The following is a 922,746-nucleotide window of genomic DNA, read 5'->3' on the forward strand; positions in this document are numbered from 1 at the left end:
TATAAAAAAATATTTCTTTATGTGGGTAAGTAGAGATTTTACGTCATTAGATACGTATTTTTCGGATGATATTATCTACCGCGAATGTTATGGAGCAATGTATGTGGGTATAGAGGAAGTCCATTTGTGGATCAAAAAAATGTTACTGAAGCAAGTTGTCTTAGAATGGAAGATAAAAAATATTCATCAAGTAAATGAAACCTTATTTTTTGTAGAATGGTATTTTGAAGCAAAAGAAAAACAACTTTATTCATTTGATGGTATATCAATGATTAGATTTGATGGAAATAAAATCCGATTAATAGAAGAGTATGAAGCTAAACATGAAACTTTTAGACCATGTAAGATTGATTAAAGATGTCGCGGGACAAGAACATGGTCCCATTGAATTGAAGTCGCTATTTTAGCGACTTTTTTATGTGATCGGTAGAAGTTCGTGTCCCGAATCAAGGAAAAGAACTTCTACCGATTGCCGAATGAACAAGAACATATTCCTTTTTAAGATTAGATATATATCTAATTAATTAAGAGTGCATAACTTCGGCAAACGCTTCCGCTACTTCCGGGGAAGGGGGAATAATCACTATGTTTATTTGCGTATTTTTCACTTTTTTGTCCTCCACATGTGTACAAAGAATAAAAAAGATGCTACATTAAAATTAGTCAAAACCCCTTTATAACAAGGTTTTTTCGCATAATGACATGTCTCCCGTACAAGGACAAACGTATATCAAGGAGGGAATCGAATGTCAAGTCAAGCATTGGACCAATTTTTAAGTTCGAACATCGAAGATCTAAAGAATAAAGGTCTATATAACTTCATCGATACACTGCAGGGGGCAAATGGTCCTGTTATTCGTATTGACGGAAAGTCCCTAATCAATTTGTCTTCTAATAACTATCTGGGCTTGGCAACAGATTACCGCCTGATTGACGCTTCAGTTAAGGCGGCGCAGACATACGGGGCAGGAGCAGGGGCTGTGAGAACAATTAATGGTACGATGGATCTTCATATTGAGCTTGAAGAAAAACTGGCTCGTTTCAAAAAAACGGAAGCCGTTATCGTGTATCAATCGGGATTTAACTGTAATATGGCTGCTATATCCGCTGTAATGGACCAGCATGATGCGATTTTATCCGATGAGCTGAACCACGCTTCCATTATTGATGGCTGCCGCCTGTCGAGAGCCAAGGTGATTCGCTTTAAGCATTCGGATATGAATGATTTAAGACAGCAGGCAAAAGAGGCCAAGGAATCCGGTCAGTACCATAAAATTATGGTCATCACCGACGGGGTTTTCTCCATGGATGGTGATATAGCAAAACTTCCCGAAATCGTGGAAATAGCAGAAGAATTCGATCTGATTACTTATGTCGATGATGCACACGGTTCGGGCGTTCTCGGAGCAGGTGCAGGAACCGTGAAGCATTTTGAATTGTCCGACCGCATCGACTTTCAAATCGGTACTCTTTCCAAGGCGATCGGCGTTGTCGGCGGTTATGTGGCGGGTAAAAAACAGTTGATCGAATGGTTGAAGCTGAGAAGCCGTCCGTTTCTGTTCTCGACATCGCTACCTCCGGCTGCAATCGCTTCCTGTAGCGCTTCTATCGACATTTTGATGAATGACAAAGAACTGATCGAGAAGCTATGGGCGAACGGCAATCATTTGAAAAATGGCTTGAGCCGGCTTGGATATGATGTAGGCCAAAGCGAAACTCCGATCACACCTTGTATCATTGGCGATGAAGTAACCACCCAACAGTTCAGCAAACGGCTCTATGAAGAAGGCGTTTACGCCAAGGCAATCCTGTTTCCTACGGTTCCGAAAGGAACTGGAAGAATACGCAACATGCCGACAGCTGCCCATACCAAGGAGATGCTCGACCAAGTGATCTCTGTTTATGAGAAAGTTGGCAAGGAAATGAAGCTGATTTAGTGCATTCGCGGGAGTATATTTCGGGAGGAATGTCTTATGAACAAGATTTTGGTGACCGGGGCACTCGGCCAAATCGGTTCTGAGTTAGTTGTTAAATTACGTGAGATTTATGGTGCGGATTATGTCGTTGCTACGGATCTCAGGTCATCAGCCCACGAAATTACCCGATCCGGACCATTCGAGCTGCTGGACGTGACGAATGATAAAGCGATGTTCGAAATCGCCAAGCGGTACGAAGTTGATACCATCATGCATTTGGCTGCGCTGCTGTCGGCTACCGCAGAGGAGAAACCCCTGCTTGCCTGGAATTTGAATATGGGCGGATTGATGAATGCACTTGAAGTATCCAGAGAGCTCGGCTGCCAATTGTTCACTCCAAGCTCCATTGGATCTTTTGGCCCTACGACTCCGAAATACAATACCCCGCAGGATACAATCCAGCGGCCCAATACGATGTACGGCGTGAACAAAGTGTCCGGCGAACTGCTTTGTGATTATTATTTTCACAAGTACGGCCTGGATACTAGGGGGCTGCGATTCCCAGGATTGATATCTTATATGACGCCTCCCGGTGGAGGAACGACGGATTACGCGGTGGAAATTTATTATGCAGCCGTGACGACTGGACGGTATACATCTTATATCGCCAAGGGCACAGACATGGACATGATGTATATGCCGGATGCCCTGAACGCTATTATCAATTTAATGGAAGCGGATTCATCCCAATTGATACACCGAAACTCATTTAATGTCACTGCAATGAGCGTGGATCCGGAGGCGATTGCTGCAGCGATTCGGGAGGAATTTCCCGGTTTTATCCTAGATTATGACGTTGATCCGAAGAGACAGGCGATAGCCAATAGCTGGCCGCATTCCATTGATGCGACAGCAGCAAAAACAGAATGGGGATTTCATGCACGCTACGACTTGAAGGCCATGACGAAGGATATGCTATCACAGCTAAGCGAGAGACAAATGCTTCGCAAAGCTTAAATCTATTATAAATTCACTGTGCCAAGCGAGTAGAAATACAAAAGAATCTGCATCAAGTGGAGGTTTGACGTTACCCGGACCTTTTGTTGCAGCTTCTTTTTTTTCATCCTCCATCTTGCGAGAAGAAACAAGGCTGGGTTGAAAGAACAGGACATGTTGATTACGAAATGTATCATTTACATTAAGCTAACGGGCAGTAAAGCGAAGAGCGGAGGTATTAGTTTATCTTCAAGCGTACAATAATATTTTTTGAAAGTGTAATAACAGAAAAGGAGCCCTCATTCGAGGGGCTCCTTTTCTTTCCTATCTAGCCAGCTACTGTTCGCAAGCATTTATCACTTTAATCATCGATTGAAATACCTGCGGCTTTTAAGTGTCCATGAGTTAAAATTTTTCCGAATTGAGAAGCGAGTTCATTTGGAGTATAAGAAAAATCATTTTTAACCCACCATATTACAATGCCCATAAAAGTAGATGCAATATATTGGAGTAATAATTCCTTTGAAATCTTCAGGGAAATATCATCCAAGCCATCTTCCACTGTATTTTTTATAATTTCCTCCATCTTTGATTGAAAACCATAGATTCTATTCTCATCAAGTAACAATGCTCTGTAAAAGGGAATATTGTCCTTAATTTTCTCCAGTATGGTTTGCATTAGTTGTTCAAGCATAGAGCCGCTTATAGGAGATTTGCTGCTCGAACAAAGCTTGAGTGTACTATTTAATTCTTCTAATAATTCGTCCATAGACACGTTCAACAAATCGGGTTTGTTCTGATAATGAAGGTAAAAGGTATTTCGGTTAATCATCGCCTTATCGGCTATATCCTGGATCGTAATTCCTTCGTACCCCTTTTCATTAAGAAGTTCTATAAACGCCTTTTTTATCGAATGTTTGGAGCGAAGGATACGCAAATCGATTTTTTTTTTCATTATGGCTCATTCCCTTAACTTTTTTTGTTAGATATACGACATTTAAGTTGAAACTGTATTTTATCTCTCAAAATCAAAATTATTAAACATTGAAGGCTGACCTTATATTCATCATAATAAACAAAAGATAAATATACAACACGTTGACCATTATTTATCTTACTGATAATTAACTCTAATTAAAGGGGAGATTTTAGATGAAAACGATAGCGATTGTTGGAGCAGGAGCAGGTTTAGGAATGTCCATCGCGAAAAAATTCGGGCAAAATGGCTTCCGCGTAGCGCTTATTGCGCGAAATGAAGAAAAGTTGAACCAACTGGTTATTGAATTAGAACAATTGGGAATCGAAGCTGCTTCTTTTCAAGCGGACATATTAAACAAAGAACAAATTGAGATGGCATTTGCCGCTATTAAAGAGAAATACGGATATATTGATGTTCTTGAATACAGTCCAACGCCGAGCTTTGACACAGTAGCGCCAACACTAGATGTAACTGAAGAAAATGCGTTATACCAATTTCAATATAATGTTTTAGGTGCTTTATCGAGCGTTAAACAAGTGCTTCCGGATATGTTGGATAAGCAAAGTGGTGCCCTGTTATTTACGACTGGAGGCTCAGCAATTCACCCGGTACCGATGATGGGCAATGTCGGAATTGCAATCTCAGGACTTCGTAATTATATCTTTAATTTGAACAGCGAATTATCGGATAAAGGGGTTTATGCGGGTCATCTTTCAATTGGAATTTGGATGCAACCGAACTCAGGAGTTCAAGATAAAATCGCTGATATTTGGTACGACATGTACACCAAAAGAGACAGAGTAGAAGAGTTTATAACTGAAGATAAAGTGTAAGTTGAATAATTTATTTTGAAGGAGATACAAGAAAAGAATATGAATATCACTGTTTTTGGTGCAAGTGGTGCAATTGGACAGCTTGTAACCCAACTTGCATTAGATCACGGAGATTTCGTTACGGCATACGTTAGAAACCCCAAAAAAATCAGTCTCAAACATCCAAATTTGAGCCTTGTACAAGGGGAAATTTCAAATACTTCAACCATCGAGAAAGCCATTGCCGAATCCGATGTCGTAATCAGCACATTGGGCCCAGCATCCGATATGTCACGAAAGCTTAAAGGCACGCCGATTGCTGACGGGCACGAACTGATGATTAGGGCTATGAACAAACTTAACAAAAAAAGGTTCATTACACTTGCAACGCCAGCTTTGCAATCAGATGACGATAAGAAAAACATGTCCACGATACTTCCAGGTGTATTAGCCAAAGTTCTCCTTCCAAACGGTTATGCAGAAATGAAGAAAATAGAAGGAATGATTAAGGAATCGAATCTGGATTGGACAGTCGTTCGAATTATTAACCCCAATGTTAAATACACAGGGCAGTCTTATGACTATTCATTCGGAGATCAATCGGCTAAGATGTCTGTTTCCAGAGAAAATGTTGCCAAATTCATGTACTCTGCTGCTCGTGACAACCAATTGATTAGAAAAATGCCTATTATTTATAACAAATAAGCTCAATAAAAATGTAGTATTCACCGATTAAGGTTGGTATGGTATGAGTATCGAGCAAGCGAAAAAGGCACATGCAGAACTTGAACAACAAGCAGCAATGATGGGTCTCGTGTATAATATCGACCAAATAAAGCCCACCAATACGTTTGATGCACATCGTTTAACCCAGTATGCCAAATCTGTGGGTAAAGATCAGGAATTAGCAGAGAAGCTGTTCTACTCTTATTACACGGACGCCAAGCTAATTAGTGATCATGTTACTTTAGCAGATATTGCAGAATCAGTTGGAATGAATAGGGACGAGTCAATCGCAGTTCTCCATGATTCATCCAAATATGCTAGCGAAGTGCGTTCAGATGAAGCCACAGCAAAACAATTAGGGATAACAGGAGCACCTTTCTTTGTCATTGATAGAAAATACGCGATATCCGGCGCACAACCAACAGAGGTATTTTTAAAAGCTCTTAACCAAGCATCTCAATAAATAAAACCAATAAGCATTGTAAAAAAAGGTGTCGACTGCTTTTTGTCGGGACCTTTTTTTATTGTATAAGCCCTTTGATGAGAGATTCGGATAAATCCAAAGTGGATGCGTATATGCACCAAGCTGTTGATCAATAGTATCCTACTATAATTGAGTCAATGTGAGTTGAAGTAATTGAATGAAGAGAAGGACAGGAGACAAATATGAGAAAGGCTGGATGCTATGTTTCCATCCGGATTTGATTAGAAAAAGTGCTTTAGGAAGTAAAATGGATGAGTATTCTTTCTTTTCTTATGCAGCTAATGAGGCGCTTCATTTATCAGAGAAAGAGAAGGATATCGTAACCAAAAATAGTGCATATCCTCATTGAGGATTTCAACCTAAGCTCGGCTTCGAATATCCGGACAAATTAATGGAGTGAGTAATAAAATGAAATAATAATTGCTTCTCAATCGTGTATGCGATATATTGCATATAAGAATAATTGTAATGAGGATGAAAACCATGCCAATTCCTAAAGATTTTTCCTTGCCCGTCCGTATGTCCGCAAAAGAAAGAGCGTTTTCTCAGATTCAGCGATGGATCATTGATGGAACACTGCAACCAGGTGAAAAGCTTATTGATGCGGAAATGGCTGAATCGCTTGGAGTTAGCCGGACACCGATTCGGGAGGCATTTCAGTTACTCGAAGTTCAAGGCCTCGTGTCTATGCATCCAGGAAAAGAAACAAAAGTAACGAATATTGAGAAAAACGATATTTTTAAGATGTATTCAACAATGGCCGCTCTTCAAGCTTTAGCTGCTGAAATCACCGCCCAAATTATTGTTCCAGAACAGATTGAGAAACTAAGATCACTAAATTTGGAATTCGCAAGTTCCATTAAAAATGGGCAAGTTTATCAGGCTATGGAGGTGGATGAGCAATTTCATAATTATATTGTGGAGCTCTCAGATAATCCTTATGTGGCCACATTTAATACCTCTCTCCAGATTCACATTAGGCGATTTAAATATGTGTTTTTAAAACAACCTATTACAGCTACACTTGCTTCAGTCGAAGAGCATGATTTGATTATTAAAGCTTTTGAAGGCAAAAATAGTGAGGATGCTCACGTAATAATGAAACAAAATTTTATTCGACCAATGCAGGAACTGAACGAAATACTTTGAAATGAGGGGTAAGGGACATGGAAAACAAAAAAGATCTTCGTATTCGAAGTAAAGTGATCAGTGAAGGTGCTAACCGGGTTCCGAACAGAGCGATGCTGCGTGCAGTTGGTTTTCAAGATGAGGATTTTAAAAAGCCAATGATCGGAATAGCGAGTACGTGGAGTGAAGTAACACCGTGTAATATGCACATCAATGATTTAGCGGTGCAAGCTAAGCAGGGTGCACGTAATAACGGCGGTGCTCCACTAATTTTTAATACAATTACCGTGTCAGATGGGATCTCCATGGGGCACGGCGGGATGTTGTTCTCACTACCAAGTCGAGAAGCTATAGCTGATTCGATTGAAATTGTAACCGGAGCAGAGCGTTTTGACGGCGTGGTTGCGATCGGTGGGTGTGACAAGAATACGCCTGCATGTCTGATGGCTATTGGACGGATGAACATTCCTTCCGTTTATGTATATGGAGGAACCATTCAACCGGGTAATCTCGATGGTAAAAATGTAGATATCGTTTCGGCTTTTGAAGCCGTGGGTCAATATCAAGATGGGAAAATAACAGATGAACAGCTGCATAAGGTCGAATGTAGCGTTTGTCCAGGTCCAGGGGCTTGTGGCGGCATGTATACCGCTAATACGATGGCGGCAGCTGCAGAAGCAATGGGTATGTGTTTACCTGGTTCTTCTTCAACATCAGCCATTTCAGCCGATAAAGCATTGGAATGCGAAGCAGCCGGTAAGCAGGTCATCTCACTTCTTGAACAGGAAATCTACCCAAGAGACATTATGACGAAGAAAGCATTTGAGAATGCGATCACGGTTGTTATGGCTCTAGGCGGGTCAACCAATGCGTTTCTCCATCTGCTAGCGATTGCGCACTCGGTTGAAGTAGATCTAACCCTGGATGATTTTGAGCGTATTCGTTTGCGTGTTCCTCATTTGGCGGATCTGAAGCCAAGTGGTCAATATGTCATGCAGGACTTGAATGATATTGGTGGTGTTTCCGGGGTAATGAAGCTATTGCTTGCTGAGGGTTTACTTCATGGGGATTGCCTCACCGTAACAGGTAAAACGTTAGCGGAGAATTTAGCGGAATCTGCTCCACTTGAAAATGATCAAGAGATTATACGACCGCTCAATAATCCACTTAAACCAAATGGACCACTGGTTGTACTTCGAGGAAATCTCGCCCCTGAAGGCGCTGTTGCGAAAATGTCAGGCATGAAGATCCAACAGTTCTCTGGCCCGACTAAGGTGTATGATAGTGAAGATGAGGCGACAGTAGCGATTATGAATGATGAAATTAAAGAAGGAGACGTCGTGGTCATACGCTATTGTGGTCCGAAGGGTGGACCGGGTATGCCTGAGATGCTTTCCGTTACAGCACTCATCGTAGGAAAGGGGCTCGGCGGGAAAGTAGCTCTCATCACAGATGGTAGATTCTCTGGGGGATCGCATGGATTTGTAGTCGGCCATGTATCACCTGAAGCACAAGTAGGTGGACCGATCTCGTTGCTTAGAAATGGCGATATTATTACCATTGATAGCGACATTCAGGAGATGAAGGTTGAGTTATCAGAAGAAGAGTTAGCTGCTAGAGCACAAGCCTGGGTACAACCGCCACTGAAAGTGAAATCCGGTGTACTTGCCAAATATGCTAAATTAGTTTCCTCCGCTTCCAAAGGGGCAGTAACCGATTTGATGGAATAAACCAAATACAATCGATAAATTTTAATGAGTACTTCTTCAAGTCGCTCCGCTATGCGGGGCGTCTTTTTGTTGCTATCTATCACATGAACGATATAGATATTGCGATTGAAAACAGAGTTCATTATGGATAGGAGACAATGTTGAGAAGGTTATTGGAAGGCTGAACCTTGAGGATTTATTAATGCTGGCAAATATGTAGTTATTCAACCTAAAGTAAAGGAGCTTTTGTTAGAAAAAGCTCTTTTTAAATTTAAATGTACTTTGATAATTTTAAAATTGCTTGGTTTAATCATTCACACAAAGTTGGCAGAGAAAGAAGATATCAGAGTTCTGCTTGATGTAAGAAATAACAAGGATTTATTTACCACGTATTTGAATCAACAAGAGAAAAAGGAAGTGTATCTCCTAGTTGCTGAAATGGATAGATCAACAATTTTGGGGTTCGGTCTTCTAAAACTTAGTAGTTACGTATCTCCCAAATTGACTCGGCTATTCTGAAATATTCATTGGTGTTGACCCAATTGGGAATCCAAAAATGATAAAGCTTATAACTAAGCTTGGATATAAAAGAATTACTGAACCATACTCAAGAACAGCTCTTTCCACAATGAAGACGGGACAACGTATGAGAAAACTTATACAAGGGTTGATTTGAAGAGGTCATTGAACTAACGGGGAACGTTAGTTCAATAAAACCAAGGAAGCAGGGTAAACAAAATGCGAGCATTTGGTTTATATTTCCAGTATAATGAAATGGGCGGAAATTGTACATTTTTTCGGGGGAAGATCTTTAGTATGTGTATAGGAAAAAACAATAGGGACTTATACAATAGAGATTGTAAACGCTTGCTTTGAATTCTGAGGATCCAATCACTGAATTACCGTAATCCCGTAATCGCCGGATATTTGAGCGCTATTCCTGGGCCAAGCGCGGGAATGCCTACATGCTGGACGATGAGGTGCCTCCCGTGTTCGCGTGCCTCAGCAAGCGGCTTCACCCGGCGTCTGCTCGGGACTGCGTGCCTCGAGCAACGGTACAGAGAACGCCAGCTCTGCTTATTATGAAGGATTCTATTATTCCAATACTAAAGGAGATGCCTTATGAATCAACAACAACTACCTAAGCCACACCAGCCGCTCGTAACCCACATCTTCACTGCGGACCCGTCCGTCCATGTCTACGAAGGCAAAATCTACATCTATCCTTCCCATGACCTCGATCATGACGAGCCGAGCAACGATAACGGCGACCAGTATAAAATGGAAGACTATCATGTCCTCTCGATGAACAACTTCGATTCTCCGGTGGTTGATCACGGCGAAGCGTTGCATCTGAGAGATATTCCGTGGGCCTCCAAGCAACTCTGGGCACCGGATGCCGCTTATAAGAACAATACCTATTACTTGTTCTTCCCGGCACGGGATCATGACGGCATCTTCCGTCTGGGTGTGGCAACATCAGAGTCTCCGGCAGGCCCGTTCACGCCGCAGCCGAATTATATGGAAGGCAGCTTCAGTATCGATCCGGCCGTACTGGTGGATGAAGACAATCAGTCATACATCTATTTCGGCGGACTCTGGGGCGGCCAGCTGGAGAAATGGCAGACCGGCAGCTTCGTGCCAGATGCAGAAGGACCTGCTCCTGACCAGCCGGCGCTTGGACCGCAAGTTGCACTGCTTAGCGACGACATGCTGTCCTTCCAGGGCAAGCCTGCCGAGATATCGATTGTCGATGAAGACGGAAATCCGATTCTGGCCGGGGATGAGGAACGAAGATATTTTGAAGGCCCATGGGTGCATAAATATAACGGCTATTACTACCTGTCCTACTCTACAGGAACCACGCATAAGCTCGTATATGCGATCGGCAAGAACCCGATGGGACCATTCACGTTCAAGGGCGAGATTCTCTCTCCGGTTATCGGCTGGACAACCCACCACTCCATAGTGCAAGTTGAAGACAAGTGGTATCTGTTCTATCACGACAGTTCCCTATCGGAAGGTGTCAACCACAAGCGCTGCGTTAAATATTCCGAGCTGAAATACAACGAAGACGGAACGATCCAGAAGATCAATCCTTATCCGGATGCCGAGTAAGCTGGAAGGTTAGCGGAAACAGATAAGATTACAAGATAAGGCATAACATGAGGCAGCTCCTGGCGGGGCTGCTTTTTTGATAGGAGGATCAGTTGTGTCACTCAAACTTGTGAAAATTTCTGTTGAACAAAGAATATTTTTACTATGACACTATGTGTAGAACAGTAGAAAATGATTCTTTCTATTGAGGACCATTACCATTAATCATAAGAGATCACGGAGTCATGGAAGAAGGAAACGTTAGGCGCTCCGATGTAGGGACACTACAAGGCGGCGTCATCTCACCCCTGTTGGCGATTCGAATCAAGCTAAGGGGTGCATGAAACGGGTAAATAAGGTATAGTGATGGATGGAAAAATGGAGTGGAGGAGTTAACCATGGTCAAACAACGCAAGATTTTACTAACTGTAACCGTATTGTACACATTGCTTGTTCTTTATTTTATGTTCTTCGCTTTCGGCAGAGGAGAGGATTTGGAGAACATTACCCAATATACCTTTATTTTCATGCCCGAGAACTTCCTTAAGTTGCCGTCTCCATTTGATCTTCTGCATCCCAGCCTCATGAGTATGGTGGGTTTCGGGAACACTATTGCGTTTATTCCTTTCGGTATATTGATTCCATGGCTGTACCGGGTCAGCTTCGTCCGGTTCATCACCTTATTCTTCATCGCGATTCTTGTGCTGGAAACGATCCAGGCCCTTACATTCCTGGGCAGCTTCGATATCAACGACGCTCTTCAGAATTCGATTGGAGCAGCCCTCGGTTTTGGGGCGTACAAGCTTGGTTTCCGTTACCGGAGCCTCGGGCGCAATCTGGTGGCAACGGCTATATCGGGTATGATTCTTTTTATAGCTTTATGGGGATTAGGGGCGGCGGTAGACAAAATAACAACAAAAGTAGAGGGCCCGTTTGTGGCGATCAATGACTGGACGGATACTTCGGGCCATTCATCCGCTGGAGACAAGCCGGACAGCATCCTAATCAACGGACAGAAGGTACCGCTTCGCTATAACCTATATGGCGCTGAAGACGGAGATTCAAGAACGTTCACGTACAAGTCTGAGGGACAGACGATTTTCTCCTTCGATTACGGATGCCCCGAACCAACGGATTATTCTGGTAGTATCAGTGTTACTCGGGATGGCAATGAAATATTGACCGGCTCTGGAGAAGATCAGCAGAGTAATCCCGATCTATTTCCGTCGCTATTCAAAATCCCGCTTGAGCCGGGCGATGAGCTGAAGATCACGATTAAGGGCGACATGAAAGCATGGGATGTCGGGTATACGCGGATGCAGTATTTCTGGAACTGAGTGCTTAAAGGGACTTAGCCCCATTTTATCATGAATTACACCTCGCGCTTGGGTTTTCAAGCGTTTTTTTGCTTTTGAGATCGGGATTTTTCAGAAGGGGCTGTCCAAAAAGTCAGTAAAACGACCATTGGGCTGCCCCTTTATGATGGTATGTAAAAAATAGGAACAAAAAATCGCAGGACCGACTCGCTGAGGTTTAGTATAGATAACTCCGGATCAGTAGTAGTTCTTTAGTATAAGCACATTAAGGATTATGACTTGCCTCCTAACTGGCAAGAAATTATTAAAACTCGTTAAACTAACGGTAAACGATAGCTAATAAAACCAATCTTCATTTTAAAATCCACTTATATACAAGCGTATAGAACTTGTACCAATTACCGATAAGGACAAAACAAGGTCCGATTAACCAATTAAAGCCAGTCGGCAAGTCTGGAACACATTTATAAGATGTATTGAGAAGAAGAGAAAAAATAATGACCAGACAAGACTTTGGCAAAATCATATTAAGAATGCGAAGACCTAAAGCGGTTTTAGTAAGGTGATAGCTCGCAAATAAGGCTCCGATATCCTCCCTAATTGATTGTCCCATAACTTGACTACAAGCTACGAGTCCCATCGAAGTATCTGAGAAACAACCATTTAGTATAAGTTGTGCTTGTGCTCCAGGGAGCTACAACGTTATCACGAGATCTGAATCTCTCGTTCAGCAATGTATACAAACTTCATAAATTCATTCGTTTTTATACCACTCCTTCTTCATTTGAGTCCTGTAGTATGACTTACATCGGGATAACGAAGGAGCAAAAGAATGAAGAAAACGATGTTGTTAACTTTACTCATAATCATAACGGCAGGAATGATCTGGTGCAGCTGGGGGCTTGTTAGGACAGATCAGAATCACCCGGACTCTGCAGCTGGCACCAGCGGCTGGCAGGAAAATAGGCTTATTGCACATGCATTTGGTGGAGTTGACGGTGCTAACTATACCAATTCTTATGAGGCATTTATAACCAATTACAATAGAGGGTACCGTTTGTTCGAGGTTGATCTTGTGCAGACGACGGATGGGAAGCTTGTAGCCAGACATGATTGGTCGCAGAAGCTACAGCCGGACTTGGCCGCTCATCGCGGACGAAACGTAACAAAGCTTCAGTTTGCAAACTCGCTTATTATGGGAAGATTCCACCCTCTTACCCTGCCGGACATATTGCACCTGATGAAACAATATCCTGATTTCGACTTAATTGTGGACACGAAAGCAGGCAGCAAAGAGCAAATTCAGCAGCAGTTTGCGCATCTAGTCAATGAGGTTCGACGTACGGATCCTGCACTGCTCAACCGGGTTATACCTGAAATCTTCAGCCCGGAAATGTATGACACGGTTATGGGAATCCACCCCTTTCCAAACAAAATATATTCACTTTACAAAACTGGCGCCTCCGCCGAAAGTATTGTAGAATTCGTAAGGGACAAACAACTGACAGCCGTTGCCATGCCTGCATACCGCGTGTATCTAAACCCCAATTTAGTTCCAGCACTGAATAAGTTTGGGGTAAAAAGTTATGTTCATACTGTCAACAGCAGACCGGTAATGCAGATTCTGTCCAGGTTTGGGGTACATGGGTTTTACACGGATCAGGAAGAATCACCAGAGGAGCTGATGCTTGCAGACGCTCCCCCCGGCCATGTTGAATTTTCGGGATACATGAGTTCCGGATTAGCAAGTATAAGAAATATCGTGATGAAGGTGAGAAATAATGGCTATCAATAACATTCTTGTTGTAGACGATGAACCGGAAATTCGAGAAGCGCTCGTTATTTATTTGAAAAGCGAAGATGTGGATGTATTAACTGCCTCTAACGGATTGGAGGCGCTGGAAATTCTTGAACAAGAAACCATTCATCTTATTATTATGGACAACATGATGCCGCAGCTCGATGGAATTAAAACGACATTTAAAATTCGTGAAAACAAAAATATACCGATCATTATGCTTTCTGCCAAGTCAGAAGATAGCGACAAGATTTTGGGACTCAACGTGGGCGCTGATGACTATATAACGAAGCCGTTCAATCCTCTAGAGCTGATTGCCAGAGTCCGATCTCAGCTGCGCCGGTTTACGAATTTAGGTTCCTTCCAGTCAAACGGGGATGAGCTCATTCAAGTAAGAGGACTCGTGCTGAACAAAAGCTCGAAGACTGTTGAGATAGATGGAGAGGACGTCAGATTGACCCCGAAAGAATACAAAATTTTGGAGCTGCTGATGGAGAACAAGGGTAGAGTTTTCTCGATCGAAGAGATTTATGAGCGCGTGTGGAATGAACTGATCTTCACTTCAGAGAATACGGTTGCCGTACATGTGAGAAACATTCGTGAAAAAATTGAAATCAATCCCAAAGACCCAAAATATTTAAAGGTGGTATGGGGAATTGGATACAAAATTGAGAAAAAATAAAGCCGATTGGAAGGTTCCAATCGACCTTATTGTCATCATTGTCGCCGCGATCTTATGGATCCTCTTACTCATAAACGAGTATTCATACACGGGGTTGAGTCTAAGCTATTCATCTTCAAGTTATATCCAGTCGCTGCTTGCCTTTATTATTCTTTGCTTACTGGCAAGCAGATTGTTTCTTTATTTTAAGGCACCCCACAGTAGGCGTTCCTTCTGGCATGGCAGTCTGCTGATGGATTACTTTCACATTTGGAGAATCGGTCTTAGAGCCAGTTTGCAAAACTGGAGACTAATGTTTGGCCTCATCATGATGCTTTTGCTAACCGCGATAGCCGGCATTTCTATTTGGCTGGCAGCCACATATTACGACATATACATACTTTATGTATTGCTGTATGTGCTGTTCCTGGTTCCGTATATCCTTTCCAAGCTTGGACGTTTCATCGCTATCATCAACGGGAGCAAAGAAATTGCTGAAGGAAATATTCAGAATACGATTCAAGATACCGGCAAGGATGCCCTATCCAAGCTTGCTGGCTATATTAACAATATGAAAGCCGGGTATCAAAGCGCGCTGGAGAATCAAATGAAGAGCGAACGGTTAAAAACAGAGCTGATTACCAACGTATCGCATGATTTGAAGACTCCGCTTACTTCTATTATCAATTATGTCGATTTATTAAAAAAAGAAGATCTGTCTACGGAGACTACCCGAGCCTATATTGAAACCCTGGACCGGAAGGCGCTACGGATGAAGCTGTTGATTGAAGACCTGTTCGAAATCTCAAAGATGGCCAGCGGTACAGTAGAGCTGGATATTGAGTACGTGGATGTAGCGACATTGTTGACACAGGCGATCGCCGAGTCCAATACCAGTATGGGACAAACGTCGCCTGTGATTCGGGAGAGGATTGCAAAATTCCCCATCCATGCACATTTGGACGGCAATAAAATTTGGCGTGTATTCGAAAATTTAATTGGCAACGCGCAGAAATATTCACTTCAAGGAACCAGAATCTATATTTATTTGGACCAGTCTGATAATCAGGTACAATTCAAAATTCAAAATACTGCTGCTTATGAGATTGATTTTGCTGCGGAAGAGTTGTTCGAGCGTTTCAAAAGAGCAGATGAATCCCGCCAGACAGAAGGCTCCGGACTAGGTCTGTCCATTGTGAAAAGCATCGTTGAGCTGCACGGCGGGGAGATCAAAATCGAGATTCATGGCGATCAATTCAACGTTATTCTGCATTTGCCCAAGCAGCGCTTAATTTAAAAGTCATAAAACTAGGTTAACCCTCATGCTCCCTTTCAGGATGTATGAGGGTTAACTTTACTTCAGACTCTTTTCCAACCTCTTTTGCTATAAAAATAATTATGATTTTGGAACAAAATCGTTTCCTGATTACCAAGAAGAATATGCTTGCTCACATTGCGCATTACTTTAAAACAAAAAATCATGAAATAAATAAACGATAAGACTTTTTTCTCTGAGCAGGAAAACAAACTAAACTGAAAGAAATAGCAAATGAAGATAAGGTTTCAACTTCATTAAGAGGAGAAATAAAACGTGATCTAAATGAAATTAAAAGAAAAAAACGCAAAAATGTAAGAGTTCCTCAGGGATACCAGATGCAGCACAAACGTGGTTTCGAGGCAAGAAAGGGTTACGGTTACGAACACAGTGTTTTAAATATTACAAAAAACCATAAGACACAACATAGATACGATAATAACGGAAAAATAAGATAAAACATCATTAGGAGGAAATATGAATCAGAAAGAATTTGAATCTGTCATCAATCTCCCTGCAAATATTCGTTATGAATACTTCATCAAAAAAGTAGTAGATTCAGAAGAAGTTTGGGGCCTTTATGAGAATGGTTGGTCAGTTACTGAAGATGATGAAGGTAATAAATTACTTCCATTTTGGCCTAATAAAGAATTCGCGGAATACTGTGCAACTGATGATTGGGAATTTTACTCAAGTAAAAATATGGATTTATATGAGTTCATAGACGAGTTTCTTCCCAATTTGAAAAAAGAGGGTTTTAAACCTTCAATATTCTTAAATAATGCTGATTCTGCTGTATTAGAAGTCGATATATTAATTGAGGATTTAAAGATAGAACTTGAAAAATACTAACAGGATTGATGTTGCCGTTCCCAGAATTTCGACCGATGTCGAGGGACAAGAACATATTCCCATTGAAGTCGCTATTGAAGCGGCTTTTTTTATTTTATCGGCACAAGTTCTTGTCCCGAGCCAAGGACAAGAACTTGCAACGATTGTCGTGTCAAGGGAAGATGAGTTGCACGGGAATAATGGCGTTCTTAGGAGAATAAGTATCTTCCATCTGTTCACGTAACAGCCTTACGGCTGTTCGTGCCATTTCCTGTTCATTCTGCTGCACATAAGCTACGCCTGAAAGATGTGGATTATCAAAAGATAGCAAATCGATATTGGAGTGATCGTTCAGACGACGGATAGCGGATGATGTAAGGCGTGCTGTTTCTTCAGTCAAGGAGAAAGCTGCCGAAATTTCACTGTGGTTCTGCAAGAATTCGCTTACATAGTCCAATGCATGCTCGCTGCGTAGAATGTTGAGAGGGATGTGACACCACAAGCTCTTGTCAATTGAGATACCTTGATCTGTATATGCCTGCTCGAAGCCAAGCGTGCGATCCTCGACGGTTGTATTGGCATTTTCAGGTGAGATGAGCGCAATCTGCTGATGACTCTTGGATAACAAATGGGATACAGCCTTATACGCACCGCCGTAATTATCGGATGTAATGGTGTACGTCTCAATGTTGCGCAGATAGCGGTCGATGAACACACACGGAAATTTGTCGAGCGACAGACGCAGTAATGATTCGTTGTACTTCTCATCTTCCGTCGGAAAAACGATCAGCCCCTTCACACCGAGTTCCGTTAGTGTACGGATGACGTTTGTTTCGATAGAGGAGGACTCTCGCGTGATGCTAAGTACCATGTTGAGGCCGGCTTCTTGCAGGAATTGTTCTGTGTAGTCAACGAGCTTTTGAATGACACGGGTTCTCATCGTCGGAATGATGAAGCCGATGAGTGGTATGGAGGACGCGCTGCCTTGGGATGGTGGAGAATGGATGCTAGAAACAACAAGACTTGAAGAGACAAATGAGCCTTTGCCTTGTACGCGTATAATTAATCCTTCGTCAGCTAGTGAGGTTAGGGCGTTCTTGACGGTTATTTTACTTACTCTGAATTCGTCCATTAGTTCTTGCTCAGAAGGAATGCGGTCTGTGGGCCGAAGCTGCCCTGATTTAATTTTCTGTATAATATTTTCTTGAATTTGTTTGTAGAGCGCCAGCTTTTTCAAAGAGTAGCATCTCCCCATAAACTTTATGATTTTATAATCAATTGGTTATATAAAGCTTATTTCATATATATTATAATACGGCATGTAAAGCGCTTACAATATGGAATCTAAGAAATTTTTGCGAAGGGGTCTTTTCTTTGAACGGTTAGAATTATGTTAAGGATGGTGGTGCCAAGGTAGATTGAAACCGCTTAAATTAACAGAACTAACTAGTCAGCCGACTTTTCAAATGCATAACACAAAAAGAGAGGATGACGAAGAAATGAAGAAACGCAGTACGTTAATCTCCATCGTTACAGTCCTTATTATGTCTCTTTTTTTCACAGCATGTGGTAATCCTTCTGATTCAAAAACGGAAACACAGCAATTAGGCGCTAATGCCGGTGAGAATGCAACAGAATTGTCATTTTGGACATTCGTAGATTTGCACGGCAAGCATTTGGATAAAATGCTGGGTTTATGGAACCAAGAGAACCCAGACAAACAGATTAAGTTGAATGTAACGGTTATGCCTTACGATGATATGCACAACAAGCTTTTATTGGCAGTTACAAGCGGAAAAGGTGCTCCTGATATCGCGGATATCGAGCTTGGTCAATTCCCTAAATTCCTGGAAGGTGACAACGTTCCACTGGAATCTTTGAATGATGTATTTGCACCATACAAAGACGTTGTTGTTCCTTCGCGTGTTCAGATTTACTCCAAAGCCGATCAGGTTTATGGCTTTGATTATCACGTAGGTGCAACACTTGCTTTCTACAACACTGAAATTCTCGAACAAGCAGGTGTTGACTACAAGAAAATCATAACGTGGGAAGATTACAAACAAGCAGGTATCAAGGTTTATGAAAAGACTGGCAAGTACTTAGGTACTGCTGATACATCTGCTACGTGGCAAGCATCGTTGCTGTTAGCTCAGCAAAACACTGATTTTACAGATGAAAATGGTAATCCAAAAGTTAACTCGCCTGAAATGATTAAAGCGTATGAAATGTTAGTTGATCTGCAGAAGAACAATGTTATTCATACGATCCCAGGCGGACAACCCGACACAGAAGAAGCAAAAGGCGAATACAACAAAGGCAACTACGCAAGTGCATTGATGCCTGAGTGGTACATGTCCCGCTTTGTAAACGAAATGAAGGACCTTAAAGGTAAGTATGCAATTGCTCCATTGCCTGTATTTGAAGAAGGTAATCCTCGTTCCGTTGGCTTAGGCGGTACTGGCACAGTTGTTACTAAGAGTGGTAAAGACGTTCAATTGGCCAAAGAATTTGTAGCCTTTGCTAAGCTTTCGAAAGAAGCTACGACTGAAATCTGGAATACACTTGGATTTGACCCAATCAACATGGAAGTATGGAAAGATGATGCAGTAACGAAAAACCCTGATAATGAATACGTCCAATACTTTAAAACAAATGCATTTGATACTTTGAATGAAATCAAGGACGAAATTCAAGCGATCAAATCCGTTAAAGCTTCACCGACCATCGGCAATATCTTCAATACGGTTACTTTGAACGCCATCTTTGAAGATGGTCAAGACGTGAAGGAAGCGTTGGATGAAGCACAAGCAGCAATTGAACAAGAATTGAAATAAATATAATAAGTAAATGATTTGGTTAAACCTGTCGGCAGGTATAGTAGTCGGCAGGTTTAACCTTAATCAAGGGAGATTGAGAATATGATAAAGAAATTTGTATACTCTCAAAAAGTTGCACCTTATGTTTTTGTACTGCCATTTATACTCATATTTTTGATATTCTGGTTTTTTCCACTTGTAAATTCATTCGTAATGAGCTTTCAAGATCGGATGTTGGGACAGGATCCTAAATGGATTGGTGAAGCAAATTATTCGAAATTACTTACCGATAAAGTGTTTTTGACATCTATTAAAAATAGCGTTGTGTACATGTTGGGAACCTTAGTGCTGTTAATTCCTTTTCCAATGTTATTCGCCGTTATGATCAACAGTAAGTTAATGAAGGGAAGAGAGTTTTTTAAATCTTCGTTCTTTCTACCTGCGTTGACATCTGTCGCAGTTGCGGGTACCATTTTCCGCCTTACATTCGGTGAAATGGAAGGTTCATTAATGAATAGTTTGCTGGGTCTATTTGGTATAGAGCCTATTAAATTTTTGAAAGATGGAAATTGGAGTATGGCAGCACTGTTAATCCTCGCATGTTGGAGATGGACAGGTGTTAATATGCTTTACTATCTATCCGGTTTGAAAAGCATTGACAATGAATATTATGAGGCTGCTTCAATTGACGGGGCATCTGCTTGGCAGAAGTTTAGAACGATTACAATGCCATTATTGAAGCCGACCACGGTATATGTTACAACAATTAGTGTTTATGCAGGTTTAGCCATGTTTACCGAGAGTCTGATGATGTTTAACGGTAACAATTCACCCAAAAATATTGGCTTAACCATTGTTGGATACCTGTATAGACAAGGGATTGAGCAGAATAAGCTGGGTTACGCAGCTGCAGTTGGTATCATTCTGTTAGTCATTGCTATGGTTATCAATTTAACGCAGCTGAAATTTAGTGGAATGTTCAAAAAGGAGGAGGATTAAAGTGGGCAAAAGTCAGACGAGGAGTGATTTCATCTCTAGAATAGTAATTATTTGTTTATTCATTATACTATTCGTTTTAATTATGATTCCATTCTATGCAGTGGCCCTCTCTTCCTTTAAACCAGGTGAATCATTAGTTAGATATGGTCTTAACCTAAGTTTGGATTTTGAAATCATGAGTTTTGATAATTTCATCTATCTGTTTACTGGACAACATGATTATTTTGTGTGGTTTTGGAACAGTATGATTTTAACAATCGTTCAAGTGGTTTTAACACTTTTTGTAAGCGCATTTGTTGCTTATGGTTTTGCAGCATATGATTTTAAAGGTAAGAACTTCCTCTTTATATGTGTTTTGCTCATTATGATGGTGCCTTTCGAAATACTGCTGGTTCCTTTGTATAGCCTAATTAATGATTTGGGAATGGTGAATAGCTATTCGGCAATCATTTTGCCGGGTATAGCCAATGCCGCGACAATATTTTTCTTCAGGCAATATCTAAGAAGCATACCCAAAGAAATTATTCAATCTGGGCGGGTTGATGGGGCAAACGAGTATGCGATATATTTCAGACTAATTATGCCGATTATGAAGCCATCCTTTGCAGCAATGGCCATTCTGAATGGTATGAATAGCTGGAATAATCTGTTGTGGCCATTCATGGTGTTGGGAGATCAGAGTAAATATACACTTCCAATCGGTTTGAAAACGTTATTAACTCCTTATGGCAATAACTATGATCTATTGATCGTGGGCTCCTTCTTTTCCATCATTCCAATTTTTATACTGTTCATTGCTTTCCAGAAATACTTCATAGACGGTATGACTGCAGGTGCTGTTAAAGGGTAGTAATATTATGATGAAACAGGTGATAAGATGGCAGTCCAAAAAAGAGTGTTACACGACGTACAACCATTGATTGAGCAGAGAGCTGATCCTTTTATTTACCGACATTCGGATGGTTATTATTACTTCGTAGCATCCGTTCCGGAGTATGACCGGATTGAAATCCGTAGAGCCCGGAACCTTGAGGGGCTTGTTACATCAACTCCTGTTGTGATCTGGAGAAAACGTGAGACGGGTATCCTTAGTGCCAATATTTGGGCACCTGAACTGCATTTTATTGATGACAAATGGTACGTGTATTTCGCTGCCGCACACACGACGGAAACGAATGAAGGCTTGTTCGACCATCGGATGTACGTACTAGAGAATGAAAATGTCAATCCGCTCGAAGGCAGTTGGGTGGAAAGAGGACAGGTTCGTACCGCGTGGGAAAGCTTCGCCCTCGATGCCACTACCTTTGAGCATAATGGAATCCGTTATTACGTATGGGCACAAAAGGATCCGAATATTGAAGGTAACTCTAATCTGTATATATCTAAAATGAGCAATCCGTGGACGTTGACTGGGCCGCAAACGATGATCTCGATGCCGGAGTATGACTGGGAGATCATTGGTTATAAAGTGAACGAAGGCGCGGCTTTTCTTCGCAAGGGTAATCTGGTATTCCTCTCTTACTCGGCTAGCGCCACCGATTTCAATTATTGCATGGGCCTGCTTGAAGCCGATGCGGATGCGGATTTGCTCGATGCCGCCTCATGGCGCAAGTCACAAACAGCGGTTCTCTCGACAGATGAGAGCATCTCGATGTATGGTCCCGGTCATAATTCCTTCACGGTGTCAGAGGCCGACGAAAAGACGCTATTTGTGTTCCACGCAAGAACGTACAAGAATATTATAGGAGATCCGCTGTACGATCCGAATCGCCATACATTTGTGACGGAGCTTTTGTGGACGGCAGACGGCAGACCTGATTTCCGCGGCTCTGTTGCAGCACTTGCACGTTCTGTAAAGTGAACGAGTGTCCAACAAGGTTGGTTGATGGATTCAGTTATCCCGGAAAATCATATCAATAAAAAAAGGCGCTGATCAATAGGATCGGCGTTTTTTTTATGTGATCGGTACGAGTTTTAGTCCATGCCAAGGTGAAGAACTTCTATCGATTGCCAGAATGGACAAGAACATTGTCCGATTATTCTTTAGATGTGCATCTAAAGAACGGGCTTTGAATCACTTACAGCGAGAGGAACTGTAAGGGGTAAGTTTTTGATTTGTTATAAGGTTAGCATATTTACAAGGTTGTAATTATGTAAATTTCAGTTGGAAATGATGATTTCAGCCTGATGTAATGATTTGTAAAATAAGGTTATCAAAAAAGAACAAGGAGAGGTTCCCATGACAAAGCCAGAGGTCCCTTACCATACGCAGACATCAGGTTATAGCCATAAAATCAATGACCCATTTTGGTCACATTATATTGAACTGGTCCGCAACGTAGTTGTCCCTTATCAATGGGAGGCGCTCAATGACCGTATCGAAGGAGCTGAACCAAGCCGGGCCATTCGGAATTTTCGCATTGCTGCAGGGGATGAAGAGGGCGTTCATTATGGCATGGTTTTTCAGGATAGCGATGTTGCGAAATGGATTGAAGCAGCTTCGTACCTGCTCTCCGCGAAGCCCGACCCGGAACTGGAAGTCCTCGTGGATTCTGTTATTGAGACCATAGCTCGGGCACAGCAAGCCGATGGTTATTTAAACACGTACTTCACCCTGCGTGAACCTGGGGCGCGCTGGACGAACCTCGCCGAGTGTCATGAACTTTATTGTGCAGGACATATGATTGAGGCTGGTGTGGCGTACTATCATGCCTCGGGCAAACGCAAGCTGCTGGATGTGGTTATTCGCCTGGCGGATCATATAGGCACCGTGTTTGGTACAGAGCCGGGACAATTGCCAGGTTATGATGGGCATCAGGAGATTGAACTTGCACTCTTCAAATTGTATGAGACGACAAAGGAAGAGAAATATCTGGAACTGAGCCGTTATTTTCTGGATCAGCGGGGAGCGAGTCCGCATTTTTTTGAAGAAGAATGGGAGCAAAGGGGCCGCACCATACATTTTGGCGAGTTGGACATGGTTCACCGTCATACGTACTCCCAGTCCCATCTGCCCATTAGGGAGCAGTCGACAGCAGAAGGCCATGCGGTTCGACTGGTTTACATGTGCGCGGCTATGGCAGATGTAGCTGCGAAGACGGAGGATACACCGCTGAAAGAAGCCTGTGAACGGTTGTGGAGCAACATCGTAAGCAAGCGAATGTACATTACGGGAAGCATTGGTTCATCAGCCAAAGAAGAAGCATTTACAGGCGATTATGATCTGCCGGGAGATACCGCCTACGCAGAGACCTGTGCCTCGATTGGCCTGATCTTTTGGGCGAAGCGCATGCTGCAGATGGAGCAGGATAGCCGGTACGCAGACGTTATGGAGCGAGCCCTGTACAACACGGTGATTAGTGGAATGTCTCTGGATGGTCAACGTTTCTTCTATGTGAATCCGCTTGAAGTCGATCCGAAGATTCAACGTGTGAATCCTAATTATGCCCACGTACGAACACGCCGGCAAGGGTGGTTTGGTTGTGCCTGCTGTCCGCCGAACATTGCGCGATTAATTGCTTCATTGGATCAATATGTATATACCCCGGCTGTGGAACAGGCTACGTTGTATGTGCAATTGTACATCGGAGGGGAAGGGGAATTCACACTTCAGGGCAGGAGAGCAGCCCTAACCATGGACTCTGACTATACTTCCACTGGAGATGTGAAGCTGATCGTTCGGCCCGATTCCCCAGAGGGAATGAAGTTTACGATAGCTTTGAGAAAGCCGGATTGGTGCAAGATTCCCGAGCTGTGGATTAATGGGGAGAAGAGCAAACAGGATGGGTTTACTTATGAATACGGTTACATTAAGGTGACCCGTTCGTGGGAAGCCGGTGATGAGATTAAACTTCACTTCCCTACGGAGTTGCTTCGGATGAAAGGGCATGATCACATCAAAGCCACTTTCGGAAAAGTAGCCATCCAGCGAGGACCATTTATGTACTGTCTCGAAGAAGTCGACAATGGCCACGGATTGCATCGCATTCAGCTGCCCCGGGATGCCGAGTTTCATATCGGTAGCGGGGAACGGATGCCTCTGGGGGTTCCGGCACTTACAACCATCGGGCAGCGAATCGTATCCCAAGAAGACTGGGGAATACATCTGTATCGCAGTAATGTCCACTGGGATACACAGCCTGTCGAGCTTCGGTTCATTCCTTACTTCACTTGGGCCAATCGGGATGAAGGAGAAATGAGCGTTTGGATTCGCGAAAGCGAATAAGAAGAAGTCTACTAGTGCTGCTGCAGTTTATTTATCTGAGTTGGTAAACTTGCTGCGGAAGTTGGAAGGAGAGATGCCCTCTTTTTTCGAGAAACAGGAAGAGAAGTAGGATACATGATTGAAGCCAATCTCTTCGGCGATGCGAGCAACGGACCAGGCGGTTTGCAGCAGCAGCTTTTTGGCCTGTTCGATTCTGTAATGCAGCAGATATTCCATAGGTGTCATGCCATACACTTTCAGCATGCTGCGTGCGAGATAGTTTGGATGGTAGTTGAGTTCCTTTTGCAGCATCGGATTGGAGATCGGTAGCGGGTAATTGTGGCGGATGTAGAGTTCAACTTTCTCGGCAATCCGGATTGCGGCAACGTCGGACATTGAAGACAGCCCAAGATCCAGATGCTGCATAAATTGCTGGAAGGTCGCCTGTCGTTTCCAATTGCGCATGGACTGAGGCTCCTGATCAAGCTGAGAGAAATGCTCCAGCAGTTCCATATCTTTGATTGCAATGTGCAAATGTTTGGGAATGAAGATGGAACAGACATCACAGTGGTTCAGATATGCGCTCACCTTATGTGTTTCGATTAGATCAGCTTGATTGGCGAGGCATTCGTCCATGTTGGCAGACTCTCTCCAGCTGCCAAAGGTTTGAAAATGAATCCAGGTCATTTCCGTTTCCGTTTTACAGGCTGCGCTGCCGTAATGATGTCCATCCGGCTTAAGGATCAGGGCCTCTCCTTGGTTCAGAAGCCACTCATTTCCGTTCTCGCTAATGGCGAGCGAACCGCGTGTAACAACAATTAGATCAAAGACACCGATGTCACTGCGGCTAATGTGATATTCACCGGCTTCGTAACGAGCACGTCCGCAATCAATAAAATAGGGAATGGGCGGGGTGATGAAATGAAGGATGGGCGAGTCCAATCCGGCACCTCCGAACAGGTTGAAATATTTAAAATTCATGTTGTCATCGAGCATTTATTTTTATGATACAGCAAGTAAGATAGAAAATAAAGCGCTTACGAAATTCTATTCTACCTTTTGTAGTGGCGCTATGACGAAATAAAATGGATGTCCCAAGGTTCACATTCCTGTTTTTAATGCCTCTGCTTCGAACAAGGAAGTCTACTTTAGACAAAGAATGAACGTCATTTTCGATGGATCGGTCAAAGGTATTTCATAGAAGAACCTATATTTACCGGTTTAAGAGAATTAAACCCCTAATGGATATGATCACATATATACAGGAGGTTATAATGACAATGATTTCGAAGAAGTGGAAGCCGCTTATGATCGCGCTGCTCCTGGCATTTTCAAGTCTGCCGCTGCAGGTTAGCGCTTTGCCTGGGGCCGCGACGGCTGCAGTAAAGACCGGAATCTCCAATGCCAGCTTGTCGGCCAAAGTCGGCGACTTAGGTCAGATTGAGGAGCTCTATATCAACAACAATCCTACCAATAAACAGGGGAAGCCAATCAATTTCGTCCTGCCTAACACTACATCACCGCAGAATGGTACACAGCACCAGTGGATGGGTGAAATGATCTTCTCTTACCGTACGGGTGCCAATGGACAATTCCCTGATAACAGGGACGGCTTTGTAGAAGTTGATACCAATAAAACATTGGCTGCGGGGGGATCTACACAAGTTTCGACCATTAATCCGGATAACCCCTATATGAACAAGACCGCATCAGCAGACGGCAAGAAGGTAGAAGTCAACTTTATTGGACAGAAGCTGAATTCTACAGACCAGCGGGTAATGAAGGGCTTTGATGTGAAATCCGTTTTTGATATGGAGACCGATGACGGTTCACTGCTTTGGGAAATTACGCTGAAGAACAAGAGCAATCAGTATATCGAATTTGGGGATATCGGCTTGCCGATGCCTTGGAATAACAAATATCAGACCTTATCCGATACCTATGATGACCGTGTGACGGTGCATAATTTCGCAGGTGCTGACAGCGGGTATTCTTATGCCATTCGCACCAGTGGTGAGGGGAATTTCATGCTCTTTACTCCTGTTCCGGAGAGCGGCGCTCGAATCGAGTATGTGGATTATTGGATGCATGAAGCAGGAGAGCGACGTGCTGCAGACACCTTTAAAAACTGGACAGGGGACAGTGGTGGCTGGTATCCGGGGCTAAACGTGCTTTATATTCACTCCAAAGAAATCCAAAAAACGGGACGCGGATACTTTACTGATGCTTCCAGCCTCGTCCTAGGACCGGATGAGTCCAAGACATATAAGTTCAAATTCTCAGCAGTCCGTGGAGGTGACAATACGCCGCAGGAAAGCGCCCAAAGCCCAAATAACAGTTCGACTTCGATGGAAGACCGTGAAGCCAATCTCCGATCCATCCTATATAAATCAGGCATGATTGATGCCTTAGCGGTGCCGGGCTTCCAGACAGCGATCAATATGCCTGTCAAGCTAGACTTGCACTACGACGACAGTATCGTTGATGTACAGTCCATCGATATTCAAAATGTGGCAGAGAATGATCCGTTTGACGAAGCACATATTCCGGATATCAAGCCAGGGAAGAGCAGAAAGGAAATGGTTGACAACTCGCGGGCCGGACGTGGACTGCCTGACGGGAACCCTGGCTACAACGAGTCGGTTGAGTTTGTGGAGACCAAGATCGTAAATGGCGAACAGCATCATATCTATTCACTTCAGTTTGATTCGATCGGCAATAACAGCGTGCGTATCGAATATAAGCTAAAGAACGGCAACGAATGGGTGGATCAATTCACTCAATTTGAATTCAATGTTCTAGCCGAACTGGATGCAATCTCGGATGCCCATTCCGAATTCATGGTCCAGCAAACACAGGATAAAAATCCGGAAAGTCCGACTTACGGTAACTATTTCGACTGGTATCTTACAAGCGGCATCGATCTAAATACAAGCCATTGGGGGGATGACTGGAGCCATGACAACATCAACTTCATGACCATGAAAAACTATCTGGCCCCCAACCCCGATGAAATTCGCTCTATCGAGACATACCTGATCGACTTCATGTGGGAACGATACATGAAGAATACGCAGGATAGCTACATCGTTGCGAACTGGCTGAAAGACTCTGGAGCATACACCGACAAAGATAAACCTTATACACGTACATTCTCCGAAATCATGGAAGCTACCGGATTTTTCAACATGTACCGGATTCAAAAGGCTTATCCTAATCTGATCGAGTACCGGGAATCGCCTCAGTTTTATCTGGAGAAAGCTTATAACATCTACTATAAGCGCGTTTCCACCGGGGCCATCGGATTCTATGGCGAGCAGCAAATCCCGGATCTGATTGAAGCACTGAAGGAAGAGGGGATGCAGACCGAGTCTACCAATCTGCAGAAGAAGTTCGCCCTCGACAAGGGACGGAATATGACTAGGGCCACTTATCCTTACGGTTCGGAATTTGAATATGATAATACTGGCGAAGAAGGGGCTTATGCAGCAGCGAAGGCGCTGCGTACGTACTATCCAGCAGATGCGCTTACAGATGCAGCTGAGAAAAGTATGGAGATGGCCGATTGGAAAACACGTGCCATGCGGGGGATTCAACCTACCTGGTTCCATTATTCCGTGCCTGTTTTCCGCGGCGGTGAAGGCTGGTGGAATTTCCAATATACTGCGTCTTTAGCAGGTTACATTATGGATGACTGGCTAAGGTATGAGAATGATGGCAGATCGGTGGAGCAGAAGGCAATTGCACAGCAGCGCAATTATGCCGCGAAGATTTCGAACTTCAATGCCGTCAATATGGGACAGATTTCGGCTAATTCAGTTGGCAGCACCTCGTGGAGATATTCGATGTATAAGGGAGGAACGGGTACGAAGGACGTATACGATGGCGGATCACGCGTCATGAGTAACGGCTGGAATGATTTTTCGGGCGAATCGGAAGAAGGCCTCTATGGTTCCCTTCTCAGCATCAGCTCTGATATTGTTACAGATCCGATATTCGGGCTGTTCGGTTATGGAGCGCTGGTCACTGACGAAGGAAACAGCTACAACATTACGCCGAAAGACGGTTTCGGCAAACGGATCAATCTGATCAACGAGAAAATCTATTTAGAGCTAGAAAGCGATAAAGTGGAAAGCGCGCAAATTCAAAAAGATGGTAAGGGTTATACTCTCCATCTCCTGAATCCCTCAGGGAAAGAGCATACTTCACGGATTTTGTTCGATGGAGTGGGGATGGAGAATGGCTACTATACCATGAAGCTGAATGGTGCAGCTGCCGGACAGTTCTATGTTCAGAACAATGAAGGCGTTGCCATGTTTCAGATGGGAAGCATGCAGCGTGGTGAATTGATCATTGAAAAGTTAGCCGGCGGTGAAAATGAAGCTCCGCAAATTACTGTAGAGCTGGCGACACAGCATCCACAGGCGTTGATTCCATTGATGCTGAATGGGATTGTAACCGATGATGGCGCGCCGGAAGGGACTCTGTCTTATCAATGGGAAGTGGTCAGCGCCCCACAAGGCTCCAAGCTAACCTTTACTCATCCGAAAGCAAGCATTACACAGGCTACAGGTACCAAAGCAGGCTCATATACAGTTAAGCTTAGCGCAAGTGATGGACAACTGACTGGCTCCAGCCAGATAATCTTCGAACTGGCTTCACCGCCGGATAAACAACCTCCAGCAATCGGCCAAGTGACTGCTGTTCAGGATGTTGCCAATAACAGTATCGTGGTATTGTCCGGGGAAGCCATTCCTGACCCTGTGCATAGTGAGGCAGAAGAACCCCAGTTGAAGTACTCATGGGCCATTAAGCAAAAGCCCGAAGGTTCAGCAGACATTTCATTTGTAGATGGAGACAAAACAGCAGCCTATGCGCGTATAAGCACGGCAGGCACCTACGTGTTTACCTTCAGTGCTACAGACGGAGACAAGAAGGCCAGTAAGGATGTAACGGTAGAGATCAAGGAAGATACCGTTGACGTTTATCGGGCACTCAGCGTAGTGACCAAGAAGGATATAGTACCAGAACTTCCTAGACAAATTTATATTTTAACAGAGGACGGGTATTTAGAGCAGGAAATCACTTGGGATGTCATTGATCCAAGCAGCTATGCTAGTGCAGGCCAATTCGAAGCCAGAGGAAACGTCGATGGCAGTGCTTTGGAGGTTTGGGCTACCGTACATGTCGTGAATTCTGAGCTGCAAAATGCAGCGCTGACAGCAAAGGCCTCCGCTAGCTTCTCTGGTGGCGACGGATATCCCGAAGCGATGAATAATGGTATTGACCCTAAAAGCTCGGCAGATTTCTCGCCGAACCGCGGTGCCCCCAACAGTGCATGGCATAACTGGGGGAGAGAAGGAGATCCGGCATGGGTGACGTATGAATGGGAGCAGCCATTCCTGGCCTCTTCCACAGATGTATATGTATTTCAAGACAACGGCGGGAACTTCCGTCCGAAAGATATGCAGCTTATGCTTCGCGACGAAAATGGGAAATGGTACACCCCGCGGGACATAAAGGGATTGGGCAATGAACTTAATAAATACAATACAACGACCTTTGAGCCCGCCTATATTACAGGTGTCCGTATGGACATGAAGCCTTCCGTTAATGGCAGCGGTATTCTGGAATGGAAGGTATACGGCTATACCGGAGCGGTAGATAAGACAGAACTGATCAAGGTCTATAACTATGTAAATACATTAAATGCTTCGAACCTTGCAGATCCAGGTCTTGCGCCAATAGAAGCGGCGAAGACAGAATCATCTGCTGTGATCAAGAATACGAATGCTACAGACGAAGAAGTTACTCTGGCGCTTCAGAAGCTGCTGATGGATTTGCGTCTGCTCAGTCCGAGAGACGGCAATATGGCCTTCCTCGCAAATGCTTCTTCCAGCTATACCTCTCCTTGGGAGAGTCTGGCTGCAGTAAACGACGGAAAGAAAGATGGCAACAACATTGCGCATTGGGGGACCTGGGGCCATGAAGGCGCAGAGGAGTGGGTGCAATATGAATGGCCGCAGGGTGCATCTATCCAAAGTTCGAATCTGGTGCTGTGGTCAGATGGCGGCGGAATCAAACCGCCTACCCAGATTGTATATTCCTACATCCCGGCGGATAGCGCAATTGATGAATGGGTAACAGCGGGAACGGTTACGGAGGGAATCAAAGTGGTTGAACATTCTCCAGCAGAATCTTCAAATCCGTACACGTTTGATCCAATGCTGGAGGTAAAGGCACTACGGGTTACCCTGACCAAACAATCGCGGGCAGGCGATAACGGTGTAGGCCTATGGGAATGGGAAGTTCACCAGGCCATATCCAGTCCTGATCGTGAGGCTCCAGTAACACCGGCCGGTGTGGCACCGTCCATTCCTGAAGGAGATGACGGCAAATTGATCGGTGTGACAACAGAAATGGAGTATAAGAAGGAAGGCGAAGAAGAATATATTGCAATTGCAGATATTGAGGTCACAGGTCTCACCGCCGGTAAATATTATGTCCGGTATATGAAGACTGGTTCGCTGAGCGCCAGCCTGGATAAGGAAGTCGTTATTCCGGAAGGGCAGACACAGGAGCAGGCTGCACCCGATGCGAGTGGGTGGGTGATCTCACACGCCAATTCGGATACCGACATAAAAGGTATAATTGAGGGCTTGAATGATACGATGGAATACCGGAAGCTGGGCGAAGAGGACTACACGCCTGTTACAGGTTCAAGTATCAACAATCTGGAGCCTGGCGGTTATCAGATTCGGTATGCAGCCACAGACAGCCTAAAGGCAAGTCCGCCGGTAACCGTGGACATTCGCAATGAAGCCAAGGCAGACAGAGAGGCACCAACAGCGGAAGGACTCGTCATTACACCGCCTACAGCGGCAGGCGGGAATGATGGCAGAATTGAAAATGTGACTGCCGATATGGAGTACCGAAAGGCGGATCAAGGTGGTTACATGCCGGTTAGTGGAACCAGCATTGAAGGCCTTGAGGCCGGTAGCTACGAGCTCCGGTACGCCGGAACGGATATGAGCAATCCAAGTCTTGCTATCCTGATCGTTGTGCCTGACGGAACCAAGCAGGAGCAAAGTCCGCCGTCCAGTGCAGAAGTCAAGGCTGTAAATGTCAGTGCAGCTGGGGCCAAGGATGGTAACATCACTGGTGTAAGTCCTGTAATGGAATATCGGCAAGTAGGAGTGGACGCTGGCAGCTGGAATGCGATCACAGGCACAGAGATTACAGGTCTTGGTAACGGAATCTACGAAGTAAGATATAAAGAAACGGCAACTCATTATGCGAGCCAATCCCTTACTGTCGTTATCAGCAATCCAGTCATCAATCCGAAGCCTACGGAAACACCGCCGTCAACGGATGCACCTGTCTCAGTGACCACGCCTTCACCGGCTCCTGAAAACATCAAAGTCGAAGGGAATTGGATTAAGATTGTGGCACCAAAGACGGATACCAAAACCGGTAAAGCTAAAGGAGCACCCATCCGGCAGGAAGACCTTAATAAGGCTCTTGAGCATGTAAAGGCGAATAGCAGTAATATTAAAACAATCATGGTGGACATTCCGAAAGCAGAGGGAGCCAATTCCTATGCGGTTGAGCTTCCAGCAGCTGCACTTACCGCAGCGCATGCCAACATCAAAATCGAGATTAATACGGAATTTGGAACCGCTACAGTACCTTCTAATTTGCTGAAATATGTATCAGGTGCCAAAAGTGTGGAACTGACACTGAGCTGGCTAGATACGGCAAAGCTACATTCAGAAGTAAAATCCGCAACAGCCAGCAGACCTGTTATTGCATTCGCTGTCCAATTAGATGGAGAAGAAATGGTAGTCTTGAATGCACCGGCTGAAATCAGACTGCCTTATACTCCTGATGTTGAAGAATTGGTCAATTCCAAATATCTTACAGTTTCGTATATGGCTGCAAACAGTACGTTTGTTCAGCTACTGAATGGCCAATACGATAGTGCTCTGCAAGCCATGGTTTTTACAGCCGCCAACACAGGTGAATATGCAATTGTTTATACGAAGAAGTACTTCAATGATGTCATCAAGGATTCGTGGTACGCACCAGCGATTGAAACAATGGCGTCCAAAGGATTCATCGACGGGACATCAGCAACAAGCTTTAGTCCTGGCCAAAAGGTCACAAGAGGTGAGTATCTAGCTTGGTTGGTAAGGACACTGGATCTCAAAGCAGAGTTCAACACCACCTTCGGTGATATGAAGCAAACAGACCTCTATTATGAGGAAATCGGAATCGCCAAAGCACTCGGGATCGCCCTGGGCACGAACGGCAGCTTCTATCCGGAAACGGAAATTGCTAGACAAGATTTGGCTGTGCTGACCATGCGGGCTTTGCGGGCAGTGGGGAAAACTGAGCAGACCCATACAGCTGAGGATCTCAAGAGATTTACAGATGCAGCAAACGTAGCAAAGTACGCAGTTGATGATATGGCTGCAATGGTTAAAATGGGTTTCATAAACGGGCGAAGCAATGTAACCTTGAGTCCTGACGGAACGACAATCAGAGCAGAAGCTGCTCAGGTTCTATATAAAATTTTCTTGCAACTATAATTGTAGAAACCGACCTTGATCCTGTTTTCTGCAGGTCCAAGGTCGGTTTCTTTTTTAGGGAGTGCTTCAAGCATAATGCCGTGCCCAATGTTAATTACCTATACGTAGAAAAAGCTTAAAAATCTAAACTACCCCGTTGAATCGACGTAGTTAGGTTGAAATTTGCGGTTCATCTGAAGGCTGTCGTCCACTTACCACAAGCATAATTACAGCAATGATGATAAGTATAAAGCAGAAGATAAATGAATATCGGTAACCTACAATGCTGGCTACTCCACCACCAACAAGACTACCAAGCAGTCTACCGATTGTGGATGAATTCGAATAGAGTGTGGAAGCATATCCCGGCATACTAGGCAGCAGGTCCTGAATGTAGCTAATTCCAATCGCAGAAATGACGGCGACAAAAACAGCGAGCAAAATTTGTGCTGCAAGCATTTGCCACATCTCGTTCGAGATAAGTATAACGAAATAATAAGCTCCTCCAAAAATAGCCCCGCAAAACACCAAGATTCGGTTACTATACTTTGCACTAAGTAGACCGAGTATAATCATAAAGGGAATTTCCAACGCAGCACATATACTGCTGATTAAACCGACATGACTTGTCGTACCCCCAAGATTGTTTGTAATAAAGAGAGCCGTGTTTATGCTGCTCATCCAATGAGCCGTATACATGAGTGTCAGAATGAGAAAAGGAATTAAAATATTCCGGTTTTGAGTCAGTCGGAAACTTTTTATATTCGCTTCAGCATTATTGTTCTTCATTTCTGTGTTTGATTGGAGAAACAGGAAAACAAGCAGAGCAACGAGTAGGAAAGCTCCGATCGTTCCCAAAAAAATCCCCTTAAATCCAATTGCAGCGAGTAATAAAGTGCCGATTAAAGGACCTGTAATAAAGCCGAGAGAGAAAGCAGAACGCAAGGTAGAATTAGCAAACGCACGCTCCGTAAAATGACTCTTTATCACTGCTTCTCTAGAAATAGCGAACAACTGGGGCATTCCTGGTGCACCAAGGGCAGTAAACACAGTCATGTAAATGAACAAAATCGGAAAATCTTGAATAAACAAGTATCCACTAAAGGCCAGAACATTAGAGAGAGTAGAGAAAAGATAAACGCTCTTCCGATTCAAGCCGAGATCAGAACGTCTCCCGATTAGCGTACTAATCCATATTCCTGCAATTAGTGTAACGGCTAGATAAAGACCAAACATTCCAATAGATACGCCAAGCTGTTCCGTGAAATAAATAGATAAAAAGGGGGTACTGAGTGAAATGCCCATTCCCTGTAATGCCATACACATAAAGAGTAGCGCATACGAAGGAATGGAAAATAAGCTGATGAATCGATTGATCATAGTGTAAAATTACTCCTCAGAATTTGTGTTGTGTAATTACCATACATGACCTTGCTTTATCTCGTCTAATTGTATCTTACTGGTGAATGCTTCACACTACTTTGGGAAGCTAATAAACGCTCACATTCATGGCTGAATAGAATCAATCGTGCATCTTTATTATGTACTAAATGACAACACAAACAATATAACATTCGTGCCAAATGCTTGCCTAAACCTATCATAGACTCGTGTAAGTGTATGTACAGTAAAGTAAAGGCAGTTTCCCGGAAAAAGGAGGTTCCACTATCAACAGGTAGTTTTTAAGGAAATACATAGACATTTTTAAGACAGTACATGTGGAGCATGATCCAAGGCCTCATTCTGCTGTAAACTATGCTTGAAGCCACCAAAAATCCCTTACAAGATAGAGGAATGAGCACCAAATGAAGGGAGATGGGGCTGCCGGTCGACATCATAGGATCAAACGATGATTTCGCAAGCTATAAGCTCCTGCTTATACCAATGGCTTAAAACTACCTGTGAACGGTGCTTATATCTTGCGACGGAACGTGTCGAGGGACAAGAACATAGTCCCATTGCCGATTAGGCGTATATCTAATCGGTATCTTGCTCCTCGATTCATTATACTAACGGGCAGGTTAGTTGAATAAGAACGTCGAAACACATATTGCATACAGAAAGTTCCAACCAAGCGAAATTGAGTTACTGGATGTAGAGTAGAAGGAACGAACAAGCAAACGACCGGAATGATTCGAGAGTTTTCTAATAAATGATAGGAGCGGATGTAGATGGGGATAACTGGCTGGGGGAATAAAATTACCGAAATCACATTATTTGTGGAAGATCTGCAGCGGTCGAAGACGTTTTACCAAGAGTCATTTCAACTATTAATCCAATACGAAGACGAAAACTGTGCAGTATTTGATTACGGTAATACATGCATAAACCTCTTAAATCAATCAAATGCACGAGAATTGATTGATCCGGCTCAGTTTGGTCGTGTCGAGGATGGTGCAAGGTTCCTGTTTACAATCCAAGTGCCCGACGTTGATCGGGTATGCAACGAGTTGGAAATACGGGGCGTTACATTGTTAAATGGGCCAATAACGCGTCCTTGGGGGCGGCGAACGGCTTGTTTTGCCGACCCTGACGGGCATATTTGGGAGATAGCGCAGGTGCTTTAACGACTATTATGTGATGGGGTGAAAACCTTATGTTAAAAAATGATTCCGTGGCTATTATCGAGCAATATAAGCGAAACCTGGCTGGATATACGATAGACCAGTTGCGATATAAATTTCAGGAAGACGTTTGGTCGATTGGACAAATGTATATTCACGTGATCGATGTGGCAGAAGAGTATATCGATCATATTCAAACTTGTACGATGGAGACTCAAGAAAAACATGGAGGCAAGACTGAAGTAGGAACGAAGGCGTTTATCGAAAAAGTGTGGCCCGATGTCCGTGTTAAACTTGAGGAACCAGTCAACAGGACCCGTAACCCCAATAGTAAGGAAGAGATCATAGCCGGTCTAGAGCAGGTGTTAAAAAAAATGAGATACTGGGAGGAACACGTTCGCGGAACGAATCAGGCTTGCAAGGTGCGTCATGGCTGGTTTGGCTGGCTTAACGCGCGTGATTGGTTTGAGATGATTGGCATGCACAGCAGGCATCATTTGCGCCAAAAGGCAAGACTGGACGAGAAGCTTGTGGAGGCAGGCTTATGTAATAATTCACTAAATTAACGGGAAACGATAGCTCATAAAACCAACAAAGCAGCTGATCAATGTCATCGGCTGCTTTTGTTCAAGTAACGGGCAGGATAGCTCAATAAAGGCCCTTGTTACGATGGGCTTTTATTGAGCTATCCAATGGCATTTGGCTAGGAAAATATCAGGGTGCTTCTTTTACTTTCTTTTGTACAAACATCTATCTTGTGTTTTTTGGGGAGTATTTTATATGGATCATATGTTCAAGAGTGCTTTTTACCTCCGGCCAGTCGTTATCCGTAATGCTATAAAAAACATTGTCATGAAATCTACCTTGAGTATCCCGTCTATGCTTCCTAAATATGCCTTCTTTAGTTGCCCCAATCCGTTCTATCGCTCGCTGTGACCTTATGTTATTGCCGCTGATGGAAAATTGCACGCGAACTAGCGCTAATTGTTCGAAGCAATAATTTAACAGTAAAAACTTACATTCCGTATTTACACCTGTACGCCAGTAAGTCGGTGTTAGCCATGTCCAGCCGATTTCCGCATTTTGATTGATCATATCAATATCTCCGATTCTTGTGGTTCCAATAATTTTTTCCGACATGAGTTCGACGATGACGAAAGGGAGTTGGGTGCCATGAAGCTGGTTTTCTATGGCTTGTTCGATTAAATGCTTAATATCATCATATGTTGCATTTTTTCTCCAAGTAAATTCCCATATGTTTGGATTCATTAGTGTTTCAAGTAGATTTTCTTTATGTTTAGATTCTAGGGGTAAGAGTTTTATTGTCTTGCCTATTAAAGTAACATTTTGATTCATGTCATTTACACCTCCGATTCCGTTGTGATTCATTATCTTAACGTGGTGGGATTAGTATATATTTATTGGTATCGACGTTGAATGCATTAACCGTTGAATTATTGTACTTTCATGCATCACAAATTCCTTTTAATATTGATTGGGATGAGGCTGAGGTACCCTCAATTCAAAATGGAGAAGAATATGATTGAAATGGGGTGGATATTCAGGTCATGCGTTTACTAATTATGTAATATCTCCGCCATTACCAAATAGATCAACTGCGGTTTACAACTAGTGGATGATAATAGGGATCGTTGCAGAAATGCTGACGATCCTTTTTATATACCTTTAGGGACGGTAGAGAACGAAGAAATTATATTAGAGTGATGATGCCTCATTAAGCCAACGGGCAGGTTGGTTCAATCATGCCGGCAGTATCTTTTAGAAATTCACAAAGGCAGGAAAATGTAGGAATTGTGCGGAATAAATATTCAACTTTATCTTATTTGGAGGTTGTAAAATGGCGTTCCCGACACATATTGTATCTGCAGGCGGAATTGTAGAAGATGGAACTGGAAATATCCTTTTAGTAAAAGCTCATGACGATGGTTGGGTGTATCCTGGTGGGATAACTGAAGTAGGAGAAAACCTAATTGATGGCGTCATTCGTGAAATCAAAGAGGAAAGTGGAATAGATGCCACGGTTAGCCATTTGATTAGTGTTGTTTCGAATACAGCAATCCATAAGTGGTATGACGGTGTGACTGATGTGCCTACGAAGGTCATGTTTGATTTCGTGTGTAAAGCTGTGGGTGGAGAGTTAGCGACTTCTAATGAAACGAGCGAATGTAGGTGGGTACCGAAGGAAAATGTTCTGGATTTGATTACTTTACCTGGAATCCGCATGCGTTATGAAGCTTATTTGAACTTTAACGGATCTGTGAATTATATGGAGTATGTAACTGCGTCAACGATAGAATTTGATGTCAAGCTTCAAAGGAGTGTTTAGTTGTACTAGGGTAAAGTGTATTAAGCAAACGGGGAACGATAGTTCAATAAAAAAACAAGGAAGCAGCTGACCAATGAAATATCTTCGTGGGTTAATGAAAAGGTCTGATGAACTAATAAGGACCAGCACAATAAAGTGGTAGTTTTATGGATATACAATAGTCGCCGAATGGAACTTGGTACTATAAGGAGGCAGAACACATGCTAGAAGAACAGGAAATATTCGCGGGCGAAGGATATAACAGGTCGTACGCAATTGCTACGGGTATGCCGATTTTGAATCTTAGGGGTAGCATACCGCGTGAAGGTAACGGCCAACTATCATTTCCGTGGGTGACAACGGGCATCAGGATTGATAAAGAACAGATGTTGGAAACCGTTATGAAGCAAAAGACACTCGAGTATTTGTTTAACATGCAATTCAGTAAGGAGGAGATGACCGACCGCAATTTGGTTGTAGGCTGTTATGAATACAGGAATCCGAATGACAAGGAACAAATATTGCTATATGCGCTGGTTTCGTTGAAGGAATTTCTCGCGAGATACGGCGATGAACGGGCATCAGAGATTCTGATGCGAGTTGGCTGCACATACGAGAAGATTATGGAGGAATGCGATGAAGCCATTGAAGAACACTTTGCAGTGTTGCGCCGGTCACTTCATTTAAAGAATTTGAGGGACAAATATGATGTCGTTTACGAGTGGAGTGAAGAGGAAGGGGTAAAGACGTACATTATCAGATACACCAAATCGAGTTATACGAAAATTAAAGCTAAATCATTCGAAGAGTTGACTAAACTCTATGATGAGCAACGGAAGAAGGATGCAAAGAAGACGTTCGCGATTCTGGAACCGTTAGAAGCATTTATGCAAGCCTAAGAAAACCGCCCCTTTACGGGGCGGTTATTCAACATTTCATCGAAAGAAGATTCGAGGATGTCGCGGGACAAGAACTTGGTTCCTTTGCCGAAATGGACACGAACTTGTTCCCATTTCCGATTAGACAAAAACCTGAATAATGAGTAGATACAACTAAGAAATGCACCGCTGAAGCAGCTAGCCAGCACAGTCCCTACACCTATAGGTCCTTTAAGAGATCATGTGTCGGCAGGTGGTAGCCGCAGCAACCCCTCGGCGAGCACTTGCGTGCTGAAGACCTGTTGGCAAATGCCCAGTGAAGCTTGGGGTTTTCACGGTTCCGACGATCGCGACGCCAAAGGCGCTGCCGAATTTCCAGGTTGTAGACTCTTTTCCAATGGCTAGAGTACCGGTGCCAGTTCGCAACCTAGTTTTTTTACACTCTCAAGCAAGAACTCAAATCAAGTAAACACATCATATATCTGCAACCACGTGCTGCTTGACTAGTATTGTTGAAATAATAATGAGTATAGAAATGATTGCAATAATTAAATGTATAGTACGGTTAAAGACATGACCACCTCTTAACATTAGGTAGCTTGTTAAAACGTGAATGCTTGGAAAACAGTTACATAATGCAATTAATGTTTGAAAATGGACCATTCTGTTCCGGAATGCAAGAGCAATCAATACCCCCGTGATGAAAGGATACATATTGAAATACAAGACGGACGAATTTCTCTTCGCGATGAGCATTTGAATTTTCACCTACCCGGGATAATGGAGACATTCCCAGATTGAAATAGGAGTATCCTTGTTCTTTTGCCCACTCCATTAGATTTACAAATAAGACATCCATCCTACCATTAGGAGTTTCGTTTAAATGTCTCCTTAAATCAATAGAGATCAATCTGTTGTGGTCATAACCTGGTGCTAGTGTTGCAAAGGCAAAATTTTGCCTTCGGCATCCCGGAGCAGAGCAATAGGGAATCACTGTAATAAAGAAGGTGAGTCAAGGAATGAAGGATTGACAGGCATTATACGGTTGTTTATTGTACTTATATGTGTAAAAATATATTTTATATATAAAAATATAATGAATGAATTGGTGATGTGATTATCATGAGTACGAATGATAGAATACCGTTGTACCAACAAATTCAAGACTACATCCGCAAATTCATTGCTTCCGAAAATATGAAGCCGGGTGATCGAATACCGACAGAGAAGGAACTCATGGATCGATTTAACGTTAGCAAAATTACAGTTGTGAATGCCCTGACAGGCTTGGCTAACGAGAAATTGATTGCACGCGTCCCGGGGAAAGGAAGCTTTGTCGCGGAAGGCACAGATGCAGCAGACACCTCATTTTCTGAATTTCCGGCAGTAAAAGGAGGCAGATCGAGTACAAGAATGATTGGGGTGATCATGCCTACGATTCACGACTACTTTGCGATTCGACTCATCGAAGGGATCGAACAGTCACTCAATCAGGAAGGCTATCGCAGCATGATCATGCTGACACATGGCAACATTGAGAAAGAAAAGGATGCGATCAGGGAGTTAAAGGCACTTGGAACTGAGGGGTTGTTAATCTTTCCTGTGGATGAAGGTAACTATAACGAGGAGATTCTCGGCATGAAGTTATCCGGCTTCCCTTTTTTGCTGATTGACCGATATTTGCCTGGCGTCGAAACCCATTACATTGCGGCTGATGGAAGGTTGGGCGTGAGGCTGGCCGTTGAACATCTATGGGAGCTTGGACATCGTGATATAGCGATCTGCTCGGATTCTCCATTGCAAACCGTCACGGTCCAGGAGCGAATTGATGGTTATATTGAAGCACTGAAGGATAAAGAAGCATTGATTAACCCTGCACATATGATTACAGATTTCAAACCACTGTCTGTTCTGAAGGATGCAGAAGCCCATCCATTGTACCGATATATCAGCAACAAGATGGTGACTGCTTATATATCGCTGAATGGCAGGCTGGGGGTTCAGATCTATCAAATGGCCAAGCAAGCCGGTCTTCGCATTCCCGAAGATGTATCGATTGTAAGCTTTGATGACCCCACTTCCATCGTGGAGGAATTCAGTATTTTTACGCATGTAAAACAATTCGAGAGAGAGATGGGAATCCGAGCAGGCAACCAGCTTCTCGAAGTCATTCGGAATAGCCGCGAGATTACGGGCTTCAGCAAAATTCTGATTGAACCTGAACTTGTCGTTCGTCAAACGACTGGAAGCTGTCCCTAATCATCATTTCAATGCTTAAATTCAAGTCTTTTCCGTAGATGTACGGAAAGGGCTTTTTTTTATTTTTTTCAAAAAAAACATATTGAATATATTCTTAATGTATATTATATTTTGTAAAATGGTGAATATTTACAACGAAAGACCAATCCAACAGGGGCAGGGAGGTCATAGCTGTGGTTAGAGATCGGAAAGAAGATCGAACCGGATTCCAGGAATCAGCACCCTATCATCCTGATTATGATCTGCAAACGGATTTTGTCATGGTCTATGGAATGGACGATACGATGCCGCAACGTATTCAGGAATGGAAGGATAAAGGGTACGTGGTTCATTTAATGACAGGAGTAGCATGGGGAACCTATAACGACTATCTGGACGGGGAAGTAGACGGGGAAACGCACTGGGATGAAGCCCAGATGGATCGCGATGGCGAGATGATTGTCCATGGGAAGGAACCTATTATTCCTTACATGGTTCCAACGGTTTCCTTTGGTAAATATATCGCTGAACGCATACGTGCAGCTGTTGATTCTGGCGTGGAGGCGATCCATCTGGAGGAACCTGAATTCTGGGTAAACGGGGGGTACTCGGAATCGTTTAAGAGAGAATGGCAGTTGTATTACAAAGAACCCTGGAGTCCGCCTCACTCCTCACCCGATGCACAGTTTCGGGCTTCCAAATTGAAAGCGTATTTATACACACGTGTGTTAGACCGATTGTGTACCGAGATGAAAGATTACGCTCTGAAACGTTACAATCGCATCTTGCGATTCTACGTTCCGACCCACAGCCTGATCAATTATACGCAGTGGCGAATTGTTAGCCCGCAGTCTCGATTGATAGAGCTCCCCTCCGTAGATGGATATATTGCTCAAATCTGGACCGGGACATCACGAACACCGAACGTGTATGAAGGGGTGCGTAAAGAACGCACTTTTGAAACCGCTTACTTGGAATATGGTATCATGCAAGAGCTTGTGCGGGGTACAGACAGACGAATGTGGTTTCTGCATGACCCTATCGAGGACAATCCGAATTATACATGGGCCGACTATAAACAGAACTACCTGAAGACCGTTGCTGCTTCCCTGCTTCATCCCGGGGTTTCCCATTACGAGGTCGCACCTTGGCCGCGAAGAATTTTCAAAGGAACTTATCCGTCTGATGACGGTGCACATAAAGTACAGATCCCACCTGATTATGCAACGACATTGCTGCATGTCATGCACACGCTTGGCAACATGGATCAGGACCGGATTGAAATGGATGGTGAATCTCCCCGCATTGGTGCATTGATCGCCGACTCGGCCATGTTTCAGCGCATGAAGCCTGAGCCGGAGGCACCGAATGCAGGAAAGTATGACGGCACAGATCCAAAAGGTTTTCAAGAGGATGGCGACACTGAGCTGCTGGATTTCTCTCCATTCTATGGTCTTGCTCTGCCATTGCTTAAACACGGAATACCTGTGAGACCCGTCCAGCTTGATAATGTGAGGCGCTATCCACATTACCTGGCTCCATATCGTGTCCTGCTGTTGAGTTATGAATACATGAAACCGGAGCACTCCGATATCCATTATGCACTGGCCCAATGGGTACAGGACGGTGGTGCGTTGATCTATGTGGGAGACGACAGCGACCCCTATCACAACATCCGGGCATGGTGGAATGATGACCAGCGCAGGGAAAGCACGAATACCACATATACCTCACCACGCGAGCACTTGTTTGAACAGCTAGGGCTTAAGGTAGAACAGGAAGGGATTCATCATGTGGGCAAAGGGGCGGTGCATTGGCTTCCTGTACATCCGGCTGCATGTACGTCAAGTAAAGTGAGTGCAGATCAACTTCGCCAGACTGTGAAAGAAACATGGGAGAGACTACAGGATTCCAACTTCCGTTGGGAAGCCAAGCATTATTTTAAAATTAAACGTGGGCCCTACATCATAGCCTCTGTCCTGGAAGAGTCCATATCCGAAGAACCACTGATTATCCCAGGTCCGCTGGTGGACTTGTTCGATCCATACCTGCTTGTTCGGCAAGAAGTAAGGTTGGCTCCTGGTGAGCAAGCACTGTTATACGACATTACGGCAGGAAGGCCACAGCAAGACAAGGTGAGCCTGATCTCTGCCTCTTCCAGAATTGAAGATCTGACGATAACGAATACAGGTTTTCAATGTGTAGCCAAGGGTCCGACCAACATGCAGGCCACCGCCAGATTCTATTGCCCATTTGAACCCATATCCGTTTGCAGTATCTATCAACACCAGACTGTACCTGTCGAATGGAAATGGGATTCAAAATCGAAAACCGTACTGCTGAACTATGAGCATGGCAGCAAGAACAAGGTGGAGATTCAAGTAAGGTGGGATCGTGAGAATGCAGAAGCAAAAGCTTGATGAACGAGAGGAGAGAACACAACAATTATGCCATATGAACCGATTAGACTCGGACATTTGAATCAAATGCTGTCCAAACTCCGTGAAGCCATATATGAGCCCATTGCCCAGTTGAATGTGACGGCATGGGTTACCCCGGAGCCTGTTCCATTCGAGGAAAGAATGTCAGGTCAGCAAATCACTCTTTCACAGGGCGAGCGTTGGGGGAAGTTATGGGATTGTGCCTGGTTTTGTTTTACAGGGAGCATTCCACCGTCCGGTAGTGACGCCAAGGCTGTTCTTCTGCTGGACGTGAACGGCGAACTCTGTCTGGTAGATCAGGAAGGAACACCTGTACAGGGTTTGACAACCATCAACTCGGAGTTTGAATTCACATTGGGTCTGCCCGGGAAAAGAGTTGTTGAACTGGACCATTCGTCGATAACGGTGACGGGCGGAGCATTCGAACTGTGGGCTGACGCCGGCAATAACGACTTATTTGGCAAATACCAGGGCGGTACGGTAAAAGAAGCGATTTTGGCACATTGTCGTGAAGATATAAGAAGTCTCTATTACGACACCGAAGTGCTTCTGGAGACGGCAGAACACCTTCCTGTCAACATGGCGCGCAGAGAAAGGATTCTTCAATCCCTATATGATGCTTCCATAGTATTGACGGAATTAACGCCTGACCGCATACATCGCGCCAAGCTATTATTGAACGAACAATTATCACGTCGTGGCGGCGATCCTGTGCTGAACATAAGTGCGGTTGGGCATGCTCATATTGATTTGGCCTGGTTATGGCCGATCCGTGAGACGATCCGAAAGGGCGCAAGAACATTCTCCACGGTGCTTCGCATGATGGAGCGTTATCCCGATTATGTATTCGGAGCGAGTCAGCCTCAGCTATACGATTGGATGAAGCAGCACTATCCCAAGCTGTATGACCAGATCAAGGAACGGGTGCAGGAAGGCAGATGGGAACCGCAAGGGGCCATGTGGGTGGAATCGGATACCAATGTGCCGGGTGGCGAATCTCTTGTACGCCAGATTCTGTACGGCAAACGTTATTTCCAACAGGAATTTGGAATGGAGATGAAGTCGCTGTGGATGCCAGATGTATTTGGATACTCCGCAAGCTTGCCGCAGTTGTTGAAGAAATCCGGTGTAGATTACATGATGACCCAGAAGCTCTCCTGGAGTGAGTACAACCGCCATCCTCACCATTCCTTTCTGTGGGAAGGGATCGACGGTTCCTCGGTGTTAACACATATGCCACCTGAGGATACGTACAACAGTCCGGCCGCCCCACGTTCCATTGCCAAAGCAGAGCGGGAGTATCTGGACAAAAATGTTTCCAGCCACGCATTGATGCTCTTTGGCATTGGAGACGGCGGCGGCGGGCCGGGAGAAGAGCATTTGGAACGGTTGGAGCGGGAGAAGAACCTGCTCGGTCTGGCGCCTGTTGTGCAGGAACCTTCCTGGAAATTTTTTGAACGATTGAATGAAGAAAGAGAGCGATTCCAGACCTGGCGTGGGGAGTTGTATCTCGAAAAGCACCAAGGAACCCTGACCAGTCAGGCACGGAGCAAGCGGTATAACCGCAAGATGGAGAAAGCTCTGCGCGAGCTGGAGTTTGCTGCTGTACTGGCTGCCCGCATGGGCAAGTCTTATCCGGCCGAAGTATTGGAGACGATCTGGAAGGAAGTGCTTCTGTACCAGTTCCATGATATTCTCCCCGGATCTTCGATTAAGCGAGTATATGATGAGTCGTTAATACGGTATGAAGCATTGCTCCAGCAGACGGAAGGCATGATCACCGAAACCTACAGCTATATTACAGATTATATCTCTTCCCAAGAGGAAAGCTCCAATTCAACTGTGGTATTCAACTCACTACCGTGGAAACGTCAGGAGTGGCTGCACCTCCATGGACGATGGCATAAGGTGCAGGTTCCATCCATGGGCTACACCGTGGTATCTGATCATGAAGATCAGGAGGTCATGGGGGAGATCGCAACTGGTATTGAAACGGATGTTGCTGCGCTGGAAACAGATTTCCGTGACACAGCCAAGGAGTACAGTATGGAGAATGACATTCTCATCGTGAGATTTGACCCTAATGGCAGCATTACCTCGATCCTGGATAAACTGGAGTCCCGTGAAATCATCCTGCAAGGACAGCGGGGGAACGATCTTCGTGTATATCATGACGAAGGCGATGCCTGGGATTTCCGCCATGATTATTCAGCGCAAGTGGGGATGCCATTAATTCTGAATGATATCCATGAGTTTCGGGATGGTCCAAGAGTTGGGTTGGTTTTTGATTACAGCTACGGCGAGTCGTCTCTAACCCAAACCGTTATTTTAACGGAGGGCAGTCGGCGTATTGATTTTGAGACGGTCGTGGATTGGCAGGAATACGGTAAAATGTTACGCACTTCGTTCCCGGTGCAGATTCGTACCGATCAGGTTCACTGTGAAATCCAGTTTGGCAGCCTGAGCAGGCCGACTCACCGCAATACGATGTGGGACTTTGCCAAGGATGAGATTTGCGCTCACCAATGGGTGGATATATCAGAACCGGATTACGGAGTCGCCTTACTCAACGATTGCAAATACGGACATCGAGCCATTAACAATGTACTTGACCTTCATTTGCTGCGCAGCAGTTCCTACCCGGATCCGGTGGCGGATCGTGCAGAGCACCAATTCACCTATTCGTTATATCCGCATCAGGGGAACCATGTTCAGGCTGAAATTTATCGAAGAGGCAATGAGCTCAATATTCCGCTGCGCCTGAGTTCCTTGTCTGCACCTTCAATGGATGTAGAAGAGGAAAAGCTGCCTTACACGAAAGCATTCCTGCAGCCGGATCATCCGCACATCATGGTGGAGTCCATCAAAAAAGCCGAGGACAGCAATGACATTATCGTCCGTCTGTATGAGACCTCGGGAACCCGGGTCAAAACGAAACTGTCAATCGGTTGGAATGCTGAAGAAGTCTGGGAAGTGGATCTCATGGAGAATAACATTTCATCGCTGGAGCTTCAGGATCAAGCCGACGTAGTTTTGTCCTTCACACCATTCGAGATCATCTCGCTGCGATTGAAAGGTTAGTTTAAGGGAAAGGAGCGTTGGGAATGTGATTAAGAACAATGTGTTAATGAAGCGAATCTGGAAGCATAAGCTCTTTTACTTGTTCATGTTACCTGGCATCATCTGGTTTTTCTTATTCTCCTATGTTCCCTTATATGGAATTCAGGTTGCCTTCAGGGACTATACCTTCGTTGGCGGTTTTACCGGAAGCCCTTGGGCAGGTTTCAAGTACTTTCAACAGTTCTTTAACTACTATCAATCTGGTGATATCATCCGCAACACGGTGATCATCAGTCTCATGAAGCTGTTAATCGGCTTTCCGATGCCAATCATTCTCGCCATTCTTTTAAACGAAATACGCATGATCAGGTTCAAGAAAACCGTTCAGACACTTTCCTATTTACCCTACTTTGTATCCTGGATTGTGGTTGTCACCCTGATGCAGAGATTGCTCACGCCATACGGCGGGCCAGTGAATGATTTGCTGGGGTCGTTCGGAACTGATCCAATCCAATTCCTGAATAATCCCACCTGGTTCTATCAGATGATTGTTGGATCGGATATTTGGAAGAACATCGGCTGGAACTCCATCATATTCATGGCTGCCATTGCCGGAATTGACCAGCAGCAATATGAAGCTGCCAAGATCGATGGTGCAGGGCGTTTCCAACAGATGTGGCATGTGACCCTGCCGGGTATCCGTAATGTCGCCATTATATTATTTATTCTCGCCGTGGGTAACTTGATGAGCGCGGGTTATGAGCAGCTGCTTCTCCTGAATGGACCTGCGACCGCTGGCATGGGCAGTGTACTCGACGTGCACGCCATTAACTCGGGTATCCGGGAAGGGCGTCTGAGTTACGCAGCAGCTGTGGGGCTGTTCCAGAGTGTGATTGGGCTGATTTTGGTACTAACGGTCAACCGGATTGCCCGCAAAGTCAGTGATGTATCCCTGTTCTAAGGAGGTGATGTGATGACACGCAAATGGTCCTTATTTTCAGTTATAAACTATACCATTCTCGCTTTGGTTGGATTCTCCATGATCTACCCGTTTATTTACATCCTGGCGTACTCGCTGAATGACGGCAAGGATTCCATGCAGGGCGCGATCTATTTCCTTCCACGACAATTTACACTGGAGAACTATGCCCAGGTATTTGATAACGCACGCATCTGGAAGGCGTATCAGATCACCATCATGCGAACCGTGCTGGGTACGTTCCTTCATGTGATTCTGTGTACATTGATGGCTTACGCGCTCTCGAAGAAATCATTGCCGGGCCGTTCATTTTTCACCTTTTACATCTTCTTGCCTACGATTTTCAGTGCCGGATTCATCCCGTTCTTCATTACGCTTCAGAAGCTGCATCTGATCAATACCTTCTGGGTGTACGTCTTACCGCTGTTATTCAACTTCATGCATATCATCATTATCCGGACCTTTCTGCAAGGAATTCCGGAAGAGCTGGAGGAATCAGCCCACATTGACGGGTATGGGGATTTTCAAATCTTCATTCGCATCATTCTGCCTCTCTCGGGACCCGTACTGGCAACCATCTCCCTCTTCATTGGGGTCGCCCACTGGAATGACTGGTTCTCAGGTGCCTACTATGTGTCCAACAAGGATCTGATTCCGGTGCAAACCCTCTTGCAGGAGATGCTGACCGAAGCGGAGTCGCTGTCCAATTCGATGCAGCGCGCAGCACAACAGGGCGGGCAGACGATTGGCAGTTCAGGCGGAGCGGGTGCGACACCCGAATCCCTGCGTATGGCTTTGCTCGTCATTACGGTCTTCCCAATCCTGTGTATCTACCCGTTCCTGCAACGATATTTCGTAAAAGGAGTGATGATCGGTTCGGTGAAAGGTTAGGTGATCCTGACCCGGAATTTGCTGAGTTTTTACCAGGCTTGACCCAGATCATTCATCATCATATTTCAGGAGGCGATTGGTTTGAACCGAATTTGGTCGAAAGGCGTTTCCGTATTACTCGTGTCCATCTTGGTTGGAGGATCGTTGAGCGGATGCACGGATTCATCAGGAAACGGGAATAGCGGAGAAGCAGCTGATGGTTCATACAAACTCAAAATATTGCACAACTGGAACGGTTCGGGTGGTTCGGATAACGGAATAACGCCTGTGGAAGAAGTCATCAAGGAGAAGACTGGCGTCACGCTGGATTGGGAGTATACCAAAGGCAGTGAGACCGAGAAGGTAAACCAGATATTTGCTACGCAGGATCTGCCGGATATCTATACCGGACCCGCATGGGGGGGCGAGTTGGATGGCATTATCAAGGCGGCCAAAGAAGGGCAGCTCGTCGATATTTCCGACAAATTGGGGGACTATCCTAACCTCGCGAAATCCATTGCTGAAGAAGATGTACCCCCAGCGCTTTACGAGAAAGCAATAAATGCATATGACGGCAAAAAATATTTGCTTCTGCAAAACCAGCCTTCCCAGAATGAAGATGGCATGGATTGGCTGTACGGCTTTTACGTTCGTAAAGATATCGCGGATAAGGTGGGTATAGACCCTCAATCGGTCGTGACAAAGGAGGAATTCTATAACTTCCTCAAAGCAATCAAGGATGCCAATCTGCAAGAGAACGGGCAGCCGGTCTTTCCACTGGGTGGCTTCAGCAACGGCTGGTCCGTCGGCATCGGCAATACCATGTTCAATTCGGGTGGCAGTTATGTTGACAAAGGTGACGGAACGGTAGAGCATAACTTTTTCACGAAAGGCTATGAAGAGTACACGTTATTCTATCGGAAGTTGGTTCAGGAAGGGTTAATGGACCCGGAAGCATTTACCCAGACTGACCCGATCGCCAAGGAGAAAATCAATCAGGGCCGCATCGCCATTCTGGCCGCACACTATCCAGCCATTCTGGATGCCTCCAAAGAATATGTTACTTCACACCCTGGAAGCGATTACATCCCGGTCGGCCCTTTGGAGCGTGCAGATGTTGAACCGAATCGCCCTGCGGATCTGGGCATTCAGGGCAACAACGTAACAGCGATCACCAAAAACTGCAAGGGCGCATGTGTAGATGCGGCGCTTAAGTTCCTCGATTACATGGCTTCCGATGAAGGATTTATGCTGGCAAGATACGGAGTGCAGGGCGTTCATTGGGATTTGAAGGAGGGTAAACCTGTTGCCAATAAGGAGTGGTTCGATAAATTTACGGCAGATCAATCGGGTAAAGTTCGCAAGAACGAAGGCATTTCCATTGGTTTGGAATCCATCACGGGGCCTGATCGAATCAATTCGGTCGCAGGCGGAGATATCTGGGCCGATCAGAAACGGCTTGATGCCATGGAACAAGCCAGAAAAATTCTGCGTCCTAATGGCATTCATGTCATTACAGCCTATAACCCGGGCGATGTGATTACCAAAGCACCGGAATGGGAGATGCTGAAGCCTTCCATGGACCGGATGGGTGATGCCTGGAAGGAAGCAATCTTTGCGAAATCGGATGAAGCGGCGTTGGGCATTATCAACGAGCTTCGCGAGCAGCTTCGAAAGACCGGATATGATCAAGCCATGCAGTTTACGAACGAAAACTTGAAAGGGAAAGACGTAGTTACCATTCAAATGCCGAACTGATCACCTCCATATTCTTACTTTTAATTTGAAGGAGTTGCATTCATATGACGACTGGGTTTAGACCGCCTTCCGTACCTCTGGTTACTGTGGACCCTTATTTTAGCGTATGGTCAGCCGCGGACCATCTGTATGAAGATCATACCCGGCATTGGACGAACAAAACGAATGGCATGGTGGGCTTGGCGGTGATCGATGGAAAGCTTCGACGATTTATGGGGAAAGTGGGATCGGAGGAGCGTACAGCTGTCCAGGAACCTGAAGTGCTGGTGCAGACCAACCTGACTGTCCAGCCCGTAACGACTCGATATACCTTTCAAGGCGAAGGAATAGAGCTTCATGTTCAGTTCACCACACCTTTATTGCTGGATGATTTGGACCTGTTATCCAGGCCGGTGACCTATTTGAATTTTCAGGTCAAATCGATCGATGGGGCCTCCCACCAAGTCAAAATTTACGTCGATGTAACAGGCGAATGGTGTGTAAACACAACCGATCAGCACGTAACCTGGGAACGCCATGTCATTGAGGAACAATGGAATGCCATGTCCATGGGTACTGTGGATCAGCCCGTATTGAAACTTGCCGGTGATGATACAAGAATCGATTGGGGATATATGGTTCTCGCTGTTCCTCAATCCTCTCATATCCAGACGGCCATTCACTCAGTTACAGGCCGCGAACAGTATGTACGCTCCCGTCAATTGCCGACAGAAGATGATCAGCACCAGCCGCGAGCTGTATCGGACAACATGCCGGTTATGGCAGCCGAGATCGATCTGGGGGCTGTCCGGGACGAACCGATATCCGAATTTCTCATGCTTGCATATGACGATATTCATGCGATTGAATATTTTCATCAACCGCTGACTGCGTATTGGAAAAGAAATGGATTAACGTTTCAGGAGATGCTGTTACTGGCAGCTCAACAATACGAAGAGATTCAGCGGCGCTGTGACAGCTTTAATCTTGAACTCATGGCAGAGAGTCAGGCCGCAGGCGGTGAGAAATACCGGGATATTGTGGCGCTAACCTACAGACAGGCGATTGCAGCGCATAAGCTGGTTGCGGATGAGGAGGGGGATGCTCTATTTTTCTCCAAAGAGAATTTCAGCAATGGATGTATCGCTACGGTGGATGTCAGCTATCCTTCGATCCCACTTTTTCTCAGGTACAACCCTGAACTGATCAAGGGCATGATGCGTCCAATTTACAAGTATGCGATGAGCCCGGATTGGACGTTTGATTTTGCTCCTCATGATGTAGGAACCTACCCTAGGGCCAACGGTCAGGTGTATGGAGAGAATAAGCTGGAATACCAGATGCCGATTGAGGAATGCGGCAATATGCTGCTGATGGCTGCGGCGGTCAGCAAATATGAGGGAGATATCGAATTTGCTCGGCAGCATTGGGAACCTCTTACGCGATGGGCAGATTATTTGCTGCACAATGGACTCGATCCTGTAAACCAGCTGTGCACGGATGACTTCGCCGGGCATCTGGCGCACAATACCAATTTATCGATCAAGGCCATATTGGGTATTGCTGCGTATTCCTATATGTGTGACAGGCTCGGACTGAAGGAAGGGGCGACATACCTTGAGGGAGCTCGAAAAATGGCACAGGAGTGGGTGTCCATGGCAGATGCCGGGGACCATTATAAGCTGACGTTTGACAGTCCAACCGAGTCATGGAGCATGAAGTACAATCTGGTGTGGGATCATCTGCTCGACCTGCACCTGTTCCCGAAAGAGATCGCCGCCAAAGAACTTGAATATTACATGCACAAACAAAACCGCTATGGCCTGCCGCTGGATAGCCGTGAAACGTATACCAAATCCGATTGGCTGGTATGGTGTGCCTCCATGAGTTCAACGAAAGCGCAGTTTGAGTCTTTCATTTCACCGCTGTGGGATTTCATGAATGAAACTTCGTCTCGTGTTCCCGTAACGGATTGGTATGACACGATCACCGCTAAGCAGATGAATTTTCAGAATCGTTCTGTGGTTGGCGGCTTCTTTATCCAATTACTCATGCAACAGTCTATAGACTAATGGGTGTGAAGGCAGGTGGTGAGTATGAAGGCAGACGCAGAAGAAATCTGTAACCCTTCCATACAACTCAAACAGCAATTTGCGAATCCGGATGAAACATATCGTCCACAGCCTTTTTGGTTTCTGAATCATGAGCTAGAGAAGACGGAACTGGAGAGCCAGATTCAATCCATGTTTGAAGCGGGAGTTGGTGGCGTGGTTCTGCATGCTCGGCATGGGATGCAAATGCCATATCTTTCGCCGGAATTCATGGAAGTGCTGGAGTTCTGCACAGCAGAATGCGCGAAACGAAATATGGTTGTTTGGCTGTACGATGAGGAGAATTGGCCGAGCGGAACATTGGGTGGAAAACTGACACGGGAGCACCCGGAATATCGCATGCGTTATTTGAGAATAGAGGAAAAACGGTATTTGCCAGGTACATCGCAGGAAGGCATGAAGCTTGACTTTGCCTCCTGCGATCACAATGAGCTGATCGCCATTCTGGCATATCGCGCGATTCATTGCGACGGAGAGTGGCTACTTCATGATGAATCGGAACATATCACACATTATTGGGGGCGGGAGTGGACGCCGAATCATGTCGATGATTCTTATATCGTGCTGGCCTGCTGGTCTTGTGAAATTGCCGAAGGAATCACCTTTGCTCAAGGGTATTATCTGGATACATTGAACCCGAAAGCGGTTCAGTCTTTCATTCAGATGTCTTATGAACCGTTTCTTGCATTAAAGCCATATTATGGCTCAACCATCCAAGGGGTGTTTACAGACGAGCCGGGGCTTATGATTCATGATGGTTTCTTCGGCGTGGAGGCAATCCGAACCGCTGTTCATGATGTAGAGTCTACTTTGCCTGGGCTCGTCTTCGCTTGGACTGAGGGGATGGCCGAACGATATCAGCAAGAGAATGGGTATGATCTAATCCCGCGGTTAGGCGCATTGTTGTATCGAGTGGCAGACGGCAGCCGATCCACAAGGCAGCAATATTATGATACGATCACCCGTTGGTATGTGGAGGGATATCATGCCGCGATTCGTTCATGGTGTGAACAATCCGGTCTGCTCTATATCGGTCATACGCTGGAGGAGCCTGTCTGGGGGCAGGCTCGATCTCAAGGCAATCAGACCCGGGTATTGCAGCAATTCCACTATGCAGGCGTGGATTATCTCACTCCCGGCATCGGGTCAAAGGCGAATCCGCATCGCATTGTTTCCGTCAAGACGGCGGCTTCTGTCGCGCAGCTGAACAGGAAGGAACGGGTGATCTGTGAAGCCTTTGGTGCAAGTGGTCATGGTTATTCCATGCGCCAGCGGCGACTTGATGCCAATTTTATGGCTTTCTTGGGAGTTAATCTGTTTATTCCGCATGCATTCTATTATTCGTTTGCCGGGTATCGGAAGACCGACTTTCCACCGACTGAATTCAAACATGCACCCCATTGGCTGCATTATCGTGCTTTTGCCGATTATATAGGGCGATTGAGTCTGCTTGGAGCAAAAGGAAAACGAACGCCGGAAGTTCTGCTGTTATCGCCTATCCATACGGTATATGAAAACATGTTCACATCAGGCGAAGCGGATATGCATCCTTCATCAGATGTGCTGTTCTCGCTTTTGTCAGATCGCTTGCTGCGATCATCTATCGACTACGACTATGTGGATGAATGCCAGCTTCGCGAAGCGCTCCTTGTTGAAGGAGAGGGTTTGCAATTTGATGGAGATGGTCATGGCTATTCGATGGTCATTATGCCGGAGATCGAGGTGATGTCAAGGGACATCGCAACCAGGCTTGTATCCTTTGTTAAGCAGGGCGGAACGTTAATTGCGATAGGTACAATTCCGCAGCATAGTGAATCCTTGCGGCAAGACCCAGCGCTGCTGAAGGATATCCAGGAGGTGTTTGGTTCCGACCCTCAGCACGGAAAATTAGTTGCTGTTGGCAAGGGGCACAGTCTGTTTTACTCCATGGATGAGGCTGTTCATCAAGGCGGTCAGAGTCAGCGTCTGGATCAACTCGAAGCGTTTTGTATTCAATTAGGGGAGTTGATTAGAGAACCACCGGTAATACGATGGGATTGGATTGAAGGTCAGTCTGACGATTTGATTAGCGTCGAACGTAGAATTGGAAATCTGGTGTATGTATGGTTGATGAATTGGTCAGAGCACTCCGTGACCATTAAGCTCATTTGCGATGAAAAGAAAGGTCACTTGGAAGAGTGGGAGTTGGAGAATGGAAGAGTATGCAGCATTGACGCTGAATCGTTCCTTTCGTTCGTACCCGGAGAGCTGTGTGTGCTGTCGGTAAGCCCTCAAGAGAGCTCCTCTTTTCCGCAAGAACGTACGGATCATGCGGAGTATACAGAGCAAGCGTGCCTGGGAGATAAATCTTTTTCCACGAATGTGGTAGAAATCATTCTGGATGAGCAGTGGGGGTTCAGGACCGCAGGCCCCAACGTTCTTCTGCTAGATCGATGGCATGTCACGTTGAATGACCGACATTCCAGGATGAACGCGACCATGCCCGGGCAAGTAAATACGTTTCGCACGACGTTTGGCATGACGCCAAAATTGATTGAACGGCTTCAATCCCGGTGTGGTTCGGATCGTTCCGGTAAGGCGGGAGAAGAATCATGGGGCAGGATGGAATTGCTTCTGGATGATGTAGATCAGAACATTCCATCCCATATCGGATTTTTGCAGCGTAGGCGTAATCTGGAAATATTCGTCAATGGGGTACGTCAGGAAGCGTTAAGACGCTCTTCGTGGCAGGATGGTGATTATGACAGTGTAGATATCACTCCACATTTGTTGGTCGGCGAGAATGAGCTGGAAATTCTGACGGTTTCGTTATTGGAGCCGATGCCTGCTATTTCATTCCCAGCATTTCTGATTGGTCCGTTCGCGATAGAAAACGATACGACGTTAAATACCGATGTGGAACAATGGGGTGGATGTTGGAATACTGCTGGCTATCCTTATTATTCAGGTACGGGTGTCTACTCGCAGCAGGTGGATCTGTCTAACATAAACTTAGCTGCAGATGAGGAGCTATGGCTGGTAGCCGAAGATATAAGGGAGACAGCAAGCCTATATGTGAATGATATTGAAGCAGGTATTCGTTTATGGCCGCCTTACCAATGGAACATAACGCCATATATTCAAGAAGGATTGAATGAAATGAACTTACATGCCGCAAATACACTGGAGAATTTGTATGGAAAATCAGCGCTGACATCAGGAATTAATGGACAGATGAGGTTGATCCGACGAACGCGAAGAACATCACAGACGCAACATCACAACAAATCATAAAAAACATTAAAAATGCGTGTTCAAAAAGTCAGTTTTTCAGCACCGAGAAGGTTGGATGAAGCTAGGGACAGAGTAGCGGAGCTACACGTTTTTGGAGAAAACGGCTTCGGAAGCATGTGCTTGAGAACCTACGTGAGCAACGGAAGGCCCGGCTGAATTCAAGATTCGATGTCGAATCCGCTTCTCGAGTTACCTCGTGATCAAAATTTGACTTTTTGAATTACCTCTAAAAGGAGATATGAACTTTATGATTCGTAAATTAACCTTTTTGTGTGTTGCCCTGGTCTGTACAACCGTGTTATCGGCTAGTGCATTTGCTGCCACAGATGAGTTGAAGCATACCAACTCTTTGAAGTGGCCGCAAAATCAAGCGCTTCCAACTTTCAATAAAGTAGAACGTTTGGATGTGGCGAATGTATATGAGGAATCTGGCGATATCAAATTGCTTTTGACGACGCTTGAAGGGGTAATCAATCGAGAAAAGCCGCGAATCTACATTCAACAGAATAAAGCAGACCCTTGGCTGCAGGACTTGAACGTCCCTTATAAGCAGCATGACAACGTAATGGATGTTCTCAAGAAATATGCGAAAGAGATCAAAGGCATTATCGTATATGATCCGCAGCTGCCGGACTCCATTAATGTGGCAACGACACTTGCCGGACTCAAAAATGCTCTTGTTGCCAGTCCTGAACTGGCTCAACAATTGACTGCTGCACCGTATCATCTGTCGGTAATCGAAGACTTGCAGGACAAGTTCAAGAATCGTATGGATGCATACAACTGGCAGTATGAGCATCTCTGGAGCCAGACCACTCAACGAATGTTGGTCGGATTGAGTCCAGACACCTCCATCCCGATTCCGTCCGGAAATTTTGATTCATTCCAAACGGTTGGAGTCGAGAAGGAACAGATTCGTGATGCAAGCAACAGGAAGACCTATGACTATGACTTGTCATCCTATTTGGGAAAAGAAGCGGTCTACCTACGCTTTAATGATGCCTTTCCTCAGGATGGCTGGGGGCCTGCCGTTCATCAAGTGACGGTGAAAGCAGATGGACAGATTATTGCGGATTTCAAAACGGGTTCTTCTGAGGAAGAAGCATTTCTCTATGACCGACATAACTCCAAATTTTTGCCTGGAAGCGATCACCGCTTCGCAGATAACGGAAACTACTTTGTATACGAATTTAAGCCTGCAGCGGACACAAAGCAACTAACCGTGACGATCGAGATGTGGAACCAATACAAGGTATCTGCGAGCAATGTTCAACCACTCTCGTCAGAAGAAAAGGAACCTTATGGCTATCTCCGCGATTATGCTGTAGCGAACAAAGCCATGGTGTTCTGGTTGTCTACCAGTGTGCCAGAGGAAAAGGCGCTATTTGAGAAGATTCTGTCCGATGTAAAACCAGGGACACCTTATCTGGGTTGGTTCGACAATGATTTTGAAGGCGAAGTTGCTGGCATAGAACTCACATCTCGTCATGGTGTCTATGTTGTTCCTTCCGACTGGTTCCATAACATGACCGTATTTTCAGGAACAAACGTAAAACAACAGCCTGCTCCCAAACCGGTAAAACCCAAGCTGGAGAACAAAATCTATGTAACCTATACCTTTGGCGAAGGTGACAACCTGCAATACGATCAGAATCATATGCGCAACCTGTGGGCTGATCCCGCTCGGGGTAAAGTGCCTATCAACTGGACTTCCAGTCCGTTACTCTACGATGCAGCGCCTGCCATTCTAAACTATTACCGTTCAACGGCGACGCCAAATGATCAGCTAGTTGCAGGCCCATCCGGAGTGGGTTACTTCAATCCAAATGTCTGGCCAACAGACACATTCCCGGAGTATCTGAAACAAACCTTCTCTTATCTGAAGAAAACAAACATGTCGTACCCTTTTGTACTCAATCGTGAACTTGGAAAAGACGTTCCGCTGAGTGATTCGATTGCAGCTGCGTATGAGAAGAACTATAAACTTCCAGGCCTGTTCCTCGCAGGCGAGGACAAAGCCAATGTTCAAATCATGAATGACAGCTTTCCGGTTTCCATTCTGCGAGGCATCTCAACGGTGCAGGATGGTAAAGATATTTTGAATCGTACCAAGACCGAATGGGATGGCAAATCTCCAACGTTTATTTCGGTTGGGATTAATGCATGGAGCATGACCCCATCAGATGTGCTGGAGATTACGGAATCTCTTGGTGCCGAGTTTCAGGTGGTTAAGGCAGACGAATATTTCTCGCTGATCCGAAAAGCGTACGGCTTGTCCAAGTAAGATGTCAAAGTGAGCTTAAGGACCTTTGGGCCGTCTTCAAAGCAATCGGAAGCTCGAATCTCGCAAAGCGATTTATAGATATTTAAATATCATTCGGCCAATAAAAGACCTGCCGGATCCTTGCGGATCAGGCGGGTCTTTAGCTTGTTAATACGTTTATTATGGTAGAAAAAGGTAATTATACAATTGAAACTACATAAAGAGCAGTCGGCCGCTAGGTGGTGGTCGGAATAGACTGTTACCTTAGGGTGGGCGGTCTATTTCTTTTCATGTAAGCAAGAAGCACCAAAATAAAAATGCCGAAAAGGAATATTAATGAAAGTGTGTCTTTGCCTCAATGCTTGGGTTTATGGTTATTTCTTGATTGGACTTGCTTTTTTACCCATAATGTAAATTCCAATCCAGCCTAGCAATAATAAGATCTGAGCCAGAACGACCAGCCACAACACTTCCGTGTAACCACCTATAATGCAAAATATAGTATTGACTAGGGGGAACCCCACGAAAGTAAACATGATAGGAAAATCTTTTTTGGGAGTGATTGAATAATTAACCTTCCGGTCCCAAAACTTTATAAAAGCTAATGCTAAAATTCCGATTGTAATTACAGAAAGTGTAATCAACATCACCCATTGCATATTAGAGGTTCTTTCGAAGAACGGCCCCATATAATTAAGGAAGTTAGATAAAGGTGAGAACATACAAGCTAATGACAGAATGGCCGCCAGAAACGGATAGATATAACCAATTGATTTACTGTAGCCTTTCTTTTTATGCCACCATTCACCAATTAGAATAAAGATGGTCCAATATCCCGCTATATAAATCCATCCTGTAAAATTCATCACAGGTTCCCCATAGATTTGAGGCTCACCGGCTAGCGGATAATAAGTCCATCTTGCCATAAGTCCATCTGTAGTCTGAAATATCTGTTTAACAGCCACCGGGTCCAATGAAAAGTCAAAAACCATAGCGCTCAATCCCGTAATAAATGGTTTAGTCCAGGACGGTATATTTACAGACTTTAGAACACGCAAAGTTGAATAAATGATCAGAAACTCAATAATAGGGACAGTAATCGGTATATTAAATAACATTAAAATACTCCGCCCATAGGCGTAAAAACCTTCCCCAAGCGATGAAGCAGTAATTTCAAAAACGGCTGCGTAAAAAAACACAAAACCTATAAACTGCAGTAGAACCGTTTTGGGATGTGTTTCCTTATCAAGGATATAGAAAACCATTAGAACAGCAGCAATTAAGACTATAATATCTTGAATTATCCATACAGGTACTACAGTTATATCACCCATATTTTACCTCCATTTAAGTTTAAAAATAGAATTGAACGTTCAAATAAATTATAATTTCACTGTGTTACTTAAACAACAGGCTGTTCGATTGAGATATGTTAGTTATCATACAAACCACCTTAGATTTGTTCATTATTTTAAATTGGGAGGATATTATGGCAGCCAAAAAAACAGATCACAGAGTGAGATATACAAAAATGGTTATCAAAGAAAGCCTGTTGAAGCTTTTGACAGAACGGTCTATCAATAAAGTTACAGTGACCGAAATTTGCAGAGAAGCAGGGATTAATCGCAACACCTTTTATACACACTATGCTAATCAGTTTGAGCTTCTTTCAACGATTGAAAATGATCTTTACGAAGACATTAAGCAAGTTGGGATGAGTTCTTCAAATCCTCAAACGCTATCTTATGAATTATGTAAGTATATAAAAGCGAATAAAACGATATGTGAGGTTCTGTTCTCAGAGCATGGCGATAAAGAATTATTAGAACGAATCCTTTATATCAGTCACGATTTAACTATTGAACGATGGAAGACGGAATTAAAATATTTTGATCCACAATTATTTGAGTCCTGGTATACGTTCACCGCTCATGGCAGTATAGCTATTATTAAAAAGTGGGTGAGTAGTGGTCTGAAGGAAAGCCCCAGTAAAATTGCAGCTTTTATTGATAAAGCTACGGAATCCGTATCTAAAGCTTTTTATTCTGAAGAATTGTAGGATTTCCCCGCTTCTCACCAAAAAGCCCGGCAGCTTCTAATCAGTATGAGTGTTGAAACTCACGCCGGCAAGGTGTGCGGTATTGTATTCGTAGGTCATATCAAAGGAATTATCCCTATCGACGAAACTGAGTTTGAAAACGGGGCACGATTGAGAGATGCTGTCGGTACGACAATCTGTTATAAAGTTCTTCAACTTGACCGTAACTCAGCAATTTTTGGTGCATCAAGCAAACAAGCTATTAACCATCTTCAAGGACTGACTTGGGATCAGCTTCGAGAGAATATGGTCATTGAAGCTAAATATAGTTCATGGGACCATTGGTTTCATCCTGAATTGCATTGGTGTTCGAAGTGTATGGAGGGGGGAACATTCTTGACTGCATCAGTTTAAACTTCTGGATGAATGCGCATTTCATGATCTAAATTGAATAATACTTGCCCTAACTGTAGATCAACAATACCTTTCTTGTTGTCGAATAAACAGTTAGAACATGCATTTCAGTGCAAGTGTGGATATGCCTGGAGCTTAGAAAATTGAATGAAACGATTGAATTCCCTGAAATTTGTCCCTATGCATATGCTTTTGTTTTTTGGAAAAAACCTCTGTTAAAGGAGAAGCATTTCTACGGCTTTAATTCGTTAAGAACAAGCTCATTTAGCACCACTTCTAATCAGGGAGCTTCTGGATCAGGTCGTTAAATATCAAATGAAAGTCAGTAGAAGTATTGATATGGGGGCTTTCCTGGATTCTTGAAAAACTGATCTTGCAGTTTTGTGAGAATTTCTTCTGTGTATGGATGAAGACCGCAGGGAAGAAAAGCAAAGAAATTAGCGTACCTTCTTGGAAGGAAATTGAGAATATGAGGGATCACTCGTTTCCAGTTGTTGCTTTCAAAAATAATTTTGATGAGAGAAGCTCATCGAGCAGCATTGAATATTATCATTTACAAAACAGAGAACCGTTGTTGACTAACAAATGCAATTGCCCGAATCAACATGAAACCGCTAAACAAGATATTCAATCAATGATATCGTATATACCACAAAAAGTTGCCATGCTGAACATTAGTAATCCATGTGATGATTATAAGATTCTCCAAAATGCGCAGGCCAACCAAGTGTGGAGGGACAAGTCTGGTGCTCATGAATACACCCCAGGGCATGGCCGAATTCATGCATGACGGTTCTTTCGAACTCCGATTCCTCGGTATCCTGGTCAAACCAGCCGAAATTCATGGTTGCCCCCATATTGAACAGCAGCGTATCCGTCCCTACGGCCGAGTAGGCTTTCCCTTTGTCGCGAAAGATAATCTATATTATGAACCAAGGATCACCCGGTACCCGGATTAATTTTTGGGAAATCGGCAAATGCGCTGCAGTGGCTTAACACGTTAACAAAAAAAGCTGCTCAAGTCTTAGGTCTATCTGGCGAGCCTAATATGTACACCAGCCTGCATGGTAATATCGGTAATGACTCTGGGAAAGCATCAAGACTCTCAACATTTAAATCTTATATTAATACCTACGAAAGATATGTAGTTGATGGCTTGGAATATAATAATAAAATGGAAGCACAAAGCTGGGGCGGAGCAATTGCATCTATGGTATTATTTTACCTCACATATTCCGGCCCTGCTGGATGGGTAACCATGGTTTTAAACTCTTCTAATGCATTAACTATACTAATTGGAATTACCTCATCAGCTTATGAAACCGCTTCTAGACTTACAATAACTAAAAATACAGCTCAATACCAACAATATGCTATTGATCAGGTTTATGTTCAACGATGCTAATTACGGTATAAACTACAAACCGGGCTTCTAATTTTAAAAAAAAGGGGGTGAGATCATTTTTCAAAGAATAGGATACGCTGTCCCCCTATTAATTATTATTATAGCAGACATCGGGTTACTCATATTTATCCTTAGAAATGGTAATGGATTATCCGAAAGCGGAATCTTTGGTATGATACTGTTCGTGTTTTGTTTATTGACTGTGCTTATTATAATCTCAATATACCGTTACTATACTTGGATTAGAGACAAAAAATTATAATAAATGTAGTAAAGACCGCCTTGGAGAATACCAGGCGGTCTTTACTACTTAACTTCACTCAAACAACAAACCCAACGGACATTGGCGAACGCAGTATGCCTTTCTTAGTCAAGTTCCGGTTTTGACCTTCGTCCGAATCTGCGGCTTAAGCTGATGTAAAGAGTGAGTGTTATCTAAGAAGATAAGAGCATATGAATACATTACATTAATAGATATCAATTACGCCAACAGGAAACGATAGCTCAAATATACAAAGAAAGCAGTTGATCCCTATGATCGGCTGCTTTTTAGTCAACTACTTGAATGTGATGGAGGGGTAATTTATAAGAATAAAAAATACTTTCATCTGATAAATACCTCTAGCTATGCGTATTTTATAATTGTTCTCCCTAAATGGTTTCCGTGTTTTATAGCTTCAATCGTTTGAGATAGTTCTTCAAGTGTAATTTCTCTCACGAGAGTACTTTGACAGATATTCCATTCATTTGCTAATTTACCCCATATATATCCGCGGTTTTCAATAGGTACATTTACAGAATCAATGCCCAAGAGGCTGATTCCTCTAAGTATAAACGGCAGTACGGTCGAGGTTAGTTTTATGCCGCCTGCATTCCCACACATACTCATACTACCACCATAAAAAATTTGGGGAATTAATATGGAAGCAATATCTCCACCTACAGTATCTAAAACAAAGTCAAACTTTTGCTTATTTAGTGGCTTAATTTGCTCACCTAATGTTTCTGCGTAAACGACATCTGTAGCACCTAAAGATCTTGCCACCTCTAATTGATGTTCTTTTCTAATTAAGGCAGAAATATTTTTGTAACCGATTTTAGATAAAATTTGTAAAGCAATACTACCTACTCCACCAGTTGCACCGGTGACTAGGATTTTAGGATTTTTATTTATGTCCATACCGTTTTTCTCTAAAGCCATTATAGAAAGAGCAGCCGTAAACCCTGCGGTTCCAAAAATCATAGCCTCTTTGGGGGAGAAGTTCTCTGGCATAGGAACAATCCAAGCTGCAGGGACCCTTGCATATTCCGCAAATCCTCCTGTATGACTCATACCAACAGCAAACCCTGTAACAATGACTTCCTGTCCCACATGGTAACGACTATCTGCTGTGTGAACAATCGTTCCACTCAAATCAATTCCTGGAATCATAGGGTAATCTCTTATAACACCACCATTTTTTTTGGACAGCCAACATATCCTTAAAGTTTATTGAAGAGTAAGATACCTTAATTAAAATCTCCCCATAGGAGAGACTATCCAAATTAACAATTTCCAAACTGTAACTTACTTGACCGTTATCTTCATTTACGACGATTGCCTTGAAGTTATCCATAAAATCCCCCTTAGTTCTGTAATAGAATATTTCTGTAACAGAAATGTTTTATAACAAAATCTAACATGGTATAATAGGTATTGTCAAGATGGGGGAGAGTGGGACAGAGACTATGGAACTAAATGATTGCATGAACTTTCTATTAAGTGTTAGTCAGAACAAAGTTTTTAAATATTTCAGCAAGCTTATAGAAGAATATGGAATAACACCGTCTCAATATGGCGTGTTAAATGTTTTATGGAGAGAAGGGCAATTAACCCCAAAACAAATTGGAGAAATGTTATTTTTAGAAGCTTCAACTGTCTCGGGGGTATTGGATAAAATGCACAAGGCAGAATTAATCGAACGTTCTGCAGATCCAAAAAATCGTAGAAATGTCTTCGTGATAGCCACTCAAAAATCTTTAGAAATCAGAAATGGTGTTGAAGCAGCAACTATTAAGTTGAATCAAAAGGTGCTTCTAAACATGACTGATAATGATAAATTAGCACTAAAAAATGCATTAAATACAATAATAATGACTGAATTTTAATTTTGCTGTTCAACGAGTTGTATCAATTATTGTCGCGGGACAAGAACATTGTTCCATTCAAAGTCGCTATTATAGCGGCTTTTTTGTTTTATGGAACCAAGTTCTTGTCCCATGCTGAGGACAAGAACTTGGTTCCTTTGCCGAAAAGGACAAGAACATTGTGTCATTTCGGATTAGGTGATTATCTAAATAGTATCATCATAGAGATCTTGTGGCTAGATAAAAGCATATGAATATAAGACTTCGCATGTGTAACGATTTTTTGGTACCAGGAACTAGGTTTTTCCGATTAAAGGCAATGAATTTGTTGAAGTTTGAAAAGGGGGAAGAACTTGAAAAAAATTTCGAGAAGAATCTTTATCTGTTTCATTAAGCTAACGGGCAGGATAATTTAAATAGCCGAAGAAATAAGAAGATAAGAGCAGATGGACTGTCATCCATTTATTTTGCTAAAGGATGTGACTGAAAAATGAAATATTTCATTGGAATAAGAGTTCCAGATGATTATAAAGAAAAAGTTGTGACATTCCGTGATCGTTGGTCCAGAAATCGTCTTAACGATGTAGTTGAGCCTCACATCACTGTAAAAGCGCAGAGTGGTCTTACAGTAGATCTTCAATGGTTAGAAAATGTAAGACAAGCATGCTCTTTAATACAGAGCTTTCAATTATCATTATCAGAACCTGGGTCGTTTGGAAGTGCTGTTACATTTCTTAGTGTTAGCACGAGCAATGTAATCGATTTACATAGAAGATTGGTAAATGTGTTTTCTCTATCACAAGAACTTTTAGATCAATACTTTGAAATGGATAAGTATCATCCTCATTTAACCTTGGGGCAAACCTATTGGGGTTTGAACGAGACTGAAATTGACGAAATGAAGCTATTAGCAATGAACGAATTAGCTCCTTATCCAACCTTTAATGTCAATTTTGTACGTGTATATAAAGAAGTTGAACCAAACAAATACGTACCATTTGTAGATATCCAATTGGGAACTCAAAAGTTAAGTGATTCAACTAACGGGAAACGTTAGACCAATAAAAATAATAGGGCAGATGATTAACGTGACAGGTTGCCTTTTGTTCATTTAGCTATAACTGGTTTCAATACGAATCTAATGATGATTCGTGTAGAATGAAGTCACCACAGTCTTGGACGTAAACATATGTACAAAATACGAGTTTTGTGAAACAGTACTAATGATTTAAAAGCTGCACAGTGATTTTTACCCCTGCACAGCCAGTTCATTCTTCGAGTTAATCCCAAACTACTTCTGTTCCTGCTATAAAATCGTGAATCGCACGTCGATCCTCACGCAAACCAACCATAAAAGCACTCACAATAACTCCGATACCCAAAGTTATTATATACACAAGTCCAGCCACGACAACTCGCATCAGCATCGTACCAATTTTTGGCGGTTCGTGTGTATCGTATTGGCGGTTCGTGTGTATCGTATTGGCGGATTCGAATTCCACATATACGTTTGCCTATGGTTCGACCATACCAGTATACTGGTACTAAAATTGAATATAACGCACTAAGTAGTTTGGCAATCGGCTCATCCGCATCAAAGTTACCTGTAAGCACACCTGCAATAATCACTAACGGAATTGAAATAATCAGACTATCCAACACACTTGCTCCTAATCTAATCCAAAAACCTGCTTTATACAAAATGCTTTCCTCCAAACTACAATTTTAAACTAAAAAGCTAATTTACTTCGTGAACTCCCTTCATTAAAATACCTAACTTTATGTACACAACTCAAATAGTATAACAGAAAATTTCACCTTTTTACGATAAAACTCCTATTTCATTTTACTTGCATCCTTTGTGAATTTTATAACAAACTATCGAATTAACTTGACTGCTGTTCATATTCACTACTTACTCTACATAATCCTTTCTAATATTGTATTTAGCTTCTGAGTCTTCATGAAAACACCATAATAATTATGTAAACCAAGAAGGCTACTCAACATTTGTTAAGTAGCCTTCTGTTCGTTCTGCATCTGCCCTCTTCGCCAAATCTTATTCTCCACAAGGCCATAGACTAAACCGGCGATGGTAAATATCCATATCGATGTCATTCGGTTCAGATGGTATCCATTCACGAAATATGGATTGTACATGAGATCAAAAACCCCCAGCCCGCCCCATCCAAACCCAATCATATAGATGAAAGTTCTCATCATAGGAAAGCATACATATTTCCGCAGCAGCCATGAGATCGGGATAAGAATAACAATATAAAAAGCGACTAAATAGTGACCGAATCCCAGGATAAGCGACAAAATATATATCAAGCCCCCTAGATTACGTAAGCCGTAATACTCTGTCGTTGTAATATGGTACCCTTCAATCCTCTCAAGAACGATGAGTGCTGTAAAGAAGATCCCGATAAATATCAGTCCTAATACCATGTAACGTTGAACCGCGTTCACCAACATCAGATCACCCCATTGTCTAAACGCTGCCAGAACTGCTCAAGTTACATGATTTCGAACAAATTACACAATTAAACATAGGCGTTATTAGGTTCTGTTATAAGCTCCATTCTCCCCATCGCTGTGTACGAAGAATTTTAATTATCGACATTAGAGATTTCAGGCCCCATTCACCGTATAACATCTCAGCTGCACCTTTATTGGAATAGATGACCAGGTTGTTTGGATATGTCTCAATTACGGCAAAGGATTCACCATATACAGCCGCCTCCAGCTTTTGTTTCCACTCTGCAGATTTCGCATCATACTTGGCCAGATATTCATCTTTCTTGCTTTCTTCTCCAAACGTATCTGCCAAGAATGTCAGGTGATCTCTCCAATCATAGTAAGAGTAAGGCAATACAATTGTAGGTCCCATGATGCCTTCCAACCCAATGGAAGCTGACTTCAATTTATCAAAAGAACGACGCAGCCGTTCAAAACGTTGGCCCCCCATATTGTGAGCCTTAATCTCACGAATACCGCTCAGGTATTCCTGCAGCCGGCTGGCGGCTTCGTTTTTGGCTCGAACATGGTTCTCACTCAGTCGTGCCTGAATTGAATCCGTGAGCCATAACAGAGCCACACCTAAGGGAACCGCAATTCATAGCTACGGCCATTCTCCAATCCACCAACAGAAGCCCGCCAAAAGCAAGCACAGGAAGCACAATTGCACTGATTAGCTGCGACAGATTGTGAGAGAGCGTATGCTCGACCTGACCATAATCACTCAAGATCAGATTCGTCAGATCCCCAGGATCATGTTTTCCGAAAAATCTTAACGACAGATGACGAATATGTTCGGCCAACTTCAACCTTCCTGAGGCCGCGAGGCTGTATGGTGCCCGATAGGTCTTGTCATAGAGTGAGGCATAAGCCGCATACTCCACCAGAAGCCACACAAACAAGATTATAAGCCCTATTGGACATATGACCTCGTCGCTTAACTTGAGAATGAATGGTGAAGTATTTACATTCTCGCCAAGCAAAAGAAGTGTTGTTAGAGAAAGTTTTCGTTTTTTCTTGTATAGACAAATATGACTTATTTGATCTGTCACTCCCGTAATATTTTCCATTTAGTATGGATAAATATGTGAAGGAGTTACTTACATCATTAAACTGTCGCCTATTGAATCCAACTGCTAGTATGTTATATTATATTTTAAAATGCTATAACATACAAAAAGGAGTGATGCAATGCAATCGCCAGTATTAACCATTGGAGAACGGTTAAAAGAAATACGAGCAACTAGAAATCTTACACTTGAAGATATTTCTAAACTTACTGATGTAAGTAAGCCTATGCTTGGACAAATTGAAAGAGGACAGTCTTCACCAACGATTACAACTCTTTGGAAAATCGCAGTCGGCTTAAAAGTCCCTTTATCTTTATTATTGGAAGAGCTAGAAGATGAGTGCAGTGTGGTTGATACACGGTCCAAAGACGCTATCATTGAAAATGATGGAAAAATGAGAGCATTTCCTGTTTTTCCTTTTGACCCTACCCGTAACGTTGAAATATTTTATATCGAATTTGATCCTGGATGTCACCATCCATCTGAAAGGCACCTTGATGGTGTGGAAGAATATGTTTTTGTGGTACAAGGTATGTTAGAAATGGTAGTCAACAAAAAGAAAATTGTTTTAAAAGAAAATCAGGCACTCCGCTTTCGTGCTAATGTTTTTCATTCCTATAATAATCTTTATCAAGAACCATGTATCATTTACAACATGATTTTTTACCCAAGAACATAGGCAAGTTTCATCTATGATCTTCTAGAAAATATTTTAAAATGAGGTGTGCTGATTATGGCAATTGAAAAAGTAAAAGATTTTTTTAAACAATATGGTATGGATTCTCAAATTATCGAATTTGAAGTATCTAGTGCAACCGTGGATTTGGCTGCAACTGCATTAGGTTGTAAGCCAGAGAAAATCGCAAAAACACTTTCTTTTATAGTGAATGGACAAGCTGTTTTAGTAGTTGCTGCCGGGGATGCAAAAGTGGATAACAAAAAATTCAAAGAGTATTTCAAAACAAAAGCAAAAATGCTTTCTCCTGATGAAGCCATTGATATGGTTGGTCATGCCATTGGAGGTGTTTGTCCATTTGCTATCAAAAATGATGTTTCTGTTTATCTAGACATATCTCTAAAACGTTTCGATACAATCTATCCAGCTTGCGGGAGTAGCAATAGTGCTATTGAACTTACAATAAAACAATTAGAAAAATTCTCTGGTTATTCAGAGTGGATTGATGTATGTAAAGGATGGAATGATTGATTTATAGTAGTTCTATATGGGTAGCGCCAACATTTTGACTGTTTTATACGCTAAATATTAGCGGACAGTTGCTTAAAGCAGGAAAAATCCGCTGTCTTTGTGCCTTAACGTCCTTAGCGTATATTTACGTTAAAATGTTGGCTGTACTCAATCAACTATGAAAAGCTCTCCAGAACGAACCTTCTGTATTAATGATATCCTTGATCTGAACAAACGGAATTGTAAACGTTGGAAACCCTGCTGCATAGGGTGCGATATCATATGGGTTGAAGTAGAGATGCAGAGCATCCGCTGTAACAAAAAACGGCTGATCCGCACTAATGCCCGTATAAGTGTCTGGAAACACATAAGAGTATTGAGGATCATTTTTGATCTGATCCCCCACAATCTGGCTTAACACTTTTACGTAGTCACTATTCGGCTTAAATAAATCCTTCAGCTCATACAACTGACCATTCGTCAGATTAATAATCGCATAGATCATCGTAGGCATACCATGCGCTGCACCAGCCGGGTAGTTGTAACCTGTGAGTTGCAATTGCAATAATTGCTGCTGATAAAACGTAATATCAAAATCCCCTGTATACGTATAATCCAGCTGCTGATCCGCAGGGATCGGTTTAACCTGGGAGAGTTGCTTCAACCTGGCATTCAGCGCAAGCTGCTCCGCTTGGTTCGTTAATCCCTCCACCTGCGGATAATATACGAGGTAGTCCCTATTTGGTTTGTACTTCTCTTCGCGTACACGGTACGGCGGATGAAGCGGAACGATTGTATTTTGCCGCCAGATGATCTGTCCGGCCCGATTCACATACGATAAGCGCTGGTCTACATAGGCCTTAATCAGATCTGGTGCCACGACCTCCAGCGTACCCGAACCTTCTACATGCGGATACCCAGCGGCAGGTCTTCCACTCAGATCCAGCAGATAGGTTTGTCTTCCATCCGATGCGGAAGCAAGGCCGTTTTTGTAATTACCTACTTCGCGATATAGGAACTCCGTAAGTCTTCTGCCATTGGTATCTGCAATCGCGTATACAGAGCCAATGTAAGGCTGCTCCGGATTAATTGCTTGCCCCAGCGCATAACGATGCTCGCCTAGTTCGCGGATGTCATTATAGGCGGGTTGAATGATAAACGATCCCTCCGTATTAATGACACCATAGTTCGATTTGTAATCCTCTGCTGTATTAACAATCGCTTGCCCGCCGCTAAAAGGAAATGCCGATGAAAACTTGGGCTGAATGCGAATATTACCCCGTTCGTCGATGTATCCATATTTGCCCGAGGTTTCTTTTTGAAAAGCAAGCAGTCCATCCCCCAGTGGTCCCACATAGGCATATGGATACGTTGCGAGCCGATGTCCATTGCGATTAATGAGCGCATATTCATTGTCCTTAATCTGCACAACCGCTTTACCATCTTGAAAATCATTCGCCGAAGCGAACTGTGCAGGTATCACCTCATTGCCCGACGCATCCAGATAACCATACCGACTCACCGAACCATCTGCCTGACCAGGGTTTGAATCGTAAAATAAAGCTCGACCGTCGTTCATATTCGAGATATACGGGTACGCCCGTTTGGTCAGGACTATACCTTGTTCATTAATCATCTTAAATCCTTGAGAATCAATGGTTATCGCCCGTTCTTCGGAAAAGGAATTGATGGAATCGTATACAGGTTGAACGACATACTGCCCCTGAAGGTTAATCACACCGGCTCGACCATCCTTCACAACCACAGCCAATCCATTGGGCTGAAACGCTTGCGCGTCATTCAATACCGGCTCAAGCCGAATGTGGCCTTGTGCATCCATATACCCCCAACGCGTCCCACTCGTAGTTCGAACGGAGATTGGATATAACCACGTTGTTACCCGGGCATGGCTTATAGGTACCATCGCCTGCTTAATTTTCTTTTCGAGCTCTTGTAGTACCTCTCTGGAAGGATACGCTTCCGGGAAACTGAGTGCCTTCTGAACGGAAGCGAGTGCTGCCGGATACTGGCCGGCATGGTACTGAGCATCCGCAAGGTAATACCAGTAAAAGATATAATCAGGGTATTGCTGGGTTAGTTGCTCGTAATATTGCACCACTTTGGGATAATAGGTTGCATATACATCCGGTGCAGGAACCCATTTCCCATTCTGCCATCGGATAATCTCCACACGATAGGCTTCCCCTGTATCATGAATCCAGAGTGCAATCTCCACCTTGCCATCTCGACCATGTGGACCAGGCATATCTATAATCTCTGCATAGCTATAGTATAGATCGTCAGGCGCCAGATCTTTGAGCCCGGATTCCGTCCAGTCATATACGGCAAGCTTAGACCAAATAGAACCAATCCGCCAACCGATAATGAGATTATTCCTTGCCGTTGAAGTTACAGGGGCTGCAGTCATTAAAGTCACCCCGTACCCCAATCCCTTGATTAGTGCCATCTTGATCCAGTGTCCTTGAACAAATTTCAGAATGAGCAGGTACAGCTCACCATTCAACTGGTAGACTGCAGCAATCTCCGGCATACCATCACCGGTAAGATCTGCCGCGTAGATCGCTGGATGTTGAACAGGTTTATCAATAGTGACGACCGTTGCACCAGCCGGGATATGTTGATTCACAATCTGCGTTAACAGCGGTTCGCTCATGGACATCTCAGTTTCCTCCCTTATGACCGCATTCGCCTAATGGTATGCTTCATAAATCGGGATATGACATGTAATTCATTTCTGATGACAGAACAAACTTCCGATCGCATTTATCCCCCGATTCTTTGATTCACTTTTCATATTATCTATCTTGCAAAGTTACTTTCTCCCCATTGAGTAGCAGATAGCTCACATCATTCACCGGAATGGTCTTAGGGGATATCCACTTAATGAGATCCTGATCCAGCTGGAGGAAACCTGATTTGCCAGTCAACTTGGTACCATCCTTCAGGTGAACTTCAATACTCAGATTCTCCATGCGAATCTTGCTCAGAGCCTCACCTGTAAGTGTGACGCCAACTGCGGAAAGGGTTACATTTGCCTGTGAGGCTCCATTTGCATCAAGCTGAACGTTTCCTGTTTTACTCAAACCATTTTGACTCAAGTTAAAGGTCGTTTTCCAATTCCCTTGTACAACTTCACTAATACTCGTAAAACTGCCTTGAAGTCTCAACTTATCTAAATCGTCAACAGCAGACAGATCATACACAAACTCAATGTAATCCCCACCAATGTCTACTCCATTTTTCATGTATCTCCCGTAGCTAATGGAATATTGGGGAATATCGAGCTTTTGACCTTGCTCATCCGTGAAGTAGAAATATCCATGATTATACTCGCCAATCTCATTATCCGGATTAATCTGAATGTGTAACTTGCCCTCCACAAAACCCATATTGGAAATATGCATCCAATCAATACCGGAAACAGGGACATTCGTTACATCTTGATGCAATACCGGAATTGGATCGGTTTCCATTTGAATATCAGTTTTACCTCCCCAGCCACTTATACGATCTCGCTCCAGGATTTCATAACTATTGTTTTGCTTTTCTTGGAGCAACTTCTCCCAGTCCACTTGTACGTTGTAACCATCTTGAAGAGATGTACCTGACATCAGCGTATTAATCTGAACGGTAATCCGATTTTTGCTGACTTTTCCTTGAATGAGGAATCGAACAATAGCCGTTTTGTTAGCTTCATCATAATGAATAATCTGAGCGTTGTTTGCATTACCTCCGGTGACCCTGTAATCATATACATCCAGCGTCTCGTCAATACGTTGACCCGTCAGATCTGACAAAGAAACATAGATTTCCGTTGTATCTCCGTCCCTGACAGCACCTATAACCTCCATTCGAATCCCTTGATCTTCACTCACCTGATGAACAGGCTGAAGAATGCCAATCCGATCTGCACCTAGAAAATGAAGAATAGAAGGCAGGTCAATGATGCCCATGGATGCAGCTGCCCCTGTAACAAGACATAACGATAACGCAGCGGTTACAGGAATATAGATGGCTTTGCGATACCTTTTTCTTTTATTCATGGACTTCTTGGTCTGTGCGGATGGATATAATACAGGTGGATAAAATGATGAATCTGATCTCGTAACGGTTGATGGTTCATTCAGCGCCAATTTATCATAGAACAACTTTTTAATATTAAAGAGGTTCTGCTCAGTGAATTCTTTGTCGGATTTTCGCATTTGATCGCCTCCTTTATTTCCTGTTCATCCACCATGTCCTCAATCGTTGCCTGGAGCGATAAAGCTTGTTATGGACTTGCCTAACGTGTAGGGACAACGCTTCCGATATCTCATGGGGTCTCTGTCCTTCGTAAAACCGACGTTTCATAATCTCCCGTTCCGGTTCTGGAAAAGATTCAATCATTTGATTAAGTTCCGTATACGTCTCTTTACTAATCATCTGAACCAACAAATCATCCGTTTGCACCGAATGAATCTCCTCTTCATATGTAAGTTCAAATCTTCGATTAAGTTTCCGGTAGCGATCAATCGCTTTATGTTTTGTGATTGTTGCAAGGTAATTTTTCAAGCTACTTCGCCCAGATTGGAATGCATCCGGATTCTGCCAAAAAGCAAAAAATGTATCTGCTACGCATTCTTCAATCTCTTCTGCCGATGCATGATGTAGGATGGAATAAGCAATCTTCCATAACAAACCTGCGTAGTGGTTCATCACCCATTCCATGGCTTCAGGATCACGATTCACTACTGCCTTCCGTATCTGTTCTTCTTCCACGATTATGTATCCCTCCCTTCCATGCTCATATCACGAATGCTCGTGTTGATCCGTGCTTCCTACCTATATTCGTTTGGCAAATGACTTTTACTTACTCCACGATAAAAAAAGATTTGCAGTGACCTAGAGGCCTTCTGCAAATCTTCTATATTCTATACTATATCTTATTTATTACATCATATCGCTTCATGTGCCTTCGCTTGGAATACTAACCAATATTACGCCTCTTCTTGCACACTGAGCTGTACATATTGGGTGAGACGACAATACTGAAATAGCAGCAACTCTTCATTACCTTGTCCAAGAGCCACGCTACGCCCTTCCTTGATGAGGTGATTCAACAACTCATACAGGAAACTCATCTGCAACCGCGAGGATTCCGCTGCGAGCTGCTCAAGCACCTCAATATCCCGGATCGTAAACTGGGATAACCCGCGCAGCAGCAACTCTTCTGACCAGCCGTTAATTCTCTGCATGAACTGATTATATTCTTCCAAGTCTGCCCATCCTCCCATTACCGATATCCAGTTTCAGACTGAGCACCGTTTGACCCTTCAGGAAACTGATCGGGCTAATCCGTTTGGGTTCCACACGCACAAAGGCGTAGAAGTGTTCAAGCGTTTGGGAACCATATCCTGACTCCAGTCTTTGGATCATCGCCTGCCAGTCCGATGAATACGGGAGAGTGAGCGCTAGTCTTTCCCCTTCGGTATTCTCAACCGTCAGGACAAGCTCCTGCGTTTGTTTGGCAAAGCTATGGTCCACAATTCGAGCAACTTTGATCACAGCCAATCGTTCTTTGGGAGCAGCAAACAAGTCGAACGATCGCGATTCCTCTTGAAGTACAGAGTTTACATCTTGCATGGTTTTGCCCAGATTCAACGTTTCCACACCCGTTCGTGGCAAAATCGCAAGTTTGGCACCTTCCCCGGAAGAGATCCGGCGTTCTTCATTCACTTTAACGGAATGGAATTGAACTTCTTCGCCCACGAACTGGCGAAAGGTCAGATTAGGCAGCCATGGTGTGAATGCACCATAATGCTCTGTATATGAGAACTGCTGATCATCATAATATACAGCACGTACATCGCTATAGGTGTAGATTTCCTCATCATCGAAGCAATAGAAGTAATAGGTGATTCCACGGAAACCGGATCGTGTCTCCCACGCATCAGCTCCCAGTCCATACAGGTGAAGTGAAGGAACCGTAAAGTATTTACTTCGAAAACTGCCAATGAGCTGACTCTGCTGAATGACAGACACCTTTTCTTCTTCAAGAACCCGGAGTGCAAGATACAGCTTACTTATCCGATCCAACATGGATTGCATGGAGAAACGTATATGTCTGTTAAAAAACAACTGTAGTTCCCCTTGAATCCCTCGTAAATTGCGTTCTATGTCAGGCAGGTTGCCACTATGAGCTGCAATTGCCAAAGTCTCCAGTTGTGCCATGTAGGACTGAGGAAGGCGGGCCAGTCCCGTCTTCAACAATCCTGCGAGCATCATGCGACATTCCTGCACCGTCTGCAGAGAGAACTTGGCTTCGTACGCCCGTCCACTTAATGCATCCGTATCATCCAGACCTTTAAAGTTCCGGTACCGTAACAAAGCTTCAAGCTTGGCCATTTTCCCGGCTGTCTGCTGCACCTTACATAGTGCTTTGGCAAGGCTCGGTTCCTCGGTAAAAGACACCTCGATATTCTGGGTGGTCAGATGAACCGTAAGAAGTGAATCTTCAATGATCTTAATTTCCTCTGGGTATCTCAGTCGGAAAACAACTTCCTCAATCATGGAAGAACTATACGATTTAATTAACACGGTAAGGTCAGACTCCGTCATCCAGCGGAAGCGTGACTCGATCTCACGTGATACCGTATGCGGAATTCCGCTTGGATCGTCCACATTTGATACCAAGCTTGTTACTGATACGTCTTTTGGTACGTCCAACGGATCATTATCCGATATCCCTGAGTCTTTATCCAGCACATGGTTTTCATCTGCACTCATCGAATCCTCTAACAAATGTTCCCGTTGATCATATAGAATTGCGATCAGCACATGCTTGCAGATATGCTCTGACGGACAGGAACAATTCCAATGATCCAGCGTATTTTCAAGCGTACATTGTGTCCCGTCACTGAGCTGACAACTCACAGATGATTCACTCCATGTGTACGTTACACTTACACCATTGTCCAACTCTTTCAAAGACCTTTTGTACAACCCTTTGTTGGCATACCGAATCAGATAATCCTCTGTACACAGCTTCGAAAAACTTCGGAATTTCTCTTTGAATCCACTCACGTCATCAACGCCCCGTTGCTCTCAATATATCGTAGATCGTTTCACTGAATACTCGACCTGGAACGTTGCCCAGAGCAATCGGTTTGTTGTCCCCATAGTAATAATATTGCTTGTTATTCGGTTTGAAGAAATGAAGGGATTCCAGGGTAATGTCATCCAATCCCTCGTAATACGTGATGCTCGTACCGCTGAATTGTAATTCTGCAACAAGATCTCCGTACTCTTTATAAAATTCATGATACCAGCCGCCGTCCTGTGCCGGCCCTTTGATCCAGCCATATTTCTCCAGTGCTTTGGGGAAAGCCGTTGGTGAGAAATCAGACTCAGGCAGATGATCGTATTCATTCTTCGTTTTATCCTCATCTTCCGGCTGGTGAATCTCACGATTCAGTTGCTCAAATGGCTGCTTGATCTCATAATCCTCCAACTGCGTTGTCCAACCTTCAAGCGTTACCTGATCCAGTTCCAACGGATGTATAAGTCCCACCTGCGCACCCGAAGGCAGATCAACCTCGTCTTCATCCACGGAATTGAATGTGCCGTCCTCCATATAACGGAAGGTGCTGATCAGTGCGCCATCCTCATACGTTCCCCAGATCAGACCAACAGCAAATTTTTGCATAATGACATTTTGTACAAACAAGGCTTTCCACTCATCGGCAGACCACAGACGTTGTTTGGATAATGATTCTTCCAGACGCTGCGCCTGAATGTTAACCATGGATTTGAGATCTTTTTTCAGCTGTGTGAAACGTGCCTTGGACTGTGCTGCCAGATCAGCATCATCTTTCTGTGCAGGAGCAGGCAGACTCTTCACGGATTTGCCCGTTTCTTCATTAAGAACAACCACTTGCAAGTCTCCATTGACCTTAACCAGGAAGGAGCGCTCTCCGTAACTCAGCTGCATGGTTCCTTTTTCATCAAAACCAAGTGTAGTGACAAGTCGATCTTCAAGTTGCTCCGCAGTAAGTCCCATATTGTCGGCTGCAAGCTGCAATGCTTCTTCTGCTGCACCTTTCACCTGACGGTTCTTCACGCTACGTTTGATTTTGTCAATCGCCATAAGAGCGGATGGATCTTTCAGATAAGCAAGCACTTTCACAGCATCTGCTGCAATCGCCCCACGACTGTTTTCTGTCCATTCCTTAATTTGCGGAGTCAGAATATTTACAATCTGAATATCGCCAAAAAGTGCTGAAACATACATCACCCACTTTTCTTTCGCGGGGGCACCTTCCTGAATCCAGACCTGAAGCAATTCACTTGCAAAACGAACGAGTGATGCCTCACTTACGTAGTCCCGTAATTCATTTAATCTTTCATTGGGTCCTGACGTGTGATCCAGCGATTGCACCATAACATATAGCTTAATTCGGTCATCTAACGGCTGATTGTCCTCTGTTCGCATCAGGGAAGGGAGATCTTTCAGGGACAACCAACTTAGTCTGGACAGCTTTTTGCTATCTGCCTGATCGGCAAGCGCAGCATGAGCATACTCCGGGCTCAGATCTGCGGTATTGAGCAGAATTTGAATCAGGTTCTTCCAGTCCGCTGCCTTCTCTTTCTTCAAAAGCTCACCGTACAGCTCCTTGCTATTTTCCAGACTGCGGATTGCGGTCAGAGCCATCTCTTTGATTCCCGCTTTTTTCTCCGAGAGGTATACGAGCGTATACAAGTCCTGATCAGGAATCCGGTTGAATTCGGCTAAAGCCACGCCGCTCGCCTTCTTGGACGAATCCTGTAGTCCAGCACGAATCGCTTCGGCCAATATTTTCTTCGATAACTCATCACGCTGTTCAAAGGTAATCTCCAGAATTAGAATGCGCGTATCCGTTGGCAGTTTCTTGTACTGTGTCAGTGCATAGTCCAGATTCTGCTGAATGATTCGGCGGTATTCGTCATGTGGCATGGATTTGTATCTATAGTCGGTCATGCCATTGAGTGAGATCAGGCTCGTTAGCAATTTCTCACGTTTCACCTCAGGATCTTGCCCATAACGTTGAAGAAGCTGCTCTCCACTAAACGCGTAAGAATTGTACATGTCTGAGACAATATCCAGCGTCCAATCAGGATGAGTGGTCAGGATTGCGAACCTGCGCATCGCCTCTGAGTCCAAGGGCAGAAAACTAATACTAATGAGGTTGTGAACACGCTTCTTATCCCGATTCAGTTGATTAAACAACCCGCGACTATTCGGGTCCTCCCAATATTCTTCAAGGGTGTTTTCCCCACTTAAATATCTTGCAATCGCAATTCCTTGACGTCCCCCGTCCAAAGGATGCCGCAGAGCGTTGAATACCGCTTGCTCCACTGACTCCTCCGCATTAGGCAATGCCAATCCTTGATCCTCCATGAATTTCTGAATGCAAAGTTTGAGGAATGGCGGTTTGATCATCTCGTATGCTCGAATCGCTTGTTCAGGACGATTTGCGATCGCGGATTGTAGCATGTTCCAGGATACCGTGTACGAATTAAGCTCGTCCCGCAACATTTCAACTAACTGATAAGGCTCATCCAGAGGCACAAGTCCAGCAAGCAGATCATTTGGACTCTTTGCTCTCGGGTCCATACTTAGCAGGTAACTGCGAACTTCAAGTGGATAAATCTCATGTAACTGATGCAGGGTGTGAAGCAAAACATGCCCAATCTCACTATTCGCATCAAGAAAACGTTGTTTACCTCCACTAATGTTAATCAGGTACAACAAGGCACTGCTCACCAGTACCATCGTTTGATGGAATACAGCATGTGAACATTGCTCTTTTGGAGAGAAAGACGTATTGGGATATAGCTCCGCTATGAGCTGATTACGCTTTTGCTTGAGGAATTCATCCTTCAATTCTTGGGAAGATCCGTTATGCTTCCCTTGAATATTACTGACCACTACAGGTTCAATCAACGTATGTAGCTCTTCCCGCAACTGATCTGGATCATTAGCCATCACATGTTGAAACAACGCTGGCAACGATTGAGCAGAAGATTCAACTTCTGCATGAGAAGGGGTATTACTTAGTTTCGAATATAGTTGCAGGAGCATTAATGCATTAATGACATCCCGATAATTCCCCTGACTGTCCGCTTTTTTGGAATCAAAAAGCCACTGGGCACGTTTTAATTTACTCTTCAATTCAGCCAGAATTTCGTTCTCGCCCGCAAACTGTTTGATCTTCTCCAACCGGGCCAACAACCCGCCCATGCGATCAGAACTTTTGCTCTTCCCGCTTAAGCCGTAGGCTTCTGAATCATTTCCCATACAGATGGTAAAGGCATCCGTTCTCCATGTATTTCTTTTGGAATAAGTCGATTCCAGATATATCACAATAGCCCCGGCACGGTAAAAGATGTCGCCGTCCTCTTTTTTGGCGAGCTTCATGAGCAGATCAATCGTCTGATACACATAATGACTCGAATTTCCCAACATATCCGGGAACTTGTCTGATGTTCCCAAGACATAATCAATAATTTCGGAGCTTCGATCTGTTTTTAATGAATACTCGTTTGAACACGTTACTGCGAATTTCTCCACCAATGTTTCTACTGCACGGTCTGTGGTAAGCATTACACATTCCTCCTCAAATTTAAGTGATGATCTCGCCAATCCAATCCGCAAGCTCGTTTGGGGTAATTGCGGCTACATGTGCGCCCATATTGGTCAACGTCTGTGCTGCATGTTTGTTATAGACTGAATCCCCGTTAAAATCGAGTGCGGTGAGAACCAGCAATTTGCATCCTGCATCGATGATATCTTTACACGCTTTGTACATCTGCGCGATTGGATAGCCTTCCTCCAGATCGCTGACAAGAATAAAGATCGTTTTGCCTGGATTATCGATTAACGTCTCGCCGTAACGCAACGCTTTGGTAATATGTGTCCCCCCGCCGAGCTGTACATTCATGAGCACGTCTACCGGGTCCTCCAGCCTGTCGCTCAGGTCAACCACCTGTGTATCAAAAATGAATAATTTCGTGCGCAGCGCATTCAAGCGATAGAAGATGCTGGCCATCACCGAACTGTAGATGACTGAATCGAGCATACTGCCGCTTTCGTCCACACCAATAATAATGTTCCACTTGTTATGCGGCTGTATATTCCCGTCGAAATAGAGACGATCAATCACAAATCTGCGCTTATTTTTATCATAATTTTTCAAATTTTTGGTGATGGTTCGTTTGAAATTCAGATTGCGCAAGGAACGTACCGAACTGGAGGTATAACGACTGCGCTTGCCCATGATACTGGCTCGAGTCTGAGATTCCAGCTTGCTGCGGAGTTCTTCAACCACGGTTCGAACGATATCCTTGGCGCTCTTTAACACCTCACCTTTCATCCGTCCTTTGAACTGCATAATGTTCTTGAGCAGATTCATGTTGGGTTCAAGGGATTCAAGCAACTTTTTGTCCGTTAACAATTCTGTCAGCCCATAACGATCAAGCGCCTGTTTCTCCAATATTTCGACCGTTGGTTTGGGGAATAGATCCCTGACCTTGTGCAGCCATTTCGGTACAGTCAGGTTAGACGCACCGCGTCCTCCCTCTTTTCGATAACCTTGTTCTTCACCGTATTCACGGTTATAGAGATACCCCAGAATCTCATCGATTTCCGTATATTGAAATTCAGCCGAAGTATATTGGTCTGTATTACACAACCCTTCTTCAGCGGATTCACCGAGAATCAGACGCCATCGATTTAAGGTTTCAGCAGAATGTTGATCCCCTCGGTTGCTTCCATCCGGATTGGAACTTTCATTGATTTCTCTGGTTTCGTCCGTGCTCCGATTCGCTTCATTCATATTAGCTTCCATGCGGTAAACTCCTTTCGAAGCGCTTCATCCCACGTCTTGGACTGAATCAGCATCTGTTCATCGACTGCTGCCCTCAACATTTCCTCTGGCTCAACCTGATGCAGACTCGCCACCCGCTCGGCAATCAAGCCCGTCTCCATTGGTGTAAAGTAGGTGAATGCCAACCGCAATTCCGGTACCATACTGATGAAGTCGTCGTATGACAGATGTTCAATCAGATAATTCAACTCAGACAAGAGCTGATCCTCATATAAAAAAGCATCACGTGCTACAGTGAATACTCCCTGTAAAAAAAGTGCCGTTTGACGGGTCTGATCCGGTGTACCATGGATATATCCACGTGCACGATCAACAATCTCATCTCTGGGCCTGTCGCCGAGCCCTGAGGAAATAGCCACACACACACCCTCCAGCTGAGCCGGAAGCTGGTGATCCGACAGAAGCTCATTCAGATGAATTCGGAATGTCTCATCCTGAAAATGCTCCTCTGCTGAATCAGCGAGCATGGCTAGCAGCTTCAATCCCTGAATAATGGCTTCATGTTCATCCGGATTGGCACTGGAGAGCTGTAACAACTTGTCCACGGCGTTCCTATAAGCTTCGGATACCAGGTCAGGGAGATGTTGCTCGTCAGATAATCCCAGCAACCTGCGGTGTTGATGAATTCGGTTCAAGACATGCAGACTGTTACATAAGGATAGAAAATTCCCGTCCGTTCTCAGCGCTAAGCGGACCTGTTCATAGAGCTTCATCGCTGTGTCCTGAAGCCCCATGAGCAGTGCTTGAAGCATGAGCCGGGCAAGTTCGCCGCTATGATGATCCGGTATGTCTTGCATCTGTTCTTCCATTTTGCGTGTGGCTGCTCCAGCAAGTGTTCCGCCATAAAGAGAGTTTTCTATCAATCTGGCTTCAATACGGGATGAGTACATATAAACCCAGGTTTCGCGCACGAGATTCATGTCCCGTTCTGCGATCCAGTCCGGCCCCGATTGCCGTTTCGCAAATTCCGGAACCAGATAGGTGATGCACTGAATCAATTGGCTGATCTGACGGTGCTCCGGTTTCGCATATAGATCCAGCACTTTCTTGTGTTGTCCTGTTGTGCGGATCTGCAGTTTGTGTCCTGTACAACGGACCTTGAAGTCCTCCACGATGGGAATACTGAATGAATTGGGAGCTACGCTTCCAATGACGTCTCCTGTCAATAACTGCTGAAGCTCTTGCAACGGTTTATCGGTCGCTAGGGTAAGTTCCCCCTTCACAAAGGAAGAGAGTGCTGCATCCATCAACTCATAGACGCCGCCTTCCCTTTTTCCTCGAAGCCCGGCAAGACCCTGAATCATGCTGTATGCCTCAATTGCATCACTGGTTGATACATGTTCGTGACCGTCCCGTAATTTGCGCATCAGCCGAGATAACAAGTCCAGAGCCGTTAGATTGTACGGTGTACTCTTCTTGCGAAGCAGCTGGTTCCAGATCTGATCGTAATAATTCACATAAGGCATGCCGCTTGCATATCCATTAAGCCGATCCGCTTCAGCAAAAGTATAGACCATCGGATACATCTGTTGGTGAACCGCACTTTGTTGAGACGTACCTGGTTTACCTTGTCCATCCGAACGTTGGTCTGCATGCTGTTTATCCATCTCTGGCTGTTCCAATTCTGTTTCATGTTCCTCTGACATCAACAATCCATACGTATGAAATCCACCGGTAATGACAAGCACACGGTCATGCTCCTGCACCGCTTGTTTAATACGTTGTTTCATATGTGCTTCTCTTATCAGATCACCTGAAGACTGTAATCGTTCCGTGGAATAACACATTCGGGATAAAGTACAATACGTGAATACATCCCGCACGAATGCCTCAGTAGATTTCTCCAGTCCACCAATCTCAAACACCTTTTCCCACAATTCATCAAAACTGCGACAGTTTGTTTTTTGACACAACCGGTTAATGAAATCAGACCCCGCAAGCAAGGTTTCGTCCTGGATGGAGATCTCCTTTTGTTCTGTCTGGCCGGATTTGGATGCACGAGTGGAGAAGTGTTGATAGTCGAGATCAATAAACTTCACCGGAATGTCCAGCCGTTTTGCTTCTTTCAAAGCTACATATTCAGGCGAATAACGAAGCATCGGATAATAGCAGGCTTCTCTCTGCAACTCACTCTCATAGGTGTAGTACAGACTGACAGGAGGCAAGGTTGCCTCATCACTCAGAACCGAAATTAATGGATTACCGCTCTCCGGTCCTTCGATTAGAATGATATCCGGCTTGTACTCTTCGATTAATCGTAATAAGTGATATGAACATGCAGGGCTATGGTGTCGTATTGGATAATAGACCGTATGATTACTCAGGTTATACACATGGGACTCGAACAAGGATTGTAACTGATCAACATCAGGGTCCAGAACTGCTGTTAACCGATCCATTTTCTCTCCTCATAATAGTCCTTCCACATTCCTTCTTCCCTGGAGCGCTCTTTAACAACCTTGGAGAAGTAGGTTTTGAGAATGGACAGATCCTTGTCGTTTTCCTTCGCAATGGTCCCCAGCATATTTTGCACTAACCGATCCAGCGCAATAGCCTTATCTTCGTAGTAATAGGAAGTCATCGCACTCTGGACATAGACAGACACTGCTTCTGCCGTACTCATGGAGGCTTGAGGTGTATCGAGCTTGTAGCCTTCCCGTGTCATGCCGGTGCGCAGTTCCATAAATGTTGTAGCCAGCAATTCAACCACGTCTGGGTTAATTTCAATATCAATTCCACTATGTAACAACAGGCTCCGTGCCTGGGATTCAATGATTTTGGCTTCCATTTTCACGTTATGAATGGGCTTGATCGTTTCGAAATTGAACCGCCGTTTCAAGGCACCACTCATCTCGTTTACACCTTTATCCCGAATATTGGCTGTAGCAATAACGTTAAATCCCGGCTGGGCAAACAGTACACCGCCATCCAGTTCAGGAATGCTCATGACCTTGTCACTGAGAATACTAATCAGACTATCCTGCGCTTCGGCGGGACAACGTGTAATCTCTTCAAAACGGGTAAGAATGCCTTTCTTCATTCCGTTATATAACGGTGATGGCACAAGTGCCGCTTCCGAAGGGCCTTTATCAAGCAACATGGCGTAATTCCAGGAATACTTGATCATATCTTCCGTCGTGCCTGCCGTACCCTGAATCGTATTCAGGCTGGTTCCGGAGATTGCTGCGGTCAGCAGTTCGCTAAGCATGGTCTTGGCTGTCCCGGGTTCTCCCACGAGCATTAATCCTCGATTGCCTGCCAGAGTAACCACTGCACGTTCAATTAACACGTCATTGCCATAGAATTTGCGGATAATCGGGATCTCTTCTCCATTCAATAATGCAGGCTTATCCCTGCCTATAATAAAATCGCGCACATAGGCGGGAGATAACAGCCAGTTCGGGGGGCGTTTCCCCTGATCTTCCTCTCGCAGCGCGCGTAATTCAACCTCGTATAATGTCTCGGCGGGTGGCTTAAGCATCTCCATCGTCAAGGTGTCTCCTCTCACTTAAACAGATCGTATGTTCTTATTCCTATTATTTTATCACAGCCCTCGAACAACTACCCCGTAAAACGATAAAAATGGTTGAAACGTCCTTCTTATCAGCACTCTCCCTATGTCCATGGACATAGCCTCTAGCGCAAATATGCAGGTGAAATATCCTTACAACCGTGCCAACACACTGGTTTCGGATCCGAATCAGCATGCTTATTACCCATGTAAACGCATTGTAGGCCATATGACCTCAGGATTCATTACACTTTCGATCATGCGTTTCAACCAAATGAAGCTGAACATATAGAAAACACAGGCCATTAGCAGCCTGTGTCTTCTATATGTTCAAATTTCACCCAACATCTATAAATTTTAATCGAAACTAATCAATCTCTCAGAATTCCCTACTTACATTCTACGCCCGCATGAAGCGGAATACAGCTCGTACCACTCATATCGGGTAAGCTCAATATTCGTTGCATCACGACAGGCCAGAATACGTTCTGGTCGAATCGAACCAATGACAGGTTGTATCCCTGCTGGATGCTTCATTAACCAAGCCAGTACAATAGACTCCGGTGTCACCCCACGCTCCTTGGCCATTCGATCAACCAGTTGAGCCGTATGCTCAATTTCCGCGCGCTGTCCCTCAACTACCCTGCCAGTAAATCGCCCCTGAGCAAGGGGACCCCAAGCTTGCAGTTGAATATGCTCTGCCTGACAATATTCCATCGTGCCATAGGGAAACACGTTGTCTCTGGCTTGGGGCCGATTAACTGTCACACCGGCTTCTACGAATCCGATTTTATCCAGACTCATCTCCATCTGGTTCACAATCAGGGGTACTTTACTATGAAGCTGAAGAAGGCGAATCTGTTCAGAACCCATATTGGACACACCAAAATGGCGCACTTTACCGGAATGATGCAGCTCAGCCAGTGCGTCTCCAATTTCTTGCGGATGGGCGAGCGGATCAGGACGGTGTAACAGCAAAATATCCAGATAATCGATCCCGAGCCGTTCCAGGATACCGTCCACACTCGCCAGGATATGTGCACCTGAAGTGTCATAACGCTGCGGTCCTTCATCATCACCCACAAGACGTATGCCACACTTCGACTGTATAATGATCTGTTCACGTAAGCCAGGAGTTTCGGATAAAACTCGCCCCAATACATGCTCTGCCTTACCACGTGTGTATATATCCGCCAGATCAAAGTGATTAATACCTATTTCGATAGCCGCTTCGACCGCTCGATGACCCTCCACGACAAGATCTGAAGTAATGGGGAGCCCGTCCCATTCGCCCCCAAAACGCATACAGCCAAGAACCATTCGACTTGCCGGAATCCGGTGTTGATGCAAAGGAAGTTGTGTGTAAGACATGTCAGCGTTCACCTCGTTTTCATTTTTACCAAGCATAATAACCAATTCTATCTACCATGTCTTCTTCCATCTTCCTCTATTTTCCTGCTCAATCATCCACTTGGACCAAAAACAAGGTTTCAAAAGCTTATGTATTGAATATATAGAGGGTGCAGGTATTATCTAGGAATATGAGAGGAGATTATGCATTTGAACCCGAATGAACCCAACGAATCCTCAAAGTCAGGAATTTTCACGAAAGAATTCACGCATAACCCTTACCCGGTGTATGAAAAGTTAAGAAAAGATGAGCCCGTTTTCCGAGTCATGTTTCCTCAAGGAGAATTCGGCTGGATGATTACCCGATACGAGGATGCAGTCCAGATTCTGAAAGATCCTCGCTTCAGCAAAGACATGGTCCGACGTTACGGCGCTGACAATCAAAGCATTTTCTCGAATAATATGTTGTTCTCCGATCCGCCAGATCATAAACGTCTTCGCGGACTGGTGCAGAAAGCGTTCACGCCCAAACTGATTGCAAACATGCGAAGCCATATTCAGCACATTGCTGATGATCTACTGGACAACCTCCCGTCACAGGAAAAAATGAATCTGATCGATGACTTTGCCTTCCCGCTGCCCATCATTGTTATTAGTGAAATTCTGGGGGTCCCTGCCCAGGATCGTGATCAATTCCGCATATGGTCCAATACGGTAATTGATGCTTCCACAGCCGAGAGCGCTGAGCTGTTTGAGCAGCATTCCAAGGAGTTTACGGATTACCTTACGGCTTGGTTCGCCAAAGTACGTCAAGACCCGGGCACAGATCTGATCAGCCAGCTCGTCATTGCAGAAGAATCCGGGCAGCAGTTAACTGAACAAGAACTGCTTGGCGTTGTCTCTTTATTAATCATTGCTGGTCATGAAACAACCGTTAATCTCATCGGCAATGGGATTCTCGCCCTGCTGGAGCACCCTGAGCAACGCGAACTACTGATCAAGCAACCCGAGCTTATACACAATGCGATTGAAGAGATGCTGCGTTATAACGGACCGGTGGAGTTCAGCACATCCCGGTGGGCTCTTGAAGATATTGAATTCCGTGGACAGCATATTGCTCAAGGTGAACTTGTCATCGTTGCGCTTGATTCCGCCAACCGGGACGAACAGCAGTTTAAGGATGCTGATATTTTCGATATCACACGCGAGAAGAGTTCGCATCTGGCTTTTGGCAAAGGCATTCATCTCTGCCTGGGAGCGCCGCTTGCTCGTCTGGAAGGTGAGATTGCAGTCAGCACACTTCTGAATCGTTTTCCAAATATACAGCTTCAGGCAGATGTGAATGAACTGGAATGGAGACCTGGCATGATTGTTCGTGGTGTCAAGGAAATCCCGGTTCAACTTAAATAATGGCCAAATATGAACAAATGAGAGCGAGGCACATGACATCATGGAAATGAACACCTTGGTATGGATCGTTCTGTCGCTTCTGATCCTTGTATTGTTGGTTCGAGTCACCAGCCTGCAACGCCAATTGAATGAATTGAAAAGAGATGTGGAGCGCCTGGAGAACGGTTCAACCGTCAGCGCCCGCTCCGATTTCAATTACACCTTGTCGCCCAAGGAAGCATCTCCTTCCCAATCAAACCCACCGGGTCAAACTGATCTGGATTTGGAGCTGCTTACACTTATACAACAAGGGAAAAAAATTATGGCGATCAAACGACTACGCGAGGCCAGAGGTCTTTCGTTGAAGGAAGCCAAAGACTATGTCGATGCACTGGATCTTTAATATACAACTCACATAACTCTCGGGGGAAGTTACTCCAGACTTTCGGCTGTTAACACAGACGCAGTAGAAATTATGGAATCTTCGTCCGAGAGTTTACTTTTCAAATGACATATGCTACTGTATTTCTATATTACTAGAAATAAGAAATAAAGACGAAAGGACGGATCATTATGCAATCAAACTCGAATGAGATTGAACAAGTCGTCAAAATTCATAAAGCACTGGGCGAGCAAACACGGTACAAAATCATTCAGATCTTATCGGGCGAAAGCAACCTGTGTCCTGCCGATCTGGAGAGCCGCCTTGTTACGGTTGCCCTATCGACTCTGTCTCATCATCTGAAACAGCTGTCCGATTGCGGCCTGCTTACATCGCAGAAGAAAGGTACTTATATCTACTACAGCCTGAACACGGAGACCGCACAAAAGTTTGTTCCCTATCTGCTAAATAAATAAAAAAAAATTGAGTTATATTTCTATATAATTAGAAATATTGAAACAACGCACGATATTTATTAGTAGAACTAGGTCACTTAAGTTTACGCTTATACCATTATTCATTATCTAGGTAGTAACATCACCGTTCGTAGATCGGTTGCATTCAGAGCATTCATGTCTTGTTCTATCGTCTTTATTTCTATATTTCTAAAAATATAATAATTATAATCAGAAAGAGGTTATGTTTCCATGTCTTCTACGCTCAAAATCTATGTTCTTGCCTTGGTCAGTTTCCTTGTAGGAACGTCCGAATATGTCATTGCCGGCATTTTGGATCGCATTGCAGATACCATGAATATCTCTTTAATCGCTGCCGGACAGCTCATTACGATTTTTTCACTCGTATATGCGCTAGGTACACCTGTCATTATTGCACTGACTTCGCGCTGGGACCGTCGCAAGCTGTTGCTATACTTCCTCGGTCTATTCGTTGCGGCTAATGTTCTTGCCTATCTGTTGCCGGGTTATGGACTGTTCGTCACAGCACGCGTGTTGATGGCTTTGGGCGCGGGCGTTGTTGTTGTCACGGCATTAACGGTCGCTTCCCAAATAGCGGCTGAGGGCAAACAAGCTAGTGCAATCGCCACAGTAATCACTGGATTTACGGCTTCTCTGATTGTTGGTGTTCCGCTCGGAAGGCTCGTTGCTGCATCTTGGGATTGGAAACTCGTTTTTGCCGGCATAGCCGTTCTTGGAGTCCTCGCCATGCTGGTAATTGCGGCCGCCATTCCGCCTTCCAAAGCAGAAGCCCCTGTTCCACTGAAGAAACAACTGTCTTTGCTCAAACAGCCACGAATTGTACTGGCACTGCTGGTGACCTTTTTCTGGTTAGGTGGTTATTCCATTGCCTACACGTACATTTCACCTTATCTTGTATCCGTTTCAGGAATGAGCGAAGCACTACTCAGTTCAGCTTTACTCGCATTTGGCATAGCTAGTCTGATGGGTTCAAAAGTTGGAGGATTCAGTGCTGACCGATTGGGTGTCAAACGAACGCTGATCACAGGCATGACATTGCATATCGTGAGTCTGGTCCTGTTGAATATAACGGCAAGTTCTCATCTCGCTGTCTTCCTTGTTCTGATTTTGTGGTCTTTTTCCGCCTGGTCTTCGGGTCCAACTCAGCAATATAACCTTGTCACCATGGCTCCGGAATCCTCTGGCATTATGCTAAGCCTGAACAGTTCGGTGATGCAACTGGCGATGGCTTCCGGCGCAGGTATTGGTGGAATTGCTGTCAGCAGCGTTTCATTGTCATCCATCACCTGGATTGGCGCTGTCGGGGTTGCTGTTGCCATCATCATCGTTATAAGCTCGTATCGTTCAGCGCCTTTCAAAAGTACACAAACCAATACATCGCACAACAGTGCATGATATGAATTCGTAGTACAACAGACAAACCAAAAAGAGAGGTCACTGTATGCATACAGAGGCCTCTCTTTAAACATTTTAACGACTATTCTATTAAGGATAAGCAGAACTCTTATTGGGCCGTAACTGCACCATCGATCGGATATACTGCACCATTGATATACGGCGCTTCATCTCCAAGCAGGAAGGAAACCAGGTTAGCAATCTCTTCAGGTCTTCCCAGACGTCCGGATGGAATGCTATCAACGGTTGCCTTGAACACTTCAGGGTTGTCTTTACCGAACTGAATGACCATCGGCGTCTCAATTGTACCTGGAGCAATCGCATTTACACGAATGTTGTCCTTGCCATATTCAATTGCAGCAGTACGCGTCAAGCCAACCACACCATGTTTGGTTGCTGCGTAAGGTGCAACTGCGGGTACCCCAACAATACCAGCTGTGGAGGCCGTGTTCACAATGGAACCCCCCCCTGTTTTGAGCATTTCCGTAATCACATACTTCAACCCGTAGAATACACTTCTCAGGTTAATATCAATAATCTGGTCAAACTGCTCGATCGTATGTTCAATCAACTTGATCCCAGGACCGGCAATACCTGCATTATTAAAGAACATGTCGATTCGTCCGAACTCTTCGACTGCTCTTTTCACATAATTCTCAACTTCAGGTGCTTTACTCACATCTGCCTTTACAAAAATAGCTTTACTTCCCAGCTTCTCAATCTGCTTAACCGTTTCAAGACCTGTCTCTTCGACAAGATCCACAACAACAATGGATGCACCCTTCTCAGCCAGCTTCAGTGCTGCTGCTTGGCCCAATCCACTTCCTGCTCCAGTAATAATCGCTACTTTTCCTGCGTGACTCATGTTGATCTCCTCCATGTGTGTGTGTCATCTTGTGATTGGATCGATGAATACGATATGAAACGTACTTACATGTAATGATGCAATATGTAGGTCAAAAATGGCATAAAACCTTATTGACTTTACCTATTCTAATAGACTTTCGACATAAAAACAAATCATATAATATACATTCATACTATATCACGCGTCACATTTTCAGCATTTTTATTGAAGGAGCACACAACTATTACGCCTTGTTGCATGCTCCTCTTTTACATATACAATATCTTTTAAGTCAGTATCTCTACAACTTCAAATGGTGCATATCCGCTTATCAAAACACTTTAACGCAGCAAATTCGTTTTTGCCAATTCAATAATTTCGTCACCGCGTCCGTTGAGCACAGCTTTCATCATCCATAAGGTGAATCCTTCCGCCTGTTTGATATCAATCTTCGGAGGTAAGGACAATTCCTGACGATTCACCACCACATCAATCAACACAGGACCGTCATGCTGAAGCGCACGCTGCACAGCTCCTTCCAGTTCATCCGGATCCTCAACCCGAATACCTTCCATGCCCATGGCTTGAGCAACCATCGCAAAGTTGGGATTGACAAGCTCTGTTCCCGATTCCAGGAATCCGGCAGCTTTCATCTCCAGCTCAACAAAACCGAGTGCCCCATTATTAAACACCACAACTTTGATCGGCAGATTATGCTGTTTCAGTGTCAACAGATCACCCATCAGCATCGTAATACCACCATCACCCGACAACGAGATGACTTGTCTGCCCGGATCAGCGACCTGAGCGCCAATTGCCTGTGGCAAAGCGTTTGCCATCGTACCATGACTGAATGAACCGAGCAGCCTGCGGTTGCGGCTCATCTCGATATAACGGGCCGCCCATACTGTCGGCGTACCGACATCACAGGTGAAGATGGCATTTTCAGCTGCGGCATCACTAATGACTTTGGTCAGGTACTGCGGATGGATGGGCTTTTTACCCGGTTTTCCAACGGCCAGCTCGTCCAGATCTTTACGTACTTTCACATAACGATCCACACTTTTACGCAGATGTTTGTCACTGTGTTCCTCTGTCAGATAAGGAAGCAAGGTTTCAATGGTCGCTTTTACATCCCCACATACGCCGTAATCCAGCTTCGTGCGCCGACCCAGATGGGAAGATTGAATGTCGACCTGAAGGACTTTCGCATCTTCGGGATAGAATTGACGATATGGGAAATCCGTCCCCAGCATTAATAGTACATCACAGTCCATCATGGCATGATAACCGGATGAATACCCAATTAGACCCGTAAGACCCACGGAATAAGGGTTCTCATACTCCAAATATTCCTTGCCTCGTAGCGCAATAACCATCGGGGATTTCAAACGATCACAGAGTTGCATAAGGGGCTCCCGAGCGCCCGCGCAGCCTGCACCGCACAATAAGGTAATTTTTTTGCCTTGATTCAGATATTCCGCCAGTTTCACAAGTTCAGGCTCAGAAGGATGTACCACTGGATTAGTCGCATGATACACGTGCTCAGGTACAGGCAGATCCGCTGCTTCAAGTCCTGCTACATCTCCCGGCAATACAACGACAGACACACCTGAACGTGCCACTGCTGTCTGAATGGCCATCGTCAGAGAACGCGGCATCTGTTTTGCTGTTGTAATGACTTCACAATAATCGCTACATTCCTGGAACAGATACTCCGGATGGGTCGCCTGAAAATATTCACTGCCAATCTCGTCACTTGGGATATGTGCAGCGATGGCGAGTACAGGAACACGATTGCGGTGGCAATCGTACAGACCATTGATCAGATGCATATTACCAGGACCACTGCTACCTGCGCAGACAGCGATACTTCCACTGACCTGAGCGTCCGCCCCGGCAGCAAATGCAGCTACTTCTTCATGCCGTACATGAATCCACTCGATCTTCCCCGAACGACGAATGGAGTCGAGTACCGCATTCAAGGAGTCTCCAACAATGCCATATATGCGTTTGATGCCAGCGTTCAATAAGGATTCAACCAGAACGTCCGCGACTGTTTTTTTCATAATAGGTGGGTCTCCTTTAATTGCTCATTTTGATTATGTTTCCACTCGGTTAATATACCTATTCTTATACCCCAATCTTCTGAAAACCGAACCAACCCAATATGTATGTCTGGATATATGAAACAAAAAACCGCCCCTTGAACCGTTATTTCATTGTTAGCAAAATGCAAAAAAATCCGCTTGTCGAATGACAAACGGATTACGGTTAAACTAGGTTTATTGTTATTTCAAGTGAATTCCCAAATCCAAATCAGACACTAGATAGCAGGCATCACATTGCCACCACTTACCGGGATATAGGCACCCGTGATAAATGAGGACAGATCCGAAGCGAGAAAAGCTACCGCATTGGCGATTTCCTGATCTTCACCCCTGCGCTTCAGTGGCACGGTTCGAGTATAAGACTCATCATGTCCAGGCTCACTGGAGCGGTCACGTTCGCTAATTGTCCATCCAGGTGCTACCTGGTTCACGGTAATCTGATACTCGCCAACCTCCTTGGCCAGCACGCGATATACGCCATCCATTCCACGTTTACCAGCGGTGTAGGCCGATTGGTGAGCGAAGTTTTGCATCGCACATTCGGTATTAATGCCAATGAACCGCCCGGCTTTGACGTTTTGCATATGTGGTATGAAAGCTTTGGCAAGATACACACTCTGCATGACACAGGATTCAAACTGGCTCAAGTAATCTTCAGGAGACTGTTCCAACACCGTTGTCCATTCATATTGAATGACCGCATTGGCAACAACGATATCCACACCGCCGAGGACAGGCTGAATTTCATCACGCATCCGAAATGCCGTATCCTGCTTGGTAATATCCCCCTGTACAATTACAGCCTTACGACCGAGTGCTTCAATCTCACCTTGAAGCTCCCGAGCCTTGGTATCATTATTTATGTAATGTAGAGCCAGATTGGCGCCACAGGCTGCCAACGTGCGGGCGATGACTCTCCCCAGTTGTCCGGTTGCGCCTGTAACCAGAGCCGTTTTTCCTGAGAGATCCAATTGCATAACAGCGAAAACCTCCTTAAATTTCATTCGATTCGAAAACGATTTCGAAAATAAGGTATTTTTGTTCATTAATTACGCATTATTCAGAGATATATACAGCATTGTTCAATGCTGTATATGGTAATTCAACTTTTTTCCTCTATGTGGAGACTATTAATTATGATGTTGAATAAGATCAATTTCCTGGAAGCGACTGACTTCCTTTTCCCAACGCTCTTCTACATATTGACGGTGAACCGGGTGATTGTTGTATGCATCATACGCAGCCTGATCCGCAAAGACCATCGAGAAGCTGTAGTCAAACTCATTCTTCTCACTTACCTGTTTCAGAACCTGAAATTGCTCTACGCCAGGAATGACAGCCAGTGCATCCGAACTTTCCTTCAAAAAGGCTTCGGCCTCTGGTGTATCTTTACCCGCGTAAAGTGTAAACGTTACCATATGTGTGATGCTGCTCATCTCTATTTCCTCCTCCAATATGTTCGTACTCGTTTCCTAGTGTACATCCGAATGTGTTGTAAGCGCAATAATTGGTTGAATTAATTTTTAATCAGATGGTTATCTCTATATAAATTGAACTAAAGAATATTTACACTGGTCACTTCGATGACAGAACAACCTTCCGATCGCTGTTATCCCCAGATTTTTTTGATTCCTTCTATAAAAGGGGTAAATCCGGGGATAGCTTATGCTTCCGATGTAGCTTTCTTGCAGAAAGCTTGTAGGCGAACGCTACGCTTCTTCAGGTTCTTTCTGTCCTCTCCGTTTTGTGTAAATGTTTAGTTCAATTTATATAGTTACAAATATTAATTAAAAATCACAAGGTTTTACCCTGAATATGTACACAAAAAAACCTCAGGACAAATCCCGAGGTTTTTTTGTAATGTATGGACAAACTTATTTGTTGATGTTGTATTTACGGTTAAATTTATCAACACGGCCACCGATATCCACGTTTCTTTGTTTACCAGTGAAGAACGGGTGGGATGCGGAACTAGTGTCCACACGGATTACTGGGTAAGAGTTACCGTCTTCCCATTCCATAGTTTCGTTAGAGAACTTCGTGGAAGAACTCAGGAATTTGAAATCAGCACTTGCATCGTAAAAAATTACGAGTTGTGTCTTTGGATGGATGTCAACTTTTGGCATAATCTATTTACACTCCTTTAATATGGGTACTTCTTTAGAATCAAACTACATTTTATTATACTCTTTTTTCGGACAAAGTACCAGCAGGATTTGAGGAATAGCTAAAAAAATTATGATATCTGTGATTTTACACCTAATCAGGTGTCACGCCGTCCCTTTCTCCAGTACATTCAACATGTACTCCAAAGCCTCCAGTTCATCCCTGCCTCTTGTCTGTAATCTGACAACACTACCATATCGAATGGGTAGTAACGCCATTCCAAGCAGGCTTTTGACATCTACACGATGCTCATGCTCAGACTCCATATACGACAAAATAATATCCGAGGAAAAACGCGACGCTTGAGAAGATACCGACATCAGATCATCCCGATGAAAATCAGCGTGTATCATAAATTCATGTACTCTCACAACCTTCAGTTCCTTTCGCTAAGTACTTATTCACCAATATGGTGTGTATCCATTTATATATTAAAATCTTCATGAATTATACCATGTTATGGGAGCTTGACCCATACTTTTTTGCAAAAAAAAACAAAAAAAAAAGAGTCCTATACCGCAGGACTCTTCCAGGTTGTTCTTACATACCGTTCGGATATACCATGACCTTCAGACTGCCGCTTTTATTGTGTAATGCGCGCTCCATCGCTTGCTGTGTCTCTTCAAGTGGATAACGAACTGTAATCAGGGACATCACGTCATGCTGGCCGGAGCTCAGGAACTCAATTCCTGCCGGATACGTATTGGCATAACGGAATATGCCATAGATATCAACTTCATTGTCCGCAATAAATGGAACATTGAGTGCGATCTCGTCCTGTGCAGGCAGGCCCACAATCGCAAGTTTCCCTCCACGTCGAAGTGAATACAGAGCAGATTGTAGCGCCTTTGGATTCCCCGCTGTTTCCCATGCGGTATCCACACCCACACCACCTGTTAACTCGCGAATCACAACCAGCGCATCTTCATTCCGCACATTAATGGTATGCATGGCACCCATGCGGCGAGCTGCTTCCAGCCTAACATCCTCCAGATCCGTTACTATGATCTTCTCTACACCGTAAGATTTGGCAGCAGCCACGGCCATGAGTCCAACGGGACCCATGCCCATAATCGCCAGGGTTGTACCCGGAGCCAGTTTGCTGCGGCGTGCAGCGTGAATACCAACGGAGAATGGCTCGTTCATAGCTGCTTCCTCATAAGACAGATGATCCGGGATCGGGAATACCATATCTTCACGCATCACCATGTATTGTACAAATGCCCCATCCACCGGAGGGGTCGCCAGAAATTGTACATCCGGACACAGGTTGTAGCGACCTTCCTTGCATGCCATGCAACGTCCGCAAGTCACTCCAGGCTCAATAGCAACCCGATCCCCTGATTTCAGACGTGATACGTTCGAGCCAACTGCAGCAATGATCCCCGCACACTCATGTCCCAAAATGATCGGTTTCTCCACCACAAATCTGCCAATGCGTCCATGTTCAAAATAATGCACATCCGAGCCACACACCCCGACAGCCATCACCTGGATTAACACCTCATCCGCTGCCGGTTGCGGGACGGGTTGTTCCTCAATAATAATGTGCCCTGGCTCTGTCATGACAGCGGCCTTCATCGTCTCGGGCAGTTGATGTTGTCCCATACGGTTCTCCTCCTCATGTATGTCCATGCTGTCTATTGTACATCAAAGATAACAAGGTATCTTCTTTCTTCACATCACCAATCAATAGATTGTTCTGCCTTGTTCATCCGCAATGCCGCTCTTGCGATAAAAGTACGTATTGATCATGTCCCGCCATTCCTTCGCATGTTCGGCCTGGTTGTCCTGTAATGAAGCAACTTTACTGAAAATGACCGGGTCGATTTTGCCCTCCAGCCCTCTCCATGTCTCGGCTAACGCCTCCGCCTGCGCAACACCTTCAAAGTGTGTATCATAAATATGCTGAATGACCGTTTTACCCGAATGCAGAACATGGGTGTACGGCACGTGATGGAAAAATAAGATCAACTCATCCGGACAGGTGTCTACGGACTCATAACGATCAGCATTCTCAGGGTGATACTGTGAGGTATATCCTGTACCGCTGTTCACGGTTCGATCTACACCAATGCCATGACAATCGGCAAAGTGATACGTTCCCCATTTGGAATACTCATACCCATCTACATTCGGCCCGTAATGATGTTCCGGATTAACCATCCAACCCACACCGAGAGGCGCAGTGTAATTTTCATAGATATCTAGTGAAGTCAAAAGCATGCCCGTAACTTGCCGCACAACTTCGTCTTCATGTCCAAATGTGAGTCTCACCCACTCATCGGCAATTTCTTCCGCGGACAGCTCCGGATTCCACGCAAGTCTTCCGTATCCATACAGATTCGCCTGCGCGAGGGGATGTCCTGTCCAACAGGCATCTGCACCAATATTGGATACTGCGGCGAAGCCGCTGTGAGGTCGTTTATACAGAGAACCATCCGCAATGCGTTTGATCTCTGAACCTTCGCCTTTGGCGTATGTGTCAAAGTCCAATACTTCTTTCCACTGGGGAACCAGATAACAGAGATGACGTTGTTGCCCGGTATACTCCTGTGTGATCTGAAATTCAATCACCTGATTCGTATTTTCCATGGCTCCGAACAGCGGGGATACCGCCTCCCTCACCTGAAAGTCCATCGGCCCGTTTTTGATCTGCAAAATGACATTTTCGGCAAAACGCCCATCCAGCGGCGTAAAGTGGTCATAGGCTGCACGTGCACGGTCAGTGGAACGGTCCCGCCAGTCCTGCTTGCAGTTATAGACGAAGCAACGCCAGATGACCAATCCACCGAAAGGCCGAAGGGCTTCAGCCAGCATGTTCGCACCATCGGCATGATCACGGTTATACGTGAACGGTCCCGGACGATTCTCGGAGTCTGCCTTGATCAGGTAACCGCCAAAATCCGGAATCGCTGCGTACACCTTGGCCGTTTGCATGTTCCACCATTCCCGTACCTGCGCATCCAGCGGATCAGCCGTACGTAATCCACCAATCTCAATTGGACTCGCGTAGTTGGCGCTCAGGAACAATCGAATACCATACGCTCTGAATTCAGCGGCAACCTTCGCCACATCACTAAGATAACGTTCCGTCAAAAACAAGCTCTCACGGCGGTGTACATTGACATTATTGATCGATATGGCATTAATGCCTGTCGAAGCGAGCAAACGTGCGTAGTCCCTGATGCGGTCCAAGTCCAGTGTGAATTCCCCGTTATCATAGAAAATGGAGTCTCCTGCGTAACCACGTTCAATGCTGCCGTCCACGTTATCCCACTGATTGATCATCCGTAGCGCATTGGTAGGCTGCTCTGTAATGAAACTCCATTTACTCACAGCGACATCCGCCTCACTTGCACTTCCTTGATCCATTGTCAGTTCCCGAAGCAGATGGAATGCACCATACAATACACCTTGGGGAGTCTCTGAACCAATGACCAGCACACCCTCGCTCTCACGAATGATGTACCCTTCTCCTTGAACAGCAGAACGCTCTGTCTCACTGAACGACGCAGCCACCGAATCGCTCCCTGTCCAAGTACCGATTCGTATGGCGGGATCGGAATCGTGATTGTGCCGCTCACTTTGCTGAGCATCAGACAGCTGACTGACTGTCGGTTTCACGCCATACAGCTTCTCCAGTCCCCGTGTAAGTTCGGTCAGCGCTGTTGTGATTACTCCATGCTTCTCTTCCGCCAGTATCCGCTTGCTCCACGGAGGAGCATTCTTACGGGCAATTCCATTCGCTTTTGGCAATTCGGAGTGATACCCCAGCCATGCATCATACTGTGGACCTGACAAAGCAGATTGAACGATAGATTGGTTCATTGTACCGCCTCCTTGATAGCATAGATCTGTGCAAGGCGATTCCCTTTTCCTTCGAGTAGCCATAGAATCGACGTTACACCACGCGGATAGTACTTGCTGCCAACTGCTACACCAGACAGGATCTGGTCACTCCAGCACCAGTAGGATTCCTCCGGATGCAGCAGCCAGTTGACATGAGCGGCGTCTGCTGCCTTGCCTGTCTCATTCCATTCCACACCCAGCAGCTCTCTAGCGATAAACTGGGACAGATAGATTTTGCTCAGCCACGAGTTATTGCTTGTTGAGGACAGTTTCCAGCCACCATCTTCGAACAGACATGTTCCCGGTACAAGAACCGTCTTCAGATGAGTTTGGAGTGCTTTCAGATAAGGTCCAAAACGACCATTGACATCCAATGCTGCTTCACAGCCTGTAAAGTAAGGGAATACAAGACCTTCAATCGCCGGAATGATTCTGGAATCATTATTTTCTGCAATAACAGCCGGAATGTAGCCGCCATCCGTCAACTGTACAGCAATACTGGCTGCGCAGCGATCCGCCTGAAGCCCTGCTTGATGTGACAGACCCGCCAACTTCTCCGTTGCGAACAGCTTCTCCAATGCAACATAGACCGCCCAACATTTACCCGCCAGATAGATATTATTGCGAGACTGACCCAGTGACACATCCAGGCTGTCGTAAGTTGTAATTTCTGCTCCACCTTGGGTACGGCTGCTATCGAGACCCATCAGACCGTTACGCTGCTCCGCGTTAGGATGGTCACGATTAAGCATACTTTCGAAGCAATCCTGGATAACAGGAAGCATGTTTTTCACAAATGCTTGATCCTGTGTCTGTTCAATGTATACGGTCGCGCAGCAGAGCCAGTTCACCAGTTCCTCGTGGCTCATCTGTGAAAAGCAGTCGTCAATGCCAACCAGTTCATATGCCGAGTGTCCCGGGCGTGAGAACACATTGGCAACACCAATATCATGGGTAAAGGTAATTCCGCCCGGATATAACTTCTCTTCCCCCGGGAAACGAACCTGATCCGTATAACTGTATCGTTTCACAAACCACTCCAGCTCATTACGCACCGTCCATGGATTTAAGGCAAGCTCGAAGTACAACTGATCAGCCGTTAGATCAAGTGTGTTCATCATCCGATACTCCCCTTCGTTCACCACCCATAGTGGCTCACCATCGGCATCCAGCAGTTGGGTACTGGCATAATAGCTGTGAATGGAATGAGCAAGCATGAATGATTGATCTTCGGTCAAAGCAGCCGATCCGAGGCGCTGTTCAACCTCTCCACAGGATGCGGTCAACTCACTGAAGCGTTGGAGTGCATACTCTCCTGCTGCCTGAATATCGGAAAAGTACCGCGTATACCAATACGTTGTGTCCATTCCGGTCGTCACAATGCCCCCGCGATAGAAACATACGGCGAATTGATACGTACGTTTCTCTCCAGCCGGTACCTCCATCAGTAGTGCAGCGGTTGAGCCAAGTCCAAATGCCAGATTATCCCGATGTTTCTCCTGCAAGAGCTTCTCCAGCGTGAATCCGCGTGCTGGCCACAGTCCGTCATCTGCTGACATAATCGCTGTAAGTCGACCTTGTCCCACACCTGTGATGGAGCCACCTTCCGGTCCCCCAATCAGACGCATCGCAGAGTACGGATCATTGCCCTGATAGCCAAAGTAGGCTTTGCGTGCTTGTTGACCTTCCGTATTGTCAATCGTCATCTCAACCAATACGGCAGGTACGAGTGCATCCATTAATTCTTCACGATCCCCATTCGTTGGATCAGGTACTGGACGTACAGGCGAGTAGATACGGAACGTCAGATCTCCAGCAGTCCACGTATCCGTACCTGAGGTAAATTCACGTGTAATATCTTCATCGCGAAAAGCCGTAACAAGAGGTTGTGGAACTTTGGTCCCGTTTGTCGACGCCGGGTCCCCATTCTCCAACTTTTCTACATCATAGCGGCTGCTCTCATCCTCGGAAGCTTCATAAAAAGGAAGCGCCTGATAATTGTCGCCATCGCGAGATTGTAATCCAATATATACATTCTGGTCAGCCGGCTTGCCGAGTTCAAGACCCAGCCCGCCTTTGGCTCCTTTATAACCCAGTGTAAAACTCGCAAAAGCACCAATCGGTGCGTGATGTGCATTATAAAAGATGGATTTCGATGTGCTCACGAATCATAACCCCTCTCAAAATCGTTTGCATACGTTTTCATTAGCCCCATCCTAACACGTGGTTCCACCTCAGACCATGATCAAATCAATCGGATATTTACCCAAATCAAGCTGATAGACTATAATGGATTAAAGCGGTTACAAAAAAATCATTCCATTTGAGATAAGTGCGTAATCAAAATCGCACATTTTTGAACAACCTCTATAAAGGGGGATCTTCCATGTCTTCAACGTATTTACCTCCTGCTTTGGGAGAAAGTGTCCATGAAGTTTTTTATCCAGATGTGCAAACAACCGTCAATCTGTTCGCCATTCATTTACGGAGTGTTGGTACGGACTGGGATTATCCGGCGCATGAGCACCCTCAATATGAACTGAATTATGTTACCGAAGGCGAGCAACGCATGATGGTGAACGGTACCCTTTATATTCAAAAGGCTGGCGAACTGCTCCTGATTCCACCGGGAAGCATTCATTCCAGTCAGAGCCATAACGGCAAGGGATTCACGTATTTTTGTATGCACTTTGATATTGATGATCAGTTGTTCCTATCGTTGTTGGCACGCATCAAACAAGTACGATTCAGCGCGGATAGTCCGGTTACACAGCAGATTGAGCCAGTTTTACGCAAATTGATGTCATCTGCGGATGATGAAACAACAAATACGATGGTGCAGCGTATGCAGCTGCAATCCGCAGTATTCGAACTATTTGGCCATCTGTGGGAGGCGGTCTCGCAAGAGGCAGCGCAATGGTTTACCGACGGACATGAAAAGATCGAACTCGCCCACCAGATTCGTAATCGATTGCAAGGCCTGATGAGTCAGCAATTCAAACAGGGACATGAATCGAATGGTCACTATGGCATTGATGATATTGCAGCAGAGCTGGGCATCAGTTCTTCTCACTGTAATCGCGTGTTCAAGCAGGTGTTCGGTCAGTCTCCACGTGCTGTATTGTCCCAATTGGTTTTGCATGAAGCGAAGCTTCTTCTGGGCAATCCGCAGCTGTCCGTTCAGAATATTGCCGTCATGCTTGGTTATAAGGATATTGCCCATTTCAGTCGTCAATTCAAGCGCTGGTCCGGCATGTCACCATCCCGTTACCGACAGGAACAGCCTGCTCTGGAATGAAGTCCAGTAGCAGGCTGTTTGTCTTTCTTATTTTTTATTTCAACAAACGCTTAATCAACTTCAGCTTGTTATCATACGGTGGATATAGAATTGGCAGATTCAATTTGGTGCTTTTTTTCAGTACACTTTTCAGATGGGAGAAGGTTTCGAAGCTGTACTGCCCATGATACGAGCCAACACCAGAATGACCAACACCGCCAAACGGCAGACGTGGATTCGCTACATGTGTGATGGTATCGTTAATGCAGCCGCCTCCAAAAGAAACTTCGCGCAGCACTTTGTCCTGAACCCGGGTGTCGGAAGTAAACAGATACAAAGCGAGTGGTTTCGGCCGCTTTACGATTTCTACAATCGCTTCATCGAGGTTACGGTAGCTAATGATCGGCAGAATCGGTCCAAAAATCTCATCTTCCATCGTCGCTGCATCCCAAGACTCCGCATCAATCAGTGTAGGTTCAATAAAACGATCTTCCTCATCCGAAGCTCCCCCATATATCACTTTGGCCTGATCCCGCTCAATCAAATTCGTCAGACGTTTAAAATGTCCCTTGTTCACGATTCGCCCATAGTCCTTGTTGTGCTGGATATCCGAACCAAAGAAAGACACGATTGCTGCCTTCATCTCCGTAATTAACGGTTCCTTCACGCGCTCATGCACAAGTAAATAATCGGGTGCGATACAGGTCTGTCCTGTATTGAGCAGTTTGCCCCATATAATGCGCTCGGCCGCTACTTTGATATCCGCCTGTTCATCAACGATGACCGGACTTTTGCCTCCCAGTTCTAACGTAACAGGAACGAGATTTTTGGCAGCTGCCTCCATCACAATCTTGCCTACCGGTACACTGCCTGTAAAAAAGATATAGTCGAATGGCGCGTTAATCAGCGCTGTCGTTGTATCTTTTGCACCATCAAGCACTTGTACGTATGAGGGTTCGAACACGCTCGCAATCATCTCACGTACAACAGCGGACACCGCAGGTGTATTCTCTGACGCTTTGAGTACGGCTGTGTTGCCTGCCGCAATAGCACCTACCAATGGTTCGATTAAGAGTTGAAATGGATAATTAAACGGTCCGATGATCAGAACCGCCCCGTAGGGTTCGGGTATGATATAACTTTTCGAACCCAGGAGTGCCATTTGCGTTTTCACTTTAACGGGTTTCACCCATTTATTCACTTTACGAATGGTGTGTGTGATGCTATCCATCATAAATCCGATCTCGGTTGTGTAGGATTCGAACTCACTTTTGCCCAAATCCTGATAGAGAGCTTCTGTCAGTCTGGATTCGTACTTTTGAATGGCCTGCTTCAGTTGGGTCAGACGGGCAATTCGAGCTTCTGCCGATCTTGTGGCCCCGGAACGAAAGAACTGTCGTTGCTGCTCCAAAATCTGTTCAACTTCATGACTGGTTACTTCCTGTATCGTCGTTGTCATAATATATACATACTCCTCTGTTTATTATGGATTAAATGTTTAAACATACGAACCTATAAAGCACATGCAAAAGCATGTTTTGTCACGATTAATCTACAGACACTCTTCTTCCAAAGCAGCTACCAGTTCCTTCAACAGTTCCACCGATGCATTCAATGAAGCCGAATAATAACGCTGTGTGCCCTTCTGTTCCACAGATATAAGCCCCTTCTCTAACAACAGCTTGAGATGATGAGATATAGCTGGCCGGGATAGGCTGGATTGTTCGGTAATTTCATTCACGGTCATTCTGCCCTTCTCGGTGAGTGTCAGCAAAATGGCTTGACGATGGTTGTCACTTAACACCTGAAATAACGGAATACAGGTTTGAAAAACACTAATTGCTTTTTGTCCCATGGTTTCACCTCTATACTATTTCTTCTTCATTATTTCTACGTATATTTTCTCTGTTTGATGTCTGTTCGTTTAAACATTCGAACCTTATAAACTGAATTCTACTCTCCATTACCTTGAACTGCAAGTGAATCATCAACTAAATTTAATATAATGCCGATAAAGCGCTTCCATACTACCATACAAGTATGGTAGTATGTCAATGAAGGAGTTGAAGTTGTGGAATATACCCCAAAGTTATCATCCAAAGCCGGTTTGTTGCCTGTTGCGAGTAGTATGTCTTCCATGAATAAGCAATCTTACTCAACGCGAGATGTCGTATACTTCACGCTGAAACAACTCATTTTGAGTCTGAAAATGCCTCCGGGAACAGCTATTTCTGAGAAGGAAATTTCGCTGGAGTTCCAAGTCAGCCGGACACCTGTTCGAGAAAGTTTTGTAAGACTTGCACAGGAAGGTCTGCTGGAAGTGTATCCACAGCGTGGCACATACGTCTCTCTGATTCAGGTCGATCTCGTTGAGGAAGCACGATTCATGCGTGAACAGCTCGAACGAGCCGTAATCAGGCTCGCCTGCGAGAACTTTCCGAACGAACAGATGATGGCACTTGAACAGAACCTTGCGTGGCAACAGGAATGCAGGGTCAAACCGGATGATGAACGAATGTTCCAATTGGATGAGGAATTCCATAGCACTCTTTTTGCAGGCTGCAATAAAAGCAACACCTGGACTGTTATCCAGCAGATGAATGTACATTTGAATCGAAGTCGCATGTTACGCCTGTCCTCGGACCACCAGTGGGATCACCTGATTGAACAGCACCGGTCTATGGTCAAGGCCATTCAGCAGCATGATGCCGACACAGCAGAGCGACTGATGCAGGAACACTTGCATTTAACTGTCACCGATTTGGCTGTCCTGCAGGATACATATCCGTCCTATTTTCAATGACTGAATTTTTTCTTCCTACTATTCATGATGAGGTGAACGTGATGAGAATGGTTTTTCGCTGGTTCGGCGAAGGCAATGATACGGTAACGCTGGATCATATCCGGCAGATTCCGGGTGTTGAAGGTATTGTGTGGGCACTGCACGATGTTCCTGCTGGCGAGGAATGGCCAATGGACAAAATACTCGCTGTCAAAACAGCAGCGGACAAGGCCGGGTTACATCTGGATGTCGTTGAGAGTGTGAACATCCATGAGGATATCAAGTTGGGCCTGCCATCAAGGGATAAATACATTGCCAACTATATTAAAACAATGGAGAAACTGGCTCAAGTTGGTGTGAAGGTCATCTGTTACAACTTTATGCCGATCTTCGACTGGCTTCGCACGGATATGCACAAGGAAATGGAGGATGGCTCAACTGCCCTCTTCTATGAGCACAGTAAACTCGCAGATATAGAACCTCTAGAACTCGTTCGACGCATTACGGAAAACTCCGCACTCACCATGCCAGGCTGGGAACCGGAACGATTGCAGTATTTAACAGGTCTGTTCGAAGCCTACAAGGATGTAACTGAGGATCATATGTGGGAGCACGCACGTTATTTCCTGCAAGAGATTATGCCTACAGCCGAACGGCTGGGGATTCGAATGGCCATCCACCCGGATGACCCGCCATGGCCAATTTTTGGATTACCAAAGATTATTACAAGTCAGGAGAATGTTCGGAAATATTTGAATCTTTATGATAGCCCTTACAACAGCGTGACACTATGCAGTGGCTCTTTGGGAGCGAATGCTGATAATGACATTATCGGGATGATACACGAGTTCAAGGATCGGATTCCATTTGCCCACATTCGTAATGTCAAAATCTACGAAAACGGCGACTTTATCGAAACCTCACATCGCAGTCAGGATGGCAGTGTTGATATTGCGGGGGTTGTTGAGGCTTATCACGATATCGGTTATGAAGGTTATGCAAGACCCGACCACGGTCGTCATCTCTGGGGAGAACAGTGCCGACCTGGTTATGGACTGTATGACCGGGCTTTGGGGATCATGTATCTCTGGGGCGTCTGGGATTCCCTGCAAAGGAGGGCAAAAGCATGAGTGAACACCAATATGAACGCTCATCTCGTCTCAATGGCAGAACGGCTGTAATCACTGGAGGTGCCGGAGTGCTATGCCGCTCCATGGCGGAAGAACTCGCTCGGCACGGTGCAAGTGTAGCCATCTTGAACCGTACTGTGTCCAAGGGGCAGGAAGTAGTAGCTGCAATTGAAGCTGCCGGTGGCAGAGCGATTGCTATTGCCTGTGACGTAACCCAGGCCGATAGTGTGCAAGCGGCGGCAGATACTGTGTTGGAACAGCTTGGGCCATGCGACATTCTGATCAATGGCGCGGGTGGCAATAACGCCAGTGCCAACACTACAAATGAAATTTTCAGATTGGAAGATCTGGAAAAGAGCGATGTCACTACATTTTTCGATGTAAGTGTAGAGGGGTTTCGTCAGGTGATGGATCTGAATTTTGTCGGTTCCCTCATCCCTACTCAGATCTTTGCAAGACATATGATAGAGCGCGATGTTCCTGCCACTGTCATTAACATTTCTTCCATGAGTGCCCCATCGCCCATGACGAAAGTTCCTGCATATAGCGCTGCGAAGGCAGCCATTAACAACTTCACGCAGTGGCTCGCCGTTCATCTCGCCGAATCCGGAATTCGTGTCAATGCTATTGCACCCGGGTTTTTCCTGACTGAGCAAAACCGTAATCTATTACTACAACCAGACGGCTCACCAACAGAACGTTCCAGTAAAATTATTGCTCATACACCCATGCGCCGCTTTGGCAAACCGGAAGACCTGCTTGGCACATTGATGTGGCTTGCGGATGAAAGACAGTCCGGCTTTGTCACTGGTACAGTCATCCCGGTAGATGGCGGATTTATGGCGTATTCTGGTGTATAACGATTTATTACACTGACACTCCGATGAAAGAACAACCTTCCCATCGCTGTTATCCCCAGATTTTATCGATTCACTTTTCAGAAGTAGAAATCCGGGGATAAAGGCGAGCGCTTCGCTTTTTCAGGTTTCTTCTTTCCTCTCCGTTACGTGTAAATGAATCAGTTCAACTAATATAGGTAGTAATTGAAACCGAAGCCTGGGATACTTACCCAGGTTTCGGTTTTTTGCGTTCAAGCATAAGATCCTCCAGCATAGGAAAAGCTTGTTATAATACGTGTTCAAAAGCAAACATTTTAAACAACTTCTTAATACAGCTACGGTGAAAGAAAGGAAGGTGATACATATATGATGGAAGAAACTTGGGTTGTTGCCGTACGGTCTATTATTGCCTTTCTGACTCTGATCATCTATACAAGGGTGCTAGGCAAGCAGCAGATGGGTAACTTGACGTATTTTGATTACATTAACGGCATCACAATCGGTTCCATTGCGGGGACTTTTGCAACCGATCTTTCCTCCAAGGCGTGGATTCATTTTGTGGCCTTGACCATTTTCACAATCATTACGATCATCTTTCAGTACATTACACTGAAGAATCGCACCATCTCCAAACTAATGGACTCTGATCCTACATTGATCATCCAGAACGGTAAAATTCTCGAACAGAACCTGAGTAAAATGCGAGTCAAATTTGACGAATTGACCATGATGCTGCGGCAAAAGGATGTATTTGATATTACAACGCTGGATTATGCGATTCTGGAACCGGATGGCAGCCTTTCGGTTGTATTGAAACCTGAGAATCAACCGGTAACCGCAAAAGACATGCATATGCACCCGCCCAAAAGCAAGCTGATGACCGAGATTATTATTGATGGCCTGCTGATTAAGCAAAATCTGGAGGAAAGAAACAAAGATACTAACTGGCTCAGTGAGCAGCTGAAAAAGCAAAACATCACGATACAGGATATCGCTTTTGCAGCCATATTACCCAATGACAAATTGTATGTTGACCTGTTCAAGGATAAAATCACCGAAAAAATCGATATGGGCGATTATGAGGGACCTTTCTAAACTTTTTACATCAAGGAGGCGGTTGAATGAAAACGCGTTTCTGGCTGTTATATGTGCTTCCGATCTTCCTCATTCTTGTGTTCGTTGCAATTATGGCTAGCGGAGCCTTTCTCAAAAAGCCCTTTGGCAACGATGATCGCTTGCTTGAATCTATACAAACATTAGAGAAACAGGTTGAGGGTAAAAAATGGACTGAAGCCAAGTCTCAAGTCGATTACGCAATGCAGGCCTGGGAAAAAATCGTCGACCGCATTCAGTTCAGTGTGGAGCGTGAAACAATATATGATATTCTGGGCACCCTTGCTCGGATCAAGGGCGGCGTTGCGGCAGAGGATGATAAGGCGATTATGGAAGAGATTTATTACTTTTATGTGTTATGGGATAATCTCGGAGATTAGGTTCGATATTTTTAATATCAGACTTTAATATCAGATGTAAGTCCATAAACAAAAGGCACTATCCTTTTATGAAGAAAGGAAGTGCCTTCTTTGCTTTTATATAACTTATATCCGTTACGCTCTTCGTAATCCCCGAGACCGTGACGGTCGCGAAGTACCTTCTTTGCGGAAAAAGAGACCGAGTGCTCCCTTGGCACACCATAGTGCAAACAAAGCAAACAACGTTCCCCAGAATAACGCCGGAAGGAATGTCTGCTGAGCGAGGTTCGCTGCATCCCCTGCCCGTGAAGGCTGAGTCCATGACATGAATCCAACGTATACAGCACTCACGACCGACTCTTCCAGCGTAAGAAACGCCAGTATCAGATAATAGAATTTGACGATCTTGGCGCCAAAAATCATCATGACAACGTTCAGTACGATGAACCCGGTCAGCCATAACATGCCGAACTCCCCTCTTACATATAACAAGAGTGACACCAGAGCGACAGCCGTCATAATACCGAGTCCCCACATGTGCAAGCCTTTGCGGTATAAGTAAAACAACAGCAAGGCGAACAGTGATGCACTGATATATCCCGCCAGAGAAACCAGGATCGATCTGCCTGGCGTCAGCATGGAAGAGTAAGTTACACCACTATGATCAGCGTATAATTCAATGCGCAGCACTTTACCGGACAATACTAGTGTCATTAGTGCATGACCGAATTCGTGAATCATCGTATCCAGGTTACGGAACAAGGACGAAAATGGGATGAATCGTGTAAGAAAGACGGAGCCTAGTAGAAAAAGTATCGTTTTGACCCACTTATTCAATCGTGCCATACCTCCTTTACCTTCAAATAAACAAGCCTATCCCTTATACTACGCTTTTTCACTCGATTCGTTTCGGCTTCCAAACTGTAGGGCACAGTGCTCCATCCACCAGCAGAAGCTCCTATTGTGTCCAATGAAAAAAGAAGACAGATCATAGCGGCCCTTTTCGGCCTCTAGCGTAACGAGCAGTCGATTCCGCATCCGACGTAGAGCATAGTGTACGAATTGATCTGCAACCTCACTTTGTATCAGGGTAACATAAGCATAAAGGGAATGATCGACAGGTTCATCAAGCGGACTCACCCCTGCACATGAAAATTCCGTCCTCACGCCCGCACTCTGAAGTATGGACAATGCCTTCACGAGTTCGGCATCAACTTCAACACCGTTCCAAATCTCTATTTTCTTCGCGGATACTGTATGTTTGTCACGTTCCGTCCAGTGCATCAGCTCCAGCTTCCGCCGTCTCCACAGATGGGCAGGCTGTTCACTTAACAGCACTTCATGTTCCTCATTTAAATTCATGCAATGCGTCCTCCTGTTCTCCTCGATCCGGTCACCTTATTCAACAAAGAGAGAGCACATCCCTGTGCTCTCTGCTTTGCAAAAAGGCAAAGGAATGGCGATCCATTCCTCAGCATGTTGTATTATTGTACCTTTTTCGGTGAGAGGCATCAAATCGATCTTTTATTATTCGTTCAGCGCCAGTTTTAGAGCCTCCAAATTTTGTCTCATCACGCTGATGTAGTCCATTCCCGCCGCTATCTCCTCCTCGGTAAGTCCCTCAATCGGGTTCAATACAGCCGTTTTGGCTCCCACTTCACTCGCGATCGTCTCAGACACTTTGGATGAAACTAGTGTTTCGAAGAAAATGGTCTTCACCTGATGCTCTTTTGCAAAATCAATGACAGATGCCATCTGCGCTGCTGAAGGTTCTTGCTCAGGAGACAACCCTGCGATGGGCACCTGTTGCAATCCATATTCCTTGGCAAGGTAGCCAAATGCAGCGTGTTGTGTGATGAAATCCTTGCGTTTGTTATCCGTCACAGCCGCCTTGAAGTCCTGATCCAGTGACTCCAGTTGAGCAATGTAAGCATCTGCATTCTGCTTGAACTGTTCAGCGTGTTCCGGGGCAGCCTGCGCCAGTCCTGCTTCAATATTGCGCACTTCTTTTACAGCCAATGCAGGTGACAGCCATACGTGAGGATCAAATCCACCGTGATCGTGCCCATGTCCTTCTTCTGCCTCGGCGTCATGATCGTGGTCATGTTCTGTTGCCTCTGAATCTTCATGATGGTGATCATGCTCTCCACCTTCAAGCAGGTTGATGCCCTTGCTTGCTTCCACCTGAATGAGCGAAGCGTTGCTTAGACTTCCGGTGACCTGATCCATCCATGATTCCATACCCGCACCGTTGTATACAAGCACATCCGCTTTTTCAATGCTGGCAATATCTTGTGGTGTGGGCTCCCAATCATGAGGCTCCATTCCTGCTGGAACGAGGGTATGCACCTCTGCCAGATCACCTGCCACATTTTTGGTGAACTCGTACATCGGGTAGAAGCTGACCTGCACGTTTAATTTTGCGGTTTCCGTCTCGACTGGAACGGAAGTGCCTGTCGAAGCTGTATTTGCATCAGAAGCGGATTTTTGTCCGCAGCCTGCGACGATAAGTGTAAGACTAAACAACAATCCGAGCGTAGCTTTTTTACTGAATTTCATGTGATGTATTCCTCCTAGAATGGTTGACCAGAATGACGTGCTGTGATTTCGTTTGTTTACGGTGACGCTTGCGGTTATATCGTGCAATCAGCTTTTGCGCTGATATTCCAGTCAATAGGATGACCAACAGGATGAGTGCAATTGTTCCTCCCGGTGGTGTATTTAGATGGTAAGATGTTGTGAGCCCGCTAAAAATACCGATTAATCCTGTAATTACCGCGACAATAATCGCTGCTGTAAAACTGCGAGACACTCTCAGTGCCAAGGCAGCAGGTAATACAATGAGAGCAGACACCAGCAACACACCGACAATCGGCATCGCTGAAGCTACAGTCATTCCTGTCAGAATGGCAAATGCAAACGATAAACCTCTCACCTGAACGCCTCCAATGGAAGCTGTCTCTTCATCAAACGTAAAGCTATACAACGGTCTCCGGAGCAGGATGAAAAAAAGTAAACCTATGACACATACTCCTGCCATCATCCACAATTGTATATCGCTAACCGCGACAATAGATCCAAATAAGTATGAGCTGAAGGTCTTGGACAAATTGGTTTTGAGACTCATTAGTACCACAGCAAGAGCCAGCCCTGAAGTCATGATGATCGCCACAGGTACCTCGCTGTAGGTTCGGTAACTTCGCCGAAGTTGTTCAACCAGTAATGCACCAATAATTGCAATCGCGAATCCGCAGATCACCGGGTTAAGATTCATGACCGAACCGAGCGCAACCCCTGCGAGTGAGACATGGGATAACGTGTCTGCCATAAGGACCTGCCGCCTGAGCATCAGATATACCCCGAGAATTGGAGCGATGACTCCAATCAGTCCACCTGCCCAGAAGGCACGTTGCATGAATTCGTATTCAAACACTGCCATTCCTCACTTTCTTGCCGCTCCAAAGTAATCGTTCGATCCAATCGATCTCCCATCTCTTCCAGTCCGTGAGTAACCATAATAATCGTTAACCCATGAACATCAGCATAGTGGCGCATCAGATTGTAAAACCCTTCACGGCTGTGGCGGTCCATTCCCGTTGTTGGCTCATCCAGTACCAGAACCTGCGGTTGCCCAGCCATAGCTCTTGCAATACAGATCCGTTGCTTTTGTCCACCGGACAGCTCACCGACACGTGTATTCCGATATTCCCACATGCCAACTTCCCGCAGACTGCGTTCAACGATGGCATCCTGCTCTGCTGTGAAGCTGCGGAATAGTCCCAGCCTGGTGTAACATCCTGACCGAACAAGTTCAATCACCGTACTGGGAAATCCACTATTGAACGATGCAACCTGCTGGGGCACGTAACCGATATTGAACTTGTTCCCACGTTTCAACTGCGGATTCATATGTATCGTGCCGCTCCAGGGCTTCAATAGCCCTAGCAGCAGCTTTAACAGGGTCGTTTTGGCAGAACCATTGGGACCTGTGATGCCTATGAACTCTCCCACATGGATATCCAGCGACAGTTGATCAATGACCGGCTCTTTGCCATATCCAAATACAACATCACGCATGGATGATAGAATCATGCCAATCCCTCTTTTCGTAAATATTACGATTTAAAAACAACAAAAAAATTTTATCTGGTTTCCCGGTGGATCGTCATTTTCTTCAAACGTGGGGAGTATTTCTTCATCTCAAGTCTCTCCGGATGGTTCCGTTTGTTCTTGGTTGTTGTGTAGTTGCGGTCCCCGCACTCGGTGCAAGCTAAGGTTACAATGACTCTCATGGTTGTTGCCTCCTCTTATTTAATCGTAATTATTACTATTTAATGATAGTAGCCTATGCCTTTTCTTTTGTCAACTCCATATCTGCGAAAGTAAAATTTTGTATGCACATTATAATTACATATGATATACTGCTTTGGTATCATTATACTTTACCTACGGAGGAACTAGATGAAGATCAAAAAATCAACTTTTATTGGGTCATTGGTAGCATGCAGTTTGGCTTTCGGTGCCCTCGGTGTAGCAGCTTCAAACGGAATTCAAGATATTGAAGCAGCACTCGACAGCAACATTAGCTTTAAAGTAAACGGTTTGTCTTGGACACCCAAGAATGAAGCCGGAGACAAACTGAATGCACTGGTATATGACGGTGATGTTTACCTGCCTGTAAGTACCACAGCAGAAGCGCTGGGAGCCAACGTATCTCTGAATGTTAGCAACAAAGTTGTAAGTATCACTAATTCAGGTAGCGGTAAGTCAAGCAGTTCGAGTAGTAATAACAGCAGTACAGGTACCAAAGGTTCTGAAGATTCAAGTAAACCAAGTAGTTCAAGTAACTCAAGCACTTCTGGCTCAATCAAGATGACTGGAACTGACGCTCAGATGATAGTCAAATTGCAAAAAGAATCTTTAACATTGATCAAAATGTATGGTAAAGCACTTAAAACAGGAAGCACTAGTGAATTTGATAAATACATAGATGCTAAAGTTATTGAAAATCCCGAGATCGACATTTTTGATCTGGGTAAGCAATCCCAGAAAGATAAATTTAAGACTACAGTCAAAGGTATCATTGCAGCAAATGATAAAAAAACGCTGACTAAATATGCTGATCAGTTGATTAATGTGAAATCAGCTGATTTTAAAGTGATTGCAATGAATGACAAAACCAAAACAAGACACAGTTACAAAGCCATTTATTATCCACAAGGATGGACAGGTTCCTATGGAGTGTACCTTACCTTTGTGTTTAGTCCGCAAAAAAGTGGCAACGGTGATTTTTATCTTGGCGATTTGTACTTTAGCTAAAGTCCTTAATACATTATAATCATTGATCTTCAGGGGCATTATTGCACTTGAAGATCTTTTCTTTTCACTTCAACTCCACGCTGGAAAAGGATCTTTCAGTTCACGCCAGTTCATCCCCATTTCCTCCTCCGTAAGAAGAGTCTCATCCAATGTACGTTCAATCTCTACCCGATCCATATCAATGCCGATAAATACTAATTTGGTTACACGGTCACTCCACTCATCATCCCAGTCTGGTATGCTTGGCAGCGTGTCGCCAAAATGAAGTTGCCTTTCCTCCTCACTCATCGCACCTACCCATATTCCTGCGGGCGCAAGCTGCTTTGATGTGCCTGCATGACTGAAAGAGATCGCCATATGGTTCCTTGTTGCCAGCCACATCAGGCCTTTGGATCGCACGATATTATCTGGCCATTTCGCAATCCAACGCAGCAATCGTTCCGGGTGGAATGGACGTTTACGATGATAGACAAATGAATGAATTCCATATTCTTCAGTCTCCGGGGTATGTTCCTCTTTCATTAATTCGCGGATCCAACCCGCGGACTGGCTTGCTTTTTCAAAATCAAAACGTCCCGTATTCATTATCTCTCTCGGATCAATCTGCCCATGTGTTGTTCGAATGAGCTTGGCTTCCGGTTGCATGGCATGTAGTGCCTTCACAAGCTTCGAAAGTTCTTTCTCCGAAACCAAATCACATTTGTTCAGAATCAGCACATCACAGAATTCCACCTGATCCGTCAGCAGATGAACGATTCCGCGAACATCGTCCTCCCCCGCTTGCTGTGCACGATCCTTCAATGTCTCTTTGGAATAAAAGTCACGCCAGAACTGAGCAGCATCGACTACCGTAACCATCGTGTCGAGTCGGGTGAATTTCGTCAAATCAATGCCAAGTTCCTCGTCGATATACGTAAACGTCTGCGCAACAGGTACCGGCTCACCAATACCCGTCGATTCGATCAATATGTAGTCAAAAGAACCATCAAGCGCCAGCCGCTCAACTTCTTTCAGCAGATCCTCCCGTAAGGTGCAGCAAATGCAACCATTGGACATCTCTACCAGTTTCTCATCAATACGTGATAATCCTCCACCATCTCGTATTAAACCTGCATCGATGTTAACCTCACTGAGATCATTAACGATAACAGCAACCCGCATCCCCTCGCGGTTATGAAGCACATGATTGAGAAGTGTAGTTTTGCCTGCACCCAAATATCCACTAAGTACGGTTACTGGAACCCGCTCTTGAACCTGCTGATCTGACATTTCTGCTTCCTCCACTCTGTTTAAGTTGTAACTTTAATCGTAATTATTACTATTAATGATGATCAATCCGAACTATACCGCAATTTTCTTTAGGTTGTCAACTCTAATATGATGAAGAATCTTGATTAATCGTAAAAATGTTGATTAGAACCTAGGAATGATGTATGTTGCCGCACGTACAAGCATATATTTTAGCAAAGTCCTAGTTGTGGAGGTCTGTTTCATGAAAATGGCAGCCAATCTGAAGCTCCTGTCCTTCCTGGTCCCTTGTGCATTTCTTGTTCCCGTGTTGATCACAATGGCTCCAGACTTGAAGGAAGCATGGAACAGTGAAGCTTTGCAAAATATGAAAACCGTATTCATAGGTATCTTTCTTGAAGCCGCACCATTTCTGCTCATGGGTGTGTTATTGTCCTCGCTCATGCAATGGTTTGTATCCGAAGAAATGGTCCGCAAACTCACGCCCAAGAATCCGATCGGCGGTGTGCTGGTCGCAGGGTTGCTTGGTATTATTTTTCCCATTTGTGAATGTGGCATGATCCCGGTAGTGAGAAGGTTGATGCACAAAGGCATGCCAGCCTATATTGCAGTGACGTTCATTCTGAGTGGTCCCGTAGTCAATCCCATCGTATTTACCGCAACCTTGCTCGCCTTTCCCTCCCATCCTGAGATTACCATTGCCCGCATGGGACTGGCCTTTGCCGTAGCAGCTTCCATAGGCATGCTTGTGTATGTGTTTGTTCGTCGAAATCCCCTTCGGTTGCCAAAAGTCGCAGTGACAGAGGTCAAGACACATCCTGGATTTAAAATGGCTCAACCTCATGCTCATGCACACGCAAATGCTCATGACCACAACCATGTGAAAAACTGGCGCAGCTTCTTCATTCATGCCGGAGATGAATTCGTCGATATGAGCAAATATCTGGTGATCGGTGCCCTGATTACAGCCTGCATCCAGACATTCATTAGCCGCAGCGATCTCATCTCACTTGGCAATGGCCCTATTGCCTCCTATGTGTTCATGATGGGATTTGCATATGTATTGTCTCTCTGCTCCACGTCTGATGCGTTTGTGGCTTCTGCGTTCTCACATACGTTTGCACTTGGGCCGCTGGTATCCTTCCTTGTGCTTGGTCCAATGCTGGATTTCAAAAGCACCCTGATGCTGCTCTCGACCTTCCGTACCCGGTTTGTTATTGGTCTAAGTCTAGCCATTATCACGCTCGTCTTCGCCGGCTCGTGGTTGATTAATCTGCTGGTCTAAAGGTTGAGCAACATACTTCATGACCTAAATAATTAATCTCATGAACTTTCATCCTGACGATTAATAGAAATGAGGTGATGTTATGAACCACACGATCTATACGGTGACCAAACCTCCTGTTCCAAGGTCACACGTCATCCAATGGCATAACCTGATCCGTGCGGTCTGGATCGGCGGTCTTGCGGTATACATTATTCATTTGAATTCAAGTGACTCGCTTCATTATTATTTGGCTCCTACCATGCAAAAACTGCTATTATGCTGCCCTGTTCCCTTAATGTTTATTGCCGTTATCATGGCATGGCATGGACTGTTCAGTAGTAACGAAGTTCATTGCGACTGCGAACATCCACCACCTTCCGGATTCCTACGCAGCTCAATGGTATATGGTCTGATAGCCATACCCTTGTTGCTGGGGTTTCTGTTACCTGATCGGGCTCTCGGCAGCTCTATGGCCAGTCAGAAAGGGATGTCTCTCACCTATGCACCTCCCGAGATTCGTCGAAAAGAGCCTATACCTGAAACAGCAAAATTAAATGTACAAGATCTTGCACAGCAAAAACAGCAACAAACCGCTGTTACATCTACATCGGCCACCAATGTGCAATTTGTACCGCCGGATGAGTATAGCCGCGAATTCGCAGAACTGGCTGAGAAGTTGTATGCAGAACAGGTCATTCGAGTCTATCCTGAAATTTTCTCTGAAACACTCGGTACGATCGACATGTTCCAGCGACAATTTGCAGGCAAAGATATCTCGTTAACCGGGTTCGTTTATCGAGATAAAAGCATGGATCATGAATCACATTTTGCACTGGGACGATTTCTCGTCATGTGCTGCCCCGCGGATGCAGCTCCCTTCGGCGTGATGATTCACATCCCAGAAGCGAATAGCTTCCCTACAGATAGCTGGGTGCAAATCGATGGTAGCATCAGCTCTGCCCAGGTGAACGGTAAGGATACAATTGAGATTCGGGCAACAAAGGTGACACCTGTGGCTGAGCCATCCACGCCTTATATTTATACCAACGCGGACTCGGTGATGGCGTATGAGAAAATAAAGAGCCAGTAGTTGCCGCAATAACTAACAGCATACTTTTCAACGACAAAAAGCCCCAAAGCTATGGATTACATCGCTTTGGGGCTTTCATGTTCAGTCAGACATGAGATTAAATCTCGTCTGCTCTGATTATTCCGTTACGATATCATGAACCAATACAGGAGCATCGGCATGATCTGCAATTGTAATGTTTTCTTTGATCTTCGCGATGACATCTGCTACGTCTTCACGATTGGCATGGATCGTTACGAGGGACTCGCCCGCTTTGACTGGGTCTCCGACTTTTTTGTTCAGCATCAGACCAACCGCGAGATCGATCTCAGACTCTTTTGTTGCACGGCCTGCGCCGAGCAGCATTGCTGCAGTTCCGATCTCGTCAGCTACGATTCCGGCAACATAGCCGTCTTTGTCTGCTGGGACTTCAACCAGATATTGTGCTTGTGGCAAACGATCTGGATGATCCACAACCGAAGCGTCTCCGCCTTGGTTTGCCAAGAAATCTTTGAATTTCTCCAGTGCTTTACCGTTCTGGATCACTTCTTTCAATTTCTCCTCAGCATGCTCCAAGGAATCTGCCTTGCCAGCAAGGAATACCATCTGACGTCCAAGTGCCAGACACAGTTCTTCCAAATCTTTTGGACCTTTACCTTGCAGTGTGAGGATGGCTTCTTTCACTTCAAGCGCGTTACCAATCGCCAGACCCAGTGGTTGGGACATATCGGAGATAACAGCCATCGTTTTACGGCCAACATTGTTACCGATGCTTACCATGGCATGTGCCAATTCTTTAGCATCTTCCGTTGTTTTCATGAATGCACCAGCACCCGTTTTAACATCCAATACGATTGCATCAGCACCTGCTGCAATTTTCTTACTCATGATGGAGCTGGCGATCAGTGGAATGGAGTTAACGGTAGCTGTTACGTCACGCAGTGCATAGAGCTTTTTGTCTGCAGGCGTAAGGTTACCACTTTGTCCGATAACCGCAACCTTATGTTCGTTGACGAGTCGAATGAACTCTTCTTTTTCAAGCTCTACGTGGAAGCCAGCAACGGATTCCAGTTTGTCTGTTGTACCACCCGTGTGACCAAGTCCACGTCCGGACATTTTGGCAACAGGAACATCCAGCGCAGCAACAAGCGGAGCGAGTACCAGTGTTGTTGTATCGCCCACACCGCCTGTGGAGTGCTTGTCTACTTTGATACCTTCGATAGCGGACAGGTCAATCGTTTCACCGGAATTCACCATCGACATAGTAAGATCGGCACGTTCCTTGTCTGTCATATCTTTAAAGAATACCGCCATCGCCCATGCGCTGACTTGATAGTCGGGGATTTCTCCTTGTGTGTATCCTTGAACAACAAAATCAATCTCAGCTGTTGTCAGTTCTTTTCCGTCGCGTTTCTTGGCAATAATATCTACCATTCTCATGATGATCTCTCCTTGTGTGTGTATTGATTGTATAGAACACTTTGTTGTTTGTCCGTTCCGGCTCCGGATCGTTCCTTCGATCGCTGTTGTCTCCAAGTTTTTTTGATTCCATTTGCAATGGAGAAAACTCGGAGACAAAGGCGAACGCTTTGCTTCTTCAGAATCGATTCCGGGTCCTTCACTACGTGCTTAAAACAAAAGTTTCGATCCACATCAATTGATTATGAATAACAATTACAGTGTGATTGCTGTGTCCAAAGCAACGATCATCATGTCGTTGAACGTTTTTTGGCGCTCTTCGGCAGATGTTTCTTCGCCTGTCAGCAAGTGGTCGCTTACCGTCAGGATGGTCAGTGCGTTAACACCGAACTTGGCAGCGATGGTGTACAGTGCTGTTGTTTCCATCTCTACGCCGAGTACGCCGTGCTTCATCAATTTCTCAGTGATGGAACGATCATCGCGGTAGAAAGAATCGGAACTGAACACGTTACCGACATGAATCTTCATGCCTTTAGCTGTTGCACGGTCATATGCTTCTTTCAGCAGAGAAAACGTAGCGATTGGGGAGAAGTCATATCCACCAAATACATGTTTGTTCATGCTGGAATCGGTACATGCTGCTTGTGCAAGGATGACGTCACGTACACGTACATGCTCCTGCATACCGCCACAAGTTCCTACACGAATCAGGTTTTTTACGCCATATTCGCTGATCAATTCGTTAGCATAGATTGCAAAGGACGGAATGCCCATCCCTGAACCTTGCACCGAAATCCGGTGGCCTTGATATGTACCTGTGTAACCGAGCATTCCACGAACTTCGTTGTAACATACAACATCTTCAAGGTACGTATCTGCAATATATTTCGCACGCAGAGGATCTCCTGGCAATAGGATTGTTTCTGCGATATCTCCGGGTTTTGCTCCAATATGTGTACTCATGAATGAATCTCCTCCAGTTATATATTTAGTCTATTATGATGGCAGGAACCGGAGCAGCCTCAACTACTCCGACATCCCCTATCCAGTTTTAAAACCTATTTCAAATCTTTAAGGAAGCTGGTGCCGTATTCCGGCATTTTCACTCCAAAGTTCTCGGCTACAGTTGCGCCAAGGTCAGCAAATGTGCTGCGCAGAGCAAGCTGTTTGCCCTCGCTGAAGCGCGGAGAGTAGGCAAGCAGCGGTACATATTCACGTGTATGGTCTGTACCACGGTAAGTTGGATCGTTACCATGGTCAGCTGTAATCAGCAGCAGGTCATCGTTGGTCATTTTGGCAAAAATCTCTGGCAGCCTTGCATCATAGTCTTCAAGCGCCTGAGCATAACCTTGCGGATCACGACGGTGACCGTACAAGGCATCAAAATCAACCAGGTTCAGGAAGCTGAGTCCAGTGAACTCTTCATCCATCGTTTGGGACAACTTGTCCATGCCGTCCATGTTAGAGACGGTACGAACAGCTTTGGTCACACCTTCACCATCGTAGATGTCCGCGATTTTACCCAGGGCAATCACATCAAATCCGCCATCTTGCAGTTCATTCATCACCGTACGACCAAAAGGTTTAAGTGCATAGTCATGACGATTCGCAGTACGTTTCCAGTCACCGTTCTCACCTACGAATGGACGTGCAATAATGCGGCCGAGCATGTACGGATCTTCAAGTGTAATTTCACGGCAGAACTCACAGATCTCATACAGCTCTTTCAATGGTACAACATCCTCATGTGCTGCAATTTGCAGAACCGAATCCGCGGATGTATATACGATGAGCGCGCCAGTTTCAACATGCTCCGCACCCAGCTCATCCAGAATTTCCGTGCCGCTGGCCGGTTTGTTACCAATTACTTTGCGGCCCGTTTTCTCTTCAATACGCTGAATCAACTCATCGGGAAAACCATTCTCGAACACACGGAAAGGTGTATCAATGTAAAGACCCATCAGCTCCCAGTGACCTGTCATGGTGTCTTTGCCTCTAGATGCTTCCTGCATCTTGGTGTAATACGCTTTAGGTGTATCCGCTACAGGGACACCCTCAATTTCTTTGATGTTGGACAGTCCGAGACTGGCCATGTGAGGCATTTTCAGACCTCCGCGTTCACGTGCAATGTGACCGAAGGTATCTACATCAAAATCATCAAATTCTGCTGCATCCGGCGCTTCGCCGATCCCTACAGAATCCATAACAATCAGATGTACTCTTTTAAAAGTTGACATAACTTTAAGCACTCCTTCCAAATAATCCAGCTTACAAGAACAGTCCAGTAATAATCGCTGACAGCACGCTGACGAGCGATGCACCGTAAAGCAGCTTCAGACCGAAGCGGGCGACCACATTACCTTGCTTCTCATGGAGTCCCTTCACCGCACCTGCAATGATACCGATGGAGGAGAAGTTGGCGAACGACACGAGGAAGACGGATACGATACCCGTTGTTCTGGCAGACATTGCAGTCTCCTTCAGATTAAGCATAGCGACGAATTCGTTGGATACCATTTTGGTTGCCATAATACTTCCTGCCTGAATCGCTTCTTTCCATGGAACACCCATGATGAAGGCAAATGGTGCAAACACATAACCGAGTAGCTCTTGGAACGAAATGCCAAGCACCGAGCTGAAAACTCCGTTAACAAGTGCAATCAAGGCAACAAAACCGATTAACATCGCAGCTACGATGATAGCAACTTTGAATCCATCCAGGATGTACTCGCCGAGCATTTCGAAGAACGATTGTTTCTCTTCATCCTGCACTTCCAATATATCTTCTTCTTCCGTCACCCGATAAGGGTTAACGATCGAAGCAATGATAAAACCGCCAAACAGGTTCAGTACAAGAGCTGTAACCACATATTTGGGCTCGATCATGGTCATATAAGCACCAACAATGGACATCGAGACCGTGGACATCGCCGAGGCACACAAGGTGTACAGCCGATGTTTTGGCAACAACCCAATTTGTTTTTTCACAGAAATGAACACTTCAGATTGCCCCAATACAGCCGAAGCAACCGCGTTATATGATTCCAGTTTGCCCATTCCGTTGATTTTGCTTAATACCAGACCAATATATTTTATAACAAAAGGCAAGATTCGGATATACTGCAATATCCCAATGAGTGCCGAGATGACAACAATCGGCATCAATACGCTGAGGAAAAATGGCGCCCCCCCGCTCTCTGCACCTACGGTAGTTAAACCCCCAAATACAAATGCGATACCTTCATTCGCATAGTCGAGTAAACTTTTAAATACAGTCGCGAAACCGCCAATTAAAAAAGTACCCACTCCTGTATTCAACAGAGCATAAGCTAGTATAACTTGCAAAACAATCATGATAGCCAGTGGCCGGTAACGTATCTGTTTTTTGCCGTTGCTTGCGATATAAGCCAGTCCAAAAACAACGAGTAAGCCGATAATGGCAATTAGAAATTTCATTTGATCTCTCCTTTGAAGGTAGTTAAGCCGGATGTGGAAATTCAGCTCAAAGGGCTCTTAAGCATTCTTATCAGTAATCTTTCAGAAAACTTATGAAGCGCTTACAATAAGTTCCGTTAATTAAAATATAAGTGTAATTTGTATTCCCTGTACCTGAGTCAAACGTCCAAGTACAGAGAATATAATATTACTTTTAGTTATTAAGCCTTTTCTTGATAAGATCTTTTGCTTAATAAGACGATGAAGACTGTTCGCCCTGCATAATCTTCACGCCAGAGCTTGCACCGATCCGAGTCGCACCCGCTTCGATCATTTTTTGCATATCTTCCAGACTACGTACGCCACCGGAAGCTTTAACGCCAATATCAGGACCTACAGTACGACGCATCAAAGCGATATCTTCTGGCGTTGCTCCACCTGTGGAGAAACCTGTAGAAGTTTTAACAAAATCAGCTCCAGCTCGCACAGCTGCCTGACAAGCACGTACTTTCTCTTCATCCGTCAACAGACAAGTTTCAATAATAACTTTCACCAAAGCTTTACCCGCAGCCGCTTCAACAACAGCACGGATATCTTGTTCAACGAAATCATCTTTGCCATCTTTCAAAGCACTGATGTTGATGACCATATCGACTTCAGTTGCACCTTTAGCAATCGCATCTTTCGTTTCGAAAGCTTTTGTCTCCGATGTAGATGCTCCCAGAGGGAAACCAATAACGGTGCAGATATCTACGCCAGAACCCTGCAACTGCTCAGCAGCATAAGCAACCCAGCCTGGGTTAACACATACGGAAGCAAACTGATATTGCTTTGCTTCTTCGGTTAACTTGGCCATTTCACTTTGCGTTGCGTCCGCACGAAGCAACGTATGGTCGATCATTTTAGCTAATTGTGGTGTAGTCAATTGAATCTCTCCCTTATCTGAACTAGTTATTTTCTATACCCTTACACTAACATGAACATATGTAAAAATCAACTTGAACTTTTGTTCACAGTTACACTTGTATTTCTTTCTTCGTTATATTTTCTTCCTAAAAAAGCAAAACATCCGCCCCTTTTGTGTGGCAGATGTTGTCAACCATATCCAATTGAAATTAAATTTGAAATTAAAATCGAAGTAATGCCTGCGCTGTGTACTGGTCCGTGACCAGAATATTTGCGTAATGACCTTTGAGCGCGGCGTGAATGGCTTCAATTTTGCGTTGTCCCCCGGCAACAAGAATTGATTTTTCCTTATTTCTCAACTCGGCTAGATCAATTCCAACGGTTCTGCTGTTAATCTCTTCACTAATCAACTGACCTTCCGCGTCGAAAAAGCGTGAACAAATGTCACCTGCACCGGAGTTCATCAGCAATTGTTGCTCTTCTTCATTGAAGTAACCGAGCCTGAACAATAATGCATCTTCTTTCACAGTACCCACAGTAAACAAAGCAATGTTGGCCTGTCTGCCAAGTTCCACGATTCTACCTATATGCCGATCCGCTTCCACCATGTTTTTCACTTCAATGTTGTCGAAAATAACAGGCAGCGGCAGATACCTTGGTACCGTATGGAATGCCTCAGCGAACAAATGAACAATCTCAGCGGCATACGTATTGACATGGGAGTGGCTTACGCCCCCCTTCAATTGCACGACTTCGACACCCTTGACCTGCTTGGGACGAAGTTGGCGTGCTACAGCATGCATGGTTGTTCCCCAAGTCACCCCGATAATATCTGCATCCTGAACCGTCTCTTGAAGATAATCCGCTGCTCGTTTGCTGATATGCTTCTGTATTTCCTCATCACTCTTCAACGGGGCAAAACACACAAGTGCCGTATCCAGATCATATTTTGACTTAAGTTCTCCGGCAATGATGTCGATATCCTCCAGCGGGTCCATAATTTCAATCCGGACATATCCACGATCTTTGGCGTACTGAAGTAACCTTGATACGGTTGGACGCGACACACCCAACCTTGCGGCAATATCCTGCTGGCTATAATCGGACTGATAATACAATTTCGCTGCTTCAATGCTTAATCGTTGCTTCTCCAGGTCCATTCCCATGTGCGCTCATCTCACTCATCCTATTGTCTTTGGAAAATAAATACTCGTCCTGTATATTATACATGGATTGAGTATCTGGTCACTACATAGCATCCAATTCAGTATCATGATCAATCCATTCATATCCCTTTCTGACGTATAAAACAGGGGAAACGATGCATACTACTGCGGTCGCTTCATCATTGCCAAGATCGCTTCACCCCATTAATCGCACAGAGAGGAAGAACAACATGTCTACCTTATTGTATATTACTGCCCATCCTCATGATCACGAAACCTCCTTCAGCATGGCTACAGGCAAAGCGTTTATTGATGCGTATCGTGAAAGTCACCCTTCTGATGAGGTTGTTCACCTCGATCTGTATCGTTCGGATATTCCGCATATCGATGCGGATGTCTTTAGTGGTTGGGGCAAACTGCAATCGGGCAGTGATCTGACTGCTGAAGAGCAGACCAAAGTAAGTCGTTTGAATGAACTGTCGGATCAATTTGCCGCAGCAGATAAATATGTTTTTGTAACACCGATGTGGAACTTCTCGTTCCCTCCTATTCTGAAGGCTTATGTGGACTCGATCTGCGTAGCTGGCAAAACATTTCGTTATACCGAACAAGGTCCTGTTGGACTGTTGTCTGACAAAAAAGCGTTGCATATTCAGGCTCGCGGTGGTATTTATTCCGAAGGCCCAGCGGCTCAGATGGAATCCGGTCATCGTTACTTAAGCATTATCATGTCATTCCTCGGTGTGCCGAAGCTTGATGGCATTTTTGTAGAGGGGCATAATCAGTATAAAGATCGTGCAGATGAGATTAAGCAACAAGCTATAGAGCAAGCACGCACTGTCGCAAAACAGTTTTAAAAAGGTAGTTCAAAAAGTCCGCTTTTGATTACGAATTATGCCTAGGGCATCATCAGCATCGAATATGGGATTCACCCGAAATATCCGTTGCTCACGTAGCACCCTACGCTCCGCTACTCCATTTCTAGCTTCATCCCATCTTCTCGGTACTGAAAACCGACCTTTTTGAACACTCACTTAAAGTGTAGTAAAACAATCAAAACATAAACAAAACCCGCGTGCGTCCCGGAGATATTCCCAGGAAAACACGCGGGTTTTCAATGTATAATCAACCTAGAGCTTATTGATGTCCAGCGCTGGCACGGCTCATGGTTTCAAGTTTACGTGTGATCGCATGACGGTCTACTTTCAATCCCCAGATCATTTCAATAATCTGCTCTTTCTCCTCAGGACTGTCGGCATGCTTCAGTTGCATTAACAGATCATGCATTTGTTCATTAATGCCTTCAAATTGAATCCATAAATCCTGTCTTACCTCTTTGGAATCCAGATGATGATTGGCATCGACTTCTTCCTTCAATGCTTGCAGAATAGCATCTTTCCATTCGTCATCACCCAGCTGTTTCGCAATGTTCAGGAGATCCAGATAATCGTCAACAAGAAGTGAGTTCAATTCAGCATGTGTTTTCATCGTTTATTGCATCCCCTTTTCGTCCATTTACCAAGTATTATACTCGGTATTTCAGGATATGCAATAGCTGTCGTAAAAAGTTGCTTTATGTAACCTGTCCCTTTAACCTGTGAACAAGCAAATTACACAAGACAAAACCGATCAAAACATACACACCAATCAAACCCACAATGCCTATCCATCCAAGATGACTGTAAAGCAGTCCGCCTCCTGTTCCACTTACGCTGGAACCAAGGTAGTAGAAAAACAAATACAACGCATTAGCCTGGGATTTGTGCTGATTGGCCACGAGTCCAACCCAACTGCTTGCGATCGAATGGCCGCCAAAGAAACCAAAGGCAAACAGAGCGAGTCCGATAATCTTGACCCAAAGCGCTGGATGAACGGTACAGACTGCACCCGCCAGAATAATGCCCAGCGCAATTCCAAGCACATGTGATCTGCCGTAACGATCTGCCAGTCGGCCCATCCAGGTGCTGCTTACCGTGCCCATCAGATATACCACAAAAAGACTTCCAACGATAGACTGGCTAAGATGATAGGGTTCACCCGTTAATTCAAAACCGATATAGTTGAACAGGGTCACGAATCCCCCCATCAGGAGAAAACCGAGTCCATACAGGCATAACAGCCTTGGATTGCCACATTGTGACCACAAAAGAGGTATTGGATTTTTGAATCCAGGTGCAGCTTTGACAAAATGACGGGATGGCGGAATGACAAACCAAAAAATAACGGCTGCACACAGTCCAAGAATACCAATGAAACCCACAGCAGCGCGCCAACTGAACCAATCTGTCACCACACCGCTGATGAAACGGCCGGCCATGCCACCTATTGAATTGCCGCTGATATATAGGCCCATAGCATAACCAAGACTTCTAGGCTCAATTTCTTCTGACAGATATGTCATGGCTATCGCTGGCAACCCCGCGAGTGCCACACCCTGGAGAATACGAAGCAGAAGAAGCTCCGTATAACCCGGGCTGAATGCGCTCAGCAAAGCAATAACAGAAGATATCACCAGTGCCGTTGTCATAATAAAGCGTCGGCCCACAGAATCAGACAAGGACCCGATGAACAGCATCGTCAGTGCCATGGCGATCGTTGTAACCGATAACGTAAGACTGGCGTGTGCCGGCGTAATGGAGAATGCGTCGCTAATCTCAGGCATCAGGGGCTGGAGGCTGTAGAGCAAAGCAAAAGTGACAAAACCTCCAGCGAACAGTGCAAGGCTAATGTTACGAAACGTCTTCGTTCCCTGCTGAATCATGGATGTTCCAACTTTCTCAGTAAGAAAGCTTCTTGGATCGACTGTGGCCTGATCGCCGGTCAGTGAAGCCTCCCATTTATCGTTATTTGGTGAACAGTTTCCGCTCCATATGGGTCAGAAACTCATAACCATCTGGCGTTACGACTATTGTATCCTCGATTTGGAATCCACCAGCACCTAGCTCGTAATATGGTACCTCAACACATAACACCATACCGGGCTCCAGTATCCGCTGGTCAACCGGGGAGAGGGTTATATCGTCGTACAGTTCCAACCCGATAGCATGTCCGACATGCTGACGTCGGTAATGTGGAATCCCTTCACGCTGTACGCGAGATACTGCCGCATGGAATACTTCCGACGCCTTGACGCCAGGGCGCACGGTTTCAAGTGCCGTCTCCCATCCACTTTTGACTGCATCAAAATGCTTTTTCATCCAGGCGGTAGGCTCCCCTGCAACAACCGTGCGGCCCGTATCTCCCCAGTATCCTTCCAGCTGTAGGCAGAGGTCGAAACGGACCTGATCTCCAACCTCAATCGTATGAAAATAATTTTCGATGAGTGGCAACGCACTGCGTGGCCCTGCCCCTACCGCTGTCATTGCCGGAGTTCCACCTGCTCGCATCACAGCCAGACGATAATGATCAGCAAGTTGCTTCTCATGAACACCTGCGGCAATCAGGTCAATGAGTTCCTGCTCAATCCGTTCATTTAATTGGGCAGCCTGACGCAGTTGCTCGATTTCAAAAGGTGTCTTGACCAGACGGATTTCTCGGAACAACTTATATGCGGGAATTACCGGTCTGTCAGGAGCCTCCTCCTTGATTCTCGTCAGAATATCGGGAGCAATCCGCATCTCATCGATTCCAATCGGCTGATCTTCGATCTCAAGCTGATTTAATGCAGATTTGAGTGCTTCAACAGGACCTGGATGAATAACCGTCGTCTGCAGGAGAGAATGAAAGAGATCAATGTCGTCAGTGGAAGGTTTGCCTTCGATCGAACCTTCTACGAAGAAATCACTATAGGCAAATATATCCACCCCCGTGATACCAAACTGGGCTACAACGCCCAACCGATTCGTTGGAATGATGATACACGGCTTAGCAGATCTGTCGGCAGGCAGAACCGCATAAATCTGCATGGTCCAGTTGCTTGCACGCAGTTGGGACCCGATGACATAGTGTATGTTCTCCGGAGTAGTTGCGATCAGGGCACTTAGTCCCTGCGCTTTCATCACTTCTTCCGCCCGATCCCGATTCAGACCTGAGCTATGGGATAGATGCTGTGAATTATTCATTTTGATCCAGACCTCCTTTTGTTTTCCTGCGACCAAACAAACTTTCAAGTCCTGGTACAGAGCGCAGCACTAGTTTAATCGTCATAAACAGAGCCAGCGCAAACCCGATCAGAACGACAGACACAACAGCAATTGTTGGGTCCTGCCATTTCTCCATATACAGGAATAGCTGTATTGGCAACGTGTAGCTATCCTGACGGAGCAACAGCAGTGCAGCCTCAACCTGATCGAAAGTGAAGACAAAAGCGATTGACCCTGACAGAAGCAGGGATAGTCGGAGCTGTGGCAGCGTAATTGTGAAAAAAATGCGCATCGGCCCTGCGCCAAGGTCCGCGGCAGCTTCACGATGAGCCGGGTGCAGATTAGCTAACGCACTGCCCACAATAGTGAGCACAAATGGAAGCACAATGACCGCTTCACCCAAAATAAGCGCAAACAGTCCGCCGGCAATATGCATTTTTGAGAATAAAATCAGGTAGGCGATACCCAGTGTAATCTTTGGCATAACCATCGGAGACACAAAAAATGCCCTTAAGATACCCGAGCCCGGGAAAGGGTATTGCACGATTGCTAGCGCTGAAAGTGTACCTGTAATCAAAGCCAGCAGAACCGCCCCTGTCGAAGCAATGAGACTGTTCTTGAATGCATCGAGAAACTGGGTCTGCTCACTTAGATTGGCGTACCATTTCAAGGTGAGACCTTCTGGCGGAAATTTGCTGGCTGAACCTGAGCCTACAGATGTCAACATAATCATCAGCAGTGGCAACAGCAAATAAATCGCTACGGCACCCACAAAGATATAGAGCATCAGCTTGGTGCCCCTGTTCGACTTAACCATATGCCTGACCTCCCTTACGGGAACGACGGAACATCAACATTTCTGCTCCTTTATTCACAAGTAACGAGACAACAATGGAAGACACAAGTAAGAACAGGCTAGCAACCGCAGCCATCGGCCAGTTCGTGTCCAAGGTTCGCTGGTATATAAACACCGGAAGTGTCATGACTCTTCCCCCACCGATCAGTTGAGGTGTGGTGAACGCGGTGAGGCATAACGTGAACACAATCTGTACCCCGCTTGCTATACCTCTTGCCGATAAAGGCAGGGTAATGGTCAGGAATGTTCTCCAGCTGCCCGCCCCCAGATCCTGAGCAGCTGCCTTTAGAGAAGCGTCACTTTGGGACAACACATTCAGAATCGGGAAGACCATAAATGGCAGGAAAATATGGACAAGGGCCACGACAACACCTGTCTCGTTATATATCATGCTGAATCCTTCCTCGGTTAGCCCTAGACGGATGAACAGCCAGTTCATGAAACCCTGTTTGGACAGCAACAGCTGCCATCCATAAGAACGTACAACCGCACTGACCAGTAGCGGTAGGAACGTGAGCAGCAGCAACATTTGCTTCATGCCAGGCTTCTTTAGACCGGCTATGCAATAGGCCAGCGGATATGCAAGCAGAAGACTCCATAGCGTAACCTTGAAGGCAATGCGAAACGTTGTCCCAATCAGCTTCCAGTAATAAGGGTCGGACAGAAAAGCACGATAAGCGCCTAAATCCCAGCCCCGAATAAGCTTTCCATTCTCATACATATCAAAGCTATATCTGCCAAAGATCAGCAATCCGCCCAGATAAACGATGCCCATCAGAGCAAGCGCAGGCAACAGAAGCAGCAACCGGGTTACCCATGTGCGGTTTCCAAAGGAATACAGATTCACGATCTGTTCCGCGATCCGGTTCATATTCTTGCCCCCTGTACACGGTCATCAATGGGTTCGGACAACAAGAGTGCGTCCTCTGGGTAAAAGCCAATTAGTATTGGCTCACCTGGACTATAACGTGAAGCTCCCCGCTGATGCAGCACACTGGCCTGAACTAGAAAACCTTCAGCAATCTGCACACTGTATCGAATATTTGCTCCGCCATAGACCGCTTCAATCACGTGTCCATCCAGCTTGTTTAGGCAATGAGTTGCATCTTCTCCAAGTCGAATATACTCATTGCGGATCGATAAGGAATGTCGTGCTCCCACTTTCGGTACGGCATTGCCATCACTGACTTTCACCAGCAATGAATTGCCAAAACATTCTACCCGAATTCCATTGATATCATCTCCTAACACTTTCGTCTCAAAGAGGTTGGTGTCTCCAATGAACTTGGCTACGAAACTATCGGCCGGTCTTTCATAGATTTCATCAGGGGTTGCGTATTGCAGCAGCTTTCCGGCGCGCATGACGCCAATTCGGTCAGACATGTTCATGGCTTCGCTCTGATCATGCGTTACAAAGATAAACGTTCCGCCGAACTCACGCTGGATGCGTTTCAGTTCACGCTGCATATCTAGACGCAGCTGCATGTCCAATGCCGAGAGAGGTTCATCAAGTAGCAGCACTTCGGGCCTGTTGATCAGTGCGCGAGCAATGGCGACGCGTTGGGCCTGCCCCCCGGACAGCTCGGATACAGCACGCCTGCCATAGTCTCCGAGTTGGACCAGATCAAGTATTTCACCTACCTGCCGTTGGATATCGGCTTTTGGTAGCTTCTTCACCTTTAGTCCATAGGCAATGTTGTTGAATACATCCATATGAGGGAACAACGCAAGCTGCTGAAAAATCATATTGCTATTACGTCCATAAGCCGGAATGCCGGTAACATCCCGACCTCCCAGCATAATGTTGCCCTGATCCGGTTGCTCAAGTCCGCCAAGCATTCGAAGCAATGTGGTTTTGCCACAGCCACTCGGACCAAGCAAGGAAACGAATTCTCCCTTTTTCACTTGGAATGTTACTTGATCAACGGCCGCTCGCTCACCATAACTCTTCGTGACTTCCCTTGTTTCAATGGATATGGTCTCTTGTCCGCTGCTCATCTCTGATTCCCTCCCATCGATTCCGGGTTCAGAACAGAACCCGGAATCGTTTTGTGCCTGGCAACAATCCTTTTATTGAAGCTTTGTTTTCACGAGTCGGTCCCATAGTTCCTTCCAGGAAGAGCTGTTCTGTGCAAGCACATCCCAGTCTGGATTAATGCCGTTACTTTGCGTTTCGACGGAGAAGGAAGGATCATCCTTGTACTTGTCCGGAACTGCAGCTGTCGTACTGGTTACCGGCGTACCCGTTGCTTCCGCGTATTGTGACAGCGCCTCTGCGCTCAACAATTCGTTAATGATTTCGTTTGCAACACGTGCCTGCTCAGGTGTTGAGCCTTTCACTACCTGAAATGTGTACGGGAAGGAGATGGCACCTTCGCTCGGATATGCTACGGCCAGTGGAGAACCGCCATCAATCCATGTCTGTGCAACCTGTGCACTGAATGGGGCAATGAGCGCATCACCTGACTCCAGCAGTGCCTTCAGCTGATCATTGGATGAAACCAATGTGCCAATCTGGTCACTGCGATCTGCCCAGAACTGGAAGGCTGGCTCGGGATTTTCATAGGATGCGCCAATTTCTTGACCTTTGGTAGCAATAAGCGGGGAGATATAGGAATAGAACATGTAGTCCCAGAGCGCAGTTTTTCCTTTGAACTCCTCGTTATCCCATAGATCGTTCCAGCTGGTAGGCGGCGTTTTTACCAGGTCTTTGTTATATACCAGGGCGAAGCTCGAAACGCCCCAGACCACACCTTTATTGTCTGGCTTGTGGAAGGACTCCGGGATATCCTTGATATTGGTTACGATGCTTGTATCTAATGGCTCCCACATGTCATCGTTCAAACCTTTAGCCGTCGCATCTGCATTGAAATAACCGAAGTTGACGACCGGATTGTTGGCATTAGCCTGCTTGCCTGCCACCATCTTTGGATACATTACCGAATTGGAGGACTCCTCAAAAGTGACTTCAACGTTGGGATGTTCTTTCACATACTCGGCAACCACTTCTTTAGGAACAACATCCTGATTGGAACCGGCCCAGATAAACATCGTCAGCTTAACTTTGTCTGCGACTACTCCTGAAGAATCACTCTCTCCGGCAGTATTACTTGAGTTACCGGCTCCACCACAAGCGGAAAGCACCAATGTACCGGCCAGTGTCAGTGAGGCGAGGCTGAGAAAGCGTTTTTTGTTTGATTTAAACATGCAATTTCCCCCATCCATGTAGTTGGTTTTACGGTTTTATCGATAAGACGGAACTAGATATCCTCCATACACTTGATCAATTCAACCCTATTTGCTGGCGTATCCCTTCCATAATGTCTGAGATCTCCCGTGGATCTACAGTTAGGGATTCCTTACGTTTCTCCTCTACAATGCCCATGGTCTGACGTTTCAGGTAGTCTCTCAGTGCAAGCGGAGCATTCAGCAATGCCTGATTCAGCGTTACCTGCATCTCATCGCTCCATATGTCTTCAAATTGTTCCCGCGCCTTGCCATAGGCGAACTCCTCTTGCTGACGTGCTCGCTTGGCTCGCATTTGTTCGGTATCGCTCTCGTTTAGCTCCAGGCCGTCAATCACAACACCGTATAACTCAAGAGCTTTATCCGTGGATACCAGCCCTCTTCTTACATCTTCCAGAACCAGACGAGAATCACGTTCATACGGATCGCCATATCCGCCTCCGCCTTGTGAAAGGAACGTAACCGTTTCTCCAGGCTGAAGTAACAGCTCATCAATTCTTCCCAGATGATGCTCACTTGCACGCCCAGCATTTAAAATCGCTTCTCCATGTGAACCTACGCCGCCACCGAGCCTGCCCCACGGCTGAAACTCCATACGCTCCATGTTTCTGGCCGTCATCACAGTATCCGGTGTTAGAATTCTGACACACAGGTCAATCCCGCTTCCACCCCGGAAGGTTCCTGCACCTGCCGAGTCGGCACGAAGACCATAATGCTCGATTAACACAGGCATCTCGGATTCAACCGTTTCCGCAGGAATATTCCGTAGATGACCGACCGCAAAATCCATGCCGTCAATCCCGTCTTTCATCGGCCTAGCTCCCGAACCTCCGCAGATCGGCTGAATTACGCCCACCTTTTTCTTGCCATCGGATGCATCTGTCATCGCCATCATGACAATGCAGGCTTGTCCAGCTCCTGCCGCGGGGACCATATTGCCCTGAGCTTTGCCCAGGGCTCCCGTGATTACGTCCATCAGCCGAATAAAGGTCGCGGCACGTGCCCCAACAGCTGCCATCGGCTCAGGGTTGAGTACAGAAGCAGGCGGTGCGTTATTTCGCACCATGCGAATCATGCCCGAATTCCACGGAATGTTCGGATCGAGTGTACGGAAATAACGAATGAGTGCGGGTACCAGCATGTAATGTCCCTGTTGATTGTGGGTAGGAATATTGAATGAAGCCCTGACCTGAGGATCGGTGCCGCTAAAGTCCAGATGAATGTCACTGCCCGCGATCGTCATTTTGCATCGCAACCGGATGGGATATCCTCCGGGCCCCTTCTCCAGGTAGTCCCAGAAGTCATAGGAACCATCCGGAATATCCTGCACGATGGCACGGGCCTTCAGCTCGGCGTACTTCAACAAATGTTCGATACCCTGCTGAATTTTTTCCACGCCATAACGTGCAATAAGTTCCTGAAGCCGCTGCTCTCCCCGATTTAAGGCAGCCATAAGCGCTTTGAGATCACCAAGATTTTGTTCCGGAATTCGGCTGTTGTCCAGAAACATGCGCAGGATCTGCTCGTTCAGAACACCAGCTTCATATAGCTTGACTGGTGCAATCCGAATGCCTTCCATATGAATATCGTAGGCGCTGGGAGATACACTCCCCGGTACCTTGCCACCCACGTCAGAAGAATGAACAAAGCACATGCCATATGCAATAATTCGCCCTTCGTGAAAATAAGGCTTGATGAGATGAATGTCTGGAAGGTGTGTGACCATGCCTTTGGTGGAATAAGGATCATTACATATGACGAGATCCCCTTCCTTCCAGTCTTCTATACTGTTAATGGTCGCAGCAGCAGGAATGCCCAGGGACAGATTGTAGCCTGTCTCCAGCGGCGAGCCGAACGTTTCTCCGGATGGAGATAAGAGGTAGGTTCCAAAATCGCCCGTTTCTTTGACAAAAGCGGTGAATCCTGTGCGCAGAACGACATTCGCCATTTCTTCCACGGCGGCTTGAATCCGGTTGTTAAAAATCTCAAGAAAGACCTTGTCACCGATCATGCTTCCACCTCCCCAATCACGTTCCCGTGGGCATCCTGGTATACCTTAAATCCAGGCGGGATAAAGATCGTTGTATCATATTCCTCCACAATAATAGGCCCGGGAATGGGAGCATCCACCATTGGAATCTGTCTCCTTTTAAGTACCTTAGCTGTCTGCTGTACATGGTCAAAGGTAATGATCCGTTCTTCCGCCTCACTCTCATCGAATGGCAAATTTACTGGAACTACCGTGTTATGAGTAGGCAAAACACCAACAATGGTCGCTCGGAGACTTACAAACATAACCTCTTCCTCTGGCTGACTAATGCCAAACACGTTTTGGTAAGATGAATGGAATTTCATTCCTGCCTTTTTAGGGTCTTCAATTTCTTCCAATGTCAGCGTGACCTCAAGATCAAATGCTTGTCCTTCATAGCGCATATCCGCACTGTATAGGCAATAGATATTGTCCAGCTTGACACCCCCTCGCGCTTCCTCATCGACCCAGCTACGTCCCTGGTTTTCCAGTTCAGCGAAAAGAGAACCTAATTCGCCAGACACCAAAGTCTGGGTGCTTTTATGTAACGTATAAACGAAATCATTGCGAAGATTGGCAACCGTGCAGCCCATGGCACACAGCGTTCCCGGAGATGGCGGGATCAGCACTCTGCCAATGCCTACCTCACGTGCCATCAGAAAAGCATGCATCGGGCCAGCTCCACCATATGCGAGCAACGTAAAATCGCGGGGATCAACACCCTTGCGAGCCATTAGGGGAGAAAACTGGGCATACATATTGGCGGTTGCCACATCGAGAATGGCTTGTGCGGTATGTTCAGCATTCAGTCCAAGCTTCTCTCCCAGATTGGATAGAGCACGCTCTGCAAGTTCGGGATACAGACGCATTTGTCCACCAAGGAAACGATCAGCATGCAAGATACCGAGCTGTAGATAGGCATCTGTGGTTGTCGGCTCTTCTCCCCCGCGCTGATAGCAGGCCGGACCCGGGTTGGCTCCTGCGCTACGTGGTCCAACCTTGAGTACGCCTACGGAATCAAGCCAGGCAATTGAACCACCACCTGCTCCTATAGCCGTTACATCAACAGCAGGAATAATGACAGGAAAATCACCAACCTTGTTCTCGGATGAATAGGTTGGTTCTTTGTCAATGAGAGCAACGTCAACGCTTGTCCCGCCCATGTCAAATGTGATGACCTGATGAATCCCAGCTCGTTCAGCGATATGGGTCGCGGCGATTACGCCGGAAGCTGGCCCGGATAGAAGCGTGCGTACCGGCTCATTAGCCGCTCTGGCAGCTGTCATGATTCCACCGTTGGACATGGTGGACAGCAAGTTGGCTTTGAGGCCATATGCCTGAATCCCTTTTTGCAGACGCAGGAAGTAAGACCCCATCCGTTCACCTACATAAGCGTTCATCGCCGTTGCGAGTGTTCGTTCGAACTCACGCTGTTGTGGCCAGATGGCGCTGCTTCGGCTGAGAAACAGTTGCGGATAACGTTCCCTGATCAGATCTTCCGCAAGCTGCTCATGAGCAGGATTCACATAAGCATGTAAAAAACTGATGGCCAAAGCTGTAACGCCATCCTCCACCAGCTCATGCACCGCTTGCAACAGCTGTTCTTGATTCAGTGGCTGGAGTATCCTCCCACTCGCAATCACACGTTCATCAACTTCCTTAACGCGATGTCTCGGTACTAAAGGATCTGTCTTGTCACCGTACAGATTGGTTGTATCCTCAAGTCGCAACCGCCGGATTTCAAGAATATCGCGGAATCCTTTAGTGACCAACAGGCCTGTAACGGCACCATTTCGTTCGATTAACGTGTTGACGCCAAGTGTTGTTCCATGCACAAATAGATCAATCTCACGAATGTTCACGCCATTCGCCTTGAGTTGATCAAGTACGTTGAAAATCGCCTGTTCTGGAGCTGCTGCAATCGATGGCGTCTTCAGCGCCGCAATCACCCTGTTCTGATGGTCCATCACCAGTGCATCCGTGAAAGTACCTCCGATATCTATACCTAAACGATAGAGTGTGTCCACAACCTCAACTCCTTTAACACCGGTTTTCGTTCAAAGGTGTTTTATTGGTTTTGCATGGCGAAATAACGTTTGACATCATTAATCATTTGGTTAATATGGTTCACCATCGCCGCTTCAGCCTGCTCTGGAGAGCCGGCTACAATAGCATCCAGAATCTGCTGATGGTCCACAACTAATTCACTTCCTACTCTCCTGCGAATATATGCTGTCTCCAGAAAATCACGGCTTGTCTCCCATACCAGTTCAACCGCGTGCAGAAGAATTTGGTTTTGCGCAGCATAAGCCAGCAATCTGTGAAACTCCCGGTCCTGTTCGTATGGTATAATATTCTTGGAAAGCAATTCATGCTGGTTCACAATCGATGCTTGCAACAGTAATATGTATTCTTTCGATGCACGCTGTGCTGCCAGAGAAGCAATCTCCCGCTCAAGTGCCCTTCTGGCAACGAGAACATCCACTAGGGCCTTTTCCCCGGAATGATTCAGCATCTGAATTAACTGTGAATTCACGCTTTTTTGCTGCAACTCTCTTTCTAATATCTTTATTCGATCCAGACCCTGTTCGGTCAAAGTCCTTCCCTTGCGGCCTTCCAGAACTGTAAAACCTTCAACATCCATCTCCATAAGTCTTCTTCCGATGGTTGCCTGACTCAGACCATACGTTTTGCCCAAAGTATGAACCAACGTACTGGCCCCGATGGGAGCGCTGGCGTCTCGAAGCTGCTTCAGCAGTTCGTATTCCAGCTCCATTTCGTTTAGCTCAGGACCCACTGCATTCACCCCCCTCTTAAATACTTAATTGTTATTTATTGTGCTTTTAGTTGTTACTCATTGATGATTAACGATAGTATAACTTCAAGCCATCTCAGTTTCAACAAATCTCATCAAATTAGTACGAATTATTCACTTCCGCTTTAATATTACGTTTTCTAATTCGACATTAAAAAAGAGCATTTCACATCCTTTATTCCAACGTTTAGCCGGAGGATGCAAACTGCCCTTAAGGTAGTAATATTTTGAACCATGAACACACTCACAAATGAACAAATAAGGTCTCAGGACTTGAGTTGTTGCAATAACTGCACACGGTAGGCTTCACTTTCAAGCGATTGAATTTCCTTATATTCTTCGGCAGTAAGCACTTTGGGTTCCCCGGCTGCTTTTGCGATCATATATACCTTCGCGCTTTCTTCCACTACCTGGGTGCGATAATAGGCTTCGCGGAGGTTTTTACCCGTTGTGACCAATCCGTGATTGACGAGAATGAGTGCCGTATGTTCTTCTACCTTTGCTGAGACTGCATCGGCAAGTAGTTTCGTCGTTGGCAGAACATATGGAACGAACCCGATATCGCCCACCAAAGCCGACTGATCAGGGAACAAGTGTGGCAATTCATCGAAAACAAGACTAAGTGCAATCGTATAGGCCGGATGCGTATGCACAATGGCTTGGATATCAGGATTCACATGATAACTGTACAGATGCATCAAAACTTCGGAAGAAGGGCGTGTTGTTCCCGCACGAGTCTCTCCTGTCTCGATATCAATGGCGATCCATTCGTCAGGCTCCAGATCCTCAAGTGCATAACCACTCGGAGACAACAACATCGTTCCCCCAGAGCGAGCGCTCAGATTCCCACCGGGTCCTACCACCAACCCTTGGGCAACTGCTCTGCGGGCATATTTCGTCAACTCTTCCCTTATTTGCTGTTCAGACATGTTCCTCACCACTCCTCGAACTTTTCTTTTTTAGCATTTTACGTCTATGCTCATTGTATTAAATCTGTTCATTACCTTTTGATTTGATTCAGACTTTGGTAGTTTTCATAAGCTTCCTGCCACAGCTCTGTATCCTCAGGCTCATAGGTCTCGGGGGAAAAGGAAGCAGCCATGACCTCCCGTACCTCGGCCAAGCTACTCACTTCTCCATGCGCAAGGAATTGCAGCATGCAATTCCCGGCTGAAGTCGCTTCTGCCGGGCCTGCCACCACCGGGACACCGGCTGCATTGGCTGTAAACTGGCATAATAGTCGATTGTGTACACCACCACCAACCATATGAATGACACGAGGTCTTGTACCTGTAATCAACTGCAGTTCATCCAGCGTCTGTCTGAATTCCAGTGCAAGACTTTCCAGAATGCAGCGTACAATCGCTCCAGTCGTTTCGGGCACTGTCTGTCCGGTGAGACTGCATTGTTGCCGTATTCGTTCAGCCATATTCCCTGGCGCCAAATACACGCCATCTCCCGGCGATACATAACTTTGATGCGGCGTTGCCAAGGCAGCCAATTGAATCAGTTCTTCATGTGTAAAAAGTTGATTCTCCCGCTCCCATTGCCGTTTGCATTCCTGTAGCAGCCACAAGCCTGAACGATTTTTCAGGGTGCGTACTTTTCCACTTACCGTCCCTTCATTCGTGAATCCCCGTGCACGACTTCGATCATCCAATACAGGTGTATCACGCTCCACCCCCATCAGAGACCAGGTGCCACAGCTGATAAAAGCGAAATCCGAATCATTCGCAGGGATTGCTGCCAGGGCAGATGCCGTATCATGTGAGCCTACAGAGACTACCTGCATCGGTCCAGTCCGTAACTCGGCGCACAACTCATTTGTTAAATCGCCCAGCACGGTACCCGGTTGAACGAGTTTTGGAAATAATGTTTCCGGTATACCGAGACGCCCGATCAGATGTTCATTCCAACGCGCCTCACCTGCATGCAACAGCCCACTGGTACTTGCAATCGTATACTCACAAGCCTGCTGACCGGATAGATAATAGTGAAACAAATCCGGCATAAATAACATGAGTACATCCGGACGCAAACCTTCGACATGCTCTCGCACACTGCCTAGCAATTGGAATACCGTATTGATTTGCTGCGGCAGAACGCCGGACATGGCGTACAGTTCTTCTTCTTTCACAAGGTGCAGAACTTCTTCCATCCACTGCGCATTGCGTGCCTCCCGATAGTGACGTGGATTCGAGCATAATCTTCCCGCCCCATCTACCAGTCCATAGTCCACTCCCCACGTATCCACAGCTATAGAACGGACCGTTGGAGAGATGCCTTGCGTCCCTTTCACAATGCCTTGTTTTAATTCATGAAAAAGTCGCAAGAAATCCCAATACAATCCATCGCCCAGCTGCACGGGTTCGTTGTTGAATCGATGCACTTCTTGTAACGAGAGTCTGCTTCCATCAAAAGAACCCCGGACTACACGTCCACTCCCAGCGCCGTAATCGGCAGCAAGCACATGTGTTGCTTGATCGCCCAATCTCCCAAGCCTCCTTAACGCTATGCGATAAGCCATATTCGAGTTCTGAACACAGCTTTCAAGAGAACGCCATGTTACCTTCATTTCATAAGGAACATGGCGTTTGACAGGAATGTAACTTTATTTTAGCGATATAACGGGCCAAATACACTGCAAGCACGGTAGTCTGCGCTCTCCGGTTCACTTGTGCCGAATAAGCCCCATGCACGCGGACGGAAAATCTCCGATTCAGGTACATTATGCATATTTACCGGAATGCGCAGCATGGAAGCCAGCGTAATCAGATCAGCACCGATGTGTCCATACGAGATGGAGCCATGGTTAGCGCCCCATTGATTCATGACCTCGTATACGGAAGTAAACGCTCCCGATCCGGTTAGAACAGGTGCAAACCAGGTGGATGGCCAGGTAGGGTCTGTCCGCTGATCCAGCGTATCATGCACATCTTCAGGCAGATCGACCGTGTAACCCTGAGCGATTTGCAGCACTGGTCCCAGTCCTTTGACCAGATTCAGACGTGTCATCGTTACAGGCATGCCACCTTTGGTCAGGAAATCCGCTGAATAGCCGCCCCCGCGGAAATATTCTACGGATGCCGGTCTCCAGGATGTTGCTTTTAGGCAGTCCTGTACTTCCTCATCTGTAATTTCCCAGAATGGCTTGAGCACAGGCTTCCCATCTCTGGACTGTTGTCCGGTGCCATCCAAGGCTGCGGAACCGGAGTTAATCAGATGCAAAATGCCATCCTTCGCGTTTCCTTCCAACTGGTGCCCCGTCACACGCTGTACCGAATCCGGACTCCAATACGTGCGCACATCAGCAAAGATCTGTGCCGTATGTGTCAGCAGCGAACCGAATAACATCGATACCCCATTTAGGCTGTCATTCTCCGTTGCAACCAGATAAGGCGCACGTTTGCCATTCCAGTCAAAGGAAGAATTTAATATCGACTCCAGAAAATCTCCGTTCGGAGAATGATCCGTCCACTGCCGTTGTCCCTGAAAGCCGGATACAATCGCGTGGTGACCCATCGATTCCTCTGTAAAACCAAGCTCTGCCAATCTTGGATTGCCCGCCATCAAGTCACGCACAATTTGGGTCATTTTCACAACGGTCTCCCATTCGTACTCTTTGCGTTTGCGATCCGTTTGCAGATGGGCAGCGTTGTTGTCCGGACCTTCGCTACAATTCTCCTTCACCCAGGCCAGTGCGAGCTTATACTCCTCAGGATCGTAGATTTCTTCTTCAATACGACGAGTGAGCTCGCTCATATCCACATATTCGTTGCGCATGCCCAGATACTCTTGGAAAAATGAATCGTTCACAATCGAACCTGCAATCCCCATGGATACCGATCCAATGGATAGATACGCTTGCCCTTTCAAGGTAGCGGCTGCCAGACCCGCACGGCTGAACCGGAGTAATTTCTCACGCACGTCATCGGGAATGGTTGTATCCCCGCCGTCCTGCACATCCTCTCCATAGATCCCAAAGGCCGGAATCCCCTTCTGTGCATGGGCAGAGAGTACCGCTGCCAGATAGACTGCACCCGGACGTTCAGTCCCGTTAAAACCCCAGATAGCTGTTGGAGTGGATGGTGACATATCCATCGTTTCCGTACCATAACACCAGCACGGTGTCACGGTGATCGTTACGCCCACGTTGGAACGGCTGAATAGTTCTGATGCTGCGGCCGCTTCGGCCACTCCGCCAATACAAGTCTCGGCCACAACACATTCCACCGCGGACCCGTCAGGATAACGCAGTTCGGCTGCAAGCAGCTCGGCAACGGATGTCGCCATCCGCATCGTCTGCTCTTCCAGTGACTCCCGAACACCCTTGCGTCTTCCATCAATCGTGGGACGAATACCAATCTTGGGGAAAGCCTGTTTATAACGATAATCCTGATGTGTCATACTGGAATGTCCTCCTTCAATTCGTTTCATAGAATTATTTGGGTTGAATTGAGAAACCTTCTGTCTGATCCATATGTAGTGATTGGAATGAGATAATGACGGAAATACAACCGATACCCGGGTGGCACGCAAGAGCTGCATACACAGATTATCAAGAGCATTACTTGAAATTGAATGCGTTTACATATTTAAAAAAAATACCAATAAACCATTTCATTAATCAGCCTTGTATGTAGTTCCTCTTTTCAAGAAAATGGAACGTGCATGAGCGAATTCAACGAAATGGTTTATGTAGTAAAGACGTTCAGAACCCTTTAGGGTTATCGGTAACCCTAACATAGCATGAGCCTATCTTGCTGTCAATTGGCATTATCCTATAGAATGGTAAGACTATGTTGCGGAAAGGTTAGATTCTAATGATTACCATTTACGATATTGCCAAAAAAGCCAACGTCTCCGCCATGACGGTCTCCAAAGTCATTAATCATACAGGCCGCATAAGTTCCGCGACACGCGAACGTGTGCAACAGGTGATCGACGAACTGGGTTACATCCCGAACTCCAATGCACGCAGTCTTGTGCTTCAGCGAACCCAGATGCTCTCGCTGCTTATTACGGATATTACCAACCCTTTTTATACAACACTCGCCCGCGGTGCTGAAGATGCAGCCCATCTTCGTGGGTACCGTCTTTTATTCGGCAATAGTGACGAGGATTACCATAAGGAAAAGGACTACGTGGATGCAATTCTGTCAACTCGCGTCGATGGTGTACTCTTTGCCCCTGCAGGAGATCGTTCTCTCACTCATCTGAAACAGTTGCAGGAACGTCACATTCCGTTTGTCTTTCTAGACCGAACCGTCCCTGGCATTACGTCAGATGTCATTGCCGGAGATAGCCGGGAAGGTGCGATTGAACTGATCCGATATCTGGTGCAATTGGGGCACCGGCGCATTGCACTGGTCAATGGTTCTTCAGAGGTTTCTACCGCCAGACTGCGGGAGGAAGGTTATATAGAGGGTATGCGTGAGGTCGGAGTTGATATCGATCCCGAACTTGTGCTTCGAACCGGGTACCGGGATTTCAGCGATGAAGAGGGACTGGATCAACTACTCTCACAACCGGAGAAACCAACAGCCATTTTTGCCGCCAACAACATGCTGGCGATTGGGGTCATCCGGCTTTTGCGCAAACGAGGACTACGTGTGCCAGAAGACATCTCTGTCGTATGCTTCGACGATCTGGATCTGGCTTCTGCTTTTGATCCTTTCCTGACTGTAGCAGCACAGCCAGCATATGACTTTGGGTTTCAGGGTGTACAGATGCTGATTGACCGGATTGAGGGCAAGGCCCCTTCCGAAGCCCAAACCGTCATTCTACCATCAGAACTGCGCATACGGGCTTCAGCTACTGCTCCACGTGAGCAAAAATAGAGTTAAGCACCAGAGTTGACTAAATATTATCGTGTAAATGATTAGTCCCACCTATCTAGATTAGCTCCCGTTCCAATTCGAAAAAATGTACAACATGAACAGGGTGCACCGGAGACTTCACTCTGGTTGCACCCTGTTTGATGTTCATACGTTGGAATGACCCAATTCGTCCGAACCGGTTGGTTCGTCAGATTCATTCAGTTTCATTTTGGTTCCATCCGAGCCGATATTCTACCGCTCCGACTGTAATGCGAGAGCAACCTCACGAACGAGTCCCGGGAACCAGTCCATCAGAGGTTCGAACGTATATCCCGCTTGTTCTGCCTTGGTCGTCACCATCGTCCATGATTCCTCAACGCCGAAGGGTGACATATCTTCTTTCACCGTTTCCATGAGGATCTGGGACTGCATGCCCGTGACCGTCTCGATCAGATGTATCATGGCTGACAGCGTAATTGCACCCTTGGAAGCTGCATTCACTGGACCGGTAATGGACGAATGTCCAAGCCAAGCGAGAAATCTTGCCGCTTCAGTGGAATTGATAAATCCAATCTCCGCATCCGGATTTGGCATGCCGATCGGTTTTCCTTTTTGCACATGTTCAATATGAAAATGGAGTCTTCTCGTATAATCATCAATCCCGAGTACAATGGGAATGCGCATCGCTACAACCGGGAAATCCGCTACTTGGAAAAATACAGCCTCTGCAAGCCGTTTGCCTTCTCCATACGAAAAATCCTCCGCACTCCCATACTGTAATGGATATGTATACGGGTCAAAATCCGTTTCCTTAAATCCAGGTTTGGGATCACCGTACACCGAGAGTGTGGATGTCAGAACGTATCTTTTGGTGCGTCCTGCAAAAGCTTCACATGCCGCTTTCGCCGCATCTGGGGAATAACAGATATTGTCGTACACGACATCCCACATGTCTGTCTGCGCAACCTCTGCCAGAGATTCCGTGTCTTCACGATCCATCTTGATTCGATTTACTTCGGGTCCGAAGTCAACATCCGTTTTACCACGAGTGGCGACTGTGATCTGAGACTTCCCTTCCCACAGCAAGTGATCCACCAGACGTTTACCGAAAAAACGTGTACCCCCAAGTATAAGGACTTTATTCATCCAAAAAACCTCCTATCTTGTTCGTTTATGTTTAACAATGTGAAGCATGGTGTGAGCGTTCCGTTGAAACTCATATGAAGTTGGTTCTTCGGATACCGTGTACCCTCGCTCTTCGAGTATTAATTTTAACTCATCCATGTGTTTGTAACGTTGGCCAGACAGATCCACTGTTGGAAAAATGCGAACCTCTCGTTTGGTCACACGCAGTAGTTCCATCACGGTTGCAACATGAAAATCAACATCCAATCGATCCGCATACGTAAACAGGAAATGGGCGGATAACGTCAGATCGAATTGTTCATCCGCAAAGGGTAGATCCGGGAGCACAGACGCCACATAATGGTCAGGAAACATTCTCATATCTGCGATGCAATCTGTGATGGCACGAGTTCGTTCTTCCTTTAACCCCTGGATTGATCCAAATTGATCCCACACATATATGCTTTGCACCGATTCCATCTGTTTCATCGTATGCTCAATGTCCTGAAATCCCTTTACTTCAAGCTCGTCGATCTCATATTCGTAGGCAATATCCACGGCCATGGGGTCTGCACCCAACTTGCGCGCATGGCTACTGAATGAACACGCTCCACCTGGACAATCCAGAATGGACTTGCCATTAATCTCCTCCACATTCAGGTTGAACATCTTCATATATTCCTCGAAGGTTCTTCCTATGAAAACGATCTGTGTCAGTTCCAAACCAACAGAATCATTGGAGGGTTTGTTGCTCTGCTCATCTCTGCTCATCTCGTCTCAGCTACCTTTCCTGTTTTTGAATCAATCGTTAGGGAACACAAGCCCAATCTGCTTCCGAATCTGATCCATGACCTGCATCGTAACATAGGAGCGTTCATACGTGTTCATGTCAGACTCCTTTTTGCCTTCCTGAACCAGATTCACGAACTCCTCCACTTCATAATACATCGCCGGATGGTTTTGTTCGACTGTGAGCTGCTCCACCGTACCGTCATTGTAACGTATCTCTGCATGTTCCGGTGAGCCAATCTTGTCAATGATGATGCTGCCCAGTTCCCCCATAATTTCGCTTGGTACATGAGAATTGGAGATTTTGGAGTATGTAACAACCGCATCCATCCCATTATAATCCAGTAGCACACTGCCTTGTCCATCCACACCAGATTCCAGCATCATCGCTTGGGATTGAACCCGATTAGGTGCACCGAACAACGTAATCAATGGATAGAGACAATACACACCGAGATCCATTAACGCCCCATTAGCGAGTTCAGGCTTGAACGCGTTCAGGACAATCCCCTCTTTGTACTTGTCGTAACGCGAAGAATACTGAGAGTATCCTGCTACATATTTGCGGACAGGACCGATTTTATACAGGCTCTTCTGCACCATTTTGAACTGGGGGACAAGGGTCGATTTCATCGCTTCCATGAGCAGAACCTCGTGTTCTCGTGCTGTATCGATTATGCTCCGAACTTCGGCACTGTTTGCAGCCAGAGGTTTCTCGCACAATACATGTTTACCGTTTCTCAGAAAAAGCTCAGCCTGCTCTGCATGAACCGTATTTGGTGTGGCAATGTAGACTGCATCAATCACATCACTTGCTGCCAACTCTTCCAGATCGGTGAAGCGGTGTTCAACATCATATTTATCTGCAAATGCATTAGCCTTATCTTCAGTTCTTGAATACACGGCGGTTAACTTGAATCCATCAACCTGTGCTGCGGCTTCGAGAAGCCTTTCTGTAATCCAGTTGGTACCCACTACTCCAAAACGAACCATGCTTACCTACCTCTTTCATCTATAAATTTCATTTGAGATATAAACCACTTCCATCTTGTATATTGTAGCTCATATTTCGTTCAGATTGAAGGAAGGTACTTTATCCCAGATATTGATATCTTGCTTTTTAAGTTGAAACTTCGTCAATCCCTTGGAACTAGGGGTATAATTAGAGATGAGGTGATCACCGTGAAAAGTCCAGATCAAGATCGCATACTGCCCGAATCGATAGATGAAAAATACTGGCATGCCATCATCAACAACGATAATTCTTATGATGGAACGTTCTTTTACGGTGTGCAAACAACGGGTATTTTCTGCCGACCTTCCTGTAAGTCCAGAGCACCCAAAGCTGAAAATGTGCTGATATTTCAACATGTTGAAGAAGCGTTGGCACGAAAGTTCAGACCCTGCAAACGTTGTAAACCAACAGGCGAGCGGGTACCTGATCAGGAGTGGATATACGGGATCACGGATTACATCGAACATCATTACGCCGAACCTCTAACCTTGGATATCCTTGCCACTGTAAGTCATGGCAGTCCTTATCATCTGCATCGTGTGTTCAAGCGGATTACAGGTCGCACACCGGTTCAATATATTCAGGATAAACGAATGACCGAAGCCCGGAAGTTGCTTGAACATACCGGACTTACCGTCACCGATATTGGCCGCCATGTCGGTATACCTAACTCAGCTTATTTCATTACTGTATTTCGCAAACACACAGGTCTCACACCTGCACACTACCGCGAAAGGCATGAGAACTTATGAAAACCAACCTTTCTTACAAAATACCCAAAACGTTACTGAACAAAGGAACAGGCTTCCTTAATGGATATACACATACGTTGAATCCTTACACAGGCTGCGCCTTCGGTTGTTCCTATTGTTATGTCAGACAGATGCCTGTCTCCTTATTTCGCAAAGAGGATTGGGGGAGTTGGGTGGATGTGAAACAGGAGGCCTCCCGAGTGTTCGCCAAAGAATTGAAGCGTGCCCTGGCGAAAGGCAAAGTCACTCTGTTCATGTCATCCAGTACAGACCCGTATCAACCCGCTGAGTACAAGGAGTGTATCACGCGTTCATTGCTTGAAACGATGGTACAGTATCCGCCCGATTTTGTATTGGTCCAAACCCGCAGTCCCCTCGTTACCCGGGATATAGATCTCTTACTACAGTTAGGAGACCGGGTTCGGGTCAGCATGACTGTGGAGACGGATCTGGACGATATGCGCAAGCATTTCAGTCCTTCCGCTCCCCCAATTGCAGGCCGATTACGTGCATTGGAACAGTTGCGGGATGCCGGAATACCGACACAGGTTGCGATTGCTCCCGTATTACCCAGCAGTGAACAGTTTGCTGCCGTCTTACGACCGCTGGTTCGGCGCGTATGTATTGACGATTATTTCATGGGCGATGGTAGCGAGGGTAAGCGCACCCGTCGACTCGGCATGGAGTCGCTCTATCAAGAAGTGGGGATGGAGCACTGGTATCATCCAGAGGCGTATCAGACTGTTGTTCAACGGATGAAAGACTATTTTCCCGAGGATGAAATCTGGATCAGTCAGGCGGGATTTGAGCCATAAATGACTATATAAGTTGAATTAAAGAATATTTACACTGGACACTCCAATGACCGAACAACCTTCCGATCGCTGTTATCTCCAATTTTTCTTAAATTCAATAAAAACAGCCCCTTTCCGTGTTCGAAGGAAAGGGGCTGTTGGTCATGATATAAGCCATGATGGCTATCTTATTTATCCAATGTATACAATGGCAGATCCACCGGCAATGCAGCCGGGCGCTGACACGAGCTTTTCATCTGGTAAAAAGTCTGCTCATCTGATGAATCATGGAATGCCCACATGGCCTCAAGTACGTGGTATGCCAGTTCCCCGCTCGCACGGTGTGCACGTCCACTTTGGGCTGCATAGGCCATATCTGCCACACCGATGCCGCGTGTATTTTCCTGATATCCTGGGAGAAGCGGAACTTCCGTCCATTCATGTTCACCCAGCAAGCGGTAACGAACCGGACCGCCGAAGGTGTTGGGATCAGGTACCTGCAATGTGCCATGCGTGCCGTATATCTCAATCGGTGGCAGTGCACTTCCGCCAAATACGTCAAAGCTCGTAATTAGCGTGCCAATGGCACCCTGCTCAAACTGCAACAGACCCGTAACGTGAGTTGGAATTTCGACGGGAACCACTTGGCCTCTCTTTTTCTCACTCGTAATCGTCCGTTCTTCCATGGCTTTACCTGTCATGCCCGCAATGGACTTGATCGGTCCCATCAGTTGAACCAATGCCGTGAGGTAGTACGGACCCATGTCAAACATTGGCCCACCGCCTGATGCGTAATAAAACTCCGGATCTGGGTGCCAGTGTTCATGACCACGGCTCATCATAAATGCGGTTGCCGCAACCGGCTTGCCGATTACCCCTTCTTCTACCAATTGAAGTGAAGTCTGGATACCTGAACCAAAGAAAGTCTCTGGCGCGCAGCCCACGAGCAATCCTTTACGCTTCGCTGTTTCGAGCACAGCCTGCCCTTCTTCACGGGTAACAGCGAGTGGTTTTTCCACATAGACATGTTTGCCTGATTCAAGCGCCCGCAAGCATACATCCGCATGAACGGAAGGAATCGTCAGGTTGATGATCAGCTCAATCTCAGGATCAGCCAAGATTTCATCCACGCTGTATACGTTTGGCACGTTATAGGCTGCAGCCTGCTCCTCTGCACGTTTCCGATCAAGATCCGCAACAGCAACAAGTTCCAGCACCTCGAACCGGTGACAATTTTCCATATAAATACCGCTGATTTTACCGCAGCCAATAATGCCTACTTTCATTTTTTTCATGCTTGGGGCTCCCTTCGCCGTGGATCAGAAATGGTTTATCCATTGAGGATGAATGGTTGACACTGAAGTTACGTTTACGATCAAACTACAATCTCATTAGTTCTGATTGTCCGCCATACCTGTATACACTTCGGTTGCTGAACTTACTCGACTCTTGGCAAGCTCTTTGCCTGCTGCTGTCCATTTGAATCCACTGCGCATCATTTCAGTCACGGGTTTCATGTCTACAATGTCTGCATGGTGTCCCAGTGAGTTGTAGAATACTCGCCCTGCGCCCCAGCGTTTCGTCCATACAACAGGCATATCTACGGGTCCATTCGCTGCATGCGGACCAGTCACCACGGGGAAACGAGTTGTTGCCAGCACTTCCACTGCCGGGTCTACGTGCAGGTAGTACTGTTCACTTTTTACCTGAAAATCTTCAATATGATCCAGTAACGGGCTAGAGCCACGTTTCATGTTCACCATGTACTCCACACCATCGTTACCTGGATGAGCAACCCATTGTCCACCCGTCATAAACTGCCAGTCTACGTTATTTCGGAAGGCATCACACATCCCGCCATGAAGACCAGCCAAGCCCACACCGCTCTGAACAGCCGCTGATACGTTATTGACCAATTCCTGCTCAATCTGTCCCATCGTCCACAATGGCACGATCAGATCCAGACCCATCAGCTTCTCTGCATCCGCATAAGACTCCAACGTATTCGAGACTTCAACCTCAAACTGCTCTTCCTTCAAAATACGCTCAAAAATCGCTGCTACCTGCTCCGGTTCATGTCCATCCCAGCCGCCCCATACAATCAGTGCTTTACTCATCGTTTATTCACTCGCTTTCAACTAGTTTAGTTGTGCTCAACGCTAATCCTGACTTACTCCGCCTTGCTTACTTACATCTCTTCAAGTGTCACCCAGCGTCGCTCCGTCACCGAACGTTCTACCGCTTCCAGTACAGCCTGACAGGCGACCCCATCGTGGAAACTCGGTGATGGTTGTCGTCCTTCAGAGATCGCAGTTACCAACTCCAGCATTTCATGCGTGAACGTGTGCTCGAATCCAATCGTATGTCCGGCAGGCCACCAGGCTTCGGAGTACTTGTGTGCCGGATCGGTTGCCAGTACACGGCGGAATCCCTGTACGTCCTCTTCATCCTTTGTAAAATATACTTCCAGTTCGTTCATCCGCTCAAAATCAAACCGTACACTGCCGAGACTGCCATTAATCTCAAACGAGTTCGTACTGCGATGCCCCGCTGCAAAACGTGTAGCTTCGAAGCTGCCCAGCGCCCCTCCTGCGAATCGTGCCAGGAACAACGTAGCATCGTCGACGGTCACTTCTCCTTTCGGTGCATCCGCATTCGAACTGCCCTTTGCACTCAGCCCGGTCATCTCTGCTGCAAGTGGTCGTTCTTTGATAAATGTTTCGCTCATGCCGATGACTTCCTGGAATTCACCAACAAGGAAACGAGCCAGATCGATTAAGTGCGCGCCCAGATCCCCATGGGAACCAGAGCCAGCCACTTCTTTTTGCAAACGCCATACCAGCGGGAACGAAGGGTCCATGATCCAGTCCTGCAAGAAAAAAGCACGGAAATGATAGATCTTACCCAGTCGTCCGCTCTCCACCAGATCCTTCGCCAATTGCACCGCTGGTGAGAAACGGTAGTTGAACCCGACCATATGTGCGACTCCGGCCTCCTCTGCTGCCTGAAGCATCTCACGCGAATCCGCGAGGGACAGAGCAAGTGGTTTCTCACAAAACAGATGTTTGCCCTGACGAGCTGCTTCCAACGCAATTTCCTTATGGGCATCACTTGGCGCGTTAATATCAATCAGATCGATATCATCTCGCTTCACCAGTTCACGCCAATCTGTTACACTTTCGGACCAGCCGAACTGATTCGCTGCCTCCTGCACTCCCTGCTCGTTACGTCCACAGATCACAGACATCTCGGGCTGCAGCGGAGCAGACGGGAAAAACATCGGCAGACTGCGATAGGCATTACTGTGGGCCTTCCCCATAAACTTGTATCCAACCATTCCGACACGAAGACGATTTGACATGGTCATTTCCTCCTTTGGAATAATAAAAAGTCTTTCAATTTGTGTACCAATAAACTATTGACGGATAGAAGAAGCACGGATGATCAGTTCGGTAGGCAACAACGCTCTCGCTGATTCGGTTACCGCTACAACAGAGTTATTCGCTTTATGTGTATCACCCACAGACCCATGCATAAGCTTCGATACTGCAAATTCACCCATCTCAAAAAATGGAACCCTGACGCTACTCAGCGGCGGAACCGCCATCTCGGCGGCATCGGAGTCGTCATAACCCACAAATGCCGGAAAATCCGCAGGCCCTATTCCCCGCTCACGCAAACCATGCATGACACCAATGGCCATCCGGTCATTGGCCGCAAATACAGCATCAATCTCATGTAGGCGATCTGCTACAATCGCTGCCGCCTCAATGCCACTTCGTCTACTATAATTCCCCTCAAGCAATAGACTCGGGTCCAGCTCCATACCTGCTTCTTGCAGGCCAAGACGGACACCTTCCATTCGCTCCTGGCTGTTGGAGTAGCTGTCCGGACCATTGAGAAAAGCGACTTTGCGATATCCCTGATCCGTAAGATGACGTATGGCAAGCCTGCTTCCTTCCACATGATCCGCATCCACTTCCGTGAATGATTGGCCCTCAAAATGCTGATTCATGACACAGAACGGGTGTCCTTCCTTGTGAAGCTGCTGCATGGCCGCCAGTTCTTCATGATCGTCTCTGGCACCTAGGATAATGCAAGCGTCCACTTTCTGACGCCGGAACAGATCCGTATAATTCATTACTTCACCGGGTGTCCGGAACATAACCAACAGGTCCATGCCATTGTCTCTGGCTTTGCTTCCAATCCCACTCAGCATTTCCGAGAAAAAATACGCCGAGAACAGATGCGCCTTCGGAACATAAGGTAATACCACGCCAAGGTTCCCGCTTTTACTTCTGGCAAAACTGCGAGCAAGAGCGCTGGGCACATAGCCTAACTGTTCAGAAGCTTCAAGAACCTTGCGGCGTGTCTCTTCTTTAATAGGACCTACCCCATTAAGCACCCGGGAGACCGTTGCCTCGGAAACACCCGCAAGATCAGCCACTTCTTTACGAGATGCCATGATTTCACCCCCTTCTAGCTCACCTATAAATGATGTAATAACTAAAAATCGATATTTATGTACGCGCGTACATTTTCTCATGCCATGTAACCGTTGTCAATGCTTTAAACAAAAAATAACGAGAGCTCGGGTAAATCCAAGCCCTCATTATTATCTTGCCAGAGATGGTACTTTCATTGAATCCGAGCACCCTGTAACCTTAGGGGGTCCAAGTTACTTATCAAACACACTACAACGATTACGGTTGCTGCTATTTGTACAATTAATGGGGAGTGCAGCTCACAATGTCGTTGTAACGCCAAGATCAACGGAGGATTGACTAAACTCAGCCTGCTCCATCGTTTTCACAAGATTCGGAATGCGGTCCGATGGTTCAGGCGTGGATTGAAGCTGTCTTACTTTGTGCAGCACTTCTTTGTTAGGCAGGAAGTGTTGGGAACGAATGAATCGAATGGTCTTCGTTTTGGCACGCATGACAATCGAATCCGTCTCAGCCCGATCATCCGCAAGATACCGTACCCCTCCCAGAATCTCACCTGGCGTCACACCTGTTGCAGCAAAAATGACATCCTCTGTGCCGATCATATCCTGCATCGTTAACACTTTGTAAGGATTATCAATTCCCATCTGCAAGCAACGTTGGAATTCGTCTGCGTTGGCAGGCATCAGACGACCTTGAATCTCACCCCCAAGGCAAGATAGCGCTGCAGCAGCCAGCACACCTTCTGGCGCTCCTCCAGATCCGACATAGAGATCGATACCCGCCTCCGGGAAGGCCGGTGCCATCGCCCCAGCAACATCACCGTCACTGAGGAACTTGATCCGTACACCGACCTTGCGTAGAGTCTTAATTGTGCTCTCATGGCGCACACGATCCAGAATCATCACTGTCAGATCCGAGATGTTTTTGTTCAATGCGGCAGCGGCTTTCTCCAGTGTGACTTCAACCGGGTCTTCAATGCTTACCTTGCCTACAAGCGCAGGCCCTACCGCAAGTTTCTCCATATACATGTCCGGTGCGTGGAGCAGGTTACCTTTTCCCGCCACTGCAATAACCGATAGAGCGTTGTTTAGTCCTTTGGCCACGATTTCTGTACCTTCGAGCGGGTCTACAGCCACGTCAACCTCAGGCCCCTCAGCGTTGCCCACTTCCTCGCCGATGTACAACATGGGGGCTTCATCCATTTCTCCTTCACCGATTACCACCGTGCCGCGAATGGACACGGAATCGAACATGGCGCGCATGGCCAAAGTAGCCGCTTCATCTGCACTGTTCTTGTCGCCTCGTCCCATCCAGGGTGCTGAAGCTAACGCAGCCAATTCTGTTACTCTGACAATTTCCAACGCCAGTTCGCGTTCCATTTTTCCCACTTCCTTTCCAATTTCCAAAAGCATAACGTGAAAGCGGTACTAAATCCATCGCAAATCCATATGAAATTGATCTATAAAAGGCGTAGTAGCGCCTTTCGAACGATTCATACCTTATTTATCCAATTAATATTTTGATTGATTCTGCTCCTTTTTTCGGCTGGTTTTAAGAGTCCAATCCTCCTGATTTCTTACTTGAAATATTAATTTTATTTTCCATTTTCCGCTCGAAAACTAAATAATTCAACATGGTGGATTAACACGTCCGTTTCACGTGCAAAAAGTTCTTTTAACATGAGGTATATACAACTTATATTCTGATTATTAAGACTTAACCTTATCTAACAGACTACAAACGAAAACGATTTTCGGCTGACTGTCCAAACGTAGAATTAAACTAATAAATTATATTGACGATCCTTGAGATCAGCCTATTACCTTCACGATTATTGAGCAAAATTATACTGCCAGTTATGTATTAATCAGGCCTTTAACTTTTACTAAAGCCATAGATGCAGCTTATGAAGGTCATCGAAAATAATAAGTTTACATAATATTTATTATGTATTAATATTCGTCAATTTCTTCATTTTATGATTCAACGGTTCTGGCAAAACATAAAAAAGCCCGAAAGAATTCTGCTCAATAGCATTTTTCTCCCAAGCTTTTCCCTCGATGATCCAGTTACAGTAGCGTTTTGGTCATTATCAAATCAATCTGTTCCTCATCTCCCATGTAAAAAGCATGGGCTCCTGTCTGTACAAACCCCATCTTTTCATAAAAGGCGATAGCATTTTCATTTTTCTCCCACACACCTAACCAAATATTTGTTTTGTGATGTTCTTTTGCCATCGCTATGGCTTTATGGAGCAGCACTTTACCAAGGCCATGTTTTTGGAACTCTTTTTTGATGTACACCCGCTCGATCTCAAGGGATTCCACGCTCATCTTCTCAGACTGCGCATCATTGATATTCACCTTCATGTACCCAGCAACTTGATTGTTGACATAAATAAAAAGAAATTGCGAATCCGCCATGGACAGTTCCGTTTCCAATTGCTCCCGATTAAACGCCTTTTCCAGATAAGCTTTCATATTTTCGGGTGAATTTTGCGCTTTAAACGTTTCATTAAACGTCTCATAACTAATCTCCTGCAGTTCACATACATGTTCAATGGTACATCTCTCTATACGAATCGTCATCTATATTCACATTCCTTTAACAAGTTAATCGTTTGTTGCAAATGCAATAAAAAAGGGTTACATTGAATTTAGCTCAATTTTGTTGTATTTGCAACATAATATTAAAAAAGAGGTTGAATGAATTTGAAATATGTACTTTTTGTCGCAGGTATTCTCATCTTAACACTTGGCATTTCCCTTACCATCCAATCTGAATTGGGTACCTCACCGTTTGATGCACTTCTGGTAGGGCTGTCACATCATATAGGGCTAAGTGTAGGTAGCTGGGAGGTCATCATTGCTTTCCTATTAATTGGATGTAATTCGCTTTTGCAGCAGCAAAAACCCGAGTTTTTGGGACTCGTCACCGCATTCATTACTGGTGTCGGGATTGATATCTGGCTTTATGTATCTGATTCCTTGATCACACCCGAAGTTTGGTACAGCAAATTAATGACTTTTGTCATTGGTTTAGTGATCATAAGTATCGGCACGGCAATTTATTTACAGACCAATTTTGCACCCATTCCGATTGACCGCTTAACATTAATTTTGCGCGAAATCACGCGAACCCCCTTATTTGTATCGAGAACATTGATTTACTTTGTATTTTTGATGCTGGCATTCCTTTTTGGTGGACCGATCGGGCTTGGTACATTATTAACTGTGTGTTGCGCAGGTCTGCTTCTTCAGTTCATCATGGGCCATACGAAAAAGATAATAGATCGCATATGAACAGACATGGATACATCGTCACGTTCTAGAAGTGATAAAGAACATTCCGTCTAATCGGTGTACACCTTCTACACCATAAAAAGGCTGAATCAGAGGTTCAACCCCTGATCCAGCCCATTAAACGTGCTACCTACCTTTACGGCTCAATTCCCCATACCAGCTGACCGTTCACATACCCGGTGACCTTATCATGGTTTGCGAACTGACTACCAGATGCCTTAAACGAGTAATCATTAGTCTGTGTGTAATTCGTCCAATTGTTTTTGGAAAAGCGAGTTTGAACCTCTGCGCTCTGGCCCGCATTCAGTGATCCCGCTGCACTTGTAAAGCCCACTTCAAGATAATGATCCGCTCCGGCAACTGGAGTCGCCAGTTTAACGAATTGGCTCGTTACATTTGTGCTGCCCATACTGGCCCAGTCGGACCAGAAACTCTGAGCTTCCTCCCCGTCAATTGTATAGTAATACCGGAGTTTTACATCACTTAACGGAATAGCCGAATTGCCTGAGTTGACCAATTTGAATTTGGGTGAAATTCCGTTGGTGGATGCAATTGTATTGCCGTTAAAAGCTTGAATCGTCAAATCCCCTGCTGGGACAGTAACGGTGCTATCTATGACGTTCACCGTTAGCACAGCGTCATTTCCTCCATTGAAGTGAAGGGTCAATACGTTCTGGCCCAGCGGAAGCGTGGCAAGATAGGATTTGTTCAGAACAACAGCAGAGCTGGATGCTGTATAATTCTGACCCGCTACAAGCGTAGCATTCCCCTTCGTGATGCTTGTGAGCTGACGGCCGTTTAAGGTGAGAGATACGGAAATATCCTGTGCGGGATTCGTCGCTTTATCAAATGTTGCATTCACAGGAGAAATCACAGCATTTGTACCCGGTGTTGAATCCACAATTTTGACTTTTAACACAGGGTCCTGACCTTGAATAAAATCCAGAACAATCGAATGCTCACCAACTGGCAGGGTTGCCAGATAAGCTTTTTTCAGCAGCAATGTGCTTCCGTTCAAGGTATAGTCTGTCGTTGCGGTCAACGCATTGTTGCCTGCCCGGAGAGCAGTTAGCGTATTGCCGTTTGCATTCACGGTTACGGTTTTATCGCTTTGATTGGGTGTGTATTTGTCAAATTCAACGTTTCCAGGTGTGATGGATGCACTGGGGTTGGGATTGTTAACCTTTAGATTTGGCAGCTCATCCAACGTAATGACATAATCACTTTGATAAAGCGTTTTCAGTGTTGCCGGGTAATTAAATGCAGAACTCATCAGATGCTCGCCATACCAAGGACAGAAGTACAGCCATCCTGACTTCTCCTCTGTCAGATTTTTCACGCTTGGAATCGTGTCGTTCTCCGTCATCGCTACCATTTTTGTACCGCCCGTCAACTCAACAAGCTTATAGAAAATCGAGGTAATCGCATCCTCATTGGGCACGCCCGACAAACCGTCATAACGGTTGTAGATCGTATTGTATTTGTCGTATCCGACAAGATCTACCTGGTCATCACCCGGATACCAAGCCGGAGAAGTACTATATACATAGCTGTTGTAGGTCCAGATCAGATTGTGCAAGCCATACGTCTCGGTCAGTTCGGTATAGAGCAGATTCCATAGCTGTTTGTATACGTCTGCGCCTGCCGAAGCCCACCAGAACCATGCGCCTTCCCCGTTCAGCCCGCCGTTGCCTTCTGCTTCATGATACGGACGGAAAAGCACTGGCACATCGTTATCTTGCAAAATCAGCAATTGTTCGGCCAGATCCTCGATGGTCATCATCACGTACTGATACTCTTTCGTACCGGGAATTACCGCATTTGCTGTATTAAAATTCGTTTCGGTTGGCTTGTACGTAGCTTCTTTCCAATCCACAAAGTCCCCAAGCTCATACGTATTGAAATTACGAGGCACATTGATATGCCAGGAAGCTGTTGCAATACCTTCACGGTTATTCACCCAATCAATCATGCGATCGGTTGTGCCGTCCTCCCAACCATACAACGGATTATAGTTCATCAGATCAAAGCCACGGATAGCCGGATACTTTCCGGTCAAATCATGAATCCACTCGAATTCAAGCCCTGTATCTCCGTCATTCCCTCCTCCGTAGATCTCTTGCTGACCAGAAATAATGTTGTTTCCGTATACCTCCGTTAAATAATTCATCAAAATTTGAGTTTCCGGTGTAGCTTCAGGATCAGTGAGAACTGGCTGCACATTCAGGGGATCCAGATCAGCATGATCCACTGTAAAAGTATCAAAATACGCGAAGCCCCAGCCAGCCTTCAGCTCAATCGTATTGACACCCTGATTCAGCTTGTGAAAGCCAAAATCGAAGTCTGACCATGTTGTCGTGTAAGGCAGCATGTACGCACCTTTCGTAACACCATTCACAATTAAATTTTGTGACCTGCCATCTGCACTGAGCTCCTGCATATATCGTGTGGAGATTGCGTACATGCCGGTTTCCGGGACAGTAACTGTGAAGGTTAATGTGCCAGAGTTCTGCATCCAGACAAATCCGGCCCCTGAGAATCCGGGCTTGGGTTGTCCATAGATTGAAGTAACCACTTGAAGATCCGGGGTGAGCTGCGCATTTTCGCTTTCGATGGTGAACAATGGTGTGTCTGCATGAACGGGCGCTGTCATTAATCCAAGCAGTAGGACCAATGCCAGCATCATTGCGGTTGCCTTTTTGAGCAAATTTTTCATCAATTCCATCTTCCTTCCCAAGTGAAATATGATAATGAAATGTCAATGAACCCATTCATGATGGCGCTTTCATTGTAAACATAGCATGCACATCAATATTTGTAAATATATGGTGAATACGAATGTTGGTAATTCTTTTGTACCAGTACTTTGAGTGATATTTTTTCTTCATTCAACCCAAATTGATAAAAATCGAAAACGATTCATTATCTAACCAGAATCGGGCCTAAACCTCATCTCCCGTTATATGATTTCACTTGGGAAAACCTAAAAAACAAAAAAAGCATTCCTGGATCGAATGCTTTTTCAAAGAATGATTCTTCAATTCTCCTTGTTCTTGTTTTTATGCCTACGTCCTACGTCCTACGTCCTGCGCACCAACTCAACTAACGGTTTCCTGGGCAGACGTCTCCTTTGTCGCACAGCGTTCCCCTGCCTTGCGTACCGCCCGAATAATGCCACCATAGCCGGTACAACGACACAGATTCCCGCACAATCCCGTTTCAATCTGTTCTTGAGAAGGCTCAGGATGTGCATCCAGTAATGCCTTGGTTGAGATCACCATGCCCGGAGTGCAGTAGCCGCACTGGAAGCCACCTTCCTCCACAAAAGCCTGTTGAATCGGATGCAGAGTGCCTTTCTCATCCCCTTGCAGACCTTCAATCGTCATAATGTCACTTCCCTCACATTGATAAGCCATGATAAGACAGGAGTTCACAGGCTCTCCATCCATCAGAACCATACATGCGCCGCATCGACCGACTTCGCAGGATACTTTGGTACCCGTTAGTTGCAAATGAGTCCGTAGCACATCGACAAGCCGGGTCGTTTGCGCGATCTCCAGATGTTTCTGTTCGCCGTTCACAACGGCTGTCCAGTGACTCTCAAGTGGTTTACTCATGACGGGCTCACTCCTTCCTGCAAAGGTACATTTAAAGGTCTGACCAGTTGTTCCCTCGGTACAGGAAGACGGTTAACCCATACGCCTGTCGCCTGATGTATTGCGGCAGTAATGGCTGGCGCAAGCGCTACGGAACCAATCTCACCGATCCCCCTCGGTCCAAACGCATCACCTTCGGGTAAGTCTTCAATAGCTTCAACCTCCAGATTGGTATGAATATCCTGAATGGTTGGGATCATATACGTGTCAAGATTAGTGGTTACATAACGGCTGTCCTGCATGACCGCATCCTCGGTCAACGTGAATCCCAGCGCCATGACACTGCCGCCTTCAATCTGTCCGATATAGCCCATAGGGTTGATAACTGGACCTGCCGCAACAACATGGCGCGTATCCAGCAGCTTGGTTTCTCCGGTCAATGTATTTACTTCCACCTCTGCCGCAACCGCTGCATACGTATACAAATAATGCCCGCCTACCACGTTGTCTGGCGTAGTTGGGTAATCAAACTTTGTATCGAAAATCCATTCATCGGCTTCGCCCTGCGTTGCGAGTTCAGCATACGAAACCACAAAGCCTGATGAGACACTCTCTTTCACCAGGTGTTGAGATAAACCTAAATAACTTTCAGCAGTTTGATCACTTTCATTCCCTATAGCAGACGTTTGTTTTACGCCTTCCAGGGCCAATGTTACTTCCTTCTCACTCTTTCCTGTCCCTTGCACATCTGTTTCTACTTCTGAAGTTTCGGCAGGAAGCTGGCCTTTGCGCCATATTCCCCCAGGCCCTGTCACCAGTTCATCTGCCGGAACGCCGGACATTTCAGACGCGACATCGAGAACACGGGAACGAAATGGAATCTGCAAGCGTTGAAGAGCCATCCATGCCATCGTTGTTGAACGTGAAGCTGTGCTTGATCCGCTGTGTGGCACACGATCCGTATCTCCAATGATGATACTGAGATCCGATGTACTGCATTGGAATAGATCACATAACATAATTTCCAGCGTTGCAACGAGCCCCTGACCAAATTCCTCGTAGCTGAACGCCACCTCAATCTTGCCTTCGTTATTCAGGGACAGACGGCCTCCTGCAGGATCTGGAATGCCATAACCCAGCCCTGCACCGTGCATGGCGATGGCCGCTCCGACACCTCGTTTGATCCACGGCGGCAGAGTAGGATCTGCGGGGGAACTCTGATGTTTTTGCCACAGTTCGGAGCGATCCAATGCCTCCCATACTTGGGACAGTCCATCCGTGACCAGAATGCGTTGATTCAGCGGTCCAGGATCATTTTTTTCCCTCATATTACGCCTGCGGAACTCCCAAGGGTCCATGTTCATGATTGCTGCAAGCCGATCCATCTGGCCTTCCATGGCAAAAATCGCCTGGTTCCCACCAAATCCGCGAAACTCACCCGACAATCCATTATTCGTATACACAGACACACCTTCCACATCCACATTCGGAATGGCGTATGGTCCAAGGCAATGTTCGGTACAGAAGTTCAGCACGGGTGCACCCAGGGTGGCATACGCTCCCGTATCTGCTGTAATACGGACACGATGCGCTTGTATGATACCTTCTCGACTCATACCGGTCTGCATTTCAATCTTCATTGGGTGCCGTTTCAGCCCTGCACGCACGGATTCTTTACGTGAATTATGCATTTTCACAGGACGTCCGCATCTCAAGGCCAGCAGTGCACCATAAGGCTGTACGTTGAGTTCATCTTTTCCGCCAAATGAACCACCAATCGGTGAAGACACCACGCGAATATCTTCTTCAGGACAGCCAATAATGCGCGCAAGCTGCATCCGATCCTTATAACCGTGTTGCGTTGCCGCAAATACATTCAGCCTACCCTCTTCATCCGGGACAAACAGGCCACCTTCTGTCTCCATGTACGCATGCATCTGGCGAGGCGTATAATACGTCTCTGTCACGATATGATCACACGTGGCAAAAGCTTGCTCGGCGTCTCCACGTTTGATCTCCGTCCGATGCAGCACATTACCTGGACCATGCTCATGCAGCTCTGGTGCGCCGGGAGCCAATGCAGCGTCTGTGCTATTCAGCGGAGTGAATTCCTCATACTCTACGCGAATCGCATCCAGCGCAAGTGCCGCACGTTCCGGGGAATCCGCAGCAACCGCTACAATGGCATCCCCAACATAACGGACAATATCCTCGCAGAACACGGGCTGATCCGGGGTTGCTATGCCAAAACGATTCAGACCAGGTACATCTTTGGAGGTCAGAACCGCATAGACACCTTCCAACGCCTCAGCTTCCGAAGTATCTATAGACAATATGCGAGCATACGGATATTCGCTTCGCAATACTCTGCCATGAATCATGTCAGGTAGCGTCATATCCGTCAGATATTGAAGCTGACCTGTTACTTTGGGTGCCCCATCTGGCCGCAGGTGCCAGCGTTTCCCGCTCTGTTTCCGATTCAGCAGCATAATCCTCTCCCCCTTTGCTTGATCCCTTTTATCTATACGTGAAGTGCCTCCCATAGCCCGGCGCCCAGCAGGTTGCCTGCGGTCTGTTTACGATAATGTTCCGTTGCAAATGCATCGCCATAAGTCGTAAATTCGTCAGTCACAGCTGTTGTAAGAGTCGCCGCTTGCATGACAGAAGCTTCGCTGTTAAGAAGCTGTTGTTCTGACTCCAGAAGTCTCATTGCCATGCCTGAGCCCCCGCCTGCAGCAATCGCAATCTTAGTCCAGCGATGATCCGAATCAATTTCACCGTATAACGCAACCGTCACCAGCGATGCACTGAACGTCTCCCGTCGACCCAACTTGCGGTAAAAGGAAACTTCTCGTGCAGCAGGCTTGTGCCCACTGTCCACATCAAGCAGAGAGGACGGTCTCATCGGGATATGAATCGAGATTAATACGTCCCCTGGGTTACGCCTGCCATCCGGTCCACCCTGAAGCCAGGAAGACACACTGCGGATTTCAATTCCGCTATCCGTCAACCAGTGCAGCTCCGCATCATATACAAGCAAAGCAGTCAGTGTATCCCCTACTCCGGACACAATATTCCCGCCAATGGTTGCCACATTACGAATGGAAGGGGCAGCAATTCCATTCACCGCTTCTTGCAGGATCGGCAGTTGATACAGCAACCCTTGTGAAGCACATTCCTTTAATCGGGTCATTGCGCCAATGACGATCTCATCTCCACGATTAGATATCCCTCTCATTTCAGGAACACGAGCCAGGCTTATCATGTGTTCAGGTGCAGGAATCAAGCCTCCTTCCCACTGGGTTCGCAGCAATGTTCCGCCTGCCGTGAAACAACATATCCCCTTGAGTCTACTTCTTAACGTTTGGAGTTCTTGCAGGTTCTCAGGCTGCCATACCGATGGCAATGCTCCAGAACCGTATGCCGGTGTTACCATCGCCGCATCCCCTTTCTCTCTCTTCCATGGGCAGGACATTCAACCGTCTGATCCAGATAATTCTTCAAATCATATGAGAGTTAAGCAGCAACGTCAATTACCTTCACATCGTTTTGGATAAATGTATAAAACCTGTGTTCTATTTGTGCTTGATGCATTATGATCTATCAAAAGCTAACATGAAGTTTCTTTCACCACACGTGAAAAAAAGACAAACAGGCCAACCAGACTGCCTGGCTGACCTCATCATGTAATTAAATTATACATAGTCATTAATCTTCTCCTGTTATATAGTCTGCCTGCCCCGATTCATATACATGATTCAAAATGCGTTCCAATTCCGGTTCTGTATCCGCGTCCCAGAAACTCGTCTCAGACAGTGGTACATGTACTCCTGAATAATTAGCGCTGCGCATAATCTTGCGTGCCCCCTCATCTCCATGCAGAGACAACAGAGGACCGAACATATGGGAGCGAAAAGCAACGGGCGGCTTGCCACCCTCACCGTCGGTAGCTGCCACATAGTCACACAATTTGTGAGTCGCCAGTGCTGTAGTCACCCGATTAATATCCTTCGCTTTTAATAGAGGCTGATCACCCAGCAACATGAGAATGCCCTCCGGTTTGTACTCCATGGCCGACAACACGCCAGAATGAAGAGAATTCGCCATGCCGCAGGCATAGTCTGCACAGACAACAATTCGAAGTCTCGCTGTGGGATGATAGGCATAAGTGGCAGAATCAATCCATTTTACAGGCAGCCATGCCAACGAATCTTCCGGTTTGACCACACAGACCACTTGATCCAGCTCCGAATTCAGCGCAGCTTCCAGTGACCATGCAGCCAGTGACCTCCCGTCTGGCATGACAACCGAGAGTTTATCCCGACCAAGGCGACAACTCTTACCTGCTGCCAGAACTATGCCCGTCATTCGCATGTGCAACGCTTCCCTTCTGCCCCACCTCGGAACTCAAGGAAGAAACCTTATGTTTACATGCGATCAATTCCGCTGCAATGCTGATGGCGATCTGTTCGGGACCGTCCGCCCCGATGCTCAAACCAACGGGAGAATGTACATATTTCAACGGTGGTAAACCATCCAGCAGACGGGCTGTTCGTGTTTTGGAACCCATGATCCCAAGATACGCATACTCACAGTCCACTAACATCTCCAACAGTTCACGTTCGCGGGGGAAATTGTGACTCATCAATATCAAATAATCCCCTTTGGTTACCTTTAACAGAGGCATGATCTCACGCGGGAAACCCAATACGAGTTCAGCTTCAGGGAATCGTTCCGAGGTGCATAAGGACTCTCGCCAATCGGCTACGACAACACGGAATCCTGCGGATCGGGCGAGTCTGGCAACAGGAATAACATCATTCCCGGCTCCGATGATTATCAACCGAGGTGTAGGTGTGTACAGTGAAGTGAGTTGCAGCGGGAGGTCCCAGGGATTCGTTGAAACCGTGTTGTTGGTCGCTATTTCAGCGTCCGCCTCAGAGATATGTTGTGAATTAACGGATAGATGGGAAGAGTGAGATCCGTTTGACGTAGCAGGTATCACTTCAGGCACAAGCGTAAGGCGAGGTATGTCGGGAGAATGTTGTGTTGATGTTGTATGTTCATACTTGGTATTTCCACTGCTGTGCTGCATATCAACCTGCAATGGCGATCGATTATGATTCGCTACGCGATCATGAGGAGGGACGAGCGAAGGACGCAAGACCGGATGCCCCTTTTCCGTAGGCTCAACTCGTTTCCAGCCATATTGAACCCTTGTGTAATCATCATGGAATGTTCGGATTAACGTTGTTGCAGCGCCGGATTGCAAACACTCATGCATCTTCTGCAACGTAGATCGGAGTTCACCACACACAGGTTCAAGCAGCACAACAACGAGCCCGCCGCAGCCAATTGTCTCCCCCCAGGACAGATCATCCTCGGGACGCATGTCGTATTCCACGAACTCCATCTGGTTTGTATCCAGCACATGGCTCACCCGGGCCTGAAGATCACTCTCCAGGCATCCCGGACTGATACTGCCAACCATTTGGCCTTCCTCGGTCAACAGCATAGAGACTCCCTGCTTACGGTAAGCATGACCCTCTACCTTGATCGCTGTTGCGAGTACACAGCGCATTTCACGGGCTGAGATTGCACACAGATCATGCATTTCCATATCGGTCTCCATCCTTTCTGAATTGCATACGTTTCCTTCGATCAGATGCGCTTCATCAATCTCGCAATGCTTTTATCCGACTCACGCAGCACAATACCACGATCAATTGTCTGAATCTTGCGATTCTTTAGTACAATGCTGCCATCGATAATTACGGTGTCCACACAACTACGTGTTGCGGAATAGACCACGCGTGAATAGACATCCGTCTCATAAGAAGGGTACGTGTGAAAATCATCCAGATCCAGCAGTAACATATCTGCCTTTTTGCCCACTTCGAGACTGCCAATTTCCTTCGACAAGCCGAGCACCTCCGCACCACCCATGGTAGCCATGCGCAATACGGTCCGGGCATCCATCACCGTTGGACCATGAGGAATCTTCTGCATCAGCGCTGTGAGGCGCATCTCCTGAAACATATCCAGATTGTTGTTACACGCCGCACCATCAGCCCCGATCCCAACCGCGATCTGACGATTCAGCAGATCCGGAATATCCGCTACTCCGGAGGAAAGCTTCATATTCGATCCAGGACAGTGAGTGACTTTGACTCCGCGCTTGCGGATGATCTCTTTCTCTTCCTCACTCAGCCATACACAGTGGGCCAGCACCAATCTTGGGGTAGCCAGACCAATATGATCGAGGTATACGATGTTACGCATTCCGCGTTCGTGTTCTACCAGTTCGATCTCTCCGCGATTCTCGGAGGCATGGGTGTGGACTTTGACATGATATTTATTGGACAGGTCGCGGACCTCTATCAGCAATTCTTCGGTACACGATACAACAAAGCGTGGACAGAACGCATATTGAATGCGACCTCCGCCAAACCCGTTCCATTTCTCCAGCAGATCCACACTCTGTTGCAGCGAAGTTGCTGTATTCTCACGCAGAGGTTCCGGAACCTCGTCTCCATGATCCATCATCACCTTGCCGGAGATGACCCGGATGCCGCTCTGTGCCATCGCCTGAAACGCCGAGTCCGTGTGATGTACCGTCTCCATATCCAGAATCGTCGTGGTTCCGCTGGAGATCAATTCGCCAAGTCCGAGCATTGCTGAATAATACACGGACTCCTCATCATGCGCTGCTTCCAGCGGCCAGATCCGTTGACGGAGCCAATCCATCAGTTCCAGATCGTCCGCACGTCCACGGAACAAGGTTTGACACAGATGAATATGCGTCTGGATGAAGCCCGGTAGCAGCACTTTGCCGCGAACATCAATGACCTGGTCAGCCTGAACATCGATATGCGTTGCAATCTCCTTGATTTTGTTATCCTCGATCAATAGATCTCCAATGAACACTTCTTCCTCTGCATTCATCGTCACAAGCTGTGCGCCTTTCAGCAGGATCGTTCCCATGCCAATCTCCCCTATCTGTGTCTGTCTATATCGTTCAACTCGCTGTTATCGTGTAGTTATCCAGTTGAAATTACAACTGTTCATGTAGCTGTTACCATCCAATAGCTATACCATCGCCTCTGGGGTCTGCCGCGCCACTAATCATGCCGTCCTCACGAATGACAATGCCTTGCGACTGTCCCATAATACCGTCCCAAGGTGCTCTCGCTTCAACGTTATGTCCCCACTGGGCAAGGGTTGCACATACATCATCATGATATCGGTTCTCCACACGCATCGTATCGCCTTCTTCGCCCCAGGTACGTCCGTACACCCAACGCGGCAAGCTGATTGCTTCCTGAATGTTCAGCCCGTAATCAAGCACTCCGGTAAGTACCGATAATTGTGTCTGCGGCTGGCCTTCTCCCCCCTGTGTACCCACGAGCATATATGGTTTGCCATCTCGTGTAACAAGGCCCGGCATGAGCGTGTGGAATGAGCGTTTGTTGGGTTCCAGAACGTTGGCATCCCTCGGGTCTAAGGAGAAAAACGACCCCCGGTTCTGCATGATAACCCCCGTATCCCCTGGGACATAGGCTGCACCGAAGTCAAAATACAGGCTTTGAATGAAGGAAACGGCATTGCCTTCGCTATCAACAACCGCTGCATACGCCGTGTCCTGACCTATCGTTTTGGACAAAAACGGCTGTGCCACAGGTGGAGCAGACTGAATCTCATTCCACAATTGGTCTCCGTAATCCTTGGATAACAGATGTTCCAGCGGAATGTCTCTGAAATCCGGGTCCGTCAGATATTGGTCACGATCACGAAACGCCTTTTTTACCACTTCCGCCATCAGATGATAAAATTCCGGTGAGGTACGTGCTACAGAGGACAGATCCGTATGCTCCAGCATATTTAACATCATCAGCATCGAGAATCCCTGCGAGTTTGGCGGCATCTGATAAACTTCATAGCCACGATACCCCGTACTGACCGGTTTCACCCACTCTCCACGATGCCCTGCAAAGTCCGCTGGTGCAAGCATGCCCCCATCCTCACGAATAGCCGAAGTCAGACGATCCGCAAGTTCTCCTGTATAAAAAGTATCTCGCCCTTCCGTCTGAATCAGACGAATGGAGGCAGCAAGATCAGGCTGGATCAGCAGCTCACCTTCCTGCAAAAGTGTACCCAAAGGCGCAAATACCGCTCGCAGCGGTGTATGCCCCATGATGAAATCTTCATCCCTTTCCATCCACAGTCGGAGATTCCGGGATACAGGGCATCCTTTTTCTGCATACTGCGCAGCAGGTTCAAGCAGTTGCTCCCACGGTAACTTACCGTACCGGGACCAAACTTCCCACCAGGCATCGACCATTCCCGGAACCGTGATGGCACTAAGTACACCGCGCTGAGGAATAGCACTCATACCCATCGCTTTGAACGTTTCCGCATGAATGCCCGCGGCTGAGCGGCCACTTCCGTTATAGGCGGTAATCTCACCGCTGGCTCCATCATGAATCAGGAAGAAGGCATCCCCGCCAAGTCCGGTCATATGCGGATATACCACACCCAGCGCTGCACTGACCGCAACAGCAGCGTCATAAGCATTCCCGCCCTGCTGGAGGATGGAGCTTCCCACTGCACTCGCCAGATAATGAGGAGTAGTAACCATGACCTCTCTGGAGATTGGCATCTGATTTAACATAAAGCGCCCTCCTTCCCTGCATACACATCCAATGCCGCCTGCACTGCTTCACCGGCTGGTAATACGTAACGATGACGGAGAAGAACAGCTTCCAGCGCTCCCAGCACATGAAGTACATTCTTGCGTTGGCAGCTGAATCCCATTGTACCGATCCGCCAGATTTGCCCTTTCAACGGGCCAAATGAACTGGCAATCTCAATGCTGAAATCGTTTAGCAACATGCTGCGCACCGACTCACCATCAATCCCTTCCGGAATAGTAATACAGGTGACCACCGGAAGTTTACTGGACATATCCCCGTACAGTTGCAGTCCCATTCCCTGTATTCCAGCGACCAACGCACGTTCATTCACCAGATGTCTCTGGAACCTGGCCTCCAATCCTTCTTGCAGCAGAATACGCAAACCTTCGTGAAGACCGTAGAGCATGGAGGTGGCTTCTGTATGGTGGTTCAGCCGGGCCGAACTCCAGTAATCCTGCAATTGGCTCAGGTCAAAATAATTGCTGGCAATGGTGCGGCCTTCTGCCCGCGCACTGGTTGCGTCTCGGAGTCCGCGTTCAACGGTTTTGCGGCTCATCAGTTTCTGTTCCACACGACTGTTGTACGTGAGAGGTGCCATTCCTGAAGGAACGGACAGGCATTTTTGCGTTCCGCCCATCACCGCATCCAGATACCAGGCATCCGTCTCCACCGGCGTCCCGCCAATGGTTGCTACAGCATCCACAACGAGTAAAATATCAAGGTCGCGACAGGCTTTGCCAATCTCGGCAAGGGGCTGCATCTGACCGGTGGAAGTCTCACCGTGAACCATCGCAACCAGACTCGGTTTATGGGTATGAATCGCCTTGATCACTTCTTCCGGATCAAATACCGTTCCCCATTCCGTTTCAAAAAAAACAACCTCTGCACCACAGCGTTCCGAGATTTCAACCAGCAGATGTCCGAATCGTCCGTAGATCGGGACGAGAACTTTGTCACTGGGCTGGATCAGACTGACCAACACAGCTTCAATGCCTGAACGCGATGTGCCATCGACTGGATAACACCACTCGTTATCTGTCATATATAACTCACGCAGCATCGCCATCGTCTCGTTCATCAAGGACGTGAACTCCGGGTCAAACTGCCCGAGGATCGGAAAGGATAACGCTCTGAGTACGCGTGGATCAACCTCAACCGGTCCCGGGGTCATAATGGTCCGCAAGGACGGAGATAACTCTTTATAGCTGGACATCTGCATTCAACTCCCGTAACCGTATTTATAGAGTAGCCGGACCAGAACCCGAAAACCGTGCATCAGGTCTGCTTCAGCTGTATATTCAAGTGGATTATGACTGATACCGTCCTGACTCGGCACAAAAATCATGGCTGTCGGACAAACCGGCTGAAAAATCTGCGAATCATGTCCCGCTCCGCTTGGCATTAGCCAATAGGACAACTGCTCCTGCTCACAGGTATCTTGGATGTCTGAGATCATCTCTACATTCATAGGAATGGGCGTCACCGAGAGATGTTCTTCCCAGTCAAGTCCAAGCTGATGCTCGGCTGCAATCCGACTAAAAGCCTGGAGCATATCCTGCCAGCAGCGATCAATACTTTCCTGCCGAATATGCCGGATATCCAGTGTAAACACCGCCCGTGCTGCAACCACATTCCCCACACCCGGATCGGCTGTGATTCGCCCAACCGTGGCTACCAGCGGTTCTCCCGCTTTCAATGCGATATCCCTTACTGCAGCAATCATCTCAGCTGCTCCAGCAAGTGCATCTTTGCGCCAGGACATCGGCGTTGTTCCCGCATGATTCGCTTCCCCGCTTACCGTAATACTGAACCGCTTCTGACCTACAATATCGGATACGACTCCAATCGAATGTCCAAGACGTTCCAGAACCTGACCTTGCTCAATATGAAGCTCAATAAAGGCACCGTAATTTTTCGCGGCCGGTCTATATGCACTATCGGGTCCAAAGCCCGCATCGCGGATCGCTTGTGCAAAGGTAACGCCGTCTTGATCCTTCAGATGCTCTACATCTTGCAGAGACGTTATTCCTGTTATACTGCGTGAACCCCAATATGCAAAAGGGAATCGACTTCCCTCTTCTTCGCATAACGATACCACTTGAAGTGTGCGCTTCGGTGCTCCAAAATGCTTCTGCAAATACTCCAAAGCAAGGACACCCCCCACCACACCGTAAGCACCATCATATTTGCCACCATACACCACAGTATCCATATGTGATCCGGTCACGATCGGTAATTCTTCAGCACCATTCGCTGATCCCTCACCCTCGCCCTTCAGTGTGCCATACAGATTACCGGACTGGTCGAACTCGGGAGAAAGTCCTTTCTCCTGCATCTTGGCTGCGAGGGCATGCTGTGCTTCACACCAAGACGAGTCATACAACAGTCGTGTGACGCCGCCCTGTGCATCCGCACCATATGTCGACAGCCAGTCAAGCATGGCTTGCAGCTCCACCTGTTCCACATTTAGCAAAGGAAGCTGTGCGTTATTGGTACCGGATGACCGGTATACTCCAGACTCCGTCATGGCGTCTCCTCCGTTCCCGCTTCGATGGGAATAGAAGAATAAGCCGCAATGTGTTGCCCGACAGGCACAGGAGATAACCCGGATTCCGAGTTGTAGACGCGCTGACCACGGCAAAATACATCTGCAATCTGACACTTAAAGGTACGTCCCACATAAGGGCTCTGTTTATGCGTGTAGAGCAGATCTTCCGTGTTCAGGGTCGCGCTCTTACCCCAGTCAATCAGAACCAGATCTGCATCCATGCCAATTGCAATCTCCCCTTTATTCTCCAGACCAAGCCTTCTGGCAGGCTGCAGAGAGAGCACTCTTCCGAGCAACGGAAGGTCGATATTTCGCTGAAGATGTCCTTCCTCCAGCATGATTAGCAGTGTGCTTTGTGCCCCGGATATGCCGCCCCAGATTTCAAAGAAGTTATCCGATTGTTTCATGGATGGTGGGCAAGGAGAATGGTCTGAGGCGATAACATCAATCAATCCTGAAGTCAGTGCATCCCATAACTGCTCCTGTTCGGAAGAGCTGCGCAGAGGTGGAGCGCATTTTGCTACAGCACCCAATCGGACCACATCCTTCTCGGTCAGCGTCAGATAATGAGGACATGTCTCTGAAGTTACGTTTTGCCCACGCCGTTTGGCTGCTGCAATCAGATCCAGCGCTTCCCGGGTGCTGATATGCACAAAATGCAGCGCACACCCGGTCTGTTCGCCGTATTTCAACGCTCGGGCAACAGCGACGACTTCAGCTTCCACAGGACGAGACCGGATATAATCCATCGGTTCCGTCTTTCCCTCTGCGATGCTTCTCGTAGCAAGTTCGGCAACGATGCCTTCGTCCTCTGCATGAAGTGCCAGCACACGGTTTAATGTTGCAAGTTCTTTCATCCCGTCCAGCAGGGTATGGTCATCAGCTCTGGCAAAGATGTCTTCCCCATCTCCACCCGGCTCGGACATAAATGCCTTGAATCCCGCAGCCCCCAGCCGTGCCAGTGGAGCAAGTTCATCCCGGTTGCCGGGAACCAAACCTCCCCAGAAGGCATAATCAACATAGGATTGGTCGGCAGCTGCTTTCTTTTTCATCTCCCATACTTCCGGCCTTGTGGTTGGCGGTACGCCGTTAAGCGGCATATCGACATAGGTTGTGATTCCCCCTGCGGCAAGTGCTGCCGAACCCGATCGGAATCCCTCCCAACTGGCGAGTCCAGGTTCATTGAAGTGCACATGAATGTCCACAACACCAGGCATCACTGTAAGCCCCTCAGCTTCTATGATCCAAGTCGCTTCACCAGCAGTCAGCCGCTTGGACAGTTCCGTTATTTTCTCACCCGTAATGCCAATATCCAGTTGCTCTACCCGATCTCTCAGCACCACCCGGGCCCCCCGGATGATAGTATCAAATGTTGTCATGTGGATGACCCTCCCCCTGAATCCGAACCGGATGCGTGAATTCTCAGCTTCCCCGGTATGTACTGTAACCTCCTGGAGCAATCAATAATGGAATATGGTAATGGCTTGAGGCATCAGATACGGCAAAACGAATCGGAACAATTGTCCATAATGCCTGCCCCAGCTCCTCCAATGAACGATGTGCGTAATAACTCTCGACATGGAATTGAAGCTCATATATCGCTGGCTCCAACTTGCCTCCATCCAGCAGCGGTGCATCCAAACGCCCATCCGCATTGGTCACCGACTCAGCTACTTTTGTCTTGTTTTCCTGTTCTCCATCCCTCTTCAGGGTATACAGTTCGATCCGAACACCCGCAGCAGGCACACCTTTGGAGGTATCCAGCACATGTGTTGTAATTCGGCCATCAGACATCGACATTAGACGTCACCTGCTTTCCCGGCGTCACGGCCGTCTGTTCCCAGATCATCCCTTGTCATCGAGAAACCCTGGAATCCGTAAGGTGGTCTCGGTTCGGTAAATACTTTGCCTTCCCCCTCTTTCACTTCCTCCAGCACTGTTTCCCAAGTCCGATTGTTGGACTCAAATGAAACCTCACTCAGTTGCTCAAATCGACTTAACAACCTGCGTCCAATCTGGTAGATCAGATGTTGAATGGAAGCGGATCGACACTCATGAAATACCGCCGCAGCCAAGTCTCTGACCTGTTCCGCCGCTACATACCGTCCACGCTGATCATCTATGCCATCTCTCGGATCTTCATAACGCCAATTGATGTTCAGGAAAATAAATAACGGTCGATCCCATGTCTCTGGAAGAGTGGTATATTCATCCTGCATAAATCCGGCAAATTCACTGCCTTTGACCTTGATCAGTCTCAGATCGGCTACACCACTGAAATGGTTGCTGAGTTCAATCGAGTCTCCTGTTCGTTCTGCTTCCACGGCAGCTGTCGCACGATCATTCTGCGAATAACGAAATACAAGCGCACTCGGTCGATAACTCCCTTCCAACCCAATCGGTATATCTTCAAAAGGTATCTGGTCCGCTGTCATCTGAACCTTGCTCATCTGCGGATACGTCTCCAGGAAACGACGGCTTACCAGCGCAAGAAATCCTTCCACCGTTGCCCTTGTATAATCCGCTGCATGTTTGAGAATGAAATTTTTCATTGAATCGGTTGCGACCACCAGCGAATTATCCCCTTCTGCAAAAGAAGGCAAGAATTCATCACCCTGCACAGCGACCTTAATGTTTAATCCAAACAGAATATTGCTGCGTCCCATGAACGGCGATTCCGGAATGGACTGTATGCCCGTCAACGGTTTGGCGTAGGAACGGTACATCCACACATCCCCTTTGCCGTAATACATGGTCCGCTGCTGCACTGCGGCTGGCTTGCTGACGAACTCATGTTCATGACCGATCTGTACAAGCCATTGCTCCAAACGTATGCCTGCAATCTTGAATACTTCCTTCAATGCAGTCTCGAATTCCTCTTCCCTTCCTCGGCGATGACGTTGCCTCATGGATTCGAGGATGGAGCTTGCGGTATGGCCTTTTACAGCCAGTATGAATGGAAAGCCGAATTGGCTTGTATATGCTTTGTTTAATTGTTGAAGTTCGTTGTACTGCTCTTGTGAAAGTGAATCAAGCCCTGCTCCAGCTTGTTCCTGAACGGAATTGCTGCTCATGCTGATTCGCGCTCCAAGATCCGGGTGATTTCGAAGCAGTTGCAACTTCACCTGGTCATCCGATGCCTGAACCATGTTCTTCATCACGTTCATCATCTGTTCAAATGAATCAAAAGGTCGTAAAAGCCCGGAACGTTCAGCCACCCATGGTGACTCCTCAAATAAGCCGCCAAACGTATGCACAAACTGCGTGATAGACCAGTTGTTAACAAGTTTAATTAAGTCACTCATGTTAGAACCTCCGGTCTGTTATGGATTATTGTTCTTCATTCTAAGTGTCGTTCAATGTCGCGACAACAATATTTACGCAATTTTGTAATATAACATAACATCAGAGTTGTGATTTGTTTGCTATGCACGGGAAGTTCAGCTTTTATTGTCCTTAAACATGAAAAAACCGCATTCCATCAAGGGAATGCGGTTCATGGGTCTGAGACCCAGTAGCATTGTCATCTTGCACAATGCGCGGTTTAGAGTTGCACATTGTGCGGTCTTGCAGCTGCTTTGTCCCGCACAAACTTGCGGAAGGTGAATACCAGCTTTAATTTCAGCAGATCATTTGTTTTCTTAAAGTCCATTTGCAGCAAGCTGCCGACTTTCTCCATACGATAAGTGACTGTGTTACGATGCACAAACAGCTGCTTGGCAGCTTCATTGATCAGTCCATCATTCTCGATAAAGGACTCCAATGTATTCATCAATACCTGATTGGGATCACCATCCCTGGCAAGTAACGGTTCAAGTACTTTATTGCAGTAATTCTCCATGATGTTATCCGGTACATGTTGGAACACATAGGCAAATTCGAGCATTTCAAATTGCAACGCACGGTCTTTCATGCCGAATCGACGAGCCAGTTGTCGGGTATCCAGACATTCCTGATACGCTTCACGGAGCGATTTGGGTTCGTGTTTCATTTTGCTGATCCAGAAACGCGGAGCCGGTGCGCCTTTTGCTTCTTGTGCTGCCAGCACATCACCGAACCGGTTCAACAGAAAACCTGACAGTTCCTCTCCATAGTCTCTCCCTGTTGGACAGGTATAGATGGACAGAATGCCATCTTCAATCTGAAAATGCTGTGAGGCCGTGAATTGCATCAGCGGATTGTATTGTAATTCACGATGAATCTGTTTAAGCAGCTTTCCCTCGGCAAAGAGAGTCGGCTCAAGCGTGATCAGTACGCACTGATACGTTCCCTGGAACAGATGTACACCTTTGTTTTCACTCAAGGTGGTCAATTCCTGAATAGTCATTTTGTTATCCAAATACTGTGAAAGCAGCGTACGCATCTCATCTTGAACGGTCGGATTAATATGCTCGCGATAAGTCATATCCATATAAAATGCCAATACATCGGCAGCCTGTTGGAACAGCTCCTCCTCTGCCCGAAGCGATAAGGCTGAATCGGTAAACACCAGCAATGATCCGTATTCTTCATCATTCTGTTTGATCGGTACGCGATGACAACTTCCCTGATTCCATTTCACTCGGTGCATGACGGATTTCCATGGCCAGCCCTGGGTTACAGCATCCCCTGCAATGCCCTCACTGCCATAGAGCACATGCCCACGTGAACCAATGACGGCAAGCGGATAGTTCAACACCGTGGCAAGTTCGGCAAAGACATTCCGGTGTGGCTGCTGTTGCAGTGCAAACTGCATTAATTTCTTTTGCTTCTGCACAACTTCATGCAGCAATCGGTTGCTGCGTTCATGTTCAGCCTTGAACAAGGCATTCATCTGGTCCGAGAAGGTGAATTGAAAAGGAAGCTCAAGCAATGGTAAACGAAGTCGATCCGCTTCCTCGACAATGCCTTGGGGAATGGACTGCCAGAAACGTCCCAGCTTGATGCCGAGTCCTGCACAGCCACGTTCGTTCAAGCGCCGCATCAAACGTAGTGCATCTGTCTCACTGTCTTTCATAATAAAAGCAGTGGTGAACAACATTTCTCCGGATTTGATCCAATCCGCGATATCAGGAGCGTCCATGACGTTAACGGATTTCATCATCCGTGAAGTCCCTTCTCCACCCGCAACCAGTTTGGCCTCGGACAACGGGTATACCTGTAAAGCCTCTTTAACCGTAAGTTGCATGGACACTACCTCCCATATATATAACACATAATCATGTTATTTTCGTTTTAGCAGAATTATTTCTGGATTACATTTCTAATTAAATCTATATTCATCCATTTAATCTCGTTTGTTGTTAAGTATTATAACATCATTTTTCTTGATAAAGCTTACATGGCAAAAAAATAAAACCTATGACCTAATTACAGCGCACTTTCCTGTAATCGGCATAGGTTTTATAAGTTACTATGATTCACACACAACGGTTGGAAGGTTTTTCTATTTAGCCACGCAAACTCCTCCATAGGTAACTACTCTAGGATCAGTAACTTCAGATACACAATTCGTTTTATATTTTCCCAAATAACGTTCGTATAGAGAAGCAAGGCAGCGTATTTCATCTCGGAATTGTACTATTTTTTCTCCAATTGAGTTCATAATCTTCAGGTGTTCCTTCTCAATAGCGACTTTTAATGGAACAATGTTCTTGTTCCGCGACAGTTGAACAATGATCAGCTCATTTATTTCAGCTCATGGGGTAATCAATTTCCTTTTTGTTACCATTTTTTTCATATATAATCTCTGTTTTTCTGCCATCCGGGTATTCCTTGATCATTTTTTCATTTTCTTCATATACAATGGGCACACCATTGCTTTTGGCCTCTTGTCTGGCCGAGAGTGTTGCTTTTACTAAAATTTCATTCAATTCAGAAATTGACATACGTTTCATGTGAAGATACCCTCCTTAAATAATTGTACGTAAAAGTTTCACACTATTAAAATACACCTGCATTAATAAATGCCACATATTCCTCAAACGTATTTGAAAATATTGCAAAATGATGATTTTTCATAATGTACCTCGCAAGATTATATATTAACTATCAGTGTTGTTCTGGCAGGATGTATGCTGTTTAACCATATATAGGCTTGAAATATTACGTGCTCATAACTATAACGAATCTGCATCACGTTTGGCCCTTTGATATTCTCTTTCATCTCGAACTGCTCGATTCCATTCTGATTGCGAATACTTAACATTATAATTAGCTTGTTTTACAAACTTTTCTTTTGAAAAATTGGCCTGTTTCCGTTTTTCCTCAGCTGTATCATATGCCTCACTTTTTAATCGTTCTTTCTCTTTGTGTAAATTACTTTCCCCAATATTCCATCCGGTACTATGGTTTGGATTCCCAAACATTGAGACAGTCTTATCCAGTAAAAACAGCAGAGCGAATACAATAGTACCACCGACCATAAATAAGAAATCAATGACCTTAAGACGCAACATTCCTCCCTTCAAGGAAGATACACTTCCCTTTCTTAATAACTTCAACATTCTAGCTTTATCTTTCTGTCTTAGAATTCCTCCATCATATTTTCCTGCCTCTATCTCTTCAATCAATCTTCCGTTTGTATTTGTTACACGAACCATAACTTTATTGATCAACTTTGCTGATATTACAGCAAAGACTATTGGAATAATGAATGTAATAGCTAGATGTATGAAAGCATCCCATACATCAGATACTAGCACTTGAGATGCATACGTATTAGTTAAGTTAAGTAGAAGAGACAGAATAATAAACCCACATACAGTTCCATACATACTATGCCATTTGAATTTTTTTTCATCATCAAAGGAGATGGGTTGCCTTTTAAACTTATTCGTAAGTAGCTTTACAACTAAAATACTGATAAAGCCAGCGGGGATTACAAATATCACACCATAAATACCAAGTGAGAAATGATTTGTATGAGAAGTGTATAAACCTCCTTCAAAAATCACCTCTTGAGTCATTACTCGATTGATCAATTTATTGATTGCAATGGTCAAAATAACCGTTAGGATAATTACGGGTAAAGTCTTTCCCTTCAAAGTTTCCTTCATTGTCCATTTGTTCATCTCTTTCATTCCTTTACTCATCATCTAGGTTTCTAATTAGCAACCAAGATAAATATAGATTCTATTATCGTCCTCTTTGTTAAAGAGTCTTCCTATTCGATTACTCTAGTGCATTTCTGTTCATGAAACCATCAACCTTACATCCTTTCTGCTATTGCGGTTAAAACTAGTTTCTTGACTACCTCAAATGTCGTATGTACTTATTGTTCAGTATTTTACTATGCATAGTTATATAAAACCTAAATACGAACAAATCCACGTGCAAACCCCTATCTCGGGAAAAGTACGCACGGCGGCGATGTCATTTAACTTTATCGTGTCGCCGGTCGCTTGAAATTCTCTCTTGGACCGCAAACACCATCACCCTCATGTGCTACTAAGATAGTACCGAATTTCACACTAATCAACAAAAAGGTGACTGTTATGGATCGTCCTGTTGTCTAGCTCTAGTTCAGAAAAATGTTTCTCCGAAAAAGTAAAATGCTCCTTTGGATGCGGTAAAGATACCTATTAATGGAACTATTTTGCGTTCTCCCCCCCTTAATTACAATCCAATACCAACTCCAGGGATAATAATGTATATCGCTAACCACAAATCGATAAGGTTAATGCGTACGACGGGTTGTTTACTTTAATAGTGACAACCCAAGCAGTTCCATTAGATATCCCCCTTCTTATTTACTATTGATTAAGAAGATAACTTGATCTACTTATGTATGTAATTTGCATAGATCGTAGTCTTTTTTGAACTTTCATTAAAAAATCCCCCAGAAGGGGGACTTATTTAACCTTTGTGAAATCTACTTTATAGGTTACAGACATTTCTTTACCTGCATACATATAAACTAGCTCAGCTGGCTTGCTAAAATCGATTTTAGAATTATCAAAACTTGCATGTAAGACTGACACATATGCTGGAGCTTCTGGCCATGATCCGCTCATTGAGACATCGTCCTTACCTCTTATATCTTTTGGTTGATAAACTTTACTCCCTTGTTTCAATACCACCTTAAGATTCTTTGTAAAAGTAATACTATTGCCATACGTACGTAGCTCGAAATCTAATCTATTCAAACCTTTGTAGAGTGCTAAGAACTCTTTTGCATCTTTTAATGTATATGTATCATAATCGTTAAACTTTAGAAAAGAGGCTCTAACTATATTATAATATGGGGAAGATACCCAGACATCTGGTTGCCATATTTCAAGTTTATCAATTGAAATCTTTAATTTTTGCTTATTATTGAAATCAATTACGGCATCATATCCTTTTTTGCCTATTGCAATTGCATTTTTAAGTTGCTGATCTGATAAATTAAAAATACTAGATTTGACTTTATTGCTTGCTTTCTGTTCTGTTGTGCTCGTAATTTCAATGTTACTTGTGGTTGTATTACTAGCTGCCATGGCCGATCCAGAAAATAGTGTTGACATAATAAGCAATGAGACTAGTAACTTTTTCATCTGATCCTCCAAATATAGGTATTTAGTATATTTTATCCTATCTGTAGATGTAGGTAAATGGTTTTATTTTAGATAATACTTTAGAACTACAAGATATTCTATTAGAAGGACTCTTTAATGCACAGTAGAATGCATTTTGGCAACTAAACAAATAAAGACAACTCTGTCGGACGATGGTCCCCTTCCCATCCAGATCTGCTCCGTTTGCGGACATCGGGTTGGAAAGAGAGAACTACATATCCGAGAGTAAGGCTGCACCAGCTGCGGCGTTCATCATGACCGCGACCGTCAACGCGAGTTTGAACATTCGAGATGAGAGCCTGCGCCTGATACGTCTGACTCCCTCCGTTTAACGAACACCGAACCGCAGGAACGGCAGGGATCGCTTGGCCGAAAAACCTAACCGCTGCTTGAATCTATGCCATGCGGGTCAAGTAAGGTTTCTTCCAAAAAGCTCCGACTTCTAACAATAGTTAAGTCGGGGTATTTCACCAACTGGACAGTTAAAAGCATAATTTTCTTCTCAAACCCACCGCGCTCATCTTGTTAAGGTACATCCTTGGATGGCAGATAAGAGAAACATGAGGACCTCCGTTTTTGTTTTTTTGATATTGTAGAGTAGTCTTTTTTCACCTAACTAAGAACATTATATTGTATCTATAATAATCTGGAAGTTGGAATTTGAACTGCTGAGTTTATAACAAACACTGCCTATTGAAGCTGTAGCCCACTCCTCGGTTATAGCCGAAGTTCATCTCGTTCCGGACTGAATCGATAAGATGATTTTTTCGGCTTCATCTCGAGTAATATATAAACTTTTGTCTTTATGGATTGAATTTTGCTAGTAAAACAGCGCTAGGAGTTTTTACATTGGCATACACCTTTACTGTCGCTTCAACTCCGTAGAGTTTAGCCAAAAGGACATGAATCTGATGAATGGCTAGTGCTGTCTTGTTAAACTTACTTACGGATTTTCGTAATCGTGTACGGCGTTTAATGTTGATATTACTATCTCTTGATCATGTTCTTGTCCCTCGACACGTCAACAAATTATCACTTCACTCTTTCGGAAATGCTTTTACTTATTTCTTCAGGATTTTCAACACCAATGATCAACTTTGATATTTTGAACATACCAACTTTCAAGCTATTCAAATCTAAATGAAGAGTTTCAAGCTCATTTTCAAAAAAGTGGAGTTGAAACCACCATTTGATCTAAATAACCCATTTCTCTTTTCTCCTAATAAAGCACCATATAGTTTAAAAGCTTTGGGTATTGGTCTACCTGTTGTTATTCCCTCGATTGAAGAGTATGGAATTTGCAACCCTTTATCTAATTTTAAAAAGGGTGAGTTTCCAAAGTCGATATTTACGTAGGTTTCCATTAGTTGAATTTTACGTTCCATATTTTGATTCCCCCATTTTCTTTTCAAATAATCCATTTATTTCATAACCCATAATTACATATAATACTACAGATACCTCTTTTATTCATGAAAGTCTAAGCACTGCCCTCCGCGCCTTCGCGGGATACGTCCTCCTTTTTATATTCCATTTCCAATCATTTATTAAAGAACCTACGCGTGTAGCATGTAGTGCTTAAACAGGGACTTATCTTTAACCTAAACACTAAGAAAATACTATATTTTCACTGGACAATTAGTTTATTTTTCCTACACATTTGTTAAATGAAATTGCATGAAATTTAGTTAGGTGTTTATCTAATCAGTAATCCTGCTCATGTTCTTGTCCTTTTCGGCAATCGGGACAAGAACTTGTACCGATAAAACAAAAAAAGCCGCTAAATTAGCGACTTCACTAGGAATATGTTCTTGTCCCTCGACAATCATCGTAGTGTCAGTGTAAATAACTTTTAGTTCAACTACGATCAGATTTCCATGGTTTCGTGATTCATCCATAATTTCATACGGGATAATACATCTTTGATATTCAGTGGTTTGCTGAGATAGTCCGAAGCACCTGCTGCAATACATTTCTCCCGATCCTCTTTCATGGCCTTGGCTGTCAGCGCAATAATCGGAAGCTGAGTCAGACCAAGTCGTTCACGGATCTGGCGAGTTGTCTCATAACCATCCAGTTCCGGCATCATAATATCCATCATGATGATATCAGGCTTGACGCCTCCACGCTCCAACAATTCCAGACACTCGTACCCGTTCTGGGCTGAAATGACATTCATACCGTATTGCTCAAGAGCGTTAGCCAGCGCATATACATTTCGTATATCATCATCAACGACAAGTACTTGGCGTCCGCTGAGCAACGCTTCTTCCAGAGGTGTCAATAAAACATCCGATTGTTCGGAAGTTATTGTAGGAAGCTTATTGACCTCAGGTGTAGTGGTAGCCACCTCATTCAGGAACAACCGCGATGCATTCATAGTCTCAGGTTCATCTCTTCGCAGTGGCAGGAACAGCGTGAACACACTGCCATGTCCTTCACGACTTGTTGCCGAGATTGAACCACCCAGCAAAGTCGCAAGCGATTGAGAGATCGACAGCCCAAGTCCCGTTCCGCCATATTTACGTGCCGTAGCCCCATCCGCCTGTTTGAATGCATCAAAGATCTGCAGAAGTTTGTTTTCCGCAATGCCAATCCCTGTATCACTGACGGAGAAAGCAATCACGTCGGTCTCTTGGTCTTTCAATTCAGGATGAGCCAGACTCATTTTGGAGATGGTTAAGGCAACTTCACCCTCACTCGTGAACTTGAATGCGTTCGAAAGCAGATTTCGGAGAATCTGGTGCAATCTCATCTCATCCGTCACGATGGTTTCCGGTAAAGGACTTTGGAGCTGAATCCGGAAATCTATTTTTTTCTGTTCCGCTGTTTTCAGGAAATACTGGTTCATGACTTCAGGTAGACTACCCAGATAGACATCATCAAAATCCACTTCCATCTGTCCGGCTTCCACCTTGGATAAATCCAGAATATCATTGATCAGATTCAGCAAGTCCTTACCAGACTTGTGTATGACCGAAGCATAGTTCTGCTCTTCACTATTCAAGTGTTGGTTTTTATTTTCAGACAATATTTCCGACAAAATCAACATGCTGTTAAGCGGTGTCCGCAATTCATGGGACATGTTCGCCAAGAATTCGGATTTGTACCCCGAGCTTGTTCGTAACTGATCTGCCACAACTGCAAGTTCATCGGCTGATGTCTCAGCAGCGCTCTTCTGTATTTCCAAGCGTTCATTAAGCATATGAAGTTCTTCGGTCTGCATTTGTAGTTCCTCAGTTTGAGACAGCATTTCTTCGGTCTGAGACTGAAGTTTCTCCGATTGTGCCTGTAATTCTTCATTCAGAACTTGTGACTCATCATATAACTGCTGTAATTCCATGCGAGTGACAGTCGAGTGTAAAGAAACACCAAAAATGTCCGTCAGTTCTTGCATCAGCCTCATATCATTCTCTTGCAATGGCTTCATTGAAGCAAGCTCAATGACCGCAATCGTTCTGCCTTCGAAGAGGACCGGTACTACGGTAAGTGATGTGGCAGATGTATATCCGAGACCCGAAGAGATTCGAATATAGTTCTGTGGCAAATCATTCATACGTAAAACTCGCTTCTCCACAGCACTTTGACCTACCAGCCCCTCACCCGGGGCAAGCGACACTTTACCGAGCGAACGTTCTTTCTCTCCATCCGCAGCATATGCAGCCACGCGCAGCAGTCGATTGTCTTTCCAGTAATATAAGACGCTATAGGGAACTTCAAACAACATGGCAAGCTCGCTCAGGAACAAGCGTGACAATCCCTCCAGATTGGTCGGGTTCTGTAAGAGTGTCGCAATGCCTGTGATCTGGTCCTTGACCCGATTCTGTTCCTGTACTTCATCCAGTAATTTGTTGGTTTCGTGACCCAGGTCCCCCACTTCATCATGTGTCCGCACCTGAATTCGCTGCTTCAGGTTTCCACCTTTGGAGATATCACTGATGGTTTGCATAACATCTCGCAACGTTTTGACGATATTTCCTGATATCACAATCGCAGCTGCAATGGATAACGTTGCAATAATCCCCCACAGCGTATACATAATCGTCAACAGCGTGGAGCTGCGTCTGGCAAGTTCACTAACCCTCGCCTCGGTCAGCGCGATCTCTGTGTTACGGAAGGTTGTAAGTTGAGAGCGCAGTAGATCAATTTCTGTTTTACCCGGATCAGATTGAAAGAATGCAACAACTTTGGCTTGGTCCCCTTGCTTTTTCAACTCCACCAACGGCTCCCCAGCAATCTCGATCCATCTCGTAATATGAGCTTTGATGCTTTGCAGACTCTGCTGCTGCGAAGGATTGTCACTAATGAGAGCATTCAACTGATCATAGTTGGAACTCCACTGGGATAGGCCTTGGGAATAAGGCTCCAAGTAACTTTCATTGCCTGTAATCATGAATCCACGCTGTCCTGTCTCCATGTTCAAGACATTTTTTTCAATCGCGTTGGTCAGATTATGTACTTCCAGATCATGATGAGAGATAAAATCATTTTCCTTCTGTAACACATTAATTTGGGCCGTAAGCACTAGCAGAACAACTCCAAATAAAAGCACAACCACAAGATAGCCCAATAGAATTTTGGAGCGTATCGTAAATCTTCTCGTTTTAGACAACGCGGAAACCTCCAAATATATACGAATCCCATTCAATTATATTAAAACTGGTGCATATGTAGTTTATATGGATACGTATAGTCTGACAAGCTTTAAGTTCATCGGTAAGCATAAGAAAAACGACCTGCTTGTGCAGGTCGTCCTCTTCAGTGATCTATATTGCTCATTTGGGCTGATTTTAGGCCTTTGGAGCGATCATTTTGGCCGGATCGACATATTGATCAAATTGCTCTTCGGTAAGCAGGCCCGTTTGTAACGTCGCCTGTTTCAAAGACAAGCCTTCTTTATGTGCAAGCTTCGCAATTTTGGCTGCATTCTCATAACCAATATGCGGATTAAGCGCGGTAACCAGCATCAGCGAATTGTTCAGATTATGTTTAATCTGATCCAGGTTAGGCTCAATGCCTACGGCACACTTGTCATTAAACGCAATAATGGAGTCCGCCAGCAGTTGTACGGATTGCAAGAAGTTATAGATGATAACCGGTTTGAATACATTCAGTTCAAAATTACCCTGACTTGCCGCGAAACCAATCGCTGCGTCATTACCCATGACCTGCGTAACCACCATAGTAATGGCCTCGCTCTGAGTTGGGTTGACTTTACCCGGCATAATGGAACTGCCTGGCTCATTCTCAGGAATACGGATCTCGCCCAATCCACTGCGAGGGCCACTGGCCAACCAGCGGACATCATTGGCAATTTTCATCAAATCAGCTGCAAGCGCTTTAACGGCACCGTGCGCATATACAACTTCATCATGACTTGTAAGGGCATGGAATTTGTTTGGTGCAGATACAAAATCTTTCCCCGTATGTTTGCCAATCTCCTTGGCAGTGAAATCCCCAAAATCCGGATGCGCATTAATGCCCGTTCCGACAGCTGTACCGCCGATCGCAAGCTCCTTCAGGTACTGCACACTTTCACGGATCATACGCTCACTCTTGCCCAGCATGGCTTCCCAACCACTGATCTCCTGGCCAAGCGTAATTGGTGTTGCATCCTGGAGGTGAGTACGTCCAATCTTGATAATATCCTTGAATGCCTCCGACTTGTCTGCAAAAGTGGCTTTTAATACCGCAATGGCAGGCAAGAGTTGATCCTCAACAGCCAGAACACCTGCGACATGCAGAGCCGTTGGGAATGTATCGTTGGAGCTCTGGGACATGTTCACGTCATCATTTGGATGCAGACGCTCTTCCTTACCCTTTTGCTCCAGCAGTTGGTTCCCCAGATTGGCAATCACTTCGTTCACGTTCATATTGGATTGTGTTCCACTTCCCGTCTGCCATACTACCAGTGGGAAATGGTCATCAATTCGGCCTGCAATAATCTCGTCTGCTGCATAAGCAATAGCATCGGACTTAGCCGCAGATAATTTACCTAATTTATGGTTACTGGCCGCAGCACTTTTTTTCAAAATGGCAAGGGCACGGATAACTTCCATCGGCATATGTTCACTGCCAATCGGGAAATTCTCCTTGCTGCGCTGCGTCTGAGCTCCCCACAGCCTGTCGGCTGGTACTTTCATTTCGCCTAACGTATCTCTCTCAATGCGGTATTCCACTTGCTTGTCCTCCTCCAAAAAGATGGTTTGGGTCTCTACAAAGCTTGTGTATCTCGTCATATTATACATGATTTACGAGCAGGTTTTCACCTTTTCGACAAAATTGTAAGCGCAGCGCAAAATGAGCGTGAATTATTTTTGTGACGCAATTGGATACAATCGGCTGCTCTGTTCGAATAGTTCACCTGGTTCCAAACCGATCAATCCGATTTCTTCTGCAGGTATGCCTTCAACATTAGGAGCGTTAACCAGGTTCATCTGTGGTTCAGGACAGAAGAATTCGCCACCCATGTTATTGTTCCAGATCATCCAGTGCTTGTAGGAGGTACCCACATCGTATACCAGTTTGTCTCCAGTACGGTGATCCGTAAGTTCCATATAGTTACGTCCATTCTGCGGCTCCGCAGTGTAATGATTATCCATGGCAGCAAAGAACGGACTAACACCGTCTTTTTTCAATTGTTCTTCCTCAGGTGTAAGCGGTTGAAATTGTCCTGTTGGCAGAGAACGCTCATTCAATTCACGACGTTGTCCAATCGTAACTTTGGCCGTGTAATCCGAGGCCTGACTGTCCGGTGCAAAAGGTACAGCAATCGCCGTGTGGAATGCAAACAAATTCGGCATATATTCAGTCCCGTTGTTGCGGACGATCAATTGTTGCTGAAGTCCTTGGCTACTCAAAGAATAACGGAGCGTCACTGTGAACGTAAACGGCAGGTACTGATGGAATGTATGCCCTTCTTTCACGTCCTGGCTAAGCAACACATAACTCTCCAGCTGATCCGAACCGTATCCCTCAACCTTCCACTCGGCATCATGCAAAAATCCATGCAAATGGTTACCTGTAGCCGGTTCGTTCACAGGCAACTGATAAACTTTACCATTCCAGGGGAAACGTCCATCCTCATAACGGTTTGGTGGAGAAAGAATCGGAATTCCATAGACCGCAGGTGCAGCCATAAATTCATCCATCTGATCCTGATTCGGCTCTCTCAAGTAACGGAAACCCTTTTCTGTATCACGAAAAGCAACGAGGTTGGCACCCACGCTAGGAATAACTGCCGCTTCAAACTGATTAAAACGAAGCCAAACGGCCGGAATCCCTCCAAATTGTTCTTCAAATGCTGCATTTTGCTGTGTCATCGTTATATGTACCTCCTGCATACTAAGGTTATATTATACGGCTCGACTATATCATGCCCGAGCGCAAAATACCAATCTATGATAGAGAACAAATTCATAATAGAAAAACAAAAAAGACAGGAAAAAGACAGCTGCAATACGTTACGGCTGTCTCTGCTGTCTTTCATATGATGGTTCAATTAATCCACATATTTTCCTTGATCCGGCACAGTGCTCTCTTCAAAGTCCAGATCAAGTCGCTTCAAGGATGCACTCAGCATATCTCCGCTCAAGGCATGCCCATGCCCGGTAATCGCAAGTTTCGGTTCCAGATGCCTTATATGCTGGACAGATTGATGAGCAGCCTGCCAATCGGTTGTGAAATAAGATGGTGGGCCATGCAACTGTTTGTCCTGAAGCAACACACTCCACAGCGACTCCTGCTTCACTGTGATGATTGCGTCTCCCGCAATTAACAAACGGTCTGCTTCCCGAAACAGCGACACATGTCCAGGCGTATGACCTGGCGTGTGCACCCATTCCCATCCTGAGACGCCTGGAACGGAATGATCTTTGGGTAAACTGAATATCCGATCATCCAGATTGATTGCCTCATTGGGATAAGCGAATGACAACCTGGACATCAAACCTCCACCTACAGAAGGATCCGCTGGCGGGTAATCTTTTAATCCCGTTAAATACGGAATTTCAAGCGGATGAGCATACACTGGCACACCCCAGAATTGTTCCAGTTCAATAACGGTCCCTACATGGTCGAAGTGGCCATGCGTCAATATGATCGCAGACGGCGGACCTTGAAATCGTTCTGTTGCAACCTGAACAATATGATCTGTGAACCTCGCCATTCCGGTGTCCACGAGGACCCAGTTCCTGCTTCCTGGCTCTCCGATGAACACGACATTAACGAATAGTGTACGTAGACTGAGAATATCGGGCGCGACTTCTTCAAGTCCCGTCAACCCTTCTGTAATCAGATTGTCAGATGCCATTCACGGTTACCTCCCATTAGGCGGATTGTCTCTCTGGTTCCATTCATCTCGTAGACTTCCCTTTTCTGGATCATCTATTCAACATTTCCAATAAAATAGACGGTATACACCCTGTTTCGGGCATACACCGTCTAGTATAGTCATCGACACAACACAATAGAACAAGAACATCTCGGCTAGTTAAGCCGGAAATGCCTCCAAAGCAGCATCGAGCAATTGATTGTACAGATCGTCATCATTTTCAAGCAACTCGTCCATACGCAGTAACTCTTCTTCATCACCGGATTGCTCCGTGAAATGCAAACTATAGTCCCAATCTTTTCCGTTCTTGCTCATGAAGGTAATCTCATATACTGACTTTTCGCCTTCTGTGCGGTAAACGGTATTTCCCACGTATCCTTTTTCACCTTCACGGCGCATTTCAGCACTTATAATTTCAATATTCACAATCATTCTCTCCTTTAATCTTTCATCTACAGGCGGTCTCCAACATTTCTGGTAAACCTAGTTTGGTAATTATTATTGGTTAATTGTACAATATATAACGTAGCAACGTATACCTTATTCAATGAAGGATCCATTCTGAGTCCTTACATAGTTGTAATGAGGATTATAAATACGTGTTTGACCAACATCTATAATAGCCAACAAGCTACGATATTATTATCACATTGGAGGAAAAAATAGCATGAATACTTTTGAAACGAATCTTCAGCAATATGCTGAACTGGCTGTACAAGTCGGTGTCAATGTCCATCCAGGACAGACACTCGTGGTAAACGCTCCAATCTCGGCAGCACATTTTGTACGACTGATTGTCAAAGCAGCTTACGGTAAAGGTGCGAAATTGGTCAAAGTAAACTGGAGCGATGAAACCGTCACACGTCTTCATTACGATCTTGCACCTGATGAAGCCTTCTCCATTGAACCGAAATGGTTTGCAGCTGAAATGACTGAACTCGTTGAAGAAGGTGCCGCTATTCTGCACGTCATCGCTGAAAATCCGGATCTTCTGAACGGTGTAGCTCAGGAACGGATTGTTACCAGCCAAAAAGTGCGCGGCAAAGCGCTCGAAAAATATCGTTCTTATCAGATGGCTGACAAATTCAGCTGGTCTATCGTAGCCGTTCCTTCTCCGGAATGGGCAGCTAAAGTGTTCCCGGATCTTCCAGAAGCACAACAAGTCGATCGCCTGTGGGACGTCATTTTCAAAACCGTACGGATCGGTGAGCAGGATGCTGTTGCCGAATGGAAAACCCATTTGCAAAACCTAGATTCCCGCGCTGATCTGCTGAACAACAAGAAATACAAGAAGCTTCACTATACAGCTCCAGGCACAGACTTGACCATTGAACTTCCAGAAGGCCATATCTGGGTATCCGGTGGAAGTGTCAATGAGCAAGGACATGTCTTTATTGCCAATATGCCTACCGAAGAAGTATTCACAGCTCCGCTGAAAACGGGTGTTAACGGTACCGTTCGCAGCACGAAACCACTGAGCTACGGCGGCAACCTGATTGACGGATTCTCCCTTACATTTGAGAACGGTCGAATCGTAGATTACACCGCTGAACAAGGACTGGATGCACTCAAAAACCTGATCGAGATGGATGAAGGTGCACACTATCTGGGTGAGGTAGCCCTCGTTCCACATCAGTCACCAATTTCCGATACGAATATTTTGTTCTACAATACTTTGTTTGATGAAAATGCCTCCAACCATTTGGCGATTGGTAATGCCTATGCCTTCTGTCTGGAAGGTGGTAAAACGATGTCCAAAGAAGAATTGATTGAACGTGGCATGAACTCCAGTCTCACTCATGTTGACTTCATGATTGGATCCGGAGAAATGAACATCCACGGTGTGACCTCCGAAGGTGCGGAAGAGCCGATCTTCCTGCAAGGAAACTGGGCATTTTAATCCCGTTTGATGTGATTTAGGAGAGAGGAGATTACTCCTCTCTTTTCCTGCGTCAACAGGTCAAAAATTCAACAATTGGAGGGAACTCACATGTTAAGTTTTGAACAAAAAATGGATCGTTACGCTGAACTGGCTGTAAGAGTAGGTGCTAACGTGCAACCAGGACAAGTATTTGTCATCTCTGCGATGATTGATACCGCTGAATTCGTACGTTTGCTGGTACGCAAGGGGTATGAAGCTGGCGCCAAGCAGGTGATTGTAAAATACGGAGATGAAACCGTCAATCGATTGCGGTTTGAGATGGCCCCTGAGGAATCCTTCCAGGAGCCGCCGAAATGGCATGCAGCGGAGCTTGAAGAACTGGCGGCCAATAATGCAGCCTTTCTAACCGTATTGTCATCCAGTCCAGACCTGATGAAAGGTATTGACCCGGAGCGGATTTCCACCCATCAGCGTACATTTGGTCAGGCGATGGCCAAGTACCGTCAGTATCAACAGGCGGATAAAATGAGCTGGACGGGTGTGGCTTGTCCTTCCCCCGATTGGGCAGCCAAAGTATTCCCGGATCTCCCGGCAGCCGAGCAGGTTAGCCAGCTGTGGGAAGCCATTTTTGCTGCAGTGAGAGCCGATCTGGAGGACCCTGTAGCGGCTTGGGAACAGCATATCGAACGACTGGAGACCAAAGCTGTTGCCCTGAACAACAAGAAGTATCAAGCATTGCATTTCCTCTCACCGGGGACGGATCTTACTGTCGAGCTTCCAGAAGGTCATATCTGGGCGCAGGCAGGTAGCGTGAATGAGCAAGGCACCCCTTTTGTCGCCAATATTCCAACAGAGGAAGTATTCACTGCTCCAGCCAAACATGGCGTTAATGGCAAAGTGTCCAGCACCAAACCACTCAGCTATGGCGGCAGTATCATTGATCGTTTTTCACTCACATTTGAGAACGGACGTATCATTGATTTTCATGCCGAAGAAGGTCAGGATACGCTGGAAAGACTCATTTCCATGGATGAAGGATCTCATTACCTCGGCGAAGTCGCTTTGGTTCCCTTCCATTCACCGATCTCTGAGAGTGGTATCCTGTATTACACTACATTGTATGATGAGAATGCATCGTGCCATCTTGCGATTGGCAGTTCCTATGCATTTAATATCGAAGGGGGCAAGACGATGTCTCCCGAAGAACTTGCCGCTCGCGGCATGAACTCCAGCATTACTCATGTGGATTTCATGATGGGCTCTCCCGAAACGGACATCTACGGTATTACGGCAAACGGCGAACGTGAAGCCATCTTCCTCAATGGAGACTGGGCATTCTAACAGATAACGGTTGATTTCTCCCCCGTTATATATTTTCACTGAAACTGTCATCCAGGCTGTCTTGCAACCATGTGTTCATGGTTGCAAGACAGCCTTTTTATTAATTTTCAGCAAACTGTCCTGGAGGCTGCACACGCTCACTCCATCTGGTTTTTCTCGGACCAACCTCCCATTGTATCGTTTCCATATTATGTTGTAAAATGTAATGATACCAATGTTTGTGGATTGTTCACCAGAAAGGAGAACATCATGGCCAATCGGCTCCAGTTATTACTAGCCTCAGATTTCCATAATTTAGGCTCTGCACTTCAAGAAGAAGTGTATTATGAATATTATAATATGGTACATGGTCTTATCGTTTATATCATCAAGGAGCGTGCTGCAGCAGAAGATATTATTCAGGAAGCTTTTATCAAAATTATTAAAAACAAACCCATCTTTGAAGACGAGGTCAAACTGAAAGCCTGGCTCAAGGTTGTCACACGGAACACAGCTATTAATTATCTGAGAAAAAATAAAAATAACCGTAACCAATTGGATACGGATAGTGTTTTTATAGATATGGAGACGATGAATCAGACGGCAGCTTCCGTGGAAAGCATGGTAGAAACGCAGATGATGGAAGAGTCCATTGAATATTATCTCGGACAGCTCAAACCGGAATATCGTGTACTGGTGGAGTTACGGTGGAAAAAAGGTCTCTCCTACCGAGAGATGGCCGAACTGCTGGATACCTCCGAAGACATTGTGAAGCAACGCTTGTTCAGAGCCCGTGGCAGTATCAAGAAGAAATTACATAAGGAATGGGGTGGAAGCATTGAGCAAAGGCAAGTCCGATAAAAACGTGGAGCAATACGATTCAGAGCTGGAAGACGAATATTTCGACGCTGCGTTTGATCTGGCTTTTGATGAAGCTTTCCATCAGGCCGTCTCTGCCCCTTCCGCCTCCCATACCGAATCTATGCAGCAATCCTGGCAGAAGGTACAACGGGAAATTAACAGAATTGGTTTACGTAAAAAAAGAATACGTACCTTGCGACTTTCAGTTGTCGTAGCTGCGTCCGTGACCATCGGAGCCGTTATTTTCAGCCTGCCATCTGGTACGCAAGCGGTATCCCCTTTTGTGCAATCCATCAAAGATTGGGGTAATGGCATGAAATCCATTATCATCGAGGATCGCACGACCCATCTGGGGGCTGATCCATCAACAGCCAAAACGCCTCCACCACCGGAAACCAGCTTAGACGACATTCTTCAATTACAAGAAGAAGAAGCTCTTAATACACCTTCGTATGAGTTATCGAGCCATCTGCTTCGTCCAGTACTTGTTACGGAAGAGATCGCACGCGAAGGGTTCATGGGTGACTTTCTGTTATCCAAGGCCATTCCCGAGCGATTCAACAAGGTCAAATTCGAACTCGTGCTTGATACTGAAAACCCTGTGAATCCAGACGATTATTATGAGTCCACACAAATGAGAGTTCAATATACCAGTGAAGGCAAGAGCATAGAGGATGAGATCATCCAGTTTGATTATGTCTATGTCATGCCTGGGGAGAAAATTGAAGGGGCCATGCTTCGTGATATGAGCACCGTAAAGCTGGCGGATGGCTCGGAAGCACTGATGTATATCGGCCCACCCTATAACTCTTTTCAGTGGATGATGGGTTCCAACAATATGAGTCTGTTTGGAACCCTTTCGGAAGAAGAAATGACTGCGATTGCCAACGATTTTCAAGAGCAGAAGTTTCCCGGCAGCACCCGTCGATAAGATCAGAATAACACGGTGCCAGAGACATGTTTGCTTGTTTCCGTGGTACTTCCATCATACGCTGTATGAATACTGGTAACGCGATAATAATATCCTGGCATAACGGTCCAATCCGATGCGGCATTCAGTAAGTTTGTATTCGTTGCATTCTTGGAATTCATTTTAAAAGTTACCCATGCTGTTCCTGTCCAGCGCTCAAGTCGATAATCTACGGAAAGTGTCTTCATTGCTGTATATGTCATGGTCTTGGTATTGACGATAGCCGATAGTCCACCCCCAGGAATGACTGCACCGACCGCTTGATAGATATGTCCAAGTTCTCGAGTGTTAGCAAGCGAATGGTTGGATGGTTCCGGCGGAGGTGGGGGTGTAAGGGCACCAGAGGACACGTTGCTCATCGGGCTTGCAACGGCTGGTTCGGACGTAGGTATAGCCAGAATTGTTGGCACCATTAACAAGGCAACAAGGGTTATTTTTAGTATAGATGCTGCACTCTTATTATTCATTTTCCGCATATTGATCCATCCTCCGGTTCCATATTTGATTTTGTGTAAGGGTATAAACGGACGGATCGGGTGACAGGTTTCAAAAAAAAATTAGACGCTCCGATGTTTCTGTCGGCAGCGTCTTTTATCTTTGCAAGCATCTCCAGCACGGTTGAAACCTAAATTATTCCAGCCCGTATGTATTGGGTAATGGATTCACGAAACCATATTAACCAACAAGATTTGCAAATGAGGTGTATAACTTGAGTAAGCTTCAATCCAAATCCAAAAGGCATCGTCAAATCTCCAATCCGAATGAACTACATATCGAAGTTTCCAGCTCGTTCAAACGTTGGCTTATTATCTTGGTGAGTGCGCTTACCGCAGGGACCTTAATATATTTCTTGGCTACAGCTCGGGAAAGCTGGATAAGCATGGGGATTGACCGCTATGTATTGCCCTTTATGATCTGGGGACTTGTACTGTCCCCCATCCTTGCTTTTCTTTTCCTCAAGCAGAGCGGACGAACCCTTTCCCATGTCAAATTTTTACGTGTTTTCGGGATTGCTTTCTGCCTTCTGCCTCTGGTACTTCTGTTTTATGTGCTCCCCGTAACAATTGGCATGGTGAATGATCACCTGACCCAGTTTAAACAAAATTCGGTGTTATCCACCACTAAGGTGGGGGACTACAATTCCTACGAGGTTACTTTCGTTGACATGTACGATATCATCACGATAAAGACACCGACGACAACCAAATCCACTCGAAAAAAGCTGAATATCCAGCATGATCTCGCTCCTGGAGAGAATGTTTATGTTACTTATAAGCGAATTTATATCAAAAATAGCTTGGTCACAGAGAACCGTTACGCCGATATTGTCATTCACGCACCCCAAGAATCATGAGCATGCAAAGAAGCTGTACGATGACCATTACGTCACCATACAGCTTCATTTGTACCGATTTCGATCTGGCTATGCGCCTTCTTCTTCAACCAACAGTTCCAGCTTAATCACATTCACTCGGGAAATCCGCTTATGCTCTGTCTCTTGAATGACAAATACATAACCCCCATACTCAACCGATTGACCGACCTCAGGTGGAATGGCATCTACTCTGGAGTATAACCAGCCCCCGATGGTGTCGTAATCGGCACGATCCATCTCCAGTCCGAATCGTTCGCTGACTTCTTCAATCAGCATCAATCCATCAATAGAGTATTCCATCTCATCCACTTGCTCAATGGCAGGACGCTCATGGTCGAATTCATCCTGAATCTCGCCTACGATCTCTTCCATGATATCTTCAAGTGTGACAAGCCCGGAGGTTCCGCCGTATTCATCAATCAGAATCGCAATCTGTGTCTTGCTACGCTGCATACGTTTGAGCAGATCACTGATGAGCGTGGTATCTGGCACAGCCAGGATGGGCCGGATCACGGAGATGGTATCCGTAAGTTGGGATCGCATCAGATCCTTAATGTGAATAAAGCCGATAATATGATCCTTGTCTCCGTTATATACCGGATACCTTGTTCGCATACTCTCACTGGCAATCTCCAGATTCTCCAGCATGGACTCATTGGCATTCAGACAGATCATTTCCGTCCGTGGAATCATAATTTCACGGGCAGTTGTATCCGTAAAATCAAATATATTATCAACAAGTGCTAATTCAGTGTTATCAATTAAACCGCTCTTATTGCTTTCTTTCATCAGAATGCGTATTTCATCTTCGCTATGTGCAGAGTCCATCTCCGAAGCTGGTGCCATTCGGAACAGTCTCAACAAGCCGTTAGCCATACCGTTCAGTGCCCATATGAATGGGTACATTAACTTGTAGAAGAACGTTAGCAAAGCCGCAGACCACAACGTGATCGTCTCAGACTTTCGAATCGCCATCGTTTTGGGAGCAAGTTCTCCCAGTACAATGTGCAAGATCGTAATAATCACAAATGCAATGGCAATAGAGATTCCATGAACGTAGACTGGTCCCAGTCCAAATGCGGTAAACATGGGCTCTAACAGATGTGCAATTGCCGGTTCTCCCAGCCACCCGAGTCCCAGTGAAGCCAAAGTTATACCTAGTTGGCAAGCTGACAGATATGCATCCAGATTACGTACGATATTGGAAGCATAGATGGCATTTTTGTTGCCTGTTTCCACCAAAGCCTCAATCCGGCTTCCACGAACTTTCACCATCGCAAATTCCGCCGACACAAAGAAACCATTCATTAATACAAGTAAACCAATTATTACTAAATTTAAAATACTCGGTAAGGGGTCACTCAAATTTTCATCCTATTTGCCGTCATTCTTCGGCAAATAGGTCCACCTCCTTCGAAAATGTAGGATATTAGCCATTCTGCCGTTCATATGCAATTTCAACTTCCCAATGCTTCCACCTCCACCTTGTTCTGTCGAATAACAAAGATATGCTTCTTTTATTATATAATTCTACACTACACAGTCAATCCGTGTCCTATGACAACGAAATGGCACAAACGCCTTTTTTCTTTAACAAAAGTCTCGATTACGCTGTTTTATTTACATTTCACAAACATTGGTTTAAGGAAACCAAAGAGAGCATCCTCGCTCATGCTTCCGCATGGCTGGACACTCTCTTTTTGCAATACTGTTATTTTCTCCAGATTCTATCCGCTAATTACGATGTCGACTCAATGTCCACTACGGTTTCCGAAGCGGGGTTCCAGCGCCACTTGGTTTGTTTCCCGCTTGGGTTATGCAATCCACCGATCCAGAATTCATCCTGCTTCAGCAGTGCCCAATCGACTTCTCCATTCAACACCTGAATTCCGAGTTCCGTTAGTGACAGGACTCCGTCACGGAATTTTTCATCATGCTGCTTGAAATTAGGGAAAGTGGTTGCACCGCTCATCTGAAGAAGGGCATGAGGTCCTTCTGTCATCCGCCTCAGATATGCCCAGTATTCAAGATCACCCATCCCGAGAATATGCAGCTTGTCCCCTACCTCGCGAAATAATGGATACGGATGCTCCACACCTGCTCTAATGGTCTCTAGTGTTGTCTGCTCAATGAGCCCCAGACCGTTCGATACAGATGGCAGACGGGACAAATGGGCCTTAAAGGCAGCTTTCGCAAAGGGTAGCGCAGAAGTGTCTGCCTGCAAGTAATCCAGATGATGCCGGAAATCAGTCGACGTATAGGTTTCCCAGAACTGTGCACCGGCTTGTAACTCGTTTTTCTCAATCACATGCCAACTGCCGGACAGACGTTCAATCTGTGTGGAAGTAAGCTGTCCCAGTCCTCTAAAGTGCTCAATCTCTGGATACGAGTCAATGCAGAGCAGATTCAAATTCGTATTCTGGAGTGCTTGTCCTCTGAAATAATGCAATAGGTAAGATAACATCGTCTGATCATAGAGATCGTATTCGAACCATAAGACAATTTCCTTGTATTGTTGAAACGAATGCAACTTGCGTTCAAGCTCCTCAATCTTCAAGTATTCCGTCTGTGGAATGCCCAACTGCTCCTCTAACACGGATGCCCGATTCTGCCGCTCCTTCGTACCTCCCATCTCTTTGGCTACCGGGCCGAACGTATACAACTCTCTCCATACCAGGATGTCTCCCTGAATCCCACTCTCTCTTAAACGATTGGCCGCGTGATCCCCATTCATAATGTGTAACAATCCTTTTCCCCCTTCATACAAGTCACTGAATACAGAGACCAGATCCCTTACAGGCATAGAACGCTTGAGTTTGGATCGGGCATCGAACAATCTTTTCTTTAATGCAGGTACCTTGACCCCGAGGAAATCCGATATTTCCTTGAGCGAGTATCCTTCCAAATAAAACAGTTCAACAGCAATCCGCATCGATGATGGCAGTATTGCAATGGAATTACGAAGCGTACGATGCATTTCATTTTGCACCGCTTGTTTTTCCGGATCATGCGCCTGATCCTCTTCATGGAATACATGCTCCAGCTCCTGAACTGGAATCATCGTATGCTGCTTGCGTCTTAGCCAGCGATAACACTGCCTCTCCACGATCACCTTGAACCACCCGGGAAAAGCCTCAGGAGCTTCCAGCTTGGACAGATTGCCAAAGGCTTCAGTAAACGCCTCCTGTACGACATCTTCAGCCCAAAATGTATCTCCTAAACGATTGTAGGCAACAGCAAGAGCCATCCCGCGATATTGAGACATCAGTTGTGCGTAAGCTTCGGTTTCGCCCTTCATCGCTCCTTCAATCCATGAATTCAATGCTATGGACTCCCTTCATATAAGCATGCTGCTTGTTCTATTCATGTATAAGTGCCATGTTATCGCCAAAAGGTTACGTATGACTCTAAACTATAGTAACCTTCGTATATATGTTTATGTAAAAAGCTGTCCTGTCTGCGGATTACCTCCACATTCAGGACAGCGAAGTAAATCATTATGTGTTAAACATGTCAATTATCATTCAAAATGATGCGGGCCAATGATTATCTGCTTGGAGCTTGCGGGTAATTGCCTACCACTCCTGGATATTGATACAACAACGGCTCATCAAATGTAGCATAGTCAAAGTTGACCATCAACAGCATGATCCGTCTTCCAGTCTTCGGATCGCTGATAATAATATGGTCACGGCCCGCTGCTTCAATAATACCTTGGAATATGCGAGCATTCCATTCTTTGTTACCTTCGTATGTCATGTAGAATGTACCGAATTTACCAAGGTTCAAACGTAGAATATTCTCAATGTACGATTGCTCAAACTGTGGAGCCGTTGTCGTAACTACAGCACCCGTAGGTGTCATTGGACTTCCGCTGGATACGAGTGGCGGTACACTAGTCGAGCTAGGGGATACCATCCCTGGTGTTGGCGACATGGAAGGCATTCCGTTACCGATTTTGTATGACGTACCTTGAACCTGAGAATTGGCTTGTTGACCCAACACAGAATTCGCTTGCTGACCCAGTGTTTGAGTCATTGGTTGATAAGGCTGATTAATCATAGTGATTCCTCCCAAAATTTAATATACTTCCGGACAATCGTCGCCTGTCGGACTGAAGAAACAATGTGCTTTGAAACGTCCTGTATTTTGCTGGTCATACCACGTTGGTGGGCAGTCGCCCACAGGTCGGAAAAACCACAATGAATTGCTCGCTGGCCAGATGCGCTCTCCATTGATCACCCGTTGTGCGAGACGAATCTCGGACTGTCTTGCCCGTTGGTAAAAGTACCCCTTCTGTGTTGACTCGTAGCCTCCTGGATTCTGGAATACCATACGATTGATATCGCGAATATCCTTAAAGTCCAGACAATCCGCCAACACCCGGTTCACACCTACATTGCCCACAAGCAACATACCCTGTTCGCCGTCACCTTCAGCCTCTGCCCTCATGAGCCTAGCCAGCAGCTTGACGTCCTCTGAGTTGGCTTTAATAACAGCCATAGTCTGTTTCCTCCCTTGTTTCAGCTGTTCATCACCGTACATCGTATTGTGCAGGAGCCCATTCGGTGACACGATTCCATCTTTTTTCCATAAAAAAAAGCCCGGAACCTCACCCAAGGTGAAGTTCCGAAGCAAGTTATTTCTTATAATACTCGCCTGTTTAAGGCTTGGCTTCAATCCAATAATCATAGGCATGTACAATATTGCCCTGGTAAGCCTGATGTTCGGCCAGCAGATCCGGAAGCTTGGCAAGCTGAAGTTCCATCTCCGCTGCCCCTTTCTCATAAAAAGAAATATGAGGACCTTCGTGGTTCTGCTTCATTTCTACCGAAATCATCAACCTTTTTCCCAGACGATCTGCAATCTCCATCTCCTGACTAACAACAGCAGCAATGCCATTGGACCCTTCGGCCTGATTACGGAATGCCATCATCGACACATGATCAAGTGTATCAATCATGAACTCTGTCACAGACATGTCTTTTCCCGGCAACGGGAAGGTATCCAGCCATACAGCAAGGTCTGCACTTGTTTCGAGATCACTGTCCTTCTTCGTTTCTTCCTGGAAAAATGTAATGTTGGCAGCCCATTCGGTCAGAAGGGTGTCCCGACTATTCTCCCACTCCGGCAAGGTGTAAGGCTCAATATCCAGATGGATGCCTTCAAATCGTTCATCCGGCTCGGATTCCGCATTATAGTTTTTCACATAATCAATCAAGCGCTTAATGCGTGGACGGTTCTCCTTCTTGCCCCAGATGGGGTGTCCACCCATCGCATGGATCTCGATGCCCTCTGCTTTTGCCCGTTTCACAAAACTGCGGTAACTGGAATAGGGTTGATCCAGATCTAACCGCACATACAACCAGTTAATATTCTGCTCTCTAGCAAACGCTAGTATGTGATCTCCCCCGTCATTCGTCACCTGAGAGGCCTCCCAGATATACGTTCCCCGAATCTCTGGCTGATTGGATGGAATCTCCGGTGATGGCAGTTCTGACGGCTCCAGTTGTCCCCAGTATACGATGTCATGTACAGCAGAACCGACGTAAGATGTATGTTCACTGAATGCGGAGGCAACTTCTTCAATAACGCTTTCCAGCTGCGCTGCACCTTTACCGGCAAAAGTCGTGAATTCCTCGCCAGGCATTGGCTTGGTGTTCAACCCAACGGTGACGCTCACATTGCTGGCATCGGCCCAGTTCATTTCCTGTTCAATTAAACGTATAATACCATTGTTCCCTTGCGCGTTATCACGGTAAGCGAGTAAAGTGACATGCTCCACTCGTTCAATGAACCAACGTGACAACGGTTCGTTATCTGCATCCTCAGAGATTCTATTTCCTGTGACGGTATAGGAATCCAGCCAAAATGGCAGGTCAATATTCACTGTAATTGCGCCATCCTGTCTCACTTGCTCAAATAACAGATTCATATTGGCTACCCAGGATTGTACCAGTGGCTTGGCATCTTCTTTCCAGGCTGGTAACACATAGGGCTTGATATCCAGATGTATGGCATCAAATTGCTCGTTGGTCTCAGCAGCTTGATTGTAATCACTTACCCACGACGCTAATCTTAGCATGGGGCCTTCACGGCCACTGAGCGCCCAAGATGGATCGCCTCCCAGCGCTTCAACCGCAATACCCGCACGGCTTGCTTTGGCTATAAACGTCTGGTATACCTCCTTGGGCAGCGACATGTCTACATTCACGTACAGCCTGTTTATCTTATGTTTAGCTGCATTGGCCAACAGCTCATCTCCGTTGCTAACAGACTGTGCCTGCCATACCCAGGCCGCCCGTATATCTGCGCCGTCAGCTTCAGCAGGTGACTCATTCCCTATCATTATCATCCCTCCGATCAGCAATAACAGCCAAAATACCTTCCGGGATTGTTTCCCGAACATATACTCCCTCCATTCTTCTACTGTTGTAAAATCACATTTATTATAGCAACCGAGTTATTAAAAACAAATAAGCCCAAGTGCTTAACTTGGGCTTATTACTCTTAAGTTGGGACAGCTTAGGGCTCGCCCGGCTTAATCCCGGTTCTAGTCCTCATATATCATTTTTCGGGTCATGCCTCCATCAATAACGAGGTTGGTCCCTGTGACAAAGGTATTGCTTGGATCAGACAAATATAGACAAGCACGGGAGATATCCGAAGGAACACCCACACGACCGGAGGGATGCTGTTCATGATCCTCCTTTTTCAATTTCTCCACGTCACCTGTCTCAATCCATCCCGGACTGATACAATTGACCCGAATTTGGTCCTTGCCCAGTGAGACCGCCAGCGCATGTGTCAGAGCTACAATCGCCCCTTTGGATGCGGCATAAGCTTCGGTATCCGGCTCAGACATCAGCGCACGGGTAGAAGCCATGTTGATAATGGCACCCCCGTGTTCATTGCTTTTCATATGTTTGGCTGCTTCCCGACTCGCCAAAAAGCAACTTCTCACATTGGTATTGAGTACATCGTCCCATTCTTCCAGCGTCAGCTCATAGGGTGACTTCCACTTGGCGAGTCCCGCATTATTCACCAAAACATCAATTTGCTTGAATTCTTCCACGGTTGCACGAAAAAGATTCGTAATATCCTGCTCGCTCCGAACATCACATTGAACAAAGATGGCTTCTCCGCCTTCATTACGAATGGAAGCTGCGGCTGCCGCACCCTCGGCTTCCTTGTGATCGGCAAGTACAACTTTGGCTCCAGCGACCGCATAAGCCTCAGCCACACTTCGTCCTATCCCTTGAGCAGCACCGGTTACAACAACGACCTGATCTGTAAATGACATATTGTTTGCCTCCTCTATGGTAATGATCCTTCGATCATAATCTTATTAAGCCTCTTCTTATATAAAAACACGTTAGGCCCATTAAGAAACGCTTGTCCAGCAATTAATCAAAAAAAGCTCACGCCATCCTGGCGCAAGCTGCTCAGTTTAACCCCGTAGGCGTTCAGAATATACGCGATTATATCGCTCGAAACCTACATAACGCGTTCCTTTGAACGAGAGCCGTCCTTCATCCCCCTCAGCGCACAAACCATACTCTTCGCCATCGACTTTGAATTCAAGCCGATCTCCACTTTCTACTTCAAAGGTGACGTAGTATAACGTTCGTGCTGTACTGCCCGGTTCAGATTGCGACTGACTCATCTTCATCCGTCTGCTGGTGATTCGTGAAGGCACGGTCAATAGCGGCTCCGAGTTGTTGCGTCCCCACCTCCATACCTCTTTTCCCATCGACAGAAGGACTATACCTATAATCAGAACAAATACAACCGGAAAGACGGTTCCAAACAAATCAAACATCCAGGATGATTCAATGCCCATGTCTCTCCCTCCGTTCATACAACTTAGGACAGCCGGAGTCTTGACCCGTCTCCTGTAATGTATATGCACGTAAACAAGGAACTTGTTATCGGGATTGAAATCGAACGGGTTCGAAGGGAAAACTCTCCGGCAGAATACCAAAGGGTTGTTTCATACGAAAATAAGTACCATTTCATTATCTAATACATTGCTTAACTAGCAGCCCTGTTTTACTTAAAGGTTGTTGCAAATCGATGATCCAACAATATAACCTGATTGACCTGTCCCTCTTTTGTCAGCATAAACGATGCACGATAGATAGCCAGATCATCTTTTTCAGCTTGCAGCCCTTTCTCATCCAGGAATGTTTCCTTCTGAATATGATAGGCATAATCGATATTACGTTCAGATTCGACTAAAACATGTTGCTTGCCATACAGTGACGTTTTCACCATTCCTCACAAAACAAAAAGAGTATCCGATATGTAGTTACTCCTGTACCATTATCCGCTCCAACTGAGATAACAGCCTCAGGTAAAACACTGCTATCTCAGTTCAAGCAAACCCATGTTACCGTTGTGGATGCATATTTAATAAAGTTGAGAAAAGTTTGCTAACCTGTTAACGGACTCATGCTAATTGTGTGATCACAAGATGTGCGGATACAGGTCTAGTTCCGCCCGCAAGTGGCGTGATTGTTAATGCTGTAGCATTACCAGCCGGGTTCCGTACGGTCAGAATAGAATTAATCACGGTTGTTTGCACCAAAGCCATACCAACAATCTGAGACGTTCCCGTTGCTCGCCCAACTACAGTAGGAGCCAAGTCTGCCCCATTGAGAGTTAAGATTAATTGACCTGCTTCATTGATACTCACCTGGAATAAAATCTGATACGTACCAATGGCTGCTAGATTGAATGAACTAGGCCCCGTGCGGGCGATAGTTGTTCCACTTGTTGGCCCATCCTGAGGAAAGCTTACATCCGTACCGGGAGCAACCGTTGCTGCATTATCAGGTGGCATCAGTGCGAAAAAGTCAGCGAATCCCAGCACGCTTCCGGCTGCTCCTGTTGCACCTGTAGATCCTGTTGCCCCAGCGGGACCCGCTACTCCCGTTGCACCTGTCGGACCTACTGCTCCAGCAGGACCCACCGCTCCTGTTGCACCGGCTGGGCCTGCCGGGCCTACTGCTCCAGCAGGACCTACCGCTCCTGTTGCACCGGCTGGGCCTGCCGGACCTACTGTTCCAGCGGGACCTACCGCTCCTGCTGCACCGGCTGCGCCTGCCGGACCTGCTGCTCCTGTCGCACCCGTCGGCCCAACTGCTCCAGCGGGGCCAGGAAAACCTTGAGGTCCAATCGCTCCGGCAGGGCCTGGATTACCTTGCGGACCTTGTGGCCCTACAGCCCCTGCTTCTCCCGGAATCCCCTGTGCTCCCATGGGTCCAGCAGGTCCGACCGGACCTTGAGAGCCTACCGCTCCAGCAGGACCAGGCTGTCCCTGAGGTCCTTGTGGTCCAGGTGGTCCAGGTGGTCCCCCCGCTGGTCCTTGGGCTCCAGGCGGCCCTTCTGCCCCTTGTTTACCTGGAATACCCTGTACGCCCTGTACGCCTTGTATACCTTGTGGTCCTGTTGGGCCAACGACAGTAGGGGTAGATATGTTCACCTCTGGAGACGGACATTTTACTTGAACGAACTTTTTAACGACTTTCAATCGGCGGTCTTTTCTTTTAACTTTACATGGATGTAATGTTGCCTTTTTTCTCTTCATACGTTTTTTCACTTCTGAATGACTCACCGTGTGGACACCTCCCTATGGACATAGTTTAACGTACGTATGTAGATGAATAGATGCGTGGACGAACAACCAATTTAATTAAAAAGCTTATCTGATTTATAAGAAAAACTATAAATTCGGTAGCAACTGCCCATACGTTTTATCTATACTTCATAACCATCGATTAAAGCGAGCTTGTTTACGTGAGGAGATTTGTTCACAGAAAAACTCATGCCAATTGGGCATGAGTTTCATGTTTTAACCATGCAGATTTTTCGAATAATGCCCATTCGTTCGTTCAAAGTAAATACCTTTCCCTTGAGCGGGACTTCTTAAGTCTGCTTCGGATGTACGACGATATATGAGTTTTGACAAAAGGGTAACCATGACCCCCATACCGTGTTGAGTTCACTTATGCTGATTTTTCGGTTGTAATACTCTTCATCACAATTAATCTTGTGATCTAACGATTCTGCCAAGTAAAAATGCGTTTCATCATAACCAACGACGGGAACAAAATGCAAATAACGTTGTTTGGCATGTACTCTAATAAATAAAATAACAGGCACCCCTTGGCTGATCTGTTTCTTCAACGTATTCACATTTCCACGTAAGTACATTGCCTGATATCCTAGTTTCCTGAAAAAAACAACAACTGCTTTGGGGTATACGGTTCCATCTAGTAATTTGCGAGGATAGGCTTCATAAAGCTTAGTTCCGTTGGACTCCAAACCGAAATGTCTCAAGACGAACGCACTGGAAAATGCAGCACATTCGTAGTTTTTCTGAATATCCAACCGATTTGAAGATTGAATGTAATATGTGCTTGGCACATTGACTGTGTACATGCGATCTTTCTTAGGAAAACTGAAATAAAGGGAGATCACCCAGAGAATAATCAACCAAAGTAATACATTGAGAAACAATTCGTGACCTCCTTCGTCTCATCAGACGATGTACTCTAACGTTTAAGTACGCCATTCACTAGACAGCAGACTATACGTCACAATATTCTCATAATGATCGTAGACCCATTGAGCTTCTCTGGATGTTCCCTCATTTGAAAATCCGATTTTCTCAGGTATAGCTCTGCTTTTTAAATTATTTTCTGCACATTGAATGATCACACGATTTAACTTCAACTCGTTAAAGAGATATTTAAGCAATCGCTCTATTGATTTGGTAATGATTCCTTTGCCCTGTGCTGACTCAGCTAAAAAATATCCAAGGCTCGTTGCTCTATTGTTCCAATCAATATAGTGCAACCCTAACATCCCGACCAATTGTCCATTGAAGCATATTCCGGAATCAAAACCGTTTCGCTCTTCATAATTACGTGTCCATAACTCTATTACAGAATCTAAATCTTTGGGCGATTGCCGTTTATCAACCCAGAGTAACCACGTTCTCAAGTACTTTCTATTTTCATCAATTAATGCATACAACTCATCTCGATCTTGAGATTTGATCAGCTTTAATACAATAGATTCATTTACTTGAAAAGGTAGCATCCTGTTCCTCCCACTCAATCTAACTATGAGTTATTTTAGGTTTCATTCCTCGCACCAGTTTTTTAGAACCCATTCTTTAATCTGTTCAGCTGTTTCCTCTGCTGTAAGTTCTGCCGTTTCGATTTTTTGCATTGGCGGGTCAAATGCAGTTTTCGAATTTTGGAGTAGCCAATTTGCAAAATTCTTGTGATCTTCGATCGAGTTTTCATCCCACCCACGAGCTCTTAAACGCGTCTCGCGAGTAACGTCGTCACAATGCAAATTCATATATAGAATTCGATCAAATCGATCTATGTAATCTGACGATGCAATGTTTTCCGGCACCATCGTTCCACATAAAACAGTCCCTCGTCCACTTAGGGATATGCTATACGCAATCCTCAACCAATTCTCTTTGGCAATCTGCCAATCCACATTATCGATGATATCCATATCAAAGACGTCAAATTCGGGAAGCTGCTTGCGAACAAACGAAGAGATCGTTGTTTTTCCTGTTCCACTTGCGCCTGTCACTATAAATAGCGGTAATTTTCTCATAACTAGCTCCTTTAGTTAAAATAAAATTTGATAGTCCGCTCTCCGATTCACTTCATTTAATCATCGTTTTCTTGCTTTAATAACAAAAGTTACAGGTAACATCTTCGCTCTTTTAAGGAGATTATCGCTATTATCAAGTAATTGCATGAGATCCTCATCGGATTCCTCGATCATTTGTTCAATGACAAATCCCGCTTTCGCCAATGCATTGATATAGGTTGATATTTGACGATCCGCTAAAGTTAGTTCACCCTGAACAAAATCAGGAGATACCGCATACCACGATTCATCAGAATATGGCTTATTAAAGATAAATCTATCATTTTCTTCAACGACACATCTATGAATTGGATGAGACCAACTGAAAATAAAAATGCCATCTTTCTTTAAATAAGAAGCGATTCGGCTGAAAGTACCTTGAAGATCAGTGGTCCAACCTATGGCGTAAATCGAATACACAGCGTCAAAATAATTCGTAGGAATACCACATTCCTCTTCCATAGGTGAACATATCAATGTTGCCGAAATACCGTGTGTACTCAAGTGTTGTTGTGTCTTTTCTATCTGTTTCTGGGATATATCCATACCCCACAGCTCACCAGCGTTGTGATCCCCATGATACTGCAAGGATTGGCCATCTCCACAGCCTACCTCTAACATCTTTAATCCTGAGACATCCCCAAATAGTTGGTGCTTTTCTTCTGATATGAATGCTCCATAATGTGGAAGCACGATTGCTCTCAAATAGTCATTCCCTCTTGTATCCCAATAGAAGCTGTTTGTTTCATAAACACTGTTCTTGTCCATCTGTTAACCTCCCTTTATACACTACATCCAGAACATCACTTGTTACCCTCGTTGAAATATGTAATCTCATTTCCGGAAACATTAAATATTATTCTTATCACTGAACTCGATGCAAAAAGGTTGCATCTCAGGGTTCAAGCAATACTCTATTCTTTCTCTGAAGTTTTTCCATTCGACTTTTAAAATCGCTTCTTCAATTGGAAAGAAACCAGAGTCTAAACTCTCAGATGATGTCGTTAATTCCCCGCCTATCGGTCTTGCTAGAAATAATGTGTTACATATTGAATTTTCGATATTTTGAAATATTCCACAAAACTTGATGATTTCAATGTCGATGCCAGATTCTTCTTTCGTCTCTCTAATTGCAGCTTGACTAAGAGATTCTCCTTCTTCTACTTGACCACCTGGCATTTCCCATCCTCTTCGCGGCCCTCTAATAAGTAATAATTCATTTTTGTCGTTTATCACGATTGCAGCGGCAGATAAGATGTGTTTTGGAGGGCTCATTTTTTCGACTCCTTCTAAAGAGATTGGATATGCATTTGAAGAACGTAATATAAAAACAAAAACACACTAAAAGAAGTTATATATCCCGTCTTCAAAATAATTGTACTCTTCATCCGTGACTCTTAACTTTCCATACCCCTTATAAAATATTTCTTTATCTCTTTCATTATCAAACGCATTAGGTTTTGGTCTAATGGCTAATGCTACATCATATCTTGGATCGCCATAAGCGGCACCTGCCCAGTCAATAACTCCAACAATATTGCAATCATTAACTAGCACATTATCTATAGTAAAATCTCCATGAATGAAAGTGTTCTCTATTGGTTTTGGTCTTGCTTCTTTCAACTGTTGAAGTAGTTCTGCTGATCCGTCTACAGCAAAATGATTTAGATTATATTCTGCTTTGTTAAGCATTGTATCTAACCAGGGACTGTCATTGTTCAATAATTCAATGGGACAAGAGCATTCATGTATTTTCTTTAAACAAAGCCCAAAGTTAAAAATCGCTTTTTCTTTACTTTGGAGGTCAGGCATCTTAGCGAGAAATTCTCTTAAACTTATTCCGTTAATATAATCCATCAGAAGCCATCTCGTTGTGTCCTCCGTATGAAATGAATATACCTTTGGAACAGGGAGTCCCGAATGATGAAGGTATTGAAGCACCTTATATTCATCGGATAACCATTCATTATATAGATCGTTTTCTGTCTTCTTGATGATGTACTTTTGGTCAAACGTATCCAGTATAGCTACAGTAGAAGTATGACCCTGCTTAGGAAAAGTGATTTTCTGGACTTCTCCTATATGTTCTTTTATTTCAATTGGGAGATCTTGAATGTTCATAGTTTTATCCTTTCTACTATCTCATGCTCTTTCTGATCATGTTCTCGTCGATAATTCCGCTCTAAAAGTACAAATCCCATCCCATAATAAAAGCAGCAAATAGGAAAGCCGACATGCCAGACATGATGTATACCGCCTTTTGCTTGTTACTGTAACTTCTCTTCAGCAGTTTGTAGAACATCAAGACAAGGTACGCCACAGCTAGAATTACATAAAGCAGGTTTAAAATGAGATGTATGCGTAACGAAGAATAAGGGGCAAAGCCTAAGGCGCGCATGAATAATAGGATCGTATTCAGAATGAATGCCAGACTGGCAATATTAATGGCAATATGATATTTATCAAATCCTGTGCCGGGTCTTTCCCAGTTTTTTAATTTGTATTTGGATAACCGAATAAAATAGCCAATTATAGCTCTCAAACTGAGCAGGATGGCTACTGCAAGAGCAATGAAAGATGCTTTGATCAAGTATATCGTTAAATTGGATATGGGCAAAAAGTCATTATAAGACATAGAAACCTTCTCAACAGTGCCATTACGCTCAACAGCATTTGCAAAATTACTAAGGTCAAATGTGGTATACTTCTGCAGACTTAACATCGAATATGCCTTCGTAAAACCGGAAACGACCCGTCGCGCAGGCAGATAATATCCTCCACTCTCAGATGTAACCGAATTTGTACTGAAGCTACTTCCAAACACCTTCTGGACAAGACCAACGCTATAAGCCATTTCATTTGACTGGTTTGTCATGACCACTAACCCAAATTTGACTTCGGGTCAATAACAAATTTACTTGTAAATCCCGCCGTACTTCCAGCGTGTTCAAGTGTAGGCACCCAGTACTCCACTTCAAAGAAGCCATGTGCAATTCGAGGATTAGAAGTTCCATCATAATATAGACTTGGTGACAGCATCTCGTCTAACGTTTCCTTGTTCGTAAATATTAAATTGCTATGATCCACCGGCATTAAGGCTGCGAGAAATTTAGCTGCATCCTCTGCTGTGCCAATGGCGGCCCCCGCAGGGTATAAGCTTATGTATGCTCTGTTCTTAGGGATGAGTTTCAGACTCGTGGTGTATCCTTGAATCTCATTTCTCTTTTTCAAGACGTTTAGATTATCATGCTGTGACGGGTGAATCGAAGTTTCTTTCATATTCAGCGGTTTAAATATATGTTCATTTACATATTTATAAAAGGGTTGTCCGCTTTGCACTTCAACGATGTAAGCAGCCATAGCCGTACCATAGTTCGAATAAGCAACGACACTCCCAGGTTTATCAATCTGCCTTGGCTCAAATTTTTGTAAAGCTTCACCTAACTCCACAATATCATTATCGGATGAATACCATAAATCGATCAATCTATCCTCCCACCCTGCGTTATGATGCATTAGGTTCATTAGGGTGATGGGAGCATCGTATTCAAGCTTCTTAAGAAACCCTTCCGGTAAATATTCCTGAATATCGGTATCCAAATCAAGCTTTCCCTGTTCTACAAGCTGCATAACACTCGTCCAGACCAATAGTTTAGAAGTTGAACCCCATTCAAATACAGTAGAGGTGTCTGCCTTTCTCTGTTGCTCAAGATCTGCGTATCCATAGGCCTTATTCACAATAGTCTCACCGTTCTTGATAGCTACAACCGAAACGGCAGCGGTGTTCTTCTGATTCGTAGCCATATATGAATCAATCGTTTCCTCTAGCGAAGACAACGCAATCCTGGAGGGCGTAGTCTCCACCTTCTCTACCTCAGCGTGCGCAGGTACCGCACATGTCATAATGATTAAAGCGAGTGACAGAAAACAAGTAACTGCTTTATTAACATAGTAATATTTTTGATTAATCTTCATTGGCTACCCCCTTATTATCTACTATAGTTTTCGTTCCTTTATCACATAAGTTGCAGGGAGCATCTTTGCTTTAGTGGCAAAATCATCATTTTGCCGTTGCATTAATTCATCATCAGATTCCTCAATCAATTGCTCAATGGCAAATCCAGCTTTCGCCAACGCATTCACATAGGTTGATAGTTTACGGTCCGATAGTGGTGGCTTAAATCAATTCCACATTTTGAGAAAATCACCTTAATTATTTATATAATAACCCGTGCTGCAATATTTGCGAAGTACATTTAAAAGCGCATACATTTCACTCCGAATCAAAAAGAACCCTCCCGTAAGAGCGTTCTCCGTGAATATAGGCTAAGCGTATATCAGATCCATCTTACTATCTTTTCGCTGACATACGTTTGTAGTTGTACAAGCTGATTTATTGCTTCCTATCTCAGTTTCTAATCCTCAACAATAAGTGGTTACTTATTAATCCAGCACCATAATTTATTTTAAAATATAAAAATCCCTGCTAACTTTTATCGTCAGCAGGGATTCTTATCTATTTTTAAGCTTCCACAGCTTCCGGTCTTTTCACTTGAAGAGGCGGAGGAATAAGCCAGCCTTTTTCTTTACTCATTTGGAGAATACGAAGGCCTAAAGCGGTTTTAGTAACGTGATATTTCGCAAATAAGGCTCCAATATCTTCTCTAATGGATTGGCCCATAACTTGACTACAAGCAACTAATCCCATCGAAGTATCAGACGCAATTTTTGCAGCTATCTCCGGATCTGTAAACCTTGCACCAACAGGAATGTCTTCCAGTTTTACTGGAGGTCTTTCTGGTAAAACTGGCGTTGGAGCAATTCCGTTATCAGTGAGGAGGGTGTCACACTCTTTAATCTCAAGTTTAGCTTGATCAATCAGTGCTTCCAAAGTTTTTTTCAAATCTTTATCTCCTGCATGATTAGAAAATGCTTGGTAAAAGGAAAGAGCACCCTTCGCGACCATTGAACATTGCCATACGCTGAAAATTTCACCATAATGCATAGGTTCATTTTTTGGATTACCACTTAATATTCCCATCATAACAGCTCCTTCATATTTTATTTCCCACCAGAACTATAGTTCCATGTTCCGGAGATACATATTCATAAGTAATAAAATACCTATTTTATAAGGAATGGTTTTGGGAAGCGATATATTTTTGTCTCTAGACAAACTAAGTATCAATAGAGGGAAAAGTTCATCCCTCTATTTGATTTAACTATCAGCAATCGTTTCTTTTCAATTTAATTACTAGCTGTAGCATCTAGATCATCACTGATTTTATGTAGATGTATGATTAACCAATGGTTGGTACTATATCATTTGCAGTTTCCCATTGTTTCCTCCAGAGATCTGCTTGTAAAGCGACATGAATGTAAGGCGGTACTCTTGTCCATTTACAGTTTTTTACTGTATATATCCATCTGCGGAGGCTACGGAAAGTCGGATAATTTTAAACTTCTGGGTATACTACAGCAAGTCAATTCAACAACGTTAAGGAGGAGGAGCTAATGAAAGAAGAATTGAATTACGGTACAGATTATAAGTTTGTCCCGGTAACTTCAGTGGGAAGTGGTGTAGGGACTGAAATATTTCCTGATTTATTTTGCTACACTATCCAAATTGTAAATATCTGTTTAGTGGGTAACCCGAAATCTGACGAGTTCGTTTTAGTAGATGCCGGAATGCCAAAGTCAGCAAATGAAATAATTTCTGTCATTGAGGAACGTTTCGGTGCAAACAGCCGGCCCAAAGCAGTAATTTTGACCCATGGACATTTTGATCATGTCGGAGGGGTGATCGAACTCGTAGAACACTGGGGAGTTCCGGTTTATGCACATCCGCTAGAGCTCCCCTTCCTCACAGGGGTAAAAAAATACCCGGAACCAGACCCTACGGTTGAAGGTGGTTTGGTAGCGAAGATGTCGCCATCCTTTCCCAATGAACCAATAAACCTTGGAAGTCATGTACAAACGTTACCCGCGAACGGAAGTGTACCCCATATGCCAGGATTTAGATGGATTCATACCCCAGGACATTCTCCAGGTCATGTTTCGTTGTTTAGGGAAAGTGACGGAGCGTTAATCGCAGGTGACGCCTTTGCTACTGTAAAACAAGAGTATATGTATAAAGTATTAAATCAGGAATTGGAGATAAGTGGACCCCCTCGCTATTTAACAACAGATTGGGAAGCTGCAAAGCAATCTGTTGTTAAACTTGAGAGTTTAAAGCCATTGATTGCTGTAACTGGTCATGGACTACCGATGTCTGGTGAATTACTAACAACAAGCCTGAGAAAACTGGTTAATGAATTTGACCGCATTGCCGTGCCGGATTATGGAAAGTATGTAAACTAATTTTTCTCTTTGAGCATTGTACTGTGAAGTGTTAAATATGAGTGCGCTGTGGAAATGTGATTTTTTTCAGTTGTTTTCAAAAAAAAAGAAAGCCCCCTGTTGGGGGCAAAACGTTGATATATCAGCTTTTTGTGATCAGTTTTGATTACTATGCGTACATCAAGTCCATATACCCGCGAGTTACATCTCCACCTTCAGCTGGTTCGGGTTGGTCTGCCTGTGCGTGTTCTGCCATGCAAGCCTTCACTGCATCCTCTGTTGTACAACGATTGGCATCGTCACATGTGTAGCATAATTGAAGCATGTATCTGGTTAATTCATCCGCCTGCGTGAATTGAGTTTGACCGTTGGTTCTCATCTTCATCACTCCTTCTCTTGTTGAGTTAAATATATCACCTTCTAGTGGATTTATTTGTGATTTATTTCACAAACTAAACAAAAAAAGAAAAGGAACCCTTAGACTCCTCTCCTTTCTCCTATCTATTCACATCGATAACACTCTACGTTTATAGTACTTTCCAATGTACACCGCCATCTACCGTTTGCAACAACAACGATCTTTTGGCATCTGTATTTTCAACCAATATCCAGCCAAGCTTGGGGTTAACCATCTGAATCTTCACAATTTCCGGATAATCTTCGAGAATTTTCTCCAGTACACTGCTTGCAGGAAGTGCACTCCACGTTTTGCCCGCATCCTTGGTGTGGTAGGTTATGCCCTTTTGCATCGCCCAACCTTCCGATGCGTTCAGAAATACTGGTGAAAGGTTACGATTCGGACCCGTTTGTTTGTTTAAAGTGAAATTGGACAGCTTCCAGCTCTTTCCACCATCGGTGGTAAAGAATCCATTAAATGTCGTGCTCTCCCCTTGAGAACAGGACATTGACATCCAGGCTGATTGCACTTCACGTCCAAAAAATTGTGGTGAACTAACACTGAAATTACCACACCCGTTAAATTTGTTTCGATCAAAGAAGGATGGTCCAGTATTCCAGTTCTCTCCGCCGTCTGATGTTACATACAACTTCGGTGTGCCGAACTCCAGCGCTGTTAAGAAACCATGTTTTGGATCCGAGAAAGTCATCCCCGTGGTGTATCCACGTTTGGAAATCTCTTCTGCTTCCTGTTTGCCATCTTCATCACTGGATGACATCCGATTCCAGGTAATTCCACCGTCCTCGGTAAAGTAAAGTTTCTTATCCTGTTTACCAATAGCGGTATCGACCGTGGTGAGAATCCATCCTTTTTCAGGAGATACAAATGAGATCGCAGTCACTTTATCCGTCTTGGACAGAGAGGACAGGCTCCAAGTTACGCCCCCATTGTTGGTGCGAAGCACCATGGTATCTGTTCCACCCATACCTTCACGAACAATCCAACCATGTGCACGATCTACAAAATAAATGCTTTGTCCATATTTAGGGTTAGCCGGAAACTGTACATTTTCCGAAGGTGAAATATTGGTCCAGGTCTTTCCCTGATCCTGAGTGTAGTACAGGCGCAGCGCATTCCGCGTCACACCCCACGCCAATCCCCCGTTGTCATTGAGCAACTGAAAATCGGTTAATCGGGTCTGTATCTGGTACTTGGCCATATCTGCAGATTCTGTACTGTTTATAGGGGGAACAACAGTTAATGTCTGCCCTGTATTCCCGGCGTCCTCTTGCTGCTGCGGAGGTTCTGCTACCGGAGGTTGATCTGAGTCGGTGCATGCAGCGAGTAAGGCTGCTATACCTATAGACAGCAATGCTGTCTGCGCGATTTTGATCCATTGCGAACGCAAGTGGGTTCCACCTCTCTCATCCAATATACAGGCGCGCATGCCTGTCCTATGGCGTTATATTTACGATTCATCAGAATCCACTGCTCCTATTCTAACACAAACCTTATGTAAAAGGCTCATTGCCTACTCTTGGTTGGCCCGTTCCCTTTTTCCAACTCATACTCTGGGCTATAGGTCGTACATTTATTACCATTAATTTCATCCTAAACTGTTTTTCGACGGAATAATTAGTAAAAAGACATGAAATGTGAACTATTTTATAGACAACACTCGCTTTATATCCTCTGATCCCTTAATATGGATGGGAGTATAACCCAAAAGGAGTGGATATGAACATGACAAATAGTGCAGCATTGAAACCAAGTCGTGTCGTGATTGTAGGCATGGGTGCGGTGGGAACAACAACGGGATACACGCTAATGTTGAGACAGCGTTCGTCCGAGTTGGTATTTGTGGATGTGAATCATGATAAAGCAACCGGCGAAATGCTGGATATGAACCACGGTCTTCCGTTTACGGGTGGCGTGAAAGTATGGGCGGGCGATTATTCCGACTGCAAAGATGCAGATATCATTATTATTACAGCTGGTGCTTCCCAGAAGCCAGGTGAAACCCGGATTGATCTGCTGAAGAAAAATGCAAGCATTTTCAAAGATATTATAGAGCGTATTACTGAAGTGAATTCTCATGGTATTTTGCTGATTGCAACCAATCCTGTAGATATTTTGTCCTATACTTCATGGAAACAAAGCGGGTGGCCTGCTTCCCGTGTTATCGGTTCAGGTACATTGCTCGATAGCGCACGTTTCCGTTACCTCATTGGTAAAAATAAAGGGATCGACCCCCGTAGTATTCACGCACACATTATTGGAGAGCATGGAGATTCCGAAGTACCGGTATGGAGCCTGGCTAACGTTGCAGGAACAGATCTGGAACTGGATGAAGAAACACAACAGGATATCTTCGACCGCACCAAAAATGCAGCGTATGAGATTATTAATGCCAAAGGAGCGACTTCCTATGCAATCGCCCTTGCTCTGGACCGCATTGTAGCTGCAATTCTCGGCAACGAAGGCTCCGTTCTGAACGTATCCACTTACCTTGAAGACTACAATGGTGTATCGGATGTTTATCTGGGTGTTCCATGTGTTGTCGATCGCAACGGTGTGCGCGAGATTCTGCCTCTTCCGCTGAATGAATCCGAGAAAGTGGCTTTCCAGGCATCTGCTAACAAATTAAAAGAACAGATCGCTGGATTGGAATAATCCTGCCACAAAACACGCAACCATTCATGGTGTGAACGATTTAGCATGTTAAACGTTGTGAATTAAGATATCCGCGCTAGCCAAAAGGACCATTTGTTCTTCCAGAGAGAAGAACAAATGGTTCTTTGGTTTGGCTTCTATTTATATGCCTATTTAGTTATCAGATAATAAGTTTACATAATATTAATTATGTTAAAATCTCCACCATCAAATCAATAACAAAAAAAGCCTGTCACTTGGACAGACTCCTTTTTGTGTTAAATATTAGCTATTCACTTCTAATATGACGGAAGTTTAACGTCCAGCAGAGCCATAGCCTCTTCTTTCTCCCTGCTGGTGACGTGTGTGTACACGGTTGTTGTTTGAATCGACGCGTGACCAAGCAGTTCCTGCACCGTACGCAAGTCGGCTCCACGCCGTAACATCATGGTCGCGAAGGAGTGACGCAGCTTATGGCTGGAGTAGTTTTGACGTTGATTGGCTGGTGATTCCTGCTGGAATCGTTCAAAGGTTTCCGTAGATATGAGCTGGATGCTGCGAATCGACAGTCTCTTCCCTTTCTGAGAGACAAATAACGCTTCCTCTTTTGGCCTCCAAGGATCGAGACGCTCAGCCATCGCTTGAGACAATACTTTTGCCACGGTCTCCGGTACAGGGAGCGAGCGCCATTTACGACCTTTACCAAATACATCCAATGTACGCCGCTCCGCATTATAGTCTTTGCAATCCAACGCATGCACTTCTCCGACCCGTAATCCCATATATCCCATCAGTAGAAAAACAGCCAGATTACGTGTGCGATACTTCCCATCTACCGACTCCAGAAAACGTGTCAAACCACTTTCATCAAGGAAAACGGGCGCGCGGTTTTTCTCGGTTTTGGATTTCTTAATCCCAAAAGCCGGATTATTCGTTAACAATTCGAGTTCAATGAGGGACTTGTAAAAACAGTTCACCGCCGCATGTTTGCGATTTCTCGTGGCATCACTAACCCCACGCTCCCGCGCACGGGACAGAAAAGACAATACATGCAGCTTTTTGACCTGTTCCAGTGACTTTCCTTGAATGGAGATCAGGAATTCCACCACGTCACCCGTGTATGATTTTACCGTATGGCCTGTATATCCGGCGTCCTTCATCCATATGTGAAAAGCTTCTAGCTCGTCCGCATATTGCTCCTGAATCTCCTCGGTCATCATCTGTCTACGTCACCTCGATTCAGTTAAAATTGAATAAGATTATTTACACCGATACTACGATGACAGAACAACCTTCCTAAGTTGAACAGTGCTCTACGCTTCATCCACAATGACAATGTCAATCAGCGGAATGATCGCTTCGGGTTTGCCTTGACTGCGGGTAAGTACAAACGATGGCAATGGATTCTCGTGCAGGCCATTCACGGATTCACAGATCTGAGTATATAAATTCATGTGCAACGTCTCGCCTTCACCCGCCACATCAATGACAGGCCAATCGTTCTGAACGCAGGCAGGCCAGTAAGCTAGTTCATTCGCAGGTACGATACTTAATTGTTGAATGGACGGATCAATACGGTAGATCCCTTGCCGTTCAGGTTCATCACCCAGTTTGTCCATGGCAAGTATTCCAGCCGACTGCTCATCTGGTGCAGAATAGAGTGAATAACACCACGGAGTCACGCCCCAGGCAATCGCCATCAGCCCCTCTTCCAGCAAAGTATCCGACAGTTCACCTTCCGTAAATTGTTCGATCAGATTGTGGTTACCTGGTCCAATCAGTTCCTCCACACGCTTAGCGAGTCGAGGCAGGTCAGCGAGGATGAATCCTCCTCTGCCGTAGGAGTCAAATACATGATGGTTTCTGCTCCACACAGCTTGAGATGGCGAACTCAACGACGCTGCTTCTGCCGGAAAAAGCGATATAAATGTGGTAATCACCTGCGCGTACTTAACCATTGCAATCTGCTCAGGTTCGAGTGCACCTTCAGCAATACGTGGTGTTTTCATATGCAGGGAGATTCGTAGTTCGTATTCCCCTTCTATAAATTCTGACCAACCAAAATCAACAGAATGTTCAACTCCTTTAATAGAAGCAATGGAGATCGAGCTATCCGGTTTCAGGTTAACAGCATACTGCACGTATGCTAACTCCTGACCGTAGATGATATTGGCATCCTGACGATTGACGGGCGAATCCAACTGTTGTGCAATGACAGATACCTTACGTCCATCCTTCAGAAGACGCTGCGGATCAATATCCAACTGCAATCCGTCTTCACGTCCTAATTGTGAAACAATTAACTGCGCCTCTGCAAGTACGGATGAGTCAGCTAGTGCAAATCCAAAAGCTGCATTTTGATGATCTGAATTCGTATGTAATGGTGTGTTCATGATACATCCCCTCTCTTATGTCTGATGGCATGTCACATCCCCAAATATATTTCATATTTGGCTAAGCCGCAACCCCTCCCCTGTGATTAAGTTGGTTACGTCCCTTATTACTTACCCATATATGAAGAAAATTCCAACCTTCCCCTGCTGTTATCATCCTTTATCTTTCTATATAAAAAATCCCCATCCCGCTTCGCCTAAGCGATACGAAATGAGGAAAAATGAAGATGTTCTCGGTTAAAGACCTTCTCAACTAATCTATTTGTCCTTCGCTCTGAACGCACTGGAGATCCGGCGTGCCGGATTCAGATGACTGTAATGCCGTCCATACGCAAAGTAGATAATCAATCCGATGATCAACCAAGCAAAAAACGTTATCCATGTCAGAGCCGCAAGGCGTGTCATCAGGTATACACAACCCAAAGCACTCAGAATCGGAATCAGTGGCACAAGTGGAACGCGGAATCCGCGTTTGAGATCAGGGTTATTTTTACGCAACACGATAATGCCCAGACTTACAACTGCAAAAGCAAACAACGTTCCGATGTTCGTAAGCTCCGCTAAATGTCCCAACGAGATGAACCCGGAGAACAAAGCCACGATAATGCCTGCAACCCATGTTCCTACCGCTGGTGTCTGACTCTTGCCACTAACCTTGGAAAAGACCGGAGACAGCAGTCCGTCACGAGACATGGAATAGAGCAGTCGTGTCTGGCCATACATCATGACCAGTAATACGGTCGTAATGCCGGCAATCGCTCCAAGAGATACAATCCAGGACAATCCCTTCAGTTGAACAAACTCAAATGCAAACGCAACCGGATCACTTACATTCAACATGTTATAAGGTACAATCCCTGTGAGGATCAACGATACAACAATGTAGAGAACGGTACAGATTGCCAGTGAAGCAATAATTCCAATCGGCAAATCCCGTTGTGGCTGCTTAACTTCTTCTGCCGCTGTGGAGACCGCATCAAAACCGATATAAGCAAAGAATACGGTTGCTGCTCCCGCAGTTACACCTGAGATACCAAAAGGCAAAAATGGCTGCCAGTTGGTTGGCTCTACATAGAAGACACCCACACCAATAAAGATTAACACCACGATAATTTTAATGGCTACCATGATGCCGTTCGCACGAGCCGCCTCTTTTACCCCTCGGGTTAGCAGGAAGGTGATAATTAACGTAATGACCGCAGCCGTGATATCAAAATAGGTTCCCTTTTCCGGGCTGAACGCACTCGTCAGTGCATGTGGTAACTCCAATCCGAATCCGGACAATAACGTCTGGAAATATCCAGACCACCCGCTGGCTACTGCCGCACTCGCGAATCCATACTCCAATATTAGATCCCATCCCAGAATCCAGGCAATCACTTCGCCAAAAGCCGTATAGCTATACGTGTACGCACTACCCGATGCCGGTATGCTTGATGCAAATTCCGAGTAACATAATGCCGCGAATGCACATATGATACCTGCCAGTAAAAATGATAATACAAGTCCGGGTCCGGCATACGTTGCGGCAGCTACACCGGTCAGTACGAAAATGCCTGTTCCAATAATGGCACCTACCCCGAGTGTGGTTAAGTCCAAGGGACCGAGCGCCCGTTTTAATGCACTGCTGTTATCGCCCTCCGAGGCAATTGGTTTTTTACGAAATAATGAAGATCGATGTTCGTTCTCACGCATAGTCATGTTCCTCTCGTCATGAATCTTGAATGTGCTATGGATGTAGCAGAGATTAAATGGTTTCCCATCTGTTCTATGAAAAAGTCATTTGTTCTATCTTATCGATCACCTATAAAAACCTATCGAATTCTACACGTTATCGCGTTGCTTGGTTAAATTTATTTTTAAGGATCTCTTATTTTGTTCTTTTTTCGCGAAAATTATCATGAACTGTTGCACGGGGTTGAATATGAAAATCGATTTAAAACAAAACTGCGTATAATTTATATTATGCGCAGTTTTTATAAGCCTTATTTTATATAAAAAATATCCTTAATGCCTTGTTATCTGAAGTTACGAGAATGAGAGCTTTTTTCGTCTTTTTCCGCTGTCTCTTCTTCCGTTATCCTGTCTATTTCGACGATATGCAAGCATGTAAAAGAGCCACATCGCATGATATGGCTCTTCCTTTCCTCTTTATACAGCTAAAGGTGTATATGAAAATACGAAGTAAATATTTCTTGGCTTTTATGAAAAAGCGAATTATGAAAAAGCAATTCTCTCCGCGTCCGACATCCGGTATTGGGATAATAAATAATCTTTGCTCTGCATTGCCGCATGACGAATCGCATCTAAATCAACATTCAACAGCTTACCCTCTCGCTTCACAAGGCGACCTGCCACAAACACGGTATCCACATTGGATGGATTAGCGAACTGAACGACAGCGCCGATTGGATCATGAACGGGGAACATATTCAGATCGGTGGTACGAATCATGATCAGATCCGCTTCCTTTCCTGGGGTCAGCGTTCCGACCTTCTGCTCCAATCCTAATGCTTGGGCACCAGCCGAAGTTGCAAATCTCAGTACTTGGCTGGACTGCAAGTTCAACTCACCAGGCATCTCACCCTGCTGCAAAAGTTGTTCATTGGCTCTGGATCGTTCAGCTTGAAGTGCAAACTTCATCTGCGAGAACATATCTCCGCCTGTGGACGTTACCACATCTACACCAAGTGTAGGGGTTCCCCCATGTTCGAGAAAATAGCCGGTGGCCGGATATCCATGACCCATCATCATTTCAACCTCAGGTGTGACCGACAAGGAAGCGCCGCTATCTGCCAGCATTTTGTATTCATCCATGCCCATGGTGTTACCATGAACGATATTCACCCGTGGACTTAACAGTCCCGCTTCGTACAATTGACTAATCGAGCGATCCACAGATCCCCAACTGCCAAATCCTGCATGCATGGAACAGATGGCATCCAACTCTTGTGCTAGCTCGATCTCTTTTACCGTTGTATCCCAATGACTGAACTCCGGACCACGAATGGCAAGCCCATAAGTAAGCAATTGATCCCGTGATGAAAAATAACGTTCTTTGACTCTTCTCACATCATTATTCGAATACGTGAGTTGACTATCCCGATTCCAGTAGTCGGTCTCACCAGGGACTCCGTGAGCAAATACCGCCCGAATGCCAGCATCCTGAAGTCCACGAATCAATTCATCCGTATGGTCAGGGGAATACGGCATGCTCCAATCCATTACTGTCGTAACTCCTGCATTAAGCGCTTCCAAGGAACCAAGCAGGTTGGCAATATAACTATCTTCTGGACGGAGCTTGCTCCCCATCGCACCATAATAGAGATTCTGCAAATAAACGGGTAACGACCAGTTGGTTCCCGCTGTTTTGACAAGGGATTCCCACATATGCCGATGCGTGTCCACCAGCCCAGGCATAATAATCATCGATGAAGCATCAATGACCTCCGCACCCGGAATATCCAGGTCGGGCTGGATCGCCATGATCAGTGAATCCTGAATCAGAACGTCCGCCCTCTTATACTGTCCAATTCGAGCATCCATCGACAACACACAGCCATTTTTCAACAGATAACTTGTCCGCACAAGACACATCTCCCATCTAATTTGGTTTGAAAGACGATCACATCCTGCTTACGAATCCGTACTGCTTCTGACTATTTTTTCGCTAGTATATATACATTATATAGTTATTGTTAGTATTTATCAATTTTGGGATTTGTGTTTCGCCCGAAATCTTCTGACCTTCATCAGGTTGCCGCACATCTTATCATCACAGTACTTCTGTGTTCTGCTTCGGGTATCATCATAGAACATCCAGCGACAATCCGAATTATCACAGATCCGAATCCTGCCCCCTTCTCCCTCCACCAAAGTTATTGCAAAGTCAGCAGCTACCTCAGCCATAACCTGTTGCCAATGAGCTTCTACAGCTATTAGTTGGAGTTTCAGTCCCTGATCAATTGTAGTCAATGTTCTTTTTACATGCCCTGCTTCCATAACACCATTCAGCCACTGTTGCTCTTCATCCGTTAATGATGCTCCAGAAGATAAGCGAGCTCCAAGAGCCATCAATTCGTTCCTGAAGTTTCTCATCGACAACTCATCTTCTGGAGATGCAGGGACAGAAGCGTTAAGTTGCCATCGATCCAGAAAGTCTTGCTGCCAGCTCGCCTTCCCGAGTCTGTCCTCCGATCGATCTCCCCCACGCCAGTCGTGATAATCGCTGTTTACAAAATCGGTCCAAAGTCTGTCCATGTCTACCTCCGTTTAATGTAACTACCTTAAATCAATAAAGGTGGTTACACCCTGTCTTTGATGTGTTATATTAAGTGTAACCTCATTAATCAGTTTTAGCTAGTTACATCATACATCACAATAATTCTCAAGGAGGAAACGGCAATGACGAAAACAACAGCATTAGATGTGTTACTGATTCAAAAGGATAATACATGGGATCAATGCAATTGGATTGTACCTTTGTCGAAATCCTTGGAGGGTCTTACAGCAGAACAAGCAGCCTGGATTCCACCCTCAGGGGGATTAAGCATCTGGCAGTTGGTTAACCATATGTATTATTACAACCATCGCTTATTGTGTCGCATGCAAAGTAAGGAGCCTACCCTTCCTGCTGTAGACTCCAATGAATACACATTTGGGAATCCGGGAGATGCAACGGATGCAGCTGGTTGGAATACACTGCTACAGGGTACAACTCGATTAGCCCAGCAGTTGCGAGATCAATTGGCTGCACTCGAAGAGTCAGATCTTGAAGCCGCATATATGGACTCCGAAGAGAAATGGGCACACGAACTGGCTCGATGGGTACTCCATGATGCGTATCACGCAGGTCAGATCGTGCTTCTTCGCAGACAACAAGGAAGCTGGAAAATCGTTTTCTAAAAAAAATGCTTGAACTGCTAGCGCTTACAGGAATAAGATGAACTTATTAATGTTACAGCTTGTTTAACACACTATATAATTGAATAGGATCTTCGGGGTAGGGTGCAATTCCCAACCGGCGGTGATGTTCTTAGGAACCAGCCCGCGACTCGCTATTTGTTCTTAACGAAGGACATTTAGCGACTGACTTGGTGTGAATCCAAGGCCGACGGTACAGTCCGGATGAGAGAAGATCAACACATTGACATGCCGTTCACGGGAAGGCCTCTTTCCTGACGCATGTCCTTGGATGAGCCCCCGTTTATTTGGTATATACCAAAACGGGGGCTTCTGTCGATTTTGCCAACTGAAGATTCCGTGTTCTGACGAAGGAGTCCTGAATATGGAAAAGACATCAGCAGCATCACCTGTTTACCGCAAGGAACGAAGTAATACCGGATTCTGGCTTGTAGTTCTCGGCGCCGCCTTATGGGGGGTCGACCCACTCTTCCGCATTATTTTGCTAAATACGATGACATCCACGCAGATTGTACTGGTGGAACATATCATCGTCAGTCTTATTGCCATTCCCGTGCTATGGAAATTCCGGTCTGACCTGAAAAACCTGCGCGCTCGCCACTGGATTGCCGTGATTTTTATCTCATGGGGAGGTTCAGCACTTGCAACGGTGTTGTTCACCATGGCACTAACACATAACGATCCGAACACAGTTCTATTATTGCAAAAAATGCAACCACTCTTCGCTATCGTGCTGGCTAAACTGTTATTGAAAGAAACGTTGCCTCGTCGCTTCGGTGGATTGTTCTTCATCGCATTAGCAGGAACCTACCTGCTTACATTTGGCTTCACATTGCCATTAGGTAACTGGGACAACTGGATTCATGCTGGAAGCTTGTTATCCCTTGGGGCCGCTGCCTTATGGGGAGGTTCAACCGTTATGGGACGATTGATGCTGGGTCAGGCGCGTTACGAAACCGTCACCTCTCTTCGTTTTGTCGTTGCTCTCCCGCTCCTGATTTTTATGACGTGGAACGAAGGTGCGGCATGGACGTTTCCGTCCGGAACGGGTGAACAGACCGCTGTCATCCTCAACATTCTCGGTCAGGCATTGTTACCAGGTTTGCTCAGTCTTCTGTTGTATTACAAAGGTCTGTCGTCAACCAAAGCTTCTGTTGCAACACTCGCAGAACTTAGCTTCCCGATGGCGGGTGTGTTGGTGAACTGGATCGCTTTCCGTACGCTGATTACATGGGAGCAGTTGCTTGGTTTTATTTTAATCTGGGTGGCCCTCTTCGCCATTTCCAGACAGCAGGAAAGATCATCCACTGCGACTGATGCGGCACCGAAGCTGCGTACAGAGTAAGTGGATATATCCGAGGTTCTCATATAAACAAATAGTCAAATATAAAAATAAAACCATTGCACATCAAATTAGATGAGCAGTGGTTTTTTATTTCCATTTCTCGATGTTACTCAATCATTTTCTCAATTAGCAATATGAGCTATTAACCCTGTGCTTTATTTTATTTTGATATCGCAACTCCTTCCTCTTTTCCATTCGACCCATACCGAATATGCTAATCATCGCACTACGTCTCTTCTATGTTTTGTCTTTTGTCCAATCCGATGGTACGATGACATATGGAATAAACAGATGAATTATATTCAGAGAGGAACGATCATAATGTCTTCATTCTCATATACCTCCTACGACGCCGTAGGTTTGGCTGAACTGATCCGATCCCGGGAAGTATCCCCGGTTGAATTGCTGGAAGCGGCGTTTGCACGCCTTGAAGAAGTGAATCCGCAACTTAATGCAGTTATTCGTACATATGAAAATCGCGCACGGGAGGAAGCCAGTTTGGTTCGCCCTGGAGAACAACCTTTTGCCGGTGTGCCCCTACTCCTGAAAGATATCTCGCAATCCTTGGAAGGTGAATTTCTGACTTCAGGCTCCCGTCTGTTCAGCGAGCATCGGGCATTACGCAATTCCAATTTTGTCACTCGACTCCGTGATGCGGGTTTTATCATCATAGGACATACGAATACGCCCGAATTTGGCTTGAAAAATATTACGGAGCCCCGCCTCCATGGTCCAAGTCGCAATCCCTGGAATATCAATCACTCTCCCGGTGGATCAAGCGGTGGAGCCGCTGCCGCTGTAGCTTCGGGTATTGTTCCTCTGGCCGGAGCCAGTGACGGAGGCGGTTCGATTCGTATCCCGGCTTCCTTTAGCGGATTGTTTGGATTGAAGCCAACTCGCGGGCGCACTCCTGTAGGACCGGGAGTTGGTCGTCAATGGCAAGGCGCATCGATTGATTTTGCCCTCTCTCGCTCGGTTCGGGACAGTGCTGCATTGCTTGATACCTTACAAGTCATACAGCCTGAAGCTGCATTTCATGCGCCACTCTTTCCAGGCAGTTACTTGGCAGATATGAGCTATCCACATCAACGCAAACTGAAAATTGCATACACAACCGATTCGCCCGTAGGTACACCCGTCAGCGTAGAAGCCAAAGAGTCTGTACTCAAGCTCGTTCGCTGGTTGGAAGATCAAGGTCATCATGTTGAAGAAAAACTCAGTCCAGTCAATGGAGTTAGGTTGATGGAAAATTATTACATGATGAACAGTGGTGAGATGGCCGCGATGATCTCTTCCATGGAACGATCCATGGGTCGGGCTCTGACCTCCGATGATATGGAGATTGAATCCTGGGTTCTGGCTGAAGCTGGAAAAAAGGTGTCCGCCGCGGAATTTGTACATAACTTAGCTGAATGGGATGTAGCTGCAGCTCAGATGTCCACCTTGTTTGAGCGTTATGACTTCTATGTCACACCCGTTAATGCTTTTTCTGCGCCTAAGATTGGAGAATTAACACCTCAAGACGAACAGATCCGTAATCTGATGCGAATTAGTGAGTTGGACAAGACCCAGCAGCAGCAACTCATTTATGAAATGTTTGAGCCCAGTCTTACGTATACACCTTTCACCCAGCTTGCAAATCTGACCGGCCAGCCTGCGATAAGTGTACCTCTTCATATGACACCAGAAGGTTTGCCAATGGGTGTACAGGTTATGGCAACCAAAGGCCGTGAAGACTGGTTGCTGCATCTCGCTGGTCAGTTGGAAACATCCGAACTTTGGATTGGGATGAAAGGTAATCCTCTGTTCCCAGCATAAACGCAATATTTTACACGTTTCTGATGAGTAATCTTTCATCCACTCTATTCTTATTTTTCATATTCGCATGCCTACATTACTTGCTATAGTGCATGAAAGCAATGTCGTCTCCGCATACTGAAGTAAAAAGACATCGGAGGAGACAGTGATGAATTCAACGGAATCTCATAAACAATCTATTCACATTCCTGCCAAGACAGGCTACGCTCTTAGAGTGAAAAAAGGCTCACTGATCCGTATAACTGATTTGGAAGGGCAGCAAGTGGTTGACTTTGTCGCTTATGATGCACAGAATATTAATAATCGGCTTGATCCCGGGGTAACCCTCGATGTCCTGCGCAATTACAGAATTAAACCGGGGCAATGCCTGTATTCCAACCGTTATAAACCTCTCATTTCCATTGTCAGTGAAACTGTAGGCATTCATGATTTTTTCAATTCGGCCTGTCGTCCGGAAATGTATGAGGTCTTATATGATAAAAAGGACCATCCCAGTTGTTATAATAATCTGAATACTGCTCTTGAACCTTTCGGTATCTCTCCCCCGGATCAACATTATCCTTTCAATCTGTTTATGAATTCCGTAGTAGATGGTGAAGGCAAAATTGATGTTATCGCTCCCGAATCATGTGCAGGGGATTATGTTGAAATGGAAGCTTTGATGGATCTGATCATCGGTTTATCGGCTTGTCCGTGCGAGGAAAGTTCTTGCAATGGCTATCATTGTACACCTGTTCAACTCGATGTGGAGTCGCCTGCTGGTTAAAGTGCTATATCCTCACAGTTTGTTCTAATTCACTCCTTGCGGGAATACGATGACTTGTACCCATTTTATGTGACTACTGGTACAATTCGTCGAACCCGTTAAGGAGTGAACGTATTTATGTCTGTACTGTTCAGTTATATTATTCTGGGAATATCATTGTCCGCTCCAATCGGTCCGATTAATGCTGCTCAACTGGACCGTGGAGCTCGACATGGATTCATGCATGCCTGGATTCTAGGACTCGGAGCTATGTTTGCAGACTTGGTGTATATGCTGCTGATTTATTTTGGAGTTGCCCATTTTCTGGACACGCCGTTTATGCGCTCTTTTCTCTGGTCATTTGGCAGTTTTATTCTGATTTACACGGGAGTGGAAACGCTCTCGAAGCTGAAACAGGGGATTCAAGGTACATCTACTGCGGAGGCGACTGTTCGAAAATCGTTTATTTCTGGCTTTTTGATGGCTCTGTCCAATCCACTGAATATTTTGTTTTGGCTTGGGATCTATGGCTCCATTCTCGCGACAACTGTAAAGCATACGGACACCGCTCATTTACTGCTTTACAGTTCAGGCATATTTATTGGCATTCTGGTGTGGGATGTCATTATGGCTGGAATGGCCAGTCGATTCCACAAACATAGCAGTGAAAATGTATTGCGCTGGATCTCCATCATTTCGGGAATCTGCCTGATCGGATTTGGTTTGTATTTCGGTTACGAAGCTGTGCGTTCCATATTTTTCTGACAATAAAATCAGGCTGGACAGTCACCCAACTTCCCCCACATTAATACTGTAACGGTATCATGTGGAATGGAGTTGGGAATCAATGGCGGAGCTGTATAGTGCCGACGAAATAAATAGTTTATATGAGCGTCTACCATCTTGGCAGCAGGACGCTTATTCGCAATTTGCAGATATGATCGCCGATGAAAATAATACGTATCCATGTGTACCTGGACGAATGGGATTTCTGTCCGGACATTTGAGGTATGGCTTTACGTGTGACCCCCGATCTGAACAAGCTGCCGAAGATATGGCGGATCTGCTTAGACAATATGGTCCTGTATCCAGAGACACCGGTCATTACGCTTCCATGGTTGTGATCTGTGATACGCCAACTGATCTGAAAGATCATACAACGGTAGAGCAATATCAGACGTTATTCTGGCAAATGCTTAATCGGGTAAGTTCACACGATACCGAGCCGTGGCCAGAACATATTTCAACCGATCCTCATGATTCATCATGGGAATTTTGCTTTGGCGGAGAGCCTTACTTTTGTTTCTGTGCAACTCCTGCACATGAACTCCGAGCCAGCCGGCATTTTCCTTATCTCATGTTTGCTTTTCAACCACGGTGGGTATTCGAATCCATTAATGACAATACCCCTCTTGGCCGTAAAATGAAAACCTTGATTCGCAAACGTCTCGCTGCGTATGATGCTGTACCTGCTCACCCTTCGCTGATGTGGTATGGTCAGCAAGATAATCTGGAATGGAAACAGTATTTCTTGCCTGATGATGAGCAGACACCCTCCAAATGTCCATTCATGCGGATGAAGCAAGCCCTAGGCAAGTTGACGAAATAATCTTAAAGCACTCATTAATCCGTTGTGCGACATCCACGAAAGTTGCTGAAAGGTACTTATGGTTTGGATGGTGCTGACTGCGGTGGTTTCGAGCCACGAACCTTATGAACAACATACGTGATGATCCCAAGAAATACGACAAGTCCCACACTTGCCAGCAGACCCGTTCTGCTGGCTTTTTCCATCGCTGTTCCGGCCACAGCGGCCACAATTAATACCATGGCAATCCACACTTTGATGCGATTCCACTTCACAGGCTTCATTTTTTTAATGTACGTGATGCAGATGAGCAGCCATGTATACATTAATACCAGACTACCTGCTGTCGTCACATATTCAAACAAACTCTTGGGCATCCATAATGCCATCAAGGTAGACAGGACTAATCCAGCCGCTGTACAGCACAATGCCTGAAGTGGCATGTCCTTTTTTCCCCAGGTCTTCGTGAACAGCTTTGGTGCATCTCCATCTTCTGCGAGTTTCACCAACATGGACGTAATGGCATATAACGAAGCCACCATCGTCGAGAATCCGGCTATAATCAGAATTCCGTTGAGAATGTGGACCACAACGGTTAATCCAATGGTTGACATGGCTTTGACAAGCGGGCTTTCATCTGGAGTTAACTGAGTTGAAGGCACAAGCAACAGGATCAACGCAATTGAAATCACATAGAGTGTACTCACCGATAATAACATTACTCGACCTGATTTCACTGCATCTTTTGGTTCTTTCAGGTTAGCTGCCATCAACCCCATAACCTCGATCCCGGCAAAAGCAAAGAATGCATAGATGAAACCGGTCCATACGCCTTTACCCCCATGCGGGAACCACTCATTCTTCAATTGCTCTGGTGTCACTTTTACCGGTAGCCAACCTAGACAAGCCGCTCCTGCTATAGCTATAAATGCAACCGTTGCAGCAAGTTTGATTACAGCAAGAATATTCTCCGTTTTGGTTAATCCCTTTGCTCCCAGTGCAGCAATGAAGAGACCTATAGCGGCATAGATCGCAACAAATGTCCAAAGCGGAAACTTGGGAAACCAGAATTGAGAGAACAGCCCAAGTGCCGTTAATGAGCTGCCCATGATGAGCATTTCAGAGAACCAGTACATCCATCCACTACCAAAACCAGCCCAAGGTCCGAATGCTTCGCCTGCATACGTTCGAAAAGCGCCTTCCTTTGGATCTTCTGCGGTCATCTGTGCCAGCGCACCAAATACAAAGTAAGTACCTGCTGCCGCCAGCACCAACAATATAAGTACGGATATCCCAGCCCAATGAATCGCCAGACTGGTCCCTAGAAAAAATCCCGTTCCCAGTGTGCAACCCGCGCCAAACAGGGATAAGCTGACCCAACTTAGTTTTTCGTCGTCGTTTTTACGGTGTTGCTGACTTTTCATGAAGCTCCTCCTTCTACCTTATCCCCTTACGATTTACAGGTCATGGAGGTTTTATGTCTGTATTGCCAAAAAAGAATTATTATTAGTTTACATAATATATAATATGTTTCATTTATTCTGATGATGCTTTTAAGCTGTATGCTTTTTAAGATCAGAATAAAGATATATTTTCAATTCTATTTAAATCCGCAAAAAAAGTGGTTGACTTCAATCGCTTAGAATGGTTTTCCTTTTAAACTTAGTGGTGCGTCAATGTGGCTATGTGAGAGATGGTAACTAAGGTGAGAAAATGATCTTTCTATTGTGAATTTTTCATATGTTGAAATTTTATAAAATAAGTCGTTATTTCTTTTAAATTGAACGTAGACTGTTTCTTTTTCGTATTTTCTCAATAGCTTCGTCGTTTTTTATAAATTTAGTCGTTTATAAGAAGGGCTACCTCCTGGGATTTTTCCTTTTTATCCTTTTTCACCAGTTTTCGGAATAGGCTGACGTATAGGCATAATCCCCTAAAATTTTTCGCAGCCTCTGTTCCGAATACTGTTGTGAATTTTTCATATATTGAAAATATTTTATGTTGGTCATAAAAAAAGCCGCCATAAAGGCGACTTCGCTAATATTTCCAATTTAAGTCCGGCCAGTCCAATCTGTTCCGGCGATTTCTTTCCATCGTGTTCTAATCTCATCATATATTTCCTGTGGTAATGTGCCTTTAGCCACAAGGTCGGCATTTTGCTGCCAGCGATTGGGCTTGGCTGTTCCTACAATAGCCGTATCTACGCCTTCGGTACTTAGCGTAAAACGCAGTGCTGTTTCTACCGCTGTCTGGGCATCTTCACTCAAAAAACCATAGTTAAGTTCGCTTAAGCGCTTCCAATATATAAATGGATAAGCCTCTTCCGAGAGTGTATCATACGTCCAGGCCGCATTGGCAATAGGTCTTTTGGCGATTACTCCCATGTTTCTTTTTCTTGCCTCAGGCAACGTAAGATCAATTGCTTCCTGATCTGCGATATTTAATGAAGTCTCCAGGCTGTCAAATACTCCGGTCTGAATCGCATATAGCGCATCTGTTGTATCCCCACTATATCCGATAAATCTAGTTTTTCCCGTTTCCTTGGCACGTTGCAGTACTTCGATTACTGCTCCTTGTCGGAGTACTTCTTCAGAGCAGCTATGCAAATGGATAACATCCACATAGTCCGTTTTCAGCCGTTTCAGACTGCGTTCAATCGTTTGCTCCAGTACTTTGGCATCCCAATCCAGACCTTCAATCCCGGCAGCATGTCCACATTTGGTGAACAAATAGTAGTCATCACGCCGATGTGACAGCACCTCACCGATTAATTCCTCGCTGTCACCGTAACATTCAGCCGTGTCTATCACGTTTAATCCAGCATCCAGGGCACTATTCAGCAATGTCGCTACATCCGTTTTGGATACATTTTTGCCTATTTCCGCTCCGCCAAATCCAAGTGTACTTACGTTCATGCCAGTATTACCGTACTTGCGCGTTTCCATGGTTATCTTCCTCCAAGTTCAGTGAATTGGGTACAGATAAATAGAAATACAGATTAACTTCAACTTCCCTTATGTTATTACCCATGAGTTGGTTATGCCACCCACTTTTCCAGACTGCACCCAACTTAATTTATTTAGAAACCATAAATGGACATTCCACCGTCAACCAACAACGTTTGACCCGTTATATATCCCGCTGCATCTGATGCCAGGAATACAACCGGCCCTACCACTTCTTCCAGTTCTCCCACTCGCTGTAGCGGTGTACGACTTACAATTTCCTGCAAATACTGGGGATCATCCAGCAGCTTTTCTGTCAAAGGTGTTCGGAAATACCATGGCCCTACTGAATTGACACGGATTCCATACTTTCCCCATTCCAGTGCGAGCACTTTGGTCATATGAATTAACGCAGCTTTGGTCGCACCATATACAACCCCTGTCCGCAAAGCCGTATGCCCACCTACCGAAGAGATGTTAATGATCTTCCCAGTCCCACGTTCTTTCATATGCTGACCCGCTAATTGCGAAGCAAAAAAAGCCGATTTTAAGTTTGTCTGCATGATGGTCTCCCACTGCTCGTCCGTAACTTCAAGTGCTGGTGTCCGTATGTTCATACCTGCGTTATTCACCAGAATGTCCAGACTACCCATCTCCGAGATCGCCTCTTGAAACGTCTCTTCCAGTTGTTCTTTTGATGTCACATCCGCAGTCAGAGCTAGCGCTTTACGCCCCGTCTGTTCATAGATGTAGGCAGCTGTCTCCTCAATTTCTTTCATTGTTCGGGATACAAGTACAACGTCACTGCCTGACTGGGCAAGTCCTATCGCAACTGCTTTTCCGATCCCTCTCCCAGCGCCTGTCACCAGTGCTGTCTGTCCATCGAGATGGAATGTGGGTACGTTCATGTGACTCACTCCTTCATCAGATTCTTTATTTCAGCATTCAAGCAGAATGCTTCTATATGTAGGTAAACCCCGATGGGAATCAGGTTACAAAATACTGGCTTGGATTACCCAGTTCCGGATGGAACTTCTCTCGAAAGCGGCCTCCGGTATAATCCCCTATAATTTTTCGCCAGAACGCCTGCGCAATGACATTGTTACGAACCTGGGTTACTTTCCATCTTCCTGGAAAACGTCTAAACAGCTCATAGGCTGCCCGAGTACCCAATCCACTGCGCCGATATTTTTGCATCACAAAAAACTCAGTCAAATAGTAGTCATTATCCTTACTACCAGGCTCCAATTTCTCCACCAGAGCAAACCCTGCAGGTGCCCCGTCACTTGTAATCAAAAAAGGAAACTTGCGGTCTTCTTCTGCCCAGAATGCCTCCAGACCCGGATATTCCGGAAAAATGCCGTTACTGTCCACATCAATATTCAGATATTTGGTAAAATCATATAGATAAAATTGCATTAAATGCCGAATCACCTGACTGCGTTCCCGGGGAACCAGTTCTATTTTCATATTCATCCGGTTCACCTCCTCTGCTTTACGTATACTAATTACTTTAAAGGTTTACGCGCCGAAGGGCAAGGAAGCATCCCCTACTTACTGCCTGCTTTAGTGAACAAGCTGTGAGCATGTAAATTATGGTACACTAGAGCATAGAATACGATTAAATTGAATATTCATTTTATATGTTTTTCACATGGAGGTGTCGAACTTGACCAACGTGCAAAAAGAGATTGATCGACGCAAGCTGGATGACAAACTACCTTCCATGCCTTGGTTCGTTCAGCAATTCATGGACTACAAGCTGCCTGACCTGTCCCCCTCTACCCTGCTCGAATATCTGAGAGATTACGAAGCTTTCTTCGGATGGTTGCGAGCAGAAGGGCTGTCCGAGGCAAGCTCTAATAAAGAAGTAACGTTGACTGAACTGGAAGTCCTTCGCATGGATTCGGTTACCGCCTATCGGTTATTTCTCACAACCAAACGGGAAGGAACCAATTCCAGAATTACCGTCTCTCGCAAACTCTCTTCCCTTCGATCCCTTTTCCATTACCTGAGCCAGATTGCGGAAGATGAAGACTTTTATCCTTTACTGAAGCGGAACATTATGGCCAAAATCGAGATCAAGCGTACCCATAAACCCAAGGATACCGCTGCCAAACTCAAAGGTAAAATTCTGGAGGAAGAGGAACTGCTGGAATTTATCGGCTATATCCTTGAAGGTTACGCTGTAGATATGGAAAAGAACAAACAGGCACTGTATTCCCATGAGCTCAACAAAGAACGAGACGCCTGCATTGCCAGCCTGATCCTCAATTCAGGTTTACGGGTGTCGGAGGTCGTGAACCTGAACGTCGATGATCTCGATCTGAACAACAAACTCCTGTATGTTTATCGCAAAGGTAACAATGATGAGACGTACAAAACACCCGTTTATTTCAGGGAACAGGCCAAGGATGAACTCGCGACTTATATGAACCTGCGGCAATCACGTTACCGTACGCCCAAGCGGGAGAAAGGTCTGTTCATTGCTTTGCGTAACGGAGATTCAGAAGGAAGTCGAATGACCAAAAGAGCGATCCAGGCCATGATTATGAAATACGCCAAGCGCTTTGGCAAACCATACTTGACTGTGCACAAATTACGCCATTCATTCGCAACGGACTATTATTTGCAAAATGATATTTACAAAACGAAGGAGCAGCTCGGACACGCTTCTACGGAAACGACCGAGATCTATGCTCACCTTACCGACAAAACGATGTCCGAAGCCATCGAACGCCGTACTGACGACGGGATGTAACATCCCAAACATAATAAAAGCAGCAAACCGCATCAAGGATTCTGATCCGAGAAAGGTCTGCTGCTTTTTTTATTTTTTTGCATCATTCAAGGAGAAAAGCACATGTAGAAACAATTTAGTTTACATAATAAATCTTACGTTATACCCAAAGGCGATTAATCACGCTCTCTGTACATTCAATCATATCCAGCGATTATAATTTCCCACTTCTTGACGTTTCTACGATTCGACTTCACCATTCTGCCTACACTCGCTCTCAACCATCGCTAACAACGCTTTGGCTATATCCTCCGTTTCATGAACCGAGTAACATGTTATATTTCTGCTAAAAGTGCTCCGCTCTATAAACTGCTCTGAAGGTAGCCATGAGATCATCCCCAGTACCCCTTCAAGTTGATCAACCAAGGTCAGATCTTTCTCTTCTCGAACCATCACGAATTTGGGATAAGATGTATCCTTGAATCCTTCAATGACAATCCAATCATAACCGGACAGATAGCTCAGCATATCCTCCAGCTTGGTTGCCTGTCGCTCCATAATCGCAGTACGTTTCTCGGACATGACAACCACCGCCGAGGCCCCCGACTCCCCAAATTGATACGAATCCGTTCCATCTTGATCCATCTCAAAATGATCATGTCCATCATGCTTAATCGCTGCTACTTTAAGTCCCATGGAAGAAAAGTGCCTGATCAGCGCGGCTGTCAGGGTTGTCTTGCCCGTGTTTTTGTATCCAACAATCTGTATGATATGTGGCTTTGTATCACTCATAGTAGTCATCTACCACTACCTCACATGACCTGAGGGCAGTTTAAGAATACGTACCTGCTCACCCGCAGGAATACCTTTTTTCTCAGGTGGGACAACTATCAGACAATCACTATCCTTAATGGTGATCATCACACTGGATTCATCTACACGGGCTGCGGCTGGTATCGCGTACACCATGCCGTTGCGGATCTCTGTGCGTCCACGTACGAACCGTGTAAAATTGTTTACTTTGGTGTACCCATCTTCCAAGATGGCAGTCCATTCTTCCAGATAAGGATGAGCATCGGCTTGCATGGAACGAATGGTAGGATGAACAAATAGACCAAAACCCACAAAACAAGCACCCGGATTACCCGAAAGCGCAAAAAGCAATTTGTCTTTATACACAGCAGCTGTGGTCACACTCCCTGGTCGCATTGTCACTTTGTTAAATAACATCTCCACATGTTCTTCCAGCACAAGTTCGCCCATAATATCATAATCCCCGACGGATACACCGCCTGTAGTCACCACGATATCATTATCTTGAATGGCTTCTTCCAGTTTGGCCCTTGCCGTATTCACATCGTCTGCAATAGAACCGTACATCACCGGCTCTCCTCCCGCTTCAACGACCAGAGAACGCAGCATGTAGCTGTTGCTGTTTCGAATCCGGCCCGGTTGCAGGGGTTCATCTACATCAAGCAATTCCGTGCCAGTTGCGAATATCGCCACCTTTGGACGTTGAAATACGGGAACCTCTGCTATGCCAAAAGTAGCTAACACGGACTGCTCTCCTGCCCTGATGATCGTTCCTGCTTCGAGCAGTTGCTGTCCCTCTTGGACTTCCAGTCCGATTGGGGTGATGTTAGCACCCGATAATATGTGCCGTTTCAATGCAATCCACTGTGCTCCGTCCTCTACCTTGCTCTCGGTCATCTCCATCATAACTACCGCATCCGCACCTTCCGGAACCTGTGCACCGGTCATGATGCGAGCCGTCGTACCTGAAACAATGGTGTGGTCCGAGGTGTAGCCGCAAGGAATTTCATCAATTACTCGAAACCAAACTTGATGATTACTCGATGCATCTATGGTATCTGTACTTATAATCGCGAATCCATCCATACCCGATCTCCGGAAAAATGGATAAGGATGGGGTGCCTGAATCGTCTCTGCAAGTGTGCGGCCATGAGCAGATTCAAGGTGAACTTTCTCTATGGAGCCTACAGTAACTCTTGCAGCTATTTTGGCTTGGGCATCCGGTACCTGTACAGCTGTTCGATTGAATTTGGCAGTTGTCATATCATGTGAATGTGAGTTCATTTTCAAAAGTATTCTTACCTCCTAGAGACATATCATCTTTTAAAAAAGTGTAGCCCGAATGCTCTAAGATAACAAGTACATTACTTATTGAATCCTGTGACAAATCATATTTCTTACAGGTGTAACATTCCTTGACCTATATTCAACATGAAAGGCATTTTGTCTGCCCATAATATAATTAACTAAGGGAGGCGATGATCATAAGTAATCGATGTGAATTATGCGGAAGAGAACCTGTAAACACGACCATTCATCATCTGACACCGAAAGAAATGGGAGGAACATTTCTGCCAACAGCCAACCTGTGTATCCCCTGTCACAAACAGATTCATTCGCTATACACGAATCGCGACATTGTAACCCTTGGTCTCACGGACCTGCAATCCCTGAGACAGGATGAACGAATGATTCCATTTATCCGCTGGATTCGCAAACAGCCTGCTACAACGATTCCCCGTGTACGCAAATCCAATCATGTTCGCAAATCGTAAACCAAAAAGAACAGCTCCAAGGTCATGTGCCGGCGAGGTGAATCCGCCTTCCCTTTTCACTGTTCTTAAATGAATTATGCGATTGGCAGCCATCCTTATGATTAGATGTTTATTATCTTCGCCTCTTAATTCGGCCGCCGCCCACTCTGGTTTTTGGTTTTTTGTAGGATTTCTTAGGTGAATCAAACAACCCACCACTGCTCTTGTTGCGATCAATGGTTCCCTTGCTCTGATCTTTGTTGCGGTTGAATAATCCTCCGCCAGATCCCACGCTTGAATCTTTATCGCTTCCGCGCCTTGTAATCGTACCTTTCCGATCAACAGTAATAGGTGGAGCAAGCTTCTTGTCATTACTTGTTGGTGCACGATAAGATCCTGCACTCGGTTTATACGTATCTTTATTGGTATATCCTCGATAGTTGCCATAACCTCGCCCGCCAAAAGAATCGAACAGATTACCAATTAATGTAGCGGTGAGGTACCCTTGTAGAAAAGATGAATCGTAGTTCTGCCGAACATATTCCTTGGAGTCCACCTCAACCAAGGTATCCTCCGGCTTGTTCGGGTCTTGTTGCAGATGATAATACTCGTCCTGATACACGAGGAACATACGCTCTGTGTTCTCTGCCGAGATCTGATCCGGTTGCCTTTGGTCAGACAATTCCTGAGCCACTTCCGGAACGGTACGGTCTGAAGCCCGGTACACATAAGACGTTGAGTTACCACTGCCGTTAACCGATTCAAGCGGATATGTGTCCTGAACAGAAGGTGCTCCGCACGCGGACAACAGAGACATCACAAGGCTGAGGACCAGCATTAATTTTAATCCATGCGCCAAGCGTTTTTTCATTGGGAACCTCTCCTAGCTCGAACGAATTACTTTGATATCCGCAGGAAGAATGGACTCACCCTCATACAGTGTAAATCTTCTGTCTTGCCACTCCACCCGAAGAAGCATATTATCATCCGACTGATACTGCCATACCAATTGTTCTCCAGCCTGGCCATATGGAGTTCTACCTGCCGTTGATACCATACCTCCATACTCTTCCTCCAGATGAAATGCGCGTCCATCCAGGTCCAGCAATGTGGGCACCTCATCAGGTGCATCAAGCCTGCCATCAATTGGTGTATATAGAGCGTAACGTGTGAGTTCCCGTTCTTCGATATGCAAATATCGAAATGCGGTACCATCCTGCAGCGTGAGCACAACTGCATTTCGAGCGCGATTTTGTACCCGACCAACGACTTCATAAGTAACCAGAGAAACCTCACAGATATCACCAGGTGCAAGCTGAAGCATCGTTTTCTCTGCCTGCGGTGGTTCAGGTTTTGTTAGTATTCCTTTAATTCGTTTCCATACACTCATGAGAATTACTCCTGTTCCTTATCTTATAAACAAGCTGCAATAATCAGTGCGCCCACGATATGTAAAGCGCCAGAGAACAATCCGTATCCTGTCTTCCCTTGTTGAATTCCTGTATCCAGATCCAGATTGGCCCATTTGCGAATCATAAAGTGTACAACACTCTCCAAAATCAACAAAATGATAAAGGATACAACGGAGACCAACAATGCTTCTCCAAGATGACCAGCCGTAGAAATGGACGTAGCGAGTACATACCCTTGTGCAAATAATTTCATAACCATCCGTGTAGTAACGGCCATATTGCCAGCCTTAACTTCAGCAAAATCCTTATATTTCGTGAACAGTGAATCTACATACATCAAGACAAACAGCAAAACCGAACCAGATCCGGTCCAGACCAGCATCGCCAAAATATTCAAATCCATTTACACAGCCCCCACATATCAACATGAACCGCATTTAAAAGCGAAGGAGAAATACTCTTCTCCTCCGCTGGTTAACCCTGCTGACAACCAAGGTATTAGTTCTTATTATCGTACTGTTTCATCAATGCTGCGAGTTCGTCTTCAACAGCCTGATCTTTACCCAACTTCTCGAACTCTTCATCCAAAGACTTGCCTTTGGAAGACATTTCGTTACTTGCTTCCGCCTGTGCTTCCATCTGCATCATTTTCTCTTCCATACGCTTCATACCAGCACTTGCAGTATCAGAACCAAACCCATTCAACGCTTTGTTGATTTCAGTTTGGGCTTTTGCTGCATTGTAACGTGCTACCAGTGTTTCGCGTTTGTTCTTCATTTGAGTCAGTTGCTTACGCATCTCGTCGAGCTTGCCACGCAGGTTATCTGCCGAAGCCTTGTTTTGGTCATAGCTGGTTTTGTACTCAACCATCTTCTCCTCAGCAGCCTTTTTCTCTTCCAGGGCACGTCGAGCCAAATCCAGATTCTGAGCACGTGCCGCCGTATGCGCCTGCTCTTCACGTTTCTTCACAAGAGCTTCCTGCTCTTCGAATAACTGCTTGAATTTCTTCTCAATGGCGATCTGTTGAGCTACTGCCTTCTCTGCATCTTCCAAATCCTCTTGCATGTCACGGATATATTGGTCCGTCATCTTGATTGGATCTTCCGCTTTGTCAATAATGGCGTTGATGTTAGACATGGTTAGATCACGCAAACGTTTGAAAATGGACATTATGTTATTCCTCCTAGTCGATATTACATCGTATATAAACATACATACGTAACAATCTACAACTCGTTTCAATTTTAGCAAATAAAATCAAAACATTCGATGGCACTTATGTCAGGAAGATCGTTTATCTTTGTTCAGATGATCCTCCATCAACCTCTCTGCAGTCTGCACGATTTCGTCGATTTGCATCCGCGTGATGGAATCAAAATGAATACCCATGATTACCGTAACAGTTACTTTCAGCTGCAAGGCAGCCTTTCGGGCGAGCCGCTCACACAGCTCTTGTTCTTTATGCCCAGGAATACGGACCGTCGTCCCGCTTACGCGCTCATGATCCACGTAGAACGTGGCTACGGCGCCAATATGCGCCTTTCCTCCGGTAACGAAAAAAACCTTATCTTCTCCTGCTTCAATCACCTGTAAACGTATGGATTTCAAATCATATGTACTCATACCCATCCACCTATCCTTTTCTATATGTTATATATGGAGGAATTATGGCTGTCATGAGCTAAATCGGCAATGAAACTTCTCACACTGCGCATATTTTATGGAACCCCCGGGTATACCAAGGAGAACGTCATTTTGGAAAAGGAGGCCGATATTATGCGCGTACGCCTCATTATGCTGATGGTTATCGTTATTTTTCTCGGAGGATATCATGCTCCAGTTTCAGCGCGGGATGTTTCAAGCCCGCCAAGTGAATCAGTATCAGGTTCGGATTCTGCGGAAGAAGAACAACTGACATTGGGACAGTTACGTCAAAAATATGCCGACACGTTCAAAACCAATGGTCCTTCAACCAAGAAGGTTGCACTGACTTTCGATGATGTACCTGATCCACGGTTTACTCCACAAGTACTGGATGTATTGAAGAAATACAATGTCAGAGCTACATTCTTCATCGTGGGTAGTCGTGCTGAGAAACATCCGGATCTTGTGAAACGCATCATCAAGGAAGGGCATATGGTTGGTAATCACAGCTACAATCATCCTGAATTCAGTAAGCTGTCGATGAATGCCTTTCGCAAACAAATTTTACATACCGGGGATATTATTCGACGTTTGGCGGGATATACGCCCAAGATGATTCGGCCGCCTTATGGAGACATTAATGAAGAACAGCTGAGATGGGCTGCCAAACAACACTATAGCATTGTGAACTGGAACGTAGACTCCCTGGACTGGAAAGGCCTTTCAAAGGAACAGGTGAAAGATAATATTCTTTCTGCTGTAAAACCCGGCTCCATCGTTTTGCAACATGCTGGAGGCGGTGTAGGATCAAACCTGAACGGCACGGTTGAGGCTTTGCCTGAAATCATTGAAGAATTGCGTAATCGGGGATATGAACTGGTCACCTTGGACGAAATGTTGGGATTGCCAAAGGCCAAAGATTAGGATGACCGTGATACCAAATAATGAGAATATTAAAAGGGTGCTGTTCAATCGCGAATTAGCGACTGGCAGACACCCTGTTTGAATTCATTTTAAATGTTATTTTCTCTCTACTTCAGAATGTACAGCTCAATATCCTGAAAACCAAATGAGCTTACAGACTGTTTGCTACCCGGGATAAAGATATCAATCCGGTGACCTTTGATTGCACCGCCCACATCTCGCGCTGTGGCTACAAAAGCCTGTTTTGGCAATCCTGGATGGCTATGACCAGTTACCAGTACTTTGGTTCCGAGTGGAATTACACTTGGATCAACTGCAATCGTGCCCAGTTCAAGATCATTTCCGAAATAATCGACTGCACCCCAGCCTCCATTTTCAGACGGATCTGCAGAGTATGCCGTTGCTTTTACGTTCACAGCTTTGCTGTAATCGAATGTTTTACCCCAGGCTTGAACAACTTTGTTATCTGCGTTAACGTCCAAGCTCGCTGTAGTAACAGTCTTCGCTTGGGTCTTGCTCTCCGCTGCCGCAGCGGCTGCTACATTGTTTGACTTACCGGGAATCGTAATTTTCAAACCACCATAAATGTTGTAAGGCGAAATGTCGTTGTTTGCTTTAACTAACGTGTTAATTGCTACTCCGTATTGTTTCGATAAGGTGTAGAAGGTATCCCCCTCTTTGGCCACATGAACTGAATCGGCGTGAGCCGGAACGGCTTGAATGAGCATTGCTGTTGTCATTAATGCTACTGCTGTTTTGGCTATACGTTTCTTGTTAATCATGGTCTTCCTCCCTCATTGTGCCTGCGAAGTTAGTTGTCGGATTCGGATGAGGAGCCCATCCTATAGGTTCATCATTACATTTGAAACGATATGTACCCCTAATTCACCCCAAGCAGTGTGCTGTAGATCTTCCCCCTGCACAATCTGCATCGTTACATCCCCCGCACTCCCTGTCCGGAAGTTTCGGCAGAGTTCAATATATCACAATTTTGTAACCTGAACTTGTAGTAATTCTTACCAAATGGTTTTAACATGTGTAAGCACGTGTAAGAATACTGAATACTCTAAAACTGTTGGGCGAGATGTCCCCTATATATTTGGTAACAGAATAGTTACTTTTCCGAATCCTATATTTGATTATTTTCAAACAAAAAATAGCGTCACCGACTCGAGGTCAGTAACGCTATTTAATCACTTCATTTAGAGTACTTTCGCAAGAAAATCACGTGTACGTGAATTTTTCGGTGCTCCAAACACCTCATCAGGTGTTCCCTCTTCCACAATAACCCCGCCATCCATGAACAGGATCCGGTCTCCCACTTCACGTGCAAAACCCATCTCATGGGTTACGATGACCATCGTCATCCCGCCTTCTGCAAGACGTTTCATGACATCCAGTACCTCACCGACCATCTCGGGGTCCAATGCCGACGTAGGCTCGTCAAACAGCATGACATGAGGCTGCATGGCCAATGCTCTAGCAATGGCGATCCGCTGCTTCTGTCCACCGGACAGCTGATTCGGGAATGTATCTTTTTTATCATACAAGCCCACGGTATTAAGCAAATCAGCAGCAATCTTCTCCGCTTCCAGAGTAGATTGTTTCTTCACTTTAATCGGAGCGATCGTGATATTTTGCTCTACCGTTTTGTGTGGGAACAGGTTGAAGTGCTGGAACACCATGCCCATTTTCTCACGAGTTGCGTTGATGTTATGCTTGGGGTCCGTGATTGACACGCCTTCAAAATCAATCTCTCCTGAGGTAGGCTGTTCCAGTAGGTTCAAACAACGCAAGAATGTACTTTTACCTGAACCGGAAGGACCGATGACCACGACAACCTCACCTTTGCCAATCGTCACGTTTATGCCCTTAAGCACATCGTTATTACCATAAGATTTGTGTAATTGTCTAACGTCTATCACTTGCACTCAACTTCCTTTCCAGTCGTCCCAGCAGCTTGGACAAAATGAACGTCATTACAAAGTAGATGGCTGCTGCAATCAAAAATGGACTCAATCCTTGGTACGTAATGTTTTTGACAACACTTGCCTGATACATAATATCCACCATACCGATAACGGAGATAATGGAGGATTCTTTAATGATAGTTATGAATTCATTACCAATCGCTGGTAATACAGCTTTGAAGGCTTGTGGCAATATGATATAACGCATCGCGGCGCCTCTTCCCATACCTAATGAACGCGCTGCCTCCAACTGACCACGATCCACACCTTGGATACCCGCACGGAAAATCTCCGCCAGATAGGCACCACTGTTGATTGAAAGTGTAATGATACCTGCCTGAAGTGCAGTGAAGTTAATGCCAAAGCTCAGGGAAAAACCATAGTAAATAATCATCAATTGTACCAGCATCGGTGTGCCACGGATCACTTCAACGTAAGCTGTACCGATCCAGCGCAAGATTGCAGCGTCATGCAAACGGAACAAACAGATGATCAATCCGATAATTACCCCGAAGATAACCCCGAGTGCAGACAACAGAAGTGTGTATCCTACACCTGTAGCATAGAAACTTTTGTACTCCCAGAACACTTGGAAAATATTTTGTGATTTGTTCGCTTTATCCGCCATCAAGAGGCTGGCGTCCGTCACCATCTGATTGATTTTATCTTCACTTTTCAATCGCTCCAGTGTTCCATTTACTGCAGCTAGCAGCTCGGTATTACCTTTGCGAATCCCGATTGCCGCTTCTGCTTGCTCTTCGTCCGGAACAGCAGCAGCAAGTCCAATAATATCGTCCAGATAACCTGCAGCAACGGTATCTTCAACGATTGCCGCGTCAATGCGTTTTGTTTGCAGTTGAAGCACAATATCCGAGATTTTATCAAGCGCAGTAAGCTTCGCTCCTGGAATACTCTGTCCGATCGTTTCCTGAATGGAGCCTTTCTGAACGCCAATTTTCGCATTTTCAAGTTCTGCCATGGTTGGATATTTGTCTTTATCCACATTGCGAACCATGATCACTTGTTTTGATTTATAATAGGTGTCGGAAAAATCGATACTTTTCTTCCGCTCATCCGTCGGCGTCATACCTGAAATTACCAGATCAACACGCCCGCTCTGCAATGAAGGCAGAAGACCGTCGAAGCCCATATCCTCAATCACAAGTTCTGCGCCAAGATCTTTGGCAATCTCTTTGGCGATCTCAATATCAAAACCGACGATTTCATCTTTGCCATTAATCACTTTATGGAATTCATAGGGTGCAAAATCGGCACTTGTACCGAGCACCAGCTTTTTACTGCTTGAATTGTCTGTAGTCCCACTTGCAAGTGCCACAGGAACGGCAGTTGTCAGCAGAACGACAAAGGTCAGCAGCATTATGGTGTAACGACTTATTAATTTCAACCTTGTTCTCTCCCCTTACAATACTTTGTATGCTTCTCATGTTGATGACTGAGTCATTATAAAGTACAATGCATGATTATGCAATGCATTTTGGCATTACAAATCTTGACTTGTTTCTGAAAAATTGAAGCAAACATGATATAATCAATGAATTATTTTCATTTTTGCATAAGGAGTTTACTAATGACAGCTAACAAATCACAAATTCTGACGGTTATTGATCAATATGCTTCCCGTTTTAAAGCCATTTCATCATATATCGGTGCCAACCCCGAACTGGGAAATGAAGAGTATCTCGCTTCTGCCCGTTTGAAAGAAGAACTGGTCTTCCACGGTTTCACTGTAGAGGCTCCAATCCTTGGACTGGAGACAGCCTTTATCGGAACCTATTCAGCGGCCAAACCCGGCCCTACCATTGCATTATTGTGTGAATATGACGCCTTGCCGGAGATTGGTCATGCTTGTGGTCACCATCTGATCTGCATGATGAGTCTTGGAGCTGCTGTTGGGCTGAAATCCATTCTGGATGAAGTAGGTGGAACGATTAAAGTGTTTGGCACCCCCGCTGAAGAGACACGTGGTGCCAAAGTACCGATGGCTGAAGCAGGTTTGTTCGATGACTGTGATGTCGCTCTCATGGCGCATCCATATTATGCCTACGAAAAGTCAGGCAGCTCGCTGGCTATTGATGCAGTGCAATTTGAATTCCATGGCCGATCTTCACATGCTGCTGCAAGTCCGCACGAAGGTATTAATGCTCTTGATGCCGTCATTCAAACGTTCAACGGAATCAATGCATTCAGGCAACAAGTGAAAAGTACCGTTCGCATTCATGGAGTGATCAACAACGGAGGTCAGGCAGCTAATATCATTCCCGACTATGCTTCAGCACAATTTTATGTACGGGCAGCAACTCGCAAAGAACTGAATATCCTCACAGAACGTGTGATTCAGATCGCTGAAGGTTCTGCTCTCCAGACAGGATGCAAGCTGGTGACATCCAACTATGAAACGTCCTATGACGAGATGGTTACCAATGAAGCATTCTCAGCTGCGTTTAGTCAAAATCTGATGGAACTTGGTATCCCCCAAGAAGAGATTGTGAGTGGTAATGATCACGGCTCTATGGACATCGGTAACGTTTCCCTGAAATGTCCTGCAATCCATCCCTACATTCGTGTTGTGGATGAGGTTCATACCCTGCACTCCATAGCCTTCCGTGACCTTGCACTTCAGGAGCGCGCGCTGGATGGCATGATTCTGGGAGCAAAGGCACTTGCTACAACAGCCTATGACGTACTGAGTCAGCCAGAGCTGCTTCAAACCATCCGCACGGAGTTTGAGCAAGCTATTCGCTAAAATTCACTTTCAACATGTTATATAGGGGTGCCCTGAACAATCTTGAATTCCAAGCTGTTCAGGGCACCCTTTTTTCTAAATTGGCTGTAAGTATATTCAGCACAAAGCTGGAAATGCTGTGAAAGAAACCTTTGAAAACGATGAAAACAATACATTTTATTACAGTAAATGTGATTCATTTGCTGGCTAACTTGGTTAATTATAACTATAACTGCGTGTTCTAAAGACCTGTTTTTATAACTTATCCTATATTCAGGAGGTGCTGTCATGCTGCTCGAAGCCATGTATCATGTTCCTCGTGACAAATGGGCTTATGCTTATAATTCGTCTACCATACATCTGCGCGTACGAACCAAACGTAATGATGTGCAATACGTGACTGCACTGACCGGAGATAAGTACGATTGGAACGGAACATACAAGGAAATTCAATTGGAGAAGGCTGCTTCGGATAACATGTTTGATTATTGGGAGGCTGCCGTCAAGCCACAATTCAAACGTCTCACCTATATATTTCGGATAACTGCCGGTTCAGAAGATGTTTTTCTTGCGGATAATGGAATTCATTATGAAACCCCCTATCCAACTGGAGGATATTATGAATTCTCGTATATACATGAAATTGATGTGTTTAAGGTGCCCGAGTGGGCCAAAGAAGCTGTCTTTTATCAGATCATGACGGAACGGTTTGCTAATGGAGATCCAAAGCTGAATCCAAAAGAAACTCATGACTGGGGTGGCAAACCTGAGTTGGACAATTATTTTGGTGGAGATCTGCAAGGTGTGCTGGATCATCTGTATGACTTAACTGAACTTGGCGTGAACGCCATTTACTTTACCCCGTTATTCCAGGCCAATTCTTACCACAAATACGACACGATTGATTATAAAAAAGTCGACCCTCATTTCGGCGATAATGCCCTGCTCAAACAATTGACAGAAGAATGTCATCGCCTGGGTATACGTGTCATGCTTGATGCGGTGTTTAACCATTGCAGCGAAGACTTCCCTCCTTTTCAAGACGTACTCCAGAATGGAAAAAACTCTAAGTATGCCGATTGGTTCCACATCAATGAATATCCGGTTCAGATCAAGGACGGTATACCAACCTACGATACATTTGGGTTCTATGGCAACATGCCCAAGTTCAATACAGCCAACCCTGAGGTTAAGGCATATCTACTGGATGTAGCTGAGTACTGGATCAAGGAAATTAAGCTGGATGGGTGGCGTCTGGATGTAGCGAATGAAGTGGACAACCATTTCTGGCGTGATTTTCGCAAGGTTGTTAAAGCAGCGAATCCTGAAGCCTATATTGTTGGTGAAGTATGGAGCGACTCCTTGACCTGGCTTATGGGAGATCAATTCGATTCCGTCATGAATTATCCATTTGCCGACAAAGTACTTCAGTTCTTCTGTGGTTCAATGGATGGTTATCATTTTGCCAACGAGATGGGTTCACTGATTATGCGCTATCCGCAACAAACCAACGAAGTGATCTTTAATATGCTGTGCAGCCATGATACCCCACGACTGCTCACCCGGTTAGGAGAAGACAAACGCCGATTAAAGTTGTCTGTTGTATTTCTTTTCACCTATATCGGTACACCTTGTATCTTCTACGGCGACGAAGTTGGGATTAGTGGTGATGCTGACCCGGATTGTCGAAAATGTATGGAATGGGACCCCGCCAAGCAAGACAGAGAATTGTATGATTTCTATCGTCTGATGATCGATTTACGCAAAAGCAATGAAGCCCTGCGCAAAGGACGCTTCCGATTCCTCAAGGCTGATCACAATGATCCCTGTATCGTGTACGAGCGTGTGGATGACAACCTTCACTTTACCGTTTGGATGAACAATACACCTCAAGATCGAACGCTTTCTCATCCCATGGAAACAAAAGACTGGAAGGATGCATTAACTGAAGAGCCTGTGTTTCCAACCGATGGAATGATGAATATTAAGCTTGACCCCTATGGGTACCGCATTTTGTATAGACAGCTTGACCCGGCGACCATCCTACACAACTGAGGTTTGAATTCAGACAGTCATCTTAAAAAAAGAAAAACACTTCCACCGTCTCAGATGATACTTCATTCTGAACTTTGGAAGTGTTTTGTTTTTTAATTAAAAAAAGCCACAGCAAGAATGCTGTGACTCATTCAAAACTACATCAATTTACAGGGTCAAGTGTGATCCGACGATAAATGTCCATATATTCTTCAGCTGAGACGTTCCAGCTGTATTCTCCGCCCATTGCATTTTTCACGATTTTCTTCCAGTGTTCTGGCTGTTTGTAGATCTCCTCAGCACGCCGAATGGTACTCATCATGTCATGTGCGTTAAAGCTTGTGAATGAGAAACCATTCCCTTCTCCAGTAAACTCATTGTATGCCTGCACAGTATCGTTCAGACCGCCTGTTTCCCTTACGAGAGGCACACTACCATATCGCAGAGCCAGTAGCTGACTAATACCACATGGTTCGAACCTCGATGGCATCAGGAAGATATCACTGCCTGCATAGAAACGGCGGGATAACCCATCGTTAAACGTGATCTGGGCAGACATTTTGAGTGGATAACGATTAGCGGCTTCACGGAACCAGTGTTCATACATCGGCTCTCCTGTTCCCAGTACCGCAAATTGAATGTCATCATAGTACAGCAATTCATCCAGGATACGGCAGACCAGGTCAAGTCCTTTAGAGTCCACGAGCCTTGTCACCATCACCATAAGTGGTACATCAGGACGAACAGGAAGTCCAAGTTCCTTTTGCAGCTCAATTTTGTTCTCCGTTTTCTTGGACAGACTTGTTCTGTACTTCACTGGAATTTTGTTGTCCGTTGCCGGGTTGTAACTCTTGGTATCAATCCCGTTCACGATTCCGCTGAAACGATCTCCAAGCGAACTGAGCAGTCCGTCCAGTCCGTAACCATAATAAGACGTTTGCACTTCCTGTGCGTATGTTGGGCTTACGGTTGTCACATGGTCAGCATACACAATTCCTGCTTTCAAGAAATTGACGTTACCGTAATATTCGGCTCCATCCACGGTGAAATATCGATCGTCCAGTTCAAGGATATCACTGAATAACTCATGCGGGAATACCCCTTGGTACAACAAGTTATGTATGGTGAATACCGTACGAATATCACTGTAGAATGAATCATGTCTGTAATGGGCTTCAAGCACTAAAGGAATCATTCCTGCATGCCAGTCATGACTGTGCAACACGTCAGGCTTGAACTCAATCTGTGGCAACACTTCGAGAACTGCACGGTTGAAGAAGGCGAAACGCTCGCCATCATCCATATAACCGTACACTCCATCACGCCCAAAATAATACTCATTATCCACAAAATATACTGGAATCCCATCATGAACCAGCATTTCTATTCCACAATAGGGTCTGCGCCAGCCAAGAGGCACATCCGTTGTAATTACGGGCTGTAATGCGTCTTTATATTCATCGGGAATACCCTTGTACTTAGGCATAATCACCCGCACATCTGCCCCGTTCTTCTTCAATGCAAACGGGAGAGCACCGATTACGTCAGCAAGGCCTCCTGTTTTGATAAATGGATGTACTTCAGCAGCAGCAAATAGAATATTCATGCCTTTGTCCTCCTCTTCGGTTTGAGCGTGTTGCTTTCATTTTTATTCTTCGTTTTTGAACTGACGGAAGTTATGCTCGCAGGTGATTCATCCGTTTTCCGACGTGTGTTCTTTTTTAGAATCACGATGCTAAGCGGAGGCAATACCAATTCGAGACTATGCGGATGCCCATGAAAAGGAATCTTTTCGGTAGGCAGTTGCATATCATTAGTAATGCCTGAACCGCCGTAAACGGAATGGTCACTGTTCAGTACTTCGGTATACATACCGGGACGCATGACACCAATCCGGTAACGCTCCCGCTTGACCGGCTGAAAGTTAATGAGCACAAGGAGTGTATCCGCAGGTTTTTTTCCTTTGCGTACGTATGAAATGACACTCTGGTCCTGATCATCCGGAGTGATCCATTCATAACCGTCCAAGGAATGATCAAGCTCCCACAAAGCTTTTTCACTCAAGTACAGGTTAGACAGCTCACGCTCAAACTTATGCAAATTGCGGTGACTGTCATAATCCAGCAAGAACCAATCCAGTTGATCCTCATCTTTCCATTCGATGAACTGGCCAAATTCTCCACCCATAAACAACAGCTTTTTCCCTGGGAAAGTCATAAAATAGCCCAGAAAAGCACGCATGCCGGCAAATTTCTGCTCATAAGTTCCTGGCATCTTGTCGAGGAGCGACTTTTTGCCATGAACAACCTCGTCATGTGACAGAGGTAGCACATAATTTTCAGCAAAGGAGTATACGACCGGGAAAGTCAGCAAATGATGTTTGGAAGGACGCTCATGAAAATCAGATTCCATGTAATCAAGCGTATCGTTCATCCAGCCCATGTTCCATTTGTAGTTAAAGCCCAGACCACCTTCATCTACAGGTAAAGTCACCATTGGCCATGCACTGGATTCTTCAGCCATCATCAATGCATAAGGGAAATACTTGAACACTGTCTCATTCAGCTGCTGCAAAAAGGCTACAGCTTCCTTGTTCTCAAGACCACCTTCATCATTGGTACGATATTGTCCTGGCTGCTTCTCAAAATCAAGCCGAAGCATACTCGTAACCGCATCAACACGGAGTCCGTCAAAATGATACATCTCCATCCAATATAATGCATTGGAGATCAGAAATGAACGAATCTCAGGTTTCGAATAGTCAAAGCTAAGTGTACCCCAGCCTGGCTTCTCTGCTAACATCGGATCTGCATACTCATACAAAGGCGTACCATCAAACATACGCAACCCATGAGCGTCTTTGGCAAAATGTGCAGGTACCCAATCCAGCAATACGCCAATCCCAGCCTGATGTAGTGTATCCACCAGATACATCAGATCTTTTGGATGCCCATAACGACTAGTCGGCGCATAAAACCCTGTGTTTTGGTAGCCCCACGAAAGGTCATATGGATGCTCACTGAGGGGCATCATTTCAACATGTGTATATTTCATTTCTAATAAGTAAGGAACAAGCAAATCAGCCATCTCTCGATAACTATAGAGGCTTCCGTCTTCTTTGCGCTTCCAGGTTCCCATGTGCATTTCGTAAATATGTAGAGGTTTGTTATACATGGCACGTTGTTTGCGTCTCCAGGCTCCATCATTCCATTTGTACCCTTCGATCGAACTGGTGACAGAGGCTGTCTGAGGTCGAACCTCTGCTTGAAACGCATATGGGTCCGCTTTGAGCAATTCTGTTCCATCTTCCGTTAATATACGGAACTTGTATAAAGTTCCTTCGCTGATTTCCGGAAAAAAACGACTCCAAAATCCTGATTCGGGTATCTTATATAAAGGTTCCTTTTCGCCTTTCCATTCATTGCGGTCCAGAGCCAGTCCTACTTCTACGGCATTTGGTGCCCACACGGTAAAGCGATACCCCTGAAGGCCATCGCAAGTCTCAGGCTGCGCGCCCAACATTCGATAACTGTGATGAAGGTTACCTTCATGAAATAAATAAATATGCTCCGGCAATATGTCCGGGTGTGCTAACGGTTGAATGGCCAAGAGATCACCTTCTTCTCAAGAAAATAGATATAACAGTAACCATTACCCCAGTCTAGCCAAGTTGAAAAGAAAAATGCGGTGAATTAGAAAATGTTGTACATTTTCAGAATTTTTACAGTAACAATCGTTTCATCTGCTCTACTTTGCGTTAATGATGTACTACAATGCACAATATTTTGGGAGGGAAACGATTATGTTTAATAAAGATTGCATCGCTATGCTGTTGGCGGGAGGAGAAGGGAAGCGATTAGCCCCTTTAACCTCAAGTATCGCAAAACCCGCTGTACCGTTTGGCGGGCACTACCGGATCATCGATTTTCCTCTCAGTAACTGCGTAAACTCAGGGATCGATACTGTAGGAGTATTGACGCAGTACCAGGCGGAATCTTTACACGATCATATCGGTGGAGGAGAACCATGGGGACATGGTAACTCAAGTGAGGCAGGAATCTCCTTGCTTCCATCTTATCATACAGGAAATGACGAATACTTGGGAACGGCGGATGCTATTTATAAAAATATCGACTATATTGATCAACAAAACCCCGAAAATGTTCTAATTTTGTCGGGTGACCATATTTATCATATGAATTATCGTGATATGTTGGAGGCTCATCAAGCCAATAATGCCGCAGCAACGATTTCAGTTATGGAAGTTCCATGGGATGAAGCACATCGCTTTGGGATCATGGCTGCCGATGCTGATTTGCGTGTAACCGAGTTTGCCGAGAAACCGGCTGAACCAAAAAGTAATCTGGCTTCAATGGGCATTTACATGTTCAAATGGGATTATCTGAAACGCCATCTCATGGAAGATGCCGCTAACCCTGAATCCAGCCATGACTTCGGTAAAGATGTCATTCCTCAAATGTTGAACGAAAATAATCCCCTCTTTGTCTATAACTTTAATGGTTATTGGAAAGACGTAGGTACGGTTAAGAGCCTATGGGATGCACATATGGATCTGTTACACAACGAGGAAGACTGGAGTCTGCAAAAAGAAAACTGGCCGATGTTTACTCGCGACTGGCGCTCCAAACCAAGTGCTTACAAAGCAAGACATACAAAGATCGAACATGTTGCTTCCATGATTCACGACTCTTGTGCAATCGAAGGTCGTTCAGAACGTTCCGTTATCTTCTGCGGCGCAGAAGTGGGTAAAGGCTCTGAGGTTAAAGACAGTGTTGTTATGCCTAACGCACGCATAGGCCGTGGGGTTCACATCGAACGTGCCATCATCGGTGAAGGGGCAATAATCAAGGACGGTGCAATCGTTAAAGGTACGGCGGATGAAATTGTAGTCGTTGGACCTAACGAGATCGTCTCTGCCAAACCTGCAGTCCGTACACAACCTGTTCGTATGTTGAAAGAAGTATATGAAAAAAGTGGACGCCTGCGCACTGGTGAACTTTCTTCATAATGAAGTAAACATAATATGTAAAAGGCGAGCCTCAGATGGCTCGCCTTTTTTTGTGTTATGAATGTTATAAAGTGTACATGTTCGATCATCAGGTAGAAAAATCGCTTATCTTTTAAAACCTTAAGACTTTTCTAGATCCGATTTTGTATCGCTTGCTGTTCGCTCATCTGTGACTTCAGCATCACCAGACGCGGTTACAGGTTCTTCTGGACCCATCTCCTCAGCCACAGCCGGTAATGTAACCGTCACGGTTGTACCAGATCCAAGTTCACTCTGCATCGTGATGGTTCCCTCATGTAGTTCTACCAGTTCCTGCGTAATCGCAAGCCCCAGTCCCGTTCCCCCATTCTGATGATTCACCTGGAAGAAGCGGTCCCGCACTTTAATTAGGTGTTCCTCACTGATGCCGATACCGGTGTCCTGAACAGCTGCAATGATCTGACCATTCTCCTCTTTGACCGACAAGAAGATCCAGGAATTCTCATGTGAAAATTTGATCGCATTATCCACAACGTTTAAAAAGACTTGTTTCAGTCTGTTGCCGTCTCCATGGACATTATAAGCACGAGCCTCGTCCGTTTCCAACTTGAGATGGACCTGTTTTTGTTCCGCTTTGGCCCAGACATTCAACATCGTTTCCTGTACAATTTCACGAATGTTGACGGTTCCTTTGACCAGCTTCATCTGATTCTGCTGCAATTTGGAGAAATCCAGCATCTCTTCAACAAGTCCAATCAGTCGTTCGGTTTCCTTGGAGATAATACCCATACCGATACGGGTTTCTTCCGGATCATAACCGCCTGAATCCAGTGTCTCGCTCCAGCCTTTGATACTGGTCAAAGGTGTTCTTAATTCATGTGAGATGGAGGAGATAAAATCATCCTTGATCTGATTACTCCGCACAATCTCATGTGCCATGAAGTTAAGTGTTGATGCCAATTCGCCCAGTTCGTGCTTATAATTCCCTTTAACCCTGACATCCAGCCGTCCTCTGGCCATTTGGGCAGATACTGCGGTGATGTTGTTGATTGGACGTACAATGGAATTTGCCATACCAATACTGATGATCAACACTATAGCAAGCACGCCAACACCGACCGCAGCGGCAAGTAGCCCCATATTCAACAGCTTTGAATTCACATCTTCGAGTGATGTCAGATATCGAATAACATAAGTATTTTCGCCGCCCAGATCAAACTTGTGTGAAACGGCCATGACGGATTCTCCAGTACCTGGTTGTCTTCCAATCCAGCGTCCCATATCCCCATTCAGAGCCTGCATAATATCACTGGTCTGCAACACAGCACGGTCAGATTCAAAAGCAGTCGAACTCGCCAATACGCGCCCGTTCAGATCCAAAATTTCCAATTCAGTATTGGACAATGCCAAATTCACAAGGAGTCTGGACAGATTATTGCCATCCTCCGTAGTATTCTCACGAGCGATCGGCTCGAAAAAGTCCTTTGAATTAGAAATGTGGGTACTAATCGTATTGTAGATACTCTCATAATAATACCTTTGAACTGCCAACATAAATACGAATTCGACCAACAGCAGAGCGAGAAAAACTACAAAGAAATAATGTAGTACGATCTGCCGAGTAATGCCTTTTTTAATCATTGCTCCCGGCCCTTCCATTTGTACCCGTGACCCCATACAGTCTGCAGGTATTCGGGCTCGGAAGGATTGTTCTCAATTTTTTGACGCAGACGACGAATGTTGACATCCACAATTTTGGGATCACCCATGTACTCTTTTCCCCATACATGATCTAACAATACATCGCGGCTGAGCGGTGTATTCTCTTTTTCCAGGAAAAACTGAATCAGGGAAAACTCCGTTGGAGTCAGCTCAATGGCTTCATTCTGTTTCTTGAATTGCTTCGAGATAAGGTCCAGTGAAAATGGCCCAGACTGGAACGTAACCTTCGCCGCAGTTTCCCGATGCACGTTCACACGACGCAACAATGACTGAATACGTGCAATCAACTCTGTTGGGCTGAAAGGCTTGCTAACGTGATCATCTGCACCAACGGAGAGTGCGTACACTTTATCCTGTTCCTGAACTTTCGCGGTCAAAAAGATGATGCCCAAACGTTCATTGGTTTCACGGATCCGTCGACACACCTCGAATCCATCAATACCTGGTACCATGACATCCAGCAGAGCCAGATCAATATCCGGTACTGTCTGCAGTATGCGAAGCGCTTCATGACCGTCACCCGCTTCAAGCACTTCGAATCCGTTTCTCTTTAAATTAATCACTATAAAACTGCGGATGGATTCTTCATCCTCAAGAATAAGTACTTTACTCATTAAGTTCTCCCTTTCTATTCAGCTGAGAAGTATTGCTCAGTGCATCTTTACCCGCCTCTGATTGTGCTACCCGTGAAGCAATAACCCGATCTTTGGTACGCATAATTTCCTTCCAGCTTTTACCCTTCTCCTGTTCCCACTTGGAAAGGGTGAAATATTTGATCTCTGCTACGGTTTCGTCCGTATCAATCATTTTAAATCGAATATATTTTTCCTTTTCCGATTTGGTATCAATAGTGATCTTACCGTACCACTCTGGTTTGAGATTTAGATGAAATAAATCAGCATCATCCCGGAATTGGAATGAGACAAATTTCTTGCTGTCTTTGCCATCCCATTGATAATAGGTGTAAAACCACAACCGAGAGTCAAATACGTAATGCTCCCAGCCTTTCGGAGTCTCTTTAAGTCCAAACTCAATAATACCATCATTATCAACATCACCGCTTAAAATTTTGTCATCTCTATACGTTTGATCCGGTGATTTGAAAGCATTGACTAACTTGTTATCTTTAACATACATAATTTGCGAGAAGGAACTCCGATCATCCAGCTCGGCATCCAGTACAATGCCCATCTGTCCTTTGGCGATCTCCCCGCCCAGAGCATTATAAACTTCTTTAACGGTATAATCGGTCTGCACCCGATCAACTTCCTTGAAGCTGCCATCTTCGTACTGGTATAACGCAATCGTTGCAAAACCGCTGTTGTTCAGCGAAATGATAACAAAATCACTCTTACCATCTCCGCTCAAATCCAGCGTGTTCCCCTGCGCATCATCAATGATATATTGATTATACGGAACTCCACCCAAGACCTGCTCCAGTGCCCCGCCCTTGTAGGAATATGCAGTCAGGGCTTTCTGCTCCTGCAGACTTACACCAAGAATAATATCTGGATTTCCGTCATTCGTAACATCCAAAACTTTAAAGGATTGCAACTCATTTCCCGGTACATCAAATGTAAGTTTTTTAACCCATGTGCCTCCCTGCTCTTCCAAAATCATGCCATGGATTCGCACATTCTCATTTGGTGTCTCATAAAAAACAATCGCTTCCCGAGTTCCATCCCCGTTCAGGTCTTCCACCCGAATCATGCTGGTATTATTCATATCCTTAGGACGAATCAACGTGCTCTCTGGCGGCAGTTTAACCTGAACCACGTTGTACAGTTTCTCCTTATCGGTGGACATCATTGGTTTTCTCATCAAACCCTTGGGGTCACTTATGACTGTGCATCCGCTCAGAACAGAACCAAGCATAATTGCCATAGTTCCTGCTGCAATGAAGCGTCCCCACCGTGAATTAAACAATCTCATCACTCTTTTCAATAGTTTAAATCTGGTTTTTTTCTTGCTGTGTCAGTCTTCGTCCACGAATATCAAAAGCAATCTTCCCGTCTGCCAATCCCCAGATCCGTGTGGCATGTTTCTCAGCAAGTTCAATTGGCAATACTGCAATGACCGTTGCACGTTCTTCTTCACATAATTTGCGCAGCGTTTCCAGCACCGAATCTGCTGTATGAGGGTCAAGACCAATTACAGGTTCGTCGGCCAAAACCACTTTGGCACCATGAGCAAGTGCTCTTGCAATGGCAACACGCTGCTTCTCGCCACCACTGAGCTTCTCTGCGATTTGATGTGCTTTATCGAGTAATCCCAATCCTTCGAGATAATCCATAGCACCCATATAATCATCGGAACGTACCATACCGGTTACCATTCTCCATACGGGAGTCTGACCCGATCGTCCGATTAATACATTTTTAAGAGCCGTACGTCTCGGAAATAATTCTGGATTCTGTTCCAAGTATGCCCATTCCCGTTTGATTTTTCGTTTTCCAGACCAGCCTTCTTTCAAAATCTCAGCACCATCCACCGTAAACCGGCCGGAATCCCATTTTTCCATCATGGCCAAACATTTAAGTAACATGCTTTTACCACTACCGCTTGAGCCAACTACAGCTATCATCTCACCCTGTTGCATATCAAATCGAATATCCCGTAGAACGGGAACGCGGTCCACGCCAACGGATTTACTCAAGTTCTCTACTCTGATCATCGCGATGTCTCCTCTTGTCCATGTTTTTCCCTACCACTAGTGTACTCGGAAATGGACATCAATTTCCATGCGAACACCAGCTTCTATTTTAACACAGATTCGAACTCAGGTTTACGACGAAATAATATACCTGCCACGCCGAAAAGAAGGTACATGATTCCCAGCAATGTGAACATGCTTCCTGGTGAAATCCAGTTGATCATCTGACCGCCCAGATTCGGTCCAATAATACTTCCAATCGTGAAATGAAAGGAAGCCACAACGTTGGCTGCAGGCAGCAACACTTTAGGCAAAATGTCTGCGGCATAGGCCAGGCCCAGTGAGAAAAAGGAGCCGACCAGGCCGCCTGCGATTGTTAACAATACAAGCGTCCACCAGAAATGCGTACCTGCGACTGGAACCAGCATGAAGATGATTCCTCCGCTGATGCCCGCAAACATTAATACCTTCTTTCGCCCATATCGGTCACTCAACATACCCAAAGGCAATTGAAGGAACAAACCTCCAATCCCGATAAAGGGAAGCAACGACGAAATCTGATCGGTGTCGAACCCAATACGCAGGCCATACACGGGGAAGTTACTATTCATGCCAGCCTCCATATATCCGTATAAGAGTGCTGGTAAAAGTGCATACCAGGCCCATGCCAGACTTCGACGGAAGCGACGTTCCGGCAGTTGGCCATGCTCTGCTTTTTCCGGTTTCGTATTCGGAAGCTTCATTAATACCAGTATAAGTACTGCTGCGATACATATGAACAAGACCCAGAAAGGGACAGCATCACCAAAGCCAAGCAGCTTAATTCCCAGTGGACCAATACTGAATCCGAGACCGTAGGACATGCCATATAGTGATATGTAGCGTCCACGCTTTTCAGGAGCAGTAACAAGTAGCACCCAGAGCTGAGCCGCATAATGAAGTGCGCTGTCTCCTATTCCAACGATCAGACGCAATATGAACCATATTTTAATATCTGGAAAATACGGAAATAGTATTAATGGGACCATGACTAATATCAGGCCACCTACAATCAGCTTTTTGAACCCTAATGCTCCCAATAACCGTTCCGCAACGAGAGTCATGGCAAAAGACCCAATGTACAACGCGGCGGCGTTTAATCCGTTTAAACCTGGCGAAACCCCTTTTTGCTCCAAAAAAATCGAAAGCACAGGCAGCAAAAGCCCCTGACTTATTCCCGCCACCACAATAACCGTAATCAAAATGAGATAGTTGGCTGTCGAGTGTGATAGTTTGGGACGAGTAATCGATGACACGAATTCATTCCTCCTGCGAGCACACAAAGAAAAATCGCCATCGCTGACGACTTTTGTATGGTATACATATGGTTTTAAACTGCTATTCAAAGATCAGGGCTTTGCCCCGGACTTGAACATTATAGTGGACAACGGCCTGCAAAACAAGCCATAATAGAGGTTAAGTCGCTGCGTACATTTAGATGTGACGGGAGGATTCTGCAACATATGGCTTATCATGTGAAAATTGATGTTTCACCGATATATGAAATGCTCAACAGCTTTCTGGTTTATGTCACGAAAAAATGGATTCAGCATCTGGATATTGGTCCTGAATGGATTCTGGAGGTGGAAGGCAAACTAAGTTCCAATGTACGAGCTGCTCTCGCACCTGCTGCCACTTGGCCTTTTGATGATTTTGATGTTTTGTTTGCATGGGCAGCCTATCAAAATGATACATCGGAGAATCGTGATTTCCTGGACATGCTTTCCGGAATGACAGCGGAAGACCTGTTTGATCGTGTGTCTCCTCTTCTGCCGGCTCTTACAATAGAAGAATCTACGCGCATTCGGAACAGTTATGTCCCATTATTGCGACTATGGGATGAAAACTACTGTCAGAATATGAGCGAAGATCAGCGTGTGTGGCTTGAAGAAGATGCCGAAGAAAAACGCATTTTGCTTGATAAAATGGGTCCTGAACTTCTTATTGAATATGCTACAGCGGGCGTTCTTGTTGAACCGATGCCTGGACTGAACGAAGTCATCCTGTTTCCAACGGTGCACAATCGCCCTATTAATATGTACTGTTTCTATGAGGGTATGATGATCATGCAGTATCCCGTAGATGCACCAGAAGAGAATGAAGACCAGCCACCAACATGTCTTTTACGTTTTACCCATGCACTAGCTGATCCCGAAAGACTTCGCCTGCTTCGTTACGTATCGGATGAACCCAAATCCCTCGCTGAGATGTGTGAAGAATTGGGTAAAGACGAAGACACGGTCAAAGACCAGGTGATGGCGCTACGCATCGCAGGTCTGCTACGGACCCATCTGCTCGGAAGTAACCGTAAAGAGAAATACAGTATTCGGCCGGATGGCGTATCTGAGTTGAATATGTTCCTGGAATCCTATATTCGCATTTAATTTAGTTGAACCATTGTGGATTTACTGGCTACAAGGAGTGAGTTAGATCATGAAAATAATGAAACAACATATTTTGTTTGACCTTGATGATACACTCGTATATTGCAACAAGTACTTCAACCTGATTTTGGGAGAATTCTTTGAGAATATGCAAGAGTGGTTTGATGGACATTCTCTGACAACACAAGAGATTCGGGAAAAACAGCTGGAGATCGATGTAACCGGAGTGAACAAGCTTGGTTTTGCGAGTCATCATTTCCCGCAATCCCTGATTGATACCTATCGTTATTTCTCCAGCAAGTTCGCCAGATTAACCTCTCCGAGAGAAGAGTCTTATCTGAGTAAATTGGGTATGAGTGTGTACGACCAGGAGGTTGAACCCTACCCTCATATGGTTGAAACGCTTGAGAACCTCAAAGGTGCTGGACATTCCCTCTACTTATATACCGGCGGCGAAACCGTGATCCAACAGCGGAAGATTGATCAGATGAAACTCTCGGCTTATTTTGATGATCGGATCTATATCCGACAACACAAAAACGTCGAGGCACTGGAAGGCATTCTGTCTAACGGTCCGTTTGATCGTCGTGCAACTTGGATGATTGGCAACTCACTACGTACAGATATTATGCCTGCGGTAAAAGCCGGAATTCACAGCATTTATATCAAACAACCAAATGAATGGCAATACAACATCGTAGAACTTCAACCTAATCCGGAAACATCGATGTATACCATCACTGCACTGGAAGAGGTACCAAAAGTCATACACGAAAATATACAACAGCAGCAACAAAAAAGGACCCTTGGATAAGGGTCCTTTTACTGTATGTTAACTGTTAACTAACATCAAGCATCCTGTTTCTCACCAGATAACTTGCCTGTTACTACGTCCTGCAAAATAATCCGTGCCTTCACCGTACTCCCGTCTTTTCGTTTGAACGACAGTACTTGGGTACTGCCCTTCTCAATCAGCGATTTTAACATCGTACTGGTGATTTTCTTGCCTGCATACTCTTTCCAGACCACAAATGAACATCCTTCCTTGAAACGTGAGCATCCATAACCCTTCTTGCCCTCTATAATCTGACCCGTACAGCCGGGAGAAGGACAAGGTGCCAGTAACTCTCTCACTCCGGTTGGGCTCGCAGTTGAGGAAGGTGCCTTGGTGGTCGTGCTTTTCCCACTGCCAGCTCTGGACGAAGATGCCGAAGTCTGAAGGGACGTTTTTACAGTTGAACTGCCACTAGCCGTCTTGGCAGATGTCCTTGTATTGCCAGCTTGGGTTCTGGCTCCCTTGCCTTTCCCCCTGCCTGCCCGTGAATCTTCTCCAAAAGCATCTGCTGGAGCAGGAGCTTGTACACGCACTTTCTCAATGATGGACAAGGTGAATTTCTTGACGTTCTCCATGAACTTGTCCTGACCCGCCTCACCTTTGGAAATCTGATATAATCTTCTTTCCCATTGCCCGGTCATCTCAGGCGAAGTTAACAGATCTACACCCGCACGGCGAATCAACTCAATAGCTGTTCTGCCTTTGAGCGTTAACTGCATTTTCTTCCCTTGCAGCGTAATGTAACCTACGTTTTTGAGGCGTTCAATTGTAGCCGCACGTGTAGCCGGAGTACCCAGACCACTATCTTTCATCGCATCTCGCAGCTCTTCATTCTCGATCTGCTTGCCTGCACTCTCCATCGCTTTGAGCAATGTTCCCTCGGTATAACTTTTGGGAGGCTGGGTCGCCTTCTCCTTGAACTCACTCTTCGTACATTGAACAGGCAATTCAGGTTGTACAGCAAAAGCCTTGTCCGTCCACTCTTCAGCTTCCTCATCCTCATTGCCGTTTTTCTTGGTCTTTTTCTTGCCTGCACCGCTCTGTTCCTGATCTCCAGAACCAAGAACCACTTTCCATCCGAGGGACAGCAGCTCTTTGACAGATGTCTTAAACTGATGTTTCTCCACTTCGGTGAGCACGGTATGTTGCTTATACTCCGCCGGAGGATAAAAGTGAGACAAGAAACGTCTGACAATCAAATCATAGATGTTCTGCTCATCCTTGGATAAGGTACCTGGTCGCTTCAAAGTAGGTAGGATCGCATGGTGATCCTCAACCCTGCTCGGATTACATACCCCTTTATTATTCTTATGAACAAGCTCTGGCTTGGCCCCTTGCGCAAGCTCACTATAGGTACCATTTTTAAGCAGGTTTAGTGTTTTGTGCATACCTTCAATATTCTGTTCTGTAACATAGTTGGAGTTTGTACGCGGATACGAAATCACCTTGTGTTTTTCATACAAGGCCTGTGCAATATCCAGTGTTTTTTTGGCTCCATATCCGAACTTGGCATTGGCTTCACGCTGTAAAAGGGTCAGGTCATACAAACGAAACGGATACTCCTTCGTCTGCTTTGCTTCGTATTTGGTAATTTGCCCTGTCTTGCCCTTCACACTAGCTGCAATGCCCTCTGCTGCCTCGGCATCGGTCAACTTATCTCCCTGACGCAGTCCCCGGTACTCGACACCTTCCTGCCGAAACCAGGCGGCTACTTCATAAAAGGTCTGTGACTGGAACGCTTCAATCTCTATCTCCCGATCGTAGATTAGCGCGAGTACGGGCGTCTGAACACGGCCTACGGACAACAATGCATTATGGCGGGTTGTAAACGCCCGTGAGGCATTCATGCCGATCAGCCAATCGGCTTCACTTCTGGCGCGAGCAGCATGGGTCAGATTTTCAAATTCAGAGGCATCCTTCAGACCATCAAAACCACGTCTAATGCTCTCTGCTGTCAAATCCGATATCCATAAACGCTTTACAGGCTGACGCAGCTTCAATTGCTGTTGTATGAGGGCGAAGATGTACTGACCTTCTCTCCCTGCATCGCAAGCATTAACGATCGCTGAAGCCCGTTTTGCCAGTTCTCCAATCATTTTAAGCTGATCTTTTGTCCTCGGATTGGGTACAATCTTGAACTGATCGGGTATGATTGGCAGGTCCGCTATATTCCAGCGTTTGTACTTTGTATCATAGGCATCCGGTTCAGCCAGTCCAAGCAAATGCCCTATCGCCCAAGTGATGATGTAATGCTCACCCTCCAGATACGTGCGATTGTTCTTGGCCTTTGGTTCTATGACGGCGGCAATGGTTCGACCCATGTCGGGTTTTTCCGCTATAACCAGTGTCTTCATCCGTCCATCTCTCCTCCTTCACCGTCCGCATGACGGCAAAAAGGGGCATTCCGCCGACGGAAGCCCCTTGCTTCTGAAACTCATTATATCAGATTTTGGATTCGGGAGCACCTTCCCGAAATGAATTATCCTGCTGCTTGTTCTTTTAATACATGTTTTTGTCTGCACTCTTTGCATACACCCTGGAAATCCAGACGATGATCCGTAACAGCAAAGCCATACTGACGCTCGATTTGTTGTTCCAAACGAAGCAGACCATCTTCCATAATCTCTTCCACTTTACCACATTCTGTACAGATCAAATGATGGTGGTGATGGGAACCGTCTGTACTTCGCAGATCAAAGCGCGCAGCGCCGTCACCAAAGTTAATCTTTTCAACGACCTGAAGGTCACTCAGCAGTTCGAGAGTGCGGTATACGGTAGCCAATCCAATCTCAGGGAACTGCTCCTTAACCAGGAGAAATACTTCCTCTGCGCTAAAATGATCCTTTTCATGTTCAAGCAATACACGTACAGTAACTTCCCGTTGTTGTGTTAACTTATATCCTTTTTCAACCAATTGATTTTTAATGTGAAAGATTTGTTCTGAAATGGACTTGTCCCGGTTACTTGCCATAGCAGGTCGCACCTCCGATTTATATTCATTGAAATTTACGTTTATCGTACGAATTCATGGTTTCAGTTAATCCTTATTTATAATCATTATAATATAATAATAAATCTTTATCACTTAAAAAGCAATGATATTGCTCACACTTACATGAAATATGTAGTCAAATTGGTTAAAATAACAGCAAACAACCCTCGCTGATCGCGAAGGTTGTCAATGATATCTTGTTCTATACTTTTACACCAGAACCGAAGCACCCATCAAGTATTTGTCCACTTCACGAGCAGCCTCACGGCCTTCATTAATTGCCCATACAACCAAGCTTTGACCACGACGCATGTCACCTGCTGCAAATACTTTATCCACATTGGTGTTGTATTTGCCGTAACGTGCCTTAACGTTTGTGCGACGATCTGTTGCAAGTCCCAGTTGCTCTACCAACGTTTGTTCCGGTCCATCAAAACCAATGGCAATCATGGCCATCTGAGCCGGGAATACACGCTCTGTACCCGGAATCGGCTGATAAATCTTGCGACCAGTCTCATCCACAATCCGCTCGATCTGTACTGTATGCAATTCTTTGAGGTTCCCCTCATCGTCTCCGACAAATTTCGTTGTCATGATGGAGAACTCACGCGGATCTTGACCAAACAACGCTTTGGCTTCCTCTTGCGCATAATCAAGTGTGTATACGTTCGGGAATTGCGGCCAAGGGTTGTTAATGCGATCACGTTCCATAGGCGCTTGTGTATGCGTACCGAATTGAGTGATCGTACGACAACCATGGCGCAGCGATGTAGCCACACAGTCAGATCCTGTATCACCGCCACCAATGACGATAATATCTTTATCTTTAGCGGACAGATATTGACCATCTTCCAGATTGGAGTCCAGATAACTCTTAATGCTGCCATTCAGGAAATCCATGGCGTAATGAACGCCTTTCAAGTCGCTGCCTTCAATATTGAATTCACGCGGCTTCGTTGCACCACCGCACAATACAACAGCGTCATATTCATCCACCAGTTGTTGTGCTGCAATATCTTTACCAATCTCGGTGTTCGTAATGAATTGAATGCCTTCTGCTTCGAGCAGATCAACACGACGTTGAACTACCTTTTTATCCAATTTCATTGTTGGGATACCGTACATCAGCAATCCGCCGACACGGTCCGAACGCTCATATACGGTTACCGAATGTCCTGCCTTATTCAACTGAGCCGCAGTAGCTAGTCCCGCTGGACCTGAACCTACCACAGCTACACGTTTACCCGTACGTTTTTCAGGAGGCTCCGGAACCACCCATCCTTCTTCGAAACCTTTTTCAATAATTGCTTCTTCAATCGTTTTGATGGTTACAGGCTGACCAATTAAGCCAACTGTACATGATCCTTCGCAAGGAGCTGGACAGATGCGACCTGTAAACTCTGGGAAATTATTCGTTTTGTGAAGGCGTTCAAGTGCTTCTCTCCACAGTCCGCGATATACAAGATTATTCCATTCTGGAATCAGGTTATGCACGGGGCAACCTGACGTGCCACCAATCATATCTATACCTGTATGGCAATACGGGGTACCACAATCCATGCATCGTGCACCTTGTGTTCTGAGCTCTTCTTCAGCCATGTGTTTATGAAACTCTTCCCAATCCTTAATCCGCTCCGCTGGCTCACGATCTGTTGGCAGTTGACGTTTGTATTCCATAAATCCAGTAGGTGTAGACATCTTACGTTTTCCCCCATCCGTTCTTGTCTTAATCCCTTCATGTGCATGGTTCTATATGAAATGGATTACTCATTACTTGAGTTTTTGTCTATTGTATCACAAAATCTTCTCGAAGATATTTCAATTATAGTAGCATTTACTGTACTGAATATTAAATGGATTATCCGCATAATTATTTGTATTTTATACATCATATCTTTCAAGTCTACCCATGGTCAATACCCTTATTTTGGTGTTAAATGCGGTTCTGAACTGCGGAATCTGGTGTGTGTTAAAGAAACAAAAGGTCGAAACGTTAAGTGAATGTTAGATAATTTATCATCAAATCCAACATATTTTGCTATAAATCGTTCTCAATTCCGAATATCAGACTCGTTTTAGGGCTTCACAACGTTAAATCCTCAAAACTTTTACACTTTTTTACTGTTTAATGCTTGGTCGTATGTATATTATACATAAATACCAATTAATCATGTTATATTAATGTTATATGTATTCCAATTTAAACAAGTGACTCTTTTTTTTATAAAAGAAAAGACGCTGTTCACGAATATTTCGCAATCAGCGCCTCTCATCATACAAATACGACCGAAGTCAGGAATTTCTTATGCCACATTTACCGTTTACGTTCGTAAAATTCAAATGTATACGCATGAACATTTTTTTCATCCTGTTCGCCTTCAATCTGTTCAATCAGTTCCCATTCGGACCAGTCCACTTCAGGGAAAAACGTATCTCCCTCAAAATTCTCATGAATTTTGGTCACCACAAGACGATCTGCAAGTGGCAGGAACTCACGATACACTTGGGAACCCCCAATTACGCACAGTTCCTCACCTTTGGTTACACTCAGACCCTCTTCAATCGTATGTACGATTTCAGCCTGTTCCACCTTGTAGTTCAGATCTCTTGTCACTACGATATTACGACGCTGAGGAAGCGGCTTACCGCCAAAAGATTCCCACGTATTACGTCCCATGATAATCGTTTTGTTTAATGTACGTTGTTTGAAAAAGGCCATATCCTTGGGTAAACGCCATGGAATCGAATTATTTAATCCGATCACGCCGTTCTCCCCCATTGCCCATACCAATTCAATACTCATGGGTAATACACTCCTTCAATCCAAGTCTCTTGTCGAGATTGAACACATAATTAGACTGCAATTGGAGCTTTAATGCCCGGATGATGCTGATAGTTCTCAAACTCGAAATCTTCAAACTTATAATCAAAAATAGAATCCGGCTTACGTTTGATTACCAGCTTAGGTAAAGCATAAGGTTCACGCTCCAGCTGAGTTTTGACCTGATCAACATGGTTGGAATAGATGTGAACATCCCCACCAGACCAGATGAAATCACCCACCTCAAGGTCACATTGCTGCGCGATCATATGAGTCAAGAGCGCATAACTCGCGATGTTAAACGGCAATCCGAGGAACGTATCTACGGAACGCATCGTAAGCATACATGATAATTTACCCTCTGCAACGTAAAACTGAAACGCAAAATGACAAGGTGGAAGCTTCATATGGTTGATCTCAGCCACATTCCATGCGCTGACAAGGTGACGACGCGAATCCGGATTATTTTTGATCGAATCAATGACTGCAGAGATCTGATCGATCTTCTCCCCATTAGGTGCTTCCCAAGTACGCCATTGTGAACCATATACCGGACCGAGGTCGCCATTTTCGTCCGCCCAGTCGTCCCAGATCTTCACACCGTTTTCTTTCAAATAAGATATATTGGTATCGCCACTCAAAAACCACAACAGTTCATGAATAACCGATTTGAGATGAATTCGCTTGGTTGTTACCAGCGGAAATCCTTCGGAGAGATCATAACGGAGCTGTCTGCCAAATACAGATTGTGTTCCTGTTCCTGTACGGTCTCCTTTATGCACGCCGTTGTTCAGAATATCCTGCAATAAATCGAGATAGTTTTTCATGTTGATATCTCCTCACACTTTTATTCGTACTAAACTAAAGATTATTTACACTTACCACTCCGATGACAGAACAACCTTCCGATCGCTGTTATCCCCAGATTTTTTTTGATTTCCTTTTCCAAAGGTAAAATCCGGTGATAAAGGCGAAGCGTATGCTTCCGATGCAGCTTTCTTTCAGAAAGCTTTTAGCTCCGCTTCTTCAGGTTCTTTCTGTCCTCTACGTTCTCGTGTAAAAGATTAATTTAACTTAAATACTAAATACATAGACCGTGATTGGCTTGGAGCCACATCATAACTGATCATTACTACAGTGTACCACAATTAAGTTGTTGGATAAAATCAATTCACTAAAACTTGTGAGCGTGTAAATTTTCATCATATTACATACATGAGTATCTTAAATTTCTCGGCTCTTGCTCAGAAAAAAGAGACGAATAACGCGTTAACGTCATTCGTCTCTTCTGATATACGTATAATGCCGGACGGATCCGAAGCTTAGATGATCTTAACGGGAGATGATGTGGATCGGGTGACCCATAACCAATTCCGCAGCTTCCATCACGATTTCGCCCAAAGTTGGGTGAGCGTGAATTGTGAGAGCCAGATCTTCCAAAGTAGCGCCCATCTCAATTGCCAAACCAAGCTCAGCAATCAGGTTGGAAGCTTCCAGACCTACGATTTGGCAACCCAATACAAGGCCGCTTTCTTCGTCAGCTACGATTTTCACGAAGCCTTCAGCGTGGTTCAAAGATACAGCACGGCCGTTACCCGCATAAGGGAACTTGCCAGCTTTTACTTTGTAACCTTTTTCTTTAGCTTCTTTCTCAGTGTAACCTACGCTGGAACACTCTGGATCTGTGAACACAACAGCTGGCATACATTTGTAGTCAACTACAGATGGTTGTCCTGCGATTGCTTCAGCAGCCACTTTACCTTCATAAGAAGCTTTGTGTGCCAGAGCCAGACCAGATACGATGTCACCGATAGCGAAGATGTGAGGAATGCTAGTACGACCTTGGTGGTCAACTTTGACAAATCCACGCTCGTCAACGTCAACACCAATCATGTCGAGACCAAGTTCTCCATCTGTGTTTGGACGACGTCCAACAGTTACCAGCAGGTAATCTGCAGTTACTTCTTTGGACTCACCATTTACAGAGTACTTAACAGTTACATCTTTATCCGTTTGCTCAGCACTTTCAGCTTTTGCACCCGTTACGATTTCGATGCCTGTTTTCTTCATGTTTTTAGCCACAAGGCTAGTCATGTCTTTATCGAAACCTGGCAGTACTGTATCCAAACCCTCGATGATTGTTACTTTCGCACCGAATTTGGAGTACATTTGACCAAGCTCAGCACCGATATATCCGCCACCGATAACGATCATGCTTTTTGGTACTTCAGGCAAGTTCAGAGCTTCTGTCGAAGACAGAATACGTCCGCCAAATGGGAAAGGTTTCAGTTCGATTGGACGGGAACCTGTTGCAATAATTGCATTTTTAAATTTGTAACGCGGAGACTCGTGGTCATTGAATACACGAGCTTCGTTTTCGTTGATGAACATGCACTCACCGTTGAAAACTTCAACTTTGTTGCCTTTGAGTAAACCAGCTACGCCGCCAGTCATTTTCTTAACAACACCGTTTTTGAACTCTTGAGTTTTGCTGAAGTCCACTTTTACGTTCTCAGCAGAGATACCAAAAGCTTCACCGTGAAGTGCAGACTCATATTGGTGTGCAGCAGAGATCAGGGCTTTGGATGGAATACATCCACGGTTCAAACAAACACCGCCCAGTTCGGATTTGTCTACGATCAATACGCTTTGGCCCAGTTGAGCAGCGCGGATGGCAGCTACATAGCCGCCAGGACCCGCACCAATTACTAATGTGTCGATATTGAGAGAAGCGTCGCCTACTACCATATCTTACACCTCCATAACAAGCAGCTCAGGGTTAGCGAGCAGCTGTTTAATATAATTCATAAAGTTTTGTGCTGTTGCGCCATCGATGATACGGTGGTCAAAGCTCAGGGAAAGAGCCATTACAGGTGCTGCAACTACTTCGCCGTTTTTGATCACTGCTTTTTCGCTGATGCGTCCTGTTCCGAGAATAGCAACTTCAGGGAAGTTGATGATTGGAGTGAAGAACATACCGCCAGCAGAACCAATGTTACTGATGGAGATTGTGCTTCCTCTCATTTCATTCGCGCTCAATTTGCCCTCACGACCACGAGCAGCCAAATCACGGATAGAATCAGCAATCATCCAGATGGATTTACGATCAGCATCTTTGATAACAGGAACGATCAAGCCGTTGTCTGTATCTGTAGCGATACCGATGTTGTAGTATTTTTTGTAAACAATTTCGTTAGCTTCTTCATCAATCATAGCGTTCAGAGCCGGGAATTGGCGGGAAGCCGCAACCAGTGCTTTAACGATGAATGGCAGATAAGTAACTTTTGTTCCTTTTTTCTCTGCAATTGGTTTCATGCGAGTACGGAAAGCAACCAATTCAGTTACGTCCACTTCGTCCATGATTGTAACGTGAGGTGCTGTGTAAGCCGATTTAACCATTGCATTAGAGATCGCTTTACGGATACCTTTGAATGGTACGCGCTCTTCTTCAAGGTGTTGATCAGCTGCAGCCGCTGCTGGTGCTGCGGATTTTTTCTCTTCTTGAGCCGGAGCTTCGGAAGATGCCGCTGCGGAAGAACCGCCACCGTTTTTGAAGGATTCAACATCTTCTTTGGTTACTTTACCGTTGTTGCCAGTGCCGTTAACCTGAGCGATGTCTACACCTTGTTCGCGAGCAAATTTACGCACGCTTGGTGTTGCCAGAACGTCTTTGGCAGGTACTGCCGGAACGCTGTTGTTGCCGCCTTCTTTAGCTGCATCCGAGCTGGAAGCTGCTGCAGAAGAACCGCTTGTGTCAGCTCCGCCTTGAGCTGCATCTTTCTCTTGCTCGCCTTGATCGCCAGCAGGAGCGTCGTCTTGCTCAGGAAGTTCGCCTTCTGCATCGATGATCGCTACAACTTCACCAACGTGGCAGACTTGACCGTCTTTAGCGAATACTTCTGTAACTGTTCCGTTAACCGGACAAGGTACTTCTACAACCACTTTGTCGTTCTGTACTTCCATGATGATGTCGTCGTCAGTTACTTTGTCACCGACTTTGATGTGCATCTTGATGATTTCGCCTTCGTGCAGGCCTTCGCCCAATTCAGGGAATTTATATTCAAATTTAGCCAACTGAAAAACCTCCTTGATTATGTGCTCAATCCTGAAAACAACCCTTAACTCCAAGAAACAACTGTTACTGCTAATGCAAATAACTGTTACTCAAGGGGCTAATGGCTGTTTACAGTGCAGCTTGCGCTGCGGTGTGAATCACCATACTGCGCCTTGCGGCATGTCAGATGATTAAATTAGAAATTTACGACTTTGTTAACCGCAGCAACGATACGCGCCGGGTTAGGCAGCCATGTATCTTCGATTTGTGCAAATGGATATACAGTGTCCGGACCAGCTACACGCAGAACCGGTGCTTCCAAGTGCAGGATTGCTTTTTCATTGATTTGGGCAATGACTTCAGCTGCAACACCTGCGCTCTTTTGAGCTTCCTGTACAACAATTGCACGGTTTGTTTTCTTAACAGAAGCAACGATAGTATCGATGTCGATCGGGCTAACCGTACGAAGGTCGATAACTTCAACTTTGATTCCTTGTTTTTCGAGTTCATCTGCTGCTTTCACAGAAGTGTGAACCATCATACCGTAAGTAATGATTGTTACATCAGAACCTTCACGAACAACGTTCGCTTTACCCAACTCAACAACGTAATCTTCTTCAGGCACTTCTGCACGGAAAGCATGGTACAGGTTCAAGTGCTCCATGAAGAATACAGGGTCGTTATCGCGAATAGAAGCGATCATCAGACCTTTTGCATCGTATGGGTTAGAAGGAACAACGACTTTGATACCTGGTGTTTGCGTGAGCAGACCTTCCAGGGAATCTGTATGCAATTCTGCCGCTTTTACACCGCCACCGAATGGTGTACGGAATACGATTGGAGAATTGTATTTTCCACCGGAGCGGAAACGCATACGAGCAGCTTGCACTACCATTTGGTCAAGCGCTTCGAAGATAAAACCAACGAATTGGATCTCAGCAACCGGACGGAAGCCTTGAACACCCAGACCTACAGCCAGACCACCAATAGCGGACTCAGCCAGTGGTGTATCAAATACACGCTCTTCGCCAAACTCTTTTTGCAGACCTTCCGTTACACGGAAAACGCCGCCTACATTACCTACGTCTTCACCGAAAAGCAGAACGTTAGGATCACGTTTCAACTCCACGCGAAGCGCATCACGGATTGCTTCTTTCATGTTCATTTGTGCCATTTGCTTCATTTCCTCCTTAAACATTGACAGTTCACATTTGAATTCGTACATGTATACCGGGACATTAAAGTCGCGGATGTTTATGCTTTATCGGAAAAAACTTATTGGAAATCAGCTTTTTGCTCTTCCAAGTGCTTAGGCGTTTGTTCGAACATGCTGTCGATCAAGCCTGAAATCGTCATTTTCTCGGTTTTTTCCGCTTTTTTGATCTCTTCGTTCACTTTAGCTTTTGCTTCTTCTTTCACACGTGCTGTATCTTCTTCAGTCCAAAGACCTTTTTTCTCCAGATATTTAGCGAAACGTGCGATAGGATCTTTAGCAGACCATTCTGCCTCTTCTTCTTTTGTACGATACTTGGAAGCATCATCCGAAAGGGAGTGAGGACGGAAACGGTAAGTTACTGCTTCGATCAATGTTGCGCCTTCTCCGTTACGTCCACGTTCAGCAGCTTCCTGAACAGCTTTGATAACAGCGAAGATGTCCATACCGTCAACTTTAACACCTTTGATACCTGCTGCTACCGCTTTGTGAGCGATGGACAGAGCTGCTGTTTGTTTAGCAAAAGGAGTTGTGATGGCATAACCATTGTTTTGTACAAAGAAGATAACAGGCAGCTTGTATACACCAGCGTAGTTCAGACCTTCATAGAAGTCACCTTCAGAAGAACCGCCATCACCTGTGTACGTGATAACAACTTGTTTTTGTTTCTTCAATTTGTAACCCATAGCGATACCCATTGCATGCAGAATTTGTGCACCAATGATGATTTGTGGCATCAATACATTAACGCCATCTGGAATTTGTCCACCATGTTGGTGTCCACGGGAGTACAAGAATGCTTGATAAAGAGGAAGTCCATGCCATACGAGTTGCGGAATGTCACGATAGCCAGGACATACAAAGTCTTCTTTTTCAATTGCAAATTCACTACCAACCATTGTAGCTTCTTGACCAGATACTGGAGCATAGAAACCAAGACGACCTTGACGGCCCAGGTTTACTGCACGGTCATCCCAAGTACGGGTAAATACCATGCGGTACATAATTTCTTTTAATTGATCATCGGAAAGTGTAGGCATCATGTCTTTGTTAACAATTTCGCCGTCAGGAGACAGCACGGACAGAGCTTCTACATCCTCTGTATACACTTCATAAGGAACCTTGCTCATTTTTTTCTTCACCTCAACAAAAAATTTGAATATCAAGTTCCGCTGTTATAATATTATTATACACCTGTTTCACTCCATACGTCAAAGAAATCCGTAATTTTTTTATGTTTCCTGCCGGATTGTATGTATAACAGGGGCTTAATATTGGTATAACAGCATAATACATGATTGCGTGTTTGACCTAACCCCGCACAAGGGTAATCTTACCGTATTGCGCGGTCGAATGCAAAAAATTAACCGAGAAAGGTGACGTTTTATGACGGATTCCCGCTATTTGAAACGCACGATTGTGAAGGAAGAGATTGAAAGTCGCTATCTCGGAGAGAAGCGAACGCTCCGTATTTACCTCCCTCCGGGCTATAACGAATTGCTTAGCTACCCTGTCGTATATTGTCAGGATGGCGAAGAATTTTTTAATTTCGGACGAATTGCTACAACAGCTAACCAAATTATTCTGGACGAAGGAGCCGAACCTTTCATTATTGTAGGGGTTCAGGTCGATGTGTCTGTGAGAACGCAGGAATATGCTCCATTTGGTGATCGGTTCAAGGCATATACCGCTTGCTTCGCTGAAGAGATTATTCCCTATATAGAAGAGAAATATCCTGTGCGCCGTTCTCCGCAGGAACGCATTCTTGCCGGAGACTCGCTCGGTGGCAGTGTTTCGCTTCATCTTGCTCTGTTATATCCGGATCTGTTCACACGTGTGATCAGCATGTCTGGCGCCTTCTACTCTGCTTCTCAGGAAATCTATGCCGCAGCTGAAGATCTGTCTTGGCTCTCGATCTGGATGATTGTTGGTTTGCAGGAGACTGATTTTGAGGCAGACACGGGTACGTATGATTTTGTTCAATTAAACCGGGATACTCGAGAATTGCTGGAAAAACGTGGTGCCCTCGTCTCCTACCAGGAGAAAGACGGAAAACACCAATGGGGTTTTTGGCAGAAGGAATTGCCCGAAGCATTACTTTATTTTCTCCAGGAAAGATAACAGGACCACACTAACAGGCGGCTGAAATGCCGCTATTGTTTTCCACCGCAATGATACCGCTTACAATTGTAATCTGAAAAAGAAGCAGGATATCCTGCTTGCTTTAAGTGCTCTAATCCTGCTTCTTTGTCGAATTACAAATTAAGCATGAATTTCGTTTACTTTTTAGGCTAAGGAATGTTCGGCTTCAATCTTTTTCAACAGAACATCGCAGCCTGCGTTAACCAGCTCGTACACCTCTTCAAAATTGCCTGTGTAATATGGGTCAGGTACTTCTCTGAGTTTTTCATCAGGAAGCATGTCCATGAACTTGATGATGTCTGCATCAGCTCCGCCTGGAACATTGCGTACATTATCTGCATTAGAATTATCCATAACCACAATGTAATCAAACTGAGTAAAGTCTTCGCTGGCGAATTGTCTCGCTGCCATGTTGGCATAAGAAATCTGGTACGAATCCAGCAATTTCCGAGTCCCTTCATGTGGAGGTTTACCAACGTGCCAGTCGCCTGTACCCGCTGAGTCCACGCGAATCTGGTGTTCTAGCCCCTTCTCCAGGACTTTGTGACGCAAAACGGCCTCAGCCATTGGTGATCTACATATATTGCCCAGACATACAAACAAAACATTAATCATATTAATCCCCCTTGCTTAACGTACCTTGAAGTACCGACGATGTTGGCTGTGTCACGATGCTCTCCGGCTGATGACTGACGTTCCCGGTCTCAGATGGTACGAGCGAACGACGTGGCAGTTTCCATTTATAATGTACAGAACACATCCGGAAGAACACAACTGCCGCAAAACAAAATAATAATCCAGCATTCGTTGTTAACCAGCCCATACCTATGACAAAACCAGCTGTCATTGCCCATACAGCATAAATTTCGTCACGCAATACAAGCGGTTTACGTCCAGCAAGCACATCACGAATAACGCCCCCACCAATACCGGTCATTACTGCTGCAACGATAACTGCGCTAATGGGATGTCCCATGTTCGCAGCGTACAGCGCCCCTTGAATTGCAAATGCTGCGAGTCCGATTGCATCAAACAACGCCTCTGTTCGCTTCCAGTGACTAATCCACTTGAGAGGTAATATAAACGCAATCGCTACAGATACTAAGGCTAACATAATAAGTGATCCCTGGCTCCACAGTGTCGTTACAGGTATACCTATAAGTACATTCCGGATAATCCCGCCTCCGAATGCCGTGACAAGTCCAAGCACTAGTACACCCAGAATGTCATACTCCTCTTCCATTGCCACGAAAGCGCCGGACATTGCAAATGCGATAGTGCCTATAATGCTGAATACTTCAAAAATGTGTAAGTCCAACCTGTTCAAACCTCACTTTTCAAGTCATCTCCATGTCGCTCTACCCATTGTATCCGCGAGCACTTAAATTGTGCAACCACATTTTGTGGATTATACTGGTTTGGTGAATATATTTGTACAGGTTCCAACATTATATTTGAACAATGAACTATTTTTCTCTGAATTAGGAAGGATGAAATAAAATGACGGTGAAACGGATAGTTATTTTTACAGGCGGAAACTTATCTGTAGAATTACTTCAGGAAATACGAGAAGATGATATGATCATCGCGGCCGATCGCGGTGCATTATTTTTAATTGAACACGGCATTCAGCCTCACATTGCAGTTGGAGACTTCGACTCCATTACTGAAGAGGAACGTATCATTGTAAGCAACAATAGTATTCGGTTCATTACATGTGACCCTGTTCATAAGGATCTTACTGATACAGAAATGGCTTTTGAGACAGCGCTAGATTACGAACCTTCTCACATCTTAATGTTAGGTGCTACAGGTACACGTATGGATCACACTCTCGCTAATGTACATATCATGGTTCGCGCGATGCAACATCATATCTCCTGTGCCATTCAGGACAAGCACAACTACATGACACTGACAACATCCAACGCTGTGGTTGAGCACCGAGACTATAAATATGTTTCTCTGCTGCCCTTGACTCATGAAGTTACAGGAATAACTCTAGATGGTTTTATGTATCCGCTAGATCAAGCCACCATTCGCATGGGACAATCCCTGGGTGTAAGCAACAAGCTCTTAGGTTCCTCCGGTACAGTCACTATTGATAGTGGCTTATTACTGATTATTCAGAGCAAAGATTGAATCTATTCGTATGCTTCATAGTTATTTATTACGTTTTTGTAACCAGTGATTCAATGAAAAAAATAGGTTCACACATAATAAAGACCCTTGATCTTCAAGGGTCTTTGTTGTTTCATCATTATTCTTCATCCGTCAATGATTAATTTTTTGACATTTTTAATCATATTTTAATAAACATACCCAAACCATTGTGGCGCAAGGGATTACACTTCCCTATCCAATTTCTAGGCTGTTACAAAGCTGTTATACTCGCTCTAGCAACTTAACGAAAACGAATTTTGGAGGTACTAACTAACATGAAAACAAACATCTTTGTCCAAAAGGCCGTAACCGTCGGGTTGTGCGCTACACTAGGTTTTGGAGCTGTATTAATGACTAACGCACCTGTTGCACAGGCAGCAACTGCTTCTGTATCCACAGGTCAACAAATTGTTAACTATGGCAAAAAATTCACTGGAACTCCATATAAATTTGGTGCTTCAACATCAACAACCAAAGTTTTTGACTGCTCTTCTTTTATGAAATATATTTTCAAAAAGTATGGTGTAGATTTGCCGCGCACTTCCGTGAAACAATCCAAAGAAGGTAAAGCTGTGTCTAAAGCTAATCTGCGTGTCGGAGATCTGGTATTCTTCTCCAGTGGTAGCCGTTCTACCGGTTCCAATGTTACTCATGTAGGCGTTTATGCGGGAAATGGCAAGATTCTGCATACGTACGGATCTCCAGGCGTAACCCTCTCTGATCTGGACTCTGGTACTTGGAAGAGAACGTATGTTAAAGCTCGTCGTGTACTTTAGATTCACATCATAACTAATGAGTAAGGACCGGGGTTTATTATCCGGTCTTTTATTTTTACCCTCTTTTTGCCACACTTTAAACTGGTGATTCATGGAACTAATTGCGTAATCTAATTTTTATCATGCAACATATAACCGATCCCACGCACAGTATGAATCAGTTTCACACTTCTTCCCTTATCCACCTTAACCCTCAGATGTTTGATATACACATCCACAACGTTGGTATCCATCGCATACTCATATCCCCATACTTCCCGCAAAATATCACTCCGGGTACATGCTTCATTCACATGCAGGGCCAGAAATTCCAGCAATTCGTACTCTTTTGGCGTTAATGTCAGGTATTCCCCCGCACGACTTACCCTTCTTGAACGCAAATTCACTCTAAGATCATGAACTACAATTACTTCTTCGTCCTCTGGTGTTGCATTCGCAAAAACACGCAATAAATTTCGTATTCTGGCAAGCATTACGGTCATGTGGATAGGTTCCTCCATCACGTCATTAGCTCCATAATCCAGCCATTCCACGATGAACTGAGGAGATGCATTTGAAGTAATAACCAGTAGAGGTATAACTTTACCTTTATCAATCCATCGTTTTAACTCTAATTTCTGATCATGGCCACAATGTTCCTTCCCCTCTTCCCGGTCTACCAGGATGATCAGGTTAATATGCAGCAACGAAGGCTCGACGGATTGGTTTAGTTCAGACCACTCCATTCGTTGCACTTCATACCCTTCGCTACATAAAACATCCTGAATAAGGCTGACCCGCTCTCCTGCCCCAATCAGCAAAATGGCTGTTTTCACTCTTTTTCACCCGGCCTGTCTCTATCCCCACTGCTCGCAGCAATGGTTGGTACAGATAGCATGCCGTAAAATGAAAAAGTCCATTCCCTCAAGGGAACAGACTTTGCTTCTTTCTTGCTTTAACCAAAGTAACGATGGACGAGCGTACGTGCTTCAGCTGTGTCTTTTGTTCCGTGTACGAGGACACGTCCATCTTGGAAAATGACCATTCTATGGACTCCTGTTGTAAAAGAAACCAGAAACGGATTGGATTCCACTTTTCCTTCTTGAAGCCTGTTCAGACGATCCGCTGTATGTTGAAGATCCAGATTCATACGCCGTGCAGGTCGGATCTGAACGGTGTCCCTGCCACACAACACATCGGTTTTCTCCAGATTGGACGCAGAAAGATATGGATACGTTGCTGAAGTGCCGCAGGAAGGACAGTCTTGCTTTTTCGCACCATCCACATTAATGGATATGTATTCGTTCCTCCACACGTCAAATGACAATAACTTACGTCTCAATGCATTTGCATTGCCGCTAAGTAACTTCATCGCCTCTGCGGTCTGATTCGCCGTTACCATCTGTACGGCTTGAGGTATGATGCCAGACGTATCACAGGTATCTCCACCCAGAGGGACTTCACCCAGCAAACAATTTAAACATGGCGTATCTCCAGGCATAAATGTATAGGTAATACCGTAACTACCTACGCATCCACCATAAATCCAGGGAATACGGTGCTTCTGTGCCATGTCGTTAATGAGTAGTCGGGTATCAAAGTTATCCGTTGCATCCATGATCAAGTCGGTATGCTGAACGAGTTCTTCCAATTCATCTACTCTGACGTCCAAAACTTTCCCTTCCACATGAACCGTGGAATTAATGGCAGATAAACGTTTTTCCGCCGCCATTGCCTTCGGTATCCGCTCAAGCGCGTCCTGTTCTACATATAATTGCTGCCGCTGCAGGTTACTCCACTCCACATAATCACGATCCACAATCGTTAAGTGTCCGACTCCTGAACGAACTAACGTTTCTGCAATTCCTGTTCCGAGTGCGCCAGCACCTACAATTAAAACTCTGCTGCCCTTTAATCTGGCCTGGCCTTCCTTGCCAAGTGGCGCGTACCGTTCCTGTCTGGAATAACGATCGGCCTGCTCGGAAGATGTTATTTGATCTGTCATGTATGAACCATTCCTTCCACCGGACTACTGGCTGCTGCATAACGCTTTACGGGAATCATGCCTGCCTCATATGCCAATCTACCCGCTTCTACCCCCAATCGCATCGCTTTAGCCATGCTCACTGGATCCCCTGATCCGGATACGGCTGTATTTAACAATACGCCATCGGCACCAAGTTCCATCGCATAAGCAGCATCTTTTGGGGAGCGCAATCCTGCATCCACAATTACAGGTACAACGGCTTGCTCAATGATGATCTCAAGGTTATAGGGATTGATAATGCCTCTGCCCGCTCCGATGGGAGAAGCGCCAGGCATTACAGCATGTACGCCAAGCAATTGTAGCCTTTTGGCCAGAATGACATCATCTGAAATATAAGGCAATACCGTGAAGCCATTTTCAAGCAAAATTTCGCAAGCCTTGTACGTTTCAATTGGATCTGGGAGTAACGTCATTCCATCTCCGATGACTTCAACTTTTATCATATCACAAAGTCCTGAAGCCCGCGCAAGCTCGGCAATCCGCACCGCCTCTTCCGCAGTGGAAGCCCCTGCCGTATTCGGAAGAAGTGTGTATTTGTCCAGATCCAACGTATCCAGGAAATGCTTCTGATTACGTTCCTCCAAATTCAGACGACGAACAGCAAAAGTCAAAACTTCCGTTTCAGATGCTTCCACAGCCTGACTTTGCACTTCCAGATCCGAAAACTTGCCTGTTCCGAGCAACAATCTGGACTCAAACGTATATTTACCAATGTTCAACATCATCAACCGCCTCCTACAAAATGTACAATCTCAATTCGATCGCCTTCTCTTAATGCCGTCGTTTCATGATACTCACGGGTTAAAATATGCTTGTTCAGCTCTACAACTACAGTCTTGACTTGCAGATCAAAAGATTTAAGCAGTTTATCCACACGATTCAATCTGTCTTCAATCTCCATCCGTTGACCATTAACGATGATATTCACTGCACCACTCCCTTTCTGTTCAAACGCTCCGGACTCAGCGCCTCAATTCCGAGTTCTTCTGAGCTTTTGCCAGCGAGCAACTCAGCGATAAGCCTGCCTGTTATCGCACTAAGCAAGATACCGTTGCGGTAATGCCCAAAGGCGGCGAACAGCCCGGGTATACTCTTGCAAGAACCTATATAAGGCAATCCATCTGGAGTTGCCGGTCTTACGCCTGCCCACGCTCGTATAAATTGTGCTTCCTTCATCCCAGGCACCCAGTGGGTAGCCGCTGTTAGCAGCTTTTGAACACCCTGTACAGAAACGTTCAAATCCGTTCTGCCTGGCAGACTGGTTGCCCCAAGCCAAACTTCGCCATTGGCTTTGGGAACAATATAGATATCCTCTGCATACACCGTTCTGTCAGGTCTGTACCCTGCATGTTCATCTGAGAACTGAACGGCGGCTATTTCACCTTTCACCGACCACACAGGCAAGCTCAGATTTACATGTCTCATCAACTCTTCACTCTGTAATCCAGCCGCTATAATGACATGTTTGCATTTCATCTCACCGATCGATGTGGTGATCCCCTGCACGCCGTGTTCGTTTGCTTGCACACGTATATCCTGTATGTCCTCCATAACCCGTGCTCCCAATGCTTGAGCGGATTCGGCGTATGCCTTCGTTAGATGGATTGGGAGAATTTCACTCTCGTAAGGTCTGTAATAGGCTCCATACGTATCTCTGTTGAGCCATGATGCCTCCTGTTGCACAACGGAACGATCCCACCATACCTCATCAGTAGAAGCAGACAACGCAGACTTCCGATTGTCCTTATACCTACTTAATTCACTGTATGAACGAAAAGGAGTTAGGAATCCCTGGCGTTGCAGGCCAGTCTCTACCTCACTGAGTGTAGCCATTAGCACCTGTTGTTCGATAAGTAACTGTCTACTCTGCCTGGCGAGCTTAGCCATCAAAGGATGAGCAAAATCCTCACTATCTGCCGCCAGCATTCCAGCCGCCGCGCAAGAAGTGCCTCCTGCAATCGCCGAACGCTCCAGCAACAGCACATCCTGTCCACGGGAAGCAAGCTCATATGCGATGGCACATCCAACAACGCCTCCGCCTACAATAATCGTTTCTGCATGAATCTTATCCGGTCTATCAGTAATGATCTTTTTCATCCTCTCATCTCCTTGATTCAGCGGCTCAGACCTTCTGTAGCAACGATACCCTGCCTTAATAATGCAGCCGCCCGATCCGGGGAAACGCTCGCCCATACATTCGAGATCACAGCAACTCCCTGTGCGCCTGCAGAGCGAATAGCGTGAATGTTTCCCGGTTTGATGCCCCCAATCCCCATGACAGGAATGGAGACACCAGAGCACACTTCAGCCAGAGCATATAATCCTCTTGGTTCAAGATCAGGCTTACTGTTGGTTGAGTAGACATGCCCGAAGAAAAGGTAATCGGCTCCCCGTTCTTCAGCGATTTTTGCCTCATCGATTGAATGAACAGATACACCCAGACGAATTCGCTGGACATTGCTTATAACAGCAGGGTTGTAGTTACGTATAGCCTCTTGCCCCCAATGTACACCGCCATAGATGTCATTCTGTGGTGGCAGTTCTGAACCATTGATAACGATGCGACAAGATGGAACGCCAACACCACGCAGACTTTCAGCCCAACCGATCTTTTGTTGCCATGAGAGTTGTTTCTCTCGTATATGGATGTAGTCCACCCATGGCCAAACGTCCTTTGCAGCTTTTACAAAAGATGCTTGATTCCCTACACCCGTAGATACAACATGCAGTTCAAATGATCCGTGTACACGTTCATGAGAAATTACCGTACTGTTCATCTCCTTCCAGGCGTGAATGCTATGAAAACACAAAAAAGCCACTCCCGTAGGGGAGTGGCTGCGTGTTAATTATAGGACCAGATGACTGACTGAAGCATACAGTTCATTTCGTGTAATAAAGCTATAGACCTTATAGCCTTAACGTTATACACGCAACTGCATGTTTCAATTCGTTAAGCAGACGGTTGAAATCCTTTCGAATTGCCGTTGCTCACGTCATTCACTGAAACGCGCTCGCCACTTCCCTACGCTGGTATGATCCAGATCAGGTGCAAAGGGTCCGGAATCGCATTCTTCCATCTCAGCCGCATCGTGCGGCCCCCCTAGTGTTCATATGAAGTTGTAGCCTATGTTACCATAGACGGATTTTTTTGTCACCGTCATTTCTGTTAAACATGGTCTTGAATCTTCTAGTTTTTCTCAGACCATTCTTCGACATTCCATGTTTTGGTAACCCAACCCTCGTAGAAATCAGGTTCATGAGATACAAGTAACACCGTTCCCTTGAATTCTTGCAAAGCACGCTGCAACTCCGCTTTGGCTGTGACATCGAGATGGTTTGTCGGCTCATCGAATAAAATCCAGTTGCTTTCACGCATCAAAAGTTTGCATAAACGAACCTTGGCTTGTTCTCCACCACTCAGCATGTTAAGCGGACGGGTAATGTGCTCATTTTTCAACCCACAGCGAGCGAGATGACCCCGGACCTCATTCTGGGTCAAATGTGAAAACTCATTCCAGACGTCCTCGATAGGCGTGATATTTCCAGCACGAACTTCCTGCTCAAAATAGGCCGTTTCGAGATAATCTCCCAAAAAGGTCTTTCCACTGAGTGGAGATATTTTACCCAGAATTGTTTTCAGCAGTGTCGATTTACCCACACCATTACAACCTACGATGGCAATTTTCTCACCACGTTCAATTGTCATCGTCATTTTGGGCAGCAAAGGATACGTATATCCAATTTCAAAATCAATGCCCTCAAAGACCGTTTTGCTGCTCGCGCGGGCATCCTTGAATTTGAACGTTGGTTTAGCTGCTTCATCCGGACGATCAATACGTTCAATTCTGTCCAGCTGTTTCTCCCGGCTCTTCGCTCGACCTGAAGTTGAAGCACGTGCCTTGTTCCGCTGAATGAAATCTTCCTGTTTCTTGATGTACTCTTGCTGCTTCTCGTATGCATCAATATGCTGGGCTTTATTCATATCAGCCATCTCGAGGAACTTGTTATAGTTCGCTGCATATCTCGTTAATTTGGCAAATTCCAAATGATAAATGACATTTACGACTTCATTCATGAATTCCGTGTCATGGGAGATTAAGAGGAACGCGTGCGGGTAGTCCTTCAGGTAACGTGACAACCATTCAATGTGTTCTACATCCAGATAGTTGGTCGGCTCATCCAGCAAAAGCGCTGTAGGTTTCTCGAGCAAAAGCTTGGCAAGAAGCACCTTGGTACGTTGTCCACCACTTAGAGCTGCGACATCTCGATCAAGACCAATTGCGGACAAACCAAGACCATTGGCCATCTCTTCCACTTTTACGTCAATCAGATAAAAGTCGCCCTGTTCCAGTTGTTCCTGAATATCGCCCATCTCTTCCAGCAACTGCTCCAGCTTATCTGGATCTGCATCTGCCATCTGGTCCGTAATATTCATCATTTCTTTTTCCAATTCAAGCAACGGAAGGAATGCATCCTTAAGGACGTCACGAATGGTTTTGCCTGGCGTAAGCTTCGTGTGCTGATCCAGATATCCATAACGGACCTTAGGTGTCCATTCCACTTTTCCACTATCTTTAAGCAATTTACCGGTAAGGATGTTCATTAATGTTGATTTACCCACACCATTGGCACCAACAAGTCCTACGCGCTCTCCGGCAAGTAAACGAAACGATACATTTTTAAATAACGTGCGATCTCCAAAATTGTGACTTACGTTCTCTACTGACAATAAACTCATAAGATGAGGTTGCTCCTATCTATTAGACATTACTTTTGTTATTGTTCCGAAACCCTATTCTAGCACAGGTCCCGTCTTTTCTGAAAGTAATGTAAACAGTTCAGGAACCTCTTACATGATTTTGTCATGCAGGCTACCCTAACGATTAGAGCATTTATATTCGAAATAGCCTTGTGCAGCTGCTTGTCTTGCGTCTGTAAACACTTCTTCAGCACGGTAACCATTACCACATGTGGAGGGATAGTAGTACTTGATACCTGTTAAAGGATCTACCCCACCTACGATGGCCGTTTTCTTCACAAGTCTGCCTCCACCAATTGCGTAATTGTTGATCTTCTGGTCACCCACACCTATACCTTGGACAAAGGCCATAATGCCTGTATCGTTAATGGAGTTGTACCAATCCTCCTGCGCAATCAGGGGCATCGTAAACGTATAGGAAATACCGTTCTTTCTGGCAAACTCATTATGGCGGTTAATCACATCAGCCAGATCATCCTGAACAGTAGTCACAATCCGGCTTTGTCTAACTTGCTCAAATACGCTGGTATTCTGAAGTAAAGGAATCTGTGTGGTTGAAGCCAGTTCTTTTTGGAATCCCTCAATCCATTTCCCTGCGCTTGCGTCATAGGCATATACGTAGTCGTCCAGTGTAAAGTTAATACTGTTACCATCAGAATCTGAATATGTATAAGGTTTCTTGGGACTCCACACTTGCCTGAAAGAATCTTCACGGTGACCCGTCATCTCTGTTTCTGTGGACAACATATAATATCCATCATAATCCAGAATAACCACGGCAGGAATGTAATTAAACATGTTTCGAATAGCTGCGGGATCATCCCGAATCCCCATATTCAAAGCCATCGTCTGCGTAAATGTCAACAAGGCAAGCTCCTTGTCCGCTTTAACAAACTTGGTTGAATCATAACCTGCTTCATCATTTTGTTTCTCATTCTGATGCATGACTGCACCTGCATCCATGACTGCAGTTTGAAGTGCAGATCTGTATCGTTGGCCAAGATATTGAGCCTCTTCGGCATCTTGGGTATGGAGTGAGATGATCCAGAAGAGCGGGAAGAAGATCAGCACAAATACAATGGATAGCTCAGTAATCTTCATTGAGGACCATACCTCCGTATGTTACAAATACTGCTGAAGCCTGAGCCGTGCCACTCAACCATTCACGAATGAGCATGGAAGGTGTACGATTTGTATTCTGGAGCGTCACGGTGAAAAAATCCCCTGTCGTCATCGTATATCTTCGGCCAGGATCATCAACCGGTATCACCCCTGAGGATGGGAATAGTCTTTCTCGAATCTGAGCTGCATAATATCCATCCTGCACTACCTCATAGGTCCCGTTAAAACTGTTATTGTCCATCGGGTCCGTATAATGAGGTACATATTTTTTATGTAAATGTTCCATCGACACCTCATACAGATTGCCCGTCTGTGCCAGTTGCTCCTCAAACTCAGCCAACATTCGAGGTGAAATATATCCTTTCGTTCGGACAGCATCAACAAAACGTGTTACATTCTGAACAGCCGTCATACGTGTTATATCATCCTGCCGATCAGCTGTTTCAGCAGCTGGATACACATAGAGCAGAAGGACTGCGAGCAATACGGCAAGCAGCTTGGATGCGGCATTAATCAATTCATACTGGCCTCCTTCAAAAAAACAATCTTGAGCAGTTCTCCAGTTTCATTTCGTATAAACTCTGGTCTGTAGGTAGGATCGAGTTGGACAGGAATAGTCGCTGTTTTGCTGACAAGTGGATCGATCACATACGATGTCCCATCTACCTCCACAGGAATGCTAGTGCCTGTCATCTGTCTCACAGTATGCAACACTTCCACACCACTATACTGATACGGATTGGTGGTATGCAGTGTTGTTGCCAGCCGACCTTCCATGCCTGCGGTTGTCTGTACTCTGTCGTTCAAGGCCGCTGATAAAATCTTAACATTCTGTTGCCCGTACAGGCAGGCTGTCACAAATAGGACAACCGCCGTACAAAACAACATGAGATGCTGTGTATTCCGGGACATGTTAAACCAACTCCTGTCAGGATTGCTGGAAGATCAGCCCTCTTACCACATTGGATCGGTCTTTTACGATAATGGCTTTGAATTTACCACTTGGATTGACGTATTGATTGTCTTTTTCACTCATGGTCTGGTTAATAATCCCCACTTTATCGTCAGGTGCAATAACCGAGCCGTAGTCCGCATTATTGAGATCCTGTGAAATGTTTAATTGATTACCGTACCATTGACCCGCTTTATTTTTACCTGTAATGACTTGAATACCGAACTGATCCTTGTCCGCATATTTACGCAGCGCATTCGTTACCTGTGATCCACTGATGGTTGTTCCGTCATACACGGTAAATGCAGCCTGAGACAACTCGGTTTGGATATCAGCAAAATTGTTTTGGGCCGTCTTGGTTGCTTCCTGAGCCGAAATAAACAACAGAACTACAATTGTGATCAGAGCGATCGTCAAGAATATTCCTGCCGCCACCTTTAAAGCGCTTGATGCATTGTTCATGATAAATCCTCCCAAGTTATAAGTTATTAAATTATTTCAGACTGTCACACAGATGAATTGTGCTACAGTTTCTGAATTTGTTCATAATAAATGTTCATTTGCAAGAAGCTCATACCGACCAATGGAATGACCAGATACAAAAAGATTAGGGCATACATAGGAGTAAATCCGATGGTTCTCCCCCATGATGCTTTGACATCAATCATCTTGCTGTACTCTTGCTTTCGTTGTTCAAAATAGAATGCCATCATGCTCTCAAGATCATCGAAGGCTTCACGTATTGAGATTTTGCCAAGGGCAAGCTGCAATTTATCAACCAGTCGCTGGAACTCGGGCAAGCCCGCCTCTTCCTTTAATTGTTCAAGTGCAACCTCTGGACCATGTTCAAAATGCAACAAACATTTTTGCAGCGGACGCTTGAAAATGACGGAAAATCGATTAAGCCATTCCAATATCTCCTCGACTGACATTCGGTCCATCTCACGCAAAATGGATATCACTGTCTGGAATTGATAGATTTCATGTCGCATATCCAACCTTCGCATTTTCCGCTGAAATAACATGAGCCATACAGGCATGTAGTACCCTGCTACACCCATAAGAATGGCTATAACCATTTCCCACCAGCGTACATATTGTTTGTTATACACCTCAAGTTTCTGCATAATGCGCGCGATCGTCTCAGCCTGGGTGTCATGATCCAACTGAATGGGAGATAACTGCTGTAACGCGTTGGAGACTTCTTCGTATGTAGCTCCTCGGTTCATTTCTACACTTGCCAACACGGATTGATCCAACGCTGTTTTTTCCTCAGCTTTCCTGAGATCTGCTTCAGCCATTGCACCAAACATTCGATCATCGCGGATTGGATCATACAAGATGTGGTTACGTTCAACCTGGTGTAACAGCAAGATGCCACCCATTGTAAGGACCAAACAACCTGCGAATAACATCACTCGTCGAATGGCAAGCCATTCGTATTTCAACTCTGAGCTGCTCTCCCTCATGAGCCGTATCGTTTGACTGTACTGTGCACTGCCAGGTTTCGCTGCAAACAACATCGCCAATTTCCGTATGAAGGTCTGCCTGTACAGAAACTGATCCAACCATGAATGCTTATGCCCTGACCGGTAAGGTGTCTCATCGTATTGCTGGAGCCTTTGCAGAAGCAAATAAGCAAGGATGATGATGACATAGATTGATATTTTGGTAATAAAACCAATTTTGCTGCGATAAAATTCATCCATCGTTGGAAAACTGACTCTGGCCCAGCGTTCGATCGGAGCGGTGAATAATACCGGAGCGAGCGCGATGATATTAAGTCCTTTGAGCAGGTAATCCAATTTATCACGCCGCAAAATCTCCAGATGAATCTCCTGAGTCAGGTTACCCAGTCCTTTAAGATAAATAGAGCCTTGTGCTCTGTCCTTATCCCCAAACTCCATGACCATATAGGAAACGCCGGCGAATCCTTTGAGAAAACGGTTGGGAGCCACTTCATAATAACGCTCAAGTGCTTCATTCGGATCTGGAGAAGTTAGAGCTTCGTAGATCAGTCTTACTTGTTCTGCTGCTTCTCCCGTACCTGCTTCAGCGGCTTCATAGAGCGCTTCCTCAACCATGCCATGCTGGTGATACCGATGCCTTACATCTGCAAAGAGATCCAACATCTGCACCAGCAACCTTTTTTCCATACGACTGAGGCACATATCCAATACCAGGCTGTTTAGTACCACAGCACAGAGTACGGAAAGTATTACAAAAGCGATACCCGGCTGCAGAAGAAACAGAATGACACTTATGCCTCCATAACCTCCAAGAATAATCAGAACCACTGTCATCGTCAGCCTGCGAAGTGAAGGCTCATCCCCAACATGGCGGAATGAAATACGTTTCTGCACCTGTAGAATATAAGCTGATAGCAGTGGCACTTTCATTCCAAGACGGTAGGACTGCAACAAGATTGATCCCAGTCCCTTAAATCCCTTCCCGCTAGGAGCAAAAATCACGCCGGATTGACTTGTTGAACCACCTCCTCTATGACGTAACATACTTAAAACCAGAAGTGTGATCAGCAAACCTCCTGCACAAATACTTAATACGAGGAGCAAAATCCATTTAATTGTCATGCTGATCACCCCAGTGTTGCTTCATAAACTGTTCAAACTTCTCGGCATCCTGTAATGTCATCTGTTCTCGCATATCCACCATGCTTCCAGAGGAGATTGGAGCTGTTGCAACATACTCTCCATCTCTGTACTCCACAACATTATGAAATGTAAAACCTGCCCTCTCTTCCACGCTATCACCTTGATTCGCACGAGGAAGACACTCCGTAATTCGTTCGATATATCTTCGTCCCTCAGCATCTTTCTTCATATGAACATCAAAGTTAATTACACTCACAACCTGCTCCTCAGCAATATGCTCATGCTGGAACATACCTGTCTTGAGCAAGGAATTACGGAGGGAGAAGACCAGATCACGAAACGTTTTGGCATGGTGGGTAAACAGGGTGAACAGACTGGCAACCTGAGACATTTGAATCATCCATGCGGCCACCTCATCACTCGCAACTTCACCGAGAATATTGACGGTACCATCCGTTTTTTTCTGCAAATCAAGCCCTTGTTGACCTGAAATGTGTTCAGTCTCTCGGAAACTCAAAATATTACGTCGGCTATAGATCCGTCTTAATTGAAGTTCAAACGCCATCTCCTGCACCCGAAGGGTGTACGATGCATAGATGTGTTTGACCATAGCCATAAGCAGCGTCGTTTTGCCAGAACCCTGTGCTCCGGTTACAGCTGTGATCCGACTTCCTTTCATCAAATATTGAAGCAATATAATTGGCAGATCTGCGTTGTTACCCGTAATCAACTGTTCAAGTGAAGCATTCGGGATATCGAACTTCCTAACGAAGAACGCCCACGATTCTGCGAAAGGAGGTCTAACAACTACGACACGGGAGCCGTCTTTCATCTCGTTCACCTTGTAGCCACTTGCTTCCGACAACTGTCCGGGATAATTGTATTTGTATATATTCTGGCATACCCTTTTCAGTTCACGAATACTGCCGAAGGACAGAAAGGATAGATGAATGGACTTACCTTTATAGAAAATCCAGACACTTTCCATGCCGCTAAGCGGTTCTACATGTGTAGCATCCTCCAGTCCCTGATCCAGCAAATCATTCCATGATGCCGGTTTTCGAAGTCCCATATTATGAACAGCGTCCAGCATACCGCTGACACCACCACTAACGCCGTCAATACGTTGGTCTCTTATCTCATCAACAACCGAAAATCCTTTGTAATGTTGGTAGATACGTTGCACGATGATATCCGTCTTTTCTCTGAATCCAAGCTCTCGATATTCGCACTCGAACACATACTGAATATCCTCCTCAGAGATATAATAACTTCCTCCATCGTCTGTACCTTCCTCCATTCTCAGTCTGCCAAGATCGTAGGTATCAATCATTCGGGAGAGTGCATCCACACCGAATTGCTGTCGGTACAGATAAAACACAATTTCGAATCGGTCCTGAATCGTCAACAAATCTGGTTCTGCAAACAAAATAACTTCATCTACATTGGATTTGTTCAACCCTATGCTTCGGGTCAGGAGATCCCCTATCAGATTTTTGACATACGTTTTGTCGCTGATACTGCCTGAGACACAGCCCTTCAGTGCTTTTCTCATCTCGGCACGTTGATTAATTCTTCGACGATATTCTTCTTCATGCAGACCCGCATCCGCGAGCTGACTATGACTAAGCTCATGAAGTGAGTTCTTCACCTTCTCAATCAACATGTCAATCGTGAAAGATTCCTGTTCAGGAACACGAGCATTCTTTTCACGAAGAAACGTTCTATACTTGAACCAGATATAAGTCAGGCACAGAATCAAAATCAAACTTATCCATATGGTATTCCAGAGCATCGGAGGTTCAGGCTCCCCTTTCCAGCCTCTTCAGAACTGTGCGCATACCTGCACCGTCCATAATCAGGCGAGCGAGTTCGCTCATGCTTGCAGCAAAACTCCCTTTACGAATATCCTTATCCTCAGTCAAACTTTCCAACTGCAAATATCTAGCAACATCTCGCCGATTCATTGCATCCAGGTATCCGGTTGTGTACGGTATCGCAGATATCGTGCCTTTGTATCTGAACTGGCGCCGAATATTGGAAAGCGTTGCACGGGAATGCAAATCGTATTTGTTAATTACAACATGTATATTCTTATTGTTCATTCGTTCTGGCAGGATCTCTTCAAAGAACAACTCCAGATTTCGCATATTTTGATCGAGATTAATGACAACATAGTCCGCCTGTTGCAGCTTGAGCTGTGAGTCAACACCAGCATGATCCGCATCCAGAAGAACCAGATCATAATACTCGTTAGCTACATTTAGCAGCTTTTTCACAGTCTCACCATGTTCCTGCCGGGAACGTTCCATCTCATCAGTTCTTCCGGTTAGGAAATCAAGTCTTTCCTTCAGAAGTGGCTTGGTATAATCCCTGAGATTGTGCTTATTCAGACTTCCGCTCGAATGCAGCCGTTCAATCGCATCCCAGCCACCCTCTTCGAAGGAGAACATAAAATCCGCTGAATCCGTATCTTTGGACGGTAGAGCAGCTTCTGTGCCAGTTCCGGCGAGGCCTGCATTAACAAGTAACACTCTTGTCCTGTAGTGAAGCGCCATCGCATAAGCACTAATTAATGTGCTCGAAGTGCAACCTGTTCCTGCAAAAGGGCTCCAAAAGGTAATGGTGCTCATGCTCTCATCCTCTCTGCTTCTTTCATCGCACGGCGACTGCGAACACTTTCCCAACCTGTTAACTGCTCGACCACGCGACACAACGATTTTTTGTAATTTCGTGACAAAGGTCCAAGATGAACTCGGCGATGATGCTCATTCTCAAGCTTAACCGCAGCTGTTAACTCATCCCACGGAAGCACTAAGGATTCTCCTGTCCATACAAACGGACTGCCCTCCAGATACGCCCACAGATAACGAGCTTCAAGCTTGCAGTCAACCCCGTTAATTAAGATCCGCTGAAATGACAGCTCACCAGGTAATGATTGTTCTTCAAGCAACCGCTTCAACCAGCCCTTGCCACGTTCCAGATTGTAACGCTCATAATCACTCACCCAGACTCTTACATCAGCATTCAGCCAGAGATTACGGGAAGCAAAGTGTGAGGTCTCCATGTCATATAACACATAGTCATAACTGTCCAATCGCTCTCCATTTACTTCAAGATGATTCTCTACAGCTGCTGAAGTGACAAAATGACAAGCGATATCAAATCCTTCAAATTCCGTAATTCGCAAAGACTGCTTACTGTCACCTACACCGTACCCATACTTCTGTTGTAAGGTTCCATCTACGAGCAAGACCTTGTTGCCTGTCGAAGCCAATATCTTGCATAGATATAACATCAGATCATTTTTCTCACATAAACCCGCAAAGATCCATGTATGCATAGATGTTACAACTCCTTTCTTATTCCAAAACTCTTTGTTATCTGAATTATTCTAAAGTAAACCTCGGATTTCGCTCTATTCTCCACCCGTTAGCAAGCGCTGCTGTTCTGTTTGTAAAGCTTCAGCAGGATCATTTACGCTTCCAGAATTAGCTCCTGCTCCGTTTCCTGAACCATCATTCCACATCACTCCATCCGACGTTGCCGGATTATTTGATGATGGACGACTGTTATATGTAACTGAGGATTGTGCCACATCCTGTTCAACCCCTTTTGATGGTGCTGTCATGGAAGCGGCCAGTGAACTTTCAAGCGAACTTCGCACCTGTCTGGATAACTCCTGCTCGGCTCGTCGAACAATATTCGGATCACTCTCCAGCAGTTTTAACACTTCTGAATTGGCAGGATACGTCGCGATTGCAGGTGTCTGAAACTGTGGTTCTACATAGGTTAAGGCATAGATTGAAGCTTTATGTAAATAGGCATCTACAATTGCACTTGAGAGTGACAGAATCTCTTCCTCCGTCATCGTAATCCATAAGGTAGCTGCATTAAGTCGTTCCACTTTTTTCTTCGATAAGAGAACATAGTCCTGTCCGGTAGGGAATTGGATACGAACATCAATAATATCTCCCTTAACAAGTGAGGACGGCAGTAATACAACTTGCAGCTCTCGATTTCTTAAATCGGGCGGAGCCGGTGTACCCTCATACACCATCTCAGTGGTAATGGCTGTTCCTTTTTTCAACTCTATTTTGGCCACTTGGCCTTCCATCTGCTTAGTACTGGACCAGAGATTTCGGGGTGCTTGTGCATCCGGAACAGCAATGAGCTTCAGATCCTCCGGTAATATCGGTTCACCTGCTTCAATATCCCGAATCGTAATCCATCCTTGTGCTCCCGAGTCCCATTGTTGCTTTAATTCAGCTTCCTTTTCCTCATATGCCGATAAATAACGGGCTTCTACGGCTGACTTGACATCACTCATCGTTTTGACATTGTAGATAACATATCCTCCGAACACCAACCCTACAGCTCCTGCTCCGATAAGTCCGGCATAGATCAGTTGACGGCTTTGTTTTCTTAATTTAGACAAAAGAGGCTCTCCTTTCGTAATCTCTTCTAATCATGTACTTTCCTTCGTGAAAAGAACGAACGTTTCTTGGGCTGCCGTGCCATCATATGCGTTAAAATATGAGAAAACACTTTATCCATCTGTGTGTCCTTGTCAAAAGGGTCAATCTGTAACGGCAGACCATATACACTCGCTGTATTCAGCGCTTTCCGAATGCGCTGGACAGCTTCATTTGCTGCCAGGGGCAGACAATATATCCATTTCTCTCGTGGATACCGATGATGTGTTCGAACAAAAGCACCAATCTCCGCCTGTCTCCATTCGGCACCTGAGCCTATAACAATAGGCAGATCTGCACGCAGGAATTCTTCCAGCCGGTTCTGGTCCTGACCACTACCAAGATCCATCACGATGAATTGATAACTCCCCCCAAGCAAAGACAAAATATCCGCTCGCCCGGATTGTTTCCAATAATGCACACCATCCACTGCAAACTGTCTGCCTGCTGGCACCGGTTTACCCGCTTGAGCGATTTGTTGAATCCTTGCAAAGGATTGAGAGCGAGGTGACATTTCTATCACAGCTACTTTGAAGTTTTGCCTTTCGAGATAATGACTGATAGCTATAGCCGTGTGGGTAACCCCTACACCAGATGAAGCACCAGTCAGGGCAATAACTCTTGTTCCCCCATTCAATGTCATCGTTGCATCTCCACCGGGCATTGTTCCGCCGGGTATTCGGAGCAGTTCCTTCCTTACCTCATCGGCAGATTGGAATCGCTCCTCGGCATTATACCTTAACAGTCTTCTCGCCACAGGGATGTATGTCCTCGGAACATCACTCCGGATAGAGCTTTCTACACCCTGAATCCATTCCGTATACGCCCCACTTGTAATAAGATACAGCAGCAATGCTCCGAGTCCATACAGATCTGAACGCGCATCGGTCTGACCCGAGCCATATTGTTCTGGAGCGGCAAAACCAGCGGTTCCCAACTTAACGGTATCTTCAGCATTTTGCGGTTTGTAACTTCTGGCGATGCCAAAATCAATTAATCTTACTTCATGTTCCGGGGTGATCATGATATTTGATGGTTTCAGATCCCTATAGATCACAGGTGGATTCAGATTATGCAAATAACTCAACACATCCAGCAATTGAAGTACAAGCTCCGTCAATTGCTCCATCGGGATCTTCCCACGACACTGCTTGAAATACTCACTGAGCGTTAACCCGTCGATGTATTCCATCACCAAGTATGTGTACCCGTCTTCATCCGGGACAAAAAAATCAACAATTTGCGGCAATCTTGGATGGCGAAGTGATGTCAGAAGAGCGGCTTCCGTCTCCATACTGCCTTCATATGGCATAATCGTTACGCTTTCTTTAATTGCCCATATCTTGCCCGGTAACTTCAGATCCTCCGCCTCGTATACATGGCTCATTCCGCCTGTTCCCAGAATGGATACGATACGATATCTACCTCCCAGCAGGCTTCCGCGTTCCAGCCTGGCCGGATGTCTCATACCAATTCCTCCTTCAATACACAACAAAAAAGGGAAAGCTTCACCGAAGAAGAACAGACCGGATATCCGGTTTCGTTCACTTCGGGATGCTTTCCCTCAGGTTTGTTATGGTTAATATTGGTATCATTATAGTACAGGCACGAATAGATTGTAAAGCACAAAATTTAATGTGCTTTATCGAATCAATTTCATAATACCCTAACTGCTTTAATCAAGGCTAGATCTCTTAATATTTGACCATATAAAGTGTAATCTCTTCCCGGTTATGGAACAACTGCTTGGAACGTTGAATCTGCATCCGCGAACGCTCAAACGTATCGATAACATCCTTAATAAGTGCGAGCGGTTTTTTATGCAATAACTTCACGGTAACAATCGCTGTTCCCCCAGGCTGAAGGCTATATAGAAGATCCGACACAAGTCGGCTCATCAGCTTCGGACTCCAACTCATATCACAAACGAGCAGATCGAACTCTCCTTCGCGGAAGCGCACATCCCCTGCATTTTTCTTCAAAAAAGTTAGTTTTGGTGATGCCAGCAGCGTTGCGTCCATCTTCGCCGGATCTACCGCCGTTACTTCAAGCCCACGTTCAAGCAGGAAGGAGGTCCATCCACCTGGTGCTGCACCGATATCAAGTGCCTTATGAAATGAAGTAAAGTCAATGCCAAACGTTTGCTCGGCTTCAAGCAATTTGAACTTAGCACGCGAGATCTGCCCATCTTCTTTTTGAAAACGGACGGCTCCCCCGCTCCAGTCTGACAGGTTCTGTTCAGGTCTGGATATGCCAGCATACAACATATCATTCGCAGCAAATACGGAAATGACATATTCAGCATCACGTACAACCCACTCACAGCCTAGCTCATCCAGCTTTTCAGTTAGCAGTTGCTTCAATGAGGCTGCATTTTCTTGCCAAAAGGACCCTTCTGTCTTCCGCACCTGCAGCACGACAGGGGTACCGGTCAGTTCCTTATGATTCAACACAAATGCAATCAATTTCTCAACAGACTTCTCCAAATCTTCTGTATTCTCCTGAAACTGAACAGGTTGAATATGACGTAAAAACGTTGGATACTCTGCCCACAGCTTATCTGCAACTTCTTCCTCCGATACAGGCAGACCCGCAAGCAGTATTTCTCCTGGTACGAGTACCGTGCTCTTCACCGCTCCAAACGTACGGCGCAACTCTTCCTGAGCATAAGGGGCAAAGCCATGATTGGCCGTGCAGATAAAACGGGAGAAGTTGCCTTCTTCCCAAGACGATTGTGTACTCAAATTGTGTTACCCTCCAGAACGTACGCGTATCCACGGACGACCATTATCCCACTGGATATCGACCGGAACATCGTACGTATGCTTAATTGTATCTTGTGTCAAAACTTCATACTTGGGGCCAGCTGCCGCGATACGTCCATCGCGGATCAAGGCCACATGCGTAAATAAAGGTACGATCTCTTCAACATGATGTGTTACATACACAACTGTAGTGTTACGCTGGCGCAGACGATCAATCTCAGCCAGCATTTTCTCACGTTCATATAAGTCTAGTCCGGCACAAGGCTCGTCCATAATCAGCAATTTGGGCTCAGCCATTAATGAACGAGCAAGCATGACTTTTTTGCGCTCCCCTTGGGATAACGTTCCAAGCGGGTTGTTGGCCAAGTTGGCAAAGCCCATGTCATCTAACAAACTCATTGCCTTTGCTTTTACTTCATCAGGAATGGTCTGATAAAAACGCAAAAAAGCATAAGCTCCTGTAGCGACGACTTCCCATACCGGATCTCTGGGTGTGAGTTTCTCAATTAACGTTTGGCTGATATAACCGATTTCCTTACGTACTTCCCTGACGTCACATTGCCCATACAGATTACCGAGTACTTCAATACGTCCCTGGCTTGGAAACATATATCCGTTCATCATTTCCAACAACGTTGTTTTGCCAGAACCATTCCGACCCAGAATAACCCAATGTTCGCCTTGTTCAATGTGCAAATGTACGTTATCCAAAATCTGGTTCTTTTCTCGTCTAAGTGAGACATGTTCCATCGAGATTATACTCATTTCAGCACCACCTTCCGGATCTCCGAGAGCAAATGCTCCACAGAGCTCATCCGATAAACCATTTTTGGAACATCTTGTTGGCCATCAAAAAGCATCACTGCTGGAACGCTTGAAATTTGAAATTGTTGTACAAGTTCAGGAATATCATGAATGTTCATTTCAGATAAAATACCTTCTGGCAGCATGTGCTCAACGACCTCTAACATACGCCGTGCTGCCGCACATGTCCCACATAAAGGGGTATATATAAATACAGCCTGTGGCATGCCTTCCCATACACTACGCATTAACATTTTGGATGTAATTGGCTTCATTAACTTTCTTCTCCCGCAGCAACACGCAGCATGACCTCACCCGTCATTGGTCCATTATGAATGGTTACCGAATCCGGTTTATTGCTGTATAACACCTCGTACATCTGGCGTTTCCCAAACATACTGGACGTATGCAAATAGATCTCGCGCGGAAATAAACCTTCTCGTACAATAGATGCCGCGACCTCACCGCCATTGGGCGAATCTGGACCAAGCTCATAATCCAGAGACAAAATGTCCACGTCACCTTCTCTTAGTAGCATCAGGCACTCTTCTGCATTCGTTGCCAGAACAAAACCTTTCGGACATGCCCGATAGTCATCCAAAAAAACATGCATACAATCGCTCCTCTCCCCATTATAGCCAGGAACGCATGAGCGCTATATCATCACGGTGCGTTCCATCTTCGCCCGTTTCTGTCTCGAGCACAACAACCGCATTTTGGAACTCAGGCGCCTTTAACAATGCTTTCATTGATTCATTTCCTATATATCCCTGTCCGATCCTTGCATGTCTATCCTTAGACAAACCAGATGCATATTTGGAATCATTAAAATGTATAGCAGCAACATTATCCCAATATCCGAGCATCCTGCCCTTATCGAGCATCGCCGCTTCGTTTCCTGACGACCACAAACCTGAAGCAAAAGCATGGCATGTGTCAAAACAAAAAGCAATATGCTCCGGATATCGGCTTAATTTGCGAATCTGTATCATTTCTTCCATTGTCGTGCCCATGGGGCCATGATCACCTGCCTGATTCTCAAGCAGCACCTTCGAATGACCATTCCAATTCTCCAAGGCGGTATCCAGACAATGAATGAGGTTCTGATAACCCTCCAACGGATCGTTTGTTTTGATATGTCCAAAATGGACCACCGTCCCAACGGAACCGCAAGCATTCGAAATTTCAAGATCATTGCGAATAGAAGCTATTGTGGCATGAAACCCCGCCTCTCCACGGGTCATGCCCAACGCCGGATTCGTGGGATAGGGTGAATGGGCAATCGAAGCAAGTCCATGCTGTTCACACCAATCCCTGCACTGCTCAGCATCCTTGAGGTCCAGACTTTTCAGGCTGAGACTACGCGGGTTCTTCGGAAAATACTGAAACGCCGTAGCCCCCATCGCATGTGCTCTTTTGGCTGCCTGAAGAAATCCACCTCTGGTGCTGACATGTGCCCCAATTCCGGTTTTAGGCTTCATGCTGGCATTTCGGACAGAAGAATGCCTTCTTGCCCGTAATTTCCACTCGTTCAATTGTTCCCCCGCAGCGCGGACAAGTCTCGCCTTCCCGATCGTATACGCGACATTGCTCGTCAAAACTTCCTGTCTTCGTATCCCCTTGCATCAGTGGCATTTCCATATAGCCACCCTCAGAAGCTGCTTCACGCAACACGGACTGCATCGAATGGAACAAGCGCTCCGTCAACTCTGGTGAAGTCGCGATGTTCTGCGTTTTAGAGCTTGGTCTCAGGCCGGCAGCAAAAGCAATCTCATCCGAATAACAGTTGCCAATTCCTGCAATGATATGCTGGTTTACCAATGTTGTCTTAAGTGTACCCCGACGACCTTTCAATAAAGAAGCAAAACGTTCCACGTTCATCCGTCGATCCAAAGGTTCAGGTCCAAGATCAGACATCGCCTCTTCGGTTTCTTTCGAAGTAAGCAGATGTAAATAACCCAAGCGCAGACCAATGAAGAACAAAATGTGATCGCCAAACTGGATTTCCACTTGTGTGGAACGATCAGGGCGTTCCTCTTCCGTGCCCCAGAAAATCATACCGCCCAACATGAGGTGCAGCACCAGACGTTTGCCATTAGCCAAGTGGAAAATCAGATGCTTCGCGCGGCGCTCAACAAATATGATGCGATTACCTGTAAGTTCATTGATGAACAGATCAGGCTCCGTATTTATCGTTTTATCGCGGTTAATTACAACACCTGTAATCAGTAGATCAAGTATTTCCTCGGACAGCAAGGTCCGGTAATTTTCCATTTCCGGCAGTTCCGGCATCGTACATTACCCCTTTTTGGAAGCTTGGTCTGCCTCTTGCGACAGCCACTCCATCAATTTATGCAAATCTTCAAACACATGATCAGGTCGAGCCTTCGCTGCTTGAATGTGTCCATCCATATTATCCCGGGTTGTCACACCGGTAAGTACCAACAGCGTCTCACACCCTGCTGCCACTCCAGCTGCAATATCGGTTCGCATATTATCTCCGATCACTGCCACTTCATGAGACGCCAGGTTTAGCCGGCTAATGGCCGACTTCATTATAACACTCGATGGCTTGCCTATGACTGTAGGATGAACTCCGGTCGCAGCTTCAATTGCTGCTCCAATAGTCCCCGCTCCAGGTGTCAGTCCATCATCGGAAGGAAGCTGCAGATCCGGGTTGGTCATGATGAATTTTGATCCCGCATTAATCCACCTTAGCGCCTTGGTCAGTTTATGATAGGAAAATTCACGATCAATCCCCTGTATCACGTAATCTGGTGCATCTTCCGTCAGCTGAAGTCCTGCTTCTTCTATGGCTTCCAGCAGTCCTGCTTCTCCAATACATGCCACTTTTGCACCCGGGGACTCTTCAGCAACATATTCAGCCGCCGCCACAGCAGAAGTACATACTTGAGACGCGTCGGCAGGTATGCCCATCCCGTTCAAATGATCTGCCACACCTTGTGGTGTACGGGAAGAATTATTTGTTACGAATAAATACGGCTTTCCTAGCTCTTGCAGTGTTCGAATAAGCTGATCGGCTCCTTCGATACGATGTCTGCCATGATAGAGCGTACCATCCAAGTCAATCAGATAGGCCTTAATCACACACAGCACTTCCTTTCTTCATTCCATTAACGTTTCATGTCCTTAATCATTTACCTCGAACTTGAACGCGAACCTATGTATTCAGGCAAAAAATAATGGCTTGCTGGCATATGCACGCAACAAGTCGAACCGGATCGAACACCGACGGTTTAACTCGCGCGTCTTCTGTACAAGCTTGTCATTTCCTGCGCTTTCCCGGAAAATAATTTGAATCATTTCCCTCTTCATATTGCCCATCCTACACGCTTTCTGGCCAGATTGCAAAAGGGACCGCGGGAGTTCCTCTCCCTCAGTCCCGTGCAATTACCCGGATCTTTATATGACATGTTTAACCGTGAACTGGTTCGCAATCAGGGTTAAGATTCTTGCTTGCGATGCACGACAGGAATAAGCTGGTGTTCGTTTGCAAGTCTGGTATTCGGGAATACGGACTGCGCCTCTTCCAAAAGTGGCTGAAGTTGATCCTCATCCTTATAGCGTGAACTGAAGTGAGTCATGATTAGTTGCCCTACATTTGCTGCTCTAGCCGCTTCTGCCGCTTGTTTAGATGTACTATGATAGTACTCATGCGCTGTATCAGCCAAGTCATGCATGAATGTAGCTTCATGCACAAGTACATCTGCATTGATGGAAAGTGGCTGTACGTTGTCACATGGACGTGTATCACCCAATATGGTGATAACCATGCCTCGTTTTGGCGCTCCCAATACATCTTCTGGACGAAGCGTATCACCGTTATCCAGCGTAATGGTTTCTCCACGTTTCAGCCGGCCGAACAATGGGCCTGGTTTCAAACCGTATTCCGCCAGTTTGGCTGGGTCCAGGCTTCCTGGACGATCTTTTTCCGTAATCCGGTATCCATAGCTGTCAATCCGATGCTCAAGCAAAGCAGCTTCCACGATAAAACTGTCATCCTCGAACAGGACGCCGCCCGTATGTTCCACGATATTCAAATCATAGTTAACCCGGGATTGGCTAAGCTCCATTGTTGTACTGATCATTCGTTCCGTACCTGGCGGACCATATACGGTTAATGGTGTGGTGCCACCTTGATAGGCTCTGCTTGAAAGCAGTCCTGGAAGTCCAAATACATGATCACCATGCAGGTGAGTAATGAATATTTTCTCCAATTTACTTAGTTTAAGCGGAGAACTTAATATCTGGTGCTGCGTTCCTTCCCCGCAGTCAAACAACCACAAAGCTCTGCGCTCATCCAACATGCGTAGCCCAATGGAAGTTACATTCCGTTGAAGCGTAGGTACACCAGCATTAGTTCCCAGGAAATATAGTTCCATTCTGGATCGCACCTCTTTCTGTTGCCAGCAAAAAACCTCCGACAATGCGGAGGGCTTTGCCTGACACTCTACTGAATTTATGCCTTCTCTACATTAAAATACTTAGCTTGCGGATGGCTGAATACCATCGCTGATACGGAAGCTTCAGGTTCCATCATGAAACCTTCCGTCAATTCCACACCGATATCCTCAGGCTGCAGCAACTTGAACAGCGGTCCTTGGTCTTCCAGATCCGGACAAGCTGGATATCCAAAAGATACCCTGATCCCTTGATAACGTGCACCGTGACGTTGCTTCATGGTCATCTGGGCAGAATCCGGGAATCCCCAGATATCTCTCATCATATGATGCACACGTTCAGCTAATCCCTCTGCTACTTCAAGCGCTACGGATTGCAGAGCATGCGAGCGAAGATAATCCCCTTGATCTTTCCACGCCGTGGATAGTTCACGTACACCGTGTCCGGCCGTAACAACCATGAAACCAACGTAATCCATCTGACCAGATTCAACAGGTTTCAGGAAGTCGGACAGGCACAGGAACGGCTCGACTTTTTGACGTGGGAACGTAAAAGTATGCAAAATATTGCTGGTGTCCTTTGGATCATAGATGATGACGCTATTACCACTGGACTGAGCCGGGAAGAAACGATACATGGCATGCGCCTGAATAATCCCGTCACGAACAGCCTCTTGCATGATATCATCCACGACTGCTTTCAGGTTAGTAGCCTTCTTATCACCTGAAGCAAGCAGTTGTTCTACTGAACCGCGCAACCCCAGATGATGTCCAAGCAACATCTGCATGTTCACATATGGCAAGATATGTGATAATGGGTAGTTACGCATCGTATGCCGCTCCAGATCAGGCGGGACAAGAACCGGGTTATCTACAGCGATATCCGAACGTTCCACTCGCGTAAGGGCTGGAAGAGTCTGAACAGCTACAGCACTTGAAGCATCAGCTTCTTTTTCTGCTTCCATCTCCAGTTGCATCGCTTCACGTGAAACGGGGTTCATCAATTTGTTCGCCAGATCCAGACCGTCCATCGCGTCTTTAGCGTATACAACCATTCCGTTATATTCAGGACGAATGCGATTTTTGGTGAATTTACGTGTTAGCGCCGCTCCACCAACCATAATAGGCACATCAATACCTGCTGTTCGCAAATCCTGAGCGGTAAGAATCATCTGTTGCGCTGATTTTACCAATAGCCCCGAGAGGCCGATAGCATCGACTTTTTCTTCTCGGTACGCCTCAATGATACGTTCTGGTGGTACTTTTATACCCAAATTAATGATCTGGTAACCGTTATTGGACAGGATGATCTCAACCAGGTTTTTACCGATGTCATGCACATCGCCCTTGACAGTGGCCAGAATGATCTTGCCTTTAACCGAAGTCTCGTTCTTCTCCATGAATTGCTCCAGATATGCTACAGAAGCCTTCATAACCTCCGCACTCTGCAACACCTCAGCTACAATTAACTCATTGTTGTTAAAGAGACGACCTACTTCCTCCATCCCCCGCATCAGTGGACCGTTAATCACTTGAAGTGCTGTGTATTTGGCAAGTGCTTGTTCGAGATCTGGCAACAATCCTTCTTTACTTCCTTCTACTACATATGAAGCGAGACGCTCTTCTAATGAAAGGTTCGAGATTTTTTCCTTCTTCTCAACCTTCTTGTTACGGAACGCCGCTACGAACGCCGCCAAAGTTTCATCATTTGTGTTATATAAAAGCTCTTCCGAGAGCCTGCGTTCTTCTTCTGGAATGGACGCATAACGCTCCAGTTTCTCTGTGTTCACGATGGCATAGTCGAGACCTGCTTTGGTACATTCATACAAGAATACAGAGTTCAGCACTTCACGACCTGCTTCAGGCAGTCCGAATGAAATGTTACTGATCCCGAGTATCGTATGACATTCAGGCATCGCTTCCTTAATCACTCTTATACCTTCAATAGTTTCTTTGGCTGAGCCGATGTACTGTTCATCTCCCGTACCTACCGGGAACACCAACGTATCAAAAATGAGGTCTTCTGGTTTGAGACCATATTTATTCACCAGCAAATCGTAAGAGCGCTTGGCTACGTCAAGCTTGTCTTCTCGACTAATCGCCTGACCCCGTTCGTCAATCGTTCCGACAACTACCGCACCACCATATTTATGAAGCAACGGCGTAATCAGCTCAAATTTCTCTTCGCCATCCTCAAGGTTAATGGAGTTAATTATCGCTTTACCTTGTGAGTACTGAAGGGCCAGATCAATTACTGAAGCATCTGTCGTATCAATCATGAGAGGAACCTTCACTTTTTTTACAACCAATTCAAGGAACTTCACCATGTCTTCAGACTCTTCGCGGTCCGGATCTTGTACACACACGTCAACAATGTGCGCTCCATTTTTCACTTGAGCACGTGCAATTTCCGAAGCTTCTTCATATTTACCTTCTACAATGAGTCGTTTGAATTTCCGTGATCCCAGCACGTTCGTACGCTCACCAACCATGTATGGACGATTGTCCTGTTCAATGTAGATTGGTTCTATACCAGACAATGCCGGTGGATGTGTTCCGTTCATTTCTCTTGGGGGGTACTGGGCAAGTGTATCGCGCATCGCCCGAATATGTGCAGGGGTTGTCCCGCAACATCCACCAGCAATATTCAACCAGCCCTGTTCGGCAAAAGCACCAATCTTCTGTGCAAGCGAGTCTGGTGACTCATGGTAATTACCGTTCTCATCCGGAAGACCCGCGTTCGGGTAACAACTAACGGCAACCGATGCCATTCCGGAAAGCGAGCGAATGTGATCACGCATGAACTCAGGACCCGTAGCACAGTTTAGTCCTACCGAAATTGGGTTAAGGTGTTCTAAGGATATATAAAAGGATTCGATGTTCTGACCCGCAAGAGTCGTTCCCATCGGTTCTATCGTTCCTGATATCATCAGGGGCAGTGTAACACCACTCTGTTTGAAGGCCTGCTGAATTCCAATGCTGCCTGCTTTTACATTGAGGGTATCCTGTGAGGTTTCGAGTAGTAGCGCATCAACGCCTCCCTCTATTAAAGCAAGCGCTTGCTCCAAATAACTGTCGATAAGTTCCTGGAAGGTTACTCCCCCAGTTACAGACAGTGTTTTGGTTGTTGGTCCCATCGCACCTACCACATAACGTGGAGATTCCGGTGTAGAGAAACGATCAACCGCAGCTTTCGCAATTCTGGCTGCTTCCAGGTTGATCTCACGTGCCCGATCCTGAATATCGTATTCAGCAAGCACAACGGATGTGGCACCAAATGTATTGGTTTCAATTAAGTCGGCGCCAGCCTCCAGATATTCTTCATGAACGCGCTGGATGAGCTCTGGACGAGTAAGCACCAACATTTCATTACATCCATCCAAATCATCGCCGCCAAAATCTTCGCCAGTCAGATCAACTTGTTGAATCATGGTCCCCATTGCACCGTCGAGGATTAATATTCGTTGTTTTAATGCATCGTGTAGACTAATCTTATCCAATATCTTCACCCCCGCAAAACGTTAAATCTTAGTTTAACAGAAACTAACTTAATGTGAAAGATCGGGTTTGGTCCCGAAAGATGGCGGGTTTGCACGAATATGAACGGAATTTGAGAATCGACAAAAACAAAGCAATCCGATATAATTCAATTAAACCAAGTGGAAAAGAGGGAAAGAACATGGCTGAAATTGTTATCCGAAATACGAACGAACGCATCACTGGTGACGAAAATGTTCGAAATTTCTTGAACAAATACGAAGTATTATATGAGAAGTGGGACGCATCCAAACTGAACACTGATCTGCAAAATAACTTTGGATTAACTGATGAACAGAAAACCGAGGTTTTGGAAACTTACGATTATGAAATCAGAGATTTGGCTGCACGTCGCGGATACCAGATATGGGATGTCATCACGCTGTCCGAACAAACACCAGATATCGAAGAAAAGCTGGCCAAGTTCGAAGAGATCCACACCCACGCTGAAGATGAGATCCGTGCAATTGTCGCTGGTAAAGGAATCTTTGTTATCAAAGCTACAGATGATGTGGGCTACTTTAATGTAGAACTGTCTCCTGGAGACGTTATCTCTGTACCTGAGAATACACCGCACTTCTTCACTTTAATGGAGAACAAACAAATAATTGCTGTACGTCTGTTCATCGAAAAAGATGGCTGGATTGCAGATCCATACCCTGATCCTACTTTTATCAAACAAGCCTAACACTCTCGTGTTACAACTTGCTTAACCAAAACCCCTGTTCAATTGAACAGGGGTTTTCGCTTATTCATATGGAGAGTAGTATACAACATCGGTGCATTATATAAAATAATGCGGGTATTTCGCCTTAATCGATTCCTGTTCAATAACAACTAGTCTAAGGTGAGCTTCCATCACCTGAACAGCTTGCTCGGTCTGACGTTCTGTGATAAGACGATAAATCTCTTTGTGCTGGGAGATAATGACCTCCAGGTTGGAGTCTTCCGCTAGACGTAATAAACGCAACCGATTAAACGGAATATTCAGTTGTTGCAACATTTTCCATGTTCTCAGCTTACCCGTGCCCTGGAACAAAATCTGATGAAACTCTTCATCCAGTTCAAAAAGCCGATAGAAATTGTTTTTCCCTATACAGACTTCCTGCATTGCAATGTTGGTTTCAAGTCGAAATCTGAACTCTTCAGGAAAAGAAACACAAGCCAAAGTCACGATTTCCTTCTCCATCTTCTCCCGCATAAACCTGCCTTCTTCCACATGCTCCAGATTAATATGAGAGACGATCGTCCCACTCTGGGGAATAATGTCCAGCAGTTCTTCTTCAGCAAGCTTCATAAATGCTTCTCTCACGGGTGTTCTGCTCACCTGCAGTTCATCTGCAATCTCTTTCTCCGAAATCTTCGTACCCGGCTTAAGTTCCAGATGAAGAATCCGTTCTTTTAACAGGTTATATGAATATGCCCGGGTCGAGCCTCTAATTTTTTGATTAAGTGACATGCCTAGACCTCTTTCTATCAGCCGTATTCATTCATCTTAGCACAAATTACCGTTCCACTTATATATCGGTGTGAAACGGTAATCTGGCCAGCATCAACTATATTATTGCTTGTTTTCTTTGTAGGCTTTGTACGTATCATTTGCCAGTTTCAGATAATTAGATAACCCTTGACTATCCAGCTCTTTGGCAAACATATCGAATTCAGACAAGTCCCGCTCACCCAAGATAAATTTAAGTGTATTTTGATCCGAATAATCTTTCAGTGGTGTACTCAGAAGCGTCACCCGTTCACGGTCCTCAGAAGAGTAAGGAATCGGTGGTTCTGCCGGGATCACTTCCTTGGTATCCTTCATGTCTTGTTGGAATTTCAACTCTTCTTCACTAAACATCGATTGCAGCAGATCTGTGGTACCACCATAGGCAAATACTCCACCAGAGAAACCAAAGTCAATACGCAGATCTTTCGTTCCTTTCGGATTCAAGCCATTGTAGTTCACGTCTTCTACCAATTTACGTGTTCCGCCCTCTTTGGTAAATGTTTCGCCTTCAACGCCCCATTTGGCGAACTCTTGACCCTCATCGCTGTAGTATAACCAATCAATAAATTGCATAATAGCTTTGAAGTTTTCGCTTTTTTGAATTTTTCCGGATATCATAACACCGTTTTCAAGTCTGGAGCCAGACATTAATTGCCCTTTTGGTCCACCAGGTACTGTAATCTTTGCAACTGAGTATTTACCTTCTCCCAGCGTTTTGTTCATATCATTTCGGTGCAGCACCACCGTTTGGGAATTACCATTAATCATGAATGATTTGCCGGATACAAATTTCTGTACAGCCTGATCATCATCCTGTGTGAAACTTTCTTTGTCCAGCAATCCTTCGGATACCAACTTGTTAAAGTACGTTAGCATCTCTTTGTATTCTGGTGTTGTAGCCGTGTACACAAATTGATCCTGATCTTCCTTATACGTCAATCCGTTACCAAAACCCCATCCAGCCTTGGTACCAAAGCCGGTAGCTGCAATACCTAATGTGCTATTAAATTTGAAACGGTCCGAGAACGGAACGGAATCCGGGTACAGCTCTTTGAGTTTCTTTGCTGCGTCATACAGTTCATCCCATGTGGTTGGGATAGCAATGTTATTTTCTTCAAAAACATCTGTTCTTACGATTAATGTATAATCTGGCCATACTTCTTCATGCAGACCCGGGAGTACATAATACTTGCCATCTTCCTGTCGAAGTCCTTCGATTTCTTCTTCCAATCCCCATTTTTCCACTTTATCCTTGAAGTTGGGCATCAAATCAATATAATCACTAACGGGCAGAATCGCACCGGAGGATACAAAAGCAGATTCTTCACCAGGATAGGTCTTTGGAATAACCAGCGGTGCATCACCAGAACTGATTAGAAGAGATCTCTTCTGAGAATAGTCACTCATAGGAACAATCGTTGGCTCAAGTGTAACACCAGTCATTTCAGTCAACTTTTTGAAAAGCAACCAGTCTTTTTTGTACGGATAGGTAGGTTGATCACTATACAGTATCGATAGATTAAACGGCTCAGTCGCCTTGAATGTATCCCCTACATTGTACGTCTCCATCGCTGCCTTGGTTTGAACTTCTGTGACGTCACCTCCAGCTCCAGTACCGCTACTACATGCTGCCAGAACAACGGTCATCATTGATGCCAACACCATTTTACCAACAAACTTACGTGGTTTTTGATTCATTTAGGTTATCCCCCTGAATTTGGTTTAGTTTGACCTTACTGCTTAACAGACCCTAACATGATACCGGTTACAAAGTATCTTTGGACAAATGGATAGATGGTGAGTATCGGCAAGATGGTGAGTACCATCGTTACTGACTTAATATTGGCAGCAATCTGTGTCAGGTTATCGGCTGAGGTTGCACCGGCAGTCGCTCCGCTAGTCGCTCCTGCAATCATATTGCGCAAATAAATGGTGACCGGGAACAGTTCTTTTTTGTCCAAATACAGAAAGGCTGGGAACCATGAATTCCAATGACCTACTGCGTAGAACAGCACCATGGTTGCCATAACGGCTTTACTTAGCGGCAATATAATGCGTAGCAAGATCCCGTAGGTGTTCAAACCGTCAATGGAGGCAGCTTCCTCCAATTCTTCAGGCATATTTTCAAAAAATGACTTCATGATCAGCATGTTGTATATGCTAATTGCGCCAGGAACAACAAGTGCCCACATGGTGTTGTTGAACCCAAGGGAATTAATCAACACATAGTTTGGAATCAATCCACCACTGAAGAACATCGTGAACACGGCGAACATCGTCAAAAACTTGCGACCCATCAACCTCTTTTTGGACAGGGCATAGGCGAAAATAGTCGTCATGAACATGGAGATTAACGTACCTACTACAGTGTAAATAATTGTATTTTTATAATTAGTCCAGAACATGCTGTCACGCGAGATGGTCTTATACGTCTCCACATTGAATCCTCTTGGGAACAAACTAACCTTACCCGAATTAATATAGGACTCACTACTGAAGGATTGTGCCACGACATTTAAGAATGGATAGAGCGTTATAAATACCACGAACAGCAGAAAGATGACATTGAATACTTTAAATACCTTATAAGATCTGGATTCCTGCATGATGCTCCTCCTTTACCATAAGCTTCTTTGTGTCAGTCTGCGTGAGATGGCATTTACGGAGAACACCAGAATCAGACCGATCAGCGATTCGAACAAGCCAATTGCGGTAGCATAACTGAAGTTACTGGATTCCAGTCCGACCCGATACAGGTAAGTGGAGATCACATCAGATGTCTCGTAGATCAGTGGGTTGTACAAGAGCAAGATTTTTTCAAATCCAACAGCCAGGAAATTACCCATGTTCAAAATCAATAACGTCACAATCGTTGGCAAGATCCCTGGTAACGTTACATGAATCGTCTGCTTCCACCGGTTGGCACCATCGATACGTGCAGCTTCATACAAAGAATCATCAATGGTTGTCAGTGCAGCCAGATACAAAATCGCTCCCCAACCCATACCCTGCCATACCTCAGAAGTGATATAGATTGTTCTGAACCACTCAGCCCGCTGCATAAAAGGAATATTGTCTCCGGTGAAGAAAGCCACCAGTCCATTAATGGAACCATTCACTGCTGTCAGCTGCAGGATCATACCTGCAACGATAACGATAGACAGAAAATGAGGCAGATAAGACGCGGTCTGTACAAACTTCTTGAATCGTTTACTTTTCACTTCGTTAAGCATCAAGGCAAAAATGATTGGAACCGGGAATGTAAAGAGTAACGCAAGTCCGCCTAACATCAGCGTATTACCGAATACTCTCCAGAAGGTAGGGTCCTCAATGAACATTCTGAAGTACCTTAATCCAACCCACTTTTCTCCAAATATACTTCCCCCGGGAACAAAACGTCTGAACGCAATCACATTACCAATCATCGGTCCATATTTGAAAATAAGGAGATAAATGATGGGAAGGATTAATAGTGAATACAGCTGCCAGTCTTTGCGGAACAAAGTTGCTGCCGTTCGTAATCTGCTCTCTTTACGTAAAGATGTCATGGTTAACGTTGTTTTAGCGGTTTCCGACTCCATGTGTTTTCACTCCGATCCAGGACTTGATAAGTAAGAGTAATTCATGTACATTTCCCATCGTTTCTCCTCTTGTAGAAGACAACAGCTCCTTTAACTTCACCCCCACTACGAAATAGATGTTTGCCAAATGTAAGCGATATCAATTTGATGTATTATGTAGAATCACACAATCCAAGGTGCTTCACATCATTCATTAGCACTTAATAAGTGGTGTGATCTCCAAATCGAAAGAAGCTATTCTAAAATATTAAGCGCTTACAATTAATCGAAAATAATAAGCAATAACTCCCTGCTTCCCTTTAATGAAGTAAGTCAAAAAGAAATTGCTTAGGACAATCTAAATACTAGTCATACTAGTATGTTAGTTATATTTTAATCCAGCTCCCCCCTAATTTCAATAACTTTTAGCAAAATAAATGAAAATCTCATTTAACAAGGTAACTTAGTCGATAAAATCAAATAAAAAAACATTGGTAACTTCAAGAACGATATCATCGTTCATTGAAGCTTCCAATGTTTCAGGGTGCTGAGGTAAGATGTTATAGCTGATCTGCTCAGAACTTAGCAATAAGTTGATTTAATTCGGATAAATGCGTGATTTCATGGTCGGGCGCATACGTTTCATTGTTGGTCTTATGCTCACGGTTAATCCATACGGCTTGGATGCCTGCTGATAGAGCACCACGAATATCCGTCGTCAACTTGTCCCCAACCATCATGCTCTCTTCGGGTTTAACACCCAGTTTACTCAAAGCATGCTCAAATATGGACGGATCTGGTTTTCCTTTTCCAAAGTTACCCGAGATAATAATCTCATCAAAGAAAGGAGTCAATTCAGGTACACCATCCAACTTCTCTTGTTGCAAAGCAGGACAACCGTTCGTTAACAGCAACAGTTTGTATTTCCCTTGTAATTGACGCAAAGTATCCATCGTTTCTTCGTACACATGAGGTCTGGATCTACGTTCTACTCCAAACTGTGCGGCCAGTTGTTCAGCAAGATCTTCCCGATCTATACCCAACTTCAACAAGCCACGACGCCAGGATTCTTTACGGTAAACTGGAGCAAGTTGTTCCAACTGACGGAACTCAGCTTGATCCCCACCTGTAAAGTTGGCCCAAAGGCCTTCAAACGGATTGATTCCAATCATTTTGGTAAAAGGAAAGGTCTCATAAGATTCATACAGTGCACGTGCCTCGTTACGAACAGCTTCTTCAAGTTCTTCTGGTTTGACCCCAGTCTCTTGCGCTGCGATTAGACAAGTCTCATGAAAAGCTTCTCGAACACTACGCTCATCCCATAATAAAGTATCATCCAGGTCGAACAAAATCGCTTTTAACGCCATTCCGATCATCTACCCCTTTATGCAATAATTACTTTTCGACGGTTTCCACGGTGATCTGGTGTGCTTTCGCAAATTTCAGCAAACGTTCTGCAATCGCATCTGTATCGTAACGGTTCAATAACTTGGTGAACACCCATCTTTTCCCGCGACTGTTATGTTCGATAACAACTGTACCCGGTTCAATTCTGAATTTGACGATATCTTCAACCCCGATTGAACGTTCACGATTACCCTTCGTCGTTATAATCCGATTACTGCTAATCTTGATGTATGGACGGCGAAGCATGAAGATGACTGCCAAAAATACATAAAGCAGCATGGTCACCCAGTCCCAAGTTGTCATTGGAGCTTGCACAAGGAATGTGCTCATAAACAGATACAAAAAGGCGAGACCGATCAAAAATATTGGGAACAACAAGCTGCGTCCCTTAAAGACTTCTTCACCTGGTGTACCAGTGATTGGTTGACCACTTTTTTTGCGTTGCTGATTTAACTGCTTGGAATTTTTCTTAACCGTTCTCTCGAACGAACGCGACATGTGAATCCCCCTTATGTGTCTTTGTATCGGCTTACATAATTGCAAACCAACATTTCCCCCTATAAATTGCACACTCAAAATAACAGGAAGAAACCTAAATATCATAATGATATCATTAGGTTTCGTTAGTGTTTGAGTTTGCCTTGGTGGCCTTTGTCATTCTCATCATCAACAATCTCAATGGTATCCAGTTGTTGTCTGAAATTGCTGCGAATATTGCTCAAATAAATCTCTCTTAGCTCGGCACGTTCAGCAAGTTCTTCCTCTGACAATCCAGTGGACTTTTGCTTACGAGCCAATTCGTTAATGCGTGCTACCAGACTATCTATATCCAAGCTTGTCCCCTCCAAAAATACAAAGTCATATTAACTTTGCCATTATAAAGGCTGCTTGTCAAGCTGACACGCGCTAACACTCATTGACGTGCATTTTATTCTGCAAATTGCGGTAGAGCTAGTACTTGACCCACTTGGATGGAAGTCGTATGAAGTTGATTCACTTTCTTAATTGCTTCTATATAAATACGTGTATCCATATTCGTCGGTTTATGTTCCAAAGAAATACTCCATAAGGTTTCCCCTTGTGAAACGGCAATCTTCCCTCCAGGCAGAACATCATTCTCATTGCCAGCAAATACAGTTAAAACGGTGCTGCATCCAATAAATATAATCATAGAGGTAATGGCTACCTTTAACATCCATGAAGAAATCTTGAAACGCGCTAAAACCTTCTTGTAGTTCCCTATGTTAGACTTCACCAGTTCCGAATTCATTGGTTCATAAATGCTTTGATAAGTAGAATATCTCATTAAATACCCGCCTCCAAACGTTTGTTCCTATCTGTTGAAATCAATATAACACGAACACTTGTTTTGTTCAATAGATTTTCAGAACAATTGTTCGCTTCTTTTTTAGAAGGAGAAATTTCTTATTTCACTTCCTTTTGCAAAGCATTTGCAGTATTATGCTCTGACTTTTGGACAATTACTGTTCTATAAGTTAAAAAACACTGATTTAATGCTATTTTATTTAGAACTTATGTTTGTACGAACGGAGGTTCTATGTTATAATTTTCCCAAACGTTACTAAAATGGGGTTGATACGGTATGTCGAAGATATCCAGCAGGCAGCAGGCTATTCTGGAGTTTATACGAAATGAAGTCCGGTTGAAGGGGTATCCTCCTTCCGTACGGGAAATTGGTGAAGCGGTTGGACTGGCTTCCAGCTCAACAGTACATGGACATTTGGATCGTTTGGAGAAAAAAGGTTTGATCCGACGCGACCCTACCAAGCCAAGAGCCATTGAGCTTCTGAGCCAGGAAGAGTCTGAGCATTCTCATCAATTTGCTCATAGCGTTGCACGTATTCCTGTTGTTGGTAAGGTTACAGCCGGGGTTCCAATCACTGCAACCGAGAACATTGAAGACTACTTCCCTCTCCCTACACATTATGTAGGCGAACAGAAAGTGTTTATGCTTTCGGTAGTCGGAGATAGTATGGTGGAAGCTGGAATCGTTAACGGAGATTACGTTATTGTCCGTCAACAGCAAACTGCTGATAACGGTGATATCGTCGTTGCAATGACTGAAGACGATGAAGCTACAGTGAAAACGTTCTATAAAGAGAAAGATCATATTCGCCTTCAACCGGAGAATGCGACCTTCGAACCTTTACGTTTGAAACATGTTAGTATTCTGGGTAAAGTCATTGGCCTTTTCCGAGATATTCATTAATATTTAACTTGAGTAACAAAACTAGATGTAATGAAATACGAAAGAGGTTGCCCTGATGAACAGGGCAACCTCTTTTTTTCATGTTTATGTTATTTATGCGGCTAATTATTCACTGCGTTTCAGAACACTCTTGTGATGCGAGAACACATCAAAGCTCTGTTGTCCGTGATATGAGCCCATACCACTCTCTCCGACACCACCAAACGGGAGATAGTGTGAAGTCATATGAGAAAGTGTGTCATTAATACATCCCCCACCGAAGGATACTTGATTCAGAACCTGATCCTGCAGTTGCTCATCCTGTGTGAAGAGATATAGCGCCAATGGTTTTGGCCGGCGAACAATCTCATCCAGCATAGGATTCAGGTCACTGTACGTAAACACAGGAAGAATCGGACCGAAGATCTCTTCTTGCATCACAGCTGATTCCCATTTCACATCTCCAAGTACAGTCGGCTCAATGAGCAACTGCTCACGTACAGAACGCCCACCAATTAGCGTTTTGCCATCTGTGAGGAATTTCGACAACCGATTAAAGTTACGTTCGTTGACAATATGCGGGAAATCAGCGTTTTGTAACACATCATCCCCAAATTTATCTTTGATCTCTGCGCCAATCAGATTGATCAATTCGTCATGAACTTGTTCATGTACAAGCAAATAATCCGGAGCAACGCAAGTTTGGCCTGCATTCAGGAACTTACCACGAACAATACGCTGAGCTACCAGCTTCAGATCTGCGTCACTATGGACAATAGCAGGACTCTTACCACCTAATTCAAGAGTTACAGGAGTCAGGTGCTCTGCAGCTGCCTTCATCACAATGCGACCAACACCCGTGCTGCCTGTGAAGAAAATATAATCAAACTTCTCTTTCAACAATGCTGTGCTGGCTTCGACTTCCCCTTCCATAACGGCTATATACTCCTGAGGGAAGATCTCATGAATCAGATCATACGTCAAACGAGATACGGCTGGTGTTAATTCAGAAGGCTTGATAACTGCACAGTTACCGGCTGCAATTGCTCCAATCAGTGGACCAAACGCCAGTTGGAAAGGATAGTTCCAAGGTGCAATAATAAGCGCCACTCCGTATGGTTCAGGGTAAATGGTGCTCACCCCATCCGGCATAGCCGCATTGGTTGGGACTTGTTTGGGTGCAGCCCATTCCTGCAGATGTTCTAATGCAAAATCCAGTTCACCCAGAACTATTCGAATCTCGGAACTGTAAGCTTCCGCCTCAGATTTGTTCAGATCAGCCCGAAGTGCATCTTGAATCCGTTGCTGATACTTTTCAATTCCTTTTCTAAGCTGTTGAAGTGCATTAATCCGATACTCGATATTTTTAGTTTGTCCTGTATAAAAAAATGTACGTTGTTCTGTCACTAGTTGTTTTGCCTGATCCATAATAACATCTCCAATTAATTATTTAAAATTAAATTGTTCAAAATTTAATTAAAGTATACCTCTTCTATATGAAACTTTCAACATACAAATGAAACATCCATGCTCCGCCTGATAGGATCCAAATGAAGCTGCACGCTCTAATTCACGGCAAATGGTCGAAGGATGTCTGCCCAGTTCCTTTGCGATTGCTCGTCAGCTTTTGCCTTGCTGGTGTAGGATTTCTAGCTTGCTCCGTTCAATTATGCTAAAATGTCTGTAGCTCATGGCTGGATTCTCCTTGTGTGAATGTGGTGTAGGAACCTTCATTCTACATGAATCCAGCCATGGGCCTTTTTTATTTATTTCCAGTAACTGTAACCTCCCCGTTTCCATATTTTCATGGACGCTCTCCTCATTTCATTTAGTGTATCTGAGGTGGCTTCGAGTGACCAATTGGATTAGGAGGCTTTAAAGATATAAAAGGGGTTCTTAATAATTACATTAAGCTAATTCTGCAGAATATGAAGTTTAAAGCTTCACATAATCAATGGTTTGATGCATCTCTGCCTTCTCCATCTTCCAAAAACATTAAAATCTCTAAGGAACTCATCGAACTTATCCCTCAAATCGATGACCAAGGAACACTTCGAAGCTCCCCCTCCAGCTTCGTTGTTAACTTTACCGCATACTACTCTCCGTATAGGACGGATGCTTTCCATATAAAAGCTCGATCTTCCATAATGCCTCAACCGTATTTGGCATCTCGCTGTCCTGAACATCCGGCGCAAACCATCAAGCCCCTAGAAAAGAAAAAAGACGACCCACCAAGTCGAGTCGCCTTCATTCCAATTCAATGCCAGTTTAAAAAATCACGAAACGACCCAAACAGCTCTGTCAAAATATACCCCAAAATGAAGGGGAACTAGAGAAGCTGAAGAACAACTGGATCGGACAAACTTCATGAATAAGCAGAAATCTTCATAATAAACAGAAAAGTTTCAGCGCTAAGTACACAAGTAGATCTTATATAAACTCGAAGTCATAGCTCACGTTTTTAAAACTCGATGATATGAACAAACACTCTAAACAGCGACTTATTGTAAATCATCACCATAAGATATCATTATTTTAGCCCGGTATCGGTTAGTATTAATCCAAATTTACAGGCTCGACCACTTCGAATAAAAATGGATTACCATTTAAATATTCTCTTATGTATGCTTGGGCATACTTTTGTTCTTCGATTAAACTGGTTGTTTCTCTTGGATCAGAGGCGTGATGACAGTAGTTCTCGATCATGAACATGACAAAAAAACATTCCAGATCCCGAATATAGTCCGTTTCCAACTTCCTAATACTCTCATAACCTTGGATAAGCATCCATCGATGCTTTGGCCAAAGCTCCAATATGGTGCCTGCCATATCGTAGAGATAATATCCGTACCCACATCTTCCAAAATCAATCGGATAGGGTTGATTATCCTCAAAAACCATATTACCGGTATGTAAATCAGCATGAATGAGCCCATAATTATGTTCACTTGGATGCATCGTGGTAAGTTGGGATACAACCTTCTCAGCTGCATCTTGATACAGCTTCCATCCCTCTTCGGATAAAAAACGCTCATAGTAACGTTCCAACTTATCCATTTCACGTTTAAAACTTTCTACTCCCCAAGTAGGTCTTACAAAATCAGAAGGTGGATTGAAATCCTTTGCTGCTGCATGGAGCCTGCTCATCAATACACCCATATTATATGCTTGACTATCTGTAAATTCACCTACTGCTTTTTCACCCTCTATCCATCGCATCATCGTTATATAAGGGCGCCTATATCCTGTCTCTGTTTCGATGTCCAATACATAAATACCATCACAATTTGCCATCCCTTCTGGTACATTTAGATCTTTCGATTTGTTCAGTGCTTGTAACAGTAGGAGTTCCGAACGAATTTCCTCTCTGCTTAATCGGTCCGAATGAATGCGAAGTAAATAATTGTTATCTGTACTGGTTTCAATTTTATACGTGATCGTATCGGATAGTTGAATAAACTGGATGTTATCCCATTCTAAATCATACTTTTGAATAGCAGATAGAGCGACTTTCCTTGCTCTGATTAATAACGCCCGCCGTTCTTCATCAGTATCAAATCTTAAAAAATCATTCATTTGTTATCCCCCTACAGTTTTTATGAAGTACGTAACTACTTCTCTTGTATGTTATTATAACGATAGTAAAAGCTTGAAAATATGTAGTAAACAATTTAAACTATACTATACACAAAAAAGTCACATTAGAATTTCTTCCAATGCGACTTTTGTTAAACTATTATTTTATATAAACGATCTCTTTAATAGTATCGTTTGATAAGGCAAAATCGATCTGAAAGTTTCTCGATAGTGTCACCATCGAGAAACGTAAACCAATCCAACGTTCATATACTTTTGTATTTCATTTAGAAATTCTTCTGGAAAGATGATGTTGACATTTACATATCTCATGATAGCCGCTCCTTAAAATAGTTGAATTTTAAGGTAGCAAAGTCTACACTATAACAATTATCACTATCCGGATTTAAGCGGTTACTTATAATATTAGCTCTATACAAACAGCCGCCGTTGTTCATAAAATAGACTTTGCATAGAACATATCTCGAACCTTTTCATAGTGTCTCTCCTTCCTAAATAACATTCAAACTAAGATATGTCTTCATCGGAAATAGAATGATATCTCAATAGTTACATATTACTCCAAGTGGGCGAAGTGTCAACACTATACAATTAAGTCGTTTGAGCGAAACTGTCACATCTCATCTATTCCTTACGGACTATCAATATAAGACACTCCACATGTATCGATTACGTGAATACTTTAAGCTCCTTCCTGCAAACTCAGCGTTGCCGATGCAATATCCAGTTCAATTCTCTGCTTTATCACTAGCGATGATATGGTTCACCGCAGTTAATCTTAAACTAAACTGCCCACCAGCTTAATGAATTAGAGCAGTGACAAGTAGTTAAATACTTATCTAATCGGTAATCAGATCATTTCCTTGTCCTTTTCGGCAATCGGTACAAGTTCTGGTCTCGAACTTTTCCGCAAGAAACCTCTGCACTAATCCAAAAATAGTTATTGGAGCCAAATATGACTCCTGCACAAACGAGCCTTAGTTACCGAAGGCTCGTTTTTTGATGATTTATTTAAAATATCTTTTCCGACTCTAATTCCAAGCTCTTTCTCCTATTTCATCTTTAACCCAGAACATTTCACTACTCTGCTCAAAATTGATTAATTACGCTTACACCGCTGTGAGGCGGTTTTACATACAAAAAAACTAACGCCCTAGTAGGAGGAATGAAATTGGCAAGTTTCAAGGAATTGAAAAGTGGCTGGAGGTATCGGTTAAAGTACACCGATCCGTTCACTCAACAACAAAAAGAGAAATCCAAGGCTGGTTTTCGAACTAAACCAGAGGCTGAACTAGCTGCTGCTGAATTTTTAAGGCAGCTAAAGCAAGGGTTTGAACAGACAGACATTCCTTTGGTAGATTACATTCGTAATTGGATTGATAATTACAAAAAAGATGTTGTAAGAAAGAACACCATCAAACAACATGAAAATAACTTGAACACCCATATCAAACCCTATTTTAACCGTCTGATGCTCCAAAATTTAAAACCAGATATGTATCAAGTCTTTTTGGACTCTCTATTTAAAAAGGGACTCAGTAAACGAACGGTCGAGATCATTAACTCAACAGTATACTCAGCCATAGAGCATGCATTGGCAGAAATGATGGTAGTCCGATGCCAAAATCTTGTCTCTTTAATGCTTCAAAGAGAATTTTGAGAAAGGCTGATTTGAGTGAGGATTTAACGATCTATTCCTTGAGACATACCTATGCCGTGATCATGCTTGAAGCTGGGGCTGACATCAAATTTGTACAAGAGCAGCTTGGGCATGGCAGTGTGCAAATTACATCCGATGTATATGCTCATATTTCTAAAAAGCTAGAAAAGCGGAACATGGATAAGTATGAAGAGTACACTTCCCTTATTTTTGGATCAGAAAATCAAAAAACCGGGGGACGTTTGGGGGACGCAACCTCAATAGAAGTGCAATTCCCTCAAAACGTCCCCCGGTTCATCTCTTCAAAACCCCGTAGTTACAAGGCTTTTTCGATTAGTACAAAGTAATATATTGATCGCGTTCCCATTGGTGGACTTGTGTTCTATACATATCCCACTCAATTTCTTTCAGCTCATAGAAGTGAGCCAAGGCGTGGTCGCCGAGAGCATCACAGATTACTTCGCTGCGGATCAATTCATTCAATGCTTCTTTCAGGTCAGCTGGCAAGCTTGGAATGCCTTCTTCCACACGCTCTTCTTCTGACATGATGTAGATGTTACGGTCAATCGGAGTTGGTAAGGAAAGCTCACGTTTGATTCCGTCCAGACCTGCTTTCAACAGAACAGACAAAGCCAGGTAAGGGTTAGCAGCCGGATCCGGGTTACGAACCTCAACACGTGTGCTCAGACCACGGGAAGCTGGAATACGAATCATTGGGCTACGGTTACTAGCAGACCATGCTACATAACAAGGTGCTTCATAACCTGGTACAAGACGTTTGTATGAGTTCACAGTTGGGTTAGTAATTGCTGCAAACGCACGTGCGTGCTTCAGAGTTCCAGCCATGAAGTGACGAGCAGTTTTGCTCAGACCCAACTCGTCCGACTCATCAACGAATGCGTTCTCATTGCCTTTGAACAAGGATTGGTTACAGTGCATACCGGATCCGTTCATACCAAACAGTGGTTTCGGCATGAATGTAGCATGTAAACCATGCTGACGTGCAATCGTTTTAACAACGAGTTTGAACGTTTGGATCTGGTCAGCTGCTTTCAGAGCATCAGCATATTTGAAGTCGATCTCATGCTGACCTGGAGCTACCTCATGGTGGGAAGCTTCGATCTCAAAGCCCATTTCTTCAAGTGTGATAACGATGTCACGACGACAGTTTTCACCAAGATCCGTAGGCGCAAGGTCGAAATAACCACCTTGGTCATTCAGTTCGTTAGTTGGATTTCCTTTTTCGTCTGTTTTGAACAAGAAGAACTCGGGTTCAGGACCAACGTTAAAGGAAGTGAATCCCATATCTTGGGCTTCCTTCAGGTTTCGTTTCAAGATGCCACGTGGATCTCCTGGGAACGGATTACCATCCGGAAGATATACGTCGCAAATCAGACGTGCAACACGGTTCTCTGCAACCCATGGGAAAATAAGCCAAGAATCTAGATCTGGATAGAGGTACATGTCGGACTCTTCAATACGTACATAACCTTCAATGGAAGATCCATCGAACATCATTTTGTTATCCAGAGCCTTAGTCAACTGACTCACAGGAATCTCAACGTTTTTGATAGCTCCAAGCAAATCAGTAAATTGCAATCGAATGAATCGTACGTTTTCTTCTTTCGAAATGCGGAGAATGTCTTCTTTTGTATAACTCACTATAACCTCTCCCTTTCTTATCTGCGTATTTGGCTTGCCTGTTATATTTGTACATTAGAAAGTTCCACGGGTCAAGGAGTCTCACACCAAAAGTGCATGTTTTCCCCTCACTCGCCAAGTTATGCGAATTTAGTTTTTATTAAAGAATCGGGAAAGCTCTCCCTGAATGAGAGATACTTGTCCTGGTCTCTTACCTGATACAAGCTGCTGCTTCAGCAAGCGGTGCAACTGCGTATCGGACAGCTCTCTGCGTTTAACTTCAGTATCTGGCGTGATAACTGTAGCTTCCTCGGATTCTTTCGAAACAGGATTCATCACTTGTTTGATGCCCGCGATGTTAACTCCTTTTTCAATCAAAGCCTTAATCTCTAGCAATCTCTCTACGTCATTAAAAGAGAATAACCGTTGATTACCTGACGTTCTCGCAGGAACGATCAAGCTGTGCTGCTCATAGTAACGAATCTGACGTGCAGACAGATCCGTAAGTTTCATTACAATACCAATTGGGAATAAGGCCATATTTCTGCGGATTTCATCACCCATGTTCATCAACCTTCCAGTCATCTATTCTTCACCCTATTGTACATTTAGTTATTACCAAGTGTCAATGACGTGTTAGATAAACTCACAATAATTTACGATCTTTCATCGTCTGTAACGCCATTAAAACGCCATATTTGACATGAGAGTACGTTAATCCGCCTTGCATATACCCGATATACGGCTCCCGAATAGGCGCATCGGCTGATAATTCCAGACTTCCACCCTGAATGAACGTACCTGCCGCCATAATGACAGGGTGCTCATAACCCGGCATATCCCACGGTTCAGGAACCACATGACTATCCACAGCTGCTGCACGCTGAATCCCCTGCACGAAGGCGATCAGATGCTCAGCAGAACTAAACTTAACAGCCTGGATCAGATCTGTGCGAGCTTCATTCCAGGCGGGTTTGGTTACAAATCCGGATTCAGCAAACATCGCAGCAGCAAACGTACTTCCTTTGATAGCTTGTCCTACAATTGTCGGTGCCATGTAAAGTCCTTGGTAGATGCCACGTGTTGTCCCCAGCATTGCTCCCACTTCTCCCCCAATTCCAGGGGCTGTCAGACGATAAGCTGCCAACTGTACGTATTGTTCCTTCCCACATATGTATCCACCAGTTTCCGCAATGCCTCCACCAGGGTTCTTAATCAGTGACCCGGCCATCAGATCAACTCCGACTTCTGTCGGTTCACGTTCCTCCGTGAATTCACCGTAACAATTATCTACGAATACGATAACATCTTCCTTCATCGCTTTAACACGCGTAACCATCTCAGCGATCTCAGCAACGCAGAAAGAGGAGCGCCAGTCATAACCCCGTGAACGTTGAATCCCAATGACTTTTGTAGCTGGTGTAATGCTTTTTTCAACTGCTGCCCAGTCCACTCCACCTTCATCAGTTAAGGCCGTCTCATGGTAACCGATGCCAAAATCGCGTAATGAACCTGTGCCATCACCGGGTTTGCCAATAACTTTATGCAATGTGTCATAAGGCTTACCCGTGATGTACAATAATTCGTCACCTGGACGCAAAACGCCAAAGAGAGCTGTACTAATCGTATGAGTACCTGAAGCAAAATGAGGACGCACCAACGCGGCCTCCGCGCCAAAAACATCAGCATATACTTCATCAAGCACTTCACGCCCACGATCGTTATAGGCATAACCTGTTGAACCTGCAAAGTGAAAATCACTTACTTTTCGCTGTTGAAAAGCATTAATCACCTTCCATTGATTGTGATCTGTGATCCGATCAATCTGTTGCAGTTGTCCTTCAATCTGACGCTCCACTTGACGTTGAAGTTCAGATATTTCTGAATCAAAGCTTACCATCTTACTTCATTCCCCTTCATAGCACGAATCTGACGTTGAATTATCTATTATCGTGTCAACTTATCACACCAATATGTCATGAATATTACAATTCAATGAATTCTTCAAGCATATAACCAAATTTCTCATATTCACCTTTTTGCAATTCAACTTCATAAATGACATCATTCTCTTCAAAGCTGGTATCCACCACATCACCAATTTTGTAGAGTATGGACGTTAGATCACCACGTTCTGCTGGAATACGGAAGCGTTTCGTATCACCTGTCAGCTCTGTCTGAATTAATTCACGGATTTTAAGCAGATCCTCAGAGTCTAATGCGCTTACTTTAATATGGCCTTTATCCAATGGAAGCATCTCAAGCTGCTCTGGTGTACATGCATCTTTTTTGTTATACAGTACTAACTGCGGCTTGTCCCCTGAACCAAGTTCTTGCAAAATTGTGTTAACCGTCCGCATTTGATCTTCGCGCATAGCTGATGAGGCGTCCACAACATGCAGGATGAGATCTGCTTCATTCACTTCCTCCAGCGTTGCCCGGAAAGCTGCAATCAGATCATGTGGCAGATTTTGAATAAAACCAACCGTATCGGTAAGGACGATTTCTTTACCACTTGGAAGTTCCATGGTACGTGATGTTGGATCTAGAGTAGCGAATAGCTGATCTTGAATATACACATCTGCAGCCGTCAACTGCTTGAGCAAGGTCGATTTGCCAGCATTGGTATAACCAACAAGTGCCACCTGTACAATACCTGTTTTTTTGCGGCGTTCACGATGCAATTTACGATGACGAGTCAATTCTTCCAAATGACGCTTCAGATCATCGATACGACCACGAATGTGACGGCGGTCTGTCTCCAGCTTGCTTTCACCCGGGCCTCTTGTTCCAATTCCGCCCCCGAGTCTGGACAGGTTCTTGCCATGACCAGACAACCGTGGCAGCAAGTAACTATGTTGAGCCAATTCCACTTGAATAATACCTTCTCTAGTGTTGGCCCGTTGTGCAAAGATATCCAAAATCAGTTGGGTACGGTCAATAATTTTGAGATCAAGGGTTTCTTCCAGATTACGAACCTGCGCACCTGACAATTCCTGATCAAAAATAGCCGTAGTTGCTCCGAGTTCCTCCGCGATTGCACGGAGCTCTTCCACCTTACCTTTACCAATGAACCATTTGGTATCACGTTTTTCCCTGTTCTGAGAAAGTACACTTAGCACTTCCACTCCAGCTGTCTCGGCAAGTTTCACCAGTTCCTCTAAAGAGTACTCAGGGTTGATACCTGTACGTTTTACATCATCCGTAACAAGACTCACCAAGACGGCGCGATCTTTTTTGACCATATCAGTATCATGTGTGCCATTTGTCATGTATATGTTCACTCCCTCTAATTACTATTCCGTTGATATTCATTTCCACGAATATGCCATGGCATGCCTTAAGCCGAACCGGTTGGCCCGGCCGGCTGGTGTAAAAACTATATTATCGCTTACTTTCGCTCAAAGTTCAAATCCTCTGTACGGATTGTCATCAGCTCCAGTTTTCCTGGACTGCCTTCCGTGTATTGTTCCAACAAACGAACCGCCTGATGCCTGATCGAACGCTCAATGGCATTACGAACGTATCTGGCGTTACTGAACGCATGCAGCGAATCATTTTTTTCCTGAAGCAAATGTTGCTTTAGCTTGAGTATGGTCTGAGGCATTAGAATATAATCACGCTCTTTGGCCATAATCTCAGAGATTTGAATCAACTGATCAATGCTATAGTCTGGAAACTCCACTTGAATGGGGAAACGGGAAGGTAATCCAGGGTTCGTCTGGAGAAAAAAATCAATTTCTTCCGAATACCCGGCAAGAATCAGTATAAACTGATTTTTGTTATCTTCCATGGACTTTACAAGCGTATCAATAGCTTCCTTGCCAAAATCCTTCTCTCCCCCGCGGGCCAAACTGTAAGCTTCATCAATGAACAATATCCCACCGAGTGCCTTCTTGACCAAATCTCTTGTTTTCTGCGCCGTGTGACCGATATATTCCCCAACCAGATCCGCACGCTCTACTTCAATAAGATGCCCTTTACTCAACACACCCATCTTCTGAAAGAGTTTGGCAACGATCCTCGCCACGGTGGTCTTACCGGTCCCCGGATTGCCTTTGAAGATCATATGATACACGTGCGCACCACTAAGTAAACCTGCTTCAGTACGCATCTGAGCAATCTGTAGAAAAGCATAGATCTCAAATACCAAGTCTTTGATATTTTCAAGTCCAACCAATTGCTCCAATTCACCCTGTATCTCCTGGAAGTGCGCATGTTTGGTTATACTCTTGGCTGCCTGTACTGCCGCTGCTTCATCTTTGACCAACATCTGAGGTTCCTGGTTACGCAACACAATATTAATTTGTCTGGATGGTCTGCCTCCTGGTTGCTCTCCTGCAGCCATGACCCGTCCGTTCATTCGCCATCACCTCTATTTTATCGGGCTGAACTCTCCTGATTATTAATGTATTCTATCAGGTGCTCCAATATTAGAAGGATCATGAAGAATTCTACGGATAAGTAGATGTCTCAAATCTGAATGTTTTTTCGAAACTCTCCGTTCTCAAACAAACTCGGCCTATGCTTCAGTGATAACTGAAAGTATGGGAATACATGTGCATCAATGGCATGCAGCAGTTCCTTAGCCGTCTTGTTCGCCAGGTCATAATCACCCGTAGTAATATGTTTCCGTGACAGTGCATCTTCAAGCTCATCTTCATCCAGCAAAAATACTTCTCCATCTTTCAGTACAACGACATCCAGATACAGGTCATCAAACCAAGGAACGCCCTGATCGGTTATCCCCTGACTACGACATGTATCAATGTACCACTCTACAATCCGTTCCTGATCGTCAAACATCGCCGTAACAACAAAGTGCTCTCCCTTCGGATAGTATTGCAGCCAGGAATAACCTTTATCTGCGATACAGAAGGTACTGCCTCCATAAGTTTTCCACAAAGGTTCTTTTAAATCCTGTATGGTGTACAACGTAATATAACCTGTGAAAATTTTGGATTGAACGAACCGGCATGTGAATTGTCGGTTCGTAATCCGGCGCCAGTTCGCGCGGTCCCCGAATTTCCGTTTCATACGAACCCCTCTTTGCCGACTACAGGTCCGTGACCTGCTCTGATGTTATTGGTGAACAATGTAATAACGTCCGCCTGATGGATTCCAGCGCTCTGGGCCCGCCCTTGCACAACGTATTACTAATAGTTACAGCTTACCATATTTAAGGTTTACACTCAAAATCAAGCTTTGTCCCACCTATTCATCAAATCAGCTTCCATTGAGAGTTGGTTCCGTATAACAAAAAAACTGCTTCACCGGTTTTCCGGGAAGCAGTTTTTTCAATGTAGTTATTTAGTGATTTAATGGCTTAGCCGCCGGTACCAGCTTGAGAATCTACAGGTGCATCTGTTCCTCCAGTATCCCCACTTGTTCCGCTGTCCGGAGTTACAACCTCGCCCGGCGTTGTTACGCCCCCATCATCGGAGCCTTCATCGGTACCGCCTGGCTCTGTTGTGCCCTGACCAGGTGGGGTCGTGTTTCCTCCCCCAGGTTGACCGTTTCCTTGGCCGGGTCCACCGTTATTGCCACCGTTGCCATTGTTTCCGTTATTACCATTACCATTTCCGTTGTTGCCATTTTCATTTCCATTACCGTTATTACCGTTCGAGTTGCCATTATCCGGTGAACCATTGTCCGGATTCTCCGTACCTGGCTGCTCAGGATCTATCTCTGTTCCAGGGTCTATACCAGGATCAGGTTCCTCCGGCGGCATTTCCTGTGCTTCAATCATCAAGGAAATGGTGTTGGAAGGATCCGTCTCAAGTCCTGATGCCAGGTCGTAAGCTGTCACATAGTACTCATAGGTTAGACCAGGCAACGCACTTAAATCTTGTGCATTGGTCGCTCCTATTGCATCAATGAGATGAGTGAACTGGGCTTCCGATGTTTCTTTCCGATAAATCCGATATTGCGTACTCGCGTCACCCGTTCCAGTCCAACTCAGAGAGACGGTTTGTGCATTTGGATCGTATGATCCACTCAGCCCACTAACGGACAGAGCCGGCTTTTCTGGTTCTTCTACTGGCGGAGGTGCCTGCCCTCCAGCTGGTGCTTTGAATTGCTTCACTGGAACGCCTTTTAAAGCATCTCCCATGACTTTGGCAAAGAAAGCTGCCGACAGCTTACTGCTGTTCTTAAGCATATGATTAGCATCCGGATTGTCGTAGCCCATCCAGACTGCGGCAGTCCATTCCGGCGTGTATCCAACAAACCATACATCACGGTTGGCACTGTTGCCAGAGATACCACTTTGAACAGTTCCTGTTTTACCCGCTACCGGACGATCCAGACGTGCAGAACGCCCTGTACCGTCATTAACAACGTTCTGCAGCATCTGTGTAAGCTGATACGCATTTTGCTCACTCATGACACGCGTTGTGTCCGAATTATCGTGTTTGTACGTGGTTTTGCCTGCGCTATCCTTAATTTCCTTAATCGAATAGGCTTGACGGTATTCTCCGAGGTTGGCAAATGCACTATAGGCTTGCGCCATTTCCAGTGTATTTGTACCTTTACTTAGACCACCGAGGGCAATCGCCAAGTTTTTGTCTTCATCTGTCAGCTGTATACCTACACTCTTGGCAAAATTAATGCCTGTGTTAACGCCTATTTTATCAAGCAGCCAAACCGCAGGAATATTTTCCGACTTCGTAATGGCTTCCGTCATACTGATCGTTGAAGAATATCCATGCAAGTTACCAGGACAGTAGTTACCAAAACATTGCTTCGCATTACTCAGCGAGGAGTTGGCACTGTAATTGCCTGATTCAAGCGCCGGTGCATAAGACACAATCGGTTTAAAAGCTGAACCTGGTTGTCTTCGACTCTGCGTTACACGGCTATAACCTTTAGTCTGATAATCCCGTCCACCCAAGAGGGCAACGAGGCTACCATTCTCATGGTTCATGATAACCATGGAGCCTTGGACCTGTTGATCGTCTTTACTTGCCTCGAACAGATTATCATCTGTAAAAGCAGTTTCCATGGCTGTTTGAGCCTGAGCATCCATAGTTGTATAGATTTTGTATCCGCCGATATTCAAATCATCTTCCGTTTTGCCTGTTACACGTTCTGCTTCACGGAGCACATAATCGATAAAGGCTTGATATTTCTGATCTTTTTCTGGTCGCTTGTAGTTATAGTTAATCTCTTTTGCTTCGTCCATCTCCGCCTTGGTAATATAGCCTTGTTCATACATCAGCTGCAATACCACACCACGGCGTGCTTTAGAATCGTTTGGGTTGCTCACCGGATTGTAGGCAGAAGGGCCTTTAGGCATAGCTGCTAAGGTAGCGATTTGCCATAACTTCAACCGACTCAAATCTTTTTGTCCAAAATAAAATTCAGATGCCGCTTTAATCCCGTAACGCTGATGACCGAAGAAAATCCGATTCAGATACATCGTCAGGATTTCGTCTTTTGTGTACTTGCGCTCTAATGCCATGGCAATCGATACTTCCGTTGCTTTACGGAAGAACGTCTTGTCACGGGACAAGAACATGTTCTTGGCAAGCTGTTGGGTTAATGTACTACCACCTTCCACCATGGAACGAGCCATGACGTCCTTAACCGCCGCACGCCCAATGGACCAGATATCCACGCCCTGATGATCGTAGAATCGCTTATCCTCTGTTGCAACAAAGGCTTGCTTCACCAGCTCTGGAATATCATCTTCTTTGACGGGGTCAAGCTTCTGAATGGATAGCTCCCCCATTAATTGGCCATTGCGATCATATACTTTTGAAGTTTCATTAATTGTAGTTTTGTCCTTGTTGGCTTTGAGCAGATTTTCACCACTCACCATAATAAATAAATATCCGCCTAGTGCACAGAATATGGCGATTGCCATTGTGAAAAACAGTGTCCATCCAACGCGTTTACCCGTAATTTTTTTCTTTTTAGAGGTCTTTGGCTTCGCTTTTTTGGGTGACTTGTTATTGTTGTTGCGATTGTTAGACCTCGACAACGGATCGTTTGGCATGTTACCTCCTGACTCCCTTTCGGTTGCATAATTTCTAATCGTCTGTAGGCTCAGGCATATATTAAACATATTTTGCCCGGAATGAAAAGAACAACCCTTTATTCAGGTTGCTCTGTTTCAATACCTATACTTGTAGACGAAATGGTTGGTGAAAAGGTTTCGTAATTTTTTTAAGCTTCGCCACTGTTATCTTGCTGCATCAGCGATACGCTGCGTTGCGGCGTGAACGTGGAGATGGCATGCTTGTAGACCATTTGCTGGCGTCCGTCGCTGTCAATGACGATCGTAAAATTGTCAAATGCCTTGATCGTCCCGCGGATTTGGAAGCCGTTGGTCAGATAGACCGTAGCAGGAATATTTTCTTTCCGCAGTTGGTTCAAGAACGTATCTTGGATGTTGATGGACTTGTTCATTAGCCGTACCCCCATTGGTTCATTTGAATTCGTGTTCAAGTAATATTCAATATCGCTGAGTAGCTTTCGTGCTATTATATCATGAACAGTTTCATATAATCCACAAAAACCCCTTGTCTGCTATTTTACACCCATTCTTGGCGAGGCGAACAAATAGAAGACTTATCCATTATACACCGCTTGCCAGTTTTGCAAAAGAGGGACAAACTCTTCATTTTAAAGCTCATTTATTCATTGTTTAGCGAATCCTTAATCTCACCAACCTATTCTAGTGATAAATAAAAACCTCTATCCTTTTGAAAACCAAAAGGTAGAGGTTTACATATCTTGATCTATTCGATGCCAGTCAGAAGAATACTAATCATCGCTCAAATCAATCAAATTTCCGTGTAATCAATTCACTTATCTGCTTGTATTTTCCTTCAAAATCCTGGGTATCCGTCATGTCCACCCATTCAATATCCTTCATATGGCGGAACCAGGAAAGCTGCCGTTTGGCAAACCGGCGCGTATCCCTCTTCAACCACTCCACCGCAGCTTCCCAACTCACTTCCCCTTGCAGGAACGCTGCAATCTCCTTATATCCCAGTCCTTGCATGGAAATATGACCTCTGGCCACTCCTCGTTCCAACAAGGATTTTACCTCATCTACCAGACCTTGTTCGATCATCAGATCAATCCGTTCTTCTACCCGGGCATACAACTTCTGGCGATCCATTGTCAAACCAACAATAAGAAGGTCATAAGGTGACTCTTTCTTCTGTACTGCCAGCTGATCAGACCACTTCTCGCCTGTGAGGTGATGGATCTCAAGCGCACGTACAATTCGCCTTTGGTCATTCGGATGCAGACGATCTGCACTGACCGGATCAACTTCCCTCAATCGATCATGAAGGGCCTGAGCTCCATTTAGCTCAGCGTAGCTGAATTGTTCCTCCCTGAACGCTTCATCCGAACCACTATCGGAAAATTGGAAGCCGTAACATACCGATTCCACATACAGACCGGTGCCACCTACAATAAAAGGCATTTTACCACGTTCATGGATTTCACTAATTAATCGTGTGCAACTCTCCTGAAACTCGGCTACAGAATACGGGTACTCCGGTTCATGAATATCAATGAGATGATGAGGTACACCCTTCATTTCTTCAGAGGTAATCTTGGCTGTTCCGATATCCATTTCACGATATACCTGCATTGAATCCCCTGAGATAATTTCACAATTGAAAGCTTGGGCAAGCTCGATGCTCATTCTTGTTTTGCCTACTGCTGTTGGTCCAACCAGCACAAGCAGTTTGGGTTTTGGTTTAACTTCCACGTTCAACATTAATCACTCCGTACAGGGTTTTTGCATTTGCCCGATCAAGTATTTCAAATCCGAGCCTGTCAAACTCCGCGCTGCCGCGCTTTTCTTTCATCACTACCCGTTTACGGGCAACCCGTTTCGCTTCCATAATGCTCTGTTCATCCAGCGCGTGAGCATTTGCATAATCTCGCAAGGGCTGTATAGCACTTGAATCCATCATCGGTTCACGGAACATGGGGTCAAAATATACGGTGTCACAGCTTCGATCCGGCATGGACCGGAGTAACTCAAGATGATCCACATGCCGCAGATCTATGCGCCGGAAAGCCTCATCCACCAAGGGCTGATTGCTCTTATAATGAGACATGCCCTCCAGCAACAGGGTATAGAGCGGTTGAGAACTTTCACAGGCGATGACTTGTCCACTCTTCCCAGCAGCAACCGAAAATACCAGCGCATCTGAACCAAGTCCAGCGGTACAATCAACAATCGTGTCCCCTTCAAGTACCGCACCTGCTTCCAGCATGGGATCAGCTTCCCCTCTCAGAACACGTTTAGCGCGAACAAATCCCATACTGGGGTGAAATTCAAGCTCCGTTGCATCTTTGCGAAACAAGCGGGCTCTGCCATTGAGCACGACCAGGATTTCGTTGATACCGTAATGTTCAATCAGTCTGGGTAAAGACGTTCTATTGCGCGGTACGTAGATACCTCCTGTCGTTTCGGCGAGCTTACGTGCACGCTCCACCTGAGAGGCTATCTCCTTGTCACCGGTTGTAATGTACATAATGTCCCCCTAAATAGCTACATCACTCGTTTAAATAATTTTTCCAGATCATACGTTGAAAATGAAACCACAATCGGCCGCCCATGCGGACAAGTGTACGGCTGCCGACAAGAACCCAGACGCTGAATCAGCACTTCTGCTTCCTGATCCGTCAGCTTCTGGTTGGCTTTGATAGACGCCTTGCAGGAACACATGATGGATGCAGCTTCTCGCATTTTGGCTACATCTATGCTGCGTTCGCTTAGAACCCACTCGGACATCTCTTCGATAATGTCTTTCTCATCCCCTTTGGGGAACCAAAACGGATGGGAGCGCACACGGAACGTCTGTCCACCAAAATGCTCCAAATATACACCCGCCTGTTCGAACCAGGCCAGTCTTGTTTTCAGCTTTTCCGTCTCCGAAGGTGTAAACTCCAGCGTAATAGGCAGCAGTAACTCTTGTGAGGCCTGGGCAGGGTTACCGAATTTCTCGTAATAGTATTCATAATTCACACGTTCATGAGCGGCATGCTGATCAATCAAATATAAACCTTGATCATTTTGCGCGATCAAATACGTACCATGATGCTGTCCAATCAGACTCAGCTCAGGAAATTCGGGCATGGATGCATCCGATTTAATGGCTGCAGCAAGTTTAGTGGCATCAGGTAGACCTGAGGTTTTCCACGTCCGTTCGCCTCTTGCAATCGAAGACGGGTTGTAGGTTGACCGAGCTTCCCTAACCGGTGAATTTACAGATTCGGAGCGATACGTAGCTGGTTTACCTTCAGCCAACGGTTTTTCTGTTGCTCCACGATCCCCACCATCTTGAGAAGAGAGGTCAGATTTGGGAACAGTTTCGGTAGAACTTGTACTTGAACTTGTACTTACATCCTTAGTACCTTCCTGCACTTTAGAGATTGTCTGCCCCCCATCATTACTCGCCCCCTTCTGCAAAATATCCTCGTTCCAACTTTCTAACTGCTCAGGGGGGTGTGTAACCTCAGGTGGAGCTTCGGGCAAAGGCACGGTTTGTTTCTGTTCAGATACCGGCTGTACTGCGGACACATCCGCCGGAGCATCCAAATCCAGATCATCATCTTCCGTAGTCAACTTTAACAATGCATTAGAAGGTTTCCCGAGTGGACCTTCTTGCCCATACCCTTCTGCATCAGACTGGTCTTTCAGCGGACCACGTGGAAAGAGAAATTGTTCCTGAATAAAGGAACTATCGTCTCCACGTCGAATCTGCTGTTTTTTGACCTGTGGAATTAATACCTCCTGCCGGAGTATACCCCGCAACGTCGTCTCTATAAATTCATACAGTTCTGGTTCCTTGCTGAAGCGAACCTCCAACTTGGCTGGATGCACGTTCACATCCACAAGAGAGGGGTGCATCTCCAACTGCACCACGACAAGTGGAAAGCGATTAATGGGCAGCAAGGTATGGTAGGCTTTGAGAATCGCCTGATTGAGACCGTAATTGCGAACAAATCGCCCATTAACAATCGTTGACATACCATTACGATTCGCTCGTGTCCATTCTGGCAGGCTGATCAGCCCGCTCACCCGGTAATCCAGACTTTCACCCCGGATGGGAAGCATCGCTTTGGCAGCACTTGTCCCATAGATCGCTGCAACCACTTGCAGCAGATCGCCATTACCCAATGTCTGAAGCAACACATTCTCATTATGGCGCAGTCGGAACGAAATGTTTGGGTGAGACATCGCCATTCGGTAAAGGACATCTGATATATGTCCCAGTTCCGTCTGGATCGTTTTCATATATTTGAGTCTGGCAGGTGTATTGTAAAATAGTTCTCTCACTGCAAAATCTGTACCTTGGGGTGAGGTTGCATCTTCATGAGAGACAAGGTTCCCGCCTTCAATCACGATGCGGCGTCCTCGCCCGTCATTGTCACTTGCCGACAATACCTCTACCTTGGATACTGCCGCGATACTCGCCAAGGCTTCTCCACGGAATCCAAGACTTGTGATCTGGAACAGATCTCGGCCATGAGCTATTTTGCTGGTCGCGTGACGATAAAAGGCGGTTTCCATATCCTCTGGCTCGATACCTGAACCATTGTCTTTGACACGAATACTGAGGAGTCCGCCCTCTTCCACCGTCACTTCAATCTTGGTGGCGCCTGCATCCACCGAGTTTTCGAGCAACTCTTTGACAACTGAAGCAGGCCGTTCGACCACTTCACCCGCCGCGATCTGGTTGGCAATATGTTCATCAAGCACATGTATTTTCGCCACAGGTTTTCCCCTCCCTTATACTCAGGATAATTGCTGTGCCTTCAATTTGAGTTCATTCAATATCTGCATCGCCTGAAGAGGCGTCATATTCATGACATCGATATCTTTCATCGTACGGATGAATTCTCGCGCTGGTTTATCCACCGCAACTACATCCGGTTTCGTTGCCACATTCGGCTCATCATCCCCAAAGATGGACAGTTGAACCACATCCGAATGGTTTGCGCTGGACTGTGCTTTGCTGTTTGATTTCTTGGCATGCTGCTTCCCAGCCCCGGTCGAATCTTCAATAGGAGATGTGTAATCTGCACTTTCCGCAGTATCATGCTCCCGGAGCATAGACGCTGAATCCGTGTGTTGGAGCTCTCCATCTTTTAATTTCAAGCCTTCTTCCTGCTTCTCGTTTCCGATATATTCACTGCTCACCGCAACCTGAGCTGCCGCATGTTCAAACCCATGCAAAAGTCCATTCGCCCGCTCAATAATACTATCAGGCAGACCTGCAAGGCGCGCACAATAGATACCATAACTGCTGCTGGCTGCCCCGGCAATCAATTTGCGTAGGAAATTAACTTTGTCACCACTCTCCTGTACCGCCATGGAGTAGTTGGCCAGCTTGTCCAGACTCTCCTCCAGATGAGCAAGTTCATGGAAATGAGTTGATACAAGGGCTTTACAGCCGATGATATCATGTACATATTCAATAACAGACTGAGCAATAGCCATGCCTTCGCTGGTTGACGTTCCCCGTCCCAATTCATCGATTATAATCAGACTGCGTGGTGTGGCTTTGTCCGTCATGACCTGAATGTCGGCCATCTCCACCATGAATGTGCTTTGTCCACCAATGAGATCATCCGCGGCACCGATCCGTGTGAAAATACGATCCATGATCGGCACTTCCGCCTGAGCTGCAGGTACAAAACAACCCACTTGTGCCAAAATGGAGATTAAAGCGACCTGTCGCATATACGTACTCTTACCAGCCATATTTGGTCCAGTAATCAGCAGAATACGTGCCTCTTCCTTGGTCATTGCCGTGTGATTGGCAATAAATGCACCATCTCGCATGACCGCCTCAACGACCGGATGGCGTCCTTCTTCCACAACCAGATCATAACCGTCGGTCAACGTGGGCCGTACAAAGTTGCGCTCAGCACTGATCACCGCAAAAGATTGATACACATCAATTTCCGCTACCTGTTCAGCCAGCTTCTGCAATCTTGCAATCTCTTTGTTCAGCCGCTCGCGCAGCTCTGCGAATAGTCCATACTCAATATCAACCATTTTGTCCTGAGCTTCGAGAATCAGCGTCTCTTTTTCCTTCAACTCCGGCGTAATATATCGTTCTGCATTGGCAAGTGTCTGTTTACGTTCATAACGTCCCTCTGGCAGCGCGGACAGATTGGACTTGGTGATCTCGATATAATAACCAAACACTTTGTTATATCCAATCTTCAGCGATCGAATGCCCGTCGCCTCACGCTCTCGCGCTTCCAGCTCTGCAATCCACTGTTTCCCGTTGACCGAAGCCTCACGCAATTCATCCAGACGTTCATGATACCCTTCACGAATCAGGCCTCCGTCCCTTACCGATACAGGCGGCTCGTCCACAATGGCTTGCCCGATCGCTTCACGCAGATCATTGCAATCATCCATCGTTTCGGCAATATGCTGCAGTGTTGCGGAAGATGATCCTGCGCAATGCTGACGGAGTCCTGGAATTTTCTCCAGCGATGATTTGAGCGCATTCAGGTCACGACCATTGGCATTACCAAACGCAATTCGGCCTACCAAGCGCTCCAAATCATAGATGTCTTTGAGTTCTGCACGCAGGTCCTCACGCAATATAAACTGGTTGTACAACGTATCCACTGCTTCAAGACGCTCATTAATCTTCCCTTTTTGCAATAATGGCTTATCGACCCAGCGACGCAGCATTCTTGCACCCATGGACGTCTCGGTCCGATCAAGCAACCAGAGCAATGAACCTTTTTTGGAGCGTTCACGCACGGTTTCAACCAATTCCAGGTTCCGGCGGGTAAACGGGTCCAAGATCATATAATGATCCGGCTCATACGTTGAGATTTGGGTTAATTGTCCCAGAGAACGTTTCTGTGTCTCACTCAGATAGGAGAAAAGACGTGCAATGCACGCTTGACGTTCAGGCTCTAATCTTGCCCATACAGCCTCACCAAACTGCTGACGGACCAGTTCTTCCTTGTTCTTTGTCCACGCCGTGTAGACCACAGGGCGACCGATTGGAGATGCCTCGGCTTCTACCGTTTCGAGCAGCGCTGCATCCCCCACCAGCTCCGATGGTTCATAGATGCCGATTTCATCCTTAAGCCATTCCTTGGAATAGGGTACCGAAGTCACATACAACTCACCCGTTGACAGATCACAGGCCGCGAGCGCCAGCGTATTTTGATTACCTGTAAGACACACCATGTAGTTATTGGACTTGTCCCCTAGTGTTTTGCCTTCCATTACCGTTCCGGGTGTAACCACACGAACAATTTCACGTCGTACCATGCCTTTGGTTACACTGGCATCTTCCATCTGTTCACATATCGCAACTTTATATCCTTTTTCAATCAGACGCTGTATGTAATTGTCAGCCGAATGATAAGGTACACCGCACATCGGGATTTTGTCATCCGTGCCCCCGTTACGTGCAGTCAGCGTGATCTCAAGTTCACGAGCAGCATTAATCGCATCCTCGAAGAACATTTCATAGAAGTCACCCAGTCTAAAAAATAAAAAAGCATCTTGTGCTTCGGCCTTCACTTGCAAATATTGTTGAATCATTGGCGTATACTGAGCCATGATGAATATCCTCCATCCCGTTCCTATAATGTCAGGAAGAAACGCGTCCTGGAAGGACAATAAGACGGTCAGGCACTGTGTTTGCGCCTCCGCCTTATGTGTTGGCTAATCGCCACTTCCTTCAAAGGTTGCTGCTCCATATCTTCCGTAGCTCTCACTTATAAAGGTTGTTCAAAAAGTCCGCTTTTGATTACGAAGGATCCCTAGTGGCATCATCAGCGTCGAATATGGCATTCAGCCCAAATGTCCGTTGCTCACGTAGTTTTCCTACGCTCCGCTACTCCATCTCTAGCTTCATCCCATCTTCTCGGTACTAAAAACCGTTCTTTTTGAACTCGCACTTATAAAAGACTTGTTTCTTATTATATCAAAAAAACGTCCATACTTCATGAACCTGCCCGAATATTCCAGAGTTTGCGAATATCGCGGCTCTCATCCCAAGTTCTTCCCAGTTTTAATTGAAGGAGTAACGGAGACGCATACCGTTCATAACGTGCATATCCATCCAATCTCTTCAGATCATCTACCAGAGTTGGAATGTGTTCCTGAATCACTTCGCGCTTTCCCTCATAAAAAGCGGCATGAACCTCAGCTTTCGCCAACGGACGCTGCCGTAATTGAGTATACCCGCTCGCGATCAGACCTGCCAAGGCCACAACACCTTTCGCAACAAGGGGCGACACAAGAAAGCTGGGTAACGTACGGTACTCAAACCCACCATAGGATTTCAGGCGAAAATCACCAAGCGCTCCATAACGGGGTCGTCTTCCCGATCCACGTGGATCTTGCAGAAATGCCAGTGGCAATGCCAGATAATTGTCCAGTGCACGAAGCAGTTCCCCGGTAAGATTCACCCCGCTAAAATGAATATGACCACCCAGAGGTAACCCCCGTTGTGGCATCCCTCCTGCCTGCCAGATGAGCGAGTGATCACTGATGCTGCGGGAAGCGGCTGCGAATGCCCTCATCAGATGAGCCAGCAGTTCTCGTGGTTCGGAGCTGGGAGCAGGCCGCAATTCGGCAACCGGATATATGCGCCGTCCACCAATCGTCACGGAATCACAGCCTGCCATTCCTGTACGTTCAAGAAATCTGGAGGCGGGGACGATTTTGGATTCCGGCATCTGCACCAGAAGAAACTCTGGGTCCATGCCGAGTATCGGAGTGGGTCTGTGACTCTGCTCCTCATCCAGCAGTTCCTGATGCTGCTTCCAGCTTTCCCTATAGGTAGCAGCAAGGTTGGTCACCCCTTTCCAGGGACACGGGTCAATCGAAATCACTGCACAGCCGCCATTCCCTGAGGATTCCATTCGAACAGCTCCATGATCCAGTCCTAACGTATACAACGTTTTGATCGCAAGTCGTTCTACGCGCTTGAACAAGGTTGAACTCGCTTCACGCTCCAACAGAGTTTCCTGTGCCCCTCCCATGCCACTCGTATCCTTGCGTTTGATCCGGATCGCCTGCAGACAACTTATCTCTACGTCATAGCGTACACGCAAGCCTGGTTCACGTTTGCGCCGATCGTGCAGTGACAATACTTCAATGCCTGCCTGTTTCAACCGTTCTGCACGTTCTCCAGATGTCATCCTTTCATATCGTCGCAGCGCTTCCTCCGCTTGTTCCATCACATTCATTACGTCCCCCCTCCCGGATCATGCAACCAAAAATAAAAATAACCCCGCAATGCGGAGCCTTCCCGTGAAAGGTATTCCAGGCACATTGCGAGGCTCGTTACCACCCATTTTTCAATATTTAAGAAGAAAGAGGGCTTACGCCCTCTTCACCGCGCCTTCTGGCGCATATGATACCTTAGGTTATCCATTACAGGCGTCAAACTCACAGTTCATCGTCGAGCAGATCGGGATCGAGATCGTCATAATCTCCATCGCCACTGCCAAAGTCATAGTCCTTGTCTTCGTAATCACCGCAACCATCTGTGCAGACCTTCACACAAACTTTGGTTTCGGCAACGAGTTCCACAGCGAATTCCCGTTCAACCCGGATAATTACACTGCTTCCACCTGCTGATACTGTGGCTTCCACACAGCTGGGTTCCTGCGTTGCATCCGCAGATACCTCCACTGTGGAAGTCCGGTGTTTCGGGTCCAGATAGGACAAAGGCACATGTTCTACATACGAGACCGTTTCTTTGGCTACATCCGTCTGCGAATTCTTGTCGTAGGAATACCAAATGTTGATATCGTAAGTACCAATAACTTCAATTCCGTCACCCGCTGATACGGCTTCATATTGGTGGTTGATAATCCAAGCCCCCAAAATACTTGTCGGACCATTTGGCGGAGTCACGGTATGTGTTACGGTAGAGAACTTACGACCTTTGCCGCAGATCGCCTTCGTGATAATCTCTCTACATTGATGTTTATGACTCAATGACATCTTTAAACCTCCTCCATACAATCATTCACTACAAGTGTATGCAGGGCATTCGTCTAGGGTGACAACTATTTTCTATTATTCGTTTGTAGATTGGGACCGGTCCGAGATTGGGGACGGTGCTTTGTCCTTCTTCGCGACTTTCAGATACAGCGCGAGTTCACGGCACAACTGGAGAATTGCGGAACGAATCTCGAATTCTTCCCTTGTATCCGGCAGCTCCATACGTTTGAATTCTTCTTGCACATTCGCAAGAAGTTTTTCAGTTCGTCCGGTGTAGGATTCAGTAAGTACATCCTGACTAAGCTGATCGAACAGTTCCGATACCATTTCCGCATGTGGCATCTTCTGATAGATCTGGGACACCAGATGCATCATGTGCTGGATGGAGTCCAGCTGCGTTTTGCGCATATAGAAGTAGACACTCCATTCCTCATTCGGATGAATCACCTGATTCTCCAGAGAACGCTTGGCAGCATCAATACCGCCAAGGATCGCTTGATCTGCTTCAATCAGCTCTCTCCCCGCCCATGCTTCATTGGGATTACGCAGCGTGGCCGCAAATTCCTTGAAAATCTTCGAGAAGAGTTCATCGATTCGTTTGCGAATGCGTAGCATCTGTGGATCCGCTGCCGGCATATAGGCCAGGTTAACCACCATTGCGGAACCAAGACCAATTAACAACAAAGCAATTTGTACGAGGACGACATGCACGTCCATCTCCCCGCCGCCGAACACCCGAAACACAACAACAGAACCTGTAACAATACCTTCTTTGAAGCCTACCCGGACAATAGCCGGGAATGCGATCAATATGTATACCGCCAGCACCCAATAATGGAAGCCTAGAAAGTGAAAAAGTACACTTGCAAATAAAAGTCCAACTACGGAAGCAAAGAACCGCGCCGATATGGTGCGAATACTTCGTTTTCTCGTTACATCCACGCCAAGAATGGCAAGCAATCCCGCTGATGTTGGTCCCGGCAAGCGACACCAGTCTGCAATCAATACAGCCATTAATGCGGCGATTGCAGTTTTAATTACCCTAAAACCCATTTAACATTCCATCTCCTCTAAGCTGCAAAAAAATTCTTAGCCAGCTCGTCGCCTCATTCATTTATGATGACTAGTATGTCTCATCCAAATGTAAACTAGACGACATCAACCGACATGCGCATGCATGCCGGTCACAGCAACACGCCCCGAATGAGGGACGCTGGCAAGTTAGATCGTTGCGACAGAACCTCAAGGCCCTCTTCTCCAATCATCGCATTCATTCCGGATCTGCGCGGAATAATCATACTAAATATGGTACTTGATTTTACAGTATCGGGCAACGTGACACCCCTTGTGAAATTGTATACATACCATACCCGGTCACATTACGAGTAAAACACTTCCGAATCACCTGCGGCCAGCCAGCATTTTGCGTTCTGCATAGACAACAAGTTGGTACATGGCTGTTGCAACTGCAGCAATAATTAACAGACTCGATAATACAAGTGTGAAGTTGAATACCTGAAATCCGTAGATAATGAGATAACCGAGCCCTTGTTTGGCGACCAGAAACTCACCCACAATTACACCCACCCAAGCCATGCCAACATTCACTTTCAAGGTGGATACAATCGCCGGAAAAGAAGCAGGTAATACAACTTTTGTAAAAATCTCGGAACGGTCCCCACCAAACGTACGAATGACTTTAATATAATTGGGATCGACTTCATTGAAGCTGTTATACACCACCAGTGTCGTGATAATGACCGTGATGGACAATGTGGTCATGACAATCGCTGTAAAACCCGCGCCGAACATCACAATAAAGATCGGGCCAAGTGCTACCTTTGGCATACTGTTGAACACAACCATATAGGGGTCCAACACTTTGGACAAAAAAGGAGACCACCAAATTAAAACCGCAAGCAAGGTTCCAACGAGTGTTCCCAATAAAAAACCAACTGCCGTTTCCCCTACGGTTACCCCAACATGTGCCCACAACTCGCCACTAGCGATGTCCTTGCCAATCTGGACAAAAACTTTACTCGGATAACTGAACAACAACACATCAATCCAGCGAAGTCTGCCTGCCACTTCCCATAGCAAAAACATACATACTAGCATAGATAACTGTACGGCAAGCACTTGATGTCGCCATCTGGCCACCTGCTGAATATGATTCCGATGCAGCTGTCCCATCCATTCGTCACGCTTTTCCTGCTTCGGATTCATTGGATTCACGCGTCTTCTTCACCTCCCCCGGACTGATCCAGTTCACTCCACAATGCCTGAAACAACGCATTGAATCCTTCTTGCTCCCTGGCATGAAACGGCTGAGATTTACGAATTCCATCGGGAATGATAAATTCACGACGGATGCGGCCCGGATTGCGATCCAGTACAATGACGCGGTCACTGACCGCAATGGCTTCAGACAAATCATGGGTGACGAGAACAGAAGTTTTGCCAAACTGTTTTAACGTGTCCGAGACCAGATCCTCCAATTGCAGCTTGGTTTGATAATCAAGTGCCGAGAATGGTTCATCCAACAATAAAATTCCCGGATCGGTTGCCAGCGTGCGCACCAGAGCCACTCGCTGTCTCATGCCTCCTGAAAGCTCTGAAGGGTACTGATTCTCTGTTCCGGCCAAGCCCATACTTATCAGCAGTTCCCGTACACGTTCACGACTCCGTTCATCCAATCTGCCTGTCAGTTCAAGACCGATCAATGCGTTATCGAGAATGGTCCGCCATGGAAACAGATAGTCCTGTTGAAGCATATAACCAATCTGTGATGAGGGACCGCCAACGAGTTTCCCTTTAACCTTAACCTCTCCTCGGGTGGGTGTGAGCAGCCCGGCGATGATCGACAACAATGTCGTTTTACCGCATCCACTCGGTCCAACCAGACTGACGAACTCTCCTTTTTGGATCTCCAGACTCAAGTCCTCAATCACCAAGGAAGCTTCCCGCTCACTGACGTATACTTGAGAGATCCCCTCCAGTCGGATCACACTTTCGGATTCAGGCATTCTGCTCACTTCCTTTCCTGAATACCCATTACTTTGATTTCGTGGCTTCTTCCGCATAGGCATTATCCACAATGGCATTCAAATCCACGCGTTCTTTCAACTCTCCCGCAGCACTCATGACATCCAGCAGATTGTTCCACTCTTCCTCATCAATGATCGGGTCCGTTGCATAGCTGCCCTGTTCCTTATAACGGTTTACACTACTGATCAAAATGGCTGAATCGATGTCTTTGAAAAAAGGAGAAATGACCTCCGCAATCTCTTCAGCACTGTGGGAATCTACCCATGCCTGCGCTTTGTGCAGACCATTCGTAAATTTCTGTACGATATCCTTATTGTCATTCAGATAACTCTGTTTCGTCATGAAGACGGTATAAGGCAGACGACCACTTTCTGTTCCAAACGATGCAACAACCTTGCCCCGATCTTCTTGTTCAAAGATGGATGCCTGGGGCTCAAACAGTTGAACATAATCTCCCGTACCTGAGGCGAAAGCAGACGCAATGTTGGCAAAGTCCACATTTTGAATCAGCTCTAGATCACTTTGCGGATCAATGCCATGTTTGTTCAGTGCGAACTCCCCTGCCATTTGCGGCATACCGCCTTTGCGCTGACCGAGAAATGTCGAATCCCTCAGTTGCTCCCAATCGAAGCTACCTTCTGTGTTACGAGCGAACAGAAATGTACCATCCGTCTGGGTGAGCTGGGCAAAGTTAATGACCGGATCTTCCGCTCCCTGCTGATAGACATATATGGACGTCTCCGCTCCTACCAGTGCGATATCCACTGAACCTGCGAGTAATGCCGCCATCGTTTTGTCACCGCCAGCAGTCGTCTGAATATCCACCTCAAGTCCCTGCTCTTCAAAAAAACCTTGAGCCACAGCCACATATTCCGGTGCGTAAAATACCGAACGAGTCACTTCGCCAATCGTAATCTTGGCTTCATTCTCTTCCTTATTACAGCTGGTGAGCGCCACAATGATAATCAGCAGAATAACGATGCCCCGGACGAACCATGGCGTGTATTTCATGTTGTTTCCCTCCTTCACTGGTTTCAGCAGTTTCTCTCTATTATGGATATGCCGATGCCCAACAAAAGGTTAAGAACTTAAATGCAAAAAAGAGCCGGGCAATGATGCCCGACTCTTCAGCTCTTCGAAATGTTATTCAATATGTTATATATGGGTTACCTACAGCTTGTAAATCTCGGCGTATTTGGCTTCCAGATAATCGGCCAGATAATCCGGGTTCAACTCTTCACCCGTTACGGCAACAATCAATTCGGAAGGTGTGCGACTTTTGCCATACCGATAGATCTTGTCTGTAAGCCATTCCTTAATTGGAATCAGATTACCTTCGGCAATAAGAGTATCAAACTCCGGCATTTCCTTGCGCAATGTATGTAGAATTTGAGCTGCATACATATTACCCAGAGAATACGAAGCAAAGTAACCAAAGTCACCACCAGACCAGTGAACATCCTGAAGAACGCCGTCTCCATCATTCGTTGGCATAATACCGAGGTATTCCTTGTATTTTGCATTCCAGGTCTCCGGGAGGTCTTTCACTTCCAGACCATCGTTGAATAACATTTTCTCGATCTCATACCGGATAATAATATGCAGGTTATAGGTCAGTTCATCCGCTTCAATCCGAATGAGTGAACTCTCCACCCGATTGATTGCACGATAGAAATCTTCCAGTTCAACCTCGCTCAGTTGCGGGAAATGCTGCTGCAAATCTTTATAATAACGTGTCCAGAATGGCAGGCTGCGACCAATCATGTTTTCCCAAAGACGGGACTGTGACTCATGAATCCCCATGGACGTTCCTTCGGCAAGAAGGGTACCCGCCAGACTGTCATCAATATTTTGCTCGTACAGGGCATGTCCGCCCTCATGCAGTGAACTGAAGACTGCGCTTGCTACATCATCTTGCAGATAATGTGTTGTGATCCGCACATCACCCGGGTTAAGACCCGTTGCAAAAGGATGAACACTCTCGTCCAATCGTCCAGCTTCAAAGTCATAGCCCATTTGTTCCAAGATGAACAGACTGAATTTTTCCTGCTGTTCGGTGTCAAACAACTGATTCAGGAACTCTGTATTTGGCTTGTTTTCTGAAGCATTGATCTTCTCTTGCAAAGGTACCAAACGTGCTTTGAGGCGAGCGAACACAGCGTCCACTTTCTCAACCGTCAGATCTGGTTCATACATATCAAGCAACGTATCATAACGTGTATCCTTCACACCCCAATAATCAATAAACTCCTGTTTGAGCTTAACGATATCTGTCAGATATGGGGAGAACCCGGCAAAATCACTGTTATGCTTGGCATCTTCCCATGCCGTTTCTGACTTGGCCGTGAGCACGGTATATGCTTGCACTTTCTCAGGCGGTACAGACTGACTGCGATCATATTCTTTCTTGCAATCTTCAACCTGACGACGATCTATATCTTCGAGCTGTTCCAATACCGCTGGAGTCGTTAATGCATCCAGGTAAGTCTTCATGTCAGCCGAGGTTTGCAGCTTGAATGCTTCGGTGGACAACATACCCAGCGTCTCCGAACGTGTCGGAACGCCTTTTTTCGGCGCACCTGTGCGCAGATCCCAGTGAAGCAAACCAATGGCTTCATGATAGCTCTTAATTTTACGAGCCAGATTACGGAAGGATTCCAAATGTTCCTGTGTTTGTTTATCCATTGTTATCGTTCACCTCTTCAAAAAAAATGTTATACCCTATTGATGATACTTTTTGCATTGCGTATAATCAACTTTTAACAGATGAAAATTGCATTGTTCTCCTAAAGATACGTGTTCCAAAAGTCTGGTTTTCATTACCGAGAAGATAGTAATTGAATTTAACTTCGATGCTGATGATGCCCTTAGGCATGATTTGTAATCAAAAGTGGACTTTTTGAACAACCTCTAAAGGGTTCGAGTAATGCCATCTGCTGACCGTGAAATACTATTAAAGCAAAGGCGCGTAGGACAAGCTGCATCATATGCAAGTGGCCGTGCTCGTCGTATTGGATAACAGGAGGCAATGGACATGAACAACATTCAAGAGATTTTGGCTTACAACAAATCATTTGTCGAGACCAAAGAATACGAAAAGTATACGGCTGGCAAGTTTCCAACCAAAAAGATGGTTATCATCACTTGTATGGATACACGTCTGGTGGAATTGCTGCCCAAGGCTATGAACCTGAAAAACGGTGATGTGAAAATCATCAAAAACGCAGGCGCAATTATCTCTCAGCCTTTCGGGAGTGTAATGCGTAGTGTACTTGTCGCCATCTATGAACTGGGTGCAGATGAAGTCCTGGTAGTGGGGCATACGGAATGTGGTATGGCTTCCCTTCACGCAGAAACCATGATTGGACATATGGTAGAGCGTGGTGTATCGGAAGAAGTCATGACTACTCTGGAGAATTCGGGGATCCGTTTGCAAAAATGGTTGCGCGGGTTTGACAGCGTCGAAGAAGGGGTAAAGCATACTGTGGAAGTGATCAAGAAGCATCCTTTACTTCCTCCCAATGTACCCGTCCACGGCATGGTTATCGATTCTGCCACAGGTGAGCTTGATCTTGTCGCTGAGGGGTATAGACAACAGGCATCTCTCTAAATGGTTTGGAGTGCGGACCTTATGGTTCGCACTTTTTTTGTCTAAATTAAGGCAGTTGTTCTGTCAGGTTGTCAAACCATACAGTTTCAGTGTACACTTTTTATGAAAGCGGTCAAAGAAAGTAAAAACGATTGTTCTCTCTGACCTAGCCCTAATATTAAGGAGACATGTGCATGAACATACTTTCCTACGGATTACTCGGGCTGCTTACCCGCGAGGAGTCATCGGGCTATGATCTGATGCTGAAAATCCAGCCTCATTGGCAGGCGAAACACAGCCAGATCTATCCCCTCCTGTCCAAGATGGAAAACGATGAGTTATTGGCCTCCCGCTGGGTACAACAGTCTGACAAACCGGACAAGAAAATGTACGCAGTTACGGAAAAAGGCATTGAAAAGCTCTTGGAATGGATGATTACTCCTGTTACCGCACCGGTTACACGCGATGAATTTAATTTGCGTATTTTGTGTGTTGGCATAGCGGAAGACGGAAGCATGAGACGCATTCTGAATGAGCGTAAAAGCTGGTTCATGGAACGCATACGTTATTTCGAGGATCTGAAGTCACGTATACCTCAGGATAATCTTCGTGTAGGCAACCGAGATTTTGGAAGCTACATCCTGGTACAAAAAGGGTTAATGCACGCACAAACAGGCCTGGAATGGTGTCATTGGGTTACCCAATTGCTTGATGGCCAAGCTGCAATTCAAGACCCAAGTCCAAGCGTTTCGGAAGTTTAATAAAATTTGAAACGTTCCTGCAAGTTGACCGTATTACATGAGTAAGGCCCATTTTTGGGCGATTCAAACAAATTAATCGGGGGGTTACGATCTTTACAATGAAGAAAAAATTTGGATTTAAACATCTAATGATGGTATTTATGGCCTTTACATTATTGTTCGCAACAGTGGGAGTAACGAATCCGGATTCTGCGGATGCAAGACGTGGTGGCGGATTCAAATCCGGTACAAAAAGTTATAGCAATACACCTAAGAAATCCGACTCCAACAGTAACGTGAATAAATCCAATTCCGGTAATAATTCCGGTACTGGTGCAGCTGCAACTCGTGGTGGATTCTTCGGCGGTGGCGGAGGATTCATGAAAGGCATGATGCTTGGTGGTCTTGCTGGTATGATGTTCGGCGGATTGTTCGGTGGCATGGGCGCTCTGGGTAACATCCTTGGATTGCTCGTGAACGTTGCAGCAATTATGTTGATTGTTATGCTGGCTATGGCACTCTTCAGAGCCATCTCCAATCGTCGCAAACCTGCAGCGGATGGTCGTTATGACCGTCGCAATGATCGTGATGACGACCGTAACAGAAACGGACGGTACTAATCTCTATGGTTCTGAGCATGGATGAAATTGTGAATGCAATCTGTATTCATATGGCAGAACGTAAGGGTGTACGTCCAACCGATGTGAATGTAGAACTGAGCTGGGAAGAAGATACAGGTTATTCCGCTGAAGTTTGGATCCAAGGCCGTAGTCAATATCTGGTGGAGTCCAATATGATTGAAGCGATTCTTCGTTACCTGCACAGTGAATACAACATCCGGGCGTACCGTGAGAACGTACGACTTGATCTGGATGAAGAGATCACAGCGATCGTTAATCAATAAGATAGGTCAGTCACTGGCCTGATATACGAAAGACCGCCTCCCCTCTGTCGCCTGACAGAGATGGAAGGCGGTCTTTTTGTTTCTTTATTTGTAGCTTTATTTGTACTCTAATGCAGTCTCTATATGTGTCTGTGTTACATTCTACTTCTTGGAAACTACGATTGAAGTTTAACCAGGCTGTAGTTCTTCTTACCTTTACGGATAATGATGAATTTACCGCCAATGGCGTGTTCTGCCGACACCGTGAATTCAAGCTCCGTGATTTTCTCACCATTCATGGAAATTGCACCTTTGGTGACATCCTCCCGCGCTTGGCGCTTGGATGGCTCCAGACCCAGATCTACGAGCCAATCCACAATATTTTTGGCTTCGCCGTCCGTTTCAAAGGTAGGCATTTCCTTGAAGCCCTGCTCGATTTCGTCTGCGGTCAGGGAACGGATATCACCACTGAACAGCGCCGCTGTAATACGTTTAGCCTGTTCAAGCATTTCTTCGCCGTGTACGAATTTTGTCATTTCTTCCGCAAGTGCTTTCTGTGCTTCACGTCTGTGCGGCTCTGTCTCTACCTTTTCAGCCAAAGCTTCAATTTCTTCTTTGCTCAGGAAGGTAAAGTATTTCAAGTATTTGATCACATCACGGTCATCTGTGTTCGCCCAGAACTGGTAGAATTCAAATGGTGTCGTTTTGTTCGGATCAAGCCAGATTGCGCCGCCAGCTGTTTTACCGAATTTGGTTCCATCGGATTTAAGCATAAGTGGAATGGTCAGACCGTACGCCTTCGCTTCAGATCCTTCTTTTTTACGAATCAGATCAAGACCACTCGTGATATTCCCCCATTGATCGGAACCGCCAATTTGAAGCTGTACATCTTCGTTCTGGAACAGGTGCAGGTAGTCGAGTGATTGAAGAATCTGGTAGGAGAACTCAGTGAACGAGATTCCGCCTTCCAGTCTGCTCGCAACTACATCCTTAGCAAGCATTGTGTTGAGGTTAAAGTTTTTGCCGTAGTCACGCAAGAATTCAATGACATTGATTTTGTGTGTCCAATCGTAGTTGTTCACCATGCGTACCTGATTATCCCCGTCTGTTACGAACAACTTCTTCATCTGCGCGGTCAGTGCATCCACGTTCTCCTGCACTTGCTCCATCGTTTGCAAAGAACGCTCTGCCTGACGACCACTTGGATCACCAATCGTGCCTGTAGCTCCACCAATCAAAATAACCGGACGGTGTCCTGCCAGTTGAAAACGTTTCAGCATCATGAAGGGAATTAAATGTCCGATATGCATGCTATCCCCCGTAGGGTCAACACCGCAGTACAAAGAAACGGACTTCGTTTCAGTCAATTCACGTAATCCCTCTGCATCCGTTTGCTGGTTAATGGCGTCACGCCACTGTAGTTCATCAATAATATTCATTCGTATAACCCCTTTTCTATCCTCAAAATTCAGTCATGATCTACGTTAATTTACAAAAAACACACTGGAACGGCTTTTTTGGACACAAAAAAATCGCCTCCTTGTCTTCATTAGACACAGGGACGATTATCATAACCGTGGTACCACCCAAATTGCATGGATAACACATAACCTTAACACGCTATCCATACCACTTTTGGCAATATATCGTTTGCCCATCCGCTTGGCATTACCCAAGTACTCCAGAGTGTAATTCGCAGCCCTTGTATGTATCAGGTTCCATCAACCCCTGACTTTCTGTAACAGGGACAAAGCCGCTACTGCGCTCTATCAACGTGATTCATGTATTCAATTTATAGCAAGTATAGCCGAACGTTTCAGTCATTGCAAGACCAAGTATTAATCTTCGAACAGAACAACGGATGCGTAGTTGAAACCAGATTATATAATCATCATGTTCAATTTTCCGTGATAATAACCATAGGCTTTCTCCGCGATCTGATCCTCATTGTTCCAAAATTGCTGATCCAGTTCATCTAACTGGTGCTCTTGTTCCTTTGTCAGTAATTTAGGAATGTCCCATAGTTCAGTAAGCCTTTCATCCTCTTTCAGATGCTCAATGCAGCCGTATGGTGACGTTATAATCTCCACAACTTGAGTCGCACCAATGATATGTAATGCCCGCAACGCGTAACGGTATACTTCTTCCCCCCAGTTGCAGAAAAACTGTATAAAACCACCATTAAAGACATCCGCCTCTAACAGCCATAAAGCAGCAACGTCCTGCTCGTTCGAAGTTAACGATGCCCAGCCCTGTTCAGATTCATTCTTTTTTTCGACAAATAACACAGCATAGTCATGCCATACATCATTAATATCTTGCTCACTCACGTTACACACCTCACTTTTCTTTATGCCATGCTCTCTAACTCCTGACGTTTACCCGTCTGATGCCAATGTAAATACGGATCACCGATCTGCTGGAAAGCTTCCTGAACACCCCTGTTCAGTTCCTTCATGACTTCATCTGTATAGTTCAAATGCGTCTGTTTATTATCCACGCCATGTCGTTCCAACAATCCTACATGCGTCGCGGTGAAAATAATATCTTCCAGCAGCCAATAGATGACTTCCTCTGGCTGTTTTACTCGTTTCTCTAACGAGACGAGACCACGTTCGTATATTCGAACAATATACGTATCTTTTCCACACTCTACATAGGGTACACCATCCCATTTAAAGGTCTCAAACAAGCGGTTAACATAGTTCTGCATCTGTTCTCTAGGGAAGAATGTAAGCTTTAAAAGCTGTATAAGGATGTCTGCCAATTGTTGTTTGCTTAACATGTTGGACATGAATGCACCTGCCTCTATAAAAGTAAATCTCTATTTCTCTAATTATTGCATGATAATCTCCGAATTCAATTCCCATGATGGATTTTAACATCGATGACAGAATGAAAAAATGAAAAGACTGCCCAAGGCAGCCTCCTCATTCCATACTGTTCAATCAGGTCCCACAAAAAGTCTGATACGAAGTATTGCATTGTGCAGGTAGTTCGGCATATTCAGCCTGCTCAGGTGAGTATGCGAACGGGTCTGAAAGAACCTTCAAAAGCTTCTGCATCACGCTAAGATCTCCGTGGTTCTCCGCTCGCTCAAGGGCTTCCTCGACCCGATGATTGCGGGGAATGACGGCTGGATTGCTTGTTCTCATCAACTGCCGAGAGACTTCCTTCCCCTCATGCTGTCTTTCCAATCTTGCTTGCCAACGTTCATGCCATTCCGAAAATTCTGTCGAGGCATACATTGTTATCCCTTCCAATGTGTCAATGGTCAACGCCAGGAACGTATTGGTGTAATCCGCACTATGCTTCTCCATGAGTTCGAGGAGATCCTTGATCAGCGCTTCATCTTCGGCTTCTTCATCCAACAAGCCCAGTTTGGCACGCATCCCCTTAAGCCAGTGCTGATGGTACAATTCAGAAAATTGTGCGATAGCATCCTGCGCAAGTTGCACTGCCTGCTCTTCATCTTCATGCAACAACGGCAGAAGTGTCTCGGCAAATCGAGCCAAATTCCACCCGGCAATATAAGGTTGATTGCCATATGCATAGCGACCTTGTCTGTCAATGGAGCTAAATACGGTCCCAGGATTGTAAGCATCCATAAAGGCACATGGACCGTAATCAATGGTCTCACCACTAATGGCCATGTTATCCGTGTTCATCACACCATGAATGAAACCAATACGCTGCCATTGGGCAATGAGAGCCGCCTGCCGTTTAATCACTTCCTGAAGGAGCAAAAGATAACGATTTTCGGCTTGAGCAACCTCGGGGAAATGTCGATGCAACGTGTACTCAGCCAACGCCCGAAGATCTTCAATAGACCCCCATCTTGCTGCGTACTGAAAGGTTGCCACCCTGATGTGACTAGAAGCAACACGGGTCAAGATAGCCCCTGGCCGCTCTGTTTCGCGGATAATGTTTTCACCTGTTGATACCACAGCCAGACTGCGTGTCGTTGGGATCCCCAGTGCATACATTGCTTCACTAATAATATACTCTCGCAACATTGGCCCTACAGCAGCACGTCCATCTCCTCCACGGGAGTAGGGTGTTCTTCCTGAACCTTTCAGCTGGATATCCACTCGCTCGCCCTGTGGCGTAATCTGTTCTCCCAGCAGCAAAGCACGACCATCACCAAGCATGTTAAAATTGCCAAATTGATGTCCTGCATAGGCCTGAGCCAAAGGCTCGGCTCCTTCCGGAATCGAATTACCTGCAAAAATTTGCGCCCCTTCATCACTGTCAAGAGACTCCACATCCAGTCCCAAGCCGGATGCAAGCAGTCTATTGAAAATGATCAGCTTTGGTGATTCAACAGGCACCGCACCCTGACTTGTAAAAAAGGGTTGCGGTAACTGCGCATAACTATTCTCCAAGTTCCACCCTTTGTTCAACGTTTCTTGTTGCATGTGATCACAACTCCTTTTCTGTACCAGAGATATCCCTTGGTTATATTGTAGCCTTGTGAACCAATGCTCATTTATGTAGTCGCATGGAAATTCAATTCAAGAGGATGTTGACTTAAACGAACATCTAAAATGTTCTTGATGAAACTTTAGCATATTTGCATTCCTTTTGCATTCCTCATGAATAGTCACTTTGATAAGGGAACCACCACATTGTTGGTTTCGCGCAAAAAAATCCAAGAAGTTTTTTGGCCAAGTGGAGTCATTTCCTTTCATTCCACTTCCCAGAGAAACCTTCTTGGATCTGTTCCGTTTACCCGATGACATGTATGTTATTACAAGAATTACGTATGTGCTTCCTGAACCTGTACGGGTTGTACAGGCAAGCTTTCTTTTTTGAAACCGAGGTTAAAGAAGACATTGAGCAGGATCGCTGACAGGCTTCCCGTAATAATACCATCACTAACAATAATCCGAATACTTTGAGGAAGCTGGGCAAACAGGTCGGGTACAGCAGTAACACCGAGCCCAAGTGAAACGGAGCAAGCCACGATCAACAGATTGGATTGTTTGCCAAAGTCGACGTTTTGCAGCATTTTGATCCCGGATGAAACAACCATTCCGAACAGGATAACAGTCGCTCCCCCGAGGACAGCACTTGGAATAATGGTTGCAAAAGCAGCTACCTTCGGAATGAGCCCCAGAAAGACCAGAATACCTCCAGCTGCAACAACAACATTGGTCGTTTTCACTTTGGAGAGCTGAACCAAACCAACATTCTGTGCAAATGTATTGTATGGAAAAGCATTGAATATGCCGCCAAGGACAAACGCGAGACCTTCTGCACGATATCCCCGTGCCAGATCGTTTTCGTTGATCGGTTGATCACAGATTTTGCTCAAAGCCATAAATACACCTGTTGATTCGATGATAACCACCGTACCTACAATAATCATTGTAATGATTGGGCCGATTTCGAAGGTAGGCCATCCAAAGTAAAAGGGTTGAGGTAAATGGAACCAGGAGGCTTCCTGTACAGAGGCAAAATTCACTTTTCCCATGATGGCTGCGATGAGGGTTCCCACGATAATTCCAAGGAGAACAGCCAGGGATTTAACAAACCCGCGAGCATATCGATTCAGGATTAGAATAAAAAGTAATACACCAAATGAAAGCGCCAAATTATCCAAACTTCCGAAATTCTCACTGTTTGCTCCACCCGCCATGTTTTTAATGCCGGTTGGGATTAGCGCAAGACCGATAATGGTTACCACTGTACCGATCACGACTGGCGGAAACAATTTGACGATTTTGCTAAAAAATACGGCAAAGATGACGATAAATAACCCCGCTGCGATGATCGACCCATATATGGCAGGAATTCCGTATTGCGATCCAATCGCAATCATCGGTGTCACCGCTACAAAAGAACTTCCGAGCACCGCTGGCAAACCAATCCCCAAGTACTTCCCTTTTCGTGCCTGAAGCCATGTGGCAATCCCACACGTTAACAGGTCAATGGATACCAGATACGCCAACTGCTCTGCAGTCAGATTTAGTGCTCTGCCCACAAGCAAAGGCACCAGAATCGCTCCCGCATACATCGCGAGTACGTGCTGAATCCCCAGTGAAAAAACTCTCATCTTTTTGGTTTCTTTCATCCCACGTTGCCCCCCTGAAATTAGAATCAACAGAACCACTGCAAAATCATGTTATGTTGATTCACATTATATAAATTATTCAGGGAAGTTCCATGATTCATAACATAGAATTGTGATCAGAGATAAAGAGCCCAACTAAAATTGGGCGTGTTATACAAAAGGTACTCTCATACCGATTATTCAGGTTATATTAGTTGACACATAAGGTTGGATAGCCCTCTTTGACTCTCCGAAGAAAAGAAACATGAACGTGAGATTTAACTTCAGTACTTCAATGTTTAATACATATTTCTGAACATCACTTGTTTCATCTTCTCAGCTTGTCAGTTGAGAAGATTGATGTTAAATCGTTGCTCCATTACTTCTCCGTTCTGGTGAACCATCTCCGTAAAAAACACTTCTTCTCTATTCATCAGAACAACGGATGAAGCTCTGGTCCCATAGTCGAATTTTTCACTTTTAACGAAGATGGGAGAAAGCAAACGCTCCCATTCCATTGGAACACCTGTATGGGGGAGAAGCTCATCCACTGAAGGGTCAGCCATTTGCAGCAAAACTAATATTTGTTCTGTCAGGGTAGCTTCGTCCTCCCCTTGGATGATTTTCTCCAGCCCTTCTTTTCCACGTTTTACCTTGGGCCAATCTGTATTGATCAAGTGATTACTAATCCCGTATATTCCCGGTTTCAACTTCATCACAACATTGCCCACATTAGAATAATAATAGAGGTCGTCAGGATCACCCACTAACAAATTGTAGCCAGGAAAATCATTGCGACTTTGCTCCGCACGGTGCATATATTGCTCAGGTGTGGACGTTCCCTTCAAAAAATCAGCAACCAGATCTCCTCTTGAGCCCTTGGCATGTACCTCTTCATTCGGATCACGATAATTCGTAACAGCAGCCAGACGCCCACCTTTGGTTACGCCCATCCAGGTTCCCATTTTCGACAAATCCCGGCCAGCCAATATATGAGGATGGTCTTCCCAATAGTGTGCTTGAGCCGTAGGTCTGTTATAGAATTCATCCCTATTTGATCCCAGTATAAGCGGATACGTTGGATGCATGTTGTAAGCTAATAAAATTAAACACATAGAAATCTTCAACTCCTATATTGGTTAAACCTCTATAATTTCCACTTTATATCGCATAATCAACGACAATTACATCTTCCACCCAACCATCCAGGGAAGCCACAAATGCCTGATGAGCAGGATGCGGGCCATAAGCGCGCAATGCCTCCTGATCTTCAAACGTCACTCGCAAGCCAATTGTGTAACCTTGAATACGGTCCGTTTCTTCCGTGACATTGATCCCTGCGGTCAGCCCGACAATCCCCGGGATTTGATCCTGTAACGCGAGTAATTGGTCCACCAATTCCTGCTGTTTGGTTAATGTGGTTTTATCGTTAAATTTAAAAACAACCAAATGTTCAAACATCTTGTTATTCCTCCTATGTCCATTCGAATAGTAAATGTAATTTCGTTAAATGAAGTCAATTCAACAATTCCAATCCGCCCATCATATAGGGGACCACTCTGTTGGCTAATTCAACCGGAGATTCCTGCCCGCCTTCAATATTCCATCGATACGTCATTCCATAGATCGACCAGCTTAGCATCGTTGCAGTAATTTTCAGCGTTTTGTGATCTACATCCCCCGCTACTTTACTCATTAATTCAAGAAGGAATTGCTCCAGCTGTGTCTTGATGTTTTCTTCAATAATTGGTGCAACTGTCTCATATTTTTTGATGCATCCATTACTTGAGACGTGATAATCACATAATGAAAATATAAGCTGCTCTATGGTTTCGGCTGATAACCGGGCATCCGGGTCCACCCTTTTGGTTACATATTCCATAAAAGCATCCGATAACAAGGCTTCAAGCAGTGCATATTTATCCTGAAAATGGGCGTAAAATGTAGCCCTGTTAATTGTGGCTTGTTCTGTAATGTTTTGAATCGTAATGCTGTTGAAATTTTTAAGATTCAATTGGTTTAAAAACGCATCCAGAATTAATTGACGCGTGCGAATTACACGCGGATCATTCGAGTTTGGAGACAATACACCAGACATGTCCCAATCCTCCTTTGTACACAAAATATTTGGTTAGACTCCTTCATTATAGATAAGTGTTATTTGTTCAACAAGTGAAAGTGGGTGCACAGACATCATACAATAATCAGTGTCTTTCGCTTAAGCAACAAAATGCTCCGATTGTTGGTTGAGCACGCCTATACACCTTGTTAAGATTGCACTCGTACCCGCTTGAAGGTGCATAATAATGGAGGTGCTTAGTTTGAGTAATCAACAACATAACGTTATTTCTACGGAGTTTCTGTTCCAACCATACACTGTTCAAAAATTAACCCTGTCCTCACGCATCGTCATGTCCCCCATGGCTCGTGCCTTCTCCCCGGATGGTGTCCCTGGCCCCGATGTAGCCGCATATTATCGTCGGCGTGCCAAGCATGGTGTTGGACTCATTATTACCGAAGGTGCGACCATTGAGCATCCATCAGCATCAAGTGAGCCTAGAATCCCTCATATGTATGGAGAAGCAGCTCTTCAAGGCTGGGCTGAAGTGGTCGAACAAGTCCATGAAGCCGGCGGCAAGATTTTTCCGCAGATTTTACACATGGGAATCGTTCGTCCTTCAGGATCTAACCCACACCCGGAAGCTGCATCACTGAGTCCATCGGGAGTTGATATGGAAGGTACGCAAGTAGGTGCGCCTATGACGGAGACAGAGATCGCAACGGTGATTCAAGCTTATGCTGATGCAGCAGTTAATGCGCAACGCATCGGTTTTGACGGAATTGAGCTTCACGGTGCACACGGGTTTCTGATCGATCAGTTTTTCTGGAAAACAACGAATAGGAGAACGGATCGCTATGGCGGTGACCTTCAAAAACGAACTCAATTCGCGGTTGAACTTGTCATGGCAGTTCGTGCTGCGGTAGGTCCTGATTTCCCTATTGCGATGCGGATTTCCCAATGGAAGATGAATGATTATCAAGCCAGACTGTTCGAAACCCCCGAACAATTGGAACAATTCCTTCGTTTGTTAGTTGACGCAGGTGTAGATATCTTTCACTGCTCGACACGACGCTTCTGGGAGCCCGAGTTCGAAGGATCTGATCTTGGATTTGCAGGTTGGGTAAGAAAACTGAGTGGCCGAACCACAATTACCGTTGGTTCTGTGGGTATGCCAGATGAGCCTGAAGCAGGAGCAGATGAAACAACACATCCAGGTATGGGCGAACTCATGAAGCGATATGAGCAGCAGGAATTTGATCTGGTAGCTGTGGGACGTGCACTCCTTGGCGATCCGGCATGGGCTGCCAAAATACGTGAAGGACGCGTATCCGAGATACAGGCTTTTACACCTGAAGCACTCGCTACGTTACACTAAGAACAATTTCTTATTGTTCAAGAGATTTTTTCTCCCCTATATATAGGTTTGAACTCATAAATAAACTATACTAAGCAAAGGGCTCGCTTTCCTCCGGGATTGCGGGTATTTTGTTTTTAGAGATATCTGTCCGTTTAAACACTTCGAGCAATAGCAATATCGTTCAAGAAAATTCCTTCTTTGCAACCTATAATGACCTTAACATACCAGAAAGAAGGTGCATCATGACTCGGGAAGTCCGGACTGTCGTTTTTGATACCGACTTACATCTAGAAGCTTATCAATTTGAAGGCATTATGCAGAAGTTTCCCAATCATTTTCATGACTATTACGTCATTGGATTTATTGAACAAGGCAAGCGACACCTCGTCTGCAACAACGAAGAATACATTTTGAATAGTGGTGATATGATTGTTTTTAATCCACATGATCCACATGCCTGCGAACAGGTCGATGGCAGAACCCTCGATTATCGCTGTATCAACGTCCAGCCTGAGGTTATGCGAGAGTATGCGAGAGAGATTACTGGACAAGCTTACTTGCCACGGTTTACATCCCCCGTTCTCTACCAAAGTGAACTTGTGGGTTCCTTGCACGAGCTGCATCAGATGATTCTGGAAGAGCAATCGGATTTCTGCAAAGAAGAATTATTACTCTTACTACTGGATCAATTGCTGCGAGATTATTCGGATGCTGAACCGCCTGTATCCACGCAGGATGTAACCACAGAGGTCAGGCACATATGTGATTACATAGAAGCGCATTACATGGAGAGCATTTCGCTGAACGAGTTAGCCGATTTGACGGAGATGAGTAAGTATCACCTGCTGCGTTTATTCACTCGCCAGAAAGGGATAACCCCTTACCGCTACCTGGAAACCATTCGCATTAATCAAGCTAAACGTCTGCTGGGACAAGGCCTGCTTCCGATTGAAGTAGCCGCACAGACCGGATTCAGTGACCAGAGCCATTTCACGAATTTTTTCAAAAAACTGATCGGCCTGACGCCGAAGCAATATAGACGTATCTTCAACCATGATGCGGAATTGAAACGAACTATAGATAACCTCGTATGACGAGTCATCATAACACCAATGCCGCTACCGGACATTTGCTCGCCTTATTTACCATATTGATCTGGGGAACTACCTTTGTCTCGACGAAGGTCCTGTTGATTGATTTCACTCCTGTAGAAATTTTATTTTTTCGCTTTCTGATCGGCTATTTGGTACTCGTACTAATCTATCCGCGTTCACTGCGGACCGCCTCATTCAGAGAAGAATGGTTATTTATCGGAGCAGGAATATGTGGAGTAACTCTATATTTTCTCATTGAAAATATTGCACTGGTGTATACGACTGCTTCCAACGTGGGTGTTATTGTCTCCATTGCCCCGTTCTTCACTGCCGTGCTCGCACATTTCTTCTTAGATGGTGAGAAGTTAACTCGCCGCTTCATTATCGGATTCGGGATTGCCTTGAGCGGCATCCTACTTATCGCACTGAACGGCAGTTTCATTCTGCAACTGAATCCGATAGGTGATCTACTTGCTTTCATAGCACCTGCGGTATGGGCGATCTACTCTGTGTTAATGCGGAAAATTGGCGAACTTTGTTATCACACCATTGGTGCGACCCGCAAGGTATTCTTCTATGGCCTGATCTTCATGCTGCCAGCTCTATTCCTGTTTGAATTCCATTGGGAACTCGGACGCTTCACGAACATGACCAATCTCTCCAATATTCTCTACCTCGGTCTGGGTGCCTCCGCGCTGTGTTTCGTGACCTGGAACCAGGCTGTGAATCTTCTCGGAGCTATCAAAACGAGTGTATATATCTATCTGGTACCTGTCATTACTGTCGTGTCATCTGCACTCATTCTTCGGGAACAGATCACTTGGGTGATTGTAATTGGGGCGTTCTTAACCCTATTTGGCTCTTACATTTCAGAGCGCAAAGGACACAAGCTTAACAACAAAAACACTAATCCGCATAGGGGTTAGTGTTTGCTTCATTTTTCACTGATATATCGTGGTTGGCCACCGTTGACATGCGCAGAATTCATTCATTTTATCTCATTTAATTGAGACATCAGAATCTCCAGTTCCTCTTGCTCCAGATGACGCCATTGTCCCCGCTCCAGTTGATCCAGCGTAATATTCATAATTCGCACGCGCTCCAGCTTCAGGACTCGGTACCCCAAGGCTTTGCACATTCTGCGGATCTGCAGATTGAGACCCTGTGTCAGAATAATACGAAATACATTGTCACTTTGCCTATACACTTCGCAGGGCTTGGTCACCACGTCCAGAATTTCAACGCCTTCAGACATGGACTTTACAAATTCGTCAGTTACGGGTTTGTCTAAAGTCACTACATATTCTTTATCATGATTATGCTCCGAACGCATCATCTTGTTCACAATGCCTCCGTCATTCGTAAGCAAAATCAACCCCTCAGATGCCTTATCCAGCCTGCCTATCGCAAATATGCGAGAAGGATAATTCATATATTGAATGATGTTCCCCTTCACATGTTCTGCTGCTGTGCAGACAATACCGATGGGTTTATTCAGAGCAATGTAGACAGGTTCGCTGTCATTACGAGGAATCTGCTTGCCATCAATGAGTACCACATCGTTAGGTTCAACTTCCGCCCCTTTTTCACATATCCTGCCATTGATCGTTATGCGTCCGGCTGCAATTAAACGGTTCGTTTCCCTGCGGGAGCAGAATCCCGTTTCACTTATGTATTTGTTAATTAACATGTGTCACCACTTCTCATCTATAGTATTGCCACTGGTGCTTAGAGTGCTGGTACGTTCATTCGCTTCGTGCAATGAGTTAGTACCTTGTACTGATTTTCATTCCACATCATCTCATTTATACTGAAACGAAGCAATGAATGGTTATATAAAAACACATACAACGTTACCTAGGAAAGCCAAAATACACACTGGAAGGAGTTTCTCATGTACAAAGTTACTCGATTTATAGTTGACCCCGATGATCCAATCCAAAACTCTGGCATGTGGATTGGTGGAGAAATGGCATACGTTGCAGACTGGCCTCTCAACCCTGAGGGGCAGCCTTTATTACATCTGTTCTCCATCAATTGCAATACACTTTCACAGCAGGTCCATATCCCTTCTTTACCACAAGATAAATATATCTCGGTCTTCTCAACCTACTCCGCCTCCGAATACTTTCTGGATCAGGTAACCTATACGGGAGATGAGCTGGAATGGAACGAGAATATTCTCGCCGGATGCACTTATGTCTCGGTAACTTCGCATCCACTCACTTCCGTATGTCCCGTTCCACCCATTCCGTTAAGCCGCGTACGTTTGATTGAAATGGAGTTAGACGATCAGGAATTCCCTGCATTCTCATTTTTCTCTCCCAATTTACCAAACGGTGTGAAAGGAATTGACCATCTGCTAGAGGAACATCAACTGGTGTGTCAAATATATTCCGGAGATTTTCCTGAGCCTTATCGGGATATATTGGGTCTTCCCGATGCAAACGGTTATTTATTTTTGCGAAGTGGTCCGGCGTCTGTTCACGCACCATTCGATGGAATTTTCTTTGTACAGACTGCTTAATAGCGATACGTGGAAGTCAGGTATCATCATATAAAACGGCTAATCAGAACGTTTCCCGTCTACTCAGACAGGGAACGTTTTTTTATATATGCACGTTTTACTATTCTCGATCAATACAGATGCCAAACCCTGTTAAAAGGTCATATGGATTGGATCATATGTATCCTTTCGACACGAAATCGTTTTAGAAAAAAATATAACACAAAAAATATTTCCAACCTTCAAAACTTAACATTATTTTACAATAAAAAGCATGTACATTTGGGCATTTATGGTATAAGTTATATATGAAATAAACATTAATTACATAATATAAAATTTTTATCCAACTAGGAGGTGGGCTTTTGAAAAGAATATTCGCTCTAAGCTGTGGTTTTTATCTGTTAATCGGCATAACCAGCGTTGTGCTCGGTGCACTTCTCCCTGTTTTATTGTCACATTATGAACGCGGTTACAGTGATGGCGGATTTTTGTTGTTTCTGCAGTTTCTTGGATTTCTTGTCGGTGTAATTGTAGCTCCTGCCCTGACAGCCCGTATCGGAAGAAAAGCTATGCTGACCCTTGCCCTGATCTGTATTGTAGCCGCTTATACATTACTCGGTTTTTTACCATCCTGGTCTGTAGTTCTTCTTCTCACGATTATCGTAGGTTTCGGTTCAGGTATCATCGAACCCTCTGTAGGTGCATTCACAATCGAATTCACTGAGAATCAAAAGGCGGTCGCCATGTCCAAGCTGGATGTCTTCTTTGCTCTTGGAGCACTTCTCATCCCGGCTGTTGCTGCTTTATTCATCTGGATGGATCTGTGGCATCTTACTTTTTATACGGTGGCCGTGTTGTCACTGGTTCTCATGCTGCTGTGGATCACTATGCCCCGGCCAGCCGCACTTTATCTGGAACAGGCTGGCGAGAATACAGTGACACATGCAGCAGGTAAAGCCCAATATTCGAGAAAACATCTGGGTCTGCTGACGATCTTTGTCATCTTCTTTTTCATCTACATGGGATTGGAATTGGGATTGATGAACTTCCTGCCCTCCATACTCGTAGAACGACTGCAACTTCAGGAATCTGTCGCATCGCTAAGTGTCTCCATCCTGTGGATTGCGATGATCATCGGTCGTCTTTTCTCCGGAAAAATAGCCGAATCGGTCAACTATATGCCTTTCCTGATCTGGAGTACGGTTGGCACGCTTTTGTTTACGGTCGCTATGGTATTTGTAACTGGACAGTGGGCAACGTATGTGCTCATCTTCGGAACCGGTCTGTTCATGTCAGGGCTGTTCTGTATCGCACTGGTCTACGCAAATGTTCTGATTCCCGGTATGACCGAGCGGACAACCAGTATCCTGATCGCATCGGGTGGTATTGGAGGTGCCATCTTGCAGTATGTGACTGGATGGAGTATGAGTACAGGACCTGTCGTGAATACAATCTGGATTTTGGCTGGATTCTGTCTGATCCTGCTGCTCACATTGATGGTCTCTCATCTATGGACTGTAAAAAATAATGCAGTACGTGCTGCTCTCGCACAACATAGCAAGGAAATGTAAACATCCTTTCTTAAGGGAGGTGATGCCCGCATCATCCGGGATTGTTGAGCTTCGTTCGAGCTAGTACACCATTATATTGGAGGAAATCGTATGCAAACTTTAACCAACAACCGCTTCATAGCCGGAAAAGGGATTAAGTTGATTGACGATTCAGGTGTTGAATACCTGGATGGCGTGTCGGGCACGTTCAATCTGTCACTGGGCTATAATCACCCACATGTTGTCAGCAAAATTCAGGAACAAGTCGGCAATCTGACGCATATGTCTTCCTCCTTCACCGAACCGTACGTAAATGAAGTACTTGATCACTTAATCGAATATGCTCCAAACGACATTAATGCCGGATGGATGCGGGATATCACTGGTTCAACTGCCAACGAATGTGCAACCAAAATTGCACAGAAGTATACCGAATCGACAGACATCATCAGCCTGTATCTGTCCCATCATGGGCAGACCCAATTTGCCACCGGGATTTCGGGGAATGCCTTCCGGCGGAAACGCTTCCCCAATTCGGCTGTGGCTAACGCTGTCCATGTACCTGCCCCATACTGTTATCGTTGCCCATTCAAATCCTCAAATGGAGACTGCGGCTATCAATGTGTTGAAGCTATATCTGATGCGATAGAATATGCAAGTTCCGGCTCAGTCGCCTGTATGATTATTGAACCCATTCTCGGGAATGGCGGCAATATCATCCCTCCCGCCGGATATTTCAAACGACTGCGTAAACTGTGTGATGAGTACAATATTATTCTCATTGCTGACGAAGTACAGACAGGAATCGGTCGTACCGGAACCATGTTTGCCAGCGAACTGTTTGATATCCAGCCTGATATGATTACCCTTGCCAAAGGTCTTGGCGGAATTGGCGTACCTGTTGCTGCTGTATTAATGCAATCCCGATTGAATGTGCTCGAAAAGCATGAACACTCCTTCACCTCAGGAAGCAATCTGATCTCCGTAACCGCTGCCAAATCTACCCTGGAGGTGGTATCTGAACCTGGATTTCTCGATGCCGTGAAACGCAAAGGTGAAATTCTGGGTGAATTGCTGCATGAATTGGCTATGAAATACCCAAGTATCGGGGAAGCTCGTGGTGTCGGGTTAATGTGGGGGTTGGAGATTGTAGGTGACGGTAATGAGCCGGATATGCTAAAAACCAATGCCATTGTTGACCGCGCTTTTACAGATGAGCATCTAATCTTGAGAAGTTCAAGATATGGATTTGGCAACGTTGTTAAGGTCCGGCCTTCCCTTACCACAACCGAAGACGAACTGGTTGAGATTGTGGAGCGGCTGGATTCTGTGCTTGCCAGCGTTCATTAAAACATTTCAATGCAACTGTTCGAAGTGGTCGTTTCGGTTACGAATCGTTCTTATGATCGCTGTTATCCCCGGATTTTTTTGATTCCCCTTTTCCCAAGGGGAAAATCCGTTGATAGCGTATGCTTCCGAAGCAGCTTTCTTTCAGAAAGCTTTGAGGCGAACGCTCTGCTTCTCCAGAATCGATTTCGTCCCCTTCACTACTTTTGTAGCTTGTCAGAAACTGCTTTAAGATGAATCGCTATATTTATATTTTATATAATTACAAGGAGGTTATATCATGCTTGCATTGGTATACAAATCGGCATGGGATGTTGCACTTGAGGAACGACCTGTCCCGGAAATTACAAGAGATAATCAGGTGTTGGTTCGTATTCGTGCGACAGGTGTATGTGGTACCGATCTCGGTATTGTTAGCGGCAAATATCACGCGGTCCCTTCGGTCATTCTCGGCCATGAGTCTGCTGGCGAAGTCATTGATGTTGGCTCTGCGGTAACGACATTGCAACCGGGCGACCGGGTTGTGATCGACCCAACCTACTATTGCGGACAATGTGACATGTGCAGAACAGGCAGACAAAATCATTGTACACATAAGTCTGTAACGGAGACAGGTGTAAGTGCTGACGGGACATTTACAGATTATTATGTGACCGAAGATCGCTTTTTGTACAAATTAAAGGATCATGTGAGCTATGAGGAAGCGACATTGACTGAACCGCTCAGTTGTATGCTGACGGGGATCAATCAGATCCATCTACTGCCGAATTTCAGAACGATCATCCTCGGCGCAGGCCCGATTGGCATTCTGTACAGCTACGCGCTCGCTTCCAAAGGTGTTACTGGCTGTCTGGTCGACATCTCGGAGGAACGCTTAGCGATTGCCGGCTCCATTGCACCAGATCGTTGGCAGGTTCATTCTTCCTTCGAAAATGCAATAGAATCGCTTTCACCCGCAACCCATCAGGTCGATATGATTGTGGATACAACAGGTGTTGTAGGTACACAAGTACTCTCCCAGCTCGCCAGTGGCGGTTATCTGATGCTGGTAGGTCTGAGAGATGGAAATACGTCCTTTAATCCAAAAGAAGTCGTGGACCGCAGTCTGAAAATTATTGGCTCCATCGATTCTCTGGGCACATTCGCAACAGCACATTATATGATTGAGCAAGAGATCATTCCGGCGAAAAAAATCATCACCCACTCCTTTCCGTTAGAGGATTACGAAGAGGCATTCCGCACACTTGGCTGCGATATTCAGGGACGTACACTTCAAGCCTCTTCACATGCCATTAAAGTTGTGCTGCAATCCAGCGGTTCCAGTTTCTAAAGTCGAAAGCTCACCATGAATGGATTAGATTAGAGACATAGGTATACACAATCCTTGAGGAGGAATACAACATGGTAGCAAACCAAGAGTTTGGCGGACTGGGAGCGGCCGATGATGACATCATTCAAGCAGTCATTTTTGATATGGATGGTGTACTGATTGACAGCGAACCGATATATTTCGAGATTGAGCGCAGCTCTTTTGCCCATTTTGGCGCAGTGATGACCGAAGAAGAACACCATACTTATGTTGGAGTTACGCTGGAGTCCATGTGGCAGCAAGTATTGGACAAACATCAACTGACAGGTACGTTAGATGAAGTATTGGCTTATCATCAGCATAATGTGATGCAAACCATGCTGGCTCATTCCAACTTGACGGCAATGCCTTCCGTGGAACGCTGGTTAAGCTGGCTGCACGAACAACACATTCCCATAGCCGTTGCTTCTTCCTCTCCACGTGCACTGATTGATTTGATCATGAACAAGACTGGACTTGGGCGATACTTTGAGGTACGAATGACCGGAGAGGAAGTCGAGAACGGCAAGCCGGCACCGGATATTTTCCTGACCACAGCTGAAATGATTGGCGCATCCCCGTCCAATTGTCTGGTGATTGAGGACTCTCGTAATGGTGTTCAGGCGGCCAAAAGTGCAGGCATGCGCTGCATCGGTTATCACAATCCGGGATCAGGCAACCAAGACTTATCCAAAGCCGATCTTCAGATTTCCAGTTACGATGAGTTATGGACCTTGAAGGATACGTTGTCCTTTGAAGGCAGATTGCCAAGCCTGGCGAAGCTACGCTAGCCGAAGTAAGTCTGGAAGTAAACGCCTAAACATATCTATGGAAAAAACAACCCGACCCGCTTCCATTCTTTCGAATTGGAGCGGGTCGGGTTTTGCTTGCTGCAATGGGTGTTACATTAAAACACATGCTGTAATATCAACTAAACCGAAAGATCGAGACTTCCACCCAGATTGGGATGAGGAGCAGGCACAGACTTCAACATTTCCGTCATCTGCTGGCCTTGCTGCTGTGCCATGTCTTTTGTAATTGACATCACTTGCAAGCTTGCCGACTGTACGACTGAAGCTTGGCTCATTGCCATTGATAATGCTGCAATATCCATGATCTTCACTCCTTTCAATTCGGGTCACTTAGGTGTACTTATTATATATCGGTTAGCATGGAGTATTTGTTAAAAAATAACCCCAATGTCTTCGATTCGTTGGAAACGAAGACATTGGGGTTTACGAATGCTCTAATAACTGGACGATGTAATCAATCCAAGTTCGTTTATTTTAACTTCGGGGTTACTTGTCACTTGTTGAATCATGGAAATATAGTGTTTTTGAATCTGTTCAACGGTTGATAGGTCATACACTTTGGCATTGTACATCAATATGACCTTCATGTTCTCATGGGGCTTGATGATCAAAGTAAAATCAAAACTATTGTGTTCTGTCCCCCCAACATTCGTAATCTCCAGTGGTACTTCACCTTTTTTGCCCAAATCCTCCATCTGATCATTCACCGGGAAATTCTGATACACCACAACATGGTTAATCAGAGATTGTTTCTGCTCGGTCAGATTTTGAATATCATACAACGAAAACGTATCATATGCATGTGAATCCACAGCCTGTCCTTGGGTCCTCTTCATTAGGGATGTGAATGATTCATCGCCCTGAGCCTGGATACGAACAGGAATCGCATTAATAAATAATCCAATCATGCTCTCGATCCCAGGAATAACAGGAGGTCTGCCTGACACAACACTTCCGAATACAACATCGTTGCTTTCATTGTATTGCTGCAACAATACACCCCAGGCAGTCTGCACTAATGTATGGAGCGTTACATGCTGCTGTTCCGCAATCTGTTTCATTTGTTCGATTAGTACATCATCCAAATAACAGTTCAGTGTTCTGGAATCCTGTCTTTCATGTTTTGGTTTGATTTTTTCTCCAGGCAGTTTCGTTTGCCCCTCATAACCATCCAAGTAATGACTCCAATAGGTTATTGCTCCTTGATGATTTTGCTGTTCCAACCATTCAATGAATTGACTATAAGGTGTCAATAGCGTCACTTGAGGCTTTCTATTCTCCCGAATCGCAAAGTAATTCTCAAATATTTCTTTGCTTACCAGAGACATACACCAGCCGTCCATCAAAATATGATGAAAACTCCATATGACGCGGTATTCCTCATGCTTTGTTCGTAAAACAGACATACGTATTAGCGAATCTCGTTGTAAGTCAAATCCTCTGGCCTTGTCTTGCTCGATATACTCGTCAACATACGTTTTACGTTGCAGCTCACTTGTGCCAGCTACATCTTCATAGTGAAATTCAAATTTCTTCTCTTGATACACGATTTGAAGAGGGAGGTCCGCGAAATCACTGTAAAAATTAGTTCTTAATATCGCATGCCTTTGCATTAATTGATCCAAGCTTCGCGCAAAAGAAGTCACATCCAAATCTCCACGCATGTCAAACATGATTTGTACAAAGTAAGCGCCGGAAATTGGATTCCGTTCACTTTCGTACAACATTTCCTTCTGTAATGGTGTAAGTGGATACACATTTTCGATTCGACCGATGTGCCCGGTTTGTTCCACGATTTGATCCAATTGATCAATGGTTAATGACTTGCATGAAATATCACTTGGCGTAAGCGCGGTTTGTTCCTTCGTTACACAATGTTCAACGACTCTATTAAGACCTTCTTTATAGAGATAGGCCAATTGCTCCATCGTTTCCCGGCGATATTGTTTTGAACTATAGTTAATGGACAGCGACAACCGACCCTCTGTAACAATGCCATTGATATTCAGCACAAAAGGTCTCTTGTTGTTTTCACTTACGGATGGTCCGCTGGAATAAGGCGAGAATTTAATGCCATCTTGGCCCGAATCCTGATTCACCTGTCCCATATAGTTGAAACTAATTTCGGGATTTTTCTCTAACTTGAATCCTTCATTTCCATGTGACAAATACCTCGAAATCCCGTAACCAATGCCCTTGGTTGGAATCTGGCGCAGTCCTTCCTTGACGGTCTTAATCTTCCTTGATAAGTCAGCCCCGGACTCCATCGTAATCATAACGGGGTACATGCTCGTAAACCATCCTACTGTACGCGTAATGTCCAGCTCTGGCAGGATGTCTTCTCTACCATGCCCTTCCAGATTTACGAGGATTTCTCCCACGCCTGTCCAATCATGAACAGCCATTCCCAATGCCGTCAGCAATAGATCATTAATTTCCGTATGATACGCATGATGTGTTTGCTTTAATAATTGCTCGGTTTCCGCTGCTGTCCAATGAATAGTGATCGTTTCACTATCTTTGCCAATCGTCTCAGTACGAGCCATATCTTTAGGCAACGGGCTTAGCTGGGCATGCTCCACATTTCTCCAATACTGATTCTCTTGCTTCATCACTGCGCTATCTGCAAACGCAGACAATTGTTCTGCCCATTGTTTAAACGAGATCGTTTTTTGAGGAAGCCGGATTTCTTGACCTCTCAAGAACTGATCTTGCCCTGTCTGAATATCTTCATATAAAATACGCCATGATACCCCGTCTACCAATAAATGATGGATGGCAATAAGCAGGTGATCCCCTTCAGTACATTGGAACAACCCAAGTTTGATCAAAGGTCCGTGAGACAGATCCATACCACTCTGAATTTCTTTTGCTTTATTTTCAATGAATGATGCAGGATCAACCTCATTCTTCAGGTCAATGATCTCCAGACTGTATAATCCTTCTTCGTCTGCCCCTCGATTCCACGCTTCATATCCGCCTTCAGGCGCTTGTCGATAAAGGATACGGAGAGCATCATGCTGTTTAACGATCTTATTCATGATGCTGTGAATAAAGCGAACATCAAACCCTTTTTCACGAAAGAACATCATTTCCTGATTGTAATGATGTGCGTCCACCATATTTTGATCAAAAAACCAGCGCTGAACAGGTGTCAGCTTCACTTGTCCCGTAACTTCCCCTTGGTCAGAAATAGTGCTCACAGATGTAACGTGTTCACTCAACTCTGCTACTGTTGGATAGGTGAAGAAATGCTTCATTTCCACTTTATACCCTGCTTGGAGCAGTCGTGAGGAAACTTGAATACATTTAATCGAATCGCCCCCGAGTTCAAAGAAATGATCAGATGTGCTAACCTTTTGAACACCAAGCACAGCTTCCCAGGCAGCGACGATCGCTTGTTCTACAGCGTTTTGTGGCGCCATATACTCGGTACCTTTTTGCATACGTTCTTGTGGAGATGGCAATGCCTTTCGGTCAACCTTCCCATTGGAAGTTAACGGTATATGCTCTAAGTGAACAAAATAAGACGGGATCATATAATCCGGAATTTCATCTGCTAACACCATTCTGATTTTCTTCGCTGTCAGTGAGCTGTCGCCTTTCCAGTACGCACACAACTGCTTCGAACCATCCTCATGCTCACGGGCAATAACGACCGCTTCCTGAATGGAATCTATTTGCAAAAGCGCAGTCTCCACTTCGCCAAGCTCAATTCGGTAACCGCGAATTTTCACTTGATGATCGATTCGTCCCAGATATTCAATATTTCCATCCGGCAGCCATCTTGCGGCATCTCCAGTGCGATACATTTTCCCATCTGTAATCCAGGGATGATCAACAAATTTCTCTGCGGTTAAATCAGGTCGGTTCAGATAACCTCTGGCAAGGCCCTCACCAGCTACAACTAATTCTCCCTGAACACCGATTGGTTGAAGGCGTTGATGTTGATCCAAAATATAGGTCTGCAACGTCGGGATTGGTTTGCCAATATTGCTCTTTCCAGCATGTATTTCAATGTCGGTTATTTCCTTATACGTTACATGAACCGTTGTTTCGGTTATCCCATACATATTAATTAACTGGATAAATGGATATTTCAGCTTCCAGTCCTTCAATAACAAGGGATTGAGGGCTTCTCCTCCAAAAATCACTTTTCTTAATTCCAAATCTGCTTCATGATCTGACAGTTCTTCCTGAAGAAGATGATAGAAATACGTTGGCGTTTGATTCAAAATCGTCACTTGCTTGTCTTTTAACAATTGTAGAAATTGTTCCGGACTTTTGGCCGTCATTTGAGGTACGATAACCAGTTTTCCTCCATAGAGTAATGCCCCGTACATTTCCCATACCGAAAAATCAAAACAAAAAGAATGGAATAATGTCCATGTATCTGATGCGTTAAAATCAAACAAATTCTTACTATTGAACAACAATCGCACCACATTTTTATGTTCAATACATGTCCCTTTTGGTTTACCTGTCGTTCCTGAGGTATAAATTACATATGCCAGGCCTGTTGGTACAGCAGTCATTCCCAAGTTGGAATGATCTTCATGATAGGACTCAGGTAGATCCATGCAAACGACCTCTCCTGCAAAAGAGATGCGTTCTTGCAAATGACTTTGCATTAATAATACATGTACACCCGAATCCTGTAGCATGTAGTTTATACGATCCTCTGGATATTCAGGATCAATCGGCACGTATGCGCCCCCCGCTTTCAAAATCGCAAGGATTCCTACAACCATGTCTAGCGAACGATCAGCGATGATCCCGGTTAACTGATCATTTTGAATGCCTTTAGCCTTCAGCATTCTTGCCAATTGGTTGGCTTTCTCGTTCAGCGCTTGATAGGTCAAATGTTGATCCTCGAATACAACCGCAACGTGTTCAGGAGTTCTTGCCGCTTGATCCTCAAACAGTCCATGAATTGTCTTGTCCATTGGGTATTCAGCCATAGAATCATTAAACTGCTCCAAAATTTGTTTTTTCTCCTGTGTTGTAGTCAAGTCAATGTCATGGATAGGGATAAGCGGATTGTTGACCACTTGCTCCAACATCTGAATCAAGTGACCTTGAATGCGTTCTACGCTTGCCCGATCATAGACGTTAGCATTGTAATAGAACATGAATTTCATGGATTGGCCTGGTTTAATAATCAGGTTAAAATCATAGTTCGTTTGTTCATCTGCTTCTACATTCGTAATCCGAAGGGCTGTCTCTTCCTGATCCCCAAACTGTTCCATAATGCCCTGTACAGGATAATTCTCAAATATCAGGATGTGATCAATCAAATTTTGCTTTTGCGATGTTTCCGCTTGAATCTCGTATAGCGGATACGTGTCATGTGGATGCGAAGCGACAGCATATTCCTGATTCCGCTTCATAATCGCTGCAAATGTCTCGTTACCTTGAGTCTGAATACGTACAGGAATGGTATTGATGAATAAACCAATGATTCGCTCCACTCCAACAATCGCCGCAGGTCTGCCCGACACCACGCTTCCGAATACAACATCCTCACTGCCGTTATAGATCTGTAGTAACATTCCCCAGGCTGTCTGCATGAACGTATTCAGCGTCACCTGATTCTGACTGGCCACTTGTGCGATCTGTCCGGTTAATTCCTGACTAAGTGTACAAATCATATGCTCTGAATGATATTCATTACTCTTCGTAATGGAATGTTCTTTTGGCAAAGTAGTCTGCTCATCATAACCTTGCAAATAGTCACGCCAGTATTTCAGGGACTCTTCATGATCTTGGTTGTCCAGCCATTCAATATAGTGTTTGTATGGAATTGTACTCTTTGCCTCCAGTTTTCGTTGTTCCTGAATAGCAAAGTATCCATCAAACAACTCTTGGATTACAAGAGATAGGCACCAGCCATCCATCAAAATATGATGATAATTCCAAATGAAACGATAGGTTTGGTCATGCGTTTGCAAGATCGAAATACGCATTAACACATCCTGAGACAGGTCGAAACCTTTTATTTTATCTGCTCTTGTATATTCTGCCACGTATGCTTCACGATCTTTTTCATTCATCTCACGCAAATCTTCGTATACTAGCCCATTCCGTTTATGACGGTATACCACTTGCAGGGGGCCATTCTTCCATTTGCTATGAAAATTTGTTCTGAGAATGGAATTACGCTGCATCAACTGATCCAGACTCTTCGTAAAAGCTTCCACGTCTAACGAGCCATGAAGATCGAGCGTCGTTTGAAGGAAATACGCTTCCGATTTTGAATGAAGCAAATGATGAAAGAACATGCCATTTTGCATCGGTGACAAAGCATATATATCTTCGATTTCACCAATATGCTCAGATTCTTGAACAAATCCTTCTAATTCTTCAATCGTAATTCCTTTTAACGTTAGATCACTTGGTGTACATTCCGGCCTCTCTTTTGTCACACAATGTTTCACGATTTCTTGCAGATGATCTCTAAAATATGTTGCCACTCGCTCCATCGTTTCTTTTTGATATTGTGTGCGACTATACCGAAGGGACAACGTCAATTTGCCTTCCACAATTAAAGCATTCATATCGATAAGAACATTTCTTCTGTGATTGTCGCTTGCTGTTATTCCGCCTGGATAGGGAGAGATCTGCATCCCACTATTCTGAAGATCCTGATCAAATTGTCCCAGATAGTTAAAACTAATTTCAGGATTCAAGGTATATGGAGTTTCTTGCTGATGTGCACTTAAATATCTTAAAATACCATAACCAATCCCTTTTTTAGGGATTTGACGAATCATTTCTTTGTTTGTTTTGATGAGAAAAGACATATTAGAACTTGCTTCCATATCAAGTACAACCGGATACTGGCTCGTAAACCATCCAATCGTTCGTGTAATATCGAGATCCGGTAAAATTTGTTCTCTTCCATGTCCCTCCAGATTGACCAGCACTTTATCCATGCCCGTCCATTGGTGAATAGACATGCCTAATGCATGGAGCAGCAAATCGCTAATCTCCGTTTTATAAGCACGATTCGCTTGTTTTAATAATTGTTCCGTTTCTGCCGCTGACCATTCCATCGTGATCTCTTCACTGTCTTTTTCCAGTGCATGATCCGCTTCAAAATCTGTAGGTAACGGCTTATAGGTTACTTTTTCAATTTCGTTCCAATATGCAATTTCTTGCGTTATCGCATCACTGTTCGCATACAACTGGAGCTGTTCTGCCCATAATTGGAATGAAGCCGTTTTTTGCGGTAGTTGAATGGGTTGTCCATCACTTAATTGTTCATAGCCCCTCGATAGGTCTTCGATCAAAATTCGCCATGAAACCCCGTCGATGACTAGATGGTGAATAACGATGAGTAAATGGTCTCCGTCTGCACATTGAAATACGCCCAGCTTCATCAAAGGTCCACGTTCCAAAGTGAACATGCTTTGCATTTCATTTGCCTTCTTCTCGATTTCTTGAGACGGATCTTCCAATGACTGGAAGTCCATCACTTCAAGTGTATATAAGGGGTCCTTTTCCTGCCCTTCATTCCACGCCTCATAACCCTGTTCTGTAAGGCGATATGCCGTACGAAGTGCATCATGATGCTCACTCAGTTTATCGAATACACGGCGAAGTGTGGCTTCGTGAAAACCTTCTTTCCGATACAGCATCACGGACTGATTATAATGATGGGCGTCCACCTTGTATTGCTCAAAAAACCAATGCTGGATTGGAGTCAGCATTACTTTACCAGTGATGATTCCCTGTTCTGACAGGGTACTTATGGGTTGAACATAGGGAATCAAGCTTGCTATGGTTGGATTTTTAAACAGATGATCCATCTGCACCTGGTAACCTGCTTGATATAATCTTGAAGAAACCTGAATGGATTTAATCGAATCTCCTCCAAGCTCGAAGAAATTATCCAAAATCCCAATGTTCTCTACCCCAAGTACCTCTTCCCAGATCGATACAAGTTGTTGTTCCACCATCGTTCGGGGTGCTTCGTACTCCTTTCCCTTTAACATATGTTCTTTGGGAGCAGGCAGCGCTTTGCGATCTATTTTCCCGTTAGACGTGAGCGGCATCTGATCCAGCTGTATAAAATAGGACGGAATCATGTAGTTTGGCAGCTGCTGGGACAGCGCCTCCCGCAGTTCCCCGATCGTGATTGCATCCTCTCCTACCAGGTATGCACATAATTGTTTGGTTCCCGTTTCATCTTCTCTGGCTATGACGATGGCCTCTTTTATCTGGGTACTATTTAGAAGAGCCGTCTCCACTTCACCAAGTTCAATCCGGTGTCCACGAATTTTCTCTTGATGATCTACCCTTCCTATATACTCTATGTTCCCATCGGGCAGCCATCTTGCGAAGTCACCTGTCTTGTACATTTTTGTTCCCGAAACAAATGGATCATCCACGAATTTCTCCGCCGTCAGTTCTGGACGGTTCAAGTAACCTCTGGATAGCCCTGCTCCGGCTACACATAACTCTCCCTGAACTCCAATAGGCTGCAATTCATTCCGTTCTCCTAAAATGTAGACTCTATTGTTCGCAATAGGCTTCCCGATTGAGATATTTTGATCTGCCGACTTGATCGACAGAACTGTGGATACAACACTGTTTTCGGTGGGCCCGTACTCATTACACACTTCGATACGTGGATTGATGCGCTGCAATTTGTGTATTAAGGCAGGAACAATCTTCTCACCCGCAGCCACCACATTTTTCATGGATACCCAATCTTCCGAGCTTACTTGTTCCAAAAGGGTCATCAAGAAACTGGGTGGACTTTGGATGTGCGTGATTTGCTGTTTTTTGACCATCGTATTGATGGCTATAGCATCTTTGCACTGTTGCTGGTTTAACAAATACACGGTCGAGCCAGATATCATCGGACCAAAGAAATGAGTAATAAATGAATCAAAAACGAAAGGATTCAGCATTAATACCCGATCATCTCCGGTAAAATGATAAAAATCCGATTTCCATTGCAGGGAGTTCACAATGCTGGCATGTTCAATCATCACGCCTTTGGGATGACCTGTTGTTCCAGACGTGTAGATCATGTATGCCAAATCACTGGAGATCGCTCCATCTACCAAATTTAAATGATGATCATGGTGATTTATTTCAAAATCCAGAATGACACATGTCCCTGCAAAATGTTCAGGTTTCTGTATATGACTTTGATGCAGCAACCAAGCCACTTTTGAATCCTCAAGGATATAGTGAATACGGTCTGCCGGATATTCCGGATCGATTGGGACATATGCCCCGCCAGCTTTTAAAATACCGAATAAACCTATGATCATCTCAAGTGAGCGCTCTGCCATAATGCCAACGAACTGACCCGCCTGCACCCCCTTAGCTTGAAGCAATCGGGCCAATTGGTTGGATTTTTGATTTAACTCTCTGTACGTTAACTGTCTATTCTCAAATACGACTGCCGGATGGTCCGGTGTTCGTTCCACCTGTTCTTCAAATAATTGATGAATCGTCTTGTTCTGTGGATACTCAACCCTTGTATCGTTAAAGTCATATAACAGCTTGTTTCGATGAAACTCTGATAACATATCAACTTGACATAGCTCCAGATCAGGTTGGTTTAGAACTACGGAAAATAATTGGTCAAGATGTTCAACAATTTGTACCATATAATCCCGATCATAACGATCATCATCATAAACTAATCTTAACTGAATGGAGTCGTTCTCCAGATCAAAGTGGAACATTGTCGTCGCTTTTACGTGATTTTCATCAAGGGCAGGATGAATTTCATTCAACGAAACCAAGGTGTGAATTAGAGGTACATGGTTCGAATCATACTGAACATTTAAACGTTCAACCATTTTTCTGAAAGGGATTCGTTGATGCTGAATGGCTTCCGTTAAACTGATCTTCACTTGATTAAATAAGGATTTGAATGACATTACATGATTGATATTATTTTTTAAGACAAGAACCTTATTCGAGAGCGATAGATCATTGTTCTTTTCTTCCATCGTTGGTATGCCAATAATCATCTTGGTTTCATTCGTGTATTTATATAACAGGCACTGAACTCCGGTTAATAATATCGTGTAAATGGCCATAGGAGCATTTCGCGACATGGACTTGATTTTATGTGAAACATCGGCTGACAAAGACTTATATATATCATTCTGGTGCTGCGTATCGTCTGGGTGTTTGGAGGTTGTCTTGCAATAAGGCAAATGAACAAGATGATCCTCATCTTCAAATCGGCTTGCCCAATACGATTCCTGTTTCTTAAAAATAGACATACGGCACCCCGATCACTTTATATTTTTAGGTTAGCTTAGAAGAAATCTACTTCAATTAGATCAGCCAGCGTATCCTCATCTATTAATTCTTCAACCAATTGAATCTTCTTGATTTCAATATGAGGGTCGTTGACAATCGTTGTTAATATGACCAACAGATTTTGTGACATCGCTTCAATCGTTGTTTTCTCAAATAAAATCGTACTGTATTCAAAGGCCACTTCTAACTTGTGTTGCAATTCGGTAACATACAACGTTAAATCGAATTTGGATACTCTCGTATTTGGAGCATAAGGCTTACAGGTTACCCCATCCATCTGAATCTCTGAAGCATCTGTATTCTGCAATACAAACATGGTGTCAAACAACGGATTCCGCCGAGCATCTTTGGTTACATTCACTTTCTCAATCAATTCTTCAAACGGATAATCCTGATTCTCATATGCGTTCAACATATTTTCTTTGACTTCCAGCAGATACTCCGTAAAAGTTTTATCCGCGGCAGGATAATTTCGAATAGCCAGTGTATTCACAAACATGCCCATGACCGGCTCCAGCTCAGCATGTGTCCTGCCTGCAATCGGCGTACCCACGATGATATCTTCTTGCCCGCTGTATTTAGATAATAGAATGGTATAGGCGGCTAATAGAGTCATATATAACGTTGTTCCTGTCCGTGCTTCCACGTTCCTTAAGCCTGGAAGGATGTCTTCTTGCAAAACAATGTCCAATACATCTCCCGCATAACTTAGGGTTTCAGGTCTTTCATAGTCTGTTGGCAGATCCAATAGCGGGATACTCTCATCAAACACAGTAAGCCAATACTTCTCCTGCTTTTTCATCCGCTCACTATGAAGCTGTATTTGCTGCCATTCAGCATAGTCCTTATATTGAATTCGAAGAGGAGATAGCTCCTCTCCCTTATAGAACTGGCTAAGTTCAGTCATCAGAAGATGCACGGATAGTCCGTCTGCAATGATATGGTGGAGATCTACCAGCAATACATGACGCTCCTGCTGAAGTTCAATAAGTCCCACCCTCATAAGAGGTGCTTGCCCGAGATCAAATGTGCGAACAAACTGTTCAATGCGATCTTCGATCTCTTCTTCCGTTGACTCGATCAATTCAATTCCAAAGTTCACTTTAGGGTATACGATCTGTTTCGGTTCTCCGTGTATGACTTTGAATGCGGTCCGAAGCGATTCATGACGATGAATCAATTGTTGGAATGCTTTTTCCAATCGGATCCGATCAAGCGATCCTTCCAGCATAAACATACCTGACATGTTGTACATGAGTTCCTTGCCAGCTTTGATGCTCATAATGTACATTCTCATTTGGGCCGAAGAAATAGGATAATACTCTTTTTCCTCTACTTGAGGAATGGACACTACTACATCCTGTTCCATTTGTTCAATAGATTGAGCCATCTGTTCAATGGTCTGCCATTCAAAGACGTTTCTAACCGATATACGGATATTCAGCTTTTGATTGATTTTGGCGGCCAGCTTGGTCGCACGTAAAGAGTTGCCTCCTACATCAAAAAAACTGTCTTTTACACTGATTTTTTTCACGGCAAGCACAGCCTGCCAAATAGGCAGCAACTGTTTTTCCACCCCAGTTTGGGGTTCTATATATTCACTTCCCGTTTGTATGTTTTCTTCTGGACTCGGAAGCGATTTGCGATCGATTTTCCCGTTCGATGTCAGAGGCATGTGATCCAAGTGTATAAAGTAGGCTGGAACCATGTAATTCGGCAACACCTTAGAGAGGCTTTGTTTTAGCTCTCCCACCGTCAGCGTGGAATCCGCTGTAAAGTATGCACATAACGATTTGTCCCCGTGATCATCCTCATGTGCAATGACGATAACTTCTTTCACACACTCTAGATCTAACAGCGCCGCTTCGACTTCTCCTACTTCGATCCGGTATCCGCGAATCTTAATTTGGTGATCCATTCTTCCCAAATACTCGATATGGCCACCGGGAAGCCATCTCACCAAATCTCCCGTTTTGTACATTGTCGCTCCCTGGACAAACGGATCACGTACAAATTTTTCTGCTGTCAGCTCAGGTAAATTCAAGTATCCTCTCCCCACCCCATCGCCAGAGATACATAATTCCCCTATGACGCCTACAGGCTGAACTTTGCCATGTTTGTTCAATACATACAGGCGATTATTTCCTAATGTTCGACCAATCGGTAGGTGAGCTCGTTGATTCGCTGTATCCAGGTGTTCTGGAAGTACACGGTATGTCGCAACATCCACACAACATTCTGTTGGACCGTACACATTAATTATGGTTGGAGGCGTTTTATGATTGAGAGCAAATAAGGATGTGATTTCATTTACACTTTGCTGAGAAAGAGCTTCACCGCCAATGAGCATATATTTTAGCGATATGCCTTGAACGTTTTTTGCCTTCGAAAGTAATTTCAGGTGCGCAGGCGTACCGTCTGTCAAATCAATTTGGTGGTGCTGATAATAATTCATTAAATCTTGTCCATCCAGTACTGTGTCCTTGTCTACAATAAACAAGGCATGTCCTGACAGCAGTGCGCCAAAAATCTGCTTCACAGATGCATCGAAATAGTAAGGCGCAAGTAAAGCAACATGCATACTACTATGCTGATCATCTATCACTTGACTGTACAACGCTTTAACCAAGTGATGAACCTGACGATGTTCGATCATCACACCTTTTGGCATGCCTGTTGTGCCTGAAGTATAGATCACATAAGCCAACTGCTCGGAATTCCCCGCTGGTTCCAGATTCGACAGATTAGCTGCATAGGTTTCTTTATCGTCCAAATCAATCATTTTTCCATTAAACGATACCAACTGCTTCAAATGCTTTTGCGTGACTAACAACGTGGCCCCCGAATCATGCAGGATATAGCGGATACGCTCGTCAGGAGAATCCGGATCAATCGGTACATACGCCCCGCCTGCTTTTAGAATGCCAAAGATGCCAACGATCATATCAATCGAACGATCTGTCAGAATACCTACAAATTGATCCTGCTGCACTCCCTCAGCTCTAAGCGTATATGCCAATTGATTCGCCCGTTCGTTCAGTTGACGATACGTCCATTGCTCATCTCCAAAAGCAACGGCTAATTGATCGGGTGTCCGTTCCACCTGTGCTTCAAATAATTCCTGGATGGTCTGATCACGGGAATATTCTATGTTGGGTTCATTAAAGTCATATAAAAGAACGTTCTGCTCATGTTCAGACAGCATTTGAATATCGGACAAGACAATATCCGGTTCGATCACAATGTCTCTGAGGATGTTGAACAGATGTGTTTTCATTCTGTCGATGGTATCCCGTTCAAACAGCTCCGTCTTGTAATTAAAGTGCATTTCCAGACACTCGTTATCATCCTCAACGATGAACATCAGGTCATATAACGATACACCGACATTTAATTCTCTAACTTTAAAGCTGCAATCCTGTTCTTGCCGTTGATTCAACGCGGTATTTAAGAAGATATACATCGTATTGAAAAGTGCTGTCCCGGTTGTATCCCGATGTGTGTTTAAATTCTCTACAAGGTTGTCAAAAAGATAGTCCTGGTTATCCAATGCATCCAGGGATTGTTTTTTTATTTCCTCGAGATAGGATCGAAACGACTTATTCCCCACCGGCTGTGATCGAATCGCTACCGTCTGGATAAAGACACCTATCATATTCTCGACATCCGGATGGTTCCTTCCTGATGTTGGCGTGCCTACAATCATGTCTTCTTGTGCTGTGTATTGATGAAGCAGCACATTATACGCTGCCAATAACACCATAAACATCGTAGTTCCCGTTTGTTTCGCAAGCTTCTCCAGCGACTGCTTCAAGTGTGCGTCCAACACAAATGACAATCTTGAACCTGCCGAAGTTAAATGAGCTGTCCGAACAAAATCAGTAGGCAGATTAAGGTTCGGGAGTTCTCCTTTGAATTGATCCAGCCAATATTTTTCTTGCTGCTTATAAGACTCTCCTGCCAGAAATTCTTTCTGCCAAGCTGCAAAGTCTTTGTATTCAACCTCAATGTCCGACATGTTTCTTCCGTCATACACATCAATCAGTTCATTCGCAAGAATGCCAACGGAATATCCGTCCGATATAATATGATGCATCTCAATGAGGATCTCTACATGATCATCGTCTATACGAATGAATTCGGCACGTATTAACGGCGCTTTGGAGCAATCAAATGGTTTGGCAAACGTCATAACATGTTGTTCGAATGAAGCAGAGCTTTCCTGAGATCGTTGTACTTCAAAATCAATCGTTGGAGCAATACGCTGGTAAAGCTCTCCATCCATCAGATGGAAACTGGTGCGAAAAGCTTCGTGACGGTGCACGATTTGTTCCAATGACGAAATTAGTTTAGCTTCATCGATATTTCCTGTGACCGTGATATGGCCGCACATGTTCTGAAACACACTATTTGGCTCAAATTGATCCAAAAAGTAGATCCGTTGTTGTGCAGATGACGTCTCATAGAATTCCTTGACGTCCAATGCCTTAATCGGAATGAATGTTTCCTTATTCTCGCCTGTAATCAGACTCGCTAGCTCCTTCAGACTTTGATTGTTGAAAAATTGAACGATTGAAATTTTATGATTAAGCTGCTCATGTACCTTTGAAAGCATTACTGTCGCCTTGAGCGAGTTTCCTCCGAGAACAAAAAAGTGATCATGTCTCCCCACTTGATCAAGCGATAATACGTCCTCCCAGATTAAAGCCAGCTTTTTCTCCACGTCATTGACTGGAGGCTCGAATATGGCTGCATGATTAACGTGAGGAAGACGCTCCGTAACAAACCGATTATACATTCCCTGTAATTGGTCCTGTTGCTCGGATGAGAACAACGTCAAAGACGAAATTTCAGCCTCTGGATGACTCACCATATGTTGCAGCAAACCTTTAAATCCTTCAGACCACAGTTTCATCATCTCAGGTCCAATGAGATCGGTATTGTAATCAAAATCCAGGTACAATTCATGGCTAACATCCGTAATATTAAGAAATAAATCGTAAGAAATATGTTTGATCGGATACGACATGAATTCAGTCTTGATATTTTCAAATTGAAGATGATGAATCGTTCTGTCCATATTGAATAAAATCCGGGTATCCGGTGCAGTCATAGGAGCAAGCTGTTCGGATACGAGGGTCAATGGAACATGCTGATGCTTCATGACAAGAGCCAGCGTTTCCTTGAGCTGAAGAACATGGTCTACAATGGACTGCTTCGTTAACAAGGCATGATGAACAGGTACAATGTTGACACAGTTGCCAATCAGCGCATTTTTTTGCATATGAGACTGACCCGCTGTAGGCACCCCGATGACAAGGTGTGATTGCCCTGTTAGTTGATGCAAATATAAATGAAACGCTGCAAACATCGTTACAAACAAACTGCTCTTATTATTGATACTTAACGTTCGCAAAGACTCTGTTAATTGATTATCCAACTTGATGGAATATCGTTCACCAGCAAATCCCTTGGGCACATCATCAGACGGTGCCGATGGAAGTGTAAAATTGGGATAGGATAAGGAGAATTGCTCCCTCCAGAACTGAATTCCTTGGGTAAATGCCCCTTTTTCATGCTCAAGTCGTTGCCACGTTAGGTATTCACGAAATGGAGTCGTTTCAGGCAATCGAACGGGAACCCCTCGGACCAGAGCAGAATAGGTATGTTGCAACTCTTGAATAAATAAAGCAATCGACCAGCCATCAGCAATAATATGATGAAATGTCAGTACCATAAAATGTTGATTTGCTGCCAGCTTAAGCAAAGTGATTCTAAAAAGCGGTTCCCCAGACTGTAAATCGAAGGCTTCATTTGCATCGGCAGATAACCAATTGGAAATTTCATGTTCTTGGTTCTCACCATCGTGTGCTGAGAAATCCAGCCATGTGCACTGAAACTCCATTACAGGCTGAATTTGTTGTGTTTCACGATCGGCATGAATGACTGTTCTCAGAGCTTCATGACGCTGTGTAATCTGATTTACGGCCTTATCCAACGCAGAAGGTTTCAGTTCGCCTGTCATTTTTAAAATAACACTCTGATTTAATGCAGCATTTGCATCTTCCCCATGTAATGAAGTTAATAACAATTGTTTTTGCTCTAAAGAGAGAGAGTATTCCGAAATAGGCGTGCTACCAGGGATAAATTCCCACTCACGGAGTTCATGGATCGTCTCTTTTACGATCTTGATGATGGTATCCATGTCTTCCATTGAATGCGCAGTCGATATAAAACAGTTACGGCCTTCCCAAATATATAAACCTTTATACATTAAATGGTAGAAGAATAATTCCATATCTCCAAATGATATAAATCGAAATAATGATCCATAGTTCACCATTTGCATCGGTACATTCGCTGTTTTGAAAAACGCATTTAATTCTTTAACAAGATAATCTGTTTTTTCATTTAATTCCTTATATAAGGTTTCTGCTTCAGATTGAAGATACTGTAGTACCGTTAACATCACTCTCATCGTAAGAGGGTGTGTACAGAAGGTTCCACCGACAAACGTTTTCTTATCTGCATCGGAAGGGTAAGAATCATCACCAAAGTTCCAGGTTCCACCATCTACCGGATTCATAAATTCAGCCTTACCCGCGACTATGCCAATAGGCAGCCCGCCACCGACCACTTTCCCATACGTAACCAGATCTGCTTGAACACCAAACCAATCCTGTGCTCCACCCAGACCAATTCTAAATCCAGTGATGACCTCATCGAAAATAAGTGCAATCCCAAATTGATTTGTTATTTCTCTAAGTTCCCGTAAGAATTGTGTTGGCTGCATATCAGGTCTTCGACTTTGCACCGGCTCTACAAGCACAGCAGCCAATTCATCACCCAGGTTCTGAATTATATCCAGGGACTGCGGATGGTTATAATTAAGAATAATCAAATCTTCCATAGCGCTATTAACAATACCAGGAGCCATAGGCAGCGCAGACGATAAAGCATCCCCAGGATTCGCTACACCCAACACCCCATCATGTGTACCATGATATGATCCGGAAAATAATACAACTTTGGAACGCCCCGTTGCCGCCCGCGCTAAACGAAGTGCAACCATGACAGCTTCTGTTCCTGAATTATAAAATGCGACACGCTCTACACCTGTCAACTCGGAAATTTTAGCTGCGACATCTCCTGCCAAGTCTGACATAGGGCCCAATGGAGGCAATTGTTCCTGGAGGCTGTCTGCTATTACATTTTGAATAAAAGCTGGATTATGGCCAAATAGATTTACACCAAATCCCATCGTCAGATCCAAATACTCATTCCCATCCAGATCCCATAACTTAGATCCCTCTGCACGTGTTGAAATAATGGGATACACCATTTCCTTCCAATACGAGCGAAATCCAGACACATTGCGATTATTCGCATGAACCAAACGTGTTTGGCCTGTTTTTAATTTTGAACCTTTGGTTCTTGCGGTATACTTGGCTATAAATTGTTCAACATACTGGTTCTGAAGCGGTGATAATCCGCTCTCTTCATGAATCTTCAACGATTGATACGGTATAAAAGGTTTGGCTTCCTTCGATTCCGAATTGGGTTGGATTTCTTTGGTTGGTTTGGTCTCATGATGTTTCATTTCCAAAAGAGGCGATTGAACAGCATTCATTTGCTCGCCTAACAACACATTCAAACTTTTTAATTGGGACTCCATGAGCTGAATGGCAGACATCACAATTTGTTCCGACACATTCCCTGATGATTTTGCCGTGTTTATATTGTTCACAGATGCCAGATTTCGTTGTTCAGTATGCTCCTGAACTGTTTGATTGTTTATATTTTCAGATACATCATGATGCTTTATATTCTCTGACACATATTTAACTAAGGAATTAATATTTGTAAGGGTTTCAAAAAACATTTCCATCGGGATATCCAAACGGAACAGCTCTGAGATCTCCTTCTGAATTTGCACAAGAATAATGGAATCCAATCCCATTTGGAGAAAATGAGCTTGATGATCCAGCTCTTCCAACTTCAAACCAGATGCACGACTGATACTTGTTTTAATCTTTAATTCAATATCGTTTGCATTCATCTCCATTTGAACCTCATTCCTCTCTGACCTATGTCCCGCTGGTATCTGATGTTTGACTTCAATCCAACACCGCTTCTGTTCAAATGGGTATAAAGGTAATGGAATTTTCCGAATGACTTCATGATTATAAAACCTTTCCCAATCAATCACTGCCCCCAGTGTAAATAACTTGCCGAGTTCATTTAAAGATTCTACCTTGCCCTGAGCATACAGATGATCGGTAACAAGCGTCTTGTCTTTTTTGGCATAACCAAAATAAACATTGGGCAGTTTACCCTCTCCGTTTGCAATTCGTTGCAATTTTTCATGTAATTCTTGTGTACTCGTGACTACGATGGCAAGCCGATAATCCAGATTAGCCCTTCCCGTACTGGCTGTATAACAGATTTGTTGAATGGAAACATCCGTGTGATCGGTTAGATATTCTTGATACGTTCTGACCAGTTCATCCAGCGCCCGTTCGGTGGCAGCAGACAGAACAAATAGATGAGGCTCTTGGGACATGCTTTTATCTACTGTTTTGGAAGGAACATATTCTTCGAGAACAACATGTGCATTCGTACCACTGAAACCAAAAGAACTAATCCCGCATCGTAATGGACCCTCTTCTTCACCAAAAGCCATTAATTCCTGATTCACATAAAAAGGGGAGGCTTCAAACTTAAGCAAGGGATTAGGCTTGTCAAAGTGAACCAATGGTGGAATCTTTCTCTGTTGAAACATAAGAATAGATTTAATTAATCCAGCGATTCCCGCCGCTTCAAAGCCATGTCCAATGTTAGCTTTGGCAGATCCGATTGCACAAAATTGTTTCCGATCCGTATATTTCTCAAAAGCTTTACGCAAAGCATTGAACTCAACCGGATCACCTAATTTTGTCCCTGTTCCATGTGCTTCAATAAAGTTAAGCGTATCAGGAGAAATGCCGGCTTCTTTCCATGCCTTTTCGATCACATGGGTCTGTGACTCCGGGTTAGGTGCTGTGATTCCTACCGTCTTGCCATCCTGATTAATCGCACTTCCCTTAATCACACCATAGATATGATCTCCGTCCTTAATCGCTTGCTGCATTGGCTTCAACATGATCGATCCAACACCTTCGCCAAATCCCGTGCCGTTGGCATCTTCGCTAAATGTTCTGGTCAATGCATCTGGAGATTCCATATCCAGTCCGATACTTATTGGTAATAATGCCGTTCGAATGCCTCCTGCGATTGCCATTTCACAATCTCCAGCGAGCAATCCTTTACATGCCATGTGGACAGCAACAAGTGAGGAGGAGCAAGCGGTATCAATCGTTAAGGCCGGGCCCTTTAAATTCAAGAAATATGCAATCCTGCTCGCCAGTACAGATGGTAAATTTCCAATGATATAATTTTTGAGTTCTGCGGGGTAACTCGCCGTCACCAGCCGTTCGTAATCATATCCAACTTTGGAATACCCCACGTACACGCCCACATTTCTTCCATTGATTCCTTCCCCTGCATACCCGGCGTCTTCAATCGTATGCCATGCCGTTTGCAAGAACATCCTTTGATTCGGGTCCATAAATTGAGCGGTTTTTGGGGTTATGCCAAAGAAAGAGTAGTCGAATTGATCAATTTGATCCAAGTAACCACCCTTGATCCATTGAATTTCGCTCATTTCACTTCGCATGGATTGTATATAATCCGCTGCGTCTATTATCCTACTTTCAGGGTAGTCCCGAATGTTATGTGTTCCATTTTCCAAAACACGCCAAAACTCGCTTGCATTTGATGCACCAGGGAGATTCAAAGACATACCGATAATAGCAATATCTTTGGATGACGTATGATCCTCTTGAGTTTGGTTGACTTTCACGGTCTCGCTGTAGCCTCTGGACAGATATGCTGCCAATTCAGTTATCGAGGGATAGGTAAAGAGGTCCGTAACAGCAAGTTCTTCTCCGTATTTTTGTTCTATACGTTCAGCGATTTGGGCCAGCTGTAATGAAGTTGCACCCATATCAAAATAGCTATCCTCAAGGTCAACCTTTTTCCCAACCAGCACTTCAGAAAATAGTGAAGTTAATTCACGTTCTATGACTCGAACCGAAACAGCAACCTTTCCTTTTGCCTTGTCATTGTCATTCTTGATCCAGTCATGGATGAAAGCAGATTCTGTTGAGAATTTGCCTGCTTCATACTGCTTGGCTAACTGATACCGCTGGATTTTCCCACTTGTTGTTTTGGGTAATTTTTTGATGGGCAGTACCTCTTTGACACTCCATCCCCCATGTTTGTATAGGTGTCTTTTGATTTCTTTAATATGAGGCAGGAAGTGTTCGATCTTTTTTTTGTACACGACAAACAAAACAATTTCTTCACTTTGACTATTCGAATCATACACACCACAAGCAGCAACTCTTCCGAGTTCAATATCATCTAATTGGATGGCGACACGTTCAATGTCATGGGGATATACATTTTTACCATTGATAAAGATAATGTCTTTTTCCCGCCCTGTTACAACCAGTTTTCCGTTCATGATGAAACCCAGATCTCCTGTATTCACCCATCCGTCGTGCGTTAATAACTTCTCCGTTGCTAGTGAATTATTATAATAACCTTGGGTGACGTTATCCCCCTTGATTTGAATTTTTCCAATAACCAAATCGGGAACACTGTTCATTTCCTCATCGCAAATTCTAAGATGGCAATAATCAATTGCTTCGCCAACGGCAACAAATGATGCCACATGTTGAGCATGTTTCTCGACTTCGATGACACGCTCCCCTAAGTTCAGATGATCCCGGTGAACGTACACCGCAGTAAATTCTTCTTCTACCTTGGGAAAGGAGACGGCAACAGAGGCCTCTGCTAATCCATATACGGTAAACATGGCTGTTTTCTTTAAGTGATATGCTGACAATACATTTAGGAATTCATCACACACTTCGGGTAATATAGGTTCCGCCCCATTATAGATGACTCTGACAGATGACAGATCCCATCCCTCCGCTTTGTCTTCGCGAAAGAAATTCAGGAAGTATTTATAACCAAAGTTAGGGGAAGACAGTATGGTTGCTTTATGTTCATTTACTTTTTTCATCCATAGAATCGGTTTGCGAATAAATAATTCCGTTGGGAGCAAGTACTGATGAATTCCTGCCACGAGGGGTACGAGATGAAATCCAATCAAACCCATATCATGGGTAAGGGGCATCCAGGAGAGAAAACTATCGTTTGAACTAATTTGTGTGCCATTAATAGCAGCACAAGTATTATAAATCAGGTTTCTATGGGTGAGCATAACGCCTTTCGGATCCCCGGTTGATCCAGAAGAGAATTGAATAAATGCCAAGTCATCAGACTGAGGTTCAACTATATTATTAATAGATTCATAATGATATATGGTGTCTTGGATCAGATCCGTTCTGACTTCTAATTGATGATGGAAATCAAACATGTCATGTTCCAAAACAAATCTCTTCATTTTATCCAGCACCTTCTCAGATGCAATCAGGAAAGGGTTATTTAGCAAATTCCAAATACGGCATACTTTCAAGTTTTGTTCTTCATCTTCACCAATACTTACAGGGATAGGGATCATTCCACCGAGTATACAAGCCCAGAATGCGACTAAAAATCGTTTGTTTTCTTGAATCTGAAAAATAATCTCTTGTTTAGGTTTAATTCCGATGGCTTGTAGATAACCTAAATACCCTTGTGCCTCAGTAAATAATTGATGATAAGATATAAAAGTTTCACGTTTGTCCGCATCGATAAAACGAATACCTCGGTCCGTTATTTTACCTCTGTCGCGGATAATATCCACTAATGTTTGAAACTGATTAGTATACATATCTCTCCTCCAAATGAATCATCTCTAACATGCTTATCTAATTATTTACACATATTTCAAGCAAAATTTTACCATAGAAATATATGTAAAATCAATCAATTTATTGTTACTTTATGGTAAAAAATAGAGATTGATTTTTGGATTATTGACATATTTATTACCAATATCTGAAGCTTCAACAAGTTCAGATGCATTAAAAGACAAAAAGACTACCTTATAAAAAGGCAGTCTGTCGCTGTAATACAGATCTTGCAAAAGAACAGAACGAGTACTAGATTGCATCAATCAACGCGGTTCCATCCAATGGAATTTTTTTTGCTATAATAATGGAATGACATACCTGTAGAGCATCATTTATCTCTTCTTCACTAAGTTCATATTCATTGTTGTTTACTTGTTCCTTTGCCCGTTGTAATTGGTGAAATAATGGCTCAACCGTTTGGGTGTATGATATCGAATCTGGGTTATAATTCCGTGAAATCAGTGCGGTTACTGTTAGTTCTGATAACAACTTTTTACGAATCGATATTCGTTTATTTTTCCTTTCTTGTGTATTGGTAAGCATTAGTAAATCGGAAGGCTGGCTTAGCGAGTAAGGTACAATACGCTTCGTTATTTTGCTCGTAAGACTAACTAACACATGTTTAGAACCCAACTCTATAACTTCAGTAACCCCATTTGCAACCAGATAGAGCATAGACTCTGACCATCTTACAGGCATCGTCATCTGCATGTTTAAATAATCAACGACAGATCGATCAGACTCATAGGGTGCTGCTGTAACATTGGAAATAATCGGGTATATTGCATGGGCATATTGATATTGATCCAATTCAACTTTGAATTGTTCTGCTGCGGTTTGCATCATGGGAGAATGATAGGGACCACTTACATTGATATAAGAATGTTTCGCTCTCAAAACTTCTGTCCTTTTAATAATTTCTTGTATAGAGTGCCGATGTCCCGAAATGACAAACTGCTGGCCAGCGTTCATACAAGCCACACAAGCAGGACGCTCGATCGTGGAAACTTGTTCGCATATGTTTTGAAGTGTATCTAAATGAATACCTGAAATGGCGGCCATGGTACCTTTCTGATCCGAGTCTGCATTGTGCATAATACTCCCTCGTTGTCTTACCAGTTTAATGGCGTCATGAAATGAGAGAACACCTGCGCATACCAGAGCCGAATATTCTCCCAAACTATGCCCAGCCAAATAAGCGGGTTCCATCCCTATTTCTTGCATATAAACTTGATAAGCAATGACACTAACAGTCAAAAGTGCAGGCTGAGCATTCATTGTCATTGTCAAATCAGCCATGCTACCTTCAAAACATAACTTTCTCAAATCGAAAGAAATGGCATCACTGGCTTCTTCAAATAACTTCTTAGCCACATCGAAGTTATTCCAAAAGTCTCTACCCATCCCAACCATCTGAGAACCTTGTCCAGGAAACAACAGAGCTACATTACTCATCCAGCATCCTCCATGTATCAACTTTATATTTCATGCACTTCGACAACATAAAACCAATAAATTCCTTGTTTTCAAAATTTATAATAAACTTTCATTAGGAGTTATGCAATAATAAAGTCAAAAGGAGGGTCATCTATTTCTATGAACGGAAACTCACGATTCTCCTTACCTGGAATCCTATACTGCAACGGACGTGAAAAAAAGACCCTGCAATAATATATGCAGGATCTAAAATAAGTTTTGGGACAAAGGGTGTACGTATTACCCGTTTTCCAGATTGTCTCATTACTTTATCAAGTGATCAATCCATACTTCACAAAACTATGATACAATCCATCTTCCTCTACTGTTCCAGTAATATCATCTGCAATGGCTTTCAGACCTGGCTTTGCATTACCCATGGCAATGCCGATGTTACAAAATTCCAACATCTCGGCATCATTCATGCCATCACCGATGGCAAATGTATCTTCTTGGGACATGCCCAGATGCTTCAGCAGATCGGCGATCGCAATGGCTTTGTGAATGCCAGGGATCATCAGTTCACCACTTCCTTCACCAAAGATCGGCACAGTGCACTGAATGACTTCGAATTTCCCTTCAAACTCTTGCTTGATTCGCTCAAACGGGATAGCTGAGCTCTCCAAGAAACATACTTTGTTCACATCATCCTTGTACAGATCGGCCTCTCCATACGTCAATCCGGCAATAAACGGGTGCGGTTTCAGCTCCTTCTTCTCTCTGGCTACAGGGTCATTCTCCACATCGCCATAGATACGGCGTTCCAGGTGAGGTTGAAGATTGCTACTCGCGTACAATGCCGAATTGGATTCAAGGTAGAAGTCAATGCCATTCTCATTAAAGAAATCGACCATATGTCGAACATCTTCCGCTGTTACCCTTTTGTGATATAACACATCCTTGCCAAACTCAACATAACCCCCACCTGCACCAATCAGACCATCGAATCCGACATCCCAGATGGAATCATAAATTTCTGCTTTGGATCGGCCTGTACATAAATAGAGCAGATATCCGTTCTCTCTGGCCTGTTTACAAGCCTTCTGTGCTGACAACGGAATGTTTCCATCATCGTCGACCAATGTGCCATCAATATCAATAAAAACAATTTTTCGCTTCGTTTTGTTCATCTGCCTAGCCCCCATCATGTATGTTGTTTATGTCTAACCGTGCGAGTGCCGACAGGCATTTTCCTTTTACAAAATTACCTATTCCGTGGTGTTCGCTGATCGATCAACTTCTCCAAAAATTCGGCAAAAGAATCCGCGTATACTTCAGGTTCCCCATTAAAATAATCCAAACGCATCACTTTGTACTCTCCAAGGTGATCTGCCGTCCGCGTATCAAAATAGTAATATTCATCTTCGTCCGGTACAAACAGTTCCAGCTTCCCTTCCTTCTTCGTGTCTTCGTCGGCAAGTCGGTATCTATACAAAATATCAGTGTCCGCATACTCTCGGTGTTCTGGAGGCGATATGGTCAGAATTCCGGTTCCACTTAACATCGCTATGCCATAATTCAGAAGCCACCAGCGATAGGACGGAGGTAACGGAAAGCCCAACTCCTGTTCAATTTCGGTAATCCAGCTCTCTTGAACTTGATGATTCGGGAACCAGCGTATAACCTCGGTATGCTCCAGTTTCTCAATCAGACTTGAATACATGGATAGATCTCCTCCAATACCATTGTAATGTCATTTGGTTATGATTACCTTCATCCCAACTTGTCCATATGTACAGTTTGCCAGTCATCATTTTCCTCAGCAATAACCGTATACCCTTGACGTTTCCAGAAATCTACGGCTCCTGGCAAGAAGCGATGTGTATGCAAGTAGAGTGTCGTATAGTGCATATCCTTCACCACATTCTCCAGTTCTTTTACCAGCAGGGAACCAATGCCGTATCTGCGATACGCAGGATCTACATAACATTTCACAATTTCGGCTGCGGACTGGGCTGCATATCGGCCGTCCACGGCCTGAATACGTCCATCATATGGTAATATCCCAATCGTTCCGACGATGCCCGCATCCCCTGTCATTGCAACAAGAAAAATCGATTCATTGGATTCCAGATAATGTTCTGTGAACTGCTCGAAATCCACAGGTAACCTCGTGTGATCCATCATGGGAAACACTTCTCTGCGTACACGCATGGCAAAATCAATGGCATCATGAATCTGGTGTGCCTGAACTGGTGTGACTGTCGGTATACTCTGAAGTTGTGTCAATAAATCCACATTCCTTATCCTCTGTATTAGGAGCTACCTCTCGGCCCTGCCTTAAATCTTGTTCATGCCAAAGCGGCTCACTTCATATCATCTTACCGAATTTATCCCTTCCTATCAATCTATCTACACTACTAACCAAATTAAAAACATGCCCTCACAGTCTGATAGAGTTCGCATACGATAAGGCGTGTCACAATCCATGTTGGAGGGAGAAACGCAAATGTGGTTATGGTTAGGTGTTTTTGGTTTCATTTCGCTAGCAATAATCGTGTTCGTGTATCGTTTTCTGGACCAACGTGCCGAGAGCAAGTTTCACCCACATGCCCCCAAGCAGCTCTTAGTCAAATTCAAGGAAGGTACAACACCAGATGAGATGCACACCCTTCACAAAAAAGGGAGATGTAAAGTCGCGGAAACATACGAGGATTTGGGTTGGTACCGTGTGGAATCCCGCAAAAAAATGCACCGGATCCTGAAACATTACAAAGATCATGAGTTGATTGAACATGCAGAGCCAAATTACCTTGTTGAGGCTTCCTTCACCCCTAACGACCCTTTCTTCCCTTACCAGTATAACCTGTCCAAAATCAATGCACCCGCTGCATGGGATATCACTCAAAGTAACAGCTCTGTTAAAATCGCCATTATCGACACTGGTGTACAGCTAAACCACCCAGAATTGGCTTCCAAGCTCATCCCCGGTTACGATTATGTTGATTATGATAATATCCCTGAAGACGGGAACGGACATGGTACACATGTAGCAGGGATCGCTGCTTCTGTTACCAACAATGGGGTGGGCATCGCAGGCGCTGCACCACTTGCATCCATCGTTCCGCTCCGGGTCCTGGATAACAACGGGCAAGGAACGGTCGGTAATGTGGGTAACGGTCTTGTCTATGCTGCCAATAACGGTGTACAGGTGGTTAACCTGAGCCTTGGTGGTCCGATGGGAGACGCATTCCTCCAAGCTGCTGTGCAGTATGCCTGGGATCGTGGAGCCGTAATTATTGCTGCAGCCGGCAACGACAACACTACATTCCCGATCGTACCCGCATCGTATCCCAACGTCATAGCTGTCGCTTCAACCAATCCTTCCGATCTCAAATCCAATTTCTCCAACTATGGTTCGTGGGTCGATATGGCTGCACCAGGAGATACCATCCTATCCACCTATCTGGGTGGTTCCTATGCCTACCTAAGTGGAACATCCATGGCAGCACCACATGTGGCTGGAGTAGCTGCACTTCTCGCTGCACAAGGTAAAACCAATGCCCAGATTCGGGATGCACTATGCTTTGCTTCTGATCCAGTATCCGGCTCCGGAGTCTACTGGACGTATGGACGATTGAATGCCTATCGGAGCTTACAGGTGCCATAATACACCTACTATCGCTCATGATTGCACACAGGGCATATCCTTTCCATTTTTACACAAATTAAAAAACGAAGGGGCATCTGTAAGTAAGATGCTCCTTCGTTTGGTTAAAAAGTATTCGAGGTTAAACTTTTGCTGCCCAAAGCTCTATTTCAATTTTAATCTCTGGTAAACCTAACGCCGTAATATATCCAATCGTCATTGCAGGATAATCCGTACTAAATAATTGTCCCCACTCGGCATATAAGAAATCCCAATCGATTTCCTCGGTTGCCCATACGTTCACTTTGATAATATGTTCAGCATCTAAACGCTCAGATTCGAGCACTGTTTTAATATTATTAAATGTATTAGTGACTTGCTCATTCAGACTCTCTGGAAAAAGTCCATTATGATCTGCTCCAATTTGACCCGAAGTCACAAATAACTCTGCATTCCTCGGGATTCTTGTAATATGCGTGTACTGCCCTACAGGAGCTGGCATTTTTTCTGGATTTGTTCTAGTAATTTTGTCCATATTCATCTGGATTACCTCATCATTCTTAAGATTTTTCTGCGTTATTTCCTAGTTTCCTTCCGATTTTGGGCAGACTTCACCCTTGGAATAGATTCTAGAAAAAGACAGCAGTGGAGTATCCATATCCCGAAGATATAAACGCAAGTGATTTTTTCTTCATGAGTGGATGCTCCTCCCTTCTTAAGTGACAAGATTCTCTTCATTTCTTTATTATATCGGAAAGCCACATCAGGGGTCAAATTCATCCCCTCATAAACAAAGAGCAATCCCGTTATAACGAGACTGCTCTTTGTTTATTCTATAGCATCGAACACCTTGTATTAGAAATATTGTGCGCCATTACTTGCAATGACATCTTTGTACCAGTGAAAACTCTTCTTTTTCACTCTGCGAAGTGTGCCCGTACCATCATTATTTCGGTCTACATAGATATAGCCATAACGTTTCTTCATCTCTCCGGTACCCGCACTGACCAGGTCAATCGGTCCCCAGCTTGTGTAACCTATCAGCTCGACACCATCTTGAATCGCTTCAGCCATCTCGGCAAAATGACTATTCAAATATTCGATGCGATAGTCATCTTCAACGGAGTCATTGTCTAACAACACATCGGTTGCGCCAAGTCCATTTTCTACGATAAACAACGGTTTGCCATAGCGGTCATGAAGCTGATTACATGTAATACGGAGTCCTTTGGGATCAATGGTCCATCCCCACTCGGAAGCTTGCAGATAAGGGTTCTTCACCGAACCAAATACATTGCCTTCTGTCGAATCTTTCAAAATCTCAGGGTCTGTACTGGTACAACGGCTTGCATAGTAGCTAAAACCAATATAATCGACTGTATTCTGCATCAAGATATCTTGGTCTTCTGGTTGCATCTCAATCTGAATGTCATTTTCTCTGAAAAATCTTTTGGTATAACCCGGATATGCTCCCTTCGACTGCACATCGATGAAGAAGAACGACTCGCGGTCTTTCTCCATAGCCTTCCATACGTCATCCGGGTTAGAGCTATATGGATAGACCATTCCAGCCGCTAGCATACAGCCGATCTGTGCACCAGGAATAATCTCATGACAAGCTTTAACCGCAAGTGCACTGGCTACCAATTCATGATGTGCTGCCTGATACAGAACCTGATCTTTGTTTTCACCATCCTGCAGAACAATACCCGCTCCAATGTACGGAAGATGCAGCAACATGTTGATCTCATTAAACGTCATCCAGTATTTCACTTTATTCTTGTATAGATTGAATAGCGTCGTCGCATATTTCTCAAAGAAACCGATCATATTACGATTCTTCCAACCGCCGTAAGTCTCGACCAGATGCACAGGTACATCGAAATGACAGATCGTCACAACAGGTTCAATGTTGTATTTCAATAACTCATCAAAGACATCATCATAAAATTGTAAGCCTGCTTCATTTGGTTCCGCTTCATCCCCATTAGGGAAAATCCGTGCCCAGGCTATTGAAAGCCTGAGGCACTTGAATCCCATTTCTGCAAATAACGCAATATCTTCCTTATATCGATGATAGAAGTCAATGGCTTCATGTGAAGGATAGAATTCCCCTGTTTTTGGCTCATATGAATCCAGATTACCCAGAGCAATATTCCATCGATTCGCACCAATCGGAATCAGATCTACCGTTGTTAAACCTTTGCCACCTTCCAGATAGGCACCTTCCAATTGATTCGCTGCGGTTGCTCCTCCCCAGAGAAAATTCTCCGGGAAGGCTGTAAATTTTTCATTCATTGAGGAGTACCTCCTAAACCATCTGTAATTTCAATTAGCTTAATACCGTGATCAATTTATCTTTCTCATGAACAGATGCATCTTTCGTTCCTACAACGTCCAGATAATTGGAAGTATTCGTGACAATGATCGGTGTAACCGTCTCATATCCTGCATCCTTAATCGCTTGCAGGTCAAACTCAACAATCAAATCACCTGCGTTAACACGGTCTCCGTCCTTCACATGGGTTGTAAAATATTCACCTTTCAGCTTCACCGTATCCTGACCAATATGGATCAGCATCTCTACACCATCATCGCTTACAAGACCAATGGCATGTTTCGTGCGATATACCGTTTGAACAATACCCGTAATTGGAGATACCACTCTACCGCTGGTTGGACGAATTGCAATCCCTTTACCCATGTGCTCTCCTGCAAACGTTACGTCATTAATATCTTTCAGTGCAACGACTTCACCAGCCATTGGGCTTACAATTTCGTATCTGCTGTTCGGATTTGGATCAAGTACAGGTACTGGAGCTGGTTTAGCTTCTACTTTGTCTTGGAATCCAACCACATACGTCAGAATAAAACCAAGGATGAATGCAATGCCACATGCCACCAGAGCCATATAGAATCCGGAATCAACACCTGTAGCTTTATTAATGAAGCTTGGGAACCCGAATACTCCCAGTCCACCAAAGATGTATAATTTCGAACCAGCTAATCCCAAAATACCGCCACCGATACCACCTGCAATACAGCTCATGATAAACGGTTTTTTCAGTGGAAGTGTCAGACCGTAGATGGCTGGCTCAGTTACACCGAAGATACCCGATATGAATGCAGGAATACCTAAAGATTTTAATTTCGTATTCTTTGTTTTGAACATCACTGCAAGCACAGCACCAATCTGTGCAAAGGAAGCTGCGAATGACATTGCAATTATTGGGTCAGCACCAGATGTACTCAAGTTAAGAAGCATGACAGGAACAAGTCCCCAGTGAAGACCAAACAATACAAACACTTGCCACAATCCACCAATAACCAAACCAGTAATAACTGGGCTTAATTCGTAGATACCTGTTGCTCCCGCCCCAATCAACTGACCCGCCCATGTGGATACTGGACCAATAAGAATGAACGTTGCTGGAACGATAACGAGTAAAGTAAAGAATGGAACAAGGAACGTGCTTACGACTTTAGGAATGATATTTTTGAAGAATCTTTCAATTTTAACAGCGAAGAAAGTAGCAATAATGATTGGAATAACCGATGTTGAATAGCTCATCAGAATGACCGGAATCCCCAGGAACGTGATGTGAATCGGTGATTCAAACAATGAACCTGCAAACAGAGTGTACAATGGATCCCCGGCAGTCAACCCAGACAACGTAGGATAAACTAACGAGGCGCCTATCGCCATACCCAGGAACGGTGAACCGCCAAACTTCTTGATTGCCGTGTAACCAAGGAAGATCGGGAAGAAGTAGAACAGACAGTCACCCGTTGCATTCAACAGTTGATACGTTCCGGAAGTATCCGTAAGCCATCCGAATGATAAAAACATCGCTGTAAAACCTTTAATCATACCTGTTGCAGCCAGCAAACCGAGTAATGGTGTGAACACACCGGAGATCATGTCGATAAATCGACTGAACAATCCCACTTTCTTGCCTGAGTTGTCTGCTTCCTCTTCAAACTGACCTTCGGTTGGGAAATTCCCCGCCTTAACAACTGCTTTATATACATCCGGCACTTCGTTGCCGATAACGACCTGATATTGTCCACCACTTTGCATGACAGTAATAACACCTGGCAGATTTTTAAGTTCTTCCGTTTTGGCTACGCTTTCATTTTTCAGTTTAAACCGCAGTCTTGTTACACAATGGAATACGCTGTTTACATTGTCTCGACCACCTACACCTGACAGAATGTCCTTAGCTAATTGATCGTAGTTGCTCATTGTAATTCTCCCTCTCTAAGTAGACTCCCCATGACTTTTGAAACAAATAAAACCTGAACCACTGAACATACACAACATACCGGATCGTCCGGAAATCAGTCGTGTTATTCAGCAATTCAGGTTTTGCCCTTAACGGTTGCAACCCTGTAAGGCTGTACACATTGGTATTTAATTATTTGGATAACGAAAGTAAGTTACATTCCATACCCTATGAACTAAGGATGGTCGGCATTGCCTGATTGAACAGTTACAATCCGATTGATGTATGCGCTTACTTCTTGAACTCATCATAGTACATCTGAACTACGTTTGCAACACTTATTTTTATTAATTCCACAAATACATTGGAGTGACCAAAAATGAAAAAAGAGACCCCTTCGAAAGTATCGAAATGGTCCCTTTTTTTTCATGATGTTCACATTTATAAATACGCACTAAAGCAGAATTAACCAATAACCGTAACCAATTTATCCTTTTCTTGCACTTCACGATTTGTTGTAGCAACCACGTCCAAATAATCAGCCGTATTAGTTACAATAATCGGTGTTACGGTCTCATAACCCGCCTCAATAATGGCTTGCAGATCAAATTCAACGATCAGATCGCCAACACTCACACGATCTCCATCTTTCACATGGGCAGTGAAATGCTGACCTTTGAGCTGTACCGTATCCTGACCAATATGGATCAGAATCTCTACACCTTGATCATCTACAAGTCCAATCGCATGTTTGGTACGGTAAATCGTCTGTACCACACCATTAATCGGGGATACAACTCTCCCACTGGTTGGGCGAATAGCAATCCCTTTACCCATATGTTCACCAGCAAATGTAGCATCATTAATTTCTTGCAAAGGAACTACCTCACCCGTCATTGGGCTGGCAATTTCGTAACGATTGTTCGGATTAGGCTCAAGTGCTGCCTTCTCTTCTTTTACTGGCTCTGGAGCCTGTTTGGCAGCCTCTGGATTAGCAGGATCTTTGAATCCTACAAAATAAACGAGAACAAAACCTAGTACAAAAGCAATGATAGTGGCAATCATGGCCATCCAGAATTCATAGTTGATCCCCTCTGTGGGACTAATCAGCGCTGGAACACCAAAGATTCCTGAAGCAAATACAAACATTTTGGAACCTGCAAAGCCAATAATACCACCAGCGGTTGCAGAAGCAATACAACTCATAATAAATGGTTTTTTCAGTGGCAAAGTAAGACCATAAATAGCAGGCTCAGTTACACCGAAAATCCCGGACACAAAGGCAGGAACACCCAGTGATTTGAGTTTGGTATTTTTCGTTTTAAGCATAACCCCAAGAACGGCACCAATCTGAGCAAAAGAAGCAGCAAACATCATCGCCAGAATCGGATCTGCTTTCAGAGTGGACAGATTGAGCAACATGATTGGTACGATACCCCAGTGTAACCCGAAGATAACCAATACTTGCCACAATCCACCAACAACAATACCAGTCACCAACGGACTCAAGTCATAGATGCCCGATACCCCGGCACCAATCAGCTGACTTGCCCATGTTGCGATTGGACCAATCAAGAGGAATGTTACAGGTACAACAATCAGAATGGTAAAAAATGGCGTGAGGAACGTTCTCACAACAGAAGGAATGATCTTTTTGAAGAATGCTTCTACCTTTGCTCCAAAATAAGCAGCAATAATAATCGGGATTACGGATGAGGAATAACTCATCAAGATCACGGGAATACCCAGGAACGTGATGTGAATCGGAGATTCAAACAATGTGCCTGTAAATAACGTATATAGCGGCTCTCCACCGCTAAGACCGGATAAGGTCGGATATACAAGTGATGCTCCGATGGCCATCCCGAGGAATGGAGATCCACCGAATTTTTTCATAGCTGTGTAACCCAGGAAGATTGGGAAGAAGTAGAACAGACAGTCTCCTGCAGCATTCAACAATTGATATGTTCCTGAAGCCGGGTCCAGCCATTCGAGAGAAGTAAACATGGACAGGAAACCTTTGATCATCCCTGTTGCAGCAAGCAAGCCGAGAATTGGTGTAAATACACCCGAGATCAAGTCGATAAACTGACCCAAGAGACTCTCTTTTTTACCGGAAGATTCTGACTCATCAGTTGAGACCGGTTCATCCGCATTCATATTACCCACATGTAACAAGGCTTTATACACATCAGACACTTCGTTACCCACAACTACCTGGTATTGCCCCCCGCTTTGCATTACCGTTATGACTCCAGGTAGATTTTTGAGTTCGTCTGTTTTGGCATTATTGTCATTTTTTAATTTGAAACGAAGTCTGGTCGCACAGTGCACTACGCTGTTAATGTTCTGTTTACCACCAACGCCAGACAGAATGTCCTTGGCTAATTGCTCGTGTTTCATGAAGTCTTTTCTTCCTTTCTGGCTAGACACGGATTCAAAGCATATTGGAGAGAATAAAAAAACCTGAACATCTGAATGTATGGAACATCCGGTTAACGGTATGTTCTGTCATTCAAGCGTTCAGGTTTTGCCCTAGTGGTTGCAACCCTGCAAGCTGATCTATGGGATTATTCAGTAGTTGCATTCACAACTCTCTCAATATGGATCGTTAAGTACATCAATTCTTCGTCAGTTAGTTGATACGTGTAGTTGCTTTCAATGAATTTCTTGATTTTCTCCGAGCACTTGTGCGCTGCCGGATACTTTTTCTGAATCATCAGGAACAGTTCATCATCGTTGTTGCTCTTGTAATGTTTTCCCTTCACCAAACGTTGAGCGAAAAACTTCAAATGCGTCACAAAGCGATAAAATGTCAGTGAGTTCTCATCAAAATCAATTTTGAAATGATACTTGATGATTGTCAAAATTTCTTGCATGACCTGCGTCATACTCTTGATGTTGGGCATTTCCTCATTCAACGCTGCATTGACAAAGTGAAGTGCCATAAATCCGGCTTCGTCCTCGGGCAAGATCACACCAAACTGATCACAGATCATATTGAGCGCTTCCATTCCGACTTCATATTCCTCTTTGTATAACTGCTTTGTCTCCCAGATCAACCCGTTGCGTATAGGCAGATTCTTACGATACCGCTCAATGGCAAAGTGAATATGGTCTGTGAGATGTAAGTAGATGCTCTCATTTAATTTCTTGCCAAGTTTTAGCTTGGCGTAAGCGATGATTTCCTCGGATACTTTCATGTATTCCAAAGGAATGCTTGAGATTAATGCCTTGAAGTTTTCCTGAATATCTTCATTCTGTAAAGTAAATATCTTGTCGATATGCTGCTCGGAAACCATATCACCCGCCCGCTTCTGATAAGCAATCCCCCGGCCAATGATAATAACTTCCTGTTGTTCGGCATTCATCGCAACTACAGCATTATTGTTCAGCACCTTCTCGATTTTCACTTTATCACTCCAATATACAGAAAAAGACAAACCAATCCCTTTTCTCAAGGTATACGGCTTTGCCTGATTCAACAGTTACAACCCGATATGTTGTACGCGCTTCCCTCATATTATTACAAATTTCTACACAGTGCAACATAAAGTTAATATCGTATTAGCATGACTCCCGATCTAGGTATATATACTCACAGGAGTGAGCAAATCAAGAATTATTTTACAGGGATTCACGGTTTATTGTTTTTGCTTTCTTTCTCCAGTTCCGCTTCAATTCTTCGATTAATCATGTCCATCTGTTCTGAATCCAAACGATCGACTTGCGTGTATTCTTTATCCATCTCATACTCCTGCGCCTCGCCTTTGTTCATTAGTCCCAGTTGATTCTTGATGTCTCGGATATCTTCACGCATATGCATCGTTTGGCGGTAATGATCTATCACAAGGGCGAAAACAATGCCCCCAGCCAAAATCGGACCGAATGGGATCAGATAACATAAAACAAGTCCTATGAGCAAAAATAAAACAAAGTACATGATGTAATGCCCCTCTCATATAACATATCTACCCTGCTAAGATAAACGTTTCATCAGGTTATAAATTAAATCGTTCCTGAATTAACTTTGCCACCTCATCCGGGCTCTTGTGTGTGTTATCAATCCGTATGTAGTGCTCATGCTTGATTTCTCCCGGTTCCGAGTTCAGTCGATATAGCTTCATCGTATCAAGTAAATCTCGCTCAGACCAAGCTATGTCACGTTTTGTTGGCTTGTGTAGCAGGCGATGCGGACTTTTATTGCGCTCTAGTCTTTCCGATGCATCGGCCTCCAATTCCACATAACAGACCTGACCCCCTTGGGATGTAAACAACTCACTGATCTTACGGATGTATTCACCATCTGACTCCGCGTCCAAAGCCCACACAAATGTGAAAATCAAACCCGGCAGGTCACTCTTCGCCACTTCCTCGAAAATCTCCTGACGGAACAGACTCACCAGTCTTTTGCCTTGTGGTGTACCATAGCTGAAGAAAGGAGACACCATTTCAATCGTCATGTGGTTATGAAACAATTTTAGCTTTGTTATCTTCTCCAGCTCTTGCCCCACCGTCATCTTGCCCACAGCCTGTGGGCCAAAAATAATCACTAATTTCATTTTCGATCACTCCTGACAAGGTAGCGTTCATTCCATTAATTCAATTTTATGGACATTAAACTCTATGATACCTCCTTTAGTGCAAATAAAAAAGAGGTTTCAAGTGAATCCCTCAATGCGTGAGGGCTTGAAATCTCTTATCTTAAATTACATATGTTTACTTATACTTACCGTCCGATCAGGACCCATCCCCACTTCATCCGGCGCAATCCCATTGCGCAGATCCATGAGATCAGGAGAGTAACAACATAAGATAGGATGATACCCACGCTGAAGTGTCGAGCCAGGTCATCTGTAAATTCACGTCTCCAGAAGAGCAGTACGAGGGGATGCATTAAAAACACACCAAACGCAACTGTACCCAAGGAATCCAGAACATGCGTAGCTTTACGAACTTCCGTATGTTTTCCTGCACCCAATCGTTCACTAAAGATCAGCAGGAGCAAGCAGGCTGACAACGTAAACAGATTTCGGAACAGGAACAGCACGGTATAGGTTACCACCGGATATGCAGCAAAAGCGGTTTTGATATAAGCATTACCATATATAAAAATGGCACCTCCGCTCAATAACGCAGCTATAAGTACATAACGGTGAGTATACAGTTTCTTTAATGCCCACTCAAAGTTCAGCCCAACCCATGCGCCAAATCCAATCACGATCAGATAACTGGGTAACAAACTTCCTGTCCGTTCGAAGTGAAACTGCAAATGTAGTGCATAAAAGATCGCTTGACCCGCAATAAAGAATAATGGCAAATAACGATTAAACAAACGATGGCGTGTAAGGGACAGAAGCCACGGAAAAACGATATAGAATTGAAGAATAATCAGAAAAAAGTACAAGTGCGTATGAGCGGTTCCCATCACTAATTGTTTGGCAAATTGAACACCATGGGTCAAAGGTTCTTTGCCCGCAAGCAACTGTTTAATGGCAAAATAGATAAGGGACCACACCACATAGGGTACAAATACATTGAATAAACGCTTTTTATAAAAAGCGAGCATCCACCCCTTCTCATTCACCTTGGAGCTGTAGTTGTAGAACAAAACCAGGGATGACAGGAACAGGAACGCTGGAACGGCAAATTGCAAAAACGTGTTCCAGAAATAATACACATCATGATCTAATGTATTCTTGGGGTAATGCGCAACTGCTGTTGAAGTCGCATGGATCGCTACCACTGCCATAATGGCAAAAGCACGATAGAGATCCAGATACTCAATTCGCCGGGGCCGATTAACCGGTTGATTCATAAAGATAACCTCACTTGTGCCTGATATGGGATGATAGTTTCCGGCCGCAATCCAGATTCTATGCTTCATTTTAATCAGCACACGAGGGTAATACAATCATAATCCATATTATTTTCGTTATATTACACCATTATTCTGCATTATTCGACATTTTCTATCCAGAATCGTTCAACAACGTTGCCATTGGATTCTACATAGTCTACATCCTTGATGCCACCATTTCGAAGGATAACCCTTCTGGATGGCTCATTAACCGCATCGCATACAACCAATACTTTGGAGATTCCTAGCTCTCTCGTTTTCTCCAAAGACAGCCTGAGAATTTCGAAACCATAGCCACTTTGCCGCTCTCCTGGACGAATGCCATATCCAACATGCCCTCCACTGTTGAACAATTTGTCGTTAAGCTCATGCCTTATATTGACGGCACCCACAATTTGTTGACTCTCCGTGACCAGCCAGTATGTACTGTCTTTGACCCAGCCTTCCGGGATGTCGATCCCTTGTTCATTGCGCTGCAAAAACGCCAACATCTCATCAAACGCAGAAGGATCTTTGGAAATGACCCACGGTACCATCAACTCTCCACTTCTGACCCAGTCTTCATAAAATGCCAAATATGCTTCCTTATATGCTCGTGATGGTTTAATTAATCTAACTTGTTCTTTCCCCATGATCATTACATCCTCCTAACAGATATTGATATTGCCACGTTCTCTCTTCCAGGACACGACGTTCTTGCTCTTCCATCAAACAGTCATAAAAGATAGCTTTCACTGCATACGTTGCGGCATGCACCGCATGGTCTTTCACATGGGCCGTTGCAGCTGCATGCCCCGCCGCACGAGATGCAGAAGAGGCAGCGACATTATCCAATTCTCGTGCAGCAGCATGAGCTGCAAAAGCCGCCTTTCGAGCATCAACCATGGCAATTTCTCCACGGATCCAACCTCTTCCTGCATCAATGGCATCACGGGCGCGGAGATCCTCCGTCTTTTTCTCAAATATATACAAAGCACGTGCCGCACACTCCGCAGCCCAATAGGCCAATGTATGGTGATCCTGTTTCTTAGCCAAATCCTCTATTTCACTACGTAAAGGCGCATCTTTGAATGCAGGTTTTGCCATGGTCATGCTCCTTTCATTGTTCAAAAACTACAAATTCACTCTCAGACAAGTTCGAAAAAGGACCTGCGTGTGTGCAGATCCTCTTCAACTGTACAGCTTACCACTTATTCTATCATTATACGGACTCTGTCAATGCAGACTGTTGAATATCTCGTTACTTTTTCGCATCCGTGACTTTGTACGTGAATCGGTAACTCCCAGATCCAAGGGTGACTTCAACATCGTCTCCAATGTTTTGAATATCCTGAACTCCACTCATCTGATCCAACTGATCCAACGGTTTCCCTTGCTCCAAAACGATCTGTGCACCTGCTCCAGGAAGACGAACAGTACCTCTCGTATTGGCGGGAATGTGCACCCGAGCCTCCATTTCACCCTCCGCCAGCCGGTGCCAGCTTGAAGCAACTTGACCATACATCGTCTCCAGACTCGCTTCCACCCAATCCAGTCCAGGTCCGGGTTGCGGCTCGATATGCACCATTCGGAATCCTGGCTGATGTTCATCGGACCGGATGCCAGCAACATAACGATACAACCATTCTCCAATCGCACCGTACGCATAGTGGTTAAATGAGTTCATATCAGCACTCCAGAGACTCCCATCCTCTTTGATCCCATCCCAATGTTCCCAGACAGTCGTTGCGCCCTGAGTCACCTGATATAACCAGGACGGATAATCCTCTTGAAAAAGTAATGTATAAGCCAGGTCGTGAAGACCTGCATCACTCAATACCGGATTCAGATAAGGTGTGCCCACGAAACCTGTGGTAAGATGATTGCCCGCCTCTTTCACGAGTTTTGCCAATTGTTCGCCAGCACGAGTTCGGGCAGTGGCGTCCAACAGATCAAATTGGAGGGCAAGAACATGTGCTGTTTGCGTGGGAACAGCAATTTTGCCGGCTGGAGTGACGAATTCGTTATTAAACGCAAGAACAATGTTTGTATGCAACTTTTTGTAATATTCAGCATCATCTGTCTTTCCAAGTACCTCAGCCGCTTTTTGAGTTAACGAAACCGAATAGGCATAGAATGCAGTTGCCACATAGTCCTTGTCCGTTGCGCCAACATAACTATCGGGCTTGGAATCTAGTCCCAGCCAATCGCCAAAGTGGAATCCCGTGTTCCACAGATATGGGTTATCGCCCTGCCCGTGAATGTACTCAATCCACCGCTTCATACTCTCATATTGCTCAGCCAGTATTCTGGCATCTCCATACATCTCATAGATGGTCCATGGACAGATGACTGCTGCATCCCCCCAAGCGGCGGAGGAATGACTGGTGTCACCCCATCCTTCTGAAGTGGAACTTCTCAGATCCGGAACGAAGAATGGAATACCTCCATCTTCTCCCTGATCCGCTGCCAGATCCCGCAACCATTTTGTGAAGAAGGGTGCCGTATTCATCAGGTAGGAAGACGTGCGGACAAACATCTGTGCATCGCCAGTCCATCCGAGTCGTTCATCCCTCTGTGGACAGTCTGTCGGCACATCAAGGAAGTTCCCTTTTTGCCCCCACAATATATTGTGATGCAGTTGGTTCACCAGTGGACTGGAGCATGAGAACTGACCTGTTTGCTCCATATTCGAGTGCAGCACTATTCCGGTGAATTCATCCAGACTAACGTGTTCCGGGAAGCCAACCAGTTTAACATAACGGAACCCTTGGAACGTAAAATGCGGCTCAAATGTTTCCACTTCATCCCCCTTGCAAGTGTAGCGAATACACTGCTTGGCGGCGCGAAGATTTTCGGTGTAGAAGTTGCCTTCATGATCCAATATCTCAGCATGATGCAGCTCAACCGTCTGACCAACCTCACCTTGAATGCTAAATCTAACCCATCCCACCATATTCTGTCCCATGTCTATTACACGATCTCCCAGTGGGGTTGTTAACAAAGCGATTGGCTGTAGCTGTTCTACTTGGGTGACGGGTACGTTCTCCTGCGCAACGATGATATCTTTGGGATGATCCAGTACGTTCACAGGTGCCCAATTCGTCTGAGATGAATCCGACCAATCAGACTCCATTCGTGCATCATACGTCTCTCCCATATAGATGTCCGACATACGAATGGCACTTGAAGCAGCCGTCCACTCCCCATTGGAGAGAATACATTCCTCTGATCCATCTGCGTATTTCATATGCAGTTCCAGCAGCAATGCGGACGTTGAACCAAATATCTCCCGTTCTTTGTTCCAGCCAAGATATCCTCGGTACCAGCCATCACCCAGATTAGCACCTAATGTATTCTGTCCATCCTGAAGCAGGTGGGTAACATCATAAGTTTGATATTGTAATCGCTTACGATAAGAGGTCCAGCCAGGTGTAAAATAATCTTCTCCTACTCTTGTGTTGTTCATATGCAACTCGTATAATCCAAGTGCTGTTACGTATATTCTGGCAGACGTAACAGGTTGTTTTACATTAAACTGCTTGCGCATACGCGGGCATGACGTATCTCCATCATCTGATGGTTGAGCTGTGATCCATTCTGCTTGCCACTTGTTATGACGATCCATAAGTCCCATCTCGAAATAAGCCGTTTCGGACCATCCCGAATCATTTCCTGCATCATCCCATGCCCGAATCCGGTAATAGTATCGCGTTCGCGGAGAAGGCTGAAACGGGTTTAATTCCACATGTATGGATTGATCCGTAGTTATCTCGCTAGAATCCCATGCAATTCCATCAAAATCTTCCGTCAATGACAGCTGAATCTGGTATGCGGATTGCATGCAGTTCCGACGATCGGATTGCAGCTGCCAGCTTAAACGCGGTGATTTGACATCAAGGCCTATCGGATTGTTCCTATACTCACAACGAAGGTGACTAACGTTGAACATCAGTAGATCATCCTTTCCATCTTGGCTTCCCATTCGGGGTTACGATATAATTATATCGATCCTGCTGTCGTAAATACCCGGTAATCCGGACTATTTCATCCGGTAATTCAGCCATCTGTGCGAGGAGGTTGCATTGTGAATTCATCTGTACAACTCATGAAAAGCGAATACTTTCTACATAATCATCTGCAACTTTTTGTCAATCGTTGCTCTGAAGATTTTGTGCTTCCTTTTCACGCACATGAATTTATTGAGTATAGCTATGTTGCCGAAGGAAAGGGCTTTCATCATATCGGTGAAGATATCATTCCCGTGACAAAAGGCATGCTGTTTGTCATTCCTGTTGGTGTTCCTCATGTCTTTCGTCCTGTAAGCACAAACGTAACCGAGCATCCATTAATTATATATAATTGTCTGTTTAATGCTGATTTGATCAACACGCTGACAGCCATCATTCAGGAAAAAGAAATCATTCAACATCTGATGAATCTGGGACAAAATCAAGTTCCTTATATATCCGTTGTGGATCACAACGACCGGATTGAAGAACTAATGGTGAAGCTGTACCGTGAATCCTCCGTTCCGGGAATCGGTTCCTCTACCATGTTATACACCCTGGTGAGCCAGCTGGTATTGATGACCTACAGACAACTTTATCAAAAGGAACATGATGTAGAGAATTATTCCACCGGTTTTGATTACATTCTTCATTATCTCAAACAACACGTAAGCAATCGTATTCGGATGTCTGATCTGGTCCGTGTATCGGGCTGGAGCGAGAAGCAAATTGGACGAATGTTTCTTCGGCATACCGGACAGACCTTTAGCGGCCACCTGCAACATCTGCGCATACAAAAAAGCTGCGAAATTCTAAAGAATTCACAGCACAAAGTCAGCCTGATTGCAGAGCTGGTCGGATATCGGGATATGGATTCATTCTATGCCGCATTCAAAAAAATAACAGGCGAAACACCTCTCGCCTATCGCAAAAAATCCAGAGCATTGCACTCTGGACAATAAGGTTAACTAACTTTCAGACATTAACAACCTGTAACACTTCATCTATGTATGCCTTGGCTTCTTTCCATGAAGACATCAACGGAAAGTTGTATCGCTCACGCTCCTGTATATTCCACGGATGCGGGATACAGATAACCTTTTTGCCGTCCTCATGCGCGGGAATCAGGTTATGTGCTCCATCATCAATGAGCAGATCGAAACCGAGCAAGTTTTTTCTTTTGCATGTAATAAACTGTTCAGCGGTTATAAAAGGCATGTGCTGCTGAAGCCAGTTCCACTTCTCAACGACTGTTTTTGGTTCTGCTGCCGTCACGACAATGACATCATAAGCATCGTTCAGCTTTCGCATCTCATCTACAACATACTCGTCATATAATTCCAATTCCTCGAACAGACCCGGCCGACCATAAAATACATCGTGCGTGCTCTCTGGATGACGCAAATGAGATGTATCCCAATGAATCATATCCTCATACCGCAACGGATGGGTCGGGAAGTTGAGGTTGTTGTGATATATGGCCCGCTTGACCAGATGACATATCGTGTCATCCATATCTACAGCAATAATAGGCTTCTTCATGGTTATCCCTCCCCCAATACGATCACAGTATACCATCCAGTATGTTATGAAGTCATCCTTTTTACTTTGAAGTGCCATTAGCGCTGATGAGAATCCTGCGAGATGATAATAAAAAGGCACCCCGATGACGTAACACTAGCTACGCCTGGGGTGCCTCTTTTGATTAATTTATTCCAAGTTTTCACCATTAGAGGCGATGACTTTTTGGTACCAACCAAAGCTCTTTTTCTTATATCGATTCAATGTGCCTTGTCCGTTGTCGTCCTGATCCACGTAAATCACGCCATAACGCTTGGACATTTCCGAAGTGGATGCACTGATAATATCAATCGCTCCCCAGTTGGTATATCCCATCAGGTCCACACCATCCATAACGGCTTCTTTCATTTGGGTAATATGTTTTCTCAGATAATCAATACGGTAATCATCGTTGATGGAACCGTCTGCTTCAACCGTATCTTTCGCTCCAAGTCCATTCTCTACCACAAACAATGGCAATTGGTAACGATCATACAGTTCTTTCAATGCAACGCGCAAACCAATCGGATCAAGCTGCCAGCCCCACTCCGTACGCTCGAGATTCGGGTTCTTAATCGTGCTGTACAGGTTACCACCCGTCACTCCATATTCCTCTGGATTTACTGCGGACACCAAGGATGTGTAATAACTGAACGAGATGAAATCAACCGTGTGCTCACGCAGGATCTGCTCATCCCCTGGTTCCATGGCAATCGTAATCCCGTTCTCTGCCCAATACCGAGCCATGAACGTTGGATAACTACCACGAACTTGTACATCCGTATGCAGCAGGTTCAGCTGGTTATCGATCTGTGCTTGCAGCACATCCTCTGGCTTCGATGTCGCCGGGTAGTGAATCATGCGTGCAAGCATACATCCGATCTGGAAGTTCGGGTTAATCTGACGTGCTTTTTCTGTTACCAGGCTGCTGGCTACAAATTGATGGTGAAGTGCCTGATAGGAAGCCTGCATCGTATTCTCCACCCGGTCTTCAATAATACCTCCGCCTGTGAACGGTTCAATAATGGTCGTGTTAATCTCATTAAACGTCAACCAGTATTTTACTTTGTCTTTGTACCGGGTCATTACGGTTTCCGCATATCTCACAAAATGTCCAATCACTTCACGGCCAGCCCAGCCGTTATATTTCAGTACAAGTGCCATAGGCATCTCATAATGCGAAAGTGTTATCAGTGGTTCGATATCGTATTTCCGGAGTTCATCGAACACTTCGTCATAGAAGCGCAGTCCCTCTTCATTTGGCTCGGCATCATAACCATTCGGGAAAATACGCGGCCAGTTGATGGACAGACGGAATGTCTTGAAGCCCAGCTCGGCAAACAGCGCAATATCCTCTTTGAAACGGTGGTAAAAATCAATCCCGTAACGCTTCGGATAACCTTCCGCGCTATGATGTGCCATTGCTTTCTCAACCGTTGCACTGGTAACATGCATCAGTTCTCTAAGGTTGGTGTAGTCCTTTTTCTCAAAATAAGGAACCATGTCGGCCGTCGACCATCCTTTGCCGCCAGCATCGAATCCACCTTCAGCCTGATTGGCGGCAATAGCGCCGCCCCACAGAAAACCTTCCGGAAACCCTTGTCGATTCATCATCCGTATCTCTCCTTCTTTTTTTGAATTTGTCTATTAGTCCTAAGATGGTTTAGATTTCAGCTTTCAAGACGTCTTCACCCATCGTGATTTCGCCCAATTTCACAGGTAGAACCTGCTTGTAATCTGCCGTATTGGTAACAACCATAGCGGTTGTAATATCGTATTCTTTTGCAATCTCGGCCAGTTCAAATGTGAGTAACTTGTCTCCAGCTTGTACACGTGCTCCTGTAGCAACATGTGCATCAAAGTACTGTCCACGCAGCTTCACCGTGTTAATTCCAACATGAATCAACAATTCCATTCCGTTATCACTACGGACAACGATCGCATGTTTTGTTTTGAACACATTCATGATGGTACCTGTCACTGGAGATACCAATTCCCCCAACGTTGGAACAAATGCCACACCTTTACCCATCAATTCATCACCGAATGTTGGATCATTGACTTCTTGGAGCGGGATCGCTTTACCTGTCATCGGTGCAACGGCTACCGCATTACTCGTTGGTGTTGGAGCGCCCATGTCGTCCACGTTCACGCTTGCAGCATCGCTAGAAGCTACTTTCGCTGGTGCTGTAGAAGCACCCGGTGAGAATTGAGCCAACGCCTCAGCGTCTCCTTCTTCTTCTTTGATACCAAATATTGTAGACATAATCGTACCGACGACAAAGGCCAAAATCATACCTCCAAAGGAATACCAGAACGTCTGTCCGATCAGGGAAGGAAGTCCCGGGAGACCACCGTTACCCGCAAGCACATACGCTTTCGCTCCAAAAGCTAGAGCGAATCCACCACCTACTGCGCTACCAATCATCGCTGCAGCAAATGGTTTTTTGTATTTCATGTTTACGCCGTACATAGCCGGCTCCGTTACACCCATGAGTGCTGTGAAGCTCGTTGATAATGCCACGGTTTTGAGTTTTTTATCTTTTGCCCGGAAGAATACGCCGAGTGTCGCACCAGCCTGACCCATATTGGAGATAAAGGTCAGTGGCAAGAATTTATCAAAGCCCAGTGTTGCGATATTACTCAGGATGATCGGCACAAGTGCATAGTGCATTCCTGTCATAATAATGAGCGCCATCGCGCCGCCCAGAACAATACCTGCAATCAATCCGCCTTCATTCAGCAGCCAGTTGATGCCGCCGGACAATCCGCTACCTACAAATGTACCCAATGGACCGATCGCAATCAGCGTTACCGGAACCATAACAAGCAAGGTTATCAGTGGCACAAGCAATAGCTTGAGTGCAGCAGGGATAACGCGATCAACCCATTTCTCAACGTAGGACATCAACCATACTGCAAGAAGAATCGGGATAACCGATGAAGCATAACTTACAGCCGTAACCGGGATTCCCAGGAACCCAACCGATTCACCGCTAGATAACAATGCTGTCATGTCTGGATACATCAGTGCCGTACCTAGTGCAATCGCAACAAACGGGTTACTACCGAATTTACGAGCCGCGCTGACTGCAATCAGTAAAGGCAAGTAGTGGAATACGCCGTCACCGATGGCTGAAAGAATACGATACGTATCCGTTCCAGCAGACATCCAACCCAATGACACGAACAGGGCAAGTAATCCTTTGAGCATACCTGCCGCGGTAATCGCTGGGAGCATCGGAGCAAAGACACCTGCGATTGTTTCAAAAATTTTCAGTACTACATTTTGTTTTTTATCCGACTTTGGCTCTTTATTTTCTGTACTTTGCTGGATTGCCGGATTTTCCTTCACCATGGCATCGAATACTTTTGCCACATCATTACCGATAATGACCTGGAATTGATCCCCCGAAATGTTCGTACCCATGACTTTGTCCAGTTTATTAAGTGAACCGTTATCGACTTTATCGTTGTCTTTCAGATCAAAACGCAAACGTGTGACGCAGTGATAAACTGAGTTAATATTGTTTGTTCCCCCAACGGCTTTAATAATTTCCTGCGCCGTTTCCTGATGTTTCATGATGTTTTCCTCCTCATTTTTCCAATAAAAAATACCCGAATGAATATAGCGCAAAAATGTGGCGCCATCTCATTCGGGTATTGCCTGATTGAACAGTAACAAGCCCATAGGGTATACAGTTGTAATTTCAGACTGTTGCGTGAACATTATACGTCCCGCTTGGTTTTCATCAGACGTTCCAGATGGAGCGTTAGATATAACTGCTCCGAGTGAGTCATGTCATACTGATAATTCTTATGGATAAAAGTCTCGATCTTGCCAATACATTTGAATGTCTCCGGATAGTTTTTCCGAACCACTTCATACAAATACTCCTCGGCATCATCATGTGAAGAATGCGTAATGACACGCTGACAGAAATACTTCAAATGGGTGATGAAGCGGAAATAATTGACGCTATCTTCATCCAATTCGATATTGAAGTGATATTTGATGATATTCATAATCTCCTGCAGCAGCTGCATTAGATGGGTGACATCGTTCATGGAATCATTGACTTCCGCATTGATGAAATGTAAGGCAATATTACAGATTTCATCTTTGGGAAACTCAATATCCAATCTTTCCTTCAGCAAGGTCAGTGCTTCTCTGGCCACATCATACTCCGCCTTATAGAAGTGCTGAACTTCCCAAGAAAGTGGATTACGAGTAATCATTCCTTTTTCCAAGCGCTGAACAGCAAAGTGAATGTGATCAGACAGCGAGACGTAGATCCCGTCACTGATGGTTTTGTTCAATTGCGTTCGTGCCAGTGTCACAATATCATCTGTTGCCTGCAGAATCTCAATCGGCACTTCAGCTACGATGGATTTGAATTTCTCATAAATCGATGCATCCTGAAGACGAAATACCTTCTCAATCCGCTCTTCATCAATCTCATCGCCTGCTTTGAACTTAAATCCGATACCCCGGCCGAGGATCAGCAGTTCCTGATTTTTGTCATCCACGGTACTGACAATATTGTTATTAAATATCTGTTTAATAATCATTATGGACCCACCTGGTTTTTTTTGAGGAATAAAAAAGGGCAAAACCAAAACAGAAATAATAAAATCATTTCCATAGTGGTTTTGCCCGCATTACCGGTAACAAGCCTCGGATATAATTTATCATAACCTGAAAACGGTGTCAACCCAAAAATACTACTATTGCTATTACACTTCATTCCCTTACATGAGTCTTCTCCCTAAGCTTCCACGTTTAAGGGTGCATATGCTTTAGTATTCACATTTTGGAGCAGATTCAAACGAAATATTCCCAACGACTCATCGCTTGAATTGAATGAGATTATAACTAAAGTAAATGTTTTGAAGGATTTTTCACCTTAAATAGAGAAATGATTTAATTGAAGGAAGTAATTTTAGATAAAGGGGATTTATTCGTGAGGGACAAAGTAAAAGGATTACTCATTGGTATCACAATTGGATCAATGCTTACAGGAGTTACAGCTTATGCAGCATCAGGAACGCCCATAAAAGCTTTACTACAGAAAGTAAATATTTATGTAGATGGAACAAAGAAGTCGACAGCTAATGCAATAACTTATAACAATACTACATATGTACCAGTTAGAAGCATAAGTACTGCACTTGGTGAGAACGTAGCTTTAAAGTCTAACAATCTGTACATTGGCAAACAACCATTAGTTAAACTAACAGGGAATGAAGCGTTTGAACTGTTATATAAAAAAATTAAGAAAGAAATCGAAATGTATAGCCTAACTGTTGGAGAGGAATCCAAAGACGGAGATTTTTATGTAATGCGTTCATTCTCAGACAGAGAAACGTATGAAGTGACTTATGGCCTTTACTACATCCACATGTACACAGGGGAAGTCTACGAATGGAACTTCAAATCCAAGAAAATGGTTAAACTATAGTTATTAAAAGGCCCTTCTCTCGAAGGGCCTTCATCATTACTGGAACGTCACATTAATCTGCACAATCTCCGAACGACTGCTTGTACGAATTGGAGGTCCCCAGAATCCAAATCCGGAGGTTACGATGGAATGCATGGAACCCTTTTGCAGATAGCCCCAATCATTCTCGTAAATAGCCTGTGTGATGAACTGAGCAGGTGCAATCTGACCGCGGTGAGTATGACCGGATACCACCAAATCTACATTGTTCTGTTCCGCAATATCCAGATCATATGGCTGGTGATCCATCATAAGTACCGGTTGGCTCAAGTCCGTATTTTGCATTAAAGTAGCCACTTCTGCACGATCCTTCTCTGTCCGGTCTTTCCGTCCAATGAGAGTGATCTTGTCATCCAGGACAATCTTGTCATCGTACAGAACTTGCATGTTGCTCTTCTCCAGCGCAGCGATCAGATCTTCAATCGGACCATCAAACTTGTCGTGATTCCCGAGAGAAGCATAAACACCGTATGGGGCCTGAATTTCACTGATAATGTCGGCAATTCCGCTATTAAGGTACATATCCAGATTGTCATCAATAATATCTCCAGGATACAGTACCAGATCCGGCTTCAAAGCATTAATCTCCTCCACCATGCGTTTGGCATGTGCGGGACCAGATAGAAGTCCGAAGTGCATATCGGCAGCCATGACAATGTTAAGCTTGTCTACACCTTCTACTTTTTTATCAATCTGGATATTATATGTTCTCACTACCGGGCTGTAAGCATTGAAAATTCCATACCCCATTGTGGACACTAACAGCACCAGCGTAACGACACCCGCCCATTTCTGTGTGTGATGTCTAGGAATACGAGTTAATCTCAGCAACCACATCGTCAGGTGGACGACGGGCAGGATCAACAATAACAACGAGAAAATCGCCAGCCAGTAAGAACCGATGATTCCGAGGAACGAAATGCTTCCAAATACCCGTGCCAAAATGAAGGAAACGGCAAGGAATACAAGCGCTATAATATAAAACCATCGAAATCTGGCGGACACGATAGGCTTCATCCAACTCCAACCGCTCCAGCCTATGTAGAACACTAATAAACCGTATATCACTAAAAACAATATACCCACTAATACAAACATGCCCGGTCTAACCTCCACGTCAATAAGTTGTATGCTGAATTTTTATCACGGATGTAATTCCGTCTGAACAAGTATAACGTAGTTGAAGGGTCAGATCATCTGTTTGCCAAACCCAGATTCGTACATTTTATTACAATTTGATGATATTCAAATTCGAACCATTAACGAGAAAAGCATCCCTGCCGCTGCCCTGAATAGCTAAATTCAAGGACAACTGCAGGAATGCTATATTTTCGGAATTAAAATTACTCGTTTGTGTCCATCCACTGGAAGTGGAATGAACCTTCTTTGTCCACACGTTTGAATGTGTGAGCACCGAAGTAGTCACGTTGAGCTTGCAGCAAGTTTGCTGGCAAACGCTCTGTACGGTAGCTGTCGTAGTAAGAAAGAGCGCTGGAGAAGCCAGGTACCGGAATCCCTTGTTTTACAGCAGCCGCTATAACTTCACGCCATGCACCTTGATAAGATTCAACGATGTTTTGGAAGTAAGGATCCAAGAGCAGGTTTTTGAGTTCTGCATCTTTGTCATATGCTTCTTTAATGTTTTGCAAGAACTGCGAACGGATGATGCAGCCGCCACGGAAGATCATGGCAATGTTGCCGTATTTCAGATCCCAGCCGTATTCATCGGAAGCTGCACGCATTTGTGCAAATCCTTGTGCATAGGATACGATTTTACTTGCAAACAATGCTTTACGCACGTTCTCAATGAACGCTTTTTTGTCGCCAGAGAATGCTTCAGTTGCTGGTCCACTCAGGATTTTGCTAGCTGCTACACGCTCGTCCTTCATGGCAGACAGGAAACGGGAGAATACGGATTCCGTAATCATGGACAATGGAACGCCGAGATCCAGCGCACTTTGGCTTGTCCATTTACCTGTTCCTTTTTGTCCAGCCGCATCCAGAATAACGTCAACCATTGGTTTACCTGTTTCTGGATCGTATTTGGAGAAGATATCTGCCGTGATTTCGATCAGGTAGCTGTCCAGCTCCCCTTGATTCCACTCAGTAAAGATCTCATGTAACTCTTCAACGGAAACGTTCAATACGGATTTGAGCAAGTGATAAGCTTCACCAATCAACTGCATGTCCCCGTACTCGATACCGTTATGCACCATTTTCACATAGTGTCCAGCACCGTCTGGTCCGATGTATGTGCTGCAAGCGTCATCGCCCACTTTGGCGGAGATCGCTGTCAGGATCGGTTCTACCAACTGATAAGCACTTTCCTGTCCACCTGGCATGATTGCCGGGCCTTTCAGTGCGCCTTCTTCACCACCGGATACACCTGCTCCGATGAAGCGGAAACCTTTTTCTTCCAGTTCTTTACTGCGACGTTGTGTGTCAGGGAAGTAAGCATTACCTCCGTCGATAATAATATCGCCTTGATCCAGATGAGGAAGCAGTTGTTCGATCGTTGCATCTGTTGCTTTACCTGCTTGTACCATGATCAGAATTTTGCGCGGAGACTCCAGGGATTCCACGAATTCTTCAATTGTGAACGCACCTGTCAGGTTTTTACCTTCTGCTTCTTTAAGAAGATCATGGGTTTTCTCTGGGGAACGATTAAATACCGATACCGAGAACCCTTTACTTTCAATATTCAAAGCCAGGTTTTTACCCATTACTGCCAATCCAATAACACCAATCTGTTGTTTACTCATTATGTCCTCCCAATACTCCATTATTTATATAGTAAGTTGAAACGAATGAATGGTTATAGATTATTGTACTGTTTTTTTCCAGTCTGCTGCAAATTTGTCCATACCTTGATCTGTCAGCGGGTGTTTGGAGATCTGTTCAATAACGGAGAATGGAACAGTAGCAATATGTGCTCCAGCCATCGCTACACGTGTAACGTGATCCGGATGTCTTACGGAAGCCGCAATAATCTGTGCATCCAGGTTATGTGTACGGAACAATTCAGCAATTTTGGTAACCAATTGTACGCCATCCTCAGAGATATCATCAAGACGTCCCAGGAATGGAGATACATATGTCGCACCAGCACGAGCAGCCAGAAGCGCCTGGTTCACAGTGAAGATCAACGTTACGTTGGTTTTCACACCTTTTTTGGTCAAGTAACGGCAAGCTTCAAGTCCTGCAAGTGTCATTGGCAATTTGATCGTAATGTTTTTGTCGCTGTTGTTAATTTTGATCAATTCGTTCGCTTGTGCAATCATATCTTCAGCAGTAAGGGCATCTGGTGTCACTTCCGCAGAAACGGACTCCACTTCAGGTACCAAACGCAAGATTTCTTCAATACGATCTTCGAATTTCACGCCTTCTTTGGCTACCAAAGATGGGTTTGTTGTTACACCAGACAATACGCCGATTTTGTATGCTTTTTGAATATCTTCCACGTTAGCTGTATCGATAAAAAATTTCATGATTTAATTACCTCCAGATATAATTTTTTTATGGTTTAGAGATTCGCATTAACCGCCAAGGGTATGCTATTTGTAACTAAAGACTCCTGATCCGCTGGCTCATCAAACCACCAGTGGTGACCATCTTCTTCAAGCATAACATCTGATTCAGCCGGACCATAGCTACCTGCAGGATACAGGTGAAGTGGCAACAGATTTTCCTGGAATGCATCCAGAATGGGTTGCACCCACGCCCATGACAATTCTACTTCATCCCAATGGGCAAAGAATGTTGGATCACCCAGCAAAGCATCACGAATCAGATTCTCGTAAGCTTCCGCAAGGTCACCTTTATCCGGAGAAAGATCGATATGAACCGGTTTGAATTCACCTTTATTCTCAGGATCACTTGCATTCAGTTGCAATGTCATGCTCTGATCCGGACTCATCTCAATGACGAGCAGGTTTGGCTTGGAACCCTTGTTTTTCAGCACATTTGTCTGTCCTGAAGGTTCTTTGAATTCAATCACGATACGTGTTGATTTCTCCTTCATTCTTTTACCCGTGCGAATGTAAAACGGAACACCACGCCAGAAGAAATCATCAATTTGCAATTTGGCAGCAATGAATGTGTCATTCATCGTATTCTCGGCTACACCCGGTTCAGCAGCATAAGCATTGACCGGTTTACCTTGAATGCTGCCTTCTGCATACTGTCCACGGATGATGTTTGCGCCCACAGTTTGTTTTTGTAACGGCTGGATCGATTCCATGATGTGCTTTTTCTTCAATCCAACTTTTTCGGAAGTACTGTTGTATGGAAGCTGAATCGCCATCATCATGAGCAATTGCAACATATGATTCTGGAACATGTCTCGCACTGCACCAACATGATCATAATAGGATGCACGTTCTTCGACACCTACAGTCTCATTCGCTGTAATTTGCACATTGGAGATGTAACGGTTATTCCATAACGCCTTCATGATTGGGTTACTCTGGTGCAACGTCTCCAGACGCTGTACCATCGGTTTGCCCAAATAATGGTCAATCCGATAAATCTCTTCCTCCGTGAACGATTCGCTTAATTTGCGATTAAGGTCTCTGGCGGACTGCAGATCGTGACCAAATGGCTTCTCGATGACGAGGCGCTTCCAGCCCTCTGTGGAACCCAGTCCACTTTCTTGAATATTCTCGGCAATCGGTTCGAAAAATTCCGGACCAACCGAGAGATAAAACAAGCGATTGGACGGAATGCCAAGCTCAGCTTCTCTTTGTTCAACTAATCCCAACAGCTTTATATAATCTTCCTTATGGCTTATATTCAATACACTGTAGCGGAAAGCTTTCACAAATGACTTCACAACTTCAGGATCCGCTTGGCGTCTGGAAAATTCATTTAATGATTTTTCCACTTGTGCCTGAAAGAATTCATCAGACCACTCTCTACGCCCCAGACCAATCAATGAGAAGGTTTCAGGAAGCTTCTGCTCAAGATATAAGTTATATAAGGCAGGATATATTTTTCTTTTGGCTAAATCGCCAGTAGCACCAAATAAAACAATGGTAGTTGGTTCCATCTCACCGTTCTCCTTCCAAGTAACTCTGGTTTCTTTGTTGTAGTTACACTATAATACGTTTTATAGCTATACAAGTAATTAATATATTTCACAGGAGCTATAGACCACATCTATGACTACAAATTACGAACTATATAAAGTCTTTTATTGGGCCGCCAAAACGGGAAGTTTGACACAGGCTGCGAAAGCACTGTATATCACTCAACCCAGCGTCAGTCATGCCATTAAGCAATTGGAAGAGAGCTTTGGTCTCACCTTGTTTTATCGAAATTCCAAGGGTGTAGCGTTGACACAGGAAGGTGCCAGTCTATACTCCTATATTGAACAATCCCAGATTCTGATCTCACTTGCGGAAGAAAAAATGGCCGCACTGAAGAATCTCGACAATGGTGAATTGAGAATTGGTGGCAGTGACTCCCTGTTCAAGCATTACATGCTGGCGTATCTGGAGGAATTCCACACCTTGTACCCTAATATCAAGCTACATCTGAGTCATGGAACCACGCCGGAAGTCATTACGTTTCTGAAGGAAGGCAAAATCGACCTTGGTGTGGTTCGGATGCCCATCGTTGATCCACAGCTCGAAGTCAGGGAAAGCATTCAGTTAAAAGACTGTTTTGTAGCTGGAGAGCGTTATGCTCAGTTAAAAGGCAAAGTCATGACACTTGAGATGCTTCTGGAGCATCAACTGATCCTCTTCTCCCGGAACAGTCGGGTTCGGATGGCTATAACTGAGTTGTTTAACAGCTATAATTACACGTTGAAGCCTGAGATTGAGGTTGGTAGCGTTGATCTGTTGATTGAGTTTGCGCGTCGAGGACTGGGTATTTCCTATGTCACACGTGAGTTTATCTCCAAGGAGCTGGAGGAAGGTTCTCTCTTCGAGATTCAGCTTGATGTCCCGCTGCCCCCTTCCCATGTGGGGATTATGACCAAACGCAATATGCCGATCTCTCTGGCTGCCAACAGGTTTATGGATCTCATTTTCAAATCCTGAGTGGTCACCATGTCAAAAGGTACAACAAAGAGCCCCACCATCCAGTCATGGATGATGAGGCTCTTTGGCTTGCATAATGTATGTGTTTATCTAACGATTAAAGACTCACCAGATAGGACGCGTCCAATATAAGGGCAACCTTACCATTACCGAGGATTGTTGCTCCAGATAGATGGTTCATCGCTCCCAGATAAGTACCAAGCGTCTTAATAACGACTTCCTGATTGCCTATAATCTCATCTACAGCGTATGCTGCAATTTTGTCAACGGAACGTACGATCACCAGTGGAATGGTCTTAGATTTGCGGTCCGTTCGTGGATAGTTGAGCCTGTCGCACAGTCGGTGAAAAGGTACTATGCGTCCATGATTCAGGATCGCTTGTTGCCCCTGAATCATCTGAATATCTTCAGGTGAAATTCGAACAATCTCAGCAACATTATACATCGGCAAAATCAGCACACGACCCGATACTTTGACTAACAGACCTTTAATAATCGCCAAAGTGAGCGGTAAACGAATCGTAAACGTGGTGCCAACACCAACCTCCGTATCAATATTAATGATACCGTTAAGCCGCCCGATCTGGCTGCGCACAATGTCCATTCCAACACCGCGACCTGATACTTCACTTACAGAAGAAGCTGTGGAGAAGCCGGGCTCAAATATGAGATGTACAGCCTCCTGTGTTGATAGACGTGCAGCCTGTTCCTCACTAATGATGCCTTTGCCCAAGGCGGAAGCCTTGATCTTCTCCCCATCAATACCTTTGCCATCATCCGAATACCGAATAACGACATGATTCTCTTCATGGAACGAAGTTAAGGTAATACGTCCCTTGGACGGCTTGCCTAACTCTCCACGAACCACTGCGCTTTCAATGCCATGATCAGCACTGTTGCGGATGAGATGAATTAGCGGGTCACTCAATTCTTCAATAATCATCCGGTCAAGTTCAGTCTCTCCACCTTGAATAACCAGTTCCAGATCTTTACCAAGCTTCTGCGCTAGGTCACGAACCAATCTCGGGAAGCGACTGAATAGTTGATCAATAGGTAACATCCGTGTCTTCATTACACCTTCTTGCAGTTCCTTGATAACCCTGCCCATATGATCAGATACTCCACCAATACTCTGGATGAGTGAGGAAGACTCCTTACGCGCGCCCGATCCACTCAGATCTGCTAGGGATGTCTGATCAATTAACAGTTCACCGACCAAATTCATCAAATGGTCCAGACGTTCAACACTCACACGAACTGTAGGTTGAGCAGCTTTCACTTTCTCATCTGGCCCAGTTGTATTCAAGGCAGGCAAGCTCTGTTTCGTTTGCTCTGTTTCTGAGATTAATTCAAGTGGTGCAGAACCGGCTGCAACCTCATTGGATTCCAGCAGATATGGATCAATCTCCAGCATATGAATATCCGAGTCTGAAGACAGCTCTGCCTTAAGCTGCTGGGGATCCTTCGACGTTGCTACGATGATTATGAACTGACCATAATGATCATCTTCATTCTGCGCGCCCGGTTGACTCTCCATGAGCGAAGTAGCGACAACCGTACCACAGATGTCCTCAATACGTTGGCGCAGAATATGATATCTGGCCGCTTTCATCATGCACTTCTGCTCCAGCACGATATGAATGGACAATAACTGCTTACCTGACACTATAGCCACCTGTGCCACAATCGATTCTGCTGATTGCAATTGAGGTACTTTAAGTTGCCCGACTGCTGCCTGGGTCTGAATTAAATCCTTTATTTCTCGTACTACTGCTCGAAAATCTCCATAGGCTTCCCCACGTATGTACTGATCACGAAGTACCTTCATGGCGTCCAAAGAGCGAAACAATGTATCAATTAGCTCCGAAGTCATCTCCGGTTTTTTCTCCCGGACCCATTCAAGAGCATACTCCACTTCATGCGTGAGATCGCTTAATTCTCGGAAATCCATTGTGGATGCCGATCCCTTGATGGTATGAGCTGCCCGAAAAAGCGTCTGAACCAGTTCAACAGAAGGCGAAAGCTCCAATGCCAATAAAGACTGATCCATACGTTCCAGTTGGTCATTCAGTTCTTCGATAAAGATGTCACGGTAGGCAGACAAATCCATCATTCGTATATACCTCCCTAACCGCCCAATATTTCGTCCAGTTTCAAAATGCCCACAAGCTTGTCTTCCTGTTGACCCACACCATGGAATAAACCTTCACGGTTACGTCCGTAACCTCCGGTTGGCGGATGTATTTCCGAATATGTGGTTACCTTGTTCACGCGATCCACGATCAAGCCAATATATTCATCCTGATACCGAACTACGATAATTCGAGTTGCTCTGGTATCCGGTTCATCCGGCATACCCAGCAGGTTGCGCAGGCTCATCACACATACAACCTTGCCACGCAGATTAACTACCCCTTTGATCTCTGGACGGCTGAATGGGATATCTGTAATGCTGAGCATTTTAATAATTTCGTGAATTTCTTCGATTCGAATGGCGCAAGTCTCTGCACCTACCGACAGCTCAATATATTGTTCCTTCTGAAGTGAAGACATCGATTCACCCTCAATTCAATTTTATTAATTTGTTTTGAAGGCAGCTGCCGAATTCGCCAGTTCTTCCGCCAGATTTGCCAGAGACTGGCATGTTGCTGCCGTCTCTTCAGACGCCGCTGCGGATTCCTCACTGGAAGCCGAGATGGATTCAACAGAGCTCATCACCTCTGCGGCTTGGGCTGCTTCTTCTTCACATGCAGCAGCAATTTCGTTTACTTTCTGTGAAGAGTTATTGACCATATCAATAATCTGATCAAACGCCTGTCCAGTCATAGAAGACTGCTCAACACTGGCTGCTACGGCTTGCACACTTTGTCTCGTATTTTCCTGCATCGCTTTGATGATGGCTGTAATTTCTTTGGTCGCCTCGCTGCTTCGTTCTGCAAGCTTCCGGACCTCATCTGCCACTACGGCAAATCCTCGCCCTTGTTCTCCCGCTCGTGCCGCTTCAATTGCTGCATTCAGCGCAAGCAGATTGGTCTGCTCAGCGATATCGTCAATCACCTCAATGATGTCACCGATTTTACGAGAATCATCTTCAAGTTTGGTCATTTTCGTATTAACAGCTTGCATACCTTCCAATGAAGTCTGTACTACAAGTCCACCTTCACGCGCAGTCTTCACAGTGTCATTGGACAATTCAGCCGCTTCTTCGGCACTTGCAGCGACGGAGTTAATGGCAAGTGAAAGCTCCTTGAACAATTCGGAGATGTTTCCTGCTTCGCTGGATTGGCTTGTGCTGGTACTTGCGATTTCCTGTGTACTGGCCGAGATCTGTTCCGAAGAAGCAGCAACACTTTGGGAGTTCATCACGATATTGTTGATTAACTCTTTCAGGTTGTCGACCATACGATTCAGTGCTACGGCCAGTTGACCCACTTCATCTTTGCTGGAGATGTCTGATTTGAGGGTAAGATTACCATTAGCCACTTCCGTTGCCAGTCCCAACATGGACATGAGTGGTTTCGAAATCGAGCGAGAGATGATATATCCAATGAGGATACTAAAGAGTACAGATGCGACCACCATAACAATCGTTACCGCAAATGCTGTGTTGTAAGCTTCTTCAGACTTGATGTTAGCTTGTTCTGCGAGGGTTACATTGAGGTTCACCAGGTCTGCGAGTGTTTGTACCACCTCATCGCCAGGAGGTTTCAATGTCGCTTTCAGAAAAGCGATAAAAGCGGCATCATCCTCTGATATCGCCATAGTCACGCCCTGATCATACAGTTTCATATAACTGTCGTACTGGGTATCTAATTTACGAAGCAGTTCCATTTCTTCCGGAGTAGTAGCAAGAGGACGGTACGTAGCAAGTCGCTCCTCCATGGATTGACGAATTGTAGCGATATTTTCAGTAATTCGGGTCTGTTCAGCTGCCACAGTTTCGTAGTTCAAATCACGCACGTTTACCCGCATCCTCTGATAATCAACCTGGGCCGAGGATAGTTCTCTGACCGAAATCAAATTGTTGTTATACATTTCTTGCATTCGTTCATTCGTACTTCTCAATGTTACTACGGAGTAGACCCCAAGCGCCGCAAGGATTATCGACACAATTAAAAATGCTGAGATAATCTTTGTTGCTGTTTTCAAGTTTCCAAACCACTTCATGTAATCTCCTCCTAGGCATCTTAGTGTCCAGTTATGTATATAACGCTATGTAAACCCTTCTCTTGGTCGCGCTCCAGACAACTTACGATCTATTTCGACATAAATATATTAAAACTGAATAGAAGATTTTTATTTATACAAATTTGCACTATTGTGAATTTTTATTTTGGATATAAAGAATCTACTTTTTAATATTTTTTATACTTATTTCCTATCAAATCGTTATTACAACTTACACATATACGTATAATGAACAATTTTCATTGACATACACATACATCTCCACCAAACCTTCATGTAATATGGTATTCTTATATTTACACAAGAAACTGTATAGTTCATACGTCTAACACATATCATATTCCATCAAAAAAAATATTTTTTTTTTGATGTTTTCACACCCATTTCATGACTTAAGTCTAATAAATGTACACTTATACTGAGTCCAATTTCCCATTTAAAAAAACCAAACCTGAATCAACAAAGTTTGGTTTTGAAGCGAAAAACACACTCTTCAAATAACATAAAACCCATTTAAAACTAATTTTATGTGTTATATAACTGATCCAATTCCATTAAGCGTTCCTTAATCCTGTGCGGAATAATATCAAACAGATTATCCCATGTCATGAACATCTCCGGCTTTAATAGATATTCTTCGAACTCCATGGTAGGTACGAACGCTTTGGTCTTTAGATAACGTTCCACCTGAGCATCAATCTGTTCATTCGTTTCAAAATAACCTTGGAATAACTCATTCACAAGTAGCCCATCACATCCAGCTTCGGCACCTGCTGCACTATACAGGTTTGGCAATAAGTCAAATACAACCGGAAGTGGTGAGAAAGCATGTTTGCCAGGCTGCGAGTACAGACATACATGATGTCCAACCACATTGACCCGTTCCTTCAACAATCCACGCAGAACCTTCCCATGAAAGCTCGCTTCACAGTCTACTACCTCTCCGTTATGACCCACATATATCCATACATGCTCCATTTCGTACAGATGTCCAATCTCATAATCCCACCAAATTGCATATTCAATTACATATTGTACTACCTCGGTCGGAAACTTAATGTCCCTTCTGAACGATGGTGAAGGCCCAGATTGATGTAACACAGAAATGCCAACAAAATCCGGATAAAAGGGTTCGTTTCTATCAAACATCAAGATAGGTGCATAACTCATTGCAGTTTCAAGTGTTTTCATTTCTGACATGTTCATTCATGAGTCCTCCGTTTTTGTTGGATGTTCATACTATACTAACAGAGAACGTAACACACTGACTCAGGCATTATGAATTTTTTTCTAATATAATGCCAACCCCTCCATGAACTTCATACAATAATCACATCGACACGTCAAAAAACCTGCAACTGTTATTCTCCAGTTACAGGCTCTGTACTTATATAATGAATAAGGAATTTTGAATTATGATTTCAGCTTATCGGATGGTGACACGGACGTCTTGGAAGGCGAAGTCGATTGATCAGAAACCTGCGTATCACATCCTATTGGAGGGCCCAGAATGGCATCATTTTTAATGGACGCAACGGCTTTGGCATACGCCTCTTCATCCAAACAGTACGCGCGGTGAGCCACTTCCGGCGGTGTAGCTGCCAAGAAATCCGCTCCAAACACAATATCAGGAGTTGGTTGATCAAAGATAGTTAATACATATACATCATCTGTCTCAGCAACAAACCAGTGAAACCAGCCTTTCGGAAATACCACAACCTGACCTGGTTTCAGACGATATGTCAATCGTTCACGCGTAAACGGATTGAAGACTGACGCTGTAACTTCACCGCTGATAACCACGATCATCTCCGTGACATTGGTGTGCCAGTGCGGCTGCACAATGATTCCTTTGCTTAAGTACACGTTGAAGAAACCATTCGCAATGGTCGGCAGCTGTTCTCCAAACAACTGGGTTACATAGTTGCGTGAATCCCTCTGATAATTGACCACCGCATTGGAATCGGCAGCTAGCGGAACATTTGGAGCTTGCAAAATCGGATTCATCATACGATCATTTCTCCTCCTTGAGCATACATCTCATTGTTGTACTGTATGCCGGAGAGTAGAAAGATAATACCGATGACCTGTTATACATTCTTTTTCATCCGAAACTGTTGGTTTCTTGTATCTTGTCTTAAGGAGCTAGACTTGGCCAGGGAATCTGCCTCCGGCTGCAATGCCTTGGGGAGATATGCGATCAATCTGCTTCATCTCTTCATCCGTAAGCGAAACTTCTAACGCGCCTAAGTTCTCGTAAACTCTATCCAAATTACGGGTCCCCGGAATCGGAACGATATGTTCTCCCTTTCCAAGTAACCAGGCCAGAGCAAGTTGAGAAACCGTGCATCCTTTTTCCTTAGCCATCTCTTGGATCAATCCAACAACCTCCAGATTTTTCTGAAAATTCTCACCTTGAAAACGCGGATAGTGACGACGATAATCGTCTTCCGGCAAATCATCTATAGATCGGATCTGACCAGTCAGGAAGCCACGTCCCAATGGGCTGTATGGAACCAAGCCAATGTTCAATTCATGCAGGACAGGCATAATCTCATCCTCAAGTTCTCGACTCCACAAGGAATATTCCGTCTGCAACGCTGTAATCGGATGAACAGCATGTGCACGACGAATGATCTCTACCGGCGCCTCGGACAAACCAATATATCGAATCTTACCCTGTTGAACCAGATCGGCAAGTGTACCTACCGTCTCTTCAATGGGGGTATTCGGATCAGGACGATGTTGATAATAGAGATCGATATAATCCATTCCCAGGTTGTAGAGACTCGCATCTACTGATTTTTTGATGTAGGCTGGATCTCCCTTGGGACCCTGTGTGTGCGTAATACCGAATTTGGTGGCAACAACAACGTCAGATCTTCGGCCCTGAAGCGCACGCCCAAGCAGTTTTTCATTCCCTCCAAATCGCTGTTTTTCATACTCTCCGTACAGATCCGCCGTATCAAACATAGTGACTCCTGCATCCAATGCACCCTGAATGGTATGTACCGATTCGTCATTATCCGGCATCATCATCACACCCAGGCCGAGCCCAGATATACGTAATTTGTCATTGCCTAACGTTCTTGTCTTGAGCATGAGGCTCCCTCTTTTCATATTAAAATAGAAACGATAAATAGCTACGTTGAGCTTAAGTTCATTCTATTTCACTCCCGAGACCCCAACCACACTCCGTGTATGCTAGTAAAGAAATTACTAGTCTATTCAACCTTCTACATGACAACAGGAACATAAATACAGCAATGAATGCCTGATTGGCTGTTCAGATTATTCATGGAATAGATATCGTACGCATGTACAACACCATCTGCCCGATCCGTCGTTTCAAGCAGCACACGATTGACTTGTTTTAATTCGACTTGGTGCAGGTTCCAGATCGTTCGGAAGTCCACACTTTCTTCACTCAATTGTTTCACGATTCTGGCAAATTCGGGGTCACTCGGATACTTATCATAATACGTACGGAAAACAGCTACCGAGTGCCGCGCGAATTCCTCCCAGTTGTGCATACGCTCCCTGAGCGTTGCATCTAAAAATAAAATCCGCATCATTAAACGCTCATTCATATTCATCGACGAGAAGTTAAAGAGGTTCGTATCAGCTGCTTCATTCCAGGCAAGTACCTCAGACCGTTCATTAGTTATAAAGGAAGGATGAGTTAACTGGCCAATAATGCTCTGCCAACCTGGCTCCAGCTGTGAATACGAAGCAAGGAATTCATGTTCCGTATTCGGGTCCCATAAGTCAAACAGATGACTCTTCTCTTCCGGCGTTAACCGGAGCGCGTTCGCTATACTTTGCATTACTTCTCGTGAAGCTGCTAACTCCCTACCTTGTTCAAGCCATGTGTAGTACGTTGCGCTGACACCAGCCAGTACCGCTACTTCTTCCCGCCTTAGCCCCGGTGTTCTTCGCTGTCCATATGATCCTGACAATCCAACTTGTTCCGGTTGAATGCGGCTTCTCCGTGATTTCAAAAACTCACCCAGTTTTTTGTTACGGCTCATACCTGTATCCATAGACATCGTTCCTTTTTATAAAAGTATTCAAGCCTATTCGACTCTATCCCAAAATGGTAGTCTCTGAATGACTTTGATATAATTCATCTATTATTAGTTCTGCAGAATCCTTGGTTTACAAGTAGCTTAGCATCGAATGGTGCAGAACGAAAGGAGCATAACGTGATCCCCAATATTGGAGATGTGTACTGCGTGTACGCCGAAAAATTACAACAATACACCGCCTGCCAGGTAATTAGGCTGAAAGAAATGGAAGGTAAACCTTCCGACACGCTTGCCTCTGTTCTTCAGTTGGATTGGACAGGTGATCAACTGCCTAATGAAATGCAGCTTCATCAGATGAAACCACTGATCTGTAATTTCTATTTCTGGCATGATCGACTTGCCCATAGTTTCGTGAGTGCTAATGTTCCTTCACAGTATGTGCTTGCAGGCAACATCCCTCCTCTCTACACCGAGGAAACGAATACGTATGGTGGAGGCTGGCCAATCGGAGAAAGTCTCTATCTCCAGCGCGAATGGGAACGTATCGATGCGCACCGAAGAGCACAGTTCAAACAAGCCGCGGATGATGACACACAAATCATGGTTGGCGATCGTGTAATGCGAAGCAGTACGAGTACACTCCGTGAATTCAGCCCAAAGTCTGCCGAAGAGGTAGCCGAACTTGCAAAGCTGCCTTGTCTGACACATATTGAAATGGATGGGTACTCGGAATCAATCTTTCCATTTATAGAGGAAAACCCGTTCATTAATGAACTTCATCTCTCTAATCATGGTCAAACAAAACTGGATATCAGCAGGAGTCACCTGACCAACCTTATTGTGGATGTCAGCGGGTTGAAGGAGTTAATTTTGAACTCAAAGATGAAGAGTCTGAATTTCACAGGTGAGCTGTCTCCTGGTATGCATATTGTGGCGCATGAAGACGGTAAATGCATCACTCTCAATGTTCCATCAGGCCTGCCACAGGTTACGGGTATCTCACGACTTGAAGGTCTGTATATCAGAGAGATCACGGAACTCAATCTGGAGCCACTTGTGCAGTATTATCCTGAACTTTCAGAGTTGCGATTTTGGGGTAAACCCGGCAAGGTATCCCATATAGAATCGATTCAGCACTTGGCGAATTTGCAAACATTTACTACATATGACCTGTTCGGCTTCAATGGTGAACAATTCCCTGATCCAGAGCAACTTCCAAAATTGGCTACGCTGTGGCTAACCAGCCTGCCTGCCGATGCAGCCAAATCGATCAAAACAAAATATAAAAAATCCGCTAATTCAGGCCTTGATATCGAGATCACCAAAGCACGCAAACCGGAGTGGCTTGCGGAGAACCTGAACAATCCGTTTCGGGATTGGGATGGGCGTGACCACATCAAGGCAGCTCACGCAAAAAAAGCAGCTCAATTGTACAAGCAGTGCTTAAAGGAAATCCGTCAATTAAGTCAAGTCTCCATCGATCAGGAGTCTCTACACAAACAGCTCGTCTCCATGGTTGAGAACTACACACAGACCTTCAACAAGATGGATGCCAAGGCCGGCTTTATTGAAACTGTTGAGCGGGAAGAAATTTATGTTGTTCTAACGGAGTTACTGAATCAGTTACAGGAGAATTTGGAACTGCGTCAAGATGATTTAATTAAGGTCAATCACGAGGAATTATATGAGGTATTTGATCGTTTGAGGGATTTCTAGTTTACGCAAAAAGGGTCCTGTTATGAATATTGCAGGACCCTTTTTAGTATGAATACGATTTCTTTCACGATATGTCCGCCGGCCTCAAGTGTCATAACTAACCAGATAATGATGAAGTTCCGTGTTATAACAGCCGATACTGTGCTCAATTAATCTGCCTTCTTCGTCGAAGGAGTTACGAAGGCGCTTGAGCAGATGCGTTCCCGGGGGGATTTTCAGTAGTTGGCATACCTCAGGAGCTGCCGGCTCTACAAAGAAACGGTCTTTGAAGCTCTCCAGCAAAATGTCGTTCTCCTCCAGTGAATCATACAGCGATTGGATGTCTGCATTCATTGCTTCCTTGCCTCCGCCGGGCAATGCAGCTGCTGCCAAGAAGTGTATCAGATGAATATAAGGTTGTCCGTTAAGAATATAGAGCCTTTCAATCCGCTGGCAGTACGGCCCGTAGAGACCATATTGCTCCGTTCCGGCATCATTGGTCAGTAACCGGGAATTCAGAACTTTCTTTTCAAGCTTATGGCCCTCTTCTACGAGCAGTTCCGTAAACCGTTTGCCCTTTGAGAGCTTCTGATGAGAGGTATTGCGCATCACTATCGTTCCAACACCGCTTTTCTTCTGCACGTAGCCTTCCTGGGACAGCTCTTGGACCGCACCGCGGACTGTCATTTTACTGACCCCGAATTCCTTTTCGAGCTGTGGTTCGGAGGGAATGATGCTTCCGAGAGGATATACACCATGTAGAATCCGATCTTTGAGAATTTTTTGGATTTGCTGATATAAAGGACCTTGCTTGCGCTTTAGGGACACTCACTGTTCACTACCTTTCAACATCTGAGGTATGGTCCGACAGCGCCCGAAGCACCTCATTCTCGGTAAAAAGCGCTGTATCACCTTGTGTGGTATGGGCCAGCATCGCTGCCGCCACTGCCATATTAACCGTATGTTCCTGTGGATATTGCTGCAATTCCCCATGGATGATGGCGCTGGCAAACACATCGCCGGCACCAATCCGGTCGTACACCGGGAATGTTAGCTTGCGGGAAAATACGAACGTACCTTGATGATAGATATATCCTGTCAAGGAATGCGTATGGTCCGCGTTAATCTCACGGTGGGTTCCTGCTACCGTTCCGATTCCGAAGCGCTGTGCAACTTCAGGAATCGCTTGCTTCATCTGTGTTATTCTATCATATTCTCCGGTTCCGATGCCAAGAATACCCATCGCATCCTTCTCATTCATTAGCACCAGATCTGCCAGCCCCAGCATTTCCTCATAATGCGGGCGCGCCTTGACATAACCATCCGTTCCCCATAACGCAGGACGATAATTACAATCAAAGACAACCTTGCCTCCATCATTCTTCACTTCCTCCGCAAGCCGTTTCATCTGCTTGCGCACGCCATCATTCATAGCCAGCGTAATGCCACACAAATGAAGAACGTCGATCCGGGAGGCAAGATCTTTCATATCATAATTGGCCGCATCCGCAGTATTGAAACTGCTGCCCAGCCGGTCTGTGTAAGTGACTCTGCCTGGACGGGCTCCAAAGCCATTCTCCAGAAAATACATCCCAAGGTGTCTACCGCCGTGTCTAATAAGAGAGGTATCCACCCCAAGCTTGCGCAGATAAGCGATAGCCGCTTCGCCCACCGGAGTTTCCGGCAAGGTCGTAATAAGAGCGCCATTATGGCCGTATCTGGCTAATGCTGCCGTTACATTCACCCCGCTGCCGGAAAAAGAATACTCCAGCCTGCTGCTCTGGACCAGCGTTTCGTAGCCCGGAACCTGCAGCCGCATCATCACTTCGCCAAAAGCAGCAACCCTAGGCATACCGATCCACCAACGATTTCATTGTTTCCAGCAGTCTGCGGACATCCTGTACGTTCGTACTCCCGGTCTGTGAATCAATAATTGAAGAATAGACATGTGGTATAACCTGAGGTACACCTCCCTGTAGTGCAATCTCTAGAATGGGTCCAAAGTTATCCAGATCAATTCCGCCAGTGGGCTCCAGAGCAAAATTCGCTTCCCCACAAGCCTTGGCAACCGCACGGTACTCCTCCTCCAGCTTCAATCCCTGCATCGGATAATATTTGAGCGCGTTCCCTCCCATGTCACGAACCAGTGCAATGGCGGCATGAACCGGAACAATGGCCTGCGGAGTGGTTACTGAACTAACAGGGCCAGTCGATATATTTACATAGCCTGGCTGCCCGCACGGAGATACCAGGCAGTTAATCCAACTATCTGTAGGTCCCAGATTGGCACGGGTTGCCCCCACTGCCGGGAATACCTGATTGATATGGCTTCCCGGGTAGCTCGCGGCAATCTCGGCCACAACTGCAGCCTGACGGCTGTCTCCAGCCCCAAGTCCGATGGATACGGCTTCTTGAATAGCCTGACCATATTCAGTCATGGCAACTACGGCTTCCTCCGACGTAGCATAATTTTTGGAGAGCACACCCACAAGTACATAACCTTCCGCAGCCTCGTATACATCTCTTGCGTTCCCGATACTTCCTGCCAGTACATTAATTGCCGCCCTATTCTTATACAGACACTGCTGAATATGACTCATTCTGGTTTGCCTCCCACGATTTCATGTATTCTGCTGACGATGACCTGCATATCATCCCCTTGTAACGGCCTTGGATCAATATCGAAATATCCCTGATTGACGCCATAGTCTCGGGTATATACCGCAATTACACCTTCACGAAGCTGGTCATTCACTTTCTTCGCATCCACCCCAGCAAGAGAGGAATCAATCTGTACACGTCCTCGGAAAATCGATCTGCCGGCTTCATCCTGCACGATGCGGACTGAAACACCAGGAAGTCCACCAAGTGGCTGAAGAGCCTCCAGCGTTTGCTTCTCTCGTTCACTATTGTCCGCTTTGTCCTGGTATTCCTCCAGAGCTTGCAGTAATCCAAAAATGGTCTCTTTGCCGACCTTCATACTGCGGCCAATCCCGTGCAGCTGTACCTGTAACCACTCCACATATTTCTTTTTGCCGATGACAATACCGGAAGTAGGACCTTCAATAGCTTTTGACCCGCTGAAAATGACCAGATCCGAAAATTGGATATATTTGCGCAGATCCTCTTCCGCTGCTGCATCCACAATCAGCGGTACCCCTCTGTGCTGCGCAACCTCCCAGGCCTGTTCCACAGAAATCATGTTTTTCTGCACAGTATGATGCGATTTAACATAAAGAATGGCTGCAGTGTGTTCACTGATCGCCTGATCGATATGCTCCTTGCGGCCTTCATTCGCATATCCGACTTCCACTACCCGGCCGCCACCAAGGAATATCATGGTTTCAACTGGCGCTCCATACTGCACATTATGGCCCTTGAGCATAATAATTTCATTTTTCAATATCGGCTCCTGATGCAAACGAAGGCTGATACGCGGATTTCCGGCGGTCACAATGGCCGCTACCGAAAGCGCAATACCACTGGATGCAGAGTTCACCACAACTGCGCTTTCCGAACCAAGTAACTGTGTAATATATTCTCCGGATTTGTTCACAAGCTCCGCAATTTCCACGTACCGCTGTCCGCCCTGTTTCATCGCATCCATGACTGAGTCCGTTGGTGCAGAAACGCCAAGGATGCTCATTCTTCCACTGGCATTAATAACACGCTTCAATCCATATTTAGCCTGTAATGAGTGACCCATTAGCAAAGACTCCTTTAACCTCAATATAGTGTTGCGTGACCCGGACATCTCCTTCCGAGTCCTCAAGTTGCTTTTCTCCTGCTTCCAGGGAAAACAAAGTCAGGTTTGCTTGCTGTCCCACCCTGATCTTCCCTAGCTCCGGCTTACCGAGCCACTCCGCTGGACTTCTTGTAACCGCGCGAATGACCTCTTCAAGACTGTAGCCGAGGTACAGAAATTTCGTCAGCACATTCGACATACTGTATACCGGACCATTCATACGGTTGCCTCGGTAAATGTCCGTACTGATTGTATTCAACGCAATGCCTGCAGCCTTGGCCTGTTCTGCAATCCGGAAGGAGAAGCTCGCTGTTCCATGCCCCACATCCAGATGAACTCCCCGAGCAGCCGCATCCAGTAATTCTTGCAGCGGTGTGCCGTCCGGATGAAACAGATTGTTGGACTTTCCGTTAAGGTAATGGGTGATTACATCGCCCGAATGTAGTAACTCCAGCACATCCGAGATCGCGGGCGGAGCAGAACCGATGTGAACCATGAGCGGTAGCTTCGTTTCTTCCGAGAGCGTGCGTGCCAACTTGAGCGGTTGTATACCGCTGTCCTTGACAACACTTTCGCTGATGCGGGCCTTCAGACCAACAATGAAATCAGGATAAGCCGCTACCGCCTCCAGGACCTTGGCCCGGTCAATCCATTCCAGCTGCGACAGTTCATCCGTCCGTTCGAGCCCGATCCTTGAAATATTCAACAGAGCAAATACTTGTGTAGCAGCCTGTAATCTTGCGGTATAGAAAGCTCCAATTCGATCTGCACCGCAGCTTCCGGCATCTACAAGCGTTGTTACGCCCTGCTTCACACCAATTTCGTCGATATCATCGCCATAGGGGTTAAGGTCCTGGACGGCATGCACATGCAGATCAATCCATCCACTGGATGCATATAATCCTGAGCAATCCAACTCAATTTCTCCTTCAGCCTGGCCTGGCGGTGACATGGCGGTGATGATCCCGTCCTGAATGGCGATATCCATGATCCGCCCGTCAACAAGCTGCAAATTGCGCAGCACATTCTCTGTGCCCACTCATCCCATCTCCTTTTTCAACCCCGATATACAGGCAAATTTCATAAATGATTCATGACATGAGATCTGTATTTCCAAATCGTTAAAATAAGCCTGATGAGCTACTTCATTTCAAAGATTATAATGTTATAATGTTTATACTAGCACAAGTGTAATCCAGAAGAGAACAGTGATTTTAATCCGAATATCTTAACATTGGAGGGACTGCTTCATGGCAAATTCGGCACTCAAGCCATCCTTGCTCGACAGATTCAGGCTCAGCTGGAATCATTTCAAATCAAGGCTTCTGCTGAAATATGCCTTTTCTTACATTCTCATATTTCTTATCCCTCTGACAGGTGTAACTATTTTTATATATGAAAACGCTGTCAATGGATTACGTATTGAGATTGAACAAGCAAATGTCAATCAGCTTAACCAGGTGAAGAGCACGATAGATAACCGGATGAATGAACTTCAGGAAATAGCGGGGAGAATCGCCTATGACAAACACTTGACCCCTTATATGGTACAACATCCCTATTACAGCTTGGAGGCGATTCAGGCGCTGGCCAATTACAAAGCCAGCAGCAGTATTGCAGAGGATCTGCTTCTCTATTTCCATAACGATTCCCACATCTATTCACACCGCGGTTTGGCTAATCTTGATGTCACCTTTGCTAGCCTCTATCAGTTCGAGCATTGGAGTCTGGAAGAATTGCGGCAGGATTTGAATGAAACCAGGCAGCCCCTGGTCCGTCCCGCTGAGAACGTGAAGGTTAATTCCCGAATGGAGCCGATGCTTGTCATGCTTGTGCCCGTCAAACCTAACGACCCGTTTCCATATGGTACCGTTGTATATTTAATGAAAGAATCCAATCTTACCGGGGTTATGGATTCGATTTTGAGTGATTTTTCGGGAAGTAGCTATATATTCAGTCCCTCCGGAGAGGTGTTGACCGCGAACAGCCATGGCATCAGCCTTCCACAGGACGAAATTGAGAACTTAGCTACACTTGCGCCTGGTATCCATAATTTGAAGATGGACGGAGAACAATACTCCGTTGTTTCTGTTCAATCGGAAGAAAATGGCTGGACCTATGTAACCACCATGCCAAGCTTCCAGTTCTTCAGCCGTGTCGCCCATGTCCAGACTCTGATCCTGATTGTCTTCTGCATTACTGTCATTACCGGTATAGCTGCTGCGCTGCTGCTAGCCAAACGGCAGTACCATCCAATCAGAGATTTGATGGACAAGATGAGAGGCAGCGGCGATGATGCTTCCAAGCTCCACAATGAATGGGAATGGATACGACAGACCCTACACAATTACAGTGCGAAAATTGATTTTCAGGAGCCCTTCGTCCGTAATCAGTGCATGCTGCTGTTACTCAAGCAAGGCAAGCCGGATGATCCGGAGATCGAACAAATGATTCTGAACGCCGGATTCCGGCATCCTCAAGGACAAGGCCTCTATTTCTCGGCTATATTGTCTTGGGATGATACGTTGCCTGGCGACAAGTGCTGGCAGGAACGCCTTCTGTTGCAGGATATACTTAGCAATGTATGTCTTCCAGGTACCGGTGCTCAGATCTTCGGCGTAGAATTCTCGGTCAAAGACCAGTTTGCTCTGATAATTTCACTTCCCGGTGATGTGGAGAAGCCGATTCAAAACCAATTGGAAGAGGTAATTGAAGCCATTCTATTGGTAATCCGCGAGCATTCGCAGCTATCTCTGAGTATCGGTGTCGGCACGGCATACGGGGACTTGGCCCGTCTTAACCAATCCTTCATTGAAGCTGCTACAGCTCTGGAGCATCGGATCATCCAACACAGCGGTCAGGTAACTTATTTCGAGCAGCTTGCAGAGCTGAACCCTTCTACTTCCGAGAGCTTCTGGATTCCACGCAAATCCATGCTGAAACTGGAGCAGAGCCTTAAGCAGGGCAACGAATCGGTAACCGTGCAACTGATTACCGAAACCATTCATACGATCAAAAATGAGCCATTACAGGTTCATCTACTGCGCTGCATCTGTTTCGATCTGCTGAACGCTTTTCTACGCACCGCCTCCGAGCTTGGTATGAACGAGGTGTTCGCCAATATGTCAGAACTGACTGCCTTTGAAACACTTGAAGATCTGGAGAGTCGTTTGCTCTGTCTTGCTGCTGACATTTGCGCGCAGGTGGAGCTGAATACGAAGACAAGCGAGTCTACATTAATGGATGATATTCTGGTTTACGTGGATCAACAGTTTGCAGACTACACACTCAGCCTAGAGCATGTGGCACTTAAGTTTGCCATTTCAACTTCTTATTTAAGCCGGAGCTTCAAAGAGAAGACCGGCCGCAATTTCTCACAATATATCTGGCAGCGGCGTGTAGATGAAGTCATGCGGCTGCTGGAGAATACTAGCGCACCGCTCAAAGAAATTATCGAACAGGTCGGTTACATGGATGCGCCAAATTTCATCCGCAAATTCAAAAAAGAAATCGGTTTAACACCAGGGCAGTATCGCAAGGAACATGCCTTGAGAGCAGCCACTATTAAAGGACCTGTTTAAGCTACCGGAGCTTCCGCCCTTTCTACACTACATTTTTATATTCAAAGATACCGCTTCATTTATGGTTTATTTGCTACTGCTCTTCCTGGAGGATGTGCTCTACCAGCTCGTCTAGCGGAACTGTTGCAAGGGCAATCGCCGTATCTGTTACCCCATAATAGATATAGAGCAGTCCATCTTTGACCACATTTCCAGTCGGAAAGATGACATTTGGGATCTGGAACCCAAATTTCTCATAATACATCTCTGGCTCCATAATAAAATGATGCGTCCGGGCAATGATTTTCTCCGGTTGCTCCAAATCCAGCAGCATGGCTCCCACACGGTAGACAATGTCCTCATCGACACCATGATAGAGCACCAGCCAGCCCTTGTCCGTACGGATCGGGGGCGTTGAGCCGCCAATCTTCCTTGATTCCCAGGAGAGGTTCTGGGCAGTAGCAAGCAGCTTGGGCTCTTCCCAGTTCACGAGATCCTCGGAGTAGGTAATCCACATGGCCGCCTTATCCGTACCGTAGGCTTCTCCTACATATTCCTCAGGGCGGCGCAACAGTACGAATTTGCCACCTATTTTCTCAGGGAACAAAATGTTGTCCCGGTCATTAATATCAAGAGGTGTCGTGTCCGCCACATACTCCCAATCCAGCAGATTATCTGATTTCAATATGGAGGACCGGGTTAGCCAATGTCCCGCCTCGTCCCCCCACCCGTCCGGATATTCCGGAATAGAGCGAAGGGGGACGCCTGCCCCGGTAGGGTAATAACTCATGGCACAGGGACGAAGGGCGTAGTTCAGATAGAAGGTTCCGTCGATTTTGACAATCCGCGGATCCTGCACACTGCCATAAGGGAATCCCAGCATGTCTGGCGTCACAATGGGCTCATCCTTCACGTGGGTAAAGTTCACCCCGTCTTCACTTTCTAGCAGACCCAAATAATTTTTGCATGGAGTTAGGGAACCCGCGGTACGCTCAATCATATAAAATTTACCGTTATCGATGATAACCGCCGGGTTGAAAACCGTAACCTTACGCCATTCATAGTCGCCCGGCACAACAATGGGATTATTCGGATGTCTCGTGATTTGCATGTCTATTCCTCCTGCATCTGCATGAATGTTCAGGGACGCGTTGTATCCTTATAACTCATTTTTAACAGCAACTTTGTTCGCATGGACCTGATTAGTTGGATTTCCAACGATCATAGGCAGCCTGATTGATTTCAACCATACGCTCTCCGCCCATTTTCTTGACTGTCGCCACATAATTGTCCCAGCCCGTAAGCGGCTCCGCTCCAGTGATGAATTTCGCCTCCATCTGATTCACATATGTCTTCAAATCAGAATTCAGGCTGCTGATTTCGGTCTGCTCTTCCACCGTAAGGAACAGGGTCGGAAACGGAATCCGTGCGCCTTTATCGAGAAGCTTCTGCTTGGTCTCCTGCTCTACCCAGAGGTCAAAGTCTGTCTTCAGCCCCTTATTAATATCATCCATGGACAGGGTTGGAGCGGGAATGCCGTAATTAGGTGTCAGCGTTGCCCGATAATCTTCCATTTCCTTACCGTCCGGTACCGGCAAGTAACGTTTGACCCGATTCTCTTTGTCTGTGTACTCCCAGAGAGTGCCCTCTGGACCTTTGTTAAAGAACATGGCACCTTCATAGGAATAGAGATAATCCACCCAGCGCATAGAGGCTTCCGGTGCAGGATTACTCTGCGTAATAGCAAAGGCGCCGCTTGTAATCCCCCTGTTCTTTGCAATCGCTGGGGCAGCAACTGATTCACTGTGGACAGGTGCAAACATGGGATCTGCCGTCGAAGGTTCTCCACCTTTGCTCATGTAGGCATGCCAGTCCGAAAAGAGGGCGATTTGATTGTTCTGTGCTTTGGCCTTTTTTTGCTCCGCTGTTTGTGAGAAGCTCTCATGATCCAGCAGGTCTTCAGACCACAGTCGGTTCATATAGGTCAAATATTCCTTGTAGCCTTCTTCAAGCGGTGTGTAATGTACCTTGTCCGCATCGTCAACATAAATTTCTTCTTCATAAATGCCGAAGGCACCCAGCAGCCATGTACGGATATCGCGGAGGTTCGCAGCGGGTGTTGTCACCGAGGAGATCGGAATTTCATCGGCTATGCCATTGCCGTTTGGATCTTCCTCTTTCACACGCTTCAGATAGGTATACAGCTCCTCTGTCGTTTCGGGGAGTTTATCGATATTCAGCGCCTTGAGGAAGTCCCCGTTATACCACATCGGATTGCGGTACCAGTGCTGGCTAAGTTCTACTACTGGCAAGGAATAGATATGTCCGTCCGGTGCAGTTATCGATTTGCGGACATCCGGATTCTCCTCCAACAGCGCCTTGAAATTCGGAGCATACTCTTCAATCAGATCCTCCAGTGGAATGAGGATACCCTGCTCTCCGTAATTCATCTGTTCTGCAGTTGTCAAACCGGCAGCATAGAGGATATCCGGGTAATCTCCACTGGCGAGCACCAGATTTTTCTTCGTTTCGAAGCTATCCTTCGGTGCGTTCTTGTATTCCAGCTTAATACCGGTCTTCTCTTGCATCTGCTGAAGCACAGCCATGTTCTCCCAGTTCTGAATCCCTACATCTGGCGCCATAAGCGACAAAGTAACGGGTTCATTAACAATCGGGAAACCTTCATTGTTCACAGCGACTTTTCCGAGATTGTTGTTCGCTTCACCTTCGTTTGAACTGCTGCAGCCTGCCATTAATGTAATAACTAAAGCCGAAGATAACAGAAGCTTCCATGACTTACGTGTGGTTGGCATTTATAATTCCTCCCTTGATTTCATCACATTTTAGCTGTTTAACCTTTAACAGAACCTATCATGACCCCTTGGACAAAATAACGCTGCAGGAACGGATAAATTGCCACGATGGGCAGTGTGGAGACAACAATGACTCCATATTTAATCAGGGATGCCGTTTCTGCCTTATTATTCATGGCGGTGGCCACCTCGCCGTTGATGGAAGAGCCCGTCGTTTCCGCTGTCATTTCCTGAAGAACAAGGATCTGACGCAGAACCATCTGCAGCGGATACTTCGCTTCATCATTTAAATAGATCAGAGACGGGAAGTAGCTGTTCCAGTGGCTGACCCCATAGAACAGGGCCATAACGGCTACAATCGGTGCCGACAGCGGTAGAACAATGCGAATGAACAGCTTTAGATTCGTACAGCCGTCAATATGCGCTGCTTCCTGAAGTTCTTTCGGAATGGTCGTCTGAAAAAAAGTGCGGGCCACGACGATATTCCAGACCGAAGCGGCCACCGGCAGGACCAATGCCCACATGCTGTTCATGAGTCCAAGATTCTTGACCAGCAGATACGTCGGCACGATTCCGCCGCTGAAGAACATCGTGAACAGAATGAGGCCCATGAACAACTGGCGCCCGACAAAATCAGATCTGCTGAGCGCATACGAGGCCGGCAGAGTGACGGCGAGATTGAGCAGAGTGCCCACCACTGTGTAGATAATGGTGTTCCAGTAACCACTCCATATCTTTGGGTTCTCAAACACAAGCTTGTATCCGTCCAGTGTTACATTTTTCGGGAACAACCACATCGCTCCCGAATTGACGTCCTGCGGCGAACTGATTGAAGCGCTGAGAATATAGATGAGCGGATAGAGAACAACCAGCATTGCCAGACCCAGATAAATATAAGTGCTAATCAGAAAAAGCTTGTCCCCCCGAGATTCTTTCATCGCAGTAACCAAAGACTTCAACTCCTTTCTACCAGAGGCTGTTCTCACTGGTGCGTTTGGCGATCTGGTTGACCGTAACAAGCAAAATAACGTTGACTACCGAGTTGAACAATCCGACAGCTGTTGAGAAGCTATACTGGGCGTTCACCAAACCGGCGCGGTATACATAGGTGGAAATTACATCGGATGCTTCCATATTGAGTGAATTCTGCAGCAGCAGAATCTTCTCGAAACCAAGACCCAGTATATTACCCATATTCAAGATCAGCATGATCGTAATCGTGGGTAATATCGTCGGCAGATTGATATGCAGCACCCGTTTAATTCGGCTTGCTCCATCCATAATGGCTGCTTCATGGAGCTGGGGATCTACGCCTGACAAGGCTGCGAGATAAATAATGGTTCCCCACCCGGTGCTCTGCCAGACGCCGGAAAATACATACACCGTCTTAAACCATGCGGGATCAGTCAGAAACTGTGCTGGTTCAAGACCAATGAATTCGATGAACCGGACAATCATTCCGCTTGAGGGTGATAAAAAGGTAATGATCATACCTGCCATGACAACTACAGAAATGAAATGGGGTGCATAGGTGACCGTCTGGACCGATTTCTTGAACGGGCCGTTGCGGACTTCATTGAAAGCCAGTGCCAATATGATAGGCAGCGGAAATCCAATGGCAAGTTCATAGAAGCTGATACTGAATGTGTTCCAGAGCAGATCCCAGAAAAAATAAGAATTGAAGAACCGTTCAAAATGGTCAAAACCAACCCATTCGCTGCCTGTAATTCCTTTTGAAGGTACGAAATTCTTAAAAGCAATCTGAATGCCGTACATCGGACCATAATGAAAAATAAGGAAATACAACAACGCGGGAAGCATGAACAGATAAAGCTCCCAGTTTTTCCAAATTCTCTTACCAAGGGAGTTCTTCTTCAATGAAGGATTTACGGATACTACTGTGTGACTCTCCTTCACTTTCTCACTCCTTTCTATGTCTTTCATTACCTACGGTTATGTTACTGCTTTGCATTCTTGCTGACTCCATTTTGGTAACGCTTACAATTCGAAGTATAGTGAAACGAAGATGACACGGTAAATATGTAGGTTCTGCATTGTCACGATAGGGTGTGTAAAACCGCGCTACTGCGGTACTTTTCGTTCAGCCCTGATGTGGATGGTTGCAGATGGAGCAAGGCTGTAAATATGTGAATTACGAACCTCCTCCACGTTGCAAAAGAAACATATTGTGATCACCGAGCAAGAATTCAAACGTTTGTTATGAGTAACTGATCAATACTTTGATAAAAAAAGCTGTTGCGGAGGACGTTACGTCACAATCTACAATGAAAAAAATGTGATAAAGGAGTTTTCATTATGTCTGAGACCCATACAAAGGAACATTACAAAATACTGCTGATCGCATTACTAACGCAATCAGCTTTTCTATTTATTGGATTTATTTTTATTGGTTTTTTTAAGTGGGGAGGAACGTTACCATTTATAGCTTCCCTATTCATACCAAACGAGATTAGTGTATTATCCGCAATCATCATCGGTCTTATTTTTAGTTTATTTATTACTACGATTGTTCTAATTACATTTATCAAAACAAGAACAGAACTCCCTAAAACCGAGGGGTCAGATATGATTAAAAAAATAATGATTCAACCAAGTGGTATAGCTTTAACGGCGATAGGTGGTATATTTGAAGAATTCTTTTTTAGAGGGGTCCTGATCGGATTATTTATTGGATATTCTTTGTTCCTGGATTGGCTCGTCATTCTAATAAGCACTTTTCTATTTTGGATAATACATGTTCCTCAATATAGAGGAGCTACAGGTGTCCTTATCGTTGTGTTTGTGAATGGTTTGATTTTTGCACTGCTCTTTTATTTTACCGGGTCGTTAATTCCCCCAATCCTTGCGCATGTCATTTATAATATTTCTATTGGAATTATTCTGGCACGAAAATACAAGAACTGATTATTTGAAAAGAGGGACGTTAGATGCAATTAACAGTGAGTAAATTTGCAAAGCTGGCGGGCACAACAGTTCGTACGTTAAGACATTATCGACAACTTGGCATATTGGTTCCCTCACAAAAGAACGAAAATGATCATCATGTATATATAAATGAGGATTTTAAAAGGCTGCATGAAATTCAATTGTTGCAAAGTCTAGGACTTTCATTAAACGAGATTAAAGCCGGTTTGGATAATCCGCAATATTCTTTTGATGAAATCATTAGAGTTCAAGAACAATCGCTTAAACATAGGAGAACAGCTATTGATTGTTCTTTGGCATTAATTAAACGAATAAAATGGTTAAAGGAAAAAGATCAATTCAATGAATTAAACTCAGAATTGCTCATGTTACTTATGAACTCGATACGTGTTGAGGAGGACCAAAAAAAACTACTTCAAAAGTATGTTTCTGCGGATATTATTGAAAAGGTGTTCCCAGAGGATATCTCTAAGCAAACTTACTTGGATGAACAATTATTCAATTTGGTATTGCTTGTCCATCGAGCTACCCTACACGATCTTAAACCAGACCATCCTTCCATACAGCAACAGTTGAAAGACATCATTGCTAATACCCAATTAAATCATCTGATTCTCCATGACGAAGAAAAGAACGAAGAACTGTATAAAAACGTAAAACCCTATGAGTCGTTGATCCCTAAGCATACCATGGATTTTTTGACAGAGGCATTTGAGGTATTAAATACGAAGAAAAATTCTTCTCTATAGGATCTTGATAACGACCAATCCAACTCTAAGTCATTGCATCATTCATGAGAAAAACCACTCCTTTCACCCAGCCTAAACATCTCAAGTTTACCGGAAGGCTCTTGGCGGTTCTCGCTACGGATAGGAGGTTTGAACCTAAGAGACGGTTCGACAAACGCAAATGGAACGAAGCAGAAAAAGACTCTGCTTCGTTCCGTTTAAACAATCGGTATGGCAAGTTTTCCTCCCCTTCATTGAATAGAAAAAACTTCTTTTTTCAACAATTCTTCTGGCGTCTGCCCTATCACATCACTGTGAAAATAATCGCGTATAACACCGTCTTGAAGATAGTTAGCGATCGACACCATAATCATTCCTTGATCCAGTGCCAGATAAGCTTTTGCGAGTTCTCCCGTTTCAACATTGACTGAGTCATAGAACCCATACTTGCCAAACATTTTGAATTTCTTTAAAGCTTTAATATTCTTTTGAACAGCTTCAGGGGCATAATCCAGGGCAAGGAATGTTGCGTGTGCTGTAACCGTTGCTCCATCTTTATAACCTGAGGTCCCTAACGGCGTTGCTGCAAACTCACTGTAACCTGTCGGAGTTGCAGAAGGTGAAAAGCCCCATGCTGCATACCCTTTTTCTTTGGCATATTCGATCTGCAATTCAACATGACGCTGGTTGTTCAATCCCAAAGCTTGAGTACCCAGGTCTTTTTCCTTTATAACCATACCGGGCATAAGAGCTTCAAACATACTGCCTCCCCAACTTGGCACGAACTTTTTATCCTTGTATACATAACTTCCTTCAAACACATCCACTCCATCGTACTTAACGGATTTGCCTTGAGGAATCTGAGCTTGCCAATCCCATTCTTGAGGTAATGTGCGATACATCTTCCACCAATGCTCTTGGGGAACATCACCTTTCCCAATGGCAATATAGCTGCCTACACGTGGTTCCGTGTAAAACATTCCATAATGGTGATCCGTCAGTGCGCCTTTAGCCACATCATAGCCTCCGCGGAATTGACCGACTTCAGGATCATATAACGGAGTATAATTCATATTTTCGACCAACTCGCTTGTTGCCCCATGAAGCTCTTCATAGGCTTGCCCAACAACAATTAAACCAGCGGATAACCAGCCATTATCGACTTGGGATATAAATTGTCCCCAATCTTTCTTCACTGTACCGTCATCTGTGTTATACCAGTTAAAAAATAAGCCGTTCCACTTTTCTAACTTTTCTAGGGAATTGATAGTCGTTTGCAGTCGATGTACTGCTTCTTTCTTCGAAATGATACCCAATTGTTGCGCTGAAACGGTGCTCATCATATACATGGCGATGTTCGTGGGCGAGGTACGTTTAGCTTCTTCTGTCCCTTTTTCAGTGAGCCGAACTTCATCGTAAGTCAAGCCAGTGTTCTGATCCGTATAGTCCTCAAAAAATGTATAGGTCTTATATGCAATCGCTTTCAATTCTGCTCGAAATCCAATTAAATTGCTTGAGTCACCTGCTGAAGCCATAGGAGTTAGGGCTAGATTAGCTAACAGACAAAAAGTTAAAATGAAGCTGAATTGTTTTACTTTTTTCATGATTTTCTCCCCTTCAAATGGATTCGAAACGTTTCGTGTACATGTTATCATAAATTTCCCATTTACGTAAACAAGAAAAATAGAACGCTTACAAATGATGATTATCGTAAAGAGAATTTATAAATATTAATTCGAAACGTTTCATTATCGAGACCATATTAAGACAGAGTTCTAAATTCTAAATTGAGGAGATAAAAGCCTGACTCCACAGGAATCAGGCTTAATCCATTCTCGTAATCATTCTGAAACGTCTTAAGTTGCTACAACTGTTGTTCCACAATACTCGCAGTCTGTTGATTGTTTAGGAAGCACTTTGGCCTTCGCCCCACATCCCGGGCAACTTACTGAAACAGGCCTTTGTGGCTCTTCTACTTTTTCTTCGACCTTTTCTTCAGCGTTTTCCTTGTCTGAAAAATTGATCTCTGTATAGTTTATTGTATTATGACTGCTGTAACTCACCGTGTTGCTATTGTAGCTTGAATACGTATGAGAATTCGCATTCTCGCGATCAAGATGACCTCCATAATCTCCCCCATAAAACTTTCGTTCAGGGCCACGCTTTTTCTTAACACGTTTTTTCCTAAGCAATTTAATGCCAAAAAACAAAAATAAAAACTCAACGATAATAACTCCTATTATGCCAAATAGATCTCCACTTTTGTGATTGTCTGCATTGAAAAAAGCAATGGGTATGCCAATTGCATACACCATAAAAATGAGCCCGAAAAACTTCCTCAATCTGATTCCTCCCAAAAACAACACTCTATACCTAGCGGTAAACACTACAGGTATCTGTAAAAGCAGTTAAGTGTATTGGTATTAGCTACAACTACGAAATTCTCATTGTCGTTCCGCAATACTCACAATCCGCAGACGAAGTAGGATATACCCTTACCTTGGCTCCACACCCTGAACAATTCACGGCTACAGTTTCTTGAGGGGCCTCGTCATATTTCACATGATGCTGATCTTCCTGATCTTGCCTATTATTAGAATCGTAATGCTGGTATGGATTAGTCTTAGACTGAGATTTAGGTCGACCACACATTTTAATGCCCGTAACAAGTACGATAACCCCAGGGATAAAAAGAATAATTGTACTGATAATGGCCGTTTCTGTTCCTTCGGATATTAATATTAAAGATAACAGGATCGTCACGGACGAAAGGATAATGAATAAAATGCCAAAAAATTTCTTCACCGCGTTTCCTCCTGCAATTTATGATTTACTTATCAAGATCTGTTGATTGCGCTCTTTCAAACGGTATCTTAACTGGGATAGTTGCGAAGCAATACGTTCACTATTTACCAATTCCCCGGCTTCGTACTGATTTGCAAGTTCACTGTTCATCAATTCAATGTCCATCAAGATCTGGCGGTCATTTTTCTCAAGGGAATCCGGTGTGATTGGGTCACTATACTTCACCAGTTCAATTAATGATTGAACGGTTTTCCGCTCCTCTTCCACAGTTAGAACGGGATGTTGCACCATGGTATGAAGCAATTGCTGTAAAGCTTTTTCGATTAATTGTAAGTTTGCGATTTTTGTCTGTTCATCTGTTTCATGACGGCGCACACTCTGAATATAGATCATAATGATTCCGCACAAAATAATTGCGATCGCAATCGTTACCGTGTGTAACAATACGAACCAACGAAGCGCATGATCTGCTGAACCTGTCAACAACGAGTAGATCATCACACAAATCAAATAAATAACCAATACTACACCTAACGCTGTGTAACCTGGAACAAACCGTTTAAACCGATCCATATTTTGCATGATGAACCGTGCGTAGATCCAAATAGCCGTAATCGCTACATAAGAAGCAACGAGATTCATCCAAAAAGAAAACGACAGAAGCGCATGATTAAACAGCGTAAAAGAAACGATTGACGATACTATCATGCATATTAAATAGACGACATCCAAAATCAGGAGATTGCTGCGTTTTACCATCACTATGCCTGTCCTCCTTCTTGCAGATTGTTTCCGCAATCAAGACAGAACTTCTGACCGGGTTTTACTTCATGTTGGCACCGACTGCATTTCAAGCTTAAACTTGTGCCACAGTTGCCACAGAATTTGGTATGACCGGAATTCATGTGGTTACAGTTCGGGCATGGGCTAGGCATCGGTTGATGACATTGAATACATTCCAATGCGTCCTCAGCATTATCCGCTCCACAGGATGGACACGCATGGTATTTGTCACCACAGTTAGGACAGAATTTGGTTCCCTTTGGCAAAGCATGTCCACAATTATTACAATCTGTTGTTACTGCGGATTTTTCGGCTAATGAATTGCCGCATTTGCTGCAAAAAGAGTTGTTCTCCTGGTTCGGATGATTACACTGCTTACATATGCTTACAGCAGGCGTCTCCTTAGTCGACATCACTTTAGACATCTGGGACATCTCGCTACTGAAAGAACCACCCAGACCAACCCCCATACCCATACCAAGTCCTGCGCCCATGATGTCTGACTGCATGCTTCCTTCATTTTTGGCTGCACCTTCAAGCGTATCAAACGAACGTTCTTGCTGATATGTGTACCCAATAATATCCATCTCAGCTTTGCGCGCCAACGCTTCTCTTAATCGAATGACGGATGGATCTTCTTCGGGCAGATTGACGTTGTGAATATAGAGGTTGATCAACTCAATACCAAATTCATCAAAAGTAGAAGCTATTGTGTCTGCGAAATGCCTTGAAATCTCGGCGATATAGGCATTGATCTCCAAAACACTAACTTTTCTATGTATTAGATAGGATGACAACATGGAGTTAATATTCATGATAATTAGCCCGCGGAAGTAATTAATCATATTAGCTTGGTTAAACTCAGGCAGTGTGCCCACAAGCTTGACCAAAAACTTTCGTGAATCCGAAATTTTAATTCCCATTTGTCCAAATGTTCTTACGGGAACTATAATATTATACTTGGGATCCTGGATCTGAATTGGATTCGCTGTTCCCCATTTAACGTCTAATGCGCTAACTTGATTGACATACCAGACTTCTGCTGCAAAAGGTGACTTTCCTCCAAACGGAAGGTTAACGAGTCGGTTCAAGATCGGGATATTCGCAGTACTCAGCGTATGCCTTCCTGGTCCAAACGTGTCAAGCGCTCTTCCATCCTTAAAGAGAATTGCTTGTTGAGATTGATTCACAATCAACTGGGTCCATGTTCCCAACTCAGTCTCGGGATGTTTCCAAGCAAACACATCAGGTGAGCCATCATACTTAATTACGTCAATAATCGCCATGTTCAATTCCTCAATTCAGTATTAGATTACTATAATTTGATAGAAACACTCTTGCTAAAACACTGATTCTACACTATTTCCTATATTAAAAAGCTATAATGATCTTTCATAAACTTGTTTCCATGTTTAGGCATTGATATTTTACCATTTCTAACCTTATTACGCACTAGCATAGTTCATTTTTCATACGAAAATTTTCCTATATTAACATGTTCATAATAGTAAAGAACCTCTTCCATATGATCATAGGAAGGAGGTTCTGGAATTCTCGTGTATACTCCATCTAATTCAGGATATCCTCTATAGCTGTAGCTGGATTTAACATGAACTCTTCAAAGGTAGCTATCGTTCCATGTTCTTGATGTTCAATATCCGCATATCCCATCATTTTTTTGCTCGGATTCCAGACAATCAGGATATGTGAGTATTGATCGATGTCCGAGGAAATACGCAGTAGTTTCTGTCTGCCCATTTTCATCTCCACGGTATCGATCAGATGAAAGAATTCTATATATCGGATGCCTGATTCACTATCTGGCAAGTCTATTCTTCGGGGTCCACTAGTTAGAAAATCAATAAGTTGCTGCGGAAGTTTAAATGACTTTAATGCTTGCAATTTGTTGCTCATATCATGAAATTCTTGAGGTTCATGCCCCTTTAGATATTCAGCCATTTCTTCATTTTTCTGACTCACTGCAATTGTGTACGCTCGCTCTCCATCCTTCTCCTGAATGGTCACATCTGCTCCCTGGTCCACCAGATATCGAACCATCTTCATGTTATTAAGTCTTGCAGCTACCGTGAGAGGTGTCGCCTTATACGGGTATACCATATCCGGTTCATTGTAATTGACGTCCACTCCTTGATCCAGCAAGTACTGAATTGTCTTCATATCGTGATCAGCTACCGCTTTGCGCAACGTTTTGCCTCCATATTTACGAATATCCAACCCCAGTTCATTCAAGACTCTTATATTCTTTTTGTTGCCATAGTAGGCTTCATCATATGCACTGGATTTGACCCGATTAAGTCCATTTAACTTGGCACCTTGCTGGTACAGGTATCGCACCATTTCTTCTCCACAATATCTGACTGCTTTAAGGATCGCCGAATTATTTTTGACATTCAGATTAACTCCATGCTCGACCAACAACTTAACCACTTCCAGTTGATTGCAGATTAAGGCAAGGTCTAGCGGCGTTAATGCTATGTATTTACTGAGTGTGATCTCTTCTTCGAGATCCATGCCCTGCCTAATGAACTGTTCTACAGCACCGGTGTCTCCCTCATATATTGCCCTGGCATGATCAGGTAGCGTTTCGAACGATCCTTGATTTCCGATTTTGAACAAGCAAGATTCCCCCTATCACTTTTACTAACCTCTTCTATATAATCACATGTTGTGAAAAATCAAAAATATTAGCTTGAGCATCCACACTCAATCATAATTAACGTCCCAATCTTGAAACCACTCGCAAATGCTTCTTTTGAATGCATAGAGTGAACTTGATCCATCATATCAAACAATATCTCCAACTGTTTAAAGTCATCCTCCGAAAGCTTTCTCTGGAATTTTTCGATATTAGCTGTAATCTCCTTATTAATAGATCGATACTCCGAATCTTTAGGAACAATATTCTCTTCTGGTCTCAGATTACCGTAATACAACTCTTCTATTATATTTCCCACATCACAGCCCCCTTTCTCTTATAAATGTCTTGTGCGCTTCTCATGACAATTATATAAGATTGAAAGACAATACTGGGGCTTTATGCAATATTCGCATGTGATTCTTATCTCCTTCAACGAAAATCGTATTTTACATGCTTGCTTTGAAATAATAATGCAGTGCTTGTTGAGCCCTGCCTCGGGAGTATGCTAAGATAATGGACACCTATTTCTACAAAATCCTATTACAAATCAACCGTACAGAAAGGACACTATGAATCCTTCATCACTGTCAGCCAAATTACAACTTATCATTCCGCAGCTGGATCTGCGAAGCTGCCTCGTCAGCGTACGCGGTGAGCTTATGTACGAACACTACCGCAACCAAGAGGCTGCGTCCGATATTGCAAAAATCAATTCATGTACCAAGAGTGTGCTGTCTGCACTCATCTGTATAGCGATGGATAAAGGCTTGTTGCCAGAGGCATCAGCCCCAATCTCCACCTTTTTCCCACAGTTGACATCCGATCCTGACCCGCGTAAGCCAGCAATCACTCTGGAACAACTGCTCACCATGACAGCCGGATTCAACTGGGATGAGTTCGGTGGGCAAAATTCATTCCCTCGCATGACCCGCACCGATCATTGGGTGGATTTTGCGTTGGAACAACGGTTAAGTCATGTACCGGGTACACATATGGAGTACAACTCAGGAGTATCACAGATCCTATCCGCCATTCTGATGCAAAATGCAGGTATGAATGTAGCCGAGTTCGCAGAACGTTATCTCTTTGACCCGCTAGGAATTAAGGATTATGAATGGGAAAGCGACCCCCAAGGTGTACACACCGGCGGATTCGGTCTTAAGATGTTACCCGTAGATCTGCTAAAATTCGGTCAGCTATTTCTACAGCAAGGGATGTGGGAGGGTAAGTCTCTCATTTCAAGTGATCTCGTATCCCGTTCGACTCAGCCATTCATTACAGTCAGCCCACCTAATTACGGCAGTTATGCTTGGCATTGGTGGGTCGATGTCTATCCGAATGAAAGGTCTGACGCGGAAGATATTGCTACTGAAGACACGCAATCCAATCTCCATTACTATTACGCGCGAGGGTTTGGTGGTCAGTATGTATATATTGTCCCTGAGCTGGAACTTGTTACGGTGTTAACCAATGACAAACGAAAGAAAGAGAAACCTCCACTGGATGTTTTCCCTCGATTAATCGCTCCTGAGCTGTGGAAAATGTTATAAATGCAGGCCGCTCTTTTATGTTGTTTGACCAATGGTTAGACCAATGAACCCTCAACCTGTTGTAGGATAACCAATCCATAGGCTGAGGGTTTATTCGTCATACGAATGCCTCTTCGATAGCAACCGTGATTGGATACGGACCAGACTCTTGATTTGAGAGCACAACCAGTTGTAGATCATAGTCTGGATAAACGGAAGACATGAACGACACCCCTGGATCAAACCCCATGACATGAAATTTGAAAATCCCTTCCCCCTTGCGGTCAATCCAGATACCCCGCCCATAGTACTCTTCATCTTCTTGATGAGCATGTGGAGTTAATAACTGCCGTGTTGTCTCAGCATTCAACAATTGGTGACCCAGCAAAGCATCCCAAAATCGAATCATATCCGGCGCCGTAACATAGGCCCCACCATCTGATCCACCTTTGACAGGAATGGAGAACATATTGGTGTTCCATGAGCCATCTTCATGATAGATATATCCTAAAGCCGTATTACGCGGAAGCTGATCTGTTACGAAATAACCGGAGTCCTTCATGCCAGACCTTTTGAAAATGTATTCTTCCACATAATCTGTAAACGACAGTCCTGAATGCTGTTCCACGATTAGCCCTAGCACAATGAAACCCGCATTGTTGTAGTGAAAACGTTCACCCGGAGCAGACTTCATCGGTAACTGCTGAAACATGGGCAGAAAGTCACTTAATCGCCGCATCGCGTAGACGGGTCTCTCTTTCCACAATTCTGAAAAGTCTTCCATCACTTCTTCATCGAAATAATCTGGAATACCTGACGTATGTGTTAACAATTGATGAATGGTAATTCCTTCGTCCCACAGCGGAAATTCCACATTGAACACATCCGTAAGCTTGGAATCAGTAGATAACTTACCCGCTTCAATTAGCTGGCATATACTCACTGCCGTGAAGATCTTACATCCTGATGCAATGCCGAACCGTGTGTCCACCTGATTGGCAAGCTCTTCACTGCGATTCGCATAACCACGTTTCATATTCAAAAGGGTTTTCCCGCCTTGCTGGAGTAATACAACACCCGAAAAATTAACGCTTTCCATAACTTCTTCTATTTTTGTTGTCAGCTCTAATACATTCAACATTTTGTTGTTCACCTACTTGTCTATGTATTCATTACATTCTCATTCTTAATTCTTCGTCATATCCTGCATACCTGCCATATTTTCATAAAAGAAGGATTACTCCCTTATAAAAGGAAATACCCCTTCTTCATACAAGGTAAGACTAAGTTGAACAAAGTATGCTCAAATGCTGTTCAATCACTTGTTCTACTCGGTTTACTGTAAGTCTATCTGGCTGCATTAACATATGAATGGCGAGTCCATCCACAAGAGCATATAACTTCTCTATCTCCATCTCGGCATCCAGTTCAGGATGTGTCATCCCCTGCTTTTGCAACTCCTGAACCACCCATTGAACCGATCGATACATCCCCTGATGCATCTCATCACTTAACTTTTTTAATTCGGGGTACACCAATAATTTGGCTGTAAACGAAAACCAGACCTCCATTTCCATCATTCTATCTTCATCCAACGGGAGAAATTGCAAGAGCAGATTCTTCATATCCTGCATTACAGATCCACTCATCTGTAATGCCTCCACCCTTTTCTGTACCCTTTCTGCAAAAAGATTCATGCAAAAGGTGAACAATTCGGCCTGTGTGGCAAAATAATGACGCATGGAACCTACAGATAGTCCCGCTTCCTTTGCTATATTGCGAACTGTAGCATGCTCCAGTCCATGCTCTTGAATGACCCGGATTGCTGCATCAGCAACGATTTTCCTCTGAGCTTCATGATCTACGATTTTTGGCATGACAACATTATACACCAGACTTCTATTTTAGTAATACACTGTGCTATAATATTTTTTAATACATTGTATTAAATAAAAAAGCTGTAGAAGGGGAACTCATAAGATCATGCTTAACACTATTCCAACCAAAAAACGAAAGAGATTCAGAATTTTCACTATCATGGTGAAGTTGCTCTGCACAGTGCTACTCCTAACTGGTGCAGCATTCCTCTATGAGTGGTTTGCTTCTTCGCAGGCCAAAAAGGATTTTCCACCTCCGGGTACGTTAGTTCAAATCGGCGGTTACCAACTGCACATTCATAAACAAGGCAATGGCTCGCCGAAGATACTTATGGAGGCTGGAAGTGGTGAGACGAGTTTGTCGTGGAGAGACATTCCTGCGGCACTCGCCCAACATGCAACGGTGGTCACATATGATCGTGCAGGATATGCCTGGAGTGAATCTGCCCCTACAGAACGTACAGGTTCGAATATCGTCAAAGAACTACATGCAGCTCTGGAGAAGGAGAATATTCAGGGACCTTACGTTATGGTAGGTCATTCCCTTGGTGGTATGTATGCCAGACTCTTTGCACAGACCTATACAAGTGAGGTTCAGAGCCTTGTCCTCATTGACGCGAGACCTGAAGATGATGAACAGAATACAAAGGCTTTGTTGGAACAGGCTCAGTTTCAGGGAAACCCGTCTGCCTCCTTCCTATCCTTACTGAAGTTATCCGGCGCTTTCAGATTATTTCCAGACTTTTTACTGGATGGTCTGGTTGCCAAGCAAGATCGAGATACTTTTGTTAATGTGATTGCCACGCCCTCCTTTTTTCATGCCAAAGAAGAAGAAGCCTTACTCGCCCATTTAACAGAAGATGCCATTCGTGGCCAAAATCTTGGATCAATACCTGTACGTATCATTGCACGCGGACGTCCTCAAGACTATGCTCAAGCAGGGATTTCGGTTGAAATGGGGCAGAAGCTCGAATCCATATGGCAATCGGGGCAGCATAACATGTTGAATATATCGAAGGATAGTCAGCTCATCGTGGCCACCCGCAGTGGTCATATGGTTATCCACGATGAACCCGAACTGGTTGTGAAAACAATACTTGAGTTAATCTCTGATAAGTAGAGGTGTTTTTTTTCAGCAGATCCAGGGCTCGTTATAATGTTAAAGGGCTGTTCCAATAGCCATGTGTATGACTTGGAACAGCCCTTTAAGCAATATATTAAGATTAGTTCTATTTGGCTGCATGCCTCAAGGCAACAAAATTTAGCGCAAAGCTTGCAGGTCAACCTCAGGACTTCCTGCACTTTTCTGCGTTTCACGAGGAGACCTCGTGTTAACCAGGTAATACAGTGTGGCGTAGATTGTCATGATAAACGTGCCAAAGAACAGGCAAAACGCAAGAGACGGGCGGCTTACACTTTCGTGCATCAGCTCAATCAGCGTCTCGCGATTCGTCAATGCATCCCAGCTATTCAGTCGATATACACGTCCAAGCAATACCCCGTAACTTCCCAAAGCACTACCTGCGAGTACAAAGATCCAGGATGCCCAGCGTCCAATTCGGTGATAGATCACTTCCTGAAGCTGATACATTGACAAGAAGCCAAGCAGGAGTCCCGTCCAGACAAACATTAATACAACGCTCAAGTCGTACCAGTAGGTGTAGTCCACACCATTTCCACCATAATACCGGGAACTTCTCGCTGTCAGATGAACCAAATCCGTAACAATGTAAGAAGAGTTCGGGAAAAATAACAACCACAGCAGACCACTTGCTATTGCAAGCCATGCGGCACCTTTCCATTTCGCATCACTTAGAAGATAGGCTGCATAAGAGAACACAAAGGGAATCCAGCCCAAAAACAGATTCCAGATCAGGAAGCGGAAATAACGCTGATCCAGCCAATCTGCGGCTACATAGTACAAGCCAAGCGTTACTGCTGTGACCACACAAAGGAAAATAAATATGCGAATATAATTCAGTTTTCTCAATGATTCTGACCTCACTTGATAAAATTCAAATTAATTTCGAAAATATCGGATGATTTCTTCCTTGTTCTTTTCAACACGCAAATTCAATCCACGTTTATCCTTTAATCCATACTGCTGTAATTCATGGCCAGGATCAAGCACCAACGGTTTAGTCGCCACATCGACAAGCAAGTCCATCGTCAATTGATAGGTTTCCCGTATCTTGTCCATTGGCAGAGAGGTTTCATACCGTTTAATCAGCTCAATCAGACGTTCAGCATACATGAGACGAACCATACTGTCCGCACTCTTCATTTGTCTTGAAGCAAATGCTGTAATTGCCGTAATAATACTGGGTTCTGTCCGATGTTTGGCAATCAACGCAAGCTCATCTACCGCATCCCAATTCATGATAGACAGCTCGGAACTTAATTGTTGAATTCGCTCCCCTATCCATTGTTCCTCTAACGCTTGGGGTACGTTCCATCGCTTATAGTCCGCATACACACCTTCTCGATGCATCTGTACAGCGCTCCCGTAATATTTGACAAACACATCCTTGGCTACACTCCAATCGGTCTCCTCCACTTAATCACCACCATACCTGTTCCTATTTGTGGAATATTCCTAACATATTACATAAGTTTACCACTCTCTAAGCATACTATAGATGTTGAACTATACATTTGCACGAAAACGTAGAAGACAGAATGAACCCGAAGAAACGAAGTGTTCGCTAAAAGCTTTCTACAAGAAAGCTACGTCGGAAGCATAAGCTTATCACCGGATTTTCACCTTTGTATAATAGAATTAAAAATCTGGGGATAAAAGCGATCGGAAGGTTGTTCTGTCATCGGAGTGAGAAGTGTAAATATTCTTTCGTTCAACTTATATAGAATCATACCATTTACCAAAGGAGAATCAAATTACCAATGAATCCGAATTCGATGAACCCACAGAATTTAGTACAACCTACTTTAAACGCAAATCCCAATGTTACGCCTAACATGAATCATGGCGGTCATGAGATGTTCGATGTGCATGAGATCCTGTCCTCCACCATTAATGTGCTGGATCAATATATGATCTTCCGTACATTCGTGCAGAGCCAGGAACTGATTGGCATTCTGGACCGGCAGTATAACTTCATTTTATCCCAGTACAATCTGACAGCAGAGTGTTTTGCATCCGGACAGAAGCCTCATCAAGAGACAGCTACCTATATGATCCCCAACATGGTACCACCGGTATATGGCCTTAAGCCATCAGCACCGAAAAAACCAAACCAGAGCCTTGCTGACGTAAAGGATGCCGGAATTAGCGGTCATATGCTGGGACTGATCAAGTCACATGCGAGTTTGCTCGGCATGTCCTGTAGCGAGATCACAAATGGAACGGTTCGCCGAGTCATCGCTTCTCAGATCCAGCATTTTATCGAGATGGCCTATGAAATTTTCATGTTCCAGAATAAAAACGCCTATTACCAAGTACCTCAACTCACCCCAAGTGATACACAACAGATGCTTCAGGCATACATTCCAGCAACCGGAGCACCTCAGATGCCTAACAGCAATAAACCACTTCATTAAGTTAGAAAATAAAGTCTGAACACTTAGAACAGTCTCTTCAACCCATTTGGGTTTTAGGGGCTGTTTTTTGGTTATTTACAATCATTTTCCTACTGAAGACTCTTGATTTGGTTACCAGAAACTGGTTTAATCAATGACAAACCCGTACTTAGTCCACTTACGGATCATACATATAAAATACGGTGAAATGCCGTTATACGAGAATTCAAATGGCTTTTTCTTCATTATGGGGAGGTATACGAATGAGATGGAAGCAACCTGCTAAACTTGGTTTACTGGCTATGGCTCTCGGCTGTACTGCCATCGGCTCAATACTTACAACTTCAACAACACTGGCTGCACCTGTTCCCGCTTCCAAAGCGGTGTATCATCAATTCCAAACGTATCGAACGGAAGCAGTGAAATCCACAGCGAGTGTGGCTAAAGCACGTAAATACCTGATGAATCATATCGACAAAGTCGGTCCTTGGCAGGCAACATTAATGACCCTGCAATTGGAGAATATGCAGAATATGAAGCTGGCCGATATGGATAACCAAATGTATACGGAACAGTTTCAACAAGCCCTATCTCAGGCCCATGAACAACTTGGTTACGAACAGAAGCTTACATACAGTCGTCTGCTGAAAGAAATTAAAGATCCATCCGTGAGGAAGGTTCTGCAGGAAGCATCTGATCTCGGGTTCAAACTGGAAACCAGTGAGGGCTTGTATTACCCTATCATCAATTATGAGATCTACCAAAAGTTCAAACCTTTTGTTAAGGCTGATATTGCTGCATACATCGACATTATGGCTACCGAATCCAATCAGATGACCACGTCGGATGGTGGCATTATCATCTCCTGGAACGAATTAATCCAGCGTGCATTGGAGAAAGAAGCCTTTTTGAACAACTTCCCGAATTCTAATCGTACATCAGCAGTGAAGCAAGGGTTATTTGTGGATTATCTCTTTTACGGAAGTGACAACACGCCTGCTTATGATTGGTACACGGATGAAGAAATTCGCACCATGGACCCTGAGGTGAAACAGGCTTACGAGAAAGCTTTGGCTAAGCGGGAGCCTAATACGGGGAGTGTTCTTCTCGATACCATGGAAAAGATTTTGCAGGTTCTGAATCAGAACAATGATGAGCTTACACCTGAAGTACGAGCCATCATTGAATCTGTTCAACAACAATTTGCCTGGGAATAATCCGAAGCTGAATCGCAAAATGTGAACGCCAAAAAAGCGGCAGTCCTTGAGACAGAGGTTGCCGCTTTTGAGTTTACCTTGCAACTCCTTACGTTTGGATCAAAGAGTTGAAGTGTCTATTGATGTAAGTTTGTTCGGATTAACGACGAGATAAATGCCCTCAATCCGCTCTCCAGAAGGGTCCAACCCCAAACAGAGCACCTCGGACAACTGTCCTTCTTTCATCAACGCGAGTTGAAGCTCGCCATTGATCCACATCGGTACCCATTCTCTTTCACGCAATCGCGTAAGGACTCGCCGTGAGGTCAGGAGTGCAAGCACACCTTTGTGAACATGCATCGTTCTCATCACAGTATGCACAACGCCACCGCCATCTGCTGTAAATACAGGCTGATCTGCCAGTAACTCGAGCATCGCAGCGACATCATAACGAAGGAAAGCCGTTGTAAAACGGGTAAGCAATTCACCCTTGGCTATCATATCGGCATCACTCTGCTCGATCGGTGGAAGTTTTTCAGGCAAATTCCGTCTGGCGCGGCTAAAAATTTGACGGCAGTTACTCTCCGTTTTGCCCAGCCAATCCGCTATTTCAGAATAGTCATACTGGAAAGCTTCACGAAGTACAAAAACAGCCCGTTCAACAGGCGAAAGCCGCTCCAACATGACCAGATAGGCATAAGAAATCAGCTCTTTCTTCTGCATCGTTTCCTCTGGTATGTTTCCCACTTTACTGTCTGCTATCGGTTCCGGAAGCCACTCTCCAACATAATTTTCCCTCTGGTTGCGGGCAGAATTGAGCAGATTCAAACTTCGGTTCACCACCAGTCTGGCGATATAAGACTTCGGATTACGAATATCTTGAGTAATATTGCTCTGAATCCCCGCAAAGCAATCCTGAACCATATCTTCAGCTTCTACCACACTGCCGAGCATGCGGTAAGCGATTGAAAATGCATAATTTTTATACCGAATATACAGCTCACCAACATCCAGAGAAGACACTTCTGGCTCATTGGCGTGGAGATTGGAATTCATAAGAATGGCCTCCTCTGGCATGGTGCATGTATTTTAGTTAAAGCAGCCCGGATACATTCCTGTTGTAATCGCAATCCGGTTCCAGTTATTAATCGTGTTAATGGCAAGGATCAGATCCACCAGTTCGGATTCACTGAAATGTTCACGAACCTTATCGTACAACGCAAGGGGTACACCGTGTTCCGAGATACGGGTCACCGCCTCAGCCAGCTCCAGCATAACACGTTCTTGATCCGTGAAGAAAGACACTTCACGCCACACACTCAGCAATAGAATATGATCCGCATAATCTCCCAGTTTCATCAGATCTTTGGCATGCATATCGAGACAAAAGGCGCAGCCATTGATCTGAGACACACGGATTTTTAACAACTCATACAATACTTTATTTTCAAATTGCCCGGATATATACTGCTCCATCGCCATCATCGCTTTAAAAGCGCCTGGACTCACTGCTCTGTAGTTGGTTCTTAAATTCATTTCATTCGCCTCCATCATTTGGTTTACATACTGTAGACAAACGACGGCCGGGATCTGTGACATACTTTACGAAAATCTTTTTATTCTCACAAGAATGGTTGCTCAACTAACGAATATTCACACTGAGATTCTGATGGCAGGACAACCTCCATGGAGTTAATAATCAGTAATGGAAAAACATACTGAATGGTTGTTCTCTTTTCTACAATTAACATCTAACGTAAGAAAAATCCGCTTTTTTCCGTATCCATGTACGGTTTTTGCTGTACCGTTTGTGATTTTAACCAAAAGTAGGTTGGATATATTGATGCTTTGACCAAAAGAGTAGTAACATACGGCTAATAAAGTTAACTTTTCTGACATAAGAAAGAGAAATGTTTATTCATATTGGCAAGGAGTGTTTTACTATGATAACTTCCAACGCAAACCCTAATACGTCCGAATTGCCTAGAGGTTGTACATTCACCGCTGAAGACTGGCATGTATTATCACAATATTGGTATCCGGTAGCACAAGCTACCGAAGTAACAGACAAACCACTTGCTGCTCAATTACTCGATGTGAAGCTGGTTCTCTATCGAAGTAATGATCAGGTTGTCGTAGCCAAGGATCTTTGTTTTCACCGCGGGGCCCCACTTAGCAAAGGCTGGGTAGAAAATGGTGAGATTGTCTGCCCTTATCACGGCTTCCGTTACAATTGTGAAGGTAAATGTACCGCAGTACCTGCACACCCAAGCTCCAAGATCTCGCCTAAGCTCAAACTTATCGTGTATCCGGCAGTTGAACGTTATGGTTTAATCTGGACCACTTTGGCGGGAACGGAAGAACAGATCCCCTCCTTCCCTGGATGGGATGATCCGGATTATATCAATATTTTGCCACCCAACTTTGATATTGCCGGTTCTTCTGGACGTCAAATGGAGGGATTCCTCGATGTATCCCATTTTGCCTATGTGCATACGGAAACGTTTGGTGACAAAAACAACACAGAAGTCCCTCAATACAAAGTGAAACGTGAAGGTAATGAGTTACTGGCCGAGTATTGGAGTACGGTGAGCAACTATGGCAAAGGGCAAGGTCTTGTTGCTCCAGAAGGTTTCCAATGGTTGCGTGAGTTTCGGGTATTCCCGCCTTTTGCGGCTTCTCTGACGGTATATTTCCCAGGAGACGACAAGCTGAATATTCTGAATTGTGCTTCGCCGATCTCTGCTCGTTATACGCGTCTATTCTGTCCAATCACACGAAACTTTGACAAAGACGCTCCTATTGAAGACACAATCAAGTTCAACTTGCAGGTATTCGAAGAGGACCGCGAGATGGTCGAGTCACAGAAACCGGAGGATCTGCCCCTGGATCTGCATGCCGAGGCCCATATTCCCGCTGACCGTACTTCAATTGCTTATCGTCAATTATTAACGGAAATTGGTTTGGGCCGAAATTACACATCGTAAGTAGATAGTATATAAGTTCAACTAATGAATATATTTACACTGGCATTCCGATGGAAGAATAACTTTCCGTTATCATGTAGATGTTTAGTTGAACATATATAGCCTCATTTAAAATTGTAAGGAACTCCAGACATGTTATTTCCCATAATCCCCGATATAAACACGTCAAACGGCTGTTTATTCTGATATAAGGTGTCTCAGATTCTTTAGATTTCTGGGCGCGCTTCAAATCCTTGATTAAGACGACTACGATTCGTTAGCGCCTCATGCTTAGCTCTAAACACGGCTTTCCGCAAGTATGAAGACATCCTTAATCAAAAAAAGAAGCGTTCCTTTGCGGAAGCCTCTTTTGCTTTACCTAATTCAACTAAAGTACCTATGTGTACTAGATAAACCTTGCCTAATAAACCGTCATCTTTCCTCTTGAATATTCGTATTCACAGGAAGCTCTATATAATACGGGCAACCCGGTTCGTGGATAATACGTGGATCGACCCAAGTCCCCCAGTACGGAAGACGGTTTACGTAAGGTTGCATATTGGGCTGAGTATTTGGTGGCATGTTGGGCTGTGCATTGGGTTGCATGTTTGGTTGTGTGTTTGGTTGCATGCTGGGTTGTGTGTTTGGTTGTACATTAGGCATTACGTACGGCTGATGATTCACATTCGGAGCACTGTTAGAGTTGGGGGCAGTGGAAGTCATACAATCTGCCGGCGGGCCAATAATCACTGTTTTTTGAATGGGAGCCAGCGCTTCTTGAACTTTTTTCTCATCTAGACAGTACGTATAAGCCAGAAGTTTGGTAGGTGTAAGTCGCAAGATGTCTGAGCCAAATATCGCTTCAGGCACGGGTGCATCGAAGATCGCCAATAAATGCGTTTGATCTGCAGTAGCCACTTCATAATGCCACCAGCCTTGAGGTACATTCGCCACTTGCCCCGGAGTAATTGGGAAATGAAGTAACTCATTGGTGAACGGATTGATGAGGGACACAACGGCAGAACCGCTGATGCAATATACCAGTTCGGTTGCATTCTGATGAATATGTGGTTCAACCACATTGCCTGTGTTGAGGAAAATATCCAGTAAAGAAGTATTGCCCAGTGTGTTTAACTGGTTGATGGAAAGAGAGTTTATATAGTTATCCTCATCCTTCTTGAATAACGGATTCTTGCTCAAATCGTAAGTAAATTGGGTGGTGGGTAAAGTATAATCCATGTATGAGGTTGCCAAAATAAAACGCCTGCCCTTCGCTCTCGGTTTAGGTCATAACCTATATGCCAGCTTATGCCCAGCGCCCAGATACGTGAGCCCATTTCCGCCAAGTTTTCATCGCATAACAAATATCCCTGACTCAGATACACGGGAGGAGGGATATTTGGCTATTATAATTCTGCTTCGTCGGAGATGTCCTCCCAACTGATCCCTAGTGGAGTACTGTTCAAATTTACACTCTGAAGCCAGGTCATTCGCTTGACTATGTCCGGCATTCCTTCAATTAAACTATTCGTTATACTCAGATAACGCAGTTTCTTCAACTGCTCCAGTTCGGGTGGGATTTCACGAATGCCAGAGTAACTTATATCCAGACTCACAAGTTCGCTCAATTCACCAATCTCGGCTGGAATATGTTTCAGACCAAGATCCGACTTCTCCTTTGGCTTCCACCCGGTAGGAACATGATAAGAACTACCGCAATAAATTCTAAGCTCTCGAAGTTGTTTCAATTTTCCAATGTCTCGGTGAATACCTTCCAAATCCGCTGTCATGATCTCCAATTCTTCCAATGATGTCAGTTCAAAAAGGGCTGGAGGAAGTGTATAAATATCCTGCTCAAAAATCGTCAAACGTTTCAAGTGCTTTAATTCCCGAATCCGTTCCGGAATCTCTTTTAAGTAATGTGAACTAATATTCAGCACATCGGTTTGATGCCTGATTGCATCATCCAACAGTCGATGAATATCTTTCTGACGATTTAAATCGAAAAACAAGCCTGGAATACGCTCCATTAGCTCAATTGCTTCTTCTTGTGTAATGTGCATGCCATACATATGCTCATGAGCAACCGTGTAGAAGTAATCACTCCCATCCTCTTTCAGAAAACAAAGATCGTCCGGCAATGACGGATATAACCAGTCATGAAAGCGATTGGCTTCCTCCTTAAGGACCTGCCCGGATTCAGGCGTGCAACGATATAAGTAATAGATGCCTTCTGCATACATGGCGCCACTTTGCATCATCATTTCTTCCATCGTACTGTTTTCAATTAGATACGGCTCAAGTCTCTGTAATACTTTGGCAACCCTCTCAGGTGTATCTCCCTCAACATACTTTCGGTCAACCAGCATAAAACGATCTGTCTTCTCGATCAATTCGTCAATCAACAGTTCATAGGCAGTTCCTCTTGGATCGGTGTGAAAAGCTACGGCTACCATAGGTTCCCCCTCATGACTCTATATTGATTAATCTTCAATCTGCTGTATCACCTGAAACCATTGTGGCATAGGCTGATATCATCAATCCAGTTATTGGAGGCTTGTTACATGGCATACGGCCCTGGTTCAGTATCATCCCCGCAACCTGCGGGTTATCCTTACCCTTATTATCCACCCACACCGTATCCCTACCCTTATCCGTATCCATATCCATACCCACCCATCGTTCCTTTTCCACTACCATATCCGATCGGTGGTCCTTGGTGGCACGGTGGCTATCCCGGCGGTGGTTACCCCGGTGGACACCCTGGTCATTTCCCAGGAGGTGGCTATCCCGGCGGACCTCACGGCGGTCCAGGTGGTCCAGGTGGACACGGAGGACCTCCAGGCGGAGGATTTCACGGACATCGTTTCTTTCAGTGGTAATCATGAGACTTATCCAAAGTTCAGGTTCAGATCAGATAAAGGAGCTGCTTCGGCAGCTTCTTTATTATCGAAACCTATTCTCTAATCATTCAGGACTTAATACGTAATCTCATCCATTATCTTCAGATTTCGGTTCGACATACTGAGGAGATCCGTGAAGGTAGGCGTTAAATAATAGATAAAGTCCGGATCGTGCACGTACATAATAATCTGCCCATACGTCCCTTCCGCTGTTGGATCAAAATCGAGCATCAGATACAGCGAACCTCCCGCGATCGTTGCAAAAGGAATCCATGGTTTATGGAACAGATATGGCTTGATCTCCGGGTCCAACTGCTTCATTTCCTCTGCAGAATAATACTCCTCCAACTTCTCATCCACTTCACAGAAGTATTGTTTGGTCTCTCGAATCTCTTCCAATGACATAAGATAAAATGGCGTACAACGCCCAGCCTCAGCATCACCCGGGTACAGCACATGCAACCCATAGCCACTACCATCTTTGCCTTGGTAAAAGGTACGAAAATCGCCAGGTAGCCTAATTCCATACTCCTTTTCGAATATATCGAGACTTTCTTCGGATGCCCCTTCCCGATGTTGATACTCTTCAAACAATTGGCGAATCTCTTGATCCTGTATTTTCTCATCCAACAAGCGATTCAGCTCGTCAATAAGTACGTTTAATGTTACATTCGACTCCAGTTTCACTAGACCTCCCCTTTCTTAGCTCCGCCATTCTCTTCTTGCACATATTGATGATATTCCCAAAACGCTTCTTCCTCTCCGCCACCTTCGATCAGGATCATGACTGCGTAAGATAACAAATTAAGCCATTGTTCCATCAACACTACCTGCTCGTCCGAGATGAGATTGTTTCTGCGGAGCATGCCCTCGGGTTCAACGGCCCAGGCACGTGCCATATGAGTAATTCCCCAAAGACATGCCATGACTCCCCGATCCAGTGAAGGCTGTGCAAGTTCTGGTGCCAGAACACGTAATATCTTCATCAATTCATGAAAATTCTCCTCAATCAAATGTCCGCGAAATGGGCGCAGACTGCCAATAAAACCGTTCTCCATCTTGGGATGACTCAGATCATCATAGTAAAAAGCATGACATTTTAATAACATTACAGCCTCTTCACGTTCCATGCCTTCACCCCTAAACAGGTCATCATGCTACCTCACCAGCGCAGAGGTTCTTCTCCACGCCACAATACATACCTCTCCAACTCACGAAAACTGCCTGTACCGATCCCGTACTCGTCCATTTCTTTGGAACAAAGATCGAGCACATGCAACATGCCACCATACGTGCCAACTGCAAGTTTGGACTGCCCTGGCGATACGGCGAGAGAATAGATGGTACTTCCCACAAAATGACGCCATACTTCCTTACCCTCGCCATTTACACAATATAGATAACCATATGCATCCCCCAGCACCATGCCTGCCTCTATTTCCACTGCCGCATACACACGTGCATTCTCATCCATGACTGGCCAGTCTTCCTTCGTTTCGTTACCTTGTATATCTTCCAGCGGAACCTGTATCGTGACCCCATTATAGAAATGACATGCGTTAAACCAGACGCTCTGCTTAGCACTCATGAATGCGGCATAATGAGGGTAACTCGATTCTGGATAGAGGGAGTAAGTCTTGTTCACCTGACGGTCCATCACCATATGATTGCTCCCTTGGCTACCATAGGCAATCCATCGGCCATCCCGAGATACAGCAGCATGTCCCATATCTATCTGTGTATCCTCTAGTTCGTACTCTTCAATCTCTGCCAGATCGGGATGAAGCAAGGTCACCTCAGCTTGTGTGACCAGATATATCCCGTATCGTGAATGTATAAGTAGTGCCCTGCCTTCATCCATAGGTATAAGTCCCTCTAGTGTACGTTCGGGATGCTCACAATCAGCAAGTGATTCAATTCGAGGTGAGGACGACTGTATCCGGAATTGAATATCTACCCAACGATATGTCGCTATCTCTTGTCCTTCCAACTTGCGATCTGGCTGACGAATGACACGAATCCCATCCGGTCCTGCAAGCGCATAGTCCAATCCGTCTGATGAGCAACCTGCAAAAGTATACGAAGAAATCAACTGCCATCCGTGCTGATCCATCGTATAGATCTGACCATTCTCTGTGAAGATACCCGTGTTACATACACACGTTTCTTCGTTCAGATAACCTACAACTTTGACCGCCTGCATGGAAGCCTGAAACGCCTCATTCATCGGCCACGTTGCTGCGGGCAGCTCACGTCGGAGCACCTCCAAGTCACCGTGGAGATTGGCTTGTCTCACCATATGGAATACTTCAGTACTCATTCCGCTTCTGGAGTCTCCCTCCAACTCGGATTCATCCGGTTGCTCTCCCTGCATACTTCTCTGGACAAATGAATTGACATCCTTTGCATAACGCTTGCCTTCATTGCGCCATTGTTCCGCAATGTCTTCCTTTAACCAACTCATAGGTGTCCCTCCACTCTGCCCCTATTCATATGCCGTACAATAATGTGCCTGCAAGAACAAACTGATTTCGTTATCCGTTGCCTCCTCCGCACCATTCTTTTCTTCATAGAACAGGGCAACTTCTCTCCCAGCAGCATAGTTAAATCGTAAATATCCTCCCATCGACACCATGAACATCTTGCACATGTACTCATTCTCCAACACAGCGTCCCACTTAAATTCTGTTTTGCATGTATCGGCGAGTTCCTTCATGGAGCTTCCCTGTTCCGTGCCTGAAAAATGGTAAAATGTATGTTTCCGCAACTCATTCCACGGCTCAAAGTAAAGTGGCGTTATTGGATTATCCTGATGGTAATACCCACAATAGATCCGATCCAGCGTTTCGCCAAATTCAGTCTCCGAGCATGTCCATAAGGTGATATTCTCATCATGACGCGGTAGCCACAACAGTCCCTCAACTTCCGGATGAACAGCAAGGAAATCTCCATCTACAGAACTGCCGATGGAGATGCACTGCTCAAGTTGATGTTGACTTATAGGCGAATCATCCGTATGTATCCAAAAATCATATTCCACAAAAGGCTTCAACACTTCTGGGTCTGGCCTCTGCACATTCATCCATCCCGTATATGTACCTTCCCCGTAGTGTTCAATCCAGGTGCGGTATGACAAAGGTAGCGAGATGGCGTGCTGTTGTTCAAAGTGATCCAGTTCCTCCGCTGGAACCGGCTTAAGTACACGGGATACAATATACATTTGTCGACATCTCCCATCTCAATTTGGTTCATTCGCTACAGATCTAAGCCAGTTCTTCCTGTACAATGTCAGTCTGTACCCCTTTACGATTCAGAATACGAATGGCAAAGGCATCATATCCATCACGTTTGACCTGATCAAAATGCATGCGCTCTCCCGTAATCAGTTCATATGCACCATTTTCATCTACATCTTCGCCGAACTCTTCATCCCATGGCACATTGTAGTAGGCCTTCAATTCCACCTCAAAGATGTCCTCTCCTTCAACATCCAGATAAGGGCGAAGAGGTCTGTCACGTAGTGATTCTTCCGGATAGGTCTCACACAACATGGCATCATATCCGTGCTTGGCGGCATCAATGAGCAGATAACGTTCACCTGTGACGGTATGCTCCGCATATACAAGAAGCGGTGTCGAATCATGCCAGGTAATCAGATCATCTTCCATCAAGTCACCATAATAAAAAATATGGAATTTATCATGACCATCACTCGTTTGAAGTTTGCCTTTCCACTCCACTTCCTCGGAATTAATGTCGTTGTCCTTTCTTGTCAAACCTTCCAGATAAGCAGGTCCGTGTTGCACACCATACTCATTCATCATCTCGCCTCCGATTTGTTCATTCGAATAGTAACTACTTTGTGCTCCTCATCCACCGTCAGTTTCACATCGATGTTTAGCTTGTCACGGAATAGCGCCGTAATATTGATATAAGGATCACGGGCAGCTTCACTACTACCGCCACTGTTACGGCTCATTCCCTGATGAATTATGGACTTCACCAATTCGTTATCCGCTTTGCCAGTGTTATCGTAGGAGTAAATCACCTGCCCATCCTGATCATACAGATTCAAGACCGTTGAGAAATCATTGGCGTTCTCATACTGTTTCTCGGTCTGTACGTAGTTGTCGTCCGTATGTTGATAGTTTATAGTACCAGCCAGATATGGATTGTCCCCACCGGGCTTCACTTCATACTCCCGATAAGCCAGATTAAACAGGTATTGGATATGACTCATATCGATCCGGTAATAAAACTGACGGTTATCCTCTTGTTTATCCATCGCTGCAAAACTGTTAATCAGCGGCCAGGCTGCATAGGACTTGCCATTCACATCAACAGCGAGAGCATAGTCAGATAGGACTGTCTGTTTTTGAAATATGCCATAAGTCTGTAAAATAAAATAAGCAGGAATCATCAACATACCCATAATGATTGCAAAAATAGTTAATTTAAATCGTAGTTTCATGTTCTACTCTCCCTTGCAGCTTTAACGCTTCATCTTCGCTTTCAGTCTCATCCAGTCTTGTGCTGAAGCTTCGACAGTGTACGAACAACCACATCCCTGTTCTTCGCATCCTTAATATAAGCCGGGATACTATGTGAAGCCGTTCTTATAGGCATATTTGCATGTTTTACACGCAGATCTGCGGAAACATAAGCGATGAGATAATTTAGGTGCTCCCGATTCACAGCCCATATTATTTTTCCTCTGAAATCATCCATAAAGTATAATTCCAAACCGAACACTGGATCTTTCCCTGCACGAATCTCGGAAAAACACCTTCCGTATATCGGCTTGGCATGTAGCTCAACCTGATTTACAGAACCACAATGCGGACATTCCACATGCGTTGATCGGTGAGACGTCTTCTTCTCGTCTGTGACTTCCATGTTGAACCAGCGTTCACATACAGCACAATTCCCCTTGGCTTTATATTGATACACTGATTCTTCAAGAGCTTGAGCGTAACATACAAAACACTTCCATCCCAGTTGATTGTTCCGTTTTTCTATAGATGCGCGCCCACCGCATTGGGGACATTTCACATCAACCTGCTCGCCCCGACGAAGTACCGAATAGAAACTGTACTTATACGCACCTTCATCTTCGAAACGTTTCATTCCGTATCCACCCTTCCTTCTGTAACTAAGATATACACAGCCTGAAAATACGTAACATTTACCAATCCATCTCTCTAAAATTATATGTAACTCCGTTCCTCAGCACAAGAATGGAAGCAAGATTGTTGGAAATACCTCTAATACGACATACCCAAGTGTGTGCCCCGTCACACCAGCTCCTGCCTCAATAACGTAATCTATAACTACATAACTACTGAAATGAAAGAAAACCTGCTTTTTAGATTGTGAAAAACATCACTTGAGTAAAGGTTGTGCAACTATGTTCTCCTTACTGAATGTATATAAATGGTCACTCGTATTCGCCATATTCACAGCAACTCTCTCTCACTGTAGTTCCGCCGATACAGTTAAACCTGTTCACAACGATGAAGTCTCCTACTCTGCGGCCAGTCAACCTCCGGTGGACCCAATCATTCGCAGAGAAGGAACTACGGTATATATTGAAATGACGTCCCAGGTTACAGATGTCGAAATCTCCGAAGGTGTGATCTATAACGCTTGGACATTTAATGGTACCGTTCCCGGACCCGTCCTGCGAGTGACCGAGGGAGACACCTTGGTGTTCACGTTGAAAAATAAAGATTCCAGCCTGCCTCACTCCATGGATTTCCACGCTGTACATGCTGCTCCCAGCAGCAAATTTATTGATGTTATGCCAGGCGAGGAAGGCACGTTCACCTATCCCACCTCCTCACCCGGTGTATTCATGTATCACTGTGGAACCAAACCGGTTCTTGCCCATATCGCAAACGGGATGTACGGCATGATTATTGTGGAGCCCAAAGCTGGATACCCTTCTGATCACTTGATTGATCGTGAGTATACCCTTGTTCAGAGTGAATGGTACAAAGAGCATGATTATGAAGCTTTTTTGAACGGAGAACCGGATTATGTGGTATTTAACGGCAATGATTATGGATTAGTTAAACATCCCCTGTTAGCCAAAGTAGGAGATACGGTGCGGATCTATGTCAGTAATGCCGGACCCAATGAAGTCTCATCCTTCCATATTGTCGGTACCATTATGGACCGTGTGTATACCGATGGGAATCCACGCAACATCCAGTATGGAATACAGACGGTTATGCTTCCCGCAAGTGGTGGAGCTGTCGTAGAGTTCACCGTAACCGAAGAAGGCGATTATGCGATTGTAACCCACCAGTTCAACCATGTAGCCAAAGGCGCTGCCGCTGTTCTGCGTGTGACCAAGGATGGTACTGATCATGGTGGACCCGCGATGTCTCACTGAGACATGACAATAGATAATGGCTATACCTATCCTGAACAATTCGAGGTGATTAAATGATGATCTGTACACACGAAGCGAAGGATGCCTGTTTCTCCAAAGTATCTCTGTTCCAGCATCTTGATCCAGCCGAAGCTGCATTGCTGACCTCCCTTCTGCATACCCGCAAATATAACAAAGGCGAAGTTGTCGTTCAGGAGGGCGAACGCTCAGATACGCTTTACGTGGTTCATCAGGGATGTGTAAAGTTATCCAAATACAATGAAAATGGCAAGGAACATATTATCCGCTTTCTGTTTCCCGGAGATTTCTTCGGACAAGATTCCCTGTTACACCAAAAACCACATGCCGCGAACGCCGAAGTTCTGGAGCCTTCGGCCATCTGCTCTATCAGCAAGCATGACTTTGACCAGTTAATGGAACATGATCCAAAGCTTGCTTATCATTTCCTGCTTGCCATTTCCAATCTTCTCCGTGAAACCGATGAATGGAACAGCTCGCTCAGTGCGATGACAACGGAACAGAAGATTGCCAAGTTGCTTTTGTATTTTCATACCCGAAATCATGCAAGGCATGAGATCCGTTTGCCTGTTTTCAAAAAAGATATGGCACTGTTGCTTGGCATCACCCCCGAAACACTTAGTCGTAAACTCGCCACGATGCAGACCCAGGGACTGCTTCAGGTTACAGGGAACTGCATCCTTATTCTTCAACTGGAGCAGCTTAGGGAAATGGTTCCGTTCTGAACTAAAGATTATTTGCACTAACACCACGAGGGCAGAATGACCTTCCCATCAATGTTAACGTGTGAATGATTAGCTCAGCTTATATAGCTTTGGGACAAGTATTGTATTTCACATTGGATGTGAGTATCGTCACAGTGTCACCTAGCGTTACAGTATACAGTTAAGAAAAGATTTACAGGAGGTTTATACGATGAATACGGTTGTTAAATTGGACAAACAGATCATTATGCACAAAATGCAGGAGCTATGTTCACTGCTATTACAAGATGAAGGCTACAAAGAGATGCGGGACATGATTGATCAGTTTGCAGCAGATGAGCAAGCCACAGCCCAGTATGAGCGTTTTATGGAAAAACACCAGGCACTGGAGGAGAAAGAACGACAGAACATTGAATTGCTTGCATCTGAAATCCAGGTGTATGAAGAGGAAGAACGTGCACTCTATGATCATCCCCTCATTCGTCGGTTTATCTATGCTCAGCGGGAATTCAGCCAGCTGCACCAGCAGATCAGTCACTACTTCACGAAATCCGTGGAATTGAACCGCCTGCCCGAAGCCAATGAACTAGGTAAGGAAGCTTGCGGGTGCGGAGGAAGCTGTTCCGGCAACCATTAATATCACCCTTTTGGTTAAATAATCAAAAAGAGTATCCGATCAGAAATCACTCTGTTCAGATACTCTTTTTATATAAAGTGATTGGAAGCTTGTTCTGTCCTCTATAGATCCAACAACAGCGATACGAGCAATCCCATGGATGCAATCAAACCCACAACAGGTCCGCCCTCTTCGAAAGCCTCCGGCATCATGGTAGAGCAAATCATAGCAATGATTCCGCCACCTGCAAATGCACCAATTGCTGCCCCCATCTCCTCTGGAAGCTGTTCCAGAAACAGATATCCACCCAAAGCCGCAAGCGCGGAGATCAATAGTACACTCAGCCACATTAATATAATTTTGCCACGACTGTACTTGCCCTGCAGTCCAACCGTACTGGAAAGACCTTCAGGAATGTTGCTGACAAAGATCGATACCACCAGCACCACACTGACACCGTTGCCAGCCAGCAAGCTGGCTCCAAGCATGATGGATTCCGGGATAGCGTCCATTACCGTGCCTGCAAAGATACCCAGGCCGCTTTGATTCGAGTCTCCTGACCTTCCCGAGCGTTTACGCCCTGCCCCTCCCTTTGCAGAAACGAGCAAGTCAAACAGCGTATATACGACGGCACCCGCCGTAAATCCAATGGCTGTAGGGATAATCCCTCCATCATTCAGCGCATCTCCGAGTAGTTCAAAGGTAGCTGCCCCGATTAATGTACCTGTCCCAAAAGCCATAATCCAGCCAATGACTCGTTTGGGAATCTTCAGAAACAATGCTGCGAGTGCGCCTATGACAACCGCTGAGGCAGAGATGCCGCCCCACATGAATGCAGTCCACATCTGGGCCGACCCCTCTCAAGTTCAATTATGTTCTATCATTCCATTAACCTTGGCTGACGAATCAAAAACATTCCTGCGACGTTGTGACCTATATCACCTGCTGTGTTCAATAATCACGCTATGATGAAATGATGCGGATTACAACAGAATGGACCAGAGCAAGAACTGCACGGCTCCAATAATTTCGATAATTCCCACCTTCATAGGGCGCAGTGTTTTGCCTGCATATATGAAGGTGCGCCCAGCGGAATAGACATACGCAAAAGACATCCATGGATACCCGATCACCATCGGTATAATGATTAGAAGGATATGTACCAGGCGAGTTAGCATCAGCCAACCCTTATTCGTTCGCTCTCGAAAGACCGATTTCACAAAGAACGTACTTCCTGTAAAATGTAAGAAAGAAAACAGAACTACGATCGCCATGCCATAGTCCCAGTGCCCGCCTCCAATGAGATAGGCAGCTGCGCCTCCAAGAGAGAACATTAGCATGGCACACAAGTCATTGGTAAGCGAGCGTTCTACTTTGTTTCTCACATGCCAGATGTTCACAAGCAACAGTCCGCCCAGTACAGGGCCGAAGAATAACAGCGTGGACTCACCAAGAATGGGTGGAATAAGACAGATTAGAGCCACTGTACCGTAGATTGCAGCCCATTTGTACAGACGATGTTGATTGGCATTTCTTTTCAGGGACTGCAACAAGGGATACGCGGTTAGATATAGTCCAAGCCAGGCTACAAATAAAGGCACATGCAGCCAATGCGGTCCACTTGCAATCACACCTACCAGAAAAGGCACACTAACCATGGCCCAACCGCCATGTTCATGAGGGATAACAATTGTATTGGTTTTCACTTCACAGTTAACCTCCTAGGATTGAATGATGTCGAAGTTCAGAAATATGAAAACAGAGAGGAAAGATTCTCATGAGCAGGGTAAACAAAGATTCAGCAGCGGAGTTTCTACAACAGTTCCCCATCTTCCAGGACCTTAGCCCTGAGGAATTAAAGCAGGTCGAAAATATCGCCATATCTAGAAGCATTCACAAGAAAACGGTCATTTTTAGCGAAGGTAGTGAAAAAGAAGCTGTTTTTTTCATCCGTACGGGCATTGTAAAAGCTTACAAAACGGATGAGAACGGGCATGAACAGATTGTCTCTTTCCTCAAAACAGGAGATATGTTCCCGCACACCGGCTTCTTTAATGCACATCCCTACCCGGCTACCGCCGAAGCGATTACCCCTACCGAGCTACTCGCCATACCTGTCAGACTTTTCGAACGATTAATGCTGAGCACGCCATCGATTGCGATCAAAATTATGCGTGTACTCGGAGACAAAATACGAGAATTACAGGATAAATTGCAAGTACTCTCTGGTCAGGATGTGCGCAACCGTGTGCTTTCTTTCCTCTTAATGCTTGCAGAGCAACACGGACAGACGGTCGGAGACCAGATTATCATCAACCTGCCCATGACACATCAGGAGTTCGCCAACTCCATCGGAACAACAAGGGAGACAGCAAACCGACTTCTAAACCAGCTTACGAAAGAGCACTTGCTCGAAGTGGATCGCAGCCGAATTATCATTCTTGATTTACAAGCATTGAAACAACAAAAGGATGCATGATCACCCAGCTCCACCGGGGTTACTCCAAGTCCTTACACCAATCTCTGTGTGCAAAAAGAGACCTTAACGCCTGCAATCGATGTTAAGGTCTCTTGCTGTATGCACAATTACCGATACATGTATCAGGCGATTGTGAGCTCTGGCCTGCCCATGTCACTGAACATGCCTGCATAATATTTGACTTCGCCTGCCTCATTACGGATTGCCGTAATACTTAGCCATTCCTGATAGATCTCTCCGTTTTTCTTCCGATTCCAGATCTCGCCTTGCCAATATCCTTTTTCACGTAATTCCAGCCATAATTGGTCATAGAAACGTTTATCCTGCTTACCGGATTTCAGCAGACTTGGCTTCTGTCCAACCGCCTCTTCAGCACTATAACCAGTGACCGCAGTAAAGGCCGGGTTCACGGATGTAATCACACTGTTCGTATCTGTGATCAGAATGGCCTCAATGGTACTCTCCAGAATGCTGGCAGATAACTGAAGCTTCTCCTGGTAGAACATCCAGATCACAAGTACAAGACTGACCAACGCAATCTGAGACAAAGCCATGAAACCAATGGCATAATGACCCGTCATGCTGTACAACAAAGTCAACATCAACGGAGGGAAGAATCCACCCAGTCCCCCCATAGCGGAGATCATTCCATTCGCTACACCTGGTTGTTTGACGAAATACATTGGCACTAATTTGAAAATGGTTCCGTTACCTGTCCCTGCGCATAATGCCACAGTCAGACATCCAATCGTATAGATATAGAATGATGGCGCGAAGGATAATACAATCGCTGCAATCGTTAATCCGCCGAACACAAACATTAATATTTTGAACGGATTAAATCGATCTCCAAGCCAGCCTCCAATAGGTCGCATGATGGTAGCAACGAGAATAAATCCCGCTGTACGAATACCTGCATCGACTTTGTCCATCTGGAAATGACTGACTAAGAAATTTGGCAAATATACCGTAAATGCCACGAACGAACCAAATGTCAGAAAATAGAACAAACAGAGCAACCATAGTTTATTGTTGCGTGATATGGCCTTCAGCTGCTGCATAAGCGGAACATTAACACGTGTTTCCTTTTTGTCTCCCAGAGCAAAATTCAGCGCTGCCATTCCTAGTAGTAAAATACTGTAGAGCAGAACCGTCGTAGACCACCCCATACGATCAGCGATCAGCGGGGCTCCAAATGCAGACAGTGCTGTCCCCAGGTTACCAATTCCGTAGATCCCGTTAACAAACCCATGTCGCTCTTTCGGATAGTATTTGGGCAGTGAAGTTACACCGACGGAGAAGACAGCTCCCCCAATACCGAGGAACAGTCCACCAATCACCAGATCACTGAACGATGTCGCACGGCTAATCCACCATACAGGAGCCAGCAACAGAACAAAGCTAATCATGAAAATATTACGTGCTCCATATCGATTCGTCCAATAACCAATTGGAATGCGGGCAATCGATCCGATCAATACGGGAATTGCTGTTGCCCATGCAAGCTGGGAAGATGTAAGCGCAATATCCTCTTTAATAAATGGCATCAGAGATGACAGGATAACCCATACCATGAAACCAAGAACCAGACTTGCGGTTTGCAAGGGCAGTTGAACCTTTCCTTTATGTTGCATTTACATCGCCCTTTCCTTTTTTTGTTCCTGATTCGGATACACAGCTCCATCTCTTCTGCGATACAACACATAACTGCGTTTCAGATAACCCAGTGGCATACTTAACATGTGAACCAGACGAGTAAATGGAAACACGCAGTACAGTACAAAGGTAAGCAGAATGTGTACTTTGAAATTCAGCGGTACCGTCTGCATCAGAACCGGATCAGGCTGGAATACGATCAGACCGCGCAACCATGGATTAATGGTTGTTCGATAGTCGAAACCTGTGTGATTTACCGCATTGGCCGAGGTCGCTAGTATTCCGGTGACAATGACAATGATCAACATGACAAGGGCCAGCCAGTCCCCGATGCTGCTTGTTGCCCGCACCCGACGAACAACATAACGGCGAACCAGTAGAATGACTGCACCTGCAAATGCAATGATCCCCGCAGGCAGTCCTCCTGCGATAGCCATCAAGTGATATCCTTCATCACTGAGGCCGATCCAGCGATAGAACTCTACCGGAACAAGCAAACCGGCAATATGTCCACAGATTACGGCGAATATTCCGATGTGAAAGAGTAAGCTGCCCCATTTTAACATGCGTTTCTCCAACATCTCACTGGACTTGGACGTCCAACTGAAGGGATTCGTCACATATCTCCAGATCGTTGCCGTAATACAGAAAACAATGACCATATAGGGAAGAGCGCCCCATAACAACAGTTCCAGTGTACTCACCGATTCCCCCTCCTCATCTGAGCCGCGATCTGCATAAGATCTTCAGGTTGTTGGTTAACTGCTTCTTCTTGTTTGGGTACATCAGGAGCTGGGGGCTCAGGAATGACCTGTAACATCAGACTGAGCAATGGTCCATATGGGCTGTTCTGTCCGGTAATGCTCTCGGTCATCGTGACCAGAGCTTTATAGCAGCTGGAGAGCACACCCAAGGCATCTTCCTCAGGAGCCTCAGCCACAAATTCAAGCACCATAGGCAGATAATCCGGCAACTCACTTACTTCCATATAAAATCCTGCAGCTTCATATCTGCGTTTCAATTCAATCAGAGCCGGGCCCCGATCCCGCTCATCGCCATGAAGAGCATACGTGAGATAGAGGTTACACTTTTTATCAAAATCGAATGTACGAACATAGGCATCCTGCCACTCAATCGAGCTTACTGCCTGTGCTTCATCTACAAATGTCAGCAAGATCTGGTTCACCGTCTCATCGGAAATGGACTGTATAGCTTCCTTCACTCCCTGCAGCCCTTCTCTCCACACTGTATCGGGATATTGCAACAGATAGGAGATCAGTTTACAGACCATTCTTTTTGTATTCGTATCGTAAACCAGAGCCTGACCTGTTCCTTCATTGAGTTCGATCGTCATCGTTGTCGTTGTCTCCTCTCCCATCAGAATACTCCGCAAGAACCTGGCCCCCCTGCAAAATCAAGTCCACAGCTGCCCTGTTCGCTGAAGAGATCTTCCACTTCCTCACGGTGAGCTGGCGGGATGACAAAACGGTCATTGTATTTCGCAATAGCGAGCAGTCGGTACATGTCCTCCACTTCCTGAGCATCCATGCCTACTCTTTCCAGTAATTCCGATTCACTGGTCTTGCCCGTCTGCTGGTTACGCATGTGAATGCGCATAACTGCCATTTTTCGCAGTACTTCACGGATTCGATCCGTATCTCCTGCCGTAAGCAGATTGGCCAAATATTCCACTGGAATACGCATGTTATCAATCGCCGGGAAAATATCATTGGCCTCCAGCGAACTTCCCTGTCCCTCTACCCGATTGGTAATCGGGCTAAGCGGTGGAATGTACCATACCATTGGCATGGTGCGGTATTCTGGGTGAAGCGGGAGCGCAATTTTCCAGTCAATAACCATTTTATAAATAGGGGACTGTTGCGCTGCAATAATCCAATCCTCTGGAATTCCGGCCTCGCGCGCTTCGCGAATCACCTCAGGGTCATTCGGATCAAGGAAAATATCCATCTGGGATTCATAGAGATCCTGATCATTTTCAACCGAAGCAGCGGCTTCAACACGGTCTGCATCATACAGCATCAGGCCGATATAACGGATACGTCCCACACAGGTTTCGGAACAGATCGTTGGTAGACCCGCTTCAATCCGTGGGAAACAAAGAGTACATTTCTCGGCTTTGTTTGTCTGCCAGTTGAAATAGACTTTTTTGTAAGGACAGCTCGACACACAGAATCTCCATGCGCGGCATGCATTTTGGTCGACCAGTACAATGCCGTCTTCTTCCCGTTTGTACATCGCTCCGGAAGGACAGGAGGATACACAGGCCGGGTTGAGACAGTGTTCACAGATCCGTGGCAGGTACATCATAAATACCTGTTCAAAATCCATTTTGATTGAGGCTTCGACACCCTTCATATTGGGATCTTCCATCCCCGTTACATGGGCACCTGCCAGATCGTCTTCCCAGTTCGGACCCCACTCCAGATTCATATATTCACCCGTAATCTGGGATTTCGGTCTTGCTACAGGCTGATGTTTTTTCTCCGGACTGTTCGTCAGTTTCTCATACTCGTATGTCCATGGCTCGTAATAATCATCAATGGTAGGCTGATCCGGATTATGGAAAATGTTAAGCAAGCGTCTTGCCCTTGTGCCGGACTTCAATTCCAGTTTGCCATTCTTCATCTCCCAGCCACCGCGATAACGCTCCTGGTCCTCCCATTGTTTTGGATAACCGACCCCTGGCTTGGTCTCCACATTGTTCCAGTACATATATTCTGCACCTGGACGATTAGTCCAGGTGTTTTTGCACGTTACACTACATGTATGGCACCCTATGCATTTGTCCAGATTCATGACCATACTGACTTGTGCTTTAATCTTCAAGCCAATCCACCTCCTGCAGTTTTCTTATGATGACATTGAGGTCACGCTGGTTACCTGTCGGGCCATAGTAGTTGAAGCCATAACTTAACTGGGCATAACCACCGATCATATGTGTTGGCTTCACATGAATACGTGTCGGACTGTTATGTGTACCCCCACGTGTCTGTGATATTTTGGTACCCGGAACGTTAATGTGACGGTCCTGAGCATGATACATGAATGCCATGCCGCGAGGAATACGGTGTGTTACTACGGCTCTGGCAACGACTACCCCGTTACGGTTGAAACATTCGATCCAGTCGTTGTCGACCAGTCCGGCTTCTTCTGCATCTTCGTAGTTCATCCAGATTGTTGGGCCACCTCGGAACAACGTCAGCATCGGCAGCGCATCATAGTACATACTGTGGATTGACCACTTGTTATGCGGTGTCAGGTAATTCAGGACAATTTCTTTGCCACCTTCGATCGGACGTTTGCTGTTCGGATGGAACGGCGTATGCTTCAACACAGGTTTAAATGTCGCTAATGTCTCTCCGAACTCACGGAGCATCGCATGATCAATATAGAACTGCTGTCTGCCGGTCAATGTACGCCATGGAATCAGGCGCTCCACATTGGTGGTGAATGGCGAATATCGGCGTCCGCCTTTTTCAGATCCGCTGAATGCAGGCGAGGTAATGACCGTTTTCGGTTTGGAAGTGATCTCGTCAAATGTAAAACATTCCTCAGACCGTTCCTCAGCCAAATCTTTCAGATGTAATGCCGTTTTCTGTTCCAGCGCTTCCCACGCACGTACGGCCATCTTGCCATTCGTTGTACTGGACAAGGTCAGAATGGCCTCCGCAACATTGCGGTCGGTGCTCAGATCCGGACATCCTTGTCCAACGCCATCTTTACGGTGCACGCCCAGAATACCCTTGAGTTTTTCATACTCTTCACTAGCAGACCAGGATATGCCTTTGGTACCGATTGGTTTATCCTTCACCACAGGTCCTAGACTGATCATTTTGTTATATACGGCAGCATAGTCACGTTCCACGACCTGAATATGTGGCATCGTTTTACCCGGGATTGCTTCACATTCTCCCGCACTCCAGTCTTTGATCTCTCCGTACGGTTGAGCAAGCTCATCCGGTGAATCATGCAAGAGCGGTGTAGCAATGATCTCCTTCTGCGGCCCATCGAATTGCTGCGCAGCCATCTCGGAGAATACACGTGCGATTTCCTTGAAGGTATCCCAGTCGGAACGGGATTCCCACTGCGCGGCTACCGCCGGATTGAATGGATGAACGAACGGATGCATATCCGTACTGCTCAGGTCGCTTTTCTCATACCAGGTCGCTGCTGGCAGCACAATATCGGAATACATCGCTGTTCCTGCCATACGGAAATCCATATTGATCATCAGATCAAGCTTGCCTTCCGGTGCCTCATCCACCCACTCCACATGTTCTGGGCGCAATCCATGATCGTCATCGTTCAACAATCCGTTCGTAGCACCGAGTAGATGCTTGAGGAAATACTCATGTCCTTTGCCAGAACTTGAGATCAGATTTGCTCTCCAGACAAATAGCACACGTGGGAAGTTCGCCGGATCATCCGGTTGCTCGATCGAGAACTTCAGATTTTTGTTCTGTAACTCGGAAGCAACATAAGCACCAATCTCTTCCTTCGTCGTTGCTCCGGCCTGCAATGCATCCTGATGCAGATCAATCGAGTTGCGATTGAATTGTGGATAGGATGGAAGCCAGCCCATACGAGCAGCCATCACATTATAATCGGCTACATGCTGGAACCGGGGTTCACCTTCAAGCGCCGAAGTCAACTCTTCGACTTGGGTCTCCTCGTATCTCCATTGATCTGTTGCAAAGTAGAAGAAGGATGTTCCGTTCTGCAGTCGTGCAGGTCCGGTCCAGTCACGAGCAAAAGCAATCGTTTGCCAGCCTTCAGCCGGACGCAATTTTTCTTGACCGACATAATGGGCCCAGCCTCCACCATTCACACCCTGACAGCCAGTCATCAGAATTAGGTTAATTATTGCGCGATAGATAACGTCGGAGTTGTACCAGTGATTAATACCGGCTCCCATGATGATCATGGACCGACCTTGGGTATCGATGGCATTCTGTGCAAACTCACGGGCAATCTGCGTAACCGTTTCTTGATCTACACCGGTAATTTTCTCTTGCCATGCAGGGGTAAACGGTTTTTCCTGCGGTTCATGCAAGATGTCGTCTCCACGGTTAATACGTACACTCAACTGTTCTCCATTAGTGACAACTTCTGTTGAATCCGCAGAGCGAGTCATTTCTCGTTCGACTCCGTACTTCGCAAGCACAAGATCATATACGGCTGTGACCATAATCCATCGATCCTCAAGCCATATTCGACGTACAGGAATCTGACGTTGCATGATATGTTTACCTTCGTCATCAAAGTAGGGCAGTTGAATGGTGACGAGGTCGTGGTGAACACCGAGCAAGGATAATCTTGGATCAATCGGCTCACCGTTCTCTACGTGTTCCATTTTGAGATTCCATGTGCCTTCTTCGCCCCAACGGAAGCCCAAACTTCCTTTTGGCATGGCATAGGTTCCACTGTTTTCATCATATACAAGCGTTTTCCAAGCCATATTATTGCCTGTGATGCCCAAATCTTCCCCAACGAGAAATCTGCCTGCTGTGTGTACGCCATCTTTTTCTTCTACAATCAGCAGATTTGGAAAATCAGTATACTGTTTGGCATATTGCATGAAATAGTCCGTAGGTTTTTCAATGTAAAACTCTTTTAGAATGACATGGCCCATAGCCATCGCCAGAGCGCCGTCCGTCCCTTGTTTTACCGACATCCACGTATCTGCGAATTTCACATACTCCGCATAGTCCGGGCTGATGGATACCACTTTTGTTCCCCGATAACGTGCTTCAGCCAGGAAGTGGGCATCCGGTGTCCGTGTCATTGGCAGATTCGAGCCCCATACCAGAATGTATCCCGAGTTGTACCAGTCACTGCTCTCCGGTACGTCCGTTTGATCACCCCAGATCTGAGGTGAAGCCGGTGGCAGATCCGCATACCAGTCATAGAAACTGAGCAAAGGTGATCCCATCAAGGATAAGAACCGTGATCCTGCTGCATAACTGACCATCGACATGGCAGGAATCGGTGAGAAACCAATAATTCGGTCGGGTCCGTATTCTTTGATCGTATGAATCAAAGAAGCTGCAATAATCTGTGTAACTTCTCCCCAAGACGCACGAACCAATCCACCTTTACCACGTACGGATTTATATCTTTTTACTTTTGCAGGATCATCCGCAATGCTGGACCACGCTTGGACCGGGTCACCATGTGTCTGAAGTGCATCACGCCACATATCCAGCAGCGCACCACGTACGTAGGGATGTTTGACACGCAGTGGACTGTACAAATACCATGAAAAGCTCGCTCCACGCGGGCATCCCCGTGGTTCAAATTCCGGCATATCCGGTCCAGTTGAAGGATAGTCGGTTGCCTGCGTTTCCCAGGTCACAATGCCATCCTTTACATAGATCTGCCAGCTGCATGATCCAGTACAATTGACTCCGTGTGTGGAACGTACCACTTTGTCATGCTGCCAGCGGCGGCGATAGACATCTTCCCAGTCTCGATTAACCGGGGACATTTCACTCCAGCCCTCCGCACTTTTTTCACGTTTGGCAAAATATTTGAGTTTGCCCATCCAGGGCATGCTTTTGTTACTCATTGTTGTCCTCCCACAAATGTGACCTGTTAATGCAAGTCTGAATCTTGAACTGCGGTTGCTAACCTCCGATTTGCGACATATGTCGCAACGTTGGCGTGCCGTCGATCTGTTGCCCGTTTAAGGCTTTTACCATGTCATGGGTTTCGGGTTTGGCTCCGAGTGCCTTGTAAAATAAGCCCTGAACCGCCTTGTCATCACCTACGAGTGGACGAACATTGAACTCATCCGACCAGTAGAGACAAGGTTTGATATTTCCGTCTGCCGTCAGCCTGAGTCGATTGCAATTTCCGCAGAAATGACTGCTGACCGGATGGATCAGACCAAAGGTTCCAGTAGCTCCCTTTATGCGGTAACTATCTGCGGGACCATTGCCGTAAACTTCACCACAGCTTTCGTAGTTCCATGATGCTCCGCATGTTTCCAGCACATGTTCGAGTGGTAGATATCCTGATCTCCAGCCATCACCACTGTCACCTATAGGCATGTACTCGATAAAACGAATATGAATGGGTTCATCCCGGGTCATCCTCAGAAAGTCTTCCACTTCATCGTCGTTCACGCCTTTCATCAGCACCACGTTCAGCTTGATCGGATGAAATCCAGCCTTTTGACTGGCTTTAATGCCATCCAGCACACGCTGCACCTTGCCGCCCCGGGTAATGCTTGCGAATCGTTCTGGCTTCAAAGAATCCAGGCTTATGTTCACCCGTGTTAGCCCCGCAGCCTTCAGCAGATCCGCATAGGCTGCCAAATAGATGCCATTGGTTGTCAATGCGATATCTTCAATTCCTGGAATGGCGGACAACATGGCAATCAGTTGATCCAGACCCTTGCGAACAAGAGGCTCCCCTCCAGTTAAACGCAATTTCCTAATGCCTAATGGAGCAAGCGCCTTAACGATGGACGTGATTTCTTCATAGGACAGGATTCGTTCTGTCGGTTCAAACTGCATTCCTTCCTCCGGCATACAATACACACAGCGGAGATTACAGCGATCCGTAACCGAAATTCTTAAGTAATCATGTATTCTTCCAAATGGGTCCATTAATTTCGATTCCATACACGTACCTCCCTTCTCTAGGGTGCTGTCTTCACATCAGCCGAAGGAGGGAACATACTTCCTCTCATCGAGTGTCATCTTGACGCTAAATATAAGGATGTCTCGTTCGCTCAACTGTGCAAAATATCACAAGAAGTGAAACATAGCGCACAAGTGCACATCTATATATGCTCCGTAACCCTTTTCCAAACAGGATTGTGGTCCAAATAAGGCAAAATTATGGCAAAAGGAAATGTGTGAGCAGGCTCACAAAGACCCCTCTTCACATTTTCTATAATCAAATTGCAACACCACACTATCCCTATTTGGAGGAATGACACATGAACACATATGCAGCAACTATTAATGCCACGGAGTATCCACCGCATTTGAAACATAAAGTTATTTTCGAAACGTTTGATCAGCTGCAACCGCAGGAATCCATGCTGCTTATTAATGATCACGATCCAAAACCGCTACGATTCCAGTTCCAATCCACACATCCTGACGGCTTCAACTGGGAGTACATTGAACAGGGGCCTACAACGTTCCAGGTCAAAATCAGCAAATTATAGATTGGAGCTGAAGCGCTATGGCGCACGTTGATATTATTGATGACACTACACTTCGCATCACGCTGCGGCTGGAAGATGCCACAACCATGATTCAAATGGCACAGCGTGAGCAAGTGGAATATGCACAAGAGATCATTACCATTTATGAAAAAATGCCTGTGTTCGAATATACTCATTTCTGTTTTTACGCCTATGATAGTGCGAGACTTTTTGAGCGTGTGCTCGGAATGGATCCCAAAGCATATCTGTCCTTCTCCCTCGATGCGCCGGAGTCATTCTTCTATGCTCTGTATGGTGGTATGGTCGCCCTGTATGAATCATCTCTACAGTTGGTACAGCAGGCGGATGTAGCTGGTGCAGGATTGGATGTGAACGCACATGTCTCCATCTGAAGTCCATATTGTTGAATTGGATGTGCGTTCTCATCTGAGTAAAAAGCTGGAGCCGTTTCAGTTGATCATGGACACGGTCAAAGGCCTTCAACATGAAGATGTATTTGTACTACACGCTCCATTCAAACCAACGCCTCTGCTCGGTATTCTCAAAATGAAAGGGTACTCCAATTCATCAGAACGCAAGAGTTCAGATCACTGGGTCACCACATTTGTGCACAAAAAAAATAAAACCAGTGCAGATACCATATCTGCAGCGGTTTTATCCGGTACGCCCCCAAAGACTGAACTGGATTCGGTTTCAGGTGATACCTCATTTTCCTGCGAGGGCCGTCCAGAAGAAATTATTGTGGAAGCTGAGTTCAATCCATCTTCTCAGGCTCCAACCGTCGTACTTGATAACCGGGGATTAGAACCACCTCAGCCGATGATGCGAACGCTTGCGGCACTGGAGCGTTGCAAGCCCGGGGATGTCGTGTTGATTCATAATGACCGTGTGCCTGTATTCTTGATTGAGGAACTTAACAATCTGGGTTGTCTCTACACAGTTGCAGATCAGGCGGATGGTACAGCCAAAGTGAGAATTGAAAAAGGGTAAGGAGGCGAAAGCCATGTCCAGGTTGCCGTTTCTTTTTATCATCACGGGCATCTTTGGATTTGTAATGTATCACGCATTCTCCCTGCTCTCGCTGACAGGCTGGCTTGGTGATGAACTCAGAGGACCCGAAGGCTGGTTTCATGCCCATCTGTTTGTGCTCGGGTGGGCAACCATGCTGGCTATGGGTGCCGTTTATCAGTTGATACATGTTATTTTGCAATCCAATATCTACAGTCTGTTTCTCGGTTATTGTCATTATTTCTTGTTCAGTATTGGAATCGTGGGTATCTTATACGGCTTCATTCATGCAGATGTCATCTGGATTGCCGTTTCTGCTACACTCGCGCTTTCTGGCATTCTGTTGTTCGGATGGAATATGGCCGTTACTCTCTTCCGGGCCTCACAGTGGAATCCGGTAACGATCAGCGCAGCTTGTTCCTGTCTTTATCTGGTTCTTACCGGGCTGTCCGGTATGCTAATGGGTCTGAATTTTGCCTTTGGTGATTGGAATAGTCTGCATGAACGCTTATTCGGCGCACATATCTGGATGGGAACACTTGGCTGGTTTGGCATGTTAATTACCGGCTTCAGTTACAAAATGCTTCCCATGTTCTACTTATCCCACGATTTTTCCATTCGACTGCAAAAAGTGGTCCTGGTTCTGTGGAATGCAGCTGTAGTTACAGGTGTTGTCGCATTTCTGACAGGTATTAAGGGAAGTCTGCTCTGGCTCGCGCTCCTACTTCTAACCGCAGCCCTTCTCTTCTATGTGTATCACTTGGAGCAAATTCAGGAGAAACGGCACAAAAGTAACCCAGGTCCGGGCATCCGCTGGTCTGTGTATGTAAGCCGTGCGTTGGCTGTATATGCTGTTGCCCTACTGATCTATTCCTCGCAAGGGACTGAACTGCTGCTCCATCCACGTGTTGTTCTGCTGTCTGGATGGGTATATCTCGGGGGCTGGGTGTCTCTCACCATACTTGGTTATGCCTCCAAAATCGTGCCCTTTCTATGGTGGACCCACAAATATGGCAAGCAGGCAGGCAGACCCGGAACACCGCTGATGGCAGGTATGCTAAGTGAACGGTATGTCAATTGGGGTATGCTCGCCATGGTCGCTGGAAGCCTTTTGCTTGTCAGTGGAATTCTGATTAATCTGGCAGAGGTCATGATGGTTGGAGGGACGATTTTGTCTCTTGTCTCCATCGTTTATATAACAAATATTGCTTTGGTATTCAGACGTTAATGTTAATAAAATGGACTGGAGAGTGAACATGATGGAACAAACCACGCATTTGCTGGAATGTCTCAAGGAAGTATATGACCCTGAATTAGGTGTCAATATCGTTGACTTGGGTCTGGTGTATGAAGTAAGGGAAGAGCCTGAACGGGTACATGTACGGATGACGCTGACTACACCAGGTTGCCCGCTGCACGATACAATTGTTGGTGCGGTGAAATGGGTTTTGCAGGAAAATACAAATAAGACTGATATTGATGTTCAAGTCGTGTGGGAGCCACAGTGGTCTCCACAGCTGATGTCAAATGAAGCCAAAGTAATGCTGGGGTACTTCTAGGCACAATGACTATAGACCGGATGCATGAACAAATTACTGCCGGAATACGAAAAAGCGTACTTAAATCTGATGTTCTCAGACCCAGGTATGCTTTTTGTTTTTCGAAGGAAGCCACACTTGGTCAATGTATTCTTGAATAAAAAATAAATAAGGAAACTCCAGAATAGAGTTTCCCTTATATTAGTGCCGATCAGTGAATCATTCTATCAATTCCTTGATATTAGATCTTAGATGTCCTTTGCATACGATGCTGCTGGAACTTTATTTAATACCACGAACAAACGAACCTCCTGATCTCCTGTATTATGGAATGCGAACTCCACCTCACCGCCACAATGGATCACATCCTCTTGTTTCACCTCTTGTTCCTTTCCATCCAAAATAAGAGTGCCTGTGCCTTCGACAACCAGCAAAATAACGTCTGTGCCCGGATGTTTATGAACGGGAAGCTGCTGACCTGGCAGAAAATGAAGTACAAAGGTCACTCCATCACCCTGTTGGAATAAAATCCGTTTTGTGAAACGGTCCTCGCTGAATGTTTTGACTTCTTGCAATGACGTAATACTCATGATTAATCTTCCTCCTCGATAATATAATCTGTGAATACATTCATCTTATCGCAAGAAAACCCGCATTTCCTTGATCTGAATCAAGGAATGCAGGCAATGAACAGATCATGGTCGGTCCTTATGACCGTTTGTTTCTAAGATGGTTACACCATCATTTTGCGCAGAGAAGATATATATCTGGAACGAATAACAAAGAAATAAAACGTCTGTGCAAGTACAAAGGCACCAAATACAGTCAACAGCGGCATCGTATAATTGGTAATACCGAATTCAGTAAGAAATGGCTTAACCACGACCAAAGTTTCAATGATAGCTACTCCGATCGGTAAAAAGAACAGAATGGCAATCTGAACGGTGGATGATCGTTTCATCTCCTGGAAACTGAGACCCATTTTCGAAAGAGAATGCACCATCTTTCCATCCGCTTCAAGATCGGTATGCAGTCTGAAATACAGAAAGCTTGCGGAAGAGATCGAGAAGATTAATCCGATAAATATGCCCAAGAAGGTAAATAGTGCTGTCCCCTGTCTGAATCTTTCAAAATCACCGTACCGCGTACTCAGATATCCAGAGTGGTTATCCGTTGAAGCGTTGCTACTCCGAATGGAATCCGCGGAGAATAGAAGCTGATCGCTAACCATGGCTTCCGAGGAGTGGCGGTCAGGTACAGCATGACCCCATGCAGGAATCTGATACAGATATTTAGCAGATATCATATTCTCTTTGATCTGTTGGGCAATCTCTTCATACTTCTCATCCGGTAGGACAACTACACCTGTAGCATAGAGTAGGGTTCCAAACTGTGGATCGATATCTGTATCCGTAACCCGGGCTTCCAGTGGGCTCGCATTCAGACTCAACGTCAACTTGTCTCCCTTCGCATAATTACGAAATCTGTTGCGCTCGATCTGACCCTGATCCTTCTCATTGCGGGTATCCACAAATAAGGCAGATCCGGCATCCAATTGGAACATCTTTTTCCCTTGTGTCAGATTGTATTGGTTGTAGTGACTAAGCGGCATAACCGAGACAGCACTCTGATCTGCAGCGGACCAGAAATATTCCAGATATATCTGTTGATAATCCAAGCCTGCAGCTTCAAGCATCGAATCAATAGCGCTCATATCCAATTGCTCTGCTGGTCTGAAAACATTGTATTGAATTGGAAAATCATTGTTTGTAAACTGCTCCCGGTTCTCCTGATCCAGTGACAAAATCACAACTGCACTCATCGAAGCAATCGCAATCACTACCGTCACCATAAAGAGCATCCGAGCATTATCCTTCATTTTGTAACTCATCTCTGAGATCCATAACAGACGAGTACCATGCCATACCGTTTTACGATTACGCTTCAATACCCGTATAATGAGCACGGAAAGTTGTGAGTAGAAAAAATACGTCCCTGCGATGCCTGTCACTGCTGCGAGCAAGATCGTACCGCCACTCAATTTACTGCGGAGTGCTACAAATCCGATTGTAAGTAATGTCAGGCCCAGAAGTGAGAAGAACCACGAAGCTTTGGGTTCTTTTTTAGGTTTGCTGGTCCCCGTCAAAAGTTCTAACGTCCGTTTGTTTCCGATAAATACCAATGTGAAAAGTGAAATGCAGAAAAATAATAACAGAAAGGCCCCGATCGTAATCAGAATCGCTTTCACCGGAAAATAAAAGGACAGATCATCCATCCCGATAAAACGAGTGGTTAACATCAGGAACAGCTTGGACAACAACATGCCTCCGCCGATACCGGCAATAATGGACAGACAGCCGATCAACATATTTTCCAATATGACCAATTTCCGAATCTGTCCAGGCTCCGCACCAAGTATGGTCAGAATGCCAAACTCCTTGTTCCGTGATTTGAGAAAAGCACTGATGGAATACATAACAAAGAAAAATGCAAACACATACACGATAATCGAAGCGATCTGCATCCCCGTAGCGGTAGTGTCACCCATTGGCAACTCTGCCACATATGGATGATAGATAAATACTGCATAAGCGAAAAATATCATGACCATAAACACACTGCTAAGAAAAAAAGCAATATACGCTCGCCCATTGCGGCGAATGTTATTAAACGCGAACTGAGGAAAGCTCATGTGAATTCCCTCCCCAGAAGGATAAAGTATCAATGATCCGCTGGAAGAACGTCTGCCGATTATCTCCGCGGTGTACCTCCGCTGCCAGTTTCCCGTCCTTGATGAATACGATTCGATTGCAATAACTTGCAGCAAGGGGATCGTGTGTCACCAGCATAATGGTCGTTTTCTCCTGCTGATTAATCTGTTCAAGCGACTCCATGACAGCCTGAGATGAAGTGGAATCCAATGCACCAGTGGGTTCATCCGCCAATACAATCGAAGGCATATTGATCATGGATCTCGCAATGGCTGTGCGCTGTCGCTGTCCACCCGAGATTTCGTACACTCGTTTATCCAGAATATGATCAATCCCAAGCTTGGCTGTAATACGATGTAGTCTACTCTCCATCTCCTTCAGTTTGACCTTGTCCAGTGTCAATGGAAGTACAATATTCTCGGCAACCGTCAGCGTGTCCAACAGATTGAAATCCTGAAAGACAAACCCGAGTTCCCGACGCCGGAACATGGCAAGTTCTTTCTTTTTCATATCAAACGGGTTCATGCCATTAATCAGCACCTTGCCTGAGCTGGGTTCATCAATGGTAGAGACCATGTTTAACAATGTGGTTTTGCCACTGCCGGACGGGCCCATAATACCCACAAACTCACCTTGTTTGATTGTCAGATGAATATCACTAAGGGCTTGAGTCTGCACTTTGCCCTGATATACTTTGTTCAGTCCTGATACTTGTAACATTTCCATACATAATTCCCTCCTAATCCATCATTCTTTATACGTTAATTCTATTCTTATCCTAACTGACCTCCCCTAACGGTGCTATCGAATTACCTTAAACTTCCCTTACAGTACGTTTAAGGTTCTGTTCCCCTGCCTCCATAACTTGTTGTATCTATAAAAAAAACACCTCACCCATGGCTGTGGGCAAAGCGCTCTTTATTGCGGATATTTCGAATGAAGCCAGCTAAATCTGACCAACGTTCCCTTATTCAGCTCCGAAAACAACTCTACCCGGTTATCCAGACGTGCACTGATCTCACGAACCAGATATAACCCCATCCCTGTGGATTCGTGGTATTGCCTGCCACGTTCACCTGTAAAATAGGGATTGAACACACGATGAATATCCTCGGACGAGATCCCGATTCCCTCATCCTGAATGTCCAGGATTGTACGCTCTTCCTGTTTATAGCCGGTAATGATCACTTTTTTGCCTGATTTGCTATCGGAATAGTTCACGGCATTGGTCAAAATCTGGGTGAACATGAACCGTAGCCACTTGGAATCACTGTATATCTGAAGGTCGCCCTCCATCCGGATATCCGGCGTAATGCCTCTGCGAATAAACAAACGCCGGTTCTCTGCAATGCTACTCCGAAGCACCTCATGCAGAGACAGCAGCTCTACACGAAAATCCCCTTCGAACTGTTCAAGCCGTGATGAATGCAAGACCATCTCAAGTCCTTTGCGCATTTTATCCAGCTCATCCTGAATACTGCCAGCCGTCTCATCTTCCACATCTTCCAAGGTCAGTTGGATGATGGACAAGGGCGTCTTCATCTGATGAACCCAGCGATTCATGAATACCACCTGCTGATCTTTGCTAGTACGCAATTGACCCATCTCGTTCTGCCGATTACGCTCCAGTTCATGTAACAATTCCTGGATGGCTTCCGCCACGACCGAATTTCCAAGCGTTTGGAAAGGCTCGTTTACCAGTTTACGTGGTTGTTCAAGCAGACGATAATACGCTCGCAGCTGGAGGTAACGTATGATCAGATAGACCAACAGTACAACAGTACTGATCAGCATGCCATAAAGGACAATCTTCATCGGACGGCCCTCACCAGAGAGCCAGTAGACACACGGAACCAGCAGCATCTGTAACACATAAAATCCAACTAACATCTGGTGGTCTTTCAGGAAAAGTCTCATTTCCCTTTTCCCTGTGCAGATGAAAGCAGATCCAACACACGATAACCAGCTCCGCGAACCGTCTCCAAAATCTCTTCTGCACCCAGCTCCTTCAACTTCCGGCGAACACGGGTAATATAGACATTCAACGTATTATCATCGATAAAATGCTGATCTTCCCACATTTGTTCTAACAATTTTTCTCGGCTGACAACTCGGCCTGCCTTTGCCATTAGTGCTTCCACCAGTATCGCTTCCTTCTGTGTCAGCTCTATTGAACGTTGATCATATTCCAGTACAAATCGCTCAGGATAGAGGATCATGGGACCATTCGTAACTGTTACTTCCTGCTGAACAGCAGCGTAAGAACCATAGGCTCTGCGTAGCTGACTGCGGACTTTGGCAAGAACGACTTCATATTGAAAGGGTTTTGTAATATAATCATCCGCTCCATGTTCCAATGCCATAATCTGATCCATGCCACTATCCCGAGCGGATATGAATAGAATGGGACATATGGAATGTGTACGTATCTGCCTGCACCAGTAGTACCCATCATATTGAGGCAAATTCACATCCATCAGCACAAGATCCGGTTCCATCTTCACGAATTCTTCCAATACATGACGAAAATCTTCTGTGACCTGTACCTGGAATCCATTTCGGGTCAGATAAGCCGCGAGCAATCCTGCTAGCTTGGCATCATCTTCAACCAACAATATCGACTGCATCGTTAACCCTCTTTCCGTTTCCTGACGTCAGTGTATCACATCTAGTTACCCATTCTAGTCGGAAACGGCTTGAAAATAAAGCTTTAGACCACGAGACGCCCTCTCTTCTCTGCCAAACCAATGATAGCTTCCACTCCTGAATTAAACTCAAGAAAGTCCTGCTCGACCCCATCGCTGAAAATAACACCATCCTCTGGCATCTGGGATACAATGTGCAGTGGTTGCTTCGAATGGATCTGTCCAAACACCAGATTGGCAGCTGTCGTTCGGCTCGGAAAAGGTTCACGTACTGAAAAATATAAGTAAGGCGCATCCCAGTTAAAATGATTCAGCTCCTGCCTGCTTCCATGAATGGATGAGGATGCAACAGCAACCTCATCTTCAGAATTCATGTTCTGCCAAGCAGCGGACCCTACAATTCCGGTGGCTCCGGCCAGCACACTTTTGAACCAGCCTGTCGATCCCATGCCTGTGGATACAATGATGCCACTGGAAGATTGTTGTTCTGCGGATGAACCCAAACGCACTTCATAACGTGCCGATACATGCGTCTTCCGACCAATGAACAGATCATTCACACCATATAAATACTGTCCATCATTCAGTTCCACTTTGGCGAGAGTGACTTCTTTCAATGTTCGTTGCTTTCGAATGACATCAGGAACAATGAAGCTCAGATCTTCCACGGTAAAAGGTAATAACACGCCATCCCACCGCATCGGGTCCGGGTTCACACCTATTAGCGGCTGCTCGGTTACGTATTTGAGGGTATTGGCTACAAGCCCATCCTGTCCAACCACGACCACGATATCCTGCTCTCCAAAGATAAAATTAGGCACATGTTCCCGATCAACGGTCTGTACACGGCCCAATTGACCCAGTTGCTGCTGTGCCTGCTGCACAGATAACCGATAACGACGGTCTTCCTCCATATAATCACTGAAGTCTGCGCCCAGACGTTCAATATAAAACTGAGCTTGCTGCACCGTGTTATATCGAACCACCAACTCTTCCAGTCGGGTCCGACGCTTAACGAGAATGAGCTTGTATTCGCTCATTCGATCGTCCGGCGTAGCCTGATGACGTACTGATTTCCCTGCTTGCTCTGCCTCTCTTCTTCCTAATCTCATCGCCCTCTACCTCCCTGATCTCTGCCCGGCGCGGAAGACATCAATCCCTGCAACAGATCCGGCGAGATATTAAGCTGTCCGATCTTGCCTGCATTTTCGGCCAGTTCCTGGAATGCTAGTGCGATCAGCTTATCAGAATTCATGCCCATATTCGCCATTGCTTGCAGTACATTTGGTTGTACATTTTGCAATGAGTTCATCACGGCAGCAATCTCGTACGCTTTGGCATCTGCCTCGGCATTGTGATTGGCAATGGTCAATTCAATCAGTTGCTGCTTGCGTTCCTCCATCCCTGTATTGAACTGAAGCTGCTCCTGCTCCATCTCGTTTTGTTTCTGTTTCACCGAGCGTTCTGCCTGCAATTGGGTCTCACGAATTTGCTGTTTCTTTGTCTCCACGGCAATTTCGGTGTTCAGTTCGTTCTCCTTCACTCGTCTCTCCTGTTCAATCGATGCATTGCGACGCACATACAGCGCTTCATCTGCTTGACGTAAAATCTCTTCCCTCGCTTGTGCTTCCAATGCACGCATCGTCTCTTTATTGGGCAGAATGGCCAGGATGGATAGACTCATCAGCTCAACGCCCAGTTTCTCCAACTCTTCACTTTGCACAACTTCGCGTTTCATGCTGCTTGCCAGCCGTTCACTGGATTGAATGGCCTCCTTCAACGGCATTTTCTCCAGATATTTCTTGGTTAGTACTTTCGCTGTGGTGATTACCCGTTGGTCCAGTTTGCCGGGGTCGTCTGAAATATACCGATTCTTGCGCAAATTGTATGTGTAATTCAGGCTCTGTGTTATTTTCAAATAATCTACAATGCGATAACTTAGCTGTCCCTGCACAGTAACGGTCTGATAGTCCGCCGTAATCTCTTCAAACATAAAAGGTACATCCACCGAGGACACGGGTAGCACCACTACCGATGTGGTGGGCTCATAATAATAGAAGGACAATCCAACACCCTGACGTTTTACCTCTCCATTTTTCACTTTCATTACATATTCACTGGGTTGAAACTTTGCAAATCGAAATCCAAACATGGCTCATTCCCCATTTCTTAATATTGTCGTTTTGATATTATCGAAATGATAACAAATGAATTCGATATTGTCAATACGACATTAACAAATGATTCATATGCCTATGTAGAGAAAGGGATGAATTCTGAACCCCATTTTTTCGAAAAAATAAAGAGATCGAATCAGTTGATTCGATCTCCTTCCCTGCATTGTTATTTTCTAATACAGTTGTTCCATCAGCCTGGCGACTGCAACAGCTCCCTGTGCACGGTTCGCTGTTTCTTTCGGAGCAAACGTACCATCAGGCATGCCATTCAGCAGTCCAAGTTGTTGCATCGAGGCTACAGCCTCTTTGGCGTATGGCGCGATCTCATCGTTGTCTACAAACACCATATTTTCTGGTACAGAATGGGTTGCATCCTCACGTTGCACAACTTGAAGAGCTCTATTCAGCATAACGGCCATATCTTCTCGTGAAATCCGTTCGTTGGCCCCGAAGCTTCCATCCGCTCGGCCTTGAATAATGTTCATCTCAATTCCAAGTCTTACTGAATCGGCATACCACTGCCCTTCCTTCACATCCGTTGGTGTTGAAATAGATGGATCCGGCTGGCGTGTATCACCAATACCTTTAATTATCATTTGCAAAAATTGTGCTCTGGTCAGTTCACCTTGTGGGGCGAAACGAGTTGCGCTCATCCCCGCAATAATTCCCTTACCGTAGAGGTTCTGCACTTCTTGGAGAGCCCAGTTGTGATTTTGCAGATCATGTAATGGCACCTCAACTTCTGTAATGACATAACTGCCGGATTCCAGCGGTTTGAACGCCATCGTTTTGGTCTTGTCATCGTACTTGGAGTACGTAACAGGTTTCATTTCCCCAGTTGGAGATATGGAATGCACAACCATCACTACATCATTCTTTTTAGGTTGCTCCACATTGGATAGAGCAATCTCAACCGCTCTGTTTGTCCATTGCAATGGCTTATTGTTCATTAACAAATTCACATCAACAATTGCATGATCACCAATCGCTGCTTTTTGTGATGTGGTCAGTGCATCTGTCGATCCTGTTGCCACTACGATGTCGAACGTTCCCTTAGTCTCCGCAATGGTTAGCGGGAGTGATCTCAGAGGAACACGAACGGTAGTCTGTCCTACAACCACATCCAGGGATTTCACTTCCTCGGAACGAATCCATGCCCCCAGTTGACTTGCAGCCAATTGGAATGTGACTTTCTTGGCTGTGTCAGGCACATCTGCAATCAGCTTCAAGATACGATTTCCTGCATCCATGGATTGCATTGCCTGGGTTAATTGGGATGCATCCGGACGAATAGAATACTTGTCCTCCCCGGATGTCGTTCCTTTTACCGTGATCGAACCCTTCTCTGGTACAGTACCTGATCCAACCGGTGGTGTTACAGCCGGATTCCCCGTTGAAGGAGCTGTTCCCGGGTTTGAAGGCTGTGATGGTACACTTGGTTCTGATGGCTGGCCAGGGCTAGGTGTACCATCTTGACGTACAAGCTTACTCACAGCATCTTGTAACGCACGATCTGCATTGCTTACATCTTGCGTTGAAGATTCAACATCCAGAATGAATGCCTTCGCTTCAGAAAGTGCCTTACTGAATACATTCCAGGTTGATGTCGTGTATTCGGTTTGTTTTAATTTCTCAGCGGTATCTACAGTAGTTTGCAGTGCAGTTTTGTCCGCCGGGAACGTACCGTATGCTTCAAATTCCATGAATCCTACCCATGTGGGACCTGTTTTAATCGTTACGCGAATGTAACGTCCCTCCGTGCCTTCTGGAAGTACATGGCTAGGTGCGGTCGATACAACAACATCACTTGTGGTGTCCACTACTTTCACAAAATTTTGGTTATCATTGGACACTTCGATCGTATATTTGATGCCACCACTCCACATGGACATCTCGATCTTGCGCAGGTTCGCGACTTGCCCCAAATCCACTTGCCACCAGCTATCCTTACTCTGGTCTGTTCCCCATGAAGTGTTCGGATTGTTGTCAATTGCACCTTCAGGAGAGTTGGCTTGATTACCTCCTGTCCCTGCACTACTTGAAGCCTTTGCCGTTTTGCCCGTTGTTAAAGCCTCCAGAGAGATCAGATCAGTAAAGGCTTGTTTCAACGTACTCAGTGCTGAATTCACTTCAGACTGGACAACAGCTTGGTTATCTCGGACCTGAATCGCTACCTTCAAAGATTGTTGCAATACAGACCAGCTCCGGCGTGTATAGGAAGATTCATTCTGCTGCTGCATTTGTTGAATGTACTGGTGCAGTTGTGTTTTGTCCACATTGGATAGGCCTTCAATGGCATCATGCAAACGTTTGACTGCTGTATTCGCATCCGTCTGTGTTGCTCTTGGATCATCCAAGACCTGCTCAGCGCCTTCCAGCGCTTTGGTCAACACCGCCCAAGTGGCCGCAGACCAGTCAGCCTGCTGATACGTACGCGCATCCATTAATTTGGCTCGAAGCTCGTCAAGCTGCGGAGGGATAACCTGCATCTGCTGCATTACACGTTCCAGCGCTGTTGTCGCTGCATCTGTATCCGCTTGAGTCACCCCGCCCGGCGTGTATGCCTGTTGGTATACATCATTCGCTGCCGAGATCGCCGGAGCCAGAGTCACCCAGCTTTCCGGAGTAAAATCAGTCTGTACCAATGATTTGGCTCGTGTAAGTGCCGCATCCAGTTGCTGGCGGTCTGCGGGCAGAAGACTCAATCCACGTTTGTACACATCCAGTGATGGCAAGGCACGTCCTTCGTAGGAGTATCCACCATTCTCAGGAAATTCATCATAGTCGAACATGGCATGATTTTCCCATGCATCTCCCTCGGAATCAATCCAGCCTACATTGGCGGCAATCCATGCGGGCTCCCAATAGAAGAAGCCTGCTCCGCGGTTTTCCGGCACGTCAGCAATCATATCCATAATGCCAGCAATAGCATCATATTGCCCCTGTACCGTTGCAGGGAATGTTGCTCCCCCAACATGAAGCGCTTCATCCGATCCAATGATATTACTGTGTGCATCCCCGTTTTTATATGAAAATGGATACGAAGTCTCGGCAATAATCACGTCTTTTTTGAATTTGTCAGATACTTTATTCATGGTGTTCTGCACATCGGCAAATGTTCCATGCCAGAACGGATAATAGGAAAGTCCGATGATATCGTACTTCAGTTCGCCTTTCTCCAGCTCACTGAAATACCAGTCGAACGTATCCGCCTTGCCGCCTTCTGCGAGATGAATCATGATTTGAACCTTATCAGCGTTATTGGTGATCTCTCCTTCTACTGCACGTACAGCATCAATTCCGCTTTTCAGCAATGCAACATTTTGCTTAAAATCCACGTCGCTGCTCAAGCCGTTCAGAACACCACTGTTGATCTCATTACCGATCTGCACCATATCAGGCATGGCGTCCTCTGCTTTCATGTCTCTCACAACTTCAAATGTATAGTCGTATACGGCCTGTTTCAACTCATCAAATGACAGACCTTCCCATGCCTTTGGACGAAGCTGCTGTCCTGGATGAGCCCATTCGTCAGAATAATGGAAATCAAGCAGCACTTTCATGCCTTTTGCTTTCACCCGTGCGGCTAACTCAATTACATCTTTCTTATCGTTGTAGCCCCCTGATTTCTGTGGATCATTCCATAGACGAAGACGTACATAATTGACACCGCGATCCTTCAGTATATCGAGCAAGTCCCTTTCTGTGCCATTACTATCCAGATACTTCCCTCCATTAGCCTCAATGGCAGTTAATGTGGAAATATCCACTCCTCTTACGTAATCCGTCCGGTATCCTCCAACTGATACAGTCGCCTCCGGTTGAAGAGGGGCTCCATATACTGCACCCGTCACGGTAAAGCTGCCCGCATGTGCGTACTCTGAAGGGTCGATACTTTCCCATTCCACTGGAACCGAACCAGATTTGGCGTTCAGATACTTCGCTGTCACTTTTGTTGGCAGAACAGGTGCAACCCCAGCTACTGTATTGACCTGAACAGCATCGTATCCGGTAATGGTTGCTGGATCAATTTTTTCCTCTTTTCCCCAGACTTTAAGCTCGGATATCCCCGGCCACCAAGTTGCTCCCGCATAGTACGGAATCGTAACCTTCACATACTGGACAGATGTACGGGTCTGGAATTCTTCACTGGCGACAGTCTGTTTTATATCGTTAGTCGTTTGGTCCACAACAGTCGACCAGTTGTTACCATCATCAGATACTTCAATCAAATATTTTACAACTTGGTCTTTGTCCTTCCAAGTCAACTCCGCTCCGGAAAGCTCATATGGCGCACCTAGGTCTATGGTCAACCAATGAGGATTGCTTTCAGTAGAAGGTGAGCTCGCACTCCAGTGAGTATTCACATCACCATCCACCGCCTTTTCTTTTTGTCCCTCATACAATAGATCTTGCTCACTTACCGTAACCGCCTTGTTAAGTGCCACGTTCACTTTTGCATCTTCTGCAGCCGCTGGACGAACCATCAGCCCCAGATCACAGAACAGCATCAGTAATACCAGACACCCGCTTATGTACCTTTTGGTCACTCTTGATCTCCCCCTTTTTGTGTTTGATTGTGCATGGATCAATGAATGTTATGAACCCTCCTCATTGTAAGCGCTTAATAGTGATGGGTAACACGGCATAATCCAAAGGAAACAGCAGTTATTTTAACAATATGATCCTGTGACAGTTACAATTGAACAATATCAATCACACTATTTTGCAAAAGAAAGCAAAAAATCTGTCCGTCCACCCTAAGGCAGAACAGAACAGATTTTCAGGTATATGATCATTGTTACACTTATTTAGTAAGTTTCAATTCAAGTTGTACCTGGATATCATTTTCAGTCGAGAGCACCACCGAATGCGGATTTTCCATTCCGAAATCTTCGAACGTTACCATGGATGTTGCCGACAACAATACTACATTATTCTCATAAGCAGCTTTTGCGTCAAAAGTTACTTCTTTTTCAATACCTTTAACCGTAATGGTACCATTCATTTTGATATCAACCGTTTGACCGACAGGCCATTCCGCAGGTACCCCTTCAAATGAAGTCGCTGTAAATGTAGCTTGTGGATATGTAGCAACGTCGAAGAAATCGGCTTGCTTCACGTGACCATCACGCTGTCCATTCCCGGAATCAATTCCATCCATCTTGATCTGTCCTTCTGCCTTCATCTGAGCAGCATCGTCTACATTAATTGTCCAATTGCCTGTTACCTGCTCGTCCACAAAGTTAACGGTCTCCTGTGATGTGGTTACGGAGAAATATACTTTGGAACCTTCGCTGATGCTCCAGTCTCCGTTCAGTTGCTCTGCTCCTGCAGTTTCATTGGCTACAGGCGTTCCTGTGCTATCTACAGCTGTTGTGGATGTCGCTGTGCTCGCAGGAAGCACCTGCTCAATCTCCACGTTGTTCCCCAAGTAGCTATTTGCGATATAGTAACCACCGCCACCAATTACGGCAACCGCCGCTACACCTGTAATAAGCCATGCTTTTGCTTTCTTGTTCATCTCTATGTTTCCTCCAGTACATGATTGTTTAGGTTGCTTCTTGGAGTGAATCATATCAATTGAATGTGTCAGGAAGAAGTCAAGATAAGACAAGTCCCATATTTTTTTGAAATCCGTAATACAGGATTGGCTTTACGCTCTAGCTCATGTAAAATCAGTACAAGTTTACAAAGCGAAAGGAGAACGCTTTTCTTGAAATCCATACTTATCGTCGAGGATGAGCAAGCTATTGCACGAGTATTGGCTGCTTATCTGAGAAAAGCAGAATTTGAAGTTCATCATGCAGCAGATGGACCGACTGCACTTACCCTTTTTGATACCGTAACGCCTTCCCTTGTATTACTTGATGTGATGCTGCCAGGAATGGACGGATGGGATCTGCTGCGGATTATTCGTGAAAAAAGTGCTTGTCCCGTGATCATGCTAACCGCACTGGATGACATTTCAGACCGTCTCAACGGACTGAATGCTGGTGCTGACGATTATATGAGCAAACCTTTTGTACCGGAAGAAGTGGTCGCCAGAGTTAATGCGGTGTTGCGTCGTAATCCACATTGGACCTCAGGTGGCAAAGAGAAGCGTTCCTTTGGAAATCTCGTCGTTGATCTTGCTGCCAAGCAGGTGTTGCTGAACGGAGCAGAGGTTGCACTCACACCTCGTGACCTGTCGTTACTGTTCTTCCTGTCCGATTATCCGAATCGGACATTTACCAGAGATCATCTTATTGAACAGGTATGGGGGATGGACTATGATGGCAGTGACCGTGCTGTAGATCTATCGATTAAACGACTACGTCAAGCCCTCTCCCACTGGTCGCCAGATACGGGAGAAATTCGGACGTTGCGAGGAATGGGGTATCAATTTTGGATCGCCAACTGAAACAGAAGAAACCCAAACGAACGATATCCATTCTGTCACACTGGACACTGCGATATTTTCTCATTTTGTGCATTGGTTTCACGATTATTGCGGCAGGGGCACTCTACTGGATTCGAACAACTTCCATTGAGAAAAGCCTCAAAACCGCAGAACTGCTTGGTCTCGAGATTGCCGATCATGTGACCAGTGAAAATAATATGCTTCGGGTTCCACCCGATCTGGACAGACTGGTAACCAAGCGAGAGAAACTATTTAATACAGATCATTATTTTTGTGTCATGATCTTGGACAAAAACAATCAATTGATCTTTTCCCAGCCTAAAATGGAGCAAAAAGATGTGCATTATCGACTGTCAGACGACTATCTTGAACCTCGAAACAACAAATATGCAGGTGTAACGGTCAACATATCCGAGGGCGATCAAACCTTGGGTAAAGTGTGGGTCATGCAGTCCAAACAATCCATTACATTTGGTCCAGAGACGATAGGGCTCGTGGCTCTAATCCTCGGAGGACTAATCCTCTGTGGATGGTTTACAATCTATCTCCTGTCCAAAAAGTTATCCAGACCGATTCGTCAGGTCGCCTATGCCGCTGAACAGATTCGAGGTGGCAATTATGATGTGAGTCTTGACTTGGATACACGAGAACGTGAGATCAATGAACTTGTAAATTCATTTCGCGATATGGCTACTCGTCTCCAACAACTCGAAGAATGGCGTACACTTTCGCTGGCAGGGGTAAGTCATGAACTCAAGACACCGGTAACTTCCATCAAGGGGCTCGTTATGGCAGTACGTGACGATGTCGTGAGTCCACAGGAAGGTAAAGAATTTTTGGATATCGCTTTGAAAGAATCTGAACGCATGGAGCGAATGGTCGCAGATTTGCTTGACTATAACGCCATGGCTGCAGGAAGTGTTGCCGTTCGCAAGGAACGGACGGATCTGAAATTGTTGGTCGGTGAGATCATCTATCAGTGGAAGATTGCGTATGAGGACAAAATGCCAGAGGTTCAGCTGCACGCCCCTCCGATTAACTTCTTTACCATGGGGGATGCTCTCCGCATTCAGCAGATCATTGTCAATTTGCTCAATAACGCACTTCATGCCACAGCTCCTGAACAAAAGGCTGTCTTCGATATTTATCTAAGTACAGAAGAACAGATGCTGTACGTTGATGTTAAGGACCACGGCACAGGCATCGCAGCCGAAGAACAACCCAAAATCTTCGAACGGTTCTATCGTGGAGAAATCAAGAAACGTCGTAACCGCGGTCTGGGTCTAGGATTAACATATAGCCGGCTACTCGCTCAGGAACAGGGCGGTGAACTGACACTTGTCTCCAGCAGCCCGGAAGGCAGCATGTTCAGATTAAGCCTGCCACGCTGGACTGCAACACAAGAAGCTATGAATACAGAAAAAGCATACGGTGCAGCCGTTAAAGTGTAACGTCGCAGCATGCTAACATGACAAATAGCCCAGGATTCCATTCAGGAGCTTGGGCTATTTCAACACTCAACACTCTAATACACGTGGCCTATATTCATCGTAAGCATCCGAAATCAGTTGCTTACGAAGTGTACTGCTGGCAATGATCGCTTTCCGTTTTGCTTTCAGAACGATCTGCTCTATATCCGCATAACTGCACCCTGCCAAGCGTTCACATATGTAATCTTCCAGCCGGGTCTCCTGTTCAAATGCCCCCACCAACTTGCTGATATACAATCTACGACTTGAATCATCAGGCATACCGTAGGTCATCTTCGTATCAAACCGCCGCCAGATGGCGTGATCCAGTTGGGTTTCCAGGTTCGTTGCAGCCACCAGAATGCTGTCCCCATCGAATTCGTCCAGACATTGCAATAACGTATTGACGACACGAGCCATCTCTTTCACTTCATCATTGCTCTCACGTGTCCGGCCTATGGCATCAAATTCATCCAGAAATAACACACAGGGATTCATTCGTGCATATTCGAATAACTTGCGTACATTACTGCCCGTCTCCCCAAGATGGCTATGAATGATCGCATCTAATCTCACAAGAACCAATGGCAGATCAAGGCGCTCCGCCAGATGTGATGCCGTTAATGTTTTTCCCGTACCGGGTGGCCCGAACATGACCATTTTGTTGGGGATTGATACATCATGCTCTCTGAACTTCTCTTTCATGCCCAGAATGGTGACAAATTCATTAATGATGCGTTCATTTTCAGCGGAAAATACAATATGCTGGGCTTTAAGTCTACACTCTTTCGGCGTGTAAAAAGCAGCCATATCGATCCCTTTCGCGCGGGGAATCCGGTTCATATGGTTTATTTTGCTCATCTATACACATGCTCCTTCATTTATAGTTTCAGTCCGTGATTCAAGTTATATAAGTTGAACTAATAAATATTTACACTGACCACTTCGATGACAGAACAACCTTCCGATCGCTGTTATCCCCAGATTTTTTGATTATTTCCCTAGAGGGGAAATCCGGGGATAAAGGCGAAGTATATGCTTCCGATGTAGCTTTTTTCAAAAAGCTTTTAGCTCCGCTTCTTCAGGTTCTTTCTGTCCTCTCCGTTTTCATGTAAATGCTTAGTTCAAGTTATATAGAATCATTCAGACTATTAATCGTAATAATTACTATTAAATAATAACATACTACTGCCTTTTTGCATATATAACCACAACACGTCCACTATTTTGCCACAGATGGGGGCATTTGGTTGCAAGCTTCAATAAAATTTGCTATTCTAAGTGTGCATCGTTGTGTATAACGCAAAAAAGCCCTCCTAATTTCGTGAGAGCAAAAATTTTCCAGATTCGCAAGCGGCAACTTGTTATATCCGGATCTTTTATACCAACGACTGTAATCCAATTAAAGTGAGGTTAACAATCATGGCAAAAGACGTATTGTGTGAAGTTAATTCCTGTCGTCACTGGGCTCAAGAGAACAAATGTAACGCTTCTTCGATCTACATCGTGAGTCACAGTTCCAAAGAAGCAAGTCAGTCTGCTGAAACAGACTGTAAGACTTTTGAAGTAAAATAAGTAATCTCATGTGATTCACTTAAAGGAGCCCTTACCGGTTCCTTTTTTCTTTGTCTATTGTAACAAGAATGATAATTATTATCAAGCCCTAATCTGTAAAAATCCTTCTCACCTCTTAAATGCACATTGGACAGATGACCTACGTACACTACGTAAGAAGTCAGTATGCCCATGAACGATTAGAACCAAGAGGTGAATAACAATGCCTGTTAAAAGTGGCACACAGTATCGCGAACGAATTGATGCCCAGTCCGTCCCTTGCTGGTACAAAGGTAACCTTATTACTGGAAAACGCTCTGAACATGTAGCATTTGCTGGTTTAATGGAGACTCAGATGTACATGTATGATCTGCAATCTGATCCTAAATTTGAAGAAACGATGACGTATGCCTCCCCGGCAGACGGCAAACCTGTGGGCATATCCTTCCTGCCTCCAACCAGTGCAGACGACCTCCGTAAACGCCGGGAAGGGATGAATATCTGGGCAAATGTGCATCATGGCTTTCTTGGTCGCTCACCCGATTACATGAATACAGCCATCATGTCCTTTTACACAGGTGCCGATCTTCTGAACGAATTGTCTCCCCAATATGCAGAAAATCTCAAGAATTATTATGCCTACTGCCGTGATCATGATATTACGCTATCTCACGCCTTCATTCAGCCTTATGCCAGCAAAATGTCAGGGCAATTGGATGCTACTGAAGATGCTATTGCCGCAAAGGTCGTAGATCGTACCGAGGAAGGTCTCATTATTAGCGGAGCATTCATGATGGCTACACAAGCTGCCACTTCGGATGAGATTTTTGTCTATCCGTCCCCTTCTCCTGCCCCATTTGATGACGAAAATCCATTTGCATTCTCCTTTGCTGTCCCCAATGATCTTCCGGGTATCAGTTTGGTATGCAGGGATACCTACGCAGCTGAATCTCACACCAACTATCCCCTGAGCTCCAGATATGAAGAAATGGACAATATCGTCATCTTTGACCGGGTGCTCGTTCCGCATGAACGAATATTTTTTGCAGGAAGTGAGGAAATGTCCTCGCGTCTCTTCAGTGGCAGTAACTTTCATATTCACGCAGGTCATCAGGTATTGTGCCGTTATATTGCCAAGACGGAATTTGTTCTCGGTACAATTCAGCTTCTCACGGATACTCTCGATCTGAATACAGAAGCACATGTTATTGAGAAAACTGCACGTCTGTTCGCAGGTCTTGAATCGTTAAAAGCATTGGCTTTGGCCGCAGAGGCAGGTGCCATACCAGACGGAAGAGGATTTGTATTACCTGCACCCAAACCATTGATGGCAGCCAATCTGCTTTTTCCGAAACTTTATCCTGAGATGATTGAAATTCTGCAACTTTTGGGATCGAGCGGGGTAATTATGATCCCTCAGGAAGAAGAGTTTCAATCCGATATCGCTCCTTCACTGAATATATATCTGAAAGGGAACGATATGGCTTCTTATGAACGCAATGCTCTGTTCCGCCTGATCTGGGAGCTTGGGGCTGGATCATTCGGGGGCAGACAGACCCAATTCGAACGATTCTTTTTTGGCAATGTCCTTACAGTATCCAATCGATTATACTCCGTATATAACAAAGATCAGACGAATCGTCAGCTCGTTCGTGATTTTCTATTCAACACCAGCAAATAAGAGAACTAATGAACATTTTTTTATACCAGATGGTCATAGACCGTCATCAGTTCAGAGGCTGGTCTGCTTGCATCCATATCCCGCAATGCAGGCTGGTCTCCGTAACCGATATGGAATACCCCCAGAACCTTCTCTTCACTTGTCAAACCCATCAAATTCATAAACACAGGATGTTGTTGATAATCATTAATCTTCCAGACCGCATTCAAACCCTGTTCCGCAGCCAGAATACTAAAGCGTTTGCTCCAGGCTTTGGCCGGCAGAAGATGATCCTCACGGGCATTTTTAGGCGCCACGACAACCAGATGGGTAGGGATTACTTCCGTGTATTGATATGTAGCCCAGTCGCCGTAGCGATCAGCCAGATGCGGTGGATAGCTCTGTCTGACCGCTTCCAGATAAAGCTGTCGTCCTTCGCCTGCAAACAACATAAACCTCCAAGGTTCTGAACTCATTACATATAATGAAGGATCTGCTTCATCAAGCAACTTTCGTATAACCGACTGGGGTACTGGCAACGGACTGAATTCGCATGTTCCTGCACGTCTCTTGCCGCTGCTTATATCTTGACTTAGACCGGTAGACATGGTAACTTTCCCTCCTCTATCTACATGATATATCGTTATCCTTCAATCGCCTTCACATCAACCATGTTTTCTTCGGTTCAACGGCTTCCGTTTTCCAGCGATCTACCTCTTCGTGGATGCGCGCTTTATCACGCGTCGTAAACTGTTCTGACTCCACCACTTCTGCTTGCGGCATGCTGTCACGTATCAAGCGAATGTAGTCCATGGAACGTATCAGAGACTGGCGTCCAGGGATGTACCTAATTTTGCGTCCTTCCAACAAACAGTATATCTCGATCATACCCGGTAATTTTCCGAAGGCTTCCCAGCAGAATGCACTGACCATATGTTGAAACGCCTCAACTACGTTTGGATCATGGACAACCATATATTTTTGAATAAGCAGCGAATCCCAGCCTTCTGGTTGCCAGGCCGCCTGAAATATCATCGACAAATGCATGGATAATGAAGGTAACTCCGTTCTCCACTGTTCAAAAAGAATGGCTGGATGCTTCAGATCATCATTCATTGCAATAGCGAGTGACAATTCATCCGTAATCTTGTTCTTCACATCCCAGTAATGGAGAACAGATTCGAAACCATCCGTCTTTCTGGGCCACCACTTCTCAAGTAAATACTGCACGGGTACTTCTTTGCGAACATCGGGGTCGAGACTGTAGAAGGCATTGACCGCATGGCTCACCGCATATTGTACACGGTGCCTCCATTGCAGTGGAAGACGCTGCTCAGACACTGGTTCAGGGCGGATGAATCGGTGTGGGCTGCGCAGCATTTCTTCCAATCTGTAATCTTCAAGCAGACGTTCAGGAAGGTCATTCCTTCCGACTGGCATCGCTGCCTGAACATTATGTCTTAACATGATCTTTAGGATACCTGTAATCCGGCAGCAGCGAAGCGTTTGCCAAAGTCACGGCATGTTTCTTTCTCCTGCTCAAGCGGACTATATTCAATTTTCAACATCTCTGGAGATACCTCCGCCCCACGCTCTTGCAGCTTGGCAGCCGCGAGATCAACTGCACCGCAGAACTGCTCATATGAGGTGTCACCACTACCAAACACCGCAGCTCTCTTACCACTTAGGTCAAGCTCATCCAGCTCCTCATAGAAATCAAGGAATTCATCTGGCAACTCCCCATCTCCCCAGGTGTACACACCGATCATGAATCCGTCATAGTCCAATACATCAGATGCATTACAATCCGTTACGGATTTCAGATCTGCCTCGTGGCCTCCCTTTGTAATTCCCTCCACAATCAGTTCTGCAATTTCTTCTGTATTTCCTGTCATGCTTGCATAAGCCACTAACAATTTAGCCATCTATTTTTCCCTCACTTTAATTTGATCATGTAATATTCTCTCTATGAAGAAAGAATGAATTTTGGATTAACAAAATCATATGTGATAATGATTATCATTGTCAAATTAAATTTTAGATATCTTCGCTTTTCAGTATATGGCGCACATTGGATTTCAACACAGCTAAAACAACCTTCACCCTTTTAAGGTCAGTTGTAATACCTTCCTCCAATGATCCCGTCCCCCAACTGGCGTACAAGCCCTTTTTTGTTGTACAATAGTATCCAAATGACTTTTGAAGGATGGATAAATCATTATGTACGTAGCTAAGAATTGGAAGGACTATGAAGTAATCGATACAGGAGGCGGCGAGAAACTGGAGCGTTGGGGAGATGTGATTTTACGCAGACCCGATCCACAGATTATCTGGCCCCTCGAGCAAGAAACCAATGAATGGCGTCAGGTGCATGGTCACTATCATCGCAGCTCTTCCGGTGGCGGTAACTGGGATATGAAAAAGCCTATTCCCGAGCGATGGACGATCGGATACGAAAACTTGAAATTCCACATTAAACCTACCAGCTTTAAGCACACTGGCCTGTTCCCTGAACAAGCTGCTAACTGGAGCTGGATGATGGATAAAATCTCCAATGCAGGACGTCCTATTTCTGTCTTGAACCTGTTTGCCTATACAGGCGGAGCAACGGTAGCCGCAGCTTACGCAGGCGCTTCTGTTGTGCATGTGGATGCAGCTAAAGGCATGGTTCAATGGGCCAAGGAAAATGTTCAATTATCCGGACTGGCTGATCGCCCTGTTCGTTTTATTACAGATGATGTATTCAAATTCGTACAACGGGAACAACGTCGCGGAAATCGTTACGACGCCATTATTATGGACCCTCCTTCATATGGCCGAGGCCCTAATGGAGAGACATGGAAACTGGAAGAGAACCTATATCCTTTCTTGAAGTCATGTATGACGATTTTGTCGGATAATCCATTATTCATGCTGGTTAACTCCTACACTACGGGCATTTCCTCTACGGTTCTGCGCAACATGTTGACCATGACGATGTCTGCTCAGTACGGTGGTGACATTACTGCAGGTGAAATTGGTCTGCCGATCACACGCAGTGGTCTGGATCTGCCTTGTGGTATTCTGGGCCGTTGGGAGTCTTAATCATGTCAGAACATCGGCATGACCACGATGCAATTCCGATTCTGTTTGAGGACAACCATCTGTTAGGCATTACGAAGCCGGTCAATGTACCTACACAGGAAGATTCATCAGGTGATCCGGATTTGCTTACATTACTGAAGCAGGATCTGAAAGAACGATACAACAAACCTGGTAATGTTTATCTCGGGTTAGTACACCGACTTGATCGTCCTGTTGGAGGGGCAATGATTTTTGCCAAGACTTCTAAAGCAGCTTCGAGATTGTCCGAGACTGTGCGGGGACGTCATTTCCGTAAAATATATGCGGCTGTTGTACATGGCAAGTTGCCTGCACAGCAGGGAACATTAAAACACACGCTCCTGAAAGATGCACGTACAAATACCGTTACTGTTGTACCTAAAGGTACGACTGGTGGTAAGGATGCCGTTCTGGATTACCGTGTTATCGGCGAGACAGACCGTTACAGCCTCGTCCATATCGAACTGCACACCGGCAGATCTCATCAGATTCGGGTGCAAATGAAAGAAATCGGCTGCCCTCTGTACGGGGATCAGAAGTACGGCGCAAGCGTGAATAAACCCGGGCAACAGATTGCTCTATGGTCTGCGATTGCAGCTTTTCCTCATCCAGTTACCAAGGAAGAAGTTATTCTGCAATCTTTACCTGCAAGAGAATTCCCCTGGGCAGAATGGCCCGCTGCCGTGTACCAAAAAGCTTTTGGACAATCTCAATAAGTACATGTTCAGCAAGACTGGTTTTCAGTACCGAGAAGATGGGATCAAAAGCGGTTTTATCGAACAACCTCTATAAGTGCACAGGATCAGGTTAGATCTGTCCATACAACGTGTCGTTCAGATTCTGTATCTGAACGACACGTTTTTTCATATTTTCAGTTATATACCTAAGATACAGAGAGGAGACATCCTGATGACCCCGTTTACCAAACAAGTCATTGCGATCATCGCGGCGATTCCCGAAGGTAAAGTGATGACGTACGGTCAGATTGCAGCCCATGCTGGAAGTCCGAGAGCGGCGAGACAAGTCGTCCGTATTCTGCACTCGATGAGCCGCAAGGAACGTCTGCCCTGGCACCGTGTTGTCAACGCAAAAGGCGAAATCTCCATACCGGACGAACACTCGCGCATAATGCAGGAAACAGAACTGATTAGCGAAGGTGTGGAGTTTCAACTGAACGGAACCATTAACCTAAAACAGTTCGGTCATGAGCCCGATCCTGTATTTCTTATCGATCCAACGATCCAGCCCGAATAATAAGAGTACTCTCTTCCTATCGCGCACACCAAAAAAAGAGAACTCCAGCAGTTATGGTTACCCCATTTCAACTGCTAGAGTTCTCTTTTTTTTTCTGATATTCGTTATGCTGTAGCCGTCGCTTTTTCATGTTCTACAGTAACAGGTTCAACAGCCGGTTTCGTTTTACGAATAAAGAACGCCATAATTAAAGCAACCAAAGTCATTCCGGTAGCCACGATGAATGCATAGTTAACACCATAAATCGTTGCATCTGCTGTAGCAGCTATCATCGCTGTCTTATTATTAGGATCAACCTGACCCGCAGCCACTGCATCCGCCAGATGTGTTTTGAGCTTGCTGCTCATGATGGTAACGAGAATGGCTGTACCAATCGCTCCGGCAACAGTACGCAAAGTGTTGGACATCGCTGTACCATGTGCGTTCAGACGTTGAGGCAGTTGATTCAGACCTGCTGTCTGGATTGGCATCATCAGCATCGACATACCGAACATACGAGCCGTGTAGATAAACATCATGTAGCCGTAGGTAGTATCGATTGCCAGACGACTCAGTCCAAACGTTGTAATCGCCGTAATGGCAAGACCTGCAACCGAAAGCCAGCGTGCGCCCACTTTATCAAATATGCGACCTGTAATTGGAGACATAATCCCCATCAATATCGCACCGGGCATCATCAGAAGTCCTGATTCAATCGGTGAAAATCCACGAATGTTTTGCAGGAAAATAGGGAGCAGGATCATACCTGCAAACATCGCCATTGTCACGAGCATGTTGATAATCGTTGTTAATGTATACATGTTGTATTTAAAAATACGGAACTCAAGGAGCGGATGATCTGTTGTCAGTTGACGAATAACGAACAGAATCAGGGATATCGCACCTACGACGAGACATCCAATGACAATTGCACTGCCCCATCCATCGGTACCCGCATCACTGAATCCGTAGAGCAAACTACCAAAACCTAGTGTAGATAAAATAACGCCTGGATAATCCAGTTTAGGTCTGGATTGACGTGTTACGTTTTTAACAAAAGCAATACCAATTGCCGTTGCAATAATAGAGAATGGCAAGATGATGTAGAACAACAATCTCCAGGAATAATGCTCAACCACATAACCTGAAAGTGTAGGCCCAATCGCAGGGGCCAGAATCATCGCGATCCCCATGGTTCCCATGGCCTGACCGCGTTTCTCAATCGGGAAGATGGTCAGGAATACAACGGTCATCAGAGGCATCAGGATACCTGCACCTGCCGCTTGAATGACACGACCTACCATCAGAATGGTGAAGGTTGGACTAAGACCACAGACTAATGTACCTATGGTAAATAGAGTCATGGCTGTAATGAAAATTTGACGTGTTGAAAACTTGGCAATCAGATATGCCGTAACCGGAATCAGAACACCGTTGACCAGCATATAACCCGTGGTTAACCATTGGGCTTTGTTTGCATTGATCGCGAGGTCTTCCATGATTTTAGGAAGAGCTACGTTCATCAGGGTTTGGTTCAGGAATGCCACAAAGGCACCAATTAACAATGCCGCTACAATCGGGCCTTTCTTGATGTTGTCCATCGCGGAGGATGGAGCTGCAGCAGTAGTCGTACTCATATGTTGTTCATCTCTCTTCCTTCTAACTTTTCAATCATTTGACTATGAATTCTAAGTAGGTGCTCTAGGTCTTCCTTCGATATGTCCAGAATGGGTGACACTCTTTCCATCCACAAATGGTGCGTTTCCTGTTGGGCCTGTTCCCCTTTATCCGTAATCTGAAGTTTAACGGATCGGCGGTCAGCATCCGAACGTGTCCGAACGATATACTCGCCTTTGACGAGCCGCTCCACAACAGCGCTCATGGAACTGCTGCCCATATGACATAGCTCAGCCACTTCGTTGATGCCAATGGAAGGGCGCTCCCTCAGGATCGATAACACCATAAACTGAATCGAAGTTAGCTCGATCTCCTTGTTTTCATTCCAAAATGCTCGAAAGAGCATTTGATTCACCTGGCGGAACGAATTAATAATATAGAATACTTCATACGTATCAGTCATTGATTCACCCTTTTACTTTTGGAATATAATATTTCGTACACGAAATATCAGGGGAACAATTATTTATTATAACAAAAATATTTACATAGTCAACTCTTTACATATGAATTCACAAAAATAATATTAGGACATACTAACTGTGTTACATCTCATGCCTTTACTCAACTAACCTGGACACAGTGTGTAGCATATGTAATTTGTAAATAAAATAACCATAGGGCTCCTGCATGAAACGAGCAGGCACTCCTATGGTTATTCAGAAGAATCAGCATGGTATTATACCGAAGTAGATAAGGCAGGCTCTTTGGTTTTGGGTGTTGTCATTTTGCCTAACAGATATACCAGCAATTGTTGATTGTGCATCGAAATGTTACTGAGAACAGAGTTCATGAATTCATTACGGATGGTGATTCCCCGCTCTGTCTCCATTCTTCCTTTCTCTGACAGAGATACCCACACAATGCGTCGATCCTGATTATCCCGATTCCTGCGAATCAGATCATTCTTCTCCATCCGATCGAGCAGCATGGTTACAGCAGCTGGTGTAGTCGACAGATAAGGAATCAGATCCGAAGGTTTCATCTTCTGATGATCTTCGAGTACCTCCAGAACAGCCAGCTGAGCCTCCGTTAATGAGGGTGCCAGCTCCTGATCCATATGCAATTTATAATCTTTGGTCAACCTGGACCAGCACTTGGCAAAATCGGAATTATACATCTTCCATCGCTCCTCTCTGCAACCGGTTATCACTTCACCTGCTTAAGTTTTCGCGCTCCAAAGCCGCATTCCTGCTGCCTTTTTTCAATTTCCTAGCGATCGACCGTAATCGACGAAGGTTGTTAAACTTCGCACGAATGCCCTCTTCTAATCCGCCTTTGAACAACAAAAAAAGACTCCTCGCATGACAGGATTAGCTGTTCTGCGAAAAGTCTCGTTTGTTTGTTTTTATGAAGATGATGCTGGTTGATTCTCATTGAAGTCCCTTAGAAGTTCAACGATCTCGTCCTGTTTGTCCACATGAACGATCAGCTTGCCAATATGTTTGCGCTCTGTAATCGGAACACCTTCCGAAGAGATCGGGAACACTTGGCCTTCTTTGGTCATTACAGTGATCTTACGTTGCTCTTTGCAATAAAACGCTCCAACAATACGGCTACCATTCGGTTTCACACGTTTGCCTTCTTTGAACTCGAATGTGGCAAGCCCCTTGCCTCCACGGCTCTGTATAGCGTAATCCAGAAGTAATGATCGTTTACCATATCCCAGATCGGACAACACGGCAACTTCGCCTTCATCTCCTTCTACCCATAGAGCCGATACAACTTCATCTGTTTCTCTTAACTGAATACCACGAACACCACCGGATACACGTCCCATTGGATTGACTTCATCCTCTCGGAAACGAATGGCCATGGCTTCTTTTGTAATCAACATAATATCTTGACCACCTGTACTCAGATGTACAGATAACACTTCATCGTCCTTGCCCACTTTACAAGCCGCAACTGCACCGGACCGTTTGGTAACATAATCCTTCAGCTCCGTTCGTTTCACCTGTCCTCTTCGCGTAACGAAGACCAGACTGTGGTTTGGCTCTTCAAAGGATTTCACAGCAAGCACACTTGCAATACGGTCATCTTTCGCAAGGGGAATGACATTCACAATGGCTGTGCCTGGATCTTTCCACTTGAATTCAGGTACCTGATGAACAGGTAACAGGAAATACTGACCTTTCCTCGTAAAGATAAGCAGATTCTCAAGTGTATTTACTTCCAGAACCTGAGCAATATAATCGCCGTCTTTTACACCACTTCCGCTCCGTTCACCACCAGAACGTGTAAAGGACTGCATGCCTGTACGTTTCACATATCCCTCTTTGGATAACGTAACAAATACATCTTCCGCATTCACAAGTACTTCAAGATTAACCTTAAGTTCTTCCACTTCACCCTGGATCGCAGAACGACGGTCTATGCCGTATTTCTCACGAATCTCCATCAATTCCTTGCGGATGACGCCGATGAGCTTGCGGTCACTATCCAGAATGGATTGTAATTGTGCAATCTTTTTCATCAGTTCACCGAGTTCCTTCTCCAGAGAATTAATCTCCAGATTCGTCAAACGGTACAATTGCAAAGTAAGGATGGAATCTGCTTGGCGTTCCGTGAATCCAAACATCCACATCAGGTTATTTTGGGCATCTTGACGGTTCTTCGACGCTTTGATGGCCGCAATGACCTCATCAAGGATGTTAAGTGCTTTTACCAAGCCCTCGAGCACATGCGCACGGTCTTGCGCCTTCTCCAGCTCAAACCGGGTACGGAAGGTTACAACCTCCCGCTGATGGGCAATGTAAGCCTCGAGGATCGATTTCAATCCTAATTGGTGAGGTGCTTTATTCACAATCGCCACCATATTGAAATTATAGGTGACCTGTAGGTCGGTTTTCTTCAGCAAATAAGCCAAAATACCTTGTGCGTCCGCTTCTTTTTTCAACTCAACCACGATTCGCAGACCTTCACGTCCGCTCTCATCACGCACTTCAGCAATACCTTCAACCTTCTTCTCAAGTCGGATGTTCTCCATCGCTGTAACCAGACGAGATTTCACGACCTGATAAGGAATTTCGGTAATGACGATCTGCTGTTTGCCACCGCGCATGTTTTCAATCTCGGTTTTGGACCGGATATAGATCCGTCCCTTACCTGTGCGATAGGCATCCAGAATGCCGTCACCGCCCATAATCAATCCGCCTGTTGGAAAGTCAGGACCTTTCATAAACATCATGATTTCGTCCAGCTCAATTGACGGTTTTTCCATCACAGCGATCGAGGCATCAATGACTTCACGCAAATTGTGTGTAGGAATCTCCGTTGCAAATCCGGAGGAAATACCGCTGACACCATTAACCAGCAAGTTCGGATAACGGGATGGCAATACAACCGGTTCTTTGGCCGTATTATCAAAATTATCCTTAAACAGAACCGTCCGTTTCTCGATATCGCGAAGCATCTCCATCGCGATGGGCGACAAACGGGCCTCCGTATACCGCATCGCCGCTGCCGGGTCATCATCCTGTGATCCCCAGTTACCATGACCGTCCACGAGCATATGGCCCATTTTCCATGGCTGAGCCATCCGCACCATGCCCTCATAGATGGATGAGTCACCATGTGGATGATAATTACCCATTACGTCCCCAACGGTTTTGGCAGACTTGCGGTAAGTCTTGTCAGGCGTATTACCTGAATCGTACATGGCGTATAGAATACGCCGTTGTACTGGCTTCAACCCATCCCGGACATCCGGAATGGCTCGATCCTGAATAATATATTTGGAGTAGCGACCGAAACGGTCCCCAACGACCTCTTCGAGAAAGGCCGGCATAAATTGTTCTGATGGACTCATTCCAAGCACCTTCTATTCTTCGTACTCTGTAAAGTCGACGTTCTCTACAATCCAGCGTTTCCGCGGATCAACCTTATCACCCATGAGCGTAGATACACGACGTTCTGCTTTTGCTGCATCAACAATCTGTACCTTCAGCATCGCACGAGTTTCCGGATTCATTGTTGTCTCCCACAGTTGATCCGGATTCATCTCACCAAGACCTTTATAACGTTGAAGCTCAACATTATTACCGAATTCCTTCATATAATTCGCCAGTTCTTCATCCGTCCATGCATATCGAACACTCGCAAGCTTACCAGACTTACGAGTAAGTTTGTACAATGGCGGCTGAGCAATATATATTTTGCCTGCATCAATTAAAGGCTTCATATAACGATAAAAGAAGGTCAACAGCAGCACCTGAATATGTGCGCCGTCCGTATCCGCATCGGTCATAATGATAATTTTGGAATAATTGCTGTCTTCAACTGCAAACTCGGTTCCTATGCCCGCCCCGATCGCCGCTGTAATGGCACGGTATTCTTCATTTTTGAGAATGTCGGCCAGCTTTGATTTTTCCGGATTGAGCGGTTTTCCCTTGAGCGGCAGAATAGCCTGAATCTTCGAGTCACGTCCCTGTTTGGCAGAACCACCTGCGGAATCACCTTCAACAATAAACAACTCATTTCGGGTAAAATCCTTTGATTGCGCCGGCGTTAGTTTGCCGTTCAGGTTGGAACTCTCACTGCGTTTCTTGCCTGTACGCATATCATCACGTGCTTTGCGTGCTGCTTCTCTAGCTCTGGAGGCTTGAACCGCTTTGCGAATTAACGTTTGAGCTACCTGCGGGTTTTCTTCCAGAAACCTTTGAATATTTTCGGAAACGACCGAATCCACAGCACTTCGAGCGGAAGCGCTGCCGAGCTGATCCTTCGTCTGACCTACGAACTCAACATCTGACATTTTGACACTGATGACGGCCATCATACCTTCACGCAGGTCATTACCTTCGAGGTTTTTGTCTTTTTCCTTAATCATGCTGGTACGCCGTGCGTAATCATTCATTACACGGGTATATGCAGCCCTGAATCCGGTCTCATGAGTACCGCCGCCCCGAGTAGGGATCGAGTTCACGAATGAAGCCAGTGTTTCCGTATAACCCGCGTTATACTGGATTGCCACTTCGACTTCAATGTCATCCTTCTCCGCATAGAAGTGAATAACATCATGCAGCACATCTTTATTTTCGTTAAGAAAAGCAACAAACTGGCTTGCTCCGCCTTCATACATGTATTCATCCTGATTGCCCGAACGTTCGTCCTTGAGCACAATTCTCAGACCTGAATTCAGAAAAGCAATCTCCTGAAGACGTTCTGCCAATGTATCATAATTAAATTGAATACCGCTCTGGAACACCCGAATATCCGGTTTAAATGTAACTTTTGTACCTGTCCGATTGGTATTGCCCAACACTTCGAGACCGGAGACCGGTTCACCGACATGTTCAATCCCTTTTTTGTCCTTCCAATACTCGAATCGCTGACGATGAATCTTGCCATCACGGAAAATCTCGACTTCAAGCCACTCGGACAATGCGTTTGTAACTGACGCACCTACACCGTGCAAACCGCCTGATTTTTTGTATCCTGATCCACCGAACTTTCCGCCTGCGTGCAAAATCGTAAACACGACCTGGGGAGTAGGAATCCCTGTTTTATGTATACCTGTCGGAATTCCCCTTCCGTTATCCTGAACCGTAATAGAACCGTCCTTATGCAGCGTGATATCGATTTTGGAGCAGAATTTGGCGAGATGTTCGTCGACAGCGTTGTCGACAATTTCCCATACCAAATGATGTAAACCTGAAGTGCTGGTGCTGCCGATGTACATCCCCGGCCGTTTCCGTACCGCCACCAACCCTTCAAGTACTTGAATGTCGTCCGCGTCGTAGCCTGAAGACCCCTGTCCTCCGCCTGTCGAACCTGCCGACATATCGATTTGCTCGACCATTCATGCTCCCCCTTCTTAACTTGCAACTAAAAAAATGCCTAAAATGCAAACAGATGTTTTCTTATCCTTGTCCATTTTAATTCAAGATATCCCGTTTCGTAAAGACAAGGAATGACACAATGAGTGAAGCAATGCCCCAAACACTAAGCACAATAAGGGAAAAACCTAAATTCATACCCTCGATTGGAGGTAACCCGCCAGACAAATAATTCGGAAGTTCGAGGTTAACCATGAACAGATACTTCGCTGTCTGCCAAGATGCTGCCATACTGGTCAAGATTGTTCCTGCAATCAGCGCTGCCATCATGATAACGATACTTGCAGCAGTACTGCGCACAAGCACGGATACCATAAATGCAAGCATAGCCACAATTACACTCACAAACCAGATCAGTCCTGCCTGCATAAGCATATACAACCACTGGTCTACAGCATGCACTGCCGACATATCGACATCTGTTCCCACAACTTTGAATCCTGTGAAGATTGGCATGTTGAAGCCTTTATAACCAAAGACCGCACCCGATATGACATAACATATAATGTAGGCGGATACCACGATGATCGAAACAAACATAATCAGCGTAATTAATTTGCTCAGAAGCACTTTCCAGCGTCTAACCGGACGCGTTAAAAGCATTTTAATCGTCCCTGTCGTACGTTCACCAGAAACAAGATCTGAAGCAATAGCCATGATTAACAGTGGAATAAACAATCCAACCGCGTTGTTCATGAACTCCCGCGTAAAGGTAACACCACCCGGTTCTTTGGGATTGATGTCATTCTCAAGATAATACTGCATCTGCTGGATATATACTGTTCTATATTTTTTGTACTCTTCAGGTACGCGATCGCTACCGAGCGAATTTTGGTTGTCTGTGATGGCCTGTTGCAGTTCAAGACGCCAATCGCCGCCAAACTTGTCGCGATTATTCTCCGCAGATTTCATCTGGGCATACGTAAACATCGGTACGAGGACCGCAAGTACAATAAATATAATATAAAGCCGTTTTTTCTTCACCATCTTAATCGTTTCATTGCGGATCAGCGGCATGATATTACTCAATGGATTCACCTTCTGTCATTTTTAAGAATAGTTGTTCAAGCGTAGGCTGGATCCGCTGTACCCCTTCAACCTGAATACCTGCTTGAACCATCTGCTGCACCAGATCAGGAATTCGATCTTCATGCATCTCGGCAACCACAGCGTTCGGACCAAGGCCCGCAACAATGGTATCATCCATCACATCCGCAGGTCGACCTACCAAAGCAATTCCTGCATCCTGTAACATCTTTTTGCCTTTCTCCAGTGGTGAAACATGCCATATGGCCAACTTGGAATGATCTTCAATCAGTTCGCTTACACCTCCAACGGCAAGCACACGCCCAGCACTGATAATGGCTACTCTGTCACAGAGAAGCTGAATCTCACTTAACAAGTGACTGCTGACAAATACAGCCATACCTTCGCTGGCAAGTTGCTTAATAAAGACACGAAGTTCCTTAATGCCTTTTGGATCAAGGCCATTTGTCGGTTCATCCAGAATGAGCAGACGCGGTCGCCCAAGCAGTGCTTGTGCAATACCGAGCCGTTGACGCATACCCAATGAGTAAGTTCTGACTTTATCGTGAATCCGCTGATCCAGACGCACAATATCCACAACTTCCTGAATTCGTTCATTGTCCACACCTGGTTGCATGCGGGCAAAATGCTCCAGGTTCTCCCACCCTGTCAGATATGTATATACCTCCGGATTCTCAACAATGGAGCCTACATACTTCAAAGCACGCTCAGGGTCTCGATTCACATCATAACCACAGACTTTAATTTTTCCTTCTGTCGGTTTGATCAGATCGACCAGCATCCGTATCGTAGTTGTTTTTCCGGCACCGTTGGGACCGAGAAATCCAAAGATTTCACCAGGTTTTACGTCAAATGTAACGTCTTTAATGATCCACTTGCGTCCGATCCGCTTTTTCAGATTCTGTACCGATAGGACGGAATCATACTGCTGCTCTGCCATTTAATTTCCGCTCCCTTCTGCCGGTGTATCTGCCTGGAATTCCTGTGCAATCCGAACTGCAATTTGCTCATAACCTTGTCCGTTGGGATGGAAATGATCTGACGAGAGATACTCCCCCAGATGATTTTCAAACAAATCGAATGTAGGGACCAGTGTCATCTTGTCCTCGTTGTTCAAAATAGCCAGTGCAGCATCGTTCCATGCAGCAACCACTGCATTACCCGGCTTCTCCAGTTCCTTCACATCGCCAAATGGATTGTACAACCCTATGTACGCAATCTGTGCATCGGGATTGATTTCTTTGACTTTCTTCAATATCTCTTGAAGGCGTTTGGACGTTTCCGGCAAAGCCGCTGCCAGCTGCTCTGCTGTTGGCGGATCTTCCCCCTGTAGAACTTGCCCCCCCTGGAACAGATCATTCGCGCCAATCGAGAGCAAAATAAAATTGGACTGCTGTAGGACATAACGTACGCCTTGCTCATCGAGTTTTTCCAATAAAGCATCCGTTCTCAAACCGTTCACACCCAGATTGTTAAGAACCTGAACGTCATATCCTTTATCTTTAAGCAGGTTCCCTGCACGTCTCACAAAACCGAGTCCCTCATCATCCCCCGTACCTCTTGCCAGGGAATCGCCAATGACGGCCATCCGAATCTTGCCATTTTCCACTACAGCGGGTTCTCCTTCCTTATCCTTGGATGGAGCAGTTGCCTCCTGGCCTGTAGTTAACGCTGAATCTCCCTCGGGGAAAATCACGTCTTTTATAGCGTATCCAAATCCAAATAACAACAACAAGGTTGCCAAGATGGATACTGTACTGACGGTTCTCCAGATCCATGGTGCTGAATCAAGGCTTTTTTTCTTTTTCATCATCACATCTCCGCTCATGTACACCAATCCGGGTGCTTAATAATTTATAATGACTTTACATTAAGGCGTGTCTAAAAATCCGCTTCCTTCGGAGTTTTCAGACACGCCCTGATGATGCTATTCCTAAATAACATAAATGTTCTGTCGTTAATTTGCAAATTTTGCCGCTACATTCGCAGAATTCATTTTCTATATGTCATTTAACGGAAAAAAGGTTATGCCATACACAGATTTCAACTGTGCTGGCATAACCTTGTGGAAAAGAAAGTTCATACTTTCTTCATTATAATTGCTTATTTACCGATAAACTCTTGAGCCCAGTATCCGTTGTAGAACCCTACACCGATATGCGTAAAGTTTTTGCTCAGGATATTGGCACGGTGTCCTGCACTATTCATCCAGGCTGTTACAACTTCCTGAGGTGTTTTTTGTCCTTTGGCAATGTTCTCACCTGCATAGCTGTAAGTTACTCCGAACTGTTTCATCATATCAAACGGAGAACCATACGTAGGTGACTGGTGATCAAAATAGTTATTGTTGCTCATATCTTTTACTTTGGCTACAGCTACTTTGTCCAGAAGAGCATCTGAAGTCAGAGCGTTCAGACCTGCTTTGGCACGCTCAGCGTTCACAAGTTTTACAACTTGCGTAGCAAAGTCGGATTGTGTGCTTTCGCTACCATTATTACTTGTATTGTTACCTGTATTTCCCGTATTTGAAGGATCTTTAGCCGGTGTAGTTTCCGGTTTTTCTTGAACTGGTTGTGTCGGTTTAGTCGGTTGCTCAGGCTTAGTTGTAGGCTCAGCAGGTTTTGTTGTTGGTTGAGTTGGTTTTGTTGTCGGCTCAGCAGGTTTCGTCGTTTGATCAGGCTGCGTAGCAGGCTTATCTACAATTTGCCCCTCGGATACGTTATATCCATTTTCTTTGAGCCATTTCTCAATATAAGCTTTCAAGCTGTCTGTACTTGTAATTTTGTACGTTGTGATAGTCTTATATGTTGAATCTGCAGCAGACGCGGAAGCAGGAAGCATTACCCCTACGGCCAGTACGGCTGTCAGACTACTCGTTACGACAGTTTTCATCCATTTCTTTTTCAAATTCATTCATCTCCTTAAAAATAGTTATTACAACTTTGTAATTAATACTCTAGCAGTATACCAATTCGACAGGAGATTGTGAACCTATAAAATATGGAAAAGTAACTTTTTTGTCATTTTTTAGCCATAAAAAAAAGACATTCTGACTAACAAAGTTAGTCGAATGTCGCTTCACCATCTATTTATCATTCACCACACCAGAATGTGCAGATCAGGATATCATGAGAATTTCCATGCAATAGAAGAAACTTTATTTATACTATAGAAGAACTTTACTGAACCGATAGCCTCTCTTCTGAAAACCAATGTGCTCATAAAAAGAGTACGTTGTCGAAGTCACTTCACGGTTTGCACCCGTGACAAACAGTTGTTTACCACCTTGCTGTCTGCCCCAATCTTCGGCACGAGCCATCAAACGACGGCCAATCCCACCACCACGATGTTCTTGACCTACAATCAGGGAAGTAATTTGTGCGGCAGGTTCTGGATAGGCATGACTTTGCACACATTGCAAGCCAATCACACCAATAATTTGTTCATCCACTTCGGCAACAAGCATGCATGCGTTTGGATTGGTTTCCAAACATTCAATACGTTCTTTCATGACATTGGTTGTTGTCGGATAGCTGACCTCTCGCATCAGTCCCGTTACCGCTTCAGCATCTCGTAGTTCACACTCTCGGATCATCAGTACAGGGGCCTCAACATTATTGGACATGATTTACCTCCACTTTCAGCATATTAGCGGCTTGCACCGCTGTTTTACGAGCTTCTTCCACATCTTGACCAGCACTTAAGGCTACAGCCATTCGGCGTCCTACTTTGGTCTCAGGTTTGCCAAATACACGAATCTGAGTACGAGGAAGAGCCAGTGCTTCTTCAATCCCGCCTACAGTAAAGTCAGATGTTTCATCATTAGCCTTCAGCGTTGCTGAAGCTCCCGGTGTCAACAGATGTACACCTGTGACCGGAAAACCAAGAATTGCACGTACATGCAGCGCAAACTCGGAACTGTCTTGCGTCACCATTGTAACCATACCTGTGTCATGTGGACGAGGAGATACCTCGCTGAACACAACACCATCCGAGGTCAGGAACAACTCCACTCCGAACAGTCCATAACCGCCAAGTTCATCTGTGACGGATTTGGCGATATGACAGGCCTGCTCCCATTGCTCAGGAGTCATTGCATGAGGCTGCCAGGATTCGACATAATCCCCATCCTTCTGAATATGACCAATCGGAGGACAAAATACGGTGCCTGATACAGACCTGACGGTGAGTAGTGTAATCTCACTGTCAAATTGCACAAAGCTCTCCACAATGACACGAACGGATTTGCCGCGAGCCCCCGAAAGAGCAATGTTCCAGCAATCCTCCACGTCGCCCGGTGTTCGGCATACACTCTGCCCTTTGCCGGAAGAACTCATTAATGGTTTAATGACACAAGGTGTGCCAAGCTCACGTACGGCTTCCTGAAGTTGTTCCAGGTTGTCCGCAAAAAGGTAATCAGCTGTCGGAAGTTTCAATTGTTCGGCTGCAAGCCGACGGATGCCTTCGCGATCCATCGTTAGACGTGCAGCTCGGGCAGTAGGCACTACACAAAATCCCTCTTCCTCAAGCTCCAGTAAAGCTTCTGTTGCAATAGCTTCAATCTCAGGTACGATGTAATGAGGTTTTTCTTTACGGATCAATTGTTTCAAAGCTTCGGCATCCAGCATGTCGATGCAGTAAGACCGGTGCGCGACCTGCATTGCAGGTGCGTTCTCATAACGATCAACAGCGATCGTCTCTACTCCCAGTCGTTGGGCCTCAATAACGACCTCTTTTCCCAATTCTCCACTGCCTAGTAGCAGCATTTTTTTGGCTTGAGCCGTAAAAGGAGCACCCCACATGTTCTTTCCAATCCTCCCAAAGAGAAATCTTCTATATCTGTCTCTCTATTTTCGGGGTTTTGGTTAAAGATTGCAAGAGTGCTCCCTATTTTTCTTGTGAATTTTACAAGATTTTTTGTGTTTTTTCGATCAAATTTTACAATTATCGCTTACAGATTCGTCAACCTTTCCATTCTTCCCAGAAATAAGGATATGTTGAAACAGCAGATTATAATATTCCAGTGAACATGAATAAGCAAACAAACCCCAAGTTTAGAACCTTGGGATTTGTTTGTTTTTTTCTCTGAAAATTTCATTATGGGAGGAGACGTACGCCATCATGGGAGCATCTGGAATCAAGTATTTTTTCGCACTATTTACAGCTAAAATCGCATCATTGAAGGCTCCGGCAATAAGTCTGACTTTGCTATCGTGAGTTGCACAATCCCCTGCAGCAAAAATACCCGGGAGGTTCGTCAGTGCATGGTGACTCATTAGAACCATTCCGTCATCCATTTCTAAGCCACAACTGGCAAGATCACTTAAATTGCTTTTATATCCATGACTAACTACGACTTCATCCACATCTAACAATACATTTTCCTGACTCTCCATATGCGTAATTACAACCTGATGGATACGTTCACCATGATTATGAAGCCGTGTGATGCTATATGGTGTTCTGACATCCGTTACATTGTTCATCTCGCTAACATTGCGTTCCATTGCACGAAACTCATTTTTTCGGTGGACGACCACTACGCTCCGTGCAAGTTGAGCAAGTTCAATTGCCCAATCTACTGCACTATTGCCTCCTCCTGAAATGAGCACACGCTTCCCGGAAAAATGTTCTGGATTTTGCACGGTGTAATGAAGATTCTCATGCTCATATTGAATCGGCTCCTGAAGCTCCAATTTCTGAATTTCTGCGATACCTCGGCCTACTGCGACAATGATTGTACGCGTATAGTGTATGTCGCCTTCAGCAGTATACAGAGCCAAAATCTCGTTGTCCAGCCTGGCGAACCGATCTACTTTGCAATTCAATTCAACCGTTGGATTAAAGGTATTCGCCTGCTGAACCAGATACTCAATCAACTTTGAACACTTCATTGGTGGCAGGCCGCCCACATCCCAAATAGTTTTTTCGGAATAGGTATGCAGAAAACCACCAAGTTGGTCTTTGCCGTCAATGATCTTAACTCTCATATCACGCATCCCGGCATAAAAGGCCGCATATAATCCTGCCGGTCCGCCTCCGACGATGGTCAAGTCATAGATATCTTCCTTATTCATTTTGGACACATCCTGTTATTTAGTAGTGAATTTAGAGATATGTGTAACATGAACCGTTTGCCTTATTTATTTTTCTCTTCAAAAACAGCTACAATGTCATCAATAACATACTCGTCAGCCAGTGGAGACATCCCCAGATTGAGCCATTCTTTACCACCAACCATGTACACATGATCATTTTTGACTGCTTTCAGATTTTTCCATAGTGAAGTTGCCAACATCTCTTCAAATTTCTTCTTAATTTCAGGATTCTTATCGTCATCCAGTTGAACGATCAAGTGATCTGCATCGTATTCAGGCAACACTTCCATGGATACGGACATGGCAACTTGATCTTTCGGGAAATTCGGGAGCGGATTCATACCCAGACGCTTGTGCACGAAGTTTCCACGGTCAAGGTTCTCCCCGTGAAGGACGATTTCTTTTTCCATGACTCGAATATAGAGAACTGTTTCTTCTCCGATCATCTCGTTTAATTTGTCGGCTGCAACTTTTTCCTTCGCTACCAAATCTTCAATAACCTTTTCTGCCTGTTCTTCTTTGTCCAGAATTTTGGCAATATCACGCAATTCGTCCCGCCAATCATCACGTTGTGGAAGAAGTACAGTCGGTGCAATCAGAGAAAGCTGATCATAATCCTTTTCGGACCACCAGTCAGGAGCTATAATCAAATCAGGCATTGTCTCCATAACCGCTTCAAAATTCGGCGTTCGTGCGATGCCCATTTTCATGGTATTCGCGAATGGCTCTTCCAAATAAGAAGGATGATCCTCGTGATAGTTCTGCACAGCAACAGGTACGATGCCAAGTGCATACAAAAACTCAGGATATACAAGGGACAGACCCACTACTCTTTGTGGTTCAACCGGGATTTCAATTTCTCCCATCTTTGTAGTCACTTTTTTTACCTGACTTGTTTCTGTTGGGGATGTATTGGCAGAACCAGTCTTCTGGCCTTCGCTCGTAGCCTCACCTTGCCCCGTTGCACCGCAAGCCGAAATAATGAGCACCAACATCATGGTGCATAGGACCGTTAACCATCTGAATCTCATTCTTTATGTACCCCCTATATGGCATTTAGTTATGACAACGTCTAATTAATAATAATTATCATTATCATTTGATATAGGAGTAAGTATATTAAAATATGTTCAGGTATGATATTGACTATTCAGACTTTTTGCTATGGACGATCTTGCCATAACTTTAATATTTCATCCAACATAAGCTCATGGGTAAACGCAGTGTAGTCCAGCAGGACGCTCGACAAAAGGATATCCACTCTGCCATTCTGTACCGCTAACAACGCAAGCCATTCTTCAGACTTACGCACAGCAGACCATGTCTGCCTGGATGTCTCGTCATCACCCACAATCAGTAATATTCTTTCCACGTTGAGAACAGATAGCTCCTTAATGGTCACTGTGCCCCGTTCCCAATAAGTCTCAACTCCTTCGGGACCCTCCATTTGCATATCAACGTAAAAAACGGAAGCAATGCTCCTTGGGCCTAACATCTGCAACGCTTCACCATGAACTTTGAGTACAACCAGCCTGTCTTTTCGTATGAAATCTGTAAGTTGATTCTTAATGATCTTTGCCTTCTCTTCATATCTTTGAAGCCACACCTCTGCAATATCCGACCTGTCCAAAAAGCTTGCAACATATCTCAAATGTTCTCTCCAATCGCTTTTTCCCCACGAAAGGTCACACACAGGAGCAATGGATTGAAGCTGACTTTGCGGAGTCTCAGACTCTGTCCCAATCGTAATAATATAATCAGGTTTAACTAATCGAAGCTGTTCCAGCCAGGTGGTCTCACTCTGTGCGAGTGGCATAACTTTGTCCGTTTCATATTTACGTCTATAATAGTATGTCCACGGATGACTCGCCGGCGCGGCACAGGGAATGATCTGCAATGCAAGCAGTATACCAATGCTCACAGAATGAACTGCAGCAATTTTTTGTTTGCTATTACGTATAAACGCTGCTGGTGGAATGCCAGAGATTTGCTTGAATTTACGCCGGAAATACGTCTCATCCTGATAGCCCACGTACGATGCCACATCCTTGAGTCGATAACTGTGATCATTTCTCATTAAGATCTGGGCTTGTTTAATTCGATATAGCGTTAAATAGTCCACTGGACTGTAACCATACCTTTTCTTGAATAAACGCATGAAATGTCGAGGGCTCATTCGTGCCACATTTGCTAATTCCTCAATGGTTAATCTCTTTGAATAATTCTGCTCCATGTAGCCTTTAACATGTTCAATTGGTGAAGCCAGATCCGTCTTTTCGGCACTGGCCACGTCGTAAAACATGGTATACAATAGTTCCTGAAAACGAATCTGACCATAGTACCTTTGCAAACCATCCTTCTTCAATGTGTGATGGTAAATCATCTGACAAATCACGCCAACAGCAACGGGTGAAGATGAGCTGACCTCGCCATTCACTTCATTACGTAAAAGTTGCTTCATCATCTCAAGGGCTGTTCCACCCTCCTGCTCCAGTGCGTACATGACATCAAAACTCATGTGATACACACCTCGTTCGTCCAACGAATGCACATTTGCCTCAACCAGTTGCCCCGGGAAGCCTACATAAAGTCCGCCCGCCTTCAATTCAATGAAACTGCCATCTATCTTTAACCACCCTTGTCCACTGGCTACAAATAATAACATGTATGTTTCAATGAAGTGTTTCCTCAGAAGCCACTCCGTCGCAGGATCACTCGTATAATTCACGTGAAGGAGCCTAAAATTCATATGATCCAGATGATCCAAATGCTTTGAATTTATTTCGTTGTTGTCCATCTGCATTGATCTCCCTCCATACCATGAACGATTGTATTGATTTCATTCTTCAAAAATATAACATACCACACTAACGAATAAAAAAAACACACCGGCTATCCTCTAACCTGTCTTCAATGAATAAGATGCACTTATTATTGAAGGATCAGGCTATAGAACGCCAGAGTGTTATAAGTTCATATGTGTTCAGACGCTTCACAGGCGTCCGAAGGTTTCATTACAAAAATCTGTATTGAGCTTCTATTAATCCATTATAAACGCCTTGTTTTTGGATCAGCTGCTCATGGTTGCCCTCTTCTTTAATTTCACCATGATCCAGGACGATAATGTTATCTGCATTCCGGATGGTTGAGAGACGGTGAGCGACCATAAAGGACGTTCTTCCCTGCAACAGCACCTTCAACGCTTCCTGGATTTTAAGCTCTGTCTCCGTATCAATACTGGCTGTAGCTTCATCCAGGATCAGTATGCGTGGATCAGCAAGCAGCGCACGGGCAAAGGATAACAGTTGTCGCTGTCCCATGGATAATACGTTCCCACGTTCCTCTACTTCGGTATCATATCCGCCAGGCAGCTTCATGATGAACTCATGTGCATTGACTGCTTTGGCTGCGTCCTCCACCTCTTCATTCGTTGCATCCAGTCGTCCAAATCGAATATTGTCACGAATCGTCCCCGAGAAGATGAAGGTATCCTGTAATACAATGCTGATCTGGCTGCGTAAACTCTCTACCGTTACATCCCGCACATCCTGTCCGTCAATGGTGAGACGTCCGCCAGATATATCATAGAAACGGCTGATCAGATTGATGATCGTACTTTTACCTGAGCCCGTATGACCAACAAGTGCAATCGATTGGCCCGCAGCCGCCGAGAAGCTGATCCCTTTCAGCGCCTGTCTGCCCTTCTCGTATTCGAAAACAACATTTTCAAATGCGATATCTCCTTTAATAGAAGGAAGTGGCTTGGCACCTGGTTTATCCGCAATACTTGGTTTTTCATCCATGAATTCGAAGATACGCTCCGATGATGCCATCGCAACCAACAACTGATTGTACATCTGTCCCAGACGGTTGATCGGGTCCCAGAAGTTGCCGACATAGTTGGCAAACGCGACAAGTAATCCCACGGTCAACTGACCTTCCTGAATCAGATACGCACCAAACCAGAAAAGGATTAATGTACCGAATCCTCCGGTAATCTCAATCAGCGGTCCGAAGCCCTGGTTCATCGCTGATGCTCTATCCCATGACTTTTTGCTGGACAGATTCATGTTGTCAAAATATTTCATGTTCTCTTTTTCCTGTGTGTAAGCCTGAGTCACTCGAATCCCCTGAATGGATTCATTCAAGTGGGAGTTAATCCGAGAGTTCTTCATACGCACATCCTGCCAAGCCCGACGGATCAGCACCCGCAGTTTGGTCGAGATGATAAACATGATTGGCACCGTAATGATAACGGCAAGACCCAGTTTCCAGTTAATCAACAGCAAGATCACAATGATCCCGAGCAACTGTACGCAGTCGATCATGACGTTAACTGCACCATTGGTGAACAGATCCTGAAGTGAGTTAATATCATTTGTAACACGCACCAGTACGGAACCTGCCGGTCTTTTGTCAAAAAAGTTAAAGGATAGCTTCTGGATATGCTTGAACAGATCCGAGCGAAGATCATAAATAACGCGCTGTCCGATAATGTTCGTCAGTTTGATCCGGTACGTATTCGCAGCCCATTGAATCAGATACAAAACAAATATGGAGCCTGCGATAAGATAAAGCATAGTCATGCTTGGCAACCCCGTTGCCGGTGCGATGGCCCGGTCAATTGCCAGACTGATCAGAAACGGTACAGACAATTTCGTAATGGTACCCAAGATCATCATTAGAATAACAAGTGGTAACAGTTGTTTCGCATAGGGTTTCATGTATGCAAACAAACGTCCGAACTCTTTCCAGTTAAACGGTTTTTCAATAATTTCATCGTCCTGATACACAAAGCGTTCATTCAGTTTCTTCTCAGAGGCCCCTTTGGCCTCGCGCCTGTCTGCTATCGTTTCGGCACTCATGAATTCACCTGCTCCCCAGCCTCCCGCTTACCGCGGGCAATATAATCTGCATATTGAATTTTATAAACATCCTGATATGGTCCAGGCACTTCAATGAGTTCGGTATGTTTGCCACGTTGTACCACGCGACCTTCATCGAGCACCAGAATCTCATCTGCATGTCGTAGTGAAGAAATACGGTGTGCAATAATAAATGTCGTTCTGCCGCGCATAACTTCCTGGAAACCGGATTGAATCTCGTGTTCTGTCTCCATGTCCACGGCGCTTGTTGCGTCATCAAGTACCAGAATTTTCGGATTTTTCAGCAAAGCCCTTGCGATCGCAATCCGCTGTTTCTGTCCACCCGATAAACCCATACCGCGCTCACCAACCACCGTGTCATATCCGTCCGGGAACTCCATAATGAAGTCATGTGCCTTGGCCAGCTTGGCTGCACGGATGATCTCATCCATGGTGACGTTCTTAAGCCCGTAGGAAATATTATTGCGAATGCTGGATGAGAACAGGAATGTTTCCTGGAAGACAGAAGCAATCTGACTCCGCAAACTGCGGATACCTATATCTTTGATGTTTTTACCATCCAGCTTGATCGTTCCCGAGTTCACGTTATATGCACGCATCAGAAGCTGAATGATAGTCGATTTACCTGACCCTGTTCCCCCGAGGAAACCGATTACAGAACCGGGTGCAGCGTCAAAATTAATATCGGTTACCGCTGGCATTTTGTTGCCGTAGGCAAAGGTAACGGATTCAAACGTTACATGGCCGTTGACCTGGTCTGCCTCCACAATGACCGGATCTTGCGTTTCTTCCACGTCCACTGGCGTATTGAGCAGTTCGAGCACCCGTTCACCTGAAGCTTTGGATTGCGTATAGTTGTTGATATGGAACCCAAGGTTCCACATTGGACCGATTATGTACCAGATCAAACTGAAAAAGGCAACGAGTTCACCAAGTGTCAGCGTCTTCTGTATAACCATTCTTCCACCAATCACCAGCAACAGCACGATACTCACCGAAGCAAGAATCTCCATGATCGGAAAATAACGACTCCACAATGTTGCCGCATGAATCTGATTTGTTTTGTAACGTTCATTACGTGTAGAGAATTTCTCCACTTCATAAGGCTCACGTGCAAAGGATTTTACCGTACGTACGCCAGTGATATTCTCCTGTACCGCTGTTGTCAGTGAACTGAGCGCCAGCCGCATCTCCTGAAACGCAGGGTGAATTTTGGATTCGAATCTCAGCGCAACGAAGGCAAGTAATGGGATGCATATGAGCGTGAACAGCGTCAGCTGCCAACTCATGGTCATCATCATGATTGCGCCGAATACGACCATCAAAACCATGTTGAGAATCTGGGCGAAACCAAATCCGATAAAGTTACGGATGGCTTCCAAATCTCCCGTGAGGCGGGACATCAGATCACCTGTCTTGGCCGTATCATAATAACGGAAGGATAAAAATTGAAGCTTTTCATAACATGCGTTACGAAGTCTGTACGCCAGGAAGTTACCCAAGCGTCCTCCAAAAAAGCCATGTAAAAACTGCATTCCCGCTTTCAAAATAACTACACCTAACACTGTCAAGGCAATCATGGGAACGTCTTCAAAAGTTCGCGGAACAATGATGTCATCAATCAGTATCCTCAGCATGTAAGGATACACCAACCCAAGTGCGGTCGCTAAGGCGAGGAACAAGATTGATACAAATAAATACGTTCGCTTTTCCCAAAAAAAGATTTGCAGTTGCCTAAGAACATCCATGTTTCTCCTCCTCTTATGTCGTTCAAAAATACTATGAACATTTATGAAGTTTATCACCGTACCCCATTCGCGGCAAAGCGAATAACAGACCATATTCTGCCTGCTTTCAGCTTATTGACGCATTAACGAAGGTAAATACCCACCTTTCAATCAAATGTTTGAATATTCTCTTTATTTCAGGTTGTTCGTACCAAAAAAAGGCTCCCTATATGCCTTTTCGGCAGGGGCCTTTTTGGGTTGATTTTCGCAACATTTTCAATGTGTTGCTGTATCATTCATTTTGTTTTACAAAGACTTCCAGAGAATACGTGTTATGCCGCGATTTTAACTGCGTTCAATCTGTTCCAGTTGGTTAGACAAGCTGGTCCATTGCTCCGCCGGAATTCCGCTCTCCAGTGTATCTTGAATTCCACTCACCGCCTCGTCCAGACGTTCTTCCAACTGACGGGATTGGTGTTGCAATGATTTACAAATCTGGTTGTCATAAAACTGAATCAGTTTGTCTTGCGCAGCAGGAAGAACTTCAATGATCATCTGTTTGAGGACAGGATCAAGTGCCTCTTGTAAACGCTGACGTCCATCTCCTTCGAAGAACTGTTTCGGATTGCGGAAATAATTCAAATAGCTTTTCCATCCAGACGGTTCTTCCAGACGAACTTCTTCAAGCACAGGTGTACTCCAGCGTTCGTTCAGTGGCAGTGACACATCCACGCCCCCTGATAACTGTCTCACCTCATCTATACAATCCGTAACTTGCTTCATCAGCCAGGTCTGACCTGCCTGTTCAAGTCTAAGGGTTGTGGCGAGCAATTCCTGCTCCAGTTCAATGGCGATCATGCGTAACAGTTCACGTCCACAGGCTGCAAAAGCCATCTTCAGATTGCCTCGATCCTCCCGAAGTACGGATGGATGGAATGCTTCTGCCATGAATAGACCAAGGCGATAGGCAAGTCGTTGCCGCACATGGAAGAGTAATTCTGCTGTTTCCTGTGACATTTCTTCCTTCATGGATCTTGCTGCAAGTTGCTGTATGCGCTGGCGTGACTGTCCCTGGATGGTCTCCAGTTCATCCCGCCGCTGCTGCAAAGCTTCCTCCCCTTGAGCCGCATCCTCCGCGCGTTTCTTCAGCCGTTGAATGACACGTGCCATCTCTTCGGAAGCTCCACCTACCGCAAGGTCGGCTAATTCTCTGCCTGCAAATTGGTTGAACTCTTCCTCAAAACGGATAAAACCGGATTGTTCAAGCAGCTTCGAATCACCTGCCATCTTGCCTTCCATCGCAAGTATACTGGATACCGGGAAAAGTCGTGGTGCCCGAATTCCATTACTGCGAAGTTGGGTGCTCACATGATCGAGCACCTGCTCCAGTTCTTCCTCAGAGGAAGACAGGTCACTGGCATTCACAACAAAGAACATCTGATCCATGGCAGAACTATCCTTAACACGACCCAACTGATTCAGGAACTGGCGATCTCCTTGGGAGAAAGCATGGTTGTAATACGTTACAAAAATGAGTGCATCCGCATTCTTCATATAATTGAAGGTTACACCCGTATGACGAGCATTGACGGAGTCGGCTCCTGGTGTGTCGACCAGCACAATACCCTGTTCCGTTACATCGCAACTGTAGTAGAGATCGATACTGTCTACAAAGCAGGACTTCTTCTCGTTTGCGACAAAATTACGGTAACCCTCCAGATCCACCAGTACATCCTGACCTAACTGGTCCGCTGTTTCTTCCCAACCGGCTGCCGCTGCCTGCAAAAAGCTGTAATGAGGGCGCCCCGCCGGATGCACATCCTGAGGTGAGAGGGACCGTACTCGCTTCTGCCACTCCGCTCCAGGCTCACCCAATCCGAGCAATCGGAAGGAATAGCCGAGGTCTTCCTGGAAGGCGTCCCGGGTCTTCATGCGGACCCGGGCTGTTCCATGCTCCGCGCCCCCGGCAGGAGCCATGATCCGGTTAATCGCCGCTGTTGTTGGATGCGGCGAGACGGGTAGTACAGCTTCGCCCAGCAACGCGTTGGCGAAGGAGGATTTGCCAGCGCTGAATGCTCCGAACAGCGCCAGTGTGAACGTGCCGCCCGCAAGCGAAGCCGCGCGTGCACGCAGATCCCGTACCGCCGACCCCATGGCGGGGTACGGCTCCACCAGCGCAGCAGCGGCTTCAAGCCGTGCCGCTGCTGCGTCCAGGCGTCGGCGGCGTTCAGCGCCAGCCGCCGCCGTTGGCCCTGGCGCCGCCGCCGCGACTGCGCGCTGCTGCGGCGGTGCCTCTGACGTCTGTGGCTGCGCAGCCACAGACGTTGACGTGCCCGCATGCGAACCGGAAGCTTCGCCCGGTTCAGGCACCGCGGGCACGTGCGGGCCCTTCACCTCCGGCAATAGCCCGGAGGGGAGGGGGCCCGCATCGGGCAGCAGGCTGCGCAGCCCTGCTGCCTCAGCGGCGGCGCTGCGCTGGAGCGCCGTGTAGCGCGCCGCCGCCGCGGATTGCGCCAGCAGCGCTGCGCGGCTGGCGTCCAGCGCCTGGAGCGCGGCTTCGCCTCGCGCGCCCAGCGCTTCCAGCATGCGGTCGGCCAGCATCATGGCCGACCTGCGATAGCGGGCCTCAATCTCGCCCCGCACATCTTTGCTGAATTGAATCACATACTCTGGAGATACCTCTGCACTGGCACTTCGTTTCATCTCCAGCAATGCTTCATCTACAGCAGGCAGCTCCGAATTGAGCGCCTGCTCCCACTCCGCTCCCCATACCTGATGGGATTCACCCAGCTGCCTAAGCATCGTACGAATATGTACTTCCACTTGCCCGGAAGCCTGATCCTGTAATAACCGCACCAGTTCAGAAGCACGGCGTTGTTTCTCCTGCTCGGTTTTGCCGCCTGAGAACAATAAGCCTACCCTGAAACCCGGTTTACGGCTCTCCAAATAGGCAGCAGCCGACGCGCGAATATCCGCAGGAGTAAGATTTGCATTCGCCAGAAGAGGCTCAAGCTCTGCCCGGAATTTCTCACGCACTCGTGAAGGCCCGGTACGAATGTCTTCTGCTTGTTGATCGAGAAGCTCCAGCTCCCGTTCCAAGCGTTCAATTCCTTCCTTGCCACCAATCTCATCCAGCAGAGAATTTTCTTCATCCTCACGTTTCTCCGCTTCTCTCGTCAGGTGTTGCTCCGTTACATGACTGGCCGAACTTGCCAAACTGTGCGTAATTAACGCTTCCTTCTCTTGCATCATGTGTCCAATGAGTTCCGGTAGCATATCCCACTGGTTGTAGCGATGCTCCTTGTCGCGGAGGGAAGTAAACAACAGTCCGTCATATCTGACTTCCCAAGCCGTAAATATAGCTTCGACACCTTCGGTATATTGGTCAAAAGAGAGCTCACGTTCCCGATGCTTGTCGATCTGGTTCACGATCAAAAACAACGGTTTACCCCAATCCGACAGACTCTTGGCAAATGAAAGGTTTGTCTCGGACTGAACATGATTATAGTCCATGACATAGAAGACCACATCCGCCAGATGGAGCGCGGAATGGGTCGCAAGACTGTGCCCCCGATCTGTAGAATCCACACCGGGTGTATCCAGCAGGACAGCATCATCCTTCAGCAGGGGAATATCATCCCATACCTCAATTGAGCTATAAGCTCCACCATTTTTGCAATACGCCTCCAATTCCTCTGGAGAAACTTCAAGTGTTCCTGCTCCATTGTCAGCGCTTACGTTTGGCGTAGTATAAATAAGTGCTCTCGGCTTACCATTACGTATAGATACCACATTCGCACTTGTTGGCACGGGACTTGAAGGCAGCACCCGCTTACCGCACAAACTGTTGATGAGACTCGATTTGCCTGCAGAGAAATGACCACAGAACGCAATCGTCAGATGTTTCATTTCCGCCTTGCTGATTAAATCCGTTATAGCCTGTACAGCTGTATGGTCCCCTGTCTGCTCCATCGCTTCACGCAGCGGAAGCAGAGGTTTGGCCATTTCTTTTGGGTAATCTGTTCTGGACATGACTGGCCTTCCCCCTGGCTCCTCTAATTTGACATCCGTTTCGACGTCTATCTCTTTTACAACATTTATTTTAACATTATCAAGTTTGAATTTGAACGGTTGGAATTGAATATACATAAATGAACGTATAAATCTATAAACTAAAAAAAATAAAACCGAACAAGTCGGTTTTATCTGTAATACTCTTTATACTCGGCATTTAGCAAAATGCTTAAGCCAAGTGTCTGTTGCATGAATGCGATGCGATCACTTTAACCACAACGATCCTCATGACATTAATACAACAGACCCCACAGTGTAATCACTTCTTATGAAACTGCATTCTCCATGGAAGGCAGCAAGATTTCAAATACTTGTCCATGTTGCAGAATTGTAATGTCTCTGCCTTTGTCTCTCATAACCACAACTTCTGGTTTAACGGACATACGCTCCAGATAATGTTCAGGCACGTCGCCAGAATGGCTTACTGTGATACCTTCTACTTCTTTTTCTTCATTTTCAGCCATTTCCTGTTCAACGATTTGTTCAAAAATATCGGAGAAGGCCTCAAAATTGTCAGTGTACACGGAAATGCATTTCATGATTATTCATCCTTTTCTGCTCATTAATTTATTTTTCGTTTTCGGGTGATGACACGTTCCTTATCTTTCCTGATTTGGGACGTTTTCATACGTTTTTTCCCTTCCCTGCATATGTCCAGCAATGGACAGATATTACACGCAGGGTTCTGTGCCTTGCAATGGTAGCGTCCAAAAAATATAAATCGGTGGTGAGTTAAAGTCCACTCATCCCGAGGTACGCGCTTCATTAGTTTCTTTTCGACTTCAAGTACGGAGTCATCCCAACCTGCAAGCGCCAGCCGCTTGGATACACGTTCAACATGAGTATCTACCGCAATTGCCGGTACACCAAACGCATTGGAAACAACTACATTCGCGGTTTTCCGCCCGACACCTGGTAGTGTCACAAGCTGATCATGTTCCTGCGGTACATCACCGCCATACTGCTCTATTAGAATTCGGCACATGTTCTGAATATGCTTGGCCTTGTTCCGGTACAAGCCGATTCGCCGAATATCCTGTTCCAACTCTTCGAGAGGAACCGCCAGATAATCTGCCGGGCTTCTGTACTTCTGGAACAAATCTGCGGTTACCTTGTTCACCGTTTCATCGGTGCACTGGGCAGACAAAAGGACAGCTACCGTCAATTCAAATGCATTGCTGTGATTTAATTCGCAATGTGCATCAGGAAACATTGCTTCCATAGTTTCGAGTATATGCCTAACCGTCGCTGCATTCATGAAGAGCTACCTCCCACAAAATGACTCCACTCTGCGGAGCCTTACTTCGAAGCTTCATCCGAGTACTTTGCGGGGACCTCAAAAAGCTTGCAAAAAAAACGTCTTGATGCGGGAAAGATCCCGTATCAAGACGGTCATTCTTTTGATCCTCGAAAAGAAACGATTACTGTTTTTGAATCTCCAGAATAACATTGTTCAGGAGATACAATACAATATTATCATTATCTCTGAGAGATTGCACGCTTAAAGTATTGTCACCCTGGTGAACAAAAACACTTGATCCGAGTGCAAAACGATAGTTTGTGTCTGCTGTCGTTTCCCGTTTAACCAAAATCTGGTTACCAACGCCATCATAAGACCAGAATTGTTTGCTCATCACAGTTAGTACTCTGAAGCGTGTGGAATTATCCGTATCTTTTGTCATTTCGACACGATCTCCAACCGTAAGACTCGTCAGTGAAGTTAATGTAGAGCCAGATTTAACGACTTTAACAGCACCGCTAACAGGCACGGTTTCAGTCTGACCGTTAAACTGCTTGAGCGTTACGGATGAAGCATCCACCGCTGTAACTTCAGCCAGCGTACGCTTCACGACTTGAACCGCTTTTGGCGTAGTTCCTTCAAACGTTACATTAATCAAGTTGCCTGCTGTCAGTTGTGAAGGCGTGATCGTCTGACCACTCTCTCCTGTCAGTATTGCTTGATCCACGTAGAACTGACTTGTCAACAGATCGGATTTTACTCGAATACGACTATTTGCTTCCAAGGCAACCACTTCGAATTGAGCCACAGTGTTCAGTGCAACCTTCTGCACTACATCCTGATTTGCTCCAAGCGTTACAGTCACTTTGTCACCAATCTTCAAATCTCCCAGACTTGCGCCCGATTTGTTATAGATCTCAACCGTAGGTAAGGTAGTATAAGGCACTGTAATCGTCTGATTACCAGACAACAAACTGATTTTTCTGCCCGATGTGTCAATGTTGTTGATCGTACCTTCGTACTTGTAAATCACTTTAACGGACAACGCACGTGTTCCCACATAGGTCAGATCCAATTTGCGACCATCATTTAAAATCGACTCCAGACCAGCCAGTGTAGGTTTGGTCGAATTGTAGTCCAGTTTGGTTTTTTCGTCCAATGTAAATACAAACGGTTTTTTGTTGTTGTCCAGTACGGTAAGTACCTTTGTTTTGCTGTTGTAAGATACAACCGTTACTCCGTTCATAGGTTCCATTTGACGTCCAATCACCTGAATACGCGTTACCTGATCGTCAGCGTTCAATGACAACTCCACCTGATCCCCGTTCGTTGCATCTGTGATGAGATCATTTAGCGTCGCATCCTGAATACCATTAATAATAACTTCCGGCTTTTCAGTCAGCAATTTCGCCTCAAGGGAACCCCCTTCACGTTTGAACGTTAACGTGGACTGGTTGCCACCGATCTCAACCAATGTTCCCCGCACAGATTGCTCCACACCTTGAGACAATGTAATAGTTTGCAAAACACTGTCCTTTACGGTGTATTTCACGGCACTGCCGGCTTTGAGATCGGCCACTGACATGATACGGTTTTGATATGTGATAAGCAGATTGTCATTGTATGCAAACTGCTCTGTTGCACCCGCTGCATTGACAAGTTTGATCGTTTTGCCAGAAGTGGATACTTCAGCAACCACGCCATTGTCACTCTTGTTCACAATGCCGGATTTCACACGAATAGCAACTGTTTTTTTGTCAGCCGAGAACGTCTCACGCTGTACTTCGATGATGCTATCTGCCGTAATATCGGACAGTTTGATTGCATTACCATTCTGATCGATGAATGCAGTTGCCTCATCATAACTGTACGTTTCGTAATTCTCGCCCACAAAGATACCAATTTTATTACCAGACAATGAACGTGCAAATGTACCTTCAACGCTTTCCACCTGTGGTGTAGCATCAACCACTTCCACATAGGAAGCCCCACCTGCCAAACCCACAACCATAACTTTTGTATATAGTTTCACATCTGTGGATGAAGCACGCGTCTCACTGTCTTTCGTAAAGTAAGGCGTACTGCTGTTCACTGCGAAGTTAACGGCTTTGCCGTCCACAACCAGCGTGATCTGCCCATCTTTCAATCCAGTCACATAACCCGTGGAAGTGTTCGGATACTTTGTATCTGTTAGCGATTCACCACGACTGAAGAAGGTAGCCAGTTGAGCACGGGTTACGGAACCAGTTGGATTGAATTTGTTGCCTTCCACACCTTTGGCCAGATCCAGGCTAACAGCCAGATTGACATAACCTTTACCACTTTCGGAAATACTTGCATTATCAGCAAATCCGGTAGATTGATTGTTTTGTGCCTTCGCTTCAGCATCCTTGTCCAATGAACGGATTAACAATTTCGTAATCCATTCCCGTGAAGCAGGTTTTTGACCCCAGGAGGTCTTGGATACATCCACCGTTGATTCTTCCGTTTTGTCAATCAGTCCCAGTTGAAGTGCCAGCGCGACATATGGCTTGAAATAATTTCCCACTTCCATGTTTGTCGGTAATGCCGCAGCCGTGTCGGTATTCAACTGGCCCTCTTGATTCATAAAACGGATTGCCATCGTTACAGCTTCTTGCTGTGTTACCGCGTCTCCTGGACGGAACAGGCCGTTGTTACCGAGAAGAATGCCTTGATATGCCAGTTTGTACACATGTTTTTCAGCCCAGTATCCGACCTTGATGTCACTGAACAAACCAGTTGGTGCAGCCGTATTTGTTATTGCAGCAGTCTGACCCTGCCCCGTTTCTGTTGATTCTGCTGCCATGGCAGCTCCGCCGGCGCTAAGGGCCATCATGCCTGCAAGCACGGCTGATACTACTTTTTTAGAGTGTGATGTATGGTTATATTTAAAAGTCACCTATGATTCCCCTCTCTCATGTAAAACGACCCATATTCCGTGGATTCACGGTACAACAGCCTGTTGCACAGCCTATTCGGATCTTGTCATTGGATGTTCAAGATCCACATGGCCCATCAGACTCTCCGTCTGCTGACCATCCACCAGTAAATCTAGTGATTTTACTTCATCAAACTGGAAGAACGTTTGTTTTAGAGCATCCAGCGCATAAGATTCTCCACCTGCTCCAAGACGTGCCGTATCTGGCATATGAATATCCAGCGTAAGAGCTCCATCCTTGAACTGAACAGACTTCAATTCAATTTCTTTAGACCACAGCGGAACAAGTTTAGCGTCTTTGCTCTGTTGCAGTGATTCAAAGGCAGCTTTATATTTGGCATCATCCGATGCGTATGAAATCTCTGCCGAAGCTTTGTGCAACTCCAGTTCTTCTTCATCCGTATAGAATACAGTGATCGTTTTCTTTTCATTACTTTCGGAAGTTGTTGGCGTGTCCGTAGACGTTTCGCTTGGCGGAGTAGTTGTAGTCGTTTCCTCCGAACTGCCTTCCGTGGATTCTGTTGGTGTTGTGTTCTCTTCTGGTTCAGCAGTTACCGGTTCGGTAATTGTTTCGCCTTCAACCTCGGTCACATTGTTTTCCGTTCCTGCGCCTTGCGTCTGATTCGGAGCCGCTGTTGGCTTGCTTCCACATCCAGCAGCTACTGCCATAACCGTTACCAGCAAGGCTGCAATCCATATTTTCTTGTTCATTCTAACTCCGCCTCCTCAACATAAGGGCTTGTCCCTTATTTAATTCCCAGATACTCCTTGATTCCTGCAACAATACCTTTGGCAACACTGTTCTGGAAACTCTCCGTGAACAGGGCTGCTTCGTCGCTCTTATTGCTAAGGAATCCCCCTTCCAGCAGAACTGCTGGCATTGTCGTTTCACGGGTCACATGGAGACTTGCCGTTTTCACTCCACGATCTTTCAGTCCGGATGACTGCAAAAGATACTTGTGCATCACTGTAGCAAGTGCTTTACTGTTGGAGCGTGTATAGAATGTCTCTACACCGTTCGCAGCAGTAGGGCCACTGTTAGCATGAATGGAGATGAAGATATCCGCTTTTATGTCTTGTGCAATCTTCACACGTTCTTTTAATGCCAAAAATGTATCATCGCTGCGCGTTAACACAACGTCAATTTTGGATTCTTTTTTCAACAAGGCTTCCACTTTCAGAGCCATTGCCAGATTGAAGTCTTTTTCACGTTTACCAGTTACACCGATTGCCCCAGGATCCTGATCTCCGTGACCTGCATCGATAACGACAACTTTTTTGCCATTATTACCAACTGGAGGAGCAGGTGTACCACTTTGATTGTCGAGGTTAATCATAACCAGCCCGGAATCATTTTGCACACTGTACCCTTTTGAACTGGACAGATCGATTACAAAACGAATTGTAGATGGACTGTTGCTGTATAACGAGTAACGAATCTTCGACACATCCGGATAGCCGCTAACGACGAGTTGTCCATTCTGGTTGCTGTCTAGAGCCTGTCCTTCACTGAACGAATCAGCAAATGCGGTATTCGGCAAGTCTATAACGATTCGATCTGGTCCTGTCATCGTGAAGACGTTCGGCTTCGTACTTCCGCTTGTTGCAATCATGAAGCGGTTGTCGCTGAAGCTGATGCCGTTCACCAGTACAAGACCTTCTTGATCCGATCCTCCGCCTTCATTGCCAGAGTTCGGAGGTGTGGTTGTCCCGTTTCCGGAACCTGAATTCTGGGTAACTAATGTTACCGTCTTCGTGGTATTGTTCCAACCCACCTTAAGACCCATTTCCTCACCAATAAATCGGAGAGGTACGAGCGTAGTACCATTTTTCACGAGTGGCGGGGCATCCAAGTTTACGTTACTGCCGTTCACCGTTGCCGTCTTCTGTCCAACAATCATCTGCATGGCAGTGTTGTCTTTGCTAATAGTCACTGTTTGCGTTTGCTGCTTCCACTCCACGCTATATCCAAGATTTTCGGACACAACCCGGATCGGAACCATCACCTTGCTGTTGATAATTTCCGCTTTTGTATCCGATGGCTGTACGATTTCTTTTCCGTCTAGGATAATTTTCGTGTCTGTTGCTGCGTGACTATAGCCCGGGAATACGAGCCCAAAGACAAATAACAGTACCAAAAAACCGAACTTCTTCATCCTTCACCCCTACCATTCTCATATTTTTTTGCCGCATGTTGTCATTTTCCAACTCCGACTGACCGCTTGGGCATTACCAGACACCTATTAGACGCCCCTCGCTCTCAAAAGTTGCGAATATATTCCAACATAACAGAAAAAAAACGTTGTCAGATCAAGCTTTTTTTACATTTTAATGTCTTCTTTTTTCCTTATTTATCAAGTATACATCTCCAAACAACGTAATACCCTAACCTTCATATTTGCGCAAAATCCACTTTACAGTCCCAAAAATTCAACAATACCGTCCACAATCGCCTGTGCACATTTGTCTTGGTATTCTTCTGTGAGCATGACTGCTTCATCTGTAGGATTACTTAAAAAACCAAGTTCAAGTAACACTGCAGGCATGGTTGTTTCACGCGTCACATGCAGACTAGCCGTTTTAACCCCACGATCCTTGAGTCCTGTTACAGGCAACACATATTTGTGAAGAGTGTCAGCCAAAGTCTTGCTTTCTTTACGACTGTAGAGCGTTTCAATGCCGTTTGGTACCGGTGTAGTAAATTTGTTTCCATGAATGGACACAAAAACATCTGCCTGATTCAATTCAGCAATATCCACACGCTGTTTGAGCGAAAGTTCTGTATCATCCTGGCGTGTAATGACCGTTTGAATATTTGGGTATTGTTGAAGGATTGCCTGTACCTTCAGTCCTACAGCCAGATTGAAATCCTTCTCATAAGCTCCTGACAAACTCACTGCACCCGATTGACGACCACCATGTCCTGGATCAATGACCACAATCGTTTTACCATCATTGCTAGGTACTGCCGGTTGGCTTGTCGGTTCTCCATTCGTGGCTGTCAGGTCAACGAGCAAGACATTGTTATCTCCAACAGACCATTTGGCTGTAGCCGTCTGATTCAGATCCAGAACGACACGCACGGTAGAAGGCGATTTACTGAACATGGCATAACGGACTTTGGAAACTATTGATGAATCCGTAACGAGAATCTGTCCACTGCCATCCGGGTTAGAGGCTTGTCCCTGAATGAATTCCTGAGAAAATGTCGCTGAAGGCAGATCAACAATAATTCGGTCTGGCCCACCAATACTGGATACTTTGGGGCTAATATTACCGTTTGTTGCTACAATCAACCGATTTCCGCTGAAGCTGATGCCTTGAAGTTCTGTCAAACCATCCGGGACAGGTGCATCGACGGGGTCACTGTCACCTTCCGTTTCAACTACAGGAGGAATACTAAATAGGCTTACTGTCTTGGTTCCATTGTCCCAGCCAACACGTAGACCCATGCCTTCCCCAACAAAGCGTAACGGAACAAGCGTAGTTCCCTGTTTGATCAGTGGGGGCGAATCCAAGTTCACCACGTTTCCATTCACTGTAGCTGCATCTTTGCCAGCCGTCATTTGGATCATGCTGTTTCCTTTTTGAACCTGGACTGACTGAGTTTCCTTCTCCCACTTCACCTTATAACCCAGGTTCTCGGATACAATTCGAATTGGAACCATGACCGTTTTCCCGATATTCTCTGCAGGTGCACCCGTCTGCTGGTTAATGGTTACACCGTCGAGTACAATCGAGGGAGTGGTGTCTGCATGGGCCATGATTGGGAATAAACATAGGAACAGGAGAAAAACGACTGCTGCCGACCATTTTTTCATACCTCATCCACCATTCTTTTTGTCTTTTGAACATCCGACCTGATTCTCTGCAACGTAACATCAATGACAATATGTAACCTTCCATAATCTACTAATCAGTTTATCAGATATTGTCTGATCATCCGGTTACAACGTTGTCATATTTAGTCGGAAACAGAATGGCAAAAAGGTTACTTTCTCCATTCGTCTAGTTCCCGAAATCATATGAAAATTACATTCCTCATCCATTTTTGCTATGCTGAGTTCAAATACTTGATTACAGGAGATTGAGACTTGATGCCTAAAATACTGATCGTGGACGATGAAGCAGATCTTCGAAAGCTACTGACTGATTATTTTGAAATTAACGGATATTCCGTGATGACGGCCAAGAACAGCCGGGAAGCGCTGCGGAAAGTGGAAAAACAACCCGATATCGTTTTGTTAGATATCAACATGCCTGAACAGAACGGCCTTCAATTATGTGAGAAAATTCGGGACTTCGTCTCTTGCCCGATCTTATTCTTAACGGCCCGAATCGAAGATGCTGATAAAATAGCAGGTTTTCGTGCCGGAGGCGATGACTATATCCTGAAACCTTTCAGCATTCGCGAGTTGGGTGCCAGGGTCGAAGCACATATACGCAGGGAACAACGAATCCAAACTAAATCTTCGGTAAGGTTTAACAATGAATTGGTCATTGATTATACGGCCAGGGAGCTCTACTACCTGGATAAGCGAATTTCACTGCCCAAAAAAGAGTTTGATATTGTCGAATTGCTGTCTACACATCCTGATATGGTGTTTGGAAAGGAACGCATATACGAAAAGATTTGGGGCATGGACGAGCAAGGCGACAGTAATGTGATTGCAGAGCATATCCGGCGAATTCGCTACAAATTAAAGGAGTACGGCTGTGATAATCAAATCGAGACCGTTTGGGGAGTAGGCTACAAATGGCCAAGTTCATGACTAGACTCCTGTTTTTAAAGCGATTGTCCTTACTGCACTCTTTTATGCTGTTGTGTGTGGTCACACTCGTTGCCGTGCTGGCCGTTATTACTATGGAGTTTGCTTGGGCGGAGAAGCTGCGGCTACGTTTCGGAGAAACGGATTGGGTCATGCCCTCCCTCGTAACGGCGGTTCTGCTCACCGTAGCGACTGGAATTGTCACCATGGCCGTTCTATTTTACAGATGGAAGCTAAAACGTCCGCTGGAGCTATTAAAACGAGCATCCGAGAACATTTCAGCCAACGATCTAGATTTCCGCATTTCCTATGACAGCCAGGATGAGATGGGCGAGCTGATCAAGCTATTTGAAAACATGCGCTCACAATTGGAAAAAAACCTTAAGACACTTTGGCGTTCGGTTGAAGAGCGCAAGCAGATCAATGCTATTTTTGCCCATGATCTGAGAACCCCCCTGTCCGTGTTAAAAGGAAACGCCGAGCTTCTCGCCACCTATCTTCCCGAGAAGAAGTTGTCGGAAGAAAAGGTGCTCGACCTGATCCATACTATGAACCTTCACATCTTGCGTCTGGAGAGTTATGCAGAGGCCATGAACTCCATTCAGAGACTGGAGGATGTGCCGTTGAACATCCAATCGATGGATACGATCTCATTGACGGCTTTTCTGGACGGCAGCGCTGAGCAAATCGCGAAACAGTACGGCATACGTTTCGTCTCTTCCGTGGAATATGATAATGCCTCAGTGCATGTAGATCCCTATCTCGTCATGCAGATTTTCGAGAATATAGTGGCTAATGGGGCAAGATACGCAGCCAGTCAATTAAACGTTCACTATGACGTGCAGGGGGGCATTATGAAGATTACCGTCTCCGAGGACGGTCCTGGTTTCTCTGACGAGGCCCTGAGTAAGGCTATACTCCCTTTTTACCGAGGCGAAGTATGGGATTCGAGCGAACATCGCGGGCTGGGCCTTTACGTTTGCAAGGTGTTTTGCGAAAAACAGGAAGGTAGTCTTCAGATTGCAAACGGTCCTGACGGAGGTGGAAGCGTGACGGCAAGTATTGGGACGCAAGTTGATAAATAGTTGAAAATGATCTGATAACATCTCCTTATCTTGAATTCGAGGAGTGTTATCATGCTAAAACTGAAAAAAATGATGTATATCACAATTAGCTGCTTGTTGTTATGTATCGCGTGGGCGAACCCCTTATCCGCCAATGAAGCCAGAGACAGGACAGAAGTTCTGCAGGAGATCGATGAATATATGAATCGGAGCATGAAGGCCAATCACATTAAGGCTGCTTCACTGGCGATTGCCAATAACGATGAGGTCTTTTACGCAAAAGGCTACGGGACATTTGCAGATGGCCAGAAGGTTACGGGCAATACCCCTTTTCCCATTGCTTCACTTAGCAAGTCCTTTACTGCATTGGCCGTTCTGCAGCTGGTGGACAAGGGTCGGATCAACTTGGATGCTGCTTACGCTTCCTATTTTCCAGAGCTTTCTCCACAGGATCCCCGCGTTCTTGACATCACGGTCCGTCATTTACTGAATCAGACGAGTGGTCTCAATGACAAGATAAATCCCGATATGACAAAGACTCCGCAATTCCAATCACTGGCGGAAGCGAACCAATTATTAAACACGGTTCAACTTGCCCATATCCCCGGAACGGCCTACAGCTATCATAATCCTAATTACGTGCTGCTGGGGAACCTCGTGGAAAGTGTTAGCGGAGAGCGCTTTTCGGATTACCTGAAAAAACATATTTTTGAACCGCTAGGAATGAATCATACCTTCAGTGTCAGTACAACGCAGCAGTTCTATGAGAATAATACTATCCCGCTAGGACATTACCTGAGTTTGGGACGCTCTATAAGTCAATCCGAACCGCTTTGGTTCATTGAGGGCCCCGCCGGCATCGTTTCAACTGCAGAGGACATGTCACTTTGGATGCTTTCCCAATATCACGGCCACCTCGTTTCCCCTGTGCTGATGAAACAATATCATTCCGCAGGAGATATCAGTCCATACGGCATGGGCTGGCTTGCAAACCAAGATGCTTCTAGCGGCCAAACGATCTCCCACAGCGGCATTTTCTGGACCTACAAGTCAGAAGAACTGGTTTATTTGAACGAGCAAATGGGCATTGCCGTAATGTTTAATTCTGGTATAAACGCTTATGTGAATTACTCGGCATTTATTGATGGAATAGCGGATATTATGCGGGGGCAGGAACCCCAAACCTCTTTTGTAAACGGTCGGAATATGGAAACGATTATGATTGCGCTGATCATCGCTACGCTTGCATGGGGCATCTACGCCTATTTTCGCATACTTCGGAGCAACCAACGCCTAACGATTAGCAAATTGATTCTGATCACAGTCGGTAGACTGATCCCGGTTCTAATTCTCTTGTCTCTGTTCCCATTGGTTACATTTATCGGCGGAGGACGTGTGCTGCCATGGTTTGGTATCTGGACTACCCTATCAACTCCAATCATATGGCTTATGGTATGGTCACTTGTGAATTTCGTGCATTTGGCTTGTTATATCTATGTCTATTTTCAGAATACAAAAAACGACCCTTTGGATTTACCTCAGTAATCTATTTTTAGGTTCATCTAATTAGTCGGCTGTTGATTGTATCTGTTGAAGTATTCGACCAAAAAAATGAGAAGTTCTATATATAGCTGACTTATTAAGCTAATTTAGCTTCTGAAATTACAAAAAGCTTCTGCCTCACCGATGGGAACAAGGTCCCTTTGGCGAGGCAGAAGCTTTCTACTATACGATACTTTAACGATTAACCGAACAGTTTTGCCGCATGGCGTTGTTCGTAAGCAGCGATCTCATCATCATGTTGAAGAGTCAAACCGATATCGTCCAATCCTTGCAACAGGAATTGACGACGATGCTCATCCAGATCAAAATCGATATGCAGTCCGTATGCATCAGTAATCGTTTTGTTTTCCAAATTTACATTCATCTCATAGCCTTCATGTGTCGCTGTACGTTGGAACAAGTCTTCAACTTGCTCTTCTGATAGCTTGATTGGCAAGATTCCGTTCTTAAAGCAGTTATTATAGAAGATGTCTGCATAAGATGGAGCGATCACACAACGGAATCCATAGTCCAAAATCGCCCATGGCGCATGCTCACGGGAAGATCCACAGCCAAAGTTGGCACGTGAGATCAGGATCGATGCCCCTTCATAACGAGGTTTATTCATTTCGAAGGAAGCATTATTGTTGCCCTCTTCATCAAAACGCCATTCATAGAACAAAAATTGTCCAAATCCGGTACGTTCAATCCGTTTCAGGAACTGTTTCGGAATGATTGCGTCTGTATCTACATTGACCCGGTCTACCGGTGCAACGATGCCTTGTAATGTTTTAAATTCTTCCATATTAAACGTTCTCCCTTCTGTCTGTTATAGATTAGATCGCTGCTTCTGTTTTGAAATTCCAATCCCGTACGTCCACAAAGTGACCCTTAACCGCTGCTGCTGCTGCCATTGCCGGAGATACCAGATGCGTACGTCCTCCGCGTCCTTGGCGTCCTTCAAAGTTACGGTTGGACGTCGAAGCACAACGTTGACCTGGCTTCAATACATCCGGGTTCATCGCCAGACACATGCTGCATCCCGCATCACGCCATTCAAATCCGGCTTCCGTAAAGATTTTATCCAAACCTTCTTGTTCAGCCTGAATTTTAACACGTCCTGAGCCTGGTACAACAATTGCTGTAACCTGACTGGATACCGTGTGACCTTTAGCCACTTGTGCTGCTGCACGCAGATCTTCGATCCGACCATTGGTGCAAGAACCGATAAATACATAGTCAATTGGAATCTCGGCGATTGGTGTTCCCGGTTCAAGTCCCATATATTCAAGCGCTTTTTCAGCCGCTTTGCGTTCGTTTTCTGTAGGCAATTCAGCCGGAACAGGAACTTTCGAAGAAATGTCGGTTCCCATGCCAGGGCTTGTTCCCCAAGTTACTTGCGGAATCAATGTCTCCACATCGATTTCAACCACATGGTCGAACTCGGCACCTTCATCGGTTACAAGCTGTTTCCAACCTTCAACAGCTTCATCGAATTTGGCATCCGCTGGTACGTATTCGCGTCCACGCAGATATTCAAATGTTGTTTCATCCGGAGCGATCAATCCTGCTCTTGCTCCACCTTCGATGGACATGTTGCAGACCGTCATACGCTCTTCCATGCTCAACTCACGGATGGACTCACCTGTGTACTCAATAACATAACCTGTTGCAAAGTCTGTACCGTATTTGGCAATGACTGCGAGGATCATATCCTTCGCGGTTACACCCGGGTTACGTTTGCCGACAAAACGAACTTCCATTGTTTTGGCTTTTGCTTGTTGCAAACATTGAGTTGCCATAACGTGCTCAACTTCACTTGTTCCGATTCCGAATGCCAGTGCGCCAAACGCACCGTGTGTGGACGTATGACTGTCACCACATACAATCGTTTTACCCGGGTGAGTCAGACCCAGTTCAGGTCCCATAACGTGTACAACGCCTTGATCAATCGTGTCCAGATCATACAATTTCACGCCGAAATCACGACAGTTTTGCGAAAGTGTATCAATTTGTTGTTTGGAGATAGGATCTGTGATGTTGAAACGGTCTTTCGTTGGAACGTTGTGGTCCATTGTTGCAAATGTCAGTTCAGGGCGACGAACTTTACGTCCGCTCAGACGAAGACCTTCAAATGCCTGTGGAGAAGTTACTTCGTGCACCAGATGCAGATCGATATACAGAATGCTTGGTTTGCCTTCTTCTTGATGAATTACGTGATTTTCCCAAATTTTCTCAAACATCGTTTTTTTACTCATCATTTTCACCTCATTATAAGTTCGGTCCTTGGAAGAGCCTCTGTTTTCTTTAAAAAGTGAAGCTCTTGAATGACATAAATATATCACCCTGTCCTTCATTGTTCCAAGATATAATATCTATAGATGTAATAGGTTTAACCTATAATGAGAGAAAGACAAATAAACCACTGCTCATCGCAGAGGTTTCAATTGATAACAATTATCATTATCAGATAAGTATTATACTACGTTTCCGCTGCTTCGCTGTCAATCCTTTTTATCTAGAACATAAAAAAACAGCCCTGAATCCAGAGCTGCTTTGCTAGTTTCTGTTATGAAATGAAAAGACGCCTTCTATGAGACTGCTTGTCCGACTACTGTATTACAAACCGTTTTTTGCAATCACATCTTTGTACCAATAGAAACTCTTCTTTCGTTTTCTCTCCAGTGTTCCATTGCCGTCATTATCCTGATCTACATAAATAAAGCCATATCGTTTCTCCATCTCTGAAGAAGAATAACTAATCAGATCAATTACTCCCCAACTGGTATAGCCGAGCAGTTCAACACCGTCCAGAATCGCCTCATGCATCTGTTCAATGTGAGAGCGGAAGTAATCAATACGATAATCATCCTGAATGCTACCATCAGCTTCAATCGTGTCTACCGCCCCAATTCCATTTTCAACGATAAACAAAGGCACCTCGTAACGACTATACAGTTCATTCAGTGAGATGCGCAGACCTACCGGGTCAATCTGCCAGCCCCAATCATTCGTTTGCAGATACGGGTTCTTCACCCCTCCAGTTGTATTGCCACTCACCTGCTCCAATCGGTCGCCATCCACACTTGATACCAGGGACATATAATAACTGAATGAGATAAAGTCCACAGTGTGTACTTTCAGAATCTCTTCATCCCCCTCAAGCATATCCAGGTTAATCCCTTTTTCGGCAAAAAATCTCTTCGTAAAGTACGGATACGCTCCACGCACCTGTACGTCCGTAAACATAAGATTGAATTGATTATCCCGGGAAGCAACAAGTACGTCTTCGGGATTACATGTATGAGCGTACGTTGTCAGTTTGGTAAGCATACATCCGATCTGGGAACCGGGAATGATCTCATGACAGTATTTCACTGCGAGTGCACTCGCTACAAATTGATGGTGTAACCCCTGATATACAGCCTGCTCCACATTTTCGAAACGCTCCGGCACAATACCACCACTCGTAAACGGATGGCGAACAATGCTGTCAATTTCATTAAATGTAATCCAATACTTCACTTTGTCCTTATAACGGGTGAACACGGTTTTGCAAAAGTGAACAAAATACTCGACGACTTTCCGATCCGTCCATCCACCACGGTGATTCACCAGATACATCGGCATCTCATAATGCGACAACGTAATTAATGGTTCAATCCCTTGTTTCAGCATGCCATCAATAACGCGGTCATAGAACTGCAAACCGGCTTCATTCGGCTCTGTTTCGTTGCCATTCGGGAAAATTCGGGTCCAAGCAATAGATAAGCGCAACGTTTTGAGACCCATCTCCCCAAACAGGGCTAGATCCTCCTCGTAACGGTGGTAAAAATCAATGCCTCTGCGTTTCGGATATTCTCTGTCCGAGGTAGACTCCATCGCAGTTTTGATCTGTTCTTCATTGATCGCATTATGCTTTTTATACTCACTCTTGGCTACACCTTTTCGATAGATAGCAATGTCGGCTGTAGACAGACCTTTGCCATCCACATTCCACGCTCCTTCTGCCTGATTGGCAGCAATCGCTCCTCCCCATAGAAAATCTTCTGGAAACGTTCTTGTTGTATTGGTCATTGTGTATTCCTCCTTGGATTATCTCTGTAACTCTTTGATTCTTGCTCAATTGCGACTCATGACCCGATTGATATGAATAATCAAATACATCATCTCTTCATTGGAGATCGTATGTTCAAACCGTGCTTCAATATAATCCTTGATTAGCAATACGCAGGCTTCCTCCTGCGGATATTTATTCGCGATCTGCTCAAAGAGCTCATGATCCTGCGTGTTTAACGTTTTATGTTCAAAAAGCCGTTGAATGAAAAACTGCAAATGGGTCAAAAAGCGTGAATAGTTGATGCTGTGTGTATCCAGCTCCACTTGGTAGTGAATTTTGATAATATTGAGTACATCCTTGACGGTATTGGTCATCATCATGACCTGATTCATATTGTCATCATTCTGCTGCGCATTCACGAGATGAAAGGCAATATTCGCCGCTTCCTCTTCAGGCAGGGAGAGTCCAAGCTGTTTTTGAATGAGAGACAGACCATGCAACCCGATGCTGAACTCCTGTGGATAGAACTTTTTAACTTCCCACAACATTCGGTTCTGGATCGTCATATTGTCCTTGAATCGCTTCATGGCCATATACAGATGATCCGTTAATGCGACATAGAGATGATCACTCAGATGGCGGGACAATGTATGTTTGGCATGGGAGATGATTTCGTCAGCCAGAATCAGATATTCTTTTGGCGTTTCCTTCATCAGAGCGGTGAGATCCGAAGAGATCATTTCATTTTCAAGGACATAGATCTTCTCGATCTCATCCTCGCCAACGACATCTCCCGGTTTGCTCCTGTAGCCGATGCCCTTTCCCATCACAATAATTTCCTTGTCATCCTCACCACGTCTGGCAAGAACAATGCTCGAATTCAATATTTTTATGACTTCCATATCAGGCTGCCTGCCTTTCATTCATATTTCAGCAAGTTATAACACCGTAATTAATGGTTTCCCCGGTCCTGTTGTCGCCGCAGATTCATTGCCCAGCACCTCCAGATAATCCGAGGAATTGGTCACAATTACAGGGGTCGTGGTGTCATAACCTGCGGCTTGTATAGCTTCAAGATCAAATTCAATCAGGAGCTGACCATGAGAGATCTGTTCTCCTTCGTTCACTTTTACATCAAAATGCTGGCCTTTCAGTTTCACCGTATCCAATCCGACATGAATCAGAATTTCTACACCTTCTACCGATCTCAGACCGATGGAATGTTTAGTGCGGAACACCGTCTCAACGGTACCATCAAACGGGGCAAACACCTTGCCAACACTTGGCTGAATGGCCATCCCTTGTCCCATGGCTTCTTGCGAGAAGGCCTCGTCCTTCACCTCTCTTAATGGCAGAACTTTACCTTCCAGTGGAGCAAAAACGATCTTTTTCGATTTGATCCCTTTGGATGGCTGGATTTCAGATTCGCCTCTCGCTTTGTTTGTAGGACTGCCTGCTATCGACACTGCTGTTGGAACAACATCCTGAAATCCAATGACATATACAGCGACAAACGCGACAAGAGCAGAGATCAGCATGGTAATGATCGCATAGATAATATTCATATGATCTTCACTGATAAACATAGGCATAGATGCAATCCCCGGACCCACGGCAGCATATGCCTTGAGATTCACAATACCTGCGAACAACCCAGCGACTCCGGCGCCGATCATGCAGGCAAACAGCGTTTTCTTGAGCCTTAAATGTACACCGTAGAGAGCAGGTTCCGTGATACCGAATACACCTGAAATTCCTGCAGACAAAGCGACTTGTTTCAACTTGATGTCTTTGGTTTTGAATGACACCGCCAGTGCGCCTGCTCCCTGCGCCATATTGGATGCCAGCATCGCGACCAGCACCAGTGTTTCATAACCAGGTGAAGCCAAGGCTGCGAAAATAATGGGATAAAATACTTTATGCATACCGAACATGACAATCAGAGGCATCAGTATGGCCATAATGACAACGGTCAACCATCCAATCTTATCCTGAATCCAATAGATCAGGTTGGACATTCCCGTTCCGAGATACATCCCCAGAGGTCCAAGTACAATCAGGGCAACTGGAGCAACAATGAGAATAACAATCAAAGGTTTAAGGAAAATTTTTACTGGTCCTGGTGAGATCTTGTCCGCGAACTTTTCAATGTAAGACATGAACCAGACCGTTAAAATAATCGGTACCACGGATGTCGCATATTGAACGGATGCAACAGGTATGCCAATAAAGGACACCGGATCTTCACCGCCAAGCAGACCAATCATATTCGGGTGTAACATGATTCCACCAAACAGAACGGCAACAAAGGGGTTCGTTTTAAATCTATTTGCACTGGAATAGGCCAGTAGAATCGGAAGAAAGTAAAAGGCAGCATCAGACATGACACTCAAAACGGTATATGTCTGGCTCTCTTTAGACATCAGGCCGGTCACGGTCGCCAGTAGCAAAAGTGCTTTAAGCATGCCCGAGGCAGCAATGGCTGGGATAATAGGTTGGAAAATGCCTGCAATGACACTGGCAAAAGTATTAAACAGTCCTTTGGGGCTATAATCCGCTTTTTGTTTCTCCTGAATTTCGTTTGATTGCCGAGTATCCATCATCTTGGCAAGTTCATTGTAGACGTACGCGACGTCATTACCGATAATAACCTGATATTGTCCGCCGCTATTCACTGCGCCAATAACACCATCAAGGCTCTTAATTTCTTGGGTCTTCGCCATATCCGGATTCTTCAGGGTAAGTCTGAGCCTGGTAGAGCAATGAATTAACGTGTTGATATTATCATTGCCACCGACCAGCTCCATAATCGATTGGGCTAATTGTTTGTGATTCATGGTGCACCTCCGTTTCTTGATGGGAACAAAAAAAGACCTAAAAGGGGCAGGAAAAGAGAAACTCTTCCCACCCAATCTAGGTCTTGCCTGCCGAACAGTAACACGCCATCGTTGGATGAATGTTATTCAATTATATGAACGAAAAAGAATATGAACATTTGAAATGGTTCTGTGCTAACACTTGAAACTGGTACACATGAAAACGTTGATTTTGTTTTACCCGGGTAAGTGGTTCTTATTAAGCGTTTTCAAAATTAGTATAGCAACTCTTCTGATGGAGTGCAAGCGGTTAAGCGAAATTAATGATTTCTTTATCTGTAGTGATATAATGGTGGCATAACGAAAGGAATGACCAATGACGATGGAATTCAGACAACTTCAATATACGTTGCAAATTGCGGCTGAACGCAATTTCTCCCGGGCAGCAGAGAAGCTGCATATTGCTCAACCTTCATTAAGCCAGCAATTATCCAAATTGGAAAAAGAATTGGGTGTGCTGCTGTTTCAGCGTAATACAAGTACCGTGGAGTTAACCCATGCGGGTGTTACGTTTGTCGAGCAAGCCCAGAAGATCGTAGATGCCGTGGAGCTATTGCGTCAGGAAATGTCAGATATCTCCCAGCTTCGCAAAGGTAAAGTCGTTGTGGGCAGCATGCCGATCACGGGTTCACACTTGCTCCCACACGTGCTTCCAGCTTTCCAACAAGCTTATCCCGAGATTGAGGTTACCTTATTGGAAGACTCCGGGCTTACGCTTGAGAAATTGACAGCAAGCGGCAAAGCAGATCTCAGTCTGTTATCTCTTCCTTTACAAGAGCCAAGTCTCGCCTACGTTGCCATTGGAGAGGAAAAGATTGATCTGGCAGTTCCCCCGAATCACCCTTTGGCACGCAGGGCAGATCCGGAGCATCCGATTCCTGTGCGAATTGAAGAGCTTCGTGATGAACCCTTTGTTGTATTGAAAAAAGGACAGGGTTTCCGCAAACTTACATTTGATCTCTGTGAGCAGGCTGGTTTTGATCCCCAAGTTGTGTTTGAGAGCACAAATATTGAAACCGTTCAGTCGCTGGTCGCCACAGGCATGGGTATTACACTGGTTCCACGCTTTATTGCCCGTGCGCCGCGCAGTGAATTCGTACCTGTGTACGTGCCGCTTGCTGAGCCAACTCCCAGCAGAACACTTGTTGTGGCTTATCGTCAAGGAAGAGTACTGTCAAAGGCAGCCGAAGCATTCATCCATACGTTTCAACAAACGGTGGCGGAACTGTCAAAGGGAAACTAAGAAATTGCTCTATGTTAAAGGTACATTTCTTTAGGTACAATTCATACTGAACCAAAACAAAGGCTTGACCCTTATGGGCCAAGCCTTTGTCATATACTCGTTTCCCGCATCCGCAGGATAGAGTTCTTACATTGCAATCACAGTAACTGGTTACAGTACAATGTTGCTTGTTAAGTTGTTTAGCTACAATGCTAATTTATAATGTTAACGTAGAAACGTACATAAGAAAACTTCATGTCTGGCGGTTTATTTACGCAAATTACGATCGCTTGTCAGCCTGTTTTGCTGATTCATTACACGGCCTTCGTCCTGAACAGTTGAATCAGGGGGTGATAGCACTCCTGCTCCATTCTCTAAGAATGCCCTTAAGTGATCTTCCCTTGTGTTATCCTGTTCCAGTCTCCTGAGCGTATCTTTCACATGGTTGTCCATTGATTGATCATCTCCTTGGTAACGGGATAGTTATCATTACCCGCGCCCTGGAAGAATAAACACTTTATCTAAAGAATTTTATTCCAATTTTTATTTTTCGCCAAAATAAACGCCAGGTCGACGGTCTTCAAACACGGGAATACGCCCGCGAACCTCATCTACCAGGGAAGGGCGAATGATTCCAGTCACGATCTCTTCCCCTTCGCCACCTTCAGCCACAATCTCACCCCACGGATCAATGATGAGAGAATGTCCGAAAAACTCGGTGTCTCCCCCTTTTCCCACACGGTTACAGGCGATCACATACATCTGATTCTCAATCGCTCGTGCTGTAAGCAACGTACGCCAATGGTGGAGACGAGGGTTCGGCCATTCAGCAGGAACAATCAATGCCTTGGCCCCGTTGAGAGCAAGGGTGCGAGCAAGTTCCGGAAACCGGATGTCATAACAGATCGAAGCACCCGCTGTAAGACCGTTCTGCAATTCAAAAATTTCAGGTTCCGCACCTGGCTGTAAATATTTCTCCTCGTCCATTAGACGGAACAAATGTAATTTATCATATCGTGTTACCTGTTTTCCTTCACGATCATACGCGTACATTGTATTGTATATTTGACCATCCCGTTTCTCCGCAATGGAACCGCCAACGATGGAAATTTGATGTTTTTGAGCAAAAGCAGACAGCCATTCCCGAGATTTCTGGCCTTCCGGGTCAGCGAGTTCATGAATTTGAGTCAGAGCGTAGCCCGTATTCCACATCTCAGGTAACACAGCCAGCTCCAGATCCGGATATTGTTCTACCGCACGCTCAAGCAACGTCTGCATATGTTTATGATTGGCCTCAGGGTCTCCGAGTTGAATATCGCCCTGAATCAGGGCTACACGCATTTCTCCCTGTTGTTTTTCTGTCATGACAAGCACTCCTCTGAACCGTAATACCTGCTATCATAGCTTGATCCTCCTGGAGACTGCAAGCCTGTTTTTGTTATGAACTTCCACATAACAACTCAGGCAGCAGGGTCAACAATCGATCACTCGTGAGCGCATCACCCACATTCCATGTTGACTCCTCCACAGGGTATACCCGTCCATTCTGCACAGCCGGAAGGGCCTTCCAGCTGGGACTTTTCATCAGCATCTCTGTAGCCTGTCTCGCCACGAATTCCTCAGGCAGCATAACAAATACATGATCTCCCGCATACTGACGTACCGCTTCAGCCGAAATTTCCTTATAGGCTCTGCCCGCTGCAAGTGCTTCCTTCACTTTGGTAACTGGCCTGAATCCCATCGGATGATATAACAATGGCGCCAGACCGATATTGCCCATAACAAATAATCGTGCACCCCGATGATATGTAAATACCGAAGCCGTTTCCCCCTCTTCAATCACAGTATGGATCTTCGCCCACATCTGCTCAGTACGCTCCTCATAGGAGGTTAGCCATTGTTCAGCCTGAGGTTGTCTGCCAAACCAGCTGCCCAATCTGCGCATTCGTTCTTCCAACGTGGCATGTGAATTGTAAGCAAGCGTCGGAGCAATCCGGTAAAGTTGTTCATACTGCTGTTCATTGCTGCTATCAAAAATAATCAAATTCGGCTTCATTTGAACAGCTGCTTCCACATTAACCGGAGCAACCGCGTCACAGGTCTGATCTCCCAATATCTGAATACCCAGCATCAGCAGATCCCCAGCCGAATCTCCGTAATACATAATTCGCTCCGGGTTTACTGGAATATTCACATCATGACCCAACCAATCTTGTACCAACGTCTGCTGCTGAATCGATCTGTCATATTGACGAGGAGATAATCCGGTCATTTGGCGAAAACGCCTGCTGAAATAATACTCATCCTTAAACCCTACACGACTCGCTATATCCCGAAGTGGTTCATCTGATTTGCGAAGCCAGTCCTTGGCATGTTTGATGCGTACATGATTCACATAATCGAGCGGCTTGTGACCCGTGAGTTGTCTGAAAAGAGTCGTAAATTGTACAGGTCTGATCTCCGCAAGACGTGCCAGTTTCTGTACAGTGATTTCTTCAGCATAATGGTCGTCCACATACTGAATCGTACTGTGTAGTCTTGCTTCCATACTCTGTTCCGTCTTTGGAGAAGTGTACCGGGTAATGATCATCTCCATCCATTTTTGGAACTGTGCATTCAAATGACTGTATTCGGCATCTGTTTTATAGTTCCGAATGACATACATTTGCTCAAGCAGACCACTTAAAGGAGCATAGGGATAACCATTCAATTGGTTTCTGTGCTCAAATACAGGGCGGGTAAAGAGCTCGGGATCACCCGTCAACACATGAATAACATCAAAAGCCATTACGAAATATTTCAATTCCAAGTTATTACGATGTTCAATCTGGTGCCCCTCTCCCGGAGAAAGCGGATAAACACATCCCGTAGTAAACGGAAACTGTTCATGTCCAATATATAAACGCCCATCCCCTTCTTCGCAGATCAGGAAGGCATGTTTCTCGCAAGCAACTTCCAGCATCACCTGTTCAGGTGGTTCAATTCGTCGTACCAGATGATCCAGCCGAAACATGAATGCTGAAAAGAACAACGCTCCCCCATCGGCATCCAAAGCCTGCATGTCGGTTCACCTCGTTTTTCTAAAATGAGAATAATTATCAATCATTCTGTATGGTCTGATTATAAGCGAGCGATGGTCAATAATCCAGATATGAGTTTATTCAGCAAAAAAGAGCCTTCAACGAAAGGTTGAAGGCTCCTTTTACTTTTTAAATCCGCATTACTCAAAGGTGTTACCAGTGCCTTACTAGCTCATAACTAATTATTGGATCATCTGTTTTGGCAGCTCTTGTAACAGCCACTCCCTCGAAAGAGCATCACTAGAAGCTTTTACGATATTAAAACGATATACTTTTCCTTCTTTCACCGCAGGCAGGTTCTTCCAGATTGTACTATCCAGCAATTCTTTGGTGGATTGTTTCGCATCGTCGGTCACAGGATCCAGAATAAATATCCGATCACCGGCAAATTCAGATAATTTTTCAGTCGAAATCTCTACAAATCCCATGTCTTCATCCAATACTTTCTGGATTTCCGCGGTTGGCTTCAGCCCGTCTTTTCCGTATAACAACTGTGGCAATCCTGCACCCGCCATGACAAACAGACGGTTCCCGGGATACATGGTGAATACCGAAGCGGTCTCCCCTTTTTTCAATCCGTTCTCATGAAATTGCGTCCACATCTCTTCAGTCGCTTTTTGATGAGCCGTAATCCAGTCCTCCGCTTCTTGCTTCTTATTCAACAAATCGCCAAGGATACGCATGCGATCTTCTATTAAACCAAACGAATCAAATGTAACCGTGGGTGCAACCTTCGCGATCTGATCATATTGACCCTCGTCACTGTTGGAGAAAATGATCAGATCGGGATTCAGGTCTAACGCCTTTTCCACACTGATCGGAAATCCTACATCTTCTGCCTGAGCAACCTGATCATCGAATACGGTTCCCTCTTGACGAAGTATGCCGACAGGGACAACACCAAGCGCGAGCAGATCCCCAGTAACTTCTCCGTGATAGATAACTCGCTTCGGATTTACAGGAACCTCTACTTCATGGCCTGTCCAGTCTTTGAATATCCGGGTCTCGCCTTCATTCGTTTCTTCCATTGCAGTCGTGGTCTCTGTCGTTTCTGTGGCTGCTTTGGATTCATCTGTGCCGGCAGCAGGTGTTGCAGCCTGATTTCCACAAGCTAGTAGCAAAATGGATAACCACGTTACTGTAAATAATACTGCCGTATTTCGAATGCCCTTTTTCATTTCTATTTCTCCCCCTATATCATGTGCGTTGTGGAATGAATTAATGATATTGATTATCATTATCGGATATTATCATAAAACATGGCTTCTCTTAGCTCAATGGACAAAACTAAATGAGTACTTTCAGTTTTGTACAATACTTTGCTCTTTGCTCCTATGTACTGTCTATTCAAATCGATTTCCCTCTATACAGCTCGGGATTGGCGTGATAAATTAATGAGAACTATTTGCCATTTTTAATAACCGGAGTGATGAATATAATGACCCATCCAGACCATATAACTGCTCGTTCAGCTTTTAAGATACCAACTTCTGATGTAATGACACAGCTACCAACGCAATTTTTTGCTACCCTTGTTCAAAATGTAAATCGTGAAATCGCAAGTGGACATGACGTGATCAATCTGGGGCAGGGCAACCCGGATACACCTACACCACCTCATATTGTGAAAACACTGCAAAAGTCGGCTGAAAATCCCCTCTACCATAAATACTCCCCTTTTAGAGGGTACTCTTTCCTGAAGGAAGCTGTCGCCAAACGTTATAAGGAAGATTACAACGTTGATCTGGACCCCGAGACTGAAATAGCCATTCTGTTCGGAGGCAAAACCGGATTGGTTCAGTTACCTCAGGTCCTGCTTAACCCCGGCGACACCGTTCTCGTTCCAGATCCCGGCTACCCCGATTACTGGTCTGGTATTGCACTCGCCAAAGCAAACATGTCATTTATGCCTTTGCTCGAGTCCAATGCATTCCTGCCGGATTACGAAGCTGTTACAGCCGAAGATCGGGAGAAGGCCAAGCTGATGTTCCTGAACTATCCCAACAACCCAACGTCAGCAACGGCTCCCCTTTCGTTCTACGAAGATACCGTTGAATTTGCCATTCAAAATCAAATCGTAGTTGCCAGCGATTTTGCTTACGGTGCGATTGGATTTGACGGACATCGTCCCGTAAGTTTCCTGCAAGCCCCTGGTGCCAAAGAAGTGGGCATTGAGTTCTATACGTTATCCAAAACGTACAATATGGCTGGATGGCGTGTTGGATTCGCGCTTGGTAATGCAGAGATTGTCTCTAAAATCAATCTGCTTCAGGATCATATCTATGTCAGTCTCTTCGGTGGGATTCAAGCTGCGGCAACGGAAGCACTTACTGGCTCCCAGGAATGTGTTACTTCGCTGGTTTCACGTTACGAATCCCGTCGTAATGCGTTTTATGACGCTCTTTCCTCGATTGGCTGGCAAGCTTCGAAACCGGCAGGTTCATTCTTCAGCTGGTTGCCTGTACCTGCAGGTTATACCTCAGCTTCATTTGCAGACTTGTTACTGCGAGATGCCAAGGTGGCCGTAGCCCCAGGTATTGGTTTTGGTTCGCATGGTGAAGGCTATGTGCGCGCGGGACTGTTAAGTGATGAAAACCGATTACGCGAAGCTGTCGAGCGGATTGGCAAGCTGAATTTATTCAAGTAATTTACAGGACCATAACCCCTTTGCATATGCCAAGTTTCCATGGTATGTTATAAGAAATATTGAACGAAACGTGATGACGGGACCAGTAAGAGAATATCAGTCGCGCCCAGAGAGTAAATTCCACCCTGCTGAAAGAATTTACCGCGGCTCTTCTCTGAAACCTACCCCTGAGCGGCCTGTTACGTGCAGGACAGTGCCTTCTGTTACAGGGCATGAAGCCGGATGATCTAATCATCAATAAAGGTGGTACCGCGGAAGTAACGAACTTTCGTCCTTTTTAACTAAAGGGCGGGAGTTTTTTTTGTACCCGCTAAAGCCTGCTCCAGAAACACTTATTAATCATGTTTAAGGAAGTGAAACCATGACTTCACGTATTGTAGTTAAGATTGGAAGCAGCTCGCTTACAACGGAAGAAGGCGGTCTGGATCGCAGTTCGATCACTTTTTTTGCCGGAGAAATTGCAGCATTGGCTGATCAGGGCCATGAAGTACTTCTGGTCACCTCAGGAGCGGTAGCGGCCGGATTCCGGGAGATCGGTTACCCTCAGCGGCCCAAACAGTTGCATGAGAAACAAGCTGCAGCGGCCGTTGGGCAGGCATTACTGATGCAGGCATATCAACAGGCTTTTGCAGCGCACCGCGTTACTACAGCGCAAATTCTGTTAACTCGCACAGACTTTCACAGTCGTAAACGCATGGGTAATGCAGGCATGACTGTGGAGGAACTGCTCAAACAGCGAGTGATTCCGATTTTTAATGAGAACGATACGGTGTCGGTTGACGAATTGAAATTTGGTGATAACGATCTGTTGTCCGCATTGGTTGCAAACCTGGTGAAGGCACAGCATCTGATCATTCTTACCGATACCAACGGGCTGTACACCGCAGATCCGCGTAAAGATCCTTCTGCCGTGCGTTACGACCGTATCCCCGAAATCACGGCTGAGATCTATGCTTTTGCCGGTGGTTCAGGATCAGCGGTTGGGACAGGCGGCATGCGATCCAAAGTCGATGCAGCCAAGGTAGCAACCCGTGGAGGCGTACCTGTATTCGTGGGAAGTGTGAAAGAACCCGGAGATATGCAGAAAGCGGTTGATGGCACGGGCAAAGGAACTTACTTTGAGACACGACTCGCTTCGTTATCCCGTAAAAAGCAGTGGCTTGGCTTCATGTCTACTCCGCTGGGAACCGTCGTTGTGGACGATGGCGCTGAAGAGGCCCTTGTCCATGGGGGGCATAGCCTTCTGCCTGTAGGCGTCAAGCGGGTACTGGGAACGTTCCACGCCGGAGATGTCGTAGAAGTCATTGGCATGGATGAAACCTTGCTCGGTCGCGGTATTGTCAATTATGATGATGACCAGCTTCGACTCATTGCCGGACTTCCCAGTGGGGAAGTGATGAAACAACTCGCTAGCATCCACAGGCTTGAGGTTATTCATAGAGACGAATGGATTACGTTAAAATAAAACATGAGGCTATATAATGGTTAAAAGTTTAACTTTATATATATGAGGAGGAATTACGATGAGTGAAGTGAGAGAAAAAGCCAGCAAAGCTCAAGCTACGGTTCCACAGCTGAACCGATTGAATACAGAACAGAAAAATGCGGCCCTGCGTGTCATGGCCGATGCTTTGATTAAGGAAACGGATTCCATCATTACGGCAAACGCCGAAGATCTGGCACGCGGCAGAGAACAAGGCACGCCGGAATCCATGCTGGATCGGCTCGCACTTAATAAGGAGCGCATTGCTGGCATTGCTGAAGGGTTACGTCAGATTGCAGATCTGCCTGATCCAGTCGGCGAAGTGTTAGAGACATTTACCCGTCCAAACGGATTGCATGTTGAAAAATTAAGAGTGCCGATTGGCCTAATTGGCATCATCTACGAAGCTCGTCCGAATGTAACTGTAGACGCAGCTGGATTATGTCTCAAAACAGGTAATGCAGTGCTTCTGCGCGGTGGCTCCTCTGCCCTGTCCTCCAATCGTAAAATTGTGGAGGTGCTGCATCAGGCACTCACAACGACAGACATGCCTGCTGATGCTTTGCAATTGGTTGAAGATGCAGATCGTGCTTCCGTAGATGAGATGCTCAAGTTAAACGGACTGCTGGATGTTATCATTCCACGCGGAGGGGCTTCCCTCATTCGTAATGTGGTTGCCAATGCAACCGTACCTGTTATCGAAACTGGGGCAGGCATCTGCCATACCTATGTGGATGAATCAGCTGATCCAGTTATGGCAGCCGAAATTGCCATCAATGCCAAGGCACAACGGCCATCCGTATGTAACTCCATGGAAACGTTGCTGCTGCACGCCGCATATGCAGAAAAGCATCTGCCTGCTCTTGCCGAGCAATTCCGTGAGGCCAATGTAATCTTGAAAGGTTGCGATACCGTGCGCCGACTTGTTCCTTCTGCCCTTGAGGTAACCGAGGAAGACTATGCGACCGAGTACAACGACTACATTTTAAATATCCGGGTGGTTGAGAACCTGGACGAAGCGATGCAGCACATCGCACATTACGGAACCAAACATTCCGAGTGTATCGTAACCCGTGATACAGACCATGCAGAGCGCTTTATGCATGATGTGGATGCAGCAGCCGTCTATCACAATGCGTCCACGCGTTTCACCGACGGATTTGAATTTGGCTATGGAGCCGAAATCGGAATCAGTACCCAGAAACTGCATGCACGAGGACCAATGGGACTACCAGCACTGACGTCAACCAAATATCGGATTACAGGCAATGGACAGATTCGTCAATAACATCCCAGCACCAGTTATATAGGAGGAACGATAAATATGAGTCAAGAGCAACAGACGTTATTACAACAGAAGATTACTTTCCACGGAGCAGGCGCGATGGCTGAAGCCATCGTGCGCGGACTGATCTCCCGCCTAGTCGTTCGTCCTCAGGATATTACGATGCTGAACCGCAGCAACCAGAAACGTCAGGAGGAGCTCAGCACCCGTTATGCTGTACATACCGGAACTGCCTCACAATCTCTGGATCACCTTGCCTCCACTCCGGTCATTGTACTCTGTATGAAACCCAAAGATGCTGCCGCAGCGCTGCGCGAGCTTGGTCCGTTGTTATCACCTGATCAACTGATCGTGTCTGTCATTGCCGGATTATCGATCCGCACGATGCAGTCCTTGCTTGGTCGTAAACAGCCAATCGCCAGAACCATGCCGAACACATCCAGTACCATTGGACTTGGTGCAACCGGGCTTGCCTTCTCTGCGGAGATTACGGATGAACAGCGCAGTACGGTAATGACCATGTTTGAAGCGGTTGGTATCGTGACCATCGTGCCTGAAGATAAACTCGAAGTGCTCACAGGGATTTCCGGAAGCGGCCCTGCTTATGTATACTATTTAATGGAGGCCATGATTGCCGCAGGTATTCGTGGTGGCTTATCCAGCCAGCAATCTCGTGATCTCACTGTTCAAACGGTGCTGGGCGCGTCACGAATGGTACAACAAACCGGTTTGGAACCGATGAAGCTTCGTAGTGATGTGACATCCCCAGGAGGGGCAACGCAAGCAGCACTGAAGACGCTGGACGAAGGAGATTTCTTTGAAAATGTAATCGCAGCCGTCAACCGCTGTGCAGAGCGCTCACGGGAGATGGGAGCTGCTTTGGAAGGGGATTTAAAATGAATAACATGTGCACAGCCACATATCGTCTGCACGATGATCATGCAGACTTTCGCAAGAAAGCTCAGTCCATCGCGATTGGCATGACCGTGGGTAGCTGGACGGAGTTGCCACAAGCTCAGCGTGAAGTGATGCAGAAGCATCTGGGTGAAGTCATAAGCGTAGAAGTCCATGAAGCTGATGGAATGGCTGCGGGTGAGCGTTACGCTGACATTACCATCGGATATCCTGATATCAACTTTAGCCGTGATATTCCTGCCCTGCTCGTGACGGTCTTTGGCAAAATCTCAATGGATGGCCGGATCAAATTAACAAAGCTTGGTTTCTCGAATGGTTTCCTCAGTGCATTCCCGGGACCCAAGTTTGGACTGAATGGCGTTCGTGATCTGCTTGGTGTGCATGATCGTCCACTATTAATGAGTATCTTCAAATCAGTTATTGGGCTGGATGCAGATGAACTTCGTGAACAATTTATTCGTCAGGCACTTGGGGGCGTTGATCTGATCAAAGACGATGAGATCCTGTTCGAGAATAAATTGACACCTATCGAAAAAAGAGTCGAGGTCTGCATGAAAGCTGCCGAACAGGCACGCCAGGAGACTGGCAAGAAACTTCTATATGCAACTAATCTCACTGGGCCTACATCTCGTCTGAAAGAGCAAGCTGAACGCGCCATAGGTGCAGGAGCCAATGCCCTGCTATTCAACGTATTGTCTTACGGATATGATGTGCTGCATGAACTCAGCAGTGATCCTGACATCAATGTGCCAATTATGGCTCATCCTGCTCTTGCAGGCGCACTGTATCCTTCACCACATTACGGCATGTCGGCTTCGGTTGTACTTGGTCAGTTGATGCGTCTTGCAGGTGCCGATCTGGTGCTCTTCCCTTCTCCTTATGGATCAGTAACGATGCCGAAGGAAGAAAATATGGCGATCACGGAGCAATTACTGACAGCTGATCTGCCAGTACGAACCAGTATGCCAGTGCCTTCAGCCGGCATCCATCCAGGCCTTGTACCGCTCATTTTGCGCGACTTTGGTACAGATGTCATCGTTAATGCTGGTGGCGGTATTCATGGACATCCTATGGGCACTGAGGCAGGCGGACGTGCATTCCTGCAAGCGATTGAGGCAGCTCAGCGTTCCATTCCACTCGCGCAATATGCAACCGAGCATCCGGAGCTAAAAAGCGCATTGGACCTGTGGGGTGGCGAGCGATGAGAAGTGATAAGAAAACAGTCATTTTCTGTGACTTTGACGGTACGATTACCCTCTCGGACAATATCGTAGCGATCATGAAACATTTCAAGCCTGAGGGCATTGAAGCGATCATGAAAGATACGATCGAGCAAAAAATCTCGCTGCGTGAAGGTGTTGGAGCCATGTTTGCTCTTCTGCCTGCATCGCAGAAAGATGAAATTGTGGAGTTTGTGCTTGGACAAGCGGGGATCCGTGAAGGATTCAGCGAGTTTCTTGACTACGTTCGCAGCGAAGGGATCGAATTCAATGTGACCAGCGGCGGCATGGACTTTTTCATTGAACCGTTACTCGCACCATTTCATATCCCGCAGGATCACGTCTATTGCAACGGCGCTGACTTCTCTGGTGAAACCATCCGGATTGAATGGCCGCATCCCTGCCAGCTTCCTTGTGAGAACGGCTGTGGCATGTGCAAAACGACCGTGATTCGTACCTTCCCGGAAGATCAATATAATCGAATTCTTATTGGAGACAGTCTGACAGATTTTGAGGGTGCAAAGATTGCCGATCTCGTCTACTCTCGCTCAATTTTAACGGACAAATGTATTGAGCTGGGTGTAGACCATGTGCCATTCGCTACCTTTTACGATATCATCGAAGATATGAAACAGAAGCAAACACAAGGAGTGCTGTAAACGATGGGCTTTGAAAAGATTACATTGGAACACAAACGTCAGGTCCTTGAAGAACTGGCTGATATTAAAGCGTTGTTCGCCAGTCGTAACTGGTTCCCCGGAACAAGTGGCAATCTGTCGATGCGTGTAGGAGACTTTGACCCGGAGCAATTTTATTTTGCGGTTACCGCCTCAGGCAAAGACAAATCCCTTCGCACACCGGAAGACTTCCTTTTTGTGGACAAGCACGGCAAAGCGATTGAGACAACAACGTTAAAACCAAGTGCCGAAACGTTGATTCACTGTGAAATCTATCGTTTGACCGGCTGCGGTGCTGTATTTCACGTGCATACCGTGTTTAACAACCTGATCAGTGAATTCTTTGGAGCAGATGGACACATACCGATTCAAGGAATCGAATTGATTAAGGCTTTCAACATTTGGGAAGAAAATGCGGAGATTCGTGTACCCGTCCTGCCTAACTTTGCAGATATTCCATCTATCGCTGAATTGGTGCCAGGTGTACTTGATACCAACGTACCAGGGATCTTGCTTCGGAACCACGGTATTTATGCCTGGGGTAAAGATGCTTTTGAAGCGAAACGTCATCTGGAAGCGTTCGAGTTCCTGTTCGAAGTGATGTACCGTCAACTTCTGCTGAAGGGCGCTACGAAATAGCAATCATTTATTCTAAATCAAAGCTGCAAAATCAAAAACACGCCAGAGGCTGGTATACATAGCCCTTGGCGTGTTTTATGTTGTGGGATAACAGCGATTGGAAGGTTGCTCTGTCATCGTAGTGTCTGTGTAAACTATTCTTTAGGTCACTCTACAGTCGATCATCCCGATCCTTGAATAAAAAGAGGCTATCCACTTCTTCGTCATTCCGATGAATCGCATGATTGGTGCCTATACCCCGTTGCTTGCCGAACAGCAGCTTCAAGCCGCCAAAAATGAGCAGCAAGGATACAATGACGGTGTTCAAATAGGAACGGATCTCATACGTCATGAATGCATCAGGGAAGAGCTCATTCAGCTGTGGAATGACAAGACGGATCGTCAGGTAATATAGACCCAGCGCGGCAATTCCGAATCCAATCAGGCGCTGATGGCGGGCCCAATCCTTAAAGATCGGCTGATCGATCAATGGCTCGCGTCCATAGCGACTGGAGCACTGTAGCCCGTCAAAGAAGCTGTAGAACCAGATCAACGGTATCATGAACAGGAACACTGATAAGTGAAGCAGGTCCAGAACATAGATGCTGCCCAGGAACAGGAACATCAATTGCATGCCTCTTTTTTGCAAACCCAGATATAGATGACCCGCACCTGGAAAAGCAGATAGCAGCGTCGCAAGCACTTTACTGCGTCGTCCGGCTACTCTGCCCATCTCCAATTCCTCGAATAACGTCCGATCCTGCAGTACCTCTCCAGCCTGCTTACGGTGGACATGCTGCACCGCATCAAACATGCAGTATACCCATATTACAGGCAGAATGAGCAGGAACATTAGAAACACCGATTCATTGGTGATTGAAGCTACAAAAACCATCATGGCAAAGGAACCAAAAAACGCCATCAGAAACGACAACCCGCGATGCAACAATCCCAGATGAAGATGTCCCAATCCAGGAACAAATGAGAGCAAAATGGTGAAGAACCGTTCACCCTCACTGCCTTTTCGGTACATGGGTTGACCATAGGGCCCCTCGGGCACACCATACACTCCACCATGATCCTGATGTGGCTCCTCCTGATCCATCTGTCCGAGAGGCTCTTCCTGGCCAGCATATGCTTTCTGGTAAGCGGCGCCTTGATGGAGACCACCGTAATGTGTCCCATAACCTTGGTAATGAACTTCGTGCAATGAAGGGGCACGGAGTAGAACGATAATCATATCCAGCATGCTGATACACCAGAAGAATATGGCTCCAAGGAACCCGACAATCATCAATTCCTTTTCATCAGTCAACAACGCCAACATGATGAAGCCAATGCCTGTTCCAAAAAAGAGTAATGGATAGACCACAGCTCTGGTAGGCCGTCCCCAATACATAAAACCAAGACCGGGTATCAAGTTTAATAGAAATGCGAGTAATTTGTTACGATCTGAGTGCACAGTCGTCATCCTTTCTTTTCAGGCAATGCAAAACTATTTATGGTTTAGGCTTGAAGTTATCCAGCCATGTAGTGGCTGCCTCCGTCCATTTCTCGGAAAAAGACCCTCTGTGGTCGCCATCCTGGAACTTGTGATATGGTGCTACTTTGTCAAAAAGTCCAGACGAGAGGAAGATCAATGTCAAACAGGCTGCTACCGCGTAATGGAACACTTTATGATCAAGCCAGCGCCGGTTTCGTCCAGCACGGGATTTGCGTTGTACCTTGGGTGATTGAATGCCCTCAATCCGATGCATGACTGAATCCGCAAACCCTGTTGGGTCATGTAGCGGAGGCAGTTCTCCGTGGATACCAAGCGCTTCCAGATAGATGTCCATCGCATCCGGATCTTCCATCAGAAGCTGTTCCATTTGGTTCGCTTGAGTTTCACTCATATGGCCTTCAATATAATCAGTCCATTGCGCAGCGGTATACTTCTCCTGTTTACTCACGCCATTCATCCTCCTTCCAATGTTTTCGAATCCACTGCCGTGCACGATACAAGCGGGATTCCACGGTCTTCACAGCCACCTGTGCATCACTGGCAATCTGCTCATAATTTTTTTCGCTTAGATAATACGCAGTGATAATGTCACGATGCTGAGCAGGCAACTGATTAATTCGTTCGCGAAGTTTATCCTGACGTTCTTCACGAACGAGACGGGTAAGAACGTCTTCATCCCGTCCGGGCAAATTGATTATTTTTTCTTCTCCACCCAGATCCTCAGCAGTTCGTCTGCCCAGCTTGCGTTTGGCATCAATCGCTTTGTGAAAGGCAATTCGGGTTAACCACGTTTTGAAACCTTCAGAACGGTAGTCGGGGAGAGACTTATACATCTGTATGAACGCCTCCTGAGCTGCATCCTGTGCTTCCTGATCGTTCCTGAGTACGGAATAGGCCACATGGTATACATGCTGGCTATACTTATCAATCAGAGTACGCATCTGGGATGTATCTCCTTGACGGATTTGTTCGATTACGCGCGCTTCATCAATAACTCTCCCCTCCTCTCCAATACAATAGACGACAGCTTGTGTGTTAACCCCTGCGTGATCTATCAAATTTTTGTAAAACAAAGTGAAATCATTGCCTGAAAGGTTGATGTTACTGATCACTCATCCAATCTTTAATCCAAAAAAAACAGGCACAGAATGACTTCTGGCCTGTTTCTTGTCCCTGCCTACGCTGGAATTAACGTCCACCATTACGAAAGCGCTGCGTGTATGCCTTCGCGTCTTGAACGGTCTTGACACGATTGCGACTCCACTCAAGCAAAATTCGATCGATATACCGGAAATGTACTTTGCCTGCAAAAACCGCTTCTTTCAGAGCCATTAGGATCAATTCCTCTTGATAACGGTCCTGATCCAACCAGCCGGATATCGTCTCACACTCCATTGGAGAGAGCGGACGTCCGAATTCTTTTTCAAAGATGGAGAACATATTCCGTTCTTCCTCTTCTTTTTGAACACTGTTCGAATCTTGACGTGCTGTATTGCTACTCTGCTGCTCCGCACGGAATGCAGCTACTTCTTCAGCAGTGCACGCTGCAAGCTTGGCATATAATCCATGTAAATCATATCGTTCGTATTGAATGTCCCGTTCTTCGTCACGGTGCTCGTCAATAGCAATATACCCATCCCTCATCAGACGTTGCAACATTCTGGCAATGCCTTCTGGTGCAAGTCCCATGCGCGCCGCAAGCTCTTCAAGGGTGGGAAACTCATTGAACTCTGCCTGACGGAACCCTAGCAGTTGAATCAGAAGAAGCACTTCTGGATCTGATAGGCCAAGCTGGTGATAAAAACGTAACAAGGCATACGGCAGATGGGCTGTACCCGAAGTCATGCCATAAGCTGCTCCATCCAACCAAGCTTTCGATGTGGTGTCTTCCATAGACGCTCCTCGGTTAAGCATTAAGGGTACAGACGATAGAGCATACGTGGGAATGCGATTGTTTCACGCACATGATCCAATCCACAGATCCATGCTACCGTCCGCTCCAATCCCAGACCGAAACCGGAGTGAGGAACCGATCCGTATTTACGCAAATCCAGATACCATTGGTAAGCTTCATCCGAGAGATTGTGCTCCTCAAAACGTTGTTGCATCAATTCCGGATCATCGATACGCTGCGAACCGCCAATAATCTCTCCGTAACCTTCTGGTGCAATCATATCAGCACAGAGAACAACTTCAGGACGATTTGGATCTGGTTTCATGTAGAAAGCCTTGATTCCAGCAGGATAATGTGTGATAAAGACAGGTGTATTGTACTTCTCAGCAATAGCTGTTTCGTGCGGTGCACCAAAGTCTTCTCCCCAAGGAATATCAAAACCTTGTCCATGCAGGAATTCAATCGCTTCATCATACGTAATACGCGGGAATGGAGCTACGATGCCTTCGAGTTTGGATACGTCACGACCGATAGATTCCAGTTCTGCACGGCAGTTTTTCACCACGGATTGAACGACATGAGCGATAAATTTCTCTTGTACGCGCAGACTTTCCTCGTGATCTACAAATGCCATTTCCGGCTCTATCATCCAGAACTCAATCAAGTGGCGACGTGTTTTGGACTTCTCTGCGCGGAATGTTGGACCAAATGAATATACCTTACCCAGCGCCATGGCTGCGGCTTCCATATACAATTGACCACTTTGTGTCAGATAAGCATCTTCATCAAAGTATTTGATGTGGAACAGGTTCGTTGTTCCTTCCGCAGACGATGGTGTCAAAATCGGAGGATCAACTTGTGTGAATCCGTTACCATCAAAGAACTGCTGAACAGCGCGAATAATCTCTGCCCGAATCACCATAACAGCACGTTGCTTCGTAGAACGAAGCCACAGGTGACGATGGTCCATCAAAAAATCAACACCATGCTCTTTAGGCGTGATTGGATAGTTTTCAGTCAGATGAATGATTTCGACCCCAGTAACAGTCATCTCGTAACCAGACGCACTGCGAGGTTCTTCACGAATAATCCCTGTAACATACAGAGAACTTTCTTGTGTCAAGCTCTTGGCATTGTTCCAGATCTCTTCGCTAACTTCACTTTTTACAACAACCCCTTGAATATATCCGGTTCCATCACGCAACTGCAAAAACTGAATTTTGCCGCTGGAACGTTTGTTGTTAATCCAGGCACCGATCGTTACGGTTTCGCCCACATGCTCGTTCACATTACGAATTACACAATTCGTATCCATGCCATATCTCCCCTTGATTCCTGAAATTTGAAAATGCAGCGGACAGGCTGTTGCCTGTCCTCTGCACTTCCTTGCCATTCTATATTTACTTTACAGTTAGATTACTGAGAATTCAATACGATTCGATGCGTATCGCGGGCAATTACCAATTCTTCATTCGTTGGAACAACGAGAACATCAACTTTTGAGTTCGCTGTTGTGATGCGACGCGGCTCACCAGAACGGACTGCGTTCAGGGCTTCGTCCAGCTCAACGCCAAGATACGTAAGCTGCTCACATACTTTTTGGCGAAGAACAACGGAGTTCTCCCCTACACCAGCTGTGAAGACGATCACGTCTACACCGTTCATTGCAGCTGCATATGATCCGATGTATTTACGCAGACGGTATTCGTACATTTCAAAAGCAAGCGTGGAGTTGGCATCGCCATTCTCCATACCTTCCGTAATCTCACGCATGTCACTGCTGATTCCGGAGATCGCAAGCAATCCACTGTGTTTGTTCAACATGGAGTTCACTTCGCTTACGCTCAGTTCTTCCTTGTTCATTACATAAGGTACGATGGCTGGATCAAGGTCACCCGAACGCGTTCCCATCATCAGTCCCTCTAGTGGAGTCATACCCATCGAAGTATCAACGGATACGCCACCTTTAACTGCTGTTACACTACCACCGTTACCGACGTGACAAGTGATGATTTTCAGATCTTCCACTGGACGATCCAGATATTCAGCAGCTGCCTTGCTTACGAAATCATGGGAAGTACCATGTGCGCCGTAGCGACGTACTTTATATTTTTTGTAAAGTACACGTGGAATAGCATACAGATATGCTTTTTCCGGCATCGTTTGATGGAACGCTGTATCGAAGACCATTACCTGAGGCACACCTGGCATATTTAATTCAGCCGCACGAATCCCCATCATTGCTGCAGGGTTATGAAGTGGAGCCAAGTCGAACAAACGACGAATTTCAGCTTTGGCAGCATCATCTACCAATGCAGATTCTTTAAATGCTTCACCACCGTGAACAACACGGTGTCCAACAGCTTGAATTTCACTTACAGAATCCAGTACACCATTTTCTTTGTGTGTCAGAATATCAATGACTTTACGGATCGCTGTTGTATGCTCCAGAATCTCGCTAACTTCTGTAACATCCTCGCGGCCTGTCGGTTTGTGTGTCAGAATGGAGGAATCCATTCCGATCCGTTCTACCAAACCTTTGGCCAGTACAGATTCGTCAGTCATATTATACAGTTGATATTTGAGCGAGGAACTCCCCGCATTAATTACGAGTACTTTCACAGTCGGTCACCATCCTTGTCGTACTTGAAGAATCCTTCGCCTGTTTTGGCACCCAGGTGTCCTGCACGCACCATTTTCTTCAGGACTGTAGAAGGACGATATTTCAATTCTCCGAATTCACGGAACATTCTTTCGAGTGCAGCTTCAACAGAATCCAATCCAAAACGGTCAGCCATTTCGAGTGGTCCATGTTGGAAGTTGTATCCGATACGCATTGCATCATCGATATCTTCAGCAGATGCAACACCTTCTTGCAATACATGCAACGCTTCGTTAATCAGCAGGCAGATCAGACGGGAAGTTACGAAGCCAGGGGATTCATAGATCATGACTCCTTTTTTGTCTGCTACTTCTTCAACAAAACGTCTGGTCTCTTCGAATGTTGTATCCGAAGTTTTCAGTCCACGAATAATCTCTACAAGATCAACCCGGGATACCGGGTGAATAAAGTGCATACCAATAACACGCTCTGGGTATTTGGTCGAGCTTGCAAGCTCGGTCAAACTCAGCGTGGATGTATTACTTGCCAGAATGACATTGCTTGGACAAACTTGGTCCAGTTGGCTGAATACTGCTTTTTTCGCATCCAGATCCTCTGAAATTGTCTCAATGACCATGTCGCAAGTTCCAAGTTCAGCTAAATGAGCTACCTTGGTAATACGGGAAAGAATCAATTTCTTCTCCGCTTTTGTAATCGCCCATTTCTCCAGTTGTTTATCCAGATTGGTTTCGATCATGTCATAGGCATGATCCAGCTTTTGTGTTGTGTGCTCCACGAGAAGCACATCAAGTCCTTTGGCTGCGAGCATCTGGGAAATACCTTGTCCCATCGTACCGCCGCCGACAACTCCTATTTTTTTGAAAAACATGGTTCTGCTCCATCCTTTCGGTTCTCTATTTCTCTATTGTACCCTGTTCGCCGAAAATTACAAATTTCGACCCAACATATAATAATATCTTAGCACGAGTGAAATGTAAAAAAAAATAACCAGCATAAATAAATTATGCTGGTAGAAGGGCACTGTCACGAAATTGACAACGAAATTGCTCGCCAGACAAAACTTCCTCACGAATCAAGATGTCCAGTGAATTGTCGAAAATTGTCCGTTGTTCTTCAAGCAACCGCTTTGTCTGTTCCATCAGATCTTGCAGAATCAATTTATTCTCCCGCATGAGTTCTTCGGTTGTAACCATATCCATGTTCACAATACCAAGTGAAGTCAATCCCGAAGCCATCATGGTCTGTACGACATTCGTTGCCTGATCAAAGTCATTGCGTGACCCAGTGGAGCGTCCACCGTAGTACATTTCCTCCGCAGCGGCTCCTCCGAGTGCAATCATGATCTGCTCTTCCAGGAAACGCTTCGTATAGAGGAACTGTTCCTGTTGCGGGTTGTGACGTACATATCCCAGCGCCTGACCACGCGGACTAAGTGCCACCTGACTAACACTGCCTGGACGAACGAGTTCAGCCATAATGGCATGTCCCAATTCATGAATGGCAACCCTTTTCTTCTCTTCCACACTGGACTCACGGTCCGTCTTCTCACCCATCATGACTTTATCAATAGCCAGGGACAAGTGCCGTTGTTCAATGTGTAACAGCCCGTCCCGCATGGCGTATATTGCTGCTTCGTTCATAACACTTTCAAGCTGCGCACCGGAAAACCCATATGATTCCTCGGCTGTCTTCTCCAGATTAACTTCCTCCATCAGAGGTTTGTTCACCGCATGCAGTTCAAGAATGTGCTTTCTGCCCTTTTTGTCGGGCAAGTCCACTTGAATGTGACGGTCAAAACGTCCCGGACGTGTCAGGGCACTATCCAGCATTTCTTTGCGGTTCGTTGCAGCTATAACCAGAATTCGAGGTGTCTCAGAAGAATAAATTCCATCCATCTCCGTCAAGAGCTGATTCAGAGTCTGATCATACTCGCGCTGTTGACCACCTTCACGTTTACCCCCGATGACATCAATCTCATCGATAAATATAATGGCATTTTCCTTATTTTCCTTGGTAGCACGGGTTCTCGCATCCTTGAATAAATCCCGAATTCTGCTGGCACCCACACCAACATACATTTCCACGAACTCACTACCCGATGCTGCTACAAATACAGAATCTGTGTAATGGGCAGCAGCCTTGGCCATCAACGTTTTCCCTGTCCCTGGAGGGCCCGTCAGCAAGATCCCTTTTAACGGACGAATTCCGAACTTCCGAATTTCTTCATGTTTGATGAGAAAGTCAAGTGCTTCACGCAATTCCTGCTTGGCACTGTCCTGACCTCCAATTTCTTCAAAAGTAAGCTTCGAAGGTCCTTTCTTCTTCCGTTTACGTTCCTGTGCAGCGCCTACTGTAATCCCGCCGCGCATTTGCATCATGAACAGCAGACCACCGACAACCGCCGCCGCAATAAGAATCGGAACAATATTAACACCAGTAAACGCAAGGAAAATAATCAACACAGGAAAAAATCCGATGGCAACTTCTTTTGTCCATTTAGGCATTAGGCCACACTCCTATCTGACCGGGCACACGCGGCAGAATAATAAACTTGCTGGCATCTCCGTCACTGAGACTGACATATACATTGTTGTCATCCATAGCTGTATTCACTTTAATCCCGTTCGTCGCCATCTTCGACAACGTTGGTGTAATCTCGGTGTACTGCTTGTTCTCCATCGCCTGGGCTACGGTAAACATGGCATCACCCCACCAGTTCTCAAGCGCCTCGTTGGAATGATCCACAACATCCAGCTTTAACGAGCGTGAACCAATCACCGTCTGTCCTTCTTTGTGAATATATTGTACCAGTCTGCCCAAATCAACATCCGGTTGCAGATCCAGTTTCAATTGTACGTCATTGCGGTTAATAGTTAATTGAACGTCATTGACTCCATCGTACTGGGTTACCATTTTTTCAATCGGATTCTGCACAACCACCTGACGATATACAAACCAACCTCCAAACAACACAACGGCTGAAATGACGGCAGTTAAAGCAATAGGCAATACTTTTAGCTTCAAGTGAATTACCCCTCCCAGATTTTGGCCCAACCTACTGGCTTATTGGTATATACGAATATGTGCACATTGACTCCTGCGATAATTTCGACAGGATTATTTGTTTTGAATGTAACTTTGAGTACATAACTGAGTATATCACATCGTATATACATTTTCGAAGGCGAAAATATGAATAAATTATTAATTTTAACTATTTAAATCAAAAATGTTTACAGGCAACACAAAGAACCGGTTCAGTCGGATATCCGTCTGCCGGTTCTTTCATTTCTCTAATTCTCTAGTTATGTCACTCTATTTGTACTAGCTGTTCGGGAGTGTGTAGACCAGGTCCACCTGTTCTCCATTGCTAAAACGATAAAAGCGATAGTGGTTATGCGTACCGTCTTTATAATACACTTGCCACACATATATTCCATTCACAACTCCGGGCATGATTCGTTTAATCTCGCCGGCAGGAACTTCAGAACTGAAGCGATTGCGGATCTGCGCTTCGGACATGCCATTCTGCAGCAGCTCACTGTGTACAGCGTTTGCACCCTTAGCCGGTTCATTGTTTGCATCGAATTTAACCCAGACCATAACATCCTGGTTATCCTTATTTTTGCCGATCAGGGTCCAGTAGATGTTGTCTGAGCCTTCTTTATCTCCCCAGATGTACTTGCGCAATTCATCATAGGATGTAATGCCCAGTTGCTTCTGTGCTGCCTGTATAGCGAGAGCTTCTTCCTTACGCTGGTCCTGCGTGACATAGACGTAATAACGCTGAAGTCCAAACAGAATCAGAACCAGTGCAAGCAGCGAAATCCATATCCACTTCTTTTTTTTCTTCAAAAGTCGAACTTCCTTTCCCTATGATGCTCTGTCCTGCAATTTACGAGCAAGCAGACCATCAAATGCCAATTGAGCCTCACGCAAAATGCGTTCTTCATCCAGCGTCAGACATTCGCCGTGTTTGACCACTTGTTTTCCATCCACCCATACGTGCTCAACATCTTTGGCAGAAGCCGAGTAGATCGTATGTGAGATCAGGTCTGTATGTGGATAGAAATGTGCCTGTTCAATGTCAAGAGCGATAAAATCAGCCTTCATGCCGACCTCAAGTGCTCCGGTATTGTTCAAGAAAATGGATTTGGCACCGTATGACGTTCCGAGGAGTAACGCTTCGCCTGCTGGCACAGCCGTCGGGTCACCAGATACACCTTTGTGGATCAATGCAGCCAGTCTCATTTCCTCGAACATATCCAGGTTGTTGTTGCTTGCCGGTCCGTCTGTTCCGAGTGACACGGTAACTCCTGCTTTCAGTAACGCTGGTACCCGCGCAACACCGGAAGCAAGTTTCAGGTTACTTCCCGGGTTATGGGATACAGCCACATCATGACGGGCCAGAATCTCAATCTCTTCGTCATTCAGATGCACAGCATGTGCAACCAGGGATGGACGTGAGAAAAAGCCCAGTTTCTCCAGATGTGCCACAGGACGCAGTCCATAATCAGCCACGTTCTGCTCCACTTCACGAAGCGTTTCAGACATATGTGTATGGAGAGGAAGGTTCAGGTCGTTCGCGACCTGCACAAGCTTCTCTATGTAGTCAGGAGGGCATGTATATGGGGCGTGTGGCGAGATTACAGTTGTAATGCGACCATCTGCCTGTCCATTCCACTCACGTGCAAACGCTGCCGACTCCTCCAGTTTCCGCAGTTGCTCTTCTTCCGAGCACAGCCCGATTACACCACGTGCCAGTGCTGCTCTAACGCCGGATTGCTCCACAACTTTGGCAACTTGATCCATGTGATCGTACATGTCCAGGAAAGCTGTAGTTCCGCCTTTCAACATTTCAAGCACCGATAGCGAAGTTCCCCAATATACGTCTTGTGAAGTCATTTTCGCTTCCATCGGCCACATTTTTTCCTGCAACCATACTTGCAACGCAAGATCATCTCCGTGCCCTCTGAGCAACGACATTGCTGCATGACCATGCGTATTGATCAGACCCGGCAGGAAGAACAGTCCTTTTCCATCCACTTTGGTACAATTTTTGTCTCCATCCGGCAATGTCTCACCAATATGCACAATCTTGTCATCCTCGACAACCATGTATCCTTGAACCACGTTCCATGTTGTGCCACCTTCATTAACGGCAAATTTGCCGTTGTGAATTACCCATCTATTTGTTGTCATCTTCCTCGTCGTCCTTTCCAGTCTCCAAGTAATAGGCCAAACTAAGCAGATCCGTTGTAAAGTCAGCATGGTGAATGCGGATATGCGGCGGTGTTTTTAGAATGGTTGGTGCAAAATTAAGAATCGCTTCGATTCCGGATTCAATAAGCTGATCGGCTACATTTTGGGCTTCCGTATCCGGAACCGTGATAATTCCGATGCGGATGTTTTCTGTTTTAACCGCTTCCGTCAATTCATTCATTGGTTTTACCGTCAAACTGTTAATTTGACTACCAATCTTCGGTCCATATGCATCAAATACAGCAACAATCTTCATGTTGTCTTTCAGATATGCATTGTAGTTGGACAAGGCTTGACCGAGATTACCCGCTCCTACCAGAGCTACATTAATTTGCTGATCGATTTTGAGAATGTGACGAATTTTCTCGATCAAATAGGATACATCATACCCGATCCCTTTACGACCAAAATCACCGAAGTAAGCCAGGTCTTTACGAATTTGGGCCGGATTCAGATCCAGCCTCTGTCCAAGCTCTTGAGAAGAAACAGTAGCCACCTCACGCTGATGTAACTCGTTCAAATAACGCAAGTATACAGGCAGACGTCGTACCACCGCTTCCGAAATTTTATCCGATTTCATTCTTGCTCCCCCTTACCAAGGCCACGATAAAATAATAGATGAAAAGATGAGCATTCTGTATAAACTCAAAGATAAACATGACATTTTATACAGAATGCTCCTTGTAATTTAGGTTATAAGTTCTTACGTGCAACTGCTTTAATCGGATACGGAAATATCTAATAAAGTTTAACGCCAAACGATAGTCTCATGCAATGATATAACGAACAAAACAACCATTATTCTTGTTCATTAACAGGTTTTTCTAACCACTCGGTAATTCGTGGAACCATTTGCTCCGTGAGCATATGCTCCATTTTGGGACCAGGTAATGAATATAAAAAGAATTTACCATAGTACGCTTCAATCACCCGTGTATCATAAACAATGACAATTCCTCTGTCCTTCGCTGTACGCACCAACCGGCCAAATCCCTGCTTGAAACGAATGACCGCTTGCGGCACGGACAGTTTCATGAATGGATTTTTCTTCTGTTCCTGAAGCAACTCACTCTTGGCTTCCACCAACGGATGATTCGGTGGCTGGAAAGGCAGTCGCACAATAGCGAGACAGGTTAGCGCCTCTCCCGGGATATCTACACCCTCCCAGAAGCTGCTTGTACCCAGAAGTACCGTAGCTTTGGCATCTTGGAACCTGCGAGTCAGCTTAGAGCGGCTTCCACTGTCAACGCCTTGCCCAAGCAACGAGATGTCGTTACCAGATAGCGCCTCCTTCAGCGGATCATAGACCTGTCGCAACATCTTGTATGAAGTAAACAGAACCATCATGCGTCCACGCGTGGCAATTGCCGTCTCTGCAAGTGATTGCACCAGCATATTAACAAAGTGCGCATCACCCACACTACCCTTCACACTCGGGAAATCACGCGGAATCACCAGAAGTGCCTGATCGCGATAGTTGAAAGGTGATGGCAGCATCGACGTTAACAACCGATTATTCTCGGAAGCTTCCTGCAAGCCAAGCTGTTCAATCATGAACTGGAATGATTTATCTACCGAAAGCGTAGCCGATGTAAGCACAACACTTTTCTTTTTATCAAAAAATAAATCCTTAAGTTGTGCACTGACATCTACAGGTACAGCATACAGCTGGAGAGATTTGCTGCGGAATTGACCACTGGCTTCCATCCAGTACACCGTTTTGGCATCATCCATACGCATGAAGAAACGCAGATTCTCCTTCAATGTGGTCAGATCTTTCAGCAATCCTGTAATGTCCGTAATCAGACTATCCGATTGATAATCATCCTGATCCTCTTTCACTTCAAGCAGCAATTTGTCCCCTTTGCGAACCAAATCGCCCAGAGTCACATAGATCTGGTTCTCCAGATCCTGCAACTCCTGCCATTTTGCAGGTTTCTGAGAAGCTTTCAGACGCAGGGAAAATTGCCCCGTCTCTCCCGGTGAAGCATCACTTCGTTCAGGCAACAGACCGAACAAGGCATCACTCATACGATCCCACAGCTCCTTAACTTCAAGAGCGAGCGGGAACATCTGATCCACCATGGAACCCCATTGCACCGAATTTTCATGCCCGGATAACTGCGAACGAAGCATAGGCAGCTGTCCATTACGACTGTCTTTAAACAGGCGGGTCAGTGTATGAACCAAGGTGAAATATTTCATATGCATTCCAAGATGTTTACCAGCGACATCCTCCAGATGATGTGCTTCATCGATCACAAGACTCTCATAGGCTGGCAGCAGCTGATGCGCGGCTTTCACATCCGTAAATAATTTGGAGTGATTGGTGATTACAATATCAGACAACCCGGCCTCATGTTTGGCACGATGGTAGAAACATTTGCGGAACCATGGACATGATCTTCCCAGACAAGACTCAGATTCGCTCTGTACCGTCTCCCAGAAGTCCCCTCCGCGTCCGCTAAGGTTAAGTTCCTCATCATCTCCGGTTTCGGTCTGCGTAAGCCAGACAATCATCTGAGCAGCTGTGAAATAATCCTCTTTAGGTGTGGCGAATTCACGTTTATTGATTTTGTGTTCAAATTTGCGCAGGCACAGGTAATGTCCACGCCCTTTGAATACAGCAGCCTTAAACGGGAACGGAACCACTTGAGTCAGCATCGGAATGTCCCGCTCTCTCAATTGCTCCTGCAGGTTGATTGTATGCGTGCTGACCATAACTTTCTGTTCTTGCTTCACACTTTCGTAAATAGCAGGCAAGAGATAACCCAGAGATTTACCAGTGCCTGTTCCTGCTTCGATCAAGAGATGTTTCTCTTCATCCAGGGCTTGCCTTACACTGCTGAACATCTGAGTCTGCGCTTCACGCTCTTCGTAATGATCCAGCGTATCCTTCAGGTTCTCCCGAACCTGGTCCATAAACTGTTCGAAGCTTACACTATCGAGGGGGTTAGCCTCCCGCTCATCGCGTGGTGCACCTATATCAGTCCAATCACTTACATTAAGAGCAAGCTGACGATAATAGGTATGTCCGTCCAGATCCTGAATCGGCTCTGCTTCCTTCTCACTGCGCATTCCGTCCAAAAACCAACCCAAGTCACTGTCTTCTGGTGCAAACAGATCACTGAGGCGCTGAATCGTTATGAGCGGTAATTCCTTTAACTCATCCAGACATTTGAGCAGCACATAGGCTGTCGCCAGTGCATCACTGTCTGCCTGGTGAGGGCGATCATGTTGAAATCCAAATTCGGAAGACACATAACCAAGTTGATAAGAACCCAGTGATGGGAATGTAATCTTCAGAAAATCAATCGTGTCCAGAATGCGGCCAGTGAACGGCAAATACCCGCAACGGTCAAGAGCATTCTGCAAAAAGTGAAAATCAAAAGCGACGTTGTGTCCAACAAGCACCACATCATTAAGCAGCGGAACCATCTCCATCATCATCTCTTCAAGTGAAGGAGCGTCCGCCACATCTTCATCGGTAATACCCGTCAACCCCGAAATAAACGGGGGAATCGGTACACCAGGGTTCACATAAGAACTATATATTTGAGTTATGCTGTAGTCATGATCTATGATGGCAAGTCCGGCCTGTATAATCTCACCGTCGGACTGCGTGCCGGTTGTTTCGAAATCCAATACGGCAAATTTCATTGCAATGTACGGTCCCTTCCATTCCAGTCTATGTTACAGCATAGCAAAAAAAAGGGGATTTGAAAATTAACTGACAAAAAAGCGGTGTCCCCGCCGCTATGCCAAAGGAGGGAACACCGTTTTTTGTCGCCGAATTCCCGCTTAATGAAGGGTCGTCAGCTGATTAGCATATTGCAATTTTCCCCTGTTCAACCTGCAAGCTTCCATGTTGTACAGTGGTTCGGTCAATGTCGGGTCATACTGAAGGGCCTGTGCAAAGAGTGAGCATGCAGCTTCGGGATTCGCAAGCTTGGCTTGAATACAGCCCAGGGCGTTACATACAAGCCCTTTTAATCGAGGAGAACCCTTAAGGTACATGATCTGCTGCAAATGTGTCCCGGCTTCCGCCATTTGTTCCAGATTCAGATACGCGAGCGCCAGGTAAAAACGTGTCAATGCACTCTCCGGATGGTCGGTCACAACCCGGGAGAACTGCATGATCGCCTGCGGATACATCTGTAATTTGAAATAGCCCTGACCTCGACTGAAACATTCCAGATGGAGTTCAGGCAGAGCAGTAACAGCTTCCTGTTCCGGTTCAAGGGAAGTAGGCTTATCCATCTCCCGCTCCCTCACCTGGCTCATCTTTTCTTCAAACATCAGCCATTCATCCAGCATTCCGTCACTCATCCGCTTAAGCAAATTCCACTTTTGCAGCAATTCCTGTTTGTTTAGGCCTTCAGCGGAAGGATAGCTCTTGATAATTTCATCTAACATGTCGTTCATTTCTGCGAAAACATGCTGGAACATCGATGCATCCCCACCCTTGAAAAAATGGATTAGTGCAGTGACCTGTACTCATTTTTTGCTTCAAGGGCCGATTTCATTCTCCTTACCAGTCGATTACATAATTGTTGCGTGGACTTCCTGTTTCATTGTTTGTACAGGTTTATTCTGTCCATCTACAAACACAACGGTTGGTTTGTGAGTATTTGCCTCTTCTTGCGACATCATGGCGTAAGAAATGATAATGACGTTATCTCCAGGCTGCACCAGACGTGCAGCTGCGCCGTTAAGACATATGACCCCGCTTCCGCGTGGTCCTGGAATCACATAAGTTTCCAGACGTGCACCATTGTTGTTGTTCACGATTTGCACTTTTTCGTTTTCCATCAAGTCGGATGTTTCCATCAAATCTTCATCTATGGTAATGCTACCCACATAGTTCAAGTTGGCTTCCGTTACCGTAGCCCGGTGAATTTTGGATTTCATCAGTGTTCTAAACATGGGACAGTACCTCCGATTTTTGCAACCTTATATTGTCAATCAATCTTGTTTTTCCGAATTTCACCGCAAGTGCAATGAGCAGATCATCACGTCCTTGAACTTCTTCCTGATCTGCGAGCGGCTCCAGGCTTGGAAAAGCCTGAATCTCGGCGTAGTCGATAACCGCAAGTGGTGAGGTTGCAATCTGCTCGTGCAGAATACGACGGATATCTGCGGCGTTTATAGCTGCACCTGTATCTGCGGCTTCCTGAGCTGCACGCAGTGCCTTCGACAGAACCAACGCCTGTGTACGCTGTTCAGCGCTAAGATAGACATTTCGTGAGCTGAGGGCAAGCCCATCCTCTTCGCGAACAATTGGACAGGGTACAATTTCTACGGACATATTCAAATCATTCACCATCTGTTGAATGACCGCAACCTGCTGAGCGTCTTTCATACCAAAAAATGCACGCTGTGGCTGTACGATGTTGAAGAGCTTGGAGACTACAGTTGTTACCCCATCAAAATGACCCGGACGGGAAGCACCACATAAGCGATCCGTCAGTTTTGAGACAGATACCGTCGTTTGCGTTGCCTGTGGATACATCTCTTCCACAGAGGGAATAAATACGATATCCACTCCTTGTGAGCGTGCTGTTTCCACATCTCTGGTTTCATCCCGCGGATAGCTGTCAAAATCTTCATTAGGGCCAAATTGAATCGGATTAACAAATATGCTTAATACCACGATATCGCTCTGTTGTCTGGCTGCCTGCATCAAGCTTGCATGACCTTGATGAAGATAACCCATTGTTGGTACCAGACCTACAACGGATGTATTGGACCGAATCGCTTGACGCTTCAAGCTTAGTTCCTGTCTTAACTCTGCGATTGTCCGTAATACTTTCATGAGTTACTCCCCACCTTTTCCTTGCGTTGTCCGCCGTACAGTTGATCCAAAACACCATCCGCAGCATTGAATACATGCTCTTCGGCCGGGAACGAACGATCTTTCACTTCTTTCACGTAAGCTTCGATGCTGGTTCTGATTAATGTACCCACATCTCCATAGGTTTTGACAAAACGTTTGGGCGTATACGGAGAAGCGTATTGAACCACATCATGGAATACCAGTACCTGACCATCACAGCCTCGTCCTGCTCCAATTCCGATGGTAGGGATGGATAGTTCCTCCGAGATCGCCCGTGCAACTTCTTCCGTAACCAGTTCAAGCACAATACCGAACGCACCAGCAGCTTCCAAGGCCTTGGCTTCGTCCATCAGACGTTTCGCATCCGCTGCATCCTTGCCCTGAATGCGGTAACCACCAATCTGATTAACCGATTGAGGTGTCAGTCCGATATGTCCAAGAACCGGCACACCTGCTTGCACGACTGCTCTGACGGTGTCCGCTATCTCAACTCCGCCTTCCATTTTAACCGCATGGGCATGCCCCTCTTGCATCAGTCGACGTACACCCTTAAGCGTCTCATCCACGCTGCCATGATACGTCATAAAAGGCATATCAGCCACAATAAATGTCTTCTCAGCACCGCGCACAACGGAACGTGTGTGGTACACCATGTCGTCGATGGTCACAGGAAGCGTCGAATTATAACCCAGTACTACATTGCCAAGTGAATCGCCAACCAGGATCAGATCGATACCTGCTTCCTCTGCTAGGAGTGCTGTTGGATAATCGTAAGCCGTGATCATGGTAAGCGGCACGCCATCCTGCTTATATTTTTTCATTTTCACAATATTCAATGCTTGTTTGTTCGCCATTTTCTCTCATGGCTCCTTTCTTCTTTTCAAATAAACGCAACAAAAAAACCTTTTAGTTTTCCACTAAAAAGTCCCGAAAAGTCAAAAAAGAGTCACTTGCGATCGTCCCTTCTGTCTCGGTCCTCTTCGGCTCAGAGCAGAATCCAACAACTCACTTAAACGTATTTCATTCTTGCACTACGGTCTGCTTATATAAAACACATCAAAGCAGAACAAAGGTTACTGTTACGGGAGTGCAATTCGGTCTGCATTAGCCGATATCGCCTCACGAACACAGTATACCAAAGTTCTGCTCAAACTTCACGTCTTATGTTCATTTTACCAGTGAAAATTCGACAAATTGTTTATGATTTCCAGGAAATCTCACCAGAGATGATTAGTGTATGTTCTCCATCGTGCTTCTCCACGATAAGTGCTCCAGAAGGGTCAAGACCGATTGCCTTCCCTTCAATGACACCATGAGGATTCGTCACTGTAATCTCTCGATTCATCGATACGGACAGGGCCTCCCATAGGGCTGAGATTACGCCAAATCCTTCTTTTTGATACAAAAAATATAACTGTTCAAGCTCCGTCAGAATGGCAGCCGTTAGTTTGGTGCGATCTACGGATTGCCCCGTCTCCATCTTGAGTGAAGTAGCTATAGTTGTCAGATCTCCCGGATAATCCTCGGGATCAAAATTCACGTCAACACCTATACCTGCAATACAGTATCTGACTTCATGATCTTCCACCGTGGATTCAAGCAATATGCCACATACCTTGCGTCCATCAATCAACAGATCATTTGGCCATTTGATGCCTGCATCAGCTCCTGAACAAGCTCGAACGGCACGACATACAGCCACCCCTGTTAATAAAGTTAGCTGCGGCGTGTGCTGAAGTGGTAGATCAGGGCGTAACAGAACACTCATCCAGATTCCTTTACCCGGAGGAGAGAACCACTGTCGACCGAAACGTCCTCTTCCTCCTGTTTGTTCTTCCGCAATGACCACAGCACCTTCTGCCTGCCCTTGCTCAGCTAGCTTGAGAACATCCCCTTGCGTAGACAGGGTCGAGGCCAACAAAACAGCCTTACGGCCAAATACGGTTGTATCCAGTGCCAATTGGAGGCCAGTAGCATCAATGCTATCCGGCTTCGTTACCAGACGGTATCCTTTGCGGGATACAGCTTCAAACTCATACCCCATGTCTCGCAACTTGTTCACATGTTTCCACACAGCGGTCCGACTGATGGACAGATTACGGCTAATCTCTTCACCCGATACGAATCGTCCTTCTGCATTTAATAACATATGTAACAGATCTTCATGTTTGGTCATCTTGAACCACCCGCTTCACTTCTGCACTTAGTGCTTCATGCTGATTCGCTATCGTTCCAATCGCTGTTTCTCGTAACAAATGTTTCATCAGTTGCCCCAGCCAAGGCCCGCCTTTGCGCTGCACCATTTGTAACACTTGTTCCCCTGTGATATCCAGCTCTTTTAAGTCATGCACAGAAATCGATTGACTCCATTCGGCTGCAAGCTCTTGAACCAAAACAACCTGCATTTCTGCCTGTTCGGATTGATTCCGCCATCCTGCTGGCAGTGTAGACTGTATTCTAAGCCAATCATCTGCCGCCTGAACACCACAAGCCAGAACAGTAACAATCCAATCGGAACGGAGACTGACCGTATCCTTCTGCTCCTGAACGGAAGTATGAATCAACTGCTCCACCTGAAGGACCCCTGTTATACGAGAACGATGTTCATTGGAGAATGTCCACTGACGTAATAATACGTCTGCTTCGTCCTTGCTATAACCGCCAGCAATCAGAATAAGTGACCAACGGAGCAACACATGCTCACCTGACAGCTGTTCCAGATTGGATAACAACATCTTGTTGAATCGGGCCGAGCTTATCGGCGCTTTGATATGCGCAAGCGCATTACTTCTGTATAGCAGTTCCAACCCTCTTAATGGATGCGGTCCCGACATCATTTTTACCATCTCGGTCCGTACCCGTTCCATCGCTATATGTTGAAGCAGGTCCTTCTGCCTTACAAGACCCTTCCACGTATTATGAGCAATTTTGAAATCGAATACCGATGCAAACCGGACACAGCGGAGCATCCGCAGTGCATCTTCACCAAATCGTTCCATCGCAGAACCTACACATCTGACTCGCTCTTCCTTGATATCTGCCTGTCCACCGAATGGGTCAACGATTGTCCCAGTGACGTCCATAGCAAGAGCGTTCATCGTGAAGTCGCGCCGCTGTAAATCTTCCTTGATATCCTGAACAAATTGAACCGCAGCAGGTCTGCGATTATCCTGATATTCGGATTCTGTTCGAAATGTGGTCACTTCAAAGTAATAACCGCCTGAACGAACGGTAACCGTACCATGCTGCAAACCTGTAGGAATACAATCGTCAAACCGTTCCATGACTTGCTGAGGAGAAGCAGATGTCGTGATATCCATATCGTCTACAACTCGTTCCAGCAATTCGTCACGAACGCAACCACCTACCCAATATGCCTTGTAGCCATGTTTGTTTAATGTTGTGAGTACATTCTCACTTTGCATTGCCATTTCACGATCAACCTGTGTCCATTGAACCACCACATATCACCTCTTCTCTTGCCTGTTGTGGTATGCACAGTATGATTTCGTCTAAGAAATGATTAACCGCAAATCGGCTTCAGATTCGGAACTTCCCTTCCCAACACCCGGTAATATATCTGTTCATATTCATGCCGAATAGCATCATTGCAAAAGTCGTGATGCGCGCGCTGAAGACATGCTTCCCTGAACTCAGCAGCCAAACGATCATCCGTCAATAAACGGATGGTGTTCTCGGCCATGGATTGTGTATCCCCGATCGCGGATAAGAATCCCGTCTTACCATGTAAGACCAGTTCCGGAATTCCTCCGGCCTGTGAACCGATCGTAGGTACGCCACAAGCCATTGCTTCAAGCGCCACAAGTCCGAAACTTTCCTTCTCCGATGGAAGCATCAACACGTCAGCCATGGAAATGACCTGAGCAATGTCATCCTGTTTGCCAAGGAAATGAACTTTATCATTCAAGCCGAGATCATTAATCTTCCATTGCATCTTCGGCAAATCAGGTCCTTCACCAACAAATAACAGTTTGGCAGGAACCTGCTCCTGTACCTGACGGAAGACCTCTACCACATCCTGAGTTCTCTTCACCGGTCGGAAATTGGAGATGTGCATTAATATTTTTTCGTCGGGCGCAGCAAAGTCTCTTCGCAGACTGGCAGCATCCCGCGGATAATATATTCGTTTGTCAATAAAATTATAGGTTAGATCGATTGGACGCTGAATATCCAGCAATTCGACCGTTTCCCGAATCAAATCTTGTGATACGGCAGTAACCGCGTCACTTTCATTAATGGCTAGACGGATCAGATCCTTAAGAGATTCATCCTGAGCCAGAACCGTAATATCCGTTCCATGTAACGTGGTAACCACTTTAAGGCCGTCCCCTACCATTTGTTTCGCAAGAAAGGCACATACTGCGTGTGGAACGGCGTAATGAACATGCAGCAGATCCAGCTGCTGTGACTTAGCCACCTGAGCCATCTTTGTTGCCAGTGACAGGTCATACGGAGGGTAACGGAAAACATAATAATCATTTACTTCAACTTCGTGATAAAAAATATTTTTCTGGAACGTACCCAGTCTGAACGGGATACTGTTGGCAATAAAATGAACCTGATGCCCCTGTTCGGCAAGTAATTTGCCCAGCTCCGTTGCGACAACGCCAGACCCGCCGAGGGACGGATAACAGGTGATGCCGATTTTTAGCTTTTTATCCATCCTGTGGACGCTCCTTTGATCTCCCGCTTCATGCAGGTTGATATCTTGCAATGTAATAATGAAACCCTTCGTTTCATTAAACGTAAAATGTGAAATCGTTTATTGGGCACCCGAGCCAAATTGATGAACCACGTAAGGTGTAATTGTAGCAAAACCTTCTGCAAACGGGATGAGACTACGCTGTCCGAGCAAGGAATCACGGGCTCTTACACGTTCAATATACCCTTGATTCAATGGCGTCGAGACCGCTCCGTCTCCCAGTTCGAATTGGGAACGATAAGAGAGCAATGAAGCTTCTTTTTGCTCATAGTGTTCCGTAATATCGACAATCAAATCCGTAGGCCCGATGTCATTAATAAAGTAAAAATAAAGTTCCTTCACCTGCACGGCAGGCATATCCGGCATGTAGTTGCGAAGCTTGGCGTTAAATACAGCCTCCTGCACAAGCTTACTGCAATTGACATGATCCGGATGACGATCTTCCCAATACGGAGCAAACACCATCCGAGGGGCATGACGTCGTATCTCAGCCGTCACCGCCTGTACATGTTCAGGCGTAAGATATAAGCCACGATCAGGAAGCCCCAGATTCGTTCGACACGAAAGACCGAGGACGCGGGAGGCTTGCTCCGCTTCCTCGGTTCTGCGCTCTACTGTTCCGTTGGAAGACATCTCAGCACGAGTCAGATCACACACGCCTACTTTCAAGCCAGCAGCGGTATGTTTGGCAATCGTTCCACCCATACCAATCTCCGCATCGTCTGCATGTGCTCCAAAGATGAGAATATCCAGACTCATTCGGAATCACCTGAATTCAATCCAGCCTCCGGCTTGTACTTATGTACCAGCTCTCTCCAGGCAAAATCACCACGATCCAGAGCCTTAACCAGAATCTCAGCGGTTGCGATATTCGTGGCAAGGGGAATTCCCTGCACATCACAAAGACGTAGCAACGCATTAATATCCGGCTCGTGAGGTTGTGCCATCAATGGATCGCGCAAGAAAATAATCAGATCCATCTCATTTTGCGCAACCAAAGCTCCAATCTGCTGATCTCCGCCCAGTGGGCCTGATTCGAATCGATGAATCTTCAGAGATGTTCCTTCCATAATACGAAGGCCTGTTGTTCCTGTAGAATATAATTGATGGTCCGTAAAAACAGGCTCATATGCCGTCACGAAATTAACCATCTCTTCTTTTTTACGATCATGGGCGATAAATGCTATTTTCAACATGACAATCTCCTTTAGTCGATAAAGTGGTCAAATCCGTAGATCATTCCTGTATATTCCATAACCTTTTGCACACCAATCTTAACACCAGGCATATAACCTGCGCGCTCGTAGGAGTCATGCCGAATTTTGAGTGACTGTCCATAGTCTCCGAAAACAACTTCCTGCTGCGCGAATACGCCAGGCAATCGTACACTGTGAATTCGGAAGCCATTGTAATACCCGCCCCGTGATCCTTCAATCGTTTCTTCCTCATTTGGATTACCTTGACGAAGTTCTTCCCGATTGGCAGCAATCAGTTCCGCTGTTTTGATCGCAGTTCCGGAAGGAGCATCCAGCTTCTGATCCCCGTGATATTCGATGATCTCCACATTTGGCATATGTTTGGCAGCCTGTGCTGCGAATCGCATCATCAAAATGGCACCAATCGAGAAGTTAGGGGCAATAAGCCCTCCAATTCCTTTGTCCTGGCACTGCTTGTCCAACTGTTCGATCTGCTCCGGCGTGAAGCCGGTAACACCCATGACAGGTCTGACTCCATGACGGATCGCGATCTCAGTATGTGCAAACGCAAATTGTGGTACTGTAAAATCAACCATAACCTGCGGTTTTGTTTCGGCAAAAGCCATTTCGATATCATCAGTCACCAGCACCCCACACTCTGGCAAACCAACAAGGGTTGCTGCATCCGTGCCTGCTCCGGAGCGGTTGACAGCCGCTGCAAGCTCCAATTCCGGGTCCTGAAGTACCAATTTCACAACTTCACGGCCCATACGGCCAGCCGCTCCGATCACGGCAACTCTGATTACTTCACTCATATTGACTGCATCTCCTCGCTATGTTGGATCATATCGTTGAATCCATTTCTACTCAAAAGAAATCTTTGCAAAATGAATTCTTATTGAATGGATTTCATACGTTGCTTGATTTCCTGTAACATCTGATGCAGTTGCCCATTCTGCGGATCCATCAAAATCGCCTCACGCAGCGCCTGAATTGCATATTCAAATTCATTCAAATCACTGTAAGCCAGCGCAAGCATAACATGAGCTTCCACTGAGAGCGGATCAAGTTGGACCGCTTCTTGCAGAAGCGTAGACGCTTCCACATAGCGCTCCTGTGTTGCAGTACCCGCCTGCTCCAACAGCAACTTCGCTCTGGAGGTCAATTGTTTTGCTTCCAACGTCTGCAGATGCAAAATATACTCTTCTGTTCCTGGCGACAATTCAACCGACTTGCGTGCATATTCAAGCGCCGGAACCAGATGTTTGCTGCGGGCGTGTGTAATGGAACAGCGATAATATAACTCCGCGTGTTTTGGATGAGCGTGAATGGCTGACTCGAACCAACGAATCGCCTGCTCAAAATCATTTTGCAATATACAGCGGTAAGCCTGCTGCATATATTCTTCCGGTTTCATCATTAAGCTGACCCTCCCCGATCGGGTGATGGTACAGCATATGTAATCTACGCCTAATCGGTGTTTTTGGGAGTCCACCGATTGGCATCGCGGGTGTTAAATTTATGCATGACTTTATCGTGCGCCTCAGCCAGATCAATTCCCAGCGAGTTCGCAAAACAAATCGTGATAAATAAAATATCTCCAAGCTCAAGTTCAATGGAATTGGCTGCTTCGGAAGATTTCTTCGGCTTCTCGCCGAATTCATGATTCACTTCTCTGGCGAGCTCCCCAACCTCTTCAGACATCCGGGCCAACATGGCAAGAGGACTGAAATACCCCTCCTTGAACTGGGAGATATACTGATCAACCTCACGCTGCATTTCTGCGATGCTTTTCTCCATGAGAACGGATTCTCCTTTTGAAATGATGTCGTATTTGTTCCTAATAATATCAGTTATTTAGATTCACTTCCACCATCATCATCTACAAATCATTTTTAAAGAATCAATAAACAGGTATACTAGATGGGAATGATTGCTTCTTCATTCTAATTTATCTACAGCGAGGGATCTTATGAGCACTGCCAAAACCTGGATTCAAGTTAAACTGGTTCTTCCCATCGTGCTGGGTACAGCCTTATATGCCTTTGGGCTCCTCTATTTTATTATCCCCAATCAGCTTATGGAAGGCGGCCTTACTGGGGTTACGGTGCTGATCAATTACGCTTTTGGCATCTCACCTTCACTTACAACCTTGATTCTGAATGTTCCCCTCTTTCTGATCGGGCTCAAAATTTTGGGCGGCAGACAGATGATCTATACGGGTATCGGAATCGGGGCACTAACCGTTTTTCTATGGTTGTTTGAGAAGTTGATTCATCTGGGCTGGATTGAACCATTACATACCGAGAATGACTTACTGTTAGCTGCACTATATGCAGGTGTCACCCTTGGAGCCGGTCTTGGCATTGTATTCCGTTGGGGTGGAACGACGGGCGGTTCAGACATCATCGCTCGTATTCTCAACCGCAAGTATGGATGGAGTATGGGCCGAGTATTACTGGGCATCGACTTCGTCATTATCGGGCTCTCTCTCATCTACATCCCCAAAGAAAAAATTCTGTACACGCTCGTAGCTGTATTTATCGCCTCTAAAGTCATCGACTTTATTCAGGAAGGTGCATATTCTGCCCGGGCATTTATGATCATTAGTGACCATGCGCCCGAGATTGCTGAGCAGATCACACGGGATATGGATCGTGGCGTTACCCTCATTCCAGCCATTGGCGCGTACTCTAAACAGGCCAAACACATGGCCTACTGTGTGATCTCCAGGCAAGAGTTCAGGCGTCTGCAGACCATTGTACGTTCCATTGACCCCAGAGCTTTTGTCATCATCAGCGATGTTCACGATGTACATGGAGAAGGTTTCAAAGAAAGCTGATATAACACAGAAACTACAAGAAAACCTCTTTTTACATGAAGAGCCGTTAGCGTGGCTGTTCATGTGGAAAGAGGTCTTTTTTATATACCACTTATAGACCAGGATCAAGTTCATATCCGATTAGCGCCGAAAAGGAAAAATCCCCTGTTGCTGCGCACGATATTTACGATATCCGGCGTAACTTAACGTCGCCACAATGACCGAACTAATGAGCAGCCCGGCTGCCCTGCGATCAGGGCCTTGTACAAACGGTACAAAGGCACTCTCGTCCTTCTCGCGACCAAATAACTGGTTCACCAGTTCCTCCCCATGGCCCACCATGCTCTTTAATTGAGCCAGATCAGGTTGCTTGGCAGCGGTAAGGCCTTTGGTATGAGATAACCAGGCGTCCATCTGAGCAATCTCATACGGTTCACGGCGAATCAGTGCGGCAGGACGAATCGTCTCATAATGCTCCTCCAGAACGGTGTAACGGTTTGCCAGTACGGCCGCAGTTTGCCCTTGATTTGTAGCAGCGGATAAAGCGTCGAGATCGTTTTTCACAATTTTATAATACTGAAGCCATAAAGGCTTGGTTGGATTCGCGAGACTATCTGCTGCAAGTCTGAGTTTGGCAGAGGACTGCTGAAGAGAAGCATCGTCATTTTTCACCTTCACAACGGCTTGTTTCACTTCAACAATGGTTTCGGACAAGGCGTGAATGCCCTCAACTGTCGTTTGTCCCTCAAAGGAAATATGCTCCAGACTTTTACTGATACGCAGAATGCTGCCTCGCACTTCTTCAATATTATTCTCGAGCGCCTGTCGATACAATATGGCTGCTTCCTCATTCAGTTGTGCAATTGAATTGCTTGTGGACACTTGCTGATCTGAATTCAAATTCAATGCTTCACTTTGCGCGGATACACGATATGCTAAGTTCGTCCAAAGCAACAGAGCCATGAACGATACCACCAGTAAGCCAGTTTTGATCCCAAACGTTCTCTTCATGGACATCCCTCCCACCACCAATGTATGGCGGGGGACAGTTCATTAGAACAAGCTCAAGATCGGATATTAGGTTCGTTTCGCTTGTCTTAAAGCCAGCCACGCGCACAGAATGCTTACCAGTGTCAGTCCGAATGTGAAATTACGCACACCATCTACATGATCATAGAGGGATGCGGGTAACCAAGGGTAAATATCATATGTATAATCCATCGTATCGTTCAACAGCGTCCAGAGACCTGCAACGACAAGGGAAGCCCAGCGGAAGCCGAAAAAGCGTACATATATCAGAGCTTCAATCGCCATTGCACTATGCGAAGCAATCAACATCCAGTCTTGCCAGTGCTGTGTGCCGCCTTGCATCCAGCCAGCGAAAATAATGGATACGGCCCACACGCCATATTTCACAGATGTGACCACAGCAAGCGCCTGAATCACATGTCCGATCCGTTTGATAACAATGGACCGTGGTGGGTACAATATCCATAGCAACGCTAAAGTAAAAAACAAACTCGCTGTTGGACTATCTGGCACAAATACGATCTGCCACACCGGGTGCTCAGCCAGCGTCAATTTCATTTGCTCTCCGTACCAGATGTATCCGTATACCGTTCCTACCGCATTACACCAAAATAATAGCCACAGGAAATAACGATTGGTCAGAAATTCCCTACTCCAGAAATACGATAAAGCCACATTCCCTGCCCCTTCCTTGATCATATATTGCGCACGATACAGTGCTGTCCAAAAAAACACTTCAAAAAAACCTGACCGCATAAACGATCAGGTTTCATTGGTTATTTCGATTTTACTGTTCTGCTTTCTGTTTCGCAAGCCATTCGGTCAGATGAGTAATCTCTTCATCCGTTACACCTTGAGCAATCGCTTGATCGTACATCGCAGGCATCTCGTTATAACCTTCTTTGATAATAGTCAGAATCTCTTCCTGACTGTGCTTGTCACCCACACCCCGAAGTGAAGGTCCACTTGCGCCCTTCATATCAGCCGCATGGCAGCCAATACAACCGGCCTTCTTGTACGTTTCCATTGCAGGATCATCCTGCTCCACGATCGCAACTTCCTCTTGCTGTCCGGGTGCGTTGGAAACTGGTGGGAGCCCCTGTTCACGCCTCTCCAGTGCTTCTTCTTCACGTTGAATATGCTCAGGCTTCTGTCCACTTGCTTCCAACTCATGCTCGTAATGTGTCCACGCTACATTCGTCAGATAGAATACAGAAATGACCGACAAAATCATCAGTGATGAAGCAATGGGGCGTTTATAGAAACGCCTCTCCTTACCTGTGTCCAGGAATGGTGCCAGCAGCAAAGCTCCAAAAGCGACTCCGCTGACTCCCAGTACCCCGAGCAGAACGTAATCGCCCGATGCGTATGGATACTTCAAGTACTGATACAGAAAAAGGAAGTACCAGTCCGGCATGGGTATAACGGATGCGCTTGGATTGGCCGGATACCCCAAAGGTGCAGGTTCTGAGATCGTTAGTACCAGAATCCCCACCAATACAACGACACCAACCATCCATTCTTTCAGCAGGAAGTTGGGAATAAAGGCTTCTGATTTGCCGGGATACGCCGTGTAATCAGGCGGGGTAATAAATCCCGCCCCTTTACGGACCCGTGAATCACCGACAAAGATAACCTTTTCCTCATCATCCTTCTTATGTCCGTGAGCCATTGCGATTCCTCCCTTCTCAGTTTATAGTGGTCCCGAAATGCCCTGTCTGCGGATCATGATAAAGTGTCCGACCAGAAGCACCAGAAGCACAGCGGGGAGGAAGAATACGTGCAGGGCAAAGAATCGGGTTAGTGTCTGTGCACCAACAATCGTACCGCCTTGCAGGAATTCTTTAATAATCGGTCCCAGCCAAGGAACCGTATTGGCAATCTCCAGTGTTACTTTTGTTGCAAAATAGGCTTTGTTATCCCATGGCAACAAGTACCCTGTCAGCCCCAGGCCCAACATGACGAAAAAGATCAGCATGCCGACAACCCAGTTCATTTCACGCGGTGCCTTGTAAGAGCCTGTAAAGAACACACGCATCGTATGTAAGAACATCATTACGATAACCAGACTGGCTCCCCAGTGGTGCATGCCGCGAACAATTTGGCCGAAGGCTACTTTGGTCTGCAGATACTCCACACTTGCGTAGGCATTGATAATATCAGGTACGTAATACATGGTCAGGAACATGCCTGACAAAATCTGAATAACAGTAATAAAGAACGTCAATCCACCAAAGCAGTACACGAATGCGGAAAAGTGATGAGCCGGATTTACATGCTCTGGAACTTCATGATCCGCAACGTCCCGCCAGATTGGCGTGATGTCGAGACGCTCGTCAATCCAGTCATAGACATTTTTAAACATCTGCGTTCACGCCTCCTAATTCACTCGGGTGTTCGGAACAATGTCGCCCAGATATACCCAACCCTGCTCTTCCTTGACTACGTACTCATCCAGAGGTTTGGGGGCTACGGCAAGATTCTTCCCTTCCTTGTCATAGTGCGCGCCATGGCAGGGGCAATGATACTCGTCAGGGTACTGCTTGTCACTATTCCAGCCTACTGTACATCCCAGATGTTTACAGATAGGTGAGAGTGCATAAATTTTACCCTGCTCGTCTTTGCGAATCCACGCCACTAACGATGCATTACTCAGATACCAACCATCCTGTTGTTTAAGTTCAAAGGTGAATTCTTGAGGCTCATTCGTAATTTTGCTGATTTCAGCTACTTTGACAGAGGTGCCTTCTCCCTTATGTTGCAAAATCGGGTCCACCGCAAAACGGACCATAGGAAGGATTGCACCGGCGGCCATGTAGGCTGTAGCTCCACCAAGCGTGTACGTCAAGAACTGCCTGCGTGACATCTCCATGCGGCTTGGCAATTTCAATGAAGCTTCGTGGTCATGCTCACTGCTCATACTGTCTCCAACCCCCTTTTTCAGCCAACTCTCTCAAACGTTTTCATTTTCATAAATTCCACGACTTACTAGAACATACATAATCATATAGTAGCCCTAGAACACCGTCAAGAATTTGTCACACATTTTTAAGGTTCAATTGTAAGCGTTATTAAAAAATTGTTGGTAAATTGTCACATTTGTCGCTAAAAACTATTTTTTCCACAACTCTCGTATCTTTTCCCCTACAAATCTCGCAATCCCTTCTTCTCCAACCTCATGAGTTAAGACGGACCGACTTAAAACCAGATCAGCAGCTGGAATGTCCACGCCATCCAAATGACCATCTGATGTCATAATAACCACATATTTGAATCCTGAAGATTTAAGCTGTGCGGACAAGGAATTTAATGTCATTGACAATTCCGAATTAGCATAATGAAAGGCTGGATAAGTCATGATTCTCCCTTTGAAAGGAATTTCGACCAGATCCAGAAAATCTCTCAGCCGCTCCAATGCCTCGGTAGCTTCAACTGGCGACTGCTCACCGCTAATAGCTGTGTATGGAATAAGGCATGTATCCAGATAGAGTTGCAGTTCAGCCCAGCTGTCTTGAGTCATCTCACTGAATTTCAATTCCCTATATCCCCTCTCTATCCATTTTATTCCCATATTATATATGACCATATCTTATAAATCCAGACATTCATTTCAGAGTTACACATATCAAAAAAGGAAATACGCCTCTGCGCATTCCCTTTTATCTCAGAAAGGAACTATTTTTGGCTATCAGTTTATGGTCCTCAGTTCATCCGTCAGACTCCGGAAAGCTACTTCGTCTCCGGTAGCTAACGCTTTATCGATTTCCAAATAGAGCTTCTCGCTGCGCTGTTTGCGAAGCGCTTCGTCCCAAACCATCTCAGCTGCCAGCCCCAACATGACTTCATACGTAACTTTCATTTTATCCAATAGGATGCACCTCCAAAACGGATTTAAGAGCTCCTATATTCTTTTCCTTTGGTAACATAACCCAGTGAAGTTCTGGACATCCGCTCCAGATCGGCATCAGTCAGCTCACGTATCACTTTGGCAGGTGTCCCCAAAGCAAGAGTATAGGGCGGAATTTTACTATTCTCAGTAACAACAGAACCGGCTCCAATCAGCGTATATTCGCCAATATCGGCTCCATTCAGCAGAATGGCGCCCATGCCGATTAATGATCCTGTTCCAATAGAACAACCATGAATGATCGCTGTATGTCCTACTGAGACATCATCTCCCACAATCAAAGGTTGATCAGTATTGACATGCCCGACAACGTTATCTTGAATATTACAGCGCTTTCCAATGATAATAGGAGCCAAATCAGCCCGCAGGACTGCATTGAACCAGACGGAAGACTCTTCTCCCATTCTCAAATCACCGATCAGTTTTGCACCTTCAGCCATATATACTGAAGGGTGTAACTGAGGTTGTAGACCTTTGTATGGAATTATCATTATTATCACTCCTTAATTTGGGAGTGATTTTAGCAACTTGTCCTTCACTTGTCAAACATAATAGGCGTAATGTCTCCTGAGATGGAGCGACAGGATGCAGCAAGACGTGTGCCCCAGGCTGTCATTTGTATCGTCCGGCCTTCCTCATGTTCCCCAATACGGACCATGCCAAGATGCAACATCATTTTAACAATTCTGTTATCATAAATGGCCTCGGCCGTATCATAGTAAAACGGCTGAATGAACGGACCGATCTGACGAAACAGTGACTCGGCGGTTGACCATTCCTGGGCACATTCGCCTGTCCAATACACAATAGAGGACAGATTGGGAATAGCACCTTTATACAATCTTAACCAAAACCTAAATAGCTGTATCATTTCGGCTGTTTTCTCAGCTGCCAGCTTGTCTTCTCCAGCTGGTGATAACTTCAGCGTGCCTTGCTCCTCACGAACCAGCCGATGGTGAAATGCATAGTCGTAGAGAAGTGCGAAACGGTCCGGGTAATCCTTGAAGGAACGGCCATATCCGAATCTCCATCCACCTTTGCCCACCAATTCCTCACTAATGTGAAGATGCTCCATAATCTGCTGTTGAGAGCGACGGTACATCATGCCTTCGGCGTTAAGGGCAATTTCGTGCTGCTGGACATACTGCAGGAACAACTTGAGATCATCCGCTAAGAGATGATATTCATCCCGATACATGGGTGGTTCCGTTGTTTTGGTAATCCCTGCTCGCAGATGTGTGGATAACACATCCCTGAATCTTAATTTCAGATCCTGGGGTACCTGATACAAATACCTGGTCTGCTGCGTTGTCCCATTGAACAACCATCCACTCTTATTAAAGCGAACGATGAGATCACGTGGACTCGCGCCAGCCTCACTCTCCTTTTTGTCCATCGATTGACGGGCTATGGCAATGAGTTCTTCCATACCATAATACTGGCGAGGATCAAACAACAAGTTGTTCAAAAAGCGCTGATCTGCTTGATTCAGTTGACGTACCTGCTGCTCAAAAAAGGGTCTGCTGCCCAATGTAGTGAGAATACTCTGGATGAGTTCATGTTTGGAATTGGGCTTGCATTCACATTGGTAATAATCTGCTATTCGATTAAGCTGGCCAATATCGGCAAAAGTAAGCATATCCGCTAGATTCATGGGTCCATCGCCTCGCCCGTTAACTACTTCGACTGTTAATTCGGAGCCTGAAATAGTTTGGTTTTGTAAACATCGTTGACGGAATTCCCATAATCTAAACCTCTTTTTGGAAATCTTTTATGTTTTAAACCATACTATGCCCCGAGTTGGTCAATCAGAAGAAAAATGAGAGGTTTGAAATCATATAAAGTCTTTATTTCCCCATAAAACGCAAAAAAACAACCCAAGTTGGATTACTTAGGTTGTTTCGCTGTGTCCAAAGACAGATGTCGTGTGCAATTATACAACAGCGGACTCCAGTCATCACGTTCCTTTTCCAGGATCGTCAGTGACAGGTTTCCAATCCGTTCTGTATACCGATCTTTAAACAAGGCTGTTAACAGGTTGGCTAAGAAAGCTCCGTGAGTGACAATGAGTACGTTTTGGTCCGGATAGGCAGACCATAGATCTTCCAGAAACGCCAGTGCACGAATCTGGATATCCGCTATCTGCTCCTGTCCCAAGTCCAATGTCTCCCAGGCTTGGCCCCAACGGGCAACCCGTTCTTCTGAAGTCAGACCTTCAATCTGACCAAAAGCCCTTTCTTTCAACCGTGCGTCCGGCTCAAGCAAAGGTACATTCAACAGCTTGGAGATAATCTCCCCTGTTTCCTGTGCCCGCGATAATCCACTTGTGATGATATAGTCCCATTGGTATTCTTCCTTCAGCAGACGTCTTCCCAGGCGCTCTGCCTGTTCACGACCTTCTCCATTCAGAGGAATATCCGTCTGACCCTGTATACGGCCCGCCGCATTCCAGTCTGTAAGACCGTGACGAATAAGCCCGATTCGCACTTACATCCCTCATTTCTCCACACGGCGAATGAAAGGTTATTACCTATGCACTCGCACCTTGTTTGCGTTTATTCGTTGTTCGATGCATACGTCCAAGAGAAAATAACGCCATTCCTATTGCAAGTAAAGAGAGTGCCATCCAATACTGCGGATAAGCGGGTCCCATGCTCACAACAAAAGGTTCTATGATACTTCCTCTGTCCGCTCCAGTCATGTTGTACTGATACATTCCAGAGGACGATGGTCCGCTTCCGGCAACCCCTGTCTCCAGGATACCCGTAGTAACAACTTTGGTTTGCTCAGCTTCTGATACGTCTGGCTTAAACATTGCCATATACAGAAAGCTGCATAAAAAAATAGCCAGGAACGCGGCAATCCACAAAGACATATGCTTGCGGATCACAGCAGAGAAACGATTAACCTTTACCTCTTCCGGCAGTAACCATGGAGACTCCGCGTAGATCCGGTCCATCACGTTACGGTTCACTCTCTCTGCTTGTTGTTCTGTCACTGGAACCGGAATGCTGTGCAGCAAGATCTGAGCTTCTTCCCAGACCTCAAACTGCTCGGAGCACTCTTCACAACCAGCGAGATGAGCATGAAATGCAATCCGCTGAGGATGAGTTTCCGGCAAGTCCCAGACCAGTGCAAACAGTTCCTGGGCTTCATTGCAATTCATCGGTTCTTCATCCCTTCATATGGCTCGTACACCGGTTCGAAGAAATAAGGTTCCAATTGAGTTTTTACGCTTGATCTTGCTCTGAATAATAGCGATTTCACAGAACTGACGCTCTGCCCAAGAATATTCGCAATCTCTTGGTAGTCTAGTTGATCATACTCACGGAGTATAATCGCAGAACGCTGCTTCTCCGGTAAATTGTTAATCGCATCCCTAACCAGCATCACCCGCTCGCTGCGTAGTACAGCATACTCCGGTGTATTCTCCGAAGGAGCAACGGGAACAATCCCGCTCTCTTCAAGTGGGACATTTCCGCTGCGCTGTTTGCGAAGCTCACTCAGTACCGTATTTCTCGCAATGGTATATAACCAGGTTGAGAATGAGGCATCCACCTCACGGAAAGAGTGCAGACTGCGGAACGCCTTATAGAAAGTCTCAGAACAGAGATCTTCCGCAAGCAGCTCCATATTGGAACTTTTCAACATATGATATACGAAAGCCAGTATTTTACGCTGATAACGACTCATCAGCTCGGAATATAACTCCAGGTTACCTTCCTTGATCTCTCGAATCAACTGGGAATCCGTCATTTGAGTGCGACCCCTCCTCGCCCATCCATGTGCTTCTCCCCGTTCGACTCTATCCATGTATTACCGAACAGGCACAAAAAAGTTGCGGTTCTCACCGCATATAAAAAGCGTTCAGCGCCATAACTGGCCTTCCCGCCAAATTCCCCTATGTAATGGCAATTTCCCCAACGTTTCTACATTAACAGTATTTATTGTACAACGGTCTGCATCATCCTGGCAAATCCATTGGTATTCACAAAACCCGACCTGTCATTCATATGCGGTCATTTTCACGTTCATGACTTCATTTTGAGCCTTTTTGGTAAGCCTTGCTTATATAGACGGACAACATACCGAAAAGGTTACAAAAATGTGATATTTATTTGATCTAAGGTATCCTAACAGATTAAGGAGGGAGATGTAAATAGAGGATGTAAGTTTAAGTGTAACTTTTAACATATCAATACCTTTCCCATAACTTTTTAAGACAAAAAAAAGACCGCTTACATAAGCGGCCATTGCTCACGTGGAGCAATACAGTTATTGGATAGGAGTGGAGAGTATTGTCCTGAAACTAAACCTTTTATCTTCTATTATAAAGACCCTGTCATCCGTTACGGATACAGGGCCTTTTTTTAGATTGTATTCCTTAACTCTTGTGCCAACGTTAACCCATCGTCAAATCCAGTTCTGTATGCAGTCTTGATTGAGGAACCTTTTTGTAGGAAGATATCTTCCAATTTATTAAGGTCGTCGATTAACTCCAACGGAATGTATTTCTTCAATCTATTTAAGGTGACATTAAAATCATCGTACAACTCTTTATTTTCGTCCTCGCATATAGTTACAACTTCCCAAAGGCGTTTTTCGATAGCTGGTTCCAACCACCCTTTTAACATTGCGCAGCACTCCTATGATGTATTTTACGAATTTCTGTTGTTTACCTTGTTTTGCAGAACATGTTATACTTCGATTTGATTTAAACTCTCTAAATGGTTGAAGGAGCACTCTTGGTGGAAATAATCCGAGGGAGATGCTTACTTCAGTACTGGCTTGATCACCGCCAAATGACCCAAGCCGAATTCTCTCGTCGTACGGGTTGGTCCAAAAGAATGGTCTCGTTTTTCGCGACAAGTCAGCGCCCTATGAATGTAGAAGCTTTGTACCTAGCCGCGATGATCTTAGATATTCAAATGGAACAGCTGTATGAGTGGGAAGTACTAACGAAGTGAGTTGCGGAATATTCCGCTCTCCCCGGTCGAATGAGTACTAGTATAGTACTCGAAATTTGTGATCCACACACTCCTATCAATAAGCTACGTATCTATTCAACTTTGAATGTCATCTTATATCTATTCCCTCCAATACTCATTCTTGTTTTTTCCAATTTAATAATAACATGTCGCAGCCGTGTAACTTGTCGATGGTTGTCGAAACTTCCTCTAGTTACCTAGTATCGATTGATCTTGACAACAAATGTATTTTATGATAAACAAAAACCCGGTTCCCCCGGGTTTGCTAATTGATGATTCCTTTTAGTGCTTTTAATTTACTTCTCGCTACAGTAACTCTATAATCTGATTCTTTAAAAATTGCTGTAGATCCAAATATCTGCTCATCAATTCTCTCGATCCAATATGGATTGACCAGGTTTCCATTATGAGCAGGATAGAGGTATGGCATAGCCTCAGCACAAGCTTTGTATGTCAGTCCAACTGTGAAAAGACCTTTACTTGTGTGGAAGCGAGGTACATAGTAGTTGGCTTTAGGCTCCCACATATCTATATAGTAAATTTCGCTAGCTGGAAAAAATTCACCTGATGATAACTGACCGTTCTCCACTATTGCTACGCCAAAAATCTGCCTTCTGTCCTTCTTCAGTCGTTTAACTTCATCTACGATATCATTCCAAACCTTGATATTCTTCTGATTAATCCCAGTATGTATATCGTCTTTAAAGTATGCGATTCCGCCATATGAACCAGTCAATACTCGATCGATGTTATCTATATTCACTAGATTTGATCCATCAAGAAATTTATAGTTGGGAAAAGCCAGTTCGCATGCACTCAACGTTGTAAGTACAGTAAAGTTCCCCGTTCTTGTATAAAAAAATGGGACATTGTAATTTTTGGATGGCTTCCACATTTCAATGCCCATAATATCATTCTCGGAAAAGGAAAAGCGAGGCCCGTAAGAGCCATCGCTTTGGACTTGTATACCTATTATTAATTGATCATTCATCAAGGATCACTTCTTTTTCAATTCTTCTGGCATTTTCATCGCTCCAACGATGCTTTTGCGTTTCTTGGAAGACTTCTTTGCCCCTTTTGTTAGGTCCATAGATAGCGCTCTTGCTATATTTTTATTCAATTTAACCACCTCCTTCAGGTTTTGTCCATACTGGAAGAATTAGAATTGCTTGAATAAAGAATGCCAATGTTATTTCTGGAGACTTAATTACGAAATTCGCAGCCACTAATGCAGCAGAAATCCATTTTAACCACTGATCCCACGATGTCGGATTAACATACTCAAATTCATTTGGTGCATACAACAATACAATAATGAGACTTACTGTATTTAATAGAAGAATTGCTTCGAAATTCAAATTAATCAACGGAACAAGAGCTGCTACAATACCAGTTGCGATAGAGCATAATGTAATCGGCAAGTGTACTCCACCTGAAAACTTCCTCAATATAACGAATGAAAACAAAGTAATCAAAGCCCCAATAAAAGTACCGAACGTCAATCCTAGAATGATTGTAAGCAACAAACCAGTATACCAATTAAGACGCAATCCTAGCTCGTACTCCAATACCTCGACTGTTCCAGGACCTTCCGGATCAGCCGTTTTTATGCTTATTGCGATACGCCTCGACAGCCGTTCTAATATCACCCCGTTCCCTCCTTACTGAAAAGAAATAGGATACCCCAAAAGTTGAAATTGCAAGGAATAGAAGTCCTGTCGGATCGGATCTATACAATAATACTAACGTCATACAAATTGTAATGGCCGAAATAGTTGTACCGATTAAGAATGGAATATTGGTTTTAGAAAGATAATTTTCTTTTTTTATGAAGTCATGCGGAGGTCTTATAATGAATGAGAATCCAAAATCAAAAATTGAAAAAACAAAACAAATTAAATAGGCAATTAGTATTGAAGACGATTGCAATAAATAAACCAGGCTGCCTTCATTTTGTTGCACTACACCAATATGCATTACATCTAACCATTCAAATATATGAAAAATACCCATCTGTATTGCTGCATAAGCTGATATCCCAGCACCTGCGATAAATGAAGAAATATGCGGCTTCAATTCCATTCCTAAACGTAAAAAAAGTATGAAGAAAATATATTGAAAAGGTAAATCTAGCTTGGGCATGCCCAAAGTTATTCGCATCATGTATGAGAATGAGGCTATAAAAATAACGAAGACAAATATCTTGCCTGCATACTCTCGAACCGGTAACATATACAGCTTTAAGATGATTAAGAGCATTGCAAGAGCATCAAAAAATCCGAGAGAAATATAAATAACTGTGTTCAATCCGCACCATCCTAATAGAAATAACTTTTAAAGTTATTATAAAGGACAATGTGGCAATTCCATAGCCAAATTCATACAAATGCTATACAGATTCAGATATAATTTCAGCCAATGATATCCATCTATACTCTTCATCTAACATCAACTTAACTCGACGTGTTGAAACGTCTAACCCCACAACCACACCGGATACATGATCATCATAGAATGGATTGAATAACACCAAATCAACGGTGCAACTATTACTATATGATTCGCCCAACACTTCACTTACCCTTTGTATCTCCTGCTCATCTAATTCCGGTTTCACACGTCTTTTCTGTTCTTTGATGTGAGTCAACCAGGCCTCCTTGTGCTCAGGCAACATCATCCGCGACGACTCAAACAATCCGTTTCCTGCCAACTTGATGCTCATGGTAAACCCTCCTTAGTAATCAGTCCAATAACGTAAACCGTTTAACCGTTCTGGCGCTTTAGGTATTTGTGGCTTTTCACCTTCACGTTCCCAGCCTTCCAGGATGACGATATTAGCCGTGTTCAACTTATCATCCCACTGTATGTACCCCTCGGATACGAGCACATCCAGAGCTGCCATAACATCAGGCTTTTCCTTACCTGTTTTAACCGTTAGCTCATGCAGGGTAGGGAATACACGCCGTACACCTTTGTAGTTATATAAGATCCGGAGGACCTTTCTTTGATAATCCGTTAACATGTGAATCACCTCATAAATATTATATGCGAACATACGTTCTTTTATCAACAACAAAAATACCCAGTCATTTGGACCAGGTACATTTATAGTAGCACTCATGGGAGAGAGTAATAATAGCTCACACCATTTCATGTAATTTTATTCTTAGTCGGTACACATATTACACGCTCATCCTAACAACTTTCACGGATTTCTGAAGCTCATCCAACAACGTGTCGTTAGAAGTAAGCAGAACCCCGAATCTGTCCGATTATTCGTATAAAGGCGTGTTATAATTATCAGATCAAAACCGCAATCTGCCATTTAAGAGGTATTGACTCTAAGAAAGGATACGATCGTGACGAGTTGCTTATGGAAATGTGCGCCGAGGGTAGTGAAGGTGAAGATATCGAATACATAAGTCCATCGGATAATCGTGGTGCCGGCAGCTGGGTAGGTAATCAGTTGGAGGAATATCCGGATGGGACAGTTGTTGAATTTACGTTTGAATAGAAAGGTATATCGGAGGGTAAATAATTTTGAAAAAAGCATGGGGTAGTTTAAAAGGGAAAACCTACAAGTTATTTGAGTTTATTCTGAAGTCGGTTATGTTGATTATATTGTTTTTATCTGCCTATACTCTTATAGGGTTTCCAATCGAAAAGGACGTTTTCCTAGACATCTTGCCTTCTTTAATCACGATATTTTCTGTATTATTAGTATTCTACAATGTCAATCGGACCCAACAAAAAAACTTTCTGAACGATATCAAGAAATTTAGAAGAGACACAAGGATTAAAGTCGCTGATGACCTAATTGATTGTTTTGCAGGGATAGATGATTTTATACGCTCTATTAAAATAGAAGTTAGGAAAAATGATTTCACCATTGAGAAACGCACAGAATTAGTGGAGGCTTTTAGCGAACATTCAAAGAAAATAAACACCATACTTTACAAACGTAAAGAGGTAATAGAATATTGCGAGGATTTGAGAGATCTTAATAAAGGTATGCGTTTGTCTCATAAGATTTGGGTTACTTTATCATCTATTGAAACGAAATTAATAAGACTTGATCGTGATAACTGGTCATCCAGTTTAGATGAACTGCAGGAAAAAGTCCACACCGATATAATTAAGCATCGTGAAGATATAGTTGAACTATTATATAGTGATATTTTTAAACAAAAGTCATTTAATGAATTAGGCTTTTGGAGAAAGTTAACGTATGGAAACGAAGGGTCACACTTTCTGCATATAGTTTTTATCATAGGAATCATATTATACGTAGCCACTTTTTTCAAATCGTATTTATTAACTCTCTTTATAAAATAAGATCCAATCTTTTTGTTAGCCAAAACTTACCGCCTCAATCCTATGTAGCAAACAGCTATAATTGGGTTGAGGTGTTTTTATGTTCATAAGTCCTATGTTACTTGAAACAGCACCGGGTCCCTTCTCGAATTCGGATTTCATTTTTGAACCTAAGGTAGATGGACACCGGTTGATATATTCGCAACGGTCCGACAAAGTCCGGTTATATACACGTCACAACAACGATTGTACCCAACAGTACCCTGAATTACTGCTGCCCTTTGACTCTGACATCATCTTGGACGGAGAGGTCGCTTGCACCGATCCACTTACAGGGTTGAACGACTTTGAGGCAGTCATGAGCCGGTTCAGCACTCGGCAGCACTCGAAGGTTCAGCAGCTCATTAAGACGTTGCCTGCCACGTTCGCCATATTCGATATCTTGCAGTACAAGGGTCAGGACCTGCGTAAGCTCCCCCTCATGGAACGCAAAGCAATTCTCCGAGGCCTCACACTTCCCACCAGAAACTTTGGGATTGTACCCCACATTGAAGGTGCTGGAGAGGAATTATACACTCAGATAGAGACTATGGGTATGGAAGGCGTAGTTGGCAAGCGCAAAGACAGCCAGTACGTTAGCAGGCGGTCCAGAGAGTGGTTGAAGGTTATTAACTGGTCCTACGCCGATGTGTTCATCACAGGATACAAGAAATCTGAGTTTGGATGGCTCGCTGCTGTTCCAGATCCGTCAGGAAAGATGCGCCCGGTAGGGATTATTGAGCATGGCCCGAGTCCAAAACATAAGCAAGCATTTCGTGGAGTTTGCCAACAGCTGATAACGGGTGAAGATAAGAACAACGTTTACCTTGAACCCCGAATTCAGGCCAGAGTAAAAATGCGCAACTGGACCAAATCCGGATTGCTTCGTATTCCCGTGTTTGATCAATTTATTGTGTGATTATATATTGTAAAGACAATACAGGAGGTGCTTTGTATGTGCGGAAGATTTACAATCACTGATCCCTTAGACGCCATAATGGACAGGTACTATGCATCTATAGCTGATGGCTTTGAGTACAAACCTAATTACAATGCAGCACCCATGCAATACATTCCCACAATTATCGGCAGCAAGCATGGTAACAGATTAGGTTCGCTTCGATGGGGCCTGGTACCCGTTTGGGCCAAGGATGACAAGATCGGGAACAAGATGATCAACGCCCGGTCCGAGACGCTGGCAGAGAAGCCAGCCTTTAAACGGTTAGTTGGGTCCAAACGTTGCATCGTCCCATGTTCGGGATTTTTCGAGTGGCGTAAAGAAGGGACAGCCAAGACACCTATGCGAATTCTGATGAAGGACAACAGCATATTTTCATTGGCAGGTCTGTACGATACCTGGACAGATCCAGACGGAAACAAGTTGAGCACGTGTACCATAATTACTACTGAACCAAACAGTCTGATGGAAGACATCCATAATCGTATGCCGGTGATTCTGCGTCCTGAAGATGAGGCTGAATGGCTTGGAAGAGATAATGATGTTCAGTCCCTGCTTGAATTGCTTAAACCATATCAAGCGTCAGAAATGAGAGCTTACGAGGTACCAAATGAAGTTGGTAATGTACGGAATAACACTGAGGGACTAGTTAAAGAGGTAATCTAAAGATTCAAAAGAGCAGCGATGATACTTTGCTGCTCTTAAGTTTGGCTATATATGTTTAATTAATTGATCAAATCACCTTGCACTAATTCGCTGAATTCAAACTTCCGTTTCATTAAAATCTCTCTGTTATGTTATTGAACTCTCCTCTTTCATACAAAAAACCAAACTTGAGTTGATCAATTATAAATTCAAAGGCTATGTCAAAATTATTGATTTCTGTATAGCCGTAACCGCTTGTTCCATCAAAAACAAGAACTACATTTGGGATCAAAATCTTTCTATTTTCATCAGACGGGTCGATACTTCTGCTTTTTTCGACCTCGCTAAATTGTGTGTATGTTCTGGCGGTATCGCCTAGCAAGTTGTAAAAGCCATTATTGTCGTAAAAGTTCTCAGTGAAGGGAGCATTGAACAAGGAATTTATAATATAAATTGGAAGCGAATCCTTATGTTGTTGATAACCAAATTCGGAAACTCCAAACCCAGTTATTATCCCTTGAGTACTTAATGAACCGTAATCAAAATCCATTTCGTAATCTGAAACGTCACCCCTAGTCCCTATGTGAAATGTTGTAAATCTTACCTCTCCATGTTCACTCAAATAACTATTTTGGCTTTTTTTCAAAAGACCTGGAGATTCTTTTGAGGGTAACCTTGGATTGAAATTTTTGTTTCTTGATATTAGACCGTACCCTAGAACATTTAAATCATCTTTATAGAAAACCGTATACAAAAAGTCCTTTTTGATATAATCAGTTCTTGTTATTAAATGGTCATTTCCGTATGAATCTGACCAAGCTATTTTTTGTTCTCTTTCTGGAGTGCCCATTGAATCTTCAACATATTTCTTTGAATACCCGATTTTAACTTTTTGTAATTTATCCTCATATATTTTTTCCCTTACAACTGAAAGGTCCATTATGTACGGTTTAAATATTTGGATTAAGCCTACACCAAGAATAGCAACAAATACAGCTAATGCATTAAAAAATTTTGTTTTGTTTTGAAGTAACCATCTCAACAAATTTCTATTCTTTATCCATTCTGATATCTTTAAGAACAAATAAATAATTTTCATCAAATAATCTTGCACTTTGCCCATCTTATAACTTTCTCCCTTATGCAGTTTTCAATTATAGTTAATTACTATGTGCGCTCTAAACTCAAACTTGTCTCTAAAATATCGATTTCCAGCAATCTTTACTGATACATCACTGTATGCTTCTAATAACCCTCCATAATCCATAATCACCTCTCGATCCTGTAGAACAAGCCATACAGAGACATGTATCTGTGATAAAGCAGCGACAAAGAACTCTTCATTTGTTTCCAACACTCGATATGTATTCATTTTCCACACCCATACTATTTTATAGAAAAATATACCTAGGTCTGATAGACTATTCATGTTGTTAATTATTACTATATCAGGAGGAAGAAGATTGAAAAAGCCTATTTTTAAAAAATGGTGGTTTTGGCTCATCATCGTGCTGGTTGTTATAGCACTCGGTAATACGAACAATAAGCCTGAGCCAGAGGAACCAGCACAAGATAGTGAAGCAGTTACGGCTAACGAACAAGTCGATAAAGGGGATGAAGAAATAAAAAAAGAAACTGAAAAGGCTCAAGTTTTGGATAAAGAAGCTGTACTAGCTTATACAGCAAATATTAGAGGACGTACCTTTGTAAAAGAAGTTTTAGTCGGTGATCATAACATAAATGTAGTATTCCATGATAAATTCGAAAACTACAAGTCTGCCAATCCTGAAACTGGAGTTTCAGAAGAAGATTATGTCCAATATTTCGCAACTGGTGACGAAATCAATAAGATTCTTATGGAAGAGTCAGTACGTCTGTTAAAACAATTCATCGATGCAGATAACATTGCAATAACTGTTCCGTTCGAAGGAAAGACACACTCTATTGATTTGAAGAAATCTGTTGCCGAAACTTATTTCAATGTAGATTTCAATACTCTTAATTCAGATCCTGAAGCTTGGAAATCAGAATTAAGTAGTAAGTACTTTAATAAAAATGATCGACAAAAGTTTGTTGACGAATTTGTACAAGTGAAATGATATCGATGAAAAAAGGAGAACCGAAATGAAGAAAGTTTTTTTATTGATATGTTCATTATCAATTGTTTTTGGATTACTACCAACAACCATTGTTGATGCTGCAACCGTAAATCCCATGACATTGTTAGAAAAGAAATTTCCTAGAGAGCGTGTAACAGTCAGTAAGTCAGTAGACCTAAACGGAGACAAAAAGAAAGAACACTTATTGATCACTAACTCAGGCAACTTTTATCTCATCAATTCTAAAGGAGTTATCGTACTTATAGATACAAATTATTACAACGAAGAAGAGCCGACATTCCATTTACTCAATATCTCCTCAAAAGAGAAGCATGTTGCTATAACGTTAGACTACCTACCTTCAAATACACAATTATTTGTTTTTAAATACCAGGATGGGACGCTTAAAAAGAAACTCTCCATTATTGGCGATGTAAGTATTAATATTTCGAAAACAGGTGAGATTAGGCAAGCCTGGAAGAACTATTTCCCTGAAGGAGGATGGGATACTGCTGTGGCCTTCTATAAGTGGAATAGTAAGAAGGACAAATATATAGGTTCGGGTGAATTATCACGCTAAAATCAAAATAAGACTCTACCGAAACTATTTCGGTAGAGTCTTATTTTTTCTATATTTATTTATGTTTACCATTCCACTCAAAATGCCAACAAAGCACCGAAATAATTGCCCCAGTGATTTTAGAAGATATGGACTATTCGCCTAATGTTATGCCATAATTAATGATTTGTTCGGAATCATCAATGGCATGCCAGACGGTAACACTGCTGGGTTAAGGCTGCTGCGAGGAAACCTATATCTGTGGATAGTACTCTGTATGTATGTTTCATTAGGCTTCCGTAAAAAAGAAGAAGAAAATTAATCATCCGCTATATTATGAAAACTTTATTCGGAATAATCCTTTTCGTCATTCTGTAGAACCGCAAAAATTTCATCTTGGGTGATATGATCAGAATCTGGCAATCCAATCCGAGAATAGAAACTCCCGAACCTTTGGGAAAGATACTCACGATGAGGCGTATTCAATCTCAACCTCGGGCCAACTTTTGACTTAATATCCTCTAAAACTTTATAAGGAATCGTGTAAATCGCTGTAAAGTCAACTATCTGATACTGCAGTTTAATCGATCCATCATGGTTACCAATAAGATGCAAATTCGGTTTTTTACCACCGTAAATCTCTTTGATATAACTTTTACGTGATGTTTTTTGTCCCTTACTCTTAGGCCCAGGAAAATCTATTGAATTTATATCATGAATGAGAGCAACTAAAACATTTTCTACCGGCGTTCTTTCTAAATCACAAGCTTGTGTCATAACGATAACATTTTGTACGTGTGTATCGTGATCGGCCTCTAAATCCTCACTTTCATACCATCTAGGATTAGAAAAATCAGCATTTTGTAGCGTTGTAACTACTATAGGGCAATTTAAAAAGATATCTCCTTGACTTATATTATCATCATTGGTCTTCTCTAAATACCATGTGTTCTCCAACTCATCCACCTGCTCACATTATGTCTTAAATATATCGTTCTTAAAACTAATCTTAGATTTACCCGATTTTATAGGTTCATTCAATTTTATTAACTGTTCAATCTCACTTTCTGCTTCGTAATTATCGATGAAAGACAACTTTTGATTGTAAACATTTACATTATTTTTTTTGTCCGAGCGTTCGGGGGTTGACATTTCAACCGCCTCCAATTTAGATTCCGAATAGAATAAAGTACTCGATTTTCTTATATCTCCTAAACCATATTCATTCGGGCTAGTTATTAATACACCGAGATCCGTCTGTTCTGAAATAGTCGGAACAGAGCCAATTGCTAAAGATAAGCCAACTGCCCCAGCTGCAACCAACCTGTTCCAGTAACTTCTTTTATCTTGTGTTTTATCTATGGTATAAGTGTTAGGTGAATTCACAGTAGTACTTATAGTATTAACTGTCAAATTCGCTTTACTAGTTGCAATTGTTGAGTCCAATTATTCGAACCTCCCCTGCATTTCACCTTCTATTGAAGTCAAGAACCAACGATCAATAACCCGGTGTGCCCCATCAACCCATACTTCAAATTCTTTCTCAACATCCAATTCATCTACATTTGATCTGAATGTTAATTCCCACATTAGTTTCGGTACACCATTAACTTCTCCGCTGGTTAAACTAATTAAAAGTTCTCCTTTAGGCTCTGCAGACTTAAATGCTACCAAGTAACTCATACCTGGAACGGAGTTAAGCAATCCAGTAGCTTCAAATAGACTTTTATCGTAATTTATATTAATTTTTAATTTGCGAAGCAATCCATGAATATCTTCTTTCTCAAAATTAAAATCAATAGCATTAATGTACCGAAGTTGAAGTTGAGTTATAATAAGATCTTCTTTTTTGGGATGTAGTTTATAAAGATTATCTACTAATTGGATTGAACGAGTGTGAAAATTCTCCCATTCATAATTAAGGGCTTCATTCAGAGTAAGTATCCCGGGTCCTATCTGCACCATGGGCCAAGAGTGACCGGATTGTGTGAATCTATGCTGTACTTGGTGAGTTGCGAATTCTTCTGGTATTCCTGCTTGAGGCAGTTCTAAATATTCCGGATATCCTGTGTTTAAAAGATGATCATACATCTTTGCAAAGAAAATTTTGTGAAATTCATCCGTTTTAAATGATTGTAGGTTACCACCACCTAAATTAATATTTTTAGGATGATCTTTTTTTGTTGTCCACTTAATCTCGAGTACCGTTTCTAAAAGCGGCTTATTTTTTAAATTTTTCATACAACCTCCGAGTAATACACCAATTTAAATATCAATATGTCCTGTATAGAGTCATTTTAATCTTAATTAGGCCAACTCACAAGCAGGAATACAGGTATTTAACCAAATTTAACGGTGTATTACTCATCAGCTCTATTCAATTGTACTTTAACTTTATTGAAATGATGATGTTTTAACGGATGATTTTGGGATGATTTTTGATGCCATAAACTTCTCACCTCTGTAACTACCATATTTTGTGGATTTCTGTAAAAAAGGTACACCTCTCGATTTTAGACCTTGATTCCATTTTCCTTACGGTAGTTAATCACAAGTTGGCGCCAAAAGTCATAACTTCCTGTTTTGTCAGATATAAAGGCCTTGTAATACTCATAGGCTTCTTCTGCCCATTTAGGACATTCCATGTTTTCCTTGGCTTTCTGTGCTGTAATCCATTTGGCTTGAGATTCAACAGTTGTCTTCAGTTCCTCCATTTGTATCTTTTCTTCTGATGTCATCGGCTCTCGATCCCCTTCCTTAATTCGCTTGAGTTCTGTTTTGATAGCTGGAATAAACCCACGCTCAGCACCAGATCGTGTATTCCCGTCACCAAAGAAATTAGTTCCCGGACAAGTCTTGCTGGACTCACCTCGTTCATAGTCACCTAACCATGCTCCAGATGACGTATACCAGGCGTGATACACGATATGTGATGTATCGATAGCTATGTTTAGCTTGAGCGCGAGACAGGCGTATAGGTGGATTACAGATTGTTTCTGTGCAGTACTCATCGTATCTCCGCCTTGATCAAAGTTGCCTATGATCTCTATGCACAAAGCACCTGTATTGGCCCCTTTGATTCCCGCAGGCGTTTTATTGAGACCCCGATCTAAACTGATAGCGATACGTCCATCCTCAAGTACAGTTATGTTCTGCCCTGTACCGGACCATCCCTGAGATAAATGGAAAGTCCTCATTCCCTCAAGACATTTCCATACATCCTGTTTCGCTACTCCATTGACCACCTGACGAGTAGTGTAGTTGGGTGCAGCAGTATGATGGACCTGGAGCTTGTCTATGCTTCTGGTTATTTTCTGTTTGTCGAGCCACCCTTTAAATTCGGATGGCTCCAGAAGCAAGAAATTCCCCTTTGAGATCATGACTGTTCAGTTCCTTTCTTCGCTTGTTTGATTACCTGGTTACCGAACACCGCAAACGCTCCAACCAATATTCCCTGGATAAGCGATTCAGGAGACCAGCCAAGCGTCCAACTGGTAATAACAATGGCGAATGCAGTAACGATGAAAACAATAGTCCAGTCCGGAATCCTTGGAATACGTTTTATGCCAATACCAAGTACCCAGCACGCAGCCAATACAATAAATAACTTAGGATCAATTAATGAAAACACGGTGTTCCAGTCCATATTCTATACGCCTCCAATATCTTCTTTTCGGTCGATACGCTTATGTGCTTGCTTGGCCGACTCTTCAACCCGCGTCACCCGCTCTGAAAGGGCATCTACACGCTGTGCCTGCACTCTCTGTTCTAATCGAATATCGTCCACGCCACGTTTTATGTAATCCACGTCTGCGCGTTGTAGAGCATCCGCTCCGGCCTCTTGGATAATATCTTGTCTATATGACCTCGATCGGCCCGCCCATCCTAAAATGAGTCCGCTGAGCGTTCCTAAAATACCCAGGATTGCTATCCAATCCATTTCTACTCCCCCTACAAATTCGACTGCTTAGACGCAAATAGCCCCTCAACTCAAGGCTCATTAAAATATTTAAAAAGGAAAACCTTCCCTCCGTGTAGAATTCCGTAACACACATAATCTAAGGAGGTTCATTCTTTGCTTGCATATCACATAGATCGTTACAACAGGCTTAAAGAAAACGAAGTTATCAATTTGATGAGTGATATTAATATCGAGCCCAGAGTTCTAAAAGAAATAATGGACGAACGTTACCCTGATGGTTTATCGTTTCATGGAAATACATACTACGCCCGACAACCTCAAACAAGAGAAGAAATACAAGATGTCTTTACAGAAAACATCTTTGAGTATGAACGAAGGTTGAATTATGCTCACATGCCTTCAAGGTTTCAATCATTCTTCGCCTCTGAAACAATGAAAGAACTTAGATTTTGGTTTAAGAAGCTAGGAAATCAAGAATCATTTGCTGTATGGGAAGTTGAATTCGAACACTCCGATTTCGTTAAACTCGATGCTTCTTGGCTTGGAACTGATATGGATAAACCTTCGTTTTTAACTTCTGCTTATTATGCCGAGAACTATTGGACTGGAAAATCTTCCGATCATCCTCAATACGAGTTATTAATAAAGTCTCCGATCAGAGTTGTAAAAAGAGTTCCCTACTCAGAACTAATGGTGGGTGAGTGAAGAGAAATTTCATGACGGTGGGTAATCCCTGTCTCAGGGACCTCTCCTATAGCGCATCGATATACTCCATGGTCATATGATCTGTCTTTCTTCGTAATAGAAACGTTTAACGTATAATCTGAATTAGCGAAGAGGTGGTCAAACATTTTTTCTGCCGCCTCTTTGACTTTCTCCATGTTTTTTATTGATTTCTGTTCTTCTGTCATTAAAAAACCTCCCTTTGATCAGGAAATGTTTCCTGACCTAATCAATAACTTCTGGTATATTTTTTTGTTCTCTAATCTCAACCGCTGCCAGTGCATTCCCAATCTCCAAATCTAAAGCTGTCAGAATCTCTTTTTGATTAAGTGGATGCGAGCTAAGAACAGCAGAGATTACCTGAGTCAATTCTTCAACCGGTTTATTCAAATCCATTTCAACTTGGAGTGTATGTGTCATCTTTGCCAAAACCTTTCCTCCTCTCTATACGAAAATAAGCCCCTTCAAATTAAGGAATAGGGCTTCATGGATTTATTATCTTTTATCTTCGTTACGGAGTGGCTACGGATTAATAGTCGCACAAACAAAAAAAGAGTCCGTCGATAACGGACCCTCGGAAACTTATTCTATTTAGCAGTGAGTAATGCTTCATCAATTAATGCAAGTTCGGCTTTCGCATCGTCTACAAGCTTTTGATAATCATTCACTTTTTGTTTTGCCAGCGCAGCCACATCCTCTTGGCCTGTCGCTTTAACGGATTCATACTCCTTCGTTACCTTTTCCAGACCTTCAACCAAAGGAGGCAGGATTTCTGACTCGTACCCTTTTTTCATCGATTCCAGATAGGCTTTTGATTTCCCACCAACTGAATTATTACCTGTCGAAGGGATCGAAGAAGTAATTCCCTCATTAGATGTTGAATCTCCAGATGTGATTGTTATTGTCCTTCCAGTCACTTCTACATCAGCTCCCAACGCTTCTGAAAGGGCCCGAGCAGGAACGTTAGCTCGTGAGTCTATTACAGCGCCCTTGTCAGAAAGATTTTTACCATTGACCACGATCGAATATTCGCCAGTTACCTTTTTCCCGACCATACTTTTCACAGAATCAGCAAAAGCACCTGCGGTTGTCGAAAAAACAATACCAATTATAATACCGCCAGCAATGTAGGCAATTTTTTTCATCCCTAAAACCTCCGTAATGGTTCTTTTTTCCTATAATACCATCACGGAGTAGAGGTTGGGAAGGTTCCTCCCCAATTTGTAGCATTAGCCAAACCGTGGTTATGCGTAGGTAAAGTTACAGAATGTGAGTGGGAATAGAATGCCGATTCTAATGACAGAATTCGATTTCTTAACGATGATAACTCCGCTTGCAATCCATTAACATCAGAAATATCTAAACCGATAACTGCCCCGCCAAACGTAACAGTTCCTTGAAGTCTAATAGGATTACCAGAGTTGTTCGAACCAAGGAACAAGTTATTACTAATTATAGAAAGTTGTCCACTCGATTGATATGAATTAATCTCCCCTACAGAAGATCCGTTTGTGTCCCTCCAAATAATCGCGGCAGCAGCAGCATCATCTGTTGTAGCAATTTGAATACGTACTCTGTTCCCAGCATCATATGAACGAAAACCTACACTGTCTTGCTCTATCCGTCTACCGCTTGCTGCTGTGCGGATCAATGCCCCCGTAATTGTACCACCATTAATATTTGTACCTGTAATAGTGGAGGCTGTAATTGATCCAGAGAAGTTCGCACCTACTGCGGACATAATCCCACCTGAAGTAACTGTGAACATCCCATTGCCTACATTTATTGAGGAACCAACGATGGCCCCGTTTTTAAAGTTGGAGTACTCAATATTGGCATAGTTTGCAGTTAAGCTATTCGCTATCAAGTCACCTTTCATGTTTAGTCTGAAAGGTGCGCTATTAAAAGCAGATGCTCCAGCAGCAATCCCCTTTGTATTGATCTGTACAATGTCCTCACCATTACCAATCAGCATGGAGACAAAGTTACCGAGTTGGCCTATCACTTGCTCCGCTACAACGCCCCTGGCTGTAATGGCAGCACGTATCGATTTCCAGCCATCTGTCGATATCCCAATTCCTTTAGAGGTCAGTCTGACTTGTTCTAAGGGATTTGTTTTCTCTTGAGCCAGAATCCCGCCTTCTGGTGGATAGATAAGTTCAGTTTTGCTGTTGTTGATGTCAATGACCGCTTGCTTGGCAAATGATTCAAAGACATCCGTCCGGATCTTCCCGTTTGAAAACAGATTGTTGGTGATGTTCTTATTTCGTTCCAGGTCACTGATAATATCATCGTAATCTCTTAAATTGATATTGGAGATCGTCGGTTCAGCATGCTTGTCCAAACTGTATGGATACTCTGTCAGTTCAGTGATACGAGCTTTCAATCGGTTCATACCCATGTCCGGGTCGATACACATGACATCATCACCTAAATGAGGTTTAGGCTCAGTGTGGTCGATTTTGAACAGGTCTGCCGTGGAAATGGTCGCCTCCAATGAAACAACTTCCTGTTCAAGCAGCGCCTTACGTGTAGCCTTCAGCAAGTCCTCTGCTTCTTCAATATCCTGCTCGATGATCTCACCATCGTAAAACGGGACCGAATCACTCGCCCAATACTGAGCAAACGGTGATACAAGATAGTTAACTGCAACTTTACCATTCACAATTGTTCCTGGTATGCTAGACAGCAAACTTCGCTCTAGATCCGTTAGCAAGGACGCATCCATGCCGATGAATGTCCGGCCATCCTTCATTTGAGCAAACATCCGGGTAACAAGAGATTCACCTTTGTCTTTGAATGAGCTGGATACGATGTTTTTTTTGAGCCGATACTGCAAGCCATGGTCAGATCCGATTCTCTTTTTGAGATTAATGACGAAATTATCAGGCTCTACTTCGCATTCGTACATATCGACGATCTTATTCAAAGCTTCCAGACATGTTCCACGTCCGAAATCCTTAACGTCATGTAGATCAAACGTATCGTGAATAACAAATGTAAATCTCCCGCCTGTAGCTTTTGTAATTAACTCCGTCAGTTCATTGAGATGTACTCCATAAGCTTCGTCAATATATGAGGTATAAGGGAACTTGAAGTCATTCAGTTTGAACATAATGTGGTTGCAATAGATCGAAGCCATGAGTTTACGACCTTCACGGGACCGGCTTCGGGACTGAATGACATAAAATTGGCCACGCTCATCTTGAACGTGGCCTTTGATTGCTATTTTTTCGAGGTAATCATCTGAGGTCATTGGTACCATAAATGTTACCTCATAGTCACTGTTAATACGTCTTCTTCGTTGTATATCTGAACTATCAACCAACGTACCTACACGCCGGATGTTCTTGTCGAATACTTTCATAGTTGGGTTAGGCATGTCACACCTCAATTAGTACAGGAATTTGTCTCTATGTGTAACACGGATCAGAACGTTTCTACCTGTTTCAGGGTCTGTCCATGTGAGATTGTTTTCTCCAAGATTCAAGTCGAAAAAATCACCTTCGAGCAAGTGTGAAGCATTCACTCCGTTTTGCGTGATCTTATACGTATTGGCATCAATGATAACTTGGTCACCTGGTTTAAATGGTCCTGTGAACTCAAGGAATTCCACGTGGTAACGACTCCCTTTAGCAACTGCCCCAAAACCAACATCCATTACTGCCCGTTTGGTAATCTCTCGAATGAAATCCGCCTTTGTGCCAGCAGCTACATCCATAACAGCCGCAAAAGAGATTTCACGGACAAAATCCCCTGCCGCTCCCGCATTGACATCCATAACCGCCGAACCCGTCATTTCCATCGTTGCAGCAGCTACAGCAGATCCTGATATGTCAGCAACTGCCCGGCCAAAGACGAATACGGATATTTGGCGGTTAAAGGCCAAGCGGTTAAAAGCGCCTCTATTAAACATTGCCCCGCCTCCTTTGATATGAAAAGCCCCCTGACCACTCCTGAGGGCATAAAAATAGCACACACTCGGGTACGCTTGTTAATCTTTTTGAATTAATTCTTCTCTTCCTTGTTGCATGAGATGTGCGTCGATCCCATCTCTTAAATCAGGTCTTCTCTCACATACATACTCATATGTGTAAGCTCCTTCAATAATTCTCATCCCCATGTAGCTAGCCATTAGAGCGCACCTCCCATAATCAAGTCATCCATTGCGGCTTTCATGATCTGTTGTTGTTGCCTTAGCTCACCCATGTAATCCTGCAAACTCATAGGTTTGGTGTAGTTGTAGAACAATGAATTGTCCTCCAGTCGAATATGCAGTTGGGCATTCATTCCTGGGATGTCCTCCGATATGGGTACGGGTTTATCTACCCAAATATCTTGGGGACTCGCCTGGTTAGGATCAGCGTTATATATCAGTGCTGTGACAACAGGTGTACTACCTTCTGCACTATGTTTAACTAAAATCATGGTTAATCCTCCTTAGTATGAAATGACCGTTGTATTAGGGAATGTCACGTACCCACGTCCCGCATTAGCACCATATCCTTGACCGACTCTAAACGAAGCTGTTAGGTATATTGGTTTTGTCCAATCCACCCTACCTATGGTTGCCCACGCTCTTGCACCCCCGTTTTCGACATAACGGAATCGTTTGTTCACCATGTCAATTTCCCAAGAACTGTACTTATATTCAGCTGTTCGCATATAGAGGTCGACATAGTACCCAACGATCTGATGAATGTAGTTATAGTTGGTGACACCAGCGTTACGGAATAATAGTCCTGCGCTGGTTTGTTCCGACCCGCTATTTGGAGCTAACAGCCCTAAAATCATACCGTCATAATCATTAATTCTGGTTGTTTTGTCCTTGGGTATTTCAATCAGGTCTCTAAACGTGTTATCTGTTCCAGGTGTTGGCCCCACTTGTTCAATGGTCGATGTGAGCCGTGTGTATGTCATAGGATCTAACGAACCCGGTATGTTGTACATGGTTTTACCTATCCGAATGTTCTCTGGTAGTAAGTTAGGTTCCCCAGGAACAACAATGTCCGTGTTGTAGTACCCTGCTGCTTTTGTCTGGTTCGTTGTTCTTGGTGTAATTGTGCCACCAGCTCCATTATTCGGCATTGTACCAACCCTGTTGTTTCCAGTAGCGTTACTGAACGTTGTCCCAGCCAAAACTTGCCCCACAGTTGCTGTCCCGGTTGACCGAATCACTCCGGACATCTTAGTAATGAGCGTGTCCCACGATTCGCTTGTGGATGCCGATACACCTATGGAGTTAAGCGCGGCAACCACTTCCGCTTTACGTTCAACCCCATACTGAAAAGCCGCCGCTACTGCCGACTCTGTTGCAGCTACATCATCCCTGCTGCCTGTTGTAGACTTCGAAAGCATGACGATTCCCTGTTCTGTCAAAGATGCAGAAGGTATCACGATATCTTTCAGTCGTTGGTCAAGATCAGCAATGTTTTCCCGAAATGTATCATGGTCGTGCGCAGTGAAGAATCTTGCTAGCTTTGTTCCTGCTGACCATGACACTGCTCCGCTCTCAAACCCTCTGGTTACTCCTGTAATCTCGTTTCCGGTCTTCCCGGTATAAAGTACCGTTTCGGCTGATTCATCGGTACCCAGCGTCAGGAGGTTCGGCGCAGGAGGTAAAACGGAACCGTCAAGTACTATGAAACTTGTTTGGGTGTCGTCAATGGCTTCTGCCAGCTCTGTTTGCTTACTGTTGATCGCAGCCGGATACATTGTTTCAATCATCGTATTTACCTCCTTAGTTCAACCGGATCTCCACTTGCCCAGTTAAAAATTTAAAAATGTCATTGTTCAAAATACTCCGCGGTGTCTCGAGCGTCCCGAAATAATAAAGGTTCCCACCTGTAGCTGCATCGCGCAGTCCGAAATGTGTAACCGGCCCCCAATTAGCTGTCGCCACATCAAAAGCTACATCGGCCGCAGATTTGATGGATATCTTTTGTATGTTATTCATCAATACACCTGTGATCGGGTGAAACTCTTGAACTGTAATTTGAGCCGGTTCGGCAAAGGTCAGAACTTGCCTTACGTAACCTCCACCGGACACTTCTTGTCCCGTGTCATTCCAGGTCGGATCGGAATTATAAAGAGCGACATATAGCCTATCTGGGAATGTGAATTTTTCCCCTCTTGCTGATACATTCAGTTGTTTGCTCGCTAAATATTTACTAATGTTCATCAGATCACCCCTCTAACAAGTATTCATTCTGAATCTTGAACTTTTGAATTGTTGTGGAACCCGTGTTGGTTAAAACAATCACTGGACTAGCGCGTTCATCACCCAAAGAAATTACTTTGATCTTTTCTGAAGAATGAGTAATAGTTTCTTCCAGCATGTTTTCATCGCTTTCCGGAAACGGATGTTTGCCCATTTTGATTGGGATTGTCAGTTCACCATCAAAAATAATCTTCTCGATATCCATAGTTCCGGCATATCTTCCGATGTACCTTCTGCCTGGTAAATCCTCGAACGTCAGCACGATATCCCCCTTCTTAACATTAAAAAGAGCCGCCACTTGGGCGACTCTTCTATGATAGTCAAGGGTAGTATCATCAGCCATGATAATACACTCCAAATTAATTACTCTTGGACCGTAGGTGCTACCAAAATCGATTTCTCCATCCCGTCCTGCAATTTCAAGGCTGTAGTCCCTCGTCGGTGGTAACACCGGGATGTTATGCTTCTTCAGGCCAAGCCCAATCTCTCGAAAAGACTTTCCGTCAGCAGTAGCATTGATCATTATCCCTTACCTCCTCTAGCCTGCATCCTCCGCATCAAACTATCACGTTCACTCCAGAACACCTTCGCAGCCGATTCATCCGCGATATAAGTATCTCCTGATTTAATTACGAATTGATTACCGGTTCTCTCCGGATTTACTCCATTTGAAGCTTGAGGAACTGAGAATTCAGGCATTGTAAAGTCTAGTCTGTGCATTCGTAGGTTTAGGAGATTAAACAATGAATCCTGTTGTCGGTCATTAAGGATAGCTTCTCCAGCATGAGCGATAACTGGAACAGCAGCACCACGAGGACCTTTGACTACTCCCCCTTCACTAAAATGCTGGAGTTTACCTGTATCTTTATCAATCCCATACTTCTTACGAATGGCATCGTTTTGTTCTTGAAGGAGTCGCATGGTTTCAGCATCACCCCGGGCTTTAGCTGCATCCCAAGCATCTTTGTTAGCGTTATAGGTGTACAGATCAATTTCCTTTTGATATGCAGAGTCCTTCGAGGCGGTTCCTGGAGCCAAAGTTCCCCCAGAGACATCAGTAACTCCAAGTGAAGCACTTGCCGCAGCAATCTGATCAAGACGGCTCTGATATTCCAAAACAAATGCATCAAGCATTCCGAGTATCGTTTCATTCTTCTCGCTCTCCTTCAAAATCTGAATGTTTTTCAAATTCTCGGCAGACAGCTCAGTATTCGAAGAAAATTCATCAAAAGCGGAAGAGAGATTATCATAATGAGATTTAGCATCTTGAATTTTATCGTCAAAATCTTTTTCGCGAGTTGTTTTTTCCTCTTGCAACGCCGTTTTCTGATCTTCGAGCGCCTGTTTCGCAAGTTTACGACCATGTTCTCGATCTAAATCCTCAATATCCTTTTGGACTTGTTTCCGCTCAGCAATACCCTCTGGACCAACAGCAGACTGAAGCAACTCAAGACGGGCAACCTTCTCAGCACGTTGTCTTTCGTAGTCATCCTCATCATTACTCCGCTCCATAGCCTGAATCAATTCATCGATGGCTTTGATTTTGGCTTCTTGTGCTGAGGCAAATGCGTCCTTCTCGGCTTGGATACGTTTAATTTCCTCATCTCTCGCGCTGTCCAATAGCTTTTTCTGCTTGGTCACCGATTCAGATACTGCCTTGGTCATTTCGTCCATAAGTTTTTTCTTTAGATCGTAGACCTTCTCATCCGCATCCATTCGTTGATCGCTTCCTACCAGATAAGCTGCCTGAAGCTTCATATACTCAGTAAGTTCCTGTTGAGTAGTTATTTCACCGATGGCCTTCAAGTGGTTGATCCGTTTTTCAGCAGCAGAATAGTATTCTTTATCCAAATCCACTCTCTGCTTATATATTTTCTGTTCAAGATCCCATTGCTGTTCAGCAGATAAGGTTTTATCAGCCTGCATTTTTAGGTACTCTTGCAGTTCCCATTTCATGATGGCTACTTTTTGAGCACCAGACATCTCCATCTTCAAAGCTTCTTTAGTCATCCACTTCTCTGAGAACTCATACCGTGACGAAATCAGTTTCTTGGACGTATCTTGATACATTTTTTCCGCTTCTGCTCGTTGTTCTGCCTTTAGTGTCGTATCGTTGCGCATACGATTGTAAGCTTCAGCTTGCATTTGGTAAATCTCAACCTCAGACTTACCTTGACGCTCCATCTGATCTGTTTGTTTATCAATCCAATTGGTTGAATTTTTAAATTTCAGATCCGTAACCTTGTTCGTCAAGTCATACACTTGTTTAGCTGATTCCACACGCTGTTCCTCAGTGAGGGCCGTATTTTTGAGTTGTCCCTGATAAAACTGAAGCTGCGTCTTGGTCATTTCCATCTCGGAACGGCCTTTTTGACGCATGCGTTCAACACGAGCTTCCATATTGGCCTGTGCGGTATCAAATTGGTCGCTGGCATACTGATCCTTCATGTCTTCTTTCTCGGACTGCACATCCCCGATTTTCTCAGTCAGGCTTCGCCGCTTATTAGTCAATTCATCCGATTTTAGCCCGGACTGTTCGATCATCTGACGCTGCTCCTGCATCAGTTTCTGTATTTCTGTTTTAAGTTTCAATTGAAGCTCGTATTCGGCTTTGTACTCTTGGGAGTCTTTCTTCATGTTCTTCTGCCGTACTTCGGATTGTTTTAAAGACAACTCTTTGTCAGAGATTTTCATATCTTTGATTCCGAGTTTACTCTCAAGTTCAGAAACATCAATATTATAAAGTTCATCACTAATCCGAAGCAGTTCACTATCAGCGGTATTTTTTGCATCCTTTAATTGCTTCTGTGTAGGTTGTGTTGTACCGGCCTTTTGTGGAGAATAGTCAGCCAATACTTTATCTACATACCCTACATCTCCGTATCCGTCACCAGCATAAACTTTGTCATACTTAGCAGAGTAAGCTTTCATATCCGCTAAATTGTATCCACCTGATTTTTTAAACCAGTCAATGATACCAGCGCCCATGTTGTATCCGCCAAGAGCCATGGCGACATCCCCACCGGATTTCTTCAGTAGGTCTGATAACATCTTCGTACCTGCATCTATACTTTGTTTAACAGTTGAATTGTTCATGCCATTGACTTGCATGACATTGGTAATTCCTTTGGCTCCGAACGAGGATTCGCGTTGAATCACAGCCGCAACAAGATGTGGGTCAACATTAAATTGATTGGCAGCAGCATTAATCTCAGAAGCGTATTTACCGGCATATGCCACTCCACCAGAGGTTGTTTGGGAACTAATGGATGTCGGGTAGGAAGCATCTGTCGAAAGCCCAGGAATACGAGTTGCTCCGTTGTATTTCGGTGCCCAATAGCTATTATTTAAATCGGAGACCTTTAATCCCGATTCACCCATTTGTATGAACTTACTGTCCCCCATGTAAATCCCAACGTGAGAGTTGTCCTTGCCATTGGTATTGAAAAATACAAGATCGCCGACTTGTAGGTTTTTCTTTGTTACGGCAGTTCCTGCTTTGGCTTGTTGAGCTGCGGTACGCGGTACCTGTACACCGATCGTTTCAAACATCTCCTGCACAAACTGAGAACAGTCTGAATATGCTCTTTGTTTGAATTCATCAAATGAACCGGTAAATTCACCGCCTATTTTCTTGTATCTCATCACACCGGAGTTTGCCAGATCTACAGCAGTGGATAGCATTCTAGTAATATCTGAAGACGGTGACCCGCTTGTTGTTATTTCTCCCTGTGATGATACGAGTTGTGATGGATCGTTGTATCCTTGCTCGTAAAGCTTCTGTTCCTCCAGCAATGCCTTACGCTTTTCAGCGAGTATATCAAGGTATTCTTTGGACGACTTCGCAACTCTTTTCTGTTGTGAATCCAATTTTTCCAAGGACTTGTTGTAGCCTTCAATCGCCTTCTGTAAGTCTGTCATAATTTCTATGGTTTCTTTTTTCGCCTTGTTATTGTCTTCTACCCCGTAAGTGTCATCTTCCAGAAGCTTAGTCATGGCCTCAATCTGGTCATTGCTTAACTGTAGTTGACCAGCATATTTTTTAATGACATCATTTAACTCATTAAGTTTTTGTTTTTTAGCTTCAAGTTGCTCATTTGCCTTTTGTTGAAGAAAATTAGCTATGCCTTGATTCATAAGCTGCGTGCTATTCAATTCAGAAGCATTCTTCTTCTGCTCCTCGGTGATTTCTTTTTCAATATCTTTAATTTTCTCGCGCGCTTCAGCAAAGGTTGAGATAGACTCAAACTCTTGTCCATAAAATTGAATTCGTTTTAAACTTTCCATCGCAACGCTTCGTGTTGAATCCCTCTCAGCCTTCAGATCATCAATGGCTTTCTTGATTTTTGCTTGCCTCAATTTTTCTAGAATTTGACCTTCAAATATCCAACCATCCGTTGTTTTTCGTATCTGAGAAGCTAATTCAGGATATTTCAAAATCAAGTCTGCTACAGCAGATGCACTTAAAGACTGTCCTTTGGAGAGTGTGTCCGCAACTTGATTCAGCTCAGAAACAGAAGAAATACTCGCTTGAACGGATTCTCTCAAAGCCTTGGTCTGCTCAACCAGTTTTTCGGTCAGTTCTTCAATCGTATCCGAAGCCTTACCGTTTATTCCGGCTAAAGCATCTGACTCCTTTTGAGCTTCAACAGATTCAACTGTCATTTGTTGCATCTGAACATTCGCATCACTTAATGATGCTTCAAGTTCGCGATTTTTGGTCTCTAAAGAGCCCAGTTTCAATTGTAAATTCTCCAGTTGGTTGGATGATTCGTCCACGCTTTTGAAACTGAAAATATTCTTCATAAACTCCACACCGCCAGCGATCAAACTATTTTCAAGAGACTCTATCTTCTCCTTCGTTTTTTCAATAGCTGTGATGTTTTCATTCATTTGGTTCAGTAAACCGTTTTTCTGATCTTCTAATACAGCTTTTCTGGCTTCCCTTTGCTTATCAATGAGCGAATTAAGCGCAGCAATTTGTGTTTGAGTCGCCTCATCCGTGAACCCCGCTGCTTCAAGCTGTGCCAATCCTTCTTTACCTATAGTCATCGCCAGAGCCTTAGATATCTCTTCCAGTTGACGTTTCGCCTGTTCCTGTTTACTTGTGGATAGCGTTCCGCCATCAATCATCGCTTTTAAGGAATTATGAGCGTTGACCATCTTCGGCAACAAATCAATCTGACGTTGATACTGACTAATCATTTGTTGACTCGCTGAATCGTTGTCCTTCATCATCTGAATCCGATCACGTTCTGCTTTTTCGGCTTCTCCACTTTTCATCGCAAAAATAGCAATAGCTCCGACCAGCAGAGATAGTCCCGCAGTTGCCGCCGCCATGGTCACCGTAGCAGCAGCCTGTGCCCTGCTCAATGCACCGGTTGCCACTGTTGCCGTGGTGGTCGCTACAGCTTGTGCTTCCCTTGCGGCTGTCTGTTGAACTGTGGAGATAGTTACACCTTCGCTGGAAACGATATTAACCGTATTTGCTGCTGAATTAGCTGCTGTTGCAGTTGTACTTGCGACTGTTGAAACAGTTTCTTGCGCTTTGGCAGCATTCAGTACTTGAATTGCCGCAATTACAGACGTAATCGGACCGCTGAGGGCTTTATATGCCAGCAACAAACCGCTCAACCCTGCGGCGGCTGCGTATACTCCTGTAGGGATTTTTGTTAGGCCGATTAAAAGTTGGTCAATTCCGTCTAACACATCTTTAATCATCTGGCGCAATCCATCTTCGCCAGCAGTGTTAAAAATTTCAAGCAGTGAAGTTCTGGTTTGGGCTGCCTTGCGTTGGATCGTATCCATTTGAACGGTCAGATACTGCATTGTAGATCCGGAAGAGCCAACAGACGCAGCAGTTCCCAGCAAGATATCCCCCACGTTAAGCGATGCGGCAAGTTTTGCATACTGGTATACCCCACGAGAAATATCCGCATAGGATTGTGTGAGGTCATAGTTTTTGTCTGTCACCTGGATGGAAAGATCCAGTAGAATATCTTCCGCTTTGCGCCATTGTTCCACGCCATCGACAACCTCTTTGGTTTTGACACCAAGACGCTCAATCTCATCCACGGCTTTATCCGTCCGGATTGTACCGAGAACCGTTTTCCACATGTTACCCAAGTTCTCCCCGGATAAGGCTGTATTCCGCACACCGGAGGAGATCAGCCCGTTCATTACGTCAAAGGATACGCCAGTCTCAGCAGCAATCTTACCGGTTCTCTGAAAAGCAGCTCCTAAGTCACGAGCAGGAGCCATCGTATCGTGTGCTACCTTAGACCAGGAATCCAGAACCCGGTTACCGATAACCATGGCTTCATTCGCATTTGTGATGTGGACCCCATATTGAGACATCACAGACTCCATGGACTTGGTAGCGTCCTCAAGCTCTACCATGTCCACAGTAGACAGCTTTGTGGATTGCCGCACTAGCTCTTGTACAACGTTAACATCTTTGTACATACGGCCCCAGAGACGAGCTGACTCCGTGACATCCAAAATGTTAGAACCAAGTTCGTGAGCAGTTTGGATAAAGGCTTTTGTCTCGCGGTTTAGCTTTTGAGTATCCATAACCATTTTGTTCGTTCCATCTTCAAAATGAACAAAATAGTGTTCATTTGTCTGTACGTACCCAGCCATGTTGGATTCTATGTCTACCAGGCCTTCCTTCATGGCCTGGGTGACTTCGTGCATCGCTTTGTACATCGTATGGAAGACAACGGCATGTGAAGCCATGTCTCCTATTCTACCAATCCAACTTTTAGAGACAGCATCCATTGTGGACCCCATCCGTTTGGTTTGCTGTTCAGTTTGTGACAAGGCTTGTCTGATCCGTTGTTCCTCTTGTAACACTTTTTCCCTGAGAGCTTCCTCTTTACGTTGTCGCTCAGTCAAGGCCATGCGAATCTTCTGTTCCTCTTGTAGTACGCGCTCTCTCGTCCGGTCATCCGTCCCTGTCCCCGTTGCCTTTGCTGCCTCCTGCCCGGTCTTAACAGAACGATTCTGAAGAATCTGCATCTTTTGTTGATGTTCACGTTCGGATTGCTCAATCTGTTGATTACGCCTTTTGATCAAGGCTTGCTGAGCCTGCATTTTAGCATCAATCAAGCGATTGGTTTGCTCCAACTGTTGAGCCCTCGCACCAAGCAAGGCAGTTTGAGCAAGTTTTTGCTTATGTTGAGCTTCAACTTCAGCGAGTATCTTTTGGCGGCGTTGATCCGCAGTTAAGGCCATCTTATCCATTGCTGATGATATATTCTTGTATGACTTCTCAGCGGATGATAACTCAGCATTCAGCGCCTTGAACGCATCAGCATTACCTTTAGCACCCGTATCAATGTTTTTAAATGATTGTAGCACTGTACCGGTGTCTAATTTTATCCGCGCAGCAACAACATCCCTGTTCGTACCCTCTGCCATATTGCCTCCTTCCTACCTTGGTTGGAAGAAACCAAGATCGGATAAGTATTTTGCTTTCTTCGGCTTTTTATTTTCAACCGAACCGCCATGAAGAGTGATTTCAAATTCACGAGAACGCTGTTTTTCATTCATCAGTGCTCGTATTTTAGGTATGGTCATATTAGGCCACTCTGTATCAGATATTCCGTTGCTGATACAGAGTGCCCATAGACCCATCCAGTCCGTTCCTGGTTGATCTACTTCACCATCCTCAGAATACTCATCATCGTCATCGGAATCAGGATCTGGAGGAAAAGACTCCTTATAGAAATCGGTCCAAAACATCATCCAATGCCTGGATGCCCTCCATGTCCACTTGTTCAAACTCTTCATCCGTTAGTCCCTCTACAAAGATCATGTCAAATGCTTTCAAATACGCCTGCTCAATAGCCGGACAGTCAATAGCTGGGATATCCTGCTCACCAACTTGCGTTGCTTCAATAGCATCCCGTCCAATGACGTAACTAAAGCGAATGCCTTTGAGATTCTTGGCATGTTGTCGCACTTCCCGGATCAACTTTATTGTCCCGACCTTGATAGTTTTATGGATACCTTCAGCCAAACGCACAGTGCTTCCGATATTCAAAGTCTGGTCCAATGTCTTCTCTTCTTGGGTTTCAACTGCTTGTTCAAATTCACTCATGTTCATTCTCCTTTGAATTGAAATATATTTTTTACCCAAAAAAGAACCCCACCGATTACCGGCAGGGTTGAGTGTGATGGTTTAAATTCCGAACTTGATTGTCATTGCATAACCGTTCGGATTTTCCGGTGTACGATCCGGCTCCATAACTTGCAAATCCATGGTAGACGTATTAGCTTTCTTACGCTCCTGAGAAACGTCAAGCGTACCCCCGCCCAAAGCCTTGAAGATTGTAAGTTGGCATTGAATTTCGCTGTTTGTTTTATCGTCAATCAGTTTAAAACGATGTGTGAATTTGAATGCAGTAGGACGGCGAGTTCCGCTGAAAGAAGTCTCCGTTCCTTGTTCAGTCCAAACATAAGTCACAAGCAGTTCTTTTCCGTTATTTGCAGCCGTTGATTCAATTAATCCTTCTGCAGTAATGGTGTACTGTTGATCTGTAGGTGTTGATGCTACTCGGGTAAGTGGTGTCAACGCATCTGTATCAGGGTCTTTCAGATATACTTCGTCACTATCCTCGACGAGCGTATTACCAAAAGCAAGCTTATAACCACCTGATTTCAGGAATGCTGTCTCTGTTTCATCAAAGGTAATAGACCCTTTCTCTGTTTTACCCCCTTGGGACATATCGGCAATAGCTGCTGAATAACGCGGAACTTCAATACTTACTTTGTCTTGAAGGTCCCCTGCGGTGTAGTGAAAAGCATAACCACTGTCGCCGCCCATAACCGCCTGCCAGTCAAATTGCAGTTGTAACGTAACCTTTGTTACCTTGTCCTCAACGTACTTAATTGTGTTATCCAAATTACGGGCTACGATTGTTCCTACGCCATCAAAAACGAGTGGTCTCATATTTATCCTCCTTGGGTATAGAGTTGATTAAACAAGCTCCCAGAGCCGTGCATCAATCTCTTCAATTCGTTTATATTCCTTCGTTTCTTCATACCCTTCAACCGGTTCCTTGCCATCCATCAATCCGAGTTTTTGTGCGAGACGAACCTTTTCTCGGATCAACTTCTCCAGCTCAGGAAATTCTTCCTTAGGTTCCGGTTTGGTATTTGTTACTTCAGTTTGTTTTTCAGACATATCCTCACCTCAATTCATCCGGAGATAGTCCACGTCGAAAATGGCCTTATATCCTTTAACACCTTGTATTCCAGTTGCAAAATCAGCATCATATGTCAGTACGCAAAGGTATGTGGCCCATCCCGGCATAGTGATCCGCCTATCATGAAAAACACGGAATGCTCTTTCGAATAATCTCTTGGAGTCATAGCCAGTACCGGCATAGAAATCAAGACAGAATTTCCCTTCGAATACTAATTGGTTGGGAGAGAAACGACCTGGCATCACATATTGGCATATATGCGGAACAGTTTCATGACTTACGACGATTTCGGGTTCCATTCCTTTTGTAAATCTCTTCACGATCTCCTTTGAAGGAGATGAAGAATTAAGATTAAGCATTTCCATGAGTTCAGCGTCACCTTTAAGCGCATGCTGCACAGCATCTAACAATTCCAAACTCAATTCTTCACCTCCCGGAAGTATCGGTGGTATGGAAATTCCGTAATGACACGACTAATCCCGTTTAATATCCGATCACGATTGGATTCAAGAGCGATACGCATGAAATAAGTAGGAGGAGTAGCTTTGAACGAAGGATCAAGGTCCCCGCGTTCTGCCAACTCCTCCAAATCTACACCTGCGTATCCACCTTTGGACTTTTTAATTGTGCCGTCGATAGCTCGGTAAGTACCTCTACCCCGGCCTACGACTACCCGGCTACCCTTTGACCTCAGCTTGTTCCATGCCTCACTGTTCATATAACTGATCAAACCGGAGTTTTGGCTCGGTCCTGCCATAAGTGAGCCTTTACCGAACTGTTCCAGCCAGGCTTGCCAGTAATCAGCGGTGATGTCACCTGAAATCATTTGGTTCGCCAGCACAATCATTTGCATTTCCAAACTCTCTCGGACATCAGGGTAGTACCGAATACCGGTCTTCGCAGTGAGTAATACAATTTTCGTTAGACCTGTGATTTCAACCGCCAACTTGTTTTCCAAGTCTTTTGCTGCACGTTCAGCATCATAACCGGTAATCATCGCCGGTCCTCGCATAACTGAATGTGCAGCAGATTCGGATACTTGATCCGATCCACTACATCCACTTGATATTTCTTTCCGGAAATCACTATACGGTCTGGACTCATCAGTGCCGGGTCGCTTGGTTCCCTGACATCCACATTGGCCTGTAAAAGGAGAACCAGCGATGTTGTTGATAGAAGACCAGGCTCCTCTTGCTTGAGTTGAGCAGAGACATGTTGAGCAAACCCAATGACTTCAGCGGCAACAGGTGTAAACTCAGGTTTGCCCTTTGGATTGTCATTCGTATCATACTCCTGCATGTACCGTTGAACTTCCGCAGTAACGTTCGTTTTGATTAAGGAACAATATTTGTCTTTGGTTGCAGTAAAACGGAGGGTTTGAACCAAGAATGTCATATCATTCTGCACGACATCCCCAGGCAATACAGGCGACTTAGGCGAAAAAAGGCCGTTGTACATGTACTCTTTACCGAGAACCGTAGTCGCCTTTGTTTCTCTGGACAGAATGACTTTATCCTGTTCCCCATTTACAGAGCAGGGAGAATGTCTATGAACGAAATCTTTAAACATCAGAAACGCCGCCTTTCCTTCTCCCTAGTGGGACCAGACAACATTAATAATGGAGCATCCATGGTCTCTTGAAAACTAGAGATCAAGCCGATGAATTCATTTGCCTCTTCAACGAGTTGTGAGGCACGTATATCCCAATTAACTGCCTGATTTTCGAAAGAGAAATCGAAATCTTTCATCGTTTTTTTGATTCTCGCAGCCATAGATGGAGCCAGTATAGCAGCAACCATACAAATACCTGCTGCATATACATAGGCTTGATCATCACCAATCAAATCAGCGTAATCTGGAACTTGCTTTACAATCCTCGCTTCAGCGATTGGTAAAACAGAAATAGCGTCTATGTCGGAGTCAGATATTACATCCTCACCAACGCCTAGACGCCCTCTTATTTCTTCGTGATATGTTTCTGTCGCAAGTATTTTATTCGCCACCAGCGTCACCGCCAGTTGCGGCAATCGCCTCTTTCAGCTCATCAATACCCATTTTTGTATAGCCAGGGATTTTCATTTCCTTCGCAACAGATTTCAATTCTTTCAGTTCATCATCCGAATCACTATTTTGGATGTCAGATTGCAGTTCATCAATCTGCGCCAAAAGTTCAGCCTCGCGCTTCTTTGATTCGTCCAACTCTTCCTGAAGCATTAATTCTCGTTCCGATGGGTTGTGCGTAGAAATTGGATCGACTTCAACGATCTCTGCCAGTAACTCACCAGTTGCTGCATTGCGAACTTGCTTTTTAGCAATCTCAACAAGTCCATCAGGGGCATCTTTTACGATGTCCCCTGCGTTGTATTCACCAACAGCATCAACCAAAATTTTCACAGTAGTCATAGGTTATCCCTCCCTCACGCCACTGTAGCAAAAATGTGCCAGTTGACGTATTTCAAACGTGGCAGCACAGTTGCCCCGTTAATTACTTGCCATTGGTCAGGGTCGCCTTGAATCAGTTTAGCGAGTGCGAATTTTCCGGTGTGACCAGTAAAGATGTCTTCGTAGTTGTTCGGGCTCGTCACTAGGTCCATGATAGAACCTGTCATGCCTTGACCAATGATGATTACAGCGTTGTCAGGGATAAACGGGTAGAACGTTCCTTTATCGTCAATGTATCCACCGTCATACACTTCGTATTGAAGACCATTCAGGTTTTGACTGACGATTTCTGAAAGCGAACCATCCGTTACAATATCTTTGCCGTAGGTGAATTTGATCAGATCGCGGATTTTTTCGTTTTGCTTCAAGTAACTGTCCACTTTTTTATTAGCTACAACTTTAACACCTCTTGCGCCACTCCCCCTGAATCTAAGAAGCCATTCATCAAGATTTTTCAAAGGATCAGCAGTTGCGATATTGTTCCAAAGGACATCAGCTGTAGGCTTGTTATTTGCCGGAACGCCGTAGTCGATTGTCCGAGAAGGTTTATTCGCAGTTGCTGGAACAACAAGGCTGCCTGTAAGTGATTGCCAACGCATCCACTCGAATCGAGTTTCAAGACGTTGGTTGAGATTCACCATTTTTTCAATCATGTATTCTTCGCCCCAAGTTTGCTCAAGGCTCGTGCCCGGCTTACGAAGAGTAGCAATCTTTTCTCGATCAATGATTGCCTTCTCGCGCCATTCCTGGTTGGTGAATTCCATTTGTTTCACAACAGGAGCGGCATGGATCGGTGAGGGATCATTGAGTCCAGTAGGTGGGGTCATGCCGGTATCGTCGTAGGTAACATCATATTTAATTGTCAGCCCGAGTTCTGGTTTGAAATCCACACCATTTGTCAGGATTTGAGCACCTCGAAAACTGTTAATATCTGTCCGAATGTTCTGAACGACTTCCGTAAGGAAGTACGGGTCGAGTACGTTTGCCATTTAATTTGTTCCCCCTTATACAAAGTAGCAAAGTTTAAGCGCCGTTTTAGCCGCTGAATCAATGCCTGTAATTTTAGATTCAGTGAAAATACCAGCAATCCACGCTGAAGCGCCCATATCGGTATGCGTAGTATCCTGATCATTGTCCAAAATGCAAACAGCGTCTTGCGAACCATCGGATGCTGAAGAGAGATAGGGAACGAATTTATTAGTAGCTGTTACCCTTGCAAGGACAGTACCTTTCTTAATTACTCCGTTCCCTTTTGCAAGCAACACGCCACCAGGAATCCGCGCTTGCAAGTCCGTGGAAGCAAGAACTTCAACAAATTCCTGTGTGTTAATCTGACCTGGTCCCGGTGCGCCGTTATATTGAGATCCAATCATATTACTTATCCCCCTTCAGTAGGTTACTTCTGCCCGTATTTTTGAGTGCGGCAATGGCATCTGCTCTGGCAGCTTCTTTTGCCTCTGTTTGGAGTTGTTCTGGTGTCTTTTGTCCAGCGGCTTGCGTATTAGTCGGTGCTGTTCCATTTGCCGCTCCCGCAGGAAGGTCTGGTTTATCTCCTTCGGTATGACGACCACCACCACCCAACGCAGCTTGAGCCTGAGCTTCGTAAGTCGCGCCGATTTTTTCGATCTCAGATACTGGCAAGTGGGACAACATTGCTTTCATAGTTTCCGTATTAAACGCTTCTCCCAACGCACGGACACCAGCTCCGCAAGCTTGCTCCGTAACCTTTGTCTTGTAGACTGCACCATCAGCAGCCTGAGCGCTCAGTGTAGCCAGCTTTGAGGTAATGTCCGCATCTTTTTCAACGCCCAACGCAGACCGGACTTGTCCGAGTACACTATTTGCAGCCGTAAGTGCGATTGTTTGAGTTTGTGCTGCTGCCAAAGCAGCTTTTTGTTCTTCTGTCACAGTGTCATCTCCTTTGGCCTGTGTTTTGGCCTGTTCTAATATTTGGTGCTGTTTGGATACAAAAGCGTTCATGCCGCCTTTGTTACTGAAAAAATAAAAGACGCGTCCATCGCCATCCAGCGACTTCGCATCTAAGGGAAGTGGTTCATATTCAGTTTTTTGTTGACTCTCAGATTCTTCAGGAGGCTTCATAGATAGAGATCCGCGAGTTATCCCCGCCCCCTCATAGCCTCCGTCAAACACAATGGAATTTTCCATAATGTAGCCATCATCAGCAAGAACAAGGCATTCTTTTCCATCGTACTCTTGGCCCCGCATGTGAGAGCATTCAGCTCCCCTAAAATAGTCACCCCCACAGATACTGCAATTATGTTTCGTAGTAACGAATCCTGCTGAAGTGTCAAATATTGTGCCAGAGTCAATACCGGTAGCCAATTGATCAGTAGAAATACCATTCGCTTCAAGCCCTTTTGCCATGTAGTGGTCACCGTAAAGCTCCAGTTCTCCGCCTTCCTCAACTATCCGGCTGTCGAATGTCCGTCCATAAGGAAACGATAAGGCATCCCACTTTTGCCAAGGATGATCCACGAGCAGAGCAACGCCTTCCTTGACCTGGTCAGCCATCTTTCGCAGAAAATTCGGGGTAATCTTCATTTTGTATTTATCAATCCGCTTAGTTCCAATGATTCTGGCTTGAAACACATGAGCCTGATCATCAGTGAGGGGTTGAAGAGCTTTCTGATTGATCTTCGTCAATTGCTCAGATGTTGGCTTTGCCATTTATTTCTTTTCACCTCCTTCATGTAATAAACGACTCCTCTTTCTCAACTTGCTGAATCATGATCGTTATCATCAGACCCATACTTCTTCTCAAGACCAGCAAGCAGCTCAGACGGTATATTAGGATCAAGCCCCATAATCCACCGTGCTTCTGTCGCCGCTTCTTTGGCAGTGATATAGCGTTCTTTCTCCGCCAGTACATAGTTGTTAAGCTTCGCTCTCAGATCACGCTCTCTCTCCATTTCAGTACGTAGATCAATCGGAGCGTAGTCGGCCTCTACCAAGGTTTGAACGCCATGTACTCTTGCGGCAATAGAAAAAGCCCGCTTCCAGAAACGCTTGGTTACGTTTCGAGCGGACTCTACGGACTTGATATATATTTGAGTATCCACGGAGCTGTATGTCTCAGTGGAGCCTTGATGCCTGGAAAGTAATGTGAGCAATGTTTTCAATCCCGTCGCCATCTGCGTATCGATAATATCAATCAATTTTTTGATGTCTATCATTGGTCCTGAATTGCCGCCCTTGAGATATTCAACTTTCACACTATCCCAATGAATCATTGCATCATCCGGGTTAAGTGAGTTAAAGTGCCCCATGATTTCGGTCATTCGTTCTGTTAACCACTTTTGTTGACCTGTAGGATTGTTTTTGTGCTGAGGAGGCATATTTTTCAATAGAACTTCCTCAACCACAGAAATATCCAATCTAGGATACCCTTGATTGTGAACAACTGCCTTCAAATCCTGTAACACTTGCAAATGGAAAAATACCGCTTGAAGAACTGGTAATATCGGTGTTCGCCCATACGGATCATCTATCATCGGATCGAACTCTTCATAAATGAATGTCGGTGTATCAATTTTCTTGTACTGACCAAACCATTCCTCGCCAGCACGAGGACGTGGATTCTTGATGTATTGCCAAGGAACAAGTCGATTCGTCCCCTCTTCTCTCCTAAACCAAATTGTCGCAGGGTCAACAGGTACGATATCAATCACATCGTTACAGCGCTCGTTCAGAACCACTTCGCCAGCACAAGCTCCACGTACCATGATCATCATCCGCTGAATCGTATCAAGCTTGTCCAACGATCTTCCATGCTGATAACCAGGTGAAGGAAGTGGAGAATCCAATAAGTTCTTGATTGCATCCAAAGCTCTCTGCCCATTCTTATCGTCACTACCACTCTGCTTCTTTGCTGTAAATGTAAGTGGCGTGTCTCCCATACGTAGAAAGTTGTAGAGCGCATGCGAAATATCGGGATGAACAGACACAAGAATCTCAAGCAATTCCTCGGCTGTATGGTTTTGGAGTTTAGTCAGATCAATAGTATGAGCGCTCTGGTACTTTTTCGGGAGCCAATTGAATATATCCCATCCGTTTGACGATCTTGGTGTGGTCATTCTGCCAAAGCCCATCATCTGTCGCTTTACAGCAGGCGGAAGAACCGAATTCGCAAATGAAAAAATGGCTTTATGATACCATTTCAATGTTTCACCTCCAGACATAAAAATAGAAAGCAGGAAAAGTTTCCTTACCTTCTACATTTCTTCATACTTCTATGGATTTATAATATCATGAACTTACTATACTTTTACTACGGATTCTCTACAAACGTCTTTGATAGTTTTTCTCAATGAACTTTTCATATGTCTTATCTTTAGTCGCAGACAAAATTTCACGTCCTTTTATAACTCCTTCAATAATTTTATCTAGAGAACTAAAATATCTTGCGTTCTCAAGCACCTCGATGATGCGTTTGAATGTTCCGCGGGCTATGATTAAAGCGATTAAGGCAAGTAGGAAATTAATGAAAATGCCTATGTAATAAGTGGTTTTTTCCTTATCAATGATGAGTCCATTTTGAATCTTGTTTTCTAATATAATACTTGTGATTTCCATGAGCATTTCCTTAATACTTGAAAAGTACAATGGCAACGAAAACAAAAGTAAACTGATCCCCACACTCAATACAGAACTTAGTTTATTTTGTTCTAAAATTGAATTAATATCTGATCTCAACAGATTTAATTCCTTATCTGAGAAACACTGAACTTCTGCTTCAGCTTTTTTTAATGCTAATACAGTATCTGCAATATTTTTCGCCTGATCTACTGGTTTCATGATGTTTCTATATTGATCCAAATTTTTTTTCGCTATGACGGCTCCTCCTCAATATACATTCATATCGATTATATCGGAATTCTATTTCATAATGTTATATTTGATCAAGCTGAATATTGATATCCAATTCGATGAGGCGTTCAAGATCCTGGACAGTCTGCATCTTTATATTTTCTAGACTGTAGGTCATTCACCCATTGGGCGATGCCTGCTTTACGATTTTACGATACTGTTCCTTTGATTCAAGGATGCCCTCCATGACTTCAAGCTCGCGCTGCAACAAAATTTTATCTGGTGTTCTCATGTGTAACCCTCGGCTTTCCTGCATTATGGAATGCGAGATAAGCGGATATCTGCAAAAAGTCACGCGTAGCGGGCCGCTATCTCAACCGGGTGATACCCTGGGTGATCAGGAGGGCCTTAGCGCGTCCTCCTTTTAATTTTCCAGCAAAAAATAACCGCCTTATCTAAGACCGACGGTTACCTGTGTTTTATTGAGTTTTAAATATACGCTCTCTGTGATACTCCAAGTAAACCTTGTGCCCCTCTAAGAGATCTACTTTCATTTCTTCATGTACGTTCATCAATATTTTATTATGGGCTTCAAGTAATGGAGATACCAAAACGAAGCCGTCATCACGAAAACTTATCAGACCCTTATCAAAAAGAATGTCATGCGCTGGACATAGTAGAAAACCGTTATATTGATCGAGTCTTTCTTTGTTACTAGACACACTCCAAGGCTTTGTGTGGCTAGCTCTTAAAAGATTCGGGTTATCAATCCCACACAACTTACATTTTTCTTCAAGCGCTCGTAACCTCTGTTTGAAAATACCTTGACCGATTCTGTTTTTAACAACTTGTTCTCTAACTGTCTCTTGCGGCTCATCTGAAACTGCAATTATTTCAGCTTCAATTAATTCATCTTCGCTTTTTTCAACGGCGACAACATCCTCTAATTTAAGTTCTAGCAAGGAGAATAAGTAGTCAGCAAGTTGATCTGTTACCTGAAATAGGTATCCTGTATTTCCTCGGCCTAATGAATTAAAAGGGGCGTACTTTTCACCTTGTAAAGCTAAAATGTCATCCATGTAATCCTTGTACCTAATAGGTTTATCCACTTGAACGTATCTTGCATCAACTTTCCATCCGTCATTCTCCCATAGATCAACTTCTGCAAGATCGGCAGGCTTAGATGACTCTTTAAAACCATTCTTGGCAACAATAATTGATAACAATTCACCATTAAAACTATTAAAAATTACGTCCCCCTTTGATACTAAGGTCATGGAATTCCAGTGATGGAAGGTCTGACCTTCTATATTTGCTTTAGGAGCCCATAAGAATTCCCCTTTTTTTTCTTCTTTGTAGCTTTTGTTTTGAAACACTAAGAAATATCTCATAAAGTTACCTGGCCCCATATCGTTTATATTTAGGTATCTAGTTCGACATAATGCAACAAATCTCCTTTCAAAATAGCGATTCAAAAGTTACTAATTATTTGTACTTACCCGAAACATAAGTACAAAAGCTTTATGCTGTTGGACTCCTGGTAACGTCGCTTGATTACATCGCAGAACTTCGGATCAATCTCCATGGTCCTGCAAGATCGATCCATCTGATCACAAGTCATCAGCTTGGAGGCACTGGGCCCAAGTCGGCTGATGGCCACCGACTACATGTCCTATTCGATCGTTCCAGACAAACGGCTCAACAAAACCCAATTCCTCTATACTACAACGAAGCTTCTCATGTTTAACGTCCCCAGGTTGAAGGTTAACACGGGGGGTAGGCTGCTGCATTAATCTGATCGATCGGCACGATCCTGATGTTCATCTCAATTACCTACAAAAAAGCCATCCTTAATAATCTAGATGGCTTTAATTTATTTAGAAAACAACTCGTAGCGCTCGTATAGTCCACTGGATTTGAGTAATCCCAATAAATTTTCATCATCAATTGCCCTAACAATAAATTCTATCTCCACATCTTGAATAACCATTTCTAACATATCGTATAGAACCTTTCTCTGTAAGCCAGTTAACTCATAGATGCTAATTAACTGTAGGATATAAAAGGTTATGTTTAAATAGTCTTGAATGTACCTGTTACTTTCAGGTATATTTTTGTTTCTGACCATGCTTTTCAGGGCACTTAAACCAATCACACGACCAGTATCCGTTTGTGCTATTATAGCTCCAAGACGTTCAATTCTCTTTTTTAGTAAATCATCCACTATTCTCATAGCTGTCTCAAAGTTCAGTAAATACTTTTGACCCTCCAATTGGTCAGCTGATCGAGCTGTTTCTTCTCGCTGTAACTTCAATTCTTCAGTCTGCATTTTTATAGCTTCTCGTTGTAACGTAAGCTCTTGTCTTTGAACAGTTATCGTATAAATAAGGCCAGCAAATGCAAGGCCTGAAAACAACGCATTAACCGCCCCAAACATATCTCCGAATGTTCCAGCTTCTAAAGATTGAGCGTCATACAATTTCGGTACGAAGTACCACGAAGCCCCCCACAATAAAATGATTGTTGCGACTACTAATCCAAAGATAATATGCCTCTTCATTAGCCCACTCCCATATAATCCTGATAGAACATATACCAGTATCAGATAAAAGGTAAACTCGGTCAAGCACTGTCAGAGAAGCGAAGAAAAAAGCACCCGAAGGTGCTTTAAGAATCTCCAGAAGAATTTTCAGAAGCGACATCCAATTCTTTCCCCTCTGTAAACTCGCTTAATTTTCTCTCTAAATATGTACCGATAGTCCATACGTAAGCCCCAGCTAAAACCCAAATTACGATAACAATTATGATTGCTATTTTTGAGAACCAAAATAATAAGATTCCCAAGATAATTTCCATTAAAACAATGAAAAAAGCATTTCCATGTTCTCTCAAATGCTTATATGACTCCACGTACTCTTTTATTGCATCATTTTTTTCTCGCTTTGCTCTATGTTCAGCCAACTGTTCATAATATTTATAAATATCACGCTCTCTATTATCTTTATAAACAAATCCCCTAATGGCATGAAATAGTAGTATTGGGCCACTGGCTATGTAACAAAAAGCCAAACCCAAAAAACCATAAAGCCATAAATGTACCATTTGAAAATTGTTAACACTAACTTTAAATGCGTCAACTTTTACAAGGATGTCTTTTACGTTAGAACCTTCCCCAAATACCAGTAATAGAACTATTATTGTTCCGACTACTGTCCCGACAAAATACCTTACTAGATAGAACTCCCACCATCTTTGCTCCCTATCCATTCATTCACCCCTAATCGTCAATGTGTTTCCATTCTAGCAAAGAATATACAAAAATCAATTTAATATTATGTTCTCTTTGTGTTGAGTTGGTTTCAACATTTGGGTGAGCCTCATATTAGTTCGTACGCTCACTCAGACGCTGTTCTCCGCTCTTCAATGGACTGGTCCCTTCAAACGGACGTTCTCATGTTAAGAAGCTCAACACGGCTCACATTCTGTCATATGAGAGCAAAAGAAACAGCACCACGATGGGTGCTTATGTCCTGCTTTAAATTCAAGTATTAAATGGTCTGTAGTATGTTTTAAAATTTTCTTCGGAAGTGACACTGATGAAAGGGAGATCCAAGTTGCTACGGTCAACTCCTGGGGTAAGGACCCTAGTGTGTATCAAATCATAAATGATTTCATTAACAAGCATAGCGTCTTCGTTCGTAATAGGAGTACTCAGCCTAATATTTAACCGGGCTTCTACTGGATTAATCGGGGCTTCACTGTGTAAAACACTTCTAACATACTCATGAATAGCACCTGTTTGAGTTTGTGGATTCTCTTTAAGAAAATGGAGAATAACCTGTAATAAATATTCTTTTCGATTCATCTTCGTATCCCCTATCAAAGAATAGTAGTGTTACAGCTTACTATACGTCTATGGAATATTTTGGTCGCAAACTTTTATTATTTGTTTGAGCAAAAGAAAAAGCACCCCGATGGGTGCTTAAAACAATACAATATTGTTTTTATGGAAATCCTCAAGTCCGACCAAAAGCATATCAAATGTAGATTTTTCGCGTATGTCCATGTCTTTCGCTTTTTCTAGTAATTGTCCCAATTCCTTTGCAGCATCCCTATGACCTGCTTTAGCAAGTTTGGCTACGGAAGAAAGAACTACTTCGTTTAAGGTCTCTGATACAGTTGAAGCATACACAACTTTATGATTCTTAATAGAATCAGCTAATGTTACATCTTCGCCTAAAAAGCTTAAATATACTTTGCTAACATTATAGAATCTGCTGGTTTCTTCTTCCATTAATTCTTCGTACACACAATCACCTCCTCGACATCATATTTCGACATCAGGAAGGTTTTTCCTCTAAATAAAAAGCACCCCGAAGGATGCTTATCTGTTATTTACCTGTTACTGCATTGAAGATTGCTTTATAAGTATTTACTACAGCTTCATCACTCAAAAACGTCTCTGCGTAAGCGCCTGAGTCTGGATTTGTGTTGAGCGCTTCTCCTCTAGCTTTAACTACTGCTTGCACAATATCAGATGCAATTTCATGATATGCTTTACTCATGCTGTTCCCCTCCCTTATTTACTATTAACTACAGGGATATTTTACCTCTTTCGAACAGATAGGTCTACTACAAAACTGCTTTACTCCATCCCATCTGCCCCATACACTTCCTTTGCATTTCTCAGGCTGCTTGTAGGGGCGAATGCGTATCTTCTCCCGTCTTCTGCTGATCACTTCAATTCCTCCAATGAAAAAAGCCGATCCCGAAGGAACGACTTTGGCTGTGATATGTATAATAAAGTTTTTTGTTCTTATAGTACCCTCGGATACGGTTGAAGATGATCCGATCACATTTCCTCGTTATTTTTCTTAGGCACTCGTCTTTACATTCGCCGTTTTCTTTGAAGATGATAATTTCTCTTTCATAGCAAGCAACATCTCAACCAATTCATCCCGAGCGATCAACCTTACTCCATTTGATTTAGCAAGCTGATATGCCTGTTCTGTATAATTGCTATTTGTAACAACCCATGCTCCATTTGCTCGGTAGTGTGCCTTGGCTCCTTGAACTTCTTGTACAGCTTTCAATCCAACATTTTTCTTATATCTTTTAGCTTGCACAACGATTCGTTTTCCATCTTTAGATATAACCAGGTCGGCACCATAATCACCTGCAGCTTTCGTAACCTCTGCCTTAAACCCTTGGAAACGAAACAGATGTCCAAGATAATGCTCAAACTGTACTCCATCCATTTTATCGATTTCGGCGATTCCTGACCTCTTAAGTCTTTCGGCACGCTTCTGTTGGATGATAATCATCAAAACAATAATACCAACAACCCCAAGAAATCCAACGACGAGTGATACTTGCCAAGATTTTGTTAAAGAATACGCTCCTAAAATACCTCCCAGCATTGCCATACCAGCTAACCCTTGGAATAACTCTTCTTCTTGCTTCGACTTACTTCTTCTTCTTGCCATTATATCTTCCCCCAAGCATGTATATTGTCCTAAACACATTTCGACACTTGGGACTAATTTCCTGCAATGAATAGAAAAAGCAAGAAGAGGAACGCCCCAGTCATATGCCGCATGTGCAGCTGTGCGTTTCATTCTCGCCCGATTTCCACAAACAATACAAATGTATCACGTCTAAAGTCCAACGAACCTCCAACTTCCTACCAAATATCAATCATTAATCAGTCGTTTTATTTTCGTATCCCCAAAAACTAAGCTGACCTACTATATCTACTTTCAACCTATTAATTTTATTATATATAGTAGCAAACACAATAAGATAATTGTTAGTCATAAGGAATGGGAAAACTGTATTGAGACCGTTTGGGCCAAACTTTAATTGTCTAGACTCACCTAAATATCCACTAATTATTGAACTTGTGCCGTGTACAAACTCACTGCTCTTCTTATACGCTACTATATATTGTTCTTCTAATGAAAAATCCATGTTCAATAATTCTTTAATCTTCCCGGTGTCATCTACTCTCCTTGCCCTCTTATCCAAAGAATCGTCGAGTGCCCATGAGCGTTTCTTTTTATTATTATTGGTCCTAACAAAATTGGGATAGTTCTCATCGTACTTCTCTACTCTTTCCTTTAGTTGCTGACTATCCCAATGTTCTAAAACTTCAAACTCTGCACTGTCACCTTTTTTCTGACGATGTGCAATGAAATCCTTCCACTTATTGTGTATGCCGTATTTACGAACGGCAGAGTAATCAACCCATGCTCTTCTTTCCAAAGGAGGTTGGCCCGTTATATCTTTACACAACCACAAATAAGAAAAGTCTATTAAACTTTCTAATACTGCCCTTGAAAGAATTATACTTGAGGAACCGTTACCTGTAGTAATTAATTGAAACACACTATTGCCCAATTGATTTATGTGGGTGAGGAATATATTACTTATCAATTGTAATTCATCTTTTTTAGACTTCTTTTTAGTATTTACTTCTTCCATAAGGAGTTCATAGAGCGCTAATACAAATAAAAGATTTTTACTTTGCCTAATATCAGCAAACTTATTTTCGCCAAGTTCATCTAATTTTTCGCGCCATCCGTCTTTAAGCGGTATCAATTCTTTCATAAAGAACCCCCTCAAGAAATATATGTTTACTATCCTTAGTTTAGCGATTACAAAAGAAATAGGCCAGTTACCTGGCCTCAGTCAAATACTCCTGATTATTTTCAAAAGATACTTCTACTTTCATTTCACCTGCAAAGATACTAATTGCCTCATTCTTTACCCTTCTGAATGTACTATCATTTAGTCCCACTTCCCCACAACTAATTTAATCGAACTCCCCTCATTATCCAGGTAACTACACTGAATAACTTCACGTTGCGAACTTGAAAGTCTGTTCATTACAATTTCAAGTGCTTCATCCATCCGAGGAACGCCCCGGTCATGTGCCGCATTGTGCAGCCGTGCGTTTCATTCTCGCCTTTTTCTATGCTCCTAATGTATCACGGAAAATGGTCATATGGGGGGGTTCAACATAGTCTCAAAATGAGGTCAAGTAAGGTTCATATTTGGGTCAAATAATTAAGGACCTCATTTAGTTGGTATGCCAGCATTGAAACTTTCCATTTTGCTGGTATAGTCATAAAATGACAAGCGGGCTCTTATTTTCGAATCATTGCTCCTTAAAGTTTGAGTGACAATATTTGATCTACTATGGTCTCCGTTTAATTCAATTGGTTCCGAAATATCCTCAATTATTGCAGTGAGACATAACTTCAAATCTTCAGATGCACCATTAAGATATTGAAATGTGTTTGAGTAAACATCCGATTGACTCCATTCTTTAGACATCCCTGATAACTCTTTTTTTATTTGTTCCAGCTCGGGAAGTAATGATTTAGCTTCGGAAACGGATATGTTTGAAGCATCCTCATTTATACCTTCTGTTATAGTAACAAGTCTCTCGTATATTGGTACTGTAACTTCATTAAATCTCTTTGTCTCTGCCTTATTATTTTCCCTCAGAAGTGCCTCTTTCGCCATTGTTTTTAAGGCTGCTGCATCTTTACTATTAGGCTCTTCTATCAAAGCGTTTTGTATGTACTCCAGTGTTTCTTCGTATTCACCTTCCTTCATAGAATCTTTGGCTTTTCTCATGTACCCTTCGTATGCATTAAACATTGTACAAGCTGAACAAACAAGCACTATAACAATTAAAAATAAAATAATTTTATGCACCGCTAATCCTCTTTCTAATAAAAATTGTGTAATCTTCAAGTTATTATACCATCTACCCTTTTAACTATTACATGAAAATGACTGATCACTAAATAAAATAGGGCGAAATAGTTTCGCCCCTGCTCTCACTGATCGTTTCTTTGCACGAATATCCTTGAGCGTATATCTCAATCCACTCCATTGCTGTTAATGTTATCTTTTTATTGTCACACCTCCTATTGCGGGAAGCATCATAGACTGAGGTGTTCCCAGCAAATATTCTCCGAAAGTGAGTACATATGCGTCTGCTCTGTCAGGCGACTTTAATCCGCGCTTTTTCATGTCCTTCTTACTCTCAAGCAGTATCTTCCCCTTACTGGTCATTGACCATTTTCTGGCAGTCAATTGGGAAGTGAGTACATCATCATCGGGTAATTGTAAGACCGCAGAATCGTTGTTCATATAATTGCTCATATTTTGTTCCAGAAGCCCCTTGATATACGCCCACATTTCAGCGCCCAGGTTTCCATAATGTTCATCCAAAGACGATGATCCATTGTTGATTGGAATGACTTCATACGGAAGCCCTTCTTCTGCTATAACTTCGTTCAATCGATCCGTCACACCACCACCTACACCAGTATCATCTATCCTGATTCTCGTATGAACGACTTCTGGGAACTGTGGAAGCAATTCTCTTATCAAGTTCAGCACCCAGCCAGCAGTAATCATTGTATCTTTCTTGAAATGATGATGCTGCCCCACTGTTACAGGGCCAATACCAGCATACATAGATGTCTCATCATCTCCAAAGCGAGCAACGTCACAGCCTATGGTTAGGATATCGCCAGATGGTTCCAAGGCTACATCTTTGGCAGCAAATTCGGCCACTTCAAGAGCAATGAAGGTTTCTGATTCTCCACGAGGGAATTCCCCTTCAACCCGGACACGCCATACATCCGAACCTTTTCCATACTTCCGTTCAAGCATGGCTATATTCTCTTTGCTTGTCCGAGGACTGTTTAAGCAAGATACTTTATGTGTATTGTAATCTGCTCGGTCCCTGTTATGAGAATCATAGAATACACCGCTGGTCCGAGTAGGGTTTCCACACATGAGCAGCTTATTGAACTCACCCGAAAGTGTACCTAGGATCGCTTCCATGATCCGATCCTCAACCCCTGAAGCCTCATCCACAATGAATAACATGTAGTCTTCATGGAAACCCTGCATGTTCTCCGGCTTGGTAGCTGTACGGGCTGTAGCAAACCAGCGTTCCTCATAATTTCGCATGTAAATCTTAGTCTTCGTCCATTTGAGTATCCGTTTGAGCAAAGGACTTTTCTCTTGCCATTTGCTAATCTCAGCCCATAAGACATCATGCAGTTGCTGACGAGTAGGTGCTGTACAGATAACCTTCGGAAACGGGAAGCACGATAGGAACCATAATGCCACCGCTGCCTCAAGACCAGTCTTCCCCACACCCTGTCCAGATCGCACCGAAACTCGTGGACCTCCAGCTATGTCCATCATTACTTCTGCTTGCCACTCATCAGGAGTGAATTTCAGCAGTTCCACACAAAAAAGAACCGGGTTCTTCCGGTACTCAGGAATTCTCTTTTTGAATGCAGCAAAGCGGCGTTTTGTTTGCGGAGACTCTTTACTCACCAGACTCCACCGCCTTTACCCAATCCTCGATCAGATCATCCTCTGTATCTCCATCACCGTTCTTCAGTTTCTCGATCTCAAGGCGGGTTTTATCAACTTTGGCCTGCATCTGATCCAGTTTCAATCTGCGCTCATCTTCCTGTGGTGCGATATCAAGGAATTGTTTGATAGCTCCCCTGATCTCCCGCATGACCGTAGCTTCTGCCTTGATGAAACTAGCATATTTATCCCAAGCGAATTGAATTTCCCATTCGTATTCATCTCCATACTCACCTGGTTTCTCCCTTTTCAACTCTTTGGTCATGTCCTCTTTGTCTTTGATGAAGAAGATACGCTGCGCCCAAATGATTTTACGGAATCCCTGGGTGATGTTATGCCAGATCATATCTATCGGTTCCATTTGCTGCACTATATCAATGAGTTCAAGGTATTCAGCGTCTTGTGGCTCAAATTTACGGAATAGACCATGAGTGACAGCTTTCTGATTGCCGAGTGGACCTCCTTTACCCCCTCTGTTACCTTTAGCATTCTGATTGCCACGAGGAGCACCGGGTTTAGCGTTAGCCATCTTCCCTTCCCATTGATCAAGTGACTTCCATTTTCGAACTGATTCAGGCGTGATGCCCAGCTTTTCTGCAATCTCTTTTGGCTTCATCACACCGCTGCTATCTTTCCAGATTTTGAACGCTTTCTTCCGATTCGGATTCTGTTTCCTGCTCACAAAATTATCACCACTTTCATGTAATTGAGTTGGAATTCCTATTTAAGGTCAGTAATAGTCAAACGTTACGAATCAAAATAAGCCTCCGTCTGAATCGCAGGCTAGTGTTCTTTACTCATATCCACTAAATAATGTAAGTTGACTGAAACATAAAGGTAATTCTGTTGCACTCATTTCAGGCATAAAAAAACATGTTTCTTCATCTAATGTCTTGCTAATTGATAAATGAGTGCAATATAAACCGTATTGTGTTGCACTAAATTCACCTTAAATTCAAGATTGCCTTGTCCATCATGTCCTGAGTCAGCCCGATATAGTCCAAAGTCTCCCTTGGATCGCTGTGTCCAAACATATCCATTAGTAACGCTAGATTCTCAGGATTGTCCATGTAGAGCCTATATGCCCATGTCTTCCGCAATGAATGGACTCCGATATCCTTTAACCTGAATTCCTGAGCTGCTTCGTGTAAAAAACGATAGGCTGTTGTCCGATCGATCGGTTTATTTCGCATACGGCTGATCGTTTTAATCTGACGACTAGCAAACAGATAATCAGTTGGTCGCATGTCAGCAGTGAATTCGTCCAGATCCTCTCTTATACTCGGATGGATAATAAAAGTCTTCGCATGCTTATTTTTTTGCTCAACCATACTGATATGGGTCCCTTTAGTTTGCCACGCCTTGAGTTCGAGCAAGTCAGATACTCGAAGTCCGCTGTATATGCCCATACAAAAAAATAAGTAATTCCGCATGCTTCGTATATAGAAGTATTCCTTCATCCCATCTATAACCCGTTCATCACGGATCGGCTGTACCTTTCTCATTTAGTCACCTTCTCTTGAACATGATTCGACTTCCAGCAGCGCGGCATAATACACATCTGAACAACCCCTGTCCAGGTTCCCAAACAACAGCCCCGACATTTCTCTGGTTGCTTGTCCGAAACCCTCGGGATAGCCGGTTCATTTCTGCTGTAAAAATGACTATCCATACTCTTCCCTCCTACAAAAAGGCCGCTCACATGAGCGACCTTCTTATTTACGTTATTGTATGGATTTAAGATAACATGCTTTTAATGCTAATTTACTGTTGTTTTTAGACAGTTAAGTTAGCTTATTCTTTTGGTTCAGCATTAGAGTTTCTGCCACGTTTAGGCTTTTCAAGAGATTGTATTTTTTCGTTTTTTTCTGCTACTTGGGCTTGCAATGCTTCCATCGTTCCCATCAATTTTCCGTTCTCAATATTAGCGACCAATAATTGTTTCGTTAACTCTTCATTATTATTTTTTAGCTGGCTTAATTCTGACTCTGATTTCTCATTTATGACTTGCTGCCGTGTTAATTCGGAGAGTAATTTCCTATTTTCTTCTGTGCTCTCATTCAAAACCAACTGAAGCTTGTCACTACTTGTTTGTAAGTAACTCGTCAATTCGTCACTAGAGTTCAAACGATTAGCTAATCCTGTTGTTTTCATAATCTCATCTTGTAGCGATATTTGCAGGGTTGACTCATTCTCTTTTGAAACTTTTAAAACAGATTCTAACTCGGCTTTATCTTGACGCAGTATTTCAATTTCAGCAGCCATCTGATCCGCTATATCCGCAGTTTCCTTTTGTTTAAACTCCAAAGCACTTTGAATAGATAACATTTCTTCTTTCTCTGACTGAAGGCGAGCAGAGGCAATTTCTACTGCCATATTCCACAACTCTACTCCGAATTCTTCTAACTTATCACTAATTTTTGCAGGAACTGGTTCCTTGTTAACTGGGGATTCTGAATCTCTACGTTCTTTGTGCCATTCGTTCATTAACTCGCTAATCGTGGTGTAGCTACCGCTTCCAAGACGCTTACGAACATTAGCGAGTGTAGGTTTAATTCCCTCTGCATCTAGTTCATCTGCAACCAAGAATATTTGTTCTTTATCAATCGCCATAAGAATTCTCCTTAACATCAATGTTTTGTAATATTTGTAGTATGTATTGTTGTATGTAGTATTATATGTATTATACAATGATACACTACAATTTTCAATATAAACCTCAGTTCTGAACTCAAGGGAAAGCCCCGTCAACATCAATGCTGGCAGGGCTTTTCTCTCAGTTCAATTTGGGTTTATTAAACCTATTTCACCTTCTTCGTTCCGTCCTCGTCCGTAATCGATCGTTACAAAATCCAACGTACGATTAAATTTCAGGCTGTTAGCAATACCAGCTATTGCCCTACGCCGTTTATCTGCGAATGTTGTTGCGGCGATGCCGGGAACATCCTTGCGATATCCTTTTTCCATGTATCCTTGAGCTTTCAGGTACTTCTTCCCTTCCAGAAACAACAATCTCGCTACTACACCCTCATGGGGATCTTTAATGTTATTTATGGCGAATTTGATGTTATTAGATATGAATACGTACAGCTCGTAATTGGCGTGCCGCTTGTCCTTCATGATAACTGCGTTTGCTGTGACGTCAGCAGTCAGTTCATGGCCTGATTCACGTTTCGCAACCGATCCCTCTGCGGACAGTAACTCATACGCCGACATTCCATTCTCGATCTGTTTAAGTGCATATTCATAATTTTGAATGATGTCGATCATGTCCACATATTTTCCGAGAAGCCATTTGGTTTTACGAATATCTTCTTCATCCACATCCGAAAAAAAGTTTAACTGGATAATCTTATTGGTATCATTAATGTCTTCTTGCTTAGGTGTGACAATAATCTCTTCTGTGCTCATGCCATTCCCTCCCCGATCTCCCGTTTACATTTTTCTCTCATCAATTCCAAGCACCGATTTTCGAACCACTCAAGTTCCCTCTTGACCTGGTCCCGGTCCGAAGCAATCTTAGCATTAATTTCAGTCAGCTCTTTCATTGTTTGATCACGTTCGTTTATAGCTTCAATCAAATCCTCTGGAGCTACGCCTTCCCACTCATTTATCAAACCAGCTACACGATTGTTCATTCCACCACCAACTTTCCTAACTTTTTCAGGCTCCGTCTGCTATGAGCCCCGGTGAATTTATTGAGGTGTGCAATCTTTTTCATGGTTCGTGAAGAGTCCAATTGCGCCGTCATCCGATCAGGAAACGTCATTTCATGACAGTGTTCATCATATCTAATCTTCTGGGCCTCAAGACCAATCACCAGGCAGGATTGTATTGCAACGGCATCGTCGTAGGTTAATCCGAACTGTCTCATTCTGTATCCGCTCCTTCCCCACCCAAAAGTTCAGGGTTTTCGTAGATATTTCCGATCACTTCTCCGTCTTCTATATATCCCAAATGTAAGCCCATTAAAGGTTCTTTGCCTCTGAATAACTGGAACATGCCTCCGTATAACCTCACTACCAGATTTTCAGGCAACGGGCCGCTGCTCTCAAAATTCAACTTGCTTACTTTAACGATATCGCCATCGTAGTAATCCTTACCTTTGCTGTCCTTTATTCCGGAATAGAGCATTAACACCATGTACGGTGACCATATGCATACCTTCAACCAGTTCCGATCTAAGAATTCGTATGACATCTCTTTGGTTTCGGTATCCCATGCTCTTGCTCCGAATTCATACAGCGTCATGCTTATCCGCTCCTTCCTCAACCAACTCAAATTCCGACAACACTAAATTCCCGTCCATATCTAAGCAACCCACATATACTTCTCTACCTTGACTATCTGTCGCAAAGTATTCTTCTGTTTCCTCATACAAATCCGCTGTCAGTTCATCACCCTCTTTTACCTCGTACAACAAGTTTGTTCCGCTGAACGCTTGGAAGGGATCTGTGCATCTCACCTTAATCTGTTTCATTGTTCCGCTCCTTCCTTGGGAGCCAACACAACTCTTTCAAGCGGAATCGTGTATAATTCGTCTGCAAATCGTAATTTCGCGTACCAGCCGCCCCGGTGCCATTCGATGTGATCAACCTTAACTTTCTTCAAAAATGGGAACTGTATTTCATCGACCACGTTCACAATGTCGCCTGGTTTAACCTCGTACCCCTTATCCAACATAGGCTTCCCGTCCCGTCTCACAACGGCTGGAACACCTGTTACCGCGTCTACAATCAGGAGATAAGTGTCACGGTCTGAATCATTTTGTCCTGGAGTGTATGAAACAAATGGATGCTCACACTTAGGGCAACAATCAAGTTCGCGTCCATCCAGTTCATGGAATGGGCTCTCACAGATATCACAGTACATTTCAAGGATTTCAATTGCCATATTGCTAGTTTTGTAGAAGTCGATTATTTTGCTCATGGTTTGTATACCCTCCTATTCGGGGAGACCGACCAACACCTGATACGGCCTCCACTATCGTTAAGTATTTCGGTCGCCTCGGAGCCCTTCGGCCTTATGCACCATTGGTTCGCAACGCGCATTAACTGAACGATGCTTCAGGTTTTTCTTCTGGCTCAATTTCATCACTATCTCCATCAGAATCAAGGATGAGTTTCGTTCCATTTTGACTTATCTTCATCAAAAATATTGCGAACTCGTCCAAATGTCTTAGGGAATTTATGTCGTGAACAGATTTATAGTCAATTGTCCATTCTTCTTTATCGAACTTTTTCCAATTGTGAATTCTGATTTGATAATTCATTTCTGAATCGTGTTCACATTCAAAAACTAATACTGCATTTCTCATATCGCTCCAAGACCGTTCTTCGTTATAATCAACTTCAAAACTTACACTTACATATTCGTAAGTAGGTGGCCCGTCTTCGTAACAAACTTCAAGCCCGTCTGTTTCAACATTTCCCTCTACATATTCCTTCCAACGTTCGAACAATTCTGTTGCTTTGATTGTTTTGTCTTGTTCAGGAATCATTAGTTCTTTGAAATTTTCTAACAGTTTTTTATTTTCTAACGCTGAACTTTGCAATACATCCACTAAAACGGAATCAAGTTTGGTGATGTACCTGCTGTAATCGTAACCTTCCAAATAGGGGATCATTACTGATTTAACTTTTTCCTCAATAATTTTCGTGACATCCCCATAGGATCTGAATAAGTTATCGAGGGCGTTTACCACACCTTTTTCAAGTTGCTCTCCAATTAGCTTTTCAACTGTTCCATCCTTTAATTTCGTGTTGATTACGTCTTTAATTCCGTTTTCCAATGACATATATTTCGCTCCCTTTAATTGAATTTTTTGTTGTACAGTTTGTTTCTACTGCGGCACAGCCGCCATCGGATCGACTGAATATACTTAGCGTAAGCGAAGGCCGGATAATGTGTTATAAGTCCAGAAAAGCCAATAACGCGGCTTTGCAACGGTCAGATGGGCTGGCGTGTACCCGCCCAAATCCTCCACTGCGATCCAAGTCAATTAGTTCTCTCATAAACCGATGCTTTAATTGGCTGTCATCTAACTGATTGAATCGATCGCCTATCATGTATGCTGCTGATATATCTGTTGAATACTCAGGTATGAAATAATATCTTTTATCCCTCATGATCATCGGCAGATAAAGAGGGGCCACAGGTTCTTTAAATATGTGAACAGCGATCATCACATCCAATACTGTGCCAGTTGCTTTTAACACTTGCTTCCGGGTCAATGTTTGTGTCATCTATATATCACCCCTCAAAGGTTCGATTTCCGGGTCATTTATGCATTCTCCTGTAGCATCAACGCCATATTCCGTCCCGCAATTAGGGCAAGATGGTTCGTCTGGTACATCCACTTTCGGTATCGCAAACGGACATCCGCAATCACACCTAAATGTTATCCAAATCATGTTATATCCTCCTTAGTAGGGAGATGCCTTAGCCTCAACCCGATATGGTTTATATTGTTAAATCAATTAATTGCGTGATATACTCGTCTTGCCATACGTATCTGGTCGGCTCGACGATTTGTCGAACTCCTGCCGAACCTAAAGGAGGGTGGCTATGGAGATCCACCTTAAAATCTCCTCGGCCTTCATCAAGAACGTTACCGTTCTTTTGGTGGTGGTCGCACAGTGGTTCCTTTAGGAATCGCTGACGGTCCCTTTCGAGGGGCCGTTTTTATTTTGTTCACTGTTCCCCTCTCCTTCCTGACCATCACCGATCAACCCTGTGAGATACTTCCACTCTTCAGCCCAAGCTTCATACTTGATGTTCAATAGCTTCCATTCATCTGGTTCCGCATAATCCATCTCAACGGTTAGGAGCAATATCTTGCCGTGTAATTTATCCCGTACTTCTATCAGTGTTGCTTTCCGCGCCCCTTCAAGTTCCTTGCGGAGCCGCACAGCTTCATAATTCCAAATGCTTGCCTGTTTCTTGGCATATTCCAGTTCCCGAGCAGCCTCATTTCCCACATCAACCAATGCCAAAACATCATCAATGACGTAGTCACCATCAACCGTAATAGGCATTCCATCAGGCGTTTGACGCACTCCCATTACTTCCTCGCTCACCAGCAATTCACTGCCGTTCAAAAGTTTGTATACACGTTCACTCATGACTGCTTTCCCCCAATCGGTTTGAATTCCCCAATATCATCGCCATACGAACCCTTGTAAACTTCCCGATCATGATTCCAGCAGTTTCTGCATATCCGTTTATCACGAACAAAGTCATAGATGTGTGGGGTGCTCAATTCAAACGCTATCTCGCCGCACCACGCGCATTCTCCGCCGTTCTTATATTCTGCCTTGATCTTGGCAACCTGTTCATCCGAAAGCTCCACAATGCCGATTACTTCCGCTTCCCCCATTACATCCAGGTCAAACTTTTCGGGTAGTCCCGTATATCCGTCAGCTTTAAACTCCAATAAATCATTCACGTTCATATCGATGATCAATCTGTTATCTATCAGAACAAGGTTAAACTTCATGATTGTTCTTCCTCCCTCATCGTCTCCCGTTTTTGCGAGCTCGCTTATTTAGACATTTGTCACACACGACATATGACTGTTTACCGTGGACAATAACCGTGCGTGAGCATTGCATACACTTGGATTCGTGCGAATAAAGAAAGTTGTTGTCCATGTATATCCCTCCTTGGTTAGAGGCCGTGGCCTCAAAAGTGCATTAATAGCTCAATTTCTTTACCAGAGCGCAACACGATACGAAAGCCTGAAAGATTTTCGCTTCTAAATTTGAAGAAAGGTATCTGGTAACCCTCTTCTTCAAGGCAGGCAACCAGTAATTCTTGAATTTCTTCAACATTCTCTTTATCCGCCTGGTCCATTTGTTATCTCTCCTTTGGTGGGCCTAAACCCTCAAAATAGTGTGAGTTGCATATTCTCAATCCGGCGTTTTCCGTCTGCGGCATGTTTCGGGTCCTTCTCGATCACGATGTAATTCCGGCCCGTTCTTGCTGAAGCTACTGCTGTAGTACAGCTCCCACCACAGTTATCTAGCACCGTTTCGCCGGGAGCGGTATAAGTCTTAATCAGGTATTCGCATAGCTCCACGGGCTTCTGGTTCGGGTGTATGCGCTCCGGGTCATCGTTGTTAACCACCGGGTAGTAAAGCACGCTGCGCGGGTAACGTTCGGTTGATCCTGCTTCGTTTGACCAGGGCGTTCCATCGCCGTATACCGATGATTTGTGATTGTTCGTTGCCGCATTCATCGGCTTGTGACCCTGTGACATCTGCGGGTAGTAGACAGGTGGCCGTTTGTAAAATACAAGGATGTTCTCATGAGCCTGCAGAGGCATCAAGCCTTTGTTTAGATGTCCGGTTGCTTTGTTCTTCTCCCAGATCCACTCATACCGGAACAACCGCATGTTGCTGGCTGCCAACGCCTTATCAAATGGTGCCTTGGCGAATAGGACGATTGCTCCGTTGTCTTTGATCATCCGTTCGTATTCAGGCCATAGTTTGTCGAACGGCAGAACTGAATCCCACGGGCTTTGTGTGGTCCCGTATGGCAGATCACAGAAGATCATGTCTATGCTGCCGTCCGGAACGTCCGGGAAGACATCGAAGCAGTCTGCGTTGATGATCTGATTAATCATGTCTCCGCTCCTTTGTGTGGTGGGAAGGGAGGGTATTCCCTTCCTCTGTTATGCAGAGAAACACAACTCCAAATAACGATATAAATTCGTTGTTATATGAATTATTTGCATATTAATCATCGAAGTGTCCGTATCCAAACGGGACTTGATGCTTCTCTTCAACTCTTACAATATCGTTAATTAAATCCTCGAAAATTGCGATTTGTTTATCATCCATCATTTCAATAAGTCGGACCTCTTTTGCTTTCAATGAACGTCCTGCCGCTGAAGAGATAAGTTCCTTAACCGGGTTTAAAGATTGCTCACGGTTCTGTTTTTCCCGATCCACTATCTGCTGCGCCTCTTGTTTCCGGTTGTACTCGTCCCAATCCTGTTCATCAAACCAGAATCGATCCCCATACTTATCGCGGAAGGCAGATATCCAAAACTGGAGTAATTCCTCATTCGTTTGTATCCGATCGTGACAGGGCCAGCAGAGCCGCAGCCCGTTGGTTTTAACTCCGCGCCCTTTCCTTCCTCGCGGATATACATGGTGAGTAGTCGTCCCTTCCGCGATCTTGCAGCATTCACAAATTCCGTTTGATTCTTCGATAAGTTCAGCTATGACTTCTTTTGGAAAATCGCCGCGCTCTTTCGAGCCTGGTCTGGATTGGTGATGGGCTAAAATGTCCTTCTTCCATTCCGGTACAGGCTTTTTGTCTTTCTTACTCCGCCCGAAGCTGCTCATTTTCTTTTCTTTCACTTTTTTCTCAGGTTTCCAGAATGTCTGATGGGCCATTTCTTCATCCACCTTTCCTTCGCTTTCCCTGTCCTTATGCTTATATTTTGAACCTAATTCACTACATACCCACTACGGATTTTATAGGTTCCAACAATCCAACACGCTCTAAAACAGCGTAATGAGCCTGTCTTTCCTGAGAAGTGGCCTGTACTCCGTTTACTGTGTATCCAACATAAAAAGCAATAGCTTTTTGTACTTCGATAGGTTGTTCATCGAAATTGTTCAAATCTACAGTACTCACATCCAAACCTCCTTTACAAAGCCGACAATCGACTATGTTTTTCTTCAAATTTTGATTTTATATCCGGTGGTAAATCGCTGATCACTGCATCCCATGTATTCATCAGTTCTTTGTTATAGGAACTGAATTGTTTGATTTGCGCATACCTTTCAGATAAAGCTGTGGAGAATTCATCTTTCTCAGCTTCAGTCAAAGTAATAACCTCCCGTTTTAATTAGTTGGGATACAAAATTTAATAGATGAGGTAAGGAAAAATTTCCTGACTCCTCTCTTATTTAAGAATAATCTCACGAGAGTAGCTGTCCAAACGTAGTAACATGGTGCTGGTGCGCATGTTCTGTACATCGGCGCAATCAATGTCGGAGAAATGTCCTGCCATAACCAAGTTACCAAATAGTTCCCGAATGCTGCTGTCTTCAACAGGCATTTGACCATGACCCAACCGTCTCAGAATGTTACTGATTACGATCGAACGCATCTTTAATACTTCTGGAGTCAAGATTGTAGAGGGATGCGCAATGCCTTTTTCTACTGCATCCCATGCTTTTTGTTTGCGATCCATTTCAACAGACCGCTTTGCATTCGCTTCTTGTTCAGCGCGGGAATCCTTCCGGTATAACACGGTGGTAATGATAGGCAGTGCTACCAAAGCCATGAACGCCAGGGCCACCAAAAACAAAAGTAAAGTTTCGAATATGAACATAATAATCAACCCTCTCAATTTTTATTCTTTATCGCATATCGATTTATTTGACAAGTTAATAATATACGATATCGAATATAGAGTCAATACGTCTTGCTTAAAAATATTCGTTATCGTATAATTCCTTTGAAAGGGTGAATACTATGATTAACGCGAAACCAAATTTAATGCCTCTCTTAAGAGAAAAAGGGATAACTCAACAACAGTTGTCAGACATGACCGGAATCCCTCAGGGAACCTTAAGTCGATTTGATAGAAATACTCGTCATGAATCTACACATTTGTTTACTATTGCAAGAGCTTTGGGTATAGGAGTAGAAGATTTGTTTATAGTGCAGGAGCAAGAGGATAAGTAAACCTCTGTGCTCCTTTTTAAATTCCATTTAGACGGGATTCTTAACTTCTGGAAGCTCCATGATATCTCCCTCTTGTCGAAATTCGATTTGATTTGGATCGTGCACTGGTCCCCAATGACCGTTTTCTTGTAAGATACGTACAATGTCTTCTGCGTAAGTTTCGTCTGTATTTACGACCAAGTACATGTTGAATCCAACTTTCCCCTCCGAAACTCGACCATACTGAATTTTATGAAACAAGCGTAGCAAGTCTTCTTTCTCCTGTTGGTTAAGATGCTTATTAATGTCCTCGTTTTTGATTACGGTATGCTTGATTTTCATTTTGCTTTCTCCCTTCATCTGCTCGTTTTTTAAGTGCATTCGCCGCTCGTTTACGCGCTGATTTTTCCTTCTTGTATTGTGCAAGAGGAATGAATTCTCCTCGCTTTTTAATAAGTATATCTATTGGTAAAGTAGGATATTTAGCTTGGAACAGTTTCAGTTTTACTCGGAAGGTGGATGTCTCCACACCCTTGATGTCTACCACACGCTGGGTGCCGTCCAACCTGATTACCAGAAAATCAGCAATGTATGTGATCTTTGGCTTCTCTTGTAAAACGAATTTTGGATGACATTCGAAGTCTTTGATTTCTCCGTATTTCCGCAGCTGGAGAAGCAACTGATAATACTCTCCCTCTGCGATGCTATCAAACCATATGCCTTTTACATCAAGGTTGTACTTTTCAATAACCCACTCTGTGAACAACGTTCCGTCTTCAGTAACGATTACTTTTTTGGCGTTATACTTACTCATTAGACTTCTTCCGTCCTATAAGGAAGTACTATGTGAACCGATCTCTCGTCACTTTCATCCAGGATATAAATTGGCTTCAACTTACCAGGGAAAACCAGTGTCACCTTATCTCCTTCTAATGCTTTGATAGCATCTATGAAGTACTTGGAATTCAGTGCAACGGCAAAATTTTCGCCTTTAAATGAAACTGGAACTATACTCTCATTCGCCTTTCCAGATTCTCTTCCTTTGCCGCGAATGCTCACTTCATTTTCTGTGATGCTGATGACGATCTGGTTATGTTTTTCTTCCTTGGCAAGTGTGTATACGAGGTCAAGACAACTCAATATTTCTCCTTTATCTACGATCACCTCGGTAACACCATCTGGCACAATCGACATCCGGCTCACATCCGGAAACGCCCCCTCCAACACTCGGGAGTAAAAGGTGAACCGGTCTGTTCTCGCGAATACGTGAACCACTTCTCCGGTGAATGATTTCGAAAATCCAAATTCAAGATTGTCTTTATCCAAGATGATCTTTTGCAACTCACCCAATGCCTTAGCCTCGATGACAGCTCCACCCAAGTTGCCTACTTCTGTGCGCTGCTCCGTTTTTGCAAGTCTGTGCCGGTCTGTCGCTTCAATGCCAAATACTCCGTCATTGATGTACACATGTGCTCCAGCTAGAATTGCCGCATTCTTGCCGGTTGGATCAGCAGCATAGGTTGCTTTTCTGAAAAGCCGTTTAAGTTCTTTGCCAGTAGTTTCAAACAACTCACTATCATCAATGTCAGGTACTCTCGGAAACTCTTCTGTATCGAAGACACCCATATCTATTTCTTTCTTCCGAGAAATGATAATCACGTTGTTTCCCTGCTTCTCAATGCTCACATCGCCATTTAATTTCTTGATCACTTCCAGTGATAGCTTAGGGAGTGCAATCTGGCCAGGCGATTCAACTTGAACATGTTCACTAAAAATATAAGACTGTATCGTTGTTCTTGTATCCGTTCCGGTGACCTTTACCCCATCCGCTCCAGCTTCGATCAAAAAGCAGTCCAGGATTGGCATAATATTTTTGCTTGCAATGGCCTTACTTGCATCTTCCAAGGCTTCTGCCAGCAGTTCGCTATCAACGACCATTTTCATAAGGTCGATTCACCTCCAACGGCTTTTTCTTTGCGTTGGGATTGCACTCCGGGCAAGGTCCGAGCATCATCATTGCGCCAATAAACTGATATTTCACTGTTGCTCCACCACAAGTTTTACACATCTGATTATCCCCTCCGTCTATTTCTTCCGCCTACCGATATTGTTTTTGCAAAAGGTTCAATCCGTTCAATAATCCGCTCCGCCTTCTTCTCATGCTGCTTTCTGTCCATCTCTTTGGCATCCTTTACATTAGCCAAGTGGTGTCTCAATTCTTTGATAGTCAAATTGGATGTGTAGATTGTCGGAAGCCGCTCCATGCGTCGCTGGAGTATAGGGCCTATTACTTCATCCCTTGTCCAGATGGTTAATGTCTCAGCTCCAATATCATCGAGTATCAGTACAGATGCTGTCCGGAGAGAATCAAGTTTGCTCTCAACTGTTTCTGTTTTGGAACCAATAGCATCCTTGACTTCAAGTAGAAAATCCGGGACATAAACCATGAGTACATCTATGTCACATTTGGCAAGTTCTTGAGCAATCGCTCCAGCGATCAGGCTTTTACCTACGCCCATCGGGCCGTAAAGGTACAACCCTTCTGTCGTTTGCCCTGGAACAAATGTGCTACAGAATTTAACCGCCGCCGTAATGGCGGGTAAGCGTTGTGGATCGGGTTCGATGTCATCAAAGGTCGCGTCCAAAATGTGAGCGGGTATAAAATGGCTTTTGATTCTCTGACCAATCCCTTGCTGTCTCTCGTAGGCCTTTAATAAATTGCATTTCCTGAGCCTAAACACCAACTCGTCCTGTTTATTAGGGTTAGGTTCTTCAACGCTCCTGTGACCCTTCTGGACGTTCTGGCAGTCTCTTAAACCAGGACACGCCTCGCATGCATCACATTGAGCAAGATGCTCTGACACATCCCTGTATCTTCTTGGGCTTGTCAGGTCTCCTGAGCGATCAGGATAGGCTTGTCTAAGCCGTTTGATTTCAGGATGGCTATCAATCTGCTGAATAGCTGCCTGCCGTCTTTCTGCAAACCTTGGGGGAATTAGTGCCTTGAGTTCCTCCTGAAAGCTGCCCATGTACTCACACTCCTTGCTTTGACCTTAGATTAGCAAGCAACTCTTTTAAATCATCTGCGGTCACGTTTGATACCGTTTCAATCGACGCATCTGGTATGGTAGTCGCTATTTGCATTTCCGCTGTGTTTGATTTTTCGCGTTTGGCATGCAACGAATATACAACCGTTGCACAGTAACTCAGGTTTCGTATCTGATCCCATTTGTTCTTGGGTTTAAAATTGTTGAATGCTTGGTCAATCCCGTCTATGACTGTTTGGAGCGGAATCCTTTCAGCCATGAACTCGTTAACAGTGTCTTCATCGTTGAATGATATCTCCAGTCCCTTACCTCTTCTTAGGAGATAACGAGCTGCCACTTGGTTGCGATATTCGGTTTGAGAAACCTCCCGATCAGAGTCAGTATCTGCTTCGGGTTTAGGAACAGAATCCGGGTTTCCCTTGTATGGTTCAAATACCGAATCGGGATCACTTAAACAACAACTAACTTTAATACTGTCTTTAAACATGTCTTTAGAGGTGACTTCAGCCTTACTCTCGCAAGGGATTGGGCTCTCTTCGACTTCCACTTTTCGTAACTCATCAGTTACACTTTTCGTAACTTCGGAGTTACGAAAAGTGTAACTTTCGTCATACTCTTCACTTTCTGGAGTTACACTTTTCGTAACTTTTTTATTGCCTATATTTAAAGAGATAAGTTCTGAAAATCTCTCGCGATCCCACTCTTTCACAAGACTGACTCGCCATTCATCATAGTTCTTGTTGAGAGAATAGACCTGTTTACCATCCCAATAAATTACCTTACATTGTCCCAAGTAAGTGATCTCTTTTTTAGCGTCCTGTATGCGTACTCCACATAGTTCGAAATGCTTCAAGAGGGGGATAACTGCCTCTTTCTTCTGGCAGCCATACGACAGCCTTAGAATCAGCTTGAGAATCTTTTGTTGCCTTTCTGTGAACTTCCGGCTGATTATCTCATCCCATATTTCATTAGCAATCCCGATGAATCCATTCTTTAACTGGGGACTTGCCACTCTCCTCACCCCGGAAAATTCTGATTACTATCTCTTTCCACTGGCTGGATTGTTGAATTCCGCCAGAAGAACCTTCAAGCTATATTTCAATGAATTGATAACCTGATCATTACTTTCAACTGCGTTATGCCAGCCAACCTTGTCTGCCTCAGCATCAGCTTCCTTAAGACGAATCTCAATGATTGCCAGCTCCGCACGCTGAGCTTTGTCTTTGCCAGCAGCAAGGTATGCTTCTGCATACTCACGCTTTCTCTGGGCGTAGATACGTTTATAGTCTCTCACTGCTTCAGCAGCTCTACGGCCCAAAATAACCTGTACCTCGGTCAAAAACTCGATCTTCCGAGCCAGTGTAGCCGGATAATCGTGACTGCACTGTTCTGCTAGGCTGTATAACTCACCCAATGTATATTGTTTTTGTAGAGACAATGCAGTCACTCCTTACTTATACATGCGCTCCGATATGGAGCAATCGTTCCCTGACCTCAGGCCAAAGGTAAGCCTGTCCACCTTCTCCATTTCTATCCTCACAGAACCACCTTGAAATGGTAGGTTTGCCACCAGTAACATAGTCGCGCAATCCATTAATCCACGATGCTTCTGTACTCGACATCGGTAAATTACGCGAGTATAGCTTTACAGCCTGGGGTGGATCATATTTTCTCTCACCAATACGTTGTCCCATGAAATAAGGATTCCCTTCTGTTTCTACTAATCCAAGACGACCATTCTCTTTCTTGATAAACTCGAATTTACGAGACATCCAATTTATTTCATACAGATAGGCTAATACTCTATTGGCTAAATCCGCCCTGCCGAATCTCCCTGCTTGCTTAGCTGAAGATTTCCAATTTTTTAAATTTTCTTCACTTGGAACGAACCTGGATTCAGGATTGTGATGACCCGATCTTTTCGAAAGCTTCCTCATACAATTTTCAGGTTTTGTTAATAGATCAAACAGTTCGAATGCAGCCATGTTGGTGTAATGATCTTTGTTGATAATCACCCACCACATATTGTTGATATTGTGATAGACAGTTCCTCGCATCAGTACCCCTTTGCGGTCGCGGAAGTACTTAACTTCTCCATTGCTGATCCGCACACCATCTTTATCAAGAGCATTGTAATCAGGTAAATTGTCGGATCTCCAATGTCTACTCGGTTCGTTTAGCTTGTGAAACACCTTGTCATATGATGTTTTCAACTCAGGATCAGAGTCACAAGATAAACCTTCATGCAACAGAAAATCCTCAATATGTTTTCGTTCTACCAAAAATCGTTTCTGGATCAAATAAGGCATTTTTTTAAATTTGTTGAAGTCATACCTTCCACCGTTCCTGTTCTCAACATTGATTTCTTGGTAAAACTCAATACGAGCACCTGTGTTATATTTGTCGGCTATGAAAAGGAGGTCTCCCTTGCTTCCAGCGAAGTGATCTTTTGAAAGGATCGCATAATCACGATCTATTCTCGGGTCAGAACCAACGGTAAATCCTCTGCCTCTCATCATTTCCAACATCCGCAGAAAGATGGGATGGGATATTTCTTTATCTCCCCTAACAGTGATATTCGTTTCCCGTACAGCAAAATTCTTATTTTCTTTCACGGGACATCCCCCTATTTCCATTTTTAAGTTTTCATGTTATACTGCCGTTGAATATTTTTTTAAATGATCGTGTTGGTAGCACGATTAACTTAAGGACTCATTTGATACTGTTATTGCGGTAGACTCTTCTGCAATAGTAGTTACAAAAGAGTCCTTCTTCTTTTGGATCAGGAAATTTTTGTCCCGAGAACACTTCTCTATCGCAGTGTTTACACAAACCAATCACTGTCCCTTCAACCTTATAGCCTGATGGTTCTTTCCAGATTAGTCCTTCATATTCTGCGTTCTTATCGATTGAGCGTTCTAATTCCTCAAGATCGTTACGGATCATTTTAATTTGTTGTTTGATGGGTTTGATGCTGCGTTCCATTGCTAATGCATCAATCGCAGTATCACATAAATCTCTAATTTGTCTTCTCAATACTCTGGTTTGCAACAAATCGTGAGCACGTATCATCATTTCTTCTTAGCAATGTTCCGAGTGATTATGGCATGCTGCAATGGCTTGTGTGACCAGATACGTGCCAAGTCATCCAGAGTCATAAATTTGTTTCCCATCGGTTTCAACTCCTATCAGATCAGATGTAGTCTTCCGGACGAAATTCCTTAATAAACTCTACCGCATCATCAAAGTCGATACGCCGTACATGGCTGTATTTCGCTACCTCAAACCGATCTTTCAATTTACTCCAGACCATCCTACGATAACGACCAACCAGGACCTTGAATTTCTCGTCAGACTCTTTATACCTGTCCTTTGTTAACGAGTTTGACTTCTTGCGGACAAGAGACTGGAGTTGGTAGCACTCCGCATCCGTCAGCGTTACGCTGTCTCGAACCTCCTGCACCATCATCTGAACCTCTCCGACCTTTTCAGCAACGTCCTCTTGCATTTGTTTCATGCCATCCCATAATCCTCGGATAGCAACTCCCTGTGCCTCTGTAAGTTGCAATTGTCTTTCAACGATTGTCAGATAGTCAGGCTGATTAGGATTCATCAATGTCATTTGGATTTACCACCTTTCTTGAATTAATTGCCGGACGCATCTGGTCAATGAAAGATTGGAGCATGTCAAGACCTTCTGAAAACCGTTTTTTCTCTCCGGCACTAGCACCGGAGACGGCTCCAAGCATAAACGATGTGATGCCGACTTTCTGAAGAAACTGATTTATATGGATGCTGATCTGAATGGTATTTCTATCAGCTTCGAAACGAAGTTTCTTCATTTGAGCAGCAGCATGTTGTTCATCGAAGTTATCGGGCTGTTGAAGCTGCATAGTCTCCAGCTCTTCTTTCGTACGTTGATAACCAGCTTTCAATTCTTCGATCTTCAGGCGCTCAGCTTCTACATCTTCTTGGAGTTTCTCTTTCCAGTATTGGTCACGCTCTTTAATCTGCTTAGCAGCTTCCTGAGCTTTCTGCGCCAGGATAACTTCCGCCTCCTCGTCTCGACGCTCAACCGCCGCCGCTACAGCCTCATCCACCTGATCTGCCGGAACCGTATCCTTATACCGCCGCTGGAGTTCTACCTTCTCCTGCTCAGCTTGGTTAGCACGAGTCTCAGCCTCTCTTAAAGCAGCTTCAAGTCGCTCTTTTGTCTCCACATATGCTTTGTGTGTGGAAATGATCCCTGCGTCAAGCTGCTGAATGATTTCCGGTGTGGCATTTTCCATAATGAACTTGGCCTTGTCGTAGGTTCTGCCTGATCCAAAGCCTGCTTGATCAGCTACAATGTCGCGAACCTGTCCGGCAGGCTGCTCAGGAATATTTTCCTTGCCTCCTGCCATCCGTTCCTTGGCTTTAATCCGTGCAACTTCCTCCAACCGCTTCGCCCATTCAACTCGCTCCGAGAAGGTGAATTCTTTCCGGTGCTCGTTCTCCGAAATTTCTAGCCGGAGTTGATGTTCGAAGTCGCTGATTTCCATAACCCGGACTACAACCTCTTTACGTCCCAGGTACTGATGAGCACGCAAGCGGCGCTCTCCTGCAATTAACTGATAATCTGGGGTTACTACTATAGGATTAATGAGACCGTTTTGTTCGATGTCATTCGCCAGTTCTTCGATTCCTCCGAAGTCCTTACGAATTCTATCGCTTACTTTGATTTGGTCAATTTTGATCTTCAATTCAAGGCTCCTTTCTAAATTTCTTATTCAAATCAATTAGCTGTTTTTTTCTGAGGAAGTCCTTGTAACTTCTTCTCCATGTTGCGTCGAGCCTGTCTTGCTAGAATCTTAATGAATTCACGCTCATACGGCTCCAACAACTTTTTATTCACCATGCTGAACCTCCTGATTTAGGAAATTTGACAATTCACTTTCAAGCTTTTTAATTTCTTCGTCAATTCGCAACGGATCTACATCAAGACTTTGCATTTCTCCGAGGATTTCTTCAAGGCGTTTCATGGTGCCCTCCCTTTATTGCCCAGCAGCTATTGCTTCCAATATATCTGCGGGTATTATTTCCTTATACTTCGCCAAAGCTAATTTTTCATAGGTTATAGAAGACACAGGAGATAAGACTTCCGCCAATGCTCTATTGATATCATCTGACGGCGGTGGCATCCAACCAGTGCATAGCTTACTCAGATAAGAACCAGAGAAAGAAACGCCTTTTTCTTTGCATTTGTCAATGATCTTCGAATAAGTCAAGTTGCTTTCAACGACCGCGTCCCTCAAAAGGTTCGCATACTTCGTTTTCATATTTTCAATCACCCCCTACCGTTTATTTAATAGTAAACGATATCGTTAACCAAATACTAAACGCTTATATCGTTTCAGTCAATAGTTAAAACATAAATAATGTTGACTTATTACTGAAACGTTTAGTACAATGTAATCAAACGAAAGGAGTGTCTCAATTGACTTACTATGAGTTGCTGAAAGATTACATAAAAAAATCCGGGTTATCCCTATCCGAGATATCTGAACGGCTTGAGGGTCACGGATATAAGGTGAGCAAAGGCTATATTAGCCAATTGCAAAATGGGAAAACAGACAACCCAGCAACCTCAGAACTCAATAGAGCACTCGCTGCTGTAACAGGTGGAGATGTTGAAAAACTATTGACTGCTGCACTAATCGAAAAAGCTCCTGAAGAAATAAAAGAGAAGTTCATGAAATTGGATAAATTGAAAGATCTCAAAAAAGAATATGCCCAAGCATTAGTAGTAGAGGAAACGCCTGCACAATACATAGCTGAAAATCTCGTAAAGGTGCCAGTTCTTGGTTCTATTGCTGCGGGACAACCTATTGACAGAATTGAACATATAGAAGATATGGAATATGTTAATGCTTCAGTCGTTAGAGGAAAGCAAGCATTTTGTCTTCGGATCAAGGGCGATAGCATGATTGGGGATAATATTGTTGAAGGTGATATTGTGGTTTGTGTTAAGCAAAAAGAAGTGAGCGCTAATGATATTGTTGTTGTAGCTATTGATGGAGAAACAGCAACAGTAAAAAGAATTAAGTGTCAAAATGAGATTTGCATATTGATGCCTTCAAACCCTAAGTTGCAGCCGACTATAGTTGATGCATCTAAAGTTGAAATTATCGGTAAAGTTGTAGAAGTTAGACGGAGATATTAGAATTTACGGGCCTCTGGAAAGGAGGTGAAATATTGGTGGTACGAGCCCGTGAAACGAATGAAGAAATAGAAGCGATCGGATATATACGACAAAGTGATCAGCGTCAAGATAAAGAGGATATATCGGAGCTTACGCAATTAAGAAAGATTGAACAGTTCTGTGAGTCCAACAATTTTAAACTAGTCAAAGTATTTAAAGATATTGACTACTCCGGTTTTAGAATTAAGTACACAAAACGTCCTGGCTTGATGGATGCTTTGAAATGCATTGAGGATAGACCCAAAGTGAGAAAGATGATTTTCTTCAATTTATCTCGTCTAACAAGGCTAAAGAAAGACTTTCAAGAGTTACAGGGAATCCTGAATTCTCACCAAGTTGATATTTGTTCAGCTTCTGAGTTTGTGGATTTTAGTACACCAAATGGACGTCTTGTTGCTGGCTTCTTTGTCGATCTCAATGAATATTATTCAGACAACCTCAGCGAGATAGTAAACGATTCCAAAGAAACAAACGCTAAGAAAGGTCGCTGGAATGGCGGTCCTGCCCCATTCGGCTTAGTGAAAACAGCAGATGGTATGGGATTCGAGGAAGTTCCGGAACGTGCTTATTATGTAAGAGAGATTTTTCGAATGGCGAAGCTAGGAAAAGGACCATATCTGATAGCTAGATGGTTAAATGAACAAAAGGTTTACTCGCTGACAGGTAAAGAATGGACCGCTAGAAGGGTTAGGTATATGCTTACAAACCCAACTTACGCTGCTATGCAACGTTGGAAGGGTGAATGCTATAAGCTCCTTGTGTGCCCTGTTCTCGTCTCTTGGGATGATTTCAATTACATCCAATCCACGCTGTTTGGGAAAGACAAAGCATGGAAAGGAAAAGAAAGGCAACTACTCACTTCTGTCCTTATCTGTCCAGAGTGCGGATCTAAAATGCATTCTCGTTACATGTCCCATTCTAAACAGAAGAGAAAATATGTATGTAGCCGTAAAACATCCATGGGAGCGATATCTTGCTCCAGTCCAAACCATGATCAAGAAAGTTTTGAAGCAGCAGTCATAAATCTGATTGCTAACATGGCAGAGAAAAAATATGGTTATGAATCTTTGATACCTGAAATGAAAGAAGATTCTGACAACAATAATTCATTCTCTAAACTTCAAGATGAACTTGCCAACATTAACAATGCAGAACAAAAGATTTTCGATGATTATTATCTTCATAACAAAATTGAAGAGCATCATTACGAGTTGTCCATGAGAAGATATGGAAAACGTAAAGCTGAGATTTTGGAATTGTTAGATAAGATTCCTTTGCCGCAATCGAAGTCATTCGGAGATTACAACGATGCAATACAAGAATTCTCTGAACTGATTAACGAGCTACCCAATGATGATAAAAGAAGATCAATCGAACTCTTAGTCGAAAAGATCACACCAGGAGCGCCTGCGGTAGTTCATTTCAAATGGGGTGAAACACGGGAGATTCATCCGAGGAGTATTGAAAAATTCAAAAAGAAGCTCATCCTATACTGATTATTATGTTATCATTTAAGCGCATACAAATAAAAAAAAGGGCCGCCAAATGGCGACCTGTCGCTTACTTCGAAGCAACGTAGTATTAGGATAGGAGTGGAGAGAAACCATACTGTACCCTTATTATATGTATACGTTTTCATTTTGTCAACACTTTCAGTAAAATTGTTTGAATTAATTATATCTTTCGGTAATTCAGGATAATACATCCTTTTTTTCTGTGACTGAAAATCAAATAAGAACTCCTATATAACCTTACAAAAAAGAGGGCTTTCGCCCTCTTTCTCGTCTTATATCCACACTTGATAGCCTAAGGAATCCAATAACGTCTTGGCTCGTTCCATATCTTCTTCCTGACGGAAAGACAGACGCATAATGCCTGGCACATCCACCCGGTTTTCGATAATCTCCAAGTTGCTCAAGTTGATATCATTTGCTCCAAGCTCAGTTGCGATCTTACCGATCATACCCGGTGCATCCTGAACATCAGTATACAGATCAAATAACGGCGATATCATGCCTTTGCGTCGTTCTGGTAATATACTGCGGAACTCGCGGGCCTGACGGAATGCCTCCTCTATACCTTCACCGTTCTTATGCTCCAGCATATCCGTAAAGGCCGTCATCTGGCTATTCCAGTCCTTAAGCAAGCCCAGCAGTACATCACGGTTGCTAAGCAAGATATCTCTCCACACAATCGCATCACTGGACGCAATCCGGGTGATATCCCGGAAACCACCTGCAGCCAGCATTTTATACAGTGGATTCGACTCATTATATTCACGCACCTGATTCACCAGCGCAACAGCAATAACATGTGGCAGATGACTAATCGCCCCCACGATGTCATCGTGCAGCAGAGGCTCCACACGCACGATCTGTGCCCGCGTATACGCAAGCAGCTCAGACAACCTGCTATAGGCTTCCTCAGGTACATGTTCTGAAGGAGTCAAGACATAGTATGCATTCTCAAATAACACGGCTGAGGCCGCATCTACGCCTGCGCGCTCCGACCCCGCCATAGGGTGACCACCAATGAAGTAAGCGTCAGTCAACCTCACATGCTCGGCACAAGCGGCAATGGAAGCTTTAGTGCTTCCTACGTCCGTGATGATACATCCTTTTTTCAATGGCAGCTTGGAGAGCTTTTCGAAATAGGATTCAAGCAAACCTACGGGAACGCACAAAAAAATAAAGTCGGCATCCTCTACCGCTTCTTCCAGAGAGAGCGTAGCATCATCCACTACACCGCTCGCTATGTACTTGTCCTTCAGTTCATCCAAGTGGGCGTAGCCCATCACGGTTACACCTGGCTTGCCTTTGAAGCAGAGCGCCAGTGAACCGCCGATGAGTCCTACACCAATCATTGCAATTTTTAGTTTCATGGGTCCTCACTCTTTCATCGCCAGTATTAAGGGCGTGTTACCGCCTTCTCAGCCAGCGTGTTCTCCAGTGCCGTGACAAATGCACGGTTCTGTTCTGATGTTCCGACGGACACACGAATGTAAGTTGGATATACGTGGAATCCTGAGCGAACGATAATGCCTTGTTTGAGCAAAGATTGGAACGCAATTGCCGAAGGCATATTCAGATCAACCATAATGAAATTACCCTGTGAAGGGAAATACGACAATCCGAGCCGTGTAAATTCATTTTGCAGGTAATCCCGATCCGTTGCATTCCGCTTCGAGCACTCTTGAACAAAATCCTGATCCAGTAGTGCAGCGGTTGCAGCAACCTGTCCAAAACGTGAGGTGTTAAACGGTTCACGTACACGGTTAATCAAATCAATAATTTCGGGACGTGCAATACCATATCCGATCCGAAGCGAAGCCAAACCGTAAATTTTGGAGAATGTCCGCAGGATGACCAAGTTCGGATACCGTTCGATCAATGGTATACTTTGCGGGTATGCTTCATCGGTTACGAATTCATAATAAGCTTCGTCCAGTATGACCATCACATGAGCAGGCACACGGTCCATAAAGGCTGTAAGTTCCTGCTCGGAGATAATCGTACCTGTTGGATTATTTGGATTACACACCCATACTGCTTTGGTTTTATCGTTAATTTGCGCGAGCATCGCGCTCAGATCATGCGTGCCATCTTTCAGAGGCACTTCGATGGACACGGCACCCTCAATATCTGCATTGCTTTTATATACGGAGAATGTCTGATCTGCCATGATGGTCTCGTCACCCGGCAAGAAGAAAGCTCTCGTGATCAAAGCAATAATCTCATCGGAACCACAACCAAATATTAAGTTGTTCCGTTCAACGCCAAGATGCTTGGCAAGAACTCCCGTCAGCTCAACTGAGCTACCGTCTGGGTATATGCTTATATTAGTCATTTCTTTCGTAATGGCTTCCAGGGCGGCAGGAGAACTGCCGTACGGGTTTTCGTTGGAGGCCAGCTTGATGACTTGTTCAAGCCCCAGTTCACGTTTCACTTCTTCAATCGGTTTGCCCGGCTGGTACACAGGCAGATTGACAATCTGGGATTTCGGTTTCAACCCGACCGCCTCCTGTTATTGAAATAATGTTAGACACGAATCAGCCTGCACCTCATGTGTCCAAAAGATGTCCTTCAGGACATCTCTATCCCTTTAATTGTGCCACAAAGTTGCGAATTTGCAACAGTCCCGTTGCACGCGTATCCGGATTTTCAAGCAGAGGAATCGCATCTTCCACTTGACGAACAATGGCACTACCTACAACAACGCCATCGCAGATGCGGGAGAAATGTGCCACCTGCTCATGACTGGAGATACCAAAACCTACCGCTACAGGGAGGTCTGTCAGACTTTTCACCGTCTCAATGAAGCTTTCAACGCCATCAAAGAAGGAAGCTCTCTCTCCGGTTACGCCAAGAGAAGATACACAATAGATAAAGCCACTCGCTCCCGTTACAATCCGCTCAATCCGGGCATTAGATGTAGGTGCAACAAGCGGCACCAGATGCACACCAGCACGATTTGCGCGTTCTCGCATCTCTTCCGCTTCCTCAATCGGCAGGTCCGGAATGATCATGCCACTAATATCGTGTTTGACCAATTCATCAAAGAATACATCCAGTCCTGTCTGCAATACCGGATTATAATAGGTGAACAGTACAAACGGCAGTTTCACACCTGCCTTACGAGCCTTTGCAGCGGTTTCCATAACAGTACGAATGGTAATCTGGCTTTTCAGCGCACGTTCGGAAGCACGCTGAATGACTGGGCCATCCGCAAGCGGATCGGAATAGGGAACGCCCAATTCCAAAATATCCGCTCCTGCCTGTTCAAGCTCCTTGATGATATCAATCGTTGTGTCCACATCCGGGTCTCCCACGGTTAAGAATGGAATAAGTGCCGTACGCTTCTGTTCCTTCAATTGCTGGAAGGTCTGGTCCATCAGATTCATCCCAAGTCACCTCCCGTGTATTTCATGATGGATTCAACATCCTTGTCTCCACGTCCCGACAGACAAATGACTACAATATCATCTGCTGTAAGTTCAGGCGCCAGTTTGACAACTTGGGCTACCGCATGTGCAGACTCCAGAGCAGGAATGATTCCCTCCGTCCGACATAGGAGTTGCAGGGCATCCAGTGCTTCCTGATCCGTGATCGGTACATATTTTGCCCGTTCAATATCCTTGAGATAGGAATGCTCCGGACCAACACCCGGATAATCAAGTCCGGCCGAGATGGAATGCGCTGGCTGAACCTGTCCATACTCATCCTGCAGCAGGTAACTCATAGATCCCTGGAATACACCATGCGTACCTTTGGTCATCGTCGCCGCATGATACTCGGTTTCGACCCCTTTGCCTGCGGCTTCAACACCAACAAGTTTCACATCCTCATCGCCGATAAATGGATAGAACATACCGATCGCATTACTTCCGCCACCGACAGCGGCTACAATCACATCCGGCAAACGTCCTTCGATCTCCTGAATCTGACGACGGGTCTCATCACCAATCACACGCTGGAAATTCCGCACCATCATCGGATATGGATGAGGACCAACCACTGATCCGAGCACATAGAACGTATCCTCCACATTGCTGACCCAGTAACGAAGAGCTTCATTACCAGCATCCTTCAGTGTCCGTGTTCCGGACGTCACCGGAATCACTTCTGCTCCGAGCAGTTTCATCCGAAATACGTTTAACTGCTGACGCTCTGTATCTTCTTCGCCCATAAATACTTTGCATTCCAGTCCAAGCAATGCGGCTACGGTTGCCGTTGCAACGCCATGTTGACCTGCACCTGTTTCGGCAATAACTTTCTTTTTGCCCATCCGTTTGGCTAACAAACCTTGTCCAATGGCGTTATTAATTTTGTGCGCGCCTGTATGATTGAGATCTTCACGTTTCAGATAAATTTTCGGTCCGCCCAATCGGCGTGACAATTGCTCTGCATGATACAATGGCGTTTCACGTCCAGAATACTCGCTTAGCAGATAGTTCAGTTCCTTGTTGAATTCCTCATCTTCAGAGAAGTGGCTATATGCCTCCTCCAACTCTATGAGTGCGTTCATTAGTGTCTCAGGTACAAAGCGGCCTCCGAAGTGACCGAAACGCCCGTGTTGATCCGGCAATTGATGTGTCATGCCTGCTTCACCCTTTCTACGAATGCTGTAATTTTGGCAATATCCTTCACACCTTCAGTCTCCACGCCGCTGGATACATCGACGCCGAAAGGTGTATATGTCTGTATTAGTTGTTGTACATTGTCCGGCTGCAAACCTCCTGCAACGAACAGAGCAATTTCGCGACTTTTTGCCCATTCAGCATAGGCAGGGATTCGCTCCCAGGCAAACGTCTTCCCGGAGCCCCCTCCATATAGAGGATCATGGGTATCAAGCAATATCGCATCCACGAATTTATCATAAGTATCAAGAGCCCTTATGGCTGCATCATCAGCTTCCGGTCCCGTTTCATCTTTGGGAAAAGAAAAAACTTTGAACACTTTGGCATTCCACCGTTGCTTCACCTGCTGGCAAAATTCCGCAGTCTCCTGTCCATGCAGCTGAATAACATCCAGGTGAGCAATGTCCATAATGTGTTCCAGTTCATCAAGCGTAGGATTCACAAATACACCCGCAAGCTTCGGCCGATCATAGGCAGACCATTCGAACAACACCGTTCTTAATGCAGCAGCCTGCTCGGGTTCGATTCGGCGGCGTGATTTGGCAAAAACAACACCAATGTAATCCACAGGCAAGTTTATCATCGATTTTAGCACTTCAACGTCCTGAAGTCCACATATTTTTACGGCCGCTGGCAGCGGGTTTCTCCGTTCTGACATACTGTCGCCTGTGCCATCGTGTATGGAAGTATTCATCATTTAGGTCCCATCAGATCATATACAGCCGCCTCGACATCATCCTTGCGCATGAGATGCTCACCTACGAGAATACCATGAACACCGGCCTGGATCAGAGGTACTGTTGATTCTGGTCCGTCAATACCACTTTCGCTAATCAAGGTAACGCCACTTGGAATCAATTCCATCAAATCCAGTGTCGTGTTCAGACTGGTTTCGAATGTTTTCAAATTCCGATTGTTGATGCCCACTAGTGTTGCCTGCGGAATCTCCAATACCTGCTCCAGTTCTGTTCGATCGTGGACTTCAATCAAGGCATCCAGCCCCAAACTTTTGGCAAATTCCAGATATTGACGAATCTGTTCAGGTGTCAGAATACTGGCAATCAGCAGTATCGCATCCGCACCCAGTAATCTTGCCTCGGCAATCTGTCGTTCATCTATAATAAAATCCTTGCGTAATAGCGGAATATTCACCGCTTGATGGATCGCCTGCAAGTACTCATTGCTCCCTTGAAAATACGACACATCCGTTAATACGGAGATGCAATCTGCACCTGCTCGCTCATAAGCAGCAGCAATCTCTACCGGATGAAAATCCGGGCGAATCAACCCTTTGGATGGCGAAGCTTTCTTTACTTCAGCAATAAGGCCGAGTTTGCGATTGCGTCCACTTGATAGTGCTTGTTCAAACCCCCGGGTTGCGGGTAGTTGTTCGATTTTTTGGATAGCCTCATCCATACGAAATGTCTGTGCCAATACTTCAACTTCTTTATGTTTGGTTGCAACGATTCGATCAAGATACATGACTGTACGCCTCCGTTGTATGAATTAACTGTTCAAGCTTCCCGGCAGCTTTGCCCGAATCTACCGCTTCTGCGGCAAGTGTGACTCCTTCAGCAATGCTATCTGCAAGACCGGATACATAGATGCACGCTCCGGCGTTCAACAGAACAACATCGCGATAGGCACTCTGCTCACCCTGGAAGATCCTCTTAATAATTTCGGCATTCTGTGCCGCATCTCCTCCAAGCACCGCTTCGAGCGGATGCATGGACAAGCCCATATCACGTGGATCAATATCATAGGTATGCACTTCACCATTGCGAAGTTCAGATACCTGAGTCGGTGCCGAGATACTGATTTCATCCAGACCATCATGGCTGGCCACAACCAACGCTCTTTTGAGACCAAGGCGATTCAGTACTTCAGCAATCATCGGCGTCCGGGAACGATCATACAGGCCAAGCAATTGGCGATCTGCTCCCGCAGGATTGGTTAATGGTCCGAGCATATTGAAAATGGTACGAACACCCAGCTCTTTTCTTGGTCCTGCCGCATGTCGCATGGAAGGGTGATATACCTGGGCAAAACAGAAGCAGATTCCGATATCATCCAGACATTGTCTGGCCTGCTCCCCGTTCAGATGGATATTTACACCGAGTGCCTCTAATACATCTGCACTACCCGCTTTGCCTGAAGCTGAACGGTTGCCATGTTTGGCGACCCGAACCGAGACGGCCGAAGCAATAATGGCGGATGCTGTGGAAATATTGAATTTGTGAATACCCGATCCACCTGTCCCACACGTATCCAGCAAGCCGCTACCATCCGTTAGAATTCGTCCGCCCTGACCACGCATGGCTTCAGCAAAACCGGTGATCTCATCCACCGTTTCCCCTTTCATCCGCAGTGCCATCAGCAAACCTCCGATTTGAGCCGGCGTTGCTTCACCTCTCATAATCGAGTACATCAAATCTCTTGCTTCGGCTTGCTCCAGATGGCTGCCCTCTAGAATCTTCGCCAGGCCATTCTTCATGCCTTCCTCACGAGTGATCTCAGCAATGGGGGTTACAGGGTTCTCATTCATTATTGGGTTTATGTTCATCTCCGGTCTCTCCTCTCTCAGTTCTTAGCGGCCGCTGGTGTGACAAAGTAGTCTGCATTGGCCAGTCTCAACGTGCTGTCCTTTTCTTTGGCAGGAAACATTGCTTCTGCTGTTCGAATCGCTTTGAGCAATGCTTTAGCTTTGTTAACCGTTTCCTCATATTCATTCTCAGGCACAGAATCCCATACGATTCCTGCTCCGGCCTGTACATATGCTTTTCCTTTTTTGAAAATAATCGTACGAATCGTAATACAGGAGTCCATGTTACCCGAGAAACCAAGGTATCCGATTGCTCCTGCATAAGCACCCCGTGCCTCTTTCTCCAGTTCCGCGATAATCTCCATTGCTCGCAGTTTCGGTGCACCGGATACGGTACCCGCTGGCAAGCAAGAGAGGAATGCATCGAAGAAATCCTTATCTTCTCTAAGCTCGCCCGTAACGTTGGATACCATGTGCATCACGTGAGAATACCGTTCAATCTCCATGAACATGTCACACTTCACACTGCCGAAGCTGGATACCCGGCCCAGATCGTTACGCCCCAGATCAACCAGCATCAGATGCTCCGCGCGTTCCTTCTCATCCTGGAGCAGATCAGCAGCGAGTGCACGATCTTCCGCTTCGGTTGCCCCCCTTGGACGTGTGCCTGCAATCGGTCGTGTCTCCACACGATTCCCGTCCACCTTGACCAGCGCTTCAGGCGAAGTACCCACGATAATCTCATCATCCATTTTGAGGTAGTACATATAAGGTGATGGATTCAGGGTTCGAAGCACACGATACACGTGAAGCGGAGAAACTTCCGTATCAATGTGGAAACGCTGGGATAATACCACTTGAAAAATATCACCTGCGCGAATGTAATCTTTGGCTTGCTCCACATTACCGATAAACTGCTCTTTCGTGAGGTTCGAGCGGATGTCCCCCAGTTCAATGTCTCCCGGAATGGAACGCGGATTCAGGTTCTCCCCTGGTCCTTGCTGCTGCAAACGTTCTGCGGCCTGCTCCAGCTTCTCCGAAGTCACTGCATACGCTTGACGTATCTCGTCATCCGTTGCACCGTCCTTGACGTGTACATTACCAACGAGCAACATCTGCTGCTTCACATGGTCAAACACGATAATCTGGTCACAGAACATAAAGCGAATGTCATCCATATTCAGGTCATCCAGCGCGTGAGCTGGAAGTTTCTCATAATAGGACAGCAGGTCATATCCGAAGAAACCAATTGCCCCACCTGTGAATGGTGGCAGTTCATCATCTTTTGGACTGCGGTACTTACGCAGCAGTGCTTTCAGTTCTTCGATCGGTTTGCCTGGCAATTCACGAGTCTTCCCTGCTTCTTCTACAACAATCCGGCCCTTCTTGGCCGAAATCATCAGGAACGGATCTGTACCGATGAACGAGTATCTCGCCCATTGAATACCACCCTCTACACTTTCCAGCAGGAATGCCCGGTCGTTGTCAGCATAACGGCGGAATATACGAATCGGAGTCTCCATATCTGCCAGAATCCGTTTGACTACCGGAATCAGATTATACTCATTCGACATTTTCAGTACTTGATTAACGTTTGGCGTTATCATCAAATCACGTCCTTTCAGATTTATATAAGTTCAACTAGAGAGGTTTACACTGAACACTCCGATGACAGAACAACCTTCCGATCGCTGTTATCCCCAGATTTTTTTGACTCCCTTTCTAAAGGGAAAATCCGGTGATAGCGTATGCTTCCGATGTAGCTTTCTTTCAGAAAGCTTTTAGGCGAACGCTCCGCTTCAACAGGTTATTTCTGTCCTCTCCGTTTGTGTAAAAAGTTTAGTTGAACCTATAAGGGTAGAAGAAAAGGTTATATGTACAAAAAAACCTCTACCATCAGGTAGAGGTTTGGTTATAAGCTGTATTTAACAGGGTGATGCTTCATAAATAACAAGTCCCTATACTTCGCCGTCGGATTATTCACAGGTCGCTGAATTAATGCATCTCACATCATCCAATTCGGGAAAATATATCAGTTATAACACTTCAACTACTCATTCCAATATTTCGTAAAATATAGGAAAGTGCATTGATTGTGTTTATACCAAAATAAAGATGTCCAATGACACGTTTATTTTCCCTATTCCTGTTACCTATTCCGTAGCACGACGTACCGTGAATCAGTTGACCGGTTTCTGTTGCCCCGGTTACCACCCACTGGACTCTGCTATATACTCCACTAGCTCAGCTGCTCTCAGCTCAATCTCTACTCTACTCAACTGGTTCTCACTATACATCATTATGATCGGTTTGACAACCCACTACTTAAGAGCCGGAAGGTGCTGCCAAATCCGGACGTAATGCCTGTGCACCGTTCAGATACACATGGTTGATTTCATTCTGAGCTTTGTTTGTATTCACATGCACCATGAAACGAATGCACTGCGCCAAGGCACCTTTAACAGGAACCTCCAGTGCACACATTAGTGGTACGAGTTCCCAGCCATCCAGTTGACGAATAGCTTTTGCCGGGAAAGCAGCATCCAGATCCCCAGTTAACGTAATCCACACACTGCAGATATCTTCCGGTTGGATCTCATTGCGATCCACGATCTCCTGCAACAATACAGCCGTTTCCTTCAAAATCTGTTCTTCGTTGTTCTGCGTGACTGTTGTAGCCCCGCGAATTCCCCGTGTGACCATTGCTGTTATTCTCCCTTCCTGAGTATTTCAATGACGTCCCGAACCGCCGACACAGGTACGTCCTTCACAATTCTTGCAGCCCCAATCCGATCAGGAATGATAAACACCATATGACCTTCACGGAACTTTTTGTCATGCATCATCGCTTCCATTAATGCATCCGTGTCGAGATGTGCAGGCATCGTTGTTGGAAGGCGAAGTGAACGCAGCATGCGGACCGTATCTTCATATAGCCCTGCTGGCGCACCAAGCTTCTCACCAAGCAATGCTGATCCAGCCATACCGATCGAGATCGCTTCTCCGTGCAGGAATTCTCCATAACCGGCAATCGCTTCAATGGCATGACCAATCGTATGTCCCAGGTTCAACAACGCACGTTCTCCATTTTCACGTTCGTCTCTGGATACAATCTCTGCCTTAATACCACAACCGCGCTCCAAGCCGTATCCCAATGCTTCCGGATTAAGCGCAAGCAACTCCTCCGCATGCTCCTCACACCAATGTGCAAAAGCCTCATCACGGATCAGCCCGTGCTTCAGCATCTCTGACAACCCTGCCGAAACATCTCGTGGCGGCAAGGATTGAAGTGTGTCCACATCATATAGTACAAGCTCGGGCTGGTGGAATGCACCGATCATATTTTTGGCCAGCGGATGATTGACAGCCACCTTGCCGCCTACACTGCTGTCATGCGCCAAAATCGTTGTAGGTACTTGAACAAACTTGATTCCTCGCATATATGTAGCAGCAACAAAGCCAGCCAGATCACCTACGACACCACCACCTAGGGCCAGAATCGCAGAACTCCGATCCAGTTTGCCTTCGATCGCAACGGTCATCATATCCTGGTACACCGAAAGAGATTTCGATGTTTCACCAGAGGGCACAACCGCAGATACGACTGTATAACCAGCCGTACGCAGCGTTTGCTCCAAACCTGACAAGTATTTGGGAGCCACATGTTCATCTGTAATGATGAGTAACGGACTTTTTTTGGTCAAGCCATATTGCTCAAAATATTGAGGGGCTTGTGCCAATAGACCGCTGCCAATCAGAATCGGATATGAGCGTTCCTCCAACTGTACCGTCAGCTGACGCATATTAGTAATTCTCCAGTTGAGCGTTATAGCTAGCAACATTGGCACGGATCTCTTCCATGGAATCCCCACCGAATTTCTCCAGGAATGCTTTGGCAATTTCCCACGCTACAACATGCTCCATAACGACACTCGCTGCTGGTACAGCACAAGCGTCCGAGCGCTCAACCTGAGCCGTAAATGCTTCTTTTGTATCAATATCGACACTTTGCAGTGGCTTATACAACGTTGGGATCGGCTTCATTACACCACGTACAACTACTGGCATGCCGTTCGTCATACCACCTTCGAATCCACCCAGACGGTTGGTTGCCCGGTGATAGCCGCGCTCATCCGTATGCATGATTTCATCATGCACCTGTGATCCCCGAATGACTCCGGCTTCGAATCCGATACCAATCTCTACACCTTTGAATGCATTAATGGACATTACGCCTTGAGCGATTCGTGCATCCAGCTTGCGATCGTATTGAACATAACTACCAAGACCAATAGGTACACCTTCAACGATACATTCCACTATTCCTCCGATGGAATCGCCTTCTTGTTTAATTTGGTCGATGTAGGCTTCCATCTTCTTCTCTGTCTCAGCATCCGTAACACGTACAGAGGAAGCTTCTGTCACAGCGATCAGTTCATCAATCGGAAGGTCCTGATACGGAGCTTCGATCTCTCCAATACGAAGTACACGTCCAGCTACCTTGATTCCGAATTCAGCCAGGAATTGACGTGCAATGGCGCCACATGCCACACGTACCGTTGTCTCACGTGCACTGGAGCGCTCCAGTACGTTACGCAAGTCTTTAAGATTATACTTGAGTCCACCGTTCAGATCAGCGTGTCCGGGACGTGGACGATGAACGCGACGTTTCTCTTCGTCACTGCCTTCAATCGGCTCAATATTCATAATATTCTGCCAATGTTTCCAGTCGTTATTTTGAACAACCAGCGCTACCGGAGCACCTGTTGTATATCCGTGACGGATACCACCAACAAAATTCGCCTGATCCTTCTCGATCTGCATCCGGCGTCCACGGCCATATCCCTTTTGGCGGCGGTGAAGCTGGAAATTCAGTTCTTCAAAATCAATCGTCAAATTACTTGGCAATCCTTCAATAATAGCGGTCAATTGGGGTCCGTGCGTCTCCCCTGCGGTTAAATAGCGTAAACTCATAATACGTTCCCCCTTTAAACTGTTAAACTTCACATTGCTAAAATCCCATAATTTCTTTGCTTATTATAGTATAGCTGACCGGCTTTGACAAGAAAGTCGGCTCTTTCTTGTACTTGGTATACAAATAACCGCCTGAAGCACATGTACATGTGCTTCAGACGGCTCAACAAACATTATCATTATTTTTTCCGATAGAAGAATGTCTCTGCTGTCTCCAGACCATATTGTCCCGGGGAGAAGATCTGCTCCGTACTACCCACAAACAAAATACCGCCTGGACGCAAACTTGCTGCAAATTTGTGATACAACAGGTTTTTGGCTTCCTCGGTAAAATAGATCATGACATTTCGGCACACAATCAGATCGTACCCATCGTCAAAACGGTCCACCAGCAAATTCTGTTTCATGAACTTGATTGAATTTTTGAGTTGCTCATCAATACGATATACCAAGCCATCCTGCTTGAAGTAACGGTTCGCCGTTTCCTTTGGCACATCCTTAAGCGAGCGTTCCATATAACGCCCTTCCTTGGCTTTGGCCAATGCACCTTCATCCAGATCACTTGCCGTAATGGAGCTGTCCTTCAAAATGCCCATCGTGTCCAGAATCATGGCAAGTGTATAAGGTTCTTCACCTGTTGAACAGGCCGCACTCCAAACTTTAGCACGACGCTTGGACCCCAGCAGCTCAGGCAGGATCTCGTCCCGCAGCACTTCCCAACGATTGGGATTACGCCAGAATTCCGACACGTTGATCGTCATACGATCAAGGAACTCGTAGAACAATGATTTATCTTTCTGCATAGCTTCAAAAAAGTTAGAAAATGTATGAAACCCGTTTTTGTTGCGAAGTGTGGTCAGCCTTCTTTTCATCTGGCCTTCCTTGTATTGAGCAAGATCAATGCCTGTGCTCTCTTTGATTTTACGAATGAATCCGGTGTAATCCGGGTCTAGTAGTTGTTCTTGCTCCAGCATCGTGTATCACCCTTTTGGCTAATAATTACAACCAGGCTGCGATGCTCTTGTCGTAAACCACCAGTTCATCTGAAGCAAAGAAATTTGCTGCTTCACGGGAAGCACTTTCCGGTGAATCTGCCCCATGAATCAGATTATGTGGTGTGTGGCTGGCGAAGTCTCCCCGAATGGTACCCGGAGCTGCTTCCTTCACATTGGTTTTTCCGATGACGATGCGCGCAAGCGCCACAATATCGTCGCCTTCCCACACCATGGCAAATACAGGCCCCGATGTGATAAAACGAACCAGATCATCGAAAAACGGTTTGCCCTCATGTTCAGCATAATGGCGTTTTGCCTGATCCTCAGACATCTGCACCAATTTGCCTGCCACCAACTTAAATCCTTTGTCTTCCAGACGGCTAATAATTCGACCGATCAATCCACGCTGCACACCATCCGGCTTCACCATCAAAAATGTACGATCCATCAGCTCACTCCTCACTCACGGTTCAAAGTTAATCACTATGTAAACGCAATCCCTCTGATTGTAACATACATGTCCAAATCCTCCCAATGAGGAATCTCACAGTTCTGCTCGTCTTTGGGTATGAGTAATCTGAGAGTCGAAGGTCATACATTGTTTAATGCGTACGTTTAACCACAAAATGAGCGATATCACGCAGGTTTTTGGTCGTCTTGATGTTAGGTAGCTGATCGAGAGCATCGAGCGCTTTCTTCATATATCGGTCAGCAAGGGCTTCTGCTTTAGCAATTCCTTGACTTTGGCGAATCATTCCAATTGCATCCGATGCACTTGCCCGTCCTTCTTCATGCTGGACACGGGAAATTTCATTAAGTAAAGGTTCCCGCAGATCGGATTCTTCTAAGGCATAAAGTACAGGAAGAGTGATATTTCCTTGCTTCATGTCACTGCCAGGTGGCTTGCCAAGTTGTTTCTCAGTACCTACCAGATCAAGTACATCATCTTGAATCTGGAAAGCCATCCCCACATTGTATCCGTATGTATACAACAGGGAAGATACATGCTCAGGCGCACGTGTAGCCAATGCCCCTAACTGACAGCTAACCGCAATTAGAAGTGCTGTTTTGCGGCGAATCCGCAGCAGATAGTTACGAACACTTTGTCCCGTATTGAAAAAGTCGCGAATTTGCTCCATCTCACCAATGGACATCTGTACCATAGCTTTGGCAAGGATACGATGAATAGCTGGATCGGATAATCCGGCAGTCATTTCAAGTGCCTTACCATAGATATAGTCTCCAGTGTACATGGCAATCCGGTTATCCCATTTTGACTTCACCGTGGGTTTGCCTCGGCGTGTCTCCGCATTATCAATGACATCATCGTGAACGAGGGATGCCGAATGAATGAGTTCCAGCGGAACCGCAACCAACTTCAGACGTTCAATGTCGTATGTACCAAATTTCCCACCAAGTAACACAAAAACGGGCCGCAACCGTTTTCCTCCTGCTTTGAGCAAATGAAGTGACGTTTCACTCAACAGCTTCTGTTCTCCTCGAACACTGCGATACAACTCTTTCTCAATGTAATCCATGTCCTTTTTTAACAACCCGAAAATATCCAATAGTTTCATTCGTTCACCCGTATCAGCGTATTGTCAGTCCATAAATTCATGCTTACCTTCCCCTCCAGCAAGTCGGGCCTGCAGGCATTACGAAAAACCCGGCTTACCGTTCTTGCTTGTGTTGTTCTATAAGGTAATCTAACGTGTTTTTCTTCTCCGAATGTCATAGCCGACACCCGAAAATTAAACTCTGCGACTTGTTCTGAAACAAAATACAGAAGTTGCCGGAGCATGGGTCAAGACTGTGGTTCATGAAGACTCACCATCAGTGCTCACCAATACCCCGGGATTCGGGGGACAAATAAACCGAGCAACACTTTGGCAAAAAACAGCCTTGTATCGAACTCAGTCGTTATCCCCGTTCATCCGGTTCTCCCCATCTTGTAAACAGTTGATGTGGGATGCGCAAGCTATCCAGCACTTTCCCCACCAAAAACAGAATCAACTCATCCATCGTCTGAGGTTTGTAATAAAAAGCAGGCATAGCCGGTATCATTCGTACACCAAGACGAGAAAGCTTCAGCATGTTCTCCAGATGGATTGCATGAAGAGGCGTCTCACGTGGTACGAGTATCAATGTCCTTCCCTCTTTCATCATAACATCGGCTGCGCGAGACATCAGATTATCCGACGATCCCTGCGCGATGGACGAAAGAGTTCCCATCGAACATGGCATGATAATCATGCCGTCGGCCAGATAAGAACCACTGGCAATGGAGGCCCCTATATCACTCACAGGATGATAGATCAGAGAACCGGCACGGTTGCCGAATTTTTCTTCCAGCACCGCGTCCCGATTCGTCACATCCCAGTCCAATTCTTCTTTCAGTACACGCCACCCTGCATTGGATATGACCAGATGAACGTTATATTCCAAATCAAGCAGCGTTTCAATTAATCGAATGCCATATATGCTGCCACTCGCTCCGGTAATTCCGACAACCAGTCGTTTATTGTCCGGCTGCTGCACCATTTATTTCACCGCCAGATCAATTAGAGTGAACGTAAATACGATTATACTAAGCAAACTGTTCATGGTAAAAAACGCCGTTTGAACACGGCTCATATCATTAGGCGATACAATATAGTGTTGATAGAACAGAATTCCATACGTCACCAACATGCCTGCGCCATACCACCAGCTCAGATCTGTCAGCAACAATAACGCAAGAAAACCAATTGCAGTAATCACATGGAAGAACTTAGCGATCTGCAAGGATTTAACCAGGCCAAAACGGGAAGGTATGGAGTGAAGACCCTCTCCCTGATCGAATTCCAAATCCTGACATGCATAGATAATATCAAAGCCCGCTGTCCAGAACACAATCGTAACGTACAGCACAATCGCTGTCCAATCCATCGTTCCTGTTACAGCTACCCAGCCACCAAGTGGTGCCAAACCAATCGTCATTCCGAGAACAATGTGGCATAACCATGTGAATCGTTTGGTGTACGAATACAGTACCAACATAAACACAGCAATAGGCAACAGCTGCATCGATAATACATTAAGATTGGATGAGGCCCAGAATAACAATATAAATGAGATAATGACAAATATAACAACTTCCCCATTTTTCAACAGTCCTGCCGGGATGGCTCTCATTGCGGTACGCGGATTTTTGCCATCAATCGCTTGGTCAATAATTCGGTTCAAACCAAAAGCCGCACTACGTGCGCCGACCATCGCAAGCAATACCCACATGATCTGCATCCAGCTTGGGAAGGTATCATTCACTACCATGGAGCCGAGGATGGCCCCCATAAATGCAAAAGGTAAAGCAAAAAGCGTGTGTTCAATCTTGATCATTTCTAAAAAGATGCGAATTTTCCTAAACATGCTGATTCTCCTTGGTTCCAATATGCAGTGCCGCTATACCTCCGGTGAGAGGGTAGGCCTGCACTTGTTGTAATCCAGTTTCTGCAAAAATGTCTGCCAGTTCCTTCCTTCCCGGGAAAATGGCCAGTGAGTCCGGCAGCCATTTGTACTGCTCAAAACTTTTAGCAAACACTTTGGCAAGATTCGGTAAAACTTTCTCAAAATAAAAATAATAAATGCCTTTGAACGGCTGCCATGTTGGCTTGGACAATTCCAGGCACACAACCATACCACCCGGTTTGACCACACGTTTCATTTCAGACAACACTTGTCTGAGATCAGGTACATTACGCAACCCAAACCCGATCGTCACATAATCAAATGAATTGTCTTCAAAAGGAAGTGACATGGCATTTCCCTGTGTCAGGGTAATCTGCTTTTGACGTTGCACCGCATTGATCTTTGTCTGGCCGACCTCCAGCATGTTGCTACTGAAATCAAGTCCGTGCATGTGCCCCGTTTCACTTGCCTCTGCCATAGCAAGCGTCCAGTCACATGTGCCGCAGCACAAATCAAGACCGGTATCGCCTTTGGACATATTCATCTTTTTCATGGTGAATTTACGCCAAGCCTTATGCCTGCGGAAACTTAGAATATCGTTCATGACATCATATTTTCCGGCTATACTCTGAAAAACCGAATGGACATATTCTTCTTTCGGTTTGGTCTCTCCGCTCCCCATTCGTCTGTCTCCCCCTCAATCTTCCCTTACTGCCGCATGTGAAGGCTGCAAATATGCCAAGTAAGGCTCTAGAATTGCGTGTATCTCATGCAAGCCCATCCGCCCTTCCTCGTCTTGCAACAACAGTTGAATGCGGTGTGTACACTCGCGAAGCTTGTCCAGCAAAACCTCGCCAACCCTATGCTTCAGCACCATAGCGTTCCATGCACGTGCATCCGGTTCAGACTGACGCAACACATTGCGCTCATCGTCATTACCATGCTCGTATATGTGCCAGTATGCATAGCTGTGAAGATATTGTTTTGCGTCATTCATCCGCTTCAGTTCTTCCACGATCGTTTCGCAGGAGCTGAATTCGGTCAACAGGCTGTTCCATAATGACTCTTCGTTATGTTGAATCATGCCTGTAAATGAAAGAAACAGCTGCATCCTCAGCTGTACCGTTTCACGCAAGTATTCGTCAGCCGAAACGAGAAGCTTCTTCATCCGTTCATACAGCGTCATCTTGCGTGCGTTCACTCCGGATACAGCACCACTGAGTTTTCCAATCATTTCAATTCTGCCCGCTTGGGCAAGCAATTGATAAAAACGGCTACTTAAATAATCCCCGGCGAGTACATTCAACTGACGTGAACGCATCTCCTGCTCTTTCCGCTCACCGGAAATGGTATCGATTCGATCATGCGTATCCATGGCCAACTGAACGAGCGAAGTTGCAAGAGCATATAACTCTTGATGCACCTTTTCGTCTGTGCGGCCCACAAATACCTGCAACAGACGTGCCCGGCTATCCGGAAATGATGGGATTTCCGTATGTTGTCGAATCATGTCGTAATCCGTATATTTCTTTGCTAGTTGGGGTACGCGATATGAATTCATTCTCAGCCTCCGAGCCTTAACATTGTTAAACCATTTCTGCACTACAATCTTATATATTATAGCATATGTTGAACGGGCACGCACTGAATCCTGCTATTCTATTACCCCTGACTTGTCATTTCGAATTGCTTCTTCCAGAGTTCGGTCTCCATCAAATGAAACCAGTCCTTCAATTCATCTGAAAAGGCCGCACTTTTCCAGTTCCGTAATGTTTCAATCGCATACAGAGGCCACTCTCCACGCCGAATATCAGCAGCAAGCAACAGATGTCGTTTATGCATCCATTCATCTTCTGCCATCACACGTAGCAGCACCTGATCCACGTTATCCAGACTCCGAAAGCCCAGATCTGCCACAGCTGCCATGTTCTCATAGATTTCAGTGTAACTTGTACCCGTTCCTTTAACTTTGAGGTCCAACGTCAAAATGGACTGTTTCCATTCCACTCTTGCAATGGGAGTTGATAGTTGCATGGAGCTTAGCATATCAACCAGATTGTCATTCGTTAGCTGAACTGGATGATGTGATGCAGAGGCAGGCTGTACGTTGTCCCCGCCCCAAGTACGCATATGTAAGGTTTGTATCGCAACAAGCAGAAAGACCGCCGCAACCGTTGCCAGCATTGAAGCAGTAACAATCATCCGCGGTTTCATATACGCCTCCCTGCCTTTACCTGTTAGTGTAGTCTGTCCGGTAAAGGCTCATACCTCATTGTACAATGAAAAAAAGCAGGCTATGCCTGCAATCTTCATTTGAATGTATTCAATCTGTCCATTACTCCGATTCAATCTGTCCATGCTTGGTAATCAGCGTGGCTTTGCCCCGGATTTTAATAGCTGAAGTATGGGTGGTAAATTGGGCGAACATCACTTCACCTTTGTCCAATTTCTCGGTGTGGTGAAAACGTGTATCCTGACCTCGGGTTAATCCGATCACCTGGACACCATTTTCCTCTGCCTTAATTACAATATAATCATTGCCGGTTGGATGATCCATCACGCATGTCCCCTTCTTTAGTTCGATAGCGTTAATGATGATTAAGATTGTTTCATTTGTCAACCTGCGCCTTATACGAATGAACCGTAAGAATCGGCTACCCTCGGGTCATACTACAGTTGTACAGCCACAGAAAGGAGAATCTGCATGAAGTACACCCCTGCCGCACTTACAGACGAGCATATTCATCAGTTAAAAGAAATCGAACAGCATCTGTCTGCAGCTGCTGGCGAAGAACTGATTCTGGTTGCTTATACCGGGCAACCGGAGGATCCTGAGCACTCGGATAGCCGCAAGAATCATCGTTAAAGGGCAAAAGAAAAGGCCGTGAACAAGTCACGGTCTTTTTGTCGACATATGGAATATGTAGAAATCTTATTTAATTCCGTCTTTGAGCGCTTTACCTGGTTTGAATGCAGGAATTTTGCTCGCAGGAATTTCGATTTCTTCACCTGTTTGCGGGTTGCGTCCTTTACGTGCAGAGCGCTCGCGAACTTCGAAGTTCCCAAAACCAACCAATTGTACTTTATCTCCGCTTTGAAGAGCCTCAGAGATTGCTTCGAATACGGCATCAACCGCTTTCGTTACATCTTTCTTGGACAATTCAGTCGCTTCAGATACATGTGTAATCAAGTCTGATTTGTTCATTTGTTTTTCACCTCCTGTATCAATGTCCTGAATGTTATACTGTGTTTCCGTTTTATAGCGAAATATACGTTCATACGCAAAAAATCTACGTACATCTTGAGCGCTGAACACAAATCTCCGCCTGCGGTCAACAGTCATTTTCGGCAGAATGTCGTCTGAAACCACGGGCATTTCAGACGCCGAACAAATTTCATACTAATACAGACAGCCCACAATTTCAAGTCCGGTTGCGGTTTAAGACGTAAAATGTAACTGCCAGGGCAAGCACGAGAACCCCACCTTTTACAATATCATGTGTGAAATACTGTACGTTCATCATCGTTAAACCGTTCACAAGTACACCAATCAGAACCGAACCAATGAAGGTTCCGATGACATTGGGTTTACCCGCACCAAACACAGAGAAACCGACAAATACTGCAGCTACGGATTCCATTAACAACGGTGATCCCGCATCAATTTGACCGGATCCTACTTTGGAGGCATAGATGATACCCCCGATTGCTGCAAACACTCCAGCCGCTACATAGGCGAGTGTACGCACCTTTTTCACCTTGATTCCAGACAACCGTGCAGCTTCCTCATTCCCACCTGTAATGTACATCTGGCGCCCATATTTCGTATACGTCAAAAAGATATGCACACCTATTACTGCAATAAGTAGCATGATAACTGATATCGGCATACCAAGCCATTTACCCTGCCCTATAAGCAGGAATGTCGGGTCCATCTCTCCCGCAGCTTTGCTCCCGTCAGGGAACTGCATGTGATTGTAAATGGTATATCCCTGTGCATACGTTTTGTGAATACCTCCGATGATGTACATCGTCGCAAGGGTTGCCAGCAAATCCGGAATACGCAATTTTACAATTAGCAAAGCGTTCAGTAAACCAATAACAGCGCCGATAATCAATGGCACGATAATGACGATCGCCAGTGGTTGTTGATACCAAATCATTAACGAAGCAGTAACAACGGTAGTTAATGAGACAGTCGCCCCAACCGAGAGATCAAATCCATCAACAATGAGAGATAACGTAACACCGATCGCTACAAACGTAACGATAGAGATCGAGCCCAAAATATCGGTCAAGTTACTGTACGTAAAGAAATAAGGCAATTTAATGCCGAAAAATGCGATAACACCTATGATGACTATAATCGCCCCGTAACGGAACGCAAAATCCAGTGATTTATCCTTCATGATTGCACCTCTTGTCCACCGCTTGCATAGTATAGCAGCTGTTCTTGGTTAGTCTCGCCTCGTTTGAACTCTTTTACGATAACACCCTCACACATGACAGCGATTCGGTCACCAATTCCCATGCCTTCATCCAGTTCACAGGTGAAATAGATTACACCCTTGCCCGCCAAAGCCAGTTCATTGATGATGCGGAAAATGTCACTTTTTGCCCCGATATCTACGCCTTTGGTTGGCTCATCAAATATAAATACATCCGCATCCGCATTAAGCCATTTACCAATGGCTACCTTCTGCTGATTACCACCGCTTAGATATTTCACTTCCTGTTTCACGGACGATGTTTTAATTCCAAGCTGTTTCACCAATGACTCTGCATTCAGACGTTCCCGCTTGCGGCTTACGAAACCTAATGTACTAAGACGGCTTAGCAAAGGCAGACTTAAATTCCGTTCCACGTTCTCCTGAATCAGGATTCCTTGTTTACGTCGCTCCTCCGGTACAGAAACAATCCCCAGAGCCGCCGCATCCGCAGGCTGAGACAGGCGGAGATTACGGTTGTTAAGCCGGATCTCGCCTCCCTCCAGCCGATCTGCACCAATTAGCAAACGAGAGCTTTCCGTTTTACCCGCGCCTACCAGGCCCACCACAGCGAGGACTTCACCTCGGCGTACAGAGAGGTTAACACCTTTAACCTTCACTCCACGACGAAGCCCACGTGCCTCCAATAACAGCTCTCCCACGGGTGCTTCCGTCTTCGGAAACTCTTCTTCGAATGGTTTGCCCAGCATCTGTGTAACCAAATCGTTGATCGTCAGTCCCTTTGCTTCACCGGTAAATACGTGTTGCCCATCTCTCATAACCGTAACGCGATCACAGTGACCCGTCACTTCAGCAAGACGATGGGTAATGAAAATACAGGCAACGCCCCGATCCTTCAGGAGATGAACAATCCGGAAAAATGCATCCGTTTCTTCCTGGCTCAGCGGTGCAGTCGGTTCATCAAAAATGATGACTTTGGCATCCTGAATCAAAATCCGTGCCAGCAAAATCATCTGTTTTTCTGCAAGCGTCAGATCGGCCACTTTTTGGTGAACGGATATGTCCGCCCCTAATTGCTTCAACGCCTCAACCGCGTGCTGTTGCAGCTTCCGTGGACTTTTCCACCAACCTCCAGCAGATGAAGCCAACTGATCCAACATAATGTTCTCCGCAGCCGTCAGCTGTGGCACCAGTGCCGCGTCCACTTCCTGATAGACACAGTGAATCCCATTTGCCTTCGCGTCTCCCGGAGAACTCAGGTGAAGAGCTTGTCCACTCAATTGGATCGTCCCCTGATCCAATGGATAGGCACCAGACAAAATTTTCATTAACGTGCTTTTACCGGCACCATTGGCACCCAGCAGCGCATGAATCTCCCCGCCTTTTACAGAGAAATCCACATCCTTCAGTGCAGGAATACCTGAAAACTGCTTGTGGATATGTTCCATTTGAAGCAGAATCGGTGCAGTGCTCATGATGTTAACCTCCAATCGTTCCCATACGGGAGTATCCCTTTTTCATCCAGACTACACATATCTTCATTATGGTTAAAAAAGCGCGCCTTGCGGCGCGCTTCCCATACGCTGCTTATTTAGCAGTAATTCCGTATTCGCTCATCCAGTCCTTGATTCCTTGTGTGCTGCCACCCCAACCTTCAACGAACTCAGACAGCTCCGAAGTGGAGATTTGTTTATCTGGCAGAGCTTCACGTTGAACATAGACCGGGTTAAGAACAACTGCATCTTCTGTCTCGTCCCCGTTCAGTTTCTGATAAGCATAACGTACCTGGACGCGACCAATATCTGTTGGATCAACAGCCGCAGAAGCAACCCAAGGATTTTTCGGGTCCTGAATCATTTGCAGGTCCTCGTCACTCATATCAATACCATACACTTTGATCTCATCACGTCCAGCTTGTTGAATCGCACGTGCCGCACCTTTGGCGAACTCATCCCATGCAGTCCATACAGCTGTAATCTCACCTTTTGGATACTGCTTGAGAATAGCTTCCATTTTGGCTTGAGTATCCAGCGCCGGGTTCTGTGCAGAACCGAATGTAGCTATTTCTTTGATGTCCGGATTGGCTTTCATGAATTCACCGTATGCAATCTGACGGCGTTCCATCGGTGCGAAACCAGCTACCCATACTTTGACAATATTACCTTGTCCATTGATATCTTTTTTCATTTGCTCCAGCGTCAGTTCAGCCATCTTCTGGTCATCCTGCGACAGGACTGTGGCTCCTGGAACACTGATAGCTGCGTCAAACACGACCACTGGAATATTCTGTTCTACTGCCTTCTTCACGCCTGGCTCTAATAGGGAATCCCCATGATCCGTGAGAATGGCATCAAATTTCTGGTTAATAGCGCTATCAAGCAAGGATACCATCTTTGCTTTGTCGTTATCGGCAACAAACGTTGTCAGTTCTCCACCGAATTTTTCGATTTCTTCTTTTACACCTTGTACATATTGCTGCGAGAAAGTACCTGTATTAAACTCCATAATAAGTGCAATTCGTTTGCCGCTTAGAGGGCCTGTAACTGCTTCCGTTTTTGGTGTATCATCTGATGCACCCGAAGCCGGAGTTGCTGCCGGTTCTTTTTTGATTCCGCAAGCGGACAGCGCCAATGTAAATACTAATAACACACTCAACCATAGCCATTTTGTCTCTCTTCTTTTCATCTCTGTATCCCCCTGTCCAATCTCTGTGATCTCGATCACAATAGTTGAATATTAATATAACGGCTAATCCCTAGTATGTAAATGGGTTTTAGCAATTTAAAGCTAAAACTCGCTAAGTTTTTTCGAAAGTACTATTCTTCCTATCCATTTCATCCAAAATAAAGAAATCACGTAAAAAAGACCGCGAGGGGATGCCCCCTTACGGTCTTTTGATGTCTTACAGAATGATAGCGATCAAGCCGCCTGAACCTTCGTTAATGATTCTTCCAAGCGTCTCTTGCAATTTGTATCTTGCATTATCCGGCATCATGGCAATCTTGCCCTGGATACCTTCTCGCACGATGGAGTGCAGTGAACGACCAAACATGTCTGAATCCCATACCTTGATCGGATCGTTCTCGAAGTCCTGCATCAGGTATCTCACCAGTTCCTCACTTTGTTTCTCCGTACCGATGATTGGAGCGAACTCCGATTCCACATCAACCCGGATCATGTGAATGGACGGTGCCGTTGCTTTCAGACGTACGCCAAATTTGGTGCCCTGACGAATGAGCTCAGGTTCATCCAGAGCCATCTCGGCAAGAGATGGAGCAGCAATGCCGTATCCGGTCGTTTTGACCATCTCCAGCGCTTCTGCGAAGCGGTCATATTCTCTCTTCGCATGCGAGAATTCCTGCATCAATTGCAGCAGATGATCCTTACCGCGAATCTCGATGCCAACCACTTCCACGAGAATCTGATCATACAGCTCATCCGGTGCGTACAGGTCTATTTCGGCTACACCCTGCCCCATATTCATGCCACTCAGGCCTGCGCGATCAATGAATTCATATTCCATGAACTGAGCGACAACCCGATCCACGTCACGAAGTCTGCGAATATCCTTAACGGTATCTCGTACGGAGTTTTCGTAGTTGCTACGCAGCCAGTGAGTCTCATTGAGTACCATAACCCAGCTCGGCAAGTTTACATTCACTTCATGCACAGGGAACTCATAGAGCACTTCACGAAGTACACCCGTCACATCATCTTCCGTCATGGTCGCTGCACTGAGTGTCATCACCGGAATGTCGTATTTGGCAGCAAGCTCACTACGCAATTGCAGGGCTTCTTCACTGCGAGGACGAGTGGAGTTGATGACCAGGACAAACGGTTTACCCACTTCTTTTAATTCCGCAATGACCCGTTCTTCAGATTCCACATAGGAACTGCGGGCAATTTCGGCGATTGTGCCGTCTGTTGTTACCACAACACCCAGTGTAGAATGCTCCTGAATGACTTTGCGAGTACCAATCTCGGCGGCTTCCTGGAATGGAATTGGTTCCTCGAACCAAGGCGTGGAGATCATGCGTGGACCATTCTCATCCTCGTATCCCTTGGCTCCTTCCACCGCGTAACCTACACAATCCACAAGACGCACATTGACATCGAGTCCTTCTGCCACCTTGATCTGGACTGCGTTATTTGGTACGAATTTTGGTTCGGTAGTCATGATGGTTTTACCTGCTGCACTCTGTGGAAGTTCATCCACTGCACGGGCACGATCAGCCTCGCTTGCGATGTTAGGCAATACGATCGTTTCCATGAATCGTTTAATAAATGTTGATTTTCCCGTCCGGACTGCGCCGACAACCCCGAGATAAATATCCCCTCCGGTCCGCTCAGCTATGTCCTTAAAAATGTCCACTTTCTCCAATGAAATCCCCTCCCTAAATTACTCCGAAGGAAAAATGCTAAAGAGCATCCGCTTCGTTTTTTCAATCAGAAGACTGAAATCCCTGCAACGGTAGAGCCGCCTTTGTGAGTGCCCGGAAGTCGTCCGCCGCCGAACGTTGCATTCTGATGAAACCGGCGAGAGCGGCGTTAACTCGTACATGCAATTGGACTAGTATCATCTTATGTATCCGTATGCGGCAATATGACGCGTATTTTTGTTTTTTTATCTTATGGCGATGACATTAGGAGAATCCCCCGATCTCGGACTGCGCGTCTTTATTTCAATCTACTTTATGTGATCCGTGAAGCTTTTATGACGGTTATTGCTCATACGGACAAAAGAAAAAAGAGATATCCCTTATTTGGAATATCTCTTTTTGAACCATTAGAGCCTTGGTGGGCATTTGAATTGCAACCATGCTTATTTTATTGGCTGGGCAACCGGCGCATTATTTTGCCAAGCGTAGAAAACGGATTTTACAGGTACGAAGTAGGAGTGTTCCACCAGCAAATCCCGAACATCCTCAGTCTCTGCTGGAGACACGTCTGACTTTTCCACTGCCTGCATAATGTCAAAAGCATAATCTACATAGACCTTTCCTTCGTCATCCATCATAAAAGGTAAGGCCTGACCTGAATATACACTATTCAACGTTAGGGAAGGAGTACCTGCCTGAGCAGCCTGCTCCATATCCACAGCATATAACCCCGGATACATTTCTTCCCCGCTTGGCAGCTTATTGTTATGTACGGACTTATATTGATTAACCATTCGTTGCACATCGTTTACTTTCTGTACGGTCAGAAGATCCATCACTTTAACGGTCGGATTCACTTCTTCGTCCTGAATAAGGAAGTAAGCGCTCCCACCACTTTCAAAAGCAGTCCCTGGTATTTCATCCAGATACCCCAGTTGTTTCAACTTGGGCAGATCCACTCTGAACTTTTCATATTTTGGCGTTTCCATATCTGCATTGATGATTGGCAAAATCCCCTCATCTTGCTGGAATGCCTCGACCGCACTCTGGATACGGCTCACGCTTTCCCGATAGGCTATCTTAGGGTCCGAATTGCTCTGGGATGGATACATACAACCAGTTGCTGTAAAAGCAAACAACAGGAATAACAGCAGACCGCCCGTCTGATGTTTCAGACGCTGCCGCCCGCTTCCTTCCACACATTTTGGCTTGTTCCTAATCATTCGTGTCCTCCTTGAATAACTCATTAGAGAATCAATTTCATAACGCTCAGAACCAGTCGTCTTCCTGTTGTTGACGTTCCAGTTGTTTCCGAATGGCTGCCTTCAGCGGGTCCTCTGGAACATGAACCGATAGAGATCCACTCACCTTGGCCTGACAGGACAGTCTTATACCTGCTTCCAACAGTGAACCCAGCTTGCGCTTTTCTGCATCTGTTGGTGGATACAGTTCCGCCCGATGTTCTTCATCCACATTGACTTTGCACATCAGGCAAGCCGCTTTACCATCACATCGGGTCGTAATCTTGACTCCAGCACGTCGTGCTGCATGCAGAAGTGTTGCCCCTGGTTTGAGCGCTATCGATTTGTTCATAGGTAAAAAAGTAACTTTATAGTCCATCATTTTCCTCCCTCAACCTACTGGGGCCATGTAAAGCCAACAAGCTCTTCCACTTCGGCTCTGAAGCGGTTTGTCCATACATTCTGTTGACTTAAAAGCATCATTATAGGTTGATGTGCATCTGGCTGCTCGCGCATCTGTGTCGCAATGGGGACATAACGATCTTCACGACCTCGCAGCAGATTAAACAACAGCTCATGCGCAAGCGGCATCAGTCGCAGGCTATATGAACCCACTTGTGCTACTGGTGCATGCGGAGCAAGTACATGTTCAATCTCGATACGGTACCAACTTTTGCGAGCCCATATTTCGAAACCACCAACCAGTTCCAGCGCACATTCACCCACCTGATAGTGGCTCAACAGAGAAGCATACGGTCCTGTCTTGTCCACTGTAGGCTCGTCAAGCATTTCCCCCGGAGCGCTAAGGTGAAGTTCCTTAGCAGCAGCAACATCCGCATAGATATCAATATCTCTCGGAGCCTGTTGCAACTCCACCCCTTGAAGCAGCAACCCACAACTCCCTCCAAGTAACCATGTCTGCGGCTGTGTGTTCCAGGCTTTGGCCGTTTCCAGCAAAGCCGCGTGTAATTCCGGATAACGCTCTGTCCGACCCTCCGTATCATGCGGCCCCATAGGCTCACACTCCCCTCATCCGTGTTCATTGTGTCAGTTCTTATGATGTGCTTATGCGGATGTTATCTTTCAGGCATGGGAAATCAGGTCAGAGAAGCGATTCCACCGAAAAAGCCAATCAGCATAATCAAAAATGCAATCAGAGAAAGAATCCCCCGTACAATACCTTTTGTTTTGGCACGAGCAAACGTAATCAGGAATACAGATAGTCCCATAATGAGGATGGCCACCAATGACAGCCACATCTTGTCCATTGCGCTCATAATCCAACAGTCTCCCCTTCAGTCCGATATTCATCACTGACACTGTGACAATTGCAACCATTATAACACGAAATTCAGCTCAACTTTCCAAAAAAAAGACAAAAAAGCAAGCCGGCAGAAGCCGACTCGTCTTTTTGTCTTACTGGATCACCTGCACAAGCGGGTGTGATCTATTATTTTTTCATCATCATTTTCATTAACGATTCCATACTGCTCGGATTCAATCCGCTTTTCTTGACCGCACTCACAATATCCTTAACTGTATCCTCAGATACCGGGACTTTCGCCATGGCGGATACTTGTTTGATCAATTGGCGCAACTGAGCTTCATTCTGAATCGTCGTTGGTTTCACCGTGCTTGCCAATTTCTTAACGGCACCTTCCGTTATCGTTTTACCCGTTTTCTTGTTGATTGCATTCAGTGCATCTTTGGAAATGTTGTTACCCATTCGTCTCCCCTCCTCCGGCAATACTCATGTGTATAGTATGAGTCTGCTACAGAAAAGGTGAATAAGCTTATTATTTCACAAGGTACGTTTAGGCTGATTACAATCAGGAATGCCACTGCTCCCAGGTTTCAAGTTTCATGACTTCCATTTCAGTCTTCGGGTCACGTCCCATCAAGGCTTCAACCGCATCACGCGGCTGTCTCTCCTGGAATAAAACGTGATATAACTGATCCGCAATTGGCATTTGCACTCCGTATTTTTGGGAGATGAAATAGGCAGCTTGCGTAGTTCGAATGCCTTCTACCACCATGCCCATGGACTTCAGAACATCATCCAGCTTCTGTCCCTGGCCCAACATGGAACCTGCTCTCCAGTTCCGACTGTGCTGACTTGTAGCCGTTACAACCAGATCCCCGATTCCAGCAAGTCCCGAAAACGTTAGCGGATTTGCTCCCATCTCAACACCAATACGTGTGATCTCTGCCAACCCGCGTGTTAGCAGAGCGGCTTTGGCATTATCACCAAATTGAAGACCATCCGACATACCTGCACCAAGAGCAATGATATTTTTGAATGCGCCCGCCAGCTCAACACCGATCATATCCCGATTCGTGTAAACCCGGAAATAAGCATTCATAAACAAAGCTTGGGCAGACTCGGCAGATGCCTTATCCAATGAAGCTACAACCACTGTCGTTGGACAACGCTTCACCACTTCTTCCGCATGGCTTGGGCCAGAAAGAACAACCACACGTCCTTCTTCACATTCAAGCTCTTCTGAAATGACTGTAGACATCCGTTTCAGGCTTTCTGTCTCAAAACCTTTGGTTGCATGAATGACTAACATCTCAGGCTTGTAATAAGCCTTAAGCTGGTTCGTAACCGCACGTATGGCTGAAGAAGGCGCAACAATTAACACAGCTATAGCGCCTTCCACCGCAGCTTCCATATCAGTTGTTGCTTGAATCCGTGTTGAAAGCTCCGCATCCGGAAGATAGCGAGTATTAGTGTGCTTGTTATTGATTTCGTTAGCCTGGTCTTCACCACGTGTCCACATCATCACGTCCAACTGATTGGCGGCGAGTACACTGGCCAGAGCCGTTCCCCAGCTCCCAGCGACCAGAACAGCAACTTTTTTAGACAACTCGTTTACCCCCTCCAGGGTTTTTCGATCCCAATTTATTTTCCTGTCCTTTGGCGAGCTTCGCAATATTGGTACGATGTCTCCAGAACGCAAACAGACAAATAATCAGACTCCCCCAGAAGATATTCATTGAATATCCGGGTAATACCAAGATAAAGATGGGTGTAAATGCTACAAAAATCAGAGACCCCAATGAAACATAGCGTGTCAATACAATAGACAGAATGGCGATCACCCCAGCACATAACGCAGGTAGGAAAGCAAGACTCACCAGAACACCAATCGCTGTGGCAATGCCTTTTCCTCCACGAAAATGGAAGTATAGCGGCCAGTTATGTCCTGCAATGGCTGCTATACCACTGAGTGCAGGAATCCAGGCAGAACCGTCACTCAGCCAGATTCCAATCCATACAGCTGCAACACCCTTAAGTACATCAAGTAACAGAACAGCAATTGCCGGTCCTTTACCCAAAATACGCAATGTATTGGTAGCTCCCGCGTTTCCGCTTCCGTGCTGACGAATATCGATCCCCCGTATCGCTTTGGCAAGGAGGACACTAAAGCTGATCGAACCGAGCAGATAACTCAGTACAATCGCTGCGATTTGTAAAATCACACACTTCTCCCCTAACTTTCGTCGGACTTCTTCCGAGTAAATATGCGAATTGGTGTTCCTTCGAAATCAAACGCCGCACGGATTTTATTCTCCAGATAGCGCTCATATGAGAAGTGCATCAACTCAGGGTCGTTCACAAAAATAACCATGGTCGGCGGTTTAACTGCAACCTGAGTCACATAGTTAATTCTCATTCTCCGTCCTTTATCTGTTGGCGGAGGATTAATTGCAACCGCATCAGACACCACATCGTTAAGCAGATGTGTCTGCACACGTAACGTGTGTTGCTCTGCTACACGTTGCACAACCGGCAACAGTTTTTGTAAGCGTTGTTTTGTGAGGGCTGACAAGAATACGACCGGAGCATAAGTCATAAACAGGAAGTGATCCCGAATTTTTCTCTCAAACTCTTTCATGGTCTTGTCGTGCTTCTCTACCACGTCCCATTTGTTCACAACAAACAATGACGCTTTACCAGCTTCGAATGCATATCCTGCAATATGCTTGTCCTGTTCAATAATGCCTTCTTCACCATTAATGACAATCAGAACAACATCTGCACGCTCAATCGCACGCATCGCACGCATTACACTGTATTTCTCAGTTGTTTCATATACTTTACCACGCTTACGCATACCTGCTGTATCAATCAGCACGTAACGTTGGCCGTCTTTTTCAAAAGGTGTATCAATCGCATCCCGGGTCGTTCCAGCCACGTCACTTACAATGACACGCTCTTCACCCAGAATAGCGTTCACCAGTGAAGATTTACCTACATTAGGACGTCCGATCAGAGCTACACGAATGACATCTTCATCGTAAGTCTCTTCCTCAAGTTCTGGCAACTTCTCCACAATTGCATCAAGCAAGTCACCTACACCTGTACCGTGACTTCCGGATACGCCGATGGGATCACCGAAACCAAATCCATAAAACTCATAAATGAGCTCACTTCGTCCGATATTATCCACTTTGTTAACGGCTACAACAATAGGCTTGCCTGAGCGGTAGAGCATCTCTGCTACCTCTTCATCCGATTGCGTAATACCTGCTTTTGCATCACACATGAATACAATAACATCCGCTTCTTCAATAGCGAGCTCTGCTTGCATCCGAATCGATTTTAAGATTACATCTTCACCATCAATTTCGATACCACCTGTATCAATGATACTAAATGGTTTACCGTTCCATTCACCGATTCCATATATGCGGTCACGGGTAATGCCCGGCTTGTCTTCCACAATGGCCAGTCTGTCGCCGATGATCCGATTGAAAATGGTGGATTTACCCACGTTCGGTCGTCCGACAATTGCCACAACGGGTCTTGCCATACATTCCACTCCTCCTGTCCATACTTACGATACTCATCATAGCAAAAAAGATATGTCTTGGCTAACGTTTCATGCCAAATTACTCGCAATAAAAACAATCGGCGAACCCGCCTGGGGCTCGCCGATCTTGCTTTTGTTATTCAGCAAAATATGCAGTATATAACTTAGAACCATGCATTGTTAACTTATTTGAATTTGCTAAGTTTGTCTCCAAACAGTTCGCCAAGCGTAGTGCTCATACCTTGATTGTTCAAGGAAACGTTTGGATTGTTGATTTCTTCACGCGGAGCGTTGTTTCTTGAAGGTCTTTCTGATTTTTGTGGTTGAGCTGGAGCTTCTTCTGTTTCTTTGATGCTCAAGCTTACACGTTGCTCAGAAGGGTTCATGTCCAAGATTTTAACTTGAACTTCTTGTCCTTCTTTCAACACTTCATGAGGAGTGCCGATGTGTTTGTGGGAGATTTGCGAGATATGCACAAGTCCCTCAACACCAGGAGCGATTTCAACAAATGCACCGAAGTCTACCAGACGTTTTACAACACCTGTTACAATATCGCTGGAATTGAATTTTTCGCTTGCTGTTTCCCAAGGACCTGGTTGAACAGCTTTCATGCTCAGGCTGATTTTGCCTTTTTCAGGGTCAACTTTCAGCACTTTCACACTAACTTTATCACCTTCAGACAGTACGTCGGATGGTTTTTCAACGTGTGTCCAAGCCAGCTCGGATACGTGAACCAAACCGTCAACTCCGCCCACATCAACAAATGCACCGAATTGAGTCAAACGTTGTACTGTACCTTCGATCACTTGACCTTCTTGCAAACCAGCCATTACTGTAGCTTTGTTTGCTTCGAATTCTTGCTCCAGTACGTCTTTTTGGGAAAGGATCACTTTGTTGTTCTCACGGTCGATCTCTTTCACTTTAACACGCAGTGTGCGTCCTTTGTAGTCGCTGAAGTCTTCAACGAAATGGCGTTCAACCATGGAAGCCGGGATAAATCCACGTACGCCCACGTCTGCTACCAGACCGCCTTTAACAACATCACCTACAACAACTTCGAATACGTCTTGGTCTTCAAAATGCTTTTGCAATTGATCCCATGCGTTTTCGCTGTCGATTGCACGTTTGGACAGAACGAGTTTTTCTTTCTCGTCGTCGATGCTAAGAACTTTAGCTTCAACTTCTTGTCCAACTTCAACTGCGTCAGACGCGCTGTCAACATGTAATGAAGACAGTTCACGAATTGGAATGACACCGTCATATTTATATCCAATGCTCACATAGGCTTGGTTATCTTCCAATTTGACGATGGTTCCTTTTACGGTATCTCCTTTTTTCAAGGAAACGAATTGATCCAACTCATCTTGGGTTGCTTCTTGATTTTTCATTTCTTCCGACATGTCAAATACCCTCCTCAATTCAAAAACCCCATTATATTCAAACCTGCCTGTAGCAGAGTTCAAAACACTTTCATCACTGAGTGCTTAAGCTTTAGTCTCCCTCAAAAATATGGAAACATGCACTCAGCTACCGGCGAAGCCATTACTTGCTTGGCACGCCCGTTTGCACCATTTCGTTAATCTTGGACATAATCTTTTCAGTCGCCTTCTCCAGAGCTTCTCCAGATGGGTCTTCCTTGAACTCGTCCAAACTTACTGGTGCTCCATATACAACTTTCATCTTACGAAAAACTTTGTAGTTACCGATAATAGCAGTAGGAATAACTGTAGCGCCACTGCGGAGAGCAAAACTCGCTGCCCCTTTTTTGCCGATACCTCCATCATTGTGACGGCTTCCCGAGGGGAAGATTCCAAGCACTTGACCATCACGCAAAATATTGAGTGAGGTTTTGATGGATTCCTTGCTGACACCTCCACGTTTAACGGGGAAAGCGCCCACGGCTTTAATAATTCGGCCGAGTACCGGAATGTCAAACAATTCGCTTTTGGCCATAAAACGCACCTGACGGCGAATTTTGATACCAACGGTTGGAGGATCGAAGTTACTAATATGATTGGAACATAAAAGTACGCCGCCTTCTTTCGGAATATTCTCCCGTCCAACGGCCTCCAAGCGGAAAAGAATGGTATAAATGATCCGCAGTAATGTGCTGCAAAATGTGTAAATCATAGACCGATCTCTCCTCTGACCATTGTGCAATAAGATACGATTTTGTCAACCACTTCATGAATGTTCATCTCCGTTGTATCAAGGACGATAGCATCCTCAGCACAACGCAATGGGGAAATTTCCCGATTCTCATCCAATCTGTCACGGGTGGCAATGTCTCGCTCCAGTTGTTGCAACGTCAGTCCTTCAGAGGGGTCCAGTTCTTTGAAGCGGCGAAGTGCACGCTCTTCGACACTGGCAGTCATGAAGATTTTCACTTCCGCATCGGGCAATACTGTCGTTCCGATATCGCGTCCATCCATGACGACGCCCTTGCGCAAAGCCATTTGCCGCTGAGTATCCACTAATTGCGTACGCAGCCCCTCGATTTGCGCATATCGGGACACGATTCCCGTCACTTCACGGGAGCGGATTTCCGAGGTTACTTCTTCCCCATTACAGAACACTTTCTGTCCGTCGGGATCCGGTTGTAAATCAATGACCAGCTTTTGGGCTTCCTGAAGTACCTGTGTCACTTCTTCCGGCGCAATATCATTCCGAAGCATGTGCAAGGTTACCGCACGGTACATTGCGCCTGTGTCGACGTATACATACGCGAGCGCCTCTGCAACCAATCGGGCCACCGTGCTTTTCCCGGCACCGGCAGGTCCGTCAATTGCAACGTTCATTTTCCCGTTCTCTGATGTGTTCTGGCTTGCCAACGGGGCATTCCTCCTCAAACGATAAACCTCAATAAAAAAACAGGCATTGCCTGCATCGTGAAAATTATACCACACTCTACACATGGATGCAAAAACAGACAAATCAACGACCTTTGTAATCATTCATCGTTTGCACTTCAATTGGAGTTCCTTCCATACGGTCAATGGTGGTCAAATTTTTTTTGAAGCCGGGTACCAACAGCAGCAATTGATATACCACAAGCAGGATTAGAAGGGCTGTAATCAGAATCGTAACCTTTTGTTCCATTCGCCTGGAGAAAACATAATAAAGTCGTTCATATCTGCGGGTTGCATGACGATGATTCAAGGCAATACCTCCGTTTTTTTCATTACGGTACCCGCAGTTTCCTCTCTTTATGCCACAACATTCCTATTTCGTGCGATAGTCAAGTTGCCGTTCGAAACAAAATTTGATAATTTTTTGGCGCTCCGAATCTGAAATCTGCACAAATTTCAGCATGCACAGCTGTCTGCCGGTTTCCAGGGTTTTGATCCGCACAACTTCAGCTTCAAAATTCACATGTTCGATGGTTGAATTCCGGTAGGGAACCAGCAACCAGCATTTAAGTTTTTGACCTTCAGCTATTGAAAACCCTGTTTCGCCGTAGATGGACAATCCACCGCCACCAATATCTTCAGTCAATCCGACGGCACGGGTCAGATCTTCACTCTGGATGGCCAATTCGAGGTTTGCATGAACACGAAGAAAGCTGCGCCGTTGTATTTTGGATATATCGCTAGGTAGCGGTTTGCGGATACGGACAAGACGGACCACATCTTCCTCAAATCCCGTGACATAGGTATTAAAATAATGCCGGACCCCATCCTCCGTAATATATGAAATGGACAATTCCTCTCCGAAAAAGAGCCTTTTCAGACGGCTGGTTCCTTGTTGCATCGGGACCTCAATCAGAAAACTGCTGTCATCCATATCTGCAATGCGTGATTTGTACTCTTTGTGTTCCTCTTTTTCATCTGCAGAAGCAATCTGGATGTATAAAATTTCATTTATTTTAGGAAACAAGCTGTTCACCGCCACTTTATGTATTTATCTTCGTATGTACAAGGACTATTATACCATGACCTTTCTCACATTGAACAAGAAAAAAACAGACCACGTTGTGGTCTGCCGCAGTTATTCGCTCAACTTCAAATTGAGATTATCCATCTTTTTATGAGGTTGCATTGACCGGTTTGATCTCTTCAACCGCTTCTTCCATTCCTGTATTCGCATTAATGTATATCCGGTAACGGGAACCGTTAATTTTCCCTCCGAATTCATAACACAATACTTCTTTGCTGTAATCATTCTCAATCAGGGATTTGCGAACATAATTTTCTTCGAACTCCGAATTAAGCTTTTTCCGCGCCTGTTGCTCTGTAAGAGTTGCTTTCGGAATTTTGCGCTTGTCATTATGTTCGTAGACAAAGTCACTCGCCTGGAAGCCGGTAACTTCGCCTGTATCCAAACCTACACGAACTGACATTTTCTCGGGATAGATCAACGTGTCCCCTTGCTTACGCACATAAGTAAGGTTACCCAGGTTACCATATTCATCGTAGTTTACAGCCTTCATATCCTTATAACCTTTGTTCATTAGAAATTGATCCGCTTTAGCCATGGCATTCTGACGAGACACTTTTTTGGTTCCGATTGGACGCGTATCACTGTAAGAGATCAGCATTCCGCCATTACGGGTGAAATCCATCATCAGTTTGCCATTGTTGGCATGATCAATCGTGGCAGTGTAGGACTCCCAGTCTGTTCCTTTGCCGTTCTCCTGCACTTGGATTTTGCTACTATCCGCATTAGAAAATTTTGCAGCCTTGCTCTGGATCTGTTCTTTGGTCACCGGCAAACCGCCCAGTTTCTTGACTGATCGTTTGGCATAGATATTGGATACCGAAGGACCCCAATCAAGCTCCGGGTATTCCTGTACCTTTTTGTTCACCGTACGAAAACCATCAACGATCGTGTTGTCCATAGTTTGCTCTTGCGTTGCCATGGCAGTCTCTGCATCCATCCAGCGCAATCGGTCCGTCAGGACTTTCTGCTGCACATCCTGCAGATTCTTGGTAATCTCGGATGAATTCTGATACAGCTTTTTCAGGTTGCCCATTTCCTTCTCACTTAGCGGTTCGTTTGTCAAGTCACGCATCGACGCCCGATAGGCAAAGTTGGAAATACGCGAGAGAAACTCCTCTGTCTCGTTAAATGGCAGCATGGTGAGTGGCAGTTGGTTGATCTCATTCTGCGCTTCACTGGTGAGTCGCCATACATTCATCAGACCTTTGCGATGCATCCCCTGTGATGTAGAGTGAACCGCCAAGGTGTTACCAATCTCCGAATGCAATTTGTCCATATGAAAAGATAAATCGTGAAAGGCACGCTGATATTGATTCTCTGCCTTGATCAGAATTGCATTCTTCTCCTGATTCTCCTGATAGCCCCACACGAGCGCACCGACCAGCAGAACCGCAAATATCGGAAACATAACTGAACTTAATCGTTTATACATCGGTAGAGTCTCCTTTCTTCTAAACCACTACCTCTATTGTGGATCGAAGAAAGATCTCTTATGCATGCGATTTCCAGTCCTTACACAAGCAGGCTGCTAAAGTACTGTCTGGGTCCTCCTTTTAATTCAGCTGAATCCCAGTTGCCATGCCCTCTTCTTCAATTTCGAACTGGTCTCTGTTATCGCAGAGGCACTGCTTGAATCCCGTCTCAATCCGGCCCCGTTCTTTCTTGCCTCGTAATGTAAATCGTTCACCGCATTGTTTGCATCTGATTTTAATTTTAATTCTCATCACAACGATCTCCGTTTCTGTTGGTCATTCCCCGGGAGTTTATCTGTAAAAATAAAAACACACCGGAGCCATAGGCGCAATATGCGCTTTATGTCCACCAGTGTGTCCGTATTTTTATAATTTAACCTCTTCCTCCCGCTTCACAAAACGAAAAGGAGAACGGTTATTAGCTCGTGTGATTTTACCCATTGCCCCATACCACAGGCCCGCCATTAGCGGCGCTATAAACCACAACCAATGATTCACCATGGTGTTCATGATGACATCGTACAATGCATGCCAGAAAAAAGGTAACACCAGAGAAAGAACCAGATACCACCGCTTTTTCTTACCACCGATAAACTTGGCTTTACCCATATAATAACCCATGATTACCGCAAACATAGCGTGCCCTGAAACAGGGAGCAGTGCCCGAAGGAACATGGCTGAGACGGATGCATTCCCCGCAAAGGCATACAACACATTCTCTACAGTGGCAAATCCAAGTGAAACAGCTACTGCATATAAGATCCCGTCATACGGCTCATCAAATTCGGTGTGATTATAGATGATATGATAAAGAACGAACCATTTAACGAATTCCTCCACACCACCTGAGATCATAATGGCCTCAAGATAAGGATTATCCCCGAGCCACATCATCATGCCACGCTGAATAATCATCACAGGCAGTACCATCAGAATCCCCATGAGGAAAACCCGCAATACCATATGAAGTGGCTCATAATCATAACGGTCTTTCAGGTAAAAGTATGTTAACAAGGCGAGACCCGGAGCAACTGCTGCCGCTAAGACCGAAAACAAAAGCACCGAAATTCCCTCCTCTGACTAAAGACGCGATTACAACTAGAGATTAATCCTGGCGTTTGAAGTGGGTGCAGATAACATCAATCGCTTGTGCAGGAATAACAACCTTACCATACTCTTCCATGACTGCTGGAGTAACTGAGGAACCTTCGCCAAATTCAGCAAGCAAGGCAATCAATGCCGCATGTTTGGTGGAATCTACCTCATCTGGCTCCAAATGCAAGAACCACTTGTCTTTATAAGAATAAAGTCTCCCAGCATCCGTAACATGCTGACGCAACATATGTGCAGCTTCAATGAGCACTTCAAAGTCCTTGAATGCATAAACGATGGAATCGCTTTGCTCGAGTGTAACTTCCATTTCATATACTTCTTCAGGAAGATCATCTTCATGACCTGAACCATATTGTTGCGGATCATATTTTCCACGTGTGACAATGACAACCATCCCTTGAGCGGGAAGTGCGAATACTTCGACAGCGAGTGGACCTGTGGCATCAAATCCAAGTTCGGAATAGGCCTGATCCATCATTTCAGTGAACAGTTCATGAACCTTAGGTATTTCCTGCCACATATCTTCTTTTTGTATTCCGCGCTCGCTCAGATCGTCAAAGGTCAGGAAAATCCGTATCTTATCGTGACTTAGTCGTTCTATTTTCATACAGGATCTCCCCTTTATAAGCAAGTCTTATAACAGATTATGAAGCACAAAACAATATGTGCTGAAAATAAATCTATGTAGTTATGTTATCATTTTATACCTCTAAATGCACGAAGTAAAATCGACAAAAAAAGAATCATTCCACAGCAAATCAAGACTGTGGATGATTCTAATTGGGAGTTTTGGTTTATAAACCCGGTACTGTTGTGTTTGTTTGGCTTAAAATTTGCTCAACTTCATGCTTCACATCGGGATTGGTGCGAATAAAATCTTTGAGCATACTCATATTCGCTTCTTTTTCCTGCGGTGTGATTGCTCTTGCGGTCTTTGCTGCCGGATTTTTGTGGGATTCACCATGTTGATTTTGCTTACTTGTGAACCCGTCCATACCTGGGAAAGTCATTTCCATCATCTTATGTTTTGCCTGATCCATCATATTTCTTGATGAACCCGATGACATCATGGGCAATTTGCCTTTGGACAGCCATGAACTGGCTGCAACACCAATGACAATGCCCCAAAAAAAGGATGACGTCTTCATTACACCAACCTCCTTCAAGTGTTAAAATCATATTTAGTGTTTGCGGTAGTGAGCGATCTCATTCCGTATAAATACAGGAAAGCGAGTTGAAATCATGTTTAGACATACCGCCGCATTGATCATTGCTGCAAGTTTGCTGCTGTCAGCTTGTGGGACAGCGGAAGAAAAAACATCTGATAATTCCGCACCAGCGGGCGAATCAACTACCACGGTTCAAGAAGAGCAAGGTAACTCTAACCGAACTGAAACAGAAGAACCCGGAACTGATGTGCCCGAGCCTTCAACGGAAGATTCAACTGCGACAGAAGAAGAACCTGAATCTTCGGAGAAGGTTTCTACAGAAGAGAAAGTGGAAAAGACGTATCATATGAATGAAAATTATTATATTAAACCAAACGATGAAGCGAGCCCAAACAAAGTGGTCTTGTTAACTTTTGATGATGGACCCAAAGAAGAAAAAATGATTACTTCACTGATCGACACTTTAGATAAACATAACGCTAAAGCGATATTTTTCGTCAATGGATATCGGGTAAAAAGCCATCCGGAATTGCTCAAACTCATACATGAACGGGGTCAGATTGTAGGCAATCATGCCTGGGATCATGAGGATCTCAAAAAAATGTCCAACGCTGAGGCGGCAAAACAGGTTACAGATGTCCAAAAAATAGTGAAGGATACCATTGGTGAGGAACCGCAATTCTTCCGTCCACCTTTTGGGTCGGGAAATGATGCACTGAAGGCTGCTGTGAAGAAAAATGGCATGTTATATATGACTTGGTCTAATGGTTCGCTCGATTGGGATAAAAGTACCAAAGACAAACCGGAAAAAGTCATTCAAAATGTACTGGACCAGTTAAATCCCGGAAGCAATATTTTGATGCACGAGTTGCCATGGACGGTTGAAGCATTGGATGAGTTGCTGACCAAGCTCGAAAAGAAAGGTTATTCCTTTGTTGATCCGCGTGCAATTGAATTGGAAGCTCGTTAAATTGAAATTTTGCGCATTAAAATAAAACAGCCTTTATCCAATGGATAAAGGCTGTTTCTCTGTGAGTGCTTTTTCCGCGGGCACTCTTAACGTGATGATATGCATCTCCGCAGGACAACCTAGTCGGAGAGGAAGATGATTTGTACCGTATCCTCTGCTAACAAGCATTTTGCCTTCTTGGTGAACTTCCTCCGGACTTCGCTTCAGGGAGTACCAACCATTCGATACGGGACGATACACTTTGCTCAGGAACACAGGTCCGAAAAATGGTAAAACCAATTGTCCGCCATGTGTATGACCGCTTAAAATAAGATCTGCATTTTCCTCCAAGCGAAGGGCCTGCAAAGGATCATGAACGATAGCAATTTTGCAAAAACGGTTACCGATCTGTTGTAGTAATACATCGCCCTGTTTGGAACGATAGTCTATGCCGATCAGGCTCAATCTGTCGTTGCCTCTTTGCAGATATTCCACATTATCCTGCAGGAGCTTAACGTCCGATTCCCGAAGGATTCGCGCAAGTTGAGCGGTACCAGCCCTCTTGTCATGGTTGCCATACACCGTAAATGAAGGAGCAATGTTCGATAAAATTTTCATGTTATGTCTAACCAAAGACCATGAGATTCCTTTTTCCGCAACATCCCCGCCGATGAGAACCCAGTCCACCTTGTTTTTAACGTTTTCCAGATCCTTCTGCTTCAGCTTGCGCTTGTGCGTGTCGGATACATACAAAATCTTAGCCCCGTCAAAGGATGTTGGCAGATGAGGCACTTCAACCTCTTCTTCAATCATTTGATGAATATGGGCTTCACGCCACATATGAAAAAGAAGTAAAACTCCCATCAAAATGATTAAACCTGCGATTAAAAGCATTACCACGGTAAGGGAAGGAACGTATTCAGAGCGGGTGCCCCTTCAACCCCCCACCAAACCAGACTAATCGTTAACATGACAAAAATAAAAATGAGTGAATTGACAAACCTCTTGCTCAATTTTAACCGACGTGAAGGATGTAATTCTGTCCGTGTAGGAAGCGAACCCGCTTCGGGGATCGACTCTTCCGTTGATGTTGGCGTTTTTTTGGAGCGTGATGGTGCCCTTTGAGGAAGTACTGGACTTTCCAGCTTTTCTGTATAAGGCTTGCGCTGTGATCTAGGTAAAGAAACAGAAGTAATTGGTGTGATTCCGCCAACCTCAGCAGCTGCTGCCGTTTCAACAACGATGCTTACTTGAGAAGCCACCTGACGCTCGGATTTCTCTTTTTTATCCGATTGACGATGGCGCTGACTGCCATATGTCTTCATTCTACTTAATGGCTGATTCATGATCCCCTCCGAAAACGTATCGCTAATCCGGACACCAAATCAATAATAAAGTGACATAATATAGGCGCCCATAATGTGCCGGATTGCAAGTAAATCCAACCCAATCCATAACTTGAGACAAACACCCAGCCTGTTGGAATCCAGTGGCGCAAATAACGAATATGGATAACTGCAAATAAAATACTTGTCCAGTAAGGACCGATGGCATGTTGGATGGCTCCACGGAATAATAATTCCTCACACACAGCAACAATGGCTGCTATACATACAATGTGCCAGATCGGACGCCCACGGAACAGCATCTCGTTAATTCCACCGTCATCCATGCTTTCCTGAGGTATAACATACGACAGTACCAAGTCCATAACAAGCATTATTCCTGCAAGACCAAGACCCCACCATATAAATTGGTAATTGTCAGGCCATGCGAGTACATCTAACAAGTTTCGTTTCTGCAATAAGATCCACACAACTCCGATAATAAGTGTCAGACCTTGTGTAAAGTATAGATTGATTAAAAGTAAACGCTCGGTAAGCTGCTGTGGCTCAGCCTTCTGAATCTTGAACTTGGGAAACTTGAATTTTTTCATCGGATGCGTCTGTCCTCTTGAGTTAAATTTGATGGATAACAATTACGTTGTCCAATCGGATAGTATACTAAATGATAGCCAAAAAACCAATTAGGTTCAAGGCCTGCCCCAAGTCCTGGTTATATGTCCGTGCCATTACTTCATTAAAGCAGTAAAATTCAGTTCACCAAACAGCTTACTTTCCATCTTCTTGTGGTAGGTATATTAACTATTGTATTACATATGATGACTCTGTTTATGTGTGAATCTAAAGACATCTGCAAAACATTTTAAAACATTTAAGCCTATTGACATGCTCATGTCAGCCATGATACATTATGAAAAAATTAGTCACGTTAAACACGATGATGGAAAAAAGACGTTGCTTCGTCTTACAGAGAGCCGATGGTAGGTGTGAATCGGTGGCAGGCAAATGGTCTTGAGCGCTCCTGAGTTATTGCATTGAAATTGGAGTAGGTGCAATCGGTTTAGACCCGTTATCCTCTTCGGTCTTCATTGACCGCTAAGACTGTCGTTGCGAAACGGCGGTGAATTAGGGTGGTACCACGACAACTCTCGTCCCTTATTGCGCAAGCAGTATGTGGATTGAGAGTTTTTTGATTTATTTTAAAGGATATCTGTGGGATCACTCTATCTGCTTCACCTTCCCCCTCTGTTGCGACACCGCGTTGTTGGGCGGAAGAATCAACCTGGTTTTAAGGAATACCTCTTCGCTGAGGTCAGACCTTGACGATATAGATACACATACCTAAGGAGGAAGAAACCATGTACAAAGTGTTAGTGTCGGACCCAATCAGTGATCTGGGGATCCAGCAACTGGTGGATGCAAATGATGTTGTTGTTGAGAAGAAAACCGGTCTTAGTGAAGATGAACTTGTTGCCATTATTGGTGAATATGATGCCCTCTTGGTTCGCAGCCAGACTCGTGTTACAGATCGTATTATGACGGCTGGTACCAACCTTAAGGTGATCGGACGTGCAGGTGTTGGCGTAGATAATATTGATCTGGAAGCTGCTACACAGCGCGGTATCATCGTTATTAATGCACCTGATGGCAATACCATCACAACCTGTGAGCACACGTTTGCCATGATGATGGCATTGGCACGACACATTCCTCAGGCATATGCCAAGACTATTCAGGGTACGTGGGATCGTAAAACCTTCCTGGGTGTGGAATTAAGAAATAAAACGCTCGGTGTACTGGGTATGGGACGGATCGGTAGTGAAGTTGCCAAGCGCGCCAAAGCATTCGGAATGGACATTCTTGCTTACGACCCGTTCCTCACGGAGGAGCGTGCCGAGAAGCTGCAAGTGAAGCTGGCTAGTGTAGATGATATCATTCGCAATGCAGACTTCATGACCGTTCACACGCCATTAACACCGGAAACACGGCATATGATTTCACGTCCACAATTCGAAGTGATGAAAAAAGGCATGCGTATCATCAACTGTGCTCGTGGTGGTGTAGTTGACGAGATGGCACTTGTCGAAGCCATTGATCAAGGTATTGTTGCTGGTGCAGCATTTGACGTATTCGAAAGCGAGCCACCAGCCGCTGATCACCCGTTCCTGAATCACCCAAGCATTATCGTTACGCCTCACCTTGGTGCGTCCACAGTAGAAGCACAAGAGAACGTGGCTATCGATGTATCGGAACAGGTGCTTCACATTTTGCGTAACGAACCATTTAAAAACGCAGTTAACATGCCGGCTGTTGCACCAACCGTGATGAACAAATTGCAGCCTTATTTCAAACTGGGTGAAACGTTGGGTAGTTTTGCAGCACAGATTACACAAAATGCAGTGCAGGAGATTCGGATCGACTATGCTGGTGAACTTTCTGAAGTAGATACTTCTCCTCTCACACGTTACATTGTGAAAGGGATTCTCGCCAGACATTTGGGTGGGGAAGCCAACATCGTTAACTCCATGCATCTGGCCAAAATCCGTGATCTGAATGTGGTTGTAAGCCAAACCTCTACAACTAAAGGATTTACTAACCTGATTACCGTAACATTGGTTACAACTCAGGATGCTGAGGAACGTCGTGTAGCAGGTACATTGCTTGCAGGTTATGGAGAACGTATTGTTCGTCTGGACAAATTCCCGGTAGATATCGCTCCGGAAAGTCATCAAATCTTGATCTCACATAACGATAAACCAGGTATTATCGGTCGTGTAGGCACACTGCTTGGACAAAACGATGTCAACATCGCATCCATGCAGGTTGGACGTAAAATTATTGGTGGTGCAGCGATCATGATTCTGACCGTAGATAAAGCTGTTCCAAAAGATGTGCTTGTGCAGCTTGCTGCGCTGCCTGAAATTAATACTGCTGTTGAAATTGTTCTGGAATAATCATACGTATTGTAAATGTATAAGAAAAGACGGGACCCTCTTGGTTCCGTCTTTTTTTGTCGCGAAGTAAATTACGTATTCATTTCAATTTTAAAGTAATTCTAATGATGGTGAGTGATACTTCTGGCCGTGCGGAACTTACTCTTTCGGTCGCCCCAAGCACCTAATATTGGATTGACCCACTATCTGGAAAGAAAGAGAAACCCAAGATCTAAAAATGATCTGGGTTTCTCGACAATCTGATGCACTAATCCCATAAGAGTTCCATTTCATTTGCCCATTAGGGAAATAGTCTTAATACGTTATCGAACTATTAACTTAACTGAATAATGTTTAGTGTAGATCCCGGAGGAGAAAGAATAGCTGTGCCAACAAGCCCGAATAATTGTAACTGTATTGTTGAACCAGCGGTAACGGTAACCATAAAGTCAGACTGCAGCTGACTGAGTGAAAGTACTGGAGATACTACACTCGCTGGAATAGCTGTACCGTTAAGTAAAACCCGAGATTGGATAGCAAGTGCAGCTGTCAGATTTATTCTGTATGAGATATAGTAACGACCTGCATTGGCAAGCGTGAAGGTGTCATTTGTCCCATTGACGGTTATACCTGTGCCAATATTTTGGTTATTCGGTAATGGAACGAGTGTACCGCCCAATATTACAACAATCGTACCATTAGTGTTCTCAGCAAAAGCCGAGTTAGATGTTACAGATGTTCCCGTTGCTCCTGTAACTCCAGTTGTCCCTGTTGCCCCCGTACTTCCCGTTACGCCAACTCCGGTGGCCCCGGTTATACCTGTCGCTCCTGTTTCCCCAGTCGCACCAGTTGCTCCGGTACTTCCTGTTACGCCGACTCCCGTGGCCCCGGTTATGCCTGTCGCTCCTGTTTCACCAGTCACACCAGTAACTCCGGTACTTCCCGTTACGCCAACTCCTGTGGCTCCGGTTATACCTGTTGCTCCTGTTTCACCAGTGGCACCAGTTGCTCCGGTACTTCCTGTTACGCCGACTCCCGTGGCTCCGGTTATACCTGTCGCTCCTGTTCCCCCAGTCACACCCGTTGCCCCGGTACTTCCCGTTACGCCGACTCCCGTGGCTCCGGTTATACCTGTCGCTCCTGTTCCCCCAGTCATACCCGTTGCCCCGGTACTTCCCGTTACGCCGACTCCTGTGACCCCAGTTATACCTGTTACTCCTGTTTCACCAGTGACACCAGTAACTCCGGTACTTCCCGTTACGCCGACTCCCGTTGCTCCGGTTATACCTGTCGCTCCCGTTTCACCAGTCACACCCGTTACCCCGGTACTTCCTGTTACTCCGACTCCCGTTGCCCCCGTTATACCTGTTGCTCCTGTTTCACCAGTGGCTCCGGTTAACCCTGCCGCACCCGTCGCTCCCGTTTCACCTGTCAATCCCGTACTTCCGGTCACGCCGACTCCGGTTGCTCCTGTAACCCCAGTCGCTCCGGTCAACCCTGCAAGACCCGTCGCTCCCGTTTCACCCGTTGCACCTGTTAATCCGGTACTGCCGGTTACGCCAACTCCAGTTGCTCCTGTAACTCCAGTTGCTCCTGCGCCCGCAAGCAATGTGTAATCTGGTGAAGTCCCCGGCGTTCCCGTTGGTGAGGCTACATTCGCAATATACGTACTGCCGTTGAACGTTACAACCTGACCCGCTAGATATGTTGGGGCTACGGCTGGATCGAATGGTAAAATGCCACTTAAACCTACACCTGTCGTTCCTGTTACGCCCGATGCTCCCGTGACTCCGGTACTTCCTGTTACTCCAACGCCAGTTGCACCTGTCACACCCGTTGCTCCTGCTCCAGCAAGCAATGTGTAATCTGGCGATGTGCCCGGCGTTCCGGTTGGTGCTGCCACATTCGCAATATACGTACTGTCGTTAAACGTTACAACCTGACCCGCTGGATACGTTGGGGCTGCGGCTGGATCGAATGGCAAGATACCACTTAAACCTACGCCTGTCGCTCCCGTCACTCCTGATGCTCCTGTGACTCCGGTACTTCCTGTTACTCCAACTCCAGTTGCACCTGTTACACCCGTTGCTCCAGCGCCAGCAAGCAATGTGTAATCTGGCGATGTATCCGGCGTTCCGGTTGGCGATGCGACATTCACAATATACGTACTGCCGTTGAACGTTACAACCTGACCCGCTGGATACGTTGGGGCTACGGCTGGATCGAATGGTACAATGCCATTTAAACCTACGCCTGTCGCTCCTGTTACGCCCGATGCTCCCGTGACTCCGGTACTTCCCGTTACTCCAAAGCCGGTTGCTCCTGTAACACCTGTTGCTCCCACGCCCGCAAGCAATGTGTAATCCGGTGAAGTCCCCGGTGTTCCGGTTGGCGATGCTACATTCGCAATATAGGTACTGCCGTTGAACGTTACAACCTGACCCGCTGGATACGTCGGGGCTACGGCTGGATCGAATGGTACAATGCCACTTAAACCTACACCTGTCGCTCCTGTTACGCCGGATGCTCCGGTACTTCCTGTCACTCCAACGCCAGTTGCACCCGTCACACCTGTTGCTCCAGCGCCAGCAAGCAACGTGTAATCTGGCGATGTGCCCGGCGTTCCGGTTGGTGCTGCTACATTCGCAATATACGTACTGTCGTTAAACGTTACAACCTGACCCGCTGGATACGTTGGGGCTGCGGCTGGATCGAATGGCAAGATACCACTTAAACCTACGCCTGTCGCTCCCGTCACTCCTGATGCTCCTGTGACTCCGGTACTTCCTGTTACTCCAACTCCAGTTGCACCTGTTACACCCGTTGCTCCTGCGCCAGCAAGCAATGTGTAATCTGGCGATGTATCCGGCGTTCCGGTTGGCGATGCTATATTCGCAATATACGTACTGCCGTTAAACGTTACAACCTGACCATCTGGATACGTTGGGGCTGCGGCTGGATCAAATGGCACAAGGCCTGTCAATCCCGCCCCGGTTGCTCCCGTTACACCTGTGGCTCCTGTAGGCCCTGCACCTGCAAGCAATGTATAGTCTGGAGAACTTCCTGGCGTACCCGTTGGCGAAGCGACATTTGTAATATAAGTACTGCCACCAAACGTGACGATCTGTCCAGCTGCATATGTTGGTGCTAATGCGGGATCGAATGGCACGATGCCGCTTAATCCTGCACCTGTGGCTCCAGTTGCACCAGTCGCCCCCGCAGCAGCGATTAATGTGTAATCCGATGAAGATCCTGGTGTTCCTAGAGGACCATCTACACTCGTAATGTAAGTACTACCGTTATACGTAATGACTTGACCTGCTGGATAACCCGGGGCGAGCGCTGGATTAAATGCCACGGCTCCTGTCAAACCAGCTCCGGTTGCTCCGGTTGCTCCCGTTGCTCCATTCGTTCCACCCGACAGCAAAAGAGTGTAGTCTGGAGAACTTCCGGGTGTACCCAAGGGACCGTTTACATTGGCAACATAAAGACTACCCTCGTAGCTTACTACTTGACCTTGAGCATAAGTTGGTCCCAGTGCAGGATCATATGCAGTAATATTGTTCAAACCCACACCAGGTGCTCCTGCCGGACCCTGTGCTCCCTGTGGACCAACTGGGCCAACCGGTCCTACTGGTCCAATTCCTCCCGGTGTTCCAGTAGCCCCTTTCACCCCAGGGACTCCTGGAACACCGGGTACCCCCGGAACTCCTGGCACTCCCTGTGGGCCAGCTGGTCCGGTAATCCCTCCAGTTCCAAGAGTTGTCGTCGCCCGACTTAGCGATATGGAGATCGATCGAATTAATCCTACAAGTTTATCTTTTTCTGCAGGTGGTGCTTCCAGAAGCAACGTCACACTTAACAAGTCATCCAGTAAGTTTTGCAAGTTACCTGCGAGATTAATAAGAGGAACAGGGACAACCTCTGAACCTGCAATCGTTAATTCCAATACGGCTTGTAATTCTGCCTTTACTCCGGCACGAAATCCGGATTGATTTACAAAAGTAAGTAACTGGCGTAATCCATTCTGTAATGACAGTATATTGGCTGAAATCGGCTGACTAATTGCAGCAGGAATAGCCACAGCCAAAGAACGCAGTATGGATTCAAACTGCTCCAGTTCGCTTGTGGTTATTGGAATAAACGGAGAGCCTGCTCTAAAAGATCTGCCTTCCAGGAAAGCTTTAATATTGACCCTTTTTCGATCATCGGACATGCTTAACTCAATCCTCCTCTATCTTGCTTGCTTTTCAAGCTTATGTCATATAGGAAGGAAAATTATCTTGGACACTCTTTTTAGTCAAAAAAAGACCATTCTTGTTCCACGTTGAACAAGATTAAACGGTAGTCTTCAACAAAAAAACACCCTCCATAAGAGGGTGTTTCCGCACTTTTTGTATGAAATTCAGGCTATTTCGATGAATCCAAAGGAAATTGCAAAATAAACTCTGTCCCTTCGCCAAGCACACTATTGACGGTAATCATGCCTTGATGCGCATCAACAATATTTTTCACAATCGCTAAACCAAGCCCCGTACCTACACTTTCTCCCCGAACACGAGCCTTGTCTGCTTTGTAGAATCGTTCGAAAATAAATGGCAAGTCGGATGATGGGATACCTACACCCTGATCCTTCACAGAAACTCTGACAAATGGAGCACGAAGATAAGTGACCCGCTCAACTGAGATCATAACATTTTTTCCAGTAGGTGTATGTCTGAACGCATTATCCAGCAAATTCGTAAATACTTGCTCAAGTCGATCCTCATCTGCCTGTTGAAGTTCAATGGTTGGCTGTTCGAACTCAAAGTGCAGTTGAATTCCCTGTTCTTTTGAACGCACCGAGAACTTCCGATATACACGTTCAAGTAATTCTCCAAGGTCAACTTCCTTCATCACCATGTCCGTGTGTCCAGCTTCCATCCGGGCAAGATCAAGCAAGTCTTTAACCAATCTACCCATCCGGAGGGACTCATCATGAATGACCTGGATCAGTTCTTCGCTCTCTTCCGGTGAGGTTGCCATGCCGTCCAAAAGGGCTTCACTGTAGCCTTGCATCATGGATAGCGGTGTTCGTATCTCATGAGATACGTTAGCCACGAAATCACGCCGCATTTTCTCCAGACGCACTTCTTCGGTTACATCTCTCAAGACAGCCACAGCCCCTCTGACAACACTGTCAGCATACAACGGTGCCATCTGAACAGACCAGACACCTTGCTGTACGTGAACATTGGAGTTCTGGTCTCCACCTTGCTCCATCACCATTCTGAACAAAGGGAGAAGGGGCTCAGGTACATCACGCGAAGTTTTGTCAGACTGCTCGGATTCTTGTCCTTCGTCCATTTTCTCCCAATCGAGATCATACCATGCCTGCATGATCTTCTCTCCAGGCGGATTCGTCAGAATAACTTTGCCTTCACCATCAAATGTAACCACCGCATCGGTCATGCTGCGAAGCACACTTGCCAAATGTTCCTTCTCATGGTTAAGGTTTCGAATATTATCTTCCAGTTGGGCAGCCATATGATTAAATGTGTTGGCAAGTTCACCAATCTCATCACTCGTTACCAGGGAGAGACGTGTTCCGTAATTCCCTTTGCGAATCGCATTGGCTGCCTGAATCAATTGCTGCATGGGCTGCGTTATTTTGGTGAATAGAAACAATGCAAAAAACGTGGTTAAACTGAATCCGATTATACAGATATAGGTGAACAACCGCTTAATATCTCTGGATTCGGATTCTGCAAAGTTCGTATCAATGTAGGGCAGCAAAAAAAGACCCAGCGCAATAAGTACACAACCCACAAGGCAGATAATAGTGATCCATAACTTCCCGACCAGTGATCTCCAGAAACTAAAACTACTTCGGTACTTCCAGTTTATAACCCACACCCCACACCGTCGTAATCATGGCCGCCGATTCAGGCGATACCTTGTTAAGTTTCTCGCGAAGACGCTTCACATGCGTATCCACGGTACGAAGATCGCCAAAGAATTCGTAATTCCATACATCCTTGAGCAATTCTTCTCTGGAGAAAACTTTGTCGGGAGATGTTGCCAGGTAGTGCAGTAATTCATATTCTTTTGGTGTAAGACTAATCTCTTCGCCACCAGCGGTTACCCGGTGGGCATCATGCTCTATAACCAGATGCGGGAACACGATGTTGTTACTCGAATTGCTCTCCTTGGAGAGATAAGCCGTCGCGGAAGATCGACGCAAAATCGCTTTGACACGATAAATCACTTCACGCGGGCTGAATGGTTTTACAACATAGTCATCAGCGCCAACTTCGAAGCCTTGAACCCGGTTAATCTCTTCACCTTTTGCAGTGAGCATCAAAACCGGCGTTGATTTCACCTGACGAAGACGGGTACACACTTCAACTCCATCCATACCTGGTAACATCACATCAAGCAAAATCAGCCCGTAGTCCCCTGCTGTTGCTTTACGCAGCGCAGTTTCCCCATCCTCGGCTTCATCGATTTCATAACCTTCTTTTTCAAGATACATTTTTAAAAGCCTGCGGATTCTCTCTTCGTCATCCACGACCAGTATTCGATTCTCATGTTCAGCCATGCCTCTCCAGCCCCTTTGCAATAACTCCTCATCACTTCTATTATGTTCGATCTGGCGAACAATATTTGAATACCCTTCAATAAAAAGGTACATTTGTGTTTCCCGCTTCTAAACTCAACCTTTGCAATACGAGTCAGTCCTAGTCCGCACCAGCGTAAGAATGTAATCCAGCAATGATCAGATTCACCCCAACTAGCGTAAACATGACGACTAGGAAGCCAAGAACTGCAAGCCATGCAGACTTCTGACCTTGCCAACCTCTGGATAAACGCAAATGCAGATACACACTATAATATAGCCATGTGATCAATGCCCACACCTCTTTGGGGTCCCAGCCCCAAAAACGACTCCAGGCAATCTGAGCCCAGATCATGGCAAAGATTAATGCTCCCAGCGTAAATATCGGAAAACCGATGGCAATCGCACGATAACTTATCTCATCCAGATCATCGGCATCAATTCCATCCATCATTGGCTGTAACGCTTGTCCAAGTGGTCTGCGTACAAGAAGTCGTACAATTCCATATAGGATCAAACCTACAATAAGTGACCAAACCACCGTATTCAGCTTGCGCCCGGCATTTACGCCGTTCATCCAGGAAGGCGTCTCAAGTAAAGGTTTTTTCATGCCAAGAAACGGTGTCATGCTCTCCACTTCGCTATTATATGGTGCAAAAATCGGAGGCATGCGATAATTCACTTTCTCTATTGTACTATTTTCCTGTACCTCTGTGTCAATGCTGACCGTTTTCTGTACAAAAACTGCCTCGTAACCAGCTGCACGAAAGGCAAATACCGTCCCGATAAATCCGATAACGACGACAATCGTAACCAGGGTGAATTCAACCCATCCTCTTTGCCGTCTTGAAGACTTGTCTTTACCACTGAAATCAACCGTACGGAGCAAATACATGAACCCTGCGGCAAAACCCACGGCGAAGAATGCTTCACCAAGTGCAGCCAACGTCACGTGAATTTTCAGCCAGATGGACTGAAGTGCCGGGATTAACGGCTGTACCTCCTGAGGAAATACAGCAGCGTAAGCCATTATAATGATGGTAAGTGGTAAGGCAAACAAACCCAGTAGTGACTTCCGATATATGGCGTATACAACGATAAATGCAACCATGATCATCATGGACAGAAAAGACATAAACTCGTACATGTTACTAACCGGGATATGCCCTGCCCCAGCCCATCGTGTTGCAAAAAATACAAGATGTGCTGCCAAAGCGACAGTCGAGGCAATGAAAGCTCGTTTACCCCAGCGATTCATATGGTCCAGAGGATCACGATTGCTCCATTTTTTGCCCATTACCGCAACACCATATAAAAAGAATGCGGCACAATAGAGAAAGAAAGCTACGATAAATGCGTCGCTGCTGAAATCCAATAAATTCATGCTTGGTTCCCCCCGTTATCCAACGACTTCTCTTCCACTTCCAAATTCATTTGTCTCAAAACAGCCGCGACTTCACGCCTGAAGCCAAACCAGTTTTTGTTGGTATGTCCACCCAAGGTAAGCTGTTGATCATCAAAACGAATCCAGATGCGGCGATGATGCCAATAAAAACCCATGACCAGACCCAACATGACAATGCCGGCTCCTACCCACACAAAAGGCATTGCTTTATCCACGCGTATATTGAGATAACTTACGGATTGAATAATATCAACCTTGTCCATGCTGTCTACTTCCAACTGTAAAGGAATCTCTGCTCCGATCAGCTGTTGGTTAATTGCATCCTGCTGAAACCGTTGCTTATCAATCTGCTTCGCAAAATAAAGATATTGTATCCCCTCTTCCGGCAGATTCGGTCCCTTAATGAGAAAGAGAAAAGCAGGTGCATTAGGTGAAGGCGATTTTGATTTGGGCTGACCATTCTCATCCAATCCAAAGTCCATGAACTTTTCCTTTACGGTCAGTTCATAAGGACCCGCTTCAAATGTTTTTTGGGTATCGACCATATCAATCTTAATCGCCCCATATACTTCACCAGTCTTTGTATTGACCAGATCCGGCGTTACGGACCGAATGGTAGGTGTGAGATCATAATCAAACTGATATGCTTTCAGACCGTTATAATTTAATGGATGATTCACACGAACATCATGTCTGGCCACCTCAGCCAATTGAGGTTTTTTCGAAAGATCCGAACAATCTGCTGTACATTCATATAAAATAACTTTTGTTTCGAACAGTTTTGGAACGGTCTTATTCAGGTTACGGAATTGCTCAGGTACTTCTTCCTCACTGTAAAATTCAACATTAAACTGTTCATTTTTCAGATACATCGACGTATTCGGGATCTTTTTGATCTCACCTTCTGGAAAAGCAACATGCTCATCCAGATTCAGGCCAGGTAGCCCTCGTGCGAGCACCGCCAGCAGAAATATAATGAGTCCAATATGGATGACATATGGGCCCCATCGACTGAATCGCTGTTTCTCGGCGAGCAAAGCATCACCTTGGGTGTGCACTCGGTAGCCTTTCTTTTTAAGCGGCGTAACCGCTTTCTTAATCCAGTCTTCTGGTGCCTCTTCGATATATCCTTGGTACACCAGACGCTGTCTCGTCAGAAATTGCGTATGTTTACGTATTTTCTGTTTATTCAGTGCTTTGTAGAGCGGTAGGACGCGATCCAGACTGCATATCACCAATGATGCACCAATCAGCACCAACAGCAAGATAAACCACCAGGATTCGTATGTATGGGATAAACCCAACAGATAATAGATATGACCCAACTGACCGTATGTTTCTTTGTAATAAACGGAAGGATCAATATTTAAAAATGTACTTTCTTGCGGATAGATCGTACCAAGCATAGAACCTACAAGCGTGAAAACAATCATATAGACGGCAATTTTGACGGATGAAAAAAAGTTCCATATGCGGTCAATGATGTTGGGATTACTGCGCTGTGAACGGCGCGCCATGCCATCATAACGCATTTCCAGCACTTCATTCGATTTAGCTTCAGACTCCAGTATCGGTTTCCCACATGCTTCACATAGTACAGTGCCAACCGGATTCTGGTGTCCGCACTCACATTTGGTATTTTGGAACACGAATAGACCTCCTATCAGGGCTGCTTCGCCAGTTGCGAAATTTGAGCGTCAAGTGTGTCCAAATCAAGTTGCCCGATATGAATGGTAGAGATTTTGCCCGTGTCGGACACAAAGAATGTCGTTGGCATCGGAGAGATCCCAAAATCACGAACCGAGTTTTTCTCACGGTCTAACATGATTGGAAACGTAACCCCAACCTGCCGTACAAAATTATCCACGGTCATCTGGTCTTCTCCAACATTAATTCCGACAAATTGTACTCCCTGGTCCTTCCATTTGTCAGCTTGCGCCTGAAGTGCAGGCATTTCTTTAACACAAGGTTCACACCAAGTGCCCCAGAAATTGATCACCATTGCTTTTCCTTTGTACTCATCAGACGTATGAACTTGACCATCCAGGCCCAGCAGTTCAAAAGAAGGAGACTTATCCCCTTCCTTTGGCTTGCCATTCGAGCCGGATACCGATGTGGTAATCGCATATCCGCCCAACACCAGGATCAATAACAAAATGACGATTTGCACCGTTCTTCTTGATTTGCCCATGTGCTGCTCCCCTTTTAAGTGACTGTAGCATTCGCATCTTATTGGTCTAAGACAACTGTGAACATCCTATGAACAATTATAGCGAATTTCGTCACAAAACTGCGGCGGTTTTATGAAAATTATGTGTCCTCACATTACCTTTTTTTCATTTTTTTGGCTGGTTCTGATTGTGCGAGGGTAATCAGGTTGTTGACTTCCTCTTTGGTCAGATGACGTGTCAGACCACGTTTCAGGTTTTGTAGCAAAATACCACCAAACGAAATCCGTTTCAGACGGGTTACCGGATGGTTGATTGCCTCGAACATACGTCTAACCTGACGGTTACGTCCTTCATAGATCGTAATGGAAATGACCGACTCATTAGCCGCTGTATCCACATCTTTGTACTCTACCTCTGCAGGAGCCGTCATGCCGTCATCCAGCATAATGCCTGTCTTTAATTTCTCCAGAGCTGTACCATGTGGCACACCTTTGACCGTTGCGTGATACGTTTTGGGTACGTGATGCTTCGGATGCGTCAGCAAATGTGCAAACTCACCATCATTGGTAAGGATCAATAAGCCCTCTGTGTCATAATCCAGACGACCTACAGGATATACGCGTTCCTTGACACCTTTCAGGTAGTCGGATACAATTTTCCGACCTTCCGGGTCAGATGCACTTGTGATTACGCCTTTTGGCTTGTTCAACATCAAATACACTTTTTTCTCACTGCGGATCGGTTTTCCATTAACCGTAATCATATCCTCTTCGGGGTTCGCTTTTGTACCCAGTTCGGTTACGACCTCCCCGTTAACTTCTACTTTGCCGGACAGGATTAGTTCCTCGCTTTTGCGGCGGGATGCAATGCCTGCCTGTGCGATAATTTTTTGTAATCTTTCCATGTTTGTCATGTCACCTCACACTAATGATACCCATCAAACAGGGAAATCACAAGGATAATCCAAGGATTTTGTTAACTGGCGACACGAATATGTATTTTAGGCTACCTCCCCCTTTGAGATTGACGCAAAAAAAGCCTGCCTTTACACGACCTGTTGAACACAGATGGCGTAAAGATAAGCCTTTTCCTCAAATCATTTAATTGGAAACTTTTCCGGCAACTGCAACTTGTTTTTTGGGAGGTTTAGTACTCTCTTTAATGAAAGTCTCCAATGTCTTGGAAGTAATATAATAGGTACGTCCACCGTACACAAATGTCATCATCCCAATGACCCGGTTGTTCTGATCCAGAACAGGGCCACCTGAATTACCTTGGGCCATGGATTTCACAATACTGCCGATTCCCTTTTTACCTGGAACATCCGAAGCTTGAGAACTAAACACTCTGCTTTTGGCTATCGTATTGAAGGTTGAAGGAAAATCTTCATCCAGGATGACCAGATCACCAGCAGGATTTTTGGGGAATCCAATCGTATAGACAACCTGGTTATCCCTCGCGTTTGCAAATGTGACCGGTTGGGCGTCTATTTCCTTGTCCAGCTTCAGCAGCGCCATGTCTGTCACCGGATCTGTCTTCATAATCTTTGCCTTTACAGGCTTTCCTAAGGAACCTGGGCTCGCAACAGTCAGTGTGCCTTCATCACCATCAGACAGTTCAGCAAAACTCTGAACGACATGGTAATTCGTGAGCACTTCATCCTTCGAGATCAGTATCGAGGTACCAACATCATAATATACCATATCGGGTTCATCCTGCTTGACCAAACGTACATTCACGACTGGAAAAGAATCTGCCGTAACTGCCATTTGTGCACGCAGCTGTTTATCGAAGTAACCTGTAAAATGTATCGTCTGAACGGCTTGAGCTGCCGCCAGCCCCGTTGACCCTGCGAGCATTGCAATAGCAAGCACGCCTGTCATTCCGACACGGAGCATTCGTTTCCAACTCTTCTGCATGTCTCACTCTCCTCCGCTATTATTCTAGCATATCTAATATATCGGAAGGAAAGGAGATATCTTTTAACCAAAAACGAGCAAACAAATGGCGAGGGCAGCAATAAAACCAACGACATCGGAAAACAACCCTACTTTGAGTGCATATCGACCGTTCCGTATCCCTACAGCCCCAAAATAGACAGTCAGCACATATAATGTGGTGTCTGTACTCCCCTGAATCGTAGACGCCATACGTCCGATCATAGAGTCGGGACCATGGGTTTTGATCAGATCGGTTGTAAACGCCAGAGAGCCTGTCCCCGTTAAAGGACGCAATATTCCGAGTGGCAACACTTCGCCTGGAACACCCATCCAGCACACCAGCGGAGCGAACAGACTAATCACAAAATCCAATGCACCCGAGGCACGAAATACACTGATTGCGACCATCATGCCCACGAGATGCGGAATAATACTGATTGCAGTGGAGAAACCATCCTTTGCCCCATCAACAAAGGATTCGTAAACCGGGACCTTTTTGGTAAACGCATATAATGGAACAAACGCGATAATAACCGGGATGGCCCAGACGGAGATCCAGTTGATGAAGGTTAACAAAGGTGCTCATCCTTTCATGCCGGGATTGCCACTTTTCTGTATGCGCGGCGGTTTGTGTAAAGCCCTGTTCCGATACCAGCGATCGGCGATTATAGCAGCAAGTGTAGCGATAATGGTAGCCATCAATGTTGTTCCCACAATCTCTGTAGCATTGGCAGAATGATAGTTTAAGCGGATGGCGATCAGCGTTGTCGGAATAATGGTAATACTAGCCGTATTCAGAGCCAGTAAGGTGCACATGGCAGGAGAAGCGGTTTGTTTGTCCGGATTAAGCTCCTGCAGCTGTTGCATGGCTTTGATTCCCATTGGAGTAGCCGCATTTCCTAGCCCCAGCAGATTCGCACTCATATTGGAGAGAATATAACCCATCGCCGGATGATTTTTGGGCACATCGGGGAACAGGAAACCCACAACCGGACCGAGCAGCTTGGCAATCCGGGCCAAGAGGCCAGCATCCTCAGCCATTTTCATCATACCCATCCAGAACACAAGAACACTAATCAGTCCAAAACAGACCGTGACTCCCGTTGCAGCCCCATCAAAAGCAGCTTGCGTGACTACTTCGATATTGCCGTTGACGGCTGCAAAAGCAAATCCGATTAAAATCATGAGCAGCCATATTAGATTAATCATGGATGATATCCTCCCTTCAATTGCGATTTAGCTACGGAGACAACAGGTGGCTTAACACGGCACGCCATGCAGCTGCCCAGGAAGAGACATCACCTATTCCACCCAGCGTTGCATCTTCTGTCTTCGGTTCAGGAGGAATATAACTGCCTTTGCGATACACCGGAATTGAGCCAACAAGTTTTCCGTCAAGTTGCATATCAATGCGACCTGCCAATCCGAACGAAGGATCTGTCGATTGTTCCTTGCCATCCGTTTCCGACTGTCCTCGATTTTCGTGTAGTATCAATTTCTTGGTCAATGAGCCTTGTTCACTTTTAGCCAGTGGGTACCAGAATCCCCGGCCCGTAACAACATCTGTATTTTGCACAGGCTGTTCTTGCTTCGCGATCTCTACCAACGGGAAGTATTCAAACCCGAAATCTAGCATCCGAGCATGATCGTTCCAATCGTTTCCGTCGTTCAGCGTTACTGCGGCGAGCTGCTGTCCATTACGTGTAGCGGAGCTGACCAAACATCTGAAAGCTTTCTTTGTGTAGCCGGTTTTAACGCCATCTGCACCTTCATACATCCGCAGCATTTTATTTTTGTTATGCCAAGAGTATTCCCAGCTTTCATTGGGGTTCGGTGCGGATTTGTCCTCCGTGGCTACGATGCGTTTGAACACCGGATTGTGCAACGCATATGCCGTTAATCGGGCCAAGTCATTAGCTGTAGAATAGTGACCTTCTGCATCCAGTCCATGAGGGTTCATAAAATGGGAATGGGTCAGGCCGATTTGCTCCGCTTTTTTGTTCATTAACAGGACAAAGCCTTCTTCCGATCCACCGACATGTTCTGCGATCGCAGAGGCAGCGTCATTGCCTGAACGGAGCATTAGCCCGTACAACATGTTTTCAAGCGTCATCTCTTCACCTAACTTCAGATAGAGAGACGATCCTTCTTTGGCAAAAGCCGTGGGAGTCACTTTCACTTTCTCATCCAGCTTGCTGTGTTCGATCGCTACAATCGCCGTCATGATTTTGGTCAAGCTGGCAATCCGCAGTTCCTTATCCCCATCCTTGCTGTATAAGATCCGGCCTGATGTGACATCAATGAGAGCAGCGCTTTGCGCATGTGTAGACGGACCTTGAATTGTTGCCTGGGCTTGAGTAACCCCTAATGAAGACAGCAAGAAGACAGGGATAAGCATGCATGCAAGAACTTTCGTTATTTTTCGCATCAATTCATTCCTCCGGGTCACTTGGAATCTTGTACTATCTTATGTCCGGACAACTTGGAGTATGTCCCATCGGGCAAAAACAGCAAAAAATCCCTCACGCTGGGATGCGGGAGGGACGTTATCTATGAGACGTTATATAAGATATGAAGGGCTGAGGCAAAAATCATGCCTGATCCTTTTTATCCAGCATTTTAGCTACTTTTCGCATAATTCTAGAGACCCTCATCTGGCTAATGTCTTCCATATCTGCTGTCTGAGTTTGATTAAATCCTTCTACACGATGCTTGAGTACAGTCACTTCTTTCTCACTAAGCTTGCGCTTGACTGAATCAATAACCGCATCAACGTATAACTTGTCCAGAATACCTTCTTCAATGTTCTCCCCACTATAGATAGTATCCATCAAAGTCACGGATTGAGTTTGTTGATCATCAGCACCTACAGGCTCATCCAGGTACTTCACACCTTTACCCACCTGGAGTGCTTTGTTGACCTTATCTTCCTCCTCATCCAGCAGCAACGCGATTTCATGTGCTGGTGGCAGGTAGCCCATATCGTGCTCAAGTCGATTGATTCGGTTGATTAATTCCGTAGCTGTGCGAGTTGGACGAATAATGCTTGCGCTATCTCTTAGAAAACATCGGATCTCTCTGACAATCGCAGTGACAGCAAACGAACTAAATTTCACGCCACGCCCCGTATCAAATGCCCTAATCGCTTTGATGAATCCCAGACGGCCCAGTTGAAGAATATCATCCTTCTCTACACAATGATTCTTAATAATCATTTCGGGCTTTCCAATATACTTATGAACAGAATGCCAAATCAAGTTCTCATTGACCAAAATACAATCCCCGAGGAAATGCTCATCGAGCTTACAACGTTCAATATTTTCTACTTCATCCATTGTGTAGTGCTTCTTATCTACCTGCAAATTCGTACTAATATGTTCTGGAAATTTTCCCATTTGGATCTCCCTATGTAAAATTGATAAACTATACTATAGTATTCAAATTCTATTGTTAACTGATGTTTATTGTCCTTTTTTGATTATTTCAAGCATTTTTTTATGGTGCTCCTTCACTTGATTGTAGTACCAGGAGCGAGCCTTTCCCTTAGCTACGTTTCCTTCTCCCTGATTGTACGCAATGGTTGCCGTACGAAGATTTCCGTCGTACTTATCCATAAGATATTCCAAGTATATAATGCTTGTCCTAATATTCGTTTCAGGCTGATGTAGCTCCTGTTTACTCACTCCAAACGATTTCGCTGTGCTTGGAAGAATCTGAAGTAAACCAATCGCTCCATGAGATGATACACTTTCCTCTAACATCCGGCTCTCTTGCCACATCATAGCCAGAATCCAGACGGAATCGATATCCGTATCCTTCGAATATTGAACTACCCACCTCACATACTTCAGCAGCTTTGCCCGGCTCACTGTTTTCTCATGATGGAGTTCTATATACTGCTCAAGCATATCAGTCATTTGTATTTGCGCAGGAGCAACCGATGCATCTTTAACTTGTTTTCCCTGCTTTTCTTGCTTCTCTTGTTTTTCTTGCTTCATTGGTTTTACTGGCTTTATCTGCTCTTCTTGTGTTACTTCCTTTAATCTCTTGGAGTCAAGCGCTTCTTCGCCGATCGGTTTGTAATTTCCTAATGCTGATAGACTCCCGTATTGCGAAGCCAATACCACAACAGCAATAACAATACCTATTACTCTTTCTAAAGTGAGCAACAGATTCGCCCACCTCCTTACTGAAAGCCTCTATATTATAGAAGGAATAATCTCATACAACGTTAGGATTGGTCTTGTTCACTTGGTTGATATACGATGATTGCCGCAAATTCCAACGTGCTGCTGGATGGTTCAACGGTGGAGGTAAACTCCAGTCCGGTAACGAACGTGTGTGGCTTGGATAACATCCATGCGTTGATTAATTCTTCCACACCTGCAGCGCTAGCGGACACAAACGTTTTTACAGCTAAATCCGAGGCGTAGTTTAACACCTTCATTGCTCTTCACCAGATGAGTCTTGTTCCTCTTCCTTTTTCTCTTCAATGAGTTGATTAAACTCCTCTTCGGTCAGTTCATGAATCTCCAATTCATAAGCACTTGTCAGAATGTACCCCATACCATCCGTTAAATGAACGTTATAAAATGTTTGTGGTTCTTCATGGAAGGTACCCTCTTCGTAGTTGAATCCAATAACGGCTTTTTCGTAACCCGCTACACTGCCAGCAAACCATACGTTGGCCTGGGTTGTTGCGCCGGTTGGCGTCTGGATTTCATGCATATTGGTCGGCGCGTGGATATACTTTCCAATCATACTGGCTACGATTTCTTCCGTTAATTTATCTTCTTTTGCTTTGATCACATGTGTCATTGAATTATTCCTCCATTAATTAAAGTCTCGCGAATATTCTTGCCCTTACATTCTCTATACGTGTTATAGGAGCAGCAGTTAAATTGGAGCCGCAGATGAAGTATTGGTTCCGCTGCTTAGGACCATATAGTTCGTCCGCATATGGTGTACAGCCACGTCCAGATCAGCCACTCGTTTGGAGACAAAGTCTTCAATGACAGGCTCCAATGGCCTGAAACCCACAACCAAGATCGGCTTTTTATGTATATAAGCATGATGCATGATCACAATATCAGTAGAGGTCAAATGATCCATATCCAGATTAACCAAGACGGCATCAGCCTGTACCACTACTTTCTCAATGATCAAGGCATACTCCCTGTTGCTTAAATCAGAAGCTGTCGAAGAATCATGACTTGCCCAAGCGATATCCGAATACCCCTCCAGACGTTCCACAGAAAATCCTAAAACCACCACACTAAGCATCTTGTTCCGCCTTCCTTTCTGTACTAATCACTCTATACGACATAAAAAAGCACCCAGTTAAGGGTGCTCTCTCTGTTCTATGTAGGTTACTGATCTATCTTCATCAAACTTAGGCTATTAATTGCCACTTATGACTACAATGCTTCGTATTTCTCACGAATCGCTTTCCATAACTGGGATATACGTGCCTTGGATACACCTAGCATTCCTGCAATCTCTACAAATTCATACCCCGAAGTCCGAAGCTTAAAGATTTGTTTCTCACGTTCGTTCAGTCTCATATTTTCCATAATATCTGTTACAAACTCAAAATTCTCATAAGCAAACCCAGCATGACCAAGCGCTAATGCGATATCTGAGCCTTCCGATTCATCGCCACCACCCTGATCCGTGCACATGATCTGTACAGCGTTAACCACACTGAGATTTTTCTCAGACATGCACTTGCGGTACATGTCCTTGATTTTATTTTCGATAAGATGATCAACAAACGTCGACATTTTGGCTTTTTCTGCATCATACTTGTCCAGGGATTTAACTAATTTGATCATAATCTCCTGGGTCACATCTTCTTTCTCCATCCCGGCAAACGTTTTACCTCTAAGCTTGTGACGACACTTCTCCTGAGCTTTATTCAGGAACATGTCTATATCCCCAATCTCAAATAAATCATCAAAACCCATAGCAGTTGTAGCAGGCATTATACATTTCCCCCATTAACTATTTAATTATTAGTAGTTCGTATTCTTTCTTCACAATCTAGTCGCTATCCAGCATGATCTTACTCTATATTCCCGCTATTGCTCCCGAAATCTCATATACCTTATGTAGTCTTATTTACACAGAATTGAAGCTAATAAGCCTAATTACATACAAACGATCAAGAAATCTCCCTTTGATCCGCCTCCCTATTCCCATCCTATTACATTCAGAATAACAAATACGAACTAATGTTCGCAACATTTATTTATTTCGTTCGCTTATATGTCTTTTACTGACTATATACGAAGTATACGGTGAAAGGTAAAGCAGCATTTTTTACAAACAAAAAGACCAACACAGAGCGCACCACTGGAAAATACCAAAATGGTGGAATGTGTCGGTCTTGGTCTGACATCTATTTCGTCCCAATTACCGAAGATATGGCCTTCAAGTTCTTTAACAAGGTTATAGGCTTCGTCAAGATTATTAATCTATTCGATCGCCATAAGGGTAGTATAAGGAAATATGTAGGATATTGTCAACAACAAAAATTAGTTCCTAAGAACCTGTCCAGTATTCAAACGTTAGTTCATAGGTCTTAAGGCATCTTAATCTCATCATTTTTCAGCAGTACTTCAACATCCTTGTTCATCTTGAAGACTGTAATCTGCTCTGCAAAATCATGGCCAAAAAATGTTGTTTCGATGTCTTCGATCTTCAGACCCATGTTGATATAGGAGAAAACGGGGTTGAAATCTTCTCTCATCATATGTGCTAGCTTCATCTTGTATTCGGCGAAAATTTGACTTGAGTGTGATTGCATATGTTCCAGCATAAACGCTTCAGGCTTGGTGAATTTTGCTGTAAACTTTAAGATGATAAAATGATTCATGATAGAGACTCTGGTATCTACCGGCCCGCGTTCAGTAAAATCTTTTCTTATTCTGGATGCCAACTTTGCGAGCTCTCTTTCCAAGTCTTTTATCTCAATGTCCCATCCCTCCTTGCCAATCATCCTGACCCCTTCTACTGCCCCTGAACATATGAATTCAACCTAGTTTAATCAAAACTGCTTGTACAAGACAAGTTTCAATGGATGCATTAAATCAATTCACTATCAACTTTTCATGAAAAAGGAATAGACCCCAGAACTAGGCTTGGGGTATATCACTTTATTAACTATATTTTATAATTATTCAAATAAAATAGCAGTTAGTGCTGAAAAGCTAACATTAGTTAGCTTATACGCTTAATTTATCATTTCATTGGTGAGCTCTATTTTGAGCAGGCTAAACGCAACCAGGTTCAAAATGACATTGGCACCATAGTCTCTTTCGATCAAATCGAACGCTTTTTCCGTTGCTCCAACCAGATCCTCCTTATCGGAGGTCATCTCGGTAGTGACAATTTCCTCATCATTCAGTGCAAAGGTCAGCCTGTAAAGCATCTGTATTCCCCTCCTTAGAGGTCAATTCAATATTTCGCACATCGGTAAGATCAATGATATGAACCACATCGTCTGTATCTTCCAACGTGATCGATTTTCCCTCGTTCTTGTGTTTGGTGAATAGTCGGCGATATTCTTGCTTAACCTCATCCGCAGTTAACGGGATTTCGCGTACGATCTTATCCGAATCTTTCTCTTTCTGTTGTAATCTAGGATTATCTTCTATCCAGTTCACCGTCTTTTTCTTCCCACTTCCCTTGAAATAGAAATGAGCAGTAAGTTCAATATTCATCGTATACTACCTCCCGGAATAATTACGTTTTCATACTACTTTCTCTATACGTCTTATCCAAATAAGTGTTAATGCTAATCTTCATATGTAGATGTGGGATACACAAACTATTTCGTTGTTAAAAGAAAAAAGGACAGCACATGCTATCCTTCCGTATTAGTATTTCTTAACCGCTATACGATTGCCGTATGAATCATATATATATTGGAAGTTGGTTTGAACAGGTGTTGTTCCCATCCTGGTGATGGACTTTGCCACCATTCTTCCCTCATCATCATACTGATAGATGACATCAACCAAAGTAGGAAGCTGCACGAAGTCCACACCGTCATATCGGTAAATTTCACCAATGGAAGTGACCATGAAAGATTCATCTTGTGCATAACCTTCTGGAGAAGCTGGCATGATCAGTACAGGTTCTCTGACCAGCTGCTCGGTGTAGTTGTCTGTAACGACTTGTCGAATAACTCTTCCCTGCATGTCAAAAGCAAAATATGTAACTACATCCGTATAATCTACCAAATCGCTGATCGATTCCCACGGATCAATGACATTGAGGCGTTTTCGTTCAGCCCAGGTCATACTCACATGCGTTTCTCCATCGCTGATCATATCGGCACTGTGTGTGTCAGGATGTTTGTAATGATTGGCCTCAAGCTCGATGCTGGACAACTTTTCACGTTCGTTCAGAGTCATGATAACGTTATAACTTCCATCTGTTAACATGTCTGCACTGTGTGTATCCGGATGAGTATAGATCACCGTTTTGGAACCATTAAGATTAATGATTCCATTCTCGGGATGGTTTGAAACTCGATCACCACCCACCTTTACATATTTCCCACCGCTGTATGTATAGGTCGTTGATTCATTTTGATTGCTTGAGTCTTGGCGTACCAGATACAATCTTCCTGCTTCACCTAAGGTTGGCAGTTCAGTTTTGAGTCTGACCGAGACCACGTTTCCTACTGACACTGCGTCCAGTCTGCCATCAAGTGAGGCATAAGAATCCCTGGCTTGTTTAACTTCACGTTCTACTTTGGCAGCTTTGCTGAATGAAACAATATCCATGTGGTGGTCCTCCTCCTCCTACCTCGTAGTCAATCCAACGACCTCGATATCGAAGTGGGCTACATCTGTACCCAGATTTTTTAACGACAAGTGAAGTGTTGAAGTCCCATCTACGTCCTCATATGGCAAATCGATCATATCGTAAATCCCTTCCATAAAATTCCCCGTCGAGTATTGGGCATTGTTGAAGTAGAGAACCTCTGGATGTGGACCCGCACTGTTCAATATATGAACTTCCACATTCGTTTCTCTGGACGGAATGACCCTAATCGTTTTGATCATGAATCGAGGATGTTCCATGGGAATATCAATCATTGCCTTCGCCCCACCGGCAACATACTCTACTCTTTGGGCAAACGATACCGGCAATAGCACTTTTCTCATCTCCTCCATCAGTTTCCATGTCCTGTTCAAGAGTCTTCCCTCCTTCTAGGAATATGCGTATCCGGATACCGTCGTGGACGAAGATGATTGCCAGATGTGTTACCACTTCCGCTGTAAGACCAATCCCCCCACGTTTTCCCCACTAACCCCGCTTGCTGGACAGGAATTTTGACCTTAATGCACCAATCAAGCCCCGCAAAATTTTGTTTTGTTTTTAGGCCTCTTATGGTGTCTCGAATTAAACCTGCTCCACTGGATTGGGTCAAAAATTGATGCTTCAGTATCATATTTTTTTCATTAGGAATTCCCACTCTGGTTCGTGGCCCATAAATATACTTATCCGTAACGTATCCAATCAATTGATCATTATGGTTGTCCAGCATCCTCCATGTACCCCAACGGTAGATGTCAATTAATTCAGCCGTAGTGGATAACGTTCCTAATGAATAGACTATTTCCTTACCTTCAATGGTAACCGGAACAGCATCAAGATCGTATCCAATGCCATGGAGAACTGCCGCCTTACTCTGGGTATAGAGAGAACCGCTCTCGGCGGTCCCTACAACTTTCCCTTGATGTATAGCCATGTCCATCACCACCTTAATTCATCAGGACAGCAACCGTAGCGCCTGATAAGAAGCTCTGTCCACCAATCGACAGTGAGTATACCTTATATGTTTTAGTGCCCACTTTGATCTCATCTCCATGGGAAACTCCGGCAGAAGGTACCGCATAGATATCAATAAGCTCGCCTCTAGGGCCTTCCACACCATTACACATAATAACCGGAGCAAGATGATAAAGGGACCCCCACCCTGGATTAACAGGAAGCATGGCAGAGTAAGCATCATAAATGTTATTCACCATCTGTTTATCTTTATCACGCAACGTCCGGATACCATTATCCCCGTTGTAGCTGAGGCCAACACTCAAACTCGAGGAATCTGTCTCTGTGGCATATCTGTTCAGAATTCCGAAGTAACCCAGATTGGATATACCGGTGACCGAATTCACATCCCCCTGCAAGTAAATAATAATACGGTTTGGTTGAACTGAAACTTGGTAATCGATTAATAGATTCGTATCAACCGCACTCGTATGACATAGAAAGTCCTTTTTCACTTCGGCTCTGCCCAAAGGAATACTACCATCTGTTGCCATCACATCTTCAGCCACACTCACGGTCAATTTGTTTCCCGTAGTTTCCTTCGTGTTTCCAACCTCAAGTCTGAAGAACAGTTTATCAGAACCCGTTGTGCCCACCGATTTCAGCACGATCACACTCGCTGTCTCGTAAAAAATGGACCAGGGAGATCCCGCAATCGTTTTAAAACCTTGAACAATATTCGCGAATAATTCATTCATCTTAACTTTGCCTGTGAAAGTAGCCATTCCTCTTAAACACCTCCTATATTTGGAAAAGTAACGCTCTTTGCCCGCCACCAAGCAGTCTGGCACCATGGAAAAACTTCGGCCTTGAATACACAGGAGCTAGGTTCGAATTGTAGTAATAACGTCCATAATCTGTATTCGGATAATCCTGGTCTACCACATGAAACACGTAGTACTTGCCATCATTGCCAAGATCCAGAATTGATCCATCGGGGTGCTGGGCACTGTTTTTAAAAACAATGGAACGCATACCCTTGAATTCACCCCTAGCTCCTTCAGATGGATGATAGACCATGAAAGGCGTAACATAGTATCTGGAACCCACACCTGGAGAAGGAATCGACTCAGTTCCAAAATTGTACAGTGCATACTCCGTTCCATTCCGGGAAGTCATAACGACACCTCTGGGCGTATCATATTGGTCTGATGTGTTGTTATCCGAAGCGAATAAAGGCATATGTGGGAAAACGCCATAAAATTTATTGGCAATCGCCGGGTCTTCTTGCTCTAGTGGCTGGCATTTACCTAGGAATATTCGTACGGGATAAGCTCGTTCCGGGTAGTTCAGACTCTCTCCGTGAATAAAAAGGATATCCTCATTCGAAATTACTGACCACTTATAGTTCACATTGTACTGCACGTTATGACACAAAAATGGCGTTTCCGTCATGAATTTATCTGTGTCCACTGGTGGATTGACGAATAGATCTGGTGATGCCACATTGCTTCCCAGGTTCTTCAGTCCCCAGCGAATATTGACGCCCCTGGCGTGTGCAATCACACACATGGTAAATCGCATGGATGTATTTTTTTTATTGGTAAGCAGCGCATTTCCCCAGTTGGCATAGGTTGTTTCGGCAGTATGTACCGTATCCCAGTAAGGATCGAGCGCATCTTTCAATGTGTTAACAAGTGTTGAAGTAAATAAGCTTAGCGTACTGGTAAACTCGTGTCTGCGAATCATGGTCATGCGCTACACCTCCTTCTCAATTTCGAAAAGCAGCACCCGCTGCCCGCCACCGAGGAGTAACGCTGAATCGAAGAAGTAGGGTTGACCTGCATACGCGGTACCGTTTGTTGCATAAAACTGCTGATTCGTAGCAGGATGAGCTTGGTCGAATGCATGGAAGACATAATATCTTTCATCGCCCAAATCCAAGATTGATCCATCGGGATACTTACTGGCATCCTTGAGTACCGCAGTTCTTATACCTTGAAATTCACCTCTGGCACCTTCTGTTTCATGCCAGACGTAAAATGGTGAGATGAAAAATCTCCCTCCTAAACCGGGTGAAGGTACTTGTGAACTCGTTGCAAAGTGATATAATGCATTTGGCGTTCCATTACGTGAAGAACGCATGTAACCGCGCCCTGTTCGATATTTAAGTTCATCATCGTTATCGATTAAACCGTGCGGAAAATGAGAGAAAATACCGACGTTATCGTTAGCAATCAAAGGATCTTCTTCTTCGAATGGTTTTACTCTTCCAAGATACATACGGAATGGATATGCTAGATTTAAGTTTGTCTGAGGTTCACCAAAGAGAAATATATAGTTCTCTGTGATAAATAGACTCCACTTCCAGTAGACATTAACTGCGGTGTTTACACGTTGGTATTCATTAGCATAAACAGAGTTGTAGTCCATTGTATGAAAAGGGATTTCGGTGACTGCTCCAAGATTAGTATATAAATCGGGTAATATTGTAGATCCATTATTTCTTAAACCAGTTCTTAGAACATAATTCTTAGAGTACGCTCCACGACTATTATCACTAGCATATGTATAACTGGAAGAATTCATTGAAATTGTAAAAAAAATATTAGGATCATTATTATTTTTTGCCGTTATTGTTCCTTGATTGGCGATACTATTTAGACTTGTATTCCAGGATTTGGGCTGTGCGTAGTTATTATTGTTACTATAAGACCACTCCCAGTGGACATCGCCATACAAATCCTGTGTTACTGTGTCGTACAGGGTCTTAATAAACGTTGAACAGTACGAGTAAAACTCATACCGACGCAGGGCACCTAATAAAATATTTTCAGCCAACTACCTCACCTCCTTAGGCACCAAATCGGATTTTCATTTCGTGAAAGATGTTCTCTTTAAGTACGGTTAACAGAATTGATTTCACCATGTCGCTTCTCTCTGTTATGAGATTCTCTTGATAAGACTGCTCTTTATCCTCAGCTCCATCCTCTGATTCCACACCACTACTAGCAGCCTCATAAATTTCAGGTAACCCTTTTAGTGAAGGCAGAAACTTATGAGCCACATTATCAAACAGGATATTGCTTTCAAAAGCAAAGATCAGGATTTCAATTTCCTCTGTACTGAATGGCTCTAAGTGATTGCCCACTAATTTATCCATAATCGTATGTAGTGCAAACTTCACATCCTGCACGGTCCTCGTCACGTCAAATCACAACCTTTCTGATTTTTACTTGTTTGATGTTACCACTAGCATCGTATTCAAATGCCTTCTGCACTCCCTGGCCGTCATAGATCATGGTCTCAGTCTTAACGGAACCATCGGCATTGTAGGTAAACGATGTTTTCTTTAATAGCTGCGGAGTCAAGTCCACAGAGAACACTTCTTCTGACTCGATGTCACCATTGGAGAAGTAGTTATACACGACATCGAGCTCAAGTGTACTTCCTTCAAGAAAGACAAGCCTCCTCCGGATGTCCGTGTCATCGAAGGTAGCACCACCTTGAAGCACATAATACTCTGCACCGTTGTTGATTTCGCGCAGTACTTTACCCGTAATGTCACGCTGATACTCAATAGACTTGATCTGCCCGTTACTCTCGGTAACTTCCTGTCGTTCTAGATTTCCATCCGGGCTATAGAAGTGCTCAATGATACGGTTAATTCCTCCATCAATCTTCTCGGTATGTACTTTCCCATCTGGATAGTAGGTATATTCGGTTACCGAAGTGGTGTTAATAATAGACCCTCGACCAATGACTGTTACTCTGGCTTCCTTAGGCACATCAAAAGTAAACCGTATAAGCGTATCGTTATATTCAATGTAATCGTCTCCTGCATCCATGCGTATTCCATCCAGAAATACCTCTGCGGAATTCGAACCAATCACATATCTGGGCACTTGAAAATCCCTAGTCGTCGACAACCTGCTGTTAGGAGCAGAAGTGAAATGAAATACGGATTGATGCTCCATGGTGCCTCGACTCTCAGCGAGTTCAAGACGACTCTGCATGTTGTCGAGTCTGTCCTTGAGAGCATCATAGACGACTCCGTTTTTATCTTCTCTTGAAACCACAACTTCTTCAGCAGTTGCTTCTAATTGGGCTTCCATCGCTTCGATCGCCGTATGATGTGAAGCAATTGTTGCGGTCTGCTCACCAACGGTTTTTTCCAGATCATCTACACGAACTCCCAATACAGACATGTCATTTTCAATAGAACCCTTTGTTAAGAAATACCTGAAATCCAAAGCCGTAAGTGAAGTTGTTGGAGAAACTCCGACATCGAGTCCACCAATGATCATGGCATCCTTGGGCTCTTTTTGATCTGAACTATAAGAGTACTCCCCATTTTCATGAAGGAAAATATAATATGTTGTGTTTGCCACAATGTCCGGGATGCTGAATGTCTGAGTAAACTGATCTACAATAATCTTGTTGATACTGGCTCGTCCTGCATTAATCGTAACTTGAACACTGTTATTTGTATCTAGATACGTGGGGTTAATAACACTGAGATCCTGAATGGGTTGCTTCGCTACAACTTCAATCGCTTTCTCCAACGTGTCAAATCGATGATCTATGGATGCCTCTGCTCCACGTGCTTCTTTTATTTCCGTCTCAGCGAGGCTCAACCTCTTCTCATGGTCATCCTGGCCCTTGGAAAGGGTATTGACATCTGCTCTTGCCGTCAGAATATCCTGCTGAACATCATCCAGTCGTGAGCTGTTTGAGATAACCTTAGTCTCAACATCGCCTAGTCTCTGATCATGATCTTTAACAGCATCTCGGCTATCGCTTGCAGACTCTTCTACGCGCGTGATTCGGTCACCTAGACTGAGTGCAGACCCTCTAGCTTCATCCAACTCTGCAAGATAGGCATCAATCTCATCATGCGTATGCGCCCCAATATCCCTCAATTCCTTATGGCTCTTGGCGGATGATCGATGAGACTGGTTAATTCTTACTGACATTTGACCACCTCCATTCATGCCTTACATGATCTATACGTAATTACTCCAATTCGATTAAGTCATATGTATGTCGAATACATCTGTAGCGAAAATTTGACCTGGGAAGCATACCTGTCTTGAGATTCTTCTCTTTCCATTCGGAGCCAGAACGGATAGGACGCTCCTGGCAAAATAGTAAACGCGGTGATCGAGTAACTGAAGGACCCAGGAATGCCTTCAACATCAGGCGCAATCTGCACTTTATCCGTCCCGCTTGTGAGCGCAAAGGTTACATTTTTAAAGTCTCCTGATATCATGGGGTTCTTGGCAAACATTCGAACTTCTTGTGTAGCAGAACCACCTGCGGTTAAATAGCCTAGAAACCGATCCGTGTTAGGATAAAGAAGCACATCGAAATCTTCTCCTGTTTCAGGATTCGACTCTTTGTAATATAAATCTGGGGTAACCTCAAAATACATTAGGTCTCCCCTGTATAACTTTATAGAGTCCATGGCCTGAAACCGATTTCCATCCGGAAGCCTAATCCCGAAATTGCCCTCAAACGGATATGGATATGGATCCATGTTAAAATGTACAACCGTTTCTTCAGATCGGCATACCCTGGACTCAAGCACAACACCCTTCTGATCGATTAGATCAACCACAGTTCCTTTGGTTAGATTGTCTACGGCAATAGATGTTCCTTTGTTAATTCGAATATACTGAACATGCATGGGGTGATCTCCTTCACCCTTCAGATAGAGACCAATCTTAGGAGCTCCCACCAGTTCTACAGAACCAATGATGTTCCAAATCAAGCCATCATCTGACCAATACGCCGTATAATAGTTATAATCTCGAATCAATCGTATCCACGGATAAGTCTTCAGCAAAGGCTTTGGCAAGGACATATCCAAAAACTCTTCAATCTCCATGTAATTATGTTCGTCTACAAACACGATAACTCCACCGTAGCATCCCTCTGTATCGGGATTGTAACTATTCTTCACATCCATGACGAATTGCTTCATATCCGTCAGAGGTTTATAGAACATATACAGTGGATCTTGACCATGTTTGAGCACCAGGCTGCCACTACCCGCTTCATAGCGAGTAGCATCGTTAGGGAGTACTTCCCATTTGGAATCCAGGTTGGAGCTTAGGAACGCATCCTCATAAATCCTGCCTGACTCTTTCAGTCTCGCAACACCCATACAGATCCTCCTTTCTTTACGTAAATAACCAGATGCGTTTACCGATTACACACATCTTAGGCCTTGCTTTCCAAACTTCCAGCAAACATTTAATCAGTGCTTCAACACACTTGTCTCCCCCACCACCTTCGCAGTAAGGAATGACATAGACGTCATCACAGATCCAGTTGGTCAGTTCCATCCAATCTAGATTAGCGTATTCGTAACTACGCGTACCCACTTCCTGAAGCGAGGTGAACACCCATTTGAATTCATGTTTGCCCTTGGGCACTGGATGTGAAAATGTATAGTATCCACCCTCATGGGTGAATGTTTTGATCAGCTCATTGTCAATGAAGAAATCCAGCTGACAATCAAACGGTTCAGGTACCCACACCCATCTTTCGTAGGTTTTGAAGTCATGCACCCGGAAGGTGGTCAGATATCGTTTTCCTGTCCAATCGCTAATTTGCCCCTTCTGATCTGTTGTAATCTCCACCTTATACTTGCTATATGGCTTGGGAGCCAGATCATTCAGTTCGAAGCCACGATACCCATCCCCGTAATACTTTTCATCCCATAACACTTTTCCGTCCTCACGTGTAATTTTTACGCGCATATTACTGATATCGCAGCCGCCCATCCAGATCGGTTTGTTATTCCAAACTTCAAAGTGAGTCACCTCAGCCCAGGATGGTTCAACTTTGATAATATCATCAATATTCAGTTTCCCTCCCCAGATCATGGCGCCATCTCCCGGGCATCCTCGCTCGAATCGAACACGAACCTCGTAATTTTTTTTCTGATTTGAGGTATTTTCCACTTCAATAGAGATGATCTGGTCCTCTTCAGTTGTTACTTCTCGTGGTGGAATTAATAGTTGACCGTCCTCATAAGTTTCAATGACAATTTTGGTTCCTCGACAAGCCCTATCTCTATTCTCGTACAATCGAATAACGTCGAGCCAGACATGACTGCCACCATCTGGCGCAGCCGTATCTGGGCCAGGTGGATTCCATGAATCTTCTCCTGGATGGGGAGATTTATCCTTTAGATATATCCCCCCCTTCGCATCAGTGCAATAAGCGCCCCAGGTCTCTGTAAAGCTCCCATTACTAAGGGTGAAACCACCAGCATCAAGACCCGTGGCGTTAGATGAGTCCTTATTTTTATGGAGTGTGTATGTAATGGTATATTTAGTTCCTGGTTCTAGGTTAGTTGGAATTTGGATGCTTTCACCTGTTTGGTTACCTGCTTCTACTTTCAATTTTCTAAGAAGGCTTTTTGCCCCAGTCTTAGTATTTGTCAACTCAACATCCACATAGGTTTTATTATCATAAATAGAGTAATTAACTAGTTTATCTCCGTTTTTACCGTTAGGATCTTCAGTTCGAATTTGAAGGTTCTTAATGGATGCATGATAAGGAATCCCTTTTGAATCTTCATCTTCGTCTTTCAAGGTATCCGTAAGTCCAATACACAAGGTATAAGTACCCGGCTCCTTAACAGTCACTTTTTTGTTAAAAGGTATTGCATCCTTCCACTGCTTATCAGTAATAGATTTGTAGTTAATTATTCCTTGGTTGTACCCTAAATTTTTCTTCTTATCTAAGATGACTACACCTTGTTTCGCCTCTACTTGTGTACCTTTGTAATACTGGACACGAAATCTGGCTTTCTCATCTCCATCAAATAGATAACACATATAATCGAAACTGATTTCAAAGCTTCCATTACAATAAAATTCAACGTAAACTTTTCTGGTGTGTTCACTTCCAAAATCTGAATCTTTATTACCTGGTCTGGTATTACGGACATCTATTGAGTAATAATTTAAATTTTTACCCGGCTCTTTTATTCCTGCTTCTGCTTTGAAAGTAGAATCTTTAAGCGTTCTTAATCCATATACCTTTAACTTTTGAACCGGGTATACAGTGAGATATTCCGAGAATTGAATCGTCCCAACGTCAGAAACAACAAAATCTCGTTTAATGGCTTTATTGTTCGTAACACCTATCGCATATGCTCCACCAGATCCTGAGAAGACCTGTCCCTGATTATAAGCCTTCCACAAAGCATTACGATCAGACTTACCTGAATAAAGCTTTTGCCCGTATTGAATGTCATGATTCTTGAACGAAGCTGGATAACACTCTTCTCCAAAAGGACTTTTAACTGCTATACCTGATTGATCATTACTGGTACCATTCCCTCCGGAATTTGCTGATCCATTTTCTGCTCCGCCCGTACTACCATTACCTGGTGCATACGCCTTACCATCCCGGTAAATCCAGCGGAAACTGTGACTCCCCGATGGTAATGGATACATACAATTTGTTCCATAGTCTCCATTGGATTGACTCCCGGTCCAGACTGAAACACCATCAATTTGAAGTTCCAGTTTCTCGCCGGTGTCAAATTCCCCTCCATACTGCCAGCAGATATATCCTGAGTTGTCTAACTGTGCTTCAAACTCGCATATGAAATCCTGATCATGACCTTGGGCCCACATCACGCCATCTCCGACTACAACTTCTTTCCAATCCCAACTCCCTATGAACCTCAATGCCTCATCATAGTTGCCTTCGTCATTAAATATCTCTTTAAACACGTTCTCATCTCTTGAAGCTCCTGTGACAGGATTATATCCGGCGTCCATTGCCGGATATATACGCATATGCTCTTTTACACTAAACTTGGCACCAGGGTTCAACTCCGCCTTATACGTAATCGTATCTCCATGTTGTTCTGTCCTTGCACCAGCATCCGTAACATCCCAGTTCCTTGTCACATCAACATATGAGCCTAGCGGAGATAAGGTACGATATGTATTGCCGGTGTTGTTTCCATAGGTGAACGGTTTATCTATCTCATGTATGAGTGGTTCTTCGGTCAAGCGATCTCGAATATAAAACTGTATTAGATTAATACCAGCCTCCAAAGGGATTCGTATCTGATCTCCGTGACTTTGCATGGTTGTATAATGTTCTAACATGCCGTTGACTGTTACCTCGAACGCTTCAGTAGTCCTCAATTGATGAGAGTAACTGAATAAAAACCAACCATCATCATCTAGAGTCACCTCTGTTTGGGCAATCATATCACCTTGCTTTGGTTCATCCAGACGCAATGTATCATTGTGACGAATCCAACTGGGAATTCCCGACATTGTCCATTGATAATTCCCAATCCCTTGTCCATAAAGACTGGGCTCCCAGTGATCAATTTCTTGAGGGGGACAAATGACCTCAACTACCCCTTTCAGGTCAATGGTCGTATCATGCCCTGCAACAATTTCATACTCAATCTTGGCTAGGTCGGTTTCCGTTTCTGAATATTCTCCATTCAGTATCCACTCCACACCATGCAAGGATCGAGCATAACTACCATGATCTCCATCTCCGCGTTGACTCCGCTGAACGAATTCATCATCAAAAAACAACTGATAATCATGATCGGGATACGGCTCTTCATCCACACCCATTTTGTAGGCAAATGAGATACTTCCGTTACATTCGTTGTCCAAATCCATTATCATAGTTTTCTTTCGTAAATCATCTGCAATAAATTGACCTTGAAAATGCGCTTGTGCCACACTTTGTGGGGATCTTACTACCCAATTACCGTACTCATGTACATGCTCACCATCCAGATCGTAATCTTTTGGTGCAGGCGGCTTACGTGTATCCACAATCTCAACGACTTCAATATCCTTGATATAAATGCCATTGTTCTGCCATACTTCAGGTCTCATTTTGCGAATTAACCAGTCGAACTTATACATCTGTCCTGGCTGCAACGTAAATGCAGCTTCTTGCCATCCGCTATTCTCGCTCCATTCGCCCCCAACTTGCTGCCCATTAATATAGAACAGCATGCCATTACCGCGCTTGGCACTAGCCAGGTACTTGAACCTGATCTGTCCATAACGCTTCACACGCCAGTTAAATGTGATTTTGGATGAGTTGCCAATCTCCAGAAGCCCTAAGTCCAGTTTTAAGATCATCTCTGAACCAGATTGTTCATTTCGGCCTACGGAGTGGACAGCTACCCATTCCTGATCCTCCGTCGATGATACATATCTGAAGAAATCAGGGAATTTATTCGAGAACGGGACGTCCTTTTTCATTGAAAAGAGCGGAATCTCATATACGGTTGCATCAAAATGATTAAAGTAATTCCCACTAAAATGATGGTAGTAGGGTGCCGGACAAACGGGCAACGATACACCATGATGACTACCGCCAGGCTTCTGAGCATTTTCAAGAATCTTGTGAATACAATCTTTAATCATCTGCAGTACTCGCTGATATTGTGTTTTATCTGGAGGCTGCTGTTGTTCTACCCACCATTCAATCCTGCGATACATATTCCACAGTGCTTCACGGCATCGTACACTCGCATACCACGACTTATCTTTCAGATATTGCTCAATGATTTGATCAATACTGTTTTCCAGTGCATCCAATTGAACCGTCTGCCATCGTCCTATCTGACCGTAACCTGGATCACCCAGAATAGGATTATTTTCTTCGCCATGCCGGTCCGTTTCACTCCTCGGTGCATTGGGACTCTGCGGTAGATACGCAGGGTTATTGGGGTTGCCGTAACTTTCGTCCGCAATCTTCGCTCTCATATTCGCGAACAATACACCTTTCTGTGACTTGGAGAACAAACCAAATGTATGACCCATACCAATCACCTCCCAATCTCTCTATACGACAAAAAGAGCACCGAGTTAATCGGTGCCCGTCAGATCATATTGCAATTTCGAATCTGTGTAGATCTGGAGTTTATTTTTCATGACCGACACGGACAATGTATACCATTTTTCCTTCTCCCACTTAAAGGGTTGCATCGGAGAACCCACTGCAGTTGGATTGCCAGCAACGATTTTATATAGCTGCATCGGCGTTCTCATATCCAGACTGTTATCGCTATCTCCTCCGTGAACCATAAACATCCAATAATTATTTTCATCGAAGTATTTGAAAATAATTCCTGCGCCATTCCCATCCGTACTTGTATCCACCTTGAAATCAATGGAGAACTTATACGTCTCAGCCAGGAAATTATTGCGGTACCATCCACTGATGTCCTTCGTATCTGCCTTGGAATAAAACTTTCCAAGCAATTGATCCCAATCCCAATCGCCTTGACCGAATTTAGTCCAATCGTCTGACTGGGATAATTCCAGCGCATCCATATCCTTGGAATACGGATAGTACACATTAAACGGATCATTCGGATCATAGTCCTCTGGAACACCCAATCCCCCTTCCCAATCTTCAGGATCCATCCCTCGATCGAGCAGATCTTCCGAGTAATCGAATATGAGACCCTGTGCCATGGTGTCCATCATCGGAATGTAAGCATCAGCGGATTCACGTTCAGCCACCGGATGATCATTCAGTGTGAAACTCTCACGCGGTTCCATCTTAGCTTCGTGATACATTTCCATAAGATGAGCTGTTCTCTCGGGAAGGAACGCATGCAACTGTTCCAGATACTCTGCTCTTTTCTCAGGTCTTTCAGCGAAAATAAAACCTGTGATGACTTGAGAACAGCGTTCTTCAAATGAAGCCATGAGAGAATCAGGATCCTCAATTTCAGACAATCTGGCGTTCGCTATACCTGTCGGCAACTCTCTTTCTATACTGGATTCACGTTCCTCAATTATCCCTTTAAAATCATCTTCAATAAGATAACCCGGGTCTATCAACTTACTGCCAAAGCTCTCGCCGTCATTAACAATGTAACTTGTGTATGGAAGACTATTTCCGTAACTTAACTCCTCACTGGAGAAAGCAAACCTCTGGAGTGTGGTACCATATATCCCATCAAAATGCTCACCGGCTCGCTCACCCCCAACGCCACTTTCCATTTCATGTGAATGACCATATCGATCCATTTTCCCCGCTGCGAATTGCTCCCAATCCAGAGTCGTGCTTCTTAACAAGTTCATTCCAGAATCCAATTGGTGGTTATACGCGTCATAAGAACTTCTGGAGCTCATGAACGAGTTATCTTCAATATGAACGTCTCTCGTTTTAAGGTAAGCATATTCGCTTTGGATCAGGTCTATCTGTTTATATTGGAAGCCAACAAGTTCCATGTCCAAAATGGATTCATTAAATTCCTTGTTTCCGTAGAACATGTCCTGATCCAAAGATCCATTTCGCAGCTTCACTACATCATTGATCGTCTCATGGGTATGAGCCCATCTTTCAGCTTTTACCCCAAATAGATTGTCATGCAAGAATGCTGATCTATCCTCTTTATTTAACTCAAGCGTTTGGGTCACATCAGTTTCTTTACCGTTTTTAAACGCATGAATTTGCACATCAATAGTGGAATCTTTGGCATTTTTCAGACCATACATGTTCTCTTCCAAATATCCATATTGCGGTTTGTCAGCGAGCAGATTCTCCTCCAAATTGCCGTACTGAGGTTTATCCGCTGAGAGCACGATTTCTATTGTTCCATACTTCAAGTTTGTTCCACCAACAATCTCAACCGGAACATCACCGTATTTCAGATTCGTTCCGCCAACAATCTCTACAGGTATATCTCCATAACTGAGCCCCGTCCCACCCACGGATTCCACTGGAACATCTGCATATTTCAGATTTGTACCGCCTAGTGGTAGCGTGAGGTCCATGTAACCATATTGCGGTTTATCCGCTATAAGTTGTTCTTCATGATTAGCAATCTTTTCAATAATGCTATCAGTTGTCTCATGAAGGTAAACATCATGAGTATGCTTATAGGCAAGAATCACATCATAATCCAGTGCCGAATCCTTTGTACTCTTTATCGAATCATAGATCAGTTCAACCAAGTTGGTATCTCTGAACCCTTTACCACCGTACCAACCCTCACCATGCAATTCACTCAAGCGTAACTTGACAACTTCACTCTCAATCTCGTGGACTGATGCCTCTTTCACGATTCTTGTAAAATGGTTATCTTCAAGCATGAGGGATAATCTGTTCATGTTATCCGAAATGATTTCAACGTTCAATTGTCCTTTGCGCATGATGGAATGAGCCGTCAGCATATCGTCAAGATTCACAGATTTCATTACAGTAGTGGCTAGAGATATCTCATCTTGCACCGATCCATATCGTTCTACCCTAATCGCTTCAGGAGTAATATTTACCAACGTGGATTCCCATGCTTGACGCATACCTGCATTAAACTCAATATCCATCGCACTTTCTCTTGCCCACGATGAACCAAGCGTATATCCAATCCCAGCTACTCCATCTCGATATTTCGCGCTGCTTATGGAATAATCGTCGCTGAGCAATGCTGATCTCCATTCCATAGTCGCCAGTGAGTAATCGATATCAATAGCTGCCTGACGTGGTTCAATCATGCCAATTGAATAGCTCTCATTCAAATACAACTGTCTAATCTTGGCTGTGCCTATAGAGTACTCACCACTGATTAAACCTTCTCTTGTTGGATTAGTAGCCATAGGTTGTTGATCATACGAGTATCCCTCACGAGTCTTTGACGTTCCAATAGCATATTCGCTGTTCAGAAGCATCTGGCGCAAGTTTGTACCACCCATGGTGTATTCATCATCAATCATTCCATAACGTTCGCGGGAAACCCCGCCCATATTTAATTCGGTATGAATTATGCTTTCACGGTTCATGTTGGAACTCACGACATCATGGTCAAGAACCATTCCGTCCCGTTTGTATTTTGCGCCTATCCCGTACTCATCAAAGGTTTGTCCTCTGCGTTCAACCTGACTTCCTTCATACGCTGGGTCATCAGGGAATAATCCCCCTCCAGGATTCAGATAACCTAATGAATCTTCTAACTCAATAATAGCCGGTCTTGCATTAAAATCGGCGCCGTAAATGACTTCCGTAATTTCGCCATGCTGATCTTCCTTTACTTTCACTCCCTCGAAAACGTCTGTCTCTAGTGTGGAGTTACGTCTGTCGAGTTCGGCCAATCGAGATTCATCTTCAAGTACTGTTATGCTCAAATCTTTGGATGCTTCTGAGAGTCCCGTCCCTATATCACCAAGCTGAGATTCCTTCGCACCTTCGAAATTAAAGGAAATGATGCCTGATCTGCTTCCTTCTTTATCAGCTGTTAAGATCCCACAATCGATTAACGCATCTACCCGCTCTCTAACCCCAGCCAAAAACGGTTCATCAAAATAAACCGAAGCGTCTGCATTATTCACAGCTTCCATCATCATTTCCAAGATGACTGCCGGGCTGTTCTCCAAGATCTCCCCAACGATAAATTCCTCATCCAAATATCCAGGGTATGCTTTATTCCCCAACCATCCTCCACCAACCAATTTGTCCAAAAGCTCATCCCGAATCATGGTTGGTCGACTACTTTCTCGGATAGATTGCAGGATCGTTTCCAGATGTAACTTTTTACGATCTCTATGTGATACAAGTGGTTTCTCTGTCAGATGTACATGCTTCTGTTCGTCATTCTTTCCATACGAATTTAGCTTTTCCAGCATGGTAGAACGTAATAATTCTTTGTCAGCCAAATGGTCCTCAGACTCAGGTAACCACAAATCATGAGCCAACGCTCTTTCTGCCGTTGTTGAACCAGCCGTATAACTTTCAAAGAATGCTTTTCTTTCTGCACCTTCTTCGCTGTTCGGGATGTACAAATTCTTTTTCTCTGTTTTTGCAGTAAGGAAGTTATCCTCAATATAGCTGTCTAATTTGTTTTCCCTTTCACCAAGTGATTGCTTGTTAAGTACTTCAAGAGCCTCTACAGTCACTCGTTTGCCCAGCCTACTTTCTCTCTCCACATACCCAGGGACCTTACTGATCCTTCTGCTCTCCTGCAAATCTCTGAAAACAAAACCGTGCTCCATACTTTCACGATAAGCCTGTTCTGCATGACGGTCTACCTCACTATGAACCACATAAATCCGTTGTGCCTTAGGACGCTCGTGCTCAATATACATTTTCTCCAAATAAACTCTTTGCCCCGTAGTCAGATTACCCATGACGTTCATATCTTCCGCTTGATCCCGAACAGCCCAAGGAAATTGCCTTTCCACATCCGTAATAGTCCCTATATCTCTGGATGCCAAAATGATACCGGATGCTGTAGTTGCTGGATGTTTGTCTATAATTCTGTGAGCTTGGAGCGGATGCCAAAGGGTATCACTCGGACGAAAGACTAACGCATTTCGATGTTGGTCACGGCTACTTTGACTGAGATCATCATGAAAGTAAAGTTGCTTGTTGACTTCTCGCGTACTTCTCATTTCGGTATGTAGAACAGTGGGGTACTGACGTTCCTTCAGTTTGGCAAGTACATTCTCATGAGTAGTCATTTCATTCTCGATTACCCGCGTAGCCTGATTCAGTTGTGAAAGAAACATGTTCTCTTCGATGTCTCTGATTGCTTGAACAATTTTGCCTGTAGTCGTTCCAGCAAACGTTGTTTCTCGCATAGCTGTTCCTAGTGTTTGCATGAGTGTTAATTGTGCAATGTTATCCACTCTTTGGGCTAAAGGCAACGTGCGATCAAGGTGCATATACTTTATTTCCTGAAAGCGACGTATATATGCAGTAGACATATCAGAGAGAATGGATAATTGCTGATGATCATCTACTCTTTTCCCAATCATGACAGCTTGTTCGGCAAATGTTTCTTTATGACCATCACGAAAACCTAGTAGATCCCGATATAGAATTTCCACATCTAGTTTGCTTACCTTCCTGGACTGAAGACTCCTCTCCAGTTCTGTACTTCTGAAGTGGTCCTGAATGGCTTCTAACAAAGAATCATTTTGTGTCCGGCGTCCGATGATCTTCTCCACTTTCTCGAAAACCTCTGCCACATCCATATCCGGTTTATCGCTTCGAACAGTGTGTATCAATTGTTTAATCACCAGTTCAGAACTGCTACCTTGCTCTGCACTATCTGCATAATCCGCAATCATCCCAAATTCACTAACCCTGAAACTGATTTTTCCAGGCTCCAGCTTATCCAGATTCTTCACAAAGTTACGAGTTAGACCCAAATTACGGACAATCTTTAGCTCTTTATCGTTATCTACGCGCCAGCCCTCTGACATTTCTTCATGAATGAATGAATCCTTTAAGCCTCTGGGCCTATGGCCCTCATCTTGATGATCCATCTCCAAAGCCTCAATTAAAGCAGACCGCTCCATTTCAAACGAAAATTCCATGACATCGCCTTGCTTGGTAGCTGAGCTCGATCCTTCCATGGAACTGTGTAAAAGTCCTTCTTTATCCTGTTTAGCATCACTTAGAACAATAAATCGTTCTTCTCCTTCCAGATCCTTGCGAATCGCTTCCACAAGTTGATGATTAAATCCATGAGAGATCGATCTTGCCATGTAGAAATCAAGCATCAGGACACTTGGATACCGGCTGTAAGGCATATATATAAATCGATAATCCTCAGGCCTGCTTCCTGTAGTTCCGACTGTAAACAGGTAACCGTACTGAGTTGTCGTGTAATCTATAACGGTGAAATCAAACTTGTTGACTACTTGACTCACATCACTGCCCCCTTCCAACTAAAAAAAGGGAACCCCTGAGTGGAGTCTCAGAAAGTTCCCTCTCACTGAATCTATACGACTCAGCTTTGATTCAGTTTAACTTACGCCGTATAACGGACTTCCTTCAGAATAGCCACACCCATGCGTTGGTTGGCAGACAGATTCATAAAATTCTGTGCCGTATCAGTATCAAAGTAACGATACACCTCTTGGTCCCAGGACTTGCCTTCCACATCAATAATTAACTCATCCAGGTGAAGGATATTATGCTTCGTCACCGCGATGCAGTTATCGAATTGACCGCGGTAACCCTCGTAAGGATGAACCACGTAGATCGGAGACAAGTGATATTTGGATGTCCATTTGGATGCCTGGAAGCCTTGAGGCTCCAGTTCCAAACCGGTATCCCCCAATTCAGGATCTTGATAAGCTTTACCTTTCGGCGGAGCTTGCGTGATAAAGGAAGGATAGTGCTGCTGGAATTCAATACCTGATTTGGTTTTCAACATCTGAAGTGTGTTGTTACCTGCAGAAGTATATTGACCGTAGTAATACGTTCCTGTTGTTGCAATCTGAGAGATATCTGGTTCTTCGATTACCGCTCCAGCTGTCAGCATTACGTTTCCGTCTACGTCATTCAGGTTGTATTTGAACGGTTTCAATGCACCTGCATACAGGAAGGATTTTTTGTAATCAAGGAAGTTTACTGCTGGGTCCGCAACGAGAACCATCGCCAAACGATTGTTCATGACATTTACATACATGTATACAGGTTTTTCTTTATTCCGATCCGTTGGTGTATAGTTTTCCAGTGCCCATTGGTAGAGTACCGGATGTCCTGTTAGCTTGAATGTAGGGCGAGTGGTAACTGGTAGTGTAGTTGGTTCGCTGCCTTCCAATCCTTCAAGCAGCTGAACAGTCAACGTACTATGCTCCTCATAGGCTGGAACTGGTGCAACGACGCGTGGTACCAGAGCATGATTAATGAAACTTACATAGAAATGTTTAGTAATTGGCGTTGCTTGTGTTCCAATGGTCATGATCCCGCGAAGAATAAGTTCCTGAATACGGTCACTACTGTCCTTTTCTTCGTAAAATACTTCCCACAGATTTTGTTCCTGAGACTCGCCTGCAGTGGATTCAAATGGGAAACTCTTAAACCCTGTAACTTCCTCTTTCAGTTTTGTCAACACGTCCTGTGAAGTGGTGATTGTTTCTACATATTTAAAATTTGCCATTATGTAATCCTCCTTATTTTATCTCTTTCAAAAATGCAATCGTAATTACATCTGGTGATGGGGAATGTTTGAATAGATTCAACGGACTCTTGATACTGAAAAACTTGTAAACCTCTGTCCATGTACCCAACGCAGGTTTGGAAGGATCTTTCAGAATTTCTGTATCTACGATTAATTCATCGCGATTGACCAAGTTATGGTCGTATATCGCAACTACACCGTCCATATAACCCCGATATCCTTCTGCCTGATGCACGAGGTAGATTGGACTAGCATGATACTTTCCTGTCCAGAGGGATTTCTGGAACCCATCTGCATCTACAATCAATTTCGAAAGACCCGGGGGAAGTTTACCCACAGAAGGATAGTTCGGAAGATGCGAAATAAATGCCGGGTAATACCGCTGGAACAAGACATTACTGCGTGTCTTCAACATGGACATGGAGTCCATACCATTTGAAGTGTACTCACCGTATTTGGCATAGATATCCGGATTAAGATCCGTGAGAATATCATTTTTCGTATAACCTGTCATATCTGTTCGCAGATCACCCATACCTACAGTGACACCGAAGTTTCCTCCATGATCGTAATCATTGAACGGAACGATCTTGCCTATGTATCCAAAACTGCGGTAATAGCTATGAATGTTCGGTGAAGGATCACCTTCTAGAACAAGTACTACTCGATCATTATTTACTGATAAAGTGTAAGCTACCAGGTAATCCGGTCTGCGTTTTTTGTTAGGCAACCATGATGTTGTAGAATGTCTGCCGTGGAAAAAGCGAGCTGCCGGGCTTACGATCTCGGTCTTGCCATCATAGTCCAACTTCCACTTCGTGGACGGTGGGATGAAAGGTTTAATGGCTGATGAATCATTCCATGTCAAATACATATAATGTGCCTTCAATTGGTCAATGACTGTAGGTGCCTTCCCAATCGTTATGGTTGCAGGATCACAGATTTCATCATACGTTTCGCTCTGGCTTCCTTGAGCAACTTTCCCCTCGAAACCTTCTCCATAGTAGATGTTAATGTAATTCCAGTCATGGGCTGGCTGCTCAAACATGACATAATAATCTCGAACCTGAATCCCTGTGGGAACTGTAGGAGTCGCTTTCACTACGGTCTGAGCAGTTACATTGTTCAATACATCAGCTGTATAGAATAGTTCATCAAATTTGTAAAGTTGCTTTACAGGTTCATAAAAACTATCAACAATTGCTCCCCACGCCCAATACGGACTCCTGTCATAATAATTGTCTGGTCTTGAAAAGTTGTATTGAAACTTTCCTTTCGGTGCAAGCTTGATTGCGTATGCCCAATCTGTTGGCATTTCTGTAACAATCTCAAACTGGTTCCACTCTTTTGATGGTTTTGTTGTTCCATCGAGTTTTCCAATTACCTGACGCACCAGATACGCTCTGTACCCGTCTGGAACTGAATTATCTACAACAACGGTTACCAAGCAACCAGGAACATCAACATATTTTGTTTCATTTGTCTGAGTATCTTGGTAATTAAATTGTAAAACCTGAATTTTACGTCCTGTCTTATAATTGCCGTAAGTTTTTCCGATGTTTGCTGTGCCTGGTTGAGTCATGCCTTCCACTGCTTCGTCAAAATAGGTTTGCCTTACTTCCCATAAGCATCCATCCGCATCTAGGGCAGAGTCTCCTGTGTAACTTTTGGCTTCAGTCCAATCCGGTATTTTGTATACTTCATACTGATTTCCATCCGAATGGGTGTACATGCCAACAATGCCTTTGTGATAACTTTTACTGTAGGTCACCCACTCAGCTCCGCTAGATTCGTAAACCTTCTCCCAGCGATTGGCGTCAATCCCGCCCTCTACTCTGGGAATATCAGCACCTACGATTTCATCAGCCAGCGTGTTGATCAACTTTTGTGCTTCCGACTCTCCGTCAATATAAGCGGCAAAGTTCGTCTGCGGTTTTTGCAGTGCCATCGTCACCCTCCTTATCTCAAAAATTTGATGTTGTACCAGACCGACTTGGCTTCAGCCACCGCGTTAAAAAAGTCAAACGTGATGGTCGTTCCCGCCGGAATTGGGTAGACAATTCCGAAACTGTTCCCCATGGAAACCGACTCGGGAAGTTCCTTCGCATAAATGGTGCGGCACACCTTTTCAGTCCCGATCGTCAGTTCCCAGTAATCGCCGACACAGTAGTGGCTCGCAGCAAATGCAATGCTCAGAAACTCCGTGTCATACGCCAAGGTGAACGTATCAGACTTTGTGGTCTTCGCCGCCGGAATGTCCAACATCTGTCCCCGAATGAACGGGATCGTCTTTTTACTGAAGTGTGGGTACGGCAGCTCGCGCACTTTGTCGATGACGCCACCCGCGATGTAAGATACATTAAATGCCATGGAACCACCTCCTACATGTTATATACGACTTACGCTCGTTCCAGTTAAGCGTCCTTCGTCATCATAATTTAGACCAATATTGTAAGTGAACATGGACTCTCCAGATGCATCATATGTACGGGCTGTCACCTGCGTTAGCCTAAAATACTTGTAATAATCATAATCCGGGTGGGAGTAGCCTACCCCGGAAGGAAAGTCTTCCTCATCCTCTGAGCCAAACTTCATCCAGATCGAAACCTTCCATGCCGATTCATACAAAAGGTCTGCTCCAGTCACCCTGTCCGGGTCCTGCATGTGCTCCCGATATAATGTAACGGAAGGTTCACCTTCAAGGGGAGAAATATTCGAATTGGAGATACTGCTATATTTGCGAAGCTCCCGGTGGATGAGATCCAGCACGGGAAATACAATATTTTCATTCACAATGCCGGCCATTACACCATCACTCCCTTTCTTGCCCACATCATATCAATGACCTGTAACATGCCACGGTCGACCGAATAACTGGTTTTAATACTTTTAATCGTATAAACAGCTCGTGTGGTGGTCGTTTTATCCGTCACAATAACGTTGTCGAGCAGATCAAGCGCAGGATTCGCAGGAATGGATACCTGAAGCGTACGGCACATCCGTTTCATATCAAAAAAAGCTCGCTCTGCCACCTGTCTTTTGGCTTCAACCGTCTTCGCCCAAGGAACGGCCAGCACCATGGTTCGGATTTCTCCTTTGAGTTCGAGCAAAATCTCCTTGTCCACGAAACTGCTCTGACTAGCATTCGAGTCGATAACAACGATGTGACTTCTTCCTCTGGACCAATCCGTGGATTTCGTAATGGAGATCAAATTGTCATTCTCGGAAAACTCTGCCACGACAGGTTTGTCATAATTCAAGCGTTCCAGTCGGTATGTACCATAACGGTCACAGTAGCTTCGATACGGTATCTCCGAGATTACCTCCTGAACGGCTTCCGTAACTTTGCCTGACCATTGCTCAAACGTCCTGCCATACTCCTCAATAAATGGATTAAGCCATCCGTTCGGTGTCAGCACTGTACTTGCGTCCTTAACTTCAAACTCACCTTCCTGACCCGGTACGGGGACAATGACCCTACCCGTCTTCTGATTCACCTCAATCAGATAGGTCTCGTCAATCACGTAATCAGGATAAGAACGATCCTCACTAGTAGCCCGCCAACCCACCATACCTGCATGTTTAACCAGATCTAGTACAACCGTTGATTTGACCCAAGCCGGCTTTTCAAATTCTACAGGCTGAGCGGGTGTTGGTGTAACTGTCGGAGTGGAGGTTGCTGTAATGGTCCAGCTTGCCGGGTCTGAGAGCATCTCCTGATAATAGGTCCATACCTTATCCACCCAATTCTCCCGATCCTGACTCCAGGTCATCGGAGCAATGTCTCCACCATTATGGAAATAAAGTACATCCGCTTTGGAACTCACTTTTTTCCCTCTGGAAGCCAGCGCCTTGGACATCCGTTCTGCTCCGCGCTTCATTTGCTCCTGAATTCCCTTGTAAAGAGGATTGCAAGCACTTGTACTAGGACAGCCATATCCAAGAATAAAGCTGCCGTTCTCATCTTTACCCTTACCTTGTGTTCCGAGAACGGTCTCATGCCTGCATATCGCAAGCAAAAACTTGTGATCAGGTACACCATACGCCGCAGATTGGGCCTGTGCAGCTTGAATAATGGTTGATGTCCGGTCCGTGCCAACTGCTGCAGGCGGCACCGGATCTGGTACATTATCAATCTCATCTACTTCTGGATAGGCTTTTTTCTCGGAAATGACCTTCTCGATAATACGCTTATACATATCTCGGGCTGTAATCTCCAGCGTGGAACCCTCGCCATTGATGTCCACCTTGTCAATAAGCCCCGTAAAAACCCGCATCATGTGCTGACCATACCCCATATATATGCGTATCGGTGTATTTTCACTCAGAACCCCGATATGGAATCCGTTCGCGAAATAAGACCATGGAGACGGTACGCCCCCAAGCTCAGGAAAATGAGCAGGATTATAATCGGGGGAGAAGAATCCTCTCGGATTGGAGATCGTCAGCCGTGCCTCCCGAGCTTCAGAATCAAACTGATCATCAATTTCGGCACTAATGATATTGGGCAGAACCTGCGTGTCCATATAGACAAAAGACCCAACCTGAATAACATCCGTCTCGATCCTTCTATTATTGATAAAATCTGTGTAGCTGTTCGTTTGATAATATCCTTTAGATGGATCAAGCCCTTCTTCACTCTTTTGATTCTTCAACGGAGCAGGCAACAACTCTTGTATGCGAATATAATCAATGGCGAATTTTTTATACTTCTTACTCGAAGCAGGAACAGACCCGGTTGGGACAGTGGAGTTTTGTTTGCCCCCATAGGTCACCTTAATCTTGATACTCTTGGCTTTTGCAGGGATCACAATATTATTCAATTCCGTCAGTTTGGTCAGATCATATGCCCCGTTAAACTTATTAACATAGGCATACGTTTTACCATCAATCACCACCGCGAAAGAATCCCCTTCCGCTTCACTGAAATTAGTCCCCATTCCAATACTAAGCAGCCCTTGCGTGGGCATACTCAGTTTTGTCACGTTAATCTCAAATTCAGCTACGGCGGCTTTGCCTTCAAAGGTGTATAGCAATTTGCCTCCTGAATCAAACATAGTCCAGCCCGATTCAATCTTGGCATAATCCGAAAATTTCAATCCGATTGTATAAACGTTTTTCTCATGCCAGTTTCGCTTGTCGAACTTCTCATTCAGTTTGATCTCTCCAGGATATCCCTCGACCTTAACCGGCTTTACATCAGTAAATGTTGTTTTCGCATTTCCGTGCAATTTGCGCTGTCCCTTGAAATACAATTGAGGATTAACTGCCTTACCACCTTCTCCAGTTCTCGTTGTTGGATTGACTCCTTCCCAAATTTCAAAATGCAGATGTCGTCCCTTGCCCGCCGCACGTTCAGCCGCGGACACCTTATGACCACCAGTATATACGCCACCCGTATTGCCTAGCGTTCCAATGACAGCCCCTTGAGCTACTTCATCATCCACCAAACAGAGAATTTCTTTCAGATGAAAATATTTGGTGATTACACCGTTTGCATGTCTTATATTTACGGCATTACCAGCACCCTTTGTTTTACTATAGGATATTCGAACAACTTTTCCGGCCCATGCAGCCAAAATAGGCGTTCCAATGTCATCATACAAATCAATACCTTTATGAATTCTTGTACCTTTATCACGAGGAGAGCCAAAATTATCTGTAACTGTAATACTATCAATCGTTTTACCTTTAACCGGAAAAAAAATCTCCTGAGCATTCGCTTGAGTCGAACCGTTATATGTACCATTACTCGACTCATCCACCCAAACGGATTCTGTACTGATGATGGGTACCTGCTCGGTTACGATATGCCTGAACTCCTCTGTTCGTCCCGGGATAAATGCCAGCCGATCTACTTCGACCCGGATATTGGGAAGCGCTCCTTCCCCCAGCTTCAGACGCTGGGATAGCACATTCATAACCTCATCCGAAATTGGAATCATATTGTAATCTCCCCCTTACTTGAATCGCTCGATGGTCCATTTCATGAATCGGTCCAGGAAAGCTACAGCTTCAGCTCGTGTCATTGCGGAATTTCCAAGGAACCATATCTCTTCCTCGTCCGTCCCACCTACAGGTCTGCCCATATCCGTGACTACCGCTGCACCATCCATCTTTTTCTTGATAGGAATGCCATTAATTAGTGGATCATTGTTCGCAAATGTTTCGTCTTCCATTTCTGAGACGGCTATTTTCCAGAAGGCATCCTTATTCTGTACAACTCGCTCCTCTTTGTCCCGATAATAAATGGCCGAATCTTTGCCGACGTCTGCGAACCTCTCGCTCACATCTTTGAGATAATAGAACGTCACTTCGTCGCCCTCTGACAAAGGTTGATTAAATACAACCGTGTGGTTGTCAATTTCCGAATAAGCCGGTGTTTCTGGGACGTTATCTTTTTTTTCGTCTTTAAATTTCACTGTAACTTTAAGTTTCTTTTTACCTGCCGGATAATTGCCGTTAAGCCTAAACACCCGTTGACCTTGAAATGCTGTAATAGGCTGATTAATCTCCGTCGTTGGTGCTTCCATGTCCGTAAATCTGGCATAGAACACCTTGCGTAACTTATTAATCAGATGAAAGGCTTCTCCCCGCTGTATAATGGCATTAGGAAAGAAACAATTGTTGTATGCTGGTTTGAGGGTTGTCGCTTTGATATTTTCACTCATGAACTTGTTATTCTTCGTCCAATAATTGAACTTGCAAGTGACACCGTTTAGATTAAAAGGAAGAAACACCGAGCCCCCAGGGCTGACACAATACACATCCGTTCGGTAACCAATCGCCTTTGTTGCAATTTTGGTTACTGCCTCTGCGTCTCCCATGGTGTCTGCCCATACCTCGGAAGGAATACTGAGCCTGCGAAGCGGTTGGCCTGCTGCATACAAATATTCCTGATGATTACGACTGAATGGATCGTAGAAATAGGTCGTCGCTGCACTAAGTACAGCTCTGGGCAGATCTCCAGTCCAGGACACGGGTGGCCTTTTCCAAGCACTGTCCAGCAACGGTTCACCATAACTACAGAAGGACACCACCTGTCCTGCTTTTACACCGGTATACAACTCCACATCGGTTAATCCCTTACTATTGGTTTCAGCCGTTTGGTAGATCGTTTGAACACCGTCAATAAACACATAAAGTGGGTTGTCATCTGTTGGTTTAATCAGCACAGGCAGACTGAATGAGGTTTGCCCCGCTTGCCCCTTGATTTCTTCATATACAAAAGGCTTGCCTTCCTCAAACTTGTTATAGTTGATCCCGGCAACAAAGACTTCACCATCTTCCAAAACCATATTCGTGGCTTCCATAACATCGTTATAGAACCAGTCCCCTTCGTTTACATCAACCCATTTTCGTATGATAAACACCTCCTATCTTTAGAATAGACAGAAAAGAGAGTATCACCCTACTCTCGAATTGTTCGTTCCAGCAGACGCTTGGTTCGCATCAGGAAAGTAACAAACTCTGCTCTGGTTATGAAGTTTTCCGGTCTGAAATATAAAATGGGTGTGCCATCCAATTGTGTTACAACCGTCAGTCCCAAATCAGCCAAGCGTTCAATGGAATCTCTTGCCCAGTGGTCCTTGCCTTCTGTCGTCTGTAAATCCTGAAACTGTATTGCACTCTTACGGTCATAACCATCTTTTTTGATCAGGGTCATGGTCAATTCGACCTTGTACCCCTTCTGATCCTTATCCATCGTATCCTGATGGTAGAAAATAGGGTCGACTTTGATGGACTCTACAACACCAACATAGATATTACCCTTCTCATCATAAAATTTGTGTGTCCATCCTACGTACATCGCGTAGTCGTGATAGGATTGCTTATCTTTAAACAGGATGTTAATGATCGCCTTGTAAGAAGACACGCCCATCTGATGAAAATGCGAGGGAGCATTAATCATTTTAATTTCCCTCACTTGCGGATTGGGCGAAGGTGAAGAGTACGGATCAATTATTCTTCCGTTTACTAGCTCGAACTTCATGCCCGTATCTACATACAGCTTTCTTTTATACCGGTCATTAACTAAGCCAAACGGATTTTGCTGAGTCATATCAGACGCCCTCCTTACCTATTTTATCTGGGGATATGATTACTTCCCATTCTCGCACCAACATTGCTGGCCATTCGGTTTGCAATACCAGGACTGTTCTGCCGCAGTGTTTTATCCAACGTAGATGTCAGCCTCTCCACATCTTTTGTGCTGCCTGTCATATTATCAATGTTCACATGAACCGTAACATCACCCGAACCAACCATCACACTTTTATGTGTATTGTTCGTGGTCATGTAATCAAAGTAATCCATGACCTTAAGACCTGCTGGAATGTTGAATGAAGATATCGGTTTATCCATTTTTTTGCTAATTTCATACAAATTTTTGGACTGTTCTACACCCAATGATTGGATTTGTTTAAAAATCTGCATATATTCATCCGAGCCCGGTTTAAACACACCACTATTCAGCAGATTCTTCCAATCTTGCTTGATCGAACTTATTTGTGAGTTCATTTCTGATGCACGGGATTTGTTCAATGCAATTAATTCTGGTGCATCTTCCTTACCCCCATTAGCCGCCAGGAGATCATACATTCGTTTATCATAGTCCAACTGCGTCAACTCAAACTGATCATTCATCTTGCGTCTAAGCTCATCAATTTGGCTGTTTTTGACACCATTCAGTTCAAGCTCTGATTGTGCCTTATGCTGTTTCTTCTCATTGATCTCCAGGCCCAGTTCATCTTTCTCCTTACCTTCAGCCATCTTGTCGTACGTCTTCTGTAAACTTGCAATGGCCTTATCGAAGAACTTGATATTTTCTTGCAAATATTTCTCCATTAGCGCGCGCATCTGACCCGAATCTTCGCGAACACCACTAATCAACAGACGGGATCGAGTGACTTGGTAATTGGTTTCGTTATCACTTGTCGATTTGTTAAGCTGCCGATTAATCTTGGCAATCATTTCATCAATGCCATTGCTCTGTGGCTGAGGCGTATAGCCGTTAGCAATGGTACCTATTCCGCCCGCAGCAGGAATATACTGCATTTGAGGTTGAATATATTGTATCTGCGGTTGTTGTTGTTTGTTGTCCCCATGCGGCTTTCCAGACTCTTTATCCATTTGAATCTGGGCTTCTTTTTTCTCCTGCTTGTAGTTGTATTCCTTGCCCAGTTTCTTCTCAACTGCATCTCCGCCGTCTTCGCTCCATACCGCCTTAAATCCCTTCCAGTAATCCCCGAACTTATTATTGGTAGCATTGTTACCAAATAGGCTGCTGATTCCTCCCTTAACAACTGCATCCATTCCAAGGTTAAGGCCTTTCCACACTTTACCTACAACTGAAGACTGCTCCATATCTTTAAAATCCTTGGCCAGTTCCTCTTTATTTGTTGCACGAATACTTTGCTTCTCCGCTTCTGACTTACCCATATTACTCAGCGGATCAACAAGACCGGACACTACATCCACAGCAGTCATGGCAGCACCAAGATAAGGAACAGCTTTTAGGGGTTTCAGTATAGACTTACCGAACTTGCCGAGCTTTGCTAATTTCCCTGGAATGTCTCCTTTTTTCTTACGCTCGCTTGTAATATCACGTTGGGTAAGGATATCTCCAGGGGTTCCATCAGGTTTATCCGGACCTCTTAGTACATTCCCGTCCTTGTCACGAATAGGTGCATGACCGTTAAAAAATGCTTTTTTACTGCCGACTTCTTTCATATCTTCGAATCTCTGTTTTATCCCTCGTCGCTTGGGCTTGTCCTTCTTCTTCTTGTCTGAACCAAAATCCATAACTTCCTCAATCTTAGATTTAGCCATATCCTTAATTACGTCATTGATAAAATCTTGATGTCTCTCTAAAAAAGGTTTATTTGCTGAATCTTCCTTGTCCTCCTTCACAGGAGATCCACCGCTTCCTGCGCCTGGAACAACTAACAATCCTCCTGGACCACTCATCATACTCGCTAGCTGAACCTGTTCGAGTTCCTTCAGTTTGGATATGTATGCTGTAGCATCGATCATGCCTTGTCTAAAGGAATCATTTAACTCATTGACTTCCGTTCTCAATGTGGAGAGAACATCGTTCAATAAAGTTGACTGTTTACGCAGCTTCTGGATCTCGGATTCGTAGCGCTGAACATCGGTTGAACCGTATGTAAACTCAGCATTAAGGAAATACAACTTGTTTCGTAGTTCAACTGCATCCAGGTCCATGTCATCCATCGCCATCATCAAAACTCTAGCTTGGTGTTCAAGTTGCATCATTGCTCTACTCGTGTCATCCAGTTCTCGGCCTAGAAACTCAAGACTTCGCTTCGTCTTTGCAATCTGAATATCGAGTGAATGCATTTCTTCTCGCAACAGAAGAAGTTCTCGACTATACGTTTTGACTCGCTTCTCAGCTTCGTCACGTTCTTCTGCATGAATGGAAGAAGCCGCTGTATCCCTATCTTGTACAGCCTGATTGTACATATTATGTTTATGATCTCGGTTAGTCCGTGCCTGAAGTACATCATCTTTCTTGGCGGCAGCCCTACTTTGAATTTCTGTTCTGCGATGTTCCAGAGTCTGCAGACGACTCTGCTGTCTGCCCATTTCCTGCGCTACACCAGCACGTTGCACATCCACGACTCGAAGTGGCTCGGGAACATCGCTCCCCGTATTTTCGACTTTCCCTGGATCCGCATTCGTAGCACTGTATCGCTTCTGATCGCCTTCATTCATCACTTCACCGAACTTATCCCACGCAACCTGAACTCCGACTTCATCCATAATTCGGTTAAGCAATTCCATATGATCAACAATGCCACCCGTACGATCTCCAATTAACCGCATGACTGCGATAAGATAATCGCCCATCTCGGCAAATTCCTCTTTCAACCCTTGCATCGCCTCATGTGTTGCAATCTGAAAAGTGATTTCGATCTCTCGTTGTCGGAATTGAAGATTGTCTCTACTTCCCGTGCGCTGATGAATTGACGTGTTTGCATCCGTAGCCTTCAATTGTTCAGCAAGAAGATCGAATCTGACTCGATTCGATGCAAAAGCCTGCTGCGGAATCATATCTCCTTTGTCCTGAACCGCCAATGCAGCCTTGCTAATCCAGTTGGCTAATGTATCTTCTTCTGATGCAAGCGTTGCATTAGGGTTACCAGTTATCGAAGGGGTCTGACGCATCATATCTATCAAGTCCTGAATGCCAATATTCAACATCGTTGAAGCCCTGATCATCATGTCTGTGACTTGGGACAGATCAAAGCCACTGCTTCCTGATGCCGAAGTAACAGCTTCCAGGCCTGTTGCCGTCTGTTCTACATCCATATTGCTCACTGAATGCAGCTTGGCTACTTCATCAGCAAACGCGACTGCTTCAGATGCTTGATCATAATTACGAGAACCAATCCGATAGGCAAGACCTACATCTTCCTGATCCATACCATGTTGCAGTGCAATTCGTTGCAGATTTTTGACCGTTCCGGTTTGTGTGAATTGCCCTCTGTCATGCGTTGTCCCAGACGATCTAAGCTCTAAATTTTGGTCGGCTCGGCTTATCTGTTGATCCATCTGCTGCGACGAGTCAAGGGATTTCTTAAGTAATGTTGATGAATACCCCTTGGTTTCACCTGCTGAAATATATTTCATCGTATTCATCACGGAGTCTATCAACCCCTGTGAGCCAGCTGCAGACACATCCTTCATTTCACTGAACGCTCCACGATAAAAGTGCTCCAAATCGGTCGTCAGTGTTTCAATCATTTGCGACTGCATATCACTTCTGATTGTCTCCACTCGTCTAATCAGTGTGCTAACGCCTGAAGGGGAACTCTCTTTCAGTACTGCGTTTTGTCCAGTTAATTGATCCTTATCCGTTAATATTTCTTGTGTTAATGAATGTTTATCTCCTTGTCCTTCTGATTCAGTCAAAAGAATCACCGCCTTTATGCATAAATCCCGTTCTACCTTCATTTAGGCAAAACGGGATGTCTCTCTCTTATCCTCCGAGCGCTTGTGCAAGCATACCGATATCATCTTCAGATATCTCCGTGTAATCCTCGTCATTGAAGGTTCTTTTACGTCTGACGGTCCCATCTTCTTCAACTTCCTCGCCCTCACCGCCACCGAACATGCGAAGAGGTGCTGTCATAAGTTCAACCTCAAATTGAATATATTTCTCGGCTGACTTGCACAGCTCCGCAACCTGAGGGAGTGTGTACTCCCAAATCTCCCACTTGTTCAGCCCACAGTGTTTATGGAGGGTGAAGAAGATTTCTCCCCAGTGAACGGGTTCCTGTGTTTCCGTATCACGGATTTCGGTTCCCTCCAAAGACTCCCCCTCGGTGCGTTCTACTTTTTTAGACCGTTGAGTCCAATGAGCATATCAATGACTTTACGAGCTGTGTTCAGATCAAGGTACTCATCCAGATATTCTCGATTGATGATATACTCACCATGCTCATCTTTGGTCACGATATGTGGATAGTTTTTGAATGCCATTGCCAATACATCAAATAAATCCTGCTGCCGCTTTTCGTCCAGTTCATCATTCTCAGTCGGAATGAAATTAAGAATAATGGCATCAATATTCACCGTTTTCAGCAACTTCATCAGACGGCGTGCATCCTTCAGGTTACATGGCGGAATACGATATTTCCGTCGATCCCGCAGCGTAATAATCTCATCATCTTCAAAGAATGCACGCTCAGCAGCTTCCACTTCCTCCGGCGTCACTCGTTTGTTCTCCGGATCATCCTTGATTCGTTTCGCTGCTTCCTCATTCAGCTTTTCGGCCAGTTCACGCTCTGCTTTTTCTTGTTCTGTTTCCATGTATTTAAAGACCTCCCCAGGACATTCTCCCCTATATAATAAAAAACCTGGCAAGGCAAGGCGCTGTGAAGGGGAGGACACAGATGCCGTTTGATACCTTGCCAGGAGCAATCAACCTTATTTAAATATTAGATCTTGCTTGGTGCACTGAAGCGTTTGATACTGCCAATTTTTCCGTCAGCACGTTCAGGATCAAGAATCTGCAAGGAGATTGCAGATGCAGAAGCGGCAGCACGCTGAGCATTGATGCTGAATGTTCCTTTTGCACGACACATGTACAACTCGGTTTCAACCCCTGCATACGAACCATCTTTTTGCTGGAACGTACCGTGATGAATAACAGAGATCGGGAATGGGACTTCATCAACCAACAGATCAACCATGTCTACAATTTGGTCTCGCTTGTAGTTGAACACAACCTCTTTACCGATATGGGCAGCATTCAGAATAACTACATCATTCGCTTCGTCGTAGAAGAACGCATTGGGTTCCACGGCCGTTCCTTTGGAAGTGAGTTGTTTCAGCAACGTGTTGGAATCTTTGAGACGAACCGTAATGTCACCGTTACTTCCATAGATATCACTCGCATGCTTCGGTTTGGCTTCCGCAAATCCAGAATTGGACACGCCTGCAGCCACTGTAGACTGCTCATTCAGTACCCATACATAAGACTTCACTTGCTCTTGTACCGTTGAACCCATCATCAGCTGGATCGCATCCAGATCGAATTTGGCATCTGTTGCCGACACTTCAATCGATTTGGACTTCACCAGTACATCAATGGCGAACAGACCGTCACCACCAAAGATGTCCTCAAGCTCCACGTTAAGGTCAATTTTCAGATCTTGCAGGGTACCCAGGGTAACTACCTCAATTTCGCCCATCGGATCTTTTGGGAGGCGTTTAGCCATAAACGTACCTACACCTTTGATAATCATTTTTTTAGCCATTGAATAGTCCACTCCTTAGGATAATTATGTAATTTTAGCTACGGAGACTTGCTTAAGCCGGGATCAGGTTAAATGACTTGATGATCGGGAGATCCTTCGTTAACCTGTCTGGCTATTGGCCGTCTCTGCTTTTTATAGTGTAGAACGCTATCTTCATTCCCTAACGATAATGTAAACGAAATATATTGAAGTACGAATTGCCCTGTCATCCTTGCAAAAGGAATAGCCCTATATCTAATCAAAGAAACGACCCCTACATCAGAGGGGCCGTTCTGTTTGGCAAAGCATCTATAATTTGCGCTACCTGTTCTGCACGTTCCTTGATCTCAAATTCATCGGCAGTAACCAGATGAACATGCGAGCAATATTTGCCATGCTCATAGATTCTCTCGGGAGTAATAAAGACAACGTCAGCAACAGCTTCCATCTTGTGCTTGTGCTTCTCATATTGATCCGGATCGGTCAACGAATCAAATACGACCAGATCAGGATATGCTGTCTCGACCGAACTTGCCAGCCGACTATCGTTCACCCAATAGATTACGCGATCCCCCTGAAACAGCGTACGGACATTCTGGCCCACACGGGCTACAACAAAGTTTGGAATCTCCGGATATGGATACTCCAAGGCATCTACCTGATAGAACTCATCACTGGAATTGATATATATTACATTGTAGCCTACTTCCGCGAGTGCTTTTAACAGCCGTTGTGGTCGACGCCCGAATCGTTCACTATGAAAATCGATCGCAGGCAGATATACAATCGTTGTATCCGTGTTTGGAGTGTATGTCGTAACATTGAACTCCGTCGCGTCAATCTCTATTTCTTCAAGCTCAATTGTCGATGTAGTCGATTGGTTACCAAACATTCGTTTAAATATCTTTTTCATTTCTCATACCTCCTATGACCTGATTAATCATCCTCACGGCATCCACTGCCCTGCCATCCCAGCTATTAGACTTAGCCACCCTTACTCGTGCTGCAATTTTGGAAGCACTATTTTCACGAATCGCTTTCTCCAACATCACCCCGCAATTATGCTGATCCATAAAGTAAGTTACATCGCTGTACTTATGAACAATCTCCTCCATACGCGTTGTCAACACAGGTTTGCCCGCAGACAAATATTCATAATACTTGATCGGATCGCAGCCCCGGATCATCTCTGTCAACTTGAATGGCACGATACAGACATCGAATTGAGCAATGTAGGCGGGAAGCACTTTATAATCTTTGTGCGGAAGACAAGTCACATTGGGATGCACAATATTTTTTTGATAGAGGGCATTGTTTCCAATCAAAACAACACGATATCCCTTATCTGCAATAGCGGTAATCAGCGAATAATCCACCCACGATGCCATTGCACCGTGGAAACCCACAATCTTTTGCCCATCATGAACATCGGGGAAGTCGGCCGGTTTGGGCAGAATGACTCGCGCTTTCTCAAAATGTTGGTAATCTGCCCCGTTAGGGCACATAAAGATTGGTTTGCCGTCATGTTTATGTGCCTCGTACATCACCTTGGCAGTCGTGGCAATAAGATCTGCACGGTCAAAACATTTCGGGATGTAGGATTTCCATACAGCAAACTCATCAGCGGAATTATCAAGGTAATCAAATACGGTAAAGTCAAACTTTCGTCCATCCGAATAATTGTACTGACCTGGATTCGAGAACCAGAGTACCTTCTTTCCTTTGACCAGGTGATCGTAGTTCACACCTTTCTGCACAAGGAACAGATCCTCATTTAACTTTTCAATCGGACGGCTCTGCTTTCTGTACGTTTCTTCATTGATAAAGATAGCCCGTATACCTGGAATATTGGAGAAGGCAGTCATCAATTGCTGAGGACGTTGAAACAAGAGGTTCCAGTCAAGTGCGGGCGGGTAGACAATGGTCATTTCTATACTTTCAAAAACCGGATTTTCTTGTTGTTTTCTACGAAGCAACCAATTGAGCAATCAACTCCACCCCTTCCGCATAGGCATGAACGGGACGCAAACGAGTATCTACAAACAGTTCAAATCCCACTCTTCTAGCTTGCTCACAGAATGGTGCATCTTCACCTGTTGGATGAGAACCATATCGAACCCCTGCTTCGATCACTTCACGCTTAATCAAATATACGGCACCTGTCAGTTCTACCGGGAACAAACCCGCTTTGAATTCAGGTATATGTTTTCCGCCGATCATGGCATTATGAGCCTTTAACTTTGGGTGATTCCGTATAAGCATGGAGCATATATCTTTGTCATTATCCATTAACTGCCCTAGGCTACCCTCGGGAATAATGATATCCGTATCAATTGAGAACAGATACTCACAGTCCGATTTCAGAAACTCATCCAGAAGCATATTTCTCAACAACGCCAGATTGTGATAGGAATATTGTCCACGTATATGACCATATGTTCTCCCCAGATTATGAGTTAGATAAGGAATCTGATGACAATCAAGGATATGCTCCGTCTGATCTTCACTATCATTCAGGATATACATATAATGCTTCTGCACTGCTTGTTGCTCAAGCGATTGCAAGTGTCGTTCCATAATCCAAGCCCGGTTTCGTACAGGACTACCTATAAATACGTTTTTCACAGTCCATCCCCTCTCCCTTTTTACATAGTCTAGACTGTTGCTCTATAACCTTCGCACATTAAACAAAAAAGGAGTGATTCCTCAAAAGAAGAGAGAGAACGAAGCATTTTTCCTATTCTAGTACAGAAGGAGTTGATGAATATGTATACCAAACAAACCATTATTCACACATGGAAAGAAGGTGACAGGCATGCTGGGGAGTGTAGAATTAATCCACAACTGGTTCCAAATGGCCTCTGATGGAGAAGCCCATGCTTCTGTTCGATTTGGGGATGCTTCCAATACCATTCTGGCCCACGATGCCGTTCTAACTATGGATTTCATTAAGTCTCATTACGGCTGGTTGAACGATCCTACCTATTGCGGGATAACCTTGCCCAACGCGAGTGCGAGAGAAATTATTGTACACTGCCTGCGAAAAGCGGATTACGTTGGACACCTGATCCAAACAGATCACTGGTATTTCAAGCCATTATTTGATATGTGCCTTGCATATTACAAAGTTGAACCCAGAGAGACCTTCTATGCTTTTGAGAATAATTACATCGCCCGATTTAAGTTATTCTATGAAACTTTCAAGACCATGCCTATTCTGATCTGCGGAGCCAAGGCCGAGCAATATCGAGAAATTCTGGAGCGGAGATACGGGTGGACAAGCATCGTGGGAACGGTGGACTGCCCCTCGTGGTCTCATGTGAGCACAGCATCCAAACAAATGGAACATATCTACCAACAGACACCGTGGAAGCTTGCTCTGGTGTGTGCAGGTGCACCCGGTAAGGTACTGGTTATTAAGGCCAAAGAACTGCAAACGGTAGGTGTTGACTTTGGTTCCGGAGCAGATGTTGCCATTCAAGCCGACAGCGAAAATCTGAACGCATGGGATTACAACGGATTTCCTGATTATTGGGAAGGCAGACCCAAAAAATGACCCTCTCCGGGTCTTTTTTATTGGATAAAACGGTGATTCCAATCCGATTTTATTGATTTAGTGGCTGTTGATAAATTAAACTATCTGCCTTATTATTGTTAAGATAACTCCTAATCTAACCTGGTTTAAACTTGCATGAAGAGGAGCTCTGCTAAGATATTCAAACCGTTGGAGGGAAATGTAATGGCGTACTCGCAGTCAAAGACCGAAATAGTAGCAACACATTTACGAACAAGATTTATGGAAGGTAACGTGGAGGGACATGAGATCGTTGTTGCCTTGATCAGTATGGTCAAAGCTGAGAAGATTAATTTAGATGAGGTTGCCCCTATTCTCTCTACAGTCTTTTTCGAACAACCGCAAGGTATTCTGTTGGCACTCGAAAAAGCTAGCACTCTGATTGATGATGAATTAATTGATTCCATTCTCCACGAAGTAAACGAAAAAGCTTAATCTTACATACAAAGGGAGAGCTTATCATCAGATATTAATTTACAACAACCAGTTATTCTCTCCACACTTTTAGATTAAATAGATTCATCACTGAGAAATTGGACTTTCTCGTTATTTTCTGTCCTCCTCCGCTTATTCTAGTAGTATTACGAAGGAGGGGACACCCATCGAGACAGTGAATAAAGCCATTTTATTTTTAGTAGTTATTGAAACCATGCTTGAAGCGCTCCACCATACAGAAGTAGATCAGACAGAACTAGTGGATTCGCTTGTTATGTTAGGTTTTGATCCCATTGAGATGTTGTACGAGACAAATACCATTAGATCTTTCCAAAAGATATGCAGGGCTTTCGCAGAACTCCATCTTACAGATGAGGCCCTGGACATGTTCTCAAAAGAGTAGTTACATAAGCAGAACCCCACATCACATTCGACGTGGGGTTCTGCTTTTTTTGAATTTCGAACCCTTTTTGAACCGGATCAGCTTAACCTTCCCCATCCTGCCTCGTATAGGTCATCTAGGGACCATGGACATCTCCATCGCCCCTGTTGACTCTGACTTAATAAACGAAAGGATGGTTGTATGAGCTCACCCACACCAACACATGTGATGGAGACCAATCAACTCGCTGTTATTGGAGTCGTCGATGAATCCTCGATTCAGACCCAATATGAACTTGAGTATCCTGACCATATCGTGATTATACAACATTTTTATTTTTTGAAAAATCCGGCACACTTTAACTCCTGGTTAACCAGGAGGCATCCTTAGCTCCTAATCAATATGTACTGCTCTCGCGGTTAGGACTTTTTACGTCTGCGCTCATCAATTAAAACTTTCAGTAACAACAATTCTCCATAGGTTAACTTCTTCTTGCGTACCTTCTCTACCCATGCCCAATCTTCAATCACCTTGTCGTTGTAGGCATCTTCAATGAACTGATCAAGTTCATTCCAGGCCCATTGTGCATAATCCAGAACCGTATTCATATCATCATCCTCCGTTACTGATATTTCTTGTAGTGGGTTTAGTTTTATATGTACTGCTTGCTTAAATCTTTCATATTCACCTGGTTGCTTAATCCATGGCAATGGGCATTCCTTCCATCCAACCACTTCTTTATGTGTGAAGAAGACGGGTGGAAAGCCTCGTTGCCTGATTAGGTATACCGCGAGGTCTACAACGTTATTGAATGTATCTTCATGGATACTGCCATCCTTTTCAATGCACATCTCAATGCCCACTGTACTATTGTTCGGATATGTCCCAAGTTTGGCCAGAGCTTCCTTCGTGTATGTTGCACTCCCGCAGTGATAGGCCAGTTCATCATCCGGGAGACTGTTATATATCGAAGTTCGATCTACCGAGAAATGTGCACTTGCATAACGACCTTTCACTGCTTTATTGGAATCTTGCTGTGCCAGACTTGCAAAGTATTTGCTAATGTTCTTCGCGGGCGCCCCGGGAGAAGCCGTATAATGCATCACAATCCCACGTTTTGCTTTTAATTTCAGTCCGGCTCGGCTGTATTTATTCACAGGTATGTAATCCTTAGTGATCTGTATCATGACATCTTCTCCTTATCTTCAACTTGATCTTCATTCCCTCGAAGCTTAAAGAGTGCTGAAGTGATAAACTTCGGTACAGGCAGGCCCAGTTTTCCCATGTTCTCCAAAATACTGATTCCTTCGGTACCAATGATGAACATTAACATTGCATCTCGCATAAAATCATTTGAATTGCCTGCAACCATATCCAGTTGATGTGCAATAATGACAAAAACAAATGTCAATGACTTACGAGCAAGCCCCCACCATCCAACCCTGCTGGATAACTCCTTCCTATACCATGCAGACAGCACCCCTGTGATGTAATCCAGCCCCACAAAGATGGTCACTGCAATAAACAGGTGATCAATTCCTCCTACCAAATACACGACTGCCGATAGCAGCCAGCCAAACAAAACCATAAACACGGTATCTCTGTGCATTAACGTTCCCCCTTCAATAACCTATTTCATGTCTAGGTTAGGCGGATCATAGACATAAGTCTCATGTAATACGGAAACCACCGAAAAAACACCTCACCATTCGCTGAACAAACAGCAAAAATCCCTCACGCTGGGATGCGGGAGGGATCATGACCAACTGATTCAGCTATAGGTTGAAGGATCTGGTGTTACTGGTACATCTGTTGTATTCGTTGGTGTTGTATTACGTTGGAACATGCCTTGAATTCGATCAAGAACATAAGGTGTAGAGTCAATGAGTTTCTCAAACAGATGTGTGGAGTTATCGAGTGGCACAATGTGTACCCCCTGTTTACCTACCACCAGGAACGCAATAGGACGTATGGATACACCGCCGCCACTACCGCCACCAAATGGAGAAGCCACTTTTGCTGAACTGGCATGTTCAGCAGAGGTACCCGTAGCACCACTTTTGCCATTACTTTCTCCATTGACGTGAAAATCACTACCACCGGCAGCAAATCCGAATCCCACCTTACTGATTGGCAGTATCACGGTACCATCTGGTGTTTCAACTGCATCGCCAACAATTGTATTGACATCCACCATGGCCTTGATATTTTCCATAGCGGTTTCCATTAAGCCTTGAATTGGATGATCTGACATTTTAATTCCCTCCAGTTTCAATGTAAGCTAGGTTTGATCTAACCATATCATCCCCAAACTTGAAGGGACTTATGTAAATAAGCATTTTAAGTACACTCACCGAACCCCAACCTCATATTTCCAAAACAGGTCGGCTATAATGGGTTTTTACAGAGTTGTCCCACTAAGTTTCTTCTTTTGCTTCTCCTTATGCCTGCGGCGCTGTTCCTGAAGAAGTTTGAACCACATCCGCCATCCGCCTTCGACTTGAAGCACACGGGTGAGTAGTGTAACTCCAGCGATCAGAACGGCTGTAATCCGAATTTTCGCTCTGAAATCCAGATCGGTTCTAAATTCCATTTCATCGGACCATACCGGCATAACCTGAAGCACGGGTGTTTCATCAAAGCGGATCTGATAGGTGAGAAAACCAATAATAATGGATTTGATACTCCACACCCAGCCCGTCAGCACCGCTGTATATGCTGCATCACCAACGCCGATGTGGGTAGCCCAGGACAGTTGGGTCATATGTACGCGTGTGAGTGTTTGCTTAAGCCACAGCTTGAGCGCGTCTGTTGCCCTAAGCATAATTTTCACATCTTTAGCCCACTTCTTGACTTTGCGTTTGTTGACCCGCTCACTTCCCTGGGCCTCGCCTCTCGAATGATTCATGGATTTTTCGGTCTTGACCAGAAAACCTTCCTTCATATTGCGAAAAACAATACTCGGGATCTCATAGTTAATCCGCACAATTCCATAGAGAAGACGAACATTAATATTGGCGTAATCATCACTTTTATGTTTACTGAATGTAAAATGTACATGAACATTTGAGATGAGGACTGCGGCAATCAGCAATGCGAACAACAAACCGATTCCTCCAAGCCAAATCCACACAGGCCTTACCTCCAAGCCCTCAATTCTTTTCTCGTCTAGTATGGCACTCTGAATAGGAAAAAATTCACGTCTCACCTAAAAATCCCATTACATATTTATTTGTAACCTGTTCTATTCACCATTTATCTAAAACAATGCACAAAAAAACCGACTCCACTGATGGGTGTCGGTTAGTATGAGCTAGCAAATTAGAGTGAAGAATCCGTATTATCGTCTTCGTTGTCGATATGACTTAGGTCATCCGCCGGATCAGCACTTTCCGGTTCCAGTTGTTGCAAATCCAGTTTGTTGAATAACAGTTGTGTCTCTTCTTCCAGGTTTTCCGAATCTTCGAACAAGCCTGGTTCCGGGAGGTCTTTAATTGAAGCCAGTCCGAAATAATCCAGGAATGACTTGGTCGTTCCATACAGAATTGGTCGTCCGATGGCCTCGGCTCGTCCCACTTCAATGATCAGATCCTTATTCACAAGCGTATGGATGGCCCGCTCCGATTTTACACCGCGGATTTCCTCAATCTCTACCCGTGTAATCGGCTGACGATACGCCACAATGGCCAGCGTCTCCAGAGCCGCCTGGGATAAGGACGTGCGTGCGGGAGAGTATGCCAGTTTCTCGAAATATACAGCGTGGTCAGGCAAGGTGCCCAACTGAACTACACCAGCGATCTTGAGAATCTGTACACCTCGGCCCTGCTGTGAAAATTCATGAATCATCTCCTCAATCGCGTCCGTTACAAGCTCCACTCGCTGGTCGACGATCTCGGCGATTTGTTTGATACTCAGACCTTCTTCTCCGGACAAAAACAGCAGGCCTTCAATAATCGATTTCAATTTCGGAAAATCCATGATTCTTTGTTTCCCCTCTCCACTCCATAACGATATCCTCAAACATCCGTTCCTGATAACAGACAATCTGCTTCATCTTCATCAGTTCCAGCACCGCCAGAAAAGTGACAACAATCTCATGGCGATAGATATGCTCATCCATCAATTTGGAGAATAACAGTCTGCCTCCCGGCCCCATACTTTCCAAAGCGCCGATGACATCCCGTATCCGATCCTTAACCGAAATCTCATCCCGTTTGATTCGGGTTACAGTTGTGCGCTTCTCAGCCTTGCGTAGCGCCTTCTGAAAGGCTGCAATCAGGTCAGAGGTGTGTAAACCCTCAACCGGGTTCGATTGGGCTTCTACGGGCATATAGGGGCGCAGATCCTCGGGCTCTTTGGAAAATATAAGGCTGCGTTCCCACTCCCGTTCATGAAGATGACGCGCAATTCCCTTGTACTTGCGATATTCTATCAGACGTGCAATCAACTCTGCACGTGGATCATAATCTTCTTCTTCCATAAAATCATAATCCTCAAAGTCCTCAATTACCGGTGGTTTGGGCAGTAAAAGTTTGCTCTTGATCGACAGCAATGTTGCTGCCATGACCAGAAATTCACTCGTAATATCCAGTTCCAGTTCCTGCATTGAATGCAGATACGCCATGTATTGATCGGTAATATCGCTGATGGGAATATCCTGGATATGAATTTCAGCCTTATCAATCAGATGAAGCAGCAGATCCAAAGGCCCTTCAAAAGTCTCCAGTTTGTATGTAACTACCGTCACTAGACGAATCCTCCCGCCAGAAAAATACAAAACCCTGCCAAGCCGTCCGAATCCGGTTTCCCGTGTTCGTCTGCGCAAAGCAGGGCACTACTATTAAATAAGCACTATTTTAGCTGTTTCGTCAAGTTTGCCATCTCAATTGCCGCCGTAGCTGCATCCCAACCTTTGTTACCCGCCTTGGTTCCGGCACGTTCAATCGCTTGTTCAATATTTTCTGTTGTAACCAGTCCAAAGATCGTAGGCACGCCCGTTTTCAGGTTAATTGCCGCTACCCCTTTAGCCATCTCGTTGCATACATAATCGTAATGCGTAGTGGATCCACGAATGACAGTTCCCAATGTAATCACCGCATCATACTTGCCACTCTCCGCCATTTTCTGCGCAATCAAAGGGATTTCGAACGCACCTGGAACCCAGGCTACATCCACTTCATCATCCTGCACGCCGTGACGTTTGAATGCATCGAGAGCTGCGCTAAGCAATTTACTGGTAATGAATTCGTTGAAACGTCCAACGACAACTCCATATCTGGATCCTTCTGATACTAAATGTCCTTCGAAAAATTGTGGCATTCAAGTCATCTCCCTAACGGTATAATGTAATGTAAGTAACGGAAATCCCTAAGTAATCTCTTCCATAAATTACATGGTGAACGTTGTTCATCTAAAATATATTTACTGTTCGTTCTGCTCGATATCATCAAACTTGAGCATATGTCCCAGCTTGGCTTGCTTCGTATGAAGATACACCGTATTGTCCTCGTTCTCTTCCATCTGGATCGCAACACGCTCTACGACTTCAAGTCCATATCCTTCAAGACCTTTAATTTTACGAGGATTGTTAGTTAGCAATCTGATCTGACGAACCCCAAGGTCTTTCAGTATTTGAGCGCCAATTCCGTAATCACGCAAGTCAGCAGCAAAACCCAAACTCAGGTTTGCATCAACAGTATCCATACCTTCCTCTTGCAGCTTATAGGCTTTGAGTTTGTTGATCAGGCCAATACCCCGACCTTCCTGTCTCATATAAAGCAGTACACCATTGCCTTCCTCATGAATCTGTTTGATTGCCGCATCAAACTGCGGACCACAGTCACAACGATGCGAATGGAATACATCACCTGTCAAACATTCAGAGTGTACACGTACAAGTACGGGTTTGGAACCATCAATCTCACCTTTAACCAGAGCCACATGTTCCTTATTATCCACAGCGTTTGTATAAGCCACCGCTTGAAACTCACCAAAGTCCGTTGGCATACGCACAGCCACTTCACGTTGAACCAGCTGCTCTTTTTCATTACGGTAACGAATCATGTCCTGAATACTGATCAGCTTCAGATCATGTTTGCGGGCAATCTCCTGCAGATCCGGAAGTCTGGCCATTGTGCCATCTTCCTTAATTACTTCACAGATAACGCCAGCGGGATATGAACCACACATAATAGCCAAATCTACTGCTGCTTCTGTGTGCCCGGCACGACGAAGTACACCGCCGTCTTTTGCAATGAGCGGGAACATGTGACCAGGCTTACGGAAGTCCCCGGCTTTCGCCTCAGGATCAATCAGACCTTTCACGGTAATAGAGCGTTCATGTGCCGAGATGCCTGTTGTCGTATCTTTGTGATCCACAGAGACGGTGAAGGCTGTTCCATGGAAATCCGTATTTTGTTGAACCATCGGTTTCAGGTTAAGTTCGTCCGCACGTTGTTGTGTAATCGGAACACAGACCAGACCTCTACCTTCAGTAATCATGAAATTAATGACTTCAGGTGTCGCCTTTTCAGCCAAAGCGATAAAATCGCCTTCATTCTCCCGATCTTCATCATCCACAACAATGACGGGTTTGCCACGCATGAGGTCATATATGGCTTCTTCTATTGTGTCCAGAATGGATTGTTCTGACATTAGTCCACCTCCAGTTAATTTCTGTTCTCTATTTATGCAAATCCGTGATTGGCGAGAAAATCTTCACTGATACTGCGCGGCTTGCCAGTACCCGTCTCCCGATGCCCTCTCCCATACTGGAGCAGATGATCCACATATTTGCCCAAAATATCGCATTCGATATTAATGGTATCCCCTGTCTTTTTCACATTTAGTACAGTTTCACCAATGGTATGCGGGATAATGGAAACCGTGAATGCGGTATCCGATGTATGGACAACGGTCAAGCTAATGCCATCCAGTGTAACCGATCCTTTGGGGATCAGATATTTGAACAAATGGTGATCATCAGGCTTGATCTCAAACACAATCGCATTCTGATCACGTGTTATACTGCCAATCACTCCAGTACCATCGACATGGCCCTGAACGATATGTCCGCCAAAACGACCGCCGGATTGCATGGCCCGCTCCAGATTAACTTTACTGCCAGATTGCAGCTGACTGAGATTGGTATGACGATAGGTTTCAGGCATTACATCGGCGGTAAAACCTCCACCTTCGAGTGTTGTCGCAGTTAAGCACACGCCGTTCACTGCTACACTATCACCAATCTTCAGATCGTCCATGATGGCGGAAGCTCCGATATTCAGGACCATCGCTTCGCCTTTCCGACCAATACGCCGGATCTGACCGACTTCTTCCACCAAACCGGTAAACATGCTGCCGCCTCCCCTGTTTTATTTATTCAGGCCACACCGGAATACCGCCAATGCTGATATTATCTCCAACTTGTTCGATCTCCAACTGATTCAATTGAATCGCCTGATTCATACGTTCCACACCCTCGAAGCGGAAGCTACCAGGTGTATCATAACCGCCTACAATCTTCGGAGCGATAAACATGAGCAGTCGATCGACCAACCGTGCCTCCAGCATGGCTCCATTCAAGGTGCCTCCACCTTCAAGCAAAATCGAACCAATCTCACGCTCACCCAACTTGCTAAGTCCGTTTAACAGATCCACACGTGGTCCAGGACCACAGCGTATAATTTCGACGCCGTAGGCTTCCAAACGTTCAGCAGCTTCAGGACTGGCTTCGTCTGTTGTCAGCACCCATGTTGGAGCAAGACCATCCTTAACCATTTTGGCACCTACGGGAAGACGTAACTTGGAATCCACCACAATGCGCACTGGACTAATGCCTTCGACTTGCAAACGGGTAGTAAGTTCCGGATTATCGGCAATCACTGTGTCGACACCAACCATAATTCCCTGGTGACGATGACGAAGGGCATGCACAATCTCACGAGCGGGCTCGTTAGAGATCCACTTGCTGTCTCCGCTGCGAGTAGCAATTTTGCCATCCAAAGTAGTAGCCGTCTTCAGTGTCACAAAAGGTAGACCTGTTGTAATAAATTTAATGAATTTTTCATTCATGCGTCTTCCACGCTCACGCAGTACGCCAACTTCAACTTCAATGCCTTGTTGACGAAGCATGCTTATGCCCCTGCCGGATACTTGCGGATTTGGATCTTCACAACATACCACAACACGTTTCACCTTTTCATGAATCAGGCGTTCACTACAAGGTGGCGTCTTGCCATAATGACTACAAGGCTCAAGTGTAACGTATACCGTACTTCCTTCTGCATCACTGCCTGCCATGTTAAGTGCATGCACCTCTGCATGCCCGGTTCCACGTTTCAGATGGCTCCCCAGGCCTACAATACGACCCTCTTTCACAACTACACATCCAACGACCGGATTGATCCCCGTCTGTCCCTGTGCTCGTTCCGCCATATCCAATGCCAGTGCCATATAAAATTCATCATTGATCATTTCCAAATCCGTTCACCCCGCGGTTTAAAGTCTTGTTTATTAAAAAATCCCCGTCGAACAATCAGTTCGATGGGGATGATGAGAGACAAATGTCACCAGCAGGAGTGAAATGGATACAGCACGCCAACACTTTGCCCAAAACCTCATTTCGGGCAAGTGAAAATAGACACATACCTTAATGAACATCAATTACAGGTAAAGAGCTTTTATAGTGCGGCATATGTATGGAACTGTCCGGCGTAACCGGATCTTCCCTGCACAGTGCAAGACATTACAAATCGTGACTGTGCAGCAATACTCCTGCTGAATGCAAACCTGTTAGGTCTGCACCTCTCCTTCTCCCATCCAGACTATACTGTCGGTTCTGGAATTACACCAGATCAGCCATCTGCCAAGGGCAGACAGGTCACGGACTTTGCATGAAGTGCTGGACATGTGTCCTTACAATTCCTGCATCACCGCCGGTAGGGAATCGCACCCTGCCCTGAAGGATTGCTTTCGTTATTACTTGGATGTTAGCACTTTAATGCCAAAAAATCAATTGTTTTTTGTTCCTTTTTGTCACATACTAACTTTTAATAAGCTAAGAAACAACAAAAAACCGCTTCCTCTCAAGGAGGCACGGTTTTGGCTTGGAGGCCCATTTCATATCAATCGTATCATTCTACATATCAGGAAAACACCAGCTCGCCATATGCTTTAATTCTTTGGCATTATGAAAGGGAATACGGTCAGGTTCTTGCAGGGGCGAAGTCGGAAGCGGGAACTCTCTTGCCACCCTTCTGACCCAACTTGTGGAATCGATCGCAATAGCCGAGCATTTCCAGCGTCCATTCGCTCTCGGTCGAAACGTCCCATGCAAATCTGTTTTTCCCGGCATCTCTGGAAAGACTCCATCCAAATATTCAACGATGACACGCTTGTCTCTGACTTCATGACAATACACCGTCACCCATACACCTTCCCGGACCCGAACAGCATACACATCTCCAGACTGTACCTCCCCGGTACCTGCATCAGGAGATGCCTTTGGTACTTTTCCACGAACACTTCTCTTCTTCTCCAATGCCCCTAAGATCGTGTCCTTTACAGCTGGACTCTCATCAGGCTTATCCGCAAGAGATATATTATTTAGATCAAAATCATGAAATATCTTGTTCAGGTTGTTCTCATTAATTCCGACAGATGAGTCCCACCACGCCAGAGGAGCCTGAACTTCAACCCGAACATTGGGGCGTGCGTCACGTTGCATGTAAGAAGTGAATTCCGTTATCATTCCAGGATGTTCCAGCGTATCCAATATGCCAATCAGAGCTAACGTCTCAAGCAAATCACGGTACGCATATTCCTTCTGTGTAGGCAAAAGACGTTCCTTCTTGAGTGCTACTGCTGCCTTGCTGTAACGAGTTTTGGGAGGTAATTCGCGCAGCACCGTTAACACCGCACGGAATGTCCAGCGGTCGTAATCATTGGCTATTGGAAGTTCCTGCGCGGCAGTCAGCTCTCGAAGTGCCAACACATATCCAAAAGGATCACCATCCAATGGGGTTCCATTGGTCATCCGCCAATACCATTGCAGCGTCGTGTCGGTTGCTTGATCTGCACTTAATCCGCAAATCTTGCAAGTGTTCGAAGATGGATATGGCGTATGTTCATGGCTTGGCATACTGCTCGCAATAAGCTTGCCCGTAAGCAACGAGCGCCAGATCATGGGTGCGGACCACAAAGAGGATACAAAAGCCTGCGCTGCATCATTGATCGTCCATTGATTTGCAACTTTTTTCAGCTCAGCAATCGTTTCATCATGTTGCGGACGTACAAATCGATTCGGTTCACGCCCGGCTGCCTCAAGCGCTTCTCGATCCTTTACGGATAGACTATCCGGAACGAAATGCCGCGATGCCTGAAGTTCTTCATCCCACAACGTGCGCTCACTATAAATTTGTTTTAACAAAAATAGCTGAGTAACCATATCCAAGGTTTTATTCATCCTTTCTAATCAACGATTTCAAATATGTAAAAAATAAAAAAAGTGCTTCTATAAAAGAAGCACTTCATGTTTGGATCCAGTTAAGGTGAAGGTATTAAGCTTCTACAACTTCAACAGTTTCCATTTTGTCTTTACCTTCTAAAGCGTCCACGAACTCCATACCTTTAGTTACTTTACCAAATACAGTATGTTGTCCATCCAAATGTGGTTGCGGTTGGTAGCAGATGTAGAACTGGCTTCCACCTGTGTTACGGCCAGCATGTGCCATAGCCAGTGTTCCGCGCTCATGTTTGTTCGGGTTAATTTCACAGTTGATTGTGTAACCTGGGCCACCTGCACCGCTACCGTTAGGGCATCCGCCTTGAGCTACAAAGCCCGGGATCACGCGGTGGAATGTAAGACCATTGTAGAAACCGGAGTTAGCCAGTTTCTCAAAGTTTGCTACTGTGTTTGGAGCTTCTTGATCGAACAGATCGATCAGAACTTCTCCGCCGTTTGCCAATTTAATTTTCGCTTGTTTCGCCATATGTAAATGACTCCTTTCGTATTGACCATCGTTAATGGTGCCAGAACGCATGACCCTGGGTCAAGCATTACAGCACTTTTCTTAGTGTACACCGAAAATGTCTGGATCGCAAAAAAAACGGCAACTTTTTTCATGATTTAGCTCAAATACGCAAAAAGCAGACAAAAAAGGAAGTTCCCTTTTCATCTGCTTCAACTTTAAGATTGCTATCTTGAATAATGCAGAATCGCATTATCTTTTGACGAATTAGCGAGTAACTGGTTGTTTTCCAATGCGTGCTGGTACCAGGTCATTCTGGATGATATCCTGATACGTCTCACGGCGTACCACGACATCTCCTTGACCGTCTTTGACAAATACAACGGCCGGACGACGAATCCGGTTGTAGTTGCTCGCCATGGAGTAGTTATACGCGCCTGTGCAAGCTACAGCGAGCAGGTCGCCACTTTCCACTTTTGGCAGGTCCAGATCCCAGATCAACATATCGCCACTCTCGCAGCATTTACCCGCAACAGATACCGTTTCCTGAGCAGCCTCATTCGCACGGTTGGCTAACACAGCTTCGTACTTGGACTCATACAAAGCAGGACGCGGGTTATCGGTCATACCACCATCAACGGCAACGTATTTACGCACGCCTGGAATGTCTTTGCTTGTTCCAACGGTATACAGCGTTGTTCCCGCTTCACCCACGATGCTGCGGCCTGGTTCAACCCAGATCTCAGGTACGGCATAGCCGATTTGAGCAAAATGATTTTTAACGGCATCTGTAATAGCCTTCACATATTGTGCAACTTCAAGTGGCGTATCTCCATCGATATAACGGATTCCGAATCCACCACCAAGGTTAACCACTTTGAAAGCAACATTAAGACGCTCATATACACTTGCTGCAAATTCAGCAACACGTTGAACAGCCATCTGGAAGCCTTCAACTTCGAAGATCTGGGAACCGATGTGGGAATGCACACCGAGCAATACCAGGTTAGACTGCTTGGAAGCCAAATCAATCGCTTCAAATGCTGTACCATTGCCGATATCGAATCCAAATTTGGAATCCGTTTGACCTGTGGAAATATATTCATGCGTATGGGCCTCAACACCAGGCGTCACACGAAGCAAAATGTTTACTTTACGATTTTTGTCCGCTGCTACAGCCTGCAACAGATGCAATTCATTGAAGTTATCAACAACAAAGCATCCAATCTCTGCATCAAGAGCCATTTTAATCTCTTCCAGCGTTTTGTTGTTACCGTGGAAGTGAATGCGCTCAGCCGGGAATCCTGCTTGCAGTGCAGTAAACAGTTCACCATCAGATACAACATCCAGAGAAAGTCCTTCTTCAGCTGCAAGTGCACACATCGCCATTACACAGAATGCTTTACTTGCGTATGCCACTTGGAAGCCCAATCCGGAAGCACGGAATGCTTCCATGTACTCTCTGCAACGCTCGCGAACCAATTGCTCGTCCACAACGTACAGTGGAGTTCCGAATTGTTCTTTCAGATCTGTTGCATCCACTCCGCCAATCTCCAGATGCCCTTGCGCATTTATTTTACTTGTACCATGTAAATACATAATCTGCATTCCTCACTTTTTTGTATACTGGAACAGTTGCTATTCCAATGATTTTACACCAGTATATCAAATTAGGCAGCGAGATGAATGGATTTTTCGGAAGATCATTTGTGTTTTTTACTTTTTCGCAGTTCACCGTCCGGATCATCGGACATTTTGGTGTTATCACGGGTCTTGTTAAATGATGGACGTTTTTTATTTTCCAGCAGGGGTAGCCGGAATAGAAAGTTGCCCAGGGCCTTTGCATTAAACGGTATAAAAGGCCAGAGATACGAAGAATTGTACGATCGGTGAACGGTGAGTGCCAATATGAGCAGTGTACTGCCCACGACCAATCCAGGAACCTTGAATATCGCTACTGCAATGAGCAGAAACAACCTGACCAGCCTATTGGCAAGTCCAAGCTCGTAACTCGGGGTGGCAAACATTCCAATGGCTGCGATCGCCATATAGAGTACAACCTCATTTACAAAATATCCTGTTTTCACGGCGATATCCCCGACCAGAATTGCCGCGATCAGGCCCATGGCCGATGCGAGAGGTGTAGGCGTATGAACCGCTGCCATCCGTAATAAATCGACACCAAGTTCGATTAGGAGGAACTGTAGAATTAGCGGCAGCTTTACATTTTCCTGTGGACCAATAAAGTCGAGTCCCATCGGTTTAATCGAAGGTTCAATAACCATGAGAAGCCATAGTGGTAGCAGAAACAGTGAAATAAGAATCCCTGCAAAACGCACCCAACGTAGATACGTTCCCATCAGTGCCGTCTGTCTGTTCTCCTCCGCATGTTCACACAGGTCGAAGAAGGTCGTAGGCAGAATCATTACACTGGGGGATGTATCTACGAAAATGACGACTCGTCCTTCCAGCAAATGAGCAGCTGTAACATCGGGTCGTTCCGAATAACGGACGAGTGGGAACGGATTCCAACCTTTGTTGATAATCGCTTCCTCCAGTTGTTTATCGGCGGCGGGAATACCATCGATATCGACCCGCTGAATTTTCTCACGGACTGAGTCCACCTGCACTTTATCCACAATATCATCAATGTACACCACGCAGACGTCCGTTTGTGTTCTCCGCCCCACCTGCATAATCTCAAACTTTAGTCCAGGGTCGCGTATTCTGCGACGCACTAATGTTACGTTGGTCAGGAGCGTTTCGGTAAAGCCGTCTCTGGAACCTCGGACTACCCTCTCCAATGAAGGTTCTTCGGGTGAACGTACCGGGTAACTCCGGGTATCCATAATCAGGACCGAGCGATCCCCTTCAACGAACAATGCACTCATACCCGTAAGGACCTTGTTGATGACCGCACTCATCTTCTCGACTTTTTCCACCTGTATATGGGGAATGTATGAGTCGAAATAAGATTTTAGTGCGTGCTCGGATACCTGATCAGGCGTAAGGTATGTTAACCTTTTTAATACTTCCAGTAGGATCTCATCTTTGGCGAAACCCGTTAAAAGAAGCAATCCCACATGTTTGCCACCCAGCACCATCTCTCTCATATCCACGTCAAAGGATTCCCCAAGTCCGAGAACTTGCTTGAGCGTGTTTTTATTTTCACTCATACGTGGGGAGATATCATCGTTTTCCTGCCAATATTGTACGGATTCCTCAATGCTGTCGGACATCTCATTTTGTTTTTTCTTATTGTACGCTTTCTCCTCTTCTTCCTTCTGAATCTCATAAGCAGACTTGTGTAACATCTCTTCCGTTATACCTTCACTATTTTCCTGGCCTGCGTGCTCTGTTCGTTCATCCATCTTCCATCCTCCTATGGCCACGAGTTACCGTTGATATATAAAGAAATCAAACAGGGAACCTGTCATTTTACCCAAAATCATGGCGAGCAGTAATCCAAACAAATAAGGTTTCATGCCCAATCGTTTGGCTAGTACGGGCAGTACATTGAGTACCTCAGTGAGGGCCGCGGCCAGCAGACCGATGAACACGCCACAGAACAAACCAACAATCGGGCTGAGCAGCAGCACCCCATGCATTTTCCAGTGCCAGAAGTCCGCCACCGTCCCGACCAGTGAACCACCTATTAGCGCCCCTTCGTACCAGTGAGTCTTGTCATACGATTGCGTAAGTTGAGCCAACCTGGGAATCATATCAAGCACCAGAATGAGCGCAATTACGCCGCTTCCTACGGCAATTCCCCCTGCAATACCCAATACAATGCTGATTGCCCCATTAAGAACGCTCATCCGCATTCATCTCCCTGCGTTCCTGCTCGTGCATCCGTTCGCTTTCTTCAATCACCACATATTTATCTACATTTTGCTGGTATAGGAACATCTCTACTTCCAGCGGGGTAGGTTCCTCATTCCACTTTTTCTTGAACAAATGATTAAAAAATACTGCCATTCCGAATCCAATGCCAATGGAATACGCCACTTGAAACAGATAGGGATGTTCGTCCCGATGCCCAGTCAGCATCTCCACAATTCGAATCTGTACTTCCTGCATGTTCACATCGGCATGAAAATTCATAATGGTTAAGGCTGATCCAAAGAACAGCAGCAGCCAAACCAGAATGAACAGGGACTTGGAAGGTTGACCATTTCCCGCAATGACTTCAACCAACGTATGACCTGATCCCATCAGTTCCACACTTACCTCCGGCAAGATGTGCCGAATTTGGGGAATAATCTGCAATATATCAATGAGGATCAGATTGCCATCCTCCGGTCCAGGGCGCAGCAGTTCAAGCTCCAGTAGCCTGCCCTCCTGGTCTTCAGAAGAAGTCAGTACATGTGCAATATCTCCAAGCAGGACTGCTCTGCCCCTCTGGATGCGAATACGGCTGCGCAGACGAACGTAGACCACTGGAGTGGGTGTCTGGGACATCCATAGCACTCCTTTACTGCGTAATTTAGGTTAGTATTTGAAGAATGTGCAAATTTATTACAAACGGGTTGGAAAAAGATCAGGAGGTGGGTGGTGGCGCTGCGGGATGGATCGGTCATTGGTCGCTGTTGCTCGGGGGGGGGAGGATACACGCAGACACTCCGACGGCAGACCAACCTTCTGATCGCTGTTGTCTCCAAATTCTTTTGATTGATTTCTCAGTGTTAGAAATTTGGAGACAAAGGCGAACGCTTCGCTTCTTCAGGTTTAATCTGCCGCCTGCGTTGCTTGGCATCCTTAGATGAGCCCTCACGCTTCGCTCCTTTTGACCGATTCCATCCCTCCGCTGCCCATCGTCCTCCCGTTTCCAAAAGTTTGAAATAAATATGTTGGGGAGTAGGCAGGGAGGGATAAAGTTTTTCTAACAACAAATAACCTCCCTCGCCATAATGCGCGATAGAAGGTTGTTAGTTGTCGTATATTGGTGTATATACACCAATATTGTTGTTGCAATCCACGAAATCACTGCGCGATCTGGTCGCGGATGGATTGCAGTATTTTTTTCTCCAGACGTGATACCTGCACCTGAGATATTCCCAGCCTGCTGGCAACCTCGGACTGGGTCTGATCCCGGTAATACCGAAGATAAACGATTAACCGCTCCCGCTCACTGAGACCACCGATGGCTTCGTTCAGCGCCAGCTTGTCAAACCAACGTTCCTGAGACTCGTCGGCAATCTGATCCATTAACGTAATGGGATCACCATCATTCTCAAATACCGTCTCATGGATGGAGGTCGGTGGTTTGTTCGCTTCCTGGGCAAATACCACTTCCTCGGGGGTTACCCCCAGCTCTGCGGCAACTTCCTTAATCGTCGGTAAACGATCCAGATGTTTGGACAGTTCGTCCCTTTTTTTGCGGACTTTATTCGCCATCTCTTTCAGTGAACGACTGACCTTCAGGGTACCGTCATCCCGAAGGAATCGCTGGATTTCTCCGATGATCATCGGTACCGCGTAGGTTGAGAACTTCACGTCATAACTGAGATCAAATTTGTCCACTGACTTGAGCAGACCGATACAACCAATCTGGAACAGATCTTCCGGATCATATCCCCTGTTCATAAAACGCTGTACGACGGACCAGACGAGTCTGATGTTGCAGTTCACCAGCGTATCCCGTGAGACATGGTCACCCGACTGACTGAGCGCAATCAGCCGTTTGACCTCGGCATCGTCCAAATAGGTCTGTGAAGATGGTTTCACTTCAGCATCCATAAGAACACCAACCCCTAATTATACAATGCTTTCTTGGATTCAATCCTTTTTTTCATCTTGATGGAGGTGCCTCTGCCGGGCTCACTGCTGACTTCGAATTCATCCATAAAGTTTTCCATAATGGTGAAGCCCATGCCCGACCGCTCAAGTTCGGGTTTGGACGTATATAACGGCTGCTTGGCCAGTTCAAGATCTTCAATTCCTTCACCGCGGTCTTCCACAATAATTGTGATCATGTCTTCCCGAATCTCGGCCTGGATAGACACCACACCCTCGGAGTTGTTGTTGTATCCGTGGATGATGCTGTTGGTCACGGCTTCCGAAATGACCGTCTTCAGGTCACTGAGCTCGTCCATCGTTGGATCAAGCTGGGAGATAAACGCAGCAACGGTTACCCGTGCAAACGACTCATTCTCTGACTTGGCCGCGAATTGCAGATTCATGAAATTTGTCCCTGTTCCTTCATTCATGAGACGACCTCCAGACCTGAGAGAGCAGTTCCCTCATTTTCGTATATCGGCATAATCTTGAACAGACCCGACATTTCCAGCAAACGGTACACTGGCGAATTGACGTCACAGACCACCATCTTGCCACCTTTATTCTTAATGAGCTTGTATCTTCCCAAAATGACACCCAGACCCGAACTGTCCATAAATTGCAGATCTTTCAGGCTGAGTACGAGATGCTCGCTTTGTCTCCGCTGGATGGCTTCATCCATCTGCATCCGTACCATGTCAGCTGTATGGTGATCCAGCTCCCCGGATAATCGTACAATCAGAATCCCGCGATGGTGTTCCATTTCCACATGCAAGTTCACGTTTGCCCACTCTCCTCCCTGTCTTGAACAAGGATTTCTACGTATCCAAAGGCTTTTCCTGCCCCCCGACAAAACTAGAAGAAAACCCCTATTTAACTACAAAATATGTTCGAAGGATGCGAACAACTCGCGTAATTCGCCTTTTAATCAAACAGGGTAGACGTTGTCCGCTTAAACAGCTTCCACCAGCCAGCTTTATTCACGTCCTGTGGAGCCTGAATGTCGAATTCCTTAATGACGTCATTGCCCTGATACACCACCAGTTTACCTATGCTTTGCCCAGCCTTGATCGGAGCTTTCAATTCTTTGGCAACCAGCAATTCATGCCGGATATCATTGGATTTGGCTCCTTTGCGCATCAGCACACTATAATTTTGTGTGGCATTCAGAGGTAACTCGGCAACTTCACCTTTTTCAATTTTCAGACTACCCAGCAGATCCCCTGCCTTGTAGAGCGCCTTCATCGTATATTGACTAAAGGCATAGTCAAACATCGAAGACACCTCACTGTTCCGTGTTTTGGTATTTGGTTCACCGAGTACCACGGAAACGACACGCAGTCCGTCCTTGGACGCTGTAGCGGACAAGCAGAATTTCGCTTCGGACGTGTAACCTGTTTTCAAACCATCTGCCCCTTGATAAAAGCGAACCAGCTTGTTCGTGTTCACCAGCCAGAATGGCTTTTCTGAATCTTTGCGAAGGTAATCCTGATATGCACCGGTGTACTTCGTAATTCCGGAATGTTTCAGCAGTTCACGGCTCATGACGGCAATGTCGTGGGCTGACGAATAATGATTATCGACCGGCAGACCGTTACAGTTGGCAAAATGAGTATCTTTCATGCCAAGTTCCTTCGCACGCTCATTCATCAGCTGTACAAAGGCTTCTTCCGAGCCAGCGATCTTCTCAGCCATAGCTACCGAGGCATCATTGCCCGAAGCCATTGCGATCCCTTTTAACATATCGTCAACCGTCATTTCTTCCCCTGGCTCCAGAAAGATCTGCGAACCGCCCATGGAAGCTGCATATTCGCTCGTTCTTACTTTGTCCGTCAGCTTCAGCTTGCCTGAGTCGATCGCTTCGATTGTAAGCAGCATGGTCATAATTTTTGTAATGCTCGCCGGAGGCAGCTGATCATGACTGTTTTTCTCATAAATGACGGTCCCCGTATCTGCATCCATTAAGATCGCAGAGCGCGCCGACGGGGCCAGATCAGTTCCTCCTGCTGCCTTCGATGTTTCTTCAGCTAATGCCGTTGATGCCAAAAGGGACAGCAGGATACAAAGGGTCATGAACGATGCCATTATTCTTTTCTTCACAAGGTTACCTCCTCAAATGACTTGCTTACTGCATGTTCCATGCATGTACTGCTAATCATTGTCGGCCCTTTTCCAGTAAATTATTCCATGTAAAGAATGATTTCCCGAACTTTTATTGAAAATGTGGTCAAAGCAAAAAAACGCACTGCACTCAGCTAATGAGTAACCGTACGTTCATCACAACAAAAAAAGGTTACCCCCGATGATTTCTCATCCAAAGAGGTAACCTTATCTACTCAAATCTTGCTTACATTTGTGGAATAACCGCCACTACCAGCGCCAGGAACGACTCACGCACACGTTCCGTCGTCTCCATCACCTCATCATGTGAAAGCGGCTGATCCAGAATTCCTGCAGCCATGTTGCTGATACAGGAAATACCCAGTACTTCCAGGCCTGCGTGGCGTGCCACGATCACTTCAGATACAGTGGACATGCCCACTGCGTCTGCGCCCAATGTACGCAGCATTCTGATCTCTGCCGGTGTCTCGTAGTTTGGACCAAGCATACCTGCGTAAACCCCTTCACGTACGTTAAAACCTTGTGACGCGGCCGTATCCTTCGCCAGCGCACGCAAACGGCGGCTATATGCTTCGGACAGATCCGGGAAACGCACGCCCAGTGCAGCGTCATTTGGTCCGATCAGTGGATTTTTGCCTGTGAGATTTAAGTGATCAGAGATCAGCATCAAGTCGCCAGCTTCATACGACGTATTCACACCGCCTGCAGCATTGGTTACAAGCAGGCTACTTACACCCAATTCTTTCATAACCCGTACCGGGAAAGCCGTCAATTCCGGACCATATCCCTCGTACATATGGAAACGGCCTTTCATCATCACGACTGGACGACCTTTAATGGTTCCGACCAATAGTTCACCTTCATGTCCTTCTACTGTGGACACTGGAAAATGCGGAATATCCTGATAAGCGATACTTACGCCATCTTCAATCAGTTCTGCCAGTACGCCAAGACCCGAACCCAAAATCAAACCGACTTCCGGCTTGATGGAGCTTTTGCTTTGAATATAAGATGCTGCTTCCGAAATCATTTGTTGGTTTAATGCTGTCATGCGATGTATGTTCCTCCTTGAGTTGAAACGATCCGTCTTATGTATAACGGCGTTTGGATGTATTCATTTTATTTTATCCTAAATCGGCCCAATGTTCCGCATTTATTTGTGAGTGCCATGCGTCAAAATCTATCTTGCCCTCGGATGATGGGTTTCATAGATTTCTTTCATGGTTTTGCGACCATGATTGCCATATTGTTGTCCAGGCTGCTCCACGTGACCCAGCATGTCTTGAACCGCACGTGTATCCGCCCCATTGGCAATCAGGTGTGCCGCAAAGGAATGACGCAGCGTATGCGGCGTAATTTCTTCCGAGATTCCCGCATCCACCGCCGCTTTTTTGAGCAGCTTCCAGAAGCCCTGTCGGGTTAAACGTCTGCCAGATACATTCACGAATAGTGCCTGCTCGTCCGAATCGGTTTTGAGCAACTTATTGCGGAATTCCTCCACATATACACTTGCCCAATGTGCTGCTGGTGCACCGATGGGAAGGATACGTTCCTTGCCCGCCCCACCGCATCGTATAAAGCGCATGCCAGGCTGTACATCCCGAATGTCAAGGGCAATCAGTTCCGAGACCCTAATGCCTGTAGCATATAATAGTTCAAGCATGGCTCGATCTCTTACACCCTGCGGTGAACGAATATCAGGCGCTGTCAGCAGTTGTTCGATCTCCTGGATACTTAACACCTGTGGTGGCGTCTTGTCCGCCTTGGGAGCTTCCACATCAAACGTAGGGTCCTGTATAATATCACCCCGCCGCATCAAAAAATGAAAGTAGGAGCGCAGAGATACGATGCTGCGGGCAATGGTTGCATTGGCACGTCCTGCCTGTTTGAGCTGACCCGCAAACAGGACGACATGTGTGCGTCTGACCTGATTGGCTTCGCGTATGCCATATTCCTTATCTGCAAATTCAATGAACTTGTCCACGTCTCGGAGATACGATTCAAGCGTGCTGCTCGACATCCCTTTATCATCTTCCAAGTATAAGGCATAGGCATGTATCGTCTGTTTCATGTACAACGCTCCTCAACTGACAGATCTGCCGCTCTGGCAGACTGCTCCCGTATTTGCATCCCTGGCTGTTTGAAGCTACTCCCCGTACCAATAGAACAAACGGAGACGCTCTGCCATCGTAGGACGTCCTTCTCCATTACCCGGCCAATCCGTTTCCTGAAATACTTTGATTGCATTGCCAGTTGGCATCTGATACTGATCCACAGGTGAGATCCAGCCATTAAACAGATCCAGAACATGATAGAACAGATAAACTAATGCGGCAAAAACTATGATAAATCGAATAAAACGGAGCCCTCTCCGCACTGATATAATCATGGGCGCGTCCCCTCCTGATTCGAATCCGGTATTGTCCTTGAATCAGGGTATGTCCATAAACAGAGGTTTATGCCATTCGGGGGAAACTCCAGATCATGTCCGGTGCCAAAAAAGCTCTCCCGTCAAAACCGCCGGTGAGAGCTTGAAGATATGCTATGTTATTCTTCATCTTTGGGTTTCTGTTCATTTTTAGCTTTGCAACGATAACAAATTCCATGAAAGTCCAGTCGGTGATCTACTACCGAAAAGTTGAATTCCCGCTCCAAACGCTCTTCAAGCGGTCCAAGCCAGTCTTCACGTATTTCATCCATACTTCCGCATTGAACACAGATTAAGTGATGATGGTGATGCTTGGATGTATCTCCGCGCAGATCATAACGCGCTACACCGTCGCCGAAGTTGATTTTCTCTACAACATGCAGCTCACTCAGCAGTTCGAGGGTACGGTACACGGTTGCCAGACCGATTTCGGGAGCCTTTTCTTTAACGAGCATGAATACGTCTTCTGCGCTCAGATGATCTTCTTCATTCTCAAGAAGTACTCTTAAGGTGGCTTCCCGCTGGGGCGTTAATTTATATCCTTGGGACTGTAGTTGCTGCTTAATTTTATCAATCCGTGCTTCCATTTTCTCCCTCCCCCTAGGAAATCACTGCACACTGCAACTTAACCCACTCTTTTCATTATAGGGGGAGTGCGTAATTAAAGTCAACATTTTACACTATACGGTACACGTTAGGCCGGTAGTAGCATTGGCGTGACCCAACGCATCATCGCAGGTGTAACCCATGTTTCAAAAGACGCTACTCCGAGCAGCAATGCAGCCATAACCAAAGTTAACACTATATATGAAGCAAAAGGCCTTTGTCGACCAGGTGTTCGCTGCATCAAAACACGATTGCGGATGATGTATAACGAGAACGTCATCGCCGCCACACTGCAGACCAGAAGGATCGGAATGACGAACAAATTATGCGGTGCCACGGACACCAGTGCAAACAGCAGCCCTTTCCAGGAATACTGTCCAACAAGGTACCCTACTGTGAATCCAATGAGCACACCTTTCAAAAAATCCAGAACCAGTATACCGGGTAGTCCAACGACGGATAAACCCAGAATAAAGATCAGACCTACCCATTTCAGATGAAGCATGGCAATGTCCCAATATGCCCCGGTCTCTGTCAGCTGTGCACTGTGCTGCACGGTCATGAAGAAATTGCCGAGATAACCCTCCAGATCCTGACGTTGCTCAAGAGACAATGCGTTGACCATGAGCGCGCCAAAAATGACGCCAACCAGAAACAAGACAGCCACGAATACATATAACGAAGTCTGACCTTTAAATGTAAAGTAGGAAGTGCGCATACAGGTACGAGTCCCCTTTCCGGTATCATGCTGCAAGGATTCTCAGTTACATCCTCATAGTCATTCTTATGAACCGGAATGCACCTGTATGACTTCTTGTCCAGATTGGACCTCTGTAAAGCGAAAGCTATATGAGTTGAACTACAGAATATTTCCACGAGGTCACTCCGTAGATTTCACCTGAACAGCAACCTTTCCGTACGTGCCGCCACCTCCGGAGGACAGCTCCAGTTGTCCGTTCCGTGCAGCCACAATCAGGCCTGCAAGCACAGGTCCAACAACCGCAGCAAGTTCTTCCTCACTGGTGCGATGAAGTACGTTCATTTCCGTACCAAAATGGTCCAGTAGCTGGCGCAGTTTGGCTTTGCCAAGTCCGGGGATGAACTCCAGTGGTACCTGATAATGATAGGCTGGTCTGTTTGCAGGAACATGAGGACTCTCCCGATCAGAGATCGCCAGGATGCGATCCAGCACCCCCTGCACCAGCTTCAGACTGCCACAGTGAGGACAGCGCTCTGCTGACATCGCTTGCTCGTCCATAATGCTGCCACATGCTGCACAGTAGGTACGGTGGTATTTGCCCAGCCTTGGATTCAGTCCATAATTGGCCGCAATACTCCTACCGGCTTCTCCTTGAAGTGCCATACGGAATTCATCAAATGAAGGGGCAGCAACTTGCAGTTCGTTATACTCCCGTCCAATCTTACCGAGTGAATGAGCATCCGAATTGGTCAGAAACGGTACATGATCCAACTCCCGAATATAACTGGCCATGGATGAGTCCGAGCTTAACCCCAGCTCTACCGCATCCACGAGACTAGTATCCAGCACATCGCCCATACGGGGCGCTGTGCTACCATAAATGCCTTTATGCGGTGTAAATACATGTGCAGGCACAATAAGCCCACCACGTGCCTTAATCTCGGCTTGCATCTCTAGAACGGGCACGTAGACACGCTGAGAACTGAGATTCACATTTTTCATATAACGTTTCATCCAGTCCGTGAAGGACTTCATCGTTTTCAGATCACGGAAGTACGCCAGCATATGGAACTCACGCATTTCAGGCTCGCGCAGCTCAATCTCTGTACCCAGCAGAATGGTGGTGTCCTGGTAGGCAATGCCGCCTCCCTCAATCTCGGACATGGTACCACTCTCCAGCAATTGTTCAATATCCATCTGTACAACCGGAGAATGACAATCAATAACACCAAGCAAATGAATTCCTTTGCGATCCGATGCTTCCCGAGCGATATTCTCAAATGTCAGATCCCGACTGCCGCTGATTTTTACGGCCTCACCGCGAGAGGTTCGTCCAATGTGAATATGCAGGTCTGTATAACAGGGCTCCCACATCGTAGACGTTTCCAGTTGGTCATTCATCTCTAGAACCGTCCTGTCGTTCTGTAGAGGTCCCACGCGTACACAGCCATCATCGTTTTGGCATCACTAATCCGGTTCTCGTCCATTAGAGCGTAAGCTTCCTCCAGTGTGATCTCGGATACTTCAAGGAATTCATCTTCGTCCAGCGCCATGTCCCCTGCTTCAAGCTCTTCTGCGATGTAGAGATGAATGATTTCATCTGCGAACCCCGGTGAAGTATAGAACGACCGCAAATGACGTAGCGTCTTGGCCACATATCCCGTCTCTTCTCGCAATTCACGTGCTGCTGCAACCTCTGGTTCTTCACCCGGGTCCAGTTTCCCCGCAGGAATCTCTACTTCGGTACGTCCCATTGCCTGACGATACTGATCCACAACAAGCATGCGATCCCCATTCAGAGCAAGGACAGCTACCGCTCCAGGGTGTCGGATTATCTCACGTGTAGCCGTCTGGCCGTTTGGCAGTTTAACGGTATCGACTTGAAGTGAAATCACTTTGCCCTCGAAGATTGGCTTGGTGGATACGGTCACTTCATCTAGTTTTGGATTGGCAGGTTGTGCCGCGTGGATGGATTGAGCAGATTGGTTTGGTTTCATTTGTTCTTCAACTCCATATCGTTGGATTATATATAAATGGACTAAAAATATTTACACTAACCACTCCGATGACAGAACAACCCTTCGATCGCTGTTATCCCCAGATTTTTTGATTTCTTTCTCTAATAGATAAAATTTGGTGATAGCTTATGCTTACGATGCAGCTTTCCTTCAGAAAGCTTTTTGGCGAACGCTCCGCTTCTCTTGGTTATTTCTGTCCTCTCCGTTCTTGTGTAAAGGATTAGCTCAATTTATATATTCGCTTAATGTATAAATCTCTGATTTGGGGCATATGGTGAGCGTATAGAACTCTCACAGTAAATATAAACAAATCAGGGGGAATTTTGATGAACAGTTATTTGACGCCTAAATCCGTACACGTGGTAGGACAAGCCCGGCAAGTGCAACTCATACTCAAACAATGGTTGCGCGAGTGGGGCCCGGATGCCAAGTTAGTCGATCTGCTTGCTGGACGTAAATAAACGAATCGAAACATGATTTTGCTTCCTTTTGACCTTAAATTAACGAGTCTTCTCCCTTGAAATATAACATGAATTCGCAAAAAGTCCGAATCCGATACAGACCGGGTTCGGACTTTTGTCTAACAACATGTGACGTAACATGCGCTCTATATTATTTCTTGTCAGCTGCCGTTTCCTGAATAATAGCTACGACTACCTGAGACAACTTCACAATGTCTTCGGCACGAATGCGTTCTTTGGTCGTATGAATATCCTCATACCCTACCGCCAAGTTCACTGTTGGAATGTCGAATCCGTTAAAGATATTGGCATCACTGCCACCACCGGAAGCAAACGTACTGGTCTCCAGCCCAATACTGCGGATGGCACGCTGTGCAAGCTGTACAACTTCGTGTTCATCATGGAAGCCAAATGCAGGGTAGAGGATCTCACTTCTGAATTCAGCCGTTGCACCGTATTTGCGACATGTCGTTTCCAGCGCGTCACGCATCTGTGCAACCTGCAATTCAACTTTCTCCTGCACAATACTGCGGGCTTCCGCTTCAAGCTGTACAAAGTCACATACCACGTTGAGTGGTGATCCACCCTGGAATTTGCCAATGTTTGCTGTCGTTTCATCATCAATTCTGCCCAGTGTCATCGCTGCAATTGCTTTGGCTGCTACCTGAATGGCGCTGATCCCGTCTTCCGGGTTCACGCCCGCATGTGCGGACTTACCATAGATGCTCATTTGAATTTCAGCTCTGGCTGGTGCAGCTACACAGATCGTGCCTACAGCTCCATTAGAGTCAAGCGCATAACCGAACTCGGCATCGATATCCTTCGGATTCATCGCACGTGCGCCCACCAGGCCAGACTCTTCGCCAACTGTAATGACAAATTGAATTTTACCATGAGGAATCTTGTTTTCCTGGATCACACGAATCGCTTCGAACAATGCCGCAATTCCTGCTTTATCATCTGCTCCCAGGATCGTTGTTCCATCACTGCGAATCCAGCCATCTTCACCCAGTTCAGGCTTGATTCCCTGTCCCGGCGTTACGGTGTCCATATGACATGTGAAAAAGATCGGTGCAACTCCATCTGTTCCTTCGGCTTCCCAGGTAATAACGAGGTTTCCGGCGCCATGTCCGGTTTGCTCCATCGTGTCGTCCTCATAGACATGAAGACCGAGATCTGTAAACTGTTCTTTTAACACTTTCGAGATGTTCTGTTCATTTTTCGTTTCACTATCAATCTGCACCAGTTCCATGAACTGATCGATAACACGTTGTTGTTTAATCATAGGACTTTCCTCCCTCTCGTGGATACGGTACAATACAATTACTATGGCTTGTTTACTTTATGTTGAAAGGAGTTCTCTCATCATGCAAAAAAAGAAATGGTTCAAAATCATCATCTATCTCATGCTGATCGCCATGATCGGGTCCACCCTTTTCATAGCTCTCGAACCGTTGCTGTTCGGATAGCAACCTAAAGCCTTTCGACGAACTGTTTACAGACGTTGAAGGGCTTCTTTTTCCGTGACCCAATTAATCTCATATGGAAAAATACGATTAAAGTGCGGAACAATCTCCTGCGCTACCTGTTCCACCGCATAGGACTTGCCTGTTATATCCTCCAGTGAGGTAACGCCATACTGCTCAATCCCACAAGGAACAATCCCCTGAAAACCTGCATGTTGAATGCCTGAGCTGATATTAAAAGCAAAGCCGTGACTGGTCACAAAACCGCGGCGGTGTTTGCAACGATTAAACTTGATGCCAATTGCAGCGATCTTCATATCGCCAATCCACACACCCGTGTAACCCTCTTTGCGTCCGGCTTCGATGCCCTGGTCTGCGAGATAATCCATAAGTACCTGCTCAAGTTTCCGTAAATAGCCGTGCAGATCCAGGTCTTCATCCCGACCAAGAATCAATAACGGGTAACCTACCAACTGGCCCGGGCCATGATAAGTAATATCACCGCCGCGGTCAATTTGAAACAAAGAAATCCCTTGCTCACGCAACTCTTCCGGACTGAGAAGCAGATGCTCCGGATGATTTTGTGATCCGATTGTATACGTAGGCGGGTGTTGTAAAAGCAGCATCTGCTCCGCTCCCTCGCCCTCGTCCAATCGCTGCACAATCGCTTTCTGGCGGTTCCAAGCCTCTTCATAATCAAGCATTGGTATGTATGCAACATCCAGCGGCTTGCTCATGATTCCCCACACCCTTCTGCTTCAGGTTCATTGTACAATTGAGCACTTGTCCATAGACAGCAGGAAAAGTGCACGGCCTCCGGCACATACACTTTCCCGTCAACTATTTACTTAATACACCTTGCTCTCCATGGTATATCCTTCAAGGTTTTCTTTGACACGTTGCAAGAAACGTCCGCTGATTACACCATCCAGGATTCGGTGATCCAGTGATAGACACAGGTTAGCCATCGAACGAACAGCGATCATATCATTAATAACCACTGGTTTCTTGACAATTGACTCAAATGTAAGAATCGCTGCCTGCGGGTAGTTAATGATTGGCTGGGACAGGATCGAACCAAATGAACCTGTGTTGTTTACCGTAAACGTACCACCTTGCATATGGTCCAGCTTCAACGTACCTTCACGTGTTTTGCGAGCCAGTTCATCCACTTCACGGGCCAGACCTGCAATATTTCGCTGATCGGCATGTTTGATTACAGGTGTAAGTACGGAATCTTCGGTTCCTACCGCCATGGACAGGTTAATGTCCCGTTTGACGATAATTTTGTCCACTGCCCATACCGAGTTCATGATTGGGTAGTCTTTAATCGCGTTAACGACTCCCTTCATCATGAAGGACAGATATGTCAGATTGATGCCTTCCTTACGCTTGAACTCATCCTTAAGTTTATTGCGCAGCATCACAAGATTTGTTACGTCCACTTCGATCATTGTCCATGCATGCGGGATTTCCGATACGCTTTGACGCATATTCCGGGCAATGGCATTACGCACAGGGGTAACATCGATGAAATACTCCGATCTTCCCTGGCCGCCACCTTCCACTTCGATCTGTGGAATTTTCGGGCTTTCGGTTAGATGAATGCCTGAATGTCTCACAGGAACACCTGCATCGGACGCTGAGATCGCTTCTCCAGCGGTTAAACCCATTTCTCCATTTCCACGATTCACTCCGCTGAATGGAGAAACAGACGGCACACCAGAAGGTGTATGCTGTGCTGCTGCAGATGATGCTTGTGCAGACGTTCCAGCCGCGTTACCTCCCTGTGCAACAAATGCCAGCACATCTTTGCGGGTAATACGACCACCGGCCCCAGTGCCTTGGATGCTTTGCAAGTTCAAGCCATGCTCTGCTGCCAAGGATTGCACTGCCGGGGAATACCGATTGCGCATCGGCTGGTTGGGGTCATGTACTGCTGTATTTGAGGCGGCAACAGGAGTGTGGCTGACATGTTGCTGCACTTGCTCCTGTTGCTGCGATACTTGTGTTACTTGCTCGGCCACTTCTTCGTCAGAAGCTGCGACCTGCATGCGGCAGATTGCTTCACCAACAGCAATCGTTGTGCCCTCTTCCACCAAAAGGTCACCCATAATTCCATCCACAGTGGATGGAATCTCGGCATTAACCTTATCAGTGATTACTTCACAGATCGGCTCGTACTGTTCCACACGGTCGCCCGGTTTTTTCAACCATTTGCCTATGGTAGCCGAGACCAGCGATTCCGCCAATTGCGGCATAATGACCTCGATCCATTTCATACGTTCAGCCATTTGATTATCACTCCAAACTTTACTTTTAAACGATCCAAAAAACGAAATTAAAACTCGGCAAGTGTACGCATTGCTGCTTTGGCTTTGTCCTTGCTCAGCATGTAGAATTTCTCCAATGTTGGGCTAATTGGCATGGCCGGCACGTCAGGTCCGCAGAGACGCTGAATCGGTGCATCCAGTTCAAATAGACATTCCTCACTAATAATAGCGGCAACTTCGGCACCTACACCACCGGTTTTGTTATCTTCGTGTACAATCAGCACCTTGCCTGTCAGACGAGCGGAAGCGATAATGGCTTCACGATCCAACGGCTGCAATGTGCGCAGATCCAGAACGTGTGCAGTAATGCCTTCTTCCCGTTCCAGCTCCTCAGCAGCCTGCATTACAAAATGCAGCGGCTGACTGTAACCGATCACCGTAATATCCGCACCCTCACGAAGTACGTTGGCTTTACCAATCGGAACGATGTAATCATCTTCAGGCACATCTTCCTTGATAAGCTTGTAGCATTTTTTATTTTCAAAAAAGAGTACCGGGTCCGGGTCGCGAATAGCGGCCTTGAGCAGTCCCTTGGCATCGTATGCCGAGTAGGGTGCTATAATTTTCAGACCAGGTGTACCAAAGAAAATCGATTCCGGACATTGGGAGTGATACAACCCACCGAAGATTCCGCCACCAATCGGCGCGCGGATAACAATCGGACAGCTCCAGTCATTATTGGAACGATAGCGGATCTTCGCCGCTTCACTAATGATCTGGTTTGTTGCCGGCAGCATGAAGTCCGAATATTGCATTTCGGCAATCGGCTTCATGCCATACATCGCTGCACCAATGGCAACACCTGCAATAGCGGATTCAGACAAAGGTGTGTCCATCACTCGCATTTCGCCAAACTGATCTTGCAGCCCTTTAGTTGTGGTAAACACACCACCTTTGAGACCTACGTCTTCACCAAGGATAAAAACATTCTCATCCCGTTCCATCTCTTCTTTCATCGCGAGACGGATTGCATCAATATATTCCATCACTGCCATACTTACCGTCCCCCTTCTTCGCTGTCCGCATAAACGTGCGTCAGAGTATCCTCAGGTTTAGGATATGGTGCGTTGTCTGCATATTCAGTTGCTTCTTTCATTTCCATCGCAAGCTGCGAAGCCAGATCCGCATCCCGGGCTTCGTCCCAGATGCCGCAATCGATCAAGTAGTTCTTCATGCGAGGAACGCCATCTTTCTTCCAGTTCTCCTCAACTTCCTCTTTGGTCCGGTAAGCCAGATCATTATCGGAGGTGGAGTGAGGTGACAACCGATACATCATCGCTTCAATCAGTGTCGGGCCTTCTCCGGCTATGGCACGGCGACGCGCTTCCTTCACTGCAGCGTATACTTCTAATGCATCGTTTCCATCTACACGCAGTCCAGGGAACCCGTATCCTTGTGCTCGATCGGATATTTTGCCGCTCAACTGTTTGTGAATCGGTACCGAAATTGCATATTGATTGTTCTCACACATAATAATGACAGGCAATTTATGCACACCTGCAAAGTTGGCTCCCTCGTGGAAGTCACCCTGGTTGCTTGATCCTTCACCAAACGTAACAAAAGAAACAAATTCTTGCTTCTTCATTTTGGCAGCCAGCGCAAACCCAACAGCGTGCGGAACCTGTGTTGTAACCGGGCTGGAGCCCGTCACAATCCGCAGCTTTTTGTGACCGAAGTGACCCGGCATTTGCCGACCGCCACTATTCGGATCTTCCGCTTTTGCAAAAGCAGACAGCATCAACTCACGCGGAGTCATGCCTACCGCCAGTACAAAGCCATAATCGCGGTAATAAGGTAAATAATAATCGTGATCCCGATCCAGACCAAAAGCAGCGCCTACTTGCGCAGCTTCCTGTCCTACACCGGATACGTGAAAGTTAATTTTGCCAGCCCGTTGCAAGAGCAAGCAACGCTCGTCAAACTTGCGTGCGAGCAGCATGTATTTGTACATATCCAATACTTCACCATCGCTAAGTCCCAGCTGTTGATGCCGATGGACCGCGTCTGCAGTACCTTGTGAACTCATATGAGGTACCTCCTTTTAATCAGAGCCTGTGCCACTCTTACTACCCGATCTTATAACCTGGTACTAAGACTTGGCTTAACCTTATTATAATCCCTTTTACCCAAAAAAGGAAAGAACCTTTCTCATAAGCCTGTTTGGCTTACATTCCAATGGCCTTTCCATCGACCGCCAGCATGGCTTCACCCATGATTTCCGACAGAGAAGGGTGCGGATGAATGGTTTGTCCAACTTCCCAAGGTGTGGCATCCAGCATCTGAGCCAGAGAAGCCTCAGCGATCAATTCCGTCACATGGGTGCCAATCATATGTACTCCCAATATATCATTCGTCTTGGCATCTGCGATCACCTTCACGAATCCATCACGACTTCCATGAATGAGCGATTTACCAATCGCCGAAAATGGGAACTTCCCTGTTTTAATGTCATAGCCACGTTCTTTGGCTTCACGCTCGGTGAATCCGATGCTTGCTGCTTCCGGACGTGTATACACACAGCGCGGGATGCGATGGGATTCTACGGCATGTACCGTTTCTCCCGCCAGATGATCGACAGCGAGAATGCCTTCATGACTTGCGGCATGTGCAAGCTGCAAACCGCCGATGCAGTCACCAATGGCGTAGATGTGACCTTCACCGGTTTGTAACTGTTTGTTCACAGCGATGAATCCACGCTCCAGTTTGATATCTGTATTTTCGAGTCCGATATTTTCGACATTAGCCTGACGTCCAACCGACACGAGCATTTTCTCCGCTCTCAGCGTTTCCTGCTTATCGTCACCAAGCTGCACATCAATCTGGATGCCCTCTTGACCCGTGTTATATGTTTCCGTTAGAACAGTGGCACCTGTCAGGAAACGAACACCTCGTTTGCTTAGCAATCGCTGCATTTCTTTGGCAACATCCTCATCCTCGGCAGGCAACACGTGAGCAGCTGCTTCTACTACTGTGATGTCTACCCCAAAGTCATTCAGCATGGATGCCCACTCCAGTCCAATCACACCCCCACCGACAATGATGAGTGATGCAGGAAGTTCATCCATACGCAGGGCTTCGTCACTGCTCATAATAAACTTGCCGTCCGGTTCCAGGCCCGGCAACACACGTGGACGCGAACCAGTCGCAATGATGAGATTGGTTGGAACTACCGTATCCATCTCGCCATCTTCAAACTCCACAGCGACTGCTCCGCTCTGCGGTGAGAAGATGGATGGTCCGATGACGCGACCTTTCGCGTGTACAACCTGGATTTTATTTTTTTTCATCAAATATTGAACGCCCTGATGGAGCTGTTCGACAATTGCATCCTTGCGCGCCTGTACTTTGGGAAATACAAGTGTGGCCCCAGCGGTCTCGATACCATACGTCTCGCTCTCTTGAATCTCGGCGTACACTTCCGCGCTTTTCAGCAAAGCCTTACTCGGAATACAGCCACGATGCAGACAGGTTCCACCAAGCTTGTCCTTCTCAATAATAACGACTTGTTTCCCCAGCTGTGCAGCCCGGATTGCGGCTACATATCCACCGGTTCCTCCTCCAAGAATTGCAACATCACATGTAATTGGCATCTCTCATGCTCTCCTCTATGAATCAAATTTCAATATCATTTATGATGGCTTAAATCATGGTTTAGCTTATACCCTCTATATGCCATTGTACTCTCCTTAAGCGGTCAACTCAAAGTTTGAAGCAATCACACATGGACAGCCCATGCATTCCAAGCTATGATGGAATCAGGTATGATCTGTAAGCGTAACCTTTATTTAATGTCGACTTTGGCAGAAAGGGTATAATGCTCATGAATACAAGATTGGTCTTTGCGCGATTTTTGGCAATTGTTGTTCTGGTCATCCCCGGTTTAATGGCAATGAAGGGTTTTCTGATGATGAAAGATGCCCTGTTCCTATATTATGCCGAGCACGGGAACGAACTGATTTCACCAGGGTTCCAGTGGCTTTCCTTTGGCGGTGGACTTGTTCTTTTTGCCGCAGGTATGAGTTTTCTGGGAGGCTGGATCTTGTTCCGTGACCGCAAGCGTAATTATGTAGGTCCCCGTTTCCGGTCCAAAAGTGTACCCGAAAAAGCAGAGACGCCCGGAAGGACTCCATGAGTCCGGGCTTTTTTTGTGTGTATACAACACACCGCCTACTTTACATAGACAGGATGGATCATCATGGTATCATTTCTAATCACGTTACAACGATTGCTCAAAGGCATTTTCCATGCGTTCAAAGACCCCAAGTTTCTGGCTCTGTTCGCGTTAACAGCAGCAACGTTGCTGTCAGGCACTTTGTTTTACACTCGTGTTGAAGGTCTGCACTGGATCGATGCGTTATACTTCTGTGCAGTTACCCTGACTACGGTGGGACATCCTGAATTTGTGCCATCCACCGGATTCAGCAAAGCCTTTACCGTAATCTACATGTTTGCAGGCATTGGTCTCACCTTTGCCATGATTGCCAGAATTACAGCAGGTATTCTATTCCCTCGCAAATTAAAGACAGAAGAGGACCCGGAGTAATCTCCGGGTCATTCGTATAGGGCATCCCGCAGTTTGGTAGACATACGTGATTCTTTGGAAGAAGACTTCAAAATCGTTCTACGCAAGGTAAGGTTACTTGCCTGCAGTCTCTCCGCTTCTGCGAACAGTTCTGCAAATAATGCCTGCGCCGCTTCATCTATAGATCCCTGTTCTTTCAGGCTTTCATATTGCGCTTGCAGTGATGTTAATGCTTCACTCATACTAAACACCTCTTTTCACAACTCCTGTTAATTAGCTGCCGTAACCAATACCTTAACAATCCATATAGTAACACAAAGCTGCGCAGATTAGTTCTGGCTCTTTCCAAAGATTTTGTGGTACTCTGTAAAGGTCGCTTTTTTTGTTGAATCCCGTATGTGAGAGGAGTAGCAGCACCGTGCAAACAGGACGTATTACCGTAATTACTGGACCCATGTTCAGTGAAAAATCCGGTGAACTCATTCGCCGTTGTCAGAAATTAATACAATTTGGCCGTAAAAAGGTTGTGGCCTACAAACCAGCCGAGGATGATCGGTTTGCCCAGGACGAGATCGTAAGCCGAATTGGTTATCGACTCCCTGCCCATTCCATTCCCCGGCAATTAACCCCGGAATCCGTAGAAATGATCTTGAACCAAACCATAGATGCTGATGTTGTTGCATTTGATGAAGTACAATTTTTCAGCAGTGCCATTATGGAACTTGTCTCGGAGTTAGCGTATTGTGGCAAACATGTCATTGTGGACGGACTTAATATGGATTACCGTGGTAAGGAATTCGGATATGTCGGCGGTTTGCTTGCCATGGCAGACGACATTGAGAAACTCTCGGCTTTCTGTGCGGTATGTGGCAGCCCGGATGCAGCCTTTACGCAACGTATCGTCAATGGGGAGCCTGTTACCTTGGGTCCGGTTGTCATGATTGGCGATTCAGAAGCTTACGAGCCACGCTGTCGTTGCTGCTTCATTCCTCCTCACAAAGTTGAATGCTCATCATAATTGCTAAAAGATTTTTGATTTCTTCCAAAAAGGCCCCTTGGGGCTTTTTTTGTTATAGAGCAAACATTCGCACAAAAAAGCACCGCTTCGCAGCGATGCTTCCAGAGTCGCTTCCCGCTAGTCACGGGAAACAAAATATTTGTTGGTCATGTAGTAAGCGTCACCACGCGACGTTTCCACCATTCCTTTTTTGGCATCCAAAAATACAATCTCTTTACACTTTGTACAGTACCATTTTGTGCGCTTGTATGGGGATTCCGTCACATAAGCCGTGCCACATTTACAATCAATCTTCATTAATAACTCGGTTGATTTATAGGCACTGGACAAGCGTTCCAGGTTATCCTGCTGCTGTGTAGGCATAATGGTCTGCTGATAATCCGATAAATGATTTTGAACCTTGAAGTCTGCTACCAATCCTGCATTCAATCCAAAAAACTCCTTGCCGATTTCGGTCACGAAGCGCTTCTCATTTCTGTAGCAATCCAGCCACTCAATAATCTGCTTATTAGACAGTGGAACCGTACCCTTGATACCGCTGTTTAAGGTGTAGGTCATGATGTATAAAGTATCGTCTTGTCTACCTGAGTACATTAGAATCCTCCTTCGAATACATTTGCTAATGTACTACAAAAACGCGCATAAATCAAAGAATTGTTATTTCCTGAGCGCATCTCTTCTTATTAAATGGGAAACATTCCACGTTCATCCGCCAAAGACTTACAAGAACTGCATACACCTGAAACATTTCCCTGTGGCGCCGCATAATGCACGACCGATTCAACGTTTTTCTTGCATATGGAACAGTAGTGCCTCCTTTCCTTTTTTGGGATATAGTCCGATAGCTTAACCACGTTTTTGTTCGGTCGGAATCGTTGTAAGAAACCCGGCCATTTCATCTCGCTTCACTCTTTCTTGTTCGTCTACTTCGTAGTCATTTTTTTACTCTGGGCTAAAAATCATCTCGTCTTTTTTTATGTATACGATTCCAAGTTGTGCATGCCTATCTCATAATCTATTCGACGTTTTGAACGTTTTTCCTGTTTTTAATCTCTACACATACAAAAAAAACCGACAGAACCTGATCTCCTTATTTTCGGAAGAACAGTATTTTAGTCGGTTCCAGCCTTATTTATAAAAAGTTCCCAGAACGTCCAGCTCTGAAGAGCGCTCAATTCGAAATGGATAGATATAACCCTGATTCATTCGGGTAAATTTGCGGCTCCACAGGTCCAGTCCCGATGTGAACTGATAGGCCTGATATATAAACTTGGAGCAGTAATTGCGCTCAATACTGCGCAGATTGGTCTGCAAACGGTAGAATTTTACCTGCTTGTAATGGTCATGTACCCACCCGGCTGCTTTCATGCCTGCCTCATTCAGTCTGGAACGGAATACAATGAAACGATCTCCTTCATAAAACCGCGTAAGATACCACTCTAATGAATCAGCAAATACAGGCCCATAAGGGTGCACATGATACACCTTGCCGTCGAGACCAATAATGCCCATATGCCCGGCGTAATACGTCGATTCCGAGCTTGGCGTGTACACAATATCCCCTGGCTCTAGCTTCATCTCGCCCAACACGTTAATAGGCAAGTCCTGATGCAGCCGTTTGGCTGCTGAACGTTCACGCCGCCCTTCAACCAACAAGCGATGAAGCGCGCCAGCCAGTGCGAGATACATTTCAGACCATTTGATCTTTTTTTTATCAGATCGTTTGAACCACCGCTGGATGAAGGTGAAACCTCGTTGTGGCTGTGATCCCTTTTTCATATGCTGCACTCCACTCTGATCATGTTATTGTATCTTGATGTTATTCTACTGTTTCTCAGGCTTATTATAGACATTTGGTAGTGTATATTCAATTCGATAGCCGTTGTGTCTGGTGAAATTATGCCTTCCTATTACCCATTTTATGCAAAAAAAGATGACTTCGGGATTAAATTAACCCGAAGTCATCTTAATGTATACAAAGCATACTTTTATTCTTCTAAAACACCAAGAGCTTTATTTTTCTCCTTAAAACGGCTGTTATGGGAAGAAACATAAGCCACTTTTTCCGCTTCAGGATCCATGTAAAGCTTTGCACTGTTCACCGCAAGGGCAGCGTCAGTGAAGGTACCAGCAATCAGATACAGTTTGCTACCATAATCTACAAAGTCACCTGCGGCAAAAACACCAGGAATATTGGTTTGTAATCTCTCCGTTGTAGTGACGTGCCATTCTCCAAGATCAAGTCCCCAATCCCGGATTGGACCAAAGTCACTCTTCATGCCATGGTTTACAATGACAGCATCGACTTCAAGCAGTTCAGTTTCACCAGTGTCCACGTGTGAGATGGTCACCTGTTCAATCACATCACCACTCATACTATGCAGTGTCTCTACCGCATATGGTGTACGGACATCTACAGAGGATTCTCTCATACGCAGTACATTACGCTCCAACCCGCCAAAGCGGTCACGACGATGTACAACCGTAACTTGCTCTGCCAGTGCTTCCAGTTCATTCGCCCAGTCCACAGCAGAGTCGCCTCCACCCGAGATCAGCACGCGTTTACCACGGAATGGCTCTAGTTCCTGCACGGTATAGTGCAGATTGCTAACCTCATAACGGTCTGCACCTTCAAGCTCCAGCTTGGCCATTTTATATATGCCATATCCGATTGCCAAAATGACGGTACGTGTCCAGTGTTGTTCACCTGTTGCAGAAGTTAGCAGAATCGTGCCATCAGGTTGACGCTCGAATCCTTCGATCTGTTGTTCAAAAACGAGGGTTGGCTCAAAAGTTCTTGCCTGTTCTTCCAATTGTTTGATCAGATCTTCACACAGAATTGGCGTCACACCCCCGACATCCCAGATCATTTTCTCCGGATAAAAGAGCATGCGACCGCCCAATCTGTCACGTGCCTCAATCAACTTGGTCTTCATATCCCGCATGCCGCTATAAAAGGCAGAGTACATGCCCGCAGGGCCACCGCCGATAATGGTTACATCATAAAGTTCCAACTGCTGATTCATTTTAAAAATACCTCCGTTAATTCGATCCAGAACATCGAGTATTTGATATCGATTCTCATTATCACTTAAATCCTAGTGTAATGGTAATCTTATCAAAATACAATGGCTAAAAAACAAACATTTCTTGTACAAAAATTTTATAAACAACTCCGCTCTTAACTATTGCGCTCTTGGAGCCGCCAACAGCTTTTCGACAACAAAATCGATTTGTTTGTTGACTGAATAGATATCTGAATAGTAGAAGAAATCAAAATCAATCTCAATTAGGCGACCTTCTTTAACAGCCGGTATGCTACTCCATATTGGATCATCCGTAAGGTTATCTGCCCCTTCATACACCGAACGAAACACATAGTCCCCGATATATTCAGGCAGTACTTCCATGGATAAATTAGAGCCTCCCGCTTCCGAAACTACATCAATTTTCTTTTGTACCACTTCAGGTGCTTTCATCCCCAAATATTCATATAATGCCTGAGATCCTCGGCCATATTGTTTGCTCTCTACAACGACCATACCTTTCAAACCGCCCTCCACAATGGAAACCGTTTTGTCCAATATGCCTGCATCTGCTAGTGTTTGCTTACTCTCTTCGACTTTGCTATTGAGATTATTGATTAATGTCTCAGCTTCCTGTTCTTTGCCAAAAATACTCGCTATACTCTGGAGTCTTTCTTCTGTTGTCATTTTCTCGTACGGAATATATACCGTAGGTGCAATATCCTTTAATAACGTATACGTCTCTTCTGAAGGAACAATGATCAGATCCGGATCAAGGTCAATGACAGCTTCAGGATTCGGTTCGAACCAAGTCCCTAGTGAATTTACACCTTCAAGCTCACTCTTGTAGGCAGCCCCGTTAAATACTTCAGATGTAGCAATTGGCTTAATTCCAAGCGCAACAACGTCTCCCTGGAGATATAGTACAACAACCCGTTTAGGATTCGCTGGAACAACTACGTCACCCTTAACCGTTGAGACCGTGCGTGTTTCATTGTCTTTGTTCGTTTGGCTTCCTGTATCTGATGACACGGCCGTACTGCTGTTATTGGAACTGGCACCCGTTCCTTCGCCAGCTGCTGGTGTTGTAGCTGTACCTGAAGAACAGGCTGCGAGGAGCATCGTTATGCTCAATAATGCCACCATAATCATACTGGAACTTGTTTTTCTTCTTTTCATTGGTGTAGACCCTCCGTCTATATATTGATAATGATTCTCATAATCAATATATCCCGACTTCCATCTTCGGCCAATGGACGATTCAGAGATTACCAATGGACGATCCTCTGTTCTCGCTTCTTCTCTCATCTTTCGTTGATACTGAATCGGAGAGATCCCCACATGTTTTTTAAAAATACGACTAAAATAATACACATCGGAATAACCCACTTCTGCTGCAATTTCACTCAGCGTTGCATCAGATCGCAAAAGCAGATTGCGAGCCTTAGCGATTCGGGTCTGAATTAAATAATCAATGGGACTGTGACCCGTCTGTCGTTTGAATTGCATGGATAAATGACGGGAGCTGTAGTTGAATTGTTCAGCCAGGAAATCAAGCGTGACCTGTTCCCTATAATGGTTCTGTATATAACGAAGTGTTTGTTTCACCGGGTCAGCAAGCTCTGTTTTGATCTCCTGCTCTGCCAACTGAACCATCATTTCATGAATGAATTGGTAAAATAAACTTTTTGTATGAAGCAGATCCAGACTGCCAGATTGTAACCATGCGCCCTCAAGCGCATCAAGGTAACGTAACAGCCCCAGCGGACTACTCGGTGCAAATCCATATTGCAAAGAGAACGGTGCAACCTCCGGCTCTGCCAATAACCACTTTTTACGATAACTAGGAAAGGCAAGGAATGCTCTGTAATAGAGCAGAATATATTCGAAATCTTCGTTGGTTTGGATATCCAGTGAAGATCCTTTGGCTCCATGAAGCATGTAAAATCGCTCTGCCTTGTATGCTCGTCCATCCAATTGGAGGTCAGCCGACCCTCGAATCGTATATATAAACCCATTTGCCGGAAGTGTGTAGGAACTCAGTTGTTCCCCTGCCTCCATAACGATTCTGCGTATATCCAGAACCTTAACAGCGGCATGATTCCAGCATTTCATCTGTTCGTCTAATTGCATCGAATACTCTCCAATCCCAGCCTCACCCGGAACAAAGGCCTTACAAGGTCATCATTCTGCCACACAGCCGATAACATATGCGTAGCAGAGGTTCACTAATATACCTTTATTATAAATGATAATAATTTTCATTATCAACTGAATTTTAGAGTGGAATTGAATTTCATCTCATCAAGCACTTATTACGTTTATTTGGGTTCAGAGATCTTCGTAAACCACGCGGCCAATTCCTCTGTTTGATCCAATGTTGCAATCGGGTCAAAGTACCATGAACGATCCGGGCCCCAGATAAACACACGATCATTTTTAACCCATCCAGTGAACTCCAGACAAGTTTCGATTTCAACTCTTCCAGGGTCAGATTGTTCGCTGTTAGAATAATGTAATCCTCCACCAGGCAGGTTTGTTTTGTACATCAAGTAATATAGGCGCAATCCGGATTCGCCTGCTTGAATCACCAACTTACTTCCTTTTGCCCCATGGATAATATAAAAGCGACTCACTTCATATGTTTGCTTGTCAGCGTCACTCCAGCATCACCCTGAATGGTGAGTACAAAGGTACTTGTTGGAAATTTGTAATTCATCTCTTCTTATGCCTCTAATTCCATGTAACGAATATCTGTTATACTCACCGCAGCATAGTTCCAGAGGATATAATAATCATTCCACATTTTGCTAACCCATCTCCGGCTACATAGATTGTGTCTGAACTTCCACTCACTTAATAATAAACATTATCAATTATTATGATGAAGTACGCAATACAACCGACGCAAAATGAATCCATTGCGATGAAACAAGAGCTATTCAAATCCTTCTCTTAACATCCGATATATGTAAATAGAACCATGATAAAGAGTAGAAGGAGAACTGAGGATATGAATTCAATCTCATCTGCAACCAAAAGCAGTTTCACTCCCGGGAATCAAGTCTCCAGTCGGGATAAAGAAATTCAGGGACTCATGCAGCAGAAGATCCGGCTCAATGAAGAAATGCAAAGTGTAAAAACCAATGACGAGTTGGATACCAAAACCAAAGCTCAGCGAATTAAATCCTTAACAAGCTCCATATCACAGATCGACAGCCAGATTGCCCAAATTAAAGCAGAGGAATTGCAAGAAAAGAACAAATTAAGACAGCCCGAAAAGACTCAACAGCAACAACCCAAACCAACCGACGAGACACAAGCCCCTTCACTCGATCACCTGATCAAGCATAGTCAGACTTATGATCAATTGGGTAAGCTGGTCGGTTTACGTGATCGCATGCAGGGCTCCATTCAGACCACCGAAGGAGAAACCCGCTTCGACCGACTTGTTCTGGAGATTAATCCTCCTACAAATGATCTCGATCTCGGCAAATCAAAGATGTTGGAAAATTCAGAACGCACCGTCTTTCAGGCAAAGCGAGAGACCGTCCAAGACATCAACTCCCAGTTAAACAAGGTTAATCAGAAGATTGGGGAACTGGTGGAAGAGATCCATCAATCCGCGCCTAAAGAATCGGCACAACCTCCCATCTCTGCAACATCTGGAGAAGATAATCAGGAAGTAAATGAAGGAAAGAAAACGGGAAGTAAGGAGCACCCATCAGATGGCGGAACCACAGATCAGGAATCAGGAAACGGCCCGCAAACTACGGCTTCTACATCTCCTGCTGCTTCATATCCATCCGTCGATATTCGAATCTGAGTACTCTTTGCTCTAACATACTTATATGTATACATAATGCGGTTGAAGTGTTTTTGCAACACAGCACTCGACTCGCATCACATAATAGATAAACCGCTATTACAGGTGAATAACTCCTGATAAGTAGTGGTTTTTCTTGTATCTTTAACGTTAGTAGTTGAGCTACTATGAGTATTTCTTATCTCTAGCACAGAGTACTGACGTTATCATTTGCACAGATGATACTGCCAGCAATCGCTTTACAACCTTTTTTGATGCGTGTGGCATCATCAATAATCTGATCTATGTTTTCATATTTTCGCTTGCTATTGGTTACAACGGCGATGGATACCGACACCAGAGGAATGGGCCGATTCAGCCCGGAGCGTCCTTCCCCCAGAACATATTGATGATGCCAATCATGTTCGTTGTAGAATGTCTTTTTCATTTCCTCAAAACCTGAGATGACTTCCTCACTAATAAGTTTGTAATCATGGTGATTCAGGATCGTAATAAAATCATCACCACCGATATGTCCAAGAAAAGCTTCAGGGGGAACAAATAGCTTACGAAGCAAGTTAGCTGTCGCCTGAATGAGCTGATCCCCCATTTTGAAACCGTAGCTATCATTGTAGGATTTGAATTGATCGAGATCAACGTACAGTACACTAAAATGGTCCATCTGAAGAGCCTGAGACAGCCTTTCATCTATAATATGATTACCTGGAAGACCCGTCAGCGGGTTCATAAAAATCGCCATTTCAGCCCGTACATCTGCAACAGCAAGTAGCAAACGTCGAATACTCACAGCTCCAAAGAAACGTTCTCCTGACGTGACCAACACAAGATCATATATTTCCCCTTCATCTCTGTCCATGGCTAGAACACTGACATCCGTAATCTGTTCCGAATAATCCACGACCAGTGCCTGCATGTTCATCACCAGTTCTACAGGACGTCCCATATACAGATTATAGCCATACTGGGTGCCAATCTGCTGAAAGAATCGGGCCCGCATCATTAATGACACACACCTCTCCCCCATAACAGCTATACCTTCCAGACTAGGTTTGGACTTGAAAAGATGATAGACGATATCACATTTTGTATCAGATTGTACTACAGGAATTGGTTCAGCAATCTCGCCTATTTGCGTAAACATACGATTCTACTCCTCTGTTCGTAGCATCTATCCGAACTTTCAAATATATATGTAGGTCTTTGTCAATGGTCACATCGTACCACTTTCTACTTGAAAAAGCGTTAACTGAGGGTAAAAGTTTATGAATTATTTCCTTTATCTGAATTTTGCTATAGGGAGCTTTCTTTAATGTAGAAACTCAAAATTCAGAAACAATCATTCAAAACTAAATTTCATCATCATGTTCTGTGTTATTTCGTTATGCAAAAATACCGTCATTTACTGGATATCTTTAATCCAATAATTGACGGTATTCGTTGGCATATATTACAGAAGTTTATCGGCATGAAATGAACGAATTCAGATACAGGCCACCAAAATCCATTTGGCTAGAATCTAATCTGAATTCAAACTATAATTGCCAGCTCACTACTCCTGACCGTTTCAGCTTACCTTATGCTCAATTCTCAGCTTGTCAGCGACCATCGCGATGAACTCGCTATTTGTTGGCTTCGACTTGCTGATATTGATCGTGTAACCAAACAAGTGGCTGATGCTGTCGATGTTACCACGAGTCCATGCCACTTCAATCGCATGACGGATGGCACGTTCGACGCGGGACGGCGTGGTTTTGAATTTTTCGGCAATCGCTGGATACAGAAATCCGCTAGTTTAAACGGTCAACGTGACGCAAAGTTTAGCGTGAACATACGCGAAATAGTCTGTCGCTATAGCGATAAAGATTTCGCAGCTTTATCGGAACATTTAGCGTAAATTTATCGCTAAAGGAGGCGCTGATAAATGGCGCAGAAAACACCGAAGTTTACGTTTGTATCGAAAGAGGGTAAGCCGCTTAAGCTTGCGTTAGGAGATCGCATTGCGCAGTTTCTCGATACTAAGCGCAGAGAGCGCCGCGCAGTAAAAACGATTAAGGCGTACGCGCAGGTCTTGAATCAATTCGAGAAGTGGTATAACGAACGTGAGTACGACGAAATTAATACGGAGATTCTGCGTGAGTACATCGAATATCTCTCGTTCGGGAAGGTACGCTGGGACGATCATCCGACAAGTCCAAACGGTGCAAAAGGACTATCGCCTCGGACGATAAACAACGTCATACGGAATATGCGCATCTTCTTCAATTACTTAATAGAAGAAAGAGTTATTACGTACAACCCTATGGAAGCAGTGAAGTACCAAGCCGAGGCAAAAGACACGTTCGATATATTTACGGATGATGAGGTCGTTAAGCTACTGAGCGCGCCTAATCGGAGAGTCTATACAGGTCGCCGGGATTACTGCATGATGTTATTGCTCTGTGACTGCGGCTTACGAAGCGGAGAAATGGTCAGCTTGTGCGTATCGGATGTTAACTTCAAGACGCGTCAGGTGGTTATCCGTGCGGAGTATTCGAAGACGAACATGACTCGCGTAGTCCCCATCTCTCCGCTAACCGCCCGTGAGCTTGAGAACTTGATTTCGTATATGGACGTAAGCGAGGACGATCCGCTGTGGCTCACGCAATTCGGCGAACGCTACTACGGTGATACCTTCGCGAAGATGCTCAAGATCTACGCAAAGCGCGTCGGTGTAACAGGACCGCGGGTGTCTCCGCATACTTTCCGTCATTACTTTGCGGTTAAGTTTCTCCGTGAAGGAGGCGACGCGTTGACCCTGGCACGTATTTTAGGCCACACATCGCTTAACATGACCCAGGTATACGCGAAGTTCACAGGAACAGATATACGTGAGCAACACGATAAAGCGAGTCCGATTTCGAGTTTGATCGATAAAGGTAACGAGAAGAAGCGCGGTAAACGGTTGTTTAAGTAGATTATCTATTGAATTAGTGGTAAAATAATCCTAAAATTACTTCGATAGGTGGTCATCACAATGAAAATAACAAAACCTTCCCTTGAAGAACGATTGTTGCAAGCTAACCGCGAGGTTCAAGAAATTAAAGACAACAAGAACAGAGAAGAGGAAAAACTTGAGGAATTAAAACAAGAAGTAAATACGCATTTTGAAAGTATTCTAAAAAGTTTCCATAGTAAAATGATCGTCAAAGAAGGATATTCTATTAAAAACGGAGTTGTTTCAGCGACTTTTTATGAGACACCAATAACTATTGAACTTAAGGATATACATGCTTACTTAAATGAAAATCAAACTGACATACTTCCCTATCTTCTAGATGTAATTGTGGCAACATACAGAAGCGCTAATAACCTAGAACCTGAGGTAATATAAAACGCAAAAAGGCGCAGTTCTCGCGGGAGAGATTCCGTTGAGAACTGCGCCTTTTTGCGTTTTATATTAAATCGGACGTGGCCATTCCCATCCGCGTCGTTCATACTCTTGAGCATGGTTACGTAGTTCGTTTTCATCCGCGTCATTCAACCTCACAGGGACAAGATATACGAAGCACTCCTCCGTCAGGTAATCAATTACTACATTCTCGATAGCAAGGTCAGTATCGGGTCCAAAAGTTCGATCCCGAATCTTTTGTCCCACCTGCGGCATCATTACGCTTTCTACTGTGCGAACGACTTCTGTAGAAAGTCCAAGATCAGTTACCATCGGTTGAACAACTACTAGATCAATCATAGCCATATACAACTCTCCCTCATTCAAACCTTTTCTATATCCAAATAGTACCATCGAATCATATAAAAAGGAAAGACCTACCTACGATACAATACGTAGTCACTCGCAAGTAGGTCGCAGTTTTATTCCGCCGACTCCGTTTTCTTGAACGTAGAGTACACGCCGCTTCCGATAAACGCGTACGTCACGAGGTCAACGCCGATCTGCCACGTACCGAAATCCGGAGCAACTCCGTACTTTTCGAGCACCTGGTACGCAAGCCCTACGGCCGCCGCGATGAACAACGGATTAGTTAAACGCTTCTTCATATTACTTCGCCTCCTTCGTAATCGTCACCGTTTTAGTCTTCGCGTCCCACGTTACCTTCGCGCCTAAAGCTTCCGCCACTGCACGCGCCGGCGTATACGTAGTTCCTCCGTCAAGCACGCCGTCTGTCACTTTCTTACCGTTAACAACTACGCTTACGATTACGTCCTTCTTCACGTTAGCATCCGCCACCTTTTCGTTTAGTTTCGCATCTACCGCCGCTTTAAACAGACCCCATCCGGTCCACGCGCCACCCTCGTACATTAAGCGCGGACAGATTTTACCAGACCAATCGTAGTGGCGACGCAATCGATCAACGCCCCATCCGCGTTCCTTCAACATCGCCGCAACGAGAGTAACCGCGTTATCTAGCGTCTTTGCGTAATTGCCGGATTCACAGATTTCAACGCCGATTGACGTACGGTTTCCGGACTTGGCTCCGCTACCATCTCCGGAATGCCAGGCGTTCTCGTTCAGCGGAATACATTCGATAGCCTCACGCTCATCAACCGCAATGTGGAATGACGCGGTGCGTGCGTTCGATCCGTTCGTCAGCCAAGCGCGTTCATTAGCCGCGGAACTTGACGGATTACCCGTATTGTGTATCGTAATCGTTGTTGCGGTCATAGTGAGGCCAGGCCGCCTATTATTCGCGGTACCTTTCGGAATATAATCTTTGCGATAGTTCATGCCGCATCATCTCCGTATTTAATTTCGATATTTACAGCGCGTTCGATATACTGCATCCGCATTTCCATCCGTTCCAATGTCGATACGATACGCGTCTGTACTTCCTCCGTCTTCGTCAAGTGCTCCATCAACCGGTCCTCACGCGCTAATGCCTCCGCCTTGTTCTCGTCAACGAACGCCATCAACTTATCCTCGCGCTTCTTAGCGTCTGCCCGGTTAGCCTCCGTCTGCTCTTTCTGCGCGCGTAACATAAGCCATACGAGCACGCCGATAACGAGTACGGCCAGCGGCATCCACGCGCCCTCTTTCAATAACGTAAAGGCCAGCGCTGATATTCCCGCAATGTCCATCACCAATCAACCCTCCCGATAATTCCGTCTATTGTCGCGGGGCCTACGCCCTCAACGCGATCCAATTCGTACACATCTGCGTAGGGGCGACCGCTCACGATGCGATCCGCAAGTACCGGCCCGATTCCCGGCAGTGTTTCGATTGCGGCGCGGCTGCTTACGTTAATGTTGATGCGTGATTTAGTTACGGACGATGCCGTGATGACGCTCGCTATGAATGTTAAGGCCAGCGCGAGCAGAACTAGGATGCGATAAAGCTGCGTCTTGTTCACGGGTTCACGTCCTATCCGTAAAAATAAAAGAAGCCCTCCGCATGATTAGCGGAAGGCACAAAAATAGCGCTCCGATTAGCGGATGCGCTTGTTAAATTCCGTCGGTTTTTTCCAGAATGTAATCCTCGACTGCTTGCCGATAATCAGTATTCGTAATGTCATCAAGCAAGTACACTTGGCCAGTTTTTGGATTTAGTCCTTTATTCAAAATTCGTTCAGCAGCAATACGTACCACAACTTCATTCACCATTACAAAATCCCTCCTGTATTTTCATTGGCTAATAATAAAATTTGATCTTCCAATTCCCTCATTTTCTCTTCTGGAGTCAATTCGGGATGAATCCTTTTAATGACTGGTTTTTTGGTTTCTGGATCGACCTTCTCAATATAATAGATGTTAAGATCGATCTCATCATACTTCAAATCAATGTGTTCTAATTTTGTGATTTCTTTTCGCGGAGAACCGTCACTTGGCATAAAAGAAAGTACAATCTCCCCATCTTGGTCATATATGATTCTCATACCTGTTTGCATTGTGTTGTCACCCCCTTTCCTATATATATATATATATATATATTGTGAACCCACGCTAATCAACAAAAATCAGACTCCAAACACTTGATAGGATAATTCTTCACTTGCTCCAGAAAGCGAAACAGTAAACGTTATGCTGTCATCGTTGAAAACTGTATCTGAAACAGTTATGCTGTTCGAGTAAAATGTACCTGAATTGTTAAAGCCAGTCACGATGGCGGATGAAGCCGAGTCGCCGCCACGCCAACAAACAGCCGCCAAATTCCTATAACTGAAATTGCCTGACAACGTAGTCTGCTTTATTTTAAGTAGCACGACCATGGGTTTGAATCCAATTGCAACGATTGATTTAGCGCCATTTACCGTAGTTAGTGTTCCGGTCTTTGAATTCAAGGCATCTAGCGGCAAACCAGGACCATCCAAACCGTAATTACCCAATGAGTAGTTATCTATCCCGGGCATTATGTCACCTCTTTGCCGCTGATGTAGTAATTAAGCACGTTAGCTGTCCCGGCAATCCCGATTATCGATTCACCGCTGTTAATGACTTGATCTAAAAACGGTATGGTGATGGTATCCTTAGCTTTGACTGTGTGTTGATAGATAACCTCTGTACCTCCAAAGGATAACGTCACGACTGCATCAGCAGCTGACTTGTTACATAACGTTACCGCTTTTACTATGGCGTATGCCCCGGCAGGTACAATGTAAACATTTGTGTTCCCTGTTGTTGCGAAAGTGCCTTTGCTAAACCTTTTAGTAACTGCCGCCATTTACAACGCCCCCCATAGGTTTTCCTGATCTACGTAAGCCTTCGCTTGTGTCAGCGCATCACTCACCGCTTTTGGCGTAGCCGCCCGATCCTCCAACGCACTGCCCGTCGCGCTCGATAATTGCGTTTTACCTTTCACGGTCAGGCTCGCGTCAGGAATACTTACGTTTCCTAGCGCAGTATCTACCGCATTCGCCAGCGCATTCATGTCCCGCGGCACATCCGCAGTCATCGCGCCATCAATCAACGGCAATCCTAAATTTGGCGTAGTTGCCATCGTTATAACCTCCGATTGTAAATATCGTCGTACGTGTAACCCGTTAAGTCCGCATATGTCACGCCGCTCCCCGCAAGCTCGCCGTACGTATAAAAGCGGAATACGTAGTCGATCGCCATGTGAGCCGGTATAATATCGCGTAGATTCGCTTTAAGCGCGTCAAGTTGCGTAGGTACGCCAAAGACGCCGACAAACGTAATTGTCAACGTATAAGCCGCGCTATCAACCGTAACGTCCACGTCACCGTTTGCGTAGGCTTCCGCTACGTTCTCGATGAGGCTTACGCTAATCTTCCCGACGCCGCGCAGCTTACCACGCAGGACTTCACGGCGCTGTTCGTAACTTGCGCCGGCTTCCGGTATTACTCCGAATATCCGCTCCCACCGCGCCAATCCCCACGTTGCGCGATCGATGTAAAACTGGTCGAGCACATCGTATATATCCGCATTAAGCTGCGCGATTTCGATAGCCTCCGCGTTGAGTAGTCCGCTTGCTACGAGTGAATCGCGATAATATTGCGGAACGTAGTCGAGCATGTCGCGCTTAATCTCCGTTAATGTTCTCACGTAACCGTCACCGTCCCAAGAACCGCAACCTCTCCGTTAGCTACGACGATATTCGCGGTCCCTCCGTTAATCGTAAGGTCACGGTAATCAATAACGCGTGGCACGTCGAGGATAACGTTAGCGATCCGCGTAATCCGTACGAGTGGGTCCGCGAAGGCCAGCGTTGCTAGATACGCAGTGACTCCGGATTCGAGTTGTGCGCGTACTTCTTCGAGCGTGTAGCCCGGCTCGACATCTACGTCTACCGCGACATTAATCGGAACCTCGACCGCGCCTTGAACGGTAACAACCGGACCAATTGGCGCAACTCCTTCGCCGTGGCCGTCCATTGTCGGATCAATATACGTTTGGGCCGCGGTAACAACCGAAGGGTCTGGAGAAGTCTTATCCGCACCAAGCAGAACGACTCTAACCGTGCCTGGGCCCGCCCATATCGGATAGACAATCGCATCAGCTACGCCGGGTACTTCGAGCGCCCATTGGCGGTATTGATTCGCGTTTCCTGACGTGGCTGGCCGCTGTGCCCGTTCCTGATAGCGCGCATATAGAGCCGCATCCGATTCGGTATCGACGCCACCTTCGAAGTTGACTGCGTTATTCACCGCTACAATGCCGACGAGATCGCCAACCATCGTGTTAATCCCGCCTATTCCGACGTTGCCTGCTGCGCCTGCGTCCTGCGCTTCTGCTGCGACGGATACCGTAGAGCCTGCGATAGTTGCCGCCGCGCTCGTAACGAAATAGACCGGTGTGTCTCCTCCAGTTGATACGACTGAGCCCGCCGGAATTACCGTTGTGTCCGGACCAGTAAACGTTACTGATCCAGTTGATTTGGTCGCTGCTTTCCGTACGAGTCCGTAGTCAGATGCGCGGCTATCGAGGTACTCGCCGAACGTTGTATCGGTAAAACCGTAGTTGAGCACGTTGTCAAGCTCCGCGTAGGCAAGCGATATCTCGATCGCAGCGGGCGAAGCTAAATCGTAAGTTACCGAACCGGGCCGCTTATCGATATCGTTAGGCGGTTCCGCGAGTATCCGTTCGAGTACGGCGGCCTTCGTTTGATCTTCGTATGCCATTAAATCGTCACCTCCACCGGAATCGTTTCGTTATCTACTTCCACGAAAAAAGAGACGTACAATTTGTCCGCCTCCCTCGTTAATGTAAAATCACGCACCGCAAGAATCCGGTCGTCGTATACTAGCGCGTCCTCAATTGTCCGCGGTATTTCCGTTTCCAATAATTCGACCGATACCTCTTGGCCGATTAAATCGTCGAGCTCGCATCCGTAATCGTCATCGAATATCGCGAAACGGTAACGCGCTGTCCGGATCGCTTTGTAAATGAACTGTTCGATCGCAGCCGTGCCGTCAACCGTTCCGCCCATTTCGCCAGTCTCGACGTTTAACGCGTATGTCTTGAGCGGTAATATTTCGTCAACGACCGTCTCTTCCGTTTCCTCATCGGTAATTACCGCAAGTGGACTAAGCGACATCGCCTTCGCCTCCTAACCGGTCAAGTATTACGTAATCCTGTCCCGCGTTGAACATTTGGAGGGCTACGCGATCACCCGCTTCAAGTACCGGCGGATACTCAACCACCGCCTCGACTCCGTTGATCTTAAGCGTCCGCGTGTATCCTTTTAGGCGTTCCAGGATAACGAGGTCCTCACGTTCCAGTTCGAAGTTGGCGTTATCTAACTTGACGCGGATGTCGGGAAGCGGTGCGATGACCGTTCCGAATTCTATGTCGAGGTCTTTGTTATAGCCGAGTTGCCGGATGACGTCGCGCAATTTACTTACGCCGCCTCCATCGATAGTTTCGAGAGCCATCGCATCACTTCCCTTTCTTCGCTTTTTCTTTCGCCTTCTTCTTCGATTCCTTCGCCTTTTTCTTCTTCTCCGGCTCCTCTTCGTAGTCGAGTTTCGGAAGGTCATCCGTTTTGGATAACGTTAAGTCCATCATGTGGATTCCGTCACTGAACGTATGCGTATCCGCGTTAACGTAAAAGCCGCCGACTAAGTCCGTCATGCTCTCGAACGCGTAGACCGCTGTTCCGGCGATGACGTCCGTAATGCCGAGCGCGTTAACTGTTACGTCTTCCTTAACGGTCGATAGCTCCTTGAGTCGCTGTTTCGCGAGCTGCCGTAATTGAGACGCGTTAAGCTTCGAATCCGCGCTCTCATAGTGCTGCATCAAGCCGTAACGCGTAGCTAATGCCGCATTCTTTTCAGACGCGGTAATCTGCTTCTCCTCCGACTCACCGCCGACAACTTTAACGGCCGTCCGCAATTCCTCGATAGAGCGCGTCCGTGTTGCGCCGATAATGTTAACGCCATCCTCGATCATCCAACGCACCGCCGCGTCCTTCTTCTCGCGTAGTCCGAGCTTTCCGTTTGACGCATAGACAACGAACTTCCGTCCGTTCTGCTTGCGTGTTTCCGTCAGCGCCGTAACCATCATGTCCCACAGCGTCTTGCTCCGGAGGATCATGCGCGGTATTACGTAGCCGGTATTTGCGATATCGCCCGTTGGGATTCCGAAAGACTTACACAACTCCGCGATCATCGCTCCTGCGGTCGTCTTGACAAACTTCCGCGTATCTGTATTCTTCGTGAGATACACGTTCTCGTCATACGCAATCACGACCGCGTCGCCCTTCTCCGTTATGTCATACGTAAAGATGACGCCACGAAATACGCCTTTACCGTCTACGTAAAAGCGTATCTCCTTGCCGAGTTCGAACGCGATCTCTTGATCCTCGCCGTTAAGCGTATTGGATAAGGACAGCGTAAGTGTTCGATGAGGTTGCGCGACGTCTCCGGACCAAGTTGCGGTCTTTACGAGCGACTCCACGTTATACTTACCGTCGTATAAAACGCTAATCTGCGTACTCATTTCGGGATCACCAGCTTCTGCCCCGGCTTGAGTGCGTTAGGATTAGCGCCGATAACGGACTTGTTTTTCGCGTAGATGTCGCGCCATCGGTCGCCATTTCCGTAGACTTTGGCCGCGATCTTAAACAGCGAGTCGCCGGACTTGACCGTGTAGGACGTCGGTGTCGAACGCGTGGATGGACGCGCCGGATATGTCGTAACCTTAGGCGCAGATATATTCGTCTTCTTTGCGTTAGGGTCCGACTTCTTCGCGTTAGGAATAAACGTGTACTCCTTGAGCTGCAGCGTGTAATAAACGTCGCCAGGCTCTCCGCCGCGCTCCTCGTATTCAAACGACCGAATAGTAACCGCGATGTTAATCGGCGTATTCGTCACAATAAAACGGACAGGACGGCCGGACTTCTGCCACCGTTCGATTGTCTTAACGATTTCCCACGGGTCCTTTAGCTTCGAGTACTGACAGTAAGACCCGTTATAATCGCGCGGGAAGAACGAAGATACCGTAAACTCTTTCTGGCGATTGTTTCCGAGAATCGTGTACTCGCCGAGATTCGATACGCTGACGTCTTCGTAGCCGTACGTTGATGTTGCGTTGATTGTTTCGGGATTAACGGGAAGCCATAAGACCTCCGCGTTATTGTTATACTTGAGCCAAAACTGCGGCTTGCCTCTCGCCAATAATGCCGCCTCCTCTCCGTTTTATTGCGCCAACCGAAGCGCGATTCTGTTCGCAATATCGTCAATGTCGCTATCGTTACGCACAACGAACGTGTTGCCCGTTACCATTACGGACGGGCCTCCGCCGGTTCCACCGTTAGTCTCGCGGTAGTCTCGCGCTTGGTTCGAATTTAACACCATCTCATCCTGATGAAGTCGCGCAGGGTAATCGTTGTATGGAACGCGTTCGAGGCCGGCGGAATGGCCCGACCAACCGCTCTTACTAAATGTTTCGTTCCACCAGTTGGAAACGGCATTTCCTCCACCGCTACTGCTTTTACCTTCAGTGGGGCCAATACTTCCGCCGTCAACCATTGGTTTTCCTGGATTATTTGCAGACCAAGTACTCAAATCGGATGAGAGTTTCTTTGCACTGTTGTACTGATTGTTAAAATCCTCCATCTGCTGCTTCACTGGGTTAAGTAAAGAAATGACGTTGAGATGATCCTTGACCCCTTGCATGATACCTTGAGCGATGCTTGCACCGATTTTCAGAGCAACTTCTGTAATTTGCGAAGATGACGCCTCCATAGTATCAATGAGGAACCCGATCATGCTGCTTGTCGCATTTCTAGCGTCATCTCTACCACCAGCTTCCCACCACTTGTTGAAGGAATCTCCAAGTGTATCAAACACGAAGCGGACCTTACTTTCCAAATCCGGCAACTTGTTAAACTCCGGATTGTTAATGAAATTCGTATTGATGTACTTCGCCGCAGTATCCACCGCATTCTGAACGGCCGCCGTAATCTGCGGGGTCCAATCCGCAATCAGCTTCTGCGCACCCAACGCGAATTTCTTAATGTACGGAAGTAGCGGTGACATCGCGGATATCTGCAACGTCTCCATCGCGCCTTGGAATTGCTCGATCGCACCCGCCGCGCTATTCATCTTCTCTTCCGCAACTTGGAGCGCAGTGACCTTCGCCATTTCGTTATGGAACTCTTCTACGCCTTTTGCGCCGGCCTTGTATAACGTAGTCGCCGCTTTAACGCCGTCAGTTCCGAACATGTCGAGCAACGTAGCTACGCGGTCCTGGTTGTTCATCTTGCCGAGCGTTTTATTCAAGACTTCCGCAATGCCCGCGAGATCCTTGATCTTTCCGCCTTCGAAGAACTTGTTCGCCTTCCCAACGCCGATTCCGAGTTGGTTAAACATCGCGGTCGCTTTCTTCGTCTGCGGCTGTAAGTACATGAGCATCGATTTAAACGACGTACCCGCGTCAGATCCGCTCTTCAATCCGTCATTGGACATAAGTCCGATCGCGGTATTCAAGTCGCGGAAGGAAACGCCGGCCATGTCCGCAACGCCACCCGCAGACGCAATCCCGTACGCAATGTTTCGCACGTCTGTCGCCGCCGCATTCGCTGTACCTGCGAGGATATCCGCAGTCTGTGCCGCGCTCAGTCCGTCCTTCTTAAACGCGTTCATCGACGTTGCCATCGTTTCGGCCGCTTCTGCGAGTTCTAATCCGCCAGCCGTCGCGAGGTTCAGCGCTGCGTTAAGTCCGCCGGACATTATCGTCGCTTCGCTCATACCGGCCTTTAAGAGCTCTTCGATACCTTGCGCAGCTTCTAACGCGGAATACTTCGTGAGTGCGCCCTGTTCGAGTGCCATCGCGCTAATCGCCTTCATCTGCGTTTCGGTGGCGCCAGTTAACGCCTTGATCGATTGGAGCTGAGATTCGAAATCCATCGCTTTCTTAATGCTATCGCCTACAATCGCAACTGTGCCGACTGCCGCTCCGATGCCGGCCGCTGCTGCTCCGAACTTGAGGATTCCCGCAGTCATAGCGCGAAGAGGTCGGGTGGCGTTATCTACGATTTTTAAATGTCCTACGATATCAAACGACATATCCCATTACCTCCCTCGATCCGCTATTTTCCTTGCGCGTTCCTCATCTTCAAGCACTACCGCCATGGACGCGTATATCATGGCGCGGTGTCGTGTTGGCTTAACGTAAATTTCGTCGGGCGGTATATGGTGACGCTGGAATATCTCATGCAAAATCCGAGCCTCACCACCCGCCCGAATTAGTTTTTTGCCTCTTCCAGCAGCTCCTCTTCGTTGCCAAATCCGGATAGATTCGAAATCTCCGTAGTCAGCTTCGCAATCTCCCCCGGAAGCAACGCCTTACCTACGCAGTCCACGTCATCACTTGCGCCATAGTGCGCCTTGAGCGCCTTGTCGTTAAAATCCGGATCAACGCAAGCCATCGAAATCATCACGTAGCTGAGCGTCGTTGCATCTACGTTGTCCTTACCGGTTGTTGCGCGTAGTCTCGCTTTTGTCGTCTCCGCGTTAGTCAGCGCCTTGACGGTGAATGACGTCTTGAGCCGCGGAATGTAAACCTCTTTCGTAACGTCCAAATTCGCGCCAAGTAGCGCCTCTAATCCTTTTGCCATATATGTCAACCTCCGATTATTTTCGTAATTAAAAACGGACCACCCGAAGGCAGTCCGCTAGTTTTGTTGCGCTATTATGACGGACGGATTGCGTCCAGGATTTCGTAACCGGAGAACACAAACGTATACTCCTGCTCAACGATCGAGCCTACTTCGTAATTCACAACCGGAATCCGGTCGAACGTTACGTTTTTCAGACGTACGCGATATGCACCGAACGCTTCCGGGTCGTCGATCTTAACGATAAGCTCCGTAACGTACGGCGAGCTGACATCATCGGTGACTTGCGCCATCTTTTCGATCCACTCGGACGTAACGAGGTACCCGTTAATCGATCCGCTACCTTTCAGCGTCGTGGTTTTGTTGCCGAGCCAGCGCGTGCCGGCCAGCTTGATCTCTTCCATGCCGATTTCGATATTCGCTTCAACGCTGGTAACGTTAGACAGCCATTCGCCGTCTTGGTCGAACAACTGACCGTAGTTACCGCTGATAACGCGTTTTGCATCCAAAGTCATTCTCTCACCGCCTCGATTAAATATTTACCGTGATAAAGATGCGTTCCATTGTGTCGGTTTCCGTATAGCTAACCGCGAGGAAAACGGAGTCTCCTACGCTTGGCCGTTGCGGATCGAGCATAACGACCGGGTTCGTAAGTACAGCCGCGCCTAACGATTCTAGGTACGCCTTGACCGCGACCATCAACGTAGCTTGACCGTCCGCGTTGTTCGGAAGCTTGCCGATGTAACTGTCGGTAGCTGTGCGCGAGATATCGTTCGTGATCGCTTGCTGCGTGCGGATCGATTTGATCTTGAGGCCGCTTGTTACGAGGCCCTGCTCGATCTTCACCTTCGCGCCATCATTCGTAAATAACAGCGACCCGGCCGCTAGTGCTGCGACTGTTTGCGAATTGGTCAAGCGCTTCGTTACGTCTTCCAGCGGCAATTGATCGTAGGTAATCGACTCACTAATCGGAGTCCCTGCGATATCGCCCGCAATGAATGGCGCGTATTCCGCGGATGTGTACGTAACTCCGTTGATTACTCCGCCGCTGATTACGTTGACGATGTAGTCGTCTTCGTTTAGTGTCGAGCGAGCGTTACCAAGCGCTGGATCTGCGTCAGAAGCCGCGTCTCCGCCGATTACGACAACGAAGTGTTTACCTTCGTCCCGATTGCGCGCCGCCCACGTTTTAGTCGCGGCTTGTTGCGTAGCGTCGAACTCTCCGTCGAACACGAACACGTTAAACGGACGCGCATCGAAAGCTTCGCGCATATCAACGTAGTCATCCGCAACGGCTGCGTCAGGCATCGTGTAGACGAGAACGTCCTTTGCGCCACCTGCCAACGCGAGTAAGACCGATTGGATATTCGCGCTACCGAACAGTTCAACCGCTGTGGCTTCGGATTCGACCGTATAGAACGATTTCTCAACCGCTGTGCCGGCGTATGTCAGAAGCGGAATTGCGACTGTGCCGAGCGTGCCTCCGCTAATCTGTGCGGCTGCTGCGCGGATAAATCGCATGTAAATACCGGGACGTGTCGGTAAATTTGATGGGTCCCAAGTTGCCATGTAACGACCTCCTTTAAATTAAAAAGAGCGCCCGGATGGACGCCCTAAGCGAAACGGGAATTTACGTTTTGAATAAGCGGATACGACTGCTGCGTACGTGATTGGCGCGAGGTAATCCGGAGCACACCGAGTGTTGCGTATCCCGCGTTAGTGGTCGACGCCTTATCGGTATCCGTCCGCATGGGCTGCGTATAGTTCAGCGCGTTCAGACGTGACCCTGTCGCAACAATCCGCTGCACGTCGTATATCGCGTTACTGAGCGCGTCCGTAACTGGGAAGGCCGCTTGCGGGGTCGCGCTGTAATAGATCACCTGATAATCGCGTTCAATCCGGTAGTGATACGCCGTCTCATCCGTACGGGACTCCGTTATAAAGCGCACGACAAAAAGGCCCGGCGTAGGTTGCAGCGGGACCGTTTGCTTTTCGACTACCGCGCCAGGAACAACGGACTTGATGAACGCTTCGATGCCGAGGATTTCGTCAATGATCGCGGCCATTATAACCGCCCCCGTTTAAGCGCGGCTTTTATTTCGCCTTCAAAGATGCGCGCCCATTCTGCCTCGTTTTCCTCCGCCGGTACCGCAAGATACCGCGGAATAGTACCTGGCGTTGACGGATTCTTAAACGTGTCTCCGTATTTCTCCGGATACGTATCGTGTAGGTATGTCGCGTAGTCAAATCGTCGACCACCGCGCATTGTAACCGCTGTTGACGTAATTTCACCGGTCCACGTTTTTCCGTTATGCTTGACGTCCGTCTCAATGCCGCGTCTCAGATCGCCCGTCTTACCGAGCGGAGCTAAGTCCGTGGCCTGGCGTTTCCAATCGTCCATAACGTCGTGTGTGCCGGTCATTGCTCCGTCTTCTATCGCGTTGGTTAAGCGCTCCTCGTATCGACGAGAAAAGCGGCTCACCAAACGTCGTAGGAATCCGCCACCACGCGCAACATCAAAGTTAATCCGGTTAATCGACATCAGACGTTCACCTCCGTTAATACGGGTCGGCCGCTCAACATACGACGCGGCTTGATGGCAACCGGCTTGCGCGCGATCGTAACACCCAATTCGTTCGTGTACGTTATTGTGTCATCGTACGTTATATCCGGTAGCTTATCGAGTAATATCGTCATGCTAGAAACGGCCTCCTCTCCGTAATTGTTAACGACGGTCTTCGTCTCTTCGGTAACACGCGCCTTGTATTCGACAACGACGTCGTCAGCTTTACCGCCCCACCCGTCGCTTGCGCCGGCCTTCGTAACAGTGATCGTTTGATTCATCGCTACTAACGGCATTAGACAACCAGCCTCCCAAATCTCTGCTTAGTTAGCTTAACGCCGTTCTCTTCGCCGATTAGATCGAGCGCAACCTGCGGAATCTTCTTACGCATATCGTCGTAGGGCATCGAAGTTGTTCCGTCCTTGAAGTTAACGTTAAATACTCCGGTCAGCCCGAACGTGGATACGCCTTGTTGCTGCATCCGCAGCATATCGTTGTACATAATCGCAAGCACATTCGCAAATTCGTATACCGCCGCGTTCGGTATCGTGTATTTCGAATAGGCGCGAGTCAGCGTTGATCCTGCGACGTTTAACATTCGTGTTTTTTTCGCGGTATCGCTGGCCGTCCAATCCTCGATATCAATACAATTCGTGTTAATGTACGCATCTGCGTCAGGTATTACGTAGTTCATCCGCCACACCTCCGTTTATTTTGCGGAGGTCTTAGCAGCGCCTTTCCGAGGTCTAGTCGCTTTAGGCGCGGCCTCTTCCTGCGGTGGCTTTTCCTCCGGTTTTGCTTCCGACAAATAGCCGTAGTCGTAAACGAGAACCCTGCGCAGGTTCTCGTCCTCAACTACGGCCGTGCCATTTTCGAATTTTACGCCGCACGTAACTCCGTCATAATTCGGATTCGGCGTTTTGATTACGAACATCTGCGCACCTCCCGATTATTAGACGATGATACCGGACAGACGAGCTGCGGATTTACCGTCGAACAGCGCCATACCAGTGTAGAATTCGATACGCGTACGCAACACTGGCTTATCATGTACCTCGCCCAAATCCGTTACTTGAACGCCACCGTTAGTCAGTCCAGAAGTATACTCGTCTGCTCCGAATTTTACCGCGTAGATAGAGGTTGTGTTCGTAGCTGTACCGGTAGTTTCGTTATGGCCGATTACTTTACCCCCAGCAGCGTTATCTCCTGCGTCGAAGATTGGCACCCCATTGAACGCAATTACTGGTTTACCGAATGCGTCCACACTGTTTTCGTGGAAGCCGAGCTTCCTTGCAATCGTGCTCAAACGGATCTTCGTTTTGGAATCCATGTACAATGCATCCGCACGTCCTCGCGTCTGATACAGCAATGTTTCAAGTGCCTCAATGAACAGGTCATAATTACCCTCGTCACCGATGTTTAGCCCGTTTGTAGCTGCATTGATAACTTGAGAGCCGGTAAGACGCTTCTTCAAACCGTCGAAAGACTTGGAATCAGTGGCGACATCGCCGTTGAAGAACGTGTCTTGGAATTTGAAAGCTGCTGCTTTTGTTTTCAATGCAGTTTGGATTGCACGTTGATCGTTAATGTTGGATCGTGTTCGTTGGATAAACTTATCGACGTCAGCGTCTCCACCCATAATTGACAGCGACTCTGTCAGTTGGTTAACTGCGCCAGTAGATTCCACATAACCTTCATTGACTCCACGGAAAGCTACACCAGGCAAGGAAGCTTCACGATTATACGCATAAGCGTTACCTTGGATCTCCATAAACGGCAGGTATTGAAGGACTGGAGCGTTTTGAACAAATGTTTCGATTACTCCTTGTTGAAGCGTGTCCTGTGAAAGTTTTGCGGATTCTAAAAGTGTCAATGCCATTGTTAAAAATCCCCCTAATATTTATTGTAGAAAATAAAAGAACCGGCAAGGTTCTTATTTGTTACTCGTATTCGAATATCCTAGAGCCATCTTCCCACGCGCATCCATACCGGCAGTATCAATCTTACGACTGCCTCCGTTGGTCTCTCCGCCAATTTGACGTGATCCCACGCTTTGTTCCGCTAGATACGGCTTTGAAGAGATCAGCGCGCTAATGACGTCAGCCATCCCGGTAACACTGCCAGAGTCATCGACCGTAACTCCGGAGATATCCGCCAGCTTAAACGCATCCTCAACCGCATCCGGCCGAATCTTTTGCTCGCCTGTTGCCGCCAGAGCTTTAAACTCGGCTTTAACTAAGCGCTCATTCGCTGTTTTTAACGCGATGTTTTGAGCCTCCTCGGCTTCCTGTGCGCGTTTCTCAGCGGCTTCTTTTTCCGCCGCGTACTCCGGCTGTTTACCTTCCATCTCCGCTAATTTAGCCTTGATTTCCTCATAATCCTCGCGTCCTTTACGGTCTCGCATGAGCCTTTCGCGAACAATGGCGTCTAGTTCAGACTGCGTAAATGTCTTCTCAGGTTCTTGCGGTGTCGGTTCCGGATCTCCTTCCGCAAAGAGCTGCAGATTCATCGGAAATTTAGTGCGAATATGTTCGGTTTTCATGGTCGTATCCTCCCGCGTTTTAGCGCCGCGTAGCGCATAGTATCCGTAGCAGTTTAGTGTCGTGTACGTTCGGACATGAGTTACGTTAGTTACCCCATAGATCGATCTTGACCTGCGATGCGACCAGCGTCTTAGCTACGGCCGCGCTGGTGGTTAGTTTTGCGATACATTGTAGGTCTCCGTCGATAAACGAATCGGTCACGTCCGCAAGCGCGCCGACTTGATCGTCGTTTTGCACGTATACATAAACGCGTCTACCCGTTGAAGCAGCGTACTGTTGTCCGGTAAACAAGCGCACAGTCAGGTTCTTACGGTTTTGTCCTTCGTCGCCCGCCATGTTGACCGTGAAGAACGCCATCTTAGTCGGATAGTCCGTATACGTACCGTCTGCCTTATATGCGCGTATGATTCCGCTCGGTTGATTCACATTATGGAAGAACGTGATTCCCGCCTTACTGTCCGCGCTCTTAATGCCGACCTGCACCGATATCTGTATGTTGCCGTTAAACTGCAGACCTTCGATTGTGTACGCGATCTCCGTAAACTGTGTACTGTTAAAAGTCCCCGTAGATTTAAGCTCAACGCTACTACCCGCGGTCGCGGTCGTCGCCAAACGAAGAAGCCCTCGGCCAGGAGGCGGCTCAATTACCGGAGTCCCTACCGTCGTTAACCACGAAGGCAACGCGCCGTCCAGAAAGTTAGCACAAAGTTGCTTGTGTATCTTTCCGCTCGGTATTTCTTTACCGTCTAATCCGCGATGTAACATTACGCCACCTCCGTATGAACAAGTCCGACGTTATTATCCGTGTTGTAGTAGATGTAAATATTTCCGTCCAATACGGACACCGTCATCGACTGCATGTTCGTAGTCTCCCACGGTAAAGTCGGAAATGGTACGAGATCGATCGGGCGGTGAAGGAGCTGTCGCAGATCCGGACTTATCCGAGCAATGGCGGGCCGTGCTACGGTTGTGACTCCGCCAGAAGCATACGCGGACATCATTCCGATCCACCACATTTGTCCGCGGTACATAAATAGGCCCGCGTTAGACCGCGAAAAGTTCTCTCCGTAGGTGAGAGTCGCATCGTTACCGCCGAGCATTGCGCGCGGATCGGAGTACCAGAACTTCCCGTCGTTTGAGTACGAGATCGCTTTGCGACCGTAATCTCCGCCGCCCATAACGCTGTACCCAACCCACTTTTCCGCGAACTTGAATACGGCAAAATAACCGGTATGGCCGTCACCTGGATAACCGTCCGGTTTATCGAGTACGATGCCTATACGCGTCCAGTTAATCATGTTCGGCGATGTTGCAAGTAAAGTAGACTGGTTGATTCCTGCGCCGGACTGCTGGTAGTACATGTAGAACAGGCGATCTTTTTCGTTGTAAATTACGAAAGGCGTCTCGGTCGAATCGCCAACAACGGTATCGACGTAAATCTCACCGTAGTTCTTGAACGGCCCTTTCGGATCATCCGCGTAAGCTAGCCCAATTCCGCCTCGCGCATTATGGTTCGTTGAAAACGTGGCGTAGTATTTGCCGAGAGCGTTCGGAATCAGTCCGTCAACTTTGATTACGCGGAACCAATAGATACTCGGCTTTCCGGACATCGCCGCAGTAAAAATCGGTGGTCCGTTCAGCTTCGTAAACTTCGGCAGGTACGTTTCGACCTGCGCCCCAAACCCGTAAGGCGCTACGCCGTCCGACGCCTTCTTGGCGCTGGCCGCGGCCTTTCTTGCACTGTGTCTTGCTCGTGAATCATGCGCCATCTAAATTCCTCCTCCGATATTGTCCGGATTGCGGATCGGAGATAGTACGTGACGACAGCGTGGGTGGAATATTTCTCGACGAGGTAGATCGCCTACATACGGATAATCTCCGGGAGCATCCGGTGTTAACTTGACAATGCGGCCTTCCCAGTTACGACACGCATCCTTTGCGCCATGACTCGATATCTGCGCGTAATAAACGTCTCGGCCAAGCGCCTCATTAATCGTTGCTTCGCGCTGTGTCTCGGCCATCTTCGTGAGTACAACCGTCTCAACATAGACCTCCGGTTTCCAACGCCGTCCTGCAGCGTCGATAATGCCGGTATCAGCCGCCTGGCCGAGCGTGTTTCGTAGACGACTAAGCGCGTCGGCACTTATTGTCCGCGAGCTGTTAACGCCCTGTCCGAGATTGGCGCGCATAGCCTCCGCAATTGCCTGGCGGATACTCATACGCGTTCTGCGGTCCATGTTCTGCGTAACTGCGAGCAGGTCCGCGTATGTGTCCGCCTTGGCCGCGTTTAGCATGGCGAGGTTAACACGGGTGAGTCTAACGTCAGACACCGCGCTTCCTAGGCCGAGCGAAATGAATACCTGGCGCGTCCCGTCTTTGGCAGCCTTAGTCAGCGCCTCGTCAACGTGCTTCCGCGCTTCTTCGTTAAGTTCGGCGAGTATCTTCGCGGATTCTTTCGCGGCAGCATCGCCGTTCTTGCGGGAAAAGCCCAACGTAAATAAGCGTCCGACTGCCGCACTCACTGCGGACTTCGCACGCTTAAACGCGTTGACTATTTTCGATACCGGCCGCTCATCCATTGTTAAACACCGCGTCCGCTGACGCTGAATCCGCTATGCCACCGACGCGCGTTTCATCTTCGTCAATGCGGCGAAGCGCCTGCTCAGCCTGTTCATCGTTCACTCCATCCAAGCGCTTAATAGCGTCTCTTACGGACATTGTAGACTTACCACCTGTACGTATTTGCGCTATCTCAGCTTGCTCTCGGTCATCTGTCGGCAGTCCATCGGAGAAGATGATGTGCGGTTTTGTCGGCGTGTAGTCGAGTGTATCGTTCGATTGCGCTTGCTCAAGTAGTTGCGCGATAAAAAGTGCCTCTGTCAGTGCCTTATCAAAGTACTGACGTTTTCGCGCTATTTTAGAAAGCAAAGGATTCATGCGATATTTGACGGCGAGCCCTGTTGCACCGCTAGTACCTGCATTTTCTTTACCCAACGCGATAGGAGGTAGCTCTGATGTGGTCAGGAGTGTATCTATTAGCTTGTCGAGTTCTTTAAAAGCCGACTCAAGCTGACCGTCCCAAGTAACGTATTGAGGAACGACTGAGCCAGAATCTACAACTTCAAAAACTTTAGCGTATGCCGCTCTTTGTTGAGGCACACCGTCCGGGCCGTCCTCTAAAACGCCTGACGGAACCGTTAATATTGGGTCAGCGTGCTTATCTAGGATCGATGAAATTTGAGTCAATCGGTTATTGATCTCACGGAACAAAGCCCTGTGCTCGCTTATATCGTCCAATCCGCACCATGTATCATCGAAAGAGAAGTTCGGAACGTGTACAATAAGAGGCGCGGGCACTCCGGTTTTCAGCGGCGTCTCAACGTCTTCCAACTCTTTCGTAATAGTCCACGAGGTAACTTCATCATTTCGCGTAGTCAGAGCCATCATTTCGAACTTGGAAAACGTAATCTCTCCCGGAACATGCGTTTCAACGTGTAGCTCCCACCGAGTTCGTCCTTCTTCGGGAAAAGCAATCGGGACGGCTATGTGGTAGGCCGCGACTTTTTTAGCATTGCCGGGCACTGTTTCCGGGAAGACGTAAGCCGCATTCTGTGATTCAATGACGGCGCGGTACGGATCTTGTGATTCCGGTAAGATTCCGCGATATTCTTGCGCCCATTTAACCTTATAAAACGAGTCCCCACGGTAAGCATTTCCGTGAGCCATTTCATAGTTTGTCGTATTAAGCGTGTTGTCCTTGACTATCCGGTCCAGCGCGGTTTGCTCTGTTGAGGCTTCTTCTCCCGCGCTATAAATCGGAGAGTCGCCGAATAGTAGGTCAGCCGCTTTCTTGCATATCAATCCCGCGTAGTTAGCGTAGATATAACGTTTCGGCTCAACCTCTATTTCCTCACTTAGCCTCTTAATCAAATCAGCGTTACACCTGACAAGCTCCGCGTTTTCCCGGTATCGGTCTACCCGTTCCTTGTGCTCTTTTGGTGGGTACATCTTACCTACCTCAAACAATGCGACGCCTCCTTTATAGTCCTTTTGGTTTTTTACTCCACGATCTACCTCGTCTACCTAGGCCGCCTCCTGCAGCCTCAACCGCGCCGGCAAGAGAATCTGGTAGATCATCATGAGTTCCGGAGGGAAACTGCTCCATCTGCTCGTGCAACAACCTGTGAGATTTGTTAAAACGCAAATAACCGCTCTCGATAAGCGGCTCTAATGATTCAATGCGTATTTCCTTCTTTGTGCGAGATATAACCGCCTTGAGTCGTACGCTTCCGATGCGCTCTTTGCGTAACCTTTCGCTCAATTGCCGATACATATCGTGCTGCGCGCCGACCGTCTCAACCGCAAAAGCCTTATGTCCGTATCGTTTTATAATCTCAACCGCCTGCTCCAACGCTATATGAGCCGCGCATTTTCTCGCCCATGCATCAATTACGTACATTACAAGAGTGTTCCGGTCTATCCCGACTGTTACGATCGCGTTATAGTCGGAACGCGAACTTTTGCCCTGTGCGATATCCCAGAAAGCGTAATAATCAAGCGGAAGTTCGCGTCCAAATGAATCAATGAGGTCTGATTCATCGTAATATCGGAATAACTCCGGGTTAAATATCATTGATTCTTCATCTATCGGCGTATTCTGATATTCCGTATTAAACGCTTTTGATCCGTTAGCCCATTTCCACGTCATCAATGCCCATAACGGCTGAACTTCCGGCCAAAGTACGACCGCTCCTCTGTCCATTTCGTCCCGGTTTGCTTCGTAGAAGGCTCGCGCTGACTTAACACGGTCCTCAACGTCAGGATTCAGATATATTGCGCGACATTTTTCCCATAGTTCTGTATGTTCCGGGTCTTCAATCAATGCTTTGTATAGCTTCGAGTTAAAGTCCGATCGCTTCATAACCGTTCGTAATAGCGACTCAGCGTGTACAACCGTTCCCATATATACGAAAGCCGTTCGCTTACCTTTTGGATCTCCTAGCGGTACCACCGTTTGCGAGAACCAGTCACGCATCTTCTGCCGCAGTTCCGGCGTGGCCGCGTTAGATCGTATGTCTTCAAGGTCATCACAGATTATCAGATCCGGCCGGACACCTTCCCAGTTACGTCCACGCAATGCCTGGTTACTAGATGCGGCCTCCATCTTCGTTAACTGACGCTGTCCACCATCTGCGGTAGGCTCCCACGCAACAAATTCCGAGGAGTTATCTTTCGGGTTCACTTGCTGTTTGGGATTCAGTAAGGGACCGAAGTCTGCGCGTAGTTTCGCGTTACTTTTGAGCTGATTCGCAATCCACTCAAGGTTACCTGTTGATACCGCAGGCGTTTCCGATATATTGATAATGTATTTACGATGCCTGTACGCGATCTCACGTAGAGGGAACGCCTTTGATAAGTACGATGATTTCGCGTGAGAACGGGGCGCCGCACGCACTACCTTAGCATTTATCTCCCGCATAGATACATCGTCCATTGTCTCGCAGATTTCACGGTGAAACGTCGGTGAATCTTCGACACTTTCGACGTCGAATCCGTCCCAGTTACCCGCGTTGCCTGGATTATGTACCTCTGAAAAGTATTCGAGCGCGAAGTATAGGAGGTCGGCTTCTGCTCTATGAATTCGCGACAATCGCTTAGATTCGTCGAGATAATGCGCCAGTTCCGCTTCTTCTCCACTCGTAAGCAACTCCGGAACACCTTCCGCAGTCATCGCGTGAATTAACGCGTCTAATCTATCGATAATCTGTTCGCGCTCATCTCTACCGACCCAGCGATCGTTTACCCACGCCATGACTCCGCCCCCTCTTCGCTAATTTTCAGCGTGAAATAACGCTGTTGTTGCGTTACCCTACCCAATACACTCGGCCTTGGTTAAAAGCGCTAAATGCACGCTAAAACCACGGTAAAACTATGGGACCATTCCGATAGCCTGCTTGCGCAAAGTCCAAAGTTAATTTTTGTTCGCGGATATTTCCGGCACCAGTTGAGGCGGTCGCTAGGGGTCGAGGGGGTGGGCCGCCCTCTCATTCGCCGCCCCTCTTCGCAACGACTCCGTTTATTCATCCGCATTGCATAATCGTAACGATCCCGTTTAATCACGGATATGCACGGACATGTGCACAAAATCCCGTATACGGTGCAATAGTCCGCTCCGCAAACCCGCGCCCCGCCTACGTCTAATTGCGCTGCATAAACACGCCTTATACATTGCATATGCATTTCCAGTTATTAACGCGTACAACCCGCGCCGTTATGCGGATTATGCCCGTTAGAAACTGGAAGAGTATGCGGTCATTTCCCGTATGGTCTGGCGGTACTTATACGGCGGTTATGCAACGTCATTCACCGAGGAGTGAATAACCTGCATTACGGTGACGTGGTGAATTACGAAGGCAAAACGAAAATTTCCGAAGGGCCACGCGCCAGGAGGTCGCAGTAGATGTAATTGACGTCTTGTCAACCGCAGTACATACGCACTCCATCGCGTTCCTTCATATAATGACGCGCCAAACACACGCCATCTACTCGCTTTACACTCCGCGTCTTGCTTGGTACTCCGCCAGCTTACGATCCAGCTCTTCGCGGTCAAGCGTGGTCGAATCCGTCTTGGTAACGTCGATCTTCTCCGTAAGCATCTCCGTCATAGTAAGTAACAACTTCGCGGCGGCTGCGTTCCTGTCTTCGATAGCTGCTTGCGCCATTGCGTCAGTCACTGCCGGTATCCGATCGAGTACGTTACGTGTGATCTGTTTCTTTAACTCGCGTTCAAACAACGGATCTTTCATCCAGTCATACAGCGCCTGGCGGCTAACTCCGGATTCTGTTGCGATCTGCTCCATCGTAAGACCTGCGCGCTTAGGTTGCGCGAGATAACTCAGCGCAATAAGGTGATGCGTCTCTAGACGTTTAAGCGCCATACATACCGTCTCCTTTACGTGAATAGTACGAGCCTCCTACGCTCAGGCAAGGTGTAAGAGATACCGCGCTATTCTTTTGATATTGCCTACATGAGCCTCTTCTTCGAGTTATCTTCATGTATTAGCACAAACAAAAAGACAAGCTCAGGCTTCCGCCCTCGCGCTCACATCTTTCGATGATCGCACCTGCTTGTCATTGGTATCTCTTATTATGTTGATTACGCGTCAAAAGGTATTTATGAATCAACTTGTCCCGCGAGGTTTAGTTTGCGAAGCAAAATCAACCGAAGCGGTAATGTTTTATAAATCTGTATCGGTAAGTCTTAATACCGTAAGTATATATACAACGCAATATTTGCCGATACCGATCCGCAATTATTTCCGTTACGAACCGCAACTTTTTCCGTTACGTACTCGTTCCTCGAACATTCGCTTACGTAGTGCGCTCGCCTGCCTACGCTGGCTGCTCGCTTTCTGTCTCGTTTCCACATGTTCCCTCGCTTCGGGGAACCGCTCAAAGAACGCATCCTCGTCCGTTATCGCAGGCTTAACGATATACACATCATTACCATGCGTGGGATGTCGCGCTATCTCGACCAATTCACGTTCAACTAGTACCACCTTCACCTTCGTAACAGTACGTTCGCTGCAGTTGAGCGTGGCCGATATATCCTCGGATGACGGAAATGCGTAACCGTAGTCTACGTTGTACTGGGAGCAGAGGTACGCATATAGAAGCGCGTGTTCCGCTTTGAAGTCCGGCAAGCGCGTGTACAGTCGGAATATTGCGTTAGGAACGATCGTAAAATCTCGTGTAGGTTCAAACGGCTTCCGCCCGCTTCTCTGCTCCGTTGTCATTTGTTTGTCCTCCATTTGTTGTGGTGTATTCCGTGATCGCTTGGCGAAGGGATTCCGTATTATTGAAGATAAACACGTTCCGTTCCGGATACTTGCGATTTTGGCCTAGCCTTTTCAGGACGAAACCGCGCATCATCAAGTGGCCCGCGACACGTTGCGATATCACTACGAAATCATTATGCACTCGCTACACCTCCGTTACCGTAAAGGTTTATGAACTGTCCGCTGTGCGGGATCTGGCGATATTCTCCGTTGTCTAGCTCGGCCTGGCCGCTTTCGGAAACCTGCATTATACGTTTGATCGTCTTCTTTTGACCCCAGTAAAGGGGATTTACGTACGATGCCAACGCAATAAGCTCGCCGGCTTCCTTCTTAGTCTTCGCGTAGACTACGATCGTCTCTCCAACGCTATTAATATACGAATAAACTTTATCTGCAGCGGGGCGAACTCGCTTTTCCGCTCTAATATCCACGATAACATCGCGAACCATCTCGCGTAGCTCGTCACGTGAAATACCGAAAACTTTAGCGGGGAACGTTTCGCGCGATATCTCGATCGCGGCTTTTGTGAGAAACTTTTCGTAGCTCTCCGGACTCAATCCGTCCAGCGTTTTGAAATCTACGCGTTTCTTAACGTAAAACTCAATGTGCATCCACAATCGTCTAATATCGGCCATAAGTGCCATCTCCTTAACGTTGGATTAACGTAAGGGTGTGCGGAGTATACCCGCATCGTTCGTAGCCTTAGCGTGAGTGGGAAAGTACTCTCCCCTTATTGCCCGTAAAGTAGGGTATTTTGGTACGTTTTTAGAGGAAAATATTTACCCAAAGGGTATACCGCCTGTGATAGCGCGGCATTAGCTTTACTTGAGTGAAATTATGATGTAAAATGATAATGGGTTATTCCGTTTACTTACTCTGTATTAGTTCTAAATATACCGTCAACGCGCGACACTTACTGGACTCCGGGTGTAAACTTTTTTTCTAATCCGCGTTAGTCTCCTTCTCGCAGCATCGTAAGATAGTCCACTAATCTCTTTTGCCCTCTCCCCGGTCATCACATAACAACTATCTTTCGTCAGTCCGTACTTTTCCATCTCACCCGCTACCATATCCTTTCTGGCAGCTTCGACCAATTTACGCAGGAAGTCAGCCTGGCGACCACCTATCCGCTGCCATACGGTCTCTTCCGCAATCTCTGCGCCTAGAACTGTTCCCAGCGGAGTCATAAAATTCGGTTGTACCGTCCGATCGGCGCCACCTTTCCGAAGTCTGCGTAATCCATTCCTCTTGGCCTGCGCGTCATAGTAACGAGTCATGAGCGATTGATTGACGTATTTAACGATCTCGCGGTCTGAACGCGTGACGTCTACGTATGGGAGAACATGTTTTAGCGCCGCCTCCATATCGAACATCACTTCGGATCTGATCTGCGACTCTTCGCGGCGAGCGGCCTCTTCTGTCGGCTCAATCAGCGACAATACACCGCGATACAGACGGTAATTCGCAACCGTTCCGAGTTCGTGGTATGCCCGCGTGATCTCATCGTCCGATTTACGCAGCCATTCCAGTAACTCCGGGTTAATGTCGTATTTATAAATGTGCTTCTCCCAGTCTACCGGTTCGAACGGTATTCTAACGCCCATATCTATGTGTAAAATCGAAAGCTGCCGGTTGAGCTCGTCATATGCCCAGCGGATAGGCTCACGAACATACCAAGCGTGCTTAACCGCTTTTTCACGGATCGCACGTATTCGGTACGCTATATATTGGTGAGGATGCGCGAGGTCTATGGAGATGTCGTTTCCCTCTACGAATCTGTAACGCCGTGTTGGATTGCCGAGGAAGTCCGTTTCCGCCGCGTCCTCCATAATGCTGGTGACGATCGCAAGTTCACCGGTTTGCTGATACGTTGTGATTCCGTCTTTTAGATTCATATTGCGCCTCCTTTATAGTAGAAAAAACGGGGCCGCACGATAAAAGTACGGCCGGTATATGGATTATTGCGCTTCTGGACGAAGATTGAGCGTTAGTTTCGGGCCTTTGTATGGAGTAGTGACTGCCTTGGGAAAGAGAGGTACGACGTCAGCTTTCGGTCTTGGAGCCTGCTTAATCTCAGGTCTAATCCCGTGATAATAAAGGTCAACCATCATATCAATTCCGGCTGGGGTAACTTTAAGGTGTTTATTTGAAACAAAGTCGTTAGTGAACATTGTAATCTTGAAGTAATGTTCGTGACCTCTTGTTGGAGGGTAGTAGCTGTCTACTTTACGTTGATACAGTATCCCATTCTCCTGCAACCACTCTCGCAATCGAATGGCGGTCATACCTCCAAGAAACTGTTTTCCAACGGTTGAGAACGAAGCGTAGCCCTCCGAGTCAAGGAATGCATCGTACTTTTCTGCCTTCGGAGTGACAATCGCTAGCTGTTCATTTGTTTGACGTGAGGAAACTAATATTGCTCTGAACATCCCTTGAGTGATTTCATCCGCATGTGGAAGGTATGTTCGAATAAACAAATCTTCATCCGCCACAAAACCGCCCGTCTTACGCATTGTCGGTAGCACTTCGTCGAATAACCATTTTTCGAACTGCTCGGCGTATGGGAGCTTGGACCGCGTTAAGAGTCGATAGACGTTTCCCTCAGAAATGAACTTCATTTGCTGCGTTCTACCGAGAGTGTCGATGACCTCGTGAATCACGACCCCATCTTTATTGCAGTGTCTTGCGATGGCATCATGGGGATTTGAGTATCCGAGCGCCAATGCAACTTGAGTAGCACCAAACATCTCTTTACCTTCGTTAGTCACAATCTGGATGCTGCCGAACATTTCGTGATCGAACACCTTTGGTTGATTTGCTAACATGTACATCTCTCCCATTCGTTTAGTTTGGTGTTGACGTAGTGCTATATGTTAACGGCGCGAGGCCGATGTTATTGGATATTGCCTAATTTCGCGTCAGGGGTTGACTTTAGGTTAGATACGCGGTATACTTTTAGTGTAAGGTGATAAGATTGATATATTTTCAGCCAAAAATAGAGTCTAAGTCTCAGTATAGCACACTTTTTCAGCTATGCAAGAGGTTTGTCTATTTTTTTTTGTTTTTTTTCTTTCCTAAAGCAGAAGCCCACAAGGAGGTTAGATAATGTCATACTGCGTTGAGTGCGGATGTTCTTTTGACAAACTTGAAGGACGACGTTATAAGACTCTGTCTGGATTACATATACACTCAGAAGAATGCTTGATTAACTATATGAAAAAGCATAAAGTCCCGGAGTTAAAAATAATTTTAGATGGACACGAAAGATTGGCCAGCAATAGCGAGGTGCTCCTCTTACTCAACCTCATGAATTAGTAAATTAGCAGTTTTCTCATAATTATTTTTTTTTTGATTGTGAAACCACATTACTTTTTTAACGTATTACTGGATATAACAACGGAAAAGAGCGCGCCACGCGATAGCCAATCGCCGCTCTCTCCGTCATTGTAAAAGAGATTCAGAGCACAAGTTCCCGCTCGCACTCGATATATGTGAACGCGCCTGCCTGAACGAAGGTTCCCGCCTTCGTGACGCTGAATTTTCAAAGGAAAGCCAGAATCGTTGGCGCGAGACTGGCGAAATGTACCGAATAGTTGGCGCTACTCAGCGTTAAATTATCCGCATAGCGATTCATCAGTTAGCGCTGATGATACGGATAAATAATAGAATTAGGCGATTGCTTCAACGGTTAAAGGAGTGTTCGAGACAATGAATCCGAGGTTGGCCGCTTGTTCCAGCGTGACATAAACGGTGTTCGCGATGGATCGGCGGTCTATTTTGGTTAGGATGCGGAAGAATGCGCCAGGTAGCACAACGATCTGTTGGCGACGGCGGTTACTGTTAGGATGGAATGATTCGTCAATGAGCGTAACAATGAAGTTACCGGTGCGATGATCGCGTACATAACCAATTTCAATTACTGTCGTTTTTTCCATGGATGCCCCCTCGGCGTTTTTAGTCCGCGCGACTATTAAGTAGAAAGCAAATACATATCGTTACAGTACGTTGTTACGTGATACATGCGGATGACCGCGACCGCCGGACCGGGGCCCGTTGGTTTCGTCCTGCTCCGCTAAAACAGGCGCTCATCAGGCGGCTATACTTGAAATTCGAACAATCCCGTCATCCCTCCGAGTACATCCCGCGCCAGCCAATCCAGCGCCGATACATTACGCAGCTTCTCGATAATCCGCGCTACGATTAATTCCGGATCACCATCGACGTCCTGTGCGAGGTGAATACCGCAAGTGGCCGTATCCTCGACGTAATAATGCGTCAGGTGACCAAGTCTGATCGGGATGACGCGGACAAGGAATACGGTGCAGTACGAGAGATAGACCGCGGTGTTGCTATTTACGAGCCAGGCCGGAGTTATTTCGTGGCTCTCCGCCTTCTCTTCCCAAACGTGTAGGATGAATATTTTATCCACGCGGCTCCCTCCGATCCGTAATGAGTCCATCGAGCTGCAGATTAAAATCACCGCGGCCAGGCGTGAACAGTAGTATTTGCGTCAGAAAATCGAGCGCATCCATGCCGCGTAGTCTAGTTACGAGTTGGGCCGTGATATCCATTATGTCCCCGCTAACGTCAAGGCCGATCGCCATGCCTCCGCTTTCTCCGTCTATGTACTGGCGCGGCTGCTCCGGATCTTGGTGAACTGAGCGAACCCATAGCGCGCCTGCATCGATGAAGAACATGTAACGTTCGTTCAGTGCACATCCTGCGTAATGATAGAATTCGTCGTCACGGTCAAAAGGTCCGATAGAAAACGAGGCCGATTCGAAACGGTCTGGCGCGCTCACTCACATCACCCCACGATATACGAAGTCGATGTCTACGATGTCGGACGCGGTTACGCTAAGGCCCGAAACATTGGCGTTACTCACGCCCTTCTCAACTGCGCGGAAACGAACCTCGACGTCAGAAAGCTGGCGGACACTGTTAACGTAAAACATGCGGTTTGATTGCGAGAAATTGACGACGCAACGGTAGAGGTGTACAGGGCGGCGGCTCATGCTACGATCTCCTTCGTGATGATCAATATTGCGTAAAGAGCACGCAGAAGTTGAATGAACCGACGGCCATACTTTCTTGTTTTAATGTTGTTAGACGTAGTTTGAGTATTATTAACGGTTAGTTGCATGTTGCGTATCCCCTTTACGGATAAATTTAGTTAGTAGTTCGATCGCGCTCATATTGAGGATGTTATCAACGAAATTCAGGTCCTCTATCGTCAGGTCAAAGATTGCGGGCTCGCCGTAAGTTGTGACGTACTCTGTTCCGTCAAAGTTTACGCATTCCATAACTGCGAGACTAAACTCAGGGTCAACGTAAATCGCGTGATGTTCATCTATAAGCGTGCCAGCGTATTCAATCCGCCACGGTCCATCGACGTCTACGCCTTTGGTTACGATAGTGATCGGCATAATTACGTACCTCCTTGCGGGATTTAATGCGGACCAGTACGATGTTGCTTGATAATGATGAAACGCTTTGTTACGATATACGTATAAGATGTTAACAGGTTATCTTGTCAACTAGTTTACTTGATTACAACTATACATCCACGTAGTCATCTTGTCAACTAGTTTACTAATCTATTTTTGGAGGAATTTTCGTGGCTATCCGGTTCTCACTCGATAAGATAATGAAGGAACGCGGACTTGAACAGAAAGACGTTGTTCAAATTACCGGCATAAATCGCAATACTGTAAAGGCGCTCGCGTTGAATGCCAACGCGCGGATAGATTTCCCAACGCTTAATACCTTGTGCGAAAAGTTGGACGTGCTGCCTGGCGACTTAATTGAATACATACCTAAAGCTGAATAAAATACTGATTAAACGCAAAAACACCGCTATCCCTGCGTACAGGTTAGCGGTGTTTTTATTATTTCAACAAGATAATATTACGGCGTCACACGTTCTAAGATAACTATTATAGTATTATTTTATTGTAATGCGTTACATTTGCGGGTAAAATTGAATTGCCACTGTAAATCATAATTTACAGAGGACAAGAGCGAGTAAAACAACAATTGTTTTAGGTAACCGCAGTCTTTGGCGAGAGGCGGTTACCTGCCTTTCATAATCATAACTATGAGTACAGCAAACGCTATCATAAGCGTAAGTGCTTCGTAAGTTGAGATAAATAACACCTCCTTCCAGGATTGAAGGTAGATGTTTCCTCTAATTAAAGCATTACGTAACGCAAAGCCCGCTCTTGTCCACTTTCCAGTATACACGCGGATTCAAAATTATGGAATAATAAATGTTGAGACACACCGGGTCGTTAACCATACGGCTCTTTTTTGCGTAGAATTGCCGTCGAATCAGCGTGTTTAGACTTCCGTAAGGGGAACGTACCCGAACGGGCTGACGCGCTATATGTACGTGGATTTGACGGAGAGAACGAGAAAGAACCGCTAACCCTGCGTATGGGCTGCGGTTTCTTAGTATTTGTTGAAAGTATGGGTGAAGAGTCTGTGAGCACTAAGTTTCCTCGCCACTACCCAATATCTACTATCGACTTGTCAATAACACATGAATTTATAAAATGCTCTCCTAGTTGGGTAAAACTCCAAGCCTTTCCGACAAGAACAGCAGTGGCCGCAGGGTTCTTTTCTTTAACATCTTGCTCAATATCCTCAGCAATTTTACCAACTATAGTGTTAAGAGTTTCATATCTCTTCTCGTCAGTGAATTTATTTTCAATACACACGAGTATCCCTAACCTAATTAGATTATCAACGGAAGACATATACTTTTCCATATTACCCTTATTGATCCCAGGAAAAGGAAAGAAATACTTTACTTCCTGATAACCGCTACCACCTGTGCTGTTAACTATGATCGTCCCACAAGATATCGAGGTTGTTTCTTGCACTAAAAACTCTAAACATTTAGCGTCAAAGGGGGAAAGTTGCTTAATAATTTCAACATAAGACGGATGAACCTCATCTCTCTTGTCGAGATTGGCTGCAGAAGCAATAAGCCTAACAAATAACCCCCGTATACTGTCGTTCTCAATATAGTACTTACTTCCTTCCAATGCAGGTCCCACGATGTTTAAAGAAGGCTCAACTAACTTCTCAGACGGAATACTGTTAATCGATTTGGTTAACTCTTCCTTCATTTTCTTTACTTTATGTTCGATCCTAACTCTGGACATCAACAAAGGGCTGAAGACCACATAAACCAAGTTACTGATACCTGATCCGATTTCTTGGGCAGGTCCGCGCACAAGATCATTTTTTACATCCTCAGGTAAATTCTTAACAATGTCGCTCGCACTATTCGCAACTTCTGAAAACAAGTTTGGTTCCGCCATGGCTACCTACCTCTCATACTGCATATTTAAACGTACAGACTCCGCGCATATAACGCTCGCCCTTCACCGCAACGCTCATCTCCGAAATATCCTCGATCACTCCGCCGCCGCCGAGTTCCGCCCCGATAAACACGACGATAGGCGTCCGGTCCAGTTGCGCGGTATAAAGTTGGATGCCGGAAGTTAGCGGACGCATATATAAACGTAATCCTTTCGTTGTGGGTTGCGTATATACTTCGACAAATTGGCGCAAATTTCCTGCTGCTACTCTGCGTCAAAATCGGGGGAGTGAGCGCGTGATGTGAACGAAATGAAATCGTGAGAAAACGGGAGTATTCGGGAGATAATAAGATTTCCGTGCTCATCCGTGAAGATGCCTATTCGTCCGATTTCACTCTCTATATTACCCTGTATTACTTTCATTTCTCCTGATGTATGTTGAATTTTGTGGGGGTTACTCTCTGTATTAGTTGAGAATTTTTAGCTAATCGCCGAATTTGCGGTTTGAAGGTAGCCTGCTTGTCAGATTATAATCAGAACCAACAGTCGAGGTCCACCAAAGCTAACTTAGGCTTCCGAAGTTCTAAAATGCTGTGCACATAATCTTTGTATACGGGCGAATTAGTTAGTAAATTAAAGATAATAGAAGTTTGACCTTTGTTGATTATTGGTTAAATTTAACTCATCCGGTATACGTACGAGAGGGATGAGAGTATGTCCGAAATTTAGCTGGTCCAGAAAGTTTTTTGTACTTCGTCAGTTAGACATACACGCGCTAGTCCACTTATACTACGGAGGTATCAACGAGATGACAACAACTAAACGGGATATTGTTGAGATGTTTATTGTCGAAGGTGACTACGATCTCTGATTACATAAGGATTGTGGCTGGGTTACCTAGTGAGTACCACGCTCAGCTTAGTTGAAAGAAGACATTTGACGAAATGACTTATCGCGAAGCGGGTACGAATAGTGCAACATACTAAAACTGAGGGATAGAAGGGGGAAAGTTTGGCGGTGATGGGTTGTTGCCTTTTGCAATAAAATCGTTAGAGCTATCCCATTCTGGAACCCTTAATACCCAAAATTATTCATGAGAAGGTGCTTCTACTGCGTACAGGAATTCTAGATGGTGCTATTATTCACTGGTAAGCACTTTGTTCGCATGTACACGGGAACATAAATTTAGCCTCTTCAGAGGAATATGCTTTATAACGAGGGAGGTGGTAGTGTATGACTGCGTACGAAGCACTGATGGTCATGTTAACATTTGGGTTACTGATTTTTAGTCTACTAGCTTTTGTAATGTCGGTTCTTTTCTTTTTAATCAAAAAGCAGCGGTAGCCTCCCCACCAAGAGCGGCTACCGCGTCGATCATTCGCAACTAGCATAACCCTTACCGCTAATACACGCAAGACCCGAGACGTAGCCGATCGAAGCTGCGTCTTTTCTCTGTTTACTTCGGAGGCACCATCACAAAAGGCCGCTCTCCCTCGTAAATATCCGTACTCACTCCGAGATATTTCCGCATAACTACGCTCGCATCCGCAGCCATCATCGTCCACCTTATCCGCATTTGCGACTCGTAGCCGCGACATTTATAGCGCGCCGTTACGCCGTCATTATCCGTTACCTCTTCGTAGACCTTGATGCCGCGTGTACGGAATCCTTTGCGTACTTCGTAGAGGTCTGCGGTGAGTTTGCGTTGGGCCTTCGCTATAACGTCGACATACGGACCCGGCGTCTTTAGTGTAGCGTTGATTAGCGCGATGTCCCGTTCGAATGCGGTGAGGACGCGCGGGAGGATGATGTGCGATTTAAATAGCGTGTGATCTTCCGAGGTGATATCGATCATTTGCGGCGAACCTCCGTTATAGTGCGTTTGAATCCGCGAGAGCGGAACGTTTGTTCTTAGTATAGCGCGGGAGTGGCGGATTTTACAAGCGGGAGAAATGCGACGACGTCGTCGGTTTTAGACAGCGCAGATATCCGAAATTAATAGTTGCAGCGATGCGTAGGCAATTCACCACCCCATCCGGTTGACGAGCGCAAAAATGCGTTGGTTGTCCGTTTCGTGGATGTGTGTACGGGGTGTGCCCAAAGTTGGACCTACCCCCTCGTGCCAACACGAACAGTATTGGGGTTAAAGTGTATGGGGACGCACAATCTGCATATCCTTGACGAATCCAAAACTGGACGCGTCGTCAGGTGACTAAGTTCAACTTAGGGAGTCGGGATTCACGACGTCCTGGCGCAAATACTATCATTTTAAATGAGGGTATCGCGCGAGTATATGCGTGAACGAATCGTTCAGTCATCCGCAGACATGGACGACGAAAAATTGCGCTCTCCGAGATGTGCATGGAATTGTGCCGATCGCATGTGTACGTTGAGAGTACGGAGAATGAACACAAGGACGTCCGCGCAGATAAATATGTACAATAGTGCAAACTAAAGTTACCAATTCCGGCCGCCACGAAATTAATAACACGCACCCTATTGACTTTTTCGACGTCGTGTGTAAAATATAAGATCTTTTAAAGACTTTAAAGATTTAAGATCTTTTACTCAGTTATTCACTACGTTCATAACTTCGTACGCCCCGATAACAAGTGATCGTGACGGATAGACGGGCATCACACATAGAATTGCGCGGCAGAACTAAAGAAAAAGACAATACGATACGCCTCGCCGCCCCTCACACCGAACCCTCCGAATCGCCGCCGTGAAATCTACGTGAAATTAGCGTGGATTCAGGCGTTTAAATAGCGCGCGAGGGTATTCGTTAGGGTCAGCGATTAAACACGCTAATTTCACGTGAATTTTACGGGAAGCGCAAAGGAGCGCAAATTGTGACGCGTAGAGTAGCCGCTGGAAATAATGAAGGATAAACGTATGTATAATAGTGCAAATACAAAGAAAAACCGGACGGCTACATGAGCTATCCGGACAGCGACTATATTTTAATTTTCCTCACCGAGGGTACTAAATTGTTAAGCGGGCTGGCTTTAGTATGCTGAACGCGTAAGTCCTCGTCTACCAACGATACATATCGTCTTGTGACAGCCATAGTGGTGTGTCCTAGCGCCTTTTGAAGGTGAAAAGCACTAGCTCCATTACGTATGAACTCTAATGCAAAACAGTGCCTAAGAGCGTAAGGTGTGACGTGTACTCCAATTCTCTTAGAATAAACTTCTAATCGGTCACCCCAGGTGTGTCTCGTTAAATGTTTCCCCTCATAGCTGCAGAATATTGGAACGTCATTTCCCCAATCATCGTGTCGCACACTTATGAGTCTTTTTATGGCTCTTGCCGTTATTTCAGATATTGGCAGCCTCCGTATCTTTCTAGTTTTGGCTACCTCAGGTCTAATGATAATCTCTAAGCTCTTTTCTCTAAAATCTTTAGGTATCAGCGACATAGCTTCTTTTGGTCTAATCCCATTATCCAAGGTTAACAAAATTAAAGCGTAATCTCGAAGCCCGGCAAAAGTATTTGTATCCGGTTGTTCTAACAATTTTTTCAGTGAACTCAATTCAATATCTATGATTCGACCTTCATCTTTTCTTTTCTTTAACTTGGAAATGGGATTGTCTTTAAGATATTCATTTTCCACGCACCAACTTAGAAATGTACGTATATAAATTAATCGGTTATTAAAAGTGGCTGGCCTCATTTTTTGTGAAAGGTGTTCTAGTAAATTTAACTTTAAATTTTCCTCAGAATCCCAAGAGTCAGGAAACCTTTTCATAAATAATTTTACGTGACTGTAGTAATCCGAAGCAGTTTGATCACTAACTCCTTCAACTAGCTTCCACATAACAAATTCGTCAAGAAGGTCTGCCCATCCCTTTTGTTCTTTAGGAATAAATTTGACGCGGCCCATATAAACAACTCCTCACCTATTTAATTAAATAAAAGCGCACATCCCCGAAGAGGACGCGCGCCTGGTAAGTTTGTATTTACACGCACATTGCGCTATTATGTTTATCAGCTAAATGCCCGATAAGTTTACGCTAAAATTGCGCGGAGATTCGGACAGTTTACCGGAACAACGTCCGCATAGTTTATCGGAATCTCGCGACCAACGGCCGATAAGTTTACGCGAACAATCGTTCTAGTCATCGTCTGAAAACGTTGATACAGCGGGGTTTACGAGACCTTATGCTCAATTCTCAGCTTGTCAGCGACCATCGCGATGAACTCGCTATTTGTTGGCTTCGACTTGCTGATATTGATCGTGTAACCAAACAAGTGGCTGATGCTGTCGATGTTACCACGAGTCCATGCCACTTCAATCGCATGACGGATGGCACGTTCGACGCGGGACGGCGTGGTTTTGAATTTTTCGGCAATCGCTGGATACAGTGTTTTGGTGATTGCTCCCAGAATTTCGATATTGTTATACACCATCGTAATAGCTTCGCGCAAATACTGATATCCCTTAATATGCGCAGGAACGCCGATTTCATGTATGATGGACGTAATGCTTGCATCGAGATTTTTATGTTTGCCCATGGGCACAACATTGGATTTCATGAACATGGATGATCCATTGCTCGTCGACATCGCGGTCTGTGTTCCAACCAGTTGACGCACACGATTCGCAAGCACCTCCATGTCAAACGGCTTGAGAATATAATAAGAAGCTCCGAGTTGCACGGCACGCTGTGTGATATTCTCTTGTCCGAATGCCGTAAGCATAATGACTTTAGGCTGTGGAGACAGGTTCAGGTTGCGCAAGCGCTCAAGCACACCCAGACCGTCCAGATGAGGCATGATAATATCCAGAATCAATACATCCGGCACATCCCGAGTTTGCTCCAGCAATTGCAGTACTTCTTCTCCATTGTATGCAATACCGGTTACTTCCATATCTTCCTGTTCAGATATATATTCGGCAAGCAAATTCGTAAATTCACGATTATCATCGGCCAGCAATACCTCAATTTTTTGCAAAACGGTATCCTCCTTTAAATTAAACATCGTTTCGTACATTTCCTTACACGTTTAATTTTCGACACAGCGAGTTAAATTCCTCCTGTCGAAAATTATTTTTCTTTATTTTTTTTTCTTGATCCTATATAATAAATAATTTATTTCATTATCCGATATATTATGTTTGCTTTCGACAAAAAAGAACCTCAAGGCTGTTTAACCAGCCTTGAGGTTCTTATCGTTTTCCTTTTTCATCATAACGCCAGCATCTTGTAACATCCATTCAATGAAGCAACCGTAACCCGATTTCGGATCATTCACGAATACATGAGTAACTGCACCGATCAACTTACCATTCTGTACAATAGGGCTGCCACTCATCCCTTGAACGATACCTCCGGTCTTATCCAGCAGTTTCGGGTCCGTGATTCGAAGTACCAGACCTTTTGTTGCTGGTTCGGTTTGATCTGCCACATGAACAATGTCAATGGAGAAGCGTTCAACTTGTTGACCGTCAACCACGGTAAGTATTTCGGCCGGTCCTTCCTTTACTTCATGAGAGAAAGCAACGGGAATACCTTTCGAATACAAACTGTGCTCAGGATTTCCGGACATTTTACCAAAGATACCAAAAGCCGTATTACGTTCAATATTGCCCAAAATTTTGCTTTCCTTGAGGAAATGAGCACGTTTTTCACCCGGATCACCGGTCTCACTTTTAGAAATGGACGTCACATTGGATTGAACGATCTGACCACTACCTACAACAATAGATGTTTGTGTGTTCATATCTGTAATGACATGGCCCAGTGCGCCGTATACGCCCTGATCTGGAGCATAGAAGGTAAGTGTGCCAACACCGGCTGCAGAATCACGAATGTACAATCCAAGCCTCCACGCTTGATCCTCGGAGTCATACGCCGGAGTTAATCGTGTCTTCACCGTTTCCTTACCACGTTTTAACACAACATCAATACCTTTTTTACTTTTCCCTGCAAGTTCAACGGCTTCAGAGACACCTGCTACGCCATCAAGACGTTTACCATCCATATGCGTAATCAGATCTCCGAGCTTAATGCCTGCGGTTTCTCCTGGCGATACACGCTCATCCTGCCCAGAGTGGACCAGATGATGACCTACAACCAGAATGCCTGCCGATTTAACTTTGACGCCAATCGTTTGACCCCCGGGTACAACACGCAAATCCGGTATCACATTCACATGGACTGTTTTGACCGGAATTTTACCCCACAACTTTAACGTTAATTTGGCATGTCCCGTTTGTTGAGGGTGAAGATGCAAAGGTTGTTGCCTGGTAACATGCATCGCTGCCTGATCATCCAAACCAACGATATCTGGTCGATCTACAACGGCGCTTGAAACAGCAGGTACAGCGAGCCGGACATCCGCTTGCCTGCCAGCAAACACCTGCAATTCATCCGGCAGTGAAGCATAACTTTGCACAGGCTGAATGGCCTGGCTAATCACACAAAGAAAGAAGGCAAATAAAAGACCTAGCAATTTCTTCCTGAGGGGGGAATTCAATGGCTGTCACACTCCCTTTGCTTCTTTCGCTTGACGAAAGGTGGTCGCCAATTGCGTACCTATAAGATAACCTCGCCCCCAGGCTTTTATTACTGTCAATCATTACGCCAGCCGTCCGTTTCACCCTTTTTTGGCTTCCGCCAAATTCAGCATTTCCTGTGCGTGATGCAGCGTTTTTTCTGTAATTTCCACGCCGCCCAGCATACGTGCCAATTCCTTCACTCTGCCTTCGTCTGACAGCGATTCCACCTGCGTCATCGTCCGTCCATCGTAAACATGTTTCTCAATGAGATACTGATGATCTGCCATACAAGCCACTTGTGGTAAGTGAGTTATTGAGAAAACCTGACAAGTCGAAGACAAGCGGAACAGTTTTTCCGCAATGGATTGAGCTGCTCTACCACTAACTCCGGTATCAACTTCATCAAAAATCAACACAGGTATCCGGTCATGTCGTGCAAAAATACTCTTCATCGCCAGCATCATTCTCGACAACTCACCACCTGAAGCAATTTTGCCAAGTGGTCGTAATGGCTCGCCCGGGTTCGGCGAAATCAGGAATTCCGCATTGTCCGCACCCTGACGATTCAGACGAATACGACGTCCATTCCATTCAATGCCCTTCGGATCTTCGAAAGGAGTAATCTGAACACGCAACGTAGTCCGCTCCATTTGCAGATCCTTGAGTTCGCTTTCCACCTGTGCAGCAAGTTCCTCGGCGCATTGTTTGCGAACCTTGCTAAGTTCTTCAGCAGACTCCATCACAAGGTTAAGCATTTTGTCACGTTCAGCTCGCAATTTCTCCAGCCGTTCGTCCTTGTTCTCCAGTTGGTCGGTTTCATGGCTAATCTGATCATAATAACTCAGAATAAGTTCAACACTGTCCCCGTATTTCCGTCTGAGGCCAGAAATCAGATTCAGCCTTTGCTCCACTTCTTCCAGCCTTGCCGGATTAAATTCAATCTTCTCCCGGTAATCCCTTAATTGAAATGTCGCATCTTCCAATTGATAAAATGCGGATTGCAATTGTTCTACAATGGGTTGCAGTCCTTTGCTATCATATCCAGAAATGTCTTCAATTCTTGAAAGAGCAATGCTCACAGCTTCAAGTCCGCGTTGACCACTGAGCAGATCATATGCACCAGCAACACTGTCCATCATTTTCTCACTATGGGATAGTTTGACCCGTTCTTCCCCGAGTAATTCATCCTCGCCTCGTGTAAGGCTTGCCGCTGAGATCTCCTCAAGCTGAAACCGATACATGTCCAAGAGTTGATATGCCCGCTGACTGGACTCCTGAAGCGCACGCAGTTCTTTTTCCGCCGTGATAAACTTGCTGTAGCGCTCCTGGTACTTCGCTTTGATCGGTCCGATTACTTCCGAGCCATAGGTGTCGAGAAGCCCCAGATGGCTCTCAGCGCGCAGCAAACTCTGATGTTCATGTTGTCCATGAATATTGATCAGCTTCTCGCCTACTTCCCGCAGCATGGTCAGATTGACCAATTGCCCATTAATGCGGGACGTACTTTTCCCCTGTGTGTTCAGTTCACGTCGAATGACCAGATGCTCTTCAGGCTCACAATGGATACCCAACTTCTCTAATGTCTGCCATACCGGATGACTTTGCTCCATCTCAAACAAGGCTTCCATCTCTGCCTTCTCACATCCGTACCGGATCAGATCAGCTGAACTTCGTCCACCGGCAATTAAGCCAAGTGCATCTATAATAATCGACTTCCCTGCACCCGTTTCCCCTGAAAGTACATGGAATCCCGGATGGAATACAACGTCCACTTCTTCCACCACAGCCAAATTACGAATCGATAACGTAACTAACATCTGCAAAAACACCTCCGGATGACTAACTCAGAAATTATGTTTTTGAACCATTGATTAAGCAATGTAACCCATGATCCGCTCAATAACGGTCACACTGTTACCTTCAGTCCGGCAGATAATCAGAATGGTGTCATCTCCACAAATCGTGCCCATGACTTCATTCCACTCAATATTATCAAGCAGAGCTGCAATGGAGTTGGCTGTTCCTGGCAAACATTTCATCACAACCAGATTGTTTGTGTGATCAATGTGCAAGAAGTTGTCAACAAGTGCACGCTTCAACTTTTGAATCGGATTATATCGTTGATCTGTCGGCAAAGAGTACTTGTATCTTCCGTCATCCATCGGAATCTTGATTAACAGAAGTTCCTTGATATCCCGGGATACCGTCGCCTGAGTCACCTGAAAACCTGATTTGCGTAGTGCTTCAACCAGATCATCCTGGGTCTCAATTTCATTTTGACTAATGATTTCACGAATTTTGATGTGCCTTTGTCCTTTCATACATGCCTCCAGTTAAATGTATTGCAATAAAGCAGCATTTGTAATTCGCCGCAGACTTTGCCCTGCAATGTTCATTCTTTTATATTAGTCCAGATCATCCCCATCATACACATCTTCCTGATAGTCCATGAGCCTGATTAACTTAATATCGGAATCCTCCACGTCAACATACAGCAATCCTTCACAGCCAGGATATAACAACAGGTAATTGAGGAAGCGATCCCTTAGCGCAGGGCCGGTCATTTCAATTGGCTGTCTGCGACGAGACGTTTTCACGAGGTATCTGAGATCCTCACGTTCTGCAACATAATCAATGAATAATCTGCTGTAATAAACGGATTCATTGGCCTCAAAAGCCAGAGGAACCTTCATTTTGCCACCGATGACTTCGTAACCCTGTGCTTCAAGCAAATCCAAGGCCGGGGAATCCTGAATCTTCACGTTCAGCTGCATTCCAGACAAGCTTACCGGCGTCGGTCGGTTCACCCAATTACGCAAGCCAAAGAACAGCCACAAGATCAAACAGACAGCAAGTACACCTATAACGATTGTGTCATATTGACCATCCATTATCGCTCACCTCGAAGACATATTCGAGGTTCAGTAACGATTTCCCTTTACCTCAATCACCTTTCCAGCGAAAAGAAACCCATCTTATGATGAGTTTCCCGTAAATGTATGAGCTGCTTCCTTTGCAACTTGCTCCGCAAGTGCGTCAAGTGAAGCTGGATCGATCTCTGGTTGTGTTGCCTCTGGTGCTTCCAGACGCCAATGTGCGAGAAATTCTATATTACCTTCTCCACCGGTTATCGGTGAAAAAGTTAAACTCTGCAGATGCAAACCAAGTTGACTGGCAAAATGAAGCATCGTCTGCAATACATCCTTGTGTACCTTCGTATCACGTACCACACCGGACTTGCCTACTTTTTCACGCCCTGCCTCAAATTGAGGTTTAATCAATGCAACGATATCTGCAGGTTGTTTCAAAAGAGCCAGAAGTGGCGGCAATATGATTCGCAGTGAAATGAACGACACATCAATGCTCGCAAAGTTCGGCACGGGTCCCGTCAGATCTTCAGGAGTCACATAGCGGAAATTAGTTCGTTCCATAACAGTAACCCGCTCATCATTACGCAAAGACCAGTCGAGCTGATTATACCCCACATCAATAGCGTAGACGTGAGATGCGCCATGCTGAAGTGCACAATCCGTAAATCCACCGGTGGATGAACCTATGTCGAGCATGACAAGTCCATTCATATCAAGGCCGAAATGACGGATCGCTTTTTCGAGCTTTAATCCGCCTCTGCCGACGTAGGGATGTACCGAGCCTTTAACTTTTAGCTCGGCTTCCCTTGGAATTTTCATGCCCGCCTTTTCGATCGGCTCATTATTGGCATATACCAGTCCAGCCATGATTGCAGCTTTTGCCTTCTCACGACTTTCATAATAGCCCTGCTCAACCAGCAGAACATCAATTCGTTCTTTCGGGAGTGACATGTCTGTCTCCTATCATGTAAATTTACGAAGGAAAACGTGTTTTGGGTATGCCATAAGATGATTGAACAGCCATCTTGCGCAGTTCAGCACATACATTTTCAACGGTAAGACCCACTTCCTCACGTTGTTCCTTAATACTGCCATGCTCGATGAAGCGATCCGGAATCCCCATCAATTGTACATGAACATCATGCAGTCCCTGTTCTGCATAAAATTCCAGCACTGCACTACCCATGCTGCCTGCTTGAGATGTTTCTTCAAGTACAATCAATTTGGTGCCTCGAACAGCTAAATCACGCAACATTTGCTCGTCAAGAGGTTTCAGGAAGCGAGCGTTGATTACGCCAGCTGTGATACCTTCCCGCTTCACCATCTCCGCTGCTTCTTCTGCAAGCTGCACCATCGATCCTGAAGCGATGACAGCATATCCCTCCGATGGACGCAGTTGCTCCCATGATCCGATTGGAATCGAAACAAGTACATCATCCAAAGGTACACCGACCACATTGTTTCGTGGATAACGGTAAGCAATTGGACCTTCATTATAATCAAGCGCCGTTTTCATCATATGACGCAATTCATTTTCGTCTTTTGGCATCATCAGAACGATATTTGGAATATGACGCATAAATGCCACATCATACACCCCTTGATGTGTTTCCCCATCCGGACCAACAAACCCGGCACGGTCAATGGCAAACATCACGTTAGCGTTATGTCGGCAAATATCATGTACGATCTGATCATATGCACGTTGCATAAACGTAGAATACACGGCAAAGACCGGCTTCAAGCCTTCCATAGCCAGTGCAGCACACATGGTTGCCGCATGCTGTTCTGCGATCCCTACGTCAATCATGCGGTCAGGAAATTCCTTACTAAAAGGAATGAGACCTGATCCTGTAGGCATTGCTGGCGTTACAGCTACGACCCGCTTATCCTGCTTCGCAAGATCAATTAACGTTTGACCAAACACTTCCGTGTACATCGGTTTCCCCACAGCTTTCAGCACTTGACCGGATTCAATTTTGTACGGAGAAATCCCGTGCCACTTGTGTGAATCGGCTTCTGCTGGCTGATAACCTTTGCCTTTGGTCGTGAGCACGTGAACGAGCACAGGACCATCAACGTTATCAGCCTGTTTGAAGGTTTCAATCAATTTGGGAATATCGTGTCCATCAATCGGACCCAAATACGTGAAGCCCAGTTCTTCAAAAAGAACACCTGGTACCATCATATATTTGACACTATCTTTGATCCAGCTTGCCGATTTGGCCAAACGATCCCCAATAGCAGGAATTTTTTTAAGCATGCCCTCGACATCATCTTTCGCTTTCAGATAATGACGATCCGAACGAATTTTGCTCAAATATTTATGCATGGCCCCAACGTTTGGAGCAATGGACATTTCATTATCATTCAGAATAACCATCAGTTTTCTCTGCTCATGACCGATATGATTGAGAGCCTCAAAAGCCATACCACCTGTAAGCGCTCCATCACCAATCATCGCGATAACTTGGTTGTCCTCACCCTTCAGATCACGTGCAAGGGCCATCCCCATCGCAGCGGACAATGAAGTACTGCTGTGTCCAGCTTCCCATACATCATGTTCACTTTCGTTGCGTTTGACAAACCCGCACAGGCCGTTATGTTGACGCAATGTATCAAAGCGATCCATACGCCCTGTCAGAACTTTGTGCACATAAGCCTGATGCCCTACATCAAAAATCATTTTGTCTGCTGGACTGTTATAGCAGTAATGCAGGGCTACCGTGAGCTCAACCACGCCTAAGTTGGGTGCGAGATGCCCACCTGTAACAGACAGTTTCTCAATCAGAAACTGCCGGATCTCTGCCGACAAAAGGGCAAGATCATCCTGAGACATCGACTTTAGATCACTGGGTTGTTTAATTTGTGGAAGCAGCACGAGAATCTCCCCGCTTTCCTAGATTGTTTAGTTATTGTTGTAAATCGATATATACATTATGAATCAAATGACATTAAATCATTATAACATAAAAGAACAAGAATCATAATTTACTGCACTATACTCCCGATAACGAGCATTCTCGCCAGCAAGTTACTTAAAATTCTTCTCCATATGTATTCCCGCATCCACTGAGGACAGACTTTTCCCATCTAATCGGAAAAAGGACATTACATTTATTACACGGTTATACAGGTTTTGAAACAACGCGTTTTATTCGAATCTAATGGTCTCGACTCATCAGATAATCTGCAATTTCCAGCAATCTGGATGCATCAGGTAACTCGGCTCTTTCAAGTGCATCTTTTGCAGATTGGGTAAGGGATTTCACTTCATCTAGAGAAGCGTCCATGCCAATAAAATAAGGATACGTTACCTTCTGCTGATTCACATCGCTCTGTGTTTTTTTGCCCATCTTCTGCTCGTCACCCGTCAGGTCGAGAATATCATCCTGAATCTGGAACGCCAGCCCCAAATCACGGCCAAACACACGTAAGGCTTCCAATTGTCCTTCCGTTGCTCCACCAATTCGTGCTCCAGCAATGAGTGAGAAAACAATCAGGTCACCCGTTTTGTGCAAATGAATATATTGGAGCTGTGAAAGATCAGTCATGCCTTGCTCACCTTCCATATCCGCAACTTGGCCGCCGACCATGCCTCTTGCTCCAGCAAGTTCGGACATGTCCTCTACGATGGACAGCAGCGCATCTGCCGCCACACCACTACGGCGTCCAGCTTGAACAATGCTATAAAAAGCATGGGTTAACAGCGCATCACCTGCCAATATGGCTGTTGCCTCACCATATACCTTATGATTCGTTAATTTTCCCCTGCGGTAATCATCATTATCCATAGCAGGCAGGTCGTCGTGGATCAGTGAATACGTATGAACCATCTCCACGGCGCAGGCTACCGGCATTGCAGCTGTACGCTGTGCACCGAAGGCTTCCGCCGCAGCAACGACCAGAAGAGGACGAAGGCGTTTACCTCCGGCCATGAGTGAGTACTGCATCGCATCCGACAACGATTGTGGTACATCCCAGTGAACAGGAAGCGTGTGTTTCAACGCTTCTGTCACCTCAGCTGTAACCTCTTCGAGGTATGCTTGAAACGAAGGACGATTACTCATGGACTTCACCGCTCTCATCGTCAGCAGTTCCGAAAGGCTTCTTGCGAAGCTCTCCATCTTCTTCTACGATCATCTCGATCTTGCGTTCCACTTGTTCCAGCTTCAGTCCGCAAAGTTGCGAAAGCTTCATCCCGCGTTGAAACAGATCGATGGCCTGTTCCAACGGAACATCACCATGTTCCAGCTGACCTACGATGTCTTCCAATGCCGCCATTGCCTCTTCAAAATTCAATTCCGGTTCATTCGCCATGGGTATTGTCGTCCTCCTTCATTCCCCAAACCTGACAGTCCAGCTGTCCGTCTGATAATTTAATCTTAATTGAATCTCCAGGCTGTACATCCTTCGTTGACTTGATCAATCGCTGTTCTTGCTCATCATAGACAAGGCTGTATCCCCGTGACATGACTTTAAGCGGGCTAAGCGCATCCAGATGCCGCACAGATGATTTCCACTGTTGTTGCTTCGATCTGGTTATAGACCTGATCGCAAGTTCCAGTTGTCTGCGTGCTGCCGCATTCTCACGGCGTGCTGCATTGACCTGCTCACGAGGATTGAATCGTTGCAGTGCTGCCCGCAGACGCTCCTGCTTCTCTCCTGTCCATTTCATACGCGTATCCACTGTTCTCAAAAGCCGTTGGTGCATCATATCCAGTCGTTCCGTATGCTGCATCAACGTACGTCTTGGATGCACCAGCACTGGCGAACGCTGTAATCTTGCGAGCCGTTCACGATTATGTACAGCACGCTGACGTAAGCTGTGCTGTAACTGGCGCTGACGTTGTCCGATCTGATCAAGCAACTCAGCTCGATTAGGTACAGCTAATTCAGCTGCTGCTGTAGGTGTAGCCGCACGCAAATCGGCTGCAAAATCAGCAATTGTGAAGTCCGTTTCGTGCCCAACCGCAGAAATGACAGGAATATCCGAAGCGACTATTGCTCTTGCCACAATCTCCTCATTAAAGGCCCACAACTCCTCCAGTGAACCGCCTCCGCGTCCAACGATAAGTACATCGGCTTCTCCCATCCGGTTCAAGTTGCCAATGGCTTTGACAATGGAAGGTGCTGCACCTTTGCCTTGGACCAAAACAGGATACAAAACAACTTTGGCAGAAGGGTATCTACGCTGGAGTGTGATCATGATGTCCCGCACCGCCGCTCCCGTCGGTGAAGTTACAACCCCGATGGTCTGGGGATAACGAGGGATCTGTCTTTTTCGCGAAGGTGAAAATAACCCTTCATCCTCAAGCTTTTTCTTCAGCTGTTCGTAAGCCAGATACAGACTTCCAATTCCGTCCGGTTGCATCTGGGTAGCGTAGAATTGATACTGCCCATCCCGTTCATACACCGAGACATTACCACGGGCAATAACCCTTGCACCCTCCTTCGGTACAAAGGGTAATCGCTGGTTATGGGACGCAAACATAATCGACTTAATCCGACTGTCCTTGTCCTTCAATGTAAAATACATATGGCCGCTGGAGTGATGTGTGAAGTTCGAAATCTCCCCGCGTAGCCAAACGTCCGACAGGACCTGATCCGATTCCAGTTTCATTCGAATATACCGGTTCAGGTCTTTGATGGAGTAGATCTTTTGATCTGCCACAGACAAAACCCTAGGCCAATCCGTGAGCGCGCTTGGCAGCGATCAATGTATTTTGCATCAGCATTGTGATTGTCATCGGACCAACACCACCTGGAACGGGTGTAATTGGACCAGAAACTTCTTTCACACTCTCGAAATCAACGTCTCCTGCCAGTTTGCCATTCTCCAAACGGTTCATGCCGACATCGATAACCACAGCACCCGGTTTCACAAAATCAGCATCCACAAAGTTTGCACGACCGATGGCTACAACTAGAATGTCCGCCTGGCGTGTAATTTCTTTCATGTTGGCTGTACGGGAATGACACATGGTTACTGTCGCATTCTCACGTTGGAGCAACAGGGATACCGGTTTGCCAACGATGTTGCTTCTTCCGATGACTACCGCATGTTTACCGGACATTTCCAATCCAGTGCGCTTGATCAGTTCAATTACACCCGCTGGGGTACATGGAAGCAGACTATCGTCCCCAATAACAAGATTACCAACATTGACTGGATGGAACCCGTCTACGTCTTTATCCACGGCAATTGCATCAATAACCGCTTTCTCTTCGATATGTTTCGGTAGTGGGAGTTGCACCAAAATTCCGTTAATGGATTGTTGATTGTTCAGCTTGTCCACCAGCGCAAGCAGATCTTCTTGGGACGTATCTGCATCCAAGCGATGCACTTCGGAGTAGAAACCGAGGTCGTGACATGCTTTTTCTTTATTACGCACATAGACTTGGGATGCCGGATCTTCCCCGACGAGCACAACAGCCAGACCAGGTACTACCCCCTGTTCGCTAAGCTGTTTTACTTCTGTTGTCATGCTTGCGCGGATCTCTTGGGATACTTCTTTACCGTTAATAATAGATGCTGTCATTGTACTCTCTCTCCCTTATGTGAATATAAAATTAGAGGTTGTTCAAAAAGCCCGCTTTTGATTACGAAGGATACTGAAAACCGGTCTTTTTGAACACACACTATAATTAATCATAACTTAAGATAATTTTGCTTTAATGGCGTCAACTTCCTGAATCATGCGTCCAAGTACACCATTGACGAATTTACCGGATTCTTCTGTACCAAAATATTTGGACAGTTCAATCGCTTCATTGACAGATACCTTTGCCGGGATGTCATCACGGAACACCATTTCATACGTGGACAGTCGTAGAATCTGGCGATCTACACGTGACAGACGGCTAATCTGCCAACCTTTCAAATAATCCACAAGCAAACCGTCAATGGCTTCCTTATTGTTCCAGGCTCCTTGTACAATCTCAGTAACATAAGTACGCATTACATCTGCATCGCGGATAACTACTTCAGTTTCATTATCTTCAGCAGCTTCATTGATCAACATGTTCACAGCTTCTGCTGCACCTACCTCATTCATTTCCATCTGATACAGACTTTGTACTGCAATTTCCCTTGCCAAACGTCTTTTCATGTCCTGCCTCCTGCAGCGCTCCGCCTGGAGCGTCATCATGCTTATTTTATAATCCATGCATCCATCTCATCAAATCCTGTATCGGTTAGATCGATGGATTACACGGTATTGTTATTGTTATCCCTTTTCACAAAAAAACCTGCAATACGTTTCCTCCAAAAAACGGGCAACCTAAACTACAGCTCTATTTTCGGAAGAAACATATTGCAGGGTTCAGGTAGGTCACTTAAACGGACGCCAGCGATCGCCCAGCCATTGTCCCCACTCCCTCCAGGGAATGGACGAACCCAGCTTCGAATCGCTTCGTCTGCCTAACGTATAACCAATGAACACCAAGAGTGCAAAGAACAACATATCCCAAAAACCGATCCATACATAAAGAAATCCAAAAAAGATGCCGCCGATAATTCCGGTAATTCGGCCTCTGTGACTATCCCAAATCTCTTTCCACAGCATCAGTGAAACTCACCTCATTCCACTCGACTCTTGTAGTTAGGCGACTGGGTCACATTAGCGATATACACCGTGACAAAAGAAACCGGGATGCCCGTAATCTCTTGTACATGATCATGAATCGCCTTTTGCAGATCAGAAGTCAGCGCAGGAATAGGTGTCTCACCATCCACTACTGCACGGATCATAATCTCCAGTCCTGACTCGACCACACGTATGCGTGCCTTGACATCACGTACTCCCCGGAAACGGGAAGTTGCCTTCAAACAGAGATTCTCAATCGTCTCCATCGAAATCTGTACATCACCAAACTCAGTACGTTGATCTACAGACGGCAACGATGCACGCTCACGCCGAACCGAGATGTAGAAAAATCGCAAACTCAGGATAAACAAAATCGCTGCTGCAATAACCGACGCAACAATAACGTTTTGTTCCTGCTGGTAATTCAATTCGTAAGGCAGCACACCGCTAATCAGAAGAATGACGGCTGCCGATATTGCTCCAACGCTTATGCTGTATATAAACAACAGAAGCCGATCCAGTATTTTAGCCACGAACTGCACAGCCTCCCTTGCTCACTAACATGACTTAACCTGTTCACTAGCAAAAAATCAGATCCTCATCTAGCTTTCGCTATAATGAAGACCTGTCCAAGACGGGATAACCCCCGGCAGATGATGCCGGGGGAATCTGTCTTCTTTTATTTTACACGCTGACTGTTCAGGTCGATCTCTTCCACTTTCTCGGTGCTCTTGAACTGAACGTCATGAATGTGCACATTCACTTCATTCACATTCAATCCTGTCATGTTCTCGATGGAACGTTTCACGTTCTGTTGAATCTCCGTAGCTACCTGTGGCAGACGGTATCCGTACTCGATAATTACAGAAACATCAACTGCAGCTTCACGTTGGCCCACTTCAACTTTAACGCCTTTGGAAAGGTTTTTGCGACCAAGCAATTCAGCAAATCCGCCAGCGAATCCACCACTCATGCCTGCAACACCTTTCACTTCAAGGGTCGCCAATCCAGCAATCACTTCAATAACTTCAGGTGCGATCTGGATTTCACCGATATCCGTTCGTTCAAATTCAGTCGGTAGTGTACTCATAACTGTTCAACACACCTTTCGCGAGATAAGTTTGCGGCCATCCGTCAGGGCGCTGGACTCAGGTTAATCAACCTTCAGACCCTTCCGGTCCGGCTTTACCGGAACTCCTGCAAACATCCGCGAGGTGCGGGCTTATCCTTTGCAGGAGACATGCGCTCTTATTATTCATACTATATCATTTGGGCTACATTATGACAAACAAGCCCAATATACCTTTTAAATCTCGTTTTCCTCAAGAAATTTGATATCAAAGTCACCACGAATGAACGTTGGGTGCTCCAGCAATTTCTGATGGAAAGGAATAGTTGTAGATATGCCTTCAATCGCAAATTCCCCAAGCGCACGCTTCATCTTGGCAATCGCCTCTTCACGATTCGCTCCCCACACGATCAATTTTGCGATCATGGAGTCATAGAAAGGTGAAATGGTATAACCCGGATAAGCAGCACTATCTACACGAACGCCAGGTCCACCTGGTGCAAGGTAGAATCCGATTTTGCCTGGTGATGGCATAAAGTTACGGTCCGGATCTTCTGCATTGATACGACATTCAATGGACCAGCCATTGATAACCACGTCTTCCTGACGGAATGAGAGTGGGTTGCCCTCAGCTACCGAGATCATCTCACGGATCAGATCCACGCCAGTAACCATCTCGGTTACCGGGTGCTCTACCTGAATACGCGTATTCATCTCCATGAAATAGAACTCGCCATTCGGGCTGAGCAGGAACTCCAATGTACCCGCTCCCGAGTAGTCCACAGCAAGGGCAGCCCGTACCGCAGCTTCACCCATCAGTGTGCGCACATCTTCGGAGAGAATCGGACACGGAGCTTCTTCTACCAATTTCTGGCGACGACGCTGAACAGAACAATCACGCTCTCCCAAATGTGCTGCATTTCCGTGTTTATCAGCAATGATCTGAATTTCCACGTGTTTCATACCTGTCAGGAATTTCTCCAGATATACACCTGCATTGCCAAATGCCTTTTGTGCTTCCTGCTGAGCAGCGGTAATCTGCTTAATCAGCGTTTCTTCATCTTCGGCAATACGAATTCCCTTACCTCCGCCACCAGCAGTAGCTTTGATAATGATAGGATATCCGATGTCTCTAGCAATCATGATGGCTTCATCCATATTTTCAACAAGGCCGTCTGATCCAGGAATAACAGGTACTCCTGCATCTTTCATCGTCTGTTTGGCAACAGCCTTGTCTCCCATTTTGGTAATGGCTTCGGGTGAAGGACCGATGAATGTAATGTTGCAGGAACCACAGATTTCTGCAAAGTCAGCATTCTCCGCCAAAAAACCGTAACCAGGGTGGATTGCATCACATTCCGTCAGTGTGGCTACACTCATCAGGTTTGTGAAGTTGAGGTAACTGTCCTTAGACAGTGTCGGTCCGATACAATAAGCCTCATCTGCAAGACGAACATGCAGAGAATCTTTGTCCGCTTCCGAATAGACGGCTACCGTTGAGATGCCGATTTCACGGCAGGCACGAATAATACGTACCGCAATCTCTCCACGGTTCGCAATCAGTATTTTTTGAAATTTCATTTCGTTTTGTCCTCCTTCGAAGCTCATGCGGTTAGCTGTTAACCAGCTATAACGGTTATTCCGGTTTCACCAGGAAAAGGGGCTGCCCATACTCGACCAGCTGTCCGTTCTCAACCAGCACTTCAACGATTTCTCCCTTGATGTCCGCATCAAGCTCGTTCATCAGCTTCATAGCTTCGATGATACATACCGTTGTTTTCTCAACAACTTTATCACCAGCGCTCACAAAAGGACCTGCTTCCGGCGAGGAAGCTCTGTAAAAAGTACCTACCATCGGAGATACAATTTTATGTAAATGACTTGTAGTATCGACCTGCGGTGCAGCTTCATTTACCACTGCTGCCGGCTGTACTTGCGGAGCAGCAATCATTTGCGGTTGCACAGCAGCTGCTTGAACATACTCCGTTTTGCCCGGTTTGCGGATCGATAACCGTGATCCTTCATTTTCAATTTCCAATTCTTGAACGGAACTTTCATCTACCAGTTTAATCAGTTCTTTGATTTCACTCAATTTAAACATTTCCATTATTCACTCCTTCGGCATCATGCCAGTCTCACTAGGACGGTCATATGGCTTTATGTATTATATCATAATCATTAAAAATGGAAAGAGCCCGAGAGTACAACCAGCTCCCGGGACTGCATTTCCATGATTTGGATTACTGTTCTGTGACGTATTGCACGCTGATTTTGTTCTGTGAAACCGCCAATTCTTTCATCACCAGATCCACAATGGATACCGCCTGTTTTACATCCAGTTTGTCACTGAGGACCACAACTTTATACTTGTCGGCATCTTCTTCAACGATCGCATTAGCGAACTGTTGAGAGAGCGTCTCTTCAATGCCAGTGATTTTAGCTTCTTTTTCTTCCAGTGTGCGGAGTTGCTCCGTTGCTTTGGCATTCTCCTCTGGCGTTTTGCTCAGATCACCTGCTACGGTCATCAGTTCCTCATACTTGCGATTGTTGCTCTCTTCACGCTGCCATTGGTAGTTCTGGAACTGGCTGCTTGCAGATGCTGTCGTATTCTGCTCTTCCATTTCCTTGAGGACTTCCTCATCTGTCTTCGTTGCAGTGCCTCCTGCCTGACCGTCTGTCTCCGGTGTTGTTGTTGCCCCTTTGTCGGTCTCTTTGTTGGTTTCTTTGCCTGCCTCACCCTTATTCTCGCCTGGTTCGACAGCAGGTGTTTTCTCTGTATTTCCAGCTTCTTTACCTTCTGAAGCCGCCGGTTCTTCCACAGCGCCAGCCGCACTTGGATCACTTTCAACTTCGCCGCTATTCACCACTTCATTCACAACCAAACCTTCTGTAGGATCAAGAATGCCTGCCGTCTCCTTGGCTTCCCCTTGCTTGATTCCATCCACTTGCTGACTGTCAGCCACCGGCGCGTTGGCTGGACCGGAATCTTCAGTGAACAGATAATACGCGGACAAAATGACCATCAGACTCAGCATGGAAACGAGCCATACCGTTTGGCGTTTGTTATTCATTAGAACTTCCTCCTCAAATTAGCTTCAATCTTATGAGAATTGAATCTTGTGATTCAACACATCAGATTAGTCTTGTTTGCGCGGTACAACCGAGATCCGGTAGGCTGCCACATTCAGTCCTTTTTCCACAGCATCGGTTATCAGGTCCTTCACAACCTTGTTCTCTGCACCCCTGGCAACCACAAGCACCCCACGGATCTGCGGTTTGAGCTTTTTGGTCACTATAGGTGTCTGATCCCCTGATATTTCGTACGTAATAATCTCGCCATCACGGGTATATTGCGTCATATGTCGCTTGCCCCCGCTAGCATCAGTTTCTTCGGTAAGTTGCTGAGAATCCTTCACATTCCGCTGAACGACTAATTCCTCTGTGGAATCCACGGTAACCATCACATCAACCGTTCCCACACCAACAATGTTTTCCAGCACACCTTTGATTTTGTCTTCAAATGCAATTTCGATCGCCTGAAAAGGATTCTGTTCTGACGGATCACTCTGTATGGATGCCATGGATGTTGCCGGGTCCGGTGGTTCCCGACCGATATTTTCGGAATCAATTTTTTTGACATTGACGAAGGAATTGAACAGCATGATTCCCACCCCGATCAAACCCAGGATAATCAGCCAGCGGAAGGTTTGATTTCGCCTTGCCCCACCCTCTCCGCCACCCATCCAGGTTTCCATCTTTTTGAACCATTGTTTCATCGGACACCCTCCTTCTCAGAGCACTTCAGCACTTTTTGGTTCTGTCACTTGAACGTTGTTTGCATCAACATCCCACTTTTCAGTCAACAATGTAATAATCTGCACCGCATGTTCGGACCTTGTGGATGTCTCACCTTGCTGCTTCGTCTCATCTGTCTGATCACGTATAACAGGTTCGGAAGACGCTTCATTTCCATCACGTTGCCCTCTACTCACATCAATCTGTACATCAGGCACTTCAATCTGACCGATCTGGATGGGCTGCTGTATTTGATGTGTTTCATCCTTCTCGGATTCTGTGTCTGTTCCAAATATGGGTTGTGTATTGGCAGCGATTTCTTGCTGCCCTGCCTTCACTTCTCCTCCTGCATCCTCTCCGGCCATCTCGACCAACACACGCTGGATCACAGGCAGTTCGACGGATGAGGCAGCTTCCATCTCGGTTTCATATTTACTCATTGCCAGCTGTACCTCTACGGATCGAACCTTCGCTCCTGTTGTTTCTTCAATCTGGCCTTTCATGACATTAGCCAGTTCTTTCGCTGTCCATTGTAAGGATTGTTCCTGTTCACCCGCTTGCAGCCGCTTGCCCTGAGCTAATATCTGTTCGAGTGTTGCATTCCCATCCGATGGCGCATCCATTGCCGACATTGCCCGTTTCAGTTCGCCAACCGGATCACTTTTGAGGAGCTTAGTTATGGGAGATAAAAGGGTCAGCAGGATGAGAAGGCTCAGCACAAGCTTGACATAACGTTCCATGGATCGATTGGGCAACAGCATATCCACAAAAGTCGCCAGCAGAACGATCATAATCAATTCCTGGAGCCAGTTGCTCAGCCACCCCATCCTTTCCATCCCCTTTCTTGCCAACATACATTCAGCGCATCATGACAGTCAGATTGCCCGCGGTCAACAAGATGGTAATTGCCAGAAAAAACATCAGCCCGACGGCTGCGAGCGCCGCAAATACGTAGATCATACTCTTGCCGATGGCCTGGAGGCATCCTACAATCGGGGTGTCTCCAAGCGGTTGCATAATGGCACCAGTTACGTTGTATATCAAGGCAAGAGCCAGGATCTTGAGTGCCGGAAAGGCACATAGAAACAAAATGATGATCACTCCGGTGAGTCCAATTGCATTTTTGACAAGTAAAGAAGCTGTAATTACCGTATCCGTCGCATCCGCAAATGTTCTGCCCACGACAGGGACAAAATTGCCTGCGATGTATTTGGCGGCCTTCAGGCTAACTCCATCCGCTACGGAGCCCGATGCTCCCTGAACCGAGATTACACCCAGAAACATCGTCAGCAGGATACCCAGCAGTGCCACACTAATATTGCGCAGGAGGTCTGCCAGCTGTGTCAGCTTGTACTTGTCAGACAATGAACTGACGAGATGCAGAACAGCTGAGAAGAAGAGTAACGGGAATACCAGCAAGTGAATCAACGTACTCACCAGATGAATCATGAAAATGATGAGTGGATGTGTCACCGAGACGGTGATGACATTACCCATGGACGCAAGCAGTGTGAATAACAAGGGAACCATGGCCATCATGAAGTTGATCATGCCAGTTATGGCATCCTTGGCGTATCCAATCGCCACACTGAAGCTGTTGATTGCAATAATGATGATGACCATATAACAGATGGAATAGGCGATTTTGCTAATATTATTTTTCTCAAATGCAGTCTGAAGCGTCTCCAGAATCATGCTGAGTACGCTTAACATCACAATCGTGACCAGAAGCTTGCCATTATATAAAATTTCATGCAGCATGAAGGTTCCGATCGCCACAAACACTGATTTCAGGCTGAACCCTTCATTGCCGGGGATTAACATATCCATGAAGGAAGGGGTCTTCCCTTCCGGGAAGAAACCACCGTATTGTTGCATCAGTTGATCCCAGTATTTCTCCACCTGATCCTTGGGAAGCTGATCGGCCTGCTGCTCCATCCACTCACCGGAAGGCGAGGTTGCAGTAACCTGTCCCAGGATACCAAACAGAAAACAGAGCATCAGCACAACCGTAAGGCGCCACTGCGGCTTATGATGCATTGATTTCATATGAAGTCCGCACGCCCTTTCTACACCGGCATCAGCTTCATGACGGTTTCGATAATAATGCTGATGATCGGTATAGCAAGTACAAGGATCAGTACCTTACCAGCCAGTTCGATCTTGGACGCAATGCTCTCCTGACCTGCATCCCTGACAATCTGTGCGCCAAATTCAGCGATGTACGCTATGCCAATAATTTTCAGCACCGTTTTCAGATAAATACTTTCCATGCCTGAATTCTCGGCAAGCCGCTTCAACACTTCGATGACTGCACCGATTTTGCCAATCAACAACATGAAGATGACAATGCCGGTCGCGGCAGCAATCAGAAAAGCAAACATGGGTTTCTGTTCCTTAATAACCAGAATGAGCACTGTTGCGATGAGCGCCAAACCTACAACTTGGATAATTTCCACAGGTCACCACCATCCGGCTTCATGACCGTTTTTCATTGAAAAAGAAATATCGATTTGATCTCTTGTAGCAGGCTGTCCAGCATACGGACCACCATGAACAATACAACGACAAATCCGATTACGGTCACCCAGTGAGCCATATCTTCCTTTCCCATTTGTTTCAGTACCGTGTGAATCATGGCGATGATGATTCCGATACCCGCAATTTGAAAGATTGCGTTCACTTCTAGATTCATGACCTTGGCACCTCACTATCCCGGCTATTTCAGAAGATCAGAATGACGATTAACGCTCCGACAAGCATCCCGAGGCTTCGGCTCATTCGTTCATATTTCATTTGATCGGCCTGAGCGCGAGATTCCTCATGCATTAGTTGTTGAATGGCTAACGATATATGTTTGGTCTGATCCTGACGGTCACTTGTGCCAAGGCTGAAGCTTAGTTGCAACATCACTTCCTTCTCGTCAGCCTTCATGGCCGATCTTCCCCACGCCAGATCCACGCCTGACTGCAGACTTTCCCGGGCAGTGAGTCCATGAGGAGGTTCCATCTGTGTAGCTGCATGAAGAAACAGCGTCTTTACAGGTTCTTTGGTCTGTGCTCCCATCTTGCCCATGGCATCGGGAAGTGGAGTGAGCCCATAGTTAATCTCCGTCATTAGTCGCTGGAGGGCTGCAATCAGTTCTCGCAACTGTCTCGGTCTTAATGCATACTGTCTGGCCTTGTAAAAACCGGCGAGGGTGCTGGCTAACAGAATAATTACCGCACCAAACATGTTAACCAAAGGCTTCACCTCCTGCCCCGGTCTGCTGCAACCCACGCATTTTGCCATCAGCCAGCCGAAAGGTCATGCCCCGGCTCGTCCGTTGCAGCTGGACATAACGTTGAAACATCTGCTCCGTAATTAAGGTTCTGAGGGCGGGTCTGGCCGACAGCTCCGATAGGTCACGGCCATGAGCAGTCGCAATCACTGAGACTCCTGCATGCAGGGCTTCCATCACCGCTTCGGCATCCTCCGGACGACCGATCTCGTCCACAATCAGGACATCGGGCGACATGGAGCGAAGCATCATCATCATGCCCTCAGCCTTCGGACAACCGTCCATCACATCTGTTCGGGGACCTACGTCGAAGCCAGGTACTCCTTTGTAGCTACCAGCGATTTCGGACCTTTCATCCACAATGCCCACTTTCAGACGCGGACGTATTCCCTGAACCAGTTCAGTTCCCCCTGTAAGCTTTGTACCACTGCTAATTTGTCTCGCCAGATCTCGCAGCAACGTCGTTTTCCCTTGTTGTGGTGGTGATAGGATCAACGTGTGCAGGACCTGTCCGCTCTTCATATCGAGAAGATAAGGAAGGATACGATCAGCTACTCCATGTACCTCACGGGCTACCCGAACGTTAAACCCGTTGATGTCACGCAGGTATTCGACACGCCCACCGCTCAGTACCGTTCGGCCAGCAAGCCCGATTCGATGTCCTCCAGGTATGGTGATGAACCCTTTGCGCAGTTCCTCTTCCAATGTATAAAGTGAATGGTTACTGATCAGATCCAGCAACCTGTGCGTCACTTCTTTCTGAGGAACATACGCTTCTTCAGGATTCCCGGTTGGACAACCTTGAGGTGTCAGGAAGTGGTATGTGTTGCCTGCATTAATCTCCAGGGGTCTGCCTTCACGAATACGTACTTCCTCCACTTGTTCCAATAGAGCGGGTGGCATTCTTCCAAGAATGGTTCGGATCGGTTCCGGAAAAAGTTCCCTCCAGTTCACCTTCATGAGTAGGCTCCTCCAACCTTGAGATCATTTGGTTCACACTTCTGGCGCTTGTTCATATCTCAAGTTTATGCCTGTACATTTATTTTATGACGCTGAAATCTATCAATTCTTCAGAATACGGTTGAGAGTTGAAACCATAGATGCACCTTCTGTTCTAGGCACCCGTCTAGATGTTCATGCATATAGTAATTGCAGATAGGTAAGTTCCATTCCGGTTCAAAACAGAACTACCGATCCCCAGATACAGAAAGGAGTTGTGGGGAGTGCGAGTTGATGTCGTTGGCAATGTGAATGAAGTACGTACTATTGATATTGCAGGGCGAAGTGCAGTTGTCATTGATGTATTGTGTACGACCAGTACAATTGTTACGGCTCTGGCGTATGACGCTTTGGCTGTGATTGCCGTAGAGACCGTTCCACAAGCCAAACAAATGGAAGTGAAAGATTGCATTCGAGGCGGGGAGCGTTTTGACAAAAAAATCACCGGATTCGAGGTGGGTAATTCCCCCTATGAATATATGACTAAGGACATTGCTAATAAAACGATCATCCTGACCACAACCGATGGAACCCGAGCCTTGATTAAAGCTTCCAGGGCGAAACATGTACTAGCTGGATCATTACTCAATGTCAGGGCTGTCGCAGCAGTTCTCTGCCAACTTCAACGAGATGTATTGCTGTTATGTGCGGGGAATCAGGATGAATTTGCACTGGAGGACGCCTTGTGTGCTGGATGTATCATCGACGAACTGCACCGTCAATCCTGCTCTCCCATCCAACTAAACGATCTCGGCATAGTACTTCATCAGGCGGTATCCCAATGTCAGGAGAGCATCCCGGAGCTGGTGCAGGGATCTGTTAGCGGGCGTAGGCTTGAAAAGTTAGGCAGGGTCCATGACATTTCATATTGTTCTCAATTAAACTTGCTGGATTGTGTTCCCGAGATGGGGGAGGGGAACCTCATGCAACCATATAGAGGCATACGCGGGGAAAAGATGTTCAAGTTGATGTGAGAATGGCCATGAGAAAAAAAAAGGTGTACTGCTGCCCGTTGGCAACAGTACACCTTTGCTAATTTACATACACAGAAGATACTTATCTGCGATCTTGAGGTCCACCGATAACGGCTTGCTCGGCAGTGTCGAGATCATATGCTGTATGCAATGCCTTAATGACGTCATGCAGCTTATCTCCGTCAATAACACAAGATACTTTGATCTCGGAAGTGCTCACCATCTTGATACTCACGCCTTCAGCGGAAATAACTTTGAACATCTTCGCAGCTACACCCGGGTGACTGACCATACCTGCGCCAACAATGGAGATTTTAACGAGGTTCTCCTCAGATGTGACTTCACGGTAAGGCAAGCGGCTGTGAAGGCCTTCAATGACACGTAATGCGTTCTCACGGTCAGACAGCGCCACAGAGAACGAGAAGTCCGCTTTGCCATCCATCACTCCGCTCTGAACGATAATGTCCACATCCAGCTGATTGGATGCAAGCGCACCAAATACTTCGGCCAGAACTCCTGGTACATCCGGCACACCCAGAATACTGATGCGAGCCACGTTTTTGTCATAGGCAATACCACTAACCACTACGCCTTGTTCCATTGCTGCTTCCTCCTTCACAACCGTTCCTTCATTATGGTTAAAGCTGGATCTTACAATTAAAGGTACACCGGAATGCTTCGCGTACTCTACTGCACGCGGATGCAGCACCGCTGCTCCCAAATTAGCAAGTTCCAGCATTTCGTCATAGGATATTTCCTTCAGCTTGCGCGCAACCTTAACGATCCGCGGGTCCGTAGAATAGATTCCGTCTACATCCGTATAGATCTCACACGCATCAGCCTTAATTGCTGCCGCCAGCGCTACAGCTGTGGTATCCGAACCACCACGACCCAGCGTTGTGATCTCGCCGTCTTCCGTCATGCCCTGGAAGCCTGCAACAATAACAATGTTTCCCTCGGCAAGTGCTGCATTCACACGGTCAGGTTGAATGTCATGAATACGTGCTTTTCCGTGAACCGGCTCTGTGCGGAATCCCGCTTGCCAGCCCGTAAACGATACTGCCTTACGTCCAAGCGCTTGAATAGCCATCGATAACAAAGAGATCGAAATCTGTTCTCCTGTCGTTAAGAGCATATCCATCTCACGAGCAGGCAGATCACTATTCAGTTGTTTTGCCTGATCAATCAAATCATCTGTTGTATCCCCCATGGCCGAAACCACGACTACGCACCGATGTCCTTCATCAGCTTTTTCTACAACACGTCCGGCTACACGCTTCATGCGTTCTGTATCTCCGACCGAGCTGCCCCCAAATTTCATGACGTACAATGACAACGCAAATCCACTCCCTACCTTGTGCAGTATGCATAATTAATGTCCATCGTCATTATTCTCTACGAGAAATGACTTTAACCCAGTATATTACGAAAGCGCCTGATAGGCTAATCTTTTTTCGAAAAAACCCTCTGCCAAAGGAATGGCAAAGGGTTGTTAATAACCTTTTTTAGCTTACAAGCTGTGAAAGTTACGCACGGGAAGAGTATTTACCTTCACGTGTGTCAATCAGGAGAACGTCACCTTCGTTAATGAACAAAGGAACCTGTACGTTCAAGCCTGTTTCCACTTTTGCATTTTTGGTAGCGCCTTGTGCAGTGTTACCTTTAACACTTGGCTCAGTCTCGATAACTTTCAACTCAACGCTTGTTGGCAAGTCGATTCCCAGGATTTCACCTTGGTAGCTAACAATCTTAACGACCATGTTTTCTTTCAGGAAGTTCAATTCCCATTCCAGTTGATCACTAGTTAATGTGAACTGATCATATGTTTCGTTATCCATGAATGTGTGCTCTGTACCGCTTGCATATAGGTAGGATACGCCACGGTTTTCGATGATGGCACGACCAATCGTTTCGCCTGCACGGAATGTTTTTTCAACGGTGTTACCGTTACGCAGGTTTTTCAATTTGGAACGTACGAAGGCAGCGCCTTTACCTGGTTTAACGTGTTGGAAATCAAGCACGGTATAGATATCGTTATCTACTTGCACGGTCAAGCCTGTTTTAAAATCGTTTACTGAAATCACAAAAAATCCCTCCTGATATGGTTAAAAAGTAGGTGATATAAGACGATGGATTAATGTTATATGTAAAATGAGCCCAAGAATGGCCACCTCGTTCACTTCGATTGCAGTACCATCCTCGGATCGCTGTTATCCCCAGATTTTTTGATCCCATTATCAATGGGAAAATTCGGTGATAAAGGCGAACGCTTCGCTTCTTCAGATTGGTTCTGCACTCTCCGTTATGGTGAAATTTCTTATTTCCAATTTAAATAACACATTAAAAATCGTCTTATATCCCTGTGGCTGTAATTTAGCCGATTACGGTGAACTTCTTGTCCGACTTCGTTAGAATATGAATACCCGTCTCGGTAATCACTACATCATCCTCGATTCGCACGCCGCCAAGCCCGTCAATATATATACCCGGTTCAACGGTAACAACCATACCCGGTTTCAATACATCGTCGCTAAGCTTGGACAAGCGTGGAGCTTCGTGAACTTCCATACCCAGGCCGTGGCCTGTGCTGTGTCCGAATTGATCTCCATATCCGTGACCTGCAATGATATCACGAGCCAATGCATCTGCTTCCCGTCCGGTCATGCCCGGTTTCAGGTTCTCCAGCGTATGTAACTGAGCTTCCAGTACAATGTCATAAATTTTGCGCAGCTCAGGTACAGGTGTACCTGTTGCAATGGTACGTGTCAGATCTGAACAGTATCCGTCCAAAAGTGCACCAAAGTCAAATGTAATTAACTCATTCTGTCCGATGACCTTGCTGCTCGCTACACCGTGAGGCATAGCAGAACGTTCACCCGATGCTACAATGGTGTCAAACGAAGAGGACGTTGCTCCATGTTTACGCATGAAAAACTCCATCTCCAGATCCACTTCACGCTCCGTCATACCTGGTTTTGCAAACTGCAAAACGTGGCTGAACGTGGCATCCGCCAGATCTGCTGCTCTCTGCATAACCGCGATCTCATCTTCATCCTTGAACATACGAAGTTGCTCCACGATCCCGGATACAGCTTCCAGTTCGATAGATTGAAGTGCTTCAGCATAAGCGGAATGCGTGCCAAATGTGACGCTATCCTGCTCGAAGCCCACTTCTTTGATATTCGCGGATGTCAGCAATTCGCGCACCGTATCCATCGGCTTAGCTCCATGCTCCACAACGGTAAATCCTTTGGCTTGCTGAGGCGCTTGTGACATATAGCGGAAATCAGTCAGCAGATATGCATCCTGTTCCGTAATCAGCACATATCCCGCCGAGCCTGTAAAGCCCGTCATATAACGACGGTTAATCGGGTTTGTAATCAGCATTGCAGTGAGTTCATGCTCACGCATGGCTTCACGCAACTTATTTACTCGTTTGTTTTCCATCGGTAACCCTTCTTTCTCTCACATTCCCGGGTTCCCGGCTCAGGTTTGTTTGTCCAGATGACGCACAAGAGCCAGCAATCCCAGTTCATAGCTTACTTCGCCAAATCCGGCAATCTGCCCGATTGTTTCCGCTGCAATCACTGAATGATGTCTGAACGCTTCGCGTGCATGAATGTTGGATAGATGTACTTCAACCGTAGGGACTTTTACAGCATTGATTGCATCACGTATAGCATAGCTATAATGGGTAAATGCTCCGGCATTCAGTATTATTCCGTCTGCCTCACCCATCGCTGCATGAATGCGGTCAATGATGTCCCCTTCATGGTTCGATTGATAAAAAGCGATGGAGACGCCAATTTCGTCAGCCTGTCTGCGAATTTTGTCCTCAATATCCTTCAGACTAAGCGTTCCATAGATGCCCGGTTCGCGTACACCAAGCATGTTCAGGTTCGGACCATTGATCACAATAATTCGTTTCATCGCTGCTCCACCCTCTCTGCAAATAACCATCTGCTATTTTAACACAGCCATTGCCGGATTGAGAAGCTTTTTTGCGCTATGCCCCCGCTTGCTCCGGCTCGCGTTTGCGTTCGTCCGTGTACTCCATGGCTACCGTGTAACCAATGAACAGCCCCCACAGCAAAAAGAAACAGAGTTCCGTGATGATTGAATCCCACGTTAAACCATTCAAAGGTTTCATCATCCCCAGTTTGGGTCCTACCAGGATAAAGAGAATCAGCCACCAGACGATTCCATACACCATGCCGGGTAACGGCCCTTTCAGTTTTCTAATCGTGAACGTGTATAACAAGGATGCCAAGATGGAAAAGACGATAAAAAACAGCCAACCTGTCAAATGTCCTGCTGCGGTATATATATATTCATGTTTGAAAAAAGGCTCGGCCAGAAATCCGACAGGTACAATCGTAAAATGCAACAGATAGAATAGCCAATGCAGCCCACCCCAGATAAAACCGGCAAAAAAGCCAAGCTCTAACGCAAAGGAAAATGGCTTGGTGTAGTAGTGTGCTTGACCTTGCCTCTGGGTAGGGCGCCTGCCCTTGTACTTTGGCTGCCGCTCATTGGGTCGTTGACCTTCATCTTGTGATGTATCTTCATGCTTACGTTCTGTCATCGATATTCTCCTTCATTCAGTTGATAATCCCGCATTATGCCTCAAATTTCCGCTCCGATTCTACGAGGTAGTATGTTCAAAACAGGACAATCTTAACAACATCCTTCAAGGTTTGACTCACAAACTAGAAATTGGTCTTAAAATTCGATACAATAGGGTTATTAAACTGCCTTTGATCGCGAAGGCCTAGAACAGAATAGGAAGGTGAATAATTTGCCTCAACAATCCAAGCCTGTCAGCTATGGGGGGCAAGCTGTCATTGAAGGCGTAATGTTCGGTGGGAAACATGTCAACGTTACAGCTGTTCGTAGAAAAGACGGCGAAATTACGTATCTGGAAGTTCCCAAGCAAGACAAGTCCTGGGTCATGAAATTGCGGCGGATTCCTTTATTACGCGGAATTGTCAGCATTATAGATTCAAGTGTCAAAGGTAGCAGACATCTCAATTATTCTGCTGACGCCTATGCTGATGATGAACTGGAACCTGAAGAGAAAGCCAAGCAAAAAGAGAAAGAAGGTTCGGGCTGGAGCCTAAGCATGATCATTGGTGTGACCGCCGTCGCCATCCTTTCATTCCTTTTTGGTAAAGTTGTGCTCACATTGCTTCCTGTTGTTATCGAGAATTTTCTATTCAAAAATGCATTCGACAATCAGTTTCTGCATAATTTACTGGAAGGCGGCATTAAGCTGATCCTGTTACTCGCTTATCTGTGGTTAATCTCACAGACACCGATGATTAAACGTCTCTTCCAGTATCATGGGGCGGAACACAAAGTAATCAGCGCACATGAAGCTGGTGAAGAACTGACACCGGAGAACGTGCAAAAGTACAGCCGACTGCACTACCGCTGCGGAAGCAGCTTCATTATGTTGACTGTCATTATCGGAGTGTTTCTATACTCCCTCTTCACGTACGATAACCTCTGGGAACGGATGGGTCAGCGTCTGTTGTTATTGCCAGTTGTGCTAGGCATTTCTTTTGAACTGTTAAAGCTCACGAATTCGGTACGTGATATTCCTGTACTGCGTTATCTTGGATACCCGGGATTGTGGCTGCAATTGCTGACAACAAAAGAACCGACCAACGAACAGGTAGAAGTATCCATTGCTTCGTTTAACCGTATGCGTGAGTTGGATGCCAAGCTTGCCAATGTCTCTGCTACGTCAGAAGTACCTGTTGCAACACTCGATCCTGTGAAAGGGTGAATGATATGAACAAGCAGGCAATCTTATTTTGGACGTTCATCGCACTAGCTGCTGTTGGAGTCTTGACTTGGCTGGGGAACGCTAGTCCATCCAGGATCATTATTCCTCTGGTCGTGTTCGGAGCTGTATTCCTGCTGTACAAATATCCGCCTCGTCGCTGGGCAAGCAAAGCCAAAACACCGAAGATTAAACCATCGGCACGAACCATGGCGAAAGTTAATGCACAGTCCAGTGCCAGAAAGAGCAGCGGCTCTTCAAAGAAACGCAAGGATTATCCTTTCCAAGTGATTCAGGGACAAAAAGGGAAAAGCGATGAAGATATACCGAAATTTCACTAATATCGACTGAACATACAAAAAAGCAGTTCTCCCAACATGCGGAGAATTGCTTTTTTCACGTTTATACAGGAATCAGAGGTGGAGCTTCTGCTTGTTTCTTGCGCAATTCTTTTCTTTGTTTGTCCAGCTGTTCATCATACATTTTCATATTCCATCCGTTGAAAAATTCGTTCCCTGCTGTTGCGCCTGATCGATATAAGGCTGTGCTGTCCTGTAACGATAAATGAAATTGCGTCGGTTTAATGCCTAGCGTTGGTATCTTCACTGTCCGAAACCGGTTAATCTGTTCGATATAGCGTTCATCATGTGCTGTGAGCATCGTCTCTACAAGGGCCTGAAGCATGCTTAGCGGTCCTTTAATCCGGGCAGGTTCTACTTCCGTCTTCCCTACCATTTTGAATCCGACAACCGGAATAACGTCTCCTCCTCGTTCCGAGCGATCACCATCGAAGAGCCACAACGGGAAATTGCTAAGCAATCCACCATCCACGACATAAACGAACTGATCTTGAAAAGGAAGACCTTTGGAAAATATCGGCGACTTGCGTATGACTACCGGATCGAAAAAATATGGGATACTGCAACTCATACGTACCGCCTTTGCAACATCCAGCTTCGCAGGGTCAATGCCGAACCGCCGAATATCGTCTGGCAACACCAGAATGGTCCCATTGGATATATCGGATGCGGTAATAAGCAACTTGCCTAGTGGCAAGTCAGCGAATGTGCGAATCCCTTTTTGCTCCAGCATCTTGCGAATCCATGATTCCAATGCCTCCCCCGAATACAAACCTTTCTTCAAGAACAGCCTCGCTGCGGGGCCAATCCATCGGGTATTAAATATGGGGGAACGACGCAGCAATGAAACAAAGGGTGTATTCTCGATAATGACTTTCATCTCTTCGGCCCGGTAACCCGCCGCTAGCAGAGCAGCTACAATGGAGCCGGATGATGTGCCAGCCACCCGATTGAACTGAATGCCACAATCTTGAGCACCCTGCACAGCACCCGCAAGCGAGATTCCTTTGACGCCTCCACCTTCAAACACCGCGTTAATTAACACAACAAAACCCCCGTTCTCCAGGCAGCCACGTTTCTACTGCCACTCTATGAGAACAAGGGTTTGTCTTATAACTGTATCGTTAAAATGTTCTAGAGACCATAGTACGCTTTTAATTTGGCAATTACGCCGAGAGGATTCTTCGTCAGGTGCTGTGAACTAAAGAAAATATCCCCTTTGACCGAACCATACTTTTTGTTGTAGTTCAGCTGATCGATGATCTCCTGTGAAGTCTGCCAGCCAATTTCCGGCGTACCTAACTTATAAGGAGAGTGACCGATATACAATTTTACATTTGTATTAGCCACTTCATTCGCCCACCAGTCCACAACTTTGTCGTATCGGGCTACACTCAGTGTCATACTCCAATATACCTGCGGAGCGACATAGTCGATCCACTCCTGGTTAATCCATGTCCGCACATCTGCATTCATGCTGTCATACGCGGTTACTCCCGCTTTGGTATCAGAGCCAGTCAGATCAACGGATTTATTACGCCATACACCAAATGGACTAATTCCATATTCAACGTTACCTTTCACCCTGTGAATGCTCTGTCCGAGCTGCTTGACGAACTGATTAATATTGTCCCGACGCCATTCAGCACGGTCTTTGGTATTCAATGTGTTATAGGTTTTGAAGGCTGCATCATCATTAAAAGTCACATTGGATGGATAGAAATAATCATCCAGATGTACACCATCAATATCATACTGATTGACCACTTCCATGATCGTATCGATAATATGCTGTCTGGCTTCCGGGATACCCGGGTTAATGTACATTTTGCCGGATGCATTCACAATCCAGTCGGGATGAAGCTTCGAGATGTGGTTTGCAGCCAAGTTTGATGTACTTGCTGAGTTCGTTGCTCTAAACGGATTAAACCAGGCGTGGAACTCCAAACCTCGTTTATGTGCTTCCTCGACCATAAACGCGAGGGGATCATAACCTGGATCTTTACCTTGTGTTCCTGTCAATACGCTGTTCCAAGGTACCAAACCTGAAGGATAGATGGCATCCCCATTGGCTCTCACTTGGACAAATACAGCATTAATGCCCATACCTTGCAACGTATCTAGCTGTTTCGTATACTCCTGTTTTTGCTTCTCTACATTTCCCTTGGCACCGGATGAAGGCCAGTCTCCATTCACAGTGGAAATCCAGGCTCCCCGCATCTCTTCAGAAGCTGGTACAGTACCCGTGCCTCCAGGCTCCGCTGGGGTTACCGGGGTTGGTTCAGGAGTTGGGACTGATTCGTCTCCTGTGTACAGATCAATGGTCTGGGCTGCTTGATTCCAGTTCACTCGAATGCCCAGGTTCTCACTGACAAATCGAATGGGTACCATGACCCGACCTTGTTTCAATTCGACCGATGCATCCAGACCAACTACAGCGTTATCCACGGTTGCCTGCTGGCGCCCGCTCGTCATAGAGATGACCGAATCAGATTTCTGAATGGTCACGGTACGAGTAGCTTGAGACCATAGAACAGACGCACCCAGTCCTTCGCTAATAACACGCAGAGGTACCATCGTTACATTTACTTTGGGCAGGATGTAGGGTGATACATCCGATTCCAAACGGTTGCCGTCTAGAAAAATAGCGATTTCCTTCTGCCCGGCCGCTTGTGCCGTCATGCCTGCTGTCTGTAATCCAAGTACAAAAATGAGCAGCAGCATCAATCCTTTACGAACGTTCATTAGTGCAGTCCTCCAAAATCATTATAAATTTGCGGTAAATTCTACTAGTTTAATAGACGCTCCTACCGTTCGTTTAGTTGCGATAATCACCAAATTATGGTGTGATTGCACACAAAAAAATGCTTCCTGCCATTGAAACGGCAAGAAGCATCCTTTGATCACAGGATACAATTCATTATATATCACCATGTGTATTCCACTGCTGAAACTTAAGACTCCGTATTACTCATGACATCCTGAAGGTTTTTGAGGTCACGCAACCGGCTCTCATCCTGACGGAAGTATTCAACCAAGGACTCAATGCATGTAATGGAGTCCCAGCTCAGATGATGTTCAATGCCTTCAACATCATTGTAGATATTTTGTTCCTGAACACCAATCGTTGTCAAAAATTGTTCAAGCAGATGATGGCGCTCCATCAAACGTTTGCCCATCTTTTTACCTTTTGGCGTAAGCACCAGTCCGCGGTACTTTTCGTAGATCAGGTACTCGTCTTTGTCCAGCTTTTGGATCATCTTCGTCACCGATGAAGGATGTACTTCCAGTCCTTCAGCTATATCAGACACACGAGCATAGCCCTTTTCATCAATTAATTTGTATATACGCTCCAAATAATCTTCCATACTGGGCGTTGGCATCTGCTTCCCTCTTTTCTCTCTGACCGGCCCCTATTCGTGCCTGGTCCCTATCTTATAATGATACATGTTATCAATACGCATTGGCAAGTCCTGCACAGTTCAGAGCGCGCTGTTACACAAGTAATTGGCAGGCGTGACTTCTCCCCAAACGAGGCAAACTAAGCAAAGTTCCGCAACGAAAGGAGTGATTTCGTGAGTACAAGTGTAGCCTCTCCGCCAGTTCGTAAAGCAAAAGGTACTAAACCCTTTATTCCCGATTTGGTGTATTTTGAACCCGGTGCGCTGGAATATGATAAAGGTAAACGGATTATGGAATGGGTCACATCCAAAAACATCCCTTATCAAATGACCACATCCCATAACCGAATCACAAACCTGCCCGGTGAAACCGAACAAGAAAAGTATCGGATGGCGAAGCGTACTCTGGTCGTTGGTGTGCGCAAAACACTCAAGTTTGACCAGTCGAAACCTTCAGCGGAATATGCCATTCCCATCTCTACCGGCTGTATGGGGCACTGCCATTATTGTTATCTTCAAACGACACTTGGTGCGAAACCTTATGTCCGTGTCTATGTTAATACCGAGGAGATCATTCAGGCAGCCAAAGGATACATCGAAGAACGCGCGCCTGAAATCACACGATTTGAAGCCGCCTGTACATCTGATCCCGTAGGACTCGAACATATCACGGAAAATTTAAGTGACTTGATCCGTTTTATGGCGGAAGAAGAATATGGGCGTTTGCGATTCGTAACCAAATATCATCACGTTGATCCATTGCTGAACATTAAGCATAACGGCCATACTCGTATCCGGTTTAGTGTCAATTCGGATTATGTTATCAAAAACTTTGAACCGGCTACCTCCAGATTTGAGGAACGCATTGAAGCTGCTGGCAAAATTGCACACGCCGGTTATCCCCTGGGATTCATTATCGCTCCTATTATGTGGTATGAAGGCTGGGAAGAAGGATACTCGGATCTGTTGCAGAAGCTGGCAGATACGCTTCCAGAGGAAGCAACCAAGGATCTTACCTTTGAGATGATCCAGCACCGTTTTACCAAAACGGCCAAAGCAACCATTGAGAAACGTTATCCTAAAACCAAGCTGGAGATGGATATCGAGAAACGTAAAATGAAATGGGGCCGCTGGGGCCAGTACAAGTATGTGTATAAAGATGACCAGCAAGATGCGCTGCGCGAATTCATTACGGAACGGATCTTTGAACATTTCCCACTAGCCAGTATTGATTACTTCACCTAAACGAAAAACGCGACTGCCCGTAATGATATGCTCGTATAGGCAGGCATTTATAACAAACGATTAAAAAGCAGGTTACATGACCCAGAGTGACTCTGGTTAACATGTAGCCTGCTTTGTCATGCATTTTTAAATTCAAATTCAGTTCATCCGTTTAAATAATCATCCAGTCTGGTGTAATCTGCTGCAACCAGATCGTAATCTTGGTCATCTGATCTGTAAAAAGCAATACCCCAAGGAACAACATTAATGCTCCCCCGACTTTCATCATGACATTGGAATACCGTAAAATCCAGCGTGTCGATCCAATGAAAAAGGCCAAAATGAAGAATGGGATGGCAAACCCTGCCGTATAACCTGTAATCAACGCCAACCAGGTTGTGGGCTCACTTGCAGCCATTGCAATGATCGCTGTTAGAATAGGGCCAATACAAGGCGACCAACCTGCTGAGAAACCGATACCAAATATAAAAGAGCCCAGATAGCCTGCTGGTTTCCATTTCATATCCAGCTTGCGTTCCTTCATCAGAAACTGCGGCTTGAACACACCAAGCAAAAATAACCCCATAAGCATAATCAAAATCGCAGACAATTGCCGAATCAGTTCTCGGTTATCATTGAAAAATTGGCCAAACAGTCCAGCACCAAGGCCAAGCGAATAAAATACAGCCGAGAAGCCTAAAATAAACGCCAGCGTATGCGTCATGGTCTTAAAGCGGACTTCGCGCTGATTGCGGTCATCCTTCAATTGTTGCACCGTCATCCCTGTAATGTAGGAGAGGTATGATGGATACAGCGGAAGACAACATGGTGATATAAATGAGACCAAACCTGCTACAAAAGCCATCCATACATTAACATCAGGCATGAAGCGGTGTCTCCCTTCCCCGGGCTCACGTGCTTGCTCGTTCAGTCGTCAGGCTCGGAACCCTTTTTTTCCAATCATCGTCAGAATCAGCATCATGATCAGCAGTAATACAATCGTTGCTCCAGGTGCGAGGTTCCAGATACCTGCTACAACCAGTCCAAGGACTACGGCAATTTCGCCGATCACCACGGACAAAATAATAGCAGATTTAAAACTTCGAGCCATCAACAGGCTGACCGCTACCGGAATGGTCAATAGCGCTGACACCAGAAGCGCACCAACAATCTTGATCGCCGTGCTTATGACAAGTGCTGTCATCACAGTGATTAACATGTTCAGAATTCTCACAGGCAACCCTGTAACCGCTGCCGCATCTTCCTCAAAGCTGAGCAGGAAAAATTCCTTATGTAACAATGCCACTACAATCACCACGATCAGCGTAACCACACCTACAAGCTTCAGATCCGTAGCGTCTAATGTATATATACTGCCGAACAAATAACTCATGACATCTGCATTATATCCTTTGCCCAGCGTAAAGAACAAGGAAGCAAGAGCCACGCCACCGGACATGATAATGGCGATCGATAATTCGGCGTAACTCTTGTACGCTTTGCGCAACTTCTCTATCGCAAATGAAGCAAGTACGGCAAATATCAAGCCCACCGCAATGGGATACACTTCGATCAGGAATCCAAGTGCAACCCCGGCAATGGTCACATGAGACAAGGTGTCCCCGATCATGGATAACCGCCGCAAGACCAGGAACAGTCCGATTAACGGAGCGGTAATGCCGATTAACAACCCACCCGCCAGCGCACGCTGAAAAAAATCACTCATTAATATTTCCAAAACAAACACGACTCCTTCGGCCTTACTTACTCTAATCTAATGGGCCATACATACGGCTAGCGTACCTGTGCAGTAGTATGTTGCAGATTGGTCTCTGCACAATCCTGTACCTCATGCGAATGACGGACATGAAAATTAATTTTGCCATTCGTTACGGCAGCTTCAGAACCCAGATAACTCTCCATCCGATCCATATCATGTGACACCATCAGAAAAGTCATCCGGTGATGTTCATGCATATGGGTAATCAGTTCAAAGAAACTGGCCTGTGATTCAGCATCAATACCTACTGTGGGTTCATCCAGAATCAACAGATCCGGGTGATTGATAAGCGCTCGTGCAAGAAATACACGCTGCTGCTGTCCGCCGGACAATTGGCCAATTCTTTTGTTCGCCAGATCTTCAATGCGCATAACCTGCATCGCATCCGTGCACTGTTGCTGACATTTGCGAGACATACGACGGAACATGTTTTTGTTATTGTACAAACCGGACATGACCACTTCACGAACGGTCGCAGGGAATAACGGGTTAAATGCATTCTTTTGAGGTACATACCCGATTCGTTCCCAGTCCTTGAACCTGCGGATCGACTGTCCGAATAGTTTGATATCTCCCTGCGCAGGAGGAAGAAGTCCTACCAGCATGCGCAGCAATGTCGTTTTACCCGCCCCATTGGAACCTATAATCCCGACAAAGTCCCGTTCCTGGGCCATAAAATCGAGATTCTCAATCACTCGCTGGTCCCCGTAGGAAAATGATAGTTTCTCGATCTCTATAATTGGATCATGACATAGTGGCATGATTTGCTGCATGGCAAAGCCGCCCTTCTTTATATATAAGAATCCCATAGCGTCCTAAGAGCCTTCACCGCGAACGGTAAAGACTCTTCGACCTGAATCCTTCATTCTATCTTATTTTAATGCGATCAGCAGATTTTGCAAATTTTTCTCCATGAGGGTGAAATAATCATCCCCGTTTGTTGCCTGCTCCTTGGTCAATCCCTCAACCGGATTAAGGACCATGGTCTCCACGCCTGCTTCACTTGCCAGTGTTTTCGCCAATTTGTCAGATACCAGCTCTTCAAAGAAAATGTATTTGATGCCTTCATCTTTAACCAGTTTCGCAAGCTTCACAATATCCTGTCCTGTCGGTTCAGCATCCGGGGAAAGTCCCATAATGGCATGCTGGGTTAATCCATAATCACGTGCAAGGTAGCCAAACGCTTGGTGCGAGACAACAATTTCGTTGTTTGGTACGTTAGCCAATTCATCTGTAAAACGTTGATCCAGCGTCTCAAGCTTCGTACGAAGCTCTTCATAACGTTGTTCGTAACCTGCTTTGTGATCAGGATCTGTTTCGACCAGACTATTTTTGATGTTTTCAGCCATGATCATGGCCGATTTCGGACTAACCCACGTATGTGGATCAATATGATGATCAGCGACATCTTCACTGGTAGCCTCATCTGTATGTTCATCCGCATGCTCGTCTTCGTGCTCTTCACCGTGACCGTGCCCATCATCACCCTCAGCGGTTAACAGCTTAACCCCTTCGCTGACGGCAACAGACTTCACCTTAGTATCACTATTCAGCGACTTCAGGAAATTCGGCACCCATCCTTCCAGTCCAGCTCCATTATAGAAAAACAGCTGTGCCTTGGACGTATTAACAATATCCTGACTCTTCGGAGTCCAGTCATGTGGCTCTACTCCCGTTGGCAGCAGGTTAATGACATTGGCATCCTCACCACCGATTGCCGTCGTAAAAGCATATACAGGATAAAATGTCGTCACAACGTTTACCTTGCCTTCCACAATCTTCGCACTATTGGAACTATCCTGCCCACACGCTGACAATACCAGCAAAGTGAGAATAAGGAAACCCGTCCACAGTAACTTCATGTTACCTCTTTTGCTCGTCTTTCCTGTCCGGTTATCCTGAACTTGATGTTGCACTTTATAAAATGTCATTATGATTCACTCCGCATCTCTTAATCGTAAACATTACTGAAAGAATTATAGGTAACCTGAACCTACTTGTCAAGCCATCTCGTCCTATTCATTCTTTCCTGAAGTACGGAGTTCATAACAGTATATGCTTGTTCTCTTCCCGTCAGATACGAATTATATCAATAAAAAAGGGACCCGAATTACATCGGGCCACCTTGAGTCATAGTTACGACAGAATTTGAATCAATTTAAAGGTATTATGAAATTGATTCTTTTTATTTTACTTGTGCGCCATTAGGCATGTTGTCTGGTACTGTAGCCAGTGTGAGCTGGTCGCCATGTGATGCTGCAAGGATCATACCCTGAGACAGTTCACCACGAAGTTTCACCGGTTTCAGGTTAGTCACACAGATGACTTTGCGTCCAACCATCTCTTCTGGCGAATAGAACTTCGCGATGCCAGAGACGACCTGGCGCTGCTCATAACCCAGATCGAGCTGCAATTTCAGCAACTTATCCGCTTTTTTGACAGGTTCGCAGGCAATGACTTGCGCTACACGCAGTTCAACTTTGGCAAAATCGTCAATCCCGATCTCTTCCGTACCTTCTGGTGCGGTTACCGGTTCAACAGCTGCTGAAGCTCCAGCACCTGCTTGACTTGCTTCAGGCTCTGCTGCTTTTTGGCCACCAGTCATTGCTTCGGAGATATAAGCAATTTCCTGTTCGGAATCCAAACGAGGGAAGATTGGATCACCTTTTTGCAATGCGTTTCCAGTTGGAACCAGACCCCATTGCTTGGCTGTATCCCAAGCCGTAAGTTCACCTTCCCGAATGCCTAGCTGTGCCCAGATTTTATGAGGAGCACGTGTCAGGAACGGTTGCAACAGAATGGAAGCAATTCGCAAGCTTTCGATCAGGTGAGCCATAACGGATGCCAATTCATCGCGTTTTGCCTCATCACGAGCCAGTGCCCATGGCTGCGTCTCATCAATATATTTGTTGGTGCGACTGACAAACTGGCTGATCGCTGTCAGTGCTACGGAAAACTGCAGGTTTTCCATCGCCTGTTCCACTTTTTCCACCGTAGCATGGCCTGCTTCTTCCAGAGAAGCATCAAATTCCGTTACATTCGAAGCAAACGCAGGGGCTTTGCCTTCAAAATATTTGTCTACCATGGCAACGGTACGGTTCAACAGATTACCCAGATCGTTTGCGAGGTCGGAGTTGACACGCTCTACAAAGCTCTCTGGTGTAAATGTACCATCCGAACCAAACGGTACTTCACGCAGCAGGTAATAACGCAGTGCATCGAGACCGTAACGGTCAATCAGAGTAACTGGATCAACAACATTGCCTTTGGATTTGGACATCTTGCCATCCTTCATCAACAACCAGCCATGTGCAAACACTTTCTTCGGCAAGGGCAGATCCAATGCCATCAACATAATTGGCCAGTAGATTGTATGGAAACGAACAATTTCTTTACCTACCAGATGTACATCCGCAGGCCAGAACTTGTTATACAGAGATGCATCGGATGAACCGTAGCCCAGAGCTGTAATATAGTTGGACAATGCATCAATCCACACGTAGACCACGTGTTTTGGATCGCCTTTAACTTTGACGCCCCATTCAAATGTAGTACGTGATACAGCCAAATCTTCAAGACCCGGCTTGATGAAGTTGTTGATCATCTCGTTCTTACGAGATTCCGGCTGAATAAAGCCCGGGTTCTCTTCATAATATTTCAACAAACGATCTGCATATTTGCTCATACGGAAGAAGTAGGATTCTTCTTTGACCAATTCAACGGGGTGTCCGCTATCCGGGCTCTTGGCTGAGATAATCTCGCCCTTCTCATTCTTCTCTACATCCACCAGTTGAGTCTCCGTGTAATACGTCTCATCCGGAATGCTGTACCAGCCTTCATACTCACCTTTGTAGATATCTCCCTGTTTCAGCAAACGGTCAAAGATATCCTGAACGACGGTTTTGTGACGCTCTTCGGTTGTACGGATAAAGTCGTCATTGGAAATGTCCAGCTTGTTCCACAGTTCTTTGATCCCCACAACGATATCATCGATAAAAGCTTGCGGAGTCTGTCCTTTCTCCTGTGCCTTGCGCTCAATCTTCTGGCCATGTTCATCGGTTCCTGTCAGATAATGAGCATCATAACCGCGTAGACGCTTGTAACGAACCATCGCATCTCCCGCCACAGTTGTATACGCATGCCCAATATGCAATTTGTCACTCGGATAATAAATCGGGGTTGTCAGATAAAATGTTTTTTGGTCAGCCATGAATGACTTCTCCTCCTTCGAATGTTCCTGCTTCATGTGATCCCTTCGTCCAAAACAACTAAAAAAGAACACAAAAAACTCCCGCCCCTATGGGACGAGAGTTGCTCTCACGTGTTACCACCCAAATTCCCCATGTTTTTCGCAAAACACAGGCTCTGTCGGTCCTTCGACCGCCCATTAACGCTGGATCACGCCTCAGCCTTACGACAGCAGCTCTGAATTCACTGTCTGCACGCTCGAAAGAGGTTCCTCCGGGACCATATTCCATCCTCCTCCCAGACCGGTTCTCAGCTCATCCGGCTCTCTGCACTGGGGGTGTGTCTGTACTTATCCCTTCACTGGAAATCATATAGAAGTTGTTCAAAAAGTAAAACCAGACTTTTTGAACTCGCATATATAGGAAAAATATACTGAAATGCGGACCCTTTTGTCAAGTGGACAGCATCCTCAAGTTCAATCCTGGCCTGTTTCCAGGCCACCCGAATACTTCAGGCTATAACGTTACTCTGATACCAGAGTAGACTTCTCCGCCTTTGGTGGCACCAGATCTACACCGCCTGGATGAAACGGGTGACATTTGGCAATACGTTTCGCTGTTAACAACGAACCTTTGAGCGCACCGTGCACTTCAATCGCCTCCATGGCGTAAGCCGAACAGCTCGGATAGAACCGACATGTTGGCGGTGTTAATGGAGAGATATAGTTGCGGTACACCCGAATGGGTGCCTGAGCAATTCTGCGCGATAACTTCATGGTCAGTGCTTCCCATGAGCGTGTTGATGTCCCGATGCCGCTTTGGCCGGAGCATGCTCAGCACAGTCCTTGCAATATCCAAACACCTCGAACTTGTGGTCTACAACCTGAAATTGCTCAGGCGCATCCGCAAGCTGCATCGGGCAAAATATAATAGGATATGTCTTCTGACACTTCAGACAGATCATATGATGGTGATGATGATCTTCACTACAGTGAGCTTTGAATTTAACGCCATCTTCGAAGATGACCTGTTCCAGTACACCCAGTTCCTGCATCACCCGTAAATTACGATATACTGTGTCAAAACTCAGTCCGCTGTAAGTCTTACCCATATATTCATAGACGTCCTTGGGTGTAAGATACCCTGGAGACTCGGCAAATAACCGGGCCAGTGTTTTCCGCTGATCGGTAATGCGAAGCCCCTGTGAGGACATGGTCGAAATAATCTGTTCTGTCGACAGCATGATCTAAAGCACCTCCTGTCATACGAGCATTTTGCATCATTCATAGAGCGACAGTTTATTCGGCAAAAGCGAAAACTTTTGCTTTCTTGTATACCTCTAATAATGCATCAAATTACGATTAGAGTCAACGAAGACACCGGGTTAGGTCATTCCAACATCACATAAAAAGGACTCCATGCACATGCATTGCCATTAGTCTAGCTTGAACTAATGACATTACATTTTGATGGAGTCCCTTCCTGACGGTTCAGATGATCAATCGTTCGGGCGACTTTTAGGGTGAACGGGTATATATGATATAAGCTTTCACTCCAAACCGTCCGTGCATGTTCATGTTATTACTTTTCAGCCGGAAGCGGCGTGAACAGCAGGTTAACAGGCAAGTTACTTCCTGGTGCCGCCGAGAAGAGAATGGTTACACTCTCGCCGTACGAACCTGTGCGATACATAACGCTTTGCTCATTAGGTGCAGTTACAGATTTACCTGTGGAAATCTGAACGACCTGTCCATTCACGAGTGCCACACCTGAATATCTGCCTCCACGAGGGTTAAATGAAATCAACGTGCGTGGAGCAACATTATTCAATGTAATTTTGTACAATACACCGAAGTTACCTGCGTTGGACGCTTCCGTGTAAGCCATAGGGTCCGTTCCCACAAGGTTTGGATCACTTGCATTGTCTCCAAGTGGAAGACGTGCAGGTTTCGACCCTACTTCTTGATCGTACGTAATGATCCGTGTTGCATTTGGATAGGTACCACGGTTGTGAACTCCATCACGATCCAGAACCGGCAGGCTCGACAACACTTCCATCGGGTCCTTGTTTTCTTCAATCATGATAATGTTGTAGTCCAATTCATAATCACTGAATACATCCGAATACAAGGAAATGACTTGTCCCTGTTTCATCGGAAGAACGCTCAGATCATTGAGAATCAGCTTGCTTTCTCCTGGCTGGATGTAGACTTTCTTTTGTCCGGTACCATTCTGCATGGATTGGAACCAACGGTCAATGGACAGCTTTCCAGCTACCGTTGCAAAAGGAGACGGTCCTGCAAAACCCATGTTTTGCTGGTCAATCGACGCCGTGTATGCATTGTTGTTTGTCGCTACAACATACATTTTTACGTTTTTGCCCGTGTTGTTCACATGGTGAATCATGAAGCGTGTCTGTCCGAAGGAAGATTCCTTGTACACAATACCTTCCGTATTCACGGTTTCCGGGCTGTTACTGCGGATCAGCAGACTTGGTTCATCATAATAAGTGAAAGGTACTTTCTCCAATGCTGGTACTCCACCACCGTCAAAAGTGAACTTCTCACCAACTGGTGTGAACAATTGATTGAAGTCAGTCACACTATAAAGTGTTTCTCCCGTAATATTGATCATCTTGGTATAGCTATCGCTAGCACCATGTTTATCAGTAACTGTAATCGTTACGGTCTTCGGTCCTGGAACAAAGAATGCAAGTGCATTGTTATCCCATTCGGTTTTAACAATTGCATTCTCATCATCTGTGCTTTGATCAATATAAGTGATTTTCTCACCCATTTTGTATTCTTCTTTATCTGTCGTAAACATTGCGACAGGTGGCAGATTCGGTCTTTCAACCTTAATCGTAACCGAATACGGATCACTCCACTGACCACTTGAATCCTGGACCGCATAGGTTACTGTGTATACACCTGGTTGGTCGAATGAATCCTGACGGCCTGTCCAACGTTCATCTACAATGCTGAGTCCCTTGGGAGAGCTGGATCTGGTTGTGTAGGTTACCTGGTCTCCGGCAAAGACCTCTTTTTGTACCGTGAAGCTTGCCACCGGTTTGGTACTCAGATTCAATACAACCGTTTTGGCAGATTGATTTACTTTATACGAAATGTCCAGAGCCTGTGTAATTGAAGTCAACGGCACCATGAACGTATTTTTTTGTTGATAAGCCGCGCCCTTCATCGTTCTGGACACACCATTAACGGTATAGATCTTGCTGTTTGTTTTGAAACGCAACTCATCTTCACCACTAATAATGATTGTTTCTTTAGTTGTGTTATCATATTTGACATCATAGCCAACCCGATCAACGAGAGCACGGATCGCTACATAGGATACACCATTTTTAACAGCCATCGGCTGTCCAGCAAGATACGTTTTGCCATCTTGCATCATTTTATTACTGTTCATATAAAGAGTGAGGTCTCCACCCCCGCCTCCAGCAACAGATGAACCGCCTGTAGATGGTTGCTCCACTTCTACTGGTGCAGGTGCTGGTGTTTCCTCAGCTGTACCTTCTTCGTCCGTAGGTTCAATTACCGGCTCAACAGGAGTCGCGTCTGTTCCTGTAGGAACATCTGTCTCAGGGTTCACTTCTTCAGTTGTTTCATTATTTGATGTTGGCGTGTTTGTTCCGGATTTCACTTCGGATTCCGCGATGGTTTGTTCTTTCTTCACAACCTCCACGGATTTAACTTTGGCTGTATTCACTGATGTAGTATCGCTCTGATCTGCTGATTGTGCATTGGCAGGAATCACTGCAAACGCCTGAAACACAGCAAAAGCGGTAAGTATGGACAATTTCTTCTTCAAATTCATTCTTTGTCTTTGGCTCCTTCTGCTCCCATTTTATAAATATCCCCCTCAAAAAGTCATATTATTAGACGCTTGGAACCGGGAAAAGTTGCTAAAAAGTTAAGAGGAGAATTGTAAACTTTTAATAGAAGGAAAATACTATGAAAATAGTTATCTATCAATTATCTTTTTAGCTTTCATATCCCAAAATTAGCCAATAGAAAATTCCAACAAAAAAATCTCTCCAGGAGATGGTCAATCAGCACCATATCGCAGAGAGATATAAGGATTGATAGGTCTAGCGCAAACGGACAGGCAGACTTCCTGTTGGCTGCAGTCCACCGGTTAACACATGGGACAGTACCCGAACAACTGCAGGTGTATTCTCATACGTACACACATAACTTCCCGGCCTCGAAATCTCCAGCAGATCATATGGATTGCGCAGAGCAATGACAATCAGCGAATGATTCTCACTCAGCTTTTCAACCAAATACTGTTGCCCTTTCGGAAGATGACCTGCAGATGTGTACGTACACACGATAACTTGCTCACTTTCCAACACTTCACCCAATATCCGATCCGCTTCATCATAGGTGGGCTGAGTAGTAATTTTGTGCTCACGAACTCTGCCTCGCAGCTGCGATAACGCCATACCCAACGATTCTGTATGGGACCATGGTTCATCCACCTCTGTCCGTTGCACAACCTCAGGCCAGATGACATATACGTCCTTCTCTGGGTTCAACGGCAGCAGCCCATCATTATGAACGATTGTAATACTGCTTGAAGCAATCTTGAACAACGTCAATTCGTTGGGCTCAGTGGGTTTAGTGGATTCAGTGCAATCAACAGGTCCAACATTGGTTGCTTCGACCGTTTCACTCGCTTTCGGCGAAACCAGATGATCATTCTGCTGGCCGCAGCGCTCTCTTTTCCATGTCATAATGCGTTCCACCGCCTGATGAATAACCTCTTCCGAAATGCGCCCCGTTCGAACTGCTTTCACAATGGCTTCCAGCGCAGCAACCTGATCTTGCAAGGTATGACTCACCAGAATCAGATCTGCTCCTGCTTCCACAGCACGAACGGCAGCTTCAGCTACCCCATATGGCTTGGATATCGCATGCATTTCAAGACAGTCTGTAATAATAATGCCTTCAAAACCCATTTCTTCACGTAATAGGCCCGTTAACACCTTATGCGACAACGTTGCCGGAATGGGCTCGGGCTCAATCGAAGGGAACATCACATGAGCTGTCATAATAGCATCAACTCCGGCCTCAATCGCCCGGCGGAACGGTAACAACTCCATCTGTTCCAGCCTGTTTCGATCATGAGGTACTGTAACCATACCAAGATGAGAATCTACGGCGGTATCTCCATGTCCCGGAAAATGTTTGGCAGTAGCAGCTATGCCCTGTGATTGATATCCGGTGATGGCTGCTACGCCATGAGCAGCCACACTTTCAGCATGTTCACCATACGAACGCACACCAATGACCGGGTTAAGCGGGTTGTTATTCACGTCGACCACTGGCGCAAGGTTCATATCAATACCGATGCTTTTTAACTCACGACCCAGAATTTGGGCACACTCCAGGGTATATTCCGCATTGCCTGTCGCACCAAGCGCCATATTACCCGGCACTTGGGTCATTCCCTCTTTGTCAATCCGTGCAACCATGCCACCTTCCTGGTCCACCGAAATCATGAGTGGTAGGGCCCCCGCTTCAGCAGCCATATCTTGCAGTTCGGCGGACAGCCGTGTCAATTGATCTACACTTTCGACATTGCGCCGGAAATAAATGACACCCCCGACGTGATAGTCACGGATTAAGCGAGTAATCTGTTCATCTGCTTGCTGACCGTGAAATCCACACATCAACAATTGGCCTACCTTTTGCTCCAATGTCAGATCATTCAAGGGTTTCATTTGACATCTCCTCCCGTTTCCCTTGCTACTACAAACCCAATTGTTTACTCTGCCTGTACTCGGAGGGTTTCATGTGGAAGTGTTTATGAAACACCTTGGAGAAGTAACGGCGCTCCTTGAAACCTGTTGCTTCCCCAATCGCTGTAATGCTCCATTCGGTTGTACTCAACAATAAAGCGGCACTTTCCATCCGTTTCTGCGTCATGTATTCCACAAAAGTAACACCCATTTGAGTTTTAAATAGCTGGCAGAAGTATCCCGGGCTGATTCCGAGCCAATCTGAGACTTCATCTATTCCCAAGTCCTGTTGCAGTCTGGCGTTCATGTAATCACATGCAGATCGGATTAGTTCCGCTATCGAGGGACGCGGTTGAGTTTGTTTACCTTGACAGGCATGAATAATGACCTCTGCAAGTTCAATCAGTTCTCTCATGGATACAGCCTCTTGCAGCGCATTCCAGAAATTCACTTCGTCCTTTTCAGCCATGACATTGACTTCGCGCAGTTCCCGAAGCATGTGTACTAGCATATAGCGAACATGGGTTTCATCTATCTTGTCTATTGATTGCTCGGCATTCCCCATTCGCTGTTTAAGCGCTTTCATTACATCTTGTAATCCTTGTTTATTCCATTGTCGAATACACCGTGTGATAAGCTCCAGATCGTCTCTTGTTATCCATGTACCGCCCCTTTTGGAAACCTCATGATCATACGATAATGAAGATCCCGCGCAGCCCGAATTCAATACCTTGTCTTCGCTTTCCGAATGTGTCATTAGAATTCTCTGACAATGCTGGTACCGTTCAAGGATTTGCTGTTCCAGTTTTACGAGTACATGATCCTGAACTACCCTTGCTTTTACACCTGAATCCATGGACAATATCGCATTCAATTCAATTAATAGTTGATGTGCCAACTCCTCTGACTGAAGTTTCCACTCGCCCGATGCGTCTAACAAGATGCACCACTCTCCTTTGCGGGTAGAAAGAACCTGGCAGCCATTAGAGATTCTATCCGTAACTTCCCTAAGCATGGAACTTATTGCCTCATGCCATCTTACATGCTGGACCTCGGACCAGCCGATGGAATGGCGAAAATAACCGACTACATCCACCAACAGCACCGTATAGCCTACAAAAGGAGGCATGAATTGAGGCACAGAAACAGGATCAGAAATCTTCATCTGGGCTTCTCCTCGCAACAAGTCCATCAACTGTTTATGTCTGATCCAACTTTCCATCTCTTGGCTGCGATAACGTTGCGATTCGTTTTCCAGACGTCTCTTCTGGATCTGTCCGACAAGCTCTCGCAGTTTATGTTCCAGATTCAAATAATCAATTGGCTTACATATGTATTCATGTACGTTATACTTGATAGCGGTTCGAGCATATTCAAACTGCTGATACCCGGTCAGTAAAATAATTTCACACGTTTCACCCTGTTCTCGCAGCAAACGAATAAGTTCCAATCCATCCATAGACGGCATCCGAATATCACACAAGAGAATGTCTGGATGACTTTCTGTTACTTTCCCCAGCGCTTCTACACCACTTCTCGCGGTACCTGTGATTTCAATCCCCATCTCTTCCCAGGGTAAAATATATTTCAGATTCTCCAGAATCGGCAGCTCATCGTCAACCAGCATTGCAGTCAGATTCATCCGGCTTCCTCCTGCTCATATAATGGAATGATGCATCGAATAACTGTGCCATACCCCGGTGCTGAACATATAAATATGCCATACCCGGCCCCGTATTGAATACGAATTCGATCTGCCACACTTCGTAATCCCAATCCCCTTCGCTCCGTTATGGACGATAATGATTCCGCCCCTTCCGCGAGCATATCTTCCGGTGGATCTTCTGCCATATACTCAAATCGTGCGAGCATTTCCTGGGGAATACCGATCCCATTATCCTCAACACATAACACCAGATGACCCCGTTCTGCATATGCGCTTATCCGCAGTACACCTGGATAGGTGATCCCCTCAAACCCATGTTGAATGCTATTTTCCACCAGAGGCTGGAGGGTAAGCTTAAGCAGAATTGAGCTGTATAAATGGGGTGGAATGTCAATCTCATAGGTGAACAAATCACTGAACCTGTACTGTTGAATCTCCAGATAACTCTGCAAATGTCTTATTTCCTCACCCAGCGGAATCTCTTCCTGATCCTGAATGCTGATACGAAGCATATTGCCCAGCCTGGTTACCATCTCGCTTACTTTGCGCCCCTCACCACGCAATGCCAAACCATTGATCGATTCCAATGTATTGAACAGAAAATGGGGTTTGATCTGGGCTTGTAGTACACGTAGTTCTGCCTGGGCCTTCTGCTCCTGCTCTGCCCGAACACGACGGAATAATCCCCCGATTCGATCCAATAGCTCATTGAACCCTTGTGCAAGCAGTTGCATCTCGTCAAAACCTTTTCCTTCCACCCTCGCATTAAAATCACCATCGTCCACACGACGCATAAACCTTACAAGTACAGCAATGTTGCCCGTAATGCGATTCATGAAAAATAGATTAAAGATCATGGCAGCGAACAGGCACGACAGAATAATGATGACAGACCAACCTGCAAAGGCATTTGTTTCCGCAGATAAGGCTTCCCATGAGGTCACACTGACGAGACTCCAGTTATAGTTCTTCAGATGATATTGCGAAATAATGCTTTCCTTGCCGTCAAAGACCGTTCTGACACTGCTAAAGCCGGGACCGTACCTGCCGGATTCAGCACCAAGGTTTTGCATGTTCTCACCGTTATATATACCTGCAGGATCATAAACGATCAGTCCTTCTTCATTAATTAACAGGAACGACGTATCCTGTGCCGAATCGCTGATTTGCAGGTGACGGAAGATCCGGTCAATCTCTCCTTTTTTAATCTGAACAACAAGCACGCCGATATTTTGAAAATAACTGAGTTCTTTGACCAATCTGATTTGGGTGAAGACAGGTTCTACCCCGGTTAATTCGGGATATTCCAGAGGTGCGAGCCATTTAGGCACACCATTGAGTTGCTGAATTTCGTTGAATAAGGGATGCACTTTGAATTGCTGAAAAGGAAGGGCTTGAAAGTTTTCTTTGGTGAAAATGGAGACAATTTGATTATTTTCGGACGAACGCAAATCATATAAAAAGGCATAACTGATGAACGGATAATTATATAGAAGGGAACGGAAATTGCGCTGGCTGGCATTCAGGGATAACTGATTACCGGTCCCCAGATCCTGCTTGGTCGGATCTTTGGCGTTCAATGCCATTTGGAAAACCGATGTGGCTATCCCGTTGTCGGTCACATTGTTAATCTGCTGAAATACATTCTCAATATTGTAGCTGATAGCCTGAAGCGCATATTCGGCCTGTTGATTGTATTTTTTCTCAATCGTATGTGACGTGACCAGAAACATGCCAATGCCAAGCGCACACATCGGTACAATGATCAGCAGCAGAAATGCCAAGGCCAGCTTCATTCGCAAGTTCATATCCCGTTCTCCCTATTCACTGGTTCATGGTATTAACCTTTGACACCACCTGCAGTTACGCCTTCTATAATTTTCTCCTGGAGTATGGCGTAGATCACAAGTACAGGTACAACGCTGTATACGATACCCGCCGACATCTGGGCATAGTTCATTTGATATTGATCCCGAAACTGGACCATGCCCACGGGCAGCGTACGCAATTTATCGGTGGATAAGAAATAGTTGGCGAGTAAAAATTCGTTCCAGTTCCCGAGGAAATTAACGATAAAAACGGTAACAATAGCCGGAACCGTAAGAGGTATCACTATTTTAGCAAAGATACCCGGGGCCCTCAAGCCGTCCATGACCGCCGCTTCTTCAATTTCTCCAGGTAGAGAACGCATAAATGCCGCCAGTATAATAATGGTAAAAGGGATCGCATTGGCCACATAGGGCACAATCAATGCCAGATGTGTATCCAATATGCCCATTTTGCGTACAAGCAGATAGATCGGCAGCATGAGTGCGTTGTTGGGAATAAGCATGCCCGCCAGTATCAGGCTGTACAGAAAAAGACTCCACTTTCGGTGTCTCATCCGGGTTACGGCAAAAGCAAACATGGCACCGAGCACAATTGTACACGCCGAAGACAGAATCGAAATGTACAGGCTGTTCCAGAAATACGTGCCAATCTTTGCATTCACCCAGGCCTCCACATAATTGTTAAACTCCCATGTTGTAGGCAAACCGAATGGATTCAGGGCGATTTCATTGTTATCCTGCTTAAAGGACGAGAAAATCACAAATAAAAAGGGAAACAAAATCGCGATCAAGTACAACATTAACAACACATGAGGTATACTACTTTTTATGCTTTTCGGCATCAATATTCCACCTTCTCGCTCCGCCTCGCCACTAGCAGTTGATACACCGCAGTGAGCACAAGCGTCAGAGCAAAGATCAGCACTGCAATGGTATTTCCATAACCATATTTGAAGTTGGTAATTGCATATTTGATCATGTATGTCGCCAGAACCTCGGTGGACCCAGCGGGCCCACCTTTGGTCATGACAATCACGATGTCGGCTGCTTTCATGGCACCTGCGATGGACAACATGATCACCACCGAAATGATCGGCCGGATCAGCGGCAACGTAATTCGCATTGCACGTTGTACCGCCGTTGCCCCATCAATTGCAGCCGCTTCATCCAGATCACGGGGAATCGCCAGTATGGCCGCCAGCACCATGACAATGTAAAATCCCGTCCACTGCCAGGCATTGGTCACCAAAATGGACAACATGGCAAATCGGTTATCCGATAACCAGTAGATTGGATCGATGCCCAGCACATGAAGCATTTTGTTTAACAGTCCGATATTCGGTTCATAGATGAATCCCCATAAAATACCGATCACGGCTGTCGACATGATGGATGGTAAAAAAACAGCTGTTTTATACAGACCTTTCAGCCTTTTCACATTGGCAATCAGAAGCGAAAACAGGACGATTAGAGGTACCTGAATCAGTACCGAAAATCCGATGAAAAAGCCGTTATTCCGTGTGGAAATCCAAAATCGTTCATCGGTCAGTGCCTTCACATAGTTGGATAAACCCACAAAACGTGGCTCAGCCGATACCCCATTCCAACTCGTCAGACTGTAATACAAAGAGCTACCAATAGGGTATAAGAAGAACATTACAAACAGGATTAGGGCTGGCATTACAAAGAGCGTATAGATTAACGGGCTGCGGAGTGAAGTATTCATGGTCAGCCTCCTTCAGTCACTTCAACGATCGCAGTTTCAGTTTGGATTGATTTATTCCACTGAAGCGTTTGCTTCTTCCTGTACCTTTTGCAGCTCTTCTGCCATTTTCTCTGGCGTGGTCTGCCCACCAATCAACTTCTGGATTTGCAAATTACTGATCTCTGTTGTCACATCCGCCTGCACGAGTGCATCAAATGCCGGGAACGACGTCTTGGACGCATTAAGCACGGCCACAATTTCTTTCATCAGATCATCGGTAATGCTATCGGTTAACACTTTCTCATCCAGCTTCATGGCAGGCAACACACCATCTTCCACAAGGCCGCGAACCTGCATATCTTCATTGTAGAAATTTTTGATAAAAGCTTTAACGGCTTCCAGCTTCTGCGGATCATCCGCCACGGCTGCCGAGAATCCATATCCATTGTTCACATCCCGCATCAAGGAAGTCTGATCACCTGCTCCGTTCTCTACCGGAGGCATATTAAAGAATCCAACCTTGCCAATGAGCGATTCACCGCTCTGACCTTCCTTGAATACAGATGATTTCCATGTTCCGTCATACATTAATACCGCTTCTCCACTTGTAAATTGCGTGGTATATTCGGCATACTCGAAGCCCAGTTCACCTTTTTTGAAATAACCCTTATCAACCCATTCCTTGTGTTTGGCAAAACCTTGCACAACACCCGGGTCGGTCCACTTCGCTTCACCTGTTGCAAACTTTGCGGTAATCTCCGGCCCGGCATATCGGGACCACAGATGGTTGGTTAACATAAGCGGTACCCAGCCCGCCTTGGATGCGGAAGCAAGCGGCACTTTGCCATCAGCCTTGATCTCGGCCAGTATATTGTCCAATTCAGCCATGGTGGTTGGGGCTTTCCATCCTTTTTGTTCAAAGTACTTTTTATTATAGAAAAAACCTTCGCCCGAACCACCAATTGGCAGTCCATAGACTTTGCCTTCATACGTGAACGGTTCAAGGGATGTAAACTGGTCCTGAATGCCCAGCTCTTGCAGGATTGGCGTCAGATCAAGCAGCATACCTTCCTTAGCATAAACTTTGGAATCTGGGCTACCGAACAGTTCAAATATATCGGGCGGGTTGCCTGCCGCCATCTCTCCGCGAAGCTTCTCCTTACGATTCACATCGGATTCGACGCCATCCAGCGTAAAGGTCAGATTGGGTACCTCTCCCTCAACTTTGTCCACAACATCCTGCAGAATGGCCAGTCTTTTCTGTTTGTCGGCCCCCACCTGTGTGTGGCGAAGAAGCATCTCAACCGGTTCCTTACTTGTCTCCTCCACAGGTGTATTGCCTGCGCCCTGTTGTGGCTCGTTACTTGAGCCTGCACATCCCGCCAAAGTCCATGAAGTGATAAGCAATAATGAAAGCAGCAATGTCATTCTTTTTTTCATCGGGTTGACCCTCCTCAAGATATTGAGCATTTGGCTTTACACTCTGATTATAAAAAGCCGGAGCTTACATCGTAAGGATGACAATTCATCAATGGAGGGATAAAATCCTTCACTGGACAAAAAACAGCCCCTGCGAAGTGTATTCGCAAGGGCTGCTTGGTTGGTATATACGTTGAACTTAAGAATATTTACACTTGCCACTTCGATGACAGAACAACCTTCTGATCGCTGTTATCCCCCTATTTTTTTGATCCACTTTTACAAAGGTGAAAATCTAGGGATAGCATATGCTTCCGATGTAGCTTTCTTGCAGAAAGCTTTTAGGCGAACGCTCCGCTTCTTCAGCTTATTTCTGTCCTCTTCGTTCTTGTGTAAATAGTTAGTTCAAATTATATACATCCTGCATATAAAGGTAATTACTTATCGGAACAAGCCACGCCAGCCGTTTCCTGGCGACCTTGTTCGATCAGGCGATACGCTCGCTCCACTTCTTCTTCACTTGGCGAAGGAACTCCATCCAGTGGATATACTTTACCGAGCGCCTCCCATTTGTAGATCCCCATCTGATGGTATGGAAGAATTTCGAACTTCTCAACGCCATTCAATGTTCCGATAAACCGTCCGAGGTTAAGCAGATCCTCTTCCTCGTTATGAATGCCAGGCACATACACGTGGCGTATCCACATTTTCCGACCTTGCTCCGATAACCACTTGGCTGTTTTCAACGTTCTCTCGTTGGATTTGCCTGTCAGCTTGATATGTTTCTCGTCATCAATATGCTTGAGATCCAGTAGAACCAGGTCTGTGTTATCCAGCAGATCGTGAATCCGTTCCGGTTCGTTAAATCCGTTGCTGTCCAGTGTCGTATGCAATCCCCAGCGACGTTTCACTTCTTTGAAGATTTCAGCTACGAAGTGAGCCTGCAACGTTGGTTCTCCGCCAGATATCGTGAGCCCGCCTCCGGAACTACGATAGTAGGATAGATATGGCTCAATCTCAGCCAATACCTCCTCTAGCGTCATTTCTTTTCCACCATCCAGCGCCCATGTATCAGGGTTGTGGCAATACTGACATTTGAGTAGACATCCTTGCATAAAAAGCACAAAGCGGATGCCTGGGCCGTCAACCGTCCCGAAAGTTTCGAGTGAATGAATATGTCCGTTAACCATGCTGCCTCTTCCTTTCTGTATCCGCATCCGCTGTGCGTTTAATATGAGTTGGAATGTCTTGCTCTAGCGGTCTTCTACTTGCAAATTATCTACATCGAACCATGGAACGTACGGTTGATGACATCCAACTGTTGTTCACGAGTTAATTTAATGAAGTTAACAGCATATCCAGATACCCGTATAGTCAGTTGTGGATAGTTTTCCGGGTGATCCATCGCATCAATCAATTGCTGACGATCAAATACGTTAACGTTCAGGTGATGAGCGTTTTGACCGAAGTAACCATCCATCATCGCAGTCAGATTGGATTTACGTGTAGTCTCCTCTTTACCCAATGCTTTTGGCACGATGGAGAAGGTATTGGAAATTCCGTCAAGACTGTGTTCATAAGGTAATTTGGCTACAGAGCCAAGGGATGCCAGTGCACCTTTTTTGTCACGACCATGCATTGGGTTCGCACCTGGAGCAAATGGTTCACCTGCTTTACGACCATCCGGTGTAGTCCCTGTTTTCTTACCATATACCACGTTGGAAGTGATCGTCAGAACGGATTGTGTTGGAACTGCGTTACGGTAAGCTTTGTGCTTGCGAATCATGCCCATGAAGTTCTCGACCAGTTCAACAGCAATGCTGTCTACGCTGTCTTCATTGTTACCGTAACAAGGGAAGTCTCCTTCGATTTCAAAATCAACGGCGATGCCTTGTTCGTTACGAATTGGTTTTACTTTGGCATATTTGATTGCACTCAGTGAATCTGCTGTAACCGAGAGACCGGCGATACCACAAGCCATCGTACGTACAATGTCACGGTCATGTAATGCCATTTCGATACGCTCATAGCTGTATTTATCGTGCATGTAGTGAATGACGTTGAGGGTGTTCATATACAGTTTCGCCAGCCACTCCATCATTGGTTTGAAGCGTTTCATAACCTCATTGTAATCCAGCACTTCGCTAGTGATGGCAGGATACTCAGGTCCAACTTGTGCTCCGGATTTCTCGTCACGACCACCGTTGATCGCATACAGGAGAGCTTTTGCCAAGTTGGCACGAGCGCCGAAGAATTGCATTTGTTTCCCGATCTTCATAGCCGATACACAGCATGCAATACCGTAATCGTCACCATAGATTGGACGCATCAGATCATCATTTTCATACTGGATTGAGCTGGTTTCAATGGATACTTTACTGCAATAATCTTTGAAAGCTTCTGGAAGTTTCGTGGACCAAAGTACAGTCAGGTTCGGTTCTGGTGCAGGACCCAGGTTGTGCAGTGTATGCAGGAAACGGAAGCTGTTTTTGGTTACGCGTGTTTCACCATTCACTGACATACCACCGATGGACTCAGTCACCCATGTTGGATCTCCACTGAACAGTTCGTTGTAATCCGGTGTACGCAGGAATTTGACAATCCGCAGTTTCATTACAAAATGGTCAACCAATTCCTGAGCCTGTTCTTCGGACAAAATGCCCTCTTGCAGGTCACGTTCAATGTAGATATCCAGGAAAGAAGATACACGTCCCAGTGACATCGCAGCACCGTTCTGTTCTTTGATCGCAGCGAGATAACCGAAGTACAACCATTGGAACGCTTCTTTTGCTGTTGTCGCTGGTAAGGAAATATCGAACCCGTGCATATCGCCCAATTGTTTCAATTCTTGCAATGCACGAATCTGTTCAGACAATTCTTCCCGCAGACGAATGACATCTTCATCAATGACATCAACTTCGAGTGCGTTCAATTCGCCTTTTTTGTTACGAATCAGGAAGTCTACCCCGTACAAAGCTACACGACGATAGTCACCGATGATCCGGCCACGGCCGTAAGCATCTGGCAGACCTGTGATAATCCCTGCTTTTCGCGCTGCACGCATATCGGAAGTATAAGCATCGAATACACCTTGGTTATGTGTTTTGCGAATGTTCGTAAATATATCAATGACGCCTTGAGGCAATTCGAAGCCGTATGCTTCACATGCATCAATCATCATCCGGATTCCGCCTGTTGGTTGAATGGAACGTTTGAACGGAGCATCGGTCTGAACGCCGACAATCTGCTCTTTGGATTGATCCAGATAACCTGGTTGGTGAGAAACAATAGTCGCTGGTGTGTTCACATCAACGTCAAGGACACCGCCGTTATCCCGTTCTTTTTTGGTCAGATCAGATACGATCTCCCACAATTCTTTGGTATTCTGGGTTGCATCTGCGAGGAACGCTTCATCACCGTAATACGGAGACAAGTTGTGTGCCAGAAAATCATTCACGTCTACGGATTTGGTCCATGTTCCTTTGGTAAAGTTTCTCCAGCCTGTTTGTTGTTTGACATCTTTTTCAATCACCGACATCGTAATCCCTCCACTAATTTGGATTTCTGGACACATAACATCTTGCTTCATTCGTATCATTGTGTGCCCAGAGCCGCGATTAATGTGAATTGTTTCACATAAACCGGAACATGTTCTCTCTACTTGGGAACCGGAACCGCGGAATGAATGTTTTTCTTACATTTTCAGTATACGACTTGGGGCTTTCATCATCTGTGATTTTTGTCACAAAGTCAGTGAACTAACTCACTCCACCTGCGCTGTGTCCCAATGAACCCTGTAAATTCACACTTAGCCACTGCGCGGGCAGAACAACTTCCGATCGCTGTTATCCCCGGATTTTTTCGATTTTATTTTTCAAAGGGGAAAATCCGGGGATAAAGGCGAACGCTCCGCATCTTCAGTTTTTTCTGCCCTCTCCGTTATTGTGTGAACATCTGGATCAAACAACCTCATCACGGATTCCGTGTAACCTCTTTAGGACCATTGCTCCCTTAAACTCGGAGCAAACAAGGACTTTGATCATTTCCTGAAAAACAGGTGCTTCGCTCTTCTGTTTTTCTGCCCTCTCCGTTATTGTGTGAACATCTGGCTCAAACAGCCACCTCACGGATTCCATGCCACCTCTTTAGAACCCTTTGCTCCTCTATGCTCGGAGCAAACAAGGACTTTGATCATTTCCTGAAAAACAGGTGCTTCGCTCTTCTGTTTTTCTGCCCTCTCCGTTATTGTGTGAACATCTGGCTCAAACAGCCACCTCACGGATTCCATGCCACCTCTTTAGAACCCTTTGCTCCTCTATGCTCGGAGCAAACTAAATCTTAGAATAAAACCTGAAAAACAGGTGCTTTGCTCTCCTATTTTTCTGCCCTCTCGTTATTGTGTGTAAGACGGCAATCGGGGCTCCCCTCTCGGGGAACCCTGATCTTCTTGCCGTAAGGCACGCTTCGTTCTAGATTTGTTATTCAAACTTTCCGTAGAAAGCGTTGCGGTATACATCAGCCAGTTCAGTTACCAACGGCAACTTCGGATTGGCGGTTGTACATTGGTCTTCGAAGGCACGGTCAGCCAGATAATCTACATGTGCTTCAAAGTCTTTGGCATCAAATCCGATTTCCTGGAACGATTCTTCAATGCCCAATGTTTTGTTCAGTTTGCGAATGGCATTGATAAGACTGGTTACGCCTTCTTCTGTTGTACGTGCAGGCAATCCCAGAATCCGGGCAATTTCGGCATACCGCTCATCCGCTATAAAGTGCGAATATTTCGGGAACGATGCAAATTTGGTCGGTTTTTTCGCGTTGTAACGAATGACGTGCGGCATCAGGATCGCATTGGTGCGTCCGTGTGCGGTGTGGTACTGACCGCCCCATTTATGCGCCAAGCTGTGGTTAATGCCCAGGAATGCGTTGGCAAACGCCATACCGGCAATGGTGGAAGCATTATGCATTTTCTCACGAGCCAGTTTATCTCCTTGCAGCGCAGATTGCTCCAGGTATTGGAATACCAGTTGGATTGCTTTGATCGCAAGTCCATCCGTGTAATCATTTGCCATAACAGATACATAAGCTTCAATCGCATGAGTCAGTACGTCCATACCTGTATCGGCAACGGCTGTTCTAGGCAGGGAGTATACGAACTCCGGATCGACAATCGCTACGTCTGGTGTCAGCTCATAATCTGCCAATGGATATTTGGTGTTACCTTGATTTTTATCCGTAATAACCGCGAACGATGTTACTTCAGAACCTGTACCTGATGTGGTTGGGATCGCTACAAATTTCGCTTTTACGCCGAGACGTGGATATTTGTAGATCCGTTTGCGGATATCCATGAATTTTTGTTTCAGATCGTTGAAGTCCGTGTCTGGATATTCATAGAACAACCACATGGCTTTGGCAGCATCCATCGGTGATCCACCGCCGAGTGCGATAATGCAGTCTGGTTGGAAGCGGCGCATCATTTCGGTTCCGCGATCTACTGTTGTTGTGGATGGATCTGGCTCAACATCGGAGAATACTTCGATCGCTACTGGCATTTGGCGTTGACGCAGATAGTGTTCTACCTTTTCAACATATCCAAGTTTCACCATCATGGCATCCGTAATAATCGCCACACGTGTGATATCAGGCATTTTGGCAAGATACTGTGTTGCCCCTTTTTCGAAGTAGACTTTGTTCGGCACTTTGAACCATTGCATATTCACGGTACGGCGAGCCACCCTTTTCACATTGATTAAGTTCACAGCGGTTACGTTAGAAGAAGTCGAGTTACGTCCGTATGATCCGCATCCCAGTGTCAATGATGGCATATTTGTGTTGTAGATATCCCCGATGGCACCGTGTGTGGATGGTGAGTTCACAATAATCCGTCCAGTTTGCAGACGATCTGCGAATTTGCCAATCACTTCTTCATTTGTGGAATGGATAACCGAGGAGTGACCCATGCCGCCAAAAGCAACCACTTCTGCTGCACGTTCAATTCCCTCTGCTGCCGTTTTAACTTTGTAACAAGCGAGTACCGGACTTAATTTCTCAGCCGACAATGGGAATTTCGTACCTACCCCTTCAATCTCGGCCACGAGAATTTTGGTGCCTGCTGGAACTTCAATTCCGCACAACTTCGCAATGCTCACCGCAGATTGACCAACAATCGCCGGGTTCACCGCACATTTCTCGGCATTAATCGCACCTGCTGTCAATTTTGCTGCTTCATCTTTGTTAACAAAGTAACAGCCATTTGCAATCATTTTTTTCTTCACTTGATCAAAGATCGGTTCTTCAATGATGACCGCTTGCTCGGAAGCACAGATCATGCCGTTGTCGAAAGACTTGGACAGGATCAAATCCGTTACTGCCTGATTGATATCCGCGCTTTTCTCGATGAAACAAGGTACGTTACCTGGTCCTACGCCCAGTGCAGGTTTACCACAGCTGTACGCTGCACGTACCATGCCTGATCCGCCTGTTGCCAGAATGAGAGCCACATCATTGTGATTCATCAGTTCGTTTGTACGATCCATGGAAGGATCATCAATCCATTGAATACAATCTGCTGGTGCACCATGTTTCACAGCCGCTTCCAGCAGGATTTTGGCAGCTTCCCGGCTACAATTCTGTGCAGATGGGTGGAAACCAAAGATGATCGGGTTACGCGTCTTGATGGAAATCAATGCTTTAAACATCGTCGTTGATGTTGGATTGGTAACTGGTGTAATCCCCATGATAATGCCGACCGGCTCCGCAATTTTCTGGAAGCTTTCATACTCGTTATCTTCAATCACACCTACGGTTTTGTCATACTTGATGCTGTGGTACACATATTCTGTTGCAAATATATTTTTGGTGATTTTATCCTCATACACTCCGCGGCCTGTTTCTTCTACGGCCATCTTGGCGAGCATCATGTGTTTATCCAGACCCGCAAGCGCCATCGCTTGCACAATCCGGTCAATCTGCTTCTGGTCCATCTTCATGAATGCGGCGTGTGCTTTATTCGCTTTGTCGATTAACGTTTGAATATACTGACCTGCTGTCGGTTCTTTTGCTGGGGCGACTTCGTTCTTTACAGCCATCTCCCTCATCCTCCTAAAGGTTCGTATTAGTTTGTCTCTCTCGTTTACATTCACATCGTAACATGACAATAAACTTAATTATGTGATTTTTTTCACAAAGTATAACAAATTTAATTTAAGTTTTGTAGTGTCCTTCATACGACCATTTTCACTTCCTATTTAAAATATAGGGCTGTAAAATTCATCCTCTCCACTAAAAGTGAATTTTATCACAATGTTTGAAATTTCGTCATTTTTGCCCCCTTTCCTTCCCCCTCAAACGGTAAGATTAGGTATATACTGAACTTAAAAATTGAACCACCGCAATTTGTACCGTCCTTCCTCCCGGCCGAGATGACCCTGATCAGGACGGCAACGGTTTGCGGCAAACCTCGGAGACTACTGGAAACTACAGAAGGTCGTCCGATGGACATAAAGGGGAGATAGACTTATGACAGAACTAACAACTGTACTGGAAAAGCGCGGCAATACCAATTGTTTCTCGGAAGCGAATTTCAACCATTTGCTGGTTACCATGAAAGATAGAACCTATCCGGAAGGTACACATCTGTACTGGGAAGGAGACGTCTCTGACAAACTTTATTATATGAAACGGGGCCGTGCACAGATCACCAAATCCACGGATGAAGGCAAGGAACTAATCATGTACATGTATCAGTCCGGTGATATGATTGGGCAGGCTGATCCCTTTTTTGGCTCTAAACACAGCTTCTCAGCGGAAGTGCTGGAGGATAGTGAGATCGGTGTACTGGAGCATAAAGACCTGGAGATGTTAATCTGCCAGCATTGTGACTTTGCGATCGACTTTATGAAATGGATGGGCATCCACCACCGGTTGACACAGACCAAATTCCGGGATCTCATGTTATATGGCAAACCGGGTGCACTTTGCTCCACCCTCATTCGGTTGTCGAATTCGTATGGTGAGCCGCATGGAGAGCATGTCATTATTCACAAAAAAATTACCCACACGGACCTGTCCAATATGATTGGAGCCACTCGTGAAAGTGTAAACCGCATGTTAAGCGACCTGCGTAAGAAAGATGGGATTGAATATGACAATGGCATGATTGTCATCAAAGATCTGAAGATGCTGCAAGGAATCTGTCACTGTGAACTTTGCCCGAACGAGATCTGTCGTATTTAATATTTGACTATGCTAATCGGATGTTGCTTATATATTTAATGAAAAAAAGCCCAGTTCTCTAAAAAGAGATTGGGCTTCTTGGTATACTTAGGATGCATTGGTCAATTCAAGCTTTACCGCATCACGTGGATTCAATTTCATGTCCAGACCATTTTCCATTAATTCTTTGTCATTCACCATAATGACCCATCGCTCATTCATACGAGGCGTAACATTCTCGACCGAAACAACAAATTTGTTATTCTCCGACATTCTTACAATGCCGCTGGACTTCAACACATCACGAACTGTGCACTCTTGAACGTAGACGCCGGCATATTGACGATTAAGGGTTGGCATAATGTTTCCACCGCTAACCTTGAGTAACGTTGTCTGATATGCAACGCCATCCCCCTCACTGTCAGCGGCTTTCACGTAAATGATCACTTCATCTTTGGCATGAAGTTCCATGTCCCAATCTTCCTGCTCAATATCCTTGCCATTCAATTTGACAGCCCAGCTAAGCGAAGAATCCAGAGAAACTTCACCGACGGATTGAATCCGTTTGCCATCTGCCGTAAAATCGACCAGTCCGCTATTGAGTAATGCTTTTTTGAGTGTCAAACCCTCACTAAAATCTCGCTTAATGGACTTTGTTGCATCAGGCAAAAACGTACTGCCATCTACAGCCACTGTGATTGTATTCGCTGTTTCTGTCTCTTTGACAATTGGCTGCTCAGAAGGCTGTGTCTCACTACAACCAGCCAAGATCGCCAGTAGGAGCAAACATATACCTATGTAACCGGGGATTTTCTTCATCATGTAGGTAACACCACCCTGCGTAAAATCATTCACCCTGTTGTCCATAACCTCTATTATGGCACAACCTTCGGCAAAAAAAAGTGTCAAAGCCGTTACTTTTATTGCGCGTGCCCTCCAGAGAGGGCTTATACAACAAAGAGAGCCTGCACACAGGCTCTCCAATCGATATCATTTTTATGTTCTCATTGGTTACGTTATCACTGGACACTAGCCTGCATATATGTCCGTCCTCCATCGCCATCTTTCAGATATGGATTAAGCCCAAAGAACTGCTCCTCAGATACGTATACACCTGTCAGCAATCGCCCTTCAAGCAATCCACCGTCCACCTGCACGCAGCATGAAGGTGCGTCTACATACTCCTGATACAACGGAATCTGCCCATATTGTTGATGTACCTTGAACACCTTCCCTTGCTCATGCAAAGGTCGTTCCGAAAAATAGGTAGGCACAATATAACGGGCAATGACATCCAGTTCCTGCACGCTGTAAAAGGGTTCATCACCCAGCCATGGTGCAAACATTCGAATCTTCTCATATTGTGACCAAACAACCGCCTGAATCAGCATTTCTGCCTGAACCAGCCGACCTTCTCCCACATCCAGAACCAACCGCTTACCATGGATGGTTTCTTCCATCTGAGAAGTCGTTGAATCAGGTTGTCCCAGCTCACATCCGATACACTTCCAGCCCCTGGACGTTTGAATCCATTTTTGCAGCACCGCCGGAGCTAATCTCGGACCATCGCTGTTCACAGAATGCGTATTCACTTCGGCAAGATCATCCTTAATTGAACGGGAATATGCTGTGCGCTTGAACAACTCCGCAGCTTTTTTATAAATTAGATGGACCTGAATGGATGCGCTCTCAAGTTCTGCAATATCTTCTTTGCCGTAGCGTACTTCACGGGATAAGCTTTCTTCTCTCATGACAAGTGGGCCTCCTTCGCTCCGGCCGTCTGTGGCCATTTTCTATAGATTATACTACAACTCATGACAACATGTGCATAGCCCAAGAGAAAAACGCCGATCAACCTAATACTTAAGACAAAAACCCCTGATTTCCACGGAAATCAGGAGTCTATGTCATTCATGTAACAAAAGTGGGTGATGCTTATACGTTAGTCAACCCACTGCTCAGCCCAGTCTTGAATTTGATTCATGACGGGCTGGAGCGCTCTACCTTTTTCCGTCAGTTCATATTCAATACGAACTGGCGTCTCGGGATAGACGTGACGAACCAGAATACCTTCACTCTCCAGATCTTTCATCCGTTCGGATAACATCTTATCACTCATGGATGGAATCAGATTGGAGATATCCTTGAATCGCTTCGAACCACTCATCAACGTTTGAATAATTAAACCATTCCAGCGCTTGCCCAAAAAAGAAAACGCCGTCTCGAAACGCGGACACATCCGCAAGTCTTGACCTTCCACATTAATCACCTCTTTAGAGATCACTCAAATCAACTTACATTTTGTTAGTATATTTCATAATAACATATTTAAGCTTCAAAGAAAACGCCTGCAACTAAAAAGTTTAAATTTTAGAAGCATAACATCCAAAATGGATCATACATCCCAGTATACATTACACGCTGCGTCGTAACCATGGGAAATATCGTATAACTTCCCCATAGTACTATCTTACCCAAAAAGAACCCAACTGCCACAGTCATCATCGACTCGGAGAAGGGTTCTTTTTGAATGAAACTTATAATTTCCATTTCACGATTGAGTTAGTGAATTAGACCAGCACACCACCAAATGGTCTTACAGGTTCGCTCTTGCCAAATTCCGGCTTAAAACTGCGGGCAGGATATGCCCATTTAACAGCATTGCTGATCACTCTTAATATTTCCGGCTTGTAATAGGTCGGATACGTCTCATGACCTGGTCGGAAATAAAAGATTTTACCTTCACCACGCCGGAACGTACATCCGCTCCGGAATACTTCCCCACCCTGGAAGTTACTTACAAACACCAGTTCATCTGGTACTGGAATATCGAAGAATTCGCCGTACATCTCTTCTTTTTCCAATACAATCTTGCCTTCGATGCCATCCGCAATCGGATGAGATGGGTTAACACACCATACAATTTCCTGCTCGTCAGCTACACGCCACTTCAGATCGCAGCTGGTTCCCATCAGCGCTTTGAATGGTTTGGAGAAATGACCTGAATGGAGCACAATCATTCCCATCCCGTTCAGCACTCGCTGCGCGACCTTCTGCGAGATCTCATCGCTTACGCGATCATGTGCCATATGTCCCCACCATATGAGCACATCTGTGGAATTCAGCACTTCATCACTTAATCCGTGTTCAGGCTGATCCAGTGTAGCTGTACGAATAGCAAAGCCTTCGCCGCCAAGTCCGTCAGCCAGTGCTCGATGCAGACCATCCGGGTAGACTTCCCTTACTTCATCGTGAATTTTCTCATGGACAAATTCATTCCAAATGGTGACGTTGATCATATTCAATTTCCCCCTAGTGTAGCTCTAAACCCACCACATATCGCCCAGCGGTTCTTCGATTAATACTTGCTGGAGATTTTGCACGGCTTTAGAGAATCCTTCTTCAACCGACATCAGACCGTCTTCGTGCTCAATACTTACTACATAATCATATCCGACCAGACGCAAGGCACTCATAATATCTGCCCAAGTCTTGTTATCATGTCCATAACCAACCGAGCGGAACTGCCAAGCCCGATCCAGCATATTGGTATAGTCCTGCATATCCGTTACACCGTGTTTGTTCACGTTTACCGGATCAATTGTTGTATCTTTTGCATGGAAGTGATGGATGGCTCCTTCACGTCCCAAGATGTGAATTGCCTGAACCGGATCAATACCTTGCCACCACATGTGACTTGGGTCAAGATTGGCTCCGATCACTTCACCTGCTGCTTCACGCAGTCTCAGCAATGTTGCTGGAGTATGAACGGAGAATCCACCGTGCAGCTCCAATCCAACTTTTACGTTACGATCTGCTGCAAATTTCCCCCACTCTGTCCAGTAAGGGATAACTTTGTTCTCCCACTGCCACTTCAGGATCTCCTGGAAGTCATTTGGCCATGGTGCAACAGGCCAGTTCGGATATTTGGCATCCTCATGATCTCCCGGACAACCGGAGAAAGTATTCACTACAGGTACTTCCAGCTTCTCAGCCAGTTCTACCGATTTAACAAAATCATCGTGAAATCCTTTGGCAATATCCTTTTGCGGATGTAGCGGGTTACCGTGACAGCTAAGTGCACTGATCGTCAAACCACGTGATTCCACTGCATTTTTGAAATTTTTCAGTGCTGTAGGATTGCTTAACAACTCATCTGGCTTACAATGTGCATTGCCTGGATGTCCGCCTGTTCCGATCTCTACTGCTTTTAATCCCTTGGATGCTACATAATCAAGAGCATCCTCCAATTTACGTCCTCCGAATAGTACCAAAAATACGCCGAGTTTCAAGTGCGATTCCTCCCTGGATTAGATATCGTATGATTGCTGAATTCATGAATATTGAACTACAATTACCGTTCAGATCACATGCCTGTTTGATTAGTGTGGAAAATCGAGAGTGTTTCTATCCTGAAATTGAACGTAAGAATACTGGTTATTCTGCTTCACTCGTAAGAGCATCAAGCTTCGAACACTTTTTACTCAGACTAGTGGGATTCCACGGTTTCAATCTCAGTTTGAACTGTGCGAGTTACTGCAAAAGAATCATAGCTGCTCTCCAGATGTATGTGCTTGCCTTCAAGTGAAGAACGCTGGAATGAATGCATGGCTTCCAGTACGTGATAAGCAAGCTTGCCACTGGCTTTGTGTTCCCGTCCGGCACGAATGGATTCGACCATCTCAGTTACGCCAATGCCTCGTTCGTTTTGTCCACTTTCGAAGACTGGTTTGACCGTCTCCCAAGTATCTTGACCGTATCTGCGAACCTTCACTTCCCCGTTAAAATAATTGGGGTCCGGTACACTAAGCGTACCTTCTGTACCATAGATTTCAATACGTGGCAGATCCGAAGCTCCGCGAATATCAAAACTGGTGATCATGGTTGCAATGGCACCTTCTGCAAAATCAATGGTTCCTGCCAAGTGAGTAGGCGTCTCTACTTGTAGTGCTGTGCCTTCCTTCGGCCCAGAGCCAATCTTGCGATCTGCAATCTGTATGCCTGCCGAGGCGCTGATTCTGCGAATCGGTCCAAGCAGCGTAATCAGAGCGGTCAGGTAGTAAGGTCCCATATCAAACATCGGTCCGCCACCTGCGACATAAAAGAACTCCGGATTAGGATGCCAAGCTTCTGGTCCTCCACCCATAAAGAATGAAGTCGCTGCAACCGGCTTGCCAATCAGCCCATCCTCAATCGCTTTACGAGCTGTCTGTATGCCTGAACCAAGGAAGGTATCCGGTGCAGAACCAACATACAATCCCTTTTCCTCAGCCAACTCAACAACCTTGCGACCATCCTCAAGAGAAATTGCCAGCGGCTTCTCGGCATACACATGTTTGCCTGCTTCGAGTGCAGCCAGATCGGTCATCGCGTGACTGCCAGGAACCGTAAGGTTCAACACAAGTTCAATTTCGTTATTTTGCAGCAACTCATCTACATTGTAAACGTTTGCGATATTAAATTCATCTGCCCGTTCCTGAGCGCGTTCACGAATCAAATCCGCAACAGCCACGACTTCAATGATCGCGTTGTTTTTGAGATTTTCCAAGTAGATGGCGCTGATGTTACCACACCCGATGATGCCTGCTTTCATTTTCTCCACTGTGACGTTCATCTCCTTACGCATGGTGAAAATCTGCGTTTGAATGGTTGAGATACATATGTTTTGTTGGATGTTTCCTGTTCCTTAAATCTAATACTATGGTATTCCGTTTCAGCTTCAATTAAAATGAATAATATGATTGAAACATGAACTATCTGGTCATAATTTTCAAATTGCAAGGAGTATGCCCATGCCGACAGATCAAACCTGCCAAGTTCTTACAGCAGGCTTTTCATTTCATCGTAAACCCTACGCTATGGTGCAGCCTGAAGGGGTGAAGAACTACCTGTTAAGACTGCAAACAGACGGACGTTGCCGTGCACGCATAGACGGGGACATGTCCCTGGTGGATGCGGGCGATCTGCTTCTTTTTGACCCTGACGAGCCCTATGAGCTGAGAATAGACAATGAAACCAATCCGATGGGAGAACGACTGGTAGAGAGTGGCGACTATCACATCTTCTTTAATGGTTCCTGGGTGGATGAGTGGTGGAAACGTCACAAACGGCCGACCCGAATCAAAGTCGAACTGACGGAAAGCCTCTTGGTCCTGTTTCGACAGCTCGTACTGGAGCAGCGCCGCATCTCCAATCCTTATCCGGAGATTTCAAGTTATTATATGCGAATTTTATGTCTCGAAGTGGATCGTCTGCTCGCGGAGCATCCAACGATAACCAACACCAATTATGTGGCTTATGAGATCAAAAACTACATTGAAGAAAACGCTTCCTCTTTATTCAAGCTCGATGATGTGGCAACACATATTGGCATTAGTGTCTCACGGGGTGTACATCTCTTCAAAGAAGCGTTTGGAAAAAGCATCATGCAATACACGCTTGACGTACGGCTGAATATGGCCAGGGAACGGATTATTTTCAGTCCAATGACCCTGGAGCAAGTGTCTGAGTCTTCCGGCTTTAACAACTACACCTATTTTCATCGGGTATTCCGTTCCCGGTTCGGCATGTCCCCGAAGGAATTCCGCGTCATTCACCGGGAACAGATGTAATCATACCAGTATACGTAAGTTGAACTTATTTGCGCGCGGCTATGGCCTCGGACACAACCATCGCCAGATCTTCATTTCCAAACATGGACAACACGCCAAGTACCGTATCATCCGGGATCTCACCGGCTTCCTCCTTGGATACAATCAGCTTCTGCACCTGTTGCAAACGCTCGTTGCTCTGCTGATTCGGGTAGGCTTGCCGGTACATCTCTTCCGGGTCCAAACCATTATTGACACACCACTGGGCAAATACGAGGATCATCATCTCTTCTTCCTGTTTATAGGTTTCTACAACAGCTTCCTCGATCTGTTTATTACGTTCCTTTTCATATTCATCCATAACTTGTATTCCTCCGTATGTGTATTCTGCAATTATTTGCGAATCAATTGTTCCGCCAGTTCATGACTGTCCATGACATGACTTGCACTGATCAGGCAATCATCAGGTGAGTCCAGACAAGCCAGGAAATTATCAACTGCTCCGCTAAAACCTCTGCGTGTTAACACGGTGTCCCAGCTCCCGAACGTTTCTTTGGTTTCCAGACTCCCCTGTTCCATGCAGCTGATCGTGTCCATGTTCACCACTTCAGCAGATCGTCCACCACCATGCAATTCGATCTTCTCCAGATCTGCCCCAGCTTCACGCACCATATCGAATCGACCGTAGGCTGTTCTGCCCAGCTTGGCCGTTCCGGTTGCGTGCAGCAGTCTGTCCAGATCATTCTTCCGAATCCATTGATGAAGCAACTCCACATTATGATCCGAGTACCACAACATCAGATCCAGTATATGGATGAGATCATCATAGATGGTTTCTGCCGCAGGACGATCCTGAATGCCTGTACGATGTTTGGTCACTGTCAAGGATTCAAAACCTTTTCCACCCTGCATCCATTCTTTCGCTTTTTGGTACATCGGTGCGAATCTACGGTTGAAGCCTACTGCGAGTAGCAGCCCTTGTGCCTCGGCAAAAGCAGTCATCTCTTCCGACTCCCGAATCGTATAGGATAACGGTTTGTCTACGTACACGGCTAATCCCTGTTCCAGACATTGCATGACAATGTCAAAGTGCGCTTCCGTTGCTGTATGTACAAACACCGCATCCAAGTCCCAGGACAACAGTTCTTTCAGATCCGTTGTTCCCCGTTCTAATCGATACGCCTCCTGAACGGCTTTGACCGGCTCCGGAGATCGGTTCATAATGCCTACAATCTCCACGTTCGGATGAGCTGTTAACAGCGGCAAATATACTTTACGTGCAATATCGCCGAGGCCGATAATTGCAACTCGTTTACGTTGGGTTGTTTCCATGATGATCATTCCACCTTCAGTTCGGTTCTATATTTCCACGTCCTATAGTGTAACCCTTCGGACAGCAACTTGCCAGTGATTGCAGCACACTTCGCACGAATTGTTCAGACAATGGGCGAACGTGGTAAACTTATAAGGAACAGCAGTACAGATCGGGACACGACCAGACCTGCCTGATCTGAAAGGAGCGTTTGGGATTTTGCGAAAATGGTTATGGCTCCTCCTATATGTTTTACTTGCTGGAGTCACGTTTATTTACAGATATGAACTGCTGGCCTGGACCGATCTCCATCAGTCCATTCCGCTGTTACTCGCCATGGCAACATTGTTTGCTCTTGTGCCTGTAATCCCTTATAAGTTTGTTATTATCGCCTTTGGTTACAGTTACGGTACCACCACAGCAGCCTGGATATGCTGGCTTGGCACCACACTTGCAGCCATGCTCGTCTATGGCGGAGCAAGAACCATCTTCAGACATCAGGCGAGATCGTACCTCGAACGTATTCGAGGTCTAAACCGTTTTACCACATGGATGGAAGCACATCCGTTCATGGGTGTCATGTCGATGCGACTGTTGCCGATCGTGCCTCAGATGGCAGTTAATATCTACGCAGGTATAACGTACACGCCATTCTGGGTCTTCATGCTTGCCACGGCCATTGGGAAAATGCCAGCGATTTTTGTATTTGCCTATGCAGGTGCACAGGCTGAAACCTCAATCTGGCTGAGCCTGGCCATCCTTGCCGGATATCTGGTGTTCATGGCCATTGTATTACTCTTATTTCGCTTTCGGTCACGCAATAAAGCCTGAATTCAGAATTTGCAAACCGTTCAGATTCAGCTTGTTTTCATTCCGGCTTGGTTGGCTTGCCAATTCAGGATATAATAGAAGAGCAAGCCTAATGCTTGTGTAACAAGTTTTAATAAAACGGTAGATTGCTGGAGCTCGAACACGAGCGCTAAATCTTCATCAGAAATGGAGTGACTATAGCATGGAACAACATTCAAGTGAGTTAGCAACTTTTGCAGGCGGATGCTTCTGGTGTATGGTATCCCCCTTTGAAGAACTGCCCGGTATTCATAAGATCGTATCGGGTTATACAGGAGGACATACCGAGAATCCAACATATGAAGAGGTCTGCTCGGAGACAACAGGACATGTAGAAGCTGTGCAAATTACGTTTGACCCTGCCATCTTCCCTTATAAGAAACTGGTTGAACTGTTCTGGCAGCAGATTGATCCTACGGATACAGGCGGACAATTCCATGACCGTGGATCTTCCTATCAGACGGCCATCTTCTATCACAGCGAAGAACAGCGCCAGATTGCGGAAACTTCCAAAACGGAGCTGGGACAAAGCGGACGTTTTGACAAACCAATCTTCACTCCGATCTTGCCAGCCAAACCGTTCTATGAAGCGGAAGAACATCACCAAAATTATCACCGGAAGAACCCTGCCCATTACAAACGCTACAGCAAAGGTTCTGGACGTGTAGATTTCATCGAACGCAACTGGACCGGTAACGTGGATAAAGACGGGCTGAAAGAGCGTTTGACGCCGCTTCAATATGAAGTTACGCAGAACAGCGCGACCGAGCCTGCATTCCATAACGAATTCTGGGATCACCACGGTGATGGTATCTATGTGGACATCGTATCTGGCGAGCCATTGTTCAGTTCTACCGACAAATACGACTCCGGCTGCGGCTGGCCGAGCTTCACACGTCCATTGCGTGACCACAACGTGAAGGAAAAAACTGATCTCAGCCACTTCATGATTCGTACCGAAGTGAGAAGTCGTGAGGGCGATTCCCATCTGGGTCACCTGTTCAACGATGGTCCTGCCGAAGCAGGTGGAATGCGTTATTGCATCAACTCTGCGGCACTTCGTTTTGTACCCAAAGAAGACTTGCAAAAAGAAGGATACGGTGAGTACGCCGTCCTTTTCCAATAAGTTATAATACAAATACAAAAAGAGCAGTGGGATGATCCCGCTGCTTTTTTGTTGTACATTCTTGTTTTAATAGACGAACTATTATTGCACAAGAATGCATTGATTAGGTTTGGCTCGAAGAGATTTCCGAATTCAATTGATTGGCAGGAGCCGTCTGATCATTACGAAATTGAATTCGCATCGCTGGAACAATACCCAGGATCATCACGGTAACCGAGATTGCATAGACGATAAAAATGGATGTGCTGTTCATCAGTACACCTGCCATGGAAGATCCAAGAAGCATACTTCCTATGAATAAAGGTGTGATGGTGCCATTCACTCTCCCGATCAAATGCTCATCTATCCGAGTGACCAAGTATGTGGAGATGATGACGTTGATGAATGCCATACTGATTGAGCTTAAGAAGCTGATCAAAAGGGTCAGCCAGAACCAACTGGATAACACTTCCCCCATCGTGGCTACAGCCAGACACAGCACACCTACAAGCAGAGTTAAGGTCTGGTTCAGCTTAGCACTTACAGCAGCCGCAATACCTCCTCCAATCAATAAACCTATTCCGGACGCACCAGACAAAAACTGTAACGACGTTGCTTCAAGTCCCAGACGTTCAGTGATCAGAAATATTCCAAGTGGACTGATGAGACCCGCTGAAAGCCCTATACAGATGAATACCAGACTAAGCATTTTTAACGAGCGAGATCGAGCAACATATTGCCAGCCCTCTTTGATATCCGCTAATAATGAGGTATTTGTTTCCCGTTGAGTGGCGTCTTTAGGCAGCAATGTGAGTAGAAGCGCAGAGATGAGGAATAAAGTGAGTAATGCGTACATGGATGCCTGAATGCCCATTGCAGTGTATATAAACGTTCCGACGATTGGTCCGAGAATTAAAAACAACGATTGACCACTCTGTGTAATAGCAATTGCAGACTGCAAATGTTCTCCCTTTACATTTCGCCTCACAATCTTTAGAGAGGATGGTTGAGAAAACTGGCTAACGATAGAGGATACAAACGTGGCTACGTATAGAATCTGCCAATACCCAGAAGATAAAACGCCAATAATCATGACAATAGACAACGCACTCAGAATATCCCCCAGTATCATCGTACGTTTGGGATTCCAGCGATCAGCAAGTGCACCGCCTATGATGGAGAAAACAAAAATCGGGGCATATTCAAGTACGGTAATCAGCGAGACAGCTATTGGACTTCCTTGAGTTCGATCCATTACATAATAGAGGATTGCCATATTCCGGATCCATATCGCCAGATTTTGCAGCAGATCAGACCCTGTCACGATTAAAAAAGCTTTGTTTCTGAACAATGTGTTCATTTTCCATCTCCTCTTTTAAACCGACTGTCCGGTTTATTAATCTTTAAAAAGAAAAACTGACGTTACATCAGCTTTTCATGGTTAACGTTGTTGAATGCCTGCCAGCAGACCGGCCATGCCTTTGTGGTAAATACGACGAATATCCGTCAGGTCCTTCTCATAATAGAGTGTAGTCAATCCGCTAAACAGACCGTAGATAATGTGCATTACATCCTGTGGGTCATCCGGTTTTAACTCCCCATCTTCCATCCCTTTAGTAATAATGAACTCGTATGTCGCATACGGAATTCGGATCAGGGAAAGCATCTCATCAAGCATCTCCTGACTGACGACCTGACCCGAGACAAACTCGTTAATGGCGTGATTCAGCGGGTTAGCCAAATCATCCACGTAATGGTCAGCAAGTCCGTACAATTTGTCTATGGCAGTCTTATACCCGGATTCTTTGTCCAGCCAAGCATCCATCCAATCTTCATTGTTAAGCTTGATTAGATACATGAATAACTCTTCTTTGCTTTTGAAATGATAATAGATGCTGCCTTTACTCCGATTGTTAATCGTACATATGTCTTCCATGGAAGTTGCACTATATCCCTTTTGGGCAAACAGTTCCTTGGTATTACGTGCAATGTCTTTCTTTATCTGTGTAACATCTTTTCTTCGTTTAACTTCGATTGGAAAAACCTCCATAAATTAAACCGACTATTCGGTCTAATAGTATCACAGCACAAATACTCCGTCAATTCATTTTGCACAGGCACCCTCTCATTTGCTGTTTCAAAAGGATGTACAAGAGAGTGCCTGGCTACAATTCAGGAAAGAAGAAGTCACATCATACTTACAATCCAACCGATCCAATACGCAAATGGAATTAATAACAACTGTGCCAACAGTGTACCGAATAAACGGGATACGAGCATGCAACCATAAATCTGATTCATGCGATCCAAACGGATCTCGCCACGTAATGATTTGTCACTGAGCAGGGAAATCCGCGGATCAATCAGGATGGTTAACAAAATAGTCGCTATTCCGTTAATTAACCCGGTTGATTGGGATGCAGCTACAGCCTGCCCTGGGTAAAGGTACGCTGCGTATAAGCTGGACAGGACACCTGTGGTATAGATTGCGGTTACCGCTACATTAAGCAGCATTAACCGTCTTGGCATCCCATGTTGTACCAATCGTTTGGCCATCTTCCAGGATGGCGGGGTGATGTAATACGTTGCATTTCTAATCTTGCTTCGCTTCAGCATACCGCGAACCATCGCAGGGATGGAACCGGCTGCTTCAAAATGTACAACCATTCTTGATGAGAGCTTCACCATGGTTGGAAAACACAATATGGCTAATGCCGTTCCAATTGTTGCCGCACCCATTAACCAGTGCAGCTGCGCCGCAAAGTGTGGATTGGTTCCACGTGTTGCAGTATCCACTAGATTACCTACCATCGGACCCTGGGCCATATTCGAGGTTCGAGAAACCAACAACAAGATACCTGCCAATGAAATGGCCAACGCGATTCTGCGGGTGCGTAATCCACCGAGGCGGAGCGCGTATGACAAGCTGTCTGCGGCATGAATCAGCATGGTGAACAGCATAGGGATTGCCAGGCTAAGACTAAACATATGTATGTACTCCTTTATATTCCTGTTATTGAACTTATTTCTTTCATGGACAGCATTATACTCCTCTGGCTTGCAAAAGTATAGGAACGAGATCCTTCTATATAAGTTGAACTAAAGAATATTTACACTGGACACTCCGATGACAGAACAACCTTCCGATCGCTGTTATCCCCAGATTTTTTGATTCCTTTTAGAAAGGGGTAAATCCGGGGATAAAGGCGAACACTTCGTTTCTTCAGGTTTTTTCTGTCCTCTCCGTTTCGTGTAAATGTTTATTTCAATTTATATAGATCATCGGTAAATGCACTTACGACCTCGGCTGTTCATCGTTTATCCCTCCCCTCACAGGGTAATATACAACTAATCCATTACTGTATAGGAGGGGTTCATATGCCTTGGAACAAACAGGATTATCCGGTATCCATGAAGAACCTGGAACCACGTGTTAGACATAAAGCAATTGAGATTGCCAATGCTCTGCTCGATGACGGGTATGAGGAAGGACGCTCGATTGCCATAGCGACAGCTAAGGCGGAAGAATGGAATGAGAATCATCCCGCACCGGAAAGTTCAAAATCGGACTCCACAACTTCTTCCGATAATTCCAACCCTAAAAAGTCGTCTTCCACGGATCGTCGTCATTCCGAGCCCGTTTCTTCGTCCAAAAGTCATGATAACATCCATGTCGTGCCTACCGACTCCGGTTGGGCGATCAAGGAAGAAGGAAAGTCTACCTATCTGTCCACATTTGATACTAAAGCAGAAGCTGTAGATAAGGCCAAAGAACTGAGTAGCAAACAAAATATTCGAGCGATTATCCATAATCAGGATGGTCAGATTGCTTCTTCGATCAAACCCTGAATGAATCGGAAAACAACAAAATCCCTTTTGCTGCTGAAGAGCAGTCAAAAGGGATTTTGTATGAACTTTAACTATCAAGACCTGAATGTGCATACAGGTTATGGTTGTTCTGAAACGTATGGTTAATTGGATACCCCTCTAGCCACCGTAGTCCGTTGTGAAATAGCAGCAGCGTTAACTGCCTTGGCTGTAGCCGATGGCATCGGCAATTTCACAGCCGAAGTTGTAACCACGGTTCCGCGAGCCGGAACACTAACGACGTACGTGATGACTTTGCTGGCAATCCATACGGCCAGAATCGTATATAAAGTTTCTTTTACCGGAAGAAAGAAAAGCGACAATCCCAATACAAAAGCATCGCTGACAAAGAAAACTGTTCCCAGCTTCCATCCCTTCCAGCGGCTAACCAGCACGGCGAGAATATCGTCTCCACCTGTCGCTCCACCGAATCGAAGCACGATCCCAGCGCCTACCCCTGTCAAAATACCGGATAGAACTGCCGGAATCCACAGATTTCCGTTAAACGACAATACCAGTGTGGAGTATCGTTCAAAGCCGTCATAGAATAGGGAAAATGCACCGACGCCAAGCAATGCCTGAATCATGAATTTCCAGCCTTTGAGGAACCAAGCCAGGATCATGACCGGAATGTCCAATAACAACATACCGATAGCAGGTGATAAGCCTGTTGCGTATTTTCCGAGCAGGGCCAGACCAACAAATCCGCCCTCCGATAAATGATTCTGAAAGTTAATGTGATAATAAGCAAAAGCTAAAATAAATGTACCGAGTAGCATAATGACGAATTTGATCGCCTCTGTTTTAACGTGTTGTAAGGTTAACGATGTTCTCTTCATTCAGGTTCCCTCGCAGTTTGTAGGTTGGTTTTTTATACCGACCGTACCCTGCAAAAGGTAAGCCTGGAAGAAATCATCGTGTACGTCCTTCGAATATTCATTCCAATCCCCTCTTTCGCAGAGTCAGCCGTTTTTTTGAACCGGTTGGTGTACTCTACAAGGGGCGCTATGTGTATGAGAGATCGTAACGTTTCCAGATCGTCCTTGGGGAGATTGTCCTTCGGGAACTCATGGTATCCTGATCCTTTCTGTTCTGTTGTGGTTAGCTGTGCTCAGTTAAACTGAAAAATAACTACAATGCATAAGCTTGAACATTTAATTGTACACTTACACTTGGATTACAGTACCCTCTTTTGATCGCGGTTATCCCCGGATTTTTGGAATTCCATTTTCCCTCTGGGGAAAATCCGGTGATCGCTTGTGCTTCCGAAGCTGCTTTCATTCAAAAAGCTTTCAGGCGAACGCTTCGCTTCTACAGATGGGTTCTGCACTCTTCGTTCCTGTGTAAATTGTAAATCCAACTTACAGCAGTTGCAAGTTCATTCAGTTTAAACACCAAAGCTAACTTGCTTGTTCTTCTATTATATAACACCAACGTGACCGGGTCTAAACAGTAGACCCCTCAAAAACAGGCATAAAGCAGCCTTTGGACTGCTCCAGCAGTCATACGGCAACACCAGGATAAGCAATGCTTGCTAATGGTGCAACCTGCTCCTTTATTCTATGACCAAAGCTTCCAAAAATAACTGTCAGTCACCCAACTGTGACAAATTGGGGCCTTTTTTTATTTTCTTGCGCTTTTTAAAGGA

The 922,746-nt window shown here is 45.2% G+C and carries 867 protein-coding genes, 10 pseudogenes, 4 riboswitches and 2 other annotated features (1 of these 883 running past the window's edge); of the genes and pseudogenes, 180 read left to right on the forward strand and 697 right to left on the reverse strand.

All coding sequences use genetic code 11. The features are described from left to right. The 3 genes from MHB85_RS16460 to MHB85_RS16470 all read left to right on the forward strand — a co-directional run. Positions 1-355: the 3' portion of a nuclear transport factor 2 family protein gene (locus tag MHB85_RS16460; protein WP_091020109.1), read on the forward strand. 14 nt of this gene lie to the left of the window's left edge; 355 of the gene's 369 nt are visible here — the last part of the coding sequence; its start codon lies beyond the left edge, outside the window; it ends in the stop codon at positions 353-355. Between the two features lie 391 nt (positions 356-746). Then, complete coding sequence (locus MHB85_RS16465; protein ID WP_091020108.1) at positions 747-1,937, forward strand: glycine C-acetyltransferase; 1,191 nt, start codon at positions 747-749, stop codon at positions 1,935-1,937. A gap of 36 nt (positions 1,938-1,973) precedes the next feature. Next, positions 1,974-2,933 (forward strand): L-threonine 3-dehydrogenase, encoded by a 960-nt coding sequence (locus tag MHB85_RS16470; protein ID WP_192131366.1) that lies wholly within the window; start codon positions 1,974-1,976, stop codon positions 2,931-2,933. A gap of 340 nt (positions 2,934-3,273) precedes the next feature. On the opposite strand, the gene MHB85_RS16475 is transcribed toward MHB85_RS16470, so the two are convergent. Next, entirely contained in the window at positions 3,274-3,867 is a 594-nt protein-coding gene (locus MHB85_RS16475; protein WP_192131365.1) for a TetR/AcrR family transcriptional regulator, read from the reverse strand. 197 nt (positions 3,868-4,064) lie between these two features. On the opposite strand from MHB85_RS16475, the gene MHB85_RS16480 reads away from it, so the two are divergent. From MHB85_RS16480 to MHB85_RS16515, 8 genes are all read left to right on the forward strand, one after another. After that, positions 4,065-4,724, forward strand: coding sequence for an SDR family NAD(P)-dependent oxidoreductase (locus MHB85_RS16480; protein WP_091020102.1), 660 nt, complete (start codon positions 4,065-4,067; stop codon positions 4,722-4,724). Between the two features lie 39 nt (positions 4,725-4,763). Further along, positions 4,764-5,408: an NAD(P)-dependent oxidoreductase gene (locus MHB85_RS16485; protein WP_091020101.1), complete on the forward strand. Its 645-nt coding sequence runs from the start codon at positions 4,764-4,766 to the stop codon at positions 5,406-5,408. A 43-nt stretch (positions 5,409-5,451) separates the two neighbouring features. Beyond that, positions 5,452-5,892, forward strand: a complete 441-nt coding sequence (locus MHB85_RS16490; protein WP_091020099.1) for a DsbA family oxidoreductase — start codon at positions 5,452-5,454, stop codon at positions 5,890-5,892. A gap of 178 nt (positions 5,893-6,070) precedes the next feature. Continuing rightward, positions 6,071-6,262: a hypothetical protein gene (locus tag MHB85_RS16495; protein WP_181155438.1), complete on the forward strand. Its 192-nt coding sequence runs from the start codon at positions 6,071-6,073 to the stop codon at positions 6,260-6,262. A gap of 134 nt (positions 6,263-6,396) precedes the next feature. Continuing rightward, entirely contained in the window at positions 6,397-7,062 is a 666-nt protein-coding gene (locus MHB85_RS16500) for a GntR family transcriptional regulator (protein WP_091020097.1), read from the forward strand. A 17-nt stretch (positions 7,063-7,079) separates the two neighbouring features. After that, the gene (gene ilvD, locus MHB85_RS16505; protein ID WP_091020096.1) at positions 7,080-8,771 is read left to right on the forward strand and encodes a dihydroxy-acid dehydratase; all 1,692 of its coding nucleotides are present in this window, start codon (positions 7,080-7,082) and stop codon (positions 8,769-8,771) included. A 1,101-nt stretch (positions 8,772-9,872) separates the two neighbouring features. Beyond that, entirely contained in the window at positions 9,873-10,868 is a 996-nt protein-coding gene (locus MHB85_RS16510) for a glycoside hydrolase family 43 protein (protein WP_192131364.1), read from the forward strand. Positions 10,869-11,245: 377 nt separating this feature from the next. Beyond that, a complete protein-coding gene (locus MHB85_RS16515) occupies positions 11,246-12,184 on the forward strand; it encodes a VanZ family protein (RefSeq protein WP_091020093.1) in 939 nt (312 codons plus the stop codon). Positions 12,185-12,662: 478 nt separating this feature from the next. Here MHB85_RS16515 and MHB85_RS31190 read toward each other — a convergent pair. Continuing rightward, positions 12,663-12,815: pseudogene (locus MHB85_RS31190) on the reverse strand (DUF3231 family protein); the annotation flags it as partial. Positions 12,816-12,995: 180 nt separating this feature from the next. Here MHB85_RS31190 and MHB85_RS16520 point away from each other — a divergent pair. The 5 genes from MHB85_RS16520 (at position 12,996) to MHB85_RS16535 (ending at position 16,789) form a co-directional block, all read left to right on the forward strand. After that, the gene (locus MHB85_RS16520) at positions 12,996-13,958 is read left to right on the forward strand and encodes a phosphatidylinositol-specific phospholipase C/glycerophosphodiester phosphodiesterase family protein (RefSeq protein ID WP_192131363.1); all 963 of its coding nucleotides are present in this window, start codon (positions 12,996-12,998) and stop codon (positions 13,956-13,958) included. Further along, complete coding sequence (locus MHB85_RS16525) at positions 13,945-14,643, forward strand: response regulator transcription factor (protein ID WP_036613934.1); 699 nt, start codon at positions 13,945-13,947, stop codon at positions 14,641-14,643. The genes MHB85_RS16520 and MHB85_RS16525 overlap by 14 nt, the downstream gene beginning before the upstream one ends. A 232-nt stretch (positions 14,644-14,875) precedes the next feature. Beyond that, a complete protein-coding gene (locus MHB85_RS16530) occupies positions 14,876-15,919 on the forward strand; it encodes a sensor histidine kinase (protein WP_341073259.1) in 1,044 nt (347 codons plus the stop codon). A gap of 245 nt (positions 15,920-16,164) precedes the next feature. Next, positions 16,165-16,395 (forward strand): polymorphic toxin type 8 domain-containing protein, encoded by a 231-nt coding sequence (locus tag MHB85_RS31195; RefSeq protein WP_366349459.1) that lies wholly within the window; start codon positions 16,165-16,167, stop codon positions 16,393-16,395. Positions 16,396-16,414: 19 nt separating this feature from the next. Next, positions 16,415-16,789, forward strand: a complete 375-nt coding sequence (locus tag MHB85_RS16535; protein ID WP_091020085.1) for a DUF2750 domain-containing protein — start codon at positions 16,415-16,417, stop codon at positions 16,787-16,789. A gap of 151 nt (positions 16,790-16,940) precedes the next feature. Here MHB85_RS16535 and MHB85_RS16540 read toward each other — a convergent pair whose 3' ends face one another. Beyond that, positions 16,941-18,005 (reverse strand): GntR family transcriptional regulator, encoded by a 1,065-nt coding sequence (locus tag MHB85_RS16540; RefSeq protein WP_192131359.1) that lies wholly within the window; start codon positions 18,003-18,005, stop codon positions 16,941-16,943. Positions 18,006-18,267: 262 nt separating this feature from the next. Between MHB85_RS16540 and MHB85_RS16545 the strand changes: the two genes are divergently transcribed. From MHB85_RS16545 to MHB85_RS16565, 5 genes are all read left to right on the forward strand, one after another. Beyond that, positions 18,268-19,605: an ABC transporter substrate-binding protein gene (locus tag MHB85_RS16545; RefSeq protein ID WP_192131960.1), complete on the forward strand. Its 1,338-nt coding sequence runs from the start codon at positions 18,268-18,270 to the stop codon at positions 19,603-19,605. An 84-nt stretch (positions 19,606-19,689) separates the two neighbouring features. Then, a complete protein-coding gene (locus tag MHB85_RS16550) occupies positions 19,690-20,586 on the forward strand; it encodes a carbohydrate ABC transporter permease (RefSeq protein WP_091020079.1) in 897 nt (298 codons plus the stop codon). Between the two features lies 1 nt (position 20,587). Further along, on the forward strand, positions 20,588-21,436 hold the full coding sequence (locus MHB85_RS16555; protein ID WP_192131357.1) for a carbohydrate ABC transporter permease: 849 nt from the start codon (positions 20,588-20,590) through the stop codon (positions 21,434-21,436). Between the two features lie 27 nt (positions 21,437-21,463). Further along, positions 21,464-22,447, forward strand: a complete 984-nt coding sequence (locus MHB85_RS16560; RefSeq protein ID WP_091020076.1) for a family 43 glycosylhydrolase — start codon at positions 21,464-21,466, stop codon at positions 22,445-22,447. A gap of 378 nt (positions 22,448-22,825) precedes the next feature. Further along, positions 22,826-24,811 (forward strand): glycoside hydrolase family 127 protein, encoded by a 1,986-nt coding sequence (locus MHB85_RS16565; protein WP_192131355.1) that lies wholly within the window; start codon positions 22,826-22,828, stop codon positions 24,809-24,811. Between the two features lie 27 nt (positions 24,812-24,838). On the opposite strand, the gene MHB85_RS16570 is transcribed toward MHB85_RS16565, so the two are convergent. After that, on the reverse strand, positions 24,839-25,732 hold the full coding sequence (locus MHB85_RS16570) for a helix-turn-helix transcriptional regulator (protein WP_192131958.1): 894 nt from the start codon (positions 25,730-25,732) through the stop codon (positions 24,839-24,841). A 332-nt stretch (positions 25,733-26,064) separates the two neighbouring features. On the opposite strand from MHB85_RS16570, the gene MHB85_RS16575 reads away from it, so the two are divergent. Next, positions 26,065-33,381 (forward strand): DUF5695 domain-containing protein, encoded by a 7,317-nt coding sequence (locus MHB85_RS16575; protein WP_192131353.1) that lies wholly within the window; start codon positions 26,065-26,067, stop codon positions 33,379-33,381. Positions 33,382-33,531: 150 nt separating this feature from the next. On the opposite strand, the gene MHB85_RS16580 is transcribed toward MHB85_RS16575, so the two are convergent. Continuing rightward, positions 33,532-34,740, reverse strand: a complete 1,209-nt coding sequence (locus MHB85_RS16580) for a sugar efflux transporter (RefSeq protein WP_192131351.1) — start codon at positions 34,738-34,740, stop codon at positions 33,532-33,534. 791 nt (positions 34,741-35,531) lie between these two features. On the opposite strand from MHB85_RS16580, the gene MHB85_RS16585 reads away from it, so the two are divergent. Continuing rightward, positions 35,532-35,927, forward strand: coding sequence for a VOC family protein (locus MHB85_RS16585; protein ID WP_192131349.1), 396 nt, complete (start codon positions 35,532-35,534; stop codon positions 35,925-35,927). Positions 35,928-35,956: 29 nt separating this feature from the next. Continuing rightward, positions 35,957-36,490, forward strand: a complete 534-nt coding sequence (locus tag MHB85_RS16590; RefSeq protein ID WP_091020065.1) for a DinB family protein — start codon at positions 35,957-35,959, stop codon at positions 36,488-36,490. A 184-nt stretch (positions 36,491-36,674) separates the two neighbouring features. Here the strand turns inward: MHB85_RS16590 and MHB85_RS16595 are convergent, their stop codons facing one another. Then, the gene (locus MHB85_RS16595; RefSeq protein WP_341073260.1) at positions 36,675-37,280 is read right to left on the reverse strand and encodes a GNAT family N-acetyltransferase; all 606 of its coding nucleotides are present in this window, start codon (positions 37,278-37,280) and stop codon (positions 36,675-36,677) included. 502 nt (positions 37,281-37,782) lie between these two features. Between MHB85_RS16595 and MHB85_RS16600 the strand changes: the two genes are divergently transcribed. After that, a complete protein-coding gene (locus tag MHB85_RS16600) occupies positions 37,783-38,271 on the forward strand; it encodes an NUDIX hydrolase (protein ID WP_341073261.1) in 489 nt (162 codons plus the stop codon). Positions 38,272-38,471: 200 nt separating this feature from the next. Further along, positions 38,472-39,149 carry a hypothetical protein gene (locus MHB85_RS16605; protein ID WP_223199714.1) on the forward strand — a complete coding sequence of 226 codons (678 nt, stop codon included), beginning with the start codon at positions 38,472-38,474 and terminating at the stop codon, positions 39,147-39,149. Between the two features lie 673 nt (positions 39,150-39,822). Here the strand turns inward: MHB85_RS16605 and MHB85_RS16610 are convergent. After that, positions 39,823-40,115: pseudogene (locus MHB85_RS16610) on the reverse strand (phosphatidylglycerol lysyltransferase domain-containing protein); the annotation flags it as partial. Between the two features lie 135 nt (positions 40,116-40,250). Here MHB85_RS16610 and MHB85_RS16615 point away from each other — a divergent pair. From MHB85_RS16615 to MHB85_RS16655, 9 genes are all read left to right on the forward strand, one after another. Beyond that, positions 40,251-41,387: a GntR family transcriptional regulator gene (locus tag MHB85_RS16615; protein ID WP_091020059.1), complete on the forward strand. Its 1,137-nt coding sequence runs from the start codon at positions 40,251-40,253 to the stop codon at positions 41,385-41,387. A gap of 173 nt (positions 41,388-41,560) precedes the next feature. Then, complete coding sequence (locus MHB85_RS16620) at positions 41,561-43,786, forward strand: hypothetical protein (RefSeq protein WP_341073262.1); 2,226 nt, start codon at positions 41,561-41,563, stop codon at positions 43,784-43,786. A 27-nt stretch (positions 43,787-43,813) separates the two neighbouring features. Continuing rightward, entirely contained in the window at positions 43,814-46,888 is a 3,075-nt protein-coding gene (locus tag MHB85_RS16625) for an alpha-mannosidase (protein ID WP_341073263.1), read from the forward strand. A gap of 25 nt (positions 46,889-46,913) precedes the next feature. Continuing rightward, entirely contained in the window at positions 46,914-47,828 is a 915-nt protein-coding gene (locus MHB85_RS16630) for an ABC transporter permease (RefSeq protein ID WP_341073264.1), read from the forward strand. A 12-nt stretch (positions 47,829-47,840) separates the two neighbouring features. Continuing rightward, entirely contained in the window at positions 47,841-48,737 is an 897-nt protein-coding gene (locus tag MHB85_RS16635) for a carbohydrate ABC transporter permease (protein ID WP_091020055.1), read from the forward strand. Between the two features lie 81 nt (positions 48,738-48,818). Next, the gene (locus tag MHB85_RS16640) at positions 48,819-50,474 is read left to right on the forward strand and encodes an extracellular solute-binding protein (protein WP_192131337.1); all 1,656 of its coding nucleotides are present in this window, start codon (positions 48,819-48,821) and stop codon (positions 50,472-50,474) included. Positions 50,475-50,518: 44 nt separating this feature from the next. Then, positions 50,519-52,525 carry a glutaminase family protein gene (locus tag MHB85_RS16645; RefSeq protein WP_192131335.1) on the forward strand — a complete coding sequence of 669 codons (2,007 nt, stop codon included), beginning with the start codon at positions 50,519-50,521 and terminating at the stop codon, positions 52,523-52,525. Positions 52,526-52,549: 24 nt separating this feature from the next. Continuing rightward, positions 52,550-55,837 carry a glycosyl hydrolase gene (locus tag MHB85_RS16650; RefSeq protein ID WP_341073265.1) on the forward strand — a complete coding sequence of 1,096 codons (3,288 nt, stop codon included), beginning with the start codon at positions 52,550-52,552 and terminating at the stop codon, positions 55,835-55,837. A 247-nt stretch (positions 55,838-56,084) separates the two neighbouring features. Then, complete coding sequence (locus tag MHB85_RS16655) at positions 56,085-58,121, forward strand: GxGYxYP domain-containing protein (RefSeq protein ID WP_341073266.1); 2,037 nt, start codon at positions 56,085-56,087, stop codon at positions 58,119-58,121. A 238-nt stretch (positions 58,122-58,359) separates the two neighbouring features. On the opposite strand, the pseudogene MHB85_RS31200 reads toward MHB85_RS16655, so the two are convergent. Beyond that, positions 58,360-58,449, reverse strand: a pseudogene (locus MHB85_RS31200) (putative holin-like toxin); the annotation flags it as partial. 25 nt (positions 58,450-58,474) lie between these two features. After that, the gene (locus tag MHB85_RS16660) at positions 58,475-59,434 is read right to left on the reverse strand and encodes a carotenoid biosynthesis protein (RefSeq protein ID WP_091020045.1); all 960 of its coding nucleotides are present in this window, start codon (positions 59,432-59,434) and stop codon (positions 58,475-58,477) included. Between the two features lie 155 nt (positions 59,435-59,589). Here MHB85_RS16660 and MHB85_RS16665 point away from each other — a divergent pair, with 155 nt between their 5' ends. The 4 genes from MHB85_RS16665 to MHB85_RS16680 all read left to right on the forward strand — a co-directional run bounded on the left by MHB85_RS16665 (position 59,590) and on the right by MHB85_RS16680 (position 61,957). Beyond that, positions 59,590-60,159 carry a TetR/AcrR family transcriptional regulator gene (locus MHB85_RS16665; RefSeq protein WP_218780914.1) on the forward strand — a complete coding sequence of 190 codons (570 nt, stop codon included), beginning with the start codon at positions 59,590-59,592 and terminating at the stop codon, positions 60,157-60,159. Between the two features lie 45 nt (positions 60,160-60,204). Then, on the forward strand, positions 60,205-60,552 hold the full coding sequence (locus MHB85_RS16670; RefSeq protein ID WP_091020044.1) for a hypothetical protein: 348 nt from the start codon (positions 60,205-60,207) through the stop codon (positions 60,550-60,552). Positions 60,553-61,241: 689 nt separating this feature from the next. Next, positions 61,242-61,511: a hypothetical protein gene (locus MHB85_RS16675; RefSeq protein WP_341073268.1), complete on the forward strand. Its 270-nt coding sequence runs from the start codon at positions 61,242-61,244 to the stop codon at positions 61,509-61,511. An 89-nt stretch (positions 61,512-61,600) separates the two neighbouring features. After that, complete coding sequence (locus tag MHB85_RS16680; RefSeq protein WP_143786582.1) at positions 61,601-61,957, forward strand: hypothetical protein; 357 nt, start codon at positions 61,601-61,603, stop codon at positions 61,955-61,957. Between the two features lie 625 nt (positions 61,958-62,582). Here MHB85_RS16680 and MHB85_RS16685 read toward each other — a convergent pair. Continuing rightward, positions 62,583-63,573, reverse strand: a pseudogene (locus MHB85_RS16685) (YhdH/YhfP family quinone oxidoreductase). 112 nt (positions 63,574-63,685) lie between these two features. Here MHB85_RS16685 and MHB85_RS16690 point away from each other — a divergent pair. After that, positions 63,686-64,105, forward strand: a complete 420-nt coding sequence (locus MHB85_RS16690; protein ID WP_091020038.1) for a MarR family winged helix-turn-helix transcriptional regulator — start codon at positions 63,686-63,688, stop codon at positions 64,103-64,105. Positions 64,106-64,574: 469 nt separating this feature from the next. Further along, positions 64,575-65,141, forward strand: coding sequence for a 2'-5' RNA ligase family protein (locus MHB85_RS16695; protein WP_192131327.1), 567 nt, complete (start codon positions 64,575-64,577; stop codon positions 65,139-65,141). A 223-nt stretch (positions 65,142-65,364) separates the two neighbouring features. On the opposite strand, the pseudogene MHB85_RS16700 reads toward MHB85_RS16695, so the two are convergent. The 4 genes and pseudogenes from MHB85_RS16700 to MHB85_RS16715 all read right to left on the reverse strand — a co-directional run bounded on the left by MHB85_RS16700 (position 65,365) and on the right by MHB85_RS16715 (position 67,500). Further along, positions 65,365-65,788: pseudogene (locus MHB85_RS16700) on the reverse strand (RDD family protein). A gap of 309 nt (positions 65,789-66,097) precedes the next feature. Then, entirely contained in the window at positions 66,098-66,307 is a 210-nt protein-coding gene (locus tag MHB85_RS16705; protein ID WP_341073269.1) for a hypothetical protein, read from the reverse strand. Positions 66,308-66,656: 349 nt separating this feature from the next. Next, on the reverse strand, positions 66,657-67,184 hold the full coding sequence (locus MHB85_RS16710; protein WP_341073270.1) for a hypothetical protein: 528 nt from the start codon (positions 67,182-67,184) through the stop codon (positions 66,657-66,659). Next, positions 67,138-67,500 (reverse strand): ABC transporter transmembrane domain-containing protein, encoded by a 363-nt coding sequence (locus tag MHB85_RS16715; protein WP_341074243.1) that lies wholly within the window; start codon positions 67,498-67,500, stop codon positions 67,138-67,140. Before MHB85_RS16715 ends, MHB85_RS16710 begins: the two co-directional genes overlap by 47 nt. Before the next feature lie 295 nt (positions 67,501-67,795). Here MHB85_RS16715 and MHB85_RS16720 point away from each other — a divergent pair, with 295 nt between their 5' ends. Continuing rightward, positions 67,796-68,353 carry a helix-turn-helix domain-containing protein gene (locus MHB85_RS16720; RefSeq protein ID WP_341073271.1) on the forward strand — a complete coding sequence of 186 codons (558 nt, stop codon included), beginning with the start codon at positions 67,796-67,798 and terminating at the stop codon, positions 68,351-68,353. A gap of 54 nt (positions 68,354-68,407) precedes the next feature. Then, on the forward strand, positions 68,408-68,881 hold the full coding sequence (locus MHB85_RS16725) for a YbaK/EbsC family protein (RefSeq protein WP_192131242.1): 474 nt from the start codon (positions 68,408-68,410) through the stop codon (positions 68,879-68,881). 151 nt (positions 68,882-69,032) lie between these two features. On the opposite strand, the gene MHB85_RS16730 is transcribed toward MHB85_RS16725, so the two are convergent. The 10 genes from MHB85_RS16730 to MHB85_RS16775 all read right to left on the reverse strand — a co-directional run bounded on the left by MHB85_RS16730 (position 69,033) and on the right by MHB85_RS16775 (position 85,666). Next, entirely contained in the window at positions 69,033-71,540 is a 2,508-nt protein-coding gene (locus MHB85_RS16730) for a WG repeat-containing protein (RefSeq protein ID WP_341073272.1), read from the reverse strand. A gap of 136 nt (positions 71,541-71,676) precedes the next feature. Further along, on the reverse strand, positions 71,677-73,083 hold the full coding sequence (locus MHB85_RS16735; RefSeq protein ID WP_341073273.1) for a hypothetical protein: 1,407 nt from the start codon (positions 73,081-73,083) through the stop codon (positions 71,677-71,679). A gap of 13 nt (positions 73,084-73,096) precedes the next feature. After that, positions 73,097-73,639: a sigma-70 family RNA polymerase sigma factor gene (locus tag MHB85_RS16740; RefSeq protein WP_341073275.1), complete on the reverse strand. Its 543-nt coding sequence runs from the start codon at positions 73,637-73,639 to the stop codon at positions 73,097-73,099. 218 nt (positions 73,640-73,857) lie between these two features. After that, positions 73,858-74,136: a hypothetical protein gene (locus MHB85_RS16745; RefSeq protein WP_091019417.1), complete on the reverse strand. Its 279-nt coding sequence runs from the start codon at positions 74,134-74,136 to the stop codon at positions 73,858-73,860. Next, positions 74,123-75,943 carry a hypothetical protein gene (locus MHB85_RS16750; RefSeq protein WP_341073277.1) on the reverse strand — a complete coding sequence of 607 codons (1,821 nt, stop codon included), beginning with the start codon at positions 75,941-75,943 and terminating at the stop codon, positions 74,123-74,125. Before MHB85_RS16750 ends, MHB85_RS16745 begins: the two co-directional genes overlap by 14 nt. A 4-nt stretch (positions 75,944-75,947) precedes the next feature. Then, entirely contained in the window at positions 75,948-79,502 is a 3,555-nt protein-coding gene (locus MHB85_RS16755) for a DUF4132 domain-containing protein (RefSeq protein ID WP_341073278.1), read from the reverse strand. A gap of 19 nt (positions 79,503-79,521) precedes the next feature. After that, positions 79,522-80,745 carry a VWA domain-containing protein gene (locus MHB85_RS16760; protein WP_256975297.1) on the reverse strand — a complete coding sequence of 408 codons (1,224 nt, stop codon included), beginning with the start codon at positions 80,743-80,745 and terminating at the stop codon, positions 79,522-79,524. After that, positions 80,730-83,183, reverse strand: a complete 2,454-nt coding sequence (locus MHB85_RS16765; RefSeq protein WP_341073280.1) for a DUF5682 family protein — start codon at positions 83,181-83,183, stop codon at positions 80,730-80,732. The genes MHB85_RS16760 and MHB85_RS16765 overlap by 16 nt, the downstream gene beginning before the upstream one ends. Continuing rightward, complete coding sequence (locus MHB85_RS16770) at positions 83,171-84,271, reverse strand: ATP-binding protein (protein ID WP_210108367.1); 1,101 nt, start codon at positions 84,269-84,271, stop codon at positions 83,171-83,173. The genes MHB85_RS16765 and MHB85_RS16770 overlap by 13 nt, the downstream gene beginning before the upstream one ends. A gap of 417 nt (positions 84,272-84,688) precedes the next feature. After that, a complete protein-coding gene (locus MHB85_RS16775; protein ID WP_341073281.1) occupies positions 84,689-85,666 on the reverse strand; it encodes an aldo/keto reductase in 978 nt (325 codons plus the stop codon). 183 nt (positions 85,667-85,849) lie between these two features. Here MHB85_RS16775 and MHB85_RS16780 point away from each other — a divergent pair, with 183 nt between their 5' ends. From MHB85_RS16780 to MHB85_RS16795, 4 genes are all read left to right on the forward strand, one after another. Continuing rightward, positions 85,850-87,055 (forward strand): cytochrome P450 family protein, encoded by a 1,206-nt coding sequence (locus MHB85_RS16780; protein ID WP_210108369.1) that lies wholly within the window; start codon positions 85,850-85,852, stop codon positions 87,053-87,055. A gap of 46 nt (positions 87,056-87,101) precedes the next feature. Further along, entirely contained in the window at positions 87,102-87,437 is a 336-nt protein-coding gene (locus MHB85_RS16785; protein WP_091019603.1) for a ribosomal protein L7/L12, read from the forward strand. 170 nt (positions 87,438-87,607) lie between these two features. Next, positions 87,608-87,892, forward strand: coding sequence for an ArsR/SmtB family transcription factor (locus MHB85_RS16790; protein ID WP_036613842.1), 285 nt, complete (start codon positions 87,608-87,610; stop codon positions 87,890-87,892). 231 nt (positions 87,893-88,123) lie between these two features. After that, complete coding sequence (locus MHB85_RS16795; RefSeq protein ID WP_341073282.1) at positions 88,124-89,308, forward strand: MFS transporter; 1,185 nt, start codon at positions 88,124-88,126, stop codon at positions 89,306-89,308. 109 nt (positions 89,309-89,417) lie between these two features. On the opposite strand, the gene MHB85_RS16800 is transcribed toward MHB85_RS16795, so the two are convergent. The 9 genes from MHB85_RS16800 to MHB85_RS16840 form a co-directional block, all read right to left on the reverse strand. Then, positions 89,418-90,173 (reverse strand): SDR family NAD(P)-dependent oxidoreductase, encoded by a 756-nt coding sequence (locus tag MHB85_RS16800; protein WP_341073283.1) that lies wholly within the window; start codon positions 90,171-90,173, stop codon positions 89,418-89,420. Positions 90,174-90,496: 323 nt separating this feature from the next. Then, positions 90,497-92,224 carry a ubiquinone-dependent pyruvate dehydrogenase gene (poxB, locus tag MHB85_RS16805; RefSeq protein WP_192131217.1) on the reverse strand — a complete coding sequence of 576 codons (1,728 nt, stop codon included), beginning with the start codon at positions 92,222-92,224 and terminating at the stop codon, positions 90,497-90,499. Positions 92,225-92,481: 257 nt separating this feature from the next. Next, a complete protein-coding gene (locus MHB85_RS16810; RefSeq protein WP_210108371.1) occupies positions 92,482-93,243 on the reverse strand; it encodes an SDR family NAD(P)-dependent oxidoreductase in 762 nt (253 codons plus the stop codon). Positions 93,244-93,396: 153 nt separating this feature from the next. Then, a complete protein-coding gene (locus MHB85_RS16815) occupies positions 93,397-93,702 on the reverse strand; it encodes a Dabb family protein (protein ID WP_076317704.1) in 306 nt (101 codons plus the stop codon). Between the two features lie 438 nt (positions 93,703-94,140). Continuing rightward, on the reverse strand, positions 94,141-94,392 hold the full coding sequence (locus tag MHB85_RS16820; RefSeq protein ID WP_062834756.1) for a type B 50S ribosomal protein L31: 252 nt from the start codon (positions 94,390-94,392) through the stop codon (positions 94,141-94,143). Positions 94,393-94,536: 144 nt separating this feature from the next. Next, positions 94,537-94,785 carry an HPr family phosphocarrier protein gene (locus tag MHB85_RS16825; protein WP_017688214.1) on the reverse strand — a complete coding sequence of 83 codons (249 nt, stop codon included), beginning with the start codon at positions 94,783-94,785 and terminating at the stop codon, positions 94,537-94,539. 187 nt (positions 94,786-94,972) lie between these two features. Continuing rightward, positions 94,973-96,040, reverse strand: coding sequence for an NAD(P)-dependent alcohol dehydrogenase (locus MHB85_RS16830; RefSeq protein WP_341073284.1), 1,068 nt, complete (start codon positions 96,038-96,040; stop codon positions 94,973-94,975). 81 nt (positions 96,041-96,121) lie between these two features. After that, positions 96,122-98,263 carry an alpha-glucuronidase family glycosyl hydrolase gene (locus MHB85_RS16835; protein ID WP_341073285.1) on the reverse strand — a complete coding sequence of 714 codons (2,142 nt, stop codon included), beginning with the start codon at positions 98,261-98,263 and terminating at the stop codon, positions 96,122-96,124. Further along, a complete protein-coding gene (locus MHB85_RS16840; RefSeq protein WP_341073288.1) occupies positions 98,260-100,449 on the reverse strand; it encodes a glycoside hydrolase family 52 protein in 2,190 nt (729 codons plus the stop codon). The genes MHB85_RS16835 and MHB85_RS16840 overlap by 4 nt, the downstream gene beginning before the upstream one ends. Before the next feature lie 221 nt (positions 100,450-100,670). Here MHB85_RS16840 and MHB85_RS16845 point away from each other — a divergent pair, with 221 nt between their 5' ends. Further along, on the forward strand, positions 100,671-101,582 hold the full coding sequence (locus tag MHB85_RS16845; protein WP_105599034.1) for an AraC family transcriptional regulator: 912 nt from the start codon (positions 100,671-100,673) through the stop codon (positions 101,580-101,582). Between the two features lie 34 nt (positions 101,583-101,616). Here MHB85_RS16845 and MHB85_RS16850 read toward each other — a convergent pair whose 3' ends face one another. After that, positions 101,617-103,020, reverse strand: a complete 1,404-nt coding sequence (locus tag MHB85_RS16850; RefSeq protein WP_091019444.1) for an aldehyde dehydrogenase — start codon at positions 103,018-103,020, stop codon at positions 101,617-101,619. Positions 103,021-103,113: 93 nt separating this feature from the next. Further along, entirely contained in the window at positions 103,114-103,416 is a 303-nt protein-coding gene (locus MHB85_RS16855; protein ID WP_076331658.1) for an ArsR/SmtB family transcription factor, read from the reverse strand. A 273-nt stretch (positions 103,417-103,689) separates the two neighbouring features. On the opposite strand from MHB85_RS16855, the gene MHB85_RS16860 reads away from it, so the two are divergent. From MHB85_RS16860 to MHB85_RS16880, 5 genes are all read left to right on the forward strand, one after another. Then, a complete protein-coding gene (locus MHB85_RS16860; RefSeq protein ID WP_091019605.1) occupies positions 103,690-104,364 on the forward strand; it encodes a GntR family transcriptional regulator in 675 nt (224 codons plus the stop codon). Between the two features lie 41 nt (positions 104,365-104,405). Continuing rightward, positions 104,406-105,473: a mannonate dehydratase gene (gene uxuA / locus MHB85_RS16865; RefSeq protein WP_017688206.1), complete on the forward strand. Its 1,068-nt coding sequence runs from the start codon at positions 104,406-104,408 to the stop codon at positions 105,471-105,473. Next, a complete protein-coding gene (locus MHB85_RS16870) occupies positions 105,470-106,333 on the forward strand; it encodes an SDR family oxidoreductase (protein ID WP_192131206.1) in 864 nt (287 codons plus the stop codon). Before uxuA ends, MHB85_RS16870 begins: the two co-directional genes overlap by 4 nt. 348 nt (positions 106,334-106,681) lie before the next feature. Beyond that, positions 106,682-107,407 (forward strand): DUF421 domain-containing protein, encoded by a 726-nt coding sequence (locus tag MHB85_RS16875; RefSeq protein WP_076318141.1) that lies wholly within the window; start codon positions 106,682-106,684, stop codon positions 107,405-107,407. Between the two features lie 26 nt (positions 107,408-107,433). Further along, positions 107,434-107,805, forward strand: a complete 372-nt coding sequence (locus MHB85_RS16880) for a DUF4363 family protein (RefSeq protein ID WP_192131204.1) — start codon at positions 107,434-107,436, stop codon at positions 107,803-107,805. Between the two features lie 114 nt (positions 107,806-107,919). Here the strand turns inward: MHB85_RS16880 and MHB85_RS16885 are convergent, their stop codons facing one another. From MHB85_RS16885 to rpmG, 6 genes are all read right to left on the reverse strand, one after another. Then, positions 107,920-108,621 carry a M50 family metallopeptidase gene (locus tag MHB85_RS16885; protein WP_105599038.1) on the reverse strand — a complete coding sequence of 234 codons (702 nt, stop codon included), beginning with the start codon at positions 108,619-108,621 and terminating at the stop codon, positions 107,920-107,922. 48 nt (positions 108,622-108,669) lie between these two features. Then, positions 108,670-109,146, reverse strand: coding sequence for a hypothetical protein (locus MHB85_RS16890; protein ID WP_341073289.1), 477 nt, complete (start codon positions 109,144-109,146; stop codon positions 108,670-108,672). A gap of 165 nt (positions 109,147-109,311) precedes the next feature. After that, entirely contained in the window at positions 109,312-110,343 is a 1,032-nt protein-coding gene (locus MHB85_RS16895) for a metal ABC transporter substrate-binding protein (protein ID WP_192131202.1), read from the reverse strand. Continuing rightward, positions 110,330-111,223, reverse strand: coding sequence for a metal ABC transporter permease (locus MHB85_RS16900; RefSeq protein ID WP_192131200.1), 894 nt, complete (start codon positions 111,221-111,223; stop codon positions 110,330-110,332). The genes MHB85_RS16895 and MHB85_RS16900 overlap by 14 nt, the downstream gene beginning before the upstream one ends. After that, the gene (locus MHB85_RS16905) at positions 111,169-111,876 is read right to left on the reverse strand and encodes a metal ABC transporter ATP-binding protein (protein WP_105599041.1); all 708 of its coding nucleotides are present in this window, start codon (positions 111,874-111,876) and stop codon (positions 111,169-111,171) included. Before MHB85_RS16905 ends, MHB85_RS16900 begins: the two co-directional genes overlap by 55 nt. Before the next feature lie 50 nt (positions 111,877-111,926). Then, positions 111,927-112,076, reverse strand: a complete 150-nt coding sequence (gene rpmG / locus MHB85_RS16910) for a 50S ribosomal protein L33 (RefSeq protein ID WP_036613813.1) — start codon at positions 112,074-112,076, stop codon at positions 111,927-111,929. Between the two features lie 169 nt (positions 112,077-112,245). Between rpmG and MHB85_RS16915 the strand changes: the two genes are divergently transcribed. Further along, positions 112,246-113,103 carry a stalk domain-containing protein gene (locus MHB85_RS16915; protein ID WP_036673729.1) on the forward strand — a complete coding sequence of 286 codons (858 nt, stop codon included), beginning with the start codon at positions 112,246-112,248 and terminating at the stop codon, positions 113,101-113,103. 69 nt (positions 113,104-113,172) lie between these two features. Here the strand turns inward: MHB85_RS16915 and MHB85_RS16920 are convergent, their stop codons facing one another. After that, the gene (locus MHB85_RS16920; protein WP_192131198.1) at positions 113,173-114,372 is read right to left on the reverse strand and encodes a GTP-binding protein; all 1,200 of its coding nucleotides are present in this window, start codon (positions 114,370-114,372) and stop codon (positions 113,173-113,175) included. 223 nt (positions 114,373-114,595) lie between these two features. Here MHB85_RS16920 and MHB85_RS16925 point away from each other — a divergent pair, with 223 nt between their 5' ends. Further along, the gene (locus tag MHB85_RS16925; RefSeq protein ID WP_105599043.1) at positions 114,596-115,636 is read left to right on the forward strand and encodes a permease; all 1,041 of its coding nucleotides are present in this window, start codon (positions 114,596-114,598) and stop codon (positions 115,634-115,636) included. 82 nt (positions 115,637-115,718) lie between these two features. Further along, the gene (locus MHB85_RS16930) at positions 115,719-116,708 is read left to right on the forward strand and encodes a TIGR03943 family putative permease subunit (protein ID WP_341073290.1); all 990 of its coding nucleotides are present in this window, start codon (positions 115,719-115,721) and stop codon (positions 116,706-116,708) included. A 117-nt stretch (positions 116,709-116,825) separates the two neighbouring features. Here the strand turns inward: MHB85_RS16930 and MHB85_RS16935 are convergent, their stop codons facing one another. From MHB85_RS16935 to MHB85_RS16960, 6 genes are all read right to left on the reverse strand, one after another. Next, a complete protein-coding gene (locus tag MHB85_RS16935) occupies positions 116,826-118,127 on the reverse strand; it encodes a pyrimidine-nucleoside phosphorylase (RefSeq protein ID WP_036613808.1) in 1,302 nt (433 codons plus the stop codon). Between the two features lie 234 nt (positions 118,128-118,361). Further along, positions 118,362-119,069: a purine-nucleoside phosphorylase gene (gene deoD, locus MHB85_RS16940; protein ID WP_149846707.1), complete on the reverse strand. Its 708-nt coding sequence runs from the start codon at positions 119,067-119,069 to the stop codon at positions 118,362-118,364. A gap of 95 nt (positions 119,070-119,164) precedes the next feature. Beyond that, positions 119,165-120,343: a phosphopentomutase gene (deoB, locus tag MHB85_RS16945; RefSeq protein ID WP_192131194.1), complete on the reverse strand. Its 1,179-nt coding sequence runs from the start codon at positions 120,341-120,343 to the stop codon at positions 119,165-119,167. 31 nt (positions 120,344-120,374) lie between these two features. Beyond that, positions 120,375-121,562, reverse strand: a complete 1,188-nt coding sequence (locus MHB85_RS16950) for a NupC/NupG family nucleoside CNT transporter (RefSeq protein ID WP_192131191.1) — start codon at positions 121,560-121,562, stop codon at positions 120,375-120,377. Positions 121,563-121,791: 229 nt separating this feature from the next. Next, positions 121,792-122,442: a deoxyribose-phosphate aldolase gene (deoC, locus tag MHB85_RS16955; RefSeq protein WP_192131950.1), complete on the reverse strand. Its 651-nt coding sequence runs from the start codon at positions 122,440-122,442 to the stop codon at positions 121,792-121,794. A 226-nt stretch (positions 122,443-122,668) separates the two neighbouring features. Then, positions 122,669-123,607 (reverse strand): sugar-binding transcriptional regulator, encoded by a 939-nt coding sequence (locus MHB85_RS16960; RefSeq protein ID WP_062836066.1) that lies wholly within the window; start codon positions 123,605-123,607, stop codon positions 122,669-122,671. Positions 123,608-123,843: 236 nt separating this feature from the next. Here MHB85_RS16960 and MHB85_RS16965 point away from each other — a divergent pair, with 236 nt between their 5' ends. Beyond that, positions 123,844-124,470 carry an FMN-dependent NADH-azoreductase gene (locus tag MHB85_RS16965; RefSeq protein ID WP_091019470.1) on the forward strand — a complete coding sequence of 209 codons (627 nt, stop codon included), beginning with the start codon at positions 123,844-123,846 and terminating at the stop codon, positions 124,468-124,470. A 280-nt stretch (positions 124,471-124,750) separates the two neighbouring features. On the opposite strand, the gene MHB85_RS16970 is transcribed toward MHB85_RS16965, so the two are convergent. The 13 genes from MHB85_RS16970 to MHB85_RS17030 all read right to left on the reverse strand — a co-directional run bounded on the left by MHB85_RS16970 (position 124,751) and on the right by MHB85_RS17030 (position 141,048). Beyond that, a complete protein-coding gene (locus MHB85_RS16970) occupies positions 124,751-125,101 on the reverse strand; it encodes a hypothetical protein (RefSeq protein WP_036613800.1) in 351 nt (116 codons plus the stop codon). A gap of 85 nt (positions 125,102-125,186) precedes the next feature. Beyond that, the gene (locus MHB85_RS16975; protein WP_091019472.1) at positions 125,187-126,374 is read right to left on the reverse strand and encodes an MFS transporter; all 1,188 of its coding nucleotides are present in this window, start codon (positions 126,372-126,374) and stop codon (positions 125,187-125,189) included. 82 nt (positions 126,375-126,456) lie between these two features. Next, positions 126,457-127,674: a M24 family metallopeptidase gene (locus MHB85_RS16980; RefSeq protein ID WP_192131190.1), complete on the reverse strand. Its 1,218-nt coding sequence runs from the start codon at positions 127,672-127,674 to the stop codon at positions 126,457-126,459. Beyond that, complete coding sequence (locus MHB85_RS16985; protein ID WP_192131188.1) at positions 127,667-128,512, reverse strand: ABC transporter permease; 846 nt, start codon at positions 128,510-128,512, stop codon at positions 127,667-127,669. Before MHB85_RS16985 ends, MHB85_RS16980 begins: the two co-directional genes overlap by 8 nt. Continuing rightward, a complete protein-coding gene (locus MHB85_RS16990) occupies positions 128,505-129,422 on the reverse strand; it encodes an ABC transporter permease (RefSeq protein WP_091019477.1) in 918 nt (305 codons plus the stop codon). Before MHB85_RS16990 ends, MHB85_RS16985 begins: the two co-directional genes overlap by 8 nt. Then, positions 129,419-130,549, reverse strand: coding sequence for an ABC transporter ATP-binding protein (locus tag MHB85_RS16995; protein ID WP_091019478.1), 1,131 nt, complete (start codon positions 130,547-130,549; stop codon positions 129,419-129,421). The genes MHB85_RS16990 and MHB85_RS16995 overlap by 4 nt, the downstream gene beginning before the upstream one ends. Before the next feature lie 72 nt (positions 130,550-130,621). Next, positions 130,622-131,758: an ABC transporter substrate-binding protein gene (locus tag MHB85_RS17000; protein WP_192131186.1), complete on the reverse strand. Its 1,137-nt coding sequence runs from the start codon at positions 131,756-131,758 to the stop codon at positions 130,622-130,624. A gap of 76 nt (positions 131,759-131,834) precedes the next feature. After that, the gene (locus MHB85_RS17005) at positions 131,835-133,808 is read right to left on the reverse strand and encodes a hydantoinase B/oxoprolinase family protein (protein ID WP_192131184.1); all 1,974 of its coding nucleotides are present in this window, start codon (positions 133,806-133,808) and stop codon (positions 131,835-131,837) included. After that, positions 133,805-135,853 (reverse strand): hydantoinase/oxoprolinase family protein, encoded by a 2,049-nt coding sequence (locus tag MHB85_RS17010; RefSeq protein WP_192131182.1) that lies wholly within the window; start codon positions 135,851-135,853, stop codon positions 133,805-133,807. Before MHB85_RS17010 ends, MHB85_RS17005 begins: the two co-directional genes overlap by 4 nt. Positions 135,854-135,894: 41 nt before the next feature. Then, positions 135,895-136,623 (reverse strand): FCD domain-containing protein, encoded by a 729-nt coding sequence (locus MHB85_RS17015; protein ID WP_341073291.1) that lies wholly within the window; start codon positions 136,621-136,623, stop codon positions 135,895-135,897. A gap of 284 nt (positions 136,624-136,907) precedes the next feature. Beyond that, positions 136,908-137,570 carry a class II aldolase/adducin family protein gene (locus MHB85_RS17020; protein ID WP_341073292.1) on the reverse strand — a complete coding sequence of 221 codons (663 nt, stop codon included), beginning with the start codon at positions 137,568-137,570 and terminating at the stop codon, positions 136,908-136,910. Between the two features lie 71 nt (positions 137,571-137,641). Continuing rightward, positions 137,642-139,132 (reverse strand): rhamnulokinase, encoded by a 1,491-nt coding sequence (locus tag MHB85_RS17025; protein ID WP_341073294.1) that lies wholly within the window; start codon positions 139,130-139,132, stop codon positions 137,642-137,644. Between the two features lie 125 nt (positions 139,133-139,257). Beyond that, positions 139,258-141,048 carry an L-fucose isomerase gene (locus MHB85_RS17030; protein WP_091019487.1) on the reverse strand — a complete coding sequence of 597 codons (1,791 nt, stop codon included), beginning with the start codon at positions 141,046-141,048 and terminating at the stop codon, positions 139,258-139,260. 416 nt (positions 141,049-141,464) lie between these two features. Between MHB85_RS17030 and MHB85_RS17035 the strand changes: the two genes are divergently transcribed. Continuing rightward, positions 141,465-142,481, forward strand: a complete 1,017-nt coding sequence (locus tag MHB85_RS17035; RefSeq protein WP_192131180.1) for a LacI family DNA-binding transcriptional regulator — start codon at positions 141,465-141,467, stop codon at positions 142,479-142,481. A gap of 231 nt (positions 142,482-142,712) precedes the next feature. Here MHB85_RS17035 and MHB85_RS17040 read toward each other — a convergent pair whose 3' ends face one another. Genes MHB85_RS17040 through MHB85_RS17050 form a run of 3 tightly spaced genes read right to left on the reverse strand, consistent with a single transcriptional unit; the run spans position 142,713 to position 145,367 of the window. Next, positions 142,713-143,606, reverse strand: a complete 894-nt coding sequence (locus MHB85_RS17040) for an NAD-dependent epimerase/dehydratase family protein (RefSeq protein WP_192131178.1) — start codon at positions 143,604-143,606, stop codon at positions 142,713-142,715. 12 nt (positions 143,607-143,618) lie between these two features. Then, positions 143,619-144,356 (reverse strand): SAM-dependent methyltransferase, encoded by a 738-nt coding sequence (locus MHB85_RS17045; RefSeq protein ID WP_192131176.1) that lies wholly within the window; start codon positions 144,354-144,356, stop codon positions 143,619-143,621. A gap of 30 nt (positions 144,357-144,386) precedes the next feature. After that, entirely contained in the window at positions 144,387-145,367 is a 981-nt protein-coding gene (locus MHB85_RS17050) for a Gfo/Idh/MocA family protein (RefSeq protein ID WP_341073296.1), read from the reverse strand. Positions 145,368-145,556: 189 nt separating this feature from the next. On the opposite strand from MHB85_RS17050, the gene MHB85_RS17055 reads away from it, so the two are divergent. Continuing rightward, positions 145,557-146,141, forward strand: coding sequence for a bifunctional transcriptional activator/DNA repair enzyme AdaA (locus MHB85_RS17055; protein ID WP_105599056.1), 585 nt, complete (start codon positions 145,557-145,559; stop codon positions 146,139-146,141). Then, a complete protein-coding gene (locus MHB85_RS17060; RefSeq protein ID WP_105599057.1) occupies positions 146,138-146,956 on the forward strand; it encodes an SPL family radical SAM protein in 819 nt (272 codons plus the stop codon). The genes MHB85_RS17055 and MHB85_RS17060 overlap by 4 nt, the downstream gene beginning before the upstream one ends. Positions 146,957-147,123: 167 nt before the next feature. On the opposite strand, the gene MHB85_RS17065 is transcribed toward MHB85_RS17060, so the two are convergent. From MHB85_RS17065 to MHB85_RS17090, 6 genes are all read right to left on the reverse strand, one after another. Further along, positions 147,124-148,230 (reverse strand): Gfo/Idh/MocA family protein, encoded by a 1,107-nt coding sequence (locus MHB85_RS17065; RefSeq protein WP_091019500.1) that lies wholly within the window; start codon positions 148,228-148,230, stop codon positions 147,124-147,126. 96 nt (positions 148,231-148,326) lie between these two features. Beyond that, positions 148,327-149,052, reverse strand: coding sequence for a ThuA domain-containing protein (locus tag MHB85_RS17070; protein WP_076217226.1), 726 nt, complete (start codon positions 149,050-149,052; stop codon positions 148,327-148,329). Positions 149,053-149,123: 71 nt separating this feature from the next. Beyond that, entirely contained in the window at positions 149,124-150,296 is a 1,173-nt protein-coding gene (locus MHB85_RS17075) for a Gfo/Idh/MocA family protein (RefSeq protein WP_091019501.1), read from the reverse strand. Positions 150,297-150,350: 54 nt separating this feature from the next. Further along, on the reverse strand, positions 150,351-151,400 hold the full coding sequence (locus tag MHB85_RS17080; RefSeq protein WP_105599058.1) for a LacI family DNA-binding transcriptional regulator: 1,050 nt from the start codon (positions 151,398-151,400) through the stop codon (positions 150,351-150,353). A gap of 279 nt (positions 151,401-151,679) precedes the next feature. Next, the gene (glpX, locus tag MHB85_RS17085; protein ID WP_091019505.1) at positions 151,680-152,762 is read right to left on the reverse strand and encodes a class II fructose-bisphosphatase; all 1,083 of its coding nucleotides are present in this window, start codon (positions 152,760-152,762) and stop codon (positions 151,680-151,682) included. Between the two features lie 690 nt (positions 152,763-153,452). Continuing rightward, positions 153,453-153,971, reverse strand: a complete 519-nt coding sequence (locus tag MHB85_RS17090) for a GNAT family N-acetyltransferase (RefSeq protein WP_105599059.1) — start codon at positions 153,969-153,971, stop codon at positions 153,453-153,455. Positions 153,972-154,094: 123 nt separating this feature from the next. Between MHB85_RS17090 and MHB85_RS17095 the strand changes: the two genes are divergently transcribed. After that, positions 154,095-154,685 carry a YczE/YyaS/YitT family protein gene (locus tag MHB85_RS17095; RefSeq protein WP_105599169.1) on the forward strand — a complete coding sequence of 197 codons (591 nt, stop codon included), beginning with the start codon at positions 154,095-154,097 and terminating at the stop codon, positions 154,683-154,685. Positions 154,686-154,821: 136 nt separating this feature from the next. Here MHB85_RS17095 and MHB85_RS17100 read toward each other — a convergent pair whose 3' ends face one another. The 17 genes from MHB85_RS17100 to MHB85_RS17180 all read right to left on the reverse strand — a co-directional run bounded on the left by MHB85_RS17100 (position 154,822) and on the right by MHB85_RS17180 (position 178,038). Then, entirely contained in the window at positions 154,822-157,401 is a 2,580-nt protein-coding gene (locus MHB85_RS17100) for a glycosyl hydrolase (RefSeq protein WP_105599060.1), read from the reverse strand. A 382-nt stretch (positions 157,402-157,783) separates the two neighbouring features. Next, positions 157,784-158,302, reverse strand: a complete 519-nt coding sequence (locus MHB85_RS17105) for a (2Fe-2S)-binding protein (RefSeq protein ID WP_105599061.1) — start codon at positions 158,300-158,302, stop codon at positions 157,784-157,786. Next, positions 158,299-160,770, reverse strand: a complete 2,472-nt coding sequence (locus tag MHB85_RS17110) for a molybdopterin cofactor-binding domain-containing protein (protein ID WP_105599062.1) — start codon at positions 160,768-160,770, stop codon at positions 158,299-158,301. Before MHB85_RS17110 ends, MHB85_RS17105 begins: the two co-directional genes overlap by 4 nt. Before the next feature lie 32 nt (positions 160,771-160,802). Further along, positions 160,803-161,717 (reverse strand): FAD binding domain-containing protein, encoded by a 915-nt coding sequence (locus MHB85_RS17115; protein WP_181155449.1) that lies wholly within the window; start codon positions 161,715-161,717, stop codon positions 160,803-160,805. Positions 161,718-161,989: 272 nt separating this feature from the next. Then, positions 161,990-162,649: a nucleotidyltransferase family protein gene (locus MHB85_RS17120; RefSeq protein ID WP_181155450.1), complete on the reverse strand. Its 660-nt coding sequence runs from the start codon at positions 162,647-162,649 to the stop codon at positions 161,990-161,992. Next, positions 162,621-163,901 carry an XdhC family protein gene (locus tag MHB85_RS17125; protein ID WP_341073298.1) on the reverse strand — a complete coding sequence of 427 codons (1,281 nt, stop codon included), beginning with the start codon at positions 163,899-163,901 and terminating at the stop codon, positions 162,621-162,623. The genes MHB85_RS17120 and MHB85_RS17125 overlap by 29 nt, the downstream gene beginning before the upstream one ends. 41 nt (positions 163,902-163,942) lie before the next feature. Then, positions 163,943-165,265 carry a 5'-deoxyadenosine deaminase gene (locus MHB85_RS17130; protein WP_341073299.1) on the reverse strand — a complete coding sequence of 441 codons (1,323 nt, stop codon included), beginning with the start codon at positions 165,263-165,265 and terminating at the stop codon, positions 163,943-163,945. A 91-nt stretch (positions 165,266-165,356) separates the two neighbouring features. Next, positions 165,357-166,952, reverse strand: a complete 1,596-nt coding sequence (gene ggt, locus MHB85_RS17135; protein ID WP_105599066.1) for a gamma-glutamyltransferase — start codon at positions 166,950-166,952, stop codon at positions 165,357-165,359. After that, a complete protein-coding gene (locus tag MHB85_RS17140) occupies positions 166,946-168,187 on the reverse strand; it encodes a pyridoxal-phosphate-dependent aminotransferase family protein (protein ID WP_341073301.1) in 1,242 nt (413 codons plus the stop codon). Before MHB85_RS17140 ends, ggt begins: the two co-directional genes overlap by 7 nt. 6 nt (positions 168,188-168,193) lie before the next feature. Further along, complete coding sequence (locus MHB85_RS17145; protein ID WP_341073303.1) at positions 168,194-169,501, reverse strand: Zn-dependent hydrolase; 1,308 nt, start codon at positions 169,499-169,501, stop codon at positions 168,194-168,196. After that, positions 169,498-170,901, reverse strand: a complete 1,404-nt coding sequence (allB, locus tag MHB85_RS17150; protein ID WP_341073304.1) for an allantoinase AllB — start codon at positions 170,899-170,901, stop codon at positions 169,498-169,500. Before allB ends, MHB85_RS17145 begins: the two co-directional genes overlap by 4 nt. A 43-nt stretch (positions 170,902-170,944) precedes the next feature. Then, complete coding sequence (gene uraH / locus MHB85_RS17155) at positions 170,945-171,322, reverse strand: hydroxyisourate hydrolase (protein WP_091019526.1); 378 nt, start codon at positions 171,320-171,322, stop codon at positions 170,945-170,947. Further along, positions 171,322-172,827, reverse strand: coding sequence for a factor-independent urate hydroxylase (gene pucL, locus MHB85_RS17160; RefSeq protein ID WP_341073305.1), 1,506 nt, complete (start codon positions 172,825-172,827; stop codon positions 171,322-171,324). Before pucL ends, uraH begins: the two co-directional genes overlap by 1 nt. Positions 172,828-173,066: 239 nt before the next feature. Then, a complete protein-coding gene (locus MHB85_RS17165) occupies positions 173,067-174,689 on the reverse strand; it encodes a PucR family transcriptional regulator (RefSeq protein ID WP_091019529.1) in 1,623 nt (540 codons plus the stop codon). Between the two features lie 505 nt (positions 174,690-175,194). After that, on the reverse strand, positions 175,195-175,398 hold the full coding sequence (locus tag MHB85_RS17170) for a hypothetical protein (protein WP_341073306.1): 204 nt from the start codon (positions 175,396-175,398) through the stop codon (positions 175,195-175,197). Between the two features lie 222 nt (positions 175,399-175,620). Further along, a complete protein-coding gene (locus MHB85_RS17175; protein WP_143786567.1) occupies positions 175,621-176,574 on the reverse strand; it encodes a hypothetical protein in 954 nt (317 codons plus the stop codon). Between the two features lie 780 nt (positions 176,575-177,354). Further along, complete coding sequence (locus MHB85_RS17180; protein ID WP_091019534.1) at positions 177,355-178,038, reverse strand: hypothetical protein; 684 nt, start codon at positions 178,036-178,038, stop codon at positions 177,355-177,357. A 173-nt stretch (positions 178,039-178,211) separates the two neighbouring features. Here MHB85_RS17180 and MHB85_RS17185 point away from each other — a divergent pair, with 173 nt between their 5' ends. Continuing rightward, entirely contained in the window at positions 178,212-178,391 is a 180-nt protein-coding gene (locus MHB85_RS17185) for a hypothetical protein (protein WP_192131151.1), read from the forward strand. Between the two features lie 804 nt (positions 178,392-179,195). Here the strand turns inward: MHB85_RS17185 and MHB85_RS17190 are convergent. The 6 genes from MHB85_RS17190 to MHB85_RS17215 all read right to left on the reverse strand — a co-directional run bounded on the left by MHB85_RS17190 (position 179,196) and on the right by MHB85_RS17215 (position 186,823). Beyond that, positions 179,196-179,444 (reverse strand): hypothetical protein, encoded by a 249-nt coding sequence (locus tag MHB85_RS17190; protein ID WP_192131149.1) that lies wholly within the window; start codon positions 179,442-179,444, stop codon positions 179,196-179,198. 482 nt (positions 179,445-179,926) lie between these two features. Continuing rightward, complete coding sequence (locus MHB85_RS17195; RefSeq protein WP_244660847.1) at positions 179,927-182,671, reverse strand: CHASE3 domain-containing protein; 2,745 nt, start codon at positions 182,669-182,671, stop codon at positions 179,927-179,929. 178 nt (positions 182,672-182,849) lie between these two features. Continuing rightward, entirely contained in the window at positions 182,850-184,238 is a 1,389-nt protein-coding gene (gene fumC, locus MHB85_RS17200; protein WP_105599071.1) for a class II fumarate hydratase, read from the reverse strand. A 132-nt stretch (positions 184,239-184,370) separates the two neighbouring features. Continuing rightward, positions 184,371-185,381, reverse strand: coding sequence for an aldose 1-epimerase (locus MHB85_RS17205; protein ID WP_047843331.1), 1,011 nt, complete (start codon positions 185,379-185,381; stop codon positions 184,371-184,373). A 179-nt stretch (positions 185,382-185,560) separates the two neighbouring features. Beyond that, positions 185,561-186,370, reverse strand: a complete 810-nt coding sequence (locus MHB85_RS17210) for an MBL fold metallo-hydrolase (protein WP_091019540.1) — start codon at positions 186,368-186,370, stop codon at positions 185,561-185,563. Positions 186,371-186,550: 180 nt separating this feature from the next. Beyond that, the gene (locus MHB85_RS17215; protein WP_047843332.1) at positions 186,551-186,823 is read right to left on the reverse strand and encodes a hypothetical protein; all 273 of its coding nucleotides are present in this window, start codon (positions 186,821-186,823) and stop codon (positions 186,551-186,553) included. A 235-nt stretch (positions 186,824-187,058) separates the two neighbouring features. On the opposite strand from MHB85_RS17215, the gene MHB85_RS17220 reads away from it, so the two are divergent. The 4 genes from MHB85_RS17220 to MHB85_RS17235 all read left to right on the forward strand — a co-directional run bounded on the left by MHB85_RS17220 (position 187,059) and on the right by MHB85_RS17235 (position 191,385). Beyond that, positions 187,059-188,291, forward strand: a complete 1,233-nt coding sequence (locus MHB85_RS17220; RefSeq protein ID WP_124115192.1) for an aminopeptidase — start codon at positions 187,059-187,061, stop codon at positions 188,289-188,291. 90 nt (positions 188,292-188,381) lie between these two features. Then, on the forward strand, positions 188,382-189,614 hold the full coding sequence (locus MHB85_RS17225) for an aminopeptidase (RefSeq protein WP_341073307.1): 1,233 nt from the start codon (positions 188,382-188,384) through the stop codon (positions 189,612-189,614). Positions 189,615-189,863: 249 nt separating this feature from the next. Continuing rightward, positions 189,864-190,454, forward strand: a complete 591-nt coding sequence (locus MHB85_RS17230; protein WP_074095416.1) for an RNA polymerase sigma factor — start codon at positions 189,864-189,866, stop codon at positions 190,452-190,454. Continuing rightward, entirely contained in the window at positions 190,432-191,385 is a 954-nt protein-coding gene (locus tag MHB85_RS17235) for a hypothetical protein (RefSeq protein WP_105599072.1), read from the forward strand. The genes MHB85_RS17230 and MHB85_RS17235 overlap by 23 nt, the downstream gene beginning before the upstream one ends. 2 nt (positions 191,386-191,387) lie before the next feature. On the opposite strand, the gene MHB85_RS17240 is transcribed toward MHB85_RS17235, so the two are convergent. Further along, complete coding sequence (locus MHB85_RS17240) at positions 191,388-191,891, reverse strand: hypothetical protein (RefSeq protein WP_341073308.1); 504 nt, start codon at positions 191,889-191,891, stop codon at positions 191,388-191,390. Positions 191,892-192,133: 242 nt separating this feature from the next. Between MHB85_RS17240 and MHB85_RS17245 the strand changes: the two genes are divergently transcribed. Beyond that, positions 192,134-192,778 carry a hypothetical protein gene (locus MHB85_RS17245; protein WP_341073309.1) on the forward strand — a complete coding sequence of 215 codons (645 nt, stop codon included), beginning with the start codon at positions 192,134-192,136 and terminating at the stop codon, positions 192,776-192,778. Between the two features lie 69 nt (positions 192,779-192,847). On the opposite strand, the gene MHB85_RS17250 is transcribed toward MHB85_RS17245, so the two are convergent. The 19 genes and pseudogenes from MHB85_RS17250 to MHB85_RS17340 form a co-directional block, all read right to left on the reverse strand. Continuing rightward, positions 192,848-194,164 (reverse strand): hemolysin family protein, encoded by a 1,317-nt coding sequence (locus MHB85_RS17250; RefSeq protein WP_091019552.1) that lies wholly within the window; start codon positions 194,162-194,164, stop codon positions 192,848-192,850. A gap of 373 nt (positions 194,165-194,537) precedes the next feature. Then, positions 194,538-196,121, reverse strand: a complete 1,584-nt coding sequence (locus tag MHB85_RS17255) for a sigma-70 family RNA polymerase sigma factor (RefSeq protein ID WP_341073310.1) — start codon at positions 196,119-196,121, stop codon at positions 194,538-194,540. Between the two features lie 224 nt (positions 196,122-196,345). Next, positions 196,346-196,804 carry a spore coat protein GerQ gene (gene gerQ, locus MHB85_RS17260; RefSeq protein WP_373419893.1) on the reverse strand — a complete coding sequence of 153 codons (459 nt, stop codon included), beginning with the start codon at positions 196,802-196,804 and terminating at the stop codon, positions 196,346-196,348. 75 nt (positions 196,805-196,879) lie between these two features. Further along, complete coding sequence (locus tag MHB85_RS17265; protein WP_091019611.1) at positions 196,880-197,302, reverse strand: cell wall hydrolase; 423 nt, start codon at positions 197,300-197,302, stop codon at positions 196,880-196,882. Positions 197,303-197,462: 160 nt separating this feature from the next. Next, a complete protein-coding gene (locus MHB85_RS17270) occupies positions 197,463-199,148 on the reverse strand; it encodes a hypothetical protein (protein WP_341073311.1) in 1,686 nt (561 codons plus the stop codon). Positions 199,149-199,352: 204 nt separating this feature from the next. After that, entirely contained in the window at positions 199,353-200,102 is a 750-nt protein-coding gene (locus MHB85_RS17275; RefSeq protein ID WP_341073312.1) for a glucose 1-dehydrogenase, read from the reverse strand. A gap of 147 nt (positions 200,103-200,249) precedes the next feature. Then, positions 200,250-200,642, reverse strand: coding sequence for a DUF2500 domain-containing protein (locus MHB85_RS17280; RefSeq protein ID WP_091019559.1), 393 nt, complete (start codon positions 200,640-200,642; stop codon positions 200,250-200,252). Positions 200,643-200,851: 209 nt separating this feature from the next. Next, the gene (locus MHB85_RS17285; protein ID WP_091019561.1) at positions 200,852-201,076 is read right to left on the reverse strand and encodes a hypothetical protein; all 225 of its coding nucleotides are present in this window, start codon (positions 201,074-201,076) and stop codon (positions 200,852-200,854) included. A 175-nt stretch (positions 201,077-201,251) separates the two neighbouring features. Then, positions 201,252-202,418: a collagen-like protein gene (locus MHB85_RS17290; RefSeq protein WP_341073313.1), complete on the reverse strand. Its 1,167-nt coding sequence runs from the start codon at positions 202,416-202,418 to the stop codon at positions 201,252-201,254. A gap of 311 nt (positions 202,419-202,729) precedes the next feature. Next, a complete protein-coding gene (locus MHB85_RS17295) occupies positions 202,730-203,323 on the reverse strand; it encodes a C39 family peptidase (RefSeq protein ID WP_341073314.1) in 594 nt (197 codons plus the stop codon). Between the two features lie 42 nt (positions 203,324-203,365). Then, on the reverse strand, positions 203,366-203,908 hold the full coding sequence (locus MHB85_RS17300) for a GNAT family N-acetyltransferase (protein WP_091019566.1): 543 nt from the start codon (positions 203,906-203,908) through the stop codon (positions 203,366-203,368). Positions 203,909-203,950: 42 nt separating this feature from the next. After that, the gene (locus MHB85_RS17305; protein ID WP_091019567.1) at positions 203,951-204,445 is read right to left on the reverse strand and encodes an AAA family ATPase; all 495 of its coding nucleotides are present in this window, start codon (positions 204,443-204,445) and stop codon (positions 203,951-203,953) included. A 60-nt stretch (positions 204,446-204,505) separates the two neighbouring features. Next, entirely contained in the window at positions 204,506-205,252 is a 747-nt protein-coding gene (locus tag MHB85_RS17310; RefSeq protein ID WP_091019569.1) for a class I SAM-dependent methyltransferase, read from the reverse strand. An 81-nt stretch (positions 205,253-205,333) separates the two neighbouring features. Beyond that, positions 205,334-205,759, reverse strand: a complete 426-nt coding sequence (locus MHB85_RS17315; RefSeq protein ID WP_091019571.1) for an NUDIX hydrolase — start codon at positions 205,757-205,759, stop codon at positions 205,334-205,336. 66 nt (positions 205,760-205,825) lie between these two features. Continuing rightward, positions 205,826-206,605, reverse strand: coding sequence for a phosphotransferase (locus MHB85_RS17320; protein ID WP_091019572.1), 780 nt, complete (start codon positions 206,603-206,605; stop codon positions 205,826-205,828). A 61-nt stretch (positions 206,606-206,666) separates the two neighbouring features. Then, positions 206,667-207,359: a hypothetical protein gene (locus MHB85_RS17325; protein WP_091019574.1), complete on the reverse strand. Its 693-nt coding sequence runs from the start codon at positions 207,357-207,359 to the stop codon at positions 206,667-206,669. A 5-nt stretch (positions 207,360-207,364) separates the two neighbouring features. Then, a complete protein-coding gene (locus tag MHB85_RS17330; protein ID WP_091019575.1) occupies positions 207,365-208,459 on the reverse strand; it encodes a serine hydrolase domain-containing protein in 1,095 nt (364 codons plus the stop codon). A 21-nt stretch (positions 208,460-208,480) separates the two neighbouring features. Then, positions 208,481-208,654: pseudogene (locus MHB85_RS17335) on the reverse strand (class I SAM-dependent methyltransferase); the annotation flags it as partial. 352 nt (positions 208,655-209,006) lie between these two features. Next, positions 209,007-209,525 (reverse strand): DUF3231 family protein, encoded by a 519-nt coding sequence (locus tag MHB85_RS17340; protein ID WP_091019577.1) that lies wholly within the window; start codon positions 209,523-209,525, stop codon positions 209,007-209,009. Between the two features lie 473 nt (positions 209,526-209,998). On the opposite strand from MHB85_RS17340, the gene MHB85_RS17345 reads away from it, so the two are divergent. Beyond that, positions 209,999-210,844: an MBL fold metallo-hydrolase gene (locus tag MHB85_RS17345; RefSeq protein WP_091019578.1), complete on the forward strand. Its 846-nt coding sequence runs from the start codon at positions 209,999-210,001 to the stop codon at positions 210,842-210,844. Between the two features lie 148 nt (positions 210,845-210,992). Here MHB85_RS17345 and MHB85_RS17350 read toward each other — a convergent pair whose 3' ends face one another. Then, complete coding sequence (locus tag MHB85_RS17350) at positions 210,993-211,202, reverse strand: hypothetical protein (RefSeq protein WP_017688124.1); 210 nt, start codon at positions 211,200-211,202, stop codon at positions 210,993-210,995. Between the two features lie 148 nt (positions 211,203-211,350). Next, a complete protein-coding gene (locus MHB85_RS17355; RefSeq protein WP_179198638.1) occupies positions 211,351-212,628 on the reverse strand; it encodes a WD40/YVTN/BNR-like repeat-containing protein in 1,278 nt (425 codons plus the stop codon). A gap of 335 nt (positions 212,629-212,963) precedes the next feature. On the opposite strand from MHB85_RS17355, the gene MHB85_RS17360 reads away from it, so the two are divergent. Next, complete coding sequence (locus MHB85_RS17360) at positions 212,964-213,893, forward strand: L-lactate dehydrogenase (protein ID WP_076217081.1); 930 nt, start codon at positions 212,964-212,966, stop codon at positions 213,891-213,893. A 278-nt stretch (positions 213,894-214,171) separates the two neighbouring features. On the opposite strand, the gene MHB85_RS17365 is transcribed toward MHB85_RS17360, so the two are convergent. The 5 genes from MHB85_RS17365 to MHB85_RS17385 form a co-directional block, all read right to left on the reverse strand. Then, a complete protein-coding gene (locus tag MHB85_RS17365; RefSeq protein ID WP_192131122.1) occupies positions 214,172-215,092 on the reverse strand; it encodes a tyrosine-type recombinase/integrase in 921 nt (306 codons plus the stop codon). Between the two features lie 93 nt (positions 215,093-215,185). Continuing rightward, positions 215,186-216,265: a hypothetical protein gene (locus MHB85_RS17370; RefSeq protein WP_192131120.1), complete on the reverse strand. Its 1,080-nt coding sequence runs from the start codon at positions 216,263-216,265 to the stop codon at positions 215,186-215,188. A gap of 258 nt (positions 216,266-216,523) precedes the next feature. Beyond that, complete coding sequence (locus MHB85_RS17375) at positions 216,524-217,960, reverse strand: amino acid permease (RefSeq protein WP_192131118.1); 1,437 nt, start codon at positions 217,958-217,960, stop codon at positions 216,524-216,526. Between the two features lie 522 nt (positions 217,961-218,482). Then, positions 218,483-219,853 carry an amidohydrolase family protein gene (locus MHB85_RS17380; RefSeq protein ID WP_373419891.1) on the reverse strand — a complete coding sequence of 457 codons (1,371 nt, stop codon included), beginning with the start codon at positions 219,851-219,853 and terminating at the stop codon, positions 218,483-218,485. Between the two features lie 120 nt (positions 219,854-219,973). Further along, a complete protein-coding gene (locus MHB85_RS17385; protein WP_210108438.1) occupies positions 219,974-220,525 on the reverse strand; it encodes a CGNR zinc finger domain-containing protein in 552 nt (183 codons plus the stop codon). Positions 220,526-220,669: 144 nt separating this feature from the next. Here MHB85_RS17385 and MHB85_RS17390 point away from each other — a divergent pair, with 144 nt between their 5' ends. From MHB85_RS17390 to MHB85_RS17415, 6 genes are all read left to right on the forward strand, one after another. Further along, on the forward strand, positions 220,670-221,170 hold the full coding sequence (locus tag MHB85_RS17390; RefSeq protein WP_091019590.1) for a DinB family protein: 501 nt from the start codon (positions 220,670-220,672) through the stop codon (positions 221,168-221,170). A gap of 84 nt (positions 221,171-221,254) precedes the next feature. Beyond that, positions 221,255-221,408: riboswitch (FMN riboswitch) on the forward strand. 144 nt (positions 221,409-221,552) lie between these two features. Continuing rightward, positions 221,553-222,533 carry a DMT family transporter gene (locus MHB85_RS17395; protein WP_091019592.1) on the forward strand — a complete coding sequence of 327 codons (981 nt, stop codon included), beginning with the start codon at positions 221,553-221,555 and terminating at the stop codon, positions 222,531-222,533. Between the two features lie 321 nt (positions 222,534-222,854). Then, positions 222,855-224,351, forward strand: a complete 1,497-nt coding sequence (locus MHB85_RS17400; protein ID WP_341073315.1) for an amidase — start codon at positions 222,855-222,857, stop codon at positions 224,349-224,351. Positions 224,352-224,499: 148 nt separating this feature from the next. Beyond that, positions 224,500-225,117 (forward strand): DUF1989 domain-containing protein, encoded by a 618-nt coding sequence (locus tag MHB85_RS17405; RefSeq protein ID WP_091019596.1) that lies wholly within the window; start codon positions 224,500-224,502, stop codon positions 225,115-225,117. Positions 225,118-225,234: 117 nt separating this feature from the next. Next, positions 225,235-225,861 carry a LysE family translocator gene (locus MHB85_RS17410; RefSeq protein WP_017688112.1) on the forward strand — a complete coding sequence of 209 codons (627 nt, stop codon included), beginning with the start codon at positions 225,235-225,237 and terminating at the stop codon, positions 225,859-225,861. Positions 225,862-225,943: 82 nt separating this feature from the next. Beyond that, positions 225,944-226,705, forward strand: coding sequence for a YqcI/YcgG family protein (locus tag MHB85_RS17415; protein ID WP_091019597.1), 762 nt, complete (start codon positions 225,944-225,946; stop codon positions 226,703-226,705). Between the two features lie 56 nt (positions 226,706-226,761). Here MHB85_RS17415 and MHB85_RS17420 read toward each other — a convergent pair whose 3' ends face one another. The 4 genes from MHB85_RS17420 to MHB85_RS17435 form a co-directional block, all read right to left on the reverse strand. Further along, on the reverse strand, positions 226,762-228,108 hold the full coding sequence (locus MHB85_RS17420; RefSeq protein WP_105599094.1) for an amino acid permease: 1,347 nt from the start codon (positions 228,106-228,108) through the stop codon (positions 226,762-226,764). Positions 228,109-228,735: 627 nt separating this feature from the next. Then, positions 228,736-229,629, reverse strand: a complete 894-nt coding sequence (locus tag MHB85_RS17425; protein ID WP_341073316.1) for an aldo/keto reductase — start codon at positions 229,627-229,629, stop codon at positions 228,736-228,738. A 134-nt stretch (positions 229,630-229,763) separates the two neighbouring features. After that, entirely contained in the window at positions 229,764-230,537 is a 774-nt protein-coding gene (locus tag MHB85_RS17430; RefSeq protein ID WP_091020764.1) for an SDR family NAD(P)-dependent oxidoreductase, read from the reverse strand. Between the two features lie 79 nt (positions 230,538-230,616). Then, on the reverse strand, positions 230,617-231,105 hold the full coding sequence (locus tag MHB85_RS17435) for a GNAT family N-acetyltransferase (RefSeq protein ID WP_091020763.1): 489 nt from the start codon (positions 231,103-231,105) through the stop codon (positions 230,617-230,619). A gap of 178 nt (positions 231,106-231,283) precedes the next feature. Between MHB85_RS17435 and xerS the strand changes: the two genes are divergently transcribed. Next, complete coding sequence (xerS, locus tag MHB85_RS17440; protein ID WP_076210138.1) at positions 231,284-232,390, forward strand: tyrosine recombinase XerS; 1,107 nt, start codon at positions 231,284-231,286, stop codon at positions 232,388-232,390. A gap of 219 nt (positions 232,391-232,609) precedes the next feature. On the opposite strand, the gene mobB is transcribed toward xerS, so the two are convergent. Both mobB and MHB85_RS17450 read right to left on the reverse strand, forming a co-directional pair. Beyond that, positions 232,610-233,170: a molybdopterin-guanine dinucleotide biosynthesis protein B gene (gene mobB, locus MHB85_RS17445; protein WP_192131115.1), complete on the reverse strand. Its 561-nt coding sequence runs from the start codon at positions 233,168-233,170 to the stop codon at positions 232,610-232,612. Between the two features lie 6 nt (positions 233,171-233,176). Further along, positions 233,177-234,466 carry a molybdopterin molybdotransferase MoeA gene (locus MHB85_RS17450; protein WP_192131946.1) on the reverse strand — a complete coding sequence of 430 codons (1,290 nt, stop codon included), beginning with the start codon at positions 234,464-234,466 and terminating at the stop codon, positions 233,177-233,179. A 194-nt stretch (positions 234,467-234,660) separates the two neighbouring features. Between MHB85_RS17450 and MHB85_RS17455 the strand changes: the two genes are divergently transcribed. Continuing rightward, positions 234,661-234,957 (forward strand): HNH endonuclease, encoded by a 297-nt coding sequence (locus MHB85_RS17455; RefSeq protein WP_192131113.1) that lies wholly within the window; start codon positions 234,661-234,663, stop codon positions 234,955-234,957. Between the two features lie 112 nt (positions 234,958-235,069). On the opposite strand, the gene MHB85_RS17460 is transcribed toward MHB85_RS17455, so the two are convergent. From MHB85_RS17460 to lpdD, 5 genes are all read right to left on the reverse strand, one after another. After that, a complete protein-coding gene (locus MHB85_RS17460) occupies positions 235,070-235,807 on the reverse strand; it encodes a DUF4247 domain-containing protein (RefSeq protein ID WP_091029419.1) in 738 nt (245 codons plus the stop codon). A 12-nt stretch (positions 235,808-235,819) separates the two neighbouring features. Beyond that, a complete protein-coding gene (locus tag MHB85_RS17465; RefSeq protein WP_076210134.1) occupies positions 235,820-236,326 on the reverse strand; it encodes a DUF4178 domain-containing protein in 507 nt (168 codons plus the stop codon). Between the two features lie 23 nt (positions 236,327-236,349). Then, positions 236,350-236,751 carry a DUF350 domain-containing protein gene (locus tag MHB85_RS17470; protein ID WP_036613690.1) on the reverse strand — a complete coding sequence of 134 codons (402 nt, stop codon included), beginning with the start codon at positions 236,749-236,751 and terminating at the stop codon, positions 236,350-236,352. Positions 236,752-236,846: 95 nt separating this feature from the next. Beyond that, complete coding sequence (locus MHB85_RS17475; protein ID WP_091020758.1) at positions 236,847-237,518, reverse strand: PspA/IM30 family protein; 672 nt, start codon at positions 237,516-237,518, stop codon at positions 236,847-236,849. Between the two features lie 111 nt (positions 237,519-237,629). After that, the gene (lpdD, locus tag MHB85_RS17480; protein WP_192131111.1) at positions 237,630-237,971 is read right to left on the reverse strand and encodes a prenylated flavin chaperone LpdD; all 342 of its coding nucleotides are present in this window, start codon (positions 237,969-237,971) and stop codon (positions 237,630-237,632) included. 153 nt (positions 237,972-238,124) lie between these two features. Here lpdD and MHB85_RS17485 point away from each other — a divergent pair, with 153 nt between their 5' ends. Continuing rightward, positions 238,125-238,916, forward strand: coding sequence for a polysaccharide deacetylase family protein (locus MHB85_RS17485; protein ID WP_192131109.1), 792 nt, complete (start codon positions 238,125-238,127; stop codon positions 238,914-238,916). A gap of 107 nt (positions 238,917-239,023) precedes the next feature. Here the strand turns inward: MHB85_RS17485 and MHB85_RS17490 are convergent, their stop codons facing one another. The 3 genes from MHB85_RS17490 to MHB85_RS17500 form a co-directional block, all read right to left on the reverse strand. Continuing rightward, positions 239,024-239,698: a 3D domain-containing protein gene (locus MHB85_RS17490; protein ID WP_105599096.1), complete on the reverse strand. Its 675-nt coding sequence runs from the start codon at positions 239,696-239,698 to the stop codon at positions 239,024-239,026. 2 nt (positions 239,699-239,700) lie between these two features. Further along, positions 239,701-239,897: riboswitch (cyclic di-AMP (ydaO/yuaA leader) on the reverse strand. 221 nt (positions 239,898-240,118) lie between these two features. After that, on the reverse strand, positions 240,119-240,841 hold the full coding sequence (locus tag MHB85_RS17495; RefSeq protein ID WP_105599097.1) for an amino acid ABC transporter ATP-binding protein: 723 nt from the start codon (positions 240,839-240,841) through the stop codon (positions 240,119-240,121). Next, entirely contained in the window at positions 240,828-242,264 is a 1,437-nt protein-coding gene (locus tag MHB85_RS17500; RefSeq protein ID WP_373419913.1) for an ABC transporter substrate-binding protein/permease, read from the reverse strand. Before MHB85_RS17500 ends, MHB85_RS17495 begins: the two co-directional genes overlap by 14 nt. 210 nt (positions 242,265-242,474) lie before the next feature. Between MHB85_RS17500 and MHB85_RS17505 the strand changes: the two genes are divergently transcribed. Together MHB85_RS17505 and MHB85_RS17510 are read left to right on the forward strand one after the other, a co-directional pair. After that, positions 242,475-243,650 (forward strand): M20 family metallopeptidase, encoded by a 1,176-nt coding sequence (locus tag MHB85_RS17505; RefSeq protein WP_105599099.1) that lies wholly within the window; start codon positions 242,475-242,477, stop codon positions 243,648-243,650. 267 nt (positions 243,651-243,917) lie between these two features. Continuing rightward, entirely contained in the window at positions 243,918-245,684 is a 1,767-nt protein-coding gene (locus tag MHB85_RS17510; RefSeq protein ID WP_341073318.1) for an alpha-glycosidase, read from the forward strand. A 142-nt stretch (positions 245,685-245,826) separates the two neighbouring features. Here the strand turns inward: MHB85_RS17510 and glgA are convergent, their stop codons facing one another. Both glgA and glgB read right to left on the reverse strand, forming a co-directional pair. Further along, positions 245,827-247,269, reverse strand: a complete 1,443-nt coding sequence (gene glgA / locus MHB85_RS17515; protein WP_105599101.1) for a glycogen synthase GlgA — start codon at positions 247,267-247,269, stop codon at positions 245,827-245,829. Further along, a complete protein-coding gene (glgB, locus tag MHB85_RS17520) occupies positions 247,266-249,272 on the reverse strand; it encodes a 1,4-alpha-glucan branching protein GlgB (RefSeq protein WP_091029402.1) in 2,007 nt (668 codons plus the stop codon). Before glgB ends, glgA begins: the two co-directional genes overlap by 4 nt. Positions 249,273-249,465: 193 nt before the next feature. On the opposite strand from glgB, the gene MHB85_RS17525 reads away from it, so the two are divergent. Beyond that, the gene (locus tag MHB85_RS17525; RefSeq protein WP_210108450.1) at positions 249,466-250,692 is read left to right on the forward strand and encodes a glucose-1-phosphate adenylyltransferase; all 1,227 of its coding nucleotides are present in this window, start codon (positions 249,466-249,468) and stop codon (positions 250,690-250,692) included. Between the two features lie 120 nt (positions 250,693-250,812). Here the strand turns inward: MHB85_RS17525 and MHB85_RS17530 are convergent, their stop codons facing one another. The 5 genes from MHB85_RS17530 to MHB85_RS17550 all read right to left on the reverse strand — a co-directional run bounded on the left by MHB85_RS17530 (position 250,813) and on the right by MHB85_RS17550 (position 256,341). Beyond that, complete coding sequence (locus MHB85_RS17530; protein WP_341073319.1) at positions 250,813-252,312, reverse strand: sensor histidine kinase; 1,500 nt, start codon at positions 252,310-252,312, stop codon at positions 250,813-250,815. Beyond that, a complete protein-coding gene (locus tag MHB85_RS17535) occupies positions 252,309-253,007 on the reverse strand; it encodes a response regulator transcription factor (RefSeq protein WP_017688086.1) in 699 nt (232 codons plus the stop codon). Before MHB85_RS17535 ends, MHB85_RS17530 begins: the two co-directional genes overlap by 4 nt. Further along, the gene (locus MHB85_RS17540) at positions 253,000-254,325 is read right to left on the reverse strand and encodes a hypothetical protein (protein ID WP_192131100.1); all 1,326 of its coding nucleotides are present in this window, start codon (positions 254,323-254,325) and stop codon (positions 253,000-253,002) included. The genes MHB85_RS17535 and MHB85_RS17540 overlap by 8 nt, the downstream gene beginning before the upstream one ends. Positions 254,326-254,341: 16 nt before the next feature. Continuing rightward, on the reverse strand, positions 254,342-255,067 hold the full coding sequence (locus tag MHB85_RS17545) for a phosphonate ABC transporter ATP-binding protein (RefSeq protein WP_091020744.1): 726 nt from the start codon (positions 255,065-255,067) through the stop codon (positions 254,342-254,344). Positions 255,068-255,150: 83 nt separating this feature from the next. Further along, entirely contained in the window at positions 255,151-256,341 is a 1,191-nt protein-coding gene (locus MHB85_RS17550) for an MFS transporter (protein WP_192131099.1), read from the reverse strand. Between the two features lie 207 nt (positions 256,342-256,548). Between MHB85_RS17550 and MHB85_RS17555 the strand changes: the two genes are divergently transcribed. Together MHB85_RS17555 and MHB85_RS17560 are read left to right on the forward strand one after the other, a co-directional pair. Then, positions 256,549-257,469, forward strand: a complete 921-nt coding sequence (locus MHB85_RS17555; RefSeq protein WP_341073320.1) for an ArsR/SmtB family transcription factor — start codon at positions 256,549-256,551, stop codon at positions 257,467-257,469. A 49-nt stretch (positions 257,470-257,518) separates the two neighbouring features. Further along, positions 257,519-258,283 (forward strand): HAD family hydrolase, encoded by a 765-nt coding sequence (locus MHB85_RS17560; protein ID WP_047843374.1) that lies wholly within the window; start codon positions 257,519-257,521, stop codon positions 258,281-258,283. 35 nt (positions 258,284-258,318) lie between these two features. On the opposite strand, the gene MHB85_RS17565 is transcribed toward MHB85_RS17560, so the two are convergent. The 9 genes from MHB85_RS17565 to pdhA form a co-directional block, all read right to left on the reverse strand. After that, entirely contained in the window at positions 258,319-260,658 is a 2,340-nt protein-coding gene (locus MHB85_RS17565) for a type IA DNA topoisomerase (RefSeq protein WP_341073322.1), read from the reverse strand. Between the two features lie 125 nt (positions 260,659-260,783). Beyond that, positions 260,784-261,275 carry a ferric iron uptake transcriptional regulator gene (fur, locus tag MHB85_RS17570; protein WP_036613667.1) on the reverse strand — a complete coding sequence of 164 codons (492 nt, stop codon included), beginning with the start codon at positions 261,273-261,275 and terminating at the stop codon, positions 260,784-260,786. A 231-nt stretch (positions 261,276-261,506) separates the two neighbouring features. Beyond that, the gene (locus tag MHB85_RS17575) at positions 261,507-262,994 is read right to left on the reverse strand and encodes a glutamate synthase subunit beta (protein ID WP_091020740.1); all 1,488 of its coding nucleotides are present in this window, start codon (positions 262,992-262,994) and stop codon (positions 261,507-261,509) included. A 616-nt stretch (positions 262,995-263,610) separates the two neighbouring features. Beyond that, complete coding sequence (locus MHB85_RS17580) at positions 263,611-264,099, reverse strand: dihydrofolate reductase (RefSeq protein ID WP_036613663.1); 489 nt, start codon at positions 264,097-264,099, stop codon at positions 263,611-263,613. Between the two features lie 50 nt (positions 264,100-264,149). Further along, positions 264,150-264,944, reverse strand: coding sequence for a thymidylate synthase (gene thyA / locus MHB85_RS17585; RefSeq protein WP_091020739.1), 795 nt, complete (start codon positions 264,942-264,944; stop codon positions 264,150-264,152). A gap of 505 nt (positions 264,945-265,449) precedes the next feature. After that, entirely contained in the window at positions 265,450-266,865 is a 1,416-nt protein-coding gene (gene lpdA / locus MHB85_RS17590) for a dihydrolipoyl dehydrogenase (protein WP_036613658.1), read from the reverse strand. A 3-nt stretch (positions 266,866-266,868) separates the two neighbouring features. Continuing rightward, the gene (locus tag MHB85_RS17595; RefSeq protein WP_341073323.1) at positions 266,869-268,191 is read right to left on the reverse strand and encodes a dihydrolipoamide acetyltransferase family protein; all 1,323 of its coding nucleotides are present in this window, start codon (positions 268,189-268,191) and stop codon (positions 266,869-266,871) included. 176 nt (positions 268,192-268,367) lie between these two features. Then, positions 268,368-269,345, reverse strand: coding sequence for an alpha-ketoacid dehydrogenase subunit beta (locus MHB85_RS17600; RefSeq protein ID WP_076210115.1), 978 nt, complete (start codon positions 269,343-269,345; stop codon positions 268,368-268,370). Between the two features lie 101 nt (positions 269,346-269,446). Beyond that, the gene (gene pdhA, locus MHB85_RS17605) at positions 269,447-270,514 is read right to left on the reverse strand and encodes a pyruvate dehydrogenase (acetyl-transferring) E1 component subunit alpha (RefSeq protein ID WP_017688072.1); all 1,068 of its coding nucleotides are present in this window, start codon (positions 270,512-270,514) and stop codon (positions 269,447-269,449) included. A gap of 256 nt (positions 270,515-270,770) precedes the next feature. Between pdhA and MHB85_RS17610 the strand changes: the two genes are divergently transcribed. Next, entirely contained in the window at positions 270,771-271,505 is a 735-nt protein-coding gene (locus tag MHB85_RS17610) for an alpha/beta hydrolase (protein WP_091020737.1), read from the forward strand. Positions 271,506-271,670: 165 nt separating this feature from the next. On the opposite strand, the gene MHB85_RS17615 is transcribed toward MHB85_RS17610, so the two are convergent. Both MHB85_RS17615 and MHB85_RS17620 read right to left on the reverse strand, forming a co-directional pair. After that, entirely contained in the window at positions 271,671-272,141 is a 471-nt protein-coding gene (locus MHB85_RS17615; protein WP_222215630.1) for a low molecular weight protein-tyrosine-phosphatase, read from the reverse strand. Position 272,142: 1 nt separating this feature from the next. After that, a complete protein-coding gene (locus MHB85_RS17620) occupies positions 272,143-272,844 on the reverse strand; it encodes a trimeric intracellular cation channel family protein (protein ID WP_091020735.1) in 702 nt (233 codons plus the stop codon). Positions 272,845-273,026: 182 nt separating this feature from the next. On the opposite strand from MHB85_RS17620, the gene MHB85_RS17625 reads away from it, so the two are divergent. Continuing rightward, entirely contained in the window at positions 273,027-273,668 is a 642-nt protein-coding gene (locus tag MHB85_RS17625; RefSeq protein ID WP_091020734.1) for a thiamine diphosphokinase, read from the forward strand. A gap of 296 nt (positions 273,669-273,964) precedes the next feature. Beyond that, on the forward strand, positions 273,965-274,465 hold the full coding sequence (locus MHB85_RS17630) for a C40 family peptidase (protein WP_253509110.1): 501 nt from the start codon (positions 273,965-273,967) through the stop codon (positions 274,463-274,465). Between the two features lie 110 nt (positions 274,466-274,575). Here MHB85_RS17630 and MHB85_RS17635 read toward each other — a convergent pair whose 3' ends face one another. The 27 genes from MHB85_RS17635 to metH all read right to left on the reverse strand — a co-directional run bounded on the left by MHB85_RS17635 (position 274,576) and on the right by metH (position 301,901). Next, complete coding sequence (locus MHB85_RS17635; protein WP_341073325.1) at positions 274,576-275,280, reverse strand: response regulator transcription factor; 705 nt, start codon at positions 275,278-275,280, stop codon at positions 274,576-274,578. Between the two features lie 119 nt (positions 275,281-275,399). Next, on the reverse strand, positions 275,400-276,449 hold the full coding sequence (locus MHB85_RS17640) for a ThiF family adenylyltransferase (RefSeq protein ID WP_341073327.1): 1,050 nt from the start codon (positions 276,447-276,449) through the stop codon (positions 275,400-275,402). Next, complete coding sequence (locus MHB85_RS17645) at positions 276,446-277,213, reverse strand: thiazole synthase (protein ID WP_105599172.1); 768 nt, start codon at positions 277,211-277,213, stop codon at positions 276,446-276,448. The genes MHB85_RS17640 and MHB85_RS17645 overlap by 4 nt, the downstream gene beginning before the upstream one ends. A gap of 2 nt (positions 277,214-277,215) precedes the next feature. Next, positions 277,216-277,419: a sulfur carrier protein ThiS gene (gene thiS, locus MHB85_RS17650; RefSeq protein ID WP_091020730.1), complete on the reverse strand. Its 204-nt coding sequence runs from the start codon at positions 277,417-277,419 to the stop codon at positions 277,216-277,218. Beyond that, a complete protein-coding gene (gene thiO, locus MHB85_RS17655) occupies positions 277,416-278,588 on the reverse strand; it encodes a glycine oxidase ThiO (protein ID WP_341073328.1) in 1,173 nt (390 codons plus the stop codon). Before thiO ends, thiS begins: the two co-directional genes overlap by 4 nt. 17 nt (positions 278,589-278,605) lie before the next feature. Further along, positions 278,606-279,301: a thiamine phosphate synthase gene (locus MHB85_RS17660; protein ID WP_105599113.1), complete on the reverse strand. Its 696-nt coding sequence runs from the start codon at positions 279,299-279,301 to the stop codon at positions 278,606-278,608. 192 nt (positions 279,302-279,493) lie between these two features. Further along, positions 279,494-279,603: riboswitch (TPP riboswitch) on the reverse strand. 75 nt (positions 279,604-279,678) lie between these two features. Beyond that, on the reverse strand, positions 279,679-281,229 hold the full coding sequence (locus tag MHB85_RS17665; RefSeq protein ID WP_036613631.1) for an ABC-F family ATP-binding cassette domain-containing protein: 1,551 nt from the start codon (positions 281,227-281,229) through the stop codon (positions 279,679-279,681). 138 nt (positions 281,230-281,367) lie between these two features. Continuing rightward, complete coding sequence (locus MHB85_RS17670; RefSeq protein WP_341073329.1) at positions 281,368-282,351, reverse strand: hypothetical protein; 984 nt, start codon at positions 282,349-282,351, stop codon at positions 281,368-281,370. After that, positions 282,338-282,889: a hypothetical protein gene (locus tag MHB85_RS17675; RefSeq protein ID WP_091020726.1), complete on the reverse strand. Its 552-nt coding sequence runs from the start codon at positions 282,887-282,889 to the stop codon at positions 282,338-282,340. Before MHB85_RS17675 ends, MHB85_RS17670 begins: the two co-directional genes overlap by 14 nt. Next, positions 282,886-283,284, reverse strand: coding sequence for a hypothetical protein (locus tag MHB85_RS17680; protein ID WP_341073330.1), 399 nt, complete (start codon positions 283,282-283,284; stop codon positions 282,886-282,888). The genes MHB85_RS17675 and MHB85_RS17680 overlap by 4 nt, the downstream gene beginning before the upstream one ends. 16 nt (positions 283,285-283,300) lie before the next feature. Then, positions 283,301-283,786, reverse strand: coding sequence for a hypothetical protein (locus tag MHB85_RS17685; RefSeq protein ID WP_062834890.1), 486 nt, complete (start codon positions 283,784-283,786; stop codon positions 283,301-283,303). A 62-nt stretch (positions 283,787-283,848) separates the two neighbouring features. Beyond that, positions 283,849-285,915 carry a hypothetical protein gene (locus MHB85_RS17690; protein WP_222215633.1) on the reverse strand — a complete coding sequence of 689 codons (2,067 nt, stop codon included), beginning with the start codon at positions 285,913-285,915 and terminating at the stop codon, positions 283,849-283,851. Beyond that, positions 285,905-287,731, reverse strand: coding sequence for an ATPase, T2SS/T4P/T4SS family (locus MHB85_RS17695; protein WP_341073331.1), 1,827 nt, complete (start codon positions 287,729-287,731; stop codon positions 285,905-285,907). Before MHB85_RS17695 ends, MHB85_RS17690 begins: the two co-directional genes overlap by 11 nt. 7 nt (positions 287,732-287,738) lie before the next feature. Beyond that, positions 287,739-288,569 (reverse strand): hypothetical protein, encoded by an 831-nt coding sequence (locus tag MHB85_RS17700; RefSeq protein WP_341073333.1) that lies wholly within the window; start codon positions 288,567-288,569, stop codon positions 287,739-287,741. Continuing rightward, positions 288,566-289,279: a hypothetical protein gene (locus MHB85_RS17705; RefSeq protein WP_222215636.1), complete on the reverse strand. Its 714-nt coding sequence runs from the start codon at positions 289,277-289,279 to the stop codon at positions 288,566-288,568. The genes MHB85_RS17700 and MHB85_RS17705 overlap by 4 nt, the downstream gene beginning before the upstream one ends. 75 nt (positions 289,280-289,354) lie before the next feature. Beyond that, a complete protein-coding gene (locus MHB85_RS17710; protein WP_341073334.1) occupies positions 289,355-290,374 on the reverse strand; it encodes an SAF domain-containing protein in 1,020 nt (339 codons plus the stop codon). Between the two features lie 26 nt (positions 290,375-290,400). Continuing rightward, positions 290,401-291,879, reverse strand: a complete 1,479-nt coding sequence (locus tag MHB85_RS17715) for a serine/threonine protein kinase (protein WP_341073336.1) — start codon at positions 291,877-291,879, stop codon at positions 290,401-290,403. 226 nt (positions 291,880-292,105) lie between these two features. Beyond that, positions 292,106-293,155: an SAM-dependent methyltransferase gene (locus MHB85_RS17720; protein WP_341073337.1), complete on the reverse strand. Its 1,050-nt coding sequence runs from the start codon at positions 293,153-293,155 to the stop codon at positions 292,106-292,108. 6 nt (positions 293,156-293,161) lie between these two features. After that, the gene (locus MHB85_RS17725; protein ID WP_341074245.1) at positions 293,162-293,935 is read right to left on the reverse strand and encodes an ABC transporter ATP-binding protein; all 774 of its coding nucleotides are present in this window, start codon (positions 293,933-293,935) and stop codon (positions 293,162-293,164) included. 2 nt (positions 293,936-293,937) lie between these two features. Then, the gene (locus tag MHB85_RS17730) at positions 293,938-294,255 is read right to left on the reverse strand and encodes a thioredoxin family protein (protein WP_091020717.1); all 318 of its coding nucleotides are present in this window, start codon (positions 294,253-294,255) and stop codon (positions 293,938-293,940) included. Further along, the gene (locus MHB85_RS17735) at positions 294,255-294,593 is read right to left on the reverse strand and encodes a cyclic-phosphate processing receiver domain-containing protein (RefSeq protein WP_105599239.1); all 339 of its coding nucleotides are present in this window, start codon (positions 294,591-294,593) and stop codon (positions 294,255-294,257) included. Before MHB85_RS17735 ends, MHB85_RS17730 begins: the two co-directional genes overlap by 1 nt. A gap of 19 nt (positions 294,594-294,612) precedes the next feature. Continuing rightward, the gene (locus MHB85_RS17740; protein ID WP_105599240.1) at positions 294,613-295,461 is read right to left on the reverse strand and encodes a deoxyribonuclease IV; all 849 of its coding nucleotides are present in this window, start codon (positions 295,459-295,461) and stop codon (positions 294,613-294,615) included. Continuing rightward, on the reverse strand, positions 295,451-296,272 hold the full coding sequence (locus MHB85_RS17745; RefSeq protein ID WP_091020715.1) for an Fpg/Nei family DNA glycosylase: 822 nt from the start codon (positions 296,270-296,272) through the stop codon (positions 295,451-295,453). Before MHB85_RS17745 ends, MHB85_RS17740 begins: the two co-directional genes overlap by 11 nt. A 6-nt stretch (positions 296,273-296,278) precedes the next feature. After that, positions 296,279-297,088: a TIGR01457 family HAD-type hydrolase gene (locus tag MHB85_RS17750; RefSeq protein WP_091020714.1), complete on the reverse strand. Its 810-nt coding sequence runs from the start codon at positions 297,086-297,088 to the stop codon at positions 296,279-296,281. An 81-nt stretch (positions 297,089-297,169) separates the two neighbouring features. Next, positions 297,170-297,316, reverse strand: coding sequence for a hypothetical protein (locus tag MHB85_RS17755; protein WP_157116158.1), 147 nt, complete (start codon positions 297,314-297,316; stop codon positions 297,170-297,172). 128 nt (positions 297,317-297,444) lie between these two features. Next, positions 297,445-298,383: a ribonuclease Z gene (gene rnz / locus MHB85_RS17760; RefSeq protein WP_192131077.1), complete on the reverse strand. Its 939-nt coding sequence runs from the start codon at positions 298,381-298,383 to the stop codon at positions 297,445-297,447. Between the two features lie 77 nt (positions 298,384-298,460). Beyond that, entirely contained in the window at positions 298,461-301,901 is a 3,441-nt protein-coding gene (gene metH, locus MHB85_RS17765; RefSeq protein WP_192131075.1) for a methionine synthase, read from the reverse strand. Between the two features lie 179 nt (positions 301,902-302,080). On the opposite strand from metH, the gene MHB85_RS17770 reads away from it, so the two are divergent. Further along, complete coding sequence (locus MHB85_RS17770) at positions 302,081-302,626, forward strand: cupin domain-containing protein (protein WP_047843398.1); 546 nt, start codon at positions 302,081-302,083, stop codon at positions 302,624-302,626. A 96-nt stretch (positions 302,627-302,722) separates the two neighbouring features. Here the strand turns inward: MHB85_RS17770 and MHB85_RS17775 are convergent, their stop codons facing one another. The 8 genes from MHB85_RS17775 to MHB85_RS17810 form a co-directional block, all read right to left on the reverse strand. Further along, positions 302,723-303,397, reverse strand: a complete 675-nt coding sequence (locus tag MHB85_RS17775; RefSeq protein WP_091020712.1) for a GntR family transcriptional regulator — start codon at positions 303,395-303,397, stop codon at positions 302,723-302,725. Between the two features lie 102 nt (positions 303,398-303,499). Then, positions 303,500-305,134: an ABC transporter substrate-binding protein gene (locus MHB85_RS17780; RefSeq protein WP_091020711.1), complete on the reverse strand. Its 1,635-nt coding sequence runs from the start codon at positions 305,132-305,134 to the stop codon at positions 303,500-303,502. A 35-nt stretch (positions 305,135-305,169) separates the two neighbouring features. After that, entirely contained in the window at positions 305,170-306,042 is an 873-nt protein-coding gene (locus tag MHB85_RS17785) for a carbohydrate ABC transporter permease (RefSeq protein WP_091020710.1), read from the reverse strand. Positions 306,043-306,054: 12 nt separating this feature from the next. After that, a complete protein-coding gene (locus MHB85_RS17790; protein ID WP_373419911.1) occupies positions 306,055-306,984 on the reverse strand; it encodes an ABC transporter permease in 930 nt (309 codons plus the stop codon). A 587-nt stretch (positions 306,985-307,571) separates the two neighbouring features. Then, on the reverse strand, positions 307,572-308,363 hold the full coding sequence (locus tag MHB85_RS17795) for an HAD family hydrolase (protein ID WP_341073338.1): 792 nt from the start codon (positions 308,361-308,363) through the stop codon (positions 307,572-307,574). Between the two features lie 28 nt (positions 308,364-308,391). Then, a complete protein-coding gene (locus tag MHB85_RS17800; protein WP_091020707.1) occupies positions 308,392-308,901 on the reverse strand; it encodes a hypothetical protein in 510 nt (169 codons plus the stop codon). A gap of 125 nt (positions 308,902-309,026) precedes the next feature. Continuing rightward, positions 309,027-309,236 (reverse strand): DUF896 domain-containing protein, encoded by a 210-nt coding sequence (locus MHB85_RS17805; RefSeq protein ID WP_017688036.1) that lies wholly within the window; start codon positions 309,234-309,236, stop codon positions 309,027-309,029. A gap of 95 nt (positions 309,237-309,331) precedes the next feature. Continuing rightward, positions 309,332-309,709, reverse strand: a complete 378-nt coding sequence (locus MHB85_RS17810; protein ID WP_076210088.1) for a LysM peptidoglycan-binding domain-containing protein — start codon at positions 309,707-309,709, stop codon at positions 309,332-309,334. Positions 309,710-310,006: 297 nt separating this feature from the next. Between MHB85_RS17810 and lexA the strand changes: the two genes are divergently transcribed. Further along, positions 310,007-310,633 (forward strand): transcriptional repressor LexA, encoded by a 627-nt coding sequence (lexA, locus tag MHB85_RS17815; protein WP_017688034.1) that lies wholly within the window; start codon positions 310,007-310,009, stop codon positions 310,631-310,633. 105 nt (positions 310,634-310,738) lie between these two features. Here lexA and MHB85_RS17820 read toward each other — a convergent pair whose 3' ends face one another. From MHB85_RS17820 to MHB85_RS17830, 3 genes and pseudogenes are all read right to left on the reverse strand, one after another. After that, the gene (locus tag MHB85_RS17820) at positions 310,739-312,040 is read right to left on the reverse strand and encodes an aldehyde dehydrogenase (protein WP_192131072.1); all 1,302 of its coding nucleotides are present in this window, start codon (positions 312,038-312,040) and stop codon (positions 310,739-310,741) included. A gap of 102 nt (positions 312,041-312,142) precedes the next feature. Then, positions 312,143-312,304, reverse strand: a pseudogene (locus tag MHB85_RS31205) (helix-turn-helix domain-containing protein); the annotation flags it as partial. 864 nt (positions 312,305-313,168) lie between these two features. Then, positions 313,169-314,188, reverse strand: a complete 1,020-nt coding sequence (locus MHB85_RS17830) for a phosphotransferase enzyme family protein (RefSeq protein ID WP_192131070.1) — start codon at positions 314,186-314,188, stop codon at positions 313,169-313,171. Positions 314,189-315,380: 1,192 nt separating this feature from the next. Here MHB85_RS17830 and MHB85_RS31210 point away from each other — a divergent pair. Then, positions 315,381-315,869: an Arm DNA-binding domain-containing protein gene (locus MHB85_RS31210; RefSeq protein ID WP_445739035.1), complete on the forward strand. Its 489-nt coding sequence runs from the start codon at positions 315,381-315,383 to the stop codon at positions 315,867-315,869. Then, positions 315,827-316,216: a tyrosine-type recombinase/integrase gene (locus MHB85_RS31215; RefSeq protein WP_445739036.1), complete on the forward strand. Its 390-nt coding sequence runs from the start codon at positions 315,827-315,829 to the stop codon at positions 316,214-316,216. The genes MHB85_RS31210 and MHB85_RS31215 overlap by 43 nt, the downstream gene beginning before the upstream one ends. Here MHB85_RS31215 and glnA read toward each other — a convergent pair. The 19 genes from glnA to MHB85_RS17930 form a co-directional block, all read right to left on the reverse strand. Next, positions 316,203-317,531, reverse strand: a complete 1,329-nt coding sequence (gene glnA, locus MHB85_RS17840) for a type I glutamate--ammonia ligase (protein WP_036613569.1) — start codon at positions 317,529-317,531, stop codon at positions 316,203-316,205. The genes MHB85_RS31215 and glnA overlap by 14 nt on opposite strands. A gap of 129 nt (positions 317,532-317,660) precedes the next feature. Beyond that, positions 317,661-318,074: a MerR family transcriptional regulator gene (locus MHB85_RS17845; RefSeq protein WP_017687924.1), complete on the reverse strand. Its 414-nt coding sequence runs from the start codon at positions 318,072-318,074 to the stop codon at positions 317,661-317,663. Between the two features lie 82 nt (positions 318,075-318,156). After that, positions 318,157-319,410 carry a methionine gamma-lyase family protein gene (locus MHB85_RS17850; RefSeq protein ID WP_341073340.1) on the reverse strand — a complete coding sequence of 418 codons (1,254 nt, stop codon included), beginning with the start codon at positions 319,408-319,410 and terminating at the stop codon, positions 318,157-318,159. Positions 319,411-319,495: 85 nt separating this feature from the next. Beyond that, positions 319,496-320,782 carry a GTPase HflX gene (gene hflX / locus MHB85_RS17855; RefSeq protein ID WP_091011958.1) on the reverse strand — a complete coding sequence of 429 codons (1,287 nt, stop codon included), beginning with the start codon at positions 320,780-320,782 and terminating at the stop codon, positions 319,496-319,498. 119 nt (positions 320,783-320,901) lie between these two features. Then, positions 320,902-321,873 carry an AAA family ATPase gene (locus MHB85_RS17860; protein WP_091011956.1) on the reverse strand — a complete coding sequence of 324 codons (972 nt, stop codon included), beginning with the start codon at positions 321,871-321,873 and terminating at the stop codon, positions 320,902-320,904. Positions 321,874-321,983: 110 nt separating this feature from the next. Beyond that, positions 321,984-322,547, reverse strand: a complete 564-nt coding sequence (locus tag MHB85_RS17865; protein WP_036672757.1) for a DUF402 domain-containing protein — start codon at positions 322,545-322,547, stop codon at positions 321,984-321,986. 289 nt (positions 322,548-322,836) lie between these two features. Beyond that, entirely contained in the window at positions 322,837-325,509 is a 2,673-nt protein-coding gene (locus tag MHB85_RS17870; protein WP_341073341.1) for a PBP1A family penicillin-binding protein, read from the reverse strand. A 170-nt stretch (positions 325,510-325,679) separates the two neighbouring features. Further along, positions 325,680-325,922, reverse strand: a complete 243-nt coding sequence (gene hfq / locus MHB85_RS17875; protein WP_017687918.1) for an RNA chaperone Hfq — start codon at positions 325,920-325,922, stop codon at positions 325,680-325,682. 373 nt (positions 325,923-326,295) lie between these two features. Beyond that, complete coding sequence (gene miaA / locus MHB85_RS17880) at positions 326,296-327,252, reverse strand: tRNA (adenosine(37)-N6)-dimethylallyltransferase MiaA (RefSeq protein ID WP_341073342.1); 957 nt, start codon at positions 327,250-327,252, stop codon at positions 326,296-326,298. Continuing rightward, on the reverse strand, positions 327,233-328,018 hold the full coding sequence (locus tag MHB85_RS17885) for a class I SAM-dependent methyltransferase (RefSeq protein ID WP_341073343.1): 786 nt from the start codon (positions 328,016-328,018) through the stop codon (positions 327,233-327,235). Before MHB85_RS17885 ends, miaA begins: the two co-directional genes overlap by 20 nt. A gap of 17 nt (positions 328,019-328,035) precedes the next feature. After that, positions 328,036-330,264 carry a DNA mismatch repair endonuclease MutL gene (mutL, locus tag MHB85_RS17890; protein ID WP_091011952.1) on the reverse strand — a complete coding sequence of 743 codons (2,229 nt, stop codon included), beginning with the start codon at positions 330,262-330,264 and terminating at the stop codon, positions 328,036-328,038. 21 nt (positions 330,265-330,285) lie between these two features. Next, entirely contained in the window at positions 330,286-333,093 is a 2,808-nt protein-coding gene (gene mutS, locus MHB85_RS17895; RefSeq protein WP_091011950.1) for a DNA mismatch repair protein MutS, read from the reverse strand. 386 nt (positions 333,094-333,479) lie between these two features. Then, on the reverse strand, positions 333,480-334,730 hold the full coding sequence (locus MHB85_RS17900) for a putative amidoligase domain-containing protein (RefSeq protein ID WP_256974854.1): 1,251 nt from the start codon (positions 334,728-334,730) through the stop codon (positions 333,480-333,482). 202 nt (positions 334,731-334,932) lie between these two features. Next, positions 334,933-335,493 (reverse strand): outer spore coat protein CotE, encoded by a 561-nt coding sequence (locus tag MHB85_RS17905; RefSeq protein WP_062835006.1) that lies wholly within the window; start codon positions 335,491-335,493, stop codon positions 334,933-334,935. Between the two features lie 75 nt (positions 335,494-335,568). After that, positions 335,569-336,546: an aromatic acid exporter family protein gene (locus MHB85_RS17910; protein WP_091011949.1), complete on the reverse strand. Its 978-nt coding sequence runs from the start codon at positions 336,544-336,546 to the stop codon at positions 335,569-335,571. 348 nt (positions 336,547-336,894) lie between these two features. Continuing rightward, on the reverse strand, positions 336,895-337,686 hold the full coding sequence (locus MHB85_RS17915) for an ABC transporter permease (protein ID WP_373419790.1): 792 nt from the start codon (positions 337,684-337,686) through the stop codon (positions 336,895-336,897). Between the two features lie 38 nt (positions 337,687-337,724). Beyond that, the gene (locus tag MHB85_RS17920) at positions 337,725-338,519 is read right to left on the reverse strand and encodes an ABC transporter ATP-binding protein (protein ID WP_091011947.1); all 795 of its coding nucleotides are present in this window, start codon (positions 338,517-338,519) and stop codon (positions 337,725-337,727) included. Positions 338,520-338,547: 28 nt separating this feature from the next. After that, entirely contained in the window at positions 338,548-339,552 is a 1,005-nt protein-coding gene (locus MHB85_RS17925; RefSeq protein WP_091011946.1) for an ABC transporter substrate-binding protein, read from the reverse strand. Positions 339,553-339,711: 159 nt separating this feature from the next. Then, positions 339,712-341,226 carry a carboxypeptidase M32 gene (locus tag MHB85_RS17930; RefSeq protein WP_091011944.1) on the reverse strand — a complete coding sequence of 505 codons (1,515 nt, stop codon included), beginning with the start codon at positions 341,224-341,226 and terminating at the stop codon, positions 339,712-339,714. Positions 341,227-341,575: 349 nt separating this feature from the next. On the opposite strand from MHB85_RS17930, the gene MHB85_RS17935 reads away from it, so the two are divergent. The 4 genes from MHB85_RS17935 to MHB85_RS17950 all read left to right on the forward strand — a co-directional run bounded on the left by MHB85_RS17935 (position 341,576) and on the right by MHB85_RS17950 (position 343,774). Further along, positions 341,576-342,151 carry a beta-class carbonic anhydrase gene (locus MHB85_RS17935; RefSeq protein ID WP_105599250.1) on the forward strand — a complete coding sequence of 192 codons (576 nt, stop codon included), beginning with the start codon at positions 341,576-341,578 and terminating at the stop codon, positions 342,149-342,151. A 173-nt stretch (positions 342,152-342,324) separates the two neighbouring features. Next, positions 342,325-342,891: a PadR family transcriptional regulator gene (locus MHB85_RS17940; protein WP_091011941.1), complete on the forward strand. Its 567-nt coding sequence runs from the start codon at positions 342,325-342,327 to the stop codon at positions 342,889-342,891. A 98-nt stretch (positions 342,892-342,989) separates the two neighbouring features. Continuing rightward, positions 342,990-343,490: a hypothetical protein gene (locus MHB85_RS17945; protein ID WP_091011940.1), complete on the forward strand. Its 501-nt coding sequence runs from the start codon at positions 342,990-342,992 to the stop codon at positions 343,488-343,490. Positions 343,491-343,495: 5 nt separating this feature from the next. Beyond that, positions 343,496-343,774 carry a YxcD family protein gene (locus MHB85_RS17950; RefSeq protein ID WP_017687903.1) on the forward strand — a complete coding sequence of 93 codons (279 nt, stop codon included), beginning with the start codon at positions 343,496-343,498 and terminating at the stop codon, positions 343,772-343,774. Between the two features lie 155 nt (positions 343,775-343,929). Here the strand turns inward: MHB85_RS17950 and tyrS are convergent, their stop codons facing one another. From tyrS to MHB85_RS17990, 8 genes are all read right to left on the reverse strand, one after another. Next, positions 343,930-345,192: a tyrosine--tRNA ligase gene (gene tyrS, locus MHB85_RS17955; RefSeq protein ID WP_091011938.1), complete on the reverse strand. Its 1,263-nt coding sequence runs from the start codon at positions 345,190-345,192 to the stop codon at positions 343,930-343,932. A gap of 115 nt (positions 345,193-345,307) precedes the next feature. Beyond that, positions 345,308-345,535 (reverse strand) — a binding site (T-box leader). A 98-nt stretch (positions 345,536-345,633) separates the two neighbouring features. Next, on the reverse strand, positions 345,634-346,083 hold the full coding sequence (locus tag MHB85_RS17960; RefSeq protein WP_105599251.1) for a DMP19 family protein: 450 nt from the start codon (positions 346,081-346,083) through the stop codon (positions 345,634-345,636). A gap of 20 nt (positions 346,084-346,103) precedes the next feature. Next, the gene (locus tag MHB85_RS17965) at positions 346,104-346,547 is read right to left on the reverse strand and encodes an Imm63 family immunity protein (protein ID WP_105599252.1); all 444 of its coding nucleotides are present in this window, start codon (positions 346,545-346,547) and stop codon (positions 346,104-346,106) included. A 154-nt stretch (positions 346,548-346,701) separates the two neighbouring features. Further along, positions 346,702-348,171 (reverse strand): protein adenylyltransferase SelO, encoded by a 1,470-nt coding sequence (locus MHB85_RS17970; protein ID WP_105599253.1) that lies wholly within the window; start codon positions 348,169-348,171, stop codon positions 346,702-346,704. Between the two features lie 341 nt (positions 348,172-348,512). Continuing rightward, positions 348,513-349,829: a nucleobase:cation symporter-2 family protein gene (locus MHB85_RS17975; RefSeq protein WP_105599254.1), complete on the reverse strand. Its 1,317-nt coding sequence runs from the start codon at positions 349,827-349,829 to the stop codon at positions 348,513-348,515. Positions 349,830-350,152: 323 nt separating this feature from the next. Further along, on the reverse strand, positions 350,153-350,923 hold the full coding sequence (locus MHB85_RS17980) for an NRDE family protein (protein WP_105599255.1): 771 nt from the start codon (positions 350,921-350,923) through the stop codon (positions 350,153-350,155). Between the two features lie 46 nt (positions 350,924-350,969). Further along, positions 350,970-351,269: a Dabb family protein gene (locus tag MHB85_RS17985; RefSeq protein ID WP_105599256.1), complete on the reverse strand. Its 300-nt coding sequence runs from the start codon at positions 351,267-351,269 to the stop codon at positions 350,970-350,972. A 55-nt stretch (positions 351,270-351,324) separates the two neighbouring features. After that, complete coding sequence (locus tag MHB85_RS17990) at positions 351,325-351,906, reverse strand: TetR/AcrR family transcriptional regulator (RefSeq protein ID WP_091011927.1); 582 nt, start codon at positions 351,904-351,906, stop codon at positions 351,325-351,327. A 223-nt stretch (positions 351,907-352,129) separates the two neighbouring features. Between MHB85_RS17990 and MHB85_RS17995 the strand changes: the two genes are divergently transcribed. The 3 genes from MHB85_RS17995 (at position 352,130) to MHB85_RS18005 (ending at position 355,247) form a co-directional block, all read left to right on the forward strand. Continuing rightward, a complete protein-coding gene (locus tag MHB85_RS17995; RefSeq protein WP_223199725.1) occupies positions 352,130-353,245 on the forward strand; it encodes an NADH:flavin oxidoreductase in 1,116 nt (371 codons plus the stop codon). A 224-nt stretch (positions 353,246-353,469) separates the two neighbouring features. Further along, positions 353,470-354,321 carry an AraC family ligand binding domain-containing protein gene (locus MHB85_RS18000; protein ID WP_105599258.1) on the forward strand — a complete coding sequence of 284 codons (852 nt, stop codon included), beginning with the start codon at positions 353,470-353,472 and terminating at the stop codon, positions 354,319-354,321. After that, positions 354,318-355,247: a DMT family transporter gene (locus MHB85_RS18005; RefSeq protein WP_105599259.1), complete on the forward strand. Its 930-nt coding sequence runs from the start codon at positions 354,318-354,320 to the stop codon at positions 355,245-355,247. Before MHB85_RS18000 ends, MHB85_RS18005 begins: the two co-directional genes overlap by 4 nt. Positions 355,248-355,309: 62 nt before the next feature. On the opposite strand, the gene MHB85_RS18010 is transcribed toward MHB85_RS18005, so the two are convergent. Continuing rightward, on the reverse strand, positions 355,310-356,011 hold the full coding sequence (locus MHB85_RS18010) for a pseudouridine synthase (RefSeq protein ID WP_105599260.1): 702 nt from the start codon (positions 356,009-356,011) through the stop codon (positions 355,310-355,312). 204 nt (positions 356,012-356,215) lie between these two features. Here MHB85_RS18010 and MHB85_RS18015 point away from each other — a divergent pair, with 204 nt between their 5' ends. The 5 genes from MHB85_RS18015 (at position 356,216) to MHB85_RS18035 (ending at position 361,866) form a co-directional block, all read left to right on the forward strand. Then, on the forward strand, positions 356,216-356,848 hold the full coding sequence (locus tag MHB85_RS18015; RefSeq protein WP_091011919.1) for a DUF1963 domain-containing protein: 633 nt from the start codon (positions 356,216-356,218) through the stop codon (positions 356,846-356,848). Between the two features lie 344 nt (positions 356,849-357,192). After that, a complete protein-coding gene (locus tag MHB85_RS18020) occupies positions 357,193-358,401 on the forward strand; it encodes an MFS transporter (RefSeq protein ID WP_091020557.1) in 1,209 nt (402 codons plus the stop codon). 90 nt (positions 358,402-358,491) lie between these two features. Beyond that, positions 358,492-359,730, forward strand: a complete 1,239-nt coding sequence (locus tag MHB85_RS18025) for an aspartate aminotransferase family protein (protein ID WP_091020559.1) — start codon at positions 358,492-358,494, stop codon at positions 359,728-359,730. Positions 359,731-360,007: 277 nt separating this feature from the next. Then, positions 360,008-361,057, forward strand: a complete 1,050-nt coding sequence (locus MHB85_RS18030) for a zinc-dependent alcohol dehydrogenase (RefSeq protein WP_105599261.1) — start codon at positions 360,008-360,010, stop codon at positions 361,055-361,057. A 71-nt stretch (positions 361,058-361,128) separates the two neighbouring features. Continuing rightward, on the forward strand, positions 361,129-361,866 hold the full coding sequence (locus MHB85_RS18035; RefSeq protein WP_105599262.1) for an HAD family hydrolase: 738 nt from the start codon (positions 361,129-361,131) through the stop codon (positions 361,864-361,866). Positions 361,867-362,006: 140 nt separating this feature from the next. Here the strand turns inward: MHB85_RS18035 and MHB85_RS18040 are convergent, their stop codons facing one another. The 7 genes from MHB85_RS18040 to MHB85_RS18070 form a co-directional block, all read right to left on the reverse strand. Next, on the reverse strand, positions 362,007-362,189 hold the full coding sequence (locus MHB85_RS18040; RefSeq protein WP_105599263.1) for a YjfB family protein: 183 nt from the start codon (positions 362,187-362,189) through the stop codon (positions 362,007-362,009). Positions 362,190-362,321: 132 nt separating this feature from the next. Continuing rightward, positions 362,322-372,143, reverse strand: coding sequence for a non-ribosomal peptide synthetase (locus MHB85_RS18045; RefSeq protein WP_105599264.1), 9,822 nt, complete (start codon positions 372,141-372,143; stop codon positions 362,322-362,324). 35 nt (positions 372,144-372,178) lie between these two features. Further along, on the reverse strand, positions 372,179-384,067 hold the full coding sequence (locus MHB85_RS18050) for an amino acid adenylation domain-containing protein (protein ID WP_341073344.1): 11,889 nt from the start codon (positions 384,065-384,067) through the stop codon (positions 372,179-372,181). A gap of 271 nt (positions 384,068-384,338) precedes the next feature. Beyond that, positions 384,339-385,544: an ACP S-malonyltransferase gene (fabD, locus tag MHB85_RS18055; RefSeq protein ID WP_105599266.1), complete on the reverse strand. Its 1,206-nt coding sequence runs from the start codon at positions 385,542-385,544 to the stop codon at positions 384,339-384,341. 293 nt (positions 385,545-385,837) lie between these two features. Continuing rightward, positions 385,838-386,695 (reverse strand): Cof-type HAD-IIB family hydrolase, encoded by an 858-nt coding sequence (locus tag MHB85_RS18060; protein WP_105599267.1) that lies wholly within the window; start codon positions 386,693-386,695, stop codon positions 385,838-385,840. Positions 386,696-386,769: 74 nt separating this feature from the next. Continuing rightward, complete coding sequence (locus tag MHB85_RS18065; RefSeq protein WP_091020573.1) at positions 386,770-387,228, reverse strand: SMI1/KNR4 family protein; 459 nt, start codon at positions 387,226-387,228, stop codon at positions 386,770-386,772. A 50-nt stretch (positions 387,229-387,278) separates the two neighbouring features. Further along, positions 387,279-387,794, reverse strand: a complete 516-nt coding sequence (locus MHB85_RS18070; RefSeq protein ID WP_091020617.1) for a GNAT family N-acetyltransferase — start codon at positions 387,792-387,794, stop codon at positions 387,279-387,281. A gap of 220 nt (positions 387,795-388,014) precedes the next feature. Here MHB85_RS18070 and MHB85_RS18075 point away from each other — a divergent pair, with 220 nt between their 5' ends. Further along, positions 388,015-389,175, forward strand: a complete 1,161-nt coding sequence (locus MHB85_RS18075; protein ID WP_091020575.1) for a S8 family peptidase — start codon at positions 388,015-388,017, stop codon at positions 389,173-389,175. Between the two features lie 121 nt (positions 389,176-389,296). Here MHB85_RS18075 and MHB85_RS18080 read toward each other — a convergent pair whose 3' ends face one another. The 11 genes from MHB85_RS18080 to MHB85_RS18130 form a co-directional block, all read right to left on the reverse strand. Further along, positions 389,297-389,695 (reverse strand): RidA family protein, encoded by a 399-nt coding sequence (locus MHB85_RS18080; RefSeq protein WP_091020576.1) that lies wholly within the window; start codon positions 389,693-389,695, stop codon positions 389,297-389,299. 314 nt (positions 389,696-390,009) lie between these two features. Further along, positions 390,010-391,452: a 6-phospho-beta-glucosidase gene (locus tag MHB85_RS18085; protein ID WP_105599268.1), complete on the reverse strand. Its 1,443-nt coding sequence runs from the start codon at positions 391,450-391,452 to the stop codon at positions 390,010-390,012. Positions 391,453-391,486: 34 nt separating this feature from the next. Beyond that, positions 391,487-393,400 (reverse strand): beta-glucoside-specific PTS transporter subunit IIABC, encoded by a 1,914-nt coding sequence (locus MHB85_RS18090; protein ID WP_105599269.1) that lies wholly within the window; start codon positions 393,398-393,400, stop codon positions 391,487-391,489. A gap of 445 nt (positions 393,401-393,845) precedes the next feature. Continuing rightward, entirely contained in the window at positions 393,846-395,783 is a 1,938-nt protein-coding gene (locus MHB85_RS18095) for a beta-glucoside-specific PTS transporter subunit IIABC (protein ID WP_105599270.1), read from the reverse strand. 167 nt (positions 395,784-395,950) lie between these two features. After that, complete coding sequence (licT, locus tag MHB85_RS18100; RefSeq protein ID WP_105599271.1) at positions 395,951-396,793, reverse strand: BglG family transcription antiterminator LicT; 843 nt, start codon at positions 396,791-396,793, stop codon at positions 395,951-395,953. A 224-nt stretch (positions 396,794-397,017) separates the two neighbouring features. Continuing rightward, positions 397,018-397,323, reverse strand: coding sequence for a hypothetical protein (locus MHB85_RS18105; protein WP_105599272.1), 306 nt, complete (start codon positions 397,321-397,323; stop codon positions 397,018-397,020). 58 nt (positions 397,324-397,381) lie between these two features. Beyond that, complete coding sequence (locus tag MHB85_RS18110; RefSeq protein ID WP_105599273.1) at positions 397,382-397,942, reverse strand: AAA family ATPase; 561 nt, start codon at positions 397,940-397,942, stop codon at positions 397,382-397,384. Between the two features lie 167 nt (positions 397,943-398,109). Next, positions 398,110-399,267, reverse strand: a complete 1,158-nt coding sequence (locus MHB85_RS18115) for an acyltransferase (protein ID WP_146117073.1) — start codon at positions 399,265-399,267, stop codon at positions 398,110-398,112. Positions 399,268-399,338: 71 nt separating this feature from the next. Next, positions 399,339-399,878 carry a GNAT family N-acetyltransferase gene (locus MHB85_RS18120; protein WP_105599275.1) on the reverse strand — a complete coding sequence of 180 codons (540 nt, stop codon included), beginning with the start codon at positions 399,876-399,878 and terminating at the stop codon, positions 399,339-399,341. Continuing rightward, positions 399,853-400,326 (reverse strand): putative immunity protein, encoded by a 474-nt coding sequence (locus MHB85_RS18125; protein WP_091020589.1) that lies wholly within the window; start codon positions 400,324-400,326, stop codon positions 399,853-399,855. The genes MHB85_RS18120 and MHB85_RS18125 overlap by 26 nt, the downstream gene beginning before the upstream one ends. 154 nt (positions 400,327-400,480) lie before the next feature. After that, positions 400,481-403,171, reverse strand: a complete 2,691-nt coding sequence (locus tag MHB85_RS18130) for an alpha-L-rhamnosidase (protein WP_105599276.1) — start codon at positions 403,169-403,171, stop codon at positions 400,481-400,483. A gap of 135 nt (positions 403,172-403,306) precedes the next feature. Here MHB85_RS18130 and MHB85_RS18135 point away from each other — a divergent pair, with 135 nt between their 5' ends. Continuing rightward, on the forward strand, positions 403,307-404,191 hold the full coding sequence (locus MHB85_RS18135; RefSeq protein WP_105599277.1) for an AraC family transcriptional regulator: 885 nt from the start codon (positions 403,307-403,309) through the stop codon (positions 404,189-404,191). Positions 404,192-404,204: 13 nt separating this feature from the next. Here MHB85_RS18135 and MHB85_RS18140 read toward each other — a convergent pair whose 3' ends face one another. From MHB85_RS18140 to licT (MHB85_RS18155), 4 genes are all read right to left on the reverse strand, one after another. Continuing rightward, entirely contained in the window at positions 404,205-404,771 is a 567-nt protein-coding gene (locus MHB85_RS18140) for a 5' nucleotidase, NT5C type (protein ID WP_105599278.1), read from the reverse strand. Between the two features lie 168 nt (positions 404,772-404,939). After that, positions 404,940-406,403, reverse strand: coding sequence for a glycoside hydrolase family 1 protein (locus MHB85_RS18145; protein ID WP_105599279.1), 1,464 nt, complete (start codon positions 406,401-406,403; stop codon positions 404,940-404,942). A 49-nt stretch (positions 406,404-406,452) separates the two neighbouring features. Then, a complete protein-coding gene (locus tag MHB85_RS18150) occupies positions 406,453-408,372 on the reverse strand; it encodes a beta-glucoside-specific PTS transporter subunit IIABC (protein WP_341073347.1) in 1,920 nt (639 codons plus the stop codon). 146 nt (positions 408,373-408,518) lie between these two features. Beyond that, a complete protein-coding gene (licT, locus tag MHB85_RS18155) occupies positions 408,519-409,361 on the reverse strand; it encodes a BglG family transcription antiterminator LicT (protein WP_341073348.1) in 843 nt (280 codons plus the stop codon). A gap of 356 nt (positions 409,362-409,717) precedes the next feature. Between licT (MHB85_RS18155) and MHB85_RS18160 the strand changes: the two genes are divergently transcribed. Further along, positions 409,718-410,251, forward strand: a complete 534-nt coding sequence (locus MHB85_RS18160; protein WP_091020600.1) for a stalk domain-containing protein — start codon at positions 409,718-409,720, stop codon at positions 410,249-410,251. Positions 410,252-410,287: 36 nt separating this feature from the next. On the opposite strand, the gene MHB85_RS18165 is transcribed toward MHB85_RS18160, so the two are convergent. The 4 genes from MHB85_RS18165 to zwf form a co-directional block, all read right to left on the reverse strand. Beyond that, entirely contained in the window at positions 410,288-411,388 is a 1,101-nt protein-coding gene (locus MHB85_RS18165; protein ID WP_091020601.1) for a metallophosphoesterase, read from the reverse strand. Positions 411,389-411,633: 245 nt separating this feature from the next. Then, complete coding sequence (gndA, locus tag MHB85_RS18170; RefSeq protein ID WP_091020603.1) at positions 411,634-413,052, reverse strand: NADP-dependent phosphogluconate dehydrogenase; 1,419 nt, start codon at positions 413,050-413,052, stop codon at positions 411,634-411,636. 60 nt (positions 413,053-413,112) lie between these two features. Then, positions 413,113-413,778: a fructose-6-phosphate aldolase gene (fsa, locus tag MHB85_RS18175; protein WP_091020607.1), complete on the reverse strand. Its 666-nt coding sequence runs from the start codon at positions 413,776-413,778 to the stop codon at positions 413,113-413,115. Between the two features lie 35 nt (positions 413,779-413,813). Further along, positions 413,814-415,337, reverse strand: a complete 1,524-nt coding sequence (gene zwf / locus MHB85_RS18180) for a glucose-6-phosphate dehydrogenase (RefSeq protein WP_091020609.1) — start codon at positions 415,335-415,337, stop codon at positions 413,814-413,816. 112 nt (positions 415,338-415,449) lie between these two features. On the opposite strand from zwf, the gene MHB85_RS18185 reads away from it, so the two are divergent. Beyond that, positions 415,450-416,334 (forward strand): LysR family transcriptional regulator, encoded by an 885-nt coding sequence (locus tag MHB85_RS18185; protein WP_036672843.1) that lies wholly within the window; start codon positions 415,450-415,452, stop codon positions 416,332-416,334. A gap of 97 nt (positions 416,335-416,431) precedes the next feature. Here the strand turns inward: MHB85_RS18185 and MHB85_RS18190 are convergent, their stop codons facing one another. From MHB85_RS18190 to MHB85_RS18220, 7 genes are all read right to left on the reverse strand, one after another. Beyond that, positions 416,432-418,447: a chemotaxis protein CheA gene (locus MHB85_RS18190; RefSeq protein WP_341073349.1), complete on the reverse strand. Its 2,016-nt coding sequence runs from the start codon at positions 418,445-418,447 to the stop codon at positions 416,432-416,434. Positions 418,448-418,461: 14 nt separating this feature from the next. Then, complete coding sequence (locus MHB85_RS18195; protein ID WP_264927214.1) at positions 418,462-418,887, reverse strand: chemotaxis protein CheW; 426 nt, start codon at positions 418,885-418,887, stop codon at positions 418,462-418,464. Positions 418,888-418,911: 24 nt separating this feature from the next. Continuing rightward, on the reverse strand, positions 418,912-420,501 hold the full coding sequence (locus MHB85_RS18200; RefSeq protein ID WP_341073350.1) for a methyl-accepting chemotaxis protein: 1,590 nt from the start codon (positions 420,499-420,501) through the stop codon (positions 418,912-418,914). Between the two features lie 546 nt (positions 420,502-421,047). Continuing rightward, on the reverse strand, positions 421,048-421,728 hold the full coding sequence (locus MHB85_RS18205; RefSeq protein WP_341073352.1) for a hypothetical protein: 681 nt from the start codon (positions 421,726-421,728) through the stop codon (positions 421,048-421,050). A gap of 207 nt (positions 421,729-421,935) precedes the next feature. Then, on the reverse strand, positions 421,936-422,532 hold the full coding sequence (locus MHB85_RS18210; RefSeq protein ID WP_105599289.1) for a cupin domain-containing protein: 597 nt from the start codon (positions 422,530-422,532) through the stop codon (positions 421,936-421,938). Positions 422,533-422,667: 135 nt separating this feature from the next. Then, on the reverse strand, positions 422,668-423,624 hold the full coding sequence (locus MHB85_RS18215; RefSeq protein ID WP_341073353.1) for an aldo/keto reductase: 957 nt from the start codon (positions 423,622-423,624) through the stop codon (positions 422,668-422,670). 134 nt (positions 423,625-423,758) lie between these two features. After that, a complete protein-coding gene (locus MHB85_RS18220) occupies positions 423,759-424,553 on the reverse strand; it encodes a helix-turn-helix transcriptional regulator (RefSeq protein ID WP_223199727.1) in 795 nt (264 codons plus the stop codon). A 174-nt stretch (positions 424,554-424,727) separates the two neighbouring features. Between MHB85_RS18220 and MHB85_RS18225 the strand changes: the two genes are divergently transcribed. Further along, positions 424,728-426,266: a hypothetical protein gene (locus MHB85_RS18225; RefSeq protein WP_105599292.1), complete on the forward strand. Its 1,539-nt coding sequence runs from the start codon at positions 424,728-424,730 to the stop codon at positions 426,264-426,266. An 84-nt stretch (positions 426,267-426,350) separates the two neighbouring features. On the opposite strand, the gene MHB85_RS18230 is transcribed toward MHB85_RS18225, so the two are convergent. Genes MHB85_RS18230 through MHB85_RS18250 form a run of 5 tightly spaced genes read right to left on the reverse strand, consistent with a single transcriptional unit; the run spans position 426,351 to position 430,978 of the window. Further along, positions 426,351-427,073: a GntR family transcriptional regulator gene (locus MHB85_RS18230; protein ID WP_105599293.1), complete on the reverse strand. Its 723-nt coding sequence runs from the start codon at positions 427,071-427,073 to the stop codon at positions 426,351-426,353. A gap of 10 nt (positions 427,074-427,083) precedes the next feature. Beyond that, positions 427,084-428,097: a sugar kinase gene (locus MHB85_RS18235; protein WP_341073354.1), complete on the reverse strand. Its 1,014-nt coding sequence runs from the start codon at positions 428,095-428,097 to the stop codon at positions 427,084-427,086. Continuing rightward, entirely contained in the window at positions 428,090-428,845 is a 756-nt protein-coding gene (gene dagF / locus MHB85_RS18240) for a 2-dehydro-3-deoxy-phosphogluconate aldolase (RefSeq protein ID WP_341073355.1), read from the reverse strand. The genes MHB85_RS18235 and dagF overlap by 8 nt, the downstream gene beginning before the upstream one ends. Continuing rightward, positions 428,842-429,951 carry a DgaE family pyridoxal phosphate-dependent ammonia lyase gene (locus tag MHB85_RS18245; RefSeq protein ID WP_341073357.1) on the reverse strand — a complete coding sequence of 370 codons (1,110 nt, stop codon included), beginning with the start codon at positions 429,949-429,951 and terminating at the stop codon, positions 428,842-428,844. Before MHB85_RS18245 ends, dagF begins: the two co-directional genes overlap by 4 nt. Next, complete coding sequence (locus tag MHB85_RS18250; protein ID WP_341074246.1) at positions 429,929-430,978, reverse strand: amidohydrolase/deacetylase family metallohydrolase; 1,050 nt, start codon at positions 430,976-430,978, stop codon at positions 429,929-429,931. The genes MHB85_RS18245 and MHB85_RS18250 overlap by 23 nt, the downstream gene beginning before the upstream one ends. A gap of 262 nt (positions 430,979-431,240) precedes the next feature. Here MHB85_RS18250 and MHB85_RS18255 point away from each other — a divergent pair, with 262 nt between their 5' ends. Next, a complete protein-coding gene (locus MHB85_RS18255; RefSeq protein WP_341073358.1) occupies positions 431,241-433,571 on the forward strand; it encodes a helix-turn-helix domain-containing protein in 2,331 nt (776 codons plus the stop codon). A gap of 73 nt (positions 433,572-433,644) precedes the next feature. Here the strand turns inward: MHB85_RS18255 and MHB85_RS18260 are convergent, their stop codons facing one another. From MHB85_RS18260 to MHB85_RS18275, 4 genes are all read right to left on the reverse strand, one after another. Beyond that, positions 433,645-434,661: a glycoside hydrolase family 130 protein gene (locus MHB85_RS18260; protein ID WP_341073359.1), complete on the reverse strand. Its 1,017-nt coding sequence runs from the start codon at positions 434,659-434,661 to the stop codon at positions 433,645-433,647. Positions 434,662-434,752: 91 nt separating this feature from the next. Next, positions 434,753-436,363, reverse strand: coding sequence for an extracellular solute-binding protein (locus MHB85_RS18265; RefSeq protein ID WP_341073361.1), 1,611 nt, complete (start codon positions 436,361-436,363; stop codon positions 434,753-434,755). Positions 436,364-436,401: 38 nt separating this feature from the next. Beyond that, a complete protein-coding gene (locus tag MHB85_RS18270; protein ID WP_091017811.1) occupies positions 436,402-437,313 on the reverse strand; it encodes a carbohydrate ABC transporter permease in 912 nt (303 codons plus the stop codon). A 16-nt stretch (positions 437,314-437,329) separates the two neighbouring features. Next, complete coding sequence (locus MHB85_RS18275) at positions 437,330-438,307, reverse strand: ABC transporter permease (protein ID WP_091017812.1); 978 nt, start codon at positions 438,305-438,307, stop codon at positions 437,330-437,332. A 372-nt stretch (positions 438,308-438,679) separates the two neighbouring features. Here MHB85_RS18275 and MHB85_RS18280 point away from each other — a divergent pair, with 372 nt between their 5' ends. Together MHB85_RS18280 and MHB85_RS18285 are read left to right on the forward strand one after the other, a co-directional pair. Further along, entirely contained in the window at positions 438,680-439,288 is a 609-nt protein-coding gene (locus MHB85_RS18280) for a CPBP family intramembrane glutamic endopeptidase (RefSeq protein ID WP_210108533.1), read from the forward strand. A 23-nt stretch (positions 439,289-439,311) separates the two neighbouring features. Next, positions 439,312-440,058, forward strand: coding sequence for a MerR family transcriptional regulator (locus tag MHB85_RS18285; protein ID WP_341073363.1), 747 nt, complete (start codon positions 439,312-439,314; stop codon positions 440,056-440,058). A gap of 230 nt (positions 440,059-440,288) precedes the next feature. Here the strand turns inward: MHB85_RS18285 and MHB85_RS18290 are convergent, their stop codons facing one another. The 7 genes from MHB85_RS18290 to MHB85_RS18320 form a co-directional block, all read right to left on the reverse strand. Then, positions 440,289-441,641 (reverse strand): glucoamylase family protein, encoded by a 1,353-nt coding sequence (locus MHB85_RS18290; protein WP_341073364.1) that lies wholly within the window; start codon positions 441,639-441,641, stop codon positions 440,289-440,291. A 252-nt stretch (positions 441,642-441,893) separates the two neighbouring features. After that, the gene (locus MHB85_RS18295; protein WP_341073365.1) at positions 441,894-442,379 is read right to left on the reverse strand and encodes a hypothetical protein; all 486 of its coding nucleotides are present in this window, start codon (positions 442,377-442,379) and stop codon (positions 441,894-441,896) included. A gap of 91 nt (positions 442,380-442,470) precedes the next feature. After that, complete coding sequence (locus MHB85_RS18300) at positions 442,471-442,842, reverse strand: DUF3784 domain-containing protein (protein ID WP_091017821.1); 372 nt, start codon at positions 442,840-442,842, stop codon at positions 442,471-442,473. Positions 442,843-442,860: 18 nt separating this feature from the next. Continuing rightward, the gene (locus tag MHB85_RS18305) at positions 442,861-443,604 is read right to left on the reverse strand and encodes a hypothetical protein (RefSeq protein WP_341073366.1); all 744 of its coding nucleotides are present in this window, start codon (positions 443,602-443,604) and stop codon (positions 442,861-442,863) included. Continuing rightward, positions 443,604-444,911, reverse strand: coding sequence for an SPFH domain-containing protein (locus MHB85_RS18310; protein WP_341073367.1), 1,308 nt, complete (start codon positions 444,909-444,911; stop codon positions 443,604-443,606). The genes MHB85_RS18305 and MHB85_RS18310 overlap by 1 nt, the downstream gene beginning before the upstream one ends. Before the next feature lie 283 nt (positions 444,912-445,194). Further along, on the reverse strand, positions 445,195-446,262 hold the full coding sequence (locus MHB85_RS18315; protein ID WP_341073368.1) for an ankyrin repeat domain-containing protein: 1,068 nt from the start codon (positions 446,260-446,262) through the stop codon (positions 445,195-445,197). 68 nt (positions 446,263-446,330) lie between these two features. Next, positions 446,331-446,600 carry a DUF6809 family protein gene (locus MHB85_RS18320; protein ID WP_341073370.1) on the reverse strand — a complete coding sequence of 90 codons (270 nt, stop codon included), beginning with the start codon at positions 446,598-446,600 and terminating at the stop codon, positions 446,331-446,333. Positions 446,601-446,853: 253 nt separating this feature from the next. On the opposite strand from MHB85_RS18320, the gene MHB85_RS18325 reads away from it, so the two are divergent. Next, on the forward strand, positions 446,854-447,834 hold the full coding sequence (locus tag MHB85_RS18325) for a serine hydrolase domain-containing protein (protein ID WP_341073373.1): 981 nt from the start codon (positions 446,854-446,856) through the stop codon (positions 447,832-447,834). A gap of 97 nt (positions 447,835-447,931) precedes the next feature. Here the strand turns inward: MHB85_RS18325 and MHB85_RS18330 are convergent, their stop codons facing one another. Both MHB85_RS18330 and MHB85_RS18335 read right to left on the reverse strand, forming a co-directional pair. Beyond that, positions 447,932-448,954 (reverse strand): serine hydrolase domain-containing protein, encoded by a 1,023-nt coding sequence (locus tag MHB85_RS18330; RefSeq protein WP_341073374.1) that lies wholly within the window; start codon positions 448,952-448,954, stop codon positions 447,932-447,934. Between the two features lie 142 nt (positions 448,955-449,096). Then, complete coding sequence (locus MHB85_RS18335; protein WP_210108543.1) at positions 449,097-449,690, reverse strand: TetR/AcrR family transcriptional regulator; 594 nt, start codon at positions 449,688-449,690, stop codon at positions 449,097-449,099. A gap of 106 nt (positions 449,691-449,796) precedes the next feature. On the opposite strand from MHB85_RS18335, the gene MHB85_RS18340 reads away from it, so the two are divergent. Beyond that, positions 449,797-450,810 (forward strand): alpha/beta fold hydrolase, encoded by a 1,014-nt coding sequence (locus MHB85_RS18340; protein ID WP_341073375.1) that lies wholly within the window; start codon positions 449,797-449,799, stop codon positions 450,808-450,810. Between the two features lie 141 nt (positions 450,811-450,951). Here the strand turns inward: MHB85_RS18340 and MHB85_RS18345 are convergent, their stop codons facing one another. Together MHB85_RS18345 and MHB85_RS18350 are read right to left on the reverse strand one after the other, a co-directional pair. Beyond that, positions 450,952-451,680 carry a DUF1361 domain-containing protein gene (locus tag MHB85_RS18345; RefSeq protein WP_210108545.1) on the reverse strand — a complete coding sequence of 243 codons (729 nt, stop codon included), beginning with the start codon at positions 451,678-451,680 and terminating at the stop codon, positions 450,952-450,954. Positions 451,681-451,710: 30 nt separating this feature from the next. After that, the gene (locus MHB85_RS18350) at positions 451,711-452,247 is read right to left on the reverse strand and encodes a hypothetical protein (protein ID WP_341073376.1); all 537 of its coding nucleotides are present in this window, start codon (positions 452,245-452,247) and stop codon (positions 451,711-451,713) included. 359 nt (positions 452,248-452,606) lie between these two features. Between MHB85_RS18350 and MHB85_RS18355 the strand changes: the two genes are divergently transcribed. Continuing rightward, positions 452,607-453,248: a spore coat protein gene (locus MHB85_RS18355; protein WP_411860584.1), complete on the forward strand. Its 642-nt coding sequence runs from the start codon at positions 452,607-452,609 to the stop codon at positions 453,246-453,248. 242 nt (positions 453,249-453,490) lie between these two features. Beyond that, entirely contained in the window at positions 453,491-454,444 is a 954-nt protein-coding gene (locus tag MHB85_RS18360) for a hypothetical protein (protein ID WP_192131061.1), read from the forward strand. Between the two features lie 99 nt (positions 454,445-454,543). Here MHB85_RS18360 and MHB85_RS18365 read toward each other — a convergent pair whose 3' ends face one another. Continuing rightward, positions 454,544-455,479 (reverse strand): sigma-70 family RNA polymerase sigma factor, encoded by a 936-nt coding sequence (locus tag MHB85_RS18365; protein ID WP_192131059.1) that lies wholly within the window; start codon positions 455,477-455,479, stop codon positions 454,544-454,546. 33 nt (positions 455,480-455,512) lie between these two features. Then, a complete protein-coding gene (locus MHB85_RS18370) occupies positions 455,513-455,959 on the reverse strand; it encodes a carboxymuconolactone decarboxylase family protein (protein WP_192131057.1) in 447 nt (148 codons plus the stop codon). A gap of 407 nt (positions 455,960-456,366) precedes the next feature. Here MHB85_RS18370 and MHB85_RS18375 point away from each other — a divergent pair, with 407 nt between their 5' ends. Next, positions 456,367-457,410 (forward strand): aromatic ring-hydroxylating oxygenase subunit alpha, encoded by a 1,044-nt coding sequence (locus MHB85_RS18375; protein ID WP_192131055.1) that lies wholly within the window; start codon positions 456,367-456,369, stop codon positions 457,408-457,410. A gap of 411 nt (positions 457,411-457,821) precedes the next feature. Here the strand turns inward: MHB85_RS18375 and MHB85_RS18380 are convergent, their stop codons facing one another. Together MHB85_RS18380 and MHB85_RS18385 are read right to left on the reverse strand one after the other, a co-directional pair. Next, positions 457,822-458,643: a cupin domain-containing protein gene (locus MHB85_RS18380; RefSeq protein ID WP_192131054.1), complete on the reverse strand. Its 822-nt coding sequence runs from the start codon at positions 458,641-458,643 to the stop codon at positions 457,822-457,824. Between the two features lie 152 nt (positions 458,644-458,795). After that, positions 458,796-459,845 (reverse strand): leucine-rich repeat domain-containing protein, encoded by a 1,050-nt coding sequence (locus MHB85_RS18385; protein WP_192131052.1) that lies wholly within the window; start codon positions 459,843-459,845, stop codon positions 458,796-458,798. Positions 459,846-459,953: 108 nt separating this feature from the next. On the opposite strand from MHB85_RS18385, the gene MHB85_RS18390 reads away from it, so the two are divergent. Beyond that, positions 459,954-460,271, forward strand: coding sequence for a hypothetical protein (locus MHB85_RS18390; protein ID WP_105599316.1), 318 nt, complete (start codon positions 459,954-459,956; stop codon positions 460,269-460,271). A gap of 96 nt (positions 460,272-460,367) precedes the next feature. Here MHB85_RS18390 and MHB85_RS18395 read toward each other — a convergent pair whose 3' ends face one another. From MHB85_RS18395 to MHB85_RS18425, 7 genes are read right to left on the reverse strand one after another with little or no spacing between them, the layout of a single operon-like run. Next, positions 460,368-460,979, reverse strand: coding sequence for an SMI1/KNR4 family protein (locus MHB85_RS18395; protein WP_341073377.1), 612 nt, complete (start codon positions 460,977-460,979; stop codon positions 460,368-460,370). Then, entirely contained in the window at positions 460,979-461,422 is a 444-nt protein-coding gene (locus MHB85_RS18400) for a hypothetical protein (RefSeq protein ID WP_105599318.1), read from the reverse strand. The genes MHB85_RS18395 and MHB85_RS18400 overlap by 1 nt, the downstream gene beginning before the upstream one ends. 32 nt (positions 461,423-461,454) lie before the next feature. Continuing rightward, positions 461,455-462,756 (reverse strand): hypothetical protein, encoded by a 1,302-nt coding sequence (locus tag MHB85_RS18405; RefSeq protein ID WP_341073378.1) that lies wholly within the window; start codon positions 462,754-462,756, stop codon positions 461,455-461,457. Between the two features lie 21 nt (positions 462,757-462,777). After that, the gene (locus tag MHB85_RS18410; RefSeq protein WP_091017860.1) at positions 462,778-463,512 is read right to left on the reverse strand and encodes an SMI1/KNR4 family protein; all 735 of its coding nucleotides are present in this window, start codon (positions 463,510-463,512) and stop codon (positions 462,778-462,780) included. Positions 463,513-463,555: 43 nt separating this feature from the next. Continuing rightward, positions 463,556-464,113 carry a hypothetical protein gene (locus MHB85_RS18415; protein ID WP_341073379.1) on the reverse strand — a complete coding sequence of 186 codons (558 nt, stop codon included), beginning with the start codon at positions 464,111-464,113 and terminating at the stop codon, positions 463,556-463,558. Beyond that, positions 464,113-464,763: a hypothetical protein gene (locus MHB85_RS18420; protein ID WP_341073380.1), complete on the reverse strand. Its 651-nt coding sequence runs from the start codon at positions 464,761-464,763 to the stop codon at positions 464,113-464,115. Before MHB85_RS18420 ends, MHB85_RS18415 begins: the two co-directional genes overlap by 1 nt. A 47-nt stretch (positions 464,764-464,810) precedes the next feature. Continuing rightward, entirely contained in the window at positions 464,811-465,419 is a 609-nt protein-coding gene (locus MHB85_RS18425; RefSeq protein ID WP_105599320.1) for a hypothetical protein, read from the reverse strand. A gap of 280 nt (positions 465,420-465,699) precedes the next feature. Between MHB85_RS18425 and MHB85_RS18430 the strand changes: the two genes are divergently transcribed. The 3 genes from MHB85_RS18430 (at position 465,700) to MHB85_RS18440 (ending at position 468,048) form a co-directional block, all read left to right on the forward strand. After that, complete coding sequence (locus tag MHB85_RS18430; RefSeq protein WP_105599321.1) at positions 465,700-466,689, forward strand: multicopper oxidase domain-containing protein; 990 nt, start codon at positions 465,700-465,702, stop codon at positions 466,687-466,689. A gap of 56 nt (positions 466,690-466,745) precedes the next feature. Continuing rightward, a complete protein-coding gene (locus MHB85_RS18435) occupies positions 466,746-467,432 on the forward strand; it encodes a Crp/Fnr family transcriptional regulator (protein ID WP_181155469.1) in 687 nt (228 codons plus the stop codon). Between the two features lie 190 nt (positions 467,433-467,622). Further along, on the forward strand, positions 467,623-468,048 hold the full coding sequence (locus tag MHB85_RS18440) for a YlbF family regulator (protein WP_091017871.1): 426 nt from the start codon (positions 467,623-467,625) through the stop codon (positions 468,046-468,048). Positions 468,049-468,149: 101 nt separating this feature from the next. Here the strand turns inward: MHB85_RS18440 and MHB85_RS18445 are convergent, their stop codons facing one another. Both MHB85_RS18445 and MHB85_RS18450 read right to left on the reverse strand, forming a co-directional pair. Then, positions 468,150-468,872 (reverse strand): ZIP family metal transporter, encoded by a 723-nt coding sequence (locus tag MHB85_RS18445; RefSeq protein ID WP_091017873.1) that lies wholly within the window; start codon positions 468,870-468,872, stop codon positions 468,150-468,152. Between the two features lie 138 nt (positions 468,873-469,010). Continuing rightward, positions 469,011-469,733, reverse strand: coding sequence for a YwiC-like family protein (locus MHB85_RS18450; protein WP_341073381.1), 723 nt, complete (start codon positions 469,731-469,733; stop codon positions 469,011-469,013). A 71-nt stretch (positions 469,734-469,804) separates the two neighbouring features. Between MHB85_RS18450 and MHB85_RS18455 the strand changes: the two genes are divergently transcribed. Continuing rightward, the gene (locus MHB85_RS18455; RefSeq protein WP_341073382.1) at positions 469,805-470,506 is read left to right on the forward strand and encodes a Crp/Fnr family transcriptional regulator; all 702 of its coding nucleotides are present in this window, start codon (positions 469,805-469,807) and stop codon (positions 470,504-470,506) included. A gap of 122 nt (positions 470,507-470,628) precedes the next feature. On the opposite strand, the gene MHB85_RS18460 is transcribed toward MHB85_RS18455, so the two are convergent. Genes MHB85_RS18460 through moaA form a run of 6 tightly spaced genes read right to left on the reverse strand, consistent with a single transcriptional unit; the run spans position 470,629 to position 479,811 of the window. Continuing rightward, the gene (locus MHB85_RS18460; RefSeq protein ID WP_341073383.1) at positions 470,629-472,140 is read right to left on the reverse strand and encodes a nitrate/nitrite transporter; all 1,512 of its coding nucleotides are present in this window, start codon (positions 472,138-472,140) and stop codon (positions 470,629-470,631) included. Further along, on the reverse strand, positions 472,141-472,866 hold the full coding sequence (gene narI / locus MHB85_RS18465) for a respiratory nitrate reductase subunit gamma (RefSeq protein WP_341073384.1): 726 nt from the start codon (positions 472,864-472,866) through the stop codon (positions 472,141-472,143). Beyond that, a complete protein-coding gene (narJ, locus tag MHB85_RS18470) occupies positions 472,863-473,555 on the reverse strand; it encodes a nitrate reductase molybdenum cofactor assembly chaperone (RefSeq protein WP_341073385.1) in 693 nt (230 codons plus the stop codon). The genes narI and narJ overlap by 4 nt, the downstream gene beginning before the upstream one ends. Continuing rightward, complete coding sequence (gene narH / locus MHB85_RS18475) at positions 473,540-475,009, reverse strand: nitrate reductase subunit beta (protein WP_341073386.1); 1,470 nt, start codon at positions 475,007-475,009, stop codon at positions 473,540-473,542. The genes narJ and narH overlap by 16 nt, the downstream gene beginning before the upstream one ends. Further along, a complete protein-coding gene (locus MHB85_RS18480) occupies positions 474,999-478,751 on the reverse strand; it encodes a nitrate reductase subunit alpha (protein WP_091017885.1) in 3,753 nt (1,250 codons plus the stop codon). The genes narH and MHB85_RS18480 overlap by 11 nt, the downstream gene beginning before the upstream one ends. Before the next feature lie 58 nt (positions 478,752-478,809). After that, positions 478,810-479,811 (reverse strand): GTP 3',8-cyclase MoaA, encoded by a 1,002-nt coding sequence (moaA, locus tag MHB85_RS18485; RefSeq protein ID WP_341073387.1) that lies wholly within the window; start codon positions 479,809-479,811, stop codon positions 478,810-478,812. Between the two features lie 320 nt (positions 479,812-480,131). On the opposite strand from moaA, the gene MHB85_RS18490 reads away from it, so the two are divergent. The 5 genes from MHB85_RS18490 to MHB85_RS18510 are packed head-to-tail and all read left to right on the forward strand — an operon-like array spanning position 480,132 to position 482,932. Further along, a complete protein-coding gene (locus MHB85_RS18490) occupies positions 480,132-480,365 on the forward strand; it encodes a DUF2249 domain-containing protein (RefSeq protein WP_036613358.1) in 234 nt (77 codons plus the stop codon). A gap of 17 nt (positions 480,366-480,382) precedes the next feature. Then, positions 480,383-480,757 carry a hypothetical protein gene (locus MHB85_RS18495; protein ID WP_091017890.1) on the forward strand — a complete coding sequence of 125 codons (375 nt, stop codon included), beginning with the start codon at positions 480,383-480,385 and terminating at the stop codon, positions 480,755-480,757. Then, entirely contained in the window at positions 480,744-481,355 is a 612-nt protein-coding gene (locus tag MHB85_RS18500) for a DUF2249 domain-containing protein (RefSeq protein WP_105599328.1), read from the forward strand. Before MHB85_RS18495 ends, MHB85_RS18500 begins: the two co-directional genes overlap by 14 nt. 13 nt (positions 481,356-481,368) lie before the next feature. Further along, positions 481,369-482,601, forward strand: coding sequence for a hypothetical protein (locus MHB85_RS18505; RefSeq protein ID WP_341073388.1), 1,233 nt, complete (start codon positions 481,369-481,371; stop codon positions 482,599-482,601). A 31-nt stretch (positions 482,602-482,632) separates the two neighbouring features. After that, positions 482,633-482,932, forward strand: coding sequence for a metal-sulfur cluster assembly factor (locus tag MHB85_RS18510; protein WP_445739057.1), 300 nt, complete (start codon positions 482,633-482,635; stop codon positions 482,930-482,932). 227 nt (positions 482,933-483,159) lie between these two features. On the opposite strand, the gene MHB85_RS18515 is transcribed toward MHB85_RS18510, so the two are convergent. The 9 genes from MHB85_RS18515 to MHB85_RS18555 all read right to left on the reverse strand — a co-directional run bounded on the left by MHB85_RS18515 (position 483,160) and on the right by MHB85_RS18555 (position 495,968). Continuing rightward, the gene (locus tag MHB85_RS18515) at positions 483,160-483,501 is read right to left on the reverse strand and encodes a cupin domain-containing protein (protein WP_105599330.1); all 342 of its coding nucleotides are present in this window, start codon (positions 483,499-483,501) and stop codon (positions 483,160-483,162) included. A gap of 143 nt (positions 483,502-483,644) precedes the next feature. Further along, the gene (locus MHB85_RS18520; protein ID WP_341073391.1) at positions 483,645-485,603 is read right to left on the reverse strand and encodes an ABC transporter permease; all 1,959 of its coding nucleotides are present in this window, start codon (positions 485,601-485,603) and stop codon (positions 483,645-483,647) included. Continuing rightward, positions 485,578-486,348 carry an ABC transporter ATP-binding protein gene (locus MHB85_RS18525; RefSeq protein WP_017687815.1) on the reverse strand — a complete coding sequence of 257 codons (771 nt, stop codon included), beginning with the start codon at positions 486,346-486,348 and terminating at the stop codon, positions 485,578-485,580. The genes MHB85_RS18520 and MHB85_RS18525 overlap by 26 nt, the downstream gene beginning before the upstream one ends. A gap of 192 nt (positions 486,349-486,540) precedes the next feature. Next, entirely contained in the window at positions 486,541-487,512 is a 972-nt protein-coding gene (locus MHB85_RS18530; RefSeq protein WP_341073392.1) for a sensor histidine kinase, read from the reverse strand. A gap of 23 nt (positions 487,513-487,535) precedes the next feature. Beyond that, positions 487,536-488,249, reverse strand: coding sequence for a response regulator transcription factor (locus tag MHB85_RS18535; RefSeq protein ID WP_091017900.1), 714 nt, complete (start codon positions 488,247-488,249; stop codon positions 487,536-487,538). Positions 488,250-488,332: 83 nt separating this feature from the next. Then, positions 488,333-489,307 carry a sugar kinase gene (locus MHB85_RS18540; protein ID WP_341074248.1) on the reverse strand — a complete coding sequence of 325 codons (975 nt, stop codon included), beginning with the start codon at positions 489,305-489,307 and terminating at the stop codon, positions 488,333-488,335. A 68-nt stretch (positions 489,308-489,375) separates the two neighbouring features. After that, on the reverse strand, positions 489,376-490,419 hold the full coding sequence (locus MHB85_RS18545) for an SPFH domain-containing protein (protein WP_341073393.1): 1,044 nt from the start codon (positions 490,417-490,419) through the stop codon (positions 489,376-489,378). A gap of 198 nt (positions 490,420-490,617) precedes the next feature. Beyond that, entirely contained in the window at positions 490,618-494,994 is a 4,377-nt protein-coding gene (locus MHB85_RS18550) for a glycosyl hydrolase 53 family protein (RefSeq protein WP_341073394.1), read from the reverse strand. A 257-nt stretch (positions 494,995-495,251) separates the two neighbouring features. Continuing rightward, positions 495,252-495,968: a YceI family protein gene (locus tag MHB85_RS18555; RefSeq protein WP_091017905.1), complete on the reverse strand. Its 717-nt coding sequence runs from the start codon at positions 495,966-495,968 to the stop codon at positions 495,252-495,254. Positions 495,969-496,160: 192 nt separating this feature from the next. Between MHB85_RS18555 and MHB85_RS18560 the strand changes: the two genes are divergently transcribed. Together MHB85_RS18560 and MHB85_RS18565 are read left to right on the forward strand one after the other, a co-directional pair. After that, entirely contained in the window at positions 496,161-496,847 is a 687-nt protein-coding gene (locus MHB85_RS18560; protein WP_091017907.1) for a response regulator transcription factor, read from the forward strand. Beyond that, entirely contained in the window at positions 496,832-498,298 is a 1,467-nt protein-coding gene (locus MHB85_RS18565) for a HAMP domain-containing sensor histidine kinase (protein ID WP_091017909.1), read from the forward strand. The genes MHB85_RS18560 and MHB85_RS18565 overlap by 16 nt, the downstream gene beginning before the upstream one ends. Before the next feature lie 66 nt (positions 498,299-498,364). Here MHB85_RS18565 and MHB85_RS18570 read toward each other — a convergent pair whose 3' ends face one another. Then, positions 498,365-499,177, reverse strand: a complete 813-nt coding sequence (locus tag MHB85_RS18570) for an AAA family ATPase (RefSeq protein ID WP_091017910.1) — start codon at positions 499,175-499,177, stop codon at positions 498,365-498,367. A gap of 561 nt (positions 499,178-499,738) precedes the next feature. Here MHB85_RS18570 and MHB85_RS18575 point away from each other — a divergent pair. Both MHB85_RS18575 and MHB85_RS18580 read left to right on the forward strand, forming a co-directional pair. Beyond that, positions 499,739-499,891 carry a DUF1540 domain-containing protein gene (locus MHB85_RS18575; protein WP_074095586.1) on the forward strand — a complete coding sequence of 51 codons (153 nt, stop codon included), beginning with the start codon at positions 499,739-499,741 and terminating at the stop codon, positions 499,889-499,891. Positions 499,892-500,093: 202 nt separating this feature from the next. After that, the gene (locus tag MHB85_RS18580; RefSeq protein WP_091017912.1) at positions 500,094-501,551 is read left to right on the forward strand and encodes a 4-hydroxyphenylacetate 3-hydroxylase family protein; all 1,458 of its coding nucleotides are present in this window, start codon (positions 500,094-500,096) and stop codon (positions 501,549-501,551) included. Positions 501,552-501,571: 20 nt separating this feature from the next. Here MHB85_RS18580 and MHB85_RS18585 read toward each other — a convergent pair whose 3' ends face one another. The 3 genes from MHB85_RS18585 to MHB85_RS18595 are packed head-to-tail and all read right to left on the reverse strand — an operon-like array spanning position 501,572 to position 503,455. Further along, a complete protein-coding gene (locus MHB85_RS18585; protein WP_341073395.1) occupies positions 501,572-502,138 on the reverse strand; it encodes a nitroreductase family protein in 567 nt (188 codons plus the stop codon). A gap of 52 nt (positions 502,139-502,190) precedes the next feature. Beyond that, the gene (locus MHB85_RS18590) at positions 502,191-502,997 is read right to left on the reverse strand and encodes a hypothetical protein (protein WP_091017917.1); all 807 of its coding nucleotides are present in this window, start codon (positions 502,995-502,997) and stop codon (positions 502,191-502,193) included. 5 nt (positions 502,998-503,002) lie between these two features. Next, positions 503,003-503,455, reverse strand: coding sequence for a flavodoxin (locus MHB85_RS18595; RefSeq protein WP_091017919.1), 453 nt, complete (start codon positions 503,453-503,455; stop codon positions 503,003-503,005). A gap of 295 nt (positions 503,456-503,750) precedes the next feature. Between MHB85_RS18595 and MHB85_RS18600 the strand changes: the two genes are divergently transcribed. From MHB85_RS18600 to MHB85_RS18610, 3 genes are all read left to right on the forward strand, one after another. Continuing rightward, positions 503,751-504,614: a class I SAM-dependent methyltransferase gene (locus MHB85_RS18600; RefSeq protein WP_017687801.1), complete on the forward strand. Its 864-nt coding sequence runs from the start codon at positions 503,751-503,753 to the stop codon at positions 504,612-504,614. Positions 504,615-504,616: 2 nt separating this feature from the next. Continuing rightward, entirely contained in the window at positions 504,617-505,348 is a 732-nt protein-coding gene (locus MHB85_RS18605) for an RluA family pseudouridine synthase (protein ID WP_091017921.1), read from the forward strand. A 193-nt stretch (positions 505,349-505,541) separates the two neighbouring features. Continuing rightward, positions 505,542-505,886 carry an MGMT family protein gene (locus tag MHB85_RS18610; protein ID WP_091017922.1) on the forward strand — a complete coding sequence of 115 codons (345 nt, stop codon included), beginning with the start codon at positions 505,542-505,544 and terminating at the stop codon, positions 505,884-505,886. A 104-nt stretch (positions 505,887-505,990) separates the two neighbouring features. On the opposite strand, the gene MHB85_RS18615 is transcribed toward MHB85_RS18610, so the two are convergent. The 23 genes from MHB85_RS18615 to MHB85_RS18725 form a co-directional block, all read right to left on the reverse strand. Continuing rightward, entirely contained in the window at positions 505,991-507,502 is a 1,512-nt protein-coding gene (locus MHB85_RS18615) for a DHA2 family efflux MFS transporter permease subunit (RefSeq protein WP_091017924.1), read from the reverse strand. After that, positions 507,499-507,945, reverse strand: coding sequence for a MarR family winged helix-turn-helix transcriptional regulator (locus MHB85_RS18620; RefSeq protein ID WP_036613308.1), 447 nt, complete (start codon positions 507,943-507,945; stop codon positions 507,499-507,501). The genes MHB85_RS18615 and MHB85_RS18620 overlap by 4 nt, the downstream gene beginning before the upstream one ends. A 276-nt stretch (positions 507,946-508,221) precedes the next feature. Further along, the gene (locus MHB85_RS18625) at positions 508,222-508,662 is read right to left on the reverse strand and encodes a MarR family winged helix-turn-helix transcriptional regulator (RefSeq protein ID WP_036613306.1); all 441 of its coding nucleotides are present in this window, start codon (positions 508,660-508,662) and stop codon (positions 508,222-508,224) included. 228 nt (positions 508,663-508,890) lie between these two features. Then, positions 508,891-511,353 (reverse strand): DNA gyrase subunit A, encoded by a 2,463-nt coding sequence (gene gyrA / locus MHB85_RS18630; RefSeq protein WP_091017925.1) that lies wholly within the window; start codon positions 511,351-511,353, stop codon positions 508,891-508,893. A 12-nt stretch (positions 511,354-511,365) separates the two neighbouring features. Next, a complete protein-coding gene (parE, locus tag MHB85_RS18635) occupies positions 511,366-513,345 on the reverse strand; it encodes a DNA topoisomerase IV subunit B (RefSeq protein WP_091017927.1) in 1,980 nt (659 codons plus the stop codon). 76 nt (positions 513,346-513,421) lie between these two features. After that, positions 513,422-514,411, reverse strand: coding sequence for an ABC transporter permease (locus MHB85_RS18640; protein ID WP_036613298.1), 990 nt, complete (start codon positions 514,409-514,411; stop codon positions 513,422-513,424). Beyond that, entirely contained in the window at positions 514,404-515,369 is a 966-nt protein-coding gene (locus MHB85_RS18645; protein ID WP_091017929.1) for an ABC transporter ATP-binding protein, read from the reverse strand. The genes MHB85_RS18640 and MHB85_RS18645 overlap by 8 nt, the downstream gene beginning before the upstream one ends. Continuing rightward, a complete protein-coding gene (locus MHB85_RS18650; protein WP_091017930.1) occupies positions 515,370-516,239 on the reverse strand; it encodes a GDSL-type esterase/lipase family protein in 870 nt (289 codons plus the stop codon). 293 nt (positions 516,240-516,532) lie between these two features. Beyond that, positions 516,533-517,336: a CAP domain-containing protein gene (locus tag MHB85_RS18655; RefSeq protein ID WP_091017932.1), complete on the reverse strand. Its 804-nt coding sequence runs from the start codon at positions 517,334-517,336 to the stop codon at positions 516,533-516,535. Between the two features lie 259 nt (positions 517,337-517,595). After that, positions 517,596-518,054, reverse strand: coding sequence for a GNAT family N-acetyltransferase (locus MHB85_RS18660; protein ID WP_017687788.1), 459 nt, complete (start codon positions 518,052-518,054; stop codon positions 517,596-517,598). Further along, positions 518,044-519,231: a formate-dependent phosphoribosylglycinamide formyltransferase gene (purT, locus tag MHB85_RS18665; RefSeq protein WP_091017934.1), complete on the reverse strand. Its 1,188-nt coding sequence runs from the start codon at positions 519,229-519,231 to the stop codon at positions 518,044-518,046. The genes MHB85_RS18660 and purT overlap by 11 nt, the downstream gene beginning before the upstream one ends. A 252-nt stretch (positions 519,232-519,483) precedes the next feature. Beyond that, a complete protein-coding gene (locus MHB85_RS18670; RefSeq protein WP_091017936.1) occupies positions 519,484-520,506 on the reverse strand; it encodes an NAD(P)/FAD-dependent oxidoreductase in 1,023 nt (340 codons plus the stop codon). A gap of 62 nt (positions 520,507-520,568) precedes the next feature. Continuing rightward, on the reverse strand, positions 520,569-521,558 hold the full coding sequence (locus MHB85_RS18675) for an ABC transporter substrate-binding protein (protein WP_091017938.1): 990 nt from the start codon (positions 521,556-521,558) through the stop codon (positions 520,569-520,571). 131 nt (positions 521,559-521,689) lie between these two features. Further along, positions 521,690-523,192, reverse strand: coding sequence for an AraC family transcriptional regulator (locus tag MHB85_RS18680; protein WP_341073398.1), 1,503 nt, complete (start codon positions 523,190-523,192; stop codon positions 521,690-521,692). A gap of 349 nt (positions 523,193-523,541) precedes the next feature. Further along, positions 523,542-525,392 carry an ABC transporter ATP-binding protein gene (locus tag MHB85_RS18685; RefSeq protein WP_091017941.1) on the reverse strand — a complete coding sequence of 617 codons (1,851 nt, stop codon included), beginning with the start codon at positions 525,390-525,392 and terminating at the stop codon, positions 523,542-523,544. After that, positions 525,389-527,161: an ABC transporter ATP-binding protein gene (locus MHB85_RS18690; RefSeq protein WP_091017943.1), complete on the reverse strand. Its 1,773-nt coding sequence runs from the start codon at positions 527,159-527,161 to the stop codon at positions 525,389-525,391. Before MHB85_RS18690 ends, MHB85_RS18685 begins: the two co-directional genes overlap by 4 nt. Positions 527,162-527,485: 324 nt before the next feature. Next, entirely contained in the window at positions 527,486-531,172 is a 3,687-nt protein-coding gene (locus tag MHB85_RS18695) for a dynamin family protein (RefSeq protein WP_341073400.1), read from the reverse strand. A gap of 308 nt (positions 531,173-531,480) precedes the next feature. Next, on the reverse strand, positions 531,481-531,753 hold the full coding sequence (locus MHB85_RS18700) for a hypothetical protein (RefSeq protein WP_017687779.1): 273 nt from the start codon (positions 531,751-531,753) through the stop codon (positions 531,481-531,483). 23 nt (positions 531,754-531,776) lie between these two features. Beyond that, positions 531,777-532,472, reverse strand: coding sequence for an endonuclease III (nth, locus tag MHB85_RS18705; protein WP_341073401.1), 696 nt, complete (start codon positions 532,470-532,472; stop codon positions 531,777-531,779). Between the two features lie 163 nt (positions 532,473-532,635). After that, positions 532,636-535,374 carry an S-layer homology domain-containing protein gene (locus MHB85_RS18710; protein ID WP_341073402.1) on the reverse strand — a complete coding sequence of 913 codons (2,739 nt, stop codon included), beginning with the start codon at positions 535,372-535,374 and terminating at the stop codon, positions 532,636-532,638. Between the two features lie 72 nt (positions 535,375-535,446). After that, positions 535,447-536,124 carry a GerMN domain-containing protein gene (locus MHB85_RS18715; protein WP_091017948.1) on the reverse strand — a complete coding sequence of 226 codons (678 nt, stop codon included), beginning with the start codon at positions 536,122-536,124 and terminating at the stop codon, positions 535,447-535,449. 35 nt (positions 536,125-536,159) lie between these two features. Continuing rightward, positions 536,160-537,569, reverse strand: coding sequence for an N-acetylmuramoyl-L-alanine amidase family protein (locus MHB85_RS18720; RefSeq protein WP_076250034.1), 1,410 nt, complete (start codon positions 537,567-537,569; stop codon positions 536,160-536,162). 258 nt (positions 537,570-537,827) lie between these two features. After that, positions 537,828-539,234, reverse strand: a complete 1,407-nt coding sequence (locus tag MHB85_RS18725) for an N-acetylmuramoyl-L-alanine amidase family protein (protein ID WP_341073403.1) — start codon at positions 539,232-539,234, stop codon at positions 537,828-537,830. A 276-nt stretch (positions 539,235-539,510) separates the two neighbouring features. On the opposite strand from MHB85_RS18725, the gene MHB85_RS18730 reads away from it, so the two are divergent. From MHB85_RS18730 to MHB85_RS18740, 3 genes are read left to right on the forward strand one after another with little or no spacing between them, the layout of a single operon-like run. Continuing rightward, entirely contained in the window at positions 539,511-540,185 is a 675-nt protein-coding gene (locus MHB85_RS18730; RefSeq protein WP_341073404.1) for a response regulator transcription factor, read from the forward strand. Next, a complete protein-coding gene (locus tag MHB85_RS18735) occupies positions 540,170-541,267 on the forward strand; it encodes a HAMP domain-containing sensor histidine kinase (RefSeq protein ID WP_341073405.1) in 1,098 nt (365 codons plus the stop codon). Before MHB85_RS18730 ends, MHB85_RS18735 begins: the two co-directional genes overlap by 16 nt. A 51-nt stretch (positions 541,268-541,318) precedes the next feature. After that, positions 541,319-542,791 carry a serine hydrolase domain-containing protein gene (locus MHB85_RS18740; RefSeq protein WP_341073407.1) on the forward strand — a complete coding sequence of 491 codons (1,473 nt, stop codon included), beginning with the start codon at positions 541,319-541,321 and terminating at the stop codon, positions 542,789-542,791. A 199-nt stretch (positions 542,792-542,990) separates the two neighbouring features. Here the strand turns inward: MHB85_RS18740 and leuD are convergent, their stop codons facing one another. The 5 genes from leuD to MHB85_RS18765 form a co-directional block, all read right to left on the reverse strand. After that, positions 542,991-543,593 carry a 3-isopropylmalate dehydratase small subunit gene (gene leuD / locus MHB85_RS18745; RefSeq protein WP_036607574.1) on the reverse strand — a complete coding sequence of 201 codons (603 nt, stop codon included), beginning with the start codon at positions 543,591-543,593 and terminating at the stop codon, positions 542,991-542,993. 31 nt (positions 543,594-543,624) lie between these two features. Beyond that, positions 543,625-545,046 carry a 3-isopropylmalate dehydratase large subunit gene (leuC, locus tag MHB85_RS18750; RefSeq protein WP_036607575.1) on the reverse strand — a complete coding sequence of 474 codons (1,422 nt, stop codon included), beginning with the start codon at positions 545,044-545,046 and terminating at the stop codon, positions 543,625-543,627. Positions 545,047-545,407: 361 nt separating this feature from the next. Continuing rightward, positions 545,408-546,865 carry a glycoside hydrolase family 1 protein gene (locus MHB85_RS18755; RefSeq protein WP_341073408.1) on the reverse strand — a complete coding sequence of 486 codons (1,458 nt, stop codon included), beginning with the start codon at positions 546,863-546,865 and terminating at the stop codon, positions 545,408-545,410. Between the two features lie 45 nt (positions 546,866-546,910). Beyond that, positions 546,911-547,750, reverse strand: coding sequence for a BglG family transcription antiterminator LicT (gene licT / locus MHB85_RS18760; protein WP_210108586.1), 840 nt, complete (start codon positions 547,748-547,750; stop codon positions 546,911-546,913). Positions 547,751-547,786: 36 nt separating this feature from the next. After that, positions 547,787-549,685, reverse strand: coding sequence for a beta-glucoside-specific PTS transporter subunit IIABC (locus MHB85_RS18765; RefSeq protein WP_091017962.1), 1,899 nt, complete (start codon positions 549,683-549,685; stop codon positions 547,787-547,789). A gap of 361 nt (positions 549,686-550,046) precedes the next feature. Here MHB85_RS18765 and MHB85_RS18770 point away from each other — a divergent pair, with 361 nt between their 5' ends. Further along, a complete protein-coding gene (locus MHB85_RS18770; protein ID WP_105599998.1) occupies positions 550,047-550,967 on the forward strand; it encodes a LysR family transcriptional regulator in 921 nt (306 codons plus the stop codon). Positions 550,968-551,489: 522 nt separating this feature from the next. Here the strand turns inward: MHB85_RS18770 and MHB85_RS18775 are convergent. The 3 genes from MHB85_RS18775 to MHB85_RS18785 all read right to left on the reverse strand — a co-directional run bounded on the left by MHB85_RS18775 (position 551,490) and on the right by MHB85_RS18785 (position 555,204). Further along, positions 551,490-552,311: a carbon-nitrogen family hydrolase gene (locus MHB85_RS18775; protein WP_341073409.1), complete on the reverse strand. Its 822-nt coding sequence runs from the start codon at positions 552,309-552,311 to the stop codon at positions 551,490-551,492. 73 nt (positions 552,312-552,384) lie between these two features. Next, positions 552,385-554,007, reverse strand: coding sequence for an AraC family transcriptional regulator (locus MHB85_RS18780; protein ID WP_341073410.1), 1,623 nt, complete (start codon positions 554,005-554,007; stop codon positions 552,385-552,387). Between the two features lie 201 nt (positions 554,008-554,208). Then, a complete protein-coding gene (locus tag MHB85_RS18785) occupies positions 554,209-555,204 on the reverse strand; it encodes an ABC transporter substrate-binding protein (RefSeq protein WP_341073411.1) in 996 nt (331 codons plus the stop codon). Positions 555,205-555,464: 260 nt separating this feature from the next. On the opposite strand from MHB85_RS18785, the gene MHB85_RS18790 reads away from it, so the two are divergent. From MHB85_RS18790 to MHB85_RS18820, 7 genes are all read left to right on the forward strand, one after another. Further along, complete coding sequence (locus MHB85_RS18790) at positions 555,465-556,673, forward strand: pyridoxal phosphate-dependent aminotransferase (RefSeq protein WP_341073412.1); 1,209 nt, start codon at positions 555,465-555,467, stop codon at positions 556,671-556,673. Between the two features lie 361 nt (positions 556,674-557,034). Next, positions 557,035-558,138, forward strand: coding sequence for a glutamate 5-kinase (gene proB / locus MHB85_RS18795; protein WP_340963084.1), 1,104 nt, complete (start codon positions 557,035-557,037; stop codon positions 558,136-558,138). Between the two features lie 58 nt (positions 558,139-558,196). Further along, positions 558,197-559,444, forward strand: coding sequence for a glutamate-5-semialdehyde dehydrogenase (locus MHB85_RS18800; RefSeq protein WP_341073414.1), 1,248 nt, complete (start codon positions 558,197-558,199; stop codon positions 559,442-559,444). Between the two features lie 36 nt (positions 559,445-559,480). Next, on the forward strand, positions 559,481-560,341 hold the full coding sequence (gene proC / locus MHB85_RS18805; protein WP_036671976.1) for a pyrroline-5-carboxylate reductase: 861 nt from the start codon (positions 559,481-559,483) through the stop codon (positions 560,339-560,341). Further along, positions 560,338-561,561, forward strand: a complete 1,224-nt coding sequence (locus tag MHB85_RS18810) for a 2,3-diketo-5-methylthiopentyl-1-phosphate enolase (protein WP_179198571.1) — start codon at positions 560,338-560,340, stop codon at positions 561,559-561,561. The genes proC and MHB85_RS18810 overlap by 4 nt, the downstream gene beginning before the upstream one ends. Next, positions 561,558-562,235, forward strand: coding sequence for a 2-hydroxy-3-keto-5-methylthiopentenyl-1-phosphate phosphatase (locus MHB85_RS18815; RefSeq protein WP_105599371.1), 678 nt, complete (start codon positions 561,558-561,560; stop codon positions 562,233-562,235). The genes MHB85_RS18810 and MHB85_RS18815 overlap by 4 nt, the downstream gene beginning before the upstream one ends. Positions 562,236-562,238: 3 nt before the next feature. Beyond that, positions 562,239-562,892, forward strand: coding sequence for a methylthioribulose 1-phosphate dehydratase (locus MHB85_RS18820; protein WP_091017978.1), 654 nt, complete (start codon positions 562,239-562,241; stop codon positions 562,890-562,892). Between the two features lie 151 nt (positions 562,893-563,043). Here MHB85_RS18820 and MHB85_RS18825 read toward each other — a convergent pair whose 3' ends face one another. The 25 genes from MHB85_RS18825 to MHB85_RS18945 form a co-directional block, all read right to left on the reverse strand. Continuing rightward, positions 563,044-564,342, reverse strand: a complete 1,299-nt coding sequence (locus tag MHB85_RS18825; RefSeq protein WP_445739037.1) for a multi-tm2 domain protein — start codon at positions 564,340-564,342, stop codon at positions 563,044-563,046. A gap of 28 nt (positions 564,343-564,370) precedes the next feature. Next, the gene (locus MHB85_RS18830) at positions 564,371-564,823 is read right to left on the reverse strand and encodes a hypothetical protein (protein ID WP_091017982.1); all 453 of its coding nucleotides are present in this window, start codon (positions 564,821-564,823) and stop codon (positions 564,371-564,373) included. Continuing rightward, positions 564,816-565,316, reverse strand: coding sequence for an RNA polymerase sigma factor (locus MHB85_RS18835; RefSeq protein WP_244660843.1), 501 nt, complete (start codon positions 565,314-565,316; stop codon positions 564,816-564,818). Before MHB85_RS18835 ends, MHB85_RS18830 begins: the two co-directional genes overlap by 8 nt. 247 nt (positions 565,317-565,563) lie before the next feature. Further along, on the reverse strand, positions 565,564-566,268 hold the full coding sequence (locus MHB85_RS18840; protein WP_091017986.1) for a DnaD domain-containing protein: 705 nt from the start codon (positions 566,266-566,268) through the stop codon (positions 565,564-565,566). A gap of 20 nt (positions 566,269-566,288) precedes the next feature. Beyond that, positions 566,289-567,584, reverse strand: a complete 1,296-nt coding sequence (gene asnS, locus MHB85_RS18845) for an asparagine--tRNA ligase (RefSeq protein ID WP_091017987.1) — start codon at positions 567,582-567,584, stop codon at positions 566,289-566,291. Positions 567,585-567,685: 101 nt separating this feature from the next. Beyond that, complete coding sequence (locus MHB85_RS18850; RefSeq protein WP_091017989.1) at positions 567,686-568,891, reverse strand: acetate/propionate family kinase; 1,206 nt, start codon at positions 568,889-568,891, stop codon at positions 567,686-567,688. Further along, positions 568,888-569,760, reverse strand: a complete 873-nt coding sequence (locus MHB85_RS18855) for a 3-hydroxyacyl-CoA dehydrogenase family protein (RefSeq protein ID WP_017687750.1) — start codon at positions 569,758-569,760, stop codon at positions 568,888-568,890. Before MHB85_RS18855 ends, MHB85_RS18850 begins: the two co-directional genes overlap by 4 nt. A 133-nt stretch (positions 569,761-569,893) precedes the next feature. Beyond that, on the reverse strand, positions 569,894-571,396 hold the full coding sequence (locus MHB85_RS18860) for an AAA family ATPase (RefSeq protein ID WP_091017991.1): 1,503 nt from the start codon (positions 571,394-571,396) through the stop codon (positions 569,894-569,896). Then, the gene (locus tag MHB85_RS18865) at positions 571,389-571,916 is read right to left on the reverse strand and encodes a hypothetical protein (RefSeq protein ID WP_341073417.1); all 528 of its coding nucleotides are present in this window, start codon (positions 571,914-571,916) and stop codon (positions 571,389-571,391) included. The genes MHB85_RS18860 and MHB85_RS18865 overlap by 8 nt, the downstream gene beginning before the upstream one ends. Before the next feature lie 300 nt (positions 571,917-572,216). After that, the gene (locus tag MHB85_RS18870) at positions 572,217-572,747 is read right to left on the reverse strand and encodes a cell wall elongation regulator TseB-like domain-containing protein (RefSeq protein ID WP_192131018.1); all 531 of its coding nucleotides are present in this window, start codon (positions 572,745-572,747) and stop codon (positions 572,217-572,219) included. Positions 572,748-572,765: 18 nt separating this feature from the next. Next, entirely contained in the window at positions 572,766-574,094 is a 1,329-nt protein-coding gene (locus MHB85_RS18875) for an amidohydrolase (RefSeq protein WP_341073418.1), read from the reverse strand. Beyond that, the gene (locus MHB85_RS18880; RefSeq protein ID WP_036607616.1) at positions 574,081-574,734 is read right to left on the reverse strand and encodes a redox-sensing transcriptional repressor Rex; all 654 of its coding nucleotides are present in this window, start codon (positions 574,732-574,734) and stop codon (positions 574,081-574,083) included. Before MHB85_RS18880 ends, MHB85_RS18875 begins: the two co-directional genes overlap by 14 nt. A 218-nt stretch (positions 574,735-574,952) precedes the next feature. Next, positions 574,953-577,814 (reverse strand): ATP-dependent DNA helicase DinG, encoded by a 2,862-nt coding sequence (dinG, locus tag MHB85_RS18885; RefSeq protein ID WP_341073419.1) that lies wholly within the window; start codon positions 577,812-577,814, stop codon positions 574,953-574,955. A 141-nt stretch (positions 577,815-577,955) separates the two neighbouring features. Then, a complete protein-coding gene (locus MHB85_RS18890) occupies positions 577,956-578,603 on the reverse strand; it encodes a tetratricopeptide repeat protein (RefSeq protein WP_091017999.1) in 648 nt (215 codons plus the stop codon). A 93-nt stretch (positions 578,604-578,696) separates the two neighbouring features. Then, a complete protein-coding gene (gene panD, locus MHB85_RS18895; protein WP_017687742.1) occupies positions 578,697-579,080 on the reverse strand; it encodes an aspartate 1-decarboxylase in 384 nt (127 codons plus the stop codon). Then, positions 579,073-579,969, reverse strand: a complete 897-nt coding sequence (gene panC / locus MHB85_RS18900) for a pantoate--beta-alanine ligase (protein ID WP_341073420.1) — start codon at positions 579,967-579,969, stop codon at positions 579,073-579,075. The genes panD and panC overlap by 8 nt, the downstream gene beginning before the upstream one ends. Continuing rightward, a complete protein-coding gene (gene panB, locus MHB85_RS18905; RefSeq protein ID WP_036672039.1) occupies positions 579,966-580,844 on the reverse strand; it encodes a 3-methyl-2-oxobutanoate hydroxymethyltransferase in 879 nt (292 codons plus the stop codon). Before panB ends, panC begins: the two co-directional genes overlap by 4 nt. 344 nt (positions 580,845-581,188) lie before the next feature. After that, entirely contained in the window at positions 581,189-582,166 is a 978-nt protein-coding gene (locus MHB85_RS18910) for a biotin--[acetyl-CoA-carboxylase] ligase (protein ID WP_091018004.1), read from the reverse strand. Further along, positions 582,153-583,451 carry a CCA tRNA nucleotidyltransferase gene (locus MHB85_RS18915; RefSeq protein WP_256975206.1) on the reverse strand — a complete coding sequence of 433 codons (1,299 nt, stop codon included), beginning with the start codon at positions 583,449-583,451 and terminating at the stop codon, positions 582,153-582,155. The genes MHB85_RS18910 and MHB85_RS18915 overlap by 14 nt, the downstream gene beginning before the upstream one ends. A 62-nt stretch (positions 583,452-583,513) precedes the next feature. After that, positions 583,514-584,674 carry an N-acetyl-alpha-D-glucosaminyl L-malate synthase BshA gene (gene bshA, locus MHB85_RS18920; RefSeq protein ID WP_091018005.1) on the reverse strand — a complete coding sequence of 387 codons (1,161 nt, stop codon included), beginning with the start codon at positions 584,672-584,674 and terminating at the stop codon, positions 583,514-583,516. Between the two features lie 99 nt (positions 584,675-584,773). Further along, the gene (bshB1, locus tag MHB85_RS18925) at positions 584,774-585,472 is read right to left on the reverse strand and encodes a bacillithiol biosynthesis deacetylase BshB1 (protein WP_036607631.1); all 699 of its coding nucleotides are present in this window, start codon (positions 585,470-585,472) and stop codon (positions 584,774-584,776) included. Beyond that, the gene (gene mgsA / locus MHB85_RS18930; RefSeq protein WP_017687735.1) at positions 585,469-585,909 is read right to left on the reverse strand and encodes a methylglyoxal synthase; all 441 of its coding nucleotides are present in this window, start codon (positions 585,907-585,909) and stop codon (positions 585,469-585,471) included. The genes bshB1 and mgsA overlap by 4 nt, the downstream gene beginning before the upstream one ends. Positions 585,910-585,920: 11 nt before the next feature. Next, a complete protein-coding gene (gene dapB, locus MHB85_RS18935; RefSeq protein WP_341073421.1) occupies positions 585,921-586,724 on the reverse strand; it encodes a 4-hydroxy-tetrahydrodipicolinate reductase in 804 nt (267 codons plus the stop codon). Positions 586,725-586,804: 80 nt separating this feature from the next. Then, entirely contained in the window at positions 586,805-587,329 is a 525-nt protein-coding gene (locus tag MHB85_RS18940) for a tetratricopeptide repeat protein (RefSeq protein ID WP_341073422.1), read from the reverse strand. Positions 587,330-587,379: 50 nt separating this feature from the next. Continuing rightward, positions 587,380-587,709, reverse strand: coding sequence for a nucleotide pyrophosphohydrolase (locus tag MHB85_RS18945; protein ID WP_017687732.1), 330 nt, complete (start codon positions 587,707-587,709; stop codon positions 587,380-587,382). A 172-nt stretch (positions 587,710-587,881) separates the two neighbouring features. On the opposite strand from MHB85_RS18945, the gene MHB85_RS18950 reads away from it, so the two are divergent. After that, positions 587,882-588,751: a YitT family protein gene (locus MHB85_RS18950; protein WP_341073423.1), complete on the forward strand. Its 870-nt coding sequence runs from the start codon at positions 587,882-587,884 to the stop codon at positions 588,749-588,751. A gap of 120 nt (positions 588,752-588,871) precedes the next feature. Here the strand turns inward: MHB85_RS18950 and MHB85_RS18955 are convergent, their stop codons facing one another. The 19 genes from MHB85_RS18955 to MHB85_RS19045 all read right to left on the reverse strand — a co-directional run bounded on the left by MHB85_RS18955 (position 588,872) and on the right by MHB85_RS19045 (position 601,676). Continuing rightward, positions 588,872-589,741, reverse strand: coding sequence for a sporulation protein YpjB (locus MHB85_RS18955; RefSeq protein WP_179198573.1), 870 nt, complete (start codon positions 589,739-589,741; stop codon positions 588,872-588,874). Between the two features lie 66 nt (positions 589,742-589,807). Next, complete coding sequence (locus tag MHB85_RS18960; RefSeq protein ID WP_341074249.1) at positions 589,808-590,434, reverse strand: DUF1405 domain-containing protein; 627 nt, start codon at positions 590,432-590,434, stop codon at positions 589,808-589,810. Positions 590,435-590,546: 112 nt separating this feature from the next. Beyond that, entirely contained in the window at positions 590,547-591,431 is an 885-nt protein-coding gene (locus tag MHB85_RS18965; protein WP_091018012.1) for a menaquinol-cytochrome c reductase cytochrome b/c subunit, read from the reverse strand. A gap of 21 nt (positions 591,432-591,452) precedes the next feature. Continuing rightward, positions 591,453-592,124 carry a menaquinol-cytochrome c reductase cytochrome b subunit gene (gene qcrB, locus MHB85_RS18970; RefSeq protein WP_017687726.1) on the reverse strand — a complete coding sequence of 224 codons (672 nt, stop codon included), beginning with the start codon at positions 592,122-592,124 and terminating at the stop codon, positions 591,453-591,455. 15 nt (positions 592,125-592,139) lie between these two features. Next, positions 592,140-592,679 (reverse strand): QcrA and Rieske domain-containing protein, encoded by a 540-nt coding sequence (locus MHB85_RS18975; RefSeq protein ID WP_036607648.1) that lies wholly within the window; start codon positions 592,677-592,679, stop codon positions 592,140-592,142. Between the two features lie 192 nt (positions 592,680-592,871). Further along, on the reverse strand, positions 592,872-593,294 hold the full coding sequence (locus tag MHB85_RS18980; protein WP_091018014.1) for a DUF2487 family protein: 423 nt from the start codon (positions 593,292-593,294) through the stop codon (positions 592,872-592,874). A gap of 153 nt (positions 593,295-593,447) precedes the next feature. Further along, positions 593,448-593,627: an IDEAL domain-containing protein gene (locus MHB85_RS18985; protein WP_017687723.1), complete on the reverse strand. Its 180-nt coding sequence runs from the start codon at positions 593,625-593,627 to the stop codon at positions 593,448-593,450. Positions 593,628-593,650: 23 nt separating this feature from the next. Beyond that, entirely contained in the window at positions 593,651-594,157 is a 507-nt protein-coding gene (locus MHB85_RS18990) for a gamma carbonic anhydrase family protein (RefSeq protein ID WP_210108602.1), read from the reverse strand. A 44-nt stretch (positions 594,158-594,201) separates the two neighbouring features. Next, positions 594,202-595,320 (reverse strand): hypothetical protein, encoded by a 1,119-nt coding sequence (locus tag MHB85_RS18995; protein ID WP_091018018.1) that lies wholly within the window; start codon positions 595,318-595,320, stop codon positions 594,202-594,204. Between the two features lie 233 nt (positions 595,321-595,553). Further along, positions 595,554-596,153, reverse strand: coding sequence for a histidine phosphatase family protein (locus tag MHB85_RS19000; RefSeq protein WP_105599398.1), 600 nt, complete (start codon positions 596,151-596,153; stop codon positions 595,554-595,556). Between the two features lie 43 nt (positions 596,154-596,196). Beyond that, the gene (locus MHB85_RS19005; RefSeq protein WP_036607660.1) at positions 596,197-596,832 is read right to left on the reverse strand and encodes an anti-sigma factor family protein; all 636 of its coding nucleotides are present in this window, start codon (positions 596,830-596,832) and stop codon (positions 596,197-596,199) included. Next, positions 596,829-597,422, reverse strand: a complete 594-nt coding sequence (locus tag MHB85_RS19010) for an RNA polymerase sigma factor (protein WP_036607662.1) — start codon at positions 597,420-597,422, stop codon at positions 596,829-596,831. The genes MHB85_RS19005 and MHB85_RS19010 overlap by 4 nt, the downstream gene beginning before the upstream one ends. 614 nt (positions 597,423-598,036) lie before the next feature. After that, positions 598,037-598,300 carry a hypothetical protein gene (locus MHB85_RS19015; RefSeq protein ID WP_341073424.1) on the reverse strand — a complete coding sequence of 88 codons (264 nt, stop codon included), beginning with the start codon at positions 598,298-598,300 and terminating at the stop codon, positions 598,037-598,039. Positions 598,301-598,919: 619 nt separating this feature from the next. Further along, positions 598,920-599,645 (reverse strand): hypothetical protein, encoded by a 726-nt coding sequence (locus tag MHB85_RS19020; RefSeq protein ID WP_341073425.1) that lies wholly within the window; start codon positions 599,643-599,645, stop codon positions 598,920-598,922. A 6-nt stretch (positions 599,646-599,651) separates the two neighbouring features. Next, a complete protein-coding gene (locus MHB85_RS19025) occupies positions 599,652-599,774 on the reverse strand; it encodes a hypothetical protein (protein WP_341073426.1) in 123 nt (40 codons plus the stop codon). A 1-nt stretch (position 599,775) separates the two neighbouring features. After that, positions 599,776-600,303 carry an accessory gene regulator B family protein gene (locus MHB85_RS19030; RefSeq protein WP_341073427.1) on the reverse strand — a complete coding sequence of 176 codons (528 nt, stop codon included), beginning with the start codon at positions 600,301-600,303 and terminating at the stop codon, positions 599,776-599,778. After that, positions 600,251-600,961, reverse strand: coding sequence for a hypothetical protein (locus MHB85_RS19035; RefSeq protein WP_341073428.1), 711 nt, complete (start codon positions 600,959-600,961; stop codon positions 600,251-600,253). The genes MHB85_RS19030 and MHB85_RS19035 overlap by 53 nt, the downstream gene beginning before the upstream one ends. Before the next feature lie 82 nt (positions 600,962-601,043). After that, entirely contained in the window at positions 601,044-601,376 is a 333-nt protein-coding gene (locus tag MHB85_RS19040; RefSeq protein ID WP_341073429.1) for a YolD-like family protein, read from the reverse strand. Between the two features lie 12 nt (positions 601,377-601,388). After that, entirely contained in the window at positions 601,389-601,676 is a 288-nt protein-coding gene (locus tag MHB85_RS19045) for a hypothetical protein (protein ID WP_341073430.1), read from the reverse strand. Positions 601,677-601,979: 303 nt separating this feature from the next. Here MHB85_RS19045 and MHB85_RS19050 point away from each other — a divergent pair. The 4 genes and pseudogenes from MHB85_RS19050 to MHB85_RS19065 form a co-directional block, all read left to right on the forward strand. Next, positions 601,980-602,168, forward strand: a pseudogene (locus tag MHB85_RS19050) (NucA/NucB deoxyribonuclease domain-containing protein); the annotation flags it as partial. A gap of 26 nt (positions 602,169-602,194) precedes the next feature. Beyond that, positions 602,195-602,989 carry a hypothetical protein gene (locus MHB85_RS19055; RefSeq protein ID WP_341073431.1) on the forward strand — a complete coding sequence of 265 codons (795 nt, stop codon included), beginning with the start codon at positions 602,195-602,197 and terminating at the stop codon, positions 602,987-602,989. Between the two features lie 79 nt (positions 602,990-603,068). Further along, a complete protein-coding gene (locus tag MHB85_RS19060; RefSeq protein WP_341073432.1) occupies positions 603,069-603,926 on the forward strand; it encodes an ATP-dependent DNA ligase in 858 nt (285 codons plus the stop codon). Between the two features lie 36 nt (positions 603,927-603,962). Further along, complete coding sequence (locus tag MHB85_RS19065; protein ID WP_341073433.1) at positions 603,963-604,631, forward strand: SOS response-associated peptidase; 669 nt, start codon at positions 603,963-603,965, stop codon at positions 604,629-604,631. A gap of 112 nt (positions 604,632-604,743) precedes the next feature. On the opposite strand, the gene MHB85_RS19070 is transcribed toward MHB85_RS19065, so the two are convergent. Further along, positions 604,744-605,733, reverse strand: a complete 990-nt coding sequence (locus tag MHB85_RS19070) for an ETEC_3214 domain-containing protein (protein ID WP_341073434.1) — start codon at positions 605,731-605,733, stop codon at positions 604,744-604,746. A 340-nt stretch (positions 605,734-606,073) separates the two neighbouring features. Between MHB85_RS19070 and MHB85_RS19075 the strand changes: the two genes are divergently transcribed. Together MHB85_RS19075 and MHB85_RS19080 are read left to right on the forward strand one after the other, a co-directional pair. Then, positions 606,074-606,709, forward strand: coding sequence for a hypothetical protein (locus tag MHB85_RS19075; RefSeq protein WP_341073435.1), 636 nt, complete (start codon positions 606,074-606,076; stop codon positions 606,707-606,709). 25 nt (positions 606,710-606,734) lie between these two features. Further along, the gene (locus tag MHB85_RS19080; RefSeq protein WP_341073436.1) at positions 606,735-607,289 is read left to right on the forward strand and encodes a hypothetical protein; all 555 of its coding nucleotides are present in this window, start codon (positions 606,735-606,737) and stop codon (positions 607,287-607,289) included. 324 nt (positions 607,290-607,613) lie between these two features. Here MHB85_RS19080 and MHB85_RS19085 read toward each other — a convergent pair whose 3' ends face one another. The 6 genes from MHB85_RS19085 to MHB85_RS19110 all read right to left on the reverse strand — a co-directional run bounded on the left by MHB85_RS19085 (position 607,614) and on the right by MHB85_RS19110 (position 611,208). Next, positions 607,614-608,234: a hypothetical protein gene (locus MHB85_RS19085; RefSeq protein ID WP_341073438.1), complete on the reverse strand. Its 621-nt coding sequence runs from the start codon at positions 608,232-608,234 to the stop codon at positions 607,614-607,616. A gap of 9 nt (positions 608,235-608,243) precedes the next feature. Further along, positions 608,244-608,714: a hypothetical protein gene (locus MHB85_RS19090; RefSeq protein WP_341073439.1), complete on the reverse strand. Its 471-nt coding sequence runs from the start codon at positions 608,712-608,714 to the stop codon at positions 608,244-608,246. Continuing rightward, positions 608,715-609,509, reverse strand: coding sequence for a TIGR04255 family protein (locus tag MHB85_RS19095; RefSeq protein ID WP_341073440.1), 795 nt, complete (start codon positions 609,507-609,509; stop codon positions 608,715-608,717). Positions 609,510-609,781: 272 nt separating this feature from the next. Beyond that, entirely contained in the window at positions 609,782-610,648 is an 867-nt protein-coding gene (locus MHB85_RS19100; RefSeq protein WP_341073441.1) for a peptidoglycan recognition protein family protein, read from the reverse strand. After that, positions 610,645-610,914 carry a phage holin family protein gene (locus tag MHB85_RS19105; RefSeq protein ID WP_341073443.1) on the reverse strand — a complete coding sequence of 90 codons (270 nt, stop codon included), beginning with the start codon at positions 610,912-610,914 and terminating at the stop codon, positions 610,645-610,647. The genes MHB85_RS19100 and MHB85_RS19105 overlap by 4 nt, the downstream gene beginning before the upstream one ends. A gap of 3 nt (positions 610,915-610,917) precedes the next feature. Continuing rightward, entirely contained in the window at positions 610,918-611,208 is a 291-nt protein-coding gene (locus MHB85_RS19110) for a hypothetical protein (protein WP_341073444.1), read from the reverse strand. A 135-nt stretch (positions 611,209-611,343) separates the two neighbouring features. On the opposite strand from MHB85_RS19110, the gene MHB85_RS19115 reads away from it, so the two are divergent. After that, positions 611,344-611,895 (forward strand): DUF2441 domain-containing protein, encoded by a 552-nt coding sequence (locus tag MHB85_RS19115; protein ID WP_341073445.1) that lies wholly within the window; start codon positions 611,344-611,346, stop codon positions 611,893-611,895. Here the strand turns inward: MHB85_RS19115 and MHB85_RS19120 are convergent. From MHB85_RS19120 to MHB85_RS19385, 55 genes and pseudogenes are all read right to left on the reverse strand, one after another. After that, positions 611,868-612,101: a hypothetical protein gene (locus MHB85_RS19120; protein ID WP_341073446.1), complete on the reverse strand. Its 234-nt coding sequence runs from the start codon at positions 612,099-612,101 to the stop codon at positions 611,868-611,870. The two genes, MHB85_RS19115 and MHB85_RS19120, sit on opposite strands and share 28 nt — an antisense overlap. Before the next feature lie 37 nt (positions 612,102-612,138). Further along, positions 612,139-612,333 (reverse strand): hypothetical protein, encoded by a 195-nt coding sequence (locus MHB85_RS19125; RefSeq protein WP_341074250.1) that lies wholly within the window; start codon positions 612,331-612,333, stop codon positions 612,139-612,141. 167 nt (positions 612,334-612,500) lie between these two features. Beyond that, positions 612,501-613,058, reverse strand: a complete 558-nt coding sequence (locus MHB85_RS19130; protein ID WP_341073447.1) for a stalk domain-containing protein — start codon at positions 613,056-613,058, stop codon at positions 612,501-612,503. A gap of 41 nt (positions 613,059-613,099) precedes the next feature. After that, positions 613,100-615,295, reverse strand: a complete 2,196-nt coding sequence (locus tag MHB85_RS19135) for a phage tail spike protein (protein ID WP_341073448.1) — start codon at positions 615,293-615,295, stop codon at positions 613,100-613,102. 12 nt (positions 615,296-615,307) lie between these two features. Next, entirely contained in the window at positions 615,308-615,829 is a 522-nt protein-coding gene (locus MHB85_RS19140) for a phage distal tail protein (RefSeq protein WP_341073449.1), read from the reverse strand. Positions 615,830-615,907: 78 nt separating this feature from the next. Then, positions 615,908-616,048: a hypothetical protein gene (locus MHB85_RS19145; RefSeq protein ID WP_341073450.1), complete on the reverse strand. Its 141-nt coding sequence runs from the start codon at positions 616,046-616,048 to the stop codon at positions 615,908-615,910. Next, on the reverse strand, positions 616,048-616,341 hold the full coding sequence (locus MHB85_RS19150) for a hypothetical protein (protein WP_341073452.1): 294 nt from the start codon (positions 616,339-616,341) through the stop codon (positions 616,048-616,050). The genes MHB85_RS19145 and MHB85_RS19150 overlap by 1 nt, the downstream gene beginning before the upstream one ends. Positions 616,342-616,353: 12 nt before the next feature. Continuing rightward, positions 616,354-617,640 carry a tail fiber protein gene (locus MHB85_RS19155; RefSeq protein WP_341073453.1) on the reverse strand — a complete coding sequence of 429 codons (1,287 nt, stop codon included), beginning with the start codon at positions 617,638-617,640 and terminating at the stop codon, positions 616,354-616,356. A gap of 13 nt (positions 617,641-617,653) precedes the next feature. Further along, positions 617,654-618,094: a phage tail fiber protein gene (locus tag MHB85_RS19160; protein ID WP_341073454.1), complete on the reverse strand. Its 441-nt coding sequence runs from the start codon at positions 618,092-618,094 to the stop codon at positions 617,654-617,656. Between the two features lie 4 nt (positions 618,095-618,098). Then, on the reverse strand, positions 618,099-618,656 hold the full coding sequence (locus MHB85_RS19165; RefSeq protein WP_341073455.1) for a distal tail protein Dit: 558 nt from the start codon (positions 618,654-618,656) through the stop codon (positions 618,099-618,101). Continuing rightward, positions 618,656-625,555, reverse strand: coding sequence for an NlpC/P60 family protein (locus MHB85_RS19170; protein ID WP_341073456.1), 6,900 nt, complete (start codon positions 625,553-625,555; stop codon positions 618,656-618,658). The genes MHB85_RS19165 and MHB85_RS19170 overlap by 1 nt, the downstream gene beginning before the upstream one ends. A 12-nt stretch (positions 625,556-625,567) precedes the next feature. Beyond that, entirely contained in the window at positions 625,568-625,882 is a 315-nt protein-coding gene (locus MHB85_RS19175) for a hypothetical protein (RefSeq protein WP_341073457.1), read from the reverse strand. Then, complete coding sequence (locus MHB85_RS19180; protein ID WP_341073458.1) at positions 625,857-626,237, reverse strand: hypothetical protein; 381 nt, start codon at positions 626,235-626,237, stop codon at positions 625,857-625,859. The genes MHB85_RS19175 and MHB85_RS19180 overlap by 26 nt, the downstream gene beginning before the upstream one ends. 81 nt (positions 626,238-626,318) lie before the next feature. After that, the gene (locus MHB85_RS19185; protein WP_341073460.1) at positions 626,319-627,089 is read right to left on the reverse strand and encodes a hypothetical protein; all 771 of its coding nucleotides are present in this window, start codon (positions 627,087-627,089) and stop codon (positions 626,319-626,321) included. Positions 627,090-627,116: 27 nt separating this feature from the next. Then, on the reverse strand, positions 627,117-627,323 hold the full coding sequence (locus tag MHB85_RS19190) for a hypothetical protein (protein WP_341073462.1): 207 nt from the start codon (positions 627,321-627,323) through the stop codon (positions 627,117-627,119). 9 nt (positions 627,324-627,332) lie between these two features. Further along, entirely contained in the window at positions 627,333-627,767 is a 435-nt protein-coding gene (locus tag MHB85_RS19195; protein WP_315370874.1) for a hypothetical protein, read from the reverse strand. Then, entirely contained in the window at positions 627,764-628,342 is a 579-nt protein-coding gene (locus MHB85_RS19200; protein WP_341073464.1) for a hypothetical protein, read from the reverse strand. The genes MHB85_RS19195 and MHB85_RS19200 overlap by 4 nt, the downstream gene beginning before the upstream one ends. After that, entirely contained in the window at positions 628,339-628,914 is a 576-nt protein-coding gene (locus MHB85_RS19205; RefSeq protein ID WP_341073465.1) for a hypothetical protein, read from the reverse strand. The genes MHB85_RS19200 and MHB85_RS19205 overlap by 4 nt, the downstream gene beginning before the upstream one ends. Next, positions 628,914-629,348 carry a hypothetical protein gene (locus tag MHB85_RS19210; protein ID WP_341073467.1) on the reverse strand — a complete coding sequence of 145 codons (435 nt, stop codon included), beginning with the start codon at positions 629,346-629,348 and terminating at the stop codon, positions 628,914-628,916. Before MHB85_RS19210 ends, MHB85_RS19205 begins: the two co-directional genes overlap by 1 nt. Continuing rightward, positions 629,338-629,748 (reverse strand): hypothetical protein, encoded by a 411-nt coding sequence (locus tag MHB85_RS19215; protein ID WP_341073468.1) that lies wholly within the window; start codon positions 629,746-629,748, stop codon positions 629,338-629,340. The genes MHB85_RS19210 and MHB85_RS19215 overlap by 11 nt, the downstream gene beginning before the upstream one ends. A gap of 14 nt (positions 629,749-629,762) precedes the next feature. Then, positions 629,763-630,776 (reverse strand): major capsid protein, encoded by a 1,014-nt coding sequence (locus tag MHB85_RS19220; protein WP_341073469.1) that lies wholly within the window; start codon positions 630,774-630,776, stop codon positions 629,763-629,765. 15 nt (positions 630,777-630,791) lie between these two features. Beyond that, positions 630,792-631,160 (reverse strand): head decoration protein, encoded by a 369-nt coding sequence (locus MHB85_RS19225; protein ID WP_341073470.1) that lies wholly within the window; start codon positions 631,158-631,160, stop codon positions 630,792-630,794. 1 nt (position 631,161) lies between these two features. Beyond that, complete coding sequence (locus MHB85_RS19230) at positions 631,162-632,475, reverse strand: hypothetical protein (protein ID WP_341073471.1); 1,314 nt, start codon at positions 632,473-632,475, stop codon at positions 631,162-631,164. Between the two features lie 44 nt (positions 632,476-632,519). Then, complete coding sequence (locus MHB85_RS19235; RefSeq protein ID WP_341073472.1) at positions 632,520-633,986, reverse strand: hypothetical protein; 1,467 nt, start codon at positions 633,984-633,986, stop codon at positions 632,520-632,522. Positions 633,987-634,086: 100 nt separating this feature from the next. Continuing rightward, entirely contained in the window at positions 634,087-634,602 is a 516-nt protein-coding gene (locus tag MHB85_RS19240) for a hypothetical protein (protein ID WP_341073473.1), read from the reverse strand. A 94-nt stretch (positions 634,603-634,696) separates the two neighbouring features. Beyond that, positions 634,697-634,906: pseudogene (locus tag MHB85_RS31220) on the reverse strand (hypothetical protein). 187 nt (positions 634,907-635,093) lie between these two features. Next, complete coding sequence (locus MHB85_RS19245; protein ID WP_341073475.1) at positions 635,094-635,990, reverse strand: HNH endonuclease; 897 nt, start codon at positions 635,988-635,990, stop codon at positions 635,094-635,096. 497 nt (positions 635,991-636,487) lie between these two features. Then, positions 636,488-637,174, reverse strand: coding sequence for a hypothetical protein (locus tag MHB85_RS19250; RefSeq protein ID WP_341073476.1), 687 nt, complete (start codon positions 637,172-637,174; stop codon positions 636,488-636,490). 107 nt (positions 637,175-637,281) lie between these two features. Next, positions 637,282-637,881 (reverse strand): hypothetical protein, encoded by a 600-nt coding sequence (locus tag MHB85_RS19255; RefSeq protein WP_341073477.1) that lies wholly within the window; start codon positions 637,879-637,881, stop codon positions 637,282-637,284. A gap of 274 nt (positions 637,882-638,155) precedes the next feature. Next, a complete protein-coding gene (locus MHB85_RS19260; RefSeq protein ID WP_341073478.1) occupies positions 638,156-638,479 on the reverse strand; it encodes a hypothetical protein in 324 nt (107 codons plus the stop codon). 117 nt (positions 638,480-638,596) lie between these two features. Continuing rightward, positions 638,597-638,923 carry a hypothetical protein gene (locus MHB85_RS19265; RefSeq protein ID WP_341073480.1) on the reverse strand — a complete coding sequence of 109 codons (327 nt, stop codon included), beginning with the start codon at positions 638,921-638,923 and terminating at the stop codon, positions 638,597-638,599. Between the two features lie 82 nt (positions 638,924-639,005). Beyond that, positions 639,006-639,179 (reverse strand): hypothetical protein, encoded by a 174-nt coding sequence (locus tag MHB85_RS19270; RefSeq protein WP_341073481.1) that lies wholly within the window; start codon positions 639,177-639,179, stop codon positions 639,006-639,008. A 309-nt stretch (positions 639,180-639,488) separates the two neighbouring features. Beyond that, the gene (locus MHB85_RS19275; RefSeq protein WP_341073482.1) at positions 639,489-640,232 is read right to left on the reverse strand and encodes a restriction endonuclease; all 744 of its coding nucleotides are present in this window, start codon (positions 640,230-640,232) and stop codon (positions 639,489-639,491) included. 82 nt (positions 640,233-640,314) lie between these two features. Further along, positions 640,315-641,223: a DUF5677 domain-containing protein gene (locus tag MHB85_RS19280; protein ID WP_341073484.1), complete on the reverse strand. Its 909-nt coding sequence runs from the start codon at positions 641,221-641,223 to the stop codon at positions 640,315-640,317. Positions 641,224-641,691: 468 nt separating this feature from the next. Beyond that, on the reverse strand, positions 641,692-642,378 hold the full coding sequence (locus tag MHB85_RS19285; RefSeq protein WP_341073486.1) for a hypothetical protein: 687 nt from the start codon (positions 642,376-642,378) through the stop codon (positions 641,692-641,694). Positions 642,379-642,531: 153 nt separating this feature from the next. Further along, entirely contained in the window at positions 642,532-643,989 is a 1,458-nt protein-coding gene (locus MHB85_RS19290) for a DEAD/DEAH box helicase family protein (protein ID WP_341074252.1), read from the reverse strand. Further along, on the reverse strand, positions 643,979-644,707 hold the full coding sequence (gene terS, locus MHB85_RS19295; protein ID WP_341073487.1) for a phage terminase small subunit: 729 nt from the start codon (positions 644,705-644,707) through the stop codon (positions 643,979-643,981). Before terS ends, MHB85_RS19290 begins: the two co-directional genes overlap by 11 nt. Before the next feature lie 262 nt (positions 644,708-644,969). After that, positions 644,970-645,530 (reverse strand): tyrosine-type recombinase/integrase, encoded by a 561-nt coding sequence (locus tag MHB85_RS19300; RefSeq protein ID WP_210108836.1) that lies wholly within the window; start codon positions 645,528-645,530, stop codon positions 644,970-644,972. Positions 645,531-645,819: 289 nt separating this feature from the next. Next, entirely contained in the window at positions 645,820-646,638 is an 819-nt protein-coding gene (locus MHB85_RS19305) for a DNA-binding protein (protein WP_341073488.1), read from the reverse strand. Between the two features lie 168 nt (positions 646,639-646,806). Beyond that, positions 646,807-647,436 carry a hypothetical protein gene (locus tag MHB85_RS19310; protein ID WP_341073489.1) on the reverse strand — a complete coding sequence of 210 codons (630 nt, stop codon included), beginning with the start codon at positions 647,434-647,436 and terminating at the stop codon, positions 646,807-646,809. Continuing rightward, complete coding sequence (locus MHB85_RS19315; protein WP_341073491.1) at positions 647,433-647,663, reverse strand: hypothetical protein; 231 nt, start codon at positions 647,661-647,663, stop codon at positions 647,433-647,435. Before MHB85_RS19315 ends, MHB85_RS19310 begins: the two co-directional genes overlap by 4 nt. Further along, positions 647,660-647,899: a hypothetical protein gene (locus MHB85_RS19320; protein ID WP_341073493.1), complete on the reverse strand. Its 240-nt coding sequence runs from the start codon at positions 647,897-647,899 to the stop codon at positions 647,660-647,662. Before MHB85_RS19320 ends, MHB85_RS19315 begins: the two co-directional genes overlap by 4 nt. Further along, entirely contained in the window at positions 647,896-648,276 is a 381-nt protein-coding gene (locus MHB85_RS19325; RefSeq protein ID WP_341073494.1) for a YopX family protein, read from the reverse strand. Before MHB85_RS19325 ends, MHB85_RS19320 begins: the two co-directional genes overlap by 4 nt. Next, positions 648,263-648,505 (reverse strand): hypothetical protein, encoded by a 243-nt coding sequence (locus tag MHB85_RS19330; RefSeq protein ID WP_341073496.1) that lies wholly within the window; start codon positions 648,503-648,505, stop codon positions 648,263-648,265. The genes MHB85_RS19325 and MHB85_RS19330 overlap by 14 nt, the downstream gene beginning before the upstream one ends. After that, positions 648,502-648,954, reverse strand: a complete 453-nt coding sequence (locus MHB85_RS19335; protein WP_341073497.1) for a hypothetical protein — start codon at positions 648,952-648,954, stop codon at positions 648,502-648,504. Before MHB85_RS19335 ends, MHB85_RS19330 begins: the two co-directional genes overlap by 4 nt. 121 nt (positions 648,955-649,075) lie before the next feature. Next, the gene (locus tag MHB85_RS19340; RefSeq protein ID WP_341073498.1) at positions 649,076-649,822 is read right to left on the reverse strand and encodes a hypothetical protein; all 747 of its coding nucleotides are present in this window, start codon (positions 649,820-649,822) and stop codon (positions 649,076-649,078) included. A gap of 112 nt (positions 649,823-649,934) precedes the next feature. Further along, a complete protein-coding gene (locus MHB85_RS19345; RefSeq protein WP_341073499.1) occupies positions 649,935-650,270 on the reverse strand; it encodes a hypothetical protein in 336 nt (111 codons plus the stop codon). 402 nt (positions 650,271-650,672) lie between these two features. Next, positions 650,673-651,149 (reverse strand): hypothetical protein, encoded by a 477-nt coding sequence (locus tag MHB85_RS19350; RefSeq protein ID WP_341073500.1) that lies wholly within the window; start codon positions 651,147-651,149, stop codon positions 650,673-650,675. Next, complete coding sequence (locus tag MHB85_RS19355; RefSeq protein WP_341073501.1) at positions 651,146-651,523, reverse strand: hypothetical protein; 378 nt, start codon at positions 651,521-651,523, stop codon at positions 651,146-651,148. The genes MHB85_RS19350 and MHB85_RS19355 overlap by 4 nt, the downstream gene beginning before the upstream one ends. A 185-nt stretch (positions 651,524-651,708) precedes the next feature. Further along, positions 651,709-651,879 (reverse strand): hypothetical protein, encoded by a 171-nt coding sequence (locus MHB85_RS19360; protein WP_341073502.1) that lies wholly within the window; start codon positions 651,877-651,879, stop codon positions 651,709-651,711. A gap of 31 nt (positions 651,880-651,910) precedes the next feature. After that, complete coding sequence (locus MHB85_RS19365) at positions 651,911-652,651, reverse strand: DNA-methyltransferase (RefSeq protein WP_341073503.1); 741 nt, start codon at positions 652,649-652,651, stop codon at positions 651,911-651,913. Positions 652,652-652,763: 112 nt separating this feature from the next. Further along, on the reverse strand, positions 652,764-653,441 hold the full coding sequence (locus MHB85_RS19370) for an HNH endonuclease (RefSeq protein WP_341073504.1): 678 nt from the start codon (positions 653,439-653,441) through the stop codon (positions 652,764-652,766). A gap of 49 nt (positions 653,442-653,490) precedes the next feature. Beyond that, positions 653,491-653,673, reverse strand: coding sequence for a hypothetical protein (locus MHB85_RS19375; RefSeq protein WP_341073505.1), 183 nt, complete (start codon positions 653,671-653,673; stop codon positions 653,491-653,493). Between the two features lie 13 nt (positions 653,674-653,686). Next, positions 653,687-653,866 (reverse strand): hypothetical protein, encoded by a 180-nt coding sequence (locus MHB85_RS19380; protein ID WP_127549746.1) that lies wholly within the window; start codon positions 653,864-653,866, stop codon positions 653,687-653,689. Positions 653,867-653,944: 78 nt separating this feature from the next. After that, entirely contained in the window at positions 653,945-654,352 is a 408-nt protein-coding gene (locus MHB85_RS19385; protein WP_341073508.1) for a hypothetical protein, read from the reverse strand. A gap of 167 nt (positions 654,353-654,519) precedes the next feature. On the opposite strand from MHB85_RS19385, the gene MHB85_RS19390 reads away from it, so the two are divergent. Then, positions 654,520-654,732 carry a helix-turn-helix domain-containing protein gene (locus tag MHB85_RS19390; RefSeq protein WP_341073510.1) on the forward strand — a complete coding sequence of 71 codons (213 nt, stop codon included), beginning with the start codon at positions 654,520-654,522 and terminating at the stop codon, positions 654,730-654,732. Positions 654,733-654,759: 27 nt separating this feature from the next. On the opposite strand, the gene MHB85_RS19395 is transcribed toward MHB85_RS19390, so the two are convergent. The 13 genes from MHB85_RS19395 to MHB85_RS19455 all read right to left on the reverse strand — a co-directional run bounded on the left by MHB85_RS19395 (position 654,760) and on the right by MHB85_RS19455 (position 663,076). Beyond that, entirely contained in the window at positions 654,760-655,053 is a 294-nt protein-coding gene (locus tag MHB85_RS19395; RefSeq protein WP_341073512.1) for a hypothetical protein, read from the reverse strand. Next, a complete protein-coding gene (locus MHB85_RS19400; protein ID WP_341073513.1) occupies positions 655,013-655,525 on the reverse strand; it encodes a DUF1064 domain-containing protein in 513 nt (170 codons plus the stop codon). The genes MHB85_RS19395 and MHB85_RS19400 overlap by 41 nt, the downstream gene beginning before the upstream one ends. After that, complete coding sequence (gene dnaN / locus MHB85_RS19405) at positions 655,525-656,655, reverse strand: DNA polymerase III subunit beta (protein WP_341073514.1); 1,131 nt, start codon at positions 656,653-656,655, stop codon at positions 655,525-655,527. The genes MHB85_RS19400 and dnaN overlap by 1 nt, the downstream gene beginning before the upstream one ends. Further along, complete coding sequence (locus MHB85_RS19410; RefSeq protein ID WP_341073515.1) at positions 656,639-656,779, reverse strand: hypothetical protein; 141 nt, start codon at positions 656,777-656,779, stop codon at positions 656,639-656,641. The genes dnaN and MHB85_RS19410 overlap by 17 nt, the downstream gene beginning before the upstream one ends. A 4-nt stretch (positions 656,780-656,783) precedes the next feature. After that, on the reverse strand, positions 656,784-657,740 hold the full coding sequence (gene dnaI, locus MHB85_RS19415; RefSeq protein WP_341073516.1) for a primosomal protein DnaI: 957 nt from the start codon (positions 657,738-657,740) through the stop codon (positions 656,784-656,786). Positions 657,741-657,744: 4 nt separating this feature from the next. Then, complete coding sequence (locus MHB85_RS19420; RefSeq protein WP_341073517.1) at positions 657,745-658,770, reverse strand: replication protein; 1,026 nt, start codon at positions 658,768-658,770, stop codon at positions 657,745-657,747. A gap of 27 nt (positions 658,771-658,797) precedes the next feature. Continuing rightward, positions 658,798-659,205, reverse strand: coding sequence for a hypothetical protein (locus MHB85_RS19425; protein ID WP_445739038.1), 408 nt, complete (start codon positions 659,203-659,205; stop codon positions 658,798-658,800). A gap of 7 nt (positions 659,206-659,212) precedes the next feature. Then, positions 659,213-660,373, reverse strand: coding sequence for a hypothetical protein (locus MHB85_RS19430; RefSeq protein ID WP_341073520.1), 1,161 nt, complete (start codon positions 660,371-660,373; stop codon positions 659,213-659,215). A 97-nt stretch (positions 660,374-660,470) separates the two neighbouring features. Continuing rightward, complete coding sequence (locus MHB85_RS19435) at positions 660,471-660,809, reverse strand: hypothetical protein (RefSeq protein WP_341073521.1); 339 nt, start codon at positions 660,807-660,809, stop codon at positions 660,471-660,473. Between the two features lie 142 nt (positions 660,810-660,951). Further along, a complete protein-coding gene (locus tag MHB85_RS19440; protein ID WP_341073522.1) occupies positions 660,952-661,380 on the reverse strand; it encodes an ORF6C domain-containing protein in 429 nt (142 codons plus the stop codon). Continuing rightward, positions 661,361-662,500 carry a ParB N-terminal domain-containing protein gene (locus tag MHB85_RS19445; RefSeq protein WP_341073523.1) on the reverse strand — a complete coding sequence of 380 codons (1,140 nt, stop codon included), beginning with the start codon at positions 662,498-662,500 and terminating at the stop codon, positions 661,361-661,363. Before MHB85_RS19445 ends, MHB85_RS19440 begins: the two co-directional genes overlap by 20 nt. Positions 662,501-662,644: 144 nt before the next feature. Then, the gene (locus MHB85_RS19450; RefSeq protein ID WP_341073524.1) at positions 662,645-662,779 is read right to left on the reverse strand and encodes a hypothetical protein; all 135 of its coding nucleotides are present in this window, start codon (positions 662,777-662,779) and stop codon (positions 662,645-662,647) included. A gap of 12 nt (positions 662,780-662,791) precedes the next feature. Then, entirely contained in the window at positions 662,792-663,076 is a 285-nt protein-coding gene (locus MHB85_RS19455) for a hypothetical protein (protein WP_127549773.1), read from the reverse strand. A gap of 158 nt (positions 663,077-663,234) precedes the next feature. On the opposite strand from MHB85_RS19455, the gene MHB85_RS19460 reads away from it, so the two are divergent. Together MHB85_RS19460 and MHB85_RS19465 are read left to right on the forward strand one after the other, a co-directional pair. Continuing rightward, positions 663,235-663,960: a helix-turn-helix domain-containing protein gene (locus MHB85_RS19460; RefSeq protein WP_341073525.1), complete on the forward strand. Its 726-nt coding sequence runs from the start codon at positions 663,235-663,237 to the stop codon at positions 663,958-663,960. A 35-nt stretch (positions 663,961-663,995) separates the two neighbouring features. Continuing rightward, entirely contained in the window at positions 663,996-665,495 is a 1,500-nt protein-coding gene (locus MHB85_RS19465; RefSeq protein ID WP_341074253.1) for a recombinase family protein, read from the forward strand. Positions 665,496-665,785: 290 nt separating this feature from the next. Here MHB85_RS19465 and MHB85_RS19470 read toward each other — a convergent pair whose 3' ends face one another. The 20 genes from MHB85_RS19470 to mtrB all read right to left on the reverse strand — a co-directional run bounded on the left by MHB85_RS19470 (position 665,786) and on the right by mtrB (position 684,650). Continuing rightward, positions 665,786-666,880 carry a prephenate dehydrogenase gene (locus MHB85_RS19470; RefSeq protein ID WP_074095636.1) on the reverse strand — a complete coding sequence of 365 codons (1,095 nt, stop codon included), beginning with the start codon at positions 666,878-666,880 and terminating at the stop codon, positions 665,786-665,788. A 26-nt stretch (positions 666,881-666,906) separates the two neighbouring features. Continuing rightward, positions 666,907-668,007 (reverse strand): histidinol-phosphate transaminase, encoded by a 1,101-nt coding sequence (gene hisC, locus MHB85_RS19475; RefSeq protein WP_091018022.1) that lies wholly within the window; start codon positions 668,005-668,007, stop codon positions 666,907-666,909. Between the two features lie 85 nt (positions 668,008-668,092). After that, positions 668,093-668,899 carry a tryptophan synthase subunit alpha gene (gene trpA / locus MHB85_RS19480; protein WP_091018024.1) on the reverse strand — a complete coding sequence of 269 codons (807 nt, stop codon included), beginning with the start codon at positions 668,897-668,899 and terminating at the stop codon, positions 668,093-668,095. Continuing rightward, a complete protein-coding gene (gene trpB, locus MHB85_RS19485; protein WP_091018026.1) occupies positions 668,896-670,095 on the reverse strand; it encodes a tryptophan synthase subunit beta in 1,200 nt (399 codons plus the stop codon). Before trpB ends, trpA begins: the two co-directional genes overlap by 4 nt. Next, a complete protein-coding gene (locus MHB85_RS19490; protein ID WP_341074254.1) occupies positions 670,092-670,793 on the reverse strand; it encodes a phosphoribosylanthranilate isomerase in 702 nt (233 codons plus the stop codon). The genes trpB and MHB85_RS19490 overlap by 4 nt, the downstream gene beginning before the upstream one ends. Before the next feature lie 35 nt (positions 670,794-670,828). After that, positions 670,829-671,617 (reverse strand): indole-3-glycerol phosphate synthase TrpC, encoded by a 789-nt coding sequence (gene trpC / locus MHB85_RS19495; protein WP_076250003.1) that lies wholly within the window; start codon positions 671,615-671,617, stop codon positions 670,829-670,831. Beyond that, the gene (gene trpD / locus MHB85_RS19500) at positions 671,607-672,647 is read right to left on the reverse strand and encodes an anthranilate phosphoribosyltransferase (RefSeq protein ID WP_091018280.1); all 1,041 of its coding nucleotides are present in this window, start codon (positions 672,645-672,647) and stop codon (positions 671,607-671,609) included. Before trpD ends, trpC begins: the two co-directional genes overlap by 11 nt. A 68-nt stretch (positions 672,648-672,715) precedes the next feature. Next, positions 672,716-674,284, reverse strand: a complete 1,569-nt coding sequence (gene trpE, locus MHB85_RS19505) for an anthranilate synthase component I (protein ID WP_091018030.1) — start codon at positions 674,282-674,284, stop codon at positions 672,716-672,718. 718 nt (positions 674,285-675,002) lie between these two features. Next, complete coding sequence (gene aroH / locus MHB85_RS19510) at positions 675,003-675,380, reverse strand: chorismate mutase (RefSeq protein ID WP_047843558.1); 378 nt, start codon at positions 675,378-675,380, stop codon at positions 675,003-675,005. A 5-nt stretch (positions 675,381-675,385) separates the two neighbouring features. Continuing rightward, entirely contained in the window at positions 675,386-676,480 is a 1,095-nt protein-coding gene (gene aroB, locus MHB85_RS19515) for a 3-dehydroquinate synthase (protein WP_341073526.1), read from the reverse strand. A 1-nt stretch (position 676,481) separates the two neighbouring features. Next, complete coding sequence (gene aroC / locus MHB85_RS19520) at positions 676,482-677,651, reverse strand: chorismate synthase (protein ID WP_017687707.1); 1,170 nt, start codon at positions 677,649-677,651, stop codon at positions 676,482-676,484. 179 nt (positions 677,652-677,830) lie between these two features. Beyond that, the gene (locus MHB85_RS19525; RefSeq protein WP_047843560.1) at positions 677,831-678,625 is read right to left on the reverse strand and encodes a CheR family methyltransferase; all 795 of its coding nucleotides are present in this window, start codon (positions 678,623-678,625) and stop codon (positions 677,831-677,833) included. Positions 678,626-678,650: 25 nt separating this feature from the next. Next, a complete protein-coding gene (gene ndk, locus MHB85_RS19530) occupies positions 678,651-679,094 on the reverse strand; it encodes a nucleoside-diphosphate kinase (RefSeq protein ID WP_017687704.1) in 444 nt (147 codons plus the stop codon). Positions 679,095-679,248: 154 nt separating this feature from the next. After that, positions 679,249-680,223, reverse strand: a complete 975-nt coding sequence (locus tag MHB85_RS19535; protein ID WP_341008035.1) for a polyprenyl synthetase family protein — start codon at positions 680,221-680,223, stop codon at positions 679,249-679,251. Positions 680,224-680,566: 343 nt separating this feature from the next. Then, the gene (locus MHB85_RS19540; protein ID WP_017687702.1) at positions 680,567-681,187 is read right to left on the reverse strand and encodes a UbiX family flavin prenyltransferase; all 621 of its coding nucleotides are present in this window, start codon (positions 681,185-681,187) and stop codon (positions 680,567-680,569) included. Continuing rightward, positions 681,188-682,054 (reverse strand): UbiA-like polyprenyltransferase, encoded by an 867-nt coding sequence (locus MHB85_RS19545; RefSeq protein ID WP_341008036.1) that lies wholly within the window; start codon positions 682,052-682,054, stop codon positions 681,188-681,190. It lies immediately after the preceding gene. Next, on the reverse strand, positions 682,047-682,775 hold the full coding sequence (locus tag MHB85_RS19550; protein WP_264927490.1) for a demethylmenaquinone methyltransferase: 729 nt from the start codon (positions 682,773-682,775) through the stop codon (positions 682,047-682,049). The genes MHB85_RS19545 and MHB85_RS19550 overlap by 8 nt, the downstream gene beginning before the upstream one ends. A gap of 15 nt (positions 682,776-682,790) precedes the next feature. Beyond that, positions 682,791-683,654, reverse strand: coding sequence for a heptaprenyl diphosphate synthase component 1 (locus MHB85_RS19555; protein WP_253501387.1), 864 nt, complete (start codon positions 683,652-683,654; stop codon positions 682,791-682,793). A 101-nt stretch (positions 683,655-683,755) separates the two neighbouring features. Then, a complete protein-coding gene (locus tag MHB85_RS19560) occupies positions 683,756-684,307 on the reverse strand; it encodes a hypothetical protein (protein ID WP_341073527.1) in 552 nt (183 codons plus the stop codon). Positions 684,308-684,428: 121 nt separating this feature from the next. Continuing rightward, positions 684,429-684,650, reverse strand: coding sequence for a trp RNA-binding attenuation protein MtrB (mtrB, locus tag MHB85_RS19565; protein ID WP_017687697.1), 222 nt, complete (start codon positions 684,648-684,650; stop codon positions 684,429-684,431). A gap of 147 nt (positions 684,651-684,797) precedes the next feature. Between mtrB and MHB85_RS19570 the strand changes: the two genes are divergently transcribed. Next, complete coding sequence (locus tag MHB85_RS19570; RefSeq protein ID WP_341008037.1) at positions 684,798-684,959, forward strand: hypothetical protein; 162 nt, start codon at positions 684,798-684,800, stop codon at positions 684,957-684,959. A gap of 66 nt (positions 684,960-685,025) precedes the next feature. Here MHB85_RS19570 and MHB85_RS19575 read toward each other — a convergent pair whose 3' ends face one another. From MHB85_RS19575 to MHB85_RS19685, 23 genes are all read right to left on the reverse strand, one after another. Next, positions 685,026-685,298, reverse strand: a complete 273-nt coding sequence (locus tag MHB85_RS19575; RefSeq protein WP_024630670.1) for an HU family DNA-binding protein — start codon at positions 685,296-685,298, stop codon at positions 685,026-685,028. Between the two features lie 217 nt (positions 685,299-685,515). Then, positions 685,516-686,502 carry an ABC transporter permease gene (locus MHB85_RS19580; protein ID WP_017687695.1) on the reverse strand — a complete coding sequence of 329 codons (987 nt, stop codon included), beginning with the start codon at positions 686,500-686,502 and terminating at the stop codon, positions 685,516-685,518. Next, positions 686,499-688,016: a sugar ABC transporter ATP-binding protein gene (locus tag MHB85_RS19585; RefSeq protein ID WP_341073528.1), complete on the reverse strand. Its 1,518-nt coding sequence runs from the start codon at positions 688,014-688,016 to the stop codon at positions 686,499-686,501. Before MHB85_RS19585 ends, MHB85_RS19580 begins: the two co-directional genes overlap by 4 nt. Positions 688,017-688,128: 112 nt before the next feature. Continuing rightward, complete coding sequence (locus MHB85_RS19590) at positions 688,129-689,226, reverse strand: sugar ABC transporter substrate-binding protein (RefSeq protein WP_074095648.1); 1,098 nt, start codon at positions 689,224-689,226, stop codon at positions 688,129-688,131. Between the two features lie 217 nt (positions 689,227-689,443). After that, positions 689,444-690,922 carry a stage IV sporulation protein A gene (spoIVA, locus tag MHB85_RS19595; RefSeq protein ID WP_017687692.1) on the reverse strand — a complete coding sequence of 493 codons (1,479 nt, stop codon included), beginning with the start codon at positions 690,920-690,922 and terminating at the stop codon, positions 689,444-689,446. Between the two features lie 441 nt (positions 690,923-691,363). After that, the gene (locus tag MHB85_RS19600) at positions 691,364-692,143 is read right to left on the reverse strand and encodes a hypothetical protein (protein WP_341073529.1); all 780 of its coding nucleotides are present in this window, start codon (positions 692,141-692,143) and stop codon (positions 691,364-691,366) included. A 46-nt stretch (positions 692,144-692,189) separates the two neighbouring features. Beyond that, positions 692,190-692,540: a 2Fe-2S iron-sulfur cluster-binding protein gene (locus tag MHB85_RS19605; protein WP_341073531.1), complete on the reverse strand. Its 351-nt coding sequence runs from the start codon at positions 692,538-692,540 to the stop codon at positions 692,190-692,192. A gap of 17 nt (positions 692,541-692,557) precedes the next feature. After that, positions 692,558-693,175 (reverse strand): hypothetical protein, encoded by a 618-nt coding sequence (locus tag MHB85_RS19610; RefSeq protein WP_341073532.1) that lies wholly within the window; start codon positions 693,173-693,175, stop codon positions 692,558-692,560. 83 nt (positions 693,176-693,258) lie between these two features. Further along, positions 693,259-693,438 (reverse strand): DUF2768 family protein, encoded by a 180-nt coding sequence (locus MHB85_RS19615; protein ID WP_017687688.1) that lies wholly within the window; start codon positions 693,436-693,438, stop codon positions 693,259-693,261. 173 nt (positions 693,439-693,611) lie between these two features. Next, positions 693,612-693,887, reverse strand: coding sequence for a stage VI sporulation protein F (locus tag MHB85_RS19620; protein ID WP_017687687.1), 276 nt, complete (start codon positions 693,885-693,887; stop codon positions 693,612-693,614). Between the two features lie 103 nt (positions 693,888-693,990). Then, positions 693,991-695,031: an NAD(P)H-dependent glycerol-3-phosphate dehydrogenase gene (locus MHB85_RS19625; protein WP_341073533.1), complete on the reverse strand. Its 1,041-nt coding sequence runs from the start codon at positions 695,029-695,031 to the stop codon at positions 693,991-693,993. Beyond that, on the reverse strand, positions 695,024-695,647 hold the full coding sequence (gene plsY, locus MHB85_RS19630) for a glycerol-3-phosphate 1-O-acyltransferase PlsY (RefSeq protein ID WP_076209908.1): 624 nt from the start codon (positions 695,645-695,647) through the stop codon (positions 695,024-695,026). Before plsY ends, MHB85_RS19625 begins: the two co-directional genes overlap by 8 nt. A gap of 11 nt (positions 695,648-695,658) precedes the next feature. Further along, positions 695,659-696,981, reverse strand: coding sequence for a ribosome biogenesis GTPase Der (gene der, locus MHB85_RS19635; protein ID WP_047843568.1), 1,323 nt, complete (start codon positions 696,979-696,981; stop codon positions 695,659-695,661). A gap of 185 nt (positions 696,982-697,166) precedes the next feature. Continuing rightward, positions 697,167-698,381, reverse strand: a complete 1,215-nt coding sequence (gene rpsA / locus MHB85_RS19640; protein ID WP_036607712.1) for a 30S ribosomal protein S1 — start codon at positions 698,379-698,381, stop codon at positions 697,167-697,169. A 142-nt stretch (positions 698,382-698,523) separates the two neighbouring features. Beyond that, complete coding sequence (locus tag MHB85_RS19645; RefSeq protein ID WP_076209906.1) at positions 698,524-699,111, reverse strand: lysophospholipid acyltransferase family protein; 588 nt, start codon at positions 699,109-699,111, stop codon at positions 698,524-698,526. Beyond that, positions 699,108-699,812 carry a (d)CMP kinase gene (cmk, locus tag MHB85_RS19650; RefSeq protein WP_315936052.1) on the reverse strand — a complete coding sequence of 235 codons (705 nt, stop codon included), beginning with the start codon at positions 699,810-699,812 and terminating at the stop codon, positions 699,108-699,110. Before cmk ends, MHB85_RS19645 begins: the two co-directional genes overlap by 4 nt. A 103-nt stretch (positions 699,813-699,915) precedes the next feature. Next, positions 699,916-700,140 (reverse strand): hypothetical protein, encoded by a 225-nt coding sequence (locus tag MHB85_RS19655; protein ID WP_341073534.1) that lies wholly within the window; start codon positions 700,138-700,140, stop codon positions 699,916-699,918. A 63-nt stretch (positions 700,141-700,203) separates the two neighbouring features. Continuing rightward, the gene (locus MHB85_RS19660) at positions 700,204-700,857 is read right to left on the reverse strand and encodes a flagellar brake protein (protein ID WP_340914117.1); all 654 of its coding nucleotides are present in this window, start codon (positions 700,855-700,857) and stop codon (positions 700,204-700,206) included. 148 nt (positions 700,858-701,005) lie between these two features. Next, positions 701,006-702,352, reverse strand: a complete 1,347-nt coding sequence (gene ypeB / locus MHB85_RS19665; protein ID WP_076209902.1) for a germination protein YpeB — start codon at positions 702,350-702,352, stop codon at positions 701,006-701,008. 121 nt (positions 702,353-702,473) lie between these two features. Continuing rightward, a complete protein-coding gene (locus MHB85_RS19670; protein ID WP_165980215.1) occupies positions 702,474-702,644 on the reverse strand; it encodes a hypothetical protein in 171 nt (56 codons plus the stop codon). Between the two features lie 114 nt (positions 702,645-702,758). Then, positions 702,759-703,454, reverse strand: coding sequence for a glutamic-type intramembrane protease PrsW (prsW, locus tag MHB85_RS19675; RefSeq protein WP_017687676.1), 696 nt, complete (start codon positions 703,452-703,454; stop codon positions 702,759-702,761). Positions 703,455-703,497: 43 nt separating this feature from the next. Further along, entirely contained in the window at positions 703,498-704,112 is a 615-nt protein-coding gene (locus MHB85_RS19680; RefSeq protein WP_076209900.1) for a genetic competence negative regulator, read from the reverse strand. Between the two features lie 187 nt (positions 704,113-704,299). After that, positions 704,300-704,653 (reverse strand): hypothetical protein, encoded by a 354-nt coding sequence (locus tag MHB85_RS19685; RefSeq protein WP_047843572.1) that lies wholly within the window; start codon positions 704,651-704,653, stop codon positions 704,300-704,302. A gap of 94 nt (positions 704,654-704,747) precedes the next feature. Between MHB85_RS19685 and MHB85_RS19690 the strand changes: the two genes are divergently transcribed. Then, positions 704,748-705,644 (forward strand): polysaccharide deacetylase family protein, encoded by an 897-nt coding sequence (locus MHB85_RS19690; RefSeq protein WP_341073535.1) that lies wholly within the window; start codon positions 704,748-704,750, stop codon positions 705,642-705,644. A 33-nt stretch (positions 705,645-705,677) separates the two neighbouring features. Here the strand turns inward: MHB85_RS19690 and MHB85_RS19695 are convergent, their stop codons facing one another. From MHB85_RS19695 to MHB85_RS19705, 3 genes are read right to left on the reverse strand one after another with little or no spacing between them, the layout of a single operon-like run. Further along, on the reverse strand, positions 705,678-706,463 hold the full coding sequence (locus tag MHB85_RS19695) for a metallophosphoesterase (RefSeq protein WP_341073537.1): 786 nt from the start codon (positions 706,461-706,463) through the stop codon (positions 705,678-705,680). A 53-nt stretch (positions 706,464-706,516) separates the two neighbouring features. Next, on the reverse strand, positions 706,517-706,969 hold the full coding sequence (locus MHB85_RS19700; RefSeq protein ID WP_091028905.1) for a hypothetical protein: 453 nt from the start codon (positions 706,967-706,969) through the stop codon (positions 706,517-706,519). Further along, positions 706,966-707,559 carry a CPBP family intramembrane glutamic endopeptidase gene (locus MHB85_RS19705; protein ID WP_036607728.1) on the reverse strand — a complete coding sequence of 198 codons (594 nt, stop codon included), beginning with the start codon at positions 707,557-707,559 and terminating at the stop codon, positions 706,966-706,968. The genes MHB85_RS19700 and MHB85_RS19705 overlap by 4 nt, the downstream gene beginning before the upstream one ends. 335 nt (positions 707,560-707,894) lie before the next feature. Continuing rightward, positions 707,895-708,125: a binding site (T-box leader), on the forward strand. 199 nt (positions 708,126-708,324) lie between these two features. Here MHB85_RS19705 and serA point away from each other — a divergent pair. Continuing rightward, on the forward strand, positions 708,325-709,920 hold the full coding sequence (gene serA / locus MHB85_RS19710; RefSeq protein ID WP_017687669.1) for a phosphoglycerate dehydrogenase: 1,596 nt from the start codon (positions 708,325-708,327) through the stop codon (positions 709,918-709,920). Between the two features lie 313 nt (positions 709,921-710,233). Here the strand turns inward: serA and MHB85_RS19715 are convergent, their stop codons facing one another. From MHB85_RS19715 to MHB85_RS19935, 45 genes are all read right to left on the reverse strand, one after another. After that, positions 710,234-714,115, reverse strand: a complete 3,882-nt coding sequence (locus tag MHB85_RS19715; protein WP_341073539.1) for a BclA C-terminal domain-containing protein — start codon at positions 714,113-714,115, stop codon at positions 710,234-710,236. Positions 714,116-714,309: 194 nt separating this feature from the next. Then, positions 714,310-715,707 carry an ATP-binding protein gene (locus MHB85_RS19720; RefSeq protein ID WP_341073540.1) on the reverse strand — a complete coding sequence of 466 codons (1,398 nt, stop codon included), beginning with the start codon at positions 715,705-715,707 and terminating at the stop codon, positions 714,310-714,312. A gap of 55 nt (positions 715,708-715,762) precedes the next feature. Beyond that, complete coding sequence (locus tag MHB85_RS19725) at positions 715,763-716,479, reverse strand: response regulator transcription factor (protein ID WP_017687664.1); 717 nt, start codon at positions 716,477-716,479, stop codon at positions 715,763-715,765. A gap of 139 nt (positions 716,480-716,618) precedes the next feature. Continuing rightward, a complete protein-coding gene (ccsA, locus tag MHB85_RS19730; RefSeq protein ID WP_091018068.1) occupies positions 716,619-717,881 on the reverse strand; it encodes a cytochrome c biogenesis protein CcsA in 1,263 nt (420 codons plus the stop codon). Continuing rightward, positions 717,878-719,551: a cytochrome c biogenesis protein ResB gene (resB, locus tag MHB85_RS19735; RefSeq protein ID WP_341073541.1), complete on the reverse strand. Its 1,674-nt coding sequence runs from the start codon at positions 719,549-719,551 to the stop codon at positions 717,878-717,880. Before resB ends, ccsA begins: the two co-directional genes overlap by 4 nt. Positions 719,552-719,565: 14 nt before the next feature. Then, positions 719,566-720,093, reverse strand: a complete 528-nt coding sequence (locus MHB85_RS19740; protein ID WP_017687661.1) for a redoxin family protein — start codon at positions 720,091-720,093, stop codon at positions 719,566-719,568. A gap of 134 nt (positions 720,094-720,227) precedes the next feature. Next, a complete protein-coding gene (locus MHB85_RS19745; protein WP_036607741.1) occupies positions 720,228-720,977 on the reverse strand; it encodes a pseudouridine synthase in 750 nt (249 codons plus the stop codon). 196 nt (positions 720,978-721,173) lie between these two features. After that, entirely contained in the window at positions 721,174-721,992 is an 819-nt protein-coding gene (locus MHB85_RS19750) for a S1 family peptidase (protein ID WP_105599434.1), read from the reverse strand. A gap of 63 nt (positions 721,993-722,055) precedes the next feature. Next, on the reverse strand, positions 722,056-722,589 hold the full coding sequence (locus MHB85_RS19755) for a spore maturation protein (protein WP_341073542.1): 534 nt from the start codon (positions 722,587-722,589) through the stop codon (positions 722,056-722,058). 6 nt (positions 722,590-722,595) lie between these two features. Beyond that, positions 722,596-723,222 carry a nucleoside recognition domain-containing protein gene (locus MHB85_RS19760; RefSeq protein WP_036672256.1) on the reverse strand — a complete coding sequence of 209 codons (627 nt, stop codon included), beginning with the start codon at positions 723,220-723,222 and terminating at the stop codon, positions 722,596-722,598. A gap of 31 nt (positions 723,223-723,253) precedes the next feature. After that, positions 723,254-724,441: a D-alanyl-D-alanine carboxypeptidase family protein gene (locus MHB85_RS19765; RefSeq protein ID WP_105599435.1), complete on the reverse strand. Its 1,188-nt coding sequence runs from the start codon at positions 724,439-724,441 to the stop codon at positions 723,254-723,256. Between the two features lie 163 nt (positions 724,442-724,604). Continuing rightward, positions 724,605-725,408 (reverse strand): sigma-70 family RNA polymerase sigma factor, encoded by an 804-nt coding sequence (locus MHB85_RS19770; RefSeq protein ID WP_105599437.1) that lies wholly within the window; start codon positions 725,406-725,408, stop codon positions 724,605-724,607. Between the two features lie 66 nt (positions 725,409-725,474). Next, positions 725,475-726,182, reverse strand: a complete 708-nt coding sequence (locus MHB85_RS19775) for a lytic transglycosylase domain-containing protein (RefSeq protein ID WP_105599438.1) — start codon at positions 726,180-726,182, stop codon at positions 725,475-725,477. Positions 726,183-726,244: 62 nt separating this feature from the next. Beyond that, positions 726,245-726,460, reverse strand: a complete 216-nt coding sequence (locus MHB85_RS19780; protein WP_105599440.1) for a hypothetical protein — start codon at positions 726,458-726,460, stop codon at positions 726,245-726,247. After that, positions 726,457-726,831, reverse strand: coding sequence for a hypothetical protein (locus tag MHB85_RS19785; RefSeq protein WP_105599442.1), 375 nt, complete (start codon positions 726,829-726,831; stop codon positions 726,457-726,459). Before MHB85_RS19785 ends, MHB85_RS19780 begins: the two co-directional genes overlap by 4 nt. A 78-nt stretch (positions 726,832-726,909) precedes the next feature. Next, a complete protein-coding gene (locus MHB85_RS19790) occupies positions 726,910-727,296 on the reverse strand; it encodes a hypothetical protein (protein WP_105599443.1) in 387 nt (128 codons plus the stop codon). A 134-nt stretch (positions 727,297-727,430) separates the two neighbouring features. Continuing rightward, complete coding sequence (locus MHB85_RS19795; protein ID WP_105599445.1) at positions 727,431-727,997, reverse strand: sigma-70 family RNA polymerase sigma factor; 567 nt, start codon at positions 727,995-727,997, stop codon at positions 727,431-727,433. A gap of 599 nt (positions 727,998-728,596) precedes the next feature. Further along, positions 728,597-729,013, reverse strand: a complete 417-nt coding sequence (locus MHB85_RS19800; RefSeq protein ID WP_105599449.1) for a Na-translocating system protein MpsC family protein — start codon at positions 729,011-729,013, stop codon at positions 728,597-728,599. A 234-nt stretch (positions 729,014-729,247) separates the two neighbouring features. Next, positions 729,248-729,445 (reverse strand): hypothetical protein, encoded by a 198-nt coding sequence (locus tag MHB85_RS19805; protein WP_192130999.1) that lies wholly within the window; start codon positions 729,443-729,445, stop codon positions 729,248-729,250. Further along, on the reverse strand, positions 729,414-729,737 hold the full coding sequence (locus MHB85_RS19810) for a hypothetical protein (RefSeq protein WP_105599452.1): 324 nt from the start codon (positions 729,735-729,737) through the stop codon (positions 729,414-729,416). Before MHB85_RS19810 ends, MHB85_RS19805 begins: the two co-directional genes overlap by 32 nt. A 156-nt stretch (positions 729,738-729,893) precedes the next feature. Then, positions 729,894-730,808 carry a hypothetical protein gene (locus MHB85_RS19815; RefSeq protein WP_192130997.1) on the reverse strand — a complete coding sequence of 305 codons (915 nt, stop codon included), beginning with the start codon at positions 730,806-730,808 and terminating at the stop codon, positions 729,894-729,896. A gap of 18 nt (positions 730,809-730,826) precedes the next feature. Continuing rightward, on the reverse strand, positions 730,827-731,222 hold the full coding sequence (locus MHB85_RS19820) for a hypothetical protein (RefSeq protein ID WP_192130995.1): 396 nt from the start codon (positions 731,220-731,222) through the stop codon (positions 730,827-730,829). Beyond that, positions 731,219-731,779, reverse strand: a complete 561-nt coding sequence (locus MHB85_RS19825) for a hypothetical protein (protein WP_105599458.1) — start codon at positions 731,777-731,779, stop codon at positions 731,219-731,221. The genes MHB85_RS19820 and MHB85_RS19825 overlap by 4 nt, the downstream gene beginning before the upstream one ends. A 13-nt stretch (positions 731,780-731,792) precedes the next feature. Further along, the gene (locus MHB85_RS19830) at positions 731,793-732,584 is read right to left on the reverse strand and encodes a hypothetical protein (protein WP_192130992.1); all 792 of its coding nucleotides are present in this window, start codon (positions 732,582-732,584) and stop codon (positions 731,793-731,795) included. 16 nt (positions 732,585-732,600) lie between these two features. Then, a complete protein-coding gene (locus tag MHB85_RS19835; protein WP_192130991.1) occupies positions 732,601-733,554 on the reverse strand; it encodes a hypothetical protein in 954 nt (317 codons plus the stop codon). Between the two features lie 3 nt (positions 733,555-733,557). After that, positions 733,558-734,640 carry a hypothetical protein gene (locus MHB85_RS19840; protein WP_192130989.1) on the reverse strand — a complete coding sequence of 361 codons (1,083 nt, stop codon included), beginning with the start codon at positions 734,638-734,640 and terminating at the stop codon, positions 733,558-733,560. A gap of 13 nt (positions 734,641-734,653) precedes the next feature. Further along, positions 734,654-734,962, reverse strand: a complete 309-nt coding sequence (locus MHB85_RS19845) for a hypothetical protein (protein WP_146117054.1) — start codon at positions 734,960-734,962, stop codon at positions 734,654-734,656. A gap of 46 nt (positions 734,963-735,008) precedes the next feature. After that, entirely contained in the window at positions 735,009-736,775 is a 1,767-nt protein-coding gene (locus MHB85_RS19850; RefSeq protein WP_192130986.1) for a hypothetical protein, read from the reverse strand. 59 nt (positions 736,776-736,834) lie between these two features. Then, a complete protein-coding gene (locus MHB85_RS19855; RefSeq protein WP_192130985.1) occupies positions 736,835-737,968 on the reverse strand; it encodes a hypothetical protein in 1,134 nt (377 codons plus the stop codon). 16 nt (positions 737,969-737,984) lie between these two features. Further along, positions 737,985-742,640 (reverse strand): hypothetical protein, encoded by a 4,656-nt coding sequence (locus MHB85_RS19860; RefSeq protein ID WP_192130983.1) that lies wholly within the window; start codon positions 742,638-742,640, stop codon positions 737,985-737,987. Positions 742,641-742,685: 45 nt separating this feature from the next. Continuing rightward, a complete protein-coding gene (locus MHB85_RS19865; RefSeq protein ID WP_341073543.1) occupies positions 742,686-748,484 on the reverse strand; it encodes a hypothetical protein in 5,799 nt (1,932 codons plus the stop codon). A 101-nt stretch (positions 748,485-748,585) separates the two neighbouring features. Then, positions 748,586-749,722 carry a hypothetical protein gene (locus MHB85_RS19870; protein WP_036607790.1) on the reverse strand — a complete coding sequence of 379 codons (1,137 nt, stop codon included), beginning with the start codon at positions 749,720-749,722 and terminating at the stop codon, positions 748,586-748,588. 13 nt (positions 749,723-749,735) lie between these two features. Further along, complete coding sequence (locus MHB85_RS19875; RefSeq protein WP_341073544.1) at positions 749,736-751,691, reverse strand: hypothetical protein; 1,956 nt, start codon at positions 751,689-751,691, stop codon at positions 749,736-749,738. 11 nt (positions 751,692-751,702) lie between these two features. Further along, positions 751,703-752,113 carry a hypothetical protein gene (locus tag MHB85_RS19880; RefSeq protein ID WP_076331348.1) on the reverse strand — a complete coding sequence of 137 codons (411 nt, stop codon included), beginning with the start codon at positions 752,111-752,113 and terminating at the stop codon, positions 751,703-751,705. An 18-nt stretch (positions 752,114-752,131) separates the two neighbouring features. Then, on the reverse strand, positions 752,132-752,536 hold the full coding sequence (locus MHB85_RS19885) for a hypothetical protein (RefSeq protein WP_341073545.1): 405 nt from the start codon (positions 752,534-752,536) through the stop codon (positions 752,132-752,134). 11 nt (positions 752,537-752,547) lie between these two features. Beyond that, complete coding sequence (locus tag MHB85_RS19890; protein ID WP_341073546.1) at positions 752,548-755,688, reverse strand: M23 family metallopeptidase; 3,141 nt, start codon at positions 755,686-755,688, stop codon at positions 752,548-752,550. 15 nt (positions 755,689-755,703) lie between these two features. Beyond that, positions 755,704-757,116 carry a hypothetical protein gene (locus MHB85_RS19895; RefSeq protein ID WP_341073547.1) on the reverse strand — a complete coding sequence of 471 codons (1,413 nt, stop codon included), beginning with the start codon at positions 757,114-757,116 and terminating at the stop codon, positions 755,704-755,706. Between the two features lie 38 nt (positions 757,117-757,154). Continuing rightward, complete coding sequence (locus tag MHB85_RS19900; protein WP_341073548.1) at positions 757,155-757,805, reverse strand: S-layer homology domain-containing protein; 651 nt, start codon at positions 757,803-757,805, stop codon at positions 757,155-757,157. 23 nt (positions 757,806-757,828) lie between these two features. After that, on the reverse strand, positions 757,829-761,680 hold the full coding sequence (locus MHB85_RS19905; RefSeq protein ID WP_341073549.1) for a hypothetical protein: 3,852 nt from the start codon (positions 761,678-761,680) through the stop codon (positions 757,829-757,831). A gap of 67 nt (positions 761,681-761,747) precedes the next feature. Then, positions 761,748-762,080, reverse strand: a complete 333-nt coding sequence (locus MHB85_RS19910; RefSeq protein ID WP_197997652.1) for a hypothetical protein — start codon at positions 762,078-762,080, stop codon at positions 761,748-761,750. Positions 762,081-762,100: 20 nt separating this feature from the next. Then, positions 762,101-762,580 (reverse strand): hypothetical protein, encoded by a 480-nt coding sequence (locus MHB85_RS19915; RefSeq protein ID WP_076331342.1) that lies wholly within the window; start codon positions 762,578-762,580, stop codon positions 762,101-762,103. A gap of 128 nt (positions 762,581-762,708) precedes the next feature. Beyond that, positions 762,709-763,530, reverse strand: a complete 822-nt coding sequence (locus MHB85_RS19920; RefSeq protein WP_105599484.1) for a hypothetical protein — start codon at positions 763,528-763,530, stop codon at positions 762,709-762,711. A 253-nt stretch (positions 763,531-763,783) separates the two neighbouring features. After that, positions 763,784-764,422: a hypothetical protein gene (locus MHB85_RS19925; protein ID WP_341073550.1), complete on the reverse strand. Its 639-nt coding sequence runs from the start codon at positions 764,420-764,422 to the stop codon at positions 763,784-763,786. Continuing rightward, on the reverse strand, positions 764,406-765,485 hold the full coding sequence (locus MHB85_RS19930) for a glycosyltransferase (RefSeq protein ID WP_341073551.1): 1,080 nt from the start codon (positions 765,483-765,485) through the stop codon (positions 764,406-764,408). The genes MHB85_RS19925 and MHB85_RS19930 overlap by 17 nt, the downstream gene beginning before the upstream one ends. Next, complete coding sequence (locus MHB85_RS19935; RefSeq protein WP_341073552.1) at positions 765,475-766,134, reverse strand: glycosyltransferase family 2 protein; 660 nt, start codon at positions 766,132-766,134, stop codon at positions 765,475-765,477. Before MHB85_RS19935 ends, MHB85_RS19930 begins: the two co-directional genes overlap by 11 nt. A 190-nt stretch (positions 766,135-766,324) precedes the next feature. Between MHB85_RS19935 and MHB85_RS19940 the strand changes: the two genes are divergently transcribed. The 4 genes from MHB85_RS19940 (at position 766,325) to MHB85_RS19955 (ending at position 768,290) form a co-directional block, all read left to right on the forward strand. Next, a complete protein-coding gene (locus MHB85_RS19940) occupies positions 766,325-767,065 on the forward strand; it encodes a GT-D fold domain-containing protein (RefSeq protein ID WP_192130956.1) in 741 nt (246 codons plus the stop codon). A gap of 183 nt (positions 767,066-767,248) precedes the next feature. Next, positions 767,249-767,518, forward strand: coding sequence for a hypothetical protein (locus tag MHB85_RS19945; RefSeq protein WP_036607821.1), 270 nt, complete (start codon positions 767,249-767,251; stop codon positions 767,516-767,518). Positions 767,519-767,693: 175 nt separating this feature from the next. Beyond that, complete coding sequence (locus MHB85_RS19950; protein WP_341073554.1) at positions 767,694-767,921, forward strand: hypothetical protein; 228 nt, start codon at positions 767,694-767,696, stop codon at positions 767,919-767,921. A gap of 180 nt (positions 767,922-768,101) precedes the next feature. After that, on the forward strand, positions 768,102-768,290 hold the full coding sequence (locus MHB85_RS19955) for a hypothetical protein (RefSeq protein ID WP_146117051.1): 189 nt from the start codon (positions 768,102-768,104) through the stop codon (positions 768,288-768,290). Positions 768,291-768,319: 29 nt separating this feature from the next. On the opposite strand, the gene MHB85_RS19960 is transcribed toward MHB85_RS19955, so the two are convergent. From MHB85_RS19960 to MHB85_RS20095, 28 genes are all read right to left on the reverse strand, one after another. After that, a complete protein-coding gene (locus MHB85_RS19960) occupies positions 768,320-769,087 on the reverse strand; it encodes a peptidoglycan recognition protein family protein (protein ID WP_105599495.1) in 768 nt (255 codons plus the stop codon). Continuing rightward, positions 769,084-769,509, reverse strand: a complete 426-nt coding sequence (locus MHB85_RS19965; protein ID WP_036607828.1) for a phage holin family protein — start codon at positions 769,507-769,509, stop codon at positions 769,084-769,086. The genes MHB85_RS19960 and MHB85_RS19965 overlap by 4 nt, the downstream gene beginning before the upstream one ends. A gap of 162 nt (positions 769,510-769,671) precedes the next feature. Further along, positions 769,672-770,154, reverse strand: coding sequence for a GerW family sporulation protein (ytfJ, locus tag MHB85_RS19970; RefSeq protein WP_105599496.1), 483 nt, complete (start codon positions 770,152-770,154; stop codon positions 769,672-769,674). 147 nt (positions 770,155-770,301) lie between these two features. After that, positions 770,302-771,033 carry a DUF2953 domain-containing protein gene (locus MHB85_RS19975; protein WP_091018079.1) on the reverse strand — a complete coding sequence of 244 codons (732 nt, stop codon included), beginning with the start codon at positions 771,031-771,033 and terminating at the stop codon, positions 770,302-770,304. A gap of 188 nt (positions 771,034-771,221) precedes the next feature. Beyond that, entirely contained in the window at positions 771,222-771,878 is a 657-nt protein-coding gene (scpB, locus tag MHB85_RS19980; protein ID WP_036672307.1) for an SMC-Scp complex subunit ScpB, read from the reverse strand. Then, positions 771,847-772,647 (reverse strand): segregation and condensation protein A, encoded by an 801-nt coding sequence (locus MHB85_RS19985; RefSeq protein ID WP_076328266.1) that lies wholly within the window; start codon positions 772,645-772,647, stop codon positions 771,847-771,849. Before MHB85_RS19985 ends, scpB begins: the two co-directional genes overlap by 32 nt. A gap of 104 nt (positions 772,648-772,751) precedes the next feature. Next, entirely contained in the window at positions 772,752-773,219 is a 468-nt protein-coding gene (gene ribH, locus MHB85_RS19990; protein ID WP_017687651.1) for a 6,7-dimethyl-8-ribityllumazine synthase, read from the reverse strand. Positions 773,220-773,321: 102 nt separating this feature from the next. Next, a complete protein-coding gene (locus MHB85_RS19995; protein WP_341073555.1) occupies positions 773,322-774,554 on the reverse strand; it encodes a bifunctional 3,4-dihydroxy-2-butanone-4-phosphate synthase/GTP cyclohydrolase II in 1,233 nt (410 codons plus the stop codon). A gap of 32 nt (positions 774,555-774,586) precedes the next feature. After that, positions 774,587-775,255 (reverse strand): riboflavin synthase, encoded by a 669-nt coding sequence (gene ribE, locus MHB85_RS20000; RefSeq protein ID WP_341073557.1) that lies wholly within the window; start codon positions 775,253-775,255, stop codon positions 774,587-774,589. A gap of 22 nt (positions 775,256-775,277) precedes the next feature. Further along, positions 775,278-776,381, reverse strand: a complete 1,104-nt coding sequence (gene ribD, locus MHB85_RS20005) for a bifunctional diaminohydroxyphosphoribosylaminopyrimidine deaminase/5-amino-6-(5-phosphoribosylamino)uracil reductase RibD (protein WP_167483687.1) — start codon at positions 776,379-776,381, stop codon at positions 775,278-775,280. Between the two features lie 323 nt (positions 776,382-776,704). Further along, positions 776,705-776,871: riboswitch (FMN riboswitch) on the reverse strand. A 168-nt stretch (positions 776,872-777,039) separates the two neighbouring features. Beyond that, positions 777,040-778,347: a hypothetical protein gene (locus tag MHB85_RS20010; protein ID WP_341074255.1), complete on the reverse strand. Its 1,308-nt coding sequence runs from the start codon at positions 778,345-778,347 to the stop codon at positions 777,040-777,042. Between the two features lie 112 nt (positions 778,348-778,459). Further along, entirely contained in the window at positions 778,460-778,891 is a 432-nt protein-coding gene (locus MHB85_RS20015; RefSeq protein ID WP_017687646.1) for a peptidylprolyl isomerase, read from the reverse strand. Positions 778,892-779,137: 246 nt separating this feature from the next. Next, positions 779,138-780,469 carry a diaminopimelate decarboxylase gene (lysA, locus tag MHB85_RS20020; protein ID WP_341073558.1) on the reverse strand — a complete coding sequence of 444 codons (1,332 nt, stop codon included), beginning with the start codon at positions 780,467-780,469 and terminating at the stop codon, positions 779,138-779,140. A gap of 104 nt (positions 780,470-780,573) precedes the next feature. Next, the gene (locus MHB85_RS20025) at positions 780,574-782,241 is read right to left on the reverse strand and encodes a spore germination protein (RefSeq protein WP_091018086.1); all 1,668 of its coding nucleotides are present in this window, start codon (positions 782,239-782,241) and stop codon (positions 780,574-780,576) included. Between the two features lie 24 nt (positions 782,242-782,265). Further along, entirely contained in the window at positions 782,266-782,694 is a 429-nt protein-coding gene (locus tag MHB85_RS20030) for a stage V sporulation protein AB (protein WP_179198576.1), read from the reverse strand. After that, a complete protein-coding gene (locus MHB85_RS20035) occupies positions 782,675-783,331 on the reverse strand; it encodes a stage V sporulation protein AA (RefSeq protein WP_341073559.1) in 657 nt (218 codons plus the stop codon). Before MHB85_RS20035 ends, MHB85_RS20030 begins: the two co-directional genes overlap by 20 nt. 224 nt (positions 783,332-783,555) lie before the next feature. Further along, positions 783,556-783,759 carry a hypothetical protein gene (locus MHB85_RS20040; protein ID WP_341073560.1) on the reverse strand — a complete coding sequence of 68 codons (204 nt, stop codon included), beginning with the start codon at positions 783,757-783,759 and terminating at the stop codon, positions 783,556-783,558. Positions 783,760-783,853: 94 nt separating this feature from the next. After that, on the reverse strand, positions 783,854-784,609 hold the full coding sequence (gene sigF, locus MHB85_RS20045; protein ID WP_036607856.1) for an RNA polymerase sporulation sigma factor SigF: 756 nt from the start codon (positions 784,607-784,609) through the stop codon (positions 783,854-783,856). Between the two features lie 14 nt (positions 784,610-784,623). After that, positions 784,624-785,079 carry an anti-sigma F factor gene (gene spoIIAB, locus MHB85_RS20050; RefSeq protein WP_036672324.1) on the reverse strand — a complete coding sequence of 152 codons (456 nt, stop codon included), beginning with the start codon at positions 785,077-785,079 and terminating at the stop codon, positions 784,624-784,626. Further along, positions 785,076-785,429, reverse strand: coding sequence for an anti-sigma F factor antagonist (spoIIAA, locus tag MHB85_RS20055; RefSeq protein ID WP_017687636.1), 354 nt, complete (start codon positions 785,427-785,429; stop codon positions 785,076-785,078). The genes spoIIAB and spoIIAA overlap by 4 nt, the downstream gene beginning before the upstream one ends. Positions 785,430-785,572: 143 nt before the next feature. Next, entirely contained in the window at positions 785,573-786,748 is a 1,176-nt protein-coding gene (locus tag MHB85_RS20060; protein ID WP_341073561.1) for a D-alanyl-D-alanine carboxypeptidase family protein, read from the reverse strand. A gap of 247 nt (positions 786,749-786,995) precedes the next feature. After that, a complete protein-coding gene (locus MHB85_RS20065; RefSeq protein WP_036607861.1) occupies positions 786,996-787,820 on the reverse strand; it encodes a purine-nucleoside phosphorylase in 825 nt (274 codons plus the stop codon). Between the two features lie 129 nt (positions 787,821-787,949). Next, positions 787,950-788,840, reverse strand: a complete 891-nt coding sequence (locus MHB85_RS20070) for a tyrosine recombinase (protein ID WP_091018094.1) — start codon at positions 788,838-788,840, stop codon at positions 787,950-787,952. 75 nt (positions 788,841-788,915) lie between these two features. Further along, positions 788,916-789,158 carry a DUF4227 family protein gene (locus tag MHB85_RS20075; RefSeq protein ID WP_076215836.1) on the reverse strand — a complete coding sequence of 81 codons (243 nt, stop codon included), beginning with the start codon at positions 789,156-789,158 and terminating at the stop codon, positions 788,916-788,918. Positions 789,159-789,316: 158 nt separating this feature from the next. Next, positions 789,317-789,784, reverse strand: a complete 468-nt coding sequence (gene fur, locus MHB85_RS20080) for a ferric iron uptake transcriptional regulator (protein ID WP_036607866.1) — start codon at positions 789,782-789,784, stop codon at positions 789,317-789,319. Between the two features lie 107 nt (positions 789,785-789,891). Continuing rightward, positions 789,892-790,521, reverse strand: coding sequence for a stage II sporulation protein M (gene spoIIM, locus MHB85_RS20085; protein WP_105599516.1), 630 nt, complete (start codon positions 790,519-790,521; stop codon positions 789,892-789,894). A gap of 162 nt (positions 790,522-790,683) precedes the next feature. After that, the gene (locus MHB85_RS20090; RefSeq protein WP_341073563.1) at positions 790,684-791,904 is read right to left on the reverse strand and encodes an endonuclease Q family protein; all 1,221 of its coding nucleotides are present in this window, start codon (positions 791,902-791,904) and stop codon (positions 790,684-790,686) included. A gap of 2 nt (positions 791,905-791,906) precedes the next feature. After that, a complete protein-coding gene (locus tag MHB85_RS20095; protein WP_210108617.1) occupies positions 791,907-792,500 on the reverse strand; it encodes an NUDIX domain-containing protein in 594 nt (197 codons plus the stop codon). A 347-nt stretch (positions 792,501-792,847) separates the two neighbouring features. Between MHB85_RS20095 and MHB85_RS20100 the strand changes: the two genes are divergently transcribed. Beyond that, complete coding sequence (locus MHB85_RS20100) at positions 792,848-792,982, forward strand: Z-ring formation inhibitor MciZ (RefSeq protein WP_091018103.1); 135 nt, start codon at positions 792,848-792,850, stop codon at positions 792,980-792,982. Between the two features lie 151 nt (positions 792,983-793,133). Here the strand turns inward: MHB85_RS20100 and MHB85_RS20105 are convergent, their stop codons facing one another. Beyond that, positions 793,134-794,267 (reverse strand): M20/M25/M40 family metallo-hydrolase, encoded by a 1,134-nt coding sequence (locus tag MHB85_RS20105; RefSeq protein WP_341073565.1) that lies wholly within the window; start codon positions 794,265-794,267, stop codon positions 793,134-793,136. Between the two features lie 82 nt (positions 794,268-794,349). Here MHB85_RS20105 and prli42 point away from each other — a divergent pair, with 82 nt between their 5' ends. Next, positions 794,350-794,451 (forward strand): stressosome-associated protein Prli42, encoded by a 102-nt coding sequence (gene prli42, locus MHB85_RS20110; RefSeq protein ID WP_017687624.1) that lies wholly within the window; start codon positions 794,350-794,352, stop codon positions 794,449-794,451. Between the two features lie 26 nt (positions 794,452-794,477). Here prli42 and lipB read toward each other — a convergent pair whose 3' ends face one another. The 5 genes from lipB to lpdA (MHB85_RS20135) all read right to left on the reverse strand — a co-directional run bounded on the left by lipB (position 794,478) and on the right by lpdA (MHB85_RS20135) (position 800,371). Then, positions 794,478-795,185, reverse strand: a complete 708-nt coding sequence (gene lipB, locus MHB85_RS20115; RefSeq protein WP_339309948.1) for a lipoyl(octanoyl) transferase LipB — start codon at positions 795,183-795,185, stop codon at positions 794,478-794,480. Between the two features lie 111 nt (positions 795,186-795,296). Next, on the reverse strand, positions 795,297-796,742 hold the full coding sequence (locus MHB85_RS20120) for a dihydrolipoamide acetyltransferase family protein (RefSeq protein ID WP_341073566.1): 1,446 nt from the start codon (positions 796,740-796,742) through the stop codon (positions 795,297-795,299). A 47-nt stretch (positions 796,743-796,789) separates the two neighbouring features. Then, on the reverse strand, positions 796,790-797,776 hold the full coding sequence (locus MHB85_RS20125) for an alpha-ketoacid dehydrogenase subunit beta (protein WP_017687621.1): 987 nt from the start codon (positions 797,774-797,776) through the stop codon (positions 796,790-796,792). 2 nt (positions 797,777-797,778) lie between these two features. After that, positions 797,779-798,807, reverse strand: a complete 1,029-nt coding sequence (locus MHB85_RS20130) for a thiamine pyrophosphate-dependent dehydrogenase E1 component subunit alpha (protein ID WP_036607878.1) — start codon at positions 798,805-798,807, stop codon at positions 797,779-797,781. A gap of 139 nt (positions 798,808-798,946) precedes the next feature. Then, positions 798,947-800,371 (reverse strand): dihydrolipoyl dehydrogenase, encoded by a 1,425-nt coding sequence (gene lpdA, locus MHB85_RS20135; RefSeq protein ID WP_192133997.1) that lies wholly within the window; start codon positions 800,369-800,371, stop codon positions 798,947-798,949. 224 nt (positions 800,372-800,595) lie between these two features. Here lpdA (MHB85_RS20135) and MHB85_RS20140 point away from each other — a divergent pair, with 224 nt between their 5' ends. Then, positions 800,596-800,913: a DUF2627 domain-containing protein gene (locus tag MHB85_RS20140; RefSeq protein WP_017687618.1), complete on the forward strand. Its 318-nt coding sequence runs from the start codon at positions 800,596-800,598 to the stop codon at positions 800,911-800,913. A gap of 63 nt (positions 800,914-800,976) precedes the next feature. After that, positions 800,977-801,324, forward strand: a complete 348-nt coding sequence (locus tag MHB85_RS20145) for a potassium channel family protein (RefSeq protein WP_192133999.1) — start codon at positions 800,977-800,979, stop codon at positions 801,322-801,324. 8 nt (positions 801,325-801,332) lie between these two features. Here MHB85_RS20145 and MHB85_RS20150 read toward each other — a convergent pair whose 3' ends face one another. Next, a complete protein-coding gene (locus tag MHB85_RS20150) occupies positions 801,333-801,545 on the reverse strand; it encodes a hypothetical protein (protein WP_091028840.1) in 213 nt (70 codons plus the stop codon). Positions 801,546-801,721: 176 nt separating this feature from the next. Here MHB85_RS20150 and MHB85_RS20155 point away from each other — a divergent pair, with 176 nt between their 5' ends. Beyond that, positions 801,722-802,321 carry a thymidine kinase gene (locus MHB85_RS20155; protein WP_062835251.1) on the forward strand — a complete coding sequence of 200 codons (600 nt, stop codon included), beginning with the start codon at positions 801,722-801,724 and terminating at the stop codon, positions 802,319-802,321. 117 nt (positions 802,322-802,438) lie between these two features. On the opposite strand, the gene MHB85_RS20160 is transcribed toward MHB85_RS20155, so the two are convergent. The 5 genes from MHB85_RS20160 to MHB85_RS20180 form a co-directional block, all read right to left on the reverse strand. Then, positions 802,439-802,915, reverse strand: a complete 477-nt coding sequence (locus MHB85_RS20160) for a hypothetical protein (protein WP_017687614.1) — start codon at positions 802,913-802,915, stop codon at positions 802,439-802,441. 534 nt (positions 802,916-803,449) lie between these two features. Then, complete coding sequence (locus MHB85_RS20165; protein WP_036672336.1) at positions 803,450-804,100, reverse strand: hypothetical protein; 651 nt, start codon at positions 804,098-804,100, stop codon at positions 803,450-803,452. A 209-nt stretch (positions 804,101-804,309) separates the two neighbouring features. Then, a complete protein-coding gene (locus MHB85_RS20170) occupies positions 804,310-805,347 on the reverse strand; it encodes an NAD(P)/FAD-dependent oxidoreductase (RefSeq protein WP_341073567.1) in 1,038 nt (345 codons plus the stop codon). A 159-nt stretch (positions 805,348-805,506) separates the two neighbouring features. Further along, on the reverse strand, positions 805,507-807,480 hold the full coding sequence (locus tag MHB85_RS20175; RefSeq protein ID WP_341073569.1) for an AraC family transcriptional regulator: 1,974 nt from the start codon (positions 807,478-807,480) through the stop codon (positions 805,507-805,509). Between the two features lie 188 nt (positions 807,481-807,668). After that, positions 807,669-807,983, reverse strand: a complete 315-nt coding sequence (locus MHB85_RS20180) for a hypothetical protein (RefSeq protein WP_341073570.1) — start codon at positions 807,981-807,983, stop codon at positions 807,669-807,671. A gap of 377 nt (positions 807,984-808,360) precedes the next feature. Here MHB85_RS20180 and MHB85_RS20185 point away from each other — a divergent pair, with 377 nt between their 5' ends. Continuing rightward, the gene (locus MHB85_RS20185; RefSeq protein ID WP_192134005.1) at positions 808,361-809,173 is read left to right on the forward strand and encodes a FlxA-like family protein; all 813 of its coding nucleotides are present in this window, start codon (positions 808,361-808,363) and stop codon (positions 809,171-809,173) included. Between the two features lie 184 nt (positions 809,174-809,357). Here the strand turns inward: MHB85_RS20185 and MHB85_RS20190 are convergent, their stop codons facing one another. Together MHB85_RS20190 and MHB85_RS20195 are read right to left on the reverse strand one after the other, a co-directional pair. Further along, entirely contained in the window at positions 809,358-810,314 is a 957-nt protein-coding gene (locus MHB85_RS20190) for a GGDEF domain-containing protein (RefSeq protein WP_192134007.1), read from the reverse strand. A gap of 423 nt (positions 810,315-810,737) precedes the next feature. Continuing rightward, positions 810,738-810,953: pseudogene (locus MHB85_RS20195) on the reverse strand (sporulation initiation factor Spo0A C-terminal domain-containing protein); the annotation flags it as partial. 141 nt (positions 810,954-811,094) lie between these two features. On the opposite strand from MHB85_RS20195, the gene MHB85_RS20200 reads away from it, so the two are divergent. Both MHB85_RS20200 and MHB85_RS20205 read left to right on the forward strand, forming a co-directional pair. Continuing rightward, positions 811,095-812,126, forward strand: coding sequence for a tyrosine-type recombinase/integrase (locus tag MHB85_RS20200; protein ID WP_341073572.1), 1,032 nt, complete (start codon positions 811,095-811,097; stop codon positions 812,124-812,126). 60 nt (positions 812,127-812,186) lie between these two features. Then, complete coding sequence (locus tag MHB85_RS20205; RefSeq protein ID WP_341073573.1) at positions 812,187-812,543, forward strand: hypothetical protein; 357 nt, start codon at positions 812,187-812,189, stop codon at positions 812,541-812,543. A gap of 66 nt (positions 812,544-812,609) precedes the next feature. Here MHB85_RS20205 and MHB85_RS20210 read toward each other — a convergent pair whose 3' ends face one another. The 43 genes from MHB85_RS20210 to MHB85_RS20420 form a co-directional block, all read right to left on the reverse strand. Continuing rightward, on the reverse strand, positions 812,610-812,906 hold the full coding sequence (locus tag MHB85_RS20210) for a hypothetical protein (protein WP_341073575.1): 297 nt from the start codon (positions 812,904-812,906) through the stop codon (positions 812,610-812,612). A gap of 116 nt (positions 812,907-813,022) precedes the next feature. Beyond that, positions 813,023-813,208 carry a hypothetical protein gene (locus tag MHB85_RS20215; RefSeq protein WP_341073577.1) on the reverse strand — a complete coding sequence of 62 codons (186 nt, stop codon included), beginning with the start codon at positions 813,206-813,208 and terminating at the stop codon, positions 813,023-813,025. Between the two features lies 1 nt (position 813,209). Continuing rightward, a complete protein-coding gene (locus MHB85_RS20220) occupies positions 813,210-813,896 on the reverse strand; it encodes an N-acetylmuramoyl-L-alanine amidase (protein ID WP_341073578.1) in 687 nt (228 codons plus the stop codon). Continuing rightward, positions 813,893-814,249, reverse strand: coding sequence for a hypothetical protein (locus MHB85_RS20225; protein ID WP_143023576.1), 357 nt, complete (start codon positions 814,247-814,249; stop codon positions 813,893-813,895). The genes MHB85_RS20220 and MHB85_RS20225 overlap by 4 nt, the downstream gene beginning before the upstream one ends. Continuing rightward, entirely contained in the window at positions 814,246-814,518 is a 273-nt protein-coding gene (locus tag MHB85_RS20230; RefSeq protein ID WP_341073579.1) for a ComEA family DNA-binding protein, read from the reverse strand. Before MHB85_RS20230 ends, MHB85_RS20225 begins: the two co-directional genes overlap by 4 nt. A 91-nt stretch (positions 814,519-814,609) precedes the next feature. Then, positions 814,610-814,768, reverse strand: coding sequence for a hypothetical protein (locus MHB85_RS20235; protein WP_341073580.1), 159 nt, complete (start codon positions 814,766-814,768; stop codon positions 814,610-814,612). Continuing rightward, positions 814,768-815,052 carry a hypothetical protein gene (locus MHB85_RS20240; RefSeq protein WP_340906685.1) on the reverse strand — a complete coding sequence of 95 codons (285 nt, stop codon included), beginning with the start codon at positions 815,050-815,052 and terminating at the stop codon, positions 814,768-814,770. The genes MHB85_RS20235 and MHB85_RS20240 overlap by 1 nt, the downstream gene beginning before the upstream one ends. A 69-nt stretch (positions 815,053-815,121) precedes the next feature. Next, a complete protein-coding gene (locus tag MHB85_RS20245; protein ID WP_341073581.1) occupies positions 815,122-815,514 on the reverse strand; it encodes a hypothetical protein in 393 nt (130 codons plus the stop codon). After that, positions 815,514-815,825 (reverse strand): hypothetical protein, encoded by a 312-nt coding sequence (locus tag MHB85_RS20250; RefSeq protein ID WP_341073582.1) that lies wholly within the window; start codon positions 815,823-815,825, stop codon positions 815,514-815,516. Before MHB85_RS20250 ends, MHB85_RS20245 begins: the two co-directional genes overlap by 1 nt. Beyond that, the gene (locus MHB85_RS20255; protein ID WP_341073583.1) at positions 815,826-816,101 is read right to left on the reverse strand and encodes a phage tail protein; all 276 of its coding nucleotides are present in this window, start codon (positions 816,099-816,101) and stop codon (positions 815,826-815,828) included. Positions 816,102-816,103: 2 nt separating this feature from the next. After that, complete coding sequence (locus tag MHB85_RS20260) at positions 816,104-816,637, reverse strand: putative phage tail protein (protein WP_341074256.1); 534 nt, start codon at positions 816,635-816,637, stop codon at positions 816,104-816,106. Positions 816,638-816,663: 26 nt separating this feature from the next. Then, positions 816,664-817,590: a baseplate J/gp47 family protein gene (locus tag MHB85_RS20265; RefSeq protein ID WP_341073584.1), complete on the reverse strand. Its 927-nt coding sequence runs from the start codon at positions 817,588-817,590 to the stop codon at positions 816,664-816,666. A 152-nt stretch (positions 817,591-817,742) separates the two neighbouring features. Continuing rightward, a complete protein-coding gene (locus MHB85_RS20270) occupies positions 817,743-818,159 on the reverse strand; it encodes a DUF2634 domain-containing protein (RefSeq protein WP_341073585.1) in 417 nt (138 codons plus the stop codon). Continuing rightward, the gene (locus MHB85_RS20275; protein WP_341073586.1) at positions 818,149-818,496 is read right to left on the reverse strand and encodes a DUF2577 domain-containing protein; all 348 of its coding nucleotides are present in this window, start codon (positions 818,494-818,496) and stop codon (positions 818,149-818,151) included. Before MHB85_RS20275 ends, MHB85_RS20270 begins: the two co-directional genes overlap by 11 nt. A 4-nt stretch (positions 818,497-818,500) precedes the next feature. After that, positions 818,501-819,562, reverse strand: a complete 1,062-nt coding sequence (locus tag MHB85_RS20280; protein ID WP_341073587.1) for an XkdQ/YqbQ family protein — start codon at positions 819,560-819,562, stop codon at positions 818,501-818,503. Next, on the reverse strand, positions 819,559-820,239 hold the full coding sequence (locus MHB85_RS20285) for a LysM peptidoglycan-binding domain-containing protein (protein ID WP_341073588.1): 681 nt from the start codon (positions 820,237-820,239) through the stop codon (positions 819,559-819,561). The genes MHB85_RS20280 and MHB85_RS20285 overlap by 4 nt, the downstream gene beginning before the upstream one ends. Before the next feature lie 21 nt (positions 820,240-820,260). Beyond that, a complete protein-coding gene (locus MHB85_RS20290) occupies positions 820,261-822,132 on the reverse strand; it encodes a phage tail tape measure protein (RefSeq protein ID WP_341073589.1) in 1,872 nt (623 codons plus the stop codon). A 179-nt stretch (positions 822,133-822,311) separates the two neighbouring features. Continuing rightward, on the reverse strand, positions 822,312-822,683 hold the full coding sequence (locus MHB85_RS20295; protein WP_341074257.1) for a phage tail assembly chaperone: 372 nt from the start codon (positions 822,681-822,683) through the stop codon (positions 822,312-822,314). Between the two features lie 74 nt (positions 822,684-822,757). Next, on the reverse strand, positions 822,758-823,198 hold the full coding sequence (locus MHB85_RS20300) for a phage tail tube protein (protein WP_091032436.1): 441 nt from the start codon (positions 823,196-823,198) through the stop codon (positions 822,758-822,760). A 16-nt stretch (positions 823,199-823,214) separates the two neighbouring features. Then, positions 823,215-824,252, reverse strand: a complete 1,038-nt coding sequence (locus MHB85_RS20305; protein WP_341073590.1) for a phage tail sheath subtilisin-like domain-containing protein — start codon at positions 824,250-824,252, stop codon at positions 823,215-823,217. A gap of 44 nt (positions 824,253-824,296) precedes the next feature. Further along, positions 824,297-824,632, reverse strand: coding sequence for a hypothetical protein (locus tag MHB85_RS20310; protein WP_341073592.1), 336 nt, complete (start codon positions 824,630-824,632; stop codon positions 824,297-824,299). A gap of 116 nt (positions 824,633-824,748) precedes the next feature. Further along, positions 824,749-825,105, reverse strand: coding sequence for an HK97 gp10 family phage protein (locus MHB85_RS20315; protein WP_341073593.1), 357 nt, complete (start codon positions 825,103-825,105; stop codon positions 824,749-824,751). Positions 825,106-825,224: 119 nt separating this feature from the next. Then, on the reverse strand, positions 825,225-825,380 hold the full coding sequence (locus tag MHB85_RS20320) for a hypothetical protein (RefSeq protein WP_341073594.1): 156 nt from the start codon (positions 825,378-825,380) through the stop codon (positions 825,225-825,227). Positions 825,381-825,541: 161 nt separating this feature from the next. Beyond that, positions 825,542-825,940, reverse strand: a complete 399-nt coding sequence (locus tag MHB85_RS20325) for a hypothetical protein (protein WP_341073595.1) — start codon at positions 825,938-825,940, stop codon at positions 825,542-825,544. A 15-nt stretch (positions 825,941-825,955) separates the two neighbouring features. After that, positions 825,956-826,180 carry a hypothetical protein gene (locus tag MHB85_RS20330; protein WP_341073596.1) on the reverse strand — a complete coding sequence of 75 codons (225 nt, stop codon included), beginning with the start codon at positions 826,178-826,180 and terminating at the stop codon, positions 825,956-825,958. An 18-nt stretch (positions 826,181-826,198) separates the two neighbouring features. After that, on the reverse strand, positions 826,199-827,125 hold the full coding sequence (locus MHB85_RS20335) for a major capsid protein (RefSeq protein ID WP_341073598.1): 927 nt from the start codon (positions 827,123-827,125) through the stop codon (positions 826,199-826,201). 54 nt (positions 827,126-827,179) lie between these two features. Beyond that, a complete protein-coding gene (locus MHB85_RS20340; RefSeq protein ID WP_341073599.1) occupies positions 827,180-827,788 on the reverse strand; it encodes a scaffolding protein in 609 nt (202 codons plus the stop codon). Positions 827,789-827,873: 85 nt separating this feature from the next. Beyond that, on the reverse strand, positions 827,874-828,554 hold the full coding sequence (locus MHB85_RS20345; protein ID WP_341073600.1) for a hypothetical protein: 681 nt from the start codon (positions 828,552-828,554) through the stop codon (positions 827,874-827,876). Beyond that, entirely contained in the window at positions 828,554-829,150 is a 597-nt protein-coding gene (locus tag MHB85_RS20350) for a hypothetical protein (protein WP_341073601.1), read from the reverse strand. Before MHB85_RS20350 ends, MHB85_RS20345 begins: the two co-directional genes overlap by 1 nt. Positions 829,151-829,558: 408 nt before the next feature. Next, positions 829,559-830,368, reverse strand: a complete 810-nt coding sequence (locus MHB85_RS20355; protein WP_341073602.1) for a phage minor capsid protein — start codon at positions 830,366-830,368, stop codon at positions 829,559-829,561. Next, positions 830,361-831,815 carry a phage portal protein gene (locus MHB85_RS20360; protein WP_341073603.1) on the reverse strand — a complete coding sequence of 485 codons (1,455 nt, stop codon included), beginning with the start codon at positions 831,813-831,815 and terminating at the stop codon, positions 830,361-830,363. Before MHB85_RS20360 ends, MHB85_RS20355 begins: the two co-directional genes overlap by 8 nt. A gap of 13 nt (positions 831,816-831,828) precedes the next feature. Continuing rightward, on the reverse strand, positions 831,829-833,601 hold the full coding sequence (gene terL, locus MHB85_RS20365) for a phage terminase large subunit (RefSeq protein ID WP_341073604.1): 1,773 nt from the start codon (positions 833,599-833,601) through the stop codon (positions 831,829-831,831). 739 nt (positions 833,602-834,340) lie between these two features. Next, complete coding sequence (locus MHB85_RS20370) at positions 834,341-834,727, reverse strand: phBC6A51 family helix-turn-helix protein (RefSeq protein ID WP_341073605.1); 387 nt, start codon at positions 834,725-834,727, stop codon at positions 834,341-834,343. Positions 834,728-835,111: 384 nt separating this feature from the next. Further along, positions 835,112-835,585, reverse strand: a complete 474-nt coding sequence (locus MHB85_RS20375; protein WP_341073606.1) for a helix-turn-helix domain-containing protein — start codon at positions 835,583-835,585, stop codon at positions 835,112-835,114. Beyond that, the gene (locus MHB85_RS20380; RefSeq protein WP_341073607.1) at positions 835,548-835,751 is read right to left on the reverse strand and encodes a DUF5659 domain-containing protein; all 204 of its coding nucleotides are present in this window, start codon (positions 835,749-835,751) and stop codon (positions 835,548-835,550) included. The genes MHB85_RS20375 and MHB85_RS20380 overlap by 38 nt, the downstream gene beginning before the upstream one ends. 10 nt (positions 835,752-835,761) lie before the next feature. After that, positions 835,762-836,262, reverse strand: a complete 501-nt coding sequence (locus MHB85_RS20385) for a hypothetical protein (protein ID WP_341073608.1) — start codon at positions 836,260-836,262, stop codon at positions 835,762-835,764. 264 nt (positions 836,263-836,526) lie between these two features. Beyond that, positions 836,527-837,522, reverse strand: coding sequence for a hypothetical protein (locus MHB85_RS20390; RefSeq protein ID WP_341073609.1), 996 nt, complete (start codon positions 837,520-837,522; stop codon positions 836,527-836,529). Between the two features lie 63 nt (positions 837,523-837,585). After that, a complete protein-coding gene (locus MHB85_RS20395; RefSeq protein ID WP_341073610.1) occupies positions 837,586-838,452 on the reverse strand; it encodes a phage antirepressor in 867 nt (288 codons plus the stop codon). 843 nt (positions 838,453-839,295) lie between these two features. Next, complete coding sequence (locus MHB85_RS20400; protein ID WP_341073611.1) at positions 839,296-839,562, reverse strand: hypothetical protein; 267 nt, start codon at positions 839,560-839,562, stop codon at positions 839,296-839,298. A gap of 161 nt (positions 839,563-839,723) precedes the next feature. Next, a complete protein-coding gene (locus MHB85_RS20405; protein WP_341073612.1) occupies positions 839,724-840,056 on the reverse strand; it encodes a hypothetical protein in 333 nt (110 codons plus the stop codon). Next, complete coding sequence (locus tag MHB85_RS20410) at positions 840,049-840,429, reverse strand: hypothetical protein (RefSeq protein ID WP_341073613.1); 381 nt, start codon at positions 840,427-840,429, stop codon at positions 840,049-840,051. The genes MHB85_RS20405 and MHB85_RS20410 overlap by 8 nt, the downstream gene beginning before the upstream one ends. Beyond that, positions 840,430-840,642: a hypothetical protein gene (locus tag MHB85_RS20415; protein WP_341073614.1), complete on the reverse strand. Its 213-nt coding sequence runs from the start codon at positions 840,640-840,642 to the stop codon at positions 840,430-840,432. A 111-nt stretch (positions 840,643-840,753) separates the two neighbouring features. Then, a complete protein-coding gene (locus tag MHB85_RS20420; RefSeq protein ID WP_341073616.1) occupies positions 840,754-841,053 on the reverse strand; it encodes a hypothetical protein in 300 nt (99 codons plus the stop codon). Between the two features lie 191 nt (positions 841,054-841,244). On the opposite strand from MHB85_RS20420, the gene MHB85_RS20425 reads away from it, so the two are divergent. Continuing rightward, positions 841,245-841,457 carry a helix-turn-helix domain-containing protein gene (locus tag MHB85_RS20425; protein WP_340966723.1) on the forward strand — a complete coding sequence of 71 codons (213 nt, stop codon included), beginning with the start codon at positions 841,245-841,247 and terminating at the stop codon, positions 841,455-841,457. Positions 841,458-841,699: 242 nt separating this feature from the next. Here MHB85_RS20425 and MHB85_RS31225 read toward each other — a convergent pair whose 3' ends face one another. The 3 genes from MHB85_RS31225 to MHB85_RS20435 form a co-directional block, all read right to left on the reverse strand. After that, on the reverse strand, positions 841,700-841,870 hold the full coding sequence (locus MHB85_RS31225) for a putative holin-like toxin (RefSeq protein WP_445739039.1): 171 nt from the start codon (positions 841,868-841,870) through the stop codon (positions 841,700-841,702). A gap of 263 nt (positions 841,871-842,133) precedes the next feature. Then, positions 842,134-842,955 carry a DUF4393 domain-containing protein gene (locus MHB85_RS20430; RefSeq protein WP_341073617.1) on the reverse strand — a complete coding sequence of 274 codons (822 nt, stop codon included), beginning with the start codon at positions 842,953-842,955 and terminating at the stop codon, positions 842,134-842,136. A 13-nt stretch (positions 842,956-842,968) separates the two neighbouring features. After that, complete coding sequence (locus MHB85_RS20435; RefSeq protein ID WP_341073618.1) at positions 842,969-843,208, reverse strand: hypothetical protein; 240 nt, start codon at positions 843,206-843,208, stop codon at positions 842,969-842,971. Positions 843,209-844,188: 980 nt separating this feature from the next. Here MHB85_RS20435 and MHB85_RS31230 point away from each other — a divergent pair. Beyond that, positions 844,189-844,299 (forward strand): putative holin-like toxin, encoded by a 111-nt coding sequence (locus tag MHB85_RS31230; RefSeq protein ID WP_445739040.1) that lies wholly within the window; start codon positions 844,189-844,191, stop codon positions 844,297-844,299. 112 nt (positions 844,300-844,411) lie between these two features. Here the strand turns inward: MHB85_RS31230 and MHB85_RS20440 are convergent, their stop codons facing one another. From MHB85_RS20440 to spoIIIAA, 27 genes are all read right to left on the reverse strand, one after another. Then, complete coding sequence (locus MHB85_RS20440) at positions 844,412-844,810, reverse strand: hypothetical protein (protein ID WP_341073620.1); 399 nt, start codon at positions 844,808-844,810, stop codon at positions 844,412-844,414. A 1,101-nt stretch (positions 844,811-845,911) separates the two neighbouring features. Then, positions 845,912-846,841, reverse strand: coding sequence for a tyrosine-type recombinase/integrase (locus MHB85_RS20445; RefSeq protein WP_341073623.1), 930 nt, complete (start codon positions 846,839-846,841; stop codon positions 845,912-845,914). A gap of 266 nt (positions 846,842-847,107) precedes the next feature. Then, positions 847,108-847,914, reverse strand: a complete 807-nt coding sequence (spo0A, locus tag MHB85_RS20450; protein WP_091018123.1) for a sporulation transcription factor Spo0A — start codon at positions 847,912-847,914, stop codon at positions 847,108-847,110. A gap of 195 nt (positions 847,915-848,109) precedes the next feature. Next, positions 848,110-849,438 (reverse strand): SpoIVB peptidase, encoded by a 1,329-nt coding sequence (gene spoIVB / locus MHB85_RS20455; protein ID WP_105599530.1) that lies wholly within the window; start codon positions 849,436-849,438, stop codon positions 848,110-848,112. Positions 849,439-849,558: 120 nt separating this feature from the next. After that, a complete protein-coding gene (gene recN, locus MHB85_RS20460) occupies positions 849,559-851,277 on the reverse strand; it encodes a DNA repair protein RecN (RefSeq protein WP_105599532.1) in 1,719 nt (572 codons plus the stop codon). 54 nt (positions 851,278-851,331) lie between these two features. Then, entirely contained in the window at positions 851,332-851,781 is a 450-nt protein-coding gene (gene ahrC / locus MHB85_RS20465) for a transcriptional regulator AhrC/ArgR (RefSeq protein ID WP_017687604.1), read from the reverse strand. Between the two features lie 84 nt (positions 851,782-851,865). Further along, positions 851,866-852,351, reverse strand: coding sequence for a hypothetical protein (locus MHB85_RS20470; RefSeq protein WP_091018127.1), 486 nt, complete (start codon positions 852,349-852,351; stop codon positions 851,866-851,868). An 84-nt stretch (positions 852,352-852,435) separates the two neighbouring features. Continuing rightward, positions 852,436-853,281, reverse strand: a complete 846-nt coding sequence (locus MHB85_RS20475) for a TlyA family RNA methyltransferase (protein WP_091018128.1) — start codon at positions 853,279-853,281, stop codon at positions 852,436-852,438. Between the two features lie 22 nt (positions 853,282-853,303). After that, positions 853,304-855,211: a 1-deoxy-D-xylulose-5-phosphate synthase gene (gene dxs / locus MHB85_RS20480; protein ID WP_105599534.1), complete on the reverse strand. Its 1,908-nt coding sequence runs from the start codon at positions 855,209-855,211 to the stop codon at positions 853,304-853,306. 283 nt (positions 855,212-855,494) lie between these two features. Further along, positions 855,495-856,418, reverse strand: a complete 924-nt coding sequence (locus MHB85_RS20485) for a polyprenyl synthetase family protein (RefSeq protein ID WP_149846724.1) — start codon at positions 856,416-856,418, stop codon at positions 855,495-855,497. Beyond that, positions 856,393-856,650, reverse strand: a complete 258-nt coding sequence (gene xseB, locus MHB85_RS20490; RefSeq protein ID WP_017687599.1) for an exodeoxyribonuclease VII small subunit — start codon at positions 856,648-856,650, stop codon at positions 856,393-856,395. The genes MHB85_RS20485 and xseB overlap by 26 nt, the downstream gene beginning before the upstream one ends. Next, positions 856,640-858,004 (reverse strand): exodeoxyribonuclease VII large subunit, encoded by a 1,365-nt coding sequence (xseA, locus tag MHB85_RS20495; protein ID WP_091018131.1) that lies wholly within the window; start codon positions 858,002-858,004, stop codon positions 856,640-856,642. The genes xseB and xseA overlap by 11 nt, the downstream gene beginning before the upstream one ends. A 10-nt stretch (positions 858,005-858,014) precedes the next feature. Continuing rightward, complete coding sequence (folD, locus tag MHB85_RS20500) at positions 858,015-858,872, reverse strand: bifunctional methylenetetrahydrofolate dehydrogenase/methenyltetrahydrofolate cyclohydrolase FolD (RefSeq protein WP_017687597.1); 858 nt, start codon at positions 858,870-858,872, stop codon at positions 858,015-858,017. A 117-nt stretch (positions 858,873-858,989) separates the two neighbouring features. Further along, complete coding sequence (nusB, locus tag MHB85_RS20505; RefSeq protein ID WP_017687596.1) at positions 858,990-859,442, reverse strand: transcription antitermination factor NusB; 453 nt, start codon at positions 859,440-859,442, stop codon at positions 858,990-858,992. A 222-nt stretch (positions 859,443-859,664) separates the two neighbouring features. Continuing rightward, positions 859,665-859,898: a DUF2273 domain-containing protein gene (locus tag MHB85_RS20510; RefSeq protein WP_017687595.1), complete on the reverse strand. Its 234-nt coding sequence runs from the start codon at positions 859,896-859,898 to the stop codon at positions 859,665-859,667. Positions 859,899-859,912: 14 nt separating this feature from the next. Further along, positions 859,913-860,452 (reverse strand): alkaline shock response membrane anchor protein AmaP, encoded by a 540-nt coding sequence (gene amaP / locus MHB85_RS20515; protein ID WP_017687594.1) that lies wholly within the window; start codon positions 860,450-860,452, stop codon positions 859,913-859,915. 146 nt (positions 860,453-860,598) lie between these two features. After that, positions 860,599-861,009 carry an Asp23/Gls24 family envelope stress response protein gene (locus tag MHB85_RS20520; RefSeq protein WP_017687593.1) on the reverse strand — a complete coding sequence of 137 codons (411 nt, stop codon included), beginning with the start codon at positions 861,007-861,009 and terminating at the stop codon, positions 860,599-860,601. Between the two features lie 216 nt (positions 861,010-861,225). Next, on the reverse strand, positions 861,226-862,569 hold the full coding sequence (gene accC, locus MHB85_RS20525; RefSeq protein WP_091018133.1) for an acetyl-CoA carboxylase biotin carboxylase subunit: 1,344 nt from the start codon (positions 862,567-862,569) through the stop codon (positions 861,226-861,228). Between the two features lie 55 nt (positions 862,570-862,624). Beyond that, positions 862,625-863,089: an acetyl-CoA carboxylase biotin carboxyl carrier protein gene (gene accB, locus MHB85_RS20530; RefSeq protein ID WP_091018285.1), complete on the reverse strand. Its 465-nt coding sequence runs from the start codon at positions 863,087-863,089 to the stop codon at positions 862,625-862,627. Positions 863,090-863,228: 139 nt separating this feature from the next. Beyond that, complete coding sequence (locus MHB85_RS20535; protein ID WP_105599537.1) at positions 863,229-864,059, reverse strand: SpoIIIAH-like family protein; 831 nt, start codon at positions 864,057-864,059, stop codon at positions 863,229-863,231. A 66-nt stretch (positions 864,060-864,125) separates the two neighbouring features. After that, the gene (spoIIIAG, locus tag MHB85_RS20540; RefSeq protein WP_091018137.1) at positions 864,126-864,764 is read right to left on the reverse strand and encodes a stage III sporulation protein AG; all 639 of its coding nucleotides are present in this window, start codon (positions 864,762-864,764) and stop codon (positions 864,126-864,128) included. Between the two features lie 15 nt (positions 864,765-864,779). Continuing rightward, positions 864,780-865,610, reverse strand: coding sequence for a stage III sporulation protein AF (gene spoIIIAF / locus MHB85_RS20545; RefSeq protein ID WP_179198579.1), 831 nt, complete (start codon positions 865,608-865,610; stop codon positions 864,780-864,782). A 31-nt stretch (positions 865,611-865,641) separates the two neighbouring features. After that, a complete protein-coding gene (spoIIIAE, locus tag MHB85_RS20550; RefSeq protein ID WP_373419868.1) occupies positions 865,642-866,784 on the reverse strand; it encodes a stage III sporulation protein AE in 1,143 nt (380 codons plus the stop codon). A gap of 68 nt (positions 866,785-866,852) precedes the next feature. Then, positions 866,853-867,242 carry a stage III sporulation protein AD gene (gene spoIIIAD, locus MHB85_RS20555; RefSeq protein WP_017687586.1) on the reverse strand — a complete coding sequence of 130 codons (390 nt, stop codon included), beginning with the start codon at positions 867,240-867,242 and terminating at the stop codon, positions 866,853-866,855. Positions 867,243-867,274: 32 nt separating this feature from the next. After that, complete coding sequence (gene spoIIIAC / locus MHB85_RS20560; protein ID WP_017687585.1) at positions 867,275-867,478, reverse strand: stage III sporulation protein AC; 204 nt, start codon at positions 867,476-867,478, stop codon at positions 867,275-867,277. 29 nt (positions 867,479-867,507) lie between these two features. Next, on the reverse strand, positions 867,508-868,026 hold the full coding sequence (gene spoIIIAB, locus MHB85_RS20565; protein WP_036614389.1) for a stage III sporulation protein SpoIIIAB: 519 nt from the start codon (positions 868,024-868,026) through the stop codon (positions 867,508-867,510). Then, on the reverse strand, positions 868,019-869,023 hold the full coding sequence (spoIIIAA, locus tag MHB85_RS20570; protein WP_036674989.1) for a stage III sporulation protein AA: 1,005 nt from the start codon (positions 869,021-869,023) through the stop codon (positions 868,019-868,021). Before spoIIIAA ends, spoIIIAB begins: the two co-directional genes overlap by 8 nt. 263 nt (positions 869,024-869,286) lie before the next feature. Between spoIIIAA and MHB85_RS20575 the strand changes: the two genes are divergently transcribed. Then, complete coding sequence (locus tag MHB85_RS20575; protein WP_091018142.1) at positions 869,287-870,036, forward strand: 2-phosphosulfolactate phosphatase; 750 nt, start codon at positions 869,287-869,289, stop codon at positions 870,034-870,036. A gap of 82 nt (positions 870,037-870,118) precedes the next feature. Here the strand turns inward: MHB85_RS20575 and MHB85_RS20580 are convergent, their stop codons facing one another. From MHB85_RS20580 to MHB85_RS20600, 5 genes are all read right to left on the reverse strand, one after another. Next, the gene (locus tag MHB85_RS20580) at positions 870,119-871,372 is read right to left on the reverse strand and encodes an aspartate kinase (RefSeq protein ID WP_047843625.1); all 1,254 of its coding nucleotides are present in this window, start codon (positions 871,370-871,372) and stop codon (positions 870,119-870,121) included. Between the two features lie 190 nt (positions 871,373-871,562). Continuing rightward, positions 871,563-872,120, reverse strand: coding sequence for an elongation factor P (gene efp / locus MHB85_RS20585; RefSeq protein ID WP_017687580.1), 558 nt, complete (start codon positions 872,118-872,120; stop codon positions 871,563-871,565). A gap of 289 nt (positions 872,121-872,409) precedes the next feature. Further along, positions 872,410-873,483, reverse strand: coding sequence for a M24 family metallopeptidase (locus tag MHB85_RS20590; protein ID WP_105599539.1), 1,074 nt, complete (start codon positions 873,481-873,483; stop codon positions 872,410-872,412). Between the two features lie 39 nt (positions 873,484-873,522). Further along, positions 873,523-873,966: a type II 3-dehydroquinate dehydratase gene (gene aroQ / locus MHB85_RS20595; protein WP_036614400.1), complete on the reverse strand. Its 444-nt coding sequence runs from the start codon at positions 873,964-873,966 to the stop codon at positions 873,523-873,525. Positions 873,967-874,042: 76 nt separating this feature from the next. Further along, the gene (locus MHB85_RS20600) at positions 874,043-874,621 is read right to left on the reverse strand and encodes a YqhR family membrane protein (RefSeq protein ID WP_091018144.1); all 579 of its coding nucleotides are present in this window, start codon (positions 874,619-874,621) and stop codon (positions 874,043-874,045) included. A gap of 213 nt (positions 874,622-874,834) precedes the next feature. On the opposite strand from MHB85_RS20600, the gene MHB85_RS20605 reads away from it, so the two are divergent. Together MHB85_RS20605 and MHB85_RS20610 are read left to right on the forward strand one after the other, a co-directional pair. Then, positions 874,835-875,827 (forward strand): DUF1385 domain-containing protein, encoded by a 993-nt coding sequence (locus MHB85_RS20605; RefSeq protein ID WP_047843628.1) that lies wholly within the window; start codon positions 874,835-874,837, stop codon positions 875,825-875,827. Positions 875,828-875,832: 5 nt separating this feature from the next. After that, positions 875,833-876,165, forward strand: coding sequence for a hypothetical protein (locus tag MHB85_RS20610; protein ID WP_091018145.1), 333 nt, complete (start codon positions 875,833-875,835; stop codon positions 876,163-876,165). Positions 876,166-876,226: 61 nt separating this feature from the next. Here the strand turns inward: MHB85_RS20610 and MHB85_RS20615 are convergent, their stop codons facing one another. The 3 genes from MHB85_RS20615 to mntR form a co-directional block, all read right to left on the reverse strand. Further along, positions 876,227-877,228: a patatin-like phospholipase family protein gene (locus MHB85_RS20615; protein ID WP_105599541.1), complete on the reverse strand. Its 1,002-nt coding sequence runs from the start codon at positions 877,226-877,228 to the stop codon at positions 876,227-876,229. A gap of 89 nt (positions 877,229-877,317) precedes the next feature. After that, positions 877,318-878,928, reverse strand: a complete 1,611-nt coding sequence (locus MHB85_RS20620) for a family 10 glycosylhydrolase (RefSeq protein WP_091018149.1) — start codon at positions 878,926-878,928, stop codon at positions 877,318-877,320. Between the two features lie 209 nt (positions 878,929-879,137). Beyond that, the gene (gene mntR, locus MHB85_RS20625; RefSeq protein ID WP_036614415.1) at positions 879,138-879,566 is read right to left on the reverse strand and encodes a transcriptional regulator MntR; all 429 of its coding nucleotides are present in this window, start codon (positions 879,564-879,566) and stop codon (positions 879,138-879,140) included. A gap of 192 nt (positions 879,567-879,758) precedes the next feature. Between mntR and splB the strand changes: the two genes are divergently transcribed. After that, a complete protein-coding gene (gene splB / locus MHB85_RS20630; protein ID WP_047843632.1) occupies positions 879,759-880,829 on the forward strand; it encodes a spore photoproduct lyase in 1,071 nt (356 codons plus the stop codon). 151 nt (positions 880,830-880,980) lie between these two features. Here the strand turns inward: splB and MHB85_RS20635 are convergent, their stop codons facing one another. The 17 genes from MHB85_RS20635 to adhE all read right to left on the reverse strand — a co-directional run bounded on the left by MHB85_RS20635 (position 880,981) and on the right by adhE (position 906,249). Continuing rightward, a complete protein-coding gene (locus MHB85_RS20635) occupies positions 880,981-881,694 on the reverse strand; it encodes a cytochrome c biogenesis CcdA family protein (RefSeq protein ID WP_036614418.1) in 714 nt (237 codons plus the stop codon). 48 nt (positions 881,695-881,742) lie between these two features. Then, positions 881,743-882,546, reverse strand: a complete 804-nt coding sequence (locus tag MHB85_RS20640) for a metal ABC transporter permease (protein ID WP_017687569.1) — start codon at positions 882,544-882,546, stop codon at positions 881,743-881,745. Between the two features lie 56 nt (positions 882,547-882,602). Beyond that, positions 882,603-883,349: a metal ABC transporter ATP-binding protein gene (locus MHB85_RS20645; RefSeq protein WP_341073625.1), complete on the reverse strand. Its 747-nt coding sequence runs from the start codon at positions 883,347-883,349 to the stop codon at positions 882,603-882,605. A gap of 111 nt (positions 883,350-883,460) precedes the next feature. Next, a complete protein-coding gene (locus tag MHB85_RS20650; RefSeq protein WP_105599545.1) occupies positions 883,461-884,519 on the reverse strand; it encodes a metal ABC transporter substrate-binding protein in 1,059 nt (352 codons plus the stop codon). A gap of 254 nt (positions 884,520-884,773) precedes the next feature. Beyond that, positions 884,774-886,834, reverse strand: a complete 2,061-nt coding sequence (metG, locus tag MHB85_RS20655; protein WP_105599547.1) for a methionine--tRNA ligase — start codon at positions 886,832-886,834, stop codon at positions 884,774-884,776. Between the two features lie 465 nt (positions 886,835-887,299). Further along, positions 887,300-887,551, reverse strand: coding sequence for a membrane protein insertion efficiency factor YidD (gene yidD, locus MHB85_RS20660; protein WP_091018158.1), 252 nt, complete (start codon positions 887,549-887,551; stop codon positions 887,300-887,302). A 2-nt stretch (positions 887,552-887,553) separates the two neighbouring features. Next, positions 887,554-888,018 (reverse strand): Fur family transcriptional regulator, encoded by a 465-nt coding sequence (locus tag MHB85_RS20665; protein ID WP_074095707.1) that lies wholly within the window; start codon positions 888,016-888,018, stop codon positions 887,554-887,556. 338 nt (positions 888,019-888,356) lie between these two features. Continuing rightward, positions 888,357-890,609, reverse strand: a complete 2,253-nt coding sequence (locus MHB85_RS20670; RefSeq protein ID WP_105599548.1) for a stalk domain-containing protein — start codon at positions 890,607-890,609, stop codon at positions 888,357-888,359. 274 nt (positions 890,610-890,883) lie between these two features. After that, positions 890,884-892,521 (reverse strand): beta-N-acetylhexosaminidase, encoded by a 1,638-nt coding sequence (gene nagZ / locus MHB85_RS20675; protein ID WP_105599550.1) that lies wholly within the window; start codon positions 892,519-892,521, stop codon positions 890,884-890,886. A gap of 28 nt (positions 892,522-892,549) precedes the next feature. Further along, entirely contained in the window at positions 892,550-894,181 is a 1,632-nt protein-coding gene (locus tag MHB85_RS20680) for a response regulator transcription factor (RefSeq protein ID WP_105599551.1), read from the reverse strand. Then, entirely contained in the window at positions 894,178-896,013 is a 1,836-nt protein-coding gene (locus MHB85_RS20685; RefSeq protein WP_105599553.1) for a cache domain-containing sensor histidine kinase, read from the reverse strand. The genes MHB85_RS20680 and MHB85_RS20685 overlap by 4 nt, the downstream gene beginning before the upstream one ends. A 32-nt stretch (positions 896,014-896,045) precedes the next feature. Then, complete coding sequence (locus MHB85_RS20690; RefSeq protein WP_105599554.1) at positions 896,046-896,876, reverse strand: carbohydrate ABC transporter permease; 831 nt, start codon at positions 896,874-896,876, stop codon at positions 896,046-896,048. Then, the gene (locus MHB85_RS20695) at positions 896,876-897,760 is read right to left on the reverse strand and encodes a carbohydrate ABC transporter permease (RefSeq protein WP_076250991.1); all 885 of its coding nucleotides are present in this window, start codon (positions 897,758-897,760) and stop codon (positions 896,876-896,878) included. The genes MHB85_RS20690 and MHB85_RS20695 overlap by 1 nt, the downstream gene beginning before the upstream one ends. Positions 897,761-897,811: 51 nt before the next feature. Beyond that, positions 897,812-899,179, reverse strand: a complete 1,368-nt coding sequence (locus tag MHB85_RS20700; RefSeq protein ID WP_105599556.1) for an ABC transporter substrate-binding protein — start codon at positions 899,177-899,179, stop codon at positions 897,812-897,814. Between the two features lie 416 nt (positions 899,180-899,595). Continuing rightward, complete coding sequence (gene pflA / locus MHB85_RS20705) at positions 899,596-900,348, reverse strand: pyruvate formate-lyase-activating protein (RefSeq protein WP_091018172.1); 753 nt, start codon at positions 900,346-900,348, stop codon at positions 899,596-899,598. Positions 900,349-900,437: 89 nt separating this feature from the next. After that, complete coding sequence (gene pflB, locus MHB85_RS20710; RefSeq protein ID WP_091018174.1) at positions 900,438-902,696, reverse strand: formate C-acetyltransferase; 2,259 nt, start codon at positions 902,694-902,696, stop codon at positions 900,438-900,440. Positions 902,697-903,636: 940 nt separating this feature from the next. Next, positions 903,637-906,249 (reverse strand): bifunctional acetaldehyde-CoA/alcohol dehydrogenase, encoded by a 2,613-nt coding sequence (gene adhE, locus MHB85_RS20715; RefSeq protein WP_091018175.1) that lies wholly within the window; start codon positions 906,247-906,249, stop codon positions 903,637-903,639. A 430-nt stretch (positions 906,250-906,679) separates the two neighbouring features. On the opposite strand from adhE, the gene MHB85_RS20720 reads away from it, so the two are divergent. Next, entirely contained in the window at positions 906,680-907,396 is a 717-nt protein-coding gene (locus MHB85_RS20720; RefSeq protein WP_091018177.1) for a Crp/Fnr family transcriptional regulator, read from the forward strand. An 87-nt stretch (positions 907,397-907,483) separates the two neighbouring features. On the opposite strand, the gene MHB85_RS20725 is transcribed toward MHB85_RS20720, so the two are convergent. From MHB85_RS20725 to MHB85_RS20750, 6 genes are all read right to left on the reverse strand, one after another. Next, the gene (locus MHB85_RS20725) at positions 907,484-908,242 is read right to left on the reverse strand and encodes a hypothetical protein (protein ID WP_341073626.1); all 759 of its coding nucleotides are present in this window, start codon (positions 908,240-908,242) and stop codon (positions 907,484-907,486) included. 152 nt (positions 908,243-908,394) lie between these two features. After that, complete coding sequence (locus tag MHB85_RS20730) at positions 908,395-909,126, reverse strand: hypothetical protein (RefSeq protein ID WP_105599559.1); 732 nt, start codon at positions 909,124-909,126, stop codon at positions 908,395-908,397. Between the two features lie 191 nt (positions 909,127-909,317). After that, a complete protein-coding gene (locus MHB85_RS20735; RefSeq protein WP_167483707.1) occupies positions 909,318-909,614 on the reverse strand; it encodes a winged helix-turn-helix transcriptional regulator in 297 nt (98 codons plus the stop codon). 331 nt (positions 909,615-909,945) lie between these two features. Further along, positions 909,946-910,674: a ThuA domain-containing protein gene (locus MHB85_RS20740; RefSeq protein ID WP_017687549.1), complete on the reverse strand. Its 729-nt coding sequence runs from the start codon at positions 910,672-910,674 to the stop codon at positions 909,946-909,948. Between the two features lie 24 nt (positions 910,675-910,698). Next, positions 910,699-911,667 carry a sugar phosphate isomerase/epimerase family protein gene (locus MHB85_RS20745; RefSeq protein ID WP_017687548.1) on the reverse strand — a complete coding sequence of 323 codons (969 nt, stop codon included), beginning with the start codon at positions 911,665-911,667 and terminating at the stop codon, positions 910,699-910,701. Positions 911,668-911,864: 197 nt separating this feature from the next. Beyond that, on the reverse strand, positions 911,865-912,977 hold the full coding sequence (locus MHB85_RS20750; RefSeq protein ID WP_192134032.1) for a Gfo/Idh/MocA family oxidoreductase: 1,113 nt from the start codon (positions 912,975-912,977) through the stop codon (positions 911,865-911,867). Between the two features lie 190 nt (positions 912,978-913,167). Between MHB85_RS20750 and MHB85_RS20755 the strand changes: the two genes are divergently transcribed. After that, complete coding sequence (locus tag MHB85_RS20755; protein ID WP_036674960.1) at positions 913,168-913,986, forward strand: AraC family transcriptional regulator; 819 nt, start codon at positions 913,168-913,170, stop codon at positions 913,984-913,986. Between the two features lie 25 nt (positions 913,987-914,011). Here MHB85_RS20755 and MHB85_RS20760 read toward each other — a convergent pair whose 3' ends face one another. After that, a complete protein-coding gene (locus tag MHB85_RS20760) occupies positions 914,012-914,326 on the reverse strand; it encodes a hypothetical protein (RefSeq protein WP_036614451.1) in 315 nt (104 codons plus the stop codon). A 32-nt stretch (positions 914,327-914,358) separates the two neighbouring features. After that, positions 914,359-915,297: a Gfo/Idh/MocA family protein gene (locus MHB85_RS20765; protein ID WP_192134034.1), complete on the reverse strand. Its 939-nt coding sequence runs from the start codon at positions 915,295-915,297 to the stop codon at positions 914,359-914,361. Between the two features lie 199 nt (positions 915,298-915,496). Here MHB85_RS20765 and MHB85_RS20770 point away from each other — a divergent pair, with 199 nt between their 5' ends. Both MHB85_RS20770 and msrA read left to right on the forward strand, forming a co-directional pair. Further along, positions 915,497-916,108, forward strand: a complete 612-nt coding sequence (locus MHB85_RS20770; protein ID WP_036614914.1) for a TVP38/TMEM64 family protein — start codon at positions 915,497-915,499, stop codon at positions 916,106-916,108. 181 nt (positions 916,109-916,289) lie between these two features. Beyond that, a complete protein-coding gene (msrA, locus tag MHB85_RS20775) occupies positions 916,290-917,252 on the forward strand; it encodes a peptide-methionine (S)-S-oxide reductase MsrA (RefSeq protein WP_192134036.1) in 963 nt (320 codons plus the stop codon). Positions 917,253-917,355: 103 nt separating this feature from the next. Here the strand turns inward: msrA and MHB85_RS20780 are convergent, their stop codons facing one another. The 3 genes from MHB85_RS20780 to MHB85_RS20790 form a co-directional block, all read right to left on the reverse strand. Further along, on the reverse strand, positions 917,356-918,591 hold the full coding sequence (locus tag MHB85_RS20780) for an MFS transporter (protein ID WP_192134038.1): 1,236 nt from the start codon (positions 918,589-918,591) through the stop codon (positions 917,356-917,358). 81 nt (positions 918,592-918,672) lie between these two features. Further along, positions 918,673-919,281, reverse strand: coding sequence for a TetR/AcrR family transcriptional regulator (locus tag MHB85_RS20785; protein WP_192134040.1), 609 nt, complete (start codon positions 919,279-919,281; stop codon positions 918,673-918,675). 137 nt (positions 919,282-919,418) lie between these two features. Next, a complete protein-coding gene (locus MHB85_RS20790; RefSeq protein WP_036614460.1) occupies positions 919,419-920,219 on the reverse strand; it encodes a lipid II flippase Amj family protein in 801 nt (266 codons plus the stop codon). 390 nt (positions 920,220-920,609) lie between these two features. Here MHB85_RS20790 and MHB85_RS20795 point away from each other — a divergent pair, with 390 nt between their 5' ends. Beyond that, entirely contained in the window at positions 920,610-921,080 is a 471-nt protein-coding gene (locus MHB85_RS20795; RefSeq protein WP_192134042.1) for a DUF2188 domain-containing protein, read from the forward strand. Positions 921,081-921,202: 122 nt separating this feature from the next. Here MHB85_RS20795 and MHB85_RS20800 read toward each other — a convergent pair whose 3' ends face one another. Together MHB85_RS20800 and MHB85_RS20805 are read right to left on the reverse strand one after the other, a co-directional pair. Beyond that, a complete protein-coding gene (locus tag MHB85_RS20800) occupies positions 921,203-921,937 on the reverse strand; it encodes a YitT family protein (protein WP_192134044.1) in 735 nt (244 codons plus the stop codon). A gap of 292 nt (positions 921,938-922,229) precedes the next feature. Then, the gene (locus MHB85_RS20805) at positions 922,230-922,379 is read right to left on the reverse strand and encodes a hypothetical protein (RefSeq protein WP_192134046.1); all 150 of its coding nucleotides are present in this window, start codon (positions 922,377-922,379) and stop codon (positions 922,230-922,232) included. Between the last annotated feature and the right edge of the window lie 367 nt (positions 922,380-922,746).

The organism is Paenibacillus sp. FSL K6-4396 (assembly GCF_038002525.1).
Taxonomy (GTDB): Bacteria; Bacillota; Bacilli; order Paenibacillales; family Paenibacillaceae; genus Paenibacillus; species Paenibacillus amylolyticus_B.

Bases quoted from the DNA above. Each gene is read 5' to 3' on its own strand.
- MHB85_RS16465 (WP_091020108.1), top strand. From the start codon at position 747: ATGTCAAGTCAAGCATTGGACCAATTTTTAAGTTCGAACATCGAAGAT.
- MHB85_RS16470 (WP_192131366.1), top strand. From the start codon at position 1,974: ATGAACAAGATTTTGGTGACCGGGGCACTCGGCCAAATCGGTTCTGAG.
- MHB85_RS16475 (WP_192131365.1), bottom strand. From the start codon at position 3,867: ATGAAAAAAAAAATCGATTTGCGTATCCTTCGCTCCAAACATTCGATA.
- MHB85_RS16480 (WP_091020102.1), top strand. From the start codon at position 4,065: ATGAAAACGATAGCGATTGTTGGAGCAGGAGCAGGTTTAGGAATGTCC.
- MHB85_RS16485 (WP_091020101.1), top strand. From the start codon at position 4,764: ATGAATATCACTGTTTTTGGTGCAAGTGGTGCAATTGGACAGCTTGTA.
- MHB85_RS16490 (WP_091020099.1), top strand. From the start codon at position 5,452: ATGAGTATCGAGCAAGCGAAAAAGGCACATGCAGAACTTGAACAACAA.
- MHB85_RS16495 (WP_181155438.1), top strand. From the start codon at position 6,071: ATGAAGAGAAGGACAGGAGACAAATATGAGAAAGGCTGGATGCTATGT.
- MHB85_RS16500 (WP_091020097.1), top strand. From the start codon at position 6,397: ATGCCAATTCCTAAAGATTTTTCCTTGCCCGTCCGTATGTCCGCAAAA.
- ilvD (WP_091020096.1), top strand. From the start codon at position 7,080: ATGGAAAACAAAAAAGATCTTCGTATTCGAAGTAAAGTGATCAGTGAA.
- MHB85_RS16510 (WP_192131364.1), top strand. From the start codon at position 9,873: ATGAATCAACAACAACTACCTAAGCCACACCAGCCGCTCGTAACCCAC.
- MHB85_RS16515 (WP_091020093.1), top strand. From the start codon at position 11,246: ATGGTCAAACAACGCAAGATTTTACTAACTGTAACCGTATTGTACACA.
- MHB85_RS16520 (WP_192131363.1), top strand. From the start codon at position 12,996: ATGAAGAAAACGATGTTGTTAACTTTACTCATAATCATAACGGCAGGA.
- MHB85_RS16525 (WP_036613934.1), top strand. From the start codon at position 13,945: ATGGCTATCAATAACATTCTTGTTGTAGACGATGAACCGGAAATTCGA.
- MHB85_RS16530 (WP_341073259.1), top strand. From the start codon at position 14,876: ATGGATTACTTTCACATTTGGAGAATCGGTCTTAGAGCCAGTTTGCAA.
- MHB85_RS16535 (WP_091020085.1), top strand. From the start codon at position 16,415: ATGAATCAGAAAGAATTTGAATCTGTCATCAATCTCCCTGCAAATATT.
- MHB85_RS16545 (WP_192131960.1), top strand. From the start codon at position 18,268: ATGAAGAAACGCAGTACGTTAATCTCCATCGTTACAGTCCTTATTATG.
- MHB85_RS16550 (WP_091020079.1), top strand. From the start codon at position 19,690: ATGATAAAGAAATTTGTATACTCTCAAAAAGTTGCACCTTATGTTTTT.
- MHB85_RS16560 (WP_091020076.1), top strand. From the start codon at position 21,464: ATGGCAGTCCAAAAAAGAGTGTTACACGACGTACAACCATTGATTGAG.
- MHB85_RS16565 (WP_192131355.1), top strand. From the start codon at position 22,826: ATGACAAAGCCAGAGGTCCCTTACCATACGCAGACATCAGGTTATAGC.
- MHB85_RS16575 (WP_192131353.1), top strand. From the start codon at position 26,065: ATGACAATGATTTCGAAGAAGTGGAAGCCGCTTATGATCGCGCTGCTC.
- MHB85_RS16580 (WP_192131351.1), bottom strand. From the start codon at position 34,740: ATGATCAATCGATTCATCAGCTTATTTTCCATTCCTTCGTATGCGCTA.
- MHB85_RS16585 (WP_192131349.1), top strand. From the start codon at position 35,532: ATGGGGATAACTGGCTGGGGGAATAAAATTACCGAAATCACATTATTT.
- MHB85_RS16590 (WP_091020065.1), top strand. From the start codon at position 35,957: ATGTTAAAAAATGATTCCGTGGCTATTATCGAGCAATATAAGCGAAAC.
- MHB85_RS16595 (WP_341073260.1), bottom strand. From the start codon at position 37,280: ATGAATCAAAATGTTACTTTAATAGGCAAGACAATAAAACTCTTACCC.
- MHB85_RS16600 (WP_341073261.1), top strand. From the start codon at position 37,783: ATGGCGTTCCCGACACATATTGTATCTGCAGGCGGAATTGTAGAAGAT.
- MHB85_RS16605 (WP_223199714.1), top strand. From the start codon at position 38,472: ATGCTAGAAGAACAGGAAATATTCGCGGGCGAAGGATATAACAGGTCG.
- MHB85_RS16615 (WP_091020059.1), top strand. From the start codon at position 40,251: ATGAGTACGAATGATAGAATACCGTTGTACCAACAAATTCAAGACTAC.
- MHB85_RS16625 (WP_341073263.1), top strand. From the start codon at position 43,814: ATGCCATATGAACCGATTAGACTCGGACATTTGAATCAAATGCTGTCC.
- MHB85_RS16635 (WP_091020055.1), top strand. From the start codon at position 47,841: ATGACACGCAAATGGTCCTTATTTTCAGTTATAAACTATACCATTCTC.
- MHB85_RS16645 (WP_192131335.1), top strand. From the start codon at position 50,519: ATGACGACTGGGTTTAGACCGCCTTCCGTACCTCTGGTTACTGTGGAC.
- MHB85_RS16650 (WP_341073265.1), top strand. From the start codon at position 52,550: ATGAAGGCAGACGCAGAAGAAATCTGTAACCCTTCCATACAACTCAAA.
- MHB85_RS16655 (WP_341073266.1), top strand. From the start codon at position 56,085: ATGATTCGTAAATTAACCTTTTTGTGTGTTGCCCTGGTCTGTACAACC.
- MHB85_RS16660 (WP_091020045.1), bottom strand. From the start codon at position 59,434: ATGGGTGATATAACTGTAGTACCTGTATGGATAATTCAAGATATTATA.
- MHB85_RS16665 (WP_218780914.1), top strand. From the start codon at position 59,590: ATGGCAGCCAAAAAAACAGATCACAGAGTGAGATATACAAAAATGGTT.
- MHB85_RS16670 (WP_091020044.1), top strand. From the start codon at position 60,205: ATGAGTGTTGAAACTCACGCCGGCAAGGTGTGCGGTATTGTATTCGTA.
- MHB85_RS16675 (WP_341073268.1), top strand. From the start codon at position 61,242: ATGATTATAAGATTCTCCAAAATGCGCAGGCCAACCAAGTGTGGAGGG.
- MHB85_RS16680 (WP_143786582.1), top strand. From the start codon at position 61,601: ATGTACACCAGCCTGCATGGTAATATCGGTAATGACTCTGGGAAAGCA.
- MHB85_RS16690 (WP_091020038.1), top strand. From the start codon at position 63,686: ATGGAACTAAATGATTGCATGAACTTTCTATTAAGTGTTAGTCAGAAC.
- MHB85_RS16695 (WP_192131327.1), top strand. From the start codon at position 64,575: ATGAAATATTTCATTGGAATAAGAGTTCCAGATGATTATAAAGAAAAA.
- MHB85_RS16705 (WP_341073269.1), bottom strand. From the start codon at position 66,307: ATGATGAGAACTTTCATCTATATGATTGGGTTTGGATGGGGCGGGCTG.
- MHB85_RS16720 (WP_341073271.1), top strand. From the start codon at position 67,796: ATGCAATCGCCAGTATTAACCATTGGAGAACGGTTAAAAGAAATACGA.
- MHB85_RS16725 (WP_192131242.1), top strand. From the start codon at position 68,408: ATGGCAATTGAAAAAGTAAAAGATTTTTTTAAACAATATGGTATGGAT.
- MHB85_RS16730 (WP_341073272.1), bottom strand. From the start codon at position 71,540: ATGTCCATGAGCGAACCGCTGTTAACGCAGATTGTGAATCAACATATC.
- MHB85_RS16735 (WP_341073273.1), bottom strand. From the start codon at position 73,083: ATGCGAAAATCCGACAAAGAATTCACTGAGCAGAACCTCTTTAATATT.
- MHB85_RS16755 (WP_341073278.1), bottom strand. From the start codon at position 79,502: ATGCTTACCACAGACCGTGCAGTAGAAACATTGGTGGAGAAATTCGCA.
- MHB85_RS16760 (WP_256975297.1), bottom strand. From the start codon at position 80,745: ATGGAAGCTAATATGAATGAAGCGAATCGGAGCACGGACGAAACCAGA.
- MHB85_RS16765 (WP_341073280.1), bottom strand. From the start codon at position 83,183: ATGGATCGGTTAACAGCAGTTCTGGACCCTGATGTTGATCAGTTACAA.
- MHB85_RS16770 (WP_210108367.1), bottom strand. From the start codon at position 84,271: ATGGAGATGCTTAAGCCACCCGCCGAGACATTATACGAGGTTGAATTA.
- MHB85_RS16775 (WP_341073281.1), bottom strand. From the start codon at position 85,666: ATGTCTTACACACAACTTCCTTTGCATCAACACCGGATTCCGGCAAGT.
- MHB85_RS16780 (WP_210108369.1), top strand. From the start codon at position 85,850: ATGCATTTGAACCCGAATGAACCCAACGAATCCTCAAAGTCAGGAATT.
- MHB85_RS16785 (WP_091019603.1), top strand. From the start codon at position 87,102: ATGAACACCTTGGTATGGATCGTTCTGTCGCTTCTGATCCTTGTATTG.
- MHB85_RS16790 (WP_036613842.1), top strand. From the start codon at position 87,608: ATGCAATCAAACTCGAATGAGATTGAACAAGTCGTCAAAATTCATAAA.
- MHB85_RS16795 (WP_341073282.1), top strand. From the start codon at position 88,124: ATGTCTTCTACGCTCAAAATCTATGTTCTTGCCTTGGTCAGTTTCCTT.
- MHB85_RS16800 (WP_341073283.1), bottom strand. From the start codon at position 90,173: ATGAGTCACGCAGGAAAAGTAGCGATTATTACTGGAGCAGGAAGTGGA.
- poxB (WP_192131217.1), bottom strand. From the start codon at position 92,224: ATGAAAAAAACAGTCGCGGACGTTCTGGTTGAATCCTTATTGAACGCT.
- MHB85_RS16810 (WP_210108371.1), bottom strand. From the start codon at position 93,243: ATGCAATTGGATCTCTCAGGAAAAACGGCTCTGGTTACAGGCGCAACC.
- MHB85_RS16815 (WP_076317704.1), bottom strand. From the start codon at position 93,702: ATGAGCAGCATCACACATATGGTAACGTTTACACTTTACGCGGGTAAA.
- MHB85_RS16820 (WP_062834756.1), bottom strand. From the start codon at position 94,392: ATGCCAAAAGTTGACATCCATCCAAAGACACAACTCGTAATTTTTTAC.
- MHB85_RS16825 (WP_017688214.1), bottom strand. From the start codon at position 94,785: ATGATACACGCTGATTTTCATCGGGATGATCTGATGTCGGTATCTTCT.
- MHB85_RS16830 (WP_341073284.1), bottom strand. From the start codon at position 96,040: ATGGGACAACATCAACTGCCCGAGACGATGAAGGCCGCTGTCATGACA.
- MHB85_RS16835 (WP_341073285.1), bottom strand. From the start codon at position 98,263: ATGAACCAATCTATCGTTCAATCTGCTTTGTCAGGTCCACAGTATGAT.
- MHB85_RS16845 (WP_105599034.1), top strand. From the start codon at position 100,671: ATGTCTTCAACGTATTTACCTCCTGCTTTGGGAGAAAGTGTCCATGAA.
- MHB85_RS16850 (WP_091019444.1), bottom strand. From the start codon at position 103,020: ATGACAACGACGATACAGGAAGTAACCAGTCATGAAGTTGAACAGATT.
- MHB85_RS16855 (WP_076331658.1), bottom strand. From the start codon at position 103,416: ATGGGACAAAAAGCAATTAGTGTTTTTCAAACCTGTATTCCGTTATTT.
- MHB85_RS16860 (WP_091019605.1), top strand. From the start codon at position 103,690: ATGTCTTCCATGAATAAGCAATCTTACTCAACGCGAGATGTCGTATAC.
- uxuA (WP_017688206.1), top strand. From the start codon at position 104,406: ATGAGAATGGTTTTTCGCTGGTTCGGCGAAGGCAATGATACGGTAACG.
- MHB85_RS16870 (WP_192131206.1), top strand. From the start codon at position 105,470: ATGAGTGAACACCAATATGAACGCTCATCTCGTCTCAATGGCAGAACG.
- MHB85_RS16875 (WP_076318141.1), top strand. From the start codon at position 106,682: ATGGAAGAAACTTGGGTTGTTGCCGTACGGTCTATTATTGCCTTTCTG.
- MHB85_RS16880 (WP_192131204.1), top strand. From the start codon at position 107,434: ATGAAAACGCGTTTCTGGCTGTTATATGTGCTTCCGATCTTCCTCATT.
- MHB85_RS16890 (WP_341073289.1), bottom strand. From the start codon at position 109,146: ATGAATTTAAATGAGGAACATGAAGTGCTGTTAAGTGAACAGCCTGCC.
- MHB85_RS16895 (WP_192131202.1), bottom strand. From the start codon at position 110,343: ATGAAATTCAGTAAAAAAGCTACGCTCGGATTGTTGTTTAGTCTTACA.
- MHB85_RS16900 (WP_192131200.1), bottom strand. From the start codon at position 111,223: ATGGCAGTGTTTGAATACGAATTCATGCAACGTGCCTTCTGGGCAGGT.
- MHB85_RS16905 (WP_105599041.1), bottom strand. From the start codon at position 111,876: ATGATTCTATCATCCATGCGTGATGTTGTATTTGGATATGGCAAAGAG.
- rpmG (WP_036613813.1), bottom strand. From the start codon at position 112,076: ATGAGAGTCATTGTAACCTTAGCTTGCACCGAGTGCGGGGACCGCAAC.
- MHB85_RS16915 (WP_036673729.1), top strand. From the start codon at position 112,246: ATGAAGATCAAAAAATCAACTTTTATTGGGTCATTGGTAGCATGCAGT.
- MHB85_RS16920 (WP_192131198.1), bottom strand. From the start codon at position 114,372: ATGTCAGATCAGCAGGTTCAAGAGCGGGTTCCAGTAACCGTACTTAGT.
- MHB85_RS16925 (WP_105599043.1), top strand. From the start codon at position 114,596: ATGAAAATGGCAGCCAATCTGAAGCTCCTGTCCTTCCTGGTCCCTTGT.
- MHB85_RS16930 (WP_341073290.1), top strand. From the start codon at position 115,719: ATGAACCACACGATCTATACGGTGACCAAACCTCCTGTTCCAAGGTCA.
- MHB85_RS16935 (WP_036613808.1), bottom strand. From the start codon at position 118,127: ATGAGAATGGTAGATATTATTGCCAAGAAACGCGACGGAAAAGAACTG.
- deoD (WP_149846707.1), bottom strand. From the start codon at position 119,069: ATGAGTACACATATTGGAGCAAAACCCGGAGATATCGCAGAAACAATC.
- deoB (WP_192131194.1), bottom strand. From the start codon at position 120,343: ATGTCAACTTTTAAAAGAGTACATCTGATTGTTATGGATTCTGTAGGG.
- MHB85_RS16950 (WP_192131191.1), bottom strand. From the start codon at position 121,562: ATGAAATTTCTAATTGCCATTATCGGCTTACTCGTTGTTTTTGGACTG.
- deoC (WP_192131950.1), bottom strand. From the start codon at position 122,442: ATGATCGACCATACGTTGCTTCGTGCGGACGCAACGCAAAGTGAAATG.
- MHB85_RS16960 (WP_062836066.1), bottom strand. From the start codon at position 123,607: ATGGACCTGGAGAAGCAACGATTAAGCATTGAAGCAGCGAAATTGTAT.
- MHB85_RS16965 (WP_091019470.1), top strand. From the start codon at position 123,844: ATGTCTACCTTATTGTATATTACTGCCCATCCTCATGATCACGAAACC.
- MHB85_RS16970 (WP_036613800.1), bottom strand. From the start codon at position 125,101: ATGAAAACACATGCTGAATTGAACTCACTTCTTGTTGACGATTATCTG.
- MHB85_RS16975 (WP_091019472.1), bottom strand. From the start codon at position 126,374: ATGATTCAGCAGGGAACGAAGACGTTTCGTAACATTAGCCTTGCACTG.
- MHB85_RS16980 (WP_192131190.1), bottom strand. From the start codon at position 127,674: ATGAATAATTCACAGCATCTATCCCATAGCTCAGGTCTGAATCGGGAT.
- MHB85_RS16985 (WP_192131188.1), bottom strand. From the start codon at position 128,512: ATGGTTAAGTCGAACAGGGGCACCAAGCTGATGCTCTATATCTTTGTG.
- MHB85_RS16990 (WP_091019477.1), bottom strand. From the start codon at position 129,422: ATGAACCGGATCGCGGAACAGATCGTGAATCTGTATTCCTTTGGAAAC.
- MHB85_RS16995 (WP_091019478.1), bottom strand. From the start codon at position 130,549: ATGAGCAGCGGACAAGAGACCATATCCATTGAAACAAGGGAAGTCACG.
- MHB85_RS17000 (WP_192131186.1), bottom strand. From the start codon at position 131,758: ATGTTTAAATCAAACAAAAAACGCTTTCTCAGCCTCGCCTCACTGACA.
- MHB85_RS17005 (WP_192131184.1), bottom strand. From the start codon at position 133,808: ATGATCGGTGACAAGGTCTTTCTTGAGATTTTTAACAACCGGATTCAA.
- MHB85_RS17020 (WP_341073292.1), bottom strand. From the start codon at position 137,570: ATGTCTGAACAGCAAATAAGGGAAGAGTTGACGAAATATGCCCGCAGA.
- MHB85_RS17030 (WP_091019487.1), bottom strand. From the start codon at position 141,048: ATGACACATCAGGATTATCGTTATAAACAGGCTTTCCCCAAGATTGGT.
- MHB85_RS17035 (WP_192131180.1), top strand. From the start codon at position 141,465: ATGATTACCATTTACGATATTGCCAAAAAAGCCAACGTCTCCGCCATG.
- MHB85_RS17040 (WP_192131178.1), bottom strand. From the start codon at position 143,606: ATGAATAAAGTCCTTATACTTGGGGGTACACGTTTTTTCGGTAAACGT.
- MHB85_RS17045 (WP_192131176.1), bottom strand. From the start codon at position 144,356: ATGAGCAGAGATGAGCAGAGCAACAAACCCTCCAATGATTCTGTTGGT.
- MHB85_RS17050 (WP_341073296.1), bottom strand. From the start codon at position 145,367: ATGGTTCGTTTTGGAGTAGTGGGTACCAACTGGATTACAGAAAGGCTT.
- MHB85_RS17060 (WP_105599057.1), top strand. From the start codon at position 146,138: ATGAAAACCAACCTTTCTTACAAAATACCCAAAACGTTACTGAACAAA.
- MHB85_RS17065 (WP_091019500.1), bottom strand. From the start codon at position 148,230: ATGAAAAAAATGAAAGTAGGCATTATTGGCTGCGGTAAAATCAGCGGT.
- MHB85_RS17070 (WP_076217226.1), bottom strand. From the start codon at position 149,052: ATGAGTAAAGCACTGATTGTATGGGGCGGCTGGGATGGACATGAACCG.
- MHB85_RS17075 (WP_091019501.1), bottom strand. From the start codon at position 150,296: ATGTCAAATCGTCTTCGTGTCGGAATGGTTGGATACAAGTTTATGGGG.
- MHB85_RS17080 (WP_105599058.1), bottom strand. From the start codon at position 151,400: ATGGCATCTCGTAAAGAAGTGGCTGATCTTGCGGGTGTTTCCGAGGCA.
- glpX (WP_091019505.1), bottom strand. From the start codon at position 152,762: ATGGAACGCGAACTGGCGTTGGAAATTGTCAGAGTAACAGAATTGGCT.
- MHB85_RS17090 (WP_105599059.1), bottom strand. From the start codon at position 153,971: ATGACGATTCGTATAGAGAGATGTACCATTGAACATGTATGTGAACTG.
- MHB85_RS17100 (WP_105599060.1), bottom strand. From the start codon at position 157,401: ATGAAAAATTTGCTCAAAAAGGCAACCGCAATGATGCTGGCATTGGTC.
- MHB85_RS17105 (WP_105599061.1), bottom strand. From the start codon at position 158,302: ATGAGTAAACCACTTGAGAGTCACTGGACAGCCGTTGTGAACGGCGAA.
- MHB85_RS17110 (WP_105599062.1), bottom strand. From the start codon at position 160,770: ATGCTGCTGAATCGGAAACAGAGCGGGAAACGCTGGCACCTGCGGCCA.
- MHB85_RS17115 (WP_181155449.1), bottom strand. From the start codon at position 161,717: ATGGTAACACCGGCATACGGTTCTGGAGCATTGCCATCGGTATGGCAG.
- MHB85_RS17120 (WP_181155450.1), bottom strand. From the start codon at position 162,649: ATGACGGGCATAGTTCTGGCAGCAGGTAAGAGTTGTCGCCTTGGTCGG.
- MHB85_RS17125 (WP_341073298.1), bottom strand. From the start codon at position 163,901: ATGGAAATGCATGATCTGTGTGCAATCTCAGCCCGTGAAATGCGCTGT.
- MHB85_RS17130 (WP_341073299.1), bottom strand. From the start codon at position 165,265: ATGGGAACGATCCTGCTGAAAGGCGCACAGCTTGTGACGATGAATGCA.
- ggt (WP_105599066.1), bottom strand. From the start codon at position 166,952: ATGTTAAATCAGATGCCAATCTCCAGAGAGGTCATGGTTACTACTCCT.
- MHB85_RS17140 (WP_341073301.1), bottom strand. From the start codon at position 168,187: ATGTCCAGCTATAAAGAGTTATCTCCGTCCTTGCGGACCATTATGACC.
- MHB85_RS17145 (WP_341073303.1), bottom strand. From the start codon at position 169,501: ATGACGGAGTCTGGAGTATACCGGTCATCCGGTACCAATAACGCACAG.
- allB (WP_341073304.1), bottom strand. From the start codon at position 170,901: ATGACAACATTTGATACTATCATCCGGGGGGCCCGGGTGGTGCTGAGA.
- uraH (WP_091019526.1), bottom strand. From the start codon at position 171,322: ATGTCGATGTCTGATGGCCGAATTACAACACATGTGCTGGATACCTCC.
- pucL (WP_341073305.1), bottom strand. From the start codon at position 172,827: ATGAGTGACTTAATTAAACTTGTTAACAACTGGTCTATCACGCAGTTT.
- MHB85_RS17165 (WP_091019529.1), bottom strand. From the start codon at position 174,689: ATGCAACTTACGGTTAAAGAGGCTTTACAGGTATACCCGTTGTCCGAG.
- MHB85_RS17170 (WP_341073306.1), bottom strand. From the start codon at position 175,398: ATGAAACGTATGTCAATTTCTGAATTGAATGAAATTTTAGTAAAAGCA.
- MHB85_RS17175 (WP_143786567.1), bottom strand. From the start codon at position 176,574: ATGAACAAATGGACAATGAAGGAAACTTTGAAGGGAAAGACTTTACCC.
- MHB85_RS17180 (WP_091019534.1), bottom strand. From the start codon at position 178,038: ATGAAAAAGTTACTAGTCTCATTGCTTATTATGTCAACACTATTTTCT.
- MHB85_RS17185 (WP_192131151.1), top strand. From the start codon at position 178,212: ATGGTCCCCTTCCCATCCAGATCTGCTCCGTTTGCGGACATCGGGTTG.
- MHB85_RS17190 (WP_192131149.1), bottom strand. From the start codon at position 179,444: ATGGAACGTAAAATTCAACTAATGGAAACCTACGTAAATATCGACTTT.
- MHB85_RS17205 (WP_047843331.1), bottom strand. From the start codon at position 185,381: ATGACACAGCAAAATGCAGCATTTGAAGAACAATTTGGAGGGATTCCG.
- MHB85_RS17210 (WP_091019540.1), bottom strand. From the start codon at position 186,370: ATGGCATCTGACAATCTGATTACAGAAGGGTTGACGGGACTTGAAGAA.
- MHB85_RS17215 (WP_047843332.1), bottom strand. From the start codon at position 186,823: ATGATTGTGAATATTGAAATTATAAGTGCTGAAATGCGCCGTGAAGGT.
- MHB85_RS17220 (WP_124115192.1), top strand. From the start codon at position 187,059: ATGAATACTTTTGAAACGAATCTTCAGCAATATGCTGAACTGGCTGTA.
- MHB85_RS17225 (WP_341073307.1), top strand. From the start codon at position 188,382: ATGTTAAGTTTTGAACAAAAAATGGATCGTTACGCTGAACTGGCTGTA.
- MHB85_RS17230 (WP_074095416.1), top strand. From the start codon at position 189,864: ATGGCCAATCGGCTCCAGTTATTACTAGCCTCAGATTTCCATAATTTA.
- MHB85_RS17240 (WP_341073308.1), bottom strand. From the start codon at position 191,891: ATGAATAATAAGAGTGCAGCATCTATACTAAAAATAACCCTTGTTGCC.
- MHB85_RS17265 (WP_091019611.1), bottom strand. From the start codon at position 197,302: ATGGCTGTTATTAAAGCCAACTCAGAGGACGTCAAGCTGCTGGCTAGG.
- MHB85_RS17270 (WP_341073311.1), bottom strand. From the start codon at position 199,148: ATGATAGGGAATGAGTCACCTGCTGAAGCTGACGGCGCAGATATACGG.
- MHB85_RS17275 (WP_341073312.1), bottom strand. From the start codon at position 200,102: ATGTCATTTACAGATCAGGTCGTTGTTGTAACCGGTGCTGCTCAAGGG.
- MHB85_RS17280 (WP_091019559.1), bottom strand. From the start codon at position 200,642: ATGGGCATTGAATCATCCTGGATGTTTGATTTGTTTGGAACCGTCTTT.
- MHB85_RS17285 (WP_091019561.1), bottom strand. From the start codon at position 201,076: ATGGTGAAAACGTCACTGTATGGCAAGCAACATGTTTTAGTCGAATCT.
- MHB85_RS17300 (WP_091019566.1), bottom strand. From the start codon at position 203,908: ATGCTACCTTTTCAAGTAAATGAATCTATTGTATTAAAGCTGATCAAA.
- MHB85_RS17305 (WP_091019567.1), bottom strand. From the start codon at position 204,445: ATGAGAAAATTACCGCTATTTATAGTGACAGGCGCAAGTGGAACAGGA.
- MHB85_RS17310 (WP_091019569.1), bottom strand. From the start codon at position 205,252: ATGGACAAGAACAGTGTTTATGAAACAAACAGCTTCTATTGGGATACA.
- MHB85_RS17315 (WP_091019571.1), bottom strand. From the start codon at position 205,759: ATGAGCCCTCCAAAACACATCTTATCTGCCGCTGCAATCGTGATAAAC.
- MHB85_RS17320 (WP_091019572.1), bottom strand. From the start codon at position 206,605: ATGAACATTCAAGATCTCCCAATTGAAATAAAAGAACATATAGGAGAA.
- MHB85_RS17325 (WP_091019574.1), bottom strand. From the start codon at position 207,359: ATGACAAACCAGTCAAATGAAATGGCTTATAGCGTTGGTCTTGTCCAG.
- MHB85_RS17330 (WP_091019575.1), bottom strand. From the start codon at position 208,459: ATGAAGATTAATCAAAAATATTACTATGTTAATAAAGCAGTTACTTGT.
- MHB85_RS17340 (WP_091019577.1), bottom strand. From the start codon at position 209,525: ATGGGAATATTAAGTGGTAATCCAAAAAATGAACCTATGCATTATGGT.
- MHB85_RS17345 (WP_091019578.1), top strand. From the start codon at position 209,999: ATGAAAGAAGAATTGAATTACGGTACAGATTATAAGTTTGTCCCGGTA.
- MHB85_RS17350 (WP_017688124.1), bottom strand. From the start codon at position 211,202: ATGAGAACCAACGGTCAAACTCAATTCACGCAGGCGGATGAATTAACC.
- MHB85_RS17360 (WP_076217081.1), top strand. From the start codon at position 212,964: ATGACAAATAGTGCAGCATTGAAACCAAGTCGTGTCGTGATTGTAGGC.
- MHB85_RS17365 (WP_192131122.1), bottom strand. From the start codon at position 215,092: ATGATGACCGAGGAGATTCAGGAGCAATATGCGGACGAGCTAGAAGCT.
- MHB85_RS17370 (WP_192131120.1), bottom strand. From the start codon at position 216,265: ATGAACACACCATTACATACGAATTCAGATCATCAAAATGCAGCTTTT.
- MHB85_RS17375 (WP_192131118.1), bottom strand. From the start codon at position 217,960: ATGCGTGAGAACGAACATCGATCTTCATTATTTCGTAAAAAACCAATT.
- MHB85_RS17385 (WP_210108438.1), bottom strand. From the start codon at position 220,525: ATGGACAGACTTTGGACCGATTTTGTAAACAGCGATTATCACGACTGG.
- MHB85_RS17390 (WP_091019590.1), top strand. From the start codon at position 220,670: ATGACGAAAACAACAGCATTAGATGTGTTACTGATTCAAAAGGATAAT.
- MHB85_RS17395 (WP_091019592.1), top strand. From the start codon at position 221,553: ATGGAAAAGACATCAGCAGCATCACCTGTTTACCGCAAGGAACGAAGT.
- MHB85_RS17400 (WP_341073315.1), top strand. From the start codon at position 222,855: ATGTCTTCATTCTCATATACCTCCTACGACGCCGTAGGTTTGGCTGAA.
- MHB85_RS17405 (WP_091019596.1), top strand. From the start codon at position 224,500: ATGAATTCAACGGAATCTCATAAACAATCTATTCACATTCCTGCCAAG.
- MHB85_RS17410 (WP_017688112.1), top strand. From the start codon at position 225,235: ATGTCTGTACTGTTCAGTTATATTATTCTGGGAATATCATTGTCCGCT.
- MHB85_RS17415 (WP_091019597.1), top strand. From the start codon at position 225,944: ATGGCGGAGCTGTATAGTGCCGACGAAATAAATAGTTTATATGAGCGT.
- MHB85_RS17420 (WP_105599094.1), bottom strand. From the start codon at position 228,108: ATGAAAAGTCAGCAACACCGTAAAAACGACGACGAAAAACTAAGTTGG.
- MHB85_RS17425 (WP_341073316.1), bottom strand. From the start codon at position 229,629: ATGGAAACGCGCAAGTACGGTAATACTGGCATGAACGTAAGTACACTT.
- MHB85_RS17430 (WP_091020764.1), bottom strand. From the start codon at position 230,537: ATGAACGTACCCACATTCCATCTCGATGGACAGACAGCACTGGTGACA.
- MHB85_RS17435 (WP_091020763.1), bottom strand. From the start codon at position 231,105: ATGAATATGAAAATAGAACTGGTTCCCCGGGAACGCAGTCAGGTGATT.
- xerS (WP_076210138.1), top strand. From the start codon at position 231,284: ATGGAGGTGTCGAACTTGACCAACGTGCAAAAAGAGATTGATCGACGC.
- mobB (WP_192131115.1), bottom strand. From the start codon at position 233,170: ATGACTACTATGAGTGATACAAAGCCACATATCATACAGATTGTTGGA.
- MHB85_RS17450 (WP_192131946.1), bottom strand. From the start codon at position 234,466: ATGAACTCACATTCACATGATATGACAACTGCCAAATTCAATCGAACA.
- MHB85_RS17455 (WP_192131113.1), top strand. From the start codon at position 234,661: ATGATCATAAGTAATCGATGTGAATTATGCGGAAGAGAACCTGTAAAC.
- MHB85_RS17460 (WP_091029419.1), bottom strand. From the start codon at position 235,807: ATGAAAAAACGCTTGGCGCATGGATTAAAATTAATGCTGGTCCTCAGC.
- MHB85_RS17465 (WP_076210134.1), bottom strand. From the start codon at position 236,326: ATGAGTGTATGGAAACGAATTAAAGGAATACTAACAAAACCTGAACCA.
- MHB85_RS17470 (WP_036613690.1), bottom strand. From the start codon at position 236,751: ATGGATTTGAATATTTTGGCGATGCTGGTCTGGACCGGATCTGGTTCG.
- MHB85_RS17475 (WP_091020758.1), bottom strand. From the start codon at position 237,518: ATGTCCATTTTCAAACGTTTGCGTGATCTAACCATGTCTAACATCAAC.
- lpdD (WP_192131111.1), bottom strand. From the start codon at position 237,971: ATGAGTACATATGATTTGAAATCCATACGTTTACAGGTGATTGAAGCA.
- MHB85_RS17485 (WP_192131109.1), top strand. From the start codon at position 238,125: ATGCGCGTACGCCTCATTATGCTGATGGTTATCGTTATTTTTCTCGGA.
- MHB85_RS17490 (WP_105599096.1), bottom strand. From the start codon at position 239,698: ATGATTAACAAGAAACGTATAGCCAAAACAGCAGTAGCATTAATGACA.
- MHB85_RS17500 (WP_373419913.1), bottom strand. From the start codon at position 242,264: ATGCTGCTGACCTTTGTCGTTCTGCTGACAACTGCCGTTCCTGTGGCA.
- MHB85_RS17505 (WP_105599099.1), top strand. From the start codon at position 242,475: ATGACAGCTAACAAATCACAAATTCTGACGGTTATTGATCAATATGCT.
- MHB85_RS17510 (WP_341073318.1), top strand. From the start codon at position 243,918: ATGCTGCTCGAAGCCATGTATCATGTTCCTCGTGACAAATGGGCTTAT.
- glgA (WP_105599101.1), bottom strand. From the start codon at position 247,269: ATGAATATTCTATTTGCTGCTGCTGAAGTACATCCATTTATCAAAACA.
- MHB85_RS17525 (WP_210108450.1), top strand. From the start codon at position 249,466: ATGTTTAATAAAGATTGCATCGCTATGCTGTTGGCGGGAGGAGAAGGG.
- MHB85_RS17530 (WP_341073319.1), bottom strand. From the start codon at position 252,312: ATGATTAAAAAAGGCATTACTCGGCAGATCGTACTACATTATTTCTTT.
- MHB85_RS17535 (WP_017688086.1), bottom strand. From the start codon at position 253,007: ATGAGTAAAGTACTTATTCTTGAGGATGAAGAATCCATCCGCAGTTTT.
- MHB85_RS17540 (WP_192131100.1), bottom strand. From the start codon at position 254,325: ATGAGATTGTTTAATTCACGGTGGGGACGCTTCATTGCAGCAGGAACT.
- MHB85_RS17545 (WP_091020744.1), bottom strand. From the start codon at position 255,067: ATGATCAGAGTAGAGAACTTGAGTAAATCCGTTGGCGTGGACCGCGTT.
- MHB85_RS17555 (WP_341073320.1), top strand. From the start codon at position 256,549: ATGGCTTATCATGTGAAAATTGATGTTTCACCGATATATGAAATGCTC.
- MHB85_RS17560 (WP_047843374.1), top strand. From the start codon at position 257,519: ATGAAAATAATGAAACAACATATTTTGTTTGACCTTGATGATACACTC.
- MHB85_RS17565 (WP_341073322.1), bottom strand. From the start codon at position 260,658: ATGAAGACACTGGTTATAGCGGAAAAACCCGACATGGGTCGAACCATT.
- fur (WP_036613667.1), bottom strand. From the start codon at position 261,275: ATGGCAAGTAACCGGGACAAGTCCATTTCAGAACAAATCTTTCACATT.
- MHB85_RS17575 (WP_091020740.1), bottom strand. From the start codon at position 262,994: ATGTCTACACCTACTGGATTTATGGAATACAAACGTCAACTGCCAACA.
- MHB85_RS17580 (WP_036613663.1), bottom strand. From the start codon at position 264,099: ATGAGTATTGAATTGGTATGGGCAATGGGGGAGAACGGCGTGATCGGA.
- thyA (WP_091020739.1), bottom strand. From the start codon at position 264,944: ATGAAAAACTATCTCGATTTATTGCAGGATATTCTGAACAACGGCGTG.
- lpdA (WP_036613658.1), bottom strand. From the start codon at position 266,865: ATGGTAGTAGGCGACGCTTCTCTCAATATCGACACATTAGTAATTGGT.
- MHB85_RS17600 (WP_076210115.1), bottom strand. From the start codon at position 269,345: ATGGCACAAATGAACATGAAAGAAGCAATCCGTGATGCGCTTCGCGTG.
- pdhA (WP_017688072.1), bottom strand. From the start codon at position 270,514: ATGAGCAAGGTTCCTTATGAAGTGTATACAGAGGATGTAGAAGCTCTG.
- MHB85_RS17610 (WP_091020737.1), top strand. From the start codon at position 270,771: ATGACGGATTCCCGCTATTTGAAACGCACGATTGTGAAGGAAGAGATT.
- MHB85_RS17615 (WP_222215630.1), bottom strand. From the start codon at position 272,141: ATGATTAATGTTTTGTTTGTATGTCTGGGCAATATATGTAGATCACCA.
- MHB85_RS17625 (WP_091020734.1), top strand. From the start codon at position 273,027: ATGACGGTGAAACGGATAGTTATTTTTACAGGCGGAAACTTATCTGTA.
- MHB85_RS17630 (WP_253509110.1), top strand. From the start codon at position 273,965: ATGAAAACAAACATCTTTGTCCAAAAGGCCGTAACCGTCGGGTTGTGC.
- MHB85_RS17640 (WP_341073327.1), bottom strand. From the start codon at position 276,449: ATGACAGATCAAATAACATCTTCCGAGCAGGCCGATCGTTATTCCAGA.
- MHB85_RS17645 (WP_105599172.1), bottom strand. From the start codon at position 277,213: ATGTTGAACATTGGTAAATATACGTTTGAGTCCAGATTGTTGCTCGGA.
- thiO (WP_341073328.1), bottom strand. From the start codon at position 278,588: ATGAAAAAGATCATTACTGATAGACCGGATAAGATTCATGCAGAAACG.
- MHB85_RS17665 (WP_036613631.1), bottom strand. From the start codon at position 281,229: ATGAGTTTATTGTCAGTAGAGAACGTAAGTCACAATTTTGGAGATCGC.
- MHB85_RS17670 (WP_341073329.1), bottom strand. From the start codon at position 282,351: ATGAAGATTACTGAGCTATCCATTGTATTTGTGCTGATCTTCTTCCCG.
- MHB85_RS17680 (WP_341073330.1), bottom strand. From the start codon at position 283,284: ATGTCCCGGAATACACAGCATCTCATGTTGTTTTGTACGGCGGTTGTC.
- MHB85_RS17685 (WP_062834890.1), bottom strand. From the start codon at position 283,786: ATGAACAATGCATCAAGCGCTTTAAAGGTGGCGGCAGGAATATTCTTG.
- MHB85_RS17690 (WP_222215633.1), bottom strand. From the start codon at position 285,915: ATGACAATTAAATGGATTTTGCTCCTCGTATTAAGTATTTGTGCAGGA.
- MHB85_RS17695 (WP_341073331.1), bottom strand. From the start codon at position 287,731: ATGCTCTGGAATACCATATGGATAAGTTTGATTTTGATTCTGTGCCTG.
- MHB85_RS17700 (WP_341073333.1), bottom strand. From the start codon at position 288,569: ATGAGCACCATTACCTTTTGGAGCCCTTTTGCAGGAACAGGTTGCACT.
- MHB85_RS17705 (WP_222215636.1), bottom strand. From the start codon at position 289,279: ATGCATACATGGATCTTTGCGGGTTTATGTGAGAAAAATGATCTGATG.
- MHB85_RS17715 (WP_341073336.1), bottom strand. From the start codon at position 291,879: ATGAGACATCCGGCCAGGCTGGAACGCGGAAGCCTGCTGGGAGGTAGA.
- MHB85_RS17730 (WP_091020717.1), bottom strand. From the start codon at position 294,255: ATGAAGCCAATTACATCCAAAATGTTAATGCGTAGTGTATGGGAAGGC.
- MHB85_RS17735 (WP_105599239.1), bottom strand. From the start codon at position 294,593: ATGCATGTTTTTTTGGATGACTATCGGGCATGTCCGAAAGGTTTTGTT.
- MHB85_RS17740 (WP_105599240.1), bottom strand. From the start codon at position 295,461: ATGAAGCCTAAAACCGGAATTGGGGCACATGTCAGCACCAGAGGTGGA.
- MHB85_RS17745 (WP_091020715.1), bottom strand. From the start codon at position 296,272: ATGCCGGAACTGCCGGAAATGGAAAATTACCGGACCTTGCTGTCCGAG.
- MHB85_RS17755 (WP_157116158.1), bottom strand. From the start codon at position 297,316: ATGAAGAGGGAAATGATTCAAATTATTTTCCGGGAAAGCGCAGGAAAT.
- rnz (WP_192131077.1), bottom strand. From the start codon at position 298,383: ATGGAACTATATTTCCTGGGAACTAATGCTGGTGTACCTACGCTTCAA.
- MHB85_RS17770 (WP_047843398.1), top strand. From the start codon at position 302,081: ATGGCTGAAATTGTTATCCGAAATACGAACGAACGCATCACTGGTGAC.
- MHB85_RS17775 (WP_091020712.1), bottom strand. From the start codon at position 303,397: ATGTCACTTAATCAAAAAATTAGAGGCTCGACCCGGGCATATTCATAT.
- MHB85_RS17780 (WP_091020711.1), bottom strand. From the start codon at position 305,134: ATGAATCAAAAACCACGTAAGTTTGTTGGTAAAATGGTGTTGGCATCA.
- MHB85_RS17785 (WP_091020710.1), bottom strand. From the start codon at position 306,042: ATGCAGGAATCCAGATCTTATAAGGTATTTAAAGTATTCAATGTCATC.
- MHB85_RS17790 (WP_373419911.1), bottom strand. From the start codon at position 306,984: ATGACATCTTTACGTAAAGAGAGCAGATTACGAACGGCAGCAACTTTG.
- MHB85_RS17795 (WP_341073338.1), bottom strand. From the start codon at position 308,363: ATGGCGTTAAAAGCGATTTTGTTCGACCTGGATGATACTTTATTATGG.
- MHB85_RS17800 (WP_091020707.1), bottom strand. From the start codon at position 308,901: ATGTCGCGTTCGTTCGAGAGAACGGTTAAGAAAAATTCCAAGCAGTTA.
- MHB85_RS17810 (WP_076210088.1), bottom strand. From the start codon at position 309,709: ATGAGATATTCTACTTATCAAAGCATTTATGAACCAATGAATTCGGAA.
- lexA (WP_017688034.1), top strand. From the start codon at position 310,007: ATGTCGAAGATATCCAGCAGGCAGCAGGCTATTCTGGAGTTTATACGA.
- MHB85_RS17820 (WP_192131072.1), bottom strand. From the start codon at position 312,040: ATGGATCAGGCAAAACAACTAGTGACAGAACAACGTACATTTTTTTAT.
- MHB85_RS17830 (WP_192131070.1), bottom strand. From the start codon at position 314,188: ATGAATGATTTTTTAAGATTTGATACTGATGAAGAACGGCGGGCGTTA.
- MHB85_RS31215 (WP_445739036.1), top strand. From the start codon at position 315,827: ATGCCAAAATCTTGTCTCTTTAATGCTTCAAAGAGAATTTTGAGAAAG.
- MHB85_RS17845 (WP_017687924.1), bottom strand. From the start codon at position 318,074: ATGGGTGATGAAATCCGCAGAAATATGGCCTTATTCCCAATTGGTATT.
- MHB85_RS17850 (WP_341073340.1), bottom strand. From the start codon at position 319,410: ATGGTAAGCTTTGATTCAGAAATATCTGAACTTCAACGTCAAGTGGAG.
- hflX (WP_091011958.1), bottom strand. From the start codon at position 320,782: ATGACAAATGGCACACATGATACTGATATGGTCAAAAAAGATCGCGCC.
- MHB85_RS17860 (WP_091011956.1), bottom strand. From the start codon at position 321,873: ATGAACGGACGGGTCATGGCTGCAGGAGAGCAACCAGGAGGCAGACCA.
- MHB85_RS17865 (WP_036672757.1), bottom strand. From the start codon at position 322,547: ATGAAACGGAAATTCGGGGACCGCGCGAACTGGCGCCGGATTACGAAC.
- MHB85_RS17870 (WP_341073341.1), bottom strand. From the start codon at position 325,509: ATGCCAAACGATCCGTTGTCGAGGTCTAACAATCGCAACAACAATAAC.
- hfq (WP_017687918.1), bottom strand. From the start codon at position 325,922: ATGAACAAGTCCATCAACATCCAAGATACGTTCTTGAACCAACTGCGG.
- miaA (WP_341073342.1), bottom strand. From the start codon at position 327,252: ATGTTGAACGTGGAAGTTAAACCAAAACCCAAACTGCTTGTGCTGGTT.
- MHB85_RS17885 (WP_341073343.1), bottom strand. From the start codon at position 328,018: ATGTACATTACAACCGGTGACAAGGAGATAGCCTCTCAGGTGGAGCGT.
- mutS (WP_091011950.1), bottom strand. From the start codon at position 333,093: ATGGCTCAGTATACGCCAATGATTCAACAATATTTGCAAGTGAAGGCC.
- MHB85_RS17900 (WP_256974854.1), bottom strand. From the start codon at position 334,730: ATGAATGTGATGGAACAAGCGGAGGAAGCGCTGCGACGATATGAAAGG.
- MHB85_RS17905 (WP_062835006.1), bottom strand. From the start codon at position 335,493: ATGTCATTGAGTCATAAACATCAATGTAGAGAGATTATCACGAAGGCG.
- MHB85_RS17910 (WP_091011949.1), bottom strand. From the start codon at position 336,546: ATGGGTTTTAGGGTAATTAAAACTGCAATCGCCGCATTAATGGCTGTA.
- MHB85_RS17915 (WP_373419790.1), bottom strand. From the start codon at position 337,686: ATGGGACAGCTGCATCGGAATCATATTCAGCAGGTGGCCAGATGGCGA.
- MHB85_RS17920 (WP_091011947.1), bottom strand. From the start codon at position 338,519: ATGCCTGAATCCGAAAGTGTGATCCGACTGGAGGGGATCTCTCAAGTA.
- MHB85_RS17925 (WP_091011946.1), bottom strand. From the start codon at position 339,552: ATGAAATACACGCCATGGTTCGTCCGGGGCATCGTTATTCTGCTGATT.
- MHB85_RS17930 (WP_091011944.1), bottom strand. From the start codon at position 341,226: ATGGATAAACAAACACAGGAACATTTGGAATCCTTCCGTAATCTGGCT.
- MHB85_RS17935 (WP_105599250.1), top strand. From the start codon at position 341,576: ATGAACAACATTCAAGAGATTTTGGCTTACAACAAATCATTTGTCGAG.
- MHB85_RS17940 (WP_091011941.1), top strand. From the start codon at position 342,325: ATGAACATACTTTCCTACGGATTACTCGGGCTGCTTACCCGCGAGGAG.
- MHB85_RS17945 (WP_091011940.1), top strand. From the start codon at position 342,990: ATGAAGAAAAAATTTGGATTTAAACATCTAATGATGGTATTTATGGCC.
- MHB85_RS17950 (WP_017687903.1), top strand. From the start codon at position 343,496: ATGGTTCTGAGCATGGATGAAATTGTGAATGCAATCTGTATTCATATG.
- tyrS (WP_091011938.1), bottom strand. From the start codon at position 345,192: ATGAATATTATTGATGAACTACAGTGGCGTGACGCCATTAACCAGCAA.
- MHB85_RS17965 (WP_105599252.1), bottom strand. From the start codon at position 346,547: ATGTCCAACATGTTAAGCAAACAACAATTGGCAGACATCCTTATACAG.
- MHB85_RS17970 (WP_105599253.1), bottom strand. From the start codon at position 348,171: ATGCAACAAGAAACGTTGAACAAAGGGTGGAACTTGGAGAATAGTTAT.
- MHB85_RS17975 (WP_105599254.1), bottom strand. From the start codon at position 349,829: ATGAAAGAAACCAAAAAGATGAGAGTTTTTTCACTGGGGATTCAGCAC.
- MHB85_RS17980 (WP_105599255.1), bottom strand. From the start codon at position 350,923: ATGTGTTTAATTTTATTAGCTTACAACATGCATCCAACGTATCCGCTT.
- MHB85_RS17985 (WP_105599256.1), bottom strand. From the start codon at position 351,269: ATGTTTGAACATTTGGTTGTTTTTAAATTTAACGATAAAACCACATTA.
- MHB85_RS17990 (WP_091011927.1), bottom strand. From the start codon at position 351,906: ATGTCTGGTGTATTGTCTCCAAACTCGAATGATCCGCGTGTAATTCGC.
- MHB85_RS18000 (WP_105599258.1), top strand. From the start codon at position 353,470: ATGACTCGGGAAGTCCGGACTGTCGTTTTTGATACCGACTTACATCTA.
- MHB85_RS18005 (WP_105599259.1), top strand. From the start codon at position 354,318: ATGACGAGTCATCATAACACCAATGCCGCTACCGGACATTTGCTCGCC.
- MHB85_RS18010 (WP_105599260.1), bottom strand. From the start codon at position 356,011: ATGTTAATTAACAAATACATAAGTGAAACGGGATTCTGCTCCCGCAGG.
- MHB85_RS18015 (WP_091011919.1), top strand. From the start codon at position 356,216: ATGTACAAAGTTACTCGATTTATAGTTGACCCCGATGATCCAATCCAA.
- MHB85_RS18025 (WP_091020559.1), top strand. From the start codon at position 358,492: ATGCAAACTTTAACCAACAACCGCTTCATAGCCGGAAAAGGGATTAAG.
- MHB85_RS18030 (WP_105599261.1), top strand. From the start codon at position 360,008: ATGCTTGCATTGGTATACAAATCGGCATGGGATGTTGCACTTGAGGAA.
- MHB85_RS18035 (WP_105599262.1), top strand. From the start codon at position 361,129: ATGGTAGCAAACCAAGAGTTTGGCGGACTGGGAGCGGCCGATGATGAC.
- MHB85_RS18040 (WP_105599263.1), bottom strand. From the start codon at position 362,189: ATGGATATTGCAGCATTATCAATGGCAATGAGCCAAGCTTCAGTCGTA.
- MHB85_RS18045 (WP_105599264.1), bottom strand. From the start codon at position 372,143: ATGTCTATTTTTAAGAAACAGGAATCGTATTGGGCAAGCCGATTTGAA.
- MHB85_RS18050 (WP_341073344.1), bottom strand. From the start codon at position 384,067: ATGTATACTAATCAGTTTCAAACATTAGTGGATATTATCCGCGACAGA.
- fabD (WP_105599266.1), bottom strand. From the start codon at position 385,544: ATGAGTAATGTAGCTCTGTTGTTTCCTGGACAAGGTTCTCAGATGGTT.
- MHB85_RS18060 (WP_105599267.1), bottom strand. From the start codon at position 386,695: ATGAACAAAACGAAGCGAAAAATTGTTTTTATTGATATTGATGGCACA.
- MHB85_RS18065 (WP_091020573.1), bottom strand. From the start codon at position 387,228: ATGTATTCAAGTCTGATTGAGAAACTGGAGCATACCGAGGTTATACGC.
- MHB85_RS18075 (WP_091020575.1), top strand. From the start codon at position 388,015: ATGTGGTTATGGTTAGGTGTTTTTGGTTTCATTTCGCTAGCAATAATC.
- MHB85_RS18080 (WP_091020576.1), bottom strand. From the start codon at position 389,695: ATGAATATGGACAAAATTACTAGAACAAATCCAGAAAAAATGCCAGCT.
- MHB85_RS18085 (WP_105599268.1), bottom strand. From the start codon at position 391,452: ATGAATGAAAAATTTACAGCCTTCCCGGAGAATTTTCTCTGGGGAGGA.
- MHB85_RS18090 (WP_105599269.1), bottom strand. From the start codon at position 393,400: ATGAGCAACTACGATCAATTAGCTAAGGACATTCTGTCAGGTGTAGGT.
- MHB85_RS18095 (WP_105599270.1), bottom strand. From the start codon at position 395,783: ATGAAACACGAGCAATTAGCCAAGGACATTCTGTCTGGCGTTGGTGGT.
- MHB85_RS18105 (WP_105599272.1), bottom strand. From the start codon at position 397,323: ATGTACTTTGTTTTATTTTTGCTCATAGGACTTGTTTTATGTTATCTG.
- MHB85_RS18110 (WP_105599273.1), bottom strand. From the start codon at position 397,942: ATGAAATTAGTGATTATTTTTGGCCCACAGGCTGTGGGCAAGATGACG.
- MHB85_RS18115 (WP_146117073.1), bottom strand. From the start codon at position 399,267: ATGAAGCATAGAATCTGGATTGCGGCCGGAAACTATCATCCCATATCA.
- MHB85_RS18120 (WP_105599275.1), bottom strand. From the start codon at position 399,878: ATGATCATGGGGAAAGAACAAGTTAGATTAATTAAACCATCACGAGCA.
- MHB85_RS18125 (WP_091020589.1), bottom strand. From the start codon at position 400,326: ATGGCAAAACCTGCATTCAAAGATGCGCCTTTACGTAGTGAAATAGAG.
- MHB85_RS18130 (WP_105599276.1), bottom strand. From the start codon at position 403,171: ATGTTCAACGTTAGTCACCTTCGTTGTGAGTATAGGAACAATCCGATA.
- MHB85_RS18140 (WP_105599278.1), bottom strand. From the start codon at position 404,771: ATGAAGAAGCCTATTATTGCTGTAGATATGGATGACACGATATGTCAT.
- MHB85_RS18145 (WP_105599279.1), bottom strand. From the start codon at position 406,403: ATGATGAATCGACAAGGGTTTCCGGAAGGTTTTCTGTGGGGCGGCGCT.
- MHB85_RS18150 (WP_341073347.1), bottom strand. From the start codon at position 408,372: ATGAAACATCAGGAAACGGCGCAGGAAATTATTAAAGCCGTTGGGGGA.
- licT (WP_341073348.1), bottom strand. From the start codon at position 409,361: ATGATTATTAAACAGATATTTAATAACAATATTGTCAGTACCGTGGAT.
- MHB85_RS18165 (WP_091020601.1), bottom strand. From the start codon at position 411,388: ATGTTTGTATTAGTGGGTATATTGTTTTTAGTGATATACGGTTTATTA.
- gndA (WP_091020603.1), bottom strand. From the start codon at position 413,052: ATGAGTAAACAACAGATTGGTGTTATTGGATTGGCAGTAATGGGTAAA.
- fsa (WP_091020607.1), bottom strand. From the start codon at position 413,778: ATGAAATTTTTTATCGATACAGCTAACGTGGAAGATATTCAAAAAGCA.
- zwf (WP_091020609.1), bottom strand. From the start codon at position 415,337: ATGGAACCAACTACCATTGTTTTATTTGGTGCTACTGGCGATTTAGCC.
- MHB85_RS18185 (WP_036672843.1), top strand. From the start codon at position 415,450: ATGACTACAAATTACGAACTATATAAAGTCTTTTATTGGGCCGCCAAA.
- MHB85_RS18190 (WP_341073349.1), bottom strand. From the start codon at position 418,447: ATGATGGATTTGTCTGCCTACCGTGACATCTTTATCGAAGAACTGAAT.
- MHB85_RS18195 (WP_264927214.1), bottom strand. From the start codon at position 418,887: ATGTCTTCACTTCAGAAGGAACAATATATTGAGCTGTCGGTAGGTGCA.
- MHB85_RS18200 (WP_341073350.1), bottom strand. From the start codon at position 420,501: ATGAAGTGGTTTGGAAACTTGAAAACAGCAACAAAGATTATCTCAGCA.
- MHB85_RS18205 (WP_341073352.1), bottom strand. From the start codon at position 421,728: ATGAACATGTCAGAAATGAAAACACTTGAAACTGCAATGAGTTATGCA.
- MHB85_RS18210 (WP_105599289.1), bottom strand. From the start codon at position 422,532: ATGATGAATCCGATTTTGCAAGCTCCAAATGTTCCGCTAGCTGCCGAT.
- MHB85_RS18215 (WP_341073353.1), bottom strand. From the start codon at position 423,624: ATGCTCAAGACAAGAACGTTAGGCAATGACAAATTACGTATATCTGGG.
- MHB85_RS18220 (WP_223199727.1), bottom strand. From the start codon at position 424,553: ATGAGCCGTAACAAAAAACTGGGTGAGTTTTTGAAATCACGGAGAAGC.
- MHB85_RS18235 (WP_341073354.1), bottom strand. From the start codon at position 428,097: ATGCCTAGGGTTGCTGCTTTTGGCGAAGTGATGATGCGGCTGCAGGTT.
- dagF (WP_341073355.1), bottom strand. From the start codon at position 428,845: ATGAGTCATATTCAGCAGTGTCTGTATAAGAATAGGGCGGCAATTAAT.
- MHB85_RS18245 (WP_341073357.1), bottom strand. From the start codon at position 429,951: ATGGGTCACTCATTACAGGCTAAATATGGATTGAAGCGTGTTATTAAT.
- MHB85_RS18250 (WP_341074246.1), bottom strand. From the start codon at position 430,978: ATGGATATCGCCATTCAGGACGGGATCATCACCGCCATGTCACCGCCA.
- MHB85_RS18255 (WP_341073358.1), top strand. From the start codon at position 431,241: ATGGCAAATTCGGCACTCAAGCCATCCTTGCTCGACAGATTCAGGCTC.
- MHB85_RS18260 (WP_341073359.1), bottom strand. From the start codon at position 434,661: ATGCAAATCACGAGACATCCGAATAATCCCATTGTTGTGCCGGGCGAC.
- MHB85_RS18265 (WP_341073361.1), bottom strand. From the start codon at position 436,363: ATGCCAACCACACGTAAGTCATGGAAGCTTCTGTTATCTTCGGCTTTA.
- MHB85_RS18275 (WP_091017812.1), bottom strand. From the start codon at position 438,307: ATGAAAGACATAGAAAGGAGTGAGAAAGTGAAGGAGAGTCACACAGTA.
- MHB85_RS18280 (WP_210108533.1), top strand. From the start codon at position 438,680: ATGTCTGAGACCCATACAAAGGAACATTACAAAATACTGCTGATCGCA.
- MHB85_RS18285 (WP_341073363.1), top strand. From the start codon at position 439,312: ATGCAATTAACAGTGAGTAAATTTGCAAAGCTGGCGGGCACAACAGTT.
- MHB85_RS18290 (WP_341073364.1), bottom strand. From the start codon at position 441,641: ATGAAAAAAGTAAAACAATTCAGCTTCATTTTAACTTTTTGTCTGTTA.
- MHB85_RS18310 (WP_341073367.1), bottom strand. From the start codon at position 444,911: ATGGCGATTATTGACGTAATTAAGTATGATGGCTCACCTGATGTGTTT.
- MHB85_RS18325 (WP_341073373.1), top strand. From the start codon at position 446,854: ATGAATCCTTCATCACTGTCAGCCAAATTACAACTTATCATTCCGCAG.
- MHB85_RS18330 (WP_341073374.1), bottom strand. From the start codon at position 448,954: ATGTTGAATGTATTAGAGCTGACAACAAAAATAGAAGAAGTTATGGAA.
- MHB85_RS18335 (WP_210108543.1), bottom strand. From the start codon at position 449,690: ATGCCAAAAATCGTAGATCATGAAGCTCAGAGGAAAATCGTTGCTGAT.
- MHB85_RS18340 (WP_341073375.1), top strand. From the start codon at position 449,797: ATGCTTAACACTATTCCAACCAAAAAACGAAAGAGATTCAGAATTTTC.
- MHB85_RS18355 (WP_411860584.1), top strand. From the start codon at position 452,607: ATGAACCCACAGAATTTAGTACAACCTACTTTAAACGCAAATCCCAAT.
- MHB85_RS18360 (WP_192131061.1), top strand. From the start codon at position 453,491: ATGAGATGGAAGCAACCTGCTAAACTTGGTTTACTGGCTATGGCTCTC.
- MHB85_RS18365 (WP_192131059.1), bottom strand. From the start codon at position 455,479: ATGAATTCCAATCTCCACGCCAATGAGCCAGAAGTGTCTTCTCTGGAT.
- MHB85_RS18370 (WP_192131057.1), bottom strand. From the start codon at position 455,959: ATGAATTTAAGAACCAACTACAGAGCAGTGAGTCCAGGCGCTTTTAAA.
- MHB85_RS18375 (WP_192131055.1), top strand. From the start codon at position 456,367: ATGATAACTTCCAACGCAAACCCTAATACGTCCGAATTGCCTAGAGGT.
- MHB85_RS18385 (WP_192131052.1), bottom strand. From the start codon at position 459,845: ATGGTAGCCGTAGCTTTTCACACCGATCCAAGAGGAACTGCCTATGAA.
- MHB85_RS18390 (WP_105599316.1), top strand. From the start codon at position 459,954: ATGGCATACGGCCCTGGTTCAGTATCATCCCCGCAACCTGCGGGTTAT.
- MHB85_RS18400 (WP_105599318.1), bottom strand. From the start codon at position 461,422: ATGGAACGTGAAGAGGCTGTAATGTTATTAAAATGTCATGCTTTTTAC.
- MHB85_RS18405 (WP_341073378.1), bottom strand. From the start codon at position 462,756: ATGAGTTGGTTAAAGGAAGACATTGCGGAACAATGGCGCAATGAAGGC.
- MHB85_RS18410 (WP_091017860.1), bottom strand. From the start codon at position 463,512: ATGTATATTGTATCCCGTGTACTTAAGCCGGTTCCAGCGGAGGAACTG.
- MHB85_RS18415 (WP_341073379.1), bottom strand. From the start codon at position 464,113: ATGAATGAGTATGGTGTGCAACACGGACCTGCTTATCTGGAAGGTTTG.
- MHB85_RS18420 (WP_341073380.1), bottom strand. From the start codon at position 464,763: ATGAAACTACGATTTAAATTAACTATTTTTGCAATCATTATGGGTATG.
- MHB85_RS18425 (WP_105599320.1), bottom strand. From the start codon at position 465,419: ATGAAACGTTTCGAAGATGAAGGTGCGTATAAGTACAGTTTCTATTCG.
- MHB85_RS18430 (WP_105599321.1), top strand. From the start codon at position 465,700: ATGTTCTCCTTACTGAATGTATATAAATGGTCACTCGTATTCGCCATA.
- MHB85_RS18435 (WP_181155469.1), top strand. From the start codon at position 466,746: ATGATCTGTACACACGAAGCGAAGGATGCCTGTTTCTCCAAAGTATCT.
- MHB85_RS18440 (WP_091017871.1), top strand. From the start codon at position 467,623: ATGAATACGGTTGTTAAATTGGACAAACAGATCATTATGCACAAAATG.
- MHB85_RS18445 (WP_091017873.1), bottom strand. From the start codon at position 468,872: ATGTGGACTGCATTCATGTGGGGCGGCATCTCTGCCTCAGCGGTTGTC.
- MHB85_RS18455 (WP_341073382.1), top strand. From the start codon at position 469,805: ATGAGCAGGGTAAACAAAGATTCAGCAGCGGAGTTTCTACAACAGTTC.
- MHB85_RS18460 (WP_341073383.1), bottom strand. From the start codon at position 472,140: ATGCAACATAAAGGAAAGGTTCAACTGCCCTTGCAAACCGCAAGTCTG.
- MHB85_RS18480 (WP_091017885.1), bottom strand. From the start codon at position 478,751: ATGAGTAACAAAAGCATGCCCTGGATGGGCAAACTCAAATATTTTGCC.
- moaA (WP_341073387.1), bottom strand. From the start codon at position 479,811: ATGGAATCGAAATTAATGGACCCATTTGGAAGAATACATGATTACTTA.
- MHB85_RS18490 (WP_036613358.1), top strand. From the start codon at position 480,132: ATGAACACATATGCAGCAACTATTAATGCCACGGAGTATCCACCGCAT.
- MHB85_RS18495 (WP_091017890.1), top strand. From the start codon at position 480,383: ATGGCGCACGTTGATATTATTGATGACACTACACTTCGCATCACGCTG.
- MHB85_RS18500 (WP_105599328.1), top strand. From the start codon at position 480,744: ATGTCTCCATCTGAAGTCCATATTGTTGAATTGGATGTGCGTTCTCAT.
- MHB85_RS18505 (WP_341073388.1), top strand. From the start codon at position 481,369: ATGTCCAGGTTGCCGTTTCTTTTTATCATCACGGGCATCTTTGGATTT.
- MHB85_RS18510 (WP_445739057.1), top strand. From the start codon at position 482,633: ATGGAACAAACCACGCATTTGCTGGAATGTCTCAAGGAAGTATATGAC.
- MHB85_RS18515 (WP_105599330.1), bottom strand. From the start codon at position 483,501: ATGAGTATTACGTCATTGCAAGAAGTCAAAACATTCAGCGAGGACCGT.
- MHB85_RS18520 (WP_341073391.1), bottom strand. From the start codon at position 485,603: ATGAGCTTTCCTCAGTTCGCGTTTAATAACATTCGCCGCAATGGGCGA.
- MHB85_RS18525 (WP_017687815.1), bottom strand. From the start codon at position 486,348: ATGGAAATGTTACAAGTATCAGGACTGAACAAAGTATATCAGGGCAAA.
- MHB85_RS18530 (WP_341073392.1), bottom strand. From the start codon at position 487,512: ATGTTAGTTGGATTTTATGTGTTACAGATGCTGCTGGTTCCGTGTGTC.
- MHB85_RS18535 (WP_091017900.1), bottom strand. From the start codon at position 488,249: ATGCAGTCGATATTGTTGGTTGAAGATGATGCCAAGCTAGCAGGATTG.
- MHB85_RS18540 (WP_341074248.1), bottom strand. From the start codon at position 489,307: ATGAGCGAATACAAGCTCATTCTCGTTAAGCGTCGGACCCGACTGGAA.
- MHB85_RS18545 (WP_341073393.1), bottom strand. From the start codon at position 490,419: ATGTTTGGATTTCGATTTGCAAAGTTTCAACCCAGTGAATATGTAATG.
- MHB85_RS18555 (WP_091017905.1), bottom strand. From the start codon at position 495,968: ATGAACAAGAAAGCAAAAGCATGGCTTATTACAGGTGTAGCGGCGGTT.
- MHB85_RS18570 (WP_091017910.1), bottom strand. From the start codon at position 499,177: ATGAGCAAAATAAACCATATGAACCGGATTCCCCGCGCGAAAGGGATC.
- MHB85_RS18575 (WP_074095586.1), top strand. From the start codon at position 499,739: ATGGCAAAAGACGTATTGTGTGAAGTTAATTCCTGTCGTCACTGGGCT.
- MHB85_RS18580 (WP_091017912.1), top strand. From the start codon at position 500,094: ATGCCTGTTAAAAGTGGCACACAGTATCGCGAACGAATTGATGCCCAG.
- MHB85_RS18585 (WP_341073395.1), bottom strand. From the start codon at position 502,138: ATGTCTACCGGTCTAAGTCAAGATATAAGCAGCGGCAAGAGACGTGCA.
- MHB85_RS18590 (WP_091017917.1), bottom strand. From the start codon at position 502,997: ATGTTAAGACATAATGTTCAGGCAGCGATGCCAGTCGGAAGGAATGAC.
- MHB85_RS18595 (WP_091017919.1), bottom strand. From the start codon at position 503,455: ATGGCTAAATTGTTAGTGGCTTATGCAAGCATGACAGGAAATACAGAA.
- MHB85_RS18600 (WP_017687801.1), top strand. From the start codon at position 503,751: ATGTACGTAGCTAAGAATTGGAAGGACTATGAAGTAATCGATACAGGA.
- MHB85_RS18605 (WP_091017921.1), top strand. From the start codon at position 504,617: ATGTCAGAACATCGGCATGACCACGATGCAATTCCGATTCTGTTTGAG.
- MHB85_RS18610 (WP_091017922.1), top strand. From the start codon at position 505,542: ATGACCCCGTTTACCAAACAAGTCATTGCGATCATCGCGGCGATTCCC.
- MHB85_RS18615 (WP_091017924.1), bottom strand. From the start codon at position 507,502: ATGAGTACGACTACTGCTGCAGCTCCATCCTCCGCGATGGACAACATC.
- MHB85_RS18620 (WP_036613308.1), bottom strand. From the start codon at position 507,945: ATGACTGATACGTATGAAGTATTCTATATTATTAATTCGTTCCGCCAG.
- MHB85_RS18625 (WP_036613306.1), bottom strand. From the start codon at position 508,662: ATGTATAATTCCGATTTTGCCAAGTGCTGGTCCAGGTTGACCAAAGAT.
- gyrA (WP_091017925.1), bottom strand. From the start codon at position 511,353: ATGAGTCCATCAGAACAATTTATGCCGGCCTTTCTCGAAGAGGTCGTT.
- parE (WP_091017927.1), bottom strand. From the start codon at position 513,345: ATGGTCGAGCAAATCGATATGTCGGCAGGTTCGACAGGCGGAGGACAG.
- MHB85_RS18645 (WP_091017929.1), bottom strand. From the start codon at position 515,369: ATGGCAGAGCAGCAGTATGATTCCGTCCTATCGGTACAGAATCTGAAA.
- MHB85_RS18650 (WP_091017930.1), bottom strand. From the start codon at position 516,239: ATGAAAAAGAAAAAAAGCCTTGATTCAGCACCATGGATCTGGAGAACC.
- MHB85_RS18660 (WP_017687788.1), bottom strand. From the start codon at position 518,054: ATGTCCAATAATGTTGAGGCCCCTGTACTGATGATCCGAGAGTGTGAA.
- purT (WP_091017934.1), bottom strand. From the start codon at position 519,231: ATGTGGGGTGCTCCTTTTACGGCTCAAGCCAAAAAAATGCTGCTACTA.
- MHB85_RS18670 (WP_091017936.1), bottom strand. From the start codon at position 520,506: ATGAATAAGGAAGATATCTATGACTTGACCATCGTCGGAGGCGGACCG.
- MHB85_RS18675 (WP_091017938.1), bottom strand. From the start codon at position 521,558: ATGAGATTCAGATGGTTAACGGTCCTATGCACCATGATGTTGGTGCTC.
- MHB85_RS18680 (WP_341073398.1), bottom strand. From the start codon at position 523,192: ATGTTATTATTTGTAGCCAGTGGACAAGGGTGGTTAAAGATAGATGGC.
- MHB85_RS18685 (WP_091017941.1), bottom strand. From the start codon at position 525,392: ATGAGTGCCGAAACGATAGCAGACAGGCGCGAGGCCAAAGGGGCCTCT.
- MHB85_RS18690 (WP_091017943.1), bottom strand. From the start codon at position 527,161: ATGGATGTTCTTAGGCAACTGCAAATCTTTTTTTGGGAAAAGCGAACG.
- MHB85_RS18695 (WP_341073400.1), bottom strand. From the start codon at position 531,172: ATGTCCAGAACAGATTACCCAAAAGAAATGGCCAAACCTCTGCTTCCG.
- MHB85_RS18700 (WP_017687779.1), bottom strand. From the start codon at position 531,753: ATGAAATGCATTTCCGTGTACACTGACAATTTTGAGGCCTTCTCCGAT.
- nth (WP_341073401.1), bottom strand. From the start codon at position 532,472: ATGAATGCAGCGACGGTTAGGCATATACTCGAAACTATGGAAGCAATG.
- MHB85_RS18715 (WP_091017948.1), bottom strand. From the start codon at position 536,124: ATGAACAAGAAAATATGGATTGCAGCCTTGCTGGTAACGGTTATGGCA.
- MHB85_RS18720 (WP_076250034.1), bottom strand. From the start codon at position 537,569: ATGAAGAAGTTCGGTTTTTTGGTACTGTTATTTGTCTTTGGGCTCGTA.
- MHB85_RS18725 (WP_341073403.1), bottom strand. From the start codon at position 539,234: ATGAAAAAATGGTCGGCAGCAGTCGTTTTTCTCCTGTTCCTATGTTTA.
- MHB85_RS18730 (WP_341073404.1), top strand. From the start codon at position 539,511: ATGCCTAAAATACTGATCGTGGACGATGAAGCAGATCTTCGAAAGCTA.
- MHB85_RS18735 (WP_341073405.1), top strand. From the start codon at position 540,170: ATGGCCAAGTTCATGACTAGACTCCTGTTTTTAAAGCGATTGTCCTTA.
- MHB85_RS18740 (WP_341073407.1), top strand. From the start codon at position 541,319: ATGCTAAAACTGAAAAAAATGATGTATATCACAATTAGCTGCTTGTTG.
- leuD (WP_036607574.1), bottom strand. From the start codon at position 543,593: ATGGAAGAATTTAAAACATTACAAGGCATCGTTGCACCGGTAGACCGG.
- leuC (WP_036607575.1), bottom strand. From the start codon at position 545,046: ATGAGTAAAAAAACGATGTTTGAGAAAATTTGGGAAAATCACGTAATT.
- MHB85_RS18755 (WP_341073408.1), bottom strand. From the start codon at position 546,865: ATGACCAATACAACAAGAACGTTTCCAGAAGATTTTCTATGGGGAGGA.
- licT (WP_210108586.1), bottom strand. From the start codon at position 547,750: ATGGAAGTCATAAAAATATTGAATTCGAGCATTGTTCTTGCCAGACGT.
- MHB85_RS18765 (WP_091017962.1), bottom strand. From the start codon at position 549,685: ATGAATCACAAACAATTAGCCCAATCGATTATGGAGCTGGTCGGTGGC.
- MHB85_RS18770 (WP_105599998.1), top strand. From the start codon at position 550,047: ATGGAATTCAGACAACTTCAATATACGTTGCAAATTGCGGCTGAACGC.
- MHB85_RS18775 (WP_341073409.1), bottom strand. From the start codon at position 552,311: ATGACAGAAAAACAACAGGGAGAAATGCGTGTAGCCCTGATTCAGGGC.
- MHB85_RS18780 (WP_341073410.1), bottom strand. From the start codon at position 554,007: ATGCAGGCTTTGGATGCCGATGGGGGAGCGTTGTTCTTTTCAGCATTC.
- MHB85_RS18785 (WP_341073411.1), bottom strand. From the start codon at position 555,204: ATGAAAAAGGGCATTCGAAATACGGCAGTATTATTTACAGTAACGTGG.
- MHB85_RS18790 (WP_341073412.1), top strand. From the start codon at position 555,465: ATGACCCATCCAGACCATATAACTGCTCGTTCAGCTTTTAAGATACCA.
- proB (WP_340963084.1), top strand. From the start codon at position 557,035: ATGACTTCACGTATTGTAGTTAAGATTGGAAGCAGCTCGCTTACAACG.
- MHB85_RS18800 (WP_341073414.1), top strand. From the start codon at position 558,197: ATGAGTGAAGTGAGAGAAAAAGCCAGCAAAGCTCAAGCTACGGTTCCA.
- proC (WP_036671976.1), top strand. From the start codon at position 559,481: ATGAGTCAAGAGCAACAGACGTTATTACAACAGAAGATTACTTTCCAC.
- MHB85_RS18810 (WP_179198571.1), top strand. From the start codon at position 560,338: ATGAATAACATGTGCACAGCCACATATCGTCTGCACGATGATCATGCA.
- MHB85_RS18815 (WP_105599371.1), top strand. From the start codon at position 561,558: ATGAGAAGTGATAAGAAAACAGTCATTTTCTGTGACTTTGACGGTACG.
- MHB85_RS18820 (WP_091017978.1), top strand. From the start codon at position 562,239: ATGGGCTTTGAAAAGATTACATTGGAACACAAACGTCAGGTCCTTGAA.
- MHB85_RS18825 (WP_445739037.1), bottom strand. From the start codon at position 564,342: ATGACGACTGTGCACTCAGATCGTAACAAATTACTCGCATTTCTATTA.
- MHB85_RS18835 (WP_244660843.1), bottom strand. From the start codon at position 565,316: ATGCGTACTCTGATTGATAAGTATAGCCAGCATGTATACCATGTGGCC.
- MHB85_RS18840 (WP_091017986.1), bottom strand. From the start codon at position 566,268: ATGGAAGACACCACATCGAAAGCTTGGTTGGATGGAGCAGCTTATGGC.
- asnS (WP_091017987.1), bottom strand. From the start codon at position 567,584: ATGGATACGAATTGTGTAATTCGTAATGTGAACGAGCATGTGGGCGAA.
- MHB85_RS18855 (WP_017687750.1), bottom strand. From the start codon at position 569,760: ATGTTTTTCAAAAAAATAGGAGTTGTCGGCGGCGGTACGATGGGACAA.
- MHB85_RS18860 (WP_091017991.1), bottom strand. From the start codon at position 571,396: ATGCCTAAATGGACAAAAGAAGTTGCCATCGGATTTTTTCCTGTGTTG.
- MHB85_RS18875 (WP_341073418.1), bottom strand. From the start codon at position 574,094: ATGACAACAAATAGATGGGTAATTCACAACGGCAAATTTGCCGTTAAT.
- MHB85_RS18880 (WP_036607616.1), bottom strand. From the start codon at position 574,734: ATGAAATCGGATAAAATTTCGGAAGCGGTGGTACGACGTCTGCCTGTA.
- dinG (WP_341073419.1), bottom strand. From the start codon at position 577,814: ATGAAATTTGCCGTATTGGATTTCGAAACAACCGGCACGCAGTCCGAC.
- MHB85_RS18890 (WP_091017999.1), bottom strand. From the start codon at position 578,603: ATGTTCCAGCATGTTTTCGCAGAAATGAACGACATGTTAGATGAAATT.
- panD (WP_017687742.1), bottom strand. From the start codon at position 579,080: ATGTTTAGAACACTGATGAAATCCAAAATTCACCGGGCTACGGTAACG.
- panC (WP_341073420.1), bottom strand. From the start codon at position 579,969: ATGAAAGTATTACGGACAATCGCAGAGTTAAGACAGGAACTAAGCTTG.
- panB (WP_036672039.1), bottom strand. From the start codon at position 580,844: ATGGCGAACAAACAAGCATTGAATATTGTGAAAATGAAAAAATATAAG.
- MHB85_RS18910 (WP_091018004.1), bottom strand. From the start codon at position 582,166: ATGACCAAACATGAAGATCTGTTACATATGTTATTAAATGCAGAAGGA.
- bshA (WP_091018005.1), bottom strand. From the start codon at position 584,674: ATGGATAAAAAGCTAAAAATCGGCATCACCTGTTATCCGTCCCTCGGC.
- bshB1 (WP_036607631.1), bottom strand. From the start codon at position 585,472: ATGAGTCTGGATATTCTCATCTTTGGAGCACATGCAGACGATGCGGAG.
- mgsA (WP_017687735.1), bottom strand. From the start codon at position 585,909: ATGTTGAAAATAGCATTTATCGCCCATGATCGTAAAAAAGAAGAGATG.
- dapB (WP_341073421.1), bottom strand. From the start codon at position 586,724: ATGAGTGAAGTAATCAGAGTTGCCGTGATCGGAGCGGCTGGCCGTATG.
- MHB85_RS18940 (WP_341073422.1), bottom strand. From the start codon at position 587,329: ATGATGAAACCGGAAGAATATATGCAGCAGGCTTACCGCTGTATATTG.
- MHB85_RS18945 (WP_017687732.1), bottom strand. From the start codon at position 587,709: ATGGAGAAAAGCATCGCAGAAATGCAGCGTGAGGTTGATCAGTATATC.
- MHB85_RS18950 (WP_341073423.1), top strand. From the start codon at position 587,882: ATGAGCACTGCCAAAACCTGGATTCAAGTTAAACTGGTTCTTCCCATC.
- MHB85_RS18955 (WP_179198573.1), bottom strand. From the start codon at position 589,741: ATGAAGAGAACGTTTGGGATCAAAACTGGCTTACTGGTGGTATCGTTC.
- MHB85_RS18965 (WP_091018012.1), bottom strand. From the start codon at position 591,431: ATGGCTCACGGACATAAGAAGGATGATGAGGAAAAGGTTATCTTTGTC.
- qcrB (WP_017687726.1), bottom strand. From the start codon at position 592,124: ATGTTTAAAAATGTCTATGACTGGATTGACGAGCGTCTCGACATCACG.
- MHB85_RS18975 (WP_036607648.1), bottom strand. From the start codon at position 592,679: ATGAGCAGTGAGCATGACCACGAAGCTTCATTGAAATTGCCAAGCCGC.
- MHB85_RS18990 (WP_210108602.1), bottom strand. From the start codon at position 594,157: ATGATAATTCCATACAAAGGTCTACAACCTCAGTTACACCCTTCAGTA.
- MHB85_RS18995 (WP_091018018.1), bottom strand. From the start codon at position 595,320: ATGAATCTAGCGGATATGCTTACTTTTGCCGATATTGGCCAGCTTAAT.
- MHB85_RS19005 (WP_036607660.1), bottom strand. From the start codon at position 596,832: ATGAATTGCAATGAAGCCCAGGAACTGTTTGCACTGGTCTGGGACTTG.
- MHB85_RS19010 (WP_036607662.1), bottom strand. From the start codon at position 597,422: ATGACGGATTCCCAGTTGATTCGAGAGATCAAGGAAGGTAACCTGGAG.
- MHB85_RS19015 (WP_341073424.1), bottom strand. From the start codon at position 598,300: ATGTTAAAAGGGTGGTTGGAACCAGCTATCGAAAAACGCCTTTGGGAA.
- MHB85_RS19020 (WP_341073425.1), bottom strand. From the start codon at position 599,645: ATGAATGATCAATTAATAATAGGTATACAAGTCCAAAGCGATGGCTCT.
- MHB85_RS19040 (WP_341073429.1), bottom strand. From the start codon at position 601,376: ATGAGCATCAAGTTGGCAGGAAACGGATTGTTTGAGTCGTCGCGGATG.
- MHB85_RS19045 (WP_341073430.1), bottom strand. From the start codon at position 601,676: ATGTTAACGGATTATCAAAGAAAGGTCCTCCGGATCTTATATAACTAC.
- MHB85_RS19060 (WP_341073432.1), top strand. From the start codon at position 603,069: ATGTTCATAAGTCCTATGTTACTTGAAACAGCACCGGGTCCCTTCTCG.
- MHB85_RS19065 (WP_341073433.1), top strand. From the start codon at position 603,963: ATGTGCGGAAGATTTACAATCACTGATCCCTTAGACGCCATAATGGAC.
- MHB85_RS19070 (WP_341073434.1), bottom strand. From the start codon at position 605,733: ATGGGCAAAGTGCAAGATTATTTGATGAAAATTATTTATTTGTTCTTA.
- MHB85_RS19080 (WP_341073436.1), top strand. From the start codon at position 606,735: ATGAAGAAAGTTTTTTTATTGATATGTTCATTATCAATTGTTTTTGGA.
- MHB85_RS19095 (WP_341073440.1), bottom strand. From the start codon at position 609,509: ATGAAAAATTTAAAAAATAAGCCGCTTTTAGAAACGGTACTCGAGATT.
- MHB85_RS19100 (WP_341073441.1), bottom strand. From the start codon at position 610,648: ATGATCTCAAAGGGGAATTTCTTGCTTCTGGAGCCATCCGAATTTAAA.
- MHB85_RS19105 (WP_341073443.1), bottom strand. From the start codon at position 610,914: ATGGACTGGAACACCGTGTTTTCATTAATTGATCCTAAGTTATTTATT.
- MHB85_RS19110 (WP_341073444.1), bottom strand. From the start codon at position 611,208: ATGGATTGGATAGCAATCCTGGGTATTTTAGGAACGCTCAGCGGACTC.
- MHB85_RS19120 (WP_341073446.1), bottom strand. From the start codon at position 612,101: ATGACAGAAGAACAGAAATCAATAAAAAACATGGAGAAAGTCAAAGAG.
- MHB85_RS19125 (WP_341074250.1), bottom strand. From the start codon at position 612,333: ATGACACATACACTCCAAGTTGAAATGGATTTGAATAAACCGGTTGAA.
- MHB85_RS19130 (WP_341073447.1), bottom strand. From the start codon at position 613,058: ATGAAAAAAATTGCCTACATTGCTGGCGGTATTATAATTGGTATTGTT.
- MHB85_RS19135 (WP_341073448.1), bottom strand. From the start codon at position 615,295: ATGCCTAACCCAACTATGAAAGTATTCGACAAGAACATCCGGCGTGTA.
- MHB85_RS19140 (WP_341073449.1), bottom strand. From the start codon at position 615,829: ATGTTTAATAGAGGCGCTTTTAACCGCTTGGCCTTTAACCGCCAAATA.
- MHB85_RS19145 (WP_341073450.1), bottom strand. From the start codon at position 616,048: ATGGCTAGCTACATGGGGATGAGAATTATTGAAGGAGCTTACACATAT.
- MHB85_RS19150 (WP_341073452.1), bottom strand. From the start codon at position 616,341: ATGATTTTAGTTAAACATAGTGCAGAAGGTAGTACACCTGTTGTCACA.
- MHB85_RS19155 (WP_341073453.1), bottom strand. From the start codon at position 617,640: ATGATTGAAACAATGTATCCGGCTGCGATCAACAGTAAGCAAACAGAG.
- MHB85_RS19160 (WP_341073454.1), bottom strand. From the start codon at position 618,094: ATGAACATTAGTAAATATTTAGCGAGCAAACAACTGAATGTATCAGCA.
- MHB85_RS19165 (WP_341073455.1), bottom strand. From the start codon at position 618,656: ATGATCAATGCTACTGCTGACGGAAAGTCTTTTCGAGAGATTGGGCTT.
- MHB85_RS19170 (WP_341073456.1), bottom strand. From the start codon at position 625,555: ATGGCAGAGGGTACGAACAGGGATGTTGTTGCTGCGCGGATAAAATTA.
- MHB85_RS19175 (WP_341073457.1), bottom strand. From the start codon at position 625,882: ATGATGTTTTGGACCGATTTCTATAAGGAGTCTTTTCCTCCAGATCCT.
- MHB85_RS19180 (WP_341073458.1), bottom strand. From the start codon at position 626,237: ATGAGTGAATTTGAACAAGCAGTTGAAACCCAAGAAGAGAAGACATTG.
- MHB85_RS19185 (WP_341073460.1), bottom strand. From the start codon at position 627,089: ATGAGACCACTCGTTTTTGATGGCGTAGGAACAATCGTAGCCCGTAAT.
- MHB85_RS19190 (WP_341073462.1), bottom strand. From the start codon at position 627,323: ATGTCTGAAAAACAAACTGAAGTAACAAATACCAAACCGGAACCTAAG.
- MHB85_RS19200 (WP_341073464.1), bottom strand. From the start codon at position 628,342: ATGATTACCGGTTATGATGCTGAACGTGCAGCAAAAGACTTGGAAAAC.
- MHB85_RS19205 (WP_341073465.1), bottom strand. From the start codon at position 628,914: ATGTTTAAAGATTTCGTTCATAGACATTCTCCCTGCTCTGTAAATGGG.
- MHB85_RS19215 (WP_341073468.1), bottom strand. From the start codon at position 629,748: ATGACTACTGTGAAAATTTTGGTTGATGCTGTTGGTGAATACAACGCA.
- MHB85_RS19220 (WP_341073469.1), bottom strand. From the start codon at position 630,776: ATGGCAAACGTACTCGACCCGTACTTCCTTACGGAAGTCGTTCAGAAC.
- MHB85_RS19225 (WP_341073470.1), bottom strand. From the start codon at position 631,160: ATGATTGGATCTCAATATAACGGCGCACCGGGACCAGGTCAGATTAAC.
- MHB85_RS19230 (WP_341073471.1), bottom strand. From the start codon at position 632,475: ATGGCAAAGCCAACATCTGAGCAATTGACGAAGATCAATCAGAAAGCT.
- MHB85_RS19235 (WP_341073472.1), bottom strand. From the start codon at position 633,986: ATGTCTGGAGGTGAAACATTGAAATGGTATCATAAAGCCATTTTTTCA.
- MHB85_RS19240 (WP_341073473.1), bottom strand. From the start codon at position 634,602: ATGAAACCAGTAGATCAGGCGAAAAATATTGCAGATACTGTATTAGCA.
- MHB85_RS19250 (WP_341073476.1), bottom strand. From the start codon at position 637,174: ATGAAGAGGCATATTATCTTTGGATTAGTAGTCGCAACAATCATTTTA.
- MHB85_RS19255 (WP_341073477.1), bottom strand. From the start codon at position 637,881: ATGGATAGGGAGCAAAGATGGTGGGAGTTCTATCTAGTAAGGTATTTT.
- MHB85_RS19260 (WP_341073478.1), bottom strand. From the start codon at position 638,479: ATGAATCGAAAAGAATATTTATTACAGGTTATTCTCCATTTTCTTAAA.
- MHB85_RS19270 (WP_341073481.1), bottom strand. From the start codon at position 639,179: ATGAGTAAAGCATATCATGAAATTGCATCTGATATTGTGCAAGCAGTA.
- MHB85_RS19275 (WP_341073482.1), bottom strand. From the start codon at position 640,232: ATGAAACGCACAGCTGCACATGCGGCATATGACTGGGGCGTTCCTCTT.
- MHB85_RS19280 (WP_341073484.1), bottom strand. From the start codon at position 641,223: ATGAAAGAATTGATACCGCTTAAAGACGGATGGCGCGAAAAATTAGAT.
- MHB85_RS19300 (WP_210108836.1), bottom strand. From the start codon at position 645,530: ATGAGAAAGGTACAGCCGATCCGTGATGAACGGGTTATAGATGGGATG.
- MHB85_RS19305 (WP_341073488.1), bottom strand. From the start codon at position 646,638: ATGGCGATTGATAAAGAACAAATATTCTTGGTTGCAGATGAACTAGAT.
- MHB85_RS19310 (WP_341073489.1), bottom strand. From the start codon at position 647,436: ATGAGCACAGAAGAGATTATTGTCACACCTAAGCAAGAAGACATTAAT.
- MHB85_RS19315 (WP_341073491.1), bottom strand. From the start codon at position 647,663: ATGAACAATCGTGTAGCTGGTTTGATAAATGAGTGGGAAGGCGTAGCT.
- MHB85_RS19320 (WP_341073493.1), bottom strand. From the start codon at position 647,899: ATGAGACAGTTCGGATTAACCTACGACGATGCCGTTGCAATACAATCC.
- MHB85_RS19325 (WP_341073494.1), bottom strand. From the start codon at position 648,276: ATGACGCTGTATGAATTCGGAGCAAGAGCATGGGATACCGAAACCAAA.
- MHB85_RS19330 (WP_341073496.1), bottom strand. From the start codon at position 648,505: ATGAAACAGATTAAGGTGAGATGCACAGATCCCTTCCAAGCGTTCAGC.
- MHB85_RS19335 (WP_341073497.1), bottom strand. From the start codon at position 648,954: ATGAGCAAAATAATCGACTTCTACAAAACTAGCAATATGGCAATTGAA.
- MHB85_RS19340 (WP_341073498.1), bottom strand. From the start codon at position 649,822: ATGTCATTGGAAAACGGAATTAAAGACGTAATCAACACGAAATTAAAG.
- MHB85_RS19345 (WP_341073499.1), bottom strand. From the start codon at position 650,270: ATGACACAAACATTGACCCGGAAGCAAGTGTTAAAAGCAACTGGCACA.
- MHB85_RS19350 (WP_341073500.1), bottom strand. From the start codon at position 651,149: ATGAGTGAACGTGTATACAAACTTTTGAACGGCAGTGAATTGCTGGTG.
- MHB85_RS19355 (WP_341073501.1), bottom strand. From the start codon at position 651,523: ATGAAGTTTAACCTTGTTCTGATAGATAACAGATTGATCATCGATATG.
- MHB85_RS19360 (WP_341073502.1), bottom strand. From the start codon at position 651,879: ATGGACCAGGCGGATAAAGAGAATGTTGAAGAAATTCAAGAATTACTG.
- MHB85_RS19365 (WP_341073503.1), bottom strand. From the start codon at position 652,651: ATGATTAATCAGATCATCAACGCAGACTGCTTCGATGTCTTCCCGGAC.
- MHB85_RS19390 (WP_341073510.1), top strand. From the start codon at position 654,520: ATGATTAACGCGAAACCAAATTTAATGCCTCTCTTAAGAGAAAAAGGG.
- MHB85_RS19395 (WP_341073512.1), bottom strand. From the start codon at position 655,053: ATGAAAATCAAGCATACCGTAATCAAAAACGAGGACATTAATAAGCAT.
- MHB85_RS19400 (WP_341073513.1), bottom strand. From the start codon at position 655,525: ATGAGTAAGTATAACGCCAAAAAAGTAATCGTTACTGAAGACGGAACG.
- dnaN (WP_341073514.1), bottom strand. From the start codon at position 656,655: ATGAAAATGGTCGTTGATAGCGAACTGCTGGCAGAAGCCTTGGAAGAT.
- MHB85_RS19410 (WP_341073515.1), bottom strand. From the start codon at position 656,779: ATGTGTAAAACTTGTGGTGGAGCAACAGTGAAATATCAGTTTATTGGC.
- dnaI (WP_341073516.1), bottom strand. From the start codon at position 657,740: ATGGGCAGCTTTCAGGAGGAACTCAAGGCACTAATTCCCCCAAGGTTT.
- MHB85_RS19440 (WP_341073522.1), bottom strand. From the start codon at position 661,380: ATGACATTGATGAATCCTAATCAGCCTGACTATCTGACAATCGTTGAA.
- MHB85_RS19450 (WP_341073524.1), bottom strand. From the start codon at position 662,779: ATGAAACGCCTTGAAGAAATCCTCGGAGAAATGCAAAGTCTTGATGTA.
- MHB85_RS19455 (WP_127549773.1), bottom strand. From the start codon at position 663,076: ATGAAAACGAAGTATGCGAACCTTTTGAGGGACGCGGTCGTTGAAAGC.
- MHB85_RS19470 (WP_074095636.1), bottom strand. From the start codon at position 666,880: ATGAAACTAAAAATTGCAATGATTGGTGTAGGACTCATCGGCGGTTCA.
- trpA (WP_091018024.1), bottom strand. From the start codon at position 668,899: ATGAATCTGATGGACCAGACCTTCCAGCAATTGAAGGAACAGAAGCGT.
- trpB (WP_091018026.1), bottom strand. From the start codon at position 670,095: ATGACACATCAATTGCCGGATCAACACGGGCGTTTCGGTCACTTCGGA.
- MHB85_RS19490 (WP_341074254.1), bottom strand. From the start codon at position 670,793: ATGTCAGAACGGAGAAACCCGCTGCCAGCGGCCGTAAAAATATGTGGA.
- trpC (WP_076250003.1), bottom strand. From the start codon at position 671,617: ATGTATCTTGATCGAATCGTTGCAACCAAACATAAAGAAGTTGAAGTA.
- trpE (WP_091018030.1), bottom strand. From the start codon at position 674,284: ATGATAACGCCAAACGTTAATCAAGTACTGAAAATGTCGAATGAGTAT.
- aroH (WP_047843558.1), bottom strand. From the start codon at position 675,380: ATGGTCACACGGGGAATTCGCGGGGCTACAACAGTCACGCAGAACAAC.
- aroB (WP_341073526.1), bottom strand. From the start codon at position 676,480: ATGCGTCAGCTGACGGTACAGTTGGAGGAACGCTCATATCCGATTCTG.
- aroC (WP_017687707.1), bottom strand. From the start codon at position 677,651: ATGAGTTTACGCTATTTAACCGCAGGGGAGACGCACGGACCCCAATTG.
- MHB85_RS19525 (WP_047843560.1), bottom strand. From the start codon at position 678,625: ATGCTGGAGCAAGAACAACTACTAGACCCGGATTACACCGGATTCATT.
- ndk (WP_017687704.1), bottom strand. From the start codon at position 679,094: ATGGATCGTACATTTTTGATGGTGAAGCCGGATGGTGTGCAGCGTGGA.
- MHB85_RS19535 (WP_341008035.1), bottom strand. From the start codon at position 680,223: ATGAAACTATTGGATATTTTCGGGTTGTTAAAAAAGGACATGGATTAC.
- MHB85_RS19540 (WP_017687702.1), bottom strand. From the start codon at position 681,187: ATGGTGCAGCAGCCGGACAATAAACGACTGGTTGTCGGAATTACCGGA.
- MHB85_RS19545 (WP_341008036.1), bottom strand. From the start codon at position 682,054: ATGTTTAGGAAAATTCGCATCTTTTTAGAAATGATCAAGATTGAACAC.
- MHB85_RS19550 (WP_264927490.1), bottom strand. From the start codon at position 682,775: ATGGGGAGCGGAGAGACCAAACCGAAAGAAGAATATGTCCATTCGGTT.
- MHB85_RS19555 (WP_253501387.1), bottom strand. From the start codon at position 683,654: ATGAATTCATATCGCGTACCCCAACTAGCAAAGAAATATACGGATTAC.
- MHB85_RS19560 (WP_341073527.1), bottom strand. From the start codon at position 684,307: ATGAAACCGCGGATGATTGTTACTGCTTCAATGCTGGCAACGGTTGCG.
- mtrB (WP_017687697.1), bottom strand. From the start codon at position 684,650: ATGGATCATCCAACCGGCAATGATTATATTGTAATTAAGGCAGAGGAA.
- MHB85_RS19570 (WP_341008037.1), top strand. From the start codon at position 684,798: ATGAAGTACACCCCTGCCGCACTTACAGACGAGCATATTCATCAGTTA.
- MHB85_RS19575 (WP_024630670.1), bottom strand. From the start codon at position 685,298: ATGAACAAATCAGACTTGATTACACATGTATCTGAAGCGACTGAATTG.
- MHB85_RS19580 (WP_017687695.1), bottom strand. From the start codon at position 686,502: ATGAAGGATAAATCACTGGATTTTGCGTTCCGTTACGGGGCGATTATA.
- MHB85_RS19585 (WP_341073528.1), bottom strand. From the start codon at position 688,016: ATGAGCACTGCACCGATTCTGCTTCAAATGGAACATATCCACAAGCAG.
- MHB85_RS19590 (WP_074095648.1), bottom strand. From the start codon at position 689,226: ATGAAAAGAAGAGAGACAAAATGGCTATGGTTGAGTGTGTTATTAGTA.
- MHB85_RS19600 (WP_341073529.1), bottom strand. From the start codon at position 692,143: ATGATTAGGAACAAGCCAAAATGTGTGGAAGGAAGCGGGCGGCAGCGT.
- MHB85_RS19605 (WP_341073531.1), bottom strand. From the start codon at position 692,540: ATGGACTATAAAGTTACTTTTTTACCTATGAACAAATCGATAGCGCTC.
- MHB85_RS19610 (WP_341073532.1), bottom strand. From the start codon at position 693,175: ATGGGGCCGCATGATACGGAGGGTCGGACAGAGCGTTATCCGGAATTA.
- MHB85_RS19615 (WP_017687688.1), bottom strand. From the start codon at position 693,438: ATGAGCGCAATGGACAAGATGTGGCTGTCATTGGTGGCCATCCTCATT.
- MHB85_RS19620 (WP_017687687.1), bottom strand. From the start codon at position 693,887: ATGGGTAACAACATTTCCAAAGATGCACTGAATGCAATCAACAAGAAA.
- der (WP_047843568.1), bottom strand. From the start codon at position 696,981: ATGGCAAGACCCGTTGTGGCAATTGTCGGACGACCGAACGTGGGTAAA.
- rpsA (WP_036607712.1), bottom strand. From the start codon at position 698,381: ATGTCGGAAGAAATGAAAAATCAAGAAGCAACCCAAGATGAGTTGGAT.
- MHB85_RS19645 (WP_076209906.1), bottom strand. From the start codon at position 699,111: ATGATTTACACATTTTGCAGCACATTACTGCGGATCATTTATACCATT.
- ypeB (WP_076209902.1), bottom strand. From the start codon at position 702,352: ATGTATAAACGATTAAGTTCAGTTATGTTTCCGATATTTGCGGTTCTG.
- MHB85_RS19670 (WP_165980215.1), bottom strand. From the start codon at position 702,644: ATGAGAATTAAAATTAAAATCAGATGCAAACAATGCGGTGAACGATTT.
- MHB85_RS19680 (WP_076209900.1), bottom strand. From the start codon at position 704,112: ATGAAAATAGAACGACTAAGTCACGATAAGATACGGATTTTCCTGACC.
- MHB85_RS19685 (WP_047843572.1), bottom strand. From the start codon at position 704,653: ATGAAGACGTCATCCTTTTTTTGGGGCATTGTCATTGGTGTTGCAGCC.
- MHB85_RS19690 (WP_341073535.1), top strand. From the start codon at position 704,748: ATGTTTAGACATACCGCCGCATTGATCATTGCTGCAAGTTTGCTGCTG.
- MHB85_RS19695 (WP_341073537.1), bottom strand. From the start codon at position 706,463: ATGTGGCGTGAAGCCCATATTCATCAAATGATTGAAGAAGAGGTTGAA.
- MHB85_RS19700 (WP_091028905.1), bottom strand. From the start codon at position 706,969: ATGAATCAGCCATTAAGTAGAATGAAGACATATGGCAGTCAGCGCCAT.
- MHB85_RS19705 (WP_036607728.1), bottom strand. From the start codon at position 707,559: ATGAAAAAATTCAAGTTTCCCAAGTTCAAGATTCAGAAGGCTGAGCCA.
- serA (WP_017687669.1), top strand. From the start codon at position 708,325: ATGTACAAAGTGTTAGTGTCGGACCCAATCAGTGATCTGGGGATCCAG.
- MHB85_RS19715 (WP_341073539.1), bottom strand. From the start codon at position 714,115: ATGTCCGATGATCGAAAAAGGGTCAATATTAAAGCTTTCCTGGAAGGC.
- MHB85_RS19725 (WP_017687664.1), bottom strand. From the start codon at position 716,479: ATGGCTGAACATGAGAATCGAATACTGGTCGTGGATGACGAAGAGAGA.
- ccsA (WP_091018068.1), bottom strand. From the start codon at position 717,881: ATGAATTTATTGGATTTCAGCAGCGACGCATTTATCGTAGCTTTCTTT.
- MHB85_RS19740 (WP_017687661.1), bottom strand. From the start codon at position 720,093: ATGGGCAAATCAAGAAGAACGGTGCAAATCGTCATTTTGTTATTGATC.
- MHB85_RS19745 (WP_036607741.1), bottom strand. From the start codon at position 720,977: ATGGAAAGATTACAAAAAATTATCGCACAGGCAGGCATTGCATCCCGC.
- MHB85_RS19750 (WP_105599434.1), bottom strand. From the start codon at position 721,992: ATGCAGAAGAGTTGGAAACGAATGCTCCGTGTCGGAATGACAGGCGTG.
- MHB85_RS19760 (WP_036672256.1), bottom strand. From the start codon at position 723,222: ATGATTAATCTAATATGGCTGCTCATGATTTTAATCGGATTTGCTTTT.
- MHB85_RS19765 (WP_105599435.1), bottom strand. From the start codon at position 724,441: ATGCGAAAAATAACGAAAGTTCTTGCATGCATGCTTATCCCTGTCTTC.
- MHB85_RS19770 (WP_105599437.1), bottom strand. From the start codon at position 725,408: ATGGGAAAATTTCCAGAACATATTAGTACGAATTTGCAGGTAGATAAG.
- MHB85_RS19780 (WP_105599440.1), bottom strand. From the start codon at position 726,460: ATGAAGGTGTTAAACTACGCCTCGGATTTAGCTGTAAAAACGTTTGTG.
- MHB85_RS19785 (WP_105599442.1), bottom strand. From the start codon at position 726,831: ATGACACATGTGATCAAAGCAAAAGAAGATAAATTAACGGAAGAAATC.
- MHB85_RS19790 (WP_105599443.1), bottom strand. From the start codon at position 727,296: ATGCTTAGTGTGGTGGTTTTAGGATTTTCTGTGGAACGTCTGGAGGGG.
- MHB85_RS19795 (WP_105599445.1), bottom strand. From the start codon at position 727,997: ATGCCTGCTACAACTGCTATGGGTTTTGATGATTTATTTGAGATTGGG.
- MHB85_RS19800 (WP_105599449.1), bottom strand. From the start codon at position 729,013: ATGATTGGCAAGGAGGGATGGGACATTGAGATAAAAGACTTGGAAAGA.
- MHB85_RS19805 (WP_192130999.1), bottom strand. From the start codon at position 729,445: ATGCTTTACAGGCTGACCTTTGCACTGAATGATGAGGAAATTGTCACT.
- MHB85_RS19810 (WP_105599452.1), bottom strand. From the start codon at position 729,737: ATGAATATTGAACTTACTGCTCATTTCTATTTCAAGGGAAGTGGGAAG.
- MHB85_RS19815 (WP_192130997.1), bottom strand. From the start codon at position 730,808: ATGGATATTGTTTCATTCAGCAAAGCTGCCAAAGTAGAACGTGAAGTT.
- MHB85_RS19825 (WP_105599458.1), bottom strand. From the start codon at position 731,779: ATGGCTATACATCAAGGGAAAGTTGTAGGGACCGCCGAGAGCGGTTCT.
- MHB85_RS19830 (WP_192130992.1), bottom strand. From the start codon at position 732,584: ATGGCTACTTTCACAGGCAAAGTTAAGATGAATGAATTATTCGCGAAT.
- MHB85_RS19835 (WP_192130991.1), bottom strand. From the start codon at position 733,554: ATGACCATGATTCGCAGACACGAGTTTACCAGTACGCTAAGCTTATTT.
- MHB85_RS19845 (WP_146117054.1), bottom strand. From the start codon at position 734,962: ATGGATAAATTAGTGGGCAATCACTTAGAGCCATTCAGTACAGAGGAA.
- MHB85_RS19850 (WP_192130986.1), bottom strand. From the start codon at position 736,775: ATGTCAGTAAGAATTAACCAGTCTCATCGATCATCCGCCAAGAGCCAT.
- MHB85_RS19855 (WP_192130985.1), bottom strand. From the start codon at position 737,968: ATGGGTGTTGCGAGACTGAAAGAGTCAGGCAGGATTTATGAGGATGCG.
- MHB85_RS19860 (WP_192130983.1), bottom strand. From the start codon at position 742,640: ATGGGTCATACATTTGGTTTGTTCTCCAAGTCACAGAAAGGTGTATTG.
- MHB85_RS19870 (WP_036607790.1), bottom strand. From the start codon at position 749,722: ATGGCAAATTTTAAATATGTAGAAACAATCACCACTTCACAGGACGTG.
- MHB85_RS19875 (WP_341073544.1), bottom strand. From the start codon at position 751,691: ATGGCACTGCAAAAACCGCAGACGAACTTTGCCGCTTATATTGACGGA.
- MHB85_RS19880 (WP_076331348.1), bottom strand. From the start codon at position 752,113: ATGGCATTTAATGTATCTTACATCGCGGGTGGCGTCATCGACAAAGTG.
- MHB85_RS19890 (WP_341073546.1), bottom strand. From the start codon at position 755,688: ATGATTCCAATTTCGGATGAGGTTATGAATGTGCTATCCCAGCGTCTG.
- MHB85_RS19900 (WP_341073548.1), bottom strand. From the start codon at position 757,805: ATGACTCAGCAAAATCCGTTTGGCTTAGTTAATGACCGGTATAAAAGA.
- MHB85_RS19915 (WP_076331342.1), bottom strand. From the start codon at position 762,580: ATGGAAACAGAACAAGAAAAAGCAGAGCGTGAACTGGCCGAAAAGCTG.
- MHB85_RS19920 (WP_105599484.1), bottom strand. From the start codon at position 763,530: ATGGCTAAAAAAATGATTATCAAAGGTGTAGGTACGTTTATGGCTAAA.
- MHB85_RS19925 (WP_341073550.1), bottom strand. From the start codon at position 764,422: ATGAAAAAGATATTTAAACGAATGTTTGGTAACCAATCGACTACATCG.
- MHB85_RS19940 (WP_192130956.1), top strand. From the start codon at position 766,325: ATGCTGGGGAGTGTAGAATTAATCCACAACTGGTTCCAAATGGCCTCT.
- MHB85_RS19945 (WP_036607821.1), top strand. From the start codon at position 767,249: ATGGCGTACTCGCAGTCAAAGACCGAAATAGTAGCAACACATTTACGA.
- MHB85_RS19955 (WP_146117051.1), top strand. From the start codon at position 768,102: ATGAGCTCACCCACACCAACACATGTGATGGAGACCAATCAACTCGCT.
- MHB85_RS19960 (WP_105599495.1), bottom strand. From the start codon at position 769,087: ATGATACAGATCACTAAGGATTACATACCTGTGAATAAATACAGCCGA.
- MHB85_RS19965 (WP_036607828.1), bottom strand. From the start codon at position 769,509: ATGCACAGAGATACCGTGTTTATGGTTTTGTTTGGCTGGCTGCTATCG.
- ytfJ (WP_105599496.1), bottom strand. From the start codon at position 770,154: ATGTCAGATCATCCAATTCAAGGCTTAATGGAAACCGCTATGGAAAAT.
- scpB (WP_036672307.1), bottom strand. From the start codon at position 771,878: ATGGATTTTCCGAAATTGAAATCGATTATTGAAGGCCTGCTGTTTTTG.
- ribH (WP_017687651.1), bottom strand. From the start codon at position 773,219: ATGCCACAATTTTTCGAAGGACATTTAGTATCAGAAGGATCCAGATAT.
- MHB85_RS19995 (WP_341073555.1), bottom strand. From the start codon at position 774,554: ATGTCAGAACAATCCATTCTGGACACAATAGAAGAAGCCATATATGAC.
- ribE (WP_341073557.1), bottom strand. From the start codon at position 775,255: ATGTTTACCGGTTTGGTGGAAGAAGTCGGTCAGATCCGGCGTATTGGT.
- MHB85_RS20010 (WP_341074255.1), bottom strand. From the start codon at position 778,347: ATGGTTACTCAGCTATTTTTGTTAAAACAAATTTATAGTGAGCGCACG.
- MHB85_RS20015 (WP_017687646.1), bottom strand. From the start codon at position 778,891: ATGGCGAAACAAGCGAAAATTAAATTGGCAAACGGCGGAGAAGTTCTG.
- lysA (WP_341073558.1), bottom strand. From the start codon at position 780,469: ATGTATTTACATGGTACAAGTAAAATAAATGCGCAAGGGCATCTGGAG.
- MHB85_RS20025 (WP_091018086.1), bottom strand. From the start codon at position 782,241: ATGGATGAACGAACAGAGCACGCAGGCCAGGAAAATAGTGAAGGTATA.
- MHB85_RS20030 (WP_179198576.1), bottom strand. From the start codon at position 782,694: ATGCGGATGAGCGTTCTTAATGGGGCAATCAGCATTGTATTGGGTATT.
- MHB85_RS20035 (WP_341073559.1), bottom strand. From the start codon at position 783,331: ATGTCCCAGACACCCACTCCAGTGGTCTACGTTCGTCTGCGCAGCCGT.
- sigF (WP_036607856.1), bottom strand. From the start codon at position 784,609: ATGGATGCTGAAGTGAAACCATCTTCACAGACCTATTTGGACGATGCC.
- spoIIAB (WP_036672324.1), bottom strand. From the start codon at position 785,079: ATGAATGAAGGAACAGGGACAAATTTCATGAATCTGCAATTCGCGGCC.
- MHB85_RS20065 (WP_036607861.1), bottom strand. From the start codon at position 787,820: ATGACAGCATTAAACCAACAAATGATTTCGGAAGCAGCATCTTATATT.
- MHB85_RS20070 (WP_091018094.1), bottom strand. From the start codon at position 788,840: ATGAAACAGACGATACATGCCTATGCCTTATACTTGGAAGATGATAAA.
- MHB85_RS20075 (WP_076215836.1), bottom strand. From the start codon at position 789,158: ATGATTATATCAGTGCGGAGAGGGCTCCGTTTTATTCGATTTATCATA.
- fur (WP_036607866.1), bottom strand. From the start codon at position 789,784: ATGGAAGCACGGATTGATAAAATTAAGCAGCAACTACAGTCCCAAGGA.
- spoIIM (WP_105599516.1), bottom strand. From the start codon at position 790,521: ATGCGCACTTCCTACTTTACATTTAAAGGTCAGACTTCGTTATATGTA.
- MHB85_RS20090 (WP_341073563.1), bottom strand. From the start codon at position 791,904: ATGAATGACCAACTGGAAACGTCTACGATGTGGGAGCCCTGTTATACA.
- MHB85_RS20095 (WP_210108617.1), bottom strand. From the start codon at position 792,500: ATGAAACCAAACCAATCTGCTCAATCCATCCACGCGGCACAACCTGCC.
- MHB85_RS20100 (WP_091018103.1), top strand. From the start codon at position 792,848: ATGAACAGTTATTTGACGCCTAAATCCGTACACGTGGTAGGACAAGCC.
- MHB85_RS20105 (WP_341073565.1), bottom strand. From the start codon at position 794,267: ATGATTAAACAACAACGTGTTATCGATCAGTTCATGGAACTGGTGCAG.
- prli42 (WP_017687624.1), top strand. From the start codon at position 794,350: ATGCAAAAAAAGAAATGGTTCAAAATCATCATCTATCTCATGCTGATC.
- lipB (WP_339309948.1), bottom strand. From the start codon at position 795,185: ATGAGCAAGCCGCTGGATGTTGCATACATACCAATGCTTGATTATGAA.
- MHB85_RS20120 (WP_341073566.1), bottom strand. From the start codon at position 796,742: ATGGCTGAACGTATGAAATGGATCGAGGTCATTATGCCGCAATTGGCG.
- MHB85_RS20125 (WP_017687621.1), bottom strand. From the start codon at position 797,776: ATGGCAGTGATGGAATATATTGATGCAATCCGTCTCGCGATGAAAGAA.
- MHB85_RS20130 (WP_036607878.1), bottom strand. From the start codon at position 798,807: ATGAGTTCACAAGGTACTGCAGACGCGGTCCATCGGCATCAACAGCTG.
- lpdA (WP_192133997.1), bottom strand. From the start codon at position 800,371: ATGCCAATTACATGTGATGTTGCAATTCTTGGAGGAGGAACCGGTGGA.
- MHB85_RS20140 (WP_017687618.1), top strand. From the start codon at position 800,596: ATGCTCATGAATACAAGATTGGTCTTTGCGCGATTTTTGGCAATTGTT.
- MHB85_RS20145 (WP_192133999.1), top strand. From the start codon at position 800,977: ATGGTATCATTTCTAATCACGTTACAACGATTGCTCAAAGGCATTTTC.
- MHB85_RS20150 (WP_091028840.1), bottom strand. From the start codon at position 801,545: ATGAGTGAAGCATTAACATCACTGCAAGCGCAATATGAAAGCCTGAAA.
- MHB85_RS20160 (WP_017687614.1), bottom strand. From the start codon at position 802,915: ATGTACTCAGGTAGACAAGACGATACTTTATACATCATGACCTACACC.
- MHB85_RS20165 (WP_036672336.1), bottom strand. From the start codon at position 804,100: ATGAAAAAGGGATCACAGCCACAACGAGGTTTCACCTTCATCCAGCGG.
- MHB85_RS20170 (WP_341073567.1), bottom strand. From the start codon at position 805,347: ATGAATCAGCAGTTGGAACTTTATGATGTAACCATTATCGGCGGTGGC.
- MHB85_RS20175 (WP_341073569.1), bottom strand. From the start codon at position 807,480: ATGCAATTAGACGAACAGATGAAATGCTGGAATCATGCCGCTGTTAAG.
- MHB85_RS20185 (WP_192134005.1), top strand. From the start codon at position 808,361: ATGAATTCAATCTCATCTGCAACCAAAAGCAGTTTCACTCCCGGGAAT.
- MHB85_RS20190 (WP_192134007.1), bottom strand. From the start codon at position 810,314: ATGTTTACGCAAATAGGCGAGATTGCTGAACCAATTCCTGTAGTACAA.
- MHB85_RS20200 (WP_341073572.1), top strand. From the start codon at position 811,095: ATGGCGCAGAAAACACCGAAGTTTACGTTTGTATCGAAAGAGGGTAAG.
- MHB85_RS20205 (WP_341073573.1), top strand. From the start codon at position 812,187: ATGAAAATAACAAAACCTTCCCTTGAAGAACGATTGTTGCAAGCTAAC.
- MHB85_RS20210 (WP_341073575.1), bottom strand. From the start codon at position 812,906: ATGGCTATGATTGATCTAGTAGTTGTTCAACCGATGGTAACTGATCTT.
- MHB85_RS20215 (WP_341073577.1), bottom strand. From the start codon at position 813,208: ATGAAGAAGCGTTTAACTAATCCGTTGTTCATCGCGGCGGCCGTAGGG.
- MHB85_RS20220 (WP_341073578.1), bottom strand. From the start codon at position 813,896: ATGAACTATCGCAAAGATTATATTCCGAAAGGTACCGCGAATAATAGG.
- MHB85_RS20235 (WP_341073580.1), bottom strand. From the start codon at position 814,768: ATGGTGAATGAAGTTGTGGTACGTATTGCTGCTGAACGAATTTTGAAT.
- MHB85_RS20240 (WP_340906685.1), bottom strand. From the start codon at position 815,052: ATGCAAACAGGTATGAGAATCATATATGACCAAGATGGGGAGATTGTA.
- MHB85_RS20245 (WP_341073581.1), bottom strand. From the start codon at position 815,514: ATGCCCGGGATAGATAACTACTCATTGGGTAATTACGGTTTGGATGGT.
- MHB85_RS20250 (WP_341073582.1), bottom strand. From the start codon at position 815,825: ATGGCGGCAGTTACTAAAAGGTTTAGCAAAGGCACTTTCGCAACAACA.
- MHB85_RS20255 (WP_341073583.1), bottom strand. From the start codon at position 816,101: ATGGCAACTACGCCAAATTTAGGATTGCCGTTGATTGATGGCGCGATG.
- MHB85_RS20260 (WP_341074256.1), bottom strand. From the start codon at position 816,637: ATGCTCGACTACGTTCCGCAATATTATCGCGATTCACTCGTAGCAAGC.
- MHB85_RS20270 (WP_341073585.1), bottom strand. From the start codon at position 818,159: ATGTCGCTTAGTCCACTTGCGGTAATTACCGATGAGGAAACGGAAGAG.
- MHB85_RS20275 (WP_341073586.1), bottom strand. From the start codon at position 818,496: ATGGCTCTCGAAACTATCGATGGAGGCGGCGTAAGTAAATTGCGCGAC.
- MHB85_RS20280 (WP_341073587.1), bottom strand. From the start codon at position 819,562: ATGAGTACGCAGATTAGCGTTTTATACGACGGTAAGTATAACGTGGAG.
- MHB85_RS20290 (WP_341073589.1), bottom strand. From the start codon at position 822,132: ATGTCGTTTGATATCGTAGGACATTTAAAAATCGTAGATAACGCCACC.
- MHB85_RS20295 (WP_341074257.1), bottom strand. From the start codon at position 822,683: ATGGCAAAAGGATTAGAGGCGCTACTTGGCGCGAATTTGGACGTTACG.
- MHB85_RS20300 (WP_091032436.1), bottom strand. From the start codon at position 823,198: ATGACTTTGGATGCAAAACGCGTTATCAGCGGTAACTACGGTCAGTTG.
- MHB85_RS20305 (WP_341073590.1), bottom strand. From the start codon at position 824,252: ATGGCAACTTGGGACCCATCAAATTTACCGACACGTCCCGGTATTTAC.
- MHB85_RS20315 (WP_341073593.1), bottom strand. From the start codon at position 825,105: ATGACCGGCACACACGACGTTATGGACGATTGGAAACGCCAGGCCACG.
- MHB85_RS20320 (WP_341073594.1), bottom strand. From the start codon at position 825,380: ATGACGATATTACTCGATAAGCTACCGGATATAACGTACGATGACACA.
- MHB85_RS20325 (WP_341073595.1), bottom strand. From the start codon at position 825,940: ATGAACTACGTAATACCTGACGCAGATGCGTACATTAACACGAATTGT.
- MHB85_RS20330 (WP_341073596.1), bottom strand. From the start codon at position 826,180: ATGTTCGTAATCAAAACGCCGAATCCGAATTATGACGGAGTTACGTGC.
- MHB85_RS20335 (WP_341073598.1), bottom strand. From the start codon at position 827,125: ATGGCATTGACACTTTTAGAATCCGCAAAACTTTCACAGGACACGCTT.
- MHB85_RS20340 (WP_341073599.1), bottom strand. From the start codon at position 827,788: ATGAAAACCGAACATATTCGCACTAAATTTCCGATGAATCTGCAGCTC.
- MHB85_RS20345 (WP_341073600.1), bottom strand. From the start codon at position 828,554: ATGTTACATCGCGGATTAGACGGTAAAGAAATACCGAGCGGAAAGATA.
- MHB85_RS20350 (WP_341073601.1), bottom strand. From the start codon at position 829,150: ATGTACTACCAGCAGTCCGGCGCAGGAATCAACCAGTCTACTTTACTT.
- MHB85_RS20355 (WP_341073602.1), bottom strand. From the start codon at position 830,368: ATGGATGAGCGGCCGGTATCGAAAATAGTCAACGCGTTTAAGCGTGCG.
- terL (WP_341073604.1), bottom strand. From the start codon at position 833,601: ATGGCGTGGGTAAACGATCGCTGGGTCGGTAGAGATGAGCGCGAACAG.
- MHB85_RS20370 (WP_341073605.1), bottom strand. From the start codon at position 834,727: ATGGCGCTTAAACGTCTAGAGACGCATCACCTTATTGCGCTGAGTTAT.
- MHB85_RS20375 (WP_341073606.1), bottom strand. From the start codon at position 835,585: ATGACAACGGAGCAGAGAAGCGGGCGGAAGCCGTTTGAACCTACACGA.
- MHB85_RS20385 (WP_341073608.1), bottom strand. From the start codon at position 836,262: ATGGCCGATATTAGACGATTGTGGATGCACATTGAGTTTTACGTTAAG.
- MHB85_RS20390 (WP_341073609.1), bottom strand. From the start codon at position 837,522: ATGAATCTAAAAGACGGAATCACAACGTATCAGCAAACCGGTGAACTT.
- MHB85_RS20395 (WP_341073610.1), bottom strand. From the start codon at position 838,452: ATGTTAGCAAATCAACCAAAGGTGTTCGATCACGAAATGTTCGGCAGC.
- MHB85_RS20400 (WP_341073611.1), bottom strand. From the start codon at position 839,562: ATGGAAAAAACGACAGTAATTGAAATTGGTTATGTACGCGATCATCGC.
- MHB85_RS20415 (WP_341073614.1), bottom strand. From the start codon at position 840,642: ATGAGCCGCCGCCCTGTACACCTCTACCGTTGCGTCGTCAATTTCTCG.
- MHB85_RS20420 (WP_341073616.1), bottom strand. From the start codon at position 841,053: ATGCCGATCACTATCGTAACCAAAGGCGTAGACGTCGATGGACCGTGG.
- MHB85_RS20430 (WP_341073617.1), bottom strand. From the start codon at position 842,955: ATGGCGGAACCAAACTTGTTTTCAGAAGTTGCGAATAGTGCGAGCGAC.
- MHB85_RS31230 (WP_445739040.1), top strand. From the start codon at position 844,189: ATGACTGCGTACGAAGCACTGATGGTCATGTTAACATTTGGGTTACTG.
- MHB85_RS20440 (WP_341073620.1), bottom strand. From the start codon at position 844,810: ATGATCGATATCACCTCGGAAGATCACACGCTATTTAAATCGCACATC.
- MHB85_RS20445 (WP_341073623.1), bottom strand. From the start codon at position 846,841: ATGGGCCGCGTCAAATTTATTCCTAAAGAACAAAAGGGATGGGCAGAC.
- recN (WP_105599532.1), bottom strand. From the start codon at position 851,277: ATGTTAGTTACGTTATCGATTCGTAATTTGGCTGTGGTGGAAGAAGTG.
- ahrC (WP_017687604.1), bottom strand. From the start codon at position 851,781: ATGAAAGGACAAAGGCACATCAAAATTCGTGAAATCATTAGTCAAAAT.
- MHB85_RS20470 (WP_091018127.1), bottom strand. From the start codon at position 852,351: ATGGATGGTCAATATGACACAATCGTTATAGGTGTACTTGCTGTCTGT.
- MHB85_RS20475 (WP_091018128.1), bottom strand. From the start codon at position 853,281: ATGTCACTCCCGAAAGAACGAATTGATGTTCTGCTGGTTGAGCAGGGC.
- MHB85_RS20485 (WP_149846724.1), bottom strand. From the start codon at position 856,418: ATGAGAGCGGTGAAGTCCATGAGTAATCGTCCTTCGTTTCAAGCATAC.
- xseB (WP_017687599.1), bottom strand. From the start codon at position 856,650: ATGGCGAATGAACCGGAATTGAATTTTGAAGAGGCAATGGCGGCATTG.
- folD (WP_017687597.1), bottom strand. From the start codon at position 858,872: ATGACAGCATCTATTATTAACGGTAAAGAAGTATCCCAAGAGATCCGC.
- nusB (WP_017687596.1), bottom strand. From the start codon at position 859,442: ATGAAAAGACGTTTGGCAAGGGAAATTGCAGTACAAAGTCTGTATCAG.
- MHB85_RS20510 (WP_017687595.1), bottom strand. From the start codon at position 859,898: ATGCTGTGGAAAGAGATTTGGGATAGTCACAGAGGCCGAATTACCGGA.
- MHB85_RS20520 (WP_017687593.1), bottom strand. From the start codon at position 861,009: ATGAGTACACTACCGACTGAATTTGAACGAACGGATATCGGTGAAATC.
- accC (WP_091018133.1), bottom strand. From the start codon at position 862,569: ATGAAATTTCAAAAAATACTGATTGCGAACCGTGGAGAGATTGCGGTA.
- accB (WP_091018285.1), bottom strand. From the start codon at position 863,089: ATGTTTAAATTGAGTGAAATCAAAGAACTGATTAAACTGGTAGATGAA.
- MHB85_RS20535 (WP_105599537.1), bottom strand. From the start codon at position 864,059: ATGAATAACAAACGCCAAACGGTATGGCTCGTTTCCATGCTGAGTCTG.
- spoIIIAG (WP_091018137.1), bottom strand. From the start codon at position 864,764: ATGAAACAATGGTTCAAAAAGATGGAAACCTGGATGGGTGGCGGAGAG.
- spoIIIAF (WP_179198579.1), bottom strand. From the start codon at position 865,610: ATGGGGTGGCTGAGCAACTGGCTCCAGGAATTGATTATGATCGTTCTG.
- spoIIIAE (WP_373419868.1), bottom strand. From the start codon at position 866,784: ATGCTCTGTTTTCTGTTTGGTATCCTGGGACAGGTTACTGCAACCTCG.
- spoIIIAC (WP_017687585.1), bottom strand. From the start codon at position 867,478: ATGAATCTAGAAGTGAACGCAATCTTTCAAATTGCGGGTATCGGAATC.
- spoIIIAA (WP_036674989.1), bottom strand. From the start codon at position 869,023: ATGAAGGTGAACTGGAGGGAACTTTTTCCGGAACCGATCCGAACCATT.
- MHB85_RS20590 (WP_105599539.1), bottom strand. From the start codon at position 873,483: ATGGAAAACAAACGAGTAAATAAGTTGCGTGAAGCCATGCGTGAGCAT.
- aroQ (WP_036614400.1), bottom strand. From the start codon at position 873,966: ATGAAACGAATTATTGTGATCAATGGTCCGAACCTGAACATGCTTGGT.
- MHB85_RS20600 (WP_091018144.1), bottom strand. From the start codon at position 874,621: ATGACAGAACGTAAGCATGAAGATACATCACAAGATGAAGGTCAACGA.
- MHB85_RS20610 (WP_091018145.1), top strand. From the start codon at position 875,833: ATGAACAAGCAGGCAATCTTATTTTGGACGTTCATCGCACTAGCTGCT.
- MHB85_RS20620 (WP_091018149.1), bottom strand. From the start codon at position 878,928: ATGAACGTTCGTAAAGGATTGATGCTGCTGCTCATTTTTGTACTTGGA.
- mntR (WP_036614415.1), bottom strand. From the start codon at position 879,566: ATGCCAACGCCCAGTATGGAAGATTATTTGGAGCGTATATACAAATTA.
- MHB85_RS20635 (WP_036614418.1), bottom strand. From the start codon at position 881,694: ATGCCTGATGTTAATGTATGGATGGCTTTTGTAGCAGGTTTGGTCTCA.
- MHB85_RS20645 (WP_341073625.1), bottom strand. From the start codon at position 883,349: ATGCCACTATGTCATGATCCAATTATAGAGATCGAGAAACTATCATTT.
- MHB85_RS20650 (WP_105599545.1), bottom strand. From the start codon at position 884,519: ATGACATTTTATAAAGTGCAACATCAAGTTCAGGATAACCGGACAGGA.
- metG (WP_105599547.1), bottom strand. From the start codon at position 886,834: ATGAAGCAGGAACATTCGAAGGAGGAGAAGTCATTCATGGCTGACCAA.
- yidD (WP_091018158.1), bottom strand. From the start codon at position 887,551: ATGAAGTTATCGCGCAGAATTGCTCAGGCACCCATTCGGGTGTACCGC.
- MHB85_RS20665 (WP_074095707.1), bottom strand. From the start codon at position 888,018: ATGCTGTCGACAGAACAGATTATTTCGACCATGTCCTCACAGGGGCTT.
- MHB85_RS20670 (WP_105599548.1), bottom strand. From the start codon at position 890,609: ATGAATTTGAAGAAGAAATTGTCCATACTTACCGCTTTTGCTGTGTTT.
- nagZ (WP_105599550.1), bottom strand. From the start codon at position 892,521: ATGAAACCCTTGAATGATCTGACATTGGAGCAAAAGGTAGGCCAATTG.
- MHB85_RS20680 (WP_105599551.1), bottom strand. From the start codon at position 894,181: ATGAATCTGACTGCAATGCTGGTTGACGATGAGCTGCCGATTCTGGAG.
- MHB85_RS20685 (WP_105599553.1), bottom strand. From the start codon at position 896,013: ATGAACTTGCGAATGAAGCTGGCCTTGGCATTTCTGCTGCTGATCATT.
- MHB85_RS20690 (WP_105599554.1), bottom strand. From the start codon at position 896,876: ATGCCGAAAAGCATAAAAAGTAGTATACCTCATGTGTTGTTAATGTTG.
- MHB85_RS20695 (WP_076250991.1), bottom strand. From the start codon at position 897,760: ATGAATACTTCACTCCGCAGCCCGTTAATCTATACGCTCTTTGTAATG.
- MHB85_RS20700 (WP_105599556.1), bottom strand. From the start codon at position 899,179: ATGAAAAAAAGAATGACATTGCTGCTTTCATTATTGCTTATCACTTCA.
- pflA (WP_091018172.1), bottom strand. From the start codon at position 900,348: ATGGTTAACGGACATATTCATTCACTCGAAACTTTCGGGACGGTTGAC.
- pflB (WP_091018174.1), bottom strand. From the start codon at position 902,696: ATGTCGGTGATTGAAAAAGATGTCAAACAACAAACAGGCTGGAGAAAC.
- adhE (WP_091018175.1), bottom strand. From the start codon at position 906,249: ATGGCTGTAAAGAACGAAGTCGCCCCAGCAAAAGAACCGACAGCAGGT.
- MHB85_RS20720 (WP_091018177.1), top strand. From the start codon at position 906,680: ATGACAGAACTAACAACTGTACTGGAAAAGCGCGGCAATACCAATTGT.
- MHB85_RS20725 (WP_341073626.1), bottom strand. From the start codon at position 908,242: ATGGACAACAGGGTGAATGATTTTACGCAGGGTGGTGTTACCTACATG.
- MHB85_RS20730 (WP_105599559.1), bottom strand. From the start codon at position 909,126: ATGAGAGAAGAAAGCTTATCCCGTGAAGTACGCTACGGCAAAGAAGAT.
- MHB85_RS20735 (WP_167483707.1), bottom strand. From the start codon at position 909,614: ATGTGTCCGCGTTTCGAGACGGCGTTTTCTTTTTTGGGCAAGCGCTGG.
- MHB85_RS20740 (WP_017687549.1), bottom strand. From the start codon at position 910,674: ATGATCAACGTCACCATTTGGAATGAATTTGTCCATGAGAAAATTCAC.
- MHB85_RS20755 (WP_036674960.1), top strand. From the start codon at position 913,168: ATGCCGACAGATCAAACCTGCCAAGTTCTTACAGCAGGCTTTTCATTT.
- MHB85_RS20760 (WP_036614451.1), bottom strand. From the start codon at position 914,326: ATGGATGAATATGAAAAGGAACGTAATAAACAGATCGAGGAAGCTGTT.
- MHB85_RS20765 (WP_192134034.1), bottom strand. From the start codon at position 915,297: ATGGAAACAACCCAACGTAAACGAGTTGCAATTATCGGCCTCGGCGAT.
- msrA (WP_192134036.1), top strand. From the start codon at position 916,290: ATGGAACAACATTCAAGTGAGTTAGCAACTTTTGCAGGCGGATGCTTC.
- MHB85_RS20780 (WP_192134038.1), bottom strand. From the start codon at position 918,591: ATGAACACATTGTTCAGAAACAAAGCTTTTTTAATCGTGACAGGGTCT.
- MHB85_RS20785 (WP_192134040.1), bottom strand. From the start codon at position 919,281: ATGGAGGTTTTTCCAATCGAAGTTAAACGAAGAAAAGATGTTACACAG.
- MHB85_RS20790 (WP_036614460.1), bottom strand. From the start codon at position 920,219: ATGTTTAGTCTTAGCCTGGCAATCCCTATGCTGTTCACCATGCTGATT.
- MHB85_RS20795 (WP_192134042.1), top strand. From the start codon at position 920,610: ATGCCTTGGAACAAACAGGATTATCCGGTATCCATGAAGAACCTGGAA.
- MHB85_RS20800 (WP_192134044.1), bottom strand. From the start codon at position 921,937: ATGAAGAGAACATCGTTAACCTTACAACACGTTAAAACAGAGGCGATC.
- MHB85_RS20805 (WP_192134046.1), bottom strand. From the start codon at position 922,379: ATGAAAGCAGCTTCGGAAGCACAAGCGATCACCGGATTTTCCCCAGAG.